The organism is Paenibacillus sp. BR1-192 (assembly GCF_029542445.1).
GTDB classification, from domain to species: domain Bacteria; phylum Bacillota; class Bacilli; order Paenibacillales; family Paenibacillaceae; genus Paenibacillus_AQ; species Paenibacillus_AQ lautus_A.
Genome location: NZ_CP120718.1, coordinates 2,998,087 through 3,920,832 on the forward strand (window position 1 = coordinate 2,998,087; position 922,746 = coordinate 3,920,832).

At 48.3% G+C, this 922,746-nt stretch carries 767 protein-coding genes, 34 pseudogenes and 2 other annotated features (1 of these 803 only partly in view); of the genes and pseudogenes, 433 read left to right on the forward strand and 368 right to left on the reverse strand.

Translation table 11 applies throughout. The annotated features are described in order from the left end of the window. The first annotated feature begins 12 nt into the window (after positions 1-12). The 6 genes from P0X86_RS13410 (at position 13) to P0X86_RS13435 (ending at position 6,813) form a co-directional block, all read left to right on the forward strand. Complete coding sequence (locus P0X86_RS13410; protein WP_277748649.1) at positions 13-1,938, forward strand: LTA synthase family protein; 1,926 nt, start codon at positions 13-15, stop codon at positions 1,936-1,938. Positions 1,939-2,138: 200 nt separating this feature from the next. Then, positions 2,139-3,137, forward strand: a complete 999-nt coding sequence (gene bioB, locus P0X86_RS13415) for a biotin synthase BioB (protein ID WP_096773449.1) — start codon at positions 2,139-2,141, stop codon at positions 3,135-3,137. Between the two features lie 127 nt (positions 3,138-3,264). After that, entirely contained in the window at positions 3,265-3,654 is a 390-nt protein-coding gene (locus P0X86_RS13420) for a rhodanese-like domain-containing protein (protein ID WP_015734771.1), read from the forward strand. Positions 3,655-3,804: 150 nt separating this feature from the next. After that, entirely contained in the window at positions 3,805-4,143 is a 339-nt protein-coding gene (locus tag P0X86_RS13425; RefSeq protein WP_277748650.1) for an antibiotic biosynthesis monooxygenase, read from the forward strand. A 172-nt stretch (positions 4,144-4,315) separates the two neighbouring features. Continuing rightward, on the forward strand, positions 4,316-5,569 hold the full coding sequence (locus P0X86_RS13430) for a DHH family phosphoesterase (RefSeq protein ID WP_277748651.1): 1,254 nt from the start codon (positions 4,316-4,318) through the stop codon (positions 5,567-5,569). Positions 5,570-5,634: 65 nt separating this feature from the next. After that, on the forward strand, positions 5,635-6,813 hold the full coding sequence (locus P0X86_RS13435) for a cell wall-binding repeat-containing protein (RefSeq protein WP_277748652.1): 1,179 nt from the start codon (positions 5,635-5,637) through the stop codon (positions 6,811-6,813). Positions 6,814-7,094: 281 nt separating this feature from the next. Here the strand turns inward: P0X86_RS13435 and qoxD are convergent, their stop codons facing one another. The 6 genes from qoxD to pdxR (P0X86_RS13465) form a co-directional block, all read right to left on the reverse strand. Then, positions 7,095-7,382, reverse strand: a complete 288-nt coding sequence (gene qoxD / locus P0X86_RS13440; protein WP_009589381.1) for a cytochrome aa3 quinol oxidase subunit IV — start codon at positions 7,380-7,382, stop codon at positions 7,095-7,097. 1 nt (position 7,383) lies between these two features. Continuing rightward, on the reverse strand, positions 7,384-7,980 hold the full coding sequence (gene qoxC, locus P0X86_RS13445; RefSeq protein WP_009589471.1) for a cytochrome aa3 quinol oxidase subunit III: 597 nt from the start codon (positions 7,978-7,980) through the stop codon (positions 7,384-7,386). Beyond that, the gene (gene qoxB / locus P0X86_RS13450; RefSeq protein WP_009589459.1) at positions 7,977-9,920 is read right to left on the reverse strand and encodes a cytochrome aa3 quinol oxidase subunit I; all 1,944 of its coding nucleotides are present in this window, start codon (positions 9,918-9,920) and stop codon (positions 7,977-7,979) included. The genes qoxC and qoxB overlap by 4 nt, the downstream gene beginning before the upstream one ends. A 63-nt stretch (positions 9,921-9,983) precedes the next feature. After that, a complete protein-coding gene (gene qoxA / locus P0X86_RS13455) occupies positions 9,984-10,988 on the reverse strand; it encodes a cytochrome aa3 quinol oxidase subunit II (RefSeq protein ID WP_096773452.1) in 1,005 nt (334 codons plus the stop codon). A 431-nt stretch (positions 10,989-11,419) separates the two neighbouring features. Beyond that, complete coding sequence (locus P0X86_RS13460) at positions 11,420-11,815, reverse strand: hypothetical protein (RefSeq protein WP_277748653.1); 396 nt, start codon at positions 11,813-11,815, stop codon at positions 11,420-11,422. 175 nt (positions 11,816-11,990) lie between these two features. After that, the gene (gene pdxR / locus P0X86_RS13465) at positions 11,991-13,439 is read right to left on the reverse strand and encodes a MocR-like pyridoxine biosynthesis transcription factor PdxR (protein ID WP_277748654.1); all 1,449 of its coding nucleotides are present in this window, start codon (positions 13,437-13,439) and stop codon (positions 11,991-11,993) included. A gap of 145 nt (positions 13,440-13,584) precedes the next feature. On the opposite strand from pdxR (P0X86_RS13465), the gene P0X86_RS13470 reads away from it, so the two are divergent. Next, positions 13,585-14,202, forward strand: a complete 618-nt coding sequence (locus tag P0X86_RS13470; protein ID WP_277748655.1) for a LysE/ArgO family amino acid transporter — start codon at positions 13,585-13,587, stop codon at positions 14,200-14,202. A 98-nt stretch (positions 14,203-14,300) separates the two neighbouring features. Next, positions 14,301-15,113: a sugar phosphate isomerase/epimerase family protein gene (locus P0X86_RS13475; protein ID WP_277748656.1), complete on the forward strand. Its 813-nt coding sequence runs from the start codon at positions 14,301-14,303 to the stop codon at positions 15,111-15,113. A 99-nt stretch (positions 15,114-15,212) separates the two neighbouring features. On the opposite strand, the gene P0X86_RS13480 is transcribed toward P0X86_RS13475, so the two are convergent. Further along, a complete protein-coding gene (locus P0X86_RS13480) occupies positions 15,213-17,060 on the reverse strand; it encodes an ABC transporter ATP-binding protein (RefSeq protein WP_277748657.1) in 1,848 nt (615 codons plus the stop codon). Continuing rightward, positions 17,053-18,789 (reverse strand): ABC transporter ATP-binding protein, encoded by a 1,737-nt coding sequence (locus tag P0X86_RS13485; RefSeq protein WP_213578002.1) that lies wholly within the window; start codon positions 18,787-18,789, stop codon positions 17,053-17,055. The genes P0X86_RS13480 and P0X86_RS13485 overlap by 8 nt, the downstream gene beginning before the upstream one ends. A gap of 193 nt (positions 18,790-18,982) precedes the next feature. Here P0X86_RS13485 and P0X86_RS13490 point away from each other — a divergent pair, with 193 nt between their 5' ends. The 3 genes from P0X86_RS13490 to P0X86_RS13500 are packed head-to-tail and all read left to right on the forward strand — an operon-like array spanning position 18,983 to position 20,911. Further along, a complete protein-coding gene (locus P0X86_RS13490; RefSeq protein WP_277748658.1) occupies positions 18,983-19,909 on the forward strand; it encodes a M15 family metallopeptidase in 927 nt (308 codons plus the stop codon). Beyond that, complete coding sequence (locus tag P0X86_RS13495) at positions 19,906-20,466, forward strand: VanZ family protein (protein ID WP_277748659.1); 561 nt, start codon at positions 19,906-19,908, stop codon at positions 20,464-20,466. Before P0X86_RS13490 ends, P0X86_RS13495 begins: the two co-directional genes overlap by 4 nt. A 55-nt stretch (positions 20,467-20,521) precedes the next feature. Next, entirely contained in the window at positions 20,522-20,911 is a 390-nt protein-coding gene (locus P0X86_RS13500) for a hypothetical protein (protein WP_249732688.1), read from the forward strand. A gap of 132 nt (positions 20,912-21,043) precedes the next feature. Here the strand turns inward: P0X86_RS13500 and P0X86_RS13505 are convergent, their stop codons facing one another. Next, positions 21,044-22,270 carry a nitrate/nitrite transporter gene (locus P0X86_RS13505; protein ID WP_036665266.1) on the reverse strand — a complete coding sequence of 409 codons (1,227 nt, stop codon included), beginning with the start codon at positions 22,268-22,270 and terminating at the stop codon, positions 21,044-21,046. Positions 22,271-22,706: 436 nt separating this feature from the next. Here P0X86_RS13505 and nirB (P0X86_RS13510) point away from each other — a divergent pair, with 436 nt between their 5' ends. The 4 genes and pseudogenes from nirB (P0X86_RS13510) to P0X86_RS13525 all read left to right on the forward strand — a co-directional run bounded on the left by nirB (P0X86_RS13510) (position 22,707) and on the right by P0X86_RS13525 (position 28,613). Then, complete coding sequence (gene nirB / locus P0X86_RS13510; RefSeq protein WP_277748660.1) at positions 22,707-24,860, forward strand: nitrite reductase large subunit NirB; 2,154 nt, start codon at positions 22,707-22,709, stop codon at positions 24,858-24,860. Positions 24,861-24,891: 31 nt separating this feature from the next. Then, complete coding sequence (gene nasC / locus P0X86_RS13515; RefSeq protein WP_277748661.1) at positions 24,892-27,012, forward strand: assimilatory nitrate reductase catalytic subunit NasC; 2,121 nt, start codon at positions 24,892-24,894, stop codon at positions 27,010-27,012. Between the two features lie 74 nt (positions 27,013-27,086). Then, positions 27,087-27,309: a binding site (T-box leader), on the forward strand. Positions 27,310-27,352: 43 nt separating this feature from the next. Continuing rightward, positions 27,353-27,819 (forward strand): annotated as a pseudogene (locus tag P0X86_RS13520) (HIT family protein). Then, on the forward strand, positions 27,816-28,613 hold the full coding sequence (locus P0X86_RS13525; protein WP_213578011.1) for a PP2C family serine/threonine-protein phosphatase: 798 nt from the start codon (positions 27,816-27,818) through the stop codon (positions 28,611-28,613). Before P0X86_RS13520 ends, P0X86_RS13525 begins: the two are co-directional and overlap by 4 nt. 74 nt (positions 28,614-28,687) lie before the next feature. Here P0X86_RS13525 and P0X86_RS13530 read toward each other — a convergent pair whose 3' ends face one another. After that, a complete protein-coding gene (locus P0X86_RS13530) occupies positions 28,688-29,908 on the reverse strand; it encodes an RNA polymerase sigma factor (protein ID WP_213578013.1) in 1,221 nt (406 codons plus the stop codon). Positions 29,909-30,102: 194 nt separating this feature from the next. Between P0X86_RS13530 and P0X86_RS13535 the strand changes: the two genes are divergently transcribed. Then, complete coding sequence (locus P0X86_RS13535; RefSeq protein ID WP_192572277.1) at positions 30,103-30,504, forward strand: hypothetical protein; 402 nt, start codon at positions 30,103-30,105, stop codon at positions 30,502-30,504. A 91-nt stretch (positions 30,505-30,595) separates the two neighbouring features. Here the strand turns inward: P0X86_RS13535 and P0X86_RS13540 are convergent, their stop codons facing one another. Then, positions 30,596-31,507: an aminoglycoside phosphotransferase family protein gene (locus tag P0X86_RS13540; protein WP_277748662.1), complete on the reverse strand. Its 912-nt coding sequence runs from the start codon at positions 31,505-31,507 to the stop codon at positions 30,596-30,598. A 238-nt stretch (positions 31,508-31,745) separates the two neighbouring features. On the opposite strand from P0X86_RS13540, the gene P0X86_RS13545 reads away from it, so the two are divergent. Both P0X86_RS13545 and P0X86_RS13550 read left to right on the forward strand, forming a co-directional pair. After that, complete coding sequence (locus P0X86_RS13545; RefSeq protein WP_090911464.1) at positions 31,746-32,060, forward strand: DUF1904 family protein; 315 nt, start codon at positions 31,746-31,748, stop codon at positions 32,058-32,060. A gap of 151 nt (positions 32,061-32,211) precedes the next feature. Next, complete coding sequence (locus tag P0X86_RS13550; RefSeq protein ID WP_277748663.1) at positions 32,212-33,156, forward strand: aminoglycoside phosphotransferase family protein; 945 nt, start codon at positions 32,212-32,214, stop codon at positions 33,154-33,156. 91 nt (positions 33,157-33,247) lie between these two features. Here P0X86_RS13550 and mraY read toward each other — a convergent pair whose 3' ends face one another. Then, a complete protein-coding gene (mraY, locus tag P0X86_RS13555; protein WP_176502375.1) occupies positions 33,248-34,198 on the reverse strand; it encodes a phospho-N-acetylmuramoyl-pentapeptide-transferase in 951 nt (316 codons plus the stop codon). A 681-nt stretch (positions 34,199-34,879) separates the two neighbouring features. Here mraY and P0X86_RS13560 point away from each other — a divergent pair. The 19 genes from P0X86_RS13560 (at position 34,880) to P0X86_RS13650 (ending at position 49,326) form a co-directional block, all read left to right on the forward strand. Next, entirely contained in the window at positions 34,880-35,419 is a 540-nt protein-coding gene (locus P0X86_RS13560; protein ID WP_277748664.1) for a P-loop nucleotide/nucleoside kinase family protein, read from the forward strand. A 185-nt stretch (positions 35,420-35,604) separates the two neighbouring features. Further along, a complete protein-coding gene (locus tag P0X86_RS13565; protein WP_277748665.1) occupies positions 35,605-36,084 on the forward strand; it encodes a hypothetical protein in 480 nt (159 codons plus the stop codon). 173 nt (positions 36,085-36,257) lie between these two features. Next, the gene (locus P0X86_RS13570) at positions 36,258-36,848 is read left to right on the forward strand and encodes a hypothetical protein (RefSeq protein ID WP_277748666.1); all 591 of its coding nucleotides are present in this window, start codon (positions 36,258-36,260) and stop codon (positions 36,846-36,848) included. A 1,176-nt stretch (positions 36,849-38,024) separates the two neighbouring features. Next, positions 38,025-38,534: a hypothetical protein gene (locus tag P0X86_RS13575; RefSeq protein ID WP_277748667.1), complete on the forward strand. Its 510-nt coding sequence runs from the start codon at positions 38,025-38,027 to the stop codon at positions 38,532-38,534. 232 nt (positions 38,535-38,766) lie between these two features. Next, a complete protein-coding gene (locus P0X86_RS13580) occupies positions 38,767-39,195 on the forward strand; it encodes an NUDIX domain-containing protein (protein ID WP_277748668.1) in 429 nt (142 codons plus the stop codon). Positions 39,196-39,405: 210 nt separating this feature from the next. Further along, positions 39,406-39,951 (forward strand): GrpB family protein, encoded by a 546-nt coding sequence (locus P0X86_RS13585; protein WP_277748669.1) that lies wholly within the window; start codon positions 39,406-39,408, stop codon positions 39,949-39,951. 190 nt (positions 39,952-40,141) lie between these two features. Continuing rightward, on the forward strand, positions 40,142-40,507 hold the full coding sequence (locus P0X86_RS13590) for a hypothetical protein (RefSeq protein WP_277748670.1): 366 nt from the start codon (positions 40,142-40,144) through the stop codon (positions 40,505-40,507). A gap of 105 nt (positions 40,508-40,612) precedes the next feature. Continuing rightward, complete coding sequence (locus P0X86_RS13595; protein ID WP_277748671.1) at positions 40,613-40,738, forward strand: hypothetical protein; 126 nt, start codon at positions 40,613-40,615, stop codon at positions 40,736-40,738. A gap of 37 nt (positions 40,739-40,775) precedes the next feature. Then, positions 40,776-41,318 (forward strand): hypothetical protein, encoded by a 543-nt coding sequence (locus P0X86_RS13600; protein WP_277748672.1) that lies wholly within the window; start codon positions 40,776-40,778, stop codon positions 41,316-41,318. A 294-nt stretch (positions 41,319-41,612) separates the two neighbouring features. Beyond that, positions 41,613-42,167: a Pycsar system effector family protein gene (locus P0X86_RS13605; protein WP_277748673.1), complete on the forward strand. Its 555-nt coding sequence runs from the start codon at positions 41,613-41,615 to the stop codon at positions 42,165-42,167. 52 nt (positions 42,168-42,219) lie between these two features. Continuing rightward, the gene (locus P0X86_RS13610; protein ID WP_277748674.1) at positions 42,220-42,966 is read left to right on the forward strand and encodes an adenylate cyclase; all 747 of its coding nucleotides are present in this window, start codon (positions 42,220-42,222) and stop codon (positions 42,964-42,966) included. Between the two features lie 278 nt (positions 42,967-43,244). Next, the gene (locus P0X86_RS13615) at positions 43,245-43,649 is read left to right on the forward strand and encodes a hypothetical protein (RefSeq protein ID WP_277748675.1); all 405 of its coding nucleotides are present in this window, start codon (positions 43,245-43,247) and stop codon (positions 43,647-43,649) included. A gap of 264 nt (positions 43,650-43,913) precedes the next feature. Then, on the forward strand, positions 43,914-44,687 hold the full coding sequence (locus tag P0X86_RS13620) for a hypothetical protein (RefSeq protein ID WP_277748676.1): 774 nt from the start codon (positions 43,914-43,916) through the stop codon (positions 44,685-44,687). A 201-nt stretch (positions 44,688-44,888) separates the two neighbouring features. Next, on the forward strand, positions 44,889-45,569 hold the full coding sequence (locus P0X86_RS13625; protein WP_277748677.1) for a DUF2711 family protein: 681 nt from the start codon (positions 44,889-44,891) through the stop codon (positions 45,567-45,569). 234 nt (positions 45,570-45,803) lie between these two features. Then, the gene (locus tag P0X86_RS13630) at positions 45,804-46,313 is read left to right on the forward strand and encodes a GNAT family N-acetyltransferase (RefSeq protein WP_277748678.1); all 510 of its coding nucleotides are present in this window, start codon (positions 45,804-45,806) and stop codon (positions 46,311-46,313) included. Between the two features lie 228 nt (positions 46,314-46,541). Continuing rightward, complete coding sequence (locus P0X86_RS13635) at positions 46,542-47,309, forward strand: nucleotidyltransferase domain-containing protein (protein ID WP_277748679.1); 768 nt, start codon at positions 46,542-46,544, stop codon at positions 47,307-47,309. 232 nt (positions 47,310-47,541) lie between these two features. Continuing rightward, on the forward strand, positions 47,542-47,787 hold the full coding sequence (locus P0X86_RS13640) for a hypothetical protein (protein ID WP_277748680.1): 246 nt from the start codon (positions 47,542-47,544) through the stop codon (positions 47,785-47,787). 86 nt (positions 47,788-47,873) lie between these two features. Next, entirely contained in the window at positions 47,874-48,470 is a 597-nt protein-coding gene (locus P0X86_RS13645) for a chloramphenicol phosphotransferase CPT family protein (protein ID WP_277748681.1), read from the forward strand. 202 nt (positions 48,471-48,672) lie between these two features. Next, a complete protein-coding gene (locus P0X86_RS13650) occupies positions 48,673-49,326 on the forward strand; it encodes a lysozyme inhibitor LprI family protein (RefSeq protein ID WP_277748682.1) in 654 nt (217 codons plus the stop codon). Positions 49,327-49,544: 218 nt separating this feature from the next. Here the strand turns inward: P0X86_RS13650 and P0X86_RS13655 are convergent, their stop codons facing one another. Beyond that, the gene (locus P0X86_RS13655) at positions 49,545-49,628 is read right to left on the reverse strand and encodes a putative holin-like toxin (protein ID WP_220687457.1); all 84 of its coding nucleotides are present in this window, start codon (positions 49,626-49,628) and stop codon (positions 49,545-49,547) included. 363 nt (positions 49,629-49,991) lie between these two features. Here P0X86_RS13655 and P0X86_RS13660 point away from each other — a divergent pair, with 363 nt between their 5' ends. From P0X86_RS13660 to P0X86_RS13705, 10 genes are all read left to right on the forward strand, one after another. After that, a complete protein-coding gene (locus P0X86_RS13660) occupies positions 49,992-50,423 on the forward strand; it encodes a GNAT family N-acetyltransferase (protein ID WP_277748683.1) in 432 nt (143 codons plus the stop codon). A 258-nt stretch (positions 50,424-50,681) separates the two neighbouring features. Next, a complete protein-coding gene (locus tag P0X86_RS13665) occupies positions 50,682-51,275 on the forward strand; it encodes a GNAT family N-acetyltransferase (protein ID WP_277748684.1) in 594 nt (197 codons plus the stop codon). Between the two features lie 246 nt (positions 51,276-51,521). Continuing rightward, positions 51,522-51,914 carry a GNAT family N-acetyltransferase gene (locus tag P0X86_RS13670; protein ID WP_277748685.1) on the forward strand — a complete coding sequence of 131 codons (393 nt, stop codon included), beginning with the start codon at positions 51,522-51,524 and terminating at the stop codon, positions 51,912-51,914. Positions 51,915-52,203: 289 nt separating this feature from the next. Then, on the forward strand, positions 52,204-53,316 hold the full coding sequence (locus P0X86_RS13675; RefSeq protein WP_277748686.1) for a serine/threonine-protein kinase: 1,113 nt from the start codon (positions 52,204-52,206) through the stop codon (positions 53,314-53,316). Positions 53,317-53,474: 158 nt separating this feature from the next. Further along, entirely contained in the window at positions 53,475-54,194 is a 720-nt protein-coding gene (locus tag P0X86_RS13680) for a metallophosphoesterase family protein (protein ID WP_277748687.1), read from the forward strand. A 193-nt stretch (positions 54,195-54,387) separates the two neighbouring features. After that, positions 54,388-54,954, forward strand: a complete 567-nt coding sequence (locus tag P0X86_RS13685) for a histidine phosphatase family protein (RefSeq protein ID WP_277748688.1) — start codon at positions 54,388-54,390, stop codon at positions 54,952-54,954. Between the two features lie 267 nt (positions 54,955-55,221). Beyond that, positions 55,222-55,674, forward strand: a complete 453-nt coding sequence (locus P0X86_RS13690; protein WP_277748689.1) for a VOC family protein — start codon at positions 55,222-55,224, stop codon at positions 55,672-55,674. 172 nt (positions 55,675-55,846) lie between these two features. Beyond that, positions 55,847-56,272 carry an NUDIX hydrolase gene (locus P0X86_RS13695; RefSeq protein ID WP_277748690.1) on the forward strand — a complete coding sequence of 142 codons (426 nt, stop codon included), beginning with the start codon at positions 55,847-55,849 and terminating at the stop codon, positions 56,270-56,272. 240 nt (positions 56,273-56,512) lie between these two features. Beyond that, positions 56,513-57,550, forward strand: a complete 1,038-nt coding sequence (locus P0X86_RS13700) for a phosphotransferase (RefSeq protein ID WP_277749033.1) — start codon at positions 56,513-56,515, stop codon at positions 57,548-57,550. Between the two features lie 165 nt (positions 57,551-57,715). Beyond that, positions 57,716-58,264, forward strand: a complete 549-nt coding sequence (locus tag P0X86_RS13705; RefSeq protein ID WP_277748691.1) for a hypothetical protein — start codon at positions 57,716-57,718, stop codon at positions 58,262-58,264. Positions 58,265-58,442: 178 nt separating this feature from the next. Here the strand turns inward: P0X86_RS13705 and P0X86_RS13710 are convergent, their stop codons facing one another. Both P0X86_RS13710 and P0X86_RS13715 read right to left on the reverse strand, forming a co-directional pair. Continuing rightward, a complete protein-coding gene (locus P0X86_RS13710) occupies positions 58,443-59,312 on the reverse strand; it encodes a cation diffusion facilitator family transporter (protein ID WP_277748692.1) in 870 nt (289 codons plus the stop codon). Positions 59,313-59,797: 485 nt separating this feature from the next. After that, positions 59,798-60,928 (reverse strand): GntR family transcriptional regulator, encoded by a 1,131-nt coding sequence (locus P0X86_RS13715; protein ID WP_277748693.1) that lies wholly within the window; start codon positions 60,926-60,928, stop codon positions 59,798-59,800. Between the two features lie 415 nt (positions 60,929-61,343). On the opposite strand from P0X86_RS13715, the gene P0X86_RS13720 reads away from it, so the two are divergent. The 7 genes from P0X86_RS13720 to P0X86_RS13750 all read left to right on the forward strand — a co-directional run bounded on the left by P0X86_RS13720 (position 61,344) and on the right by P0X86_RS13750 (position 71,131). Continuing rightward, complete coding sequence (locus tag P0X86_RS13720; RefSeq protein ID WP_277748694.1) at positions 61,344-62,723, forward strand: ABC transporter substrate-binding protein; 1,380 nt, start codon at positions 61,344-61,346, stop codon at positions 62,721-62,723. 77 nt (positions 62,724-62,800) lie between these two features. Beyond that, positions 62,801-63,694, forward strand: coding sequence for a carbohydrate ABC transporter permease (locus tag P0X86_RS13725; protein ID WP_096775454.1), 894 nt, complete (start codon positions 62,801-62,803; stop codon positions 63,692-63,694). A gap of 11 nt (positions 63,695-63,705) precedes the next feature. Further along, positions 63,706-64,524, forward strand: a complete 819-nt coding sequence (locus P0X86_RS13730; protein WP_176502492.1) for a carbohydrate ABC transporter permease — start codon at positions 63,706-63,708, stop codon at positions 64,522-64,524. 72 nt (positions 64,525-64,596) lie between these two features. After that, positions 64,597-67,356: an alpha-mannosidase gene (locus P0X86_RS13735; protein ID WP_277748695.1), complete on the forward strand. Its 2,760-nt coding sequence runs from the start codon at positions 64,597-64,599 to the stop codon at positions 67,354-67,356. A gap of 38 nt (positions 67,357-67,394) precedes the next feature. After that, positions 67,395-68,609, forward strand: a complete 1,215-nt coding sequence (locus tag P0X86_RS13740) for an enolase C-terminal domain-like protein (protein ID WP_277748696.1) — start codon at positions 67,395-67,397, stop codon at positions 68,607-68,609. 24 nt (positions 68,610-68,633) lie between these two features. Beyond that, positions 68,634-69,509: an NAD-dependent epimerase/dehydratase family protein gene (locus tag P0X86_RS13745; RefSeq protein WP_277748697.1), complete on the forward strand. Its 876-nt coding sequence runs from the start codon at positions 68,634-68,636 to the stop codon at positions 69,507-69,509. A 287-nt stretch (positions 69,510-69,796) separates the two neighbouring features. After that, positions 69,797-71,131, forward strand: coding sequence for a family 43 glycosylhydrolase (locus tag P0X86_RS13750; RefSeq protein WP_277748698.1), 1,335 nt, complete (start codon positions 69,797-69,799; stop codon positions 71,129-71,131). Between the two features lie 254 nt (positions 71,132-71,385). On the opposite strand, the gene P0X86_RS13755 is transcribed toward P0X86_RS13750, so the two are convergent. After that, complete coding sequence (locus tag P0X86_RS13755; RefSeq protein WP_277748699.1) at positions 71,386-73,332, reverse strand: elongation factor G; 1,947 nt, start codon at positions 73,330-73,332, stop codon at positions 71,386-71,388. A 280-nt stretch (positions 73,333-73,612) separates the two neighbouring features. Here P0X86_RS13755 and P0X86_RS13760 point away from each other — a divergent pair, with 280 nt between their 5' ends. The 4 genes from P0X86_RS13760 to P0X86_RS13775 all read left to right on the forward strand — a co-directional run bounded on the left by P0X86_RS13760 (position 73,613) and on the right by P0X86_RS13775 (position 76,997). Further along, the gene (locus P0X86_RS13760; protein ID WP_192572238.1) at positions 73,613-74,053 is read left to right on the forward strand and encodes a GNAT family N-acetyltransferase; all 441 of its coding nucleotides are present in this window, start codon (positions 73,613-73,615) and stop codon (positions 74,051-74,053) included. 95 nt (positions 74,054-74,148) lie between these two features. After that, positions 74,149-74,862, forward strand: coding sequence for a metallophosphoesterase family protein (locus tag P0X86_RS13765; protein WP_347177554.1), 714 nt, complete (start codon positions 74,149-74,151; stop codon positions 74,860-74,862). A 65-nt stretch (positions 74,863-74,927) separates the two neighbouring features. After that, a complete protein-coding gene (gene infC, locus P0X86_RS13770) occupies positions 74,928-75,410 on the forward strand; it encodes a translation initiation factor IF-3 (protein ID WP_036663531.1) in 483 nt (160 codons plus the stop codon). Between the two features lie 89 nt (positions 75,411-75,499). Next, positions 75,500-75,758 (forward strand) — a binding site (T-box leader). Positions 75,759-75,833: 75 nt separating this feature from the next. Further along, the gene (locus tag P0X86_RS13775) at positions 75,834-76,997 is read left to right on the forward strand and encodes a glutamate--tRNA ligase family protein (RefSeq protein WP_277748700.1); all 1,164 of its coding nucleotides are present in this window, start codon (positions 75,834-75,836) and stop codon (positions 76,995-76,997) included. A gap of 137 nt (positions 76,998-77,134) precedes the next feature. Here P0X86_RS13775 and P0X86_RS13780 read toward each other — a convergent pair whose 3' ends face one another. After that, positions 77,135-77,998, reverse strand: a complete 864-nt coding sequence (locus P0X86_RS13780; protein ID WP_213578085.1) for a pentapeptide repeat-containing protein — start codon at positions 77,996-77,998, stop codon at positions 77,135-77,137. Positions 77,999-78,351: 353 nt separating this feature from the next. On the opposite strand from P0X86_RS13780, the gene P0X86_RS13785 reads away from it, so the two are divergent. From P0X86_RS13785 to hisC, 15 genes are all read left to right on the forward strand, one after another. Next, entirely contained in the window at positions 78,352-78,777 is a 426-nt protein-coding gene (locus tag P0X86_RS13785) for a DMT family transporter (RefSeq protein WP_096775465.1), read from the forward strand. Positions 78,778-78,828: 51 nt separating this feature from the next. Further along, positions 78,829-79,530, forward strand: a complete 702-nt coding sequence (locus P0X86_RS13790) for a Crp/Fnr family transcriptional regulator (protein WP_277748701.1) — start codon at positions 78,829-78,831, stop codon at positions 79,528-79,530. 33 nt (positions 79,531-79,563) lie between these two features. Continuing rightward, complete coding sequence (locus P0X86_RS13795) at positions 79,564-80,043, forward strand: DMT family transporter (RefSeq protein WP_277748702.1); 480 nt, start codon at positions 79,564-79,566, stop codon at positions 80,041-80,043. Positions 80,044-80,056: 13 nt separating this feature from the next. Beyond that, positions 80,057-80,461, forward strand: a complete 405-nt coding sequence (locus tag P0X86_RS13800) for an NUDIX hydrolase (RefSeq protein ID WP_096775468.1) — start codon at positions 80,057-80,059, stop codon at positions 80,459-80,461. Between the two features lie 340 nt (positions 80,462-80,801). After that, positions 80,802-82,046: an MDR family MFS transporter gene (locus P0X86_RS13805; protein WP_277748703.1), complete on the forward strand. Its 1,245-nt coding sequence runs from the start codon at positions 80,802-80,804 to the stop codon at positions 82,044-82,046. Positions 82,047-82,232: 186 nt separating this feature from the next. Next, complete coding sequence (locus P0X86_RS13810; protein ID WP_096775470.1) at positions 82,233-82,685, forward strand: DoxX family protein; 453 nt, start codon at positions 82,233-82,235, stop codon at positions 82,683-82,685. A gap of 26 nt (positions 82,686-82,711) precedes the next feature. Next, entirely contained in the window at positions 82,712-83,332 is a 621-nt protein-coding gene (locus P0X86_RS13815) for a TetR/AcrR family transcriptional regulator (RefSeq protein ID WP_096775471.1), read from the forward strand. Beyond that, positions 83,332-83,793, forward strand: a complete 462-nt coding sequence (locus P0X86_RS13820; RefSeq protein ID WP_277748704.1) for a DUF2269 family protein — start codon at positions 83,332-83,334, stop codon at positions 83,791-83,793. The genes P0X86_RS13815 and P0X86_RS13820 overlap by 1 nt, the downstream gene beginning before the upstream one ends. Positions 83,794-83,960: 167 nt before the next feature. Beyond that, positions 83,961-86,468 (forward strand): WG repeat-containing protein, encoded by a 2,508-nt coding sequence (locus P0X86_RS13825; RefSeq protein ID WP_277748705.1) that lies wholly within the window; start codon positions 83,961-83,963, stop codon positions 86,466-86,468. A gap of 119 nt (positions 86,469-86,587) precedes the next feature. Continuing rightward, the gene (locus P0X86_RS13830; RefSeq protein ID WP_277748706.1) at positions 86,588-87,808 is read left to right on the forward strand and encodes an MFS transporter; all 1,221 of its coding nucleotides are present in this window, start codon (positions 86,588-86,590) and stop codon (positions 87,806-87,808) included. A gap of 130 nt (positions 87,809-87,938) precedes the next feature. After that, a complete protein-coding gene (locus tag P0X86_RS13835; protein ID WP_096775475.1) occupies positions 87,939-89,150 on the forward strand; it encodes a Bcr/CflA family efflux MFS transporter in 1,212 nt (403 codons plus the stop codon). 130 nt (positions 89,151-89,280) lie between these two features. After that, the gene (locus P0X86_RS33130; protein ID WP_347177540.1) at positions 89,281-90,216 is read left to right on the forward strand and encodes an alkaline phosphatase family protein; all 936 of its coding nucleotides are present in this window, start codon (positions 89,281-89,283) and stop codon (positions 90,214-90,216) included. Between the two features lie 4 nt (positions 90,217-90,220). Beyond that, the gene (locus P0X86_RS33135) at positions 90,221-90,886 is read left to right on the forward strand and encodes a hypothetical protein (RefSeq protein WP_347177541.1); all 666 of its coding nucleotides are present in this window, start codon (positions 90,221-90,223) and stop codon (positions 90,884-90,886) included. Positions 90,887-91,029: 143 nt separating this feature from the next. Next, on the forward strand, positions 91,030-91,335 hold the full coding sequence (locus P0X86_RS13845) for a Dabb family protein (RefSeq protein WP_096775477.1): 306 nt from the start codon (positions 91,030-91,032) through the stop codon (positions 91,333-91,335). A gap of 50 nt (positions 91,336-91,385) precedes the next feature. Further along, positions 91,386-92,513 carry a histidinol-phosphate transaminase gene (gene hisC / locus P0X86_RS13850; RefSeq protein WP_277748707.1) on the forward strand — a complete coding sequence of 376 codons (1,128 nt, stop codon included), beginning with the start codon at positions 91,386-91,388 and terminating at the stop codon, positions 92,511-92,513. Between the two features lie 152 nt (positions 92,514-92,665). Here the strand turns inward: hisC and P0X86_RS13855 are convergent, their stop codons facing one another. Genes P0X86_RS13855 through P0X86_RS13865 form a run of 3 tightly spaced genes read right to left on the reverse strand, consistent with a single transcriptional unit; the run spans position 92,666 to position 96,171 of the window. Continuing rightward, positions 92,666-93,748: a Ger(x)C family spore germination protein gene (locus P0X86_RS13855; RefSeq protein ID WP_277748708.1), complete on the reverse strand. Its 1,083-nt coding sequence runs from the start codon at positions 93,746-93,748 to the stop codon at positions 92,666-92,668. A gap of 1 nt (position 93,749) precedes the next feature. Further along, positions 93,750-94,844 carry a GerAB/ArcD/ProY family transporter gene (locus tag P0X86_RS13860; RefSeq protein ID WP_277748709.1) on the reverse strand — a complete coding sequence of 365 codons (1,095 nt, stop codon included), beginning with the start codon at positions 94,842-94,844 and terminating at the stop codon, positions 93,750-93,752. Further along, a complete protein-coding gene (locus tag P0X86_RS13865; RefSeq protein ID WP_277748710.1) occupies positions 94,837-96,171 on the reverse strand; it encodes a spore germination protein in 1,335 nt (444 codons plus the stop codon). The genes P0X86_RS13860 and P0X86_RS13865 overlap by 8 nt, the downstream gene beginning before the upstream one ends. 149 nt (positions 96,172-96,320) lie before the next feature. Between P0X86_RS13865 and P0X86_RS13870 the strand changes: the two are divergent. Further along, positions 96,321-97,000, forward strand: a pseudogene (locus P0X86_RS13870) (FMN-dependent NADH-azoreductase). Between the two features lie 39 nt (positions 97,001-97,039). Here the strand turns inward: P0X86_RS13870 and pdxR (P0X86_RS13875) are convergent. Continuing rightward, complete coding sequence (gene pdxR, locus P0X86_RS13875; protein ID WP_277748711.1) at positions 97,040-98,434, reverse strand: MocR-like pyridoxine biosynthesis transcription factor PdxR; 1,395 nt, start codon at positions 98,432-98,434, stop codon at positions 97,040-97,042. A 128-nt stretch (positions 98,435-98,562) separates the two neighbouring features. On the opposite strand from pdxR (P0X86_RS13875), the gene P0X86_RS13880 reads away from it, so the two are divergent. Continuing rightward, positions 98,563-99,540, forward strand: a complete 978-nt coding sequence (locus P0X86_RS13880) for a DMT family transporter (protein WP_277748712.1) — start codon at positions 98,563-98,565, stop codon at positions 99,538-99,540. 97 nt (positions 99,541-99,637) lie between these two features. Here P0X86_RS13880 and P0X86_RS13885 read toward each other — a convergent pair whose 3' ends face one another. Continuing rightward, on the reverse strand, positions 99,638-100,150 hold the full coding sequence (locus tag P0X86_RS13885; protein ID WP_213578114.1) for a DUF3231 family protein: 513 nt from the start codon (positions 100,148-100,150) through the stop codon (positions 99,638-99,640). A gap of 265 nt (positions 100,151-100,415) precedes the next feature. Here P0X86_RS13885 and P0X86_RS13890 point away from each other — a divergent pair, with 265 nt between their 5' ends. The 6 genes from P0X86_RS13890 to P0X86_RS13915 all read left to right on the forward strand — a co-directional run bounded on the left by P0X86_RS13890 (position 100,416) and on the right by P0X86_RS13915 (position 104,778). After that, positions 100,416-101,363: a phosphotransferase gene (locus P0X86_RS13890; RefSeq protein ID WP_277748713.1), complete on the forward strand. Its 948-nt coding sequence runs from the start codon at positions 100,416-100,418 to the stop codon at positions 101,361-101,363. A gap of 70 nt (positions 101,364-101,433) precedes the next feature. Beyond that, on the forward strand, positions 101,434-101,970 hold the full coding sequence (locus P0X86_RS13895; protein ID WP_213578118.1) for a GNAT family N-acetyltransferase: 537 nt from the start codon (positions 101,434-101,436) through the stop codon (positions 101,968-101,970). Positions 101,971-102,164: 194 nt separating this feature from the next. After that, positions 102,165-102,725 carry an RNA polymerase sigma factor gene (locus P0X86_RS13900; RefSeq protein ID WP_228468945.1) on the forward strand — a complete coding sequence of 187 codons (561 nt, stop codon included), beginning with the start codon at positions 102,165-102,167 and terminating at the stop codon, positions 102,723-102,725. After that, entirely contained in the window at positions 102,686-103,648 is a 963-nt protein-coding gene (locus tag P0X86_RS13905) for a hypothetical protein (RefSeq protein ID WP_277748714.1), read from the forward strand. The genes P0X86_RS13900 and P0X86_RS13905 overlap by 40 nt, the downstream gene beginning before the upstream one ends. Positions 103,649-103,756: 108 nt before the next feature. Then, positions 103,757-104,539, forward strand: a complete 783-nt coding sequence (locus P0X86_RS13910) for a hypothetical protein (protein WP_277748715.1) — start codon at positions 103,757-103,759, stop codon at positions 104,537-104,539. Between the two features lie 122 nt (positions 104,540-104,661). Beyond that, positions 104,662-104,778 (forward strand): hypothetical protein, encoded by a 117-nt coding sequence (locus P0X86_RS13915; RefSeq protein WP_009593567.1) that lies wholly within the window; start codon positions 104,662-104,664, stop codon positions 104,776-104,778. Between the two features lie 50 nt (positions 104,779-104,828). Here the strand turns inward: P0X86_RS13915 and P0X86_RS13920 are convergent, their stop codons facing one another. Together P0X86_RS13920 and P0X86_RS13925 are read right to left on the reverse strand one after the other, a co-directional pair. Further along, entirely contained in the window at positions 104,829-105,887 is a 1,059-nt protein-coding gene (locus tag P0X86_RS13920) for an anthranilate phosphoribosyltransferase (protein WP_277748716.1), read from the reverse strand. After that, positions 105,884-106,507: an ANTAR domain-containing response regulator gene (locus P0X86_RS13925; protein WP_015734881.1), complete on the reverse strand. Its 624-nt coding sequence runs from the start codon at positions 106,505-106,507 to the stop codon at positions 105,884-105,886. The genes P0X86_RS13920 and P0X86_RS13925 overlap by 4 nt, the downstream gene beginning before the upstream one ends. A 351-nt stretch (positions 106,508-106,858) precedes the next feature. Between P0X86_RS13925 and nirB (P0X86_RS13930) the strand changes: the two genes are divergently transcribed. The 5 genes from nirB (P0X86_RS13930) to P0X86_RS13950 all read left to right on the forward strand — a co-directional run bounded on the left by nirB (P0X86_RS13930) (position 106,859) and on the right by P0X86_RS13950 (position 112,896). Then, the gene (nirB, locus tag P0X86_RS13930) at positions 106,859-109,291 is read left to right on the forward strand and encodes a nitrite reductase large subunit NirB (RefSeq protein ID WP_192572210.1); all 2,433 of its coding nucleotides are present in this window, start codon (positions 106,859-106,861) and stop codon (positions 109,289-109,291) included. A 13-nt stretch (positions 109,292-109,304) separates the two neighbouring features. After that, positions 109,305-109,625 (forward strand): nitrite reductase small subunit NirD, encoded by a 321-nt coding sequence (nirD, locus tag P0X86_RS13935; protein WP_015734883.1) that lies wholly within the window; start codon positions 109,305-109,307, stop codon positions 109,623-109,625. Between the two features lie 83 nt (positions 109,626-109,708). Further along, positions 109,709-110,176, forward strand: a complete 468-nt coding sequence (locus P0X86_RS13940) for a formate/nitrite transporter family protein (protein ID WP_277748717.1) — start codon at positions 109,709-109,711, stop codon at positions 110,174-110,176. Positions 110,177-110,184: 8 nt separating this feature from the next. Further along, entirely contained in the window at positions 110,185-110,940 is a 756-nt protein-coding gene (gene cobA, locus P0X86_RS13945) for a uroporphyrinogen-III C-methyltransferase (protein ID WP_277748718.1), read from the forward strand. 306 nt (positions 110,941-111,246) lie between these two features. Beyond that, positions 111,247-112,896, forward strand: a complete 1,650-nt coding sequence (locus P0X86_RS13950; RefSeq protein WP_277748719.1) for an FAD-binding dehydrogenase — start codon at positions 111,247-111,249, stop codon at positions 112,894-112,896. Positions 112,897-113,023: 127 nt separating this feature from the next. On the opposite strand, the gene P0X86_RS13955 is transcribed toward P0X86_RS13950, so the two are convergent. Both P0X86_RS13955 and cypC read right to left on the reverse strand, forming a co-directional pair. Next, positions 113,024-113,941 (reverse strand): aldo/keto reductase, encoded by a 918-nt coding sequence (locus P0X86_RS13955; RefSeq protein ID WP_096775498.1) that lies wholly within the window; start codon positions 113,939-113,941, stop codon positions 113,024-113,026. A 234-nt stretch (positions 113,942-114,175) separates the two neighbouring features. Continuing rightward, positions 114,176-115,435 carry a CYP152 family fatty-acid peroxygenase CypC gene (gene cypC, locus P0X86_RS13960; protein ID WP_277748720.1) on the reverse strand — a complete coding sequence of 420 codons (1,260 nt, stop codon included), beginning with the start codon at positions 115,433-115,435 and terminating at the stop codon, positions 114,176-114,178. A gap of 258 nt (positions 115,436-115,693) precedes the next feature. On the opposite strand from cypC, the gene P0X86_RS13965 reads away from it, so the two are divergent. Continuing rightward, complete coding sequence (locus P0X86_RS13965; protein ID WP_277748721.1) at positions 115,694-116,200, forward strand: AraC family transcriptional regulator; 507 nt, start codon at positions 115,694-115,696, stop codon at positions 116,198-116,200. A gap of 175 nt (positions 116,201-116,375) precedes the next feature. On the opposite strand, the gene P0X86_RS13970 is transcribed toward P0X86_RS13965, so the two are convergent. Together P0X86_RS13970 and P0X86_RS13975 are read right to left on the reverse strand one after the other, a co-directional pair. After that, a complete protein-coding gene (locus P0X86_RS13970) occupies positions 116,376-117,095 on the reverse strand; it encodes a glycosyltransferase family 2 protein (protein ID WP_213578133.1) in 720 nt (239 codons plus the stop codon). Further along, positions 117,092-117,832: pseudogene (locus tag P0X86_RS13975) on the reverse strand (glycosyltransferase family 2 protein). The gene P0X86_RS13970 and the pseudogene P0X86_RS13975 overlap by 4 nt, the downstream one beginning before the upstream one ends. 277 nt (positions 117,833-118,109) lie before the next feature. On the opposite strand from P0X86_RS13975, the gene P0X86_RS13980 reads away from it, so the two are divergent. Next, positions 118,110-119,021, forward strand: a complete 912-nt coding sequence (locus P0X86_RS13980; protein ID WP_277748722.1) for an NAD(P)/FAD-dependent oxidoreductase — start codon at positions 118,110-118,112, stop codon at positions 119,019-119,021. 237 nt (positions 119,022-119,258) lie between these two features. Continuing rightward, positions 119,259-120,995 carry an ABC transporter ATP-binding protein gene (locus tag P0X86_RS13985; RefSeq protein WP_277748723.1) on the forward strand — a complete coding sequence of 579 codons (1,737 nt, stop codon included), beginning with the start codon at positions 119,259-119,261 and terminating at the stop codon, positions 120,993-120,995. Between the two features lie 120 nt (positions 120,996-121,115). On the opposite strand, the gene P0X86_RS13990 is transcribed toward P0X86_RS13985, so the two are convergent. Beyond that, complete coding sequence (locus P0X86_RS13990; RefSeq protein WP_096775504.1) at positions 121,116-121,940, reverse strand: TerC family protein; 825 nt, start codon at positions 121,938-121,940, stop codon at positions 121,116-121,118. Between the two features lie 275 nt (positions 121,941-122,215). After that, the gene (locus P0X86_RS13995; protein WP_192572200.1) at positions 122,216-123,130 is read right to left on the reverse strand and encodes a DMT family transporter; all 915 of its coding nucleotides are present in this window, start codon (positions 123,128-123,130) and stop codon (positions 122,216-122,218) included. 127 nt (positions 123,131-123,257) lie between these two features. On the opposite strand from P0X86_RS13995, the gene P0X86_RS14000 reads away from it, so the two are divergent. The 3 genes from P0X86_RS14000 (at position 123,258) to P0X86_RS14010 (ending at position 126,034) form a co-directional block, all read left to right on the forward strand. Continuing rightward, a complete protein-coding gene (locus P0X86_RS14000; RefSeq protein ID WP_277748724.1) occupies positions 123,258-124,127 on the forward strand; it encodes a LysR family transcriptional regulator in 870 nt (289 codons plus the stop codon). Positions 124,128-124,284: 157 nt separating this feature from the next. Then, entirely contained in the window at positions 124,285-124,878 is a 594-nt protein-coding gene (locus P0X86_RS14005) for an RNA polymerase sigma factor (RefSeq protein WP_192572198.1), read from the forward strand. Continuing rightward, positions 124,844-126,034, forward strand: coding sequence for a DUF4179 domain-containing protein (locus tag P0X86_RS14010; protein WP_277748725.1), 1,191 nt, complete (start codon positions 124,844-124,846; stop codon positions 126,032-126,034). Before P0X86_RS14005 ends, P0X86_RS14010 begins: the two co-directional genes overlap by 35 nt. Positions 126,035-126,098: 64 nt before the next feature. Here the strand turns inward: P0X86_RS14010 and P0X86_RS14015 are convergent, their stop codons facing one another. Then, positions 126,099-126,719, reverse strand: coding sequence for a flavin reductase family protein (locus tag P0X86_RS14015; RefSeq protein ID WP_192572196.1), 621 nt, complete (start codon positions 126,717-126,719; stop codon positions 126,099-126,101). Positions 126,720-126,816: 97 nt separating this feature from the next. On the opposite strand from P0X86_RS14015, the gene P0X86_RS14020 reads away from it, so the two are divergent. Then, the gene (locus tag P0X86_RS14020) at positions 126,817-127,506 is read left to right on the forward strand and encodes an ArsR/SmtB family transcription factor (RefSeq protein WP_277748726.1); all 690 of its coding nucleotides are present in this window, start codon (positions 126,817-126,819) and stop codon (positions 127,504-127,506) included. Positions 127,507-127,600: 94 nt separating this feature from the next. Here the strand turns inward: P0X86_RS14020 and P0X86_RS14025 are convergent, their stop codons facing one another. Further along, entirely contained in the window at positions 127,601-128,140 is a 540-nt protein-coding gene (locus tag P0X86_RS14025; protein WP_009593544.1) for an NADPH-dependent FMN reductase, read from the reverse strand. A gap of 308 nt (positions 128,141-128,448) precedes the next feature. Between P0X86_RS14025 and P0X86_RS14030 the strand changes: the two genes are divergently transcribed. Beyond that, positions 128,449-129,621: a GNAT family N-acetyltransferase gene (locus tag P0X86_RS14030; RefSeq protein ID WP_277748727.1), complete on the forward strand. Its 1,173-nt coding sequence runs from the start codon at positions 128,449-128,451 to the stop codon at positions 129,619-129,621. Between the two features lie 127 nt (positions 129,622-129,748). Here P0X86_RS14030 and P0X86_RS14035 read toward each other — a convergent pair whose 3' ends face one another. Then, positions 129,749-130,441 (reverse strand): DUF421 domain-containing protein, encoded by a 693-nt coding sequence (locus P0X86_RS14035; RefSeq protein WP_036663446.1) that lies wholly within the window; start codon positions 130,439-130,441, stop codon positions 129,749-129,751. Between the two features lie 306 nt (positions 130,442-130,747). Here P0X86_RS14035 and P0X86_RS14040 point away from each other — a divergent pair, with 306 nt between their 5' ends. The 35 genes and pseudogenes from P0X86_RS14040 to P0X86_RS14210 all read left to right on the forward strand — a co-directional run bounded on the left by P0X86_RS14040 (position 130,748) and on the right by P0X86_RS14210 (position 169,134). After that, positions 130,748-130,894, forward strand: a complete 147-nt coding sequence (locus tag P0X86_RS14040; protein ID WP_186326410.1) for a hypothetical protein — start codon at positions 130,748-130,750, stop codon at positions 130,892-130,894. Between the two features lie 450 nt (positions 130,895-131,344). After that, positions 131,345-133,257, forward strand: a pseudogene (gene thrS / locus P0X86_RS14045) (threonine--tRNA ligase). A gap of 132 nt (positions 133,258-133,389) precedes the next feature. Further along, positions 133,390-133,899 (forward strand): ClbS/DfsB family four-helix bundle protein, encoded by a 510-nt coding sequence (locus tag P0X86_RS14050; RefSeq protein WP_192572192.1) that lies wholly within the window; start codon positions 133,390-133,392, stop codon positions 133,897-133,899. A 222-nt stretch (positions 133,900-134,121) separates the two neighbouring features. Continuing rightward, a complete protein-coding gene (locus tag P0X86_RS14055; RefSeq protein WP_277748728.1) occupies positions 134,122-135,243 on the forward strand; it encodes a glycoside hydrolase family 88 protein in 1,122 nt (373 codons plus the stop codon). Continuing rightward, positions 135,233-136,078: a heparinase II/III family protein gene (locus P0X86_RS14060; protein ID WP_277748729.1), complete on the forward strand. Its 846-nt coding sequence runs from the start codon at positions 135,233-135,235 to the stop codon at positions 136,076-136,078. Before P0X86_RS14055 ends, P0X86_RS14060 begins: the two co-directional genes overlap by 11 nt. After that, positions 135,985-137,460, forward strand: a complete 1,476-nt coding sequence (locus P0X86_RS14065; RefSeq protein WP_277749035.1) for an alginate lyase family protein — start codon at positions 135,985-135,987, stop codon at positions 137,458-137,460. Before P0X86_RS14060 ends, P0X86_RS14065 begins: the two co-directional genes overlap by 94 nt. A gap of 68 nt (positions 137,461-137,528) precedes the next feature. Beyond that, entirely contained in the window at positions 137,529-139,253 is a 1,725-nt protein-coding gene (locus P0X86_RS14070; RefSeq protein ID WP_213578160.1) for a cache domain-containing sensor histidine kinase, read from the forward strand. Continuing rightward, positions 139,250-140,839, forward strand: coding sequence for a response regulator transcription factor (locus P0X86_RS14075; protein ID WP_277748730.1), 1,590 nt, complete (start codon positions 139,250-139,252; stop codon positions 140,837-140,839). Before P0X86_RS14070 ends, P0X86_RS14075 begins: the two co-directional genes overlap by 4 nt. A gap of 488 nt (positions 140,840-141,327) precedes the next feature. Further along, positions 141,328-142,248, forward strand: a complete 921-nt coding sequence (locus tag P0X86_RS14080) for a carbohydrate ABC transporter permease (RefSeq protein WP_009593494.1) — start codon at positions 141,328-141,330, stop codon at positions 142,246-142,248. Between the two features lie 18 nt (positions 142,249-142,266). Beyond that, the gene (locus P0X86_RS14085) at positions 142,267-143,103 is read left to right on the forward strand and encodes a carbohydrate ABC transporter permease (RefSeq protein WP_036672869.1); all 837 of its coding nucleotides are present in this window, start codon (positions 142,267-142,269) and stop codon (positions 143,101-143,103) included. A 150-nt stretch (positions 143,104-143,253) separates the two neighbouring features. Further along, positions 143,254-144,636, forward strand: coding sequence for an ABC transporter substrate-binding protein (locus tag P0X86_RS14090; protein ID WP_277748731.1), 1,383 nt, complete (start codon positions 143,254-143,256; stop codon positions 144,634-144,636). A 113-nt stretch (positions 144,637-144,749) separates the two neighbouring features. Beyond that, on the forward strand, positions 144,750-146,003 hold the full coding sequence (locus P0X86_RS14095; protein ID WP_213578169.1) for an alpha-L-fucosidase: 1,254 nt from the start codon (positions 144,750-144,752) through the stop codon (positions 146,001-146,003). A gap of 35 nt (positions 146,004-146,038) precedes the next feature. Further along, positions 146,039-147,898: a glycoside hydrolase family 35 protein gene (locus P0X86_RS14100; RefSeq protein WP_277748732.1), complete on the forward strand. Its 1,860-nt coding sequence runs from the start codon at positions 146,039-146,041 to the stop codon at positions 147,896-147,898. A 254-nt stretch (positions 147,899-148,152) separates the two neighbouring features. Further along, positions 148,153-149,628, forward strand: coding sequence for a spore germination protein (locus P0X86_RS14105; RefSeq protein WP_192572184.1), 1,476 nt, complete (start codon positions 148,153-148,155; stop codon positions 149,626-149,628). A gap of 62 nt (positions 149,629-149,690) precedes the next feature. After that, positions 149,691-150,236 carry a Ger(x)C family spore germination protein gene (locus tag P0X86_RS14110; RefSeq protein WP_277748733.1) on the forward strand — a complete coding sequence of 182 codons (546 nt, stop codon included), beginning with the start codon at positions 149,691-149,693 and terminating at the stop codon, positions 150,234-150,236. Next, complete coding sequence (locus P0X86_RS14115; RefSeq protein WP_277748734.1) at positions 150,221-150,898, forward strand: Ger(x)C family spore germination C-terminal domain-containing protein; 678 nt, start codon at positions 150,221-150,223, stop codon at positions 150,896-150,898. The genes P0X86_RS14110 and P0X86_RS14115 overlap by 16 nt, the downstream gene beginning before the upstream one ends. Next, the gene (locus tag P0X86_RS14120; protein ID WP_192572182.1) at positions 150,895-151,116 is read left to right on the forward strand and encodes a hypothetical protein; all 222 of its coding nucleotides are present in this window, start codon (positions 150,895-150,897) and stop codon (positions 151,114-151,116) included. Before P0X86_RS14115 ends, P0X86_RS14120 begins: the two co-directional genes overlap by 4 nt. A gap of 21 nt (positions 151,117-151,137) precedes the next feature. Next, complete coding sequence (locus P0X86_RS14125) at positions 151,138-152,232, forward strand: GerAB/ArcD/ProY family transporter (RefSeq protein ID WP_015734917.1); 1,095 nt, start codon at positions 151,138-151,140, stop codon at positions 152,230-152,232. 146 nt (positions 152,233-152,378) lie between these two features. Beyond that, a complete protein-coding gene (locus P0X86_RS14130; protein WP_277749036.1) occupies positions 152,379-153,158 on the forward strand; it encodes a MerR family transcriptional regulator in 780 nt (259 codons plus the stop codon). Then, positions 153,155-153,811: a GAP family protein gene (locus P0X86_RS14135; RefSeq protein ID WP_277748735.1), complete on the forward strand. Its 657-nt coding sequence runs from the start codon at positions 153,155-153,157 to the stop codon at positions 153,809-153,811. Before P0X86_RS14130 ends, P0X86_RS14135 begins: the two co-directional genes overlap by 4 nt. 185 nt (positions 153,812-153,996) lie before the next feature. Next, entirely contained in the window at positions 153,997-154,584 is a 588-nt protein-coding gene (locus P0X86_RS14140; protein WP_277748736.1) for a biliverdin-producing heme oxygenase, read from the forward strand. 269 nt (positions 154,585-154,853) lie between these two features. Then, the gene (gene metE, locus P0X86_RS14145) at positions 154,854-157,142 is read left to right on the forward strand and encodes a 5-methyltetrahydropteroyltriglutamate--homocysteine S-methyltransferase (protein WP_277748737.1); all 2,289 of its coding nucleotides are present in this window, start codon (positions 154,854-154,856) and stop codon (positions 157,140-157,142) included. Positions 157,143-157,441: 299 nt separating this feature from the next. Next, the gene (locus P0X86_RS14150) at positions 157,442-158,884 is read left to right on the forward strand and encodes an N-acetylmuramoyl-L-alanine amidase (protein ID WP_277748738.1); all 1,443 of its coding nucleotides are present in this window, start codon (positions 157,442-157,444) and stop codon (positions 158,882-158,884) included. A gap of 90 nt (positions 158,885-158,974) precedes the next feature. Then, the gene (locus P0X86_RS14155; RefSeq protein WP_277748739.1) at positions 158,975-159,673 is read left to right on the forward strand and encodes a response regulator transcription factor; all 699 of its coding nucleotides are present in this window, start codon (positions 158,975-158,977) and stop codon (positions 159,671-159,673) included. Between the two features lie 3 nt (positions 159,674-159,676). After that, entirely contained in the window at positions 159,677-161,134 is a 1,458-nt protein-coding gene (locus P0X86_RS14160; protein ID WP_277748740.1) for a sensor histidine kinase, read from the forward strand. Beyond that, positions 161,131-161,460, forward strand: coding sequence for a hypothetical protein (locus tag P0X86_RS14165; protein WP_277748741.1), 330 nt, complete (start codon positions 161,131-161,133; stop codon positions 161,458-161,460). Before P0X86_RS14160 ends, P0X86_RS14165 begins: the two co-directional genes overlap by 4 nt. Continuing rightward, positions 161,457-162,269, forward strand: a complete 813-nt coding sequence (locus P0X86_RS14170; protein WP_277748742.1) for a hypothetical protein — start codon at positions 161,457-161,459, stop codon at positions 162,267-162,269. The genes P0X86_RS14165 and P0X86_RS14170 overlap by 4 nt, the downstream gene beginning before the upstream one ends. A gap of 311 nt (positions 162,270-162,580) precedes the next feature. Beyond that, on the forward strand, positions 162,581-163,033 hold the full coding sequence (locus tag P0X86_RS14175) for a hypothetical protein (RefSeq protein WP_192572172.1): 453 nt from the start codon (positions 162,581-162,583) through the stop codon (positions 163,031-163,033). Between the two features lie 73 nt (positions 163,034-163,106). Continuing rightward, a complete protein-coding gene (locus tag P0X86_RS14180) occupies positions 163,107-163,994 on the forward strand; it encodes a YwqG family protein (protein WP_277748743.1) in 888 nt (295 codons plus the stop codon). A gap of 87 nt (positions 163,995-164,081) precedes the next feature. Further along, positions 164,082-164,813 (forward strand): class I SAM-dependent methyltransferase, encoded by a 732-nt coding sequence (locus P0X86_RS14185; protein ID WP_277748744.1) that lies wholly within the window; start codon positions 164,082-164,084, stop codon positions 164,811-164,813. A 235-nt stretch (positions 164,814-165,048) separates the two neighbouring features. Continuing rightward, positions 165,049-165,648, forward strand: a complete 600-nt coding sequence (locus tag P0X86_RS14190) for a histidine kinase N-terminal 7TM domain-containing protein (RefSeq protein ID WP_277748745.1) — start codon at positions 165,049-165,051, stop codon at positions 165,646-165,648. A 36-nt stretch (positions 165,649-165,684) separates the two neighbouring features. Beyond that, positions 165,685-166,668 carry a GGDEF domain-containing protein gene (locus P0X86_RS14195; protein ID WP_277748746.1) on the forward strand — a complete coding sequence of 328 codons (984 nt, stop codon included), beginning with the start codon at positions 165,685-165,687 and terminating at the stop codon, positions 166,666-166,668. 124 nt (positions 166,669-166,792) lie between these two features. Beyond that, on the forward strand, positions 166,793-167,131 hold the full coding sequence (gene ytxJ, locus P0X86_RS14200; protein WP_090914046.1) for a bacillithiol system redox-active protein YtxJ: 339 nt from the start codon (positions 166,793-166,795) through the stop codon (positions 167,129-167,131). 39 nt (positions 167,132-167,170) lie between these two features. Further along, positions 167,171-168,298: an SDR family oxidoreductase gene (locus tag P0X86_RS14205; RefSeq protein WP_277748747.1), complete on the forward strand. Its 1,128-nt coding sequence runs from the start codon at positions 167,171-167,173 to the stop codon at positions 168,296-168,298. Positions 168,299-168,456: 158 nt separating this feature from the next. Next, positions 168,457-169,134, forward strand: coding sequence for a serine/threonine protein kinase (locus P0X86_RS14210; RefSeq protein ID WP_192572166.1), 678 nt, complete (start codon positions 168,457-168,459; stop codon positions 169,132-169,134). 110 nt (positions 169,135-169,244) lie between these two features. On the opposite strand, the gene glsA is transcribed toward P0X86_RS14210, so the two are convergent. Beyond that, positions 169,245-170,186, reverse strand: a complete 942-nt coding sequence (gene glsA, locus P0X86_RS14215) for a glutaminase A (protein WP_192572165.1) — start codon at positions 170,184-170,186, stop codon at positions 169,245-169,247. Positions 170,187-170,339: 153 nt separating this feature from the next. Here glsA and P0X86_RS14220 point away from each other — a divergent pair, with 153 nt between their 5' ends. From P0X86_RS14220 to P0X86_RS14255, 8 genes are all read left to right on the forward strand, one after another. Further along, positions 170,340-171,107: an ABC transporter ATP-binding protein gene (locus P0X86_RS14220; RefSeq protein WP_277748748.1), complete on the forward strand. Its 768-nt coding sequence runs from the start codon at positions 170,340-170,342 to the stop codon at positions 171,105-171,107. Then, the gene (locus P0X86_RS14225) at positions 171,094-173,028 is read left to right on the forward strand and encodes an FtsX-like permease family protein (protein ID WP_277748749.1); all 1,935 of its coding nucleotides are present in this window, start codon (positions 171,094-171,096) and stop codon (positions 173,026-173,028) included. The genes P0X86_RS14220 and P0X86_RS14225 overlap by 14 nt, the downstream gene beginning before the upstream one ends. A gap of 25 nt (positions 173,029-173,053) precedes the next feature. Then, positions 173,054-173,419: a YxeA family protein gene (locus P0X86_RS14230; protein ID WP_277748750.1), complete on the forward strand. Its 366-nt coding sequence runs from the start codon at positions 173,054-173,056 to the stop codon at positions 173,417-173,419. 24 nt (positions 173,420-173,443) lie between these two features. Then, a complete protein-coding gene (locus P0X86_RS14235) occupies positions 173,444-175,651 on the forward strand; it encodes a M1 family metallopeptidase (RefSeq protein ID WP_277748751.1) in 2,208 nt (735 codons plus the stop codon). 94 nt (positions 175,652-175,745) lie between these two features. Then, positions 175,746-176,453, forward strand: coding sequence for a response regulator transcription factor (locus P0X86_RS14240; protein WP_277748752.1), 708 nt, complete (start codon positions 175,746-175,748; stop codon positions 176,451-176,453). A gap of 3 nt (positions 176,454-176,456) precedes the next feature. Beyond that, complete coding sequence (locus P0X86_RS14245) at positions 176,457-177,878, forward strand: sensor histidine kinase (protein ID WP_277748753.1); 1,422 nt, start codon at positions 176,457-176,459, stop codon at positions 177,876-177,878. Between the two features lie 146 nt (positions 177,879-178,024). After that, a complete protein-coding gene (locus tag P0X86_RS14250) occupies positions 178,025-178,375 on the forward strand; it encodes a DUF2512 family protein (RefSeq protein ID WP_096775550.1) in 351 nt (116 codons plus the stop codon). Positions 178,376-178,577: 202 nt separating this feature from the next. After that, on the forward strand, positions 178,578-179,036 hold the full coding sequence (locus P0X86_RS14255) for a hypothetical protein (RefSeq protein WP_192572160.1): 459 nt from the start codon (positions 178,578-178,580) through the stop codon (positions 179,034-179,036). 87 nt (positions 179,037-179,123) lie between these two features. On the opposite strand, the gene P0X86_RS14260 is transcribed toward P0X86_RS14255, so the two are convergent. Further along, positions 179,124-180,920, reverse strand: coding sequence for a hypothetical protein (locus P0X86_RS14260; RefSeq protein WP_192572159.1), 1,797 nt, complete (start codon positions 180,918-180,920; stop codon positions 179,124-179,126). Between the two features lie 485 nt (positions 180,921-181,405). Here P0X86_RS14260 and P0X86_RS14265 point away from each other — a divergent pair, with 485 nt between their 5' ends. From P0X86_RS14265 to aac(2')-IIb, 12 genes and pseudogenes are all read left to right on the forward strand, one after another. Then, on the forward strand, positions 181,406-181,819 hold the full coding sequence (locus P0X86_RS14265) for a YugN-like family protein (RefSeq protein ID WP_009592953.1): 414 nt from the start codon (positions 181,406-181,408) through the stop codon (positions 181,817-181,819). A gap of 266 nt (positions 181,820-182,085) precedes the next feature. Continuing rightward, positions 182,086-185,538, forward strand: coding sequence for a glycoside hydrolase family 2 TIM barrel-domain containing protein (locus tag P0X86_RS14270; protein WP_277748754.1), 3,453 nt, complete (start codon positions 182,086-182,088; stop codon positions 185,536-185,538). 165 nt (positions 185,539-185,703) lie between these two features. Beyond that, positions 185,704-186,480, forward strand: coding sequence for an alpha/beta hydrolase (locus P0X86_RS14275; RefSeq protein WP_277748755.1), 777 nt, complete (start codon positions 185,704-185,706; stop codon positions 186,478-186,480). A 97-nt stretch (positions 186,481-186,577) separates the two neighbouring features. Then, a pseudogene (locus P0X86_RS14280) lies at positions 186,578-188,964 on the forward strand (polyprenyl synthetase family protein). Positions 188,965-189,102: 138 nt separating this feature from the next. Beyond that, entirely contained in the window at positions 189,103-189,897 is a 795-nt protein-coding gene (locus P0X86_RS14285) for a DUF2935 domain-containing protein (protein WP_192572155.1), read from the forward strand. 312 nt (positions 189,898-190,209) lie between these two features. Continuing rightward, positions 190,210-191,553 carry a helix-turn-helix domain-containing protein gene (locus tag P0X86_RS14290; RefSeq protein ID WP_277748756.1) on the forward strand — a complete coding sequence of 448 codons (1,344 nt, stop codon included), beginning with the start codon at positions 190,210-190,212 and terminating at the stop codon, positions 191,551-191,553. A gap of 15 nt (positions 191,554-191,568) precedes the next feature. Further along, positions 191,569-192,072: a VOC family protein gene (locus tag P0X86_RS14295; RefSeq protein ID WP_277748757.1), complete on the forward strand. Its 504-nt coding sequence runs from the start codon at positions 191,569-191,571 to the stop codon at positions 192,070-192,072. Between the two features lie 349 nt (positions 192,073-192,421). Next, positions 192,422-193,657 carry an RICIN domain-containing protein gene (locus P0X86_RS14300; protein ID WP_374705853.1) on the forward strand — a complete coding sequence of 412 codons (1,236 nt, stop codon included), beginning with the start codon at positions 192,422-192,424 and terminating at the stop codon, positions 193,655-193,657. Positions 193,658-193,786: 129 nt separating this feature from the next. After that, on the forward strand, positions 193,787-195,385 hold the full coding sequence (locus P0X86_RS14305; RefSeq protein WP_277748758.1) for an amidohydrolase: 1,599 nt from the start codon (positions 193,787-193,789) through the stop codon (positions 195,383-195,385). 655 nt (positions 195,386-196,040) lie between these two features. Then, the gene (asd, locus tag P0X86_RS14310; protein WP_192572152.1) at positions 196,041-197,126 is read left to right on the forward strand and encodes an aspartate-semialdehyde dehydrogenase; all 1,086 of its coding nucleotides are present in this window, start codon (positions 196,041-196,043) and stop codon (positions 197,124-197,126) included. A 235-nt stretch (positions 197,127-197,361) separates the two neighbouring features. After that, positions 197,362-198,738, forward strand: coding sequence for a Na+/H+ antiporter NhaC (gene nhaC, locus P0X86_RS14315; RefSeq protein ID WP_277748759.1), 1,377 nt, complete (start codon positions 197,362-197,364; stop codon positions 198,736-198,738). A gap of 171 nt (positions 198,739-198,909) precedes the next feature. Next, a complete protein-coding gene (gene aac(2')-IIb, locus P0X86_RS14320) occupies positions 198,910-199,638 on the forward strand; it encodes a kasugamycin N-acetyltransferase AAC(2')-IIb (protein WP_096775562.1) in 729 nt (242 codons plus the stop codon). 68 nt (positions 199,639-199,706) lie between these two features. Here the strand turns inward: aac(2')-IIb and P0X86_RS14325 are convergent, their stop codons facing one another. The 3 genes from P0X86_RS14325 to P0X86_RS14335 form a co-directional block, all read right to left on the reverse strand. Further along, positions 199,707-199,916: a hypothetical protein gene (locus P0X86_RS14325; RefSeq protein WP_009592958.1), complete on the reverse strand. Its 210-nt coding sequence runs from the start codon at positions 199,914-199,916 to the stop codon at positions 199,707-199,709. 100 nt (positions 199,917-200,016) lie between these two features. Further along, on the reverse strand, positions 200,017-200,865 hold the full coding sequence (locus P0X86_RS14330) for a serine/threonine-protein kinase (RefSeq protein WP_277748760.1): 849 nt from the start codon (positions 200,863-200,865) through the stop codon (positions 200,017-200,019). Positions 200,866-200,998: 133 nt separating this feature from the next. Beyond that, positions 200,999-201,871, reverse strand: coding sequence for an AraC family transcriptional regulator (locus P0X86_RS14335; RefSeq protein WP_277748761.1), 873 nt, complete (start codon positions 201,869-201,871; stop codon positions 200,999-201,001). Between the two features lie 146 nt (positions 201,872-202,017). On the opposite strand from P0X86_RS14335, the gene P0X86_RS14340 reads away from it, so the two are divergent. Together P0X86_RS14340 and P0X86_RS14345 are read left to right on the forward strand one after the other, a co-directional pair. Beyond that, entirely contained in the window at positions 202,018-203,586 is a 1,569-nt protein-coding gene (locus P0X86_RS14340) for a HEAT repeat domain-containing protein (protein WP_277748762.1), read from the forward strand. Between the two features lie 204 nt (positions 203,587-203,790). Further along, a complete protein-coding gene (locus P0X86_RS14345) occupies positions 203,791-205,875 on the forward strand; it encodes a DUF5054 domain-containing protein (RefSeq protein WP_277748763.1) in 2,085 nt (694 codons plus the stop codon). A gap of 84 nt (positions 205,876-205,959) precedes the next feature. On the opposite strand, the gene P0X86_RS14350 is transcribed toward P0X86_RS14345, so the two are convergent. Beyond that, positions 205,960-207,423: a 4-hydroxyphenylacetate 3-hydroxylase family protein gene (locus tag P0X86_RS14350; protein ID WP_277748764.1), complete on the reverse strand. Its 1,464-nt coding sequence runs from the start codon at positions 207,421-207,423 to the stop codon at positions 205,960-205,962. Between the two features lie 197 nt (positions 207,424-207,620). Continuing rightward, a complete protein-coding gene (locus P0X86_RS14355; protein ID WP_277748765.1) occupies positions 207,621-208,406 on the reverse strand; it encodes a M15 family metallopeptidase in 786 nt (261 codons plus the stop codon). Positions 208,407-208,584: 178 nt separating this feature from the next. Here P0X86_RS14355 and P0X86_RS14360 point away from each other — a divergent pair, with 178 nt between their 5' ends. The 25 genes from P0X86_RS14360 (at position 208,585) to P0X86_RS14480 (ending at position 242,680) form a co-directional block, all read left to right on the forward strand. Then, entirely contained in the window at positions 208,585-209,148 is a 564-nt protein-coding gene (locus P0X86_RS14360; RefSeq protein ID WP_213578245.1) for an SMI1/KNR4 family protein, read from the forward strand. 36 nt (positions 209,149-209,184) lie between these two features. Next, positions 209,185-210,159 (forward strand): phosphotransferase enzyme family protein, encoded by a 975-nt coding sequence (locus P0X86_RS14365; protein WP_277748766.1) that lies wholly within the window; start codon positions 209,185-209,187, stop codon positions 210,157-210,159. A gap of 122 nt (positions 210,160-210,281) precedes the next feature. Further along, positions 210,282-210,878, forward strand: coding sequence for a hypothetical protein (locus P0X86_RS14370; RefSeq protein ID WP_277748767.1), 597 nt, complete (start codon positions 210,282-210,284; stop codon positions 210,876-210,878). Between the two features lie 32 nt (positions 210,879-210,910). Continuing rightward, positions 210,911-211,672, forward strand: coding sequence for a class I SAM-dependent methyltransferase (locus P0X86_RS14375; protein ID WP_277748768.1), 762 nt, complete (start codon positions 210,911-210,913; stop codon positions 211,670-211,672). A gap of 167 nt (positions 211,673-211,839) precedes the next feature. Further along, the gene (locus tag P0X86_RS14380) at positions 211,840-213,060 is read left to right on the forward strand and encodes an amidohydrolase (RefSeq protein ID WP_192572140.1); all 1,221 of its coding nucleotides are present in this window, start codon (positions 211,840-211,842) and stop codon (positions 213,058-213,060) included. A gap of 7 nt (positions 213,061-213,067) precedes the next feature. Continuing rightward, a complete protein-coding gene (locus tag P0X86_RS14385; protein ID WP_277748769.1) occupies positions 213,068-214,540 on the forward strand; it encodes a sensor histidine kinase in 1,473 nt (490 codons plus the stop codon). 3 nt (positions 214,541-214,543) lie between these two features. Further along, positions 214,544-215,239 carry a response regulator transcription factor gene (locus P0X86_RS14390; protein ID WP_009592947.1) on the forward strand — a complete coding sequence of 232 codons (696 nt, stop codon included), beginning with the start codon at positions 214,544-214,546 and terminating at the stop codon, positions 215,237-215,239. Between the two features lie 133 nt (positions 215,240-215,372). Further along, positions 215,373-216,854, forward strand: a complete 1,482-nt coding sequence (locus P0X86_RS14395; RefSeq protein ID WP_277748770.1) for an S-layer homology domain-containing protein — start codon at positions 215,373-215,375, stop codon at positions 216,852-216,854. 163 nt (positions 216,855-217,017) lie between these two features. After that, the gene (locus tag P0X86_RS14400; protein WP_277748771.1) at positions 217,018-217,779 is read left to right on the forward strand and encodes a DUF4253 domain-containing protein; all 762 of its coding nucleotides are present in this window, start codon (positions 217,018-217,020) and stop codon (positions 217,777-217,779) included. Positions 217,780-218,278: 499 nt separating this feature from the next. After that, entirely contained in the window at positions 218,279-220,396 is a 2,118-nt protein-coding gene (locus tag P0X86_RS14405; RefSeq protein WP_277748772.1) for a helix-turn-helix domain-containing protein, read from the forward strand. 260 nt (positions 220,397-220,656) lie between these two features. Then, positions 220,657-221,613, forward strand: a complete 957-nt coding sequence (locus P0X86_RS14410) for an ABC transporter permease (protein ID WP_277748773.1) — start codon at positions 220,657-220,659, stop codon at positions 221,611-221,613. A gap of 14 nt (positions 221,614-221,627) precedes the next feature. After that, positions 221,628-222,533, forward strand: coding sequence for a carbohydrate ABC transporter permease (locus P0X86_RS14415; RefSeq protein ID WP_277748774.1), 906 nt, complete (start codon positions 221,628-221,630; stop codon positions 222,531-222,533). A 135-nt stretch (positions 222,534-222,668) separates the two neighbouring features. Then, the gene (locus P0X86_RS14420; protein WP_277748775.1) at positions 222,669-224,336 is read left to right on the forward strand and encodes an extracellular solute-binding protein; all 1,668 of its coding nucleotides are present in this window, start codon (positions 222,669-222,671) and stop codon (positions 224,334-224,336) included. 152 nt (positions 224,337-224,488) lie between these two features. Beyond that, positions 224,489-225,634 carry an SGNH/GDSL hydrolase family protein gene (locus tag P0X86_RS14425; protein WP_277748776.1) on the forward strand — a complete coding sequence of 382 codons (1,146 nt, stop codon included), beginning with the start codon at positions 224,489-224,491 and terminating at the stop codon, positions 225,632-225,634. A gap of 83 nt (positions 225,635-225,717) precedes the next feature. Next, positions 225,718-227,430: a right-handed parallel beta-helix repeat-containing protein gene (locus P0X86_RS14430; protein WP_277748777.1), complete on the forward strand. Its 1,713-nt coding sequence runs from the start codon at positions 225,718-225,720 to the stop codon at positions 227,428-227,430. 26 nt (positions 227,431-227,456) lie between these two features. Continuing rightward, positions 227,457-229,883, forward strand: coding sequence for a glycoside hydrolase family 95 protein (locus P0X86_RS14435; protein WP_277749037.1), 2,427 nt, complete (start codon positions 227,457-227,459; stop codon positions 229,881-229,883). 241 nt (positions 229,884-230,124) lie between these two features. Next, positions 230,125-231,840 (forward strand): alpha,alpha-phosphotrehalase, encoded by a 1,716-nt coding sequence (treC, locus tag P0X86_RS14440; protein ID WP_213578271.1) that lies wholly within the window; start codon positions 230,125-230,127, stop codon positions 231,838-231,840. Between the two features lie 26 nt (positions 231,841-231,866). Continuing rightward, positions 231,867-233,903: a PTS system trehalose-specific EIIBC component gene (gene treP / locus P0X86_RS14445; RefSeq protein WP_277748778.1), complete on the forward strand. Its 2,037-nt coding sequence runs from the start codon at positions 231,867-231,869 to the stop codon at positions 233,901-233,903. A 64-nt stretch (positions 233,904-233,967) separates the two neighbouring features. Then, on the forward strand, positions 233,968-234,705 hold the full coding sequence (gene treR, locus P0X86_RS14450) for a trehalose operon repressor (protein WP_277748779.1): 738 nt from the start codon (positions 233,968-233,970) through the stop codon (positions 234,703-234,705). Between the two features lie 181 nt (positions 234,706-234,886). Then, positions 234,887-235,669: an SDR family NAD(P)-dependent oxidoreductase gene (locus P0X86_RS14455; protein WP_096775582.1), complete on the forward strand. Its 783-nt coding sequence runs from the start codon at positions 234,887-234,889 to the stop codon at positions 235,667-235,669. A gap of 537 nt (positions 235,670-236,206) precedes the next feature. After that, positions 236,207-237,289, forward strand: coding sequence for a Gfo/Idh/MocA family protein (locus P0X86_RS14460; protein WP_277748780.1), 1,083 nt, complete (start codon positions 236,207-236,209; stop codon positions 237,287-237,289). A gap of 170 nt (positions 237,290-237,459) precedes the next feature. Then, on the forward strand, positions 237,460-237,975 hold the full coding sequence (locus P0X86_RS14465; RefSeq protein WP_277748781.1) for a DUF3189 family protein: 516 nt from the start codon (positions 237,460-237,462) through the stop codon (positions 237,973-237,975). Positions 237,976-238,451: 476 nt separating this feature from the next. After that, on the forward strand, positions 238,452-240,047 hold the full coding sequence (locus tag P0X86_RS14470; RefSeq protein WP_277748782.1) for a spore germination protein: 1,596 nt from the start codon (positions 238,452-238,454) through the stop codon (positions 240,045-240,047). A 36-nt stretch (positions 240,048-240,083) separates the two neighbouring features. Continuing rightward, complete coding sequence (locus tag P0X86_RS14475) at positions 240,084-241,289, forward strand: Ger(x)C family spore germination protein (protein ID WP_277748783.1); 1,206 nt, start codon at positions 240,084-240,086, stop codon at positions 241,287-241,289. 266 nt (positions 241,290-241,555) lie between these two features. After that, positions 241,556-242,680, forward strand: coding sequence for a GerAB/ArcD/ProY family transporter (locus P0X86_RS14480; protein WP_213578297.1), 1,125 nt, complete (start codon positions 241,556-241,558; stop codon positions 242,678-242,680). A gap of 182 nt (positions 242,681-242,862) precedes the next feature. On the opposite strand, the gene P0X86_RS14485 is transcribed toward P0X86_RS14480, so the two are convergent. Continuing rightward, entirely contained in the window at positions 242,863-243,270 is a 408-nt protein-coding gene (locus P0X86_RS14485) for a hypothetical protein (protein ID WP_096775588.1), read from the reverse strand. Between the two features lie 349 nt (positions 243,271-243,619). On the opposite strand from P0X86_RS14485, the gene P0X86_RS14490 reads away from it, so the two are divergent. Next, positions 243,620-243,745 (forward strand): hypothetical protein, encoded by a 126-nt coding sequence (locus P0X86_RS14490; RefSeq protein ID WP_277749112.1) that lies wholly within the window; start codon positions 243,620-243,622, stop codon positions 243,743-243,745. Then, positions 243,732-243,956: a dihydrofolate reductase family protein gene (locus P0X86_RS14495; RefSeq protein WP_228468941.1), complete on the forward strand. Its 225-nt coding sequence runs from the start codon at positions 243,732-243,734 to the stop codon at positions 243,954-243,956. Before P0X86_RS14490 ends, P0X86_RS14495 begins: the two co-directional genes overlap by 14 nt. Positions 243,957-244,038: 82 nt before the next feature. Here the strand turns inward: P0X86_RS14495 and P0X86_RS14500 are convergent, their stop codons facing one another. Beyond that, on the reverse strand, positions 244,039-244,845 hold the full coding sequence (locus P0X86_RS14500) for a phytanoyl-CoA dioxygenase family protein (RefSeq protein WP_277748784.1): 807 nt from the start codon (positions 244,843-244,845) through the stop codon (positions 244,039-244,041). A gap of 134 nt (positions 244,846-244,979) precedes the next feature. Here P0X86_RS14500 and P0X86_RS14505 point away from each other — a divergent pair, with 134 nt between their 5' ends. The 10 genes from P0X86_RS14505 to P0X86_RS14550 all read left to right on the forward strand — a co-directional run bounded on the left by P0X86_RS14505 (position 244,980) and on the right by P0X86_RS14550 (position 257,995). After that, the gene (locus P0X86_RS14505) at positions 244,980-245,786 is read left to right on the forward strand and encodes a helix-turn-helix domain-containing protein (RefSeq protein WP_277748785.1); all 807 of its coding nucleotides are present in this window, start codon (positions 244,980-244,982) and stop codon (positions 245,784-245,786) included. A gap of 606 nt (positions 245,787-246,392) precedes the next feature. After that, positions 246,393-249,632 carry an FIMAH domain-containing protein gene (locus P0X86_RS14510; protein WP_277748786.1) on the forward strand — a complete coding sequence of 1,080 codons (3,240 nt, stop codon included), beginning with the start codon at positions 246,393-246,395 and terminating at the stop codon, positions 249,630-249,632. Positions 249,633-250,058: 426 nt separating this feature from the next. Then, on the forward strand, positions 250,059-251,018 hold the full coding sequence (locus tag P0X86_RS14515) for an ABC transporter permease (RefSeq protein ID WP_192572121.1): 960 nt from the start codon (positions 250,059-250,061) through the stop codon (positions 251,016-251,018). Positions 251,019-251,055: 37 nt separating this feature from the next. After that, positions 251,056-251,952 carry a carbohydrate ABC transporter permease gene (locus tag P0X86_RS14520; protein ID WP_096775595.1) on the forward strand — a complete coding sequence of 299 codons (897 nt, stop codon included), beginning with the start codon at positions 251,056-251,058 and terminating at the stop codon, positions 251,950-251,952. 226 nt (positions 251,953-252,178) lie between these two features. Continuing rightward, the gene (locus P0X86_RS14525; RefSeq protein WP_277748787.1) at positions 252,179-253,609 is read left to right on the forward strand and encodes an ABC transporter substrate-binding protein; all 1,431 of its coding nucleotides are present in this window, start codon (positions 252,179-252,181) and stop codon (positions 253,607-253,609) included. Between the two features lie 118 nt (positions 253,610-253,727). Next, positions 253,728-254,855 (forward strand): GntR family transcriptional regulator, encoded by a 1,128-nt coding sequence (locus P0X86_RS14530; RefSeq protein WP_009590558.1) that lies wholly within the window; start codon positions 253,728-253,730, stop codon positions 254,853-254,855. A 262-nt stretch (positions 254,856-255,117) separates the two neighbouring features. Continuing rightward, the gene (locus P0X86_RS14535) at positions 255,118-256,083 is read left to right on the forward strand and encodes an AAA family ATPase (protein WP_277748788.1); all 966 of its coding nucleotides are present in this window, start codon (positions 255,118-255,120) and stop codon (positions 256,081-256,083) included. Positions 256,084-256,098: 15 nt separating this feature from the next. Further along, positions 256,099-256,737 carry an RNA ligase family protein gene (locus P0X86_RS14540; protein ID WP_277748789.1) on the forward strand — a complete coding sequence of 213 codons (639 nt, stop codon included), beginning with the start codon at positions 256,099-256,101 and terminating at the stop codon, positions 256,735-256,737. A gap of 237 nt (positions 256,738-256,974) precedes the next feature. Beyond that, the gene (locus P0X86_RS14545) at positions 256,975-257,436 is read left to right on the forward strand and encodes a hypothetical protein (RefSeq protein ID WP_277748790.1); all 462 of its coding nucleotides are present in this window, start codon (positions 256,975-256,977) and stop codon (positions 257,434-257,436) included. Positions 257,437-257,545: 109 nt separating this feature from the next. Next, entirely contained in the window at positions 257,546-257,995 is a 450-nt protein-coding gene (locus tag P0X86_RS14550; RefSeq protein ID WP_192572115.1) for a DUF1569 domain-containing protein, read from the forward strand. 110 nt (positions 257,996-258,105) lie between these two features. On the opposite strand, the gene P0X86_RS14555 is transcribed toward P0X86_RS14550, so the two are convergent. Both P0X86_RS14555 and P0X86_RS14560 read right to left on the reverse strand, forming a co-directional pair. After that, positions 258,106-258,591, reverse strand: a complete 486-nt coding sequence (locus tag P0X86_RS14555) for a hypothetical protein (protein ID WP_277748791.1) — start codon at positions 258,589-258,591, stop codon at positions 258,106-258,108. Between the two features lie 60 nt (positions 258,592-258,651). Further along, on the reverse strand, positions 258,652-259,302 hold the full coding sequence (locus P0X86_RS14560) for a hypothetical protein (protein WP_277748792.1): 651 nt from the start codon (positions 259,300-259,302) through the stop codon (positions 258,652-258,654). Between the two features lie 196 nt (positions 259,303-259,498). On the opposite strand from P0X86_RS14560, the gene P0X86_RS14565 reads away from it, so the two are divergent. After that, positions 259,499-259,990 carry a hypothetical protein gene (locus tag P0X86_RS14565; protein ID WP_277748793.1) on the forward strand — a complete coding sequence of 164 codons (492 nt, stop codon included), beginning with the start codon at positions 259,499-259,501 and terminating at the stop codon, positions 259,988-259,990. A 7-nt stretch (positions 259,991-259,997) separates the two neighbouring features. Next, the gene (locus P0X86_RS14570; RefSeq protein ID WP_277748794.1) at positions 259,998-260,753 is read left to right on the forward strand and encodes a siderophore biosynthesis protein; all 756 of its coding nucleotides are present in this window, start codon (positions 259,998-260,000) and stop codon (positions 260,751-260,753) included. Positions 260,754-260,784: 31 nt separating this feature from the next. Here the strand turns inward: P0X86_RS14570 and P0X86_RS14575 are convergent, their stop codons facing one another. Further along, positions 260,785-261,666: an AraC family transcriptional regulator gene (locus P0X86_RS14575; RefSeq protein WP_277748795.1), complete on the reverse strand. Its 882-nt coding sequence runs from the start codon at positions 261,664-261,666 to the stop codon at positions 260,785-260,787. A 125-nt stretch (positions 261,667-261,791) separates the two neighbouring features. Between P0X86_RS14575 and P0X86_RS14580 the strand changes: the two genes are divergently transcribed. The 13 genes and pseudogenes from P0X86_RS14580 to P0X86_RS14640 all read left to right on the forward strand — a co-directional run bounded on the left by P0X86_RS14580 (position 261,792) and on the right by P0X86_RS14640 (position 276,617). Then, entirely contained in the window at positions 261,792-262,574 is a 783-nt protein-coding gene (locus P0X86_RS14580; RefSeq protein ID WP_096775607.1) for a phytanoyl-CoA dioxygenase family protein, read from the forward strand. Between the two features lie 191 nt (positions 262,575-262,765). Then, positions 262,766-264,514: a histidine kinase gene (locus P0X86_RS14585; protein WP_277748796.1), complete on the forward strand. Its 1,749-nt coding sequence runs from the start codon at positions 262,766-262,768 to the stop codon at positions 264,512-264,514. Then, on the forward strand, positions 264,514-265,857 hold the full coding sequence (locus P0X86_RS14590; RefSeq protein ID WP_277748797.1) for a response regulator: 1,344 nt from the start codon (positions 264,514-264,516) through the stop codon (positions 265,855-265,857). Before P0X86_RS14585 ends, P0X86_RS14590 begins: the two co-directional genes overlap by 1 nt. Before the next feature lie 122 nt (positions 265,858-265,979). Continuing rightward, complete coding sequence (locus P0X86_RS14595) at positions 265,980-267,704, forward strand: extracellular solute-binding protein (protein WP_277748798.1); 1,725 nt, start codon at positions 265,980-265,982, stop codon at positions 267,702-267,704. An 84-nt stretch (positions 267,705-267,788) separates the two neighbouring features. After that, a complete protein-coding gene (locus P0X86_RS14600) occupies positions 267,789-268,679 on the forward strand; it encodes an ABC transporter permease (protein ID WP_009595306.1) in 891 nt (296 codons plus the stop codon). A 20-nt stretch (positions 268,680-268,699) separates the two neighbouring features. Then, positions 268,700-269,588 (forward strand): annotated as a pseudogene (locus tag P0X86_RS14605) (carbohydrate ABC transporter permease). A gap of 24 nt (positions 269,589-269,612) precedes the next feature. After that, positions 269,613-270,899 carry a Gfo/Idh/MocA family protein gene (locus P0X86_RS14610; RefSeq protein ID WP_213578332.1) on the forward strand — a complete coding sequence of 429 codons (1,287 nt, stop codon included), beginning with the start codon at positions 269,613-269,615 and terminating at the stop codon, positions 270,897-270,899. Positions 270,900-271,168: 269 nt separating this feature from the next. Further along, positions 271,169-271,702, forward strand: coding sequence for a hypothetical protein (locus tag P0X86_RS14615; protein WP_036663307.1), 534 nt, complete (start codon positions 271,169-271,171; stop codon positions 271,700-271,702). A gap of 262 nt (positions 271,703-271,964) precedes the next feature. Beyond that, positions 271,965-273,122: a type III polyketide synthase gene (locus P0X86_RS14620; RefSeq protein WP_277748799.1), complete on the forward strand. Its 1,158-nt coding sequence runs from the start codon at positions 271,965-271,967 to the stop codon at positions 273,120-273,122. Beyond that, positions 273,109-273,822, forward strand: coding sequence for a methyltransferase domain-containing protein (locus P0X86_RS14625; RefSeq protein WP_213578336.1), 714 nt, complete (start codon positions 273,109-273,111; stop codon positions 273,820-273,822). Before P0X86_RS14620 ends, P0X86_RS14625 begins: the two co-directional genes overlap by 14 nt. 51 nt (positions 273,823-273,873) lie before the next feature. Beyond that, positions 273,874-275,043: pseudogene (locus tag P0X86_RS14630) on the forward strand (NAD(P)/FAD-dependent oxidoreductase); the annotation flags it as partial. A 145-nt stretch (positions 275,044-275,188) separates the two neighbouring features. Further along, complete coding sequence (locus P0X86_RS14635; protein WP_277748800.1) at positions 275,189-275,734, forward strand: DinB family protein; 546 nt, start codon at positions 275,189-275,191, stop codon at positions 275,732-275,734. An 85-nt stretch (positions 275,735-275,819) separates the two neighbouring features. Beyond that, entirely contained in the window at positions 275,820-276,617 is a 798-nt protein-coding gene (locus P0X86_RS14640) for a polysaccharide deacetylase family protein (RefSeq protein ID WP_277748801.1), read from the forward strand. 105 nt (positions 276,618-276,722) lie between these two features. Here P0X86_RS14640 and P0X86_RS14645 read toward each other — a convergent pair whose 3' ends face one another. Together P0X86_RS14645 and mscL are read right to left on the reverse strand one after the other, a co-directional pair. Then, on the reverse strand, positions 276,723-277,169 hold the full coding sequence (locus tag P0X86_RS14645; RefSeq protein WP_096775617.1) for an OsmC family protein: 447 nt from the start codon (positions 277,167-277,169) through the stop codon (positions 276,723-276,725). A 211-nt stretch (positions 277,170-277,380) separates the two neighbouring features. Beyond that, positions 277,381-277,779 carry a large conductance mechanosensitive channel protein MscL gene (mscL, locus tag P0X86_RS14650; protein WP_015735016.1) on the reverse strand — a complete coding sequence of 133 codons (399 nt, stop codon included), beginning with the start codon at positions 277,777-277,779 and terminating at the stop codon, positions 277,381-277,383. Positions 277,780-278,270: 491 nt separating this feature from the next. On the opposite strand from mscL, the gene P0X86_RS14655 reads away from it, so the two are divergent. Next, on the forward strand, positions 278,271-279,767 hold the full coding sequence (locus P0X86_RS14655) for an Lsa family ABC-F type ribosomal protection protein (RefSeq protein ID WP_277748802.1): 1,497 nt from the start codon (positions 278,271-278,273) through the stop codon (positions 279,765-279,767). Positions 279,768-279,954: 187 nt separating this feature from the next. Here P0X86_RS14655 and P0X86_RS14660 read toward each other — a convergent pair whose 3' ends face one another. The 3 genes and pseudogenes from P0X86_RS14660 to P0X86_RS14670 all read right to left on the reverse strand — a co-directional run bounded on the left by P0X86_RS14660 (position 279,955) and on the right by P0X86_RS14670 (position 283,900). Further along, a complete protein-coding gene (locus tag P0X86_RS14660; protein ID WP_277748803.1) occupies positions 279,955-280,842 on the reverse strand; it encodes a TetR/AcrR family transcriptional regulator in 888 nt (295 codons plus the stop codon). A gap of 94 nt (positions 280,843-280,936) precedes the next feature. Then, positions 280,937-282,389 (reverse strand): annotated as a pseudogene (locus P0X86_RS14665) (alpha/beta hydrolase family protein). Between the two features lie 50 nt (positions 282,390-282,439). After that, on the reverse strand, positions 282,440-283,900 hold the full coding sequence (locus P0X86_RS14670) for an MDR family MFS transporter (protein WP_277748805.1): 1,461 nt from the start codon (positions 283,898-283,900) through the stop codon (positions 282,440-282,442). 202 nt (positions 283,901-284,102) lie between these two features. On the opposite strand from P0X86_RS14670, the gene P0X86_RS14675 reads away from it, so the two are divergent. From P0X86_RS14675 to P0X86_RS14705, 7 genes are all read left to right on the forward strand, one after another. After that, positions 284,103-284,648 (forward strand): sigma-70 family RNA polymerase sigma factor, encoded by a 546-nt coding sequence (locus tag P0X86_RS14675; protein ID WP_481858284.1) that lies wholly within the window; start codon positions 284,103-284,105, stop codon positions 284,646-284,648. A 155-nt stretch (positions 284,649-284,803) separates the two neighbouring features. Beyond that, the gene (locus tag P0X86_RS14680) at positions 284,804-285,847 is read left to right on the forward strand and encodes a DUF4179 domain-containing protein (protein WP_277748807.1); all 1,044 of its coding nucleotides are present in this window, start codon (positions 284,804-284,806) and stop codon (positions 285,845-285,847) included. A gap of 30 nt (positions 285,848-285,877) precedes the next feature. After that, on the forward strand, positions 285,878-286,825 hold the full coding sequence (locus P0X86_RS14685) for a DUF5643 domain-containing protein (protein WP_096775625.1): 948 nt from the start codon (positions 285,878-285,880) through the stop codon (positions 286,823-286,825). Between the two features lie 43 nt (positions 286,826-286,868). Continuing rightward, positions 286,869-287,828, forward strand: coding sequence for a DUF5643 domain-containing protein (locus P0X86_RS14690; protein ID WP_277748808.1), 960 nt, complete (start codon positions 286,869-286,871; stop codon positions 287,826-287,828). A gap of 230 nt (positions 287,829-288,058) precedes the next feature. After that, positions 288,059-288,433 carry a VOC family protein gene (locus P0X86_RS14695; protein WP_192572096.1) on the forward strand — a complete coding sequence of 125 codons (375 nt, stop codon included), beginning with the start codon at positions 288,059-288,061 and terminating at the stop codon, positions 288,431-288,433. Positions 288,434-288,640: 207 nt separating this feature from the next. Next, entirely contained in the window at positions 288,641-289,774 is a 1,134-nt protein-coding gene (locus P0X86_RS14700; RefSeq protein WP_277748809.1) for an NAD(P)/FAD-dependent oxidoreductase, read from the forward strand. A 136-nt stretch (positions 289,775-289,910) separates the two neighbouring features. Continuing rightward, positions 289,911-291,265 (forward strand): IS3 family transposase gene (locus tag P0X86_RS14705; protein WP_277746004.1). Its coding sequence is split into 2 segments (ribosomal slippage): positions 289,911-290,364 and positions 290,364-291,265, totalling 1,356 coding nucleotides; the frame shifts between segments, so codons are not numbered across the junction. 82 nt (positions 291,266-291,347) lie between these two features. On the opposite strand, the gene P0X86_RS14710 is transcribed toward P0X86_RS14705, so the two are convergent. After that, a complete protein-coding gene (locus P0X86_RS14710; protein WP_096775644.1) occupies positions 291,348-291,839 on the reverse strand; it encodes a DUF2798 domain-containing protein in 492 nt (163 codons plus the stop codon). Between the two features lie 285 nt (positions 291,840-292,124). Here P0X86_RS14710 and P0X86_RS14715 point away from each other — a divergent pair, with 285 nt between their 5' ends. The 4 genes and pseudogenes from P0X86_RS14715 (at position 292,125) to P0X86_RS14730 (ending at position 297,352) form a co-directional block, all read left to right on the forward strand. Then, positions 292,125-292,733: a TetR/AcrR family transcriptional regulator gene (locus tag P0X86_RS14715; protein WP_213578355.1), complete on the forward strand. Its 609-nt coding sequence runs from the start codon at positions 292,125-292,127 to the stop codon at positions 292,731-292,733. 2 nt (positions 292,734-292,735) lie between these two features. After that, a pseudogene (locus P0X86_RS14720) lies at positions 292,736-293,330 on the forward strand (GNAT family N-acetyltransferase). A gap of 361 nt (positions 293,331-293,691) precedes the next feature. Then, a complete protein-coding gene (locus P0X86_RS14725; protein WP_277748810.1) occupies positions 293,692-296,877 on the forward strand; it encodes a bifunctional cytochrome P450/NADPH--P450 reductase in 3,186 nt (1,061 codons plus the stop codon). 103 nt (positions 296,878-296,980) lie between these two features. Continuing rightward, positions 296,981-297,352: a winged helix-turn-helix transcriptional regulator gene (locus P0X86_RS14730; RefSeq protein WP_096775632.1), complete on the forward strand. Its 372-nt coding sequence runs from the start codon at positions 296,981-296,983 to the stop codon at positions 297,350-297,352. A 74-nt stretch (positions 297,353-297,426) separates the two neighbouring features. Here P0X86_RS14730 and P0X86_RS14735 read toward each other — a convergent pair whose 3' ends face one another. After that, positions 297,427-297,990: an NAD(P)H-dependent oxidoreductase gene (locus P0X86_RS14735; RefSeq protein WP_277748811.1), complete on the reverse strand. Its 564-nt coding sequence runs from the start codon at positions 297,988-297,990 to the stop codon at positions 297,427-297,429. A 330-nt stretch (positions 297,991-298,320) separates the two neighbouring features. Here P0X86_RS14735 and P0X86_RS14740 point away from each other — a divergent pair, with 330 nt between their 5' ends. The 5 genes from P0X86_RS14740 (at position 298,321) to P0X86_RS33145 (ending at position 301,784) form a co-directional block, all read left to right on the forward strand. Continuing rightward, complete coding sequence (locus P0X86_RS14740; protein WP_015735029.1) at positions 298,321-299,136, forward strand: ZIP family metal transporter; 816 nt, start codon at positions 298,321-298,323, stop codon at positions 299,134-299,136. A gap of 185 nt (positions 299,137-299,321) precedes the next feature. Continuing rightward, positions 299,322-299,795 (forward strand): IS200/IS605 family transposase, encoded by a 474-nt coding sequence (gene tnpA / locus P0X86_RS14745; RefSeq protein ID WP_277745902.1) that lies wholly within the window; start codon positions 299,322-299,324, stop codon positions 299,793-299,795. A gap of 319 nt (positions 299,796-300,114) precedes the next feature. Then, positions 300,115-301,080, forward strand: coding sequence for a DUF4097 family beta strand repeat-containing protein (locus P0X86_RS14750; RefSeq protein WP_277748812.1), 966 nt, complete (start codon positions 300,115-300,117; stop codon positions 301,078-301,080). A 169-nt stretch (positions 301,081-301,249) separates the two neighbouring features. Next, on the forward strand, positions 301,250-301,552 hold the full coding sequence (locus P0X86_RS33140) for a hypothetical protein (RefSeq protein WP_347177542.1): 303 nt from the start codon (positions 301,250-301,252) through the stop codon (positions 301,550-301,552). Between the two features lie 19 nt (positions 301,553-301,571). After that, on the forward strand, positions 301,572-301,784 hold the full coding sequence (locus tag P0X86_RS33145) for a phosphotransferase family protein (RefSeq protein WP_347177543.1): 213 nt from the start codon (positions 301,572-301,574) through the stop codon (positions 301,782-301,784). Between the two features lie 134 nt (positions 301,785-301,918). Here the strand turns inward: P0X86_RS33145 and P0X86_RS14760 are convergent, their stop codons facing one another. Further along, entirely contained in the window at positions 301,919-303,964 is a 2,046-nt protein-coding gene (locus P0X86_RS14760; protein ID WP_277748813.1) for a serine hydrolase domain-containing protein, read from the reverse strand. 278 nt (positions 303,965-304,242) lie between these two features. On the opposite strand from P0X86_RS14760, the gene P0X86_RS14765 reads away from it, so the two are divergent. From P0X86_RS14765 to P0X86_RS14775, 3 genes are all read left to right on the forward strand, one after another. Beyond that, complete coding sequence (locus P0X86_RS14765; protein ID WP_192572087.1) at positions 304,243-305,022, forward strand: alpha/beta fold hydrolase; 780 nt, start codon at positions 304,243-304,245, stop codon at positions 305,020-305,022. 117 nt (positions 305,023-305,139) lie between these two features. Further along, entirely contained in the window at positions 305,140-305,988 is an 849-nt protein-coding gene (locus tag P0X86_RS14770) for a MerR family transcriptional regulator (RefSeq protein WP_277748814.1), read from the forward strand. Then, a complete protein-coding gene (locus tag P0X86_RS14775) occupies positions 305,988-307,010 on the forward strand; it encodes a serine hydrolase domain-containing protein (RefSeq protein ID WP_277748815.1) in 1,023 nt (340 codons plus the stop codon). The genes P0X86_RS14770 and P0X86_RS14775 overlap by 1 nt, the downstream gene beginning before the upstream one ends. 293 nt (positions 307,011-307,303) lie before the next feature. Here the strand turns inward: P0X86_RS14775 and P0X86_RS14780 are convergent, their stop codons facing one another. After that, positions 307,304-309,289: an alpha-amylase family protein gene (locus P0X86_RS14780; protein WP_277748816.1), complete on the reverse strand. Its 1,986-nt coding sequence runs from the start codon at positions 309,287-309,289 to the stop codon at positions 307,304-307,306. A gap of 129 nt (positions 309,290-309,418) precedes the next feature. On the opposite strand from P0X86_RS14780, the gene P0X86_RS14785 reads away from it, so the two are divergent. From P0X86_RS14785 to P0X86_RS14830, 10 genes are all read left to right on the forward strand, one after another. Further along, on the forward strand, positions 309,419-310,321 hold the full coding sequence (locus P0X86_RS14785) for a helix-turn-helix domain-containing protein (RefSeq protein WP_277748817.1): 903 nt from the start codon (positions 309,419-309,421) through the stop codon (positions 310,319-310,321). A gap of 140 nt (positions 310,322-310,461) precedes the next feature. Beyond that, positions 310,462-312,771: a helix-turn-helix domain-containing protein gene (locus P0X86_RS14790; RefSeq protein ID WP_277748818.1), complete on the forward strand. Its 2,310-nt coding sequence runs from the start codon at positions 310,462-310,464 to the stop codon at positions 312,769-312,771. Between the two features lie 434 nt (positions 312,772-313,205). Then, entirely contained in the window at positions 313,206-314,231 is a 1,026-nt protein-coding gene (locus P0X86_RS14795; protein ID WP_277748819.1) for an ABC transporter permease, read from the forward strand. A 15-nt stretch (positions 314,232-314,246) separates the two neighbouring features. Next, positions 314,247-315,131: a carbohydrate ABC transporter permease gene (locus tag P0X86_RS14800; protein WP_090913611.1), complete on the forward strand. Its 885-nt coding sequence runs from the start codon at positions 314,247-314,249 to the stop codon at positions 315,129-315,131. Between the two features lie 36 nt (positions 315,132-315,167). Further along, entirely contained in the window at positions 315,168-316,694 is a 1,527-nt protein-coding gene (locus tag P0X86_RS14805; protein ID WP_192572080.1) for an ABC transporter substrate-binding protein, read from the forward strand. Positions 316,695-316,824: 130 nt separating this feature from the next. Further along, the gene (locus P0X86_RS14810) at positions 316,825-320,598 is read left to right on the forward strand and encodes an Ig-like domain-containing protein (protein ID WP_277748820.1); all 3,774 of its coding nucleotides are present in this window, start codon (positions 316,825-316,827) and stop codon (positions 320,596-320,598) included. A gap of 119 nt (positions 320,599-320,717) precedes the next feature. Further along, positions 320,718-321,404: a hypothetical protein gene (locus P0X86_RS14815; RefSeq protein ID WP_192572078.1), complete on the forward strand. Its 687-nt coding sequence runs from the start codon at positions 320,718-320,720 to the stop codon at positions 321,402-321,404. Beyond that, the gene (locus P0X86_RS14820; RefSeq protein WP_277748821.1) at positions 321,397-324,315 is read left to right on the forward strand and encodes a glycoside hydrolase family 2 protein; all 2,919 of its coding nucleotides are present in this window, start codon (positions 321,397-321,399) and stop codon (positions 324,313-324,315) included. The genes P0X86_RS14815 and P0X86_RS14820 overlap by 8 nt, the downstream gene beginning before the upstream one ends. After that, the gene (locus tag P0X86_RS14825) at positions 324,276-325,616 is read left to right on the forward strand and encodes a Rossmann-fold NAD(P)-binding domain-containing protein (protein WP_277748822.1); all 1,341 of its coding nucleotides are present in this window, start codon (positions 324,276-324,278) and stop codon (positions 325,614-325,616) included. Before P0X86_RS14820 ends, P0X86_RS14825 begins: the two co-directional genes overlap by 40 nt. 70 nt (positions 325,617-325,686) lie before the next feature. Continuing rightward, positions 325,687-326,823: a glycoside hydrolase family 88 protein gene (locus P0X86_RS14830; protein ID WP_192572076.1), complete on the forward strand. Its 1,137-nt coding sequence runs from the start codon at positions 325,687-325,689 to the stop codon at positions 326,821-326,823. A gap of 145 nt (positions 326,824-326,968) precedes the next feature. On the opposite strand, the gene P0X86_RS14835 is transcribed toward P0X86_RS14830, so the two are convergent. Continuing rightward, positions 326,969-328,198 (reverse strand): cytochrome P450, encoded by a 1,230-nt coding sequence (locus P0X86_RS14835; RefSeq protein ID WP_277748823.1) that lies wholly within the window; start codon positions 328,196-328,198, stop codon positions 326,969-326,971. Positions 328,199-328,399: 201 nt separating this feature from the next. On the opposite strand from P0X86_RS14835, the gene P0X86_RS14840 reads away from it, so the two are divergent. After that, positions 328,400-328,909 carry a PadR family transcriptional regulator gene (locus P0X86_RS14840; RefSeq protein ID WP_277748824.1) on the forward strand — a complete coding sequence of 170 codons (510 nt, stop codon included), beginning with the start codon at positions 328,400-328,402 and terminating at the stop codon, positions 328,907-328,909. Positions 328,910-329,065: 156 nt separating this feature from the next. Here the strand turns inward: P0X86_RS14840 and P0X86_RS14845 are convergent, their stop codons facing one another. After that, positions 329,066-329,704, reverse strand: coding sequence for a pentapeptide repeat-containing protein (locus tag P0X86_RS14845; protein ID WP_277748825.1), 639 nt, complete (start codon positions 329,702-329,704; stop codon positions 329,066-329,068). A 217-nt stretch (positions 329,705-329,921) separates the two neighbouring features. On the opposite strand from P0X86_RS14845, the gene P0X86_RS14850 reads away from it, so the two are divergent. The 20 genes from P0X86_RS14850 (at position 329,922) to P0X86_RS14945 (ending at position 354,622) form a co-directional block, all read left to right on the forward strand. Continuing rightward, positions 329,922-331,577, forward strand: coding sequence for a DUF6138 family protein (locus P0X86_RS14850; RefSeq protein WP_277748826.1), 1,656 nt, complete (start codon positions 329,922-329,924; stop codon positions 331,575-331,577). A 902-nt stretch (positions 331,578-332,479) separates the two neighbouring features. Then, positions 332,480-332,695 carry a hypothetical protein gene (locus P0X86_RS14855; RefSeq protein ID WP_277748827.1) on the forward strand — a complete coding sequence of 72 codons (216 nt, stop codon included), beginning with the start codon at positions 332,480-332,482 and terminating at the stop codon, positions 332,693-332,695. A 308-nt stretch (positions 332,696-333,003) separates the two neighbouring features. Further along, positions 333,004-333,171: a DUF3502 domain-containing protein gene (locus tag P0X86_RS14860; RefSeq protein ID WP_347177544.1), complete on the forward strand. Its 168-nt coding sequence runs from the start codon at positions 333,004-333,006 to the stop codon at positions 333,169-333,171. 53 nt (positions 333,172-333,224) lie between these two features. Further along, complete coding sequence (locus P0X86_RS14865) at positions 333,225-334,595, forward strand: BNR repeat-containing protein (protein ID WP_277748828.1); 1,371 nt, start codon at positions 333,225-333,227, stop codon at positions 334,593-334,595. A gap of 433 nt (positions 334,596-335,028) precedes the next feature. Continuing rightward, entirely contained in the window at positions 335,029-335,667 is a 639-nt protein-coding gene (locus P0X86_RS14870; RefSeq protein ID WP_015735056.1) for a spore coat protein, read from the forward strand. A gap of 176 nt (positions 335,668-335,843) precedes the next feature. Further along, positions 335,844-337,466, forward strand: coding sequence for a helix-turn-helix domain-containing protein (locus tag P0X86_RS14875; RefSeq protein ID WP_277748829.1), 1,623 nt, complete (start codon positions 335,844-335,846; stop codon positions 337,464-337,466). Positions 337,467-337,530: 64 nt separating this feature from the next. After that, complete coding sequence (locus P0X86_RS14880) at positions 337,531-338,490, forward strand: ABC transporter substrate-binding protein (RefSeq protein WP_277748830.1); 960 nt, start codon at positions 337,531-337,533, stop codon at positions 338,488-338,490. A gap of 312 nt (positions 338,491-338,802) precedes the next feature. Further along, positions 338,803-340,302 (forward strand): malate:quinone oxidoreductase, encoded by a 1,500-nt coding sequence (locus P0X86_RS14885; protein WP_015735059.1) that lies wholly within the window; start codon positions 338,803-338,805, stop codon positions 340,300-340,302. A gap of 189 nt (positions 340,303-340,491) precedes the next feature. Then, positions 340,492-341,508, forward strand: a complete 1,017-nt coding sequence (locus P0X86_RS14890) for a glycoside hydrolase family 130 protein (protein ID WP_277748831.1) — start codon at positions 340,492-340,494, stop codon at positions 341,506-341,508. 296 nt (positions 341,509-341,804) lie between these two features. Continuing rightward, positions 341,805-343,100 carry an extracellular solute-binding protein gene (locus tag P0X86_RS14895; RefSeq protein WP_096773547.1) on the forward strand — a complete coding sequence of 432 codons (1,296 nt, stop codon included), beginning with the start codon at positions 341,805-341,807 and terminating at the stop codon, positions 343,098-343,100. A gap of 99 nt (positions 343,101-343,199) precedes the next feature. Then, on the forward strand, positions 343,200-344,072 hold the full coding sequence (locus P0X86_RS14900) for a carbohydrate ABC transporter permease (RefSeq protein ID WP_015735068.1): 873 nt from the start codon (positions 343,200-343,202) through the stop codon (positions 344,070-344,072). 16 nt (positions 344,073-344,088) lie between these two features. Continuing rightward, positions 344,089-344,919 carry a carbohydrate ABC transporter permease gene (locus P0X86_RS14905; protein ID WP_009592052.1) on the forward strand — a complete coding sequence of 277 codons (831 nt, stop codon included), beginning with the start codon at positions 344,089-344,091 and terminating at the stop codon, positions 344,917-344,919. A 47-nt stretch (positions 344,920-344,966) separates the two neighbouring features. Then, positions 344,967-346,790 carry a sensor histidine kinase gene (locus tag P0X86_RS14910; RefSeq protein ID WP_015735069.1) on the forward strand — a complete coding sequence of 608 codons (1,824 nt, stop codon included), beginning with the start codon at positions 344,967-344,969 and terminating at the stop codon, positions 346,788-346,790. Beyond that, complete coding sequence (locus P0X86_RS14915) at positions 346,753-348,327, forward strand: response regulator transcription factor (protein ID WP_096773549.1); 1,575 nt, start codon at positions 346,753-346,755, stop codon at positions 348,325-348,327. Before P0X86_RS14910 ends, P0X86_RS14915 begins: the two co-directional genes overlap by 38 nt. A 40-nt stretch (positions 348,328-348,367) precedes the next feature. Beyond that, on the forward strand, positions 348,368-350,692 hold the full coding sequence (locus P0X86_RS14920; protein ID WP_277748832.1) for a glycoside hydrolase family 3 N-terminal domain-containing protein: 2,325 nt from the start codon (positions 348,368-348,370) through the stop codon (positions 350,690-350,692). 194 nt (positions 350,693-350,886) lie between these two features. After that, positions 350,887-351,447, forward strand: coding sequence for a TetR/AcrR family transcriptional regulator (locus tag P0X86_RS14925; protein WP_277748833.1), 561 nt, complete (start codon positions 350,887-350,889; stop codon positions 351,445-351,447). Between the two features lie 38 nt (positions 351,448-351,485). Continuing rightward, positions 351,486-351,890 (forward strand): YvaD family protein, encoded by a 405-nt coding sequence (locus P0X86_RS14930; RefSeq protein ID WP_277748834.1) that lies wholly within the window; start codon positions 351,486-351,488, stop codon positions 351,888-351,890. A gap of 203 nt (positions 351,891-352,093) precedes the next feature. After that, positions 352,094-353,086, forward strand: a complete 993-nt coding sequence (locus P0X86_RS14935) for a phage baseplate protein (protein WP_277748835.1) — start codon at positions 352,094-352,096, stop codon at positions 353,084-353,086. Between the two features lie 211 nt (positions 353,087-353,297). After that, on the forward strand, positions 353,298-354,116 hold the full coding sequence (locus P0X86_RS14940) for an endonuclease/exonuclease/phosphatase family protein (protein ID WP_277748836.1): 819 nt from the start codon (positions 353,298-353,300) through the stop codon (positions 354,114-354,116). 194 nt (positions 354,117-354,310) lie between these two features. Continuing rightward, positions 354,311-354,622, forward strand: coding sequence for a hypothetical protein (locus P0X86_RS14945; RefSeq protein WP_277748837.1), 312 nt, complete (start codon positions 354,311-354,313; stop codon positions 354,620-354,622). 65 nt (positions 354,623-354,687) lie between these two features. Here P0X86_RS14945 and P0X86_RS14950 read toward each other — a convergent pair whose 3' ends face one another. The 4 genes and pseudogenes from P0X86_RS14950 to P0X86_RS14965 form a co-directional block, all read right to left on the reverse strand. Continuing rightward, positions 354,688-355,923 carry a Ger(x)C family spore germination protein gene (locus P0X86_RS14950; protein ID WP_277748838.1) on the reverse strand — a complete coding sequence of 412 codons (1,236 nt, stop codon included), beginning with the start codon at positions 355,921-355,923 and terminating at the stop codon, positions 354,688-354,690. 30 nt (positions 355,924-355,953) lie between these two features. Beyond that, positions 355,954-356,163, reverse strand: a complete 210-nt coding sequence (locus tag P0X86_RS14955) for a CLC_0170 family protein (protein ID WP_277748839.1) — start codon at positions 356,161-356,163, stop codon at positions 355,954-355,956. Beyond that, positions 356,160-357,254 (reverse strand): annotated as a pseudogene (locus P0X86_RS14960) (GerAB/ArcD/ProY family transporter). The gene P0X86_RS14955 and the pseudogene P0X86_RS14960 overlap by 4 nt, the downstream one beginning before the upstream one ends. 2 nt (positions 357,255-357,256) lie before the next feature. Further along, positions 357,257-358,885, reverse strand: a complete 1,629-nt coding sequence (locus P0X86_RS14965; RefSeq protein ID WP_277748840.1) for a spore germination protein — start codon at positions 358,883-358,885, stop codon at positions 357,257-357,259. A gap of 170 nt (positions 358,886-359,055) precedes the next feature. Between P0X86_RS14965 and P0X86_RS14970 the strand changes: the two genes are divergently transcribed. From P0X86_RS14970 to cntE, 12 genes and pseudogenes are all read left to right on the forward strand, one after another. Then, complete coding sequence (locus P0X86_RS14970) at positions 359,056-359,721, forward strand: GntR family transcriptional regulator (protein ID WP_213578414.1); 666 nt, start codon at positions 359,056-359,058, stop codon at positions 359,719-359,721. Positions 359,722-359,740: 19 nt separating this feature from the next. Then, positions 359,741-361,432, forward strand: a complete 1,692-nt coding sequence (ilvD, locus tag P0X86_RS14975; RefSeq protein ID WP_277748841.1) for a dihydroxy-acid dehydratase — start codon at positions 359,741-359,743, stop codon at positions 361,430-361,432. A 340-nt stretch (positions 361,433-361,772) separates the two neighbouring features. After that, positions 361,773-362,435: pseudogene (ric, locus tag P0X86_RS14980) on the forward strand (iron-sulfur cluster repair di-iron protein). Positions 362,436-362,695: 260 nt separating this feature from the next. After that, complete coding sequence (locus tag P0X86_RS14985; RefSeq protein WP_277748842.1) at positions 362,696-363,577, forward strand: histidine racemase CntK family protein; 882 nt, start codon at positions 362,696-362,698, stop codon at positions 363,575-363,577. Next, a complete protein-coding gene (locus tag P0X86_RS14990; protein ID WP_277748843.1) occupies positions 363,558-364,364 on the forward strand; it encodes a class I SAM-dependent methyltransferase in 807 nt (268 codons plus the stop codon). Before P0X86_RS14985 ends, P0X86_RS14990 begins: the two co-directional genes overlap by 20 nt. Before the next feature lie 18 nt (positions 364,365-364,382). After that, complete coding sequence (locus P0X86_RS14995) at positions 364,383-365,678, forward strand: opine metallophore biosynthesis dehydrogenase (RefSeq protein WP_277748844.1); 1,296 nt, start codon at positions 364,383-364,385, stop codon at positions 365,676-365,678. Between the two features lie 37 nt (positions 365,679-365,715). Then, complete coding sequence (gene cntA / locus P0X86_RS15000) at positions 365,716-367,320, forward strand: staphylopine-dependent metal ABC transporter substrate-binding lipoprotein (RefSeq protein WP_277748845.1); 1,605 nt, start codon at positions 365,716-365,718, stop codon at positions 367,318-367,320. A 32-nt stretch (positions 367,321-367,352) separates the two neighbouring features. Next, the gene (opp1B, locus tag P0X86_RS15005; protein ID WP_213578432.1) at positions 367,353-368,285 is read left to right on the forward strand and encodes a nickel/cobalt ABC transporter permease; all 933 of its coding nucleotides are present in this window, start codon (positions 367,353-367,355) and stop codon (positions 368,283-368,285) included. Continuing rightward, complete coding sequence (gene cntC, locus P0X86_RS15010) at positions 368,285-369,172, forward strand: staphylopine uptake ABC transporter permease subunit CntC (protein ID WP_277748846.1); 888 nt, start codon at positions 368,285-368,287, stop codon at positions 369,170-369,172. Before opp1B ends, cntC begins: the two co-directional genes overlap by 1 nt. Further along, a complete protein-coding gene (gene cntD, locus P0X86_RS15015; RefSeq protein ID WP_277748847.1) occupies positions 369,150-369,959 on the forward strand; it encodes a staphylopine uptake ABC transporter ATP-binding protein CntD in 810 nt (269 codons plus the stop codon). Before cntC ends, cntD begins: the two co-directional genes overlap by 23 nt. A 1-nt stretch (position 369,960) precedes the next feature. Next, positions 369,961-370,707: an ABC transporter ATP-binding protein gene (locus P0X86_RS15020; RefSeq protein WP_277748848.1), complete on the forward strand. Its 747-nt coding sequence runs from the start codon at positions 369,961-369,963 to the stop codon at positions 370,705-370,707. Positions 370,708-370,737: 30 nt separating this feature from the next. Then, a complete protein-coding gene (cntE, locus tag P0X86_RS15025; RefSeq protein WP_277748849.1) occupies positions 370,738-371,952 on the forward strand; it encodes a staphylopine family metallophore export MFS transporter CntE in 1,215 nt (404 codons plus the stop codon). A gap of 108 nt (positions 371,953-372,060) precedes the next feature. On the opposite strand, the gene P0X86_RS15030 is transcribed toward cntE, so the two are convergent. Next, the gene (locus P0X86_RS15030) at positions 372,061-373,008 is read right to left on the reverse strand and encodes a ketopantoate reductase family protein (RefSeq protein WP_277748850.1); all 948 of its coding nucleotides are present in this window, start codon (positions 373,006-373,008) and stop codon (positions 372,061-372,063) included. 241 nt (positions 373,009-373,249) lie between these two features. Here P0X86_RS15030 and P0X86_RS15035 point away from each other — a divergent pair, with 241 nt between their 5' ends. From P0X86_RS15035 to bahA, 4 genes are all read left to right on the forward strand, one after another. After that, positions 373,250-373,819: a TetR/AcrR family transcriptional regulator gene (locus P0X86_RS15035; RefSeq protein WP_277748851.1), complete on the forward strand. Its 570-nt coding sequence runs from the start codon at positions 373,250-373,252 to the stop codon at positions 373,817-373,819. 138 nt (positions 373,820-373,957) lie between these two features. Further along, complete coding sequence (locus P0X86_RS15040; protein WP_277748852.1) at positions 373,958-374,671, forward strand: response regulator transcription factor; 714 nt, start codon at positions 373,958-373,960, stop codon at positions 374,669-374,671. Beyond that, on the forward strand, positions 374,668-375,825 hold the full coding sequence (locus P0X86_RS15045; RefSeq protein ID WP_277748853.1) for a sensor histidine kinase: 1,158 nt from the start codon (positions 374,668-374,670) through the stop codon (positions 375,823-375,825). The genes P0X86_RS15040 and P0X86_RS15045 overlap by 4 nt, the downstream gene beginning before the upstream one ends. 97 nt (positions 375,826-375,922) lie before the next feature. Then, the gene (gene bahA, locus P0X86_RS15050) at positions 375,923-378,181 is read left to right on the forward strand and encodes a bacitracin amidohydrolase BahA (protein ID WP_277748854.1); all 2,259 of its coding nucleotides are present in this window, start codon (positions 375,923-375,925) and stop codon (positions 378,179-378,181) included. Between the two features lie 121 nt (positions 378,182-378,302). Here the strand turns inward: bahA and P0X86_RS15055 are convergent, their stop codons facing one another. Both P0X86_RS15055 and P0X86_RS15060 read right to left on the reverse strand, forming a co-directional pair. Further along, positions 378,303-379,328 (reverse strand): sensor histidine kinase, encoded by a 1,026-nt coding sequence (locus tag P0X86_RS15055; protein ID WP_277748855.1) that lies wholly within the window; start codon positions 379,326-379,328, stop codon positions 378,303-378,305. Then, complete coding sequence (locus tag P0X86_RS15060) at positions 379,325-379,996, reverse strand: response regulator transcription factor (RefSeq protein ID WP_277748856.1); 672 nt, start codon at positions 379,994-379,996, stop codon at positions 379,325-379,327. The genes P0X86_RS15055 and P0X86_RS15060 overlap by 4 nt, the downstream gene beginning before the upstream one ends. 239 nt (positions 379,997-380,235) lie before the next feature. Here P0X86_RS15060 and P0X86_RS33150 point away from each other — a divergent pair. From P0X86_RS33150 to P0X86_RS15100, 9 genes and pseudogenes are all read left to right on the forward strand, one after another. Beyond that, positions 380,236-380,982: pseudogene (locus tag P0X86_RS33150) on the forward strand (ABC transporter ATP-binding protein); the annotation flags it as partial. 183 nt (positions 380,983-381,165) lie between these two features. Continuing rightward, positions 381,166-384,174, forward strand: coding sequence for an FtsX-like permease family protein (locus tag P0X86_RS15065; RefSeq protein ID WP_347177555.1), 3,009 nt, complete (start codon positions 381,166-381,168; stop codon positions 384,172-384,174). 476 nt (positions 384,175-384,650) lie between these two features. Continuing rightward, positions 384,651-385,595, forward strand: coding sequence for an ABC transporter substrate-binding protein (locus tag P0X86_RS15070; RefSeq protein WP_277748858.1), 945 nt, complete (start codon positions 384,651-384,653; stop codon positions 385,593-385,595). Beyond that, on the forward strand, positions 385,585-386,574 hold the full coding sequence (locus P0X86_RS15075) for a FecCD family ABC transporter permease (RefSeq protein ID WP_277748859.1): 990 nt from the start codon (positions 385,585-385,587) through the stop codon (positions 386,572-386,574). The genes P0X86_RS15070 and P0X86_RS15075 overlap by 11 nt, the downstream gene beginning before the upstream one ends. Then, positions 386,571-387,356 (forward strand): ABC transporter ATP-binding protein, encoded by a 786-nt coding sequence (locus P0X86_RS15080; protein ID WP_277748860.1) that lies wholly within the window; start codon positions 386,571-386,573, stop codon positions 387,354-387,356. The genes P0X86_RS15075 and P0X86_RS15080 overlap by 4 nt, the downstream gene beginning before the upstream one ends. A 13-nt stretch (positions 387,357-387,369) precedes the next feature. After that, entirely contained in the window at positions 387,370-388,299 is a 930-nt protein-coding gene (locus tag P0X86_RS15085; protein ID WP_277748861.1) for a magnesium chelatase ATPase subunit I, read from the forward strand. Beyond that, positions 388,296-390,260, forward strand: a complete 1,965-nt coding sequence (locus P0X86_RS15090) for a VWA domain-containing protein (RefSeq protein WP_277748862.1) — start codon at positions 388,296-388,298, stop codon at positions 390,258-390,260. The genes P0X86_RS15085 and P0X86_RS15090 overlap by 4 nt, the downstream gene beginning before the upstream one ends. Before the next feature lie 34 nt (positions 390,261-390,294). Further along, positions 390,295-394,005 carry a cobaltochelatase subunit CobN gene (locus P0X86_RS15095; protein ID WP_277748863.1) on the forward strand — a complete coding sequence of 1,237 codons (3,711 nt, stop codon included), beginning with the start codon at positions 390,295-390,297 and terminating at the stop codon, positions 394,003-394,005. A gap of 216 nt (positions 394,006-394,221) precedes the next feature. After that, positions 394,222-395,514: a class II aldolase/adducin family protein gene (locus tag P0X86_RS15100; RefSeq protein WP_277748864.1), complete on the forward strand. Its 1,293-nt coding sequence runs from the start codon at positions 394,222-394,224 to the stop codon at positions 395,512-395,514. A 122-nt stretch (positions 395,515-395,636) separates the two neighbouring features. On the opposite strand, the gene P0X86_RS15105 is transcribed toward P0X86_RS15100, so the two are convergent. Together P0X86_RS15105 and P0X86_RS15110 are read right to left on the reverse strand one after the other, a co-directional pair. Beyond that, on the reverse strand, positions 395,637-397,625 hold the full coding sequence (locus P0X86_RS15105; protein WP_277748865.1) for a DUF4832 domain-containing protein: 1,989 nt from the start codon (positions 397,623-397,625) through the stop codon (positions 395,637-395,639). Between the two features lie 165 nt (positions 397,626-397,790). Then, positions 397,791-398,813, reverse strand: coding sequence for a LacI family DNA-binding transcriptional regulator (locus tag P0X86_RS15110; RefSeq protein WP_009590609.1), 1,023 nt, complete (start codon positions 398,811-398,813; stop codon positions 397,791-397,793). Positions 398,814-399,164: 351 nt separating this feature from the next. Between P0X86_RS15110 and P0X86_RS15115 the strand changes: the two genes are divergently transcribed. The 13 genes from P0X86_RS15115 (at position 399,165) to P0X86_RS15175 (ending at position 414,676) form a co-directional block, all read left to right on the forward strand. Then, complete coding sequence (locus tag P0X86_RS15115) at positions 399,165-400,529, forward strand: DUF4832 domain-containing protein (RefSeq protein WP_213578485.1); 1,365 nt, start codon at positions 399,165-399,167, stop codon at positions 400,527-400,529. After that, positions 400,507-401,832, forward strand: a complete 1,326-nt coding sequence (locus tag P0X86_RS15120) for an acyltransferase domain-containing protein (protein WP_277748866.1) — start codon at positions 400,507-400,509, stop codon at positions 401,830-401,832. The genes P0X86_RS15115 and P0X86_RS15120 overlap by 23 nt, the downstream gene beginning before the upstream one ends. After that, a complete protein-coding gene (locus tag P0X86_RS15125; protein ID WP_277748867.1) occupies positions 401,813-402,904 on the forward strand; it encodes a DUF4832 domain-containing protein in 1,092 nt (363 codons plus the stop codon). Before P0X86_RS15120 ends, P0X86_RS15125 begins: the two co-directional genes overlap by 20 nt. A 33-nt stretch (positions 402,905-402,937) precedes the next feature. Continuing rightward, the gene (locus tag P0X86_RS15130) at positions 402,938-404,203 is read left to right on the forward strand and encodes a Gfo/Idh/MocA family protein (protein WP_277748868.1); all 1,266 of its coding nucleotides are present in this window, start codon (positions 402,938-402,940) and stop codon (positions 404,201-404,203) included. Positions 404,204-404,233: 30 nt separating this feature from the next. Further along, positions 404,234-405,160, forward strand: coding sequence for an ABC transporter permease (locus tag P0X86_RS15135; RefSeq protein ID WP_009590570.1), 927 nt, complete (start codon positions 404,234-404,236; stop codon positions 405,158-405,160). Beyond that, entirely contained in the window at positions 405,160-406,056 is an 897-nt protein-coding gene (locus P0X86_RS15140) for a carbohydrate ABC transporter permease (protein ID WP_277748869.1), read from the forward strand. The genes P0X86_RS15135 and P0X86_RS15140 overlap by 1 nt, the downstream gene beginning before the upstream one ends. A gap of 69 nt (positions 406,057-406,125) precedes the next feature. Next, positions 406,126-407,586 carry an ABC transporter substrate-binding protein gene (locus tag P0X86_RS15145; RefSeq protein WP_213578490.1) on the forward strand — a complete coding sequence of 487 codons (1,461 nt, stop codon included), beginning with the start codon at positions 406,126-406,128 and terminating at the stop codon, positions 407,584-407,586. Between the two features lie 320 nt (positions 407,587-407,906). Continuing rightward, entirely contained in the window at positions 407,907-408,389 is a 483-nt protein-coding gene (locus P0X86_RS15150) for a DUF6530 family protein (protein ID WP_192572651.1), read from the forward strand. Between the two features lie 78 nt (positions 408,390-408,467). After that, on the forward strand, positions 408,468-410,687 hold the full coding sequence (locus tag P0X86_RS15155; RefSeq protein WP_277748870.1) for an AAA family ATPase: 2,220 nt from the start codon (positions 408,468-408,470) through the stop codon (positions 410,685-410,687). Between the two features lie 261 nt (positions 410,688-410,948). Beyond that, complete coding sequence (locus tag P0X86_RS15160) at positions 410,949-412,106, forward strand: AI-2E family transporter (protein WP_096773597.1); 1,158 nt, start codon at positions 410,949-410,951, stop codon at positions 412,104-412,106. Positions 412,107-412,732: 626 nt separating this feature from the next. Then, positions 412,733-413,218, forward strand: coding sequence for an RrF2 family transcriptional regulator (locus P0X86_RS15165; protein WP_277749039.1), 486 nt, complete (start codon positions 412,733-412,735; stop codon positions 413,216-413,218). 100 nt (positions 413,219-413,318) lie between these two features. Next, the gene (locus P0X86_RS15170) at positions 413,319-414,296 is read left to right on the forward strand and encodes a DUF1835 domain-containing protein (RefSeq protein WP_277748871.1); all 978 of its coding nucleotides are present in this window, start codon (positions 413,319-413,321) and stop codon (positions 414,294-414,296) included. 143 nt (positions 414,297-414,439) lie between these two features. Further along, positions 414,440-414,676, forward strand: a complete 237-nt coding sequence (locus P0X86_RS15175; RefSeq protein WP_009590590.1) for a DUF896 domain-containing protein — start codon at positions 414,440-414,442, stop codon at positions 414,674-414,676. Positions 414,677-414,858: 182 nt separating this feature from the next. Here the strand turns inward: P0X86_RS15175 and P0X86_RS15180 are convergent, their stop codons facing one another. Genes P0X86_RS15180 through P0X86_RS15190 form a run of 3 tightly spaced genes read right to left on the reverse strand, consistent with a single transcriptional unit; the run spans position 414,859 to position 417,315 of the window. Further along, positions 414,859-415,620 (reverse strand): DJ-1/PfpI family protein, encoded by a 762-nt coding sequence (locus tag P0X86_RS15180; RefSeq protein ID WP_277748872.1) that lies wholly within the window; start codon positions 415,618-415,620, stop codon positions 414,859-414,861. Then, on the reverse strand, positions 415,617-416,255 hold the full coding sequence (locus tag P0X86_RS15185; protein ID WP_277748873.1) for a DUF2306 domain-containing protein: 639 nt from the start codon (positions 416,253-416,255) through the stop codon (positions 415,617-415,619). The genes P0X86_RS15180 and P0X86_RS15185 overlap by 4 nt, the downstream gene beginning before the upstream one ends. A gap of 22 nt (positions 416,256-416,277) precedes the next feature. After that, a complete protein-coding gene (locus P0X86_RS15190; RefSeq protein ID WP_277748874.1) occupies positions 416,278-417,315 on the reverse strand; it encodes a DJ-1/PfpI family protein in 1,038 nt (345 codons plus the stop codon). 232 nt (positions 417,316-417,547) lie between these two features. Between P0X86_RS15190 and P0X86_RS15195 the strand changes: the two genes are divergently transcribed. Together P0X86_RS15195 and P0X86_RS15200 are read left to right on the forward strand one after the other, a co-directional pair. After that, positions 417,548-418,234, forward strand: a complete 687-nt coding sequence (locus P0X86_RS15195; RefSeq protein ID WP_277748875.1) for a response regulator transcription factor — start codon at positions 417,548-417,550, stop codon at positions 418,232-418,234. A gap of 1 nt (position 418,235) precedes the next feature. After that, positions 418,236-419,570, forward strand: coding sequence for a sensor histidine kinase (locus P0X86_RS15200; RefSeq protein ID WP_277748876.1), 1,335 nt, complete (start codon positions 418,236-418,238; stop codon positions 419,568-419,570). A 102-nt stretch (positions 419,571-419,672) separates the two neighbouring features. On the opposite strand, the gene P0X86_RS15205 is transcribed toward P0X86_RS15200, so the two are convergent. The 3 genes from P0X86_RS15205 to P0X86_RS15215 are packed head-to-tail and all read right to left on the reverse strand — an operon-like array spanning position 419,673 to position 423,649. Beyond that, positions 419,673-420,764, reverse strand: coding sequence for a GerAB/ArcD/ProY family transporter (locus P0X86_RS15205; RefSeq protein WP_277748877.1), 1,092 nt, complete (start codon positions 420,762-420,764; stop codon positions 419,673-419,675). A 34-nt stretch (positions 420,765-420,798) separates the two neighbouring features. Beyond that, positions 420,799-422,016 (reverse strand): Ger(x)C family spore germination protein, encoded by a 1,218-nt coding sequence (locus P0X86_RS15210; protein WP_277748878.1) that lies wholly within the window; start codon positions 422,014-422,016, stop codon positions 420,799-420,801. Positions 422,017-422,050: 34 nt separating this feature from the next. Further along, positions 422,051-423,649, reverse strand: coding sequence for a spore germination protein (locus tag P0X86_RS15215; protein WP_277748879.1), 1,599 nt, complete (start codon positions 423,647-423,649; stop codon positions 422,051-422,053). Between the two features lie 272 nt (positions 423,650-423,921). On the opposite strand from P0X86_RS15215, the gene P0X86_RS15220 reads away from it, so the two are divergent. From P0X86_RS15220 to P0X86_RS15235, 4 genes are all read left to right on the forward strand, one after another. Continuing rightward, on the forward strand, positions 423,922-424,473 hold the full coding sequence (locus P0X86_RS15220) for a GNAT family N-acetyltransferase (RefSeq protein ID WP_096773615.1): 552 nt from the start codon (positions 423,922-423,924) through the stop codon (positions 424,471-424,473). Between the two features lie 278 nt (positions 424,474-424,751). Then, positions 424,752-425,408: an SGNH/GDSL hydrolase family protein gene (locus tag P0X86_RS15225; protein WP_277748880.1), complete on the forward strand. Its 657-nt coding sequence runs from the start codon at positions 424,752-424,754 to the stop codon at positions 425,406-425,408. Between the two features lie 20 nt (positions 425,409-425,428). After that, positions 425,429-426,460 carry an AraC family transcriptional regulator gene (locus tag P0X86_RS15230; protein ID WP_096773617.1) on the forward strand — a complete coding sequence of 344 codons (1,032 nt, stop codon included), beginning with the start codon at positions 425,429-425,431 and terminating at the stop codon, positions 426,458-426,460. A gap of 66 nt (positions 426,461-426,526) precedes the next feature. Next, positions 426,527-427,321, forward strand: a complete 795-nt coding sequence (locus P0X86_RS15235; RefSeq protein WP_277748881.1) for an SDR family NAD(P)-dependent oxidoreductase — start codon at positions 426,527-426,529, stop codon at positions 427,319-427,321. Positions 427,322-427,418: 97 nt separating this feature from the next. Here the strand turns inward: P0X86_RS15235 and tatC are convergent, their stop codons facing one another. The 3 genes from tatC to P0X86_RS15250 are packed head-to-tail and all read right to left on the reverse strand — an operon-like array spanning position 427,419 to position 429,036. Beyond that, on the reverse strand, positions 427,419-428,156 hold the full coding sequence (gene tatC, locus P0X86_RS15240) for a twin-arginine translocase subunit TatC (RefSeq protein WP_096773619.1): 738 nt from the start codon (positions 428,154-428,156) through the stop codon (positions 427,419-427,421). Continuing rightward, the gene (gene tatA, locus P0X86_RS15245) at positions 428,153-428,338 is read right to left on the reverse strand and encodes a twin-arginine translocase TatA/TatE family subunit (protein WP_015735144.1); all 186 of its coding nucleotides are present in this window, start codon (positions 428,336-428,338) and stop codon (positions 428,153-428,155) included. The genes tatC and tatA overlap by 4 nt, the downstream gene beginning before the upstream one ends. A gap of 17 nt (positions 428,339-428,355) precedes the next feature. Then, entirely contained in the window at positions 428,356-429,036 is a 681-nt protein-coding gene (locus P0X86_RS15250) for a hypothetical protein (protein ID WP_096773620.1), read from the reverse strand. Between the two features lie 123 nt (positions 429,037-429,159). Here P0X86_RS15250 and P0X86_RS15255 point away from each other — a divergent pair. The 8 genes and pseudogenes from P0X86_RS15255 to P0X86_RS15290 all read left to right on the forward strand — a co-directional run bounded on the left by P0X86_RS15255 (position 429,160) and on the right by P0X86_RS15290 (position 440,273). Continuing rightward, a pseudogene (locus P0X86_RS15255) lies at positions 429,160-429,922 on the forward strand (gluconate 2-dehydrogenase subunit 3 family protein). Positions 429,923-429,952: 30 nt separating this feature from the next. Beyond that, positions 429,953-431,665 (forward strand): GMC family oxidoreductase, encoded by a 1,713-nt coding sequence (locus tag P0X86_RS15260; protein ID WP_096773621.1) that lies wholly within the window; start codon positions 429,953-429,955, stop codon positions 431,663-431,665. A 32-nt stretch (positions 431,666-431,697) separates the two neighbouring features. Next, positions 431,698-432,078, forward strand: a complete 381-nt coding sequence (locus P0X86_RS15265) for a c-type cytochrome (protein WP_096773622.1) — start codon at positions 431,698-431,700, stop codon at positions 432,076-432,078. Positions 432,079-432,203: 125 nt separating this feature from the next. Further along, positions 432,204-432,926, forward strand: a complete 723-nt coding sequence (locus P0X86_RS15270; protein ID WP_277748882.1) for an alpha/beta fold hydrolase — start codon at positions 432,204-432,206, stop codon at positions 432,924-432,926. Between the two features lie 97 nt (positions 432,927-433,023). Beyond that, a complete protein-coding gene (locus P0X86_RS15275) occupies positions 433,024-434,376 on the forward strand; it encodes an amino acid permease (RefSeq protein WP_213578524.1) in 1,353 nt (450 codons plus the stop codon). 302 nt (positions 434,377-434,678) lie between these two features. After that, positions 434,679-435,761, forward strand: coding sequence for a peptidylprolyl isomerase (locus tag P0X86_RS15280; RefSeq protein WP_277749040.1), 1,083 nt, complete (start codon positions 434,679-434,681; stop codon positions 435,759-435,761). A gap of 233 nt (positions 435,762-435,994) precedes the next feature. Next, positions 435,995-439,000 carry a discoidin domain-containing protein gene (locus P0X86_RS15285; protein WP_277748883.1) on the forward strand — a complete coding sequence of 1,002 codons (3,006 nt, stop codon included), beginning with the start codon at positions 435,995-435,997 and terminating at the stop codon, positions 438,998-439,000. A 277-nt stretch (positions 439,001-439,277) separates the two neighbouring features. After that, positions 439,278-440,273, forward strand: coding sequence for an alpha/beta hydrolase (locus tag P0X86_RS15290; RefSeq protein WP_277748884.1), 996 nt, complete (start codon positions 439,278-439,280; stop codon positions 440,271-440,273). Positions 440,274-440,356: 83 nt separating this feature from the next. Here P0X86_RS15290 and P0X86_RS15295 read toward each other — a convergent pair whose 3' ends face one another. Then, a complete protein-coding gene (locus tag P0X86_RS15295) occupies positions 440,357-441,412 on the reverse strand; it encodes a hypothetical protein (RefSeq protein WP_277748885.1) in 1,056 nt (351 codons plus the stop codon). Continuing rightward, positions 441,402-441,976: pseudogene (locus P0X86_RS15300) on the reverse strand (sigma-70 family RNA polymerase sigma factor). The gene P0X86_RS15295 and the pseudogene P0X86_RS15300 overlap by 11 nt, the downstream one beginning before the upstream one ends. Positions 441,977-442,368: 392 nt before the next feature. On the opposite strand from P0X86_RS15300, the gene P0X86_RS15305 reads away from it, so the two are divergent. The 4 genes from P0X86_RS15305 (at position 442,369) to yedF (ending at position 444,872) form a co-directional block, all read left to right on the forward strand. After that, complete coding sequence (locus P0X86_RS15305; RefSeq protein ID WP_481858285.1) at positions 442,369-442,626, forward strand: hypothetical protein; 258 nt, start codon at positions 442,369-442,371, stop codon at positions 442,624-442,626. Positions 442,627-442,771: 145 nt separating this feature from the next. Further along, positions 442,772-443,272, forward strand: coding sequence for a DinB family protein (locus P0X86_RS15310; RefSeq protein WP_213578538.1), 501 nt, complete (start codon positions 442,772-442,774; stop codon positions 443,270-443,272). Between the two features lie 228 nt (positions 443,273-443,500). Continuing rightward, positions 443,501-444,655, forward strand: coding sequence for a selenium metabolism membrane protein YedE/FdhT (gene yedE, locus P0X86_RS15315; protein WP_249732797.1), 1,155 nt, complete (start codon positions 443,501-443,503; stop codon positions 444,653-444,655). Then, complete coding sequence (gene yedF / locus P0X86_RS15320) at positions 444,645-444,872, forward strand: sulfurtransferase-like selenium metabolism protein YedF (protein ID WP_192571981.1); 228 nt, start codon at positions 444,645-444,647, stop codon at positions 444,870-444,872. The genes yedE and yedF overlap by 11 nt, the downstream gene beginning before the upstream one ends. Positions 444,873-445,047: 175 nt before the next feature. Here yedF and P0X86_RS15325 read toward each other — a convergent pair whose 3' ends face one another. Together P0X86_RS15325 and P0X86_RS15330 are read right to left on the reverse strand one after the other, a co-directional pair. Further along, a complete protein-coding gene (locus P0X86_RS15325) occupies positions 445,048-445,983 on the reverse strand; it encodes a tyrosine-type recombinase/integrase (RefSeq protein WP_096773632.1) in 936 nt (311 codons plus the stop codon). Between the two features lie 244 nt (positions 445,984-446,227). After that, on the reverse strand, positions 446,228-447,352 hold the full coding sequence (locus P0X86_RS15330) for a DUF4261 domain-containing protein (protein ID WP_277748887.1): 1,125 nt from the start codon (positions 447,350-447,352) through the stop codon (positions 446,228-446,230). A 215-nt stretch (positions 447,353-447,567) separates the two neighbouring features. Here P0X86_RS15330 and P0X86_RS15335 point away from each other — a divergent pair, with 215 nt between their 5' ends. The 9 genes from P0X86_RS15335 (at position 447,568) to P0X86_RS15370 (ending at position 453,543) form a co-directional block, all read left to right on the forward strand. Continuing rightward, the gene (locus P0X86_RS15335) at positions 447,568-448,050 is read left to right on the forward strand and encodes a GNAT family N-acetyltransferase (protein ID WP_277748888.1); all 483 of its coding nucleotides are present in this window, start codon (positions 447,568-447,570) and stop codon (positions 448,048-448,050) included. An 80-nt stretch (positions 448,051-448,130) separates the two neighbouring features. Beyond that, positions 448,131-448,373, forward strand: a complete 243-nt coding sequence (locus tag P0X86_RS15340; RefSeq protein WP_277748889.1) for a VOC family protein — start codon at positions 448,131-448,133, stop codon at positions 448,371-448,373. Next, positions 448,352-448,522 carry a VOC family protein gene (locus P0X86_RS33155; protein WP_347177545.1) on the forward strand — a complete coding sequence of 57 codons (171 nt, stop codon included), beginning with the start codon at positions 448,352-448,354 and terminating at the stop codon, positions 448,520-448,522. Before P0X86_RS15340 ends, P0X86_RS33155 begins: the two co-directional genes overlap by 22 nt. Positions 448,523-448,532: 10 nt before the next feature. Next, positions 448,533-448,958 carry a GNAT family N-acetyltransferase gene (locus tag P0X86_RS15345; protein WP_277749041.1) on the forward strand — a complete coding sequence of 142 codons (426 nt, stop codon included), beginning with the start codon at positions 448,533-448,535 and terminating at the stop codon, positions 448,956-448,958. A gap of 65 nt (positions 448,959-449,023) precedes the next feature. Beyond that, a complete protein-coding gene (locus P0X86_RS15350) occupies positions 449,024-449,620 on the forward strand; it encodes an AAA family ATPase (protein ID WP_036663100.1) in 597 nt (198 codons plus the stop codon). Positions 449,621-450,000: 380 nt separating this feature from the next. Next, positions 450,001-450,972 carry a metal ABC transporter solute-binding protein, Zn/Mn family gene (locus tag P0X86_RS15355; protein WP_096773635.1) on the forward strand — a complete coding sequence of 324 codons (972 nt, stop codon included), beginning with the start codon at positions 450,001-450,003 and terminating at the stop codon, positions 450,970-450,972. Between the two features lies 1 nt (position 450,973). Further along, entirely contained in the window at positions 450,974-451,702 is a 729-nt protein-coding gene (locus P0X86_RS15360) for a metal ABC transporter ATP-binding protein (protein ID WP_277748890.1), read from the forward strand. Positions 451,703-451,705: 3 nt separating this feature from the next. After that, positions 451,706-452,644 (forward strand): metal ABC transporter permease, encoded by a 939-nt coding sequence (locus tag P0X86_RS15365; protein WP_096773637.1) that lies wholly within the window; start codon positions 451,706-451,708, stop codon positions 452,642-452,644. Continuing rightward, a complete protein-coding gene (locus P0X86_RS15370; RefSeq protein ID WP_015735174.1) occupies positions 452,641-453,543 on the forward strand; it encodes a metal ABC transporter permease in 903 nt (300 codons plus the stop codon). Before P0X86_RS15365 ends, P0X86_RS15370 begins: the two co-directional genes overlap by 4 nt. An 82-nt stretch (positions 453,544-453,625) precedes the next feature. Here P0X86_RS15370 and P0X86_RS15375 read toward each other — a convergent pair. Further along, a protein-coding gene (locus tag P0X86_RS15375) for an IS3 family transposase (protein ID WP_277748312.1) occupies positions 453,626-454,770 on the reverse strand; the annotation gives its coding sequence in 2 pieces (ribosomal slippage) (positions 453,626-454,476 and positions 454,476-454,770; 1,146 coding nt in all). Between the two features lie 196 nt (positions 454,771-454,966). Between P0X86_RS15375 and P0X86_RS15380 the strand changes: the two genes are divergently transcribed. The 6 genes from P0X86_RS15380 to P0X86_RS15405 all read left to right on the forward strand — a co-directional run bounded on the left by P0X86_RS15380 (position 454,967) and on the right by P0X86_RS15405 (position 458,880). Continuing rightward, the gene (locus P0X86_RS15380; RefSeq protein ID WP_277748891.1) at positions 454,967-455,512 is read left to right on the forward strand and encodes a GNAT family N-acetyltransferase; all 546 of its coding nucleotides are present in this window, start codon (positions 454,967-454,969) and stop codon (positions 455,510-455,512) included. 18 nt (positions 455,513-455,530) lie between these two features. Then, positions 455,531-456,040, forward strand: coding sequence for an NUDIX hydrolase (locus P0X86_RS15385; protein ID WP_096773639.1), 510 nt, complete (start codon positions 455,531-455,533; stop codon positions 456,038-456,040). Positions 456,041-456,059: 19 nt separating this feature from the next. Continuing rightward, on the forward strand, positions 456,060-456,245 hold the full coding sequence (locus P0X86_RS15390) for a hypothetical protein (RefSeq protein ID WP_192571974.1): 186 nt from the start codon (positions 456,060-456,062) through the stop codon (positions 456,243-456,245). Between the two features lie 175 nt (positions 456,246-456,420). Then, on the forward strand, positions 456,421-457,365 hold the full coding sequence (locus tag P0X86_RS15395) for a glycosyltransferase (protein WP_096773641.1): 945 nt from the start codon (positions 456,421-456,423) through the stop codon (positions 457,363-457,365). 31 nt (positions 457,366-457,396) lie between these two features. Continuing rightward, a complete protein-coding gene (locus P0X86_RS15400; protein ID WP_277748892.1) occupies positions 457,397-458,080 on the forward strand; it encodes a glycosyltransferase family 2 protein in 684 nt (227 codons plus the stop codon). A 35-nt stretch (positions 458,081-458,115) separates the two neighbouring features. Further along, a complete protein-coding gene (locus P0X86_RS15405) occupies positions 458,116-458,880 on the forward strand; it encodes a glycosyltransferase (protein ID WP_213578556.1) in 765 nt (254 codons plus the stop codon). A gap of 83 nt (positions 458,881-458,963) precedes the next feature. Here the strand turns inward: P0X86_RS15405 and P0X86_RS15410 are convergent, their stop codons facing one another. Next, positions 458,964-461,564, reverse strand: coding sequence for a glycosyltransferase (locus P0X86_RS15410; protein WP_277748893.1), 2,601 nt, complete (start codon positions 461,562-461,564; stop codon positions 458,964-458,966). Between the two features lie 676 nt (positions 461,565-462,240). Between P0X86_RS15410 and P0X86_RS15415 the strand changes: the two genes are divergently transcribed. After that, positions 462,241-462,441, forward strand: coding sequence for a hypothetical protein (locus P0X86_RS15415; protein ID WP_277748894.1), 201 nt, complete (start codon positions 462,241-462,243; stop codon positions 462,439-462,441). 31 nt (positions 462,442-462,472) lie between these two features. Here P0X86_RS15415 and P0X86_RS15420 read toward each other — a convergent pair whose 3' ends face one another. Next, positions 462,473-463,789 (reverse strand): glycosyltransferase family 2 protein, encoded by a 1,317-nt coding sequence (locus P0X86_RS15420; RefSeq protein WP_277748895.1) that lies wholly within the window; start codon positions 463,787-463,789, stop codon positions 462,473-462,475. A gap of 194 nt (positions 463,790-463,983) precedes the next feature. On the opposite strand from P0X86_RS15420, the gene P0X86_RS15425 reads away from it, so the two are divergent. Beyond that, complete coding sequence (locus P0X86_RS15425; RefSeq protein ID WP_277748896.1) at positions 463,984-465,795, forward strand: DUF3658 domain-containing protein; 1,812 nt, start codon at positions 463,984-463,986, stop codon at positions 465,793-465,795. An 82-nt stretch (positions 465,796-465,877) separates the two neighbouring features. After that, on the forward strand, positions 465,878-466,954 hold the full coding sequence (locus tag P0X86_RS15430; RefSeq protein ID WP_481858286.1) for an acyl-CoA dehydrogenase family protein: 1,077 nt from the start codon (positions 465,878-465,880) through the stop codon (positions 466,952-466,954). 101 nt (positions 466,955-467,055) lie between these two features. On the opposite strand, the gene ureC is transcribed toward P0X86_RS15430, so the two are convergent. The 5 genes from ureC to P0X86_RS15455 all read right to left on the reverse strand — a co-directional run bounded on the left by ureC (position 467,056) and on the right by P0X86_RS15455 (position 473,342). Then, on the reverse strand, positions 467,056-468,768 hold the full coding sequence (ureC, locus tag P0X86_RS15435) for an urease subunit alpha (protein WP_277748898.1): 1,713 nt from the start codon (positions 468,766-468,768) through the stop codon (positions 467,056-467,058). Continuing rightward, positions 468,765-469,409: an urease subunit gamma gene (ureA, locus tag P0X86_RS15440; RefSeq protein WP_277748899.1), complete on the reverse strand. Its 645-nt coding sequence runs from the start codon at positions 469,407-469,409 to the stop codon at positions 468,765-468,767. The genes ureC and ureA overlap by 4 nt, the downstream gene beginning before the upstream one ends. Before the next feature lie 235 nt (positions 469,410-469,644). Next, entirely contained in the window at positions 469,645-470,754 is a 1,110-nt protein-coding gene (locus P0X86_RS15445; protein WP_192571965.1) for a Ger(x)C family spore germination protein, read from the reverse strand. Continuing rightward, positions 470,748-471,836 carry a GerAB/ArcD/ProY family transporter gene (locus P0X86_RS15450; protein WP_277748900.1) on the reverse strand — a complete coding sequence of 363 codons (1,089 nt, stop codon included), beginning with the start codon at positions 471,834-471,836 and terminating at the stop codon, positions 470,748-470,750. The genes P0X86_RS15445 and P0X86_RS15450 overlap by 7 nt, the downstream gene beginning before the upstream one ends. A 6-nt stretch (positions 471,837-471,842) precedes the next feature. After that, entirely contained in the window at positions 471,843-473,342 is a 1,500-nt protein-coding gene (locus P0X86_RS15455) for a spore germination protein (protein ID WP_277748901.1), read from the reverse strand. A 156-nt stretch (positions 473,343-473,498) separates the two neighbouring features. Between P0X86_RS15455 and P0X86_RS15460 the strand changes: the two genes are divergently transcribed. The 4 genes from P0X86_RS15460 to P0X86_RS15475 all read left to right on the forward strand — a co-directional run bounded on the left by P0X86_RS15460 (position 473,499) and on the right by P0X86_RS15475 (position 478,519). Beyond that, positions 473,499-474,281: a DUF3889 domain-containing protein gene (locus tag P0X86_RS15460; protein ID WP_277748902.1), complete on the forward strand. Its 783-nt coding sequence runs from the start codon at positions 473,499-473,501 to the stop codon at positions 474,279-474,281. 182 nt (positions 474,282-474,463) lie between these two features. After that, complete coding sequence (locus tag P0X86_RS15465; RefSeq protein ID WP_145036283.1) at positions 474,464-476,026, forward strand: ATP-binding protein; 1,563 nt, start codon at positions 474,464-474,466, stop codon at positions 476,024-476,026. A gap of 128 nt (positions 476,027-476,154) precedes the next feature. Next, complete coding sequence (locus tag P0X86_RS15470; protein ID WP_277748903.1) at positions 476,155-477,405, forward strand: multidrug effflux MFS transporter; 1,251 nt, start codon at positions 476,155-476,157, stop codon at positions 477,403-477,405. Positions 477,406-477,595: 190 nt separating this feature from the next. Further along, positions 477,596-478,519: a VanW family protein gene (locus tag P0X86_RS15475; protein WP_228468992.1), complete on the forward strand. Its 924-nt coding sequence runs from the start codon at positions 477,596-477,598 to the stop codon at positions 478,517-478,519. Here P0X86_RS15475 and P0X86_RS15480 read toward each other — a convergent pair. From P0X86_RS15480 to P0X86_RS15490, 3 genes are all read right to left on the reverse strand, one after another. Then, positions 478,516-479,337 carry a cytochrome c oxidase assembly protein gene (locus tag P0X86_RS15480; protein ID WP_277748904.1) on the reverse strand — a complete coding sequence of 274 codons (822 nt, stop codon included), beginning with the start codon at positions 479,335-479,337 and terminating at the stop codon, positions 478,516-478,518. The genes P0X86_RS15475 and P0X86_RS15480 overlap by 4 nt on opposite strands. A gap of 1 nt (position 479,338) precedes the next feature. Next, positions 479,339-479,833 carry a DUF2243 domain-containing protein gene (locus P0X86_RS15485; RefSeq protein WP_228468929.1) on the reverse strand — a complete coding sequence of 165 codons (495 nt, stop codon included), beginning with the start codon at positions 479,831-479,833 and terminating at the stop codon, positions 479,339-479,341. A gap of 288 nt (positions 479,834-480,121) precedes the next feature. Continuing rightward, positions 480,122-481,315, reverse strand: coding sequence for a cytochrome P450 family protein (locus P0X86_RS15490; protein ID WP_277748905.1), 1,194 nt, complete (start codon positions 481,313-481,315; stop codon positions 480,122-480,124). A 386-nt stretch (positions 481,316-481,701) separates the two neighbouring features. Here P0X86_RS15490 and P0X86_RS15495 point away from each other — a divergent pair, with 386 nt between their 5' ends. The 14 genes from P0X86_RS15495 (at position 481,702) to P0X86_RS15560 (ending at position 498,506) form a co-directional block, all read left to right on the forward strand. Then, positions 481,702-484,017, forward strand: a complete 2,316-nt coding sequence (locus tag P0X86_RS15495; RefSeq protein ID WP_192571954.1) for a helix-turn-helix domain-containing protein — start codon at positions 481,702-481,704, stop codon at positions 484,015-484,017. A 165-nt stretch (positions 484,018-484,182) separates the two neighbouring features. After that, complete coding sequence (locus P0X86_RS15500) at positions 484,183-485,088, forward strand: ABC transporter permease (RefSeq protein WP_277748906.1); 906 nt, start codon at positions 484,183-484,185, stop codon at positions 485,086-485,088. A gap of 17 nt (positions 485,089-485,105) precedes the next feature. Further along, positions 485,106-486,002 carry a carbohydrate ABC transporter permease gene (locus P0X86_RS15505; RefSeq protein WP_009590217.1) on the forward strand — a complete coding sequence of 299 codons (897 nt, stop codon included), beginning with the start codon at positions 485,106-485,108 and terminating at the stop codon, positions 486,000-486,002. 31 nt (positions 486,003-486,033) lie between these two features. Continuing rightward, positions 486,034-487,704 carry an ABC transporter substrate-binding protein gene (locus tag P0X86_RS15510; RefSeq protein ID WP_277748907.1) on the forward strand — a complete coding sequence of 557 codons (1,671 nt, stop codon included), beginning with the start codon at positions 486,034-486,036 and terminating at the stop codon, positions 487,702-487,704. Between the two features lie 15 nt (positions 487,705-487,719). Next, a complete protein-coding gene (locus P0X86_RS15515) occupies positions 487,720-488,592 on the forward strand; it encodes a sugar phosphate isomerase/epimerase family protein (protein WP_192571951.1) in 873 nt (290 codons plus the stop codon). 270 nt (positions 488,593-488,862) lie between these two features. Continuing rightward, complete coding sequence (locus tag P0X86_RS15520) at positions 488,863-489,492, forward strand: hypothetical protein (protein WP_192571950.1); 630 nt, start codon at positions 488,863-488,865, stop codon at positions 489,490-489,492. Positions 489,493-489,580: 88 nt separating this feature from the next. Then, positions 489,581-492,634 carry an ATP-binding protein gene (locus P0X86_RS15525; RefSeq protein WP_277748908.1) on the forward strand — a complete coding sequence of 1,018 codons (3,054 nt, stop codon included), beginning with the start codon at positions 489,581-489,583 and terminating at the stop codon, positions 492,632-492,634. A gap of 6 nt (positions 492,635-492,640) precedes the next feature. Further along, the gene (locus P0X86_RS15530) at positions 492,641-493,291 is read left to right on the forward strand and encodes a response regulator transcription factor (protein WP_192571948.1); all 651 of its coding nucleotides are present in this window, start codon (positions 492,641-492,643) and stop codon (positions 493,289-493,291) included. 335 nt (positions 493,292-493,626) lie between these two features. After that, positions 493,627-494,109: an RrF2 family transcriptional regulator gene (locus P0X86_RS15535; protein WP_192571947.1), complete on the forward strand. Its 483-nt coding sequence runs from the start codon at positions 493,627-493,629 to the stop codon at positions 494,107-494,109. A 26-nt stretch (positions 494,110-494,135) separates the two neighbouring features. Then, positions 494,136-495,128 carry an MsnO8 family LLM class oxidoreductase gene (locus P0X86_RS15540; protein ID WP_277748909.1) on the forward strand — a complete coding sequence of 331 codons (993 nt, stop codon included), beginning with the start codon at positions 494,136-494,138 and terminating at the stop codon, positions 495,126-495,128. A gap of 132 nt (positions 495,129-495,260) precedes the next feature. After that, complete coding sequence (locus tag P0X86_RS15545) at positions 495,261-495,998, forward strand: DUF4184 family protein (RefSeq protein ID WP_277748910.1); 738 nt, start codon at positions 495,261-495,263, stop codon at positions 495,996-495,998. Positions 495,999-496,046: 48 nt separating this feature from the next. Further along, positions 496,047-496,892: a protein phosphatase 2C domain-containing protein gene (locus tag P0X86_RS15550; protein ID WP_277748911.1), complete on the forward strand. Its 846-nt coding sequence runs from the start codon at positions 496,047-496,049 to the stop codon at positions 496,890-496,892. Between the two features lie 127 nt (positions 496,893-497,019). Next, on the forward strand, positions 497,020-498,219 hold the full coding sequence (locus P0X86_RS15555) for an epoxide hydrolase family protein (protein WP_277748912.1): 1,200 nt from the start codon (positions 497,020-497,022) through the stop codon (positions 498,217-498,219). A 116-nt stretch (positions 498,220-498,335) separates the two neighbouring features. Next, positions 498,336-498,506, forward strand: a complete 171-nt coding sequence (locus P0X86_RS15560; protein WP_277748913.1) for a hypothetical protein — start codon at positions 498,336-498,338, stop codon at positions 498,504-498,506. A gap of 149 nt (positions 498,507-498,655) precedes the next feature. Here the strand turns inward: P0X86_RS15560 and P0X86_RS15565 are convergent, their stop codons facing one another. The 4 genes from P0X86_RS15565 to P0X86_RS15580 all read right to left on the reverse strand — a co-directional run bounded on the left by P0X86_RS15565 (position 498,656) and on the right by P0X86_RS15580 (position 505,132). Then, on the reverse strand, positions 498,656-499,855 hold the full coding sequence (locus P0X86_RS15565; RefSeq protein ID WP_277748914.1) for a Ger(x)C family spore germination protein: 1,200 nt from the start codon (positions 499,853-499,855) through the stop codon (positions 498,656-498,658). A gap of 1 nt (position 499,856) precedes the next feature. Beyond that, positions 499,857-501,386, reverse strand: a complete 1,530-nt coding sequence (locus P0X86_RS15570; protein WP_277748915.1) for a spore germination protein — start codon at positions 501,384-501,386, stop codon at positions 499,857-499,859. 3 nt (positions 501,387-501,389) lie between these two features. Beyond that, positions 501,390-502,475, reverse strand: coding sequence for a GerAB/ArcD/ProY family transporter (locus P0X86_RS15575; protein ID WP_277748916.1), 1,086 nt, complete (start codon positions 502,473-502,475; stop codon positions 501,390-501,392). A 599-nt stretch (positions 502,476-503,074) separates the two neighbouring features. Beyond that, positions 503,075-505,132 (reverse strand): GxGYxYP domain-containing protein, encoded by a 2,058-nt coding sequence (locus P0X86_RS15580; RefSeq protein WP_277748917.1) that lies wholly within the window; start codon positions 505,130-505,132, stop codon positions 503,075-503,077. Positions 505,133-505,448: 316 nt separating this feature from the next. On the opposite strand from P0X86_RS15580, the gene P0X86_RS15585 reads away from it, so the two are divergent. From P0X86_RS15585 to P0X86_RS15655, 14 genes and pseudogenes are all read left to right on the forward strand, one after another. Next, positions 505,449-506,591 (forward strand): GntR family transcriptional regulator, encoded by a 1,143-nt coding sequence (locus tag P0X86_RS15585; RefSeq protein ID WP_277748918.1) that lies wholly within the window; start codon positions 505,449-505,451, stop codon positions 506,589-506,591. Between the two features lie 168 nt (positions 506,592-506,759). Then, positions 506,760-508,991: a hypothetical protein gene (locus tag P0X86_RS15590; RefSeq protein ID WP_277748919.1), complete on the forward strand. Its 2,232-nt coding sequence runs from the start codon at positions 506,760-506,762 to the stop codon at positions 508,989-508,991. Between the two features lie 24 nt (positions 508,992-509,015). Beyond that, positions 509,016-512,090: an alpha-mannosidase gene (locus tag P0X86_RS15595; protein ID WP_277748920.1), complete on the forward strand. Its 3,075-nt coding sequence runs from the start codon at positions 509,016-509,018 to the stop codon at positions 512,088-512,090. A 49-nt stretch (positions 512,091-512,139) separates the two neighbouring features. Continuing rightward, positions 512,140-513,066: an ABC transporter permease gene (locus P0X86_RS15600; RefSeq protein ID WP_277748921.1), complete on the forward strand. Its 927-nt coding sequence runs from the start codon at positions 512,140-512,142 to the stop codon at positions 513,064-513,066. A 12-nt stretch (positions 513,067-513,078) separates the two neighbouring features. Then, positions 513,079-513,975 carry a carbohydrate ABC transporter permease gene (locus P0X86_RS15605; RefSeq protein ID WP_277748922.1) on the forward strand — a complete coding sequence of 299 codons (897 nt, stop codon included), beginning with the start codon at positions 513,079-513,081 and terminating at the stop codon, positions 513,973-513,975. Positions 513,976-514,047: 72 nt separating this feature from the next. Next, the gene (locus tag P0X86_RS15610; RefSeq protein ID WP_036663045.1) at positions 514,048-515,706 is read left to right on the forward strand and encodes an extracellular solute-binding protein; all 1,659 of its coding nucleotides are present in this window, start codon (positions 514,048-514,050) and stop codon (positions 515,704-515,706) included. A gap of 161 nt (positions 515,707-515,867) precedes the next feature. Then, entirely contained in the window at positions 515,868-517,892 is a 2,025-nt protein-coding gene (locus tag P0X86_RS15615) for a glutaminase family protein (protein ID WP_277748923.1), read from the forward strand. Beyond that, positions 517,892-521,206: a glycosyl hydrolase gene (locus P0X86_RS15620; protein WP_277748924.1), complete on the forward strand. Its 3,315-nt coding sequence runs from the start codon at positions 517,892-517,894 to the stop codon at positions 521,204-521,206. The genes P0X86_RS15615 and P0X86_RS15620 overlap by 1 nt, the downstream gene beginning before the upstream one ends. Before the next feature lie 272 nt (positions 521,207-521,478). After that, a complete protein-coding gene (locus tag P0X86_RS15625) occupies positions 521,479-523,080 on the forward strand; it encodes a CehA/McbA family metallohydrolase domain-containing protein (protein WP_277748925.1) in 1,602 nt (533 codons plus the stop codon). Positions 523,081-523,397: 317 nt separating this feature from the next. Beyond that, positions 523,398-525,049, forward strand: a pseudogene (locus tag P0X86_RS15635) (ribonuclease J). A 126-nt stretch (positions 525,050-525,175) separates the two neighbouring features. Beyond that, a protein-coding gene (locus P0X86_RS15640) for an IS3 family transposase (RefSeq protein ID WP_277748312.1) occupies positions 525,176-526,320 on the forward strand; the annotation gives its coding sequence in 2 pieces (ribosomal slippage) (positions 525,176-525,470 and positions 525,470-526,320; 1,146 coding nt in all). 294 nt (positions 526,321-526,614) lie between these two features. Beyond that, positions 526,615-527,565 (forward strand): carbohydrate ABC transporter permease, encoded by a 951-nt coding sequence (locus tag P0X86_RS15645; RefSeq protein WP_015735225.1) that lies wholly within the window; start codon positions 526,615-526,617, stop codon positions 527,563-527,565. 61 nt (positions 527,566-527,626) lie between these two features. Beyond that, on the forward strand, positions 527,627-528,496 hold the full coding sequence (locus tag P0X86_RS15650) for a carbohydrate ABC transporter permease (RefSeq protein ID WP_036663034.1): 870 nt from the start codon (positions 527,627-527,629) through the stop codon (positions 528,494-528,496). A 41-nt stretch (positions 528,497-528,537) separates the two neighbouring features. Continuing rightward, positions 528,538-529,917, forward strand: coding sequence for an extracellular solute-binding protein (locus P0X86_RS15655; protein WP_277749042.1), 1,380 nt, complete (start codon positions 528,538-528,540; stop codon positions 529,915-529,917). Positions 529,918-530,706: 789 nt separating this feature from the next. Here P0X86_RS15655 and P0X86_RS15660 read toward each other — a convergent pair. Then, on the reverse strand, positions 530,707-531,063 hold the full coding sequence (locus P0X86_RS15660) for a carboxymuconolactone decarboxylase family protein (protein ID WP_347177546.1): 357 nt from the start codon (positions 531,061-531,063) through the stop codon (positions 530,707-530,709). A gap of 678 nt (positions 531,064-531,741) precedes the next feature. Here P0X86_RS15660 and P0X86_RS15665 point away from each other — a divergent pair. Then, a complete protein-coding gene (locus P0X86_RS15665) occupies positions 531,742-532,188 on the forward strand; it encodes a DUF4367 domain-containing protein (protein ID WP_277748928.1) in 447 nt (148 codons plus the stop codon). Positions 532,189-532,244: 56 nt separating this feature from the next. On the opposite strand, the gene P0X86_RS15670 is transcribed toward P0X86_RS15665, so the two are convergent. The 6 genes and pseudogenes from P0X86_RS15670 to P0X86_RS15690 form a co-directional block, all read right to left on the reverse strand. Then, positions 532,245-532,487 carry an integrase core domain-containing protein gene (locus P0X86_RS15670; RefSeq protein ID WP_277748929.1) on the reverse strand — a complete coding sequence of 81 codons (243 nt, stop codon included), beginning with the start codon at positions 532,485-532,487 and terminating at the stop codon, positions 532,245-532,247. Then, entirely contained in the window at positions 532,471-533,127 is a 657-nt protein-coding gene (locus P0X86_RS15675) for a hypothetical protein (RefSeq protein WP_277748930.1), read from the reverse strand. Before P0X86_RS15675 ends, P0X86_RS15670 begins: the two co-directional genes overlap by 17 nt. A 4-nt stretch (positions 533,128-533,131) precedes the next feature. Further along, positions 533,132-533,524 (reverse strand): hypothetical protein, encoded by a 393-nt coding sequence (locus P0X86_RS15680; protein ID WP_277748931.1) that lies wholly within the window; start codon positions 533,522-533,524, stop codon positions 533,132-533,134. Between the two features lie 384 nt (positions 533,525-533,908). Beyond that, positions 533,909-534,064, reverse strand: coding sequence for a DUF6886 family protein (locus P0X86_RS33160; RefSeq protein ID WP_347177547.1), 156 nt, complete (start codon positions 534,062-534,064; stop codon positions 533,909-533,911). A gap of 468 nt (positions 534,065-534,532) precedes the next feature. Next, complete coding sequence (locus P0X86_RS15685) at positions 534,533-535,516, reverse strand: phosphotransferase (RefSeq protein ID WP_277748932.1); 984 nt, start codon at positions 535,514-535,516, stop codon at positions 534,533-534,535. A gap of 333 nt (positions 535,517-535,849) precedes the next feature. Continuing rightward, positions 535,850-535,987, reverse strand: a pseudogene (locus tag P0X86_RS15690) (GrpB family protein); the annotation flags it as partial. A gap of 757 nt (positions 535,988-536,744) precedes the next feature. Here P0X86_RS15690 and P0X86_RS15695 point away from each other — a divergent pair. Further along, complete coding sequence (locus tag P0X86_RS15695; protein ID WP_277748933.1) at positions 536,745-537,197, forward strand: hypothetical protein; 453 nt, start codon at positions 536,745-536,747, stop codon at positions 537,195-537,197. Positions 537,198-537,351: 154 nt separating this feature from the next. Here the strand turns inward: P0X86_RS15695 and P0X86_RS15700 are convergent, their stop codons facing one another. The 10 genes and pseudogenes from P0X86_RS15700 to P0X86_RS15745 form a co-directional block, all read right to left on the reverse strand. Continuing rightward, positions 537,352-537,810 (reverse strand): hypothetical protein, encoded by a 459-nt coding sequence (locus P0X86_RS15700; RefSeq protein ID WP_277748934.1) that lies wholly within the window; start codon positions 537,808-537,810, stop codon positions 537,352-537,354. Between the two features lie 56 nt (positions 537,811-537,866). Beyond that, positions 537,867-538,349, reverse strand: a complete 483-nt coding sequence (locus tag P0X86_RS15705) for a hypothetical protein (protein WP_277748935.1) — start codon at positions 538,347-538,349, stop codon at positions 537,867-537,869. A gap of 720 nt (positions 538,350-539,069) precedes the next feature. Next, a complete protein-coding gene (locus P0X86_RS15710) occupies positions 539,070-539,276 on the reverse strand; it encodes a hypothetical protein (protein WP_277748936.1) in 207 nt (68 codons plus the stop codon). A 186-nt stretch (positions 539,277-539,462) separates the two neighbouring features. After that, complete coding sequence (locus P0X86_RS15715) at positions 539,463-539,705, reverse strand: hypothetical protein (RefSeq protein ID WP_277748937.1); 243 nt, start codon at positions 539,703-539,705, stop codon at positions 539,463-539,465. An 81-nt stretch (positions 539,706-539,786) separates the two neighbouring features. Continuing rightward, positions 539,787-540,236, reverse strand: coding sequence for a tyrosine-type recombinase/integrase (locus P0X86_RS15720; protein WP_277748938.1), 450 nt, complete (start codon positions 540,234-540,236; stop codon positions 539,787-539,789). Between the two features lie 98 nt (positions 540,237-540,334). After that, positions 540,335-541,199: pseudogene (gene dpsA, locus P0X86_RS15725) on the reverse strand (dipicolinate synthase subunit DpsA). Position 541,200: 1 nt separating this feature from the next. Then, positions 541,201-541,501 (reverse strand): annotated as a pseudogene (locus P0X86_RS15730) (YunC family protein). 171 nt (positions 541,502-541,672) lie between these two features. Further along, on the reverse strand, positions 541,673-543,190 hold the full coding sequence (locus P0X86_RS15735) for a phospholipase D-like domain-containing protein (protein WP_277748939.1): 1,518 nt from the start codon (positions 543,188-543,190) through the stop codon (positions 541,673-541,675). Positions 543,191-543,278: 88 nt separating this feature from the next. Continuing rightward, on the reverse strand, positions 543,279-543,485 hold the full coding sequence (locus tag P0X86_RS15740) for a DUF1657 domain-containing protein (protein ID WP_029197844.1): 207 nt from the start codon (positions 543,483-543,485) through the stop codon (positions 543,279-543,281). 385 nt (positions 543,486-543,870) lie between these two features. Beyond that, positions 543,871-544,095 carry a hypothetical protein gene (locus tag P0X86_RS15745; protein ID WP_277748940.1) on the reverse strand — a complete coding sequence of 75 codons (225 nt, stop codon included), beginning with the start codon at positions 544,093-544,095 and terminating at the stop codon, positions 543,871-543,873. 237 nt (positions 544,096-544,332) lie between these two features. Between P0X86_RS15745 and P0X86_RS15750 the strand changes: the two genes are divergently transcribed. Next, a complete protein-coding gene (locus P0X86_RS15750) occupies positions 544,333-544,506 on the forward strand; it encodes a hypothetical protein (protein WP_153784608.1) in 174 nt (57 codons plus the stop codon). Positions 544,507-544,680: 174 nt separating this feature from the next. On the opposite strand, the gene spoVAE is transcribed toward P0X86_RS15750, so the two are convergent. The 4 genes from spoVAE to P0X86_RS15770 are packed head-to-tail and all read right to left on the reverse strand — an operon-like array spanning position 544,681 to position 547,433. After that, on the reverse strand, positions 544,681-545,031 hold the full coding sequence (spoVAE, locus tag P0X86_RS15755; protein WP_005832063.1) for a stage V sporulation protein AE: 351 nt from the start codon (positions 545,029-545,031) through the stop codon (positions 544,681-544,683). Beyond that, positions 545,028-546,047, reverse strand: coding sequence for a stage V sporulation protein AD (spoVAD, locus tag P0X86_RS15760; RefSeq protein ID WP_277748941.1), 1,020 nt, complete (start codon positions 546,045-546,047; stop codon positions 545,028-545,030). Before spoVAD ends, spoVAE begins: the two co-directional genes overlap by 4 nt. 1 nt (position 546,048) lies before the next feature. Then, positions 546,049-546,528: a stage V sporulation protein AC gene (spoVAC, locus tag P0X86_RS15765; RefSeq protein WP_277748942.1), complete on the reverse strand. Its 480-nt coding sequence runs from the start codon at positions 546,526-546,528 to the stop codon at positions 546,049-546,051. Positions 546,529-546,572: 44 nt separating this feature from the next. Beyond that, positions 546,573-547,433, reverse strand: coding sequence for a DUF421 domain-containing protein (locus tag P0X86_RS15770; protein ID WP_100537086.1), 861 nt, complete (start codon positions 547,431-547,433; stop codon positions 546,573-546,575). Positions 547,434-547,643: 210 nt separating this feature from the next. On the opposite strand from P0X86_RS15770, the gene P0X86_RS15775 reads away from it, so the two are divergent. From P0X86_RS15775 to P0X86_RS33305, 3 genes are all read left to right on the forward strand, one after another. Continuing rightward, on the forward strand, positions 547,644-547,850 hold the full coding sequence (locus tag P0X86_RS15775) for a DUF1657 domain-containing protein (RefSeq protein WP_277748943.1): 207 nt from the start codon (positions 547,644-547,646) through the stop codon (positions 547,848-547,850). Positions 547,851-548,344: 494 nt separating this feature from the next. Then, complete coding sequence (locus P0X86_RS15780) at positions 548,345-548,785, forward strand: phospholipase D-like domain-containing protein (RefSeq protein WP_256719840.1); 441 nt, start codon at positions 548,345-548,347, stop codon at positions 548,783-548,785. Continuing rightward, on the forward strand, positions 548,679-548,930 hold the full coding sequence (locus P0X86_RS33305; protein WP_326069412.1) for a DUF421 domain-containing protein: 252 nt from the start codon (positions 548,679-548,681) through the stop codon (positions 548,928-548,930). The genes P0X86_RS15780 and P0X86_RS33305 overlap by 107 nt, the downstream gene beginning before the upstream one ends. A 220-nt stretch (positions 548,931-549,150) precedes the next feature. Here P0X86_RS33305 and P0X86_RS15790 read toward each other — a convergent pair whose 3' ends face one another. The 3 genes from P0X86_RS15790 to P0X86_RS15795 form a co-directional block, all read right to left on the reverse strand. Continuing rightward, a complete protein-coding gene (locus P0X86_RS15790; protein WP_107338601.1) occupies positions 549,151-550,194 on the reverse strand; it encodes a YkvI family membrane protein in 1,044 nt (347 codons plus the stop codon). Positions 550,195-550,415: 221 nt separating this feature from the next. Then, complete coding sequence (locus tag P0X86_RS33165) at positions 550,416-550,916, reverse strand: CBO0543 family protein (RefSeq protein ID WP_301554599.1); 501 nt, start codon at positions 550,914-550,916, stop codon at positions 550,416-550,418. A 206-nt stretch (positions 550,917-551,122) separates the two neighbouring features. Continuing rightward, positions 551,123-551,377 (reverse strand): hypothetical protein, encoded by a 255-nt coding sequence (locus P0X86_RS15795; protein WP_277748944.1) that lies wholly within the window; start codon positions 551,375-551,377, stop codon positions 551,123-551,125. Positions 551,378-551,652: 275 nt separating this feature from the next. On the opposite strand from P0X86_RS15795, the gene P0X86_RS15800 reads away from it, so the two are divergent. Next, positions 551,653-552,042: an IS630 family transposase gene (locus P0X86_RS15800; RefSeq protein WP_254611240.1), complete on the forward strand. Its 390-nt coding sequence runs from the start codon at positions 551,653-551,655 to the stop codon at positions 552,040-552,042. A 525-nt stretch (positions 552,043-552,567) separates the two neighbouring features. Here the strand turns inward: P0X86_RS15800 and P0X86_RS15805 are convergent. The 6 genes and pseudogenes from P0X86_RS15805 to P0X86_RS15830 all read right to left on the reverse strand — a co-directional run. Beyond that, positions 552,568-552,765: pseudogene (locus P0X86_RS15805) on the reverse strand (DapH/DapD/GlmU-related protein); the annotation flags it as partial. Positions 552,766-553,006: 241 nt separating this feature from the next. Then, positions 553,007-558,466: a CBM96 family carbohydrate-binding protein gene (locus P0X86_RS15810; protein WP_277748945.1), complete on the reverse strand. Its 5,460-nt coding sequence runs from the start codon at positions 558,464-558,466 to the stop codon at positions 553,007-553,009. 7 nt (positions 558,467-558,473) lie between these two features. Next, entirely contained in the window at positions 558,474-560,819 is a 2,346-nt protein-coding gene (locus tag P0X86_RS15815; protein WP_277748946.1) for a helix-turn-helix domain-containing protein, read from the reverse strand. 31 nt (positions 560,820-560,850) lie between these two features. Continuing rightward, positions 560,851-562,410, reverse strand: coding sequence for an extracellular solute-binding protein (locus P0X86_RS15820; RefSeq protein ID WP_277748947.1), 1,560 nt, complete (start codon positions 562,408-562,410; stop codon positions 560,851-560,853). A gap of 75 nt (positions 562,411-562,485) precedes the next feature. Beyond that, complete coding sequence (locus P0X86_RS15825) at positions 562,486-563,394, reverse strand: carbohydrate ABC transporter permease (protein WP_277748948.1); 909 nt, start codon at positions 563,392-563,394, stop codon at positions 562,486-562,488. After that, on the reverse strand, positions 563,388-564,269 hold the full coding sequence (locus tag P0X86_RS15830; protein WP_277748949.1) for an ABC transporter permease: 882 nt from the start codon (positions 564,267-564,269) through the stop codon (positions 563,388-563,390). Before P0X86_RS15830 ends, P0X86_RS15825 begins: the two co-directional genes overlap by 7 nt. 736 nt (positions 564,270-565,005) lie before the next feature. Between P0X86_RS15830 and P0X86_RS15835 the strand changes: the two genes are divergently transcribed. Further along, positions 565,006-566,360, forward strand: a protein-coding gene (locus tag P0X86_RS15835) for an IS3 family transposase (RefSeq protein ID WP_277748950.1) whose coding sequence is annotated in 2 segments (ribosomal slippage) — positions 565,006-565,459 and positions 565,459-566,360 — 1,356 coding nt in all. Because the reading frame shifts where the segments join, the coding sequence is not laid out codon by codon here. Between the two features lie 362 nt (positions 566,361-566,722). Here the strand turns inward: P0X86_RS15835 and P0X86_RS15840 are convergent. From P0X86_RS15840 to P0X86_RS15900, 13 genes are all read right to left on the reverse strand, one after another. Next, positions 566,723-566,935: a hypothetical protein gene (locus P0X86_RS15840; RefSeq protein WP_277748951.1), complete on the reverse strand. Its 213-nt coding sequence runs from the start codon at positions 566,933-566,935 to the stop codon at positions 566,723-566,725. A 107-nt stretch (positions 566,936-567,042) separates the two neighbouring features. Continuing rightward, positions 567,043-567,501, reverse strand: a complete 459-nt coding sequence (locus P0X86_RS15845; protein ID WP_277748952.1) for an HIT family protein — start codon at positions 567,499-567,501, stop codon at positions 567,043-567,045. Positions 567,502-568,272: 771 nt separating this feature from the next. Then, positions 568,273-568,824: a hypothetical protein gene (locus P0X86_RS15850; protein WP_277748953.1), complete on the reverse strand. Its 552-nt coding sequence runs from the start codon at positions 568,822-568,824 to the stop codon at positions 568,273-568,275. Between the two features lie 143 nt (positions 568,825-568,967). Then, on the reverse strand, positions 568,968-569,561 hold the full coding sequence (locus tag P0X86_RS15855; RefSeq protein ID WP_277748954.1) for a hypothetical protein: 594 nt from the start codon (positions 569,559-569,561) through the stop codon (positions 568,968-568,970). A 716-nt stretch (positions 569,562-570,277) separates the two neighbouring features. Continuing rightward, complete coding sequence (locus tag P0X86_RS15860; RefSeq protein WP_277748955.1) at positions 570,278-571,261, reverse strand: phosphotransferase enzyme family protein; 984 nt, start codon at positions 571,259-571,261, stop codon at positions 570,278-570,280. 91 nt (positions 571,262-571,352) lie between these two features. After that, on the reverse strand, positions 571,353-571,646 hold the full coding sequence (locus P0X86_RS15865) for a ParB N-terminal domain-containing protein (RefSeq protein WP_277748956.1): 294 nt from the start codon (positions 571,644-571,646) through the stop codon (positions 571,353-571,355). A 459-nt stretch (positions 571,647-572,105) separates the two neighbouring features. Then, positions 572,106-572,798, reverse strand: a complete 693-nt coding sequence (locus tag P0X86_RS15870; RefSeq protein WP_277748957.1) for an aminoglycoside adenylyltransferase domain-containing protein — start codon at positions 572,796-572,798, stop codon at positions 572,106-572,108. 118 nt (positions 572,799-572,916) lie between these two features. Beyond that, positions 572,917-573,612 carry a GNAT family N-acetyltransferase gene (locus P0X86_RS15875; RefSeq protein WP_277748958.1) on the reverse strand — a complete coding sequence of 232 codons (696 nt, stop codon included), beginning with the start codon at positions 573,610-573,612 and terminating at the stop codon, positions 572,917-572,919. A gap of 439 nt (positions 573,613-574,051) precedes the next feature. Next, a complete protein-coding gene (locus P0X86_RS15880) occupies positions 574,052-574,249 on the reverse strand; it encodes a DUF6366 family protein (protein WP_192571924.1) in 198 nt (65 codons plus the stop codon). Positions 574,250-574,413: 164 nt separating this feature from the next. Then, a complete protein-coding gene (locus P0X86_RS15885; RefSeq protein WP_277748959.1) occupies positions 574,414-575,085 on the reverse strand; it encodes a cysteine hydrolase family protein in 672 nt (223 codons plus the stop codon). A gap of 184 nt (positions 575,086-575,269) precedes the next feature. Continuing rightward, entirely contained in the window at positions 575,270-575,584 is a 315-nt protein-coding gene (locus tag P0X86_RS15890; protein WP_277748960.1) for a ribonuclease FAU-1 family protein, read from the reverse strand. 1,022 nt (positions 575,585-576,606) lie between these two features. Beyond that, complete coding sequence (locus P0X86_RS15895; protein WP_277748961.1) at positions 576,607-577,437, reverse strand: NmrA family NAD(P)-binding protein; 831 nt, start codon at positions 577,435-577,437, stop codon at positions 576,607-576,609. Further along, positions 577,434-577,817 (reverse strand): MerR family transcriptional regulator, encoded by a 384-nt coding sequence (locus tag P0X86_RS15900; RefSeq protein WP_096773703.1) that lies wholly within the window; start codon positions 577,815-577,817, stop codon positions 577,434-577,436. The genes P0X86_RS15895 and P0X86_RS15900 overlap by 4 nt, the downstream gene beginning before the upstream one ends. 438 nt (positions 577,818-578,255) lie before the next feature. On the opposite strand from P0X86_RS15900, the gene P0X86_RS15905 reads away from it, so the two are divergent. Together P0X86_RS15905 and P0X86_RS15910 are read left to right on the forward strand one after the other, a co-directional pair. Next, positions 578,256-578,438: a hypothetical protein gene (locus P0X86_RS15905; RefSeq protein WP_096773704.1), complete on the forward strand. Its 183-nt coding sequence runs from the start codon at positions 578,256-578,258 to the stop codon at positions 578,436-578,438. Between the two features lie 440 nt (positions 578,439-578,878). Further along, on the forward strand, positions 578,879-579,751 hold the full coding sequence (locus P0X86_RS15910; protein WP_277748962.1) for an AraC family transcriptional regulator: 873 nt from the start codon (positions 578,879-578,881) through the stop codon (positions 579,749-579,751). A 97-nt stretch (positions 579,752-579,848) separates the two neighbouring features. Here P0X86_RS15910 and P0X86_RS15915 read toward each other — a convergent pair whose 3' ends face one another. Both P0X86_RS15915 and P0X86_RS15920 read right to left on the reverse strand, forming a co-directional pair. Then, positions 579,849-580,820, reverse strand: a complete 972-nt coding sequence (locus P0X86_RS15915; RefSeq protein ID WP_277748963.1) for an alpha-L-fucosidase — start codon at positions 580,818-580,820, stop codon at positions 579,849-579,851. Positions 580,821-581,191: 371 nt separating this feature from the next. Continuing rightward, complete coding sequence (locus P0X86_RS15920) at positions 581,192-582,079, reverse strand: LysR family transcriptional regulator (protein WP_277748964.1); 888 nt, start codon at positions 582,077-582,079, stop codon at positions 581,192-581,194. A gap of 115 nt (positions 582,080-582,194) precedes the next feature. Here P0X86_RS15920 and P0X86_RS15925 point away from each other — a divergent pair, with 115 nt between their 5' ends. Beyond that, positions 582,195-583,589: an MFS transporter gene (locus P0X86_RS15925; protein WP_277748965.1), complete on the forward strand. Its 1,395-nt coding sequence runs from the start codon at positions 582,195-582,197 to the stop codon at positions 583,587-583,589. Positions 583,590-583,866: 277 nt separating this feature from the next. Here the strand turns inward: P0X86_RS15925 and P0X86_RS15930 are convergent, their stop codons facing one another. From P0X86_RS15930 to P0X86_RS15985, 13 genes and pseudogenes are all read right to left on the reverse strand, one after another. Beyond that, positions 583,867-584,076 (reverse strand): DUF6366 family protein, encoded by a 210-nt coding sequence (locus P0X86_RS15930; protein ID WP_096773709.1) that lies wholly within the window; start codon positions 584,074-584,076, stop codon positions 583,867-583,869. Between the two features lie 41 nt (positions 584,077-584,117). Next, positions 584,118-584,525: a MerR family transcriptional regulator gene (locus P0X86_RS15935; RefSeq protein WP_096773710.1), complete on the reverse strand. Its 408-nt coding sequence runs from the start codon at positions 584,523-584,525 to the stop codon at positions 584,118-584,120. A 156-nt stretch (positions 584,526-584,681) separates the two neighbouring features. After that, complete coding sequence (locus P0X86_RS15940; protein WP_277748966.1) at positions 584,682-585,641, reverse strand: aldo/keto reductase; 960 nt, start codon at positions 585,639-585,641, stop codon at positions 584,682-584,684. 243 nt (positions 585,642-585,884) lie between these two features. Further along, positions 585,885-586,280: a DDE-type integrase/transposase/recombinase gene (locus P0X86_RS33310; RefSeq protein ID WP_481858287.1), complete on the reverse strand. Its 396-nt coding sequence runs from the start codon at positions 586,278-586,280 to the stop codon at positions 585,885-585,887. Between the two features lie 766 nt (positions 586,281-587,046). Further along, on the reverse strand, positions 587,047-587,682 hold the full coding sequence (locus tag P0X86_RS15945; RefSeq protein ID WP_277748967.1) for a LysE family translocator: 636 nt from the start codon (positions 587,680-587,682) through the stop codon (positions 587,047-587,049). Between the two features lie 325 nt (positions 587,683-588,007). After that, positions 588,008-588,427, reverse strand: coding sequence for an arsenate reductase (thioredoxin) (arsC, locus tag P0X86_RS15950; RefSeq protein WP_096774553.1), 420 nt, complete (start codon positions 588,425-588,427; stop codon positions 588,008-588,010). Between the two features lie 28 nt (positions 588,428-588,455). Then, on the reverse strand, positions 588,456-589,751 hold the full coding sequence (locus tag P0X86_RS15955; protein WP_277748968.1) for an arsenic transporter: 1,296 nt from the start codon (positions 589,749-589,751) through the stop codon (positions 588,456-588,458). A gap of 120 nt (positions 589,752-589,871) precedes the next feature. Continuing rightward, positions 589,872-590,195, reverse strand: coding sequence for an ArsR/SmtB family transcription factor (locus tag P0X86_RS15960; protein WP_096773715.1), 324 nt, complete (start codon positions 590,193-590,195; stop codon positions 589,872-589,874). A 299-nt stretch (positions 590,196-590,494) separates the two neighbouring features. Next, positions 590,495-592,819: a bifunctional glutamate--cysteine ligase GshA/glutathione synthetase GshB gene (gene gshAB / locus P0X86_RS15965; protein ID WP_277748969.1), complete on the reverse strand. Its 2,325-nt coding sequence runs from the start codon at positions 592,817-592,819 to the stop codon at positions 590,495-590,497. A 28-nt stretch (positions 592,820-592,847) separates the two neighbouring features. Then, positions 592,848-594,191: an MATE family efflux transporter gene (locus P0X86_RS15970; protein WP_277748970.1), complete on the reverse strand. Its 1,344-nt coding sequence runs from the start codon at positions 594,189-594,191 to the stop codon at positions 592,848-592,850. Positions 594,192-594,372: 181 nt separating this feature from the next. Further along, positions 594,373-594,702, reverse strand: a pseudogene (locus tag P0X86_RS15975) (NAD(P)/FAD-dependent oxidoreductase); the annotation flags it as partial. A gap of 38 nt (positions 594,703-594,740) precedes the next feature. Continuing rightward, a complete protein-coding gene (locus P0X86_RS15980) occupies positions 594,741-596,150 on the reverse strand; it encodes an NAD(P)-binding domain-containing protein (protein WP_277748971.1) in 1,410 nt (469 codons plus the stop codon). 225 nt (positions 596,151-596,375) lie between these two features. After that, entirely contained in the window at positions 596,376-596,696 is a 321-nt protein-coding gene (locus P0X86_RS15985; RefSeq protein ID WP_481858297.1) for an ArsR/SmtB family transcription factor, read from the reverse strand. Between the two features lie 396 nt (positions 596,697-597,092). Between P0X86_RS15985 and P0X86_RS15990 the strand changes: the two genes are divergently transcribed. Next, on the forward strand, positions 597,093-597,542 hold the full coding sequence (locus P0X86_RS15990) for a MarR family winged helix-turn-helix transcriptional regulator (RefSeq protein ID WP_096773720.1): 450 nt from the start codon (positions 597,093-597,095) through the stop codon (positions 597,540-597,542). A 219-nt stretch (positions 597,543-597,761) separates the two neighbouring features. Then, positions 597,762-598,256, forward strand: coding sequence for an arsinothricin resistance N-acetyltransferase ArsN1 family A (locus P0X86_RS15995; protein ID WP_096773721.1), 495 nt, complete (start codon positions 597,762-597,764; stop codon positions 598,254-598,256). Positions 598,257-599,266: 1,010 nt separating this feature from the next. On the opposite strand, the pseudogene P0X86_RS16000 reads toward P0X86_RS15995, so the two are convergent. From P0X86_RS16000 to P0X86_RS16015, 4 genes and pseudogenes are all read right to left on the reverse strand, one after another. Next, positions 599,267-600,246: pseudogene (locus tag P0X86_RS16000) on the reverse strand (SDR family oxidoreductase). A gap of 1,091 nt (positions 600,247-601,337) precedes the next feature. Further along, entirely contained in the window at positions 601,338-602,048 is a 711-nt protein-coding gene (locus P0X86_RS16005) for a YetF domain-containing protein (protein WP_096773723.1), read from the reverse strand. Between the two features lie 102 nt (positions 602,049-602,150). After that, positions 602,151-602,426, reverse strand: a complete 276-nt coding sequence (locus P0X86_RS16010; protein ID WP_096773724.1) for a hypothetical protein — start codon at positions 602,424-602,426, stop codon at positions 602,151-602,153. A 178-nt stretch (positions 602,427-602,604) separates the two neighbouring features. After that, positions 602,605-603,129 (reverse strand): ferritin-like domain-containing protein, encoded by a 525-nt coding sequence (locus tag P0X86_RS16015; RefSeq protein WP_277748972.1) that lies wholly within the window; start codon positions 603,127-603,129, stop codon positions 602,605-602,607. A gap of 166 nt (positions 603,130-603,295) precedes the next feature. On the opposite strand from P0X86_RS16015, the pseudogene P0X86_RS16020 reads away from it, so the two are divergent. Further along, positions 603,296-603,646: pseudogene (locus P0X86_RS16020) on the forward strand (SDR family NAD(P)-dependent oxidoreductase); the annotation flags it as partial. Between the two features lie 310 nt (positions 603,647-603,956). Here the strand turns inward: P0X86_RS16020 and P0X86_RS16025 are convergent. Continuing rightward, the gene (locus P0X86_RS16025) at positions 603,957-604,643 is read right to left on the reverse strand and encodes a TetR/AcrR family transcriptional regulator (RefSeq protein WP_009589507.1); all 687 of its coding nucleotides are present in this window, start codon (positions 604,641-604,643) and stop codon (positions 603,957-603,959) included. Positions 604,644-604,781: 138 nt separating this feature from the next. Here P0X86_RS16025 and P0X86_RS16030 point away from each other — a divergent pair, with 138 nt between their 5' ends. Then, positions 604,782-606,134, forward strand: coding sequence for an MATE family efflux transporter (locus P0X86_RS16030; RefSeq protein WP_277748973.1), 1,353 nt, complete (start codon positions 604,782-604,784; stop codon positions 606,132-606,134). A 340-nt stretch (positions 606,135-606,474) separates the two neighbouring features. Here P0X86_RS16030 and P0X86_RS16035 read toward each other — a convergent pair whose 3' ends face one another. The 3 genes from P0X86_RS16035 to P0X86_RS16045 all read right to left on the reverse strand — a co-directional run bounded on the left by P0X86_RS16035 (position 606,475) and on the right by P0X86_RS16045 (position 609,457). Next, positions 606,475-607,200 carry a hypothetical protein gene (locus P0X86_RS16035; RefSeq protein WP_277745826.1) on the reverse strand — a complete coding sequence of 242 codons (726 nt, stop codon included), beginning with the start codon at positions 607,198-607,200 and terminating at the stop codon, positions 606,475-606,477. 125 nt (positions 607,201-607,325) lie between these two features. Continuing rightward, positions 607,326-608,678: a sensor histidine kinase gene (locus tag P0X86_RS16040; protein WP_277745827.1), complete on the reverse strand. Its 1,353-nt coding sequence runs from the start codon at positions 608,676-608,678 to the stop codon at positions 607,326-607,328. A gap of 71 nt (positions 608,679-608,749) precedes the next feature. Continuing rightward, positions 608,750-609,457 (reverse strand): response regulator transcription factor, encoded by a 708-nt coding sequence (locus P0X86_RS16045; RefSeq protein ID WP_213578645.1) that lies wholly within the window; start codon positions 609,455-609,457, stop codon positions 608,750-608,752. 154 nt (positions 609,458-609,611) lie between these two features. Here P0X86_RS16045 and P0X86_RS16050 point away from each other — a divergent pair. Further along, positions 609,612-609,888: pseudogene (locus tag P0X86_RS16050) on the forward strand (GlsB/YeaQ/YmgE family stress response membrane protein). Positions 609,889-610,497: 609 nt separating this feature from the next. Here the strand turns inward: P0X86_RS16050 and P0X86_RS16055 are convergent. The 17 genes and pseudogenes from P0X86_RS16055 to P0X86_RS16135 form a co-directional block, all read right to left on the reverse strand. Further along, positions 610,498-613,443, reverse strand: coding sequence for a family 43 glycosylhydrolase (locus P0X86_RS16055; RefSeq protein ID WP_277745828.1), 2,946 nt, complete (start codon positions 613,441-613,443; stop codon positions 610,498-610,500). Between the two features lie 34 nt (positions 613,444-613,477). Continuing rightward, the gene (locus tag P0X86_RS16060; RefSeq protein WP_277745829.1) at positions 613,478-613,633 is read right to left on the reverse strand and encodes a hypothetical protein; all 156 of its coding nucleotides are present in this window, start codon (positions 613,631-613,633) and stop codon (positions 613,478-613,480) included. A 228-nt stretch (positions 613,634-613,861) separates the two neighbouring features. Continuing rightward, on the reverse strand, positions 613,862-615,343 hold the full coding sequence (locus tag P0X86_RS16065) for a sensor histidine kinase (RefSeq protein ID WP_277745830.1): 1,482 nt from the start codon (positions 615,341-615,343) through the stop codon (positions 613,862-613,864). After that, on the reverse strand, positions 615,279-615,692 hold the full coding sequence (locus tag P0X86_RS16070) for a hypothetical protein (RefSeq protein ID WP_277745831.1): 414 nt from the start codon (positions 615,690-615,692) through the stop codon (positions 615,279-615,281). Before P0X86_RS16070 ends, P0X86_RS16065 begins: the two co-directional genes overlap by 65 nt. 20 nt (positions 615,693-615,712) lie before the next feature. Beyond that, entirely contained in the window at positions 615,713-617,155 is a 1,443-nt protein-coding gene (locus tag P0X86_RS16075) for a response regulator (protein ID WP_277745832.1), read from the reverse strand. A gap of 106 nt (positions 617,156-617,261) precedes the next feature. Next, complete coding sequence (locus P0X86_RS16080; protein ID WP_277745833.1) at positions 617,262-618,863, reverse strand: extracellular solute-binding protein; 1,602 nt, start codon at positions 618,861-618,863, stop codon at positions 617,262-617,264. Positions 618,864-618,949: 86 nt separating this feature from the next. Then, positions 618,950-619,846 (reverse strand): carbohydrate ABC transporter permease, encoded by an 897-nt coding sequence (locus P0X86_RS16085; protein ID WP_277745834.1) that lies wholly within the window; start codon positions 619,844-619,846, stop codon positions 618,950-618,952. Continuing rightward, positions 619,840-620,790 (reverse strand): ABC transporter permease, encoded by a 951-nt coding sequence (locus tag P0X86_RS16090; protein WP_192571885.1) that lies wholly within the window; start codon positions 620,788-620,790, stop codon positions 619,840-619,842. Before P0X86_RS16090 ends, P0X86_RS16085 begins: the two co-directional genes overlap by 7 nt. A 277-nt stretch (positions 620,791-621,067) precedes the next feature. Beyond that, the gene (locus P0X86_RS16095; protein WP_277745835.1) at positions 621,068-622,309 is read right to left on the reverse strand and encodes a Gfo/Idh/MocA family protein; all 1,242 of its coding nucleotides are present in this window, start codon (positions 622,307-622,309) and stop codon (positions 621,068-621,070) included. A gap of 76 nt (positions 622,310-622,385) precedes the next feature. Continuing rightward, entirely contained in the window at positions 622,386-623,207 is an 822-nt protein-coding gene (locus P0X86_RS16100) for a sugar phosphate isomerase/epimerase family protein (protein ID WP_277745836.1), read from the reverse strand. A gap of 38 nt (positions 623,208-623,245) precedes the next feature. Beyond that, on the reverse strand, positions 623,246-624,415 hold the full coding sequence (locus P0X86_RS16105) for a dihydrodipicolinate synthase family protein (protein WP_277745837.1): 1,170 nt from the start codon (positions 624,413-624,415) through the stop codon (positions 623,246-623,248). A gap of 199 nt (positions 624,416-624,614) precedes the next feature. Further along, positions 624,615-625,766, reverse strand: a complete 1,152-nt coding sequence (locus P0X86_RS16110) for a Gfo/Idh/MocA family protein (RefSeq protein WP_277745838.1) — start codon at positions 625,764-625,766, stop codon at positions 624,615-624,617. A 258-nt stretch (positions 625,767-626,024) separates the two neighbouring features. Beyond that, complete coding sequence (locus P0X86_RS16115) at positions 626,025-626,855, reverse strand: AraC family transcriptional regulator (protein ID WP_277749044.1); 831 nt, start codon at positions 626,853-626,855, stop codon at positions 626,025-626,027. 381 nt (positions 626,856-627,236) lie between these two features. Continuing rightward, on the reverse strand, positions 627,237-627,851 hold the full coding sequence (locus tag P0X86_RS16120; protein WP_277745839.1) for a sensor histidine kinase: 615 nt from the start codon (positions 627,849-627,851) through the stop codon (positions 627,237-627,239). Positions 627,852-628,651: 800 nt separating this feature from the next. Continuing rightward, a complete protein-coding gene (locus P0X86_RS16125; RefSeq protein WP_277745840.1) occupies positions 628,652-629,083 on the reverse strand; it encodes a universal stress protein in 432 nt (143 codons plus the stop codon). A gap of 5 nt (positions 629,084-629,088) precedes the next feature. Then, positions 629,089-630,313 (reverse strand): annotated as a pseudogene (locus P0X86_RS16130) (CynX/NimT family MFS transporter). A gap of 221 nt (positions 630,314-630,534) precedes the next feature. Next, on the reverse strand, positions 630,535-631,095 hold the full coding sequence (locus P0X86_RS16135; protein ID WP_096773750.1) for a helix-turn-helix domain-containing protein: 561 nt from the start codon (positions 631,093-631,095) through the stop codon (positions 630,535-630,537). A 157-nt stretch (positions 631,096-631,252) separates the two neighbouring features. Between P0X86_RS16135 and P0X86_RS33315 the strand changes: the two genes are divergently transcribed. Further along, entirely contained in the window at positions 631,253-631,387 is a 135-nt protein-coding gene (locus P0X86_RS33315; protein WP_369682784.1) for an S-Ena type endospore appendage, read from the forward strand. Positions 631,388-631,566: 179 nt separating this feature from the next. Here P0X86_RS33315 and P0X86_RS16140 read toward each other — a convergent pair whose 3' ends face one another. Continuing rightward, a complete protein-coding gene (locus P0X86_RS16140) occupies positions 631,567-632,232 on the reverse strand; it encodes a TetR/AcrR family transcriptional regulator (protein ID WP_277745841.1) in 666 nt (221 codons plus the stop codon). A gap of 121 nt (positions 632,233-632,353) precedes the next feature. On the opposite strand from P0X86_RS16140, the gene P0X86_RS16145 reads away from it, so the two are divergent. The 3 genes from P0X86_RS16145 (at position 632,354) to P0X86_RS16155 (ending at position 635,655) form a co-directional block, all read left to right on the forward strand. After that, positions 632,354-633,922: an FAD-dependent monooxygenase gene (locus P0X86_RS16145; RefSeq protein WP_277745842.1), complete on the forward strand. Its 1,569-nt coding sequence runs from the start codon at positions 632,354-632,356 to the stop codon at positions 633,920-633,922. Between the two features lie 99 nt (positions 633,923-634,021). Further along, complete coding sequence (locus tag P0X86_RS16150) at positions 634,022-634,948, forward strand: ABC transporter ATP-binding protein (protein ID WP_277745843.1); 927 nt, start codon at positions 634,022-634,024, stop codon at positions 634,946-634,948. Then, on the forward strand, positions 634,945-635,655 hold the full coding sequence (locus P0X86_RS16155; protein WP_096773753.1) for an ABC transporter permease: 711 nt from the start codon (positions 634,945-634,947) through the stop codon (positions 635,653-635,655). The genes P0X86_RS16150 and P0X86_RS16155 overlap by 4 nt, the downstream gene beginning before the upstream one ends. Positions 635,656-636,123: 468 nt before the next feature. On the opposite strand, the gene P0X86_RS16160 is transcribed toward P0X86_RS16155, so the two are convergent. Then, positions 636,124-637,320 (reverse strand): copper amine oxidase N-terminal domain-containing protein, encoded by a 1,197-nt coding sequence (locus P0X86_RS16160; RefSeq protein WP_277745844.1) that lies wholly within the window; start codon positions 637,318-637,320, stop codon positions 636,124-636,126. Positions 637,321-638,071: 751 nt separating this feature from the next. Beyond that, positions 638,072-638,353: a hypothetical protein gene (locus tag P0X86_RS16165; RefSeq protein WP_277745845.1), complete on the reverse strand. Its 282-nt coding sequence runs from the start codon at positions 638,351-638,353 to the stop codon at positions 638,072-638,074. A gap of 195 nt (positions 638,354-638,548) precedes the next feature. Here P0X86_RS16165 and P0X86_RS16170 point away from each other — a divergent pair, with 195 nt between their 5' ends. Genes P0X86_RS16170 through P0X86_RS16190 form a run of 5 tightly spaced genes read left to right on the forward strand, consistent with a single transcriptional unit; the run spans position 638,549 to position 640,862 of the window. After that, complete coding sequence (locus tag P0X86_RS16170; protein WP_277745846.1) at positions 638,549-638,791, forward strand: spore gernimation protein GerQ; 243 nt, start codon at positions 638,549-638,551, stop codon at positions 638,789-638,791. An 11-nt stretch (positions 638,792-638,802) separates the two neighbouring features. Then, on the forward strand, positions 638,803-639,189 hold the full coding sequence (locus P0X86_RS16175) for a spore coat protein (protein ID WP_090914259.1): 387 nt from the start codon (positions 638,803-638,805) through the stop codon (positions 639,187-639,189). Then, positions 639,186-640,322, forward strand: coding sequence for a zinc-dependent alcohol dehydrogenase (locus P0X86_RS16180; RefSeq protein ID WP_096773758.1), 1,137 nt, complete (start codon positions 639,186-639,188; stop codon positions 640,320-640,322). Before P0X86_RS16175 ends, P0X86_RS16180 begins: the two co-directional genes overlap by 4 nt. 32 nt (positions 640,323-640,354) lie before the next feature. Further along, positions 640,355-640,555 (forward strand): hypothetical protein, encoded by a 201-nt coding sequence (locus P0X86_RS16185; protein WP_096773759.1) that lies wholly within the window; start codon positions 640,355-640,357, stop codon positions 640,553-640,555. A gap of 10 nt (positions 640,556-640,565) precedes the next feature. Further along, a complete protein-coding gene (locus tag P0X86_RS16190) occupies positions 640,566-640,862 on the forward strand; it encodes a spore coat protein (RefSeq protein WP_096773760.1) in 297 nt (98 codons plus the stop codon). Positions 640,863-641,122: 260 nt separating this feature from the next. On the opposite strand, the gene P0X86_RS16195 is transcribed toward P0X86_RS16190, so the two are convergent. The 14 genes from P0X86_RS16195 to P0X86_RS16260 all read right to left on the reverse strand — a co-directional run bounded on the left by P0X86_RS16195 (position 641,123) and on the right by P0X86_RS16260 (position 660,567). Beyond that, positions 641,123-642,220 carry an L-dopachrome tautomerase-related protein gene (locus tag P0X86_RS16195; RefSeq protein WP_277745847.1) on the reverse strand — a complete coding sequence of 366 codons (1,098 nt, stop codon included), beginning with the start codon at positions 642,218-642,220 and terminating at the stop codon, positions 641,123-641,125. Between the two features lie 285 nt (positions 642,221-642,505). Further along, complete coding sequence (locus P0X86_RS16200; protein ID WP_277745848.1) at positions 642,506-642,862, reverse strand: hypothetical protein; 357 nt, start codon at positions 642,860-642,862, stop codon at positions 642,506-642,508. A gap of 84 nt (positions 642,863-642,946) precedes the next feature. Beyond that, on the reverse strand, positions 642,947-643,798 hold the full coding sequence (locus P0X86_RS16205) for a phytanoyl-CoA dioxygenase family protein (protein WP_277745849.1): 852 nt from the start codon (positions 643,796-643,798) through the stop codon (positions 642,947-642,949). 125 nt (positions 643,799-643,923) lie between these two features. Continuing rightward, positions 643,924-644,814: an AraC family transcriptional regulator gene (locus P0X86_RS16210; RefSeq protein WP_192571868.1), complete on the reverse strand. Its 891-nt coding sequence runs from the start codon at positions 644,812-644,814 to the stop codon at positions 643,924-643,926. A gap of 195 nt (positions 644,815-645,009) precedes the next feature. Beyond that, complete coding sequence (locus P0X86_RS16215) at positions 645,010-645,144, reverse strand: hypothetical protein (RefSeq protein WP_277745850.1); 135 nt, start codon at positions 645,142-645,144, stop codon at positions 645,010-645,012. Between the two features lie 507 nt (positions 645,145-645,651). Next, a complete protein-coding gene (locus tag P0X86_RS16220; protein ID WP_192571867.1) occupies positions 645,652-645,924 on the reverse strand; it encodes a DUF2277 domain-containing protein in 273 nt (90 codons plus the stop codon). Between the two features lie 190 nt (positions 645,925-646,114). Further along, positions 646,115-650,293 carry a DUF4855 domain-containing protein gene (locus tag P0X86_RS16225; RefSeq protein WP_277745851.1) on the reverse strand — a complete coding sequence of 1,393 codons (4,179 nt, stop codon included), beginning with the start codon at positions 650,291-650,293 and terminating at the stop codon, positions 646,115-646,117. 29 nt (positions 650,294-650,322) lie between these two features. Then, complete coding sequence (locus P0X86_RS16230; RefSeq protein ID WP_277745852.1) at positions 650,323-654,657, reverse strand: discoidin domain-containing protein; 4,335 nt, start codon at positions 654,655-654,657, stop codon at positions 650,323-650,325. Positions 654,658-655,064: 407 nt separating this feature from the next. Next, a complete protein-coding gene (locus P0X86_RS16235) occupies positions 655,065-655,370 on the reverse strand; it encodes a hypothetical protein (RefSeq protein WP_277745853.1) in 306 nt (101 codons plus the stop codon). 420 nt (positions 655,371-655,790) lie between these two features. Further along, positions 655,791-656,957 carry an epoxide hydrolase family protein gene (locus tag P0X86_RS16240; protein ID WP_277745854.1) on the reverse strand — a complete coding sequence of 389 codons (1,167 nt, stop codon included), beginning with the start codon at positions 656,955-656,957 and terminating at the stop codon, positions 655,791-655,793. Positions 656,958-657,739: 782 nt separating this feature from the next. Then, positions 657,740-658,231: a hypothetical protein gene (locus P0X86_RS16245; protein ID WP_119851200.1), complete on the reverse strand. Its 492-nt coding sequence runs from the start codon at positions 658,229-658,231 to the stop codon at positions 657,740-657,742. A gap of 555 nt (positions 658,232-658,786) precedes the next feature. Next, positions 658,787-659,614: a copper amine oxidase N-terminal domain-containing protein gene (locus P0X86_RS16250; protein ID WP_277745855.1), complete on the reverse strand. Its 828-nt coding sequence runs from the start codon at positions 659,612-659,614 to the stop codon at positions 658,787-658,789. 39 nt (positions 659,615-659,653) lie between these two features. Beyond that, positions 659,654-660,094, reverse strand: a complete 441-nt coding sequence (locus P0X86_RS16255; protein WP_277745856.1) for a hypothetical protein — start codon at positions 660,092-660,094, stop codon at positions 659,654-659,656. A gap of 29 nt (positions 660,095-660,123) precedes the next feature. Beyond that, positions 660,124-660,567 (reverse strand): MerR family transcriptional regulator, encoded by a 444-nt coding sequence (locus P0X86_RS16260; RefSeq protein WP_213578668.1) that lies wholly within the window; start codon positions 660,565-660,567, stop codon positions 660,124-660,126. A 172-nt stretch (positions 660,568-660,739) separates the two neighbouring features. On the opposite strand from P0X86_RS16260, the gene P0X86_RS16265 reads away from it, so the two are divergent. Continuing rightward, positions 660,740-661,591, forward strand: a complete 852-nt coding sequence (locus P0X86_RS16265; protein ID WP_096773775.1) for an aldo/keto reductase — start codon at positions 660,740-660,742, stop codon at positions 661,589-661,591. A gap of 387 nt (positions 661,592-661,978) precedes the next feature. Here the strand turns inward: P0X86_RS16265 and P0X86_RS16270 are convergent, their stop codons facing one another. From P0X86_RS16270 to P0X86_RS16290, 5 genes are all read right to left on the reverse strand, one after another. After that, the gene (locus P0X86_RS16270; protein ID WP_277745857.1) at positions 661,979-662,515 is read right to left on the reverse strand and encodes an SMI1/KNR4 family protein; all 537 of its coding nucleotides are present in this window, start codon (positions 662,513-662,515) and stop codon (positions 661,979-661,981) included. A 197-nt stretch (positions 662,516-662,712) separates the two neighbouring features. Further along, positions 662,713-663,378 carry a carboxylesterase family protein gene (locus tag P0X86_RS16275; RefSeq protein WP_277745858.1) on the reverse strand — a complete coding sequence of 222 codons (666 nt, stop codon included), beginning with the start codon at positions 663,376-663,378 and terminating at the stop codon, positions 662,713-662,715. A 466-nt stretch (positions 663,379-663,844) separates the two neighbouring features. Beyond that, positions 663,845-664,861 (reverse strand): phosphotransferase enzyme family protein, encoded by a 1,017-nt coding sequence (locus P0X86_RS16280; RefSeq protein ID WP_277745859.1) that lies wholly within the window; start codon positions 664,859-664,861, stop codon positions 663,845-663,847. A gap of 380 nt (positions 664,862-665,241) precedes the next feature. Continuing rightward, positions 665,242-665,421 (reverse strand): hypothetical protein, encoded by a 180-nt coding sequence (locus tag P0X86_RS16285; protein WP_192571851.1) that lies wholly within the window; start codon positions 665,419-665,421, stop codon positions 665,242-665,244. A 257-nt stretch (positions 665,422-665,678) separates the two neighbouring features. Next, on the reverse strand, positions 665,679-666,095 hold the full coding sequence (locus P0X86_RS16290) for a YjdF family protein (RefSeq protein WP_277745860.1): 417 nt from the start codon (positions 666,093-666,095) through the stop codon (positions 665,679-665,681). A gap of 242 nt (positions 666,096-666,337) precedes the next feature. On the opposite strand from P0X86_RS16290, the gene P0X86_RS16295 reads away from it, so the two are divergent. Next, a protein-coding gene (locus P0X86_RS16295) for an IS3 family transposase (protein ID WP_277745861.1) occupies positions 666,338-667,455 on the forward strand; the annotation gives its coding sequence in 2 pieces (ribosomal slippage) (positions 666,338-666,584 and positions 666,584-667,455; 1,119 coding nt in all). A gap of 403 nt (positions 667,456-667,858) precedes the next feature. On the opposite strand, the gene P0X86_RS16300 is transcribed toward P0X86_RS16295, so the two are convergent. From P0X86_RS16300 to P0X86_RS16325, 6 genes are all read right to left on the reverse strand, one after another. Next, the gene (locus tag P0X86_RS16300; protein WP_277745862.1) at positions 667,859-668,542 is read right to left on the reverse strand and encodes a copper amine oxidase N-terminal domain-containing protein; all 684 of its coding nucleotides are present in this window, start codon (positions 668,540-668,542) and stop codon (positions 667,859-667,861) included. Between the two features lie 524 nt (positions 668,543-669,066). Then, a complete protein-coding gene (locus tag P0X86_RS16305; RefSeq protein WP_277745863.1) occupies positions 669,067-669,471 on the reverse strand; it encodes a hypothetical protein in 405 nt (134 codons plus the stop codon). A gap of 22 nt (positions 669,472-669,493) precedes the next feature. After that, positions 669,494-670,099, reverse strand: coding sequence for a hypothetical protein (locus P0X86_RS16310; protein ID WP_277745864.1), 606 nt, complete (start codon positions 670,097-670,099; stop codon positions 669,494-669,496). Between the two features lie 455 nt (positions 670,100-670,554). Further along, positions 670,555-671,874: a catalase gene (locus tag P0X86_RS16315; RefSeq protein WP_481858298.1), complete on the reverse strand. Its 1,320-nt coding sequence runs from the start codon at positions 671,872-671,874 to the stop codon at positions 670,555-670,557. 249 nt (positions 671,875-672,123) lie between these two features. Next, positions 672,124-672,252: a hypothetical protein gene (locus P0X86_RS16320; protein ID WP_255250540.1), complete on the reverse strand. Its 129-nt coding sequence runs from the start codon at positions 672,250-672,252 to the stop codon at positions 672,124-672,126. 18 nt (positions 672,253-672,270) lie between these two features. Continuing rightward, a complete protein-coding gene (locus tag P0X86_RS16325) occupies positions 672,271-673,431 on the reverse strand; it encodes a Gfo/Idh/MocA family protein (protein ID WP_277745866.1) in 1,161 nt (386 codons plus the stop codon). A 160-nt stretch (positions 673,432-673,591) separates the two neighbouring features. On the opposite strand from P0X86_RS16325, the gene P0X86_RS16330 reads away from it, so the two are divergent. Beyond that, on the forward strand, positions 673,592-674,461 hold the full coding sequence (locus tag P0X86_RS16330) for an AraC family transcriptional regulator (RefSeq protein WP_277745867.1): 870 nt from the start codon (positions 673,592-673,594) through the stop codon (positions 674,459-674,461). A 96-nt stretch (positions 674,462-674,557) separates the two neighbouring features. On the opposite strand, the gene P0X86_RS16335 is transcribed toward P0X86_RS16330, so the two are convergent. The 3 genes from P0X86_RS16335 to P0X86_RS16345 all read right to left on the reverse strand — a co-directional run bounded on the left by P0X86_RS16335 (position 674,558) and on the right by P0X86_RS16345 (position 676,911). After that, complete coding sequence (locus P0X86_RS16335; protein WP_277745868.1) at positions 674,558-675,640, reverse strand: nucleotidyltransferase domain-containing protein; 1,083 nt, start codon at positions 675,638-675,640, stop codon at positions 674,558-674,560. A gap of 348 nt (positions 675,641-675,988) precedes the next feature. After that, the gene (locus P0X86_RS16340; protein ID WP_277745869.1) at positions 675,989-676,327 is read right to left on the reverse strand and encodes a hypothetical protein; all 339 of its coding nucleotides are present in this window, start codon (positions 676,325-676,327) and stop codon (positions 675,989-675,991) included. Between the two features lie 77 nt (positions 676,328-676,404). After that, a complete protein-coding gene (locus P0X86_RS16345) occupies positions 676,405-676,911 on the reverse strand; it encodes a ketopantoate reductase family protein (RefSeq protein ID WP_277745870.1) in 507 nt (168 codons plus the stop codon). Between the two features lie 148 nt (positions 676,912-677,059). Between P0X86_RS16345 and P0X86_RS16350 the strand changes: the two genes are divergently transcribed. Next, on the forward strand, positions 677,060-677,611 hold the full coding sequence (locus P0X86_RS16350) for a TetR/AcrR family transcriptional regulator (RefSeq protein ID WP_277745871.1): 552 nt from the start codon (positions 677,060-677,062) through the stop codon (positions 677,609-677,611). Between the two features lie 650 nt (positions 677,612-678,261). Here the strand turns inward: P0X86_RS16350 and P0X86_RS16355 are convergent. Next, a complete protein-coding gene (locus P0X86_RS16355) occupies positions 678,262-678,549 on the reverse strand; it encodes a MerR family transcriptional regulator (protein ID WP_277745872.1) in 288 nt (95 codons plus the stop codon). Between the two features lie 230 nt (positions 678,550-678,779). Between P0X86_RS16355 and P0X86_RS16360 the strand changes: the two genes are divergently transcribed. Beyond that, a complete protein-coding gene (locus tag P0X86_RS16360; RefSeq protein ID WP_213578685.1) occupies positions 678,780-679,535 on the forward strand; it encodes an SDR family NAD(P)-dependent oxidoreductase in 756 nt (251 codons plus the stop codon). Here P0X86_RS16360 and P0X86_RS16365 read toward each other — a convergent pair. Beyond that, positions 679,523-679,783, reverse strand: coding sequence for an EamA family transporter (locus P0X86_RS16365; protein ID WP_277745873.1), 261 nt, complete (start codon positions 679,781-679,783; stop codon positions 679,523-679,525). The genes P0X86_RS16360 and P0X86_RS16365 overlap by 13 nt on opposite strands. Positions 679,784-679,820: 37 nt before the next feature. Between P0X86_RS16365 and P0X86_RS16370 the strand changes: the two genes are divergently transcribed. Next, on the forward strand, positions 679,821-680,120 hold the full coding sequence (locus tag P0X86_RS16370; protein ID WP_277745874.1) for a type 2 periplasmic-binding domain-containing protein: 300 nt from the start codon (positions 679,821-679,823) through the stop codon (positions 680,118-680,120). Between the two features lie 95 nt (positions 680,121-680,215). Here P0X86_RS16370 and P0X86_RS16375 read toward each other — a convergent pair whose 3' ends face one another. The 18 genes and pseudogenes from P0X86_RS16375 to P0X86_RS16460 all read right to left on the reverse strand — a co-directional run bounded on the left by P0X86_RS16375 (position 680,216) and on the right by P0X86_RS16460 (position 698,798). Then, entirely contained in the window at positions 680,216-681,721 is a 1,506-nt protein-coding gene (locus P0X86_RS16375; protein WP_277745875.1) for an alpha/beta hydrolase family protein, read from the reverse strand. Between the two features lie 351 nt (positions 681,722-682,072). Further along, a complete protein-coding gene (locus P0X86_RS16380; RefSeq protein WP_277745876.1) occupies positions 682,073-682,585 on the reverse strand; it encodes a DUF6886 family protein in 513 nt (170 codons plus the stop codon). Positions 682,586-682,981: 396 nt separating this feature from the next. Next, entirely contained in the window at positions 682,982-683,410 is a 429-nt protein-coding gene (locus P0X86_RS16385; RefSeq protein ID WP_277745877.1) for a protein-tyrosine phosphatase family protein, read from the reverse strand. Between the two features lie 626 nt (positions 683,411-684,036). Then, positions 684,037-684,612, reverse strand: coding sequence for a dihydrofolate reductase family protein (locus tag P0X86_RS16390; RefSeq protein ID WP_277745878.1), 576 nt, complete (start codon positions 684,610-684,612; stop codon positions 684,037-684,039). Positions 684,613-684,806: 194 nt separating this feature from the next. After that, complete coding sequence (locus tag P0X86_RS16395; RefSeq protein ID WP_192571828.1) at positions 684,807-685,562, reverse strand: (S)-benzoin forming benzil reductase; 756 nt, start codon at positions 685,560-685,562, stop codon at positions 684,807-684,809. A gap of 23 nt (positions 685,563-685,585) precedes the next feature. Beyond that, the gene (locus P0X86_RS16400; RefSeq protein ID WP_192571827.1) at positions 685,586-686,272 is read right to left on the reverse strand and encodes a TetR/AcrR family transcriptional regulator; all 687 of its coding nucleotides are present in this window, start codon (positions 686,270-686,272) and stop codon (positions 685,586-685,588) included. A gap of 222 nt (positions 686,273-686,494) precedes the next feature. Continuing rightward, positions 686,495-686,950, reverse strand: a complete 456-nt coding sequence (locus tag P0X86_RS16405; RefSeq protein ID WP_277745879.1) for a VOC family protein — start codon at positions 686,948-686,950, stop codon at positions 686,495-686,497. Between the two features lie 143 nt (positions 686,951-687,093). Continuing rightward, positions 687,094-687,768: a Type 1 glutamine amidotransferase-like domain-containing protein gene (locus tag P0X86_RS16410; protein WP_277745880.1), complete on the reverse strand. Its 675-nt coding sequence runs from the start codon at positions 687,766-687,768 to the stop codon at positions 687,094-687,096. Positions 687,769-688,175: 407 nt separating this feature from the next. After that, on the reverse strand, positions 688,176-688,934 hold the full coding sequence (locus P0X86_RS16415; RefSeq protein ID WP_277745881.1) for an ABC transporter permease: 759 nt from the start codon (positions 688,932-688,934) through the stop codon (positions 688,176-688,178). Further along, positions 688,931-689,680 carry an ABC transporter permease gene (locus P0X86_RS16420; RefSeq protein ID WP_213578694.1) on the reverse strand — a complete coding sequence of 250 codons (750 nt, stop codon included), beginning with the start codon at positions 689,678-689,680 and terminating at the stop codon, positions 688,931-688,933. Before P0X86_RS16420 ends, P0X86_RS16415 begins: the two co-directional genes overlap by 4 nt. Further along, positions 689,677-690,390 (reverse strand): ABC transporter ATP-binding protein, encoded by a 714-nt coding sequence (locus tag P0X86_RS16425; RefSeq protein ID WP_277745882.1) that lies wholly within the window; start codon positions 690,388-690,390, stop codon positions 689,677-689,679. The genes P0X86_RS16420 and P0X86_RS16425 overlap by 4 nt, the downstream gene beginning before the upstream one ends. 92 nt (positions 690,391-690,482) lie before the next feature. Further along, on the reverse strand, positions 690,483-691,280 hold the full coding sequence (locus tag P0X86_RS16430) for a HAMP domain-containing sensor histidine kinase (protein ID WP_277745883.1): 798 nt from the start codon (positions 691,278-691,280) through the stop codon (positions 690,483-690,485). Positions 691,281-691,490: 210 nt separating this feature from the next. Then, on the reverse strand, positions 691,491-692,168 hold the full coding sequence (locus P0X86_RS16435) for a response regulator transcription factor (RefSeq protein ID WP_277745884.1): 678 nt from the start codon (positions 692,166-692,168) through the stop codon (positions 691,491-691,493). An 80-nt stretch (positions 692,169-692,248) separates the two neighbouring features. Further along, a pseudogene (locus P0X86_RS16440) lies at positions 692,249-692,407 on the reverse strand (IS3 family transposase); the annotation flags it as partial. Between the two features lie 196 nt (positions 692,408-692,603). Then, positions 692,604-694,280, reverse strand: coding sequence for an ABC transporter substrate-binding protein (locus tag P0X86_RS16445; RefSeq protein ID WP_277745885.1), 1,677 nt, complete (start codon positions 694,278-694,280; stop codon positions 692,604-692,606). A gap of 55 nt (positions 694,281-694,335) precedes the next feature. Beyond that, positions 694,336-695,232: a carbohydrate ABC transporter permease gene (locus tag P0X86_RS16450; RefSeq protein ID WP_192572641.1), complete on the reverse strand. Its 897-nt coding sequence runs from the start codon at positions 695,230-695,232 to the stop codon at positions 694,336-694,338. Positions 695,233-695,265: 33 nt separating this feature from the next. Beyond that, positions 695,266-696,222, reverse strand: coding sequence for an ABC transporter permease (locus tag P0X86_RS16455; RefSeq protein ID WP_277745886.1), 957 nt, complete (start codon positions 696,220-696,222; stop codon positions 695,266-695,268). A 266-nt stretch (positions 696,223-696,488) separates the two neighbouring features. Further along, positions 696,489-698,798: a helix-turn-helix domain-containing protein gene (locus P0X86_RS16460; protein WP_277745887.1), complete on the reverse strand. Its 2,310-nt coding sequence runs from the start codon at positions 698,796-698,798 to the stop codon at positions 696,489-696,491. A gap of 1,003 nt (positions 698,799-699,801) precedes the next feature. Here P0X86_RS16460 and P0X86_RS16465 point away from each other — a divergent pair. Continuing rightward, positions 699,802-700,410, forward strand: coding sequence for a TetR family transcriptional regulator C-terminal domain-containing protein (locus tag P0X86_RS16465; RefSeq protein WP_192571816.1), 609 nt, complete (start codon positions 699,802-699,804; stop codon positions 700,408-700,410). Positions 700,411-700,665: 255 nt separating this feature from the next. Here P0X86_RS16465 and P0X86_RS16470 read toward each other — a convergent pair whose 3' ends face one another. From P0X86_RS16470 to P0X86_RS16505, 8 genes are all read right to left on the reverse strand, one after another. Then, entirely contained in the window at positions 700,666-702,555 is a 1,890-nt protein-coding gene (locus P0X86_RS16470) for a sensor histidine kinase (RefSeq protein WP_277745888.1), read from the reverse strand. Next, positions 702,548-704,188: a response regulator gene (locus P0X86_RS16475; RefSeq protein ID WP_277745889.1), complete on the reverse strand. Its 1,641-nt coding sequence runs from the start codon at positions 704,186-704,188 to the stop codon at positions 702,548-702,550. The genes P0X86_RS16470 and P0X86_RS16475 overlap by 8 nt, the downstream gene beginning before the upstream one ends. Before the next feature lie 25 nt (positions 704,189-704,213). After that, the gene (locus P0X86_RS16480; protein WP_277745890.1) at positions 704,214-705,470 is read right to left on the reverse strand and encodes an FAD-dependent oxidoreductase; all 1,257 of its coding nucleotides are present in this window, start codon (positions 705,468-705,470) and stop codon (positions 704,214-704,216) included. A gap of 68 nt (positions 705,471-705,538) precedes the next feature. Then, positions 705,539-707,071, reverse strand: coding sequence for an extracellular solute-binding protein (locus P0X86_RS16485; protein WP_277745891.1), 1,533 nt, complete (start codon positions 707,069-707,071; stop codon positions 705,539-705,541). A gap of 157 nt (positions 707,072-707,228) precedes the next feature. After that, positions 707,229-708,104, reverse strand: coding sequence for a carbohydrate ABC transporter permease (locus tag P0X86_RS16490; protein ID WP_277745892.1), 876 nt, complete (start codon positions 708,102-708,104; stop codon positions 707,229-707,231). Positions 708,105-708,117: 13 nt separating this feature from the next. Further along, a complete protein-coding gene (locus P0X86_RS16495; protein ID WP_096773814.1) occupies positions 708,118-709,065 on the reverse strand; it encodes an ABC transporter permease in 948 nt (315 codons plus the stop codon). 518 nt (positions 709,066-709,583) lie between these two features. Continuing rightward, positions 709,584-710,360 (reverse strand): hypothetical protein, encoded by a 777-nt coding sequence (locus P0X86_RS16500; RefSeq protein WP_277745893.1) that lies wholly within the window; start codon positions 710,358-710,360, stop codon positions 709,584-709,586. A 299-nt stretch (positions 710,361-710,659) separates the two neighbouring features. Further along, positions 710,660-711,463, reverse strand: a complete 804-nt coding sequence (locus P0X86_RS16505) for a phytanoyl-CoA dioxygenase family protein (RefSeq protein ID WP_277745894.1) — start codon at positions 711,461-711,463, stop codon at positions 710,660-710,662. A gap of 120 nt (positions 711,464-711,583) precedes the next feature. Here P0X86_RS16505 and P0X86_RS16510 point away from each other — a divergent pair, with 120 nt between their 5' ends. Then, positions 711,584-712,381, forward strand: a complete 798-nt coding sequence (locus P0X86_RS16510) for an AraC family transcriptional regulator (protein ID WP_277745895.1) — start codon at positions 711,584-711,586, stop codon at positions 712,379-712,381. Positions 712,382-712,431: 50 nt separating this feature from the next. Here the strand turns inward: P0X86_RS16510 and P0X86_RS16515 are convergent, their stop codons facing one another. The 6 genes and pseudogenes from P0X86_RS16515 to P0X86_RS16540 form a co-directional block, all read right to left on the reverse strand. Beyond that, positions 712,432-713,970, reverse strand: coding sequence for an extracellular solute-binding protein (locus P0X86_RS16515; protein ID WP_277745896.1), 1,539 nt, complete (start codon positions 713,968-713,970; stop codon positions 712,432-712,434). 32 nt (positions 713,971-714,002) lie between these two features. After that, the gene (locus tag P0X86_RS16520) at positions 714,003-714,863 is read right to left on the reverse strand and encodes a carbohydrate ABC transporter permease (RefSeq protein ID WP_277745897.1); all 861 of its coding nucleotides are present in this window, start codon (positions 714,861-714,863) and stop codon (positions 714,003-714,005) included. Then, positions 714,857-715,758 (reverse strand): annotated as a pseudogene (locus P0X86_RS16525) (ABC transporter permease). Before P0X86_RS16525 ends, P0X86_RS16520 begins: the two are co-directional and overlap by 7 nt. A gap of 282 nt (positions 715,759-716,040) precedes the next feature. Further along, positions 716,041-717,822, reverse strand: coding sequence for a sensor histidine kinase (locus P0X86_RS16530; protein WP_277745898.1), 1,782 nt, complete (start codon positions 717,820-717,822; stop codon positions 716,041-716,043). A 41-nt stretch (positions 717,823-717,863) separates the two neighbouring features. Then, positions 717,864-719,408, reverse strand: coding sequence for a response regulator (locus P0X86_RS16535; RefSeq protein WP_277745899.1), 1,545 nt, complete (start codon positions 719,406-719,408; stop codon positions 717,864-717,866). A 54-nt stretch (positions 719,409-719,462) separates the two neighbouring features. Next, on the reverse strand, positions 719,463-721,715 hold the full coding sequence (locus tag P0X86_RS16540; protein WP_277745900.1) for an FAD-dependent oxidoreductase: 2,253 nt from the start codon (positions 721,713-721,715) through the stop codon (positions 719,463-719,465). Between the two features lie 116 nt (positions 721,716-721,831). Here P0X86_RS16540 and P0X86_RS16545 point away from each other — a divergent pair, with 116 nt between their 5' ends. Continuing rightward, complete coding sequence (locus tag P0X86_RS16545; RefSeq protein WP_277749045.1) at positions 721,832-722,674, forward strand: AraC family transcriptional regulator; 843 nt, start codon at positions 721,832-721,834, stop codon at positions 722,672-722,674. A gap of 154 nt (positions 722,675-722,828) precedes the next feature. On the opposite strand, the gene P0X86_RS16550 is transcribed toward P0X86_RS16545, so the two are convergent. The 12 genes and pseudogenes from P0X86_RS16550 to P0X86_RS16605 all read right to left on the reverse strand — a co-directional run bounded on the left by P0X86_RS16550 (position 722,829) and on the right by P0X86_RS16605 (position 735,969). Next, positions 722,829-723,026: a hypothetical protein gene (locus tag P0X86_RS16550; RefSeq protein ID WP_277745901.1), complete on the reverse strand. Its 198-nt coding sequence runs from the start codon at positions 723,024-723,026 to the stop codon at positions 722,829-722,831. A 302-nt stretch (positions 723,027-723,328) separates the two neighbouring features. After that, positions 723,329-723,715: a DUF1259 domain-containing protein gene (locus P0X86_RS16555; protein WP_192571805.1), complete on the reverse strand. Its 387-nt coding sequence runs from the start codon at positions 723,713-723,715 to the stop codon at positions 723,329-723,331. Positions 723,716-724,372: 657 nt separating this feature from the next. Continuing rightward, entirely contained in the window at positions 724,373-724,846 is a 474-nt protein-coding gene (gene tnpA, locus P0X86_RS16560; protein ID WP_277745902.1) for an IS200/IS605 family transposase, read from the reverse strand. Positions 724,847-725,084: 238 nt separating this feature from the next. Continuing rightward, positions 725,085-725,666, reverse strand: a complete 582-nt coding sequence (locus P0X86_RS16565; protein ID WP_277745903.1) for a dihydrofolate reductase family protein — start codon at positions 725,664-725,666, stop codon at positions 725,085-725,087. Between the two features lie 127 nt (positions 725,667-725,793). After that, entirely contained in the window at positions 725,794-726,345 is a 552-nt protein-coding gene (locus tag P0X86_RS16570; RefSeq protein ID WP_277745904.1) for a dihydrofolate reductase family protein, read from the reverse strand. Between the two features lie 120 nt (positions 726,346-726,465). Then, positions 726,466-726,671 (reverse strand): annotated as a pseudogene (locus P0X86_RS16575) (zinc-binding dehydrogenase); the annotation flags it as partial. 301 nt (positions 726,672-726,972) lie between these two features. Continuing rightward, positions 726,973-728,238, reverse strand: a complete 1,266-nt coding sequence (locus P0X86_RS16580) for an FAD-binding protein (RefSeq protein ID WP_277745905.1) — start codon at positions 728,236-728,238, stop codon at positions 726,973-726,975. Between the two features lie 645 nt (positions 728,239-728,883). After that, the gene (locus tag P0X86_RS16585; RefSeq protein WP_277745906.1) at positions 728,884-730,602 is read right to left on the reverse strand and encodes a response regulator transcription factor; all 1,719 of its coding nucleotides are present in this window, start codon (positions 730,600-730,602) and stop codon (positions 728,884-728,886) included. 3 nt (positions 730,603-730,605) lie between these two features. Further along, positions 730,606-732,225 (reverse strand): sensor histidine kinase, encoded by a 1,620-nt coding sequence (locus P0X86_RS16590; RefSeq protein WP_249732721.1) that lies wholly within the window; start codon positions 732,223-732,225, stop codon positions 730,606-730,608. Positions 732,226-732,377: 152 nt separating this feature from the next. Then, the gene (locus tag P0X86_RS16595) at positions 732,378-733,256 is read right to left on the reverse strand and encodes a carbohydrate ABC transporter permease (protein WP_015735497.1); all 879 of its coding nucleotides are present in this window, start codon (positions 733,254-733,256) and stop codon (positions 732,378-732,380) included. 12 nt (positions 733,257-733,268) lie between these two features. Beyond that, entirely contained in the window at positions 733,269-734,171 is a 903-nt protein-coding gene (locus tag P0X86_RS16600) for an ABC transporter permease (RefSeq protein ID WP_015735498.1), read from the reverse strand. A gap of 88 nt (positions 734,172-734,259) precedes the next feature. Next, positions 734,260-735,969, reverse strand: coding sequence for an extracellular solute-binding protein (locus tag P0X86_RS16605; RefSeq protein ID WP_277745907.1), 1,710 nt, complete (start codon positions 735,967-735,969; stop codon positions 734,260-734,262). A 280-nt stretch (positions 735,970-736,249) separates the two neighbouring features. Here P0X86_RS16605 and P0X86_RS16610 point away from each other — a divergent pair, with 280 nt between their 5' ends. Beyond that, positions 736,250-737,737 (forward strand): alpha-N-arabinofuranosidase, encoded by a 1,488-nt coding sequence (locus P0X86_RS16610; RefSeq protein ID WP_213578719.1) that lies wholly within the window; start codon positions 736,250-736,252, stop codon positions 737,735-737,737. A 222-nt stretch (positions 737,738-737,959) separates the two neighbouring features. On the opposite strand, the gene P0X86_RS16615 is transcribed toward P0X86_RS16610, so the two are convergent. The 4 genes from P0X86_RS16615 to P0X86_RS16630 are packed head-to-tail and all read right to left on the reverse strand — an operon-like array spanning position 737,960 to position 743,943. Continuing rightward, positions 737,960-739,534, reverse strand: a complete 1,575-nt coding sequence (locus tag P0X86_RS16615; protein ID WP_277745908.1) for a glycoside hydrolase family 43 protein — start codon at positions 739,532-739,534, stop codon at positions 737,960-737,962. A 48-nt stretch (positions 739,535-739,582) separates the two neighbouring features. Then, positions 739,583-741,559, reverse strand: a complete 1,977-nt coding sequence (locus P0X86_RS16620) for a YjhG/YagF family D-xylonate dehydratase (RefSeq protein ID WP_277745909.1) — start codon at positions 741,557-741,559, stop codon at positions 739,583-739,585. Positions 741,560-741,575: 16 nt separating this feature from the next. Further along, entirely contained in the window at positions 741,576-743,042 is a 1,467-nt protein-coding gene (gene gucD / locus P0X86_RS16625) for an alpha-ketoglutaric semialdehyde dehydrogenase GucD (protein ID WP_277745910.1), read from the reverse strand. Positions 743,043-743,067: 25 nt separating this feature from the next. Continuing rightward, positions 743,068-743,943, reverse strand: a complete 876-nt coding sequence (locus P0X86_RS16630; RefSeq protein ID WP_277745911.1) for a fumarylacetoacetate hydrolase family protein — start codon at positions 743,941-743,943, stop codon at positions 743,068-743,070. Between the two features lie 172 nt (positions 743,944-744,115). Here P0X86_RS16630 and P0X86_RS16635 point away from each other — a divergent pair, with 172 nt between their 5' ends. Next, positions 744,116-745,039: an AraC family transcriptional regulator gene (locus P0X86_RS16635; protein ID WP_277745912.1), complete on the forward strand. Its 924-nt coding sequence runs from the start codon at positions 744,116-744,118 to the stop codon at positions 745,037-745,039. A 35-nt stretch (positions 745,040-745,074) separates the two neighbouring features. Here the strand turns inward: P0X86_RS16635 and P0X86_RS16640 are convergent, their stop codons facing one another. The 7 genes from P0X86_RS16640 to P0X86_RS16670 form a co-directional block, all read right to left on the reverse strand. Next, positions 745,075-747,342, reverse strand: coding sequence for a glycoside hydrolase family 95 protein (locus P0X86_RS16640; protein WP_277745913.1), 2,268 nt, complete (start codon positions 747,340-747,342; stop codon positions 745,075-745,077). Positions 747,343-747,820: 478 nt separating this feature from the next. Further along, positions 747,821-749,479, reverse strand: coding sequence for an ABC transporter substrate-binding protein (locus P0X86_RS16645; protein ID WP_096774563.1), 1,659 nt, complete (start codon positions 749,477-749,479; stop codon positions 747,821-747,823). Between the two features lie 53 nt (positions 749,480-749,532). Then, positions 749,533-750,453: a carbohydrate ABC transporter permease gene (locus P0X86_RS16650; protein WP_015735508.1), complete on the reverse strand. Its 921-nt coding sequence runs from the start codon at positions 750,451-750,453 to the stop codon at positions 749,533-749,535. 24 nt (positions 750,454-750,477) lie between these two features. Further along, positions 750,478-751,452, reverse strand: coding sequence for an ABC transporter permease (locus P0X86_RS16655; protein WP_176502406.1), 975 nt, complete (start codon positions 751,450-751,452; stop codon positions 750,478-750,480). 273 nt (positions 751,453-751,725) lie between these two features. Beyond that, a complete protein-coding gene (locus tag P0X86_RS16660) occupies positions 751,726-754,041 on the reverse strand; it encodes a helix-turn-helix domain-containing protein (protein WP_213578726.1) in 2,316 nt (771 codons plus the stop codon). Positions 754,042-754,382: 341 nt separating this feature from the next. After that, entirely contained in the window at positions 754,383-755,648 is a 1,266-nt protein-coding gene (xynC, locus tag P0X86_RS16665) for a glucuronoarabinoxylan endo-1,4-beta-xylanase XynC (RefSeq protein WP_481858299.1), read from the reverse strand. Positions 755,649-755,732: 84 nt separating this feature from the next. Next, complete coding sequence (locus P0X86_RS16670) at positions 755,733-756,557, reverse strand: sugar phosphate isomerase/epimerase family protein (RefSeq protein ID WP_277745915.1); 825 nt, start codon at positions 756,555-756,557, stop codon at positions 755,733-755,735. Between the two features lie 133 nt (positions 756,558-756,690). Here P0X86_RS16670 and P0X86_RS16675 point away from each other — a divergent pair, with 133 nt between their 5' ends. Beyond that, a complete protein-coding gene (locus P0X86_RS16675) occupies positions 756,691-757,473 on the forward strand; it encodes a helix-turn-helix domain-containing protein (RefSeq protein WP_096773837.1) in 783 nt (260 codons plus the stop codon). 95 nt (positions 757,474-757,568) lie between these two features. Here the strand turns inward: P0X86_RS16675 and P0X86_RS16680 are convergent, their stop codons facing one another. From P0X86_RS16680 to P0X86_RS16740, 13 genes are all read right to left on the reverse strand, one after another. After that, positions 757,569-758,960: an ABC transporter substrate-binding protein gene (locus tag P0X86_RS16680; protein ID WP_277745916.1), complete on the reverse strand. Its 1,392-nt coding sequence runs from the start codon at positions 758,958-758,960 to the stop codon at positions 757,569-757,571. Positions 758,961-759,312: 352 nt separating this feature from the next. Then, complete coding sequence (locus P0X86_RS16685; RefSeq protein WP_277745917.1) at positions 759,313-761,211, reverse strand: family 43 glycosylhydrolase; 1,899 nt, start codon at positions 761,209-761,211, stop codon at positions 759,313-759,315. A gap of 196 nt (positions 761,212-761,407) precedes the next feature. Further along, positions 761,408-763,276, reverse strand: coding sequence for a beta-L-arabinofuranosidase domain-containing protein (locus tag P0X86_RS16690; protein WP_277745918.1), 1,869 nt, complete (start codon positions 763,274-763,276; stop codon positions 761,408-761,410). A 38-nt stretch (positions 763,277-763,314) separates the two neighbouring features. Further along, positions 763,315-763,656: a carbohydrate ABC transporter permease gene (locus tag P0X86_RS16695; RefSeq protein WP_277749046.1), complete on the reverse strand. Its 342-nt coding sequence runs from the start codon at positions 763,654-763,656 to the stop codon at positions 763,315-763,317. A gap of 341 nt (positions 763,657-763,997) precedes the next feature. Further along, positions 763,998-766,211, reverse strand: a complete 2,214-nt coding sequence (locus tag P0X86_RS16700; RefSeq protein WP_277745919.1) for an ABC transporter ATP-binding protein — start codon at positions 766,209-766,211, stop codon at positions 763,998-764,000. Positions 766,212-766,234: 23 nt separating this feature from the next. Continuing rightward, positions 766,235-766,765, reverse strand: coding sequence for a DUF1854 domain-containing protein (locus tag P0X86_RS16705; RefSeq protein ID WP_192571786.1), 531 nt, complete (start codon positions 766,763-766,765; stop codon positions 766,235-766,237). Continuing rightward, positions 766,762-768,165: an ABC transporter ATP-binding protein gene (locus P0X86_RS16710; protein WP_277745920.1), complete on the reverse strand. Its 1,404-nt coding sequence runs from the start codon at positions 768,163-768,165 to the stop codon at positions 766,762-766,764. Before P0X86_RS16710 ends, P0X86_RS16705 begins: the two co-directional genes overlap by 4 nt. Beyond that, positions 768,162-769,058, reverse strand: a complete 897-nt coding sequence (locus P0X86_RS16715; RefSeq protein ID WP_277745921.1) for a 6TM ABC transporter family protein — start codon at positions 769,056-769,058, stop codon at positions 768,162-768,164. Before P0X86_RS16715 ends, P0X86_RS16710 begins: the two co-directional genes overlap by 4 nt. 74 nt (positions 769,059-769,132) lie before the next feature. Further along, a complete protein-coding gene (locus P0X86_RS16720) occupies positions 769,133-769,912 on the reverse strand; it encodes an alpha/beta hydrolase (protein WP_277745922.1) in 780 nt (259 codons plus the stop codon). An 83-nt stretch (positions 769,913-769,995) separates the two neighbouring features. Then, complete coding sequence (locus P0X86_RS16725; protein ID WP_277745923.1) at positions 769,996-771,738, reverse strand: SGNH/GDSL hydrolase family protein; 1,743 nt, start codon at positions 771,736-771,738, stop codon at positions 769,996-769,998. 19 nt (positions 771,739-771,757) lie between these two features. Beyond that, positions 771,758-773,278 carry a glycoside hydrolase family 43 protein gene (locus tag P0X86_RS16730; protein WP_277745924.1) on the reverse strand — a complete coding sequence of 507 codons (1,521 nt, stop codon included), beginning with the start codon at positions 773,276-773,278 and terminating at the stop codon, positions 771,758-771,760. 49 nt (positions 773,279-773,327) lie between these two features. Next, entirely contained in the window at positions 773,328-774,362 is a 1,035-nt protein-coding gene (locus tag P0X86_RS16735) for an endo-1,4-beta-xylanase (protein ID WP_481858300.1), read from the reverse strand. A 98-nt stretch (positions 774,363-774,460) separates the two neighbouring features. Then, positions 774,461-775,759, reverse strand: a complete 1,299-nt coding sequence (locus tag P0X86_RS16740) for an endo-1,4-beta-xylanase (RefSeq protein ID WP_347177556.1) — start codon at positions 775,757-775,759, stop codon at positions 774,461-774,463. Between the two features lie 320 nt (positions 775,760-776,079). Between P0X86_RS16740 and P0X86_RS16745 the strand changes: the two genes are divergently transcribed. After that, positions 776,080-776,853 (forward strand): helix-turn-helix domain-containing protein, encoded by a 774-nt coding sequence (locus tag P0X86_RS16745; protein WP_277745926.1) that lies wholly within the window; start codon positions 776,080-776,082, stop codon positions 776,851-776,853. 105 nt (positions 776,854-776,958) lie between these two features. Here P0X86_RS16745 and P0X86_RS16750 read toward each other — a convergent pair whose 3' ends face one another. The 13 genes from P0X86_RS16750 to P0X86_RS16810 all read right to left on the reverse strand — a co-directional run bounded on the left by P0X86_RS16750 (position 776,959) and on the right by P0X86_RS16810 (position 796,873). Further along, positions 776,959-778,494 carry a glycoside hydrolase family 43 protein gene (locus tag P0X86_RS16750; protein ID WP_481858141.1) on the reverse strand — a complete coding sequence of 512 codons (1,536 nt, stop codon included), beginning with the start codon at positions 778,492-778,494 and terminating at the stop codon, positions 776,959-776,961. A gap of 288 nt (positions 778,495-778,782) precedes the next feature. Further along, complete coding sequence (locus tag P0X86_RS16755; RefSeq protein WP_277745928.1) at positions 778,783-780,405, reverse strand: response regulator; 1,623 nt, start codon at positions 780,403-780,405, stop codon at positions 778,783-778,785. Beyond that, positions 780,398-782,158, reverse strand: a complete 1,761-nt coding sequence (locus P0X86_RS16760) for a sensor histidine kinase (protein WP_277745929.1) — start codon at positions 782,156-782,158, stop codon at positions 780,398-780,400. Before P0X86_RS16760 ends, P0X86_RS16755 begins: the two co-directional genes overlap by 8 nt. 87 nt (positions 782,159-782,245) lie before the next feature. Then, positions 782,246-783,898 (reverse strand): extracellular solute-binding protein, encoded by a 1,653-nt coding sequence (locus tag P0X86_RS16765; RefSeq protein WP_481858301.1) that lies wholly within the window; start codon positions 783,896-783,898, stop codon positions 782,246-782,248. Between the two features lie 196 nt (positions 783,899-784,094). Beyond that, positions 784,095-785,039: a carbohydrate ABC transporter permease gene (locus tag P0X86_RS16770; protein WP_277745931.1), complete on the reverse strand. Its 945-nt coding sequence runs from the start codon at positions 785,037-785,039 to the stop codon at positions 784,095-784,097. A 15-nt stretch (positions 785,040-785,054) separates the two neighbouring features. Continuing rightward, a complete protein-coding gene (locus P0X86_RS16775) occupies positions 785,055-785,972 on the reverse strand; it encodes a carbohydrate ABC transporter permease (RefSeq protein ID WP_096773854.1) in 918 nt (305 codons plus the stop codon). Beyond that, complete coding sequence (locus P0X86_RS16780; RefSeq protein ID WP_277745932.1) at positions 785,969-788,527, reverse strand: DUF5696 domain-containing protein; 2,559 nt, start codon at positions 788,525-788,527, stop codon at positions 785,969-785,971. Before P0X86_RS16780 ends, P0X86_RS16775 begins: the two co-directional genes overlap by 4 nt. 12 nt (positions 788,528-788,539) lie before the next feature. Next, complete coding sequence (locus tag P0X86_RS16785; protein WP_277745933.1) at positions 788,540-789,166, reverse strand: Yip1 family protein; 627 nt, start codon at positions 789,164-789,166, stop codon at positions 788,540-788,542. After that, positions 789,163-790,623 (reverse strand): hypothetical protein, encoded by a 1,461-nt coding sequence (locus P0X86_RS16790; RefSeq protein WP_277745934.1) that lies wholly within the window; start codon positions 790,621-790,623, stop codon positions 789,163-789,165. The genes P0X86_RS16785 and P0X86_RS16790 overlap by 4 nt, the downstream gene beginning before the upstream one ends. An 18-nt stretch (positions 790,624-790,641) precedes the next feature. Further along, a complete protein-coding gene (locus P0X86_RS16795; RefSeq protein WP_277749048.1) occupies positions 790,642-791,505 on the reverse strand; it encodes a carbohydrate ABC transporter permease in 864 nt (287 codons plus the stop codon). A 14-nt stretch (positions 791,506-791,519) separates the two neighbouring features. Continuing rightward, positions 791,520-792,473 (reverse strand): carbohydrate ABC transporter permease, encoded by a 954-nt coding sequence (locus tag P0X86_RS16800; protein ID WP_277745935.1) that lies wholly within the window; start codon positions 792,471-792,473, stop codon positions 791,520-791,522. A 20-nt stretch (positions 792,474-792,493) separates the two neighbouring features. Beyond that, positions 792,494-795,385 (reverse strand): extracellular solute-binding protein, encoded by a 2,892-nt coding sequence (locus P0X86_RS16805; RefSeq protein WP_277745936.1) that lies wholly within the window; start codon positions 795,383-795,385, stop codon positions 792,494-792,496. Positions 795,386-795,481: 96 nt separating this feature from the next. Continuing rightward, complete coding sequence (locus P0X86_RS16810; RefSeq protein ID WP_096773860.1) at positions 795,482-796,873, reverse strand: ABC transporter substrate-binding protein; 1,392 nt, start codon at positions 796,871-796,873, stop codon at positions 795,482-795,484. 300 nt (positions 796,874-797,173) lie between these two features. On the opposite strand from P0X86_RS16810, the gene P0X86_RS16815 reads away from it, so the two are divergent. After that, complete coding sequence (locus P0X86_RS16815; RefSeq protein WP_277745937.1) at positions 797,174-797,863, forward strand: helix-turn-helix domain-containing protein; 690 nt, start codon at positions 797,174-797,176, stop codon at positions 797,861-797,863. A gap of 52 nt (positions 797,864-797,915) precedes the next feature. On the opposite strand, the pseudogene P0X86_RS33320 reads toward P0X86_RS16815, so the two are convergent. The 3 genes and pseudogenes from P0X86_RS33320 to P0X86_RS16825 form a co-directional block, all read right to left on the reverse strand. Further along, positions 797,916-798,080, reverse strand: a pseudogene (locus tag P0X86_RS33320) (Type 1 glutamine amidotransferase-like domain-containing protein); the annotation flags it as partial. A 213-nt stretch (positions 798,081-798,293) separates the two neighbouring features. After that, positions 798,294-799,472, reverse strand: coding sequence for an IS110 family RNA-guided transposase (locus P0X86_RS16820; RefSeq protein WP_277745938.1), 1,179 nt, complete (start codon positions 799,470-799,472; stop codon positions 798,294-798,296). A 296-nt stretch (positions 799,473-799,768) separates the two neighbouring features. Next, positions 799,769-800,266 carry an SRPBCC family protein gene (locus tag P0X86_RS16825; RefSeq protein ID WP_277745939.1) on the reverse strand — a complete coding sequence of 166 codons (498 nt, stop codon included), beginning with the start codon at positions 800,264-800,266 and terminating at the stop codon, positions 799,769-799,771. Positions 800,267-800,654: 388 nt separating this feature from the next. On the opposite strand from P0X86_RS16825, the gene P0X86_RS16830 reads away from it, so the two are divergent. The 3 genes from P0X86_RS16830 (at position 800,655) to P0X86_RS16840 (ending at position 802,785) form a co-directional block, all read left to right on the forward strand. Continuing rightward, on the forward strand, positions 800,655-801,239 hold the full coding sequence (locus P0X86_RS16830; protein ID WP_277745940.1) for a TetR/AcrR family transcriptional regulator: 585 nt from the start codon (positions 800,655-800,657) through the stop codon (positions 801,237-801,239). A gap of 319 nt (positions 801,240-801,558) precedes the next feature. After that, positions 801,559-802,071, forward strand: coding sequence for a hypothetical protein (locus P0X86_RS16835; RefSeq protein ID WP_213578752.1), 513 nt, complete (start codon positions 801,559-801,561; stop codon positions 802,069-802,071). Positions 802,072-802,143: 72 nt separating this feature from the next. Then, a complete protein-coding gene (locus P0X86_RS16840) occupies positions 802,144-802,785 on the forward strand; it encodes a peroxiredoxin-like family protein (RefSeq protein ID WP_096773865.1) in 642 nt (213 codons plus the stop codon). A 248-nt stretch (positions 802,786-803,033) separates the two neighbouring features. On the opposite strand, the gene P0X86_RS16845 is transcribed toward P0X86_RS16840, so the two are convergent. Then, positions 803,034-803,558, reverse strand: a complete 525-nt coding sequence (locus tag P0X86_RS16845; RefSeq protein WP_213578753.1) for a phosphotransferase-like protein — start codon at positions 803,556-803,558, stop codon at positions 803,034-803,036. 254 nt (positions 803,559-803,812) lie between these two features. Here P0X86_RS16845 and P0X86_RS16850 point away from each other — a divergent pair, with 254 nt between their 5' ends. Both P0X86_RS16850 and P0X86_RS16855 read left to right on the forward strand, forming a co-directional pair. Further along, positions 803,813-804,271: a DinB family protein gene (locus P0X86_RS16850; RefSeq protein ID WP_096773867.1), complete on the forward strand. Its 459-nt coding sequence runs from the start codon at positions 803,813-803,815 to the stop codon at positions 804,269-804,271. A gap of 225 nt (positions 804,272-804,496) precedes the next feature. After that, complete coding sequence (locus P0X86_RS16855; RefSeq protein WP_277745941.1) at positions 804,497-804,706, forward strand: hypothetical protein; 210 nt, start codon at positions 804,497-804,499, stop codon at positions 804,704-804,706. A 220-nt stretch (positions 804,707-804,926) separates the two neighbouring features. On the opposite strand, the gene P0X86_RS16860 is transcribed toward P0X86_RS16855, so the two are convergent. From P0X86_RS16860 to P0X86_RS16870, 3 genes are all read right to left on the reverse strand, one after another. Then, complete coding sequence (locus P0X86_RS16860; protein WP_192571764.1) at positions 804,927-805,796, reverse strand: hypothetical protein; 870 nt, start codon at positions 805,794-805,796, stop codon at positions 804,927-804,929. Positions 805,797-806,005: 209 nt separating this feature from the next. Beyond that, entirely contained in the window at positions 806,006-806,935 is a 930-nt protein-coding gene (locus P0X86_RS16865; protein WP_192571763.1) for a poly(ethylene terephthalate) hydrolase family protein, read from the reverse strand. Positions 806,936-807,010: 75 nt separating this feature from the next. Next, positions 807,011-807,913 carry an AraC family transcriptional regulator gene (locus tag P0X86_RS16870; RefSeq protein WP_277745942.1) on the reverse strand — a complete coding sequence of 301 codons (903 nt, stop codon included), beginning with the start codon at positions 807,911-807,913 and terminating at the stop codon, positions 807,011-807,013. Positions 807,914-808,066: 153 nt separating this feature from the next. On the opposite strand from P0X86_RS16870, the pseudogene P0X86_RS16875 reads away from it, so the two are divergent. Then, positions 808,067-808,977 (forward strand): annotated as a pseudogene (locus P0X86_RS16875) (DMT family transporter). 231 nt (positions 808,978-809,208) lie between these two features. Here P0X86_RS16875 and P0X86_RS16885 read toward each other — a convergent pair. The 9 genes from P0X86_RS16885 to P0X86_RS16925 all read right to left on the reverse strand — a co-directional run bounded on the left by P0X86_RS16885 (position 809,209) and on the right by P0X86_RS16925 (position 823,196). Then, positions 809,209-809,994 (reverse strand): stalk domain-containing protein, encoded by a 786-nt coding sequence (locus tag P0X86_RS16885; protein ID WP_145036654.1) that lies wholly within the window; start codon positions 809,992-809,994, stop codon positions 809,209-809,211. A 114-nt stretch (positions 809,995-810,108) separates the two neighbouring features. Beyond that, complete coding sequence (locus P0X86_RS16890; RefSeq protein ID WP_277745945.1) at positions 810,109-811,527, reverse strand: leucine-rich repeat protein; 1,419 nt, start codon at positions 811,525-811,527, stop codon at positions 810,109-810,111. Between the two features lie 412 nt (positions 811,528-811,939). Next, positions 811,940-814,426 (reverse strand): DUF4855 domain-containing protein, encoded by a 2,487-nt coding sequence (locus P0X86_RS16895; RefSeq protein WP_277745946.1) that lies wholly within the window; start codon positions 814,424-814,426, stop codon positions 811,940-811,942. Positions 814,427-814,742: 316 nt separating this feature from the next. Then, on the reverse strand, positions 814,743-816,017 hold the full coding sequence (locus P0X86_RS16900) for a Gfo/Idh/MocA family protein (protein WP_277745947.1): 1,275 nt from the start codon (positions 816,015-816,017) through the stop codon (positions 814,743-814,745). Positions 816,018-816,113: 96 nt separating this feature from the next. Next, entirely contained in the window at positions 816,114-817,796 is a 1,683-nt protein-coding gene (locus tag P0X86_RS16905; protein ID WP_277745948.1) for a response regulator, read from the reverse strand. Between the two features lie 12 nt (positions 817,797-817,808). Continuing rightward, positions 817,809-819,539, reverse strand: coding sequence for a sensor histidine kinase (locus P0X86_RS16910; RefSeq protein WP_277745949.1), 1,731 nt, complete (start codon positions 819,537-819,539; stop codon positions 817,809-817,811). Positions 819,540-819,579: 40 nt separating this feature from the next. Further along, complete coding sequence (locus tag P0X86_RS16915; RefSeq protein WP_176502408.1) at positions 819,580-820,464, reverse strand: carbohydrate ABC transporter permease; 885 nt, start codon at positions 820,462-820,464, stop codon at positions 819,580-819,582. A 37-nt stretch (positions 820,465-820,501) separates the two neighbouring features. Next, complete coding sequence (locus tag P0X86_RS16920) at positions 820,502-821,407, reverse strand: ABC transporter permease (RefSeq protein WP_009590100.1); 906 nt, start codon at positions 821,405-821,407, stop codon at positions 820,502-820,504. A gap of 115 nt (positions 821,408-821,522) precedes the next feature. After that, positions 821,523-823,196 (reverse strand): extracellular solute-binding protein, encoded by a 1,674-nt coding sequence (locus P0X86_RS16925; protein WP_277745950.1) that lies wholly within the window; start codon positions 823,194-823,196, stop codon positions 821,523-821,525. Positions 823,197-823,501: 305 nt separating this feature from the next. Here P0X86_RS16925 and P0X86_RS16930 point away from each other — a divergent pair, with 305 nt between their 5' ends. The 6 genes from P0X86_RS16930 (at position 823,502) to P0X86_RS16955 (ending at position 828,706) form a co-directional block, all read left to right on the forward strand. Next, positions 823,502-824,350: a helix-turn-helix transcriptional regulator gene (locus P0X86_RS16930; RefSeq protein WP_277745951.1), complete on the forward strand. Its 849-nt coding sequence runs from the start codon at positions 823,502-823,504 to the stop codon at positions 824,348-824,350. A 106-nt stretch (positions 824,351-824,456) separates the two neighbouring features. Next, positions 824,457-825,839, forward strand: a complete 1,383-nt coding sequence (locus P0X86_RS16935) for an ADP-ribosylglycohydrolase family protein (RefSeq protein WP_277745952.1) — start codon at positions 824,457-824,459, stop codon at positions 825,837-825,839. Positions 825,840-826,174: 335 nt separating this feature from the next. Beyond that, positions 826,175-826,633: a LytTR family DNA-binding domain-containing protein gene (locus P0X86_RS16940; protein WP_277745953.1), complete on the forward strand. Its 459-nt coding sequence runs from the start codon at positions 826,175-826,177 to the stop codon at positions 826,631-826,633. Continuing rightward, positions 826,630-827,040, forward strand: coding sequence for a DUF3021 domain-containing protein (locus P0X86_RS16945; protein ID WP_277745954.1), 411 nt, complete (start codon positions 826,630-826,632; stop codon positions 827,038-827,040). Before P0X86_RS16940 ends, P0X86_RS16945 begins: the two co-directional genes overlap by 4 nt. Before the next feature lie 17 nt (positions 827,041-827,057). Further along, positions 827,058-827,969 (forward strand): ABC transporter ATP-binding protein, encoded by a 912-nt coding sequence (locus tag P0X86_RS16950; protein WP_277745955.1) that lies wholly within the window; start codon positions 827,058-827,060, stop codon positions 827,967-827,969. Further along, entirely contained in the window at positions 827,966-828,706 is a 741-nt protein-coding gene (locus P0X86_RS16955; protein WP_145036672.1) for an ABC transporter permease, read from the forward strand. Before P0X86_RS16950 ends, P0X86_RS16955 begins: the two co-directional genes overlap by 4 nt. A gap of 27 nt (positions 828,707-828,733) precedes the next feature. Here the strand turns inward: P0X86_RS16955 and P0X86_RS16960 are convergent, their stop codons facing one another. Continuing rightward, complete coding sequence (locus P0X86_RS16960) at positions 828,734-829,102, reverse strand: winged helix-turn-helix transcriptional regulator (RefSeq protein WP_096773888.1); 369 nt, start codon at positions 829,100-829,102, stop codon at positions 828,734-828,736. A 139-nt stretch (positions 829,103-829,241) separates the two neighbouring features. Between P0X86_RS16960 and P0X86_RS16965 the strand changes: the two genes are divergently transcribed. Then, a complete protein-coding gene (locus P0X86_RS16965; protein WP_036660610.1) occupies positions 829,242-829,595 on the forward strand; it encodes a DoxX family protein in 354 nt (117 codons plus the stop codon). A gap of 157 nt (positions 829,596-829,752) precedes the next feature. On the opposite strand, the gene P0X86_RS16970 is transcribed toward P0X86_RS16965, so the two are convergent. Then, positions 829,753-830,349, reverse strand: a complete 597-nt coding sequence (locus P0X86_RS16970) for a TetR/AcrR family transcriptional regulator (protein WP_096773890.1) — start codon at positions 830,347-830,349, stop codon at positions 829,753-829,755. A 323-nt stretch (positions 830,350-830,672) separates the two neighbouring features. On the opposite strand from P0X86_RS16970, the gene P0X86_RS16975 reads away from it, so the two are divergent. Next, positions 830,673-831,554, forward strand: coding sequence for an ABC transporter ATP-binding protein (locus P0X86_RS16975; protein WP_096773891.1), 882 nt, complete (start codon positions 830,673-830,675; stop codon positions 831,552-831,554). Between the two features lie 23 nt (positions 831,555-831,577). Then, positions 831,578-833,191: an ABC transporter permease gene (locus P0X86_RS16980; protein ID WP_277745956.1), complete on the forward strand. Its 1,614-nt coding sequence runs from the start codon at positions 831,578-831,580 to the stop codon at positions 833,189-833,191. Positions 833,192-833,425: 234 nt separating this feature from the next. On the opposite strand, the gene P0X86_RS16985 is transcribed toward P0X86_RS16980, so the two are convergent. Further along, positions 833,426-833,827 (reverse strand): DUF6223 family protein, encoded by a 402-nt coding sequence (locus P0X86_RS16985; protein WP_192571751.1) that lies wholly within the window; start codon positions 833,825-833,827, stop codon positions 833,426-833,428. A 301-nt stretch (positions 833,828-834,128) separates the two neighbouring features. Then, positions 834,129-834,263 (reverse strand): hypothetical protein, encoded by a 135-nt coding sequence (locus P0X86_RS16990; RefSeq protein WP_277745957.1) that lies wholly within the window; start codon positions 834,261-834,263, stop codon positions 834,129-834,131. 188 nt (positions 834,264-834,451) lie between these two features. On the opposite strand from P0X86_RS16990, the gene P0X86_RS16995 reads away from it, so the two are divergent. The 3 genes from P0X86_RS16995 (at position 834,452) to P0X86_RS17005 (ending at position 839,621) form a co-directional block, all read left to right on the forward strand. After that, entirely contained in the window at positions 834,452-835,138 is a 687-nt protein-coding gene (locus P0X86_RS16995) for a response regulator transcription factor (RefSeq protein WP_015735566.1), read from the forward strand. Further along, a complete protein-coding gene (locus P0X86_RS17000; protein ID WP_277745958.1) occupies positions 835,135-836,271 on the forward strand; it encodes a sensor histidine kinase in 1,137 nt (378 codons plus the stop codon). Before P0X86_RS16995 ends, P0X86_RS17000 begins: the two co-directional genes overlap by 4 nt. A 278-nt stretch (positions 836,272-836,549) precedes the next feature. Then, positions 836,550-839,621, forward strand: coding sequence for an FIMAH domain-containing protein (locus tag P0X86_RS17005; protein WP_277745959.1), 3,072 nt, complete (start codon positions 836,550-836,552; stop codon positions 839,619-839,621). Positions 839,622-839,744: 123 nt separating this feature from the next. Here P0X86_RS17005 and P0X86_RS17010 read toward each other — a convergent pair whose 3' ends face one another. From P0X86_RS17010 to P0X86_RS17020, 3 genes are all read right to left on the reverse strand, one after another. Next, positions 839,745-841,532, reverse strand: coding sequence for a S41 family peptidase (locus tag P0X86_RS17010; protein ID WP_277745960.1), 1,788 nt, complete (start codon positions 841,530-841,532; stop codon positions 839,745-839,747). 321 nt (positions 841,533-841,853) lie between these two features. Next, positions 841,854-843,278 (reverse strand): response regulator transcription factor, encoded by a 1,425-nt coding sequence (locus P0X86_RS17015; protein WP_277745961.1) that lies wholly within the window; start codon positions 843,276-843,278, stop codon positions 841,854-841,856. Then, positions 843,275-845,035, reverse strand: a complete 1,761-nt coding sequence (locus tag P0X86_RS17020) for a sensor histidine kinase (protein ID WP_277745962.1) — start codon at positions 845,033-845,035, stop codon at positions 843,275-843,277. The genes P0X86_RS17015 and P0X86_RS17020 overlap by 4 nt, the downstream gene beginning before the upstream one ends. A gap of 350 nt (positions 845,036-845,385) precedes the next feature. On the opposite strand from P0X86_RS17020, the gene P0X86_RS17025 reads away from it, so the two are divergent. The 4 genes from P0X86_RS17025 (at position 845,386) to P0X86_RS17040 (ending at position 849,932) form a co-directional block, all read left to right on the forward strand. Further along, positions 845,386-847,086, forward strand: a complete 1,701-nt coding sequence (locus P0X86_RS17025) for an extracellular solute-binding protein (protein WP_277745963.1) — start codon at positions 845,386-845,388, stop codon at positions 847,084-847,086. A gap of 97 nt (positions 847,087-847,183) precedes the next feature. Beyond that, positions 847,184-848,074: an ABC transporter permease gene (locus tag P0X86_RS17030; RefSeq protein WP_277745964.1), complete on the forward strand. Its 891-nt coding sequence runs from the start codon at positions 847,184-847,186 to the stop codon at positions 848,072-848,074. Positions 848,075-848,141: 67 nt separating this feature from the next. Next, positions 848,142-849,032, forward strand: coding sequence for a carbohydrate ABC transporter permease (locus tag P0X86_RS17035; RefSeq protein ID WP_277745965.1), 891 nt, complete (start codon positions 848,142-848,144; stop codon positions 849,030-849,032). A gap of 513 nt (positions 849,033-849,545) precedes the next feature. After that, positions 849,546-849,932 (forward strand): hypothetical protein, encoded by a 387-nt coding sequence (locus tag P0X86_RS17040; protein ID WP_277745966.1) that lies wholly within the window; start codon positions 849,546-849,548, stop codon positions 849,930-849,932. A 196-nt stretch (positions 849,933-850,128) separates the two neighbouring features. Here the strand turns inward: P0X86_RS17040 and rarD are convergent, their stop codons facing one another. Continuing rightward, on the reverse strand, positions 850,129-851,007 hold the full coding sequence (rarD, locus tag P0X86_RS17045; RefSeq protein ID WP_277745967.1) for an EamA family transporter RarD: 879 nt from the start codon (positions 851,005-851,007) through the stop codon (positions 850,129-850,131). A 101-nt stretch (positions 851,008-851,108) separates the two neighbouring features. Between rarD and P0X86_RS17050 the strand changes: the two are divergent. Then, positions 851,109-851,250: pseudogene (locus P0X86_RS17050) on the forward strand (aminoglycoside phosphotransferase family protein); the annotation flags it as partial. A 128-nt stretch (positions 851,251-851,378) separates the two neighbouring features. Here the strand turns inward: P0X86_RS17050 and P0X86_RS17055 are convergent. Continuing rightward, the gene (locus tag P0X86_RS17055; protein WP_277745968.1) at positions 851,379-854,210 is read right to left on the reverse strand and encodes an NHL repeat-containing protein; all 2,832 of its coding nucleotides are present in this window, start codon (positions 854,208-854,210) and stop codon (positions 851,379-851,381) included. A 193-nt stretch (positions 854,211-854,403) separates the two neighbouring features. Here P0X86_RS17055 and P0X86_RS17060 point away from each other — a divergent pair, with 193 nt between their 5' ends. Continuing rightward, positions 854,404-855,237: a polysaccharide deacetylase family protein gene (locus tag P0X86_RS17060; RefSeq protein ID WP_277745969.1), complete on the forward strand. Its 834-nt coding sequence runs from the start codon at positions 854,404-854,406 to the stop codon at positions 855,235-855,237. A 57-nt stretch (positions 855,238-855,294) separates the two neighbouring features. Here the strand turns inward: P0X86_RS17060 and P0X86_RS17065 are convergent, their stop codons facing one another. The 5 genes from P0X86_RS17065 to P0X86_RS17085 form a co-directional block, all read right to left on the reverse strand. Continuing rightward, a complete protein-coding gene (locus P0X86_RS17065; protein ID WP_277745970.1) occupies positions 855,295-856,326 on the reverse strand; it encodes an aminoglycoside phosphotransferase family protein in 1,032 nt (343 codons plus the stop codon). Between the two features lie 280 nt (positions 856,327-856,606). Beyond that, positions 856,607-858,412 (reverse strand): NPCBM/NEW2 domain-containing protein, encoded by a 1,806-nt coding sequence (locus P0X86_RS17070; protein WP_277745971.1) that lies wholly within the window; start codon positions 858,410-858,412, stop codon positions 856,607-856,609. Then, a complete protein-coding gene (locus P0X86_RS17075) occupies positions 858,405-859,082 on the reverse strand; it encodes a hypothetical protein (protein ID WP_277745972.1) in 678 nt (225 codons plus the stop codon). The genes P0X86_RS17070 and P0X86_RS17075 overlap by 8 nt, the downstream gene beginning before the upstream one ends. 39 nt (positions 859,083-859,121) lie before the next feature. Continuing rightward, the gene (locus P0X86_RS17080; RefSeq protein ID WP_277745973.1) at positions 859,122-859,598 is read right to left on the reverse strand and encodes a DUF3574 domain-containing protein; all 477 of its coding nucleotides are present in this window, start codon (positions 859,596-859,598) and stop codon (positions 859,122-859,124) included. A gap of 185 nt (positions 859,599-859,783) precedes the next feature. Beyond that, positions 859,784-860,383, reverse strand: coding sequence for a TetR/AcrR family transcriptional regulator (locus tag P0X86_RS17085; RefSeq protein WP_277745974.1), 600 nt, complete (start codon positions 860,381-860,383; stop codon positions 859,784-859,786). A gap of 286 nt (positions 860,384-860,669) precedes the next feature. Here P0X86_RS17085 and P0X86_RS17090 point away from each other — a divergent pair, with 286 nt between their 5' ends. Next, positions 860,670-861,626 (forward strand): ABC transporter ATP-binding protein, encoded by a 957-nt coding sequence (locus P0X86_RS17090; protein WP_277745975.1) that lies wholly within the window; start codon positions 860,670-860,672, stop codon positions 861,624-861,626. Positions 861,627-861,628: 2 nt separating this feature from the next. Then, positions 861,629-862,462 (forward strand): ABC transporter permease, encoded by an 834-nt coding sequence (locus P0X86_RS17095; RefSeq protein ID WP_277745976.1) that lies wholly within the window; start codon positions 861,629-861,631, stop codon positions 862,460-862,462. 434 nt (positions 862,463-862,896) lie between these two features. Here P0X86_RS17095 and P0X86_RS17100 read toward each other — a convergent pair whose 3' ends face one another. From P0X86_RS17100 to P0X86_RS17185, 18 genes are all read right to left on the reverse strand, one after another. Continuing rightward, positions 862,897-863,124, reverse strand: a complete 228-nt coding sequence (locus tag P0X86_RS17100; RefSeq protein ID WP_277745977.1) for a twin-arginine translocase TatA/TatE family subunit — start codon at positions 863,122-863,124, stop codon at positions 862,897-862,899. 21 nt (positions 863,125-863,145) lie between these two features. Continuing rightward, positions 863,146-865,257, reverse strand: a complete 2,112-nt coding sequence (locus tag P0X86_RS17105) for a glycosyl hydrolase family 28-related protein (protein WP_277745978.1) — start codon at positions 865,255-865,257, stop codon at positions 863,146-863,148. A 31-nt stretch (positions 865,258-865,288) separates the two neighbouring features. Then, complete coding sequence (locus P0X86_RS17110; protein WP_277745979.1) at positions 865,289-866,176, reverse strand: dihydrodipicolinate synthase family protein; 888 nt, start codon at positions 866,174-866,176, stop codon at positions 865,289-865,291. Positions 866,177-866,189: 13 nt separating this feature from the next. Continuing rightward, positions 866,190-867,461, reverse strand: a complete 1,272-nt coding sequence (locus P0X86_RS17115; protein WP_277745980.1) for a sialidase family protein — start codon at positions 867,459-867,461, stop codon at positions 866,190-866,192. 68 nt (positions 867,462-867,529) lie between these two features. Continuing rightward, complete coding sequence (locus P0X86_RS17120) at positions 867,530-869,131, reverse strand: extracellular solute-binding protein (protein ID WP_277745981.1); 1,602 nt, start codon at positions 869,129-869,131, stop codon at positions 867,530-867,532. 27 nt (positions 869,132-869,158) lie between these two features. Next, on the reverse strand, positions 869,159-870,034 hold the full coding sequence (locus P0X86_RS17125; RefSeq protein WP_277745982.1) for a carbohydrate ABC transporter permease: 876 nt from the start codon (positions 870,032-870,034) through the stop codon (positions 869,159-869,161). A gap of 15 nt (positions 870,035-870,049) precedes the next feature. Beyond that, on the reverse strand, positions 870,050-870,955 hold the full coding sequence (locus P0X86_RS17130) for an ABC transporter permease (RefSeq protein WP_277745983.1): 906 nt from the start codon (positions 870,953-870,955) through the stop codon (positions 870,050-870,052). Positions 870,956-871,118: 163 nt separating this feature from the next. After that, positions 871,119-873,386, reverse strand: coding sequence for a helix-turn-helix domain-containing protein (locus P0X86_RS17135; protein WP_277745984.1), 2,268 nt, complete (start codon positions 873,384-873,386; stop codon positions 871,119-871,121). A 261-nt stretch (positions 873,387-873,647) separates the two neighbouring features. Continuing rightward, on the reverse strand, positions 873,648-874,775 hold the full coding sequence (locus P0X86_RS17140; protein ID WP_277745985.1) for a LolA family protein: 1,128 nt from the start codon (positions 874,773-874,775) through the stop codon (positions 873,648-873,650). A 5-nt stretch (positions 874,776-874,780) separates the two neighbouring features. Beyond that, on the reverse strand, positions 874,781-876,256 hold the full coding sequence (locus tag P0X86_RS17145; RefSeq protein WP_277745986.1) for a HAMP domain-containing sensor histidine kinase: 1,476 nt from the start codon (positions 876,254-876,256) through the stop codon (positions 874,781-874,783). Continuing rightward, entirely contained in the window at positions 876,257-876,991 is a 735-nt protein-coding gene (locus P0X86_RS17150) for a response regulator transcription factor (RefSeq protein WP_277745987.1), read from the reverse strand. It lies immediately after the preceding gene. A 602-nt stretch (positions 876,992-877,593) separates the two neighbouring features. After that, positions 877,594-878,577 carry an alpha/beta fold hydrolase gene (locus tag P0X86_RS17155; protein ID WP_481858143.1) on the reverse strand — a complete coding sequence of 328 codons (984 nt, stop codon included), beginning with the start codon at positions 878,575-878,577 and terminating at the stop codon, positions 877,594-877,596. 174 nt (positions 878,578-878,751) lie between these two features. Beyond that, entirely contained in the window at positions 878,752-879,498 is a 747-nt protein-coding gene (locus P0X86_RS17160; protein ID WP_277745989.1) for a MerR family transcriptional regulator, read from the reverse strand. Next, positions 879,473-880,399, reverse strand: a complete 927-nt coding sequence (locus P0X86_RS17165; RefSeq protein ID WP_277745990.1) for a DUF2268 domain-containing putative Zn-dependent protease — start codon at positions 880,397-880,399, stop codon at positions 879,473-879,475. The genes P0X86_RS17160 and P0X86_RS17165 overlap by 26 nt, the downstream gene beginning before the upstream one ends. Positions 880,400-880,753: 354 nt before the next feature. After that, complete coding sequence (locus P0X86_RS17170) at positions 880,754-881,212, reverse strand: DUF2269 family protein (protein WP_192571737.1); 459 nt, start codon at positions 881,210-881,212, stop codon at positions 880,754-880,756. A 14-nt stretch (positions 881,213-881,226) separates the two neighbouring features. Continuing rightward, on the reverse strand, positions 881,227-881,955 hold the full coding sequence (locus P0X86_RS17175; RefSeq protein ID WP_277745991.1) for an NAD(P)-dependent oxidoreductase: 729 nt from the start codon (positions 881,953-881,955) through the stop codon (positions 881,227-881,229). A gap of 270 nt (positions 881,956-882,225) precedes the next feature. Continuing rightward, positions 882,226-882,558, reverse strand: coding sequence for a winged helix-turn-helix transcriptional regulator (locus P0X86_RS17180; protein ID WP_096773909.1), 333 nt, complete (start codon positions 882,556-882,558; stop codon positions 882,226-882,228). A gap of 361 nt (positions 882,559-882,919) precedes the next feature. Then, positions 882,920-884,689 (reverse strand): glycoside hydrolase family 2 protein, encoded by a 1,770-nt coding sequence (locus tag P0X86_RS17185; protein ID WP_277745992.1) that lies wholly within the window; start codon positions 884,687-884,689, stop codon positions 882,920-882,922. Between the two features lie 136 nt (positions 884,690-884,825). Here P0X86_RS17185 and P0X86_RS17190 point away from each other — a divergent pair, with 136 nt between their 5' ends. After that, complete coding sequence (locus P0X86_RS17190; RefSeq protein ID WP_277745993.1) at positions 884,826-885,617, forward strand: helix-turn-helix domain-containing protein; 792 nt, start codon at positions 884,826-884,828, stop codon at positions 885,615-885,617. A 215-nt stretch (positions 885,618-885,832) separates the two neighbouring features. Here the strand turns inward: P0X86_RS17190 and P0X86_RS17195 are convergent, their stop codons facing one another. From P0X86_RS17195 to P0X86_RS17255, 13 genes and pseudogenes are all read right to left on the reverse strand, one after another. Next, complete coding sequence (locus P0X86_RS17195; RefSeq protein ID WP_096773911.1) at positions 885,833-886,843, reverse strand: phytanoyl-CoA dioxygenase family protein; 1,011 nt, start codon at positions 886,841-886,843, stop codon at positions 885,833-885,835. 103 nt (positions 886,844-886,946) lie between these two features. Continuing rightward, positions 886,947-887,837, reverse strand: a complete 891-nt coding sequence (locus P0X86_RS17200) for a helix-turn-helix domain-containing protein (RefSeq protein ID WP_277745994.1) — start codon at positions 887,835-887,837, stop codon at positions 886,947-886,949. A 376-nt stretch (positions 887,838-888,213) separates the two neighbouring features. Then, complete coding sequence (locus P0X86_RS17205; protein ID WP_015735592.1) at positions 888,214-888,558, reverse strand: DUF1048 domain-containing protein; 345 nt, start codon at positions 888,556-888,558, stop codon at positions 888,214-888,216. 9 nt (positions 888,559-888,567) lie between these two features. Next, on the reverse strand, positions 888,568-888,915 hold the full coding sequence (locus tag P0X86_RS17210; RefSeq protein WP_096773913.1) for a DUF1048 domain-containing protein: 348 nt from the start codon (positions 888,913-888,915) through the stop codon (positions 888,568-888,570). A gap of 2 nt (positions 888,916-888,917) precedes the next feature. Next, positions 888,918-889,130: pseudogene (locus P0X86_RS17215) on the reverse strand (hypothetical protein). A 348-nt stretch (positions 889,131-889,478) separates the two neighbouring features. Continuing rightward, positions 889,479-891,047 (reverse strand): iron chelate uptake ABC transporter family permease subunit, encoded by a 1,569-nt coding sequence (locus P0X86_RS17220; RefSeq protein ID WP_277745995.1) that lies wholly within the window; start codon positions 891,045-891,047, stop codon positions 889,479-889,481. A gap of 6 nt (positions 891,048-891,053) precedes the next feature. After that, a complete protein-coding gene (locus tag P0X86_RS17225) occupies positions 891,054-891,605 on the reverse strand; it encodes an OsmC family protein (protein ID WP_277745996.1) in 552 nt (183 codons plus the stop codon). 113 nt (positions 891,606-891,718) lie between these two features. Next, on the reverse strand, positions 891,719-892,669 hold the full coding sequence (locus P0X86_RS17230; protein ID WP_277745997.1) for an ArsR/SmtB family transcription factor: 951 nt from the start codon (positions 892,667-892,669) through the stop codon (positions 891,719-891,721). A gap of 154 nt (positions 892,670-892,823) precedes the next feature. Then, the gene (locus P0X86_RS17235) at positions 892,824-893,789 is read right to left on the reverse strand and encodes an ABC transporter ATP-binding protein (RefSeq protein WP_277745998.1); all 966 of its coding nucleotides are present in this window, start codon (positions 893,787-893,789) and stop codon (positions 892,824-892,826) included. Further along, entirely contained in the window at positions 893,782-894,768 is a 987-nt protein-coding gene (locus P0X86_RS17240; protein ID WP_277749049.1) for an ABC transporter ATP-binding protein, read from the reverse strand. Before P0X86_RS17240 ends, P0X86_RS17235 begins: the two co-directional genes overlap by 8 nt. A gap of 7 nt (positions 894,769-894,775) precedes the next feature. Next, on the reverse strand, positions 894,776-895,660 hold the full coding sequence (gene opp4C / locus P0X86_RS17245; protein ID WP_228468988.1) for an oligopeptide ABC transporter permease: 885 nt from the start codon (positions 895,658-895,660) through the stop codon (positions 894,776-894,778). Positions 895,661-895,725: 65 nt separating this feature from the next. After that, entirely contained in the window at positions 895,726-896,679 is a 954-nt protein-coding gene (locus P0X86_RS17250; RefSeq protein ID WP_015735600.1) for an ABC transporter permease, read from the reverse strand. A gap of 99 nt (positions 896,680-896,778) precedes the next feature. Further along, positions 896,779-898,527 (reverse strand): ABC transporter substrate-binding protein, encoded by a 1,749-nt coding sequence (locus P0X86_RS17255; protein ID WP_277745999.1) that lies wholly within the window; start codon positions 898,525-898,527, stop codon positions 896,779-896,781. 709 nt (positions 898,528-899,236) lie between these two features. Between P0X86_RS17255 and P0X86_RS17260 the strand changes: the two genes are divergently transcribed. Then, positions 899,237-900,136 carry a dihydrodipicolinate synthase family protein gene (locus P0X86_RS17260; RefSeq protein WP_277746000.1) on the forward strand — a complete coding sequence of 300 codons (900 nt, stop codon included), beginning with the start codon at positions 899,237-899,239 and terminating at the stop codon, positions 900,134-900,136. Between the two features lie 229 nt (positions 900,137-900,365). Continuing rightward, on the forward strand, positions 900,366-901,265 hold the full coding sequence (locus P0X86_RS17265) for an EamA family transporter (RefSeq protein WP_277746001.1): 900 nt from the start codon (positions 900,366-900,368) through the stop codon (positions 901,263-901,265). Positions 901,266-901,496: 231 nt separating this feature from the next. Here the strand turns inward: P0X86_RS17265 and P0X86_RS17270 are convergent, their stop codons facing one another. Then, positions 901,497-901,982, reverse strand: a complete 486-nt coding sequence (locus P0X86_RS17270; protein WP_277746002.1) for a DinB family protein — start codon at positions 901,980-901,982, stop codon at positions 901,497-901,499. A 111-nt stretch (positions 901,983-902,093) separates the two neighbouring features. Continuing rightward, positions 902,094-903,001, reverse strand: a pseudogene (locus tag P0X86_RS17275) (DMT family transporter). Between the two features lie 124 nt (positions 903,002-903,125). On the opposite strand from P0X86_RS17275, the gene P0X86_RS17280 reads away from it, so the two are divergent. Next, on the forward strand, positions 903,126-904,013 hold the full coding sequence (locus P0X86_RS17280) for a helix-turn-helix transcriptional regulator (RefSeq protein ID WP_277746003.1): 888 nt from the start codon (positions 903,126-903,128) through the stop codon (positions 904,011-904,013). Positions 904,014-904,122: 109 nt separating this feature from the next. Continuing rightward, positions 904,123-905,477 (forward strand): IS3 family transposase gene (locus tag P0X86_RS17285; protein ID WP_277746004.1). Its coding sequence is split into 2 segments (ribosomal slippage): positions 904,123-904,576 and positions 904,576-905,477, totalling 1,356 coding nucleotides; the frame shifts between segments, so codons are not numbered across the junction. Positions 905,478-905,578: 101 nt separating this feature from the next. On the opposite strand, the gene P0X86_RS17290 is transcribed toward P0X86_RS17285, so the two are convergent. The 10 genes and pseudogenes from P0X86_RS17290 to P0X86_RS17335 all read right to left on the reverse strand — a co-directional run bounded on the left by P0X86_RS17290 (position 905,579) and on the right by P0X86_RS17335 (position 916,843). Then, a complete protein-coding gene (locus tag P0X86_RS17290; protein ID WP_277746005.1) occupies positions 905,579-906,520 on the reverse strand; it encodes a hypothetical protein in 942 nt (313 codons plus the stop codon). Between the two features lie 177 nt (positions 906,521-906,697). Continuing rightward, a complete protein-coding gene (locus P0X86_RS17295; protein WP_096773922.1) occupies positions 906,698-908,017 on the reverse strand; it encodes a sensor histidine kinase in 1,320 nt (439 codons plus the stop codon). 213 nt (positions 908,018-908,230) lie between these two features. Then, on the reverse strand, positions 908,231-910,822 hold the full coding sequence (locus P0X86_RS17300; protein WP_277746006.1) for an ABC transporter permease: 2,592 nt from the start codon (positions 910,820-910,822) through the stop codon (positions 908,231-908,233). Next, a complete protein-coding gene (locus P0X86_RS17305; RefSeq protein ID WP_277746007.1) occupies positions 910,819-911,502 on the reverse strand; it encodes an ABC transporter ATP-binding protein in 684 nt (227 codons plus the stop codon). Before P0X86_RS17305 ends, P0X86_RS17300 begins: the two co-directional genes overlap by 4 nt. 89 nt (positions 911,503-911,591) lie before the next feature. After that, on the reverse strand, positions 911,592-912,530 hold the full coding sequence (locus P0X86_RS17310; RefSeq protein WP_277746008.1) for a VanZ family protein: 939 nt from the start codon (positions 912,528-912,530) through the stop codon (positions 911,592-911,594). Between the two features lie 102 nt (positions 912,531-912,632). Continuing rightward, positions 912,633-913,634 carry a sensor histidine kinase gene (locus P0X86_RS17315; protein WP_213578792.1) on the reverse strand — a complete coding sequence of 334 codons (1,002 nt, stop codon included), beginning with the start codon at positions 913,632-913,634 and terminating at the stop codon, positions 912,633-912,635. Further along, positions 913,635-914,319: pseudogene (locus P0X86_RS17320) on the reverse strand (response regulator transcription factor). It abuts the gene before it with no gap. 152 nt (positions 914,320-914,471) lie between these two features. Next, a complete protein-coding gene (locus P0X86_RS17325) occupies positions 914,472-915,191 on the reverse strand; it encodes a YbfB/YjiJ family MFS transporter (RefSeq protein WP_481858144.1) in 720 nt (239 codons plus the stop codon). A 94-nt stretch (positions 915,192-915,285) separates the two neighbouring features. Continuing rightward, positions 915,286-915,723, reverse strand: a pseudogene (locus P0X86_RS17330) (YbfB/YjiJ family MFS transporter); the annotation flags it as partial. Between the two features lie 34 nt (positions 915,724-915,757). Further along, positions 915,758-916,843 carry a polysaccharide deacetylase family protein gene (locus P0X86_RS17335; protein ID WP_277746010.1) on the reverse strand — a complete coding sequence of 362 codons (1,086 nt, stop codon included), beginning with the start codon at positions 916,841-916,843 and terminating at the stop codon, positions 915,758-915,760. Between the two features lie 129 nt (positions 916,844-916,972). On the opposite strand from P0X86_RS17335, the gene P0X86_RS17340 reads away from it, so the two are divergent. After that, entirely contained in the window at positions 916,973-917,869 is an 897-nt protein-coding gene (locus tag P0X86_RS17340) for a LysR family transcriptional regulator (protein ID WP_255250501.1), read from the forward strand. A gap of 210 nt (positions 917,870-918,079) precedes the next feature. On the opposite strand, the gene P0X86_RS17345 is transcribed toward P0X86_RS17340, so the two are convergent. After that, on the reverse strand, positions 918,080-918,796 hold the full coding sequence (locus tag P0X86_RS17345; RefSeq protein WP_277746011.1) for a glycerophosphodiester phosphodiesterase: 717 nt from the start codon (positions 918,794-918,796) through the stop codon (positions 918,080-918,082). A gap of 387 nt (positions 918,797-919,183) precedes the next feature. Between P0X86_RS17345 and P0X86_RS17350 the strand changes: the two genes are divergently transcribed. Together P0X86_RS17350 and P0X86_RS17355 are read left to right on the forward strand one after the other, a co-directional pair. Continuing rightward, positions 919,184-919,666: a MarR family transcriptional regulator gene (locus tag P0X86_RS17350; RefSeq protein ID WP_192571715.1), complete on the forward strand. Its 483-nt coding sequence runs from the start codon at positions 919,184-919,186 to the stop codon at positions 919,664-919,666. Between the two features lie 59 nt (positions 919,667-919,725). Beyond that, complete coding sequence (locus tag P0X86_RS17355; RefSeq protein ID WP_277746012.1) at positions 919,726-920,757, forward strand: nitroreductase family protein; 1,032 nt, start codon at positions 919,726-919,728, stop codon at positions 920,755-920,757. A gap of 102 nt (positions 920,758-920,859) precedes the next feature. Here the strand turns inward: P0X86_RS17355 and P0X86_RS17360 are convergent, their stop codons facing one another. From P0X86_RS17360 to P0X86_RS17375, 4 genes are all read right to left on the reverse strand, one after another. Further along, positions 920,860-921,285, reverse strand: coding sequence for a DoxX family protein (locus tag P0X86_RS17360; RefSeq protein WP_036673976.1), 426 nt, complete (start codon positions 921,283-921,285; stop codon positions 920,860-920,862). Then, positions 921,278-921,766 carry a phage tail protein gene (locus P0X86_RS17365; protein WP_096773934.1) on the reverse strand — a complete coding sequence of 163 codons (489 nt, stop codon included), beginning with the start codon at positions 921,764-921,766 and terminating at the stop codon, positions 921,278-921,280. The genes P0X86_RS17360 and P0X86_RS17365 overlap by 8 nt, the downstream gene beginning before the upstream one ends. A 75-nt stretch (positions 921,767-921,841) precedes the next feature. Then, complete coding sequence (locus P0X86_RS17370) at positions 921,842-922,321, reverse strand: GyrI-like domain-containing protein (protein WP_096773935.1); 480 nt, start codon at positions 922,319-922,321, stop codon at positions 921,842-921,844. 338 nt (positions 922,322-922,659) lie between these two features. Continuing rightward, on the reverse strand, positions 922,660-922,746 hold the 3' portion of the coding sequence (locus P0X86_RS17375; RefSeq protein WP_277746013.1) for an S-layer homology domain-containing protein. Its footprint extends 5,820 nt past the window's final position; only the last 87 of its 5,907 coding nucleotides appear in the window; its start codon lies off the right edge, out of view; the stop codon is at positions 922,660-922,662.

Consider the following 922,746-nt stretch of genomic DNA (forward strand, 5'->3'; position numbering starts at 1 on the left):
AGGGAATGGGAAATGGAACGCTACCTTGAACAAAGGTTGAAATTATGTGTACTCGTTTTTTTGACGCTCTTAGTCAAGCTGATCCTTCTAAGAGTGTTTCTGTTTAATGGGATTGCATGGGGGAAGGTGCTTACCGATGCACTGTCGCTCCTCGCCCTGATTAGCTTTCTGGAACTGCTGCTGCCGGTCAGAGGGAAAAAGACGGTCTATGTGATCCTAAATGTCGTCTTATCTTTCATCATGTTTGCATCGGCTGTTTATAACGTTCATTTTGGGTCCATACCGACGTATACCGCGCTTGCGGGTATCGGTCAAGTAAATCAGGTACGGGCCAGCATTACGGCTTTGCTGGAGCCGGAGCATTTTCTATTCTTCCTGGACCTGCTGCTCCTGCTGGTCATATGGGCGGTCCGGAAAATACGTTCACGCTCCCAAAGGGGCTTGCATTTCGGTGGAGCTCGTTCCGGATATTCCGTAACCTACTCACGCAGGCCTGGTCTGATGTGGCGTACTTCCATGACCGTTGTTCTTATCGTAGCGGTTGTTCTGTCCGGACTGATCATTCGCAAAGAATGGGGAATCGAGAATGAAATCGTGCGGGCGGAGCAAATGGGGTTCATGAACTACCAGGTGTCTGCTGTCGTGCGTAACTCGCAGGAGAAACGTGCGCTGGCCGAGGGAAGTCTGCAGGACACCATCCTGCGGTCCCAGCAGCTGCTCGCGACGTATCCTTACGTCAAGGAAGCAAAGGATAAGCCGGACTATTTCGGCGCTGCAAAAGGCAAAAATCTGATCATCGTCCAGATGGAGTCCTTGCAGAACTTTCCGGTGGGTCAATCCCTGAACGGCCAGGAACTGACACCGGTGATGAACGAGCTTGCGGATGGCGGCCTGTATTTCCCCCACGTCTTCCAACAGATCGGCCAAGGCAATACATCGGATGCCGAATTTGCGGTGAATACCTCGATCTATCCGACAGGAACGGTTGCCATGTCCACCGGTTTCGGAAATAAAGAGCTGCCGGGCCTTCCGCGTCTCTTGAACAAGCATGGCTATGCGACCGGCACATTCCACGTGAATGACGTGAAGTTCTGGGATCGCAGCAAGATGTACCCGGCGCTTGATTTTCAGCATTATTACGACAAGCCGTATTTTACGAATGATAACTTCAATGAATTCGGTCCTTCCGATGAAGAGTTGTTCCGAGTCGGCGTAGACAAGCTGCTGGAGAACCAACAGCAGAATAAACCTACCTATGCCCACTACATCACGGTCTCCAATCATTCTCCATACCATGTAAAGGATGAATTCGCGAAGATCACCTTGCCTGCCGAGCTGGAAGGGACCCATTTGGGAAACTATCTGAAGTCGGTGAACTATTCCGATTATGCGCTGGGAACGCTGGTAGACCTCCTGAAGCAGAACGGGCTGTGGGATGAAACGGTACTGGTCGTATATGGAGACCATTTCGGCATCAATCCGGCAGAAGCGGATGCGGAGATGATCTCGTCAACGCTGGGCATTCCTTACCATGAGCGCGTCAGTCGATTTAACATTCCGCTCATCATTCATGTTCCCGGCATGAAGGAAGGGAAGGTGGTTGAGCAGGTAGGGGGACAGGTGGATATTCTGCCTACCGTCGCAAACCTTCTGGGCGTCTCGCTTGATGAGGAGGGGTTTAACGCGTTTGGGCATGACCTGCTGAACGTGGACCGCAACGTTATAGGAATGAGGTATTATTTGCCGACGGGATCATTCTTTAACAACGACATTCTGTTCGTGCCGGGAGACGGATTTGAGGACGGTACCGCAGTATCCTTGAAGACGCTTGAGCCCGTAACGGATTTCGAAAAATACCGCAGCGATTACGACTATATATTGCAGCTGATGAAAATGTCCGATGAGTACGTGAAAATGCTGCCCAAGCGGGCACCGTAAAGCCAACAATTCGTTAAAATAGGAAAGGGATTGTTTCATTAAGCCGGAAACTGGCTTTGATGAAGCAGTCCCTATTTTTATGCGGAGGCTTCAGTGAAGGATTGCCTCACTTTCGTGGCCTGTGCTATTATTATCCTTATTGTTAACCTATTCATTATTAAAAATGGTTGACAATCAGAATGGAGAGGGAGATTTTGAATATGACAACACAAACCCATTACGATTGGTTGACGCTGGCGGATCGGGTCGTGAAAGGACATGAAGTGACCCCGGCCGAAGCCTTGGCGGTTCTGAACAGCGAGGACGGGGAGCTTCTGAACATTATGCAGGCCGCCTACCACATCCGTCGCGAGTATTATGGAAACAAGGTCAAGCTGAACATGATCGTGAACGCGAAATCCGGCCTCTGTCCTGAGGATTGCGGATATTGCTCCCAGTCCATCGTGTCGGAAGCGCCCATCGAAAAATACGCATGGCTGACCAAGGACAAAATTCTGGAAGGCGCGCGCGAGTCGATTCGCCGTAAAGCGGGAACTTATTGCATCGTGGCATCCGGACGCCGCCCTTCCAATCGGGAGATTGATCATGTAGCCGAAGCGGTGAAGGAGATTACCCGGACGACCGATCTGAAGGTGTGCTGTTGCCTGGGCTTCTTGAACGAGGAACATGCGCGCAAGCTCGCCGATGCCGGGGTCCATCGATACAACCATAATTTGAATACTTCCAAAGATAATTACGGGCATATTACGACTACGCATACATACGATGACCGGCTGGACACGGTGAAGCAGGCAAGCTCTTCCGGAATGTCCCCTTGCTCCGGAGCGATTTTCGGAATGGGGGAGAGCATAGAAGAACGGGTGGAGATTGCCTTTGCTCTGAAATCGCTTGGAGCGGATTCGATTCCATGCAATTTTCTGAATGCGATCGAGGGAACCCCTCTGGAAGGACGCAGGGAATTGACACCGATTATGTGTTTGAAGATTCTTGCCATGATGCGGTTTGTTAACCCGACGAAGGAGATACGGATTGCAGGGGGCCGGGAAGTGAACCTGCGATCCCTTCAACCCCTTGGCCTGTACGCGGCGAACTCCATATTCATCGGCGATTATTTAACGACAGAAGGCCAGGCCCATACGGCCGACTGGGGATTGATTGAAGACCTTGGGTTTGAAATTGAAGAAAACGCGCTGTCATGATGTATTGACAATTAGGTGCGGAGCACATACTATATACCCGTAGGGGTAGGATTGGCGTTTTTTTAAGCCCGTGATCTTACCGCCATGCATCATGCTGAAACACATGATATTGATGGGGGAATGCTTCGTGCTGATTGCATCTGCCGCACTGATAATCTTTATATCCGGTCTCTACTACCGGAGGTATGTACCTATAACGGGTTTGCGCTTCATGAAGTGCAGTGATCTTCGTCTGGCACAGAAGGAATGCCCGAATCTGAAAGTGCTTGATGTACGCGATGTGTCCGAATTCATGGAATGTCCGAGGAAAGAGACCATAAACATCTCGCTTGGAAGGTTGCCGTATGTGTGGGAGAAGGAGCTCAAGCCCGATGATTCCGTAGTTATCGTAACGCCCAAGCGCTCGGATGGAATCCTGGCTGCGCGCAAGCTGAAGAAGGCCGGCTTTACTTCGCTTTTTTATTTGCAGGAAGATTGCACGGCGTGCAATTCCGTGCAGCGCGCATCGATGAATTGATCCCAATCTGATCAGCAGGTTCATGCTGGTCAGATTTTTTTTTGCAAAAGTTGAACGCTTTAACGGTTTGACAATGATAATCGTTATCATTTAGAATGGTATATAGTTCGTTTAATTAGGCAGATTTTCGCTAAGGGAGTGTTTATGGATATGTTGATCGAGACTAAAACGATTATTGTTAAAGCAGGCACCTCCAACCTGGTCGTGGAACGTTTCAGCAAGCCGGGACCCATTGAAGAAATTGAAGGATTTATCGATCTGAACGTTCTTGTGAAGAATGCGAAACGTACCGACGAAACGGAAGAAGTTATCGTGATGATCCGCTGGGAGTCGAAAGAAGCGTGGAAACGCTGGGAAACCAGTCCCGCGCACATCCAAGGACACCGCGACAACCGCGGAAAGCCGCAGCCTGAGCTTGTCATCAGCTCCAGCCACGGCATGTACGAGGTCATGGCATCCAAAGGGCCGAGACCGGTTCAACAGGCATAATCATTCTCTATATTCCAGAAGAAGCGGCTGCAGCAGCCGCTTCTTCTTTTTTAGTTTCCTTGTCGATTCTAAGGGGCTGACAGGGGTTAAAACGACGGAATTTAGGGAACCGTAAAGGGATGAAAGGCAAGAACAACTAATCATTCCACCTTCTGCTGGGAGGAAGTCAACCATGTATCATCTGTACAGCCATAACGATTTGGATGGCGTCGGCTGCGGCATCATCGCCAAATGCGCCTTCGGTGAAGGAATCGATGTCCGTTACAACTCCATTCACGGATTGAATCAACAAGTCGAAAGGTATTTGAACCGGACCTCCGTTCAGGAGAATCCATACGATATGCTGTTCATTACGGATTTGTCGGTCTCTCCTGACATCGAGAAGGAATTGAACGTGTTTGTCGAAGAGGGGGGACAGGTGCAGCTTATCGATCACCATAAAACCGCCCTCCACCTCAATGAACACAGCTGGGGACAAGTGGATGTAACGCATCGGGACGGCCGCTTGGCATCGGCAACCTCGCTGTTCTATGAATATTTAATTGAGCATGGACATCTCGGCAGAACCGAAGCGCTGGACGAATTCGTTGAGCTGGTGCGTCTCTATGATACATGGGAATGGGAAGAGAGCGGCAAGATCGAGGCTAAGCGCTTGAATGACTTGTTCTACATGTTGTCCCTGGACGAATTCGAGAGCAAGATGTCTGAGCGCCTCCGGGAATCGCACGATGGCTTCTTCTTTGATGAATTTGAACAGAAAATCCTGGACATGGAAGAGAATAAAATCGAGCGTTACATTCGCCGCAAGCAGCGGGAACTCATTCAAACCTTCGTAGAGGAGCATTGCGTCGGCATCGTTTACGCCGAATCCTATCATTCCGAGCTTGCCAGCGAGCTGGGAACGAGCTATCCCCATCTTGACTACATCGCGATACTGAATATGGGCGGAAGAAAAATGAGCCTTCGAACCATTCATGATCATGTGGACGTGTCCGAAGTGGCGATGCGGTATGGCGGTGGCGGCCATGCCAAGGCTGCGGGGTGCACCATAACAGAGGATGTGTATCAATTGTTTGCGGCGGACTCGTTTGAGCTGGAGCCGATCCGGTTCGATGCTTCGCGCAATCAGTTCAATATCAAAGGAAGCGAGTCCGGCGTGCTGTACGAAAGCTGGGGCGAGGATTTGCTGTTTGTTTACGCCGATGCCGGGGAATGGGTGATCGAGTGGAACGGAGAACCTCTCCCATTCCGGTTCAGGTCGTTCGAGGAAGCAGAGCGGCATATGAAGCGCCAGTACGGGGTCTGGTTGTCCCGGGATGACGTATTTGTGAAGATGCTGAAGGAACAATGGATCCGAAACCGTACCCATGAGCGTCCAGGCTTGCCGCCGGATATGGATGAGGAGAAATTAATGGAAGATCTGTAGACCCGATCAGCAGGAAGAATGATCTCGCACGATGCGCTGTATTGTGAAGACAGGAGGAATATTCGGTGAAAAAATTGATCGCCGGCTGGGCCCTTGCCCTGCTGACGGCAGGTATCCTCGCTTGGAGTCAAACGCAGAGCCATTCCGAGCCCTCCATTCCCTCGGCGGTTCACAGCAAAGAACTGCTGAAGGATGTTCCCGTACCTTGGTCCGCCACGAAAAACACGATTCGGTTGAATACATCCGATCCAGTAAGTGCGGCCGTACTGACTTCCAAGACGCTGTGGCAGTCCACGAACGTGCACAGCCGTCCGCAGACCGTGATCCTCGTGGATTCGGCTCACTGGTCGATCGCGGCTGTCAGCGTCGATCTGACGCAGCTTAGCGAGGGGCCTTTACTCTTCGTTGAAGAAGGGGGGATCCCGAAGGAAACCTTGGAAGAGCTGAGACGGCTGAAGCCGAGGGGAGCGGAGCACAACAAGGGGATTGAGATCATTACCGTCGGCCCGATCTCGGATCAGGTGATGAAAGAGCTGAACGGACTTGAATACAAGGCCGATCACATTCCTGCCGGGGAAGCCGCGAAAGCTGCAGCAGCAATTGATGCCTATGCTTCCAGGGTAAACGGTTCAGTACCGACCTCGGTTATTGTCGGATCGATGGAACGGCCCGACTATACGCTGCCCGCGGTAAGCTGGATTGCCCATATGCCGGAAACGATGCTGTATGTCAGCGAGAAGGTCGTGCCCGAAGAGACGGCGCAGGCCCTAAGGCAGCGTAACGGGAAGGCGAATATCTACGTCATCGGACCTGAAAAGGTGGTGTCCCAGGCCGTTGAAGACGAGCTGCGGCAATATGGGAAGGTAACGCGCATAGCCGGAGACGATCCGTATGAGAATGCCATTCATTTTGCCCAGTATCATGATCCCAGGACGGGTTTTGGCTGGGGAGTACAATCGCCGGGATACAGTTTCTCCTTCTCGAGGCCGGACTCGCCGGCATTGTCCATTGCGGCCGCTCCATTGTCCCATATGGGTAAACACGCCCCTCTATTGTTTACGGAGCGCGACGGAGTGCCACGCTCGATTACGAAGTATGTTGACTCGATCAGGCAACAGAGTGACGCCACCAAAGTGGATACTCCCTATAATCATGCCTGGATCATCGGAGATGAACAGACCCTGACCACCAAGCTCCAGAGTGAGATTGATGAAATTCTGGATACGCCTGCAGGACATGATTAATGGAGCCGCAAATGGCATTGGCAGATGAAGCTGGATATGGAATGCAAAAAGAAACCGTTCCTCGTAATTGGCGGGCCGCACGTCCCTAGTTCCGAGAAACGGTTCTTTTGCATGTTTGAAGTATGATGGGGAAATGATTCGCATGCAGCACCTTCAATAGGAAAAAAAGGGCATCCCTCGAGATCCAGGATCTTTTGGGACGCCCTCTTTGATATTGGTCATACGTTCGTGACAGCGAACGATGATCGACGGTACACGTTCACCCCAGATTTTCGCGAGACTTAAGCGTACCAGCCCCATATGAAGATGAACAGCGTTCCGAAGATAGTAACCAGCCCTACGAACAGGGCGAACGCAATGTTGATATAGACGGACTTTTTGTCTTCGCTTTCGCCGACGTGCATGAACAGCATAAGCTGAACGGCTGCCTGCAGGATCGCGGTGACCAGCAGAACGGCCACTTTCGAAGCTGCCGGCATATCCAGCAGAACGACGAGCGCGACAGCTGAAAGGACGAGGGACGATATATAACCCGCTACATGCTTAATTGGAAACAGCTGTTTTAACATGTCACATCAGTCCTTTCAGATACACGAAGCTGAAAATGAAGATCCACACAACGTCCAGGAAGTGCCAGTAGAGCGAGAAGATAAAGGACTTGTTGGCTGTGGAATGATCCAGTCCATGCTTTTTAAGTTGAATCAGAATGGCGGTTCCCCACAGGAGACCGAAGGTTACGTGAGCTCCGTGCGTGCCAAGCAATGTGAACAAGCTGGAGGAGAAGGCGCTGGTTGAGAGCGTTACTCCTTCATGAACATAGGTGAAGAATTCAAAGATCTCGATCCCGAGGAATCCCGCACCCAGCAGCAGGGTGATGACCATGAAGATCATCATCTGCTTTTTCAGGCCCAGACGCATCGCATGAACAGCCAAACCGATGGTGAAGCTGCTCGTTAAGAGCAGGAACGTCTCAAGCAGGACCGGCGTAATTTCAAAGATTTCCGCTCCGCTCGGACCGCTGGCAAAGCGGTTCACGAGAACGAAGTAGACGGTAAACAAGGTAGCAAAGAGAGCAATTTCAGCTCCGAGGAACAGCCAGAAGCCGAATATACGATTGCGGTTTTCCTCTGTTCCATATTCCAGCGGCTGAGTGGCATCTATTTTCATACCGTATCACCCCGCAGTTTCTGTTCGGTTTGAACAATCTCTTCAACCGGAATGTAATACCCGTGATCACGGTCGAAGGACATGGTAGCCATAATAATCAATACCGCGATACCGGCAACGATGGATGGAATCCACCAGCTGAATACCAGGAAGAAGCCCAGGAAGAAGAAGGCGATGCCCAGTATAAACGGTTTTCCGGTGTTGCTTGGCATGTGAATCTTCGTGATTTTCTCGTCCGAAAGCGGCTCGTTGTTTTTCTTGGAGAACCAGAAGGCGTCACGGCCTTTGACTTTCGGCGTTACCGCAAAGTTGTAAACAGGAACCGGACTTGGCGTCGACCATTCCAGTGATCGTGCATCCCATGGATCTCCCGTTTTGTCGCGCGGCTCGTAACGTGTACTCCAGTAAATGTTGTACACCAGAAGGATGAATCCGATCGCCAGGCCGACCGCGCCGACCATCGACAGCATATTCAGCGGACCAAAGCCGGTCTCGGCCGAATACGTGTACGTACGGCGGGTCATCCCCATAAGTCCCAGGAAGAACATTGGGAAGAACGTAACGTTAAATGAGATGGCAATGAACCAGAATGCGATTTTGCCAAGCTTTTCGTTCAGACGGAAGCCGAACACTTTAGGGAACCAGTAGTGGAAACCGGCAATGACGGCGAATACGGCGCCTGGAATGAGCACATAGTGGAAGTGGGCCACCAGGAACATCGTATTGTGATACTGATAGTCGGCACTGGCCATCGCCAGCATGACGCCGGTTACGCCGCCGATCGTAAAGATCGGAATAAAGGCAAGCGAGTAGAGCATCGGCGTCGTAAAGCTGATTCGGCCCTTGCGAAGCGTAAAGAGCCAGTTGAATATTTTGATCCCGGTCGGTACGGCAATCGCCATCGTCGTGATGGAGAAGAAACCGTTGACCATGGCCCCTTGACCCATCGTGTAGAAATGGTGGGCCCATACCAGGAAGGACAATCCGGAAATAATCGCCATACTCAATACCATGGAGCTGTAACCGTACAGGTTCTTTTTGGAGAACGCTGAGATAATCTCGCTGAAAATACCGAATGCCGGCAGAATAACGATATATACCTCAGGGTGACCCCATACCCAGAACAGGTTGGCCCAGAGCATATCCATGCCCCCGTTGGCCATCGTGAAGAATTGCGAGCCGAAGATGCGGTCGAACATCATAAGCAGAAGTGCAATCGTAAGCACTGGGAAAGCAAAGATAATGATGACGCAAGTGATCAATACCGACCACGTAAACATTGGCATGCGCATCAGGGTCATACCCGGCGCGCGCATTTTCAGGATGGTTACGATAAAGTTAAGGCCTGTCAGCAAAGTACCAATCCCTGAAATCTGAAGCGACAGAGAGTAGTAGTTGTTGCCGACCGTCGGACTGAATTCGATACTGGCCAGCGGGAAGTAAGCGGACCAGCCGGCATCAGGCGATCCTCCGATAACGAAGGAAATGTTGAACAGCATCGCTCCGGCGAAGAACAGCCAGAAGCTGATTGCGTTCAGTTTAGGGAATGCAACGTCACGGGCACCGATCTGGAGCGGAACGATGACGTTCATCAGACCGAAAATAAACGGCATGGCCATAAAGAGGATCATGATGACCCCGTGAGTCGTGAATACTTCATTATAATGCTGACCGGTCAGAAACTTCATCTCCGGTGCGGCGGTCTGCGCACGCATCATGATCGCGTCGACGCCCCCGCGGAACAGCATGATCAATGCACAGATGATGTACATGACGCCAATTCTTTTGTGATCCACGGTCGTCAGCCATTCCCGCCACATATATCCCCACTTCTTGTAATAGGTCAAGCCGAAGAGGATTGCGAGCGAGACGAGCACGATACTCACCATGGCGCCGTAAATTAACGGATCACCGGTAACGAAAAATTCGTCCCATTTCATAAAGGCCTAGCTCCTTTCTGGATGTATGAAGTAGATCGGGTGAACAACGTTTCACTCACCGATTTAATGTCCATCATGTTGATGATTTGGGCTTTCTTCAGCCGGGAAGTTCGGCAGCGGTTCGTTTGGATCCACGTTCGTTTCGCTGTCAAATTCCGTTTCTTCCGTTGTTGCAGGATCCGGGTGGACGTCTTTATGGTCCTGATGCTCCTCATTGCCGTTGACGTCACCGCCATGATGATGGTCTTCGGATGGCGGCGGGCTGAATTCCAGATGCGTGTTAGAGAAGGTCATTCGCCCGACATGCGCGGTCTCCAGAAGCTTCTTGAACTCATCTTCCTTCAGTTCAGGCGCCGTATCCTTTACATCCTGAACCCACTCATCATACTCGGCAGAGGTCATGGCAAGAGCTTCGAACTCCATATGGGCAAAACCTTCGCCGTTGAAGTTCGCGTTACGGCCCATCATCGAACCCGGTACGTCGGCAACCATGTTCAGCTTGGTGATCATGTCGCTCATCGCGTACTTCTGTCCGTGAAGCTGAGGGATCCAGAAGCTTGTGATCGGACCGAACGAATACAGTCGGAACTCGATCGGACGATTGGTCGGAATGTTAACGTAATTGACGGTTTCGATTCCTTCTTCCGGATAGCTGAAATGCCATTTCCAGTTCGAAGAGGAAGCATAAATGACCAGAGGCTCTTGGTTCTCGTAGCCTTCAGGCACGTTCTCGACGGCCACCGTCGTTTTGACGGTTACGACCGAGAGCACGGCAACGATCAGGATCGGAATGGCAGTCCACAGAATCTCCAGCCATTTGTTGCCCTCTTCATGTGGCGGTTCATAACCTTCGTTGGATTTCTTGGCTCGATATTTCGTGAGCATGTAGATATAGAGCGCGTAAACTACCGCTAGGATTCCGACCATCATGAGAATGGAGAATATGATTGTATCGGATAGGGTTCTGGCAGCCGGTCCTTTCGGATCTAATACCGTGAGCGAGCTGCAGCCCGATAAGAGCAAGGTAAAGCATAAAAACAATGCAAATAACGGCCCTCTTTTGTTCATGATGTACCCCTTTCCTTGAAACGTTCGTTCGATTCAATGTTACTGACACATCTATAGTAGAAAGTTCCGGTCGGCTTTGCAAAACACATAAACTTGTATAAATAACAAATAAATCCATATTCGTGTCAATGTATGTAATTTTATGTGTTCAATTTGTTACAAAAGGGGAGGGTTGTGAGCGAAATCATTGTAGTGGCGCGGTTTTGAGGCAGTTCATACTTTGTTCAAACATTCACGAGAGTTACCAGTTTCGTCACAATTCCGGGCCTGTTTTTCACTGCTTTCACCTCCTTAACCTGCCGAATAAATCCCAGTACTGATAAGGGTTTAGACGTGAAAGTGTAATTTTTCACAATAAAATCGAACTCGATTTTTATTTCCAGTTTACTTATTTAACCAAAAGGCTCGAAGACGCTTGTGATATGATATAACTAAAAATTGGAACGAGATATTTTGCTGGGAATTGTGAAACGCTTGACAGGAAAGAGAGGAGAGCCGGTGCGGTCGTTCTGGATATGGTTTTTATTTCTTGTTTTGAGCTGGCTTTGCGCCTTCGTCCCCGTGCTCCAGCATGTTGACCCGGATCCATTGCCTTGGCCATTGGGAAGCAGCGCCATTTTTTTCACGGGCTTCTTTTTGGCGCCGTTGTTCCGCGCCAGGCCTGCAATGCTATTTGTCACACTGCTCGCAACGTCGGTATTTTCGGTAATCTCCTTGGGACCCGCGAGTACGGATGCAACGAACCCGTAGGATATTTGCGATGAAAGCTGAGAGAACTCGATGAAAGTGAGTGTTCTGCAAAGTTTGCTCGACGGACTTCTCAGCATGGTTAATTACTGCTCATCGGGGTATTGTGCATGGGCATTGGGATCAATCTGATGGAACGGCGTCATGTGTAGGCTGCAAGCAAGCATAAACGATAACATGATGGCGCGCTGAATAAAGAAAGGGCTAATCCGGGAGGGTACGGCATTCCTCGGAATAGCCCTTTGCTTTTGCTGTTTACAACACATGGAGGCGAATAAGCTCCGCAAGCCGAATAAGTCCCTTCTCCAGTTGATCGTAGGAGGCGTAGGCAAAAGATAACCGCAGATGCTGCTGGTCGTTACGGTCATAAATATTTCCGGGATTGAGCAGCAGGCCTTCCTTCAACGCCTGCTCGAATAACGTACGAATGGAGATCGGCTTTGCGATGCGGAGCCAAACATAAAATCCGCCTTGGGGTTTATTCCAGTGGGCAATATCTCGAAAATATCGTTCCAGCAACGACAGCGTAAAGTCTCTGCGTTTCATCAGCTCTGCCCGGATCTGAACGAGATGCTTCTCATAGGATCCGCTCGAGAGCCACTCCGCGACAGCATGCTGGGACAGCGAGCTGGACCCGTAATCGGTCTGCATTTTAATGTCGGACAGCCGATCGATGACAGGCTCCGGCCCGACGACCCATCCGATGCGCAGTCCGGGCCCGAGGGTTTTGGACATGCTGCCCATATAGAGCACGAGTCCTTGTTTATCCGAAGCTTTCAAAGGGGGCGGAGAGGGAGTATCCAACCATAAATCGCCATACACATCATCCTCGATGACGGGCAATCTTTCTTGGGCACAGATTTGCAGCAGCTCCGTCCGTCTGTCGGAAGACATCATCGTGCCGGTAGGGTTATGAAAGGCAGGGATCGTGTAGAGCAGGGCGGCTCTGTGCTGACGCTTGAGCCTTCCGATAGATTCCGTTCTGATCCCTTTGGCATCCATCGGGATGCCGTGCAAATGCATACCAGCCGACTGGAATACATGAATCGAGTTCAGGTAAGTGGGATTCTCCACCAGGATGGCGGAACCGTGATGCAGCAGCCCCAGGGAAATAAGCTGCAAGCCCTGCAGCCCGCCGGAGACGATAAGAATGGAAGAAGGAGAGGCGGATATCCCCTTCTTATTCAAATAATCGCTGATGATTTCCCTTAAGTATAGGCTGCCTTTCGGTTCCGAATATCCCAAAGTGAAACGGCTGGACATGCTGCCGTTAAACGTCTCCCGCATTTGGGCGGTCGGGAGGAGCTCAGGCGAAAGCTCGCCAGTACCGAGTCGGATCACTTCGGGATCGGTTTCCGCACGGTTGATCTGCTGGATCATATGGATGTTCGGCTGGTAGGAGCCGGATTTCACGTATTGATTCCAATCAGGCGGGGGCGTGGCGGCCAATACGCTCCAAGTATTGTTCACAATAACCGTGCCTTGTCCCACCCGGGATTCTATGAAACCGTCAGCCGCAAGCTCACCCAAGGCATAAACGATGGTGCTGCGGTTGACTTGAAATTTGGCGGCAAGCTCCCTCTGCGGGAGAAGTCGGGTTCCGACAGGCCATTCCCCGTTTATGATTCGGCTCTTCATGTGATCATAAATTTGCTGATGCAGGGGCACTTCGGAAGCTTTATTCAATTTCCATTCTTCTGTCATGGACAACCTGCTTTCTGACAACGTTTCTATAGTATTATGCCCAGTTTACATCATTGGTTGGGTCGAATACCAACCAATTGGTTGGAGACGCAGTCAAGCACCTCCCTTACAATGGTGAAAATATGTACTGGAGGTTTGCTTTCAAATGATAGGCGTTATACTTCATGGATTCATTCTGGCTATTGGCCTAATTCTTCCCTTGGGCGTGCAGAATGTGTTCGTATTTAATCAAGGTGTCGTCCAACCCCGGTTTATTAGGGCGCTGCCCGTCATTATTACCGCATCGTTATGCGATACGCTGCTGATTTCATTGGCGGTGTTGGGCGTATCCGTGATCGTTTTGGAATATGAATGGATCAAATTGACGTTATTTACATTGGGCATCTGCTTCCTGGTCTATATGGGAGCGGCGACGTGGAGGAGTAAGCCTTCAGGTCAGGACCCGGAAAGCGCCCGTTCGTTCTCTCCCAAGAAGCAAATCGTATTTGCCATGTCCGTGTCGCTGTTAAATCCGCATGCGGTTCTGGACACGATGGGCGTCATCGGCACGAGCTCGCTTCAATATGAAGGGGCGGACAAAGTGATTTTTACCGTTATATGCATCGCCGTCTCCTGGTTGTGGTTTCTGGGACTCGGAATTGCCGGCAGGGCGGCCCGAAGAATGGATCCGTCAGGCAGGCTGCTATTCGCGCTGAACCGAATATCGGCGGTGATTATGTGGGGGACGGCCGCTTATCTCGTCTTTCATTTGATTCAAACCTAGTGAGGAGAAATTTAGAAGGGACTGAGAATTTATGCTAATTAAGGAATAGAAAATGTGATAAGTTTGTATGTAACCCGGGAATAGGAGGAGGCAATGCGATGAACATTTCGATTGGCGGCTATTCTTTTTATAACACATTTCTCGACGGCAAAATGGATGTGTTCGGTTATTTGGAGACGGTGAAGTATCGATACCGAATGGATGCGGTTGATTTGTGGAACGGTTTTTTCATCGATCGAAGCGGCCCCATATACAAGCTTGCCGACGAAAGCTACATACGGAAAATCAGGGAAGCGCTGGATGAGAAGGAGATGAGCGTGGTTAACTTTGCTGTTGACGGGGCTCATCTATGGGATCCCGACCCGGACATGCGGGAGAAGTTGTATGAAAATGCGCTTGCCCATCTGGATGCCGCAGAAATTTTGGGGGCCGAAACGGTGCGGATCGACACCGGCGGCGGTTATAAAGAAGCGGAGCCAATGCCGGACGAACAATTCGAATACCTGGTTAAGCGCTATCGGGAATTGGCGGAGCGTGCAGGGGATAACGGTTATACGGTAGGCCCGGAAAACCATATGGGCGCCTCCCTGCTCCCGCGGGAAATGAAGCGGATTGCAGAGGAAGTCCGGCATCCGGCTTTTGGTTTCCTGCTTCACCTAGGAAGATGGAGGGCGGATGAGGCCGAAGGCGACGAGATGGTTGCCCCGTGGACGGTGCATACGCATTTCGATGCGAAGACCGCGGTTCATCCCGATGCGGAAGAGAAGGTGCGCTGCCTGCTCGCCGGGGGCTATCGGGGATATTGGGGCGTCGAATACAACGCGCCGGGCAACCAATACGTGGAAATGGAATGGATCATTGGGGCCGTGAAGCGGATCGTGAGCAATACCGGTCGAGTCGTACAAGAATGACATGATGTTTTCTCTTAAGGATAAAAAGAGGACCGATTCTAGAGAATCGGTCCTTGAATGATTTTGCCAGTAGCAGCTAAAGAAAACTTCCAACACCCGTTAGCTGGTCAGCTTAAATTGGCTGTTGTACAACTCGTAGTAGAAGCCGCGCTTGGCCAGCAGCTCTTCATGTGTGCCGCGCTCCGCGATTCCGCCATGATTCATGACAAGAATCTGGTCGGCCTCGCGGATCGTGCTTAGACGATGGGCGATGACAAAGCTGGTCCGGCCTCGCATCAGGGCGCGCATGGCGGTCTGAATATGCATCTCGGTTCGGGTATCGATGCTGCTGGTTGCCTCGTCGAGAATCAGAATAACGGGATCGGCAAGCACGGCGCGAGCGATCGTCAAGAGCTGCCGCTGGCCCTGGCTCAGGTTGCCGCCGCCCGACAGGAGCTGCGTGTCATAGCCATCGGGCAGCTTCATGATGAAGTCATGGGCATTGGCAAGCTTGGCGGCGGCTTCAATCTCTTGGTCCGTGGCATCCAGCCGGCCATATCGAATGTTCTCCCGGATCGATGCCGAGAATACATAAGCATCCTGAAGCACGATCCCCAGCTGACTGCGCAGACTGTCTTTATCCAGTTGGCGGATATCGCTGCCATCTATGGTGATGACGCCATCATCTATCTCATAGAAGCGGGTGAGGAGATTGATAATGGTGGTTTTGCCGGCGCCTGTCGGGCCGACGAGCGCAACGGTCTCACCCGGCCGGGCGGTAAGCGAAACGTCCCTCAGAATCGGGACGCCTTCCTTATAGCTGAAAGACACATGGTCGAATCGTACCTCGCCATACATATCGTCCGCTTTTTTTGTCTGTTCATTGCCTTGGTATTCGGACTCCGTATCGATAATCTCAAAGACCCGTTCTGCCCCGGCAACCGCAGATTGCACCAGGTTGAACTGGTTCGCCAGATCGTTCAAAGGCCGTTGAAACTGCTTCGAATAATTCAGAAACGCAACGACGACCCCGACGGTTGTGAAATCCTTGAAAGCCATGTAGCCGCCAACCGCTGCAATCAAGGCAAAACTGACATTATTCAGTACGTTCATAACCGGCCCGACCGTGCCCGAATAGATCTGGGCTTGAATGCTGGCGTCGGTCAGCTTTTTGTTCATGTCATCAAACTGGGCAGCGGCATGCCGTTCGCGGCGATATACCTGCACGACCTTTTGGCCCGAAACGGTCTCATCAATGAATCCGTTAAGCTCTCCCAGCAAGCTTTGCTGCTTGGAAAAATGCTTTCTTGTCCGGCTTGCCACCGTCTTCGTGAACAGCATGACGAGCGGTATGGTCACCATGCTGAGCAGCGTAAGCCACACGTTGAGGTACAGCATGATGGCAAGCGATCCGATCAGGGACAGAACGCTGGAGATGAGCTGGGTTACGCTTTGATTCAACGTACCGGAGACATTCTCGATATCATTGGTCGTGCGGCTCATCAATTCGCCGTGCGTCTTGCTGTCGAAGAAGCGGAGCGGCAGGACTTGAAGCCTTGCAAAGATATCCCGCCGCATGGCCAGAATGGACAGCTGGGAGACTTTCACCATGACATGCTGCTGAAGCCATGCCGTGAGCGCGGTGCCAGCATAAACGGCAAGAAGTATCGCACATAACCCCATAAGTCCTCTGATGTCTCCCGGGATGATGTAATGATCCACGGCGTTCCCCAGCAGATAAGGGGCAATCAGTGAGAGCAGCGTCGTTACGAGCGTGAATACGAAAACAGCCATCATGCCGCCTTTGAACGGACGGATATAGCTCCATATCCGGCGTATCGTATCCATCGTATGTTTCGGCTTGGCTTTGGCTATCGTCATTCCGCGGATGGCGTTGCCGCCTCGCATGCTAAGGTCCGGACCGTCCGTATGATGGGCATGCTTGTAATCCTGATTCGGTTTAGCCATGAGAAGACACCTCCTTGCCGAATTGCGATCGATAAATGTCCTGATATACTTCACAGGAAGCAAGCAGCTCGTGGTGCGTGCCCTTCGCGATCAATTCCCCGTCATCCAGCACCAATATCAGGTCGGCGTCGATCACGGATGAGATCCGCTGGGCTATCATAAGGCAGGTCCGGTCTTTCATCAGACGGGCCAGCTCTTTCCGAAGCCGCGACTCCGTTCCCGTATCGATGGCGCTGGTGCTGTCATCAAGAATCAGAATGGCGGGTTGAAGCAATAATGCCCGCGCAATGGATATCCGCTGTTTCTGTCCGCCGGACAGGTTCACGCCGCGTTGTCCAAGCACGGTATCGTAGCCATCCGGCATGGAAGTAATGAAATCATGCGCTTGGGCAGCTTTAGCCGAGGCCATTACTTCTTCATCGGAAGCGTCCGGTTTCCCGTAGCGGATGTTGTCCCTTATAGTGCCTGTAAAAAGGATGGATTCTTGCAGGACGATGCCGATTCGTTCGCGCAAAGCGGACAGCTCCATTCTCCGCACATCGGTTCCGTCGATTCGTATCTGCCCGGAGGTCACATCGTACAGACGGGGGAGCAGGGATACCAGAGAGGTTTTACCCGAACCTGTTGCACCCATAATGGCTACATGCTGTCCTGGTCGAACCTTGAAACTGATGTCGCGCAGTACGGGCTTCTGCATCTCCGAGTTATAGGAAAAGGTAACGCGGTCAAACATGATCTCTCCTTGCTTGTACGCATCGGTTGCCGGTTGAACCTCGTTCACAATTTCGGATTCTGTACGCATGACCTCCTGAATACGGTCAGCGGAGACCTTGGCCGTAGAAATCCTTACCAGCATCATGGCCACGGACGAAACCGAGAACAATACCTGCGTGACATAGTTTATAAAGGCTACCAGGCTACCGACCTCAAAGGATCCGCCGATAGCATCCTTTCCGCCGAACCACAGGACGGCCACGATGCTGACATTCAGAATCATGGTCAGGATGGGCATGTTGAGCGCAACGATCCTCTGGGTTTTTACCGAAACTTGCGTGAAGTCGTGGTTCGCATCATGAAATCGGTCCTTCTCGTAACCTGCACGCACGAATGCCTTGGAGACCCGGATTCCGGCGAAATTTTCCTTCAATACCGTATTCACCTTATCGAGTTTCTTCTGAACGGTGGCGAACAAGGGCAGGGTAGCCCGGATCAGGAAAAACATCACGACGAACAGCAACGGAACGGCAATAGCCAGAATGATGGCCAGCTTGGGGCTGATGATCACCGCCATGATCATGCTTCCTATGGCAAGAAACGGTGAGCGTACGAAGATGCGCAGCAGCATCTGCACCATCGTCTGAAGCTGAACGATATCGCTCGTAAGCCGGGTGATGAGCGACCCGGTTGAGATGTCGTCCAGATTGCGGAAAGACAGGGTCTGAACTTTGCGGAACAAATCCCGGCGAAGGTCGGCGCCAAAACGCTGTGAAGCAATGGAAGAATAAATCGTGCACCCGAGACCTCCAAGCAGCCCGATGGCTGCAGCTCCCAGCATGAGCAGCCCTGTACTGAGGATGTGTGCCGTATCGTTCTGCATGACGCCGCGGTCGATAATGCTGGCCATCAGCATGGGCTGAAGCAGATCCATGGCGACCTCCAGCAGCATCAACAGCGGTGCAAGCAGGGCCGCTGTCCAGTGAGGACGTAAATAACGAAATAGTTTAAGCAAGAATAATGGCACCTTCTTTATTCTTATTAGTCTAAATACCAAGGTAAGCCATGGGCTTCAGCCTTGTCAAAGGGTAAAGAACGAAAGCCCGGGAGGGATTCGCATCTCTTAAGAAAAACTTTAACTTTTCCCTACTTTTCCTTAAACTATATTCTTTAAGATGGTGGGACAAAGATAGAGGGAGTTGTTGAAATTGAAGAAGGGTTTGATATTGCTCGTGATCTTCCTGTTGGTCGGATGCGAGACCGCACTAACGGAGACGCCAAACGCGAATGATAACGAAGGAACACATAAGGAACAGGATATGAACGCTGGCTCCGACGCGCAGGCGAATCCTCAATCAGAATACGATAACGATGGGAATAAAGCGGCTCAAACGGTCTCAGTGACAGATGAACAAGTAACGCAGGGGAATCTGGTTTTGGTCAACAAGGATCACCCGCTGGATCCGGCAGCCGTACCGACGGATATCGTGAATTTGTTTCACGATCAAGACTTAATGAATGGTTACGTCGTTCTTGACAACACGATCCGTTTATCGCGCACTGTGGCGGAGCGTTTTGGCGATATGATCCAAGCAGCAGGAGAGGACGGGGTCAATCACTTCATGATCAGCAGCGGGTACCGGGATGAGAGCGAACAAGAGGCGTTATATCGCGAAAAAGGCGCCGATTATGCATTGCCACCAGGCTACAGCGAACATAACCTTGGGTTATCCATGGATATCGGATCTACGCAGAAGGCGATCGATCAATCTCCGGAGGGCGAGTGGCTGAAGAAGCATGCTTGGGCGCATGGATTCATTTTGAGATACCCCCAGAACAAGACGGATGTCACAGGGATCCAGTATGAGCCGTGGCATTTTCGTTATGTTGGGCTTCCGCACAGCATGATCATGCACGAGCTGGATTTTACGCTCGAAGAGTATCTGGATTTTCTCAAGGAGAAAAAAAACTATAAGGCAACCGTAAACGGGAAGGCCTACGAAATCGAGTACGTACCCGTCCAGGCGAAAGAAACGGAAATTGAAGTTCCGGCCGGCAGCGAGTATGAGATATCCGGCAACAACATCGATGGCATGATTGTGACGGTGCAGCTCGGCAAGGATGAGAATGAATGAAACTAACGCCTAAATGGATGGTATTATTGCTGTATGCGTTGTATGTATATGTGCTGGTCAAAATCATTCTGTTCAAATTCGGCGACGTGAACATTTCGTTTCTGTGGCAGCAGCTGCAGCGTTCGATGGATAATCCCGAATATATGCAGAATCGATTGCAATTTGCCAATTTTACGCCGTTTAAGTCCATTCATCAAAATATGAAACGACTCTCGAGCCCGCATGACGTGATCAATCTGTTCGGAAATATCGCGATTTTCATACCCAATGGCATATTCGTCAGTGTATTGCTGAAAAACAAGTGGATGGGATGGCTTGGCGCTTTCGTGACTTCCTTCGGGCTAAGCCTTGGGCTGGAGTGCTCGCAGATTCTCTTTTCGATGGGAAGCTTTGATGTGGACGATTTAATCCTGAATACGGCTGGCGGGGTGATAGGCTGTTCCATGGTCCTCGTCTTAAAACTAACCTTATCGGAAAAACAATCCCATATTGATGAGGGTAGGGGCGGGAAGGGCAAGCCGTTATCGGGGGCGAAGAAGCAAGAGGCCTCATCTTGAACCTGATGATGAGTACCGATTTGACGTTGAAGACATATCTATAAAGGCGGTGGTTATGATCGTGAATAAACGCTGGAAAAGGATCTTGTTCGGTTCCATCGGATTGGTCTTTGTCATGTTCGTCATAAATATCGCATTATATATCCATTCGATCGGTTGGAATAATATCAAACTGATGTATTCGCTTCATACCACCGACAAATCCGTCGTAAAGATTGATGATCCTTCGAACGGCCATGGACTGTATCTTACGAAGATGAGGCAACCGGCTGAAATGATTAAGGAGCGGATGCAGCGCGAGGATTGGCATTATGTAATGCAAGAGGGCTCCGGCTATTTTTTTGAAAAGGATGACCAGGATGTCGTGGTGACAACCAAGATATGGCCGAATCGTTATTTTGTCAGAATTTCGGTTCAGCATGACGTCGTGAATTTAGCCGACTGATGGCATGGCCGTTATCCCAAACAAAAAAAGCATCGATAAGATGCTTTTTTTGCGTGGGTGCCCGCTAATCGACCGTTGCTTTGGCAATATGCCGTGAAAAAGTCGCAGCGTTAACATGGATCTCGCTTTCTCTCACGCCTCGGCCGATCCGGTCTGCGCGCCGGATGGCACGCCGCGGAGCCAGCTGCGCCGCCATTTCAGCTGCATCACAATCGTAAGGGCCAGCGATGCGGCGGCAATGAAACTCAGAATGATGAACCCGGCGGTGTATGATCCTGTCGCTTGGTACAATCGACCCAATATCAGCGGAAGCGCGTAGCCGCCCAAGCCTCCGGCAGCCCCGACAATCCCGGTAACCAGGCCGATCTCGCCGGCAAACCGTTGAGGGACAAGCTGAAATACGGAACCGTTACCTGCGCCTAGGCACATCATGCCGATAAACAGCAGCGTGACGACAAGCCATAGCGGCGGCAAGAAGGAGACGCCGATCAGCATAATGGCAGCTCCGGCATAGAGAAACATCAGCATTCGCGAGCCGCCGATACGATCGGCCAGAAAGCCGCCTACAGGGCGGAAGAAGCTCCCTGCTATGACGCAGATCGTTGTAATGTCCGCAGCCTGAACCGCGGAAAGGCCATACTGGGTGTTGAAGAAGATCGTTAAATAGTTGGCGAGCCCGACAAAGCCGCCAAACGTCACGCAGTACAGGGCACAGAATACCCAAGCATCGCGCTGTTTAAGCACATTGCCATATTCGGACAGCCGTTTGGGGGCAGGCCGATTCGGACTGTTGCGGGCAAACAACGAGAAGTAGATGAAGACCAATACAATGGGAATGATGGCAAGTCCGAAGACAATCTCCCAGCTTCCGAAATGCTGCGCCAGCCGGTTGGCGAACAGGGTCGCCAGGACGGTGCCGCTGTTCCCGGCTCCGGCGATTCCCATCGCCAGGCCTTGATGTTCTTTGGGATACCACTGTCCCGCAAGGGGAAGTGCTGCGGCGAACGAAGCTCCCGCGACGCCGAGAAGAATCGCAACGACGTACAATTGATCAAGGGAATCTACCCATAACCAGCCAAGCAAAAGAGGGACCAGCGTGACGACCATCCCGATCTGAGCCGTTAGCTTCGGGCCGATGCGATCGGCAAGGAAACCTAGTACGAGCCGAAGTATCGAGCCGCCCAGAACGGGAAGTGCCACCAGATTTGCCTTCTGCACCGGATCCATCGGATAATCTCCGGCAATGACTACCGCAAGCGGTCCGAGCATGCCCCATATCATGAAGCTGATATCGAAATACAAAAAAGCACCGAACAGGGAGGGCTTGTGCCCGCTTTGCCAAAATCCTTTCTTCTCCATGGTTATCGCTCCTTATCCAAATGTGTACGTTCTCTATACCTGGTGCGGATCTCCAGATGCAGGCATAAAAAGGCCGCAATTCGCCCATTGCAGAACGACTTGCGGCCTCGTTGCCCAAGACGCAGACACGTCATTGTGTCTTCCGTCTGTGAAATATATGATTTTGCTGATTCACATTATAGATAACAGGTCAAATAAATGTCAATATACATCACACAAAAAACGAATAATTATTAATTATTAAAATTCCGATGAATATATGTCACATATATTGACATATCGAATTTCGTCAACTAAGCTAGATGTATGTTACGAATACCAATATGGCACAAGGATGTGCCGGTTTTGATGGCAATGACGCCCTTTCCTGTCCCCAGGGAAAGGGCGTTTCGTATTTTCTTACATGAAAGTGACAAGGGTAGAGTGGAGGTAATTCATGAAGAGAAAGAAGCTCGTTGTTGTCGGAAATGGAATGGCAGGGATACGGTGCGTAGAGGAAATACTCCAGCTTGGGCCGGAGCTTTTCGATATTACGATATTCGGCGCCGAACCTCGCCCCAACTATAATCGGATTCTGTTGTCCAAAGTCCTTCAAGGCGAACATTCCCTCCAGGATATTATCCTGAACGACTGGTCTTGGTATGAGCGGCATGGCATCCGGTTATTGACCGGTGAAGCCGTTCATCATATCGATGTCAAAGCCCGCTGCATCGAGACTGTCTCCGGTAAACGGGAAGGTTATGATGCATTAATTCTGGCAACAGGCTCATCCCCTTTCGTTCCGCCTATCCCCGGGACGGATAAGGAAGGCGTCCTTTCATTTCGGACGGTGGATGATTGCACGAAAATGACCGAAATGTCCAAGGTCTACACAAAAGCGGCCGTCATTGGCGGGGGATTGCTGGGGTTGGAGGCTGCCCGGGGACTTCTCCATCTCGGCATGGAAACCCATGTGGTTCATAATGCCCCTTACATCATGAACCGGCAGCTGGACCGGACGGCAGCCCATATGCTGCAGCAGGAGCTCGAAAGCCAAGGGATGCGATTCCACTTGGCGATGGATACCACGCGAATCGTTGGCCGAACAAGGGCGCAGGGTCTTCGGTTTATCGACGGAACTCGGCTTGATGCGGATGTAGTGGTGCTTGCCGTAGGGATCAGGCCTAACGTGGAGCTGGCCCAGAGAAGCGGTCTGCTGACGGGGCGGGCTATCCTGGTGGATGACTTCATGAGGACTAGTGAGCCGAATATTTATGCGGTGGGAGAATGCGCGGAGCACCGGGGGATCAGTTACGGCCTAATCGCTCCCCTGTATGAGCAAGGAAAGGTGCTTGCCCGGGTTATCTGCGGCCGGCAGGCCGAGCCTTATGTCGGTTCGATTCCTTATTCCCAGCTAAAAGTCTCGGGTGTGGATGTATTTTCGGCTGGCGCGATATCGGGGATCGAAACGGAAACCGCCATTCAGCAATACGATGCCGTAAGCCGCACGTACAAAAAAGTGATCATGCACAAAGGCAGGGTTACGGGTGCCATTCTGTTCGGAGACACGACTGAGGGTTCCGCGCTGTTGTCCATGGTGAAGAAGGGCGCGGCTGTCTCGGAGCTTATCCCGCAAGAAGGCATTGTAAGCTCGGCGGAAGCAGCTGCACAGACGCTCCCGGATCATGAAACGGTGTGTGCTTGCAACGGCGTGAGCAAAGCGGAGATCATGCAGGCCGTTACCGATCGCAATCTCCAAAGCACGGATGAAGTTAAGCAGCTGACCAGGGCATCCGGTTCGTGCGGCGGCTGCCGGCCAATGGTGGATGCCCTGGTCAAACATGCGCGAAGCGGCAAAAAGAGGGCTTCGCAGAGGGCGGCCATAACGCAAGGCGAGATTCCCGTATGTGAATGCACGAAGCTGGGGCACTCCTCATTGAAGCAAGCGATTACCCATGCGGTGAGTCAAGGCTGTCATACGATATCGGATTTCATGCTCCATCAGGGCTGGAAGAAGCCGGGCGGATGCATAGTCTGTCGGCCAGCCCTGCGTTATTACCTTGAAATGACGGGGATAGGGAACGGTGATGAACCGGTTCGGAAGACTTGGCATGATGACTCCGAAGCGGATCATGGACTCTACCAAGGCGTTCAGGTATGGATGGAAGACACGGAAGGCTCGAGGATGGAGGCGACAGGCATTCGGCGCATTGGAGAATGGCTTCGCCTTCGATGGCAAGAGGTATCGCTGCCTTATCCTGTACATGCAGGGGTGTCCGATCGTCTAGCATCGTCCGTCAGCATACTGGTTCAGGGGATCGGAATATCGTCTTCGCCCGCAGGCTGGGAGGTTTATCTCGGCGGTCATGCGGTCCACCCTGTCCGTGAAGGACAATTGATCGGCGTTGCTGAACGTGAGGAAGATGTAATACAGCTCGCATCCGCTTGTTTGCAGTGGTACCGGCAGAACGGCTTGTATGAGGAACCGTTGTGGAAATGGGTGGAACGTACGGGTGTGACTTCGATCCGGGAGCATGTTCTGGACCACGATCTGCAAAGAGAGCTTGCAGAGATGCTGTCTCGGCGGGAATGGAAGACACAAGTGGGTTAAACAAGCGAAATATAGGGAGAGGCGGTCAGTTATGGTTTATTCGGAATCGTCCGCTGCGGGAGGAGCTGCGGCCGTGGTAGAGACACAATGTCCGTTTTGCAGCGTACAGTGCAAGATGACGGTTGAAGAGGAAGAGAAGAGTGTCCCGGGACGGTTCAGGGCCAAGTATAAGGTGGAGGGGATACCGAACCTCGCTTCCGAAGGCAGGGTGTGCGTCAAAGGCATGAATGCGCATCAGCACGCAGCCCATTCCCAGCGGCTGCAGCATCCACTGATCCGTTCAAACGGCGAACTCGTTCCTTGCTCTTGGGATGAAGCGATGGCCGTGATTAGCGATCGATTTCAGGCGATATCCGAGAGATATGGTCCCGATGCCAATGCCGTCTACGGCGGCGGGTCCCTGACCAACGAAACGGCCTATTTGCTCGGGAAATTTGCCAGGGTGGTGCTCGGTACCCGGTATATCGATTATAACGGCCGTTTCTGCATGTCGGCCGCAGCTTCTGCCGGGAGCAAAACCTTTGGAATCGACAGGGGGCTGACGTTCAGGCTGTCCGATATTCCTCTTGCCCGCTGCATCGTGCTGGCCGGCACCAATATAGCGGAATGCCAGCCTACGCTGCTCCCTTACTTCAACCAGGCCAAGGAGAATGGGGCGAAGATCATCGTCATCGATCCGCGCAGAACCGCAACGGCCGCAATAGCCGATATGCATTTGGCGATCAGACCTGGGACGGACGCCATGCTGGCGGATGCGATGCTGAAGATGATCGTGGATGAAGGTCTCTTAGACGAAGGCTTCATTCAAGCAAGAACTACGGGTTACGAGGAACTGAAAACCTATTTGGGCAGCTTCGATTTATCACGGGCCGCCGATTTATGCGGATTAGATGTGGAGCTGATCCGGGAGGCCGCCGTATCCTATGCTATGGCGGATACCGGGATGGTGCTGACGGCCCGAGGGGTGGAGCAGCAGACGGATGGCCATCTTGCGGTACGCCGTTATCTGAATCTGGTCTTGGCAACAGGAAAAGTCGGGAGGGAAGGCTGCGGATACGGGGCGATCACCGGTCAGGGAAACGGCCAGGGAGGAAGAGAGCATGGGCAGAAGGCCGATCAGCTGCCAGGCTATCGATCGATCGAGAATGAGGAGGACCGGGCATATGTTGCCTCCGTGTGGGGCGTTAAGGCTTCCAGCCTGCCTGGAAAGGGCGTCTCTGCCTACGAGATGATGGAGCTGATTCATGAAGGCGAAATTAAGTCGCTCTTCGTGATGGGGTCCAATCCCGTTGTTTCGAATCCGAATGCGGGGCTTGTGGAGGAAGGCTTGAACCATCTCGATTTTCTGGTGGTTGCGGATATGTTTATGTCCGAAACGGCCCGATTCGCCGATCTTGTCCTGCCGGTAACCTCCTATATGGAAAATGAAGGTACGCTGACGAATTTGGAGGGACGGGTTCTTCTCCGGAAGGCGGCTCGACCGGCGCCTGGGGAGGCGCGTCATGACTGGATGATTCTATGTTCGATCGCAGACAGATTGGGCAAGGGTGAATATTTTGACTTTCATGAGCCCGAAGAGATATTTAATGAGCTGAGGCTTGCAAGCAAAGGCGGCATTGCAGACTATTTCGGCATCACCTATGATCGGTTGCGCCGGGAAGAGGGAGTATATTGGCCGTGTCCCTCTGAAGAAGAATCGGGGACGGGGCTTCTGTTTCGGCAGTCGTTCGCCCATCCAGACGGAAAGGCCGTGTTTTCCGTGACGCCGGGGAATCCATGGGTGGGGGTGTCCGAGGAGTATCCGCTCATTCTGACCAATGGCCGTCTTCTGTCACACTACTTGACGGGCGTGCAGACCCGGAGAAGTCCTTCCCTACTTGCACGCGAGCTTGAAAATTTCGTGGAGATCCACCCGATTACAGCGCAGCGTTACCGAATCCGCGACGGGGAGTGGGTGGAAATCGTGTCGGAGCATGGACGTTTTTCCGTACGCAGCAGGATTAAAGAACATATAAGAGAAGACACGCTGTTCGTCCCGATGCATTGGGGCGGCGTGCAGAATGTCAATCATGCGACCCGGCCGGAGCTGGATCCGTTCTGCAAGATGCCCGGTTTTAAGACAGCTGCTGTCCGGATACGGTCATTGAGGTAAGGGTGATGCAACAATGAGTCCGTTCTTCATTGACAGGATGAATATGGAAAATTATAATAGGAACAATTTTATATACAAACACAATGATTGGGAGTAGTAGAAATCGTTCATGGTTCAGAGAGCTGCAGCAATGGTGAAATGCAGTCCATGAGGATTCCGAAGCTCGCCCATGAGTGGTGAGGCAGAAATGGAGTATGCCTTGACGTTTAGCCTTCGTGATCGGGCTTCAAGCGGATTTGATGAAGATCGGATCAAGTAGAGTGGTACCGCGCGGGTAGTTAGCCTGTCGTCTCTTATGGGATGGCGGGCTTTTTATATTTTATCGAAGGGAAGGGTTCATATGGTTAACGCGAAAGAGCGCGATTGTTTTATCTGTCGAAAGCATCGGGGAGAGATCCAACTACCGGGGGAGCGATTTATGAGGATGAGCTGCTCTACGTAGGCCATATTTCTTCCGATTCCAACGAAGCTTATCTGGGATATATTATGATCGATATCAAGCGGCATGTATCGGGATTAGCGGAGCTGCGGGACGATGAGTCGGCCGCCGTCGGACGGATGCTGACCCGGGTGAGTCGCGCCTTGAAAGCATGCTTAGGCGCGGAACATATCTATTCCTTCGTGCTGGGAGATCACGTCCCTCATCTGCATATCCATCTGATTCCGCGTTATCCGAATACGCCCCCGTCTTATTGGGGGTTTGGAATCAGCGGCTGGCCGGAAGCCCCTCGAGGTGATGCCGCTCAGATCGAAGAAGTGTGTTCGCGAATCAGGCGTTGTATGGCGCAGGATGAGGTTTCTCCATGAGACCCTATATCGTGAAGTGGCACGGCAGCTCCAGCATGTTCCTCGACGATCCGCAGACGATTGCGGTTTCCCATGGGGTACTGGGCCGGTATGGCGGCAGCTCGGCAGCCGGGGCGGATAAAAACGAGGATGGCGCTTATATCTGGATAGATGCGGAATCTGATTTGGAATTCGTCCTGCTGCTGGATGCCCATGAAACCGATGAGAGCGCCCAGCTCGTCTTATCCTATATCGATGGGGCCGCTTCCGAGATTGCTGGCATCCTCCGAGAGCCAATCGAGCAGTGTTTTCAAAACCTGCATGACTATTTGCTGGGCATGTTGACTTCCGAACGCTTTCGCGAGGATTGCAGGGGAATTGCGGGTGAAACTTCCTGTCTGCTATGCTGCAGACGCGAAGAATACTTGTGGTGGTTTAACGTCGGGGATTGCCTGCTTTATCTGCTTCATCCCGAATTGACGGCGCTCGGGCAAACCTTGCTCAATCAACGGAATTTCTACGAATGGATAGGGAAGGTAAACACCTTCGATAAGCAGGTCCCTTGTTATTCCACGGGCGTAAGAGAGCTGCGCTCCGGGAAAAACGTGATTGTATTAAGCACCGATGGCGCTTTAGAATGGGGACCGTTATTTCTGGAACATATGAAACAGCTGCGTGGCGTTGATCTGGAAAAAGGCGTGAAGGATTTCATGCAAATGTCGCATGAACGCGGGATCAAGGACAGCGTCACCATGATTGCATGGCAAGTGGAGCTCGAGCATCATCCCAGCTATCCATCCGATGGTTCAAGATAGGAAATGATGCAAGGCATGATGAATTCAATTGAAAAAGGCTAGGAAACCCGGTCAATGACCGGGTTTCCATTGATTTAATTAAGCTGGTGCTGGAGATTTTTCGTCCACTGTTCATGAAGATCTTCCTTGGAAAGATGGAAGATGCCGTAATAATCATCCGGATTGCGAATGAATTGGTTCAATGAATCTAACCCGTATTTTTCAATCATGAACGCAACGATCAAATATGAAAACTGAAATCCTGTTTTGCCGAAATCCCAGGAATCATCATTCAGATCCTCGAAGCTTGGAATTGCCCGATTAAGAATGGCTTCGGTCGTCGTGCTTCGGATGAAGTCTTCCGACATCTGCTGAGCTTCGTACCCCCCGATGCCCTGACGGATCCATCTAGGTGCCAGCGGATTAATATCACTAATCAACCACATGGCATACAAGTGCAGGGTGGACCGGAGGATCGAGTGGTAGGTATGCTCGGGTCCCGGGTTCAAGGGCGAGACGATTTTTAACGTGCAGTTATCGAACGTGCCCATGAACCAATTAGGTGCATCGCTTTCGCCTACGGCTTGATGGAATGTGGGCAGGTCGGGATAAATTTCAATAACGATTTTGCGGGAAGGCTGATGATTATATTTCGCGGCCATCTGTTCTACATTATTCTTGAGTTCTTGAAACAGGTCCTGATGCACCTTGTTCTGATGATGATTTGCCTCACTTTTACTTTCAATGGATATCAAGTCGAGTATCGACATAATCGTGATGTCACCCCATTCTCTTAATTCTTTCTTCAGCTTCGCTAAGGACCGATACAATCGGTTTTTCACCGCACTCTCGCGCATGCCGACAATCTGGGAAATTTCCTGCAGCGTACAATCCACAAAAAATCGTAAAGATATGATCTGCTGATCCCGTTCGCTTAACTTCTTAAGCGCCGCTCCGATATCAATTCGAATATCAACATAACCTGCAAAATCAAGGGAGATGGACTGCGATTCAAAACGTGTAAAGTCATAAGGTTTTTCATTTTTTCGCGCTAAACTTCGATACTCATTTTTGACTGTGTTTTGAGCAATTTTGAAGATCCAAGTGAACAGACTGGATGTTCCGTTAAACTTATCAAGGTTCTCCATTGCCTTTAAAAACACTTGCTGGGTTAAGTCATCTGCCGCCGTCGGATTCAATTTCAGTGCGAGATAATGCCGGATCCTCGGGCGATATTCATCATACGTATCTTCAAATGTTCGTTTTGTTCCTTGATTATCCGGATAACCAGGGAGTTTGTCATGAGCTCTAGACATGGATAAGAACCTCCTCTTGACCTTACAGTTTATTAGACACCGGAGGTATGCAAAAAGCCACAGTGGAACGAAACATTCTCGGAATCTAGGTTTTAATGCATTTATATTCATCATCCTATAAAGGCACAAGAAAGAAAGGCGTTTTGTGCATATGATGTCATCATCATGTATATGGGAAGCGAGGTGATCCTTATATGCCTTCGAAACGCGCAAGGAAGTCCAGATCCGCTTCCAAACCGAGACCGCCGCAGCATTGGGTAGGTCAGCCGGTCGTGGTCGTTCTGAAGGACGGCAGCTATTACGTCGGCGAACTGAATCAGATCCAAGGCGGGGAAGTGACGCTATCAGGGCTCCGGGCCAACAATAAGATGCCGGCTGCGATTGCCCGAAGCGGAGACAAAGCGCAAATATCCGGATTTTTAAGCGACCTCTTTGGCGGACCTCCAAGCGCTGCGTCAGCCGAAGGAGCCGAGGAGGGAGTGGCGGCTGCGCCTGCAGGCCCTCTCGGCTTCCTGGGACAGATCGTGCCTCATATTAAACTGGGCATGAACGTGATAAAAGCCATCATGCCATTAATGGGAGTGTTGAAAATCTAACCAAGGACAAAGGTCTAATCGAACAAAAAGAAGCTTGAACCCTCAAGCTTCTTTTTGTTATGCCGTTTGATACAAAAATCTCATGGATGCATCAAATCGAGATGGCACGCTTCATAATCGATTTGGCTTCCTGTGCAACGGCTTCATCCTTATCGTCGATAGCCTGCATGAAGATGAGCATGGGGATATAAACGGCGATTAAACGAGCCAGCACTTTCGTTTCTTCGTCCACGCTGCCATAGGCTTCAAAAAATCCCTCCCTTGATGCCGGAGGCAAGAAGCTGTAAGCAATGCTCAGGTCGCAGGCGGGATGTCCGATGCTGACGTCGCCCCAATCGATGATGCCGGAAAGCTTGCCTGTTTCGTCCACCAGCATGTTTTTGAAATGGAGATCTCCATGAATAAGAATATGTCGCTGCATGACCCGATCCAAGGAAATGCCGTGCAAATAGTCGGCGATCTCCTTCATTTCTGCATCCGTAAAATGGAGGGCAAGCCGGGCTAGAAAGTCCAGCATTTTATCCCTGCGCCCAGCGAGATCGGTCAGATTACGATGGTCCACCGCTACACCTTCTTGCTGCGCTATGTCCACGGGAAAGGCATGCAGGTTCTTCAGAAAGCGCGCGAGCGCTGCCGCCGACTGCATCCGTGTTTCATCCGTCAGTCCAATCGGAAACGACCCGGAAAGATAGGTGTACCCCAGAAAAGGCGCAGGGTAGTCTGCGCTTTCTTTTCCGAAGAAAAGGGGCTTAGCATAGGGTAACGTTATGTAATTCGCCAGCTTGGGCAGGATTTTGGCTTCGGTTTGAAGTAAAGGGATGGCAAATGCTCTTCTGGGAAAACGAAACACATACTCTTCGCCGATGCGATAGACGGTATTGTCCCAGCCGCTGCCGATCTCTTGGATGGGTAATGAGGACAGCTGGGGGAATTGACGGTTAAGCAGCAGCCGGACTAACGGCTCCGTCACTTCCCATTCGGCATTCCATGGATTTTGTCCCATATTCGTCTTCACCTCCATGAATGAATAATTTCCATAAAACGGAACACTTACTCAGTGTATCGGAATCCCATCGTACGGGCAACGGAAAGGACAGCTGTAATTGAACTTTACCGACCAATTTAGATATCTGTATCATAGTGATTCCTTTCACAATAACATTATTGTATAGTAGAAGAGAGATAAAAGTCACTTGCGGACATCCAGAAGACCAATAAATCGATGAAATGAAGGGATAAGTGTGCCATATTTACGTTTTAAAGGATTTTCAGAAGTTTTCCTCGAAGAAATAACGCCAACCGTAGTTGAAACATTCGCCGGTATTGTTCAAATTCCGAAAGAAATCGTGAAAATCGAACAGCTTCCATATCGGATCATTACGAATACGCCGTTATCCGTCGAAATCCTGATGTTTCAACGGGCTCAGGAGACCCACGATGCGGTTGCGGCCAGCATTCACGAGATCCTGTCGGAACGCGGGTACCGGAACGTACATATATTCTTCGTGATTCTCAATCGGAATCTCTATTATAAAGAAGGCAGGCCATTAGAATAAAATAAGATATGATGAGTGAAAACAAGGATGCTAGAAGAGCATCCTTGTTTTTTAAATTAAAATGAATGATGGACTTTATGTCATATCTTCTTACCGTTATGATAAATCAAAGAGATTATGAGGCATGGTAAGTGCATGGATAGGAGGAAACATGGACCGACTACAGGGCATTTTGAAGGAATTTTACGGTTTGGCTCATCCCGTTATTGTACCCCAGCAGGGCGGTTGGGCTGCGCTTGCTTACAAAGTGAGTAACGGCGCACAGGACTATTTCCTGAAAGTTTATGAGAAAAGCCGGGCCTCCACGCCCAAATGGACTGCGCTGATTGACGATTATGTTCCGATCCTGCTGTGGCTTGAGGAGCATAGTCGATTAAAGGGCAGCATTCCGGTGCCGATGCTGACGACAGACCAACGTTATCGATGCGAGGATAAAGAAGGCATTTATTTGTTGTATGAATATATCGACGGGGACACGATCGCAGACCGCAAGCTGGCGGAGAATCAAGTGAGACAACTGGCACAGATCATCGCTGAGCTCCATCGTTACGGGGAGGATTTTCCGCTGGTGACAAGTGCCATGACGGAAAGCTTTACAGTGCCTTTTCTTGGTCAGCTAAGGGAGGCGCTGGATACGAAGAAGCCGGTTGACATCGGTGAAGTCGTGAATCCCCATATCGACAGCTTGAAGGGTTTGATGCTTGAAGTGGAAGCGCTGTCCGAAGCGTTGAAGAAACGCGATCTTCGCCTGGCGCTGTGCCACACGGACGTGCATGCCTGGAATCTGATGTCGGATGGTCAGCAATTGATATTGATTGACTGGGAGGGGCTGAAGCTGGCGCCGGTCGAAGCCGATATGATGTTTTTTGTCGCTGAACCCTATTTCGAATCATTTATGAGGATTTATAAAGAAACGCATAGCGATTACGAGATGAACAGCGAGGCGCTGACGTTTTATCAAGGCAGACGTAAATTGGAGGATATCTGGGAGTTCATGGAGCAGCTGCTTTGTGATGTCCAGAATGACGAAGAACGCGCGTCCACGCTAAACAGCCTGAAGAAAGAGCTTGAAGAGATCACGATGTCTAAATCCTAATCAGCGTTGGGTTTCAATATGTAAAAAGCCTTCTGGCAGAGTTCGGGGCATCTACCAGGAGGCTCTTGCTTGGCTTGTCCATCGGAATGGTTCACATGACGTATTTTGCCAGCACCCAACAGAGCAGAGCCATAAACCAGGAGACAAAACCGAAGATCATCACGATTTTATTCTCGCTCCAGCCGTATTTGAGACTGAAGTGGAAATGGATCGGGGCCATCCGAAACAGGCGCAGCTTGGTCCGTTTGTAATACCATACCTGCAGGATAACCGAAAGCTGCTCCGCCAAATAGATCAGGAACAGCAGGGGAATCAGAATTTCGACCTTCTCGATCACCGCCAGGAATGAAAGGGAGCCGCCGATAGCGAGGGATCCCGTATCACCCATAAAAGCCCGGGCCGGATGAATGTTGTAGAGCAGCAAGCCCAGCAGACAGCCGATCATGACCAGCGAGAACATCTGAACCTCCGGTTTATCGGAGATCAGGAAGAAGAAAAAGTAAGTCGGAATGGCCACATTGATCAACAGTCCGTCCAAACCATCGGTAAAGTTGATGGCATTCGCCGAGCCTACGATGAACAGCAGCATGATGATAATGTAGACGCTGATCGGCAGGTGAAGCTGGAACCCGTTGAAGAGCGCGATATCACTTGTCAGCGAGAAGGACTGGAACAGGACATACAATAATGCCCCGGTAAACAGGAACTGAAGCACAAGCTTCGTTCGGCCGGAAATTCCCGACGGGTCCTGCCACGCCGCTTTTTTGAAGTCGTCCATAAACCCGATCGAGCTGAACAGAAGAAAGGTGGAACATAAAAAAACGGTCAGCGGCGTAGGTTGAAACTGCAGCGACATCCCAATGCCAATCAACAAAATAAGGCCAGCCATCAACGGCGTCCCGCGTTTGGCCTGATGATCGGGAGGCAGCTCGGTCCGGATCGGCTGCGTTAGCTTTAAGGTGCGCAAACCCCAGATGAGCAGCGGCGTAAATAGCGTCACCAGCAAAAACGATAGTCCGGATACACCCAGAATTCCATTCATCTCATACACATCGCTTTCTATCCATTTCCGTTAGTTCATTGTATTTCGATGGAATGGACAAATATTCCTCCTGATTTCAATAATTGATAAGTGCCGATAATGGACAATTGTCATACGACGGCCGTCATTAACCGTGGAGTATAGGGATACCAATTCATCATCCACTACATAGGAGCTTACAACGTCGATTGCGGCGATTGGGAGCTCTTTTTGCTTTCCAATAATTAGGTTGCTGCTATAATGAGAGGATGGAAATGTGAGATAAAAAAGCTCATTGTAGTCAAGTCCATCGATTTCATTCTTTTGTACAACAGCAAAATAATTGGATGAGTCACGAGAACATGATTCAGAGTTATTCCTTGCACTTACTTCATAGGAAATGTTCCCATTCCTATGTTAATCAAGCGCTCAGATCAGGCCATTCGAGCTACGGCCCGGTCGGAATTAGAAGTAGATTCATTGACGAGATATTCAGTAGCTGGGAAGCGGATTCAGCTGGACACATCCAACTTCCTAACCGCGTCGCGGCCGCCCCTTAGGGGCTTAAGGGAGTTGGATGTCGTGAACAAAAGAACGTTATAGGAAATCAACGCAAAAAAGAAAAATACAAAATTCTATTTAGAGATATAATGAGGACTCCAGAGAATATTAACCTGACTTGAGGATGAAAGGAGAATTTTGGTGACTAACAATCTTGAAATATATGATTTTCTTTATCAAGCAGATGTTTCCGCTCCATTAGCAGTAATGATGTGTGGAGTGGCTGGATCGGGAAAAACAACATTTGCTCAACGATTAGAGCAGAGGGGCTTTGTACGTCTCTCCATTGATGAAGAAATTTGGGCTACAAATGGTCGTTACGGAATTGATTATCCAGTTGAAATCTATGAGCAACTAAAAGTTGAAGCCGAATTAAAGCTGCGTAATGAACTAGTAAATCTTTTGAATGAAAAGCGCAACGTGGTTATTGATTTCAGTTTTTGGCAGCGGAATAGACGGAATGAATATAAAAAGCTAATTGAAGATGGAGGAGGAGAGTGGAAACTGATTTATTTGAAAGTTCATCCTAATGATTTACGTGAACGACTTCGCATTCGGAGCCAGCGATTCGATGCTAATGCTGCGTTTACAATAACAGAAGAAATATTATCTTCATTCCTCAAGGGTTTTGAAGTGCCTTCTGGAGAAGGGGAAATTATCGTAGAAGCTAAAGAATATTAAAGTGAACTAATGGTGTAGGAGTTTCAATGAAGGCGCTGACATCCAATAACATTATATTCACGCATGCGGAGCCTGGTGGCTCCTTGGTCCGCAAGAAGAGATTGGCATGGGAGAGGAATCAGCGGACACATCCGCACCGACTTAAGGCTGCTGGCGCAGCCTTAAGTCGGTGAGAGGTCGTGAATATGGGAACGTTATATGAAAGGACGAAGTATTTGATATTTAATAAGCCACTTGAGAAGTATGATTTTGTTCTTCAATCCGAAGATAAGAAGTCACATATCATTTTTTCATTTATAGACGTTGAATTAGAGCGATCTAAATCCATTAATTACTTAGTGAATATAAAGGACGATCAGTTTGCAGGACAAGTTGAGATCTGGATCGATCAGGAAGAATTGAATCGTTTTATCGAAGGGCTTTTAAAGGCTGAAAATGGCGAAGTAGAACATATAAGTTTAAGAGCAATAAGTGAAGAAGAATTAGAAGTGACTTTTATGGATAAAAGAATGGGACGCTATGAAATCGCCTATTCGATTAAGAACAGAAGATATTCCAGAAATCGATTGATTGAAACCACATTAAAGGGATCTTTTGAATACAACATTGAATTTTTAAACCAGTTAAAAGAGTACTTAAAGGATATTCATAAACTCTTGTCGTAAGCATTTGTAAGCAACTCAAGGTCCCTTCGTATATCATAATATTCACGCAGCGGACATTCGTCCTTGGTCCGGCGTTCGCCGGACACTCAGCGTACGCTGAGTCGTGAATACAGGAACGTTATGGGAAATTACTGCAATAGATTATAAAAATGAGAATGAGGGGTTTGAATCACATGTTTCTAAATAGTAACCTGTTTTCAAATGACCAAGTTTCTGCCTGGATAGGGGTGATAGGAACCTTAATTGGTACAATTATAGGAGGAGGAATTAGTTATCTAGTAGCTTATAAATCGATTTCAGATCAAAGAAATAAGGAAAATGAATTTGATAATAAAATTAAAGTACATTTGGATAATTACATAGAGTATTCATTCGGTAGTTTATTTTACTTTATCCCAGAATTACATGGGAACCAAATGCCAACTAAAAAAGATTTTCTTAGAATGTTGGATTATTTTCGAATTGCATTGAAGGAAATTAGCTGTGTTTCAATAAATTCAATTCCAGGTAAATACATTAAGGCAATTAGCGATGTAAAGCTACTTTATCAAATACTTGAAGTTGAATTAAGTCGTGTACTTGAAATTTATGATGACCCAGAAAAATTAAAATATGAACTAAACAAAATAAATATTAAGTATAGAACTTTAAAAATAATCGAGCATTATTCCATAATAGCAAATGATAATGACTTCTGGAACAATCTAATAAAAGAACTTGAAGACTCATTTAAGCAAAACAATGAAGGCAGTAACATCCCATAACATTGTATTCACGCAGCGGGGCTTACGCCCCTTGGTCGTCCGATGGTATAATCATAGAAGTTAACTCGGACGACACACGAGCCAGCCTAAGATAAGAGCTATCTATGGCTGGCTCGCGTCGTGAACACGGAAACGTTATGCGAAATACTTGAGCAAAACAATGAAGAATTAATTAAATCAAAAGTCTAGATTTCTTTATTACTCTAGTTTAAAACTATAATAAATTGATTACCTAAGTAACAACTGCTGATTAATTACATATTTATGTTATTTTACAAATATGATATGGTTCTTGATAGGTTATTCGTTTTGCTCAACAAAAGGGTAAACCCCCACGGTTCCCTCAACACTATAAAGCGGATCGGAGTGTTGCTTATGAGCAAAATTTGGAGTTGGTTTGATGGAATTGAAGTTACTGCGATGCCTCCTTATGTTGCTATTCAGTTCAAGAAGCCACAAAATTCCGCCAATGTGGGGCAAAGCGAATAACCTAGAACCCTCCAATAAAATGGGGGGTTCTTTTATACAGAAAACATGTAATAATTTAATTTGATCAATTAATGATTAATAAAATAGTTGCAAATATAATATGGAATAAAAATAAAAATAGATTAACTGAAATGAATAATAAATTAATAAAGACAATAGGTAAGAATCTCGGAGAAGCCAAGTATATCGCATAACAAAGTATTCACGCTGCGGGGCAATCGCCCCTTGGTTGTCAGATGTATAATCATGGAGGAAGCTCAGACAACAAACGACCCAGCCTAAGATAAGAGCTATCTAAGGCTGGGTCATTTCGTGAATACAAGAACGTTAGGCGAAATCAACTAAATAATAATGAGGTCAAAAACTTTGTTTAATCCTAGAGAACAAGCACTAATTATATGGTTTGTTATATTTATTGTTTATGCTTTATCAAATAAAGCTGTTAGATCATCAATTCCAAATATAATTAAGTCATTTTTTCGCTTATTCAGACACACCATATTCATCATAACAAATCTGTATATAGTCTTTATTTTTATATTAATGTATTCCTTTAATGTACTTGAAGATAGTGTAATTAAGGACTATGTAGTTTGGATTTTTTCTGCGTTATATCCCCTGATTTTTCGAGTATCTACTAAGTATCTCGAAGAAAGTATTTGGAAGATTATAAAGGAAACCTTTAAATTGAGTATTATTCCAATGTTTATCATTAGTGAATATACACTTTCAATTTGGGCTGAACTAATTATTGTACCAGTACTTGCATTGATTAGCGGTCTTTTAGTAGTTTCTGAAAAAGATAAGAAATATCATCAATTTAAAAAGCTTTTGAATATTATTTTAATCGTTATAGGCTTTATTTATATTTTTGTTGGAATTAAAGGGTTTATAACTAATCTTAACGATGCTTCCAAAGTAGACTTCTGGCAGAAAATGTTTATTGATATCATTGGAATAATGTTGCATTTTCCTTTGTTATTCTTTTTACAATACGTAAGTATTTATGAACAGATAATTAAAAGGACAAAACTTAAAAAGAGAATACAAAAGTTTCTTGCAATTTGGGTTATCTTTTTTGAGAATAAGTTTCACAAGAATGAACTCTTGAGAAGTTTGAGGAACTATAAGCTATGGAGAGCTGATACATTAGAAGAACTGAAGAATTGTTTGAATGGAGATTCAATGAAGAGTTGACATCGCCTAACATTATATCCACGCATCGGAGCCTTGCGGCTCCTAGGTCCGCCAGAAGGAGATTGACAGAGGAGTAGAATCAGGCGGACACATCCGCACCGACTAACCGCAACGCGGCCGGACCCTGGCGGTCCTTAAGTCGGTGGGACGTCGTGAATACGGAACGTTATCTGACATTCTGGTAAGTTCACTATGATACACCAAAAAAATAATATAGATTGGAAGAATTATAATGGGAGAATTCGCCTATGGTGGCATTGTATTTAACGAAGAGGGACAAGTTTTAATGCGAAGTCCTAATAATCATTGGGGTGGCTATATTTGGACTTTTGCTAAAGGATCCTATGAAGAAAGTGATATTACTACTGAAGATACAGCTCTAAGAGAAGTCATGGAGGAAACCGGATATGAATGTTTAATAATATCAAGGATACCGGGGGAGTTTGAATCAGATACATGCAAGACTAAATATTACTTAATGAAACCGACAGGAAGAATAATTGATTTTGATAAGGAAACACAGGAAGTCGGATGGTTTAATCCTGATGAAGCATTCGAGAAAATCGAATTAACAAAAACGAAAAAGGGAAGAAGATGTGACAAAGAAGCTTTAATAAGGGCATTACAAACTATGAAAGAACTAAATGAAACCTGTGGGTGAATCGGGAAGCGAGAACATCAGATAACATTGCATCTACGCTGCGGGGCATTCGCCCCTTGGTTGTCAAGAAGTATACATAGGAGAATATTTCAGACAACACACGACCCAGCCTAAGATAAGAGCTATCTAAGGCCGGGTCACGTCGTAGATGCGGAAACGTTATATGAAACCTACGCGGAACTAAAAACACAAATCTTATCGGAGGTTAATATGTCAGATCCGATTATTGTAGTACCTTATGAATCTTCTTGGAAACAAGAATTTAAAAGTATTGGTTTAGCGATTCGACAAGCACTTGGCGAGCTAGCTATTCGAATAGATCATATCGGCTCAACTTCTATAGAAGGATTAGATGCAAAACCTATAATTGATATTCAGATTTCGGTCCGATCATTCGAAGCGATAGAAATATATAAAACTAAACTTGAGAACATAGGATTCATCTATAGATATGATAATCCTGACCTAACAAAACGATATTTCCGTGAGAAGCTTGGAAGAAAACGAAATCATATCCATATAAGAGAATTTGGAAGTTGGTCTGAACAATTTTCACTTTTATTTAGGGATTACCTTCGGACTAATGAAGATGATTGCAGAAAATATGCGGAAGTGAAATATGATTTGATGAAACAATATCGAAATGAGCGGGATCGATATGTGGAAGGCAAGGAACCAATAATATGGGAAATCATGTGCAGGGCCAGTAAATGGAGTCAAGTTACTGGATGGAAACCGGGAAAGACCGATATGTAAGTATATCAAAGAAGGCGTAGACATCATATAACATTGCATTCACGCTGCGGGCCTTACGGCCCTTGGTCCGCAGGCGGGATCTCAGGGAAGCGGGTGCTGCGGACAACCTCCTTCGGAGGTTCGTGAACACGGAAACGTTATCCGAAACTTCCGATTAGCAAAGGAATAACCTTAATTAAAGGAGGCTTACATGAAGCTAGTACAAGTATTAAGTATAGTAGTTATAATTATCCTTTCAGGTTGCAATGCAGATAATAATAAAACTTACCATTCGTCAATTCCATCGTCTTTCTTTTCTGACGTTGAGGGGAAGTATTACATCACGGCAATTGGTACCACTGATGAACAAAATCTTGAATTTCAAGAAGTGTTTGACCAAAACATAAGGATTCTTAGTGGTTATTATCAAACCGGAAATCCAGATGATAAGGAACTACAAATGTTAAACATTGATGATGAACCAAAGTACATTGTTTTTGATACAGAAAAAGAATTATATCGAACAGACAATTTAAATGAACTTAATCAATTTCTTTCGAATCAAAGAAGAAAATAATAATCAAATTCAAAAGAACGAAAAGGATACTCAAGAATTAAAATTAAAAATGAATAAAGACGATAAAGGACGAATTGTGAAAGTATATCAAAGAAGTCGGAGGCATTGGATAACAAAGTATTCACGCATCGGGCCATTCGGCCCTCGGTCCGGCAGGAGTTAGAAGTGGAATCGGCGAGGCATTTCAGCTGCAGGGAAGTGAATTCAGCCGGACACATCCGCATTGACTAACCGCATCGCGGCGGGCTCCAGGCGGAGCCTTAAGTCGGTGGGACGTCGTGAATACGGGAACGTTATAGGAAATAGGCATAAGGAAAGAGAGGAAAAAATGAGCAAGTATTCTTTTATAGTTTCAAATAGTTCATTACCAGAGATAGATTTAACTGGCGTTGTGAGAATGAAGTATGGAGAATATAAAAATTTGAATATCCCATCTTCAGGAGAATCCATTTTAGACCAATTGGATGACAAGGATGATGATTTAGAAATACTTATAATGGATTCGACGAAAATGCATTATCTCAAGATAACTCTTTGTACCAATCGACCATATGGTTTTGAAGAATACATACAGCAAGAATTTATTTATTGGTTGGAAGGGAGTTCAGATGATGTAACTTGGAAAGAACAACTTTATGAATACTTGAAAGGGCTAAGAAATATGAAAGACGGACTTGAAATATGGTCTATATGGTTTGGAGATGGCCTTCAAGAGATTGAAAAAATGAAATTAAAATTATCAGACCTACAATTAATTGATTTGGAAGCATTAAAAAGTATGAGAATGAATTACTGTATAAAATTCGAGTAATTATTGAGTTGATTGGTCAATTCGGAGAAAATGCCTACATCCTATAACATCCTGTTCACGCTATGGGCCGTATGGCCCTTGGTCTGCAGAGGCATTTCGAAGAACGCATACGCGCCTTAAGCCAGTGAGGGTTCGTGAACAAAGAAACGTTATACGACAGAATCAGAAGTGCAAAAAACATTGTAGTAATTTTCAAACTGTAAAACTTGCTTGCTTGGTTTTTCTTTATTACTAAATTTATTATTTGTTAGGGGATTGACCAATAATATAATTTTTAAGGAGAGTTAAAAAAGCATGAGTGAAGATTTTAGCAAAGAAAATAGTATGACTAATAGCACTTTTGCCTTGGAGAGCTTAAAGAATATTCAAGAATTGATAAGGTTTACAGATAATAAGGCTTCTGCACTTTTAGTGGTGTATGGCTTAATTTTAACTGTATTTATGGAAACAGCAAAAAAAATGAGTTTTATAAATATTACAAAGATGGATATTTATGATGCACTGGTGTCTATTCTTGTTCTTATTGTAGGAATATTCCTAGTGATTATATTAGTTTACCAACTTTACTTTATCATTATTCAAGTTCTAAAGCCGAGGCTATCAATGAATTATAAGTTTGATGAACACTCTATTTTTTACTTTGAACATGTAGCAAGTATGAAGAAATCTGATGTGTTAGAAAGATATTTAGCTGCAAATGAAACCGTCATGGTAGAAGAGATAGTAGGACAAGTGTACGAAGTTTCAAAGATAATGAAAATAAAAACTTATCGTTTAAAGAAGGCAATGGAGTATCTTTTTGTGAACCTTGTTTTATTACTCTTATATATTTTTTTGAGCAACATTTAATTCTTACGATGGACAATTACTAATTTTATATTATCTATATTGGAGGTTAACTATGAAAAGCTTAGATTATAACTACAAAGATCGAAAAAAGAAAGTTGAAGAGATATTAGACAATACGGATAAGGTTAATGAAGTGGATAAGTTTCCAAGAGATGAGGATTTCACCTATACGAATGCATATAAAGCGTGGGCAGGAGCGATTTTTGTTGATTTAAGAGACTCCACTACGTTGTTTACTAGTAATAATGATGTAGATATTGCAAAAGTGATTCGGGGCTTTACATCAGAAATTATTGAGATTCTAAGAAAAGATCTTGAATCTAATGATTTGAAAGAGATTGGTATAAGAGGGGATTGTGTTTTTGCTGTTTATTCTACCCCATTAAAAACGGATATATATGAGATTGCAGACAGAGCCTTTTATATCAATACGTATATGAAGATGTTAAATAAATTATTGGAAAACCGTTCTTTGCCCACTATTAAAGCGGGTATAGGCTTAGCAGCCAATCCAACACTCGCAGTGAAAGCTGGTAGAAAGTCTTCAGGAATTCATAATTTAGTTTGGATTGGTGAGTCTGTTGCAAAAGCATCCAATTTATCTGATTTGGGTAACAAAAATGGAAATGGGCCTATTGTTATGTCTCCAGTTTTTTATAGTAACTATATTGCTAATGCTTCTGAGGAGGCGAAGAATTGGTGGACACAAAAGTACGACAGTTCATACGGAACTTACTATCATGGGAATGTAGTAAAATCGGCTTTTAACGATTGGATTGAAGATGGTATGAAAGATTGAGCTATCAAGAATGATCTGATAGAGATAGTTGAATAATATAAAAAAAAACGATCAAAACACTAATGTGGGTTATTTCCAAGAAGTGATTCCGTCGTATAACAATATATTCACGCTTCAGGGCTATCGCCCCTTGGTTGTCAGATGTATAATCGTGGAAGTGGCTCAGACAACAAACGACCCAGCCTAAGATAAGAGCTATCTAAGGCTGGGTCGATTCGTGAATACAACAACGTTAGCTGAAATTACTGTAATAAGAAATAATTAAGAGGTGCGGACAAATGGAGGAGACTAGTCCTAAGTATGCTGACAAAGAATCAATTGAAAGTCTTATAAAGAAATTACATTTACCGCTACTTACTCCGTTTTCACAGGACTGGGAATATACGTCGGCTGATTCTTCGAGAGTAAATGAATTTATTACATATTATGAGAATAATAAATTAAACAACAAAGAGAAATTTACGCTGATGATAGTTATAATATCTTCTTTTGATGATTATCTTTCCGAGGGAATAGGAACGGAAGACATCAAAATTTGGAATCGAATAAAACAAAATATACTTAAAGACTATAAATTACATATCAATACCATTATCTATTGGGCACTAGAAGAGAACGACCTAGAGGATTGTTTTGCAGTCACACCTTATATACGAGAGATCTTAGAACAAAAGAGCAAGTAACTAACAACAAACAAATATCACTCGAGCATCTCAATGAAGTCAGTAACTCCAGCTAACACCGTATTCACGCAGCGGGCCTGACGGCCCTTGATCTGCAGAGGCTTTTCGGGGAAGCGGACGGAATCAGCAGACAACCCTGCACTGGCTAAGTCCGTCGGACCCGGGGCTGGCGCCCCTTAAGCAAGTGAGGGCTCGTGAATACAAGAGACGTAGATGAAATCGGCAAGAACCTAATAAAATTAGATTAAAGGAAGGAACAATCAGATGAATATATATCAAAATAAGCTAGTTGCATTTATTGATATTTTGGGATTTTCAAATCTAGTAAAGGATAGCGCAGAAAACGGTCAAAAGGCGGAGTTATTGCTAAGTTTGCTCAAAGACATCGAAGCGTTTATTAAAAAAGAGGAAGATATTTTACATACTTCAGAAAGAATAGGAAATATTACAGCTGCAAACTTAAAGGTAAATTATACTCAATTTTCAGATAGCATTATTCTGTCAACCGATATTGTGGTCCCTGAAATACATGGAATTAAGGCACCTAATATTAATAATTTTATGATGATTTTTTCTATATTGTCTTATCTGCAAGCTAAGTTTTTAAATGAAGGAATATTATTGCGAGGCGGTTTGACATGGGGGCCCTTATTTCATGAGAAAAACATATGCTTCGGACCGGCATTTATCAGAGCATATAGTTTAGAAAGTAGGCTTGCTGTCAACCCACGGATAGTAATTGATCCGTGTATTACAACCTTAGATGTGATCCCAACAGAATATGAGGATTATGATTCATATCCATACTTAATGGAAAAGAACTTAAAAGGTTTTATGTTTTTAAAGGATGAAGAGGATGGGAACTATTTTATTAATTTTATGGCATTACAAACCTTTAAAGCCAATGCCCATTCTATTTTAGAAAAAGTAAAAGAGAATATAAAGGGGATGAGTGAAGAAGATGAAGATGAGAAAAAAATTATAAGTAAGCATCAATGGCTGATTAGAGAAATCAATAATTTTTTAAAAGGTAGATAGGCTATTTGGAAACTGATGAAGCTTTCTCAAAGAAGAGCCGAAATCATCTAACATAATATTCAAGCAGCGGCTCCTTAGGAGCCTTGGTCTGCGGGAGGGATTTCAAAGAGGAATTTCAGCAGACAACCCCTCCGGGGTTCATGAATACAGAAACGTTATAGGAAATCAGCGCAAATCAATAAAAATAAAGGATGTAATAAAATGCTTGATTACATATGGATTGATGACGAAACATCAATATTAAATCAGGTCAAAGGTCAATATAAATATGCTTTAATCATTACTAATCCTTTTATTCAAATGCCGCAAGGCTGGTACAACAATAAAAAAATTAGTGGCCTTGAATATACATACCCAACAAATGAGGAAATAATTGAGTATGGTAAACCTGTTTTGTGGAGTCAAATATTAAAGCTAACTGAACTTGAAGATTTAAGAAGTTTAGCTTTAGCGATGAAAACATACATATCAGCATTAAATAAATTCTATGCAAGGTCTGATTTAATGGAGAAACTTAAACTAGGGTTGCAAGAAGACGTATATTTGCCTAACGAAGATAAGATCTCACAGTTCTTAATTCCAACAATAATTGAAGTGTTTAAATCAAGGGGAATTACAAAAATTCAATACTCAGAGCCGATATTTGATACAAGTGGCGAAATACTAGTAGATGATATTACAATTCAAAACTTTTATGAAATGGCACCTTCAGAAATTATTGTAACGGACGAAACTAATGATACAGCATTTTTAAGTGTTTATGATTCATTTATTACACTCATGTTCACCAATGATATAAACACGAAGGAAACAATTCTTAGTGCAGGTTGGGAAGCGATTGAATGTAATGAAGATACAATGATTAATTGGTATCTTAAGTAATAAACTTCGATATGTAGATGATTCAAAGAAGTCACTGACATCCTATAACATAATATCTATGCTGGGCTACGCCCTTGGTTCGCAAGAAGTAATAGCAGAGAAGTGGAATCAGCTCACAACCCTGCGAGGCTAAGTCCGTCGGATCCAGTCACTACGCTCCTCTAAGCCTCTCGGGTTCGCAGATACAGAGACGTTAGCTGAAATACGATGCTCTTTGATTATGGGGTGAATTTAATGAAGGAAGAATGTATAAACATACAGATCAAAGTTCATAGGGCAACTAAAACTGATAGTCAAAGTATACTTGATCTTTGGAAAGGGTCTGCTAGATGGATTCAATCTAAAGGGATTAATCAATGGAATCCGGATCATTTTAATATTAATCAAGTTCATGAATGCTTCGATAGCGGATTTGAATTTTATTTAGCACGAATGAACGGAGAAGTAGTAGGAACCTTATATATCAGTTGGTCAGATCCGATTCTATGGGAAGAGCTTGACAATAACAATTCCGGATATATCCATAGATTCGCGGTAAGTAGAGCTCATATCGGGAGTGGAATAGGCAGACAGTTAATTAATTGGGCTGAAGTATATATTAGAAACTCAGGTAAAAACATAAGACTCGATTGTATGGCTGAGAATGCTAGATTAAATCGATATTATATTGATATGGGATACAAGCATATTAGATACATAGAATGGAAGAATGGTTGGAAGATCAATTTATATGAGAAGTACTAATTTGGGGGCAACTCAGGGTTCTTCAGCTAACATTATATTCACGTGGTGGGCCGACTTTCGTCATCCCTTGGTCCACCAGAGGCTATTGGCAAGGAAGTGGAGCCAGGCGGACAACCCTGCGAGGCTAACTGCGCAAGCGCAGCCGGCGACGTTGTCACCTTAAGCCTCTCGGGTTCGTGAACACAGAAACGTTAGCCGAAAGAAGTTCTTAGCTTAGGAGGAGTCTATATGATATTAGAAAAAGTTATAAATAGAATTGCAATACAAAGTGAATATAAGGATTTTGTTGATAAGTATATAAATCATTTACTTACCGAATTTAAAGGAAAGATTCATAGCATTTATATGTGTGGCTCGATTCCAAAAGGAACTGCTAACCCTTTTAAGTCAGATGCAGACTTTACTATTGTATGTGTAAATCCCAAAGATATTGATTACGAAAGATTGTCAAATATTAAAGGCAGGATTTTGGAAGAATATCCAATAATAACTAAGATTGATACGATAATTTGCTCGATTGACGATGTATTAAGTAAACCGAATGAGTGGGGTTTTTGGGTTAAGATAATTTGTGTTTGCATGCATGGTCATGACATTGGTGAAAAAGTACCACCGATCATTATTTCTCCAGAGTTCATTCTAGACTTAAATACAGAGACCAAGGAAGAAGTAGATCGTGTACGTCGTTCACTTTCTACTGCTAGTGATCACACGATGAAAACTAGATATATTAAAGGGTATTCGAAGAGATTAATTCGTGCATTATACTCTTTGGTTTTAACAGATACAGGTGTATGGCAAGATGACATTATTGAGATGAAGAATGCCATAATAAACTATTGCGAGATTGACTCCGCTTTAGTTGAGTATCTGTATGCTTGTTACTTGGATAGTGATGTACTTGTTGAAGAGTTTCTGGGAATTGCAGATGAAGTATATAGCTATTTTGAGAACGCCTTAAATACAATGGCTGCTTCCAGAACTTCCCTCGGCTAACACCATATTAACGCTCGGGGCCACTCTGTAGAAGCGAGTGACCCCATCCAGCCCCTAAGCCCGTCGGGACGTCACTGCATTAGGTGTTCGGCAAGCCTCACAACTATAAGCAGCGACTCTAAGGGGCCAGGACGTCGTGAATACAAGAACGTTAGTCGGAAACTCTCAAAACATTAGCAACAATTATGATCATACCTCTAAATATTAAATAGAACATAAGGAATATAAAAACATGAAAAGGTTCTCTGTTCAGAAGTCAGAATGGTCTGATAAACGTGAAGAAGACTATAAAAAAGAATGTTTTAATATCGTGTATGAATTTGGTCATAAATTGAATGTTGAGGATGACAGAGTGTTTTTAATGATGAGTGAAATGAATATTGAAATATTGACACCATTAAAGTTCGGTTCATTTTGGTATGAAACATGGCTAGAGATCAGAAAAATTTATAAAATAGATTTGTATAATAATGATTGAACGAAAAGAAAATGAAACGATAATTACTAAGTCGTGGAAACGAGAACGTTATCTGAAAGATACGCTTATAAGTGAGGGTGATTCGTTTGAAGCAAGGACAGATTGTGTTCTTGAACGGAACTTCAAGTGCAGGAAAGACTAGTATTTCTATGGAACTGATCAATCAGAAAGAGATTCTTTTTCATCATTTATCCATAGATGATTTTTTTCATAATTTCAATGATCTTATTAATAACAAATTTCCAGATTTAAAACCAGTAAAAGAATTGGATGATGTAGTTATCGGACAAATAATGTTTGATCCTATAATCTCCATGTACTACGCCACAATTAAACTGTTTTTAGAATATGGTCTGAATGTAATCGTCGATACCGTAATCGAAAATGACAAGTGGTTTAATGATTATCTTGATGTACTTTTTGATTATCCTACATTATTCGTAGGTGTAATCTGCTCGAGAGAAGAACTCACAAGAAGAGAGCAAATCAGAGGAGATCGAATGATTGGACTAGCAAATTCCCAGTTCAACAAAGTATATTGCTTTAATGAATATGACCTTGAAGTAAATACTGAAGAGTTGAATCCAACAGAATGTGCCGAAAAGATATTAAATTTTATTAAGTCCGATCAGGATTACTTGGCATTTAAGAAATTAAATAAAAGAGATGTTAGTAGTTTATAAAAGGCATCCCATCAGATAATACCATATTCACGCTGTGGGGCTATCGCCCCTGGGTTGTCAGATGAATAATTATGTAAGAAGTTCAGACAACAAACGTGCCAACCTAAGATAAGAGTTATCTAAGTCTGGGCCGTTTCGTCAATACAAGAACGTTATGCGCCATTTCCGGTAAATATTAAAGAAATATTTAAGGAGATCATTTATGAAAGGTAAGATACTCATATTATTTTTTATTACGATAGTGTTTTCATCTTGTCAAAATAGTAGTCAATCGACTACCTTGAACAGCGAAACTAAATCAATAATGAATTCTGAACTGCCATCTGATGTAGTGAGTACAGGTAATGGAACAGAATCGAAAGAAATAACTGAAGGTCGTTCAGATCCTTCTAACTATGAAGTGTTAACCATGAGCATTGGGAACCTTGATTTGAAAGGAGAATTTTATGATGAAATGCTTCGAAATCCTATAGATAATGATTATGAGGTGGAATTTAATGAATTTCAAAATTCCAAAGAGATTATTACAATATTAGAATGGGGGGCGTTGGAAAGCAAATATACAGAGATTTGGGATAATGAGTTAAATCATATATATATAAAGCTTCTTTCTAAGTTGGATAGAGAACCAAGAGAAGCACTAATTGAATCGCAGAAAGAATGGTTACAGTATCACTTAAGGGAAACAAAATTTGTAGAGAAGTCATTTATTAATAATGGTTACCTTGGATCACAAGGATCGGTAAGCCTAGGCAGGGTTATAAAGGAGAGAATTAGGGAAAGAACAATGCAATTATTTGAATATCGATATTTGCTAGATGGTGAAGTTGAGTTTTTATACCAAAGCAAAAAATAGAGTTGGAATCTTGATCGAAGGTTTTTAGCATTACAGACCTTATATAAATAAAAAATAATCAACAAAACATATAAAAGCGTTATAAAATGAGTTATACTGAGGTAAGAATAAGTAAGGAGCCGTGCTGGAACACGACTCCAAAGCACAATAACTGCATAAAGAGCAGTCGGCCACAGGAGTTAGGTCGAGAAATAGACCGTTACCTTAGCGAGGGCGGTCTATTTCTTTTTCATGTAGGTGAGCAATGCCAGAATGAACATGCCGAACATGAACATTAAGGAAAGTGCATCTTTGACCTCCATGGGCATCACCTCCCTTCTGGGAGATTAGCCGACCGCCCTTAAAGCCGATTATTGTACTAGAAAATTATAACATATAAGATCTGATGAAATACCATTAAAATACTATAAATAACTAGAATGATACATAAGAAACAATATATATCTGTAAAACATTTATGAGAATGTAGTTACAGATAAGACAGTAACATCACTAAACCATGCATCTAAGCTTCGCCCCTTGGTTTTTTCATAAGCAAGCACGCTCATAGGCGTAAATTCAGACAACACACGACCCGTCCTAAGATAGGAGCTATCTAAGGCTGGGTCGCGTCATAGATGTGGGGATGTTATGTGAAATCAGCCTAAATACAGAGGAGAATGTAAATGATAATTCGTGAAGCTGAAACAAATGATGCCGAAGCTATTGAACGACTATATAAAGAGTTGCTTCCAAACAACACAAAAATAAAAGTGTTGGAAAATAGAATAGAAGAAATTAAACAAGATCCTAATAGTTTCTTGTTCATTTGCGAAGTAGACCAAGAGATCGTTGCAACTGCACATCTGCATCTATGTTTAGATGCGTTGATAGAGTCACAACCTTTTGGGGTTGTAGAACGTGTAATTGTATCTGGAAACAGACAAGGTCAAGGTTATGGATCGCTCATTATGAAGCATATTGAAGAGCTGTGTATTTCAAGGGGTTGTGTTAAGGTCTTTTTAACCAGCGGAGCTTCGAGGAAGCAAGCACACGAGTTCTATACAAAGTTAGGTTATGACGGTGATTCGAGTAAAGCCTTTAAGAAGTACTTATAATTTTTGAAAGTTATTCTAAGATGAGGCAGACATCACATAACACCATATTCCCGCAGCGGGCGTTCGCCCCTTGGTCCGCGAAGAGCGAAGGGATTTCACTGCTGAGCGAATTCAGAGGTACAGGGAAGCGTTGGCGGACAACCCTGCGAACCTAACCGCGCCGCGACCGGCCCTTCGGGCCTTAAGGTTCTCGGGTTCGCGAATACATATACGATATCTGAAAGCTAGGCACTAATATTTTATCTGGTGGTGACTGCAATGACGCAAATTGAAGAACATTTTCAAGAGTTCCCTGTTCTTGAAACTGAACGAACAAGATTAAGAAAGATAAGTTACTCGGATCAGGATGATATGTATAGTTATTGTAGATTTCCTATGGTATCGAGATATACCGTTTGGGACACTCATCAGTCACTTGATGATACAAAAGCATTTATTGAATTTGTGTTAAACCGTTATGACACACAGAAAGTAGGACCTTGGGGAATTGAGCACAAACAAGCAAAGAAACTGATTGGTAGTTGTAGTTTTGTAAGTTGGGATAATCGAAATAAAAGAGCAGAGCTTGGTTATGTATTGTCAAATGAATATTGGAATCAAGGATACATGACGGAGGTAATTAGAAGGATTTTAGAGTTTGGATTCAATGAATTAGGACTAGTTCGAATTGAAGCAAGATGCCATCTGGATAATATCGGATCCGCCAGAGTAATGGAGAAGACTGGAATGCGATTTGAGGGGGTATTGAGAAGGCATATCTTAGCGAAGGGTGCATTTCAGGATGTAAAATTGTATTCAATAATTAAAGACGATTTTGCAAGTGAACTCGAAGAAGACCCGTCCATCAGATAACAACGCATTCCGGCAATGCGGCTAAAGCCCCCTTGGTCCGCCCGAAGTGGGAGCAAGGAAGCAGAAATCAGCATGCCACTTCTGCGAACCTAAGTGGCATGCTACCCAGCGCTACGGGCCATAAGGTTCTGGTTGTTGTGAACGCAAGAACGTTATATGAACCGCCGAAACCTGATAAAAACCAAAGAGTGAGGGAATCATCATGCCCAATGTGTCTGTCAGATACATTCATAGGAATGAATTCTTTTGCTATATAAGCATTTAAATGCAGATGATCCAGAACTGAATATATACGAAATACAAGATCATTGGCGCGAGATAATGAATGACAAGCTGATGAAGATTATTGTTGTAGAGCATGAGGGGAAGCTTGTCTCTTCATGCGTTTTAGTTCTTATTAGGAATTTAACTAGGGGCGCAAGACCATATGGCTTGATTGAGAATGTTGTTACACATTCTGATTATAGAAAAAACGGTTACGGGAAATTAGTACTTCAAAAAGCAGTCGATATCGCTAGGGAGAATGATTGTTACAAAGTGATGTTAATGACAAGTTCTAGAATGGAAGGAACCAATAGCTTTTATGAGAGCTGCGGATTCACTAAAGGGGATAAGACAGGATTTATAATTAAGATGTAATGAGGTAAAAAGATGCGCCGGCATCATGTATCATATCCACGCTTCGGAGCCTGACGGCTCCTCGGTCTGCGGGATAAGATTGGCAGGGGAGAGAATTCGGCGGACACATATTCGAGGCTCACTGAGCTCCGGTTTGGTTGGAGGCTACGCCTCTCCAGATGCGCACTCTAAGCCTCTCGACGTCGTGAATACAAGAACGTTATACGACAGAACAGAGAGATGACAATAGTTAGATTCATAGTAAAAAATGCATTAACCAGAACAACAGAGCGAAAGGACGCTATCCCTTATGAAATTTTCAACGAACGAGCATTCGATTCACGACATTCGACTTGCCCGCTATGCCGCCGTGTCCGCTGCCTTAAGTCTGGTAAGTGATGAACAGCTTAGCAAGCGAGTGGAAAAAGCTACGGTTCTAAATACTGGTATTGGCGGTACAACGGCTTTCTTACAAATTGATGAGACACCCGTGTTCGTGAAAATGGTTCCGCTTACGGAACTTGAAAGCCACTCCGAAAATTATATGTCTACCAGAAACGCGTTCAATCTTCCACCGTATTGCCACTATGGGATAGGTTCACCAGGTGCTGGAGTGTGGCGTGAGGTCGCTGCCCATACCATGACCACCAACTGGGTTCTGGCGAGACAGTGTGAGAACTTTCCCCTAATGTATCACTGGCGGGTGTTAAAAAGCCCAGAACGGCGTAATCCAATCTCTGAGGAACTGAGCGATGTTTCAAAAATGGTTGAGTTTTGGGGTACTTCAAAAATACGGGATCGTATTGAGGCCCTTGAGCAATCCAACTACAATGTTGTACTGTTCTGTGAGTACGTACCTTACAACCTGCATAACTGGCTTACCGAACAGGTCGCTATGGGTGAGAATGCAGCCAATTCAGCGTTTGCCTTGTTGGACTCAAACTTGCTGTCAACGGTCTCCTTTATGAATGCGAACGGATTACTACATTTCGACGTTCACTTTAACAATGTTTTAACCGACGGACACCGTGTGTATATTTCGGACTTCGGACTTGCAACGTCTTCTCGATTTGAACTTTCAGATTCCGAATTGGAGTTTTTTGAATTGAACAAGACTCATGATGGATGTTATGTGGCAACACAAATAGTGAACTGGCTTGTAGCAGCATTGACTGGTAGGATGAACCGTTCTGAACGAATCGAATTCATACGTCGTTGTGCTGAGGGTAAGGAATTCCTAGAAGTGATGGATTCGGCAGCGGAGATTATAATGCGGTACGCTCCAATAGCTGTAGTGATCAATGATTTCTACACCAATCTCGTTTCGAAGAACAGAAATACATTGTTTCCCGTTGAGGAGATTGAACGGGTCTGTATGAAAACTGGGTTCCAGCTGCCCTTCTCGAATCCCAGGCTGGTCTAGTCTACTTTAGATTTCCAAATGTTATATCATGATTGGAGCTGAATTTTTGATGTTGCCTTCCCTAGAATAAGAGCTATCTAAGGGAGATGGACGTCGTAATACAGGAACGTAGGTGAAATCATCCAAGAACTTAAAAACATGTATAGTTAGGAGATTCTATGAAGCGAACAATTATGATTAGCGATATTCATGGATGTATCGATCAATTAAATCAGATGTTGCATAGTATCAAATTTAATTCGATTGATGATCAGTTGATTTTGCTTGGTGATTATGTAGATAGAGGGCCTAATAGTAAAGCAGTAGTTGATAAAGTAATCGAATTAGTAAGTATGCATAATGCCATTGCTTTACGAGGCAATCATGACCAACGATTGGTTGATTTGATAAATAATGATAGCGCATTGATTCGATCTAAATTTATTGAACATGGGGGAATACAAACCCTCCAAAGTTATTGTGATATTAATAACATGAATAACGAAATCTCTGATGAGATATTGAACCAGGCGAAGGATACAATTAAGACTTTTTTTGGTCACCACATAGACTTTTTAAGTGAATTACCTTTATTTCAAGAAGATCATGATCACATATATGTTCATGCGGGATTGAATCCCAATTTTATAGATTGGAAGAACCAGCCGGAATATGATTTTATGTATATTAAGGATGAATTCATTCAACACGCTTTTGAGGATCTAAACAAAAGAGTTATTTTTGGACATACAAGAACTATTGATATCCATGGCACATCAGATATTTGGTTTAGTAAAGACAAGATAGGAATTGATGGCGGATGTGCATATGGATTGCAGTTGAATTGTTTAATTCTTCAAGAAGGATCGTATATAACGGAACAGATAAAGAACTTTTGAAAGTCAATCCAGGAAGCGGGGGACATCACCTAACATCATATCCACGCATCGAGCCTGACAGTTCCTCGGTCCGCGAGAAGCGATTGGCAGGGAAGCAAATTCAACGGACACATCCGCACCGACTAACCGCATCGCGGCCGCTCCCGTTGGTCGGTTGGACAACGTGGATAAGGGAACGTTCAGGGAGGGTTATATGAAGACCATTATTTATATGGTTAGGCATGCCGAGTCACCATATACTGAAGGAAATGAAAGAACCAGGGGGCTTACCCTAGAGGGAAAGATGAACGCAGAAAAAATAACAGAAATATTAAAGGATGAAGGAATAAACATTATTACATCAAGTCCTTATGCTCGAGCAATTCTAACATTGGAGGGGTTGGCCAAAGAGTTAGAATTAGATATTCAAATATTTGAGGATCTTAGGGAAAGGCACTTTTCAGACTATGTTATTACTAATGAAGAATTTATGCCCGCAATGAAGAAGATGTTTGATGACCCTTCCTATGCATTGCCAGGAGGAGAGTCTAATACTGTTTGCCAGAATCGATCAGTTGTAGTGTTGAAAAATATCTTAGAAGAACACAAGGGAAAGAAAATTGCTATTGGAACACACGGGAATGTAATGACATTGATGATGAATCATTTTAATCCGAATTACGGATTGGATTTCATGAATCAAACAAAGAAACCAGACATCTATAAATTAAAATTTAAAGACCTGGTATTAGAAGAAGTAACAAGACTTTGGAAAGAATAGATTAATTTATGAATGGATCGAATAGAACTTTGGGCATCGCGTAACACCGTATTCACGGTGGTGCACCCTTGCGGCTCCTTAATCTGCCCGAGGCATTTCGGAGAAGTTAAGTCAGGCTGGATAACCCTGCGAGGCTATGTTCGTTGAACCGGTCGTTGTTCCCCATAAGCCTCTCGGTCGTAGATACATTAACGTTATATGACATACCCGAAAACCAAATTTCACTTTTTCCTATAAATAAATTTGTACACATAAGGAGATATAGCAATGGAAAAAAACAATTTACTAAGAATGGACAATGTCGGCATCGTTGTAGAATCCCTTGATGACGCAATTTCTTTCTTCGAGGAGATTGGCTTGAAGCTCGAAGGGCGAGCCACGGTCGAAGGTGAATGGGCTGGTCGCGTAACCGGACTGGGTTCACAGTGCGTAGAGATTGCTATGATGGTTACCCCAGACGGCCACAGCCGAATTGAGCTTTCCCGATTTCTCACCCCACCTACTATATCAGATCACCGGACTTCTCCTGTAAACGCCCTCGGTTATCTACGCGTCATGTTCACCGTGGAAAACATTGACGAAATGGTATCCAGACTCACTAAGCATGGTGCTCAGCTCGTTGGCGAAGTCGTTCAGTATGAGGACTCGTATCGGCTCTGCTACATTCGTGGAACCGAAGGAATTCTAGTCGGTTTGGCGGAACAACTCGGTAACAAATAAGCAACGTACATTTATAAACATCAGTTACTGAAATATACATTTCTAGAAGCATCGTGCTGATGCCCCGCTCGCAGTAGTGTGGATTGAATTGAAACGAATGATGGTCTTATTAAAACTTTAACCGTTATCTGAAAGACATGTGAAACTTAAAAACATAAAAAAGGAAGATCATATGAAACGAATAGACGTTGCGTATTCTTTGATTACGGATAAAGACAAAACAAAAATCCTCATGGTGAAGAATCATAAAAACGGTACTTGGTCATTACCAGGTGGAGGCGTTGAAGAAAGCGAGACCTTAGATGCGGCTGCAATCCGCGAAGCAAAGGAAGAAACGGGATTTGATATTAAAGTCCACGGTGTAGTGGCTATCAATGAGGCAATATTAACAAAACATGATGAACACGTAGTGTTTATTACTTTTAGAGCTGAAATAATAGGCGGACAACAAGAGATAACTAGACCAACCGAAATTAGTCATGTTGAATGGGTAGATATTGATAGAGCAGATGAATTTATGCCTTATTATCAAGAAGGATTAAAAAATATTGTAAAAAACGAGATTGAAATCAAATATTTTAATGAAGGAAAAGTTTGAAGGAATTGTAAAGTAAGTCGAGGAGGACAAGTCCTTCAAATAAAACACCATATTTACGCATTGAACCGTTCGTTTCTCGGTCTGGTATGAGGGATTTCAGGGGAGCAGGATCAACCTGACAACCCTGCACTGGCTAAGTCCGTCGGACCCGGGTATTCGCCCCTTAAGCCAGTGAGGGTTCATGAATATAAAGAAGTTATCGGAAATCAGCGCAAACCACAATTCCTCAATCATATGGTGGTGAGACTTTTGATAAGTAAGTTCAAAATCGAAGATGAACAGCTTATTTTATTCATACAAAAAAACTACGGAATTCTTATTAAGGATATTGAATTTATTCCGGTCGGGGATTCAGCGTATTCCTATAAAGTAAATTGTATTGACGAACAACAATATTACTTGAAGTTATTTGATCATCATAATGATAGACAAAGAGAGGGAATACGACGACTACATTATTACCTACCTTTGACTTGGGATCTTTATCATCAAGGGTTGTTTATAAACATGACTCATCCAATAAAGAATTGCTTTGGGAGTTTATTTACTAAATTACAAGACATCACTATAGTTTTATTTAATTTTATAGTTGGAGAGACCTTGACTGAGGCATATCCTTTCTCAGATGAGATTCTTGTAGGAATTGCAAAGTCCGTGGCTACATTAGAACAGATTACTCCGCACGTGAATCAGAATTTATTACCAAAGGAATCATTTGATATCACTTTCGAATCTGATCTTTTGAGATGTATTTCGATCCTTGAGAAATCAAATCTAAACAATGACTTAAATCAATCACTACGAAAGCTTGTTTTATTAAAGAAAGAACAAATTCTCTTTTACATGAACTTAGTTAGAGAAATTCGGAATTCACTTCATATCAATGCTAGCCAACTTGTTTTGTGTCACGGTGATATGTGGGGCGGAAATATCATTTATCACAATAATCAGTTGTTCTTTTTAGACTGGGAATCGGTGATCATAGCACCACCTGAGTATAATTTGTTTGGCTATATTGGTTCGAGTTTCGACATCTTTATATCTTCCTATATTAAACAGTTGGATCGAAAAATTCAGATTAATCTGGACTTGATTCGCTTTTACTCTTATCGTGCACATCTTCGTAATCTATCTAACTGGGTTATGAATATTCTATTTAGGAATAAAGACGAGTCTCAAAGTATCAATGACTTAGAAATGATTCGAAACCACTGTTTAAATCGATTTGATCAAATTGAACCCAATATAAGAAATATTAGAAGAGACATAATAAGTTGAATACTTATTCGAAGAAGGCGCTGATATCTTAATAACAAGGTGTTCACTCATCGGGGCATACGCCCCTCGGTCCAGGCGGGAAGTCGGAGAAGTAATTGCCGGCTAAATTCGCACCACCTAACCGCATCACTGCGAGGCCTTTCGGGCCTTATAGTGGTGGAGTTCGTGAACACACCAACTTTATTGGCCATGGGGGAGAGTGCGATTATAACCAATCTAAAGAATAGAAGAACGCTTCTTGTCCTCATACTCGTTATAGGGGCTGTATATTTTGTTCTAGGTGATATGAATGGTTTCATGAGTAAGTCAAACTTAAATAAAGAAATTCAGGTAAAACAAATCTCCAGCACGGAGATGTCCAAAGCACGATACACCAGAAAAGGATCAGGTGCATATATCGATTGGATAGACGTTGAATTAAATCAGGATGAAATTAATAATATTGTAAATTGGATTAATTCTGTACCCGATTCAGATCGTATTGCGTTGAAACAAATACCATCAAACACCAGCATTAGTGCAGGGATTGTTTTTAAATTAAAGACCGGAAAAGAAATAAGAATCCAATATGATCTTGAAAAGATTTATATAACAAGAACAGATATATGGACTAGGCAAATGATTTATACAATCGATCAAGAAAACTTAAGGGATTTCTTTGATCAACAACTTAAAGGGTTTTATTTTGGAGAAGACAAGGTAAATAAATCTTGAAGGTGATCCAGTAAGCCCGCCCCACATCATAGGCGTTGACATGAACCGTGATGAAGCGACTGAGGAATTGAAGCGCAGTCTTTTAAAATCGATCGAAGCACAGAATTGATGAAAGGTCCGGCCAATAAGAATGTTGCCGGACCTTCGTCGTTGTTTTGACACTTTGGAATCTGGAGGCTTAACTCGGTTCAATATGAACATGGACGTCGTAAACGCCGTGCGTTTCTTTTAATTCATGCTCCACCTGGTCCGAAATATCATGGGCAACCCGAATGTCCAGATTGGATCTGACCAGAATGACGATGTCGACCACCGTGTTGCTGCCGTAATTTCTTGCCCGAATGTCTTTGACTCCTTTGACGCCAACCACTTGTTTCACGGTTTCTTTGTAGCCTTTGATAATGTTCTCATCGAATCCGTCGGTTAAATGATGAGAGGCATCGCGGAATATATCCCAGGCGGTTTTGCATATCAGAAAACCTACCACTATGGCCGTCAGCGGGTCGAGCCAGGGAAGCTGAAATTGGGCCCCGATGATGCCGACAACCGTGCCGATGCTGACCCAAGCGTCCGAGAGGTTATCCTTCGCGGCTGCCATTACGGCTTGGCTGTTAATTTGGCTGGCAAGACGCTTGTTATAGCGGTAAACGCAGTACATGACCAACGCGCAGCCGATACCGGTCCAGGCGGATATGAGATCAGGCGATTCGTGGGTACCTTCAAACATGGAAGATGCGGCCCCGAACAATACCTGGATCCCGACGGCCATCATGATGAAAGAGGCGATCAAGGATGCTACCGTTTCCGCTTTCCAGTGTCCGTAAGGATGATCCCGGTCCGCAGGTTTTTGCGATAATCGTAGTCCGATCAATACGGCAATGGATGCCACGATGTCGGTAGCATTATTTAATCCGTCGGCACGCAGAGCTTCGGAGTTCGCCGAGTAACCTATCAATAGCTTGATTGCAGATAGACAAATATAAGCAATGATGCTGATAATCGCACCTTTTTCACCTAATTTTAAATCCTTGTAACGTTGTTCTTCCACGTCTGGCCGACTCCTTCCGCACACCCCTAAAAATAGTACCTGACTATAATACCAATCCACGCATGGGTGGGTCTAGAGCAACGTTTTTTCCTGTCACTTAATATGTGACAAGGGGCAAAAAATGTTGCGCCGGACTAAGAAAGATAGATTCCGGTAAAACGCAAAAAATGCCGGCGATGCGCCGGCCGTAATTTGTTGTATATATCAACCGTAGATAGGCAGCCACAATCGAATATCCGCCTATCGTAGGCTATCGATTGTTTCTCCGAGATTTGCGGCGGAGGATGCTTATTGTGAGCATGATGGAAAGAATCCCGATTATGGCATGCATAGGCCTCTTGCCTCCTGAAGGTTCATGATGGAACATCGGTTATGCATCCATATTATTCACGATGAAAGCTTCGTGCTTGGGTTGTTATGCAGGGCAGGCCGCAGAATCGAGAGAAAGAGTTACGCATTCCGCTATGGCGAACATAATCCATATGCTACGGCGTTCGGTTCGTTTCCCTCGCTTTTGCCGTTGATTGACGGGGAACCAGAACCGTGGGCAGCTTGATCTGCTGGTATTCGCTGCTTCGATTCTCTATTTGCTCCATAATCAGCCTGCCGGCTTCACGGCCGAGCTCGAGCTCCTGCTGGACGACGGCCGTAGGAGGAACGATGCAAAAGTCCGGATACTCCACATCGTCGAAGAAGACGACCGACAGATCCTCCGGCACGGAGATGCCGAGCTGCAGAGCCGCTTGAATGACATGCGGGCTGAAGTTAGAGGACAGGAGAGCCGTCATCTGCGGATTAGCCTTTAAAAATTGCTGGATCATGGCAATCACCTCTTCGTCACTGCTGGTCATCGTCAGCTTGGTCATCTGCATGCCGCGATCAATGAGAATGTGGCGGTCCTCAAGTGCTTTTTCGTAGCCGTGCAATCGGTCCTCAATGCTTGAGGTTCCTTCGGCAAGCGTGGAGATAAACCCGATTTGGCTATGACCGAGCTCATGCAGATGGTTGACGGCTTGCATGGCCGCCGCATAGTTATCCGAGCTGATCGAATTGGTGTCCACTCCCTTTAGCTCGCGGTCAAGCAGGACAAGGGGGAAGCGGTTCAGCGTAAGCGACAGGATTTCGTTGTTGTAGTGCTCACCTTCCACGGGATAAATGATGAGTCCTTTGACTCCGGCCTGCTTCATTTCCTGAATCCTCAGAATTTCATGTTCCTGGGAGTCGTTGGTTTTCGCGAATAAGAGCTGATATCCGTTCCCGGACAGGCTATCTTCAATTCCGCTCAGCAGATTAGCGGTGAACCGGTTGTCCAGACGGGGCAGGAGAAAACCGATAACGGGCACCGTGTGAGCTGCTTTTTCCTCTGTTGAAATATTGGATATATCCTCCGGACGGTGGTCGGACACAAAGGTGCCCTTACCCTGCAGTCTGTAGACTACTCCTTTATCCACCAGTGTCGTCAGCGCATTCTTCACCGTAATTCGACTGACGCCGAATTGTTCCGCCAACTCATTCTCGGAAGGTATGCGGCTCCGCGGCTTCCAATTTTCGTTCCGAATTTGTTCAATGATAAACGTTTCGATTTTCTTGTACATGGGCGTGAATTTTTTTACCATGGCATTTATCTCCAATCGCTAATAGATCCGTTTTAAATATATTATATAAATACAACATATACAAGTGTTGTTTGTTTATATCAAGTTATTATGATTACACGAAAAGTGATCAATCCTTATTTATGGCTGATAAACCCGTGTTGTCTTATTTTAAAAGAAAATGTCGGGTTCATATCGATCTTTAGTTGTATCAAAAAATAAACATTTACATCAAAAAATATGTTGTTTATATTGTTATTAAAGTTATTGGATGAAGCGTTTCCAATACGACGTATTCATCTCATATGAACCGCAGGATGAGTGTATGTTCCTTGAGATCAAAAGGAGGTGCAGCAGCTTTTATCCCCATATGGCAAGTCATAATGGAATCGTAACGGAAGAACATTCAAAATCGAAGATAAGGGTGGTTGCGGAAATGAAAACCAGAGCAGGAATGATGATGACGCTGTTGACTGTTTTTTCACTAATTGTAAGCGCTTGCGGAGGAGGGCAATCAGGCGGAACTGAATCTGACGCCAATAAGGAACTGACGATGTGGACCTGGAAGGTGGCTTATACGCCGGGAATCGAGGCAGCCGCGAAGCTGTATGAGGAGAAAACGGGCGTCAAAGTCAAAGTGGAGACCTTCACGCCGGACGATACGTACCGCCAGAAATTTCAGGCTGCCGCTAACTCCAAGAATCTGCCGGATATCGTGAATTGGTGGGCAACTGCCGGCGATTCAATCGAGAACTCCGTGATGGAGCTCTCGGGAGAGGTTGGCGACGATATCTTGAGCACTTACTACAGTGCAGCCATGGATCCGATTATCGTCACGCAGAGTCAGGTTGATTCCTGGCAGGCGGACAAGAACGCCACAACGATTCAAAAGTCGCTGAAGGCCGGCCAGTTCTACGGGCTCCCCTTGGATATCGGCGGATTCTTTACCTTCTACGGGAACAAAAAGCTGATCGAAGAAGCGGGTCTGACCGCGGAAGCACCAAAAACCTGGGAGGAATTCGTCACGATGATGGAGACGATCAAAGAGAAGACGGGAACGCCCGGATTGGTGTTTGGAGCCAAGCTTCCTGATTTGTGGGAGAACTGGGCCGGATCGGCTTTGTCCATCATGCTGAATGAACCGCAAGGTTACATCGACCTGCTCGAACGGAAGTCCAAATTGAGCGATCCGGCGAATCTGCCGGTGGTGAAAGCGATGGAAACGTTAGCCAATAAAGATCTGTTAATGCCGGGCATTCTTTCGACGGATATCGATGGTGCCGATCAGGCATTTGCGGCAGGCAAAGCTGCTTTTGATCTGGGTGGTTCCTTCACGATGTCGACGCTGCTGGCCATGGGAATGAATCCGGAGGATATCATTACGTTCCCGGTGCCGCCGCTGGAAGGATCGAAGATTACGAGCTGGACGACGGATCCGTTTACTTTGACGATGCTGTCCGTGAACAAGGATTCCAAGAACAAGGATCAAGCGCTCGACTTCATTAAATTCTTGACCGCCGATCCGGATGCGGCCGTTGCGTTTGCTAATGCGGCGTATACCGTACCGGCACTGAACCTGGGTGACCGTGCGCAGGACCTGGACCCGAACCTGAAGTCGATATCGGAAGCGTTCGCAGCGGAGCCTGGCCCGTACAGCCAAGCGTCCCCAGCGATCAATACGTATCGCGGCAAGCATAAAGAGTGGGAAGTGTACGCCCAATCGATGCAATCCATGATCGAGAAGAAAATGACGGCCGAAGAAGTGGCCAAAACATTCGACGACACGATGGAAAGTCTGAAAGCCAGCGGCAACTAAGCCGCATACCGAGCGATCGGCCGGACCCGCCCCGGGTTCAGCCGATCGCTAAATTGAGAAGCCAAAGGTGATGGATCATGATAAAGAGTCGAAATAAGTGGGTGCCTTATCTTTTTTTACTGCCCGGCGTACTTCTGTTTCTTGCCATCGGCATATACTCGGTCGGATTCTCGATCATGCTCAGTTTTTATAACTGGTCAGGAATTGATTTTTCAACGGCGCGGTTCGAAGGGCTCGCGAATTTCCGTCAGTTCCTGCTTGGCGATGATCCGATCGTAACCCGAAATTTCTATAACGCGGTACTCCATAATCTGGTGATTGCCGTTTCCCAGGTCGTGGTCGTCGTACCGATCGCGCTTGTACTGGCCTTTGTGCTGCAGAACACAAAGGCGGCGTCCTGGTACCGCACAATCTACTTCCTGCCGATGATAGCATCCGGCGTGGCGATTTTCTATGTATGGAAAGGATTGTTTGAGCCAACCGGAGCTTTTAACTCGCTCTTCCTGTGGCTGGGGCTGGATTTCCTGGCGGTGCCCGGGGGGATGCTCGGAAGTTCATCGACCTCCTTGCTTGGCATTATTCTAACATCCATATGGGGCGGCCTGCCGGGAACGCTCATTCTGTATTACGCGGGCCTGACGTCCATCGATCCCACTCTTTACGAAGCCGCAAGCGTAGACGGCGCCAAAAAATCCACGATGATCATGAAAATCACGTGGCCGCTGCTGAAGCCCATCACGCTCATCGCCGTCATCCAGATGGTGAACGGTGCCTTCCAGGCCTTCGAGAATGTGTTCATCATGACGGGCGGCGGACCGGCGGGCAGCTCGGAGGTTATCGGCACCCTGGTATATCGAACAGCCTTCCTGAACAATGACTACGGTCTGGCCAGCGCGATTGGATGGGTATCTTTTCTGATTACCGGCGTTATCGCCATTTTCAGCATCCGTTCATTCCAGGCGGACATCTAAAGGAGGATCACATGGTCAAACTTATTAAACACGTCGTTCTCGTCCTGTACGGATTGACCTGCCTGTATCCTTTTGTATGGATGATCGGCACATCGCTGAAAACATCGCAGGATGCGCTAGCCAATCCGCAAAGCCCGTTTCCACAGGCCGCACCGGCTTGGTCCACGTTCGGAGAGGTATGGAACAAGCTGAATTTCTATCAATTTTTTGTCAACAGCGTGATCGTGAGTGCAGTCGTCATTGTCGGCGTCATCCTTATCTACACCATGATGGCATTTTCATTTGCGAAGTTTATTTATAGAGGCAAAAAATTCATCTACTACATGTTTATCGCACTTTTGCTCGTTCCGGGGGTAACTACGCTGATCCCGCTATATATCAACATGACAAATCTGGGGCTGCAAAATACGTACGTCGGCATGATCCTGCCCATGATCAACGGCGCCGCGCCGTTCGCCATTTTCTTGTTCACCAGCTATTTCCGCACGATTTCGCATGAGCTCTACGAGAGTGCCGTGCTGGACGGCTGCGACAATTTCAAAATCTATTACAGGATCTACCTGCCGCTTGCACTGCCTGCGATCGGAACGATTGCCATCCTGAACTTCATCGGCAGCTGGAACAATATCCTGTGGCCGATGATCATCGTGGACAGCCGGGATATGTTCACCTTGCCTATGGGACTGATGTACCTGGATTCTTCCTCCTTCAAGAAATGGAATGAATTGATGGCAGGCGCGTTGATTACGGTCATTCCGATTCTGGTCGCGTTCCCGTTCATGCAGAAGATGTACGTCAAGGGGATGACGGTCGGCTCGGTCAAAATGTAATACCGCTTGAACTCGTTATCATCGATAACGAATCAACCCTGAACTAAACCTTACAAGATTGGGATGAACTGGATGACTACAAAAACAGCGCACGTTATCGCGCATTCGCATTGGGATAGAGAGTGGTATCTGCCATATGAGAAGCACCGGCTGAGACTGGTTCGGCTGATGGAGGATGTCATCGAGACGTTTGAAAAGGACCCGGCATTCACAAGCTTTCACCTGGATGGCCAATATATCGTGCTGGAGGATTACTTGGAAATCATGCCGCACAGGGCGGACCAGGTCCGATCGTTGGTCGAACAGGGCAAGCTGATCGTGGGCCCTTGGTACATCCTTCAGGATGAATTCCTGGTCAGCAGCGAAGCCAACGCGCGCAACCTGTTGATCGGCATCAACGCATCAAGGAAAATGGGCGGTTACCCGAAGATCGGTTATTTCCCGGATTCCTTCGGCAACATGGGGCAGGCGCCGCAGCTGATCCGTCAGGCGGGCATCGAAGCAGCCGTGTATGGGCGCGGCGTGAAGCCCGTTGGATTTAATAACGAAATACAGTCAGGCAGCGGACACGGGCATACCTCCAAATACTCGGAGATGTTATGGGAATCGCCCGACGGTTCCAGGGTGCTGGCGATCCTGTTCGCCAATTGGTACAACAACGGGATGGAGATTCCAGTGGAGCCTGATGAGGCAAAAGCATACTGGTCTCGGAAGCTTGCCGAAGCCGAAGAATTCGCTTCAAGCCCGGAGCTGCTATTCTTGAACGGCTGCGACCATCAGCCGCTGCAGAAGGATCTGACGGTGGCTTTGCAAACGGCCGGCAGCATAGTGCCCGACGTGACGTTCCGCCACTCCAGCTTTCCGGAATATGTCGCGGCTTTGCGCAGTGCAAGCCCGGAGTCGCTGGACGTCATCCGCGGCGAGCTTCGAAGCCAATGGACCGACGGTTGGATGACGCTGGTGAATACGGCGTCCAGCCGTGTATATATCAAGCAGCAAAATGCGAAAACCCAAACGTTGCTGGAGAAAGTGGCCGAACCGCTGGGGGTTATGGCATCGCTGGCCGGTGCGGCGTATCCGCGGCATGAGCTGCTGTATGCCTGGAAGACGCTGCTTCAGAATCATCCGCATGACAGCATCTGCGGCTGCAGCATCGACGAAGTGCACCGGGAGATGTTGACGCGGTTTGCCAAATCGCAGCAGGTTGCCGAATCGGTTGCGACGAAGAGTGCCGCCTGGGTAGCGAAATCGGTAAATACCTCCGGCTTCGATCCGGAAGCCGCCCGCCCATTCGTCGTGTTCAACAGCTCGGGGCACGGCCGATCAGGAATCGTTAGGGCGACAGTGGAAGTGGAGCGGAGGTATTTTGACCGCCAGCCGCCGCATTTGAAGTATCAGGAGTTCAAACAACAATGGGAGGCATTTAATCCGAAAGAATGGGTTGTAACCGACAGTGATGGCCATCAGGTGGAAGCCGTGATTACGCCGATCGGGCCAGTCTTTGGTTATGATCTCCCGGATGACCGGTTCCGTCAGCCCTACTGGGCATATCAAGTGGAAGTGGAGCTTTACGTTCAAGTCATTCCAGGGATCGGCTACCGCACGTTCGCCTTGGTCCCTAAGGAAGTCCTAGGTGTGAAGGCGTGGGAAGCATCCGTATCCTCCGAGTTGGTTGCAGGCGATCATGTCATGGAAAACCGGTTCCTTCGCGTCGAGATTGCCAGAGACGGATCGTTTGCGTTATTGGATAAAGTAAACGGCCGCTTATATGATGGCTTGGGTCTTTACGAGGATACCGGCGATATCGGGAATGAATACATGTACAGGCAGCCGGATGATGAAGTAGCACTGACTACTCAAGGGCTCCCTGCGGACATTAAGCTTGTGCATCATACAAGGCTGAGAGCGGTATACCGAGTCGAGCACGCCTGGAAGCTTCCGACCCGTGCGGATGACCTGCTGGATGAAGAGATTCGGTCCATGGTGCCGTTCCGGTACCGTCAATCCCGGCGGGTGAGCGAGATGGCGGAGGTTCGGATTGTAACCGAGCTGACCCTTGAGAAGGACAGCCGTAGGGTCGGCATCAAGAGTTACATCGATAATACGGTGCGGGATCATCGCATCCGAATGCTGTTCAGAACCGGCCTTGAGGCGGACCATGTTACGGTTGACTCCATCTATGAGCTGGCGCAGCGTCCGATTCAACCGGAGGCGGAATGGAGCAATCCGAGCAATGCCCAGCATCAGAATGCCTTTGTTAGCATTAGCAATGGCCGTGAGGGACTTACGATAGTAAATAAAGGCCTGAACGAGTATGAAGTGCTTGCCGAAGGGAATACACTTGCGGTTACCTTGCTTCGCGGAGTTCGGGAGCTGGGGGATTGGGGCGTATTCGCGACTCCTGAAGCGCAGTGCCTGGGGCAGCACACCCTGGAGATGGAACTGATCGCGCATGATCTGGACGTTATCCGTTCCCGTGCTTATGTGCAGGCGTATCAATTCCCGGTTCCATGGACGGTGCAGCAGACCGGCGTGCATGGAGGAACGCTGCCAGCTTCTCAGGAGTTTTTGCAATGGGAGGGCGAAGGTCTTGCTTTCAGTGCGCTGAAACAGGGCGAAGAGAAGCATGATCTGATGTTCCGGGTTTTCAATGTGTCTTCGGAAGCTGCAATGATGAAGGTGAAACCTTCGTTTCAGGTTGATCAAGTTTATGAAAGCACGATTATTGAAGAAATGGGGGAAACCTTGAGTCCGGACGAGGATGAACGTTATGCGTTGAAGGTCGGCCCGGCAACAATTCAGACCCTTGGCATGCAAACGCCGGCTCGATGATCCACGCAGATCTCTTTGAATAGAAGGAGGGGAAGGACATGGCTAACATTTCAGGCATTCAGTGTATTCGTACCCGGCATGACGGAAGCTGGGTCATTGTCAAAGTGCTGACGGACCAGGACGGCCTGTACGGGATCGGCTCTGCCAGCGATATATACCAGCCCGGAGCGATTGTCAGCGTCATCGAAGAATTGCTGAAGCCGCTTCTGATCGGCCGGGACGCGAGCCAGATCGAGGACATCTGGCAAACGATGTATACCAGCGGATATTGGCGCAACGGTTCGACGCTTCATACGGCGATGGGCGGCATAGATATGGCATTATGGGACATTAAGGGCAAGGAGGCGGGGCTTCCGGTGTATCAGCTGCTCGGCGGCGCCGTCCGTTCTGCCGTGCCTTGTTATGCGCATGCCAACGGTTCCACCTATGAGCAGCTGGAAGAAGAGGTGATGGCTTATCAAGAGCAAGGCTATGGCGTCATCCGCTGCCAGCTTGGCGGATACGGCGGCGGCGGTTTTGTATCCTCTCGGCTGCCGTCAACGATTTTTCCGCCTGCGAATCGATTTGATGAAGCCAGTTACATTACAGCCATTCCGGATATGTTTGAAAAGCTTCGCGTTCGATTCGGCATGAATCTGTCTTTCACGCATGACGTGCACGAGCATTTGACGCCCTCGGGAGCGGTTGCCCTATCCAAGGAGCTTGATCCATACCGCTTGTTCTTCTTGGAGGATCTGCTTCCGGCGGAGCATACGGACTGGTATCGCAGCGTGAGGCTGAACAGCACGACCCCGCAAGCCGTGGGCGAGCTGTTCGTGCATCCTCGGGAATGGCTGCCATTGGTCAAAGAGCGCTTGATTGACTTCGTAAGGATGCGTGTCTCCAAGGCCGGAGGGATTACGCCATGCCGCAAAATCGCCGCCGTCTGCGAAGCATTCGGCGTCCGTACCGCATGGCAGGAAGGCGGGGAGAACGATCCGGTGAATCAAGCGGCCGCCGCCCATTTGGACATGGCCATCATGAGTTTCGGCGTGCAGGAGAGCAACCATTTCCGCGCAGAGGAGCAGGAAGCCTTTCCCGGCCATGCCGTGCTGGAAGGCGGGCATCTGCAGCTTAACGACAAACCGGGGCTCGGGATCGATATCGATGAGGCTAAAGCGGCCGCCTTGCTGCGCGATCCGAAGCGCCTGACATCCTATCACCACCCATACAAGCTGGACCGCAAGCCGGACGGAACGCTACTTCGGCCGTAAGGCTAATGACAAGGAGGCATCATCATGAACAGAATCATCGTCACAGGCTCGGAAGGCAAACTCGGACATTACGTGGTGGAAGAGTTGAACCGGGCGGGTTACAAGGTCATTGGGACGGATACCCGCCCGTCCAGCGGAAGGAACCGGTATGCCCGCTATGTGCAAGGGGATTTGAATCAACTTGGAGAGGTATATGGATTATTAGCCGAGGCGGATGCCGTGATTCATTTGGCGGCTATACCGAATCCGGTCAGTTATTCGCCTGAGCGGATATTCGCTAACAATGTCATGTCCACCTATAACGTTATGGAGGCCGCATCGAAGCTGGGTATCCAGCGTGTCGTATTCGGATCCAGCGAGTCGGCTTACGGCTTTTGCTGGGCAAAGCATCCGTTTGCGCCTCACTATCTTCCCGTGGACGAAGACCACCCCCTGCTGCCGCAGGAGAGCTATGGACTATCCAAACAGACCAACGAGCATATCGGCGACATGTTTGCCAGACGGGTGAACATGCAAGTCTTCGCGATGAGGTTTTCATTAGTTCTGACGCCGGAAGAGTATAGCCGCGAGATCGCTGCTTTCTCCGACACCGCCAGGCACCATCGTATTTTATGGAGCTACGTCGATGCGAGAGATGCAGCCACCGCCTGCCGTCTAGCGCTAGAAACAAGCCCTAACGAATCGCAGGAGGCCTGCCGACTGGATGTGACGGCCAGCGATATTCTCAGCGATGTTGGTCTGGAAGAGCTGGCACGGCGATATTATCCGCAGGTACCATTGCCAGGGACCTCTATTCAGGAATTGACCGCTTTCGTATCCAATCGGCGCGCACGAGAGCGGCTGAACTGGAAGCCGGTGCATTCATGGAGGGAAATTCTAGGACAGCAAGACATGCAATAAGGAATAACCCAAACCCGATCCATTGATTATTGAAACTATTGGAATCGTGTCGTCTGGTCCGTTATTGTAGCAGACCTGCAGTATCTTGGTGCATGTACGGATGCTGCAGGGGACGGACGGTTATTTTCTACCGGAAGAAACGCTGACCTCGGAAGAGGCGTCAGTGCTCCTGTAACGCTTGTATAATCTGCTGCCATACCCCATGTAATTTCTTGTGCCCAGACTTAGCTGCCATCAGCATGAGCTTATAAGGCTTCATCAATAGAATCCGAGGAGGGTCCTAACCTATGAATAAGATGAACATGCATCCCTATGCAACGATACAGCAAAAAACTACTTCGATGAATCCCGTTATTACCAGCATCTACACGGCAGATCCCTCGGCCCATGTGTGGAATGACGGCAAAATCTACGTATACGCCTCGCATGACGTGGATCCGCCCCGAGGCTGCGACCTGATGGACCGCTATCACGTATTCTCCTCGGAGGACATGGTGCATTGGCAGGACCAAGGTGAAATCTTAAACTCCGATGAAGTGAGCTGGGGCCGGCCGGAAGGCGGATTTATGTGGGCGCCGGACTGTGCTTATCGAAATGGAACCTATTACTTCTATTATCCTCACCCGAGCGGATCGGATTGGAACGATACCTGGAAGATCGGAGTCGCCACGAGCGACAAACCTGCCAGCGGGTTTATCGACCAAGGATACATCCAAGGCCTGGGAGGTTTTGCGATGATCGACCCGGCCGTATGGGTTGACGATGACAACCGTGCGTATATGTACTACGGCGGGGGCGGCGTTTGCGCCGGGGTCGAGCTGAACGATGACATGATGACGATTCATGGGGACGTTCAAGTCATGGAAGGGCTGGAGGATTTTCACGAAGCTGCCTGGGTATTCAAAAGAGAGGGCCAGTATTATCTGACTTACGCGGACAATCTGGAAGGAAATAATCGAATGCGTTATGCCACCAGTGACCATCCGCTCGGACCTTGGACATATCAAGGCATATTCCTGGAGCCGACGGGCTGTTCAACGACGCATGGATCCGTGGTCGAGTTCAAAGGAAGCTGGTATTTGTTCTATCACAATCAAGCGATATCAGGTGAGGGCACTCTCCGGAGCGTATGTATTGATGAGCTGCACTTTAATGAGGATGGCACGATCCAGACCGTGCGCCAAACGCTCGATGGGGTTAAGCCCGCTCAGGGAGGGCCTACGTGCTCTCCGAAGCTGGAGGTGTATGAGGCAGCTTTATGCCAAGTGGTCGGCGGTGCGGAGCTTAAACAAGCCGCGGACGGCGTTACCGTTGCAACCCATCTCAGATCCGATACGGCCTGCTGCCGATTTGGCGATATCAAAGGCGGATCGACTGGAGGCAGGGCTGAAGTCGGAATCGTCTACGGTACGGCGGAACGCTTGGCTAAACTGAGATTGAGCGTAAACGGTACTGATTATTCGTTCGTAAACGCATTGGGCACGGGAGGTATCCACGAAAGAACGGGATACACGGGCATTATGGTTGTGCTGAATGCCGGCAACGGGAATACGGTCGAGTGGAGCGGGGGACATGGCGAGATAGCGATTGAGGCGTTAATCGTCAAGCATCTGAAAGATTGATTACGCGATTATTCATTATGGATACCATAGAACAAGTGGGAAGGTACAGGGATGGATAAGGGTTGGCCTGTGCATGCAATCGCTTATGGCGGACATGCGCAGGCTTTTATTGTGCGGGAAGAATAAAAAAAGCGGGCGAGATTCTATCTCGACACCGCTATCTTTTACATCCTGAATGCATGCCCCCGAACGTGAAACATGCAGAGCGACATTCCAACTTGCAATTCCATGAAGCCGCATGTCCTCCAGTGCTCTTACATGATCTTGTTTAAGTGAAGCATATATTCGCCACGGTTCAGCGGGTTGACTTGCCGACGTGTATTGACTTGGAAGGGAGCTTGCACCTTCGTATAACCGCCTGGTTTAACGGTTAGCATGCCTTCGCCGCTCGTAAGGGAATGAACCTCGGCTTTCAGCAAGTCGGTAGTCCGCACCGGAATGGTGCCGTGAACGTGGACGGTACCGTTATGGAACGCGGGTTCCTGATAAGTGCCGTCCAGCGCGGCTAATTTGGATAGTACTTTGCTTAAGCTGTTTTCCGGCAGAATGAATTGGATCACGTTCATGGGCTCGTATACTTCCGTCCCTGCTTGGTCGAGCGCAGCCATGAGGACTAGAGGAGTCAAGCTTCGAAAGTCCTTTGCCGTCGAAACCGGGCTTGCGTAACCGGTATGCGTCAGCGTTACGATCGTATCGGTCACGGCCCATCCGTACAAACCTTCCTGAAGCACCTCGAATACCGTGTCTTTAATTGCTTTCTGAAAAGCTAAGGGAAGGGAGCCCAGCTCCACTTCCAGCCTGTACTGAATTCCGGTACCGAACTCGCCAGGTTCGACCCTGATGCCCACCGTTGCATAAAAAGGACACTCGCCTATATATTCAACAGCTTCTCCCGTGCCATAAGGCTTCTCGATGCAAATCACCCGCGGAGCGGAAAATACGGCTTCGATGCCGTACTGCTGCAGAATCGTTTCCAGCAGAATTTCTTGCTGGACTTTGCCGAATACATGGATGACATTCTCGCTTGTTTTCGTGTCCTGGCTATATTGCAGAAACGGATCCTCTTCGGTGAGATCGCTTAAGGCGGCATGCAGCTGATGTTTCTCCGCGGAATGAACGGCCGAAACCTGGACTTGAATCGGCGGCTTTTGAAAATGAACTGTCTTCATCCTCCCGGAAACGCTGCCGATGACGTCGCCCACCTTGAGTTCGCCGTCGATAAGAATGGCGATGTCGCCTGCGCCGATTCCATGGACCGGAATGGATTTCCCCTGGTGCAGAGCATGAAGCTGCTTCACCTTGAGCGTCGAGGTTTGTCCGTTCTGATGGATCACCGGAATTTCATCACGATACTGGATGCTGCCAGCGTACAGGCGGAGGTATACATTCCGCTCCCCATTCGGTCGTCTGATCACTTTGAATACCAAGCCGGATAACGGTTCATGCTGAAGCATCGACGATGGGTTTACCGGGAAAAAATCGCCGAGCGCTTGAAGCAGCGGTTCTATGCCGAGACCTTTGGCTGCTGAACCTGCAAATAGGGGATAAGCTTTGCCTTGGCGCGTTTGCCTCCGCAATTCCTCCTGCAGCCGTTGGTGTGATATCGGAATATCCAGGGCATAATCGTTCAGCAGATCGTCATTGGACAATGCCAGGGTTTCTACCCAGCCTGCGTGGTGGGGATCGGCCGCGTCCGCCTGAACGGCTGCGCCGCCTTCCTTGATGACCGAACTCATTTCGCAAATATGTTCGTCAAGCAGATGGCGTATCATCGCATAAACCTTCCGGTAGTCGGCGCCCATTCGATCGATTTTGTTCATGAATAATAGGGTGGGTATCTTTTGTTCCTTCAATGTCTGCATGAGCACCCGGGTTTGGGACTGTACGCCTTCAACGGCGGAAATGACCAGAATGACGCCATCCAGTACGCTAAGCGAATGCTCAACCTCCGAGATGAAGTCGGCATGGCCGGGCGTGTCGATGAGATTGACTTTCAGATCGCCCAGCATGAACGATACCGCGGCGGATTTGATCGTAATGCCCCGTCTCCGCTCAATGTCCAATGAATCCGTGGTCGTATTGCCATGGTCCACCGAGCCTGCTTGTTCAATAATCCCGGCCTTAAATAGAATTTGCTCCGTCAGCGTAGTTTTACCGGCGTCAACATGGGCCAAAACTCCAATGTTCAATATGTTCTTCATATATCGTAACCCTCATTCGTTTCATCATTTGTAGTCCTTTCGGTTGGATGTCGTTGTGACATTGCCGCATAGATATCGCCTCCATGTAGAATAAAGTTAATTCTAGTTTATCCATTGAGAAGGGAACGGAATATGGAATAAATGCTTATAATCATTCATTATCTTGCACGGTACCTGACAACGTGCTGCGTCCTGTTTGGGTTTACATATTTATTACCGTGAAATATCGCCCGAGTTGAATTAGGATAGAGGCATAAACCATGTTGAAGGAGTCTTGCATTTGATATCACTTCATGTCATAGATAAAGATAATTGGGAGGATTGCATCCGCCTTAAACCCAAACCTGAACAGGAGAAATGGATTGCCCCTAATCTATATTCCATAGCGGAAGCTCAATTTATGGAGGGTTTCGAAACGAGAGCCATTTTCCATGATGAAGAAATGATCGGATTTGTTATGTACGGACTGCACCCGCACGATGACAACTATTGGATATACCGATTTATGATCGACGGCAAATTTCAGGGAATGCATTATGCCAAGCCTGCGATTCGCCTGGTTCTTGATGAGATTCGCCATTCGCCGAATCGTACGGACGATGTTATGCTGTGTTACAAACCCGGGAACGAGCATGCAAAAAGGCTCTATACCCAAATCGGGTTTACGGAAGCCGGTTATGCTCCCTGGGGAGATGTGATGGCTAAATATAGTTTTGTATAATATAGACGTTCATAATGTGAAACCGTGCGTTCTGCCATAACTTATGGTGGCACTATCAAAGAGGATGGGAGGGGACTGCGATTCGAACCTTAGCGATAAGCGACATTCATGGCTGCTATGATGAATTCAATCGGTTATTGTCCGAAGTGCGGTATCATCCCGCACAGGATAAGCTGGTCCTGCTTGGGGATTATGTGGATCGCGGATCTAAAAGCAAAGAAGTGATTGAGCAGGTGATGGGAATGCGGGATTCCGGCGTCATCACCCTTCGCGGGAATCATGATCAAATGATGCTGGATGCCATTCTGCTGGATACGGACGAAGCGAATTCACGCTGGATTCGCAATGGTGCGCGAAATACGATTGAAAGTTATTGCGGCGCCGATTTTTTTGATGGCGATCTGGATCGCTCCAGATACAATGAAGGCAAGGCCTACATAAAACGGCATTATGAGCATCATTTATCATTTCTCGATACATTGCCCCTGTACTATGAAACAGACACCCACATATTCGTGCATGCCGGAATCAATCCGGGCGTGGAAGACTGGAAGCAGCAGCCTCCACATGATTTCATCTGGATACGGGAACCATTCTTCAATTATCCCACCGGCATCGACAAAACCGTGGTATTCGGGCATACCCCGGCCGTCAACTTGCATGACTCGGAGCATATTTGGTTCTGTGGCGATGGGGACAAAATCGGCATCGATGGGGCATGCGTATACGGTAAGCAGTTGAACTGCCTGGAAATCACGGAACAACTGGAATACCGAACGTATTTTGTCCGGTCCGTGCCTGCGGAGTGATAGGTAGAGTATGTTATTCTATCATTAAAGCCATGGTTTAACAGACATAATAGGAGGATCAGTCCATGTTGATGATGAACGAAAAGATAAAAGCGCGCGAAGTCGAGCTTACCGGCTTGAACGGCGAGGAGTTGGGCGTCGTCTCCAGGGAAGAGGCGCTTGCCCTGGCTAAGCGTCACAAAGCCGATTTGGTGTGCACCTCGTTGTTCAGCAGCCCGCCGCCATGCAAGCTCGTAAGCCGCGGCCAAGCGAAGCAGGAGGCGGTTAAAGCGAAGCAGCAGGTTTCGGGCGGTCCGATCAAGGTCAAGGAATTCCGCCTGTCCGTACATATCGAAGAGCATGATTACGACACCAAGCTCTCGCAGATGCATAAGCTGCTGGCAGCGGGCAAAGCCGTCCAGCCGGTCATACGCATCCAGGGCAAGGAAGGCGAAGCGGCCCGTAAGCTGCTTGAACGACTCGTTCAAGATCTGGCCGGGGTGGGTAAGAAGGAAACGGGCATACAGGTTAGCGGCAAACAGGCCGCGGTGAAGCTGCTGCCGGTATAATCTTGCGGAACGTCTTTCAAGGGCGTTTCATTATTGGTGGCGTACAGCGGTTTACTTTTTGAGTTTCTGGTGATATTATGGATCAAATTATAAACGCCATGAAGAGAAGAGTAGATGAACAGGAATCCCTGCAGAGAGCTCCGGTATGCTGAAAAGGAGCGGGAAGCCCTTCATTGAACCAAGCCTCCGAGCGGCGCATCGGAACTTATGGATAAGGGATGGTGCGACAGGAGCTCCTGTTACAGAGCTAGGGTATAAGCGATCGCGTGATGGCCGTACCCGATAAGGCTGGTATCGAGAGATATCGGCAAACCGGGGTGGCACCGCGAAACGAATCTCGTCCCCAAGACTTATGTCTTGGAGACGGGATTTTTTGTTTTATACGGCATTGCGGCAGTAATCAAACATAGGGAGGATTCAGGTATGAGCAACGACTACAACAATGGAGCGGAAACGGCGGATTTTTTGACCAGGATGATCAAGGACGATGTGGAGAACAACGTATATCACAGGACGGTGGCTACGCGGTTCCCGCCAGAGCCCAACGGTTATCTGCACATCGGCAGCGCCTATGCAATCCACATTAACCATGCCATCGCCAGCCGGTTTAACGGGACATTCAATCTTCGGTTCGACGATACGAATCCGCTGAAGGAAGACATGAAATACGTGGATGCGATCCGGGAGGATATCGAGTGGCTCGGACTGAAGCCGGGCGTTTATTTCGGATCGGATTATGCGCATCAAATCGCTGAGGCAGCAAGGAAACTCATCAAAAAGGGGAAGGCATATGTCTGTGATCTCACGCCGGTACAAATGACGGAATACCGGGGGACGCTGACCGAAGCCGGCATGAACAGCCCGTTTCGAGAGCGCAGCATCGAGGAGAATGTATCGTTATTCGAACAAATGCTGGCAGGGGCATTCCGAACGTCCGCGAAAGTGCTCCGGGCCAAAATCGATATGTCTTCGCCCAACATGAATCTGAGAGATCCTGTCTTATACCGGATTATTCATGCCGAGCATTATCGTACGGGAACCACGTGGTGCGTGTACTCGATGTATGATTTTGCCCATCCGATCCAGGATTGGATTGAAGGAATCACGCATTCGCTGTGCTCTGCCGAATTTAAAGAGCATCGACCGCTGTACGAATGGGTGCTGGCCGAGCATGTCGTGAAAGACCCGGCAACGGGGGACATCATGGAAATTCACTGCACGTATGATCCACTGACGAAGAGCGTCAGCGGATTCAAAGGGCGCAAGGTGAAATCCACGCTGCACTGGGTCTCTGCGAAGCATGGGATTCCGGCGGAGCTTCACTTGTACGATACATTATTGAAGGAATCGGCCGAGCTGTTGGAATCGGATAATATTTGGGCGGATCTCCTGAATCCGGAGTCGTTGATTCGGATCAAAGACGCCATACTGGAGCCCTCCATGAAGGAACCGGCCATGAACCAAACGTACCAATTTATCAGACACGGCTATTTCTGCTTGGATTCCAAGCATGCAACAGAGCAAGATCTGGTGTTTAACCGGATTGTTTCGTTGAAGGATTCATGGAAGAAGACGGGCAAGAATTAAAGGATACGATCAGGGGGCCCCGATCGTCGGGTACGGACATTCAGACAGCGCAAAGAAGCCGGCAGCGAGTGGCTGCCGGAGATTCCATTGCGAAGGTCTTGGTCAATGATCCTGTGTATGCTGCTATTCATGGGACGTTAAGACGTCCAATGTGCCGGCCGGGCTAAGGAAGAAGGTAGCCGGGTGCTTGCGTCTCCCTTCGCCGCGTTAACCTGGAATTGAGTCAGGAAGATGCTGTTCGTTAAATTAGCTCCCCTTAGGTCGGCATCCCGGAAATCGGCCCCGATCAAATCCGCGGCCCGCAGATCGGCTCCTCTGAGGTCCGCCGCAATGAGGTAAGCTCCTCTCAGATTGGCGTATCTTAGGTCAGCTCCTTTAAGCTTTGCTCCCATGAGATCGGCACCACGGCCCCCGATCTTCTGACGCACGGGCGGCCCTTTATGCTTCTGTCGCGCATCGTTCCGCACAAGCTCACTGGTTCGAAGAAGCAGCTGGTTCACTTCAGCGCGATGAGCTGCCACATCCAGCCGTAGCAGGGATGCGGCAGGAAGCTGGGTCAACTTCCTCGTCGCTTCCAGCGACGATTTAAGATCAGAATGTATGGCATGCGCCGGCTGCAAACTCAGCGCTTCGTTCAGATACCATAACAGCTCTTGAAGCTGTCGCATAATCGGAAATACGTCGAACATTTCTTTTGCCGTCTCCGGGGCCTGCCGCCAGTCGCGTCCGTTATAGGTAACCTGTGAAACCATTTGCCCCGCGCCGAAGCATTCATAAACGGTGCATCCCCGCATGCCGCGCTGCCGCAGGCTGTTGTGCACGCCGCATCGGAAGTCGGATTGCAGATGGCGGCAAGGGGTCCCGCCGTCTTTGTCGATGGCAAAATCGGTGGAGGAAGCGAAAGGCAAAGCGACGCAGCATAATCCAAAGCAGCGTTCGCAATCCGATTGCAATTGAATTCGGCCCTGTTCATCAGGGATGTGTTCTTGTCTGTCTAGCATGCGTAGAGGTGCTCCTTCCGGTCATAGAAACGTCAATAAATGACTAATCATAGTTATATTTTAAAACAAATTAAGGATAGAGTCATAGATGCAATGTTGGTTATAACTGTTTTATACCTTAAGAATGCGTGAGAGCCCGATATCTGCGTAACCATCGTTTAGGCTGCCAAGGAAATTTAGGCAGCTTTTTTTTGCATGATCGATGAAAAGCCAACAGATAGTATATAATGAAATTCGTGTCTTCGGACAGGCTAGATGTGGAATCCCGTTCATTTCAGGACATATGTCCTTTCCTGCGTCCGGTGAGATCACTTTTAATAGTATACAGATCTATAGATGAAGGAGTTTGTATCGTGAGAGGAATTTTATTTGCATTCATTGGCGGTGCCTGCATTACGCTGCAAGGTGTAGCCAATGCCCGGATCAGCCAGGATATGGGCACCTGGCAAGCCGCCGCGATCACGCAGCTGACCGGGTTTTTGATGGCATTGGTCATTCTGCTGTTCGTCCGGGACGGCAGCAGGCAAGGCTTCGGGCAAGTGAAGCCGCTGTATCTGATCGGCGGAGCGTTGGGCGCGCCCATCATATTCAGCGAGGTGACGGCGATTCAGAACATCGGTGTTACATTAACGATATCCGCGTTATTAATCGCCCAGTTATTCTTGACGTTCCTGATTGACAGCAACGGATGGTTCGGCGTGGCGAAGAAGAGAATGAGTTTGCCTCAATTCATCGGGATCGGGATGATGATTGCCGGAGTCGTGATTATCAAATTATGATGCGGACAATAAGGGGCCTTTAGACTGGTGATGGGGAAAGGAGACAGGGACGTGAAGGAAATTCATGATGCCGAGCTCATGCAGGATTATTTGTTAAGCAACCAAATCAATTCCATATTTCCCGATGGGCTAAAGCCTTATTTGGTGTTATATCATTTCGATCACGGCGACATCATCTGTACGCAAGGCGAGCCTGCCGAGATGTTGTACGTCCTGGTTGAAGGGAAAATTAAAATCTTCACGACATCCGCGGAAGGCAAGGCGCTGGTCCTTTCATTCAAAACGCCGCTCGAGGTGATCGGAGACATCGAATACGTTCAGGGAAATCCGATGATCAATACGGTACAGGCCGTGTTGCCCGTCTACATGATCGGCGTGCATTATCGTTGGCTTCGCAAATACGGGCAGGAGCATCCGCCGCTGCTTCTATTTTTGCTGCGGATCATCACGCGGAAATTTTATATCAAATCCAATTTCTTGAGTTTTAATTTACTGCACCCGGTGGAGGTGCGACTGGCCAGTTATTTACTGTCCGTTTCGGAGGAAGCGTCGGGCACGTTTGTCATGAGCGACCCGGCGGCATACCATCTGACGGATGTCGCGAATCTGCTCGGAACCAGTTATCGGCATTTAAACCGGGTGATTCAGAAATTCAGTCATGAAGGACTGATCGTGCGTCGCAAAGGTTCCATTCTGATCAAAGATCGGGAAGCGTTGATGAGTGTAGCCGGCGGCAATATCTACGAAGAATGACGATGGTGAAAGAAACCGTAAGGGAGATAGAGCATGGTAGCAGGATTGGTATTAGCGCTGATCGCGGGTTCGTTGGTTAGCTTGCAGAACATTTTCAATAACAGGGTGAATGAAAAAACAGGCTCCTGGTCTACAACGACGTTGGTGCTAGGCATGGGCTTTGTGGCTTCGTTCGCCATGAGTCTTGCCGTAGAGGGAAAAGGGACATTCGACATTCAAAACATGGAGCCCTGGTACTGGATCAGCGGAATGATCGGAGTCGGGGTCGTGATCTGTTTGGTACAAGCGACAAGGCTGCTTGGTGCTACATTCGCGATTTCGATCGTTATGACCTCGCAGCTCGGCTTCGCGCTGCTGTGGGACTCTTTGGGCTGGTTGGGCCTGGAGAAGGTCCCGTTTACGAGCAATCAGCTGATCGGTGTTCTTGTGATTGTCGGGGGCATACTAGTATTTAAGTTAGGCGGTAAACAGGAGCAGCAAGAGACGGCATGGCCATCAGCAAACGAAGAATGAGGGAGGAATCCATATGATAACGGAAATTGATAAAATCGCTTGGATCCACATCGTGGATGGACGCATACTGTGCGCACGTTCAAAAGGCAAGGACACGTATTACCTGCCCGGAGGAAAGCGGGAACCGGGAGAATCCGATATCGAAACCCTGGTTCGGGAAATTGAGGAGGAGCTGTCCGTTCGCATCAAACCGGAGTCCGCGGCGAATGCAGGGAGCTTCCGCGCTTCCGCCCACGGTAAATCGGAGGGCGTTCGAGTAACGATGTCCTGTTACACGGCTGAATATGAAGGGGAGTTAAGACCGGCTTCGGAGATTGAAGAGCTGGCATGGCTCACGTATAAGGATCGGGCACGGGTCTCCGAGGTCAGCCAGATGATCTTTGATCATTTGCATGAACTGAAAAAACTGGCGGATTAAGCCTTAGGGATTATCCTATTACTTGATCCTGGCTGCCATCTGACGGGCGTTTTCATTATCCATGCCCGTCCTGACAGCAGGCCCAAGTGAATACAGCCATGCAACAAAAAAAGACGCTCCGAGGGGAGCGTCTTTTGTATTTGGAACAAATGTTCGTTTTATGGGTCATCTAAATTGAAAATCACTATATTCGGCTTTGATATTATTAGTATAACTCAGCGTTAAATATAAGTCTATATTTTGCCAGGAAAATGCCCTATAGTTTGTAATACCCGGCCGGGATAGAAACTGCATCGCCAATGTTTAACTTGGGCTGTTGGGACTGAAGAGAGGGAGTTTTATGCCAATACGATTATGGAATACCAATTTAAAGGTTCGATTATTCGGCGAAGCGCTGTTCAATATGCTGTTTTGGATGTATTTTCCTTTCATAACGGTATATTTCGGCGCTGCTCTAGGCAATCATATCGCGGGAATCCTAATGACGGTTCCTCCGATATTCAGCATCGTTGGCAGCCTCCTCGGCGGCGCTTTAGCCGATCGGCTGGGACGACGCCCCGTCATGCTGCTTGGTGCCTCGCTGCAAACGGTCATGTTTGCGCTGTTCGCGCTGTCGCCTTCGCACTGGACCGATTATGCCGCATTTATCGGCATCGGATTCGGGGGAGCCATCTACAGGCCGGCCAGTTCGGCGATGGTAGCGGATTTGGTTCCCGTTCAAGAACGACGGCAGGTATTCGCAACGTTTACGACGGCGAACAACTTAGGGGCCGTGCTTGGTCCGGCACTTGGAGCCATTTTCTTTTTTCAGTATCGGCAAGAGCTCCTGTGGTCATGTTCAGTCGTATTGCTGGTCTATTTCATCGCGATTTACTTTATTGTTCGGGAAACCTTGCCGGCTTCAGCGAAGAGTCCGGAGCGATCTGATTCGATCCCTCAGGTGTTCAAGGCGCAGTGGAAGGGATATGGCATCATTTTTCGGGATAAAGTGTTTCTGGTATACATACTGGCAGGGATATTTGCCCTAGTGACCATCATGCAGCTGGACCTGTATTTGGCGGTATATGTCATCGATTATGTGCCATCCCAGACGCTGTTCTCTTGGAACGGTCATTCGCTAATGTTATCGAGCACGGAGATTCTTGGGTGGGTACTGGGCCTTAACGGGCTCCTGTTCGTTCTATTTATTCTTCCGGTAACCAAGTGGTTTCGGAACTGGAAGGAGCGTGACGTATTCGTTCTTTCTTCCTTGTTATCCGGTGTAGGCACGTTTGCGCTTGGGCTGAACACCAACATCTGGTTTTTATTCTTCGTAACCATTATTTTTACTTTCGGGGAAATTGTCCGCTCGCCGGTGACGCAAAGCTTTATCAGCCATTATGCGCCGGAGCATGCAAGAGGGCAGTATATGGGAGCTGACAGCTTGCAGTTTACGGTAGGAAGATTGCTGGCGCCGGTGACGGTATTTCTGTCAGCTTGGGTACCGCCGATGGGCGTATTCGGCATCATACTGTTATCGGCCTTGATCAGCACGGTGTTGTATATTCTGCTATTTCGAATGTATGTAGAAAAAAGCCATAGCTAGCGGACGCTTGAATGGATCGTAAAAAGAAAGGGCCAAGCCGGGTTGGGACGCAACCGGCTTGGCTTTTTTACTTTTTCATACGAGGCTTGCCGTGGAGGTTTGGAAAAATGTTGTATTTTTATATTTACAAACCGCCGGTCGGTATATATAATGGATTTACAAATTCACGGAAGGTTGGTGAAGGCCATGATACCGTTTATTGCCATGTTCGTGTCGCTTCTTTTGTTTCGGGCACTGGGCTTTGCAGGTTGGGAGTATACGAATGATTGGGTTAATTCGCTCAGGTTAGCGGTTGCGGTCATGTTCCTGATTACGGCTTCTGCCCATTGGGGAAAACGGCGAGCCGATCTGATCGCGATGGTCCCGCCGGGGATCCCTAATGCCGCGCTTGTCGTTACCGTCACCGGGGTGCTGGAGATTGCGGGAGCTATTCTGATCCTTATTCCGGCCACGACCGCCTTCGCCTCTTCAGGCCTGGCTCTTATGCTGCTGGCCATGTTTCCGGCCAATGTGTTTGCTGCAAAACACCGGTTGCCGCTCGACGGCAAGCCGGCCACTCCGATCGGACCGAGAACGCTGATGCAAATCGTGTTCTTGGCTGCGGTCATCATGGCGGGATGGCTTCCGCCTCAGGGGTAACCAACCATCATCAAGGAGGATAACAGATGAAGCAGGAAGAACGACGAGAGCAGACCAAGCGAATACTGCTTGAAGCCACGGAAGAACTGATACGTGAGCAGGGCGCAAGCCGAACCACGCTCAATGACATCATGAAGCGTTCCGGCTTGTCCAAGGGAGCTATTTTTCATTATGTTTCAAGCAAGGATGAGCTGTTTGTCCTCGTGTTAAGAGCAAAGCTTGCCGAACAGAACGAGCAGTTCATGAACGAGGTGAACAAGCAAGGGGACATTAAACAGTTTGACGGGCCGATGAATGCCATTGCAAACGGCATGTCGAGACTGGAAAGCAGGGACGATGTCAGCAACCTGATCTTGATGTACCTGATCGGCAAAAGCGATCAGCCGGAAATTGCCGACATTGTGGCTGGCTTCTACAGGGAAGCGAGAGCCACTTCCAAGGAATGGATTGTTACGGGCCAGGAAGCCGGCGTCATAACGAAATCCATCGATGCGGAACGGACGGCGGAGCTGTTCGAGCTGTTGTCTTTCGGATTGCGGATGCGGGGACTTATCGGCGTAACAAGCGATGTATTCAGCACGAAGGAATATTCGGATTTCATCATCGATATATTGCGGCCCGGGCATCGGAAGGAGGGGGATGACTGATGACGTTATGGTTATTTCTTCACATTGCCGGATGCGTATTGTTTCTGGGCAATATCGTCACGGCAGCATTCTGGAAGGTACGGGCGGACCTGAAAGGGGATCCTGCAGAAATCTATCAGACGGTAAAAAATGTCATGTTAGCCGATGCCGTGTTCACGCTTCCAGGCCTGCTGCTGATCATCGTTTCAGGCATAGTGATGGCCATGCAAGCCGGATATGGAATGAGCGGGATGAGCTGGCTTACGGCTTCCTTGGTTTTGTTCGGCATTACGGGAATTCTGTGGGCGGGCATATTGATTCCTCTGCAAAAAGGAATGATTCGGCATAGTTTGCAGTCCGTAGAGGATGGAGGAATATCAGCAAGTTATAAGCGAGCTTCAACGTATTGGGCGGTAGGCGGGACGATAGCAACACTGCTGCCGTTCGTTATTTTATACCTCATGGTGAGCAAACCATTCTGAACGATAATGACGATCTGATCGCTAAACCGCGATCGGGTCGTTTTTAGTTAACGGTCCGCAACGAAACATGTCGCGTGAAGCGCCGTCTCCCTCTCGCGTTAGCGCATATTTGACAATCGTCTGCATACGATTAGGCGAGAAAGCTTGCGAATAGGGAGGAAAACTTCATGTCCGTTTATGATCCGCAGCTGGTTCAGATGGTTAAGGCTTATCTGCCAAACGGCGCGGAAATTGTACACATGGGTCATACTGCCAAACATGCTGCCGTCATAACCGCCGATCTTACGGGAGATCAGGTGCCTGAAATCGTTGGAGTGTATCGATTGAATGAAGCATTATATCTATTTGTGCTGCTTTATCGAAATGCTGGTTACGAAGTCGTTGCCAATGTCATGGGACAGGGGTATGGGGTTACTTTACTGACGGCAGCTCCCGTGTTAAACCCTAGCCTGAACCATGTAATCGTAGGTTGGCAGCTCGGCTCTATCTGGTCCAAATTGTCGATCTACGCATGGACTTCGGAGGGATATAAGGATATCGCGCCTGCTGACGTGAATTTCAGTTATATCGATATCGTGGATCTGCCCGGTCCGGCGGGCTCGGATGGTCTTGCTGAAATCGCGTTATGGATCCACGATACGGGAGAAGCGTATCGAGTCGAAGTGGTCAGGTGGGACCGAGGAACGTTAGTGCTTGCAACGGATGCTTACCCTTATTATTTTCCTGCCGTCGTTCAGTATTACGAGAGATTGACGCACGAACATCCGGATTACGCTTATTATTGGTACTACTTGGCAGACGCGCAATACCGGGCAGGGATGCCGGAGGCCGCGCTAGTGTCGGTCCGTAAAGCACTTGAGTTCGCAGAGCCTTACCCTTCACGCGAGATTCTGCTTGAGCTTGAGAGCCGGATCAAGGAAATGCTGGCAAGCAGGGGGAAATCGCAGACCCTTGGCCGCTTATATCCGGCATCCGTGAAAACAACGAGCGGAACAAAGTGGGGATACATTGACCGTAGCGGCAGCATGGTCATTCAACCCAAGTATGAGGATGCTCAGGATTTCCAGGACAATGGCCTTGCAGTCGTTGGCGCAGGCGGCCTTTATGGGCTCATCGACCGGTTCGCCCGTTTCGTCGTGAAGCCCACGTATCAATCCATTAGCCCATTCTTGGAACATCGAGCGACCGTGATCGATCGTCAAGGCTTTCAGATGATCAACGAACAAGGGCGAGTGCTGACAAGGCGGAGTTATCCGTATATCGCGGGGCTTAGCGAAGGAAGAGCCGTTTTCGATGTTACCGATTCCGGCGGCGGAGATGGCGCAAACAGCCGATACGGCTACCTCGATGCCGAGGGTCAGGAGGCGATCCCTGCGCAGTATGAGGAAGCGAATGTTTTTGCAGGCGGCAAAGCCGTTGTGAAAATAAAAGAAAATCTGTATGCCCTCATCGATCCCCAGGGACGCCAATTGGCCACCTATCCGTTCGCTTACGTTGGACCGCTAGGTGAGGGCATGCTGGCCTTCCAGAGGGAAAGCGCCGGCAAGTACGGTTATATCGATGAACAGGGAAACGTTGTCATCCCGCCGGCTTTTTCTTCGGCATTTCCTTTCCATCACGGCAGAGCTATCGTTAACACGGCTGAAGATTACCGATCGAAGTATGGCGTCATTAATAAACAGGGAACATGGGTGATCCAGCCGGAATATAACGACATCCGGGATTTGAAGGAAGACCGGTTTGCACTCGGGCGTGCGATCGATCCGGAACAGCCGTATATTGGATCTATCTATGCCATTGCCGATTGGGAAGGAAAGAGGCTGTCCGATTATGTATATCGTGACGTTCTTGAATTCACGCACGGTTTGGCCTCGGTATATGATGCGATGCAGACGTATTTCATCGATCGATCAGGCCAACCGGCACCGGGATATCCCCGCGATAACGGCAGCGGTTCATTTACGCTGGAACCAGGCGGCTTGATAAAGGCCATGGTCGATCAGAGGCTGTCGTATCTGGATCGATCGGGCCGCGTCATCTGGAAGCAGAATACGGTAATTCCGTTACAGCCTCCTTATCAGGTCGCAGAGGAGAAGTATAAACCCAATCCGGATTACTTAGTTTATTATCCTCAGATCGAGGGAATGAGGGATCGGGCTGCCGAGCAAGCGGTTAATAACAAGCTTAAAGATATGTCTCAAGTAAAGTCCATCCCGGCCGACCAGCAGCTGGAATATGCTTATACAGGCGATTTTGACGTCATATTCTACAAGGAGCAGCTGCTAGTACTCGAGCTGAACGGTTATCATTATCCCTTCGGTGCTGCGCATGGCATGCCGACACGAACCTTTGCCTTGATTAACCTGGGGAACGGCAGCATGTATTTGCTGAAGGATTTGTTTAAGCCAGGCAGCGATTATGTGCAGGAGCTCAGCCGGATCGTCGGCAAGCAGATCAAGGAGGATCCTCAGTATTCGTACGTGTTTCCGGACAGTTATACGGGAATCGCTCCCGACCAGTCCTTCTATGTGACGGATCATGCGATTCATCTGGTGTTTGCGCCTTACGAGATTGCTCCTTACGCCGCGGGTTTTCCGACATTCACCATTCCGTTCGCACAGATCCCGGATATCATCAATACCGAAGGTGAATTCTGGAAGGCGTTCCATTCCTGACATTTCATTCAGCGCGCCGCTTTCGAGGACAAAAGCCGTGCCTGGCCTTTTCATAAGACCGAACAAGGTTTAGAATAGATGAATATTGCCATATTGATATCAACGTTGAAAGGACCTTCATGGTGGTAACATTTTTTCTTCTTATTATTTATCTTGCCTTCATTAGTTTAGGGCTTCCGGATTCGCTGCTTGGTGTCGCCTGGCCGGCCATGCAGCCGGATATCGGAGCGGCCTTTGAATCCGCGGGTTTACTGTCGATGATGGTAACCGGAGGCACGATCGTGTCCAGCCTGGTCAGCGGAAGCGTGATCGAACGCTTCGGGACGGGGATCGTTACGCTTATCAGCTGCTTGCTGACGGCCAGCGCGCTGCTCGGGTTTTCGTTTGCGCCATCGTTGTTCTGGCTCATTCTGTTGGCGATTCCCCTTGGTCTAGGCGCAGGAGCAGTTGATGCAGGGTTGAACAATTACGTGGCAAACCACTATAAGGCCCATCATATGAGCTGGCTGCACTGCTTCTGGGGCGTCGGCGCAACGTTAGGACCGATCATCATGTCCTATTCCATGGGGACCGGCAATGCATGGAGAGACGGATATTATACCGTATCGATCCTGCAATTCGCGCTGGTCTTCATCCTGCTGCTTACGTTACCGCTATGGAAGATCGTGGCGAGCCGACATCAGCCTCAAGGCATGCAGGACGTACACACGGGAACCGACTCCGCGAGCAGAGGGGAAGCCATGGTCCAGAAACGCGGCAATCCGCTGCAGATCAAAGGGGTAAAGGTTACCTTGCTGGCATTTTTGTTCTATTGCGGTGTTGAAGTGACCGTTGGTTTATGGGGAGCAAGCTTTCTGGTAGGGACCAGGGGGCTCCCTTTGGAAACAGCGGCAGTCTGGGTATCCATGTATTACGGAGGCATTACGGTCGGCCGCTTCATAACCGGATTCGTGACGCTGAAGATCAACAATCTCACTCTCATACGGGCCGGGCAGGTGACGGCTATTGCAGGGGCCGTCCTGTTATTGCTGCCGCTGCATCCCTATCTGTCCCTCATCGGTTTGATTGTCATCGGACTCGGCCTAGCGCCCATATTTCCTTGCATGCTGCATGAAACGCCGGCGCGCTTCAGCAGAGCCCAATCATCCAAAATCATGGGGTATCAAATGGCTGTTGCCTACACAGGCACAACGATACTGCCCCCGCTCTTTGGGATCGTTGCAGCCCAGATATCCATCGGGTTGTTTCCCGTCGTCATCCTGTTGTTTGCCCTGATCATGATGCTGAGCTCCGAAAAGGTTAATCGGATCCTCTATAAAAGCGGGAAGAGCACGGTTTGATTCGAACCGGGCTTTTCTTTTGTCGGCTGGGATACATAGGGAGTTCAGCCTTGCAGTTTTACTATTTTATGGACAAGTCAATGACAGGATATGTAATACAAAATCATAGAGTAGAGGTGTTTGACACATTATGCTTCATAACCCGACAGGAAAAGAACGCCTCGGATTAGCCTTGCTCCTTAGCTTGCTCGGCATATTAGGACCGTTCAATATCGACATGTATTTGCCCAGCTTTCCCGAAATCGCCGATGACTTAGGCGCGCGTGCATCGCTCGTCCAGTTAAGCTTGACATCCTGCCTGATCGGCCTTGCGGTCGGCCAGATCATTGTGGGACCTATCAGCGATGCGCAAGGAAGAAGAAAGCCGCTCATCATTTCGCTGGTCTTGTTTGCCCTTTCCTCCTTGTTCTGCGCTTTGGCACCCCATATTACGGCGCTTGTCATCGCCAGATTCTTGCAGGGCTTTACCGCAGCGGCAGGTCTGGTCATCTCGCGCGCCGTTGTAAGGGATGTGTTCAGCGGCCGCGAGCTTACGAAGTTTTTTGCCTTATTATCCGTCATCAACGCGGTTGCTCCCATGGTTGCGCCGATGTCCGGCGGGGCCATATTGCTAATGCCGGGAGCGAGCTGGCATTCCATCTTTTATTTTTTAAGTTTGTTCGGGGCAGTCATCGTATTGATCGTGGCCATACGGCTACAGGAAACGTTGCCGCGCGAGAGAAGAACGCCAAGCTCCCTGGCCCATTCGGTACGTACGATGGGAAGCCTGTTCAAGGATCGTTCCTTTATCGGTTACGCGTTGACGGTAGGCTTCATTCACGGCGGAAGCTTCGCTTACGTTTCCGGTACTCCCTTTGTATATCAAGGCATTTACGGAGTGTCGCCGCAAGTCTTTAGCATTCTGTTCGGAATCAATGGAATCGCCATTATAACAGGCAGTTTCATCATTGGCCGTTTTGGTGGCATCATACATGAGCGGAGCCTGCTTCGGATCGGGGTTATGGTCTCGGTAAGTGCAACCTTGCTGCTGCTGATCATGACGATGCTCAAAGGACCTCTTGCGGTCATTGTCATCTTGATCTTTACGTATATGATCACGATCGGCATGGTAGCTACCAGTACATTTACGCTAGCCATGGAGAACCAGGGTCATCGGGCTGGAAGCGCGAGCGCAGTCATCGGTTTGCTTCCCTTAATGCTGGGTTCGATGGTGTCACCGCTGGTCGGGATTAACGAATCCACCGCCGTGCCGATGGGAGCCATCCTGTTCGCCACCTCCGTGCTGGGTGCGGGATCGTTCTTCAAACTGACGAAAACGCAGGGGACGGCAGCGGATTACTGATACAGACCATGGGAGAGAGGGCGATAAGCGTCCTCTCTTTTTTAAGTTTGAACATGCTGCGAATATGCAAAATATCCCTTGCATGACATTCCCATCTCTGTGACAAAATGTACGAAGGTGGTGAATGGTAATGCGTATACAAAACATCTTATTCGGAATGCTGTCTCTTGTATTGATCACGGTAATGGGATGCCAGCACAAACAACCTGCCGAGCAGGATTTGCTGCGGGTAAAATCCGAACAAGGAGCGACGCATAAGAAAGTCATATTTTTGATGATCGACTCCCTAATGGCTCAGGCCATCGATAAGGGCATATCCCAAAAGCAGCTGCCCACCTTTCAAACCTTGATTGAACATGGGCAATACTACAAGGATCTGGTCAGCTCTTTTCCTACGATGTCCGTTACGATCGACAGCACGATGTTAACGGGAGCCTATCCGAACGTACATGGCGTTCCGGGTCTGTTATGGTATTCGACCGACGATAAAAAATTGATCAATTACGGCACCGGACCGATGGAAATCTTAAGGCAGGGGATCAATCCGGTCCTGACCGATGCGTTAATCCATCTGAACGGGAAGCATTTACATGCGGATTCGCGTACGATCCACGAAGATTTAGCCCTCAGGGGCTTGAAATCGGGGTCGATCAACGGCTTGGTATATCGCGGAACGACCGAGCATACGCTGACGATCCCGGATTGGATACAGGGGCCGACGTCGCTGCAGAAAAATATAAAAGTTAAAGGCCCGGATTTTTTAACCTTGGGAGCTCTGTCCAATCCCTTCGACGGTAACGAGAAATTGCCTGACGATCTCACCGAACGGATGGGGATGAACAATAAGTTCGCGATAGGGGCCGTAAACTATCTGATCCAAGCTGATAAGCTGCCGGATTTTTTGTATGTATATTTGCCGGACTTGGACCAGAAGCTTCATAAAAAGGGGCCGTCGGAGCTCGAAGGCGTCAAAAAGGTGGATCAGCAGCTTCAATCCTTACTTGCAGTCGTTCGGATCCCCGGAAAAAGCGTTCGAAGAGGCTATATTTGTCATCGCCGGGGATAGCGGCATGACGCAGCTTCTTCCACGTGAGCAGCGTTCGGAGATTGATTTGCCTGCTATGCTGAAGGGCATCCGCATATTAAAGCCGGGTGAGGATCTCAAGGATGAAACCGAGATTGCGCTGGCGGTGAATGAAACGATGGCTTACGTATATAAGTTCAAGCCGGATCGTACGTTGCGAAGCTTGGCCGAAATCATAAGCAAGGATGACCGCATTGATTTTGTTGCATGGAAAGAAGACGAATGGATTCACGCCATGCAGGGATCCACGTATAAGGAGCTCCAATATAAAGAGAAGGGCAGCCTGATCGACCGTTATAAACAAGCGTGGACCGTGAAGTTGGATGCCGAAGTGCTGGACCTTCAATTGAATGCCCAGACTCGCACTTTGGACTACGGGCAATATCCGGATGTGCTGGCAAGATTGTCAGGGGCGCTGAACTCCCATAAAGGACAATTCTTGGTGGTGACGACTAAACCGGGATACGAATTGGCGGACCGAAGCTCGCCGACCCATGAGGGGGACGGGGGCCACGGATCGATTCGCCACATGGAATCGCTTGTTCCGCTGATCATTGTCGGAACAAACGAAAAGCCTCCGCATTTACGTATGGTTGACTTGAAAGCCTATTTGCTTGATTTGCTGGCGAATCACAATCAAAAGGCAAAATAGTGCTGCCGATGAATCTGCCTGTGCTAGGCACCCTGTTCCATTTTTTTTGGAAAAGGGTGCCTTTTTAGTAGCGATTTTTTTGGCCTTTGCCGTTATAATATGATGTAATTCTTGCCTAGAAAAAGAGAAGGAGTTGGACTAATATGTCATCAAACCGCTTGATTCATTCCGTTATTTTTTCGCTTAAGCACGAGAAAGGCTCGGAGGAAGAGCATCGTTTCCTGGAGGACGGACGAGCTGCCCTCAGCACGATTCCGACGGTTCAGGAGTTTAAGGTATTCAAGCAAATCAGTCCCAAAAATACATACGATTACGGCTTCTCCATGAAGTTTGCGAGCGAAGCCGATTATGAAGCCTACAATGTGCATCCTCAGCATGTTGATTTTGTCGAGAATCGCTGGGAGAAGGAAGTCGAGCAGTTTCTGGAGATCGATTACAGCGAGATATAGAAGTGGCCCATAAGCAATGGCACCATAAATCATGTTAGGGGGAGAAAACATTGACTAGAGCAGGGGAAGGGTCGGAGCCTCAAATAACGCCGCGGCCGGCGCTAGGACGTCTGAAGCCTTACACGGCGGGTAAACCCATCTGGGAAGTGCAGCAAGAATACGGACTGGATCGCGTCATTAAGCTGGCTTCCAATGAAAATTCGCTCGGTCCTTCGCCAAAAGCATTGCAAGCCATTCAGAATCAGCTGCCTGACCTGCACCGTTATCCCGATGAACGCTCGTCGGTTCTTGCGCAAGCGCTTGGCCGGCACCTGGGATTGGCAGCGAATCAATTCATCGTGACGAACGGCGGAGATGAGCTGATCATGCTGATTTCACGGGCGTATCTGGAGCCTGGCGACGAGATTGTGGTGCCCGATCCGACATTTAGCGAATACGAATTTGGCGCATTTCTCATGTCGGGCACGGTCATTAAGGTGCCGCTGCGCGAGCCATATGCTTTCTCTGCTGAAGATATGCTGGCCGTCATGACGGAACGTACCAAAATCGTTTACCTGTGCACCCCGAATAATCCTACAGGCACCTACATGCCAGAGACCGAAATGAGAAAGCTGCTCGACAGCCTTCCGGATCGTGTGCTGGTTGTCATTGATACCGCGTACCGCCATTATGCCACGGCCTCCGATTATTCGGACGGCATCGATTTCATCAAGTCGGGATATCCGGTCATCACCCTCAATACCTTCTCTAAAATTTATGGGCTTGCGGGCATTCGAGTCGGGTACGGCGCTGCTTCCGAAGGGATCATCCGCACGCTGCTGCAGGTTAAGGAGCCCTTTAACGTGAATGCATTGGCACAGGCAGCGGCCGCCGCCGCAATCGGAGATGAAGAGCATGTCGATGCATCCCGCCGGATGAATGAACAAGGAAGGCACCAAATCTATGAGGGACTGAGCCGATTATCGATTCCTTACGCCGAGAGCATGAGCAATTTCATTCTGGCAGAGCTTGGCGAACATGCAGATATCATATACCAACAGCTGCTGGAACGGGGGATCATCGTTCGGTCAGCCAAAGGGTGGGGGCTTCCGCATCATCTCCGGATTTCGGTAGGAACCGCGGAAGAAAATCAAGGATTGCTGGACGCTTTACGCGAGATCCTGATCGAATCAAAGTAAACCGTTGAAGAAACAATACATGGAGCATAACCCGGGAGGCAAGGATCACATCAAAAATCTTGCAGCATCCAGCTCATCCAAAACAAAAAGGGCCGCAGGCGCGGCTCTTTTTGTTTTGAGTTCCATCTGTTTTTGATCCATTTTTCCGGGACCTACAGGTTTTTAAGATTGCCACGATTCTCAATGACGGTCGTAACGCTCAGCTTGAAATCCAGATCGGGATAATACGTCGTTCTCCAATCCTGCAGTTGTTCGCGGGTCAGGTGGTTTCTGAAATGTTGTCCCAGGGCCAGTATATCCGCTTGTTCTTTTTGCGTTTGCTTAAACATCTGATTCAGCCTGGTGGTGAGCAGTTCTTCCAGCTTCCCGTTGATCTGCTCTTCCGTCGGGTGTCCCCTGGAGTCCAGGATGGTGACTTTCAGCCTGAGATGGCTTCGAAGATAAGGTCTTCCATCCTTCATCCAGCTGCGATGGGTCAGCCTGTTGCTAATGATTTGAACGGTGGCGCTGTTCATAACCTCGACCTTCCCGAATGCGCTTTTTCCGTAAAAGGCATTGGCAACAAGGGTTTCGTCGGGCCCGATTCGGCCTGTCATCCTGCCATTCTTGATGATGGCTGAGCCTACGCATTCGATACTGGTGGATCTGCCTGAGCGAATGATCGGGACGATCACGTCGTGCGTATAGGAATGAATGCTTCGAAACATTTGCCATACGCGCGTGTCCGCCAGCTGGGGGTTCCATCCGGCGTTTTTTTCAAAAAAATCATATACGATGCTGCCGCTGTGCTCCGATTTCGCCTGCACCTTTGAAAAGAATTGATCAAGCTCTTCATCGCAGATCGCTAAAAGCGTTTTGGATGAGATGTCCCTTGACCGATTAAACGCGGAAATAATGTCTTCCATGCCCTTGCTGGCAAAGTTCTTATCCACGATGACGATTTTTAAATGCAGCAGATCCACCTGAGTCTCCATGTTCATGCTCATATGATCGATGATTTCATTGATGGTGTTGCCCGTATCCGAAACGATATTGACGGTGCTGGTTTCATTCGTGGCCGGAATGTCCAGAAACACCTTATATTGATTCTCCTCCGTTAACGAAATGCCCATGATCACCGGAAGCGAGCGATGGTTAATGTCTTTGTTATCCCAGCAGCCTGCAAGCAAGGGGACCAGGGCAGCCAGCATGAGAAAGCATTTCAAAGGATGGCGGATGTTGACCGGATTGTCCATTTCAGGTTACCTCCGTTGCACGGTTTGCTTTGTGCTTGTGCCGCCATCCGATAAGGAACGTGATCAGCGGAAGCACCAGGAAAATATACAATCGCAAAGGAATAATCAATACCTGCAAATTCTTGAGGTAATTCCAGTTGGGGATGGCCAAGGATATGGCAAACAGACCAGCGGTCAGAGCAATCAACAGGTAGATGCCGGGGACATTCGGGACAGCCTTCTGGGCTAGCGTCGCAAGAACCCATAAGGTCACTCCCAAGTACATCAGCGCAAACGCCATCAGGCTTAATAAGAAGAAAATCGTGATCCGATCAAACAACAGCCAGGTGATATTCACGGTATCTATGGTCATCAGCATGGGAAATTGGTATAACTCGGCGGTGGCTTGACCAAAGGTCAAAAGCGGCAAATAGACCGATAAGAAGAACATGGGCAGCAGCAGAAGGCAGCCCAGCATCATTTTCTTGAGACTGATATGTATGGATGGAGGCAGCAATCCCAGGAAAAAGGAGCCGCCTGCGTAAACGAATAAACTGACCAGAAAATCGGGCTTTGCGATGAAATTAAAAGTTTGCTCGCGGTCAATGAGCGGCAGCAAGTAGTACCAGTCCACATTTTGAAAGCCTAGGCAGAGAACAAACAAAATGGGGGACATGAACAACACAACCAACAGGACGCTGGTTCGCGCCATGCTGGACATTCCTTGCCACGCCATGAGAAAACCAATCGCAATCAATAGCAGCTGAACCGCCCACAACGGCGTGCTCGATAAGAAGACCAAAGTTAACATCTCGGAATAGGCCCTAAGTGTTACGATGATAGCGATGCCGAAGTAAAAGAATGCAGGAAGCAATAAGATCCACGCCAGGTATTTGCCGGTGCTGCGGAACATATCCACGACATTCGGCTGGGCGGCCCATTTCAGACCTTTAATGTACATATATAGGGCAGCTGCGTGCAGCGCATAGCTGATGGAGATTCCGATCCAGTGGCCCGTGTCCATGCCGGAAAACATGTCGGAGGGATAGAGGAAAAAAATAAGTCCCATATGACAAATCACGTACAGGATGGTTGCTTGATAACCGTTCTTATCCATTTCGCTCATCCTTCTGATTCAATATTGGTAACGACAAGTAAGGAATCCCCATACTTTTCTGATGGCCCATATAAGCACAGATGACAACGATTCCAGCAAGTAATCCCAGCATGCCATAGATGGCGGACAGTATGATCAGCAGATACTTGAACACTCGCACGGATACGGAGTTTTGGAAACCTACCACCGTAGAAGAAGCTATGGTTGTACCCGCCAGCACGATAATCAACAGGTTGCTGACGAGTTTGGCGGATACGGCAGCTTGGCCAAGTATAATACCGCCAACCATCGTAATGGTAGGACCCACGCTTTTGGGTAGACGGACGCTGGCTTCCAGGATCAGCTCCAGAACGATAAGAAGCAGCAGCATCTCGACAAAGGCGGGATAAGGGACTTCCTGACGGCTGTTAGCAATCGAGAGGGCCAGTTGGAGCCGAAGAACCTCGGGATTGACGGATACCAGGGCAACATAGAGTCCGGGAATTATCGTCGCGATCAATACGCCGAGGATTCTCAAGAATCGGATCAGGTACATGAAGGGGAGGGGATAATTATGATCGTCCTTCATGCAGAACATATCCATGACAAGGCTGGGGATAATGATTGCGAACGGATAACGGTCAAGCATTAACACGGCCTTGCCCTGCTGAAGGGAGTGGGCTGCATTCTGCGGAAGTTCCGTCATGTTGAAGTTGGTTACGAGCGACCACGTGTTGACGCCAAGCATCTTTTCGAGCTGCTGGATATGATGAACATCCTGATCCAGACCTGATTTGATTTTTGCTTGAATGGATTGTAATAACCGGGGGTTGATCTTGTCTTCCTGATAGATTAACAATAAGGATTTGGGATGACTTTTTCCGACGGTGTACGTTTCCACGTGCAAGGACGATCCGGTGCAATGTTTTCGGAGAATGCCGATGTTCATATTGATATCTTCCAGAAAGGCGCTGCTGGAGCCGTATAATGTGTTCTCGGTTTCGGGAGATGTGATGGAGCGGGTGACAGTTTTCGATATGGGAAGGACGGCGCAGCAGGCTCCGGACAGGGGTTCCAGAAGGATCAGGTGGCCCTTCTTGATTCCCGTCACAACCTCTTCCAAATCGGGTTCAACAAGCTCGCCCAAAATTTTAAGCAGATCTGCGGGCGGCAGGGCGGTTTCGGTTAGATTCGAGGTTTGGGTTTGAAGCGATGCGATGCTCTGGGGAAGATCCACCAATGAATCAAAACCGATCACCTGGACATGATATTGCAGCAATCGAATTTCAACATTGAAATAATCGGCATTCGCTTTGAAATATTCAGCCAGGCTTTCTTTGAGGTTCATTCCAGCATCCGCTCCCCGCCATTCTTGATACTAGATATCATTTCCATTACGGTCTCCGCTTTATGCATAAAAAGTACGGCCGGTTGATGTCACAATCGCATTGCCTTATTTGTCTATATGATGAATAGATTAAAAAGGAGAGAAATTGGATGGAAAAAATGCTCATTATTAATGCTCATCCGAAGGTGGAAGCAGCCGCCTCTGTCAGTTTACAGGTGCTTCAGCATTTTGTAGAGGCGTACACGAAATGGAATCCAGCAGGGATAATCGAACAGGTAGATTTATACCGCGATCATATACCTGCGATTGACTACAGGGTTCTTGAGGCATGGAGCAAACAGGGAAGAGGGGGGCCGCTTAACGAAGAGGAGCAGCAGATCACGGACCGGATGTCCGTCATCCTGAGGCAGTTTAAGGATGCGCGGAAGTATGTCATAGCCATGCCATTGCACAATTTCAACGTTCCGTCCAAGCTTAAGGATTATATCGACAACATCCTCATCGCGCGGGAGACATTTCGATACACGAAGAACGGTTCGGAAGGTTGCTAACCGATGGCCGCCGTTTGCTGGTCATTCAGGCAAGTGACGCCATTTACACGAATAATGACTGGTATACCGAGGTGGAATATTCACATAAGTACCTTAAATCCATGTTTAATTTCATGGGGATCATGGATTATCAGATCATCCGGGCACAAGGGAATGCCATTCTGGATCGAAGTCAAATTCTGGAGAAGGCTTTTCAGGAAGCCGAAACAGCTGCGAAGGCCTTGGCTATGGCGGAGACTTCAAATATAGAGCCTATACGAAGTGGATTAGCGGAATAGGAATGTATCATGAACAAGGCTGCCTGATGGCAGCCTTTTTTATAAGTATCCGTGATCCTTTAAATAAGCATGCAGGAGCATCATTCCGTCACGGATCTCGCCAGGCTCAAGATGGCCGTAGCCAAACAGCAGCTTGTTGGCGTGGAGACCTTTTTGAATGCTGTGATAATCCAGCGGCGTGATGCGTATTCGATCTTGCCTGATCCTCTGCCTGAAAGCCTCTTCAAAGACACCCCCGGGAAACTCTACGGCAAGATGCAAACCGGCTGCATCTCCCCAAGAACGCCACTCATCTCCAAAGTGTTCATGTAATGAAGACAAGAGGACCTGCCTGCGTTCGCCGTAGATCTTACGCATTTTCCCGATATGCCTGTCAAATTTCCGGGTATGTAAAAATTCGGCCAAAGCAGCCTGTTCAAAAGGGGGATTCTGCACATCGGTATGGGTACGTAACCGGCCCCAGCTTTGTTGAAGCTGACGGGGAACCACCGCGTAACCGATGCGAAGCGCAGGGAATAGAACCTTGCTGAATGTGCCGACATAGACCACCCTATCGGGATCCATGGCATATAAAGGCGAGACGGAATCCCCGTAATATCTGAACTCGCTGTCATAATCGTCCTCAATGATATAGCTGTCGTTCTTTCTGGCGTAACGAATAAGGGCAGCGCGCCGATCGGCCGGCAGGATACCGCCAAGTGGAAATTGGTGGGAGGGGGTGACATACACGGGACCACTTGATTTGCCGCCCAGCAGATCTGTTTGCATGCCGCATTCGTCCACGGGAACTGTACGTATGCGATACCCTTTATTGATAAACGTCTGCAGCATCTCGATATTGCAAGGATCTTCAAACCATATCTCCTGACGGTCCCGATAGAGCAAATCGGCAAGGATGCTGAGCGCATGCGTCGCGCCTGCCGTTATGTATATATCCTGGGCATCCACGCTGAGTCCTTTGCTGCGATATAGCCATAAGGCGATTTCATTGCGCAGCGCCGGCAGGCCCTGGGGACCCGTATAACCCAGCAGGGCGGAGCTCATGCCGCCAAGGGTTTTCGATGAAATCTGCTGCCATGCGTATCGCGGGAATAACCTCAGTTCTGGCTGGCCCGTACGAAAATCCGCTGCAAAGTCAGGAGGGCCTTCTTTTTGCGTCCGCGGTTCGGCGTCAGTCGGAGGATCCAGCACGATGCCTGGGGCGACGCGCGTCGGCGCTCCTTGTCTGCTGACGACATAGCCTTCGACGTTCAGCATGTCCAAAGCTTCGTTGACCGTGGCACGAGACACGTTCAGATCTCTGGCCAATTGACGGGAAGAGGGGACGGCTTCTCCTGACGGCAGGTTTCCTTGAACGATCTTATCCCTTATGGCCAAATAAATTTGGCGTTTGAGCGAAACTTCGCTGTTCCGATCTAATTTGATTCCCCACATGCTGGCTCGACCTCCGACTGGTATGCTTATATTTGTGATCAACTGGTTCTTTTATCATACCAGTTAATTTCCTATGATTGTAGCATAGATTAGCGGCTATCGATTGGAGATTTCAAGGGGATGTGATCATGTTGGAACGATGGAAAGGGATGCTTTATTTAGTGGGGGCTTTCACGCTGGCAGGAACCTCTGTCATCACGGCGTGGCTGTTGAACGGAAAGTTAGGTACGTTTACGATAACGGCGGCCAGCTTATTGCTGGCTCTGTTATGCATGCTTCCTTTTTGCATGAAGGATTTGAGGAGAACGGTTGGCAGGCTGTCATGGGGTGAATGGGGGTATCTGTTTTTTCAGGCGCTCTTGGGTATGTTTCTGTTCCGGATGCTTCTACTGCATGGCCTTCTTCATACTAGCACGGCAGAAGCCGGAATACTCACGGGGACTACGCCCGCTTTTACCGTGATGTTGGCATTCATACTCCTGAAGGAATCGGTTAGCGGCAGCAAGCTGGCAGGCATTCTCAGCACGGTAGGAGGCATCCTCGTATTACAAGGAATTCTCACGCCCGGCCTTTCTTTCAAGGTGCAGCACATATACGGGAACTTGCTGGTGCTCTGCGCGGCTCTAAGCGAATCCGGCTTTAACCTGCTATCTCGTATCGGTTCGGTGAAGCAAACGGCTTCCCCAAACCATGCCATGCATCCTGTAGTCCAAACGACGCTCGTAACGGCGATCGCCTTCCTATTATGCTTGATTCCCGCAGGTTCCGAGGATCCTGTCAATTCTTTGGCCGCCATCGGGTTACGAGAATGGCTGGCACTGATATGGTATGGTCCGATCGTTACGGCCGTGGCGTTCATCATGTGGTATGCCGGCATCAAGCGCTGCCATGTTTCAACAGCTGCCGCTTTTTCCGGCATGATGCCTTTCACGGCTCTATTGTTATCTGTCATGGTACTAAAAGAACCCGCAGGATGGGAGCAGTGGGGCGGAGGCATTTTGGTCGTTCTCGGTATGTTCCTCATTGGCAGGCAGCAGGCCATAAGCCCTCCGTCGGCCAAACTGCTTCAGTCGGAACATGGAAGCCTCGCTGGAGTGAGGGAATAGGTTAACAAAAAGAAGCAGCGTTGATCGCTGCTTCTTTGGCTTGTGGATCGGCAAGGCTCAGCGTTTCAAGAGACTGGGATGCTATGATGCTTAAATGCTATTTTTCTTCGGGTCTCTTGATTTGAAGCGGCGGCGGAATGAGCCATCCTTTTTCCTTATTCATCTGAAGAATCCGCACACCCTGAGCCGTTTTGGCTAGATGATATTTAGCGAATAACGCGCCGATATCCTCCCGGATCGATTGTCCCATGATTTGGCTGCATGCTACCAGTCCGAGCGAGGTATCCGCTGCGATTTTGGCCGCGATTTCCGGATCCGTGAATCTTGCGCCAGCCGGAATATCCTCAAGTTTGACAGGGGGTCTTTCGGGAAGCCCCGGTGCAGGCGGGATTCCGTTGTCGGTAAGCAGCTCATCGCATTCTTTAATCTCGAGTTTAGCCTGATCCAGCAGATCATTTAGAATTTTTTTAAGGTCTTTATCTCCCGCGTGATTCAAATAAGCCTCGTAGCAGGACACCATGCCCTTTGCCAGCATGGAGGTTTCCCATACGCTAAAAATCTCCCCGTAATGCATGGGCTCATCTTTAGGGTTTCCGCTTAATATACCCATCCATATTCGCTCCTTTAATATTTATCCAAACAGAGTCATTATGTACAGGAGGTTATTGTTTCATTCTAATCAGAACGAAGTTCTCGGAAATTTGCAGGAAATCATTGTATCGGATGCTGACGCAAGGATAAAGACGGCAAGATCAACCTGATCGTTCCGGATAAACCAGATCCCGCAGTTGCGAAAGTGCTGCAGCGGTTTATATAAAAATTAATTATAATCATACGGCCTATATATAAGAGTTTGTCGAGGATGATACCCTTGAGTGCAAGGAGGGATTTGGATTAGTTTATTTCCTGTCACTTACTCGCTTCTGTCCAAACAAGCGGTAGGGTTACATATCCAACGCAATTATGAGATCGGTTCCGTTGTGAAAATTCAGTATTTCTTGCGGGGGATGAACGATACGTACGCAATAGAAACAGATGTTGATAAGTATATCTTCCGTATCTATAGGGCCGATCGAAGAAGCCGGCCTGACATCGAGTTTGAATTGGAATTGCTGCGGTTTCTCAGTGCGAACGGGATCAGCGTGTCAGAGCCCATTCCGGGAAAAGACGGCGCGTACCTTAGCGGATTTAACGTCATGGAGGGAACCCGGTACGGGGTTCTATTTCAATATGCGGAAGGACACGAGATGCCGATTCACGCCGCAGCGGACAGTTACCGGTTCGGTGAATCCATTGGCCATATGCATAAGGCGGCGGATCAATTTGAAAGTCGGTTTGCAAGGGAACGGCTGGATATGGAGTTTCTTATAGATCAGCCTTTATCCATCATCAGATCCTATATGAAGCATCGGTTAACCGATTGTAACTACCTTAGTGAAATGGCAACGGAACTAAAGAAACGAATTTCGGACCTCAAGGTTCAAGGTTTAGATTGGGGCGTGTGCCACGGAGATTTGCACGGCAATACGAATGCTGCATGGACAGAGGACGGAAAGCTGACCCATTATGATTTTGATTTATGCGGTTACGGCTGGAGAGCTTACGATATTGCGGAGTTTAGGCTGGCCAGAGAAATACATAGCAGACATGACCCGGAGGAAGTGGAAAGATTGTGGGACGCCTTTCTGAGAGGGTATTGTAGCGTCAGATCTCTCAGCGAAAATGATCTTGCTGCCGTCCCTGTATTTGTTGCCGTTCGGCAGCTTTGGCTCTTTGGTCTATGTTTTCGCGATTCGAAATTTTTTGGGCATTGCCGACTTTGATGAAGGTTTTATAGATAGCAAAATGCAGTATTTCAAGCGTTTGGAATATGTCTAGGATGGAGGAAATTATATGAAAGTTACCGTGGAGTTAACCGACGCTTCCGCCAAGTTTATGATTAACAATCTATATCCGCTATATTTGCATGATTTATCGGAGATATGGGAGTGGAAGCCGAATCGATACGGCGTCTTTGAGGATGACGATACTAGAACCTTATATGACCAGAATCAAGTTTTTGATATATGGTGGGAGAAGCCCTCGGTTTTGTTTCCCTATCTGATTCGAGTGGAAGGTATTCCGGCAGGGTTCGCCCTCGTCGCAACCCCGCCATACACTTTTGGCAGTGAATTTTACATGAATGAGTTTTTTGTTATGAAACCCTTCCGGGGCAAACATGTTGCTGAGAATGCTGCATCGCAAGTGTTCGGGAAGCATGCCGGCAGCTGGGAAGTCCAGACGAATGCCACCGATCGCAATAAGCGGGCTCAGGCATTCTGGAGAAAGACGATGCACAATTATGTTTCGCCCTCTCCCATGCAGGAATTTGTTGCAACGAGGGACGACAAAGAGATGCTGATCTTTCAGTTTGTATCATCGCGGGTGTAAAGTCCGACACACATATATGTCTTCTAAACAAAAGAAGTGATCGACATGGCGAAAAAACAATTCATACTTGAGGTATGAGTTGTTTTTTTATTTATGTTTTCGGGTGTCCCTTTTTTGGAAGATGAGGGGTTATACAGACGTAAATAAGATTTACACGGAGGTGCGTCTTCGAATTGGATTCGATCGAGGAGTACGTGAGACGTGTTAAGGCCGGAGAGGTGGATTGTTTCGAGCCTATCGTCGAAACGTACAAAAAACAGATTTACCTATATTGCTGCCGAATGCTCGGCTGCAAGCAGGATGCGCAGGATGCCGTCCAGGATATCTTCATCAAAGCGTTTACCAAGCTTTATACCTATGAAGCTAAAGTTTCATTCTCATCATGGTTATACAAGATTGGATATCATCATTGTCTCAATATTCTTCGTAAGCGACGGGTTCGCATGCGAGTAAGCCGACTGATCAAACCGGCGGGTTATGCTGATAGCGTGGAAGAGACGCTGGAGCGCAAGTGGTTTAGCGAACCGTTGGAATATGCCATGACCAAGCTCTCGGCAGAGGAGCGAAATCTGCTTGTGTTGCGGGTTTTTGAAGATAAACCATTTACGGAGATTGCCCAGATTCTGGATAAGAATCTAAGCGCGGTGAAGAAAAAATATGCTCGAATGAAACAGAAAGTCATCCAACTGATCCAGGAGAAGGAGGGGGCGGGGTTATGCGAGATTCGGGACAGCCGGAGCAAGATCGAATTCTGAGAAGCATGGAAATGCACTCCGTGGATGAAGAAGTAGACGTGACTCCCGCCATCATGCAAAAGGTGCGACGAATTCACCGGAAGAAACACGGAAGAAATGACGGCAATCGGAAGAAAACCTTAATGATTGCAATGCTTACTGCGATTTTGATTCTTTCGTCGCTTAGTGTTTACGCCAGTCATTATTTGATACAGATCAAGAACAAGGAAGGCGAAGTCATTCTGTCTACCATAAAGCCATGGAAATATTCCGAATCGGAATATAACGCCAAACGTGTGAAAGAGACGGAAGAAGAGCTGAGAAAGAGGTTAAAGCCGGGAGAACAGGCGGTATTTTATATCAAGGACCTGCACATGACGCCACTCGTCAAAGAACAACCTCTGAATTATTTTTATATGTTGACTAAGCATTCAAATTATCAGGAACTCGCAAAAGAAATCGAGGAAAAAGGCGCTCCCGTGCTTCAAGAGCCTGAATATGTACCGAAAGGGTATCGTTATGATTATGGACAGATTCAGATTAGGAACAATCCCGTATGGGGCACACCGGAGTATGAAACTCTTCTGAACGAACTCAAAGAGCAGGCAGAGAAGTCGGATGAAGAACAGGGACTGTTCTATAAGATTGTTCCTTGGTTCAAGATTGCATCTACAGGAATGGAATATCGTAAAGGCGAAAATCGGATCAAGATGGTAGCTTATGCCCGAGAGAAGGGCTCCAAGGCCGGGGTGCCCACAAACCAAGCCGTAAAAATAAAGGTGAAAGGGAAAGAAATGATTCTGTCAGCCAGTCCATCCAGCCCTTCGCGCAGCTTGACTTGGCTAAGCGACAATGAAGAGGTGCTATATATAATTACGGATGACCCAAAGGATCCGTTGTCCAAGGATGAGTTTGCGAAGATTGCGGCAGGGCTTATTCCGTAAAGGCATCCGATTTTTTACAAAATGTCCCTTTTGATGACGGCAAGGTGTTATATGAGATGTTAATAAAACTCAAAAGGCTTTGCCGCCGAAAGGAGCACGAATGGTAACATGATAAAAAACAAGATGAAAGTCGCATTATTTCTCGCAGCCACGATGATGGTCGGATCCGTCAACGCATACGCAGCCAGTACCGAAAGCGCATCGATATCGAAGACGATATCTGCCAAACCGGAGAAGGGAATCGTTTCATATGACGATCAAATCACGGACTTGGTCAACAGGCTTAAGCCAGGTCAGATGATTGCCTACTATGCTGCCGATCAGGAATTTAACCGGACAGATCAAATCTACTTCGCATCCAAGGGCTTTGCTTTCACTAAGTATACGGATTATTTGGCGAAGTCGAAGGCAATGAGTGCACCGTCCCTGACCAAGCCTGCAGCCTTGCCGAAAGGTTACACTTTCAAGAACGCGGTTGTATACTTAAAGAGTCCTGAAAGAACGTCGAGCTTGTACAAGAAGCTGGACAAGGAATTGAAGGGGAAGGCTGGAAACGGCGAGAAGTTCGTGTATTCCGAGATCATGAAGGTAAATGAAGCATCCGCCGCGATTCTGAACTATGAAAAAGGCAAAGTAAAGCTTCAAGTCGTAGCGAGTGATCTCGTTCCCGAACAGCCGATAGGCGGAACGCCCGTACCGCAGGAGAAACCGAACGAATCCAAGGAAACCATCGTCATTAACGGTGTCGAATGTGTCTACACCGCCGACTCGAAGGGAAGGGATCACCTGGATTGGGTGGATGAGGAGCAACAGATTCGTTACAGCATTTGGGCGGAAGACGTCAAGTCTGATATTCTTCGCTATGCCCAAAATATGCTTGCTCAAAAATAGAAGCTCTGCATTAGATCCGGTCGATGCAATAACCCATGTTTTTATTTTTTGCTCTAAAGTCTAAACTCTTTCATATAACAAGCATAGGATATTGTGTTCCGAAAATAAAGGAGGTTAGAACCATGGGTGAAGTTGCCGGTTACAATGGCGGAGGATACGGATCGGTTGGAGCGGTGCTGGTTCTCTTTATTCTCTTGGTCATCATCTTGTCTGCTTTCGGATTCGGATTTGGAGTTTAATAGGTTATGACAAAAACCCGCACCGTTTACTCGGTGCGGGTTTCTTCCGTTCATTGCGAGGCATGCCTTCCCATTGGCGAGACCACATCGGATTCTATGAGCAAGGACAACCATTTGCTATATAACTCCCACGGTTTCCCTGAGTCCAGCAATGCTTTGCAGGTATATATTCCTTCTTCGACGGAGCTGACTTTGTCCGCCAACTGTAAACGTACCGCACCATTCAGCAGCACCTGGTAGATAAATGCGAGGTCCCCTTTGCCCAGCAGAACCTCCGCCGTAGCGTCAGCTTGTTCGGAAGGAGTCCAGCCGATGTCCGGAACCGGCACATCTAGTCCGTACGCCTCGGGATCGATGATCTGCAGGCTGGCCTTGCCGTTCTCGATCCGGTATGTCCGCGTTGGCCGGTGAATGAATAATTCATCGGAGCCTTCACTGCCTTGAATAATGATCGCTTTACGGTAATCGAGTTTCATGATCAGTCGGCTTAACCGGTCAAAAACCGTATTATGGTATACGCCGAAGGTTAAATAAGGGGAATGGGAATAATCGACAAACTTTTCCGCCGTGTTGAGTACGGTCCGCATCCCCAGTTCCTCGCGAATCGGGCGAAGGTGCTTAAGCGGAGGGCACCATTCTTCCGCATCTACATATAATACGCCCGTCCGTTTGGCCGCCCGGATGCATGAGTCTTTTGCCAATGCCGGTCCGGTTATTCCTTTCGCCGCGAGTATATCCGACAAGGTAATCCCCCACTTTGGAGGGAGGGATGCAGTCCCGTGCAGCGTAACAGGGAGATCGGCAGCCGCGAGGACAAAAGCAGTGGCTAGCGTCGAGAAAAAAGATGACTTTCTGCCGTCATAAGGACCTGCGCAGTCGATACCCGCATGTAGAAACGAACGGTCCGCATATTCACGACTGACCTTCACGAAGGCTTCCAATTCTTCCACGCTTTCCATCTTGATGCGTTCAGCGATGAAAAAGGCGCCGATCTGCGCAGGAGTAGCCTGTGCACCTAGTATCGATGCTGCAGCCTGAAGCGCTTCCTCGTAAGTCAGGTCCCGAGCGCCGCGTTTGCCGCGGCCGACTTCTTTCAATAAGTGGATCATGATTTTTTGGCACCTCCTGAACCGGTCTCTTGCAGCAATTGATACAGCTTAACGATCGAGGTGGCGACGTCCACCATTCTTTTTCTTTCATTCATCGCCTGTTTGCGCAGGACATCGTAAGCTTCGGATTCCGAAATTTGTTTCATTTCGCATAAAATGCCTTTGGCCATATCAATCCATTTTCGTTCTTCAATGCGGGCTAGGAGCTGCGTTTTTTCGTCATGCCACTGTTGACGTTCGTAAAAATGCTTTGAACTAAAATGAAGCGTCCAATGCAGCTCGTGCTCCTTCATGGAGGGAAATAAAAGTCCATCAATTGTAACATCATCTTCACATGCTTCGAGAGATTGCGAAGCGGCATGATCGCTGCACCACCACAGAACCGGCACGCGCTTTTGTTGTTCAAGGGTACTGCACCATGGCTTGATCGAGGAGACCGGAAGATGGAGAACCGTTCCGTCAGCCTCCATGATTCCGGCCAACGCTTGCTTCTCATTGCGAGCAAGGTGGATCTTATAGCCGTATGAACGAAGGATAAATTCCGGAAGAAGCGCCTTGGCAGCTGTGTCACTTCGCTCTGAAGCAGGGACCGGATGGTGGATAACCAGCAATGAACGCATGGATTGACGCTCCCTTCATAAATGAAATCCTGTCAGAGGTAAAGCTTTAGCACAAAACAGAAACTATGTTAATTTATATAACATAAATCACAAGCGGATGTCGATAATTATTTAATTTTCTTAATTTCGTGTCAAATATGTTGACAGAACTCAAATGCGTAGTGTATATTTCCCTCAAGAACTTTATACTTCCCGGATACAACGTTGTATCCCATTAGCGGCAAAGAAGCCTGTTTTCGTTCCCGGTAAGAGTGTGCCAACTCTACTGGATCGAATGCAGGCTATTTTGGTTTTTTAAGATTTGTTGATGGATGAGTATATCGAAGGTGTTAGACGGAGGGAGAGCGAACCATGACAAAAAAGAAGTTAGTGATGATCGGGAATGGCATGGCAGGAGTACGGGCTATCGAGCATTTAATCAAGCTTGCGCCCGAAGCGTATGAGATTACGATATTCGGAGCGGAGCCTCATCCGAACTACAATCGGATCATGCTGTCATCCGTCCTCGCAGGCGGAACCGATCTGAAGGAAATCATGATTAATGACTGGGATTGGTACAAGGAGAACCGGATCCAATTGCATGCAGGACATACGGTGAACCGGATCGACACGCTGCATCGCAAAGTATTCTCCGAACAAGGAGCTGTCGCTCCATATGATGCTTTGATTATTGCGACCGGCTCCAATCCGTTTATGCTGCCTTTGCCGGGTGCCGACAAGGAAGGCGTGATCGCCTTTAGGGACATCCAGGATTGCGAAACGATGGTGAAGACGTCGCAGCAATATAAGAAAGCGGTGGTCATCGGGGGAGGCCTCTTGGGACTGGAGGCCGCTCGAGGTCTTCTGCATCTGGGCATGGATGTATCCGTGGTTCACCTGAATCCCTATTTAATGGAACGGCAATTGGACGAGACGGCAGCCAAAATGCTGCAGCGTGAACTCGAAACACAAGGAATGACGTTTTTGCTGAATAAAAATTCGGAATCGATCTCGGGTCGGAAGCGGGTGAGGGCGCTCCATTTTACGGACGGGAGCAGCGTCGAGACCGATCTGATCGTGATGGCCGTCGGGATCAAGCCAAACGTCTCTTTGGCACAGTCCTCCGGGATCGAGGTTAATCGCGGGATCGTCGTTAACGACTATATGGAGACGAACGTCCCCGACGTCTATGCGGTGGGCGAATGCGCGGAGCATCGGGGCATCGCTTATGGTCTTGTGGCCCCGCTGTACGAACAAGGAGCGGTACTCGCCAAGCATCTGGCAGGTGTGGAGACGAGTGGATATGCCGGTTCCGTCACGTCAACGAAATTAAAGGTATCCGGCGTGGATGTATTCTCCGCAGGTCATTTTGCAGACCCGGAAGGAACCAGATCCATGCGATATCAAGACGAGGTTGAAGGGGTATACAAAAAAATCGTCGTCCGCGAAGACCGGCTCATCGGGGCTGTTATGTTCGGCGATACGGGGGATGGACCGAAGCTGTTTTCGCTCATGAAGAGCGGGGAATCCATCAGGGGCAGAGAGAAAGAGCTTCTGTTAGGCTTCGCGCCTAATGCAGGCGTTGTATCACCGGAGCAGCGGCTGGCTCAACTGGCGGATGATGAGATCATTTGCGGCTGTAACGGCGTATCGAAAGAAGCGATCAAAGATGCCATTCTTACGAAGAACTGCAATACCGTCGCATCCGTTAAAGCTTGTACCAAAGCTTCGGGATCCTGCGGCGGCTGCAAACCTCTTGTCGAGGGACTCGTTCAATTATACGCCGGGGATGCTGCCGGGGAGCCGGTAAAAGAAGGGATATGCGGATGTACTTCGCTGGGGAGAGATGAAATTATCACCGAGATCACCCGTCTTGGACTGGGTACCGTGAAAGAAGTGATGAATGTGCTGGGATGGGACAATCCGGAGGGGTGCTCCAAGTGCCGTCCATCGTTGAACTACTATCTCGGCATGCTGTTTCCGGAATCCTACGTGGACGAGAAGGAATCCCGTTTCACGAACGAGCGGTACCATGCCAACATTCAGAAGGACGGAACGTATTCCGTGGTGCCTCGGATATACGGTGGGGTGACGTCGCCTTCGGAGCTAAAGAAAATCGCCGAGATTGCAGAAAAATTCGATGTGCCGATGGTCAAGATTACGGGCGGACAGCGGATCGATCTGCTCGGCGTCAAGAAGGAGGATCTGCCGAGAATGTGGGAGGAGCTGGATATGCCTTCCGGTTATGCCTACGGTAAAGCCCTCCGTACGGTTAAAACTTGCGTAGGGTCCACGTTTTGCAGATTCGGCACGCAGGACTCCATAGGTATGGGCGTGCGTTTGGAGAAAGAATTTGAGCGGCTGAGCACCCCGGCCAAAGTGAAACTGGCGGTTTCCGGATGTCCTCGGAACTGCGCGGAAGCCACCATTAAGGATTTTGGCGTTGTGGCAATTGATGGCGGCTGGGAATTGCACGTCGGCGGCAATGGAGGCGTTCATGTCCGGGCCACGGAATTGTTATGCGTCGTAAAGACCGAAGACGAGGTAGTCGAATGGGCCGGAGCCTTTATCCAATATTACCGCGAAAACGCACAATGGAATGAACGGACGTCGGTTTGGATCGAGCGAGTGGGCCTGGACCATGTGAAAAAAGCATTGGAGAAGAAAGAGGACCGCGCCGCTCTTGTTTCCAGAATAAAGCTGGCTTTAAGCAAGCAAAAGGATCCGTGGAAGGAGATTACGTCAGACAGCGGGCTTCGTAAAAATTTCGTGCCTTTGCCTGACGCCGAAGCTGTGACGAAATAGGGGGAGAACCAATATGGCGAAACTGCATGTAGGATACGTGAACGAAATCGATCCTAAGGGATCAAGAACCATTGAAATCGGGGGAACGGAAATTGCGCTGTTCCGCTTGTCGGACGGGAATATTCTGGCCGTCGAAAACAAGTGCCCGCATAAAGGAGGCAAGCTTTCGGAAGGTATGGTGTGCGGGAAGCAAGTGCACTGTCCACTGCATGATTGGAAAATCGATCTGTGCAGCGGACAGGTTCAAGAGCCGGACACGGGTCATGTAAACACTTATCAGATAGAAGTGGATCCGGCAAGCGGCGCGATTTACTTGCTGGATCGTACAGCTTAACGCATTGCCAGTCATATTCCGCTGTCATGTTTGAGGCTGTCATAAATGTTAAGGATTGATTTCATTAGAAGGAGTAGACCGACATGGATTACGTGAAACCGGATCAGGTGATGCATGACATGATCGAGGCTGGGGCCGCGAAGGCGCGGCTGAAGACTTCGCAGATGCTTAATCGCGGCATACTGTCCGGCGCTATCCTGGCATGCGCCACCACGCTAGCATTTACGGCTTCGACCCAAACGAATGTCCCGATGGCGGGCGCGCTCCTATTTCCGGTTGGCTTTGTCATCATTGTAGTGCTGGGCTTAGAGCTGGTCACCGGAAGCTTTGCGCTCTTACCGTTAACCGTTCTGCAGAAGAAGGGGTGGCTCTGGAATCAAATCCCCGTGCTTATAGGTAGCTTTATCGGCGGATCGGTATTTACCGGAGCGATGCTGTACTTTGCCCAATATGGATTCGGCAAGAGACGCGGGGTTGCGCGGATGGCGACCGGCTATTCAGGCCGCGGAATAATGGAGGCGACGGCAGTTTCCGTCGAGATCAGACGATGAGGCCGGGCATGGTGTATATCGTCGGCGCAGGTCCTGGAGACCCGGAGCTGATTACGCTGAAAGCCCTCCGGCGTATCCAGGAAGCGGACGTCATCATGTACGATCGGTTGGTGAACGATGAGCTGTTGAGTTACGCGAAGAAGGATGCTTTGCTTGTATACTGCGGCAAGGCACCCGGACGCCATTCTCTTCCGCAGGAAAAGATCAACGAGAACATGGTGGCCTTTGCCCTTGACGGTCATCATGTCGTCAGACTCAAGGGAGGCGATCCGCTGATCTTCGGTCGAGGGGGAGAGGAAGCATGCGAATTGGCTGCACGCGGCATTCCCTTCGAATTCGTGCCAGGCGTTACCTCGGCTGTGGGCGCTTCCTCGTCCGCAGGAATTCCTCTGACTCACCGCGGAGCCAGTACCTCGGTTGCTTTTGTCAGCGGAACGAGCTGCCATGGTAATGAGCAGAGCGTGAGGTGGGACTTGCTGGCGCACAGCGTGGATACGCTTGTGGTGTACATGGGTGTCAGCAGAATGGACGGCATCTGTAAAGAGATGATCGCTCATGGCAAGCAGCCGTGGACTCCCGCTGCCATCGTCGAGCAGGGAACCTGGGCAGAAGAGAGAATCTTCACGGGTACGCTCGGAACCATCTATAGGATTTCTCATCGGATGAACGTGAAAAATCCGGCCCTGCTGATCATTGGAGAAGTGGTGCGGGTCCGAGAGCAGCTCCTGAAACTGGCGGCGGAGGCGCAGGAGAAGACCGGTTAACCCTTGTGCAGACATGAGGAGATGCGCAGCCTACAATTACGCTAGAACGATACGAAGATACTTTTAACCATGGAGTGAACCCTTCTTGATTTGGGGTTCACTTTATTTTGCTGTGGAACATGTTAGCGGGGATGGGTAGGCATACAATAATACGGACCCGGCATTCGAGAATAGCCGATTTTATGCCGTCGCGAGAGGAAAACGCTTACAACGCAAAGAATATCAAGTTAACGCCATCTGTAACGATCAAGCTGGAGTGAAGTTGACATTACTTGTTTTAGAAAAGGGAAAGAACGGGGGAGACGCATGAAATATGACGTCATCGTGGTAGGAGCCGGCTTATCGGGTCTCGTAGCTACCGCCGAAATGGCCGAGGCCGGCAAGCGGGTGCTGCTGCTTGACCAGGAACCGGAAAGCTCTATTGGCGGGCAGGCATGGTGGTCTTTTGGCGGTTTATTCCTTGTCGATTCGCCCGAGCAGAGAAGACTGGGGATCCGGGACTCCCGTGAACTGGCATGGCAGGATTGGCTGGGAGCCGCTGGTTTCGATCGGGAGGAGGACGAGGATTTGTGGGGGCGGAAATGGGCCGAGGCCTATGTCGACTTTGCCGCCGGCGAGAAGCGGGCATGGCTGCATTCGTTAGGAATTCGGTTCTTCCCAGTCGTTGGCTGGGCGGAACGCGGCGGATATCTCGCCGAGGGCCACGGCAATTCCGTGCCGCGTTTTCACATTGTGTGGGGAACAGGGCCAGGTGTCGTACAGCCATTTGAGTCCAGGGTCAGAGACGCCATCCGTTCCGGCGCAGTTGATTATCGTCCGCGTCACCAAGTCGATGAGCTGATTACGCGCGAGAATGCCGTCATCGGAGTAAGGGGCTCGGTACTTGCACCGAGTTCGGCCGGCCGGGGCGAGGAAAGCTCCCGCGAGGTCGTTGGCGACTATGAATATTATGCGGAGGCTGTGGTTGTCTCCAGCGGAGGCATCGGCGCCAACCACGAGCTGATCAGGCAGCATTGGCCGTCCCGGTTAGGCAAGCCTCCACGAGCGATGCTCTCCGGCGTTCCCGCGCATGTGGACGGACGGATGCTGGGAATAACGGAGCAAGCCGGCGGGCGGGTCGTCAATCGAGACCGGATGTGGCACTACACGGAAGGGATTAAGAACTGGGACCCGGTATGGTCCAAGCACGGCATCCGGATACTGCCGGGTCCATCGTCAGTATGGCTTGATGCCAAGGGGCAACGGCTTCCTGCTCCGAATTTCCCGGGCTTCGATACGCTGGGAACCCTGAAAGCCATTCAGGATACGGGCTTTGACTATTCCTGGTTTCTTCTGACCAGAAAGGTCATTGAGAAGGAATTTGCCCTGTCCGGCTCGGAACAAAACCCGGATTTGACCGGAAAGAGCATCCGTAAAGTGCTGGGAAGAGTTGGCTCGGGCATTCCGGGCCCTGTGCAGGCATTTCTGGATCACGGCGAGGATTTTGTTGTCGCCGGTTCACTGCCCGAGCTCGTGGACGGCATGAATAAGCTTGCAGGCAGCGATCTGGTCAAGCTGGACGATTTGAAGCGTCAGCTTGCCGCAAGAGACCGCGAGATGGACCAGGCTTTTACCAAGGATCTGCAGATCACGGCGCTCCGGGGAGCAAGGAATTATATAGGCGATCGCTTGGTGCGCGTAGCCAAGCCGCATAAATTTCTTGATCCGGCCCATGGTCCATTGATTGCGGTACGCCTGCATATTCTTAGCCGAAAAACACTGGGCGGGCTTCAAACGGATCTCTCGGGGAGGGTGCTGAGTGCATTCGGCGAACCGATTCCCGGGCTCTACGCGGTCGGAGAAGCGGCCGGCTTTGGTGGTGGGGGCGTTCATGGTTACCGTGCATTGGAGGGAACGTTTTTGGGCGGCTGCCTGTTTACGGGAAGGCAGGCGGGGCGGAGCATTGCACAACTGTAAGGTTCAGGAGGTCGTCCATCCTTGGAAAATTGTGCAAAAGGACCCTTATCGTTGTCATCTTCTCCCCAGCCATAATAATGAAACGGCCTCCCATCGAAGTCGATGGGAGGCCGTTTTCAGTTATGGCTTAAGGAAGGATGTTGCCGGCCGCGCGGTAAATGGCGTACCATTCCTCGCGAGTCAACGTGACATCGCCTGCTTTGATGCAGTCCTTCAAACGGTTGATATTCATCGTTCCGATGATGGGCTGCATTTGTGCAGGGTGGCGAAGAAGCCAAGCAATGGCAATCGTCGTATTGGTAACGTTATATTTTTCAGCGATTTCATCAATCTTCTGGTTAAGCTCAGGGAACTTGTCGCTTCCAAGGAATACGCCTTCGAAGAACCCGTATTGGAAAGGCGACCAAGGCTGAATCGTAATGTCGTGCAGTCTGCAGAAATCCAGAACGCTGCCATCGCGGTTAACCGCGGCGTCGTTCTCCATATTCACGTTGATTCCGCTTTGTATCATGGTGGTATTGGTGATGCTAAGCTGCAGCTGGTTTGCTACGAGCGGCTGCTTCACCGCTTTTTTCAACAGCTGGATCTGCATCGGATTCTGGTTGGATACGCCGAAATGACGCACTTTCCCCGAGCTCTCGAGCTGATCGAATGCTTCAGCCACCTCTTCAGGCTCAACCAAAGCATCCGGACGGTGGAGCAGGAGAACGTCGAGATATTCGGTACGAAGTCTTTTGAGAATGCCGTCGACGGAATTCAAGATATGCTCTTTGGAGAAATCGAACATGCCCTGACGGATACCGCATTTGGATTGAAGAATGATCTTCTCGCGGACTTCCGCATTCATATGTATCGCATCTGCAAAAATCTCCTCGCAAGCTCCGCCGCCATATATGTCGGCATGGTCGAAGAAGTTGGCTCCTTCCTCCAGTGCGGATTGCACGAAACGTTCGGCTTCGGCTTTTTCCAGCGAATTTATGCGCATGCAACCAACGGCTACAACAGGTACTTCCAGTGAACTGCTTCCTAGTTTCATCGTTTTCATGATTGCGGTCCTCCCATTCAAAATAGGTTGATTGTACGGCCGCCGCGCTATAATGCAGGGGCAGCCGAGAACGTGTTAGCGAACGACTAGATGAATAGGTTCATGCTGACAGTCTCTAGTGTATTGTGACATGCAGACGGCGCAATGTACAAGCTTTAATTTTCTCTCCCAGGCAGCCATGTGGGTTATGGATCCCACATGCGATTTCGGAAGCGCCCTTGGATTCATCGCATCCTAATGTAGGGCCTTTACTTTTCGAATGACGATCCGGCTGTGAGGAAGAGACGGCATCTCATGAAAGCTGAAGCTTACGTCCTGCACGGGCACTTCATAACTCATTCGGTTAGCCAGAAAGTCCAGACTCTCCTTCATGATCTCAAGCGTAATCCATTCCCCGGCACAGCGGTGTCCCGAATGATGATCTCCGCCGCCTTGAGGGATGAAGTTAAAGGGACTTCCGTTCCAATGTTCGAAGCGATCCGGCTTGAACAGCTCCGGCTGATCCCATAGGCCGGGATGATGGTTCGTTCCGTATAAATCAAGGATCGTCAGCACGCCTTTATCGAATGCATATCCGTTCCAGGTAAAGTCCTTTCGTGCACGCGCTGGGGCAAAGGGGAAGAACGGGTAGAATCTCCGGACCTCCTGGACAAAATGCGTGAGCCGTTTCTCGTCGGACGTCATCAATTTCTCGCGCTCATGCTCCTGCTGAATGACAGCTAAGGCGGTAAAGCTTACGTAAATGGCAACGGCCACGATCGGGCGGAGAATGTTAATGATTTCTACCGCTGCGGTTTCTTTATCCAGAAGTTCGCCGCGAAGATCGCGATGCCAAGACATCGTGTGCAGCGTGCTGCCCTGCGGCGGATCCGCTTTTCCGCTGCGTACGTCGACAACGAGCTCCTGAATCCATTTTTCCGCCTTCGTTCGGGCGTTTCTTCCCTTCATATGCTTGATGCCAAAAGCCGCTGTAGCCTCGATCATGGCAGCAAGCCAGCCCGTTTTCTCCTCTGCTTCAGCTTCGGGAAGCGGCACGGCCGCCCACTCACAAGCCACACGGCAGAGAATTTCCTGGGCCTCCTCATAAATCTTGACGCTATCCTTGGATTCCCACCGGCTTACGGCAAGCTCCCAATGTTTGCGGGTGATTGCTCTCATGTCATGAAGAGCTTCCCTGGACATCAAGGACATAAACATGGCTTTGCGATGATGGTGTTCTTCGCCATCCAGCGTCTGCACCCCGTCTTCGCCGAACAGGGTTTTCAGCACGCGCTTCGGGGCTGCGCCGCTTCGCACAAACTTATCCCGGTCATAGAACAGCCTGGCCGCTTCTTCTCCGCGCATGCAGATGGCACGTTCCCCCAATAGACGGGTTTCGAAGATGTCGGATTGAAAGCCGATGGTTCGGTTCGTGATGAACAAATAGCCTTCTCGCAGCACATTCAAGCTATGATCAAGTCCCTCTTCCTTCGGAATCGGTTTGATCTCTTCCATAATGATCGCCTCCCGGATAATCAACATTTCAAAATCCAATATTAAAAATTTCTAGTTTCGTAATGAAAACATGCTTCCAACACAATACAACTTACATACCCGTTCTCTTCCGATTTGAACAATTTCACACCGCTGTTCTCAACTATCATAATCCAAGCAAAAAGTTGAAACCGGGCTGCTCCCTTGCAGGATTCCCTTGCGTTGACGAGAATTTGATTAAGTAATATTTCAAAAAGATGAACCCAGGAGGTTAAGAAAATGGCAGCAGAAATTACCAGTGTGTACAAAGAACAGATCCCGTCCGCGCGCTTGATCGGCAAACGGTATACGGACGAGCATCGAAATGCGGCAGGAAGCTTCGCGGACCAGTGGGAAGAATGGTTCGCCAATGGCTGGTTCGAAAAGATCGGGCAGCTTGGTTGTTTGCCGGAATCGGAGGGTGCTTCTTATGGTCTTATGCGAATGAACGGGATTCAGTTTGAATATTGGATCGGTATGCTTTTCCCGAAGCATATCGAAGCGCCGGAAGGATTTGACCATGCGGATCTGGAAGAAGGCGCTGCGGGTATATGTTGGTTATATGGCAAGGATAACGGGGAGCTGTTCGGTATGGAGCCTCATAAACGATGCATGGCGAAAATCGCCGAACAAGGCTGGAGTTTGGACGAGAACCCGTGGTTCTTTGAACGTTATCATCCAGTCCGTTTTATGATGCCGGACGAGCAGGGGAATGTCATCTTGGATTATGGCGTTTATTTGAAATGAGACGTTCGATTCGCTAGGCATGAATGAGAGCCGCTCCAATGGAGTGGCTCTTAACCGTTCTTCTGATTCAGTTAAACAAACTACACGCCATACTCGAGCTCGCCGTTTCTGTGGAAATGCTCGGGTCGCCGGTGCATTCATTACGATATACGGAACATTTAGATTCATGCAGCGCTTAGCCTCTGCTCACGAATTTCTTTGCATTGTCTACGTTCAGCTTTTTAACATGTTGAGTCAATAGATTCTTGTCACTGACGATCCAGGTGTGATTGGTGGAGTTGCGTCTTCGATTCGCTAAGAAATGATACGGACTTCCCGAGTATATTCTATAGTTACGAGCTATACAATCAGCACAAAATTGGACGCACTCGCTGCGATTTTGATTCGGGAACGCTACTTGATCGAATACATGCCGTTTAACCAGCATGGTCGCCCCTTGAACAAGGCGAACCCATTGATTGGCCATGTTAGGGTAACGGTGCAGAAGAGCTTTTTGTCCGGCAAGCTGCATGAAGTGCGCTCTCTTTCCTACAATATCAGCGCGAGTCTTGATCATGAGACGGACGCTTTCGTTCAAATAATCAGGTGCGTAATAGTCATCATCGTCAAATTTAGCAATGAGGCCGTGTTTGGAGACCTTGACTCCATAATTAAGGCAGCTGCCGAGTGATAATCGTTCCGGTTTGCTATATATTCTGACGTTGCGATATGACTTGGCTGCCATTTGATATTCCGGCAGCTTGAGACTGCCATGATTTAAGATGACGATTAACTCTTTGTTCCTGTAATTCTGTCTGGCGTAATTCTCCAACAGATTGTGCAGGCATTCCGGTCTTTTGGTGCAGGTGATGATCGATACGGCAGGCTGTGATGGGGATGATGACCGGTGCGTCATGCTCGACCGCCTCCGGTCGTCCGCTGTACGAATTTTTTGAAATCTCGCACATTCGGAACTTTAGGGTGCTTGGCCATGAGTTCCTGATCGCTAATGATCCATGTATGACCGGATGAATTTTTCCGCCGCACTGCCGTAAAATGATACTTGCTGCCGGAATAGACTTTGAAGCCCTTTCTTTTACTTCTTGTGCAAAAAAGATCGTCTTCACCGACGCTTTGATTCGGAAAGCGTACTTTGTTAAAGACGTGCTTCTTAAATATGAGCGTAGCCCCCGGCAGCATGGTTACGGTTCGATTTTCATCGTTAGGAAAGCGTAGAATTAGAGTTTTGGAGCCTTGTAAATACATATAATGTGCACGTTTCCCTATAATATCGGCGTTCGATCTTCTTAACGACTTCAGGCTGTCCGACAAATAGTGGGGGGCGTAATAGTCGTCATCATCGAATTTGGCAACGATGCCGTATTTCGTTTTGCTTACGGCGTAATTTAAGCACGCACCCAAAGTGACATGCTCCGGCATGCGGTAGATTTGTATGTTTCGATGCTTGTTGGCTATTTGCTGGTAAGGAGAGAGGGCGATTGTACTATCGTTGACGACGATAATGAGCTCTTTCTTGACATGGGATTATCTAGCGAAATTATGGAACAAGTTTTTAATATAATTAGGGCGATTCGTACAGGTAATAATGGATACGCCTTGCGTTTTGGATGAATTGTTGAAGCTTGCTGCCATTCCGTCACTCTCCTTATCTATGAGGATAATTTATATATCACAATAGAGTATGTAAAGTATAAATAGAGGTAACGGCATTACGACTCGACCAACTTTTAAAATTTTTATAGCAGGAGGGCATTGCATTACAGATCTTGTTTATCTATAATGGATGACATAAGTCCATAATATGATTTGTCCTTGGCATTCTTCCTTGGGCAAAGGGAAATAGACAAGGAGTCATGTCGTCTTGCGTTCATATTATGGATATTAAAGATCCAGAAGGGTGATGGTGTGCATGACGGATCAATTGCATGATGTCGTTATTATCGGCGGAGGTCCGGCAGGATTGAATGCTGCGCTGGTATTGGGAAGAGCGAGGAAAGACGTGGTGTTGATTGACGAAGGAAAGCCGCGAAACAGGGTTACGCGGGAAACCCACGGTTTTCTTACGAGAGACGGCACAAGCCCATCGGAGTTTCGCCGTATAGCAAGAGAACAGATTACCGCCTATCCCTCCGTCCGCTTCGTAGAGAATACAGCTGCCGGCGTAGAGGGAGTCGACGGTGATTTCCGGATTACCACGGGAGAGGGAACGATATACCGGAGTAAAAAGCTGCTGTTCGCCGTTGGGAAGAAGGACAGCCCGCTGGATGTTAACGGATTAGCCGACGTATACGGAAAGAGTGCCTTCGTCTGCCCATACTGCGATGGATGGGAATTGAGGGACCAACCGCTCGTCGTCATTGCCAAGGGTGCGGGGGCGCTGCATTTTGCCAAAGTGATCGCAGGGTGGAGCGACCGGTATACCATCTGTACGAACGGACCGGATGAACTGACGGATGAACAACGGCAGGAATTAAAGGATCATGACGTGCCTCTATTCAACTCCCCGATTCATCGCATTGAATCGAACGAGGGGATGGTGCGGCAAGTCGTATTGGAGGATGGAGCGGTCATTCCGTGCACGGGCATCTTTTTCGCGCCGAAGCTGGTCCCTGGTTCAGAATTGCCGGCGGCTGTAGGTTGCGATATCAATGAAGGTGGAAGTGTGGTCATTGATGCCTTCGGCAAAACGAGCGTGCCGGGCGTCTACAGCGCCGGTGATGCAGCCACCGAGATGTATCAGGCCATTGCGGCCGCTTCGATGGGAGCCATGGCAGCGGCCGCCATCAACGGCGAGCTGCTTAACGAACGATGGAATCGTTAATCCGTGAGTATACGAGAGGCAGGCTTTGGTTAGCATCCAAGCCTGTTTTTTCGTTCCTAGGGGATTTTTTAATTCTAAATCATTCTTACACTCCGGATTGGTGTCATTTATCGGCTATGATGAAATTATCAAGTACAAGGAAGGGTGTTTACGATGAGAACAACAATGGCGTTTATCATGAATCAAGTTTGGAGGGATATGAATAATTAACCCTCCGGCATAATGGAGGAGAGCGAATTGAATTCTCGGACCAAGAAATTTTTATCCTATTATAAACCGTACCTGGGGTTATTATTTGCAGATTTGGCATGTGCTTTTGTTGTCTCGGCCATTACGCTGACGCTTCCGCTCTGTATACGATACATCACCATCAACGTGCTGGAAGGGAATTCTCAAAGCCCGCTGGTTCAAATCTATGCGGTGGGTGCCGTCATGCTGGCCATGGTCATCATCCATACTCTGTGCGATATGTTCATTTCATACAAAGGACATATGATGGGGGCTTATATGGAAAGTGACATGAGACGGGAGCTGTTTGACCATTTTCAGAAGCTGTCCTTTGGATTCTACGATGAGCACAAAACCGGGCAGCTTATGACACGCACCACCAATGACATTCTGTCGCTGACCGAATTGTATCACCATGGTCCCGAAGATATCGTCATTTCCGTTCTGAAGTTCCTGGGTGCATTCATCATCTTAATGTATATCGACGTCAAGCTTGCCCTGATCGTATTTCTCTTTCTCCCGGTCATGGCCGCGTTTGCTTTTTACTATAATAAGAAGATGAACGCGGCGTTGCGGGTAAGCAAGGACCGGATCGAGGATATCAATGCACAGGTAGAGGATTCTCTTTCGGGTATCCGCGTGGTGAAGTCTTTTACGAACGAGCATATAGAGAAGGGGAAATTCGCCTATGCCAACAAGCGGTTCGTTGACAGCAGAAGGGAAGGGTATAAGAGCGAAACGTACTTTCACGAAGGGCTGGTCGGTTTTACCCAGCTTATTACGATTACCGTTATTGTGTTCGGCGGAGCCGCAATCGTGGAAGCCTCGCTGGAACTGGCGGATTTGCTGACCTTTTTCTTATGCATCGGCATTCTGATCGAACCGATCCAGCGCATGGTTAACTTCGCCAGACTGTACCAGGAAGGCATTACGGGATTTGACAGGTTCATGGAGATCCTGGAGGTAGAGCCCGATATCGAGGATGCCGATTTTGCCGAGACGATCACGCAGGTTCAGGGGAACATCGAGTTTCAGAATGTCAGCTTCAGATACAAGGACCGCTATGGATACGTGCTGAACCAGGTATCGCTGAGCATCAAGCCTGGCGAGTATGTTGCTCTGGTTGGTCCCTCAGGCGTAGGCAAGACCACGCTGTGTTCGCTGATTCCGCGTTTTTATGAAGTTAGTGAAGGACGCATACTGCTGGATGGGCGCGATATCCGGGAGATTACGCAGCACTCTTTAAGAAAAAATATCGGGATCGTGCAGCAGGATGTATATTTGTTTGCCGGCTCCGTCTTCGATAACATCCGGTATGGCAACATGGAGGCCAGCGAGGATGAGATCATCGCAGCAGCCAAAAGAGCGAATGCCCATGATTTCATCATGGCACTGCCGGACGGTTATGAAACGGATATCGGCCAGCGCGGCGTCAAGCTCTCCGGAGGACAGAAGCAGCGGCTCAGCATTGCGCGTGTGTTCCTGAAGAACCCGCCGATTCTCATATTTGACGAAGCGACCAGCTCCCTGGACAATGAAAGCGAGAGAGCGGTCCAAGATTCGCTGGAACGGTTAAGCGATAATCGAACAACGCTTGTCATCGCTCATCGGTTGACAACGGTACGGAATGCCCAGCGAATCGTCGTATTGTCCGAAGACGGGATCCAAGAACAGGGCACGCATGAAGAATTGCTTGCCCGTCAAGGCGCTTATGCGAATTTATATCATATGCAATTGACAATATAAGCATGAAGAAAGGCGATTTGTGAACGGTTGAAGCACCGTCAGCAAATCGCCTTGTCTTGTTTGATGAATCATGTTAAGAAGTTGCCTCATGCGTGGTATACATTGCATGCGGGAGGGGATTTAGCCTTGCAGCGTTTTGCCCGGCTGTTGTTCTTCCACTTCCTTGATGGCATTGTCTTCATCCTGCACTTTCTCTTTCGAAGAGCCAAACCATCCGATCACGGCAATCAGCACGAGAACGATGTAGAAGGAAGCCTTCCAGATCGAGCTCTCAGGGAAGTGATGGTCGATTAGGGCTACATCGGGGTGTGCAAGGGTAATCACCGCAAGCTTGACGCCTACCCAACCAACAATCAGAAATGCGGCCACTTCCAGTCCGGGACGCTGCTGCAGCAATTTTACGAAGTAGGATGCCGCAAAGCGCATGATGATCAAACCAATGAATCCGCCCAGGAAGATGACGATGAATTGACCTCCGTCCAGGCCGCCGATGTTCGCCAATCCGCTTGGCGGCAATGCGACCGCCAACGCAACGGCTGCGAGGATCGAGTCTACGGCAAACGCGATGTCCGCCACTTCGACCTTGAAGACGGTCATCCAGAAGCCGGATTGCTTCTTGGGCTTGTCCGGTTTCGGTTTTGCGTCTTCCGTCGGTTTCTTGCCTTTAATAAAGTGTTTCAACGTGTGATTGATCGAAATGTAGAGAAGATAGAGTGCGCCGATGGCTTGTACCTGCCATACATCCACCAGGAACGAGATTAAGAACAGCGATCCGATCCGGAACACAAAGGCTCCGAGCAGCCCGTAGAATAATGCCTTTTTGCGCTGGTTCTCCGGTAAATGTTTGACCATGATGGCAAGGACCAGCGCATTATCCGCCGCCAGCAATCCTTCCAGTGCGATGAGCACTAACAGTACCCATCCATACTCCAATAAAAGCTCCATGCCATTTCCTCCTTGTTGTATTATTGAAGGCACAAAAAAGACCTCCACCGGCAGGTGAAGGCCTTTTGAAATCAAAAAGAGACCTTCACCACAGAGTGTGTGGTAAAGGTCTCGCAAACAACGAATCGTTGCCAACAAAGCCGGGGACATTTCCCGTAATGACGACTTTGCTGTGACAGCTACTCCCCTTTAATCACGTTCCTGCATAACTGATATCGCCCTCAGTTAAGCCGTGATATAAAGATATAAATTTTTTAGAGATAAGTCAAGCTTTTTTACTTGAATTCAGCAGAATAGGACTCCAACGCAACGGGTCTGTTTTTCATGGCCGACCGTTTCCTGAAGTTCACATCAACGCTGGATAGAACAACGCTAAGAAGGACAAGCGCAGCTCCTGCATACTGGTTGGAATCCATGACCTCGTTGGCAAACCAGTATCCGAACAGCGCGGCGAATACAGGTTCCAGCGAAAATACGAGACCCGTTCGGGTGGCGGTTGTATACTTCTGGGCGATCGTCTGGAAGATGAACCCCAATCCGCTGCATACGACGCTGAGGATCAGGACAGCCGTCCATGAGTCGGTGGAGCTTGGCCATGCCGGTGTTTCCAAGAGAAGTGACGAGAGGAACGCATACAATCCGGTAAATCCCAGCTGCAGGATGCCGAGGCTTAACGCGTCGACCTTCTGCGCAGCCGTGCTGACGATATTGATATGAAGCGCATAACATAATGCCGCCGCTATGCAGAACAGGTCCCCGATCTTAAATGCAAAAGGGAGCTGGATGGTCAGCAGCGCGATGCCCGTTAAGGCAAGCAAAATACTGACGATCAGTTTCTTCTCTATTTTTTTCTTAAAGAGGAACGTATGTATCAATGGGACAAACACCACCGTTAAGCTGATCAGAAACCCGGCATTGGATGCTGTCGTTGTTTTCAGGCCAAAGGTCAAGGCCGTGAACATGATAAACAAAATAAAGCCCAGGAGCATGGCGTAACGGATCGTCTTCAGGTTAGCCCGGCGCAAGCGCGGGAAAAAAATCGCTCCTGCAAGCATAAAGGCCAATCCAAATCGTAGGGCTATCAAATTGAACGCTCCGAGCGAATCCAGTCCCATTTTCATAAAAAGATAGGACGAGCCCCAACACATGGTGATAAACAAAATCATAAGATCGGCCTTCAGCGGTTTCAAGTTCTTCTTCCTCCTTCAAGTGATTGAACAGAATCAGTATACTCACGTACAATAGACAAGTAAAACGAATGTTCTTAATAATAAACATGAGTAAAATTCATGTATAAAATAAACCGGAGGATTCCCTATGAGTATTAATAAATTCAAAGTTCTAGTAAAGGTCGTCGAGCTCGGAAGCTTGACCAAAGCCGCCGAAGTGATGGGATTTACGCAGTCCGGCGTCAGCCATATGATCAACAGCCTGGAAGATGAGTTCGGCTTCTCGCTGCTGATTCGAAACCGTTCAGGCGCGAAGTTGACGACCAATGGCGAGGAGATCGTGAAGACGATGCGGGAAATATTGAAATGGAACGAGCATTTGGAGCAGCAGGTGGCTTCCATTCATGGAATCGAGCTGGGAACCATTCACATCGGCACCTTTACCAGCGTCGGCGTTCACTGGTTGCCTGGGATTATCCAGGATTTCCGGCGGGATTTTCCCCATATCGAGATTCGTTTGGTCGAAGGAGATTATCGGGAAATTGAGGATTGGATCGCGGAGGGCAAAATTGATTGCGGCTTTCTGTCACTTCCGACGTGGGATACATTCGATGCGATTCCTCTGCATCAAGACCCGATGCTCGTACTGCTGCCAATGGAACATCCGCTTAGCTCCGAGGACTCCATTGCCTTAGCCCAAATTGAGAATGAACCGTTTATTATGCCCAGCAAAGGCTCCGATTACGATGTGAACCGGGTGCTGGAGAAAGCCCCGACCAAGCCGGATATCAAGTATACGCTTGGAGACGATTATGCCATTATGGCCATGGTGGAGAAGGGCCTGGGCATCAGCATTCTTCCCGAACTTGTGCTGCGAGGGCAGCGGCGGAATATACGGCTGATCGAATTGAAGGAAAAGAGCTTCAGATCGCTTGGCATTGCGGTAAGCTCCTTGCGGGAAGTATCTCCGGCAACGAAACGATTCTTGAATTACGTTAAAAGTTACCCGAAGCTGTAGCCGCCCGTAACGACACAGAATTATGCCCTTTCGGAGCATCCGGACTCTATTAGCGGCAGGGTCTTATTCATGCGCATTCTCCACATCAAATAAATCGTGTCACAAAATCCCTTGTTCGGATTGTTATATAGGTAAACAAAGAAGGAGGTGAGCTCGCTTGCAGCCAACCATCCCCGGGGAAGCGGAAGGAAAAAGAAAAGCCATCGAAGAGGTTATCGAACAAGTCAAAGCAGGAGACAAACATGCATATCAAGCGATCATCGTCCAGTTTGAACGGCAGATGTACACCTACTGCTACTATATTCTGAAGAACCATGCGGAGACGGAAGATGCCGTGCAAGAGATCTTTATCCGTGCTTATGAGCATCTTCATCTGTATAAGAGACAAGTATCCTTCTCTGCCTGGTTGTATAAAATGGCCTATCATCATCTGATCAATATTAAGAGAAAGCAGAATCGTTTTCTCAATCTGATCGAGCATTATAAAGAACAGCAGCCGGTGGTGACAGTATCCCAGCACGATTCGGTTGTGTACGAGCTCTTAACATACCTTACAGCAGAAGAACGCCATATATTGCTGCTCAAGGCCGTAGAACAGTATACCTTCGAGGAAATCAGCGGCATCATGGGACTCAAATCGGCAACGATCAGGAAAAAGTATGAACGCTTGCGTCATAAGTTAATGGACCGAATAAGCCAAAAAGGAGAGGTGGCACGTGGGACAATTGCCGGAACAAACGGAATACGCTGAGATGAATGCACTCGAACAAAGGATTCGCGAATCGTCTTTACCGAGAAGTATGAGTGATCAAATCATGAACCGAATTGGAGAGCGTGAAATGACAAGATTATCAACCAAACCTAAACCGAATGTTATTAAAAGAGCGATACTCGTTGCGTCCGCGGCAGCTGTGCTGGGAGGAACCGTGATCGGTTCGGGGTTTGTATCGCCGGTAATGGCAGCAACCCTGAAGCAAATTCCAGTGCTCGGTGTACTATACGAAGGAACCAGCGAAGATGCAGTGAAAGCCGCCATAGAGCAAGGGATCCTATCCGAACCTAACTTGAGCTTAACTCACGATGGCGTGACATTGAAGGTAGCTGACCTCCTATACGATGGAACCCGGTTGTCCTTTATCCTGGAGCGCGAGGGAGTGGATTTACCGGGTACAGCTTCTCCGTATATTAGCGAAGATGCTACGTTAATCGGTAATCAGGATAGTGAGTATGTTAAGTCGAGGAAAGTAGCTAAGGAAGATCAGGAAAAAGGCTATATCGAAATGCCGCGAATTCTGGTAGACGGACAAGAAGTGGCGATGGGCGAGGGGACCTTTGGAGATTATCCGCAACAGGACAATGCCTATATCGTTGAGCTTACCAAGGGTCTGAAATTACCCGATCAATTCGAGCTGACCATTCAGGCCAACGTAACTCAAGTGAACGAAACCTTCGAATTCAAGATTCCTGTAAATGTCGCTAATCCATCGATTGTCGTGAAGCCGGACGAGGCCACGAAATCGGATGGGCCATTCAGTTATACCGTCAAGCAATTGGATATTTCACCGGTATCGACCCGCCTGGTTCTGGACAGTAAAGGCGAGGTGCCGGCTTCTGCAGAGCAAACAGGCGATTACAGCGCGAGCATGGTCTATTATGAGCTGGTGGATGATCAAGGAAATGTCCTGAGTCCAAGAAAATTCGAATATTTCCATAGCGAACCCCAAACCGAATATCATATCGACCAATTGTACAGTCCTCTGAACGGAACGCCGAAATCCATTACGATTAAGCCGTTTACGCTGACCGTCAATCCAAAGGATTGGAGTGTTATAGGGCAAGATCAGGATAGCGTAGGAGATAAAACCTATCTGAAGGATTTGGAAATGACCATTCCGGTCAAGCCGTAAACCTAAGAGCATGACAGGAATGGCCCGCCATACATGGCGGGCCTCTTCCTTATGCTCCCGAATATTAGGTTTCGGCTCGAAAGCTTTTGCCTAATGACGGGCCGAGCCCATAATAGTGCCGGAAATTGTAGATGAGCGGACTCCATTTGCCAGGGTCAATGTGTTGTTCATTCGTTATGATGCTGCGATGGGCATGCACCTGTACAGCCTGTGTTTCGACAATGGCAAAAAAGGGCGAATCGTCAGGCAGCCGAATGTGGTTCACCTTGGCTTCAATCTGGATCGGACACTCCATGATACGGGACGGCCTTACGGCGACAGAATCCGCTGGCGTTAATCCGCTTTGCGCATACTTATCTTTTTCAAATGTAAATCCGCTCATCAGCTTGTGGTCCGGAACTGGATGTTTCCCTGTCAACGGGGCTAATCGTTCGACATTCTCCCATAAGGAAGGGTCCGGAATATTGATGACGCATTCAGGATGCCGTTCCAGGTTCTCGATCGCCTTCCCCCCGAGTCCGATGCCAAGAATGATATGTTCTCCCAGCGCCCATGATGAGGAGATGGGACTGATATTGACGGTGTCATCTTCATTCAGGGTGTTGAGCAAAATAACAGGGGTTCCATAATACAGGATTTTCGGTTTAATTAGTTCAGTGTCGATCATTTGAGCGGTTTTTTTCATAAAATGTTCCTCCCATTAACGGTTCTATCCCAAATCATTGTAGAATAGAAAAGGTTCGATGCTCATCGAAATATGGATTACATCAGGAGGGATGAAGATGAATGCGAGTCCGAACATAGCACAGGTAGCCTCACTCGTAAGCGATGCATCGAGAGCGGCCATCATGACCGTCTTATTGGATGGGCGTTACCACCCGGCAGGAGAGCTGGCGTACATGGCAAATATCAAACCGCAAACGGCTAGCTTTCATTTATCCAAAATGGTTGCGGCGAATCTGGTGGCCGTCGAAAAACAGGGAAGGCATCGTTATTACGGAATAGAGAACCAGGAGGTTGCCCGGATCATGGAGAGCCTTCTATCGATAACGCCTCCCGTTGAAATAAGATCATTCAACCAAGCTTTGGAGCACGAAGCCATTCGCCATGCAAGGACTTGCTACGATCATCTTGCGGGGAGTTTGGGAATACAATTGACGGATTCGCTTCTAAATGCAGGGATTTTATCCGAAGTGGATCATCAATTTACGGTTACCGAAAAAGGAGAAGGCTTCTTCAGGGCGTTTCAAATCGATCTGGAACGCGTGAAGAGAAAACGCCGCTCCTTCACGCACCGATGCTTGGACTGGAGTGAAAGACGTCATCACCTTGCCGGGGCGCTGGGCCATACGCTGTTGGAAAGACTACTCGAATTGGGTTGGGTGCAACGCATTCCGAAAACAAGGGCCGTTAAAATCACGCCCGAGGGCAAGAAAGGGCTAAACGAAACGTTTCATGTTGATATCGAATAGGCGCAGGTTTTCGGTATGAAGCGTGGATGCCTGAAAAAAGGACTGCCGCCGGCTCATCGAAAGATGAAGCGGCGGCAGTCCTAATTATTAGAGATTAGCGCAGTGTCTTCAAAGCACCGCTCCAAGCAAGCACTTGGTCAAGCATGCCATTCAGGTTGACAAGATGCAGATCTGCCGGTTTGAACACAGAGCCGTTCTCGAAATCAGTGAATAACGAGAGGGCAGGATGTACGCGAACGTCCGCTACGGACAGCTCGCCCAGGATTCCGCGCAGATGCTCGGCAGCGCGTGCGCCGCCAACAGAACCGTAACTCACGATGCCTGCAGCTTTATTGTTCCATGCCTCACGGGCATAATCGAGTGCGTTCTTCAATGAGCCGGAAATACTGTGGTTGTACTCCTGAACGATGAATACAAAGCCGTCCAAACTTGCAAGTTTGGTATTCCAAGCCGTTGCTTGTTCAGTCGCGTCGGCTTCGCCCAAAAGCGGAAGCTTGTAATCCGCGATATCTACGATTTCGTAGTTTGCATCTCCGCGCTCGTCAGCGATACGTTTAACCCATTCACCTACTTGCGGACTTAAACGACCTTGACGGGTACTGCCTAAAATAATACCGATATTCAATTTGGACACTGTTCTTACCTCCCGATTATTCTGAATATATTGTGATCATGGTGTGCTTGTTATTTTGCATGAGCTAATCATAATCTTAGTGGGTTATCTTTGTCAAGCAGCTTACTAAAAGTTTGTGTAAAATATTCTAAGTTTTTTGTATTCATGCACGGGTGGATATTCACCTGAAATCGAACGGTGTTTTGTATCGCATAGACAGCTGCGATGTTATACTGGTCATGTGCCTTGGAACCCACTTTTTCGTGCCGGGATAATACGCGTCATTCAGCAATTAACGTACATATGAAGATTGGAGAGGTGAAGCAAGAATGGAACTTAGACAATTAAGAACGGATGAATTTGACATCAGCACGAGTTTATCCGAATATGCCTTTCAATATACGCTGACGCCGGAGCAGCGAGAGTCCAATCAGAAGCATTTTAAACCAGAGCGATTCTGGGGAATTTTTGACGGGGAAGAGCTGCAGGCGAAACTGACCATCATTCCGCTGCAGGTCTATTTGCAGGGGAACACTTTCGCGATGGGCGGCATTGCGGGCGTGGCAACATGGCCGGAGAACCGCAGACAGGGACATGTCTCGACGCTGCTTAAGCATGCATTGCAAGAAATGAAGGGCAAGGGACAGACCCTTTCCTTCCTGCATCCGTTCTCGATCCCGTTTTATCGCAAGTTTGGCTGGGAATTGTTCGCGGAATATTATAAGTACGTCATTCCGGTGTCCAAATTTCCGCGTAAAGTGGAGGTGCCGGGCCGCGTTGTAAGAGATGTAAACGACATTGCTGTACTGGATGGCATGTACCAGGCCTATGTCAGCCGGTATAACGGTACCCTAGTGCGCGAAGAGGCATGGTGGACAAGATTCGTCCTGCAGGGAGACAATCACAGCGTTGTGTATTATTCTGCCGAGGGCAAACCGACGGGCTATGCGTTATATGAGCTAAAAGACAAAGAACTGGTGTGCGACGAATTTGTTTTCCTGAATGAAGAAGCCCGAAGCGCGCTTTGGACTTTTTTTGCGAACCATGATTCCAGGATCGAGCAGGTGACCATGACGATGGTGCCGACGGATGACCAGCTGCCCTATATGCTGCCGGATCCCCGCGTTACCCGGGAAACGGTTCCTTACTTCATGGCCCGTATCGTGGATTTACAATCCTTCGTGGAGCAGTATGCTTTTGAAGCGGGGCGGGAAGCTGTCCTGACCATCGAGGTGGAGGATTCCGCAGCGCCTTGGAATGCAGGCCTGTGGAGGCTGTCGGTGAATGGAGAGGGCAAAGCGGAGCTGTCGGAGCTCCCATCCGATCGAGGGGAGCAGGCGGATCTGTCTACCGACATTCAGACACTGTCGGCCTTGTTTACCGGATATAAAAGACCGCAGGCACTGTATTCCATCCACCGCCTGACCGGAGATGCTGAGGCGGCAGCACAGCTGGAAACGATGATTCCTGCAGGCCAAACCTACCTCATGGATTTCTTTTGAGAAAAGGATAACGCTTGGTGCTCCGGAAGAATATCGTCGAATTCGCTTTGTCGTTAGAATATACGAAACACGCAAAAAAGCCTGGGAACCAGGCTTTTTTGCGTTGCGATCATCTAAGGGTATAAATTCAATCCTGAACCTCTTTTTTGGAGAAAACATAGAGCTTTCCGTCATCCCCATACTCCGCGTATGCGATATCTTCCAAGGATTCAAAACCTTGTTCCCGCGCTTTCGATTGAATCTCATTGTGTTCGATGTGCTTGCCCAGCATGGATTCCTCGAGCAGCCTTCCCTTGTCGACAACCGTTACCGTGAAGGGATCCGGCTTGGCTTCGATGCCAAGATCCTGGGCCGTCGGCGGCTCGTATTCGGGTTTGCGCATGACGGATAGCGAGCCGTCCGTTTCCAGAATGGCGTATTTGACTTCGGTTAATGAGAAAATATTTTGCCGTCTGAGCATGGACAGCAGCTGTTTATATTCCATGTCGTATTTATCGAGCAGCTTTTGGTTGAGCTTTCCGTTATCGATCAGAAGAACCGCCCGCCCTTCCGTTAAATAGCCGAACTTGACAAAGTGGGTGGTTGCCTTCTCGAAGAGGAAAGACATGGTTGTCCATAACGCTAGAGCGAATAACAGATGGGACAATTTTACTTTATCATCATAGAGGCTTGCCCCAACGATTTCACTCAGGATTAAGGAGGATAGGAAGTCAAGCGGTGTAAGCTGACTGATGGTTTTGCGCCCAGTAACAAAGGTGATGATCCATAGTCCGAAAAAGCTGATGATCAGTTTGACTCCTAAATCGATAAACATATCCATGGACAACCCTCCTTGGGAAGCAGTGTAATTGGTAAGTTATTAAACGTTTTCGCTTCGCGCAGAAACAAGGGAGATTTACCCGGTTAGGGTATTCATTGACGTAATGAACAATATTCAATAATCGATCTTTAAGAATGAGAGCTGCTGGTTAACAGCGGCTTTTTTGTTTTAAGCTATGGATTCATTCGTGAATTTGACAACTTCTCAATAGACGCTTGAAAGTGACGCGGCGTCATCTTGTAAGATATAATTCGTCAACGAAAATCACGGAGAATGTCATATTTCGACAAGAGGGAGATGGGAGAATTGAAAAAGGGAGATATCATTATTTACGCATGCGTCATCATCGGGGCCGGGATCGGTTTAACGCTAGACAATGCTTTTCCGGGTGTTCTGGTCGGTTTGGGTATTGGATATTTGGTCAAAATGACCCTGAAGGATGAGGAATCGTAAACATGGAAAAGATGCTGACATAGGATACATGAGGGAAGGACTTGTTATCCAAATTAACATCGAACTATCTTTGAAATTAGGTTTGACAATTAGAAAAAACTGACTTATAGTACTTTACTATCAGCAACGATCAAAGACATGATTCGTGAAACGACCTGTCCAGAGAGAGAAGCGATTGGTGAAAGCTTCTTCCGCGCTTGTTTCTTGAATTACCCCTTTGTAGCTGTGTTTTTGAACCCAGATCGGTCGTTCGACAATCGAAATGGAACTAGAAAACACCGAATCATCCCCGTTACCGGATGTCTGAATGAGGATCCGACAAAGCGCGCGGCAGTACGAGCGTTTGCCATTATCGGATCAAATTAGGGTGGAACCACGAGCTGAACGCACTCGTCCCTTAGGGATCGAGTGCTTTTTTGCGTTCAATCTAAATTTGATGGAGGGATCACCATGTCAATTGTAGTAACGCTGCAGGACGGAAGCAAGAAGGAGTATCCCGCACAAACGACGATGATCCAAATCGCGGAATCCATCCATTCAGGACTGAAGAAAAATGCGGTTGCAGCCAAAGTGGATGGCAAACTTGTGGATTTGAATCGTGAGCTTTGCGAAGATGCGGAAGTAAGCATCATTACAATGGATTCCGAGGACGGATTGTACGTATATCGGCACAGTACGGCCCATCTGATGGCTCAGGCCGTGAAACGGCTATACGGCAGTGAATCTGTTCATCTTGGGGTGGGACCGGTCATTGAGGATGGTTTTTATTACGATATGGATCTGGGGCATTCCATTACGGCCGATGACTTGATTGCCATCGAACGAGAAATGCAGAAGATCGTTCAGGAAGACCTGCCGATCCTTCGCAAGGAAGTGGGGCGTAAGGAGGCTGAACGTATATTCCAAGATGATCCGTATAAAATGGAGCTAATTCGTGAACTACCGGAGGACGAGGTTATTTCGGTATATGAGCAGGGCGAGTTCGTTGACTTATGCAGAGGGCCGCATCTTCCATCCACGGGCAGAATCAAAGCTTTCAAATTAATGAGTGTGGCGGGTGCTTATTGGCGGGGAGACTCCGACAATAAAATGCTGCAGCGAATCTACGGAACGGCGTTTCCCAAGAAGTCGCAGCTGGATGAGCATTTATTGCTGCTAGAAGAAGCCAAGAAACGGGATCATCGGAAGCTGGGAAAAGAGCTTGGCCTCTTTATGTTCTCGGAAGAAGCGCCCGGCATGCCCTTCTTCTTTTGCCGAACGGGATGATCATTCGCAATGAGCTGGAGCAATTCGCAAGAGGGCTTCAATTCCATCGCGATTACGATGAAGTGCGGACTCCGCTGATGATGAACAAGCGCCTGTGGGAAATGTCCGGTCACTGGGATCACTACAAAGACAATATGTATTTTACGCAAGTAGACGAGACGGAGTATGCGCTGAAGCCGATGAACTGTCCAGGACATATGTTGGTCTACAAAAACTCGCTGCACTCCTACAGAGAGCTGCCCATTCGCATCTCCGAATTCGGTCAGGTTCACCGCCATGAGTTCTCAGGCGCTCTTAACGGCATGATGCGGGTGCGCACGTTTTGTCAAGATGATGCGCATATTTTTGTAAGGCCCGATCAGATCCAGGAAGAAATCAAACAGGTTATTGATTTTATCAGCCGAGTGTATCAAGTCTTTGGCTTTGAATATACAATCGAGTTATCGACAAGGCCGGAGGATTCCATGGGCTCCGAGGAACTATGGGAGCAAGCGGAGTCTTCGCTGCAGCAGGTACTGGATCAATTGGGACTGCCGTACCGGATTAATGAAGGGGATGGAGCGTTTTACGGACCCAAAATCGACTTTCATATCCTCGATTCCTTAAAGCGAAGCTGGCAGTGCGGCACCATCCAACTGGATTTCCAGTTCCCTGAAAAGTTCGATCTGTCCTATATTGGAGAAGATAATCAGAAGCATCGGCCGGTTGTCATTCACCGGGCGGTGTTTGGATCCATCGAGCGTTTTATCGGGATCCTTACGGAGCATTACGGCGGGGCTTTCCCGATGTGGCTTGCTCCCGTACAAGTGATGATCATTCCGGTGTCGGATCACTATATCGATTATTCCTTGAAGGTGAAGAAGCGTCTGGAGAATGCAGGCATCCGGGTGAACGTCGATGTCCGAAATGAAAAGCTGGGTTATAAAATCCGTGAAGCGGGACTGTTGAAAACGCCTTACACGCTTGTCCTTGGCGAGAAGGAAATGAACTCCGATCACGTATCGGTTCGTAAACGGGGCGAGGGCGAGCTTGGCGAGATCGCCATGGATCAAGTCATTGAACGGCTTCGGAACGAGATAGAGTCCAAAGAATTTTAATTCTTCGTTGTGGCTGCGGCTTTCCGCAAAGGGAGCGGGATGATCTTCGTCACCGTGTGCGACCCCAAATCATGGTATGATTTGGATGTGCCTGTTAAGCGGTACATGTTAATGATGAAGGAGAGAGTAGCGTTGCAAACGTACCCGAGCAAAGAGGCTTTCATCGCTGAAATTCGACGAACGTATAAGCTGTTTGACCAAGAATTTGATGATGTCCCGGAGGATAAAAAGAATCATCGAATTGGCGAAGTCGACAGAACGCCGCAAGAAATGATCGCCTATCAGCTTGGTTGGCTGTCTCTCGTCATGAGCTGGGAGCGGGATGAACGAGCCGGCATCGAAGTTACGACGCCGGCCCCTGACTATAAATGGAATCAATTGGGGGCGCTGTATCAGCGTTTCTACCAAGCGTATGACGGCTATTCTTTGGAAGAATTGCGTAGCATGCTGAAGCAGAGGACGGATGAATGGTGCGAATGGATCAACCGGTTGACCGAGGAAGAGTTGTTTCGTCCGGGCGTTCGAAAATGGACGGTAACCAGCGCCAACTGGCCGATGTGGAAATGGCTGCACATCAATTCCGTCGCCCCTTTCAAAAGCTTCAGAACCAAGATCAGAAAGTGGAAAAAGTTCGTCGCGTAACGCTTTACCGCTTCAAGGGCAAAACGAACGATCCGAGGTTTACCTCGGATCGTTTTTTTGGTTGGATTAGAGCTGAATGGGAAGGCGGGTTCCTTTTTTACCGACTAAAGGCTGCAAAAGTCAAAATAATGCACATCAAGGCAAAAATCGGCTCTACTAGAACCGGGCGACTCTCCTTATCATGAATCGTAATCAGGATCGATTTGAAGGGAGCAAGGTGTTATGTGGAGCAATGCGATTCAAGATGCCGTAGAGAAAATCCGGAAGAACATGGATGCCTTCGGGGCAAGATTTCCCCACGTCAGCAGGGACGGAGCTTATTTGCTGAATGACAATGACGACTGGACGAACGGCTTCTGGAGCGGCCTGCTCTGGCTGTGTTATGAATACACAGGCGACGAGGCCTTTAGATTGGGAGCAAAACGAACAGTGGAAGATTTTCGCCGCCGCTTTGCAGAAAAGAAGGTGCTTGATCATCACGATATCGGGTTCCTTTATTCCTTGTCCTCGAAAGCGGAATGGATCGTCGAGAAGGACGAGAGTGCCCGCCAGTTGACGCTTCAGGCTGCGGATCTGCTGCTGAAACGCTGGCGTCCAAGCGGAGGATATATTCAAGCGTGGGGTCCGGAAGGAGACGAACAGGAAGGCGGCCGCATCATTATCGATTGTTTGATGAATCTGCCGCTGCTGTTCTGGGCGGGACAGCAAACCGGAAAGTCCCAATATCGGGAAATTGCAATCATGCAGGCGGAGAAGACAAGGCGCTATCTCGTACGGGGAGACGACAGCTCATACCATACCTTTTTCTTCGATCCCCATACGGGGGAGCCGATCGGCGGTGCCACGCATCAAGGCTATACGAACGGTTCGACCTGGACGCGGGGACAAGCATGGGGGGTATATGGCTTCGCGCTGGCTTATCGATACACCGGAAATCATGCATACCTGGATACTTCCAAACGAATGGCCAGATACTTCCTAGAGCATTTACCGGAGGATCATGTCGCCCTTTGGGACTTTAACGCTCCCGTAACCGCAGAGACTTACCGCGACAGCTCAGCTTCCGCCATCGTGGCAGCGGGCTTGCTGGAACTGATTGGACATTTGGAGGAGGGGGATCCAGAAAGAGCCGGATTTGAACAAGGATTGAAGGATTCTATGACCTCTCTGGTCCGCCACTATTCCACGATCGGCCAAGAAGCGGAGGGTCTGCTGCAGCATGGCTCTTATCATGTGCGGGGTGGCTTGTCCCCGGATGATTTCATGATCTGGGGAGATTATTTTTATCTGGAAGCTTTAATTCGGCTGGAGACCGGCAGCAAGGGGTACTGGTATGAACGCTGATGCCATGGAAGCTTCGGCGAATGCTGTTTTGGAGATTTTGAACCTGAAGGATCCCGCTATGGGTTCGATGCAGGATGCAGACGATCAAGGTCATCGGCACGATTTACTGTGTAAACTGCATCAATACTTCACCTGCCGGAGGACACCCGGATGGTGGATGAGCGGCGAGGATAAGCAGTATATCACCGATTACGTGAAGCAATATTGCGCAGATGGACTGGAAACCGTGATGAAGACGGCGGAAGAAGTGGTACAGCAGACGTTCCTGTTCCGTTTTCCGTGGGATATGGAACGGAGCCAAATTCCCGTTACATTTGAGGGAAGTGTGAATTGGTCCCATATTCCCGATCAAGACGCGGAGTGGGCTTACATGCTGAATCGCCACCGCTATTGGGTGGCGTTGGGACAAGCGTATGCAATGACGGGCGACGAGAAGTATGCGGAAGCGTTTTGCCGCCAGCTCGAAGACTGGATCGATCGGAATCCTGTCCCCGAAGAGCCGACGACGGATACGCTGACATGGCGACCAATCGAAGCCGGTCTGCGCAGCGCGAACTGGATCAAGGCACTTCGATACATGATCGGCAGTCCATCCCTGACTCCGCTGCTGCTCGGTAAAGCCCTGATTTCGCTTCACGAGCACGGGGAGTATCTGGCTGCTTCCTTCACCAGCTGGAAGCATATCAGCATCTTCACGAGCACGGGGAGTATCTGGCTGCTTCCTTCACCAGCTGGAAGCATATCAGCAACTGGGGTGTTCTGGAAACGTGCGGTTTATACCATATCGCACTGTACTTCCCCGAGTTTAAGAGTTCGGCACGATGGCGGGAACTAGGGGAAGAGAGACTGAATGAGACGGCCCGGCTTCAGATCATGGTAGACGGCATTCACTGGGAGCAGTCGCCAACGTACCATCATGAGGTGCTGGCTTGTTATCTGGACTGCGTTCACCTCGCCAATCTCAACGGGTTGGAGCTTGACGGCCTATTCCGGCATAAGGTACGCGAGATGGCCGAAGCCTCCCTGTACTGGGCAAAGCCGAACCACAAGCAGCCGATGCTGGGAGACAGCGACGACAGCGATATCCGTTCCATTCTGACCTACGCCGCGTGGTTATTTGAGGATCCCGTTTTGCGCTTTGGCGGATATGCTCTGCCGGATTACGATCATGCCTGGCTGTTCGGCATGGCGGGCATCCGGGATTACGAAGCGATGGTGCCCGCGGAGCCGCCGTCCCTAAGCCGAGCTTTTCCCCATTCCGGCCATTATACGATGCGAACGGGCTGGGGCGAAGATGCGTTGTACCTTTATTTTCACTGCGGTCCGCTCGGGGGTGGCCATGGTCACGCCGATATGCTGCACATGGATCTCCATGCGTACGGCCGGGATCTGCTCACCGATCTCGGAAGGTACAACTATAGCGACCTTACACCGCTGAGAAAAGCTTTAAAGGAGAGTTCAGCCCATAATACTACGGTCGTCGACGGGATCGGGTTTACCGGGGTCAAGGATACCTGGTCTTTCGACCGGATTGCCGGGCCACTGGGCTGCAGATGGATCAGCAAGCCGGAGTTCGATTATGTCGAAGGGGCGCATGACGGCTATCTCTATGGGAGTGATCCGTTGTATCCGCGCAGAAGGATCATCTTTATCAAGCCTTATTTTTGGCTGCTGATCGACAGCTTGGCTTGCCTTGAGCAGCATACCTTTACTCAGCATTTTCATTTTCCGCACCCGCCAGGAGAAGTCCGGATGGAAGGGGAGTCTTTGATTTGCCGCACAACCACCCTTGGGGAGGCGAATCTGTCCATTATCCCCGTAACTGCAGACGGCCTGCGTGGGGAAGTCGGCGAAGGCATGATTTCCCGCGAATATAACCTGCTGGAACCGAATGCGAATGCGGCTTACTCCCGAACCGGGAAAGGATGCATCAGCATCATGCAGGTGCTGTATCCTCATCGTGCAGGCGATACGGCCTTGCCGCGAGTCCGTAATGTGCCTGTTTATCGCCATACGGGCGAACGGGTTCATGACGGGCAAGCGGAAGCATGCGGGATTCAGCTGCCGGGTATGGATGAAGAGTTTATTCTCGTTGTTAGTCACCGTGCGCCGTCCGGTCATTATGACTCTTATGTGGTGGAGGGCATGCAGATCTTCGGGGAGGTTGTTCTGATGACCCTTCAAGGCAGAAATAAGCAAGCAACTGTCATCATTTAATGAATGCCGCCGGCACAAAGGACTGATAGAATAAAGAGGACTAGAGCATAAGAGAGGCGCAGAGAAAAATGTTCAAATTCACCTTCTACAAACGCATTCAGCTGTCTTTCCTTTTGCTGATCTTTATTCCGCTGATCGCGGTTTCTATCATTTCATTTGTTCTGATCCGAAATACGATGGTAGAGAAGCTGCAGCTCAGCAACGAGAATGTCCTGAACGTCATGACCGACGAGCTGAGCAAGACGATTGACGATGTCACGTTTGCCTCCCATTTTATCGTGAACGATACGAACGTTCGCAATATCCTGAAGTCATTTGCAGACACCAAACGGCTGGCTACTTATCAGGATTACGTGCATTTCAGACAGATACAGGACGTGTTCTCCCTGATAAATTCGAAGCCGCTGAATAATAACGTCCGCATGTACCTGGTCAACCGTCAGCACTTCGTCATCTCTTCCGGCACGGAGGATTTGACCGCAATCAACGGAAGCCTCGACAAGCTGATGGAGCGCGTCGATCTCAGTAAACCTGAAACCCTGCAATGGCTTGGGATGGCCGGCGGCGACTCGGCAGGAAACGGAAAAAGCTATTATATAGCCAGGGTGATCTATGACAGCCGCGAGAAGAGGCAAGTGTCCGTATTGCTCAGCGCCATTTCCGATACGTACTTCAACAAGCTGCTGGGTACGATCGACTTTGGCAAGGTGGCGCTCTTTGACGCTAACGGGGAATACATCGCAGGCCATACCGGGCTGATTCCGCATCATACGGAAACCAAGGGCAGCGTCCGAACGGACAGAACCATATTGAAATCGAACTGGAAGCTGGCTTACGAGGCATCGGAGAAAGAGTGGTCGGGGCAGATCTCCCGGACTTTTTATACCGGTCTTGCCGGTGTTCTTCTGCTGTTCCTGGTGTTCTCCGGGATGTCCATCCTGATGGCCAAGAGGCTCCACAGTCCGATTCACAAGCTGCAGCGCGTGGTACGCCAGTTCGGGATGGGAAACCTGGATGTCAGACTGGAGGTCAAGGGCAAAGATGATATCGCCGAATTGGGGCAGACGCTGAATACGATGCTCGATCAATTGCAGCGGTTGATTCACGATATCGAACAGGAGCAGGAACAGAAGCGGGTGATGGAGCTCGAAGCCTTGTTTATGCAAATCCGCCCCCATTTTTTGATCAACACGCTGAATTCGATCAAATGCAGCCTGATCTTGACGAAGGATACGCTTCACAGCGGCATTATCGATTCCCTGATGAGTTTGCTCCGGGCTTATCTCAAGGTTAATGAGCCGGCCACTTTACGCGAGGAATGCAAGCTGCTGGGCCATTATGTCGACATTATGAAAATCCGCAACGAAATCCCGCTTCGTTTAGAGGTCGACCTGGAACCGGAAACCGAGGGACTTATTTTGCCGAAACTCATTTTGCAGCCTATCGTTGAGAATGCCATCGTCCACGGACTTGTCGACCATCAGACTCCACGCATTGAGATCCATTCCCGAAGCAGCCTGGACGGAATCAGGATTGAGATTACAAACAACGGTACAGGGGCCGAGGAAGAACTGCTCCAATGCCTTAACCGCAGGCTGGGGAAACCAAGCGAAGAGCAGGACGGAGCCTACGAGAGAGTCGGTCTGATGAACGTGGTCCAAAGACTCCGATTGACCTTCGGACCGGAAGCGAGTTTGACGCTCGCCAACCTTCCGCATGGCGGAATGTCAGTTACGTTGTACTTGCCCTTAAGTCATCATCATGGGTTTTTGCCGGAGGGAGAGGAAGAATGATGTATAGAGTAATGCTTATCGACGATGACGTTCCCATGCTCAAGGTATTGCAGCAGATGATTGACTGGGAAGCAAACAATCTGCAGATTGCCGGCAGTACGTATTCCAGCGCGAAAGCGCTGCTTATGTTTGAGGAAGTGAGGCCGGACATCGTCATTACGGATATCGGGCTGCCGCAAAAAAACGGCATGGAGCTGGCAGAACATTTTATTCGCATGAAGCCGGAAGTTCGGATTATCTTCCTGACCTGCCATGAAGATTTTCATTATGCCCAGCAAGCCGTAAAACTGCAAGCAGACGACTATTTGATCAAAGATCAGCTGACGGCCGAGCAGCTGGAAGAGAGCCTTGGCAAATCCATGCACTTATTAAAAACGCGGGCCGGTCTGATTCATCGCGAGGCGGCGAGTTACAACAGCCAGCTCTTTCGGCAGGATTTGCTGCAAAGGGTAATCAACGGCTCGCCTTCCGAGTCCACTTTGGCTTATGCGGGACAGATCGGCATCTCCTGGACGTATCCGTGGTTTATGCTGGGACTGGTCAGCATTCGGCTCTCCAGCTTTGACCAGCGTTTCAGAAAAACGGAGCTGCCGCTGATTTTATACGCAGTCTATAATATAGCGATGGAATTGTCGGAATCGTTTGAAGGCATTACGCCGTTCATGGAACAGGGGAACCTTGTGATTCTGCATAACTTCAGGGTGAATCTCGCACAGAATGCCAGTTTGCATCTGCACAATTATTTGCAGCAGCTGCGATATCAATGCGTCCACTTTCTCAAAATTCAACCGAACGTTATCGCGGTCACGGACAAAATGGAATTAAGCTCGATCGGCTCCATCTATCAGGAAATTGTGCACGGCAGGTGCGAATTTTACGAAAATACCGATTATACGATAACCGAGGTTTCTCAAATCCGATCAAGGTGGTTCCAATCCGCGCCACAAGGGTTTCTTGACGGCTACGCATCCGAGCTGGAACGAAATCTCATCAAGCAGGATCTAGACGGTATACGTTGCACGCTTCAGAAGATCGCCGGTACAGCAAAAGAACTGACTATTGATCCAGGAGACTTTGCCAGGGATTTGTCTTCCATGCTTCGCGGCATCGAATTGATGATGTCCAGTCTCAAATTCGATGAGGATCTATTCGCCTATCTTGCTGCAGTCCGCACCTTGGATGATATGATGGAACTGGTGGAGAGAAAGCTGACCCAAATGACGGGAACCCGGCAATCGGGGGCGGGAAACCACGCTCATGAGCCGAAGCTGCAGGTGATCCAGCAGTATATCGATCAGCATCTTGACGATAACATCACGTCGATCGACATGGCACGCTATCTGTTTTTGAATCCAAGCTATTTTTCGCGATATTTCAAACGAATGACGGGGCTGACCTTCACGGATTACGTGCATCAGTACAAAATGAAGATGGCCACCAAAATGCTCAGAATGTCCGGACAAAATCTGGAGACGTTGGCCATGGGTTTAGGTTATTCGGACAGGACGTATTTTTCAAAAGTGTTTAAAAAATACGTGGGAACCACGCCGAGCGAATACAAAGCGAAGTACACCGCGCGTAAATAAGAGGACCGATAGCATTCTATTACTTATACAGAGCATGCCGCCCGGCAAGGGCGGCTTTTTAAAGTTTTCAGCAAAGCGCAACGAAACATAGGCTCCACTTTGTGGGGCATTTTGTTTTGGGGTCCCCGCAAAGTATTCGGAATAAGCATCGAAGCTTAGGCACCACTTTGTGGGGCTTTCTGTACTGGGGTCCCCGCAAAGTATTCGGAATAAGCACCGAAGTTTAGGCTCCACTTTGTGGGGCTTTCTGTACTGGGGTCCCCGCAAAGTATTCGGAATATAAGCATCGAAGCATAGGCTCCACTTTGTGGGGCTTTCTGTACTGGGGTCCCCGCAAAGTATTCGGAATAAGCATCGAAGCATAGGCACCACTTTGTGGGGCTATTATAGGTCAAAATCTTGCACATGGCTGGTCATAATCCCTCCTTCTTGACGATGGCGGATGTATTACTATAATGACAACTTACTAATTGTCGAGGTGATGCTGCATGGAGGCTGTACAACAACCAGTGCCGAAGAGCCGGCGGAAGTTTTGGACTCCCAAGCGGAAAGAGGCTTTGATCGGGTGGCTGTTTCTGGCCCCGGAAATCGTCGGGATGCTGCTACTAAACGTGTTTGCTCTTGGATTTTCTTTGTATTTGAGTTTATCCGATTGGGATATGCTGTCGGGTGTCCAGGGGATCGAGTTTACCGGATTTGATAACTACATCAAGATGTTCCATGATCCGACCATTATTCAAGCGATAAAAAACAATTTGATCTATATGGTTCTTACGGTGCCGATCCCGATTGCCATCGCTCTTGTGCTTTCGGTTTTGATTCATAACAGCGTGTTCTTCAAGAGTTACTTTAAAGTCGCGTTTTTCATTCCTTATATCTCTTCGATTATCGCAGTTGCTGCGGTATGGAGCGCATTATTCCACCCATCGCTGGGTCCTATCAACCAGTTTCTGATGGATCTCGGGATCAGCAATCCGCCGAAATGGCTGGTCGATCCGAAAACGTCGCTCTTAGCGATTTCGATTATCAGTTCCTGGGCGGGCTTGGGCTACACGATCATTATCTATATGGCCGGGCTTACGAACATTTCGAATGAAATTTATGAAGCGGCGGATATTGACGGTGCCAGTGCAATTAAAAAGTTTTTTGCGATTACGGTTCCGATGCTCCGTCCGACAACCTTCTTCCTGTTAATTACGATGTTGATCGGCTCGTTTAAAGTGTTTGACATCATCGCCTTTTTAACGGAAGGCGGCCCGAACAATTCTTCTACCGTGCTTGTATTCCGCATCTATGAGGAAGGCTTTCAATATTACAATATGGGATACGCTTCGGCCATTTCCTGGCTGCTGTTCGCGATTATCGGCCTGATTACCGCGCTCACCTGGAAAATGAGAAATGAAGAATAAGGAGGGAGAGGAATGTACATGCAGCTGCTTCGAAAAAACGCGTCCAAAGTGGTAGTCACCTTTATCATGGGGGCATTGTCCATTGTGTTTCTCGTTCCGCTCATCTGGATGATTTCCGCGGCTTTTAAATATGAGAAGGATGTTATGCGATTCCCGATTCAATGGATACCGGAAAAGGTGAATCTGGCGTACAATTTCAAGATGGTCTGGATGGGAAGAGTTCCCTTCTATGATTTCTATTTCAATTCTTTTAAAATAGCGATTATTACGACCCTAATCACCCTGATTATCTCATCCATGGCAGGTTATGCGCTGACGAAGATACGATTCAAGGGACGGAATCTTGTTTTTATGGCCTTGCTCTCGTTCATGATCATTCCGGATCAGGCGACGCTCATTCCGCGGTTTCTGCTCATTCGCTGGTTTGGACTCTACAATACGCATGAGGCCATCATCTTCATGAGCATGTTCTCGATTTACTTTACGTTCCTGCTGCGTCAATTTATGAACGGGATCAGCGATGAATACTTGGAAGCGGCGAGAATTGACGGAGCGGGTCATCTGCGGACATTTGCTTCCATTATGGTTCCGCTGTGCAAGCCTGTGCTGGCTACGGTGGCGATTATTAAATTCATATGGACCTGGAACGATTACCAGAATCCGCTCATCTTCTTGCTGGACAAGGACTTATACACGATTCCGCTGGGGATGACGCTGTTCCGTGATGACTACACCAACAACTATGCCATTATGATGATGGCGTCAGTCTCGGCAATCATTCCGCTGGTCATTGTGTTCATCGCATTGCAAAAGCAGGTTATAAACGGCATTGCTTTGGGCGGGGTAAAAGGTTGATAAGAAGTCTATAGTCAAAATTCAGAAGTTCGGAAAGTCAAAAATGTAATCCTAGAACCTCAAAATTGTGCACTTGATCGGCCATGCTGGTGCCTATAATGAACATGAAAACAGCACCACAACTAATTTATCTGTGCAGGGGGAAGTAAGATGAAGAAAAAAAGCAAACACAGATTATCCGTCATTCTTAGCACGATCCTGGCGAGCACCCTGGTATTAAGCGGCTGCGGGAAATCCGGGTCGGAAACGAGTGCCGGTGGCAACGGAGGAAGCGGTCAGACGGACAAGCAGGTTACCGTCAAGTATTACAACTGGGATAATGAAGCTCAACAGGCGGGTACGGACGCCATGCTCCAGGAATTTATGGATCAGAATCCGAATATCAAGGTCGAGCATGTGGTTCTGGTTCCCGGCGATTCCGTGGAAATGTTGAAAAAGTTGGATTTCCTGATCTCATCCGGTGAAGCGATCGATGTTATTCAGTTCCCAAGCTTGGGCGGAGTTCTCGAACGGGCCTCACGTGGAGCCCTTGCTCCCCTGAACGAGTTCTATGAGCAGGAAAGTCTCGTTCCGGAAGACGAATACTTTGTCAATGCCAAGCTAGAGGACAAGTATTATGGCATGCAGTACACCAAGAGCACAAACTATGTGATGCTCAACAAGGATGCCCTGGATGAAGCGGGACTTGAGGTTCCGAAATTCGGCTGGACGTGGGATGATTACCGCGACTATTCCAAAAAGCTGACCAAGGGCGAAGGCGTTGACAAGCGTTACGGTTCTTACTTCCATACATGGGAGCTTTATATGAACGCTCCGGCGCAAACCATGATGAAGGATCCGTTCGTATATGAGGACGGAACGACCATTCTGGCAGATCCGACCTACAAATACTTCTTCCAGCTCCGCAAAGATATGGAGGAGACGGATAAGTCGGCCAAACCTTACAGTGACGTGCTTGCCGCGAAGCTGAACTACCGTACTGAATTTTTCAATGAAGAAGCTGCTATGATTCTTACAGGTAACTTTACGGTAGCGGATCCGGGCAATACCGAGCAATATCCGCATGATTTCAAAACAGCTTTCGCTCCTGTACCTGTGCCTCCTGCGGGATCGGAACCTAAAGAGTATGAAGGAAAATACTTCACCAGCGGCAATATGCTGGCGCTGGGTGCCAATTCCACCAACAAGGAAGCATCCTTCAAGCTTATGAGATTCATGACAACAGCCGATTCGGACAGCAGACTCGAGTTCTCTGGCTACAAGAAAGCGAATAACGAAGAATTGTTGACAAAGCTGGTTGCCGGTAAAGAGGATAAGTACGATATGGAGTCGTTGAAATATACGCTGTTTAGCGAAGAAATCCAGTATCTGGATGCAGCCAAAGTCATGATGACGGATACATCGGAATTGACCAAGATCATTAATGACGGCTTTGCGAAATTCATGCTCAGCAACGAGCCGATTGATGAGGTTCAACAATGGATGGTCGATGAAGCCACCAAAATCATTAACGAAAAAGGCGTTGTCAAGTAACGGGGCAATGTACGAGGTATGAGAATCCTGGTAGGAAACGGGTTTCGGGGGGCCATTTAACGGGCTTTCCCAAAGCCCTTTTTTTACGACTGGTGAGAGTTGGAGGGGAAGTTATGTCCATATCAAGAAAGCTTAAGGACCAGCTTGTTGTTCCTTCGCTGGAGCAGCTAGCCTGGCAGGACCTGGAGCTCGGGATGTTCTGTCATTTCGGTATCAATACGTTCTGCAACCAGGAATGGGGGGAAGGCAAGGATGCTCCGTCTTTGTTTAATCCGGACCGACTGGATGCCAAACAGTGGGTCCGATCCGCGAAGGAAGCCGGATTCCGTTATTTCATATTGACGGCCAAGCACCATGACGGCTTTTGCCTGTGGCCGACAGCGACGACGGACTACTCCGTAGCCTCGAGTCCGTGGAGGGAAGGTCGGGGCGATGTCGTTAAAGAATGCGCGGATGCATGCCGGGAAGAGGGCATCGGCTTCGGTATTTATGTATCCCCTTGGGACAGGCACGAGCCGAGTTATGGCGACCCGCAACAGTATGATGACTTTTACTGCAGACAATTGGAAGAATTGTTATCAGGCTATGGCCCGTTAGTGGAAATTTGGTTTGACGGCGCGGGGTCGGAAGGCCGCGAATATGACTGGCCTCGAATCATGGAACTGGTCAAACGATATCAGCCCCGTGCCATGGTCTTTAACATGGGGGCTCCTACGATTCGTTGGGTCGGCAATGAGGATGGGGTGGCGCCGTATCCTTGCTGGAACACGGCCGATTCATCGCGGGGCAGCATGTTCAGTGAGGAATCGTTGAAATGGCTGCCCGAGACGCCGGGCTGGGTGCCCGCGGAATGCGATGTTCCGATTCGAAAAGACCGCTGGTTCTGGCATCCGGACGAAGAACACTTGCTGTTGTCCGTGGATCAGTTAATGGATATCTACTATCGATCGGTTGGACATGGGGCAACCCTGCTGCTCAATGTCGCTCCGGACCATAGAGGGCTGTTTCCGGAAGCCGATGTAAAACGGCTTCAGGCATTTGGCAGAGAGATTGAGCGTCGGTTTGGTCATGCCCTGGCTGAAAGCTCGGGATCGGGCGAGGTCGTTGAATTGTCTCTTCCTAGCGCATGCGTGATCGATCATGTCGTTGTTATGGAGGACATTGCTTACGGGGAACGGGTAAGCCAATATGTGCTGGAGGCCTTCATCGATGGAGAGTGGCTTGAGCTTACACGCGGCAGCGCGATCGGACACAAGAAAATTGATGCCTTCGCTCCGGTATCTGCCTTGAAGGTGCGTTTACGGGTACTGAAATCGGCGGCAAGCCCGAGAATCAAAAACATCGCGGTTTATTATTGCGGGCAATAAGCCTTGGATTTTTACATGAGGTGGAGGAATGCTGAATGGGAATGCTGACATGGGAGAACGGACAATACTTGTTGGACGGACAGCCGTACCGGATCATATCGGGAGCGATTCACTATTTTCGTGTCGTCCCTGAATATTGGGAGGACAGGCTATTAAAATTAAAGGCCTGCGGCTTTAATACCGTTGAAACTTATATCGCATGGAATGTGCACGAACCCCGGGAGGGGGAATATAACTTTAGCGGTATGGCGGACGTCGCATCGTTTATCGAATTGGCCGGGAAACTGGGCCTGCACGTCATCGTCAGACCCAGCCCGTTCATCTGTGCGGAATGGGAATTTGGTGGGTTGCCGGGCTGGCTGCTTGGTTATGGAGAGATGCGGCTTCGCTGCAGCGACCCGCTCTATTTGAGCAAGGTGGATCATTATTACGATGAGCTGATCCCCCAATTGGTTCCGCTGCTATCCACGCACGGGGGGCCGATTCTGGCTGTTCAGGTTGAAAATGAATACGGCAGTTACGGCAACGATCACGCTTATCTGGAGTATTTGCGCGAAGGACTGGTGCGGCGCGGCGTCGATGTGCTTCTTTTTACTTCCGACGGGCCAACCGACGAAATGCTGCTCGGCGGGACGCTTAGCGATGTGCACGCAACTGTGAATTTTGGTTCCCGGGTTGAAGAATCCTTCCGCAAATACCGGGAATATCGTACGGAAGAGCCGCTGATGGTGATGGAGTTTTGGAACGGCTGGTTTGATCACTGGATGGAGGACCATCACGTGCGGGATTCCGCGGATGTCGCCGGCGTACTGGATGAAATGCTGGAGAAGGGCTCCTCGATGAATATGTACATGTTCCATGGGGGAACCAATTTCGGCTTTTACAGTGGAGCGAATCACATCCAGGCCTATGAGCCTACGACGACAAGCTACGATTATGATGCCCCTTTGACGGAATGGGGGGATAAAACGGAGAAATACGAGGCGGTCCGGAGGGTGCTCAGCAAGCATGGGTTTGCGCCGGGTTGTGCCTTCCCTGAGCCCGTTCCAAAAGCAGCCTACGGTAAGGTTGCGCTGTCTGAAACGGCCGGCCTGTTTACGGAATCCAATCTCCAGCATTTATCAGAGCCGATAAAAAGCGTAAGCATTCAGCCGATGGAAAAATGCGGACAGTCCTATGGTTTTATCATGTACAGCACATTTATCCAGGGACCGCGGCACGGACAGCAGCTGCATATTCAGGAGGTTCGTGATCGCGCCCAGGTATTCCTGGACGGTCGTCCGCTTGGGGTCGTCGAACGCTGGAATTCAAGGCCGCTGGATATTACCGTACCCGCAGACGGAGCGAGGCTGGATATTCTCGTCGAGAATATGGGCCGGATCAATTATGGGCCGCTGATTCGCGATCCCAAGGGAATCACGGAAGGCGTGAGAATCGATAACCAGTTCTTGTACGACTGGACGATCCGGACCCTGCCGCTCGAGCCGGAGAAACTGTCATCGCTCTCGTATACGCCGGTTACGCAGGAAGGGCAGGCGCGGCAAGAAGAACCGTCCCTTCCGGAGTGGGGCGACGCGGGTCTGCCAGGGTTTTACCGTGGATGCTTCGAGGTGGAGGAGATCGGAGATACGTTTCTTCGCTTTGATGGCTGGACGAAGGGCGTCGCCTGGATCAATGGCTTTAATCTCGGCCGGTACTGGAAGGCGGGACCGCAGAAGGCATTATATATTCCCGGACCTTTACTGCGCAAAGGGGAAAACGAGCTGGTTCTTTTTGAACTGCACGGCAGTCCCGAATGCTGCGAAGCAGAACTGTCATATCAACCGGACCTTGGACAGACCGCTGCAGTGGACGAAGCTGTGCTTAATTTCGTTCAGGACGGAGAAGACAAGTAGCTCACAGCGACAGGATAATTTTCAGTTCATCGTGTTTAAAAAAGCGCGGCCAGAGAGAATCTCTGGCCGCGCTTTTTTTGTTAGATGTGCCCTGGAAGAGGAGGCCAATGTCAGAAATGTATACCTCGTTTATGTCAAAATGCTTAAAAAGCATAATATATCCAACTCCGGGAACAGTAGAGGAAAAGATAACTGAAGGTAACTTGAATTCCTTGTAGGGAAAGCTGGCCGTGCAGGCACGAGGAGTCGTTTCCATGATGATGAAGAATTTAACGCCGGGCGAAGCCCCGCAAGAAAATTTGCCGGCATCCCTGACGCTATTTATTGACGATATGAAGAACCGCTTCGGACAAAGCGGAGACATTATTTACCGCGAGCTTCAACTAGGCGCCATACCCTCGGTCATGGTCTATATTGAGGGGATGGGAGATCCCCGATATCTAATCGAAGCGATTCATGCCGATATGCCGCTGTTCATGAATCTCCCCGACCAGCGTCCGGAAGAACGCATGAAAATGCTGCAGGAACTGACGATCACGATGGGAAAAGTAGGAGAAGCCCGGACCTTTCAAGAGGTTGAAAAGAAATTGCTCTCCGGCAATACGATCATTTTCATGGATGGAACCGCCACCTCCCTGTATGTGGGAACGGAAACGCTGAAACAGCGTGGAGTGGAGGAAGCCAGCTCGCAATCCGTGGTAAGAGGTCCGAGGGAAGGCTTTACCGAGTCGCTTCGAGAGAATACGGCTTTGGTCCGGCGGAGAATTCAAAGCCCTAAACTGCGCTTGGAAGAGAGAACGGTGGGCGAGCACACAAATACGCAGCTGGCCGTGATGTACATGGAAGGATTATGCGATGTCGATGTACTGAACGAGCTGCGCAGAAGACTGGATGGAATCAAGCTGGACAGCGTCCTGGAGAGCAATTATATCGAGGAGATGATTCAGGATCATCGCTACAGCCCTTTTCCTACGGTATATAATTCAGAACGGCCCGACGTCATTGCGTCTGCCATTTTGGAAGGGCGCATTGCTATTTTCTTAGAAGGAACGCCCTTTGTTCTGGTGGTTCCCGCCCTGTTCGTCCAGCTGTTTCAATCGAGCGAGGATTATTACCAGCGGTGGGATTTTGCCAGCTTGGTTCGACTGCTTCGATACTTATGCTTCGGAATAGCTCTCCTTACTCCCTCCCTGTATATTGCGATTACCACGTTCCATCAGGAAATGCTGCCGACCAACCTGTTGACCAGCTTAATCGGACAGCGGGAAGGGGTTCCCTTCCCTGCATTCATCGAAGCGCTGATCATGGAGATTACGTTCGAGATTCTGCGCGAGGCGGGCATTCGGCTGCCTAAATCGATCGGCCAATCCGTCTCCATCGTAGGTACGCTGGTCATCGGGCAAGCCGCCGTGGAAGCGGGTCTCGTATCGGCCGCGATGGTGATCGTTGTGTCCATGACGGCGATTGCGAATTTTGCCCTGCCGGCTTTCAATATCGGAATCTCGGTTCGGATCTTGCGATTCGGGCTCATGGGAATCGCTGCGTCATTCGGATTGTACGGGATGATCATCGGCATGATCATCATCGGCCTCCACCTATGCAGCCTCCAGTCCATGGGGGTTCCGTATATGACCTCATTCGCCCCCATAAGATGGCGGAGCCAGAAGGATGCCTTGTTGCGATTGTCCCGCCACAGCATGAAAAAATACTTGACCAAATCCAAGACATAAGCCGTCAAATAACGAGGACTTGCTTTCGAAGTCTCTATTTCATACAGAGGGGACTGGTTATCGTGTTGGAAAGAAAAATACTTTCAGTCCTGCTCATATTATGCTTGACCTTCACCCCTGGATGCTGGAGCAGAAAAGAACTGAATGAGCTGGCCGTCGTCATGGCGCTTGGCATCGACACCCATGAGAATGGGTATGCCATTTCTGCTCAGGTGCTTAACTCCGCCGAGGCCGGCTCCAAAAAAGGCGGATCGATGGGCAGTCTTCCGGCCGTAACCTATAAGTCCGTCGGCAAAACCATACCCGACGCCCTGCAGCGCATGTTGAGCATGGCCCCCCGGATGCCGTATCTGTCCCACGTTCGCGTGTTGGTATTCGGTGAAGATCTGGCCAGGTCAGGGGTCAGCGATGTCCTCGATTATATCTCCCGGAATCATCAGCTTCGAACGGACTTCTTTATGCTCGTCGCCAAGAATGGAAAAGCTGCGGAGATTCTGGAGGTCGTTACGCCATTCGAATATGTTCCGGCGAATTCGCTCTATTCCTCCATTCTGATCTCGGAAAAAAATGGGCGGCGACGGGGAAAGTCACTTTGCAGCAGTTCGTGACGGAGCTAAAGCGCAGCGGGTCAGACCCGGTATTATCCGGAGTCCAATTAAGCGGCAGTTTAGCTGAAGGCCAGTCCATGGAGAACGTGAAGCAAATCAATCCTTCCACGCTTCTTCAGCACACGGGGCTCGGCGTGTTCAAGGGGGACCGGTTGGTCGGATGGCTGGGGGAACCTCCCAGCAAAGCCGTCAATTATGTCCTGAATAGAGTCGACACCACGACGGGATTCATTGCATGTCCGGACGATGGTATTGTCGGATTCGCCGTGAACCGGGCGGACACAACGCTGGACGTTAAGCTCAATGCGGATGGAACCCCCGCTTTTTCCGCCGAATTGGAGATCGAGGCCGACGTGAATGCCGTTCAATGCGCGATTGATATCAGTCAACCTGCGGTCATCGACGAATTGGAGAAGGACATCGAGGATAAATATAATGCTAATATTCGGAAGCACATCGGGCTGGTCCAGCAGCGTTATGGAGCCGACGTTTTTGGATTCGGCGAGGTTCTGCACCGAAAATATCCGGACGTTTGGAAAAAATACCGGGATCATTGGGGCGAAAGCTTTAAAACGATGAGTATCCGGGTGGACACCGATGTAGCGGTCCGCCGGGTCGGATCCATCATACAACCCTTAAACCAAAAGGTGGATGAGCCGTGAATTGGCATTGGTTATTCATATTCTTTCTAGCCGTCGTCTTCGTTACGGAAACCCGTCATCTTCTGAAGCTGCGCTCCATCCGGGACATCATCGTATTCTATGCGGTATGGGGAGTAACCTTGCTGGCTTTGATCGGAGATATGATGGAGGTGCCTTATTTAAGGCCGCTGGACTGGATCGGCGCCTTGGTGCAGCCCCTGAGCGGATTGATCTCATAATGAGGAAGGGTTTGGTAATACGTGATCAAATACAAGGATATCGCACCGCGGCAATTTTATATACTGGCATTCGGTTTGACCATCGGTACCTCGATCCTGGTTACGCCTTCCGGATTAGCGCATACCGCCCGGGAAGATGCGTGGATGGCCTCTCTCTTCAGTTTGCTCATTAACCTCCTCATGGTCGTGCTGTATATAGCCATTGCGCGCCTCTATCCCGGCCAATCGATCTTCGAGATCCACGAAAAGGTGCTGGGAAAGCTGCTGGGCAAACTCTTCTCGCTGATCTATTTGTTTTATTTTTTGATTCTTACAGGTACTTTGCTTGGAAATCTGGGCTTTTTTCTGAGCAGTGAAATGATGCCGGAGACCCCGATCGAGGCCATTCAAATCTTGTTCTTAATAGCGGCCGTCATGTGCGCCAGAATGGGCATCATTCTGTTGGCCCGCGTCGGTGAATTGATGTTTCCGTGGATCGTATTTCTGTTTATGGTTCTTGTCCTCTCGCTTATGCCCCAGATCGATTGGAACCATATCAAGCCGATGCTGGAGGAAGGCTGGATGCCCGTGGCTAAGGCCGGTTTCCATTCTTCCATGTTCCAGGAGCTGATTGTGTTAATGGTATTCCTGCCCTTGGTCAAAGGAGAGAAGGAAGGGGAGAGGGCATTGATGCGGGGAGCCGCTTCAGGCGGGCTCGTCCTTAGCATTACCGTCCTGCTCAGCGTGCTAATTTTGGGGATTGAACAGACGGAGAACAGCACGTTTCCGGCATATGCTCTTGCGAAGACGATTAATTTAGGAAACTTCTTTCAACGTGTCGAAGGCATATTGATTACGCTGTGGATCCTGACTTTTTTTATCAAGATTTCTCTCCTGTATCTTTCGATTCTTCAAGGCATGAAAACCGTGTTCGGTCTGAAGGACCAGAATTCGTTAATCTATCCGTTGTCCGTGCTGTTTGTCATCGTGGCCTGGAATACATACATCAACACCGTTTATGTCGCCGATATCATTCAGAACGTATGGTCAAGCTATGCGCTCCTCCACTTGATCGTGATTCCCATCGTCCTCTATCTGGTCGGGATAACGCGAACGAAAATCCTCAGCTTGAAATGAAACCAGCATGGTATGGAAAAAGCCCGAAAGCCGGGGCTTTTTTTGTTTTTTATCTGCATGGACATGATTTTTTTCGAAAATGACTTGAAAGTGACGTCGCGTCATCTTGTATAGTGGAGTTACCGGAGAACTTAAGAAAGCAGGTGATGAGATCGATTCCCATTCAAGAATTGTCCAAACAGACGGGCATTACGGTAAGAACGCTTCGCTATTATGATCAGATCGGCCTGCTGATTCCGGCAGCCAAGACTCCGGGTAAACACCGGATATACAGCGAGGAGGAGCTAAAGAAGCTGCAGCAAATTCAGTTTCTGAAAAAGCTGGGCTTCAGCTTGCAGGAAATTTCGGATATGATTTCGAACCCGGAATGGAACTGGTCATCCAGTTTGATGAATCAGTTGGACTTCGTGAAGAATGAACAGAACAAGCTGAACCAAATGGAATCCGCGCTCCGCGCCGTCCTGCATAGCATTGCCGTGGAAGGGGAGACAAGCTGGGATGTGATTCAGAAGCTGATCCATCTCTCAGGAAGAGACCCCTCATTAAAGCATGCGTTCCGACAACAAATGTTTGAGAGGCGCGAAGAAGAGCTGCTGGACCTCCTCCCGAATATGAACAGCACAGATCCGGATTCGCTAGAATGGATCGCTCTGCTGGGACAGCTTAAAAAGCGTATGGAGAACGGACCCGGTTCTCCTGAAGTACAGAGGATCATCAGACGCATGGATGAAAAACGCCGGGAGCATTTTGAAGGCGAAGACCCCTTCGTGGATAAATTGTGGGAGATCCGCAAATCTCCTTCGCAGTCCGAGCAGATGGGCTTGTACCCCATTGAGGAAGAGCTTCTTCAGTTTATGGAGCTGGCATTTAATATCTATGCTACAGGAGTGGAAGAAAAACTAGACGAAGAGGGGGAGACATCATGACAACGGAACTGCTGCTCTCCGTAGGTGCGTTGTCGCTCTTGGATACCTTGAGCCCTGCCACGCTCGGCGTAACGGTCTATTTGCTGTTGACGGAGCGAGATCGGTTGATCACCCGATTATGGGTCTATTTGTTTACGGTGGCAGGCTTTTATTTCCTGGTTGGTGCCGCACTGATGCTCGGTTTGGATGCTGTTCTTCAGAGCGTAACAGGCATTTTTCAGAATCGAACGGTAAGCTGGGTTATGGCTGTTACCGGCGGCGTTTTGTTTGCAGCCAGTTTTTTTGTCCCGACGAAAAAGACGACGGAACCGCGACGTCCAAGCTCCAAAAGCCTCGGGGCGATGATCGGGCTGGGCTTCACCACGTCCCTGCTGGAGGTGGCAACGGCACTGCCCTATTTTGCGGCGATCGGTCTCATGACATCGGCCCAACTAACGCCGGTTCAATGGGTCCCCCTCCTGGCTGCGTATAATGTGATCATGGTGCTTCCTCCGCTCCTATTGCTCGGTGCACACCTTGCATTTGGCCGCATGATGCAGCGTCCGCTGGAAAAGCTGCGGCTGAAAATCGCCCAGAACTCCGGATCGGTGCTTTCGTGGGTTTTGTGCATTGCGGGACTGATTTTGGTGCTGAACAGCATAGACAACCTATAATGATCGCCTCTCGTTTTTTTCGTTCCCGGCTTCCGAAACCGAGGAGCCTGCTATGTATTCATATGAATCTCGTTATGATATATTTATCGCAGGGTTCATCGACCGTCAGACACCTCGGTATAAGGTTTGCTGAAGATGTGCTTTGATCCAGCAACACAGCTCCAAACATGATAGGGGGTTATCCATTGAGCACACGGATTTTAGAACGGTTAAGAGAAGAGACGGCAGCGCAGCATGAACAAATCGAACAGAATCCATACGCGAAAGCTGCATTCGACCAGACCCTGACGATTGATCAATATCGATCGTATTTAGCGAAGTTTTACGGATTCATTAAACCGGCCGAAACGAAGTTAATGGCAGAGGATGCCGTGAACGATATGGGATTAGATATGTCGATTCGGATGAAGTCGAAACATTTGGAAGAAGATTTGATGCATCTGGATATGACTCAGGATGAAATAAATCAGCTTCCGCTGTGCAGCCGGCTGCCCGAGCTGGGCACGCCTGCGCAAATATGGGGGTATCTCTATGTGATGGAGGGGTCCACGCTCGGTGGCCAAATCATCACGAAACAACTGATGAAGTTCTTGCCCGTGAGTCCAGAGTCGGGCATTCGCTATTTCCACGCATACGGTCAAGAGACCAAGCCAAGATGGACCGAATTCCGGGAAGCGCTGCTGTCGAGCGGCTTGAAGGATTCCGATGAAATCATCGATTCGGCGAAGGAAACGTTTCGTTTGCTGGATGCTTGGATCCGAGATTCGGCATAGACATCACAGTCATCTTATTTCAAATAATAGAATCGCATGGAAGACCGTGATGAGAAACCGCGTAATAACGCGGTTTTTTGTGTTGGTTCTTTTCAGATCATTCATATGACAAGGCATGATCGGCAAGAAGGAAGGAGAGCCTTCATTCATCATCTCAGCTCTCTCGCTATAGCCGCAGGCTATAACTAGATATAGCTTATTTGAGTTACACTATATCGGGCAATACGTGATATCTTTCTTGTAACAATTTGTATAGGAGTGTTACATAGATGGCAAAAAGCAGTGTACTGGGATATCCGCGTATAGGCGCTGATCGGGAATGGAAGAAAGCTTTAGAAGCGTTCTGGGCGGGCAAGCTCGAAGAATCGGAGTTTCACAAACAGCTGCGGGAGATTCGGTTGAATCATTTGCGCAAGCAGCAAGAGAGCGGAATTGATCTGATCGCCGTCAATGATTTTAGTTATTACGATCATATCCTGGACACGGCCACCATGTTCGGCATCGTACCCAAGCGGTTCCCATATGAGGGCGGCATTGTTCCATTGTCTGTATATTATGGGATTGCACGCGGCACGAAGGATGCTACAGCAAGTGAAATGACCAAGTGGTTTAACACCAATTATCACTACATCGTGCCGGAATTGGACGGAGCTGTTCCGGTTCTTACCGAGAATAGGCCGCTTGCAGCCTATCGGGAGGCCAAAGAGAAGCTCGGCATTGAAGGCAAGCCGGTCATTGTCGGTCCGCTCACCTTCTTGAAATTGTCCAAAGGCTACCAAGCCTCGGAAACGGATGCCTGGCTTGATAAATTGCTGCCTCTGTACGTTCAGATCCTTCGGGAGCTCGCACACGAAGGCGTTCAATGGGTACAGATCGACGAGCCGATCCTGGTTACGAAATTAAGCGAAGCCGATCTGGAGCGATTAAACACCATCTATGAAACGTTTGCGGCTTCGGCACCCGGCCTAAACATCATGCTGCAAACCTACTTCGAATCGGTGGAAAACTACCAGGACATCATCCAGCTGCCGGTTAGCGGCATCGGCCTTGACCTGGTGCACGGATACAAAGGCAATCTGCAAGCCATCCAACAATCCGGATTTCCGGCGAACAAAGTTTTGGGTGCGGGGATCATTGACGGACGCGGAATCTGGAAGGCCTCGCTTCGCGAGAAGCTGTCGCAATTGGAGGAGCTGACGAAATATGTGGCCGCCGAGCGCTTGATCGTGCAGTCTTCGTGCAGCTTGCTTCATGTACCGGTGACGGTAAGCAAGGAAACGAAATTGCAGCCTGAACTAAAGGACGCTCTCGCTTTTGCAGACGAGAAGCTGATTGAATTGGATCTGCTGACGAAAGCCATCTCCACGGGAGCTGCCCGGATCGCGAATGAACTGGAACATAACGACCTTGCGCTTCAGGCGCTTAAGCAGTCGGAAGAGCGTAATCGGCTCGATGTTCAGCGAGCTGTAGCCGAGGTTAGCGCTCAGAATCCGGCTCGCAGTCTTCCATTCGAGGAGCGTCATGTCGCCCAACAGAACAAGTGGAACCTGCCTATATTCCCGACGACGACCATCGGCAGCTTCCCGCAGTCAGCCGAGGTGCGCAAGGCTCGCCAGGCGTGGCGCAAGGGGGACTGGAATAACGAGCAGTACGAGCAATTCATTCACGAGCAGATCGATATTTGGATCAAGCTTCAGGAAGAGATCGGTCTGGATGTGCTTGTGCACGGCGAGTTTGAAAGAACGGATATGGTGGAGTTTTTCGGAGAGAAGCTTGGAGGATTTGCCTTCACCCAGTTTGGATGGGTGCAGTCCTACGGCTCCCGCTGCGTGAAGCCTCCTGTTATTTTCGGCGACGTGGCATTCAAGCAGCCGATGACGGTAGAAGAAACGAAATATGCGCAGTCGAAGACGAGCCGTCCCGTGAAAGGAATGCTGACCGGGCCGATCACGATCATGAACTGGTCGTTCGTACGCGAGGACATCTCAAGGGAACAGATTGCGTACCAATTGGCTTATGCCCTCAGACAGGAAGTCGAGGCGCTCGAGCAGGCCGGCATCGGGATGATTCAGGTTGACGAACCCGCAGTCCGCGAAGGGCTGCCGCTGAAGGAAGAAGATCAAGCCGAGTATCTCGCATGGGCTGTAAAAGCCTTCCGCATGACGACCTGCACGGTGCAGCCGACCACGCAAATTCACACGCATATGTGTTATTGCGAGTTCCATGACATGATCGATTCGATCGAGGCGATGGATGCCGACGTCATCTCGATCGAAACCTCGCGCAGCCATGGCGAGCTGATCCATAGTTTCGAGGTGAATACGTATAAACTGGGGATTGGGCTCGGGGTATACGATATCCACAGTCCGCGGGTGCCTCGCGTGGAAGAGATGACCGGCATGATCGAACGGGCACTGCGCGTATTGGATCCGAAGCTGTTCTGGATCAATCCGGACTGCGGCCTCAAGACGCGCGGCAAGGAAGAAACGGTTGCCTCCCTTCGTAACATGGTTCAAGCCACGGAGATCGCCCGTTCGTCCTACTCGCTGAACGTGTAGCAGCCGCAGATTCAAACCTTCGGCGGTTCGATTGAGGTCGATATCACGTTGGACGTTTCGGGTGATTACTGGTCGCACTGGCTTAATGGATATAATTAAGATATGAATTTCGGGAAAGCCGCACCTTGTGCGGCTTTTTTTGTGCTGTAGGATGTATCAGCTCCAAACCTATGAAAATAGTTTTCACAGTTTTGTTTCGGACACAAGTTGTTGACATCTTGGCAAAATCGTTGTCACATCCGGCCTTTATATTCTTCTTATGGAATCGTATCTAGCACGATCACCCAGAAGGAGGAGCCATGATTGATCACAAGAAACGCAAAAAATTCCCCATCCTATTCTATGTTCTGCTCATTGCCATCATGTTTATTGTCGGATTCAGATTGGTAGTCAACACAGGTGCATCCACGGTGGAAATGGTACCGGCATCATCTGCCGAACGCGCGGAGCCCTACCAAACACTTCCTGCCATGCCCAATCATCAAGGGACATTTCGGATCGTCATCGACCCGGGCCATGGAGGCAAAGATCCCGGAGCTACTGGCGTCAGCGGCGCTTATGAGAAGGCGTTCAACCTGTCCCTTGCCGGACGGATTGCAGCCCTCCTTGAGGAGGATCCTATGTTTGAGCCTCTCTTGACGCGCACGGATGACCGTTTCATCGAGCTGGAAGAACGGGCAGCGATCGCGAATGATTGGAATGCGGACGCCATGATCTCCATCCATGGCAACACGTATACGGACCCCATGACGTCGGGGACCGAAACCTTATACCGGCATGAGGACAGCATTCCTTTGGCCCAAACCCTGCAGGAGCATGTAGTGAAGGCGATTGGCCTTCGTGATCGCGGTGTAAAGGAAGAGCAGCTAAAAGTGCTGTCTACACCGACGATGCCAGCCGTGCTGATCGAAGCGGGGTATCTGACCAATGCCGAGGATGAACGTTTGCTGCTGAGCGATGAAGGACAAGAGCTTGCGGCACAAGCCATCGTGGAAGGGCTCAAAGACTACTTTACGGGCTCGGAACGACTTTCGTATGAGCTGCAAGCAAAGGGGGATTTAGATAAACCGCCCGGGCCCCCTTTAAGCGGGACCGGGAACCCATCCATGGAGAAGAAGGTGCACTTTAACGGATCGGCAAAAGACGGAAAACAGGTCGCCCTCACGTTCGATGATGGCCCGGATGCCGTTGTTACGCCCCAAATCCTTGATATTCTAAAGGAACATCATATTAAAGCTACCTTTTTCATATTAGGAGACCGGGCGGAGAGACATCCCGAGACCGTGCGGCGAATTGCAGAGGAGGGGCACGCGATAGGAAACCATTCCTGGTCGCATCCCAACTTCAAGGAGTTAACGATGGAGGAAGCGACGAAGCAGATAACGGATACGCAGGAAGAACTGAACCATATTATCGGTTATCGGCCATCCTTGTTCAGGCCTCCTTACGGCGCTTTGGATGCGGACAAGGAGAAGGCTATACAGAATATGGAATTAGCGATCGTGAACTGGTCCGTGGATACGATGGATTGGTCAGGGGTGTCCGCACAGGAGATCATGAGGATCATCGACACGCAGTTGAAGCCCGGAGGCATCATTCTTCAGCACACCGCAAACGGGAAGAATCAACTTGCCAACACGCTTGAAGCCCTGGAGTTGTTCATACCGGATTTGAAAGACCAAGGCTATTCATTCGTCACCGTACCAGATCTGCTGCTTTTGCCTGAATCTCAGCCTGAATGAACTTGTTACTATAGATGGATTTATCATAAGCAGCCCGTATATGCTAAAATCGATTCATTAAACCAGGTCAATGGAAAGAATGGAGACTTCATGATAAAAACAAAAATTCTCATTATCGAAGATGAGGAGCCGATCGCCGATCTGCTGGCTTATGGCCTCGCGATGGAGGGTTTTGAAACCCGTACCGCGTCCAGCGGTGCCGCAGGCTTTAGGGAGCTTGCGGCATTTCATCCCGATCTGCTGCTTCTGGATTGGATGCTGCCCGACCAAAGCGGGCTCGATATATGCAAAAAAGTAACAACGGACTACAACATCCCCATATTCATGATTACGGCAAAATCCGACATTACGGATAAAGTGCTCGGTCTTGAATTTGGTGCCGATGACTATATTACGAAGCCCTTCGATCTGAGGGAGGTGGTCGCCCGAATTCGCACGATCCTCCGGCGGCTGGATCAGGCGAACCAGGGGGATAGGGAAGGGACGCCGGAAGCGGTGATCCGCTTTAAGGGCATCGAGATCGTAACGGAAGAGCGACTGGTCAGGAAAGACGGAAGCCCGGTTGATCTTACGCCGAAGGAATTCGACCTGCTCATGACCATGTACGGTCACCGGGGGAAGATTTATACCCGCTCGGAACTGCTGGATTTAGTCTGGGGTTATGATTTCATGGGGGATACGCGGACGGTGGATACGCATATTCAGAGGCTCCGCAAAAAATTGGATGCCGGCGATCTGATCACAACCGTATTCGGCATCGGGTATAAGTTCGAGAAGCAGGCGGAATAAGAGATGATCCGGACCATCAGAGCCAAGTTTATTGTTGGTTTTTTTGTGATCTTCAGTCTGTCGTTCCTCGTACTTAATCAAACCGTCAAGGAGATCATTCGGACAAGCAATCAGAAGATCGTAACTTCCGATCTGGTCGGACTTAAAAACAACAGCAATGTATATGTAAGGCAAGCTTTCCTTATCAATCATTTTACGAACAATAAGCTATATTTCGGGCAGATGGCCGAGGAAATGGTGAATGATTTGAAGCATGCTACCTCCAGCCATGTCAGTGCGTACACCGTCGACGGCAAGTTGCTGTTCTCATCGGACGAGAGACGATTCTCGGGACCCTCGGATGCGGATCTTCGCCAAGCGATCGAGGGAAAGACGGCCTATACCATCACCTATGGCCGAAACAGCGGAACCGTTCTCTATTCATATCCGGTTATCATCGACGGAGTCAAGGTCGGCATATTGAGGTTTACCAAGGATTTTACCCTGCTCTACGAACAAAGCGGCCGGATCATGGACATTATTTTTTACATTGCGCTGGCCATATTCGGAGCAGCGTTCCTGTTCTCGTACCTGCTGTCCAGGAATATTACCATACCGTTAGTGAAGCTTACCCGCGCTTCCACTGAAGTAAAGAACGGGAACCTGGATGTTCGAATCCGGTTTCGGCGAAGAGATGAAATCGGCGAACTGGCTCTGAATTTCAATGACATGATCGACCGGATCGGTAGCCAGATATCCACGATTGAGCGTGATCGGGATCGCTTGAAGGTGCTTAATGCGCAGGAGAAACGTTTTTTTGACAATGTGACCCATGAACTCAAAACGCCGCTCACCTCCATTCTGGGTTATGCCGAGATCATTCGGGAGAAAGGGGATGACGATCGGGAGTTCTTCGATAAGGGCATGAATCACATCGTTGAAGAGAGCCGACGTCTGCATGCCATGGTGCTAAGGCTGCTGGAAGTATCGCAGCACAACGGAGGCGAAGAGGATGTAGAGCTTGTGGATTCGGGGAAAATTTTGCGTGATGTAGTTGACTCCATGTCGTTCCGGGCCAAGCGCTATAAAAAGAGCATCGTTTGCGAGGCAGAGGAAGGGTCCTCCGTCCTTGGCCAGCCAGACCGGCTGCGCCAGCTCTTTATCAATCTTCTGGATAATGCCATCAAATATAGTGCTGCCCAATCGGAAATAACCGTCAAGGCTGAGCGTGCGGACGGAAGCGTTCGTTATACCTTCGATAATCTGGGAGAGCCCATACCGGCGGACGAGCTTGCAAACGTCTTTCAGCCGTTCTACTCGGTGAGCCAGAAGCAGAAGGAAGAGGGCAGTGTGGGTCTGGGCCTCAGTATCGTTAAATCCATCGTCGATGATCATGGCGGAACCATCCGTATCATCAGCGAGAATTTTCATACTGTCGTCTACGTTGAAATTCCTTATGTAAAGGCGGGGGCTGTCCAATGAGATATCGTTATAAAGGGCTTGTTTTATGCATTACTATTGCCTTGATTATACTGACAGGCTGTTCAAGCGGACTGCAATCAGAGACCATCATTATCCCCGGCGCGGAAACGGAACAAGCCGTGGATGAGGGAAGCCGGCCTTTCCAAGTGAGGACGATTTATCGAATGCCAGAATCCAAGGAACAAGGGGAATTGCTCGGCTGGTCATCATTCGAGTCGGTGGTCGGTCTTTTTTATGAAACCGAAGCAGTAAATGCGGCGAAATTGAGCTTGCAGCGTTTTTCCCCCCGTACGAGCGAGCCGACCATTTGTTGGAGATTGAAATGAATAAGTTCTCGTATCAATTATCCCCCAATGGAAAATATGTTTCAGGAATTGCCAAAACGGATGAGGGCGTTTTTCTGCAATTGACAGCATATCCGGGCGGGGAGGTGGAAAGCCTCGAAGCTACGACGGAAGCCAATCAGGAGCTATGGTTTGAGGAGCCGGCTTGGTCCGGCAACAGCCGGTTCGTAAGCTATATGGTGATGGAATCAAACAAAAGGCAGTCCAGTATCGGGATTTATGATACGGAATCGGAATCGGCACGTGTTCATCGGTTGAAGGGTCTTGAAACGGAAGCCCTTCCCTTGAAAGTGATTGTCTCGGATGACGGGAAGATGGCGCTCATCGTTCTGGATGAATACGGTCACGGTCGTCGAATTGCTATGGGAGCCGTCAACGGCAATACGATTGATGTTCAGTATGAGCATGAAATCGGGGCAGACCAAGCCGCATGGTTGAACGACGACCAATTCGTGTTTTTAGGAACGGAGGGAACCTTGTACGTATATGACCGCAGAAATCACGAGCTGTCCATTCTGCTGGAGAAGGTGGATAGCTTTGAGTTCTCGCAGGATCGCAAATATGTCGCCTATTCCCAGAACGGGGAGGATACGATTTATGCAGGTAAGCTTCAAGGGAAGAATGTACTGAGCGCAGAGCCCATCTATCATGGCGTCATACCTTCTAAGATGTATTGGAGTCCGGACCATCGCCGGCTGCTCGTGAACGGCCGCAAAAATTATTCCAAAGAGAAGGGACCGGTTGCGATCGAACCCACGGATCAACAGCCATTTATAATCGAGTTCAAGTAAAGGGCTGAGGGTTCTTCGACCACCCGAAGCGATTTTTCACGATGCGACAGATTGAACGGCTAGGCGTTCGGTCTGCCGCTTTTTTCATGGATTCCAAGAGTACATTCATGTCCATTTAGAGATTTGGCATTCTTTTGTAGAGAGGATTGACAGATCAAACCAAAAGATGTTAAATTATCCGGCAACCAAACCTTGGCCGATGGGGTTTATATTATGAGAGCGCCGTACGATTAACGTTCATTAGTGAAGGGGGATATGATAAAAGTGAGTAAGATCGCCCGTAACCTAAAGGAAATCAAGGCGGTATCGCGATGAGTGACAGGTCATGGCGTATTTTTTTTGCAATCGTGGCGTTGATCATATTGTCGGGGGCGGTCTTTTCATTAGTTCAATCCAGAACGACCTACAAGGAGTTGATGGGCAATCAGATCCATGACACGCAGAAGATAGATAAAATTATCATTGAGAGAAGGGGCAGTTCTTACGATGAGGAGCGAATAAGCATTTCCGATCCAGCGACCATTGAACGGATCCTGAGCAGCTTCTCCGACGCGAAGTTACAAAGGATCGACCAAGATCCAAGGGGGACGGATTACTGGATCTGGATTGATGTCGAATACAAGCACTATCTAATCCATTATACGGAACCGGATATCGTCCGGATTTCTCCGTATAGAGGCATACATAAGAAATATTCCTGGACATACAGGATCACCAATGGCTATGATAAGTCGATCATTCAAGATCTCTTTAAGGAAGAATAGCAGGTGACTTCAGACTAGGGCAATTTTGTAATCATGGCAGATTAAATTTTATGAAAAGATGAGGAACCGGACGATGAAGCTAACCGAACAAAATTTGAGCAAAATGCAGAATATCATCAAGGAGCATCAATTCGAACATGCCGCAGAGTATTTAATCGAGCATACGCGGCAAGGCGTACGATTATCCAAAAAGAAGCTGGAGGACTATGCCGAGTCAAACAACTCGCGCTTTGGCGGTGACCCGGATCTTCCCGAAGCGGTGGAGTGGCCCCTCAATTCGGAGGGAAAACCGATGACGTTTCTGGCACAGCTCCAGTTGAAGGATGTGGCAGCTCAGGACGCCACTAGCTCGCTGCCGACAAGCGGAATGCTGTATTTCTTCGTTGGCGTGGATGAACCCGCCTATAACATTGAGCACCGCGTGCTCTATCTTCCCGAGGGTCAGAGTTCGGGAGCGGTTCGACGACGCGCTCCCGAGGAAACCGCGTTAGACGAGGTGTTCACCGGCTACCGTGTGGAGGCCCGAGCCACGTTGGAACCGCCTAATTACGGTTATGTGGATGATGAGCTCATCGAGGATGACGAGCATGATTATGAATCATACGAGGAGCTGTGCTTTCAATTGACGGGCCTAGATTCCGGCGACGTCGGGACCATCTTTGGCTACCCTTCTACCCAGCACGGCGATTGCGAGTTTGAGGCTGCGCTCATGCTGTTAACCGGTTCGGAGTACAATTACTCTATGGATGCAGCCATGCATCAGATCACCAAGCATTGCGGCGGCAGCGCGGAACGCGCGCAGCAGGAAATTCAGGATACGGTGCTGCTGCTGGCTGTCGATTCGGACGACGATGTCGGTTTTTGCTGGTGGGATGCGGGAGAACTGCAATTTTTCATTCGAAAAGAAGATCTGCTGGCCAACCGTTTCGAGCGCACGTATTGTTCCCTGTACTCAAGCTGATCGTCAATCAAGCAAGTTAGCAATATCTTAAGGCAGCGATGGTAGAGGAGCAGGAATACAGCAGGTACATATGGAGGTTATGGAACCATGAAGGAGAAGGTTTTGAAGGCATACGACAAGCTGGCTGGGGACTACGAACGGCATGTGGATTCGCAGAGCGGGCACAATGCCTTTTACGAGAGGCCGGCCATGCTCCGGATGCTGCCGAAGAACATGGAGCGGATGTCCGTATTGGATGCCGGATGTGCCGCCGGGTGGTATACGGAGCAGTTGATTCAACGGGGGGCTAGGGTAACGGCGATCGATCTGAGCCCGTCGATGATTGAAGCCTGCAAAAGGCGAGTGGGCAGTGAAGCGACCATCGCTGCATGCGATCTGACCGAGACCCTGCCATTTGCAAATGAAGCTTTTGATTACATCGTAAGTTCATTGACGCTTCATTACATTGAGCAGTGGCTGCCAACCTTTCGCGAATTTCAGCGGGTGCTGAAACCCGGAGGCCGCTTGATTTTCTCCGTGCATCATCCCTTTATGGATTTTAAGCATTTTGACCGGCAAGACTACTTTGCCCGCGAGTTGCTGACGGAGATTTGGAACAAACCGGAGTCCGGTCCCGTCGAGGTCGCTTTCTACAGAAGACCGATGCAAGAAATCATCAACGTGACCTCCTCCTGTTTCAGCATCGAAGAGATGGTCGAGCCGCAGCCGAGCTTAGAGCATAAAGACAAGCCGGAGGCGGAGGCCTGGATGGCAAAATGGTATAATCGATTAATGACGAATCCTCATTTCTTGATCGTGAAAGCCCGAAAATCAAAATAGCAAAAAGGAACCGCTAACCTGCGGTTCCTTTTTGCTATTCACCCGCATGGAGGAGCGTCGGGCAAGAGGACCGAAGTCAGCGGTACCTTTCACGAGAGCGCATCGTTTGCAACAGTAGTTATCAAGCTTCCAACAGATGGAACATTGTTCCGATAGGTGTACTATGGTACGATCGGAATAAGATTCGATCTGTGATCATGGCCGATTCACCACACGCAGATTTGGAGCCTACATAATGGGAACACCTTACTCCGCTGTTATTACGCTGATCGTCACGGCAGGCGTATTGAACATTATCATGGGTCTTTACGTGCTGACAGGACGCTCTAGGCTTGCAACGGTAAAAACCTTCTTCATCTTCAGCATGCTGGCCGCGATTTATACATTCGGTGCTGCACTCGAATTGTCCAGCCGTTCGCTTCAAGAGATTCAGTTCTGGATCAAGTTTGAATATCTAGGGATGCCGTTCTTACCGCCCCTTAATTTATTGATCATTCTGACTTATTTGGGCATGGAACGATATTTGAGACCCGGCCTGCTGATTTCAATGTTTATCATACCGGTCGTAACCCTGCTGCTTGTTATGACCAACGAACGACATCATCTATATTATCGGGATATCCTATTACGGCCGGACGTTTCCGCTTTGAAGGTGGATATCGTGGCCGGACCCTGGTATATCATTCAAGGCGCCTACACTTTCGCCTGCTTGATAGGCGGGGTCGTACTGCTGCTTCGAAGCTGGCGCAAGATGCCATCCTACCGCTTTCAGCTGGGCACGATGCTGATGGGTCTTGTCCTGCCCCTTTTCGGCGATTTTCTCTATCTTGGCTGACTCACGCCCGATGGAATGGACCCGATCCCCGTCATCATGACGTTGACCTCGGCCCTTTATCTCTGGGCGCTGACATCCAAGGGTTTGTTTCATGTTGCGCCGATTGCAAGGGACAATCTCTTTACGAGCATGCGGGAGGGCGTCCTCGTATTGGATCTGGACAACCGTTTGGTTGACTTCAATCCGGCTGCGGCAGCCATGATGCCGGAGCTGAGCCCTTCGTCCATTGGAGAACCGTTACATGAGATGTGGCAGCTTCACACCGCAGAGCCCATTTTCGGTATGGGGGAACGGGAAGGTCCGGATACGGGGGAAGCGGACATTGAAGAGATTCGCTGGCAATTAGGTAACCATTCGCTTCATTATCAGATCAGGTCTTCTACCTTTCGCAACCAGAGAGGACGAGAGGCCGGACGATTAATCGTCCTGATCGACGTGACCGATAAGGCGCGTCTTCAGGAGGAGCTGCGACAGATGGCCTACTACGATGGTTTGACCCGAATCTATAACCGCTCGCACTTTATGAAACTCAGTTACGCCCTTCTGAATCAGGCGGTTCGGAATCGTGAGCCGCTCGTTTTCCTGCTGTTCGATATCGACCATTTCAAACGAATCAACGATGTTTACGGCCACGATATTGGCGACCAAGCCCTGCAGCACATCGTCGAATTAACGCGGAAGACTCTGCGGGCTGAGGACCTGTTCGCCCGTTATGGCGGCGAAGAGTTTGCCGTTGCCATGCCCGGTCTCTCGACTTCGGAGGCAACTGCCGCTGCGGAGCGGATCCGTGCCAAGCTGCTAACGCAGCCGATGACTACGCCGCAAGGACCGCTGATGATTACAGCCAGCTTCGGCGTTGCCGCGGTAAAGACAAGCTCCCATAACGGCACAGTCGATGCGGAAGCAGAAGAAGCTTGGTGGGATACTGAATTAAAGAAGGTATTGAAGCAGGCGGATCGCGCGCTATACGAAGCCAAACGCTCCGGTCGGAACACGATTCGGGTGTCGGATGAGGAGTAATACCAGCATAGACTCAGGCTCAATTGAACCTTCATATGAAAAATAGCGGAATCTATGTGTATAATAGCTATTGGTTGTATAATGAATGCAATGCGATATATCACATCTAAGGGGAGAGAATCATATGTTATGGAATGAAATCACGACACTGGAAGAATGGGAACACATTCTGAGAAAATCCTCCGAACGCGGTCAAGTCATTTTGAAGCACAGCACGACATGCCCGGTTAGCGCCAACGCTTTGGCAGAGTTTGAATCTTATTTGAAAAAGACGCCAAACGGCGATGTGGATTACACCTTGGTCAAAGTTATCGAATCCCGTCCGGTTTCCAATAAAATCGCCGAGGATTTGAACGTGAAGCATGAATCGCCGCAAATCATCTACGTCAAGGACCAAGCGAAGTACTGGACGGCTTCCCACTGGGCGGTAACAACGGAGCACATCACAGCCGTTCTGGACTGAACAACAGCCTGCATGTCGACGGAAAGCAAGGTGTTCATCATGAAAGATCTGGAAGAACTGACATCCATCGAGGCGATCGAACGATTTATTGAAGATCACACCTTCAGTTTTGTATATGTATCCCGGGGCGCAACCGTATATTGCCTGGTTCGGCCGTCAAAGCTGATGGAGCCGTATATCCGCCTGGAGCAGGTCATGACGGGATATTTTGGCGAAGACATAAAGTCTCGAATGGACAAGCGGGTGATCGCGATTCAGGGCGACTTGGAGCAGGAGTCTCTGGGGCTTGGGGCAGAAGACCTGGCCCTGATTGAAGGGCGTATCGATTCCATCATTCATTGCGGAGCTGAGGTGAAGCATTTCGGGGATGCCGACTATTTTGCCCGAGTTAATGTTGAGAGCACGGACCGACTACTTGCTTTAGCCCAAAAGAAACCTAATACCCGCTTCCATTTTATATCTACGCTTGGCATTCCGGAGGACCTGGCGCTGGGCGGCCAATGGGAGGCGATCGTTGCCGGAACGGGCTACGAGGAGTCGTCCATCGAGAATGTCTATACGAACAGCAAGCTGGAAGCCGAGAAGCTGGTCATCAAAGCCGGTAAAGAACGAGGCATTCCGGCAGCGGTATACCGGGTCGGCAATTTGTCCTGTCACTCCGAGAACGGAAAATTTCAGAAGAACATAGATAACAACGCGTTTTATCGCATGCTGAAAGCGATGGTGCTGTTGAAGAAAGCGCCTAGCGTGAAGTGGCAAGTGGATATTACGCCGATTAACTATGCGGGGGAAGCGATTACTGCGCTGCTGCTTCAGCAAGAGACCATCGGCCGAGTATTCCATATCTGCAATCCGGTTGCCATTCCTTACGAGGACATGGTGGAGCATTTTAAAGATTATGGATATGACATTGCCTTGATGGACTGGAAGGAATACGAGGCATGGTTATTGGATCCGCAGCAGCCGAAGAACAAGGAAGGCCTGGAGCTGGCCATGGCACAGTTTGAAGGCGACGGGGCGAAGAATTCCGTTTACCGGTATACTTGTCCGCAAACTTCGGAATTCCTCCGTAACACGGGCGTGAAATGCGCTGTGCCGGACAAGCCGTTTTTTGAAAAGATGATGGATTATGCCGCTGGCATTGGATATTTCGTGAAGCCTGAGTAACGATATTCAGGTTAGCAAGCAAGAAACCGCGAATGCTTTCGCGGTTTTTTTGTAATTTTTTGTGCGTATGGTACGGCAAGGCGGCAAAGATGTTTTTAGGGCTCGATTATGGTACGATCATACTGATTTAAGTCCATAATCACCAAATGAGGTGGCCCATGAATAACGAACAATGGAAGCAGGCAGAATCCGCGCTGGCTTGCATGGAAGTGATCAAGAATGGCACCAACGACCCGGTAACGATTGAAGGCGAATCGGATGACCTGCGCTGTGTCGGAATCGGCACGGATGCTGCGGTATTCGTCTATGAACCTATGCCGGCATATGCTTATAAATTGTATGCTGTGGAGGCGCTGCCCAAGAAGGAAGCGGAGATCAAGGTCTATCAAGAGCTGATGGGCAGTCCTTATTTTCCTGTATTTTATGGGACAGGCGAGCGTTATGTAGCGATCAGCCATGAATCCGGATTAACCTTGTACGATTGCTTGCTCTATGGTGTGCCCGTTCCTAGGCAGGTCATAGAGGATGTCGAAGCAGCACGCTCCTTCGTGCGTAGCAAGGGCTTGAACCCGCGGGACATTCATTTGAAGAATGTACTGCTGCAGGACGGCAGAGGGAAAGTGCTCGATGTATCCGAGTATGTTCAGGATGGCAACGACAAGCGATGGGAGCATCTCATGTGGGCTTACGACAATGTATATCCGCTGCTTGAGGGCAAGAAGCTGCCGCTCTGGGTATTGGAAGCCGTGAAGAACGGATATTACCGTCTTGATCCATCCAGCGTGAACATGCAGGAGTTCGCGGATCGGATCGGCAGATTATTTTTCAGAAAATAGTAGTTGGATTCATACGAAGATGGCAGGAATGTTGTCGTTATTATTTTTGAGAAAAAGGCTGCGAATCAATCCCCCTTAAGCATATGCTCTTGCTTCAGGGGGATTTTTACTTAGAACATACTCCAGTCCATCTCCCGGGACAAGGTTTGCAGGAGATGCACGCCGGCATAACTGTTCCCTTTATCATTCAGTGCCGGGCCTACCACGCCGATGCCGTAACGTCCCGGTACTAATGTTAAGATGCCTCCTGAAACGCCGCTTTTGGCCGGCAATCCTACCTGAATGGCAAATTCGCCCGACGCGTTGTACATCCCGCATGTCGTCATGAACGTCTTGGCGATTTGAACATACCTGCGAGGAATGAGCGTTTTGCCGGTTAGCGGATCCAAACCGCTGCAGGCCAGGACCAAGCCCATCCGGGCTAAATCGGCACAATCCACAACAATGGAGCAGTGCCTGAAGTATACCTCCAACACCTCTTCAACATCTCCGCTGAGAACCCCGTTTTCTTTCAAAAAGAACGCTATGGAACGATTTAAATTTCCGGTATCCGATTCCGAGCGGTAAACGCCCATATCATAATCCAAGTTGACGTTCCCGGATAGCTCTTTAAGAAACTGAAGAATTCTACTTGACTTCTCGTACGGGCTGCTTCCGTTAATCAAGGAAGAAACGGTAATCGCGCCTGCATTAATCATCGGATTGAAGGGAATGCCGGGCCGAACCAGCTCCAGCTTCAGCATGGAATTGAAGTTGTCTCCGGTCGGCTCCATGCCAACCTTGCCAAAAACGGTTTCCTCTCCATTGTCCATCAGTGCCAGGATCAGCGTGAATACTTTGGATATGCTTTGCATCGTAAAACGAAGCCCGCAGTCCCCGGCTGTGACGGATTCTCCCTGAGCGCTTAGAAGGGTAATGCCCAAGGCATCATGTGGAGCTTTGGACAGTTCGGGAATGTAAGAGGCGACTTTACCTCTGTCTGAGCATGGCGAGCTTGCTTTCAGCCAGTCCGGCAGCCGCTGCCGGATGGCTTCGAGGTCGGGAGATGTCATCGTTTATACCCCTCCATGGATACATATTGATGAGTCCGAGTCGTCACTGCTGTTTTGTTAAGCTTTATGTAAGGTTCGTATAAAAATCGTGTAAGGTTCGCCTTCTATAATTACATCTGTGCTTAACAAACGACGACTTGAAGGAGAAGCCATATGACAACCATATTACAGGCAAAACATGTAGAAAAAATATTCGGTATCCAAGGAAATTCATATACGGCATTGCAAGATATCAATCTTGAGATTCAGGAAGGCGAGTTTGTCGGCATTATGGGACCCTCCGGGGCGGGCAAATCCACGCTGCTGAATATCTTCTCGACGATCGATACACCGACGGCAGGCGATATTACCATTGCCGGACAACATATCCTGTCGATGAACGAGGAGCAGTTATCCGATTTTCGCCGGAATCAGCTTGGATTCATATTTCAGGACTACAACCTGCTGGATACCCTGACCGTCAAAGAAAATATTGTACTGCCGCTGGCATTGTCCAAGGTGTCTGCCGCGGAGATTGAGAAGCGGGTTAACGAAATCGCCGACACGTTCGGCATTCGCGATATCTTAGGCAAATATCCTTATCACATCTCGGGGGGCCAGAAGCAGCGCACCGCAGCATCGCGCGCCATCGTTGCCCATCCTAGCCTGATCCTGGCGGACGAGCCGACAGGGGCGCTGGATTCCAAGTCGGCGGCCAGCCTGCTGCAAAGTTTAAAGAAACTGAATGAGTTTCATCATTCCACCATCCTGATGGTCACTCACGATGCCTATGCGGCAAGCTTCTGCAAACGCGTCATTTTCATAAAAGACGGCCGGCTGTACCAGGAGCTCCATCGAGAAGAGCAATTGCGCAAGGTATTTTTTGATCAAATACTCGAAGTGCTGGCCGCGCTTGGGGGTGAACACGATGACACTGTTTAGCATTGCCAGAAAAAACATCCGCAAAAATCTCGCGAATTACTTTTTGTATTTCGCCTCGATGATTTTTAGTATCGTCATTTACTTCACTTTTGTTTCATTGAAATATGATACGGCGATACAGTCCGCTGCGGAGGGGTCGACCAAAATCAGTTCGGCCTTTAGCGCTGCCGCCGTCGTGCTGATCATCTTCGTGGCTGTTTTCATCTGGTATTCCAACTCGTTCTTTACCCGCAAACGCAAGAAAGAAGTCGGACTGTATTCGCTGCTTGGCGTTAGGAAGAAACAGATCGGGCTGATGTTATTTTATGAAAACTTTCTGATGGGCGTGCTGGCTTTGCTGGCTGGGATAACTCTCGGATCCGTGCTCGCCAGATTTTTTGTTTCCCTGTTAATGAAGGTGATGGGTTACGACGCGATAACGAGCTTTTCGATATCCCCCGAGGCCATCATCAACACCACCATCGTGTTCATGATCATAACGCTTATTACGTCGTTGCAGGGTTACCGATTGATCTACCGGTTCAAATTGATTGAATTGTTTCATGCGGATCAGGAGGGAGAACAGGAACCCAAGGCTTCATGGATTACCGCCATATTGTCGCTGGTGTTCGTTGGCGTCGGTTACTGGCTGGCCCTGCAGAATTTGCTGCAATCCAAGGTATGGGCAGCGATGGGATTCATGCTGACGCCGCTCGTCATCCTCATAACGGTGATTATCGGCACGTATCTGCTGTTCAGCACCCTGACCGTAACCTTGTTGAAATTATCCAGGAATAACAAGAACAGATTTTGGAACGGGATGAACATCATCAGCATCTCCCAGCTTCTATATCGCATCAAAGGCAATGCTCGTACGTTAACCATCATTGCGGTGCTAAGCGCAACGACGCTTACCGCCGTCGGAACGGCTTACAGCTTTTATTACAGCAATGCAGCCAATGCCTCGCTAGCAAACCCGAACAGCATGACGTTTATTAGCGGCGATGACGTGACAACCGAACGAATCGACGAGCTGATCGCCTCCTCATCGGACCATGGGCTGTTGTACCATGCAACCGTGCCTGTCCTTGAAGTGGATGCCGATGTCAGCGGACTTGATGCGGCATTCTCGTATGACAAGCAGACCTACAGCGCCATATCCAATCAGGATTTTAACGAGCTGGCGAAGCTGCAGGGCCGCAAGGAAGCCATGGAATTAAAGGGCGATGAGGCTGCTGTTCTGGACCCGGTTTATTACGAAGGCATATCGCCGGCGTATGTGGGCTCGAAGGTGAAGCTTATGCAGAACAACCAGGAGCATGATATCACCTTTAAGGAATTGAAGAAATTCAATGTGCTGAACATGGGGACGGTGTACTCCACCATCGTCTTAAGCGATGAGTTATTTGCGAAATTGGAGAAGGAGACAAATAAATCTTTTAGCCTGGAAGCATACGGCATATCGAATCAGGACCAAGCAAAGCAGTTAACGGAGGAAATTGAGGGCGTCCTGCCGGAAAGCGCGGGATTCGCCAGTTATTATCAGGATTATGCAAGAGGAATGGAATCGTCGGGCCTGTTGATATTTATGGGAGGATTCCTGGGGCTCGTGTTCCTCACGGCGACCGGCAGCATCATATACTTCAAGCAATTAACCGAAGCGAACTCGGATAAGGCAAGGTACCGGATATTAAGTAAAATCGGCGTGAACAAACGCGAGGTCAGAAAAACCATCGCCCACCAGGTTTTGTTTATCTTTGCGCTGCCGCTCATCGCCGGCATTGCCCACTGCTCGGTAGCATTGATAGCCTTGTCCAGGCTTCTAAACATGAATCTGGTGATACCGGTCGTGATCTCTATGGGCGTATATACTTGCATCTATCTCATCTACTATGTAGTCACCGTGAATGCCTACTATAGAATCGTAACGAAAAACAAATAGGTTTATCAAGAAAAGGAGAGTAACCATGAAAAAAACAATGATCTTCGGCGGCGTTTTAGCCGTCCTCCTAATCGGATTCATCATCTTCATTCAGAACGTGAACATGAACCGTCTCGGTACGGATCAATATTTTGTGCAAGTTCAAGAAGGGACGCGAGTAGAAGATAAGTCTGATAATGGAGAAAAATACGTCTACTATGAATACAATTTGGAGGGCTTTGATAAAGAGGGAGCGGCAAAGACGTTAACCTTTACAGCGCATAAAGAGCTGCGTAAGGAAGCTTACTTGCGTGTCTATGTTAAAAAAACAAGCGTCAGCTCCTATCAAGAGGTACAGGCCAGCGAGCTGCCGGGACCAGCCAAGCTGAAGCTTGATGCTTTAGGGAAATAAGGGATCGTATCTAAGGGGGATCACATGATGAATTCATTGAGAAGTAGAACGGCGAATTTGACCAAAAAAACGATCATCGGCTCGCTCGCATTGACTTTGGCGGCGGGCCCGGTCATCGGACCGGGAAGTGCGGCGGCGAAAGCTGCGCCAGCTTCAACGATTGCGCCAATCGCCGCGGATATTGAAGCGCAAGCACCGATTCATTACGATATTCAGGCTAGGCTGAATGAGAAGGATATGACCATGCAGGGAAGCAGCAGGATCACGTATCGAAACACCAGCCAAGATACGCTGAGTGAGCTGGCGTTCCATACATATGCCAACGCCAACCGCTCGGCATCAACGCAGACGTCCATGTTTAAACGATCAAACGAAGAAATCAGCAAGAACCATCCGGATAAACAACCGGAGGATTTTCTTGGCGGCATTGATATCGAGAATGTGACCTCCAGCGGTCAAGCTCTTGATTTCAGCGATAAAGAACAGGCTTTGACCGTTCAATTGAGGCAGCCCTTGCCGCCTGGCGGATCGATCACGGTATATATGGATTTTTCTTTGAAGATTCCGTATGGCTCACAGCGCTTATCGTATTACCGGGATATTGTGAATGGCGCTCACTGGTTTCCGGTCATGTCGGTCTATGACGAGGATAAGCATCAATGGAATACTACCCCTTACAGTTCAACGTTCGAGACCGATTATTATACTTCCGCGGATTATGAAGTAGATATCAATGTTCCTGATGCTTATCAAGTGGCGATGCCAGGCACGATAACGACACGGAATGACGTGAAACCCGGCCGCAAAGTCGTTTCGGCTGTTGCCAATAATACAAGGGAATTCGTATTCTTTGCCAGTCCCAATTTCAAGGTGGACAGCGTTACGCGTGACGGGTTGACGATCGAATATTTTTATTTTGATAACGAACCGGGAAAGAAACAGATCATAGACCGGTATATTGATCAAGCATTTAAGGCCATTCAATTCTTTGGTGATAAATACGGCGCATATCCTTATCCAGATTTTCGCATCGTGGAGTCATATGTAGAGGGCGTGGCTATCGAATATTCGCGTGTCATTCAAATGGGGCAAGTTCAGGGGCAGGCTGATCCGGCGCAGGATACGGTATTCGTTCATGAAATCGCTCATCAATGGTTTCACGCGCTGATCGGGAACGATTCGGAGACGGAGTCTTTCCTCGATGAAGGTTTCGCCGATTTTTCCAAGGTGTATTTTGCCGAGAAGCAGGGGGATAAGCTGAATGGCTTTAGATCCATTCAAGTTGACGATTCCTCGCTGGAACTTGCTATAGCGTCAAACAATGACGAGGTGGGGGATATGGCTAGTCCGGTATATTACGATAAAGGCCGCCAAGCGATCTACCAATTGTATCGTTCCGTGGGCGAAGAGAAGTTTGACCGCATGATGAGGGAATATTTCAAACGCTATGTCTACAAAAATGCTACGATTGAGGGGCTGCTCCAAACGATAGACGACGTGCTCGGAAATGAGGCGCGAAACGAAATGGCCGCCGCGCTATATCAACCGGGTTTTGTGCTAAAGCCAGAATACCAGCTGACAGAGGAAGAGAAAACCGCCTATATGCATGACCAGTTTCAATTGCTGTATCAATCGGCCTTAACCCAAATTCCAGATTTGCCCTACGAAACGATGAGCCGTATCATGGATAAGGCCCTTCAGGGAGAGCCGTTATCGATCGTCCTGAGCGATCAAGCAAGCAGGCGAACGCGCAAACAGCAAGAAGCCATGGTAAACCAGCTCTCGATGCTTCTGGATATCAGCGGAGTGAAATACGAGGTCATTCGGGATCGCCAGGTATTGAAAAAGAAAATGAAAAAGGAACTGGGGACCAACAACCTGATCGTGATCGGCAACGGTAAAACGAACGGGGTGATCCAAGCCCTGAAATCCGGTATCGTCGATCGGGCCAACAAAATGGGCTTTGCCTGGAAGGATACCATGAATCAACCGAGTGCTTCCGGAGCGTACGTGATCAAGCATCCATTTAATCAAAATCGCTTATTGCTGCACTATTTCTGGAATGGTGATCATATAACAGACGAGGCCATGGAGACGTACATGGCAAAAATGCAAGAATCACTCGGATTCACGAGCGCTTATTATCAGTACTATGTGTTGGACAAGACGGGGAAGGTGTTGTTAGATAAACAAGTGGAGAATCCATTGTCGAAGTTTTTCTCGGCGGAATAAGTGCCGATATCATTACGAGTTCAAGCAGGCTGGCGTAATTGAATAGCAGCTTGCCAAGTGGGAAAGATGGTTGTTATAGCAAGGGGGGAATCAAATGGCGTTTGATCAAAGAGTACTAGTGGTTGATGATGAAGCCGATATTGTCAGGCTGCTTCAAACCGTGCTGATCAAAGAGGGGATCGATCAGGTGTACACCGCAGCTACGGCAGAGGAAGCATGGATTGAATTTCAGCAGCGTCAGCCCGATATCGTTATCCTGGATATCATGCTTCCCGACGGAGAAGGCTACGAGGTGTGCAAGAAAATCCGCAGCATCTCCAATGTCCCGATATTCTTCTTGTCGGCCAAGGCAGAGGAGATTGATAAAATCCTGGGTTTTGCCATCGGCGGTGACGATTACATTACGAAGCCATTCAGCCCCAAAGAAGTGGCGTACCGGATAAAAGCCCGATTTCGCAGACCGGAAATGCCTCAGCAAGAGGAAAAGCCGAATCGTCTTGTTCAAGTAGGACCATTTGAATTAGATGAGGAAAAGATCGAACTGAAGAAGAACGGTAAGGTCATTCCGCTGAAACCGAAGGAGCTTGGATTGCTGACGCTGATGCTCAAGCACCCGGGCCAAATCATGAGCAAGGAAAGTTTATATGATCAGGTGTGGGGCGAGGAATTTTTCGGTTTCGATAATACCGTGATGGTGCATATCCGAAGACTGCGGGAGAAAATCGAGGAGGATCCTTCGAATCCGCGTTATCTGCTGACGGTAAAAGGCCTTGGGTATAAGCTAGCCGTAGAGGAAGAATAAGGCATGAGGTGGAAGCTTACCGGCAGGTATCTGGTCTCCGTCGTGCTTATTGTCGTCATCGTGATTATTATGAATATCATCGTTGTCATCGGCTTGTTTGTTGTGCAATCGATGAATGAGGATTTCCTGACCGCCGGCAGGCAAACCTCGGCAGAGGCGATTTCCCGATCCTTCAGGGAGCATATCGTGATTTCGGAATCCGGTGCTTCCGTGAGCGAGAAGGGCAAGGACATTCTGAAGCAGAATGAGGCCTGGCTTCAGGTTTTGGATGAGGATGGCAGGGAAATTTACCGTTATCGGGCTCCTGAAGGAGCGAAAACGAAATACACTCCGATTGATATGGTGCAAATTTATAAGTACATCGAGAAGGACGTGCTATCAACCGTCTTTATCGGCGAGAAAACATACTCCGATCATCGTTTCAGTTACTTGGTTGGCTTCACTTCTCCATACTTGGAGCGGCAAGTGCTCACGATCGACACTCGAAATTTTGTACAAACGTTCAAGATCTTTAGCTTGATCCTCATCATCGTTGACGGATTCATCGCCTTATGTATCGCATATATCTTCAGCAAGCGGCTGACCAAACCCATGTTTATGCTGATCGACAGCATTAAGCGGCTGGCGAACCGTAATTATCACATCTATCACCAGCCTAAAGGGGTGTACAAGGATGTGTTTGCCAACATCAATCTTCTATCCCAAGAGCTGCAAGCAAGCGAGAAGGAAAGAAAAAAATTGGATGCGATGAGGGAAGAGTGGATCGGCAATATCTCGCATGACATCAAAACGCCCCTGGCTTCGATTCAAGGCTATGCCGAAATGTTGAAGGATACGGAGTACCAGTTCTCGCAAGACGAAATAAGGGATTATGCCGGGATCATTGAACGTAAATCCATCTATTTGCGGGACGTGATTGAGGATTTGAATCTGTCGACCCGCTTGAGGAACAAAGAGCTGATGCTGAATAAGAAGCATATAAACATTGTTAGTCTGGTCCGAAATGCCGTGATCGATACCTTGAACAATCCAGGTTATTCCAATCGGGACATTGAATTTGGTAGCAGCCATGAAGCCATTCAAGTCGAGGTCGACGATATCCTGATCCGCAGGGCGATCAGCAACTTGATTTTCAATGCAATCGTTCATAACCGCGAGGATGTTGCGATCAAGGTTCAAGTCGAGAAGAACGAGGATCATATTCTTATTCGGGTGGAGGACAATGGGAAAGGCATTAAGGAGGAAGAACTCGGAAGAATCTTCGACCGTTATTTCCGGGGGACGAATACGGGAGAGCTCCATAAGGGATCGGGGCTTGGCATGGCTATTACACGTGATATCGTCATCGCCCATGGCGGGGAGATTAAGGTTCGCAGCGAGGTTGGCCAAGGCACGATAGCGGAAATCAAGCTTCGCCTAGCGTAGAGACAAAGGCTATCCTTCCAGATTGGGTCGTTATGCGGACGATGGCCAAGGTTTCCCGCGGCTCGTCAAATCCCTCACGGCCGGGAATAACCCGGAGTAATCATAGCGCAAGCTGGATACACTACCGTAAAAAGGAGTGTATCATTATGAAACTGCTTGTTAAGTTATTGGTGCATGGGGTTATGATAACGGCTCTGTTGGTTTCCCTAACCGATGCTTCGTTCATCGGTGCCCTATTGACGGCAGTGGGGATCGCCATCATTGCTTACTTGGTAGGGGATTTATATATTCTGCCTCGCACCAGCAATATGATCGCCACGATAGCGGATGCCGGCTTGGTATTTGTCATGCTGTGGATCATCGGCGCCGCTGCCAACTGGACCATTGATTTCTCGGAGATTCTGCTGCTGGCAGTACTTGCGGGGGCATTTGAGTATTTCTTTCATAGCTGGATCAGGGGCGAGCATCTTCTTAACAAAAAACAGCGAGCCTCGTAACTGCGCATTGCGTAATGAATCACGGACTTGCGCTTCTATAAGCAATATCACTTTAGCCTGAGTAATCAGGCTTTTTTTATTCTCTGAGTCTTGGACCAGCTGCCGTGGCGTTGTGACAAATATTATTTCTTACTTAGAGAAGAGGGAATAGATTCGATGTAGGCGACCTTCGAATCTTAAAGAGAATTGAGGCTGTTAGGAGATGGTCAATATCAAAGGGAAGCGATCCCATGCATTGATTGGCCTTCAAGCATTCTTGGCGATCGGCGCGTTGGCAGGGGGAACGATGCTTATAACGGATCCTAGTGGTGAACTCATTGGGATGCCCAGCTCATTATTGCAGGACTCTTTCTTTCCTGATTATTTAATTCCAGGCATTCTTTTATTCTGCGTGTTTGGCATCCTGCCTCTGATCACGGCTTCCGGACTAATTCTAAAGTGGGAGTGGGACGCAGCTCAAAGATTCAATATTTTCAAAGAAAAGCATTGGTCCTGGACCTTTTCTTTATATTCGGGTTTTGAGTTAATCATCTGGATTATGGTTCAGGTGTATATCCTGGATTCCGTTTCCTTCATACATCTGGTATATGCCATGCTTGGTTTGATGATCCAGATGGCCACGATACTACCATCCGTACAAGCAAAATATACGATGCAATGAAGAGAGTCAAGTCACACCGGCTGAAACGTCAATGAAATAACCCCATCGCTCCTTTATGAGCAATGGGGTTATGTTCTTTCTTACATTTTACGGCTTCGCGCTTTTCCAATACGCATAAGCATGCACGACGCTGCCGGTAAAGGAAGGTGAATCCTTTAATAAAGCAGGCAGCTTGGCAAGCTCTTCCTCCATATAGGCGGCACCTTCTTCGTGGAAGGTGATATGATCGCCTTCATGACTGGCTTTGATCTCTACCGATATCTTGATGGGCTTGCCCAGCTCATCGGCAAATGCAATCTCTTCCTTGGAAACCCCGACGATGCCGTTGGATCCCTCCGCTACATCCCGGAAGGCCATGAGGGAAACATGGTCCATTCGATTGATCATCCACTTGCTGAGCGACATGTCTTCGCCGGTGACTTTATATTTATCCAGCCACACGGCCATATCCATGCTGGCTTCCAATGAAGAATCCTTTTTCAATTCCGTAACGAATGCATCCAGATTCGCGGTCCATTCTGAAATAACCTGCTGCGAATCCTCTTTCCATGCCGGCAGCACGTAGGGCTCAATGTCCAGGTGAATGCCGTGGAAACGCTCATCGCCTTCAACGGCGCGATTGTAGCTCTTCACATAATTGACGAGCCGCATCATTCTCGGCCGGTTCTCCTCAAGGGCCCATATCGGATGTCCGCCCATGGCATGAACCTCGATTCCTGCCGCAGCCGCTTGTTTAACAAACGACGAGTACGAGCTGTACGGCTGTTCCAGATCAAGGCGTACATATAGCCAGTTCAATTTCTTCTCTTTGGCAAAATCAAGAATTTCCTGACTGTTTTGAACGACTTCATGGGCTTCCCATATATAAGTGCCTCTTACCATAGGATCCCTCGTCACCGGATCCGCATCCGGCACGCGATCGCCTTCACCGGGTTCTGGTTCTGGATTCGGCTCCGGGGCCGGTGACGGGGAAACGGGATCCGTGCTTCCAGGGGGAACGATCTCATCAGCAGACATGCTTTGCCAGTTGCGAATATCGTGGATTGCGACACCGGCAAAGGATGGATAAGAACCGAGCGCACTGGAGAGATGATCCAATTTCTGATTCAACTTGTCCTTCCCGTGTCCATAAAAGGTGGTATAAGACTCGCCTGGCATCTCTTTGGTATTAACTCCGATCAGAATCTGTTTCCCAAGCCTGTCGGCAAGCTCAAGCTCAGCCCGCGTCAAGTCCAGAATCCCATGCTCGGATTCCACTTCATTCCGGTAAGCCATGACGGTAACATGGTCAAACGCACCGATCAGCCATTCATTAAGTCCGGTTCCATCCGCCAAGGCGTATTGGTCAAACCAGAAAGGAATATCGATCCCAAGCTCGAGTCCCTTTCCGGAAGCTAGGCTCAGGAACGCCTTAAGATTTTGTTCCCAGGTGGTGATGATTTGGTCCTGTTCAGTTTGCCACTTGGCAAGCACATACGGTTCTACATCCAGATGAATCCCGTCGAATCGGGCACCTGCCGCAACCTTGCCGTTATAGTCGATTACCCAATCAGCGAGACCGAGCATGTCATCGAGATGTTCGGTGAGCGCCCATCTAGGGTCTCCGCCCAAGGCATGGACCGCGATTTGGTCCTCATGCGCACGCTCTATAAACGCCTCGTATATCTCCGACGACAGCTGACGATCGATCTGCAAGTAGATCAGATTAATGCCTTCTTCGCGGGAAAAATCAAGCAGCTCTTCGCCGCCATCCCGTATCAGGTCCGTCTGCCATATCCAAGTCGCTTTTTTTGAATTATTTTCGCCGTAAGCCGGGGTATGCAGCCCCACCAGAAGCATAACAACCAAGAGGCTAGCAAGCTTCTGGTAACCTTTCACTTTCATGTTTTCCCTCCGTTTCTCTGCGAGAACTCCACGTATTCTCTGTTTAGTAAACGGGGTTATTATAGCATTGATAGTTCAAAAAAAGATGAGCCCAAGTTCTTACAGGACATTATAGTCACCAATCAATCGAACGGGTGATCGGTATAAAAGGAACTAGATACAAAATGGAATAATATAACTAAATGACATAAATTATATGAATATTAACAAGAATAAGGCTAACAGCTCAGGAAGAAAGTTGCGTTTTTGGCGCTTGGTTGGTCCAGTGTCACTGTTTTGGGAAAGGTCAGCATTATATTTAATAACTGCGATCCAGAATGGGAGAGCTATGTCATCATGACTAGTAATTTAAGACAGTGGGCAAGCATAAGCGACTTCAGCACCCGAACACAATCGGTCATCAGGATACCGCAAGCAGCAGCGAACCGTATAAAGGCGGGAGTTCACGTCCATCCTAGAACTAAAATGTGAAGGTGGGCGTTAACATGATTAATTTGGAATCGCGACTGGAGAATATGGAGGATCGTTTCGTAAACATCGATACTTATCTATGCAAACACGATTTTACGTTAGCCAGCAATTGGGATTACAAGCATGGCTATTTGGATAGGAGATTGGATCAGGAGCGGATGGTGTGGCTTCGCATTCCCTTTCACGTAACCAAGGGCAGCTTGGATGGCGAATGCGGCGGATGCCATGCAACGATCAAGCTTGGCCGACCATTTGTCTTCAGGCATATATATAATAAGGGGACCGATAAGCATGCGAGACCACGTTTATTGGGAGCTCTCTTCGATCAATTCCAGTCGCCGATCGACCCTGACGCCTCGGTGGACGATATGTGGGTTGAACAAGCGAGAAAAGTCTTGGACGAGGTGGAGACGGGGTATTTGCATTAACATTAAGATATCCTAAGGGATTCGGGACGCTTGGTCTCTTTTGGCACATCTGCAATATAATGAAGCAAGGGCTCTGATGCATGCTGCATGCGAAGGGCTCTTTTTTTTGTTCAGTGCAAGAATATACAAAAATTAAAGATCATCCTTTGAAAACCTTAGAACTTTTTTGGAGAAGGCTCAAATGATAAAGCATCCTGATATAGTAAGATTGATTGAATATGCGGTCCTCATTGATTAATAAATAGACGAAGAAGGTGATATCACCCATGAATAAAAGAGCTTTGTTTAATGATGGATGGACGTTTGCAAAAAGCGGTTTGGACGTTGAAGATCCGGAGAATCTACAATTTCAGCCTGTTGATCTTCCTCATGATTGGCTCATACATAACACGGAGGATTTATACGAGAACAGCATTGGCTGGTACCGGAAGGAATGGTTGCGGAATAATGACGGCGGTCAGGTCTTCCTCTGTTTTGACGGTGTGTACATGGATTCTTCCGTCTATGTCAATGGTCGTCCTATGGGCGAATGGAAGTATGGCTATTCTTCATTTGAACACGAGATCACGGATGCGCTCCGGGACGGTGAGAATGTCATCGTCGTAAAGGTTGTGCATCAAAGCCCGAACAGCCGATGGTACTCCGGGGCAGGCATTTATCGGAATGTATGGTTAAAGACAAGGGAATCCAACCACATCGTCACGGACGGCGTTTATATAGCGACTAAGCATCAGGAAGATGGATGGCTGGTTGAAGTCGAGACGGAAATGAAGGTCGTGGATGATGTGCTGATCAAGCATGTGATTTTGAAGGATGGGCAGATCATCGCCGAGGCTTCTGACCGGGTCGACGCCAATCACACGTGCAGCAGTGCAGGCAGCATCATAAATACGCAAACATTAGCTGTCAAGGATCCGCTGCTCTGGAGTCCGGAAGAACCTAACTTGTATCAATTGGTGACCGAAATGAAGCTGAGCGGAACCAAGCGTTCCGCAGTTTCGCAGTATGCAATCTTGGAAGCCGTCACTCATAGCGTGGGATTCCGACACATTCGGCTGGATCCTCATCAAGGGTTCCTGCTGAACGGCAGCAAATTCAAATTGAACGGCGTATGCGAGCATCATGATCTCGGCGCTTTGGGAGCAGCCTTTAACAAAACCGCATTGGCGAGAAGGTTTAAGATTCTGAAGGAAATGGGGGTTAACGCGATTCGCACCGCCCATAATATGCCGGCTAAGGAACTGATGGAGCTGGCGGATGAAATGGGGCTGCTGATTGTATCGGAAGCCTTCGATATGTGGGAGCGGCCGAAGACGCCTTATGATTATGCCAGGTTTTTTCGGGAATGGGTTCAGCGTGACGTGAAGAGCTGGGTCAAACGGGACCGCAACCATCCGAGCCTTATCATGTGGAGCATCGGGAATGAGATATATGATACCCATGCCGATGAGAAGGGGCAGGACATCACAAGAATGCTGATGGATAAGGTTTATACATACGATCCCAAGCAAAATGCAAAGGTTACCATCGGATCGAATTATATGCCTTGGGAGAACGCACAGCAATGTGCCGATATTGTCAAGGTAGCAGGATATAACTATGCCGAGAAATATTACGAGAACCATCACCGGGAACATCCGGATTGGATCATATATGGCAGTGAGACCGCGTCCGTCGTACAAAGCAGAGGCATCTACCATTTCCCGTTCGAAAAATCCATCCTGGCCGATGATGACGAGCAGTGTTCTTCCCTCGGCAACAGCTCGACTAGCTGGGGAGCGAAATCGGCGGAGGCATGCATCCTGGCTGAACGGGATACGCCCTTCTCGCTAGGTCAATTCATATGGACCGGGTTCGATTATATTGGAGAGCCTACCCCGTACCATACTAAAAACTCCTATTTCGGACAGATTGATACGGCAACCTTCAAGAAGGACTCCTATTATATCTATCAAGCCGCCTGGACGGATTACAAAACGAAGCCCATGGTGCATCTGCTGCCCTATTGGGATTTCAACGACGGTCAGATGATAGATGTTCGCATTTGCTCCAATGCGCCAAAAGTAGAATTACGACTTAATGGGGAAACCGTGGGTACGCATGACATTGACCATGCACGAGGAAGAGAACTGGTTGGGTGGTGGAAGATTCCTTACGTCAAAGGCGAATTGAAAGCGATCGCTTATGACGAAACAGGCCGTATCGTAGCCACGGATGCAAAACGATCGTTTGGCGATGCCAAGCGGATCGTCCTGCGTCCGGATAAAGAAGAGCTGAGGGCCGATGGAACAGATCTCATCTTCGTAGAGATCACCATGGAAGATGAGGATGGGCACTCCGTCGAGAATGCCAATAACCGGGTGGAGGTCCATGTCACGGGGGCGGGACGGCTGCTGGGTCTCGATAATGGGGACAGCACGGATTACGATCCGTACAAAGGAATAAGCAGAAGATTGTTCAGCGGCAAGCTGATGGCGATCATCGGTTCGACGTTGGAGCCCGGCGGAATCGGGATCGAGGTGTCCTCCACAGGCATGGAGCGTCAATCCCTTCATTTGACTTCCATACCCGTACAGGATGATGTGACGCAAGGAATATCCGCAAGCATGAGGAATGAGGAGGGACCATGCCTGACAGGAAACAGGGACGAGATTCCGCTTCGTAAGATTGAGCTGATCAGCGAAAAGGGTCAGGTCTTTGATCCGGCGAATCGACAAATGACAGTTCGGGCCATATTGCATCCACTGGCAGCTTCTTATCAGGAAGTCGAATGGGCCGTCGTAAACGATGCCGGCATCGAATCCAATATTGCGAGCGTCGAGGCCAATGGCCATGCTGCCATCGTAACAGCCCTTGGCGACGGGGAATTTCGATTAAGATGTACGAGCCGGAACGGGACAGGTAAAACCCGGCTCATCTCCCAGCTTGAATTTAAGGTCGACGGTTTGGGTGCAGCATACAAGGATCCATACTCTTTCATATCTGCAGGATTATATGATTACAGTCAAGGTGAAGTCGGGAACGGAAACGAAAGAGGCGTAGCCACGAGCAGAGACGGCGAGACGCAGGTCGGGTTCCGGGACATCGATTTTGGCCCCCATGGCTCGGATACGATTACGATTCCGATATTCGCTCTTTCAAGCGAAGCGTACGCTTTGCAAATCTGGGAGGGCATGCCTGGCGAAGAGGGCAGCTCCCTGCTTGCTGATTGCATTTATCAGAAGGAGTCCAAATGGAACGTGTATCAGGAAGAAACCTACCGATTGTCCAAGAAGCTGCGCGGAATTACGTCGATTTGCTTTGTCCTTCGCCAGAAGGTGCACATTAAAGGGTTTTATTTTCAACCGGGGAATCGAGCCTTTGAGCCCAACTTTGCCGCCGATTGCGACCGGATTTACGGGGATACCTTTACGGTGTTGGACAACAGGTTTGTTCAAGGGATAGGAAATAACGTCTCCCTCGAGTTTGACGAGATGGATTTCTTAGCCGACGGTGCATCGAAACTGGTGGTGTACGGCAGATCCGCCTTAGATAAAAATACGATTCATATTCGGTTTGCGCATCCGGATGGCGAAAGCAACCGGCTGGTCGAATTTAGGCAAGCCTACGAATATGAAGAGCAGGTATTCGATCTGGAGCCCGTGGCCGGCAAACAGAAGGTGACGTTCATCTTCCTGCCGGGAAGCCAATTTGATTTTGGCTGGTTCCGATTTGTGTGAACAGATTCATAATTTGCGAGATAGACCAAGCTGCCGATCAACTCGGCAGCTTGGTTTCATTATGAAGGATGTAAGGGTTTCCGAACAGGCGCGTAGGAATTTAATTAACCCTGCGGTATAATTTGAAATGATATCATATTTTGGATTGAAGGGACCGTGATAGACATGAAGCAAACCCATAAACCGAGGAGCAAAAGATGGATCAGGCCATTCATTTGGATATTGTCCATCTTGGCCATCATAATTATCGCAGGTCTTGCCATACTGGATTCACTTACTTACGAGCCGCTGGATGAAGCGAAAGCGGTATTTCAAACCGACGTGAAGGTTGCGGTTGAACGTCTCCAAGACGGCTATCGCTTCGAGCCCGTGGATGGGCAAGTGATTCAGCCCGACATTATTTTTTATCCGGGCGGATTGGTGGAGCCCGAAAGTTACGCGCCTTTTGCCAAGAGAATGGCTGAGAAAGGGCATCGCGTGTATGTTGCCTCCATGCCGCTGAATCTTGCCATATTCGGACAGAACAAAGCAGATTCCTTCATAGCGGAGCATCCAGACAACCGATATGTTATCGGTGGGCATTCCCTAGGCGGCGTTTTTGCCGCGAGATATGCCAAGGAACATGCGGATGTCATTGACGGCGTATATTTCATGGCCTCATACGCTGACGATGGAGGCAGTCTGAACGGATTAAACCTGTCCGCGCTTCAGATCACCGGTACGCAGGACGGCGTTCTTGATCGAACGAAATGGGAGGCTGCCCAAAAGAATCTGCCGGACGCTACCACCTATGTAGAGATTGAGGGCGGAAATCACGGGCAATTCGGAGCTTACGGTATGCAAAAAGGAGACCATGAACCCGCCATCACCGATGCCGAGCAGCTGGACGAAGTGTCGGAAGCCATGGGGCGTTGGCTTCAGTCTATGGATGATTCCCTGTAACTGTAACTGAAATGTAACCCGATTGAAACTTCTGCGTATAAAGGTTATAAACATGGATGCATGTTTAACATTTAAAGAAGTTGAGGGATTCCATCATATGAATGTGGCATATACAGATTACGCCGATACGGGATATCGGCAGGCTGAGCAGAAGGCTGCTCAGTATTTTGCATCGCTCCATGTACAGGTAAAGGATAAGAGTTATGTGCCTATACTGACAGAAGACATTCTCATATGGAAAAGAAAGCATGTTCAACGTCAATCATGGCTGTCCTCTATTTTGCCGTCGAAGAAAAAGCCGGATAACCGGGATTATCATAGATACATCGGATGGCTCAACTATACAGGCGAATTGGATGATTATTTGGATCGAAGCATCTCCTATATTTATATGAGGGACCTGGGCATGGCGCTGGATTCCACTGATACGAAAGAGAGAATACGACGCGTTGTTGCGAATACCCGAAAACTTCTGGTTCGCTCAAACGGAGCAAAAGAGGGAGACACGCCGGATTTTATGAGTCTGGCGGGATTATACCGTTGGGCGCAGAAGGAAGGCATTGAAACAGCCGTGATTTGGGTCATCAACAAACTGAAGCATGTAGCCTCCCATATCCCGGACAAGATGGATGCAGAGCAAGCCCAGCGCAAATTAATCAAAATTATCGTTGGGGTTGTCATGCATGTTATGGAAGATTTGAATGGAGAAACATCGCCAGCGGAACGCTCATCGCGTCTTGACGATGCGATCCGGCTGGGGTATTCCTACGGGTTAACCTATCCTTTCATAGACGACCTGCTCGATTCAGGGGTCTTGAACGCCCAGGAGAAGGAACAGTACTCCCACATGATACGGCAGGCCCTGCTTACCGGGAAAGTACCAGAACTTGGCCAGTGGAGCGGTAAAAACATGGAGCTCGTTCATTTCGTGCATCAGGAACTCCGGGATGCATTCGAGTATATTCAAGGGCGGCAGCGCCCGGAAACGCAGCAAACTTTTTTTCGAGCAGTCCAACGTGTTTTTTCATTCCCAGCATATTGACCGTATCAAGGACCTTGCGAATCCCGATTATACCAATGAAGAATTATATCTGCCGATCATCCTGAAATCCTCTTCCTCGCGATTAATTGTCCGTTCCGTAATAAGCGCAACGGCGGATGAAGGCTTCGAGGACCGAACGTTCTATTACGGGATCTACAACCAGTTGGCCGATGATTTTGCCGATATGTTTCAAGACTTGAATGACGGGGCGGTAACACCTTACACTTACTATCTACAATATCGCGGCCAACGCCAGGACCTCATCAATCCTTTTGAATTATACTGGGCGGTGATTTCCCACCTGATTCATAACGTGTACCATTCGGACGCCAAGACGCGAGAGGTGATGATCGACCGGGCCATCAATGGACTGAAGCGCTGCAAAGAACGCCTCGGCACCGAGAAATACAATGAAATTATGGATATTTTCGCTTCCGGGAACCCGGAATTCAATCGTCTTATCCAGCACATGGTTTCCAAAGCCGATCAGGTGGATTTCCTTGATAAATTGCTGCGTGACCAGATGGTAACCGTACTTAGAAACGAGCGGAAAGAGAAGGATTATTTTATCGATACGTTTAAATCCGTTCGAGATGAGATTAACCAACATTTGCAAATCGACAAGACTCCCGGAATACCGCCGATGAAAGAGTCGCTGATCGATGCGGCCAATTATTCGCTCGAAGGGGATGGCAAGCGCCTGAGACCCATTCTGACTTGGGTAATGGCCGTGAAGGAATATGGACTGCAGGCATCAGCCATCGTGCCCCTGCTGAGATCGCTTGAATACATGCACACCGCATCCTTGATATTCGATGATTTGCCTTCCCAGGATAACGCCTCTACTCGTAGAGGGCGGCCGACCTTGCATCAGGTTCACGATAGCGCCACGGCGGAAATTACCGGTTTGTTCCTAATACAGAAAGCGATCGAAGAGCAATCCTCCCTGGAAGGGTTTGACCCGAAAACGGTGTTGAAGCTGATACGGTATTCGTCCCAGCGAGCGGGAGATATGTGTTCCGGCCAGGCGATGGATTTGAATTCAAAAGGAAAGGCCTTGTCCTTGGAGCAGTTGAATACGGTTTGTTACTACAAAACGGGGATCGCGTTCGAGGCATCGCTGGTTATGCCCGCCATTCTGGCTCAGGTGAAGGAGACAGAAATCGCAATCCTGAAGAAATTTGCTTACCACGCAGGCATTGCTTTTCAGATTCAGGATGATTTGCTGGATGTGCAGGGGAACGTGGAGCAGCTTGGGCAAACCCGGGGGACAGGATGCGGAGAACAACACCTCGACCTTCGTGAGCATTCTGGGGCAGGAAGGGGCCAGCCGGGAAATGTGGGATCATTATTGCCAGGCGATGGAGGCGCTGCAGGAAATGCCGCGCAATACGGCGTTTCTCAAGCATCTATTGAACTATATGGTTAATCGTGAACGTTAAGATGGTCCCGTAACGCGTAGATTGTCGGTAGTCTAAACGAAGGCAAGCGATTGCTCCGGCTGGAGTCGTCAATCGTTCTACTCCCACGGCAGCTGCATATATTTTCTGAGAATAAAGCTGCCAGAGGAGGCAAGGCCAATGAGTGATCCATTGTATGAGCACCGGTTTTGGCTGCAGATTCTTGGGGACCATTGCCGTTTTATTTTTACTGCGCTGTCGCCTAAGGAAAAGGCGGACATCGCTACCGCAGAATCCTTAATGACCAGATTTGATAGGCTTCTCAGTGAATCTCGGCGACCGGATGCATCTACATTCATCGCTAAACTGAACGAAGAAGCCCTTCGTGCTTCGCAAGAATTGCGCGAATTCAAGCTGAATTTATTAGAACGGCAGCTTGCAGGCACCATAGATTTTCTCCTGACCCCGTCCTTTATCAACCACATGGTAAATGAATTGGAGGAATACCTGCGAATTTTGCAGGCCTTGCAAGAGGGGAAGGGAGTGCCGCTGTTCCATCCTTTGCATTATGATATGGTCTGGCTGCAGGATGCCTTTGGTCATGCGGCAAGTCTGGCCGCCGATCTGGATTTTGCCGAGAAGCCGTTGATTGCCAAAAGCATGGCGTTCCAGAAAGATTTTGAAGGGTTTTATCTGAAGGCTGTTGAAATGACAGGGTACCTGCGGACCCGCCTGAAGGATTTTCCCGCCCTGCGCAAATTTCATGCCGATGTAAACCTGGAAATGAGAGTGTTCATGCACTTTCTGTCGGAACTCGAGGAGCTTGAGCTGCGCGGGGAAGTGCTGGACCGGATCAACCCGCTGATGCCGGATCATATGTATCGGGAAGAATGCTACTATCTGTCCAAGCTGGCTGCTCTGGGCGAAGTACAGAGCCCGAACTGCGATCCGACGAAGCCGAGAGTCACAGGTTGATGGATGAAGGATGGGCTCTTTCTCGAGTTAAAAAAGGCAATCTTCACTTTCTTCTCATGGGGCTAAACATTCACTGGAAAAAGGGCCCCGTCGCACTTATGGCGATCTACGGGAGCAGCATCTCCAAGCAAGCCGACCAAGTTAACAATTTGAATGGAAAGCAGTTCTCTTGCTGTCAATGAAGAGGCTGCTTTTTTGATTTTGCCATGACGAGATCGAGTTTTTGATAAAAAAGTACAGTTCGCCTTCGCTGAAATTTGGTATGATGTCTTCATAGGAAGCTACAATCATAAGTGAGAGAAAGGACAAGAAATGCAGACCGGTGAAATCGTTCAACGCGCCATTGATTTTGTCGAAGATCATCTCACGGAACCGCTGGCACTCGAGGAAATTGCCGGCGTGGCAGCCATGTCATTGCCGAATCTCTACCGATTGTTTCACAGTATAACGGGACACCCCGTCAAGGAGTACATACGAAAACGCAGGATCAGCGAAGCCGCCAGCTGTTTGCGCAATACCGACCTGCCGACCATCGATATCGGGTACCGCTGTGGATTTGAGTCCTACCCGGCATTCATGAAATCCTTTAAAAGGTGCACAGGACTAACTCCAGGAGCATACCGGAAAGCTCGGCTGGTCTACAGTTTTGAACGGATGAACCTGAATGAACGGACAACATTCATGGGAGAGCGGGATGCTTCTGAACGCTTTCCTGAAGTAAGGGTTACCCGTTTGCTTCCCCGGAAAGGGATTGGTTGCCTGTTTGCTGCAGAGCATGAGAAAGGGATAGAAACCGCTGCGATCGAGCATTTCCGGACGCTTATGTCTTCTCACCATATCGATATCCATGAGCTGAGGATCTTCGGTTGGAACGTGGATCTGGAGGATGAAAGCAAGCAGTTCGGATATCAATTGCTCGCTATTGACGTGAAGGAGCGGGCCCGGATGATGAATCATCCGGAACTGCAAGCCATCGTTCTTGATGGCGGGCTGTATGCAGTGGTCCGAACGCCATCAGTGGCGGAAGACTGCATTCAGAACACATGGAACCGTTTGTTCTCCGAATGGCTGCCCCGCAGCGTGTTTGAGCAAGGAAAGCATCATTTCATGGAAGAATATGTACTGAACAAGAATCAAATCGTTCGCATGAAGCTTTACCTTCCCGTGGAACGAAGCAAGTTGATGGGAAAGATCGAAATTGTGGAGTTGTCCACGCTTAAGGCGGTAGCCTTTCGCAGAAAGGGGCCGGACTGCGTGGAACAAGCGGATGAAGCTTCGATTGCCTGGTTATCGCGTAACGGGTTTAGGGGCGACTCGCGTATTCGCGTATTCATGCGCTGTGACCACGCTCTGCTGAAGCAAAGCTCCGCCTACGAGATTTATATAGTTCCGCCGGAGGAGTTCCTTCCAACCCTTGAAGATAAGGACGTGCAGGTTGAGTTGGAAGGCGGTACCTATGCCTGCCTGGAATCAGGTGCTTATGGCGCGATGACAGGCGTACTTCATCGAATTTATCGATGGCTCGATGCTTCAAGCGAGTTTACGCCGGATCCAGAGCGCCTGTGGTATGCCAGTTACGAACTTGAGGGAGCGTCAGATGATGGAATGATCCAAGCGAAGTGTTATGTTCCGGTTAAAATCAAGCAGCAGACATAAGAATGGAGGGAGCTCATGAGCAGATGGCCTGTCGGAAAAGAGCTGCCGGAAGGGTATCGACCGTTTAAGGCACCACGCGTGCTAAAGATGATCCAGGGAGGAAAAACCATGAACGAATCCATACAGAATACGGACAACCATACACAGGCAAGCCCCATTAAGAACAAGGTGGGCAGCATATTCATTCCGGTACGGAATATCGAAGCGTCGCGCAGCTGGTACTGCCGCGTGCTGAGCATCCCAGAGGCCGATTGTCAGATTATGAACGGACATTTATGTCCTTTGCCCATGGTAGGTACGGGCGTGATTCTGGATACGATGCCGAAGTGGGGAGGAGATCAGCCCGAGGGAGCACCGTCTATCGATACTCCCGCCTTCATGCTGATGACAGAGGACCTGGAAGGTTCTTTGGAATATATGAAGAAGCTCGGCGTGGAACTCGTGACGGAAATCGAGCACAACCATTGGTTCGTCGTGAAGGATCCCGATGGGAATAAACTCATGATATGTCGTGAATAAGTCAGAATTTGTACGAGGAAATAGGGAAGTGACCGAAGCCGGCTCTAGCAGCCGGCTTTTTTGATATGGAGAGAAGCGTAAGGAATTTTATGAAAGAAATAAAATACGAATGTAAAATAATATAAATTTAGGTTGATAGTGGCATACTACAGGAATATAATGGAAATGTAAGCGCATTATTTACGGTGCTTTATAGGAGAACAACAAGTGAATCTTCCATCATAGATTGGTTTAAGGCAAGACAAGAGAACGAGAAAGAGAGGTGATACGAAGCTTCAGTCGACGGTCCGCACGATGCTGGCACACTAGGTATCCATGAAACCTGAATCCGATGAAAATAGGAGGGAACATGATGCTAAGAAAAGGAATATGTGTAGTTCTGCTGTTTAGTCTTCTGGTCGTTCTATTGCCTGTGAACAAAACCAATGCGGCGCCGAACTGGAATTTGGTATGGAGTGACGAGTTTAACGGGACCTCGCTCAACAGATCCAATTGGACGCCGGAAATCGGTACCGGCAGCGGCGGATGGGGAAACAATGAGCTGCAGTATTATACCGATCGCGCACAGAACCTGCAGGTCTCCGGCGGTAACCTTGTCATTACGGCGCAGAAGGAATCCTATGGCGGGATGAATTACACCTCTGCCCGCATCAAAACCCAGGATTTGAAGAGCTTTACTTACGGGAAAGTGGAGGCTCGAATCAAGCTGCCGTCGGGCCAAGGTTTGTGGCCGGCGTTTTGGATGCTCGGAAGCAACATCAGCACGGTCGGCTGGCCGAAGAGCGGAGAGATCGACATTATGGAACGGGTAAATCTGAATCCATACGTGAACGGTACCGTTCACTGGGATGCAGGAGGTCACGCCGAATTCGGTCGGGTATCCGGCAATCTGGATTTTTCCCAGTTCCATGTCTACAGCATTGAGTGGGATTCTAAATACATCCGCTGGTTTGTGGACGGTCAGCAGTTCAATGAATTTTATATTGAGAACGGAACGGGCAATACCGAGGAATTCCAGCGTCCGTTCTTCTTATTGCTGAACTTGGCGGTTGGCGGAAATTGGCCGGGTAGTCCGAACAATTCCACGCCGTTCCCATCGCAGATGCTGGTGGATTACGTACGCGTGTACCAAGACACGGGTGCATCGAATGTCATCAGCGACGGGATTTATACGATCGCTTCCAAGGCGAGCGGCAAAGTGATGGATGTCGTGGATGTGTCCACGGCCAGCGGCGCCAAAATCCAGCAGTGGACCAACTACGTCGCCAATAACCAAAGGTTCCGGGTGGAAAGCACGGGAGACGGATACTACAAACTCACGGCCGTGCACAGCGGCAAAGTTCTCGATGTGCCGAATTCGTCCACTTCCGCCGGCGTTCAGCTGCAGCAATGGAATGATAATGGTACGGATGCACAGCGATGGAGGATCATTGATGTTGGCGGCGGTTATTATAAACTTGTGTCCAAAGCGAGCGGGCTTGCAGTCGATGTAGCCAGTGCCTCCACCGCGGACGGGGCTGCCGTTCAGCAATGGACGGACAATGGCACGGATGCGCAGAAGTGGGCTTTCACCAAAATCAATTAAGCTTGGACAGGCAGTCCCGTTTGGGACCGCCTGTTTCATTTTGGGGAGGGTTGCCTTGGGGCTGCGCCGGCTGACGAGCTGAAGGCATGTCTGGTATAATGATGGGAAAAGTCCGGAGGAATCAGACACATGGAACCTGTCCTTTTTACAAACGGTCTTCTTTATTCACCGCACGCTGCAACGACTGCGGATTCGATATATGTAGAAGACGGCATCATTCGTGCCATGGGAAGTGCGGCCGAGCTGCGTCTGCAGTTATCGGGACGGGATTATCGAACGGTGGATTGGGAGGGGGCTTTCGTGCTGCCAGGCCTGGTGGATGCCCATATGCATCTCGGCATGCACGGACTCAAGCTGGGCATGCTGGACTTCACCGAGGCGGCTTCGAAAGACGAGATGCTGGCTATGCTGCGAGCTCGGGCTGCGGTAACGCCGCCTGGGGAGTGGATCATGGGGCTGAATTGGAACGAGAACCATTTTCCGGACCCGGTAATCCCGAATATGATGGAGCTTGACGACATCACTACGGAGCATCCTGTATATCTGACGAGAACCTGTTTCCATGCTTTCCTCGGTAATTCGGAAGCGTTTCGAAGAGCGGGGATCACTGCAGACACGCCCGATCCGGAGTCCGGCGCTTTCGGCCGGGATGCCGATGGCCGGTTGAACGGCTGCATTTACGAGAATGCTTCGGTGCCTTTTACCATGGTCCAGCCGGAGCCTGACCCGTCCAAGCTGAAAGCTGCGATGCTTCAGGCATGCCGTGATGCCCTTCGGCTCGGCCTGACGGCAGCGCATACGGAAGACCTCCGCCTGCTGGGCAGCGTGGAAGCGATGCTGCGGATCCATCGTGAACTGCGCGAGGAGGGACTGCGCTTCCGTACCCATCAGCTGATGTTCCATGGCTTTCTTGATGAAATGGAGGAGCTCGGCGTCAAGGCAGGCAGCGGGAACGAATGGAATCGCATCGGAGCGGTTAAATTGTTCGCGGACGGGGCGGTTGGAGGAAGAACGGCGCTGCTCAAGGAGCCTTACCATGATGCGCCGCATACCCGCGGACTGGCCATGCATTCGCCAGAGGAGCTAAGGGAGATTGTTGGCAGGGCGCGCAGGCTGGGTTATCCCGTTGCTTTTCATGCGATCGGTGACGGCGCGGCAGAGATGATGACGGATGTGCTTGAAATCCTTCCGCTTAGCAGAGCTGCGAAGCTTCCCGACCGCTTCATTCATGCCCAAATTGTACATCCCGATACCGTTAAGCGAATGAGCAAGCTGAAGCTGGCCGTGGACCTGCAGCCTCGGTTTGTGCCCAGCGATTTTCCATGGGTGCTGGAGCGCGTAGGTCCTGATCGGACAAGCTGTTTGTATGCATGGAAGAAGTGGCTGCGCACGGGGCTGCCTTGTTCCGGAGGCAGCGACGCTCCCATAGAGCCGCTGAATCCGCTGCTTGGGATTCATGCTGCCATTACCAGACGCAAGCCGGAGGAGCATCACGCAGGCTATTTGCCGGAGGAGAAGCTCAGCCTGACGGAAGCGATTGGGCTGTTTACGCTCGGCAGCGCTGGGGCAGCAGGAGAAGCAGATCAACGAGGAACACTGGAATTGGGCAAATATGCCGATTTCACGGTGGTGGATCGCTGCTTGCATGATGGGATGGATCCGGACGAGGTGCTGGAGACGAAGGTTAGAATGACGGTCATTAACGGGGAAATCGGTTATGCCGAGTAGGTGTCACGACAGGAACAGGTCTTAACCATCTTGATCATTCTCGTGAAAATTTTATAAATATGGTTTACCGACGAAATGGTTTTATATATAATAATCATAACAAATGCGATGACGAGACGAGTAAATAAACGAATTCTTGTACAGAGAGCTCCGGCAGCTGAAAAGGGGCGAAGCGTTCTTTATTGAAAAAAGACTCTGAGCAGCACAAGGAACTCTCAACGGAGGGGGATGGTGTGCCAGGAGCTCCTGTTACAGAGCTAGAGTATCTGCATTCCAGTGTAATGCCGTACTCGATGAGGCGAATATGGTGACATATTGGCAAATTTGGGGTGGTACCGCGAGTATAACAATCTCGTCCCTGAGACTTACGGTCTTGGGGGTGGGATTTTTTTGTTAAGTGATCAAAAAGGTTAGACATCAGTGGCTTGCCGTTCTTATATCGTAAGTAACCGTTCTGATATAAGCGGTCCGTCTTATGAGAAAGTAAACTTTTCTTATATCTAAAGAAATACGATGGTACAAGGCGGGAAACCTACACGGATCTTGCCGGATTGAATAATTATCTAGTAGTAGCTTATTTATTGCATGCTTTTGTCCGTACGGTACATCGATGTATGGGAACATGACGCCATTATTGAAAGGATATGAGTAGCGAATGTCACAAAAACTTAGAGTAGGTATAGTCGGTGGAACAGGAATGGTGGGTCAACGTTTTATGCAATTGCTGGATGGGCATCCATGGTTCGAAGTGACCACCATTGCAGCCAGCCGCAATTCGGCCGGCAAAACGTATGAAGAATCGGTACAGGGCCGCTGGAAGCTGGCTACGCCGATCCCCGAGCAGGTGAAAGGCATTGTCGTTCAGGATGCATCGCAGGTGGAACAGGTTGCCGCAGAGGTTGACTTCGTATTCTGCGCGGTCGACATGAAGAAGAACGAGATTCAGGCATTGGAAGAGGCCTATGCCAAAACGGGCACGCCCGTCATCTCCAACAACTCCGCCCATCGCTGGACGCCTGACGTTCCGATGGTCATTCCGGAAATCAATCCGGGTCATATCGACGTGATTGCCGCACAGCGCAAACGTCTGGGAACAACAACCGGGTTCATTGCGGTGAAGCCGAATTGTTCCATTCAAAGTTATGTGCCGGCGCTGCACGCTTTGCTTGATTTCAAACCTACGAATGTCGTTGCCTCCACTTACCAGGCAATATCCGGGGCCGGCAAGAACTTCACCGATTGGCCGGATATGCTGGACAACGTGATTCCGTATATCGGCGGCGAGGAAGAGAAGAGCGAGCAGGAGCCGCTTCGCATCTGGGGCAGCGTTGTGAACGGGGAGATCGTGAAAGCTGAATCCCCATTGATTACGACGCAATGCATACGCGTTCCCGTAACCGATGGCCATTTAGCTACCGTGTTTGCTTCGTTCGAGAACAAGCCGTCGAAGGAGGAAATCCTGGAACGCTGGCAGCAGTTTAAAGGCAGACCGCAAGAGTTGGAACTCCCTAGTGCGCCTAAGCAATTCATTACGTATTTCGAAGAAGAGAACCGGCCGCAGACGAAGCTGGATCGCGACATTGAGCGCGGAATGGGCGTTTCGGTTGGCAGATTGCGCGAGGATTCCCTCTACGATTATAAATTCGTGGGCCTCTCGCATAATACGCTGCGCGGTGCAGCCGGCGGAGCCGTTCTGATTGCGGAACTGTTGAAAGCGGAAGGTTACATTCAAGCGAAATAACGATACATCCTATATATGATAAAAGACGACTGCAGCAAGCAGTCGTCTTTTTTTTGGTGATTGTTCATGATTCCTACATTGACGGCGTCCGTCCTTATCGTTTATAGTGTTACTCTGCGCTTCAATGCAAAGAAGCCAAAAAGCCGAAAAGCATAAAAGCAAAAAAGTCAAACATTCATCATCAATGGACGGGAGGTTTCTCCCGCCACGACAATGGATAAGGAGTCTTAGCATCATGGAACGACATCTCAGTTTCTCAAAAAGCATCATTCTTATCGCGTTTATTCTGGCGCTGCTGTTTGTCTCCATCTTTTTGCTGAAAGCAGAACCGCATCTTCCGCTCTTGGCAACCACCGTCGGTACGGCGGCCTTGCTGCGTTTGTTCGGGTTTTCCTGGAAGCAGCTCGAATCCGCCATCATTCAAGGAATTCAAACGGCGATTATGCCGATTCTCATTCTTTCGCTCATCGGCATTTTGATTGCGGTATGGATGATGAGCGGCACGGTACCGACCATTTTATACTATGGCATGGATTATATCGAACCGCATTATTTTGCCGTGAGCGCATTATATGTGACCATCGTGGTCTCGATGTTCACCGGAAGCTCCTTCACGACAGTCAGTACGGTTGGGGTTGCCTTTATGGGAATCGCGGTAACGACAGGAATTTCTCCGACGCTGGCTGCCGGAGCGGTGATCTGCGGCGCTTGCTTCGGTGATAAAATGTCGCCGCTCTCCGACACCACGAACTTTGCTCCCGCGGTCGCCGGCATATCCTTATTCACCCATATCGGCAATATGATTTACACGACAGTGCCGGCCCTTGTGGTGACAACGGTCTTTTTCCTGCTTGCGCCCACAAGTAACGCGCTGGATTTGTCCTCGATTAATCTAATCAAGGCGGCGCTTCATGACGGATTCCATATTCATTGGCTGACGTTGATGTCGCCGCTTGCCGTTATCGCCTGTTCCGTCAAGCGCATGCCGATCCTGCCGACGCTCATCGCAGGCATTGTAACCGGACTGATCGTGACGGCCTTCGTTCAGCAGCAGGCAGCCGTCGATGTCTGGTTCAGCGTGATGCAGAGCGGCTACAAGAGCACGGTTGCCAACGAAACCGTTGCTTCCATTGTCAACCGCGGCGGATTGCAATCCATGATGTGGTCCGTATCGCTGATCTTGATTGCATTATCCTTGGGAGGGCTGCTTCAGCATTGCGGCGTCATCGAAGCCTTCTTCCGTAAAGTCATGCAGCCGCTGAAGCGCAGCAGCAGCGTGGTCGTGATGACGGGTGCATCTTCCATCGCGGTTAACGGCATGACGGGCGAGCAGTATTTATCGATCCTTTTGCCCGGTCAAATGTTCAAGGAGGAATATACTCGCCGAAACATACCGGCCAAGACGCTGTCACGCACATTGGAGGATTGTGGAACGCTGGTTAACCCTTTAATTCCATGGGGCGTCAGCGGTGCTTTTTTTGCCACGACCCTTGGAGTACCGGTCATCGAGTACGCACCTTATGCAACTTTCCTTTGGCTGAGCCCGCTTTTCACGTTTGCGTACGCTTTGATACCGCGATTGCAGCGGAACTCCCTTGGCAGGAAGGCATGATCCTAGATAGGCACGATCCCATGTTGGCCTTGTTTCCCTGATACAAAGGGAGACAGGGTCTTTTTATTTATCGTTTATATTCATTTGTGCCCAACCCGTTGTTCGAAAAATCTGCTACGATGGAGATGGATGAGGCGAAACTATGGTTGAAATTCTTATGGGGGTGAAAGCATGAACCAGCGGATAGGACATGAGCCAACCGCTAAGGATTTGATGGAGATGCACGCACGGGTTATGTTTACGCATGACCTGGATAGTCGGATGCGAACCATTAACGAGCCTTGGCCGGGAGAGGAGCCGGCTCCCCGATTTTTCTTGGGTCGAACGATCGACGGTTCAGCCGTTTGCCGGCTTCGTTATGATATTCAGGACAAACTTGCCGAGCAACTGACGGCGCTGGTTGAAAATGAACCGTCTCTTAACGAAGATTTTCAAACGAGACCCAAGCACTTCGATGACTACATGAATCTGCTGGCTGCTGATCAATATACGAGCGGACCTTGTTATCGGATTCTTGACATCACAACGTCATCGCCGAACATGCAGGCGGTATCGATCACCGGAGACAATATAACCGAGTATTCGCTCGCCGGTTTGGAATGGCTGAACGCGGAAATCGACTACGCCCAGCCTTGTGTCGCGATCATTCAAGATCAGAGGGTGGTGTCGGTCTGCCGGAGTGTTCGCGTTTCTGCGGAAGCGCACGAAGCCGGACTGGAGACGTTAGCCGAATTTCGAGGGAGAGGTTATGCGGCCGCCGTTGCTGCCGGTTGGGCAATCGAGGTGCGGAAAATGGGAGCATTGCCCCTGTACAGTACCTCATGGGATAATGCTTCTTCCCAGAGAGTGGCCGGTAAATTGGCATTGTCCTATTACGGCGTCAACTTCACGATTCGGTGAAACGATAAAAAAATCCCTCAACATGCAACCACGTTGAAGGAGGTAGTGTGCTATATGATGTTGAATGATTAGCTTGAGCTGCCTCTTCTGTTTTTATAATAGCCATGACCTTGGTTGCCGTGCCTGCGTTTGTAATCGGAAGACGATCCTTTGCGGCGAGAATACCCGTGACTGCTGCTGTATTTTCTTCCGTAATTCTTCGCGGAACTGCTGTAACGCTTGCGGCCATGACTGTGGGACGTCGAGTGGAGAAATTTGTTCATGATTTTTCGTAACATGTGGAATTTCCTCCTTTCTTGTTCGGAATCATTCCATATCATTTAATCGGATCGTAACATAAATGAAACCCCGGAATCAAATAAAACGCTGCCCATCTTATCAGAGGGGCGGTTTTTTTGCGTTCGCGAGCGTCTGGAGCTCGTTCATGAACTGCAAGGAACCGGAGTAAGGACTGCTCAGCTGCAGCAAGCGTTTGATCATCTCCCGCACTTCTTCCGAAAGTTGCAGTTCTTCCTGCCAGCTTCGTTCCGCGACTGCGCTCGGATCGTCGTCCGGATCATAGGCAGAATAGAGCATGAACAACATAAAGTGACCGATGTCGCGGAGATCCTCGCTTTCTTTGGACTCTTTATATTGAACAGAGGAGCTCGAGCCGCGTGGGAACTTCTTTCGGACAGGCTGCCGAAGAGGTGGAGGTTCACCGATCCTTCGTGCCAGCCCAAAATCGATGAGATGGATACGGCCATCCTTAAACAGCACGTTGGGAATCCGCAGGTCGAGATGAACATAGCCTTGCTCGTGCAGGTAACGGACAAGCTCCAGTAGCTGAAGGGCGATGTGGAGACATTCGACTTCCCCGTATTTCATGCCATGTTCAAATATTAAATCCTCCAGGGTATCCCCGTCCATATAAGACATGACCAGATACGAATGGCGGCTGTCCGTGAAAAAATCCAGATATGCCGGAATTTGCGGATGCTGAAGGGAGCTTATTATCGCTGCTTCCCGATTCAGCAATTCTTTGGCGTAATCGCCTTTGCTTGGCCGTGACTGTTTGACGGCTACTACATGACCGCTCTGTTGATCCCGACATTGATAGATGATGCCGTAACTTCCTTCGCCAATCATTTCTTGGACGGTGTAGCGACTCCCCAGCACCGTATTATCTTCAGCGGGGTAATCCCGCCATGCATTGATAAAGGAGCCAAGGTTTGATAAAAAGCGCATTCGATTCCAACCTCTCCTTATTGGATCCTTCGCCTAATCCTGAGCGTGTGCAGTATGGCTATTCCTGATTATCGTACATTATAAGCGATGATACGCATCGAGGTATACATCGGATTGGAGCGAAGTTCTTCAGTCAGTCGGCTTCCATCTGATGTTTCCGATACTCCAACGGCGATAGTCCGTTAAACTGACGGAACAGCTTCGAAAAATAATGGATGGATGAGAAGCCGAACTTCTCGGCGATCTCGGTGATGCTGATGTCCGTATTGCGCAGATCCTCCTTAGCCCGATGGATGCGAAACTGGTTAATATACTGCGTCGGCGGCAGCCCCGTCGATCGCTTGAACAATTCGAAGAAATAACCTCTGCTGATCCGGAGCTCTTCATAATATGTTTCCAATGGCTGCAGCTTACCGTGAAGGATATCCTGGTCCAATCTCTGCAGCAGCTTGTTCATTCTATGATCGGGTATCGCGTCGTCCTGCAAGGCGAAGGCAAGGAAGAATTCCATGAATTGCAGGAAATGGCTCTGCGTCTTCACGCTGCGCATATAGGTATGCTCATTCTCATACTGGTTCCCGGTGTAAAATTTTTCAAACCAGTCGCTCCATAGGCTGACTTTCTCCACTCTCATGAACTCGGGTATGGCGTAAGGAAAAGCAGGACCTACATAGGAAGGATTCAGTTGGGCCATGTCATAACAGATTACGCTGGGGTGATTGGCCAAATGCCTGCGGTCCACATGGGCCCAGTCGAAATAACAGCACACATGGACCATGGGATCCCGGCTGTCCGCTATCCAATCATGCGGCTGACCTGCCGGTATGTACACTAGAGAACCCGGGTCGGTGATGTGCGTGCGCCCGCAGGTACGAACGATGCCTCGACCCTCGGTAATGAGATAAAGGGATGACGAATAACAGTGGCGGTTGTTATTGCTTTGACCTTTGGAAAAGGGATATCTGGTGGCATATAGCACATAGGGATGGAAGACGGCAAAATCCACGTATTCATTTCCACATCCTTCAAGAAAAGATTCAATCGATATTTGCATGACGATTGTACAAAAGCCTGACGTTTATGTAAATACAGGGATCGCGGCCATTGCTATACTAACACTAAATTCATTTCATGCTTGAGGAGGGAATTGAGATGTTGGACAGTCAATGGCTGTTGACGGATGAACAAATTAGCCAGTTTATCATGAAGGGGTATGTGGTGCTTCATAACGAATTGCCGGATCGGCTGCATGCTGAAGTCAGGGACAAAATCAACGCCGTACTGCGCGAGGAAGGAAATCCCGGCAATAACATCCTGCCCCGTGTGCCCGAGATTCAGCAGTTCTTCGAAACGCCGGTCGTTAAAGGAGCTTTAACGAGCGTGCTCGGACCGGACTATTACATGCATCCGCATCGGCATTGCCATTACAATCAGCCGGGCGATCCGCTGCCGGGGGGCGGGCAGTGGCATAAAGACGGTTACTGGTCCAGCATGCGCAGCCACCGACCTTGGTGGGCGATGATTTTTTATTACATGCAGGATATCACCGAAGATATGGGACCTACCGCCATCATGCCAGGTACCGCATACTACGATAAGTTTGTAGGCGATCAAGGCGAAACGATACTCCCGACCGGCAAAGCAGGAACGATGGTCTTGGTGCATTTTGATTTGTGGCACAAAGCTTCGCTTAACGTGTCTGGCATGGATCGGTACATGTTGAAGTTTCAATTCGTTCGATTGCGTGCGCCGGAATCGCCGAGCTGGAATCATCTAGGGACCGAAATGCACCTAACGGGGGGAACCCCTTACGTTCACTTGAATCTTTGGAGGGATGTATGGAACTGGATGCGCGGCGAACCGGGTCAGGAGAACCTCTCCTCGGCAACGAGAGACGAAGCCGCAATCGAGCCATTGGCCGAAGAATTAAAATCCGAGGACGAGGTTATTCGCGCCAAGGCGGCGGATCAAGTTGGAATGTTAGGAGAGAAGGCCGCTTCCTTGGCTGCAGAACTGGGCCGAATGTTGAATGACAAGGAGCCGGTAGCTTTGAATGCCGGTTATGCGCTTGGCCGGCTGGGATCCGCAGGAACCGATGAATTGCTGCGCCTTATGTCCGAAGGTACAAGGCAAATCGCGGAAAGAGCGGCTTACGGACTGCAGAGTGCCGGCGCTGAAGCCGTACCAGGACTGCTAGCGCTGCTCGAACATACGGACGAGAAGCGCAGAGCGCTTGCGGCTTTTGCGTTAGGGGCCATTGTGCCTTCGACGCGTGAGGTTGCGGCTGCATTGATCGCATGCTTACAGGATCCAAGCGATTGGGTTCGTCGAAACGCAATCGAAGCGCTGGGCATGATGGGGAGGGAACCTGAGGCAGGCGAAGTGTGCCGGGCCTTGGCCAACATATTGGAAGAATCGATACTGCAAGAGGGGGACGGAACCGCGGAAACCCGGAATAACGACATCACGCAGCAAAGTTATATCCTGAACAAACTCGGATATACGGCAGCCTTGTCATTGCTTCGAACGGCCTCGCCAGAGGATGTTCCCATCGTCATCTATTCGCTTGAGCAAGGGCTTCACAGCAAGGATCGGTATGTCAGGGCGTATGCCTTCGAAACGCTTACCCATCTGCGGACACCCGAAGCGATGGATGTCCTGATTCGATATTACCGACCAGCCAGATGGTGTCCGGACACAACGAAGGCGAGCACGTTCTGATATCCGTGTTTTCCTTTCAAGCCCTTCTCATTCCAAGCCGAAATGAGAGGGCTTTTCGGCATGCCCGCGTTCCGGCACGATTCACGGCAGGTGTCCTTTTTGTGCAAAAGCATGACCCTTTCATGCAAAGACTTGCTCGAAGCGCTCTAGTAAAATGGGGCTCAAAGTTCGGCACTAGCCGACTGTTGAAGGAGGCGGTCATGCATGTCAGCATCAATCAAAAGAGTTCATGTCGTATTCAAGACCCATCTGGACATCGGGTTTACCGATTTGGGAAAGAACGTAATCAAGCAATATATGGAACATTTCATCCCCCAAGCCTTGGAGCTGTCCGAACAGCTGGCGAATGAAGAGGGGGACGTCAATTTCGTATGGACGACCGGCTCATGGTTAATCCATGAATATCTGCAAACGGCTTCTCCTGACATGCGGGCGCGCATGGAAAAAGCCATTGGGGAGGGACGCATGGTCTGGCACGGGCTGCCGTTTACAACGCATACCGAGATCATGGATGCCGGTTTATTCGAATTCGGGCTGTCCATTTCGGGCGATTTGGACCGAAAGTACGGAAAAACCACGATTGCCGCAAAAATGACGGACGTACCGGGCCATACCCTAGCCATGGTGCCTCTGCTGGCAAAACACGGCATACAATATTTACATTTAGGCGTTAACATGGTCTCCAAAAATCCCAAGGTGCCGGAGATGTTTGTATGGCGTGCTTCCGACGGCTCGGAGATTATCGTACATTATGCGGATAGTTATGGTAAGCCCTATCAGATGAAAGGGCTGGAGGATGCCTTGTATTTTGCCCATACCCACGATAATCATGGTCCATCCACGATGGAGGAGATCCGGGCATTATTCGAACAGCTGCGACGGGAATACCCGGGGGCGGACATCATGGCCTCGACATTGGATGCTTTTGCCGCGCGGCTTCAAGCGGTGAAAGACCGATTGCCTGTCGTCAGCGAAGAGATCGGGGACTCGTGGATACACGGGATTGCCTCGGATCCTTGGAAAATCGCCCGCTACCGTGAATTGTTAAGGCTTCGGGATCGCTGGATCGAGGATGGCCGATTGGATAGGGACAGTGAGGCGTACGCTCGATTTTGCAACCGTCTGATGTTGATTCCCGAGCATACTTGGGGGCTGAACAATTCCGTGTATCTCGTCGATTTCGTGAATTATTCCTCGGCTGATCTAGCCGCAGCAAGAGCACGGGATATTGTTGAAGACAATTCACGGAGGAAATTCGATTACCTATGCCAGCAGGCAAACGGCACCAGATCGTACAGCCATTACGAGAGTTCCTGGCAGGAGCAGCGGGATTATCTTGAAGAAGCTCTTCAATCGCTGCCTACGACGCTAGCGGCTGAAGCGAGAACCGAGCTGAATCGGATGAGTCCGCAGCATACCGTCCTTAACTCGGAGCCGGTGCAGCATAAACAGCCGATCGAAACGAACGAGCTTTACGAATTAGGCCAGTTTCAGGTGAGTTTCGCTGCCGACGGTTCGATTAACCGATTGATGGATCAATCCGGAAAGGCATGGGCGGGAGAGCATCAGAGACTTGGCACTTATATGTATGAAACCTTCGGCCAAGAAAACTACAACCGTTTCTTCAAAGAATACATGACGAATCTGGATATACATCATGGCTGGGCGGACAACGATTTCGGCAAGCCGGGAATCGAGTATGTCAAACCGAGGCCGGAGCATCAGCGGTATACCGCGTCCTTGCGAACACTGCACCTGGAGAGGCATGCCGATTATGATATCGTGACCGCAGAAATGAAGCTGCCGGAGGTTCTCAGCAATCAGTACGGGGCTCCACGCCAAATTAACGTATTCTATTCGTTCCATGCGAATGAGCCCGTCATTGAGGTATGCCTAAGCTGGATGGGCAAACCGGCATGCCGTCTACCGGAAGCAAGCTGGTTATCGTTTGTGCCGCTTGTGGATAATCCTCACGCATGGTCGATGGATAAGCTGGGAATGCGGATATCTCCGTTATCCGTCGTCAAGGACGGCAACCGGAACATGCATGGCATCAATTCGGGCTTATATTATGAGGGGGCGGACGGAACGGCGGTCATTGAATCCTTGGACGCGCCGCTTGTGTGCCCGGGGGAACCGAGGCTGCTGCAATTCGACAACTCCTATGCTCCGTTGACCGGCGGATTTCATTTCAACCTGCACAACAACGTATGGGGGACAAACTTTATGATGTGGTTCGAAGACGACATGAGGTATCGGTTCCGCTTGAGCCTGCATTCCCATTCGTAAGCTCATTGTGTTTGTAATGAAACGGAAAGATGTGAGTTATGGGCTCGCATCTTTTTTTCTTGCCTAATCATCCAAACCGTCAAATCATGATGAAGTATCGTTCTTGGCGATAAAATCCTGAATCCTGTTCCGCAGCTGCTCATGCTGTTCAAACTGGTTATACATGCGATAGGCTACCGTCTGCGCATTTCCGAAGAAGAAGCGTTCAAACTGGGTTTGACGGCCCCCGAAAGAGCCTGCGCCAAGCTCCCAGGCAAGGCGGAACAAGGCGATTCGATCCCGCGCCTCCGTGGTCGAGCCTTTTAAATATTGGTTCAGGTAAGGACCTGAATCCGACTGGAAGTCCATTTCGGAAGGGATCATAATCAGGCCGCTGGAACCCAGCAGCTGTATCATCTCCACCATCTCGGGATAAAGTTGGGGGAATAACATGCTGGATGCGGTAAGCGGGCCCGCCGATGGAACGAAATAACCGAATTTATCCCGGCTGGCGCCCAGTTCGGAAGCCAATCTCAGGGCTTTGAAGGTCTCGAGATATGCAATGATTTTTGAAACGTTCGCGATCATTTGGGGCTCAAGCCCAACGTTTTGCTCGTCTGCCAAGCTCTCCAGCAAACCAAGCATAAATTCGGTTTTGGCGATATAACGGGTGGCCATTTGATGGGCAATATGGGTGTGAAAGCGACTCTCGCCGAATAAACGTCCGGCATAGGCCTCGTCCCCATAATAAAAGATCCGGTCATGCGGGACCAATACGTGGTCAAAGATGACGAGAACGTCCATCTCTTCGTATCTGGCGCTCAAGGGATAATCATAGGAAGAAGCGGCACCATAGCTCTCACGGCATATAAACGTCATTCCGGGCAAATCGTTCGGTACCGCAAAGGCGAATGCGGTTGGATTGACATTATGGAACAACGTGGGCGAAGGCGACGGGAATACCAGCATTTCCTCGCACGTGGCTCCCTGCGTTGCCATCATGAAAGCTCCGGTTATGATCATGCCTTGATCGTTGATCTCAACCACCTTGGCGGCAATCGTGTCCTCTGCAGCATCTTGCTGTCCGGACATTTTACAAGCATGGGGCTGAATGAAGGCATGGGATAACGTAATATCATGATCTCGACAGTACCGGTAATAGGCCCTGAGGTTTTCCGCGTACTTCGGATTGTGTTCCTCCAGTATATCGGCAGCCGTGTACAGCGACATGATCGCCGTGTTCATATAATCGGGAGAGCGGCCTAAAAAGCCGTTGTGCCTCTTGGCCCAAAGTTCCATCATCAATCTGCGTTTCTGCAAATCCTCGGCATTCCTCGGCGGGAGAAAAGACAGGCCCACCCGTTCTCCGGTATCGGGCGAGGGGTACGTCATCTGCTCGATATAACACGCTTCGCCTTGCATATCGTAAAGCTCCGCTTGGGTCTGAATGATACCCTGGAATGCAGGGTGCTTGGATAAAGGTCCCTGGATAAGCTCCCCTTTATACCGAAGGTTGATGTTTTGCCGATCGATCCGTTCGATGTACTGCTTCCCTGATTTGATAGGCACATTGTTCACCCCGTTTGCGAAAATCGTAAGCTCTAACTAACCTGTCTACTGCTGTTAATGTACGTGCTTCGTCCAAGCGGAGTACATTGTCCGCAGGAAACGCTGCAAAATATGCGGATGTACCTCAGAAGGCGCGACCGGAAGACTTCATACGAAAAAAACGGACCCGTTTGGGCCCGCTTTTATAAAATTTGCGATTACCGGGCTTGACCCAGATACTGCTCCAGCGTCAGTTGTTGTCTCGTAATTTCTCCGGCAATGTAGACGCCCACATAGCGTACATGCCAAGGCTCGTAAGAGTATCCGGTTAATTTCTCCTGACCTTTTCCATAACGAATGATAAATCCGTACTTCGGTGCATTGGCCTTCAGCCATTTGCCTTCCTTCGTATTTCCGAAGCTTTGCTCCAGGGCATAGCCTACGGAAGCACTGGAAATATCCATGCTAAGTCCGGTCTGATGCTCGCTTTGCCCCGGGCGTGCGCTTGTTTGGTTAGCGACAGCCTCGCCCTTGATACTGGCGTTACGCGCGAATATGGCTTTTTGGGTTGCATAGGAACGATAACCTGATACGGCTTTGAGGTCGATCCCGTCCCGTTTGGCAGCAGCGAACAGCTTTTCGAGCGCAGACGCCGCTATTTTTTTCATCTGCTTTTTGGGGCTTGGTCCCGAGAAGCTGAACGGAATTTGGGGTACGACCAAATCTTGCGGTACATAATTCGATGGTAGATTTCGTTGTTTGTTGACGAGCACAACCGTGCTGGACAGATTGGTGACCGTATTTATCCCGTTAACCGACCTCAGCGTCCATTTAGGGGCGTTGTTATCCAAAAACTTCGAAAATGATAGGCTGGCAGAAGATGCTGCGGCCGCTTCCGCCTTATCCAAGCCGGAACCGTTCGGGAACCCGGATAAAGCCAAACTTGTTACGACTGAACCGATGATGACGGATGGCAGGATTGTTTTGATAAAAGTATTGCGCATGTGTAGTCCCTCCTCGTTAGCTGTCTATTGAGTATATAAGAGAGTTATATCGATAGAATCTCCGGATTGTTTCTGAATTGTAAACAAAATAGAATAGATTGAATCTTATCATAACCCGAAAATAGATTATAGTAATATATGAAAAAGGGACGATTTTCTACATAAGGAGACTTTATACATGGAAATACGCGATTATATCAAACGAGGGTTTGAGGCCTATTACGCTAAATACGGCGAAATTTCGGAGGATGGGTTCTGCAGGTGGATGCGGCCGGACGTTCCCGCGGAGATGAAGACCGTTGATACCGATGAGGAATGGTCCATATGGAAATTGGTCCCTTCCATTGTGAGCGAAGATCAGATTGGGGAGATGGAAGCAGCGTATGGATTGAATTTTCCCGAGTGGTATAAAGCATTCATCTCCACGTACCATCATTACTTTGACGTCATACCTGAACAGCCGGTAGACGAGCCGCTGGAGAACGTCAGGAACATGTACAATCCCTTGTTGTGCCGGCTGGGATATCTCCCTTTCACTTGGGATTCCGAATACGGCAAGATCTGGTGTATCGATGTAAGTGGAGAGGCCGGCGAGGGAATCGGAGCCATCTATGAGATCGAACATGAAATATTGTTTGATCTGGATGAAGAACACACGGATCGGGACGAACTTAAAGAGTCGCTAGTATTTTTGTACCCGGATTTCAAAGCGTATTTTGACGATACGTTCCTGGAGGGCTGACGGGTTCCATTTCAGAAGTATAAGGAGAAGTTTCAAATGCGAAATGAACAGCTGCAGGAAATTTTGAATGAATACGACATCCGGGAACCGGAAATTGCCTTTATTCGGCATAATGAAAATCGAACGTATAAGGTAGTAGGCCATGACGGAAGCACATATCTGATGCGCATTCATCAACCGCTAAAAGAAGGCATGGCTGGTCAGCAGCATACCTACGATGGTCTGCTGGGCGAACTGCATATGCTGGAGCACTTGTCAGGCTGGGATCATCTGCTTGTCCAGAGGCCTATGCGTAATCGGAAAGGTGAATTGATCACGATTTTCGAACACGAGGGGAAGCATTGGAACAGCTCCGTGCTTACCTGGCTGGAAGGAAGAGACTTGCAGAAGGATGACGTAAGCGACCCGGTACTGGTCGAGAAGCTGGGGACTCGCATTGCAGAGCTACACAAATTTTATGGCTCATACGAGCAGGAGGGCTTGGACAAGCGTCCGAGTCAGGGGATAGACTACAATCTATATATGATTGAAGTTATAAAGCAAGGATTGGCGAAAGATTTGTTTACTTCCTCCAATGTTTCCATTATTGAAGAAACGATATCGTTGGTTAACGCGCGCCTTGTGGACAGTGGTAACGTTGAGGCCTGGGGGTTTATCCACGGTGATTTAAGCTTGGGGAATATCATCATGACCTCAGATGGAGAACTGAGTTTTATCGATTTTGGTTTTTTCGGACCAGGGTACCATTACACGGATGTTGCCATGGGTGCCATGATGGTTCCTTCACAGCTTCGGGATACATTCCTGAAAGGGTATTATGGCAATGATCATACGGGACAACATAAGCTCGTTTTATTAGAAGGTTTCATGCTGCTTGCCATTATCGGCTACTATGTCTTTCAGTTGGAGAATGAATCCGTGCATGCATGGATGCGTGAACGAATGCCGAAGCTATGCGCCGATTTTTGCACGCCTTATTTGTCGGGTGCACGGATATTTTATTCCGTATAGTTCGATGTCGAATCACACTTTTATCCGTGAAAGATAATTATAAGCATTCAATCCCTTGGAAAGCACGCTGATCGGGTGATACCATATGAGATATCAACGATATGATTAGAGGTGAACACCGTATGGCGGAAAGCGAACTTCAACAACAACAAGAGGCTCTCCAGGAGGAAGCTTCTGAGGTAGCAGATGAACTTCGACTTTACGAGTTGTTAAGTCAAGCAGGCGAACCGGTGCGTGTCGGCAGCTCAGCCCTCGGATTGATGGTATGGAGAGACCTGGACATGACGGTAAAATGTTCCCGGCTGAATCAACCATTAACTGCACACATCGCATCGGAGCTCATGCTGCAAGCCGGTGTACGGGAGCTGAAGTTCATCAACGATACCGGTGATTATAATACGAATCCCGCGTATCCCGATGGATTGTACATCGGACTAAAATATAAATCACAGCGCGGTAACGAATGGGCCTTGGACATTTGGTTCGTGGATGAACCGGAGAGACAACCTGACTTGAAACATATCATAACGATGCCTGGACGGCTGACTCAAGAACGCCGGGAAGCTATTTTGAGAATCAAAAATCGTTGGGCAAGCCTTGCTGAATATGGAAAAAGTGTACGAAGCTTCGATATTTATACAGCGGTTCTCGAAGACAACGTAAGCACGCCGGAACAGTTTGAAGCCTGGCTGGATCAAAGGTCCGAGAATACAAGCTGAAAGCCCATGATTCAATAATAGGAGATCTGCATATGGAGATTATCAAGCATAACCAAGACCAATGGGAGCTTAAAGTCAAACAGAAAAATCAGTGGACTGTTCCTGTAAGCAGCGAAGAAATCCAGAAAGCCAGAATGGGCGATTGGTCTATTATCGTCACTTCAACCAAGCCTGTGCCCAAAGAATGGTTTCCGGAACTAAACGGAAATAATGTGCTCTGCCTAGCTTCTGGAGGAGGGCAGCAGGGACCCGTATTGGCAGCTGCGGGAGCAAATGTAACCGTGCTGGATTTCTCCGAATCTCAATTGGAGCAGGATCGCTTTGTTGCTGAACGGGACGGATTGTCCATTCGGACGGTTCTCGGTTCGATGACGGATTTAAGCATGTTTGAATCGGAGAGCTTTGATTTGTTGGTTCATCCGGTATCTAACCTTTACGTGCCTGATATCCAGCCGGTCTGGCAGGAGGCATATCGCGTGTTGAAGCCTGGCGGCATAATGATTAGCGGCTTTATGAACCCGGTCTTTTATTTATTCGACTGGGAACTGGAAGAACAGGGCACGCTTCGGGTGAAGCACACCCTTCCCTATTCTGAACTGGATTATGCGACGGAAGAAGAGATTGTGAGAAGCGGGGTAGCATTGGAATTCGGACATACGCTGGAACAGCAAATGGGAGGTCAGATTCAATCCGGATTTATGATTGCCGGGTTATACGAGGATTCCTTCGGAGGCGAGAAATTGCTGGACCGCTATGCAAACAGTTTTATTGCGACAAGAGCCATAAAGCTTTAACCTCATGGCTACTTCCATGTCTTCACCAGAAGAGTCATCCTCAACGGGTGGCTTTTCTTTTATATGTATATGTAAAACTTAAGTGAATCCTATTTTTTTAATATTATCCATATAGATGTTCCTATGATAGCATAATCGTATATCTGGCAAGGAAAGGAACGATGGATATGAGTACCGCATTTTGGTTAACGAATGCTCGTTTAGAGAGCGGCTATGAAGTTCAAGAAGGCGTTATTACGGGAACAAAAACGGAGATTTGCCACGTATTCATAGAGGACGGGAACATTGCGAAGATCGTGTCATCCGATAAGACCATCACGGATTCATGGCCGCAACACGACGTGAAGGGTGTATTGCTTCTGCCGTCCTTTACCGAAAAGCACTGCCATTTGGATAAAACGCTGCTAGGTGACCGGTGGCGATCCGTAACGCCGGTCTCCAGCATTTTCGAGCGTTTGGATATCGAGAAAGCAACGCTTCCGGCCCTGGATACCCGGACGCAGGACCGTGCGGAACGCCTGCTTCAGATGTACCTGGAGTCCGGGGTGACGCATGTACGAACGCATGTCGATATTTATCCGGAAGCGGGTTTGGCTAACTTCGAAGCGGTTCAACAAGCATTACGTGCATTTGAAGGAAAGTTATCCTACGAGATCGTAGCTTTTCCTCAGCATGGTTTGCTGCGCTCGAAGTCAAAGGAATGGGTGAGACAAGCACTTCGCGGCGGAGCAGGCTTGGTAGGCGGGGTTGACCCGGCGACGGTGGATGGTGATATCGAAGCCTCCCTACAGGAAATGGTGGAGCTTGCCGTGGAGGCGAATGCGGGAATTGACCTGCATTTGCACGATGCCCATCATCTGGGAACCTTCACCATGAAGCGGTTGGCACAGCTGACCATCGAGGCGGGCCTGCAGGGCAAAGTGGCGATCAGCCATGCATTCGGACTCGGCGATATCCCGACGCCGCAAGCCATCGAAATGGGGGAAATGCTGGCTGATGCAGGGGTTGCCATTATTTCGAGCGTGCCGATCGGTCGCAACATGCCGCCGGTCGGTTTGCTGCATGAGTGCGGCGTAGAGGTAGCCGTCGGATGCGATAACATTTTTGACGTGTGGTCGCCTTTCGGAAACGGGGACGTGCTGGAACGCGCGGGCCGGCTGGCTGAGGTGTCCCGATGGGTGGATGAACGCTCTTTGGCACGTACGCTTCAATATATCACCGGCGGCATGACGCCGCTTGGTCCGGATGGCGAGCAGATATGGCCGCAGGTCGGGGACGCCGCCAGCATCGTGTTTGTCGAAGCTTCTTGTTCCGCCGAAGCCATTGCCAGAAGATCGAAGCGCGTGGCGACGATGTTTAAGGGCAGCATCGTCTCCGGTTCGCTTTAGGCGACGCATGTCGATCAGGATCAAGCTGCTGCTGTCCTTTACCGGCATGCTGGTCATCAGCTTGTTGGTGTTCGTCTTGACTGCCAGTTTGTTTACCGTCGCGGCTACCGGGGACATTCGCGGGGTTCGGGATTTTTATAAAGTTCACTACCAGGTTAACCCGCTGACCGAGCAAGAGGAGTCTATCTTCCTTGAATTAAAATATCTTGCCAAGAACGAACCGGACGGTCTGCTGGATCAAGAGCTGCTGACGGAATATGATTTTAAGCTGAGAACCGTGCGGGCAGGCCTGTACGTCCGTAAGGAAAGCCTTCAAGTTTACGAGTCCAATACGTTAAACCAGCCTGAGCTGGAAGCGAATCTCCCTCCATTCGACCTGAACAACAATCAAATCCGCAATACGCTGAGCATCGGTGAACGCTTTTATGCTTATGCCAAATTCGACTTCCGGTTCTCGGACGAGACGAAGGGAAGCGTGTACGTGATCCGCGAGCGAAGTCCTTTCGGCGAGGTAACGCGCAAGCTGTTGCCCATCCTTGTATTGAGTCTCGTTGGCATCATCGTGGTTGCGAACGTGATGTTATATCGCTGGATTACGCGCAGTGTGGTCAAACCGCTTGACTTGCTCCGAAATTCGGCCGAACACATCAAGGAGGGGAATCTTCAGTTTTCCCTGGATATGCATTCGAAGGACGAAATCGGCCAGCTAAACGAAACGTTTGAGAATATGCGAAAGCGGCTGCACGAATCGATTCAGCTCCGGCTCCGGGACGAAGAGAACCGAAAAGAGCTGATCTCCAATATCTCACACGATCTGCGCACACCGATAACGAATATAAAGGGTTATGTCGAGGGCATTCGTGACGGCGTCGCGGATACGCCCGAGAAGATGGATAAATACGTGAATATCATCTACACCAAAACCATCGATCTGGATAAACTCGTGGATGAGCTGTTTCTGTATTCCAAGCTGGATTTGAAGCAGGTGCCGTTTATGTTCGAGCATGTCGATATCATCGGTTTCATTGACGACTGCATCGATGAGCAGCGCTATGTTCTGGAGGAGAAGGACATTCGGCTGGAGTGGAAGGAACGCCCCGGTGATCCTGTCGAAGTCATTGCCGACCTTGAGAAATTAAAGCGAACCGTGCTCAACATCATTGGAAATGCCCAGAATTTCATGGACAAGGGGCAAAAAAACATCGGCATCTCGATCCGGCTGTCTCCGGAATGGGTAACGGTTGAAATCCGGGATAACGGTACAGGCATCGCACCGGAAGCGATCCCTTATATATTCGAAAGGTTTTACCGGGCCGAGTCATCCCGCAACTCTTCAACAGGCGGCAGCGGTCTGGGTCTTGCGATTGCGAGCCAGATCATTGAAGGACACGGGGGCCAAATCTGGGCTGAAAGCGAGCTTGGCGTCGGAACAAGCCTGTATTTTACCCTGAAACGAGCGAACAGGAAGGAGGCGCGGTAACCCATGGCCACACGCATTCTCATCATCGAAGACGAAACGACCATCGCCCAGTTGGAGCGGGATTATTTTGAGCTGAACGGTTTTGCCGTCGATTTATGCCATACGGGTGACGAGGGCTTGAAGCTTGCGCTTAACGAGGACTACAGCCTCATCATTGTGGACCTTCAGCTTCCCGGCATGAATGGCTACGAGTTGTGCAGCCATATCAGGAAGAACAAGGAGGTCCCGATTCTGATCGTATCCGCCAAGAATGAGGAGATCGATAAAATCCGTGCATTTAATCTCGGTGCCGACGATTACATTACCAAGCCTTTTAGCCCGAGCGAATTAGTCGCAAGAGCCAAAGCCCATTTGATGAGATATGTAAGGCTTCTGGGCAAGCAAAGTCCGAGTCCAAGCTCGGAAATTCATATCCGGGGCCTGGTCATCGACAAAACGGCGCGAAGGGTGTTCGTACGCAATCAGGAAGTCGCGTTTACGACCCGGGAATTTAATTTGCTTGAATTTCTGGCGAGCCATCCGAACCGGGTGTTCAACAAACATGAATTGTTCGAACGGATTTGGGGCATGGATTCCAGCGGGGATATCGCTACCGTCACCGTTCACGTCCGAAAGCTGCGCGAAAAGATGGAGCTGGATCCATCCAACCCGCAGTACATTGAAACGGTATGGGGAGCAGGCTATCGTTTTTCGGTCTGAATGAGTTTAGAAATTGTTAATAAATATTTTCGAAACGTTTAATCCCGGATTTCTTGGGAGTTTAGGACTCTCATCTATCATGGAGATATGACGATTATCGTTCATATTCATCGAAGATAGGGAGGACTTACTTATGAAGAAGTATTCGAATAAACTGGCGGCCATGATGCTGGCCGCCGCACTGGGAACGGCGACGCTTCCGTTTCATGTTCTGCAGGCCGATGCTGCACAAGCGCCGCTCGCTGCCCAAGATATAGAGCAAGCCGTTCAAGGGCTGTCCCAGCTACGCGTGATGCAGGGTTACCAAGACGGCACGATGGGGATAACAAGTCCGATCACACGGGCGGAGCTGGCGAAAATGCTGGTGCTTGCGTTTGGACTTGAAGGGAAAGCGGAGACAGAGCCAAGCTTCACGGATGTGAAATCAAACGCGTGGTATGAGCGGTACGCAACTGAGCTGGTAGCACTAGATATTATGCAGGCACCGGACGGACGTTTTGATCCAAGGGGAAGCGTTACCCACGCCGAACTGGTACAGATGGTGTCTAAGGCTCTGAAACGAGATGCGAAGTCCGTGGATTACTGGGCTGAGCGTTTTTATTCCGAGGAGGGTCATGCCACTCGAGGTCAAGCAGCCTATTTGATCAGCATTGCACATGACGCAATACCGTCGGAAAAAGCAAAAATCACGAGCGTCCGCGCACTGAATGCCATCACCTTGATCGTCACCTTTGATGCTCCATTGACATCGGACGATGAGGCGTTTGCCAAAGCCAAAGAAGATTTTAAATTTAACGACGGTCTTGCCCTGACGAATATGCCGCGTCTGAAGACGGGTTCTATTTCCACCTATATCGTTCCAACTTCCGTTCAAAAACCGGGGACATCGTATACGCTGACCTATAAAGGGAAAACAGCAGGTACATTTACAGGAAACAGCACGAAGCTGGACATGACCGAGGCCAGACAGGTCACCCAGGATACATTTGAATTGGAGGCGCTCAAGGAGAATGGCGTCGTCGACTACGGTTATGTTATTTCCGCTTATAGCGGAGGCCGCGGAGCCAATGCCTTCGTATTGGATGAGAATAACAGCGCCGATGGCAAGGTCTATCAGATCATATCTTCTGGTCAAGCCAGGGAAGTTACGATTACGCCTGCAGGCGGACAACCCATCGTGGCCAAATACGTACCCTTCACCCAATCCACCGACGGCAAGCAAGAGCCGAAATTCCGATTGCCGGAAGGCCAGACGTTGACGCCGGGCGTTACCTACACCATTTCTTCGGACTGGGCACAGATCGCCAATCCGTCATTCGTTGCAGGATCGTTTGCTCCGCTGGACATCGTCGGAGACGAGGCAGTCAGCGACAGTTCCATAGCCATCACGTTGTCCGAGGATCCGGGGGATGAGCTGTTCTCCGGCCGGAGCGTGGAATTGACCGACGCTGACGGCAATCAACACATTGCGACCTATAAATATTCAAGCCGAAAAGGAGCCGTAGGCATATTCGATTTGACGCAGGAAAGTAAATTGAAGCCGGGATCGACGTATACCATCAAACCTGTAGGCGAGTGGGCAGGAGAAACCGATGCGTCCCTGACCGTCAATTAATCCATTACAGCATGGACATGTCTGTCCATATACAAGAGGGCGAGCGTAAAGCTCGTCCTCTTGAGCTTGTTTATAAGTGACTATCTAAGTGGTTCTATCATTTGTAAAATTAAGGGTAAGAACTTATACTGGTTTCAAAATCTGCTATATTCGAGGTGTACATATGGTCGAAGAGCTTGCCAATTATTTAAGCGAACGTGATATTGAAGTTTTGGATTTGGATGGCTTAACGCTCCCTGTCCCAAAGGAAGGGGAGCACAGGATTCTCATCGCTCCCGGCTGCAATCTGGTGGAAATGATGGAGGAAATCTGCGAAGAAGAAACCCTTTCTGAATACGTGAACAAGGAGCTGGAGCAGGTTCAGCGGTTAAGCATGAAAGATGTATTGGGAAAAATCGTGGCTTCGCGATTATCCTATACGGATATTGCGCTGGAACCGGAAGAATTAGAAGGCAAGAGCTTTGAGGAATTATATCGTTCTTATTCATTATTATGGGAAGGCAGCGAAATGCTCAACGAAGAGTTTGGCGAATCGGATGCCGAGCCCTTTGACTGGAATACGTCATGGGTGCAGGGAAAGGTGGAAGAGGACGAGCAGGTGATCCTGCTGACGCTGCCGGCCGAAGCCGGATATGAAGCACCGCTGTGGGTTCCGATGGGAGGTTATAACGAATGTCCGCTGCCCGAGCATCAGTCGGTGATTTTTAAACATGTTCAGCAGAAGTATCAGATTAAAATTGTGGCCGTTTCGGAAGATGCTTGGATTCTTCAGGCCGGAAAACGACCCCAAACGTTTGAAGAAGCATTACGGCTCGCCAAGGAGCATTTTATTTTCTGCCAATATGTCATGGACGGGTTTCCGACGCTTGGACATTATGCGGACTATTTAATGAAGCACGATATCTGGTATTTTTGGTGGGATTAAATGTCAGCTGCCGCGTGAAAACGCGGCTTTTTTTTATGTGGACAATGGTCAAAATATCCAAAGGCATGGTTATTTTCCGTTATTGTCATAAAGCATCATGAACCTTAACAATCGGATATTTACCAAGCTTGCCGATTCCCCTAATATGGAGTTACTTTCCGTCATTTAGCCGCATGCAGGCCTGGTATGGAAAAATGTACCCTGCCATACGCAGAAGTACCTACCCTTGCGCCGCAAACATCCATTATGATCAAATTTATAGCTGGCGGGAGAACTGGAGTCGTTATTTTTTGAAAACGCTATCACCTAAGGGGGGATATCTATTCTTAAGCAATCGAAGGTTTTTCGCAGCTTTCTCATCTCCTATATTGCCATTCTGCTCATTCCCACCATCGGAGGATACATATCCTACTTAACCTCCATCTCCGTAACGCAATCCATTTCGATTGAGAACAGCATCGTTCAGCTCGAGAAAAGCCAGGAGCTGCTGGGACACAGGATGGCGGAAGTGGAAGGGATGACGCGGCAGCTGGCGATCAATCAAGACCTGAACGTGCTGCTCAACGATCATCTTGCCCAAAGGGATGTTTACGGCATATGGAGAACGATGCGCAATGTGCTGACTTTCGGTCAAACCAACGATTTTCTTCAGCATTACTACATCTATTTGGCGAACTACGACTTAATCGTAACGTCGGGCTCTTCTTATCGGCCGGAGCATTATTATGAGTTTTTTCATTATGACGATCTCAGTTTTGAGGAATGGAAACAACAGATCCTGGAGAAAGCCCATCGCAGTGAAATCAAACCGCTCTCTTCCTTTTCGGAAAGGGACAACGAAACCTCGGTCATCACGTACATGCAATCGCTCCCGCTGGATAGCTTTAACGATTCCTCCCCGGCCAATGTTGTGGTCGTGATCGATGCACGGACGATTGCCGGATTATTCTCGGGGTTAACCGACAACTACGGCGGCTGGGTCCACATCCACGACGGGAACGGGAATACGCTTGCTCTTCAAGGAAACATGGAATCCGATGTAAGCCAAATCATGAACGATCCGGCATTCGATCAGAACAAAACCAGCCAGTTCTACAAGAATGACCTTGTGATCACCACGCGCTCCGATAAGAGCGGTTGGGTCTATCAGGCCGGCATCCCCCGCAGCGCCCTAATGGAGAATGCCGATCAAATTAAACGAGCGTCCTGGTTCATTACCGGAGGCGCCATGATCGTCGGGCTGCTGTTCGGGTTGTATTTGGCTCATCGGAACAGCGTGCCGATCCATCGAATGATAAGCATCATGAAAGAGCAGTTCGGCAGGGATGAGGTGACGGAGCGCAATGAATTCGACTTTTTGAGCGGGAATATTTCCAATATGATCAGCAAAAACAAACAGCTGGAAAACGAGCTGACGCGTCAGCTGCCGTTTGTCCGGGATGCTTTCCTGAGACGGCTGATTGCCGGCGAGTTTGAATCGAGGGACGAAATTGCTTCCGCTGCCCAGCAGGCTGATATTGCCTTGCATAACGGAAAGGGCTATGTCGGCATCCTGCAGATCAAAGGATATGCCGGCATGGACAGCGTGGAGATCCTTAATGAGCTTAACGCCGCCCGGCTTCTCATGAAACAGGCCTTTTCCGAAATCGCCGGGAATCTGCCCATGACGGATCTGGGCTCGGACAAAATGGTGGTTTTGTTCTTTGCCGACCAAGAACGAGAGCCTGGGCCGGAGGAAGAGCTTCGAATTGCGGGGTTGGTCGGAACGCTGACGAAGCAGGTGCTGCATGAATATAAAATGTTCCTCCAAGCCGGTTTCGGCGATCCGTTCGATTCGGTCTCAGAGGCGGGGCAGTCATTTGAACAGGCAAAGCAGGCTCTTGAATATGCCGTCTACATGAATCAAAAAGAGACGGTGTGGTACCGCGAAGCCCGAATCGTTAATACAACGTATTATTACCCGCTGGACACCGAGCAGCGCTTGATCAGCACGATACGGGCAGGAGAGCTGGAAGAAGCCGAGAAGATCGTCAATCTGATCATGGATCAAAATCTCCATCAGCGGGAGTTATCCGTCGAGATGAAGCACCAGCTGGTAGGTGAAATCAAAGGAACGTTCCTTAAGTTAATGGATCAGAAAATTTTTGCGGAGTCGGAATGGTTTGAAAGCATAAAAAGGCGCATCATCGATATCGGCTTTACCGAGCCGCTGGAGTCGATCCATAACGAAATCCGCGCGATCATGGGAGAGCTGTGCCGATATATTTCCAATAAAAAGAAGGACTCCCATGCCAAACTGATCAGACAGATTTATGAATATACCGAAGCGACGTACGCACATCCGGATCTCACCTTATACCGCGTGGCCGAGCACGTGGAGCGGCCGGAGAAATACATCTCCCAATTGTTCAAGGAAGTAACCGGAGTCAATTATTCCGATCATCTGATCAAGGTGCGGATGGATCGGGCGGCCATTCTGCTTGCCGAGACGAACCTCACGGTCGATGAAATAGCGGCTCAGGTGGGCTATAACAGCTCCCATTCGTTTCGCAGGGCATTCAAGCGGCTCATCGGCATTTCACCGAGCGCTTACCGTCAGTCTCATGAGGTCGTGTAAAGGGTTGATCCTCGCTAGCCGCATTGTCGCTTTGGACGATGCGGCTGTTTGGGCTAAGAAAACGCGAATACCCGGGATTTGGCCCCTGACGAGACAGGATGGCCTATGAAAAAGCGGTTATTTGTACGCCAAACGACCGAAGTGTACCTGTTCAAGGACCGGATTTCTCGCCTATGATCGACACATAAAGAAAACGCTATCATATCAATGCCGACACATCATCCGACATTACATTAGGGGGGATTATTCTGGAGAAGCCATTGGTAATCGAGTCGGAGCCTGTTATCCATACCAACACCAGCACCGGCTATTGGCATGTTGCACGAAAAAGTTTGGGGAAGCATTGGCAGCTGTACCTGCTCGTGATTCCGCCGCTGCTGTTTTTCCTGATATTTAAGTACTATCCGATGCTGAATGCCGTTCTTGCCTTCAAGGAATACAACGTCATCAAGGGAATATGGGGCAGTCCCTGGGTAGGCTTCAAGCACTTCGAGCTGTTCTTCGAGAATCCGTTATTCTGGACGCTCGTCAAAAACACGATCATTCTCAGCGGTTATCTCATCTTAGCCGGGTTTCCGATTCCGATCGTGCTGGCGTTAATGATTAACGAGATCCGGGGCGGTCGATTCAAAAAGTTCGTCCAGCTGGTATCCTTCGCGCCGTATTTTATTTCAACGGTGGTCATGGTGTCGATCATCATGCTCTTTCTGGCCCCGCGGCTGGGCTTTGCCAACGTGGCTTTGAATTTTTTCGGACTGGAGTCCGTGAACTTTCTCGGCGATCCCGGGATGTTTCGTTCCATCTACGTATGGTCCGATATTTGGCAGACGGCAGGTTACAGCGCGGTGATCTATTTGGCGGCTTTGGCCGGCATTGATCCGACCCTGTATGAAGCGGCGAAGGTGGACGGCGCCTCGCGCTTCCAAAAGATCCGCCATGTGGATCTGCCGGGCATTGTGCCGACCATCGTCATCATTTTGATTCTGAATGTCGGCAACGTGATGGCGCTTGGATTCGAGAAGGTCTATCTGCTGCAAAATCCGCTGAATCAGGTGAACTCCGAAATCATTGCAACCTATGTGTATCGGATTGGGCTGCTGAATGCCAACTACAGCTTTGCAACCGCAGTCGGACTCTTCAATTCCGTGATCAACCTCATTCTGCTGCTGATCGTGAACGGATTGGCTAAACGAATGACCCATAACAGCATTTGGTAAGGAGGAGCTATCGCATGACAGTTCAACAAGCAGGCACAAGAAAAATCAAGGAGTCCGCAGGCGACCGCATCTTCCTGACGACGGTATACATCGTTCTCTTTCTGGTCGTTATTGCGGTATTGTACCCGTTGATTTATATCATCAGCAGCTCCATCAGCAGCCCGGCGGCCGTTACTTCGGGTCGGGTATGGTTGTGGCCGGTCGATATTTCGTTCGAAGGCTTTCGGGTCCTTTTTAAAACGCCCGAGATTATGACCGGATACGCCAATTCCATTTTCTACACGACGGCTGGCACGATCATCAGTGTCGTGTTGACCATCATGATTGCCTACCCGCTGTCGCGCAGATCGTTTTTCGGACGCAACGCGTTGATGATGATCATTACGTTTACGATGATATTCAGCGGGGGGCTGATACCGACCTACATGGTCGTGCGGGAGCTTCATCTGATCGACACTCGCTGGGCGCTGCTCATTCCCAATGCCATTTGGGTGTGGCAGGTGATTATCGCCCGATCTTTCTTTCAGTCTTCCATTCCGGACGAATTGCAGGAGGCCAGCGAGATGGACGGCTGCAGCGACATCCGTTTTATCTGGAGCATCGTCCTCCCGTTGTCGAAGCCGATTATGGCCGTGCTCGTGCTTATGTATGCGGTCGGCCAATGGAATGCGTACTTCAATGCGTTGATTTACTTGAAAAGCGCCGATTTGTTTCCGCTTCAGCTGATTCTTCGAAGCATCATCATTCAGAATAACAGTTCGGGAACGATGGATGCTTTAGCCATGGTTGAGAGGCAGCAGCTTGCCGAACTCCTGAAATATGCGCTGATCGTGGTTGCCACCCTGCCTGTGCTGGTCATTTATCCGTTTGTGCAGCGCTATTTTGTGCAGGGAATGCTCGTAGGTTCCGTGAAAGGCTGATCGCTATTTGAGGGGAACGGCCGAATCAGGCCAAGGGAACTTGAGCTTGCTTATGTTGGAAGGGAGGTGAGGCTCCGTATCGTGTAAAGCTAGTCGTTTGCGTGTTGACTCTAATGAAAAAGGGAGCGATTCCATTTGAAAAAAGGCCTATTCAGTTTGCTCATGCTGTTATTGGTGAGCAGCATCGTGATGGCAGGTTGCTCAGGCAAAAATACAGAAAGCCCGAGCAGCCCGCAGGGCGGAAGCGCGTCCGGCAGTTCGGACAGCTCGAAACCCGTGGAAATCAGCGTTTTTGCCGTACAGGAATCAGGCATCGATATTCCGGTGAACAAATTCACCAAGCATATCCAGGAACAGTTTAACATTAAATTCAATTGGCAGATCAATCCCTCCGACGGCGCCAAGGAGAAACGCCAAATCTCTCTGGCCAGCGGCGATTATCCGGATGCATATCTGCTGACGCACTATATCGATGAATTCTCCCAAGCGGATGTGCTCAAATACGGTCAACAGGGAGTGCTCGTTCCCCTGAACGATCTGATTGAACAGCATGGGCCGAACATTAAAGCGGCCATGGAAGCTACGCCGGAAATGAAGGCGCTAGTTACGGCTCCGGATGGGAATATCTACGGACTTGGCGCATACACCGAATGCTTCCACTGCTCCTATCCCAACAAAATGTGGATCAATACCGAATGGCTGAAGAAGCTGAATCTCAAGGAACCGAAAACGACCGAGGAATTCAGAAGCATGCTGCAGGCATTCAAAACGCAGGATCCGAACGGCAACGGGAAGGCGGATGAAGTGCCCCTCAGCGGTTCAACGGAGGATTTCGGCGTTCGAATTATCCCTTATCTGATGAACAGCTTCGTTTACGACGACGACCGCAACTACTTGACGATGAATGGCGGCAAGGTCGAGTCCGCGGCGATCACGCCGGAATGGAAGGAAGGGCTCACCTATATCAAATCGTTGTATGACGAGGGATTGATCGATCCGGGCGCATTCACCCAAAATGCGGAGGCATTCAAGAAAATCGGCGAGAATGCGGACGCTGAAATTCTCGGCGCCGGTGCCGGCATGCATCCGGCCATCTTCGTGAACATCGATCCGGGCAACACCCGTTCGGCGCATTACAATCCGCTTCCGCCGCTAAGCGGACCGAACGGAATTTCATACGCAACCCATGATGCGGGCGGCGTATCACCGGGCGCAAAATTCGTGATCACGAACAAAGCCAGTGAAGAAGCCCGGGTAGCATTGATCAAGATGGTGGACTACATGTTTACGCCGGAAGGCCAAACCAATGCCGCAACCGGCATGAAAGGGATCGATTGGACAGACCCCGAGCCCGGCGATCAAGCGCTCGGCGAGGGCGTGACGCCGATGGTCAAGACCATTCCGACGAAGGAAGGCGAAACGCCGCATAATGCGGGTTGGAGCGGAATGGGCCATTTCTATATGCCGAAGGAGTATCGCGATACGTGGGTGCAGGGAACCGATATTTATGCATCCGACGGCTATGAGCGCAGATTGTATAATGCTTCGCTGCTGTATCAAGGACATGAGCCGAAGGAGATCTTTCCGATCTGGTCGATCTGGATCGATCCGAGCGTCATCGATGAAGCCAGCATGCTTCAGACCAACCTTAAAAACTATATTGAGCAAAACCAGCTGCAATTCATTACGGGCAACAAGGATCTGAACAAGGATTGGGACGCTTACGTCAAAGGATTGAAGGATCTGAAACTGGATCGTTATCTCGAAATTTTGCAGACGGCTTACGATCAATCCGCCAAATAATCGAAGGATTGCTAAGCAACTGCGGCTGTCATGAAGTCATTCCAACATCCATATGCGGGTGCCGGTCTAAACCGATCGGCCACTCCGCATTTTCTCTGTTTCAAGGGTATCTATGGAGAAGACACAGGAATGAAACGAGGGAAGGTGATCATGTGTCGGATTATAACAAAGGCAGGGACCGTACCGCATTCATCGTTCATCGCGAAGGGCTGCCTCATGTTAAAGCCAAACTTGCAGGGAAAGAACAGGTGACGGTTGCCTTTCTGGGCGGATCCATCACGGAGGGAGCCGGCGCTTCAGCGGCCGATAAGACCAGCTGGCGTGCTTTAACGGCTCATTATTTAAGAGAACGTTTCGGAAGTTCGCGGATTCGCTCCATTAACGCAGGTGTCGGGGGGACGGATTCTTCGCTGGGAGCTCACCGTCTTCGAGAGCACGTGCTGAGCGTCGGGAACATCGATTTGCTATTCGTGGAATTCAGCGTAAATGACGGGAGCGACCGGGAAGAATCCATCAGAGGAATGGAGGGAATTGTACGCCAATGCCGTCGTCTTTCACCCGGAACGGATCTATGTTTCATTTATACCGGGTCGGAGCGAAACCTGGCCCGTATCCGGCCGTATCCCATTGCCGTTCACGAAGAAGTGGCCGAGCATTACGGCATTCCTTCCGTCGATTTTGCCGCCGGCATTTATGGCATGCTGACTAACGGTGAGGTCGCTTGGTCATCGCTTGCACCTGATGGATACCATCCGAACGATGAGGGGCATGAGATATACGCCGGTTTTTTGCAGGGATATTTGAAGGAGCTGCTGTCGTCAGAGGGTGACTCCTTGATGCTCAATCATTGCGGACATTTGCCCGCAGAACCGCTGCTGGCGGGGAACTACGAATATGCCGAAATGCTCCCATATGAGCTAGCCGATTATACCGGGGATTTTCAAATCCGGGAACTGCCGTCAGGTTCAAAGCTCATGAATTGGCGTTACGCGACAGATCACCGGTACTCTGATCATCCGGACGCTTCGTATACGTTCACCTTGGTGGGACAAAGCAGCGGACAGCTGCTGTTATGCGGACCCGACACCGGAATCTTTGAATACTCGATCAACGGCGGGTCCATCGTACGGGTCAATCCCTTCGACGAGTGGTGCTTGAACGCTTATCGGCTAGTCAGCGTACACTTTCCGAGATTTCAAGCGCGCGGGTCGATTTCGATCATGGTTCGCAATACAGGACTCAAGGATAAGCGAAGCCAGGGTACGGGCATGCGCGTGCTGAAGCTGCTAGCGAATTAGGCGAATACCGCGGATTTTTCGCGATGGGTCCCACCAAGCCCGCAAAAGGCTGTTACTAATAATGGGAGGTGTTGTCACTGCATATGCCTGGAAATCAAAACACTACAGCTCCGATTATCCTTTCCTTGCGGGATTACGAGGACTCGAATAACCCGGATGCGCAGCCTGCCATGAAACGCGCGATAGAAGCCGCCAGGGCAATGGAAGGCTCGGTCATTCTGGACATACCGCCGGGCTGCTATCATTTTTATCCTATATCGGCCGATAGGGAAGCGTATTATATCACGAATACAACCAGCGAGGAAGAGAATCCGGATGTGACCAAAACGATCGGGATTTGGCTTAAGGATCTGCACAACGTGACGCTCGAGGGGAACGGCGCTTTGTTTGTTTTCCACGGAAAGCAGACGATGCTTGTCCTCGATGGCTGCACGAATATTGAAATTCGCAACCTGCATTGGGATTACGCCGCCCCGACCGTGACCGAAATGACAGTGGATCGGTGCGCCGATGCTTATCTTGAGGCAACCGTTCACCCGGATTCACGCTATGATTGCGCTGAAGGCAAATTCGAATGGGTGGGCGAAGGCTGGCGTTTTCGCGAAGGACCGATGCAGTTATGCAGTGCGGATTTGGGTGCTGCCTGGCGCGTGGACAATTGGCTGGAGCGGGTGGTGTTTACCGAGGAGTTGTCGCCGCGTCGGCTTCGGTTTCATTTTGGAAATCAACCACCTCCTCAAATGGCTCCAGGTACGATCGTGCAAATGCGCGACGGCATTCGGGACCAGGTTGGCATGTTGATCACCCAAAGCTCCGGGGTGACGTTCAGCGACGTGGGTCTGCATTTCATGCATGGACTGGGCGTGGTTGGACAGTTCAGCGCCAATCTGACCTTTGAACGCTTGGATCTGACGCCGCGTCCGGAGACCGGCCGCACGGTGGCGGGATTTGCGGATTTCATCCACTTGTCGGGCTGCAGGGGGAAGGTCTCGATTCGGAATAGTCGGTTTGCAGGGGCGCATGATGATGGGATCAATGTCCACGGCACCTATCTTCGGATCGTTGGTAGACCAGACTCCAATCCATTGCTTGTCAGGTTTATGCATCCGCAGACTTACGGATTTTCTGCTTTTCTGCCGGAAGATGAGGTTGCGTTCGTAAACGCGGATACGCTGAACCCTTACGCTTTCGGACGAGTCGCCGCTGTCGCCATGAAGTCGCCGCGCGAATGGCTGCTCACGTTGGAAAACGCGGTTCCCGCTGACATCGGAGAACGGGACGTCCTTGAAAATATGACTTGGACGCCGGAGGTCGAAATTGTCGGCAATACATTCGCCCGGATTCCCACGCGCGGAATTCTGGCTACGACGCCGCGGCGGATCGTGATTCGGGATAACACCTTCTTGAACATGCAGATGAGCGCGATACTGGTCGCAGCGGATGCATCTTCCTGGTACGAATCGGGCGCCGTAACGGATATGAGCATCGTGGATAACCGGTTTGTGAATTGCGGCGGTCCCGGACATGCCGTGATACGGATTGCGCCGGAGAATAAACAATATCATGCAGCCGTTCACCGCAACATTCGGATCGCGTGCAACCGCTTTGAAACAACCGGGGAAGCTTGGTTAATGGCTAGAAGCACGGAGGGACTGATATTCCAAAATAACGTGATTCGGATGCAGGAAAAACACGCCCTTGCAGGGAATACCCGTACGGACGAACGCGTCCTTTTGGAAGCCTGCACGGGAACGGATATTTCCTGTAATGACTTGGAGCATGACGAATTGAAATAAAGGAGGCAAGGCGAGTGGGAGCAAACATGAAATTGCAGTATGTGAAACCGGCGACGGTCTGGACCGAGGCGCTGCCGATCGGCAACGGACGTCTTGGAGGCATGGTTTACGGCGGCGTGGAGCGTGAAACGATCAGCTTGAACGAGGATACGCTCTGGTCCGGTTATCCCAGGGATTGGAACAACCCGTCTGCATGGGAAGCGCTGCCGGAGATCCGGGAGCTGGCAAGCCAGGGTCGTTATATGGAGGCAGATCAGCTAGGGCGCAAGATGATGGGGCCCTATACGGAATCTTACCTGCCGTTAGGAGACTTATGCCTCAGGTTTGATCATGGAGGCGTGTTTCATTCTTACCGAAGAACGCTGGATATCGCCAATGCCGTTCAACGAACGGAATACCGCATCGGCGAGGTGACCTACACAAGGGAATGCTTTGCGTCCAGCCCGGACCAGATGATTGCCTTGCGGTTAACCTCGAGCGCTGCTTGCGCCCTGAACTTTCATGCCTATCTGGAAAGTCCGCTGCGTTATACCGTAAAGACCGAAGTAGATATGTACGCCATGTCGGGATTTGCGCCGGAACGCGTCGAGCCCAGCTACGTTTTCTCTGATCGTCCAATCCGTTACGGCGATCCTGAACATACCGCTGCAATGGCCTTCAACGGTCGGCTGGCGGTGGCCGAAACGGATGGCCGCGTTACCGTGGATGCAGCTGGCATTCATGTACTGGATGCGAGCGAAGCGGTCATTTACTTCACCGCGGCCACCAGCTTCAACGGATTTGACCAAATTCCAGGTCACCGCGATGGCGGAGATCACCCGGCGGCTGTCGCCTCGGCTGTAGCTGCGGGGACCATGAAAGCCGCATGCAGCCAGTCTTGGACAGAGCTGCGCGATCGGCACATCAACGATTATCGCAGCCTGTTTGACCGCGTCAGCCTCCGATTAGGCGAGGCGCTGGCTGCAGAAGATATGGACACGGAGGAGAGAATCGAGCGATTCGGTGCCCGGGATCCAGGCTTGGTCGAGCTGCTGTTCCACTATGGCCGCTATCTCCTGATTTCAAGCTCCAGGCCCGGAACGCAAGCAGCCAATCTTCAGGGGATATGGAATGCCTCAACCCGGCCGCCGTGGAGCAGCAATTGGACCTTAAACATCAATGTGCAAATGAACTATTGGCCCGCGGAGGTATGCAATTTGGCGGAATGCCATCAGCCTCTGCTGGAGCTGATCAGAAGCCTGTCGGTAAACGGTGCGGAAACCGCCGCCGTCCATTACGGCACCCGGGGCTGGACCGTTCATCACAATACGGATATCTGGGCCCATACCGCACCGGTCGGCAATTACGGGGACGGCGATCCTTCCTGGGCGCTTTGGCAAATGGGAGGAATCTGGTTGACGCAGCACTTATGGGAGCATTACGCATACAGCGGCGATGAAGCTTATTTACGATCGTTCGCTTATCCCCTGATGAAGGAAGCCTCTTTATTTGCTTTGGACTGGCTTATAGAAAACGACGCAGGCCATCTCGTGACCTCGCCGTCGACCTCGCCTGAGCATAAATTCCGCACGTCTGAAGGGATGGCGGCCATCAGCGAAGGGGCGACCATGGATATTTCCCTCATATGGGAGATGTTCACCAATTGCATGGAAGCCGCCGGCATTCTCGGCGTGGATGAGGAATTCCGGGAGGAATGGAGCAGCAAACGCGAACGTTTGCTGCCTCTGCAGGTCGGCCGATACGGCCAGCTGCAGGAATGGTCCCATGACTCCGAGGATGAGGACGTATTTCATCGGCACACGTCCCACCTGGTCGGGGTTTATCCTGGACGGCAGCTATCTGCGGAAGAAAGCCCGGAACTGTTTGCAGCTGCCCAAACCTCTTTGGAGCGTCGCGGGGAGGAAAGCACGGGCTGGAGCCTGGGCTGGCGGGTGGCGCTATGGAGCCGGTTCGGTGACGGCAACCGTGCGCTCCGGCTGTTAACCAATATGCTGAGATTGGTGCGGGACGGGGACTCGGAACGTTACGATCATGGAGGTGTGTATGCGAGTTTATTAGGAGCGCATCCTCCTTTTCAGATCGACGGCAACTTCGCAGCTACAGCGGGAATTGCGGAAATGCTGCTGCAGTCGCATCGCTCCTTACTCGTGCTGCTGCCGGCTCTGCCGGATGAATGGCCGGAAGGCGAGGTACGTGGATTGCGGGCACGAGGCGGCTTTGAAGTCGGTATTCGCTGGAAGAATGGAAGACTGACGGAGGCAGAGATCATGTCTCGTTTGGGGAATGTATGCAGCGTAAGCATAAGTAATGGACTTGGAAATGGGATTGCGGTTTACCAAGGCGATGCCAGCATTCCCGTACAGCCCTCCGCCAAAGGCGTAGTTTCATTTGAAACAGAACAGGGCTTAACCTATCGACTGGTCACGGATCACGCAGGGGAGCCTGGAGCTTGATCGGCATAAGGGAGACCTTTTCGATGGTATCCATACATTATACTATGTTAAAAAAAGACTCCTTGAAGGAGTCTTTTTTACGTGAACTCAGAAGAAAATTCCAATTAAATTATTATTTTTGTAGTCGAAACGTCCTGGAAGTGGGTATTAATTGTTAAACGGTTGACAACCTGTATATACATGTATATGATTTTCCTATATGCAACCTGTATATACAAGATGACGAGGAGGACCCAGTTACATGCAGAACCCAGGAACCCAATCTCAAGATTGGTGGAGAACTTCGACGGTTTATCAGGTATACCCGAAGAGCTTCAACGATACAACCGGCCGGGGAACCGGCGATATACGCGGGCTCATGGAAAAGCTTGATTATATAAAGGGACTTGGCATCGATATAGTTTGGCTCCAGCCGGTGTATGTTTCTCCGCAAAATGATAACGGTTACGACGTCGCGGATTATTGCAGCATCGATCCCGCTTACGGGACGATGGACGATTTCGATGAACTTGTCGCCGAATTAAAAAAGAGAGACATGCATTTGATGATCGACATCGTCGTGAATCATTCTTCGACCGAGCATCGATGGTTTAAAGAAGCCATTTCCTCGCGCGATAACCCGTATCGCGACTATTACATCTGGCGGGATCCCGCGGAAGACGGCGGCCCGCCGAATAACTGGCAATCCAAGTTTGGAGGCCCGGCGTGGCAGTATGACGAGGGGACAGGGCAATATTACTTGACATTGTTTGACAAGACGCAGGCCGATCTGAATTGGGAGAACGAGAAGGTCCGGGCGGAGGTCGTGGACATTCTCACGTTCTGGGCGGACAAAGGCGTCAGCGGATTCCGGATGGATGTCATCAATCTCATATCGAAGGATCCCGCTTATCCCGATGATGACGGTTCCGTGGCGCCGGGCGACGGGCGCAGGTTTTATACGGACGGCCCCCGCGTGCATGAATACATTAAGGAATTGAACGAAAAAGTATTCAAGCCTTACAATCTCGTCACGGTAGGAGAAATGTCCTCCACAACCTTGGAGCATTGCATTCGTTACTCGAACCCGAAGGAGAACGAATTCTCCATGACGTTCAACTTCCACCACTTGAAGGTGGACTACCCCAACGGTCAAAAGTGGGAGCTCAAGCCTTACGATTTCGAAGAATTGAAGCGGGTGCTTTCCGATTGGCAGATCGGCATGCAGAAGGGCGGAGGCTGGAATGCCCTCTTCTGGAATAACCATGATCAGCCGCGCGCGCTGACCCGATTCACCAATGATGGCGACTACCGCTCGGAAAGCGCAAAAATGCTGGCTACGACGCTTCACGGATTGCAGGGCACGCCATATGTCTATCAGGGCGAAGAGATCGGCATGCCCGATCCGAAATGGAATGACATATCCGAGTTTAGGGATGTTGAATCTCTAAACATGTTTACCATCCTCCAAGAGCAAGGAAGAACGCCGGAGGAGGCTGCCCATATCGTCAGGGTGCGCTCGCGCGACAACTCCAGATTACCCATGCCTTGGCATGACGGCGATCAAGCGGGATTTACGACGGGGACGCCTTGGATCAAGCTCGATGAGCGGTATCCGCTGATCAATGCGCAATCCGAAGTGGATAATCCGCAATCGATCTATCATCATTACCGGAAACTGATTGAAATGCGTAAGAACCTTCCGGTGATGACGGACGGTGAATATGTTCGCCTGGATGAAGGGCATCCCGAAATTTATGCGTACGCAAGAACGAACAAGGAGCAGACGCTTGTTGTCATTTCGAATTTCAGCGACCGGGGCGTATCGTTCGAGCTTCCCGAGGAGATGCATGATCATCTAACCGAAAGTCGATCGGTTCAACTGTTAATCGGCAACACAACGGAAGAACCCAAGCTCACGCCAACAGTTGCCCTACGACCGTATGCTTCCTATATGTGGCTTATTCACAACAACTAAATTCATAATGTCAGGAGCGTAGAGCTATGGCTATTGATCGCAAAAACGTGGAACGCATTGTCGAAGCAGTCGGCGGAAAAGACAATATCGAAGCCGCTACGCATTGCGTAACCCGATTAAGATTCGCCCTCGTGGACGACAGCAAGGTGGATTCCCGGGCACTTGACGAGAACGACCTGGTGAAGGGGCAGTTCTCTTCCCAGGGACAATTTCAGGTCGTGATCGGACCGGGTCTAGTAGACCAGGTTTACAACGAAATGATGGTTATCACCGGCGGTGCGAGAGTATCGAAGGATGAAGTGAAGAACATTGCGAGCAAGAAGCAAAATCCGCTTCAGCGTGCAATTAAAACGCTTGCGGATATATTCATACCGATTCTGCCGGCGATCGTCATGGCAGGTTTATTGTTAGGGATTAACAATCTGCTTACGGGACCGGGCATATTCTATGAAGGACAATCGTTGATTCAAGTCCATCCCGAATGGGCGGACGTAGCCTCGATCATCAATCTGATTGCAAGCACCGCCTTTACCTTCCTGCCAGTCCTGATCGGCTGGTCGGCGGTACGTCAGTTCGGAGGCAATCCGCTGCTTGGAATCGTGCTGGGCCTGATCCTGGTAAACCCGGATCTGCTCAGCGCCTACCAGTATGCGGATGCCAAACTTGAAGGCACGGTTCCGGTTTGGAACCTGTTCGGCTTTGAAGTGGAGAAAATCGGTTATCAAGGCCAGGTGCTGCCGGTCCTTGTCTCGGCATATATTTTGGCCAAAATCGAGAAGTTCCTGAACAAACGCGTCCACGATTCCATCAAGCTGCTTGTCGTGGCACCCGTTGCCCTGTTGGTGACCGGGTTCCTCGCGTTCGTTCTGGTGGGGCCGATCACGTTTGCCATCGGCAACGTCCTTACTTCAGGCCTGGTCAGCATTTTTGATTCCTTTGCCGCTCTGGGCGGCCTGATCTATGGCGGACTGTATGCACTCCTTGTAATTACGGGGATGCATCATACCTTCCTTGCGGTGGACATTCAGCTCATCGGCAGCGAAGGCGGAACGTTCTTGTGGCCGATGCTGGCGCTGTCTAATATTGCTCAAGGTGCCGCAGCGCTGGCCATGATGTTTATCATGAAGGAACAGAAGGCGAAAGGACTTGCCGTCACATCTTCCATCTCCGCCTTCCTGGGGGTAACGGAACCCGCCATCTTCGGGGTCAACGTTCGTCATAAATATCCGTTTATCTTCGGTATGATCGGTTCCGGGATTGCGGGCGTGCTGCTGGCCGTGAACAACGTTCTGGCTTCATCGATCGGCGTTGGCGGGATTCCGGGATTCCTGTCCATCTTCCCTAACCAGTGGGGCGTCTTCTTCATTGGCATGGCGATTGTTCTGGTCGTTCCGTTCACGGGGACATTGCTGTTCGGGCGTTACCAGTTGTCCAAACAGTCTCGATATGCAGCTGCAGCGGATGGGAATGCTGCCGGCATAGATGGAAGAGTGCAAGCTGTGAATACGGAATCGAACGGCAGTCTTCAATCCGGGTCGTTCGCATCGACGGAAACGGCAAACCCTTCAACCGTGGAAGCGGAGCAACAAGGCGCTGTAGAGGTCAAGGCACCGATCAAAGGGAAAGTGGTTCCCCTGTCAGAGGTACCGGACCCTGCTTTCGCCGATAAACAAATGGGCCAGGGGATTGCCATCATCCCGTCCGAAGGCAAAGTGTATGCTCCGTTTGACGGACAAGTCGCCCATCTCATCAAGAAGAGCAAACATGCGATGATTTTGACGGATACGAACGGAATCCAGATCCTGATTCACGTCGGAATCAACACCGTTTCGTTAAAAGGCGAAGGATTCACGGCACATGTGGAAACAGGTGCGGAGATAAGGAAAGGGCAGCTGCTGCTTGAATTCGATATCGATCGTATTCAGCAAGCCGGATTGCCGGTCATTACGCCGGTCATTATTCCGGATGGCCAAGATCACATTCAGAACGTTACGGAGTTTGAAGGCGAGGCGCTTCCTGGCGAAACGCGAGTGCTTCAAGTGACTCTCGGTAATGGACACTGACGGGTTCCTTTGCAACATGTAATCGCTGCTCCGAAAATGGTACAATAGCTGATGGTGATAAAGGATGACGAACAACATTTATTGGATGCTGTATAAAGACTATGCCGACCAAATCGAAACCGGCGCTTTGCAGCCCGGCAGCAAGCTGCCCTCGGAGAACACGCTTGCGGCAACCTATCAAATTACAAGGGAAACGGTCCGCAAGGGGTTGAATTTACTCGCCCAAAACGGCTATATTCATAAGGTGAAAGGCAAAGGTTCGTTTGTGCTGGATACCGGAAGAATGAATTTCCCGGTTACGGGGCTTGTCAGTTATAAGGAAATGGCGGAGCGGATTGGCCGGAAAAGCCGTACGGTTGTGCATGAAACGGAGTGCGTTCCGGCCGGGGAAGCCATCGCCAAGGAGCTGCACACCCGCCCGGACATGCTCGTGTGGAAGGTGATCCGATCCAGGGAAATTGAAGGGGAGCGCATCATCCTCGATGTGGATTATTTGCTTGCCGACATCGTGACGGGTTTAACGAGAGAAATTACGGGCGATTCCATCTATCAATACTTGGAGCAGGAGCTCCATCTAAAGATCAGTTACTCGAAAAAAATCATCTCCGTGGAACGAGCTACGACGATGGACCAGTCCTATATGGATCTTGGAAGCGATACCCATGTCGTCGTCGTCCGAGGTTACGTCCACTTGGAAGATACCACGCTTTTCCAGTACACGGAATCCAGACATCGATTGGATAAATTTCAGTTTGTGGATTTTGCAAGAAGGGAATCCAATCATGATTTTGGAGACAAATAGAAGTGAAGTTAGCCGCGAGTGTATCGCGGCTTTTTTTATTGGCTTCCCATGTCACTCATTCGCAATGGCCATGCAGATCAGCAGCGTAATAGATGAAATAAAGAGGAAAACTCCTGGTTGATGTTGAAGCTGTACTTAGAGGCAAAGATTCAAGCAATCCAGTTAAAGGAGCTGATGGATCATGGATTTGGGACTCCATGGAAAGGTTGCGTTGATTACCGGGGGGAGCAGGGGGATTGGCCTTGAAACCGCCGTTACGTTTGCGTTGGAAGGGGCTAAAGTTGCCATATGTGCACGAGATGAGGAGCAGTTAAGGGCTGCCGCGGATCATATCAGGCATCTATCGAAATTCGAAGCGTTAACCATCGCAGCGGATGTTACGAAACCTGAGGATTGCATGCGAGCCGTAAACGAAACCGTCAGCCGCTACGGACGGCTCGATATCCTGGTGAACAATGCCGGAACAGCCGCAGCGAAGCCGTTTGAGCAGATCGACGACGAATCATGGGCATCCGATCTGGATCTCAAGCTGTTCGGCGCGATTCGTTTTTCTCGTGCGGCCGTCCCTCATCTGCGGAATTCCGGCGGCGGCGCGATTATTAATGTGACGACATCCTGGGCCAAAACGCCGCCGGCTTCATCCATGCCAAGCAGCGTCAGCCGCGCGGCGGGACAAGCCATGACCAAAGCGATGAGTCACGATTTGGCGAAAGACCATGTCCGGGTAAACACCGTATGTATCGGAACGATACGGAGTGCACAGCTTGAGGCGCGTTGGAAACGTGAATCACCTGAACTCACCTGGGACCAGTACGCCCGGGATCCGCGCCATAACATCCCGCTCGGGCGTATCGGCGATACGGAGGAAGCGGCGAAAGTCATCGTATTTTTGGCTTCCGATGCTGCTTCCTATGTTACAGGAACTTCCATCAATATTGACGGGGGTTCAGCTCCGGCTTTGTAAGGGGTCAGCATTTAAAAGATGGGGATATGCATTTGGAGCATGGAGGTTCATGCTCGCTGGTAAAATTTATAATATTTTCATAACGTATATTATGTAAACCATGGTGCCTCGGAACGAGCAGCCCTTGTTTGAAGACATGGCGAGGATGTCGTAATTTTATATATGTTTTGTCGCATAGTTGGACTAAAAAAATGTGCAAGATGTGATACCTTATATGTGGATGTTCGGAAAATAAATGACGGGCTGCCGGAAGGAGTGATTTCCCTCATTGTTACTTTTTTTCTAAGACGCCATAGGGATAGAGCAGTCATAGGACCACTTCCCTAAACGTGGTTCGTACACCAACCCTTCGGATGGAGGAAGGTTATCCACATGCCGACTGGCGGCCGCTCTTTGTTGAGCGTGGTGTGCCTTTCAGAGATTCGTAGAGGTGTTGTGACAGAATTACATACAACGATCTGCTTGTTTTATAAGGCGTTTCGAATAAGCAGAAATTATGAAATTTTAAAATATGACGAAAAGTGATGGTGATGATCCATGTCTAAAGTTTATCGTATTGGAATTATCGGCTGCGGCGGAATCGCAAACGGGAAGCATCTTCCGAGCTTAAGCAGATTAAACAACGTGGAGCTCGTGGCATTCTGCGATATCGTAATCGATCGGGCAGAAGCAGCGGCTAGCAAGTACGGTATTGAGGAAGCTAAAGTGTACAGCGATTATAAAGAGCTGCTGCAGGATCAAAGCATCGATATTATCCATGTCTTGACCCCTAATGATTCTCATGCCGAGATTTCCATTGCTTCGCTTGAAGCGGGAAAACATGTGATGTGTGAGAAGCCGATGGCCAAAACGGCCGCCGATGCCAAGCTTATGATGGAAACCGCGAAGCGCACAGGCAAGAAATTGACGATCGGATACAATAACCGATTCCGTGAAGACAGTCTTTACCTGAAACAAGTATGCGAAGCCGGCGAACTCGGAAATATTTATTTTGCCAAAGCGCATGCCGTACGAAGAAGAGCGGTTCCGACTTGGGGCGTCTTTTTGGATGAGGAAAAACAAGGCGGCGGGCCGCTTATCGACATCGGCACGCACGCGCTTGATCTGACGCTCTGGATGATGGATAATTACAAGACGAAGATTGTACTCGGCACCACATACCATGAACTGTCCCGCAAGGAGAATGCGGCCAATGCCTGGGGACCTTGGGATCCCGAAAAATTCACGGTGGAAGATTCCGCCTTCGGCATGATTGTGATGGAGAACGGCGCAACCATTATGCTGGAATCCAGCTGGGCGCTCAATACGCTTGAAGTTGATGAAGCCAAATGCTCGCTGAGCGGTTCGGAAGGCGGAGCCGATATGAAGAACGGTCTTCGCATCAACGGCGAGAAATTCAGCCGCCTGTATACAAACGAAATCGAATTGAACTCCGGCGGGGTTGCATTCTACGACGGCAAGAAGGAGCAAGCTCCGGATGTTGAGATGAGAAGATGGATCGAGGCTATCGACCAGGATAAAGATCCTGTGGTAACCCCGGAACAAGCTTATGTTGTATCTCGAATCTTGGAAGCTCTATACGAATCCGCAAAAATCGGCAAGGCCGTTTATCTGGACTAAGATACTTTCATATTATGATCAATAATGAAGGAGCCCTGAATGATCAGGGCTTTTTTTATTATTTTCGAAACATGCTGAATCTAGCAAACTAGATATGTTATTTTGGAGGAATGAGATATAGATTAACGGGAATAATAAGCTCATTACATAATGAAGGCAGGGTACATGAAATGATATTTATTTATAATGATTACGGTGGAACCCACACAACCTCACTGGCGGCCGCGTATCATCTAAATAAACTACCTACGAATCGGCAGCTCACAACCGAAGAAATTCTGGCGGTGGACTATTTCAATAAACTAAATAGGTCCGACATGGGCAAACTCATATTTCACGGGTTGGATGAGAACGGGAATCCGGTGCACACCCTTGGAAGGGGCTCATCCAAGGTTGTCATTCCAGCTCTAGAAAATTTGAGTCTGATCCTTCAAGACAAATATCAGAACGCGGAGCCTATTGTGTTTTCCAACACTTCACCTACCGTTCCATTGATCATGACGATCGGGGGATTTTTGTCCAGAGGATTAAAATTAGGTTTTGTCGGCGATCCTTTATTGGTCGCGGGTTCGAAGCAATGCTGCGCCAATATCCGTGAACTAGTTCTACATACAAAACAAACCGCTGCCGCGAGGTCCGGAACGGAGTCTGTTATTGTTATTGAGAACAAAAATTATTCCGCATAGCTATTCGAAGTCTGTGCTGTGAAGATAATCCGGGATTCAACAGGTTTATCTTCTTTTTTTAGCCAAGTATGCCACAACGTTTTCTGGTATAATCTAGGAGTCTGTCGGGTGATTGTTCGTGCAAGTGTTCTAATGACTGTTGTCACCGCCATGATTGTCATCATTTTCTATGGATTGACTAAACTGATTCAATATATTGATCACAAGTTGTATAAAGAGCTGAAGCGTATGATGAAATAGCGCGACGAAGAAAAGGATGATATCCCAGTCCATCGACTTTCTGGATGTCATCTTTTTTTTGCCTAAATAACAAAATTAATCGATTTTTCGGTTAGCTGCGTTTTCCTGCGGGAGTGGAGGTAATCGAAAATTCTCTTGGCCTGTACGGGTACACAGCAATATTCGTTTGAAAGTTTACAGCTTGTTTTCTTCGGTAATAATGTGGGAATAGCATCTGTGAGAGGAAGGATGTTCCTATGCGGTATCGAAGAAGAAGCGGCCATCACATCAAAAACAACACCAAAGATACCCGACCGGCTAACACATCGACTAAAGATCCCGATGCTTTAAGCTCGGATATAAAAAGCAATCTAAACCATATCAGAGCAGCCCTCGGAAACAGTACCGATATCGTGATCAGGGAAATTCCGCTGGATGAGAAGGAGATACATTATATCGCTATCCTCTATACCGATGGTTTGTCCGACCAGAAGATCATTTCGGAATCCATCATGATGGTCGTAGCTGATATTGCAAAATCCCGGGTTAGGGATGATTCGGATCATTTTGAGGCATTCGAAGGGCAAAAGATATTAGAACAAATTTCCCTCGTCAATAACGAGATTCAGTCTATAACCGATTATAAAAAGTTGTTCCATTCCTTATTGTCGGGAGACACCATTTTTCTGGTAGATGGATTGGATCGAGGTATCGCAGCAGGCACACGGGGATGGAAGGACCGCGGGGTCATGGAAACGTCGGCGGAAAATGTCGTCCGCGGCCCGCGCGAGTCCTTTTCGGAGGCACTGCGTACGAATACGGCCTTGATTCGCCGAAAGATCAAGGATCCGAATCTTTGGATGGAAACGAAGCAGATCGGCCGAGTAACGCAAACCGATGTCGCGATGATGTACATCAAAGGCATTGCTAACGAGAAAATCGTCGGAGAAGTCCGCACCCGGCTTGGACGAATCGATGTAGACAGCATTTTGGAGAGCGGATATATCGAGGAACTGGTCCAGGATAAGACCTTAACTCCTTTTCCCACCGTATATAATACCGAACGTCCCGATGTGGTCGCAGCCGAGCTGCTTGAAGGCAAAGTCGCTATTATCGTGGATGGCACTCCATTTGTGCTGATCGTTCCGGCCCTATTTGTTTCCTTCTTGCATGCTGCGGAAGATTACTATCAGCGCGCGGATATCAGTTCATTCCTGCGGGTGCTTCGCTACCTGAGCATATTCATTTCGTTGCTTGGGCCTTCCCTCTATGTAGCCATAACCACCTTTCATCACGAAATGCTGCCGACCCGGCTCCTGTTCGGGCTGGCTGGACAACGTGAGCAGATCCCGTTTCCCGCCTTCGTTGAGGCCGTCCTCATGGAGGTCACTTTCGAGATTCTGCGGGAGGCTGGCGTGCGGCTGCCCAAAAATATCGGGTCGGCGATTTCCATCGTAGGAACGTTGGTCATAGGTCAAGCCGCCGTCGAAGCGGGGATCATCTCACCGGCCATGGTCATCGTGGTTGCGATAACGGCCATTTCCAGCTTTGTCGTTCCATCTTTCAACATGTCCATTGCTTTTCGGATGCTCCGATTTCCGTTGATGGCGCTTGCCGGATCTTTTGGCCTGTTCGGCATATTAGTCGGGATCATCGCCCTAATTCTGCATTTGTGCAGCCTCCGCTCGTTTGGAGTTCCGTATATGTCGCCTTTAGCGCCGCTAATTCCGGATGGGCAAAAAGACACGCTCTTACGGCTGCCACATTGGATGATGTCGACTCGCCCCCGTTTGATAAATCAGTATAACGTAAAGCGCAGCAACAGCAAACCTCCCCAGAAATCGCGGGAATAGCTAATTTTCATACAAGCGGGAAAGCGAGTGAATTGAATGAAACGGATATTGGCCTTGCTTATCCTACATATCGTCATCACGCTTCTTCTGAGCGGTTGCTGGAACCGGAGGGAATTGAACGAGCTGGCCGTAGCGGTGGCCGCAGGGGTTGACTGGGTAGACGGCCGCTACCGTTTATCGGTCCAAGTCGCTATTCCCGGGCAGATCACAGCCAAAAGGAGCGGAAGTCCCCAAGCGCCTGCTACGCTGTTTACGGCTGAAGGCGACACCATATTTGAAGCGGCGCGAAGGATTACTCAGATCAGCCCGCGAAAAATATATTTTTCCCATTTACGGATGTTTCTGATGGATGAGGCGATGGCAAGGGAAGGGATAGCCAAAGTACTTGACTTGTTATCGAGGGATCACGAATTCAGACCCGATTTCTACCTGGTTGTTACCAAAGGAGCAACAGTGGAGGAAACCTTGAAAATCATGACTTCCATGGAAACGATTCCTGCCAATAAACTTTACGATTCCCTGCAAATCTCGGAGAAGGTTTGGTCACCCAGCATGGCTGTGACACTGGATCAATTGATAAGTGATATTACCAGCAGCGGAAAACACCCCGTGCTTACAGGACTGGTGATAACAGGGAATCGGGATTTTGGAAAAACGAGGAAAAACGTAGAAAATATCGATACACCGAGCCAATTGAAATATTCGGGGCTTGCCGTTTTCAAATTTGACAAGCTGATCGGATGGTTAAACGAGAAGGATAGCAGGGGGTATCGACTCATAAGGGGGCACGTGAAAAGCTCCGTAGCGTTTATTCCCTGCCGGAACGATGGAAAGGTTGTCGTGGAGACGCTGAGAACCGATTCCAAGATAAAAGGAAGATTCGTCGAATCCGGTCCAGAAATGGATATCATGATTCGTTTGGAGGGAAATATTGGTGCTGTGGAGTGCAGCGGATTGGATCTGACGCAGCCAGCAACCGTGAGGGATCTCGAAGTCGAAATGGAAGAAAACATAACCCAAAGCTTGGAGTCCGTTATCAATAAAGTAAAGGATGAGTTTAAAGTGGACATATTCGGCTTCGGGGAGGCTTTTCGCCGTTCGCATCCGAAAGCGTGGAAGGCAATGGAGGAAGAGTGGAACGACCGGTATTTTCCAAACCTCGAGACCCATATTCATGTGGATTACAAAATCCGGCGAACCGGAACAACCAATGATTCTTTTCTAAATGATCTAAAGGAATGAGGCGAATTGATGCTGAATATCGCGATTATTGCAATTTCAGCCACCATCCTAACCTGGCTTGAGCTGCCGAGGATGCTCCGGGAAAAAGAACAAAGGTAAATTTGGGGGTTCACGGCATTTATGATTATAGGCATTGGAATAAGCGTGGTCCAAACGGTCATGAACGATATTCCAACTCCTATGGTTATGTTAACGATCGTATTCAAGCCGTTCAGTGATTGGCTCTCTGCTATCGGTTTGATCCAATAAGAAAAGGAGCAGGAAAGATGCCCGTTGTCAAAATATCATTGCGCCAGGTCAGCATTTTAACTGCCATGTATACGATCGGGAGCGCTATCCTTATCGTTCCTTCGGGTACGGCTAACATTGCTAAGCAAGATGCATGGATTGCCGCTTTGGTCGGGATCGGTCTAGGATTCATGATCTTGGCGCTGCAGTTGCAATTGTCCAAAAAGTATCCGGAAACGAATTTGATGCAATTATCCGAGAAACTTTTAGGGAAATGGATCGGCAAAACGGTAAACTTTCTGTTATTAACTACATTGCTCCTAAGTGGTCCCGCTTGGGTGTTACACGAAATTAGCGACTTCATGACCATACAAATGCTGCCCGAAACCCCGATTCAGGCGATCATTTTCCTCTTCGGGGCCCTTGTTGTCCTGGGGGTGCGTTTGGGGCTCGAAGTGCTGGCCAGATCAGCGGAGATACTGTTTCCATGGTTTCTTCTTCTGTTTCTGTCCATGAGCATTTTATTATTGTCGGAGATTAAATGGGAGAATGCACTTCCCATTTTCGAATCGGGTGCCAAGCCTATCTTCCCTGCCGCAATCTCTTTCGTTAGTACTGCGTTTTTGCCGCACGTCGTGTTGATGATCATCTACCCGGGGGCCGTTAACCGCCCGGCGGAGGCATACAAAGCCGTATATATCGGTAGCCTAATCGGTGCGGGGGTGCTTTTTACGATTATTGGATTAGCGATTTTGGTCTTGGGCCCGGACATTACGGCACGAAATATGTACCCCAGTTATATGTTGGCCAAAAAAATCAATATCGGTAATTTTCTTCAGCGTATTGAAGCAGTCATGGCGGTGATGTGGTTTATCACTTTATTTTTCCGAATCTCTTTGTACTTTTACGCCATTGCGATCGGCGTCAGTCAGATATTTAAAATCAAAAATTATCAGCCGCTGGTCGTGCCGCTAGGCTGGATACTTGCGGCAGTTTCCGTCTTCATATATCCCAATGTTCCATTCAAGTTGGAATGGGACTCAAAGACCTGGATTCCATATACGATCACCATCGGGTTTATATTCCCACTGCTATTGTTTGTCATGCATGGACTCCGGAAATGGCTGTTCAAAAAAAATAAAAAGTCCTCGAAATCCGCTTGAACGGTTGGAGGACAAAGTGGTTTGTTTGATAATCGATTTGTAAACCTGATTGTAATGGAAATAGTTTGGCATGCTCGATCCGTCTACTTGTAGACGGTTTTTTATGTTGAACCGGCAGGAAAGGGTAGATTTTCTCTTGCGCACTAATATATGAAGCCACTCAGACTTCATAAAAGAACGCTTTATGCTAAATCCTTAGGCTTATCACCGATTAAACCCAACAAAAACATTTGAGAATAAGCGTAACCTTTATAAGTCTTGGATAAACACGAAGGAATCGTAAGATCCAGATCCATATAGGTAGTCAAGATCAATTGAGTGAACTCCTTCTGGTTCGTCAAGGAATACTCCTGCAATTGTTTGGCGAATTCCTTGCTGACATGTTCTCTTCCTCCAAGCGCTTGCTGTAATTGGTAACCTGCCAAGTATAACTCGGCAGCTGTATCTTCATCTGTTCCTCGATGCTCAGCTACATAATTGCCGATCCAGTCGCGAACAAGAGTTGAAGGGTCTGTGTTATTCTCCTTCGCAATCTCTTGAAAGCTCTCCTTGAGGTCTTTGGATAGACGGATGTGCAGATTGGTATCCATGGGCAAAACCTCCTTAACGTAGTGAATCTATTGTACACATAATATATACATGTTGTCAACACGTTGTCAACACGTTATTAACACGATATCAGAACGCGCGAAAACACCGGAAAAGCTCCGGTGATAACCGATAGAGGGAGCAACGCCGATCCATTGCTTGAAATGACGGTTGAAGCAGATAACGTGACAGCCAGAGACAAAAACATATACACACTAGAAACCGCGACTATCGCGTTATTGTTATATTTGTTTTTAATGATGTGGAAATCAGCAATTAAGAAGAAATCATGGATAGTTGAGTACGATAAAATCAGTGTGCATGCTCAATATGTGAATCGAGGAGGACTTAATGATGGGTAGAATCATTCTGACTATGCAGACTACGATGGACGGCATTGTATCAAATGAAGATCAATGGATGACATTAAATGAGGAAATCTTTAAAGATTATTTAAATCGAAATGCTCAAAAATAGAGAAGGGAATATCTCTGTAGAGAGTGGAGTAAGAACGTGGCAATTATTTATCCAACATGATTTATTTGATGATCTGTGGTTATTTATACATCCGGTAATCGTTTCACAGGGGGAACGGTTGTTTGCGCTTGCAAATAAACGATTCACTATGAACCTTACCAGCAGTAAAACCTATAGCAACGGTGTACTTGGACTGTACTACAGTAAATAGGGCATTGCTATGAGAAGAGGTCTTCTATTCGAGGAAACCAGTGCGGCCAGCGTCTCTAAGATGTACGCTGGCCGCCTTTATATCAATGGGGATAAGCCGTATCGAATTCGATGCCGCACGGACCGCCATTCGGATTGACGTCAAGGTTGATCTCCGTGCCGTCTTCCCGGAACAAAGGCCGATAAAATGCACCGATTTTGGTGGCCGACGCGTTGGCGTAATGGCAGATGAAAGCGCGGCGGAACCGGTTGGATTTGTTGCGGTAGGAGCCGTGGATCAGGTTGCCGTTAAAGAACAGGACGTCCCCTTTGTCCATGATCGCGGGGAGGACTTTTCTATCCTTGGGCGGCTTCACGAAATGAGTGGTAAACGACTCGTTCGAATCGGCTTCCTCCGGGCATACCAGGTCATAACCACTTGTTTTCGGAACGACGAGCAAACCGCCGTTCTCTTCATCGGCCGCGTCGATTGCGGTCCATGCGGCAATGCAATTGCCCGGCTCCACCTGCAGGTAGAAGTTGTCCTGATGCAGCGCTTGGCCGCGGGAGCCTGGAGGTTTGTAATAGAACATGCTTTGGGCGGCGAGCGCCGGTTCCCCGTACAAATCGGCCAATACCTGCATGACCGGTTTATGCAGCATGTATTTCTTCGCGGTTGCATGAAAGCGGTGCGGATGCATAACGCGGGGATAACGTTTGAGCGGTTCAACGGTTTCATCGTCCAGCACAGGCTCAAAGTGGCCGGGTACGGTCTTGTGGCTGATCTCCTCAAACGTTGCTTCGATCTCCGACAGCTCCTCCTCGCGGAAGAGACCTTTTACAATCAAATATCCCTCCGTTTCGAATTGGTGCAGCTGTTCTTCCGTCAATACGTGTAACCTCTCTCTCATAGCAATTCCCTCCCGCAAATTAATGGTTTTCCTGTTGACAATAGAATAAGGTCTGCTTATCTTGAGAGGAAGTATGATTTCTGCTTAATATTACCGGGATTCTGCTATTCGGGGTACAGAGGAGGAGAGATCGCTTGAGAACGCCGTCTGATAGGCATGCCATATCCTTAGAAAGCACCGGAACCATATTCGGCGATCATTTCGAGCAAAACGATTCTTATCGCCTGCGCCGTCCTAACGGAATGCAGGACTGGCTGCTTGTTTACACGCTGCAGGGTGAGGGCTATTTCCGCACGCCTGCCGGGGAGAAACGCTGCGGATCCGGGCAGCTCGGCCTGCTGCGCGCCAACATCGCCCACGAATACGGGACCGTGCAGGGGACGCATTGGAACTTTCTGTGGATCCATTATCCCGGGCTTCCGGAAAACGGGATGCTGCCGAACGAGGAGTTTCTGGTCGAAACCTTGCCCGATGAACGTGTCCGAGGCCGTGTCGAGCTGGCCTTTCGTAATGTGCTGCAAGATTCGCTGGACCGGTTAGAACTGTGGGAAGCTCTGTGCGAGAACGCCCTGCGTGAGATTTTGCTTCTGCTTGCACAGCGGACGAACAAGAGGCTAGATCCCAGAGTCGAGCAAACGCTTGGGTTGTTATCCCGTTCGTTAAAAGAAAACGTCAAAATTGATGCCTTATCCCGAGAGATCGGAATTTCGGGATCCAGGCTGGCGCACTTGTTCAAACAGCAAACGGGATCCACGATTTTGGAGCATCTGAACCAGATGAGGGTTCGACATGCCGCTTTATTGATGAGCCATTCGGGCCGTACGGCGAATGAAGCCGCTCATGACGTAGGGTTTAACAGTTACAATCATTTTGCCGATCAGTTTCGCAAGCAGTTCGGGGTTTCGCCGAGGCAGTACCGCCAGGCATGCAGGCATCCATGAAATGCCGGGTTTACATTCGATGCCTGAATGAAGACGGTGCAGCCATATCAGAGTAACATACGAAAGAACAGGAAGGACTGCTGAAGGGCAGTCTTTTATTTTTCTATTCCCGCATTTGAGATATCATCGGTTCCTCAGCCATTTCGCTATGATCCCAATTGTAGAATTTCATAAAGAGCTTGATAAAATTGAGCAAGATTCCATCCGTATGACGGTACTTTGCTGCCTATGCGGGGCCGCTTATGATGCGGCTTTTTAGTCGTTTCATCTTAACTTTGTGACAGAATCGAGCTTGGTTAACTGCTAGAAATAACAACTTTTCTGCTGTGATGCTTCTGCTTCTTTTGAAATATCCACATTGTCGAATAAAGGGACAAGAGGAATATGGCATGATCGTTATGGATTGACACCATCCCGGTATTTGCCTAATATACGGCCAGACGGTTCCGCTAGTCTTCCATATTCCACCAGAGCGGGTTGCGTCTAATCATGACCAAAGGAGGTTCGGATTACTAAAAAACAGAGGCTGAATGCCTGCCGGATTCGTTCATAGCTATTGGAGCGGTCTTTCGGGATAGTCAACACCGAAATCTAAGGAGGTCATTTATGAGATTTGCAAAAAGCGGCAAGTACCAGGTCTTTATGCTGGCATTGTGTCTGTTATTGGTTTGTTCGGGTGGCGGTCTCGCCGCTGCTTCCGGGGAGAGCAGGCTTGCTCAGAAAACATACGGAACACCGGAGGAAATTCTCGTTCCAAACAACTATACGGTTGCCGTGTTCAACGGTACGGCAGGGAAGGAAGAAGGCCGCAACGTTCTTTATGCGACCAGTAAAGGAAAGCCGGGGCATCTTAACGTGATCGATCTGGAGGATTATAAACTGCTTCGCAGCATTCCGATCGGCCCCTCCGAAAGCTCCTGGGCACATACCACGGCACCGGACGGGACCTTGTTCCTTGCGGCCGACGGCGGAGGAGCCAGGCTGTGGAGCTACTCTCCCGTTACTCACGTGCCAGAGCAGGTAGCCCAATTCGACGGTCAGTCGGTGCCGAACAGCATTACCACGGATGAACAAGGGCGCGTGTATGTCGGAACCTATCCCGGCGGCAAAGTGTACCAATACGACCCGGCTACGAAGCAAACCAAAGATTACGGCCGCGTCATCGGCGTGCTCGACCAGGAATATGTGCGCTCCATTGCTTACCAGGGCGGCAATATATATGCCGGCACCGCGCATAAGCAGATCGTGCGCGTGAATTTAGCGACCGGTGAGAAAACAAATATCGCGGCTTCCCTGCCGGTTAAGGAAGACACCGTGTATGACCTGAGCACGATTGATAACCGTTATTTGTTTGCCCGATATACGGACGGAAGCGGCATTCCTGGAGAGGCGTTTATCTACGATACACAGACGGAAAGCTGGCTGGATGTTGTGCTGGAGAACGTAACGGGGCTGCACGCGACGGACTCGCTTGACGGAAAACTGTATTACATGTCCGACAAGAAATTGAAAACGTTTAATCTTGCTACGCATGAGGTCGAATTGACCGGCATGGAGTACAACAGCGGATTTCGGGGAGTAGATTGGGTGGAATTTCCCAATAATCCGGAATACCCGGGCAAAAATCTGGTGACCGTCCGTTATGACGGCGGTGTTACGATCATGAACATCGAAACCAAGCAGGTGCACCTGATGCCGCCGGTCATCCCGGGTCTGCCAGGCGTTGTCAACCGGTTGAAAAGCGTATCGGACACTCAATTGATCACCACCGGCTCGCAGGCCCGTTCCTCGCTCGTCGATTTGACCAATAACACCGCGACGCCGTTCAGCATCGGCCAAGCGGATAGCGTTCATGCCGTAGGCAATAAAGTCTATATGGGCGTGTACCCGGAAGGCGGACTGTACGAGTTCGATTTATCGACGGAGCCTGGATTGAACAATCCGAAGAGACTGGCCGTTCTGGGCAACGATCAGGAGAGGCTGGTTGATATCTCCAGTTCCAAAAGCAAGCTCTACATTTCGACGATTTCCGGTTACGGCACTTTGGGCGGCTCGTTGACCGTTTATGATACCGCCACCGGAGAAATCAACGTTCATCGCAACGTCGTCCAGAATCAGAGCGTGCTCAGCACGACGGTTCATGACGGCAAGGTGTTCGGTTCCACCACGATTCGGGGCGGACTGGGCTCCGAGCCGACGGAAGCGGAAGCAAAGATTTTTGTTTGGGATGAAGAGACGCAGCAAAAAATCACCGAGTTTCCGCTCCGGGTTCCGGGGCTGGATAAACCGATATTCATCGGAGATCTTTCGGCCGGTCCGGACGGCTTGATCTGGGGAGCATCCTATGAGTATATTTTTGCGATCGACCCCGATACGTATGAAGTCGTGAAGAGCAAAAAAGTGTATCCAAGCTTGAATTTCAGCCAATGGGCGCATCACCCGCTCCGCTGGTCGGAGGATGGTCTGCTTTACGTGCTGTTCAACAACAAATTGACGGTCATTGACCCTGAAACGCTGGAGCATCGGACATTGGCCGACACCTCCAGATTCGATTTACATGTGGATGGGAATCTCTATTTCACAGACATGCAGACCAATACGATTCTGTATCGGATGGAGGTTGACGGAGAAGTCGTGGAAGAACCGCCGCATACGGCTGTTCCCGTCACCAATCCTGGTTTCGAAGAGGAAATGAAGGGATGGAGTCAATTATTCGCTCCAGGCAACGGTTATCGCTATGATCTCAGCACGGAACGCAGTTTCACGGGAACGCACAGTCTGAAGATTACGGACACGCTGAGAACGGCATCCGTTGCCGTCCAAAGTGATGCGATTCCCGTAGTCCCGGGAGAGGAATATACGGCAGGCATGAATCTCTATATTGAATCGGGCCAGCCGGGCTTTATGTTCCGATTCTTTGACAGCAATAACGCCACGATTTCCACACTGGAAACCCATTTGGATGAATCGCGATTGGCCCAATGGCAGAAAGTGACGCTCAGAGGGAAGGCTCCGGCTAATGCAGCTTATGCGAAACTGATTGCGGTAACTTCCAGATACAATGTGGCAACGGCCTATTATGACGATTTCTTTGTAACCGTAAAAGACAGCGTTCCGCCCGTCTCGACGGTTAGCTTATCGCCTTCTCCCAACGAGAACGGCTGGGTGAATGCCGATGTGTCCTTGTCCATTTCTTCCGACCGCGCCTACTCTATTGCATATGCTGCGGAAGGCGCGCAGCCGATAGAGAAGACCACGGTAAAAGGGAGTACGGCTCAGCTTCAAATCACTGAGGAAGGCGTCACGACGGTTACCTATTCCGCCACCAACTTCTCAGGCGTATCTGAGGCACCTGGAACGCTGAACGTGCAGATCGACAAGACGGCTCCCGTCGTTGAATTCACCGGTGAGCGTACGTACACGGTAACCGACTCCGTATACGTTTCGTGCAGTGCCGTCGACAGTCTGTCTGGGTTAGCTGACAATCCTTGTTCTCTTCCGCTGCTCGAACGTCCTGCCTATTCCTTCGAACCGGGCTCCCATGAAATATCCGTAACGGCAGTCGATTTGGCCGGAAATAAAACGGAATCCGTCTTTCGTTTTGAGGTAGCCGTGACCTATGACAGCATTATTGGGCTGGTAGAGCGTTTCGCAGGAAGCGATCAGGGACTCGCACAATCGCTGTCTACGAAGCTGCAAGGCGCCAAAGAGGCGGAGGATCGAGGCAACGACTCCGCTAAGCAAGGCAAGCTGAACGCTTTTACCAACCAAGTCAGGGCGCAATCCGGCAATAAATTGACGGATGAACAGGCGGATGTGCTTGCAAAGCTGGCAGCATATCTATAAGCAGACTTAGAGCAAGGTAATGAATATCGACCATGCGTCTCTAAAAGCTCGTATATTAGAAACAGCCGCGTAAACCACGCGGCTGTTTCTTTTTTTCGGAACTGATACCGGCCCTCCCTTGCGAGGATCATTCGACAATCTACCGTACACAAGAAGATGTTAATAAGGCTGCAACCGTCGAAATTTGTCATGACAATTCCGCGTTTATACAACTAAAGTAGCAATTATTCGATGTCATATTGACTGGAAAATAAAATCTCACTAAAATGTGTTATAACAAATTATTAATTACATAACAAATGTTAGTACAAGTAAATAGAAGGGAGGTGTCATATTACTGTACCAAGCAGATATTGCTGATGATCTCGCACAGCTCAGACTTCTGCTACACGCTATTCGATTAGATAAAGGAGGTCATGATTAAGCATGGACGCCCGATTAAACCCGGCATCCCCACAGCCCGCTCCCAAACCCACCAGGTGGACGCATGTTAAGAGGCAGCTAAAGCGAAATATCGGGCTGTATATCATCATTTCCCCGGCTGTGCTTTACTTTTTGATCTGGCATTATTGGCCGATGTACGGCGTACAAATCGCTTTCAAGGATTTTATGCCCGGTCTTGGCATCTGGAACAGTCCTTGGGTCGGGTTCGAACATTTCGAGCGGCTGTTTGACGCCTATTATTTTTGGACGATTCTGAAAAATACGATCGGGATCAGCTTATACGGACTGCTGGTCGGCATTCCCGCACCGATCCTGCTGGCGCTATTGTTCAACGAGATTCGGAATCGCAAATTCCGCTCATTCGCTCAAAGCATTTCTTATGCTCCTCACTTTATTTCGGTCGTCGTTGCAGTCGGTATCCTGTTTTTTTTCATCTCGCCTACGAATGGCGTCTTTAACTCCATCCTAGTCTCCTTGGGGAAGGAACCGGTCGATTATTTGGCAGAGCCGTCTAAATTCTGGCATCTCTATGTCTGGTCGGGCGTATGGCAGGGAGTTGGCTGGTCTTCGCTCATCTACAGCGCAGCCATCTCGGGCATCTCGCCGGACCTGTACGAGGCGGCATATATGGACGGGGCCAGCAAATTTCGCCGAATTTGGCATATTACGATTCCCGGCATCGTCCCGACGATCGTCATCCTGTCTATCTTGAGTGCCGGCGGCATCATGAGTGTCGGCTTCGAGAAAATCCTATTGATGCAAAACGCGATGAACCTGGAAACCTCCGAGGTAATCTCCACTTACATGTACAAGAGCGGACTCCTTAACACTCAGTACAGCTTTTCGGCGGCAGTCGGCCTGTTCAACAATGTGATCAATTTTATCATCCTGATCATCGTTAATGCGGTTGCGCGCAAGGCGGGGGAGACCAGCCTATGGTAAAGGCCGTCGATGCAGGAACAGGGAGGGAACCTAAGAAGTGCTGCTGAACATTAAGCGAACGCCAGGAGAAAAACTGGCCGATATCATAATATTAGTGCTGGCGATTCTCGTGACCATCGTCATTTTGTACCCGCTCATTTTTGTTTTGTTTGCGTCATTCTCCGATCCGCGCCAAATATGGGACAAGCCGCTGCTGCTCTTTCCGGCAGGCTTCAACCTGGACAGCTATGCCAAAGTATTCGAGAACAGCGAAATATGGAGCGGGTATGCCAATACGCTGCTTTATGCTCTCGTGGGTACCGCGATCAATATCATGATGACGGTATTCGGTGCGTACCCGTTATCCAGAAAGCGCTTTTATGGCAAGGGACTATTCACGCTGCTGTTTGCTTTTACGATGTTCTTCAGCGGCGGGCTGATTCCGCTGTACTTGGTGAACAAGGAGCTTGGATTACTGAATACGATGTGGGCATTGGTGCTGCCCGGTGCGATCAGCGCCTACAACATGATTATTATGAGAACCTATTTTCAGACCCGGATTCCGGTAGAGCTGGAAGAGAGCGCATACGTCGACGGCTGCAACGATTACCATATGCTGTTCCGAATCGTGCTGCCTTTGTCCATGCCGATCATTGCCGTGATGATTCTGTTCTATGGAGTGGGCCACTGGAACTCGTATTTTGACGCCATGATTTATTTGACGGACCGGGAGAAATTCCCGCTGCAGCTGATATTAAGAGAAATCCTGGTACAGAACGACTTTAAGGAAATGGCCGGAATTTCGGTCGGCGCCGAATACGCGGATCAGATGATGGTTAAGGAAGGCCTGAAATATGCGATCGTCGTATTATCCGCCCTGCCGCTTTTGCTATTGTATCCGCTGCTGTCGCGATTCTTTGAGAAAGGCATCATGGTGGGAGCTATCAAAGGGTAAGCCGATATAGGAGCGGTCAATTACCGTTCGGAATTCATAATCATGAAAAGAGGGGATATGGATTTATGAGAAAAGGAATGAATCTTCTGCTTGCTTTCATGTTGACATGCTCGTTGACGCTTTCCGCCTGCGGCGGATCAGGGGAAAGGCGGAGCCGGAACCAGCCCGAACGGACGGAGACCCCGGGAACATCAAGCTAAGGATCGTCAAACGCGGATATACCGATGTGCATCCACCAGCCGATCAATTATGGATGTGGCAAAAATACGAGGAGATGTCCGGGATCGAGGTTGAGTTTGAGGAGCTGGCCGGTTCCGCCGTAACCGAGAGGAAAAATGTCATGCTCGGCTCCAACGACCTGCCGGATGCGTTCTACCGTATTGCCTTCGGCACCGACGAGCTGATGAAATACGGCAAGCAGGGCTTGTTTGTTCCGCTCGAGGACTTGATTGAACAGCATGCGCCGAATTTAAATAAGCTGCTCAAGGACAACCCGGATATCAGAGGAGCGATTACGATGTCGGACGGACATATATACGCTCTTCCATACGTTGATTTTTCGAAAGCGTTCAATTCCGTTCGCCTGTATATCAATAAGGATTGGCTGGATGAAGCGGGGCTTGAAGTGCCCAAGACGACCGAGGAGTTCCGCCAAGCGCTCATGAAGGTTCGGGAGAAGGACAGCTCCCGCCTCGGCTGGGTGCTTGAATCGCAGTACTGGACCTTCCTGGAGAGCTTTCTGGCCGGCAGCTTCGGCATGGGCGAAGGCGGCGCCAAGGCTTTCGGGCAGTATCTCTATAAGGACGCTGACGGACAAGTCAAGACGACGTTCAACGATCCGAAATACAGGGAGCTCTTGCGTTATATGAGCGATCTGTACAAGGACGGCTCGTTGGCTCAGCAGAATTTCACGACCGGCTACGATTATGCCAAATGGTCTACGGACGGCTCCAACAATTTGATCGGCTCGTTTGTATGGGAAGGGCCGGGATATATCGGAAAGGAAGCGGCCGAAAATTATGTGGGCATCCATGCCCTGGAAGGTCCGAACGGCGATAGAGTCGCGGGGGTGCTGGGACCGCCGGCCAAAGGGATCTTCGGTTTCGTGATTACCAACAAAAACAAGTATCCGGTCGAAACCATCAAGTGGATCGATTATTTCTACGGTGAAGAAGGGATTAACTTCGCTACCTTTGGATTGGAAGGAGAAACCTACGAACTGGTGGACGGCAAACCGAAATACAAGGACGACATATTGAACTACAAGGGTGGCGTGCAGCTGGGTGCCTTCCAATATGTTGATAATGTGTATGGCGCTTATTATCCTTATGTTGAGCCTGACGACGATTTGCGGATGGCGGCTCGCGGGACGACGGTCGCTGACGAGATCAAAGCGGATCCTGCCGAGCTGGATGAGCTGGCGCCCAAAGAGCTTTGGCCGGATTTTGTTCCCACGGATGACGAAGCCAACCAAACCAGCGCGATTCTGACCGACATCAATAAATATATGGAGGAGATGCGGGTCAAATTTGTTACGGGTAAAGCGAGTCTGGACACGGATTGGGATAACTACGTTAAGACCTTGGACAAAATGGGGGCCCAGCGTTACCTGGAAATCAAGAGGGCGCAGTATGAACGCTATACGAATGTGAAGTAACCATGACGGGATGCAGGCTGATCGATCGGGGCGGTTTACATGCCAATGATGCAAACGCTATAATTTTAGTTGGACCAGATCAAACCGGAAAATAGATAAAGATGGGATGAGAACCAAGTTGACCAAAGACAATAAACCGCTGTACCGCGTGATGATGGACGAGCTAAAATCGAAAATTTCATCCGGCCTGTACCCTTCCGAGGCCCAGCTTCCTACCGAGGCCGAGCTGAGTACGGCCTTCGGCGTGAGCCGCATTACCACAAGAAGAGCGCTCGAGGAGCTGGAGCGGGACGGGTTCATCTACCGCGTCAAAGGAAGCGGAAGCTTTGTCAAACCCCGGCAGCGGGGTCAGGAGCAGCGATCGGTTGGAACGGAAAAAATGATATCCCTGATCCTGCCTTCCGAAGACGATCGCGGCACGATGGGGTATATTCGCGGCGCTTCGGACTGGCTGAACGCGAACGGCTACTATTTAAGCATTCATCAGAGCGATTATGACTCCCAGAAGGAGCGCGATCTGCTGGAGATGCTGACCCGAAAGGGCATTGCGGCCATTATATTGTACCCTCGGAACGATCATACGAACTACGATATCCTGCATCGGCTGTGCCTTGAAGATTATCCGATCGTGACCATCGATAAATACTTTGACAGCCTCCCGCTCGGGGCGGTGGTTTCGGATAATTGGAGCGGCTCTTATCAAGCCGTATCCCGATTGATTGAGCTCGGACACAGAAAAATTGCGTTTTTGACCGCGGTCAGCATTGAATCCACTTCGTCGGTGCGCGACCGGTATTTCGGATACTGCCAAGCGCTGAAGGACCACGGGCTTCCCCTCGACAGCCGTTATATCAGGCTGAACATGAAGGGTTACCGGGAGAAGGTCGGCGTGGAGCAATTTTATAACGAGCTGCTGGACTCGTACAAGACGGAGGGGGTGACGGCCGTTCAGACGGAAAATGATCTGATCGCCGCCAACCTGCTGAACCTCTGTTTGGAGAGGGGGATCCGCATTCCGGACGATATCTCGATCATTGGCTTTGATAATAATCCGGTCACGGAGCATGTGATGATCCCTCTCACTACCGTCGAGCAGAACTTTTACGAGATCGGCCGCCAAGCGGCCGAGCATGTCGTAAACTGGCTGGAGAGAGGGAAACCGACACCGGGCAGGGCGCTGATTCCCGTCAAGCTGGTGGAGCGGGACACGACCGCTCCTGCTCCGAAAGCGAGATCGGGCAAGTAGATACGACATAAAGGCCGATTGTCTGCGGATGCTTTTTCTGCGGGCAATCGGCTTTTTTGTTCGGTATGTAAAAGTTGAATATACATATTCTTTGCTTACTCAAGCAAAGTGCAAGCGTGGTACATTATTTGGAGGGAAGAAATTCGATTGGCGATGTCCATCAAAGAGAATGATTCGAAAGAATATAACGCTCAGCCCCTCCGAACAGGTAAACCATGACACTGACACCATGCTAAGCTAGTCGCGAAAGGAGGTGAATTTCATGAGTACGATTCATATGCTGGTCGGGATACCCGGCAGCGGAAAAAGCTATTATGCCAAACAATTGTGCAAAAGCGAGCGGGCCGTGCTGGTTGCGACGGACGCGATACGCGAAAAATTGTTTGGCAGCGAATCCAAACAGAAAAATACGTATATGGTATTTGACGAGGCTTTCGCCGAAATCGAACAGGCGCTGAAGTCGGATCGAAACGTCGTATTCGACGCAACGAACGTCAGCCGGGAACGAAGACAGAAATTTCTGAAACGGTTTGGCGATCGACGGGTGGAGTGCCATATCTGCACGACTCCTTATGAAGTGGCCCTGGATAGGGTCAAGAGACGAAAACGCCGGCTTGATGAGAAGATCATGACCAAGTATGCCAAGAATCTTGAATTCCCGGTCATGGGGGAAGGGTTTGTCGATCTGCATCTCGTTCATGAGGCGGGTGAAACTCAGCTGGCAAGAGAGGATTTGGAACAGCTGCTAACGCGCAGGCCGGATCACGATGAGTTGTTCGGTTACTTATCGCAATCCCCCTATTTTCAAACGATGCTGGGATTTGATCAAGAGAATCCGTTCCATTCGAGAACGTTATCGGAGCATACGTTTGCCGTGCTGGAATACATCCAAAATTGCTATGAAGGCGAAGGCGATCATCTGCTGGCTATGCAATTAGCGGCTCTGTTCCATGACGCGGGCAAGCCGTTTTGCAAAGTATGGAAGCAGGCTCGAGGATACTATTCCTATTATGGGCATGAGCATGTATCGGCCATCATGGCATGTCATGCCTTGAAAGACCTTGGGTATGAGGATGAATTTGTGCTTCATGTCGTCCAACTTGTCAGCTTCCATATGGAAATATTGCACGGAGGCGATGCCGGCGCATCCAAGATTTATCATTTGTTAGGCGAGGATTTGCTGGCTCAGCTGTATTTCTTCGCAGAGGCCGATACGTTCGGCAAGTAAGAGAGGTGAACAACGATGAAAATGAAATATCCAAGAACGATGCATCTACCCTGGTCCAGAGGTTATACCGACGACGACAAGATTTTGCGGAATACCAACCATTTTACGGGGCACGAGGTCGTCATTACCGAGAAAATGGATGGGGAGAACACGACCATGTACCCCGATTTCATCCACGCCAGATCCCTGGACAGCAAGGATCATCCTTCCCGTCATTATGTCAAGACGCTGCATGGGGGAATCAAGTATTTGATTCCGGAGGGATATCGTCTCTGCGGGGAAAACGTCTATGCCAAACATTCGCTTTCGTATTCGGCGCTGCCGTCCTACTTCATGCTGTTCTCCGTGTGGAATCAGTTGAATGTGTGCCTGTCATGGGATGATACGGAGGAATGGGCGGATCGTCTGGGGCTGGTTACGGTTCCTGTCTTGTACCGGGGCATCTGGGACGAGGATGCTGCCAAGGCTTGTTATACGAAGCGATCTTGCTGCGGCGGTGAACAGGAAGGTTATGTGGTCAGGCTGGCTTCCGCATTTGCATATGACGATTTTAAGCATAGCGCTGCCAAGTACGTCCGCAAGAATCATGTTCAAACCGACGAGCATTGGCTGAGCAAACCGATGGAAGCGAATCATTTGGCTGCAGGAGATTAGAACGGTAAGTAAGTTTTTTATTATTTTTTAGAATATGAGGTGTTGATCATGTAGTTTCTAGATGCTTTATAATAAAATGATGTGGATACATAGCACTGATATGAGCTGCCGCTAAAATCGGGGCTTTTTTTATTGGGTTATTGCAAATCAGGTTACCACATTTTGTGAGTGCAGGTATAATGAGCATATACTTTAAGGTGAATACAGAATCAACCTTATTCGATGATAGGAGATCACATGAACAATAACAGGATGTTTAGCGTTTCAGCCCCGTCTGGCATGAAATTAATGGTTTCCATGCTGCTCTTAATCGTTATTCTTCTTGGAAATATCATGTTGGAACAGGGAGAAAGGGACTTCTTTTATTATGCCTGCATTGCGTGGTTAGTTTTTTGTTCCATCGTATTCATCATCTCCTTCTACAGAACCTGCCTGATGAAACCAGGCGTGATGAAAATGCATCAAGAAGGAATCATGATAAACGGAAAAGAAATGAACGCAGATTCCGTGGCATGTTTACTGATCAACCAGGACAGAAAACCGGTGATCGGAATCAAGCCGAAAGGGCGTAGAATCGTGCCTTTGAAGCTATGTTTTCAGTTCGTGGAGGATCAGACTGAAGGGATCGAGCAGCTTGAACTATGGGCACAAGCAAGTCATGTGAAAATTACCAAAGGTTTTTTTATGAGATGGTTGTAGGGGAGTCTGAGTTCACAAGAAAGCAATCCAAAAGAAATGTCCCGTAGATGGGTCAGCTATCATATAATCAGGTGTTTCAACATGGATTTCAATATGGGGAGAGACAAACATGAATAATATGTTCCATCATTTCGATATGACCCAAATATTAAACCGAATCGACGCATTAAGCCCTCAATCACAACCGTTATGGGGAAAAATGGATGCTGCCCAAATGCTGTCTCACTGCTCCGCGTTCCAAGACATCGCCATGGGCATCACAAACCCGCCAAGAGGCTGGTTAGGTAGGTTGGTAGGGAATTTCGCGAAGCCCCTGTTTTATAATGAAAAACCGTTACCTCGCAACATGTCGACGATTCCGGATATTTTGATTGCGGATCCAAGAGAATTTGAAACGGAAAGAGAACAATTGAAAGAAAAATTGATGGCATTCCAAAAGAACGGTCCTGAGAAATGTACAACGCATCCTCATCCATTCTTCGGTAAACTGACCCCGGAGCAATGGGGGAGGGGATTATACAAGCATCTGGACCATCACTTGAAACAGTTTGGCGTTTAAGGCTCAATAAACCTATGCTATGTGGATACGGATGTAACCCCGTAGAGCCATGACTACGAAGGTTGGCTCTACGAGGTTGAAGGGTCTTGCTGCAGATTATGTATTCTTCTCTATAACCATTCCTTGTATTTCTCCATCGTAAACTCGCCTTCCAATTCCAGTCGGGTATCCGGCTTACTGCCATCATAATAATTGACGTCCATCGTCGTTCCAGTCCAATATACGATAAATACGCCATTTCCCCTATACTCAATGCGTCCCCGGTTATCATTTACCTCTTGGTGTTCAAAATAATAGAGTCTTGCATCCAGGCTTCTGGAGTTCTCGTTATAGCCCCGGGCAAGCGTAAATTCCAGCGGTGCAAACTCATTCAGTTTTAGCGTATCCAGGAAAATCGTAAGTTCCGCGTCCGGATTGCTCAGCAGCTCATCCGAATCCGGGAAATCCTGAAGCGGTTCGGTCTCCGTTTCCGTTTCAAACCACAGCATGATTTGCGGCTTTCCGTTGACTTCGGTTCGCGTGGCGAAAGCGTTGGATTCTGCTAGGGCGTGTTTTTCGGTTCCGTTATAACGGATTAATGTGATCGTTCCCGGCATGTGATTCTCCTTGTCTATTGTTTTCGATTATTATAGAATGTCAGATTTGTACTTCTTCGTTTATCGAATCGATAAATATTCCAGCAGGGCATCCATTTGCTCGCTTCCCAAAAGATCCGACAGTGACGGCATCACATGGGCGAGAAAATCCGGCTTCGTCTCATAAGTTTCTTCGTCGCAGGTTTCACCTTGAAAAAGCAGAGCGCCTTCAATGAGGACGGACAGCGCGTGAAAGCAATCCGCAAGCGAATTCGCGATCAGCTTAGGCTCGCCACCTTCGAAAGCGGCATATACGGGTGAAGCACTGGCTTGGACATCTACAATGAGCGGATCATCGTTCACATTGGCAATGACAACGTGATGAGATGGCCAATTGCTCGATTCTACGGTTTCCCCCTTATCGCTAATCCAGCGATAGCCCATTTGCTGCCAGACCAGATGCTCGGGAGAAACAAAGTAGATGACAGCCGATTCGCCGATTTCAACCGCTGCGTTTTTCATTTTATGGGTTCCTTCCGCCATAGCGTCGATCATCTCGTAATGGCTATATAGGTAAGCCAGCTCAGGGGACAGCGTGATACGGTCATCCACGGGCGGCAGCTGTACCTCGGACCGTTGCCGTATTTCATGATCGGTGAAGAGCCCGAAATCCCGATTATACAAGTCTTGTTGTTCTATGAATCTAGTTAAAGCCGCTTCCAGTTCCAGCATTCATTTCATCCCTTCCAGCATATTAACCGAATTATAACACGCCGAGTCATCGCGGTTAAGCGCGGGGAATTCTATCTCTGATTCGATATATGGTAGAATATCCCGTATGGAGAGAATCCATTTTAAACGAACGGAAGGTGTTATCACGAATACGGATAGGACGTTGATACTGCAGCAAGCAAGGAGGCGGCAAGAGATGCAATATGAATTCAATATAACGGCTTCGATCTCCGAGCTCGTATGGTATCCGGATGAGCTGTCTGACGAGTATAGGGTACATCCCAACTTTCAAGCTGTGATGGATCGGCTTGGCATCGCGGTTCCCGTAGAGGAAATCTATGAACGTTATTTCGATAGTCCGGTGAACTCTGGCCATGTTCTGGTATTCCAGGAGATGGAGGGCCCGACTTCTTGCATCGTGCTGGACACGTATCGCGATCCGTTGGACCAGCTGGATATGATCCAGATGGGATGGCGAAGCCAGGGCGAAGATCACGAGCTTCGCCGGCTTTCCCGCAAGTTCTATGATGAATGTGAATTTGCGGTCCGTTATCAGGAAGGTCAGTCGGTATTGTCCGAGAAGCTTCGTGAAGATCGATATCCACGGACCTTCCGGTATCACACGGTATTTGAACAGAGAATGAAGCGATACGTCAATTACGCAAATTCCCCTAACTTGAAGGAGTGAGCAAGTTATGAATATATCGAAATCCCATATTCGTCCTTTTCCGGCATACGAGGATGTATTCGAAGGCGACGTGGAGCGGTACCGGAAGCATTTTCTTCCGATTCTTTCCTTGAATCTGCAGTGCCTGTTTCCGGGCGAGGATCAGTGGCTGCACTTTGTGTCCGTCAAAGAAATCTACGATGGCAGCGTCGGCGAAGAAACCGTGTCCGAACACCGGCCGTATACCAAAGAGGATATGCTCGGATTTGATGTAGTGAACGGAAAATACCGCTTCGAAGCGGACTGGAACTACTTTTTGCTTGAGCAGGAACCGGAGCATGAGACGCTTATAGAAGCGTACGCCGACAATGAGCGGGACTTTATGGCCCGCAAGCGGTTCTATGAAGAGAAGGGGCATATCTTCCCTTACTCGTCTTTTGGTCGTGCTGCCGAATCGGCGGACGCGCTGATTCAAGATTATCAGGAAAAGCAGGAGAAGGGCTGGGGATTAAGCTTCCCGGAGATCCATGGACTGCTGGATGACATTGGCTTTATGTCGGAAGAGGCACAGCGGGATCTGCAGGAAGAGGGGGAATCACTTGAGGACTGGCTGCGCTTCGAGCAGACCAATTTGCTGCATGTGCCGCGTACGCCGGAAGGAGAGACTTTTACCTATGTTGGCCGGTTGACGGGATATTATTTTCAGGCGTACGGTGCAGACGCGCTGTATTTGTTCTATTCGAGGGAGCTGGGCAAGGCCGTCGTTTGCTTGGAATATACTTGAGGTGCGACAGTGACGAATATCCAGGTTAGGATCAATGATCCGCCCCTAAGAACCATTTGGCACGATAAGCCGCAGGAGAGATGCCTTTGAATTGGGTGAACAGCCTTGTGAAGTAATGAACGGAAGAGAATCCGGTTCGTTCCGCAATCAGCTTGATGGGATCATGGGTTTGCTGCAGCAGAAGCTCGGCTGCCCGGATCCGTTCGGTGCGAACCATGGACGAAAAGGATTCATGGATGCTGCCCGCAAGCAGGCGGGACAACTGCCGCTCCGACACGTTGAGGTATGTCGCCACTTCCGGCAAGGATAACGGTCCGCTCAGATTGTCTCGAATGTACAGTTTTGCCCTTTGGACAAGCTGCACCGTGGTTGAGTAGCTCGGAGCCGCATCGAGGTTGCGGGCAGCCCCGAACAGGGCAGGGAAGGATTCGAGCAGCGCATGCGCAAGTTTGGGCAGAAGCGAAGCAGGCAGCGAATCATCGGCTTCCGAACGAACCAGCATGGATTTCCATAATTGGATGGCCGGCGATTCGCTGGCAAACTCGGTCCAAACGTCACATCGACGAAGCGCCTCCAAGTATGCCGCCGTTACATCCGTGGCTGAAGGTTTCTCCCTCGCGTCATATGCCACGAACAACAGATTCAGATCGTGAACGTCCTTGATCTGATGCAGCTGACCTGGACGTGTACAGAAAGCGACCCCCGGATATAAGGGATAGGTCCTGTCGCCTTCGAGATACACGCCGGTTCCGCCGTTTACATAACAAATTTCAACGAAAGAATGCCGATGCAAGGAATTGGCCGTCAAATGCCGGACGGTCCCCCAGTAATGGACAAGGAACGAGAGGCTCTCGCCGTCTAACCGGCCTGCATAACGATTAAGCCGTTCCTCGCTTTTGCTCCAATGGTACAAGGCAATAACAGCTCCCTTCTGGCGTAATTTTGCAAAACGTCGTCTTTCCCGTGCAAATACGATCCCGCTTGCCCTCACTATAATTAAACTAGATATTCCATAAAATATCGAGAGGGTGCATGGCGATGATTAACGAGAAGGATGTGCAATTTTACAAAGAAAATGGGTATCTGCTGGTCCGAGGCGTTTATAATCAACAGGAAGTCGAAGATATGCGAACGGCTGTTGAAGGGATCATCCAAAGGGCGGCACGCGCCAAATCGGATCAAAACCATGCCTGGCAGGGCGATTTCCTGCCGCCTGAACAGCTTAAGAAGCTGGTTCTGAAAGGATTTCACGACGTGCAATATCATGATGCCGCTTTCATGCGTGCCGCGATCCATCCTCGAATGACCGAAGTGCTGAACGGGATCATCGGACCGAACGTGCAGCTGCATCACTCCAAAATGCTGGTTAAGCCCCCTTCTAACGGGGCCGCATTCCCCATGCATCAGGATTATCCGTATTTCCCTCATCGGGATCACACGATGCTTGCTGCCAGCGTTCATCTCGACGACGCCGATATGGAGAACGGCTGCCTCTGCGTCGTTCCCGGCTCTCATAAGCAGGGCGTATTGCCGCATGTCGGCGCTTACTATTTGAACCATAAAGAGCATCCTTTATCTTCGGGGACTCCATGTCCGGCCAAGGCAGGCGATGTATTGTTCTTCAATTACCTGACCATCCATGGGTCGGACGTGAACCGGAGCGAGCGTACGCGCCGAAACATCCTGTTCCAATATCGCGATGCTTCGGATGTGCCGACCGCGGATGTTCACTTCGATTGGGGCATGGGCTTAATGGTCAGCGGAACCAACCCGGATTTTAACAATGTGAAGCCGAAGTATGAAATCATCAGTGCGAAATGACCACATAACAGCACCGATCCCTGTGCTGAATGATAAACCAGCATAAAAGCCCCTTACGGGGCTTTTTTTATGCCTGGAACTCATGACTGTCATGTTTGCACCTAATATGTAAAAATAATTCGTTGTAATGTCAGCCGGCCCCCCTATACTAGATGATAATGGATCGAGTGATAACGAATTGGGGGAAAAGAATGAAACTTCAGGCTGCGGGCAAAGCATCGAAATGGTTTGTTTATCAAAAAATCGTCATCGTATTTATCGTATTGTTACTTCCTCTCATCTCGATGAATATTTGGTTGAATTATAAGGGGATGTCCGTCACCAAGGAGTCTATCTTGAACTCCGCGGCCGCGGGGGCCTCCTTCTATTCCAAGCAGCTCGATAAAGAAATGTATTTTATCCGGAATCTGCAGCTGCAGCTGTTAAATGACAAGGATCTGCAGAAGCTTAGTTTCCGAGGCAGCATGCTTGAGGATTACGAAGAGGTGGAGCTCATCGACCAGGTAAGGGATCGGCTGGCAACCTTGATGGTTTCCAGCGAATACGTCGTGAGTGCCGGCGTGTACGTGAAGGATGTAGGGAAAACGATCTCGACCACGACGGGAGTGACCAATACCCCGAACAAGGAAATGGAACGGATATCGTCCATGATGGCGGTCATGCCCAAGCCTTCATTCTATAGGAGCGGCGACCGGATCTTTCTGATCGAAACCGAAAACAACGGGGCTGTCTGGTCATACATCGAGATTTCCCGGCCCAAGCTGCTCGGGGCTTTAAGCGAAATCGCCAAGCTGTATCCGGAATCCGAAGTCCTTCTGGGGAGCAGGGAAGGCAGCACCATCTTGACGACGGCGCCTGCGGCCGATGAGTCAACAGAGATCTTGAATCATGTCCTGGACAAGCCGGATACGGATCGAAATGCGCCGGAGACGGGGGAATTGGGAGGCGTAGACTATTTTATCATTCAGAATGAAGTCGGCTCGCTGGATCTGTCCTTGGTCATGTACGTGAATCAGAATGAAATCACCCGCCCCATAAGCCAATTCATTACCTGGTTCTATACGCTGTTTATCCTTGCCGTGATTGTGATGGTGCTCTATTCGTTCTCGGTCAATCTGATGATCCACAGGCCTTTGTCCAAGCTTGTTAAAGCCTTTCATATGATCGAAACCGATAATTTGAATATCCTGATCGAGTCCAGAACCAAGGATGAGTTTCATTACGTGTTTAACGGTTTCAACAGGATGGCCTTGAAGCTTAAACAGTCGATCGAAGAAAACTATGAGCAAAAAATAGCACTGCAGCACTCGCAGCTGAAGCAGCTGCAATCCCAGATTAATCCGCATTTTTTATATAACAGCTTTTTCAATGTGTATATGATGTGCAAGGTCGGAGATTCGGATAGTGCGGCGGAGCTCTCGCAAAAGCTCGGCAGCTATTATCAATACATCACGAGAAGCGGCTCCGACGAGGTGCATTTTTATACGGAATACAAGCATGCTCTGGATTACTGCGACATACAGGGCATTCGCTTCTCGAACCGGATTTCGTATGAGCATAGGGAATTTGCGGACATTCCGCAAGGGATCACCGTACCGAGACTTATTGTTCAGCCTATCGTGGAGAATGCGTTCGAGCATGCATTCGAGGATGGCATGGAGGAAGGCATGCTGTACATCAGCGCTGATTATCGGGAGGGCAGACTGCGTATCACGGTGGAGGACAACGGGAATTTGCTTACGAATGAGATGCTGCAGCGTCTGCGCGGCAAGCTTGCCATGGATTCGAAGCATGTGGAGCAAACCGGATTGGTCAACGTGAACAACCGGCTTCAGCTCAAGTATGGGCCCGGCAGCGGATTATCCGTCTCGCGAAGCGTCCATGGCGGTTTGAAGGTGGATTTGATCATTATGATTCATGAATCAGAGGAGGCATCGTGATGTACAGACTGTTGATCGTGGACGACGAGCCCGTCATCGTGAACGGCTTGGTTCAGCTTTTTCAGGAGCAAACGCAATTCGACCTGGATGTATGGAAAGCCTATTCCGCCAAGGAAGCGGTGGAGATCGCCATGAGAGTGAAGCTGGACATCCTGGTCAGCGATATACGAATGCCCCATAAGAACGGGCTACAGCTGATTGACGAAATTACGTACTATTGGCCGCACTGCCGGATCATTTTTCTGACCGGTTACAGCGAGTTTGAATATGTGCATGAAGCCCTGCGCAAGAACGTGGATAACTACATCCTGAAAACCGAAGGGATCGATCCGATCTTTCATGCTGTCCAAGAGGCTTCCTCCAGGCTGGATGAAGAGAACCGACGCAGAATCCAGGCAGAAAAGGCAAAGATGCATTTTCAAATGGCCGAGCCTCTGCTCAAGCGCGAACTCATACAAAAGGCATTGAAAGGGGAAGCCCTGAGTTCCCTGTTGTCGCAGCCCCGTTATGAAGAGGTGGGGTTCGGTATCGACGCAGATCGGCCGGCATTCCTTCTCGTTGGAAGGATCGGAATGGCCCCGGAGGCCAAGACGAAGAATGCGGTGCAAGCCGTTCAGATGATGTTTATCAACGACCTGCCCGGCTCGTTTGCCTGCGAGCATGCCTTACTGGATGAAGACTTGCTGGTATGGCTGCTGCAGCCGGGCGAGGAGCTTCTGGACCGTTATCGGAGGTTTGAGCCGGAAGATGTGCTTCATTGGCAGGGCATGATGTCGTATATGAAGGGCATCCTGGAGCAGGTGCAAAATGAGTGCGAAGAGCTGCTTGGCGTTCAGGTTTCTTTCGGGATATCGGGCAATCTTCTGCACCAATGGAACACGGCGGGAGAGCAGCTTCATGCTTTGCGGACCATGCTGCTCAGCAGGGCGGCGCTGGGACAAGAGATGGTCGTTGCCGATATCGAAAAGGCCAAGGAACACGGAGCGATGATACATGGAAACAGCCAGCTGAGGCAGGATGACATGAAATTCGATGTGATCGACCGGATTCACAGGTACATATTGGAGCATTTATCCGGGGACGTCTCGTTGACCGCCATAGCGGAGGAAGTGCATTTTAACCCATCCTATCTTTCGCGCTACTACAAGCAGCTGACGGGTCAAAATCTGCTGGAGTATATTCAGGCGAAAAAGCTGGAAGGGGCGCTTCATCTGATGCAGCATACGAACATGAAATTACAAGAGATTGCCGTGCGGCTCGGGTTTGAATCCCCGTCGTATTTTACGACGTTTTTCAAGAAAAAGATGGGCGTAACCCCGCAGGAATACCGAAATACCCAATAAGTAAAAAAAGTGAAAGGGATGTAAAAAACTTAAAATTGATAGCGCTTTCGTGCGGAATCTATAATGATATCTAAGCAGCACGGATATCAAGAATATGCCAGATCAAGGGGGATATAGCCATCATGAAATGGACCAAACTAGCGAAAATGATGTTGATTAGCACGATGACGCTTTCGGTAATGGCGGCATGCTCGAATCAGGGGAACGAATCGGAGGGGACACCGAGCAAAACCTCTGCCGAGGAGGCGAACTCCAATACAACGCCGCCGGATCCTCTCGGCAAATATCCTGAAACGGTAACGGTCACGCAAGTGCTTGGCTACAATCCGCCCGAGGACCCGCGGACGCCGCAAGGGATCACGCCCGAACAGAATGCTTATTGCAAAGACCTCAAAGACATGCTGAACATTGAAGTCCAGTACAAATGGACGGTGCCTTCCAGCCAGTTCGAGCAAAAGTTTTCATTAGCCATGGCTTCGGCCGACCTGCCGGACATTATGGAGCTGGATCAGAAGAACTTCGAGAAGCTGAAGAAGCAGGACATGCTTGCCGATCTCACCCAAGCTTATAACGACTTCGCTTCGCCGGCACTGAAAAAATACATGGAATCCGACGGCGGCTTTGCGATGAAGACGTTTACCTCAGACGGAAAGCTGCTCGCGATTCCCGGTTTCGAGGATCCGTTCCTGTCCACCCAGCTGCTCTGGATTCGCAAGGACTGGCTCGATAACCTGAAGCTGCAGCCGCCGAAAACGATGGATGAGCTGGAGCAGGTTGCTAGAGCCTTTGTGCAGCAGGATCCCGATCAAAACGGCAAAAACGATACCTACGGTATCGCCATGCAAAAGAATCTGTTCTTTTGGGGCTTTGACCTGAGGGGCTTCTTCAATGGATTTGGCGCTTACCCTTCCATCGGGGACAATCAATCGGCCTGGATCAAGGACGACAGCGGCAAGCTGATCCCCGGGCTCATACAACCGGAAGTCAAGACCGCGCTGGGCAAGCTGCAGTCCTGGTACAAGGAGGGAATTCTGGACAAAGAATTCGCCTTGAAGGACGAGAACAAGTCCGTTGAAGATATTACGGCAGGCAAGGTGGGCATTTCTTACGGGGAATGGTGGTATCCGAACTGGCCGTTGAATCTGAATGTTGACAAGGATCCCAAGGCAGACTGGATTGCCCTTCAGATTCCCGGACTCGACGGGCCGGGCAAGTCCATGGTTCCCAAAATCCGCAGCAACAAACTCGTGGTCGTGAACAAAAAAATGAAGAATCCGGAAGCCGCAATAAAAATGATCAACTTCTACATCGAGATGGGCAACAAGAAATACATGGACCAGAATAAAGCGGAAAAAGGATACGTCTATAATTGGTTCAACCCACGGATCTATAATCCGGCTCAAATCGAAACGATCTACACGGAAGTAAACAAGGCTCTCGACGCAAACCAAACGGAAATCACGCTGGATGACGAAAACTACAAAAATGTGGCGGACGTCTTCAAGGCGGCAAAGGATTATCTTGCAGGCAATACCGCGAATGCCTCGAAAGGCGTAAACTGGGGCCAATATTTCAGCCGGGCGGCGAAAGACGGCGGTTGGGGCATGACGCGGCAAATCAAAGAGAATCAAGCTTACGTAAATAACGAGTTCTACGGACTGCCAACGGCAACTCAAGTCGAGAAGGGCTCCCAGCTTGATAAGCTGATGCAGGAAACCTTCACCAAGATCGTCATGGGGGCCTCGCTGGACGAATTCGATAAATTCGTTCAGAGCTGGAAATCGCTGGGCGGGGATCAGATCACCCAGGAAGTCAATGATTGGTACGGCCAGCAGGGCGCCAAATAATCTTGGATTGATAAAGCGGGAGGAGAAGCCCTTGAGGAAGCCGGCAGACTCCTCCCGTTTGAAATGGACGGGGAGGTTTCATCTGTGAGAACGCTGAAAAAAGAATATTTGCTGCATTTGATGCTGCTGCCGGGAGTCATTGTCACGTTGATTTACGCATACGGGCCCATGGCCGGCCTTGTGATGGCCTTTCAGCAATTCGAGCCGCTGGCAGGATTCTTCCGCTCGGATTTCGTCGGTTTCGATAATTTCCGCTATGTCTTCGAACTGCCCGATTTCAAGCAGGTTCTGTGGAATACCATCGTGATTTCCGTATTTAAAATGGTTTTGTTTTTACTGGTGCCCCTGATATTGGCACTGCTCCTCAACGAAGTCACGCGAAGATGGTTTTCGCGCTTTATCCAATCCGCCATCTTCCTGCCGTTCTTTCTGTCCTGGACCGTGCTCGGCGGCGTCATCATCGAATTGTTCTCCTTGAATGGTCCGGTGAACGGCCTTCTGGGCGCGCTCCATATGGAACCGATCATGTTCATGCTGGATAATAACTGGTTCCGCGGGATCGTCATCGGATCGGATGTATGGAAAGGGATGGGTTACAACATGATCGTCATGCTTGCAGCCATCACCGGAATCCATGCGACGCTGTATGAGGCAGCAGAAGTAGACGGAGCCGGAAGATGGAAGCAGATGATTCACATCACGCTGCCGGGCATGGCGCCGATTCTCATTTTGCTTGGCGTGTTAAGCCTAGGCGGCATCCTTAACGCAGGCTTCGAGCAGATCTTGATCATGTACAACCCGACGGTATATGAAGGGGCGGATATCATTGATACCTTCGTTTATCGACTGGGCATGTTCAGCCAGCAGTTCGGTCCTGCCGCCGCCGTCGGTTTCTTTAAATCCGTCATCTCTCTGGCGCTCGTGGCCGTGACGTACTATGCGGCTTACAAATATAACAATTATCGGATCTTTTAGGCCGGAGTGGAGGTAGGAAGATGCATAAACCAACGATCAGCAGAAGGCTGTTTGTAATCACGAATACGCTGGTGCTGTCCCTCATCACCTTGCTCGGTATCATTCCGTTCGTTCATTTGCTCTCGATTTCGCTAAGCTCGAATACGGCCGCAATGGCGGGAGAAGTGAGACTCTGGCCCGTGGGCTTTAATCTGGACGCTTACCGGTACTTGGGCGAAAAGGTAGAGTTTTTCCGTTCGTTCCGCGTCTCGCTTACCCGAGTCGTGTTGGGGACGGCGGTGAATATGCTTCTCGTATTCATAACGGCGTATCCATTATCGAAATCGAATCATCAATTTAAGTTCCGTACGCCGTATGTGTGGTTTTTTGCCATAACGATGTTTTTCGGCGGGGGATTGATTCCCACGTATATGGTCGTGAAGAATACCGGACTCATCGACTCCGTGTGGGCTTTGATTCTGCCTGGAGCGCTTAACGTATGGAACATGGTTCTGATGCTGAACTTCTTCAGGACGATCCCGAAGGAGCTGGAAGAAGCGGCAACGATTGACGGTGCGGGACACTGGAGAATATTATGGCGAATTTACCTGCCGGTTTCGCTGCCGTCCATTGCGACAATCGGTCTGTTCACCATCGTGGGGCACTGGAATGCTTGGTTTGACGGTATTCTGTATTTGAATTCGCCGGAAAAATACCCGCTGCAAACCTATTTGTCCACCCTCATTATGTCGATCAATTCCCAAATGACCTCGATTTCGATCGAACAGATCAAGGCGATGGAGAATTTGAGCGAAAAAACGCTTCGAACGGCCCAAATCTTCATGGGCGCACTGCCGATCATGGTCGTGTATCCGTTCCTTGCAGAAGTATTTTGTCAAAGGGATGACGGTCGGAAGCGTGAAAGAATAAGACCTACGGAGGGAGAGGAAACGGATGAATAAAGTGAAGGTCGCCCTGATCGGAGCCGGACTGCGGGGCATCAATTATATGGAATATGCCCTGCAGCATCCCCATGAGATGGAGGTAGTCGCCGTCGCAGAACCGAATCGGCAGCGGAGGGAACAGTTTCAAGAAAGGCATGGGCTTGAAGACGCGGCATGCTTCGAGAATTGGAATGATTTTTTTACAGCGCCCAAGGTCGCGGACGCCGTGTTCATATGTACCCAGGATAAGCAGCATTTCGAGCCGACAATGCGGGCGCTTGCGGCCGGCTACCATGTGCTTTTGGAAAAGCCGATGTCTCCGGATCCCGAAGAGTGCATCCGGATGGGTGAAATGGCTTCGCAGGCCGGTTTGGTATTTTCGATCTGTCATGTGCTTCGGTACACGCCGTTTTTTTCCACCATCAAGGAGCTGCTGGAGCGTGAGGCGATCGGCCGATTGATGTCGATTCAGCATAACGAGAACGTGGGTTATTGGCATCAAGCGCACAGCTTTGTGCGGGGGAATTGGCGGCGGACGGAAGATTCCAGCCCAATGATATTGGCCAAGTCCTGCCATGATCTTGATATGCTGCTCTGGCTTGCCGATTCGGATTGCGTCCGGGTGTCCTCCTTCGGCTCCTTGAGCCATTTTACGGCTGCACAGGCACCGGAAGGCGCACCGAAGCGCTGCCTGGATGGATGTCCGGTCTCGGATGAGTGCCTCTATTATGCACCTGATCATTATTTGACCGAGGACACGAATTGGCCGACCTCGGCGATCAGCGACGATATGAGTTATGATGCCCGATATCAAGCGCTGCTGGAGGGGCCGTACGGCAGATGCGTATACCATTGCGACAATGACGTGGTGGATCATCAGGTCGTCAATATGGAGTTTGCCAACAGCGTGACGGTCGCCTTCACGATGAGTGCGTTTACGCGAGATGTCAGCCGCACGATCAAGCTGATGGGAACCCGCGGGGAAATCCGCGGAGCCATGGAGAAGAACGAAATAGAGATCATTCACTTTGGCAGCGGGAAGGTCGAGCGAATTTCTTTTGCGGACCGGGGCGGCCATGTCGGCCACGGCGGCGGAGATATGGGTCTGATCAAGGATTTTCTGAGATTGGTGCAAACGGGAGGAAACAATCAAGGACTTACATCGGCAAGCCGTTCCGTTCAAAGCCACCTTATGGCATTCGCGGCTGAGCAGTCGAGAGTGGATGGAAAGATCATCGAGCTAAAGGAGTTTGCGCAGCAGTTCAGCGAGCCGATCAGAACGATGTCCGGAAATTAATGTTTAGATCTTGAAGCCTGATTGCAGTCGCAATCAGGCTTGTTTGATATAGTAAAGAAAAGACGCCGCGCCCAAACAACTGGATATGGTAAAATAAACCGGGTGCCATATCAAAAAACAATCTACGGTGCATAAACCTGAACTTGGAATGGAAGAGGCACTCCGAAACACGGATGATCATCGATGGCATACGACCAGCCGGCCAAGAGCCGCTAACGGAACTTGGCCGAATTTCTTGAACGGTTGTTCAGCTGATAGGAGGGCGATTTTTGAAATATCTGAAAGATGTTCAGGAGCCGGGAATGGGGACCTGGTATTTTGAAGTGGATCACGACGGAACGGCTTACAGGCAGATGGTTCATGATGAGGACGGCAGCTGGATCACGTCGAATAGAAAGCATGACTCCCGTCATTTTTTGCTGGCGGAGCATCCGCTTGATCCGAAAGAACCCTATTATGAAGAAATCAGTCAAGCTGCATTCGAAGAGCTCTGGCAGAAGCAGCTTTTGGTCTGGATGGAGGACTGGCAGCGGATCCAGCGCATGTTTCCTATCGGCGCACGAGTAGAAGGCTGGATCGAGGCCTTTTTTCCGCAAGGCACTTTGATTCATTTGCTAGAGCCGCATGCGGTCGGTTTGACGGACACCTCCGCTCTGGAAGCCGGTACCCCTCCCGAATGGATGTACCCTCGATATCGTGTGGTTGCCGAGGTATCCGGTTACGACCAATCCAACCAATGGGTTCTTCTTGCCCATGCGGAAGTTCTGGGAAGTCAGGATGACGAAGCTGAACCCGGCAAGTAATATAACCGTAGATCCATTGCGTTCATCCGTTCAGGATCAACAGCCATTGCTTTTCCTTTGATGACAAGGATCGTCGAGTCTGAAAAACCACGTGATCGTGGTTTTTTTTTGTTTGCGGATGCGATTTTACAAGTGATTTGGTTTGAATTGGATATGATTTGCCATGTTCGGGTTATCCTAACCTCAAATAGAAGTTAAACGAATTCAAAAAGCCCCCGGGTGGGTAATCATGTATAATTCCAAGACTGCAGGAGGTTTGAGCATGAAGCAAACAAACGGTAGATCCGATGTCGCGATTCTCGGGATGGGCACGGCATTGCCGGTGCATTCCGTAGCTCAGTCGGATATCGCAGAATTAATCGCATCCACGCTGCAGGACAGACCCGATCTGGCCCGCTTTGCCCGAAGAGTATTTCGATCCTGCGGTGTCGAAACTCGTTATACTTGCGAATCCAACTATCTGGATCCCTTGGAGAAGTGCCGATATTTGAACTCCCATGACGCGTCCGTCATTCCGACAACCGAAGAGCGTATGGATACATATAAGAGAGAGGCCCTTCCGCTTGGCGTGGAAGCTGCCGAGAAGGCATTGAAAGATGCCGGCATGTCTCCGGATCGAATTACGCATCTCATTACGGTCAGCTGCACGGGTCAATACCAGCCGGGGATGGATGTTCTGTTGATCCGGAAGCTGGGGCTTTCTCCGCGGGTCAATCGTTTGCCGTTAATCTTCCAAGGCTGTGCCGCTGGTCTTAAAGCGATCCAAATGGCGCGGGATGTTGTGAGCGGGGCGCCGGGTTCGCAGGTGCTGCTCGTGTGCGTCGAGCTTTGCACGCTTCACTTCCAGCCGGTTCGGGAGAGGGAAGCATTGTTTGCGGCCTCATTCTTCGGCGATGGTGCCTCGTCCTGTGTCATCGGTCAGCCGGAAGCAGAGCATCGGCATTATGTGGAGCTCGGCACGGGATATTCCGTCCTGCTCCCGGATTCAACGGAGGATATGACGTGGGAGGTAGGCAATACGGGCTTTGATCTTTTCCTGTCGCCGCGTATTCCCAAATTGCTCGGTACTCATCTGGAGGAAGAGCTTCGTGTTCTGCTGGGAGGCGACAAGCTTCCGGAATTATGGGCGATCCATCCGGGCGGCCGGGGCATCGTAGATTCGGTGCAGGAAGTAATGCGCTTGACCGACGAGCAAACCCACTACAGCCGGGAGATTCTAAGAACGGCAGGCAATCTCTCTTCCGTGACGATTATGTTCGTGCTGGACGCGATGCGCCAGAAGATGAAAGAACGGAATGAAGCTTCGACGGAAGGAGTAGCCATGGCTTTCGGACCTGGCTTGACGGCTGAGCTTATGCGTTTTACCTATGTGAAGGCTTATGCGCCATCGGTAAAGGAGCAGGACCATGTCCTTCTTTAGAACGCTGTCGATCCGGGCACAAGAAGATGAGCTTATGGATGACTTCACCATGGGCGGAGAAGAGCTGAGTGAAGCGCTCCGGCATTTAAGGCGGTTGAATCGCATATTCGCGGCACCAGGCCCGACCTTGGACGGCGTGGTGAAGCTCTGGAAATCGATCGGCTGTCCGTATACCCTTAGCATCATGGATGTTGGCGCGGGTTCCGGCGATGTGAACCGGAAGCTGCTGCAATGGTCGGATCAAATGGGCGTGGAGCTGAGCATTACCTTAGTCGATGTGACGGAAGAAGCCTGCGAAGAGGCGAGACGGCTGTTTCGTCATGAACCGAGGGTTCATGTACGCCGCGCGGACGTTAAGGAACTGCCCGATGCGTCGGCTGATATCGTGACCGGATCCCAGTTCATCCACCATTTTCAGGGACAGCAGCTCATGGAGATCGTGTCGCATATGCTGCGAACCTCCGTTCATGGCGTCGTCATTAACGATATCCATCGGCATCCTGTACCTTACGCGGCCGTCTGGATCACAACGCGTCTCATCTCCCGCAATCGTTATATTCGTCACGATGGGCCGTTATCGGTTGCCAAGGGGTTTAAAGGGAGAGATTGGAGAGAGCTGAAAGAGCAGCTTAATCACGCCACTTTGACCTATCGATGGAAGCCATTGTTCCGCTATTCCGTTGTTATCCCAAAACGATAGGAAGACATAATCGGTTGCCGAAACCGATGATTAAATTCTTCATGCAAGCAAAAAGGCGGGTGTTCACATATGTCAAAGCAAGCCGATGTGATGGTCATCGGCGCGGGAGTTGCCGGCACGAGCTGTGCCCTGCAGCTTGCCAAGCAGGGGCATCGTACGATCCTGCTGGATCGCCAATCCTTTCCGCGCCACAAAACCTGCGGCGAATTCATGTCCCCAGAGACTCGAGAGATGCTGGAATATCTGGGTGTCCATCTTCAAGTCCAAGAGGTGAATCCCGCTGCGATGAATCATGCCTCTATCGTGATGCCTCATGGCGGCGTCATCACCGCTCCGTTACCGGGTAAAGCTACCGGCATCAGCCGTTACGAGCTGGATCGCCTATTGCATGAGAATGCCTTGAGCGCGGGTGCGGAGATTGTAACGGGGTCTACCGTGACCGAGATCCGGAAGCGGGGCGATCATCGATATGAAGTCGAAACGAGGCAAGGGAACGAGCTAATTCGGTATGAGGCAAGAGCCGTCATTGGAGCCTACGGCACTAAAAAGCCGCGCGGTGTTGCTTCAGCCGAAACATATCGCGATGATACCGTATATGTCGGCGTAAAATCGCATTTTGCCGGCATCACAGTGCCTTCCAGGGTGGAGTTGTATTTTTGCGATGGCGGTTATGTCGGGATATCGCCGGTCGAGAATGGGAAGGTCAACGTGGCTGCATTGCTGACCTTGAAATCGGTACAAGGAAGCGGCAAATCGGTACCCGAAATTCTCAAAGCCGCATCGCGCTCGAACAATAGGTTAACTGAACGATTGGCTGAAGGAGAGGCGGTTGAGGGCACCCAGGTATCGATTGCCCCGCTTCGTTTATCCGACAAACCGGAACCTTGGTCGCAATATCCGCACATCGGCGATGCCATGCTGATGCTTCCGCCGCTTTGCGGAGACGGAATGTCGGTTGCCCTGCGTTCATCACTGCTGTGCTCCGGCTGGACCGGCAAATATTTAAACGGAGAAATCAACTTCGCTCAATGGCAAAATCAGTACACGCACGACGCCAATCGCACCTTTGCGCAGCTGCTTCGAAGGGCGAGAAGAATTCAGAATCTGGCTTTCGCCAAAAGCAATCGCTTCTATCCCGGCATCGTCCGAATGATCCCCGGACTGGCTTCCTATATCGTCAAAGCCACCCGTTTATCCGAATCGGGCATGGGCACCAGATAAGCCGCATCCTTGCGGCTTTTTTGTTTGCTGATGTTCAGATCCATGGATTGACTGGTGATAAACAATAGCTTATTATATCCCTATATTAATAGACGAATATTAATAACGTCTACATTAATGTTAATCGATAGAGGAGGGATGCAATATGCAGGACGAAAATACGGCTAACCCGCCTTGTATCCTTCGAAACACCCTTGATTTCCAGTTCCAAATCGCTTGGCAGTTGCTTGATCTGCATCTCACGGGCCTTGAAGACGAGGAGTTTTTTTGGCGGCCTGCCTCGAAGGGGCTTCATGTTTATCGCGAATCCGGAATCTGGCGCGCGGAATGGCCGGAATCCGAGGAGTATGACATCGGCCCGCCCAGCATATCCTGGCTGACATGGCATATCACCTATTGGTGGACGATGGTGCTGAACCATTCGTTTGGCAACGGGGCGATGACCCGCAACGATATCCATTCTGCTGGGAGCGTTCAAGAGGCCAGAGAGCGGATTAACGATTTGAGACTGCGGTGGGAACGTGAAGCGGCGGCGTTGACGGACGATGCTTTTCTTTCGACGGAACGAACCAAGTGGCCTTTCACGGATCAACCCTTTCATAAGCTGGCGGCCTGGCTTAATGTCGAGCTGATGAAAAATGCGGCAGAGATCGGCTATGTTCGCTTCCTATATGCCGTAAACAGGAAATAATAGATGTATCCCCGGTGACAATCATCGTATAATGAAACTTAATAGGATATGATGCGAGTCAATATCTTAAATGGGAGGAAATTGAATGCGCATACAATATGACCGTTTTCCGAATGGAACCAAGAAGGCACTGACGCTTAGCTTTGATGATGGCCGCGAATATGATCGGAAATTGGTCAAGAAGCTGAATGAGTACGGAATACGGGGCACGTTTCATTTGAACAGCGGAACGCTTGGCAAAGACGGATACATCGACCCTTCGGAGGTGGCATCCTTGTACCGGGGGCATGAGGTATCCGCGCATACCGTGGATCATCCCTTCCTGGAGCAAATACCTACCGAACAAGTGGTGGAGCAGGTCGTAGAGGACCGGAAAGCGTTAGAAGCTTTGGTTCATTACCCCATTAAGGGAATGAGTTATCCGTTCGGCACTTACAGTGAACAAGTGATCGGCCTTTTAAGATATGTCGGCATGGAATACGCTCGCACGGTAAACAGCCATGGCTCGTTTCATAAGCCCGATGATTGGCTTCGTTGGCATCCGACTTGTCATCATAAAGAAATGGTGGAATACGCGGAGAAGTTCGTGGATATGCAGCAGATTTTCTCCAGGATGGCCATCCTGTACGTGTGGGGCCACAGTTACGAGTTCGAGAACGACCGGAATTGGGATCTCGTGGATCGATTCGGGGACATGATCGGCGGGCGGAATGATATCTGGTATGCCACGAATGCCGAGATCTATGCATACTGCAGTGCCTTGGACCAACTTCGTTTCTCGGCAGATAGCCGAATGATCCATAACCCCAGTGCCTTAAACGTGTGGATTAGCGTAGAAGGCGAGCCTTTTGAGATCAAAGGTGGTCAGATGGCGCGATTGTAGATTTGGAAGGTAGAGCCCAGCATAGACTCAAGTTCTTAAGCATAAGATAAAAGAGGGATGCAGGACTGCTGTGTGCAAGTCTTGCATCCCTCTATGTACATGAGTTCAGTTTTCGATGACGATGCGATTCAGCTTAAGATTCACCGGCGCAGCAATCGTATCGCCCACAGGGCACTTACTCTCCAGGAATGCCACGAACGACTCCACCTTATCGGCGGACGATGGTGTCTTGATGTAAAACGTATATCGAATGTCGGAGTATCCGGGGCGTACCTCGGAGCGGTTAAAAAATCCGTCCAGATCCAAGTCGCCTTCGACGTCTACCCTGAAATCCTCGAGCACTACATCGAATTTCGGCGCATAAACGCGGGCCACGATCGATTGGCATGCACCCAAGGAAGCAAGCAAGGCTTCGACGGGATTCATTCCGGTATCCGTACCGCCGAGACTTTGAGGCTCATCGATGACCAGCTCGAATTGTCTTGCTTTCGTTATGACTTTTACCCCTTCTTGCAATTGAGCGGTAGCTTTAAACGTTTGAACATTTGGCATGTGGAATCTCTCCTTTTCCGGGCAGCCCAAGGTTGGACGGTTAATTGCCGTTTTTTAAAACATACTATATTAGTAGGGTTAGTATGAATTATAATTCTAGCGATTCGGATCTGTCAATATCATATAAGGTCGGGATCGCCATGTTATCCGTAGTGGATCAAAAAAAAGAACGTGTTTTCATCTTGAAAACACGTTCTAGTGGAATCCTGTTTTATTTTTCGGAGGCCTGGTTTTGCTGTTTCAGCAAATCGCGAATCTCAGCCAACAAAACTTCTTCCTTCGACGGAGCCGGCGGTTCTTCGGCTTTGGTCTCTTCTTTGCGTTTGAAGCGGTTGAGCGTGCGGATGAACATGAATATCGAGAAGGAGACGATCAGGAAGTCCACGACGGTTTGAAGGAAGACTCCGTAAGTCAGCGTTGCGTCCCCGATGGTAGCCTTCAGCCCTGACAAATCCACACCGCCAAGAAGCAAGCCAATCACCGGCATAATGATATCGCTCACGAGCGAGGATACAATCTTGCCGAAGGCTGCCCCTATGATCACCCCAATGGCCAAATCCAGCACATTACCCTTGAGTGCGAAGGTTTTAAATTCTTTTAACAAATTCATAATCGGTCACCTGCTTTTCGATCCATATGATTAGGCAGCTAGCTGCCACTCGAATTATCCTAACAGCAACCCGCTATTTGCGCAAGATCGGAAAGTCGGATATGATCCATGGCCTTCGTTCAGAATTTAGATATGGTGAGACTCCCGAGCAGGTTGACCAATGGGAGGTTTTCATGTTAAATTTTTTTATATTCGGACTATAATGAGTGATTATACAGAGGAGGGATAAAGCGATGACTGAATTAGAGGTTGTAGATGTTTATGTGAACCTGTCGAAACGGGGAACACTAGACAAGGTTCACATCATAACCAATCAGATACCGGAACTTTATCCTTCTATATTCATATACAGGCATGCTTAGCGATGACTTGATCAATCGCTTGGTTTCTTTATGGTATAGTTAGGTTAACGTTAGCGTGGATAGCACCGGGGATCTGGTGTTATTCGCGCTTTTTTCGTTCTGAAATATCGCCATAGAGGAATGAGTAAAATGTCATTAATTAATGTAACGAACCTAACCTTTGCTTATGAAAGCAGTTATGATCCTATATTTGAGAATGTGAGCTTTCAAATCGATACCGATTGGAAATTAGGATTTACCGGAAGAAACGGCAGAGGGAAAACCACGTTCTTGAACCTGCTGCAGGGCAAGTATGAATACAGCTGGAATATTTCGTCCGCCGTGAGCTTCGACTATTTTCCTTACCATGTCGAGCACAAGGAATATCTTACCCAGGATGTAATCGAAGAGATTTATCCGGAGTATGTTCATTGGCAAATCGTGCGCGAGCTTAACCTGCTGAAGGTATCGGAAGATGTTCTGTACCGGCCTTACGCATCATTGTCGAACGGAGAACAAACCAAAGTGATGCTGGCGGCGCTCTTTACCAAAGAGAACCGCTTCCTGTTGATCGACGAGCCGACCAATCATCTTGACATGCATGCGAGAAAATCGGTCAGCGACTATCTCAACAAAAAAAGCGGGTACATTCTGGTATCTCACGATCGAGCATTCCTGGATGACTGTGTCGACCACATCCTGTCCATCAATAAAACCAATATCGAGATTCAAAAGGGCAATTTCTCCGCATGGTGGGAAAATAAAAAGCGACAGGATCAATTTGAGCTCGCCAGTGACGAGAAACTCAGGAAAGACATTAAACGGTTAACCGATTCTGCCAAAAGAACGGGAAATTGGTCGCATGAAGTAGAAAAAACGAAAAACGGCACCAGAAATTCCGGCTCCAAAGTCGATAAAGGCTATATTGGCCACAAGGCAGCCAAAATGATGAAACGCTCCAAAAACCTGGAGCAGCGGCAACAATCCGCTATTGAAGAAAAATCGAAGCTCCTTAAAAACATCGAGAGCTCCGAGAGTCTTGCGATTTCCCAGCTCGAGTACCACAAAAAGCAGCTGGCCGAGCTGGAGAATGTATCCATCTCGTATGGCTCCAAGACGGTGTGTGAGAACGTAAGTTTCACGATCGAACAAGGGGAGCGAATTGCCCTTTCGGGTAAAAACGGATCAGGAAAATCCAGCATCCTGAAATTAATATGCGGAGAAGATCTGCAGTACACGGGACATCTCAGCAGGGATCGTCAGCTGAAAATATCCTACGTATCCCAGGACACCTCCCATCTTCGGGGCAGTTTGTCGGATTATGCCACCAGCAGCGGAATTGACGAGAGCCTGTTTAAATCCATATTGCGGAAGCTCGATTTCTCGAGGCTCCAATTCGAAAAGGATATTTCGACTTATAGCGGGGGACAGAAGAAAAAGGTCCTGATCGCCAAAAGTCTTAGTGAGCAGGCTCATTTGCATATTTGGGATGAACCGCTTAATTTTATTGACGTTATTTCCCGTATGCAAATAGAAGAGCTATTGCTGGAATATGCACCGACCATTCTGTTCGTGGAGCATGATCGTGCATTTTGCGACAATGTCGCAACGAAAATCGTTGAGCTAGAAGGCAATCAAGAAGCATAAGAAAGAACAAGGCGGTTATCCCGGGAAGAAGCGGGAGTATGGATTAGCTAGCCCATGTTTTTTTATAGTGAATTTCAAAAAAAGCTGTCCGCTCATTAGCGGCAGCTTTTTTTAACATTTTATTGTTATATCATCTAGGTAATCTTACAGAAAACCCAGTCTCGCTTGATTTCAATTGAACTCTACCTTAATTGCCTTCTCGAATCAACTGGAGCAGCTGATTCGTGTAAAAAGTCAGCTCGTTCTCCGAAGACAGATCCTTTAGCAGCGCTTGGATCAAAAAGGGTCGAGGACGTTCTGCGGAGAACTCTTCCCGCAGCATTGCCGTTACCTCAGACAAGTCATTTTTTCTAGAATTCGTAGTGGACATATCGGGGATAATCGACTCGATCGTATCCATCATTGCCGTTCTTCGAATTTCTTGCGTATGGGTAAGTGCTTCTAGATCAATCATCGAATATTCCTTCATGAGTTCGTCGGTGAGCAGGGGACGAGGATCACGTTTTTCCAATCCCAGTACAAGATCATCCATTCGCTCAGCAATGAAAACAGCTAATTCCTTTTGGATGAGCGGTTTGAATCCAAACAAGACATGAAAGGTATACTCGCGGATCAATCCGTTAAAGACGGCTGTAGCATCCCATTTCCATTCCGCTATCAAATCCCCGTAATGACGGAGCAAAATATCTTGGTAATAACGAAACATATTCAATTGAAGCTGATGGATGACGGTACCGATCTTGTCACTGTTCGCCGGTGGGAGCTCGTTATGATCACGCGATATATAATATCCATGCTCGATGAAAAAATCGAACTGATAAGCGATCTCCTCAAGAAAAGTTTCCCTGCGGGATAAACCTTTTTTGCGGATCTGTTCTACGGCATCAATCATATCTTGCTGTCGTTTCTCCAGAATACGGATGTACAGCTCTTCTTTGGAACCATAGTATTTATAGATTGAGCCTTTAGCAATGCTGCAATCATCCGCGATATCTTGAATCGAAGTCGCTTGGTATCCTTTTTCGGCAAAGGAACGAATAGCCGATTGCAATATTTTTTCTTTTAACATACTCATAGCGCGGCCCCCTTAACGATGTACAAACAAACCGGATTCGATCACTATCATATCGTTTTTTGCAGAGCTAATCCACAGGCACAAGAACGGCGCCTCAATCTTGAACGAGCTCGATAACCGGATATTTCTTCGATAATTCATTCATTGCGTTCTCCCGTATTTCCTTGAGATGCTGGTCAAAGAAAGCAACGCTTACCTCGTTTATGATGCGATGAACCGATTCTGGATCCTCTCCCGGATTAGGCAGCAGCGGAGAGAACAGGTGAAAATCCGTATAACTCATATGGGAAGTATGCGGTATCGTCATCGTGTATCCGCCCCCCCTGCAGAGCATTCATGCGACGCCTTACCGTCTCCTCCCAAAAATCTTCGTAATACTCCCGTGTATGGCCGCTTTGCGCCATGGCTTGATCCAGCGAGTTATCGAATATCGACTTATCGATACTTTTCTCTCCATTCATCTGTAGGTATGGCTTATTCAGTCCCGTGCTCGGCATGGGGTCTCCATATAAGGTTCCATCCATATTGATCGCAGCCTTGATACGAGAATCCTTCAGCAGCATCTGGGCTGCAGCGGCACCGCCGTAAGAATGCCCGAACATGCCGATTCGCTCCAGATCAAGACGGCCGGTAAAACGTTCCTGTTCATCCTGTCTATTCATTTGTTCCAGCCGATTCAAAATAAAGGAAACATCCTGAGTCCATAATGTCATGTGCTCGTCAAGCGCTTCAAAACCAGAAAGCTGGTGCTTGTTGATCAAAATCTCCCGGCCGTCCGGGTATACGGTTGCAGCCGCATCATAGACATGGTCGATTCCAACCACGATATATCCATGGCTGGCTAGCTCTTCAATCTGGAAGGTATTCTGGTTGCGGAAACCCGTCATGCCATGTGAAAAGATCAAGATCGGATATTCCTGCTCCGTGGTAGACAGCGGGGCATTGCTGTAGGCATGGGTCTCCACGAGACCCAAATGGCTTAACGTCCAGGCAGGGAAGGACAAGGCCTGTTCGAGACCTTGTGTAATCGCTGTTACATTACGGATATAGGGTGCGGCTTCTTCCCCCGTTTCGGGCTCGGAGGGATACCATAACTGTACCATCAGCTCGCGGTGATCCGTCGGTTCGGCAGAATACTCATCGGGCCGGTGATTGTCAATAAAGTGGTATACCGCAGTTCCCACACTATAGGTTCCCTGAGGTTGATTAAATGCGAATACAGGGAGCAGGAGAGGCAGTGCGACCATTACCGAAGCGTATAGGAGCAATACCGTGGTCCACAACCCGGCTATCCATCTTCTCCTGCTCTTACTGCGCGGTTTCTTTTCGAGTTTTCTAAAAATGATGCAAACCGTTAGGATAACGGAAAGTGCATAACAAGGAATCATTTGCCACCGGCAATCCTCAACGATGATCTGCACAACCGTAACGATATATAGCGCGATTAACGAGTAAATCAGCGGGCTTTTCTTCGATTTTTGGCCCCAAATCGTAATTATAGCCAGCGCGATAATGAATAGTATGATAACCATTTCTCCGATTCTCAAGTAAGTTCCTCCTATGTGTAACGGTTATTGTGGCTTACTATGTCTGCTGTTCAATGGAACGAAGATACATCGGTTATTTGTTTGGATTTTCTAAGAAATAAGCTGAGAACCAGTCCCGTGCAAGCAATGCAGGCAGCCAGGAAAAAGGTGTCCGCAAAGGATGCAGCATGGGAATCCATAGGGTTGGTTCCAACAGGGTTATTCGGCAGGCTTGATGTCATCCGGGAAGATAAATATCCCGTGAAGCCGGCTACGGCAAACGAAGCGATGACCTGCTGCGATGCACTTGTGAGCGGAGTAACCCGGCTTACAAGGTTCTTAGGGATTGCATTTAATACATGCGTATTCAGGGACATCATCGATAACCCCATGCCGGAGCCCATGAAGAACAATACGATCATGATCAGCAGTAAAGGGGTATCGGTTCGAACAAAAGACATCGTGAACAACGCCGCTGTCATCAGCGTCATTCCGGCCACAAGCGGAGGACGTGCGCCCACCTTATCAAAAAGCCTTCCGGCCATAGGCATAAAAATCATGGAACCGACTGCCTGCGGCAGCAGGATGAGCCCGGTCGTCAGCGGAGTGAAACCTCTAATCTGCTGAAGAAGCAGCGGGAATAGAAGCACGGAACCGAACATCGCTGCCTGCATGATCCAGGAGATGATGATACCACGTGTAAAATCAGTCGATCTGAAGGCACGCAGCTCAAGCAAAGGCTGTTCTTGTCTCAAGCAAGACCATATGAAAAGAACAAGTGCTAACACACCAATGATCAGACCGGATAAAGTCTTGGCGGAAGTCCAGCTTACCCCTCCCTCACTGACTCCATAAGTAATCATGGCAAAAGCTACAGGCCCAAGAAGCATGCCGACAATGTCCAGAGACGGAGCCTTTTTTTCTGAAAAGGAAGGCAGATGTTTGATGCCCACGAATAGTCCGATCATGCCAATGGGGAGATTGATCAGAAATATCCATTGCCAGCTGACAAACTCAATCAGCCATCCGGATAATACGGGACCGAGCGCTGGGGCAAGCAGTAAAGGAATTCCAAACATCCCTATAATAGAACCTCTTTTGTCAGGAGGTGCCAAACGGTATACCATCGCCATTCCGATCGGCGACACCATGCCGCCACCCATGCCTTGAATAACACGAAAGGCGATAAGCTGCTCGGCTGTCTGGGCAAAAGCACATAACACGGATCCTATCGTAAACAATCCGATCGATATGAGAAACACCCGTTTGGGCTGAAATTTATCCGATAGCCATCCCGCGAGAGGGATGACCGCGGACAATGCAAGCGTGTATGCGGCGATCGACCATTGAATGGTATGCAGAGAGCTATCAAAATATTGAACCAGCGTAGGTACGGCGACATTGACGACCGTGCTGTCCAAAAGGACCATGAAGGTGCCGATGATGACGGCAAGCAATGGCGCAAGGATGTCTTTAATAGCAAAAGCTCTTTCTTCTGAGGTGTTACGGACAATTGCAGATGGATCTGACATGTTGGTGAACCCACTTTCTTTTAAAAATTTTGCGGTTTGAACTCATTGGTTTTTAAAAAAACCAAAAAGTCATTTATAATAGTAACGATGAACGTAATTTGTGTCAAACGGGTATCCATCAAATTTTTTATCGAAAAATATAACATTTTGGTATGCTCGTCCATCTAATCTTATAGAGGGCCCTCAAAAGGAGATGAATATCGTGCGAGAATTGGAACATGAAGTCAAGAGAGCGCAGCTAGGAGATCGTGAAGCGTTTATCCGGCTCTTCCGGAGGCTGGAACCCGAACTGTACGGCTTGGCGAATTCCATTCTAAAACGCGATGAAGATTGTGCGGATGCTTTTCAGGAGACAACACTTAAAGCATATAAATCTTTATCTACATTACAAAAACCAAAGTACTTTAAAACCTGGGTGATTCGGATTCTGATCAATGAATGCAATCAGCTGCTTCGAAGCAGAGAGCGTACCGTAGTCATGGCAGAAGTGCCTGAGCGCATACGAACATCCGATTATTATGAAGACAGCCACAAGCTGGATCTTCGTGAAGCGGTAGAACGCTTAGATGAATCGCTTCGAATCGTTATACACTTGTTCTATTTTCAGGATTTGCCCATTAAGGAAATCGCAAGTGTGCTTGATATTACGGATGGTGCTGTAAGGGCGCGTCTTCACAGAGCGCGGGGAATATTGTTTGACCAGGTAAAACAAAATCGGAAGGGGGAGCTGGCCTATGAATCCTTTTGACTTGGATAAAGAACTGCGGGAGATAAGGGAAGGGGCCACGGAGCGAGGTTCCGGATATGATTCGCCGCCATCAGGATGAGGTTTACGCTTCTCTGACAGATCTTCCGATGTCAACGAGATCGAATCAGCAACATCGTTCCACTAAGATACGCAGAATGGTAGCAACTACGGCCGCGGCGATCATGATTGCGTTGATAACCAGTGCTTACGTATCACCGGTAATGGCAGAATCGCTTAAAAAAATTCCGCTGATCAGCAGTATTTTCAGGTTAGCCGATGATTTGGGGCTTCAAACAGCGGGGGAGCGAGGTTTGGCAGCTGAACCGAACGCTAGCGTAACGCACCAAGGTGTGACCCTTCGAATACCGCAGGTTGTATATGACGGGACTCGTTTGTCCCTGGCGGTGAAGCGGGAGGGTGAAGGATTTACCGGGGGGATATCGGATGTTGAAGTTATCCAGGAGGACATGGATACAACGCTTAGATTTCAAAGAGGAGCCATAACTGATGTGGAGATGCTCATAGACGGCACCTCCATCCATGACCCCGGCCTAAGCGATAAACCGGGTTTGATTGGCAAGCCGACTTCGGATCCCAACGTCGTACTGTACGAACTCATAGGCTTTTCACATTCAGAAAATCATAATCAATCCTTGCCGGATCAATTCCAGTTGACGGCCAAAATTACGCTTGAAGGAATTGATGCCTCTTATATCTTTAATGTACCTGTTCGGAAAAATGCAGATCAAATTACGGTCTCGTCTGGAGAAACAAGAGAATGGAACGGGTTTCAAATTACGATGGAGCAGCTGAAGTTCACTCCAATCACCACAGATCTCATCTTGAATCTGGAACGCACGGACAAGTCAGGGGAGCTTGGGCTTGGTGAGCATAATCTGCTGTTCGAGGTTTGGGATGATCGGGGGATAGAGCTCGGCCGGATTTCCGGGAAGGGAGTCTACCGGGATGATCGACAACAACAACAGCGGCTGGAGTTGATGTTTGATCGGTTTGAGGATGCGCCAGAATCCATAACGATCAAGCCATTCCTGCCCGTCTTTCAAGATCCCGTAGCTAACAGCGGCTTGTACAAAGTCGATAGTACCGGAGAAATAGTCAAGACGTACCTGAAGGAATTGGAGATTACCATTCCAGTGGATCATCTCGGTTTGGAGAAGCTCTATGACGTTCAATGGTAAAAATATAAAAAGACATATCAAGGAGATCCTATGAAAAAAATATGTAAAGTCATGTCTACGGCAGCACTCGCTGCGATGCTTCTTGGGGGAACAGTCTTGGGTCATGCTGACGCAGCCGCCGACAAGGCTAGTGTCAGCGGCAATTCTGCGCAGATAATGGCTGCTGCTTCAGCCATAACTGTTACACAATCCGGAATCACTCTTCGGGTAACCAAGGCAGTATACGACGGGAACCATGTCAGCATTACGATCAATCGGAGTGGCAAAGGATTTACTGGTGGAATTACGGAAGGGAAGCGGGATAGCAAGACCGGTGAATATATTATGGAGAAAGGTTCCATCAGCAATATGAACATCCTGATCGAAGGAAAATCAATCCATGAGACCGGAAGTCTGGCGCAAAAACCAAGTTTAAGCTGGCAAGCAGGCGCTGATCCGAACACAGCGATCATTACCTTGACGGACGCTTCACAGCTTGGAGGAAACATCAAGGCTTTTCCCGATAAATTTAAGCTCAATGCCACAATTTCCCTTGAAGGTGTAAGCAAACCCTTCAAGTTGGATATTCCGATAAAAAAAGGTTCAAGTAAGCCGATCGTTCTAAAGCCAAATGTCACCAAGAAATCGAATGGTCTAAGCATGACATTGAACAAGGCTGCCCTTACGACTACTTCGACAAGATTACAGCTCATCCTAAAAGGTCCTGGCAAGAATTCGATTTCCTTTGATGTTGTGGATGATCAAGGTAGACAGCTTAACATGATCAGTGGCAGGGGGACCGACGAGAATAATAAAAAAGGTGATTACTATTATGATATCCTCCTTGATGGGCTGGGCAAAAATGTGAACTCATTGACCATAAAGCCCTTTAAGCCTGAGCTGAAAGATGACACCTCCGGTCAATATAAGTTGGACAGCAAAGGCAACATCATCAAACAATACATGAAAGATATTGAGATTCGCCTTTTGGTTAAATAGCGAACGAACATAAAAAATAGAAATCGAATGGAGAGAAAAAAACATGAAAACAATGTTTAAAGTAATGAGTACCGTGGCACTGACAGGTATGATTCTGGGTGGAGCAGTATGGGGAACTGCTCAAGCGGCGAGTATAACGGCAACAAAGCCTCAAGCGTCCAGCATGGTCCAAGACGAATCCAAGGTAGTTAGCGATACCCAACAAGGGATTACCCTTGGAGTGTCCAAATCTTTATACGACGGCAACCATGTTGAAGTTGAACTGCAGCGAAGCGGTAAAGGACTTTCCGGCAGTTTAACCGGTGGCCATTGGGATGAGCAGATGGGTGAATATATCCATGATAAAGGTTCTATCCGCCAAATGGACGTCTTCATTGACGGTAAATCCATACACGAATTTGCGGGAGGGGATTTGTCGAAAAGACCAAGCGTAAGCACATCACCGGGTACAGATGCGAATCATGCGATTATGATACTGAGCGATGCTTCCCTGCTTGGAGGTAATCTTGAAGCTTTTCCTGACGAGTTCAAGTTAACGGCTAAAATACATCTGGAAGGTGTTCAAAAACCGTTCACATTGGAGATTCCTATTCAAAAAATGGTGAACAAACCGGTTGTTCTTCTGCCTAACATAATTAAAAAAATGGATGATCTCCGCTTGACGCTAAAGCAGGTTCATTCAACAGCTCACTCCACCCGAATTCAGTTCGTTCTGAAGGGCGGACATGATTCAACGATCCTGTATGATTTCTTTGATGATCAAGGTAATGAACTGGAGCGAATATCGGGAAGAGGCACCGATGAGAACAACAAGAACGATGATTTCTATTACGACTTCATTCTGGAGGCTCCGGATGCGAGCGCAAAATCTATTTTCATGAAGCCGTTCACACCTGAATTCAAAGATCCCAATGCAGCTTCAGGCGAATTCAAACTGGATAAGAACGGAGAGATCGTCAAAAATTACTTGAAAGATCTTGAGGTGAGTATCCCTTTTAAATAATTCACTAGATTACCAATTTTGGAGCAAGTGAAGAAGTGCCCGTCAAAACTTCTGCGGGCACTTCTTTTTATATTTTCTAAATTACGAAATTCAACCAATAATTAACCTGAATTCGCAATTGATAAGAAATATACTTACATCTGGCATGTTATGATCTGAAGAGACAAGGGAGTCATAGAAGCAAGCTGGTTTTAACATTTAATTTACTTATACGAGGGAGTGTAGAATCGATGATTAGCAAAGTTGGTCAAATTATGGTGTATGTATACAATCAGGATCAAGCCGTGAAGTTTTGGACTGAGATGCTAGGATTTGAAGTTATCGCTGAAGAGAACAACGGTGAAATGAGATGGATTGAAATTGCTCCTACGAAGGAAACAGAAACAACCATCATTCTGCATGATAAGGAGCTCGTAGCCAAAATGTCGCCGGGATTACATTTGGGCACACCTTCTTTAATGTTGTTCACCGAAGATTTCGATGCGCTGCACAGCCATCTAACCAGCCGCAATATCACGGTCGGCGAAGTGGTGAATATGCCTTCCGGTAGAGTGTTCAACTTTGCAGACTATGAAGAAAACTATTTTGCTGTCATGGAAAAATAATAATAACCGGTCCGTAAAAACAACCATAGATCACATGGATGTGAAGTCGCCTATTTGGCGGCTTTTTCGTATTTTCTTTTATAGGGAAGAAATGCTCCGCTGACATGTTTTAGCCGCCTGATTCAAACCGCTGAGATGATGTGCATTATACTTTTTTCCTGCATTCGCTATAATGGATACAGTGCTTTGAGGAAGGGAATGTCATACATGAGGAAAGTCATCGTCATAGGGTCTGGAATTCTGGGGGCATCGACCGCTTATCAGTTAGCCAAAATGGGAGCGGAAGTCCTCGTTATAGACCGTAAAGATCAAGGGCAGGCTACCGATGCCGCGGCAGGAATTATATGTCCCTGGCTGTCGCAAAGGCGGAATCGGGCATGGTACCGATTGGCCAAAGCCGGCGCACGCTTTTATCCTGAATTAATAAACGAGCTTATCAGCGAGGGCGAGACAGACACGGGTTACGCTCAAGTCGGCGCTCTTAGCATTCATGAAGATGTGAACAAAATCAGTAAGATGGAGGAGCGGGCGCATACGAGAAAAGCGGATGCTCCGGAAATCGGCGAGATCACACGGCTGAATCAGGAAGAAACCCGTGAACGGTTTCCTTTGCTCCAGGAAGGCTATCATTCCGTTCATATCAGCGGTGCAGCCCGTGTCGATGGTCGGGCGCTGCGAGATGCGTTGATCCGATCAGCGCAAAGGCACGGAGCCGAGCTAATAAACGGGAATGCCGAGCTGCAGTATCAGGCGAGCCGCGTAACTGGAACCGTAGTCGGATCCAAGCGCTACTCGGCTGATGAAGTCATCGTCTGTGCCGGTGCCTGGGCAAAACAACTGCTGCAGCCTTTAGGCATTCATTTTGGGGTTCACTATCAGAAAGCGCAAATCATGCATGTAGAGGTGTCCGTTCATCCAGATACAGGAGACTGGCCGGTGATCATGCCGCCTTCGGATCAATATTTGCTCGCTTTCGATAACCGAAGGATCGTAATCGGGGCGACTCACGAAAATGAAATCAAGGACTACGATACGAGGGTGACCCCTGGCGGCATGCAGGAAATCCTGAATAAAGGATTGGCATTGGCGCCTGATTTAGCGGACAGCACGTTTCAGGAAGTGCGAGTCGGTTTTCGTCCGTTTACGCCCGGCTTTCTTCCCGTCATCGGCCCAGTTCCCGAGTGGGAAGGGCTGATTACGGCAAACGGGCTGGGAGCGTCCGGACTAACGATGGGTCCATTTCTAGGGTATCAGCTGGCAAAGCTGGCGCTCCGCATGCCGCTGGATATCGATATCCGCGATTATGATGTTCGTAAAGCCATGGAAGAAGCTCAAGTTTGAAGCTTCGGCTGATCAGAGCCAGGAATGAATCGCAGAAATATCCTCCATGCAGATGAATACTGGATTTCAAAAAGCCGCGATTATGAACTGCACCCCAATTGTTAGACACATCTAACAGTTGGAGGTGCAGTTTTTTATGACTAAATTTACTAAGGATAGCAAATTGACATTAATTCAAGGGTATGACTCTGATCTTCTATCTCAGACAGAATACGCAAATCAAATGGGTGTTACCAAGTCTCAATTCCAATATTGGTTGAAGCTCTATGAGATGCATGGTGAGACTGCCTTTACTAACGGCTATACAAATTATCCTGCAAGCTTTAAACTGGACGTACTCAATCATATGGCTCAATCAGACGCTTCTCTCATGGATACCGCTGCTTTGTTTATGCTTCCGGACTTCTCCATGTTGTATTCCTGGCAGAGAAAGATGGAGACAGGCGGTTTAGAAGCCCTTGAGCCAAAAAAGAAAGGGCGTCCATCCATGAAGAAAAATTCCAATTCACCTACCAAACGATCCGTAGTTGAAGGGTCTGTCGAAGCACTCGAAGAACGTATCAAACAGCTTGAAATGGAAAATGAGTATCTAAAAAAGTTGAATGCCTTAGTTCGAAACAAGGAAAAATCACCAAACAAGACAAAGCACAAGCCGTCTGGCAACTAAGGCATAAATATCCGGTGAAGGCACTCGTACAGCTGGCTGGTATCCCGCGCAGCACCTATTACACCCTTATAAAGCGTATGAACCAACCAGATCCGAATGCCGAGTTGGGGGCTGAAATCCAGTCCATTTACGTGGAACATGATGGACGTTACGGATATCGCCGTATTCGTGATGAACTGGCAGTCCGAGGGTGGAAAGTTAACCACAAAAAGGTTCAGAGGCTCATGAAGAAGATGGGCCTTCAATGCCTGGTTCGCATGAAAAAGTATAAGTCATATAAAGGGACCGTCGGCAAGATTGCACCGAATCATCTGGACCGCCAGTTCACGGCTGGGGCGCCAAATGAGAAATGGGTGACGGACATTACGGAGTTTAAGTTATTTGGAGAAAAGCTGTATCTATCGCCCATTTTGGACTTATTCAACGGGGAAATTATCACCTATACCATGGGTTCACGACCAATCTATTCTCTGGTATCCGAGATGCTGGATGCAGGACTGAAGCGTCTGCCGGAAGAACACCAACTTCTCCTTCATTCAGATCAAGGATGGCATTACCAAATGAAGCCGTATCGCCATGCGCTTAAGTCGAGAGGCGTTCTCCAAAGCATGTCACGAAAAGGGAATTGTTACGACAATGCCGTCATAGAGAATTTCTTCGGCATTCTCAAGTCGGAGTTTCTGTACTACAAAGAGTTTGAAAGTGTGGAACATTTTAAGGAAGAACTGAAAAAATATATTGAATACTACAATACCAAACGGTTAAAGGCAAAATTAAAAATGAGTCCGGTACAGTACCGAACTCATTTTGAGAAAGCTGCCTAATGAAATAACCGTGTCTAACTTTTGGGGGTCACTTCATTATATCGCGGCTTTTATTGATGAGTATGGCGAAGACTCCGACATTCTAGACGGTCGTGAGGGATTCGTTCATGCGGTTGGCTTTCAGCTTGCCAAACAGGAACCGCACGATCGGGCCTACAATGAGAAGTTGAAGCGGCAGCGCAAACACAAAATTTTTAATGAAAATGGAGAAGTAGCTTCCAAGCAGCGATTCACCAGGCAGGCCGTCGGCAAAGTAAGAGGACGCCAGACCGTACATGGACATAAAAGTCACCATCCCAATCACCATAAAAAAGGCCATTGCCACGATCATGATAATTTTGCTGGATTTGTTGCGCGTTATGGAAAATACGATTTTTTTGGCTGCAGGGCCGACAACAAACAGCTCCAGCAGGAAGGCAATCATAAAGCCCAGAACAAACTGCGTGAGTACGGCTGCAAGCGATATGTTTCCGATCAATCCGTTCGTGATCAGATTGTAGGTGGTCATCATGATGACCATCCCTACACACATCATCATACCGAAATAGAAATTTTCTTTCTTAGTTGTTGGCACTTTCATCATCCTTTCTAGTTACCTTTGTAATTATAGGGATGGGGAAAAGCTCCTCGTAAGTGAAAATTCCGTGAACATTTACAGAAAAGTTTCTAATGCAACAAAAAACAGTGACTTAATATATTGCGAAACTGCAACCGCTTGTTACGATTATCATCTTGAAATCATGCGGTTTGATTTACTGCTCTTGGGGGCCAATTTGCTAATTCATCGTTTATGGCTTGATTATCCAAGATCAGCATTTTATAATGAGTAAAAACTCACTCAATAAAAAGGAGGGGCAACTTGCCACGTACAAAGGAACAATACGAAGAAATGCGTAACGCAACCAGACAAAAAATACAATCCGCCGGAATGCGGCTTTTTGTTCAAAAAGGGTTCGGCTCCACGAATGTGCAGGACATAGCGGATGCAGCCGGTATCAGCATCGGGCTTTTATACCGGCATTACAAAACAAAAGACAGCTTGTTTAATGAACTTGTTGAATTTGCGCTTGACGGCTTGACCCAAATCATCCAAACCTTCGAAGACGCTGATTCGCCGAAAAAACTCATGACGAAGTTTGTTGACGAAATTTATCACGATATGCAGGATGGGGAAGAGCTTGCCAATTTGCTGATTCTCATGAATCAGCTGTTTTTCTCCGGTGATGGAGCCAATCGGAAACAAGCTGAGGTTTTAGAGGTAAATGGTCGGCTGTTGCGTTCTACCGCCGCACTTATTAAGAAGGGACAGGAGTCAGGCGATTTCCGTCCTGGAGATGCCCATGAAATGGCCGTGTTGTTTTATTCGGCATTGCAGGGCCTGGCTGATATGAAAGTGATAATGAAAAACAACTTCGTTATGCCATCACCGAGCGTACTCACATTATTCCTGTTCAAGGAGGTAGAGTGACTATGTTTACAGTTAGGAAAGCCGATCAATTAGAAATGGATGCAAGAGTTCAAATGTCCCGTATTTTTGCAGATGGGTTCTCGCAATGGCTTGGGTATTTCTCTAAAGATAAGGAGCAAATCGCCAGGGCCTTTGCGCACATGTTTAACCTGGACCAATTTTATGTTGCCGTTGCCGGCGACAAAGTGGCTGGAATGGCTGCATGTTCGGACGGCACCTCTTTATCCGTGAAACTCAACAAAAAAAGAGCTGCGGAAGCATTTGGGATTATATAAGGGCAGCCTTGCGCACATGTTTTTGAAAAAGGAATTTGAAACGCCACTTGCGAATCCGTCTCCGATGAAGTGTTCGATTGAGTTTGTGGGGACGGCCGCGGAATATCGAGGACAAGGGGTAGGCTCGCTGATCATAGGCCATATTCTTGAAGCTGCTCCATACCGTGAGTTTTTAATAGAAGAGGTAGCCGATACGAATGTACCAGCGATGAAACTCTACGAAAAGATGGGTTTTAAGGAATACAAACGGACCACGATTCCCCCAAAGAGAGCAGGAAAAATAGGCATTAATCATATCGTATCTCTAAAGCAAGTAAAATGAGGAACACGGATTAATCCACTAACATAGATCCGTGAATGTCAGCTTACATGTAGGGTTATGGCCATAGTCCAAAAGTTGTAATAACGGGTCACTTCCTGGTTGAAAAGTAATAAACGAATAACAGCGGACCTATACGATATTACGGACCTCCGGCAGATGTGCGGATATCCATATCATGATAGGGTAAAGGCAGGATCAGGCAGCCATTGTAAGTGAAAACAAACGATGCCGCGTCGAATCCTCCTTTTTTACATGAAAATGACCATATTACGAAAATGGTCAATTGGTTCTGCAACGAGAATTATTCTGCCCGAAAATGGGCAAATACAAAGAGATGACAGGGATGATGGAGGGAGATCGCATGACACAAACCAAGGAAGTGCCTCAGCCTAAAACCTACGGTCCGCTCGGCAATCTGCCGCTGCTGGATTCCGCCGCACCGGTCCAATCGCTTGTGAAAGTTGCCTCCGAGCTCGGACCGATCTTTCAATTTCAATATCCAGGCGGACGCAAGGAACTGTACGTTTCGGGACATGAATATGTCAAGGATGCTTGTGACGAGAAGCGGTTTGATAAACGAATCTGGGCACCGCTGCAGAATGTCCGCCCATTCGCGGGGGATGGATTGTTTACGAGCGCCACGCAGGAGCCAAACTGGAAAAAAGCCCATAACATTCTGCTCTCCAGCTTCAGCCAGCGCGCGATGCAAGGCTACCACACGAAAATGGTCGATATCGCCATGCAGCTGGTCCAGAAATGGGCTCGGCTCAATCCGGACGAAACCGTGGACGTTCCTGCCGACATGACGCGCTTGACGCTGGATACGATCGGCCTCTGCGGATTTAATTACCGGTTTAACAGCTTCTACCGCGAAGACAACCATCCATTTATCGACAGTATGGTGCGGGCGCTGGATGAGGGCATGAACCAGCTTCATCGTCTGGGCATCCAGGACATGTTTATGATTAAAAAGAAACGGCAGTTTCAGGAGGATATCCAGTTCATGTTCTCCCTCGTGGATGAGCTCATCCAAGATCGCAGAAAGCACGGCGGTGAAGAAGGGGATTTGCTCGCGCATATGCTGGAAGGCGTCGATCCCGATACAGGCGAGTCTCTCGATCATGAGAACATCCGTTACCAGATCATCACCTTTCTGATCGCCGGACATGAGACGACAAGCGGCTTGTTGTCCTTTGCCATTTATTATTTGATGAAAAATCCGGAAGCCTTGTTTAAGGCGGTCAGCGAAGTGGACCGCGTACTGAAAGATCCCGTTCCGACCTATAACCAGGTGAGGGAACTCAAATACGTCCGCATGGTACTCAACGAGTCGCTGCGCTTATGGCCAACGGCGCCTGCTTTCTCCTTGTATGCAAAGGAAGATACGGCGATCGGGGGAACCTATCCCATGAAGAAAGGGGACAGCGTGACCGTCCTGATCCCAGGGCTCCATCGGGACTCGCGGGTGTGGGGGGACGATGCGGAAACGTTCAGACCCGAACGTTTCGAGGATCCGAGCCAGGTGCCGCATGACGCCTACAAACCGTTTGGTAACGGCCAACGCGCCTGCATCGGTCAGCAGTTTGCGCTGCAGGAAGCAACCCTGGTCCTTGGTTTGGTTCTCAAATATTTCGAACTGATCGATAACCAGACGTATGAGCTGAAAGTGAAGGAAACACTCACTCTGAAGCCGGAAGGGTTCCGTATTCAGGTTCGAAGCCGTCAAGGCGGGACGGCTCTCCTGGTACCGGGTGGCGGTCAAGTTGCTTCGCTCGAATCGAAGAAGCGGGATGATGCCAAGTCCGATCCTTCGGCGGCATCTGCCCATCATACGCCGCTGCTCGCATTGTACGGTTCCAATCTGGGCACGGCTGAGGGAATTGCCAGAGAGGTGGCGGATGCTGCGAAGCATCAAGGGTTCGACAGCCAGGTGGGCACACTGGACGAATATGCAGGAAAACTTCCGAAGGAAGGCGTTGTAGTCATCGTTACTGCATCGTACAACGGACAACCGCCTTCCAATGCCAAGGCTTTCACGGAATGGCTCGAGAACGCGAACGAATCCGAAATTGAGGGCGTTCGTTACGCGGTATTCGGGTGCGGAGACCATAACTGGGCAAGCACGTATCAGCGCATTCCCCGCTTCATCGACGAGCAGCTTGCACTCAAAGGGGGCCAGCGTTTGATCCAGCGCGGCGAAAGTGATGCAAGCGGCGATTTTGAGCGGGAAGTCGATGAGTGGACGGAGCATTTATGGCCGGATTTGATGCAAGCGCTCGGATTTCCGGTTACGGCGGTCCATGGACAGAAACGCAGCGCCTTGTCCGTTCAGTTCGTCCAGGGTGCGGCCGCCGTTCCGTTGACGGAAACCTATCGCGCCGTGACAGGGCGTATCGTATTTAGCCGCAATCTGCAGCATGAGGGCAGCGGAAGGATCACGCAGCATATCGAAATCTCGCTCCCGCCCGGAGCGGAATACCGCGAAGGCGATCATCTGGGGGTGCTTCCGGTCAATCCAAAGACACTGGTTCAGCGAGTACTTCGAAGATTCAAACTGAACGCGGGCTCCCATCTTATTTTGTCTGCAGAAGGAAGAAGCAGCGCATATTTGCCGACCGGCATACCTGTCCGCCTCGACGATCTGTTGTCCCGCAGCGTGGAACTGCAGGAACCGGCTACAAGGGCGCAGATACGGGAAATGGCCGCTTGCACGGTATGTCCACCGCATGCCAAAGAGCTCCAAGAACTGATAGAGGAAGCGAGCTATCAGGCCGAAGTTCGGACCAAACGGATCACCATGCTCGACCTGCTGGAGCGGTATGAAGCCTGCGAACTGCCGTTTGAACGGTTTCTTGAGCTTCTGCCGCCATTGAAGCCGAGATATTATTCGATTTCCAGCTCACCGAAAGTTAGCCGGAATACGGCAAGCGTCACGGTTAGCGTCGTTCGGGACCGGGCATGGAGCGGCAAGGGAGAATATCGGGGCATTGCTTCGAACTATTTGGCCGAATTGGAAACGGGCGCGGAGGTCTTGATGTTTATACGCTCTCCCGAGTCGGGTTTTGCGCTGCCGGAGGATCCAGCGACGCCTATGATCATGATCGGACCAGGCACGGGCGTTGCACCGTTCAGGGGATTTATCCAAGCGAGACAAGCGCTTCGGGAGGCAGGTCAAGAGCTGGGCGCCGCGCATCTGTACTTCGGCTGCCGGAATCCGGAGCAGGACTTCCTGTATCGCGAGGAGTTTGAGCGGGCAGAGCAGGAGGGGCTGGTCACGTTGCATACGGCTTTCTCGAGGGTAAGCGGAGCGGAGAAATGCTATGTTCAGCATTTGATGAAACAAGACGGAATGTTTTTGCTGTCGCTGCTTGAGGGCGGAGCGCAAATGTACATTTGCGGCGACGGCTCCCGGATGGCTCCGGAGGTGGAACAAACGCTGATTCAATCCTATCAGGAGCGCCATGGCGTGAATGCTGAAGATGCTGCTGCCTGGCTGTCGGGTTTGGAATCGACAGGACAATATGTAAAAGACGTCTGGGCTGGTTGATTCTCATGCCGGAAGGGATTCTCCTGAGTTTCCAGGATCGTATTTGTGATAAAATGATCCTAATATCGAGCTTTGGAAACAGATCGGAAGGAGAGTGTGGCTTATGCGGGAAAGCGAAACCTGTGTACCGACCGGCGTGAAACCCCAAGACACCGGCTTTGGATATACATTGTCCTTAATCGGCGGCAAGTATAAAATGATCATCCTGTACTGGCTGTCAGAAAAAAAGATCATGCGGCATAACGAGCTGAAACGAAGCATCGGCTCCATATCCTTTAAAACGCTTAGCATCATGTTAAAGGAGCTGGAAACGGATGATCTTATCGTTCGGACGGAATATCCCCAGGTTCCCCCGAAAGTGGAATACACTTTATCCGAACGCGGACTTTCTCTCATACCTGTATTACACATGATGTGCGAATGGGGAGAGAAGAACAGTTTGAGCGCTCCGGAAGGTGTACAGCGTGAAGCTTGACAACGGCCGATGTAACTAAAGAAGTATTTCCTACAGCAGGAAATACTTCTTTTTTACTTTGTTGCAGCAACTCATCATAGGTTGTCTAAGAACTTCAAATACTGCCGGGCGCTTATATCCAATGTGCTTTGGGGCGGCCACGGCTCCATGTCGGGCGCGTTTCCGCCAGGTTCCTTCTCCTGCCCATAGAAAGCATAGAACGAACGATAATCGGCATCGCAGTATAAGAACGTTGTCTCCAATGGAGCCAGCAGCTGCCCCAGGGTGTGGCGGTACCTTCCGTCTTCCCGATAATCTTCCTCTTTAATGCCGGCGGATACGGCTAATGCGACCTTGCGTTTCTTTAGTTTATCGCCTCCATTCGAACCATAAGCCCAACCATAAGTCAAAACATCATCCAGCCATTTTTTCAGGAGCGGCGGGCAGCTAAACCAATAAACGGGGAATTGCAAAACTAAAATTTGATGCGATTCTATGAGCTGCTGCTCTTTTTCCGCGTCTATGATTCCGTTCGGATACGCTTTGTGCAATTCGTGAACGGTATACTTATCCGGGTATTGCCGGAGTTCTTCTACCCAGCGCTTATTGATGATCGAAGTTTCTATGTTCGGATGCGTTACGATAACGAGAGTTTTCAAAAGATGATTCCTCCTTGGATATGATGTATGTTCTTGAGTATAAAGGGCTCGCCGGTTTGATGTAAGTATGCACTTTTCTTACAGGTACTTACCTAAAGGTGAGCGTTCTGGGGGAAACGGCAGGTCCGATCCGGTGCCACGGAAAAACAATCTATCAACTTTATGAAATTTATGATATATAATTATTTGCATTGAAATGCATCGGAATAGAAACGTGCGGGTACATATTCTCTAGATCGATTTATCGGATCACCGACAAATGCATGTAGGGCTCGCATTAGGAAATAGTATCAGTATCATATTAATTTCATCGAAGGAGTTCTTTGTTGCATGGTAGACTTTTTTATGAATTTCAATCCCATCATCCAAGCATTGCTGGCCACCTTGTTTACCTGGGGGATGACGGCGTTAGGTGCGGCTCTTGTTTTTGTTACGAAAACATTGAACCAGCGCTTGCTGGATAGTATGTTGGGGTTTGCCGGTGGCGTCATGATTGCGGCCAGCTACTGGTCATTATTGGCACCGGCCATCGAACTGTCGGAAGGCAATCCGATCGGGAACTGGTTTCCGGCTGCGTTCGGATTTTTATTAGGCGGAGTATTCATATGGGGAATCGATAAGATTCTACCCCATCTTCACCCCAATTCTCCGATGGGAGGAGCGGAGGGATATAATCCGAGAGTGAGGAAAAGAAGCACCTTGCTGGTTCTGGCCATCACGCTGCACAACATTCCGGAAGGATTAGCGGTGGGGATCGCATTTGGGGCTCTTGCGAACGGGGGAACGGAGGCATCTCTGGTGGGAGCTTTGACGCTGGCCCTGGGCATCGGCATTCAGAACTTCCCGGAGGGCGTAGCGGTCTCGATGCCGCTCCGCGGTGACGGAATGTCGCGGAAAAGAAGCTTTTTTTATGGACAGTTTTCAGGAATGGTCGAACCTATCGCCGCGGTGATAGGCGCGGTCGCCGTAGCCTTCATTGAACCCATGCTGCCTTATGCCTTGAGCTTTGCGGCCGGAGCGATGATCTTTGTCGTAGCCGAAGAGGTGATTCCAAGCTCACAGGAAAAAGGCAACAAGGATTTGGCTTCGATGAGTTTGATGTTCGGTTTCGTACTGATGATGATTCTGGATGTGGCATTGGGATAGTACTTGATTAAAGAAGAAGTCGCGATCTTTGCGGCTTTTTTTTGTTTAGGCTTTAGCCAGTTGAGCACGCGAAGCGTGCGAAACATAAAACCACCTGCTATGCGGGTGGAGGAATCAAGGGTTACACCAATAAGACCATTCCGATAACATTGAGATGTTCAGGTTCAACGGAAGGAATGGTCTTAATGGCAAACAAGAATTATAGCTTAGCTCACACGAAGTGGATGTGCAAATATCACATCGTGTTCACCCCGAAGTATAGACGTAAAGAAATATATAATCAAGTGAGAAGAGACTTGATCGAGATCTTCAAGCGTCTATGTAAATATAAGGGAGTGGAAATCATAGAAGGTCATATGATGCCAGATCATGTGCACATGCTGGTAGCAATACCTCCTAAAATAGCTGTATCAACATTCATGGGATATCTGAAGGGAAAAAGTGCGCTAATGATCTTTGAGAAGCATGCCCAATTAAAGTATAAGTACGGGAATCGAAAATTTTGGGCGGAAGGCTATTATGTAAGCACAGTAGGATTAAATGAAGCAACCGTCGCTAAGTATATTCGCGAGCAAGAAGCACATGATCAAGCAATAGATAAGCTGAGTGTAAAAGAGTATGAAGATCCATTCGGTGGTAAAAGTAGCAAAAAGAAATAAACCAGTTTAACTGGTAAGTGGAAGTGACAAATAACACTGAGCCTGAACAGATTTGAGGTCAGGCTAGCGTCTTTAGGCGCAGTTTGGCAACAGGGGGTTATACCCCAAGTGCAAACCACCCGTTGGACGGGTGGTTCTGATTTAAATGCATAGTCTGCAGTGTATTCCCAAGCTTTACTAGACTTAGGTCGGGGTTCCAATCTCATTCGCGGGGTCAATGCTCATTTCCCGTAGGGATGTTATACTGAACAGGACTTCAGTAATTGGCAAAAAAAGAGAACTCATACAGGGATGATATGGAAGGAATGAGGAACACGTTATGAAGAAGAGAACAGGATTCTTGATCGTGGCAATCGGCGTGCTGCTGCTGATCTTTACGATGAACCCAAGGAACATTTTTTCGGATATTCAATTCGGCTTTTCCTTTGACACCAAGAAGATAAATGAAGAGCAAACGTTTGATGCGGATGATTACCGGGACTTGACGGTGAAGACCGGAAGCATCGACATTCATGTCGTCCAAGGAGCCGCGGATCAGATCAAGGTGCGGCTGAGTGGAAAGGCAAGTTCGAAATATGCGGACCAAGTAAAATTGAAGGTTGAGCCGAACGGCGATTCGATGACGGTTGGCGTCGAAGAAGATCATGGCATTAATCTGGGAATAAGCATTATGGATCTACAGTTAACGGTGGAGTTACCGGAAAAGTACTGGGAAACGGCCAAGATCGAAAGCGGGAGCGGTAATATCGAAATAGAGAGCATACTGGGAGACGAGGTTACCGTCAAGGCAGGCAGCGGCAATGTCAATGTCCAGCAGGTGAACGCCGGCGAGCTGGCGGTGCATACCGGCAGCGGCAATATCGAAGTTGAGGAGATTGAAGCCGAATCGGTGGCGCTGCAATCGGGGTCCGGCGAAATCTCGGCAGACGGCTATCATGCCGAACAGCTGAGCTTTCAAAACGGCAGCGGCAACGTTGAGCTGAGTGATGGAGAAGCGGCTTTGCAAGGCAAGACGGGATCCGGCAATATCCGCGTGGATGCGGAACGATTGGTTCATGATGCCGATCTGCAAACCGGCAGCGGCAACGTGAGCATTGATCTGGCTCAAGAACCTACTTCGTTGGAAGTCGATTACCAGGGAAGTTCCGGTGAGGGAAATATTCGGTTGGATGGAATGCGTTACGAGGTGAAGGACGAAGACAAAGGAAGACTGAAGGGAACGCTTGGCAGCGGCGACGTGCTGTTGAAGGTTCGCACGGGCTCCGGAAACTTCAAGCTGGAATAATTCTGTGCATAAAAGAGACGAGAAGACATCCTAACGGGGATGTCTTTTTTGTTGTGCATGAAGTCAACAAGGTACAAAAGCCAAGGTGAAAATTATCGATTGAAGGCGAATGCAGTGTGTATAATGAGGAAGAATATTTGCTTCCAATTTATAGGTGAGGAGACATGATATGCTTCCGATTCAATTGCATGAAATACCCGAGTCGATTATAGATGAAGTAGGTACGGTATCCAAGCTGGAATTTCCAAGACAGGGTCATACATCGGATGTAGGAATACTGGAAAACGAGCAGGGGCGATTTATTATAAAGCGAACGAAGGGAGAGCAGTACAACTCGTGGCTGGCACAAGAAATCCGCGTTCTGCATTCTCTGCAAAAGACATCGTTGCTGGTCCCTTCGGTTTACAGGTTCGTGGAAGATAAAGAAAACAATCAATCGTGGGCGCTTAACAAACACCTTAATACATGGTGATTTCACGATTGATAATGTTTTGGTTCGCGACGGAAACATTACGGGCATCATAGATTGGAGCGGTGGAGCGCTTGGTGATCCAAGGTATGATGTGTCTTTGGCGATACGCCCTAAACCGAACGCGATTGAAACCGAATCGGAAATCGACGTTTTCTTTGAAGGATATGGGAGAGGAAGGATTAGCGAGTCGGAGTACAAGTACTTTGAAGAAGGATTATATGCATTTTTCTAGATAGGATCGGGGGGCTAATCACCATCACCTGATTATGATTCGTACTAGAACAGCTGACGATTCGAAACCGTCAGCTGTTCTTATTCATATTAAGCTATGAGTGCCAAGCTTCCACTAGTAAGCAGCAGACCAAATTAAAAACCAAAAGCCTGCTGAATCAGTTTCGCGTAGATGGCCGCCGCTTCCTTCCGCAGAAGATTGTCCGTTGGGCGGTAATCGGCCGCACCGTTTGCATCCTTGGTCACTTCGGGACCATGCATGCCGGTTCCGACCATAAACTGCACCGATTCATCCGCCCACGCGGCCGGTTTCGTACGGAGTTTGGACGGGACGGCCTTCGCGCCAAGCGCATGATGTGCAGTCCGCCATATGATAACTGCAGCCTCTTGGCGCGTGATCGGCTGATCGGGTTCGAAATTCTGGTTCGTCTTGCCGATCACGGCGCCCATATCCGCAGCATTCTGCACATAACCAGCAAGCGGGTGCCCTTGCATATCTTTGAATATGCTTACGCTTTCGCTAGGCTTCATGCCGGCCAGCCTGCTGATGACGCTGACAAACTCGGCCCGGGTAATCGGTTCATCCGGCCGGAAGCTGGATTGTCCTTTATCCCCGAAAGCCTGGAGAGACTGAGCGAAGTAAATGTCCTTGGCATAAGGATTTTCTTCAGGGACGTCGTTGTATGGAGCAGGATTCGGGAGCTTCTCGGACATACTGTCGATGGCCGTGTAATACATGTACGCAACATCACCGTTATCATCTTCCTTAAACGCGGCGGGTACACCGTTCTCATCCACAAACCGCAGCGGTCCGACCGGTTTGAGTTTATGCTCGCCCATGGCATCGTTAACCAGCAGCTCGCCTTGTCCGGCAGTCACCTGGGTGGCGATTATCGGGGTCCTCAGGCTTCTGTATAGGCCCTCGAATTTCTGCAGCTGCTCCTGATGGAGTGGGAATGAATTCTCTGAGCCCTGCTTTTTCGGATAGAAATGATCCATGAACGCGACGAAAAATTCGCTGCGGATCGAAGCGCTCTTGTCGCTGTTAACAACGATCAGACCACCGACATTCTGGTCGGGAAGCAGCCAAAGCCAGGAATGGTAGCCCTCCAAATCGCCGCCTTTGCCAATCACCGTTTGGCCGTTATGGCTGTTGTGCATGAACGACTCGAAGCCGTAAGACGTCAACGGAATGCCAGCGGCATCATAATGCGTCTTGTGCATCAATCGCGTCGTTTCCTCCTTCAGGATGCGAGCCGATCCGAATCGGCCCTCGTTCAGATGGGCAGTAATGAAATTGGCCATATCGGTACCGCTGGCGAACATGCCGCCTTCAGGTGCGATGGTAGGCACGTTCTCGTAAGGCTTTATCGGTTGTTGATCGACATTGTACCCCGTGGCAAGATTCGCGATGATATCGTCATTCATTCGAAATGCGGCATGCTTCATGTTCAGCGGGTCGAATATTTGCTTTTTGATATAATTCTCAAACGGCTCTCCAGATACGCTCTGGACAATATATCCCTGCATGGAGGATGCCAGATTGTCATACCGGTAAACTTCACCAGGCGTACGAACCACAGCCGGAGCATTCACCCGGATAAAATCGGCGAGCGGAATCTCGCCCTTCTGAATGATTTGAGGCGGAACCGAGTAGCTGTCCGTAAAATCGAAGCCCGTCGTATGCGTCAGCAAATGCTCAACGGTGACGGGGGCGCCGGTATGGTTAGGGATCTTCACATCCGGCATGTATTCGGTTATGTTTTGCTTCAGGTCGATTTTCCCGTTCTCGACCAGCTGCATGACCGCCGTTGCGGTAACCGATTTCGATATCGATGCCATGCGGAACAATGTACGATCCGGATCAATCTTCTTCTTGGATTCAAGATCGGCGTAACCGTAGCCCGTATTCAACAGCACCTTGTCGTCTTGTATGACCACTACTAGTGCGCCTGCCAGCATGTCCGAAACCTGGGGATCGGCAAAATAAGCGTCAGCGAAAGCCTTGACTTCGTTGGAGCTTAGTACCGGTGCCCCCGCATGCCGGGATTCGACTGCGAACTCTGCGGATTTGGCCGCTGCCGCATGAATATCGACTGGGAAAGCCAGCAGACTGGCGGACAGCACGGAGGCTGCCAATACACGAATGGTTCTTGACTTGCTTTGTCTCTTCGGCTTCATGTGTTCCTCTCCTTATCACATATGCATTGGATTTCCACTTAATGGTAGACCATGCAGGGAGGAGGAAGAACAGTCCCAAGAAGGAGTTTGAACTGGATCCGCGGCAGGAAACCAGACTCGACTTTGGTCCAGGGAATTGTATTGGCAAGCCGTGCAATGCATAATTTATACCATGAATCTTTTAAAAGTATAATAAAATTCTAAAAAGTCTGTTAAATCTTCGGATTCATATACTATAATTGTATTAATAGTAAATGTTATAAATTGGGGATGATACAATGAACTTATTCATGAAGGAGAGCGGAAACATTCATGCGTCAAGGATGATCGTATTTTTGCATGGGGGCGGGGTAAGCGGCTGGATGTGGAACAAGCAGCTTCCCTTTTTTAAAGACGATTACTGCCTGGTTCCCGATTTACCCGGACACGGCGGCAGCTCCGCCAACGGGCCCTTTTCTATAAAACGCACTGCAGCCCAGATCAATGAGGTCATCTCGAATAAGGCGGACGGAAGGGAAATTATTGTATTCGGTTTTTCCTTGGGGGCGCAGATTCTCGTGGAAATGATGTGCCAACGACCTCAACTCATCGATTACGCAATCGTAAACAGCGCTTTGCTTAGGCCGATGCCGGCTGCGCTGAAGCTGATCGAACCTTCTGTACGAATGACCTTTCCGCTGACCAAATACCGATGGTTCTCCAGATGGCAGGCAAGCACGCTGTACGTGAATCGGGATGATTTTGAACAGTATTATTCGGAATCCCTGCATATGCCCTCGGAGCTGCTGGTTTCGGTGCTCAAGGAAAACATGTCCTATGCAATCTCTCCAAGCATCAAAGAATCTTCGACGAAGGTATTGGTCACGGTCGGGGAGAAGGAAAGAGCCAGCGTTAAAAAATCAGCCAGGGACCTCGTGCAGCTATCCAACCTTGCGGAGGGGATCGTGTTTCCCGGTATCGGGCACGGCATACCGCTTGCCGATCCGGCATTATTCAACCGTGTAACGGGGAAGTGGCTGAACACCGGGGAACTGCCGGAAGATCTTCCTCAGGTGTAGTACGGAGGCGAGGAAGATCAGGGATTCCATTTTACAAATTAGCAGTGGACTTTGCCCTAAGGGCAAGGTGTAAAGTGATCTTGAACCAAGAGTCTATATACGGAAAGAGGTGGATCCTTGCTGCCGATCGGGGAATTCTCCAAACTATGCGAAGTATCGACGAAGACGCTTCGGTATTACGATGAAATCGGATTAATTCATCCGGATCAGATCAATCCGGAAAACGGGTATAGGTATTATTCCATCGCTCAGCTAAAGAGAATGCTCTATATTAACCGGTTGAAGTCTTACCATTTTTCACTGGACGAAATCAAAGAAATCTTAGCGGGGGAACCGGGTCACTCGGATGAGAAGCTTTACACGGCCCTTCACCGCAAGCGTCGGGAAGTCCAGCACAAATTAGATATGTATCATCATGCCCTGAACCGAATGGACCAGGATATCCTGAGTCTGGAAAAGGGCATCGACGTGATGTCGTACCTCAATCGAATTGAAGTGCAGCTTGTGGATCGGGCGCCAATGCATCTTCTTTTCATTCGCCGGATGATGAGCAGGGAGGATTATGCTCTGGGTTATGGCAGGTATTTTAGCGGGTTATATGAACAGATTGCCAAGGAGAAGCTTACATTGGTTGGTACGCCCATGACGATTTATCACAGCTCCGAATACAATCCCGCAGGCAATGACACCGAGTTTGCCCTCCCGGTCAAGGAGAGGGTTATTGGAACGAGGGACCTGGAGGGAGGACGATGTGCCAAGTCTGTTTGGAAGGGTTCCTATTCGGATTTGACATCGGTATATGCCAGGCTCAGGGAATGGATAGAAGAAGAGGGATACGCATTGCGCCAATCCCCGTATGAAATCTATGTAACCGATCCGAATCAAGCCACGGCGGCCGAGCACTTGGTTACTGAGGTCTATTTTCCCGTGTCGAAAAAACAAATAAAAAATGCGAGGTATCTCTAATGAAGATAGAGTATTGGCCAACGAAGGCATGGCAAGCCGCTGCCCCTGAAGCCTTGAGTTTGGATGCCGGCAAGCTTTCGGACCTTGATGCTTTGATCCCATCCGAATACGGCAACATCAAGGGTATGGTCGTGGTGAGAAACGGATATATCGCATATGAAAAATACGATCATGGTTGCGGCCCGGAGGATACCCACCATGTGGCATCGGTCACCAAGAGCGTTTTATCCGCCCTCATAGGCATTGCCATCGGTGCCGGTTATATTGACAATTCGGATCAAAAGGTGCTGGATTTCTTTCCCGAATATGAACACAAGTCCGGTGATCGGCAAATACAAGACATTACGCTTCGCCATCTTCTTACGATGACGGCTCCGTATCCCTTTGAGGACTGGCGCGAGCCATTGGACAAAATGTGCATGCAGCCTGATTGGGTAGCATATACGCTTGATATGCTGGGGGAAGGCGGAACCCTGGGAGCGTTCAAATATTCCACCGCAGGAGTGCACCTGCTGTCAGCCATTATCACCCGCACCACCGGAAAAAGCGCACGCGCCTTTGCGAACGAACACTTGTTTAAACCGATTGGCATGACCGAAATCCCGGATCATGACATGGGATCATTCGGATTTGATCATTTATTCGGTAAAGACGTCAGGGGATGGGTCAAAGACCCCGGCGGCAACACCACGGGTGGATGGGGCCTTACGTTAAGCCCGCGCGATATGGCGCGTTTCGGTTTTCTGTACCTGAACCGCGGCCTATGGGACAGACAACCGATTATACCGGGAGATTGGATAGACCAATCAACGGCGATGAACGCTAACCAATACGGTTATTTGTGGTGGCTGAGGGATGAGGACGGAATTTATACATATTCGGCCGTAGGCGATGGAGGCAATATCATCTGCTGCATTCCGGATAAAGATATGGTTGTAGCGATTGCATCGTCCTTTATCGCCAATCCGCGGGATCGATGGACCTTGATAAAGGAAGGCGTGCTTTCCGCTGTCATAGAATAAATCGAGGAACGTAAACGCCATTCGCGCTATCTTCTTTCCTTGTTACGTACCTGGTTCTCATCGCAATTCCGTTCTGCTAGAAGATGTATAATCCGATTACTAAGCAAATGCACCCAGCTTCAGAACGGCTGAGCAGCTGACATTCGTTCGCCACATGACGAAAGAAAGGTGAGCAGGCAACATGAAAGACCTGCAAATGAACCGATATGATGCGAACAGCCGCAGTCTCCAGACTGCGGCTGCTTGTATCATATGGAAGAACTGTTCCCTCATCATGAAGGCAAGCATGTAGTTTACGCCAGTTCCAGCACAACCATTTGATGATTATCCAGATTGGGAACCGTATAGTTGATCTCCCCCTGACTCCCAATGGTATAAGAAAGCTCTTCCATCGAGGGGGCCAGATAGACCCGCCGGATCGAAGGCGCCGCAGGGAGGCGCAAGCGGACGGAAACATCCCGCAACGGTACGATGTCCTCGATGACTTCAATGCGCCCCTTCAGGACAGGAGAAGCATAGAGAAGGTGATTAATATAGCGGTTTTCTTCCTGCTGATACTGCAGCGTTGCGATGCCCCGTGCCGGCAAATCGCAGCGCAGAGTAGGCTGCGGCAGGAGCCGGTCGATCGCATACAATACCATCTCCTTCAGAATGAGATGGCCGTTGTCCGCATAGTCGCCGAACACATTCCAAGCAATGTAGATGCCGTTTGTGCTCTCGATCATGCCCGGGCCGCCGTCTTCTCCGTCGCTTGGCGTGTGCTGATGTGAGCAGAACGTAAACACATCGCGGTTGAAGTACGGGTTCTCCCGGCTGCCAAGCGTTCGGCCGCCGTTCAATTCAACCAGCTGACCTTCACCGTACATTACGTACGATGCAGGCATGAGAGGTCCTGGAACAAAGTCCGGGCGGAAATAAGACGGACGGTATGGGCTCTGGCCCTGCCAGTTCAATCCGAGATCCAGCGCAAACGCGTCGCCTGCCGCATTCAAACCCGAACGACCCGAGGCTAGAACTTTTCCTCCGCCCGCGGTGAATGCACGGATGTCCTCTTCCAATTCGGGCCATATCGGTACCTCGTCCGGCAGAATCAGCACGTTGTAGAGGCTAAAATCAGCACTTGCATCCACGATGTCGTAAAGGTAATGCCCTTCGGTCAGGATGCGTACCGCACCGGCATCCGCCAGGTTGTTCCGGTCATTCGACTTCCGTGCTTCCGGGCAAGCCTCCCAAGCAGCCTCCAGCGACAGGACGGCGATGTCCGCCACGGAAGAGGTTGCGCTGCACCAAGGCTCTTTCGCTTCCACCTCCGCATAGGCTGTGCCGATCAAGGCGTAGGTTGCTTCATCCATGAGACCCGAAGGATGAAGCTGGTCGCCGATCGAGCACTTGGCGCCATGGGCGAGACTGAGCGCCGTTTCGAAGCGCAGTGCGTTCGGATGCTTGTAACCGCCGAATTCGCCCCAGGAGGTATGGAATTTGCCCGTCATGCCGAGATAGTCCGTGCCTAGCGTCTGTGCATAGCGTGCGGACAGCGGAAAGTGATCGTAACCCCAGCCTCCGGTAGGAAGCGATTCGAGTTCCAAATGGCTGTTGACTTGAGCAAGGTCGTGGCGGCCGCGACGTTGATGGCCGCTGTTATGGAATACCGGCAGACCGGGTTTAATCTCATCGATCGTTTCTCTTACGCGGCGGGCATAGTTCAGGTAGGTGGATTCGCCTAACGCGGCAACGGCAGCTTCATCGCGAGGGTCATGACCCGCTGATCGCAGCGCGGCCACGCAATGCTGGCACCGGCATTGACGGATTCCGACGATGTCAAGGAAAATGCCGTCCGCATCATACCTGGAAACTACCTCGCGGATTTGCGCCAGCAAGATGTCCAGGTAAGGCGTGTTGAAGCAAAATTCATGGTAACCGGGCGTCATGAAATCTTCTGCCCAGCGCGTACGGTCTTTCGCGTCGCGGATCAGCCATTCGGGATGGCGCCGCGCCAGCTTTTCGTCCAGCCCCGCGGATAAGTACACCGGCGTCTTGACGCCGATTTCATGGGCAGCCGAGATCATTTCGCCCAGCAGATCGAATGAGAGATGCGGGTGCGTTTCATTGGCTTCGCTCGGATGGTAAGCCCAGCCGTGATGGCATTTAGAAAACACGGTGATGGAATCGACATGCCCAGCGCGCAGCATGTTCTGAAACTGGGGTTTTGAAAACCGGCTACCGATGCCGGGAATGGCCTCGGATGTATGGAAGTCGAGATGAACCTGACGAAAACGCATGCGTAAACAGCCTCCTTAGTCGCTATATGAGAGCGGTTTCTCGTGATCAAATGTACCTCTTTTTCATGCGGGCAACCAGTGATAATATAGACTTTGATTAGCACAAAATGAACTTGCGAAAAGGAGGGGATGGCTGTGCTGTGCTTAGAATTCGCCATACCGCCGCTGCCGCAATTCGTTACGGCCGGACATGCCGTATGGAAGCCGGGAGACAGGCATTTCGCCCGTACCTTCGGCGTTTATGACCTGCTTCTGGTCACGAAAGGAACGCTCTATATGACGGAAGAACAGACGGAGTATGAGGTCGGCGCGGGAAAGCTGCTGGTGCTGGAAGCGGGACTGCCGCATGTCGGACACCGAGCCTGCTCGGAGCATACGGAGATTTATTGGGTGCATTTCATTCATGGTCATCCGGCCGCGCGCATCCGTCGGGAAGATATTCCCTGGTCGAACCTGCTGTCCAAAGGCACGGTCGAAGACGTTGAGCCTTCTCCGCAGCAGCGCATGTACTTGCCGAAGTTTGCGCCCTTCGAGGTGCAAACCTTGGAGCCGATGCTGCGCGGATTGAACGATACCCACAACAGACTGAACGGGGAAAATGCGCTCCAGCTCCACCTTTTGCTGACCGAGCTGTTTGCCGCGCTGCAGGCTGGCTGTGCCCGGACGTCCGAGCCGGAGCCTTCCGTCCGGCTGGCCCAGGCCGCCGCAGCCTATTTGAACGAACATTGGAAGGAGCCGTTTGAACGGGCCGCGCTGGAGGAAAAGCTCCACTTCCAAGCGAGTTATGTCGCAAGATGCATGAAGAGGCATATCGGCAAAACGCCACTGCAGTACGTGCTGCACCTGCGCCTGGAGGAGGCCAAGAAACTGCTTGGCGGCACGGTGCTTGGCATTTCCGAGATCGCGGAACGCGTGGGAATCCGCGATTCGAACTACATGACGCGCCTGTTTACCGCCAAGGTTGGCATGACGCCAGGTGCTTATCGGCAAATGCTTCGGCAGAAGAGGGATGGCGAGGGGCGGGTCACCTGAGCGGCCCTGATCATACGACAATACCCAGAGATACGGTCAGTGCGTATCCCGTACAGGGTAATATTTCGAAAATGCAGATTGACAATGAAAATCCCGGCGGCTTATAGTAAAGCCACCTAAACTTGCAGGAGAGTGGTCCCATGAACTTGCTGCAAACCCTCCGCTCTCGCAAATATTTGCAGCGGATTATCCTGAGCTTTATGCTCGTCGTCGCCATGCTCGCCATAGCCTCCCTCTTTCTGAACGCCGCCGCCCGTGACAAAGTGTTGAGCCTCCAGCATGAGGCCGACGTCAAGCTGCTCACCCAAATCAACTACAACATTGAGAACATGAACGGGATCGTGAAGGATTTGGCGGTATCGCTGTATAACGACGAAGAGCTCATCGCACTGAAATCCGGGGCGGATTATAAGCAGAGCATCCTGAAGATCGAACGTTTGAACCGCACGGTTGCTGCTTCCCCGTACTTGCACGCCGCCGTTTTTTATAACGGCAAACAGGGCCGTTTTTTCTCGTCGCTGAGCCATGATATGGATACGCGCGTCCTTTACGGCGCATTGGAAGATTACATGGACGCTCGTGCGGACCTGCCGAAGCTGCAGCTCATTCCGCTCGATCTCGACGGGGAGAACGAAGGCATCGACGTGTTCGCATTTTTCATATATGATGGGCCGAGCCTCGGTTCCGTCAATCGGAACGCGCTGATCTTGACCGTGAAGCCGGGGTGGATGCTGGACAATGTGAAAGCGCTTAATCGGGTCGCCGAACGGGAAAACGACGTCCTGTTCGTTACGGACGGCAATGGTCAAGTGCTGATGGCGGGCGACCGCAAGCTACCGCCCGGGCTGGACATCAAGAGAGATTTACTCGGACGGATGGGCTCGGCAAACCATGCACCGGACTCCTTCATCCATCAACAAGGCGATAAGAAATATAAGGTCACCTATTTAAGCAAAGGCTTAAACGACTGGCAGATCATCAGCCTTCAAGACTATGACGACGTGCTGGGCAGCGTCCGCCAGATGCGGTGGACGGAGATGGCCGTGACTTTGTCCGTGGCCGTGCTGGCTTTGCTGCTGTCCGTACTGATTTCGCTCCGGCTATACAAACCGGTAGGACGCCTGCTTACGCTGGTGCCCTACGATGGACGTGGAGACGCCAAAGCCAAGGATGAGCTGTCCCTGATCACGGAGAACGTAACGGAAATGATCGGCAAGCTCAGAGGATTGGAACAGGAGCGGGCCACGCAATGGAATATCGCCAAGTTATATCATCTGCGGAGCCTGATCGGCACAAGCGACAGCATGGACGAAGCAGCGTTTATGCGGATGAAGGAGCAGTACGGGATCGATATCGTGCATCCTTCGCCGCTTCGACTTGCGCTTGTACAGCTGGGCGACCTGCAAAGCCAGGTCCTGCAGCCGGTTCCCCGGGCGGAAGAGCTTTATTCCTTCGCCATCGCGAATATCGGCCAGGAACTGCTGCGCCATGGCGGCTCCTGCGAAGCGGCGGATATGAAGAGCGGCCATCTCGTTTTTGTTGTCGGGGGCGATTCCGGTCACCTCGAGTCCTTGCACGAACGCTTCCGTGAACTTCAGCAAACCATTCTCCGCTTCTATCGGATTACGTTCACCGTAACGCTAAGCGATACCTTCGAGGATTATCGCCAGCTTACGAAACATTACAATCTGGCGCTGCGGCATTCCAACTATCGCATGATATTCGGTAAGGGCGCCGTGATCCGGCCGGAGATGATCCGCAGGAACGAGCGAAACGAATCGCTTACCATTCCGAAGGAACTGGAACGCCGGCTGACGGAGGGCTTAAAGGGCGGCAATCCGGACGAGACGGAGCAAGCGATTCGGAGCTGGAGGGAGCATCTTGCCGAGTTTAGCTTTGACGGCATGTTTTCGGCGCTGCTGCATTTGACCATGACGCTGAGCCATACGCTTGGTGAAATGAATAATAACAACTTGAACCCGGTGTCGGTCAATCTGCAGGCAATCAACCGCCGCATTCTCGAAAAAGAGACGCTGGACGAGATCGAGTGCGTGCTCCTGGACGTCGTGCGGGAAGTGTTCGAGCAGCGCAGGAGCGGACGCGAGGATAAAAACCGGCTGCTTGCGGATACCGTCAAGGAAATGATCGATAAGCATTATGCCGATCCGGACCTCAACGTACAGAAGATCGCCGATATGCTGAAGATGAGTTCCGTCTATTTGGGGCAAGTGTTCAAGGCGCAGGAAGGTGCGACGGTAGTCGACCAGATCAACGCGACTCGGCTTGCCCGTGCCCAGCAGTATCTGGAGCAGCAGCAATTGACCGTGGCCGAAATCATGGAGAAGGTAGGCTTCGGCAATGAAAGCTATTTCTATCGGCTGTTCAAGCGCCGGTATGGAACGACCCCGAAAGAGTACCGCCTGAAGTGCGCCATCGAGCGCAGTACTTAAATCGCACAGGTTCCATCAGACCCGCAGGCGAGTGTTGCCGTTTGCGGGTTTTTGCCATGCCGTGCTCCGACAATGATATCCATTCGAATGCGGGCGAACCGGCAGATTCGATACAATCTGAGAGCCCCCGTCGACCAGTTGGATCAACGCTTAACTGAAAAGTACTGTCTCCACTGCTCCTGCACCTTGGGCATCGCATCGATGATGGGAGAATGGTAGCCCCTTAGTATCGGCAGAGGCCCTGAAATTTTGCAAGTGCAACAATCTTGGATCTATACAGCCGGCTGTACAGCATTCCGAAATCCCTACAGTCCGCCTGTACAGCAATCCTGAAATTGTACAGTAACGGAAAGTACCGCGTTTGAGCTATCGTTAAACGTGCAAAGCCTGGAACGCAGGCAAGAAGTGCACAAGGAAAGGAAGGGGCTTTCGCTATGTTGAAGAAGATTACACGATCGGGCTCTATGGGCGCGGAACCGGCGAACCGATCGGGAACCGGGCCCGACCCGGATTCAGAACCAGCCAGCACTCGCCCAAAAAAATCGGCGCTTCGCAGGGAGCTTCGCCACTTTCGAAACAACCGCGAGCTGTTTCTCTTATCCCTGCCGGGGATTCTGTACAAGCTGATTTTTGCCTATATTCCATTGGTGGGATTGATCATCGCCTTCAAGCATTATCGCTACGATCTCGGCATATTCGGCAGCGAATGGGTAGGTCTGGAAAACTTCCGTTATTTGTTCTCGACCGATACGGCTTGGCGGATCACGCGCAATACGGTGCTGTATAATGCCGCTTACATTGCAGTTACCACGGCCGCTGCGCTGTTGTTGGCCATTCTGATGAACGAGCTCAGGGCGAAATGGAGCAAATTTTATCAGACCGCGCTGTTTCTGCCCCACTTTCTATCCTGGGTGCTGGTCGGATACGTGGCATATGCCTTCCTGAACCATTCCGACGGTTTCATTAACCGCACCTTGCAAATGTTCGGCATGGATCCGATCAGTTGGTACCAGACGGCCGAGGCATGGCCGGCCATTCTCATTCTTGTTCATTTATGGAAGGCAGTCGGCTTCAACACGCTTATTTATTTTGCGGGCATTATCGGCATTAACAGCGAGTATTACGAGGCAGCCCGGATCGATGGTGCGACGAAATGGCAGATGGCCATGAGAATTACGGTCCCGCTGCTGGCTCCGCTGGTCATCATTCTGCTGATTTTGTCCATCGGCAACATGTTCCGCGGCGACTTCGGACTGCATTATTTCATTCCGAACAACTCCGGCTTCCTGTACGGATCCACGGATATTATCGATACGTACGTATACCGCGCACTCCGAGAGATCGGTAATGTCAGCATGTCGGCCGCCACGGGCTTCTATCAGTCGGTTGTCGGTTTCGTGCTCGTGCTGGCGGCGAACGGGATCGTGCGCAAAATCAATCCAGAGCATTCCCTGTGGTAAGAAGGAGGATATCCGATGCCGAAGAAATTCGAACTATCCAAAATGTTGATCCATCTGCTGTTCATCCTGCTATCGCTGGCCATCGTCCTGCCGTTTCTGCTCGTTGTCGCGGTCTCGCTGACGGACGAAGCGTCGCTTACCGACAAGGGCTATCAGTTTTTTCCAGAAACGTTCAGCCTGGAGGCTTATCGCTATCTTCTCGACGCACCCGACATTTTGCTGCGGGCCTACGGGGTCACGATCACGGTGACCGTCATTGGAGCGCTGGCAGGCCTTCTGCTCACCGCGATGACCGCATACGTCATCTCGAGACCGGATTACCGCTACAACAGGGTAACGACGTTTTACGTGTTTTTCACGATGCTGTTCAGCGGCGGGCTCGTCCCTTCCTATATTCTCATCACCCAATACCTGCATTTAAAGGACAGCTTGCTTGCCCTAATCCTGCCGGTTCTGCTCTCGCCCTTCAACATCATGGTCATGAAGGGATTCATGTCCAAAATTCCGCTTGAAATCGTGGAATCCGCCAAAATCGACGGGGCAAGGGAGCTGCGCATCTTTTTCCGGATCATATTGCCGCTATCCACGCCGGCCTTGGCCACGCTGGGTTTGCTTATCTCGTTCACGTACTGGAACGAATGGTTCAACGCCATGCTGTATATCGACGATCCCGACAAGGTGCCGCTGCAGCTGCTGCTTGTGCGAACGCTGGGCAGCATCGAGTTCATAACCTCCAATTCGGAATTTTCGCAGCAGCTGGGCATCGATTTATCCAGCTTCCCGAACAACTCGGCAAGAATGGCGATCGCGGTGCTGGCCGGCGGGCCGATGCTGATCATCTTCCCGTTCTTCCAACGGTTCTTCGTGAAAGGGCTTACGGTTGGCTCCCTTAAGGGTTAACATACATCAACCAATAAACATTCAGGAGGTCATGTCATGAAAAAAAGATTATTCGGATTGCTCGCGGTCATCATGATCGCCATGTCCGCGCTTGCCGGCTGCGGAGGCAGCGGCGGGAAGAGCGATACGGGCAGCGGAACGACCGGCACGCAAGGATCGACACCGGAGGCGAGCGGCGCTAGCGGGCTTGAGCCCGCAGAGCTGACTTGGTATTATCCGCTGCTGCAGCTGCAGCCGGACCAGAAGAAGGTTGAAGAGGAGATCAACAAAATCGTGAAGGAGAAGCTGAACGCCACCGTCAAGCTGATGCCCGTCGCAATCGGGGATTACGTGCAGAAGATGAATACCGTACTGGCGGCAGGCGAGAAGTTCGACATTCTCTGGACCGGTTACATGCTGAAACCGGAAGAGCTTGTACGGAAAGGGGCTATTCAACCGCTGAACGGGCTCCTGGATGAGTACGCGCCGCAGCTGAAGACGGACGTCCCTCAGGTGATGTGGGATGGCCTCTCGGTGGACGGGGAAATTTACGGCATCCCGAATCAGCAAATCAACGGGTCGAGATACGGCTTTATCGTGCAGAAGCGGTTTGCCGACAAATACGGCTTGGATCCATCCACGATCAAAACGATAGCGGATATTGAGCCGTTCCTTGAGCAAATCAAGCAGAACGAGCCGGGCATCATTCCGATCGGCCTGTTCGGCGGCTCGTTTGTTAACCCGCAGGCGCATGACGATCAATATTGGGTCGTTCCGGGGCTTGACGATCATTTCTACATCAAGACCGATGACCCGTCCTACACGTTGCATCGCTATCCGGAGGAGGAGCTGGACAATTTCCGTCTGGCCAGCAAATGGTATAAAGCCGGGTACATCCACAAGGACGCGGCCACGGAAAAAATGACCGACTACCAATCCAAGGGCCAGATCGCGGTCGAGTTCGACGTCACATTGAAGCCTGGGGTCGAGGCAGAGGTCAAGCCGAAGAACGGCGGAAACGATGTCATCATCATCCCGCTCAGCGATTGGTTCTCCAACGGTTATTCGGCAACGACCAACCAGTCGATCAGCCGCACTTCGCCGAATCCGGAACGGGCCATGATGCTGCTCAATCTGATCAACACCGATAAGGAGCTCTACAACCTGATGATCAACGGCTTAGAGGGCGTGCATTACGAGAAGCTGAGCGGGGAGTATATCAAAGCGATGCCGGATTCCAGGTATCGTCCGAACATGGATTGGGTCTTCGGCAGCGTCTTCAATTCCTACCTGAAGGAAGGCCAACCGGAGAACATATGGGAGGAAACGAAAAAAATCAACGAAAGCTCTGAAATCAATCCGGTCGGCGCCTTCAAGTTCAATTCCGAGCCGGTCAGCACGGAAATCGCGAACCTGAATGCCGTATGGGGCGAGTACAAACGTGGACTCGTGACCGGCACGCTCGATTTCGAGGAGACCTGGCCCGTTCTTTACGGCAAGCTGAAGGAGGCGGGCGAAGATAAATACGTGGAGGAGGTGACGCGTCAGTTCGAGCAATTCCTGAAAGATAAGGGCTTGAAATAATCGGCCAGTAAGCTTATAGACGGATGGAGACGAAACGGGAGAAACCTGCTGCCCGGGTGGGCTTTGACGACACTGCGCACGGCGCAGACAGAGCTGACCGGATTCCACGATGGAGGAAGGGGAGCGATTTATGAAGAAGCTTGTGCTTGCGGCACTGGCGGCAAGCCTGTTGTTTGCGCTGTATCCATTTCTGCCGGCCGCTGAGACGGCGTCGGCTTATGGAAATCCGCACGGGACGGCTTTTTACGTAGCCTTGGACGGAAATGACTCGAACAAAGGGACGATCAACAAACCGTTTCGAACGTTGGAAAAAGCGCGTGACGCCATTCGGGCGTTGAAAGCGAAGAAAGGGCTGCCTCGGGGCGGCGTCACGGTCTATCTTCGGGAAGGCCGGTACGAGCGCGCAGCCAGCTTTGAGCTGGGTTTGCAGGATTCGGGGGAAGCGGGCAAGCCGGTAACCTATACGGCCTATCCGGGCGAAACGGTTATCTTGTCCGGTTCTAAGCAGCTGGAGAAATCCGCATTCGTTCCGGTAGCCGATCCTGCCGTGCTGAACCGCATTATTAGCGAAGAAGCAAGAAACGAAGTGCTGGTCGCCGATCTGGCCGCCCTCGGCATTACCGATTACGGCGAGATGAGCCGGCACGGTTATTACTTGGCCAACGATTTGAGCAAGGTGCCGCCGATGGAGTTGTACGTGGGTGGGCAAGGGATGACGCTGGCACGCTGGCCGAACGAGGGAACCGTCCAAATGGACGAAATCCTCGATCCCGGACCGACGCGGAAAGATCCGAACGGGGAGGTCCATACAAGAGGCGGGACCTTTACGTATACGTATGACAGACCGCAATACTGGACACAGGCGGACGACATCTGGCTGGATGGCATTTTCGGCTACAGCTGGGAATGGTCCTACAACAAAATCGCTTCCATCGACACCGATGCCAAGAGCATCACGCTCCGGTACGGGGAAATGAGCGGCATTTTCAAAAATTGGTACCCGGATTTCCATTTCGCGCAAAACCTGCTGGAGGAGATCGACATGCCCGGCGAGTATTACATCGACCGCCAGGCCGGAAAGCTCTATTTTCTGCCGAATGCCGATTTTATGACCGCGAATCCTTCCATTGAAGTGACGATGCTGAAGACGCCGATGATCAATGCAATGGATGTATCCCATATCGATTTCTCGGAGCTGATCCTGGAGAACGGGCGCGATTCGGCGGTCGTCTTCATGGGCGGAAGCCATATGCGCGTCCTCCATAGCGAAATTCGCAACTTCACCAACAGCGGCGTGTTGGTTAACACCCAGAGCCGGTTTCATTATAACGACTTTACAGGGGTTCCCGGAACAGACCACATGATCGAGTTTACCCACATCCACCATATCGGGGGAACCGCCGTCACGCTCACCGGAGGCGACAAGACAACGCTCGCGCCGGGCAACAACGCCGTGGAGAACTCGCACATTCATGATTTTGCCTATTATCATAAGGCTTACAATCCGGGCGTCCTCTTGTCCGGAGTGGGCAACCGCATGTCGCACAACGAGCTGCATGATGCTCCTCATCCCGGGGTGCTGATCTTCGGCAATGATCATCTTGTAGAGTACAACGACATTTATGACGTTTGCAAAACCTTCTCGGATCTCGGCGCCATTTACATGAACGCGGGCGAAACGCCGCAGCAGCGGGGCACCGTCATCCGCCGCAATTACTTCCATAACATCGGCGAAGCCAAGCCCGGCGTGGAAGGGGTATATCCCGATAACTTCACGATGGGATTGAAGATCGACGAGAACATCTTTTATAAAATGGGCAACTCGGCGATCAAAAACAACGGCGGCGCGCATATTCTGACCCGCAACAATATATTCGTGGACAGCAAGATTCCGTACGACTACGCGGATTTGTTTCTCGGCGACGAGCCGGACGATCAGGTTCCGTTGAATTACATGCCGAAGTGGGAGGCGCTGTTCGAGGCCAACAACGACTTCGTCGGGACGCCGTATCTGGCCAAATATCCGGAGCTGGCAAACTTTTTCACGGAAAACCGCTATTATCCGGACACGAACACGTTCCACGGCAACGTCGTATACAATCCGACAGTTCCGCGAAGCTCGACAACCAACGCGGAAGGTGCGTACGACAAATTCAATCTGGTCCAATATGCGGATAACTGGGTTACTAACGAGGATCCTGGTTTCGTCAATCTGGCAGGAGGCGATCTGTCGCTGCGTCCGGATGCGCAAGTATTCCAGGCCATCCCCGGCTTCCCGGATATTCCGTTTCACGAGATCGGCATTAACGGGAGAGCAGGTACCACGAGCAGTCCGGACAGCTATCCGGTGCAAAACGTGGTGGTCTATGACAACCAAATCACGGTAGATCGTTGGAAAACGGTGAAACTACGCACGGCGGTCCTCCCATGGAACGCGGATAATCCGAAGCTGGTCTTCACGTCGGCCGATCCCGGTGTCGCCACGGTCGATACTAACGGCATCGTCACGGGCCAGGCGGTGGGCCGAACGGTCGTCACCGTGGCGTCGGCGGAGAATCCGCAGCTGACGGCGGCGGTGGACGTCATAGTCGAAGTCGGAGACGGCGTCATGGATTTCACCAATTTCGAGTCGGGGGCGAACGGCTGGCCGCAGGATGCGAACCGCAGCATCGTCAAAGAAGGCGACAACCGCTGGTATAAGATACTGAACGGCGCTACCGCCCTCAGCGAGAAATCCTTCGCCGAATATGAGCTGAGCTTCAAGCTGAAGACGCCCGAGTCGATCGGTGAAAACGCAACGCTGTACGTGTTCGATCGCCAGGCGGGCAGCGGTTCGACCCGCGTCGGTTACAAAACACGTCCGGACGGATCCTCCTCCTGGCTGCTGTATAACGCAGCCTGGACCGTGCTGCGCGAAGAGAAGCTCCCCGGCCACGACCTGCAGCCAAACACGGAATACGAGATCAAGATGCTGGTCAAAGGCGGCGATATCAGCGTATACGTGGACGGCCAATTCCGTCTCAAGGCTGCCGATCCGGGCCATAATGCGGCAGGCAAGGTCGGATTCTATGTCAACAACGTCAGCCATATGCTGTTTGACGACATCCGGTTCAAGGCGCTGAGCACGGAGCTGGCCGGCATCATACCGTCCGAGCGCGAAATACGGCTTGCCGCCGGCGAGCAGCATCAGATGCAGGTAACGTTCGATCCCGTGGATACCCCGGATACCGGCATGACTTGGCAATCCGCCGATCCATCCGTGGCGGAGGTAAGCGATACGGGCGTCGTCCATGCCGTATATGAAGGACAGACCATCATTACCGCCGTGTCCGTCGTCAATCCGCTTATCAAGGCGGATATCGCGGTGACCGTTTCGGGCATCATGCACGAAACCGACTTCGAATCGGGCGGCAACGGCTGGCCGGTAGACCCGAACCGCAGCATCGTGGCGGATCTCGGCGGCAATCGCCGATACAAAATTTTGAACGGTGCCACGGGTCTGCTGGACCGCGTCTTTGAATCGTATGTACTCGAATTCAAGCTAAAGACCCCGTCGTCGATGCCGGAGGAAGGAACCTTTTATATTTTCGACCGTCAGGTGGGCAGCGGTTCGACCCGGATCGGCTATCGATCCCGGGTGGACGGAACCTCGTCCTGGATCCTCTACGATTCGGCATGGCAGAAGATCGCCGAGACCCCTTTGCCGACTCGCGACTTATTGCCGGACACGGAATATGCGATCAAGGTCGTCGTGAAGAATGGGGACGTCGCGGTTTACGTGAACAACGAGCCAAGACTTGCCGCTTCGGACCCGAATCATCAGCCTTCAGGCAAAGTGGGCTTCTATGTCAGCGGATTCGATTATATGCTGTTTGACGATATCCGCTTCTCGGTGGTGCCATAAGATATGCGGCGTGTCCTCCCGGTATCAGGGGGGCCGCCTTTTACTATCGCAAAAGAAAGCTTCAGCTTCTTGAAATTGAGACATCCTGTAACATCAAAATTGACAGCAGGAGGTGCTGCATGCCATTCATGCAACGATGTTTATATAGGGCCGAGGAAATCGGGGGAAATATCCGTTCCCGTTTTCGCGGGGAACGGTTTATTCAAGCGGTTGAAGATGCGATGAAGCGGGAGGGCGTACCCCGATTAAGTTTGTTTGCGGATGGAAGCCGGTTGTTTCTTTATTATGAATGCCGAGGTGAGCAGGTCCTCCCGGAAATTCTGCTGCCGGAAGCCAATTCGTGGCTGGCCGTTTGGCCGGGAGGGGGATTAGAACGACGATGGGCGGCCATGACCGATATTTTTCATTACCAAGCCCCCGCTTCGGAGAAGCATTGGGAACGCAGGTATAAAGACAGCGTGCCGTATGGAAGGATCGCCCGACTGAAGCCCGAAGAGACGGCCAGCTACGTGTACTATCATTACCAGTACCAGGAAGAACGGCCTGGCGATGGAGACAAGTACGGGATCATCGGCCTGCATGAGAATCTGCTCTTCTTCTACTCCGAGCTTCCCGCTACGCTTGAGCCAGCGCCCTACAAAGGGAAGCTGAATACTTCGCTCCGGCCGGATGATTGGGCGGCGGCGATGGACCCGCATTTTATCAAGTGGGAGGAGGCGCCGAGCGGACAGGAGATCTGGCGGGAGCTGGAGCTTGTACGGGAAGTGCGCATCTCCGACGAAAGGCAGGGTACAAAGCATGCGTAACCGATGGTGCCTGAACGGAGAGTGGGACTTCATGCCGCTGTACGATCAGCCGCAGCGCCGCCAGCTTCCGGATGAGATCGTCTACGAGCCGGAGCCCGTCCGGGTTCCTTCCAGCTGGAGACGGTCTTACGAGCAGCCAAACGGCAGAACGTTCGGCGAAATTCACGAGCACGGATATGCTCCGATGGATCTCTACAGCTATCCCAAGGCGTGGGACGCCGCAGAAGCGGGCGTTCTGCACCGCTGCTTCCGGATTCCCGAACACATGGCCGGTCAGCGGATCGTCCTGCGGCTGGACGGCATTATGCAAAAAGCCGTCCTATTTCTCGACGGGGCGGAAGTCGCGGTTTGGGAGGACGGCTACCTGCCGCTGCGGCTCGATATCACGTCGAGCGTAGCGCCGGGCCGTGAGCATCATCTCCATGTCCTATGCGGGAGCTTCGACAGAGTGAAGCTGCCGTCCGGCATGGAGAAAGTGACGGGATTGACAGGTTCATGGTTTGGCAATGTCGCCAGAGGGATATGGCAGGATGTCTATCTGGAAAGCTACCCGGTTCTTTCACTGGAGGATGTAACCATTTGCTCGTCCGTGCGGAAGAAGTGCTTGGAGCTTGCGGTTATCGCCGGGACGGCCGAAACGGCTCCGGTTCTTGGGCCGATCCATGTGAGGCTGAGCGTGCGGGAACTTGGCGTATTGCGACAGGATGGAGAACTTTCGGAGGCAAGGGATGCCGATTCGTCAGGCAGCGGCACCCATCGATACGGGGTTCAAGATGCGAAGCCGCAGCAAGCTCAGGGCCGTGGAATTGAAACGGAGAGGCACCTCGTGGATAGAAGGACAGGAGGGAGAGCGGAAGCCGAAGACAATCTGGCCGTTCCGGTCCTCCAGGCGGAGCAGCCCGCTGAACAGGTCGATCTCTCTGCTGCTGGAATGCTTCGGTTGTGCGAGAACGAACGCGGCGGAGCGGTTTATCGCGCCTCCTTCACCCTGGATTGGCAGGACGCCAAGCTGTGGAATCCTGACACGCCATTCCTTTATGTCGCGGTGCTTGAACTTGTAGGAGGTGAGCAGGTTCTCGACCGGCGCGAAGAGGTATTCGGTTTCCGCGAATTTTGGTGCGAAGGTCCTCAATTTATGCTGAACGGGATCCCGATCCATCTTCGCGGCGATTCGTGGCATTTTCAAGGCGGACTCCAGCAGACGGAGACGTATATCCGTAATTGGTACCGGATGTGCCGGTCTGTCGGAATCAACAGTATCCGCCTGCATGCCGAACCCTATCCGGAAGATTATGTGCGGATTGCCGACGAGGAGGGCATGATGATTATCGACGAAACGGCCATATACGGATCGGGCAAATCCATGCTCGCCGACCATCCCGAATACTTGGCCCATTGTCGGTTGCATGTTCAGCGGCTCGTTCGGCGCGACAAGAATCATCCTTCGGTCATCATGTGGAGCTTGCAGAACGAAATGCGCTGGGTAGACGGCCGGGACGGCTACAGGTCGCAGATTCCCGGCTTCATGGAGGCAATGCGCGAACTGGATCCAACGCGGCCGATCGTCGCAGAAGGGGACAATCGGCTGCTGTCCAAAGCGCATACGGAAGTGGAGAGCCGTCATTACAACATCGACGGCACCATTGCTCAATGGGATCGTACCGTCCCTTTGACCTTCGGCGAACACGGCGGATGGTGGTACATATGCCCGCAGAACGCCAGCATGTACGCAGGGCTGCAGGCCTATCGCGGTACGGACGAAAGCACGGCCGGGCTGGCGCAAAAGGAACGCCTATTCGTGGAGTATGCGCGGCGGCAAGGCGTCTCGGGCATAGCCACGTTTAATTTCGCCCATTATTTCATGCGGTCGATGCCGGAGAACGATGTCGCAGCTCCGCCGTTGGAACCGGGCTTGCCCGGCGTAAGCCCCAAGAAGATCCCGGCCTATTCGCTGACGATCAACAACGGTATGCTCCCGGATCATCCGATGTATCTTCCTAATCCGGCTTTCGCCATCATGGCGGAGGCGTTGAAGCCGGTTACGATGTTCGCGGCCGAATACAACGGCTGCTTCTACGACGACGCGCCCATCTCGCGCAGCTTTGACGTCTTCAACGACACGCTGTCCGCACAAGACGTGCGGATTGAATGCGAGGTCATGCAAGGGGAGACGATCGTGCTGGATCGTATCTTCACGTTCCGTCAAGAGCCGGCCGAGTCCAAGGCCTTTGAAATCACGTGGATTCCGATCCCCGTGGAAACGGAAGGGACGGCGCTGCTGAAGGCCTCGCTGTTTCATGGCGAGCGTCTGATGTTTGAGCTGCGCAAGGAATACCGGCTTGTGCCGGGAAGCTTGCTCCATGATCCTGTCGAAGTCGGCCGCCCGGCGGCTTACTGGGGCTCTGAAGAGGATTATATCCGGATCCGCCGGCTTGTACCCGGCTGCGAACGGGCGAACCGCGACGCGATCACCTTGCTGTCGTCCGATGATTTGCTGATTATTGGCAGCAAAGCGGAGGATCCGGACGGCAGGCTGGAAGCGATTCTTAAAGCCTTCGTTGCGAGGGGCGGACGCCTGGTTCTGCTGGAGCAGACCGGCCTGTCGCTCGGTCGGCTTACGCTTTCGCGCAGGCCTTTTCTGCGCGCCCATGCCGGGGATTACCGTCATCCGGTGCTGAAGGGCTTGAGCGACGAGGACCTGATGTTCTGGCACGAGGAGCTGTGCGAAGAAGGGCCGTTGCCGATCATACGCGCCGCGTTCGAAAAGCCGGTCCATGGCGATTTCACCTTGCTGCTGGAGTGCAGCGCCGGCGATTTCGGCGACGGGGGGATCTTTGGTCGCCGCTGCTGGAATATCGGAGCGGAAGCGGCATGTTTCTGGCCAATCAGCTGGAGATCATGGCCCATCTAGACCGAGTACCGCAAGCTTGTCTGCTGCTGCGCAACCTGCTGGCTTATGCAGGGCGGGCCGAGGAAGCTGTCGTCCCCGCCGCCATGCGGACGGCAGGAGCGCTGGTAAGCCCTGGAGGGACAGCGGCAGCGTTCCTCGACCGACTTCGGCTGCGTTATAAGGTGCTGGATGCCGCAGCGGTGATAGGTGAAGCTGCGGAGCGCGAATTCCCCGAGCAATCCTTCGGCCTGCTCGTGGCCGAAGCCCGCCTGCTTGGGTCGCCTGGCGCTGCCGAGGCCGTCAAGCGCTATGCCGAAGCCGGCGGGCATGTGCTTGTCCTGCCGGCGGACAGCAGTCAGCAGGACACGCTTGCCCGTTTGTTGGGCCGGCCGGTACGCGTGGAGCCGCACGAGGCCTACCATCTAGCGGCAGATTACTCCCACGACGCCGTGCGCGGCTTTAGCCCGGTTGATTTGTTCGGCTTCGATAAAGTGTTCCTTTCGCCGCGCGATGTCGTGAACCGGCCGCTGGCCAGCGATCAGCTGGAAGTGCCGGGCATGGCGGATGTGTGCGTAAGCATCGAGGGAACTGCCTGGAAGGATTATTTCGTGAATGGTTACACATCCGAATACAGCCGTCTTGCGCTGGTTGAAATCAACCGCAGGAACGCTCGCCGCCCCGGTGCTTTTCTCGTTGGAGAGAGGATAGGGGCAGGTTCCATTCTCTGTTCGCAGCTTCTGACTGATCTTGACAGTGACAAAGCGCAGCGATTGTACACTCGACTACTCGCCAATCTGGGGTCTGCCTTCGATGACCGCTTACTGGAGAGCGAGAAAGATGACGGCGCATGGGCCGTGGAAGCGGTTATGGCGCTGCCTTGCCCGCCTTACGTCGATTACGAAGCCATGAAAACGTATTATACCGATCCCGAATATTCACTCAATAATTTGGGAGAAGGCTTATACGGCTGGATGCAGAAAAAAGAGCGCAGGTCCGAGGACGGAAAGATGCGGATCGCCCATGCCGCGAACGAGCCATGGTTCTTGAGCTGTTTCGTACAGGTCCCTGAAGGCGCCGAGTCGTACCGCAAGGGATACATGAGAATTCGATCGGAAACACCGTACGACATTTATTTGAACGGCGAGTTTGTGCCGGAGCCAGAACTTGAGCTTGTCCTGAAGAGCGGCCTTAACCGGCTGATTGCGATTGTCCATGGAAACGGCGGGAATATGGACTTCGGCATGGTCTTTCTGCACGAGCATGGATCGTACATGAAGGATTTGGAATACCGCATGACCCTGGACGAAGTCGAGCCGAAATAGCGGTGAGAATGGAGAGGGCGAGCTCTGCTTGGATGGAGCCGCACCTAATGAATAACTTACGGAGGGCAAGATGGACTGGAATGCTATCATTGAACAAACCTTGCACACGACCAAAGCGAATATCGCACGGTTTGAAGATCGGTTTCCGCATGTCGGAAACGGAAACGGCAAATACCAACGGGTGGATCATACGGATTGGACGGAAGGATTTTGGCCGGGAATCCTGTGGCTGAGCTGCGAGTACGGTCAGGATTCCTATATCCGTGAAGCCGCAGTCCGATGCACGCATTCATTTCAAGCAAGATTAGCGGAGCATAAAAATCTGGATCATCACGATATCGGTTTCTTGTATTCTTTATCTGCCCTGGCGCAATGGATGGTTGAACGGGACGAAGCGGCCAAGATCACGGCTCTTCAGGCGGCTGATGCGCTCATGAGAAGATGGAGGCCCACGCTTCAGCTTATCCAGGCGTGGGGCCCTGAACATGACCCCCAAAACGGCGGCCGGATCATCATCGACTGCTTGATGAATTTGCCTTTGTTGTGCTGGGCAACCGAACAGACCGGGAGATCGGCATATGCCGAAGCCGCCCGCATTCATGCTGACAAAAGCCTGAAGTTCCTGGTTCGCGGCGATGCCTCATCCTATCATACCTTTTATTTTGATCCCGAATCGGGGGAAGCCGTGCGCGGAGGTACCCATCAAGGATTTCAGGATGGTTCCACGTGGTCGCGGGGGCAGGCTTGGGGCATATATGGATTCGCGCTGGCCTACCGTTATTTCGAAGAACCGCAATATTTGGACACGGCGATTCGAATGGCGCGTTATTTCATCGACCGCCTTCCGGATGATCAAGTCGCCTACTGGGATTTCGACGTTCCGCCAACGGCACTTACGCCTAAAGACAGCTCTGCCTCAGCGATTGCCGCTTGCGGGATGCTGGAAATCGCCGACCAGCTGTCAAGCGATGATCCCCGCAGGGAACTTCTCCTTGATGCCGTTCGGCGTTCCATGGATTCCATGGTACAGGGATATTTTACGAAGGGTAATCCGGACGAAGAAGGCTTTTTGCGGCATGGTTCGTATTTTGTCAGAGGGGGAATTGCGCCGGACGATTTTGTCATCTGGGGCGATTATTTCTTCCTGGAAGCGCTCATGCGTTTAAACAACGGGCGGCCCGGTTACTGGTATGAACCCAAGAGGTAAAAAAATAATAGAATGATCTCCTACTAAGCGAGAGACCCTGTCATTTCAGAAGCAGGCAGGGTCCCCCGATATTATAAGCCCTTGCTGTGGAGGGCTTTTTTTTGATGTACCTTTGATGTACCAAATAAAATGAGACATGTCGGTCTTACCGATGAACACGGATAGGAAGCTGAGTCAACATTTGTCCTGCCGCAGAAGGACTCAGGTTATCTTCCAGTTTAAATTCAGGAACGGGTTCAATGCGCGGGAAGAAATCCATGAACCTGCTTATCGCAATATTTGCTTCCAGCCGTGCCAGCGGAGCACCCAGGCAGAAGTGAGCGCCATTCCCAAAGGTTAAATGTTTTTTGTTATTGGTACGGTGGATGTTCAAGGTGAAGGGATCCTCAAATACCTCTTCATCCATATTGGCAGCACTCATCCATGCGACGACGAGATCCCCTCGTTTCATATCTACGCCGAGTACATGATTGTCCTGTTTGACGGTTCGATCCATTTTTGCAATGTTAAACCGATAGCGGAGCATTTCCTCGATGGCATTGGGAAGGAGCTCGCGGTTAACCTGGATTTCCCCGTAAATTTGGTTGTTGTCATATAAGAACGAATAGAACGTATTAGCTAGCAGATGAGTCGTCGTTTCAATGCCTGCACCCAGGATGAACATCGTCGTTCGGACGATCTCATCGTCCGATAACCGATCCCCGTCCACCTCGGCTTGAATGAGGTCGGAGATGATATCGTCCGCGAGATTGGCTCTTTTTTGGACGATATGAGGATAGAGGTAGTTGTAATATTCCTTGGCAGCTTGACGTTTCAGTTCTTGTACATCTTCCGAATGGTTTTTGGGCAGGGGAAGGAATAAATGGTTTACCCATTCCTTGAATAATAATCGGTCTTCGGAAGGAACTCCGAGCAGATCCGCTATGACGATCGTTGGCAGCGCACTGGCATAACTTTGGACGATGTCAATGACATGGGCGTCTCCCATTTCCTGCAGAAGCTGGTCTGCAATCTCTTGAATGCGCGGCTCCCAGAGCTTCAAGCTGCGAGGGGTGAAAGCCGCCGATATCAAGGCACGGCTTTTTTGGTGTTCCGGGGGGTCTGATTGCAGGTTGATCTTGCTCATTTTCTGGCCTTCGTCATTATCGGCGCCAACGCTGATCATCGTCCGCGTTCTAACACTAGAGAAATATTCATGATCCTTGAGAACCCTCTTGACGTCATCGTACCGGAAGACGTTCCAGGTCTGGGTCGCCTGATTATAAACGATGGGCTCATGCTGCAATTTGTGTTTGTACCATTCATAAGGATTGAATTCTTCGATCGGTGAACGGAATTGCGTGATTTCCTCTAAGGAGATGATCTCATGATTCATTACATTCCCTCCAATGCTAGTGTAATATAACATATGTTAATTTAACATATTGTTTTAATTGGTCATAGTTTCCAATGACCCATGTCCAAAGTTCTGTTTATATTCTTCCTTGTCGGATTTTGATTGAACATATACGCTAGAGATGTGCTGTTAAATATGCAGCGGTATTGTCAAATCCGTCGACGAAAGGCCTGAACGATCATGTATCTTGAACTTCTCATTCTGATCCAAATCGATAAATCCCCGAAACACGGGTACGAAATAAAAAAAGAAATCCAAAAGGATCTCGGTTATTTGATGGACGTCAATCACAACATGTTATACCCGACATTGCGAAAATTTACGGATGAGGGATTTGTTCGTAAGCATCGAAATGAGCAGGAAGGCAGACCGAATCAGTATGTATATGAAATTACAGAAGCAGGGAGGGAACAAATCGCAAACCTCATTAACGAATTCACCGAAAAAGATGCAAAACATCAAATCGAATTCATGGTTAGAGTGTCCCTGTTCGATCGTATTTCGAAGGAGGACCGGAATCGGATTTTACATAGGCGAAAGAAGGACTTGGAAGCGCTGCTGTCAGATATCGAGAGAAGACTGAATGAAGAAGGGGACGAGTTATTCCGGGACGAGGTTCTACGGTATTCTGTCGCCCAGGTTCAAGGCGAATTGGCGTGGATCGATAGGCTGTTCAGCAGCTTAACCTGATGGGTAAATACGGCTTCGACCAGAGCTTTATTCATCGCAGCATTCAGCGCGACGATGTTTTAGCGCGAGCAAAAGAACCACGAAATCGCGGCTTTTTACCCGTGGATCTTGAGGGCTTTGGTAGTGGATTGGGTGTTGGGCTCGCAGGGTCGAAAATTAAGCAAAGGGTTCTCCGTTGATCTTGACATGCTCCATAATTGTATTATCCCAAACCGGTAGAGCTTCCGCTTCACTTACAAACCGGCTTCCGGATAAGGAGCCGTTATGAAAGATTGCTTCATTGAAACTGCATTCTTCAAAGAGGCAGTACATCAGATGTGCGCCGCGAAAATTAACATTGGAGAAGTTGCATCGAACGAAGGCCGCGTCGCGTGCGATGGCGTGACTTAAATTGGCTCCGGTAAAATCGCAATCCTCAAACCTTTCTCCAATCCGGGCTTTTTTTAAAATTGTTTTTCGAAACGAACAATGGTTGAAATGACGCGTCACAAACGAACCGCCAAGTTTCATTCCATCAAAGCGGCAATGCGTAAACCTGGATGAGTTCAGACCCGTTCCGTCCATAAACTTGGCAAAAGATAAATCAACATGCTGAACATCCAGGTACTGGATAATCTCGCTCAAAGTGACACCTCGGAAATCCTCATGCCCTGCATCTGTCAATCCAAAGGGAGAGGAAGGGAATCTCCGTGCTTTTTTATGCATATTATGTTTGCCTGTAACCGCAGCCACAGCCTGATTCACTTCGGTGGTTTGCTCCGTATCCCATCTTGCGCTCCATTGTTTTGCGCTCAATGAACAACCTCCTATTTCCAGAATCGAATGTAAGCTCTTAGAAATGATCTTTAATCGAGTCGGTTTTATAGTATCATAGATGAAGCAATAGATTCCAAGATTTGTATGGGCTTAAATCCATGAAGGAGCCGCTAATGGAGGGTTTAAGTCATGATCATGGAGAGTGTTAGGGTAGATGAGGAACATTACGAAATGATATAAAGGAGCATAGTGGAACATGGATCAGACACTGGAAACACTTTTGAACGAAATGAAACTGGAGATCGACAAATGGATGGCCTATATCAGCGATAAAAACGCGGAGGACATCGTAAAGCGTACTTCGCTGCAGATCGGGATCCACGACTATGCGCTGCTCGAATATGACAAGGGCAGGGTGAGCATGGCGGAACATGACCTGGACTTATCGATGCCGGTAGACAGGGGGACACCTGGTGAGCCGTTGACCGAAAAACATGTGCGAGAGTACATCATTCCTGAACTATCCTCTTATATGCAGCATAAATTGGACGAGATGCCGAGCTCATTAATCGATTATCAGTTTACGTTTAACGGCAAGTTTCGAGTGCGTGAAGGCGACCTGAACCTTTGCATTCTTACATATGCAGATGAGGCAAAGAAGAAGCAATTACAGGAACGAATCGCAATCTATATTGCCAATAAGCTAGAAGCGGGAACCTATCCGACGAAACCGTTGGAGACGTTTTTCCTGTCCAGGCACATCCTGGACGAGGGGCTGTATCCTGACGCGGATCCCGCATGGATCATTGCCGTTTTTGAGCGGGTTCAGCAATTGAACAAAGGGAACCAACATCTCGCAGAGCATCGATCTAATCTGATTACGGCTTTACGGGATTGGGCGGAGCAGCGTTGGCTGCCGCGTTATTTCGATAATATCGGGACGCAATGGCAGCGAGAATCCAAGAAAAAAATCGATATTCATTTGGAAAATACCGAGCAGGGTCCAATCGATCTGCTGATCTACGCCGCCATCCTGATTCTGAAATACGAGCCCTCTTATAGCAGAAGCACAGGATTGGCTATGTTGAATTGCGCTAAGGAACTGGGGAGCGAACGGGCCAAACGATTGACTAAGGAAGGAAGCGGGGCCTTCGCCAAGGAAGACGTCTGTTTGCGTGACGAAATGATTGACTGCACGGCCAACGATGTGTTTGCCGAGGTCTCCATAGCCATTAAGCAGGAAACGGGGGAGAGTTACGCTCGCGCCCTCCGGTTTCTGACACGCCTCTTCAGCTTGGGATTCCCGAAAAGCTGCCAAATCAAACTGAAATCTTCGGTCAAGCAGTGGCTGCCGATCAAAGGATTGGCTAAGTCGGGAACGCATCGGTTCTTCGCCAACGCCTTGGAATACCCGGATTTGTATCCCTTCATGGAGGAGTATGCCAAAGCAGCGATGGAGCCGTTTGAATGGTATGCGGATACGGAAGGGGAAAAAAACTGCATGCCGGGAAGTTATGCCGTCTTTGGCCTCGGATTGAAGGATCAAACGTATTTCCCGTTGGTGGAGGAATACATGGGCAAAGTCAATGACGAACACCAATCCGTTCAAAACCATTTCACGGTAGCTTTTAAAGAGCGGCATGGTGTTCATACGGAAACCATTCCAACCTTGATAAAGTGCATGCTGCACTGCACCGATTCGATGAAACTGAAGATGCAATCGGACATGGAACACGATCGAAACGTCAGGCTAGTGCTCGATCAAGTTCGCGGCCTCCCGTATTACCAGGTGGAGCATATCGTATATTTGATCTGGGGCGGTACGGACAAGCTGAAGAAGATAGCCGCCAAAGCTGAAGGGGAGAGGGCGCAGTGGCTCACCGAGCTGGCGGAGGCCGCCTGTCGGAAGTAATCGTGTTCACTAAGGCCAACCTTAAATGAGTCAATGATGAGCTGCTGAAAGGCAGCTTTTTTATCCTTATCTAACTGTTCTAGGAAAAAATGATGCGAAAATGATAGATTCGAAGCTGTTAATATAGTAGCTAAAGGTAGACGCATTGATATAAAATACGGACAAGAAGACAGGAAATATGAAGGCCGCTCGATAAATTGAAAGCGTTGTCTTTAAGATTCACCTATGAATGCAGGGGAGGGGCTTTGGAATCCGCACGTTATGGGCATTGCGAATAGAAGAGGCTGAGCTTCGAGCTGGAGTTGCTTTATATTGAGACCATGAGGACAGAGGATTCGCTATTTTGCCGAAATGGGCTCATTATGGTGACCTTGCGGACCCAGGATCCGTTATTGCACCATAATCGCAAATGATTCCACGCTAAATCCTGCAATAGCGGATCTCTTGTCCGCATATGGCTGTGAAAACAGGTAAATCAAAGAAATAGCGGAACCAGGGTCCTCTATTATCGCAAATCCATGAAGTTAAACGAAGCTGGATCGATTGCCGTGGTCCTAATGAGGGAAATGGTCATACGACGCAAATCCCTGGTGTTATTTTGGTAATATCGGACGAATATTGAGATCACGAGGACAGAGGATACGCTATTTAACCGAAATGAGCTTATTATGGTGACCTTGCGGACACATGCTCCGTTATTGCACCATAATCGCAAATGATTCCACGATGAATCCTCGCGAGGAAGGGACTCCAGACATCATTAGCAGTCCGGACGGGCAGCCCGTCGTACAATTGAAGGGTATCACAATGGGCCGAGAGCCAGCGAGCGGAATGGATCGTTTCTATCAAGCCGCGAGATTCTGGCCGCCAAGGGAAACGCGACCGGCGAAACGCTGGAATGAATGAAAACGGATAAGAAGCCGCTGGAATTCAACAACCATTTCGACGCAGTCAGCAGCAGCTGCATCGGAGTGCTCAAGGAGTTGTTTCCCGAGTTCGAGTACGGATGGTTTGATTATTATCTCGACCATGTGCCGAACTACATGCCTTATATGGCGCCGGACAACATTACGATTTCGGTCGGCGCGCACTCCAAGCATAATGGAAATTGCGCTTAAGCTGATCGAGAAGGCCCACACGGATCGTACATACCACAATCTCCTGCTGTATGGCGTGGAAGGGGAGAACTACAATCTGGAGGGGGGATTACATCAGCTATGCGGGCATCAAGTCGGAGAACAATAAGCCGGGCTGGACGGGATTGTATGAAGGCAGCATGAGCCAATTGGAAAAATAACCGGGAGAATGGCAGGCCATCGTTGAGCATTAGCATTCGGAAGGCGCGAAACGGGCCGTAGAGAACGGAGAGAGCCCGCTGGCGGGATTCCGCTTCGATACGGTACCGATAACGGCGGAGCTCGCAGCCATGGAGGCAGTCAGATCGCAATACATCGTACCGCTGTCCGTCGGCATGTCCGAAGGTATCGATGCTGATCTTGCATTTGCGAGGCAGCAGATGAGCGAAGCTGGATTCTCGAGCTTCATGGAGGAGCTGCAGAATCAGCTGGATGCATTCGCTGCCATGAAACGATAGGGGATAATCATGAAGCAATCAAGTGATCCGACAAGGAAGCGAGGAGGTCTCAAATGACGAATTCCAATATAAACCTTTATGCTGATCCTGAACGCATCGAACGCATCCCTACCACCCTTACCGGTGATGGTGCCTGGTGCTGGTTTGCCGATCCGAGGGCGCTGCGACATGTCAATGCCGCAACGGGCAGCGACAAGACATACATCGGGTACATCGATGTTGAGGGCAGCATCCAGGCGGTTCAATATGATCATGTGACCCACGAACGCAAGCAAGTGCACGTGCGGGCGGGTTTCCAGCAGGATGACCATAACAATCCGACGTTTTTGGCACTGCCCGACGGCCGGGTGATGATTTTTTATGCCGAGCACTCGACAACCCCATATTTTTATTATCGCGTCACAGCCCGTCCTGACGATCTAGAAACCTTAGGGCCTGAAAAAATCATCGCTACCACGGGATATGGGAACACCACCTATCCTTCTCCCTTCGTGATGACGGATCAGCCCGGTTATTTCTATCTGCTGTGGCGGGGCATGAATTGGCACCCGACCGTCGCTAGGTACACGCTGCCGGATCCGGATGGCGACGTCACTTGCGACATGGAACCGAAACAGATCGTGGATTCCAGGTGTTCTGAACAAGAAACCGGAAAAAGGCCGTATGCCAAGTACGAAACGAACGGCAAAGACAAAATTATGATGACGTATACCTATACGCATCCGGACAATATGATTCCGAATTCATTGTACTATTCGTATTTGGACGTGAATACCCTGACGCTGCATGGCGCTGATGGACATCAGCTCGCAGATCTGCACCGCGGGCCGCTGAAGCTGGATAACAAAGAAACCGATCCGGCCTACTTGGTCGATCGCCAGCCGGGCATACGCAACTGGAACTGGGATATAGCTGTCGATAAAGAGGGATACCCGGTGATCTTGTTTGTTAAGATCAGTAGGGATAAGGATCGCCACCATTATTGTTACGCTAAGTGGTCCGGCTCCGATTGGCGGATTACACCGTTGGCGGATGGAGGACGATGGTTCCACCAAAATGATCAAAGAGAATTATGCTATTCCGGGGGCATGACGCTGGATCATAACAACCCTTCCATCGTGTACATGTCAATCCCTGTAAAGGGTACATACGGTGAGGTTTTCGAAATTCATCAATGCGTCATTGCGCATGACGGGACGATCGCCGAAATAAATCAAGTCACCGAAAACTCGACTCATAACAACGTTCGACCTTTCGTTGTCCGCCATGCAGCTCTGGGCGAAGCGTATGATTTGATATGGATGCACGGGGATTACTACTATTGGGATCATTCGCAAGGGCGGTTGGGTTATACGACGGGACTGCGAACCTTGTGTGAAATCGTAGCGATTGAAGACGAAGGGAAGACCGATCCTTCGGCATAAGTCATATATCGGCAACGCCGAAAAGCATCTTGGGAGTCGACCGTTTCCAGATAGGGAGAAACGGTCGATTTTTTATTTGAGGTAAGGAATTTTTGTTAAAGAAACTGCTTCCCGATGAAGGCAGCATGGATAATGGCTAAATAAAAGTAGTCCCCAACCCGAGAACTATAATCGTATCTGAGAATATGCTTTGGGTCCGGCGACATATGGCTAGGCGTGATGATTGTCGTGACTTATGTAACCCCGGTTTTCCAGGTTGCCCTGCCGTTCATGCTGCTATTGACGATATGGATCAGAAATAAGTCGACTGCCTGAATACTTTTGATTCATGTAATGAACAATAAACCTGGACTGCAAATGCAATCCGTTCGCAGCGCCACCACCGTGGATTTATAGCTGCATAAAAATCGAAAAACCCATAGGAGGTACATGAATGCAATTCGAACAACAGCAAAATCATCAGAACATGGAAACCGGCATGATTCCACCGCAATTGAACCATGGCGGTCATGAAATGTTCGATGTACACGAGGTACTGGCAGGAGCCATCAATACGATGAACACGTATACCATGCTGAGCGGACATGTGCAGGATCCGGAGCTTCGGGATATCTTGCAGCGCCAAAAGCAATTTATGGCGGATGAATATAATATCACCTTAGAATGCTTCAAAACAGGACAAGATCCATCCAAGTCGACGCAAAGCTATAAAATGAAGCAAGGGAACGACTTTATCTACGGCATGAAACCGGGACAACCGAAAAAACCGATGCAGTCCACTGCCGAGATCAATGATGAAACCATCGCGCTCAGCATGCTGAACGCCGTGAAATCCGGCGCTACCATGAAAACGAATGCAGCGATGGAATCCACGAATCCGGTTGTGCGCCGCGTCCTAGCGGATTCCCTTCCCAACTGCATCGAAATGGCGTATGAAATTTCGCTGTATCAAAACAAGCACGGCTACTATCAAGTGCCGCAGCTGCCTCAGCAAGATATGCAGTATATGCAGAACAGCTACGCCACGGCTCCGATCCAGTCGCAAATGCCAGGCAAAATGGCCCCTCACTAAATCCATAAAAGCGCCAAGTCCACTAGGAAATGGCGCTTTTATTTTTTCTGATTTCATCAGATCACATCAGTTATAAGAGAGAATTCAGCTAGAGCTGAACACACTATTTTATTGAGAATGATTATCAATGAGATTATAATAGGTTAAAACAGGAGTTCGTCAGAAGGAGCGCCAGCATGGAAGAAACGCAATATTCGCTGTTGGGAGTACGGTACATAAAGCAAGGTCACGCCGAAGAGCCAGTCGGGGGTTTCATGGAGACGCATACCCTATACCTGATCCATAAAGGCTCCGGCGACTTATATTTGAACGGGGGAAAGCACCGAACGAAGGCGAAGGCTGTCTGTTATTGTCCGCCGGGTTCGATCGTCGACATTCAACGGACGCCGTCTTCGCCGGTGCCGCTGGAGGTTTACGAATTGCGTTATGAAGTATGGGATCTCAAGGATAGCACCACGTGCAACAGGGTATACATCAAGAATTTGTCTTCACTGATGGACACCGGCAAGCTTCCCTTCGCCGCAACGCACGAAGCTCTTGTCCTGATTCAAGAACTAAGCCAACAAATGGAAGATCAAGCAGGAGGCGGAGGACTTGCAGCTCGTCTTTGCATCGACGCGGTATTCAAACAGTTATTGAGTGTGCTGCTGCGATCGACGGACGATAAGAATCGGGAAGAGGATTGGCTTGAGCGTATGAGACTTGCAGTTGAATATATGGAGAAGCATTATCACATCGCCTTGACGCGCAACGACATGGCAAAGAGGGCAGGATTTACGCCTGAGCACTTTTCCGTAACATTCAAAAAAGCAACGGGCTCCGGTTTCACGGAGTACTTGACGCGGCTGCGACTCGAGAAAGCCAGAGAGGCATTGCTTGACGGCGACGATCGCAATCTCGACCGCATTGCACGGGAGGTCGGATACCAAGACGGCATGTATTTAAGCCGGAAATTCAAGCAGCATTTCGGCCACTCTCCACGCGATTATATGCAGCGGCCGAAGCGTATTGTGGCGCTGCAATACCTGGGCCACCTGCTGGCGCTCGGACTTACGCCCGTGGGAACGTCATCGAATCTGCTGCGCGCCCGCCCCTACAGGGGAATGCTTAAGAATGTGGCGGATATCGGAGATGCCAAATCGCACCATGCGATTGCCTCCGTGCAGCCTGATCTGATCGTCACGTCCGGACCCAACAGCGAGCCTTTGTCCCGGCTTGCTCCAACCATCTCGCTTCCTTGGGGGCAGGAGGAACCTTTGGACGAGCTGCTCCGGTTAGGCAGAGCACTGAATCGCGAGCGAGAGGCGGATAACTGGATTTCTGCGTTTCGGGCGAAAGAGGAAGCTGCAGCCTCGATAGTCGCCAACAGAATCAGTCCTCATAACGCGACGGCGTTTGCACTGGAGTTTTGGCAGGACCGGTTATGGGCGGTCAATATCGCCTACGGCAGAGGCCTTCGCAATTTATACCGGACCTTTTCCTTTCGGCCGCCGGAGCCGCTGGCAGATTACATCCTGGGAGAAGGAATCGGCTTGGAATTAACGCCGGATATGCTGGCCGCGCATGCGGCGGATTATATATTCGTAACCGTGTGGGAAGCGGGTGGCGGTGCAGCATATGCGAAACGGATCATGAACAGCAAGGAATGGAGGAGCCTGCCCGCCGTTCGCAACGGCAACGTGTTCTTACTTGATCTGGAGCTGTTTAAGCATAATGACCCGTTAGCGTTGGAACAGCAATTGAGCATCCAAACCGAACTTCTTACAAATGTCCATACAACCGCAAACGGAGCGCAATAGACGAGCCTTCCCCCTATTATTATAATAATGATAATCATTATCAATAAGGTGGAGGGTTTAATGGATGCAGTGGCTTAAAGGATGGAAACTGGCTCTGATCGGAAGTCTGGTCATCATTTTGGGAGCATGTGGGGACACGGGGCAGCAAAGCGAGAAGGTGGTGGACCAAGCGGGCCAACAACCAGCAGCAACGCGCAAATTCGAAACGGTCATGGGAGAGATCGAGATTCCGAAGGAACCGAAGCGAATCGTTGCGACGCAATACCTGGGCCATTTGTTGACCTTGGGCGTTAAGCCGGTCGGGGCAGGTACGGCCAGCTTGAATCAATATTTTTTGCAGGACCTGACGGACGGAATCGAGGATATCGGCGATGATCAAGCGGCGCTTGAGAAAATCGTGTCCCTTGATCCCGACCTTATTATTCGGCCTTCGGATAAGAATTATGAACAATTCGCCAAAATCGCGCCGACGATTGTCATTCCTTGGGGAGCCAAAGATTTGTATGCTGAGCTGCGGGAATTCGGCGACTTTCTCGGGAAATCGGAGGAAGCCGAGGAGGCGATCCGGCATTACGAGGAGAAGCTCGCTGAGGCCAGAATCAAACTGAACGGCGTAGTCAAGGAAGGAGAAACCGTTGGCGTTTACGAGATTTGGGCGAAAAACTTCTGGGTTGTGGGAGAAAGCTTTGGCCGCGGAACCCGTAATCTCTATTCCGGTCTCGGCTATCAGCCGCCTGAAGCCGTGAAAGGGCAGGTCGTAAACGGAGGCGCCGGTTTGGACATTTCGCTGGAATCGCTGCCGGACATGGCCGCGGATTACATGTTCGTGACCGTCTACGATGCGGACGGGGGCGGGGAACGAGCCAACGAGATATTGGAGAGCGCGCTGTGGAAATCCCTTCCGGCTTACAAAAACAACCGCATCTTTACGCTGGATATCAACCAGTTCTCCGCAGGCGACCTGATCTCGCTTGAAAAGCAATTGGAGATTCAGACGAATCTGCTGCTCGGCAACGTGAAATAGCCGCAACACGGGAAAACCATGTCGAAACCCGCTTAAAGTCGCGATCCTCGCGGCTTTTTTTGTTATGACGTTAGCCGGATTATCAGTTGTCGGATATTGTGGAGGATCTTCTCACTTTGTTAACAACTTGAAATCGTTTATAATGATTAGATAATAGTAGATATTTTAATCTATCAATATTTATAATAGACTATAATATGGTGATTATTGACACAGAAAAGGTGTGTTTTCAGAAGACGCCTTGCTTTTTATCGACATTATTAGCAGGGACGCCTACTCTTTTTTCAAATATATGGGATAAGGAAGGGTATAATGAGCAACATGGACAAAAAAACAGACGTAATCTTGATTGGTGCCGGCGTCATGAGCGCGACATTGGGAGCCTTACTGAAGGAGCTGGTGCCCGAATGGGAGATCAAAGTGTTCGAGAAACTCGCAAGCGCGGGGGAGGAAAGCTCCAATGAATGGAATAATGCGGGGACCGGCCATTCCGCACTATGCGAGCTTAACTATACGTCCGAAAAACCTGACGGATCTATAGACATCAGCAAAGCGATCAACATCAACGAGCAGTTCCAGGTCTCAAGGCAGTTCTGGTCTTATCTGGTAAGCAGCAATCTGATTCGCAATCCGCAGGATTTTATCATGCCTATACCTCATATGAGCTTGGTTCAGGGCGAAAAAGACGTGGCCTTTTTGAAAAAACGTTTTGAAGCGCTGTCAAATCATCCTCTCTTTCAAGGAATGGAATATTCCGAGGATCCAGAGCAGCTGAAGGAATGGATTCCGCTTATTATGGAAGGGCGCACATCGAACGAACCGTTAGCGGCAACCAAAATCGATTCCGGGACGGACATTAACTTTGGCGCTTTAACGCGCATGCTGTTTGAGCATCTGAAGAACAAAGACGTGGAGGTCAACTACAAGCACAGCGTGAAGGATATCAAGCGTACTCCCGATGGCTCATGGAAAGTAAAAGTGTTGGATATCGATAACGGCAGAACCGAGTTCCATACGGCCAAGTTCGTCTTTATCGGCGGCGGAGGCGGCAGCCTGCATTTACTGCAAAAAACCGGCATCCCCGAATCCAAACATATCGGAGGGTTCCCGGTAAGCGGACTGTTCATGGTCTGCAAGAATCAAGAAGTCGTTGCGCAGCATCATGCCAAGGTATACGGAAAAGCCAAGGTTGGAGCTCCTCCGATGTCGGTGCCCCATCTGGACACAAGATACATCGATAACCAAAAAGCACTGCTCTTCGGTCCGTTTGCCGGCTTCTCGCCGAAGTTCCTAAAAACGGGTTCGAATTTCGATTTGATCGGTTCCGTCAAGCCGAATAACGTCTTCACGATGCTGGCGGCGGGGGTTAAAGAAATGGCGTTGACCCGATACCTGATCCAGCAGGTGGTGCTATCGAATGAGAAGCGCATGGAAGAGCTGCGCGAGTTCATCCCGAACGCGAAGAGCGAGGATTGGGAAATCGTCGTGGCGGGCCAACGCGTACAAGTCATTAAGGATACGGCTAACGGAAAGGGCACGCTGCAGTTCGGGACCGAAGTGGTTAGTGCCGCGGATGGTTCGGTCGCAGCCCTGCTCGGTGCTTCGCCCGGGGCTTCGACGGCCGTTCACGTGATGCTTGAGGTATTGCAGAAATGCTTCCCGCAGCAGATGAAGGAATGGGAACCGAAAATCAAGGAAATGATTCCTTCTTACGGGATGTCGCTTTCGAAGAATCCGGCCCTCTTTGAAGAAATTCAAGATACGACTTCAGAAACGCTAGGTTTAAGCTTAAAAGCACTGGTGCATAGTTAATCCCTTCCATGACGAAGACCAACCCGGTATACCGGGTTGGTTTTTTTTATGCTGCCAAGCATCACAGATAACAATATTTCGGATAATATTGAAAGTTTACAGGATATTATGAATGGACCAAGCCTCTTATAATGAGTTAAAGAAAGCAGCTTGATAACACTTACATAGCAATCATGAGGAGGCTTATCCATGAAAATCACCCGGCATGCGGAAAATCCGATAGTAGTGCCTGGACTCTACGATTGGAGAAAGGTGACGGTATTCAATCCGGCCGTCATTATCGATAACGGAAAATTCTATATGATTGAACGGACGGCAGGATCCCTGACTCCCTGCAAGAACTACCTAGGTTTGCTGGAAAGCACGGACGGCGTGCATTTCACCCATGTGCTGGACGAACCGGTGGTAACGCCGGACCAGCTGGGATTCCCCTATGGCAGCATCCAGGACCCGCGAATCGTCAAGATCGACGACACCTTTTATTTGAACTATGCCTTGCGCCCGTGCGCCATGAACTATTACCCGACGGGAGCCGGCATCCCCGAACGCTCGATTCCCGAATATCCGGACGGCTGGGGCGAAGAGGAAGGCCATTGGCTGACGCGGTCCGGGATCCTGACTTCGAAGGATCTCATTCATTGGGAGTACCTGTGCGATACAACGCCGCTTGATATCAATGATCGCGACAACATTATGTTCCCGGAGAAAATCAACGGCAAGTATGTGCTGCTTCGCAGACCGGAAGAATATGTAGGGGAGGAATACGGAACCGAAAAAGCGGCCATGTGGATCAGCTACTCCGAAGACTTGGTGCATTGGGACGAGCCGAAGCTGTTGGCAAAAGCCGAGAACAACGATTGGGAGTTTAAAAAAATCGGCGGCTCGACGCCTCCGGTGCGGACGGACAAAGGCTGGCTGGTGTTCTACCACGGCGTAGACCAAGATACGGTGTATCGCGTGGGGGCTTTGCTGCTGGATCTGGAGAATCCCGAGAAAATCATCGCCAGAACCCGCCGGTTCATTATGGAGCCGGAGACGTATTATGAAAAATTCGGCTATCAGATCCCGAACGTCATTTTCCCGACAGGCAATGTGGTCAAGGACGGTCTCCTCTATATCTATTACGGCGTAACCGATACGGCAATTGCCCTCGCAACGGTACCGTTGGATGATTTAGTGGATTATATTTTGAACGAACCGCAATAAAGACGCTTCAGGGCGTGGCAAATGACTTAGTTCAATGCCACGCTTTCCGTAGAACCTAAGATGTAAGCGATACCATTAAAATGGAAAAACGTGAATTTAATGTAATGAAAATTAACGCGTTTGAGAGAAATATGATGAATAAGAAGCCCGTTTTGTCCAAAATGACTTAAAAAAATTAGATGAAATCGTTTTTTTAGCGGATATTGGGATCGATAACCCGATTGTATAATTAATATATCTTATATTGTTAAATATAAGAACATGATATGTAACGTATAAAGAGAGGGGTATAACAAATGAAAACGTCTAAGAAGCTTAGAACGATGCTGCTCACCGGAACAGCTGCGCTGCTGCTCATGTCAACCGTCGCTTGCGGCTCCGGAGAGAAAGACGCTGCCGAACCGGAAAAGGTTACCTTGAACATCATGCATCCATGGACATCGCCGAACGTGGATAACGAGGTGTACAAAGAGCGGATCGCCGAATTCGAAAAACAGCATCCCGACATTATCATCAAGCAGGACGGGGTAGCGGCAACGGAGTATAAAACGAAGCTGCGCACGTTGGCTGCCGCCAACAACCTGTCGGATATCAACGTCGTATGGCCTGGTGCCGACCTGGCTCCTCTGGTAGCCGGGGATCTGCTGATGCCGCTGGATGACCTGATGGATAACTGGAATGATATTTTGCCTGAGGACGCATTGGCCGGATTTAACCAGAACGGCAGTCAATTCGCCGTGCCGACCAAACAAACCTTCGTGGACATTATTTATTACAATAAAGAGATGTTCGCCGGGGTCGGTTATGACCAATTTCCGGCTACCTACGACGAATTCATCGATGCGGTGAAAAAGCTGAAGGAAGCCGGCATTACGCCGATCTCCTTGGGCAACAAAGAGAAATGGCCGCTTCAATCGTCCTTCTTGTCGATTATCGGAGACCGTTACGTAGGCAGTGACTTCTTGCAGAAAATTCTGAACAAGGAAGCCAAATTTACCGATCCCGAATACGTGAAAGCGATTGCCGTCATCGACGAACTGTCCAAGCTGGGAGCATTCAATACGGATGCGAACAACATGGATTCCGTCCAAGGGCAGGACTATTTCATTCAAGGCAAAGCAGCGATGCATATTTCTTCTTCTACCGTTGACGGAAGAATCCGCATCAACAACGAGGAAGGGGACAAATTCGGCATTGCGCTCTTCCCGAGCGTCCCTGGCGGATCCGGCGATCCGGTGAAAAGCGCGGGCGTCGTTCAGTACGGCATCTCCATTAAAAAAGGATTGAGCGATGAAAAGAAAGCGGCTGCCGAGGAATTCATTAAGTTTTTTGTCAATGAGGACCTGTACAAAGATCTGATCAGTAAAGGCGTTGTCGTACCGGCCAACGTTGAAATTCCTGAAGATGCGAGCCCGTATCTCAAGGAGATGCTGGAGTTGACCAACAAGGGAACGGCACCGGTGTTCGACAGCGTCATTCCGACGCAAGTTACCGACGTCATGCAGAACGGATTGCAGGCTCTGACCATCGGCAGAGGGACGCCGGAGGAGCTCGCCCAAGAGGTTCAGGAAGCTTTCGACAGCATGAAGTAAGTTACGAATTTCCTTCCTTAAGTCAAGATCATGATGGCACAAAGAAAAACCCGGCAGCGGGTTTTTCTTATTAAAGGCAGAAAGAAAGGAGTTAAGCCAATGCATACGCTTAAGCATACGAAATGGGCTATATTCTTGGGCTTGGCGCCAGCACTCATTATCTATATATGTATTGCCATATTTCCCATCGGCTTATCGGTTTATTATTCATTAATGAACTGGGACGGAATCACGCCCATGCGTTTTATCGGGCTGGACAATTTCGTAGATATTTTCAAGGATGATATTTTTTGGCTGTCCGTTAAGAACAACATCATTATCATGTTTACCGGGATAGCGGGTCAGATCCCGCTTGGCCTGCTGCTGGCCCTGCTGCTGAATCGAGGACTCAAGGGCTCCAGCTTCTTCCGGACCATCGGATTCCTGCCGGTCGTCATTTCATCGGTTATGGTATCCCTGATCTGGGGCATGGTGTACAACACGGAATACGGGATGCTGAATAACCTGCTCGGCGTTCTGGGTCTTGAGAGCTGGCAGCAAAATTGGCTGGGGGATCCGTTCTGGTCCATGATCTCCATCAGCATCGCTTATATATGGCAAAACTGCGGCTTATATATGATCATTCTATTGGCCGCGCTGCAGAATATCCCCGATGAAGTCAATGAGGCGGCTGCCCTGGACGGCGCGACTGGTCTAAGCCGGATCATGCGGATTACGATCCCGATGATCCGAGGAACATTGCTCGTGTCCGTTGTCTACAGCATCAGTAATTCGTTCCGCGTGTTCGATCTGATCCAGATCATGACGGGCGGCGGACCGGCACATGCGACGGAGGTTATGACCGTCTATATGTATAACAACTCGTTTATGAATATGAGATTCGGCTACGGCAGCGCGGTATCCGTATTGATTCTGCTGTTTAGCCTTATCGTCATCACGATCGTAAATCGATTGGCGAGAGAAAAGGAATAGAAGGGAGAGGGAGGAGATGTACAGACAAACGAAATGGTTCCATTTATCGGCATACACTTTTTTGGGGATATTCGCTATTATTAATATAATCCCTTTCTTTTGGATGATCGTAGATTCGTTCAAAACCGAGCAGGAATATGCGGCGAACCCGTTCTCCATACCGACCGAGCTGCAGTTCTCCAATTACGCGAAGGCATGGGAAGTGGCGAATATGGATACCTACTTCCTTAACAGCATCATCGTAACGGTCGTATCGTTGGTCGTGACGGTCCTTCTAGGATCGCTTGCGGCATACTTCTTGGCAAGGTTCAATTTTAAGCTGCGCGGTGCAACTTACGCGATATTTCTGCTGGGCATGGTCGTTCCGATTCATGCGACCTTGATTCCGATTTTCTTGATCATGCGGAATCTGCATTTGCTGGATACCCACTTATCGCTGATTCTTCCATACACGGCGTTCCATTTGTCCTTGACGATCTTTATCCTGGAGGGTTTCATGAGAGGGTTTCCGAAGGATTTGGAGGAGTCGGGCGTCATGGACGGCGCGGGCGTATTCAAGATTTTCTGGTCGATCATATTACCGATCACGCGTCCGGCGATTTCAACCGTCGTGATCTTGAACTTTATCTATAATTGGAACGAGTACTTGTTCGCACTCGTCTTGATCAGTTCATCGTCGCTGAAAACATTGCCGCTTGGGCTCGCCAACTTTGTCGGCATTGAGACGGCCAGCCTTACGCTGCAAATGGCTGCGTTGACGATCGCGCTTATACCGATCATTATTTTTTACCTGCTCCTGCAAAAGCAGCTCGTTAACGGCATGACGGCAGGCGCAGTCAAAGGTTAATCCGGTTTCAGCTCAAAATCATGAAGTCATCGAAAGAGGGAATGGACATGCGCAGCAGTTTGGGCTGGATCGGGAATTATGGTCTGAAACAGAAGGCTCTGGTCATTTTCCTCTTTTTTGTCATTCTGCCTACGCTGGGGGTCGGCGTCCTGGCCCAAGACAAGCTGAACGAAGTGCTGCGCGGCCAATTTATCCAATCAAGCCAGCGCAGCCTGGAGATCGTAACGAACCAGCTGGAAGAACAAACGGCCATGATCGAGGATATAGCCGATTATTTGATATTGAGCAATGACATGCGCCAATACCTGCGCCTTGATCCACCGCCAGAGAGCGGGAGGGCGGAGCAGTTGAAGCAGAATCTCGAAGGATTCCTGACGTTTCAGCTCATGTCCAAAAACTATATCAAATCCATTTCGATTACCGGGTTTAACGGCAATTCCATTGAGATGGGCGAGCCGATTCACGGCAACGAAGAGTCTTGGAACCGGCTGGCGGACGAGCATAAAGGCGGAATCGTGTGGAGCAACGGCTATCCTTCCACCAGCGGCTGGTATGGTGAAGTAAACCTCGTCTCATTGTTCCGGGTTCTGAATTCCTATGACGAGATCACGCTCCCGCTGGCTAGGCTCGTCATCCGCATGGATGAAGCCAGTATTCTTAAACAGCTGCAGCGGGGGTTGACGCGGGACGAAGGCATGGTATTCATTGTGAATGCCGAAGGACAAATCGTACTCCCCTCCAAAGAATTGCTATCCTTGGATATCGGCGATGGGAAAGCGATTACGGATATCATAACCGCCGGGACGATGGGCTCTTCCACGTACCGACACGACGGGGAAGCGTATTTGACCTTTCATCAACGGATGGAGAATACCGATTGGACGATCGTTTCCATGGTGCCCAAGGCTGCGTTGGATCAGGATGTACGCGGCGTATCCATCTTGATGCAGGTTATTCTCATCGGAATTCTCCTGTTGGGCTTATCGGCCTTGATCGGGTTCCACTATACGATTATCAGGCCGATCCTGCGCCTGAAGATTGAGACCAATCGCGTAAAGCTCGGCGATTTCAACGCCCGGGTCCCCATTCGTTCCAAGGATGAGATTTCCGAGCTGAACCGCAGGTTTAACGACATGGTCTCCACGATTCAGGAACTGATCGAGCATAAATACAAGCTGGAACTGAGGGAGCGCGAATCCGAGCTGCGCCTGCTGCAGGAGCAGATGGATCCGCATTTTCTCTATAATACGCTGGATATGATCCGCTGGACCGCCAGGCTGGAGAAGGCCGTCGAGTCCAGCCAGCTCATCGAAATTTTGTCCCGATTCCTGCGTTCCAGTCTGAACAATGGCCATTACGAGACCAGCCTTGCTAAAGAAATGGAATTCGTACGCTCTTATTTGTATTTGCAGCAGAGACGGCTGGGGCGTAAACTGAAATATGCGCTGTACATGGAATATGATCTGGCGAATTCGCTTACCTTGAAGGCTACCATTCAGCCTTTGGTCGAGAATTTTCTCAAGCATGGCCTTGATCGGCGCGAGCCGGTCGCCAGAATAACGGTCATCGCGTATAAGCGGGAGGACGAGATTTGGATCGACGTGCAGGATAACGGCCGGGGTATGGACGATTCTACTTTGGAAGAAGTCAGGGAATCCCTGCGAATCGGAGTCCAAGCCGGCCGCACACGAGGTGCGCTCAGCAACATTCATGAACGTTTATACCTATTTTTCGGAGAACGCTACGGACTGGAAGTGATTGAGGCTTCATCGCAAGGAACCTTGATTCGCCTCAAGCTTCCATATTCTGAAACCTACGGTGGTGAATCGTACGATGCAACACGTGAAGACAGTAAAAATGCTGATCGTTGACGATGAACCGGTGATCTGTCAGGGCTTGCACTATACCATTGACTGGGCGGATTATGGAGTCGAGGTCGTCGCCGAGGCTTATGACGGCAATGAAGCTTTGCAGGTGGTGCAGGAACACGAGATTGATCTGGTTCTGACGGACATCCGAATGGAGGGAATGGACGGGCTTCAGCTTGCTAAGGAGCTGAAGCTCCGTCATCCTCAGATTCGGGTCATCATGATCAGCGGTTATGAGGAATTCGAGTATGCCCGCCAAGCCATCAAGCTTGATGTAACCGATTACTTGCTGAAGCCCGTCGATATTGACGAATTGGTGGCCGCCGTGACCGGAATCGTGGAAGACATTCGCAACCAAGATATCCGTGTCGACGGATCATCGAAGGATGCGGAGCTGTGGCTTTCCGACATGGCAGCGCATAATGAAACTTCATTGGCCAAGGCGGTGCCCGGCGATTTAGTAAACGGTGCCGAATATAAACTCATGGCTACGCAGCTGGAGAAGTTCTCGAACCTTGCAGCTTCCGTATCGGAACAGGATTTAACGATGCTGCAGCATGTATGGATCCGAACGGTTCGTGAAAACCTCGAAACCAGCGGAATTCGTCAAGTATCCGTGTTTGTGCATAAAAATCTGCTGTTGACCCTGCTAATGACGGATCAGCCGCGCCCGAAGCGGCAGTGGGATGAAATTCTGCAGGCGATGCTGGATGCCTGGCCAGAAGAGCATCGTTTGTATGGCGCGGTATCGGATGCTTACGCTTCCCTGGACCAAACGGCAGCCATCTGCTCGCAGGTGCGAGCGTTATTGCCTTATTATGCCTTGGAACAGCGCCCCTTGCTGGATCGAGAATATAAGTCCGAGGTGGATAACGGCCGGGCCAAGCACGATTTCGACAGTGCCGACATGGTCTCGAAACTGTCCGTGGCATTATTCAAGCAGGATGCCGAAATGCTGGAAGAGCTAATCGACGGCATGTTCCGATTCTTCCGGGATCAGCGGTACCTGTTGACGGATATGGTGAACGTGTGTGATGAACTGTCCATCATGCTGCGGCAGCGACTTCGTCAAAGCGGCCTGACCCAGCTGGAGCATGGCCTGGAGAGAACGATCGACCTGGAGGTGTTCAATCATCCCGACGCGATTCGTCTGGCGATATCCACGGAAGTGTTTGATCTGCTGCAGCTGATCGACAGGGTCGGCATCGACAGATCGTTCTGGATCATTGAGAAGGCCAAGAAGTATATGGCGGATCATTATCTGAGCGACCTGAAAGCGTCGGAAGTGGCAGCGTATTTAAAGATTACGCCCAGCTACTTCAGCAATATTTTTAAACAAAGCACGGGAAAAAGCTTCAGCGAATACATGAACGAATTGCGCATCAACGAGGCGAGAAAGCTGCTGCTGACGACGCAGGACAAGGTGTTTGAGATTGCCGACCGCGTCGGTTACAAAGAATACAAGTATTTTGTATCCGTCTTCAAACTGTACACGGGCATGACGCCCAAGAAATATCGGGTCTTGAATATCAAAGAATGATTAAAAGCATGACGACCAGGATGGAAGGAGTATGGGGAATATGGAGAAATATCGGAATGCTGCGCTCCCCGTAGACGAGCGCGTAGAGGATTTATTGTCCAGAATGACGCTGCGGGAGAAGGTCGGGCAGCTGAACCAGCACTTGTACGGCTGGATGGCATATCGGCGAAGCGAAGGGACCGAAACGGAGTTTGAACTGACCGACCTATTCAAGGAGCATGTTGAATGGGGGGCCGGCATGGGGGCGCTGTACGGTCTGTTCCGGGCGGATCCTTGGTCCGGGGTGACCTATGAGAACGGGATTCCTACGAAGGACAACGCGAAGGTGGCGAACGCCATTCAGCGTTACGTGATCGAACACAGTCGGCTCGGCATTCCCGTCCTGCTCTCGGAGGAATGCCCCCACGGCCATCAAGCGCTAGACGGAACGCTTCTGCCCGTCAATACGGCCATCGGTTCCACCTGGAATCCCGAATTAATTGAAAGCGCCTATTCCCATGTGGCCTCCGAGATCCGCAGCCGAGGCGCGCATTTAGGTTTGGTCTCGGTACTGGACATCCTGCAGGATCCGCGGTGGGGACGCTCCGAGGAATGTTACGGAGAAGATCCTTACCTGGCTGCGCGAATGACGGAGGCGGTTGTGTTTGGCATGCAGGGAAGAAACCCGGAAGAATGGAAGAGACACGATAAGGCAGCTGCCGTGCTCAAGCATCTATGCGCTCAAGGAGCAGGGCAGGGCGGACGGAACGCAGGCCCGGTTCCCGCAGGCGAGCGCGAGCTGCGGGAAATCCACCTGCCTGCCGCGGAGGCGGGGATCAAGGCAGGGGCGGCTGGCGTCATGGCGGCCTATAATGAACTCGACGGCATTCCATGTCATGCCAATGATAAGCTGTTAACCGGCATTCTGAGAGATGAATGGGGATTTGATGGGATTGTCATGGCGGATGGAACGGCCATCGACCGTTTGGTGTCCATTACGGGAGACTATGAGTCGGCAGCGGCGCTTGCTCTCTCATCCGGCGTCGATCTAAGCCTGTGGGACAAGTCATTCACGACGCTTGAACAAGCGGTGAAGCAAGGGAAGGCCGATATGGAGAGCATCGACCGCGCGGTTGGTCGGGTGCTTGGCCTGAAATTCCGGTTGGGGCTGTTCGAGCAGCCGTACGTTGACGAGGGCTTGGCTGCTTCGACCGTGAACAATGCAGCCGCCCGAGCGTTGAACGTTTCCGTTGCAAGAGAAGCGGTTGTGCTTCTTAAAAACGATGAAGGCGTACTGCCATTGAATCACAGCAGTATCAAACGGCTGGCGGTCATCGGTCCTAATGCGGACCGTCTCTACAACCAGCTCGGGGATTACACCAGCGTTCAGCGCGAGGGCAGCGGAGTCACGGCGCTTCAAGGCATTCGGATGGCTGCTCCCGAAGGCACGGACATCGTCTTCGCTCCAGGATGCAGCGTTCGAGGCATGTCCACCCAGGGCTTGCCTGAAGCAATCGAAGCGGTCCGTTCCGCGGACGCGGTCGTGCTCGTGCTTGGCGGCAGCAGTGCTCGTCAATTCGGGGGCACGTTTGACAATAACGGCGCAGCGATCGTAGCAGAGGGGGATCCGACGGAAATGGACTGCGGGGAAGGAGTCGATCTAGCCGAACTTCGCTTAGGCGGGATACAGGAGCAGTTGGTTCGGGAAATTCACGCGATCGGCAAACCGGTGATCACCGTGCTCATTCAGGGACGTCCGCTCGCCGTCGGCGAGGTGGCCGAGCTTAGCGATGCCTTGCTGTGCGCTTGGTATCCCGGCAGCGAAGGGGGCCGTGCCATCGGAGAAATCCTGTTTGGCCAAGTAAACCCGAGCGGAAAGCTGCCCGTCTCGATTCCACGCACCGTAGGTCAATTGCCGGTTTATTATAATCAGAAAAACGCAGGGCGCCCTCGTCCCTATGTCGATATGCCGTCCAAACCGTTATATCCGTTCGGATTCGGCTTGAGTTACAGCTCGTTTGAATACGGATCTCCGGCCATCTCCCAGAATGAAGTAACGCTTGACGAGCTTCGCTCCGGAAGTCGTGTCGAGGTGTGCGCGGAGGTGAAGAACAGCGGAAAGCTGAAGGGGGACGAAGTCGTACAGCTTTACATACAAGCCGATCAATCAGGGATTACCCGCCGACTTCGAGAATTGAAGGGATTCAAGAAGGTTATGCTGGAGCCCGGGGACAGCACCACCGTTACGTTCGAGCTCGGCTTCGAGGAACTGGCCATCTGGAACCGCAACATGGATTACGATGTCGTCCCTTGCCGAGTTAACATCGTTGTAGGCGGCCACTCGGATTGGGAGAACGGTGTTGTTCAGTTGAAGGTAAAAGCCTGAAGCGTAAGCCTATTTCAAAGGGTTTGCCTATATGTCTAAGCTATCGATGTTTTTGGAGACAGCATTCCATGCTGTCTCTTTTCGTTGTGATCAGCCTTTCGTTTGACACAAAGAAGGAATCGGGATAATATGTAAGGAAAATGCGGAAAATGATATTGTTTATATATTTTCCGGGGTAGAAGGGGTGAATTTCTATGAGAGAACGAATTGTCGAGGCGGCAAGCAAGGAAATCCGGAGAAGCGGATTGCGATTTACGATGGGTGAACTGGCCAAACAGTTGGGAATGAGCACGAAAACTCTGTATGGCGTTTTCCCTTCCAAAGATGAGCTAATTGCCGAAATTCTCGAGGGGGCGATCGATGAGCTTCAGCATAAAGAGAAGGAAATCATGAATAACGCGAGCCTCAGCACATTGGAGAAACTTAGACGATGTCTGATTCTTATCCCGGCTGATTTTCAGTTTATCGAGCTAAACCTCATCACGGAGCTGCAGCGTTATTATCCTAACCAATGGAACCGCCTGGACCAATTTCTAAATGAGCAATGGGGCAGCATTGCCGAATTATTTCAGGAAGGCATTCGTCAAGGCTTGCTCCGGCCGTTTAACGCCAAAATATTCATTGATCTGTATGTAGGGGGCTTATATCGGTTAATGGAGGACTCGGCGGCAAACAGGAGCAGCATGACCCTTCAGGAGGGCCTGGGCGATATGGGAGAGATTCTTTTGGCCGGTATCATTAAGAGGGAAACTTGAGCCAACGATAGACCACGAAGGAGAAGAGAGGGTATGCCTTGAGCAAAACATTAAAAGGTTTGTTCTTAGTGACGGATATCGGATTTATTATGTATTGGGTCATTACCGCACTGGCCTTAATTCCTAAAGAGTATCTATATCAGGATTATACCAATGAGCTGCTGGTTATTTGGAATTGGTCGTTCTTTCCGCTGGACATATTCATATCCGTTACCGGGATGTACAGTCTGTATTTACATAAACGAAGAAATGCGAAATGGAAAAATCTCGCCTTAATCTCGCTTACCCTGACGTTTTGTTCCGGGCTGCAGGCGATCGTTTTTTGGATCATCAAGTCGGATTTCGACCTCATGTGGTGGGTGCCCAACCTGTACCTTTTGTTGTATCCGTTGTTATTCATCCCTAAACTGCTAGAGACAAAGGAAGCATTCGCCGAATCTTAAAGCGGATGCTCCTTTTCTTTATGATCTCTTGGGCATTTAATCGAAAAAAAAGGGCTAAAGGACCATGATTTCCTAAAACTTTAAGTATGATAAGCACAGGAAATCCTTGGGGGAAATGGTAAACTCAAAGTGTACATTCACTACCTAGGAAAGGGGGCGCCGAGGAACTCACGGTATTCTATCATATTCATGGAGGTGGATTGATGTTTGACGTTCAAGAGCTGAGCCTTAAGAAAAGGCAATTTAAATTACTCACGTCCTTCATCCTTGCAATGCTTATCTTTTGTATGTCCGGTTTGCCCGCGTTCGCGGCAACCCCAGAGAAAACCGTCAACGCTTCGGCAACGCTTGCCTACAATTTAAAAGGGCTTCAACACAACGTGGCTGTTCAAAAAGCCTACATCGCGGATAAATATCTGTATGTCACGCAGCGTTCCAAGGGAACCTGCTATCTTTCAAGATTGCTCATTAACGGCAATGACGCTACTTTTGTAGATAAAATGACCGTCACCAACACGGGGCACTGTCAAACGCTGGATATGTATACGTACAACGGCGTCAATTATTTCTATTTCAGTTCAAAAGCGGATCCTTCAACCGATTATTACTGGTCGCTTCAGGTAGCAAGACTGCAATATTCGGCCGGCAAGACGGTCGATTATACGGATCTGCATCGCTTTACCTATATGAATTACGCCAATAAAACGGGAGCAAGGCTGGGCGAGACCTACCGGGTTGATGGCGGCGGCAACAGTACGCATACGGTGTTCCGCGTTCAGACGAAGGAAGGAACCGTGACCTGGTCCATTTATGACACGGTCGCGCTCAATAAGCTGCTTGACAGCAATGAACAGGTGCGGATGGACAGCGCAGCCGCGGTGAACGCAGCGGTTGGCAGCTTCACGCAATCGGGCAGCGGCATCGTCAGACCGAACGGATCCTTCCAGGGGGCGGATATGCTCGGCCAAACGAAAATCTATACGTCAGGCGGAGCCGAAGGCGAAACCCCGCAGATTGCCATGATGACGAATACCGGGACTTTCAAAACCCTCGTGAAAATTACGAATGTAGGCAACCATGAAATCGAAGGAGTTCAGACCAAGAACGGCAACGTATATTTTACGATCGTTACGGATCCGGTCAATAAGCAGAATACGCAGAAGGTATATTACGTTCCGGACAGCATTTTTAATTGACGCCCATGTGGTTTTGACTCATTGAATAGTTGCGATCAACCAAGCGAATGTAAGTCGCAGGTCACAGGCTGGACCATATTAAGTGTGTCTAGTCTGTTTCTTTTTTACCATTTTAAAGGAGCAGCTCGTGGCTTGATCTGGCGAAAATAAAACCCGTATATAATCAATTTGATTCTTGATATTAATCTGACTAATGGAAGGAGATTCGTTCATGAAAAAAAGCCTCATTTCGCTAATCGCTTGTTTGTTCCTCATTCCCCTGTTTGCAACGGGCGTCATGGCAGCGGGAAAGGGTCAAGGCAAAGAAGTAAGCACCACCGTAATGTCTTACAATATCCATCATGGGGTAGGAATCGATGGTCAGCTGAGCCTGCAGAGAATTGCGGATGTGATCCGCGACTCCGGCGCTGAGATTGTCGGGCTTCAAGAAGTGGATCGGCATTACGGGGAACGAAGCGATTTTAAAGACCAAGCCAAGGAATTGGCTGATTTGCTCGGCTATCATTACGCTTACGGCGCGAATCTTGATTTGGAACCGGGGGAAGGACAAACAAACAACCGTCAATACGGGACAGCCATCGTGAGCAAGTATCCGATACTCCGATCCGAGAATACATGGTTAAGCAGCTTCGGGAAGGAACAGCGCGGCGTTCTTCATGCCGTCGTTAATCTGAGAGGAATCCATGTAGATGTTTACAACACGCATCTCGGGCTGGATGTCACCAGCAGAACGGCACAGGCTCAGGAAATCATTGACCTTGCTTCCGGCTCCCAGGGACCTGCGCTTCTCCTGGGGGATTTTAATGCGGAACCGGACAGTTCAGAGTTTCAATTACTGTTAAACAGCGGTTTATTCGTAAACAGCTTTGAGGGAATAGACGATGCCTATACGTTCCCTGTCATCAATCCGTCGGCAACCATCGATTATATTCTGACTTCCCCTAACGTCCGGCATGCCAATCAACGCGTGATCCAAACCGAAGCATCGGATCATCTGCCGATTGCAGCCGATGTGGTATTCAAGCGATAGGTACTAGCATCGGGGAGAATAAGTTCTAATTGGATCTCAGCATGACCGGGGGCTTCCACCAAGCAATTGCTTGGTGGAAGCCTCTTTGCATTTAGGAGATAAATCGATTTTCTTCCCTTTACAGTTTTTTTACCGTCCTGTCTATATCGATAAAATAGGTTATGCTACGATACAAGCACAGGGAGGGAGTGTGCATGATAACTTGGAGATTACCGCTGATTGTATTGACGTGCCTAAGCATGGCCGTAACAGGCTGCATGCAGCGCAGCAGCGGGCAGGGCACGGACGGCATATTTTCGCACTCGGCAGCTTCGAAAATGGCCGTTACAGGTGCAAAGACAAAGCTTAAGTTCTGGTCGACGGGGCGACATGACGCGAACTATATCAAAGAGGTGATTCATCGCAATAACCAAGAGAATCCCGATAACATTGAGGTTTATGGTAAACAGCGGTCCAATCCTCCGCTCACTGCCCGTGATGTCGGCCCGAACGCCTGGATAAAATAAAGCAGCGCCGTGGGGACCCATCGTGTCTGCTGATCCACGTCGCCTGTCGCACGCATTCAGCGCCATCATTCCGCCTTCATGCCGACTCTACGGACTTTCGATGTCACACGGAAATCAAAGGTTGTATGTTTAAAAATTTCACTCCATTGGTCCGCGGTTTTGACATGGGTATTCCAATACGATGGTTTTCTGGCTCGTACCAATTCGCCGAATCCGAAAATATCGGATTCTTTTTTTTGCGTTTTTTGGATTAGTCCGAGCATGAGTTCTTTAACGGATCGTTCATTCTCCCGCGCGATTTCTTCAAGAATATGCGAGTTATTGAGCGGGAGGGTTTCCGTATTTTTCTCTTCGACATTCACTTCCGTCACTGCCGTGATCGTAAAATGAGGAAGGCCATTCTTGATGTCCACCTTGATTTCCGATTCCCGGTTCGTTGCATGAATGGTGACAACCTGAGAGTCGTCTCCAACATGGATGATTCCCCGATATCCTGCCGGACTGATTCCCTTGATGACCAAGTATCCGGCAATTTCAAACGGTTTTGTCACGCCGACCAGTGTGGCGCCTTTGAAAAAAGCCATGCCGCTGATTTCCACGTTATCGCCCTTCATGATTTGGATGTAAGGCAGAAATCCTTCCTGGCCCTTCTTCGACGAATTGTTCCAGAAAGTTCCGATATAGTCGCTCGGGAACTTGCCATGTTTAACGGCATCGTCCAGCGTGGAGGACAAATACAATGCCGGGACGCGCTCCAGCTTCGGGGCAGCTTCCATCAGTTCTCTCGCTTTCCCTTTGGATACCATCAGCCAGGCCATACGGCGAACCTCCGCGTTTCGGTGAAGATAGTCGTTTAAATTCTCCATCCCCTTTCTGGCAAACTCTTCCGATACAACGATAACGCGGAGATGTCCAAAAAACAATTTGCCTGATATTTGCTGCTGGAGATTCATCATCGCATCATCGACGGTATGTCCTACAACATCCAGTACCCATACGGTTTCTTGGGCGCCTTCTCCTGAAGCACCGCCTTCGCCGGGTCCGAGCGGTATTCTGCCGGGAAGAGCGATTTGAACGGATAATTGAATCATTTCCTGCTGCGGTGCGGGATATTTCCCACGAAGATGAGAAATCTCATCTTCACGAATCTCGGCATCCTTGCCAGCCGTGTCGATTGATATACCTAGAACGACCGCTCGTTCCTCAATCTCCATCCGATCCCAGCAGCCTGTCAGAAGTGAGCAGAGGAGAAGAAGGATCATGAATTTTAGGTTAAAGCCGGCGTTTACTCTCTTACTCATTGAGATCCTCCTGAACTCAGACATCTAAACTCACACGAAGACTTTAACAAGGACGATAACCAGAAACCAAACCGTTACGATACTGATATTGATCCAACCCAGCACACGGGATACATTTTTTTCCTTGGTCATGTTCGATTGTCTGTACTTATTCATGTCGATGAACAGATTGAACAAGCCGCAGAAGAGCCAGATCAGAATGGCAACATCCAAATAACCGCTGTAAATTTCCCCGATCATTTGGCTGCACCTCTTTTTTTACGCAGGATGGCGATGATCAGAAGGATTCCGGGATACGCGATAGTAATCAGCAGTCAATATTTGGATATCATGCTGTTCACTTCATTCAATTGAATCAAGCTTTGGGGCAGCATGGCCAATACGAACAGAAAGGGGAGGATGAAGAAGGACAACATCCCATGGTCCGCTAACCGGAATAGCTTGCTTATCGAGTAGACCGTAAAGTAGTAACAAGAGAATAAGGATGTAAATACAGCCGTTACCCATACGGCTAAAAAGACTGCATCCAAACGTTCCAGTACATTGGCAGGCAATGAAGTTGCCTTGGCAAGCTCCAGTGTCGGCCATAACAGCTTTTTGGTTTCCTCGGCTCCAAACACGCCCACCGTTGCAGCCACGATCAAAATATACAAAGCGCCGGTTACCACCATGGCCCATAGGCTGGACCGCATCGCTCTTTCAGGTTTGCACATGGCCGGAATGACCATCATCATAATAAAGTATCCTTGGAACACGGTGGAGAGTGTAATAATACCTGCCGGTATTCCTCCCGGTTCATTCCCCCATACAGGGAGAACATTGACCAAGTCCGCATTTTTTAACGAAAGGGCGACGATCAAAAGCGCAGGTATCAGAATAAAGGGGCTGTAAAATAAGTGGATATACGCAAAGGTCATAATATTCCGGCGAGAAGAAAATGCAGCCAGCAGCAGCATGACCAGTACGGTAATCTCCAGCGGCGTGTTCTTCAGGACGGCCGTAACGACAACTTCGCCGAATTCTCTGGCGACCAGAGAGGTCAAAACCGCAAAAAACGCAATCGAGACCAAGCTTGCGATTCGACCGAACCACTTACCGATGATAACTTCGCTGTACTCCACGTACGAGTCATTCGGAAACCGCATGCCGAGCCGGGTCATGAAGAAAAGTCCGACAAACGCCAGCAGCATTCCCAAAAAAGTAACGAACGGAGCCCCGGCATCCGCAGCTTTGACCGCAGACAAAGGGAGTGCAAGAACGCCTACTCCCACGATGGTGCTGATCGTAATGGCAGAAGCTTGCAGAACCGTGATTTGGCGCTGTTCATTCATGGTTATCGACCTTTCTCGTCATTAGGTTGGACGGGATTCATGATATTGGTTGAGGAATGATCCACCTGCTCCTTCATTTGATCACCGAGCCTTGATGTGTCAAGCGGGTGGAGGAAGGAAGGCCTGTTCTTCATCTTCCACAGCGGTCCGCGAGTCAGAAGATCCCGCATGCCTTGAAAGTTGCCTGGGACGAATGGGCTTAGATACGGAACTCCGAACGATTTAAGCGACAAAAGATGATTGGCAATCAGGATGATGCCGACCATGACGCCGTACAATCCGAAGATCCCGGCTAATATGATCAGCGGAAAACGCAGCAGACGGAGCGCAAGCGCCGCGTTGTAGGCCGGCGTTGCGAAAGATCCGATGGTCGTTAATGCAATGATGACGATGGTAATTGGACTAGCGAACCCGGCAGATACCGCGGCTTGCCCGATGACGAGCACGCCGACAATGGATAATGCGCCGCCCACCTGCTGCGGCAACCGGATCGTGGCTTCCCGCAAAACCTCCATCGAAATTTCAATAACGAGCACTTCGACCATCGCCGGAAAAGGGACGCCTGCACGTCCGCCTGCGACGGCGACCGCAAATTCCGTGGGAATCAGCTCAGGATTAAAGGAGATAATCGCCACATACAACGAGGGAAAAACCAAGGAAAATACCAAAGCCACCAAGCGGGACAGCCGAATCGCGCTCATCAATAGAAATCGTTCGGTATAATCTTCGACCGTTTGATAGAACTGGCTGAATACGGTTGGAGCGATCAAGGCGAGCGGAGAACCGTCGACCAGAATGGCCACTCGGCCTTCCAGCAGATTCGCCACGACTTTGTCGGGCCGCTCCGTATACTGGATTTGCGGAAACGGAGACCAATGATTGTCTTCGATAAACTGTTCCAGATACCCCGAATCCAGCACGGCATCGATTTCAATGGCGTCCAGGCGCTTATTCACTTCTTTAACGATGCCGGGATTGGTGATGCCATCCATGTAACAGACCGCAACCTTGGATTTCGTTTTCGTTCCGATCTCCATGGATTTCACGCTGAAATCCGGCGTTTGCAGCCGGTAGCGGAGCAGGGAAATGTTGGTGCCGAGCGTCTCGATGAATCCTTCCCGGGCCCCGCGGATCACCTGTTCCGTCGCCGGCTGCTCTATTGAACGCTGCGATATTTTTCGTGTATCAATGATAATGGCCTCGTCCAGCCCTTCGATCGCTACGACAGACTGTCCCCTTAGAAGATTGTCGGTGAGCACGGAGATTTTTCGTTCCGCGTATCCTTCGCTGTGATAAAGCGTATCCTTCATCAAAGTGTCCATCAACGCATGGCGAGGGAGGTCTGAAACATCGAGATGGCGAGGGCCATATTTAAGTGGTCTTAATAAAGTATTATTAATGACGGCGTGATCCGTCATATCGGAGAAATAAAACAATACGGCCGGATGCTGCCCGAACACATGGAAGGGATGTATCATAAAATCGTCGTTATCGCCGAGAATTTTCTTGATTTCGGATGTGGTCTCTTCTAAGCTCTCCGATATGTTCCGGCCATCTGAACTTGCATTATTTGAGTTGGAAGAGACTTCGTTACGGGATTGGTTTGAACCCGTCCATGTGGAAAATGGCATTGTTGTTTACACCTCACTTGTTTAAACGGTGGTCCTTAGCTGTTGGATAGTTTGATTAAGTATTTCCTCTGTTTGTTACTTTTATCAAACGAAGCCCTCTAAGTATTGTATTTAATATATGAATGCTATATATTGCATATAACAAACTTGAAGAGTAAGGATGATAAGCCATGCCAGTTCCTAAGAATTATGTCTCTCCCGTACGAATGACCGCAAAAGAAAGAGCCTTCTCCCAAATTCAACGGTGGATTATCGATGGCACGCTTCAGCCCGGCGAGAAATTGCTCGACGCCGAATTGGCGGAATCGCTTGGCGTAAGCCGAACGCCCATCCGGGAAGCTTTTCAACTGCTTGAAGTACAAGGACTCGTGTCCACGCACCCCGGGAAAGAAACAAAAGTTACGGCCATTGAAAGGGAAGATATCTTTAAGATGTATTCGACCATGGCCGTTCTTCAAGCATTGGCTGCCGAAGTGGCCACTACCATCATTGTTCCGGAGCAGATCCAGCAATTGCGGGCGATGAATCTGGATTTTGAAAATGCCATGAAGAGCGGGCAAGCTTATCAAGCCATGGAGTTGGATGAACAATTTCATAATTTCATCGTGGAGCTGTCAGATAATCCTTATGTCGCTGCATATAGTGCCTCGCTTCAGATGCATATCCGGCGGTTTAAGTACGTGTTCTTAAAACAGCCGATTGCTGCCGCACAGGCTTCAGTCGATGAGCATGCCTCGATCATCAGCGCTTTCGAGCAGAAGGACGGTGATCGGGCGCAAGCTATGATGAAACAAAACTTCATGCGTCCCATGCAGGAACTACACGGGTTACTCTAAATAGAGGGGAGAAGGAAGGATGACAAACAAAAAAGATTTACGCATTCGCAGTAAGGTAATCAGTGAGGGCGTCAACAGGGTACCGAACAGGGCGATGCTGCGGGCTGTTGGTTTCACGGATGCGGATTTTAAGAAACCGATGATTGGCGTAGCCAGCACTTGGAGCGAAGTGACCCCTTGTAATATGCATATCGACAAGCTAGCCATAGAGGCCAAGCAAGGGGTACGCAACCATGGCGGCGCTCCGCTTATTTTCAACACGATCACGGTTTCGGATGGCATTTCGATGGGACACGGGGGCATGCTGTTCTCCCTGCCCAGCCGAGAAGCCATCGCAGATTCGATTGAGATCGTGACGGGGGCCGAACGTTTCGATGGTCTGGTGGCGATCGGCGGTTGCGACAAGAATACGCCCGCCTGCCTGATGGCAATCGGACGGATGAATCTTCCTGCGGTTTATGTTTACGGCGGTACGATACAGCCCGGGAAGCTCGATGGCAAGAACGTGGATATCGTCACGGCTTTCGAAGCGGTCGGGCAATATCATGACGGAAAAATGACGGAGGAGCAGTTACATAAGGTGGAATGCAGCGTCTGCCCGGGACCGGGCTCTTGCGGGGGCATGTATACAGCCAATACGATGGCCGCTGCGGCAGAAGCCATGGGGATGAGCCTGCCCGGTTCCTCTTCCACGCCGGCTATTTCACCAGACAAAGCAGCGGAATGCGCTGCGGCTGGAAGGCAGGTCCTCTCCTTGTTGGAGCAAGAAATCTATCCCAGGGACATCATGACCAAAAAAGCGTTTGAGAATGCGATAACCGTCGTCATGGCTTTGGGCGGTTCAACCAACGCGTTCCTGCATTTGCTTGCGATCGCTCATTCGGTTGGCGTAGATTTGACGTTAGACGATTTCGAGCGAATCCGTTTGCGAGTTCCCCACCTTGCAGACCTGAAGCCAAGCGGACGACATGCCATGCAGGACTTAAACGAAGTCGGCGGCGTACCGGGCGTCATGAAATTATTGCTCGCCGAGGGGCTTCTGCATGGCGATTGTCTAACGGTCACAGGTAAATCATTGGCAGAGAATCTGGCGGAAGCTGCGCCGTTACGGGGCAGCCAGGAAATCATTCGCCCCATCGATAAGCCGCTGAAGCCGAACGGGCCATTGGTTGTATTAAGAGGCAATCTCGCACCAGAAGGTGCGGTTGCCAAAATGTCGGGTATGAAGAAGCTGCGTTTTGTCGGACCGGCCAAGGTGTATGACAGCGAGGAGGATGCAACCGAAGCGATCTTGAGAGATGAAATATGCAAGGGCGACGTGTTAGTCATTCGTTATTGCGGTCCTAAGGGCGGCCCGGGTATGCCGGAGATGCTGTCGGTCACGGCACTCATTGTAGGCAAGGGTCTCGGCGGAGAGGTTGCGCTGATTACGGACGGCAGGTTCTCTGGCGGTTCGCATGGGTTCGTTGTCGGTCACGTAGCGCCTGAAGCACAGGTAGGTGGGCCGATCGCGCTGCTGAGGAACGGAGACGTGATCACAATCGACAGCGAAACGCAAGAAATGACGTTCGACATATCGGATTCCGAATTGGCCGCAAGGGCACAAGCATGGCAGCAGCCTCCACTCAAAGTTTCCACGGGCGTATTGTACAAATATGCAAAATTAGTGTCCTCAGCATCGAGAGGCGCGGTTACCGACTCTGCAGAATAAGTGGAATTTCCAGCCCGAATTAAAGCTTATAGTCAATATCTCGGCGAAGACAGGCATCGGTCCGAAGGCCGAGTAATGTGAATGATGACGAAGAAACTGGGCAGCTTTGAGAACAAAACAGGGATGATTTCATCCCTGTTTGTTGTTGTCCTGGCTACTGTGGTCCTTTCGATACTATCGTTCACATAGTGTTACATTTCAGTATGACTGCAATCACATATGCGGGGATCGGAGTTTCATATACTTGAGTTGTAAGAGTGAAAAAGTTCACTAAACACGTATTTAGTCTAGGGAGGTTTGAATAATGAGTTCATTCACGCTTTAGAGCCAAGTATCCGACATTGTGACATCCATCCCGCAAACCGCGGATTTATTTCGATCCCTCCGCATCGATTTTTGTTGCGGCGGACAGATGCCTTTGGAAGAGGCAGCCAAGCAGCGTCATTTGGATCCAGCCGCCGTTCTGGAGCAGGTTCGGTCCGTAGAGAGCAAGTTTGCCGATTACCAGGAAAGCCGTCCCGCTTCATTGAAGGAATCCGAACTGATTGATCACATCCAACAAAAACATCATGCCTTCCTCCGTGATGAATTACCGGCATTAACGCCCTATGTAACGAAATTGGCCCGTGTGCATGGAGAGCATCATCCCGAGCTGCTTCGCGTGCAGGTGCTCTTCTAGGAATTGAAAAAGGAGCTGCTAGAGCATACGAAGGACGAGGACGAACGTGTATTTCCGCTCATCTTGAAATTTGTGGCGGACCCTAGCCACCAAGCGGCAGCAGAGCTTAAGCCGCACGTGTCCGAACTGGAGCATGAACATGCTCATGCCGGCAGCTTGCTGCAGGAGCTGCGGGACGTAACATCCGATTTCGAGCTTCCGGCTGATGCCTGCGGTACGTATCGTCTTGTCTTTCAACGGTTAGCCATGCTTGAAAAGGACACGTTTGAGCATATCCATCTGGAAAACAACATATTGATTGCGCGGCTGCGACAAGCGGTATAACCTTTCGACAACGTCCCTTCCTCACCGAATGAGGAAGGGATTTTTATTGTTCCAGCCTGTCATCCTACTCAACGATTCGCTGCATTTGGACAATATACGCATAAATAACTCTTCCGATGATGACGTCGAAAGAGTTTTTTTATGCAAAAATGTTGACTATTTCAAATGGCCATGCTATATTCTCATCATTCTAAATCGTAAATATTACGAATAAGGACATCGAGCCAACTGGCAATCCATTGGAACAGAGGGAGCCCGTGATGAAGCAGAAGATCGATTTTGTGAAATGCAATCCCACGCAGAACATGACGATTCTCATTAACACCAAGCTTCCGCACGATGAACATAAACGCGTCGCTGCTAAAATCATGTCGTACGACAACGTTTATGCAGAGCAGGTTGGTTTTATCGAACAATCCAAGATAGATCATGCGGATGCGTTTCTGCGGATGGCAGGAGGTGAATTTTGCGGGAATGCTTGCATGGCCTTAGCGGCATACCTGGCAGAGGTTCAAGGGACGAAACGTCATATAACAACTGAATTTCGACTGGAGGTTTCAGGCGCGGAGCGGTTAGTGTCATGCTATGTAACAAAAAACAAGGAGGATTATCGTTGCAGGGTCAACATGCCGCTTCCGGTGAGAATTGATCAAACGGTCCTTCAAGACGGGTGCTCCCTTGTTGACGCGGTTGTCGTTCGATACAACGATTTTGTTCATTTCGTAATTGAAGTGGAGCGCTTTGATGCGCAAATGAACAGCAGCATGTTGGCCATGGCCAAGCACATCGGACCCTCTCTCGATACGAGAATGGTCGGGATCCTGTTATACAACTCCCGCACTAGGGAACTGACTCCGCTCATTTATGTACCGGAGCTTAATAGCGCGGTGTGGGAAAGAGGTTGCGGATCCGGAACGGCTTCCGTAGGCGCCTACTTAGCTTGGAAGCATAAGAGGGATGTCGAGGCTTCCATCAAACAGCCCGGCGGAACGATTCATGTAAAGGCACTATTTGATCAAAACCGGGTGACGCATCTGGGAATCGAAGGGGCCGTTGGCATTGCGGCTCAAGGTATCGCATTCATCGATCTGGATGAAGACCATATCGCGGAGGTGGGAAATCGTGAAACTAACCATGTTTGATCAATCCTTGGCTGATTATTTAACAAGGTTTAAGTACTTCGCAGACCGCTTCGATCATATTTCCCGTCACCGAACCGAGCTGGAACGTCTGGTCGATGATTATTCAACGTTTATCACCGACGAGTCCAACTCCAATATATGGGATGGGCTGGAGCGGCAAGGAACTGGAGGTTTAAACGGGCTTGCGGAGGAATTGAGAGCGTATTCGGCACGCTGCGTAGCGACCCTGGAGAAATATCGCGCATTGAAATTGATCAAGGGAGACACGGGGCTCACCGATTATTTCAGGAATATCGAAGAATGCATCGAGAAAGAGTTCGGAAGCTTCCAAGTGACTTCGAAGTCGATCGTACTGCTGGTTGGCTCCGGCGCATTTCCGATGACGGCTCTATTGATCGCCAAGCGAACGGGAGCCGAGGTGATCGGCATCGACATTGACGATGAGGCCATTGGGCTCGGGGTCAAGGTTATCGAGGTATTGGGCCCGGAGCTGAAGATCCGGCTGATAAATACACCAGTAGAAAATCTTGATTACATACAAGAGGTCACCCACATCATTTTCAGTTCAACGGTTGCTGAAAAGTACGACATGTTGGAGCGGTTACATCCATTAACGAACGAAGAGGTCGTTGTGGCCATGAGGCACGGAAACGGTTTGAAGTCTTTATTCAATTACCCCATGAAAGAAACGGATGACGACAAATGGAAACTAGTTGATACGGTATTGCGCCAAAACGATATATTCGACATCGCGTTGTACAAAAAAGGCACCATAACACATGGCTAAACGAAGTGAGGTGTTCTTATGAGAGATATGGAGCGAGTCCTGATATTGGGAACGGGTCCAGCCGCCTTGCAGCTGGCAGTGATCCTTAAGAAAGGGGAGCGTTGTCATTTGGGCATTGCGGGCCGGGAATCGGTCCGTTCCGCGGATTTCTTTGAATCGCTTTCGGCCAGCGGTCAAAGGGTTCGCGTAAGCATCCAAAACGAAAAACATCATGCCTTGGAAGGCGAGTACCGTTTGGACGGCGTATTTCGTGGAATTGAGACGATCGAAGGCCAGTGGGATACCCTGATTTTGGCAGTAACCACCGACGCATATTTGGAAGTCATGCGACAGATCGACCAAGACGTTCTGCGAAAAGTAAACAGCTTGGTGCTGATCTCCCCGACGTTCGGTTCCAACAGCTTGGTAACCGGTTATATCGGGCAATTGAATCCGGGTGCGGAAGTCATAAGCTTTTCTACATATATCGGGGACACCAGATGGGTGGATGACCGGGTTTCCAATCATGTCATAACGACGGGGGTCAAGAAAAAAGTCTATATCGGCTCGACACGGGGCCGCTCAGATCTTGTTGACAGGCTGTGCGGTCTGTATAAGCAATCGGACATTGAAGTGGAATTCATGAGGACGCCCCTGGAGGCAGAAGCGCGAAATATTTCGTTATATGTCCATCCCGCTTTGTTCATGAATGACTTCTCATTAAACGCCATTTTTGACGAATCGGGTACTCGCAAGTATGTCTATAAGCTATTCCCCGAAGGCCCTATTACGCAGGAACTAATCCGCAATATGTTATCCCAGTGGAAAGAAATGATGAACATTTTGGGTCGATTAGGGATGAGAAGCATCAATTTGCTGAAGTTTATGACGGATGATAACTATCCGGTGAGAAATGAGAGTTTATCACGCCGGGATATTGACAGCTTCGAGCACTTGGAAAGCATTCATCAAGAGTATTTATTGTATATCCGTTACGCCTCATTGTTGATCGATCCCTTCTCTGAGCCGGATCCTGAAGGAAAGTACTTTGATTTCTCGGCGGTGCCGATCCGGAGTTTGTTTATCAATCTGGAAGGCTGCCTGGATATCCCGAGAATGCCCAAGGAGGACTATTATCGGATCAAGATCATACAAGGCATTGCCGGCTTCTTAAAGGTGGAATGTCCAACCATCGATCGGTTCATTTCAGCATATGAAAGCAAAATCGTCAGCGTGGCACTTGCTCATAAGGACCGGTCGTTGTCCGGCGCCTTCGCGGTTCAGAGTTTCGGAGAAGAACTGGCCATGATATGCAAGGACCTAACCAATACATGAACGTTAACATAATCAAGTGGGTAGCAGGAGGAAAACCGTGAAAAGAAAAACCGTAATCATATGGATGTTTTTATGCACGATGGCGCTTTTGGCGGGCTGCGGAGAGACGAATCATGAAAACAAATCCGCATCGGCTGTCCAGGAAGAATTAATCTATGCGACAGCAAAAGATATTCATGATATGAACCCGCATTTGTACACGGGGTCCATGCCGGCTCAGGGCATGGTATACGAGTCGCTGGTGGAGAACACGAAGGAGGGCATCAAGCCGCTGCTTGCGGAATCTTGGGACCTTTCCGAAGACGGCCGGACCTATACCTTTCATTTAAGAAAAGACGTGAAGTTCCATGATGGAGAACCGTTTAATGCCGAAGCGGTCAAATTGAACATCGACGCCGTGCAGCGTAATGCCGAAAAACATGCTTGGATTAAGCTGTCGAGCAAAATCAAAAACGTGAAGGTCGTGGATGAATACACTGTCCAATTGATCTTAAGCGAAGCTTATTACCCAACGCTGGTCGAATTGTCCATGACGCGGCCGTATGTATTCCTATCGCCGAAGGACTTCATTCAAGGAGAAACGAAGGATGGCGTTAACGGCCATAACGGTACAGGTCCTTACAAGTTCACGGAGCATAAAATCGATGAGTACGCCGTCTTTACCGCCAATGAAGAATACTGGAACGGTGCGCCGAAAATCAAGAAAATTACGGCCAAGGTGCTGCCTGCCGGCGAGACGACGTTTCTGGCAATGCAGAAAGGAGAGGTGAACTTCGTATTCACCGATGATCGGGGGGCAGACAGCATCGACGTGCAAGCGATGAATCAACTGGTTGACGCCGGAACCTATCAGCTTGTTCGCAGCGAAGCCATGAATACGAAAATGATTGTCGTCAACAGCAGCAAATCGGACAGCCCGGTAAGCGAAACCGCGGTGCGTGAGGCATTCTGGTATGCAATCGATCGCGAAACGATCAGCAAGGACATATTCGAAGGAACCGAAGCCGAGGCGAACAGACTGTTCTCCTCCAACGTGAACTATGCGGATGTCGAATTGAAGGAACGCGGCCATGATCCGGGAGCGGCCGAGTTAATCTTGGAACAAGCCGGATGGAAAAAAGGCAGCGGCGACGAGGCCCGGACCAAGTCCGGGCAGCAGCTGGCCATGAACTTATATTATGACAGCAATTCATCTTCGCAAAAAACACAGGCGGAATTCATTCAGCATGCGCTAATGCAGATCGGAATAAAGCTGGATATCATCGGCGAAGAATCGAGTTCGATCGCGAATCGAAGGTCTACGGGCGACTACGAGTTATTGTTTAATCAGACCTGGGGATTGGCGTATGACCCCCAAAGCACCATCGCTGCGTTCACTTCCGAGGCTTCTTATCTGCATACGACCAAAGGGATCGCCGAAGCGGATCATCTCTATGACCGGATACGGCAGGTTATGGTATCGACTGACGAGGAAGCCAGAAAGGCGTTGTATGCCGAGATCATGCGGACGGTTCACGATGAAGCCGTATTTATCCCGATTTCGAGCGGGAGCGTCACGGTTCTCGCACCGAAGAACTTGAAAGGCATTACGTTCAAGCAAACCCAATTTGAGCTGCCTTTTGAACAAATGTATTTCGAATAGGCTGCGTGCTCATCAATCGATAAGGAGTCATTATGGGAAGTTATATAGCTAAACGATTATTGCTGTCCGTTCCGATTCTGCTCATGATTTCATTCTTGACCTTTCTATTGATCAACCTGTCGCCCATGGATCCTGCCGAAGTGGTGCTCCGCGCCCAGGAAGTTCCCGAAATCACGGAGGAACTGATCGCTAAGACGCGTGAAGAGCTGGGACTGAATCAACCGTTCCTGAAGCAATATGCCGACTGGGTGATGGCCTGTCTTCAATTGGATTTCGGGGAGTCCTACGTCACGGGACAATCGGTGTGGTCCTTGATCAGCCCGGCGTTTCTCAACACGTTAAAGCTAACGTTGGTTTCGTCGATCATCATCATCGTCATGTCCGTCGTCTTGGGGGTTGTCTGCGCATTAAACGAAGGTAAAATGCTGGATCGATCGGTAAGAGGCGTTTCCTTCTTTCTGACGGCGATGCCTTCTTATTGGCTGGCTTCGATCATGATCTGGTATTTCTCCGTCCGTCTGGACTTGCTGCCGACCAGCGGCATGGACTCCTATCAAAGCTATATTCTTCCCGTAACGGTCATATCGGTGAGTTATGTCGGCATTTACTTCAGAAACGTAAGAAGCTCCATGCTGGGCCACTTGCATGAAGACTATGTGGTTTATGGGAGAGCTTGCGGTTTGCCCGAGAAGAAGATTACGAAACATATTCTAAGAAATTCGCTGCAAGTCGCCGTATCCATCTTTTGCATGGCGATCCCTATTATACTGGGCAGTACCGTAGTCATTGAAAATGTATTTGCATGGCCGGGACTTGGGCGACTGAGTGTGAAATCCATATTGAGCAGGGACTTTCCGGTCATTCAGGCCTATGTCCTGATACTGGCTGTAGCCTTTGTCTTATTCAACACCTTGTCGGACATGATCAATGCTGCGTTCAATCCGAAATTAAGGAAGGAAATCTGATGAGAGCACTGAAAAATCTGAGCAAAGACAAGCTGGCCAGCCTGTCACTGCTCCTTATTGCCGCAATCGTAATCTTGGGGCTGTTCGCCCCTATATTCGCGCCGCACGATCCGAACCATGTCGATATGAAGCTGCGCTATGCCGGCTCGTCCTGGGCGTATTGGTTCGGCAACGACAATTTGGGGAGATGCATCCTGTCCCGGCTGATTTATGGTATACGTCCCAGTATTTTATGGGTTCTGGCCGCCTTGTTGGCATCGGTAGGCGTAGGTGCGGCCGTTGGATTCGTGGCGGGGTACTTCAGAGGCAAAACGGACGCGATTCTGATGAGAATTTGCGATATCATGCTTTCTTTTCCCGGGTATGTCATGACGTTAGCGGTTGTCGGCATTCTGGGTGCAGGCCTTGAGAACATCCTGATTGCCTTTGTTGCCATGAAATGGGCGTGGTTTGCCCGCGTCATCCGAACGTCGGTCCAGCAGTATGCCGAAATGGATTATGTGAAGTTTTCAAAAGCTGCCGGCATCAGCAATCGTAGAATCATCATGAAGCATATCGTTCCCGTAACATTCTCGGATATTGCCGTCATTGCCAGTGGTTCGATGTGTTCCATGATATTGCAAATCTCCGGATTATCCTTCTTGGGGCTGGGCATCAAGGCCCCTCACGCCGAATGGGGGATGATGCTGAATGAAGCGAGAGAGGTTATGTTTTCACATCCCGAGCTGATGTTGGCGCCCGGCTTGGCGATCGTCATTGCCGTATCGGCATTTAATTTTCTGGCGGATGGGCTTCAGGTCGCGCTGGATCCCAAACGAATGAATTCCGGCAAGCAGCCGCGAATTGCAGAGGTGGAGAAACCGAATGTTGAATATGCTAGAGGTTAACCATTTGAGGGTATGGGATGCGAAGGAGGGCAAAGAGATCATCCGTGACAGCTCTTTTCGGTTAAAGCCCCAAACCTGCCTGGCAATCGTAGGGGAAAGCGGGAGCGGAAAATCCCTTACGTGCAGATCGATCATCCGATTGCATAAGCCCTGGATTCGTCAATCCGGGGAGATTCTGTTCAAAGGAGAGAATTTGAATCAACTTTCGGATAAAGAAATGAGAAGAAGAAGGGGTAAACAGATTGGGATGATCATGCAGAACGGCATGGGGGCGTTTGATCCATCTTCCGTAGTCGGGGTTCATTTCCAAGAGACGTTAAAAGCGCATTTCGGCTGGAGCAAGAGCCAAGTCGAAACCGCGATGAAAAAAGCGATGGAGAGCGTCATGCTCAACCATCCGATCGAAATCATGAATAAGTACCCTTACCAACTATCGGGCGGCATGCTGCAGCGCTTGATGATTGCGCTCACGCTGGTTCTTTCGCCCGACATCGTGATCGCCGACGAGCCGACGACGGCACTCGATACCATCTCGCAGTACGAGGTCGTTGAACAATTCATCCAGCTCCGCGAGCGAATGGGAGGCTCCATGATTTTTGTGTCCCACGACTTGGGGGTCGTGAAGAAGATTGCCGATGAAGTAATGGTCATGAGAAACGGCGTCATTGTAGAAAGCGGGAGCGTTGAAGAGGTATTATCGGCACCGCGGCATCCCTATACGCAGCACCTGGTTTCTACCCGTCTTGAGCTGAGCAGCCATTTCAACGAGATTATGAGGGGGGAGTAACGTGCTGAAGGTAGAGAACGTACATAAATCCTACCGGGTAGGCGGCCTGTTTTCGAGGAAAAAGCAGCAAATTCTGCACGATGTAAGCTTCGAATGCGGAAGCGGCGAATGCCTTGGCATCATCGGCGAGAGCGGAAGCGGAAAATCTACCCTTGGACGATTGATTTTGGGTATTGAACAACCGGACCAAGGGGCCGTCTTATTCGAAGGAAACGATGTGAGGAATCGTCATGTGCGTTCCGGCAATATGAGTGCCGTTTTTCAGGATTATACGTCTTCGATCAACCCGTTCTATACCGTGAAGGAAGCCATTATGGAGCCCTTAACGGCGCAGGGTCCGGTACGTTCCGACCAAGACGCCCGAGTCGATCGTTTGCTGCAACAGGTCGGGTTGGACGCTTCCTACAAAACGAAATATGCGCATGAGTTATCCGGCGGAGAGGCGCAGAGGGTCTGCATTGCCAGAGCGATTGCCACGGAGCCCAAGTGCATCGTGCTCGACGAGGCGATCAGTTCTTTGGACGTATCCGTACAGATACAAGTCCTCCGCTTATTGAAGGAGCTTAAAGACATCTATCAGATGAGTTACGTCTTCATCACGCACGACATTCAAGCTGCCGCTTATATTTGCGACAGGGTTCTTATTTTCAGAAGCGGCAAGGTGGAGGAGACGATCGACGTCAAGCAATTAAAGCATGTTCAGTCGGATTATGCCAAAAAATTAATGGAGCATTTGATTACGTTCTAACGTTTACATGCAAGCAGGAGGAGAAATATAGTGAGTGGAGCGATGTCTTGGCCGTTTTTGCGTTTATATATGCTGGCCCTGCTTTATTTCAGCGCCAATGCCTTACTCAACGTCATCATTCCGCTTCAAGGAGCCGCATGGGGAGCCAGCAGCACAACCATCGGTCTCGTCATGGGGGCTTACATGCTGACAACGATGTTCTTTCGGCCCTGGGCCGGGCATTTGATCCAAAAGCATGGGCCCGTTAAGGTGCTGCGCCTGGTTCTGTTGGTAAACGGCACTGCCCTGATTCTGTACACTTGTACCGGATTAGGGGGATACCTCATGGCTCGAATTTTGCAAGGCATATGCACGGCTTTTTTTTCGATGGCATTACAGATCGGCATCATTGATGCGCTGCCTGAGAAGGAGCGTTCGCAAGGCATTTCATTTTATTCATTGTTCACCTATATCCCGGGCGTGATCGGTCCGGTTCTCGCATTAGGCCTCTGGCAGACGGACGGCATGGATTCATTCACCGTTATTCTTGTTGCGATCGCCATTTGTACAGGTTTATTCGGGTACAGCGTCAAGATGGACAAAGAGAAGGCCCCACCGGAACAAGCGACAAGCCGTTCAGGCGTGTTCCATTCCTTCGGGCAAATCGTCAAAAATCGGTTCCTGTTCCGATGCAGTGTCTTGATGCTGTCGTCATCCATCGTATTCGGAGCGGTCACCACGTTTATGCCTTTATACGGCGAGCAGCTGAACAGCGGCAGCGCCGGCATTTACTTGATGCTCCAGGCTGCGGTCGTTGTCGCTTCGCGGTTTGTCCTGAGAGAACGAATTCCGTCCGATGGCAGATGGCATTCATGGTTTATCATGGGTACCATGCTTCTTGTAACCCTGGCTTCGGCATGCATCAGCCTGTCTTTAGAGTTGGGTAGCATGCTGCTGTACGCAGGCGCCATTCTTATGGGCATGGCCCAGGCGCTGCTGTACCCTACGTTAACGACTTATTTGTCATTTGTATTGCCTTCGTCCAACCGCAACGTGTTAATCGGTTTGTTCATTGCGATGGCCGATTTAGGCGTATCCTTGGGCGGGGTCGCGATGGGACCGATCGCCGATTATTTGTCCTACTCCACCATGTATATGATCTGTGCAATTTTAAGCATGATGATGGTTATTTTCGCGTACGAGCGAAAAGGAAGCTTTGCTGCTTCAAACTCCGCCCATATCAGGGAGAGAGAAGGGGATGTTTAGCAATGTACGCCTGAAGGTTCAAGAATCTCTGCTCGCTAGTTGAGCAGAGATTCTTTTTGATTTACTCAAAAGCTACTTATATTGGCTACGTGATCCATAAGCCATCATTTAAGATCTCTGCCGCTCAGGCAGGGAATATTGTTGAAGCTCATCCCAATGCGGCGTCGCCATATTCGCGCTTTTCTTTAATTCGGCAAAAGCTTGCTGCAGCGCTGTCACCTCGTTGGCCGACACCGCCTTATCACTTAACAGAATTCTGCTGATCGGGATAGACAGCATCATCTTCAATAGAATGTAAAAGAGCTTTCTGTTTTTGCGGGCGAACTGCTTTTGAGCGGCAGGCGTAACCGTGAACCCGTTTTTCTCCAATACTTGATGCCCCTCATCCATAGCATGGATGACAAGATGAAGAAGCTTCCTGTCTTTGGCGGCTCTGCGCAAATTCCCGTTATATGTAGAAGCAATGGAATTCAAAGCCAAGATCATAACATAATGGCTCTTCAGCCACTCATTCATATTGTTTTGGTAGGTCCATGCATATTTGGTGTTTGCCAGAGTCTGATCGATGAACGGCCGCCAAGACAGATCCTCGCCTAAGCCTCCGATATTGATTTTGGTTCTTGGGCCGCGCACGCTAATGACAAGGCCGTTCTCTCTCCAGCCGGCGATCGATTGAAAAGCGAAGGCCACATGTTTCGTTACAGGGCTATGGGCTTGCAAGTAGGTTTGCATATCCTGAGGGCTTGCATTGTTGCCCATGATCACGACATGGCGGCTGTGATTCGCAGCCAGTGCAGGCAATACGGCCTCGAAATCCGGATATTTCATCACGACAAAAATAAGGTCATATACATCGTCCGGCTCTAGCTCGCGGATGACCCTCACGTTATGAAACGTAGTTTTGAATTGAAAATAATGACGGATGACATTGCCGTTCTTCTCCAGCTCATCCGCTCTTTGTCCTCTGGCCAGCATCGTGACGTTGTGTCCTACGCGCACCAGCTCGTGGGCTAAATAACTGCCCAGAACGCCTGCGCCGTAAACCAATATTCGCATAATAGGTCCCCCATTGTAGATTAAACGCTTGGATCAAAACGAGTTTGCTCAAGCGCATATTGAATGTATTGATCATAGTTTTTAAATAATCGACTTGATATTTAAAAATTACAGCTTGATTCTATATGGATCTTGCTAAGACTGTCAAGAAGTTTTTAAATATTTCCTGTTTAATTTAAAAACTGTACAGGTTATGTTAAACTACGTGTAGTGATGAATGCGGAAGCGAGTGAGGATTTTGATGAACAAATTCGAAGTGAGAACGCAGCAGAAGAAGGATGCGATCGTTCAAGCGGCCTTAAAGCTTTTTAAAGAAAAAGGCTTCGTCCACGTCAGCATCAAAGACATTGCCGAAGAATCCGGAGTGTCGTCCGTATCGCTGTATAACTATTTTGGCAGCAAAGAAGGGGTGGTCAAAGAATGCGCAAACGTTCTGATGCAGAATACCATCCGTATGGCCACGGAGCTGTTAAACCAAGATATCGAGTTTAAAGACAAGTTATCCCGCGTGCTTGCGATCTGCGCCGACCAAGACTATCAATTGCTTTGTACCCCAGGCGCGGTCGAAGATCAGGTGCTGGCTAGCTTATACAGCGAAAGCACCAATAAAATTAGACTGGAGCTTATTCAGGAATTTATTGAGCTGGGGAAGAAGGAAGGGGCGATTCATTCTTCGGTCTCGCTGGAGACCCTGTTGGAATTATTGAATGCCGTCGGGACGCTGCAAGCTTCCTGGGCAAGAGCCGGGAATTATAACCACAAGATGGCTGAACTTAACCAGCTTCTCTTGTTTGGTTTTATCGGACGCTAATGAATCAATAATAAAATGACCTCCGCCGTATCCGGTGAGAGGTTATTTCTGTTGTTTAATAATGCTGACGAGACAACGCAAAAAAGGAAATTAACCTTCCAAGGAGAACCATATACTACTTGAAGGAGGATGCTTTTTATGCCTAGAACCATACTTGTAGTCGATGATGATCCGGATATCGTAGACATGCTGAAACTCTATTTAGACGCAGAAAGATATACGACTTTGGCAGCCTTCGACGGGCTTGCTGCGCTTGAGCATCTCCGAAGCCAACGCGTCGATCTCGCTCTGTTCGATATCATGATGCCGGTCATCGACGGATACCAGCTGCTCCGCACGATTAGACAGGATTATAAAATCCCGGTCATTCTCGTATCGGCCAAAAATCAGGAGCTTGATAAAATCACGGGTCTCAAGCTCGGAGCAGACGATTATGTTTCCAAACCGTTTAGCCCGATGGAAGTAATGGCAAGAATTCAGGCCCAGTTAAGACGGTCCTATGAATTCAATGAGCCGTCGGAACCTGACCCGGTTTCCGTCACCCGCATCGGTGATTTGGTGCTGGATCATCGCGAATATATACTGTATATCCAGGGAAAGCCCATTTCGCTCAGCGCGATCGAATATAAATTGTTAAACCTGTTTATGGGAGAACCGGGGCGCGTATTTACGAAACGTCAAATGTTTGAGCATGCCTGGGACGAGATGTACCTGGCCGACGATAACGCCGTTATGGTGCAGATTAGCAGGCTGCGGGACAAAATCGAGACCAATCCGAGAAACCCCGTTTATATCAAAACCATCCGCGGCCTCGGCTACCGGTTTGCCAAGAAAGATGAGTTAGACACATGAAAACGCCTAATCGTTTACAGCGTTCGCTGATCAAACAATACTTGTATTTCTTTGTTACGATTGCCATCATTGCGGCGTTATCGTTGTTTATATTGAATGCGCAAATCATGAATTATTTTCTCGATTCAACCGGTCAGATAAAGGTGGAGGAGACTCAGAAGGGCCATTCGCCCGCTACGCCAGAGGAGAGATACAGCGATCAACAAGAGCGCGTATTTTATAAAATGGCTCTTCAGACCCTGCTTCTGTTTCTCGTTTTGTTTGCGATCACCGTGTATGCGTTCGGAAGAAGGACCGCTTTGAGGCTCACGACTCCGCTCAGCTCCATAGCCGACGGTATTCGAAACATTGCCCAAGGTCAATACCGCAAAAGGCTAAACTTCAAAGCAAGCTATGAGCTCGCGCAGATCCAGGACGATTTCAATGATATGGCAGAGCGTCTCGAGCGGATGGAGCGGGAAAAGCAGGAGCTGGAAGAAAGCAAGCAGCGCATGCTGATCGACATCTCACATGACTTGAAGACACCGTTGACTACCATACGGGGCTATATCGAAGCGCTGGAGGCGGGACTCGTGGATACGGAAGAGAGAAGACGCCAGGTGTTGCGTTTGATATCCGACAAAGCCAGTCTGATGTCGGAGCTGATTGACGGCATCTTTGACCTGTCCAAGCTGGACAGTGCCGATGTTCCTTTTTCCGTTGAATTCTCCGACATTACGGAATTTACGAGGGAAATCGCGGCCGAATATTATGAGGTTTTCGAAGATAAACAGCTTGTTTTCCGTTACGATATTCCCGATCGGGAAATGAGGGTCCCGTTCAACGCGATCTGGTTATACCGGGCGGTTTCCAATATGCTGTCCAATGCATGGAAATACAACCCTCCCGGCACAACCGTGGAATTGAAATTGGTAATCGCAGAGAACGGGGTTGAGATTCACGTTGCGGATGATGGCGCCGGTATCCCGGATGCCCTAAAGGATAGGGTGTTTGAAGCTTTCGTTCGCGGAGACACGGCACGGACAAGCGATGGCGGCACGGGACTCGGTTTGGCGATTGCCAAACAAGTGGCAGAGAAGCATGGAGGAAAGATCAGGCTTACAACAACAAACGGGCAGACGACATTCGTTCTGTTTCTGCCGAGCAATATGTAAGATTTCTGAAAGAATTGAGAAAGTGCACAGAAAGAGTGATCCGGTATCCTCAGATGTAGAACGATCTACTAAATAGAGTGCAGGAGGACTGGGAAGAGTGGAAATACAAAAAGAGAAAGAGAACGAGAAGGGCATTGCCATTATACAAAGAATCGTTGCAAACCGGAAACGTATGCAGCCTTTAACACCTGGATGGAAGGGAGCGTCGCTTGGACTAGGAGGCATCGCCTTCATTCTAATCCTGATCCAGGCCGATTATTTATTGACGGGGCACGGTTTCATAAAATATATCGCGGGCACGTTTTTGTTTGTTTTAGCGATTGCCATGATAAGCGGCTTGACGGCGTTGCTGCTGCACGGAGTCAAGAAACTGCCAAGCCGTTATATTTGGACGTTGACAGGCTCACTGACCTTGCTTGTATTCTGCTTCATCGTGCCGCCGAAAGTATCGGCCTTGTTCATTGCATGTTTGGCCTTTGTTTTTTCTTTATTTGGGGCATTGCTTTATAAAATTGCAGCCGGAAGCTACAGGCAAGTCTCAAAAGCAAGGAGAATCGGCGCCATGGCCTGCTTGTCCTTGATCACCATCGTGATCGGAGCGGGCAGCTTCTGGCTGATTCGGGAGGGAGATGAAGCAGCTCCGGCCATCACGTTACAACAGCTGAAAACCTCAAGCCGGTATGAAGAAACCTTGATGAACAATCCGGCAGAACAAGGCACATTTCCCGTCCAAAGCCTGTTATACGGAAGTCCTGACAACTACCGGAAAGAGTTTAATCAAAGCGGTTCGCTGACGACCAAAACGGTGGATGCAGCCGAGTTTGTCGATAAATGGTCCTCAGGGCGAACGAAGTCGCTTGGATTCGGACCGGATGCCATGCCGTTAAACGGAAAAGTATGGTATCCCGAAGGGGAGGGCACATTTCCGCTGGTCCTGATTGTGCATGGAAACCACTTAATGAACGATTATTCCGATCCCGGTTACGAATACCTCGGCAAACTGCTCGCGAGCAAAGGGTATATTTTCGTCTCCGTGGATGAAAATTTCCTGAATGCCGCCCCATACGAGGACCTTTTTCTGGTTAGCGCCCTCCAACGCGAAAATCCGGCAAGAGGTCTGCTGCTGCTGGAGCATTTGAAGACATGGAAGGGCTGGAACAGCGATCCGGACAACCCGTTTTATCAAAAGGTCGATATGGAACGAATCGCCCTCATCGGTCATTCCCGGGGAGGCGAAGCGGTCGCGATTGCGGCGGCCTTCAACAAACTCGGCAATCACCCGGATCACGGCCATATCAAGTTTGACTATAACTTCTCGATCCGCTCTCTCGTTTCCATTGCGGGAACGGACGGGCAGTATCAGCCGCAAGGCAAACCGCTGCCGCTGCAGGACGTGAATTATCTCTCTTTGCATGGAGCTCATGATATGGACGTCAACAGCCTGGACGCTGCCAAACAATATCATCGGATTCGTTATACCGAAGGCAAAGATTACATGAAGTCGATGATTTATGTCTATGGAGCCAACCATGGCCAGTTCAACGGAGGCTGGAACAGAGGGGATGGGGCAGGTCTTGCGAATCGTCTCTTTAACCTTCGTCAAATCATGCCGCGGGAAGAGCAGGAAACGATTGCCAAGGTGTTTATTTCCGGTTTTCTCGATGCAACGCTTAAGGACCAACGTCAATATCGGGAGATGTTCACGGATTTGGGTTACGCCAAGGAATGGATTCCCGACAACCTGTACGTGGGCAATGTTTACGATTCGGGGACGACCATGATTGCCGATTTTGAAGAAGACATCGATCTGCAGAGCACGACGCTGCCTGGCGGCAGCCTGATGGGCGAACATCTCCGGGTATGGAAGGAGGAGAAGGTAAGGACCAAGCATGGCTTGGCCGATTACAGCGCGGTTCGCTTAGGCTGGGACACGAGTGGAGAATCCGAACCTGCATCCTTCACGGTCACGCTGCCGGAACGCGGCATGGAAACGGGAACGGAAAGCTCTGTCGTATTTTCGATGGCGGACGCCCGTGGAAAAGACGCGAGCGGCGACCCGAATGAACTGATCAATGCAACGGTTTCCGTTGAAGACAAGAAAGGCAATCAGGCAAGTCTTCCCCTCAGCCACATATCCAAACTGCCGCCTGTTATCGAAGGTAAACTTCTCAAATGGCCGTTTTCGAATTCCGGGAACATTTCGGAGCCCGTATTTCAAAGCTATGACTTCCCGTTAAGCGATTTTGAACAAATGAATCCGGACTTCAACCCGCAGCAGCTGAGCAAGGTCCGTATTCAATTCAACCTGACTAAGCGGGGAACCGTGCTTCTGAGCGACATGGGGATCCGATCGTAACATGCTTGATATGGTCTGATAGGATGACTTTGATGACTGCCACTCGACAATACGCTAAAGAAGCCGCCATATTGGCGGCTTCTTCGCTTTAGATTGAGCAGCGGGCTCCAACCGTTATCGCTTATAAGCGGTAATACGTGTCCGTTTTCGGAAAATGAATCGTGACTGCTGTATACCTCCCAGCCTCCGATCGGATAGACAAATGATGTCCCAGCTTATGCGCCAATTGTTTTGCGAGATAAAGTCCCATGCCGGTTGATTTGGGATGGCTTCTTCCGGTAGATCCGGTAAATCCTTTCTCAAAGACTCGATGAAGGTCCTCCGGCTGGATCCCGATCCCCGTATCTACAATGTTTAACCGCTTTTCTTTACGGTCTTCTTCGGCCGTGAAAGTAATGTTCCCGCCTTCGTCCGTATATTTCAACGCATTTGCAACGATTTGATCAAGGATAAATCCGAGCCATTTGCGGTCGGTATGGATGGTTTGCCGAATGTCCTCCATATGGAACCGAATCTGTTTATTGATAAACGTCTTGGCGAATTTTTTCGCACAGGTTTTAATGATCGCTTCCAACGGTTCTTCCGTGATGAAATAATCCTTGGAAAAAGAATCGATTCGAGAATAGTACAGTGCCTGCTCCACGTAATTTTCGATTTTATCCAGTTCATCCTCAAGTTTATCGGCCAGGGAATCAGCCGTTTCCTCCGTGCTGTTTTCCATGAGCAAACGACTTGCTGCAATCGGTAGCTTTACCTCATGAATCCAGGACATGATAAATTCCTGGTGATCTATTTTCTCTTCGTTGAGTTTCCGGAGGTCCCGTTCATGATGCCGGTGCAATTTGGCAAAAAGCTCGAGATACAGCCGCTGCTGCGAATTTTGCGGTTCAGGGGCAGCGACAGGCCAATCTTCCCGGTCAAGATCGATCAGCTCCTGCAGCTTGCGGTAATAGGATCTGCGATAAACATAGCCAATCAGTAAGTAGGCTGCGGTGAAGGCCAAACAAACGATTTGAATATAAAGAACGCTGCCTAAGGCGTGGCCCGTGTTGACGGATAGGGCAACAATCATCGAAATAAAGCCCATCATCCCGGCGTACAGCAACAAAAAATAACGTTTGTCCTTAATGTATTGAAAGAAACTCATGGGATCATATAACCTTTCCCTTTCTTGGTTACAATCCAGTTTTCCTTGCCGATGCCGGCCAGTTTTTTGCGCAAGCGGACGATGTTGACGGTTAACGTGTTTTCGTCCACAAAGCTTTCATCCTGCCAAAGATGACGCATGATTTTCTTGCGGTCTACAACGGTTCCCTTCTGCTGCATCAGGATCTTCAATATACTGACTTCGGTTTTGGTAAGCTCCGCTTGTTCGCTTTCATACGTGAGCGTCCCTTTGTCCGGAAGGAACACGACCCCCTCATGCTCGAACACGTTGGATTGCATGTCCGAATAGGAATACGTTCGGCGCAGCAGCGCATTGACTTTAGCGGTCAAAACATCCATATGGAACGGCTTCTGAATATAATCGTCCCCGCCCATATTCACCGACATGACAACGTCCATGGGCGAATCGCGGGAAGAAAGAAAGAGCACCGGTACATTGGAGATTTCCCTGATCTTTTGACACCAGTAAAATCCATCATACGACGGCAAGTTGATATCCATGATCACAAGATGAGGCTGGTCATGAATAAAGCATAACGCGACCTGGTCAAAGTTATCGACGCTGATCGTTTCCAGGCTCCATTTGGTTAAAGCTAACTGGATCATCCCGCGAATGGTCGGGTCATCCTCTACGATCATGATTTTCATAAACGATCCTCCCGGGCGTTACTAGCGGCAAATTAAACACATTGTATACGATCTTCCCGCGGCAGACAAGCAAGTTTCTGGGCTGCTTCCTTTGTCTAATGTGACAGGAATGTAAGGTTGAGAGGGAAGTTGTAAGCTAAAGTAAAGGTGACCTGTATTAAGATCAGGATAAGAAATACATGATTTCGAAATCGTGCTGACATTGTTTCTATATTGATAACCAGGAAGGAAAGATCAACATGAAAATGGTAGTGAACGCGGCTCAGGTTCGAAAGGTTTATGGCGTAAAAGGAAATGTCTATACCGCCTTGGATGATATCGATTTGACCGTGCAGGAGGGAGAGTTCGTAGGGATCATGGGGCCGTCGGGCGCAGGCAAATCGACGTTGCTCCATGTGCTGGCAACGATCGATCAGCCTACCTCCGGAGACGTTGTGATAGACGGGATGGACGTGCTGAAGATGGATGAGGAACAGCTATCCGCTTTTCGCCGGGATAAACTGGGATTCATTTTTCAAGATTACAATTTGCTGGACACGTTAACCGTGAAGGAGAACATCTTGCTGCCCTTGGCGCTGGCCAAGATGAATGTCAAAGAACTGGAGTTTAGAGTGGGGGAGATCGCGGACAAATTCGGCATCACCCCGATTCTGGACAAATACCCGTATCAGATTTCCGGAGGGCAAAAACAGCGGACTGCGGCTTCACGCGCCATGATTTCCGGCCCCAGCCTGCTGCTGGCCGATGAGCCGACCGGCGCTCTGGATTCGAAATCGGCGACCGACCTGCTGGAGAGCCTGAAGGACTTGAATGAATATGATCAGGCAACGATTCTGATGGTCACCCACGATACGTTTGCGGCAAGCTATTGCAAGCGCGTGCTGTTTATTAAGGACGGTCGCATTTTCACGGAACTGACGAAAGGCGAGGCATCCCGCAAACACTTTTTCAAAAAAATACTGGATGTATTGACCGTACTGGGGGGAATGCAAGTGACCTTGTTTGACATCGTGAAAAAGAACATGAAAGGGAACTTCAAAAACTACGCCCTCTATTTCATTTCCATCCTGTTCAGCGTCATCATCTATTATACTTTCCTTTCTTTGCAGTACAGCCAAGAAATTGCGAGTTCAATCGAATCGTCGCAGAGCATGCAATCCGTTTTTATGATGGCGTCCATCCTATTGATTGTGTTTGTTGCCGTCTTTATCATGTACTCCAACCGTTTTTTTTCGAGACAGCGTAAAAAGGAAGTAGGTTTGTACGCGCTATTTGGTTTGCCCAAAAAAAAGATCGGGAAAATGCTGTTTTATGAAAACCTGATCATTGGGGTGACGGTTTTAATCATAGGAATCATGATCGGCACATTGTTATCCAAGCTGTTCGCCATGATATTAATCAAACTGCTGGGGACGCCTGTACAGGTAGGCATGGCTTTCTCCCTTCGCGCGCTGGTTCATACGCTCATCGTGTTCATGGTGATTATTTTGGCGACATCGATCCAAGGCTATCGATTGATCTACAGCTTTAAACTCATCGAATTGTTTCGCGCGGAGCAGAAAGGGGAGCAGGAACCGAAAGCGTCGTTTCTATCGGCGGTGGGTGCAGTTCTCTGTCTGGCTGCGGGGTACGGATTCGCTTTCCGCGATTTTTCCGTCACCGAAGAAATTCTTGTCAACCTGAGCGTGATGACCGTCGGTATTATCGCTGGAACGCTTCTGCTCTTCTCCTCCTTGGTCATTGTCTTGTTGAGAACCGCCAAGAAGAGAAAGCGAAGTTATTATAAAGGCATGAATCTGGTCATCACCTCTAATTTGGTGTACCGGATTAAAGGAAACGCTCGTTTGTTAAGCGTCATTTCCCTGTTATCCGCAGCAGCTTTGTGCGCTTTCAGTGTCGGATTAGGTGCGTATTTCACTTTTGACAAAACATCGAAGCTCACGGCACCGTTTAGCTACATTTATATTGCCCAGGACAAAGCCTTTAATCAGAATGTAGACGATATCATACGCGGGGATGCAGCGCATCCGATTATAGCGCAAATGACGATTCCGGTGCTGGAGACAAAAGGGGAGGCTTCCGATCCAGAGATCCTTCCGGAGAGAATGATCGAAGCCGATAAAACCCCGCTCAAAGTGGTTTCGATCGATCAATACAACCAGGTGGCAAAGGTGTTGCGCTTCCCCGTTCTTGATCCGATCGAACAGGATGAAGCCGTTGCGATCCGGCCTATGTATACGGACTATGAGTGGTCCGATTACGAAGGCGAAACGGTGGACATCGAATTGCCTGATCAACGGATAACCCTTGCTTTTGCGGGGATGACCGTAGAACGAATCATCAATTGGAGTTATCCGGATGTGATGATTATTGTAAGTAACGGCACCTACGACAACATCGAGGCGCAAGTTTCGCCGACCCGCTATGTCGGGTATGCCGTGCAGGAACAGAAGACGACGAAGCACACGGCCGATGCGCTGGCGGCGCTGAAGACACCGGAATCGAACCTGTCTTCTTTTTATTCCGAATACCGGCTTGGAATCGAAGAAGCGGCCTTTAATGTGTTTATATTAGGATTTTTGGGGCTCGTTTTTGTCATGGCAACAGGAAGCATGATCTATTTCAAGCAATTGACAGAAGCGGCGACAGACAAACCTCGATTCGATATTCTTAAAAAAGTCGGCGTAAGCGGAAAAGAAATCAATATGGCCATCATCAAGCAGAACGCCTTCATTTTTGCTTTGCCGCTCGCGATCGGGCTTGCCCACTACATGGTCATCCTGCAATTGTTGAAAAGGTTATTCAGCAATATGGCAGGCGCCAGTCTCTTGCTGCCCATCCTGATCTGCGTCGCTGTGTTTATCCTGATCTATACGGTTTATTATGTGCTCACGGTCAACTCCATCAGCAGGATCGTCCATGGAAAGTCTGCCCCCGTGGCAAGAATTGCAGTTATCGCCATTACGGTCTGTCTTCTGGTTCTGATTGGCATATTCTTCGGCACGGAAACCCCTGCAACGCAGGATGAAAGGGGCCCGGCAGAGAAAATCCAGTTACAGCTTCCAAATCCTACTGGAGAATACGCTGTGGGGTCGATGGAAATGCACTTCAAGGATGACAACCGGGTGGACCCATGGAAACAGGACAGAGACAGGGAGCTGATGGTCAGCATATGGTACCCGGCCACGGGAAAAAGCGAGCAGAAGGCTTTGTACATGCAGCCCGAAGCAGCAAAGTATTACGACGAAAACACGATCTCCACGATCGGGTTGGATCCCGGCAGCGTCGATCTATCCGGTATCGGCACACACTCTTGGGTGAATGCGCCTCCACTGAACAACGGCGATGGGTGGCCGATCCTCATCTACACACCTGGCGGATCTGTTCCAAGAAACTTCGGGACGGCTGTAGTCGAAGACTTGGCCAGCAGAGGTTATGTGGTGGTTGCAGTCGATCATACGTATGAAGCCTCTGCGGTCCAGTTTCCCGATGGTCGTGTGGCCACGGAGTCGTTACCGCCATTCAGTGCAGAAACGGTACTGAAGATGCTAGAGGTACGAGTGGATGACATCCAACATGTATTGGATCAACTCGAATTCATAAAGAAAGGCCGTTATTCAGGCGATCCTTTACTCGCTGGATTTCAAGAAGCATGGGACCTGTCAAAGATCGGAATATTCGGACATTCCGCAGGTGGGGCTACCGCTGCTCAGGTGATGTATGAGGATGACCGGGTCGACGCCGGCATCGATATGGATGGAACGATGGGGCACATGCCCGATAACCCGCTCCCGGTGGCGCAGCACGGTTTGGATCGTCCTTTCATGCTCATGAATTCAGGCTACAATAAGGAGGGCGAGGTTGATTCCCATCTAACCGCGATGGACCGTCAATCGTTCTGGCAGCATTCGACCGGCTGGAAGCTCGATTTAAGCATACCCGAGGGAGCACATTATACGTTTACAGATTATCAGTCGCTCCTTCCACAGCTTCAGGAGAGGCTGAGCCTTTCGCCGCGAGTCGTCCAACAATTTATCGGGACAGCTGAGCCCGAACGGACGATCGCCGTCCATCGAGAGTATGTCGCTGCTTTTTTCGATTATCATCTAAAGGGTGCACCACAGCAGCTGCTGAACTCTCCGTCCGCAGACTATCCCATGGTTGATTTTATTCCTTAATGTCAGAGGCGTGAACCGCGATGGAGCATCATGCCGCAATAAAAACAATACACTTTCGAAGCCGCCATATTGGCGGCTTTTTTTTATGAGATAAGAAAGTATAAACTTCGGAGCCTTAACCATCCTTTGCTCGCAAGAAAACTTCAGCTTAAGCCGGTCTTTCTACTTAGAATTTACATCGATAGATGTTTTTCCGAAATCGATATCCGTTTATGCCATCAACTAATAAGAATGATTACGATTTTCTGAAAACGATTGACATCGACGTATAATCGGGATAAAGTATATTTTGTTAATCGTAATAATTACGAATAAACAGGTCACTGAAAACAAACGAAAGATCGGTGGCTCAGAGACAAACTTATCATCGGGAGGGCGAGTCAATCTATGTACTTTAGATTCAAGCAACGCAAGAAAACATCTTATATCGCAGCCGTCAGTTCATTTCTCTTATTACTGGGATTCATCATGTCAGCTTGCGGGGGAGTGAGACTTCCAGCAATCCGGAAACCAAGCCGAGTGACAATGCATCGTTACCGGTACGGTCTGATCCTCAGGAAAATTACATAATATTCCAGGACGCAACGGATCGCACCATAACGCTTCAGCAGCAGCCTGAACGCATCGTTGTGCTATCGCCCGAATTCCTTGATCTATTATACGCGGTCGGCGGAGAGGCCGTGGGACGGATGGAAGCTACCGGGGTTTCGATTCCTGAAGAGGCCGAAGCGATATCGTCCGTCGGCAGCGTCAGCCAGATCAACCTGGAACAGGTTGTAGCGCTCAGACCCGATCTGGTTATCGGGCAGGCGCGGTTTCATAAAGAGCTTGTGCAATCGCTGGAGAGCAGCGGGATTCCTGTTGCCTTGATGAGTCTGACCAGCTATGAGGATATGAAAACAAAAGCCGAATGGATGGCGAAGATAGCGGGTACGGAAGCGCAGCTCCCGGAAAAGCTCGAAGCTCTGGAGGTTCGAGTAAACGAAATCGTGGAAAAATTACCGGATGAGGAACGTACCTTTATCAATATGAACGTCACGCCGGGCGGGATCTCGATACAAAAGAACGGCACATCGGGTCTGGAAATAGCGAAGATGTTGGGTCTGACCAACGCTGCCGAGAATCTGGAATCGTCGCCTAACAGTCCAACCACGACGCCTTACAGCATGGAGGTGCTTGTGAAACAGGATCCGGATTATATCTTTTTGATTATCCACGGACAAAAGACCGTTGGCGAGAAGAAGATTAAAGAGGAGCTTGAGAACAATCCGGCATGGGCCTCCATCGGAGCCGTCAAGCAACAGCATGTCATTGTCGTACCATCCGATCTGTTTCTTACCAACCCGGGGCTTCACTATGATGAATCCCTGGCGTATTTAGCCAAGCTGGTGTATCCGGAGATCTATGGTGATGTTGAATAGATCGGTCCGTCATGCATCCCTGATCATTATTTTCACGATCGCTGCAGTTTCGGCGTGCTTGATCAGTATAGCTACCGGTGCCGTTATGATTCCGCTTCGGGACATTGTCACGGGTATCCTGCATCATGAGCTGCCTGGGATGAACCGGGATATTATCTGGAATATCCGGCTTCCGCGGACGCTTGTCGCGATGCTTGTAGGCGCGAACCTCGCGGTATCCGGGGCGCTTTTGCAAGGCGTCATGCGCAATCCGCTCGCTGATCCCCACATTATCGGAGTCTCCAGCGGCGCCGGACTATTCGGGATTTTCCTGCTGGTGGTTGTACCGCAATATGATTACTTACTGACGCCTGCAGCATTTCTCGGAGCGACTCTCGCCGCGTTCATTATCTATCTTTTGTCTTGGAAGGATGGCGTTAGCCCTCTGCGGATCGTTCTGTCCGGGGTCGCTGTCTCCGCATTCTTGGGGTCCGGGATATCGGCGATGCTTACCTTTTACAGCGACCGCGTGCATGGCGCTTTAATCTTCATGGTCGGCGGGCTTGCAGCCAAAAGCTGGCCGGATCTCTCGACCATACTGCCTTACTCGCTTATCGGTCTTCTTCTGGCGATGATCTTCTCCAAGCAGATGAATATTATGATGCTGGGTGACATCAATGCACGGAATTTGGGGACGCGGGTTGAGCTGTCCCGTTTCATGATAACCGCAATCGCCACGCTGCTCGCAGCCAGCGCCGTCAGCATCGCCGGTTTGCTGGGGTTCGTCGGTCTGACCGTTCCCCACATCGCCAAGCTGCTTGTCTGCGGAGATTACCGGATTCTCATCCCGTCCTCTGCTTTGCTGGGCGCTGCCGTTCTGACGTTCTGCGACACGCTGGCAAGAATGATGTTTACACCGATTGAGCTTCCAGTCGGAATCATCATGGGCGCATTGGGAGCACCCTTTTTCCTTTATCTGTTAAGGAGGAGGAAAGCATGACACGTTTGGAGACTCGCGATCTTTCGCTGAAATACCAGGATAAGTTTGTTATTCAACATCTGGGCATCTCCTTCGAGAAAGGATCCGTGTACAGCATTATCGGTCCGAACGGCTGCGGGAAGAGCACGTTGCTTAAAGCGCTTGCTCGCCAGCTGAAGCCCGCAGGAGGGCAGGTTCTGCTTGACAGCAAGCCGTTATCCGATTTAAACGGGAAGGACGTGGCCCGGCAGCTGTCCTATATGGCCCAATCGCAAGAGCCCATAGAAATCACGGTGAAGGAATTGGTGGGATATGGAAGAACGCCCCATCAGCCTTACTGGAATCATGTCAGCGCCAAGGACCGCGAGATCACGGATTGGGCATTGGAGGCAACCGCTCTTACGCCTTATGAGGACAGACTTCTGCATACGCTGTCTGGCGGAGAAAGACAGAGAGCGTGGATTGCCATGGCTCTGGCTCAGCAGCCAGGCGTGCTGCTTCTGGACGAGCCGACCACATACCTGGACATTGCCCATCAGCTGGAGGTTTTGGAGCTGGTTCAGGGATTGAATCAACAATTAAATATGACCGTTATCATGGTTCTGCATGACATTAACCACGCTTCAATCTATTCCGACTATATCCTGGCGATGAAATCAGGGAAGGTGGAAGGCTATGGCTCACCATCCGAGGTTTTGACGCCGGATCTGCTGGGCAGGGTGTTCGGTGTTGAAGCTTCCGTGGAAACCGATCCGGTTCGCGACAAGCCGATTTGCCGGATTACCGGATTAATCAAGAAATAAGGAGTCGAACGCTTTGGAACCTATAGATCATCAATATCCTTTTACAGCCATTGTCGGCCAATCCCGAATGAAGTTGGCTCTCATTCTGAATGTCGTGAATCCGAAACTCGGGGGCGTTCTGATACGAGGGGAAAAAGGAACGGCGAAATCAACGACAGTACGTGCCTTATCGGGACTTGTGCCTGATCTGAACGTTGTTAATTTGCCGGTTAGTGCGACGGAAGACCGGGTTGTCGGTGCTTTAGACATCGAGCATGCGATCAAGAAAGGAGAAAAGAAATTTGAACCCGGATTGCTGGCTGCGGCCCACGGCCATATCTTATACGTCGATGAGATTAATCTGCTCGATGATCATATCGTGGATGTGCTTCTGGATGCGGCTGCGATGGGGGTTAATACCGTTGAGAGAGAAGGCATTTCCTATTCCCATCCGTCACGGTTCCTTTTGGTAGGGACGATGAACCCCGAAGAAGGGGACCTGCGACCGCAGCTATTAGACCGGTTTGCACTGTCGGTGGAGATCGGCGGGGAAAGGGACGTTCAAGAGCGCACGCTTGTCATCCGCAGACGATTGGAATATGAACGGGACCCTGCTTCATTTGCTGCGCGATATGAGACGGAGCAGAAGAGAGTATTGAACCAGATCCTGCAGGCGCGAGACCGTCTGGACCATATCCCGATCTCGGACGATATCCTTGAGCTGGCAGCGAAAATCGGCATCGCACTGGAGGTGGAGGGACACCGTTCCGATATCACCCTCATCAAAACGGCGGTTACCCTGGCTGCCTGGCATGGGAAGGAGACTGTAAGCCTAGATCATATGCAAGAAGCGGCGCACTTGGTTTTGCCTCATCGCATGAGACGGCAGCCGTTTGAAGATACTGGCGGCATTGAACAGCGATTACAGACGATACTGACTTCAGTTGAATGGGTACCGTCATGATAACGGAAGAATGGAAGAGCGCTGCCTCGGCATATCCTTTCAGTGCGATTCTGGGCCAAGAGAAGGCCAAACGAGCGGTACTGCTCTATCTTGTCAATCCAGCGATCGGAGGCATACTTGTTAACGGCCATCCCGGGTCAGGCAAAAGCGTCCTGCTGCATGCAGCCTCTTCTTTGGTCAAGCCGCGCCGAATCCTATCCGTACCCGTCAACGTTACGGCTGACCGGCTGCTCGGCGCTTTGGATATGGCAGCCGCCATGAACAGCGGAAAGCTAGCGCTTGCTCCGGGATTGCTGGAAGAAGCCAATGGACAGCTCCTGCTTGTAGACCATATGAATCTACTATCTGAAGCGATCTTGAAGGAGATCGTCAGCACGCTGTCTACGGGCTCGATCTATGTGCAAAGAGAGGGAATATCCACGGTTCGGAGAAGCCGTTTTATGCTGCTTGCAGCAATGGATCCCAATGAAGGCCGGGTATCGCCTCCCCTTCTGGACCATTTTGGTTATTGCGTTACGTTGGACGATGTTCACGATTCCATATCAAGAGCAGAAATTATACGCCGAAATCTGCAGTTTGAGCATGATCCGTTCGCATTCCAGAACCGATATCTGCCGCAGGATGAAACGCTGCGTCTTCGCGTCGAAGCCTCCGCACAAGCTCTTCCCCAAGTTCAGGTGAGCGCGGACATGATTCAATTGTCAGCCTCCATCGCCAGAGAAGCGGGGATCAGCAGCTCCAGGGGCGATCTCAGTCTGATTGAAGGGGCCAAAGCTGCAGCCGCTTGGGATGGGCGTTCCGCGGTTACCGCCGCCGACATCCGGGAGATAGCTGATTTTGTGCTTCCCCACAGAATGACACATGTAATGGGGAAGCCGAGTGCTTCTAGCAGCGGCTTACCTGAACAGGATAACAGTAAACAGCCGGAACATTCGCTTGAGGATCATGCCTGCTCCTCTCCAATGCCTCCACAGAAAAGTCCCGAACCGAAACGGAATCCCCATCATCCGAGCAACGCTTCTTCTGACAGACAAGATGTGACCAGCCATACGGTAGAGCAGCATGCGGATGATCGACAGCACGTATCAGAAGGTTTGGAGGAACGGGTGCTGCTGCCAGACGAAACGTTTACAATGAAGCCGTTGCAGCTCGAAGGGAAGCGCAAGATTGAACACGAGGGATCGGGAAAACGAAATAAATCCCGGGCCAACCAGAAGAAAGGGAGAGCTATGGGGTATATGTACCCGGGCAGGAACCTGCGAACCGACGTGGCTTTGGATGCCACGATTCGCGCAGCGGCTCCTTATCAAACAATCAGAACAAAACAAGACGAGGTGGCGTTTGCCATTGAGTTTGATGATTTGCGTCAAAAGAAAAGAGAGAACCGGGTAGGGGCAACCTTGCTGTTCGTCGTTGACGCCAGCGGGTCTATGGCGGCTCGAAAGCGAATGACCGCCGTCAAAGGCGCTATTCTGTCACTGCTGCAGGATGCTTATGAGAAAAGAGACCGAATTGGTATGATCGCCTTCAGAAACAACGAAGCCGAACTGATCCTTCCGGTGACGCGCAGCATCGAAGCCGCGTCCAAGCAGCTTCGGGACATTCCCACAGGGGGAAAGACGCCTCTGGCAGATGGGCTTGCCCAAGCGTACAAGGTGCTCCAGTCGGAGAAACGCAGAAATAACGATACGCTCCCGGTCATGATCATGGTAACGGATGGCCGTGCCAATGAAAGCTCCATCGGATTAACCGCGTATGCTGACATTTGGAACGAATGTCTGGAAGCGGCCAAGCTGATCCGAGCTGCCGGGATTCGGTCCCTGGTATTAGATACGGAGCAGGGATTTGTCAAATTGGGACGTTCGAGGGAGCTGGCTGACGCTTTAGGCGCTGAATACAGGTTACTTGACCACGTAGATGACGAAGGTATTGCACGGGCTGTCCGCACCACCATGAAATGACGAATTGCATGATTATAGAGGGGAGGCGACAAGAGTGAAAATCGCCGTGCTGACGACATCCCATGCAGCGATGAGGGATTTGTCGCAGCTATATAAGAAATGGGACGCATCTTTTCGCAGTCGTCTAGCGTTATCCGTGTTTAATGTAGAAGGAACATTGTCGGATGAAGAATGGAAGCGGCTGAAGGCGAAGGTAGAGGAAGCGGAGTTTATTATTCATGATCCGCACGGTACGCCGGCTCAGACTCTTTCCCGCATTTATGATCTTTGCCAAGGTCATGAGGCGCAGCAGGTGATTTTAGGAGGGAATGCGGATGGGATTCAAGATTTGTTCCGATTGGGATCGCTGCGTTATGAAGATATTGCCGGAAGCGGTCAACGAGGGGATCCGACGGGTTCTTCCGCACGGATTGATATAAATCAAGATCTCGAGCATTATCGAACCTTACTTGATTACTGGAGACATTCAAGTATCGACAATTTGGAGCATATGCTGGGCTATATCGCTACAACATTTGGCCAAATAACGGATTGGCCGCCGGTGGAACCGCCTTCTGTTCTAGAGACGTTGGGTATTTACGACCCACTCTTGAAGCGACCGTATGAATCTTTAAAGGCCTATCAGAGCGTGACGCCCGTTCGGACCGATTTGCCGACGGTAGCCGTGCTATTTATGGGATACAGCTATCCGCTCCATACCGGTGAAATCGTAGGCGGTATCATTCAGGACCTTCGGAAATTTGCGAATGTCCTACCCATCGCACTCACTTCATTGGTACGCGTCGATCCCCAAAGGCTGCGAAGTTTGCTGATGCAAGGAGGCTCCCAGGGCGGTAAGATCGATCTGATCGTGAATTTTGTTCCGTTCCGGCTTGGCGCGGGGCCTACCGGAGGGAAAAGCGATGAGATCCTATCCTTAATAAAGGAAGTTGAAGCGCCGATGTTCCATCCGTTCTTCTTAACGCGAAGGGAACGGGAAGAATGGGAAGGCTCGCTGCAAGGTTTATCGCCTTCCGAATTTTTGGTCCAAATGATGCTGCCCGAGCTCGACGGGAGCATTGACATGCTTCCGGTTGCCGCATTATCCGGTCGTGAATACGATGAGGAAATGCAGCTTCACACGAAGGAACTGCGGGTCATTGAGGAGCGAGCGCGGCGGTTGATCAGCAGAGTTCGTCGATATTTGGACCTTCGAACCAAGCAGCCGTCGGAAAAGCGTATCGCCATCATCGGCTATAACTATCCTCCCGGAGAGGGGCATTTATTTCAGGCATCGTTTCTGGATACGTTCGAATCCATATCCCGAATCGCGACAGCGATGAAAGATCACGGCTACACGACAGAGGCATTTACCGGAGCTGAATTAAGGGAACGCTTCCTTCGGGAAGGAGCGGTCAATTCCGGAGTCTGGACGGACGAGCGTTGGTCCGTTGAACTTCCAACGTACGACAATAAGGCTTATGAGCAGAATAATAAAGTGTTTGCCAATCGCAGGGATGAGCTTATTCAGCAGTGGGGAGAGGCGCCGGGCAATATTATGACGACGGAGGAGGGAGCATTCAAAATCCCCGGTTTACTAAGTGGAAACCTGTTTATCGGGGTTCAGCCCAGCCGGGGCGTTCACGAGCATCCCGAGGCTGCTTACCATGACAAGAGCCTTCTTCCGCACCATCAGTATCTAGCCTTTTATCAATACATTCGGGACGAATTCAAGGCGGATGCCATCCTGCACGTAGGAACCCACGGAACCCTTGAGTTTCTGGAGGGAAAAGAGAGCGGAATGTCCGGTGATTGTTTGCCGGATGCCCTGATCCAAGATCTTCCGCATTTCTATATGTATTACGTTGGAAATCCGTCCGAGGCAATGATCGCGAAGCGAAGGTCGCATGCTGCCTTGATCGGTTACCAATCCCCGCCCTTCACGTCAAGCGGATTATATGGTGAATATGTCGAGCTTGAAGCGATGCTGCACGAGTACCGGGAAACGGAACGGCTGAATCCAACGCGTGTTCCCGACGTAAGGAAGAGGATACGGGACCAGGCGGCATCGCTTTCTATGGAAACGGACGATTTGGAAGAGCTCGAAATCGAGCTGTATCGGATTCGAAGATCCGTGATCCCGAACGGTCTGCATGTCGTCGGCGAGGGCTACAACCATCAAGAAGCGGCAGGGCATATGAAAATGATTTTGAGCCATGAGCAGGGAAAACTTGGATCGCTGCAAAGAGTATTTGCAGCATCCATGGCTTGGGATTATGACAGCCTGCTGGAAAGCCGGGACATTGAAAGACTGCAATTGCTGGATGAGTGTGTAGGGAATGCCGTGTTATCCTTCATTCATAATGAAACCATCCCTGAGCCTCCACAGTTGCCGGATGAAATGAAGGCACGCTGGAACGACATCTGGAATCACGGGTTAACGGCATATCATTCCACCAAAGCGGATATGGAGCTTAAGAACCTGCTGCGGGCGCTGGATGGGGCGTATTTGCCGGTTAGCCTAGCCGGGGACAGCGTTCGTAATCCGGAGGTTTTGCCGTCCGGAAATAACCTGGTGCAGTTCGATCCGCGCGCCATTCCAAGCCGGACGGCAGCTGCGACCGGGTTGAAAATTGCCGAGAATACCTTGAAGCTGTACTACGAGGCCCATCAAAAATATCCTGAAACGACGGCACTCGTGATGTGGGGGCTGGAAACTTCGCGGACCCAGGGAGAGACGTTAGGCCAGATTCTGGCTTATCTCGGCGTCAGAATCAAGGAAAGGGGACATTCCATGCATATGGGATATGAAATCATTCCACTTTCCGAACTGAACCGACCGCGAATCAATGTCGTCGTGCATATCTGCGGATTTTTCCGCGATATGTTTCCGGACCAGCTATTCATGCTTCATCGCATGTTTAGAGAAGTATCCGAGCTGGATGAGCCGATGGATCAAAATTGGTTCAAACAGCACTCGGAGTTGCTGTACCGACAGCTGCGCAATGCCGGCGCCGGGCACGACGAGGCTTGGGATTTGGCGTGCGCCCGCATTTACGGTCCTGCCGAAGGAGAATATGGAACGACCGTAACCAAGCTGATCGAGACCAAACAGTGGGAAGAGGAAAGCCAGATAGGCGCGTCATTTATGAACAGTCTGAAGCATGTATATAGCGCCAACTACAGAGGCAAGGAAATGCTTGAGCTGTATCAGGCCAACTTGGCGGCCGTGGATATCGTTTCGCAAATTCGGAGCAATCATGAGCACGAAATTACGGATTTGGACCATTATTACGAATTTTTCGGGGGGTTGGCGAAATCGGTAGAAATCGTTAAGGGCAGTCGAGCGGAAATGTATATCACCGATACAACGCGCGAGCAGGCATTAACGGAAGAAGTACGCAAATCGATTCAGCGAGGCGTTCGAACCCGCTTGCTTAATCCCAAGTGGATGGACGGATTGCTGAAGCACGACTTTCACGGGGCACAGAACATAGCCGACCGAACGGAAAACTTGCTCGGTCTGGCAGCGACAACGAACCAGGTGGATTCCTGGATCTTCTCTTCGGTTCACAAGGAATATGTTGCGGACGAACAGCGCAGCAAGCAAATGCGGGACAATAACCGTTCTGCATATCACAGTATGCTGGAAACTCTGTTGGAGAGTCATCAACGGATTTATTGGGACGCGTCGGAGGATGAATTGGGAATGTTGCGTGATCGTTATTTGGAGCTTGAAGGGGATCTGGAAGGCCGTAATACCTAGGTCGTAAAGTGAAGATCCACTATGCCAAACGGGGAAAACAGGGATGATATCATAATCATCCCTGTTTTTTATGTTCCGGTTCATGATCATTATCAATATTATTTACGGCTATTGTTATTGTTTTTGCCACATTTCTCCTCGAACATCAACAGAAAAAACAGTATAATAAAGACAAACAAAACTAAACAAAAACATTCGGATAGGGCGGTGGCAGGAATGAATCAGGAATTTGTGCATCCGGCAGATCAGCTTCTTCTCTTTATCAATCGCATTTACAACCATGGGATGACAACCACGTCGGGAGGCAATTTGTCGATCAGGGACCAAAACGGGGATATATGGATTACGCCAGCGGGAGTGGACAAAGGGTCGCTTAACCGGTCGGATATGGTATGCGTGAAGGAGGACGGCAGGGTAGAGGGAATTCACAAGCCTTCCAGCGAATTTCCCTTTCACCGGCTCATCTATCAAGCCCGCCCGGATTTGAAGTCGATCATTCATGCCCATCCGCCTGCACTGGTTTCGTTCAGCATAGTAAGGCGCATTCCGGATACAAGGCTGCTTCCGAACGAAAGGCAAATCTGCGGCGAGATCGGAATCGCGCCTTATGCGCTGCCCGGAAGCGAGCAGCTTGGGGAGAACATCGCAGCCGTCTTCAAGCAAGGGATCGACACGGTCATGCTGGAGAATCACGGGGTCGTGGTCGGGGGAGAGGACCTATTTCAAGCGTTTCGTCGGTTCGAAACCCTCGACTTCTGTGCACGCCTTGAGATTGAGGCACGTCGAATCGGTAAACCGGTCCTGCTTAACGATGAGGATTACGAAACCGTGCGCAACAAAAGCACGCTGCAGATGGATACGTTCATCCGCGATTCCTGCACGTCGGAAGAAAAAGAGCTGCGCCGCGATATGTGCGGATTGATGAAACGCGCGTATAAACAGGGATTGTTCACCAGCACGCAGGGCACCTTCTCCCATCGATTGCAAGGAAACGATTTTGTCATCACGCCCTATGGCAAAGACCGCAATGATCTGGAACCGGAAGACCTCGTCCGCATAGAGAACGGCAAAGCGGAAGCGGGCAAACAGCCGAGCAAATCCGTTTTCCTCCATGAAGCGATCTATAACACGCAGCCGCATGTCCATTCGGTCATCATCGCGCATCCTCCCAACATTATGGCATTTGCGGTCACCGACACGGCCTTCGATTCGAGGACGATTCCGGAAAGCTATATATTGCTTCGCGGAACGCCGAAGCTCCCCTTTCATGCGGTGTATAACGAGCCTGAGCGTACCGCTTCGCTGTTTAAAGCCAATACGCCGATTGCCATTGTGAACAATAACTGCGTAATCGTTGCCGGTCAAAGCCTGCTCAACGCTTTTGATCGATTGGAAGTTGCGGAGTACAGCGCGAAATCCATTTTGTCGGCGAGAACGCTAGGCGATGTCATCCACATCGATGATGAACGAATCCACGAGCTTGAAGCAGCATTTCATCTGGAATCATGAGCAATAACCTGGCGTTCATGATCTATAGCCTTTAAATGAAGGAAGAGCAGCAGAGTTGCCGTGAATGATACGCGGCCATCTGCTGCTCTTTTTATTATGCTAGTTGAAATCCGGTTATCATGCTATTTGGTCCATGAACCGACCTTATAAGCTCCGTCTGAAAGCCGGTTTGTGTTAGCGAAATCAATCGCCGGCTGGTTCGTCGATGGATCGAGAATCGCAATGGCTAATTCATAAGTACCGCTCGGCAGTGTATTCGTAGGAAGAGAGCCTGTGACCGTGTGCTGCCCTGTTCTCCAGGTCGTTAAGTCCGCCGATGTGGTTTGGCGTGCCACGATCTGGCCGCCGCTGCGCAGCTGGATTTCAAGAGGCCAATTGAACGGGAAGTGTTGAACCCCCTTATTCTCCACCGTGACGGATACCTCGAGCGTGCTTCCGCTATTTACTTGCGGGTATGCAGCCTTGTTCACGACAAAGTGATAGCCCATTCGTTTCTTGAGCGTATCGATGTTGCCTTGCAATGGATTCCCAACCGCCAGGGAAGCCGGAGAATTCGGTCCCAGCCAGCTTGGCTTGCTGAGCTCGGTTTGCCGAAGGGTCTCATTGAAGCCGCTGCCTGACGTAAGCGCAGCATTCATGCCATAAGCACCGCCATAAAATTCGCCGCCGGAGACGCGAGTATCCCAAAAGTTTGCATGTGCGGGTTGCTGCTGGCCGATGTCATCCCAATATCCGTTCTGGGTGCCTGTATACCAGCCCCAATCGGAATCGAAGCTCGGCTGATCGCCGAAGACGTCATTGTACATTCCCAGAATCAAACCCTTGTTGTTATTCTTGGCCAGCTCTACACTGCGTCTAATCAATAGCTGCGTGTGATCCTCCTGATCGGCAAAGGCATCGATATAATGCTGAATATATTGGTTGGATATGCTGTTCGGGGGAAATGCCCCCGTATAGTTGCTTTCCCCGTTCGGTCCGACATAAGGCCAGGTATGGAATTCGGCCCAATGTCCGAGCGAACCGATTTGCACAAAAGCGATCGGGCTATCCGGGGAGTCGTAATGGTCCGCAATCGCCTCGATTGCAAGTTTGTGCCTGGCGATCAGATAGTCGGAACTGTAATTAGGAGAGAAGCCCGTGTTGTTGCCGGCTCCCATGCCTCCAGTATCGTCGCGATAGGCCTTGCCCGGCGATTGTCCCAAGCTTGCCATGTCGTTGTACAGCCAATCCGGGATATCCCGGTGAGCCACGCCGGAAGGACTGTCCAGAATAAAGCGAAGGATTACCTTGACGCCGCGGCTTTTCCAATAGTCGAAATGATTGGAGGCTTCAATCGCACTGAAATCATAATTGCCCTTCGTCGGCTCAAACTCCTTCCAAGTCACGCCGGCATATACCAGCCGATGAGGTTGAGGATAATTGGTAGATTTCGCGGATGGAGCCCAGCCTTTAAACGGGTTATTCAACGGATCATTCAGCTCGGTTGGATAGAATTCGATCATATTGCCTCCCGGATGATGTGCTTGTAAGGTATAGACCGGAAGCGGCTGGTTCTGAGCCGGCAGGCGGTGCATATCCGAATTGTTATCCAGATACCCGATGCTCACGCTGCTGCCTTCGCCAAGTCCAAGCGTAGAAAGAGGGATCGCTGCTTCAATCACGGATGAGGAACGTACATATTGAGAAGAAGTCAGTGACGATGAAAAATTCCAGCTCCAACTGCTTCCATTGCCTGAGTAGCGGTATAAGGTTAGGTTCTCGAGAAGCCACTCAACGCCTGTCGTGCCCCAGCCAAAAGCTTGATATCCGGTAGAAGCATTCCCGTCCGTATTCAACCAGAAGCTTCCCATCGTAGTGCTAAGGCCGGAGCCTTGCACAAGCAGATAAAGATTCTTGTCGTCATGGGAAGCCTTTAAGATTTGAGCCGTTCCCGTATTCGTGGATAGGGCCGGAATGCCCTCCCAGTCGCTCGGATCGCCGTCAACAACGATAGAGGCAGAAGCAGCTTCCGCAGACCAAGTAAAGCGGGGAAAAGGGAATAAGGCAAGTAGAATGGCCGTCATGATAATTAGGGCAAACGGCTGCTTCCAATGGATACCCCGTGCTTTCATGTCAAACCTCCTCACAGAATTGTTCTTTTACTCTCAAGAAATCGAATCCTTCACCTCCTTTCCGAGCCAGGCAATTAACAATTCGTGAATACGTGCAACGGTTCCAGGCGCTTGTTCTGAAAAAGCATGGGACGCCGTTAAGTTTCCACTTGCCAAAAAAACCGTTTAAGTTGAGCTGCGTGCCACCAAGCGGGTAGGCAAAATCACCTTTTTGGGCAGCAGCTTGTTTCCGTTGATTCGGTCGATTAAGTTATCGACAGCTACCATGCCGATTTCTTTCATCGGCACATCGATCGTAGACAGCGGCGGATTGGAATACTTGGATACCTCAATGTTGGATAGCCCAATAACCGCTACTTCGTCAGGAACGGAAATACCGTTGTTATACAGGCCGTTGAGGGCGGCCATAGCCATTAAATCGCTGCCGGCAAAGAAGGCAGTCGGGAAATTTCGGGTTGTACATAGATGATTGATTTTTTCGATGCAGACCGCCTCATCCCACATGCAATCAATAACCCAATCGGGATTGACCGACAATCCGGCAGCATGCATGGTTGCGTAGTAGCCCCGATAACGACGGCTGTCTTTGAGGTTGCTCGATAATCCGCTGCCCCCGATATATCCGATTCGGGTATGGCCTTTTTCAATAAGATGGCTGACGGCCATCGAAGCGACATTGTAATGATCGTAGCCGACATTGTCGATATCCCCGCGTTCCGTATCGATACCTACGATGTACGGGACCTGCTTGCGAATATATTCGTAGGTCTCGTGATCGAGCGATTCCATGAGAATGAGGCCGGTAATCGGTTCGCTGAATGTATTAAATAGGATCTTGCTGTCGTTCAATTCAATTCCCGTCCGGATAAAGGACATGTTGTAACCGGCGCCAAGCAAGCGTTCTTCCACGCCGGATAAGATCGACATGAAGTAGGGATCGTTGTATTTATCCTTGGTGACGCTTAAGACGCATCCGATTTTGATATGCGATTTGCTTTCGGCCGGATCCTGAGCAGAAACCTTCCGCTTGGGCCCTGATGCGATTTTATAGTTCAGCTGCGTAACGGCTTGCCAAACCCTTTCCCGGGTTTCGTCCGTGATTTTATACTTCGTATCATTGTTTAACACTCTGGACACGGTGGCTGTGGATACATTTGCAAGTTTAGCAACATCCCGAATCGTACTCATGTATAAACACATTCTCCTTTTAAGTTACTAATAATCGCCATTTTAGAGTTTATAGGAATGTTACATTGTTAACAATGATTTGCTTTTATTATAGATTATGTTACGTTGTTTGTTGCGCAATATTGTTACGTTACTTCATTTTACATTCCTCCTTAATCAAAATCAAGAGTAACATGTATATTCCATGCGTTGTCACTAGAAATTTCGAAGTATTTCAAAATTGATATTGCCAGATAACATGCGAATGATATAACATGAAATCACTAAACAAATTGTGTAATAAAACAGATTCAACGTAACAAACAACGTAACAAACAGAGAGTTCTGTTTAGTACATGGGGGAGTTGGGATATGAACAAGAGAGTTACGGTTTACCCTATGATATCGGATGAAATGTTGACCAATCCGGGTATTGGCTTTACCACGGCGCCGGGCTTGATGGGAGATCCGGAACGGATTGTTGATAACCGGGGGGAAGCGCAGCGCAAATACAAGTTTGCGGAAGACAGCAGGACGTACAATCATCCGGACAGCAAAGTATATTTCTTCAGCGTTCGTTGGCGTGACGTCGAAACGGATAAAGGGAGTTATGACTGGAGCGTACTGGAGGAAAAGCTGGATTACGCCAAATCATTAGGCTGTACTGCCGTGGTGCGCTGTTCGCCATATGCATTAAGCGAAGAAGACGATATTCCGTCTTGGTTCCGGGCCGAATATCCGGAGGAGCCCGAGTTTCCGTTCTGGAGAGTAGACCCTCTGACCACCCCATATGCCGAGTATTGGTCTGATTTCATCAAGGCGTTTGCCGCCCGCTTTGACGGCCACCCGCTTATCAGCTCGATCGATTTGACCATAGTCGGAGCCTGGGGGGAAGGCGGCGGAACAGAATTTCTAACGCCTGGCGCGATTAAGCAGATAACGGATGCTTACTTGGACGGTTTTAAAATAACGCCTCTCCAGGCACTGCTGCATGATCCGCTGTCGATCCGGATCATAAATGAACGCAAAGCTAAAGTAGGATTTCGCGTGGATTGCTTGGGGGATATGGGAGGCTTTCATGGCGATCAGTGGTCGCATATGACCGATTTCTATCCGCAAAATATTCAGAATTTTGAGATGGGCGATGCCTGGGAGAAAGCGCCGATCCTGTTCGAAGCATGCTGGCATATGAATGACTGGTATCTGCAGGGCTGGGATATCGACTATATCATACAGGAAACGCTCAAGTGGCATATTTCATCCTTTAACAACAAAGGGACGGTAGTACCGGAACCGTGGAAAGAGAAGGTCAAGGCTTGGATTAACAAGATGGGCTACCGCTTCGAATTAAGGAAATTCGCGTACGATTCGATAGCGTTCGTTGGCGGAGAGCTAAACATCGATGCGTTGTGGGCTAATGTCGGCGTCGCTCCGATTTATCATCGTTATCCGCTGGCGGTGAGGTTAACCGGCCAATGTCGATCGTATACGCTTCATAGCAGTGAGGACATCAGGGAATGGCTCCCGGATGAGGATATTGCTTGGACAGAAAGCTTTTCGCTGCCGGACGATATGCCGGCGGGCGAGTATGCGCTGGAGATTGGCATCGAAACCGGCGTGAAGGAAATCGGGAATATCCAGCTGGCAATCACGGGATATCAAGACGGCTTTTACCCGATGGGTAAGCTATTCGTCGAAAGGGGGAGGCAGGCTAATGGAAAGGCCGATGAATTATAAAGAAGTAACAGCGATCTGTGAATTTGATTATCTGCCTGATGGATTGGAAGCAAAATATGATCGCTATCTACCGGATGGCGAGCCCTATCTCATACCAAGGGGCTTCTTGAATGGAATCTTTGAGCGATATCAGACTCCCGAGGAGACTCGGCAATGGATTAAACAGGGGATTTTAGCGATAGAGGAAGACGCCGTATTGTTTCATTTCACCAAATTTTTGGTGGAGGATCTGTGCTCGGCGCGCAATCGCTGTGATGAAGCCCATTATACCAATATGACGCCCGCATGCATGAAGAAGTACGGCGAATTATATTCATTTTTGTTGCTGCTAGCCTGCGTGGTGCCTTCCATGAAGATGCTGGAGAAGCGTTCCGTACCCCTAACCTATTATGAGGACATTCCACATCAACCGCTGAAGCTGCAAATGGAAAAATTGGCACTGCAGGGCGATGCCAAGGTTCATGATTTCCCGTGGGTGATGAATTTCTATACCTGCTCCATCTTTCTGTTGGACCGCTTCTATTTTATTCCGTACCGATTCGAGGATTCCTTCACCATGTTCCGCCATAGGGATACGCAGGAAGTGCTTGCCCTTCGCCATCCCGGAGAGGATTTCCGCAGCGATGGACAGCGGAACGGAATCAACGATGTTTATGATTCGCAAGGCCGCTTCACATCGGAATGGCAGGAGAATGCCGAATTCATCATAGCGAATCGGATCAATCCCATGGGATTCGTCGAAAGAGAAACAACGCCAATCTTAAAGAAGGACTGGGATACCGTGCTTCAAAAAGGGGATACCCTGTTGGCGCTTCACATTCCTTCCGGGCCCGGGTACACGCCAGACAGGCTGAGGAATTCCATGGCGATGGCCATCGGGTTCTATGATCGATATTTTCCGGAATTGCCCATCAGAGGCTTCTGGAGTTCAAGCTGGCTTTATGATTCCAGGCTCTCGCTCGTTTTGGACAATGATAAAAGCAATATCGTCCACGTTCAACGGCAGTTTTATAATTATCCCACCCATGAAGGGGACGGCATGCTGCGCTATGAAGTCTTTGGAGACCGGAATGCTGATCCGGCGTTGAACACCAGCGAATATACGACCTCGCTGCAAAGAGCGGCAGCTGAGTATATGCGGACCGGGGCCAGATTCAATACGTTAAGCATGATCGTGCTGAAGGAAGATATCGGCCGGATTGGCAGCATGCCTTATATAACCGACGCAGATATAGAATTGTTCCGCGGAACCGTTGACAGCCATTTACAAAGGAGCGAAGAGGATGGGGAAATATTCGCTTGAGAGCTACGAGAAGTACAAAACCGTCAAAATCAGGCCGAAGCCCTTATCGGTCAAGGAGTATGATACAATCCACGGTCGATTCGAATATGCGGCTTTTGCATGGAAGGAACTAGAACCTGCGCGAGGAGAGTATAAGCTCGGAGGGATCGACAAGGTATTGAAAGTGATTACGAACCCTGTTCTTTTCCTGACGCCGGACCTGCCAGAATGGACGAAGGATAACCACGAAGCATGTTATGCGGCATTGATCCGAAAAGTCGGGAGTATGATCGATTCGGATAAACGCCTTGCGGCCGTCATGATCTCGACCTTAGCAAACAGCAAGGAAGAATGGAACGCCTATATCGATTCCTTTGGATCCCAGGTACTGCTTGCAGATTTGCAGAATGAACCACTGATTCGATATTTAAAGGAGCGCGGCCGCGGCTTTGGCTTGCTGGTGAAGTGCGGCGAGGAGAATTGGATCGAATGCTGCGAAGCCTTTGCCAAACATCATTTGCAGCGGGTATGGAAGAGCTACCCGGTGTTCCTCCATGCGACCGATGAAGCTGGCGGTTCCCATATCAGACGGGAGGCCTTTCGCTGGCATGCCGGGATGTCCAACGTAAACCTAGGGCTTGGTTACAACCTTGCTTTACGTCGGCTAACCTACCCGGAAACGGTGTCCGGCAGCGGGAGCCTGCCGCTGCGATTCTGGTTCGTAAACTCGGGAAGCTCAAGAATCTATCGAAAATTTCAGCTGCGGCTGCAGCTAAAGCAGGAAAACGTGTCCCATGAATTTCCGCTGCACGCGGCAACGCATTCCTGGTTAACCGGCGACCTTGTCCATAACGAGATCGTACACTTGCAGGACATCGCGGCGGGAACCTATTCGCTTGGCGTAGCGCTCTGTTTCGAAGACCGTTCTTCACTCACGCTGAATATACAGAACCGGCAACAGGATGGTTATTATGAGATGGGTACGATACAAGTCGAAGCCGCCCGCGAGGATCCGCTCAAGAATATATGGGACACCTATTATCCGGAAGGATATTATCCCTTGGAAGATCCCCAGATGCCGGGACAAGAATAATCGATCTAGACAAATACGAGCTCGCTGGAGGTTATGGAGTTGAAACTAGCATTAATTGGTGCAGGACAAAGAGGCATGATCTATTCAAGGCACGCTTACCAAAGCGAGGAAATCGTGGCGGTCATCGAGCCGGATGCCGGCAGAAGAAAGGCAGCGGCGGATGAGTTTCAGATTCCGCTGGAGAAACAATTTGCATCCGTGGATGCGTTTTATGCAATGGGGAAAATTTGCGATGCCGTCATCATCTCTTCCATGGACAAGGACCATTACGAGCAAACGATGATGGCGCTTGATCTTGGCTATGATATTTTGCTCGAGAAGCCCATTTCACCAAGTCCGGTAGAATGCATGAGAATTCAGGAGAAAGCCAATGAAAAAGGACGCAAGGTGATTGTATGCCATGTACTCAGATATACGAACTTCTTTGCGGAAATTAAGAAAATCATCGATAGCAATGAACTCGGGAAAATCGTGACCATACAGCACAACGAGAACATCGGCAATTTCCATATGGCACACTCCTTCGTAAGAGGCAATTGGAGAAGAAGCGATCTGGCGAGCCCGATCATCATGCAGAAATCCTGTCATGACATGGATATTCTATCCTGGCTTGTGGACAGCGGGGCGAAACGTATCTCATCGTATGGAAGCCTTACGTATTTCAAAGAGGAGAATGCACCGGCAGGCAGTGCGGAACGATGCCTCGACTGTAAGGCAGCCGCGAACTGCCGATTCGACGCAAGAAAGGCCTATTTGCCGATAAGGGGCCAATGGCCCGCTACCGTCATTTCGGCGGATCAGAGCGAAGAGGGACTGCTCCGAGCACTAGCAACGAGTCCTTACGGACGCTGCGTATATCGGCTTGACAATGATGTATGCGACCATCAAGTCACCCTGATCGAATTCAAAAACGGGGTAACGGCAACGTTTAATTTAAGCGGATTCACAAACAAAATGTACCGTACGCTCAAAATCATGTGCGAGCATGGGGAAATCCGAGGCGACGATAACTTGAACATTATCGAAGTCACCCGCTTTAACTCCAATATGGCAGAACCCGTACAGCAAACCGTCATTCGGCCGGCAACGGTGAGCGGCGGACATAACGGCGGCGACACCGGTCTGATGAATGACTTCTTGGAGAATCTGGGGAATGCCGACTTCAGCAGCAGATCCTCCATCGACATGTCCGTTGAAAGCCATATGATGGCCTATGCCGCGGAAGAGGCGAGAATTTCCGGTACCGTGATCGATCTGGATGAACTAAAGATGAAGCTGCAGCAAGGCATTACAGCATAGTCGTGTAATCACATGCAAAGGGGTGATGGAATGAGTTCGGCTGTCAAGGGATTTCTCTATGAAATAAAAAAACACAGGATCCTGTATCTCATGTGCGTGCCCGCGCTGATCGTGCTGATCATGTTCTCCTATATCCCGTTTGCCGGGATATGGATGGCGTTTACCGACTTCAATGTGGTCGACGGCATCTTCGGCAGCAAATTTGTGGGTCTGGACAACTTCAAATACTTTTTTTCGGAAAACAGCATGGGATGGAAGGTTACCTATAACACGCTGTATATCAACTTTTTCGGTCTCATCTTAGGCATTATCATTCCTGTCAGCATTGCCATTCTGATCAATGAAATCCGGCATAAGGCCTACAAAAAGATCGCGCAAAGCATGATGTTTTTTCCGTATTTCATATCTTGGGTCGTTGTCGGTGCGATTCTGTACGGAATCTTCTCCACGGATGTGGGCGTAGCGAATCATATTTTGAAGTTCTTCGGTGCAGAGCCGATCTCCTGGTACTCGGAGCCAAAGTATTGGAAGTGGATCATCATTCTGTCGAGCGTCTGGAAATGGAGCGGATACAGCTCCATTGTCTACATGGCGGCGATGTCCAATTTTGACGGGAGCCTATACGAAGCGGCCAAGGTGGATGGCGCCAACAAATTGCAGCAAATTCTTTACTTGACCGTGCCCATGCTGAAGCCAACGATCATCGTATTGAGCTTGCTGAGCGTCGGACGAATCTTCTACGGGGACTTTGGGATGATTTACGGTATCGTTGGCAACAACCCGGTCCTGGCTGAAGAAGTAACGGTCATCGATACCTACGTTTATCAGTCGATGCGTACGCTGGGCTTTTCTTACTCGACGGCCATCGGGCTATTCCAGTCATTGATGGGCTTGATCCTGATTACGGCTGCTAACAAATCCGCTAAGAAAATAAACGACGGAGAGGGTCTATTTTGATGATGGAAAAGAATAGATTGCTTGGCGATAAATTGGTGATTGGCTTTGCCTATGCATTCATTGGCTTATTCGCACTCGTTTGTCTGTATCCTCTTGTGTTAACGTTAAGCGTGTCCTTTTCTTCGGAACAGGCCGTTGCAAGAAACGGATATTCGATCATCCCTCTGAGCCCGAGCATGGATACATATAAATATATCTTTGTTAATAGTGGGATGAAACTGCTCAAATCCTACGGCGTTACCCTGTTTGTAACCACTGTGGGGACGTTCGGGGCTCTGTTGATTACCAGCATGATTGCATTTTCCCTATCTATCAAAAAGCTGAAATACCGCAACGTGCTCGCTTTCATTAGCAACTTTACGATCATCTTCTCGGCCGGCTTGATACCGTGGTACATGGTCAGCGTCAATTATTACGGGTTGAAGAACAGCATTCTGGCTTTGATCCTGCCGTCCATATTCAGCGTATGGAACATGTTTCTGATGCGAACGTACTTTGCAAGCATTTCTCCATCTTTATATGAAGGGGCCGAGATGGACGGCGCCAATTATTTTACGATCTATGTCAAAATAGCCCTTCCGTTAAGCAAAACCGCACTGCTGACGGTCGGCTTAATGTATGCGCTTCAATATTGGAACGATTGGTGGCACGCGCTGATCTTCATTAACGAACGCGATTTGTTTCCGCTGCAGTATTTCCTCTACAACATTCTGTCGAACGTCAATGCGATAAGTTCCGGACGAATTCCGTCAGGGGCATCAGGCAACATCACATTGCCTGCCGAAACCGTGAAGATGGCCATTACGGTCATCACGATCGGTCCGATCATTTTCCTGTATCCTTACATTCAAAAATACTTCGTGCACGGGATTATGGCCGGAGCGGTAAAAGAATAGACACCTGCGTGGTTATTGGCCGATTCAGGCTTTTAACATAGATTAACCATTTCATAGGGAGGGTCTTTCATGAAAGCAAAAAAAATGCTGATCTTGTTGGTTTTATTGATCGCATCCGTTTCGGTAATGGCAGGATGCAGCGGCAAAAAAGAGGGGGCAGCCGCGCTCGAAACCGTCACGATTTTGTATCCGGGGGAACGAAGCGATCGCATGAACGAATTTTTAAACAACGAATTCGCAGAGAAAATGGCTGCCGATCTCGGTCTAAAGGTCGAAGTCATATATGTGCCGTGGGCCCAGTATTGGGAACAGAAAGATATCATGCTGGCCGCGAACGAACCGATCGATTTGTATTGGGATGGTCTTCCGGATCTTTCCACGATCGTCAACAAGAAACAAGCCATGGTTCTGGATGATTTAATCCAGGAATATGGTCAGGATATGTTGAAAGTTTTGCCGATGGAACAGCTTCAAGGCGCAACCATCGATGGGAAAATTCACGGCATTCCGTCGGCCTATGCACCGTCCTCGGCCATGTACCAGCTGGTTGCCGTCCGACAGGATATACTGGAAGCCGTGGGGATGACCGACGTGAAGACACCCGACGATTTAAAAGAATTCGCGACCAAGGCGAAAGAGAAGTTTCCTGAAATGAAAGGACCCGCCGACATTATCTTTAAACCGTTGACTCGGTACTTTACCGATGAACAATATAACTGGATCGCCGTCGAAGATTTGGTTGTATTCGGGGAAGACAGCAAGAAAGCATACAGCTATTATGAAACGGAAGCATTCCAGGAAGTGGCGAAATTTAACCGGGGAATGTATGAAGCAGGTTTATACACAGAGGATTTGACCATCAAATACAACGAGAGAGACTCCCGCATGCAGACCGGCCTATATTTATGGGTGGAAGGATCACTGGGCAAGGAAATGGAAATCGTCGATGCCATCAAAGCCAATGCCCCGGATGCCGAAGTTAAGACCTATCTGCTAGCCGAGGATAAGCCGCGTTATGTGACCGCCACAGGCGGGGAAGTTCTGGGCATTCCAGTCAATGCTCCGAATCCGGAAGGAGCCATGAAGTTTGTGAACTGGATTTATAAATCCAAGGAAAATTACCAGTTTGCTCTCTATGGCGTCGAAGGCAAGGACTACGAGATCGTGGACGGAAGAATCAATAAGCTCACCCCGAGTGAATTCTTCTATGAATGGATGTTTAGAAACCAGAATTACCAATTGTTCGGGCCGAACGTGGCCCAGGAATCCATCGATCAATATAAGAGCTGGGATGATCAGGCTGTTCGATCCGAATCCTTGGGATTCCGATTCAATAACGAAAAGGTTAAGTTGATCGAGACATCCTTGAAAGAAGTCGCAGGCAAAGATCTAGCTGCGATCCGTTCCGGATTTGTCGATTTTGAGACAGAGTATCCCAAAGCGATCCAGAAGCTGAAGGCGGCTGGGATTGACGAGTATGTCGCCGAGATACAGCGTCAGCTGGATGAATTCTTGGCAGCTAAACAATAGGGGTTTCTCCGTGTTCCAGCAACGAAGCGGCTGAAATTGAGAACTGTCGGTGAAACAGACCATACCATCATTAATTCCGAAGAAGTATCTCCTGAACATGGGGATGCTTCTTTTCTTTTTTGTTCAATTCATAAATTCACGCTTTGCTGGGCGTTACCAGTCAGGTATTTACAACAAAATAAAATATGTCTATTATATAAATAGATGAATAATAAAAATGTTTATCATAATAATCATTAATCATTACTTATATGTTCTATGGCAAACGATGCGCTTGAAATGTTTATGTAAGATCCATTTTTGAGAAAAGAGGAGAAATGATGGACATACACGCTTCTATGAATCATAAGCCTGTCATTGTGTCGGATAATTACGGGGAGGTCGATGGGCGGTTTGCGGGCGCCACCGATGTCAGGGCGTTATCCCTCGGACTGTCTCAGGGAAACGAGGAAGGCCAGGCAAATGTTGCCGCCAGAGTGTGGAGAAATGTGGACGAGCAAGCAACCGAACAATCGTTAGAGCTTCCGATTCATCGCATTCTGGATTTGTCTATTCTCGTTTGCAGCGCACTGGCGCATTTTAGCGAAGCCTATCGATACGAGCAGCTCTATGATCCGCAGAATCCCGTGATCGACCGGATCGGGCTGCAGGGAAGCGCCATGACGGTAGCCGTATGCACGGACAATGAACAGATCCATGAAGATATCAGGCTGTTTAACGAGGCTTTGAGCGATAACGGCGAGATGATTGGTGAAAGACTGCGGACATTAACCAGAGCATTGAGAGAATTGGGGTACGAATAATGAGGAGGCATCCCGGATAGCGGGGGAATGGAGCGAGAGTATCCTTCCACGCTGGGAAAAGCTTGGAGGAGATAGGTTATGCTAGAACAGAATGACAATGAATATTACGTGCTGTCTCCCGGGAGAGCATTGACCGAAGAAGAAAAGAGCCTTGTCTGGACAAAACCGTTAACGCATAAAGGAAGTGAGGAAGAACGGCGAATCTCGAATGAAATTAAGCGGAATTGGGATCGGGGCGAGATGAAAATCGCCAATGTTTTGTTAGAGGGGGATGCCGGATCCGGAAAGACGCAGCTCGCCAAATCTTTATCCGCGAACTTCAGGCTCCCCTACACCAAAGTCACATGTTTTGCCGATATGGATAAATCGGATATTATCGGAGCCATTTTACCGGTCATTACTTCCGATCAAATAGAGTACTTGGAACCTGCCGATCAGGCTGCCTTGAAAGCCCTATACGATAGTGACGGCTTTCGAAGTTCGACGGAGATTCTAATGGAGGCTTTGGGAATTTCGCGGGAGCTTGCTTCGGCGAAGATGAAGCATGTATTGAAGCTGGCCGCGAATGCCGCAGAGAATAAGGCGGTAGAATATCGATTTTACGCTTCCGAGATCGTCAGAGCCTTTCAGAACGGCTATCTGCTGGAAATACAGGAACCGAACGTGATACGTGATGCTGCCGTATTAATGGCGCTGAATTCCGCGCTGGAGCCCGGCGGCACGCTGAATTTGCCGATGGGTATCGTGCACAGGCATCCGGATTTCATTGCGGTGATCACGGCCAACCGCAGTTATGCGGGATCCAGGCCGCTAAATGAAGCATTGCGAGACAGGATACAGCATTCGGAGAAAATGGATCTGCCGACCAAGGATATGATGATGGAGCGCGCAAAGGCCAAAATCGGCTGCGAGGACGATGAAATGCTGGACATCCTCGCAAGGGTCATCATTCTGTTGGACAAAACAGCCCGGGCCAATGCCATTAAGGGGGTTGCCGGCATGCGTTCCTATTTCTATTGGGCGGATGCCGTGGCTCAGGGATCTTCTGCAAGAGAATCCCTTTATCACAAAGTGATCTACAAGATTACGACCGATCCGGAAGAAATCAAACTGCTGGAAGATGCGCTGGAAGGCCAAGGCCTGTTGGGGCTGCTGGACGAAATTTCGGTTGAACCCCCAAGCAAACGAAGAGGGGATGCCGTGGAGATCTCAACCTGGGAAATCGATATGGATGTTGACTCCAATCCGGATCAGCAAGCCGGGGAAGAAGGGGTCCGCTTAAAAAAATCCGCTGAGAGCGAAGGCAGCACATCCGTTTCATCGGATGAATCAGCGGAGATGGAGAGCACGGATTCGGGCGAGGAGGGCAAGCCGAATTATCACCAGGCTAATCCTGAGCCCATGTCGGAAGAGGAGAAGCAGAAGGAACGGGATTTCCGCAAGAAGCTGAATCGGGTTTCCAGAGAAATCGTGTCCGATTCCCTTCATCGGTCGGTAAAGCTGATCGTTCATCGCCCTGATTATGATCCGAACCTACAGGAGGAATATGGGCGGTTAAGTCAGGGGCTTATGCCGGTTGTACGGGAGATCGCCAGAAAAACGCTGCCGCTCTTGGAGCACGAAATCACCGCGGAGTATGCCAAAAATCAATACTATGGATCAAAATTTCAGGCAGACAGCGTAGCCTACCGGGACTTCAGGTTATTTGCCAAGAAACGTCCTCCGACTGAATCCCCTGGTCTTGTGGTCGGACTGAGGGTCGATGAATCCGCATCGATGGCTGCGTTCGGTAGATTGGAGGCAGCCAAGCGTGCGGTCATTGCGGTCTATGAATTTTGTCAGATTTGCCATATTCCTGTTCTGATCTACGGCGATACGGCCGATGTGTCCCGCTTGGAGCAGATGTCGATCTTCGCTTATGCCGACTACGATCATCCGGATGTTCGCGATCGCTTCAGGTTGATGGGAATCCGCGCGAGAAGCAACAATCGGGATGGTATGGCGTTAAGGATCATGGCGGAACGGCTGGCAGCTTCACCGAAGCAGACCAAGCTGCTGATCAGCATCAGCGACGGGCAGCCTAAGGCGATGGAAGACTATACCGGAAGTCTTGCCATTCAAGACATGCAGCAGACCTTATCCGAATATGAAAGAAAAGGAGTCAAATTTCTGGCTGCCGCCATCGGACAAGACAAGGATGTCATTAGCCGGATTTATGGTGCCGAGAGGTTTCTGGACATTACCAACCTGAATGAGCTGCCCGCAAAATTAGTGCGCATCATTTCTCGGTACTTATAAAACCGTGGGTAAAGCGTGTTCGTACAGCTTAAGCCTGTGTGTCTTCATGACACGCAGGCTTATTCCATCATGAGATGACCGACCATAAAAACGAACCCTCATGCTGGCCCTTGGTTGACTGGACATGTGCCCTGGAGAAACATTATAGTTAAAAGAATGGAGTTAGCGAAGCTGTGCTCGATTATCTTGACGCCATGGGTGGCTTGCATCGATGCAAGTTTTGTGTCTGGAATCGATAAACCTAAATAAGGGAGGACATATATGGAGCAACCTCGCATTTGGCCGGATCGGTTCAAGCGCTTTTTTCTAAACAATAAGTTTGTGCTGCTTTTGCTTGTTCTGTTGCTGGTCGGTTTAAACGTCATGGTATTAAGCAAAATCTCGTTTGTTCTGCATCCGATCGCGGTTCTGATCAAGACGATCGTGCTGCCGATCATTTTATCCGGAATCCTGTATTATTTGCTGAATCCCTTGGTGGATATGATGGAAAAAAGGAAAATCAAACGCGGATGGTCCATCCTGATATTATATCTGTTGATTGCCGGAATTTTGACGGTTGTGGTGCTGGCGGTCATTCCGGTGCTCCGCACCCAGATTATGAGTCTGATAGACAATTTCCCGACGTACAGCGAGAAAGTCAGGCAGCAGTTTGAAGAGCTGACCGGCAGCCAGTTGTATAGTCAGCTGCAAGAAGCCGTGAACATCAACTCCCAGGAATGGTGGGGCACGATAACGCAGAAAGCAACCGAAATCCTGAACTCGACATGGAGCAAGGTAGGCGGTTTCCTTGGCGCGTTTACGGAGATCGTGTTGTCGATCATTACGGTTCCTTTTGTCCTGTTCTATATGCTGAAAGACGGCAAAAAGCTTCCTCGGAAAATCTTGTCGTTCCTGCCGACCCAGAGTCGTTCGGGGATCCTGCATGTGCTTCAGGATATCAATCACCAGATCAGTTCGTTCATCCGCGGTCAGATTATTGTCAGTGTCTGCATCGGTATTCTGCTGTACATCGGGTACATGATCATCGGCCTGGATTACGCGCTTATTCTTGCCATCATCGCCTCGTTCACCAGCGTAGTCCCCTATTTGGGGCCTGCCATTGCGATCACGCCCGCGTTGATTGTGGCTCTGGTCACTTCGCCGGTGATGCTGCTGAAGATGGTGGCGGTATGGACGATCGTGCAGCTGATCGAGGGCAAATTCATCTCTCCGCAAATTATGGGCAAAACGCTGAAGATTCATCCGATTACGATTATCTTTGTCATACTGACTGCCGGTAATCTGTTCGGCGTGGTTGGCATTCTGTTGGCCGTACCCGGCTACGCTGTTCTCAAGGTTTGCGTTACCCATATATTCGAATGGTTCAAGAACACATCGGGATTATACGATCCTTCGAATGATGGCCATATGTCCAAATAACAAGGCGTGCCTATTGATGAATAGGAGGCGTAACCTTGATAAACTTTAACCGAGATCTATAGAAGCGTATGAAGCTGCGCTTGCGAAGCCGCCGTTTTGGCGGCTTTTTCATGTTCGAGGTTCCGGAGTAAAGCTTAATCGTAGACGCTTTAAACATGGGTGAATTATGTGAAAGCGGCTTTAAAGAGAGCTGCTTTACGCGAGAGCTTCGAAGAGTTAACGTTTGAAGCTCCGCGTACGTATCGTTCCTCCAATCGCTGTTGTCGCCGAATTTCTGGATTGTATGATAGGGGTTGAAATTCGGCTCCAAAGGCGACCGCTCCGCTTTTCCTGAATCGATTCGTCCTCTTCACTGCTTCGAAGCTAATGGATTGCCAGGTCACTGGAGAAGAGCACATCTCCCACAAGGGTGGTGGGAGGTAGGAGAGCCGCCCTAAGCATAAAATATGGCGGCTCTTGAAGGTAATATCTTTTAATGATTCTTGCTTGGTCCTGGTCTTTGTTGTTTGAGGAAGTCGCCATGGTTTATCCCGTCTTCGCGGATTCATTGCAAATAAGAAACTGAATCAATATAATGGATATCATGGGTCTATGGTAAATAAAATAAAGCAAAGGAGGAAACCGCCATACAGTTTTCCAAAAGCGTTGACTATGCTCTGCACGCCTTAATACATCTGGCTCAATCGGAGCGTGACCACAACATCGGAATCAAGGAGCTGTCTGCGACACTAGGCGTTTCGGAAAGCTATTTGTCCAAAATCATGTCCAAGCTGAGACAGGACGGAATCGTGCGTGCCGTGCCGGGGGTAAACGGTGGCTATGAGCTGGCAAAGCCGGCCCGGCAGATTACATTTTTAGAAGTGATCCAAGTGATCGAAGGAAGGCAGCAGCTGTTTGAATGCTCCAATCTCAATTCGCAGCAGCATCGATTGCTGACCGAAGAGAAGCCTAGCGACAGGAACGAAGACAAGTCGGGTGCTTGCGTATGTCTGGTCAAACAGGTGATGGACGGTGCGGAACGGCAGTTGAATCAATACTTGGAGGAGCAAACGATCCAATCGGTATTGGAGGCTGCTTCCAAACGCGGCAGCTGCTCGACTAACAAGAAGTGACGAAACAGTTGAACTTCGCTTCGGAGGGATCCTTATCGATAAGCTATACGAGAAATTGCAAGGGTTTGGGGAAAGAGAGAATTGGCTTTTACTCCGTCGGTTGCTGAACACAGCGATCCAGGATGCCACGAACGTCGGGCATGAAGAGAAAAGGGCTGCTGAGCGATTGTACAAGCTGATCGAACATCATGCAGAGATCGTTCACCATGAGCGGCTGCAGGAGGAGAATCTCCAAACGCATGTTCATATCATTTTCAGTCTCTCGAATGCCGGTTCATTAAAAGTGGCGCTCAGTAAGGTGGGGAATCGGGAGAAATCCCGCGTATTAGCATTTAATGAATGCTTTTCCACCGGCCCTATCAGGGATTTAAGCACAGCGGAAGGGCAGCAGCGCAGGCTAATCTGGTTGATGGAACATGACAGAGATTACTACTCTTCTTACACGAGCAATCTGGAACACCAAATCGAGCGCATGATAGAAACGCTAAAAACCATACCGGAGAGCAAGACCGTAGTCATATGGTGCGCGGATAACGCCCATGATCAAACCGGGCTTCGCTTTGCATCGTACTTGCTGAGGGAGCGGAAACGCCCCGTTCATGTGGTGAATGTGACGCAAATTCTCAAAGAATCGAGTTTGCAGCAGAACAAGGGCGAGACTCCAGTCTATCAATCCAGGATCGAGCGGGAGATTTACATTGAAATCGTTAAAACTTATGGTGATGGGATTCCGCTGGACTCGGATCTAAGGAGACGGTACGAATCCGAATGGCTGGAGCTGGCAGGACAGGATCATGTTCTTCGATTCTGGGAAGAGGACAGGGTCATCGGCTGCGAAGAGGATCGAATGGATGCGCTTATCTTACAATCGGTCGCTGAACTGCAAGAGGAGCACCATTCTGGTGATCTTGTTAAAGCAGGGGACGTCTTAGATCGTATATTCGAAATTTCACGCCAATTCGTAAGTTATTCTTATATCGTGCACAGAATCTGGTTTTTAGTCAGTGAGGGGGTCCTCATGTTCAAGGGGTTACCGGGCTTTCCCCATCAATTTTCGATAGGTTTGCCTAAAGCTTAAGGAGCCGCCAAATGGGCGGCTTTTTTGATTTGGCTGGAAAATCCATTCGCATTGGCATGGTTTCCTTGGATTAGTTGCAACCAAAGGTTATTTACAGTAAACTGTCTGTTACAACTTGTTATACGGAAGGATGAAAGATAACCATGACCATACCTTCATTGCATAGAATTAATGAACTGAGCCGCAAGCAGAAGACCGAAGGTCTGAGCCAAGAAGAATATACTGAACAGCAGCAGCTTCGTCAGGAATATTTGCAAGCCATCCGAGGGCAGGTTCTCTCGACCATGTCTACGTTGAAAGTTGTGGACCCGAATGGCGAGGACGTTACCCCGGAGAAACTGAAAATTACGCAAAAACAGAATACGTCAAAGCTCCATTAAGCTTCGTGCTTGGTTAGTTTCTGTTTTGGATTCATTGGTCTCCGCACCCGCACAGGGATAGGCAAACGTTTACCCTGTGTATGGTGTGGAGATTTTTTGGTGCGGAATGAACTATATATATCACCAGATAGTTAGAGCTAAAGAACGAGTTACGGTTGATTTTTGCTTTGTAAACTACCAGTTTAAAAGTTGATCGGTGCAATGCCCTCAGCTTGCCAAACTGTACCTCTTCGTTCGTACTCGAATAACTGTTCAACAGCATTTGCGATTTGAGGTCCCAATTCACGCTCAACCAAATATAGGGAAACATCAAGTCCAGATGTCACACCGCCACCAGTCACCAGGCGAGGACCATCTTCAACGACTCTTGCATCAATCGGATTTGCACCGAGAGCTTTCAGTGCAGTCATTCCGATCTGATTGGTAACGGCGTGTCGATCCTTCAACATGCCGCCCATAGCAAGCAGCAATGAACCTCCACAAACGGTGGCAACCGTAACATCCTTATTATCCATGGACTTTTTTAACATCGCAGGGAGACGGGTTTGCAGGGCTCCTTTTAACACATTCGGAATGGCATCTTCCGAATTGCCTGCTGGTTTACCCGAAGCTCCAGGAACCAAGATAATTCCGGAGCGATTAGGGTCTAAGACGGCTTCGGCTTTGAGGGAAGGGCCATTCAAACCGCTCTGGACCGAGCGCTTGCCTTCTGCGGATACCAATTCCACGGTAACTTTTCCTCCAGAGTACATTCCAGCTGCAGCGAATACTTCATATGGGGCCAGCGCATCCAGCAGATCAAACCCATCAAACAATACGATTTGAACATGCAGATTTCTGTTTTTGAACTCATCTTGATTCTTATTCGCTTTCGCGCTTGCAGCCGGAGCAAACAAACTAAGTATCAGTGTTAACGACATAAGTAAACTAATCATTTTTTTCATTCGATTACCCATTCCTTTCGTTTCGTTCTGATGATGATTTCAGGAATAACGATCAGCAGTGCAATAGAGCCGTAGAGGCCAATGGTGTAGCTTGTGGCGTAAACCAAACCGAAACCCTGATGAACAAGGGAAGTGATAAGATGAATCAACAGGTTCGTGAAGCAGAAGGCGTAACTCCGGATCATCCAGTTCCGGTGCCGGTCGATTCGTTTCCTCTTGATCTGGATGAGCGCCGTAATGGTGACAAACAGCCAGATCAGATTGAGCGCGTTGAATCCCATGCTGCTGATTTTTCCGCCGGTGGCGTAAGGCGCCATATATCCGGAGGTCAGGACAACCAGCAGTACGGACACGAGGTAAACGTAGCCGTTGAAACGATGGAACCTGCGGCTTTTTTCAAACATTCGATTGGAAAAGTTGATCAAGCCCGACGCCATGGCCAGACATGCAAATCCAACATGAACGTACATGACATTCAACCAGACCGGAAGATTCAGCTCCCGCTTCAGCCCGGTTTTACGGCTTAAAAAACCAGCGGCACCGGGATCGATCCAATAGTTTTTGACCAGGGCGTATAGAATAAACACAAGGCTGACACAGGCCAGCAGCAGGTATAATGATTTCCGTTTCTTCATGCAGTTCCACAACCTCCGAATCTTAAGAAACCCGTGTTCCGGTTAATTTGGATGCCGGCAGCATGCCGGCCTTGGCGGTTCCGGTCATAATATCTCCGTCCGCGGTAACTTCGAATTTCAGGTTCAGGCGCATGGGCTTCGTGATGGGAAGCGACCAGGCCAGCTTGCCGTTCTGAAGCACAGGGCTCCTGAATCGGATGGTTTCATCTCCTTGCGTTGCCGTTCCTTCGATGATGTCGTTCCTTGCCGATATGGAAAGCCTGACTTCCATTTTCCCCACAGGCGTAGCGATCATCGTATCCCAATCCCCTTCGAATATAGATGCCTGCGTGAGTTGGTGACCCGAGGCTGCGTTAGTAAACGCCCCATGGTTCGCTGCTGCGTTCGGTTCGCTGTCGTCCGGCAAAGACATCTGCGTGCTTGGTGCCAGACCGATCCCCTTCCAAACCGTTCCTCTTCGTTCGTACTCGAATAACTGCTCTACCGCGTGCGCGATGCGCGGTCCGAGTTCCCGTTCCACCAAGTACAGTGCCACATCAAGCCCGGATGTGACACCGCCGCCGGTAACGAGGCTGCCGTCGTCCACGACCCGTGCCTTGATCGGGACTGCCCCGGTTGCACCAAGCAAGCCCATGCCGAGGTGATGCGTTACCGCAGATCTCCCTTCCAATAGTCCGCCCATAGCCAGCAGCAGAGAGCCGCCGCATACGGTAGCGACTACGATGTCCTGCCGGTCGAGTGCCTGCCCGATCATACCGGTCAATTCGGTATTCATGGCCCGGCCCAAAATAGCAGGGATCGAATCGGGACCCTCTCCGTCGACCTCGCCCGACGCTCCCGGTACGAGAATGATGCCCGCGCATTCCGGATTCAGTCGGCTGCTCGCTTCAATTTTTAATCCGTAAACGCCGCTAGCCACAGTCCTAGACCCTTCAGCCGTGACCAATTTCACGTTTAACTCATGTTCTGCAAACGACGCTGCCGCGCAAAAAACCTCGTAAGGCGCAATGGCATCCAGCAGGTCGAAACCATCAAATAACACGATTTGTACAGTTAGCATATAGATCCTCCCGTCTTTGATGCGATGACGAATCGCGTAGATTCGGCTGAATTGCCCGAACGACCTCCCGAATGAAGTCCCGTCCGTGTTCGCAAATAGAAGTTTAACAAACGAATATCTCAAACGAAGTCGTAAAAAGGTCACAAAAGTATAAACAAACCATCACAATTCATGGACTCTCGTCGGTTCCTGCAAAAAAAATGATAAACTAGATGGCAAAGGTGGGATTTTCATGAGCGGAGACAATACGATACTCGTTGTAGACGATGACCAAAGCATCGTCGAACTATTAAGGGACTTTCTTGAGAATGACAGCTTTCACGTGAAGACTGCTTGTGATGCGGAGGAGGCGTGGGCCATATTCCAACAGCATCCCATTCAGTGCATGGTTCTGGACATCATGATGCCGGGACAAAATGGATTTGAGCTGTGCCGCCGGATTCGGGCGGAAAGCCCTGTTCCGATTCTCTTCTTGAGTGCCCGCAGCGACGACGTGGACAAAATCCGGGGGCTGACGCTCGGCGGCGACGATTATATCGTCAAAACGGCTTCTCCCGCGGAGATCGTTGCCCGTGTGAAAGCCGTACTGCGACGCTCCGCGACCCGGCTGCCAATGGAGGAGCGGGTGTTGGATTACGGCCGCCTCCGGTTAAATTTGTCCACAAGAGAAGTAGTCGTGGATGGCAATAACGTCGTGCTCACGCCGAAGGAGTTCGAACTGCTGCGAGTATTCGCAGAGCATCCTAGACATGTTTTCACCTATGACCAACTGCTTGCGAAATTTTGGGACGGGGTGGGCGACAGGCATACGATCCGCGTCCATCTCAGCCGGCTGCGCGAGAAAATCGAAGCTGATCCGAACCAGCCGCAATTCCTCGTTAACGTGTGGGGAGTAGGCTATCGCTTTGAGGGTCGTTGACATGAAGAAGCTGCGCATTCGAACCTTTACCATGCTTTGCTTTTTCTTTATCCTTCTGTTACCGTGGATCTTTTTTGTCACTGCCCATTTTATGGAGACCAAGACGCTCAGCTTCGAAAAAGGGCGTCTGCAAAATGAGACGCTGCAAAGTAATTTATCGGAAATGATACACTTCATTGAAGCAGGCTCCGGCCAATGGACGGAACCGGCTTGGCAAAATCAATTGAAAACGGCGCTCCATGAAGCGAAAATGGATGTTCTTATTCAATCCGCGGAAGCGCGGGAGCTGTATCGGTCTAATCCGGAACGCAGCGGTACGTCGTTGTCAACGGAACGATTCTCCGTCATCAAGGATGGTCAATTGCTGGGCAGGGTAACTCTGTATTTGCCAAGAACCAATGAAAAACAGGTCATGTCGGCTTTTGCAGGACTGCTGCTTGCTATCTTGATTGTCGGAATGGGAATGAGACGGTTCGTGCTCAAACCGCTTGAGAAGATGGGAAATGCAGCCAGGCAAATCGCGACAGGCGATTGGAAGGCGCGGTTGCCCTCATCCAGGATCACCGAAATCGCCGAAGTACGCGATGGATTCGAAGTGATGGTGAAGGGGCTTGAGAAATCCTATCAAAAACAAGCCGAATTGGAACAGGAACGCCGATTCGTGATTGCTGCCGTTGCGCATGATTTGCAGACGCCGTTGTTTGCGTTGCGGGGTTATTTGGATGGCTTGGAACAAGGAATCGCTCAATCCCCGCAAATGGTCGCCAAATACGTAGCGGTATGCAAGGAAAAATCGATGCAGTTGGATCGTCTTGTGGAGGATCTTTTCACATTTACGAGGATTGAATATTTGGAGGCGGAACTTAGCCGCAGCCTCGTTGATTTGAGAGATGTTATCCAGAATTCGATGGACAGCCTGCGGCCTCTTGCGGCTGACAAGCATATTACCTTTACCGCACAATTCATGGGCGATTGTCTACTAAGAGGCGATACGCATTTATTGGAGCGCGCCATGAATAATCTCCTGGACAATGCCGTCAGACATACACCCTTGGGTGGTGAAATTGCTGTGCGATGCAGCAAGGACGACAACCGGATCAGGTTTACGATACTCGATAACGGACCGGGCTTCTCCTCGGCAGACCTGGAGCGCGTTTTTGAACCCTTGTACCGTGGGGAAGCGTCTCGAAGCCGATCAACTGGAGGCAGCGGTTTAGGGTTGACCATTTCACAAAGAATCATAAGGCGGCACGGAGGTGAAATAACCGTCAGCAACCATCCGGAGGGAGGAGCGCTGCTGGAAGGATGGTTACCTGCCGCAACCCCCGAACAATAGGATATGGATGGTTGTTAGTCTTATCCCTCTCAGTGACACGCTTAAAAAGCCGCGTTATTCGCGGCTTTTTTGATGAACATCCATATTGACCCAATCCACCGATCAGCCGGATTTGGATGAACGACCTCCTTTGATTAATATTATCAAAGCAAGAAGCAATGGCAGTCCGATCTGAAAGATGGGAAAGTGGTATTTCAAATTTTGAGCGAACCCGATCCAGATATGATAAATAAAGTTCGGCGAAGTGAACGATATGGTAAAAATGAAAGCACCCACGATCACGGTGGTTTTTTTATGGCTGATTTTGACCAGGCTGGAGAGACCGAGTACGGCACCGAGGTAGAATGCGGTCATTTTTACGAAAATGCCGATATAGATCAGCAGGATGATCAACGGGTCCAAACGCTCCAGAAAATCGGCGATTTCGATGAGACGAACCGACCGAAGCAGCGGAAAGGTCGATATGCTCGTTATGGAGGGATCCAGTATCGCAAGGTTTAAAATGTTGAATATCATTAAAAAGATGCCTATGAATATGTAAGAAGATAAGGAGGTCTTGGACAGCGTTTTCTTGTCATCGAGATGACTCCAAAACATGAGAAAGACCACGATTTGACCGAACGGAAAACTGATCACCTCCGGCAAAGCTGCTTGCAGCACCGGCCGGATTCCGTTTTCAAGCATGGGCATAATGCGGTCAAGGTGAATGATATTCGAACCGATGAACATGAGAACGATCAAGATATATCCGAACATCGTAAAAGGAAGCAGAAATTCCGTGACGCGAAAGAATACCTCAATGCCTTTCCAAACGGCATAACCGGACAGCAAGACCATCAAGAGAATCAGGATGTACAGCGGTGTCTTCGGGAGAAAGGAGATATTGATGATGTCCGCGAACTCGCGGGTATTTCGCATGGATTCATACGCAAAATAAACGATATAGGCTGCAGTAATAAGGGAACCCAAATATTTCCCGAAATGCCGATTTAGAATTTGGGGTAGTGCATGCTCCGAATTTTTGTTCTGGATATAGAGGTAGACGCACAACAGCAGCAATCCCGCGAGCATGGCAACCAGCACGACCAGCCAAGCATCTTGTTTAGCTTCAATCCCCAGCTCATACAAAGGGGTGCTGCCGATCATAAACAAGATGGTCATGGCTATGATTTGGTATTTTCCGATCTTCTCCATTGGGGACCTCCTTGTTATAGGTATCGATTGCGGTCTATTTATTGGGTTCAATTAGATTCGAGAAGGGTTTATTGATCATATTCGTGTGCTCCACGTTGACTTCAAGATTCAGGTCGAGTTCCAGCTCCTGAAGCGGATGCTCCAACTTTGAAAGGCGTTTGCTGGCCGCCGGATATCTTCTGTGAATCATATCCAAAAAACCAACCACATCCACATTCAAATCCTTCATCCTTTTCCACGTAGCCAAGACTTCTTCCTTGATCTGCTCGGCTATCGCTTCCTCGAGTTTCGAAATGACTTCCGGTTTCGTCAAATCCATCGTACAGCTGGTTTCATCAATAGCCCCCTTGGTTTGAATATGGACCATCATGTTGACTGAACCGTTGACCAATCTGGGATCTACCCGAGTCGAGGAATGGGTGACGCGGTAACTCGATAACCGGGTTGCGTCTTGATCGCTGCACGGGGTAACAATGATCAGGTTTTTGACGCTGTTCGAAAGCCAAGCGACGCCTCTGCTTTCTCTTCGCTTCATCCATCCGACCAGTCTGTCTCCCCGAAATACGCCTAAATCCCCAAGTTTGAGTACCGCTTGATTTCGGGTCGACTTTAAGGCATCCAAGGTGGATTGCTCCTCTTGATTGCCGGACACTCTCAACTCGGGTGCCATGGCGCTTTGGTACGGATTGGCGACCATGGATGCAAAATCGATCAATTTAATATTTTTCACCTGGGACAGATTTTCTTGCCCTTGCGTAATGACCCGTTGAATCGCATTGCCCGATATTTTCTCCAACGGAATAAGCACTTCCAACAGATTGGAGGCTTTGTCCTTGGTCAGCAGAACCGACATGGTTTCCCGGCTTTCCATGGGGCGGAGGAAAAAATCAAGGATTTGTTGTACGCCTGCGTTCCGAACGACTTGTTCATTAATAATCAATATGGAGTTATGGGCGAAAAACAACGCGCGCGGCGCTTCTAAATTCGCATTCTGCATGGCTTCGCGAATGGTCTTGCCCCTGGTGGAGAAGATGGTGATCGGTGATTGACTTCCCCCGGATCCACCACCGGTCTGGGTGGCGATGGACTGCGGAATGACGACTTGGAAGGAGATGATCCATTCGTCTTCGCTGCGGTCTATGGACGTCGCCGAGACAATGCTAAGCGAGTTTAACTCTTTACTGTCCCAGCAACCGTTGAGAAGCAGCGAGGCGGTCATCATGAGAATCAGGAGTTTAAGCTTCCGGTTCATCTGTTCTTCACCTCCGACTTATACCGTTTGTATACTATTTGTTACCATCGGAAGGCGATGGGCGCTGGTTCATTTTTTGCCGTTTCGCGTTTTTACGATTGATTAAGGTGGGTCTTGTCACCATGGCCCACCATGGAACTCGCACCAGCACGTCTTTTTGGTCTAACGGGATAAATGGAGCGAACGGCGTAAGATACGGCAAACCGAATGATCGCAAACCGGCTAGGTGGATCAGCATGGCGAGTAATCCTGCCATAATCCCAAAGAGCCCTAAAGTTGCCGCCAATATCATAAAACCGAATCGGAGCAGTCTGGCGGAGTTGGCTATGCTCACGGAAGGCGCAACAAAGCTCGCGATGGCGGTAAATGCAACGATGATCACCATGGCAGCTGACACTAAACCTGCCTGTACAGCGGCTTGACCCAGTACTAATGCGCCTACGATGGATATCGCAGAACCCATCGCCCTGGGCATGCGCACACCGGCTTCCCTTAATACTTCGAACGTAATTTCCATCGCCAAGGCCTCGACAACGGCGGGAAAAGGGATGCCTTCCCGCTGTGCTGCAAGGCTGATTAGCAGGGTCGTTGGCAGCATTTCTTGATGGAATGTGGAGATGGCAATATAAAGCGAAGGAAGAAGCATCGACACCACAAAGGAAATGATGCGCAACAGGCGCAAAAAAGTGGCGATATCGAACTTTTGGTAGTAGTCTTCGCTCGATTGAAACAATTTGAATATGGTGATGGGAGCAATCAGCGCAAACGGTGTCCCGTCAACCAAAATGGCGATTTTCCCTTCCAGGATCGCACCTGCGATAGCATCGGGGCGCTCCGTATTGGTGATGGTAGGAAAGGGGGTGAACGTTGTATCTTGTATAAACTCTTCGATATACCCGCTCTCCAGGATGCTGTCGGTATCGATCCGGTCTAAACGATTCAATATTTCTTGTACGATCTTATCATTGGCGATGCCATTCAAATACATAACGGCAACATCCGTTTGGGTGACGCGGCCAATCTTACGATCCACGATCCAGAGGTTCGGGCTTTTAATCTTCCGACGGATCAAGGCGGTATTCGTGCGGATATTTTCGGTGAAACCTTCCTTCGGGCCCCGAACGACGGTCTGGGATTGAGGCTCTTCTACTCCGCGTTCTTCTCCTCCAATAGAGCTGGCGATAACGCCATGAGAGGATCCGTCGATGAGAATGACAGTATTGCCTTCAAGGATGGCGGAGATCAATGGCTCCATATGCTCCAAATCGCTGATGCTGCCAATGGATAAGAACCGGTTTTTGATAATGGACAAGATTTCTGCAGGGTCAGAGGTATGCAGCTCTTCGTCGTAATCCTTTGAGGTTAAGGATTGCATGATCGAGTGATTGATGGTGAGCGTATCAACCAATCCATCGATATAAATAACGGCTAGGGTATGATCGCTTCCAAGCATATGACTTAGGGTGCGAATGATGATATCCCGGCTATGGCCGGTTTGTTCCCGGATTCTATGTAAATTCTGATCCAAGCGGTCGGATAGACGAGAGGCTTCGGCGGTTTGCTTCGTTTGCCCATTATGATGAAGCAGGGCCGTATTCGATGGGGGTTGCTTTGTTCGTTTAAAAAAGGCCACGGGATCAGCTCACTTTGACAAGATTCATACGAACTAAAGTTCCCTAAATCTGGTTTAATATTCTTTGGGCGAACCGCTCGAGATCGAACCGGCTATCGTCTCACTTCTCGGAAACCGTTAACCCGTCCGATCTCATCGCTTTTGTGAATTTGCGAGGCAGGTTAGTTTAACTATAAGTGTTTTATCGTCTGCACAGATCGGCGAATCCATGGTACTTTATAGTTAGCTTGGATCTCTCGAATAAGTGGAAAAAAACTTGGAGGCGTGGGGTAATGAAAAAAAGGCTTGAAACACGGATCGAAGGGGACCGCATTGTGCTCCGTCCCGTAAGGGAAGATGAATTTGATGTATACTTCGAATTATTGCAGGATGCGGAGTCTAACCGATTAACGGGAACACAGCAGACGTTCACCAAGGATTCGATTGCGGCTTGGATTCATAACATCGGATACGCCCATGAGGATCGCCTGGATATGATGATTGCGGAGAAGGAATCGGACGAATTAATCGGAGAAGTGGTCCTGAACGAAATCGACCTCAACAATCGCAGCGGCAATATCCGCATATCGATCTCCGGTCGGCACAGCAATAAAGGATACGGCACGGAGGCCTTGAAGCTTATGCTGCGTTATGGTTTCGAAAGTTTACGTTTGCACCGAATCGAGTTAGGCGTATATGCGTTTAATCCCCGGGCCATCCATGTCTACGAGAAGCTTGGTTTCAAACGGGAAGGTACCCTGCGAGACTCGCTATATTGGGACGGAACATTCCATGATATGATTGTAATGTCGATTCTGGAGGAAGAATATCGGCAGCTGCCATAGCCATTCCTGTATCCTTATATCATATTACGTAAGAAGTCGCCAGAATCGGCGACTTCTTTATTTGCTATTATAATTGGAGGTTCTTTTAATCAGATGTCGAGAAGCGAAACCTCTTGGGGCTCTCTTTAGTGAGTTATTCAAACAACTAACAATAATGTATAACAATTCAACCTCAGTTGTTAAATCTAGGAACCAGCCTCCGATACACTGGTCAAGGTAGAGGGAATTTAGGTACAATAGCTAAACAATCTCATTATTTAAGATTGGAGATAGCGACTATGGAGAATCAGAGAAAAACCATATTATTTCAGGGTGATTCGATAACCGACGGCAATTGGGGAAGAAACCAGGACCCTAATCATATTTTGGGACATGGCTACGTCTATCTCATAGCAGCGCAGCTCGGATTGGAATTCGCCCAAAGCCAGCCGCTATTTATAAATCGCGGGGTCAGCGGCAATCGCGTATCGGATCTGTATGCAAGATGGAACGAAGATGCCTTTAGCTTGAAGCCTGATCTCATCAGTATTCTGGCAGGTGTGAACGATGCAGGCCGTATCATTCAAAGTCAGCCCGAAGGAGCAACAGACCGTTTCGAACGAATCTATCGCCAGCTGCTGAGCGAAACAAGGGAAGTTCTCCCGGAAACCGGCCTGGTGCTGTGCGAGCCTTTTGTTTTGCAAACGGCGGCTACCGCGAATGGATGGGGTCAATGGCGCAGCAAGATCGATGAATACGGTTCAATCGTTCGGCAGCTGGCAGAGGAATATCACACGCTTTTTGTTCCTTTGCAGGAAGTATTCAACCAATCAGCCCAAAACGTTACGGCGGAATACTGGTTATGGGACGGTGTTCATCCTACGGCAGCGGGACACCAGTTGTTGGCCAGGGAGTGGTTAAAGACCGTCCAGCAAAGTGACTTGTGTATCCGATGATGAATAGTAGTTCTATAGATATGAAGTCTCATGTGTCCGCCCGGATTAAACTCCCTCCGGGATTTTGGACAGGATTAAGACAAATGGGGATTGCCGCTGAGGACGTGGCTCGCAAAGCGCGCTTGCCGCTTGCGATCATCACTGGAGCGGAAGTCACCACCGCCCAATACTTCGCGATTTGGCAGGCGTATTCCGATCTCGTGGGTGATCTGGCCAAAGGCATCGTCGAGCTTGCAACCGTCTTTGAAACGGCGAAGTACCCGCCTACCGTCTTAGCGACTTACCACGCTCGTGACTATCGCGAGGCTTTATATCGAATGTCCCGGTACAAGCAGCTTTGCCCGCCTGAAGGTTTGCGTATCACCGAGGAGGGCGAGCTCTGCACGATTGATCTGGAGTGGGGGAACAGCCTGCAGACCGGTCCGCCGATGCTGGTCGGAATCACGCTGGCATATCTGCTTGAGCTCGGACGCCGGGGGACAGGTCAACCGTTGAGGGCAAGACTCGTGGAATTTTCCGAGCCTATGGGCGATGTAGAGACTCTTGAAGCTTATTTTGGCTGCCGAATCCGGTTTGGCGCAGCACGCAATCGGCTCTCGCTGCTTCGACAAGATCTGGACCGTCCCTTTATTTCTTACAATGAAGAGCTGCTGGAGATCCTGACTCCCGCCCTGGACCGATCGCTTGATGAACGGCGAAACAGCCGTTCCGTTTCCGATATGGTCAAATGGATCTTGAAACGCTGCCTCATGGGAGGGCGCCACGACATTCACGTTGTCGCGAAAGAAATGGGGATGAGCGACCGTACCCTGCAGCGCAAGCTGACAGATGAAAACACGAGCTACAAGCAGCTGTTGACACAAGCCAGACATGAGCAGGCGATCGAGTACTTGGCAGACCCTTCTATCGATATTAAAGAAGTGGCGTTTTTGATTGGTTATGCAGACCAGAACTCATTCTACCGCGCGTTCCGCATGTGGGAAGGCGATACCCCTTCGAATTGGCGCGCTGCAAATGGCGCGAGAAGCAAGAACTTTGGCGCCATAGGCTAGTTACCCGTCTATCCATTCAAGGTAATATAATCATGATCCAGATTGCAAAGGAGAAATGTTTATATTATGGATATGGAATTAAACAATAAAACAGCGTTGGTTACAGGCTCTACGAAAGGGATAGGCAAAGCGATTGCCATGGAACTTGCCAGAGAGGGAGCCCATGTTCTCATTAACGGACGAATTGATGAAGAGGTTGAACGAACCGTACAAGAAATAAAATCGAAATTTCCGAATACCTCTCCGCAAAAGGCAACCGCCGATTTGGTGGATATCGGTCAACGGGAGGCTCTATTCGAAAAATACCCTCATGTTGATATTTTGGTTAACAATATGGGGATATACGAAATCATGTCGTACGAGGACGTTGACGATGAAGTATGGGAGACGTACTTCCGTACCAACGTGCTTGCTGCAAACGGATTAACCAAATTTTATTTGCCTGGCATGCTGAAGAATGATTTTGGCCGCATTATCTTTATGGCGAGCGAAGAAGCCGTGATGCCTTCCGGACAAATGCCGCAGTATTGCATGACAAAATCCATGCTGTTATCCTTGGCCAAAAGCTTGTCCAAATTAACGAGAGGAACCGAAGTTACCATCAATACGATCATGCCGGGACCGACTCTCTCCGAGAACGTGCAGCATATTATCGAGGGTATATACGCGAATGAAGATATGACCTTTTCGGAAAAAGAGAAGGCATTCATGGCCGCAAACCTGCCACAATCTGAAATTCAACGATTCATTAGGCCTATTGAGATTGGCAGATTGGCAACATTTTTATGCAGTCCTTATGCTTCCGCGTTTAGAGGCTCTCCTATTCGTATGGATGGGGGAATGGTTCCGACCATTTTCTAACGTTCATGAAATAACAATGTTGGCTTCAAACGACAAAAGCTTGGGATCCCAATAGGAGATCTCCAAGCTTTTTTGTTGTTTTGCAATAACAAAGGTGTTACTCGCTTATGAGCTCCAGCTTGTTCAGCCTTTTGTGGTACACCATGCGAGACAGACCGATGCTGATCTCATATAAGAGGAACAGCGGCACGATGACGAGAATATCCGACACAAAATCCGGCGGCGTTATGGTGACGGCTGCAACCGTCAGCAGCAAATAGGCAATTTTCCGCATTTTCGATAAGCGCAGCGGATTCAGAATGCCGATCGACGTTAAGAACATGATGACAACCGGCATTTCGAACAGAACGCCGAACGGTACGGTCATATTGATCATGAAGCGGAAGTATTTTTCGGCGGTATAAGCCGTAATGAAATGATTCGAGAGCGAATCCAGGAAGGACAGGACCATAGGGTATACGATAAAGTAGCCAAAGGCCAGACCTGCGAGGAAGAGCCCCCCGATTGCGGGGATATACGCCAAAGAAGCCCGGCGTTCCACGGTGCTCAGACCGGGGACGACAAATCGCCATACTTGAAAGCCGGCTACCGGCATCGTCACCGCAAGGGCGATCACGCCGGCGATCATGAAGTATACCCATATCACATCCGTCGGTCCCAGCACTTGGAGCTGCCCTTCAACGTCGCGAGTCAGCATTTCATACAGCGGCTCCACATATAGAAAAGCAGCACAAAGGGCCACCAAGAAGGTGCCCAATGTGATGAGGATCCGCTTGCGGAGCTCCGTTAAGTGCTCTAATAGATGCAGCTCCTGCTCCTGTCCCTGCTCGGTCATTTCAATTTATCTCCGTCTTGGATATCTTCCGCTGAAACCAGTTCCCGCGTGGAGTTCTTGAATTCGCTGAGCGTTCGGCCGAAGGCCCGTCCTAGTTCAGGCAGCTTCGAAGGGCCGAAAATAATCAAGGCGATCAACAAGATGAGAATCAATCCTGTCACGCCGATGTTTCCTAGTGGCATATGCTCAACTCCTTTAGCTATTTTTTATCCGAAGCCATCCGAAGCAGCTCCGAAATATCCCTGGCTATCGACTCGTCGCGCGGCGAATCATGCAGCTTCGTGGCAATGCGGTCTATCAGCGCAGGGGCTTGCGGATTGGTCACCGTTAGAATTTGCACTTCTTCATTAAACATCTTCTTCACTTGCTCTTTGGCTTGCGACATATTATCGTTGTCCACGGCCTTGACTCCCATTACACCTTCGTTCGGCTCACCTTTGCCCGACATTCCTTCCGTCTGACTTAACACCTTCTTCTGCATGCTGTCATAGTGGTTGGAAGAAACCTTTGATTCTGCGCGTGCCAGGACAATCGTGTCATTCAGGACAAAAGCCTTCACTCCGTCAATGCCTTGACCTGCGAGTCTTGACTGTACGTGGGAAGAGACGCCGCCTTCATGCAGGCTGGATGAACCGATCATGCTGTAGACGGACATGCCCATACCGCTTGTGGTTTTGCCTTGGACGTTGGTTGTTTCGGTTTTCGGCCCATGATAGCTCGGAATCACATCGGCACTGTGCAGGTGAACGGTGTCGGCATTACCTGGCTGGGTGGACTGCGCGTTTTGTTGATTGTCTGTTTGATTCAAGCAGGCTGTTAATGAAAGAAGCAGTACGGATCCCAGGAGGGGACCTTTCCACCTGCTCCAAAATGGTCTCATGAGCATTCGCCTCCATATCGGTAGTAATTTTATCATGCCCGGATGGAGAATAATGTATGAATGAAATTTTGATGGGGACAATACCCATTATTCAAAATGATGAAGAGTAGGGGTGCTGAAAGTTTGAGCGAACAAGACCAACAACAAACCAAACCAGCGAAGCCTGACGGCTCGCAGACGATGTCACGGCGGAAGTTCCTGAGAAACTCCGGTTATGCCGTGGGAGGTGTCGTGCTGGGCGGTGTACTCGGATATCTTCTGCCAAAGCAGAAAACTCCGCCTGCAGCACCGGCGCCTGCCCAGAATGAAAACAACTACAACCAAGCGTTAATGTTCTTTAACCAGGAACAATACAGGATTACGGAGGCAGCCGTAGAGCGCATTTTTCCTGCGGATGACAATGGTCCTGGAGCCAAAGAGTTAGGCGCTGCATTTTTCATCGACCACCAGCTGGCCGGTGATTGGGGCTTCAATGCAAGAGATTATATGCAGCCCCCTTTCTATGTTGGAGAGAAAACGCAAGGCTATCAAGGCCGATTAAGACGGCGAGAGATATTCTATATCGGTCTCCGCGAGATTCAGAACTACAGTCAGAAAAAGTATCAAAAAAGACTTCCCGAGCCTGGCGCCGGAGGAACAGGATGCCGTGTTAACCGCCTTTCAGAACGACGAGGTCAAATTGACTACGATCTCGGCCAGCGGGTTCTTCAACCTGCTTCGCAGCAGCACATTGGAAGGGGTTTACAGCGATCCCCTATACGGCGGCAATAAAAATATGCAAGGATGGACGATGCGCCAATATCCGGGTAACCAAATGGCTTACACGAATATTATTGAGAAGAATTTCACCGTCATCCCGCCGAAGAGTTTAAAGGACCACCTATAACAGCTCATCCATAGCGAAAGGAGTACACAAATGGCCAAAAAATTACCGAAAACGGATGTTGTCATTATCGGCGTCGGCTGGGCTGGCGGGATTATCGCCTCGGAATTGACCAAGAAGGGTTTATCCGTCGTCGGTTTGGAAAGAGGTAAAGAAAGGGTAACGGAAGACTACTACATGGCTCACGATGAGCTCCGTTACGCGCTTCGGTACGATTTAATGCAGGACCTTTCCAAAGAAACGATTACCTTTCGCAGCACCGAAAAAATACGTGCACTTCCGATGAGGCAGTACGGATCGTTTCTGTTAGGGGAGGGACTGGGAGGAGCCGGCGTGCACTGGAACGGGCAAACGTTCCGCTTCCTGCCCTACGATTTTAAAATCCGGAGCATGACGGAAGAACGTTATGGGAAAGATAAAATACCGCCGGAAATGACGATCCAGGACTGGGGCATCACCTACGATCAGCTCGAGCCGTATTTTGATAAGTTCGAGAAGACGACCGGCATTTCCGGCGAGGAAAACCCCTTGGCAGGGAAACGTTCGAATCCGTACCCTACACCGCCCATGCTCCACACGCCATCCATGAAGATGTTTGCGGATGCTGCGAAAAACCTGAAACTCAATCCGTATACGGTTCCTTCTGCCAATCTGTCAGAAAGCTACACGAATCCGGATGGCATATCACGAGCCGCATGCCAGTATTGCGGATACTGCGAGCGGTTTGGCTGCGAATACGGAGCGAAAGCGGATCCTGTCGTTACCGTGATTCCTGTTGCGAAAAAAACCGGAAAGTTCGAAATCCGAACCCATTCTTATGTTCGAAGAATTCTGCATAAGGGCGGTAAGGCAACGGGCGTCATGTATACGGACCTCACGACCGGAGAGGAAATCGAACAACCGGCGGATATCGTAGTATCCACGGGATACGTATTTAACAATACTCGTTTGATGCTCCTCTCTAAAATCGGCAAACCATACGACTCGTCCAGCGGGTCGGGCGTGATTGGCAAAAACTATGCCTATCAGGTGATCAAGGGGAATGCCGCCGGATTTTTTGAGGATAAATTCAATTTGTTTGCCGGTGCGGGAAGCCTAGGTATGGGTCTGGACGATTTTAACGGCGACAATTTTGATCACTCGGACTTGAAGTTCATTCATGGGGGGAATATTGCCCACACCATAACCGGACAAAGACCCATTCAAAACAATCCGGTTCCGGAGGAATCACCGCGTTGGGGAAAAGAGTTCAAGGCGAATTCCTTGAAGTATGCAAACAGCGTGCTGTCCGTAGGCTCTCAGGGCTCATCAATGCCTTTCCGGCATCACTATCTGGATTTGGATCCAACCTATAAGGACGCATTCGGAGACCCGTTGATTCGAATCACGTTTGATTTCGAAGAGCAGGACCGCCAGTTGGCCAGGTATCTTTCCGATCGCTGCGCGGAGATCGTGCAGGAGATGGGAGGCCAGAACATTATGAAATTGAAAGAACTGGGACCTTACGAAATTACGACATACCAATCGACTCATAACACCGGCGGGGTGATTATGGGAGAGAACCCTGGCAATTCGGCCGTCAACAACTACATGCAAATGTGGGATATGGAAAATTTATTTGTGGTAGGCGCATCCGCGTTCCCGCATAATAGCGGCTATAATCCGACCGGGACTGTCGGTGCTCTTGCTTATCGCACAGCGGAGGGAATTCTGGAATACAGCAAAAAAGGCGGGCTGTTAGTATAGCTTGCATTATACAAAAGGAGGCAGTTTCAGAAATGTTCAAAAAAGGGTTACTGATTGTACTGCTATTGACAACTTTTGCTTTTGCAGCGGTAGCATGCGGTGGCAATAATACATCCGAGCCTGCTCCGGCTCCTGCAGAAAACGGCGGACAAGCTCCGGAAGGAGCAACCGGCGGGAATGCAACCAACGATGAAGCCATGACGCTGTACAATGCCAACTGCATGGCTTGCCATGCTACCGACTTAGGCGGAGGCGGAAGCTTTCCCAGCCTGCAAAACGTAGGATCCAAATACGATGCCAGCCAAATTGCGGGCATAATCACGAATGGGCGCAATGGAATGCCGGCGTTCCAAGGCAAGCTGACGGAAGACGAAATTAATGTACTGTCCCAATGGTTGGCTGCCAAAAAATAAGACGAACCGATTGAAAGAAAGCAGGACCCTCATGATACAATGCAGATACGGATGCATGGTAATCATGAGGGTTTATTATATTGTACAAGGAATTTTGAAACGATCTAGGAGGGGCTTTTAGAAACATGACAGAAGCATTTGTATCCCCCCATAGTACCTGTTCCCTGGATTGCAGTACGGTCGTATGTTTTTTTGCCGGTGTTCTGACCTATCGGAATAACTTTGAAGACGCAGCCAACGAGATAGCCCGAAGATACCCAAATGCCAAAATTGTGATGATCTTTCCTTACGGGATGGCCAACGGCAGGAAGGGGGCCGCTTTATTCCGTCTGTTGGCCCGGCAGCTTACTCAAGTCGGCTATGATCTGGCGCATGAGCGCTCCCTTAGAGTAATCAACGCTGCGGAGATCCTCCGCGACCATGCCGCAGGCTGCGACCGCCTGATCCTGATCGGGCACAGTGCTGGAGGCGTAGTTGCCTACCGGACAGGATTATATATGAAAGAGAAGTTTGGATTGCAGAAAGTTCAGGTGTTTGCCGTGGGGTGTCCCAAATTCTATTTGAAGGACATCCCCTACAATAATCGGTTTACATATATCACGGGCCAGAATCCGGACAGGATCACCCAAATCGGCAGCTGGCGCAAACCCGGTTCGAGAGTGTACCGGGGAAGGCCGGGGCGTGAGATGCAATTGGATTTTAATCCGGATCATCAAGGATGGCGGTTTCATGCGTCCTATTTTCTGAAATCGGCCTGGACCGATTCGAACCAAACGTTCCGTACCAATTCGGAAGACCTGGTCTCCAAAATCCATGAATTGGATTCAGAGAATGAAAAGTTGCCGTAATATATATTATGTAAACTATAATTTCTTTTTGCTTCCTTTACCGAAAAGGTTATACTAATCATTGGGTTTATACGATCGTCATCAGGAGGATATGCATATGGCAATACAAGATGGAGATTCACTACAGAAGAAATTGAGGCCAAGGCATATCAGCTTTATGGCTATGGGCGGCGTCATCGGCACCGGCATATTTAAGGGAAGCGCCGAGACGATCGGTCTCGCCGGGCCTGGCGTGATTTTCTCTTATATCTTTGCGGGACTGCTGCTGTTGGTCGTCATGGGTGCCATGACGGAGATGGCTACGGTATATCCGGGGCGAAACATGAAGGACTTTGTTCGGCAAGCGTTCGGAGAGCGGGTATCCTTTGTCATGGGCTGGATGTATTGTTTTATGTGGCTGTCGGTTTGCGTGATCGAAGTGATTGCGGCAGGCAGCTTTCTGCAGTACTGGTTTCCCGACGTACCGCTGTGGATGCTGAGCCTGGCAAGCGCAGCGCTCATTATTCTCATCAATATGATGAGCGTGGGGAGCTTTGGCGAAGTGGAATTCTGGCTTGCGGGCATCAAAATCGCCATGATTATGATCTTTATCGTACTCGGGAGCTTACTGATGTTTGGAGTGATTCCGAGCTCCGATGCTCCGTTCCTTCACAATTTCACAGCGCACGGCGGGTTCCTGCCAAACGGATGGTTTGCCATCTTTTCCGCCTTGCTGGTCGTTACCTTTTCGTACGGCGGCTCCGAGCTGATCGGCCTCACATTGACAGAAACCGAGGATGCGGACAAAATCCTGCCGAAAGTCGTGCGCAATTTTATTTTACGGGTGATTTTGTTCTTCACGCTGCCGATTCTGATTATATGCGGATTGATTCCGTGGAACCAGCTCGGCGGAGAGGCGAGTCCTTTTGTTCAAGTGCTGTCGGCTACCGGGCTTCAGGGAACGGCCCACATCATGAATTTTATTCTCGTGACGGCCGTGCTGTCGGCAGCCAATTCCGGCATCTATGGCGCGACGCGCATGATTTATTCCATGGCAGCCGCCGGAGAGGCGCCAAAGAGCCTGGCCAAAACCACGAACAAAGGCATACCGCTTAATACGTTGAAACTCTGTGCGATCATACTATTAGCGGGTTCCTTGCTTGGACTGATCGCGCAGGACCAGCTGTTTCGGGTTTTGATGGCGGTCCCTGGCTTTGTCGTTGTGCTGGTATGGATCTGCATTTGTTTCTCGCAGCTGAAACTGCGCAAAGCTTATCCGAAGCAGCCCAGCTTTAAGGTATGGGGGTTCCCCTACATAACCGGGGTAACTGCCCTCTGCTTGTCAGTGATTGCGGTCCTGTTTCTTATTGACGGTCAGAACCGGGTCAGCATCAGCGTATGTCTGGCCGTTCTGCTGCTATTGGTTGTCTGGTCCATCATGAAATTCAAAAAAGAGAGCAGAGTCGGATAATTGAAGGATGACGGGCTCCAACTTCACGGCAATCGAACAAGCCGGACATGGTGTCATGGTCCGGTTGCGAGCCGCATGGCTGCAAACAAGAAAACCTAAATTAGAAAGAGAAGGCGGCAGAGGAAAGAATCCTCTGCCGCTTTTTTATGCGTGGAACAAGTAAAGAAAGTGAAAGGAATGTAAAAAAGGAGAAATTGATAGCGCTTACTTATGGAAATTATAATGAATTATACATAATTTGGAGATGCCTTGGTAGAATCGTCTTCATTAAAAATCTAATGACGAGGGTGCTGATGGGTTTGATGGTACATAAATTTTGCAGTCTGAAACGGCTGTCCATAGCCGGACTCTTCATCTTGATCGTGGTGACGATCCTTTTAATCGCAAAGCCTGCATTTACACAAACACATCATGAAGACGCTTATATCGCGACAGTTGACGGAGTAGAGATTCATGTAAGCGAATTTCAAAGAGCCATCGATGCCAATCGAGCAGGTATCATCAAGTATTTCCATGAAAAATATGATGCTGCACCGTCGGCCGCATTTTGGACTACGCCATACGGAGGTAACGAGATTCCGCTTGAGTTGATCAAAAAGAAGGCGCTCGAAGATAGCATCGATCAGAAAATTCGACAGATCCTTGCCAATGAGCAGGGAGTGCTCCCCGATATCAGTTACGCCGGTTTTATGCAAAACTTCAATCTTGAAAACCAAAGAAGGCAACAAGCCATCAAGAATCATCAGGTAATTTTCGGTCCTGCTCAATATACGGAGGACGCCTATTATGAATACATGATGGCGAATACGGCCTTATCGGTCAAGAACCATCTGATGGAACATGACTGGAAGCCGAGTGAACAACAGCTGATCACGTTTTACGAGGCGAATAAGAGAAGGTTGTACCATGCACCCGCAACGGTGAAGGTACGCCAATTATCGTTATCTTTTCTGGATGCCAATCGGAATGTCGATACACTTCTCAAAACGCAGGTGAAACGGAAGATTGAGAAGGCCAGGGAGAAAATCTCATCCGGGATTTCTTTTGAGCAAGCCGTAAAGGGCATTAAACAAGATGACCGGGTTACGGAGGAGGTCTATAACTTGAATAGTTACAGGCACAAGGTCAGAAGTCCGGTAGCGCAAGCTTCGGCTGACCTTTTTCCAGGGGAGGTAAGCGAAATTATTGAAGAGAACGGTCGCTTCTATCTCATGCAGTGCATGGAGAAAGATCAGTTAGGTTCCAAGTATCTGGCATTTGACGGTATAAGAGAACAAGTGTTAAAGGACTATATCGATACCCAATTTGAGGAGTACGTACGTGAACGGTTAACCGATGCGAAGGTTGTATTGAATGAGGAGTTGTACAGAAATTTCCTGATGTAATCGCCGATTTGGCATTACATATATAACAATGAAAGGAATGAAGAGGATTGAGCCAATCGTTTTTCAAAAAGCTTATCTGTATGGTTTCGATTTTTGCTTTCGTTTGCAATTGGGTTACCGTTTCACCGTCGACCGCTTTAGCTGCGGGAACCACTTATTATGTGGACAGCACAGGGGGAAATGATGGGAATAACGGCACAAGTCAAGCCTCTGCATGGAGATCGTTGGATAAAGTGAACGCGACTACCTTTGCCCCAGGCGACAAAATCTTGTTCAAAGCCGGGGAGAGTTGGAACGGCAGACTGTGGCCTAAAGGTTCAGGATCAAGCGAAAATCCGATCATTATCGATATGTACGGTTCCGGAAGCAAACCATTAATCGCAGGAATTACGTCCGAACTGGAAGCCGTATTTTTGAAAAACCAGGAGTACTGGGAAATCAACAACCTGGAGGTAACAAACAGCTCGCCGCTGCCTTTTGATCGAGATTGGGAGAATCCACGGGGCCAAAGGCGCGGTGTTTATATCTTGAATGAGGAAGCTGGCTTATTGAATCACATCTATATCAAAAACATGAACATCCATGATGTCGATGGATCGTATACCACACGCTCCGGGGGGATTATTTTCGATTCGGTTGGGTCGATGACACCCAGCGCTTTTAACGATGTTCTCATTGACGGAAATATACTGACGGACGTGGATGCCTATGGTATATACATTGGCTCCAATTGTATCTTGCGCTACGGAATGGGCGATTTATGGCCTTGGGTGCCTAAACCATACGGGCCCTGGACGCCGTCTACCCAAGTGAAAATATCCAATAATACGGTCATCAGAGCAGCAACAGGCGGCATCGCGTGGAATGTCACCGATGGAGCGGTTGTCGAGCGCAACACCGTCCAACAAGCTACGTATTTGGCAACCAACGCATCCATTTGGTGGGCGTATGCGGACAATAATCTCGTTCAATTCAACGAATCGTTTGCCAGTGTGAACGGCGCGGAAGACGGGCATGGCTTCGACGTGGATGCAGGAAACATCAATTCGTTGGTTCAGTACAATTACAGTCATGATAACGCTGGCGGCTTTATGCTGTTCGTAAACGACACGTACTACACAATCAATACCATCGTTAGATACAACATTAGCCAAAACGACAGAAAAAGCATATTCCGATACAGCGGTTCCATTGATAACGTCTATAACTACAATAATACGATATACGTAGGAAAATCATCCGGCAACCCGGTCATGAGCGATTACTTCACCAAGGCTTCGGGTGCTCCGCGCAACATTTATAACTATAATAATGTGTACTACAGCGTCGGCGATAAGGGATGGGATTTGACGGGCCAGACGTTTGACTACAACGCATATTACGGAGGGAACACACTCGTACAGGCCGATGCCCATAAGATAACGGACGATCCGAGATTCGTTGATCCCGGTAGCGGCGGGAATGGCATGGATACAGTACATGGGTACCAATTGCAAGCGAATTCGCCACTCATTGGAGCAGGCATTCGTGTAAGCGATAACGGAGGGCGGGATTATTTCGGCAACCCGATATATAATGGCGCTCCCGATATCGGTGCCCACGAATACGAGGGCAGTGTGCCACCAGCCGGGAACATGCGTGATCCGATCGTCATCGTTCCGAAACGGCCAGCCAGCACACCTGTTGACAATCTGGCTACGCAGGCAGCTGCTAGTACGACATTTGAATCGTCCTCTTCAGGTCCGATCGAACATATCATCGATAATGAATACGACACGGCATGGGAAACCGGCATTACGCCTTCATTTCCGAACGATATCACGGTCGATTTCGGCGAGCAAACGCTGATCGCCAACCAATTGAAGTTAAATACTAGATACGGGCAAGAATGGGGAATCACGAACTTTGATCTTGAATACAGCAATGGTTCGGGATGGATTCCCCTGCGCACAAATATTAATCTGACTTGGGATCTGAACACGGGGGCAAACGAGATCAAATCCGTGGAATTTCCACTTACTCGATTCTCTAAAATCAGACTGAAGGTCCATGACGGTGCTAACCAATCGGGGCGAATCGCACTGAACGAGCTTGAATTGTATAACAATCCCGAACTGTCCAAAGATATGGTCACCACAACCTTTGCTACGGGGGCAGGCACCATTACCAGCATCATCGACAACAATTTGAACTCTGCATGGGGAAGTACCGGTGATATTGCCTTCCCGGGTTATATTACCCTTGACTACGGCAATCATAGCGTACCGGTCAACAAGGTTACGTTAGTTACGTTTTTTGGAATCGGGCAAGGCATCACTAATTTTGACGTGGAGTATTTCGACGGTAGCGTCTGGGTAACGGCTTTATCTGACGCATCGATCCAATGGGAGTTTAATGACAGCACCAAAGAGCGCCAGAGCGTTTCTTTTCCAACGGTAAACGCCAATAAACTTCGATTAAAGGTGAATGACGGGAATCGGATATGGGGAAACATTGCATTAAATGAACTCATCGCTGAGCATACCTCTGATAACGTCCCCGTTGTCGGAATTACGCTTGACAAACCGGAGCTCGTGTTTAATTCCTCTTCCGGCCGAAGCGTAGGGCTCCGAGCAACGGTTTTGCCTGATCATGCAACCAATAAGAATGTGACATGGAGCACGAATCAAGACCAGGTGGCAACGGTAGACGATCATGGCATCGTGACAGCAGAAGGGGAAGGAAGGGCTGTCATCACGGCTACGACGGACGACGGTGATTTTCAAGCCTCCAGCCATATTACGGTGGATTGGACGGCTCCGGAGATTATGATAAACCAAGTCGCATCTTCCGGATTCAACACGGGTGTGTTTCAACCCGAATTTGAAATGGCAGACACGCTTTCAGGTATCGACCAAGCAAAAACCGAAATCATGTTGGATGGGAAGGTCATAACGGATCTAATGGGTATTCCTTTATACAAATTTGAGCTGGGTACACATACATTTACGATAAAGGCTGTGGACATAGCAGGGAATACATCTACACAATCCGTAGACTTTCAAGTGAAAACAAGTTATGCCTCTCTTGAGGAACTGGTTCAACGTTTTGCAGACGAGGGAACAATCAACAACAAAGGGATTGCTAACAGTCTGCTGAAAAAAATTGCAAAAACAAAACCTGAGCAGTTTCATTTCAGAAGTCCATGCACAAAAAGGGAAACATATCTCCACCGAGATTGCGGAATATTTAATACGTGATGCAGCAACGCTCCATAATCCATAGCAGATTATTTATTCACCGTCATCCATGCCATTATATTGCTGGCGGACTCATTAGATTCATAGCCTAAAACTCCATTATTCTCATAGCTACGGCTCATGCGCAAACTTCCTTGCATGTGAGACCGTAGTTTTTTTTGCCAGTTCATACTCCGTTCATATTGTCGTTACGGGGAGTACATCTTCATTGGTTAAGATTTCATTAGCGGCACATGGAGGAAGCCTAACCAACCGATCAGGACAGGAGAAGATGAGCGTGACACAAACTGAGAAAGTGAATACGAGGAACGGGAAGAAATCCGAGAAAGCACGAAGTGTATTGCTAAAAATCATTGGAGCAATCGTTATTGCCATCATTCTTTTTCTGGGCATTGTGTATATCAGCAATGTGATCAGCAGCCATTCCGAAGCGAAGCGAATAGAGCCCTATGGCCAACAGGTATCTGTCGATGGCAAAAATATGAATGTATATATTCAAGGAGAAGACGAAGAAACGATTGTACTTCTTCCAGGTGCCGGAACAGCAGCACCCGCTCTTGATTTTAAGCTGCTGATCGATGAATTATCTCCTTTTTATAGAGTTGTTGCCGTTGAACCTTTTGGTTATGGTTTAAGTGATGGAACCGATAAAGAACGAACCACGGAGAACATCGTAAGTGAAGTCCATGAAGCTCTACAGCAGCTTAATATTAACCGATATACGCTCATGGGCCATTCCATTGCAGGCATTTACGGAATTGATTATGTGAGCAAATATCCAAACGAGGTAAACGCATTTGTCGGCATTGATAGCAGTGTTCCGACACAACCAGGCATGGACGTTAAATTCCCAATGAAAAAGTTCGCGTTTCTTAAAAAATCAGGTCTTATGCGATTGATGATGAAGCTCGGTCCCGATCCCTATGCTGCACTAGCATTTGATGACCATACCAAAGAACAAATGAGATTGATTACGAATAAAAACGCGTTAACCGCCACGATTTTTAACGAGATGGAGCATATTCCTTCTAATTTTAAAGGGGCTCAGGATTTAACCTTCCCTAAAGATCTTCCGCTTCTTCTCTTTGTACAAGCGGATAATCCAGACTTTCCAACCTGGATTCCATTGCATGAAGAGCAGGTAAAGGATTCTGACTACGGAAAAGTAATACCCCTTGAAGGAGAGCATTATTTGCATCATACCGAGTACAAAGACATTGCAGAAACCTTTAGCGAATTTATCGAAGAAGTAAAGGAGGGGCAAGCCCTTTAACGAAAATGTGCATAGAATGGATTCAATGAAAAAGCCGGGCTTTCCTTCTATGAAGGAATCCGGCTTTTTGTTGGATCAATGAGTTATTTCTTTGAAGGCGTTACCGATTTGTACTCGATAACTTGCAATACTTTTGGTTCAATTGCCTTTAACATTTGATCATTTGAAAGATTGTTGGCAGGAGTTTCGCCATTCGCTTCACTTTGGATTTGCAAGTCAACCTGTGATTGTGCAATGACATCCACAACCTGCTGCTTCGAGACATTTTTGGATGCTGCAATCTCCACTACGGATTTACCTTTAGCTAATTCTTGCTTTAGTTCAATCGGGCCCATGTTGAGTAAGGAAAAAAGTTTGTCGTCATTCAAAAAGGCATCTGCAAAATAATCAGGCTTGCCATCCGTAGTGAAGAAACCTTCTACTATATCGTCTGAGGACGACGTTTCACTTCCAATCAGCGAAAGACTGATGGAATGGTCCTGAACCAGTACCTGGTAGAAGGGGGCTGTTGATCCCTTTTGGGTGTAATTCAGCATCAACGTTTTCTGATCCGGGTTCTCCATTGGCTCCATAGCAAACTCGTACGCTTCGATGCTGCCGTATAATCCATGGATCAGATGATCGGCCTTCGACTTGATTTCCTGTTCGGTTAAAGCCGTCAGCGGCTTCTCCTTAGGCTCCCAATTCTCTTGAATCACGTGTTCGATCTCACCCGTCACACTGTTGGTATGAAGGGCTATCTTTTTGCCGGTTCCTCCTTTTTCCTGAAGGATGATGCTGGTTTGGACACCTTGAACGGTGCTTGCATCGATGATCTCAAACTTTTTGGTTTCGGGAAATGCGCGGTACAGCTTCTCAAGGGTAGCTTTGCCAATCTCATCCGTCTTGACTTGTTCAGCGGTCATCGGCGTTCTGGTCAGCATTTCAATCAGGGTAGGTGCAGCAAATGCTGCGGTTGGAATCAAAATCGCCGTTGCTACTATTCCAGCTATAAAACGTTTTTTCATGGTTTTTCCGCTCCTTTGTCTTTGCAAATATTGTGTATAGGATTGCTCGATTCGGTTGGTAATGGCTTGAGGGCAATCCAACGTTTCTGCTTCTTTGCGCAGATGCTCTCGGATTTTGCGTTCAATAGTCATTGATCTTTTCCATCCTTTCCGGGGGAGATTCCATATGTTTTTTCGAAGTGCCTGGATGCCCGCATGACATCTGGACTTGACGGTACCCAGCGGAATATCGAGTAGGGTCGCAATCTCCTCCAGCGTATAGTCGTGAAAAAAGCGGAGGATAATGACCGTTCGCTGTTTATCCGTCAGTTTGTGGATGGCCTGCGATATCATTTGGTTCGTCCCGTCCATTAACACCGAAGGTTGATCCCAATGCGACTCTTCCCGGGCGAAGGCACGAATGCGCTCGAAAATTCGGAATCTCCGCCAGCGCTTGACTCGAAATCTTTGCACTTGACGGATGACGAGGCCATGCAGCCAGAAATGGAAAGGTCGGTTCGTATCGTAATTGGCCAGCGACGTCCACATTTGCATATAAATCTCATTCATGACATCTTCCCGGTCCTGCGGATGATCCACCAGAAAGGAAACGGTCCGGTAGACGTCCTGATAGGTGGCATCATACATCGCATGAAATGCCTGTTGATCACCGTCTTTCATTTGTTTGAGTAATTGGAACATATATTCACTTTGCATTCAGAGGGCCCTCCTGGGTAAGCAGCTTACACCCTATATTGTCTCTCTATCGAAAAAAGGTTCGGGTTCTTGATTATTTTTTCTTAAACGATCGCTGCGTTACTTTAAGCTTCAAAGGCGATGTAAGCTGGAGGAATTAACATTGGTTGATAAAATGATGACTCGGCAGTCTCTATTATAGAAGCGCTGGATATGAATTTACTATGGAATACGTGGAAAAGTAGAAGATACTCTATCTGCTGGTCAACAAGGAATAACTTAAAAACCTCGTATCCTTCACGGATACGAGGTTTTTTTAATCATGGAGGGGATTTGAAGATCCATGCCTAGCAAAATCAATGTGGGAAGGCATTGAATATACGCTAAACATTGCGGAGCCTCCGGGATCCAGGGTGATCAAACTGAAATACAACGGAGTAGACCTCCCGGACGAGAAGGAGCTGGATGTGGTCATGAACAGCTACCGGGCAAGCGGAGGAGGAGACTACGTCATGTTCCGGGGCAAGAAAGTGATTCGCGAGATTCTCATCGATACCGCAGAGTTAGTAGAGGAGTATATATCAGGACGTGGGTTCATAACGGCTTCTTGCAATCACAATTGGAAAGTGGTCGTCGAAGCCAATGTCTCGCTTCCAAAGATCGCGAAATAAATTGATCTATTGATGACAATACTTGTCACTATTAGCGATTATGATTGATCTGAGCACGTCATCCGATTTCCTCTCTCGGGGGAAGGAACGTGTAACCGATTTTACCAAGCAGAGAACGAGTTTCTCAAGGAGGGATGGGGTTATCATGTATAGAACCGTTGCCGATTTCATCACGGAATGGAAGGACGAAGCCGCTCTAACGCAAAGGATTTTAGACAGTTTGACGGATGAATCCTTACAGCAGCAAGTATATCCTGAAGGGAGGACGCTCGGAAGGATTGCATGGCACTTCGTAACGAATATTCCTGAATATTTGTCTGAATTTGGCCTTGTCATCGAGCAGATACCAAATTCAGCAGAAGTACCCGCGGCAAACCAAATCGCGGAGACGTTTAAGCTTCTAAGTTCCGACGCAGCAAAAGCAGTTGAAGAACAATGGACGGATGAGACGTTAACGCAGGTTCAGAATGCTTTCGGTCGTCAGGAATCCAATGCTACCATCTTCATGGGATTGATCAAGCATATTGTCCACCATCGGGGACAGGTTACCGTTCTGATGCGACAAGCGGGATTGAAGATCCCGGCGGTATATGGTCCTTCAAAGGAAGGGTGGATTCAAATGGGAGTGGAACACCCGCCGCTGTGAACCTGTACGAGCTTGTTAAACTCGCCATTTGCAAGCAAATGAAGCCGCGATTTTCGCGGCTTTTTTTGTTGAATCTTTCCCTCCCGCAGCGAGGATTTTATAGTAAAATGAAATTTGTGGGTTTTATGATCGATCAGGATCGTGAATTTTCTGGTAGAGGAGTTATTGAGCAAGGTGAAAAAATTATATTCAACATGGTTCGGGAACTACTGGAGCCCCTATCTGGTTATGGCTATGGCCGGTATTCTCAGCGCCGTCTATTTCGGTATCACCCATACGGTTTGGGCCGTAACCGGTGAGTTCACCCGTCTGGGCGGGCATCTTCTGGAATTCGTGGGGGTGGATGTTTCCGGCTGGGCGTACTTCGACCTTGTCCATATGAACGGCACGACCTGGACGCGGACCGACGGATGGATCGTCTGGGGCATGTTCATCGGAGCCCTGATTACGATTCTGCTAAGCGGCAATTTCAAGATCCGCATGCCGAGACAGAAGCGGCGGTATGTACAGGGGTTTGCCGGAGGCATCATCGCGGGTATCGGAGCCCGACTGGCCCTGGGCTGCAACCTCGCTGCCTTTTTTACCGGTGTGCCTCAGTTCTCGCTTCATGCCTGGATCTTCATCGTGGCTACGGGGGCAGGCACTTTCCTGGGTGCCAAGCTGGTCAACACAAGGTGGTGGAAAGGCAAGCCCGTGCTGAAAAAAGGCGGCAGCCTGCCGAGCGTTAAACAGGGTAAAAACCGGCAACCGCTCTTTGGGGCGGTACTCGGTCTGACTTACCTCGCGCTGATTGTCTGCTTCTATGCAACGGGCCGCACCATGCTGGGGACCGCCGCCCTATTCGGCGCAGCGTTCGGCATCTTGATTGAACGAGGGCAGATCTGTTTCACTTCCGCTTTTCGTGATCTGTGGATCAGCGGCCGGGCCACGATGACCAAAGCGATCACTTTGGGCATGGCAGTCAGTTCCGTCGCCACGCTGGTTATTATTCTTGTGTACGGATTAGAGCCGATTACGAAAATTGCCGCTCCCAGCACCTTGATTGGCGGACTGCTGTTCGGTCTGGGCATCGTCATGGCCGGCGGCTGCGAAACCGGCATGATGTACCGTTTGATGGAAGGACAGGTTGTCTTCTTGCCTGTGTTTATCGGTAACATTGTAGGAGCTACCGCATTAGCATACGCTTGGGATCACATGGGGGTATACGATCTGCTTGTGAAGAGCGGCTCGCCTGTCAACCTGATCACCGCCATGGGTCCGGCGGCTGCTTTAACGGTTACGCTCATCGTACTCGGGGTCGGATTCGCTGTCGCCGCGTACTGGCAAAAAAACTACCGCTTCGGCGTAGGATTCAAGAAAGGGGATGCAACACATGTCCGTTGATTTTACTCTGGATCTCCGGGGGGAATCTTGTCCTTACCCGGTCATCTATACACTCGAAACGCTGCGTGATATGAAAAAAGGACAAATGCTTCAGGTCATTTCAGACTGTCCGTCCGCGTTTCGGAACGTGCCGGAGGAAGTTGTCAAGCACGGCTACACCATGGCACAGGAACCGGTCAAAAATGGCCAGGAGTTCAGCCTGTTCATTCAGGCGTAACAGGATCATCATATTTGCAGGAAAGCCCCCTAGTGAATGGGGGCTTTTTCGCGTGCATACGGGACTTGGGAATCCGAACTTCCTTTGGCAGCATGGTTGCTGCCGTTTTCACTTGCAGAAAGAACATGAGCGGTGACTATGTTACAGGTTGAGTGCTTGCAAACCGTGTCCTTTGTCACGGCTTGGGTGTGAAGAGAAGGGGGATCGCCGGTCGGATTTTGTTCATGGCGCGCTCTTTAGTCTCATCCAGCACATGGGTATAAATCTGCGTGGTGGATATATCCTCGTGTCCGAGGAGCTCCTGCACAGCACGCAGATCAGCTCCGTTGCGCAGCAGCTCGGTGGCAAAGGAGTGTCTTAACTTATGAGCGGATAGAGATTGCCCGGATAACTGCGGAAACTGCTCGGTCATCGCCTCAAACGTCTTCTCGGCTATCGTCTGCACCATGCGTTTACTGATTCTGCGCCGAAACTGCGATACGAAGAAGGCGTTATCCTTTGAGCTTCTGGGTGCCATCCGTTCTTCCAGGTACATTTGCAGCAGCTTGTTCAATTCGGCGGGGAGGGGGATGTATCTCCATTTATTGCCTTTACCCAGCACTCCGATGCTGGAGTTCTCCAGATCAAAGTCCGATACATTCAGCTTCACGATCTCGCTAACCCGAAGACCCGCATAAGCCATAAGCGCAATGATGGTCACGTCTCGAATTTTATATCTTCCTTCAATCCCGCTCAGGCAAGCATCCAGAATCGGCTTTTGAAGATAGGTAGGCTGACGGTTTTTCTCCACCTTGGCTTTTTCGATATCCATGGCAGGATTGGTGCTCGCCAATTTGAAACGGATCATGACTTTATAGAAGAGACGGATGGCGGACTGGCAGCGATTTCGATATCGTGCGCCGGCACCGCTTTCCCGCACCTGCGTCAGATAATACATCACATCAATGTCTGTGATATCCGTGATGGGTTTCCCTTCAAGGCTGTTCAGAAAGTGCTTGATATCATGAAGATAGGCCTGTTGTGTATCCTTGGCGTATTCGCGATCCTTCATATAGGAGAGAAACAGCTTCATTTCCCGCTCATAGTGCTCAAAAACTTCGGTATAGTTCATCGCTTCACACCCGTCCAATCGTTTAGAACAGAAATTGCATTAAATATAGATTTAATGCAATTATTATTATAGCAAAATCGAGCAATTTGGCAAAATAATAGCGGCCGCCCAGCGTATGCCAGTTGCAAATTCCGTCAAGGAGTGGAAGCCGTCAACAAAGTCGTAGTCGTTGGAAAATATAAAAAGCACGCCAAGTCCATATCGATGGCTAGGCGTGCTTTGTCGGAGAGTTGATTCGTTAAATTCAGTATTTGATTTTAAGAGTGTCATCAGGAAGATACACGCCCTCGGAGCGGGTAATCGGAAGCTTCTGTTCCGCGGAGAAGCCGATGGTTTCCCCGTCCCTTAGCGTGACGTCCTGCTCCACGATGTATAAAGCAATGTCCATCAGGAATTCACGGAGCTCGGCAGGGGTCGCCTGGCTGTCCAGCACCTCGATCTCATCCTTGCCGAAGGCTCTGAGCCCATAGGTATATCCGTTGATTCCGGTTTCGGTGCCAACTAAACCAAAATATACGAGATTTAACAGGGGAAACAGATCTTCGGTCTTCATCGTTTCGGCCATATCGATATAGAACTCAGGCTGAAATACGGTGCCGGACGAGTAGAGCCCGACGGCATTCGGCAGCTTCAGGCAGCTGGCCGCCAGTTTGACGTACATTTTTCCGCTATCCAGCGGAGACGCGGAGCGCTTCAGCACGGCCAGAATAAGCTGGGCAACATGGGTTTGGGTGACCTCGGCGGCCTCGGGCCACAGGTAGTTCCCTTGAGCGTAATGCTCGGCCTCGCCATCCGGCACCGGGGCATTGATGAAGCTGACTGCAATCATGCAGCCCTCCGCCTCAAAGACCAGCATGCCTTCCTTCTCCTCTTCGGCGCTGCCGTCTTCCGGGGAGCAGGAGATGCTCCAATCGCGCAGAAGATTGGCTTTGATCTGCTCCAAATCGCATTCTGGCGAGTTCAACAGAACGAAGCCGTTGAATATGCCGGATGACGTTTGGTTGTCTGCCGCGTCATCCTCTGGATTCTCCGCCGATTCATACTGCGCCGCCTGTTGCATCCAATACTCCCGGATCATATTGACCATGGATATCGCTTCCTCTTCCGCGGTGGCAGGATCATAAGGCTGCATCTCACTGAATACATGACCGCAATGCTCGGTGTCCGAGGCATGTTCATAACCGCCGCACACGCCAACCAGCCATTTACCAAGCATGGATTTCTTATATTTAAATATGTAGTAATGCATGCCATGGAGATTGAATTCTCCGGCTAATTCGATTTTGCTGGGTTTATGTCCAAGCTCTCGTTCATTTGCAAGCCATTCGATCATGGCTCGCTTGGCCGCTTGCTGTTGCACTGTCGTCATGGGTTTCTCTCCTTAACTATGTGTGATATATTAACTGTTATATTTTACAAGCTATTGAATGGCTCAGCAATAGATGGAAATTGCTAGTCTATGACCAGAAGATGGTATGGCGATTGCCGTCTTCACATATAACTGGCAGGATGGTTACATAGAATGTGGAATAGGGTGTTTCGTTAAAATTATAAAAATGCTGAGATGGCATGAGAGGTGAGAATGTGAAACTTGCAAGGATTTCATATGAACAGAAGAGCGTATTGCGCAGCCTCATGGAGTTATATCAATACGATATGAGTCCGTATGAGGATGACAGCGATAATGACGTTAACGAGTACGGTCTTTACGATTATAAGTATGTAGACCATTACTGGACCGAAGAGGGACGCCACCCTTACTTTGTCAAAGTATCCGGGAAGCTTGCCGGATTTGTGTTGGTGAGGGAAATCGAAGCATCAGATCTTTCAGATACCGGTTACTCCATGGCAGAATTTTTTATTCTTAAGAAATACCGCAAGCAGGGTATCGGCAAACAGGCGGCATTCCAAGTATTCGAATGGTTCAGGGGGAAGTGGAGCATCGCTTGGCTGGAAAAAAATCTGCCGGCGCAAAACTTCTGGACAACGATCATCTCGGAATATAAGGCGGGCGAATATTCGGAAACCACGTATGCAGGCAACCCTGCCATCGAATTTTATTCTTAGCATTCAGCACTTACGAAAAGTTCTTGTTAAGCGAGTCGGACGATTGTATTATGGAAGGAAAAGTAGCCGGAGATGATCTTATGAGCAGGATTCAATTCTCAGTTCAAGTTCGATTGGTATCCGATCTTTCCCGATCCAAGCAGTTTTATGAAGAGGTGCTCGGTTGTGAAGTGAACGATGTTTGGGCGGTCAGGGATGATTTTGCGCTAGGTTTCAAACTGATTCAGGCGGCAACGATGACGGACGTTAACCGAATCCGCCAGGCCAGGATCAACAGACGCCTTGGGATACATACGCCTATGTGGATACGCACCGCGAATTAGACGAGTTGTATGAAGAACTAACCTCTCGCGGGGCAGAAGTGGTACAAGAGCCTGTGCTCATGGAAGCAGACTGGGGCGTGTGGAAGGATTTTGCGATCAAGGATCCGGACAATTACGTGATTGCATTTGGCTCCGGTAAAAGGAACTGACGGTATGATGATGGACATCGATCTGAAGCGGATTTTGATAAGCAGCGACCCTTCCCTCCTGGATATGGATGCCATTGTACATTTTTTGCGTCAAAGCTATTGGGCTAACGAACGCTCCGATGAAAAAATTAAGAAATCGCTAGAGGGCTCAACATGTTTTGGCGCCTATATCGACAACCGGCAGATCGGATTTGCCAGGGTCGTGACCGACGACGCAACCGTGTATTGGTTATGCGATGTGTTTGTGGATGAGTCTTACCGTGGGCATGGCATAGGAAAGAAATTAATCGAAACGATTACCACCAGCGATGACTACCGAAATTTATTCGGCATCTTGTCGACGCGGGATGCCCATGGTCTATACGAACAATATGGATTTATCCGCGATCACGGAAAAACGTTGACTCGATTGCCGGACTTTCTGAGAAAAACATAATTTTACTTAAGAGACGACATGTGATACAAGCAAAACCCTGTTAAAAGGAAGGGGTACTTTCATCTATGATTATTTGGGTGAACGGTGCATTCGGATCGGGCAAAACCCAGGCTGCGCATGAGCTGCAGCGAAGAATACCGAACTCGTGCGTATACGATCCGGAGAATGCAGGTTATTTCATTCGCGATAATCTTCCGAAGGATGCCACACGCGATGATTTTCAGCATTATCCGATGTGGAGGGAGTTTAACTACTCCATGTTCAAGTATATGGACCAGGAATCCGATCAATTGATCATTGCTCCGATGACCATATCAAACGCGTCATATTTCGATGAAATCGTTGGGAACCTGAGACGGGATGGCGTTGTTGTCCGGCATTTCACCTTGTGTGCTTCCAAGGAAGTCCTGCTAAGACGATTGCGGAGCCGAGGGGAAGGTGCGAATTCGTGGGCAGCGCAGCAAATCGATCGGTGCATGAGCGGATTCTCGAATGAAGTGTTCCAGCGTCACATCGATACCGATCATCTGTCAATCGACGAGGTGGTAGAAACCATCGGTGCTTTGGCCGATGTGAAGCTATTGCCCGATAACCGCAGCAATAGCAGGAAGAAATTCGACCGTTTAAAAACCAAGTTTGCGCACATTCGGTTTTTTGGATAACCCAAGGGTTGTGATCGATCAAACCATATGAAAAAAAGACGATTTCTCTTGACGAGAAGTCGTCTTTTTTGGTGCATTGAACATGAATGAAATCCTAGCCTATTAAAATATTTAAATACAGCTAAATATTTTGCCTATGCGAAAAATAGATCCTGATTGCTCGGATATTATGGATTAAATCAAGCTTTTGAAGAAATGAAATGAGATACCGCGTGTACGAATTTATAAAATAACATTGACAAAAACCTAAAGATGAATTATTTTTTGTACATAGGAATTAATGTTGCATTAATGCAAAACAATTGTACGACGGCAGGACGAGGTTTTCATTTACATTAGAATGGTCGACTCATTATTTATTTGGAGTGGAGGAGAAGAAGATGAAGAACAAGAGGACTAGTAGAGGCAGGATATTCATGGGGGCAGCCATTCTGGGTTTGTTGCTGGTATTATCCGCATGCGCATCGGGAGAAGCGAAGCAGAGCGGAGCGGCAACCGAGCAGGCCGACAAGAAAATACGCGTGGTAACCACCATTGGACAGATTGCGGAACCCATCTCCGTCATCGGAGGAGATCGGGTGGAGGTGCTGAGCTTGATGGGACCTGGCGTCGATCCGCATTTATATAATGCCACACAAGGCGATATCAAGAAGTTGGATAGCGGGGATGTTATTTTCTATAGCGGACTTCATCTGGAAGGCAATATGACGGAAATCTTCGAACAGATCGGAAAAAACAAACCCGTGCTGGCGATAGCGGACGCCATCCCGAAGGATCGGTTGCTTCAGGATGACACGCAGGCGACCGATCCCCACGTATGGTTTGATATCGATCTATGGAAGACCTCCTTGGACTCTGCAGTGGAAGAGCTGAAGTCGCTGTCTCCCGCCGATGCCGACTATTTTGAAGAGAACAAGCAGAAGTATTTTGCGCAATTGGATGAGCTGAAAGCGGAGGCAAAAGATAAGCTGGGGCAAATACCGGAAGAGCAGCGGGTCATGGTTACCGCTCATGATGCCTTTGGGTATTTCGGCCGTATGCATGGTCTGGAAGTCGTCGGCCTTCAAGGCCTGAGCACTGAGGATGAAATCGGCCTCTCGGATATTAACGGCACGATCGACCTACTGCTGGAACACAAGGTGCCTGCCGTATTCGTCGAGTCCAGCGTCAACCCGGCATCGATCAATGCCGTCATTGAAGGAGCTGCCAAGAAAGGACTAAATATTAAGCTTGGAGGCGAGCTCTTCTCCGATGCCATGGGCGAGACGGGAACGACGGAAGGCACTTATATCGGAATGTACCGTCATAATGTCGAAACAATCTATCATGCGTTAACAGGAAGTGGTGAATAAGATGTCTGTACTTGAAGTTCAAGATCTCCATGCATCGTATCGAAAAAATAAAGTGCTTCACAACGTGTCCTTCAGCGTGGAGCAGGGCTCGCTAACCAGCATTGTCGGGCCGAACGGCGCCGGCAAATCCACCTTGCTTAAAGTCATGCTGGAGCTTCATCCGAAGCTGTCGGGGAATGTTTCCTTCTTCGGGTCCAGCTTAAGCCAAACGAAAACCCGCGTCGGCTATGTGCCGCAGCGGGGGTCCGTGGACTGGGATTTCCCGACCGATGCGTTGGATGTCGTCATGATGGGTTTATACGGACGGGTGGGGTGGCTGAAACGGCCAAACAAGAGCCATAAGGAAAAAGCGATGGCATCCCTTGATCAGATGGGCATGGCAGACTTTGCCGACCGGCAGATCAGTCAGCTCTCCGGCGGACAGCAGCAGCGCGTATTTCTCGCAAGGGCGCTCGTTCAGGATGCCGATCTCTATTTCATGGATGAGCCGTTAGCTGGAGTCGATGCCGCAACCGAGCGGGCGATTATGACAACCCTGAAGGATCTGAAAACGGCGGGCAAAACCGTGATGGTGGTCCATCATGATCTGCAGACGGTTGAAGATTATTTCGACCATGTGCTGCTGTTGAACCGTACGGTCATTGCGCACGGGAAGACGGAAGATGTCTTCACGAAGGACCAAGTTTACCGCGCATACGGCGGTTCGCTTCGCTGGATGAAGGAGGCGTAAAGCATGCTCAATTCATTATTGTCGCCGAACACACAGTGGGTACTGTTAAGCACGTTAATCCTGGGCATGGCAGCCGGCATGATCGGCTGTCTTGCCTATTGGAAGCGGCAAAGCCTGATGAGCGATGCATTGTCTCACGCAGCGCTGCCGGGTGTCGTGATCGCATTCGCTTTGACGGGAAGCAAGAACCTGCTGGTCATGATTCTCGGGGCAGCCGCCAGCGCTTTAATCGGGGCCTGGATGATCCAGTGGATTCGGACTTCCAGCCGCATTAAAGAGGATACGGCGATGGGCATGATACTATCCGTGTTTTTCGGTTTGGGCATTATGCTGCTGACGATCGTGAACCGTACGGGCGGCGGGAATCAAAGCGGACTGGATAACTTTATTTTCGGGCAGGCGGCATCCATGGTTCGCAAGGATGTGGTTACGATGCTAATCCTGGCTGTTCTGGTCATTCTCGTTGTCTCGATTGGTTTTAAAGAATGGAAGCTATTTCTGTTTGATCCCGATTTTGCCCGGGGGTTAGGGCTGAACGGCAGACTGATGAATACCCTCTATATGGGAGTGCTCGTTCTCGTCATCGTCATCGGCATTCAGGCCGTCGGCGTCATATTGATGGCGGCCATGCTGATCATTCCGTCCGTCAGTGCAAGATATTGGACACAATCCTTCAAAATGATGGTCATTCTGTCGGCTGTATTTGGAGGCGGCGCCGGGTTTGTCGGTACACTCGTGAGCACTCTGGGAAAAGGATGGCCTACAGGGCCCTTTATCGTTGTAGCTTCCTCCGTGTTGTTCACGATCTCTCTGGTCTTCGGCGCAGAGAAGGGTCTTCTGATTCAGGCTCTGCAGCTCCGCTCCCAGAAAAAAGAACATAGGGACGCGGGCAGTCAAACCGTTCTTGGTCCCCGTATTTCCGAGAGGGGGAGCAATCAATGACTTATACCGCATGGATCTTACTCACAGCCTCGCTCGTCGGATTGTCCTGCGGCATCGTCGGCGTGTTCCTGATTCTGCGCCGAATGGCGATGATGGCCGATGCCATCAGCCACACCGTGCTGCTCGGCATCGTCACGGCGTTTATCGTCACCCGAGAACTCAGCGGTCCGCATATGCTGGTCGGTGCGATCATAGCCGGCCTGCTGACGGCGGTACTGGTTCAATGGTTTCATTCCCGGGGCGTACAGCAGGACGCATCCATCGGCGTTGTTTTCACAACCTTGTTTGCCATCGGCGTCATCCTGATTGCGACCCAGGTTGGCAACGCCCATCTGGATACAAAGCATGCGCTCATGGGCGAAATCACGTTTGTGCCATGGGATGTGATGCACGTTCCGCTTCTAGGCGAGGTACCGAAAGCGACCTTTATGCTGGCAGCCGTTCTCTTGGTCGTGCTTATCGTGATCCTGGCATTCTATAAAGAATGGAAGATCACCTCCTTTGATCCGGCACTTGCGGCCAGCATCGGCATTCCCGTCGTGCTTATGCATTATGTGTTCATGTCGCTCGTCTCCATCACAACGGTGGCCTCCTTTGATGCCGTGGGGGCGATCATGGTGGTGGCTATGTTAATAACGCCTGCCGCGGCTGCTTATCTATGGACCGATAAACTCTCCATCATGCTGGCGCTAAGCGGGGCCTTTGGCGTCATATCGGCATTTATGGGCTATTATATCGCGGTATGGCTGGACACCTCCATTTCGGGATCCATGGCATTCGCAACCGGAATCGTATTTATCATCAGCTTTCTGTCCTCTCCGCGACATGGCGTGCTTTCCCGTTATATTCATAAGTTCAAAACGCATGACAGGGAGAAGAAACTGGAAGGAATTTCTTAATGTGAGATATTGAAAGAAGCTTGGGGGATAGGCTGGGGACTGACCCCCGTTTGTGAGACAGGGATCAAAACACCTTGCAAGTTTAAGCAGCCAGTTGCCGGAAATGAACCGGCGATTGGTTGTTTAGTTTTGTTTGAATGCGAATTGAGTTATAGTAAGTAATGTAGTTTCGAACGGTCTGCTCGACGATTGCCGTCGTCGTACAGGTTAAACCTTCGAGATAGAACGTTTCAGACTTTAGCGTGGAATGAAACGATTCGATGGGGGCATTATCAGCGGGCGTACCCTTGCGGGACATGCTCATGGTAATGCCTTTTCCCTTTACTGCTTCTTGATAGGCCTGAGATGTGTAGACGCTGCCCTGATCGCTATGGAGCATGGTGCCTGGTAGAGCGGGCAGCTGACCCAGCGTGTCCAGAACAAACCCGGTATCTTGCTTGTCAGAAATACTGTACGCCACAATCTCTCCGTTAAACAAGTCCAAGATACTCGACAGGTATAACGTTTTTCCGCCAAACGGCAAATACGTAATATCTGTAACGAGTTTTTGCATGGGGGCATCGGCTTCAAATTGGCGCTTTAACAAGTGTTCTGCGATGTAAGCTGGCTGCCCTGTAGGTTTGCGTTTCTTCACTTTGACACGACATTGGAGCCCCTCGCGCTGCATAATCCGCTGAACGCGTTTATGGTTAATCTTACGCTCCATCCGAAGCAGAGCCGTGATCTTTCGGTATCCATAACGAAATTTATGCTGACTACAGAGTTCACGAATCTTCTCTACCATGTGATCTTTACATGGGTTCTCGTGGGCGTCCTTCCAGCGATAGTAGGTGGAGCGAGAAAGCCCGATCCATGCACACGCTTGGGTTACACTGACTTCTCCTCGAACGGACTCAACCCACTCCACTACAGCCTTTGGCGACACCTCCTTTGCATTTCCACGAACTTTTTTAGCAGATCTAACTGTTGTTTCAGAAACCGATTTTCCGCCTGTACCTTCTCGAGTTCAGATGTATATTCAGGCCCTTTACCGTAGCTGTATTGTTTACCGACAGGCTGCTCCAACCGATTCCATTGGCCACTGCGATACCATCTCATCCAGGTCTCTACTTGTGTCTTATTTCGTATGTTCAGTTGGTCCATGACTTCTTTCACTGGAATGCCATCCAACCTCATTTCAATAGCTTTCTTTTTCACTTCCACTGGATAGCTGACTCTTGTTGCCAACGCAAAAACACCTCCAAAGTTGTCCCCATATCTTACGACATGGTTGCATTCTCTTGAAGGTGTTTTTAATTTGTCTCACGTTATGGGGTCAGTCCCGCTGCCCGGCTTCTTTTTTTATCTGCGACATACAGCGTGGTATAATTGGAAAAAATCACCTCCGCCTGTGCCGGAGGCTTCATGAAGGAGTGAGGTACCTATGCAGTTAGAGTCCCCTAGACTGACGATCCGCGATTTCCGGGATGAGGATTTTGCGAGTATTCATGCCTATGCTTCAGATCCAAGAGTGACCGAGTATACGATGTGGGGACCCAATACGGAAGAAGATACATGGAAGTATGTAGGGGAAATCCGCCGAATGATAGAGCAGAGCCCCCGTAACAGCTACGAGCTGGCGATCGTATTAAAGGATGGCGGCCAATTGATCGGAGGCGTGGGGCTTCATCGATCCGATACGAATGCAGAGCTTGGATACTGTCTGAATCCTGCTTATTGGCGGCAGGGTTATGCTACCGAGGCCGCTAGGGTCATGTGCCGCTTCGGCTTCGAGGAACTGGGAGTCAACCGGATCTATGCCACCTGTCGGCCGGGAAACGTCGGGTCTGCTAGCGTCATGCGTCACATCGGGATGAAGCAGGAGGGGCATCTACGGCAGCACTTATGGTTTAAGGGCCGTTATCATGATTCCTATTTATTCTCCATCCTGAAAGAAGAATTCGACGGGAGAAAAGACCAACCGTCTTGAAAAGGAGCATCTGCCCGTATGGTAAATAGCGAGTTATTGATCCGCCATAACGGAATATCGATTTACGAGGAAACGTCAGGCAAAGTGTATTATACCAAGGAAAATTATGTGTCCGTTGTTGTTCTGGCAAAGGATGGCGATCAGCTGCTGCTGATCCGTCAATACCGAGCGGCCGTGGATGATTACGTTATTCAGCTGCCTGGCGGCGGCGTAGGCGAGGAAGAGGACCTGGAATCGGCGGCTCGACGTGAAATGCTGGAGGAAACAGGCTTCATCTGCGGTGAGCTTCACTACCTAGGCAAGCTGTACCCGGCGTCCTGGAGGTGCAACGAGATCGCTCATGTCTATTATACCGATGAGGTAATAAGCCAATCCGGCCAGCAGCTCGAGGGATACGAGCGCATTGACGTGGTACGTATGAGCGTCACGGACTGCTGGCACGGGATAAAGGAGAATAAGCTGCAGGATTCCGAACTGATTTTTGCCATGATGCAGGGCTTGCTTAAGGAATTCATTCAGCCATCATAATACGGAGGTTCTTGATTAAATGGATTTTGTAGAGATTTTCATGATTGTGATAAGTATCGTAGTTTCCACCATTGTTATTCGTTACGCCATCAATTCATCCAAAATCATCATTAGAATGGATGCCATGCTTCAAGAGATGAGAGCATTGAGAAAAGAAATTCAAGAGATCCGTGCCAATGAACATATTATCGATAAAAAAGTTTAGTTATCAGTCAAATTCATTGGAAATATACGGCTGCCTTTAGTGTAGGTTTCATTCTACGCCATGGGCAGCTTTTTATTGTTAATGATGGACGTATTCATCATTTTGCATGGTCTTGCAAACTTGTCGGGGAGGATTCGAATATACTCTATTACGAGCGGATAAGGAGGTCGACATTATGGGAAGGCACTTGCTGATCTATGACGTGCCCTGGTGGATCCTGGGTAAGAATGCCAAGGTTATTCAGCAATATCATCCATCGTTGGACCTCATGTCTATGAGCGAATTGGATCTCTATCTTGAACACAAAAGCAGTGGAGAGTTGAATCACCAATATGATCACATATCCGCCATGTGTCTTGGCATTGCGGCTTATTGCGTTTTCAAGAATATCCGCATCGATTCAGCGGCAGCCGTCTCCTATTATTACTTCAGTAAACACTACGAAACCTATAGGGAATGGAAGGATGAACTCGTTCCCGATCCTGACTTTCTCAGGCTGGTCCTTCCTAGAATCGGAAAGCTGGGCGCTATAAATCGGAGACTGGCCTCCATCTTGCAGGCTGTAGCGCCGAACACATCTGTGGAGTATATCGGTCATTTCGTGGATGACAAATTGTTTCAGCCATTGCCTATGGCTCGAATAGACAATGCTCCATTCGTGATCGGATGGGCCGGAGATCCCTCGAAAACCTCTAAAAACTACAATACTTTGTATATGCGAATTAAAGAGCATTTCAAGAGTGACGAAGGAATCGCTTTTATCGAAACTTCCGGTGCTCACACTTACGAAAGCATGCCGGGTTTTTATCATAAGTTGAACTTGTTGTTGAACACGGGAGCCAATGAAGGAAGCGGGGCTACTGTGCTGGAAGCGTATGCTTGCGGGGTTCCCGTTCTTTCCACGAATGTCGGTAATGCAAAAGATGCGGCTCACCCGGCTGCCCATGGACTGATATTGGATAGTGACTCTCCCGAAGATTTTATACACAAGATTAACCATTGGAGAAGTCGGACGGATGAACTTCGAGAAATCGGGTTAAGGTGCAGGAGTCATATAGAGTCAGGTTGGAGGATCGACCATGCGATGAGCCGATGGCTCCGCGTTTTGTTTCAAATTTAGTTAAGCTCTGCAGGTGAGGAGGAAGAAAAAGATGTTTGACCAAGTTTCCGTTCTGATTCCCTACCAGTCGGATCAAGGCGGGCCGAGGGATGCTGCGCTCAGGTGGGCGCTGGATTTCTACTCGCGGACGATGCCGGGCATAGAAGTATGCATCGGTGAGGTCTCCGGTAATCCATTCAGCAGGTCGAAAGCCATTAACCGCGCAGCCCGCCAAGCAACCAGAGATATATTCATGATTGCCGACTGTGATATCGTATATGATCCCAACCTCGTGCTGGAAACGATATCTTACGTGAATGATCGTCAATGGGTTATCCCGTTCAGTCGTATATTACGGCTGCCGGAGGACATCTCGCAAATGATCCTGTCTCAAACAGCGGATTGGCCGATCCCAACGATACTGGGAAATAGAGATGAGAACAGCGCTTATTATCTGGGAGGGTTGAATGCATTAAAACGAAATGCGTTTGATGCGGTGGGGGGATATGATGAACGGTTTATCGGCTGGGGCGGGGAGGATGAGGCCTTCGCATACGCAATGGACACCCTTATCGGTACCCACGTTCGATTGGACGGTGAAATGGTGCACTTCTGGCACCCGTTTGTTGGACCTGAAGGCAATCCCCATTATGAAACCAACTATGCCTTGTACAAACAATACAAGGAGGCAAGGGGGGATGTTCAGTCTATGCGCAAACTGATCGGCAGAGGTTAAGCGTAAGGGCCAGAACAGGAAGGAGAGGATATTCCATGAAGCTGTCGGTCATTGTACCGGTTTTAAATGAAGAAACGTTCGTCCCTTTATATATCGAAAGCGTGAGCCGTTTTGCTCATGAAATCATTATGGTCGATGGAGGAAGCACGGATGGCACTTTGAAGCATATTGAGCGCCTGCAGGATCGTTATCCAATCCGGTTGTTTCGTTTGCAGCAGAATGGAATGCCTTACACCGATGATTGGAATGAATCCCAAGTACGTAATTTCCTGATCGATCAAGCTCAGGGAGACTGGATTATGAATCTGGATATCGATGAATTGATGGATGATCGTTTTCAAGAAGCGCTGCCGGAGCTTATGGCCAACGCTGACGTGGATATTTACCAGTTCCCATTCGTCAATTTTTGGGGAGATCCGTGGACCATTCGAGTGAATAGCCCAGGGGATGAGCGATGGTCCAATGATATAACGAGAATGTGGAGGGCGAATAAAGGGATTCGTTATCGTGATGAGAAGCATCATTGCACGCTTGAGGCGGCAGAAGGGCAGAGCATATGGAGTATTCCAAGAGGGCGAAGCGATGTGAATATATACCATTATCATTATGCTTTGGGACGTAAGATCAAATTTAATGACAACCGGAGAAAAGACGTTAATTTACTTGAAAACGAAGGCGTGCCAGATTGGAGTTTTAAGCATTCGGAATACGAGATAACCACAACTCCCTTTCAAGGTCGTCATCCAGAAGTCATTCGGCGTTACTTAAAGAAAATGGAAAAAGAGCCTCATTCAAATTAAACGCCCTGACCATGCTTCTGAACGAACTTCAGAAGCATGGATGGGCTTTTATTCTCCAGTTCTTTAGGGAGTTCCGTTTTATACTATACGGTCGATATATCCCTTGTAAGAGACATGACATTACTTACGGTATGAGTCACAAGAGCATCCCCAAACACCTTGATATCGGGCAAGTTGGATTGAAGAGCTTTAAGCCGATGATCATGATAACAAAGCGAATCCGCTACAAAATGGTCGGAACGCAGGTAGGGGTAAACATCGGTTGAACCGCAGTATACTACATGATCAAATGTGACTTGAGAGAATAAATCGATCCGGTTTGTGAAATACAGTCTTGGACCCACCTTGCGAGTTCCGATTATCGGTTTGCCGTGGTATTCATGCGCATATACGATGACATACAAGTTCTCATCCTCCGTCAATCCCATGACGATTTTCTGCCAGCGTTTGGAGTGGGCATCCCATACTTTATCACCCAGAACCAAAGCGAACTTCTTCCCTGTCACATGAATCCGATTGGCGATTTCCTGTGGATGATCCGCCAAATGAAACAGGCTGTGAGGACCTTTCGGCAATCTCCAGGTTTTGTTCCATTTCTGCTCGTAGTATGCCTTGTTCTTTTCCCACAACGAATCGTATGCTTGGGGCCTCAGTTCTTTAATGGTGGCACTGCCGTAATGATATACAAAAGCATCTTCGACGATAGCCAGACGGTAACCTGCATTGCGCACCCGTTCACAGTAATCATCATCCTCGAACATGCCAATTCCATAGGCCGGATCAAGGGAACCAACCTTATCCCATACACTACGCTTCATGGCAACACAGAAGAATCCAAGCAAATCGGTATATCTGATTTTCTCATGGTACAGCTCATAGAAATCATGCAACCAACGAACATCGGCACCGTATACCGCGTCGCCGATGAAATGATCCAACGCTTGATCATTACCCACATAATTGGACATCGGGCCCGTCATTCCGATTTGCGGGTCTTCGTGAAATGGCCGGAGCAATCGGGTAATCCAGCTGCCATCAGGTACTAACGTATCGTTGTTAAGCAAAATCATATACTCACCTGTTGATTCCAGGCATCCGAGTGTGTTCCCTGCGGAAAAACCAAGATTTTCCGGAGACGAAATAACTTTAACCAGCGGGTTGTTAAGAGCTTTAAGGTGAAAAGAAGTTTGATCCGTCGAGGCATTATCGACGATTACAACTTCCAGGTTTGGATAATGTCCCTTTTGCAGCAAACTGCGGAGACATTGCTCGGTGTAAGACCATTTATTGTGAACGACAATAATGACGCTAACCTTAGGAAACAGATGCTGTGTAATGTAGTCGTTTAGAACCTGGTATCTTTGAACCCAGTTATTATGACGGGCGAATTCTTGCCTTCGTTTGATCTGCTCGGTACCGGATTCCTGAAGTGCTTCATGAATTGCCCGTTCGAATTTATCCGGCGTATCTGCAATGGAGACCATATCGGAAGCAACGGCTTCAACCTCTGGCAGGTCGGTAGATACGACTGGTTTTCCAGCCGCAAGATATTCGTACAGTTTGACAGGATTTGTAGCCTTGGTGAGCATATTCTTCATGAAAGGAATTAATGCAACTTGGAATCGATGTAAATAGATTGGCAGCTCATGATAGGGCTTCTCCCCCAAAAGTACGACGTTGTCCAGCTTCTCGACGTCAGTGGTATCACAACCAAAGGTGTGTCCAATCAGAACGAATGTCCATTCGGGTCTGTTTCTGGCCACTGTTTCGATCAGGCGTATATCGAACCAGTCGGATATCGCCCCGTAATAACCGATAATCGGCTGCTTTAAGGACTTCAGCTCCGTCAACGATTGTTCAGGCGGTTTTAAAAAATGAGAGATATCAGCGGCATTGCGGATAAGGACCGTGGATGGATTATGTTCAATAGCCCAATCGTACAAATGCTGTGAGGACGTTACGACAAGCCCGGCCACCCGAAGCAGGCGTTCCTCCTGATGGAGCATGGCAGGATCATTGGTCGAGAAACCCGCATGATGATCCATGCAATCATACACGATATGATGTTGCTCCATGGCCGTGACAAGAGGAGTCCAGAACGGTAAATCGACAATCGATACCATTTGGGATATCCCGAATTTGTCTCGTACATGCTCTATAGACCATTTTAGGTACTGGATATCCCAGCTGCTCATCTCATCTTTATATAGATTTAGAGGTTTATGCGCGCACAAAGTAACGAGCCATACGTTTCGATCGATGTTCTTAATCGAGACAAAACGTCCTACCTCTTCTTTGGAAGCCTCTTCCTTGCGCAAACCGATGATCTCCGTGGTTACATAGAAGACACGATGTCCCTGTTGAGCGAACTGTTCGGATAATTGCTGCGGCCGCTGCCATCTGAATTGCCAATCAATGACGGGAAAACGAATAATGTCGTATAACGGCGCTATCCCGGGTGCAAAAATCTCCGTTACCCGGGGCCCAGCATGGACAGGGGCAGCCTCGTATTCAAAAGGGGTGACGGATTGTTGATGAGTTGTATGTGATAGGAAAATCGGAGGTACCGGCTGAACTGACCGTTTCTTTTTGTACAATTTATAGTTTGATTTACGAAGCTTAATCTGACGGGGACTCGTGCGATTCGTGGAAGATCTGCGCCGGTTGTTTGTGATTTTATTCAAGAGTAGCCTCCTCTCTCGTGTGTGATTGTCTCTTTAACAAAGTATGTATCACCCCATGTATCTGTATGGGTAGAACACCATCCGGCATTGGTTTTATCAAAATGGGTATGTATGATTCCCGCATTGAAATATCTTGCAACAATTTATACGGATCTATAGTTGTAGGCCCTTTTCTTATCTTTGGCTATTCAGGTTTCCATTGGATGGATTTATACATATTGTACCAGTGACTATATGGAGGGAGGCAGCTAGTGTGAGGAGATATTGGAACCGAAGCCATCAAAAAGATTGCAAATTCATTGTTGGCAAGAGAAAACATAAGCGTGCTAAAAAGCCGATAACGGTTCTGAGCAAGCTAAACCGGTTGCGTCGAAGATTGATTCATAGCATATCTCAAATCAAATTACAGCTCAGACGACTTACCATACGGGTAAACGCTCTTCAGAATCAAGTGGAGGATTATGGCTATTCGGATTGGAATAATGTCATTGCTTATTTAAGATCGCGTCTGAATACTCGAATAACCATCGAAACTCCGGCTGGTTCGATTTTCGGTTCATTGGTGTCTATTGGAGACAATTATATTCAAATCTCGGAGCCTAACGGAAGTATTGCCATAATACCGTTGAGCAGTGTTTTATCTATTGAATAATGATGGACAGGGAGGGAAGAGTGGATGGATTTTTCGGAAATACTGGCAACTTTCCTTGGCAGGACAGTGGAGGTTATCCAGGCCAATCAGTTCCTTCAAGGACAGTTATTATCGGCAGCAAGCGGGTTGATCACAGTTCAGGTTGTAAGCTCAAACTATTTGCCAGCATCAAGGCAGGTCACCATCATCAATGATAATATTTCATTAGTTCGCATACTTCCTTAGTCTTCACTTGAGATGGGGAACTTTGCAATAACTATTTCAAAATATCGCTCATCGAGTTCTTCCATTTCTCATAGTGATTAAGATGCCGATGCGTCATGCTTGAGCTCCTAATTCTTCTATGATACAGCGGTTGAGGAATGTAAACCGGATGGAAGTTTGAAACCTTGGATAACATCTCGATATCTTCGTATAGACGCCCCTCGAACGGGACTGAGGTGTTCCATCCTCCTAGCTGCTTGATTACAGAGATATTGAACATTCTTGGGGCTACTGCCATAGCTTCTACGAGGAGTCGCTCCGCGGACAAACGGGAAGGTCCAGTTCGGACCCCCTGGTAAAGGAGCTGTTTATTCAAACGCTCGACCCATTCAAAATGATTCGCATACAATACACCAACATTCGGTTCCCTGTTTGCTTCATGTAGAAGAACTTCCAGAATATCTGGTGACAGCCAATCATCGGCATCCAGCTCAAGAAACCAGGCCCCCCTTGCCATGTGTAGAGCTAAGTTCAGGGCATGAGCCTTACCCAGATTTTGATGTAGTCTCACTTTATTTATACGCTTATCTATCGGTAATCCCGCCAGGATGCTTGGAGTATCATCACTTGAATGATCATCAACTATGATCAGCTCCCAATCTGAGATCGTCTGTGACAATACGGAGCGAATAGCCCACGGCAAGTATTCACCATCGTTAAATGTGCACAGCGCAATGGTAACTATAGGAGGGATTTGTTTTTCATTGATAGTCTGAACGCGGGATGGAGCATGAAGAAGCGGAGAGATTGCGTTCCATTCCTCTGCTTCCTTCATCCAGGGAGGGGCAGCGCGATGATGGTATAAGATCCCGTCAGAATCTACTTCCGTCCATTCATAGTGGCTGGATAGCTGGATCTGTTTATCGATCAACACATATTTCTGAAACGTCAGCTGATCATTACTGGTAAAACCCGGTTTCTGTCCATTCATGACGATGTTCGTACGCCATAACAGGGGGCCGCGGGGAGTAGTAAAGGTTGGAACAGGTCTTTTGGGAAATACAGCTGGCGGGTCTGTTTTGGTTACGGAAGTCAGTATAAAGCCAGCGGAGCTGTCAGCGTAAGTTTGCAGCCATCGTTCGATTTCTTTCTCCGCCTTAGGCTGTACAATATCTCCGGCATAGAGCGTCATGAACCATGGCGAATTCAGGTTATCGGACAGCGCTTCGTTCATTGTTGCTGCAGACTCCTGTTCGTTTTGAATCACGATAGGACAGGCATTTGAAAAAACACGCAAAACCGTGGATACGGTGTTCTCGCTTAAATGAGGATTTAATCCAGGTAGAATAAACACCAGCATGGCCGTCATGTTCCTTTCCGTATCCTAATCGAAGGTGATTCTAAACGGATGTAATGGATCATTAGCACAGTTCTGTTTATCATATGCCCCCATTCGCATGGGGGATACAAATGCCGATAACTTACTCCATGTTGCGGCGTATAGGTAAATCGGGAATAATAGAGCTTATAGACCGGAACCCGGGACAGGAGAGGTAGGATCAAATGAAATCGACTCAGAGTCATATTATTCGGCAAGCCCGAGACTTTGCTCGCGCCGTACACGAAGGGGATGCAAGCGGCCACGACTGGTGGCACGTTCAACGAGTCACCCGCATCGCCCGGATACTGGCTCATCTTGAAAGCGCCAACGTATACATATGTGAGTTATCGGCAGTCCTCCATGACGTAGCCGACGAGAAATTAAACGTTTCAAAAGAAGCAGGTTACGAGCGGGTTCGCCATTGGTTGAAACAAGCCGGCGTTGAAGCATCTGATCAGGAGCATGTGCTGGGGATTATCGGTACGATGTCATTCTCAGGCGGAACAAGGAGTGCTATGCAAACGTTGGAAGGCCAAATTGTCCAAGACGCGGATCGGCTTGATGCGATGGGGGTTATCGGAATCGCTCGTACTTTCGCATATTCCGGATGGAAAGGACAAAGTATGTACGATCCGTCTGTTCCACTCCGCGAGCATATGACCCTGAAGGAATATCGAAAGGGAAAGAGCACGGCCATTAACCATTTCTCTGAAAAGCTCTTGAAGCTGAAGGACCGGATGAATACCGAATCGGCCAAGCTGCTTGCAGATGGTAAGCATCAAAGTCTGGAGCTCTTCCTTGAGGCGTTCGATAAAGAATGGGCGATGGGGAATGAAGCCTACCTGCGGGAATCGCCGATTCATCGCGGGAACGTATCGCGAATCCATATTGCCTTTGATGAGTCGACGGCAGGATCGCTCAGGATCATGCTGCTGTCGAAACCCGGTGAAATCGTAGTGACATTAGGCGATAATTTCTTGGCCGGACCGCTTCCGAACGATCATGCTTTCGCCCGTTCGTTCTCCGCCCGAAAGCAGTGGTTTGAGGAACGTTATAGCACCGCGCATGCGGAAGACAGGAAATTAACGATGCTGCAGGCAGCGTTCGCGTGGCTGACTTGGCCTCAGCAGATGAAAGAAATGCCATGCCTGATCTGGGCCGGCGATTCCGCGGCGGAACAGCTGGGCCTGCGAAGATTATTGACCTTAATGCCGGATCATTCTGAGGTAAGATTGGTGAATGCGACAAGCGTGCTTCATCAGCAAAATCCAAATCAATGGTTCAAAGGAACATTTGAAATGAACGCGAATCAGCTTCAGCATGTTCTGGACGCAGCCGAGCCGGCCCCATTGTCGCTGCAAGAGCAGGCTGGTTATCGAGCAGACTGGGAGCGCCTTTTGAGCGAAGGCGGGTTCCTTCGGGTGCTTCAAGGTGATATGCTGTGCACCGTTCCAGAGTCTTACTACGATGAAGAAATTCTGAAAACCGTATACCGCCTTGAAGCCAGGCATGGATTCTTCAAGATATCCGCTCGGGTCATTGGCGAGGTCATCGGACAGGGGGAATTAACCGTTTCCGACTTTTTCATCGAGTACCGCATACGTCATCTGATTCAGACAGGTGCTTTAGCTTACACAGGCGAGCTGGATGCCATGCGGCACTACAGCGTCTCGCTTGTGGATGCATCGAGTCCAAAGGAGCAGTGGAGTCATGAACAACGCCTGGCTAAGGCTGCGAAGCTGAAGTCGCTGTTAAGTGAGATGATGGAAATGAATCTTGCGGAGACAGGCTTCATGGAGGAATTGCGGCAGTTAGATGCAGAAAGCCTAGGATTATCTGAATTGTCCGGCTCGGATGCCGTAAAGGGCAGCATGCAAACTGAAATCGATCAACTGTTGAGCACTTATGAGGATCATAGGTTACAACGAGTGTCTTTGATGCGCTCCCTGGAAAAGGCGTTAATCCAGATCGAGGAAACGGCTCCTAAAGAATAGATTAATAAATTCATAGATTATGATTTCATAAAGAGCAGACGATCATTCTGAAAGAGAAATGATCACGGAAAGCGGTGGAGACATGGTATTTACGGAGCAAGAGATTCAAACCATAAGAGAACAAGCGCTTGGGATGGACAAGCATAGACAAGTAACTCCCGACGTGCTGAAAACCATATATGATCATCGTTTGTTTCACCTGTTTGTTCCCGACGAGCTGGAAGGAAGGATGACCCCTCTGCCGGATGCAACGCGCATCTTCCAAGAAAGTGCCCGCATCGACGGCAACCTGGGATGGCTGGTTACGATAGGAGCAGGCGGAGGATTCTTTGCCGCGCTGATGAGCTCGGATATCAGCCGCCGGGTGTTTGCGCGCCGTGAAGCGGTGATTGCGGGCAGCGGCATGCCGACAGGTACCGCCAGACAGGTGGACGGCGGTTATATCGTGACTGGCAGCTGGAAGTATTGCAGCGGGTCTACTTATGCCACGACCTTTACGGCCAACGCAGTTGTTGAAAAGGATTCCACGCTACAAGATGCCCCTGGCGAGCCGACTGAAGATCAGGGCGAACCCGAGATCCGGTCCTTTATCATGAATCCTGACCAGATCGAAATCCAGCAGGATTGGAATGCCTTTGGCCTTCGGGCAACAGGGAGCCACACCATATCCGCTGTAGAGGCATTCGTTCCGGATGAGATGACATTCTCGCTTACGGAAACGAAAGGGTATGGGGACGAGCCGATATATCGCTATCCATTCCTTCCGTTTGCTCAAGTATCCTTTGCCGGTGTTGCAATTGGGATCGCGGAGCATTTCCTTGAAACGGCGGAATCGCTTGCGGTCAAGCGGGGGAGTTCCTCCCATGTGATCGGCAAGCTGAACGAGAATAAAGCGGCATTGCATCTATCGATCGCTGATTTTTATAAGTGGGTAGAAGCGTCATGGGCAGAGTTGATGGCTAACGGTGCCTTATCGGATGCCACGGAGGCACATGTAACGGCCCAAAGCATCGAAACAGCCCAAGCAGCGTTATTCTGCGGCCAACAGCTGTTTCCGCTGTTCGGTTTATCTGCTGCCATGGAAGATTCCGAAATCAATCGCTGCTGGAGGGATCTTCAGACGGCATGCTCGCATGCGCTGCTGAGAAGCTATGAATAAAACGAACAACCATGAGCGGCAAGCCGAGCTGCTCATGGTTGTTCGTTTATATGTGGATTATCGCAGGTATACTTAATTACGCTTGCATGGATCTTTGGCCATTATACAAGGAAATAGCGTTGGGATAACGGCAGATGAGACGATGGGGCGCTTGTCAGCTTCTCGCCGTTAACGGTTACGGCGTAGTTCGCCGGATCGACCATGATTTCCGGCGTCTCCCCATTGTGGACAAGATCCGCCTTTCTCACGGTTCGGCAGTTCCTTACAGGCAGGAGCTGCTTACGCAATCCTAATGGATCCAGCGTCCCTAATTGCAGGGAGGCTTGGGAAACGAAGGTGGCGCTTAGCGCTGCCTGAGCGCCGCCATAGCTGCCGAACATCGGCCGATACATATACGGCTGCGGTGTAGCGATGGAAGCGTTGGGATCTCCCATGACGGCATGGACAATCATGCCGCTCTTCAGCACGATCTCCGGTTTAGCTCCGAAGAAGGCGGGTTTCCAAAGTACAAGATCGGCCATTTTTCCTACCTCGACGGAACCGACATAATCGGATATCCCATGCGTCATGGCCGGGTTAATGGTATATTTGGCGATATATCGCTTGATGCGGAAATTGTCCGATTTGGAATCCGGCCCGAGCGGACCGCGCTGCTGTTTCATTTTGTCGGCCGTTTGCCATGTACGGATAGCGACCTCACCAACCCGTCCCATTGCCTGCGAATCGGAACTGGTCATGCTGATCGCCCCGATGTCATGCAAAATATCTTCCGCCCCGATCGTTTCCGCACGAATCCGTGACGCGGCGAAGGCAACATCCTCGGGAATACGCGGATCCAGATGATGGCAGATCATCAGCATATCCAGATGCTCGTCAACCGTATTCACTGTATATGGCATGGTTGGACTGGTCGAGGAGGGGAGGACATTCGGCATGGAGGCAACCCGCAGCAGATCCGGTGCATGACCGCCTCCCGCACCTTCGGTATGGTAGGTATGAATCGCCCGGTCGTTAAAGGAGCGCAGGCTGTCTTCAACATAACCGGCTTCGTTCAACGTGTCGGTATGGATGTTGACCTGCACATCCAGTTCTTCGGCAACGCTCAGGCACTTGTCGATGACGTAGGGCGTGCTGCCCCAGTCTTCGTGGATTTTGAGTCCAGCCGCCCCGGCATGGACTTGTTCGGCCAGCGCTTCCGGACGACTGCTGTTTCCTCGTCCCAGAAAAACCATATTGATCGGCAGTGCATCGGTCGCTTGCAGCATTCGCTGCAAGTTCCATACCCCCGACGTACAATTGGTTGCCAATGTGCCCGTTGCGGGACCGGTGCCTCCGCCAACGAATGTAGTGATTCCGCTCTGGAGCGCGATTTCGACTTGCTGCGGACTGATGAAATGCACATGCGAATCCACGCCGCCGGCCGTTACGATCAAGTTCTCTCCGGAGATGACTTCCGTGCCGACGCCGATGATCATGCCGTCGGTGACACCATCCATCATAAGCGGATTACCTGCTTTTCCGATGCCGCTGATGTACCCGTCCTTAATCCCGATGTCCGCTTTCACGATTCCCCAGGTATCCACAATGATGGCATTCGTAATGACCAGATCCAGTGCCCCTTCCGCGCGGGTCGCGAGCGGATGTTGTCCCATGCCGTCACGTATCACTTTACCGCCGCCGAAGACGCATTCATCCCCATAAACGGTATAATCCTTCTCTATCTCAAGCCAGAGGGAGGTGTCGGCAAGCCTTACCCGATCCCCTGTCGTAGGTCCATACATGCTGGCATAGGTCGCGCGATCGATTGTTGTCATAAGCTCACCATCCCATTGGTTTTTCCGTTCGTCAGACCTGCAAAACCATGAATTTCCTGGCTCCCGCCAATTTGAACAAGCGTCACCTTCGTGATTTCCCCGGGCTCGAATCTTGCCGACAAGCCGGAGGCGATATCGAGCCTGTATCCTTGCGTTCCGTTCCGGTCGAATAACAAGGCGGGATTGCATTCGTAAAAATGGAAGTGCGATCCTACTTGAATCGGACGGTCGCCGCTATTTGTAACCTCACGCGTAATGCGGGGCCGGTCCGGCACCAGCTGAATCGGCTCGTCTCGCAGGTCGTATTCACCTGCAACAATGCCTGAAGGGGCCGGAGCGCCTTGAATCGGGTCATGAACGCTGACCAGCTTGGTGCCATCCACAAAGGTAGCTTCGACTTGAACTTCCCTGAGGAGATGGGCGACGCCGTCCATCACTTGATCCGCCGACAGCACATGGCGGGCTTCCTCCATTAATTCGGCTACGGACTTACCATCACGAGCACCTTCGACAACAAAACCTGAAATGAGTGCGGCCGCCTCCGGGTAGTTTAATTTCAACCCGCGGGCTAGTCGTTTTTGCGCTAATTCCATTGCCAGAAAAAGCATTAATTTGTCCCTCTCCTGGTAAGTTAAATGCATCTTAGCCACTCCTTTTGCATTCAGATGTGTTAATATTCATAACATAAATAAGGTATGACATCGATTGACCTGCTGCGCAAAGGTGTTTATTTTGGATAAATGTAGCATTAGACAAAGAAATAGTCAATATTAATGTTATAATACATAACATATATCTCACGAGTTTTAACGAAACCTCATAAGGAATCGATTACTTTAGGCAACAAAAAGACCCCGATTGGGGTCTTTCCAAGTTTTATCTAAATTTCCCGTAATCTTTGATATGAACGTCAATCACGCATTCGACCTGCAGCTTTTGCAATTCTTGCCGCCAGTCCATCTTTTTCCATTGCTCATAGCCAATCCGGTTACGGACGTACCTGCCGATTCCGAGGCTGTCTATCTGATGCTGTTTCATGATCGAGATCATGGCATTTCCTTTTTTCGTGATATATTGGCTGATTCGCTGCTCCAGCTCATGCCGTTCGCGGTCATTGCTTAACCTGGCATCGCCGATGTATTCCAGTACGGACCCGGAAACCTTGACGTAAAACATCACTTTGTCAATGCCCTGGTCTCCGTGCACGACCTTGACTTTTCGTGAGCTGATCAATGAACTGAACATGACGACTTCTTTCTTGTCTTTAGGATCCTCCGATAGATCAATGTTAAGTTGACCTTCTCTGAACTTACCCTTCAGAAAGGAGAAAATCAATGCATCCTGCGGCTCGATCTTAGCAACATAGCGATCATCTTTAAATAAAGCAATTCCGTTCGTCGTAATGTAGTTCTTGTCATGCTTCTTAATTATTGGAGCAACCGGATCTACGCCCTGATCGAAATAATCCCTGGCAAAGTTGAACAGCGTTACCTTGGGAATGGTCTGACCGAGCGCCTCCTTTTCAAGCAGCATGTCGATATACCGCCCTGTTCGCGGATGCTGCTTGTAATCGTCTATTAACAGTTCGCCGGCATTTCCTTCAACCACGCTTATTTTTACTTGAGATGATATGGAAGGATCCCTGTACAAGGTATCCAGATGTCCGTGCAGCCCCTGTTCCGCCATCGAAAGTCCGAACAGGACGTTCCGCAATTGCCCGCTTACCAGCAGCATGCCGGTTTGTCTGGACATAATCATCTTCGCTTCTTTGCTGCTCTTGGCCGTTGCCGTCAGCACTTCCCGCTTAGAGGTAGTTTCCGGGTCCGCTTGCGGAATGGAGACCGATATCGATAAATTGCCATCCGGCAGCAAGTCATAACTGGTCGTCTGGATGAACCCCAGATCTTCCAGGATGCGTTGATCGCCGCAGCCTGCTAGAGGAAGGATGCATAAGAGTAGGAACAAGCATGCATATTTTTTTAACATTGCGCATCACGCTGCCTTTTTCTGCGCTGCCACAGCAGTAGCATAATTAGTATCAACGGCATGATGTAAGCAAACCCGATTTGGATGTAACCCAGAATCAGAAGCCACTCCCGGATTCGATTCAATACGGAGGGTATGTAGGATATCAGCAGTGCTGCAAGAATGATAAAGAAATAGTGGACATTGATCTTGATCTTCGGAAAGACTCTTTGGGTGCTTTCGCCCGCTGCCCAGAAATAAAGCACCAGCGTAATGAGGGTCGTAAACAGGAAGAAACCGTAGAATAGATTCTCGATTCGCTCGATAAACGGAAGTTTGATATACGCCAGCAAATCCAGTAACGGGAACAGCATGATCTTCAACATATCGGTGCCAACGACGCCGAACGAAACAAAACCCAAGATGGTATAGGATACCGTGCGTATCAAATTCCCGTAGATGACAGCCCTGAACAACTTGGTTTTCTTATCGGTATAGGGAAACAAGAGTATGCATAACTCATAACCCAAGTATGCCAAATAGATTTGAAAGAATCCTTCCAACATGTTAGAACTGTCTTTAAATATATAGGGCGTTAACCTTTCGATTCGAAACTCCCCTGCATAATACAGCAGCAGCAAACTCATCCAAATGGTACACCAAAAAAAGACCGTGGAAGCTTTGGAGATATTGTACAATCCCTTGGTCAGCAGCATGAAAGCAAGGACATCTATCGCTATCTTAAATACCATCGGGTTCGTTGTCGGGAACGCAAACATCTGAAAGATCAGCACGTACTGCTTGGCGACGAGGCAGCCGATCAAAGCCCATACCGTACTGATCGCCAGATAGAAGGGGGCTAGTATGAATTTGGGGATGCTTTTCTCCAATATGTCGAATATCGACTGTCCTTCGCCCAGCCGGAACACCCAGTACATCTGATAAATGTTCAGACAGACCAGGATGGATGCCGGGATCGTAATGAGCCATCCGTTTGTGCCAAAATATTGGGCCTCCACCTGCGTAATGCTGAATACGTAGACCCCCGTTTGAATCATGTAGATGAGGATCGCAGTGTGAAATTGGGATAGTTTTTCCTTCAAGTTGCCTCACCTTTTCATTTTTAATTTGACCTTGTTTTTGGCTTTGACTTGGGTAGGCCGCTTGGCCAACGTGGAAAAGGGAAGTCTTAGAAATACGTCTTTCCAGTCATACGGCTCGAATGGTGCGATGGGTGTTAGATAGGAGGAGCCGACACTCGTCAAGCCGCTTAAGTGAATGACCATATAGGCCAAGCCAAGCGCTAGTCCCATATTCCCCCACAAACCGGCCATTACGATAAGCCCGAAACGGAACAATCGAAAAGATGCGCTCATAACATAGTTCGGGATGACAAAGGAAGCGATGGCCGAAGAGGCGACGGAGATGATCAGAATATTACTGGTTAATCCGGCTTGCACTGCCGCCTGGCCGATGACGATGCCGCCTACGATACCGATAGTCTGCCCAATCTTGGTAGGCAGCCTGGCCCCGGCCTCCCGTAGCAGCTCGATCGTCGTCTCCATGAGCAGCGCTTCGAAAATGGGAGGAAACGGCACTTTGCTTCTGGACTCCGTCAGCGTAAGGATCAGATTCTCGGGAATCATTTCATAGTGAAACGAGGTAACCGAGACATATAGGGCCGTCAACGTCACCGTTATCAAAAGGGCTGCAAACCTTAGGAACAAGGTCGCCGTACCAATGCTCCACCTCTGGTAATAATCGTCGGAAGACGAGAAAAATTCAAAAAAGTTGGCGGGCGCGCTAAAAGCAGTGGGACTTCCGTCCATAATTCCAACGACTCGTCCCGAAACCAGCTTGGAGGCAATGGTATCCGGCCGCTCTGAGGTCAAAAATTGCGCAAAAATCGAGTACGGATCATCGTCAATGCACTGGATCAGCATGTTTGTATCGTGAATGGCATCAATCTCTATAGCTTCGACCCGCTTTATTACTTCTTTGACGTATTTCTCATTCGCGATGTCCTGGATATACAGAACATAGATATCCGATTTCGTAACTTCGCCGACGGAAAGTTTGATGACCTTGAGATGAGAACTTTGCACTCTCTTGCGGATCAAAGACAGATTCGTATAGGCTTGTTCGGTAAACGCTTCGTGCGGTCCGATAATGACGGATTCCGTTTCGGATTCAGCCACCGTCCGGGATGTCGGGAAAATAACATCGATCATGAAAGCTTGATCTTCATAATAAAACGCGGCCATACCGCTAAGAATACCTTCCACATAGGTTTTCGAATCCGTTACAAGCTCATATTGTGATTGCTCCTTCAACAAATCGAGTGGGTTTTCGGAATTCAAAATGGGAGGAAGCAGATCCCGCTCCAGCCGATCCTCATTGACCAAATGGCTGAAATACATAACATGAAGGCGCCCATGAAGATAGATCTGATGGACAAAGTCGGCCGAATCGTCAAACTGATCCGCGACATGTTTCAGCGTCAGCGAAACCTCTTCCTGGGGGTTGGGATCCTGTTGATTATATAGAGATGTGCCGGATTCAGAATGCTCATGAGTGACCAAAAAAATAGATTTTAATCTCTGTTTCATCCCCACGCGTACTCACCTCGGAATCATGCATAGTCCGTCACAGTGTGTGTATTTTTCAAAGGAATTATCCAACGAATCCCAAGTCAGGAATAAGAAGAGCGTCCGCGGGAATCTTAGGATCAGGCAAGTTCGCCAATCTCTAGGAGGAGGAATAACATGCTGGGCACCCTTTTATTCGCTAGCACTTTGTCGCTCGGGGTCACACCCGTTTATGATCAGGCGACTATGGAATCTTCGGAGTTTTCGTTTCAGCAGGCCATTTTTGAAAGCGGTGCCGGGCTGGCAGAGGAGGCGATAAGGGCTTGCGAGAAGCGTTTCGGCAGAGAAATCCAGCTCCCTCCGCAAGTGCCTGCCGTAGCTTTTACGCATCAATATGGTCGTTGTTATGGCATGCATGCCGGACTTGACGAGCATTTGGAGATCCATTATCGAAACGAATTTAAACCCGAGAACGACTACAGGATCGAGTTATATCCCGTTGAGAATAGACAGCAGCTGGAACACCTATCGTTTCAAGCATTAGAATTGACGGAGCAGACAACCGCTAAATTTTACAAAGGTCCGCTCAATACGCTGCAGCTGTTGGTATTTGAAAAGGCGGATTGGCAATATCTCATAACTACAGCAAATCGAGCTTCCACAGAGATCGGACAGCGTGAACTGACCGAAATTGCGCAGTCTTTGATTCATGCCGTGAACAGAAGAGAGCCTGCCTATGCCAAGTGGGGAACCTTAGCCGTGACCGAAACCAAGCGGAAATATAATATGGACGTCGTGGATTACCTGTATATGGGCAGAACCAAGATATCCAATGTTTTGGCGGAGGAGAAGTTCAAACTGTGGCTTAAGAAAGGGAACGTTGAATTCGGCGTGTATGTCACGGTTTCGTATCATCCGGTAACCGATCAGATTCTATCGATACGTTATGGGGGCATTTAGCTGAAAATAGCAATTGACGGCAGGAATAACGCCATTTTCAGGAAAAAATAAAGGGCGGCTTTGTTGAAAGTGATGTTTTCCTGCTGTTCAGATGCATGTATATGGTGTACCATATTTGGTGGAACTTGCCTCGTTGATTTCTACAATATGCGCCAGTAATAGCGATTTAGGAGTGATTCGCTTTGTCGTTTTTAGTCCTTAAGCTCCTATTTGTTCCCTTGATATCGATTTTTATCATGGTATCGTCGGTCTATCTCGGTTATCACACGTCCATTCCTTTGATGCTGCTCACGGCAACTTTGTTGTACGTATCCGTTGTTTTTGATCGAAAGTACGAATGGCTTCGTTATGTTCATTTTCTGTTTCTTGGGGCGTTTCACTATGTAAGTCAATTAAACTGGTGTATCCTCCTGTATTACATACTGATCATTAATACCATTCATAACAAAGAACGATTTAAGGAAACGATGCCGCTGTGCTTCCTGATCATTCTTCAGTATTCCTTAATCCGTCTGACTTACGTGCCGTTAACGAAATACAATGTTCTGGTCTCCGTGTTTGATTGTTTGGCTTCCTTTGTGATTGTGATTTCATTCCACTTTGTTAACTTTCTGGAATCGGAGAAGAAGAAATTATATAAGCAGAACGATTACTTAACGTACCATGATGCATTAACCGGTCTTCTGAATTATGACGGGTATTTGCATAAAGTCCAGCAGCTCATTGAGGTGAACAAGCCGTTTCAGCTGGTGCTGCTCGATATCAACAACTTTAAATCGTTAAATGCAAAGGACATTTCCACCGCAAATGAGATACTGATCAGATTCTCGCGTGCTCTGCGGAGATTGTTCCTGAACGACATGCTGGCCGCCTCGCGCTATGCGGGAGACCGCTTTGCCGTACTGCTACCCGAGCATGTCAACATCGACAGCACCATGTTCAATTTTGAGCATATCGGCGTACAGGTGACGTATAGCATTACTTGCTACCCGCACGAAGCATTAACGTATCAGGAGATCATCAGCACGGCGGAGGACCGGATTTTTCAAATGCGCCGCAATTCCTGGATGAGAAGCCAGGAGGAGATGATCCGTACGGAAAAAATGAAGATGGTGGGGGAGCTCGCTGCCGGAATGGCCCACGAGATACGCAATCCGCTGACTTCGATTAAAGGCTTTATACAGCTTTCCAAAAATCAAAGTTATAATATACAGCCCTGGTATGAGGTTATCATGGGGGAAATCACGCGGGTAGGGGAGCTGACGGCTGAATTTTTACATTTTTCAAAGCCGCATGCCAGCAATATGAGGGTTGAGTCCCTATCGGATTGCATGACGCGCGTTTACTCCTTATGTGAATCCGAAGCGGCCTCGCACGGACATGTGTTTCTGCTCGACTTAAGCGATGAGCCGATCCAAATCGTGATGGACCGGGACAAGATCATCCAGGTACTGATCAATCTGATTCGTAATTCCTTCCAGGCGATGGAAAACACCGGTTCCGTTCGAATCTCGCTTAAAGCAGAAGAGGGGATGGCCGTTGTTCAGATCGAGGATACCGGCAAAGGGATCGCTGATGAAAATCTTGCCAAAATTTTCGATCCGTTCTATACGACCAAGGAAGAAGGGACGGGGCTCGGGTTGTCCCTTTGTCAGAAAATTGTAGAAGATCATGGCGGGAGAATTACGGTACATAGCGAACTGGGCATTGGCACAACGTTTACTTTGCGCATGCCCCTGTCCTAGTAAAAATGGTTGGTCATATCCAAAAAAATAACCTATGATAGAATAGTTGCTTAGCAATCAAGATGGATTGCCAGCAGCATATCACCCATGCATCAATGTGTTGCAAGAGAAAGGAAGTATCTGTCAGTATGTCGATTTCCACCAAAGAAACCGGTTCAGCCATGGTCCTGACTCGCGGAAAGAGGCTGCGGTTTGCCTTGATTCTCGGATCCCTATCGGCATTTGGACCGCTCTCCGTTGACATGTATTTGCCTGCACTGCCTAAACTTTCGGAAAGTTTAGGGTCACCGGCATCGTTAGCCCAATTAAGCTTGACGGCATTTTTGCTCGGCCTGGCGCTTGGACAGCTCGTAGCCGGGCCGCTCAGCGATATACGGGGGAGAAAAGCACCGCTGATCATATCCCTGATTATTTATTCGGTCACCTCCTTACTGTGCGCATTTGCACCGACGATTTGGGTTCTGGTTGCGCTCCGCTTCGTGCAGGGAGCCAGCGGAGCAGCCGGCATCGTCATATCCAGGGCGGTTGTGCGGGATTTATACACCGGTTCGGAGCTGACCAAATTTTTCACTTTACTGATGCTGATCAACGGATTGGCTCCAATTATCGCTCCTGTATTCGGTGCCTTTATTCTGAATTTTGTATCTTGGCGCGGCGTATTCGTCGTCCTGTTTTTGATTGGATTGCTGATGCTGCTTGCCGTATGGTTTGGTCTTCCGGAAACGTTGAACAAGGAGAATAGAGCCAGCGGCGGGATCAGGCAAACCTTTCAAACCTTCGGTACGCTGGTTCGGGATCGCGTGTTTATCGGATATGCGCTCTCCCAAGCGTTCGTATCGGCCGCGATGTTCGCGTATATCTCGGGATCGCCCTTCGTGCTGCAGGATATCTTCGGGGTGTCTCCTCAAACGTACAGCCTATTCTTTGCCGTTAACGGGGTTGGTATCGTATTATTCTCCCAAATTACCGGGAGGTTGGCTTCCCGCACAGGAGAAACCAAACTTCTGACGACGGGACTTGTTATTGCAGCCTTTGGCGGCACATCGCTGCTTGCCATTACATGGCTTGGCGGCGGACTGTTTCTCATTGCGCCGATGCTGTTCCTGATCGTATCTGCCGTAGGGATGGTTAGCGCAACGACAACATCCCTGGCGATGCAGAAGCAGGAAGCCCATACTTCAGGCAGTGCATCCGCATTGCTAGGCTTGCTGCCTTTGCTCTTAGGCGCCGCCGCAAGCCCTCTTGTCGGGCTTGGAGACGGAACGACGGCAGCTCCTATGGGCACCGTCATCGGGATCGCTGAATTACTGGCCGTCAGTTCGTTTCTGTTTCTCGTCATGCCTATTAGCCGCAGGAAAGAGACACAAGTCTCTTTATAAAATCGTACTTTTGCAAAGAAGCCCGCACGATGAATGTGCGGGTTTCTTTTTGTGGTTAAGGAAACAATTCTGAATGAATTACCTAGAATGCAATCATAATACCAAAGAGATGTGTAAACGGGCATAGCAGGAAAAACGCACGAAGACGAGGAAAACACAAAGATAAAGCAGGTGAACCCACTTGAAATGGATGTCGGTCATTAGCCTACTGTTCATGCTCCTGCAAGGGACTGAACCGGAGAACGACAATTTAACGATTACCCAGGAAGGCAAAGTCATGGAAAGCGTGAATCGAAGCGAACATGCGCTTGATGTGTTCCCGCTGCTGGATATGGACAAATACGATCAATGGGTGGATAAACTTGATCGCAAGACGTATATGGAAGCCCGAAATGCCAAGATTGGCAGCAGCGGCCAGATCGTTCCGGGTCAGAACGGCCATCGTCTCGACCGACGCAAGCTATTGGAACAATACTATTCGTATTGGTACGGCACCGGGGCTTCTTCCATCGAAGCGCCGAGGTATCCGATATATCCGAAAGTGGACACCGAGCTTCTGGCTTCCATTCGCGTCAAGCCGATCGGCTACTATGTAACCTATTTTAATTCCAATAACAAAAATCGTTCCCATAACATCGCGTTGGCTGCTCAAGCGATTGACAGCGCAGTCGTATTCCCCGGGGAAACGTTCTCGTTCAATGAGGTCGTCGGCATGAGAACGGTGGACAGGGGGTACAAACGTGCCGGCGTGATCGTAAGAGGCGAATTGTCCGAAGGAGTGGGGGGCGGAATCTGTCAGGTTTCTTCGACGCTGTATAATGCGATTGACCGTGCAGGTTTGCAGATTGTGAAGCGCTACTCCCACAGCCGGAACGTCCCTTACGTGCTGCCTGGTCGAGACGCTACGGTTAGCTGGGGAGGCCCGGATTTTGTCTTTGAGAACGCCTATAATCAACCCATCCTCATTCGGGCATTCGGGAACGGGGGAAGAATGACCGTAGCCATATACTCTTCGGAACTCATCGAATATAAGCCGCGCAATGTACCGAGCATATCCAACAGCCTGCCGGAGGAGACCAGCGACACCAAGCATAATCCGGTAAGCGGCGATTAATCCGGGATTGGATGAAACGATGCCGGTCGCGGACGGGACGACCTATACCATTGCATGCACATCCACAACACGAGAACGAGATCCACGGCATCGCCGCCGTAATACATCAGCATGCCACCAAGCTTTGCCTGCTCGAAAGGAACGCCGTCGGGCGGATGGGCATATAAGTATTTGGAGAGTATCCCGTGTCCCGCCATGGCAATGATCTGGATGAACGCACGAAGCCGAAAGCTTCGGCGGTAGGGAACCACATCCACGTAGATCAAAGAAACCGTAAATAGATATCCGGCTGCAAACACATGAAAATGAACGGCTATATGAAGAATTAGGCTAGAATGCATGGCCGTGAACAACCCGGTGGTGTAGAGGATCCATAAGCCGCCGATATTCAACAAAGCGGCCACCAATGGATGTGAGATACAATGGACGGGATTGCTCTTAAGCAATCGGCTAATTCTTCTTGCGACCGGCACTGGGACTGACCGAAGCAGAAGCGTCATTGGAGCTGAAAACGCAATCAGCAGTGGCCCGAGCATGCCGAGCAGCAGATGCCCAAGCATATGCACCGGGAAATTCGCAGGGGCAAGCCGGGCCAACGGGCCTGCCAGCGATAAACCTATGCAGGTCAATCCCGCAATCCAGCAAACATAACGATGGGCAGGCCATTTGCGGTGGCGTCGGTTGGAAACCGCAGCAGCTGTCCAATAGAGCAGAATTAGGCCAGCGAGGAAGAAACTCAAAATCCATTCCCAAGGGTGCCATACAGCAGCGCCTTCGAACATTCCGGCACCATGATGATGAAACGAATGGCTACTCATCTTAGGATGCGGCCTTCCGGGAAGGGACGCGGTTTCGAGTTCGTGCAATGAGTATGATGCCAGCGATGATCATGCCGGCAGCAATCAGATTCCAGACCCAGTCGTAGGGTCTTATATCGACGTAATAACGAATCTGATGCAGTCGCATCCATTTGTGCTGGATGATGCCGTCGTACAGTTGGAAAGCGCCACCGCCTAACAGAATGCCTCCAATCCATCGTTTAGCCCAAAACGCGTTCCTTCGGTGCAGATCGGCAATCAGAAACGAGGAGCCGATGGTAGCAAACCAGCTGAACGCATGAAACAGACCATCAGAGACAAGGCCGATATCGCTTGTAGACTTATCGTAGAAATGATGCCAATGCAGCAATTGGTGAAATACCACCTCATCGATAAATCCGACCAGCCCTAACCCGAACAAGATGCCGGCCCATAGGTTGCGTTCGGCGTAGTTTGAGCGCTGTGTTTGATTTTCATGGGTTTTAGAAGACTTCATTCGTCTCATCCTCTTTCTGTTATAAAATTCTGAAGTCCATCGTTTTACAAAGTGATACTTTCTAAGTTTACCCATTATTACCATATCAATAACTTTAACATCGGTTGGATAAAACGAGTGATATATATTATTCGCTTCGGTAAAGGACTAAAGCTCGTTGTTCATCAGTTAATTAGTTTACATAATGTTATATATGTTAACTGAATTGAACATATCCACAAACAAAAGGCGAACCACTTTTAGGGTTCGCCTTTTTTACTAGGTGTAAATATATTATTCTGCTGGATATTAAGAACGAAGTGAAATGGGGATCTCCTTCACGCCGCGCACGATCATACCCGGCCTCCATTCCAGCTCGTCGATTTTGCCCTGAAGCTCGAAATCGGGAAAGCGGCGAAGGAGCGTGTTAATCGCGATTTCACCTTCCAGCCTGGCGAGCGGTGCTCCGAGGCAGAGGTGTATTCCCTTGCCGAAGGCTAAGTGGTGGCTCTTCTCACGGGTGATATCGAACAGATCGGGATCCTCGAATTGTGTGGAATCGCGATTAGCGGAATTTAGGGCGATGACAACCAAGTCGCCTTTTTTCATATGGACACCGTGAAATTCCAAGTCCTCCGCGGCCCATCGTGAAGTGCTGAATTCAACGGGACCGTTGTAGCGAAGCATTTCCTCAATGGCGCCATGAATCCGTTCCGGCTGTTCCTGCAGAAGCTTCCGCTGCTCCGGATGCTCCAATAATGCAAGCACGCCATTGCCGATCAGGTTCACCGTCGTTTCATGACCGGCTATGATCATCAGGGTAACGACGCCGTATAACTCCTGTTCGGATAAGCGGTCACCTTGGTTCTCGGCAATGACCAGCTGACTGATCATATCGTCGCCGGGCTGTTCGCGAACCTTGGCGAACCAGTCCCTCAAATAAGCGATGAATTCGTTCATATGCTGGACGACCTGCTCGTTCATTTCCTGATTGGAAGCGCCGATGATGGAATTGGACCATACCCGGAACTTGTCCTGATCCTCGGCGGGTACGCCGAGAATCTCGCTGATTACTATAATGGGAAGCTTAAAGGCATATTCGTCAATAAGATTCATGGTGTCTTGGGAGGAGACGGCATCCAACAGGTTATCCGCGATCTCTTGAATATGGCTGCGCATATCCGCGATTCTCTGCGGCGTGAAACCCTTCTGGACCAATCCGCGAAGCCGTTTGTGATCCGGCGGATCGGAGAACAGCATATTCGTGCTGAACACGCTGGTCTGTTCCGCGCCCATTGCCTTCGCGACGTCCTTGCTGAACCGGCCATCCTTGAGCGCTTCGACGGCTTCAGCGTAACTGCTGATCAGCCACCCATGACGACCATCCGGAAATTGCAGCTTCATAATGGGATCGCTTTGCCTCAATTTCTCGTACACCGGATAAGGGTTATGGGTAAATTCCTTGGTAAACAATGCATTTTTCAGAGATTCGTTCACATTCATCGGTATGGTCTCCTCTCGAAAATGATAGTTTCTTATCCAGTATAAGGGATAGCGAAAAGGATAACCAATTTACGGTTGAATTAACGACAGTCTCCAGTTCATTCAATCCATTCATCGTTCCGGAGGAGCCGTGCATGTTGCTCATGAACATATCATGCATACCTGCAGACAGCGGGATGCCCTTTCCCTTGCGAATATGCCGGGTATAGGATATGACGAAGCTAGGAAGTACGGGGTAAAACCGAATGGTGGAATCGGATCTGCACAGGCGGGTCTTTTTGCGTTTACGACGCTTAATGGGGGGAAATCAGTGCCTTTTGGTCTACTGACTACGCGCATCAATCTTTGATATATTGGATCATATCTGAAGGGAAGAAAGGGGGAAAATGCCGGTGAAATCCGTTTCGGGAGAGAAGGCAGGGCTGTTGTTTCGATTTTTTATACCGTATGCCGTCATTCTGGTAGGCTCCCTATTGGTTGGATGGTTTGCTTATGGGAAAACCTCGGAGCTGATTGAAAACGAGACGGTAAAGAGCACCTCTGCGGCACTGCAGCAAATTCAGGAAGCGCTGGATCAGCGATTTGCCGAAATCGAGAACATCGCACGGCAGATGTCGAGCGAATCCAAGATCCAATCTTTTCAATTCGAGAAAGAACCATTTGCCGGCACAGGCCCATACCGTTTGTGGGATTTGGAAAAGAGCTTGTTTAACTACAAACTGTTTAATCATTTCATTGTGGATTATTACATCGCGTACAAGAACAGCAGCATGGTCATCTCTCCCCGCAAAGTGTATACGTCAGACCAGTATTATCGTTTGCTGCTGCGTTATGAAGGCCAATCGTTAAGCGAATGGAGGCAAGCATTGTTCGGGCAGTATCATTATAAAACGTATACGCCGGGACATTCGGTTGTTTATGAAGGCAAACCATACTCCGTCGTGAGTTATATGCAATCCTTCGGGAACAAAAGCAGCAGCGGGGTTGTTACGGTCCTGATTAACAATAGGCAGATCCAGGACATGCTCCGCAAAGTCGATCCGGAACAAGAGGGCTTTGCCTATATAGCGGATGCTAACGGAAACTTGATCAGCTCCATCGGATTGAAAGAACAGGATTTTATGAAAGCGCTTCCCATAAAAAGTGGCGATACCCATATCCGATGGGATGAACAGGAGATGCTTGTGACTCAATCCACATCCGAATACAACGGCTGGAGCTATGTATCCGCCCAGCCTAAATCCGTGGTGCTCCAAAAGGTATATTATATCAAGCAGTTGACGTTAACCATCTTCATTACAGCTCTGCTGCTGGGGTTAGGCGTAGCCGGTTATTTGGCATATCGAAGCAGCAGGCCGCTCCTCAAAATCCTTCAGCTGCTGCCTTCAACGCGATCGGAAGCAGCTCAAACTGCTTCGCGTAACGCCGTTGATTATATCGGCCATTCCGTATCCGAGCTGGTTGAAAGCCATGATTCGCTGAAGGAGCGGTTGGAAGAGCAGATTCCGATGCTGCGAAACGTTCTGGTTGATCGTCTTCTGAAAGGGAGCTTCACGTCGATGCAGGAGCTGGAGGCTGCCATGGAACACGCGCAGGTTCAGCTCAGGGGATCTCACCATGCGGTGGCGCTTCTTCATATTCGAGGATACCACGAGCCATTCATGGAAGAAATGCTGATGGAGCTCGATATTGTCAAAATCAACATCCGCGACCGGATTCAATCATTATGCGGAGAAGGGGCGCTGCTGCATGACTTTGGAGAAAATCAATTGGTTCTGGTCTTGTCTGGAACGGCAGCGGACAAAGAGGAATTCACGATGCAAATGCGTGCACATCTACAGTCGATCCATGAGCATTTGATTGGAATTTCCGGCACGGGCCTGTACATGGCTGTAGGCGAGTTCCGGTCCAATATTGCCGAGCTGTATCGTTCCTACGGGGAGGCCAAGTTTGTCCTGCATCATGCGGGATGGAGCGAGAAGTCTCCTATTTTCTATCATGCCGAGATGGTAATGCCGGCCTTTTCCTATTATTACCCGGCAGACGAAGAGATGCGGTTAATCCAGCTCGTGAAAGCCGGCAATCTGGATGAGACAAAGCAGCTTTTTCGGCAGATCAAAGAGAAGAACAGGTCGGATCGGCAAATGCCGATGGCCGTCGAGAAGCTCCTTGTCCAGGAGCTTAGCGGTACCCTGATGAAGTGCAACGAACAGACAGGGAATGATGGAAGCCACCGAACGGAGGAAACGGATGCCGTCATCCGAGCGTTAAATCCCGAGTTATCCCCTGCTGAAGGCATGAATATTCTTTATGCCGCTTTCGTTCGCCTCTGTCAGAAGAACGAGGAGAGGAAGAAGAGCCATAATGCTCATTTAACGAACCGGCTGCTGAGCTATATCGAGAAGCACTATGGGGAGAGCGATCTGAGTTTATCCGCGCTCGCCCGGGAAACCCACACTTCCGAAGCTTATGTATCGTACTTCTTCAAGGAGCAGACGGGCTTGAATTTCTCGGAGTATCTTGAGAAGCTCCGCATGGATGAGGCTAAGCGGGAGTTGGCGACTAGCGACAAGCCGGTCAGCGACATCGCTGCAGCTTGCGGCTATTTGTCACTCAACACCTTCAGCCGGGCGTTTAAACGCGTAAACGGGATAAGCGCCACCGAGTACAGACGCCTTCACCGGGCCGGAGATTATGCTTAATCTAAAGAGATGCGTACTGCCGGATTGATGAATAACAGCCCATTCTAAAATTCTGAATAGTCGACAGGAACATGAAGATTTACGCGGAACAAGCCGGCTGTATATACTCCAATCACGGACCGGATCGGGACGAATCCCATTGAAGATTGGAGTGGTAACTGCTGAGTGGCTGGAAGAGTATCATCCGCAGCTGGCAATTGTACGCGCGCTTTTTTGCTCCCGTTATTGTACATCATCATATTCAAGTATGTGCCGATGTACGGCGCGCAGATTGCGTTTAAAGAGTTCAACGTCACAAAAGGAATCAGTGGCAGTCCATGGGTCGGATTTGCCCAGTTCGAACGTTTCTTCCAATCGCATGAATTTTGGCGTTTGCTTAAGAATACGTTCTCCATCAGCTTGTACACGCTGATAGCCAGTTTTCCGTTTCCCATTCTGCTCGCGCTCGGTTTGAATTATGTAAGAAACCGGCGTTTCAAGAACACCGTCCAGATGGTTACATACGCGCCTTATTTCATCTCTCTGGTCGTATTGGTGGGCTTGATGCTGCAGTTTATGGACCCGAGAACGGGGCTCATCAACACGATGCTCGGCTGGTTCGGCGCAGGTCCCTATCATTTCATGGCCGAGGCCTCCTGGTTTCAGTCGATCTACGTGTGGTCCCATATTTGGCAGAACGTCGGGTTTTCCTGCATCATCTTTTTGGCAACGCTTTCAGGCATTGATCCGGCACTCCATGAAGCAGCCGTCATCGACGGCGCTTCGAAGATGCAGCGGATGCGCCATATTGACCTGCCGGGCATTATGCCCATCGCCATCATTCTGCTCATTCTGAATACGGGTCAAATGCTGGAGACCGGCTTCGAGAAAATCCTGTTAATGCAGAATGCGCTGAATTTGCGATCTTCCGAGGTCATCGACACGTATGTGTACAAGGTTGGACTGGTATCCCAAGCGATGAATTTCTCTTATGCCACGGCGATTGGCTTGTTTAAAGCGATCATCGGCTTCGTGCTGCTGCTGATCGTGAATCAGACGGCCAAAAAGCTGAAGCAGGAAAGTCTTTGGTAAGGAAAGGAGGATATGTAATGCAATCACCTGCCATGAAGGAATCCGGCTCGGACCGCGTTTTTACGGTGGTGAACTACGTCATTTTATCCGTTTTCTTAATCGTTGTGTTATATCCGTTGATTTATGTAGTCAGTGCTTCGTTCAGTTCCAGCAGCGCGGTTTTATCGGGAAAGGTATGGCTGTGGCCCGTCGAACCGACGCTCGAGGGGTACCGTGCGGTGTTCAAAAACACGATGGTTGCCAAAGGCTTCATGAACACGCTGTTCTATACGCTGGCAGGCACCTCGATTAATCTCATTCTGTCCGTTATGGCGGCTTACCCGCTATCACGCAAAGATTTTCGGGGGCGCGGCCTGTTCATGCTGCTGTTCGTGTTCACGATGCTGTTTAATGGGGGACTGATACCGACCTATCTGCTGGTGAAGGATCTCGGCATGATTGACACGGTATGGTCGATGCTCATTCCCGGCGCGCTGTCGGTGTGGAACGTCATCATCATGCGGACCTACTTCCAGACGACAATCCCTACAGAATTGCTGGAGGCATCACAGCTGGACGGATGTACGGATTTCCGGTTCCTATGGCGCATCGTGCTGCCGCTTTCGGGTCCCATCCTGGCCGTCATCGCTTTATTCTATGCCGTCGGCCACTGGAACCAATATTTCAACGCCATGATCTATTTAAAAAGCGCGGATTTGTACCCGCTGCAGCTGGTGCTCCGCGATATTCTGGTGCAGAACGAGGTCAATATCGAAATGCTCGGAGACGCCAAAACCGCGGCGGCCCGGCAAGGGCTGCGGGAGCTGCTGAAATATTCGCTGATCGTGGTGACATCGGTTCCACTGCTGATCGTTTATCCGTTCCTGCAGAAGTTTTTTGTCAAAGGGGTCATGATCGGTTCGTTAAAAGGATAATACATCCATTATTTCAGGAGGGCGGGACGTTATGAGAAAAAGAACGCGGGTTATCATGGGTGTTATCACCGCATTCAGTATCCTTCTTGCAGGCTGTACAGGGTCACAGGGCCCGAAAGGCGCGGATGAAACACAAAATACGGGTACCGAGGCAATCGCATTATCCGAACCGGGAACCTATCCGCTGGTTCAAGAGAAAACCACTTTGAAGGTGATGGTGCGGGGAAATCCGCTGGTCGAGAATTTCGAAACGAACGATTTCACCAAATGGTACGAAGAGAAAACGAATGTGCACATCGAGTGGGAGGTCGTTCCGGAGCAGAGCATGCAGGAGAAGCTGAATCTCGTTCTTGCCAGCGAGGACTATCCCGATGTCATCCTGGGATTGAACATATCGCCGGCGCAGCAGATGATTTACGGCTCGCAGGGCGCCTTTCTCCCGTTGAATGATTTGATCGAGAAGCAGGGGCCGAACACCAAGAAATTGTTCCAGGATAATCCGGAAATCCAATCCACGATTACCGCGCTGGACGGCAATATCTATGCGCTTCCGGAAGTGAATGAATGCTATCACTGCTCCATGAGCCAGAAAATGTGGATTTATGAGCCTTGGCTGAAGAAACTCAATCTGAAGATGCCGGAAACCACCGATGAGCTGTACGAGGTGCTGAAGGCCTTCAAAGAACAGGACCCGAACGGAAACGGAATCCAGGATGAGATTCCGCTGTCGATCTCACCGAAATCCTGGAGCTCCTCCATCGATGCGTTCCTGTTGAATTCTTTCATTTATAATCCGGTTTACGGCTCAAGTTACAAGCATATATTCATAAAAGACGACAAGCTCGACGTCGCCTTCAACAAACCGGAGTGGAGGGAAGGGTTGCGGTATATGAACAAGCTGTATGCCGAGGGACTGCTCGCTCCGGAGTCATTCACGCAGGATGACAATCAGCTGATCCAGATCGGGGAGAATCCCGATACGGTCATTCTGGGTGCTTCAACCGGCGGCCACCAGGGTATATTTACCCAACTCCTCGGCGAAAGCGGCAGATGGTTGGAATATAAGACGGTGCCGCCGCTCAAAGGACCGAACGGCGTTCGCTATGCGGCTCTCGATTCCACCGGATTGAACCCGGGTGCATTCGTCATCACGAAAAAGGCCAAGCATCCTGAGCTTGCCCTGCGCTGGGCAGATGGCCTGTACGAACGGGAGCATACGCTGCGCAGCGTCTATGGCCGTCCGGACCAGGAATGGAGGGAAGCGAAGGACGGAGAGGTCGGTATCAACGGGGAGCCTGCGGTCTGGTCTGAGCTAAAATCATATGGTACGGTGCAAAATATTGCCTGGATACAAACCGGCCCGAGTTTGCGGACAAATGATTTCCGCCTGAGCGCCGTTGCCAAAGGAGACGACGATCTGGAAGTCGTATTGTACAACGAGACGAAAAATAAATACGAACCTTACAAACCAACCGATGTCAGCACCGTTCCGCCGCTGTTTTTGACAAACGAGCAGGCGTCCGAGGTAGCGGATCTGTCCAAAACGATCAACGATTACGTGGATGAAATGATGGCACGCTTCGTGATTGGCGATGCCGATCTGGATAAAGACTGGGACGGCTACGTGAAGCAGCTGGAGGCCATGAATGTAGCCCGCTACCTGGAAATCTATCAGGAAGCTTACGATGGAAGAAGCAAATAAAGGAGGAATCATGCAATGAGGGTTGGTGTGAGCACCTACAGCTTGCTGCCGGCTATCCGTGCAGGCGAGATGACGGTGCTGGATGTGGTGGATTGGATCGCGGAGAACGGCGGACAGCACATGGAGATCGTGCCCTATGGATTTACGCTGGAGGACAATCCCGGACTTGCCGACGCGGTGCGTGAGCGGGCGGCCGAAGCCGGCATCGCATTATCCAATTATTCCATGCCCGCTAATTTCGTCCAGGAGAGCAGGGACGACTTCGATGCGGAGGTCGAACGGATCAAGCGCCACGTGGATACGGTCAACCGGCTGGGAATGAAGCATATGCGGCATGACGTAACGGCGTTCACGCTGCCGCCGGAGAAGATGGGCATCGATTACGTGGAAACCCATTTGGACATGATCGTGGAAGGCTGCCGTCAAATCGCGGATTACGCAGCCCGCTACGGCATCACGACCACAATCGAGAACCATGGCGTGAGCGTGCAGGCAAGCGACCGGGTACAGCGCGTGCTGCAGGCAGTCGACCGTCCGAACTTCAAGACGACCTTGGATATCGGCAACTTTCTATGCGTTGACGAGCAGCCGCTGGTCGGCGTGAAACGCAATTTGCCGCTGGCCTCGCTCGTCCACGTGAAAGACTTCTATTATCGTCCGTTTGATCAGGATCCGGGCGGGGGGAAGTGGTTCAGAACCTCCCATGGCAATTACCTACGAGGCTCCATCTTCGGGCAGGGGGATCTGGATGTGCGGCGAATCCTTCGACTCATTAAAGAATCCGGTTATGACGGGGATATTACGCTGGAATTCGAGGGCATGGAGGAGTGCAGGGAAGGAACCCGATTGGGTTTGGACAATCTGAAGCGGTTATGGGAGGAAGCGTGACAGGAGAAGCGCCAGAATATGTAAACGAAAACCATTAAAATACACAGGCCTGCCTTGGAGCAAATCCGGGCAGGCCTGTTTGCGCAAATCGATAACCGAAAACAGCTCTGTACGAACCGATAATCACCTATATCTACTAAAAATGGATTCGGGAAGGGACAAAGACGATGCCAAAGCCCAATTTCAGTGATTGACAATTTATGGGTTGCGTTTAGTATTAAACTGAAGGACCAAAATTCATGGTGAATTTCACCAGCCAAGGGGGATAATATGAACCAAACCACCGTTCCTTATAACGAGATTGAACCTAAGCTGCAGACCGGAGATCTTCTGCTCGCTCATGGGGTAGCCAAGGGAAGTCTTCGAATTGAAGCGCTGGAACATTGTCCGTGGTCACATGTTGCGATGGTCGTACGCGCTCCGAACGATGAAGTGCTGTTATGGGAATCCACGTCGCTCGATAATCTGGAGGATACGTGGTTACATATCAAGAAATCAGGTCCTCAGCTCGTGAAGTTACGCGATCGATTGTCAACCGATGTCAGCAACCATTACGATACGATGTTTGCGATTCGTCATTTGCATGCCGATCGAACACCGGAAATGTACGAGCTGCTGGATCATTTTATCGAGCAGGTGCATGATGCCGTGTTTCCGGATAAAAAACAGATGTATTGGGAGATCATCGAGGGCAAATTCGGCATCACTACTTCGTTCCGCGACTTCTTCTGCAGCAAACTTGTAGCGGAAACCTATATCCAACTAAAGCTGTTGTCCCCCGCTAAAGCACCCAACAGTTACGAACCCAAAGATTTTACATCCAAGCGACATCTTCGCCTGCTGGGGAATGCCCGGTTAGGCGATGAAATTTATATCGATGTTGCGTCCATTCTCGCATGAGATGGCGTAAACACGCGGCTGCCCTGTTTTTTTTTACCTGATCCTATCTTTAGCCGGCCATTCGGATATTGCAACTGCGAAGTCGTCCGTGAGCGTGCAGAACGGTGAGCTTCAGCTGGAAGGATGGGATTTCGGCACAGACGGCTCCATTGCGTTGAACGGAAAGTGGGCATTTTATTGGAACCAACTGCTGAATCCGGACGATCTGAAACAAGGGAGCTTTCCTGCCGTAAGTGCATACGTCGATATGCCTGAATATTGGACAAATTATTCGTTGAACGGCAGGAAGCTTCCAGCCGACGGATATGCAACGTATCGTTTGACGATTAGCGGGATTAATTCTGAAGAGCCGATTGCACTCAAGCTGCGTAACATCTATTCGTCATACGCCCTATGGGTCAACGATACCCTGGCGGCATCGGTCGGTAAACCAGAATCTACGCACGAGGCATCCATTCCAAAGTACGGTCCGTCTGTAGTCGTACCCGTTAAGCCGGACTCGGACGGACGATTAACGCTTCTGGTTCAGGTCGCCAATTTTACGTATCCCAAGGGCGGGATTAATAACGCCTTTGAGCTTGGAGACGCCAAACAGCTGCTGCAGGAGAAGTCGGTAGAGCTTGTAAGAGACAGTCTCGTCATCGGTTCATTGCTGGTGATCGCTGTGTATCATGTCATCTTGTACGTGCTCAGGCGCAACGACGCTACTCCGCTGTATTTCGGATTATTCTGTATGTGCATGGCAGTTCGAACGATGCTGGTGGGTTCGAGATTTATACTGGAAATATTCCCAGCGTTCTCATGGGTTTGGTTTGCAAAAGTATCGTATTTAACGATTTACGTCGGCGAATTATTTTTGATCTCATATATATATCACTTGTTTCCTCAATTTCTATCCCGCAAGGTATGTCGGTTGACGCAGTTTTTCACGATATTCTTGACCTTACTGGTGCTTACAACAGATATCCGGGTGTACGATTATTCCCTGATCCTATTTCAGGTCTATTCCATCGGGCTTGTTCTCTATGCCGTTTATGCATCCATTCGGGTAGCAAGGCAACGACAAGAAGGAGCTATCCTCCTCATACTCGGATTTACCCTGATTTTCCTGACGGCGGTCAATGATACCTTAAACCGTAATGGAGTCTTTACAACGCCAGCGTTGCTGCAGTACGGTGTGCTGGGGTTTGTATTTTTGCAGGCATTATTGCTGTCCATGAAATTCTCACGGGCATTTTCCCAAGTGGAGCGTTTGTCGGAGCGTTTGTTGACATTAGATAAACTGAAGGATGAATTTTTGGCGAAAACTTCGCATGAGCTGCGTACTCCGCTCCATGGCATTATCGGTCTGGCCGATGCATTGATTGACGGAAGTTCCGGCAAACTGCCATCGCCTGTCATCGATCTTTTGCGGCTCATGAAGGTCAGCGGCCAGCGGCTTGCCCATTTGGTCAACGATATATTGGATTTCTCAAAGCTCAAGCACCAGGAAATCGGTTTGGTCCTCGTGACGGTTAACTTGCGTCTGGCCGTCGAGCTGACCCTTCAAGTGCTCAACCCATTAGCCGAGAAGAAAGGGCTTCGACTATCCCATCAATTGCCGGACGATATGTACGTGATGGCCGACGAGAATCGGTTGCAGCAAATATTGCATAATTTAATAGGAAATGCGATCGCTTACACGGAAACCGGGACGGTCACCGTCACGGCAAAGAGGCTGCAAGGACAAGTTTCGGTTCAGATAACCGATAGCGGAATCGGCATCGCAGAAGCTGATCTGGACCGTATTTTTGAATCATTCGAGCAAATTAATCCTCTGGATCGATCTCAACAAGGCGGTACGGGGATCGGGCTCTCGATTACTAAGAAGCTAGTCGAACTGCATGGCGGAAGGATTGGAGTAACCTCCGGTGTTGGAGAAGGCTCAACGTTCAGCTTTACGCTCCCCATGGTTGGCGAAGGAAAGCCGAAGAGCCCTCCTCTGCCCGTCGCAGATTACATTCCGGCAGAGTCATTCCCGCATTGGGAGATCGTTGAGCCTGAGCGGGAGGCAGCCCACTCCAATAAACAACTGCCTTCGGTGCTCATCGTGGATGACGATCCGATTAACGTCCAGGTACTCTTGCAGTTCCTGGCGGGAAAATATTCACTCAGGTCGACATGCAGCGGACAAGAGGCCCTGGAATGGATCCAGAATGGATACAAACCGGACATTGCGCTTCTCGATGTCATGATGCCGTACGTATCCGGACTCCAATTAGGTGAAGAAATACGCAGGCATTACAATTCTGGCGAATTGCCTGTCATCTTCCTCAGCGCAAAAAGTCAAATGACGGATTTGGTTGCCGGTTTTGAACACGGCGGTAATGATTATCTTGCGAAACCCGTCGACAAGCAGGAGCTGTTGGCACGCCTTGAACTGCATCTCCAACTGGCACGCTGGAATGCAACGCTGGAACGCGAAGTGGAGGCGAGGACCATTGAGCTTGAGCATTCTTTGGAAGAACGGGCCAGAGCATTGTCGGAGATATCCGTGCTCGCCGAGCGGAACCGAATTGCCGGCGATATTCACGATCACGTAGGACATATTCTAACAGCCAGCGTCGTTCAGTTAGAGCTCGGTCTGAAAATGTCTTCGCAGAACGCACCGGAATCGACGGAGAAATTGAAGCATGCGTCCGACCTGCTCCGCAAAGGGCTTCATGAAATGCGGAAATCCGTGCATATGCTTGCCGAGGAAGCGGCTGCTTCAGCGACGTTCCGGGACTCCTTGCTGCAAATCATTAACGACTCCCAGCAATATGCGGAAGTCAGCGTGGAGCATAAGATTGAAGTCTCCGACGGAAGTCTTGAGCCGGAGGCCGAGAAGTTGATCCGCCATGCCTTGCAGGAGGGAATCACGAACGGTATTCGTCACGGCCAATGCACGTTCTTCCGGTTTGAGTTGATCGAGACAGAAGACGCTATCCAGTTTACGCTCGAAAATAACGGACTGCCCTTTACGTCCGAACGGCTTGGATTCGGATTGACCATGATGCGGCAAACGACCCGGCGAAGGGGCGGCACCTTCCAGGTCGGCACGAAGGATGGAGCAGGCTGTGTGTTATTACTCACCATGCCCCGTTCCGCGCTTAAGGAGTGATCAGAAATGTCAAGCATAAGCATACTCATTGCAGAGGATCAAACCATTGTCCGTGAAGGTCTAGAGACCATTATCAATATGGAGCCCGAAATGGAGGTCGTTGCTACGACGGACAATGGGCAGACCGCTTGCGAGCTGGTGGAGCAGCTGCGTCCTCAGCTTGTGTTAATGGACATCGAAATGCCGGTTATGAACGGAATTGCGGCAACGCACCAGATTAAGCAGTCTAATCCGGATACGATCGTGCTGATCCTCACGACGTTCACCGAAGAGGATTTCATTATAGAGGCACTGGCCAAAGGAGCATCCGGATATTTGCTTAAAGACTTTACGTCCCATAAAATCATCGCCTCGATCCGCGAGGCGATTCGTGGCGAGCTGATGCTCCCTTCGAAGGTGGCGGCAAAGTTGGCGGCCCGATTAAGAACGACAGGAGTTCCACAGTTTCCGGTGCAGAACTATAATCTGACCCCCAGGGAATTGCAAATTGCAAAGCTGATGACGGAATATAAGAACAACCGCGAGATCGCCGATATGTTATATATCACGGAAGGTACGGTTCGCAACTACATCAGCGTCATCTATGAGAAAATCGGCATGAATGACCGGACCAAGGTGATTCCGCTGCTCAAGCAGGCACTAAGGGATCCGGATTGACTAAGGGAAGAACACCGCTTTCAATGAGAGCGGTGTTCTTTTGTCATGTGTTTCCATGAGTATAGGGTTTGGCAGTCTATCGAAACAGTTACTTCTGTCATATAAAAGCCATACACCTGTCATGCATTAGTCATGATTCGGTCATATCCAAACGTTGCTGAACTGGGTCATGCCAGCAACACGATCCCGTTCAGCATTTTATATGAGATGAACGCAAACATTAGGTTTTACATTTCAACCCGCCTGATATATGATATAACGTGGATATTCATTATCCGCTTTAAATATGAATAGCATTTTAAACCAAATCCATACCGTAAAACGAGGTGCTGTTTATGCATATGAAAACCGGCGTGGAACAGTCCGTATATGCCCTGGTTCTGCTCAACATGCTGCCGGACAGGGCGGTGCTGCCTGGGGAAGCGATTAGCCAGCAGCTGGGAACTTCCGTGACCTATTTTCAGAAATTGTTGAGAAAGCTGGTAACCGCTGATCTGATCACGTCCGTCCCCGGCATCAAGGGCGGATTCAGATTAAGGAAGAAACCTGAGGATATCCGTGTATACGACGTTTACCTCGCGGTGGAAGGACAGCAGTCCCTATACTCGTCCCACGGAATTCTCGTAGACATGCTCGACCTGCAAAAAGAAGAGAGCTGCTGCCTGCTATCCGATTTGATGGAAGAAGCCGAGTCTTCCTGGAAAGCTGTATTAAAGCGAGAGACCATCGCTTCGTTGTCGGAGGAAATGCGCGGAGAACGCTTTAAGGACAAGGTTAGCGCCTTGGAGGAATGGATCAGCAGCAAAATGGTCATCTAATCGAATCGAAGAAGGGAAGATATCATATGAGATTAAGCGTATTGGATCAAGCTCCCGTCACCAGCGGCAACACGGCGGAAAGCGCATTGATGAAAGCCGAAGAGCTGGCTGTTCTGGCCGATGGATTGGGATACAGCAGAATGTGGATGGCCGAGCATCATGGAGGACATACGTTTGCCAGCTCCGCCCCTGAAGTGACGGCCGCCCGGCTTGCGGCAAAAACCGATCGGATACGCATCGGCACCGGCGGCGTCATGATGATGCATTACTCTCCACTAAAGCTCGCGGAAGTATTTAAGACGTTAAGCGCATTTACGCCCGGAAGGATTGATTTCGGCGTAGGGCGAGCGCCAGGCGGCGATACGAGTGCCATGTACGCTCTGTCCGAAGGGCGGCAGCTGATGCTTCATAACATGTATGACAAGCTCTCCGTCACCATGCAGCTTCTTCGCGACCAGGTGCCGGAAGATGAACTGTATGCCACGAATGCCGCTGCGCCTACGGGAGTCGCCCTGCCAGAAGTGTGGCTGCTCGGCTCTAGCGGCAACAGTGCGCTGCAAGCGGCACAGATGGGGGTCGGTTACTCCTTCGCACAGTTCTTTAACGGAGCGATGAGCATAGACATATTGAACCATTACCGTGATAACTTCCAACCATCTCCGTTCATGGAGAAGCCTGAAATTAACGTATCCTATATGGTAACGACAGCGGAAACAATGGAAGAAGCGGAGTATGAAGCGCTGCCGCAGGATATTTTCCGGCTGATGATGAGCAAGGGCCGAATTACGCAGGTGATGACACCCGAAGAGGCTCAGAATGTATCTTTAACGGAGATTGACCGGATGGCTATCCAGGAAGGGCGCAAAATTCATCTGGTGGGAGCGGTAAAAGACATCGCGGCCCGCTTACAGGAAGAGCAAGCGCACTACGGATTCCAGGAAGCGATGATATGCAGCATTCCGCATTCGCAGGAAAAGCGGCTGGAGGTGTATCGCCTGCTCGCACGTGAACTGCTGTAAATCATGGTTTTGAGAGGGCAGGCGGAAGCCTGTCCTTTTTCGATTGATGAAAATATCGTATCCCTTAGAAGCGTGTTGATGCTAGAATAGTAAAAAATCGTTTATACATAAAATCAACAGTTAGGAGAGATTATGCCTTTTACATTCGCGCATCCCGTCATCACGATGCCGTGGTGGAAGAAGAAGTCATTACCGGTGTCCGCGCTCATTATCGGGTGCATGGCGCCGGATTTTGAATATTTCATCCGTTTTCGGGCGGCTGGCGTATGGGGGCATGAGGGTCCGGGTATTCTCTTATTCAATCTCCCGATGATATTGCTGCTGTACGTTGTGTTTGAGAAGATCATCCGCCCGGTTCTGCACGTCTATTTACCTTCTTGGTTCCCGTACCGCTGGCAGCGGGATGGCGAACTTCCAGTCTCTCCCATAGGGTGGCTGGCCGTAATCCTCTTAGGACTGGCAGGCGTTGGCACGCATCTGCTCTGGGATCAGTTCACGCACAAGGGTGCATGGATCGTCAATCAGATTCCGCTTCTTTCGGTAATGCTGCATATCGGCGCCTTACAAATTCCGGTGTACAAATTAGGCCAACACGGCAGCACCCTATTTGGCTTGGTCCTGACCGCATGGTGGATTCACCGTCATTTGTACGTATCGCCCACGAAAAGAGCGCATGCGCATCCGGTTATAACCTTCTGGTGCGTATTCGTTATGGTCTATATCCTTGCCATGTTCGCGGCCATGATGACGGTTGTAGAAGGGCGGGGACTGTCCTACGTATTGCAGCTTGTCGTCCCGGCCATTAGCAGCTTTCTGCTCGCACTGCTTGTAACTTGTCTCCTATTTTGGAATACGGCCAGGCGAAAATAACGAATCCAGCAAATAAACCAGAATTCATTGTGTAGGAGGGGCCAATTTATGGTAACCATTGAGCAGTACACCCTTAAGGGGATCCATTTCTTAAATGAAGATGCACTTATTATTCATGAGCAGGCCGGGTTGTACGGCGTGTTAGACGGGGTATCCTCCGTGGTTCCCTACCTCAGCGACAAGAAGGAAACGGGAGGGTACCTTGCCGCTCAAGCGGTGAAGAACTTTTTTGAATCACTGGATCAAGTGGAACAGCTTGCGGAGCATACTGCGGCAGCAAACGATAAGTTAAGAGAACTCATGCAGCAAGCCCATATCGATATGGAGAAAAAAGACGGGCTCTGGGGAACGGCTCTTGCTCTCGTACGAATTCAGGAGGAACGGGTGGAATTCCTGCAGACCGGTGACTGCATGATCCTTGCCGTGTACCAGGAAGGGGAGGTTCGGCCGTTAACCTGGAGACAAGTCGCTCATTTGGAAACTCCAGCCATCGCGAAATGGGAGGAAGGCGTGAATCAGGGACTGACCCGTCAAGAAGAACTCCTCGGCACGGTAATAGATATCATTAGGGAGAACCGCTTTAAGAGCAACGTGAATGGAGGCTACGGCGTCTTGAACGGGGATCCCCGTGCCGTTGATTTTCTCGAATACGGAAAAATCAATAGATCCCGATTAGCCCACCTGATTCTATTAACGGATGGTTTATTCTGGCCTGTGAACGACGTGCCGAGTGATCGATCCTATTGGGACTACATCGCGCAGCGTATACTGTTAAAAGGCCTTGAGCAGTATACGCATGAATTACAGGATATCGAAGAGGCTGACCCGGAATGTTTAACCCATGCAAGATTCAAGAAATCCGATGACAAGACGGGCATGGTGATTCATTTTTAACGACCTATAGTTGCTCTAAGAGCAAGCTCCTGCATTATGATAAAAGATTCCTCCGAAACACTGACATTAAGTCGTCAGTGTTTCGTTTTTATTATAAAGAAAAAGCAGAAGAGCGAGGTAAAATGACATGCCTAACAATCATGATGTAAGCGAACATCCACGTTCCAAAGTTTCCGTTCGTCCCTTCCACATACACTTCCCTCAAAAGGATATCGACGATCTGCGGACCCGTATTGCGAAGACGCGTTGGCCATTCCAGATACCTGGAGGCGACTGGAAACGCGGGATTCCGGTTGCGTATCTTAAGGAGCTCGCGGATTATTGGCTTAAGGAATATGACTGGCGCGAATATGAACAGAAACTGAATGCGTTTCCGCAATTTATGACGAACATTGACGGGCAGCCGATCCATTTTCTACACGTACGTTCCCCTGAGCCAGATGCCTTGCCATTGATCATGACGCACAGTTGGCCGAACACCGTTGTTGAATTTATGAATATCATCGGTCCTTTGAGCAATCCAAGTGCGTATGGAGAAGATCCGAAAATGGCATTTCATATCGTGGCACCATCAATCCCCGGGTTTGCCTTTTCACCTTTTCCACTAGGGGCCGATGAATCACCGTGGAGCATCAAACGTGTTGCCGGCATCTGGGCCAAGTTGATGCACAGACTCGGGTATGATGTTTACGGTGCGCATGGTAACGATGCCGGTGCCTTAGTCTCACCGGAGCTGGCTATCCTGGATGCTGAACACATGATCGGTGTACATCTTACAGGAGGACTGGGCATCCCCATGGGAGATCCGAGCGAACTGGAAGGAGCTAGTGATGAAGAGCTGGCTGAAATGACTCGTTTGGCTGAGCTGTTTGCAGGAGGCAGTGGTTATGCCCCTTATCTATCCAACCGGCCGCAGACGCTCAGTTACGGACTGCACGATTCGCCGGTCGCCGCGCTTGCATACCTTATCGAGCGCTATAAGGAATTTGACGGATGGCCCCATTACAAGGATGACATCCCTCGAGAACCTATCCATAAAGATTTGCTCCTTACTAACGCCACCATATATTGGTTGACGGAGACTGCAGCCTCCTCGTCTTGGACGTATTATGATGGAGCAGCCGGGATGCCAACAGATCAAACGAAGGTACCGACAGGGGTTTCCCACGGAGGAGGCTCGATCTTCCGGCGAATGGCCGAAGCCAATAACCATATCGTGCATTGGTCGAATCTTGAAAGCGGCAGCCATATGGTTGCCATGTCCGATCCGGACTCACTCGTTCAGGATATAAGAGCGTTTTTCAGCAAGCTTCACCGTCAATACTAAAGGTTTACAAGCATCCTCTATCATCCATACGATATAATAAGCGTGCTTTGCCTAACAACATTTTCATGTCCGAATCATATTTTATTGTAACGGCATGAAAGCGGGAGGTATGCAGTATGGGCCGAGGAGTGCAACGTAAACGAAGACAGCAAGGGAAATCCAACAAAGCTACGGTTAAACAATTGGCGTTCATCGCAGCTATTTTGGTATTAATCGCCTCAGCCATAGGCCTCTACGTTGCTTATGATGACTTGTTTGAGGATGAAGGTGTGGAAGTTATCGTGTAGCCAAGCGCGTACGATCAACTTTATAAACAACGTTTATTTCATCTTTATCATATATGACGAAGGAATTCTACCTGCTTCAAAGCAAAGGCAGCCATTCTTGACTCCAAGAACCGGCTGCCTTAATTATGGGTTCATTTAACGGCAGATCGTCAGGATCCTGCCTCTTTTTTGGTCGTCGGCGCAGCGGGTCCATCTTGATGGGGGAGCAGCTTCATGCCGGCATGATCCAAATGGACTTCGACATGTACCGTTTCCAAAGAACCTGCATCCATCGGTTGGACAGACGACCGATGAATTTTTTTCCAAAGTCGGGTGTCTTTCTTAAACAAAACGTGCTCCAAGCTGTACAGATCTGTATTTGAGGCAATTCCATTCTTATACGTAGATATAATCTCCTCCCGCACTTCCGCGGCCGCCTGGTTTTCCATTTCGGTTTTGTTCATGTCGTCGAGCGCTTCTACCACGTTACCTCCTAACTTCACGTTGATGCGGAATCGGGGCATTCCGTTGACAATGCTCAATTCCTTGCGAACTTTAGGATTCGACAAAACGACGTTCGCAGCGTATTTCCCGCTCTTATTTGTAATCATGACGTGAGAGCGTTTCGTATCGGGTTCCATCCAGCGTAGACCGGTGAGCTTGTCGTTAGGAAAGAAACCTTTCGATACCACTTCGGATATAGCGAATACTCCGTTAATCACCAGCTTCGGGTTTTCTTTTTGATTCAGGCTCCAGGTCCCTTTATCGATCGATAGATTTGGAAGCAGTACCGTACTGGCCGGTTCGGTGATCAGCGCCATGAAATCAAAATATCGAATCGGTACGATATAGGATCTCTGTTTATACTCTTCGGAAGGCTCATGAGCTATCGTATTTAACGGGGAGAGATTGAAGAAAGCAGGAACATTAAACAACTGCTCGATAGACTCGTTTGTTCCAAACACCCAGGGCGTCATACGAATTTCCTGATAACGGCCGATCGTATCCAATTTGGTTAGAACTTTCGATTTCAAGACGGTATCACTGATGAGAATACATGAGATATGGCTCCAGCTTGTGCGTACCTGCGCTGAATCATAGATGGCATTGACCGCCATGTCAAACGTCTTGCCCCTGGTTTTGGAAGTCCATACTTGTGGTGGCTTTTCCGCTTTTCCCGTTTCGGTTTTGGCGACCGCCGTAAAATCCATCATTTGAGTGTATACGACAAAATCACCGTCCTCTTGATCGATGCCGATGGCGGTGATGTAATTCATGTCTTGTATCTCCTTGATGTCCCAGCAGCCCGTTAACATAATGAGCATTACCGTTAACCATATTAATTTTATGATAATGATACAGTTTCTCATCTCACGTTGGTTCCCTTTCTTCAGAAGTGTTATCCATATTCTGCAGCATTTCCGGTCGGTTTTTGTTGAAAGCCCACGGTTTTTTCAAGAGGGCATTCATCAAATCCTTGAAGGTCAGCGGCGATAGAGGAGCAAGGTACGGAAGTCCGAAGGATTCCAATACGGAGAGGTATGCAATGAGACTGAATACACCAATAAAAAATCCCAGCATGCCAAGCAAGGAAGACCAAATCAGCACATACAGCCGAATAATGCTGACCGTTCCGCTCAGTGTCTGGTTTACCAATGTAAACGTCGCGACTGCCGTCGTTGCAGATACGACCAGCATGGCGGGCGACGTTAAGCCAGCGCGTATGGCAGCATCCCCGATAATGAGGCCGCCTAAGACCGCGATGGTTTGACCGACAGCTTTCGGCAGCCTAATGCCTGCCTCCCTGAATAATTCGAACATGCCCAGCATCAATAAGATTTCCATTGGCGCCGACAGCGGAATCCCGAAACGGGAGACCGTGACGGTCGCAAGTAGCAGAAAGGGAAGCTGATCCATGTTATAGCATATCAAGGCAACCCAAAATCCCGGGAGCATAATGGCAAGAAAGAGACCGAGCAGCCTTAGAAGCCGTTCAAATACAACAAAGTGGTAAGGAAAATAGGAGTCTTCCGGCGATTTTAACAACTCCAGCAAGTTGCAAGGCGCAATCAATGCCATCGGCGACCCGTCCACAAGGATAACAAAACGTCCTTTAAGCAAGCATTCCACGACAAAATCCGGCCTCCCAATGTAGTCCATGAGCGGAAATAGGGAAAGTGACGAATCGGAAAGTGCCTCCTCAAGCTGACCGCTGGTTATTAGCGCATCGACATGGATGCCTTTTAAGCGCGACTTTGCCTCGTTGATGACTTCCGGGCGTATGATATCGGAAATATACAGAAGGGCTACTCTGGTCTGGCTGCGATCGCCAATCATCATTTGCTCATTGTGGAGCGTGGCCGTTCGCAATCTTTTTCGTACGAGTGCCACATTCATGAACAGATCTTCCGTAAATGCATCTCGAGCCCCTTTGATGGCGACCTCCGTATTGGACTCTTCTGGTTGTCTATTGGGAAGCGAGGCAATATCGATGGAATAAAAGCATTTCTCTCTTGAAAAAAATAGGATCATTCGTCCCGCAAACAGAAGCTTAACGACATCGGCAGGCTCCTTCAATTTGCTCCATTCCATCGATTTATCCAATTCTCTGGCTAAAGGCTCCCAATCCCTGAAATGTTCCAGTTTTTCTTCCAGATCCGGCAGCACATATTGGGTCATCACCATGGCATCAACCATTCCTTCGCTATACAGCAGCACTACGGGGATAGCATCTTCATGCTTTCCCGGGAAAGATTTGATGATCACATCCGCGGAGTTGGCAAACATGGATCGCAGTGCTTCCTCATCCAATGCGTCGGATGCAGGTAGCCTGTCCACTGCGACCGAGGATGGTTTCTTTTTTCGGCGGAACATGCTATTTCGATTTCTGTAGTTTGACATCGTCTACCCCCCTTTGGTATTGGCTCGAAATGTGACAGCAATGGCAATCAACAGCGTCAGCGCGGAAAGGAAGACCAGGTAGGACGGCGAATATTTGCCCAGCACGAATAACTCGATTTGCCGATCGATGACCGGGATCATCGAGATGATGGATGTGGCTACACCCACCCCTAACACGTACCACAAGCGTCGTTTGGGTTTTTTAAAAGGAATACCGTCCGCCATGATAAACAGGAACAGCGAAATACGGATTAATGTCCCCGATATCCATTGGTACAAAGCCAGAAAATCGACATGGGTTATATATTTCGTAATGGTGACCAGCATCCACTGCTCGTACGCAGGATAGCGTGATTCCATCGCGGGAACTGGCCCGAATGCAGCGATAGCTCCCATCAACGGTCCCAGGGTGAGTCCTCCCAGCAAAATAGACAATATGACGATCGAGAGGTATTTCATCCTTCGTTTCATGTGATGCTGAAGATAGATCAGCACAATCATCTCCATGAATCCGCCGCCGGCCACGAGCATGCTCTTGAGCATGGGCGTGTAACCATCCACGAATAGGGGGGTCAACAATGAATAGTCCTTATATTGAAGATTCGACACGGCTACAAAATGGCCCAATACCCACACAATAGGAAGCAGGATACCGGATATGATAGCGATCGAGCGAATACCATTGTTTGCCACATATACGCACAGCAGCATAATGGTGAGGGAGATGACGGTTTTTGGCGTTGACGGCAGGTAGGTGACCCGAATCCAGGTCGTCGTTTCTCTTATGATCACCATGGTCATCCAGAAAAAATAGATCGTTGTTAAGCTAACGAAGATCCAGCCTATCACGGATCCGAAGTTGTCTTTGAACCATGCGAAGATGGATTGTTGACGGGTCCGCTTCATAATGAAAAACAAGATGTACACCCAGCCAATATGCAGGATTATGGTTAGCAGCGTGCCCATCCACGCGTCTCGGCCCGCTTTTTGCAGAAGAAGCGGGATCAGGACAACGTGATTGGTGATGCCCAAGGACAGCAGCATGATGAAGTAAACGTCGATTAGGGATATCTTTTTGTTTGCGGCCATAATACTAATCTCCATATGAGGGAATACATGCTAATTCGATACAGTGAGTATTCACCATTTGCCGTTTTTTATGTATGGAGCGATGAAGCACGGCCGTAATATGGCTGCGAATCGTATGGGGGAGAGGATCTTATCGCCATGTGATTGTCGACTGCAATAGAGTAGGGAAGAGAGCCGGTCCTCAGATCGGCTGTCGAAACGATGTGGTTTTTGCGATTACCCAAGAAATAATTCAGCCTCTTTTCCAGGCTCCGAGCAGGCAAGGAATTGTTTTTCCTTTTTAAGAGGTGAAGAGATGAAAGGGGGCGAGGAGAGACGGATTGTAAACGAAGTCAGTACGATCATATTGGAGGCACAGCTCAGATTGCAGGATGATGAAGGATAATAGAGATTATTATTTAACGGTATTAATCAATTAATTCATAGCGTTAACTATATATAATTAATGATATTAACTACATATAGTTAATGCCGTGAAATACAACGAAAGACCCGGCCACTAAAATGGGGAAATACAATAATAAAACAGGCAGCGAAGACCCGATTGGATTGGGCCTGCCGCTGCCTTAAGGAATATGCAGTCGTTTAACCAGACATCATCATTTCTTGCTTGCCGGCAAGCCGTAGCTTTCACGGATCAAGGAGAAATAGTGATCGGCGCGTACAACTTTGAAGTCTGCTCCAAGCTGCTCGGTTAGAGCCAGCGCATCCGACGGAGTCATGCTCCAGGCAAGCATGCCGAGGGAAACGAAGAGCGGTGACTTACCGTCCCAATTCGCCTTGGCCTCATTCAGGACCTGCAATCCGTCCTGCACGGTGCTGATCCCGCGGATCGTTGACACGGGCAGGCTGTCGCCTACGATTTCAACCCCGTATCTGTCTTCATAGCTAATAAATAAACCGGGTACGTTATATTCCTCCTCATATGCTTTTGCTTTAAACGGTGATAACGGCACATTCTGACTATCGACTCGATTCAGAACATAAGGGATCGTCATTCCCGTCTTTTTCAGGTATTTCTCGGTAGACCGCAAGAACTGCTGAAAGCTTGCATCCGGCCATGGGCTTGGGTAAAAATATCCGGCACCGGACGGCCCGGCAATCAGCAAATCGTTCTCTGTAGCCGAATTGAGATAATAATTCAATATCGCTGGAGCACCTTCATAAAGCAGAGGACTGGAGGTCCAGTTGATCGGGACTTTGCCGCGAGCCGGGTCATCCCACATGACGCGCATGCGATGCTGGTTGTATTGGAAGTTGTCGCCTTCCGTAAAAGTATACGTTACATAAATCTTGTTCTCCAGAGCTGGCTGCGGAGGTGTTTTCGCCAGCTTGAAGTTTGGCTTGGTTCCCGAGAAGACGGTCAGATTGCTGAACCAGTCGGCCGCCAGCACATAAACGCCATATCGGGAAGCGATCTCGACCGAGCTGAACTCGCCTTCCACATCGTTGCTGAACCAGCCGAGGTACGGGGTACCCGGCTTCACACCGGACAGGATTTTTTCGAACAGCGCTTTTTGCTCAGGGACATTGGAATCCAGCCAGAATACCATCGCTTTGTTGGCTACGGCGTAATCTCTTAAATAACCATAGGGTTCCTGCTGCTCAGCAGATAGCGGACGGATATTTCCCGCGGAAACCTTATACTGGTTCCACATATCCACTTCGGCGACCAGGTTCTTGGTTCCGGCAGGAGGGGTGAATTCGTACACAAAATAACTGCCGTTATCGGCGAAGCGGTGACCGCCTTGTCCTTCACCGAACTTGGAATTTTGCCGATCATATAGATAGGCCTCTTCTTCCGGTGTACCTGCGATGAAACTCGCGATCACGTTGCCGTCAGCCTTGACCGTTACTTCGTGTACGGCAGGGCCCCAACCGTCCTGGGTGAAAGCATCGTCAAACCGAAGATATACCTCTGATTTTCCCAAGAGAGAGGATAAATCAAGCTGGTAAGTATCACGATTGCTTGCATCGCGAATCTGCTCCTTCTCCTCTGCAATCGTTACAAACGATTCCGGGAGGCCGGAAGGAATTCGGATCGCCGTATCCGGATCCAGTCCGACTAACATCTGATGATTCGTCTGCTTCCACAGATTCTCGTACTGCCAGGTGTAAGCTTCGAGCCGGTTATCGAATTTGCCGCGCAAATCATCCAGCGTCTTCAAGTTATAAGGGGCTTTGGACAATTGGGCGGCCAGCTCCGGACTGGCAACGACAGCCTTCTTCAGTCCTGCGAGGGTGGTGGCGACATTAATCGTGTCGGGAACTTCCGGATCATATACAATCATGCCTTTGGCTTCGCCACGATAAGCAGCGAATACGTCCCAATAGTCTTCATGAAGCGTATAAGGCACGTTTATATCTTCAAGCCAGGTCATTTTCCCTTCTTCCTGGGACTCAATCAAATAGATTCGGGGCTGTTCCCGGTTAACGATCCCCTGCAAGGTTCCTAACAGCAATTTAATGTCACCTGGCGCATCATAAATATCTGCGACATCCAAATGCTTCGGTTTCTTGAAACTTGGCAGTTCGCGGTTATTGGAACCGTCAGGTTTGGCTGACCGTGCATCCGTATCCGAAGCATAAACTGCGCCGCCGCTTAATGAAAAAGCACAAAGGATGGCTAAACAGAGAATCGTGAATCTACGAGCCATGGCGAATTCACTCCTTGTTATGGTCTGTTGTCAATTGGAAGCGCGTGCTCATCCGTTAACATTCACCCCTCCTTTTTGGCACCAACATCGTGTAGCACATCGCTTACCAACACATATTTAATATATTCAAATATAACTTTACAAGAGGTTCGACAAAACTTCCTATGATTCTTGCAAATCAGGCATGTTAAACGCTATCCTATCAAGGTATTGTCGTAATTGGCCGTTGTCAGCTCATGCTTGTTTATTGCGCTTGTATGTGTAAGGATATATTATATATTTCAAATATCATGAATGAATTGGTGATGTGATTAGTATGAGTACAAATGATCGAATTCCGTTGTATCAGCAAATCCAGGACTATATCCGACACGTCATAGCATCAGAAAATATGAAGCCCGGTGATCGCATACCGACAGAGAAGGAGCTGATGGACCAGTTTCATGTCAGCAAGATAACGGTTGCCAATGCGCTGACCGGATTAGCGAACGAGAAATTGATTGCCCGCGTGCCGGGCAAAGGAAGCTTTGTTGCAGAAGAAACGGACTTCTTACCCGGAGCGCAGCCGTCGGCTTCGTCGCACAGGGGAAGAGAAAGGACGCTGGCAACGGGCATGATTGGCGTGATTATGCCCACCATTCATGATTACTTTGCCATGAGACTCATTGAGGGGATCGAGCAGGCTCTTAGTGACGAAGGTTACCGCAGCATGATCATGCTGACGGACGGCAAACTCGACAAGGAAAAAGACGCCATCAAGGATCTGAAGGCTCTCGGAGCCGAAGGCCTGCTTATTTTCCCGATCGACGAGGAGAACTACAACGAGGAGATACTGGGCATGAAGCTGTCCGGTTTTCCTTTTGTGTTGATCGACCGGTATTTGCCTGGCGTCGAGACGCATTATATTGCGGCCGATGGAAGGCGGGGCACCAGGCTCGCCGTTGAGCATCTATGGGAGCTTGGGCATCGTGATATCGCCATCTGCTCGGATTCTCCCCTTCAGACCGTGACGGTTCAGGAGCGGATCGAAGGGTACATCGATGCATTGAAGGACAAAGGCGCGCTCATCAATCCGGCGCATATGATTACGGATTTCAAACCGCTGAACGTGCTCAAGGATGCGGAAGCCCACCCGTTATACCGTTACATCCGAAATCGTATGGTAACCGCCTATATTTCGCTTAACGGGAGACTGGGAGTGCAGATCTATCAGATGGCAAAGCAAGCGGGGCTTAGGGTGCCAGAGGACGTATCGATCGTCAGCTTCGACGATCCGACTTCCATCGTGGAGGAATTCAGCATTTTCACCCATGTCAAGCAGTTTGAGCGGGATATGGGATATCAAGCCGCCGGCAAACTTCTGGAAGTGCTGCGCGGCACAGGAGAAGCCAAGAGTTACAGCAAAATACTGATTGAGCCCGAGCTTGTGGTTCGCCAAACATCAGGCCAGGTTCCATGAACTTAATATTCACGCCAAAAATAAGCCTTTTCCGTCATCCAACGGAGAAGGCTTTTTTAATTCGAATTAAAAACATATTGAATATATTAATATTATATATTATATTCTAGAAAATGATGGAGGTTATGAAGCGACAGTACATTTAACCTGAGCAGGGAGGTATAAAACGTGCCGAGAGATCGCAGGGAAGAACGAACCGGGTTTCAAGAGTCTGCACCGTATCACCCCGACTATGATCTTCAGACAGACTTCGTGATGGTTTATGGGATTGACGAAACCATGCCCGAGCGGATTCGGAAATGGAAAGAGAAAGGATACGTCGTCCATCTGATGACCGGAGTCGCTTGGGGGCAATACAACAGCTACCTGGACGGGGAGATAGACGGCGTACCCCATTGGGATGAAGCCCAGAAGGATCGCTATGGGGAGATGATCCTGCATGGCAAACAACCGGTCATTCCTTACATGGTGCCTACGATTTCCTTTGGCCGCTTCATCGCGGACCGAATACGCATCGCGGTGGATGCGGGCGTGGAAGCCATTCATCTGGAAGAGCCTGAATTTTGGGTGAACGGAGGTTATTCGGAAGCGTTCAAACGGGAATGGCTGCTGTATTACAAGGAGCCATGGATTCCGCCGCATGCTTCGCCAGACGCACAATACCGGGCTTCCAAATTGAAAGCGTATTTATATACCCGCGTGCTCGACCGGTTATGCGCAGAGATGAAGGATTACGCGTTAAAGCGTTATGATCGAATCCTTCGCTTTTACGTTCCGACTCATAGTTTGATCAACTACACCCAATGGCGAATCGTAAGTCCGCAATCGGCGCTCGTGGAGCTCCCGTCCATAGACGGGTACATTGCACAGATCTGGACGGGGACCTCCCGGACGCCGAATGTATATGAGGGGCTGCGGAAGGAGCGGACATTTGAAACCGCTTACCTTGAATACGGCGTGATGCAGGAGCTGGTTCGTGGAACGGACAGACGCATGTGGTTCCTGCATGACCCGATTGAAGATAATCCGAACCACACGTGGGCGGATTACAAGCAGAACTATCTAAAAACCGTGGTCGCATCACTGCTGCATCCCGGGGTCTCCCATTATGAAGTATCGCCATGGCCGCGGCGAATCTTTAAAGGGACATATCCTTCCGAAGACGGTTCAGGCAAAGAGTCCATCCCGTCCGACTATGCAACGACGCTGCTCCAGGTCATGCATACGCTGGGCAACATGGACCAGAAAGTGATCGAATCGGCGGAAGACGACTTGCAAGTCGGCGTTCTAATTGCAGACTCCGCGATGTTTCAGCGAATGAAGCCTGAGCCTGGAGCGCCCGATGCCGGGAAATATGACGGCACGGATCCCGAAGGTTTTCAGGAGGCGGGCGACACGGAGCTTCTCGATTTCTCTCCGTTTTACGGTCTGACGCTGCCGCTGCTGAAGCATGGCATCCCGGTACGCACGCTTCAGCTTGATAATGTAAGGCGTTATCCGGGTTATTTGGCTCCATATCGCGTCCTTGTGCTGAGCTATGAATTCATCAAGCCGGAGTATCCTGACATTCATAATGCCCTCGCGCAGTGGGTGCGGGATGGCGGCGCACTGATCTATGTCGGCGATGACAGCGATCCGTACCACGGCATACGCGCCTGGTGGAACGCGGAGCTCGAGAGCGGAGCGTTCGGCTCGAAGTACAACTCCCCGCGGGAGCATTTGTTTGAGCAGCTTGGCCTGAAGGGGAAAGCGGAAGGAATCCATCAGGCAGGAAAAGGCATTGTATGCTGGCTGGATCAGCATCCGGCCGACCTGACCTTGTCGAAAGAAGGGGCTGACCGGCTGCGCCGCTCCGTCCAGGCTGCGATAGAAGCGCTACTCGGCACGGTACCGCCCTGGCATGCCAAGCATTATTTCAAGCTGCAGCGCGGTCCTTATATCATTGCTTCGGTTCTGGAGGAGTCCGTCACCGATAAAGACTTGACGATCTCGGGTCCTGTCGTGGACTTGTTCGATTCGAAACTCTCCGTTCATGATCAGTTTACGTTAAGCCCGGGGAAACAGGCGCTTCTCTATGATGTTGAAGCCGGTCGTCCTTCCGGAGGCAAAGTGTCCATCATCGCAGCTTCCTCCAGAATCGAGGAGCTCGACCAATCGGACGCCGGGTTCCGATTCACAGCCAAGGGACCGGCCAATATGCAGGCCAGCGCAAGGCTGTATTGTCCGTCCGAGCCGGCGTCCGTCCAGTACGTCACCGGGAATCAAGCGATGCCTGCCGACTGGGTATGGGATCGGGAGTCGTTAACCGTCCTGCTGCAGTACGAACACGGTGCGGCGAACCAGGCCGTGATTCAAGTGGATTGGATACCCCAATCCGTGACGGAACCTGCAGCCGACTGATGCAATAGAGAGGAGCAGATCATCATGCCATACGAACCGATAAGGCTTGAACCGTTGAAACAAATGTTAAACAAACTCCGGGAAGCCATCTATGAGCCGGTTGCCGAGTTGGAAGTGACGGCATGGGTTACGCCTGAACCCGTATCGTACTCGGATCGAAAGACGGGAACGAAAATGACGCTTGTCCATGGACAGCGATGGGGGGACCTGTGGGACTGCGCCTGGTTCCGTTTTGCCGGGAGCGTTCCGGAGCATAGCCGGAAGAAGGACCTCGTCCTCCTGCTGGACATTAACGGCGAGTTGTGTTTGGCGGATCCGAACGGATCGCCGGTACAGGGATTGACCACCGTGAATTCGGAATTCGATTTTTCCTTAGGGCTCCCCGGCAAACGTGTCGTCCGGCTTCATGACATGTTCCTGACCGGATCGGATATTGAAGTTTGGGCCGATGCGGGCAATAACGATCTCTTTGGCAAATACCGGGGAGGAACTTTGAAAGAAGCCGTCATCGCCAGCTGCCGGGAAGATATCCGGAGCCTATATTACGATGTCGAGGTACTCTTGGAAGCTGCCGAGCAGCTCCCGGCGGGAACCGCCCGCAAAGAGAGAATCTATCAGGCGCTGTATGACGTTTCGTTACGGCTCACGGATTTCTCGCCGGAGCGCGTCGCGGAGGCGAAGAAGAAGCTGGCTAAACCATTGAGCCTGAAAGGCGGCGATCCGGTCTTAACGATCAGCGCCGTGGGTCACGCGCATATCGATTTGGCCTGGCTGTGGCCGATCCGCGAAACGATCCGGAAAGGCGCCAGAACGTTCTCGACCGTCCTTCGCATGATGGAACGCTACCCGGACTACGTGTTCGGGGCAAGCCAGCCCCAGCTATATGACTGGATGAAGCAGCATTATCCGGCACTGTATGAACAGATCAAGGAACGGGTGCGCGAAGGAAGATGGGAACCGCAGGGAGCCATGTGGGTAGAATCGGATACCAATGTGCCGGGCGGGGAATCACTGGTTCGTCAGATCCTGTACGGGAAGCGATATTTTCAACAGGAATTCGGGTTGGAGATGAAATCGCTCTGGATGCCGGACGTGTTCGGTTACTCCGCCAGCCTGCCGCAGCTGCTCAAAAAGTCCGGCGTGGATTATATGATGACCCAGAAGCTCTCATGGAGCGAGTACAACCGGCACCCTCACCATTCCTTCCTCTGGGAAGGCATCGACGGCTCCGCTGTACTGACCCATATGCCTCCTGAAGATACGTACAACAGTCCGGCAGCCCCTCGTTCCATCGCCAAAGCGGAGCGGGAGTATTTAGATAAGAACGTATCCGGCCATGCTTTGATGCTCTTCGGCATTGGAGACGGCGGCGGCGGTCCGGGCGAAGAGCATTTGGAACGGCTGGCTCGCGAGGAAAACCTGCTCGGTTTGTCTCCCGTCCGGCAAGAGCCTTCGTGGAAGTTCTTCGAACGGTTGAATGAAGAGCGCGAGTCGTTCCAGACGTGGCGCGGGGAGCTCTACCTGGAGAAGCATCAAGGAACCTTGACCAGTCAGGCCCGGAGCAAGCGTTACAACCGGAAGATGGAGAAAGCGCTGCGCGAGCTGGAGTTTGCTTCCGTGCTGGCAGCCCGGCTAGGGCGGGATTATCCAGCTGAGGCGCTGGAGACGATCTGGAAGGAAGTCCTGCTGTATCAGTTCCACGATATTCTTCCGGGATCTTCGATCAAGCGGGTGTACGATGAGTCGCTGGCGCGGTATGAAGAGCTGCTTGGGCAGACGGAAACCATGATTGCCGACACCTACAGCTATTTAGCTGACCATATAGCACGCAGTGACACGGCTTCCGCGCAAACCGTCATCTTCAATTCGCTGCCTTGGGAGCGACGAGAGTGGCTGCGCATGAACGGACGCTGGCATCGTGTGCAGGTTCCATCGATGGGATATGCAGTTTTATCGAATGACGCCGGCCTGGAAGCGGATGGAGAAGCCGCATCCTCCTCTGAAAGCTTGACTAAAACGCCAGGGGCGTGCGCAGACGCTGCAGCTGAAGGACGAAGCCTGGAGAACGACAAGGTCATCGTGACGTTCGATCAAAACGGGGCTATCCTGTCGGTTCTGGATAAAGCGGAAAACCGCGAAGTCATCCAGCAGGGACGATTAGGCAACGATCTTCGTGTGTATCATGACGGCGGGGACGCATGGGATTTCCGCCATGACTATGCGGCGAATCCGGGTACACGGTTACACCTACTGAGCATGCGGGAGCTTCGGGAGGGGCCGAGGATCGGGCTTGTCTTCGAGTACGGTTACGGGGAGTCTTCGCTGACCCAGACCGTCGTGCTGACGGCGGGCAGCCGGCGCATCGATTTCGAGACGGACGTCGATTGGAGGGAGAATGGCAAGATGTTAAGAACGTCGTTCCCCGTTAATATTCGCACGGATCAGGTCCACTGCGAAATCCAGTTCGGCAGCCTGAGCAGACCGACTCACCGCAATACGCTGTGGGATTTTGCGAAGGATGAGATCTGCGCACATCAATGGGTGGACTTATCGGAGCCGGATTATGGCGTCGCGCTGCTCAATGATTGCAAGTATGGCCATCGCGCCATCGATAACGTGCTGGATCTCCATCTGCTCCGCAGCAGCTCCTATCCCGATCCGGAGGCGGACCGCGCGGAACATCGATTCACATATTCGTTATATCCGCACCAAGGAAATCATGTGCAAGCCGAAATCTACCGAAGAGGCCATGAACTAAACGTCCCGCTTCGCACGGTGTCCTTGCCTGACGTATCGGATCAGGAGACAAGAAAGCTGCCTTTATCCCAAGCGTTTCTCAGGCCCGATCATCCGCACATCATGGTGGAGTCCGTCAAAAAAGCCGAGGACGGGGACGATATCATCGTTCGTCTGTATGAAACTTCGGGAACGCATGCGGGCACGTCGCTTCGGCTTGGATTTCAAGCCGCCGAGGCCTGGATTGCCGATCTGATGGAGAACCGCCTTACGCAGCTGAAGCTGAACGAGCCGTCTGAAATCGCGCTATCCTTCACGCCGTTTGAAATCATCACGCTGCGGTTGAATGTACCAGAACTATAGAGGAACGGGGCGGCATCGCCGCCCCATGTGAGAAAGGAGAGGTGGGAATGTGAACAAGTCACGATGGACAAGCAACCGAGTATTCAAGCGAATTTGGCAGCACAAGCTCTTTTACTTGTTCATGCTGCCCGGCATCGTCTGTTTTTTTCTGTTTTCCTATGTGCCCTTGTACGGAATTCAAGTTGCCTTCAGGGACTACACCTTCATAGGCGGATTTACAGGCAGCCCCTGGGCCGGATTCAAGTACTTCGAACAATTCTTCAATTATTATCAGTCCGGGGACATCATCCGCAACACGGTCATCATCAGCCTCATGAAGCTGCTGATCGGATTTCCGATGCCGATCATTCTTGCGCTCCTGCTGAATGAAGTCCGGAAGATGAAATTCAAGAAGACGATTCAGACCTTGTCTTACTTGCCTTATTTCGTATCCTGGATCGTGGTCGTCACCTTGATGCAGCGGCTGCTGACCCCATACGGCGGTCCGGTCAATGACCTCTTGGGCTCGTTCGAGGCCGAGTCGATCCAGTTTCTGAACAATCCAACCTGGTTCTATCAGATGATTGTAGGTTCCGATATCTGGAAGAACATCGGCTGGAATTCCATTATCTTTATGGCCGCCATTGCGGGCATCGACCAGCAGCTTTACGAAGCTGCCAAAATGGATGGCGCGGGGCGCTTCAAGCAGATGTGGCACGTGACGCTTCCAGGTATCCGCAATGTGGCCATCATATTGTTTATTCTCGCGGTGGGCAATTTGATGAGCGCGGGGTATGAACAGCTCCTGCTCCTGAACGGACCGGCGACTGCCAGCATGGGCAGCGTTCTGGACGTGCACGCCATCAACTCCGGTATCCGGGAAGGACGACTCAGCTACGCCGCGGCCGTCGGGCTATTCCAAAGCATCATCGGGCTCATCCTGGTTCTGACGGTCAATCGGATCGCCCGCAAAGTCAGCGATGTATCCCTGTTCTAAGGAGGTGACGTAATGAAACGCAAATGGTCTTTCTTCTCGGTGTTTAACTACACGTTTCTCGCATTGATCGGCTTCTCCATGATCTACCCGTTCATATACATTTTGGCGTATTCCTTGAATGACGGCAAAGATTCGATGATGGGGGCCATCTATTTCCTTCCCCGTAAATTCACGCTGGAGAACTATGCCCAGGTGTTCGATAACGCCCGTATATGGAAGGCATACCAAATTACGCTCATACGCACCGTGCTCGGAACATTCCTGCATGTGGTGCTGTGTACGCTCATGACCTATGCGCTTTCCAAGAAGACGCTGCCCGGCCGTTCCTTTTTTACCTTCTACATCTTTCTGCCGACGATTTTCAGCGCCGGGTTCATCCCGTTCTTCATTACGCTGCAGAAGCTGCATCTGATCAATACCTTTTGGGTGTACGTGCTGCCGATGCTGTTCAATTTCATGCACATCGTCATCATTCGCACCTTCCTGCAAGGCATACCGGAGGAGCTGGAGGAATCCGCCCGCATTGACGGTTACGGCGATTTTCAAATCTTCGTTCGGATCATACTGCCGCTCTCGGGACCGGTGCTGGCAACCATCTCCCTCTTCATCGGGGTGGCCCATTGGAATGATTGGTTCTCGGGCGCATACTACGTATCCAACAAAGACTTGATCCCGGTGCAGACCTTATTGCAAGAGATGCTGACCGAAGCAGAAGCGTTATCCAATTCGATGCAGCGCGCGGCGCAGCAAGGTGGTCAGACGGTAGGCGGAACCAGCGGGGCAGGCGCGACGCCCGAATCGCTTCGCATGGCCTTGCTTGTCATCACGGTCTTCCCGATCCTGTGCATTTATCCGTTCCTGCAGCGATATTTCGTAAAGGGGGTTATGATCGGTTCGGTTAAAGGTTAGGTCATCCTGACCCGGAATTTGTCCAAAGCTTTACCAAGATCATTGATATCCATATTCCAGGAGGCGATTGGTTTGAAGAGGATTTGGTCGAAAGGCGTATCCGCATTGCTCGTGTCCATCATGGTTGGAGGTTTGCTGATCAGCTGCACGAATTCATCAGGGAACGGAGATAACGGAGAAGGCGCAGAAGGAGAGAATTCATACAAACTCAAAATATTACACAATTGGAATGGCTCAAACGGTTCCGATGCGATGACGCCGGTCGAAGAAGTCATCAAGGAGAAGACGGGCGTTACCCTGGAGTGGGAATATACCAAGGGCAGCGAGACGGAAAAGGTCAATCAGATCTTCGCGACCCAGGATTTGCCCGACATCTATACCGGACCTGCCTGGGGCGGGGAACTGGACGGAATCATCAAGGCGGCCAAAGAAGGACAATTGGTCGATATCTCCGAGAAATTGAAGGATTATCCGAACTTGTCCAAATCCATCGCGGAAGAAAATGTCCCGCCGGCATTGTATGAAAAAGCGATTAACGCTTACGACGGCAAAAAGTATCTGCTGCTGCAAAATCAGCCGGCGACCAACGAAGATGGCATGGACTGGCTCTACGGCTTCTATGTGCGCAAAGACATCGCCGAGAAGGTTGGCGTTGATCCGCAATCCGTCGTGACGAAGGACGATTTCTATAACTTCCTCAAAAAAATCAAGGATGCCAATCTGCAGGAGAACGGCCAGCCCGTCTTTCCGCTGGGCGGCTTCAGCAACGGCTGGGCCGTCGGCATCGGCAACACCATGTTTTATTCCGGAGCGAGTTACGTAGACAAAGGCGACGGCACGCTCGAGCATAACTTCTTCACCAAGGGCTACGAAGAATACACGCTGTTCTATCGAAAGCTGGTTGAAGAAGGGCTGATGGATCCTGAAGCCTTCACCCAGACGGACCCGATTGCCAAGGAAAAAATCAATCAAGGCCGCATCGCCATCCTGGCCGCCCACTACCCGGCTATCCTGGATGCTTCCAAGGAATATGTCTCTTCGCATCCGGGCAGCGACTACATTCCGCTCGGCCCGCTGGAGCGCGCTGACGTCGAACCGGACAGGCCTGTCGATCTCGGAATTCAAGGCAACAATGTGACGGCGATCACCAAGAACTGTAAAGGCGCTTGCGTGGATGCCGCGCTCAAGTTCCTCGACTTTATGGCTTCTGATGAAGGCTTTATGCTGGCAAGGTACGGGGTGCAGGGCGTTCACTGGGACATGAAGGACGGCAAGCCTGTCGCGAATCAGGAATGGTTTGACAAATTCAGCACGGACACCAACATGAAGCTGCGCAAGAACGAAGGCATCAGCATCGGCCTGGAATCGCTGACAGGGCTTGACCGCATCAATTCCGCTGCGGGAGGAGACATCTGGGCGGAACAAGAAAGGCTGGACGCGATGGAGAACGCTCGCAAAATCCTCCGTCCGAACGGCATTCAGGTCATTACGGCGTACAACCCCGGCGATGTCATCACCAAAGCGCCGGAATGGGAAATGCTGAAGCCCTCGATGGATCGGATGGGCGATGCGTGGAAGGAAGCGGTTTTTGCCAAATCGGATGAAGCCGCCATGAGCATTATCAACGAACTGCGGGAACAGCTCCGAAAGACCGGTTACGATAAGGCGATGCAATTCACGAATGAAAATCTGAAGGGGAAAGACGTTGTGACCGTTCAAATGCCGAACTAATCATATCCATGATCAGGGGAGCCCGTTAATTAGGAAGGCTTCGCATGACCTTGTCATCCAAGGGGGCGAAGCCTTTGCTGTTTATTGAATCAATATTTCCAAATCGCAAGGAGATCCAGGCAGCTTGAAGAATAAAGAAGACATGAAGGAGTTGACGTTAGATGACAACGAATTTCAGACCCCCATCCGTGCCGCTGGTAACCGTAGATCCTTATTTCAGCGTATGGTCCGCAGCGGACCGTCTGTATGACGACCATACCCGGCATTGGACGAACAAGATTCAAGGCATGACGGGGGTAGCCATCATTGATGGCGTACCGCGACGATTCATGGGAAAAGTTATCACGCAGGAGCCGTCAGAACAACTTGAGTCTGAAGCCCTTGAGCAAACCGATCTGACGGTTGAGCCCGTAACGACCCGTTATACGTTTCAAGGGGAAGGCATTGAACTTCAAGTTCAGTTTACCACCCCGCTTTTGCTGGACGATCTCGATCTGTTATCCCGGCCCGTCACCTATCTGACCTTTCACGTGCGTACATTGGATGGGCAAGCGCATGACGTTAAGATTTACATCGATGTAACGGGCGAATGGTGCGTCCATACCCCGGATCAGCAGGTGACCTGGGAGCACCGCGTGATCGACGGACGATTGAATGCGATGTCGATGGGGACTGTCGAACAGCCGATCCTGCAGCTTGCCGGTGATGACACCCGAATCGATTGGGGGTATATGGTCCTGGCGGTGCCGCGTTCATCGCGGATACAGACGGTGATTCATTCGGTAACGACCCGGGAGCAGTATGTTAGGACAGGTCAATTACCTGCCCAAGATGATGCGCAGAAGCCGCGCTCCGTCTCCGATCACGTTCCCGTCATGGCAGCCGAAATCGAATGCGGGACCGTCGGGGATGAATGGGTATCCGAATATCTGATGCTGGCGTATGACGATATCCATGCGATCGAATATTTCCGCAAGCCGCTGGATGCTTATTGGAAGCGGAACGGATGGACCTTCCATGACATGCTGTTAGCGGCAGCCGATCAGTATGAAACGATCATGCGGCGATGCGAAGGATTTAACCGCGAGCTCATGACCGAAAGCCAAGCCGCAGGCGGCAATCGGTACCGGGATATTTTGGCGCTGACCTATCGGCAGGCGATTGCCGCGCATAAACTGGTTGCCGACGAAGCGGGCCGCGTGTTGTTTTTCTCCAAGGAGAATTTCAGCAACGGGTGCATTGCCACGGTCGATGTCAGCTACCCGTCGATTCCATTGTTCCTGAGATATAACCCTGAACTGATCAAGGGCATGATGCGTCCGATTTTTAAGTATGCGATGAGCGATGAATGGACGTTCGATTTTGCGCCCCATGACGCGGGCACGTACCCGAAAGCCAACGGTCAAGTGTATGGCGAGAACAAGCTGGAATACCAGATGCCGATTGAGGAATGCGGTAATATGCTCCTGATGGCGGCTGCGGTATGCAAGTATGAAGGAAATGCCGAGTTTGCCAGGGAGCACTGGGAGCCCCTTACCGCATGGGCTGGGTATTTGCTGAAGAATGGACTCGATCCGGATAATCAGCTGTGCACGGATGACTTCGCCGGACATTTGGCGCATAATGCTAATCTGTCCATCAAGGCGATCTTGGGCATTGCCGCATACTCCTACATGTGCGATCGGCTCGGCCTCCCGGAAGGCGGAGCTTATCACGAAGCTGCACGGAACATGGCGAATGAATGGATGTCCATGGCCGATGCCGGCGACCATTACAAGCTTACGTTCGACAGCGCCGGCGATTCCTGGAGCATGAAATACAATTTGGTGTGGGATCGGCTGCTGGAGTTCAACCTGTTTCCAACAGAAGTGTCTGCACGGGAGCTGGAGTATTACCAGCATCTACAGAACCGTTACGGCCTTCCCCTGGACAGCCGCGATACGTATACGAAATCCGATTGGCTGGTATGGTGTGCAGCCATGAGTACCACGCAGGCCGGGTTTGAGTCCATGATCGCGCCCCTATGGGATTTCATGAATGAAACCTCCGCTCGAGTTCCGGTGACCGATTGGTATGACACCATCAGCGGCAAGCAAATGAACTTCCAGAATCGCTCCGTCGTCGGGGGATTCTTCATTCGATTACTCATGTCAGGAGCCAGTTCAAATTCGAACAAAGACAGGTGATGTGTGTGAACAGTCTTCATGTTAAGGAAGAAATCGAAATGGATCTCATGCGGTTGAAGCAGCAATTCCAGAATCCGGACGCAACCTACCGCCCGCAGCCATTCTGGTTTCTGAATCACGAGCTCAAGGAAGCTGAGCTGGAAAGCCAGATTCAATCGATGTTTGAAGCGGGCGTCGGAGGCGTTGTTCTGCATGCGCGTCATGGAATGCAAGCCTCATACCTCTCGCAGGCTTTTATGGAAGCTTTGGAATTCTGCACCGTGGAATGCCAAAAACGCAATATGGTCGTCTGGCTGTACGATGAGGATAATTGGCCAAGCGGGACGGTGGGCGGCAAGCTGACGCGACAGCATCCGGAATATCGCATGCGTTACTTAAGAGTGGAGGAAAGGCGTTGTTACGGCGGTTCCGGGCAAGAAAGCTTGAAGCTGGATTTTGCACGCTATGAGAATAATGAGCTGATTGCCATTCTGGCCTATCGTGCCGTCGAGTCGGACGGGGAATGGCTGCTCCATGAAGAATCCGAGGACCTCACGCATGAATGGGGACGGGATTGGACGCCTCCGAATGCGGAAGACTCTTATGTCGTGCTGGCCTGCTGGTCCTGCGAAATTGCGGAAGGCATCACGTTTGCCAATGGGTACTACTTGGATACGTTGAATCCGGAGGCGGTCCAGGCGTTCATCCGGATGTCCTATGAACCGTTTCTGTCTTTGCAGAAATATTTCGGAACGACGATACAAGGCGTCTTTACCGACGAGCCGGGGCTCATGATCCACGACGGTTTCTTCGGGGTGGAGGCGATCCGGACGGCTGTTCACGATGTAGGCGCTACCCTGCCTGGCATGGTCTTTGCTTGGTCTGAAGGAATGGGTGAGCGGTACCGGCAAGAGAACGGGTATGATCTCATCCCGCGATTAGGAGCTTTGCTATATAACATGGCAGACGGCAGCCGGACAACGAAACAGCAATATTATGATACGATTACGCGCTGGTATGTGGAGGGGTATCATCAAGCGATTTCTTCATGGTGCGAAGGGCATGGACTGCTGTACATCGGTCATACGCTGGAGGAGCCGGTCTGGGGGCAAGCCAGGTCGCAAGGCAACCAGACGCGCGTCCTGCAGCAGTTCCACTATGCAGGCGTGGATTATTTGACGCCCGGCATCGGCACGAAGGAGAATCCGCACCGGATCGTGTCCGTGAAGACGGCGGCTTCCGTAGCCGGGCTGGATAATAAAGAACGCGTGATCTGCGAGGCCTTTGGCGCCAGCGGTCACGGCTATTCCATGCGTCAAAGGCGGCTCGATGCCAATTTCATGGCTTTCCTGGGCGTTAATCTGTTTATCCCGCATGCGTTCTATTATTCGTTTGCAGGGTATCGGAAAACCGATTTTCCTCCCACGGAATTCAAACATGCGCCGCATTGGCCGCATTATCGCGCTTTTGCCGACTATCTCGGTCGATTGAGTCTGCTCGGCGCAAGCGGAAAACGAACCCCGGAGGTTCTTCTATTATCGCCTATTCAATCGGTGTACGAAATTATGTTCGCATCGGGACAATCTAACCGGTTTCCTTCATCTGATAGCTTGTTCTCGCTTATGTCGGATCGCATGCTGCGCCATTCCATTGATTATGACTATGTTGATGAATGTCAGCTTCGTAATGCTGCCCTTGTTGATGGAGAAGGGGTACGATTCAGTGGTGACGGGAACGTATATTCGGTTTTGGTTATGCCCGAGGTGGAAGTCATGTCAAGGGACATTGCCGTTCTTCTGGTTGCCTATGTAAAGCAAGGCGGTACGCTGGTTGCCGTAGGGGCAATTCCGCGGCATAGCGAGTCCGTGCGCCAGGACCCGGAGCTGGCAAAGCAAATGCATGAGCTTTTTAGCCCGAATCCTCAGCATGGGGCTTTACGCCCCGTTGGCAAAGGGTATGCTTTATTTTATTCGTTGGAGGACAAGGACCACGAAGACACATTGATCGAGGATCATCTCGATTCCGGAGAAAAGCGGATACTTGCCGATCCAGAGATGTCCGGAGGCCGTATAAAGGAGCAGGCTCCAGATCTGCTCGAGCCCTTGTGTGAAACGGTAAGCGGGTTATTAAAGAAAGCTTCTGCCTTACGATGGAAGCTTCTTGAAGGACAATATGAGGATTTGATCTATGTAGAACGTGTGTTCGGTGACCGTGTATTTGTATGGTTTATGAACTGGGCGGAGCATGACGTTTCCATGAAGCTTGATGCAGGAGAAACCGGGAACCTTATGGAAGAGTGGGACTTGGAAAGCGGGAGCATTCGCCGGTTAGTAGGCGATTCCATTCTTACCTATGCACCTGGAGAACTGCGAGTTCTATCGGTTGGACCTGAGGAGTGCTCAATTAACGAAATAGAACAAACGTTCGTCAAGGTGCAAAAAACCGAGGATATTATCGTTCTCGAAGATAAGTGGCGTTTTCAGTCTCTTGAACCCAACGTTTTATTACTGGACCAGTGGCAGGTCACGCTGAATGACCGAAACTCCAGGATGAACGCCACGATGCCTGGGCAAGTGAACACGTACCGTACAACGTTTACCGTGACGCAGGCATTGATCGAACAATTGCATTCTCCGAATGGCGGAGATCATTCGCATCCACCAGATGTCCATCCATTAGCGAGGCTTGAGTTGATTCTGGACGATGTGGAGCAGAAAATACCGGCCCATATCGGCTTCCTGCAGCGCAGGCGCAATGTTGAAATCTTCGTGAATGGCGTCAGGCAGAATGTGCTGAAGACATCCGATTGGCAGGATTCAAACTATGCTACCCTAGATATCACGGTTCATTTGGTGGCGGGCGAGAACGAGCTCGAGATATTGACGGTTTCCTTACTGGAGCCGATGCCGGCGATTTCATTCCCAGCCTATTTGATTGGGCCGTTTGAAATAGAAGATGGGGTGAGGTTAAATGCGTGTTCGGAACATATGTTTGGTTCTTGGGCTTCTGCCGGCTATCCTTATTATGCGGGAGCGGGTGATTACTTCCAGGAGGTAGACCTGACTGAGGTCAACTTAGCGCCGGACGAGGAGTTATGGCTGGAAGCCGAAGATATTAGGGAGACAGCTTGCCTATATGTGAATGATACAAACGCTGGCATCCGGCTGTGGCCGCCGTATCATTGGAATATAACGCCGTATGTGGAACAGGGGATCCATCAACTTGCCATCCGTGCAGCCAATACGCTGGAGAACTTGTATGGCAAGAATGCTTTGCCTTCGGGGGTGAATGGACAGGTTAAGTTGGTACGTCGAACTTTATCCAAAGAAATGTAATCTTAGAAGAAGCTCATCGAAATGACTACACCGAATGCAGGTTGTAGTCATTCTGTTTATAAAGGTTTACATAATATTATATATGTTACCCAATGGATAAAGACCTTGCGAATTTCGAGTTACAAAGACGATGGCTTATTTCTTCTATTTGGACATAAGAATAACGAGGACTATTCTTACAAATGTATCGATTTGTCATAACATTCTCTTAATCAAGAAGGCTTACACTTAAGTAGTTTTTACGATTGATATCAACTCGGAGGTGCCATGAAATGCAGCTAAAGAAGAAAACCATCATGGTTTTGGCGCTCAGCTTGTCCATCCTTTCGCAAGGCATGGTTGTTCATGCGAAGGCGGATGGGTCTAAGTTTAAGCCGGAAAGCAACGGCAAATGGATGACTGGGGAGTATCACGCGCATACGTATCAGTCCGATGATGCCAGTCAATCCTTGCAGGAATTGCTGGACAACGGGTTCGAAAAGTACGGTTTGGATTGGATCGCCGTTTCGGACCATCTTAGAGTTTCTAAACGGGATGATGAGGGAAATCCTCTTGCCGGCGGACCTGTTCCGTTCTCCCAAGGAATGGCGCTGTATCAGATCTCTAAGATCCAGCAGCTCCAGGCAGCAGGGAAATACAAGAATAACATTATCTATTCGGGTTTTGAATGGGACATGCCTACATACGAACATGTGGGAGTCGGCATTATAGCTGGCTCATTCGGTTCAGAGGCGAGCCTTAGGGCAGCCCGTCAGTTCGAGTATCTATTTACGGATCGAGATGAAGCGATGTTTGATCCCAAAGAAGTCGCCGATTGGAAAAAAACAGACAGCCGGGCCTACACGACGTCCGAAGATGCCCGAACGGCACTGGCCTGGCTCCAAAAAAACTACGCCAACAGCAGTTATGCATTGCTCAATCATCCTTCCAGAAAAACCGTATATACGATCGCTGACATACGGGATTTCAACAACATCGCGCCGAATGTCGTATTCGGGATGGAGGGAATGCCCGGGAATCAGATGGAACCGGATCGTGGCGGACTTAATTTAACTACGCCGGAAAACAGAACTTACGGCGGCGCTGATTACATGATTGCCAAAGTTGGCGGCGTATGGGATGCGCTGCTCGGCGAAGGACGCGAATTCTGGAACTTTGCGAACTCGGATTCTCATTTTGAGATTAGTGACAACCGTTTATACTCCAGCGGTTATTGGCCGGGACAATACGCCAAAAATTACACATGGGTGAACGGAAAGGATATGCAAAGCGTGCTGAACGGCATGCGTTCAGGCAAATCGTTCTCCGTGCACGGCGATTTAATCAACGCCTTGGATTTCCGCGTTCGCCATGGAAATAAGCAGGCCGAGATGGGGAGTAAACTTCAAGTGAAACAAGGGAATCCTATCGAAATTACGATCCGATTCAAAAGTCCGAAACAAAATAACAACGGCGACTCCGTAGCCGTGGATCATGTCGATTTGATCTCGGGTGATGTCACCGGTAAAGCACAACCAGGTACGGCGGCATACAGCAAGAGCACCAACGGTTCGACCAAAGTGGTGAAACGGTTTACGAGCAAGGATTGGACAACCGATAGGGATGGATACAACGTGATCACTTATCGGACGAAAGCAACGAAGGACCAATATTTCCGGTTAAGAGGGACGAACCTTGGCGAGAATGTTGACGGAGAAACCCGCCATGGCGATCCGCTCATGGATCCGAAAACGGACATCGAAGACAACGAGCAGCACTTTGCGGAAATTAATAAACGGAATTACAGCGACCTGTGGTTTTATTCTAATCCGATCTTTGTCAGCGTTAACGATAAGCCGGTTAAAGCTCCTAAACAACAGGGGAAGCATTCGTAAGACGCGACTTGCGCTATATTCAGAAGACTGCCGATTATCCGGCAGTCTTTTTCATTTTTCAACTTTTAAAGAAGTCTGAGGTCTGAATTCCTATCTGGCTGCAACTGAAATCGCTAAAGACAAATGGCATACCGTTTGAGATTGGCGGGTTTTCTGTCGTTACCCTGCATCACGACTGGCGAAACCATTGTTACCCGCGGTGCATAAGTTTTGCGGGAACTTCAATAATATAGAAGGAACATCATGCCTTGAAAGATATGGATCTAGGCGAGTAGAGACAAGGAGGCAACCTAGCCATGAATATAGCTGAATAAAAATTGCTGGTCGCCGCGCTTGGCGGTGTGAATGAAATTGGAAAAAACATGTACTTCATACAGTACGATCAAGATATTGTGGTGATTGATTGCGGCTCGAAATTCCCTGACGAAAACCTGCCAGGCATCGACTTGATTGTTCCCGACTTCACCTATTTGCTGGACAACGCGGATAAGGTCAGAGCCCTTGTCGTCACTCATGGACATGAAGACCATATTGGTGGAATTCCCTATTTGCTGAAGCAGCTGCAGATCCCTGTGTATGGGACGAAGCTTACGATTGAGCTGATTAAAATCAAGCTGAAAGAGCATCGTATTCTGCGTAATTCCGAGCTTCACACGATCGACGCGAATTCAACCATTCAAGCGGGTGCCATCCATGCCTCTTTTTTTCGACCAGTCACAGCATTCCGGATTGCGTGGGCATCGTTTTTCAAACACCGGAAGGCAATGTCGTCCACACGGGAGATTTTAAATTCGACATGTCTCCCGTGAAGGGACCTTATCCTGACCTACACCGAATGGCAGAAATCGGCAAGCAGGGCGTGAAGGTGCTGCTATCGGAAAGCACAAACGCCGAAAGACCCGGGTTTACCCCTTCGGAACGCTTGGTTGGCGGTCATATCCTGGAGGCTTTCGCCCAGGCCAAACAGCAGGTATTCATCTCCACATTCGCTTCGAACGTCAACCGTGTCCAGCAGATCATCGATGCCGCGGTAGAGACGGAACGGAAATTGATTCTGCTCGGCCGGAGCATGGTTAATGTCGTTGCGGTGGCCAAGGAGCACGGGTATCTCAACATGCCCGATGATTTGCTGATCGATGCTGGAGACAGCGAGCGTTATCCGCCGGACCAAATCGCCGTGTTATGCACGGGAAGCCAAGGAGAGCCTATGGCAGCCTTATCACGGCTAGCCAACTCCAAGCATCCCCATATCGAGATTCTGCCGGGCGATACCGTCATTATTGCTGCAGGGGCGATACCGGGTAATGAGCGGAATCTGGCTCATGTCATCGATAATTTATATGTGCTGGGAGCCCAGGTCATCTATGGATCGGGTGCGACTTCAGGGATGCATGTATCCGGACATGGCAGCCAAGAAGAATTGAAATTGATGCTCACTTTGATGAAACCGGACTATTTGATCCCCGTTCACGGTGAATTCCGAATGCTCTATCAGCATCGTCAGCTGGCCGAGTCCGTGGGAATCCCGAATGAGAACGTGTTTATCGTTCAGAATGGCGACACGATACAAATCCAGCAGGGCATGGCATCGTTAGGTCCCAAAATCCCTTCAGGCAACAGCCTGGTGGACGGATTGATGATCGGCAACGTAGGCAATATCGTCTTGCGGGACCGCAGGCAGCTGTCCTCCGACGGAATGCTCATTATCGTCACCACGCTCAGCAAAACGGAAAAGCAGATGGTGGCCAAGCCCGAGCTTATATCCAGGGGATTTATCTTCGTAAAAGATTCGGAGGAATTCATGGGTCAGATCCATGATATCGTCTCGTCTTCAATGAAGGATTTGACTGAAACCGGATCCACCCAATGGAATCTGATCAAGCAAACCTTGAAGGACCATGTCGGCAAATTCATATACAGTGAGACCAAGAGAAGGCCGATGATTCTGCCCATCATTATCGAAGTTTAAGTACTTTGAATAAAAAAAGCACAGCCTATTGGGACTGACCCCATAACGTGAGACAAATTAAAAACACCTTCAAGAGAATGCAACCATGTCGTAAGATATGGGGACAACTTTGGAGGTGTTTTTGCGTTGGCAACAAGAGTCAGCTATCCAGTGGAAGTGAAAAAGAAAGCTATTGAAATGAGGTTGGATGGCATTCCAGTGAAAGAAGTCATGGACCAACTGAACATACGAAATAAGACACAAGTAGAGACCTGGATGAGATGGTATCGCAGTGGCCAATGGAATCGGTTGGAGCAGCCTGTCGGTAAACAATACAGCTACGGTAAAGGGCCTGAATATACATCTGAACTCGAGAAGGTACAGGCGGAAAATCGGTTTCTGAAACAACAGTTAGATCTGCTAAAAAAGTTCGTGGAAATGCAAAGGAGGTGTCGCCAAAGGCTGTAGTGGAGTGGGTTGAGTCCGTTCGAGGAGAAGTCAGTGTAACCCAAGCGTGTGCATGGATCGGGCTTTCTCGCTCCACCTACTATCGCTGGAAGGACGCCCACGAGAACCCATGTAAAGATCACATGGTAGAGAAGATTCGTGAACTCTGTAGTCAGCATAAATTTCGTTATGGATACCGAAAGATCACGGCTCTGCTTCGGATGGAGCGTAAGATTAACCATAAACGCGTTCAGCGGATTATGCAGCGCGAGGGGCTCCAATGTCGTGTCAAAGTGAAGAAACGCAAACCTACAGGGCAGCCAGCTTACATCGCAGAACACTTGTTAAAGCGCCAATTTGAAGCCGATGCCCCCATGCAAAAACTCGTTACAGATATTACGTATTTGCCGTTTGGCGGAAAAACGTTATACCTGTCGAGTATCTTGGACTTGTTTAACGGAGAGATTGTGGCGTACAGTATTTCTGACAAGCAAGATACCGGGTTTGTTCTGGACACGCTGGGTCAGCTGCCCGCTCTACCAGGCACCATGCTCCATAGCGATCAGGGCAGCGTCTACACATCTCAGGCCTATCAAGAAGCAGTAAAGGGAAAAGGCATTACCATGAGCATGTCCCGCAAGGGTACGCCCGCTGATAATGCCCCCATCGAATCGTTTCATTCCACGCTAAAGTCTGAAACGTTCTATCTCGAAGGTTTAACCTGTACGACGACGGCAATCGTCGAGCAGACCGTTCGAAACTACATTACTTACTATAACTCAATTCGCATTCAAACAAAACTAAACAACCAATCGCCGGTTCATTTCCGGCAACTGGCTGCTTAAACTTGCAAGGTGTTTTGATCCCTGTCTCACAAACGGGGGTCAGTCCCATTGGAGGCTGTGCTTTTTTTATGCGTATCGATATGGGGTTCAACCTAGGCATACACCCGGAAGCGGGCAGCTGCATACACTGCCGATAAAGAATCGCTTTAAGGTGTTGATCTTTCATTCACGTCTGTGAAAAAAAGAATAACACATATTCCGGATTCATCCACATAACCATGTACAGAATGGACATGAACGTCTTGTCCGATTGCCGGAATGGATCCGGTTACTAACGAAAGGAGGAGGATCGGTTTGTCATCCACCCCAGAAGGGAAATGGACTGCGGAACATGGAAATTGGGCAAAACGAAAGTTCAGATTTACGCGCAATGACTGGATGGGCTATCTATTCAGCGCCCCTCTGATTATCGGCGTCATCGTATTTGCCATTTATCCCATGTTTGCCGCACTGTTTATGAGTTTTCATCAGACTTCCGGGCTCAATTTATCCGGAAACTGGGTGGGCCTGAGCAACTATCGTTACGCGTTAGAGGATTCCTTATTTTGGCAAGCGCTTACAAATACGTTCGTCATGGGGATATGGTCCGTATTGCTAGGGATCGCGCTTTCGTTTGTTCTGGCAAGCCTGATTAATAATCTGAAATGGCATCTGGGACGCAACTTTTTCAAAGCGGTTTATTTTCTGCCCAACGTCGTATCCGGCGTTGCTACAAGCTTGTTGTTCTCTTTCTTGTTTTTTCCGTCCAAGGAAGGGCTGATCAACTTCGTGATTGGTTTGTTCGGCATCGATCCGGTCGGCTGGTTCACGAACCCGGAAGTCGCGCGTTACAGTATCGTGCTGATGAGCTTGTGGGGTGCACTAGGGTATAACACCATTATTTTTCTGGCCGGTTTGCAAAGCGTCCCGCGGGATCTCTATGAGGCTGCCGAGGTCGACGGTGCAGGCACGTACCGGAAATGGTGGTATATAACGATTCCATACTTGCGTCCGATCTTTGTGTTCATGCTCATCATGGGAACCATCGGCGGAATGAAGCGGTTTACGGATGTATGGTTAATCGGCGGAACCGCAGGTAATCCTGGGGGAAGCTTGATGACCGTGGTGCTGTATATTTACCGAAATGCATTCCTCTCTTCGCAGATGGGGCTGGCTACGGCCGTATCCTATCTGTTATTCGTCATCATACTCATCTTAACCGTGTTCCTCATGCTGCTCAACCGACGTAAAGACAGCTTGGATTAATCCCATTATCCATTTTCGGATCCGTAGGGGGAACCTTATTCCAGAAGACAGGAGGGTAACTATGAGCAGTTCAGCCTTGCCCAAGGAGCCGGTGCGCCGTAAACGAATCACGCTTCCACAATTGATGCTAACGCTGGTCCTATTGGTAGGTTCATTCATTATGATTGTGCCATTCTTATGGATGCTGGTAACGAGCTTCGATTGGGCCGCACGGTTAAATATTTCATTCCCGCCGAAAATATGGCCGGAGGAGCCTTCAATCCGAACCTATGAAGCCGCTTTCACCAACATCAATATGTTCCGATATATCGGCAATTCCACGCTTGTCAGCGCAGGGGTCATTATCATCAGCTCGTTGTCCGCATTATTATCCGGCTATGCCTTATCCAAGCTTCGCTTCAAAGGAGCTAATTTCGTACTGCTGCTGGCGCTAAGCACGATGATGATTCCGTTCGAAATGACCATGATTCCGCAGTATCTTTTGTTCAGTAAACTCGGGTTGGTCGACAATTATCTGGCATTTTATTTGCCGGCCATGAACTATGCGTTCGGTACTTTTTTAGCCAAAGCGTTCTTTGATCAATTGCCCAGCAGTTTAAGGGAAGCGGCCGTACTGGATGGAGCCAAGGAAATTACGGTATTCAGCCGGGTTTATCTGCCGCTGTGTACGCCGATTATCGCCACCATGGTCATTCTGCTGTTCTTGGGCGTATGGAATGATATGCTGTGGCCGCTGCTGATCTTGAAATCGGCTGCCAAGTACACGATCCAGATCGGTTTAGCCATGTTTACGTACAACAACGGTATTAACCAACAGCCATCCATTATTATGGCGGCCACAACCACGAGCCTCATTCCGGTTATCGTCGTCTATATGTTCCTGCAGCGCTATATTATCGAAAGCATTGCGCTGTCCGGTATCAAGCAGTAATTCAGAAAGTAAAGCTAAAATTATGCGGGGGTGTTGACGTGATGAAAAAAGCTGTGCTGCTGATCCTGTCATTCGTGCTGGTGTTTACATTGGCCGCTTGTTCAGGCAGTTCAGGTAAAGATGTGACAGGCGGCGTTACAATTGAAAAAGTATCGGATATGGAAGGAACGGTTCGCGTTGCGCTGGCAGGCTGGCAGCTGGATAACGGGATCGATGCGCTGACAGGCAATCCGACGATCGGGCTCAACGAATATTTGGATAAAACGTTCAAAAAAATGTATCCGAACATCAAGCTGGAGGTTTATCAAATCCCTTGGGAGAACGTAAAAGCCAAACAAACGGCCATGCTGCTCTCCGGCGATGCGGATGTCTTGTATACCGGGGGAGCCTTTGCATCGCAATGGTACCAGGAAGGGCTGCTGCGTGACCTGGACGACTTGATTGCAAAAGATACTTCGTTTGACCCGAGCATCTATCTGGAAGGCATTATGAATAATTCCTACAGCACCAAGTCGCCGGACGGAAGCAAACAATTTGGAATTCCTGCCGTTCTTGGCCGCCGGATGACGATTTATGATAAGAAGCTGTTTGAAGACTGGGGCGTTGAAACACTCTCGGCACAGCCGGGACCGGATGAAATTCTGGAGAAAGCCAAGCAAATGACCGGCAAAAACCCGAAAACCGGTGAAGACAATTTCGGTTTGTATTGGAGCGGCAACTCATTAAACGGATCCACCTTTGTTGCATTAACGCTTGCATATGGCGCCAAAGGAGCGGAAGGATCGCTGAAGGACATCAAGAATATCAAGTGGCACCTGAATACGCCGGAAATGGTCAAAGTGATGGAGTGGCTGAAGGAAGCCGCACAGCTGCCGCCGGCCGGGTTCGTGAATGCCCAGGGTGCCGAGAACTTCGGACTCGAGAAAAACAATATCGCCATCGCGCTGGATTCCACCGGCGGCTCCACGATGAGTGAATACCGGTCAAAGCAGAACAAGGAGCTGCTGGACCGTTTTGAACCTGTGCTGAACATGGGTCCTAAAGGTGAAGGCTGGGTGGCGGTTGACCCGTTCATCATGGCGAAGAATGCCAAAGATGTGGATGCATCATGGGAAGTGTTAAAGTTCTTGACCAGTTACATGACGCAAAAATACATGTATGAAAACTTCTCCAGTACCCCAACGCTCAAAAATGCCGATTTTGTAACACCGGAAGACAAATTCGTCAATAAGGCACTTGAGATCGCGGAAGTCGGCCACTCCGAGCTCATGGATGAAGCCAATCCGTTCTATATGAGCGACATCGCTCCAGCCATAAACGGATTTATCAGCCAGGCAGCGTCCGGTAATGCTCCGGATATTCAGAAGTTTCTGGATGATCTGCAGGCTCGTGCCGAGAAGTGGTCTGCGAATCTGAAGTAAAAACAGGAGGGGACTGCACAGGTGCATGGGTTTGATAAGCGTGGTTGACTTACACGTTGTCCCTGACTTTGACGAGACGGGCTAATCATGATGAGTATATGAGCCGAACAGCACAATATATTCCAATATTATGTGAATCGTGCATTGTCCCGATCATGCGGGAGAAAAACCGACCGAATATGGCCGGTTTTTTTATATTTCAAGGCGGATTAAATTACATATAATGGTAAATCATTAAGATGTAGAGAGGGGAGGGTTAATAAAAAATTAGGATGATGGATGATAACAAGCAAGCACAAAATAGTTCATAAGATTGAGCATTAATAAAAATCAAATCGATTAAGAACCAACGAAACATTAAAAATGTCTCAGTAGCGAAATTCCGCTAAAATGTGAAGCGAAATCGTAATAATAATGAAACAACCAAAATTCGATGATTATGATGATTTATAATGGCACATGAACAAACTAAAACATCGATTAATGAAGTTGCTCGATAAAATAGAAGATGCGCAAGTAAAAAGGATTATAACGGCTTATCATAATAGAAAGCAAAAACTAAGCAGATTCATGCTGTGATGATTCTTTCCCCAACATCTGTTTCACAAAACTCGTATTTTGTACATATGTTTTATAGTGGATGTTTGCGACATATCCAGGGCCCGAATAATTTTCGGTGTCATCACGAGTTTTCTTTCTTTATTCCCCTTGCCAGGTCATCGTTCCCAGGCACAAGCCACTTACCTTTAATCCTGTATTTCCGAGCGAATGAATATCCATCGGATCACCTCACCAACATACTGAATGACTGCCTTTTGTTAATTCTCTTTGGCGAATACTTCTTTTGCGACCATTATGGCTGACATCGCCTTTGGCCAGCCTGCATAGAAAGCAAGATGGATCATCGCTTCGACGAGCACTTCTTCCGAAAGAACGTTTTATTTCCAAATTCAAATGGTTTTTCAGTTGCTGCGTATTTCCGCCAGTAATTAAGCTGGATACCGTAATCAAACTTCGGTCGCGCGACGAAAGCTCCTTACGCTTCCATATATCCCCGAACAAAACTTCGTCCGTTAGTTCCACCATCTTCGGTGCGAAATCTCCGATCGCTCTTTGTGCAACAGTAAGTTCTTTTGAATCTGACAATGCGTATCCCTTCTTCCTCCTTAGTGTAGTGCTCTAGGTTGTAAATTTTTTTTTTGTCAGCAAATATATTCTCAGCCCTATTATGAACCAAAAAAAAATGGGATAGATATCCTATTCGTCTAGAATGTTTGCCTAATCCTCTCGCCAAAAGATCATTATAAAATGCATCAACTGATAATTAAAAAAGAGTATCCACTTTAGTGGATACTCTTAAACAAGTTAGATAGTTAGTTTATAAGATAATCGCGTCTTTTTCTGTGCGAAATGACTAAATTAAACAAAACACTAAAGAAGTAGGCATGTATTAGACCGATCGCTCCCCATTAGGCTTCCGTAAGTTTTTATTAGGTTGTTCACGCAATTAATTCACTAAAATGTGGATCAATGAAAAGTGATTCCCCTACAATGTAGCCTTATTTGTGTCAAATTCCTACAATGGGGTCACTTTTGTGCATTTTTTCATGACACAACTTCGACTACATAAAAACAAAAAAAGCCCAATAAATCAGGCTTTTCAGCTTTAATAAATGTAGGCACTTTTGTGTCGTTAGACATTTCTTGACTTGATTGATATCAATGGAGCACAAAGGAAATTTTCATCAGATTATTCCTAACCCACCCACATAAAAAACACATTAATTGTAATACTAAAGTTAACTTAACTTAATCGGAGGTATTATGAAGAAACTTTTGATTTGTATCTTACTTACTCTCACTGTTCATCCTGTTTTTCAAGCTGAGGCTGTTAAAAAACCCGAGGTCGGTTATGGTTATGACGCACCATTAAGAATAAAAAAAGTTATATTACCTGAGGTGCCTAAAAGTTGGAGGCTTGAAACCAAAAATTTCGAGAACAGCATCTTATTAGCTTATTTTGACTCAAATGATAAATTAATTTTGACCATTTCTGAAGAGAATCGAAGATTAATGGTACCTGTAGCTGGGTCAGAACAAGCGGAAATCAATAACACAACCTATATTTATCACCCATGGATCAGTAGACAGCGTGGGTGGGTTCTCTGTTGGATAAAGGGTGATGTTTATTTTGAAATGAATAGCTTTGCTTTAAACGTTGACGAAATGATTACAATTGCAGAAACCATAACAAAGCAAATAAAAGAATAAAAAAAGCCTGTCCCCCAAATGGTCAAGACCCCATTTAGTGGACATTGAAAAAACACCTAGGCTGTAAACTGGCGTCGGTACTCTACCGGCGTCAGTTTATTTAATTTGCGCTGTGGTCGTCTTCGATTATAAAATCGTATGTATTTCTCAATTCGGCTTTGTGCCTCCGCTAGATTTCGGATATCATAAGGATAGAGCCCTTCCGTTTTGAGATGCGAGAAGAAGCTCTCCATGGAGGCGTTGTCTAGGCAATTGCCCCGGCGAGACATGCTGATTTGGGCGCTAACCTTTGGCAGCATGTCGTGCATCTTTGTAACTTATTGTATTCGGCAAGCTTGACTTTGCAGAGTCTGGATTTTTAAACTTTACTGGTTGAACAGTACCCGTCCCTTCCGATGTATCAGTTCCTTTTTTAACTGTGATATTGTTCATGACCATGTTAAATGGGGAAAATGCCACATCTGAACCTGGTATCCAATAGTTCAAAATTGTAAAAATAGTACCAATTCCTCCAGATACATACGGATTTACTTTATATTCTTTAAGATTATGTTTAGGAATAGTACTATATATATCGAATTCCTGGGATTGATTCATAACTTTAAACTTTACCTCTATTTCATTGACTTCAGTGGGGTAATAAAGTGAACTAGGATAAATTCTGTTCATTGTATCCAACCTAGCCCATGCGGATACAATTTCTTTACCTCTGTTATTACTGGGACTATAGGTTGCTTTAGCACTCACAGCTACAGTACTGTTTGTAGAATTGTTGGAATTATCATTACTATTACCTAGCATGAATAAATTTGCATATGCGCTCCCTTTATAATAATATGTTCCATCACATTCGGCAGCAAATGTATTATTTACTGGCAATAGGAATGAGCTACTAATTAAAACGAGAATTGTAAGAGTGTGTATGATCTTTTTGTTCACTTTCTTAACCTCCTGAATTTTCGGTTTGAATTTCCATAATTTCTTCATTTATGAAGTCACCATCACCGAAAACGAAATACTGAATCTCTTCTCCAAAGTTACCAAGTGTTAAAGTGAAATAACGTTGTCCTGTTTCAGCAATTGCTCCAATTCCAATAATAATTGGCTCTGTCTCACCAGATTTATGTATTAAATCAGCATCCAAAGGACCGTATAAATAAGTATTACCATTTTTCAAGGTTGCTTTTGAGATTAGTGATTTAGTTAGCACTACATTACTCTCTTTACCATTTAATAAAATAGTGCCTTCACCAGTAACGGAATAGAACTCTCCTTCGGGTGCTAATTGTATATCTAAATTCATGTTTGTTTGGTTAGATTGTTTTGTTGCTAGCAAATTAAATGTTGTTTTCGATGTTGATTCTTCTTCATATTGTTCTAATAACTCCGAAATGAAATCGCCAATTTGATTGAAATATGTCAGTTATTACAGTCCTGCTTTCGTACACATTTAAAGATTACTTTAGCATGGAATTCATCAACCATAAATGGTGAAAATATTCCACCAAACTGCCTGTTAGCTAAATGAAATTGCATGGAAACCCAGTTAGATACTTATCTAATCGGCAATCGGTTCATGTTCTTGTCCTCGACTCGGGACAAGAACTTGTACCGATAAAACAAATAAGCCACTAAATTAGCGACTTTCAATGGGACTATGTTTTTGTCCCCCGACAGCTATCAATGGGGTAAATGTTAGTTCATTGTCGCCTCATCTTTCCTACAACACTATTCGGGGACATTCTCTAGGGAAATAGTACGTATACTCGTGCTCTTCATCAAGTGCCCAAACTACCGCAGGAAAATCCGGACGATTTTGCTTCTCTTTTGGTACAAATTTATTGATACTATCGTCTTCACTGAAGTGAAAAAGCATGTGCGCCCCCCTCGTCCCATTTATTGTTGTATTCCATAAAAATATTGAATTATCCTGCCCGTTAGTTGAACAAAGGCAGCCTTTGTTCAACTAATGTTTCCCGCTGCAACGGCATGGTCGAGGTGGGTTTTAATTCGGTTTTAATTCTCCGAGCTATTTTATTAGAATGTTTAGAAAAAAGTCGGGGTTACACCTGGAGAATTTTATCCCTATTCTGTTGCTTGGTTTTTCTTCACAATGGGTTGGACTAAATGCAGTTATCGTATGTATTCCAAAAGCTATTCTATGTTCAGAGTTTCCAATGCAGATGAAAATACCTCCTCAATATAGTTTCTTGAGTATTGAATTAACACGCAGTCTCTCAACTTCTTTTGAAATTTCCATTTGCAATTCCGTAATTAACATCAGTTTTTTACTTTCTTGTGATTCAGGATTTTGCTCAAGCTTTTTGAGCATTTTTGGCACTTCTCATATCGAACGCAAGGCAAATGCAGCTAAGAATCCGAAACGAGGCAGGTCTTCGTCTCCATCCCACCCAGTCTTCCTCATCCCTTTCAAATAAGAAGTAATAAATAATTCAAGGTACATCTTGAAATGTTCAATCGGTACCTGGCCCCGACTAATACTTAAACCTAAGAACCGACCTAAATCCTCACCGATTCCTGAAATACTTGTGAATTGCCAATCAATTAAGGTTAGTTTCCCCTCTTGTTGTTGAACAGAATTTAACATGATATTCATCTCATAAAAGTCTTGGTGAGCAAGTGTTTTGGGAAGTAGTTCGATTCCATATAGCCAATCATTGATCCATTTTTCAAGTTGAGTGAATTGGTCCATTATAGCCGCCACTCTTTGATCAGATAACAAAATGCGTTTAGAGTGAATATCAGGCTGATATTGATATGCATAACACTCATTTAACCATGAACGCATCCATTGCTGATTTACCCAGTGGAATTCCGGTAGCGGCTTTCCAAGTAGGTAAGCAGCTTGAAACTCCCCAAGCTTTTCTGTTACCAAACCATAATCATCCCACTCCCATTGCCGCTGGTCTTGCTCTATATCCTCAATCCATAGCCAAACGGATCCATTGTCTTTTTCATCAATAGCAAAACACTTAGGAGTCAATATATTTTGGGGTAAATTATCAAGCAATCCAGAACTGTATGCCAAGATCTCTCGCCGCCAATAATTATAATGAGCTGGGTTCTCACGCAAGGGATCGGGATTAATTACTTTCAGAATAAATGACCAAGATTGTTGCGCCCCACTATTTATTTCGGTTGTCCCAGATATCCGGTAGACCCCACCTGTCACAAAATTTTTGTCAACTGCACCGATCGAATTGCAGGACCAGTTCGTAATGATTCCTTTTTCAGACTGAAGATAGTTGTTTGATAAGTTACGAAGCCAATCTGTATCTATCATTTCTGAGATACTTTGTATGTCCATTCGTCTCTCCTTTCCTTAAATATTGAACAAGTTATTCAGCTTCCTTTTAATATTCCACCAAACATTGTAACTAACCTGCCCGTTAGCTTAATGAAATAGCGATTGGAAAATGATTAAATATATGAATAACCGGTAATCGAAACATGTTCTTGTCCTTTTCGGCAATCGTTAAAAGTTCGTGTCCTCGAACCGGGACACGAACTTTTAACGATATAACAAAAAAGCCGCTAAATTAGCGACTTTCAATGGGTCCATATTCTTGTCCCCCGACAAGAAAACTCATCAAGAACTACTGCCCTAGTTGAATAACACTGCTCGTTAATTAAGATTATTTCACCCAGCACGTTTTAGTATGTCTCTTACAAAATCGCTTTTTGCATTTGTATAACCGGAACGGTCACCTTTAAATTGTTTAACAAGCATTTTTTTCAACTGACTGTATCTTTTTGCGTCTACCGTTGTTGATGTTGAAAATGTTCTGAAGGTACTCGTCCCAAATCTTGAAACCTATTGTCTTACCGTAGTAATGACAAGTACCGTATATAGGTGCCTTACTTGCCGCATCTGTCTTTGATGTGTAATCAGTGATGTAGATAAGTCCGTTGATAATCTCCCCGTCTTTAACGCTACGCAAATCTATAGGTTGTATGTTTATCACTACTTAATCTCACCTCAAAAATATTGGTCATTAAAATAGTTCTATATCATCAATGCAAACCCCTTTTTATTCCGGGTATCCTGCCCGTTAGCTTAATGAGATTGCTTGGAAACATAGTTAGATACTTATCTAATCGGTAATTGGCTCATGTTCTTGTCCTTTACGGCAATCGGTACAAGTTCTTGTCCTCGACCAGGGACAAGAACTTGTACCGATAAAACAAAAAAGCCGCTATAATAGCGACTTTCAATGGGACCATGTTTTTGTCCCCCGACAAATATCTATACCCTCTTTAAAAGCAGTTTGATACGTATTGCGGATTTGCTCCTCTATTTTTCCCTGAGCCATTTGTGTGAGTTCCTTTTCGGTAAGGTCCGTATGCAATTCATTGATCCCTGCCTTAGGGCATTCCCGACAAATCCTTAAGACACTGTAGGCTGATTGATTATTGATGCTTCTTTCTTAACAAAACACCTAAGTGATTCTCTGTGCATATACTGTATCATTACTACAGGATTATGATTAAATACAACTCAATCCATACATGAAATAATCAAGGAGAGGTTAATTTTGAAAATTCCAAAGACAGCCAAAGTTAGTATCCCCTTTCCATCCGTATGGGGGATCGATGCTTCTATTGCGGGGAGATCCATTATTAGAGGTATACTTACCATTGATCCCATTGTAGACAACAAAGTAGTAGGTACAGTTAATTTTCGTGGTATACCTATTCCGATTAATGGGTATTGGGACGAAAGCGCTAAACAAATAAGTTTCGATTCACCATATGCCTCCTTTTTTGGCAACTTGACAATATTTGATGAGACCGCTATAAGCATTCGGCATTTCATTTTAAGTGGACGGTTTATAATGAAACCTCCCTCTTTGCTGGCTGGTGAATACGGAAATTGGATTGCTACAACCTTTACAACCCGTTTGGGACCTCCCATATATACTAATGTTTTACCACCTGCTGGTGCCTTTTCAGTCTCAAGTATGCTCTTGGGACAGCAATTGTTTTAATTAGACCATGACTTTATAAAAACAACCTTCGTTTGTGATTGACTAAGGTTGTTTTTTATAAAGTGTTCTCGAAAAATACAGCCTTGCTTTAAATCTGAGTTTAGCGTATATCTCCGTTAAAATGTACTCGGAACCCTTTGATGATCGTGCCTAGTTAGATAAACAAATATTGATACTTCCTTATAGAAATAGCCTGCTTGGTTAGGTACGTCTCAACTGGTTCAATTTTGTAACTTCCATTTACTAACTCAGCTTCATAGGGAACGGGAGGAAGTGTACCAAGATCATCATAGGTTAATTCTACAGAGAACGAAATGTTTTGAGGGTTTGAATCATCAATTTGGCTGATTTTGTAATTCTTCAGGGGATTGTCTTTGTTAAGCTCAAATTGGCGTTCCAATTTTTCATAGTCTTCACCGCTAACTTTTGTAGTTTCACTAATGTCTTGCTGTACATACCCTGTGAAGTATGAATTCGCCGCACTTTCAAAGGAATAAGTGCTTAAAGAATCACTTGAAGAATGTGTGTTTGTAACCTCGCTTGCCGAAGCAATACTACCAAAACTAAATGTTACTGCCATCACTAAAGCCACCAATAAGGATCTTTTTTTCAATTTATCCCCTCCTTTTTCTATATCATACCTTTTACACAAAATAAGGGAATAATACTTTAGTCCTCATATTTCACATTCTTATTATATTCAACTTTCTTATATGTTGGAGATGAGGGGTTCATATCAATAATCACTGTTTTTATTTGCAATTTATATTTACCGTTTTTGAAATCAACATTATACGTTACAGGTGGAAGTTCACCATTAGCCGTTTCTTCTACTTTCACAAATACTTTAATACTTCTAGGGTCGGTATCATCTACTGAAGTAATCTCGAAATCTTTTACGTGATTGTGAGTGTTATTTAAGATTGTTCTTTCAAGTGCAGTTTTTTCATCTTTATAAATGTGATTATCAGAGATTTTTATTGCATCTTCAAAATTACCAGTTTGTAAATCACTAAAATATCTTTCTACGACAGCAATTGCCTCGGTCCTTGGATTATCGGGCAGTTTCAATGCATTATTTGCACTAGCATAACTTAAAGCAGATGCTATAATGCCGACTGCAATAAAACTAACTAAAAATTTTGATCTCACGTTTTTCCATCTCCTTAGGCTTATTCTAGGTTCTTAAATATATAAACACCCCATTTGTTTTAAAAGTTGTTTTTTTTAGTGGGTTTCTCACCTTTATTTTCTATTGGGCTTATGCCAGCAGCTCTAAAGCAGGGCTTCGGTCAATAGCTAGAGCGCCTTAGCCGTGGTAGAATCGCTCCCGGCTAAGGCGCTCTACGATCCTGGCCAACGCTGTTCTCACTGGCGTAGAACACCCGTGTGGTATGTCCAGTAATCCCTACATTTCTTCTACTTCTACCCATATCTTTTATTATCTTCAGTTATCCATGCATCAATCGTTTTATTTATTTTTTTCTGACTCGTTAAGCCTCCTTCAATTACATGCCCCAATACCATCGAAAGTGTAATATTCACTTCTGAACTTCGCTGATCGAGATATCTGCAAATGTGACGCAGCTGCTCTTTTCTTTTCGGATCTAATTCCCTAATGATTCCTTTGCTCAAGACGGAGGCTGCAGGAATGCTGAAGTACGGTATGTTAGATTTCGTCATTGAACTAAGCGAAATAAATAAGACTTGCGGTATTAGACAAAGTGCACCTGTAAGAAGACAATCCTATTGTCTTCTATTTTTTTGGTTTTTTTCTAATCTTCAAACCATTATCTTCAGCAGTTTTAATAATAGCGCTTATCAACTCTTGAGCTTCCTTATCACTATCAAGAGCTGCTTTTTAAATGGGGATTATTCATGAATTTGTTTTACTATATCCGTCAATTCTTCAAGCGTGGCCGTATTGGCCGAAACAGTGAAGAGGTGACCATCAGAGATCAAATGTACGACTTTTCTGACTTCCCCATCAACATACAATGCTTTCAGACCATTAATCTCTGTCAATTCAGAAGTCTCGAGGTAATAACTTTTCTTCAGGCTCTCAATGGTATCTGACACCCCCATATATGCATCCACTTGGCTTATACGAATTTCATCACCATCTGCGGTTGTTAATAAGGACCTAAGGTGAAGTCCATACTCTTTTTGCAGGGCTTGGATATTTATTCGAGTCAGTCCCGAGGAACTGAGTTTTGCGGATGCGTTATCTTAGTGGAATATGTATATCCGCAACCGGCACATCAGCTATATTGACCGTATCGGGATCTTGAACACCGTTGTTTCTGGCTTTATTTCAACAGTTTCTTGGCCTGGTGATGAATATTCAGGCACCGGAGCTTCTTCGTTTTGAATTGTTGCTAGAGATGACTCATCAACGGGAACAACTGTTTTTACATCAGCGTCGGCAGCGTATGAATAGTAAGCAAATCCTCCGCCACCAAGTGCAAGCGCACTAGCTAAGGCTGCAACAGCTACTTGTTTTTTCATTTTATAATTCTCCTTTTAATAGACTATTACAGTACTTACAGTAGAGTTGTTACTTTTATACATGAGGTCATAAATTAAAGATTAAGTACTACCTCCTGGATGCGTATAATACACCCAATATGTCGAGCTGAACGGTGTGTGAATATAAAACATATGATTAGTGGATTCAGTTACGACATAGTTAGTGGTAGTACCAGCGTAGCTGTCACCAAGGGCAAAGTAGATGTAAATTAAATGGTGAAATTTATTGATAACCTCGTTATATTCCTGCTGGGCATCGGTGATTGCAAGCTTCGAATAGATTTCCAATGACTTCCGGCTTTCATGACCGGAATACGGCTGTATGAGTGCGTCATCGATGCCCTGTTTATTGAGCCAGGTCAACAGAAAATGACGCAGCTTGTGTGGCGACAGGTTTTGAGCAAGTTTAGCTTCCTCCAAATATTTGGCCAAAATCTTCCGAATTCCCCGATCCGTGTACATTTTCTTCCACGATGATTCAAATAAATAGACCGCATGTTTTTTCTTCAAAGTATTCGAGTAAATGACTGAACAATCCTGCCCCGTTTATTCAGTGATGCACGCTGAAACTCAAAAAAAACGATGGATCGGTTCCATCGTTCGCGATCTCATAACCCGGAAGGACAAGCAAGTATATCCAATTGCTCTCGATTTTGACTCCGTTCGTCCTGGATCAATTGACATAACGTTCTCGCCAATATACGTCCAGCCGTTCTTGGCGCGACCAATCCCGGTAAACTTGGTGCCAACAAGGCCTTGATTCCACGTTTTTCGGCGAAACGAAAATCGGTTCCACCTGGTTGGGAAGCCAAATCAATAATAATAGCGTGATGCGGAATACGGGTCAACACACGAGAAGTAAGGATTTGCTCCGGAACCGTGTTAAAAATAATATCCACATTTACGCCTTCATCGTACAAATCTTTATAAAACGGCTCAATCCCCATCTCCCATGCACGTGCAAACTGCTCCGGTTTCTGCACCCCCGCTTTGACGTGTGCACCCAGGTGCTGAAGCATACTGGCTAACGTAAGACCGATTCTCCCCAAACCCAGCACCATACAACGCGAACCATGTATGGTAATTTCCGTCTGTTGAATGGCCATCATTAAGGCGCCCTCCGCAGTGGGAATGGAATTGTATATGGCATCATCGTCCCTGCTGAATAATTCAATCAGATCGATCTCTAGTTCAAAGGTTCCTCAAGTATGACTTGGCTATGCCAGTACAGACTTTTGCGTGTTTCGGCAAGCAAGACATATATTCCTTGTTCAGCAATAACGTTTCAGATGAAAATGAAGACTCTACTCTGCCATGGTCGTCTGTACCGACAACCGGTAATATCAATACGTCAGCATTGCGAATCACCTCCCTCGTAAGCTTGGAATCCTGAACTTCATGAAGTTGTTCGTGCAAATCTTCATAACCGATTACCGCAACATTTGCATCCAGGTCAGTAAATGACCGAATGATTTCAAGATGAGTTTACCATCTTTAAAAGCGCATCTGCTCCTTTCATCCCAGGGCAAATTCCGCGTAATTCCGCCTCTGTGGTCACCATATCGAGTGGGGCATCCAGCAATTGCTCTATTGTTCGTACCCGGTTGCGCGTTCTGCCACAATGCGGCGATCGTTTAATTTCTCATTTAACAAACGAACATCAAGCGCCCCGCACATGATATATCCGTGACGGTTGTGATGGCCAGAAGTGTTGTTTTGGGCAGGGCGACCTCGATACTTATAACCTGATGACCTTCAACTTCAATCGGTTTCATATGATCATCTATGATGCAGCTCCTTTTTTTACACTATATGCCGGGCGTGATATTTGCACCATAGACTGTTGCCCAAATTCGATATTACTTGTATTCGTTGGAAGCCTTCTCCCCTTTCGCCATATACATGTGTAATTGGACTTCGATTCAATTCCATGTAATTTTTGAAATTTATAACAAAGGAGATAACAAACGCGCTGCTTGATCAAGCATGCGCTCGAAAGAAGTACGATGCATATGATCTTCCAAACGATATGGAGTAGCCTCGGCGAGATCCCGTTCGAATTGTTCCGTAAGCTCCCGGGCCACATCGGAATGATACATCACTGCACACACTTCGTAATTTAAACGGTAACTACGGAGATCGTAGTTGGAAGAACCCACTTCGGCAATCTCGCCATCGATAATCATGACTTTCGCATGCAATACCCCTTTGTTGTACTGAAACACATCGATCCCTGCTTCCACGAGTTCGCCATAATACGTACGGCTTGCAGCTCCTGCAACTTTAGGAATCACTTGGCGCGGCACCAGTAATCTCACTCGAACGCCACGCGCTGCGGCTGTTTTGATGGCCATCATGATATCCGCATCGGGTATAAAATAAGGGTTGGTCACGTCGATGGTTCGGGTCGCCTGCGTCAGGCAGATGAAGTGCATTTCCCGAATGACCGGAGTAGGCAGCCCGGGATTGCCTTCGAATATCTGTATATAGACGTTATGCGAATCCTTGGATGGGGAAGCTTTTCCCATGTGGGTGCCTTCCATCGTTCCCAGCTCCGATCCCCATTCCCATCCGTATCCGGATCGTTCTGTTTTGCCGGATGGAAATGGATGAATGGCTTTATCGTCTGAAAGTTGAGCCGATTCAGGGATAAATTTTGCCTTTCTCGTTGAATGGAGCTTGTCCGGTGACGCCATTTTCCAGTGAGCCTCAAAAACGGCTTTCACATCATCCGCTGTTTCGCCGGTTAACCGCATATGAGTGTCGCGCCAAAAACCGACATCCGGCTTCATTCCGGTATACTCGTCCCCAACGTTGATTCCTCCCATGAAGGCTTCCTTTCCGTCGACGATGACGATCTTGCAATGATCCCGGTATGTCAAGTTGGATAGTACCCAGGGGAATCGCAAGGGAAAGATGGTCCTGCATTCAATGCCTGCTTCCATCATCCGGCGAACCGTATGTTTGGGAAATGACCGGCTTCCCCAGCCATCCCTTATAAAACGAATGTTCACACCGGATAAAGCCCGGTCAATCAGCACATCTGTGATACGTTTACCGATATGGTCATTCCGGTATATGTAATATTCCAGATCGATTGACTTTTGTGCGGCCTGAATTGATTGAAGGAGTTTTCCGTAGGTTTCCATCCCGTTCGTGAGGATTTGGACGTAACCGGTTCGAAGGCCACTGACAGACAAAGGTTGCAAAGCCCGAGCGATAACAAATGCGGAGTGACCATATTCTGGGGGTAATGAAATCGGGCTATTGTGCGAAGAAACGAGCTTGTCCCGCCGCATTTGCACAGGATTCGTGACGAACAGGTAACAAACGAATCCGATAATCGGTAATACTAGTCCGACTGATATCCAAGTCAACGCTTTGGCGGGGCGGCGCACCTCCCGAACCGCAATGATGATCAATAGTGCCGTATTTACTAGCCATAATCCTGCTATCCATGCCAAGAAAATCAGCCTCCCAATCCTGTCGTCTACGAGGGAATAAAGATAAAGGGGCAGCCATGCCGAGAAGAGATCGGCATGGCCTTTTTATTTAGAAACCTTTATACTGCGGTTCTTCCTGTTCAATTTGTTGTAACCGTGGAGTGACCTGGTCAATGATGTTTTGTGTCTGTTGCGCTGCATTTGTGAACGTGGTTTTGGCCTGCTGGTTTTGTGTATTTAACGCAAACTGTTCAAAGCTGGCCTGCGCGCTTTTTAATGAAGCTACAGCTGTTTTCACTTGAGAAGCTACCGTCATGTTGATCACCTCCTGAAATGGCATCCGTATATAATATGTCAACTCATCAGAAAATAAATGAATGGTAAAATTTGATGATTGGCTATTGTCAGGGTGCATACAAATATCAAAGGCGGAGCAACCCATTTTGGGCAACAGCCGGCCATTTGGTCCTATTTCGCAGGCATTCTACCGATGGCTCGAATCGCAAACATTTTTCACACACCGATTCTCCCAGTTGTTGCAGAAGTCCTCATATACTTGCTCTACGCCACAGTCGGATAGCATGTGCCTGGCCAAAAAGTCATACCAGAACTGGTCGAAAGACAAGGGCATCCGGGTTCCATATTGGGAACGAAGGGTTACATAGCGGTCCCAGATTTTGATTCGGAATGCTTCCAATTCATCACATCGCTCCATGTCGGTTCGCCATTAAGCGGGTATCGCTGGATATTTCTGACGTTTTCGCTTTTTCTTCGGAGAGCTTTTGAAATTGTTTCGCCCTTTCCAGATGAAAGGTACGTAATTGTTCGTGATACTGAGCCATTTTCATGTGCCAATCGTACATTTGCCTGACATAAGCGGCCTGGTCATGCGTATACATGGGCATTGCCTGTTTGATAAACTGCATTTGAAAACATTCCTCCTTGGGTTAGGTAAAGTTGAACTTACAGCATTAGTCTATGGCAGGCGCATAGAAGCGACAACGGCATCCGCCCGGTTTCCGGTCATTTTATCGGGTTGGTTGTCTATATGCAGGCGGAAACACAGCCTTTTGGGGACCTGACTCCTATGATGCATAAAGGATATGAAAATCGGAATAATATCAGTTGCATATTCTGAAAATGGCGAATGAAAAGGAGAAAATATGGAAAAAAGCGAACTTAAATCACAATTTAAACAGCGAATCAAAACGACAAGCAACAAATCTCCAATAATCTTGGATGGAAAGGCAAGTGAAAATGTTCCAACCGAGCCGAGTTTAATGGAGCGAACCAAAGAAGTGATGGAGAATATAGGAACCGAAATAAATAGCGTCTGACAGTATATGGCTTTTATAGCTTGGTCAACGTAACCTTTGAGATTATCGATGGGGACATTCCGTACAGATTGGAACAAGTAAATGTTTCTCATAATCAAAACCGGCCGGTTAGGGATCGCCCTGACCGACCGTTACAGTGTATTTTAGCCAACGAAATTCGGATTGGGCCACGTATTATCCTTTGGGTTTTACGAACAATGCAGCGAGAAACGAAAAAATAATCGCTGCGGATATTCCGGCACTGGTCACTTCGAAAATTCCGGTGATGATCCCAATCCAGCCATTGCTCTTTAGTTCTTGAAGCGCACCATGGACAAGCGCGTTACCAAAGCTTGTAATCGGGACCGATGCTCCTGCCCCGGCAAATTCAATCAGCGGATCATACCATCCAATTCCGTCGACAATCGCGCCCAATACAACAAGCAGGGTCATGGTGTGGGCCGGTGTAAGTTTCAAGACATCAAAACAAAATTGTCCGAAAACACAGATTGCACCTCCCACCAAAAAAGCCCAAAGAAAAATCATAATATCTCCCTCCCTGCCTCTATGGATACGGCATGAGCGATACAAGGAATGCTTTCCCCTTGTTGAAATGAAATCGGGGATAGCAGCGCCCCCGTAGCAACAACGAGGATTCGTTTCAGTTCACCACTTCGCATCCGATTCAGCAAATGTCCATAGGTAACAACTGCCGAACAACCGCAGCCGCTTGCTCCGGCCTGAACCATTTGGGTTTCATAATCGTAAATCATCATCCCGCAATCGGAATATTCGGTTTGTTCGATGGGAAAGTTATGTTTCTTAAACAATTTACAGGCGATTTCATATCCGACTTTCGCAAGATCGCCGGTAACGATCAAATCGTAATAACCCGGTTCAATTCCCAAATCCCGAACATGCGCCTCAATGGTGTCTACCGCTGCAGGAGCCATCGCTGCGCCCATATTAAACGGATCTTTAATGCCCATATCGATAACCCGGCCAATGGTGGCAGAAGTAACAACCGGTCCGTCACCTTCCATGGATATGATGGCAGCACCGGCCCCGGTTACCGTATATTGGGCGGTTGGCGGTTTTTGCGAACCGTACTCGGTCGGATATCGGAACTGTTTCTCCGCACCGGAATCATGGCTGCATGTCCCCGCCAATACAAATTTCGCCGAACCGGAATTTACAAGGTTAGCTGCTAATGCCAGACTTTCCATCGAGGTTGAACAAGCGCCAAACACACCGAGGTAAGGGATCGATAATGTTCGCGCGGCAAAACTGCTGCTAATGATTTGATTCATCAAATCCCCTCCTATGTAAAACTGGACTTGTTCCTTTGTCAACCCCGCATTTTCAATAGCCAGTTTTGCCGCTTCTTCAATCAATGCCTTTTCTGCTTTCTCCCAGCTCTTTTGTCCCATCATGGATTCTCCATGGACAATGTCAAAATCTTTGGCCAGCGGGCCTCTTCCTTCAAATGGACCCACTACCGTTGCTGTTGATCGGATGAACGGCTTGTTCTCAAATAGCCAACTCTGGTGTCCCTTTAACATATTAAGAGCCTCCCCCGCCTTTGATCAGCAAATGTACAATTCCTACCGCAAAGGCGGCGACTGTACCAAATACAATAACCGGTCCAGCCAGTTTAAACATTTTACCGCCAACACCGAGCACCATACCTTCACTCTGATGTTCAATCGCAGCGGATGCCATCGAATTCGCAAATCCCGTCACAGGCACTGCGGAACCCGCACCAGCCCATTGGGCAAACTTATCGTACACCCCCATGCTGGTCAGAATGACAGAAAGGAGTATCATAACCGCCACGGTAGGGTCTCCAGCTTTTTTCTCATCAAAGCCGCCCCAATGCACAAACATTTCCTGGATGGCTTGTCCAACCATACAAATGGTTCCGCCGGCTATAAAAGCACGAAGGAAGTTTTTGAGTATGGGTCTCGGAGGTTCGACGCTTTGCGCCAATTCTTTATATTCCTGTTGTACCCGCGTTAAATTTTTCTTTATATTATTTGCCATGAACATCCTCCTCGAATTTCAGCTGACGTATAATTGGCGAATTGTTAACGAATCAGCAATGGTTTAACTTCATCAATAATCTTTTCTAACGCTTTTGAACATTGCTCGTACATCTGCTTTGTATTTTGTTCTTTGGTAGATAAGCCAAACATTTCGAGATCCGCTTCACACTTTTTCAATGTTGCAAGCAACGCGGCTTTTTTCTGGGGTTTCGGTACTTTGATCTGATCATCAAATAAATCAACGTATAGCTGGCCATAGGAATCCACCTGTCCAAGAAATACGTTATCAATCGAAACACCTAATTTCTCCAGTTCCGTATCCAGCCATTTCCTGTTTAGACCTATCGTGGCAAGCGGTTCGTCCATTATTTTTCCATCCATAATGACCGATTGAGGTTCTTGTTCTGGCCCGACATTTATTCCCAGGTGTTTAGGCGTTAACGGTTGATTTTCCTTGGTTAAAAGAACGCTAACGTCACCGCTTGACTCCATGATGGCGAATTCAACATCGGCAGCTTTGAACACATTCTTTATTCGAAGCTGTTCCATAAGTTCATCCGTGGTAATCCTTTCTTTTTTTAGGTTATCCTCCATGATCTTGCCGTCCTTAATGAGCACTGTTGCTTTTCCGTCGAATAGGTCTCTTGCCGTTTTGCTTTTCAGCTGTAGAAATTCAATCCCTAAAGAAACAACGGTCCAAACCGTCATCGCAACCAAGCCTAAATACCAATTGGTCTCCAGATCCAACGAAACGTAAGCTGCAATGCTGCCGATCGTGATTCCGGTGATATACTCAAACAATGACAGCTGTGATACCTGCCGTTTCCCCAATATCTTCGTTAGGACAAAAAGAACCCCCATAGCCAATAACGTTCGCAAAGCGATTTCTAGCCAATCCGGCATAATATCACCATTCCTTTCCAATCACATTAATCGACAAAAGTTAATATGTCCCTATTCCATTATTTTCATACATTTCCATTTGAAAATTTTTCTAACGTATGCTTTTGTTGCGAGACGGAAATATTAATTTTGGTATTGGGAGAATGTAAGCATCTATTCCTATTACCCCTGAAACATTATCCTATCCTAAGGTAAAGGAGGTGACATTCCGTGACAGTTGCTTCTCAAGTGAAAACGTGCGTAGCATCTTTAAAAAGTGCTCAGGCGAGTCTGGAACAATTTGCTTTGGAAACACAAAATCAAGAAGCAAAATCGCTCTTTACGAATGCGGCCCAACAAGCACAACAAATCGTGCAGCAAGTAGAAAGCCGCGTACAACAGTTGGAAAATGAAGAGCCTCAATATAAGGGGTTTTAAGAAAAACAGACAAACCATGAATATTGAGGACATGGCTTGTCTGTTTTCATCGGTGAACAGATTAGAAAAGAGATCAAACCCTACAAGTTGAGTAGGGTTTGATCTCTTTTCGCCACTATTCTTTTGTTTAGACAGCTAACCTTGGATAAACCTAAACACTGCCGCCCCCATCGCCACTGCTAAAGTTGACAGTATCCAAGTTCCCCCTCGGCCCAACGCACGCCCATGGCTACGGCCGCCAAATGATGAAGGTTGGAATTGAATGCCGATCTTTTTTCCCCATTCGCTTCCCTTGGGCGCTGTCCTATTGGAGTTGCCGAAATCATTGTAAGATTGTTGTATTCGATGGTCAGGAAGCTTTTACTGGAGGCATCAATATCGGGGATGAATATACCGGATTAAAGTCGAATGTCGGCTTTTGACGCGACACCCATATTCGAATAGTGGGTTAACCTGCAAACGAACTGCAAGCAGTCTTCGACGCCCATTGGAATATCGCGCCTTACTTTGTGCCAGATGCAGACATTATTATGGCGATTAAAGCAGCTTTGGTTCGCGGTGTCCGAGTGCGCTTAGTTCCCCGCCACGTGGTATCGATCATCGTTGGAGCTGCAAGTCGGACCTACTATGGAGAACTTTTGGAAGCCGGGGTTCATATCTACCTCTACAATAAAGGCGTGTTGCATGCGAAGTTAATGATCATTGACGGAGAAATTGCCGAGATAGGCTCCTCAAATTTTGATTTAAGAAGCTACCGTCTGAATTATGAAGTGTGCGAAGTTGTGTACAGTTCTGAAGTAGCACGAAAACTGGCGGAACAATTCGAGCATGATCTTGCGGACTCCATTCCCTTACGGATGGAAGTCCCGCCTCAACGCACGCATTTGCAGCGGATTCTCGATCAAACGGCGTGCTTGCTTTCACCAATCATTTGATGAAAGAGGAAATGAAAAGTTGTTTCTTCAATTCTCAATTGAGTTCTTGCTAGGTTTTGTAGGATTGTCCATCATTACAAAGATGTTAGGGAAAAACCAATTTAGTCAAGTAACACCGTTTGACTTCATTTCAGCTATTTTTTAGGTGAAGTCGTTGGAAATACTCTATATGACATGCAACTGTCTACCCTATGCTGTATTCTTTATTCTTATGGAGGTCATTTATGTTAGCTATTAAGACGGCAGGCCAAAAGTCTTGGAAATAAGAAGTTGGATCGATGGAACCCTGTGCCTTAATTCCGATAGTAGCATAATTACCCAATAGTTGGATTTCGTGCCGAATCAACTTATAAAAATATGGAGACTTAGTCCCTGGGCATCCGTTGAGCTGCTAAAAAAATAAGAAGTATCAAACCCATATACCCAAATAGCGGATAAAGATAAGTAAGTAAGGAGGTGAAACCGGCTTGACTAATCAAAAAACTAGCAAGTAATATGCCAAGAACTAACCAACTTTTAGGAAGATTATATAGACTTTGGATTTGACGAGAAATTCCGAAAACATTGCCTATCAATGTGGTGAATATTTCTCCATAGATTACGAGCAAAAACAATACATGAAAAAACCGCCCGAAATCTCGAATAATCTCGGCCATCGGAATATCGTATTGAAGAATCTCGGGCATCTTTGAGCTCATTGCAAAATGGCTGACAAGAAGCATAAAACCAAGACCAATGCCTCCCCAAAACCCTCCCCATTTTAATGCGCTTTCGTCATCCACCTCACTCCCCAGAGGAACCATAACGGCTAGAATAAAAGCAAAATTCAATCCTGCATACACAAACGGACTCACGAACCACTTCAAATTGTACAGTTGTTGGTTCTGCCAACCGACTATATCAAAAATATTGTCTATTCTGACAACCTTTACGACAAGGAGAATAGTGAAAAAAAGCATCATGGGAACAACTAACGAGTTTACGAACATAATTCCGCTGATTTCCTTCGTCATCACCAGATAACACAAAACGATGCTGATGATAATACCCAGTTGATAGGGTAGACGGAGTTGTTCTTCGAAAATGGTACCGGTTCCTGAAAGCATCACGGCCGTTACCCCAAATAGAATAATAAAAGTCAAGGCATTTGCGACTTTGCCGAAAATCTTGCCAAACAGATAAACATTAAACTCCTGATATGAAAATGCTTTGATATGGTGAGCTAGAATCATCATTTTAGTGCCGATCCACACAAAAAGAAAGGTGCTGCATAAAATGCCTAATACCCCATAGGCTCCGTATACCGTGAAAAACTGCATAATCGACTGTCCTGAAGCAAATCCGGCTCCCACCACGGTTCCCGTATATGTTGCGGCGATTTGTATTATCATATTTGTATTTTTCTTCATATTTCACCCATGTCCTGGTAGAGAATAGAATCATTAAATTCTATGCTTAAAAAAAATGCTTATTCCAAAAGGAACTCGTTGTCAGCCGTTATGACGAGAATCGATAGTGGTCCGGTAGATCATCAATTAACAAACTTGAGTCTTTAACAATGACATGGTAAATATGCAGCTCATGAATCTGGGCATGATTTTTGGAATCGGTAAACTTATGGTTTTGGCCTTTATTTATCTACCGAGGATGAATCTGTGCAATCAACGCCCCGCTTGGCGATGCTCGAAGCCAGCAGATATAGCCCCACATAGATAGGAAACGAATATGTATGTTTCCAGTGAACGGGGTGGTATAAATCGGCCATTTGTGAGACCGGCTCGGCCACAAAAGCGGAAAATCCCCCAAATAGGAGAGCTTTGAACAACGGATGTATGCCAGACTTGTACTGGTGTAAGAACATAACCGTGACGGGAAGAAGTGAAAAATTCCATGGAAAATTAGCGGGCATGAATGGTATGACTTCCCAGTGATAATGCCAAAGTCCCATGGCAATCCCAAGCTGGTCCAGCCACGACGACACGATAATCATCATAAACCCGGATAGGAGAAACTGTCCCGTAGCTCTCTTATCCCGAAATCCGATCCAAAATAGCCAGGGGCATATCGATAAACCTACTCCCAACCACCATTGTCGCGTAAATAGTACGTGAGTGCGCCAAATGTCAGTCATGTTGCGGTGTGCTTAGACAATCAATTGATAGGCTTGTTCGATTACATGATGAATCTAATTTTCGTCCACCGATGCCACCCCTTTCCGTTATCCGGGTACCGATCATTTCATACAGTATATTCGACGTTACAAATACGCCAACCGGCGGCAAAGAAGTTGAAGGCGGTTGCGGTGGGACATAGCCGCTATAACCCGCCAAGCTTATATCAGTTGTCGCTACTCAGGTTCCATATTCGCCCGCCTGTAAAGAGGGGGAGCATCTGCAGGCGTCCGGTGAGAATCAGATGCCGAAGTTGAATCTGGACATCGTCATACATGGTTAAATGGCCGGAGTAAGCGGCGTAGGAGTAATGAAACACGATCTGCTGAGCGCTTTCATTCCAGCTTCCTTCAATCGGAATCGGTGTTCCGCGGAATTGGATGGTGCCTTGAATTTGTTGGTCCGGCAAAGCACACATCACGAGTTTGCCCCACACAACCGGTCTTTCGGCGACAGATGCATGAACTCCCCATATGGAAAAGGGAGGTAAACTCTTTGTACTTGTTTGAGCCGCGATGGACATAATTCATCACTCCTCAAAGTTGGATCACGTCATTATATGCGTCCTCGGCCGGCATTCAAGCGATCGGCAACACGGCAGAAGATTTGCCGCCCGTTCCTAGCGAACACCCGACGATCGGACGTGACCCGGAGTACAAGCGGTACGGTACGCTTAGCTGACTGGCAGGCATCGATCTGGTTACAGGTAAAGTGGTCGGTTCAGTAGAAGATCGCCATCGCAGCAAGGAATTTGTGAACTTCCTCAAAAAGTTGGACAGCACCTACGAACCGGGATTACGAATCCAAATTATTTTGGATAACCACTCCTCCCATACTTCGAAGGAAACCAGGGCATATTTGGAGACCGTGCCTGGGCGGTTCGAGTTTATATTTACGCCTAAACATGGTTCATGGCTCAACATCATCGAAGTGTTCTTCGCTAAAATGACCAAACAGGCGCTGCGGCATATTCGTGTTCAATCAAAAGAAGAATTGAAGGAACGCATTGAACAATACCTGCAGGAAGTGAACGCCAATCCGGTTCCGTTTCGTTGGAAATATGGTTTGGATGGGTCGGTTTCGTAATCTAACGATACTTTAGAACGTTCTACTAGTCTGGCCGTCATCGAGCAATAACGCCTGAAAATTTGAATTTACCAAATAACTGCTCGGAAATACTGATTTTTTCTGAAACAAGCATTAAATAACAAGAACTTAGTTACTCCTGTTCCTCACCGACACCGACTTAATGGGCGTATTTGTTCTATGCCGATGGCCACTATTATCTCCAAGTGTTAGTGGAGTCACATTTTTCTCATTTCTACGCTTGTGCGCCTGTTCCGTTGAGTAGGCACTTTCCCAAATTTGTTTCAATTCCATTACGGCAGTTCTTAGACAACTATCTAATCGGTAATCGGCTCATATTCTTGTCCTTTACGGCAATCGGTACAAGTTCTTGTCCTTTGCTCGGGACTCGAACTTGTACCGATAAAATAAAAAAGCCGCTAAATTAGCGACTTTCAATGGGAGCATGTTCTTGTCACTCGACAGCCGTTAATTCAAACAAAAGCAGCCAATCATGTGGGTTGGCTGCTTTCTTGTATTTTAGTGCTATCTTTCCCTTTTACTTAATCTAATTTTTTTAATTCTTCGTTTCTCTGAAATGTGCTCAAGTACCTTGGCTGGATTACCCGCGACTATCGTGTTTGCTAGCACATCTTTCGTTACAATTGAACCAGCTGCCACAATGGAATTATTACCTATTGAAACACCTGGAAGAACTGCACAGTGCCCTCCAATCCAAACATTTTTCTAATCGGTAATCGGAAACAAGTCCTTGTCCTTGGTTGGGACAAGAACTTGTTCCGAAAAAAAGCCCTAAATAGCGATTTTCAATGGGACTATGTTTTGTCCCTCGACACCGATTGGTAGTTAATACTTGATTTGGCATACACACATTCCCCGCAGCCACGGAAAGGAATTGCAAACAGATCTTGCTTCTGTTGGCAGCTCCTGTTTATAGTTGGAGACGAAGTGGAAATGAAATGGTCTAGATTTTATGCTCAAGCAGTCTTAGAACTATAATAACAGCTTCGGCGCGGGTAGCAGGTTCCAGTGGAACAAACCAATTTCCGCTTCGTCCCTGTATAAGATTCATTTTCACTGCGTGAGTCACTTGACTCTTGGCCCATTGAGGAATCCGTGCATCATCCTGGAATCCGGTGTCTTGTACGCCTCCCGTTTTTTCCTGCCGGACACCGGTCAAATTTTCCACTGCCCTGACTAGCATCACCGCAATCTCCACACGTCTGATATTGCGCTCAGGCCCAAAGGAGTGATCAGGATAACCTTGCAGAATCCCTGCTGAAACGGCACTTCCAACATCTTCCCTGGCCCATAAAGGTATAGAAGATTCATCTTGAAAGCTGCCGGTGTCGCCTCTCTGTGCTTGCGGCAAAGCCAAAGCTCTTGCCAGCATGACGGCAAATTCGACCCGTGTCAGTTCAGCATCCGGTCTAAAGCTGCCATCCGGATAACCTTTCACAATCCCTTGTTGAACTGCCTGCTCGATCCAGGCCGATGCCCAGTGATTGTTCAGGTCGTGATAGCCCGAATCTGCTTCCTGCCCGGATACTGCGAACACAGCAAATTTGGTGAAGTGATCCGTTTCTGCCGTCACATAACCGTCCGCATGCTGGCTTTCCATAGGTACCCACTGTACTGATTTCTCATCCAGATAAAACAAGACCGGTTCCTGCCCCTTACGAAGCAGCGACGGATCATATTGCAGCTTCAGCTTCACAGGTTTCTTGAAGAAGCCCGGCTGGCTTTTGAGCACCTCATACACGGAGCTAAGGATAACCTGACCCGGCTGTAACAGAGCATCGATCTCATCCAGCTCTTGAATGGTGATTCGAAGAGCACGGGGATCCGCTCCTTCGGGAATGTCAATCTGTATTCCCTTGCCCAAAGACACCTTTCCACCAGCGCCAGGCTGCAGAAGAATTCCCCCGTTTGTCGCCTGATTACCCGGTGACTCCGTCCCCGGAGCGGGCTGACCGTTACCCGGATTTACGGATACCGGAGGCACTTCCGGTTCAGGACCGGAACCGCCGCCCGGTTCTTCGATGGGAGGATGTGGATCAGGCTCTATAATCCATTGAAACGAACGGTACAGACTTGGCTGCTTGGATGAGCCGATTCCCGATGCCCATTCAATCCAGCCTCTTCTCCCGTTGCCGTCGTGATCATTCACCAGCAGCGAAAAGCTTACTGACTCTCCAGCTGCAGGTAAAATGCCTGCAAGTTCGGACCACGGAAGTGCCAATTCATATGTGGTAAGCTTCTCCTCCTCTTGGCGAGTTACGCTTGCCTGTACGGAAGAAACAATCCCATCAGGAAGACCACCGGCAGTCTTCCATCGATATACCTGAGGCCCTTCCGGCGTATCGGCTATACCATACTCGAACCATTCCTTCGACTCTCCAGGAATGCCATAGGATAATCCGAACTGAATTCCGTCATTGTTCCAGATGTCCTCTCCCTTTGACGGTGCAGCATGAATGTCATCCCGGATTTCGGCCTTCAGATAAAAATGATCGTCATCATACCGCAACCAGACTTTTCCGCTTAAATCATCCACTCCTGCATAATCTTTGAGCTTTACGGTTCCTTCTGATAAATCAATGTCGGGTATATCGCTGAATTCCGTCTGGATCGGTTGAAAATTGAGATTGCCCTTATATTCAAATCCCGATAGTCCGCTGGCATTCGTGTATTCCAGCTTTACCTGTACAGGCACGTTTTGACCGGTATCTACTCCGGTCACCGGAATCTGAATAGCCTCTGATCCTTCCGGTTCAACCGATGTGTTCAAAGTCCGGCTGCCGGTCTGTCCATTGACCTGCCAGGATAAGCGGCTGATCGGCAGTTCATTGTATTTGCTGAAATTGTTCACGACAACATTCAGGCTTTTTTCGTAGCCGCCATTCTCCAGCTCATTCAGCATGGGACGCACTTGTACTTTTCTAGCCTCCAGTGTCTGGACCTCATATCGCAGATGACCAAAGGTCCGGCCTTCGCTCTTAAGATAAACATCAATGCGGCGATAGCTTTGATGTACGGCTTCCGGAATGGTGATCATTTGCTGCTCATCTTCAAGGTGAGATACTGAGATCGGATAACTTTCACCCTCGGCCTCCAGGCACACGGAAAGAGCTTGCCCTGTCTGGTTATCAATTTTAACCTTGAAGCTCACGGGTTCTCCTGTGAAATGATCCTCACCATCTATGGCAAACGTCTTATCCAAAGCCAGGTCAGCGATATCCCCTTTCACATATACCGGTTCACCGTTCAGCGTTAAATAAATGGAGCCATTCAGGGGATAGTAAGTCTCTGTAATTCCTGAGAGATCGGTGATGCTGACCGGCTGATTCGTCTTCAACGCAGCTTGAACCGGTTCTGAGGAAACGGACCAGATTACGCGAAGCGATTCGTTGTTCTTCTGAAACCGGTAGCTTCGGATCTGCGGGTCCCAGCTCTCCTGATTCTCGAAGCTTGCCCCCGTCAGCTCTCGTGTCATCACAGAATAGGATACATAAGCAGGTTTAGGGACATAGGCACCGAGCGGATCTTCAGCAAAACGGATCAGCCCGAAATTATGCTCATTATAATCTGCAGTCAGCCCATCATTCATCAGATTATACCAGTATACTTTCTCGACACCGTTTGCCAATGCGACCACATGGGACCGTACTGCATAATCAGCTTGTGTCTTTTCGTCCACTCCGCTGGCGGTTTGATGGGTAGGCCAGCCGATTTCCGTAATCCAGATCGGCTTTAATTCTCCACCGTTATATTTCTTGATCAGATTCTGAAGGTCACGGAGCCCGACCTCCATCCCTTCCGGTGCCTGCGGGTAGCGATAAGGATGAACCGCTACAACATCCATGTAATCCAGTCCGCCGCGCTTAAACACCTCTTCGATCCAGTTCAGCGGAATCCCGGCAGTTGCTATACCGATAACCGGCATTTCCGGATTTGAGGCCTTGATCCGATTATAGGTTTCAACCAGCAGCTCGAAGTAATAATCCGGCCTTGAATCGGCTGGACTGTCGCCGCGTTTACCAAACCCTCCGTTGAACTCATTGTATACCTGAATGCCGTAAAGCTGATCTTTGTAATGTTCGACATATGCATCCGCATAGCCGGCAAAGCCCTCACGGCCTTCCTGAGTATATGGCGTAGCATTATTATCATAAAACGGGTTGTTGTAGGCTGATACAAAGAGCGGTCGAACACCTTCTGTCTCCAGCTTCTTCATAAAGAAATCCGGCTGCGGAGTAAACGTATACTCCCCTTTGGTTTTTTCTATACTGCCCCATTCCATCCCGCCGCGTGCAGAGCCAGCGCCCGCTTTAGCGATCAGCTCAGCAAGAGCTGCATCCCATCCGACAGCAGTTCGATGAAGATGAGCTGCGATCCCGAACGGCGAATCGGCAACCGCCCTGATATCAAAGGGCGAGAGAATGGCAAAGGTCGTTTTAAACATGCTGGAACTGCTACCCTCTTCATTTACCGATACCTCGAGTGTGTAATAACCGGGTCCGATCTGCGATGGCTCAATAACAGCCATTCCGTTCTGCGGATTGACAGATCCCGCGGCTTTGACAGCACCAGCCATATTACGGATCGTCCACTCTGCAGAAGGCTTTAAAGTATGCAATTCAAATTGAACCTGCTCACCCTGAAGAAATACATTGCCTAACCGGGTCTGCTTCAATTCGGTTCGAGGAAGTGCGACCGTCAGATAGGGTCCGTCCAGGCTCCATTCTTGCGAGGAATAAGATGCTTCAACTTTAAAAGTATAGCGCCCGCCTACCTGGAGACCGTTTATAGAATATTCGGTTTCAGTACCTGGCACTATCCCGATTTCGCTGCCATTCTGGAGGATCCGGTATCTATCTGGCGTCTCTCCTACTCCGGCTTCGCTCCAGTTCAAGTCTACCCCGTCTTCACGGATATGAGAGGCTGCCAAGAAAGAGTCCACTGGCCATGAAGGAGCTTGGGCTGATTGTCTATCACTAGAAATTTCAAGATAAGGATGATACTGACTGTTCTCCTTGCTGTGAAGTTGAATAACCAGTCCATTCGCAGCCTCTTGAAGTAATCCGAAGCTGATCTGCTCTAGGCCAAGCTCGCGCTGCTTCTTCACATAAGAAGTCACATCTACTTGGTGCCACTTCCATGTCTTATCTGCTTTAAACGTACCGAGATAATGATCCGCATCCGGCTTCGTCAGCCATGTGACCATCGCCTCCTGCCAAGAAAGGTCCTCAACACCATAAACTTGTGTATCGATCACAGATCCTCCGCCGTCTGTGACAGCACCATACAAATGAAGTACAGCAGTGCCCACTTCCGCACGGTATGGAGCCGTGTCAAACTTCAGGAATGCTTGGCGGGTTACATTAGGATCTGAATTTACATTCTTCACCAGAAGACGTTCTGCACTGCCGTAGTTGTTCATATTGCTGTTCCCGTTGTTAACGTAAGCATCATCTAGAGGGACAAAAGATGCGGTCTCCGGAAGGGTCAATACAAGCTGTGGCCCTCCTTCAGACCACTGGCCAGTTGCATCTTTGGCCTCCACTCGAAATGTATACGTTAGCCCGCCGATTAGTGATTTGGTTCTGAAGCTTCTGACTAAACCGCCGGTCTCTCCAACCGGCTGATCATTGATAAACACTCTATACATGACAACGCTTACATCATCAAGAGCAGCGCTCCACTCGAGTTCAACGCCCGCAGGGCTGGCGGTGATTGCAGACAACTCGCTGCCATCCGGCCAGACAGGGGCTGATTGATCGAGGGACGGTTCATAGACCACTTTCAATCTCGGGGGATACACGGAATTCTCTTTACTGTTCAGATCCACCACCAAGCCGATAGGTGCGCTTTGTTTCAGACCAATGCTGGCAATTCCACCGTTCACGGTCTGCTTGCGGATATAATCGGTCACATCGACTTCATACCACTGCGCAGGACGAACAGCGGTAAAGGATCCAATCACTTCTCTCAGAGCAGGTTTGTTCTTCCAGGTCATCGTACTTTCGGTCCAGCTGTTGTTGTCTACTTCATGAAGCTGAATATCCACTTGATTCCCAGCTCCGTCAGTTACCTGTCCGTATACGGCAAGGGTAGCCGACTGAACAGGTCCGCTAACCTCCTGCAAATCAAATTTCAGGAAAGACTGGCGTGTGACATTACGGTCTGCCTGCATATTTTTCACTCTCAAAGTGGCTGCGGTCCCATAATTGTTATTTTCATTTGCCGCACCGTCGTTCACGTACGTATCATCTGAAGGAAAAATATCAGCTGTGACGCTGCCCACAGGCTCGGCACCCTCCGGCTCAGCACCTGCAGCGCCCGCCTCCCAGAACAAGGAATAAACCATCGCGAAAATGAGTACATGAACGGTCCATCTTCTTGCCGACTTCCTCATTATCATAGTACCGTCACTCCTTATCGTAATCTTTTATTTGGTCCGGATCGGAAAAGTGTTCACGGTATTCAGTCGGAGTTCGTCCCGTGATTTTCTTGAAAATTCTCACGAAACTGTTGACATTGGAGTATCCGACCATTTCTGCAATCGTTCTTATTTTTTCGCCGCTGCCGGACAGCAGTTCCTTGGCCTTATTCATCCTGAGTTCCATTAAGTAATCAATAAAATTGCATTCCGTCTGCTCTTTGAACAGCTTGCTCAAATGAGATACGCTGATGCCGAACTCACTGGCAAGCAGGTTCAGGGACAGGTCATTACGCATGTAATGCTCCTGCAAATACAGAAGCACCTTGTCGATGACTTCGCTGCGTTCACGGCCATTGCGCTTCTGCCGGATCAATTCGATAATGCTGTTCATTGCATCGGCGGTGAAATCCTCCAGCTGCTCCAAGCGTTCATACAGGCTGAGTCTTTCATAAAGCGATTGCTCAGGAAACAGGCGGCTATGATCTACCCCGATCTCAGCGGCCGCTGTGGCTGCCTTCATCATACACTGAACGACAAGCTGAACGATTAACTCCGGGGGAACGCTCTGCTCCGCAAGCAGCTCAAACCAACGCCTTACCTGATGACGCATTTTGTCATTGTCCTGAAGCTTGACGGCTGCGAGAATATGATCTGTCATCGCTACCAGCCGGTACAGCTTCGGAGACGGCTCGCTTGAAATATCGTCCGCGGTGATGATCGTATTGCCTCCGGTCACTAGCTTGTATCTTAAAGCCTCTGCCGATGATTTATAGGATTGATGGAGATTCTTCAGTTCACGGACCGCTTCTCCGATTCCAATGGTGACCGTACGGCCAAAATACTCCTGAACAAAATCCTTAAGCAAGTCGGCTACCGACACCGCCCGCATCATCACTCTCTGCTCATCTTCAGAATCTTCAAAACTCATTAGAATCACGGCTTTCCCGCTTCCGGTTTCCGCAGCGAGGCCCAGATTTTCTGCATTGATCAGTTCCTCGGCCACATTACATAAAGCGTAGCAGTACAGTGTCAGATCACGCGGGCCCGGAATATCCTGACGGTTATCAAATTCAACACTCATGACGATATATTGTCCGCTGTGGAGACATGCCCCAATGCGGGTCATAAGTGACTGCAGTGGAGCAAGACTGTTCCGGTTTCCCGAGATCAGATCCGTCATCAGCTTCCATTTGATATACGGCCTGCTTTCGTGCAAATCCTTTTGCAACTGCTCCCGATCCAGGAGTATTTCCTGCACGGTAGATTCTAAATATTGAAATTCATCGCGATAGGGCTTTTTGGAGGTGGTCACCTTGAGATGCTGACTCATCGATTGAATAAAGCGGTTAACCGGCTTGTAGGTCCATCTCCCGATCACGGCCGCCGATATGGCAGCTGCGATAAACAATACCAGAGCCAACAGTATCAAAGCATTCCGGATGCTTTCAAGCGGGCGTGTCATCTGCACATCCGGCACGACACGCAGAATACTCCAGCCGGAATAATTGCTTTTTACAAAAAATACGGATGACTCCGTCTCCTCTACATTGCTGGAGAACATGCCTTCATCCTCGGCTGCCTCCATCATACTGCTGATATACGGAAACTCGCTGATATCTTTGCCCAGCTTGCTCTTATCATGATGCAGCACTACGACGCCTTCCCGATCCACTACAAATGTCTCACCAACATCATCTCCGGAAGAGTTGCGAATCAGATCAAACAAAACATCTTCCTTTACGTTGACCGCTACAGCCCCCTTTCTTCCGGCTGGGGAATGAATCAGCGGGTAGGTACGGACCAGGGTTGTCACATTGCGGAATATAGGATAATTAGACCGGCTGAGCTGAATTTTACGGGTCGGCATCCAGTTGGCATAACCGTCATAATGCCGAAACTGGTTGATCCACTGAAAGTCCTGCTGCAAATCCTGTTCCGTGAGTATGTTCCCGGACACGAGGCGGTTCTGAACGTATGAATAGAAATCCACGGAAAAAATATAGTCATTGCTGTTGATGACATTCGTGATCATGTTCGTGATCCGGTACCGGTTGTTCCTCATGGCCTGCTCACTGAGCTCGTATTCAAAAAAACGGATGATTTCGTCGTTTCTCAGCAGCTGTATGGCCTGTTTATCGATGTTTTGAAGAGCGAGGTTCAGCTTATGCTCCTGCTGCTTGAGCAGCTCCATGTTCGTTGCGGTCAGCTGCCGGTTCAACTGTCCATTAAAAAAAATATAGGTTATAAAAATCGAAGAACAGACAAGGAAGAGCAGCATAGTGGAAAGCATGACAATCGCGTTAATCAACCGCTTATTATGAATTCGCCCCATTGCTCCCCCACCTTGTCTGTGTTTCATTCATTTAAAAGTTGGCTTTATTGTCCTCGTACCATTGCTGTGCTGCTTGTTCGGCTTCCGGTCCGCCCAGGCGGTTCCACTCTTTACGAATTTCCTCGATCGCCCAGTCAGCCGTATATTTCTCTCCCTGCGTTACTGTCGTAGCCCGGGTTTCGCGGATGAATGTATCCAGTGTAGACCGGATTTCATTGATTTCATCGAAATTCGGCTGATACGGGATGTCTCGGCGGAACTCGTTCTTTAACGCCGTCTCCAACGCCTCTGCACTTAGCAATGCAAGACGCTGTGACAGCTCGTCATCCGCAGCCTGCTTGATCAGATCCTCCGGCTTCACGTCGATTTGTCTTAGAACGGCATACTCATTTGCATATAAAACCTCTTTATTGTATTTGTCCGAATCAAGACGCTTTACGGTATCTCCGGATTTAGTATAATGAACCCCTTCTTCTCCGTTCATCAGCGTGAACCATCCTTGATCCACAATCCAGTCCAGGTATTTCACAGCAGCTTCAGGGTCTTTCATTTCTTTGTTGAAAGCCACAAAAATATGTGGGATCGCTTCCTGGTAAAGACCATACTTTCCGTTGACGGTCTCTACCGATTCCAGCGGAACCGGATTGGCATCCGGCACGTTGGCCAGCAAGTCCTTCAGCATCAGCTCAACCTGGCCCGAACTCCATTGAGACATCCAGATTCCCGCTCTGCCTGTAGTCCAGAGTTGATTCGCACGCTGATTGTTGCTGTCAGTGAAATATTCTTTATCCACCAATCCGAGATCAAACAGCTCTTTCTCCAAGGCAATCGCATCGCGAAAACGGTCCAGCGTTGCACCGTACTTCATTTGGCCGTCTTCCAGATACCACTGAAAATTCATGGCAGCATTCAAGGCGCCATAAATATCCACAGCATTGGGCCCGACAATCGGTGTGCTGTCCGGATAACGCTCTTCGAATGCCTGGGCAACCTGAATCAGTTCATCGACCGTCTGGGGCTTTTCCATTCCGATCTCATCCAGCCAATCCTGACGAATCCACATGCCATGGTTTGCAACAGCGGTAATGGGCCGTTTCGTTGCGACCGCATACATTTTTCCATCATCGAAAGTCAAATGAGCTTTTAATTCCGGGTTCTCCTCCAAGTACTTCTTGTATGAAGTGCTGTATTGTTCGATGTATTCATCAACAGGCTGGACGACCCCCTGCGAGACAAGCTTGCCGATATAGGCACGGTCGAATTCCCAGATCAGATCCGGAGCCTGGTTGGAGGCAATCATCACGTTCAAAGTATTCTGGGATTCGTTACGCGGGACAGGAACAATCGTCACATCAATGCCGGATTGTTCCCGAATCCATTTTACCCAGCGGTTATCTTCATAAGTGCCTTCGTCGCTGGACACCTGTCCACGGTCAAACATCGAGATGCTGACTTTCATGCTGTCCCCCGTGCCTCCATTCTGAGTAGCAGCATTCGTACCCTTGGCTCCGCCGTTCGAGCATGCGCTCAGCATCATAGCCGCAGCCAGCATGATCAGAAACAAAAGCCGTCCCTTGTGTGTTGGTTTCATGTTTACCGATGACCTCCAATGATTTGAATTTAGTATAACAAATGAGCAAAAAAAGCGCATTCATTAATTAACGCATTACCCCTTCACCGAGCCGAGCAGCACCCCTTTAATGAAATGCCTCTGCAGAAAAGGATACACGCACAAAATCGGTACTATGGCGATGACAACCGCCGCTGCGCGTATGCCTTCCGGCGTGAGGGCAACCTGCTGAACCCCTTCCCCGCTCCGGAGCATTTCCGGACTCAGAAGGGAAATCATTTGATGCAGCTTAACCATCAGTGACAATTTATCCGTATCTCGGATATAGATTAATACATTCATATAGGAGTTCCACCATCCGACGGCGTAAAAGAGAGTCAGGGCAGCGATGACCGGTTTACACAGCGGCAGGACAATCTGCCACAAAATCCGGGCTTCTCCGGCACCGTCGATTTGGGCCGATTCTTCCAACTCGTGCGGCAGCCCCTCCATAAAAGACTTCATGACAAACATGTTGTAAGCGCTGATTAGTGCAGGGAACCATAGCCCCCAGTAGCTGTTAACCAGCCCCAGGCTGTTGATCAGCAGGAAGTTCGGAATCAGCCCTCCGCTGAATAGCATGGTGAACAGAATGAGCATCAGCATCGTATTTCTGCCTCTGAGGCGGGATTTTGAAAGAGGATATGCCGCAATAATGGTAAAGACCATATTCAATCCCGTTCCAACGACGGTGATCAGAAATGTGTTCTTCATCGCGACAAACAGCTGTCCATCCTTGATCAGATTCATGTATGCGTTCAGGTTAAAATCAACCGGCCACATGAAAACTTCAGCAGCATTAATAGCCCTGCTGCTGCTGAAAGATACCGCAATAATATTTATGAATGGAAACAACGTCGTATATGCACACAGAGCCAATAAGAGATAATTCAGCCCATGCAGCAGTTTCGATTGAATGAACGGACGGCGGAGCGGCTTAGCTATCGATCTTGTGTCTGTTACCATAAGCCTCTCTCCCCCAATGCTTTAATGATCCGGTTCACCGACACGATTAAGATGAGCGCAATCAGTGACTGAAACAGCCCGAGAGCCGTGGTATAACTGTATTGCAAATTCACAATGCCCCGGGTGTACACGAACGTGCTGATGACTTCCGCTACACTTGTAACTGCCGGGTTCCGCAGAGCATAGACCTGCTCAAAGCCGACATCCATCATGCGCCCGACTTGGAGAATCAATAAAATCGCAATCGTGCTGCGAATGCCTGGAAGGGTTATGTGCCAAATCTGTCTGATCTTGTTCGCCCCATCGATTTTAGCAGCTTCGTACAGTGTCGGATCAACCGATGCCATCGCAGCCAGATACAAAATGGTTCCGAATCCGGCTTCCTTCCAGATCCCTGATCCGATAAACGTGACCGGCCACCAAAACTTATCGGCAAGAAAATAGATCGGTTCGAGGCCGAACGCCTGCAGTACATAATTGACAAAGCCGGTTGACGGAGAGAGCAGGGCAATAATGATGCTTCCCAGCACAATCCAGGAAATAAAATGAGGGATATAGAGCAAATTTTGCAGTGTTCGCTTATACCACTCCACCCGAACCTCATTCAGCATAATGGCCAGGATAATCGGAACCGGGAATGCAAAAACCAGATGATACAAATTGAGAAGCATTGTGTTTTTAAGCACCAGATAAAAATCTTTGCTCGAAAACAGTTTTTCAAACTGTTCGAACCCGACCCACGGACTGCCCCAGACTCCGTCTGACAAGCGGTAATTCTTAAATGCAATGATCTCTCCCGCCATCGGAGCGTACTTGAATAAAAGCAGATAAGCTGCAACCGGAAGCAGCAGCAGGTAGAGAAAACGGTTACGCATGAGATCTTTCCATAACGTAGATTTTGGTTTCACTGCTTTTTGCGAAGATATACGGGCTTTTAAAGATGCCTGCCGATTCATGTGTGTCTCCTTTCTGTATGTAATGTTGCACTTCTCTTTTCAGCTCCTCTCCAAGCTATCACAGCAGTCTGAACTGGTGAAATATTCCGTTTTTGTGGGGCTACACTTTCCGCGTGACCGGCTGTATTCTTTTTTTGTGATGACACACCAATTCGATGAATATTGATCGCACTTTCCTTGATGCTTCTGGTTTTCTTAACAACAACAAAAAAATCCCCCAATGTTTGGGGGAAGAAACACACGTGTCTTTATATGTAGTTTGTAGGTCAAGGTCAATCTGAATAAATTCATTTCTCACTTGTTCCAGTTCAAAAAATTTAAATGTGTTTTTATCAGATAACGATTAACAGCAAATAATTAGGAATAATTCAAAGTATTATTCCAAAGGTCTTCTTATTATCATAACCCAAAACAAATACTTCTCCCCTCATTCGAGAATTAATTTCTGTATCAACTATTGCTATTCTGTTTTCGCTTAATAGATAGATACTTATCTAATCGGTAATCGGAACATGTTCTTGTCCATATCGGCAATCGGTACAAGTTCTTGTCCTTTGCTCGGGACAAGAACTTGTACCGATAAAATAAAAAGCCGCTTAAACGAACTGCACCCCAATTGTTAGACACACTCTAACAGTTGGAGGTGCAGTTTTTTATGACTAAATTTACCGGGGATAGGAAATTGGCAATCGTTCAAGGGTATGACCCTGATCTTATATCGCAAACAGAATATGCAAATCAAATGGGAGTTACCAAGTCTCAATTCCAATATTGGTTGAGGCTCTACGAGATGCATGGTGAGTCTACCTTTACTAACATCTATACAAATTATCCGACAAGCTTTAAACTGGACGTACTCAATCACATGGCTCAATCAGACGCTTCTCTCATGGATACCGCTGCTTTGTTTAAGCTCCCGGACTTCTCCATGTTGTATTCCTGGCATAGAAAGATGGAGTCAGGCGGTTTAGAAGCCCTTGAGCCAAAAAAGAAGGGGCGTCCATCCATGAAGAAAAATCCCAATTCACCTTCAAAACGATCCGCAGTTGAAGGGTCTGTCGAAGCACTTGAAGAACGTATCAAGCAGCTTGAAATGGAAAATGAGTATCTAAAAAAGTTGAATGCCTTAGTTCGAAACAAGGAAAAATCACCAAACAAGACAAAGCCCAAGTCGTCTGGGAACTGAGGCATAAATATCCGGTGATGGCACTCGTACGGCTGGCTGGTATCCCGCGCAGCACCTATTACAACCTTATAGCACGTATGAATCAACCCGATTCAAATGCTGATTTGGAGGCTGAGATCCAGTCCATTTACGCGGAACATGAGGGTCGTTACGGATATCGCCGTATTCGAGATGAGCTGGCAATCCGTGGATGGAAAGTGAACCATAAGAAGGTTCAGCGGCTCATGAAGAAGATGGGGCTTAAATGCCTGGTCCGCATGAAAAAGTATAAGTCGTATAAAGGGACAGTCGGTAAGACCGCACCGAATCATCTGGATCGCCAGTTCACGGCAGAGGCGCCAAATGAGAAATGGGTGACGGACATCACGGAGTTTAAGTTATTTGGGGAAAAGCTGTATCTATCGCCCATTTTGGACCTGTTCAACGGGGAGATTATCACCTATACCATAGGTTCACGACCAACATATGCTCTGGTATCCGAGATGCTGGATGCAGGACTGAAGCGTCTGCCGGAAGAGCACCATCTTCTTCTTCATTCAGATCAAGGATGGCATTACCAAATGAAACCGTATCGCCATGCACTTAAGTCGAGAGGCATTCTCCAAAGCATGTCACGAAAAGGGAATTGTTACGACAACGCCGTCATAGAGAATTTCTTCGGCATTCTCAAGTCGGAGTTTCTGTACTACAAAGAGTTTGAAAATGTGGAACATTTTAAGATAGAACTGAAAAAATATATGGAATACTACAATACCAAACGGTTGAAGGCAAAAACAAAAATGAGCCCGGTACAGTACCGAACTCATTTTGAGAAAGCTGCCTGATGAAATAACCGTGTCTAACTTTTGGGGGTCACTTCAAAATAGCGACTTTCAATGGGATATTGTTCTTGTCCCTCGACATATTTCTATGTTTTTCTATGTATTTTAGAGACTGTCGTATAACGTCTTATTCACTACTTCGTAAATAATTCCAGATGAAGGGTATTCTACTTTTGAAAATATCCTGCCCGTTAGTTGAGAAGAAGCAGCCGACCAAAAAGCAGGCTGCCTCTATATGTCTTCATTGAGCTATCGTTTCCCGTTAGCTTAACGGGCTACCGATCACCCCCACCACTTTCCCACACATTATCCGTTGTTCAAATTCAATTATTTTATCTTCACAGCGTTCTGTAGCAGCATGATGATTAGTTTTCATTCTGTCTTGCTTTAGCCACTCTCGGTAATTGTTTCTCAAAAATGGATAATACATTTGAAATCAAATGTTCGCTCGGATTTTTGTTGTCTTTTAAAAGTGCATATATAAGGTTCAAGAAAGTCTTTGCATCTTTCTCTGTTAAACTTTTGATTGATTCTATGGTGCTATCACTTGGAAAATTTTCTTCCTTTTTCTCCATCATTATTCCTCCATCTTTAAATATCATTTATTCTTCCGTTACAAATATTAATGCGTTGTTTCCAAGCCACCTCCCTTGATTAAAACGTTTCCAGTGGTTGGAAAGTTGTTTTATCGTTCCCCTTTAGTTAAACGATTCAGCTCATTTAATAATTTCTTCTTTAATATCTCTAATGTTTCATCATTGGGCTTAACATTATCAGCATACATAATTTCACGAGGTGTCCACCAAACAGGATATTTTGGAGTTTCTTCAGTTAATCTTCTCGGGAATAGGTGCCAGTGCATATGAGAATCACCATTGCCAAGAAGTTCATAATTTAACTTGTCTGGTTCGAAAGCATTAAAAACAGCTTCAGAAATAAGGCTCATTTCTATAAGAAATTTTTCCTTGTAGTCTTTATCAAGTTTGTGAAGTTCAGACTTGTGTTCCTTGCAAAGAAAAAGAGTATACCCTTCAAAAAATTGGTGGTCACCTATTACCACATACCCAGTTTCTAATTCTTTTACAAAATATTTATTCGTACCTTCTTTTATCATGTTGATTCGATCGCAAATAAGACAATCCATTAACATCACATCCCCGGCAGTCATATTATTTTTTAATTAATATATCCTTTTTTCGAGGGTATATAATATGGTAGAAAGTAATTAGTTCATGGATATTTGTTAAACTAACCTGCCCGTTAGCTTAATGAAATAGCTGCAGAATTTTAATTAGATATGTATCTAATCGGTAATCGGCTCATATTCTTCTCCTTTACGGCAATCGGTACAAGTTCTTGTCCTCGATTCGGGACAAGAACTTGTGCTGATAAAACAAAAAAGCCGCTAAAGTAGCGACTTTCAATGTGACCATGTTCTTGTCCCTCGACAGCTAGCACCGTTAAAGGACAAGAACTTGTACCCATTGCCGTAAACTTCCCCTTTTCCCTCTTAGATTTCTTCCCATTATCGTTTTAATAAAAAATAAAAACCCGCTTGGAATTAATCATCAACGGGTTTAAAAATTCAATTTTTCAACATATAGATCGATTTCTGGAGCTGTATATTCTTTTTATGCTCAATCGTGTCCCGTTAATCCTCTGGATTTTCTCAATTCTGCTCCAAAACAATCACTTTTGTGCATTTTTTCATGACACAATTTTGGATACATAAAAACAAAAAAGCCAGATTAATCACGCTATTCAGCATTATTGAATGTAGCCACTTTTGTGTCATTAAACATTACTTTTGCATTTTCCTATGCCTTCCTACATTCAACACATTTTCGCTGCTTTCTCACTCTTCCCTCTGTCCCTCGAGACAAACGTATCTATTATGAACTCTCTGTTGACGAAGTTATTGCTTCCAAGGATTATCATATAGTTTTTTATTCGATTTGTCATAAGCACGAATCCCAAAAATCTTACCGGTATTAGTCTTAATATGAACATACCATAACTTCTTACCTTTGATTTCTTTACTTTGGATATAAAAATCTAAAGGTATTAATATTGCCTGAATGTTATTAACTTCAATTCTATCAACTTGTTCAGTTGCTAATCCAAATACGAGATCACCAGCTCTAGTATATCCATTGATTGGTTCTGAAATCTTATGGTTTATATTTAAACCACTACCAGTAATATAGGAATCAAATCTCCAACCAAACAATCCTTTAGATAATTGAACAGCCACAATATTATCCGACTTAGTTATATAAAAATAATCCGCATGATTATTTACTTTTGAACTGGAAATTACTTCTTTAACAGCGATCCATTCCTTATCTTCCGTTTCATGATTAATAGCTTCTAATGGAGTCGGAAAAGATCTTTGATTATCTCCATATAAATAAATAATACCTACCAAAGCAATAAGAACTGCTATTCCGATTATTCTACTTCTCATTATCTCTCCCTCAGTTAGATAGGATTTCCAAAAACTTCGTATAACGTCTTATCTACCAACTTCATAAATAATTCCATATGTAGAGTATTCGTAAATTATAGAACTACCCTGCCCGTTAGTTTTACACTTGGCATACTTTATTATTATTTTCCTCCAACATGAAACACATCAATTACGGTTGCACCTTCAACATCATACAGAGGGATAGCGCGACCACCTGGTGATCTACTGTTCTGTATCGCAATGGCGTCCTGAGGTGACTTTGGTTGTTCACCGTCTAAATCTTTTTTCAACACATATCCTGCAGTGCCATCTACACCTATTGCGCTGATTAATTCAGGTTCTGTTTCTGGAGAAGCAGCATCTGCCGAAGAACCGTATGTCTGTCCGTTTTTATTTTTAGGATAGTTCATATTCTTAGCTCCAATATGAAAAGAACCAATTATGTTTACTCCATCAACATCATACAGTGGAACATTACGACTAGGTTCACCGAGATAATCTTTTTTCAGCACATATCCCGCAATGTCATTTATACTTCCCACATGGATTAAATCAGGTAGCAATTCAACGGAGGTGGCTTCTCTAACAGAACCGTATGTCTGCCCATTTTCATTTTCAGGATAGTTGGGAAAAATAGCGGGGCTTTGATTATTCGTGCTTTTAGCAAATGTGCTTTGGTACCCCAGTACTCCTCCTACACAAACGATAATAACCAGACAAATCAATTTTCTCATGCCTTTAGAATACACCCTCACATTTTTCACTCCTTTCTAACTCTTCACTCTGTAAACGTTCGTCCCGTCCCCTTTTCACTTCCAGTGATAAGAACTTGTTCCGATAAAAAAACTTTTCACTTTCTAGTCCTTCATCTTTGAATGTTAGACCGGAGAAAGAAAACCGTATAGGATGAGTAATTTAACTATGTGTATGTTCACTTCTCAATATGATTTACGATCCTCTTCTTGCATGAGAGTTATTTCCTACACTTTAGTAAACACCAATAAAGCAAACAAAGTTACAAAAAAAATTAAATGTACTGACTAATTGCTCGGAAATACTGATTTTTTCTAAAAAAACATTAAATCATATTCATCAGTCTTTTCGTTTGTTTATCTAATCGGTAATCGGCTCATGTTCTTGTCCATTATGGCAATCGGTACAAGTTCTTGTCCTTGGCTCGGGACAAGAACTTGTACCGATAAAATAAAAAAGCCGCTAAAATAGCGACTTTCTATGGGACCATGTTCTTGTCCTTCGCAACCATTACTTCAAATAAAAAAGTCGCATTTTATGCGACTCTGAAAGTACGTCGGAGCGTATATGTGTCCGGCTGATTCTGCTTCCTCGCTACTGTAATCGCCGAATCCACTTCTAGCTCCAGGGGCCGAGAGGTGATTGCACGTGAACAACGTGTTAAATGATGCCGCCGGAATGAATTCATTTCATATTGCTACAATTCAAAATTGCATCCGTCAAACGGCATATCTCTTTCAATCAAATGAACCGCATCAATAATAGCTTTCTTTTGAAATTCTGACAGATTATCTTCATTCCCATCCCAATTGCTAAGCCACCAAAAGAAAGACCCAATATTTCTATAATCCATAAACAAAGGAATTAGTCGGATCCATTCATAATCTAACCTGTTATATTTTAAGTATCCTCCTAAAAACGCAGACAAAAAGTGCTTAGCAAATTCATTTTTTGATTCCCATTCTTGATAATGCGAACCACACCATACAGCATGGGTTGCAGCAATTCCTATATCAAGTGCAAACCAACCGTAAACAGAATCATCAAAATCAAATACCGTGATTTCTCCTTGATCAATAAGAAAATTATAAGGATGGAAATCATTATGAATTAATCCGTAAGAATCTTTGTTCTTGGGCATAATTTTCAATTGTTTTTCAATTGCTCTCAGCTTCCCAAGTAGTAAAGAGTAATTTCCCCTTTGTAAATAAGGATTATTTATTTCTGCTGGTTTCCATTCCTTCCTTATAAACTTTCGATCACCTGGATCATATGATCTTGATAAACTATGGATGGCCCCCATAGTCGCACCCCATTTATTAAACAAACCCGAACCCCATAACTCTGGTTCACTATCAAAGAACTTTCCAGGGACTCCTTCAAAAACAACGGCAATAAAACATTGTTCACGATCTATGCATACTTTCGTCATGTTGCCTTCTATTGTTTGAATTGGCAGTGAGGTGCGAACACCGTTTTCAGCTAAGTAACGAACCCATTGAACTTCAGCCTGAATCGTCATCTCATATTCAACCGGTTTTGGTGACAACCGTAGAAAATAGGCCTTACTGTCTTTAATGTATTTGTAGACTTCGTTAGTGGAGTTACTTACAAATTTTATTGAATGAATATCAAAATCGAAAGCTCTACTTGCTTGCGAAAGGATTTCGTTACTAACCAAAGCGCTTTCACATCCTCCCCATTGAGATCAGTTTTTCGGTGATTCATCGATCCCTTGTCTCTCGACATCAATAGCATTCAAATATTGTCTATCATTTCATATCAATACCACAATTCTTTAAATGATTTATTATGTTTCCATATGAATGATCGTCCCAAATAATAAGATAATATTTTTCCTTGTTTAATTTCTGTAATGCACCGAGTCGATGATTACCATCATGTAATCTAAAATTACCATTTTCAATTTTTGCAATTAATGGAGGCATGTCCCAACCAGATTCAAATCTACTGCAAATTTGATCAATGTTATAGTTCCACCATTTAATATCCTCTACATATTCTAAATGTTCTTCTGGTCCAACTATTCTTTCCAGATATTTCATGTCAATCTCAATAGGTCCTAGCTAATATCGTTTTTTCTTTTTTAAGTCTTCTGACATGACTATATTATCGCCTTCTCCATTTTAAGAAAGATGAACCCAAGTTTCAATATCATTGGCCAGAGCATATTCATTTGCAGCGCTTAATGTAAAAGCATTCATCTGCTAACCCCTTTTTTTGTATTGATGAATTTCACGAGTTTCTTATAACGTCTTATTCAAGTACTTCGTAAATCAAGTGCATACTTAGGCTATTCTCTGAATTTTTGGATTATCCTGCCCGTTAGTTGAACATAAGCAGCCGATCAACGCGGACGGGTCTCCTTTTTGTTCTTATTGAGCTATCGTTTACCGTTAGTTTAATCCTTGATTTGATTTATTACATAGTGCCTTAAATTATCTAGATCTGACGCTAAAAAGTCTTTTAGCTTAGCTTCATTGTTATAAGAATCAACAACATTTTTAATGATGTGACGATATCGTATGGGGACCTAATCCAATAGCCCAGTCACCAGCTTGTGCTTTTGAATATATCGCTTTGTTTTCTTTATATGACCAAATTCTAAGAAGTGTGAGGATTCCTGTAACGAGAAGCTCTCCATCTAATTTGCTGAAATAATCAATGCCCCAGACTATAGAGTCCCAAAAATCTTTTTCAGGTACTAAAGGGAATGTCTCACTTATGGCTCGGCCGTAGATACAAATACCGCTTTGGTTTATCAAAGTTACGTGACATGCTATATCTCCGTCTGTATATATATCCTTAAAATCCCAGAATGCCAAATCATTCTCGCTGGCTATTACCTCGAATTTGGGCCTCCAGTAGTCACTAAAGTGAAACTCATATGGAGTAGGGTGTCTCCATGGATTAAGGTCTGAGTAGCACAGAATACTTAACTCGATTGGTGAAGGCTTTTTATGTAATCTCAGGAACCCATTCATTAAATCTAACCGTTGAGAAGCAGTTAATGGTTGTTGGGTGATCACTATCATGTCTAAATCGCTATGAGAAGGCTGAAAGCTACCTAAACACATTGAGCCGTGAAGGTAAGTTCCAATCAAGTATTTGCCCAAGGTGTGATGTAAAAAATCCGTTATATTTGTAATCTGTGCCTTTATTTCTAGAGGGCAATTATCCCAGTTATATCCACTCAAGAGAAATCACTTCCTTGTTCTATAACTAAACATTTAATCTGATCTAATTGTTAATAACACGGAGTCAACCTGATTATGGTAATAATGCATATAAACACCTATGTTTTTGACAATTTTACTACTGATTCAAAGGAATATACATACTCTGTATCTCCAGTACTCCAGGAATAAACCCGAGGTTAAGATAGACTGATTCTGCATCATTTCCTTCCATTACGTATAACCTTAGAACTGGATATTTATCTTTTAGGACACTCAGGGCTCTTTTCAACATACGTGTAGCCAACCCTCTTCCTCTGTAAGTGGGCATAACGCCAATACTGTATACTGCTGCTTGATTGTCTTGTAAACAAAGGCGACAATTTGCAATAAGCTGACCTGTGTCCTTTTCATAAATAAGTGTAGAAGCTTGAACTAAAGTCTCGTTTGTAAAATTAGGATCTTCCTTAGGTATAAAATCTTCAAGAAAAGATTTTTTTCTCCGTACTGCTTCAAAACCTCCTGTGAAGCTATTAAAATCACACCAAGCAATTTCATCTTCGTTAATGAAATTATTAAATGGGGGGATATAAAATAAATGATAAATAGTATTTGGTGCCATCCTTACTCCACCTATTCTTGACTCTCCTTTATAGATCCAAAAAGAATTTCTTCGTGGAGTATTGAAACCTTCTTCCCTGAAAAAACCGTTATAACGCATATTATAATAAACCGAACAATACAGTCCCCACTCTTCATGATCGGCCCTATGAATTGAATATTCATTTGATAAATCAAAAAAATTTATGTCTTCAGACCAATTAACTAATTGCACACGTTATCCCCCTAATAAATGAGTTCGTGATTTGCAGTGATTGTAAATTAAGTAGAGTTCTCACAATTAAAATAATAACAGAACGTAAAATGTGGTTTCTTGTACAAATTAATTATATTTAAACTAATCTGCTCGTTAGCTTAATGAAATTGGAAAAACAGTTAGATATTTATCTAATCGGTAATCGGAACATGTTTTTGTCCTTTATGGTAATCGGTACAAGTTCTTGTCCTCGGCTCGGGACAAGAACTTGTACCGATAAAACAAAAAAGCCGCTATTTTAGCGACTTTCTATGGGACCATGTTCTTGTCCCTCGACATCATTAAAGTATTAAAAACATCTAATCGGTAATCGGTTTATGTTCTCCTTTACGGCAATCGGTAATAAAATAAAAATCTTGTATCTCGACAATTTTGGTTTTCTCAAATATTAAAACCATTAATAAAAATATTGAACAACTATAAGACCGACAATAATAACAATAGTTAATACTAAAGTGCCTTTCCAACCTAAATCGACTATACTATACCGAGCCCTACTATTTCCTTGATTCATATGACCAAATGGATTATTTTCCAATTCTTCTTGTCTTAGTCTTTCTCTTGTTCTTTCAGGAGTTTCATAATCTTTGCTCATTGTTTACGTACCCCCTAGGTTAATAATTTTAATTAGATATCCAATACCAATTTATTGATGCAGTAGTATAATAATAACATTTTTATGTTATTTAATGGGATTTAATTGAACATTGAATAGATCTTAAACTATCCTGCATCCTGTTGCGATGCGTGAATATGTTGTTATTTGCTGTTGGAGGCTTCTTCGGATCTGCTTGCAAATTCTCTTATGAGTTCCTCTGTACTAGTTACTTTAACACCTATATTTCTCATTTCATGAATTCCCTTATCATAAACGCCTGATATTGCATCCTCGATCATAACCACCTTAAAGTCTCTTTCACTTGCTTGATATATACTTGTTCTTGGACAGTTCGGAAAATTGCACCCAATAAAAATCAGTGTATCTATATTCTTCACTCTCAAAAATGCTTCTAAGTTCGTTTGATAAAATGCGCCCCATCTTGGTTTATACATTACCCATTCATTATCTGCGATCAATTGTATTGTTCCTTGAAGGAGCTCCTTGTCGTCTAACTGAACTGAATTCTTCGGGCTAATCATTTCAACTAAGTCTGCTCCCGTTGATCCTGGTGTTACAATTCGAACGCCTGTTTCAATTAATTCTCTGCGGCAGATATCAACATTCGTTCCATCTTCCTTATATAATCGAATCACGTGGAATATCGGAATGTCTCTACTTCTGCATGCATCTAATATTAACTTCATGTGAGGCAGTACATTAACAGTACCTGCAATTTCTGCTACAGCCCCTGGCAAACTAAAATCATTCTGTGTATCAATTGTAACAACCGCACAATTGTTATAATCAGGGTATGTATATTTACTCATCATTGACCATCCTTCTAAAATCGTATTTGCCCCAATTGCATATAACGTTCTCAGTATTCACGACGCTCGACGAAGTCGAGTGTGTCCGGCTGCATCAACTTCCATGCCAATTGCATCTGTCCGGACCAAGGGGCCGTAAGGCCCGAAGCGTGAATATAATGTTATCGGATGTTAATGCCTTCCTTTGTTAATGCCTTCCTTGTGATGCCTCCAATATAAATTTAAAATGTTCTAAACCATTCTTAATAATTTTGTTTTCCATAGATTCTATTTCTTTAATTAAGTCTTTCATATTACTCTTTGCCAGGTTATAGTCCTCTAATTCAATGTCATTACTATTTAAAACCTCTTCAAGTTCATCTTCATCCTTAATATATAAATTACCATTAGGAAAAACAATCACATCTAAATAAAGATCATCCCAAAAAGGCACTCCTTGATCACTAATCCCAATATTCTTAGATATATCGAAATACCATTGAATTATTTCTTTTTTTCTCATTAAGCATCGTTGTAACACAGTAATTTGATTCCGAGGGGAAGTGCTGCATCCAATAATAACCATTATCGGCTATACAGAAAAGATGTTTTGGAAGTTATGTCGGGGGTGTGAAATGAAAAGAAAACATGCAGACCGATTAGACTGGCATCGAATATTAAATAAAGATTTTGTATGTAGGTTTTTCGATGAAGTCGAATTTAAAGGACATATTACCTTAATTACTATTCATCAAGTCAAAGAACCATTAAAAACAAGTATTGAAGATAAAGAAATAGCATTAATTTCCGATAACGTCTTATCTACGAACTTCGTAAATTATTCCAAATGTAGAGTATTCGTGAATTTATTAAACTATCCTGCCCGTTAGCTTAATGAAATTGCATGGAAACATAGTTAGATACTTATCTAATCGGTAATCGGCTCATGTTCCTTTACGGCAATCGGTACAAGTTCTTGTTCTCGACTCGGGACATGAACTTGCACCGATGAAACAAAAAAGCCGCTATAATAGCGACTATCAATGGGACCATGTTCCTGTCCCCAGACAATTTGGTGGCGTCGTCATGATCCGCAAATGATTCTTTTGCGGTTGCAAACAAAAAGATCTCTAATGTTAAACATCTCAATACTCTTTCCGGTACCCAAATACCTTGGCATAGGTCCAGTTAATCAGCAAGATCTAGTATACGACCGCGTACATCCTTCTTCCGGAATCTTTGCCGTCATTACGTAAAGCTGAGCAATGGACTTTTCATTCACCGGAGCACCTCCAACCTGAAGAAGCATTTGATCCAGCTTCGCAAACTGGATCTCTTATACCAAACCATTTCGCATATTAATTATACAGCAATTGGAAGTATCCTGCCCTTTAGCACAACGCGGCTGCCGATCATACGGCAGCTTCTCCCTGGTCGTTTATTCAACTATCGTTTCCCGTTAGCTTAACCATTCAGAACGAATCGTTGAACATATCGCTACCAGCGATGTGTGATCTGACACGTCTGTCTAATAAAATAATAGATTCAAGCGTTATCCGAATTGATAAAAAAACCTGCATTCTCCTTAACCCACTCTGCGAACGTATACGGTTTGTGTCCTGTTACTTCCTCCACTGTCGACAAAACGGTATAAGCAGATTTAGGCGGATTAAGGTGCCAACTAATCACGTAATCTATTGCATCCTCCTGAACACCCATTTTCCTCATCTGTTCACGTTCTTCTTCTTCAGAGCTTTCGATAAATTGAATTTCACGTCCAATAACCTCACTGATTATCCGAACTTTATCTTGAACCGACAAACTCTCAGGCCCTGTTAATGTATATATTTGACTTGCATGACCTTCCCCAGTTAGTGCAACCGCTGCGACTCTTCCAATATCGGCTTCATGAACAGGAGCAATCAGTGATCCTCCGAACAGGTCTCGAACAACCCCCTCGGAGCGTATAGAGTTCGCCCATTTCCGTGCGTTTGACATAAATTCAAAAGCTTGAAGCTGAGTCCACTCCAGACTGCTTGACTCAACCGCCTTCTCAAAAGGGCCCTTCTCTCCGTTCCACAAAACTGTAACCCTTCGCACCCCGGCCTTCTCAGCAAGCTCAACGATTTCTGGTCCTGTTTGTAACGGGGCATATTCGGCACCTGTTGTAATTAAATGCATGCCGCTGATGCCAACCAACGCAGAAACTAGCGTACTTGGATCACTTAAATCTCCCGCGACAACCTCTACACCATGAGGAAGATTGGCTTGCTGCGGATTACGTGTCAATGCACGTACCTTTTGCCCCCTTTGAAGAAGTTGGTCCACGACATGCCGCCCTACGGTTCCCGTTGCCCCAGCAACTAATATAGTCATTTATTATCCTCCTCCCGTTTTTGTACCATCCGATTGATTTTTTCAGCCAAATTTAACTTCGCTTTGGTTAAAGCAGCTAATTGTTGGTTAATCTCGTGCATTTTCGACTGATACATAAGCAGCAATTCCTCACAATAGACGTCTTTATCTTTGTGCTCCTGTTGCTCAGGAAATCTACAGAAGAGAATGTCCCGAATTTGGTCAGTTGTCAGCCCTAAATCTAAATAAAGTTGAATTGCGTTAATGGATTCGATCGCCTTTTCGTCATATTCTCTATAATTATTTTCTTGACGAGATGTTTTGATCAATCCTTTCTCCTCATAATAACGAATCGAACGGGCACTAACGCCAGTTATTTTTCTTACCTTTCCGATCTTCAAAACGATCACCTCATCGATTAGGAACGTTAGCTTTATTATAAAGCTTCACATTAATGTAAAGGTCAAGAAAAAAGATTAAATAAAAAAAGAACCCCTTAGGGGATGGCAATTAGTCTAGTCATAACTCGCAGGATGTTATTCGGTTTCGTAATATTTGCTGTGTTAAACTGCCCGTTAGCTTAATGAATAGCTTTAAAATTCAGTTAGATATTTATCTAATCGGTAATCGGAACATGTTCTTGTCCATTACGGCAAAAGGTACAAGTTCTTGTCCTCGACTGGGGACAAGAACTTGTACCGATAAAACAAAAAAGCCGCTATTCGTTTTAGATTGTAGGGCTCCTATCGCGTTCTAAAATATTAAACATTCATTTGTCTATCGCATTACCGATCTTGCATGCATAAGCTAATATTATTAATAGAGGAGGTGAAGACGCTATGTCTAAGTTTCTTAGCTATCTCAGCGGAGTCATTGGTGGTTTCGGCCTAATTTACGTCCCAGTATCGGAATTACTGCCAAGCCTGGAACCTGTACTTGACACAGTAGGCATCATATCTGTGATTGTGTTCTCCATCGCCTTAATCGTCAATGGTGTGCGTTCCTTGATAAGCAAAGCGTAACGGATTAGCTCGCTACTAAGATAGAGATATATTGACATTTGGGAATAGGGTGCCCAGAGAATTTATGAAAACAGGGAGCAGCCTGCCGCGCGGCGTTCTGCTCCCTAGTTATTGCACTTTCGTTTCCCGATAGCTTATATATCGTGCATCACACTTATGTCCATTACAGCAACATGACAAAATATTGTAAGTTCCACATAATTGGTAAATTATACTTATTGGGAGGGCTATTAGATGTACCAATTGTTCATATCAATCAATCGGTTAAGATTCATAATCATAGTCTCCTTTATACAATAATTAGGCTTCAAAATGCCTCATTAAAATCTTTAATTGGTGCAATGACTGACTTTTGTATGGATGACCTTGATGATGCTGACAATGTGCCTTTATTATAGTACAATCTCTACATCCAATTTTGTAGGTGATTGATAATGCTAGTGCTTGAGCTGAAAGTTCCCCCATTCCCCCTGCTAGCCACGGTCGGCCATACCTTATGGCCGCCGGGAATTGTCCATGCAAGGCGTCAATTTGATGTTTTTGACATTATTATTTGCGTCAGTGGCACACTCTATATGGAGGAAAACGGGATTCAATATGAAATCAAAAAAGGCATGGTATTGGTGCTTGAGCCTGGAAAAATGCATCGCGGCTATCGCCCAACTGATACAAATACGGAGGTGTATTGGATTCATTTTGAATATCCGCTATTGTCGAAGCCTATGCTAGTCGATAAAAACAATTGGCAGCAGCCTCTGCTGAACAGGACGGACCAGGATACCGAGGCTCTTCCAGGCATGGTGGACATCCCCAAATTTACCGGGATAGATTTGCGTACGGTCGTCCCCCTTCTGAAGGAAATGATAAAAGTACACAGCATCCTTTCAGCATACCGCTCCTACGAGCTGCAAATTTTATTTGGCAGATTCCTCATTGAAATTCAAAGCAGCATGAAAAAAAGCAGCCCACAGGCCCGATCCCTTTTTCTTGGGGAGAAAGTTGCCTCCTATTTGGCGGATTGCTTAGAAGATCCTTTTGATTCCGTACAGATGGAGAACGACCTGCATTACCACTTCGATTATTTGGCGCGCTGTCTGAAACAGTATTCGGGAATGAGTCCTCTGCAATACAGGCATCGTCTCCAGATCGAACGCGCTAAACAGCTCCTAGCGAATTCAGAACTACCTTTAATCCAAGTCGGTGAACAATGCGGATTCCGTGACAACAATTATTTTACGCGCCTATTCAAACGCCAAACCTCGTTTACACCTGGAGAGTACCGGAAGCGGTATCAGGTATTTCGAGTGGATTAACACAAGAATAAACGTCCTCCCAATTGAAAAAAGCGCTGTTACCATTCAATGGTCAAGCGCTTTATTTAAGCTGTGTGCTTCGTTAATAATGATCAAGTTATTTTCTAATCAGCCAGTTTGCTGGAATAGTTTGGAGTTCCACCGGATGACGATATCGTTTTCCGATTTCTTTAAAACGTTCTAACACATTCGCATCCAACAAGCCGCGCTGATCTGGAGCTCCATTTAATAAAAATGACACGTTATGGTTGTTCGCATCCTGTACTTTATCCAATACCCAATCAGTGGTTTTGAGTTCCATTTTCGTATCCGAAGCTCTCCAAAACCACGTTTCAGTTAAGATATTGCAGCTCGCACCAGGACCTGCAAAGGATTCTTCAATTTCTTGCCCAGCAGCATTTTCATAAAAAACGATATCTGTATGATCCAAAGTCGATTCACAGCTAATATTTATCAATAAGCACTGAGGCTGCAAACTTTTCACGAGTTCATTAATTTCTTCAAACGGAAGGTCCTCATAATTAGGGCCTCCCCAATGGGCGTTCCATCCGTCAATGATAAAAAACGGAAGTTCGCCATAGTTTGTCAGCAATTCTTCGATTTGATTTTTAATGAACCGCTTATCTTCCGCTGTGCATTTTTTTCGACCGATTTGATGATGCAAGTCTAGCATAGAGAAATAAAGACCCGCATTAATACCTTCCTCCCTAAATGCATCAAGATATTCTTTGACGACATCCCTTTTGTCGGTTGCATTACGGATGCAATGCTCCGTATATCGGGTAGGCCACAAGCTGAATCCTTCATGATGCTTTGCTGTCAGTGCAGCGAATTTCATCCCCGCGGATCTAGCCGCTTTCGCCCATTGCGCACAGTCCAACTGCTCAGGATTCCAGAGTTTTGGATCAAATGGGAATCTGCGAGGTTCATCATGATTCTCATGCCCGTATTCCCAATCCTTAATTTCCGTTTCAGCAAACTGAAATGTAGCACTATTAAAGTGAATAAACATCCCGAGTCTCTGATTCACAAACCATAGTTGTCGTTGTACCAAATCATGATTATCCAAATGATAACCTCCTCTATTTCCGGTGAATACTCACCATCATATGATATCTACCACTTTAATGGATTATCATCCTTGATACATCTATCAAAAACGACATTTTACCATACAATTTCTACTTTTCTTTAGGATTTTAACGATTTATTTATTCTCGCGGCGAGGTAACGAACCCACTGAAACTCAGCAGTAATCAGATGCTTATCTAATCGAAAATCGGCCTATTATTTTGTCCTTTAAGGCAATCGGTACAAGTTCTTATCCTTGGTACTGGACAAGAACTTGTACCGATACAACAAAAAAAGCCGCTAAAATAGCGACTTTCAATGGGACTATGTTTTTGTCGCCCAACATTCTCTGGGTTTTATGAAGGATAATTAATTTGTCTGTTTGGATATCGTCCCGAAATATTCCACAACTACCTCACGGAATTCGAGAGCAGCCCGCGAAATGTACCGACTCCTGTGCCATAACAAAGCGATCTCCCGTACCAATTCATGATTCTCTACTTTGAGATATTTGATATGTTCCCCAGAATGCCTTGCCGTACTTGGTATAAAGCCTATGCCAATTCCCGCTTCTACTAGAGAACTTAGCCTTGCAGGTTCGTCACCCTCATACACATATGTAGGTACAAATCCAACCGATTTGCATATAGAATCCACCAGATCACGAGTACCGTAGCCTCTTTTTACACCAACAAAACATTCACCCCTTAGATCAGTCAAAGATATGCTGTTTCGGTTAGCAAGCCTATGCCCTGTGGGAACAGCTACAAGAATCGGGTCGATGAACATGATTTGACATTCAATGTCTTCCCCTTTTATAGGAGGCGAGGACAAGCAAAAATCAACCTCTCCTCTATGAAGAAGTGTAACCATTTCCTGCGTGGTGAGCATTTGCACATGAAATTGGATATCGGGACGCTTGTTCCGAAACTCTCGAAGGATCTGAGGCAATGTGCTTGCGGTGGTCACCGCCAATTCGAGTGTGCCATGTTCTTGGCTGGACACATCGCTAATCTCCTGCTTCCCCTGTTCCAATTCAAACAACGCCCTTTCAGCACGGCGATAGAATCTGCTTCCAAACTCATTCAATCGCAGTTTCCTTCCTATTCGATCGAATAACGGGACCCCCAAATCCTCCTCCAAGCGCCCAATCGTTTTGCTTAGTGATGACTGAGTGACATGCAGACTTCTTGCTGCTTCAGTCATATGTTCCAAACGAGCTACCTCGAGAAAATATCTCAGTTGAAGTAGTTCCACTTTACACCCTCCTCTCATTCCCTTGAGTCAATGAAATCATAACATAAAATGCATTGGAATAAATAAATGATTTCAAGTACGATGATGACACTAATATACAGAGTGGGGGATTGAAATGAGTATTCGCAGTAGGTGGTTGATGATCTCCGTTGGACTAGGGATTCTATTGAACCCATTAAATTCTTCAATGATTTCAGTTGCTATTCCAAGGCTACAAAATGTGTTCCAACTCGACTTTACAGTGGTATCCTGGATCATTTTTTCTTTCTACATTGCGAGTGCTATCGCTCAACCGATCATGGGAAAAGCCAGCGATTTATTCGGTAGGAGGAGGATATTTCTTAGCGGGCTTGTTGTATCCTTCATTGCATCATTATTAGCTCCACTATCCCCAAACTTTGGTTGGCTCATCGTGTTCCGCATTGTGCAATCCATCGGAACAAGCATGATGGTTGCGGTTGGAATGGCCATTGTGCGAATTCATATTACGGAGAAACAAGCAACTGGACTGTCAGTCTTGTCCATATTCCTATCCGGAGCGGCAGCGGTTGGCCCCTTCATTGGCGGGGTCATCATTCACTGGTGGAGCTGGCCTGCTATCTTTTTGGTTAATATCCCCTTCGTAGTGACAAGCTTTTTATTAGCTTGGAGGCATATTCCTAATGATGTTCCGTCTATGACATCCGTTGCTCGCAACATGTCCTTTCGCAGATGGTCTGATTTGATTGATGCGCCAGGAGTTCTGCTATTCACCGTGGGTCTGGTTGCTCTGCTCGTTGGAGTATTGTCCGCAAAATCATCTGGTCAAATTTCATTTAGTAACGTTATTGTCGGGCTGATTGGCTTCGCTGGACTGGGAGCTTTCGTGCGACATGAGTTAAAAGCGAAGGCACCCTTTATTCCTTTACGCACATTCGCTAAATATCCTGCAATGACTTGGGTCAATGTCGAATTCATGGTCGTTAACTTGCTTTTTTACTCTCTCTTTTTCGGGCTTCCGTCCTACTTGCAAATCGTACGTCATGTCAGCGAGTTCCATACCGGGATGCTCATGCTAAGCTTAGGCTTGTGCTCGCTCGTTGCTTCTCCAATGGCAGGACGATGGATCGATAAATCAGGACCCGGGCCAGCATTGCTTATGTCCGGAATGCTGATGACATTTGGGTCCGTATGGATCGTGATCATGACACTGGATCAGACTTCACCGGTTATCAGTGTGTGTCTGGCTTTAGCTGCATTCGGCATTAGCAACGGGTTAAACAGTGTCGCTATGCAAGCGGCCTTATTCAAAAGTTCACCAAAAGAAATTATAGGTGTAGCATCTGGAATATTTAATACCTCAAGATACCTGGGAACCATTCTCTCTTCATTACTCATTAGCAGCGTAATGGGAGATAACTTCAGCTTCGAGGGATTTCGAGTACTTGGGATTATCCTCACGTTAATTGCATTGTCCTTGGTATTCGTAAATTGGCGTCACAAGGAGTCCGGGCAGTTGCATGAGTCCTAGTTATCTGACAGATGTAGCTTACCCTTTGTTACCTCAACAGAAAGCTGTAGCTGATCGTGAGAATCGGCTAAGCAGAATGCTAATTAGATATATACCTAATCATAAATGAGAACATGTTCTTGTCCATTTCGGCAATCGGTACAAGTTCTTGTCCTTGGCTCGGGACAAGAACTTGTACCGTTAAAACAAAAAAGCCGCTATTATAGCGACTTTCTATGGGATCATGTTCTTGTCCCCCGACATTAAAATATAAAACCAGAGATAAAAATTCTTTTACTTAAAAATATTGGGCAACTATAAGACCAACAATAATAACAATAATTAACACTAAAGTGCCTTTCCAACCTAAACTGCTTACTAAATCGACTAGACTACCAGATTGAGCCCTATTAATTCCGTCATTCATATGTCCCAATGGATTATTTTTCAATTCCTCATGTCTTAGTCTTTCTCTTGTTCTTTCAGGAGTTTCATAATCATTATTCATTCTTTACCCACAAAATAATAAATTTTAATTAGATGAACTGGTCATCGAGCTGACTCCAAACTTGCTTCCTCTCGTCTGGTGTCATCTTCCCAAGAACGGTAGTAATCAATTTTATCCCGCAGAATATCCAAAGTTTGATGAATCGTTTGAACCTGCTGGATTAATTTCCGCTCATGCTCTTCTAGAAGTTTTCTGCGTTGGGGAATGCCATCATTCCCCAATCGCATCATATCAGCGAACTGCTGCATAAGTGCGATCGGCATTCCTGTTGTCTTAAGCTTTGCGAGTAATACGATCCACTCAAAATCATGTTCCCGATATACCCGATGACCATTTTGGGCACGAGGTATAGGGTCCATCAGACCGATCCTTTCGTAATAACGAAGGGTGTGTACGCTTAACCCCGTCAACTCAGCTGCCTGCTGAATGGTCAGCTCTTTACCGATCATAACGAGTCCGCTCCTTTTAACATCCGTTTATAAGCTGTGAGCTCCGATACACTCCGGGTGGTTCTTGTGTAATTTCGCTTCTAACTATACTTATGTTTCGATACGTCGTATGAAAATACCTTTAGCGCAGGTATGTCATAAGTTGATAAAAGTTGATTAAGTGAGGCAGGCGCCGTTCAATTGATCAAGCTGATCTGAGTTAATACGAAGCTTAAGTGCCCCCAAATTTTCTTCCAATTGCGTTAGATCACTTGCAGCAACAATTGGAAGAGCTCTCGGATGATTTTGCAGCATCCAAGCAAGGATAAGCTGATTCGGTGTCGCTCCCAGCTCTCCAGCAACCTTCCTTAGCGTATCCATACGAGTCATCTGATCCTCTCTCCGATATGCATCGGGTAAGACAGCATCCTTTCGGTTGTATATGCCTCCAAGGAGGGGGGAATAAGCCATGAGCGTAAAATCATCGTGTTGACTGCAGTAAGCAAGTAAATCCTCATCCACACTGACCTGCAGTCCGAAATTCGCATCCACTCTAGGCTGCAAATACGTATATCGTTGCTGGATGCAGCAATAGGACTCCCATCCTTTTGACATACTGATCGCCTTGGCCTCAAGGATCCTGGAAAGCCGATAATTACTGCAGCCTATAGCCCTTACTTTGCCGGCTTTAATCAAGGAATCAAAAGTCTCCAAGGTTTCCTCGAGTTCAGTTTCAATATCGTCTACATGAGCATAATATAAGTCTACATAATCTGTTCCTAGCCTAAGCAAACTTTCGTCAATTTCATTCTCAATCGCTTGGCGACTTAAACCTTCCAATTTTTCACTTTTCGGCACTACCGGTTTCGCTCCCACTTTGGTGGCCAAGATGATCTGATGTCTGTTTTTTCTTTCTTTCATCCATTCGCCAAGCAAAGACTCGCTTTCTCCCCCAACACAGCCATCGTTCCATATCGCATAATTATTGGCTGTATCCAGAAAGTTTCCCCCTGCTTCAAAAAAATGATCAAGCAGTTGGAAAGAGGTTTTTTTGTTGGTTCGCGATCCAAAATTCAGACAGCCCAAAGAATAAGCACTTACCAGCATTCCTGTATTCCCCAACGGAACATGCTTCACACTATATCCTCCTTTTAACAAACTGAATTAACTTCCGCTTACTTGCATCGTACGCAACCAGTATACGAGTTTAAGCGCACTCTAAGTCAATACTACAAAACAATATCTTCTCTTAAACAATGCAAAGACACCTCCAAAATAGTCTCCACATCTTACGATTTTAATTTTCTCTGTGGTCGCTTTTGGTTATAAAACTGTATATATTTCTCAATTCAACTTTGTGTCTCTCCCAAATTTAGGATATTATAGGGATAGAGCCCTTCCGTTTTTAGATGCCAGAAGAAGCTCTCTATGGAGGCGTTGTCTAGGCAATTGCCTCGGCGAGACATGCTGATTTTGGCGCCAACCTTTGGCAGCATATCGTGGTAAGCGTGAGACGTGTACTGGAGGGCTTGGACACTGTGAATGACCAATCCGGTCACGTCTTTTACTTAGCAAACGCTTTGGCAAACGTCTGCAGAACCAGCTGTTGTCGTTACGTTCGCTGAGCTCGTAGGCTACGATCTCATTGTCGAATAAATCTTTAACCGCCGAAAGATACAGCCATCGCTCACCTACCCGATATTGCGTTACATCTGTTACCCATTTTTGGTTTGGTTTATCTGCCTTAAAATCTCGCTTTAGCAGATTCTCCGGCATTCGATCCCTCACTTGGTTTAAAACGGCGTTTGCAGCGAATTTTGGCCTGTAGTCCTAGCTTTTGCATCAGACTCAATATTTTCTTGTGATTCATCCACACGCATCGTCCTACCATAAGAACAATTGGATATGGCGTTGACCTTATTTCTCTACATAGCGTGCATATACCTGACGAATGAGCGATGCAGCTTCCTTGTCCCGATCCACATTTTTGCGCTTCAGATAGGCGTAGTAACCGCTACGAGATACCTTGAAGAGTTTGATATTTCCTCATCCATTTCTTCATCCGTTGGGAATCACTAATCCCTAAGTGTTCATTAATCTTCCGGTAAGTCCAACCTTCAATAACATGCAGTCGTACTGCCTCTTTCTTGAGCTTTTCCGAATATGTTTTATACTTCTGTCCTTTAGTTGACATACAAAAATACACCCCCTAGAATTTCATTGGATAAACCAGGGGTTCCAATGTCCATTCTAAGGGGTGCACTTCAAAATAAAGTTTGGTTTTTTATTTTGACATAATGTTTTCTTTTAAGGTCAACTAAAGAATTTAAATTAGATTTCTGTCTAATCGGTAATCGGCTCATGTTCTTGTCCCCCGACACTCGCCTCCATGGGATTGATGAAGGTAACCTTATGCACTGAAAGACGGCCACCGGGGGCCATTACTTCGAACGCGGCCCGCCCATTTTGGCCGCCGACAAGCTGCTGTTTGATTGAACTCCCCCAATACGGCCGTTATCTTTAAAACCCTAACTTCATAAAATCACTGTCTTTGGAATGCAACCTTTAAACCTAGCCCGATATAGATCGTTCCGACCAGTTTGCCGCTCCAACGACTCAAATGGACTACCCATTTCATCCGTTTAGCTATTTTTCCAATGGCCGAAACACTTAATACGATCACTGTCGTATACAATGCACTTAATGTTACAAAGATGAGGCCAAGTATCAAAAATTGCCCCAATACTTCACCTCGTCCATGGTTAATAAACTGAGGCAAGAAAGCCAGAAAGAATAGTGCAGTTTTTGGATTAAGTATCTCGGCCACAGTCGCCGAAACATACGACTTTAAGGCCCCCGCCGATTCAATCTCAGGAAGTTGTGGCTCTGAAGACTTACTTAACATTGAGCGAATCCCTAGATACAGTAAATAAGCCGCACCTGCATATTTAACAAAATTGAATGCAAAAGCAGAGGTCATAAGTATTGTTGAGAGCCCCATAGTAGCAAATAACGTATGAAGAAAATCCCCAGTTGCTATGCCAAGTCCTGCCATGATACCTCCTTTTCGCCCATTTTGAACGGTTTGGGTGATCGTAAGGAGAACAGCTGGTCCTGGAATTAAAAATAGACCAAGGACAACGATTACATACGTAAACAAAGTTAAAAAGTCAAACATTTGTTTTCTCCCTTCTTGATATATTACTTTGAGTCTAAACCATTCCGTTCTCTAACATTTAAGCCAGATAATTAATTTGAAGTCAACAGCTATAGCGATAGAAGTTAAAAGTTTTGAAGATAAAAATTAAAAACCGAATTATTACAAAAACTGATTAGATTGTGGACAACTGTTGATACGCGAATCAATTCAGGGTCCACGCTTTTCCGCACACTCCTGTAGCATTGCACATGGCCGGATCATAAATTTCAATGGATATCATGTCGTTTCCCTCTAGTAATAAAGGAAGCCGAGAAATATTCCCGGCCCCTAATTTCCTATTGTTTTACTCGCCGATTTCAGCGAACTTTTGAATACGCTCGCCGATTTGATCGCGAACGCGCTGAAAAACAGCCCATTTTTCTTCGTCGGTACCCTGAGCCTTGGCAGGATCGTCAAATCCCCAGTGCTCACGGCGAACATGAGGAGGTGTCATCGGACAACGATCGGCAGCATCACCGCACAGGGTGACCACCAGATCGGATTGATTTAACAACAACGGATCTATGATATCCGAAGTTTGGTTCGAAATATCGATCCCCACCTCGTTCATTGCTTTGACCGCATTCGGGTTTAGGCCATGAGCTTCGATGCCGGCGCTGTAGACATTCCAATCATCACCCAGATGTTTTTTGGCCCATCCTTCAGCCATTTGGCTGCGGCAAGAGTTGCCTGTGCACAAGAAGTATAGTGTCTTTTTTTCCATCATCGATTCTCTCTCCTTATCACTTGAATTAAAGTATGGTTAGCCAGATATATAATCCTAAAAGGGTTATAAATAACGTTGGGATGGTCAAAATAATCCCTGTCTTAAAGTAAGTCCCCCAGCTGATCTTCACGCCTTTGGTCGAAAGGACATGCAGCCAAAGCAAGGTGGCTAGTGAACCAATCGGTGTAATTTTGGGACCTAAATCGGAACCTATCACATTCGCATAAATTAAGGCCTCTTTAATGGCAGCCGACGTGTTTGTCGCATCGATGGCGAGTGCATCAATCATGACGGTCGGCATATTGTTCATGATGGAAGAAATAATCGCAGCAATGAAGCCCATTCCCATGGTTGCAGCAAACAGCCCTTGATCCGCTAAGCTCTGTATGACACTTGCCAGAAGATCTGTAAGACCGGAGTTACGTAAGCCATAGACCACAACGTACATGCCGATCGAGAAAAATACGATCGCCCACGGAGCCCCTTTGAGTACTTCTTTGGTTTGTACAGCCGGACTTTTTCTCGCCATCAGCAGGAAGAATATCGCGATAACACCAGCTACGATCGATACAGGGATACCCACGAATTCACACACAAAGTAACCGATCAGCAGCACGCTCAATACGATCCATGATAATCGGAACATCTGAGGATCTTGAATTGCCGTTGAAGGTTCTTTAAGCTGCGTCCCATCGAACTTTCGCGGGATGCTTTTGCGGAAAAACAAATAAAGTACAAGGATACTGGCTACTAAAGAGAACAGATTGGGAACCAACATACGACTGGCGTATTCGATAAACGTAATTCCGAAGAAATCAGCCGATACGATATTCACCAGGTTGCTGACTACAAGTGGAAGCGAAGTTGTATCCGCAATAAAACCACTTGCGATGATGAAAGGGAATACCTTCTTCTCGTCAAAATTCAGCGCTCGTACCATGGCAAGCACAATCGGAGTTAAGATCAGAGCAGCACCATCGTTTGCGAAAAATGCAGCGACAACAGCTCCAAGAACGGATACATAGACAAACATCCGGATACCGTTTCCTCGAGCAGCATTCGCCATATGTAAGGCGGCCCACTCGAACAAACCGATTTTATCTAAGATCAAAGAAATGATAATGATCGCAACAAAAGCAAGCGTTGCATTCCATACGATCTGGGTGACATCCCATACATCCTGAAAGTCAACGACTCCTACAAGCAGTGCCAGTACAGCACCACCGCAGGCAGACCAACCAATGGATAGATCTTTAGGCTGCCAAATGACAAAAATTAAGGTAACAATAAAAATGATGCTAGCCAGGACAACAGAAACCAATGTTCAAACCTCCAATTATGCGATTACTTAAGTACAGCAACAATCAATATATAACTATATACTTATATAAAAAACAGAGATCATATTTAGCATCATTCAACCATTTGCTAAATATTCCTGTTAATCACAAGAACAGTTAACTTCCTTATTCATGGATGACAGTACTTCTTGAGCACTTGGCATCTCATTTAACACGGCTTGGATATATGGCTTGTCATCAACATTCAAGGAATAAAAAACCCATTGGCCACGACGAGCTTCATTCACAATCCCCTGAGACTTAAGCTTTCTTAAGTGCTGGCTAATCGCTGGCTGGGACATGTCGAAAATATCGACAAATTCGCAAACACACCATTCTTTTTGTTTAAGAAGCGTTAACATAGTCAGCCTTGTTTTATCTCCAAGCAGTTTTAGCTTCTCGGCAATTTCGTTCATTTGCTCCAAAAAGACTCACCCCTTTTTTGAATGATAACATCATAACCATATAATTTAATGCTTATATATTAATCCAAAGAGTGCTTGATTTCAAGTGTGTAGATGCAACTCCCAAAATCTTTATGCATTATCGCTTATATCAGCAAATTATATATCCAAATCCCGCCCCGTATTGGGCGGCAGGTCTCCCTCCGCCCTTCTTTCATCATCACCTTGTGTCAATCACAATTCAATTCAGTCATTTGTCTAAACAGCCTGGTGTCCCTGCGACACGTTACCCGATGGAATCAACTTACACAGCGGTAATCCTAACCAAACAATAAATCCAGAATCTTTTCATTTGCCTTTCTGTTCTTTCCGATATAAGGGTAACAGTGGATATGGATCGCTGGATTAAAGTTAATTTCTATAATGCTGTAATTGGTATCGGTTGCTTCTTCCTCTAAAGAATCAATCATCATATCTACACCACATATGGTCGCTCCTGCAGCTTTAGCTGATTGAACAGCAAGTTCCTTATAGCTGTTTGGCATTTCATCCGTAAAATCGATACTGTCTCCACCTGTACTAATATTCGAATTTTCTCTTAGATAAATAACTTCCCCTTGTTGGGGTATATCGTTCCAACTCATACCACGGTTCTTCAAAAACATCTCTTCTGCTTCCCCTAACTGAATTTTCTCAAGGGGAGTCTTATACCCCTTACCTCGAAGTGGGTCTTTATTCTTCTCATGAACAAGCTGTTCGATCGTGTGGACACCGTCACCGACGACATTTGCTGGGACACGATGCAGGACCCCTACAACCTGATCCCCCATGACCAGAAAGCGATATTCCTTTCCTGTCATAAATTCCTCAAGAAGAACCGTTTGATCGTGAGAAAAGGCGATTTCAAACGCTTTTTTCATATCCTCTCTCGAATAATCTTGATTGAAGATTGTAATGCCGAGTCCAAAATTGGTTGATTTGGGCTTTATCACAATGGGAATACCGCGATAGGTTTCATAGGTGGACATTGCTTCATTCAAGCTCTGAAACGCTTCCCCTGACGGTACATGAATTCCATGTTGTTTGAGAACTTCTTTCGTAACCACCTTATTTTCCATAATTAACACCGTACTATAGGAGTCCAAGGAAGTTTTCGTGGCTTGTTTCACATACTCTTGATGATTACCTTTTGAAAGTAATACAAAATTCTCATCGCGATCCATCCACGTAAAGCGTATGCCTCGTTTCACCGCAGCCTTTAAGAGAAGTTGTGTTGATAATTCGAGATCCTCATACCCTGCAAAACGGTATCCATTTTGAATACTGTTCTGAGCGTATGTTTTCGCTTTTTCCAAATGGTATGTCAGATAGGTTGATTTTTGAATGTCGGACTTCACCCTAGATGCAACATTCAACTCAGTATGAAGAATCTTTTGCTTTTCACCGTCCAGAATCTGCTGGTAATCTTTCTTAGGAAACAAAAGCTGCACCATATCCTTCATCTCATCGATAATAGCAAGTGCCATTTCCTCCATCGTGAGCTGACTATGTTCAGGCTCGTTTAAATAGTCCTTAATTCCTTTCATTATCACCTGATCTTGGTTTACATCAGCTATCCTTTGATCTTCCTCATGGAAGGATTCATCTACTTTAAGCAGCATAAATAGAATAAACAAATGGATGAAGTGCATCATTTCTTTACTTATTCCAATCTTATGAAGTGGATTAATATCTATGAATCGAAGCTCTAAGTATGCTACTCCATCTTCCACAAGCTCTTGGCACGGATTGATCCCCTTAGCGGTTTTTAAGCGAACAGGGCTGTAAAATTCCTTTACGCTCAATAATTCATTCTTTTGAATTAGCCTGTTTAAGTCATGAACATACTCTTTGGCCGAATTAAAAGAAACATAATACGACTTTTCATTCCGATAGCCACACATACTGTTTCGAAGTGAGTTCATAATCGGAAAATAATAACTTTTATTATCATGCGAATTCGCCAAGCTAACACATTCCTCGATATAGGTATTATCAAAAACAGGACTTGCTCCTGTTAGATAAATGAGCAGCCATCGATACCTCATCAAGTTACGGGCTACTTTAAAGTAAATCGTATCTTTGAACTCCTTAAAGTCTTTATGCCGTCCCTGGGTCTCATATAGTTTTGTAAGAAATTTCTCATCAAACGAGAAATTATAATGAATTCCGCTTAACAATTGTCTTTTACGACCATACTTATCCGCCAATTCACTTCGATAGTCGTCTGCGATGGGATCGCTCATTTTGGCAATAGGAATTTCTTTCTCTTCGGGTAGCATGGGAGGATTGCTGCTTGGCCATAAATACTCTCCTTCCAATTCCACAGAAACAATGTCTTGCAAGGCTTCCATGAAATGATAAGTCTCTTCAATCGACTCAAAGGCGGGAGTTATCATCTCAATTTGACTTTCTGAGAAATCAGTTTGAATATAAGGGTTTTCCGTCTTGCTCCCGAAAGCCTTCGGGTGAGGTGTCAGTGCAAGCTTTCCATCTTGATCGACTCGTACATTTTCTTTTTCTAAACCGAAATGACCTCGAAGCAGATTATTTTGAAGTGCATTGTCGATTACAATCTGTATAAGTTCACGATTCAACAAATTCATATTTATGACCGTCCTTTGTCCTTGTTCATTAAGAAATTGCAAGCGATTTATGAATACTGCGCAAAGACTTTCTAAACCAGATGACCAAAATAATCCCCTTAAAAACACTACTTAGCGCAATCGACATCCACACCCCATTTAAACCGAACGGTTCAGATAAGAGCAAAGCCAAGGGTATTCTTAGCGCCGTAAATAAAATGCTGAAGATCGGCGGAATATGTGTTTTACCAATACCGTTAAACGCACCTACGGTCATCAGTTCCATGCACATGAACAATTGGGAGAACCCGATAATTCGCATATAGTCCGTTCCGAGCTTTATGCTCGTATCATCAGAAAGAAACAGCGAAAAGAGCTGCTGAGGAAATAAAATGAATTCGAGCGAAATGAAAATGCCAAATATGGAGGTCAACAGCAACGCTTTTCGATAACCCAGCCGAATTCGATCCAATCGACGTGCTCCGTAATTTTGTCCAAAAAAGGCCGCGATAGCCCCTTGTAGACCACCGATCGTCATATAGGAGATCGATTCAATTTGAATGCCAACTTTTTGAACCGCAATGGCATCAGCCCCCCACCTTACAATAATTTTAGCAATAATGATCGAAATGATCGTAAAGGTGACCCGTTGAATCGTGATCGGAACTCCCAATCGGATAACTTCTTTCATGAGACGGCTGTTCCAGACCGATAGCTTAGAGATTATTTCTAAGTTTTTCGTTTTCATGACAAACAGCAAAGTCACTAATACATTGGCCGTTAGTGTAGCAATAGCGGCTCCTGCAACTCCCCAACCTTCAAAACTGCCGACTCCATATATTAAAAATGGATCAAGAATAATATTCAAAATGAGACCCATTGAAAAAATATAAAATGGTTGTTTGCTGTTTCCCATTGCATTCAAAACGGTTGCATATAAGGTGTTCAGAATTGAAAATAGGGTACCTCCTATCGAAATCAATAGAAATTGCTTCGCCATCTGCTCAACTTTTTCACTTCCCAGATCGAAGAAACCGATCAGCTGGTCCTGGGTCAATATGATAAAAACCATGTAGGGCAGCCCCAATACAATAGACATGATAAATCCGTTTTTTACATAAGACTTAGCTTGTTCTCCCTGACCGGCTCCCATACAATGTGAGACCTTGATGCCAGTACCAATCGTTATCAAGGTCGATAACGCAATCGCTAAATTAATGAAGAAGCTTGCTGTGCCAATCGCAGCAACCGGACCGCTTCCTAGCCCTCCAACCCAAATCATATCCACAAGACCGTAGGTTGTAGATATAAAATTGGTTGCAATGATGGGAATCGTCAATTTCATTAAAGTAGACATAATAGGACCGTGGGTCAAATCATTGGTGCCCTGCATGATCTAATTGCTCCTTCTTGCTCTCATGTTAATGTAAAAACCGACCATGAGGGTCGGGGCAGAAAACGCTTGTGACTGGGCCAAGTTGTGCCTTATCGTTTTCTGTTGGAATTAATTTTGTTATCTATTTTAAGTGAAATTCAATTCACACATAAGCATACACTTATACATTAGCCAGATCATGACCCGTCGCAATAAAAATTCCGTTGGTCTCGATGATTTCTTCATTTCCTGTTTTTATATCCTTGACGCGCAGTCCGGTAACTCCGCGATCATCTGCGATAATTTCAGTGGATTCATTGCTAAGAGCCCAGCTTATTTTAGGATTTTGTCTTGCACGTTCCTGCATAATCTTCAAAGCACGCAGTTCATCACGGCGATGAACAATCGTTACCTTGGAAGCGAACCTCGTAAGGAAATTGGCTTCTTCCACGGCGGAATCTCCTCCACCTACGACCAGCACTTCTTTATTAGAATGATTGATTTGTACATCACTCTTCACTTTTTCGATTGGTCGGGAGAATCTTGTCTTCCGATTCTCCCCCTTCTCTAATTTTTAATTGCAGCTCGTTTTAGTGAAACTGGCATGCAACAATCGTTGGCATTCGGCGCACTGCTAATACCACATACGCCGGTCTCTGGCAGCTCCAATTCAACCTTCAATGCAGCTTCTAGATCGCCATCCAGGTATGCTGCAATGGATCTGACCTGTTCGTAGCCCGTGGCCATAAGAAATGTTGGCGCCCGGCCATAGCTCTTCATTCCAACGAGATAAAAGTTCTTGTCTACATGGCGCAGCTCTTTTTCACCATGAGGTCTTACGGTTCCGCAGCTGTGTACATTGGGATCGATAAGGGGCGCGAGTGCTTCAACACTCTCCGTTGCAGGATCGATGCTAAGTCTAATCTCACTCAAGAATGAGAAATCCGGCCGGCTTCCTGTATTAACGATAATCTCATCGATTTCTTGTATCTCCTTGCTTTCACCATTTGCAGTCCCTTTAATGTGAATCCTTCCATCGTGTTTGGAAACCTTCTCGATCATAAATGGAGTAACCACTTGGACTTTGCCGGCATCAATCAACTGATGAATGTGGCTTCCAAGTGCTCCTCGAGCCTCTAACTGGTCATTCTCTTCTCCACCGTAAGCATCTTCCACCGATTTCTTTCTCATCACCCAAATAATTTCCGTGCTCGGATCTGTTTCCTTGAGCTTGGCTAGATCTAGCAGTGTGTTGATCGCAGAGTGCCCGCCTCCTACGACTGCAACGCGTTTCCCTCTGTACTTCAGCTCTTGTTCAGCTGATAAATCTGGAATCCCATAATAAATGTGATCTTTCAAATCACGCTCTCCACGTGTCCAAATCCCGTCTGCATGCATAGGATTCGACTGTCCCCAGGTTCCGGACGCATCAATGACTGCCTTAGCTTCAAAGCGTTCTGTGGAGTCGTTTGTTTCAACATAAAGTACGAATGGCGCAGTATCACGATTAGCCGATTTCATTTTGTCTGTATTCTTTTTTGATATGGAGATGACTTTGGAATTCAACATAATATAAGGTTCCAGTTCAGGCAGCTTCGCCAAAGGTCTTAAATATTGATGAACGATCTCTTGACCGAAAGGTAATTCCGTTAATACTGGAGACTGCCAACCTTGTTTACGCAAAAGACGCTCTGCGGCTTTATCGATGTTATACTGCCATGGTGAAAAAAGACGTACATGTCCCCATTGTAGGATGTTTTGACCAATGCTAGATCCGGCTTCAAAAAGGATGAATTTTTGTCCTCTCTCCACCAAGTGAGCCGCTGCTGCCAAACCAATCGGGCCGGCACCGATAATCGCGACCGGCAGGTTATAGTTATAGGACGCATGCTCCTCCTTCACCGTTTCTATCGTGCTTAACGGTACTTGGGGAGTACAACAAGAAGATGAGGCTACCTTAAATTCAATGTTTTTCATTCGTAAGCCCTCCTATTTGATATACATCAATTTTTTTTGATTTATTAACTAAAATGAACCAATGTACTTGCAGCAGTCTGGAAAAGGCACACTTAGAATTCAGTTCGGTGCTATAAATGAATTCTAAACTTATTATTTGCATATTGCAAGTATAACCTTGAAAAGTAGCACAATAGTGAAATAAGACCTTTGGACTTTATGAGCAGCATCCACTCTGCTTGTCGTCTATTGAACGAAAATGCAACATAACTCAGGTGAAAGCAGCCGATTAACTACAGCATGATTTAACTCATAATAGCTCCAAGTCCCTCTCGTCTCGAGAGTGATCATCTGGGCATCGAGTAGGATTCTTAGGTGATACGATAGCTTTGACTGAGGCATTTCCATGATTTCCATCAGGTCACAGACACAAACACTACCTTTTTGACTGAGCTCATGCATGATCTTCAGTCTTTTCTGATCTGCTAATGCTTTGAATTTAGTTTCGTATTGGGCAAAATCAACATTCACGCAGGATGGCTGGATAACGTTCAGTTCTTTGATCATAAACTCTTTACCTCCATTTAGCAGCAATGGCAACAAGCAGTGGTTGGTTGAACAGTGATAGGTGCCGAGATGCTCGTCGTCTGTCTCAAGTGTTGTGAATTCAACCACTTCCACATTTGTCGTGCCTTCAGCTCAACTTCATTTTGTTGATATTCAATCAATTTTTCCATCGTGTAGTAATTCATCATTGGACGTCCCACCATCCATCAATAAAATTTGATGAATGAAGCATATCATGAAAAAATTGTATGTTCAAGGACTAAATCAAAATATTTTGATTAATACTCATTCACCCAACTCATATGAATTGAAATTCAAAATTTTATATGGATCTTCCCGTTATATTTGCATATTGCAAATATTTATTGTATAACTATGACAAGAGGTGATTCGAAAATGGAAAATGCTCGTGAATTGTTTCAGATCATGACCCGAAGATTTGGTCTTCTAAATAAAACCTGCTGCAGTGTCGGAGGAAATGATGTCTCGTTAGTGCAAAGCCACATCTTGTATGAGATTGACCGGCAGCACAACCCTTCGATGCAACAGATTGCAGAGACTCTAGGAACTGATATTACTACGTTTAGCAGACAAGTCCAATCCTTAATCAAAATGAATTTAGTGAAAAAAACTCAGGATCCACAGGACCGAAGGGTTTATACACTGGCTCTTACGACGGAAGGAAAGTTTATAGCGACTACCATTGATCAACAAATGAATGACTATCTTAACGAAGTGTTTTCGTACATGACCGAGTTTGAAAAAGAAACCGTGCTACACTCCGTTAAAATTTTTAACGATGCGATGGCGAAATCTAATAAATGCTGCGGCCCATTATCTGACTAATAAATTTGATATATAGGAGATGAATTAGGATGTTGCTCCATTCTTACTTTGCAGAGTATTTAATGAAAAGTGACCTTCACATTCAAAAAAGCCGAGAGATAACCATTAAAGAACTCAATAGAAAACAAACACGTATAACCTTTTCAAGACAACCACGCATAAATACCTGCTGTGCCACCTGCTGCTAAGCTTATATTTCCTACATAGGAGGAATTAACAATGAAAACCACTTTGATTAGAGCAGCAGATACTGGCGACGTGGAACGTATATTGCACATTTATAATCAAGGAATTGAGGATCGCATTGCGACACTAGAAGTTGATCAAAAAAATATTGCATATATGAATAACTGGTTCCAGCAACATCAGGATCGCTACGCTGTCATTGTAGCTGAGTATGATAATGAAGTAATCGGCTGGGCTTCTCTCAACCCTTACTCGCAACGATGTGCTTATAACGGTGTGGCTGACCTATCCATATACATCGATCGAACCTTTAGAGGTAAAGGAGTTGGAAGCATGCTTCTTCAGCGTCTCGAGGAGATTGCTAAGGAAAAAGACTTTTATAAAATTGTGTTGTTCACCTTTCCATTTAATCAAAATGGTCAAGGCTTATATCATAAGCTTGGTTACCGTGATGTGGGGGTATTTGAAAAGCAAGGGATCTTGGATGGTAAGTATGTGGATGTTAAGATCATGGAGAAATTGTTGTAAATATAACTTACTCGAATTAAAGTTGAACTTTAAGATGGTTGGCCAATTTCTATACATAAAACAAGGACCTTCGAAAGACTGAACAGAACAACCTTCCATTCATTGATCACCTTCTTCTTTATAAATAACTGTGTATATAAACCAATGGTTAAACAACCTCCTGTTGAGTCTATGGTTTATTTGGATTCCCTTTTGGTCATTTGTCTGACTTTAAATGTAAAGTTTCTTCTTTTTCATCCCATTTAATTTTTACTTTGATAGGCAAAATTTCTTTCGTTACTGCACAGACAGAACAACTAGATGGCATTTCAATTATTGCTCCTTTGTAATTCTCCTCTTTAAGTATACGTTTTCCATCATTAATGCTAGATATCCAAGGTTATAAATATGCTGAAGTATATAGTCGCCTCAAAGTCGAAGCCTCTATCGGTATAAGATGGTTTGGAGTAACTGTTAGCTCTGATACGATTGAAGTTAAAATCGGCAATCGGTACAAGTTCTTGTCTTTGGCTCGGGACAAGAACTTTGTACCGATAAAATAAAAAAGTCGCTTATTTAGCGACTTTCAATGGGAATATGTTCTTTTCCCCCGACAGACGTCAAGTGTCCCATATGTATGTCTATGAGAACTGTATCTAAATCACAAGATAAGAATCCAGTTTGATTAATCTTTTTTCAAAATAGATTCTTTTTATTTATGATAAACATGGGATTCAGGTGGACTTTTGAACAATCTTTATTTCAAATCTAAAAAAGTATACTCCGTAATTCTAGATCATAATTTCCTTCAATTAGGGTGAAATCTAAGTCTTTATGTCTGATATTATTTAGATTATTGGATAATTCAGCTCGTACCTTGGGTAGCAATAGTATGGTGGTCTCAGTCCTATTTTTGACATTGGCCAGGAATCCTCTATATAGACCATCTTTACTTTTTCATTTGAATGGTTTACAAGCAATAGCTTTACTTCTGGATTAAACTCATATCTCAAAATGGTAACCTCCTTCCATTAGGAATGTGTGGATTCTCCCCCGTCAACATGAAGAACTTGACCAGTTACAAAACGAGAATCATCAGAAGCAAGATAGACAAAGGTTGGTGCGAGTTCAAATGGATGGGCAACTCGTTCCATTGGATTAAATGCTCCATATACAGCGACTTGGTCTGACGAGAAACTTGCGGAAATAAGCGGAGTCCAAATTCGGCCGGGGGCGACGGCATTGACTCGGATCCCTTGTTTCACGACATTTTTTGCCAGAGCACGTGTCCAACCAACGATTGCGCCTTTTGTGGCCGTATAATCAATCATTTGCTGCTCACCTACATACGTCACGACTGAAGAAGTGCCAATGATTGAGCTGCCTGGTTTTAAGTGCGGAAGCGCTGCTCTTGTTGTGTAAAAATGAGAATATATATTAACTTTGAAGGTGTCATCGAATTGCTCATCTGTAATGTCAAGGAGGCTTAGTTGTTGAAATTGGATACCAACGTGGTTACAAAGAATGTCGAGACGTCCAAACGTATTTACTGTTTGTTCTACAATGGAGATACACTGATGTTTGTCTCGTAAGTCACCAGGCATTAGAAAACAACGTTGTCCGAATTGTTCAATCCTCGTTTTTGTTCTATTTGCATCCTCATGTTCGTCTAAGTATGAAATAGCAACATCAGCGCCCTCTTTTGCAAACGCAATGGCTACTGCTGCACCAATTCCACTATCCCCCCTGTAATAAGTGCTACTTTTCCTGTTAACTTTCCACTCCCTTTATAGTTCGGGTTTTCGATAATTGGAAGGGGTACCATGAATTTTTCCTCTCCGGGATGGCGCAGCTGTCGCTGTTCAGGTAAACTTATCGGAATTTCTTCATAACGTGTGATTTTCCCATAGTTAGGGTACATGGGATAAGGTTGGGTTATCATGTTCGCTTTAAACATTTGTTGCATTTGCTTTATTTGGTCTAATTGATGACTTTGATCCTTTTGATCCATGGAAACCTCCTGTAGAAACAATTTTCTTCTATAGAATGTTTATGTTGATCACTACAAATAAAGTAATAATAGTGTGAAAAAAGTGGATTCGTAGTCCACACTCTTCTCTCCTCTGGTTTCTTGCCTTCAAGACATAGCTGCACTAAATCGTGCACATCTGCCGTTGCCAGACATTCTAGCGTATCCGCCTCGGTAATCGGCTCATGTTCTTGTCCCCCGCATATCCCGTTAGTTTAATCATTAATCTTCATAACCAGTGGGGCCATTTCTTTCAGTGTAGTACGCCCCCACTGCTCTACGAGCTTACAATAACTATCGGAGTCAATGCATTCGTGAGGCAACATCGGCGATTGTCATGGTCCAATTGTAAATTAGATTTTGAGCAAATTAAACACATCTACATGTATACTGTCATGTCCTCTCCATTCTTTCCAACAAGAAGAAAGCGAATTAGCGATTAAATGTTCACACTTTCACATAAAAGCTTATTCATGTCTCCCCAGTCGGCAGGGGATAACTTGGGCGGTGAGTTTTTTACTTTTACAATTTTTCTTGTGCCTTCCATTATTAATGTTGTTATTTACTGACGTATTCATAACCGGATATCGGATAGACAAATTCGGGTTACATGTCGCGGTCCAGAATGAGCCCGGGCGATCTCAGGCCGGTTGGAACGTAGAATATGTAACAAAGTCAACCAGGAATTGGATTGATTCGAGGAGCCAATTGCATTCTTCATTTTTTTATATTCCCCTTCCTATTATGTAAGAACCCATTACTGTCCTACACTCTAAAAAGAACCCTGCCTGCATAAAACAACGAGGTTCTTCTAACGCTTCCATTGGATCGCTTCACGGTCCTGAATAATAGCCTCCTTTCCGGCATTTCCGTAACCAGTGTCGCCATGTCTTTGTCCTTCATATTGTTGTAAAATAAATTGACCGCCAATCAGCACGCTGAGATGCGCCAGCCCGGTTTACGTCGAACTCTGCTGTCTTTCGACAGAGAATTTCGCCAGATGAAGCGTCGTCAACGGACAAGTTCTAGTTGATATCCAACTCAAAATACATCCGGGCAGCTCTTAATTAACATTATTCTACATCAACTGGATGTTGTATTTTGTCCTTGTAAAAATCTATATACAATTGACCGTCAGTCCCTTTGACTGCATAAAAAACATCTTCAATATTTTTGTTGCGGGCTTTTAATTTTTCTGTAATCCAATCTGGAGAGAGAGCATTTATTTTTAAATTCTTTTCTAGGAGTTGTCCATCCATGATCAGCTCAATCGGAAACTGTTGTTCCACTTTTGATCCCTTTTTCAAATCTTTTAAAGTTACATTCTGGTATTCCTTTTTCTTCATCACAGATATCATTCCATTGATTTCTAACACTCCGTACTCAACTTCTGAAATGTCGAAAATATCTTTTTGACGTAACATCTGATTGACTGTATCTAATGTTAATTTATTTTTCTTTAAATTGTCTTCAAGAACCTTTCCACCTTCTATAATTACGCTTGGTGTGCCTTCAGCCAACATACGGAGCTTACGATTTTTCACGACAATTATGGATAAAAAATATGACGTAAATGTAAAAACGGCAAGCGAAATCAGTAAGTGTATGACTTGCATTTTTTCATTGAAAGCAAAGTTCGCAGCAATTGCACCCAAAATAACGGCCGTAACAAACTCATGAAAATTCATGTTAGATAATGTTTGTTTCCCTAAGAAACGTGTAATAATTAACAGAATTACGAATGCTGATATACTACGAAGTAAAATTATCATATGATCAACCATGCTTCACCCACACCTCCATATATTTACATTTTCTTTCTTAAGTATGGGCAGTTTTAACAAAATAAAACGATAAGGATAGAATTTTCAAGAAATAGTCTACCCTTATCGTAAAATATAAGCTTCGATTAGGTCACTCACACTTATATCATCAAGTTCTTCCGCCACTTTATCTGCTTTGGTCTTCTTTCGAATGGAACCCTCTAATAATACTTGAACCTTCTGGTCTTTATCGACCAGGACAGAGTTTACTTCTAAGGCATTGGTAAGTATTCCGACTATAACTGCAATCTGGGCAGGGGATAACTTGGGCAGTGAGTTTTTTTTACTTTTACCGTTTTTCTTGTTCTTTCCATTACTGTTATTGTTATTTTTCCTCACTGCTCTTACCCCCAAACTAATCCACTATGATAGGAACATTATCTCCTCCATTACCTTCTGCAGGTCCCGTGATAAATGAATAAATGATTACTGCCAGAACGATAAATGTGATTATTCTTTTACCTTCATCCTGATCCAATACCATCACTCCATTTAGAACTAATGGTTATACATATCATTAATTAGAAATATTGTTCAACTTTCTTTTGAGTTCTAAATTCATAATAAAATTATACTTACTTGCATGCTTAAGTTCGTCAGTTAAAATCTCAAATACCATGTCTCGGTAATACCTATTTGGCAGTCCAGCTCTGATATTACGGTATCTTTCTACCGCTTTTAACTCACCCATTAAAGCTTTCTCTACACCCTCTATAAATGATTCGGGTTTTCGAAATTGGACTTCCGTCGGAGACTGGATCGCTCTCCCCGTGAATGCCTCATAGATCATACGAAACATCCTATTGTGTTTGCGTTCATCATCCCTGATACTAATTATAATTTCCTTTTCCTGCTGCGTTGGTGCCATTGAAATTAAATAATCATAAAATAACTCATCTTCTCGCTCACCAGAAACTGCTTGTTCAATTAATGTTAGTGCCTCCTCTAAAGATTTATACGTAGCTTGTTCTGATGCACTACGATAATATGGAGAGCACCTTTGTATAGAACTAAGCGGATAATAACTCGGCATATAAAACATGGGCTCTTATACCTCCTGGTTTATTTCATAACATTGTATTCACGAGTTGAAGTTAGGAATCATGTCCAAAGTTTCAAGTGATTTTTGCAAATATTAACTTATCAAAAACGCCTGTCGGCTTCAGCCGACAGGCGTTATTTCATAATGATCTCGCGAAAATGATCACATCAACACGACTTCGATCCTTGGTTTTGTACCGTTAGCCGCCACTGCTATATATTCCGCAACGAAGGCGGCGCTTCATAACTATACGCTGTCCCAAAGATACATGCCTAAAGACACTTCGGTAAAAGTGATAGAAATTGTGCCACCGTGGGTTCAAAGCAACAACGATGAACCGCGTGCGATGCCACTTTCGTCATTCATTGATGCGACGATAAAGGTACTTGGTACGGATACAGACGAAGTTCTGGTCGAAGAAGCGAAAATGTTTCGAAATAACCCTGGCCCGAACGAAGGTGTTTTTGTGACCCACCTTAACGATACTATGAAGTCTGAACCTCCAAAGATTCATTAATCCACCTATCAGTTAATTTCTAAAATTCAGACGAACATGACTGCGATGGCTCTCATCACAAAAGGCCCTAATGCGATGTAACGGGGATGCTCCAAAATACGATAACCCTATGTACCTTTTCAAACGTAACCATAGTCCGGAACCTGCAAAGCTATATACTAATCCATAACTTACAAGAAATTCCGCAAAAAACTTGCCCTTACTTATGATACGGTTCAACGTATCATCTATAGCGCGAATTTTGGTGCGACTAAAAGGTAAACCTATTCAGAACCGCCCATCCGATCACCGGATGGGCGGTTCTTACTTCCTACTTCTCCTGCTCCTTGATCACCTGCTCAATCCCGAGCAGAATCAGCTTCAAGCCGAATTCGAACGCCTTGTCGGTACCCATTAGTTCGAACAGCCCGTTCGTGAACATTCTCCGGAACAGTCCCGCATCCGTCTCGCTCATGGAATCCAGAAGGCGAGTCATTTCCTCACCCGGAAGCGCTCCCGCTCCATGGTCCTTAAGAATCGCGGAGACATTGCGCTGGTGTTCATAATCATCCAAAACGAAGTTGAAGACATAATTCATAATCGTAAGAACCGTTTGTATTTTTTGCTCTTGCTCAAGCGGCGTCGATTCCACGCAGAGCAGCATACGGTTGGTGAACCGGATGATGTCCGGTTCGTGGGGCAGCGTCGACATCATGAGCTGCGTGGAGCAAGGATACCGGCTGAGCACACTTCGGACCGTTACCGCAAGTCCCTTCAGCTGCTCCTTCCAGTCCCCCTCGGAGTGGTACTCCTCCAGAATGATTTTCGATACCTGGTTGGCCAGACGCTGGTAGAGATTCTGCTTGCTCTTAAAGTACCAGTATATAGAGGGAGCCTGAATCCCTAGCCTAACGGCCAATCGTCTCATGCTGAATTTCTCGATCCCCTCCTCACCAAGTAACTCCCACGAGGCTTCCAAAATCCTATCCTCCGAAATCTGAGGTTGCTGTTTTTTCATCGTTATCCGCCCTTTTATCTAACAGTGTAAGTTTACTCTTTACAGGTTCATAGGTTCATGATATCATCTAACACTGTAAGGTTCAATCTAACACTGTAAGATTGAACCCAAAATAAATAAAGAAAGTAGTTGACCCGCATGGATGCAGAAAACCTCCATTACTTTGAAAAAGCCCCGGTCGCAAAAGCCGTAGCTCACTTCGCTGTACCTATGATGCTAGGCACGTCAATGAGTGTCATCTATTCCATCTTGAATGCCTATTTCCTTGGTACACTTCACAATACCGCCATGTTAACCGCACTCGCATTAACCTTGCCGTTATTCGCAATTATTATGGCGCTAGGCAACTTGATTGGCATGGGTAGCGGTACATTCATCTCCCGTTTGCTGGGTGAGAAAAAATATGATGATGCAAAGCAAGTATCTTCATTCGCTTTTTACAGCAGTTTGGTTCTCGGTCTGATTGTGATGGCCGTCGGTCTTCAGTTGATCGATCCCATCGTTTATGGCCTGGGGGCAACGCCTGACTCCTTCGGATTCACGAAGGACTATGTCACGATTATGCTTATCGGTTCACCAATCGTCGTATTATTCTTCACGCTGGAGAATATCGTGCGCTCGGAGGGTGCAGCCATCACATCGATGATTGGTATGATTCTCAGTGTGATCGTCAATATTATTCTCGATTCGTTCGTCATCTTCGTGTTTCATTGGGATGTGATTGGCGTTGCGTCTGCTACGGTCATTTCCAACTTGGTTGCGAGTGCATTCTACGCCTTCCATATTGGATACAAGAGCCAATTCTTAACCGTCTCCGTAAAATGGTTCAAGGCTTCCAAGGAGATTCTGAGCAATGTATTCAAAATCGGAGTTCCCGTCTTTATTATGAGTATCTTTTTGGGTGCTATGTCGCTCATCTTAAATCGTTTTCTTATTGAATATGGAGATCCGGCCGTAGCGGCTTACGGAATTTCATCACGTTTATTGCAATTTCCTGAGTTTATTCTGATGGGCTTATGCGAGGGAGTCGTGCCGCTCATTGCCTTTTCCTTTACAGCGAATAAATTACGGATGAAGCAAACCATTGGATTTACGATCAAAACGATTGTGGCGTTAGCCATCGTATTCGGTGTCATCGTCTATCTGATTTCCGATCACTTAATCGGTTTATTTACGAATGACCCGCAATTAATTGAAATGGGCAGCTACATTTTGCATGTGACATTCTTATCCTTGTTCATTACAGGAATGACCACGTTGTTTACGGGGATTTTCCAAGCAACAGCGCAAGGAACGGCCGCGTTTATCATGTCCGTTATTCAAGGAGCTACTCTGATTCCTGTGCTCTATATCGCCAATTGGATGAACGGCTTCCACGGGGTGATCTGGTCGCTCGTCATTGCGGATGCCGTCGCATTCCTTGTCGGTGCCATCATGCTGTATGTTTTGCGGAACAAATTGCAGCCGGATTTTGATCGTTTAGTACAGTAGAAACCAAAATCTAAAACACGCAAGAAGGGCAGGATAAGGGCACCTCCTGCCTTTTTATACACGGTGAAGCCAAAAATTTCACCGTCACTTGTGTAAGGCTCAATGTGTTTGATCTTCAATTATCCTGCCCGTTAGTTTATGAAATTGCTTCGAAACATAGTTAGATACTTATCTAATCGGTAATCGGCTCATATTTTGTCCTTTACGGCAATCGGTACAAGTTCTTGTCCTCCGACACATTCTATAAAACGAGTCTATAAACCAGAAAATACCTGCCCCTCTCCCGGGCAGGTATTAAAGGTGAATCGTATGAATGCTTACCAACATCGATCACTAAATATTAGTCCAGAAGGCTGTAGATCTGAATGCTCTCCACCTTGGCATCCTTGATATGAAACGACATCACATCCACATAATTGGATGGCTCGTAACGGAAGTCATCCTCCTCATTAGGGGCTCCATCACCAAGCAGTTTCCCCTCAGGGTAGGCGTTTTTGAGTGTATCCAGGCTATCCCCTGCTTTAATGTTTCGCACTGTCGCGTACTTAGGATCTGTAATTTCGATATGAAAGATGGAGTCTTGTTTCCCCTCCGGTATACTGATTGTTTTAATCTCCAGACCAGGATACGTATAAACCTTTTCTGTAAAACCGATTAACGTATCCATGTTTGTTCCATCGCCGGCACTGTACGTATGAGATTTCAGGTTATCCGGTTTGCCCAGCATCTGTTCCATCTGATCTTCATTCGCTGTATCCGAAATCGCAATGGTGTGCTCATTATAGACAAAAGCAAGCTCCTTCAGCACCACATTGCCGTCCTTCTCCATCGAACCTTCCTTAATAGTTTCAGCACTTTGTCCTTCCGAATTTTCTGAAGCAGGCGCAGTAGAATTTGATGCTCCTTCGCCTTTGGCCTGTTCGTCGGGCGTGTTTTGTTCAGCCGAGTTCTGCGCCGCTTCTGGCGACTTGGCACCACTAGACTGACAGCCCGTTATTGCTAATGCTACCGTTAGTAAAATACTCAGCAGGGTAACAGCTCCAGCTTTGTTTATCCGTTTCATCATGATCCCTCCATAAATGTGTGATTTGTTCTTATGAAGTGATTATAAAAAAAGCATTTGTTAGTCTCATAACAGAAATGTACCAATCTTGTAACGTTACCTATTTAGGCTTGGGTTTAGATGCAGGTCTACACACGAGGCAAAACAATCGTAACGGTCGTTCCTTCCCCGATCTGACTTTCCATGTCGATATATCCATTAAACCGCTCTACAATCTCCTTGCAAATCGAAAGTCCAAGACCTGAACCGTTCGCTGTGCTTGCATTTTTCGCCCGGTAAAATCGTTCCTGCACTCGCTCCAGCTCATCGCCCGCGATCCCGATACCTTGATCACGTATCCGTATAACTACCTCGCTTGGCGTATGTTCCATCTCTACTTTAATCTGTGAGTGATTGCCTGAGTATTTGATAGCGTTGTCCACAAGGTTGGCGATCGCATGGGACATTAACATTGGATTGATGTTGGCGTAAACTCTTGTGGTATCCTCATCATCCGGTTCTCCCTGTGCTTTACTAACCATAATCTTGATCCCTTTATCCTGGGCCTTCGCTTCCATATTCATTGCGACTTGCTGAATCAGTTCGTTCATTTCCGTTTTCTCGGCTTCCAGTTCGTTAGAACCAGCCTTGTCGAAGCGGGATAGCAGCAACAGTTCATTAATCAAGCGTGTAAGTCGATCCGACTCCTGCAGCAGATGACCATAGATTTTTTGCAGTTCCTTGTTCTCATTCTCCCCTTCAACCAAGTATTGAGAGAAACCACGAATGGCTGCCAAGGGTGTTTTTAACTCGTGAGATACGTTGGAGACAAATTGTTTCTGGTACTGAATGTAATCATGCAGCTGACGCCCCATGGAATCCAGCCCATCTGCCAGCATGCCCAGCTCATCCTTCCGGTTAAGATGAACCCTTCGAAACTCTTGTCTAGAGAAACTTTGCACTGCGCCAAGCAGCACCTTAATCGGCTTGGTTGTGTTGCGGGCAATCCACAGACTGGCTAACGTAATCAGCACAATGAATCCGCCTGCACCCGCAAACAAGATATAACGGATTTGATCCATAATCGCATAAAAGTACGAAATGTCGTCCACGAACTCATACACATAAGCATTTTCGTAAAATTGATTCTGAATGGGAGTTGCAAAATAAAGCAGATGATCTTCCGTTACGGTGTAGGCATAACTGCCGCTCAGGGCTTTCTCAATATTTTTGTCAAAAATAAGCGGTTTGCCTTCATTAATGATGATGCCATCCACTGCCAAGCCCAGCAACTGCTTGGAGCTATCATAGATACGTACTTCCTTGCCTGAAGCTTTCAGCTTCTCCAGAGCAAGTCTGACGATTTTTTCTGTCTGCGGTTCTCCTGTCGATGATCTATGCTGTGCCAACACCTCACGGAAAGACAACTCGGACAGATCCGCCTTCTCCATCATCTGTTTTTCGATGGTAATGAAGCTGTAGTAATCGATGGCTTTATTCACCGCAAAAATGATGATGCCAAAGGACAGCACGGAGAAAAATAAATAATTCAGCAGTAACCGGGTTGCATACTTCAGGCCTCGCCACCTCCAAGTTGATAGCCAAATCCATAGATCGTCCTGACATACTTCGGTTCGTCCGCGTTATCCTCCAGCTTCTTTCGTAATCGCATGATGGTCATATCCACACTGCGACTGTCTCCCATAAAGTCATATCCCCATCCGATCTGCAGCAGCTCATCCCGGGTAAAGATTTTGTCCGGCCTTTTGAGTAACGTTTCCAGAATTTTAAACTCTTTGGCCGTTAAAGACACGGGTACACCGTTTTTCAGCACCCTTCGGCTTTCCAGATCAAATGTCAGCTCTTCATGAATGATGCGTGTAGATTTCACTTCTGTTCCTTCACTTGATTCCTCATTGCTCTCGTTTCTTCTCAGAATCACCTTGATCCGAGCGAGCAATTCACGATTGTCAAAGGGTTTGGTCATGTAATCTTCCGCCCCTAGCTCTAGTCCCAACACCTTGTCGATTACCTCATTTTTGGCAGAGAGCATGATCACAGGAACGGCACGTTTCCCGGTGATTTCCTTGCACAGGTCATATCCGGAGCAGTCAGGCAGCATCAAGTCAAGCACCACCAGGTCCGGCCCAAAAGCATCCAGCAGCTGCAGGGCTATTTTTCCGTTTTCAGCCGTTTGAACGACGTAGTTTTCTCTTCTCAGTACGAGCTCAATTAAATCTCTGATTGCGACTTCATCGTCAATGACAAGTATTTTCTTCAATGTGCACCCCTTCTAGCCTTGTTCCCCAGCTTGAATCATAATTTACCCTCATCTTAGCACAGACACTTTAGTTTCCTCCACCAACTGGAAGATGAGGTATATTTCCCTGAGCCCAACATAACTAGTAATAAACCCGAAGAATGGAGAACAATCCATGGATCTGCTCTGGGTACTCATTGTTGGTGTAGACTTATTGGCTGGTTAAGCGGCATCTTGTTTGGGCGGATCGTACCGAGCGGTGTACTTGGGAACATTATTGCGGGTTGTATCGGTTCCTGGTTAGGAACAGAATTGCTGGGACCAAGGGGCCGGCGATTAGCGGATTCTATATTATTCCAGCCATCGTTGGCTCGATCATTGCCTCCCTGCTCATCTTCTTCGCTCTGGCACGCGGCGGAGCATTTATGAAATGCGGAAACTGTCCCACATAATGCTACTTCATGAGGTTTTAATCTCTTTTCATTTAGATACTCATCTAATCGGTAATCGGACTTTGTTCTTGTCTTTCGATAAATGTCATTCCACAGAAATTCCCCTCAGATCATCACGATTTTTTCAACCGGCTTCATGAATTGTGGAGGCGTAACACTTATCATCTTATTTTGAAAGTCTGGCATACGATGGCGTGGACTTGATCAAGAAGACCAGCAACAAGTGACATAACCAAGCGGTTGCTGATAAACGCATGTCAAAGAGCTAGTCGTACAGACAGAGAGCCGATAACCCTATTACGCGGTTATCGGCTCTCTCATATTTCAGGGATTGTTTTCTACTTGAGATGGTAAGCGGTGTTTTCAGCGTTGAAAAACACACTTGAAGATGTTAGTAATAGGCAAGGCTGAACTCTAACAGACATTGAGATTACAAGCCAAAGCTTCTCCTTTGCATTATATATATTTTTGTGTATCCATGACAACTAAAACATTTACCTTTCTTCCTGAATAGGCATGGGCCCATCGAATGGGAAGAGCTAACCAAGATAGGATGAATCTGGCGCCAGCCGCTGTTTCATCGACTTTCCCAAGACCCTCTGGCGCAGCCTATGGTCCTCCTATGACCATAGCTTTGAAATCATCAAAATCGATGGAGGCATTGGCGTATCCGTCAATCCCAAACAGTTGTCCGATCAGCTTGTCACCGCCTGTATGGCGGAAATTGTAATCCGTAGCTACCGGAACATCGTCGAGGTAGACGGTGTAGGTTTTGTTATTCCAGTTGGCCACCATTTTGATTTTGTACCATGTATTGTTGGATACGTTTTGGACTGCTTTCTTGGATCCGCCGTTCTGTACAATAAACTTACCGGTATCAAAAGCAGTGACCATCGAATAATTGCCGGTACCGCTGTCGTTTCTCATCATGGCGCCATTCGCGTATGGGAAGCTGCTGTTTAATCTGGCGCGGTATTCGATGACGATGCGCTGATCCGCCCCAGCCTTTACCTCGCCTGTATATGGCAGGAACAGGTTTGCCTTGCCCGAGGTAGCGGTCGTGGTCAGTCGAAGAAATTTATTCCCGTCCTCTTCCTTTACCGTTGCGGTAGCTCCATTGGTCAGATCTTCGGTGGTGATACCGTAAGGGTATTTGCCTACCGTATCGCCGGAGAAATCCCGGTAAGCTTTATAGACAACGCCATCCTGTACGAGGTTAAGTGAAGCTAACAGAGCCTCTTCCGCTTGAGCGAGATTATCCAGCTGCCCGTCAAACTGCTCTTTGCTCAGATCGGGGTTGGAGGCCATCTCCTCCGCTTTATCCACCTCGGCCACAAAAGCGTCATACTTGGATTGGCTATAGTTGCCTAACCCCGTGCCCAACGGATAAGAGAAATTCGCCAGTCTATTGCGGAGCTGATTCACAATGTCATCAAGGCCCCATCCTGCAACAACTTCTACGGATACAGTGGAAGGAATATCTCGGCCATCCACCTTCAGAATGACTGGCACCTGAGTAGTACCAAGAGAGCTGAAGTCCATTCCCTCCGGCTTCCAGCTGACAACTTCCGCCGTCATCGACTCGCTATTGTATACAACATCCACAACGCTGGGCGGATCAGGAGTCACTCCGGAAGGAGTCTTCACTTCGGAAACCACCTGAACTGCATCAGAAGCCTCGATTACCGTCAATTGGATTGCCGTTTTGCTGCCGTTGTATTCGGCTGTAATAAGAGCTGTACCCGGTTTATCTGCGTATACCGATGGGGTGACCGAGACAGTATCAAACCGGGCCACCCCAGGATCGCTGCTGGTATACTGAGCATCCGCCGTCACATTCTTCATTTCATAGTTGTTATAGCGAGCAGTTACCTGCAATGGACGGCTTCGCTGTCCACTGGTCAGGACGCGGTCCAATCCGCTCATGTCAAGTGACTGCACCGATCTGGGCTCTGCGACTACGGTTACCGCGGCCGTTGTTGTTTTCCCATGATATGTCGCGGTAATTGTCGTACTGCCCGCCCCGACAGCTTGAATCTGATCCCCTTCATCAATAATGGCTACCTTTGTGTCGGAAGAACTGAAGGTAGCTCCTGTATGGATTGCGGTATAGGTAGCGCCCGTAACCGTATACAGGGGCAAACTGCGGGTTTCGTTCAACCCCAGGGTGAATCCCGGGGATCCAAATAAAATTTCTGATGTATCCAGCTTAAATAGATCCATACTGTCGATTTCGGCCAGATTGCTCCCTTTCGAGAAGCGGATGATGTTGTCGCCTTCCTTAAGGAAGACTTTCGCCGTGGAGGCTCCCCAACGATTCGGACCAGAATAGACGATGTTCAATTTGGCACCGGAGCTGCCGTTGACCGACAATATATGGGAGGCATCCGCCGCATTGGGGGAGCCGTTGGCATTTCGCACGGACAGGTGATAGAATCCCGCCTCCTGCACATTTACTGTAAACTGGGCATAATCATTAGCGTTCTTAATGCTCGCGACTTTCATCCCGCCTGATGCCGTGCTTTCCCGCCGGACAGCCGGAGAGGTTTCTCCAATCGGATCCTTCACCAGCAACGCATGTTCCGCTTCATAGCGCTTCCGCATCGGCTCGCCGGAAGGTATGGCAATCGGTATGTTCGGATCTACCGGCTCTCCCAGGTTCGGCGTATTGTCGTCATTCCAAGTGAATTTCTGTGCGTAGACTTTGCGGGTCCAGCCTGACCCCGGCCAGCGGGCAGCATGGTAAATGATCCAGTTCTCCGCACCATCAGGAGATGAGACGATACTATGGTGGCCAGGGCCGTAAACACCATTGGCGCTAGAAAAGATCGGCTTATCCCGCTTTACCCAGGAGCCGGGGTTCATTAAATCGTCGCTAATCTTGGCCGTGATCAACCCGAGGGAGTAACTGTCTGTCCAGCTTCCGTTGGCCGAATAGATCAGATTGATGGTGTCGCCCTTTATAGAGACCTCGGGCCCTTCATTGATCCTCCCCGGGGAAGTTTCCCAGTCATATTCAGGCGTTGAAATCAGGACACGTTCTGAACTGATGGTCCGCGGATCGCTCATTTTTGCAATATATAAATTTTGAAAGCTTCCGTCGGTTTCCTCCCAGCCGGACCAAATAAAATAGCGATCCTCATTTACAGTCATCACAGTGCCGTCAATTGCCCAACGATCGGTGGAATCGGTAATCTTCCCTTTGAACTCCCAGGTTCCCGTCATCGGATTATCACTGGTGTTCTCAAGCACGTACATACGGTGGTTTGCGTTGGTTCCGTTGTCGGCTGCGAAGTAAATATACCATTTGAATTGGCCATCGTTATCTTTGAGATAGTGCATTTCAGGCGCCCAAACATTGGAACTGTACATGGTACCCTTAACCGGTGTCCAGGCAAGGCTTCTCTCGCCCGCCTCAATGCCGGTAATGGTCTTCGTTCTGCGGATCATGATTCCGCTGGCATTGACAAAGACATTGTAGTAGTAGCCGTCCGTATGCTTGTAAACCCAAGGGTCGGCCCCTGTTTGCATGATAACATTGTAGAAATCAGACACATCCTTCCCCTCCTGCCGGGATGCTAAATTCGTCCTATCTGGCGTTTGCTCTGCCGCCATAGCCGCTCCGTTCCATTGCGGCAGTGTCAGCAGCACTGCGAGACAAAACAGCAAATACCTGAATCTTTTCCGATCCCATAAAACCGCTTTCAACCTCATCCATCCCCCTGTCTTTGATTTTTTCAGCCATGTCTTCATTCTACTTTCAGAGAAAATTTAAAAAATGTACTATTTTAAATGGTTTTGGTAACCGTTTTAGAAAAAGTGTCTTGACCTTCGGATTATACTTAACCCTCTCAACGTCTGATTATTATCGCCGGGAATTCGAAGGAAAAAAGGACACAATCCCCAATGGAAGGGATGTGTCCTGAATAAAAACAATACATTGTTGGGAGTGTGTCCGGCTATCGACATAACCTTACTCTTCCGAAGGTTTGCGGTTATTTAACAGCTTTGGGATCCTGACGGTCACGGTCGTCCCATGGCCGAACTGGCTTTCTATGGCGATCCCGTAACCCTCTCCGAACAATAGCCGGAGCCTGTTATGGATATTGGAAAGTCCGATGCTTGTAGCAGGTTGGCCATCTGGTGCAGGTTCAGGGGATGCCATGCCCAGCTTAGCCTGAAGGGAAGCCAATTGCTCCGGCTCCATTCCCTTCCCGGTATCCGTGATTTGGAAGCACAAGTCCCCATGCGCATCTATGCTCCCGGTAACTTGAAGCCGGCCCCCTAGATCCATCCGCTCCAGCCCATGATAGACCGCATTCTCCACAATGGGTTGGAGAATCATCTTGGGGGTTTGCATCTCCAAGAGTCCCTCGTCCACATCGATGTCGATGATAAATTTATTCTCGTACCGGATGGCGATAATGTTCATATAAGCCTGAATACAGTCCAGTTCATCCTCTATCCGCACAAGATTATCTTTTTTTATACTGTATCGGAATATTTTGGACATGCAAAACGCGATTTGCGCGATCTCCCTGCTTCCGTATTCCAATCCGATGCTGCTGATGCAATTGAGCGTATTATAGAGAAAGTGGGGGTTGATCTGGCTTTGCAGGGCAGCAAACTCCGCCTGTTTCTGACTCAGCTCAGATTCATATAATCTGGCTTGGGTATTGATCATATCGCTTGCCATCTCTTCCCTTTCATTGATGACCCGGTTAATGTCGCATGCCAGCATGCCTACTTCATTGGTAGACCGGACTTTAATGCGGAAGCCCATGTCCCGGCTCCCCACTCTCTTCATATCCAGCACAAGTCCCATCACCGGACGCATCAGATTGTTCATAAAGAAACTGCCCATGATAAGCATGCTTAGAATCATCCCCATCCCCACGATAATGCTGACTTTCCGTATAGGGTTCATGTCTGCAGTAAGCTCTTGCACCGGAATCATACTCACAACCCGCCACCCGTCTGCCTGCTCCAAATCCTTAACCTGGACAAGAATATCTTCCCCATCGATCGTTGTTTTGACCCCGTTAAGCAGGATGCCCTTATCCATAGACAGAACTTCCCTGAATAACGCACCTCGGGCATTGGAATTGGTGGAAGCAATCACCTCATCCCGGCTATTCACAATGTACAAGGTTGAGTTGGGCGTTAATTCCGTATTTTCCACAAGCCCCTGCATTTTGTCCATATTGACCAAAACGGTACAGTAACCCGTAATTTGGGAGAAATAGATTCCCCCGATGGCCTCCACAATCGGCGCTATATAAAAAAACTGTTCCGTTCCTGTTCTGTCATCTTTTAGAATCGAGGTGAACATCCCCTTGTCCCGCAGCGAAGGATCTTCCTTATACTTCTGGATAAAGGTATCGTAACGATTAAGAAAAAAAAATATCTCCGCTTGCTGATGCCGAACTGTAAAGCCGTCTTCCCCGAATATCATTAATTACGATTCCGTCTACATACGAATTAAAGGATCTCATATATTCCATGAGATCCAATGCATTTGGACCGCTGTTAAACGCCCTTTGGTAATCATCATCCACTACAGAAAACTCCTGAACCCGTCTGCTATTGACCGCAATGCTGGTGCTGACCCTGATATCACTAAATGCAGAATCAATTTTGCGGCGTGTTTGTTCTATCATCTGGTTACTGTAATGGGTGGCTCTCTTTTGGGTCAAATTAGAGAAACTATAATAATAATAAAATTCCATGACAGTAAAAATGATGATGGAGAAAAAAAAGATAAGCCATATCTGATGCTTCAATTTCAGTTTACTGATCTTCATGGCCCGCCGCTCCGTTCATATCAACTTTTTCTGAATTTGGCGGGGGTCATCCCGCAATGCTTCTTGAACACTTTATTGAAATAATAATAATCGACATACCCGGCCTGAATGGCCACTTCTTCAATGGATAGATCCGTCCGCTTCAGGAGCTCACGGGCTTTCTTGATTCTCAGCTCCGACACATATTCTGAGAAGGTTTTGCCCAGATTTTTTCTGAATAATTGACAGCAATACACCTGGTTAATAAAGAATTGGGCTGATAAATCCTTCAAATACAATTTCTGCTCAAAATGATGGTTGATATAATGGATCATCCTGTTGAAGCAGGACTGGATGTCCCCTTCCTGCATAGAGCGGCTGTTTTCTATCCTGATCGAGTCGAGAACCTCATGTAAAAAGCTGCATAGCGACTCAAAGTGTTCAAATCGTTCCTTGATCTCGGAATAATTCAGGAATTCCAGTTCCATATCCTTCAAGTCCTCAGAATATGCTTTGATAAGGATCCCGACGGCTTGATTCCACAGGTAGACAACCTCAGACATGCCAAGACGATGATCCCTGAAATATGCCTGCAGCCCTTTAATGTACGCTTCCACATCGTCAAATTGATTTCCCTGAAGGATGTGGTGGATTTCATCGATACATGGCTTCACCAGATGAAGCTTCGGCTCGTAGTGAACGACGCCCCCAGCTTCTTCAAGAAAAACCTGGGAAGCGGACAGGTCAGCTTCTTTAATGAGCTTGCTCATGTGCTTTAGTTGATTCGAGATGCTGCTGACGCCCATAACATGGATGCCCGTCTTATTCAAAACCCGCTTATCCGAATGTCCTTCCAGACAAGCCCTATGCTCCGTCATCAGGACAACTAGCATTTTTCGGGCTCCGGCTTCAACTTCCACAACATGAACAGGCTTTCCCTCCAAAGAAAGCAGGTTCCTCATATTTTTATTTTCTCCCTCGAAATAGATGGTCAACACCTGATAATAGTACACAGCTGCATCATCGGGAAGCGGTAGGAAGCTCTTGATCGCGTCCTCATTCGCCGAGGTCAGCGCATCCAGAAGAAGTTGGTTGCGCACTGTGCTTCTTCGGGAGAAGTGCACGGCCAGCTTCGCAATGAAGGGGTCAGCCTTATCGATATCCAAAGGTTTCAGGAAATAATCCAGCGCGCCATAGCGCAGCGCTTCCTGGGCATATTCAAATTCCGCATATCCGCTTACGATGACAAACTCAATGTCCAGCCCTTCTACTTTGGCCCTCTTCATCAGATCCAGTCCGGATATATCGGGCATACGGATATCCGTAAATACCAAATCGGGTTCATTCGCTTTTATGGCATCCCATGCGGTGTAAGCGCTTTTAAATTGTCCGATAATTTCAAATCCATATTTATCCCAATCGAAGGCGTTGCGGATTCCTTTAATTGCCCACGGCTCATCATCTACAATCATGACCTTGTACATGGGTATCCTCCTGAACATATGGATTCCCCCGAATAATTGCAAAATTATTCGGGAACAGCAACGAAATAAGGATAAACCACAGGCTGGTTTATCCTTATGCCATGGATTACTTGCTCTGTGCTTTGATATCTCTATAATTCTTTATATTCTCATCCTGAACAGCCTGACCGCCGGCGTCCATATATTCTTTCACCAGCTTGTCGTACAAGGCGTCGAACTCTGCCGGCTTGGCAACGACCAGCCTGTCACTCATCTGTTTGTTCATGTCACCCAACGTTTTGCCGTACTTGATACTAGCTTCGTTCGAGACGCCGTAATAGAAGCCTGTATAACCATCCGTCGTATTGATCTTGTATGAATCGACAGCCAGTTTTTCATAGCTCTGATCTCCGGCTGCTAAGGCTGCTGCGTACGTTCGGACATTCTTTTCGGTATCGCCCAGCTCTGCACCGTTTACAATTAGAGTATAATCCATATTCAGATTGCTCGTTTGCATATTTTCGCCGGTTTGCGCAATCCCTTGCGGGATCCCGTTTACAAGCTTATGGTTGACGCCTTCTTCGCCAAACTGAAGGAAGAACATCACCTCCGGATCAGCCATCCAGTTCAGATACTTAATGGCCAGCTCCGCATTCTTGCTGCTTTTCGGGATGAAGGAGAAAATCCCGTTTTCGTTGTACATCTCTTTCAGGTATTTCCCCTCATCGTTTTTGAAGGTATCTACAGTAACATAGTTGGCATCAGGTGCATTTTGCTTCAGTGGTTCACGAATTTTTTGTGAAAGTGGATAATCCCAGTTGGCGGCGTAGAAGCCTACCTTCCCATTGGTCACATCGGCATCCGCTTGTTTGGTTGTTTTATCCAGCGCAAAGTCGGGGCTGATCAGCTTTTCATTGTACAGTTTGTTCAGCCATTTATACGCATCCTTGGTGCCGGGCTTCAGCCAACTGGTGGTGGTAACGAATTCCTCCTCCGACATCGGACCCCAGAACGAAGGAATCAGGTTGCCAAAGGTGTAGTTCATGCCGGAAGCCGCAGTTGCCCACGGAATGACGCCATCCACATTACCCGGGTTCTTGTCACGGAAAGCAACGAGGGTATTATATAATTCATCCCGATTCGTTGGAACAGGCATTCCCAGCTTATCCAGCCAATCCTTGCGGATAAACATGCCGTTCCAAGCGATCAGAGTCCGCTTGCCTGGGATCGAGATTTGTTTGCCCTCATATTTCCCGTAGGAAAGAACGTTCTCGCCCAGATAAGACTTTAATTGCTGGCCATGCTTCTCCAACAATTCATCCAGTGTATAGAGGCCACCGCTTTTTGCGAAACGGGTTACGGTATTCCCGTCGTAGGTGAAGGAAATATCAGGAGCCTCGTTGGCAGCCATCAACACATTCAGCTTGTCGACTTCTTGGGAACGGGGGACAGGAACAAATTTTACAATGGCGTTATTAGGCTTCCCGAATTTTTCATTGACATATTTGGTCCACGTGTTGTTGTTCAAGTCCGGTTGTCCCTGAATACCTCTGTCAAACACTTCCACTGTCAAGGTTACTGGGGAACCGGAGCCCGTTTCCGATGCGTTGGACCCTTTTGATACCGTCTCCCCATTGTTATTGCCTGCGCCACCACAGCCTGCCACTCCTACGGCTAGAAGCACTGTGCTAAATAGAATTGCTGCTTTCTTCTTTATGCCCTTATACACTTTAACCACCCTTTCGTTCTGGTAATTGATTCTCTTAAATCATCCGCGAGGCCGGGATCCTCCCTTCATCATAATCTGTTTCCCCATCACCCCTTGATAGCCCCAGTCATCACACCATCCACGAAATACTTCTGCAGTTTAGGATAGATCAGCAAAATCGGAATCGTTGTAAACATGACACTTGCCGCTTTCAAAGACTCAGGGACAATATAGGAGCCGACACTTCCTTCCCCTCCTTGTTGGCTATCCAACTGCTGATTGGCCGAAATGATCTGGTATAGCTTCATCTGCATAGGGTAGAGCTCTTTTTTCGTAATGTAGAACAGCGCATCCTGGAATCCATTCCATCTGTCCACCGCATAGAAAAGGCTTAATGTGGCGATCGATGGCAACGAAAGGGGAAGCACAATCTTGATGAGAATGCCCAGATCCGAACACCCGTCAATGGCTGCCGATTCCTCCAAGCTCTCCGGAAGGTTGCTGAAGAAGGTTTTCAGGATGATCATATTAAACACGCTCATGGCACCCGGCAAAACCAGGCTCCAAACCGAATTCATCATGCCTAGGTTTTTAACCAGAATATAGGAGGGAATTAAACCGCCGCTGAAATACATGGTGAAGACCAACGCCGTCAAAATAAAGTTTCTTCCCTTCAGCCGCTTCTTCGTTAACGGATACGCTGCACATATGGTCAGGAACATGCATACCAAAGTGTAGAATATCGTAAGCACAATACTGTATCCAAGCGTATACAGCATATCCATATCGCTCAATATGGTTTTGTACGTTTCTGCTGTGAAGTCTACTGGCCACAGTCTTACCTTTTGAGAAATAATCGCTTCGTTGGAACTGAAAGAAAGCGCAATCATGTACAGGAACGGTACGATACATGTGAAGGACAATGCCACGATAAATACAATGATGGCCATATCCGCTACAGTCATTTTTTTCATCTTGCGCTTATTGCTCGCCACCCTCACCATATCCCATCCTCGCCTAATTTTTTCGCAACAAAGTTTGCAGATAACAGCAGGATCAGGCCGACCACGGATTGGAACAATCCTACCGCCGTTGCCTGGGAGAAATCACCCGAACTAATACCAACTCTATACACGAAAGTACTGATAACATCAGAGTAATCGCTAACCAGTGAATTCCCCATCACAAAAGGACGGTCAAATCCGATAGAAACCATTCTTCCTATTTGGAGAATCAACAAAATATTGATGGTTGACTTAATGCCAGGCAGTGTAATATGCCACATTTTGCGAAGCCTGCTGCAGCCATCAATATCGGAGGCCTCATACAACTCCCTATTGATTCCGGTTATGGCCGCCAAATAAATGATCGTGCCCCATCCGATATTTTGCCATACCCCAACGGCGATATAAGTAATCAACCAAGGTGTTTTCTGCGACAGAAACTCGATCTTCTCCAAACCAAAGCTCGACAGGAAATTGTTGATCATGCCGCCGTTAGAAAACATCAGATAGACCATACCGCCAATAATAACCCAGGACAAAAAATGGGGCAGATACAACACGGTCTGGGTCATTTTCTTGAATTTTGCTTGTCTTACTTCATTGAGCAAAATCGCCAGAAGAATGGGCGCTGGAAATCCCGCGATCAAGTCCAGAACATTCAGGACCAGCGTATTCTTTAATGCACGGTAGAAGCTGTCCTGCTCAAAAATAAAACGGAACACATCCAGTCCTACCCATTCGCTCCCTCCAATTCCTTCAAAAATGTTGTAATCTTGGAATGCCATCACAAGGCCATAGATGGGAGCATACTTGAAAATCAGGATATAGGCCATAGGCAGCAGCAAAAGAAAATATAACAGACCGTCTCTTTTGATGTAGTACAGAAAGTTTTTTTTCCTTTTTGTTGCGCCGTACTTTCGGGAGCTGTCTAAAACCGCTTTCATTTTTCCCATCCCTCCGACTGTAATAAAGAGCTCTCATGTTTATCATTCTACCTTCAGGATGAAATAAAAAAATGTACTCCCTTAAATCAATTTGGTAATAACTTAAAAAGGTAGTTGTATGTAAACTGTAGAGTGAGGAATTAGTCAGGTAAACAAAATAAAGAACCAGAGACCACTTGGTCCTGATTCATTTAAATAGGTATCATGCCTCCAAAAATACATTAGGTTAAACCTCGACATTGTGCATTGTAAAAAGAAGAGCCCTGAAGGTACGCCTCTAATTGGTCGGTCTACCGTTATTTGTGCACATTGTGGCAGGCAGCTCGAATCGGCTGTAGCCCTCCATCCGGAACAGCCGGGTCGGCGTCGCCCAAGGAAGCGGATATTCACTGTACAGTTGCCGCTTCGCTGCCGCGTCTCTCATCTTCTCGGACAAGCTGGGCAGCAGGCGCACCGTGGAATCTCCATCCTCCCGCTCGGTCACGAATCGGCCGGGAATGGCACGAACGGCGCGAGCCGACTCATAGGCGCCGTTGGATACCAGCACGAAGCTTCGGCTTGCCTTGAGCGGCGAGAAGAGCGGTTTCCCTGGGGTTTCGATCGCTTCCATCAGGTTCAGATACATGCTGCACATCAAATCGGTCGGACCAAACGCCAAATCCTCTTCGGCGTCCTGTGCGCGAATGGTCAGCTTGTTCTGGTAATTCCAATGCGCTTCCCCTCGCGTTCCGTACACGGCAATCGAAGGCACTTCGCTTACTTCGTGACAAAGCATGGCGTAAAAATGAACGCTCACACCGTTAGCCATAACGGCGCGAATACAGGAGACATCGTCCCCCTCGATGTCATTGACGTGGTAAAGCTCGGCCTGCACCGATTCCGGGTACAAGTCTGCCGCGCCTCCTCCGGCCGCCAGCAAGCCATGGTGCAGCAAATGAGCAAACGGATTGTTGAACGTCCCGTCCAGCACATACTGGCCCTCGCTGACCAGTCTGCCGGCCCAGCGGGTTCGATCGTAGTAAGAGCGAAGCCGTTTCCACATGCCAATGCCGACCACCTGCTCCACCTGCCCGAGCACACCGGAGCCGATCCTTTCCAGCAGCGTTCGGAACGCCTGGCCCGACGTATTCTGGAAGTTCACCTGGCACAAGCGCCCGGTCTCCATCTGCACCGCGATCATCTCGTCCATGTCCTGAATCGTTACCGCCGGGGGCTTCTCCACCAGCACGTGAAAGCCCATCCGCATCACCTGGATGCACATCGGCTTGTGGGAGGAGATCGGCGTGACGATGACGACGAAATCGATATCCGGATGCAGCGTGAGCATCTGCACGTAGTCTATATAATGGACGGCCCCAAGCGCGGTCAGCTTGCCGTAAGACTCCTGACGAGCGCCGACATTCGGCTCCGCAAAAGCAGCAACCTGCAGGCTACCCTCTTCGACCAGCTTCTGCATGACTTTCACATGTTCAGCGCCGAATCCCCCGATCCCGATCAGCGCGGTGCGACAAATCTTCACATTCCTTCCCTCCAAAGCTATGCCTTGACGAGCCGGGAACGATCCTCCCGGCCCGCCAAAGCTGCAAATTTATAATTCATACATGCTGCAAATAACGATCCTTGATGAGCGTGAGCGCCTCGTCTCCCGGCATATCCCATACCTGCCGGTTGAAGATTTCCACCTCGATCGCCCCCGCGTAACCGGCTGCTTCAACGGCATGACGCATCCGGCGCAACTCGATAACGCCGTCCCCCATCATCCCTCTGCCCATCAGCAGGTCGGGTACCGGCACGATCCAATCGGAGACGTGGAAGCCGAGTATACGCCCCCTGGCCCGCTCAATTTGTGCGTACAGCTCCGGGTCCCACCAGACGTGGAACGCATCGACGACGACGCCGACGTCTTGCGGGTCGTGCTGCTCCGCGAGCGTGTTGGCTTGCGCCAGCGTATTGATGACGGAGCGTTCAGCGGCGTACATCGGGTGCAAAGGCTCGATGCCGAGCTTGACTCCGTGCGAGCGGGCGAACGGCACTAGTTCCGCGATCGCTTCTTCGACCGTCTTGCGGGCGAAATCGATATCCCGGTCTGGCGCCGGTCCGCAAACGAGCACGAGCACATCGGTGCCGAGCTCGGCCGCTTCCTCGACAGCGCGGCGATTGTCGTCCAACCGCTCTTTGCGCGCAGGCGCGGTGGCCGCCGGAAAATAACCCCCACGGCACAGGCTGGAGACGCGCAGGCCCGCGTCCCGCACAAGCCGCTTGCTCTCGGCCAGGCCGGTTTCGGCCACTTTATGCCGCCACAGCGCGATCCAAGGCACTTCGGCTCGAACGCATGCTTCCACGGCCTCACGCATATTCAGCCGATCGGTCGTAATCTGGTTCAAGCTGAGTCTGTCTATGGAAAGAAGCGGTTCCATGCTGATCCCTCCTTGCTTTCAAACATTTCTATAAATGATTACGGCCGAATACCCGCCAGCGCCAAGACAGGCTTCATCCGTTCGGCGGCAAGCTCCGGATCGGCCAATAGCCCGGCCCTGTCGGCAAGCACGAACAGCTCGGCCAAATGGACGATCGAGCGCGATCCCTCCGCTCCCCCGATCATGCGGAAATGCGGTTGGTGGCCGTTTAAGTAGGCCATGAACACAATTCCCGTCTTGTAGGCGTACGTCGGCTTCTGGAAAATATGACGCGACAAGGCAACGGTAGGCTCCATAATCGCCTCATAACTGACCAGATCGCCTGCGTCTAGCGCATGAAGTGCCTGGGAGGCGGCCGGCGCGATCGCGTCGAATATGCCGAGCAGCGCATGGCTGCAGCCCTGCTCATCACCCTTGATCAGTTCCGGGTAGTTGAAGTCGTCGCCGGTGTACATCTTGACGCCTTCCGGCAGCAGCCGGCGCATCTTGATTTCTTTACCGGCATCGAGCAGCGAGATTTTAATCCCGTCGACCTTGTTCACGTTTGCCCGAATGACGCGCAAACAAACGTCCATCGCCTCGTCCAGATCGTCATTGCATCCCCAATAGCCGGCCAGAGCGGGATCAAACATATCACCAAGCCAATGCAGGATGACCGGCTGTTTCACCTGTCCCAAAATGCGCCCATACACCCTCTCGTAGTCTTCGGGCGCTTTCGCGCAGGCGGCAAGCGCTCGGCTCGCCATCAGAATGACTTGACCGCCCTCGCCTTCGATGAAGCCGACTTGCTCTTCATAGGCGGCTTCCACGTCGGCGATCGTGACCGACGGTCCCGGAAACAGATGGTCGGTTCCCGCGCCGCAGGCGATTTTGCCACCGACTGAGCGCGCTTCCGCGATCGAAGCGCGGATAAGCTCCTTCGAGCGGTTCCAGTCGAGGCCCATGCCGCGCTGCGCGGTATCCATCGCTTCCGCCACGGCCAGACCGAGCGACCACAAATGGTGCCGGTAGGCGAGCGTCGAGTTCCAATCAATCTGCGAATGATGCAGCGGATCTGCGTCCGCAAACGGATCGCAGACGACATGGGCGGCCGAGAAGGCGATGCGGCCCGTAAACGGCTTGGCCGGCACGGAGAACGAGCCTGCTTTGCCCGGAGTATATTCATACAACGCTCCCCCTGCGCGGGGGAGGAGCAACGACTTGGCCATCTGTATTCCCCTCCTTAAGAGGTAATTAAAAAATCGGCTTTTGATCACGAAGTATAGATATGAAGCATACTCGACGTCGAATCTTGAATTCAGCCGGGCCTTCCGCTACTCACGTAGGCTCACCTACGCTGCGTTGCTCAGTCCTTAGCTTCATCCAACCTTCTCGGTGCTGAAAAGCCGATTTTTTTAGTATTTATTTTTACAGGCTCAGCTTCGGCACGTCGATCCAGCGGCGTTCCAGCCACGACTGCAAGCTGAGATCGGCAAGCTGGGTGCCCTTCGCGCCTTCGAGCAAATCCCACGGAAACGGCGTGCCGATGACGACATGCTTCAAGAAGAGTTCCCATTGCACCTTGAACGCGTTGTCGTATGACGCGTTATCCGGCACCTCCACCCATTGGTCACGGAACTGGAACGGGTTCGGAATGTCCGGATTCCATACCGGCTTCGGCGTGTTGACCCGATGCTGCGTCTTGCAGTTCCGCAAACCCGCCACGGCGCTGCCTTCGGTGCCGTCGACCGTAACCGTGAGCAGATCGTCGCGGTCTACGCGCACCGCCCAAGACGAGTTGGCCTGCACGATAATGCCGCCTTCCAGCTCAAATATGGCGTACGCCGCATCGTCTGCCGTGCATTCGTACGGAACGCCCTGCTCATCCAGACGTTTAGGAATATGCGTAGCGGCAAGACAGGAGACAGCCTTCACTTCCCCGAACAAATTCTCGAGAACATAGCGCCAGTGTGCAAACATGTCGACGATAATACCGCCGCCGTCTTCCTTGCGGTAGTTCCACGATGGCCGCTGACCCTGCTGCCAGTCGCCCTCGAATACCCAATAGCCGAACTCCATCCGCACGGACAGGATACGCCCGAAGAAGCCAGAGTCGTTTAAGCGTTTCAGCTTGAGCAATCCTGGCAAAAATAGCTTGTCTTGCACGACGCCGTTTCTCACCCCGGCCTCAGCGGCGATGCGAGCCAGTTCAAGCGCCCCTTCCAAATCGACGGCCGTCGGCTTCTCGCAATAAATATGCTTTCCCTCGGCGATCGCCTGCTTGATGCTTTCGGCGCGGCGCACCGTCGTCTGGCTGTCGAAATAAATTTCGTAGTACGGATCGGCGAGGCATGCTTCAAGATCGGTACTCCAACGTTCGACGCCGTGGGCGGCGGCCAGCGCCTGCAGCTTGCTCTCCTGCCGGCCGATCAGAATCGGGTCGGGCATGATGACGTCTCCGCTCGGTAGCGCAACGCCCCCTTGCTTGCGAATCGCAAGAATCGAACGGATCAAATGCTGGTTGGTTCCCATCCGTCCGGTAACGCCGTTCATAATAATGCCGATGTTGCGAACTGCCACATTCATCGCTCCCTTCGCTTCGTATAACCGTATTGTAGTCGATGAGAAACCGCTTTTCTTACGATTACGGGAACACGATTCTCAATTTTGGAAGCGAATTATTCGAGCGAAAAACAAAATCCCCGCCGACGATAAGCCGATGGGGGGATGAAGGGGAAAATATGTTTTAATCAATCGGCCGGTCGTCCTTTGATCGTTATCTTGTTCCTTTGATCGCGCATTGTGCACTCGCTGTCCATTTGACGGAAGGATTCCCGCCTACTCAGCTTGCGCGGGCGCGTTCAGCTCCCGGTACGCCTTTGGCGACAGCTTGGCGACAGCTTTGAACGACCGGTAAAACGTAGATACGGAATCGTAGCCGACCTCGAAGCAGATCGAAATAATGTCCTTACCCGTTTCCACCAGCAACTTCTGGGCGACGCGGATGCGTACCTCGGTCAAATATTGCATCGGTGTCATGTTGTACCGTTCCTTGAAGATGTTGTTCACGTGCCGCGTGCTGATGTCCAGCTTGGAGGCGATGTCCCCCGCGGTCAGCGGATCATAATACTTCGAATCGATATAGCTGCGAATTTTCTCGGCGCGCAGCTTGTTGGAGCTGGAGCCCACTCCGGCGGGCTCAGTTCCGGCCGATCGAACCAGCAAAAGCAGCAACTGGGATAGCTGGACTTTGAGCGAAAGCCGGACGAGCGGCGACAGCTCCCTGGACTGCTCGAACAGAATTTTCCTCAGCAGCTGACGCAGTTCGCTCGCAGCAAACAATCCCGGCTTCAGCAGGCAGGAGGCCGGAAAGTAGGCGTGGAGCAGCTGCGCCCTCATATCCGGATCGAGCACTGCCTCGTCAAACGCCAACACTAACAAGGTCAGCCTGAAGTCGGACATGACGGAGTGGACGGAATACGGAACGATCAGCGCCGTATCGTCGACCGTAAGCTTCCGAACCTCACCCCCTAGCCGAATCGTGCCTTCCCCTTCCAGCACAAATAGCAGCTGGTGCGTCTGATGATAGTGCTCGGACACGTGATGCCCGCCCCTATGTTTCTGCTCGTATAAGTCTATCGCATTCTTGGACAAGTCGATCCATTTCATTGTCACGGCGAAGCCCCCGTTTTTTTGAGCGTTACATTTAGAGCCATTTTAGCGTGATCTGCGGCTTCTATACAACATTTGACAAAATCATCGTAGCATATCCAAGGATGCGTCTGAGTGTAAACGAGCGCATCCGCTCAAAATTTGAAATCATCATCCGAAACGTAAACGGCTAGACCCTACCTCCAGTAATAGTAAGTGGCGATAAGGTTACACTTTTTCAGATTAAAGGAATAAATAACGACAATCCCGTCATGTTTAAAAACTTAACGTATCTTTTCGTAAAAATGTTGGCGGTCCCCTATTTGAAAGTTTATCTTGCATGGCGCTTTCTAGTTGAAAACGGTGAATATGCTTTAACATCCAATTCGTTCCATACACTCATGTCTTGGTCAATCGAATATGAACAACGGTGCCCTCCGCCTCCGGATCAAGCCAAATTTGCCCGGCATGCCGCTCAACTGAACTTCGCGCGATGGCTAAGCCGAGCCCGCTGCCACCGTCACTTCTCCTAGCCTGATCACCGCGCACGAAAGGTTCGAACACCGTCTCTCTCACAGGTTCCGATATTCCTGGACCGTCATCTCCAACGGTAACCACGATATCTTCATCGCATGCCACCAGCTCCAGCCATACATGAGCACCCTCCTTATTGTATTTCAGGGCATTCGTCAATAAATTCGAAAGAGCTCTATGCATGAGACCTTCGTGATAAGACAGCATGACTGGCGATTCCGGAATGCGGATGTCCAGCGTAATTCCCTTCCGTTCAAACGAATCGTACAGATCGGCTGCCGCAGTGCGGCACAGCTCAGCTAAATCGCCTATCTTCCGCTCGTATGACAGTTCCGTGCTCTCCAGTTTGGTTAACTCAAACAGGTCATCAACAAGCGAGGCGATAAACCTCACCTTGGTATGTGTGCGGTTCGCATATTTCTGACGCTGCTCTTCGCTCTGTTCCATACCGAGCCGCAGCACCTCTGCATAACCCTGCATCGTTGTGATCCGCGTAGGTTGTAACAAACTATTAAAACTGTTCTGTCTTTAGGTTATTGCAATTTCCTAATTTCAGCTGATTTGGAAGATGCTCAAGTCAAAATGAATCATTTTATTTGTTGTGAGGATATAGAAGTATTTCCGAAAATATGTGTTCTGACACAATCAATGTGTAACTTGATAAGTATTTTTCTTTTACAACAGTTGTATGCTGATCTAATCGGTGGTCGGCATGTTCTTGTCCTTTTCGGCAATCGGTTCAAGTTCTTGTCCTGGGCTCGGGACAAGAACTTGTACCGATAAAACAAAAAAAAGCCGCTAATAGCGACTTTCAATGGGACCATGTCTTGTCCCTCGACAGATGTCTAATGACCTTATCACCTTTCAGCCATTATTTATTTTATGGATTTGTTAAAGTTACCCTCATTATTGACACAATTTTGCCCTCTTCTACTTGTTTCTAACACATAAACTTTTTGTTTTGGAGCGCAAACAGTGAACAACTCCATTGCACCATGTAAAGGGGAGCTTTATGTCGTAACCTCCAACCAAAGGGATGACTTTGTGTCATTAACTCCGACCAAAATGGTAACGTTGTGTCATATTTATCCATATTATTAATAGCATTTCACATTTCTTCGTGCGCGCCCGGACGGTGGTGATCGTTGTGGAGCACCGTGTAGTGACAGGTCCCCCTCCCGTCATCTTTAGCGTCAGCCTGTGAACAACTAATAGATATAGTACGATAAACATTCCCCTGCCAGTATAACACTACATCATCTCAGCAGTTCCCGAAGGAGTTAATGTACAATGAGGACTGGGCAACTTGATAACTGAGAAACCTTGTGGCTGACACTTCCAAGCATCATTCCTTTTACTCCCCTTAGCCCACGGCTTCCGATTATAATAAGTTGCTGCTCGGTATCCCATGCATAATTTAATATTTCATGTGCAGGATCTCCCTTAAGATGAATGGTTTCCGGGTTAATTCCCGCAGATTTTAATTTAGATTTGGCTTCTTGCAGCTGTTCCAAACTCGCTTTCTCCATTTCGTTCAATACTTCTTCCAAGAAATTCACTGGTACATATGTCATTCCGTTCGACACATAATCCTGGCTGACATGAACCAAGGTAACATCGGTTTGTTTGTTTCGGGCTATTTCAATGGTTGCATCGAGGATTTTGTTCGTTATTTCAGCTTTATCAATGGCCACCATAATTTTGTCAAACATATTTATCATCCTTTCCGTGGCAACTCGTAACGATTCCGGCTACCTACAAAACGATTACTTGCTGCTCCTATACCGACTAAAAAGAGTACGACCGAAGCTCCAAGCAGAATGAAAAGTGGCAGGTTCCAACTATTTGTCGCATCATGCAGATATCCTATAAGGGCAGGGCCGATTGCGGCAAGAAGATATCCGACCGATTGGGCCATGCCAGACAGTTCCGCTGCTTGATGCGCATTTTGAGTGCGCAACCCGAAAAACATCATGGACAAACTAAAAGCGAAGCCTCCACCAATTCCGAGCATGATGATCCACAACAGAATGATATTGGAGCTTCCGTAAAGAAGTCCGATCGTTCCCGTCATAAGCAAAATGGTTGTGATGACCACTAATAAACGTTGGCTAGACATGCGCCCCGCAATAACGGGGACAATAAAGGTAAATGGGAGCATCGCTAACTGCATGATCGAGAGGTACCATCCTGATTGGTTGGAGTCAATTCCTTGCTGCTTTAAAATTTCAGGCAACCATGCGATCAACACATAGAATACCATGGACTGTATACCCATAAACAACGTTACTTGCCAGGCAAGCGGGGATCGCCAAACATTCACATCGTAGCTGACCATCCTTTGACTCGTCGTGGCAGTTTGTTTTGTTTGATTTCTTAATTGGGGTAGCCAACAGAGTCGATACTAAGCTTAGAATCCCCCATATTCCGAGTGCCCCCTGCCATTTTAGACCTGCGTTTACGGCTAGCGGTACACTGATCCCCGATGCGATTGCTCCACATAAATTCATTGAAATGGAGTAAACACCTGTCATGGAGCCAATTTTATCTGGGAAATCCCTTTTGATTATACTTGGCAATAATACATTACATACGGCAATGGCGAATCCTAGAACTGCTGTCCCAATAAACAGATTAACTGCGCCAGATAATGAACGTATGACAATACCAGCAGTCAGAAAGATTAGGGCAATCAAAATGATACGCTCAACCCCAAATCTTCGTCCTAATTTTGGTACTAGAGACGATAATAAAGCAAAGGCGAGCAAGGGTACCGTTGTGATCAGGCCTGCTAATGTATTTGAAATATGAACGTCATCCCTTACAAGACTCACTAAAGGACCGACTGACGTTAAGGGAGTACGTAAATTAGCTGCGATAACAATAATGCCGAGGATAATCAGCCCTATAGAGGACGGTATGTTTTTTGGTTTGTTCGGCATTCTACACTTCTCCTTCCTGAATTCTTACGTATGATTTGCTACCTGCTGATTGAAAAAACTTTGCTATAACATTCGCGCGAACAACAAAAGTATATTATAATATATTAAAATTAACAATAAATATTTTATGATATACCAAAACTCATCTGACAATAAAAAAACAACTCTGAATTCCCGCCATGAATTCGGAGTTGTATTTAATAAGTAGAATTTATCGACTTTTAGAAACCATATTTTAAGGATATATGGAGCACTGTTTCGCTATTCGTATGATTGGTATAAGAGTGAGGACAATCTGAACGAAAACTGATCGTATCATATTGATTCAATGTATAAATCTCTTCATTGACTTGAATTTCAATGGAGCCAGTCATTACTGTCGCGATTTCAGTTGTATTCACATGATGACCTTCAGGGTAATACGAGCTATTTGGCTGTAGGTATGCCCGACACATTTCCATATCGTTGCTTTTAAAGACTGGTTCAATGATCCAATTTTTTTCATCATTAGAAAACCGTAATCCTTCGCCTGCTCGATACAAACTAACAGGGTTCTCTGATTTGAACAAAGCAAATAGCGGTAAAGATATGCCTTTTGAAATTTTCCATATAATCGCTAAAGTCGGATTTGTTTCGCCACGTTCGATATTCCCCAGAGTAAGTTTGCTTACGCCCGTTAATTCCGCTAAATCGTCTAAGCTCATATTTTTTTCTTTTCTGTACTTTTTCAAGGCACCGCCCATTTGTAATACAATTTGTTTTGATTCGTTGGCTTCATCCATTTAATATTCACCTCAACAATAAACTGTTATAGCTAGTATATTGTTAATCTAGATTCTTTTCCACACGATACCACTTGTAAGTCCAGTGGATTTCCATACTTCCCTTACGTACTTAAATTGTTCACAAGTTCAATATAAAATAAAATCTCGATGAAAGTTGAAGGTTGACCCCGGTTCGAGCTTGAGCTTTACCAAAACTAACTTTAACTCCATACAAATTACAGCTGCATGGGCCACAGCCGACACCGGCGACAGGCGAGATCTGTATCACCTCACGCTATCGGATATATAAAAACAGAGCGGTCCCTCCAATGGGACTTCGCTCTGTTTTTATATTGGATCCGCCAACATTCTCTAAACATTAGCTGTCATTTACTTGGAAATCAGTTTTGAAATGCCTACGCGTCCTTAATGTATATTTACGTTAAATTTGTGGCCCCACCAATCTTTTATCGTTTAGCAAAATTCCAATCAGTATGATGGTTGATTTTCGTTTTGAACGGTGCGTTTTCCATAAGCGCAAAGAAAGACGCGTACGCCTTCAGTGATGAGACGTTTGGTTTGTTCCTGTTCCTCCTCTAATGTCCCGTTTTTTCTCGGTTGATCAAATACCAATAAAAACGTTAAGGCAGAGAAGTGCTTTGTAGCCATTACAGGATCTGGCACATCGAGCAATCCGGTTTGTCCAAACTCGGTAAACCTCCTGATAATCCCCTCTTCCGTTGCGCTATCCAGCTTTTCTAAAAACGAGGCTGGCAGGTTGGAGGCTTCCATTGTAACCAGACGGATCAAAGCACTGTAATCGGACGAACCGTTCGCCGATGCTACGAATTGTTCGCAGAATAAGATGAGCGCCTCCTCCAGATCCTCGAATTCCCACAGGTAGTCTGATATCCCTTGCTTGATCATGTCCAGAACCGCCCGACTGGTTTCTTCCACAACAGCAAGTAGCAAGTTTTGTTTGTCCCCATAATAATCATAAACGGTCCTTTTGGAAACCCCCGCTTTAGCTGCGACCGCATCGACGCTGGAGCGATCAAACCCATCTGAAAGAAACAGATCCCGTGCCGCTGCAATAATTTTAGCTCGTTTGTCTGAAGAGCCTTTGCGGATTTTTTTGTTTTCCGTATTATCCATGCTTACGTTTCCCCCCTACAGGTATATTATCAAAAATCAGTTTCATTTTACAAAGTACACTGCACGGTGTAGTATAATTAATGCAACATATCAAAACCACTGATCAAGGAGGATTTTATCCATGAAAACCATGCAGTCTTTTGTTGATGTTCTCATTGTCGGGGCCGGACCAACAGGGCTTACACTTGCCTGCGACCTTGCCCGTCGAAACGTCGACCATCGTATTATGGAACGAAGCGCCTTATATAACGCAGCGTCTCGCGCCAAAGCAATCCAGCCCCGCTCGCTTGAGGTCGTCGATAATTTGGAGGCCGTTCGTTACATTATGGACACAGGTGTCGTGGATTTGCCTGTTCGTTATTATACCGCAGATGGCAAGAGTGTGGACAAGCCGGCTATTACCGTTGCAGCCAGCGCCGAACTGGAGACACCCTATCGTGATCCGGTCTGGATTGCTCAATATGATGTGGAAAAAGCATTGCGCGACCGATATGCGGCGCTTGGCGGTCAAGTCGAGTTGGGCGTGGAAGCTGTAGGGCTTGAACAGGATTTGGATGGTGTGACGGTAACCGTGAACACACCGCAAGGAGAAGAGCAAATTCGCGCTCGTTATGTCGTCGGCGCTGACGGGGGCAAAAGCAATATCCGCAAGTTTATCCATTTGCCGCTGGTTGGAGAAACACACGAACATGAACGGTGGTATCTTGGCGATGTACGATTGGAAGGGCTGGATCGTGACCGTATCCATATCTGGACCTCTTCGGAGGGGATGGTCGGGGTGACACCGCTGCCTAAATCCGATATTTGGCAGCTGCAGGCTACAATTCCGGCAGACATCGAAGAACCAGAGCAGCCGTCGCTAGAGGTGTATCAAGCCATGTTTGACCGTCGCGCAGGAGCCGGACGTGCTCGGCTCACGGATGCCTCCTGGCTGTCCATCTACCGAGTCAACGTCCGTATGGTTGAATGTTACCGCAACGGCCGGGTTTTACTTGCCGGAGATGCCGCTCATGTTCATTCGCCGGCCGGCGGCCAAGGCATGAATACGGGGATGCAGGACGCATATAACCTCGGATGGAAGCTGGAAGCCGTCGTACGCGGAGCTGACACCGCTTTGCTCGACACGTACGATGAGGAGCGCCGCCCCGTAGCTCAAGCCGTGCTCGAGGACAGCACGAAAAAAATGGGAGGGGTCGTAGAGACGGCCACTGAACGCGGAGCGTTATCCCAATCCTTGAGCACCATATCCGACGATCTGACGAGCGGGCTGCTCATTTCCTATCGGTCAAGTTCTCTTACCCACCCGTCTGCTCGAACGAATGCTACCCGTTCGTTGCCCGGGGATCGTGCTCCTAATGCCGAGGGTCTGCAAGGTACAGGGTTTGCAGGAAGTGTATTTGACCTGTTGCGCGGCCCACACTGGACGCTTTTGGCTTTTGTAAACCGCACAGATCATCTTTCTTTGGAGAACTTCACCTACGACGGACTCCATGTGCATTCCATCCTGCCATCGCATGTGGAGGGTGCCGAAGGCATAATCGACACAGCAGGGAATGCCTATCGAATTTACGATGTGGCAAGCGAAGAACTCGTATTGATTCGTCCCGACGGTTACATCGCTCTGCGTACCTCCATTGATGATACCGCATCGATCTTGAATTACTTGAATTTCATTTATCGCGAAAACTGATTTTGAAAAGCCGTCGGTGATCTTTTACAACATCTCAGGTGACCGCCGGCACTTTTGATGAACTGAGTCTAAATTGATAATACGGGAAGGACTGTTTTTATGGAAGAAATTATTCGAACCGTTAACCTGACAAAGCAATACGGAAATAAAGTCATTGTAGATCGCGTTTCGATTTCCGTTAAAAAAGGAGAAATTTATGGATTCCTGGGATTGAATGGCGCAGGAAAAACGACAACCATTCGAGCTCTTCTCGGCATAAGTAAGCCTTCTTCCGGAGAAGTGTATTTGTTTGGTCAGCGCTGGGCGAATGGGAATCCCGATTTATCGAGACGAGTAGGTTATATGGTGGAAGTTCCTTATGCCTACCCTAACTTTACGGTTAGGGAAAACTTGAGTTTGATGGCCAGGTTGCGAGGATTACCGGTTCCGGGGGCAGTTAACGAAATTATGGAGCAATTGAATCTGAGCCAATATGCGGATAGTAAGGCAAGAGATTTGTCACTTGGTAACGCGCAGAAACTTGGATTGGCCAAAGCGTTAATTCATAAGCCGGACGTTCTGATTCTTGATGAGCCAACCAATGCGCTTGATCCAGCCGGAATTGTCGAGATAAGGGAGATGCTGAAAGCTCTAGCTTCTCAACAAGGGGTTACCGTGTTTATATCGAGCCATATCCTTGAGGAAATGTCCAAAATGGCTTCTCGAATCGGCATTATTCACAAAGGCGTATTGCTAGAAGAACTGACAACAAAAGACTTTGAAACCATCCGCCGAAAGCAGTTGATGATCGGTACGAAGGAGGCTCGAAAGGCTCAAGCTATTCTTTCAGACTCCGGGTATGCGGTACATTCGCCTTCGAATAACTGCCTTGCACTACCGGATGATCATGCCGTGAAGCATCCCGAACATATTGCTAGATTGCTTGCTCATCACGAATTGCCGCTCACCATGCTTAATATTGAAGAAGAGAATTTGGAACATTATTTTCTCAAAGCAATCGGAGCCCAGGAGGGAAAACGAAAATGAGACCATTGTTGACGGCCTGTAGCGTTGAAATTTACAAATTGCGTCGATCCTTTGTTTTATGGGGCACGCTTCTGTTTATATTGTTTGTCATCACGTTGTTCTTGGGACAGCCCGATTGGCCTTCTTTTTTTGAACGGACTGCGTTTTTGTATGCATCCGTGTTTGGGCTGCTGGGGTTTGGATTGGTGACAAGCTGGACATTTGGCCGCGAGTATTCTGATCGGACGCTTAAGGATTTGCTCGTTTTGCCTATATCGCGCGGTAAAATAGCGATTGCCAAATATGTCGCAATTATATTTTGGTGTTTTGTAATGATGTTGATCAGCTTTGTTTATGCCTTAGTGCTTGGTTTTGCTATTGGCCTTCCTGGCTTTTCGTTTGCAATTGTACAACATTATTTGTTCCTGATACTTATCATTGGTGCTCTCCACCTATTATTAAGTGCCCCTCTTGCCCTACTGGCCTGTATATCGCGCGGTTATCTGGTGCCGATCGGCTTTGCTTTTACAACTTTAATGCTGGCATTGGTATTCGGTCCCACTGCCATTGGCAAGTATCTGCCCTGGTCTGTACCTGCTTTACATTTGCAGGAAAACGGCGTCGCATCATTCCCCTTGGCAGATACCAGTTATTTTCTAGTATTTTTAATAGGACTGGCAGGCTTCATTGGGACGGTTAAATGGTTGCAAAACAGGGAGCAACGATGATTAACTAGAAAATACTTCTGAATAGAAATTTGGAAGGAGATTATTGTAGGAAAATCGGAAGCCGCGACAAGGTAGCTTGCAAGCAGGGCACGTCACCGGGTTCGAGGGGTGAAAAGCAAAGGAAGTCTCAATTTTACGAGTAGGCACGGGAGGATTGCCGAAGTCGACCTGATCTCCGATCCAGAACGCGTACGCCTGCTTGAACTGGCGGGTTGAGTAATTGAGCCTTAAACTCAGCGTCTTCGACGGTGTTAAAGACATAATTCCCCGAATAAAAGATAACAGTTATTAAAACCATAACATGCTCAAGCGGCACCCAAAGGGTGCCATTTTCTTTTAAATGTCCTTTTGTATCGCCTATTACATAATTACGTACGTATATTTTGTTCTCGTAAAGACCTTACCTTGGAAATGGACTGCATCTCTTATCCTTTGTACAGTGAAATATGACAGGAGATGGTAGTTCGTCTATGAGGCAAAGCCGGCATAGCTTGCGTAGCGAGCCAATTGATTATGGGCAGATTGAAGCTCCTTTTCCATCACTTCATTGCTCATGGAATAGAATGAGACCCGCGGACCCTCTGTGCTTTTGACCGTTTCTACAGCAACAACAACTTTCTTCTTCAGAGTGGATGCTTCTCTCAGCATGGCCTGCGCATTTTCCACAATTCCATTGCTGCCTATTGCATGATTCCGATAATTCATTATGACGAGGCAATCGAACTTCTCGAGCAGCCATGCGCTCATACTGTAATCCTTCCCCGGAACATTAATCGTATTCAGCCAATACGGAACATCGATAGCAATTTTCAAGCCGCTCCCTCTGGTTTCTTTCTCGATCAGTCTCAAATTGTCCATCCAGCTTTCAATAATCGCCTTGTTGTCCTTTGTCCATTCGCTTAGCGTATAAGGTTCAATATCGAAATGCAGTCCTGTAAAGCTTGCTTCCGGGCCAACAAAGGAATTGTAGGTTTTAACCCACGTGATGAATTTTCGAATATCCTCCTGCTTAGACTTATAGACCCATTCGGGACGCCCCTCAAGTGCTTCCACTTGAATTCCTTCGCTTTTGGCTTTTCGTATAAAACCTTCATATATCGCTGGATCGATATCTCTATTCACCTGAAGGTAAATAGATGTCACACCCTTCATTTTTGCGAAGCTTATAATTTTTTCTTGATCCTGTTTGATGATGTGACTGTCCCATATCCATGTTCCTTTCGGAACATTGGCCACGGAGGTCATAATGCTCACCAGATTGCGCGTGGGCTGCCAATCCACATTAGCATGCAGGGCTTCACTTATAAAACGCAACGGAACCATCGTGCGGCCGTTTTTGAGCACTGCCGACCCTTCAAAGTCTACTCTTTTACCGTTCACCAGTGCATGATGATCGCCAATCACCAAAATAACAGTGTCACGGTTAAGCGAGATCGTGATTTGTTTTAATTTTGAGTCCCATTTCGTAGCAGCTCCAAGCTTGTCGGATATAAAAGCAAGTGGAACCATCGTAAGGTTGGATCTCTGATCGACATATGGGTGCTCATCCGGGAATTGTACATCACGCCCATCCACGGATACTTGGACTTCAGAAGCGTAAATAGCGGGGGTAAACGCAGCTAAACTTAGCATGATAGCTAACGTGCATACTAGCAATTTTCTCATGGGTGATTTCCTATCTTTTTGAATTTGTTCTTTTTCTTACTGTGCACGCATTTGCACATAATGAGATTATAAGGTATGTAATAATTGGTAACAAGATCAACAGGCTCGATGAATTGCAGAATTTGATAAATAAAGGATGGTTTATACATAAATCTCGCTTATCGTAATTGATAATATCAATTTTCCCGGACCCAAAAGCGTAAGCCCGCGCCCATTACCAACGAAATACTTGTGATTGGCGACACGGTTACTGGGTAGACGGATCAGCTTGGGACACATCGGCACATGTTCTTGTCCTCTTCTTTTTTAGTCATGAAAAAATCCCCTTCATTCGTTAGGCAAGATTAAGTCCATCTTAACAGATGTCTTTTTTCTCTTGTCTACTGAAAGGGGATTTTTCCCAAAAAAGTGATCAAAGTCCGGCAAATTGTATATATTGGGCTACACTGCTTAATCATATCCGGTTTCGATAATTTTTTTTGAAAATGTCTGAGACAGCTCAAAAAACAAAAAGCTTCGTCAAAAGCCGAAGAAGATTTTTGACGGAAACTCACCGTGTCTAAGGCAAATACGTTCCTCTGAGCAGCTACACAGGTCATTTGCCCATGCGGAAAGTATCGGCGTAAGTTCGGAAACATCATCGGGATATACTCGATATAGACAGACGACCATACCTCGACATTAGTAAGCCTGACTCTACTGTATCCGAGAAAGAAGAATCTATGCCAAGCCTATCTGCGCCAAAACCGTTTTATCGTTGGTCAGGCAGACGTATTGCATTTGCTGAAGTTTGCGCTTGATCTAAAAATTCCTCTGCTTGGGTCAATTGCTGCCGGGCCCTCTTCAAAGCTTGTGAATTTGTTGCCGCATTAGATTCACTTATCGAGCTTATCGCCTGATTTAAAGCAGTTTGTGCCTCAGAAGCAGCGTTAGATGCATGCTGCTCCAGCGCATTACCGCTCGAATTAAGTGTACCTTCTGCCGGTTCTCTTGTAGTTTCGGTGCCTAGATCGATTTTGTTTTTATTGGGCACAGTGAGTCCTCCTCCCTTGAGCAAGATCATTCAGTTAAGTTAAACAGAATTAAGTATGAGGTTAAGAATTTGTTTATATTCCAGTGAACTGTATGGGAATATACGGATCTTACATCTCCGGCAATCCATTTTAGTATAAGATCCGATGCGTTGGAAAATCTAACGTTGATGAACAAGGGAGGTGATCATTTCTGAATGAATAATTCAACGCTAGCGCCGCACGAATCGATGGAACTGCATGAAGCGTTAAACTTTAAAACGCTCTGCCTCGCTAAGTCAAAACTTATGCAAGGCCTGGTCTTTGACGAAGAGCTAAAAGCCTTAATGCAGAAAGACGTAATTCAATCCATACAACAGATTGCCGAACTGCAAGCAATCTACGCAAGAGCTCCTTTCCAAGCGCCTGTCCCGAATAGTCCGACACCTATAACACATTAAGGGGAAATCAAATGAATACCGATTACTTAGACCCGATTAATTCATTAAATATGCCGGAAATGGCAGATATGACTTTTGCCATGGACTTCCTTCTTCGTGCCAAGGAGGGTGTGCGTAATTTGTCCATCGCCCTGACGGAAACGGCTTCACCGGATGTAAGAGCCCTCCTGCACAATCATCTTAAACAGGGGATTGCACTGCACCAAGAAATCACGGAGCTCATGATTCGCAAAAAATGGTTCCATCCTTACGAGCTGAACGAACAGTACCAACTCGACCAGCTTTCGGCAAACAATACGGTGATGATCGGGCAGATGAATTTGTTCCCGGATGATACGTCGCGTAAAGGGATGTTTGATCGGACCCCAGATGAACATATTGGAGGACACAAAGCATGAAGGCGGTAACGTATCAAGGGATTAAAAATGTCGTGGTCAAAGAGGTGCCGGATCCGAAGATTGAAAAACCGGACGATATGATCGTAAGAGTCACCAGTTCCGCCATTTGCGGTTCGGACCTTCACCTGATTCACGGGATGATCCCTAACCTTCAGGAAAACTATGTCATCGGGCATGAACCGATGGGGATTGTAGAAGAAGTAGGTCCTGGAGTGACCAAGGTAAAGAAAGGCGACCGGGTGATCATCCCTTTCAACATCGCATGCGGAGAATGCTTTTATTGTAAGAATCAGCTGGAAAGCCAATGCGACAATTCAAACGAACACGGGGATATGGGCGCCTATTTCGGTTACTCCGGAACGACCGGTGGTTACCCTGGTGGGCAAGCTGAGTATTTACGAGTTCCGTTTGCTAATTTCACCCACTTCAAGATTCCTGAAAACTGCGAGCAACCGGACGAAAAGCTAAGCTTGATCGCCGATGCCATGACGACGGCATTCTGGAGCGTAGATAACGCCGGCGTCAAGAATGGAGATACGGTTATCGTGCTCGGATGCGGTCCGGTCGGACTTCTGGCCCAGAAATTCTGCTGGCTAAAAGGAGCAAAACGGGTCATCGCCGTCGACTATGTCGATTACCGCTTACAGCATGCGAAGCGAACGAACCATGTGGAAATCGTGAACTTCGAACAGGATAAGAATATCGGCAACAATCTCAAGGAAATGACCAAAGGCGGCGCCGATGTCGTCATTGATGCGGTAGGCATGGACGGCAAGATGAGCGATCTTGAGTTTCTAGCTAGTGGTTTGAAACTGCAAGGCGGCACCATGAGCGCATTTATCATTGCATCTCAGGCTGTCCGCAAAGGCGGGACCATCCAAGTCACCGGTGTATACGGCGGACGCTATAACGGCTTCCCGCTCGGCGACATCATGCAGCGAAACGTGAATATCCGCTCCGGACAAGCTCCGGTCATTCACTACATGCCGTACATGTATGATTTGGTTACTTCTGGAAAAGTGGATCCAGGAGACATTGTTACGCACGTCATTCCGCTCAGCGAAGCAAAACGGGGCTATGAAGTGTTCGATACCAAAACGGATGATTGTATTAAAGTCATCTTAAAGCCTTAAATTATGGATAGATACACGGGAGGACAATCCGAATGAATTCCAATTATGCTTTGCATGAGATGCTTGAGGTACATGAAATAGCTGCGTTCAAGACGGTTTGCATGACTAAATCCAAGACCATGCAAGCTCTGGTAACCGACCCGGAGCTCATGCAAATTTTGCAACAAGACGTACAATTATCACAACAGCAGCTTCAGGAGCTTGGTGGAGTGCTGTCTAAAGCAACGGTATAGGAGATAAAAAATGAACCCAATATTAGAACACATGACAGGTCTTCATATGCTGACCGATGAAGTGATCGCAATGGATTTTTTGATGAACGCCAAGAGCGGAGTCAGGAACTACGCCATGGCCGTGACCGAATGTGCCACCCCCGAAATCAAGCAAATTTTGATGAAACAGCTCGAAGAAGCCATAGACTCCCATGAAAAGATAACAAACTACATGATGCAGCGGGGCCTATACCATCCCTACCAAATTCCAGAGCAAATTCAGCTTGATCAGAAAAACATTCAGACCGCCATGAACATTCTGTCCTGACACCGTAATTCGTCCAGGCAAAATGCATAAAACCACAATGGTTCACGGCCCTTTCCGCAAAACTGCGGAGGGGCTTTTGCTTCTAGGAAGCTACATTTTCCCGCCAAGTACACCATCGTCATCCGACCTCAAAAAGCCCTTAAATATTTGCTGCGCAACCCTTTTTCGGGGTCAGGTGGCCAGTTGCGGGAATACATTATAATTTTAACTGCAAAAAAGGCAGCTCCCTGATGAGGGATAGCTACCTTCGTTTAAGATTATTATGAAAAGGTAGGAGCAGGGAATTCATCAATTCTCATACGAAGTAAACTATATGGTTTTTCCCGCAGGTCTCTTCCATAATGAAATCTCGCCTGCCGATGTAATTGATTCACAATGACATATAAGTATTGATCGGGTCCAATCGAAAAAGTATCCGGCCATAAAATTCTAGGGTCATGTGCGACGGTTTCCATTGCGCCATTCGGCAATATCTTCCGGATACTGTTGTTTTCATAGTCTCCCGCATAAATCGTTCCTTTTGCGCCGGTGATCATTCCATCAGACGCACCTTTTTCTCCCCAATACTGCACATATTGGGATAAATTCATGTCCTGTATTCTTCTGTCTCTTAGGGCTTCTGTTGAGATGGAGAACAGTTGACGGCTGGTCAGCGGAGCATAAAATAAAACCTTTCCATCAGGAGATATCGCCAAACTATCGGAAGCCAATCTAAATGGGAAAGTCGAGCCGTCCGGGTTTCGATTCATCAAAATTTCACCTTCTACTTTCGGTAAAAAATAGGGATCAGGTGAAGTTGATTCTGCCCCATTTAGTCGTCTAAACGCGTTCCCATTGTCTAAATCTACGACGATAACAGCCCCTGGCCCTCTGGAAGAAGAATCCGTTATATATGCATATCCCCCGCTTCCAACCCGAAAATCCAAACGGACATCATTCAGATAAGTGGTTGGCAAGACAACATCTTCTGTAAAGGTGTATACTCTCCTTATTGTATTCGTGCTTAAATCAACAGCAACTAATTTTGCTCCCCCTTGAATAGGTTCAGAAAAATTTGGCGCCCCTGTATCTAGTACCCAAAGTGTTCCTCTTCCATCAGCAACGATACTTTGGACACTGACGAAAGACATTGTGATATTGCCGGTATTAACCATGTTGGTTTCTAAACTGGGATAAGGCTGCAATTCACCCTCAACAATTTCCGCCACAGTAAATGGAACGTCGTCTCCCCATTTCGGAAAGCAAACAAAAATACGACCGGTTTCGGAAACGCTGACACCTGTAGGCATAGCCCCATAAAAAGCATGCACCAGTTCAAACTGTCCAAAATATTTTTCCATAGGTAACATAGGTTGCATAATATCCTCCTCATCAAATCCGAACGGATATCAACTATATATGATGAAATTTTTTTGTAGTGCCTGGTTCTTGATAAATTTTCTATCTCATAATTAACGAGGATCAATTGTATCGTTTGGACCGCCAGTAAGGTAATGATCGTCGATAAGGATACCATCAACACATCTGGATATTTGACTATCCTGCCTATTAGTTGAACAAAAGTTGCTTATGGTACGGAAGCACAAAAAAGCGCATTCTCATTGTAATAGAGAATACGCTTGAACATGATGTCGGCTGATTCGTTACTCTTTAAAGGATTCGTGTGCAATTTCAGCAGCGAAATATTGTCTCATCCAGTCGCACACCTCCCATAAATTCGCCACAGGTTCATTGCTGAAAGGCAATGCGTGCAAATAATTTGGGGGGCCGAATTCGGTCGTAACCGACAAGCTCTCTGCTCCCTCTTTACTACGATGTTGATAAATTTCGCGCCAGCAACGGGTATGAGTTAAGAGTTCCTGCTGGTATTCGGGAGCTGCGGGATGCGGAACTTGCGGTCCTTGAGCATAGCCGACACGGGCATGAATTTGGACTGATCTCAAGATCGTGAGCTTTACGCTGTTGATCCTGCAGGCCGGGAAGGCCAGCTTCAACCCCATCGTATTCCGCCCCAGCGATTGGCTTGAAGCTTTCTTCCCAACTGCCGGTCATGCCCCACAAAGCCTTATATATCGCTACTTTCATTAGATCTTGGCCTCATAAAGCACAGGCCAGGATTCACCTGCGAATAGCTCTCCATCTTTACCTGCCATCATTTGCGCATTAAAATGGCCATCTCCTCTTGGATTGTAGGTGTATCTCGTCTCCCCCGTCATCAAATGCACAGCCATCGAGCGTCGAGCGCCTTCGGTTATGTTAGGGCCGCTGCCGTGAATGGTCAGTGCGTGGTGGAAGCTTACCTGACCGGCTTTCATCACCATCGGAACTGTAGTGAAGCTTTCATTTTCCGGAATATCCATCGTTTCCTGCTGCTTCTCCATGTTTTGCTCGAAGAAATCACTCACGTTCAGAAGCCCCCATTTATGACTTCGCGGCACCATTTGCATACACCCATTGGACAAGTCCACATCGGTGAATGCCACCCACGCAGTAATGAGCGACGGCTCCTTACAGCATTGCCAATACGAATAATCTTGGTGCCATCCCACATTAGCCGTTTCTTTACCATTACCTCTGCCCGGTTTATAAAGCAGTTGGTCGTGAAACAGCCGAATCGCATCGGCATGCATCAGTTTAGCGGCAATGGCTCCGATGGTAGGGTCGGTCGCAACCTGACGAAGCGTCCTGTCGGACCAATGAGAGTTATCCGTTTTTCGCAATGCTTTCGGGTTATGCTGACCTTCCAACCAATTGCATACCGGTTCTCTCCCCGTCTCGTATTCACCTTTGTACATCTTGTCTTGATGTTCCTTAATCTGAGCAAGCTCTTCCGCCGAGAAGATGACCGGAGACATCCAATAACCATTCTCGTCAAAAAAAGCAACATCCCGCTCCGATGGAAGACAATTCACACGTACATCATGATGATTTACCATCTGTCAACACCTCATCCTAACTTTTTTTGAATCTGCTGTAATTATACTTGTGATACTGCGGAATGTATTTTTAAATAAATGCTTTAAATTTAAACATTTTCACCACACTGCGCAGGATGGACCGGTCAACGAGAGGTATTGTGATTCCGGAACTCGAGGGGGGATTTTCCACTGTGCCGCTTAAAGAATATGCTGAACGTATGGATCGATGTGAAATGCAGCTTCACGGCGATGGAACTTACCGATTCACCGGTTTCAAGCAGCAAGTGCTTCGCCTTGTCCAAACAGAGTGAACGAATATACTCCCCGATGGTTACCCCCAAATGCTCTTTAAATTCCCGGGCCAGATGGGAACGACTGATATGGAACTGATGCGCAAGGTCATTGATTGTAAGGTCGGCACGAATTTCGGCATGCAAGTAATTTAAAATTTCGATAATGTCCGAAGGCAGTTTTTTCGCTCCATGATTTCTTTCTTGCGATGAGGCCTTATAGATTCGTGCTATGGAGACAAGCAATTGGATAAACAATCCTTGTACCATTGGTTTACTTAAAAAGATTTTCATGCGCAGTTCTTCAAAAATGTTATCGAATATGCTTTTTATGAGACCATTTTCGTCCTTCTCCACCCGATTAAAACCGATTTTGTAATATTCCACTTCCAAGCTTCTCATCTGCTCGAGATTAAAGCCAAGGTAATACAACCTAAACGGCAAGTCTCCAGCGGCAGCTCCCTGATGACTTTCGCCTGGTTTCGTTATAAAAAGATCTCCCTGACTAACGGTGTAGTAAGATCCGTCAATCGTAAACCACCCTTGCCCACTTTCCACATAACACAGTTCAAAATGTTCATGATGGTGACCGGGCACATGCCATGTTTCGTATAAAACGACACCGATATAAGATAAATTTTCAAATTCGGTCTCGTAAGGAAGCTCGAAACGAATTTCTTTGTCTGATTCAAGCAAACGTGAATCCTTTGGTGTGTTATATTTGGCGGAACGTTTCTTCTCCATCTGGCCACCTCCCTTCTTCAAGAATATACATAAGATTCAAGTACAACAAGGGTTATCAAGACTCCAAAGCGAATGGTCGTCACACCTTGAGCCCGGTAACACTACCCCATCGAGAAGAGTCATAGGCGATTATCGCAGGCCGATTCCATCCATCAGACTTCTTATTTGCCCTGTCTTCTCTCCACATCCTTGGCATTAATCATACCCCCTAACCAGTTTCTCCTGCGCGGCAGCAACTTTGCAGGACCATTCCAACTGGTCGTCCGTAGGCTTCCGGGCTCCGGGCGATGGGATCACTGGGAGAATCGCCGCTGATCCGAAACATTTCATGCACTTCCTCCAACTTATTTGGGGTGGCTTAAACTGATTGTTCCCAGCAGCTCTGTGATAATGTGCGACAACGATATCAAAAAACACGTATAATACAAAATCATGGTTAGAATAACAAGCTGATTAGATATTTATCATATCGGTAATCGGACCAAGTTCATGTCCATTACGGTAATAGGTACAAGTTCTTGTCCTCGACTCGGGACAAGAACTTGTACCTATAAAACAAAAAAGTCGCTAAATAAGCGACTTTCTTTGGGACCTTGTTCTTGTCTCTCGACAGAACTTGATAACATTCTCCCACCCATACAATACTTGAGAGAGATCTCGAATGGTAACAATTAACCCCCGTCTGGCATTTCATGTTGAACGTCCTCTTTTGTCGGTGGAAACAATGAAGCTTTAGGCGGAGTTTCAATACTTTCGACAGCGTTTTACGTTCAGGAGTCATAACGATCGAGTTTCCAAATAACCTAGGTACCTTCAATGCGATTCCGTCTATCCCGCTTAGGATTCTCCGAATCGCTTAGCGGCTCGTTCCCGGGCCCGAGCGATCTCGACCTCTCGATTGCGGGGTTCGGCTTGAGTCACCAGAGAATCCAGCAGCTGCCGTGCAACGGCGGTAAACTCTTGCACCGCTTGGTTAAACGCCGCTTCGTTCGCTTTGGAAGGACGGTTAAACCCCGAGAGCTTCCTTGCGAATTGCAGCGCTGCAGCCTGAATTTCTTCATCCGTCGCAGGCGGGTCGAAATTGAATAAGGTCTTGATATTTCGGCACATGGCATTTTAAACCCCTTTCTTGAAATGAACGCACTTTGTTGTATCCAGCATAACATAGTTTGTTCATTCAAGTAGTTCTTCAACTTCTCATCCCTCCGTTTACGAAGTTCTATTCTGTATCGTCGAAAAAGCACACCCCGGGCGCGTTACCGCGCTAATCGGAATGTGCTTAAATCAATTGTTCCCGCTTCTACTGCTGCTGCCCCTCGATTAATTGAAGAACGCGATACAAGAACATCGCCGCTTCAGCCCTGCTGGTCGTACTCTTCGGCTTCATGTAGCCGTTAGAGCCCGTAACCAGCCCATACTCGAACATCGTTGCCACGCTGTCCGCAGCATATGGCGCAATCTGGCTCGCATCACGGAAGCCCTCAAGCGTTGAACCGGATGCGGACGGCTTTATTGCCCCCGTCGTTTGCAGCGCTCGGGTCAGCATAACCATAGCATCCTGGCGGCTGATTGAATCACGAGGAGCGAAGTTAACTTCGTTCACTCCCGAAGCGATTCCCAATTGCTTGGCGATGGAGACCGCATCATAGTAATAATCATTCGGTTTCACATCGGCGAACGTCGAGGCGATTTCGGCACGCAGGTCAAGCATGTTCACCAGCATCAAGATAAAATCAGCTCGCGTTACCTGATTTGCGGGGCTGAACTTGCCTTTTTCGATCGAGGTGCCTTTGACGATGCCTCTTTCCGCCAGCTTCTCGATCGCCTCGCGCGCCCATTCATGCTTGCCAAGGTCGCTAAATGCAGCCGGATTCTTGCCGCCGATAGCATAGACGCCGACATGGTCGATGGAGAATCGCAGCATATCCTTGTCTTTGTCATAAGACGCGCCATTAATTGCCGCCGCGCTGTCGCCCATCAGCTCGAAAGCTTGCAGATCAACAGCTTGCTCTCCTGCTTGAAGCGAATACGGAATGGCAATCGAAATCGATGCCTTCGCATTTTTCCAAGACAGAGCTTCACCGTCCAGTAGCAATGCAACCTCTACGATTGGCCTGTTGCCGATCCGCCCGGCCGCTTCGTTACTGCGATACTCGCCCGCATAATCGCTTACGATTACGAGCAGCTTTCCAGCGTTCTCCTTGACTCCTGCCAGCATGTCACCAGTCAAAACAAGCTGAGCGTACGGCGTGGAGATATACAGAATCAGATTAGGCTGGTTCGTCAGATTAGCCGCCGGAAGCTCCAAAGCATAGCTCCCAGCCGCGTTCGACGACTTCAATTCAACATGAACATGTTTATTACCTTTGCTGTCGGCCACTGCCCTCTGAATGGCGGCATTCAGATCCGACGCCCCGACCGCAGCGGCAGCCTGCTGGCCGTTCATCGTCGGGACAAGCACGGCTTTGACTGAACCGTCCGCTTGCAAGGTATACGGATCTTGCGCCTGACCGCCTCCGCCGCTGCCTCCACTGCTACCTCCACTGCTGCCACCACCATTGCTTCCACCGCCGCCTCCATTGCCTCCACCACTCGTAGGCGCCTTGCGGTATTCGAAGGTTACCAGCTCGGGAATCGTCATGTCATCCGTTTCAAGCTCGACCGTATACTTCCCTTGCTCTTCTCCGGTCAACGTAAAGGCGATGCGGAAGCTTCCGTCATCCTCAGTGCCCGTCTGACCGGTATATTGAATGTTGCCTTTTGGGTCAAGCACTTTCACATACAAATGTTCTTTCTTGCCATTCATGACCAGACCGTCAATCGTGACTTTCTTCGTGGAAGCGTCCACAGCGGCTTGTATGCTGTCCAACGTCTTTAGTTCTTGCTGCGGAGCAAGATCGTACACGCCGAATTCATAGAAGGAATAACCGTAAAACGTTGCCCGATTCAATCCCTCGAACTTGATGTATCTTGCCGTCGTTGCCGGGAAAACCAGGGTGTTCTTGCCGTCGGCAGCTTTAACCACGCCATTGTTGCCGACTTTCAAGGGCTCCCACGTTTGCTTATCATCCGAGACGCTCAGACGGTATTGGTCCGCGCGCGCATATTCCCAATCGATGCGGATCGTGTCGAAGGTTTGCTGGCTGTCCAGATCAACCTGGAACCAAGACGTATCGCGAACTTCGCTTGCCCAACGCGTGGCCGGTGCGCCGTCGAGCGCCTTCGCAGGCTCCAGACCTGCGGCTTCCGTCGAGGATGCCTCTGCTTCTTTATCTTGTGCGATGCTGCCAGCCTCGTAATACACGCCTTCCTTCAGCGCCGTATAAGCGCCTTCCGTTACAAACTCAAGGCCTTTAGCTTCTTCCAGCTTCGCATTGAATGCCAGCAAATAGTCCCTGGCTTGCTCAGGGTTGCTCTCTTGCGTACGCTCCATCATGATCAAGGCGTTGCGCATAGCGCGTACCGTATCGGTATTGCTAAGCTGCTTGTTGTCCGCGTACTTATCAACAAGAGCCAATAGGCCTTCAGCGCCCAAACGAGCTTCTATTACGAATTTAACCGTCTTGGATTTGGCAGCCGCCACCGTCAGCTCCAGCACATGTTTGCCCGGCTTACCCGTCAGATCTACAACAGTTCCTTCCGTATAAGGCTTGCCGTCATACTTGGCCGTAACTTTAACAATCCCGCTCCCGTCGTCTCCCGGAATGGTCCAGGTGAATGCGGCCTGTGTCGTATCAGGCACGATCGTATGCTCCGAGATCGGCTGCCCGTTCATGAGCGCTACAACATCAGGCGGAGCAGCGTCTTGCTTCTGATAAGTGCCTTTAGAGAATTGGTATAGCCAATCGTAAAGCACTCGGGTAGCAGGGTCTGTGCTTTTCGCCGCGTTGTATACAGCGTTGTTGCCTTGATAGTAAGCTTTATATCCATGCTGCATCAGACCGGTATCCACGCCGCTGTTCAAGTACTCGATGAACCGCTCGCGGAAGACGGCGTCGTTGATCATCCGGTCGTCGAATTCCAGCTCCAGCGACATGCCGTACCGCTTCGCCATATCCGCTGTATCCTCCAGACGCGAAGGGTCCAGTTTCTCGAAGAAATAGTTCGGCTGCAGAGATACGGCATCAATGCCGACATCCTTCCACATGAATGCCTTATAGGCCATAAAATGAGGAATCCAGAACAGCTTCAGGCCTGCGTTATGAACGATGTCGCTCGCTCTCTTGACCATCTCCGGCCCGGTCGCATGCGTGCTGATTTGTTCCTCCAGCCAATACATGCCGACGAGCTCCAGGTTCGAGTAACCCGCAGCCGTCCATCTGGCTTGCACTTCATCGACCCACCACTGAATCGCTTTGGCCCTGTTATCCAGCGATGCGGCATCGCCGACCGCACCTACATCGAAGTTCAGATCCTCGCCGTCAATGCTGCCGAAGTCGGACTGATACTCGCCCGGTTCTGGAATCATCAGAACAACCTTCGTCTTATGGTCGGGCTCGCCAAGCTTCACGCCTGCCCAGGCCGTCGCCTCGTTCAACGCGCTCATATCGCCGCCAGCGTTAAACGTTTTATCCAAATACCATTCCCATTCCTGTTTTCTGGCTTTTCCGGCCGCTTCTGCCGCTCCGAAGCCTCTGCCGTTATCCGATGTCAAGCCCAGATACAATACGCCGTCGAACAGCCAATCGACAGGCTCTCCCTGCTCGTACACATAACTGATATTAGGGATAGCCCGTTCCTTCGTCCAATTTCCTGTGCCGTCCGCGTAGTGTCCGTTATACAGCAAGCCCAGGTTTTGAATCCCGCCAGTAGCATCTCCAGGCTGCAGGAGGGCGTACGGCTCAGGCTGTACCGGCTGCGCTCCGGCGATCAAGCCATCCGCACCGGTAATCGTCACCTCGTCGATCATGCTCCATGCCCTCGGATGCATGGAGAACACTACTTTCACATAACGAGCATATACGAGACCTTCGGTATAATCGCCACGCTTGACTGCTCCAGTTTCAGGGCTGCCGTCCCATGCAAATGTCTCGATGTTGGTCTGGTCGCCCCATAACAACTGAGTTGCATTATGAGACAATACGCCCCAGCTCACCCCATCGTCCGACGCGTAGAACGAAACGGTGAGCGGCACAAGCGTTTCGTTGTTCGGCCAATCGTGCAGGAAACGCGTGCTCACCTCCTGAACCGTCTTTTGCTCGCCTAGATCAAATACAACCGAACGGGATTTCTTGTGGCGGTGGCCCACCCAGTTGCCGCTGTCACGCGAGGGGTCGGCGGCATTGCCGTCCGTCAGCTTCGTCCCGTCATCCGGGAAAGCACCCTCCGACTGTTCCGACCATGTGTACGGTTTCCCTTGGGCCAGATTATAAAAGCCGGCGCTTTCTATGCTCGCCTCCTCCGCATACACGGAGGAGATTAATGATAACAGCATGACCGGGACAAGCAGCATAGCAGTCAAACTTCGTCTAGTTTTCACCTAATCTCACGCTCTCTTTCTATGCATAATTAGTTCTGCTCCTGTTCCTTCAACTCCCCAAGCGCATCAAGCATATTTAGAATAACGGTTACTGCTTCAGCTCTCGTCGCCGAGGCGGCCGGCGCAAACCGGTTGTCACCGCGACCGTTCATCACTCTCGCCTCCTGGGCTGCTGCCACGTACGGCTTCGCCCAAGCCGGGATTTGATCCGCGTCCGCGTAAGAGAGCCCATGCCCTTCCGCAGTCTTCAGACCCAAGCCGCGAACAATCATTGCTGCCAGTTCTGCTCGACGAATCGAAACCTTCGGTCGGAATGTCCCGTCCGCATAGCCGCTGATCAGGCCGGATTCCAAGGCCTGTGCAATATAAGGCTTCGCCCAGGTTTGAATCGAACCTGCGTCCGCGAAGTCCAGCGAACTGTTCGCACCCTGCAGCTTCAACGCTTTGACCAGCATGACGACGAATTCGTCTCTGCTGACCGTCTTATTCGGCTTGAACGTCTTGTCGGTGTAGCCCGTTACAAATCCAAGCTCAACCGCCCGTTTGATGGACGCTTCTGCCCAATGGCTCGCAATATCGTTCAGCCGAACCGTTGTCGATCCGCCGGACTCCCCGCCATTGCCATTGCCATTGCCGTTCTCATTGCCGCTGCCGTTCTCATTGCCATTGCCTGGATCTTCACCTCCCGGATTCGAACCGCCGTTTTGGCCTTCTTCCGGATCAGGAGTTACTGGAGTCGGAACCCATCCTCCGCCGCCGGAGCCAGGCAGCGCTTTGATTTTGATCTTGAACGTTTTCTCCGCGGATGCAGCTCCCTTGCTGATCGTCGCGGTCAGCACGACCTCCATGTCGCCCGACCCGCTTGACGGACGTTTCAACAACTGTCCATTCGCATTCAGGTAGTCGGGTTTTGAGCTGTTCCAGACGATGCGCGTACCGAGCTGCCCTTTCTGCGGCAGGTAAAGGTTGGATGCGATACTTCCGTTCACATTAAGCTCGATCAGGTCCATTACGTCTTCGATCGTGAGACGATCGCGAGCAACGCTCAGCTCGGCATACGCCTGCTCGGCCTCAGGACGAGACAGTTGGGCGGATTGAATAGCCGCAGTCGCTTGCCCAATCGCTTGCTGAAGCTGTGCCCAGCCCTCAGGAGAGTAATTGTCCTCCACAAGCTTGTCGGCCTCGATTGCCGTCAACAGGTCGATAATCGGCCGTAGATTGCCGAGTTTATATTCCTCGCCGTACACTTCAAATTCCTCAAAGGAATAGCCGAACATAGTAGCTCTGGACACCCCTTCGAACTTCACGTATCTGGCTGGCGTGCTCTGGAAGGTAGTCACGACACGTCCCGGCTTTCCGTTAATCTCCCCGTTGTTGTCTTTCACAACGTTCGTCCAGTTCTCCTTGTCCTCGGACACGAGAATACGGTACTTCGAACCATATGCCGTTTGCCACAAAATAGATACAGCATCTATGTTCTTCACTTCACCTAGATCCACCATGAACCAGGTATCGTCCACCCAATCGCTGGACCATCTGGTATCCCCTCTGCCGTCCACCGCTTTATCCGCCGTGTAGGACGAAGATTCCGGTTGCGATGATTCAGCTTGCTTATGCAAAGCCAGATTTCCATGCAGGTCCAAGTAGGTGTTCCTTACGATGAGTTCGTCAATCAAGCCTTGAAAGGCATTCGTCTCGCTGCCGATTTTGGCTACCGGCAGAACGAATGTTTCCAGCTTGGAGCCGTCTTTGAGAGTAGCCGTATAATCACTGCCGTTAATGAAGATGGAGGTCCCCGTGTCGTCGCCGATCATACTGACATGGGTCCAGCGATCGGTCGGCAGCTTATAATTGAATTCGCTGACGTAATTTTCTTTTGTGATGGCGATTTTGCCGCTGCCCCCAATGTTGTATTTCAGCTGTCCGTCCGGAGATTCCAGCAGCACAACTCCTTGCGGGTTGTCAGCGTCCGGTTTGATCCACATGGACATCGTCCAGCCGAAACCAAGCGTGCGAAGCGGCGTTTCCACGTAGCTGGCCCCGCCGTTTAGCCTCACGGCTTGACCGAAGATTCCCTTCTCTGTTCCAGCATTCACCTCGTTGCCGTCAAAGCCGTTCCCCGAACGGTCCGCGAAGCCTTCGTCGAAGGTATAATCCAGCACGAGATGCCGCTCATTGTCGATTTGAAGCTTGTGTGACTGATGAACACCCGGCGGGTCCACGTACCTTGCGGCATCCGTCTGGAAGCTTGCGAAGTTCCGATCGATGCGGTTGCCTCTCCACAGCTTTTCCGCCAGCACTTGCATGGAAGGCAAGATCCGCTGATGCGAGTCCGCCATGGATACGCCTTTCTCTACGGACACATCGTTCCAGAGCGCGAACATGCCGCCTTTGACCTGCGGATGCGCATAAGGAAGCTTCGTCTCCAGCCAATCGTTGGGCTCCCACTCGTTGTAAATAAAATCGTAATTCAAATAACTGCGATACAGCTGCGGAACGATGTAGAGCAAATTCGTATTGGTATTGATAATATCGTAGCCGAGCTCCACGGCCTGCTGAGCGCTTCCGTACGGTTCATACCAGATGTCCATCGTCGCATTGTTGCTGACCGGCGTCGTGCCGTCGTATGCGGACAGACTGCCCCATAGACGGGCGCGTTTGCCTTTGCTGTTAATGTGGTTAAGAAGCATATCCGCGTACCTGCGGAACGCCTCCTTGTCGTCGCCGAAATATTCATCCGTGCCGACGTGCACATCCGGGCCGACGAAGGTCGGATTGCTGCCGTCGAGATACTCGTCAAACAGTGCTTTAATGAAGTCGAGCGTCTCTGGACGATGGATATCCAGTTGATTGTTGCTGCCCAATCGAGAATCGTAAGCGATGAACGCGCCGGAGTGGCCCGGCGTATCAATTTCCGGCACGACGTTTACGCCGTATTCCATCCCAAGCAGCTGCAGGTCTCTGAATTGCTGCTTCGTATAATAGCCGTCCTTGCTCGTCACTCCAGGAAATTTCTCGCTCTCCAGACGGAAGTAACCGACATCGCCGACATCATCGTTCAGGTGAATCTGGAACCGGTTCATCTTATAGTAGGACATCAGCTTGACATAGTCCTGCAAAAACTCGATCGTATAAAACTTGCGGCCCACATCGAGCATAAAGCCCCGATCTGGGTATTTCGGATAATCGCGCGATTGCCCCTTAGGCATCGCTTTATGATCGGCAGCGTGGCCGAGCAGCTGCAAGATCGTTCTCGTGCCGAACATGACACCCGTCTGCTCGGACGCAGCAACAGAAGCATACTCGCCGATATTCAGCTCATATCCCTCTTTCCCCAATCCCGTATGCGCGGCATCCAGCATCAAATAGATATCTCCCTCTTGAGGAGAACCAACCTCAACGGTCAGTGACAACTTCGTTAAATCCAATAAGTCCTGCTGCAAAATGTCAGCCGTCCCCCGCAGAGCCGCCTCATCATCTGCGCGAATGACGATTTTGGATTTGTCCGACAAGCGGAACTCGCCGGTTGCGCCCAGCCACTCACGCAAAGAAGGAATGACGCGCGGCTCCGGGTTCCGATCGCTCGTCTGCTCGTAGAGACCGGGTACGGTGACTAGCGCATTATCCGTTAAAAGATAAGTCGGATCGCTGTCGCTCTGGATTTGCGGCAGCAGCTGAACCTGAGTATCGACAAGCGGCGCATGAATATTGCCCTGCACGTCGATCACCGGCAAGCTGTCCGTGTTCACCAGCGTCAGCGTATAACCTTCCGGTACAGCGGGCAGATTCAGCAGGGTATCCCCTTCCGAGACGACGATGCTGTTTTTCACCGCGTCCATAATTGGCTGCAGTTGAGGTCTGCCTTTGTATACCTCGAATTCCCAGAAGGAGTATCCGTAATAAACGCCCTCAATAGGACGTCGCGTCTCCCCTTGAAACTTGACGTATTGCGCCACAGTCGGTTCGAAATCGATCGTATCTTCACCCGGCCCGGACGCGACGAGCACGCGGTTGTCCGCGAATACGCTCCGCCAGGATACCGCATCGTCGGATACGAGAATCTGATATTGCTCCGCCGGAGTCTGCCAGTTGATGATTACTCTTCCGATTTCTACAGGCACACCCAGATCAACGTAAAACCACTGATCGTCGGTTCTTTCCGAAGACCAGCGGCTTGCATGTTCGGTGCCCCCATCGACCGCTTTCTCAGGTCCGAAAAAATCCACTTCGTTCGACGACGAATAAGCCGTCTTCCCTAGAGCCATATTCCCTGTTGCGGCATTGGACCTCTCCGAAAGGGTGGTCACCATTATGAAAGCGGTAACAAATATAACTAAAAAAATAACCCTCTGCCGTAAACCCACGAATATCCCTCCCTTTGTCATTTGCACGAATTACCACAAGCAACCCGCATGACCTTCCATGCTATTTGCTGCGGCAACTTCATTATAAGTAGAGGGCAATGAAGCATCGATATACATGTGTTTACATTCCATATACAAATGTGGACATTTGGCCTTCTACGGTTAATCAAGGCTATGGGTGCCAGCATTTGGCTTTTCTTCATGTTATCGAATATCGAATCCTTCTATAGGTTCGGTCAGTTTGAAATATTCCTTTATATAATTCGGGTTATCAGAAGCATTTTGATGGTTGGGACTAAGTTCGTCCCCAATAGTTATCCAGCAGCCGTCGGACGACATAATAAGTCGGATTAGAATGGTGTCTCATGGCATATAGACGGCTGATATGCACTTCAATTTCTCCAAAATCAATTAACGGATTGTAATGTCAGATGCGACAACTCTTCTGAAAAGGATTCGTGTTCCTCTTCAACTTTTACGATCCTCCAATAATGTCTTGCAGCGACCAAAATGGTTTCATCCGAAACATTTTCTTTATGCATCGCTACGCCTGCGAAATAGCGCGGTCTGCTTAACGCAACATAAGCCAGTTTTAATGTATCTTTCACAAGCGATTCTTCATTCAATTCAGATTGGTGAGTAATCCTGCCCGTTACCTTAATGAAATTGAATGGAAATATAGTTAGACGCTTATCTAATTGTAATCGGCTCATGTTCTTATCCTTTACGGAAATCGGTACAAGTTCTTGTCTTCGAATTGGGACAATAACTTGTACCGATAAAACAAAAAAGCCGCTAAATTAGCGACTCTCAATGGGGCTATGTCTTTGTCCTCCGACATATGGTAAACCTTTTCCCCCCATATGCCCCGCCGGGAGATTTGCACTAACGGTACCTTGTTCCGAACTACTCCCGCTACAGCCGCCGGGCTCCAGCAAGGGACGTAATTGCAATGCGTTACGGGAAGAGTCTAGGTACAGGGTCTGACGCGCTATGCGTACTAGCGAGCGATTCAAGTCGGGGTTACTATAAATTTTACTGGGTTATTGATCGATACTGCTTCTTGGATTTGCTCTTTGTTCAGCTTACTCACGTGTTATAGCTCCTATCTTCTATAACCATATTAAATAGTGTCAACGGAATCTCCGAAAAAAAGACTGAATGTCAGGGATTAGAAGATCCGGTGCATCCATTGCGGCAAAGTGGGTTCCGCGCTCAAATTCTGACCATTGCACAATATTCGTGTTGTCACGTTCAGCAAAGCGTCTTATAGATTTGAAATCATCTCCGAACACGGCCACTGCTGTCGGTGTCGTATTCGGTCCCTGCGGCTCCTGACTGTGGCTGTGCGCGTTCTCATAATACAAGCGAGAAGATGATTCCGCCGTATTGGTCAACCAATACAAGGTGACGTTCGTCAAAAATGCGTCCCGGTCGATAAAATCCACATGGTCACCAAAGCCACAAAATAAATCGGCAATCCAAGCAAGCTGACCTGACGGCGAGTCTGTTAGCCCATAGGAGAGTGTTTGCGGGCGTGTGGATTGAATCGAATTAAAGCCTGCCCGTTCATGGAAATTGGCAAGGAATTGAAGTTTTCGCTGATCTTCTTCCGTTAAGTCAGCCATCTCTGCCGGATCTCCGGAAGGGAACGAAAACAACTGCAGTACATGAATGCCGCGAAGACCCTCCGGCTTCTGAATGCCGAGTTCTCTGGATACAAGTGCACCGCAATCGCTGCCGTGGGTACCGTATTCCTTATATCCCAAACGCTTCATTAAGACATCCCATGCTTTTGAAATACGAGCGATATCCCATCCCGATTCAAGAATTGGCCCTGAAAACCCAAATCCAGGAACGGAAGGAATGACTAAGTGAAACGCTTGAGCCGGATCACCACCGTGATTGCGCGGATCGCTGAGCGGACCGATGAGTTCCAAGAACTCGACAATCGAGCTAGGCCATGCATGGGTAAGCAGTAGTGGAAATGCGTCTGGTTCTGGCGAACGAACATGTAAAAAATGAATGTTGGCACCATCGATATTCGTAGTGAATTGAGGATACTCATTCAGGCGAGCTTCGAATTTACGCCAATCGTATTCTTTCTCCCAATAGAGTGCTAATTCTTTCACATAATCCAGCGATACCCCATATTTCCAGCCCGCTTCACCTAACTTTTCCGGCCAACGAGTCCGAGATAAACGATACCGAAGGTCTTCTAGATCGTCTTGCGCTACGGAGATACGGAACGGCTGAATTTCTGTGCTTTCCTCGGAAATAACAGGTCTTGTATTTGTCATGTGAACTTCCTCCTTTAAATGTTTGTTTTGCTGATATACTCATAATAATCCATGAACTCTGACTACATTATGTCAGGGTTCATGGGTTAATAACCCTTTTACAAAGCGAATTCATTTCAATTACATCTGCTCCTCATGCTAACGCGTTAAACTATGGGGCACCTATGGGCATTAAATCATATACACCACATATTGGAAAAATCCTGCCCGTTAGTTGAGAAAAAGCAGCCGACCCAAAAGCCGGCTGCCTCTTTATGTCTTCAATGAGCTAACGTTTCCCGTTATTCAGCGCTATCCATTTATTTGAATACTATAGAAAATCGTGGATCAACGAAAATCCATTGATGATCCGCATCTGACTATCTTTCAGAACATCGCGAGTCCAATTATCCGGCTGACGCAAATCCCAGCTCCGGTACATATCAACGAATACAATTATTTCGCGAATCTTAAGGAAGAGTGACAATTGATCCTTTTACTTTTCAAAAAAACTTATCAGATTTAAGCAAGAGGTTCCATCTGAAAAAGAAACGGTAGGACCTGCATCTAAAGTGCCTAAGTGCCAGACATACCACCTTCACGCGTTGAACCCCCTTGCAATTAACTAGTTTGTTCACCATGAACATTCAATATCATGATATACACTCAAAGATATTTCAATCTAAATTACGAGACAAAACATAATTCAAACTAAAAAAAATCCGCGTAAAACGCGGACTTAAATGGATATGTATGTTCTTTCCTCTTACATGAATACTATGCAAGTGGCAATATAAACTTTTCTATCTATTATTGAGCCCGCTGTCGTCCTTAGTCGTGCGATTGTAGACGACGGTTTCTTTGGTGCCGTCCGCGTATTCCAGGTCAACTTCGTCGATACGGATTGAATCCAAAGCACCTTGATACGTGAAGAGCTCAAACACACCGAGTTCTAACCCCGGTATGACCGGACCGACATATTGAAGATTGAAAGAGTTCTTTCCGGAGTGCTCGTCATACGAAGGGTCTCCTACGGGATTAAATGTGCTGACCTTCACGGTATAGTAGTTGATCGTTTTGCCGGTCAAATTATCGACGAGCCACGTCAGCGTGATACCGTTCGCTGAATTGACACTGTATCTGAACTCTCTTGGGTCGCTGAAACGATTCTCCGCTGTCACTCGGGTAGCTTCGGGTTCGTCGTTGGCCGTTTCGTTACCTCCTTGATTCTGAGCCGTGGAAATCGTTGCGCCTTTTTCGCCATCTCCGTTGGAAGGTTCGTTTTCGGCATCCACTGTTTGCCCAGCTTTAACTATAGTTGGTTCACTCCGACTATAACCCAAGTCTTCCGAGAAATACACACCGCAGCTGAACGCGATGATAATAGATATTAGAAAAGATAAAAAGATATTCAATTTTTTAGCCATGCTGATGTCCTCGCCTTTTCCGTTATTTGTTTTATAATAACAGATCTAGGTCCAATAGAACAGACAGAAAGTAGTAATATCGAACTATGTTTATATAGTAAGACCTATCTCGCAACTTGATAACATAAATAGAAAAAGCCGCTTATTCAGCGGCTGCTTATGTTACTATGTTTTGTCACCCGACAGTAGCCAAGATCTTCCTCCAGGAACATCGCAACAGCCTAGCGCTTGATTTCGATATCATATGTTTTTCGTAATTCGCCTATGAAAAAAATCTCCTCCAAGAAGACTTTTATGCGCATTTTACACACTGTCTACTTAAAGGGGATCATATCAAAATTGCGGCTTCTTTAGTTTACATGGATAATGACTAAGCCAGATCCTCTCTATTCATTGAGCTGGGCATGAGTTGATTAGATATCACTACTGAAGATCGGGTTCCAGGCTCATATTAGGGATCTGTCTCAAATGATCGCTTACCTTGTCCACCTTCCATGCTCCATTAGCATAAATAATGTGAGCTTCCCGATCAAAAACATAATGCAGCTCGCCCGTTAATATATTTCCTGGAATGTAGGATTGAATAAGGATCGCGCTAGTATTGCTTGCATAGTTTACCGTTGCCGTATTCATATCAAAATTCATTTCTTTAAAGTGAAGTCCTTCCTGCTCTATGATTTGCTGAATTAGACGATCCGTAAAATAAGGTTTAAAGTAAGTGCGAACCTGTTTCACTTTCGATAGATCAGATGCCTCGTTCAATTTCTCCGATAACCGCGCAATACGAGTATCACTTAGTCGTTGGTTGATAGGTACTTGATACTTCGGCTTCATCAACTTAACGACGACTTGCTTGCCATCAAGGATAACGGTGGCTTCTTTGGTTTTCTGATCCCACTTTACATCTGCTCCCATGGTTTGGCTAACGAACCTTAAAGGTACATAAGTTGTGTTTTGGATGAGCTCAACCGGAGCATCAAAATCAACGCGGTCCTGGTTTACTAAGGCCCTTTTGAATTGAACCGCAAGTGTGATTACAGTTTCGCCTTTGGTCAATTGAGCCGTTTTTTGAAATTGGTTCCATTTCACATCGATACCCATGTTCTGAGATACTGCCCGTATAGGGATCAACACTCGATTGTTCTTTAGAATACCATGCTCGATTACTTCATTGCCTGATGCTTGTGTTGGAATGACGTTCGCAAGAAAAAAAATCATGAACGTCGATATGCTAATCAATATCTTTTTCAAATGCGCTCCCCCTCAAATCAGCCCTAATTTCTTCCAGTCCTATTTATTTAGACGTCCTATTCCATGAAAAAGTTGCCCAAAATGAACGGAATACCTATTTCCGCTTCTCCCTTTCGAGATAGAGATTCCGTCTTGTGTTAGAGCAATGCCAAGTTTACGCAATGCTTCTTCCGGAGAATGGACAGCTTTGCTGCTTGCCGTCTCCCCGCATACCGCCGACAGAAGCAGATGGCTTCCCGGCTCAAGGTCTGCCTGCTGAGTCGGCAAAACTGTTCGGGGATAAAGTACATTTGTATTGGCATTCGGATATACCATCTCTACCCTCTCGTACCCTTTCAAGCCATAAATGGCGCTTCGGCCAAGCGCATGGTCGACCTGCAATCCCAGGCTGCCTGTTCTCTCGATGTGTTGATCTTGTCCCGTTTCCTTATAATTTTCCGCCATCACCAGATTCGGATAGGCATAACCGAGGGTAAGCACGCCGGTCCTGTCAAAAAGGTATCTCACGCCTAACGAGCAGAGCGCGAGTAAAACACGTCCCCGTGCATATGCTGAATTCTGCCCCAGTGGGCGGGATTCATCGTGTCTGGTGAGCGGTTCTCCAGAATGGCCTGGTACAGTGCCGTCTTCTCTTCCAAATGGTCAACGTGCTGTTTGGCTTCTTCGAGCTTAGCGAGCGCAGCTTCTTTATGCTCCATCATGAGTCTGTAGCGTTGTGGAATGGTAGAATCCCCCTCGAGACATAAATCGATATACATTTTTATGACATCGATCGGCATCCCGGATTGCTTGAGGCATTTGATGCCATGCAGCCAGTTGATCGATTCTTCGTCGAATAATCGAATATTATTCTCATTGCGCTGTACGCTTGGCACTAGAGCTTTATCCGTATAAAAGCGCACGGCGTGCTCAGTGAGCCCCGTGATTTGAGCGGCTTCTTTGACCGTATACATGTGAAATCCCCCTTGGAAAAAAAAGAATAAGAGCCTCTTGCCTTCGTGTAACACGAAGGTACTATGCTTATTGTAACGCAACTTTGTCGTAATCGGAATTCCCGCTTCAGTCCCCGATGTTGGGGATACGCGCCGGTTGCTGTTATACATTTGATCAATAGGAGGAATCGCAATGCAAACTGTAACTTTGAACAACGGTGTGAAAATGCCAATCCTAGGCTTCGGTGTCTACCAGATTCCCGATGCTGATGAGTGCGAAAACGCGGTGTACGAAGCGCTGTCGGCCGGCTACCGCTTGATCGACACCGCCGCCGGTTATCTTAACGAGGAAGCGGTCGGACGCGCGATCAAGCGCAGCGGTGTACCGCGTGAGGAGCTGTTCATTACGACCAAGATTTGGGTTCAGGATGCCGGCTACGAGAGTGCCAAGCTTGCATTTGCAAAATCCCTGAAGAAGCTGCAGCTTGACTATCTCGATCTGTACCTGATTCACCAGCCATTTGGCGATTACTACGGCACTTGGCGTGCGATGGAAGAACTGTACCGTGACGGCAAAATCAAGGCCATCGGGGTCAGCAACTTCATGCCCGATCGTCTGATGGACCTCATTGTGCATAACGAAATTGTGCCCGCCGTCAACCAGATTGAAACGCACCCGTTCTACCAGCAGACAGAGAGCGCTGCTTTCGTAAAAGAGCAGGGCGTGCAGCACCAGTCGTGGGCGCCGTTCGCTGAAGGACGAAACAATATGTTCGGCAACGAAGTGCTGACCTCGATCGCGGGAAAACACAACAAATCCGTCGCCCAGATCGTATTGCGATGGCTTGTTCAACGAGAAGTTGTTGTCATTCCAAAGTCAGTACGAAAAGAGCGAATCGTCGAAAATATCAACATTTTTGATTTTGAGTTGGGCGCGGACGATATGGAACACATTTCCACCCTTGATACTCGGGAGAGTCTATTCTTATCGTACCGCGATCCGGGAGTCGCCAAGATGATGGGCAACTGGAGAGTCGAACTGTAAACCTTGGCCCGGTTTCTCCATTTAGAAAGGACAGGGCCGGAGCTCCTGTCCTTTCGTGTTGTAAACTCGCTTGTCCTTTAAACTCATTCACTTATTGTCCTCGACTCGGGACAAGAACTTGTACCGATAAAACAAAAAAGCCGCTAAATTAGCAACTTTCAATGGGACCATGTTCTCCCCCGACAGGTAACAATTGAGTCGCATATGCGGCTCTTTTTTTCTGTCTATAAGCCATGCACTGCTAAGGGTTCGCTCTCGATCTATCGGTTTCCGATTAACGATATATCTACGAACTTCGTTCACACCTTTTCTTAGAGACGCACTCAATTTCCAACGTTTCCTGATTAAACGTTATGGTGTTATGAAAAATCTCGCTGTAACTAGTATTTATCCCAACCCTAGTTCCGTAGAAATCACATTATCGTCATATAAGGTTCTAATTACTTCCTCTCTATTGTTTATCAAAACCTTTAACCACTCATTGAAATTATCCATGATTCCATACAATCTGGGGTTGTGACTATCGAAATAAGCAACTTTGTATTCTTCATTCTTCATCTGGCTCGCAATGAAACACCATGCATTTCCATTATGATCTAGAGAAAACGGGATTAAATGGCCTATTTCCACTGAACCACCCTCTCTAATATTGATCATTTTATGAGTCTCAACGCTCGTCATTCTTTGTAAAGAAAGTCTCTGAATCGATAAGATTTGTTTGTTTCCATCTCCTACTGCGCTTACTTCTTGAATCATGTACAGAAATGCGCCATTGCTAAACTGTGATACAAAATCACAATAGGATTTTGGTAGTTTGTAATTCAAATCATTTTCAGTTTTTTCTATATCTTCTTTCGATGCTACTTCATATGTTTCATGGATCTCTTTTTCTTTAACAAGGGATTTTAATGAGGTATTGTCCATACATTCTAGAACTCTCCTTATTGCACTTTTGACTTCGCACTATCATTCTATATACCTTCGTGAATCATTCCATATGTAGAGTATTCACGAAATTATTGAACTACCCTGCCCGTTAGCTTAAAAAAAGGAACAGCTGCCTACAGGCGAACTGCTCCATGCTATTTTAAATTAACGTGTCCCGTTAGTGTAAAACAACTTCATTTCCTTACCATTAGAGAATGACCTAGAAACCAGCTGTATAATTCCGGATTATCGTATGTTTCTGTCCAAGAGTTGTGATTCGACTCAGGATAAATTGTGAAAGAGACTTTTCCGCCGTTTTCGCGAAGTGCGTCTACCATTTTTTTTGATTCAGCAATGGGCACTATATCATCCTTCGCGCCATGGAATGCCCAGGTGGGTGTTCCTATTAGTTCATGTACCCGGTTGGGGTTACCTCCACCACATATTGGAGCGATAGCTGCGAACCTTCCTGGATATTCTGCTGCTAAGTGCCACGTCCCATAACCACCCATGCTTAGCCCCGTCAAGTATATTCGATCTGGATCTACGTTATAGTTTGCAATGATCTCATCTACTAATGCCATCAATCCGTCTTGTTCAGCATTCCAAAAAGAATCCTCCGGGCATTGAGGGGAGATCGTAATGAATGGAAAAGAAGGATCGCGTTCTGCTATCATAGGAATTCCATGTGCTTTAACCAACTCCAGATCATCTCCATGTTCACCTGCCCCATGAAGAAATAAGATTAAAGGCCACTTAATTGCGGATTCTTTTTCATGTTGATCTGGCAAATGTAAGAGGTATTTCATCCGCACTCTTTTAGTTATTTCTTTTTCAAATTTATTTGCGGTTTGACTCATAGTATCTCCCTCACTTTACTGATATCTCCCATATGGGGTAAAAATAGAATTCCCCATATTTCCTGGAATTCCTTCAGTTGCATTAAACTGCCCGTTAGTTGAACAAAAGCAGCCGATCTCGATAACGGCTGCCTTCTTGTCTTCTATTGAACTAACGTTTCCCGTTAGTGCAATGGAGTGTCATCTAAATATAATTCTGAATTGTATAGATTGTTTTCTAACGAAAAAAGGAGCAGCTGCCACCCGGCAACTGTTCGATGTTTAAATGAATAGACGAGAAACTAGTGAGTCAGCCTCGTGGTTATACCCTAATAAACGAAGATCATAACATAAATATTTAAAGCCGCATAATCAGCGGCTTCTAATGTTACTATGTTTTTGTCACCCGACAACACAGCCGGCCCCTATAAGCGGCTGTGTTGAGTCAGCCCCTCCCCCTACTTTAGGTAAAATACGATGCTCCAGGTTAATGAATACTATTATAAATGCTTTTAAATTCATGAACAAAGTCAATCGGCAGCATAGGCTCATCAGAAGCGGCTATTTGTTGAAGCTCTTTTAACCTGTTCATTGATTCTTCATCCAAATTTGACACATCGTTTGCTTGATGAAAATAAATATACTGCAATACATAACGAAGTTTAATAGACTCTTGTAAATATTCTATTTCTTCTTCTTGGATTGTATTTTCCTTCAGATATCCTTTCATAAAATGGCGGAAAAACAATCTATAATATTCCGTTTTATTTTCAAATTCCTTGAACGGATAAAAAAATGCATAACACAATGTAATCCCAATATCGTTTACGAAATACGTATAACCACAATCATCGAAATCGAACAAATAAATGTCTCCGTTATGCAGATGAAAATTACTTTGATGAAAATCAGTATGAGTCAAACCGTATGTATCTTTGGACTTCGGCAGAGAAGTAAGTTTTGTTAATCTTTCTTTTACAATTGATATCATTACATCATCAGGTCGCAGGTACTTCTCCGCCTTTAATTGAACTTCTTGGTCCCAGGCTTGTCGTTTAAACGCCGGATTACTCCATTCGTAACTCTTTGTGGCATGATGAATTTTCCCCATAAATTCGCCCCATTTTTCGTAAAGCGATTCATTCCAATCTTCATCCGACACTTCTTTTCCAAGAGCCATTTCGTATGAAATGGCTAGGAACGAACCAATTTCTGCAGCAATTTCTTCAACCATATTACCCCTGGTCGATGGAACAGCATTTGAAACTGCCAGTCCTTTATTCGACAAATAATTTAAAAATTCAATTTCACCCCGTATATTATTTCTCGATCTTCTAATTGTATGTGAGATTTTTAATATGAAAAATGCGTTGTTTTTCTGGTATTCATAAACAAAGCTTTCATAACCGCCCAATGAACCAACAGTGTCTTTATTAATGTCATATCGCTTTATTGCTTCGGTAAGGATCTCTTCAGTGAATTGCTCTTCAATTTCTCGTATCATTTTCTATACCTTCTTTCATTCAACACATTTTCGCTTCTTTCTCACTCTTCCCTCTGTAACCGTTCATCCCGTCTAATTTGATACTGGCGTCTTGCTAAAATGAAAAAGCACGAAAATCTTCCTCTAATCGATTACCTTTATATTCCATACGAACATTGAATTATCCTGTCCGTTAACAAGAACTAGTACCGATAAAACAAAAAAGTCGCTAAAATAGCGACTTTCTATGGGATCATGTCTTATCCCTGTACATCTTGGGATCTTTTCTACATAAAAAAGCTTAAGGACAGTTTATATTTCCTTTTCTTCGAACTTACGAACTCCTTTATTTTTAGACGTCACTGGTTTCAGACAACCGTAGCTTATTTTCCTTTTACCTATTAGACACTTACTGATATAATTGACCCAACCCTCTGAAGAATCAACAATCCATTATCAATACTCTCAATGAAGTACTTCTTATCATCTAAAATAACAACATCAGTTTCCTTCAATTTGGCTTCGCTTTTAAAATATATGAAGTTATCTGATCCAGGTACTGCTCCTTTATAGTAAATCATGCTGTTCTCAACTCCTTATAAAACTTATTTCACTTAAACCAAAAAACGATCTTTCGCCTGTACCATTGTTCCATGACTTCTTTCACTGGAATGCCATCCAAAATTCCGGTTAACTAACTCTTGTAGCCAACGCAAAAACACCTCCCGAAATTGTCTCCATATCTTATGACATGGTTTTCTCTTGAAGGTGTTTTTAATTTATCTCACGCTATGGAGCCAGTCCCACCTGCTTCATCTGAAACGCTACTTGGTTTTGACTATTTGCCCCTGTGCTTCTTCTTCGCCTTTTGAACTCTAAGTTGATATTTCCTTTCATTTTCCACAAGATTTTGTTGACGATTATGCACTTTTCGTTGCAGTTTCCTGGATTCGAGGTCCAGCTTTATTGCCTCCTGAGCATGGCTAGATAAACCTCGTTGGGCAATCTCTCTAGACGCCTGCCGAGCTAGTCTTTTCGGATTTATTCGAGTGTTTTTACTTCGTTTCGCATCCATTCCTGCCTTCGTAAGGTTCATCAATTCCATCATTTTCTCGCTAACGAACTCTAATATCTCCGGATCCTTTGGCTCGTTGCCAAAAATATGACGACAAGCTTTTAGACGTCCTTGTTCTTCCTGCTCAATCACACCAATCCAGTACTTACAACTTTCATCAAACAATACGGTAAGCTTCACACTTACTCCCCCTCTGTTTTTACTGGAGTGATGGACATCCCGAGGGGGAAGGTCACTGACACTGGAACTGACCCTGTGCGACCGGACTACCAACCGATCTGTGTTTTTACACTCCTTTAAGGTTATATCACATTTTTCACAATTGTTAAACCGTTCCACTATCCTGGATCGGCTACACTGGGTTGGACAATAAAAATAAGGGCTAGTAGAATGAAGAGAATAATACTAGGAGCGGATCTACTATGCCAAAACAAAGACGTACATTTACAGCAGATTTTAAAAGACAAATGGTCCAATTATATGAAAATGGAAAGCCAAGGGCAGCGATTGCCAGAGAGTATGAACTTAGTCCGTCTGCCCTCGATCGCTGGATTAAGCAAGCGCAAACGTCAGGCTCGTTTTCTGAAAAAGATAACCGAACTGCTGAAGAGAATGAACTCATCGCTCTTCGTAAGCGAGTTCAGCGGCTTGAAATGGAGAATGACATTTTAAAGCAGGCCGCGCTGATCATGGGACGAAAGTAAAGATCATTAAGCAAAACAGTGATAAATACTCGGTATCAGCATTGTGCGAAGTCCTGCAAATCTCCAGAAGTACCTTCTACTATGAAACGAGAGCAAAAGACAACGATGACGAAATAACGACGGCTATCGTAGAGATCTTTCATGCCAACCGAAAAGCGTATGGAACGCGCAAATTGAAGGTCAAACTTCAGGAACAAGGCTACACGGTTTCAAGACGCCGAATCGGACGGATTATGAAAGAGCAGGGTTTGGTGTCGACGTACACCATAGCGCAATATAAGCCGCACAAGACTGCTTGTAACGAAGCTACAACAGCGAATGAATTAAAACGTGAGTTTGATCAAACTGAATCTAAACGATTTGTAGTCAGCGATCTCACTTATGTCAAAGTCCAGCATAAGTGGCATTACATTTGCGTGCTGATTGATTTATTTAACCGAGAAATCATTGGTCACAGTGCAGGTCCACACAAGGACGCTGCTCTGATTTCCCGTGCCTTTGCCACAGTAGAAGGCGATTTAAGCGACATTCAGTGGTTTCATACGGATCGCGGAAGCGAGTTTAGGAATCAAACCATGGACGATCTATTAGAGACGTTCAAGATTGGTCGCTCCCTGAGTATGAAAGGCTGCCCCTATGACAACGCCGTTGCTGAAGCTACTTACAAAGTGATGAAAACAGAATTCATCAACCAGATGAATTTCCAGAGTCTTCATCATCTAAAACTAGAATTATATGATTATGTGAACTGGTTTAATAAGCATCGCGTTCATGGCACATTAGGCTACATGACGCCAGTTCAGTACAAAGCAGAGGCCCTTAAAAAAGTTGTCTGATTTACTGTTGACAGTCCATCCTGCCCGTTAGCTTAATGAAATTGCACCTTGAAACAGGCAGGGAATGCAGATGTTATTCGCGTATTGTGGATTATCAGTTGAATGAACTTCACCCGACTATTGCCATCGTATTGAAATGTTCGCGTATAAGCAGCATTTCTATATAGCTAGGATTACCATGTATACGATGATTAGCTCTCCAATGGCCCAAAGCTTGGAAAGTCCGCTCCACCTCTTCCCTGCGCATTCATATCCGAAAAGGACCGATACCGACATGCGGCGTTACGATAATAATTGCGTCAACTGCAAACTCCTCTTTATGACAACTTCTAATTATTTTTCTTCTGGAATGTCAACAATAATATAGTTTTCTTTTAGATTAACTTGAGGAAGTTCGGCTTGTTTAAAAAATGCTAGCTTGCCACTTAAGATAAGCAGTGTTCTTCGTGATTTTATAATAGCGGATTACATTATTATTGACCTCGATGAATCGGTCATGGGTGTTTTCCGGAAAATAATATTGAAGACTGGATGCTTCCATAATTGGTTTAAAGTCCTCCGTGAGCTGTGATACTCTAGGAAGATTGATTGCAGCATTTCTGGCCGTGCTTAATGCACTACTCTTAACGTCAGTCAGCAGTTTCGTGCTTGGTTTTGAAACAAACGCCGTTCGGGTCTTTTGATTCCAAGTTACTGAACCGTCCAATGCTTCTGCAACAAAACGTAAGGGAATCATTGTTTTACCGTTTTGAACAAATGGAGCAGTACTTAATGAAACAGGAGATCCATTTTTTTGTGCTACTTTATTATTCATAGTCAACTGCAAGTTTGTGTCGCCCCCCTTCACTGTCGCTTGCTTGGCAGTATTATTCCAGGCAAACGTTAAGCCACCTAAATCTTTGAGTGAAGTCAGACTAAAAAATACCTGATTGTTCATAATGAGAATATCTTTTGAATCTAAGTCATGATTATTCACAACAACTTGTGTTCCTTTTGGACTTTTTACTGCTGCGGCTGCCTCATTGGTTGGAAGTAACAAAATCGAAGAACATAGAACAGCAAAGAAAAATAATACCAATTTCTTCATCGCTAAAACCTCTTCTCTTCTTTATTCAACTTTCCTCTCCCGTTTACTTTATTAATCATTTCTTTTAAAAATAGAATAAGAAAAATATATCACACCACCAACACCCAAAATCATTGATATCGCAAACAATATCCACACTATTTTCACATCAGTATCACTAATACCGTTACCTACTGGACCAACTTTTGGTTCGAAAAAATGATTTAGTTTCCATATACCATAGAGAGTCAGAAATATTGATGTGAACAATCCAACAACATTTTTCTGTTTAATGTTTCACGCCCCCATCCGTACTGATAATAAAGTAACGCGGTCATTAAGTTAATAAATAGATAATACCACATATTGGAACTAACCTGCCCGTTAGCTTAATGAAAGAGCTATCGAATACTAATTGGATATATATCAAAGCGGTAATCGGGACAAGACCATGTACCAACAACAAAAAAGCCGCTATTTTAGCGACTTTCACTGGGACCATGATCTTGTCTCTCTGCACTAATGTATGTATAAGCATCTTGCTTCTATTGATAATAGATGTCTTTCTGCTCCCAGATGCCATTGTCGCACTCTATGATGGATCTGAGCTCTACGTTTACATAATCTCCCCAATATCCCATTGTAATAGAGTTTTCAAGTAATGAAATCCACTGCAAGGACACGATAAAATGCTCTATTTTAAAATTACTTTTTTCATAGACCTCTTTACAATAAAGCTGCACTCCATTATCAAATACATCCATTTTAGATAGAAAGTGTTCAAACATTTGATGAGAGATATTTTGGAAACCGTCTACTTCTATTGACCAATCCGAATGGGCGGATTCTAATAGTATTACATCTTTTGATTTATCCGCGTTTTCCCATGCCGTCAAAACTTCATTTGCTGAGAATCTGTTGGATTTAAACAACAGTTGTTGTTTCATCATTAGTGTCACTACCTTTCAAACTTCAATTACCTCTGCTTCTAAATTCATCAAGCATCCTCTTGCTTTCTCCTAATGAGCGAAGCTGGACAATATCCCCTCTTTCATTTAAAGTAAAATGTCCTTTGAAAGCATCTGGCATGGCATGATATTGTTTCTCTTCCTGCTCATATGCCTGAACAAAACAAGCATATCCATATTGATTTACTAAATACGGCAGCCCAAAAGCAGAGCGAAGCAGCTCATATTCTTGATAGTTATAAGGCGTGCTTTCAGGACGCTTCATCAGAATTTCAATGAATTTAGTCATTAGTTTCTCTACTTCTTTCTCAGTTGCATACTTTGCATAGCCTCGAATTGCAGTCAATCTCATATCTAGGTAGCGCTCTTTTTTAAACGCTTTTAAGAAGAATTCCTTTAAATCAATATCTTCACAGAACACAAGTGCTTTCAATATTGTGTTGCGAATGTACAAATTTTTAGCCTTAAAATACAGTTCTATTAAAAATTCAACATCTTCATTTGACAACGTTATATCCTTACATTTTTCCAGCAGCTGTTGAAAATCGTCTTTATTTTCATACCCTCTTTTTTGGGACATCCTCTTAAGCTCTTCAATTATGTTTATCATTTGAATCCCTCCACCATTACCTTCTCTTCTCTGGCTTTACCCTATTGGCACATCATTCGCCCTTATCCTTTTAACTTCTTAAACCTAGTTAAATATTCACTGACCAATTGGAATTGCACTAACATGTCCCGTTAGTGCAATGGAGTGTCACCTAAATATTATAAAGGAAACATTCCCCATCTGTCTGATAATAATGACCACCCATTACGCAAAACTGCCAGTTAGATTAATGAATTTGTATGGAATACATAGTTAGATGCTTATCTAATCGGTATTCGGCTCATGTTCTTATACCGATAAAACAAAAAAGCCGCTATTTTAGCGACTTTCTAAGGGCCATGTTCTAGTCCCTCGACATGATTTCTTTTTTGGCTACATATACCTAAAGCTATGATCCAAAAAAGGCCAACCGAATGGATTGGTTGACCTCATTCTCCTTCATGTCATTGCGTGAATCATCCCTTCTTCGGTGCGGCGATCTGACGTGCTACCCTATCGGCTAATGTTGCATCGGCCTGGAATAAATAGCCTAACACAACCCTTTGAATCTCATGAGAAGCCGCCGATAAGTCATCAGCGAGGTTCTGAACAAGATGATCCTGCTGAACTTGTGTGAGCGATTGGTAGAATTGTCCCGCTTGCGTGAAATTATCGGCCTTCGGAATATCGGATCGAACGAGCCGACCGGCTACATAGCGACCTGCTCCGCTCGTTACCTGTTCAGTCGGTGACCAGTTTGATTGATGGTTAATCGGAATTTTGCGGAAATCCGATCCAAGGCGATGCCGCTGTGAATCCCAATAAATATTGCTGCGACCTTGCAGCATTTTATCATCGGACAGCTCGGCACCATCCAGAAGATTTGACGGGGAGAATGCCAGCTTCTCGATCTGCTCCTGATAATCAGTAGGGTTCGTATCCAATACGAGTCGACCAACCGGCAGCAGAGGGAATTGATGCACATCCCACACTTTCGTGTCATCCAGCGGATCGAACGACAGCATCGCTTCATCCTCTGGGTTCATCAACTGCACATACAGCCCGTATTGGACCGGTGTGCCTTTGGCAATCGCGTCATACAGATCTTTACCCGAATAATCCGGGTTCTCGCAAGCCAAACGAGCTGCTTCTTGCGCATCGATATATTGCTCTCCAGCCAACGGAATCCAGCGATATTTGACGTAGAAGCGGACGTTCTGTGCATTTTTCCAAACATAGGTGTTAACACTGTGTCCTGGCGTATGGCGGAAGCTCTTGACCGTCCCTTCGTCCGAGTACAGACGTACAACGAAATGGGTTGCCTCTGGCGCTGTAGCAATGAAACTCCAGAATCGATTCGGATCGATGAGATTGTTAACTGGTGATGGCAGGAAAGCATGAATTGACTCAGGGAACCGGATCGGGTCTCGTACGAGGAACACAGGGATATGATTACAGAGCAGGTCGAACACGCCATGCTCGGTATAAAATTTCGTCGAGAATCCACGCACGTTGCGGGATGTATCGGGTGTCCCTTTGTTGCTGACCGCAAGTGAGAAACGAACTGTAACGGGTACCCGTTGTCCCGGCTGCTGCAAGAAGCACAGTTTCGTATAAGCGGCCATCGAGTGAAGGGTTTCAAAATAACCCATGGCACCAAACCCCTTCACGTGGACCGGACGCTCTAATAGCTTTTCATGGACAAAGGTTTCAAGTGTTTCATGCAGCATGCTGTCCTGCTCCAGAATCGGTCCCCGTTCCCCCACCGTTTGCGAATGGTGTTCCGGCGACTGCATAGCACTCCATTGTGATTGAGCCTTGCTTCTTTGCCAGCTTCGATCGTTTGCCTGATTGTTAGCTTTGTTACCGTCCATTGACCCGCCTCCCATACCTACATTCTCGGGGAAATATATGCATGGCTATGTACGGGTATGACAGCATGTCAAATTGTAAATTGAATTGAAATGAGTAAATGTGTATCCCATCACATAGTAGAGAAATCCTGTAAACACACTACGTTATCCGCATAGCTTTCTGCTGCGCTTTCAGACACAGTTCTGCCGCCATAAAAGCGGATCGAGCGCAACAGCGGCGATGATAAATTCGCCCGGCTTCACCACCGGACTGGGCTTCCCCTTCGGGGCATAGTTCATTCCGTCGCTTTTCTGCATCATGATAATCCTCCGCCCATATCATTTTTTTTCGCCATAATTGCTTCCTGTCGTGATCTTCCCATCCTCAAAATTCTCAATGCTCTTGCCCTTTTGGTAAAAATAAGGAACGTTTAGTTGAGCACCCTCTTGCGTATAGAAGGGATCATTCTTTTGTAGCGGGAGTTGCACGTTCTCTCCCATGCTTGCGGATTTGTAGATGCTCATGATCAACTCCAGTGTGCTGCGGCCGTCTTCTCCGTCGATGAGCACCGGCGTTCCATGCTCGATCGCGCTCAGCACATTGTCGATCTGACCAGTATGTCCTTCGTACGGCAAATCCGGCAATTCGTCATAGTATTTCTGGATTTTTTCTTCTAGTTCCAATTCGCGATCAGGGAATCCGTTCGGCAAGGAAGTGGAAGCCGTTACCCGCCACGGGGCAGAAATCCGTGCATACTGTCCTTGGAAGATGTATTGCTGTTCTTCTCCGTGGTGGACGACCGAGCTGGTAAGTTGCCCCAAAGCTCCATTCGGATATTTCATCATCGCGATGGATAAATCCTCAACCTCGGCATTGTCATGCGCGACATTAGCCATGTAGGCTTGTACGTGGCTAGGACGACCAAGCATCCACAGCAATCCGTCGATATGATGTACGGCATGGTTCAGCGTAGGGCCTCCCCCCTCTTTCTCCCAAGTGCCGCGCCACCATAAGTCGTAATAACTATGGCCCCGCCACCAAAAAGAATCCACTTGGGCATGCAGAATCTTGCCGGCCAGACCGCTATCCAGCACTTGTTTCAGCTTCATAATCGGATTTCTGAATCGATTCTGGGCGATCACGGACAACACCTTGCCGTTATTCCGTGCCGCTTCGATCATGTCATCACATTCCTTAAGCGACGCTGCCATAGGTTTCTCAACAATGACATGGCTTCCTGCGTTCAGGAAATCGACCGCAACCTGCGCATGAACGTACGGAGGCATACAAATGGACACGAGATCGATTCCGTCTTGAAGCAGTTCCTTATAATCGTGTGCGATTTTAGCCTCCAGTCCGTACTGATCCCGCCTTACTTCAGCCTTCTCTGGGTAAAGATCGCATAAGGCAACAATTTTACAGCGGTCCTTAAACTGCAGATATGCTTGGATATGACTGGGCGAAATTGCACCCGTACCTATAATCGCAACCTTTAACATACGTTATTTTTTACCTCCCAACTTTATTTTTTATATAAAAAATTATATGCGGTGCAAACTTGTAAATGTGTTTTGCTATGGGGGAAAAATAACGCTAGATTGCGGATTGTATGGTATATTCAATGCATGTACGAAGACGAGGAAGAAGGAGGCAAACAAGTTGTCATTCGTTGCAAGCAACTACAGTATCTCTCCCTTGTACTTTGCCTATAGACGTAAAAGCGAAAATTACGAGCATAAAGAGACTTTCCATTCCCATCTTGGCCTTGAAGTGTTGTTCATTCATCAAGGAAGGGGGACCATGATCGTTAACAACAACAGCTATGAGATTAAGCCGGGCATGCTTTGTATATTTCAGCCCTGTCAACTCCACCACCTAAAGCTTGAATACGACGATCATCAATGCTTCGAACGTTCGATTGCGATTTTTGAACCGACGGTGTTTGAGGCTTATTTTAAACAGTGGCCCGCTCTCCATGAATTTTACAATTTTATTTATCTAGGCAATCTTCCTTTCCCTTGTTTATACGAGGTCGACGACCCGTGTCTGGAAGGTGCATACAAGAGCATGAACGATCGATTCCCGACGCTGTCCGACACGGAAAAACATGAAGAAATTTCGCTGTTTCTTGTCGCACTTTTTCGCTCCTTGAAACCAATCTGGGATAAGCGGAAAGTACGGAGTTCAACTTACCAAGCCCGTAAAAATCATCGGGTGGAGCACATCTTAACCTGGATTGAGACCAATTATACGATTCCTTTCCGATTGGACGACATGGCGAAGTCGCTGCATCTATCTCCCTACCATTTATCACATCTCTTTAAAGAAGCGACAGGGATCAGCATCACGGAATACATAGCAGCCCGAAGGATTCATCAATCCATACAGCTCCTAGCGACTACAAAAAAACCGGTCTCGCTTATTGCGGAGGAGATCGGATTAACGAATAGCTCTTATTTTTGCAAATTGTTTAAGTCGCAAATGGGAATCACGCCGCATCAATATCGAAAAAAATGGACGAGTACTTAAATATCGGGAATGCGCCTGATATTTATATGGACCTTAGATAAAAAGGTTGATCGTGTCAAGCATGATCAAAGATAGTACACGAACTGGGATGTAAGATCAATGATTGATATAATGGTCATATAATTGCTCGAAGGTTGTAAAACGTTCGACTTCTCTACCGACCTTACCATATTCGTCTACATATTCATCCATCATTTCAAGGAACTTCTCTTTCATTACTGATAAATCACTTGCATCAAAGTACTGCATAAGATCAAATTTCTTGGTCCCTTTCTCCGCAGCCATTTCATCAAGATATCCTTGTGCTCCAAAGGCCGAAAGAAAGGCATAGGAGGCATCGTTCGTTTGAACACTGTTCAAGATTTTATTGCGGTAGTTGCACCACAATTCTTCGTAAGTTCCCCTCAGATTATCAAAAGTCGGAACGGGTTTAACAATGAAGTTATCACACATCTTGCTATGTAACCTCGTAACGCTGTTCAACATATTAAAAGAGGCAATTCGGATATCTTCAATGGTATGAGCTTCGATGACAGACATGTATAAGGATTCGAGGTCATCTGGAACATGGCGATACGAGCGTATTTCTTCTAAATATCGCTTGACACCTCGTTTGATGCACGTGTTATTCATGCTGACCAAGGCATTGACCAAATTGTACAGAACGCCGGCAGATGCATGTCTCACTGAACCGATATTATCACCCAGCATCGTATCGCTGTATGCTTGCTTAGCCAGATCGATCCATTTTTTTGCTCGATTAAGACACGCTTCTCCTATCGGCTCCGCAAGCGCATCAAGAGCTTTCTGCCTAAAGTCGTTCAATTTCTCCAAATCCTCAGACTTTGCATAATAGAGAATTTTAAGCTCGGTTAGGCTCGACACGTTGGGACTCTCTAAGATGGATTGTGCGTGTATTCTTGTATCCCATGGGGTGCAATAGATGTCATAACCAACGTCATCTAAGATGAAGCTATCGGATATTCCCCATCCCCTTTCCGTATTATTTATGATAATTAAATCAAGATCGCTCTTTTCGTGAAAGTCCCCGGTGCTAAACGAACCAGTAAGCCCAATAATTGCGATATCGTCTTGAAAGTCTCTTCTTGCGCGTTCGATCACCATGTTGATCAGCAGTTCATTTTTGTCCAGCAGCTTCTTCTTTATGATTTCGTTCATTCGTTACACCCCTTCGTATGAGCTGGCCGTCCTTCATCACAACAACCTCAACTAGAGTCTATCGATTTAGAGGTGCGGTTGCTATGTATAAGTTGATTTAATTCATCTTTGCACAAAATCCGCTAAACCGTCGATATGACGATTAAGCGGATTTCAGTAGTTCTTTTTTCTTTATGCCTTCGCATGACAAGAAATGCCGATCCGCCAATAAACAGTCCGTTAGCTTAATGCCTGCAGCAAGTTTAGCTTTGTACCTCCGTTTATGCGGGCATCCGCTTATTGTTCTGTGAATTTGAAGGATTTAATGGAAAATAAATCAAACATCACCATAATACTTTTAACAAAAAATTACTGAACATGTATTTCCGATTTGACATCATTTTGATTTAAAAATTTCATTAAATCATGACTCAGCTGCACAATCTCATTATTCGCATTATTCGCATAATCCGGCAACATCATATCCCTAACCATTTTAGTTCGTAACCATGTCATAAAGAAAAGATCCAAAAATAAGTTTGGAAATTTAAGCACCATTTTAAGCATGGGTGGATCAATTGAAACGCCAGCTTTTTGTATTGCCAATAGATACGCTTTTAAAGTAGCTGTTATTTGGCGTGCCGTCTTTCTGGTTCCGATTCTTTTTTTGTCAATTATCTTATTTTCAGACTGCAAAACGCTCAACATGGCAATATCTGATACGGAATGCGTGATGAGATACGATTGCATATCCTTTTTAATAACGTAGGGAAGCTTTGCTGTTTTTAAAATTTTGCGAGTTTTTCGATGCGTTCAGTCACTTCACCATTCATTTCTCCAAATGCAGTTGCCGCTATAATCTTTGGTAGAAATCGAGCATGCAATACTCCATCTTTAATCTGTCCGCCGAAGCCGGGAAAAGCAGGTAAAAGTCGATCCCCTACAATATCCAGCCACGAAGAAAACCCAATTGAATTACTAGTCATCGTAACTATATGTTTGCTTTGATTATCTTTTAGCGCTAACAACGCTGATTCGGACCGATCATAACGAACGGTGACGAAAATAAAACCGTATATATCGTCATTTTCGAGCGTATCAATGACCTTCACTTGTATAGATTTAACTGAACCTTTTTCTTTATACTGCAGGCCATTTTCGCTTAATGATTTAAATCTTTTAGAATGTGCAAACAGCGTAACGTCAAACCCTGCTTCAATAAGCTTCATTGCGTACATGCTCCCGATGACACCTGCACCAAAAATTAAAATTCTGTCTTGTTTTGCTGACATGAAAACCACCCCTACTTATTAACATTTCCTTTGGATTATCAGACAACATGTTGTATGATGTGATCATAAATCTTTATTATTCCTTGATCAACCATCAGTATTTTAGAATTTGTCGGATGATATTTTTATTGGCTAGTAGGAGGGTATCATGAAAAAGCAACCTCAAATAACGGAGAAAACAAGACAAGCGTTTTTAGAAGTTTTTTGTGAGTTATATAGCCAAAAGCCGATTGAGAAGATTTCGGTACAGGAAATTGCGAATAAGTCAGGATATAACCGCAGCACCTTTTATCAATACTTTACTGACATTTACGAATTGTTAGACTCTGTTGAAAATGACTTATTAAATGACATGAAAAAAGAATTGGCGAATAAAGAGCTATCGATGCATACGGTTCAAGATACGCTCTATTGTCTGGATAAAAGAGAACATCTCCTGATCCTTAATGCCCTTTTGGGTGATTATGGAAGTACCCGTTTTTTAAAACGCTTAAAAAAAGAAATCACTTTGGATCAATTAGAATTAAACGTTCCGCAAAACCATTCCTTAACGCCATACTTCATTGAGTTTTACCTGACAACTTCCCTTTCTCTATTTCGTCTTTGGCTCCAGCGTCAAAACGACTTATCGTCAGAAGAATTTTTCAAGTTAGTGGAGAACCTATATTCAAGAGGGATTACGCCCTATTTTAAAGAATGAGCCTGTCATTCAAACCGAATCAATATGTTGTATAACTATAAAAAACGCGCATAAGACAGCCTGACTAACTATAGCTTAATCGCAACTTTTCCAAAACCCAAAGGGAAACACACGATCGATGACCGGATGCAGTTGATTCGCTGTAATCGCATGATTCAGTGTCTCGAACATTTCTCGACTGCCTCCATTGATTCTTTGAATGGTCGGCTTTTTCAACATAACCGAAGGAACATTAAATTTCTTGGCATTTATACCGGTCCGAAAGGCCATCCTCCAAGACAACGCCTGCTGGTTTACCGCAACGGCCCCTCGCAAAAGCATTTAACGTATACACTTCCACATTCATGTTCCTCTCGTCCTCTCCTTATCTTAAAAAAACCGATGTGCGCATCCGTACGTCCTACTCGATGCCATGAAACGGTTCGTCGGGGCTCCCGCGCTATTTGGAATCGTTCCGTATCTGTAACATCGTTGAAGTTCATTAAATTTGACCGATATTTCGGATAATACAAAAATACAAAGTCGCTAGATTAGCGACTTTGTATTTGGGCATAATCAAATTTTGATGTTAGTTCGTTCAATCTGAGATTCTATTACATCATATAGAGCAAGTTTATAGTTTATTTTATCCAAATTAAGATATAGCTCTCTTAACTTTTCTCAATTTCTTTTTTATGATGGAGCATCATCATTTTTCGTTCCGAAATCGTCGAATCCCCTTCTTTATACAAGTAGACATACTTCTGAATTTGGGCAATCGGCATTCCTGTTGCTCTAAGCGCAGTAACGAAGTGAATCCAGCTTAAATCATTTTCGTCATATAACCGCTTCCCATTTTCATTTCTCTTCACATGTGGAAGCAGCCCCTCCTTTTCGTAATATCGAAGTGTGGGAGCCGCTATTCCTGTCAATTCAGTCACTTTCCTTATAGTCAACATAAATAAAACTCATCGCCTCCTATTAAAGTAAACTTCAATTAAATTTTTGGCATATCTAATTAAATAATCCAAATTTATGCTGTAAAAGAAGAAGGAAGATAGGATGAAATCAATTATTTCACTGTTTCATTATACACTTTTTCTTCAGTGGAAAAGTCTTGACTTAAAGTGAACTTTATAATCTATGATAACAATGTAATTAAAAATGAGCCTGGAAGGATGAAGTTACAATGAATAATATCTCAATCGTCACTGGTGGTAGCCGTGGACTTGGTCGCAATTCTGCCATCAGTATTGCCCGTCATGGCGGTGATGTCATCTTGACCTATCGTAGCCAAGCAGAAGAAGCAAAGTCTGTTGTTGCTGAGATCGAATCTTTGGGTCGTAAAGCAGTGGCATTACAACTTGATGTTGGAAATATTGCCAGCTTTGCGGTCTTTGCTGAGACAGTACGTTCGACCCTGCGGTCAACTTGGGATCGTACCACTTTCGATCATTTAGTGAATAATGCCGGCCACGGAGAAATGATAGACTATGCCGAAACTACAGAAGCTCAGTTCGACGGCCTGTTTAATGTGCATGTCAAAGGCGTATTTTTCTTGACCCAGGCTCTTCTGCCGCTTCTTGCAGATGGTGGTCGTATCGTGAACTTCTCATCGGGACTCACTCGCGTTTCTTATCCTGGCTTCTCTGCCTATTCCGCCGCAAAGGGCGCGGTCGAGGTTCTAACCATCTATATGGCCAAAGAACTTGGTCACCGAGGCATTACCGCTAATACCATTGCACCTGGAGCAATCGAAACCGATTTTCTAGGAGGTTCTGTACGCGACATACCTGCTTATAATGACACGTTTGCCTCGATGACTGCCCTTGGTCGAGTCGGCGTACCTGAGGACATTGGTCCTGTAGTCGCCAACCTGCTTGGATCCGACAATCGCTGGGTTAATGCGCAGAGAATCGAAGTCTCGGGTGGTCAGAACATCTGATCGCAAGTAATAGCAGCAAAGACAATCCGTGAAACTGGGGCTGTCTCCGAACGAATACGACCATATTGGGTAAGAATAAGTCCCACCCCCATTTTGGTCGTAATCGTTTCTCCCAAAAAGAGAACGCTGATCACGATCGCAATGAGAGGGACCAGAAAATTAAACGATCCGATTTTGCCGGCTTCGCCTCCGCGCACTTCTTGACGAATATATTGCGAATCATTGGGGAGAAACATCGGGGCTGACATTTGAACTTCACGAAGGAACCATCGAAGAGATTAAAAAATGGCTAGAATCCAGAACCAAACCATTCATATTACGGATCTGGACAACGGACCTATGATTGTGTACAAAGGCGGATTCGTAACGCCGATTTTTGAGTTGTTTAAGCAATTTGGAACCACTTTGTACGCCAAATATAACGGACACAACATAAACACGGCATTAAGCGTGATTCAAGAAGGACTGGGAATCTCGATCGTATCGAAACTTCTTTGTCGCTATCCACACTGCCACCTAATGTCCGCATCCGGACAATTAATCCGCAGCCTTTTAGAGACATTCTCTTGGCAGTTCCTTCATTAAAGGAGGCTTCACGGGACGAAACTTTTCCTTCAGACTGCACGAGAGCTTTATTGATCGGGGGATCGAAATGGTCCTAAATTTACTTGTTCCATCATTTATAACAGCGAGGTTGCGAACTTCATCGCGGGAAAGCGGCTATCCGGTCCTTTCATTAAGTTTCCACCTTGATTTTTCAGATACATGTCGAAGAAATCCAGCATATAGGCATTAATAACGGAGCTCGCTCGTTCGGGTGCTATTTCCCCTGTAATGCCCAGTATTTTGAAAATAGGAGAAATGAATTGGACATCGGTAAAATTCAAATGCTCCGTATTTTCAATATAGAGGACTTGTCCCCCTTCGCTGACCGTTTCGCGCATCCGTTCAAGCTCCAGCTTTTTATCTTCCGTTACCTGATCCATCCACTCTCTTGTTGAGCCCATACGGTCAAGCTCAGCATCCGTGTAAACTCGGTTATCCCTCACCATTTTTAATTGTTCAAATTCGCTTTCCGAGTGGATGAATAAAAACGGCTTTTGCAGCCCCTCTCTGTCACGCAGTCGGTACAGCCCTCCGTCCAAGTCTATTCCAGCCGTGATTCGCGGATCGTAAGAAGCGTCATAGGCCGTCGCTCCGCCGATGGAATGACCAAACACCCCGATATGCTTAAGATCAATCTTCCCTTTAAATCGACTTGGAATCTGCCCCGATTGGATAAGCTCGAACTGGTCCAGCGCAAAAGCCACATCATCTGTTAAAACTTTTCCCAATTTGTCGCGGTTTCCGCTTTCGGTCCGATAATCGTGGTCGGGCGAAAATAAGTCGTTGGTTGTGCTGGTCGTGATTCGACCATCCGGAAACTCAGTTGCAAATGTATTGAAGGTGTGGTCGATCACGGCCACGATATATCCGTGACTCGCGAGATTTTCGGCTTGCGACGTGTGGAGGAACCTAGAAGAGCCGAAGCCGGGATTCGCAAGGATCAGCGGGTATGAAGTCTGTACTGAGGAGACTTCGGCCCCCGAATAAGCATGACTGGCTACGTACTTCAAGTGTTGAAAAGTAAACCCGGGAAGGCCATAGTTCGCAGCCATATAACGTAAAATCCGGGTATCTGGAATAAAGGAAGCATACTTGCCGGAGCCCGCTTGGGCTGGATACCATACCTGAACCATTAATTCCCTCTTGCCTGTCGCGGTTGTGCCAAATGTCTCCTCTCGGCTTGAATCGATGAAATGAAAGACTTGTGTACTTACCTTCAGCTCGCCAGTTGGCTCCGGAAAGTTGAATACGGGAAACACATATAGGAAGCATCCCGTTGCGATTAACCCAAACCCGATAAAAAGGCGGCCCAGCACCCTACGGTTTCGCGAAGCAGTCTTAACGGCTGCAGGTTTTTTGAAAGCGTCTTTCAGTGATAGAATAAGCATCATGAGCGTAAATCCGTATAAAAATAATAGCTGAGCCCTGTATCCTTCGACTAGCAAATGGATTACTAAAAAAATGGAGCCTGCTCCGCTTGTCAGGAGCAAAGCTGATCTTCGGATACGCTGATTGACAATGAACTGGATTGCCAACAAACACGCACTCGAAAAGAATAGCAGCATTTCAAAAAAACTCACGCCAACTCCCCCTTAAAAATAATCCTATCAAGGGAGTATTTTAGAGGAGCAGCCAGGTTGGTACCATTGATTTAGATGACAATTACCTTACACGCTTGTAAGATTGACGATGATGCGCGCAAGGACCTGATCATCCAAGGATAAATCCTGCACTTTTATTTAAAACACCTACACTTATGCGTTCTCATTGAACCATCGAGTTTCGTTAATTAACGACGATAAGACATTCTTTAGTCGACGTTAAAATAACCCGCTTCTATAAAACTGCCCGTTAGCATAATTAAGGCAGCTGATCAATTGACCGGCTGCCTTCTTGTCTTTGTTAAACTAACGTTTCGTAGTAAGCTTAATTTAAAGTCTCTTTGCGTTATTAAATCTATGTATCCCATATCCACTGAAGTCGGAAGCTAATATTGCTTCCTTAAGCGGGTATAAATTTGATGTGATTCTTAATTCAATTCCTTTTTGGAATAATCTCTCCAACAAATTCTCATATTTTTCAACTGATTTGGGTTTCACTACTTGACGAGAAATGTAGTAGCCAGCTGTTTTATCAAAAAGCTCAAAACCCTCATCGTCAAAACGATATCGAAATATGCTTTGCTTTGATATCCTCGAATACCAGTCACTTTCTACTGTAATTATGGTATTGGCAATTGAATGATTAAAGAAGAGTTGTAAATGTTGGTCTGTTGTCGCCTCATCTTTTCTACACACAATTCGGGGACAATCCCTAGGGAAATAGTACGTAAACTCGTGCTCTTCATCAAGTGCCCAAACTACCGCAGGAAAATCCGGACGATTTTGCTTCTCTTTTGGTACAAATATATGGATTCTATCGTCTTCACTGAAGTGAAAAAGCATTTGCGTCCCCCCTCGTCCCATCTATTGTTATATTCCATAAAAATATTGGATTATCCTGCTCATTAGCTTAATGAAACGGCAGGGAAGTCTAATACTACCATAAGAAGAAGTGACCCTTTTATTATAGTACTGTTTTGATTTTTCTTTAGACCATTTTTAATTTGTTTGAAACTAAACCGAATCGTAAAGACCGCTACAAATGAATAGAATATTATTCCTATAGTAATATCTATCATCTATATCCTCCTATTACTCATTGTGTTTTGACAACATGAACTTGATTACATAAATATATAAAGCCGCATAATCAGCGGCTTCTAATGTCACTATGTTTTTGTCACCTGACAGTTAACCATTGTCTACCTCACGGCGTTATCCTCCACCTATAGGGCCCCCCTATTTGAAACGAGAGACAAAGCGGCGTTGCCAAGGCGTCTCAACAGCTCGTGGACTGTATTGCTGCCGAATATAGTCGACAGCTTCATGATTTGGTAATCCATCAATCACAGCGAGACAGGCTAGTGCCGTACCTGTTCGTCCAATCCCGCCCCCACAGGCGATTTCAACCCGTTCAACTTCAGCCCGAGTCCATGCTTCACGAAGCGAATCAACGGCTGCAGCCTTGTTTGTTGGCAGCCAGAAGTCCGGCCAAGGAATCCAGCGGCTTTCCCAAGTAACGGGCGCTGGTTGTCGTCCGAGCAGGTAGAGTGCAAAAGTGGGCTGAAGCCCTTGGGGAAGTGGACGTTTTAGTGCTCGGCCGCGGACGAGTCGACCTGAAGGAAGGCGCAGCACACCTGACGATTCGGGGTTCCATGTATCATTCATAGTGTCACCCTCCTAAGGATTTAAGAACACGTACAACTAAACATTCCTTTGAAGCTTGACATTGCATTCTGACGTTGTCGCAGTGACGTACTCCACATAATTCACAGAGCCGTTAAAGTTCAAATAAGCTTCATAACGCATGCGGATTGCGGGTAAAGTGATCAAATCCAGAACATTTTCCTTTGGAACCCACCTGCATTCGCTAGATTCTTCAGTCGATTCAGCTAACTCTCCACCCACAGCTTTGCACACGAAATCAAACATGACCTTCGTAGGAACATCTGTTTCACCGTCATGCCACTATTGAATCGCTGTATATTTATTCCACGTGTTTCATGTACTTCCCTGCTTTCATTATGTATATGCTTGAAGTTACTCACCGAACGATTGGACTATCCTGCCCGTTATAATAACAGGGCGTCTGCCGCTGTCGATTTCGATATTGGGAATGTAACCATGTTCTTGTCCCTCGACAGGTGTCTAAATAACAAGCGGGCTTTTCCCTATTCATCACGGCTGTGGCAATAGATATCGAAAAAGGTAGCCGACTTTGGAGTCGGCTACCTTCAATTTCTTCATTGAGATATATCGTGTCCCGTTAGCGTAATCTACTTTTGGAGACAGAGTCATCGAACCGTCTGGTAAACGAGGCCTATAGCTCCAGAATCAAATGTCTTGTTTTCGATAAGTTTAAGATTGACTTTCTCCTTGAGACCTTGGAATAACGGCAACCCGCGGCCGATCAGGACGGGAGAAACCGTAATTTTATACTCATCTATTAAATCAAGCTGCATAAGGTAGTGTGCGAACCTAGGACTGCCGAGGATGACCATATCCTTGCCTGGCTGCTGTTTGAGGTTTTTGATCTCTTCCTCGACCTCTTCTTTCACCAGTCTGGAATTGTTCCATTCGACTTTCTCCAGCGTCGTGGAAAAAACGATTTTGGCTGTCTTTTCGATCCACTCGGCATGATTAAGTTCATGCTGCGAAGCTGATGGGTTCGAGGGCACAGATGGCCAGTAACTGTGCATCATCTGATAAGTTCCACGTCCCCAGATGACAGTGTCGGCAGTACTCAGAATTTCTTTCGCGTGCTTCTCCAAATCAGCATCGTAAGCAACCCAGCCAATGTCCATTTCACCGTTCGGCCCTTCTACAAAACCGTCAAGCGATGCGTGCAAAAATAGAACGAGTTTTCTCATTTTCAGTTCTCCTTTGTTCATGAGGGATCTCTACATTAACTACATTATAGGACAACTCAGCTTGGGTTGTTTCTTACGGATTGCTAATCACAAATGGGTTCTTAGAAAAGGAGAAGCGCTGGAATGCCTCTCCTTCTTCTTCTATCAAATCACACCCATAAACGACCTGTCTCGCAGGTGTTCTTCACTCGCGTTTATTGGTCCATGGTTTCTATAACAACATTCTTACCAAAATCTTCGCTTAGCAGAATCTCAATTAATTTGTGCGCAGTGTATTCAGGCGTTTGTAGCTTCCCTTCCTCAGAAAATCGAATGAACTCATTAACATATGGGAAAAGATCATTACTTACGGATCGAATTTCCGATTGTAAATGGGTATCGATCATACCTGGATATACAGCGACTACTTTTGCTGGATATGTCACGAGCTTTTGCTCAATGTCTATACTTTTGGTAAATGAGTCAAGGCCAGCTTTTGCAGTGCTGTAACAGCTTTGTGAGGGTAATAAATATTTTGCGGATGCTGAGGATATGTTTAAAATTCTTTTGTCCACATTCATATCTTGGGTACGTTTAAGATAGTTAGCTGTTATTATCATTGGTGCTAATAGATTTAAATGGATGTTCTCAATTATTTTATCCGTTTCTATCCGTTCAATTGGGCTCACTGGAGTCAACATGGCAGCATTATTGATAAGATAGATCGCTTCATCGTTGGAATAAAGCTCAATTTGACGGAAGATGTCCTCAAAAAGTTGATCAATCTCGCCAATGTTTGTTAAATCAAAATTAAAATAATCAATTCTGCAGTCCCTATCCTGGGCTAGATCGATAATCCGTTGGTTCGTAGTTCTAGAAATGCATATAAGGTGATGGTTCTTATCGATTAATTGATTAGCCAACGATTCACCAATACCTCTTGATGTACCTGTTATCAATATATGTTTCAACCGGATCTCTCCTTATAAGTTAACTATGTATTTTCTCGAATAATAATTCTATTAACCGTTTCTTCCCAAATCATCTGATACTCCAAATCCATCTTCATCATCTTACATCTAGACAAATTATCAATAAGAAGGGCAAGAATTTTAGCACTGACTTCGATTTTTGTAGGTTCAACTAGACCCAGATCACTGCCTTTTGACAATAAATCACAGAAACCGTTGATAAAATCTTGTTGAACTTTCAATAAGGGAGCTCTAAATTGCTCATCACGCTCGGCTAGCATCGTGAACTCACTGAGCACTCTTAATGTTGAACGATACTCTTCATCATCGCTTGGCAGCATATTTAAACCGCCCCGAATTATCGTTTCTACGAAATTGTCTTTATTAACGGATTCAGCGTTAAAGTAAGCAGCAAAATAATGATCCCTAAAAATATAATCAAATGTTCGGCTAATCAACTCTTCCTTTGTTGCAAAATGATAGTATATGGAGGATTTCGTTATGCCTACTTTTTTAGAAATCAAGCCTAAACTCGTTCTCTCTATCCCATGCTCTGCAAACAGCTCATATGCCGCTTGGACGATATGACTTGATGTTATCTCTCTTTTCTTGATAACCTTCAGGCTCCCTTCATCTGAATTAATGCCATTATAAGGATTATCATAATGCATTGTCAATAATTTAACGACCGATCGTTCAAAAATATTCAAATAAATCTATCTAATCGGTAATCGGTACAAGTTCTTGTACCAAGGTATGTGCAAAAAAATTATACCGATATAATAAAAAAGCCGCTAAAATAGCGACTTCAATGGTCCATATTCTTGTCCCTCGACATTTAAAAAAAACAACCGATCGCTCTGACCGGCTGCCTCCTCTTCTTTATTCAGCTTCCGTTAGCGAAATTGATCTGATTAATCGATTAAAGGCTGCTAAACTTCCCATATGTTGCCGTCAGGGTCAGCAAACGTTATGTTTGGTCCGCTTGTGACCCGTTCTCCTAAAATATTCACTCCGTTTTTCTTAAAACGTTCAAATAGCTCTTCGATCCGTGGTGTAATAAAACATGCAATTGCGTGGGGCTTGCCGTTGTCCAATGACCATGAAAAGCGTAATCGCCCGCCCTCTTCGTCTGATTTGTGAAGGAACAGAGCGGGTACAACTTGCCTTAAACCAGGCGAAGGCAGGTTTCCATTCCGATCGGGAATATTCAAAACAGCCATGACCATCCCAGGCTCAACATGATCGTTGTTTGCAGGTTGGTACCCTAAATTCTTTTGATACCATTTAATAGACTCGTAAACATCACTTACCGGTACGTAAATACAAGTAACTCCCGTAATGTCTTCCAGCCTTTCTTCCAGTTTGAATTCCTCATTTGCCCGCATAGCTTATCATCCCTTTGTTCATTCTTATTCTAGCCTTTTATCAAAACAAGGTTAAATGCGATGTTTTTCCTCTGGTGTAGCTTGGAGAAATACTAGAGGACAATGAGGCAATCTTTTCTCCATTGTGCACTTCTCCACTCTTCCTATAGGAGGGGCGAAAAACGTTTCCAATTCCCTTCGGAGACAACTTCAACCGTTCCGTCGATCACTTTGATCGCGGTCTGATCATCAATCGTATACGCTGGCCCTTGCATCCCGGCGGCCCATCTCTCTGCATCAGCCATGGTGTTTCTCGGCAGCATTTCGTGATCCAGATGCGGAAATATTGCAAAATCAACCAGACTCAGCGCGTCATCGCCGCCAGTGCGTGGAGTCCAGCCAACGAAGAATTCCCCGATGTTAGGTGCCATCACCATACTCCCGGCACTCAGTCCCACATAAACTGCCTGCAGAGACGGTAAGAGGTCTGCAAGTCCGGACTGCCGCATCCAGTGGCACAGGTAGAGGGCGTCGCCGCCCGAAACCAGCAGGACGTCCGTCTCCCATACTAGCGGCACCCAGCGGTCTTTGTCGATGCTTGGCAGCGCTGTTAGCTCCAGCACGCCGACAGACTTCCAGCCTAGGTCGACCATGGGATTCTCGGAATTCCCGCTGATGAATTGCCAGGCTTTGACGCCGGGGCCTACCCAGGGGTGTCCGTACATCGCGGTGGGAATACACAGGGCATTGCAGTCGGCGATCGGCTTGCCCAGCATGTCAACTAGCGCATTGTGTATGCTTTTGTTATTAATGCCGGCAGATGTGAGCAATAATTTCATAACTTCACTCCTTTGTTTGCGGTTGTCGTTTATTCTTTAGACTTTAGGGGGCTACATAAACTATAATATAGTACATTTCCGTGCGGATTGTTTCTTACAGATTGCTAATCTAATCTGCCCGTTAGTTCAATATAAGGGCGTGTCGCCGTCGATCAAATCATATCGGGAATGTTATCAAGTTCTTGTCATAGTGTTCTAACAAGAACTTGTCCCGATAAAACTAAAAAGCCGCTAAATTAGCGACTTTCTATGGGTCTAGGTTCTTGTCCATCTACAACTTTCAATGAGACTTTCAATGAGACTTTGTTTTTGTACTCCGTCACATCTATCATATAAACCATCGTACTTTTTCAGAAATTTTCTAAAAAATCACTAGCGTAATATTTTTGAATGGATGAAACTTACACTCAAGCATCTCGTTTACGGTAAAATACAATAGCTGCCGTAATAAAAATCAGTGTCCATATCATTGAAATCCCTGTCCCTTGCATTGGTGAAAGGACATTTATTTCATCAGGGGAAGGCGGCATATACATATAATATCCTGCCGTATCCGGAAAATACATTTTAATACTAGGCAGAAGATCTCTCGATAATGGACTGACAACGAAATAATAACCAAGCAGCACCACTAAAGCAGGGGTGGTTCGTCTTAATAAAGCACCTATAGCTGCACTGAGAAGTGAGGTTAGTGTCAGATAGCCTGTTGCACCTGCTAATGCTTCTACCATGGTATCTATATCAATCGCTGCTGCTGTGTCTTTCATCATCATATAAGTATATAGTACACCGGATGCAGTGATAATAAAGGCCGCGGGAACCGTTATGATTGCCAATGCCAAATGCTTCATGGATAATTGAATCCCACGACAAGGTATCGCAGCTAACGTAGTTCGAATCTGTCCACCGATATACTCTGAACAAGTAGCTAGAATCCCAAGAATAATGAATCCTACTTGAAGATAACCCATCGAAGCAAACCCTATATTCAGTATTTTTTGCGTCCCTATTGCTCCTTGTAAACCAATAGAAGTAAAAGCTGCGGCTAATCCTAAATTAAGAATGAATGTACCCATAAGAGTGAGCCATATCAATGGTAATGTAGCTAATTTATCCAGTTCAGCACGAAGGATTTGTGTGATCTTTTTAATAGAAGGGACACTCATGCAGCAACGTCCCTCCTATGGAATACGATAGCTGCAGCAATGAAAAGAACGACTACCCAGGCAGACATGACTATGCCGCCTATGAACGGGGTGAGGAATCTGTCGCTCAGAAACATAAACATTTCAAGGCCAGCCCGATCCGGTAGGTATAACGCTAACTTTGTAACTTTAGAAAGCAGGAAACTAAATGAAACAACGGATGTATTTATGATGAGCACAGCAAGCGGAATCGTGCCATTCTTAGTTAGTACAGTAATCCCGAATGCTAATAGAGCAGTGAATGTCCAGTAACAAACTGCACCGAGCAGCTTCGACCATTCAAATGCTGGGGAATACTCACCAAGAACAAGATGCGTAGCTGACACAGTTGTCATGATAGCAACAATACAAAGCAGTATACTGATTACTGTCACAGCGCCTGCTTTTGCCAGCAAAAATTGAAGCCTTGATGAAACAACCGTTAAACTTGTTGTAATCTGTTGTCCTCCGCCAGATTCACTGCTCTCTGTCAAATACTCGCTGCTGACAGCAAGCACACCAAGGATGATGACACCTTGTACACCAAGGGCTAATCCAATATAGCCAACTTCCAAAAGCCGTGTGCTAACTCCAGTTATAATCTCCTCTTTTTGAGCTATACTGTCTAAGGCGGCTATGACCGCAGGAGAAAATGCTCCAACAAGAAAGGCAAGCCAAATGCCCGGCAGGGAGAACAATTTAGATAGTTCCGCGTTGAATGCTCTCATACAACACCACCAGCATGATCAGATGTCCGGGCAAAAAAAGCTTTCTCCAGCGTGGAATGGGTACCTATTACTTCGTCCAACGTTCCATCTGCAACGATTGTTCCTTGCTTAATAATAACCACATCATCAACTGTCTCTGCAAGCTCCCCTATTAGATGACTGGATAGTAACACCGTGTTGCCAGACTCAGCCCGTTTACGTAAAAATGTCCGGATCCAACGAATTCCTTCCGGGTCGAGCCCATTTACGGGTTCATCTAGAACCAATATCGCGGGATCACCCAGCAGTGCAGCGGCCATTCCAAGTCTTCTCCCCATACCAAGCGAATATTTTCCCACTCTTTTGTCAGCTGCATTAGTAAGACCTACGATTTCCAAAACTTCCTCGACACGTGAGTTAGACAATCCTGCGGCACGAGCAATCCAGCGCAAGTGTGCCCGCCCTGTTCGCATACGATGGGCCCCAGATCCATCAAGTGCAGCACCTACTGTTGCTAGAGGATTATGTAACTCTGAGAATGGCTTGCCATTTATGAGAGCACTCCCTGATGTGGCGCGATCTAATCCAAGCAGGATGCGAATCGTTGAGCTTTTACCTGCCCCATTTGGACCTAAAAAACCAGTCACTCTGCCAGGTCTCGCTTTAAAACTGATACCCGATAAGATTTCTTGAGATCCGCGATGTTTGACTAAGTTATTAATTTCAAGCAACCATAACACTCCCTTTCTGTTATGGCTCTCATTATAAAGTAGCAAAGTTACATCACGGTTATCATGGTGTTTACTTCCGGGTTACCTTTGGGTTACGCTCTACCAATAACTACTCTTGTGCCATTTTCATTTGAGGTAAAGTCAGCTTTCAGCTTCATTTTTTTCAACATATAATTTGAAGTCGATAAACCAATCCCTGCCCCATGCTCATGGGAAGAGTTATCCAAACCTGGACCTCTGTCTGCAATAATGATCTGTTCTTTTTCTACATCAACCACAATGTTTGCATATTTCCCTTCTGCTGCATGGCGAAGAATATTCTGAAATAAATTATCCAAAACCCGTGTCATCCAATTCGGATCTGCTTCCCAATAAAAAGTCTCCTCTCCCGGTAAATCAACATCAAGCTGAATTTCTTTGTCTTCAAATACAGGGTACCACGCAGCAACAGATGCTCTTACTAGACGTCCAATATCTGTTGAAACGGGCACGAAAGGATGTTTTCCCGAGGTAAGCAATGTATAGGACAGTAAATCATCCATTAGATCTCCGACTCTTGTAATCGTATGGTTGATCTCCGTTAACGAGTTTTGTCCTTCTTGACTCATGGGTTCTTTATTTAAACGGGTGACATGTCCTCTCAAAATGGTAAGCGGTGTTCGTAAGTCGTGAGATAAATTCGCAATGAGTCGATGTCGTAATAACTCCTCTTCATATTCTCGTTTACGACTGTCTTCAAGCTGCTGAATCATCCAATTAAAAGAACTTCCTAACTGGTCTATCTCATCCATACGATCATTTTGAACAGATATGGTTTTAGGAAACGAGTTGTTTTTAGCTGAAAATGACATGACTTCTTGTAAGCGGGCAAGACGTTTTTGAAGTTTCAAGAAGAAGCGCCAAGATAAGATCACAAATGCGACAATAATAAAACCAAACACTAGTACGGTAACGTAAAACAGATTTAACGTATTTACATTTTTATCATGGATATCTGAAACCCCAAAAAACGCACTGATGAAAATAATCATAATGGGAGGAAAAAAAGATAAATAGAAAATGTACTTTTAGAAAACGACGAAATAATGATCTGTTTCGCTTCATAGTTTCACCCGATAGCCTATTCCCTTCAACGTTTCAATAATCTCGGGGGAATTGGGATGACGTTCCAGCTTTTGACGCAGTCGGTGGATATGCACCATCAGTGTTTTATCGCCTGTTATATAAGCTTCTTCCCAAATAGCTTCATAAATTTGTTCTTTTGTTAAAACTTGATTAGGGTGGCGTATGAAGTACATTAAGATTTGATGCTGTTTCCCTGTTAAAATAATTTCTTCTCCTGTGTGTTTGTCAAATATCATTTGACCTTCCGGATCTACTTCAATCTGATTTCCTAACGAAATGCGATCGGATGTGGATCCACCACTACGACGGATTAATACTTCTATTCTTGCAACTAATTCATCTGTATGGAATGGTTTCGTTACGTAGTCATCAGCAAATTGCAAACCATCTACTTTATCATCTATCGATGTTCGAGCAGTTAACAGCAAAATAGGAATAGCAGGAGCTGTCTTCTTTAATCGTCTTCCCACAGTAAATCCGTCTAAACCGGGTAACATGATATCCAAAATAACAATGTCTTGCTGATTGACTTCTTTTTCGGCTCCTTCACCAGTTAGCAGCCACTGAACCGAAAACCCTCGCTGTTCCAATTCTTCCTTTACCCAACTGCCTATTTTCTCATTATCTTCAATATATAATACGTTTCTTTTCAAGTAACATCCCTCTTTTTAAATGGAGTCCACTACAGATTAACACACTATAAAAAAAAGTTTCCAGTTAAGACAGGGACTGACCCTCGTTTGTGAGACGGGGACCATCTCATCCAGGTATCCACTTGTGTCTTATTTCGTATATTTAGTTTGTCCATGACTTCTTTCACTGGAATCCCATCCAACCTCATTTCAATAGCTTTCTTTTTCACTTCTACTGGATTGCTGACTCTTGTTGCCAACGCAAAAACACCTCCAAAGTTGTCCCCATATCTTACGACATGGTTGCATTCTCTTGAAGGTGTTTTTAATTTGTCACACGTTATGGGTTCAGTCCCCTCTGACCAACTGCCTGCTCTACTTTATTCAACGATCACTTCCCGTTAGTTAGGGTCCTCATTTATTAAAGATTTTGGAGAACTGCCGTTAGAATTGCGTCTATTCTTTGTACTGACGATCGTAAGCTTTCTGATAAGTTTCCAAGTATTGTTCCAACCCAATATTGTTCAAACTCTCAACATATTTATTCCAATCTGCATCGAGATTTAAATCACCCATTATAAAGCGAACAGCTGATTCCTTTACGTAGTTGGCTAGTTCAACGGATATTGTCTGGATTTGTTGACTCTCATTCGCCTTGAATTTAATTGGTGGTAAAACAGATAATGCATCGGTTTTCGGTACATACGGTTCATATTTATTTTTCGTTTCATCACGTAACAACTTTTCCAGCCCTTCAGCCGTAAAGGGATCCACATTCGGATCCACCGCCTCGCCGAACCGGAATTCCTCGGGTGCATAATCGACCCCGATGTGCATCAAAGAATGGTTTTGAGGTTCCTCGGCATAAGGAATAAGTCTTTTCGATAAAGCCGGTTTTCCGTTCAGTCCTACATCTCCCGGTTTGGCCTCTTCCCATCCAACTCCTTTCAGCCCTACTTTCTTCGTAATAGCTCCTTCAAAAGTATAGAGATAGTCGGCCCACCGAAGCGCAGCTTCCGGATTTTTGCTTGTAGCAGGAATATAAAACGATCCGGGGATAGCTGCATCATACTTCGAATGGGTCGCATGTCGAACGCCTTTAGGACCTTCCAGCGGCGCCAGCGCGACAAAATGTCTGTATCGTTCCGGTCCAACGGTTGCCTCATCAATAATGTTAACATTGGCTCCTGAAACGAAAGCTCCTAAAATTTCGGCATCCGGGTTAGCTGCCAATTGTCTCAATTGATCATTATTTTGTGTATACGATGGATTATATAGCAAACCTTCTTTATATAATCTTTGGATGTAAGACAGCCCTTCGCGGTATTCCGGTGTATTCACAATGGTTTCTATTTTGCTGTGCTTAACTATGAGTTTTAAGTCATCCGCACTGCTATAGGTAAACGCATTCATAAGAAATATGTTTGGATCGGTATTCCATCCACCGCTTGCAGCTCCGGCAAACGGAATTTCATCAGCCTTTCCATTGCCGTTCGGATCCTTCTCTTTAAACGCTTTTAATACCTGATAAAATTCTTCCGTAGTTTTCGGTTCTTCCAGCCCGAGCTGCTCCAGCCAATGTTTATTTATCCAAACTTTCTTCGACATGCTGCAATGATAACAATCATTCCATGAAGGCAGGCCGTATATCTTTCCATCTGTGGCCGTAATAATGCCTTTCAATCCATCATGCTTCTGCATAACTTTTTCGAAGTTTGGCGCATATGTGGGTATCATGTCATCCAATGGCAAAAACATCTGCTGTGACACGGCATATTGTTCCTCATTAAAAGTAACCCCAAAAAATGCATCCGGCAAATCACCGCTGTTTAATATCAGATTTACCTTTTCCGTGGCTGAATCAGACGGAATGACGTCCCATTCGATCTCAATATTGGATTTCTCTTCGTACCATTTAACAAATTCATTATTTTTGTAATCGATGATCATCGGGTTTTGTACAACCAAAAATTTGAGCTTTGTTTTGTTTTTTACAATAGGAAATGTCTCCCCAACAGCAGCTTCTTCACGCTCTTCAGGAATCTGTGTATTCGCTTTGTTAGAAGAGCATCCTGAGGCCGTGATTGCAAAAACAAGGATAATTAAAACCATCAAATGAAGTCTCTTTTTCATTGTAACCCCCCACATCAATTTGTTTTCAACCTGTCACGCCCTACAAATTTTCAGCCTAGCCTTTAATCGAGCCAATCATGACCCCCTTAACAAAATATTTTTGTACAAAGGGGTAAATGAGCAGAACCGGAACGCTAGCGACAACGATCACAGAGTATTTTAATACATCGGCCAGACCTTGCTTGCGCTGAAGCGCTTCAAAATCTACCACCATGGTCGGATCGATATTATTCACCACCAGAATGCTCCTTAATATGATTTGCAAAGGAAATAAATCGGGCGATTTTAAATAAATGAGTGCATTAAAGTACGTGTTCCAATGACCTACGCCATAATAAAGCGCCATGACAGCAATGATCGGAGCTGACAGTTTGATTGCGATACTGACGAGGAAGCGGAAATCACCCGCGCCGTCTAGCTGTGCTGCTTCATAAAGCTCTTGCGGAATGGTTGCCTGGAAGAACGTTCGTGTTATGATTACATTCCATACGGACATGGCGGCAGGGATAATCAATGCCCAGCGCGAATCTAACAATCCCAGATTTTTAACAAGTAAGTAACTGGGGATTAATCCCCCTGAAATAAACATTGTAATGACAAAATAAAGTGTTATTACGCTTCTTCCTTGTAACTCTTTGCGAGATAGTGGATAAGCCGCTAGTACAGTCATAACGATATTCACTGTCGTACCAACAATCATATAGAATAATGAATTCATGAATCCGGTTACAATTTGCGAATTTTTGAACACGGCAGCATAGCCTTCCAGCGTTGGTTTTACCGGAAAAAGCCACACCTTACCAGAAACAACAGCCTGTGGATCGCTAAAGGATGAACTTAAAACATACAGGAGTGGGTAAGCCACAATAATAAACCCCGCACATAGTACAGCATATACAAATACATCAAAAATTCGATCGCCAACTGTTGGTTTAATCAATTTGCTCACAATGCCACTCCTCTGAACTTTTTTCAATTTCCACGCCTACCAGAGCCCGGAATCCGTTAACTTTCTAGCTGTAAAATTGGCGGTGATAAGTAAAATCAAATTAATTACAGAGTTGAATAAACCAATTGCAGTAGAAAATCCATAGTTAGAGTTGATGAGTCCCACTTTATATACATAAGTCGATATAATTTCAGAAACAGAAAGATTCAGATTGTTTTGCATTAAATAAATGGTCTCAAATCCAACACTCATAATGCCACCGACGTTTAGTACGAGTAAGATCACAATAGTTGGTCTGATGCTTGGCAAGTCAACATGCCATATCCGTCTCATCTTGCTTGCACCATCAATGATACAAGCTTCCTGTAAGTCTTTGCTTACTCCGGCAAGCGCCGCTAAGTAAATGATGGCCCCATACCCAGTTCCTTGCCATATTCCCATCCAAACGTAAATCGATCTGAACGATTGCGGATCACCCATAAAATTAATCGATTCCCCGCCGAATAATTGAATGAATTGATTGATAAGGCCAATACGTGGATCCAATATTTGCATCACGATCCCTACCAGGACGACGGAGGAGATAAAATACGGCGCATAAGTTAACATTTGTACCGTTTTCTTAAACCACTTGATTCGAACTTCATTCAGGGCTACAGCCAGCAGGATCGGTAGCGGAAAACCAGCGACTAGCGAGTATATGCTGATAAGAATCGTATTTTTTATTATTCTCCAGCTGGACGGGGAACTGAAGAATTGTTCAAAGTGACTGAATCCCACCCATGGACTACCGATGATGCCCTCCAAAGGCAGATATTGTTTAAAGGCGAGAAGGACACCGTACATTGGAACATAGTTAAAGATAGCTATATAAATGATTGGCGGTAAGATCAGAATATATAATGGCCAGTGATTCAGCATTTTTTTTAAGCCGGCTCTCATTCTAACTCTAATCGGTGGTTTGTGTAGGATTGATTCCGTATTCGCTTTCATAAACTTGTTCACCTCCCTTCACTCGTCATAGGAAACTGTAATTCAAACTATCATGGGAAAATGAATTTACACAACAGACATCATTTAATGAGCGGACATTTCTTTATAAAGATGATGTTAAGCAATATTGGCAACAAAGATGTTGATGAGGACATTTTGTAAAGGGCGGACCCATGTCAAAAACTCGTTAATATCAAAAAAAGATGACCTTTGCCTGGTTTTGAGACCAGAGCAACGGACATCTTTTTAATCTCAGTAATTCTTGGTTAACTGGAATAGGCCATCGGTGAAACTCCCATTACTCGCTTAAATGCTCTTCGAAAAGAACGATCGCTGCTGTATCCCACCATCAGTGCAACTTCCTTGATCGCAACTTCTCGATTTCTAAGCAGTTCGCAAGCTCGAGTGATCCGCAAGCTTTCGATGTAGTCACTAAATGTCATCCCCAAATAGTCCTTTATAAGATGGTACAACATTGTTTCTGTTATTTTGAATTCGTCGGCGACCATGGCTAGCGTCAAATCATCGCGTACAAAGTTTTGTTGGATAAATACCTTTACTTGATTTCGCAATTCAGTCTTCGCACATTGATCATTGAAATGAATCGCTTCGCAATAACCGAGGAATGCTTTCCCGATTTTAATAAATAGCTCTTCAATGACTTCATTTCTTTGCTGTATTTCGTTGTACAGTTCATGAATTGCCATATCTTTTGTCTGATCTATTCCCCGAGATACTGCGCCAATCATCAAATAAAGGAACTGTTCTGCATCAGGCAAGGATAAATTCCTGGTTGCAAAATTTTCATTGTAGAGAAGTGTTAATACTTGTTCGACATCTGTTTGATTCCCTGATTTAATACTGTTTACCAATCTTAATTCCAGATCTATTGGAAAGTAGTACTTATCGCTTTCTTGAGGAATGTCCTCATAGCAGGCAAATCTTTGCTCTTGGTTTTTACTCAATACGTACTCAAGGGCTTGCTTTGCTTCATAAAAAGACATGCTTATATCGCGTATTCCCTTATAAATTCTGCCGAAAGCAAAGGACAATCTCATTTGACAAAGATGATCTAGGCTACTGGTTATGTTCTGCATAATCTTTATTACTCCCTCAATCCCATTCTGCCTTTCTTTGTCTTCGTCATGATATTCGATTATAAGCGCAAATTTATATTCGTCGATATCGTATTGGAAATACGTTAAATGCTTCATGTAACCTTCAATAGCATTATTAATTACAATCTTTAACATGCGTATTTCTTCTAGAGAGGCTTCGCTTGTGTTTCCTTTTCCTTCATCAAGGCGTAAAAGCAAAACGAAAAAACTCCGGTCCGATAACTCCATGCCAATATTACTTTGAAAAATTTCTATTTCTTTATCATTAATAAATTCGCCATAAAGAAGTCTCCGGAAAAATGCTTGCTGAAGCAGCGGAATATGCTCCTGAACCTTCTCATTTAGCTGCTGGTGATTTTGAATCAACTGGGAAATGGAGTCTTTCAAATAACTATACTCATTGGTATGTCCTTCCTCTCCGCTCCCCATCCACCCACGCAACTGTTGAAGCAATTGCTTAATTGGCTTCCAATCACGATAACCTAGAAAGAAGGCAAGAAAAGTACCTAATACGATTGTTATGAGCGCTGCTGCTGTAGTAACGTTTTTAATGTGGTGTACTTTGGAAAGTACCATTGAAGCAGGCACAGCCGATACATATTTCCAGCCATTCAGACTCGAAACTACTTGTGAAATATATAACTGCTCCCCATGATCTGTTTTGAAAAAACCGTCTTTGTTCGATGTGCCCTCTAGCTCCTCTGGAGCTATCTTCGTCTGTTTACCTGTAACGGATGTGACGATATTGCCTTCATTATCACTTATATATATCAATCCGCGTACCCCGATATCCAGCTTGCTTAATAACTGATTGATTTGATACTGGTCAATCAAAATCAGAACGACACCGAGAGGATTATTTATAGCATCCACTGGAAACGAATGTAGATAATAGAGTACTTGATGTTGTTTCTTATCCAGTGTCACTTGACTGCCGGTCAAGAATGTCGACTGATGAAACTGTTCCCAGAGCATACGTTGAAATTGTTGTTTGTCTAGGGATGCATTGTCCCTGAACAAGCTCTTCCAAAACCATTCTATATCTGGAAATGCCGTATCTGATGAGATTACCACGGAATTATTGCGAAAAAACACGAAATGATTAAGAACGAACGTGTTGATCGGGTGGAAATTTGGACTATCATGAACCGATTTCCAAACAAGGTATTGTTTCGGAGAGCCCTCCTCAATGTCTCTGGCGTTCATAAGTGAATTCATCTTAGAATCCAGGACAATCTGTCTACCAATTCCTTCGATCTCCTTAAGGCGGGCATCCATAATTAATCTCGTTTGCTCCAGCATCTGTAAGTTATGCTGCATCGCATCCTTTTTAACCGCTTGAACAGCTGTCTTATATACAAAACTGCTAATTAATATGGGGATAACAAGCACAAGGAGATACGAAACCGAAATTTTCCAGAACAACGACCGCCTGATTCGCCATTTGTATGTAACCAACGCAGTCCTCCTTAACCATCTGATTCTGTCTTTAATGTCAGTTGCACCCATCTGGTAAAAAATACGTTCAATTAATTACACCTGATCATTCGTCAACCGGATAACTTAGGAGAGCGCTTTCAAACCATCAGCTGAAGAATGCTCACTTCAGTCAAAGTGCTACTTACATATTATAAAGGATAAAAAAGTTTGACAAGCTAAATATGCTACCTTTTCGCCTAGCTCTATAAGCTAATTTCATTTGCAGATGACACATTGAGCGTAAAGAACAATCTTCGTGCTCGGATGTGCACGGCCAGGATAACTTCTAATACGACTAGCCTCTAAAAAACCGCATTACGGTGCGGTTTACAGACGTTTCGCACTCAAGGAGCCGCTATAATAAACGCGGCATATTATTTAACTTGTCGGTAATTGTCATTGGCGCTGTGTAAGTTCTCGTCCGCTGTTCGGGATAAGAACTTGTACCGATAAAACAAAAAAGCCGCTAAATTAGCGACTTTCTATGTGGCCATGTTCTAGTCCCTCGACATTGCCGGGCATGTAATACCCTATGGAGCTAAGCTCCTTCCCTATGAGTATGAATTCTGCCTGTAACATGCAAGTATGACGAGTGCCCATACATTTCAGGAATGGCCCCTTCTGTCCTGCAACCTAATCTCTGCCGGTCAACAGTCGTCTTCCTAACTGCAATCGTGCTTCAAGCTCAATCCTGTTTTTGCAATCTTCGCAGCAATGCATTCCATTGAAATTTCGTTTCACACGGTCGTAAACTTGAGTCCCCTCAATGACATAAAACTCTCTTCTGCAATGATAACAGGTGGTACGAATACGAAAAAATCCATCGATTTGCTCTAGCATTGCTTCCCTCCCGTCAATCACAACAAAGTCCAGTACTATTGACGTGTTAATTGCGACGCGATATAACTAAATAAACTCTAAATAACACAGTGTGTTATTTATTTTAATTCATTGTGCTAAATAAAACAAGGGGGCGTTAGCCTTGCCGAAAGTCGTGGATCACGAACAAAAAAGAAAACTGATCGCCGAATCAGCATGGAATATTATTAAAGAAAAAGGGATCGAATTCGCGTCAATCCGTGCCATTGCAGCTGCGGCAGGGTTATCACCCGGCGCATTGCGTCATTATTTTTCAACACAGGACGAGCTGTTGCTATTTATCGTGGATTATTATTTGACAAGAGGAGTTGCCAGAGCAGAAGAGCGCCTCGAAATAAGCCCTATTCCGATGAAGGCTGCGAGGGAAATTCTGTTACAACTGCTCCCTTTGGATGCAGAAAAACGAACGGCCGGCGGCGTCTGGTGGGTCTTCGCCATCCGCTCCCTCACGAGTCTGGCATTACAAGCTAAAAAAGACGAGCTCACGGACGGACTCCACTACCTGACAAAAGCCGTCCTCGAAATCCTAGTTGAAGCGAAGCTTCTCCTCCCTTCGGTAGACATTCAACTTGAAACTTTAAGATTGGCCGCGATTGTCGAAGGCTTGACGATACTCGCTTTGCTCCGCCCTGAGCTCTACACGCCGGAGACAATTGAGCAGATCGTCAGCCGCCATCTTCAGGAGCTGTGCTCGCAAGCTATGGATGAATGAGCATGTAGACTTAACTAGAAACTTAACTAATCAATAGTCAGCTCATGTTCTTTTCCTTTGCGGCAATCGATGTAAGTTCTCGTCCTCGAGACATGAACTTGTATCGATATAACAAAAAAGCCGCTATAATAGCGACTTTTTAACAGGTTCCGATACTGTGTCTCCACCCTTCTATGAGGCTGACTCAACGAATGTCTTCTGCGATTACGTCTCGTAGACGATACCAGGATAACCCCGATCCCCTATCGCATGCAGCTAAGCTTTATTTTCTTCAGATTCTCGGGAGGTCATAAACTCTGCTTTCATCCGGACGGTGACAGAGGTACCCGCACAGAGTTTCGACGAGACGCTCAAGCCATACCCCTCACCAGAGTGCAGCTTTATCCGCTCGTTCACGTTAAACAAGCCGTAGGAGCTTCCATTGCCCGTGTGATCACCAGGGCTGACTCGCTCCTCCGTCAGCAGTCTGCGTGACATCTCCTCGTCCATGCCAATGCCGTTGTCCGAAATCACGAAAACGAGATCGCTTTGATCCAACTCCACCGTAATATCGATAAGCCCTTTCCGGTCCTTCGCCTTGCGTATGCCATGCAGCAACGCGTTCTCGACGATCGGCTGCAAGATAAGCTTAGGCATGCGATATGCCTTCAACTCATCCCCCGCAGCCACCTTGAAATCGAACGAGCCGAAAAATCGGCTCTGCTGAATTTCGAGATACACCTCTGCCAGCCTCAGCTCGTCCGAAACGCTTACGATGGTATTTCCTTTATTGAGACTGAGACGGAAATACTTCGCGAGACTGTCGATCATCATACTGATGTCAGTCGCACCCTTACCGATGGCAATCCAGTTGATCGTATCCAGCGTGTTGTAAAGGAAGTGCGGATTGATCTGCGCCTGCAACGCTGACAGCTGGGCTTCCCGTTCGCGAATCTCAGCTCTGTAGTTTTCTTCGACGAGCGTACGCACCCTTAGGATCAGATGGTCGACGCTTCGCTCCAGCATATGGAAGTCACCATTAACCGCCGGTAACTCATGCAGACCGTCGATCGCTTCCTTGCCCTCCTTCCCTTCCTTTCGGATGACGGTGATCACGTGATTGACTCGCCGGTTCATCCCCCGCACGATAATCGCCAGAAGGACAAACGGAAGGATCAGAAACAACGCGACATATTCAATCAGCGAGCGCCACTCTGACTGCTTCGTCTGTCGCTGCGTAGCGGGCGACAGCTGGGATTCCGTTCCCTGGGCGACAAGCTTCCAGCCCGTCGGCGCAAGCGTCGTATACAGCACGTCGCTTTGTTCATTGTTCAGCAGAAGCGACTTTGTTCCTTCCGCCCCCTCGTTCAGCGCATCCAGCAGGTGAGGTTCAACCGCCTTGCCGATAAGTGCCTCATCGGGATGATAAACGATTGAGCCATCCTGAGCAACAAGATAAACTGCTGTGCCCGGGGCGAACTGAAGATCGGATAAAATATTGGAGACGATGTCTTGACGGACGTCGATCATGAGCACACCGGACACTTTGTCATAATTATCGGGATCCCGCAGCATTCGGGCAGCAGATAATATCGTCTCATTGGAGCCGCCGAGATACGACTCCTCGTAGACACCCGTCCATACGATCCCACCGCTTCCATCGATGATGGAATGAAACCACGGTCTATCCATCAAGCTATCCAGCGTAAAGAAATTGATTCTCTCTTCTGCATACAGCTTAGATTTGTCCACGAACACCCGAACATGAAACACGTCGGAGTTAGACTGTACGGTCTCGACCAAATACCGCAAATCCTCAATCACCTTGATCTGTGTGCCGATGGACTGATCATCCGAATTAATGGATAAGTACGAATGCAGGTTTGCGTTCATGAATGCAGCGTCACTAATATCCTCGATGCGCTCCAGCCGGTAGGAGAGATTGCTCCCGGCCTGCTTTAGCGCTTGCTGCATCGTCCGGATGACCTCGCTCCTCAGAATATCCGCGGAACGCGCGTAATAACCATACAAGAAAATGCCCGCTGGAAGCACAATGAGCAGCAGATACGCGATTAACCAAGAACGGGGGATCGAGAAACGGCGAATCGCCGCTGGCTGGAGCAGCGGCGAAAGCAAGCCGGTTACGGCGACCCAGGCTCTACGCATGAGACCCCCGGTATGCGCTAGGTGTAACACCCGTTACCTTTTTGAACAGCTTTGAGAAGTAACTGGGGTCGGTATATCCGATCGCGTAACAAATATCATAAAACTTGTACTGCGGATCGCGCAGCAGCTCCTTCGCCTTATCCACGCGCACTTTAGTCAAATATTCGCCTACCGTCTGCCCCGTCTCTTGCTTAAACAGGAGACTGACGTACGTGGAAGACAAATAGACCGCCTTGCCGATATCGGCTACGGTAAGCCCGCCGTTGGCGTAGTTCTGATCGATATACCCGCGTACTCGCTCAATGACGTTTGCCACCCTGCCAGTCCGCTTCTCCCGAATGTGTTCCCCGACAGTCGCCAGATACGATTCGATCAGCCCCCGCATATCTTTTAACGTCTCCTTCGCGTACAACGCCTCTGTCAGCTCTCCCTCCATAACTTCCAGTTCGGGGTCCCCCGCGCCAAGCTCCATGAGCAGCTGTCCGATCGCGAGCACGAGCTGCATGCACAGATTGCGGCCGTACTTCAGGCCGTCCGGGCGGGTGTAGGACAAGCTGGCAAAAATCATCTCCAAGGCTTCGCTAATCTTGTCCTCATCGTCCGCCTTGAGTGCGGAAATCAGCTTCTCATTGAGCTCGTAATCGTATTTCCGCATGGCGCCTTCTTCCGGCTCTGCGCTCTCCAGACTGTCCATAGTGATGATACGGTTTTTGCCGAGGTACCACTTGTAATCGACCGCTTCGCGAGCTTGCTTGTAAGCTGGCGCCAGTCCGGATAAGCCGCCTGCCATATCGCTAATGCCGATCGTCACGCCGATCTTGAGCCAGCGTTCCAGATTGGAGCGAAGGTCGCCGGCCAGCGCAAACAGTGCCTCCGCCGCTTCGGATACCGAATCGCCGCCGGGCTCCGACACCTTCAGCACGCCTACAAATTCGCCGGTACGTTGCTCGAAGGCATACCCTCGCAGATGCGCATCCAGCAGCTCTTCGTAAATGTTCAGCACCGAATACCACAGCAGCTGGCGGTCGCGCTCGGAACGGCTGGCCATCACATCGGCAAGATCATCCACGCAGACGACCATCACCCAATAGGAAGCATTCACGGGCAAGTCCAATCCCAGAAACGACACCCGCTCCGCCAATTCCGACTTCGGCGCATCCTCTCTGATCATGGAGAGCAGGAACTTCTCACGCAGGAGCGGCATACCTTCCTTTAGTTTAACGAGCAGCTCCTGCTTATAAATCCGTTCGGAGCTCTCCGCGTCCAGATCGGCAACGACGCGCTTGATGACCGTACTCAGCTCCTGCAAATTAACCGGCTTAAATATATAGTCGACCGCGCTGACCTTCATCGCTGATTTAAGATAATCGGCGTCGTCGTGCCCGCTCACGAATATGATCTTCATGGCCGGATATTCGGACGAGATACACTGCGACATCGTAATACCGTCCATGTTCGGCATTCGGACATCCGTTAGTATAAGATCGGGCTGACCGCGGGCGATCATCTCAAGAGCCACGTCTCCATCATCCGCTTCGCCTGCCACTTCAATTCCGTAAGCGGCCCAATCGAAATAAGCGCGCAAGCCCGCTCGGACCGCAGGTTCGTCATCCACGATAAGCAATCGATACATCGCCCGCCATCTCCCTTCTCCTAATTTAACGGCCTAACAGTCTAGCGTCCTGATTGGCAAGCTCGGCCTGCACCTTGTCAATGTCTACTTCGCGAACGGGCACGCCGTCTTCGAGCGAGATCGCGGCCGCAATGCCTGCTGCTTGACCCAGGGCATAACAAGTCGCTTGGACGCGCATCGAAGACATCGCGACATGCGTTGCGGAAATCGATCTGCCCGCAACGAGCAGGTTGTCGATATCGCCAACAGGCACCATCGTGCGATACGGAATATCGTAGCCGTCTACGCGGCGCTCGTCGGTTGTCTTGCCCGCATCCGGGCTATGAATATCGATCTCGTAATTTGTTTGGGCGACCACGTCCGGGAAACGCGTACCGCTTACAACATCTTGTTCGGTCAACGTGTACAGCCCTTCAATTTGATTGGTCTCCCTAACACCTGTCTGCGGTGCGATGTGTGCGATGGCGTATGTCTCGAAGCCCGTTCTCTGCAAATAATGCGCGATCGAGAACACCTGCTTAAGCGCTTCGGTCTCCGCGTAATTGACTTGCTCCATATCGGCTCCGTTCGCCTTGACGCGCGACATATTAATGAGCAAAACGCCGTCTTCGCGCTGCTTCCAATATAACCTGCGCCCCTGCGGCAGATCGGATACCTCCTCGTAATAATAACAGCCTTCCGGAAGTATCTTCTCTACTGGCTTTCCCGTATCCTGCATCGTAAACATAAGTGTCATCGGCTGCGTGAGTCCATCAGTCTCGCGGCCCGTGCGGTAAGGTACACCCGCATCGATGGCTACTCGCCCATCGCCCGTGCAATCGATGATGACATCGCCTTCTATCGCCCTTAGGCCTTCGCGCGTCGAAACGATAACCGAACCGATCCCGCTGCCGCTGCGGATCGTGCCCACGAATTCACAATGGAAGTAGACCGATACCCCTTCCTTTTTCATTTTGTCATTCAAGTATTGGCGAAGCAAAAATGGCGAATATTGCGGCGCGACCGATTCGTCATGGCCTGCGGGCAGATAGTCGGCCAGCATCTCCTTGATGATCTCGCGGTAGATGCCGGTCACATTGCCGACAGGCATAAACACGCTTACGTTGGCAAGCGTCCCCATCCCCCCGAGTTGAGCGGACTTCTCCAGCAAGATCACCTGTTTGCCGCGTCTGGCCGCGCCAATGGCAGCGGCCGTACCCGCAGGTCCGCCTCCGATGACGACAACGTCGGCCTTGGCATGGGTTTTCACTTGACGTTCGAACGAATACACTGCATGTTTCATGATGATCTCTCCCTTAGATCGAAGTAGCGGTGTGAGCAACAAAGGATAACCACCGCTTATCCTGTTTTTTATTTAGTCGTTGCGTACCAATCGTTAATTTCCTTTGAAGCCGCTTCCCCGCCCGCTGACATAAACTTGGATTGAAAGTCGGCAAGGCTATCGATGGACTCCGCGCCGGCGATCAGTTTGACCGTGTAGTCGCCAACCATGGTGCTCAATTGCTGATTCGTCTTCGAATATTGCTGCATGTACGGAGCAAGACCCAGAACGTTTTTGATTTTCACCTCGGCTGGCTGCTCGTTGTTCAGGAAGTTAAACGCATCAAACATTACCGGGTTTTTGCGAACGCGCGCTTGCCAATATTGCGGATAGTTTTCTTCATCCGTTCCCGCCATGTAGTTATTCGCCAAGTTGCGCTCGTCGGTGAAGATCGGCTGGATAGGCTCGTATGCTCCGTCTACTACTTTATAATGTGTGCCTTCCACGCCGATCGCCATATTTTTGAACGTTTCCGGCTCCAGGCTTGCATTGATCCATTTGATCGCATCTTCCGGATGCTTTGATGCTTTCGGAATGAACGTCAGACGGTCAAATCCGGCGTTTGCCGCGAAGCCGGCTTCTCCGTTAGGCCCCTTGAGCGCCGGCACGAAAGCGAATTTGGCCTCCGGCTTGGTCTTCGCAAGGGAATCCGAGATGGCCGGAATGTCCGCCCAGTGAACAACGATGGCGCCAGCTACGCCGCTTGCGAATTTCTCCTTCGCTGTAGCGTCTTTGTTGGCTACGAATTCTCGGTCGATCAATCCTTTCTCGTACAAGTTGCCTACGTAAGCGACATAGTCCTTAAATGCCGGGTCCATGACACGCGGCATGAGCTTGCCGTCTACGTCGTTCCAAGCATTGGCGATGCCGAACGCGCCTACGAGGTTGTCGATCATCGATTGGTCACCCTTGATCGTAAGTAGTACGTTGCGGTCGCCGTTGCCGCCTGGGTCCTTCTCCTTGAATTGCGTGAGAACGTTTGTCAGCTCTTCGGTCGTCGTCGGCATGGACAGACCCAGCTTATCGAGCCAGTCCGTACGGATGAGTATGGAGCTGTTGATATCATACGTAACGGTTACCGGGATTGCGTATAGCTTGCCATTTACCTTAAGCGCTTCCATCGATTCGGGCTTTATAGCCGCCTTAATATTTGGGCCGAATTCGTCGATAAGCGGCGTCAGGTCGACAAGCGCACCCTTTTGCGCATAATCCGAATATAAAGCCATGTCGTTATAGGAAGTGACGATGTCATACGCTTCGCCGGAGGACATGATTAGGTTCAGCTTCTCCGCCCACTTGTCTTGAGGCAGCATATCGTATTGCACTTTGTAGCCCGTTTTTTCTTCGAGCAGCTTGGCTACCGGGTATGCATTGTATTCTTCGTTCTGCCATACGTTCAGTCGCTTTAAGGCTGGCTTTTCCGCATCCGGTTTGGCCGTCGCTTCGTTGTCCGTGTTCGTTCCGTTGCCTGTGCTCGTTCCGTTGCCGGAACAAGCAGCCATAGTCATTACCAGAAGCGCAGACATGGCCATGACAGACATCCATTTGAATGCTTTTTTCATAATGAGACCCTCCTGCAATTAATATAATCTATATCATTAATTTTCCCGCAACGTCCCGATGAAGGGGCGATTCTCCGGTACCTGAAGTCATGCCCTGACGTTCATCTCCATTGCTGGAAAAGTTAATGCCTTAGGAAAGCTGCTTTACATGCCTCCATCAACCTTTTACGGAACCGATGAGCACGCCTTTGATAAAATATTTCTGCAGGAACGGATAAACGAGCAGAATCGGAATCGTGGATGCGATGACCGTTGCTGAACGGACGCCTTCCGCAGGCACGTTCATGAGATCGTCGGCCGTCTTGTCAAGCGCCGAAGATGTATCGGCATTCATGACGATGTCCTGTAGGTACAATTGCAACGGCTTCAGCGACGAGCTGTTGATGTACAGCATCGGGTTGAAGTAGTCATTCCAATAATAAACGGCGTAAAACAGACCAATCGTCGCAAGCACGGGACCACTTAGCGGCAAAATAATACGGAACAGAACCGTTAAATTGCTCGCGCCCTCGATTTTGGCGGATTCCTCCAGGCTGGCCGGCAAGCTTTCAAAATAGCTCTTGATGACCAGCATGTTGAACACGCTGATGAGCGCCGGCAAAATGAGTGAGCCTAGATGGTTAATGAGGCCCAACTCGCGGATGAGTAGATAGTTGGGGATGATGCCCCCGTTAAACATCATCGTGAAGATGAACAAAATGATGATGATGCCCATCCCCGGCAGTTCGCGCTTCGAGAGCGGATAAGCGGTCAGCGCCGTAATGAGCAGCGATGCGAGAGTACCGATGACTGTAATCAGCACCGATATCCAGAGCGAGTTTAGAAACTGGCTGTTCGTGACGACGAATTTCATCGTTTCGAGCTGAAAGCCGACCGGGAAAATTCCGACTTGGCCCGACAAGATGGCCCACTCTTCACTGATCGATTTGGAAAATACGTTTACAAACGGAAGCAGTGTAATAAGCCCTATTGCGATGAGCAGAACGTAGATAGAGCCATCTAGCATGAAATCTTTGACAGTTTTCCTATACATGGTCGTTCCTCCTTTACCAGATGCTGCGATTCAGAAATTTGCGGCTGAGCATGTTGCCGATGACGATAAGCAGGAATCCGACCGCTGAGTTGAATAGGCCAACCGCCGTACTGAAGCTGTAATCCTGCTGGCCGAGTCCCATCCGGTATACATAGGTGCCGATGACGTCCCCGGTCTCGTACACGAGCGGATTATACATGGTCAAAATTTGTTCCGTCCCCGCCTCCAGCAGGCTGCCGATCCGCAGGATGAACATCAACACGATGGTAGGAAGCATGCCCGGAAGCGAGATCGACCACATCTGTCTGATCCGCCCCGCCCCGTCGATGGCTGCGGCTTCGTATTGCTCCTGCTCGATACCCGCAATCGCGGCGATAAACACGATAGCGTTCCAGCCGATTTCCTTCCACCCGGCCGTGAAGACAACCAAGCTGCGGAACAGGCTGTTGTCGGTAAAAAACGAGATCGGCTCTCCGCCGAACGAACGGATGATTTCGTTCACGATACCGCCGGTAGGTGACAGAATGTTAAGGAACAACCCCGAGATAATGACCCAGGAAAGGAAATGCGGCAAATAAATGATCGTCTGGATCGTCCGCTTGAAGAACATGCGCCTCACTTCATTTAGCATAAGCGCGATGACGATCGGAATCGGGAATAAAATCGTTATTTTGTACAAGCTGATGAGCAGCGTATTTACTAATACTTGCAGAAATTCATCCGATTGCAGCAACCTCTCGAACTGCGCCATCCCTACCCACTCGCTGCCGGATATGCCGCCGAAGATGTTGAAATCCTGGAAGGCGATAACGATGCCGTACATCGGCGTGTATTTGAACAATAACAAGAACACAAGGCCCGGTATAAGCAGCAAATACATATCCAAGTTGCCTCTAATCAGCTTCCAACGCCGTCCGCCGGCGTACAGGAGAGTGCCTTCTCTTCCGCTGCGTTTGCTCACGATCTCCACCTACTTTTCTCTGTCTTGTCTCTTATTGTAGGGGAGGCAGCCCAGAGGGAGTAGAGGTCGATCCTTTTATTTCTGGTCTTTTCCAACACAGTTTGCGAATGGGCTTGGGACATGGCGGGGCCCTGTAGTGTGCTGCTTTGCCAAAAATTTTAGATAGCGCTTAAAGTCCTTTAAATCCTATCGCCCCCCCTAAACGATTGCCCGCTCAGGGGATCCACATTACTAAATAGGTATTGCAGCAGCGTCTATAAGCTCGTTCGCCAGACGGTCATAAACGCACATTCGACCAAAACAAACGCATGTTGGGATGCCGGCATGATCAATATAAATCTGGATATGTCCGTCAGGAGCGCAGCATAATGGAGGTTCGGTTCGCCACTCATTAATCTTGTAAAAATGACCCTGATTGCACAAAGCAATAGGGTCATTTTTCTAGTGTACCTTCAAAGAATTGGTCAGCAATTTGTCCCTTACGGCAATTGCCCCAATTCTTGTCCCTCGACAGAATTCTATCGGCAAGTCAGGTTAGCCAATCGCCGTATCTCATCGCTTAACTTTCGATTGACTGGATACACCTCTTCTATGAAATTTAAAATTCGAAGTGCCGATTCTGGAACATGATCGTATCCCTGTATCATATCTCCTATGATTCCAGCAAAACGCGGGTATCTCCTCTCTAGCCGCCTCTCATTGCCGAACGGATCGGGAAAGTAGTCCACCTCTTGCTCCAGCAGATGGAGCACGGATAGAATCCGATCCACTGCGTAACCTTGAACAAACCTTGTCGCGGAGAGACGCTCTCCCCTTGCATAGCGACCGAGCCCCACGTAAAGATTGGTTAACGCTTCATTCAAAGGAAAGTCCAAGGAATCCACCTTTAGGTTGGGGACCGGGTTGGAAGGTTTGGCGATGGCCGTATTGGAATACAGGGGGTTCTTCCATATGACTCTGCCTTCCGTATAGGTCGCATTCGCCAGCTCCCACTCCTCGAATACAGCATATTCCCCGAAAATACCATCCTCGAACAATACTTTGTAGCCAACATCCGAATTCTTAAACGCATAGGCAAGAGGGTGTACTTCCTCGAGCCAATCCAACCGGTCTATATATCGGTTTTTCTCCCTTGGCTCTACAATGACAAAGAAATCTAAATCCGAATATTCATCCAACCGTCCTGTCTCGACCCCAACGGAACCAACGCCTAATAATAAAAGAGCTCCCCCCTTGCGTTCGAGCGACTTGCCGATCTCGCCCAGCCGCTGTAACAGCAATTCTGTTCTCAACATTACGAAACCTCCCCTAGTTTTGGAATGCAAAAAAGGGTCCAACCCACTTTTCAGCGAGGTTGAACCCGAAGGTTGCATTGCCTTTATTATCCTGCCATCAAGTTATCACGTATTTTTATTGCCGTCAATCGAAAAAAACTTGCCATGATTTGTAATTACGGTTCACCGCACATGATCTCAATCTATCCCGCCCTATATTTAATGGACTTTGAAGCTGCTGCCGGATGCAAGCTGCTTCCTGGTGCGTTTGAGCTATCGTTAGGGCACCGTGGTATCAACATAACAAACCCTGACTTTCTTCATTTGATCAGCATGGATTTGAGAGGCACCATCGATTCCTCTGGAACGTAATAATTGAATTTGTTATCGCTGATCTGTCCAAGCAGCTGGCGCCGTATTGAATTCGCGTCCTTCAGCAGACTCACAGACGCCGAGTGATAGTCAATAGGACGCATCCAGATCGGGCTGTAGCCCAGGAACAGCTGCCTTCTTGTGAATGTGGAGCGATTCGGCGAGCCAGCATGCCACAAGTTTTGGGCGAACACGAAGACGTCACCTGGTTTTCCGCACACTTGTACCTCTCCGTCAAGCTGCTGGCGCACATCCTTGTGATTCGGATTGTACGGCTGCTTGTGACTGCCCGGAATCACTTTCGTATTGCCGCGATCCGGCTCCGACATATCGCTCAAAATATAACAAACCTTAATATAATAGGTTGCCGTCAAGCCGTTAATGACAGGAAACTGCGGATGCGGACCGTCTTGATGCCAATCGATAAAGCTGTGCGTGTCCGTTTGGGTTTCGCTTGGATTCGGTTGTCTGATCGTAAGGTGGGAGATGTGAAGCTGAATGTTGTGGCCAAGCAAATTAACGATTAACGGAAGAATGGCAGGCTGATCGATTAATGCAGCAATCTCGGCATGGCGTTCTACGCTGTTATAAATATTATGCGAAAGCGCTTCCGGTTCAATCGAGACCATTTCGTCGATCGCGGCATTCAGCCGGCTTACCTCTTCCTGCGACAAAATATCTGGTATAACCAAATACCCCTGTTCATGAAATTGCTCCATTAATTTCGGTATTTCCAAATGGGCTGTCTTCATCCTTTATACCTCCTACTTGTATTTAATTTAATTATATTTGGCGAACCATCATGTTATAATGTAAGAAAAATCGATTTTCCTTGTAAATAATTTCAATTTGCGAAAGGGTGTTGTCATGCAATGGAGTTCAGCGGATTTCTGGATCCCGATTTGCAATACCATGTCTACGTGAAGGATACCCCTCAATTTCAGAAAACGAATGATACATATGATCATTGGGCGTTGTTCATCGTCGAAGAAGGCGCTTTTAATTACAGAATGGGCAGCCAAAGCGGAAGGGCGGTCAAGGATGACATCGTATTATGCCCGCCCGATCTAACCTTCTACCGGCAAACGGACGGTTTATCCTTCCATCTCATGGGGTTTCAATGGATCAATTCCCTAGAGGGGCCGCCGCGTGCGGCGGATTTCCCGACTTTCGGCAAGCTTCGGCTATTGAACCACAAACGCTTCCAATCCACCCTCTCTCAATTTCGCGAAGCCCAATACTTGCATGCAGGGATTGGTCATACGTACAAGAAACATCTTCTCAGGGATCTGCTCTATTTGCTTCAGATCGAGCAATCCGAGCAGCATACGATGACCTTGTTCAGCGAGGATCCGACCCTTGGGCGAGCCCTGCATTTGCTTCAGCAGCAAGCAGAATTCGGCCTATCGTTGAAGTCGATCGCTGTGGAACTTGGTCTAACCCAGGTGCAGCTGACAAGACTGTTTACACGCGAGTTCCGCATAACGCCAAGCGCCTACGCGACTAATCTTAGAATGGACAAGGTGAAGCAACTCCTTGTATACTCTTCGCTTACCCTTGCCCAGATCGCCGAGCATTGCGGATTTACCGACGAACATCATTTAAGCAAAAGCTTCAAAAAACTGTGCGGCGTCAATCCTTCGTCTTACCGAAAAACGCATAGCGTATAATAGAACAGGCCGACCTGCATCGAATGAGGTCGGCCTTTCGTTCCCGTTATTTAGTCACCGTAACCGAGCGCCTTGAGCTGTTCCATAGCGCTGTCCACTAACGCTTTGTAGTTCATGGACGTTTCCAGCGTCTTGATAAAGTCATCGTATTCGGTCAATGGACGTTTATCGTAAATAAACTTCGCGATCTCCTCTTCCATGTACCGATTCGCATCGGCAGGGTTATACCCCTCCGGATTGTCAACAAATCCGTTCAACGCTTCAATACGGGGTTGATCGTTCGCGAATTCGATTGCAGCCGATTGTGCGGCGAACTTCGCTTGCAAATACTCCATTTCCGGTCTGCCGGTGAATTGGTACAGCCAAGAATGGCCGACTTCGCCCGCCTTGTCCGTCATCATCGGCTTGCCGTCCTCAAGTGTGAAGTGCGTATCCTTCACCCCGAACTGCACGAGCAGCGAGCCTTCGTCCGGATTCGAAATATAGTTGAGCAGATCGAACACCCGCTGCAGTTTCTCCGGGTCTTTCTCAAGTGCTTTCGGAATGGCATATCTCCCAGGCGCCGCGCCGATATCCCACGAACCGTCGAATTGTCCTCCTGTACCCGAAGGAGCGGCGATTTGCAGCCATTCCGCATTCGGATTAACGGTTTTGATCTGTTCCACGAACTGCTCCTTCGTCATGTTCGGCCAATCGATATAGACGATGCCCGCCTGCCCTTTGATCGCCTTCTCCTGATGCTGCAAACCGCTGTTGGCCAGCAGCTCCGGATCAACCGATCCGGAACCAATCATGTCCTTAATAAAGGCCAAAGCATCTTTCATTGCCGGCTCATGAAGCGCATTGACGACTTTGCCGTCCTTCTCGTAGAAGTTGCCTGGCATTCCGACGCCGAAGGCTCCGAAAACGGTCGAGAATGCACTCAGCTTGCTGCCCGTTAGACCAAAGGTATCCGGCTTGCCATTTCCATCCGGATCGTTCTTAGTGAACGCATCCGCTACGGAAGCCAACTGTTCCACGGTCGTCGGCACTTCCAGCTTCAGCTTGTCGAGCCAATCCTTGCGGATCCATAAGGTATTGTATGGGATTTGCGGAGATTTGGAGATGCCATATACGTTCCCGTCGACCATCCCCTTCTTGACGCTGTCCTCCCCGATGAACGCCACCGTTTGCTCCAATTTATCCATATACGGCGTCAGATCGAGCAGCAGCCCTTGCTTGGAAAATTGAATTAACTGCTGCCGGTCGACCATGAACAAGTCGGGAAAGTTCCCCGAGGACATCCGAACGTTTAGTTGATTGTTGTAATCGTCCGCTGCTGGATATACCGTCAGGTTCAGGTCGATATTCAGCGCCTTATCCAATTCCTGCTTAATGATGTCTTTATCGGGTGACGGAAGATTGTTCCCCGTCTCGATAATGTCGAGCTTAACCGGTTTGCCGCTAGACTGCTCCGTCGTTTCCGTTCCGGGCTTGGCGGTAGCGCCCGAAGGATTTCCCGGATTATCGCTGCTGTTTCCACCCGAACACGCCGTAAGCATGGCCCCCGCTAATGAAACGGCTACGAGCAAAGTCCCTAATTTCTTCATGATCTTAACCCCTCTCTGAATGGTTTCATCGGTTACCCTTTAATCGAACCAAGCAGCATCCCTTTTGTAAAATGCTTTTGAAGAAACGGATAGATCACGATGACCGGCAAGCTCGCAATCATGACGGATGCCATTTGCATCGTCTGCGTCGGCATCATATTTTCCGCGTTCTCCAGCGGCTGCTGGCTTTGCATCAGAATCTCCCGGACGACGACCTGCAGCGGATACAGCGTTCGATCGGTCACATAAAAAATCGCTTGAAAAAACTCGTTCCAATGGCCGACCAGGTAAAACAATCCAACCGTCAACAAGACAGGAACGGAAAGCGGCGTAACGATTTGCAGCAGGATGCGGAACTCTTTGGCTCCATCCATTCGGGCCGACTCGAACAGCTCCTCCGGCAGCCCTTCAAAAAAGCTTTTCATAATAAGAACGTTAAAGCTCCAGATTGCATTCGGCAAAATCATCGACCAGATAGAATCGAGCAGCCCCATCGACTTAACGACCAGATAGGTCGGAATAAGCCCTCCGCTGAACAACAAGGTGAACACGATCATGAGAAGAAAAAAGTTTCTTCCCGGCAAATTCCGGCGACTAAGCGGGTACGCCATCAGTGCCGTCAAGACGAGATTGACCGCTGTTCCGATCACCGTAATGAGAACGGTTATTTGGAACGCCTTCGGAATATTGGACTCCGTCAGCAGCGTGCGGTAAGCGGAAAACGTAATTTCCTTCGGGAACAATATGAATCCGCCGTTACGCAGCACTTCTCCGAACGGAGTGATGGATACGGATACGACATAAAGGATCGGCAGAATGGCGACAAGTCCGCATATTCCGAGAATGACGTATATAATTGCGTTGGAAATTTTATCATCGAGGCCCCTTACCATATGCCCTCACCCCATTTCTTCGCCACACGGTTAGCTCCTAGCACAAGGATAAGTCCGATGACCGATTTGAACAATCCGACTGCCGACGCCAAACTGAAATTAAGCTGCTGCAGACCGGTTCGGTAAACCCATGTGTCGATGATGTCCGCAACCGGGTATACCTGAATATTGTACAGAATGTAAATTTGATCAAAGCCTGCATCAAGCAGATGGCCAAGCTTCAGAACGAACAGCAGGACGATAATGCTTCTAATGCCAGGAAGCGTAATATGCCAAATCATTCGCATTCGGCTCGCACCATCCACCTTCGCCGCCTCGTAAAGCGTCGGATCGATGCCCGCCATCGCGGCCAAATAGATAATCGCACCCCAGCCGAGATTTTGCCATACCTCCGATCCAACCAGTATGCTGCGGAAATATTCCGTCGAGGTCAGAAACGGGATCGAGCTTCCCCCGCTTCCACAATCCAGCGGTTGATGAGACCGCCGTTCTGGGAGAAGAGCGTCAAAAGAATGCCGAAAATAATGACCCATGACAAGAAGTGCGGCATGTAGGTCAGCGTTTGTACAATCGACTTCAGCCAGCGAATGCGGCATTCGTTCAGCAGTACGGCCAGCATGATCGGCGGCAGCGTCCCCCATAACAGCTTGTAGAGGCTGATCAACAGCGTATTGGTCAGCAGCTGGCTGAAATAAGGCGACTCGTAAAAGCTCTGAAAATGCTTATACCACGGATCAACCCACGAGCTGCCCGTTATGCCGTCCAGGATTGCAAAATCTTTGAAAGCGATAATGACTCCGTACATCGGGAAGTACCGAAATATGACAAAATAAATAATGCCGGGCAGCAGCATGATGTAAAAGGCTTTAAACCGCCATGCTAACTTTAAAATCATGAGCAGCCTTGTCCGCAGAGAAAACCGTATCCGAGGGGCTGGCGTTAGGCTATGATTGGCTTCCATCGTATCCCTCCCTAGTTTGAATGCGCTTCCAATAAGGTAAGTATAAAGGTCCTGACGTCTCCTCGATATACACAAAAACGTAAAAAATGTAAGCATTTCCTTCATCATCATTAACATCGAATATGGATCCATCTGCATCAATATCAACGGTAAATGAGTAAAGGCTGTCACGAATGGCCTGAAGAAACCACGTGACAGCCTTGGTATCGTTTTTGGTTAACGCCAAATACCTAATCGTTCGTCGCTTTCCGTCAGGACGGGCATATCGACGCGGACCACAGTTCCTGCCCCTTCCGCGCTTCCGATCCGCAAGCCGTACGTCCCGCCGTGATGGATCCGAATTCGCTCATGCACGTTCCGCAGCCCGATGCCCGTAAACCGGTACATGGAGCCCTGCCCACCGTCCTGATTTTCCAACAGCAGCCTGCTTCGCTTCTCCCGCCTGATGCCTATTCCGTTATCGCGCACATAGAGTCTCAGAACACCCTTCCTCAGCCCGCCTTTCACGACGATAAACCCGCCGTGATTCGGCGTTAATCCATGAAAGAGTGCATTTTCTACAAGCGGCTGCAGGGTAAGCTTAAGTATGCGATACTGCAAAAGGTCAGGATTGATATCAATCATAAACTGATATTGTTCCCCAAAGCGCACCTGCTGAATATGCATGTACATTCGCAGCCCTTCCAGCTCCTCCTCAAGCGATACGTATTCCGATTGCTTGTCGAAGCTGAAGCTTAACAGCTTGACCAGCGAACGAATCGTATCGCGCAGCTCGTCGATACGCTGCTGCTTTGCCAAGCTGCTTATGCAGGCAAGGGTATTATACAGAAAATGGGGCGCAATCTGGCTTCGCAGCATCTTCAGCTCGTATTCCTTCTTCTGCTCCTCCGCATGTTTCGTCTTCTGGAGCAGGCTCTGAATCCTCTCGAGCATAGCGTTATAGCTCTGCGTTAGCCTGCCGATTTCGTCCATTCTCGTGACAGGCAGCTTCGCCACGACCTGAAAGTTGTTAAGACGGTCCATCTTCTCGACAAATCGGCGAATCGGATGCGTGAACGATCGGCTGAGCAGATACGCGCTGATCAGTAGCATCATGATCCATACGATACTCGCGGTCCGGTAGTTGCTGTTCAGCTTCTGCAGGTCCTGATAGAAATAATCCTCTTCGATGAACGCCGCAAGAGACCAGCCTAGACGGTTTTTGGTCGACTTCACGGCAACGAGCGGATTCAAGGAATCCCCTTCTATGCCGCTGACGCCGACTTTGAGCAAGGCGAGCTGCCCTCGAAAGCTCTCCTCCAGCTTCGGCGGATACGAGGCCGATTGGAAGGGGAGCAGTTTATCGCGGGAATCCAGCCGATTAATGACGCTGCCTTCCTTCGTGAACAGTATGTAAGATTGATAGATCATTGGCGCAATACGCTCTGTGAGCAAATCGAGATTAAGTTCGGCGACAACGACACCCTTCACCTTATTGTCTGCATCCGCAATAGGCAATACGTAAGCAAGCGTTCGCCCCGACATCGGCGAATCATAAGGTTCGCTCACGTTAATAGCCCCATAGTTAATCAGCGCTAGCTCATAGAGCTGGTTCAGCTTTGGATTGCCGATGATGTCATAAACGACCTGCGAGCTTGCAAATACTTGGCCGTCAGCTCGAATCATGTACAAAGTTCTGGCAATGGAATTGTTAATCCCCGCGAACTTGCGAAGCGTCTCGACGGCTGCCTCCTCATTCCCTTCCTCCAGCAAATCGGCGCGGGTCGAGAGTAGCAGCAGCATATTTTCCACATTATCCAAACTTGCATCAATATATTGATTCGTCCGGCTGACGAGCAGCATGGCATCGCGAATGACTTGATTCTGAAGCACACTTTCCGCCTCGTGGAGGTTTCGCCATGCAAGCACTTGAACGAGCAGCAGCGTCACGATGAACAAATAAATAAACTGCTTGGAAGCGAGACCAAGGCTGGCATACCAATGAAACAGTTTCCTCATTTCCACCCTTCCTTCGCGCTCGTTCTCTCTCACCTGTGCTTTCAGCCATTCCGTTTATAGTCCGTCGGCGATACCCCGGTCCAATTTCGAAACGTAACGGTAAAATAGCGGTAGCTCGGAATGCCGACCTCTTCCGCGATCTCATATACCTTCTTATTCGAATGCCTAAGAAGCTCAATCGCCTTCTCCATACGAAGACGGGTAATATACTGATTGACCGTACTCCCCGTTTCCTCGCGAAACAATTTGCTGATATAGTGTGGGCTCAATCCTACCTGCTCTGCAATAACGGGCAATGAGATCGGCTCCTTGAGATGGTCTTTGATCCATTGCACGGCCAACCGAATCTCAAAGCGCGAACGCGACTTCCCTAGCTCTACAGCTTCCATAACCTGAACAATATTGGCAATCATCTCGGCTAACGTTCCTGCGTCCATTAATAGCCCCATACGGACTGCGCTTAGCTCAGCGCCCTCTTGCTGCCTGTGCCAGTCAACCTGCCAATGGAGTATCCGTTCCTTCAGTTGACTTGGCTTCACTCGCTCAGCGATGCACCAATCCCTGAACTCGCCAAGCAAGCATTCCTTCAAGCTCGCAAGAGACAATGATGCTTTTCTCAGCATCTCGTTTAATTCCTTCGTTTTCTTTTCCGTCAGATCCGATAGAGGCAGCGAATGCTGCGCGTACACAGCGCTTTCCTCGGGACATCGGTCGTAAAACAGCGCATCTTTCCACTCGTTCGAATAGGCGAGCGCCGATGCAATTTCTTCCTTCGATGCGACCGGTTTGCTAAATAGGGCACATACTGTCGCCCACCGTCCCTGCTTGGTCTCTTCCCTATTCAACAGCTCCGTCAAATGCTGAACGACCGTGCGGAGTGACTCAAGAACAGCATTGGCAGAAGTTCTGCCTTCAAGCAGAACAAAATATTCCCGCTCCCGTACCGTCAGCCAAGTCAGCCAAGTTGGATCCCTTTTTTCCTGCTCGGTCAGTCTCTGCCGAACCGTTTCCTTCACGGGTAGATAGGCTAATGGAGGAATGTCTAGCTGAAGTCGTACCAGCCGAATCGGACGATCTACGCTTAACGTCATCGATTGCCAATCGGAGCCGGCTGGCTCTTGACCATGAAGCAGCTTGCCGAATAAGGCGGCTTGCAGCTGCCTCTGTTCCCTTCTCGCATGCTCCTGCACCATGCGCTCCTTGACGACCGCAGCTCTCACTTTGTCCATCGCCTGCTTAAGCTCTTCTTCCTCCAATGACACCTTCAAAATATATTCAAGCGCTCCAAGACGGAGCGCTTCTTGTACGTAATGAAAATCGCTGTGACAGGTTAACAATATGATCTGAACGTGCGGGTGCCGCTTCCGGAGTTCCCGAATGAGAGCAATGCCGTCCATAACCGGCATCGTAATATCCGTTATCACGACATCTGGCGTGCGTTCAGCACATAGCTGCATCGCTTCCGAGCCGTTGCTCGCTTCCCCTATCCATTCGGCTCCGCACGCCTCCCATGGAAATAGCCGAAGCTCTTGCCGCAGAGGAATTTCATCTTCAACGATCAATACGCCAAGCGGCTTTATGACCATGATATCCTCTCCTTTACGCCTCAAAATGTAAGCGCTATCATTTATTTTATTCCATTATATAGCATAAACTCTTATTTCGGCAACCTCCGCGCGTGGTCCTCCGTTCGTTTCGTTGATCCATAGTCTAATCGTATGTGACGAGATGGAACGGCTTAGCTTATGCACTTTTTTGCGCTTATGGTTGTGCTTCTCTTCAGCCAGTGTAACCCATTCCTCACCGATGAGCGCCTCTATCCGATAAGATCGGACGAGCTCGGGAATCGCTTCGAAAGCCGTGCGATGATGGTGCAAATTGATTAAATCTTCATTAACGTCGTCGTTAAAGGTGACGTGGATCTCGGCGATCGATTGCACTTCAGCCCACTCCAGCTGCAGCCATTCCGGTTTGCCTGGAGACATCGGCTCGGACATCCATAAATGCGGACCGGCAAACGGCCGAATATACCCGTCCGTCACCGCTGCGGCAGCGTACGCTTCCGTATTAGGCGTAACCTGCAGACACAGCGGCTTGCGGTTCCAACGGCGCATGCTCCACTGTACGACCGGCTGATCCGGTTGACGATCCTCTAAAAGCGTAGAGACGATCGGCTTTGGCCCCTTCTCAAAGCACAGCACGCCGGTCATCGGACAATCCGATCCGTGCAGCTGAATCGCTTCGTTCGCCTTAATAATAAGGAATGCATTACAGGCTGCATCGGGCTGCCAAAATAAGTCCAGCTTAACCCATTGCCCGGTACCTTCGGCTACTGACACCGATGCTTCAGCTACCATCTGCTTTGGCACGTAGTTTTCACCTTTATCCGTATGCCACAGCTCCACTTCAAGAGTAGCAGCCTTTGCCGCATCGATCAGCAGCTTCACCGATTCAAGCGAGGGATTCACTGGAAACAGGATGCCCAGTTCTTTATCCAACGGGTGCGTATAGGTTGAGTCCGTCAGCGAAACTTTGGTCATTGTGCTGGATGCCGTAATACGGGCCGACTTGGCGTGATCGTTAGGGTCGTCTGCCGCGATCCCGATAATCGACGCATCCTGCCTGAGCATCGTCTGCTGCAGGTCGTTCATATGGTCACGGTGCAGCGCACGCGGCGATATCCCTTTCTGCACGCACAGTGCGGCACCGCTTCCGGCTGCTTCGCCAATGACCGCACAGGTTGCCATTACCCTCGTGGTACCGAATGCGACGTGAGTTGCGCTGATATCGCGGCCTGCGAACATCAGATTGCTGACGTTGCTGGAGTACAGACACCGAAATGGAATATGATAGATGCCGTCCGAAAATAAATGCTTTGAACCGCTCTCTGTCGAATACATGCCTTGCGGCGGATGAAGATCTATCGACCAGCCTCCGAAGGCGATGCGATCAGTGAAGGGCTCCTGCGCGATAATATCGTTTTGGTTCAACATATAATCTCCCGTGAATCGGCGATACTCCCGTTTGCCAGGGAGCGATCCGACCCATTCCAGCGTCATGCGATCGGCATCGAAATTGCCGGAGTTTTTGATATAATCCCATACCCCGTAAATGACCGACCAGAGCTCATCGCGTATTCGTTCATTATCATGCACCGTATCCAGCTCGCCGCCCCATTCGATCCACCAATAGTGGCAGCCTGAGTCGCCGCTGCGAATGACCCGCTTCATCGGGATCGCCGTTTGGGTAATGTCCTTCGCAAAGCTCGGCGGAATGTATTTGACCGGCCGATCGGCCTCCTTCGTATAGAACAGGAGCGTGCTGCCAAGCGTAATATCGTCCGCCGTCTCCGGAGCCCAGTCCTCGTTGTATTCCTCTGCTGCCTCGCGGCCGATCCGGTATTTAGCGCCTGCCAGGAAACCCGCAAGGCCATCTCCTGTACAATCTATGTACATATCGCTTTCAAACCGGATTTTCCGCTCGGAGCCCATCATCCAGCCCGTGACCGACTTAATGGTGCGCTCCTCCTCCGCGCCCTCCGCTTCGACCTCGTGCACATCCGTATTGAGAAACAAAGCAATGTTCGGCTCAGCTCGGACCGTCTCGAGTACTACGAGATCCCATAAATACGGATTTCCATCCGGGTTCCGGTATTGATTCTCGACGAACATTTCTCCCATGATGCCGGTTTCTCTCGCGTAACGCTGAGTGCCATGCGCCGTAGCGCCGCATACCCACACCCGTACCTCGCTGCTAGAATTGCCTCCGAGTACGGGTCTGTTGTTCACGAGCGACACGGTTTGGCCGAGACGAGCGGCTGCAACGGCAGCGCATACGCCGGCCAATCCTCCACCAATAACGGTAATGTCGGATTTTACGAATTCAAACTTCAATCGAATCCCCCCAAGTCTAGAATTACTATCATCTTAATCGAGGGGGTCGTTATTTAACATGCACTGCGCTATCATATTGGCATATACTTTATTTCATTCTGGAGCTGATTGCGGTGATGATGTTGAATCGAAGCCCCATCCTATATCCTAGCCTAATGCATCATGTCTTTTGGAATCATAAGAAGAAATTTCAATACAGCGTGGACACCTACGGACATTGGGTTCTATTTGCTGTGGAGGGCGGCAGCTTCCGTTATGGGATCGGCGACAGCGAGGGAGTGGCGCAGATAGGCGACGTCATCGTTTGCCCACCGGGCGTCGATTTTCATCGCGACGTTATCCATGCGCCGTCCTTTCATTTCATCGGATTTTCGTTGGGCTCTATATCGGGAGATGCGGTTGCAGGGCAAGAGGCAGAGCAGGACGTCCATCATCGTTTAGCGGCTTCTGCCTACAAGCCCACAGTCGCGCATAAGGAGAGGTTTGCCGATAATTTGAGATATTTCAAGAGGCAGGACGAAGCTGCCGCGGAGATCGATCAGCGGAGCTATTGGCAAAACCATGCGCTGAACGATATTTGGTTCTTTTGTTTGCAGTCGATAGCGGCCGGCGTGGTTGGCGTAGACAAAGAACCTGCCGATCCTCTGATGGAGCAGGCTCGGCTCTATATCCAGCAAAACGCCTATAAGGACATGAGCATGCTGCTGCTAGCGGACGAGCTGGGCATCAGTCCCGTTCAGCTCACCCGCAGATTCACACGAAGCGTGGGGATGACTCCTTCGCGCTATTTAAGCCATATTAGGCTGGAGCAAGCAAAGTCCTTGCTCGTCGATACCCATCTGAATTTAGAACAGATCGCATTAGCTTGCGGCTTCAACAATGGCTTCTACCTCAGCCGCGTGTTCACGAAGCTGATGAAAGTCAGTCCTTCCGCTTACCGGAAAACGAACCGGGTCTAATGCCTGCAACAATCCCCTCTATTCAATAGTAGGAAGCGACAGGACAAATAGACTTCATTGTTCCGAGCTTTCCATAACCGATAGCAGCCTGCCTTGAGCTTGAGCCAACTGCCTGCGAACGTATGGCGAAGGCCAGGCCGGGAACGGCATGCTTCTAGTTCTCGCCGCGGATGAACCGCTCGAAGATATTCTTCCTGTTGCGGCAGTGGTATGCCTTGACCGTTGTCAGACACCACGCATCGTCTCTTTCGCTTAGGGAGACGGGGATGCTTAGCGGCCGATTCGGATGAAGGGACTGTACGATTTTATTGAGTAATGTCTTCCAGTCCTTCTTCCATTTTGAATTCCTCATTTGCCTGTATATCCGTTTCATCCCTTTGTTCATCAACGTTTCAAATCATTTTTATTGCTTGCAAGGCCACATGAGGCAGTGTATGTGAGACGGATACAAAACTGGGACAGATGATCCTTCAACTCTCGGTCTTCTGTCCTGAACTGGTAGAGCGAAGCCGCTTGCATTGCAGGTGGCTTTACTTGCTCTTCCCCCTTCTAGAACAACTAAAAAGCGGTACCACGCGCTTCGGTGTAGTTGGATTTTTGTTATATCTAGTAGCCACCACGGCTAAACTGACCAAGCGGAGGCGAGCCTAGTGGTTACAGCAAGTCAAGCGCTCTTCTGACTTTTCTGGCGAAAATGAGCGGCTTTTGTACCGCTTCGATGTTGACATAGATCAATCTGGGGCGCTCGAACAGCCATTCGTTATGAATGGACGAAACGATGATGCCCTGTTTAAGAAGGCTTGCGATAAACCGATCCGTTTCCTTTTGCAACAGGGCAACTCTTCCCAAACACAACGCTCTACCAGTCACAGCATTTAACGATTCAAACGAGAATGATGAGGTTAACATAAACCTTTTCTTTAAAATCGTTGCCTTTACTCGATTGCGCGAAATGGTTGCGACGCATTTTCCGCCTGCAAATCCGGGGGTTCCTCCAATGATTTTGGCAAACCTTCCGCAAATACGTTCATTTCTACTCATGCTCAACCGAATTCCTCCTTAAAAGCGTAGCAGATTCCGGAACTGCTTTTGCTTGACCTGATTCATTTTCACTTCGTAATAGGTACCCCTGGCTCGGCTGAGCTTCGGCATTAGAATCGGGGGAATAGCCAACGGGTTATTTTTTGAGCGGCACAGATATATCCTCCTACTGAAGACTAGACATTTGTAGGTTCAAGGCATTCGCCCTGAAGTCCTGATATAGTCTAATGCCGCATCGGAGAAACGCGATACGTACAGCAGCCCACGGATACCATTTATTTTATTACGCTAAACTTGCGAAAGAGAAGATTTTGATTAGGCTGTGTTTTGGAGACCATTGATCAATAAGCTCAGTGGGGGTACGCCTATATATTAATTCATATGAAGAGACCCCACCTGAATTATGCAGGCAGGGTCTTCGTCATGCGTGACATCGAGCACGATAGACATGATTACGAGTAACAAGGTCATCGTGGGTTTGTGATCGTTCCTGCCAACGTGATGCTTTATGCACAAATCAGAACCACCCGTCCAACGGGTGGTTTGCACTTGGGGTATAACCCCCTGTTGCCAAACTGCGCCTAAAGACGCTAGCCTGACCTCAAATCTGTTCAGGCTCAGTGTTATTTGTCACTTCCACTTACCAGTTAAACTGGTTTATTTCTTTTTGCTACTTTTACCACCGAATGGATCTTCATACTCTTTTACACTCAGCTTATCTATTGCTTGATCATGTGCTTCTTGCTCGCGAATATACTTAGCGACGGTTGCTTCATTTAATCCTACTGTGCTTACATAATAGCCTTCCGCCCAAAATTTTCGATTCCCGTACTTATACTTTAATTGGGCATGCTTCTCAAAGATCATTAGCGCACTTTTTCCCTTCAGATATCCCATGAATGTTGATACAGCTATTTTAGGAGGTATTGCTACCAGCATGTGCACATGATCTGGCATCATATGACCTTCTATGATTTCCACTCCCTTATATTTACATAGACGCTTGAAGATCTCGATCAAGTCTCTTCTCACTTGATTATATATTTCTTTACGTCTATACTTCGGGGTGAACACGATGTGATATTTGCACATCCACTTCGTGTGAGCTAAGCTATAATTCTTGTTTGCCATTAAGACCATTCCTTCCGTTGAACCTGAACATCTCAATGTTATCGGAATGGTCTTATTGGTGTAACCCTTGATTCCTCCACCCGCATAGCAGGTGGTTTTATGTTTCGCACGCTTCGCGTGCTCAACTGGCTAAAGCCTAAATAAAAAGCCGCACATTGCGCGACTTTGTTTATATCAGCCTATCGCCATACCGGTATCTGATAACATGACATCTCTTGTATTCAATCTAGCGCCGTTGTCAGACAATCATGCGGTAGTGAAGATGAACAACGCCGCTTGGGAAGTGGCGCACACCGAGCAGCTCGAGCCGCATACAGAGGTTGTCCGGCAATGCTCGTTTACCTCCACCCAAGACGATCGGATTAAGAAGCAGATGACACTCGTCGATCAGTCCCGCTCTCATCGCCTCCCCAGCAAGCTCGGGGCCGCCAATCGTGATATCGGCTCCTGAAGACTCCTTCAGCCTCCGGATCGCTTCAGGATCGAATTCGCGCTCGATCCTAGTCCTGGCGCTTGAAACCGCCAGAAGTGTCCGGGAGAACACGATCTTCTTAGCTGCTCGCCAAATCTGTGCGAATTCCCGTATTACCTCTGGTTGATCACTGGGCTTGGCGCTCGCCGTCTCCCAGTACACCATCGACTCGTACAATCGGCGCCCGTATAGGTAGGTGCCAATCGGCCGCTCGAAGTCAGTCCAGAACGCAAATACCTCGTCATCGGAGATCGTCCACTCGATATTGCCGTGTTCGTCCTCAATGTAACCGTCCAAAGAAACGTTGGCTGCATAGATCAGTTTAGCCATTTCCATAACGCCCTCCAATTTTCAGTTTCCAGCCAGACCAAGTATGTCTTCTGAATTTGCACTCCTTGTGATATAAACGAAGCAGCCGACAAATGTATTATGGCTCGTATAGCAGCGCCAAGCCGCGGTGATCAGCCAGGCAGTATTATCGAACGGGCGTGTAGTGGAGCACGACGACGCCGGAGCCGAAAGGCTTGGTCTCGGTCAGCTTCAGATTCAGTCGATCACGAACTCCTCCCAATAATTGGGGGCCATGTCCGGCAACGATGGGCTGCACCAGAAAGTGATACTCATCCACTAAGCCTAGTTTTGCCAGGGTGGACCCGAGTCCGGGACCGCCGTTAACGACTAGGTTCTTCCCTTCTGCCATAAGTCGCGGCACCTCCTCGGAAACAGGCCCCTTCAACAAGAAAGAGTTCTGCCACGACACGTGATCCAGCGTCCGCGAAAAGACGTACTTGGGTTTCCGATCGAGCTTCCGCGCGAAGTCGACCAAGAACTGAGGTCCGTCGCCGCTGCTGGCAATGGATGGCCAAGCACTTTCCATCAACTGGTAGATTTTACGTCCGAAAAGCAGACCATCCGACTCGTCCATCAAGTCCATCGTATACTGGTGGAGATCCTCATCCGCAATTACCTGCGTGTGGTCACAGCAACCGTCCAGTGTCACATTCATCATCAGGATTATACGTCCCATATGCAACCTCCTTATGCCTACATTTTATCATCCAAAAGCAGGCCATGTTTCTCATAGATTGCTGATATGAACAGTCTGGGCCAGACCGAATACAACTTTAGTAAAATGGAGGATAGTAAATTAAACAATTTTGCCCACTGTCCGGCCTGTCTCCAAAAGAACGTGCGCTTTACGCAGGTTCTCCGCTTTGATCGACTCCAACTTCTGTGCAATGGTCGTCCTATGATACCTTGGCCCACGAGACGTGCGACTTTATTAAGGAGTTTATGCTGCTCTATCATATCGGCTGTCTGATAGGTGGAGCGTGTGAACATGAATACCCAAACAATTCTTGTCAACCGAACCGATCGAATTGCAGAACCAGTTCGTAACGATTCCTTTTTCAGAGTGAAGATCGTTGTTTGATAGGGTACGAAGCCAATCTGTATCTATCATTTCTGAGATACTTTGTATATCCATACGTTTCCTCTTTCCTTAACTATTGAAGAAGTTAACGGAATATATATTATGTTACCATCCAAAAACCCCCAACCCTATATTTCAGTGTTGGAGGTCTTAGCGAATGCAACATATTAACATTTTTGTTTCATTCCATTACATCACTTTTTCTAAAATGGTGATTAATCCTTAACATCTATGCATAATGTAATGATCCAGAAACGTATTTCGAAACTTCCCTATTGGATCGTATCGAAGTAGCAGATGACGGAAATCCGCTAACCGCTCATACCGAGCTTGTATCATTTCCGACTCCATCGTAAACAGTTTCGCCCAATGTGGGCGTGCTCCAAACGGTTCGAGTTCACGTTCTACAAGCGGAAGTAATTGGCGCACGCGCTCCCAATCCGGCTTCCATGTAAAATGAAAACCAACACTGTCTTGCCGGTAGCATGGGCTCATCCAGAAGGTATCCGATGCAATTGTTCGAATCTCGGAGATATAGAGCAGAGGCGCAATTCTATCACGCAGTTTTCCTAGCGCACGCATTGCCTCGATCGCATGACGCCTCGGAACGAAATATTCACTTTGCAGTTCGTTGCCCGCGCTGGGGGTAAATTCCATGCGGAAATGAGGCAACCGTTCATACCATGGTCCAGGAGCGCCCATCTGCTCGCTACAGTTCACCACAGATTGGCCAGTTACCATATGCCGTTTTTCCGGAGCTGGCAAAGCCCCGAAGAAATCGGGAGATATCTCATCCTCCCCGTTTATTCCCACCTTTCGTTTTACCCACACTTGATTGAATATGGGCTCTGCCCAATCCGTAAACAAGCTGACACTGTAAGCGGAAGATAAAATTTCGTCTATGCCGTGATCCAGTGCAGAAAAAGGAAGACGATCATATACGGTCTGACTTACCTGGAACGAGGGTACTAAATCCAGTTTAAGCTTTGTGACGACTCCAAGTCCGCCGAGTCCGACAACCGCCCCATCGAACTCGGGATCTATCCCGCGCGTGAGTACCGTAACTTCTCCATCCGATTTCATTAGCTCGATAGCACGTACAGAAGACGCCAGGCTTGCATTCAGATCGCCCGAGCCGTGCGTGGCTGTCGCCACGGCGCCAGCCACGCTTATGTGCGGCAGCGATGCTAAATTATGCAACGCATAGCCATGATCATTTAAATAGCGGCACAGATCGCCATACCGAATGCCACCCTCGACGGTTACAGTTCCCTGTACACGGTCGAGATCGATTACCCGATTCATCTTTCGAAGCGAAAGATGGCTGCCCCCGGTGTCGGCAATCCCGTTAAAAGAGTGGCGCGAGCCAAGCACGCGAATGCTTGTGCGGCTAACAACTAGGTCCTTAACTTCTGCTAGACTTTTAGGCTCAAGCAACTCCATCGAACAGTAGCGATAATTCCCGGCCCAGTTCAGTTTATCTCCCATATGTACGCTCCTATTTCATATGCTGGTTTTTGTCCTGAATCTATTTGATCATTGGTTTACCTGATTATCCAAATACTCCTCACTTCCGTCAAACGGTACTCATAAACTTTCACGAACAGAGGCTATCGCACCTTTGTGTTGATTTACCATTACCTTACAGGAAAATCAACTTAAAACTAGGTATTCGGCATAGCGCCCCGCTTTCCTGCCCATTAGCATAATGAAATTGCATGGAATCCGTAGTTAGAAACTTATCTGATCGGCAACCGGACGATGTTCTTGTCCTTGGCTCAGGCCAAGAACTTGTACCGAAAAAAAGCCGCTAAATTAGCGACTTTTAATGGGATTATGTTCTTGTGCCCGGCAAAATAGTAATTTCTCATGGTTGTCGAGTAAGCTAGCTTCTGTTCCCTCTTCTATCATCTCAAAATTATTCTTATGATCCTGATTTCTCGATGACATTTCAGGGGTATTGTGGCGATTCATTCAGCGAGCCACATCGATAGTATCCGGGAACTCTGATCTTGTAGTTGCAAGCATGGGCATTTTGTCGTTTCAATTTGATAGCAGTCTGCATATCCACAGCCGAGGTGCCCTCGTCAAGAATAAGAATCGGCATGTTTCGAATCAGCGCTGGCATGCCGGCTATGGCTTTTGGATCATATGCTTTTCCTTGTATTCCTGCGGTGAACAGCCGGTAGCCTTTTTGAAAAAACGAGTAAAAGAGGTTGCGGTTTCGTAGCCCACACGGCGGGCAACTTCACCGATTCGGAGATTCTCGCTATGAAGTAAACGCTTCGCTTGCATAAGACGGGAGGAGTCGATAAACTCCGTCAGATTGTTTCCGGTTTCCTGTTTGTAGATACGGGATAAATATGACGGATTCAAATATACTTGTTCCGCCAATCGCACCAACGACAGGTCTTCATCCAAATGATTCCGAATGAATTCCTGCAAAAAATCGATGATATGATCCGCGCGTTTTTTCTGCTCTACTTTTTGCAAGTCGAACAACACAGACGATAACTCCGTCAAATATAAGGAAGCTTCGCTCCAACTGTCAAAAAAATCGATCCGCATCAGTCTGTTTTGACCCAACTGAGCTTCAATCTTCTCATTGAGTGACCATCGATTGATATAGGACATCAAATACAGGGACACAGTGTAATAAATTTCCTGGGCAAAAGCATTATTTTTCGTGCGAACGTCTCTGATAGGACCAAGAAGCAGCTCCAAGGCTTCAAAATACTTACTCCTTTGTCCTGCCTCCAGATATTGCTCGATAAGCGAAAGATCGTTGGACTTAAGCACCCGCGCAAGCCTTTCTCCTTCGAGATCCTCTTCCTTCAAACCCTGAACATTGCCTGCCTCATCGGGTTCATCATGACTAACCACATCGTCGATCAGAAGAACTGTATTTTCGAGTCCGATCCGGTAATTGAGCAAGTGGTGGAGCGAGTGATACTTATTGGAAACCGATTCCCACCCATCCGCTTGGCTGCCGATTGTAAAGCTGATCGGAAGTCCGATATTTTCCTGGCATGCCGACTGGATGACCTCCAATATTCCTTTAAGGAACGACACAGTTTTATTGAACGTCTGTAGGATCGTCTCCGCATTCTCAGTACCGGTAGCGGACAACGACTCCTTAGGCTGAATAAAAATCACGAATCTGCGACTATCATCCAGCACAATCACAAAATTGACACGGGTCGCTAAGTACCTATGCATGATTTGACGTACGGCATAGATTTGCTGCATCTTCTGCATATAACCGGTAGAGTCGGGGAATTTATCGATCTTGCCCACGACCAGGGCAACCGGCCACTTAACATTCAGCGGGATCGACAATTCTTCGAACTGTGATTGGCTGGCTTGTAACCCGCGGCTGCCTTTTAACATGCCTAGAAGATAATCTTCTTGAAACAAATTCAGCGCAATGTTAATTTGCTCTTTGGCCTCCCGGATCAGATCTTCCGTTTTGATTTCCTGGCGGATTTTTGATACGGTCTCTTCAACCACCTGAATCACTTTGTCGATATTCTCGGTCTTCAGAATATAGCTGACATCCTGATACTGAATCGCTTTGTATACATATCTGAATTCACTGTGCCCTGTCAAGAAAATCACTCTGCACTGAGGCCAGCTTCGAAAAATCTCCTCCATGAGCTGCAGACCGTCAATGTGGGGCATGTCGATATCGGTCAACACGATATCAATTCTTGTACGGTTGAGCCACTCGATGGCTTCTTCTCCCCCATATGCTTTATAGACATCGAGATCCAAATGGTCAAATCCTCGAAAAATTTCATAAAGATGATTCACTATAATCTCTTCGTTATCGACAATCAGGAGTCTGTACATCCCTTACACACTCGCTTTCGGGTCAAGTTGCAGCGTCACCTTCAAGCCGCCCATTGCGCTTCGTTCCAAAATCAGGCCGTGTTCGTCACCATATATCAAGCGAAGCCGGCGATGAATGTTAATCAGACCTGAGGTCTCGATATTGGACGTATCGTAAAGGAGCTTTTGGAGCGCGGATAATTTGGACTCCGACAGATCCGTTCCGTTGTCCTCTACGATTATACGCAATGCGTGGTCGTCCTGCTGAAAGCGCATTGTGATCAAGCCTTTGACTTTGGTTTGTTCCACAGCATATTTGAATGCATTTTCAAGAATCGGTTGAAGAATCAATCTAGGCACCTGAATTTCCTTGACCTCATCCGGAAGATCTTCAAATTGGATCGTCAGCCGGCTTGGAAAACGCATGAACTGGATCTCGCTATAGGTCCGTGCGTGCTCCACTTCCTCACGCAGCGGCAAAAAATCCGAAGCATTTCTTGTAATAAACTGAAAATAATCGCCCAGCAGCTTAGTAAACGGGATTAAATTATCGTCCCCTAGTTTGGCCATCGTGTTAATCAAAAACAAACTGTTATATAAAAAATGAGGACTAATTTGCGATTGCAATTGCTTTAGCTCCGCTCTCTGGTTTAGAATTTTCTGCTTGTATACCTGCTCGATCAAAGCAGATACGTTCTGTACCATGGAATTAAAGCCTTGATAAAGATAACCGAACTCGTTTTTGCTGTTTACGTGGATCGAAACGTTAAAATTTCCGCTCTCGACGTGTCGGAACGATCCGACAAGCTTACGCATGGGCTTGTGAATTAAGTTATAGGTGTAGATAGAGTAAAACAACATAATCATTGCGCCTGCACCGGTGAATACCCACAGCCAGATATAAAAATCCTGCAACGGCACAAAGATGAGCTCTTGGGGAATATAACGCAGTAAGAGCATATTCAAATATTCCGATTTGACAGACACCACATACATTTTCTGACCGTTTATGTTGCTGTATGTGACGTTCCCGTTCTTCAGTTCATGGTAGTTTCCCGCCAAATCTTGTAAGCGTACATTTGCATCGTTACCTTTGCCGCTAATGACGATGTCGTGCGTGAGATCAATTAAAAAGGATCCGCTGTTGTCGTAGGTATGAAACTGGCCCAACGCCTCTTGAAACGCCGCCGTATCCAGTTCAATCTCGATCATGTACTTTTGAGGCAAGCCGGCATTTCCGGAATGAAGAGTGGTTATGTAAAGATTATTCTTGTATTGTACCAGCTGCGCGCCAGTTTCCCCCGCCGGAACGCGAATCTGATCGAATTTGTCCATATCGATCGGACTTACGGTAGCCGTGGAGGAAATGGTTTTTTGAATCGGTAATATGTGTGCGCTTACATTCGAGGTGTAGGAGCTGCTGTTATGAATAGTGACGAGACGCTGATGGAGCTTTCGCATGCTTTCCATGATTTCATACTCGTCCATGATGGAATAACGTACCGCGAGCTTGCCCAGGTATTCATCAGTCAAGCTTTCGTGTTGCAAAATTTTAATGCGTTCGATCTCCTCCTCCAGGCTGGTAAGGTAGAACGAAACCTGTGCGGTCGAAGAATTAATAATTTCATTTTTTACGGTGTTCAAGCTCCAATTGTACAAATAGATGCCCAAGAAAATAATTAGGACGATCGCCAATAAGAAGGACGCGATCAATCGTGCGAAAATGCTGTTCTTGATCTGCCCTCCCTCCCTTATTCACGATTATTATTGCGGGAAACGAGGTCGGCCTTTCGTGTTTATCCTTTCACGCTCCCGAGTACAATTCCTTTGACAAAGAAACGCTGCAGGAACGGATACACGCAGATGATCGGCAGAGCTCCAAGGAAAATCTGGGCCGAACGCAGCGTCTTATCCGAAATGTCCGCCATGAGCTTGGCCTCTTCCGGCGTCATCGTGGCTAACGAGCGCTGAACGACGATCGTCTGAATGTAGCTCTGGATCGGGTAATGGCTGGGATCGTTCATATAGATTAACCCATCGAACCAGCTGTTCCAGTGCGTGACCAGTGAAAATAGCAGAATGGTCGCAAGAGCCGGCAAGGATACCGGAACGTAAATCTGCCACAGCGTTCGCCAATGTCCGGCACCATCGATAAACGCGGCCTCACTCAGTTCCTTTGGCACTGCTCGAAAAAAATTCAACAGCAAAATGACACTGAATACAGGAATTGCAGTTGGGAAGACCAGCGCCCAGATCGTGTCGATCAACCCGAGCTGCTTGACAACCATATACGTCGGAATTAATCCGGCCCCAAATATCATTGTAATAAAAAAGGCCCATGAATAAAAGGTGCGCAGCCGGAATTCTCCCTTTTCTTTCGAAAGCGGATATGCGACTGTAGCGATCAAAACGAGATTCAGCGTCCCTCCCAATGCGATGCGTTCCAAGGAAACGAGCATCGATTGCCAAAAGGCTGAACGATGTGCGACAAATTCATAGGATTTCAACGTAAATTCCTTCGGCCACAAGGTTACGGTTCCTGTTGCAGCGACAGCGCTGGAGCTTAATGACACGGCCAGGATGTGTATCATCGGAATCAAACACAGCATTCCGACTGCGATCAAGAATATACTATTGCACACAACAAACCAATCCAGCCTCTTTTTTACAGGCATATCGGTCCCTCCTTAGAAAATCCTGTAGTCCGCAACTTTATACGCGATGTAATAGGAGACGGACACGAGAACAAGCGCGATAACGGACTTGAATAATCCTACTGCGGTTGCAACCCCGAATTGCGCATCCAGCAGTCCGATGCGGTACACGAAGGTATCGAGAATATCCCCGCTTTCATATACCATCGGGCTGTACATGTTAAAAATCTGGTCAAATCCGGCATTCAGCAAATTCCCCAAATTAAGAACCATAAGCAATACGATAACCATCTGCATCCCCGGCAGCGTCACGTGAAGCGTCTGCCTCCAACGGCTCGCTCCGTCGATTTGCGCCGCTTCGTACAGGTTCGGGTTGATGCTTGTAAGCGCGGCCAGATAGATGATGGTTCCGTATCCAAACTCTTTCCATACGTCTGTCAAAATCATGGTGTTTGGGAACCACCGATTGTCCCCAAGGAAAAAGATCGGTTCAATCCCGAACGATTGAAGCGCCCGGTTGACCAAGCCGTCATTCGGTGACAGAATTTCGATAAAGATTCCGCCCAATACTACCCAGGATAAAAAATGGGGCAAGTAAATCGCGGTCTGCACTCCTCTCTTCAATGCCATATGCCGGACCTCGTTTAATAGAATCGCAATCACAATGGGCACAAGCAGTCCTAGAATGACTTTCATCATCGCGATATAAAACGTATTCCACATGATGTTATCGAAGTTGGGCAGGTTCATTACATATTCGAAGTTGCGCAGACCAATCCAGTCCTGATCGCCGAACAAACCTTTCGCCGGTATAAACTTTTGGAACGCAATAATGATTCCGCCAATGGGAAGGTAATTGAATACCAGCAAAAAAAGAAAACCCGGCAAAATCATTACATGCAGAGGCAATTCCCTTTTCCAGCTTCTTTTTTGCATAATAAATCACCCGTTTCTTAAGATGAGAATGAGGAAGGGAAAGGATGCCCTTGTTCAATGCAGCATCCTTTATCATGGTCCTAGGTACTTATTTTACAGATGCGTACCACTCATTGACTTCTTTGGTCATATCGGCTCCCCCAAGCGTATTCCAGTTCTCTACGAACTTGTCGAACTCATCAATCGAAGTGGCGCCCATAATGATTTTGACAAATACCTCGGTTTCCAGCGCTTTTAGTGTAGACTGCTTTTCCGCCATCGTTTGGGTAGGCGGTCCGGCAAACGCCTCAAGCATGAAATGGTCGTTCTCCAGGTACTTCACGCTATGCTGGAACACGCCGTCTTCCCCATAAATTTTAGGCCATCCCCATAAAGTGGTTTCTCCATTGTTGAAGGCTTCCATATTTTTCTGAATCGACAGTGCCTCGCCGGTTAGCTGATCCAAGGTTTTATTCTTACGCGCCTCCTCGATTTCCTGGAACGCATTCACGTTTTTAAATGGCGGGTAAGGTTGTACCGGCGAATATTTCCACACGCCTACGCTGTCATTGGCGGAGGGCATATAATAATAATCGAAATCTCCGCTTTCTCCCCAGTTCAACTCAATGTGCAAATTAAACATTTTCACCAGGGCTTCCGGATTGGAAAATCCTTTTCTGACGACCCAGAACTCCGATGCGGCAAATTTCTGCGGTGACAGCACCGGTTCCCCGTCCACCGAAACCAAGGCGTAGCCTTTCCAATCAGCACCCGGATCGTTCTGATAGTTGCTGATGAGCGGGTACATCGGATTCCATTGTTGCCCGAACTCCATGCCCACCTTGCCGGCGGCTATCGTCTCAGCCACCTTGCCGCCGTCCTTAACTCCGAATTCCTTGTCGATTTCACCGGCTTTATACATTGAAGACAGCGCTTTCAATCCCTCCTTTACTTCAGGAAGCGTACTGCCCCAAACCAGATTTCCCGATCCGTCATCGATCCACATGTTCGGGTACGCGTGGTAGCCGGCAAAAAAACCTTCCAGCCCCATGGCTCCGCCGTACAGATCCTTCGTAATTGCTAGACCGTAGGTGTCGTTGACCCCGTTCCCGTCCGGGTCCTGCGTGGTAAACGCTTTACTGATTGCAATCACATCATCCATCGTTTTGGGCTCTGAAAGCCCGAGTTTCTCTAACCAGTCGGCACGAAGCCAGATAAATACGCCGTCTCCGTATACCTCCGGCGGACCAAGGCCCATCATCTTACCATCAACCGTAGCGGCCTGGAGGACCGCAGGCCCTTGCACCGCGTACAGCTCCTTCATTTGGTCAGAAGCATATTCGTCCCAGTACGGTGTGAGATCCTCGATCATATCTGCTTCAGCCATCTGTTTCATTTGTGCCGCTGTGACTCGGATCATGTCCGGAATATCCCCAGATGTTAACGTTACGTTAACCTTTTGGGTATATGCATCCCCGCCGCTGACCGTCCAATCGTATTTTACGTTGATTCCCAGTTTTTCCGAGAACGCTTTCAACCAGCGGTTGTCTTCCACTGTTTCGCCAGGTGTTTTGGGTATGATGTTATCCTGCATATCGTTGTCTACATCGCGGGCAAATCGAATCGTAAGCGGTTCTTCATATTTGCCGAAAGGTCCTTCCGCTGCGATGGCTCCCCCTTCAGATGATTTGCCTGAACTGCTTCCTGAAGGATTGGATGACTGTTGATTGTTTGAGTCGGAACTACATGCGGTGATCAATCCTGTTAAAAGTATTGTCGCTAAGATGAGGACGACTTTCGGGTAAACCCTTCGTTTCATGCTAATAACCCCCTTGAATTCGTTTTTGCCTTGAATCACGTTTCATTTTAACCCTGAAAATTAGGAATGAATACAGGCGAGCTGTTACATTTCTAACATTTGTTTACTCTTTTGTCTCACCCCATGCTCGCAGTTTTCAACAAGTTTATCATTTCTTTACGACCTCGTTTGGGGAGCATGAAATCGGGTTGAACCGTTAAAATGAAAGCGCTATAATGGAACATCGCAAGGAAGTTCACAGGTCTAGCAAATATAATTTTTCCGAATGGAGAGGAAGGCTATGGCGTTACTGTTCATCGATTCAGGGCGGAAGTACGGAAAAATCAACAAAAATGTTTACGGGCATTTTTCAGAGCATTTGGGACGAGGTATTTATGGCAGCATTTATGTCGACGAAAACAGCCCCATTCCCAATATCCGCGGGATACGCACCGACGTTGTCGAGGCATTGCGGCATATCCGGGTGCCGGTGCTGCGCTGGCCCGGCGGATGCTTCGCTGAATATTACAATTGGAAAGACGGCGTAGGTGCCGAGCGCAAGCGCATCGTGAATGCAGGCTGGGGCGGCGTCGTGGAGGACAATTCATTCGGCACCCACGAGTTTTTGGATCTATGCGAGCAGATCGGCTGCTCGGCTTATATCGCCGCCAACGTCGGCTCCGGTACCCCTAGAGAAATGAGCGAATGGATTGAATACATGACCTTTGACGGAGACTCGCCAATGGCGAACTGGAGGCGCCAGAACGGCAGGCACGAGCCGTGGAAGGTTGAATATGTCGGCATCGGAAATGAGAATTGGGGATGCGGCGGGCACATGCGGCCGGAATATTATGCCGATGTGTACAAGCAATTCAACACTTATGTTCGCAATTACAGCAATCATCGGATTTTCAGGGTTGCTTGCGGTGCCGACGGCAACGATTATGCCTGGACGGAAACCTTGATGCGCGAAGCGGGCACAAATATGGATGGATTGTCTCTGCATTATTACACCATGCCGGGATATTACAAATCTGACGAATATCCCGAGGAGCGCAAAGGTCCGGCTCTGGAGTTCGACAAGGCGACCTATTATCGCACCCTGCGCCGAGCGTTGTATATGGATGAATTAATTACCCGGCATAAACATGTCATGGATCGCTACGACCCCAAAGGGAAGGTGTCGATCATTATCGACGAGTGGGGAACCTGGCACGAGGCGGAGCCTGGGACTCACCCGGCATTCTTGTTTCAGCAAAATGCGATGCGAGACGCCATTGTCGCCGGAGTGTCCCTGAATATATTTAACGCCCACAGCGATCGGGTTCAGATGGCCAATCTGGCACAGCTGGTCAATGTGCTCCAATCGGTCATCCTGACGGAAGGCGAGGATATGGTGCTCACACCGACGTACCATGTATTCGATCTCTATAAAGGACATCAAGATTCGACACGGATCGAAAGCTATATACAACCGCAGCTGACGGGGACAACCGAAGCCGAGGTGCCGGCTCTGCACGTCAGCGCATCGAAACGGGCGGACGGCCGCGTTCACGCGACAGTAGTGAACTTGTCCGCAGATGAGTCCCAGCAGCTCCTTTGCGTGTTAGATGGCCAAGCGTTTTCCTCTGCCGAAGTTCGTTACATTTCTGGGACCATGACGAGCCACAACGCGTTCGGACGTCCCCCGCAAGTCGAAATAAAAAAGATGCCGGTTATTCCAATTAAGGACAACCGTTTGGATATGCACCTTCCCGCCTGCTGCGTTGCTGAAATCGTGTTGTCTTAATGCACCCAGGCTAGCTAGTGGCCGAGTTCGTTAATTTGTCGATAGCTTCACTTTCCCTACAGATGAAGCCGGATGGCTTTTTGCTTGAGTCTTCTGAAAATGCTTGAATTTTGTTCTTTATTTGCATCATTAAATGCACCCCTAGAAATCATCGGAATAGCCAGGAGATTCCAATGTCTATTCTAAGGGGTGCACTTAATGGTCTGATACCGCTTTTGCCATTCACATTTCTTTATATACAAAATAATCAAAATCAGCGTGTTTGCGGGTCCCGCCAAGATCCTGCACGCAAAGACCGATGTAGGTTCCCGTAAACCGGATATATTCAGGAGATTCATCCGACAGATGCGTGATATCGAACCATCCGCCTGCCGGGTGCCAGGACGGATCATCCTGTAACGCATAGTAGAAGCAGGCACGGTCATGATCAACCACAACCTTTAACCGGATTCCGTTCACCGATTTCAGCGGAATATCCTCCAGCAGCTCATCGTAAACCCCGTATCTGGACTGAATGATTCCCAGGCACCATCCTTTCTCTTCGTGATAAGTTACCCGTAAATAAAGATAGTCTTTCGTATCGTAATACAGAATCAGCCCTGCCATTTGCTGCGGATGGTCCGGTGCAAACTCCAGACAAGTCTCGGCTTCGCACGCAAAAGCCTGCAGTCTTCGGGCGACCATGCTCTGCCTGTGCGTCGAGCTCATCGACTCCATGCCGCGCAGGCGCAAGTAACCGGGACGTTCCGTAAGGCTCAGCCACGTCGGATCCGGCGGAATACGAAGCGTATCCCAATCGCTCCGGAGCATGGGTTGATCAAAGTGGTCCATCTCCGGTGCCGGTTCAAAAGGATGCGGCTTGATTTTCGGTGCAGGCACCTGAAACTCGGGATATCGGTCACCGTTCGCAAGCCGCAGCCAGCCGTCCTCGCTCCAAGTGCACTGCTGCAGCGCCGTCTCACGGCCAAGCGTGCAAAATTGTCCTTTGACGGGCCGGCCGACCAGGTGGGCCAAGTACCATTCGCCGGTGTGCGTCTCGACGAGACTGCCGTGACCGGCCTTCTGGAGCATTAAATCCGGCCTGCCGTATGAAGTAAGGATCGGATTGGCAGGATCGACCTCATAAGGTCCCTGTAACGTGCGGGAGCGTGCTACCGTCACCGCATGCTCGTAACCGGTTCCCCCTTCAGCCGTTATTAAATAATAAAAATCCTTATATTTGTACAGATGCGGCGCTTCCGTCAGCCCTAATTCCGTGCCCTTGAATATGTTCACGGCGGGCCCGATCAGTTTTTGTTCCTGAACGGAATATTCCTGGAACACGATGCCCGAGAACCGGTTATTTCCCTTACGGTGATCCCAAATCATATTGACCAGCCACTTGCGTCCGTCCTCATCATGAAATAAGGATGGATCGAATCCGCTGCTGTTCAAATACACCGGCTCGGACCACGGGCCTTCGATATCCGTTGCCGTCACAAGGTAATTATGGGTATCTTTAAAAGCGCCGACCCGGCTTTTGACATCCGTGTAAATCAGGTAAAATACGCCGTTGTCATAGCTAAGGCAGGGAGCCCATACTCCTCCGGAATCGATGTTGCCTTCCATATGCAGCTGCGATATCCGGGTCAGCGGAGATTGTATCGTCTTCCAATGAACCAGGTCCCGGGAATGGTGAATCCGTACGCCCGGGAACCATTCGAAGGTGGACGTGGCGATATAATAATCTTCCCCCGCCCGGCATATGGACGGATCGGGATGAAAACCGCGAAGAACGGGGTTCGTGATCATATTCATTTAAGTTCCCTCCGGTATGAAAATGATGATTGTACAAAATGGTTGATTTCAGTGCCAGCCCAGTACTTTTTTGCCGACTTCCAGAGCGGTTATGATCCGTTCCACGTCGTACACATTCCCTCTCCATGTCCCTCCGCTGACGGACTGCAGCGCAGCCCACAGCCTGGTGTCATCCGGCAGAGCTTCATCCGGCCGCATATCCGGATGGAAGGGCCTCTGTGCAAGGATGAGAGCTCCCTCCTCCGGCGAAACCTCGATTTCCCCTTCACCGACAAAGTTCAAGCTGCCTTCCAGCGTGTTGCGATCCACGACGATATCGATCAAGTCACCGTTCCGAAGCTTGCCGATCGGCCCGCCTGCCAGTGCTTCGGGGCCAACGTGGCCAATGCACGCCCCGGTGGAAACACCGGAAAACCGGGCATCGGTAATGAGCGATACGTATTTGCCGAAAGACAAATGCTTCAGCGCAGACGTAAGTTGGTAAGTCTCCTCCATCCCGGTCCCTGACGGCCCCCGCCCGAGAAGTACGACGACGTCGCCTGCCAGAACACCGCCGTTCTTAATTGCACGGATCGCTTCGCGTTCGGTTGTAAACACTTTTGCTCTTCCTTTGTGACGATACACGCCATGGTTATCCAGTACCGTAGGGTCGATCGATGTGGATTTGATCACAGAGCCCTCCGGAGCGATATTCCCTGTTGGAAATGTCACGGTAGAGGTAATGCCAAGACGCTGCGAGTACTCAACGCTCATAATGACACTGTCCGGATCTATCCCGTCCTTCTCCTTCAGCTGCTTCCGCAGCAGATGACGGCGTTCCGACGATTCCCACCAGTCGAGAACCTCGCTCAGCGTCGTACCTGTTACGGTAAGCACGGACTCATCCAGTACGCCAAGCTGCCTGAGGTGAAGCATCACTTCGGGCACGCCTCCAGCCTGAAACACCCGAATGGTCGGGTGGAAGATCGGGCCGTTCGGCAGGGCGCTGACCAGTCTCGGCACATGTTTGTTGACCTGGATCCAGTCCTGCACCTCAGGCACGGTTAAACCGGCTGCATGGGCAATGGCGGGAATGTGCAGCAGCAGGTTGGTAGAGCCGCCGAATGCGGCATGAACAGCCATCGCATTGCGAATCGCCGCATCGGTGACAACGTCCGCCATTCTCAGCCCATCGGACTCCATCGCCATCAGTGCGCGTGAGGATTGGCGCGCCATTTCGATCCAGATCGGCTGCCCGGAAGGTGCAAGTGCGGCATGCGGCACCGTCATGCCCATCGCCTCGGCGACGACCTGGGCCGTTGCCGCCGTGCCCAGGAACTGGCAGCCTCCCCCCGGTGTAGCACATGCCCGGCAGCCGAGCTCCGCCGCCGCTTCCAGGGAGAGCTCGCCGCTGACGTACCGTGCGCCGATCGTCTGAATTTTGCCGGCGTCCTCTCCATCGACAGGCGGAAGGGTGACGCCACCGGGAACGATAACACCTGGCAGCTGCGGCATGCCTGCAAGCGCAAGCATCATCGCCGGCAGACCTTTGTCACAAGTGGCGACGCCGATCACGCCTTTGCGCGTCGGCAGGGAGCGAATCAATCTGCGGAACACGAGAGCGGCATCGTTTCGGTACGGCAGCGAGTCAAACATGCCTGTCGTTCCCTGTGATCTGCCGTCGCAAGGGTCGCTGACATATCCGGCAAACGGGATCCCTCCGCGGCTTGATATCTCTTCCGCCGCAGCCTTCATCAGCAGGCCGACCTCCCAATGGCCCGTATGATAGCCGAGGGCTGCAGGACTGCCGTCCTCATTGCGAATTCCGCCCTGGGTGCTCAGGATCAGAAACTGTTTTCCGTTCAATTCCCCAGGCTTCCAGCCCATTCCGACATTCTGGGACATGCCGAACAAGTCGCCGCTCGGAGCGTTCCGCAGCAAGTTATCCGTTAAAGGCAGCCGTCCCGCCGCCCCCGGAGCATGTGCTTTAATATCGAAACGGCTTGAGTCCATCTCTCCCATTATCGACATAATCTGTTCGTGCATGGCACCCTCCCGCATCTTATGACTTCACGAAGACCGTTTTGATGGAAGTGAAAAACTCGATCGCCGCTTGACCCTGTTCCCTGGAATGCGAGCTTGACATCTTCATCCCGCCGAACGGTGCCTGCAGCTCTACGCCGGCCGTTTCCGCGTTGATCCTGACCAATCCGGCATCCATATCCCGGATGAAAGACAGCATTGCGCCGACATTTTGCGTATAGATGGAAGCACTCAGCCCAAAGTCGCTGTCATTGGCCGTCTCTATGGCCTCCTCCAGGGAATCCACCGCGATCAACGCAAGCACAGGGCCGAAGATTTCTTCCCGGGCTATGGACATATGCGATGCTACACCCTCAAATACAGTCGGCTGGACATAGAATCCCTCTTCAAGCCCTGGAGCGTCCGCTCTTTTTCCGCCGGTCAGCAGTACGGCACCTTCATCATGCCCTTTTTGAATATAGTTCAGCACCGTTTCGAGCTGTCCTTCGTTCGCGCACGGTCCCATCCAGCTTTCGGATGACATGCCATCGCCCAGCCGGATTTCCCGGATTTGCGACAGGAGCTTTTCTTTAAAGGCTTCATATACTTTCCGCTCCACAATGACCCGGCTGGTGGCGGTGCATTTTTGGCCGGTGGATTTCAAGCCGCCGCTGATGGTCGCCTCGACTGCCAAGTCCAGGTCCGCATCTGCCGCGATAATGATCGGATTTTTGCCGCCCATTTCAAGCTGATACTTGGCCCCCCGCCCCAAAGCGGCGGCGCCGACCCGTTTTCCGACTTCGTTGGAACCTGTGAACGTAATCCCGTTGACATCCGGATGCTCGGAAAGCGCAGATCCGATCACCGATCCTCTGCCGCATACAAGATTGAGAACACCTGCCGGAATTCCCGCTTCCTCAAAGCATTCGATGATTTTGGCTGCCGTGACCGCCGTTTCCTGTGCGGGCTTTAACACAACCGTATTGCCGTATATCAATGCCGGGGCCGTCTTCCAAATCGGAATCGCTACGGGAAAATTCCATGGGGCAATGACGCCCACGACGCCAAGCGGTACTCGAGTCGTAAACATCAGCGCTTCGCTGTCCGTGGAAGGAATGACATCGCCGATTTTTCGCATCCCTTCGCCGGCGTAATACCTTAGGATCGCGACGCCGCGCATCGTCTCTCCCTTAGCTTCTGCGAGCGTTTTTCCCATTTCCCTCGTCATCGCCTCGGCGACCTCGTCGGCCCGGCGTTCCAGCACATTCGCGGCCTTGTACAGAACATTGCCGCGTTCCGCGCCGGTTAATCGCCGCCAGGCTCGGCCTGCTGCTTTGGCCGCTGCGACAGCACGGTTCAGATCCTCTATACCGGAAACCGGTACATACCCGACTACCTCATTCCGGCTTGCCGGATTGATGCTGGGTTCGGTTTCTCCGGACGCAGCCTTCATCCATTCTCCGTTGATATAGTTCCTGTATACTTGTTCTCCTTGAAATGCCGTCATGAAAGTACGTCCTCCTTATTCAAAACTAGTTTGATAAAACAGGGTTCACCAGCGTACCGATGCTGCTGATCGAAATTTCAATCCGGTCCCCGGGCTCAAGCGTGAACTCATTAGGCGGCACAATGCTCGTGCCTGTCAAAAGCACCGTACCGTCAAACAAATCATTGTCTTTTGCCAGGAAGGAGACCAGTTCATCCAGCTTTCGGTTTAATTCACTCGTACTGGCCTCGCTCTTAACGACCATGCGCCCCTCGCGGTAAATCTCGCAGACGATGCTGAATGCATATGGATTCTGCACCGTTTCCGCAAGCCGGATGGCCGGTCCGATGGAGCAGGATTTGCGCCATATTTTGGCTTGCGGCAAATACAGCGGGTTCTCCCCTTCGATATCGCGGCAGCTCATGTCATTGCCGACGATATATCCCACAATGCTGCCATCTGCGCCAAGCACCAATCCCAGCTCAGGCTCAGGGATCTGCCATGTGGAATCACTGCGCAGCGTGACGGCCTCGTTCGGTCCGATGGTGCGGGCGGCCGTGGATTTGAAAAAGATTTCCGGCCTTTCTGCCTCATAAACTTTGTCGTAAAATGTCTCCGCATCCAGTTTTCCATCCGTAGCTTCATAATTTCGTGCTTCGCGGCTTCGTTGATACGTAACGCCTGCCGCCCATACCTCCGGTGCTTCCACTGGCGTGACAAGGTGCAGAGAAGTCCAGTCACCAGCCAACTCATTCGCAGGACTAAAAGCGCTTTCAACCAGTTGGACAGGAGAGATCCCGCGCTCCCTGGCTTGATGGATCAAAGTCATAAAATCCGGCTGCGGCAGACGATAGGCTGCTTCATCATCCGTAACGGCTGCCAGCCGCTTCTGTTGCCTGTCTAGAAATCGAATAATTCTCATTCAGGCTTGCCCCCATTTCTTCCCCTTCGGGTTGATATTACTACGATAGCACCACCGATCGTCTATGACGATGCGCTAATCTCTACGACGATTTACCCTTTTCACGCAAGATTTTTCTGTTAAGATGAGTCTAACCGTTACTGGAAAACAGGACATACCGAGGAGGTTTGCTGTGAACAAGTTTTCCGAAGCCGTATATTTAGGCCGTCTGCCCGATGTTCGCATGTCTTTTCAATTATTGGGGCTGCATGCAAGAAAAGTGGGTTCCCGCTGGACTTATCCGTCCCACGAGCATTCCATGTACGAAATTCATTGGATGATGGACGGAGAGATGAATATGGTGGTAAATGGACAGCTGTACAAACAGTCCGTTGGAGACTTGTTGTTCATCCGCCCCGGTATGACGCATTCCTGCACTGGCGCCGGTCCGCAAGGTTTCACTTACTTTTCCGTCCATTTCAGCGTTCACGATACATCCTTTTGCAGAGAACTCAACCGCTGCAAGGACATTTATTATCCGGCTGATTCGGTTTTAGCCCAGGGACTGTCTTCTTCTCTCTCTACACTCTACTGTCTGGCCACAGAGCACTTATCCAGCCCGCCGCCGGCCTTCAAACAGATGAAAGTGCATGCCGCCGTCTTTGAACTGCTCGGCTCCCTGGTCGGACAGCTGTCTCAGACCCCATCCGTCACCTTATCGAAAAAAGAAGCTATCGCCCGACAGATCGCCGAGCAAATTGAAGACTCCGTAAAATATATCCATCTTCACGGTGAAATTCAGGAGACCGAGCGAACCTGGATCCAAGACATCGCCAAGGAGCTGAACCTTAGTCCGTCGCAGGTGAATCGGATCTTTCGTGAAGTGTACGGCAAAGCACCTCGCAAGTTCTTGTCAGAAACCCTTTTGGGCGAAGCTCAGCGGCTGTTAAAGCAAACGGATTTAAGCATGGACCATATCGCGATGATGCTAGGATATAAGACCAATGCGCATTTCAGCCGCCAGTTCAAGCGGTGGACGGGGATGGCGCCCAGTGAATACAGAAACCGAGTCCAGCAGCAATCATTAGATTATGGGCCGGATCCGCAGCTTCATTAAGAATGCGTATCACGAGCAATAAAGTTAATTGATGTTCACTCCTCCCTTTTCTTGGTGAACGTGTAGGAGCGGCCGGCTTCCCCCGTAAAGGAAACAGGGTCAAGTCCAGGTGCTTGTAAACGGCATGGACCGGAAAGTGCGCAGGACACGACCACTTCAGTAACCTGTCCCTTCGTCCAGGTGAAATTCAAGGTGAAGCCGCCACGTGCCCGCAGCCCTCTGACTTCCCCATCGCTCCAGCTGTTAGGCAAAGCGGGCAGCAAACGGATCAAACCAGCGTGGCTTTGCAGCAGCATCTCGGCAATGCCCGCCGTGCCGCCGAAATTACCATCGATTTGAAACGGCGGATGGTTGTCGAAAAGGTTAGGCAGCGTAGAGTGGTGAAGCATCGCTCTTACGTTTTCGTAAGCTTTGTCGGCATCCAACAGTCGTGCCCAGAAGTTGATGATCCACGCCCGGCTCCAGCCGGTGTGTCCGCCGCCGTTAGCCAACCTTCGTTCCAAAGTCGTCCGAGCGGCTGCGGCGAGCTCCGGCGTGGAATCCACGTTAATGCCTTCGCCCGGATAAAGCGCAAACAGATGGGAGATGTGGCGATGTCCCGGTTCCACTTCCTCGTAATCCTCCATCCACTCCTGAATTTGCCCATGTTTGCCGATCTGCGGTTTGGGCAGCCGCTTCAAGGCGGCAGCGAGCTCCTCGCGGAACGCCTCATCCTTCTCGATGATTTCTCCGCTGCGGATGCAAGCCTCAAACAGCGCTTCGATAATCTGAAAATCCATCGTGGCCCCGACGCAGAGAACACCTGTTTCGCCATTGGGCAGCATGTAGCTGTTCTCGGGGGAGACGGACGGACATGTCACCAGACCACCTTCGTTGTCCTCGATTAAATAATCGAGCAGGAACAACGCCGCCTCCTTCATCGTCTCGTATGCCCGCGCCAGAAAATATCGATCCTGACCGAATCGGTAATGCTCCCACAGATGCAGGCACAGCCAGGCGGCGCCCATCGGCCAGAAGGAAGCAGGAAGGTACGTATCCTGCGGGGCCGTGTCCGCCCAAATATCCGTATTGTGATGCGCGGTGAAGCCCCGGCAGCCGTACATGACGCCGGCCGTAACCCGCCCGGGCTCACGCATCCTTTCGATCAAATCGAACAACGGCTCGTGGCATTCGGCCAAATTACAGTTTTCCGCATGCCAATAATTCATCTGCGCATTGATATTGATCGTGAATTTGCTGTCCCACGGCGGGGTAAAGCTGTCGTTCCAGATGCCTTGAAGATTCGCGGGCAAAGAGCCCGGCCGGCTGGAGGCAATGAGCAGGTAGCGCCCGTATTGAAAATAGGTCGTGATCAGGCCGTGATCTTCCTCGCCGTGTTGGAACCGCTTCAACCGTTCGTCGGTCGGTAGCACGGCTTTGTCCGGATTCTCGGGCAGCTTCAGTTCGACCCGTCCGTACAGCTCGCGGTAATCGGCGACATGCCGGGCTAACAGCTCGGCATACGGAACTCGGCTCAACTCCTCCAGCCGCCGTTTGCCGTCAAGCTCCGGGTCGGGATGCCGGAACGTCGTTCCGGCGGCAAGCAGCAATGTGACCGAGCTTGCGCCGTCCACCAGCAAATACTCGCCAAGCGTGCGGCAGACGCCGCCTTCCGGGACCGCCTTCAAGACGGCGCTGAAGGAGCTGCCTCCTTCGCCGCCGCAATCCCCGCGCATGACCAGCCCGCTCGCCTCCCATTTGTCCGTCTTCTCCACGTACCTCCAGTTCCGGCGGTTGAATCGGGCTTTGAACGTGACCGCCTCCTGCTTGTCGGCGGTGATGCGGATGACGATCGCCTGATCCGGATAACTTGCAAACAGCTCGCGCGTATACCTGATCCCGCCGATCCGATAGCTGACCCGGGATAAACCGCGCTCCAAATCAAGCTCCCGCATGTAATCCTCGGCAACCTGGCCATGCTGACCGAACGACAGCAGCAGATCGCCGAGCGGCACATAGTGCCGCTGCGCTTCGGGCAGCCCCGCCATCGTCATCGCCGCCAGCTCCTCCGCTTCCTGCAGCCTGCCTTCCATAATCAGCTTGCGGATCTCGGGCAAATGGGGCAGCGCATCTTCGTTGTTGCGGTCGCGCGGGCCCCCGTACCATACCGAATCCTCGTTAAGCTGCAGCTTCTCCTCGGCCGTGCCGCCGAAGATCATCGCCCCCAGCCGGCCGTTTCCGATCGGCAGCGCCTCATTCCATTCGGCCGCCGGTTTCCTATACCACAAGTGATGCTTCAGTTCCATGCCATTCAAACTTGTCATGCTTCTCCTCCAATCCGCTATCGCTATTTGAACTAGTTCAGCTCCATCACATGACGAAAGGCAAATCGCCAAGGCAAAGCACCGGAAAATCGGGCGTAATCCATCCATTTAATCGATAGAGTCGATTTTCCAATAATGCTGATGGGCTTCAATGCGCATCCAAGCCACCTTCATTCCAATTTATTGTAACGATCCGATATAAGAATAAAAATAGCCTAATCCCGCATATTTGTACCTTATTTTGATATCACGGCCCCATATCAATGATCACTTATAACGAAAAAGCCCGCAGCGCGAGCTTTCCGTCCTTCCATCGCAATGCCGACCTCAAAAGCGCCGCGGGCACGCAAGCCTTGCCTCGAACAGCATTGATTTCGACTCGTCTGAAGTGCCGTACACATTTGGCCATTCGCTTCGACAGTCTGCGTCCTGAGCGAAGACTCCTGCCTCCAAGAAGCCGGGCTTATCGGGCCACGGTTTATTTCGATATTGTCGATGAATCGTAAGCAGCCTGCATGATTTCAATATAACGCGGCATGTTCAGACCCTCCAGCCCTTTCACGTAATCATCCCAATCCTTATCCAGGCTCTTGGCACCGGTGATGAACAGCAAGGCGTTCTGGTCAATATAGTCCTTGATGTTCGTCTGCATCATGCTGGCTTCGTCGGCAACCAGCGGGTCTACCCATAGCGCCCAGTGCGGGAAGATATCTTGCGGCTCCTTGCCTTCCATCAATAGCGTTGCCTCGTACAGGCGGCGTTCGTAACCGTCATCGGCGTAAATATCCGTGCCCTGTACCTCGGCATCGCGGTATGCCCGGTGATGGTTATATTGGGTTAATGCTCCCCAATTGTCATTGCGGGGCTGCTCCCCGGGTTCAAGCGGGATCGCTTTATAGAGCGGCTCCACTTTATCGTTCAGCGCGATTTCTCCATCCTGCGGCTTGCGCCAGCTTTTGCCTTCTTCACCGAGGTAGGAAAGCATCGCGCCTTCTTGCGTGTAGAAATAGTCCAGCATTTGAATGGCGGCGATTTGGGCCTCTTTGCTCGCTTTATTCGTCAGGACGAAGGATGCGCCCGGATCAATCGGATAGTTGAATGTTGCATAATCGGCATGCGGTCCTCGCAAAGGCGGAAGCGGGTTATAGTCCTTGCTGTACGGCGCGTCTTCTCCCGTCGTCAGGAACAAGGCGGGATGCATGCCGGCCCCGGCGCCCAACAGCTGTGCGTCCGCGTTATCCCCGATTTTTTTGTACGCGCCTGCATTTTGCGTAAAGGCTCCCGGGTCAATGAGCCCCCCATCATAAAGCGATTTGATGTAGGCCAGCGCTTCCCGCCATTCCGGTTTGTTCGCGGCGGTGTCTACCTGGCCCTCCTTCATGATGAGATACGTTCTGTCGTCGTTGTATATAAAGCCGTTCATAAGGTACGGGATTACGTGAACGCCGAAATTTTCGACGGATCCGCTGAGCGGCACTTCGTCCGCCTTGCCGTTGCCGTTCGGATCCTGTGTCTTGAAGGCCTCGAGAACCGCTTTGAATTCTTCCGGCGTCGTCGGCTGCGCAAGCCCCAGCTGATCAAGCCACTTCGTATTGATCCACATTTTATTCGGGTAGGAGCAGTGGAAGCATTCGTTTAAGCCGGTCAATCCGTAAATGTTGCCATCCGGCGCGGTGTTCATCGCTTTATAATATTCGTTGTTCTCCAGCACTTCCTTAATGTGCGGAGCATGCTCATCGATCAGTTCGTTCAGCGGGATGATCACCCCCTGCTGTCCGAACTTCAATAAGTCCGTCTGCGAGAAACGGTCTACCCATGGAATAAGCATATACAAATCCGGATAGTCGCCGGACGCGAGCGAGATTTGCCGTTTTTCGGCCGCGCCGTCAAACGGAACGGTTGTCCAATTGAATTGGATGCCGAATTGCTCTTCCATTTTTTTCGTAAACTTGTTGGTTTTCAGATCCATATCCGATCCTTGATGGGCAAAAACGTTGATCGTTACCTTCTCGCCGGAGTCCGGCATGCCGCCTTCCTTCCCTGCGCTTCCCGGGTTGTCATTTCCGCCGGAGCATCCGGCAAGCACGAAACTAAGCATCAGTATGAGAACAAGCAGACGAGTTGCTGTTTTCCTCAAATCAATCTCCCCCTCATGAATTGGTAATGCAACATAACGGGCTCTGCCCACGATCAGCCCTTCACGGAGCCAATCAGCATGCCTTGCACGAAATAGCGCTGCACGAACGGATAGATCACCAGCACCGGGAGGCTTGCCACCACAATAAGCGAGTATTTCATGAGCTCGGCCATTTGCTGCTGCTTCACCATCTCCCCGGCGTCCATATTGCCCGTTCCGCTTCCCAGGATGAGAATGCTGCGGAGAATGAGCTGAAGCGGATAGAGCGATTGCGATTTCAAGTAGATCAAGGCATCGAAATAGGCGTTCCACTGCCCCACCGCATACATAAGCGAGAGCACGGCGATAATCGGTTTGGCAAGCGGAAGAACGACGCTGAAAATGTAGCGGATGTCGCTGCACCCGTCGATGTCTGCCGCCTCGGAAAGCTCATCCGGGATCGAGGTCTGGAAGAAGGTTCTGGCGATAATGACCTGCCATACCCAAACGGCATTCGGAATGAGCAGCGCCCAGCGGGTATCGATCATGCCCATCGATTTGACGACCAGATAGGTCGGGATCAACCCGCCGGAGAACAGCATGGTGAAAGTAATGAAAACCATAAGCGGCGTGCGGCCGAAGAATGACTTTTTCGACAGCGGGTAAGCGACCATGATGGTCAGGGATACGCTGATGAACGTACCGGCAACGGTATAAAACAGCGAATTGGCATAGCCTGTCAGCACCTGGCCGTTTCGGAACACCGCCTCGTACCCTGCCAGCGATACGTCGACCGGCCACAGCCACACCTTGCCTGCAGAGACGGCGCTTGGACTGCTCAGGGACGAGCTTACGATGTAAATAAGCGGATACAGGACGGCAATTAAAACCAAGATCAGCAAGATGTAGGTCACGCTCAGAAAAATACGGTCCCCCAGCGACTCCTTGATCCTCACGCTCCGTCGGCTTCCGGAATGGGCCCGCAATGCGTTCATGTCACTCACTCCTTTTTGTGAAATTTACCAGAGGCTGGTATTGGATGCCCGCTTGGCAATGGCGTTGACGACTAGGAGCAGCACCAGATTGATCAAGGAATTGAACAATCCTACCGCCGTGGCGAAGCTGTAATTCGCGTTCAGCAATCCGATTTTGTACACATACGTGGAAATGATCTCGGACGAGGACAAGTTCAGCGGATTCTGCAATAAGTACATTTTCTCGAAGCCGAGTGCCATGATGTTGCCTACACTGAGAATCAGAATGATGACCGCGGCCGGCAGAATGCCGGGAAGATCGACGTTCAGGATTTTCTGGAACCGATTGGCGCCATCCACCTTGGCCGCTTCATATAATGACGGGTCCACTCCCGCCAGAGCAGCAAGATAAATCACCGCGGAATAGCCCATGGTTTGCCATACGTCGGACAGCACGTAGATCGTGCGGAACATGCCAGGCTCTCCAAGATAATTGACCGCTTCAAAGCCAAGCGCGCCAGCAATGGTATTCACGATCCCAAGACGCGGGGACAGGAACAGCATGATGATGGACACCATGACCACCGTGGAGATGAAATATGGCGCATAGGTGACCATCTGCACGGTTTTTTTGAACCTTGCGCTCTTCACCTCGTTCAAGGCCAACGCCAGCAGAATCGGGATCGGAAACCCGACGATCAATTGATAGAACGAAATGTACAGCGTATTTTTGATCAGTGTCACGAACGCAGGGTTGCGAAAAAACATCTCGAAATACTGTGTGCCGACCCATGGACTCCCCCAAATCCCTTTCATTACGTTATAGTTCTTGAATGCTAGCACGGCGTTTGCCATGGGCAAGTACTTGAAGATGATGAAGTACAAGACCGGCGGAATGACCAGCAGATACAGCTGCCAATGTCTTCTGAAGCTTCGATAGGCGGCTCTTCCGATTTCCGAGCGCTTGCCGCTCGGGGCTCTGACCGTTTTGGACTTGGAAAATAGAGTACTCAGTTCCATCCCTCCTTCGATGAGTAGCTGCCAATGAAGCCAGAACTTATTTGGCAGCGCTTTCTTGTGCGTAATCATAAAATTGCACGCTCGGCTTCGTAAAGGCACACTTTCTCCCTTGCCGTACAATTTCGGAAACGGATGCTTTCCAAGCCTTGATTTTACTAGGTTTTTCATTAGGCGGATTCGATTAAAAAACTCCGCCAAGACGTTCGATCCCCATCGATTAAGCAGACGGCTGACCTCCCTTTTACGCAAAAGATTGGCGAGATCGCCGTCTCCTTAATCGGCCATTTGCCGGAATGTGCTCGGCGACACGCCGCGAACCCGCTTGAAGGCCCTCCGAAATGAATGGGCGCTGTTATACCCCACCTGCGCGGCGATCTCGTCAATCGTCAATAGGTTCTCCTGCAGCAGCTCGGCCGCCTTGCCGATCCTCACCAGCTCAACGTAGTCCGAAGGATTCGTTCCCGTATGTTCCTTGAACATTTGGGAGATATACTTTTCGGGCTTGCCAATATGCTCCGCGATACGATAAAGCGTCAACTCTGCGTCGGAGTAACGCTCGTGGATATAGCGGCTGATCTCACCCACGGTCTCGGCATGCATGTCGCATTTTTTCTTCCGGACGTCCATGCAGATATCATGAATGAGCTTCCCGAATCTGTCCCTGAGCTGATCGACCCCGTCTGTCGTCGAAACGGCAGCGATCTGTTCCTTGATATGGTCGGTCAACGGCTCGTCGTGGAATATTTTTTGTTCGGCCAGCTTCAAAAAGGTTCCCTTGAGCTCCGTCACAAACTGCTGCGTCATATCGTACGACAGCTCCCTTTCTTCAAAGTTCCGGCTGAGCAGCTGGTCAAGAAGGCGGCTTGTTTCCTCCAGTTCACCCGCCTTAAGCGTATTGAGCATACGCTGTTCGGATTCAATCGGATAATAGTACAGCTCCGTTGCTTTCATCGCATCCTCGAACCGGGTGATGCCGACTGCCCCAGTATGGACGGCATATTCCAACGCTTGCTGCGCTTCGTTGAAAGAGTCAGCTACGCCGTTCCACGCGTCGAACACCGAACCCAGCCCGATCGTGATCGACAATCGATGCTGCCGATATACGGTATCGACCAGTTCGAGCAGACCGGCTTCCAGGCGACGATGTAAATCGTCCAGCGGCTCTCCGGCAAGCGCATGCACGAAAGCGATCTGGTCCGAACCCCAGTCCGTAACCAGCACATCGGGTTCCAGCCGACTCAAGGCCTGCCGGACGATCAACCGTGCGACGCTGAGTTCCTGGATGATTTCCTCACTGTCAGCGCTGCCATATCCGGCAACTTTTAGAATGCCTGCACGTCCATGCTCGCCGCGGAGGCGGACTCCGGTTTGACCGGAGACCGCCTCGATCTCGCGCAGCGTATAGAAGTCGCCTGTCAGCAGCCGCTTGATAAACGCATCCCTAAGCAGCGGGAGCTGATCGTTCAGTGAAGACTCCAGCAATTTATTGTTTGCGATCAGCGCCGCGATATTGCCGGCCAGGAAATCATACTCGTTACCGATCTTCTCCCGAGAAATGGGGTTTTGCTCGCGAAACACGGACAGGAGCGAATGGAGCTTAACACTGTGCCGGTACGCGAGCACAAGTCCGATCAGCAAACCGATGACCAGCGCAGCCAGCGTAAACGTCGTCGTGACCCGCTGGATTTTGTCGGCCTTCGTCAACAGCACCTGCTCGGGTATTCCGGCCATATAGGTCCACCCGTTCAGGTCGGACCGGATGGAAATCAACAGTCTGCCGTCGCCCGTGGGGCTGATTTCGCCGTTTTCGTCTCCCGGAGCTTCGGTGAAGCGCTTGGCTTCCTCTTCGCCGATGCCGCGGGACAGGATCAAGCTGCCTTCCCGGTCCGCAACCACCGCCCAGCCGCCGTATTGGTCCACGATGTTTTGCAGCAGGCTGCCCATATGATCTTCATCGATCATAACGCCGATCATCGCCTGTGGATTGTTGAAGCTGTTAAGCGGTATCGACTGCAGAAACGTGACTGCCGGCTTTTCGACAAACACCGTATCTCGGATTTCTCGCCTATATTTCTTAAGCGGAATCAACTCATTTAGATGAGGTTTCTTTATTACGGCCTCTTCCCATTCCTCGAACGTCATTCCTTCAAGCCGATTCGCCTCGTAATAATGCTCAGGCCGGTAATAGACGGTGCTCGGCGTAATAATGGCGTTATAATTGCGTATGTAGATGAAGAAATTGGACAGGTAATCGTTCGTGCTGCTGTACATGGACAGACTGCGCTGCATCCTCCCCAAGCCGTAAACGTTGTTGCTGTCGAGCGGCTTGGGATCGGCGATCAGACGATATAAATCCTGATTGATCGCAAGCTGCTTCGTGAAGGCTTCCACCTCCACCAGATGCCGCTCGATGATCTCTTTTCCCAGATTCAATGAACTCAGACTGTTTTCGATCGAGCTTGATTTTGCTACTTCAATCGAAGCCCTGTACGATGCATAACCTGCGATTTGGGGGATTAACAGCACAATCAGGTAGGAAATCAGAAATCTGCGGAACACCGGGGAGAACTTGGACCATAAACGCTGCATATGTACCCTCCTTCTATAGAAAGCGTTTTCAAATATGAAGCAATTCGATGATACACTTGACTGTTCGCAAGAAAAAGGTACAATTCCTTCTTCGGAGTACAATTGCAAACGATATGGCAATAGGTTAGGAGCGAAAGGACGCAAATTCCTTTACGAGGCAATATGATCAATCGGAGTTAATATAAACATTAAGCAGGAACCACTGCGAGCTGAGTGTCGGCACTTCGTGGATTTCCTTATTGATTACCAGCCCAGAACAAAGAGCCGCCCTTCCAAGTCACCCTTGTGACTTGAAGACAGCCCTTATCATACGCTTTGTTAACTGTACCGTAGACGATGTGTTACCGGAGTTCACCTACAAAAGTCGTAACGCTTTGCGCGGGAAGATGAGCCCAGAAATTGTTCCCTGTTACATTGAGAGACGTTCCGGGTTGAAGATTGCTGCTGCTGCTCGTGATCCACCTTGATACCTGCGAAACGGATCCATTCTGAAGGACAAAGTTCTGATTGACCCCGGAGTTGTTCCGGTTTATGGCAACGATAACGATTTTGTTGTCGCCTTTATAGGCGGATACGTAAACGTTCGTTTCTGGATTTTTCGAAGCATCCACCCTGACATAGCCGGGACGGACAAACTTGGAGAAATGAGCCATATTGTAGCCGCGTTTGCTGATCGTGCCGTCCTCTTTCATCGGACCGTAGGATCTGCGGATATACCACCATACGTAAGCTTGAAAATCTCCCTCTACCATCGCATTGTGGATATGGTAAGACACATCCAAGGCTTCAGGCCAGCGATCCGCCGAGTTGTTGTCGCTGTTCGGGTAATACACCTCGGTCATCCAGAGGTCTTTTCCCGCTCCTTTTTGTTTGAATAATGGATACGCAAAATTGCTAACTTGGGTACCGTACAGATGAGCGCCAAGAATATCCATATTGGCAAGCGCCTGGGGATCATTTAGAAACGGGTCCGACATATTTTTCAGATATTGGAACGATTCCGGTGCGATCACTCTGCTGTTGATCGATCCGGCATTTTCTTTCATAAAGCGAAGCATTTCCTGCGGCGTCCACCACGTCCAGTCATGCGCATAATCGGGCTCGTTCTGGACGGAAATCGCGTAGAGATTCACGCCATTGTTTCTCATGTAGGTTACGAAATCGTTAAGATGCTGGGCATACGCGGCATACTTGTCGTAACGAAGTCGCTTTGCCGACGTATCGCCGTTGCGGTTGAAGGTCTCGACCATGTCGGCGGGCGGATTCCATGGCGAAGCGAATACGATAGCTCCAAGGGCAATCGCTCGTTTGGCCGTATCCAGTTCACGGTACCACTGATTTCGGTCTTCGTGCACGTAGATTCTTAATATCGAGAATCCTAACTGGTTGTTTCCGTTTCCGAATGCGGTTTCTCTCTGTGCTGCCGTCAAATCTCCGATCCATGCCGGGTGGTTGATGCCTCCGAAACCGCGAATCACTTGTTTCTCAGACGATACATTCACAACGGCGTCGCTGGCTGCGGCAACATCGCCAGGTGCCGGCAAAAGGGACAACGCAAGGACAAGGGCCAAACATGCACTTATGGCTTTCTTATAACGTGAAATCAAGAAACGATTCATGAGACTGCTCCTCCCATAATTTTTATTGGATTCGTGACAGGATGCACTCGGGTTAAATTCATATCTGGCCTTTCAATTCCACTCCATCCCTTCCTCAGCTAGCAATCGCTTTATCGCTTTGGAAGCCTCGACGAATAGTTGGGGATTCGTGAATCCCTCGAACCTTCCAGCGGCCCGCAGATGCGGCTCCAAAGACAGAAAGCCGGAATACCGCCTGCGGCTAAGCTCTTGAAGGAGCAGACGTAGCTCGCCGTCTCCATCGCCTGCGGGCACGACCATCCCCTTCCCCATCATGGCGTCTTTGACATGGATATACGCCGTATAGTCGCCGACCAATGGGTAGGCCTCACCTACGGGTTTCACGCCGCACTGCACGAAATTCGCCGGATCGAATGCCGCCCGCAAATGGGGGGACGAAACTGATTGAAGCAACTCCAAGCATCGCTCGCCTGTGTCTCCGTAAATATGGCTTTCGTTTTCATGAAGCAGTACAATGCCTTCCTGCTCTGCCAACTGAGCGAGCCGAAGCATGCGCCGTATTACCTCTGGCCGATACTTCTCGTGGTCTCCGTTGGGAATGTAAAAGGAAAACACGCGGACATAAGGCGCCTGGAAATACTTAGCCAAACGAACGGCATGCTTGGCATGTTCGAGATGAGGTTCAAAGTCGTCGGTGATTTGGATTTTCCCGATCGGCGATCCGATTGAGGAGACTCCGACTCCCCGCTGCGATAATCGTTCTTTTATGCCAGACAACTCTTCTTCCGTCAACTGCAGCACGTTTTTCCCCCATACGCCTCGAAGCTCAAGATAACGGATGCTTTCGGATTCAAGGACATCCAGCTGTTCCTCCAAATCCGGGGAGATCTCATCCGCAAACCCGGTTAACGTGATCATTCGACCATTCCCTTTCTTAGCTGAAAATTTCGATAATCGCAAGCGGCGATTCCATAGTAAAATTACAATCCAATCACAGGTTGTAAAAGTTCATTAAGACGTTACAATTTTTTTAAAAGGAGGCGATTTTCGCATGGAGCTTGAATATCACCCTCATCTCGTACCGAATATCTTTCTGTTCGTAGACCGTAAATGTTATCCGGATTGGAAAATTCAGAAGTCCCGAATCGGATTTCATGATTTGACGTTCGTTGTTGAGGGCCGGGCAAACTACTACATTAACGGCAAAAAATTTGCAGTCGAAGCAGGCGACCTGGTATACGTTCCCGGAGGAAGCGTACGAGAAGCCCATACATGTAAGGAATCGCCCATGCATGCGTATCCGTTCAATTTTTTCTGGGCCGATCCGCATAATTATATCCGGCTTCCGTTTGGCGTGGTCACAAAGAAATTGATCACCAAGGAGATTCTTGCCTACATCCGGGAGTTCAATCACGTGTGGATGAATAAACAACCGTTTTATATGATTCATGCACGTGCATTGTTCGAACTCATTCTCCACCGGCTGCTTCACGCCATGCATCGCCAAACGATCCTGCATATGGATCCGCGGATCAAGAAACTGACCGCATTCATCGAAGAACACTATGCCGAGGACTTGTCAATAAACGATTTTGCCGAGCAGTTCAATCTTCACCCCGTTTATTTAGGAAAACTATTCAAAATAAACACCGGTTCGACCTACAAGGAATACCTGCAGCGCGTTCGCGTAAATAATGCTGAAATCATGCTGGCGACCGGCAATTGTACTGTAACGGAAGCTGCGGAATGCTGCGGTTTTTATGACCTTTCCTATTTCAGCAAAGTGTTCAAGGAATCGAAAGGCTATCCTCCCTCTGCCATTAAGAGGCATTAATCGAAATCGCTTTCCAACACGAATGGCTTTACCTGAAGCCGCCCTCCTAATCGAAAGAGGATGCGAGGGCAGCTGTTATGCTTGACGATCCCTGCTCACTTTTTCCAAACTGTATCAATCGCGGCCTGGAACGGCGCTTTGTATTTCTCGACGACCGTCGAAACCGGGATGCCTTCCATGATCTCCCCTATAAAATCGTAATAAGGCATCGATGGATATCCGCTCTCGGTATCGATCACTTTTATGCTCTCACCGGCCATCTTGGCATTTTCAATATCGTCCTCGTTGCTGAATAAAGTCTCCAGCGTAGATTGTTTCGGATAGTCGTAGATCGAGTCGATATCGTTGATTTTCTCATAAATGTAGACCAGTCGTTCGGGATGCTCCACCGCGCTTGGAATCGTCAAGTAGTTTGGGATCGTATTATGCGAATGATACCCTGTGGCGCTTGGCCCTTTCGGGAATGGAAGAAAGCCGATATCGTAATCCGGCATGTCCTGCTTGAAGTTTTCCATTTCATAGTCGCTGCCTGCAAGCATCAATGTGTTGCCTTGGCGGAAAAATTGGCCCGCCTCAGTCCAGTCCCCTCCTTCCGTAGGCCTGCCAACCGCCTCGGTTGCAAGTCGCGATAAGAAGTTCAATACTTCCAAGGTTTTTGGATCCTCGAGTCCTTGCTGATCGAGAATGACCAGATTCGCCTCGTTCGAAGCCATCGCAGGAACCAGCAGGGAAGCGGTTGCAAGCCCCCAAATATCCAACTTGCCGTCGTTATTTGAATCTTTGTTCGCTTCTTTCGCGACTTGAATGAATGTGTCCCAGTTCCAGTTGTCTTCGTTGACGTATTCCTGCAACGGCTTTATGCCCAATTGATTCATTAGCGTGCGATTATAGAAAATGCCGGATGATGCGCCGTTGATGCCGGTCCGAAATCCGTAGCCTCTTCCTTCGTATTGGGAGTACTCGTTCGTGTACTGCTGTATGAATACCTTCTCATTCTTGGTGTATTCATCCACTGGCGCGAACAAACCTTGATTGACCAGCGTCGGAATCATCCATGGCCTTGCAACCCGGATGATATCGCCGATCGGTTCGCCCGCTACCAGCGAAGCTGTCACCTTGTCCTGATATTCGCCGAAATCCACGGTTACGTATTCCATTTTAAAATTATGCTTTTCCATTAACTCTTCCAAATTTCGTTTCCGATTAATGTTGTCAGGGTTGTCTTCCTGAATGGACTCGTCATACCAGGACACCCATTTGATGGTGCTGCCGCCCATATCAAAATCCATTTCCGGCGTACCGGTTATGTCTTCTTGGGCGCTTGGTTCGTCTGCCCGTTCCTCGTCTTTCACTCCAGGCTCGTTGACGGCCTCATTCGCTATGCCGGGTTCGCTCGACTTCAGATCACCGCCCGAACCGCTGCTGCATGCCGTCATGATCACCAGAATCAGGCTGCAGAACAGCAGACTGATCTTACGCATCCACATGCGTTATTCCCCTCCCTTGGTCATGGCTGCATTCATGTTGCAGCGCTTACATTTTGTAGCTACCAAGATCATATAACTGCTTGCTTTAACGGACCATAGAGAAACTAAACATGATTTGTAAATTCTAAAAGTGTTGATGCTCTGGGCAACGCAAAGGGCCGGAAAGTGGAAAGCGCATGAGCATCTGCTAGACGGTGTGCCCAATCTGAATTCATCATTGGCAAAGGATTAACCTCGGGTTCACGTCGTCAAAACGCAAAAGAAGCGCTGCGTACCCGCACACGGGAACACGGCGCTTCTTTTGTTCTTCATGTTCAACAATTCGCACAAACCGAGAAAAGTTGTTGTTCCGTCAGCCTTCCACCAATGCTTCCACCTGCACATCCAGGTATACGGACGCAAGCGCTGGATTCAGGTCCTTCTCTTCCGTCAAGCCCAGCATCGGTTCACCGTCAACGTCGAAATGCACGCGACGGAGACCCGAGCAGCGGGGCTCTCCGATGCCTGGACGAGCGTGATATACGCTCCAGATCGTTCCTTCCTCGTCCTTCACATAAGAATTGTGTCCTGGCCCGTATTCGCCCGGCACGCTTCTGGAGGTTAGCAGCGGGTAATTTCGCTTCGTCCATTGGTTCGGGTCAAGCAAATCAGCGTCAGAATTGACGGTGAGCATGCCGACGCAATACGTGGCATCGACCAGAGCACCGGATATCGTCACGAAGATCTTCCGGTCTGTCATGAGTGCAAAGGGCCCTTCCTCCACGAACGTTTGATTGTTCGCCCAGCCGTAATCGGGCTTGGACAGCAGGACAGGCTCCGATATCAGTCTCCACGGTTCCCTCGGATCCGCCTCGGCGATATAGATCCACGAGCCCAGGTCATGCGGTACCAATTCCCTTTGCGCCCAGAGCACATATAAACGGCCTTTCCGCTCTAATACGGTCATGTCCAGCGTTATGCCGGCTTGAAACAGCGGGCTTCCGTCATGCCTGGCGACCCGGATCGGGGTCCCCCAATCCGCAGCCATTCTCGGATTGCCGCCATTCTTTAACCGCATAACATGCGATTGAATGTCTTTGAACTCGCCGCTGCTGCCGGCAAGAAAAATATACAGATCGCCGCCGATGCCATGAAGCTCAGGCGCCCACAGAAATCGCTTCAGATGATCATGCATGCCTGAATCCAGGATTTTGGTTTCTTCTGCCGAGACCAGACCGAATATGGAATCCGCCTCCCGGATCGATATCGTATGGTTGCCGTCGGCATCATTGGTCGCGACAAAATAATACCTTCCGTCCCACTGCGCAATGCAAGGGTCGGCACGGTTCATCGCCATAGGAAACGTATAGCGATCCTGCCGAATGCTTCCAGAAATGCGATAAGTTCCGGGACGGCTCCAATCGATCTCGGACGCATCCCACTCAATCGGCTTGATCGCGGTTGTGCCATCACTGTATATCGCCGTCACTTTAACGGCTTGTAACTGTTCTTTGGACGTAACGGCCACACGCTCCGGCAGTTCATTACGCACATGAACCGGTACCGTAAGCTTATGAATCAGCCTCTGAGCCACGCCTCGCGATACACGAATCGCATTGCGGGGCACTGCTCCTTCAATGTCGACGCGTCTCGGGCTTAGCGTGAAAGCTTCGCACGGCTTCGGCTTGGCAGCGTCGTCCGGGCATGTCACGTCCGCCATTTCCCTTTGATAATACCTACCGTCTTCTTCACGCCAACGAAGGATATACCTTCGGGAAGCATGTTCATATTCGCACATGATATCTTGTACATGAAGCCCGTTCGTTAGGTTCAACAGACCGAGCTCCCGATACTGCAGCAAGTCCGGGGAAGTGAACAAAAGCACCGAGCCCTTGCTCTGCTGATCGGGAGAACCGTCCGCTTCCGTCCGAATGGCCAGTACGCCAAAGTTTCCGTCAGCCATGTGGAACAGGTACGGATTCTTCAAACTCTTGGCGGACAGCGTGGCGTTTGAGCGCTCGGCGGCTTTAGCGAACAGCACCCCCGAGTTGTGATTAAGCTCCCGATAACTCATTCCGTCATCGGTGTAAGCGAGATGCATGCTATATGCAAACTTCGGGGAATAGATTTCCGGTTCAAGCGGTTCTCTCGTATAGCAGAGAACGCTGTGAATTTCATTTTCCATACGCTGCTCCTTCCCTCCTAACGGATAAGGCTTTTCAAGAATAATCTCTTCCAGCTTTGCACCCGGCTTCGAGTAATGAATATTCACTCCGATCGTCCCGCCGAACAGGAACGTTATATGAAACCTCCGACAACTTACATCTCTCAAATCTCCATTACGGAAATGGCAATTTTACCGATCTCAGTATCCTCCTGTTTGATCGTACTAGTCCTCAGCCTAGATCTATCGCAGGAATGGATGATGATCGGCTGGACACACAGAATATTTTATTTTTCTCTCTTCACTATAATTTTGTACGCGTTACTTTGAAGTAAATTTGATAAGGTTCGTACCCGATATCCCGAATTCGTTTGAACGTGATGGCAGGTTCCTGGTTGACTGTCTTGAAGAAATACCGCCAACTCCCCCATTCACGTTCATTTTCGTTCTCGATAGCGGACGCAATATCCTCATCCCTCATATAGAGCTGCTGTTCAGATTCGCACAAGCCTGCCAACACTTCTGGCCCGTATCGGAAGGCACCTGTTCGTTCGTCGTCCGGTAGCGGAACAAACCGAATGCCGATTGGCAGCATAATCGAGACGGTATCGCCTTCCTTCCATGCTCTGTGAATGTCATAGAAGTTCTCACTGTCCAGAGTCGTCCCCTGCAGAACGTCATTGACGTACACGGATGCTCCCGCCATGATCCACTCAGGTATGCGGAAGCGGAGCGTGAACGTTGTCGGTGCGGCAGCAGATACAATGAAATCGTATTTGCGAAAAGTAGGTATATTTTCATTTATCGACGCTGTATCATTAATAGCTTGGTACCCGGCCGTGTTAGACGAGGATAGGAGGCTCCCGCTCATTTTGTCCTGCGTCTGTACGATCCGTATGAGGGTTCCAGCGATACTTGTGTCCAACTCGGAATCGAAATATTGATTGATATAGACGATATCCCCGTCCTGATAATAAATCCCCATGTTCCAGGCCGCATTCGCCTGAACCATCGTGCCGTGGCAGCAGAAGAAGCTGTCGGTTTCCGTGCTCCACTCCTTGCGCAGACCGGCCTTCATGGGGAGGAAATAGGTCAGCAGGCCGGTTCTAGGATAGTTATGCTGACTACCAGTCAAACCATATTCCTGATAATAGGCTTGCGCCATAATGCCATTGTATAGATTGTACTCGATATATTGCGCGTAGGTAGGGTCGCCAGATTGACGAAATAAGAAATCTGCTAGTCGGATCATGTTATAGACAGTACAATGCTCCTGATTTTTGTCACCTAGGCGGGCCTTCATCTTCATCTTCGGCATCCAGACCTCTCCAGCGGTTTGACCGCCTGTCGCAAGGCTTCCCCTTTCCGTTACAGCGCAATTCCAATACGCTTGGACGATGGACAGCCACCTGTCATCTCCGGTAACCTCATAAGCTCTCGCACAGCCGAGCACTTCCGGTATCGTAGTGTTAGCATGCATATTCGTAAGCGGATCCTTGCCCTCCAGCAAGGGTTGAAAGAGCCGACTGCGATAATACCGGTCTAACAGCACACGATATTTGTCCGCTCCGGTTATGTGCAACAGATCGGCCCAAACCTCAAGCATTCCGCCTGTCTCCACATCGAGAATATCGTCGAATTGCTCTCTTGTGAATGTGCCGCTCCATTCGACAAACCAGTCCGCGAACCGATCCACGATATCCAGGGCCTGCCGATTACCGGCATATTGCCAGGCATCGACCAACCCCATTAATATTTTGTGCAAATTGTATTGGGGCGCCCAGATGCTTTTTCCGCTTGCAATCCAGTGCAGATATTTTTCGGGAATCGGACCGACCCACTGACCGCCGTTATCGCGTTGGCATTCATGCAACTCATGCACAATAGCATCCAGTTTGGCCTTTAATTCGATGTCGCCGCTTTCTTCATAATGCAACGCCGCACCAGACAACCAATGACCAAGAAAATGGCCGCGCAATTGGCAGACCGGCGATTCCCAACCGCCGTGCGCACCTTCGGGAATCGTTCTTCCATGAAATCTTCCGGCCTCCAAATGATAATTAAACAACAGATGACCGCTGTCCAGCTTCATCAGATAGCTTCTGTTCGCTCGTTCCCTGCGAATCAGTTCTTGCTCTTTCAAAATGACCTGTTTGCCTCTCAATGCTTTCATTGAGTTCCTCCCTTCGATATGTCGGCAGAACGAGCTTTTTAATCTTTCAGCCCGGATACCGCAATGCCTTTAATAAAGTACTTTTGTCCTAACATAAACAGCATAATAGGCGGAACGAGAACCATCGTGGCCGCCGCCATCAACAACTCCCATTGAGCTGTGTAATAGCCAATAAATTGCTGCAGGCCAAGCGCCAGCGTGAACTTAGATTCCTTGTTGATGTAAACAAGAGGGCCCAAAAAATCGTTCCACACACCCAGAAACTGAAACAGCGCAACCACAATAACGGCCGATTTGGATAAAGGAAAAATAACATGCGTGAGAATGTAAAAATAACCTTCTCCGTCAACAAGAGCTGCTTCGTCAAGTGATTTGGGGATCGTTCTATGCGATGACCCGGCACCACTTTCTCATAATCATCCATCCACTCCCGGCTGGCTGGAGGTAATAAGTAAATATCGGCCGAATTGAAAATAGGTTCGAACAGCCCCTTATCCTCTCAGCCCTCCCTTAAACCGTTTCAGCCTGTCTCCGGTCGACAGCGTGTTTTTTCCCAGCTATCTTGCAGACTAAGGGTCACCCGGATGAACAGTTCAGTGTAATCTTTACTATGTCGGGCAGCAGCTCAGAATAGGAAACTTGGCTCAATTTCTCCAACGTTCATAAAGATCCATCTTTGTGTTTTCCATATCGTCTATTTCACAGTAAGCATCTGGCGGCGTCATACCACCACGGAAGGGTCGCTCTTGCGGGACATGCCGCGCTGGGCGGAGATCAGATTGTAGTAGATCCCCTGCTTTTTCATCAATTCTCGATGCGTGCCGATTTCGGCGATCCGCCCCTTATCAAGGACGATTAGTCGGTCGGCATTTCGCAGCGTGGATAGACGATGCGCGATAGCGATCGTCGTGCGATTCTTCGTCACCCGTTTCAGCGCTTCCTGGATGGCGGCTTCCGTCTCGATGTCAAGCGAAGCCGTTGCCTCGTCCAGAATGAGGATTCGGGGATCGTTCAGCACGGCCCGTGCGATCGCTATGCGTTGACGCTCGCCACCAGACAAGTTGTTCCCGTTCTCTTCGAGCCTCGTATCGTAACCGTCGGGCAAATTGATGATAAAATCATGCGCGTTCGCGATTTTGGCCGCCTCGATTACTTCTTCCGGTTTCGCGCCCGGCTTCGAATACTGAATGTTCTCCGCAATCGTCCCGCTGAACAGGAACGTCTCCTGCAGCACGACTCCGATCTGCGAGCGCAAATCTTCCTGCCGGATCATCCGGATATCGATATCGTCGATCCGAATCTCCCCTTCGTTCACATCATAAAAACGGGAAATCAGATTGATCGTCGTTGATTTGCCCGATCCGGAATGGCCGACGAGTCCGATCATCTCCCCCGGCTTCACGGTGAGGTTGATTTCCTTCAGAACAGGCTCATACGATCGGTAACCGAAAAAAACGTCGCGGAACTCGATCGAGCCCCGAATCCGGTGGCCCACCGCGTTCTTTGCATCGATGACTTCCGGCTGCTCGTCGATCACCGAGAATACACGATGCATAGATATGACGGCATTCGCGATCCAGCGCGGCATGAACATCAACCAGGAGATCGGCCCGAATATCATTGCGGCGTAAGCGCTGAACTGAATCAGTTCGCCAACGTTCATTTCCCTGCCGATAATCATGTAGCAGCCGATCATGAGGACGAGATATTGGCCGATCTGAATCAAATAATTCGAGATCGGCGATAAAACGCTGTACAATTTCTCGCTCTTGATCGCGGCTGCGGCAAATTCGCCGTTGTATTTCCGGAATCTGCGGATTTCCCGCTCTTCCTGTCCGAACGCCTTCACGACCCGGATGCCGCTTAAAACGTCGTGAAGGAATGAGTTCGCCTTATCGGAGATTCGCCACTGCTTGTGAAACAGCTTGTGCAGCACGCGTCTCCAAATATGGTAGTGCAGATAAGCAACGAACGGAGCGGGAAGGAGCACGACCAGCGCTAGCCGCCAATCGGCGGTAAAGAGCAGCGCCGCTGACGCGACCAGGATGATCAGTTGGTAGATGGCCGTTGTGCACATCTCCTGAATCAAATGACGGATGCGGTCCGTATCGGCCGTCACCCTGTTCATCAGGTCTCCTGCCCGCTGGGACGTCAAAAATCCGAGCGACATGTTCTGAATCCGATCGAATACCGTTTTGCGCAAATCGGCCGCAATGCCCGTACTGACGCTGGCCATGATCCGGTTTTTGGCGATGCCGAGCAGCTCGCCGAAGGCCAGGGCGAACAGCATCCCGGCGAGGGCAAGGAAGAACACCCTAACGTTCGCTTCTTGCCCGGCGGGGGGCAGCAGCGCAGCGTTAACGAGTAGCTTCTGGAAATAGGGTCCAGCCATCGCCAGTCCCGAAGCGACGATCAGAACGCCAAGCCCAAGCATTAAGCCTCGCCAGTGCCTTCTCGACACGAGAAGCAGTCGTTTGAAAGCGGCTGTTCTGCTCATGCATCGGGGACACACCCGCGTACCCGGGACAAGCGATCGTCCGCAAGCTGCACAAACCGGATCCGCTTCATCATGATAAATACGGATGGGGCGAGTGGCAGCCATGTCATTCAAGATTTGGGCGATATAGCCGTACCTGGCCGCATGCTGCATCGTCACCCGGACGACGATTCGCTTCGTCTCGTTCTCCGTGGCTTCGAGCACTGCATTGCCAACGAACGGCACCAGCTTATAATCGCTGGCGTCCGCGATGTTTCCCTCATCTCGCACCTGGCCGTCTTGCACATAGGCCCACCTGCCACCGCCGATCGCAAGATAGCCTTCCACCCGCCGCCCTTCCAGCGACAGGTCGGCCGGGACGCAATAAGCGATCTCCGCTCCGACGACTTGCCGCACCGCCGCTAGATCCTGCTCTGAAAGCGTGAAATTCAAATTCATCGATTGTCCTCCGTTACCGCCGTTTACAATCTCATTTCGACCATTCGGTATTCCTTTTCGCTCAGACGGTCCACCTGAGGGATGACGAATCGGTTTCCGTCGACGTCGATAATCAGCAGGCGGTTCTCCGCCGCGAACTTGACGTTGCCGCTGCCGTTTCGCACCGTAAACCTGCACAGTCCGGCAGTCGTTGCAACTTCCCAATAGGAATAGCCGAACTCCTCGGTTACGGCAATAACCTTCGTTATTGCCGGCGTGAAATAACGGATTATCATCTGCCTTTCAATCAGGGAGGCCGTGCCTTGGGGAAAATCGTCAAGATGGCGGATCATGCCGATCTCCTTGTTATCCGCCGTACGAATCGACAAGAATGAGCGCTGGTTCGTATGCGGAAAGGAACAATGCACGTAAACCGGCGAATGCACTTCGCCCCCGGTACAGACCGATAGCATACGTCCGTTCGTCTCCGTAAAATCCGTATTGCCCGGGGTCAAATATCGGATGCCTGCCGCATCCGCCAGCTCTGTCCCCCGATGTTCGTCCATCGTCGTCATGCGATGATCTCCCCCTTCATTCTGAGCGCTTCGTCATGTTTGCGGACCAGTTCCCTATAGACGCCCTCCATCGCCATCAGCTCGTCGTGCGTGCCCTCTTCGACGATGACGCCTTTATCCATCACAACCAAGAAATCGGCTTGCCTTAACGTGGACAGCCGGTGGGCGATCGCGATCGTCGTCCGTCCTTTGACAAGCGAATCGAGCGCCTGCTGAATTTGCAGCTCCGTCTCCGTATCGAGCGAGGCGGTCGCCTCGTCTAGAATGAGCACCTTTGGGTTGTGCAGCACAGCCCTGGCGATCGACAGCCTCTGCTTCTCCCCGCCGGACAAGCTGTAACCGCCCGATCCGACCTGGGTATCATAGCCGTCCGGCAGCTTTTCGATGAAATCGTGCGCATTCGCGATTTTGGCCGCATGCAGAATGTCCTCCGCCTGGCAATCGGGATCGGCGTACGCGATATTTTCGGCGATGCTGCCCGAGAACACATAGACATCCTGGGATACGATCCCGATATGACGCCGTAGTGAAGCTGTCGAAAGATCCTTGACATTGACGCCGTCGATCCGGATTTCCCCCTCGGTTACGTCGTACAATCGCGACACCAGATTGACAAGCGTCGATTTCCCCGCACCCGAATGGCCGACGACGCCGATCATCTGCCCCGGTCTCGCGCACAAGGACACCTGCTTCAAAATCGGTTTGTTCGGCTCGTAGCCGAACGAAACGTTATCGACCACGATATCGCCTTTCATCGCCGGCAAATGAACGGCGCCAGGACGCTCGGCTACATCCGGCACGGCATCCTGGATCTCGAAGATACGCTGCGCCGCCGCCATGCAATTGGACCACCAGCCGACGATATTGTTCATGAACTGAATCGGCCCGTACAGCATCATCATATAGTTGACGAACGTCAGCACGGCGCCGAACGACATCCGGCCTTGCATCACGTACCAACCGCCGAACGCCCAGATCAAGATCCCGCCCGTCTGCGTCAGAAAATTGAGCACCGGGAACACGGTTCCGCTCAATTTGTTGAAACGCTGTTCGGCCCCGGAGAATGCATCGTTCGCCCGCTGAAAGCGGCGGATCTCCACCTTTTCTTTACCGAATGCCTTGACGACCCGCGAGCCGCGAACCGAATCGCTGATGATTGAATTCAGGGCGCTCACCCTGCGGTGCCTTCGCCAGGACAAGCGCCACAGCTTCGGAAACGCGCTCCGGACAAGCCAAAGGACCAGCGGCATCGGCAGCAGGCAAATCAGCGTAAGCCGCCAATCCATCCAAAGAAGCACGGCGGTGATGCCGATGATGTTCAACGCATTTACGATGAAATAAGAAAGCCCGTCTACGAAGAAATATTGCAGTTCCTGTGCGTCGTTATTCACTCGGGTCATGAGATGACCGGTCTGCCTACCATGAAAAAATCGAGCGACAACCGCTGCAACGCGGTAAATACGGCCGATTTCAAATCGAATGCGACCTTTGCCGCCAGTTTTGCGATAATGGTGCCGAACAAGACCCCGAATAACAGCGATAGCGTTCGGAATGCGAGAATGATCACAATGACAAGACCGATCTTCCCCGCGAAAGCGCCACTTCCGGCAAGCGCCTGATCAAAAAGCACCGTGCCTTGAAAATAAGGAATGACGAGACCGGTCGCCGAATTGAGCAGCATAAACAACACGATAAAGAAGATGGACAGCTTATACTTGCCCGCAAACGACAGCAAACGTGCGAAGACGGCATGCCTCTTCATGCATTTCGGGCAGAATGGCCTGCCTTCTTCAGGGTACATCAATCCGCATGTCGGACAGGAAGCCCCTTCCGATTCCTCGTTTTGTTCGAAGGCCTCCAACCGCTCGTTTTTCTTCATTTTGTCGAAGGCTCCCGCAAATCGGACGGCCTGTTTCATTTGACCGCTCGTGAATGCGCCGATCACTCGCTCTTCCCGCTCCTTGGCCACGACCATGCCGGAAGCGACCAGATTAACGATGACCAGGGATTCCAATCGTTCGACGGGAATGCGTTCCCATGCCCAATCGATGGAACGGTCTCTCCCCGGCTTGCCAGCGTCCTTGCTCCGGCGGGCTGCATCACTCGAAAACGTCTTCTCCTTCGAAGTGACGCTGCCACGAAAGATGTGAAGATATTCCCGGGACAAGACGAGATATCCGTCCGTATAGCCGCCGTCCGGCAACCGGTCACACTCCATCCAGTGCACCAGATCAGCGACTTTTGTACCTTTTCTGTCCAACATGGACATGATTTCCTTCGGCAGTAACGTCATGATCTTTTCGCCTTTCGGTCATTTTGGCTGAAAGTAAAAAGCCCGGCCATAAACGGACAAGGCTTCCTTGCACATTAGCTATCTTTAAAAAGGTGCTGAGAAAAATGATACAAATCGCTCTTCCATACGGACCAATCATGTCCGCCAGGTTCCTCAAACCAAATATGTGGAACCTGGTGCTCCGCCAAATACGCATGCGTCCGGTCGCTAATCGGCTTAAGACTGTCTTCGTCGCCGCATGAAAGCCACAGCAATTTGAGCCTGGCCGACGCTTCTTCCGGATGCGGGACGATCTGTTCAGGAGATTTCGTATTGGGAGCCGGGGAAAAAGCGCCGATCCATGCGAAACGGTCGAGGTGCTTCAAGCCGATATTCAAGGATTGCCCCCCGCCCATGGACAACCCCGCAATCGCACGGTTTTCCCGACCTGTCGATACCGAATAACGCGACTCGACAAAGGGAATCAGGTCGTTTAGCAAATCGAATTCGAACGTCTCGAATGCTTTCACTTTGTCCGGATCAAACAGGTCCCCTTCAGCCCGATCGTTCGGCATCGCACGGCCATTGGGAAAAACGACGATCATCGGCGCGAGTTTCCCATCCGCGCATAGATTATCCAGAATTGTCTGCGGATCCGCATGGCGGTGCCATTCCGACTCATCACCACCGATCCCATGCAATAAATAAAGCACGTTGTACGTTTTATCATCGCCATACCCTGGTGGCGTATAGATCGTCGCCTTTCGAAAGTTGCCTACCGTTTCGGATGCATATTCCACCGTTTCGATTATTCCCCTGTCGATATGTTCCCGCGGCCGATCGTATCCAGCCAATGCCGGTGCCGTCTCCTTCATATTCCTCTCCCCTTCATCTTATTGATTTAGCGCCGGTTAATGCCCAATCAAGCCTACCCTTGGAACTTTAAGCTATCGCAATCCTACGGGACGTAACCGAAGCCCAAAATCGTGAATCGCTTATCCTCGTGCCCTTCCGCCATTTGGATCTCTACCACATGTTCTTCTGACTTGGACTCATTGTATAAAATCACGGCGCTGCAGTGCGTCCAATTGACTTCATGCGGATCGGCGGTCTTCTTCAGCTTCCTGTCTACCCATATGTTCGCGGTCCCGAATGCCCGGCTTCCGGAATCTTTATACACAAGGATAAGACTCTTGCTCCGGATGGTCATTTTAAAGCTGTGCTTGCCGGAATCGGCCGTATGCATCCAGTTGTGCGGGAATTGCGGCGTCCCGTATGCATGATCGTCCATTTCCGCCGTCTGCAGATCCGTGTCGGTGTCCGAAAAACCGCCAAGATCAATGCGGGCGAAACGGTCGCCATTCCTGCGATCGAGCAGCTTCGTTAAAGCGAAGTCGTTTCCGATCAGCGGAGGCTGTACATCCGTGAAGTCTTCCTTGTCGGTGGGGGAACGATCGGTTACCTCAAATAACCAGCCCAAACAATCGGCCATCACCCGATGTCCTGCATTGGTCGGATGATATATGTCGTAGAAAAACTGCCTTTTCGTAATCACGTTTCCTTGCTCCTTGCTGTATCGAAACTGTTCCGTGACCGCATCCTTCACGCTGACCATCGGAAGGTTGTAATGCCAGCCTACGGGGGCTAGCCGGTCTTGAAGATTCCAGTCGTTCACGAATACGCTGAACAGCAAAATCACCGCCGGCTTGTGATCGGCACGAAGAGCCTTGAGGACCAGGCTCTCGTAACAGTTTCCTTTCGTTTCGTCGCCGGCGTCGTTGACGGCAAACTCGACGATCACGATATCCGGCTGTACCTCCCCTTCTCGAAGCACATCCCGATCATAGCGGACGATGCCCAGCTCCGACGGCGTGCCGCCTACGCCGGCTTTGATCAGACGCATCGGGCTGTCGGCGGCTGGTGCAAACCTTCGCTTGAACAGCTCATAGGATTGGTATGCGTAGCATTGGGAATGGAGCGGGACAGCACCGGCCCCTTGGGTGATGGAACCACCGATATAGGCGATGGTTACGGGCTCGCCTCGCTTCGCTTTTTCGATCGCCGCTTTTAGTCGTTTGTTATGGCCAGGGCTTATGAGCGATTTCTTAATCATGTCTTGATATGCTTGTGATTCCACATCGACCGGCGGGTCGGCTGCAACCTCGGGAACTTGGTAACCGTCACGAAGATAGAATACGATGCTTGCCGTTGCCAACGCGCCCCCTCGCTCAAACTCCAAGACGAATTTGCCCGGAACATGGTCATCCGAATATCGACACTCGTCGTCATCCAGAACCAAGAGCGTTTCCGTTCCGTTGGCTGGACAGGTTATAGTCTGCCGGGATCCCGTTTCGTATGGATTCGCTTTTCCCCAGTTCCAAAATGTGAATAGGGCGCTCGATACGTCTCGTTCATGAGCATGAACGGAGATCCCGATACAGTCCACCAGCCGGCGGAGACCGCTGCTGCTCTTTAGCAGCTCAAGAATGGTTTCATCCGTCACACCTCCCGTAAAACGGGCTTTATCGACGAGTTGGCTCCCGTCCAGGTAAATCTCTTGCGTATACTTCCCATCGGGACGAATCGTCGCTTCGATCATCGTCTCATATAGGATGTAAAGTCCGCGGCGTCCGACTTCCGGATCCTGCGGTGCGGCCGGGCCTTCCGTTTCATTTGCCGCTGTCGTCCCATGGTCTGCCATGGCTCGTCATCCTCCTGCTCTACCGTTCGGCTTTTTCGTAGCGGAAATAATCGAAGTCGGCATGGCCGCCGATTTGCGTGGTGGCATAATAAAATAACCCGATCCGATAACCCATAAAGTGATCCAACGTATACCGCATGTTCAGCTCTCCGCCGATCGGCATCCACTCCGACCCGTCGACAGAATAATGAAAGGAAGCCACATCTTTGCTGTTTTCATAATCAAAATGGATTTTCAAATGCACATCCCTGCCGTGAAAACGTACGGTTTCCAGCTCCTTCTCTAGGCCATCCCCATCGTTCACGCTCATCCCGATGAACTTGTCGCCGTTTTCTGCCACCTTAACGCCTACGGTGCCGAAATGGCTTTGCAGGGCAACAAGCCCAGCTCGATCGCCCGGCTTCATACGATCCGTATCCAGCAAGGCCAATCCCATGCAAGCAGGCCCTTCCGTACGCTGCGTTAACGTATTGCGCGCCTGAAGCACGCCTGCAGCCAAGCTGCCCGTCGTCAGTCTTAGGAAACCGGGGCGTTCGGTCACCGACCACAGCCGATGATCCGGGTTGTGGTTCCACTGCCAATTCAGCGCCAGTTTATCCGATTCGTATTCGAATTCGTCGCTGATCACGAGCGGCTTCGCCGCGCCTTGCGGCAAGTCGACATCAAACCGTTCCGGCACCTTGCCTTCCATGCCGAACATCGGCCAATCCTCCTCCCAGGCCACCGGCACCAAGCACGGGATTCTGCCGACGGCATCATGATCCTGGAACAGCATCGCGTACCACTTGCCATCCGGCGTGTCGAATATTCCTCCCTGGGCAATTCCCTTGTTACGGTATCCGAGATCGTCATCCAATACGATTCTTCGTTCATAGGGGCCGAGCAATTCCCGTGACCGGTAACAGATTTGTCTGCGCCGGCCGTTGCCGAAGCCTGCTTTCGGCCATTCAATGAACAGCAAATAATAATAACCGTTGATTCGATAGGCATGGCAGCCTTCGCAGCGAAGTCCGATACCCTCCGCTTCCGTTTTGAACAGCAGCTGGTGGATTCCGTCCGATTTAAGAGCCGTGGTATCCGCGGTCAACTCGGTGATGTAAATATCCCCGTTGCCGTAGATTACGAAGACGCGGTCATCATCGAAGAGCAGGCCCGGATCATGCCGAAGTCCGTCGATGACCGAACGCTGCCACGGCCCCTGAACGATATTGTCCGTGCAGTACAAGTAAAATTTCCTGGTATCGTTGCTGGAGAAACAAACATAGAATTTGCCCTGATGATAGCGTAGGCTGGCCGCCCAGGATCCTTGCCCGTATATATTTTGGCCGTCTTCCAAACGATGGGCCTCATTGTCTTCGAACGTATCATATACGTAACCGACAATTTCCCAATGCATCAAATCCTCGGATCTCATGATCGGACAGCCCGGCATCGAATGCATGCTGGTGCTGACCATATAATAAGCATCCTCTGCGCGGATGACATCCACATCCGGCACGTCCGCCCATATGATCGGATTTGTGATCAATGTCTTGTTCATAGATGGTTTCTCCCTTCAACTATTGGAGACTGCTGGGAACGGTGCGCGATCAAACATCCTGAAATGTCTGATCTGCCTTGGCTTCCTTCAACAGGTTCCAGTAAGATTCCTTCGGACGATGATTCTCATCGAAGACAAACGGCCAATTTTTGCGGCCCCTTACCGGAAAATGATCCAGCCAGGTATAATCGTCCGCCGCGCCCCAGAAGGTTACGGAAGTTATGCTGCCGCTGTACTCTTTAAGCAGCCGGAACAATTGTCCGTAACGCTCCGCCTGGCGCTCAAGCATGTCTTCCGTCGGCGCCGCCAGATCGGTCCGCTTATCCTCATGCGTGAAAACGGATACGTCAAGCTCCGTTATATGGAGCATCAGGTCAAGGCTTGCATATCTTTCGATGGCCCTGCGGATATCGTCAAGCGAAGGGAACTCCAGATTCCAATGAGCTTGAAGCCCGACGCCGTGAATCGGCACATCCTGCTCCTTTAACGATTTAAGGAGCGCGTAAATCTTCTCCCTCTTCTCCGGTACGGATTCGTTGTAATCGTTATAAAACAGCAGCGCTTGCGGATCCGCTTCATGCGCGTATTCGAATGCCTTGGCGATAAAATCCTGCCCGATTGACGCAAGCCACGGGGAAGAACGAAGAAGTTCGCTTCCGCTGTCGGCAATGGCTTCGTTCACGACATCCCAAGCATGGATATCTCCGTGATAACGGCCAACCACCTCATCGATGTGCGCTTTCATCCGCGCAAGCAGCAGCTCGCGGCCGGCTTTTCCGCCGGAGCTGTTTTGAAACACCCATTCCGGCGTCTGATTATGCCATACGAGGGTATGTCCTCGCACCGCCATTCCGTTCGATTTGGCAAACGATATAATCTGGTCGGCTTGCTCGAATGTATATACCTCTTCCGATGGGTGCAATCGCTCGAATTTCATTTCATTTTCCGCCGTAACGCTGTTGAAATGGTGCGTCAACAATTCCTTTTGGGTCACCATCGTGATCGGATTCACGGCAGCTCCGATGTTGAAGCTATTTCCAAAGGCTTCATGAAGCTTGGGCAGCTTCTCCACATTCATTCTCATCATTCGGCTTTCTCCTTATCACGTTTTTTTCGGTAATCGGCATCGAGCTATAAAATTGTTTATCCATAATTCTTGCTCGACTCTGCGGTAACGTCTGTTTATAACTCGGTCTTCGCCGCCTCAACAACGGCCCAAAATGCCGGTTTGGGCTGATGTCGTTGATCGAACAGCAAAGGCGCATTGGTACGTGCGACCGGAAAACCATGAAGCCAGGTATGATCGTCGGCGATGCCCCAAAATACGACGCCGCTAAGAATGTCCTTGTTTTGGCGGAATGCCTTAAACAACTCGCCATATCGTTCGGCTTGCAGGTTTAGGATTTCTTGCGGGAGATCTTGGCCGTAATCGCTGCGGTCGTTCCAGGCATAAATGCTCATGTCGAGCTCGGTGACGAGATTGTCGAGGTCAAGCTCCGCGAATTTTCGCATCGACGCGATGATGGAATCCACCGATGGACCATACATGTCAATATGCGTCTGATGTCCGACACCGTCGATCGGAACACCTTGCTCCAGCAAATCTTTCACCAGCTGAAACAAACGGTCCCTTTTCACAGGGTTATCCGTTCCGTAATCGTTAATATAGAGCTTCGCTTCAGGTCCTCCGGCTTCCCGAGCCGCTCGAAAAGCCGTTGCGATGTAATCGGTACCGGCAATTTTATACCAATCGCTCGCGCGCATCCCGTCCGGATCCCCGGGTTCAATGACTTCATTCACCACGTCCCATGACGTAATCTCGCCCTTATATCGGCCGACGATCGTCCTTACGTGGGTATCCAGGCGTTCCAGCAGCAATTTTTTGTTCGCTTCCTGGCGCTTGGGGTCTGTCTCATCCACCATCGGCTTGCCTTCCGCATCTTGGAAAAACCATGCACCAACTTGGGTATGCCAGACCAGGGTATGGAAACGGACTTGCATGTTGTTCTCCTTGGCAAATTCCACGATTCGGTCGGCGTTCGTCCATTTAAACTGGCCTTCCGATGGCTGGATCGCATCCGGCTTCATTGCGTTCTCCGCCACCAGCCAGCGGACATGCTTCTTCAGCAGCTCCGACGATGGGCCGTTGGTCTGATTCGGTTCGATCGCGGCGCCGATCGGAAAATCCTCCTCGAATAGTTCATGAAGCGATGGAATATCTTGCCGTACAGACGGTTGTGCCTGCGGTTCAGTAGACGCGGGTTTGTTTGCCCTAGCTGGGGATTCGGCACTCGAATTCCCGTTCGACGCTTCGGAGTTCCCCCTTAGCTCCGCGGCTCCTTCCTCCAGTGTTCCTTGTGCCTGACTTTCCGCGGCCTGCTTGTTGCGGCTGTCCATATAGGACACGATTAAGAGGAGAACAACGGACGCTGCCACCGCAGTTGCCACTGACGTTACCGCCCATCTGCCGAGTTTAGACATACGAAGCAAAACACTGCCTCCTTTCCGCTTCGAGCAAAAAACAGAAATCCGGTACGGAACCCGGAACCCCGCCCGAATGGTCATAACTCCATATTAGCGCTTACATTGTTTTTGCAACAACCTGCCAAATTGGGGTCCTTCACCCGTCCAATCTCAGGTTGTCAAAATTTCTTACGCGTTCACATACCGGTTATATTCAGTAAGAAGTAAATATCGGTTAGAAATATAAAGATCGGCACATTGTGATCCAGCCTTCCGTTCCCCATAATGTTATCAAACCGTATGTAAGCGTTATTACAAAGAAGTTAGGGGGAAGCATTGTGCATGATATTCTGCTTGTTGATCTGGAAACTCATGATGTAGAAACACCGGGAAGCCCGCCGGATTGGAATGATTTGAGATGCTCGCGGTGCCGCTGCGTCAGGTCCTCCTCGTCCGCTATGCAATTCGTTGCCTTGGAGCCTTACACGGTAGTAATTATCCATGCGTTCGGTTCAGATTCCGCAGGCATGGAGTTATGCGAACAAATCCGGTGCGTAAGCCGAGTCCCTATCATTGTTGCCGGAGGCAGCACGGACTTTTATTGGACCCGGAAAGCCTTGCAGCTGCAAGTCAACGATTATTTGCCAGCACCGTTCACGATCGAAGAGCTCAGATCCAGCTTGCAGATGATCACGCCGGCAACCGATTCCGGTAACGGGAATCCGTGTCTTAGAGTGTCCCATGTCCATGCGGAAAAGGAGGATCAGGTCATTCAAGAGGTCAAGGGATACTTGGAAGATTCGAAGTATCAAAACGTCACCTTGAAAGAAATTGCCGAGCGGATGCATTTCAACTACTCCTATTTAGTCCAAAAATTCAAGTTCCACGAGAAGATGACCTTTAACGAATATCTGTTGCAGCAGAGGATGGAGAAAGCGAAATTCTTGCTGGTACACACCGACATGAAGATATACGAAATCGCTGACATGGTGGGTTATAACGATATGGACTGGTTCTATAAAAAATTCAAGTCCTATGCCGGCGTAAGCGCTAACATGTTTAGAAAAATGCATGGATCGCAGACAGTTCAGATCGCCTCTGGCCAGCATTAACTTGTACGTACATTATAACCTCGAAACCTAAAAAAGGCGCTGCTTTTTTCGAGAGCGCCTTTTTAGATTGCAATCATGTTATTAACGAACAGGCAATATCAGCAATCAATGATGAAATTTCCATGCTTCGAAATCAAATAGCCTCTGATCCCGCTGCCCGGTAAATACGAAGTAAAGATGATGGATGCCGGATGCGCCCGAAACCTCTATGGAGAATTCCCTACGCTGTTCCGTACCGGATGAAGGCGGTACGTCCACCGTGCCGATCCGTTCTCCATCCGGACGATCCAGCCGAAGCTCCAGCCGCCCTCCCGCATATATACCCGAGACCCAAGCCGTAAAAGCAGATGCTCCTTTCCCGAAATCAGCATTGGCCACAGCGATCCAATCCTTGTCATGGATGTCCGTGACCGTCAGTATCGGGCCGCCCTGCGAGTCCTCAGCAGCCGTAGACGTATCGACTTGAATTCCGGCATTCCATGCCATCGTTACCGCCTCCGTTCGTTGGAAAGGATTGAGCGGCTGGATCCCTTTCACGCCTTCCATGTCAGCTTCAATCTCCCTGATGGTACCCTCCGGCTCGAAATAAACCCGGTTCAGATGGGTTGAGCGATAGCCTTTGGGAACCCCCATGGACTTCGACAACGTTTGGGCGTGATAGGCAATATACCAGTTTTGTCGGAGCTGAAAGATGACGTGATGATTATTCCCTCCGACCCCGAAGAAATGCCCTGGATTTTTCAAAATAGTCCCTTGATACGTCCAGGGTCCCATCGGATGCTCGCTGACCATATAAGCGATCTCGCCTGGAGGAGGACTGTTCTCCGGCCGCGTTCCTCCGGAGAAATTGGAACAGTACGTATAGTAATACCTTCCACCAAACTTGTTGATTCCTGAATCCTCGAACATATAAGGAGCCGGAATCGTGACGGCTTCTCCAAGCACGCTGACCATATCTTCGCCAAGCTGCATGACGCGTGCCGTATCCGGCATTTCGGCTTTGCCTTCCGGAACGCCGCCGCCAAAGTAGATATAGGCTTTCCCGTCATCGTCAACGAGCACGGCGGGATCAAACAACCACGTGACTCCTTCCACGCCAGGCGTGTTTCTTGTGATCAGCGGCTTTCCTATAGGATCTATCCACGGGCCAACGGGGCTGTCGCTCGTCAGTACACCGATGCCGCTGGCATTGTTGGCAAAATAGAGGAAGAATCGATCTTCCCCGTGAATCACCTTGTGCGCGGCCGCTGGTGCCCATGATTGCGTTGCCCATGCGGCAGCGCCGGTCGGTCCTGCAACCTGGATTGCGCCGTGATCGGTCCAATTGACCAAATCCGAAGAAGAGATGACGGACAGCTTGTTGATCGTGCTGTAGCTGTTGTCCTTGACGTTCCCGTCACCGTCATACTCTAGTGCGTCATACGTGTTATATAAATATACACGTCCGTCTACTGCCAGCGCATAGGGATCCGCGCCGAATTTATGCGAGACGACCGGATTCCCATTCGGAGGAATCTTGCCGATCGCGACCGCGTACGGCTCGCTGCGGGTGCTGTCCGCATCCCGAATCCTATCCATGCCGCTGCTGCCCTGGTCCATCATTTCAGTTCCCGCCTTGCCTGCTTTGATTTCATCACTCATCTTGTCACTCAACTCCTGGTTTAACAGTTTTGAATCGTCTTGGCCACGATTCGCAAGGTTTGCAAAGACAAACATTATGCAAACGAACGCGAATACGGTAGATATGACCAGTAACGGCTTTACGGGCTTCATCCCTGAACACGCCCTCCTCCATCGTTACTTGGCGACCTGTCATTCCCATTACGGGTCGACATTCCGGAAGTGGTCGTAAAAAGTGTACCTCTTGCTAAGCAAGGCAACAACCCGACATTCCATCTGAAAACACCGGACTAATGGTAGGTGGCCGGCCTAATTCACGAGATTGTCCCGGTACTCCTGAGGCGTTAACCCCGTCGCCTTTTTGAAGAAGCGGGTGAAGGAATGGGCGGCATCGTATCCGACAAGAGGAGCCACGTCCCTTACTTTCAAATCCCCTTCCTTAAGCAGCTCCTTGGCTCTTCGTATTCGGCATTTTTCGATATATTCGGAGATGTTGATTCCCCGTTCTTGCTTAAACAAGCGCGATAGATAGGACGGATTGAAATAATAGCGTTCGGCAAGATGCACAAGGGTCACGTCCTGATCCAAATGCTCCTCGATATATTGACATACCCGATCAATGACATGCGCCGTTTTGCCTCGCTCATCCATTCGTTTGAAAGCGAAGATATCTTCGGCCGTTCGCCTCAAATACCGAAAAGCTTCCTTCATGGAATCATGGCCTTCCAAGTCCAGCAGCTTTCCCCGTTCACCGGTCGGATCCTGAAGACCTAGCCGGGTCAGCTTCGCATACAACACCAGCGCAATAGAATAATAAGCTTGGGCAGCGTGCTGATGAAGATCGTCCACGGTCAGCACGAATTCCGACATCTGCTCCAATTCTTCCATAAATTCATTTTCCCTTCCGGCCTCCAAATGTGCTTCCAAGATGTCCGCCTTATGACTCGCCTCCACTCCTTCCTTGCAGTGCGGCGATTTGTCAGAGTCGGTTTGATCCTTGAGAATCATCGGAATTCCGTCGCCCATCTTTAGCTGCTGCAGCCTTCGCAGCCGTTCATACTGTGGTGTCACATCCTCCCACCGGCACGGGAAGCCGCTTATGGTGAACGATACGGTAAGTTCAAGAGAATCAAGGCAGGCTTCCTGGATGAGTTCAAGCGTACCCTCCAAATAAAGAACCAGACGATCCCCGGTTGGGTTCTCGGACCGCGGCTGGAGCAGCCATAATAAATCCCCGTGTTTGTCCACGACGCCGATGCTGCGGACATGCTCCTCCATAAAAGAATTCCATATCCATCTTACCGATCGATGGCCATTTTTCTTTTCTGCATATGCTTTGCCTGCTGAATACGCTACGCGGCCAAGCGCTAACAGTACAGGGAGTTTCGGATCCAGCCCAATGTTCAAGGTTTGGAAATCGTCAATCATCGCTTCGTTATCCGCTCCAAGCAAGCTGCTGTCCGCTACGAATTGCCGGAAGTACTCCCCCTGCTCCATCCACTCCAGCGCTTCGATCTGCATGCGAGATTGCTTAAGCCATTCTTTCATGCGGTTGCCGCTCTCGATTTCATGGATAACTTCCTTCACGACCTCCATGACCTTATCGAAACCTTCCGTCTTCAACAAATAGCGAATATTGGGCATCTGGATCGCTTGATAAGCGTAATCGAAATTACTGTACCCGGTCAGAAAGATAATTCTGCACCTTGGCCAGAGAGCGCGGATGCTCTCCGTCAATTCCAATCCGCTCATGCCCGGCATGCGTATGTCCGTCAGAACGATGTCGATTCTCGTGCGCGACATCCAATTCAGCGCTTCCTTGCCGGAGTAGGCCCGGCAAACATCAAGCTTTTCGGGCATCCATTGATGAAATACTTTGAACAAACTGTTCGTAATAATCTCTTCATCGTCGACGACCAGCAATCTATACATGTCCATTCCCCTCCGTCAGCCTGATTCGAATCTGGACCCTCAATCCATTCAATGGACTTCTTGAAAGAACTAATCCGCTGCTTTCCCCGTACGTTAAAGCAATTCGCCGATGGATGTTGATAAGGCCCGTCACTTCAGGGGATTCAGAGGATTCAACGGATTCGGACGTCCGTTCAAGCCGCCTGTTTAGCGCTTCGATTTCGTTATCCGTCAGCCCGTTCCCATTTTCTTCAATCACGATGGAGGCTTCGTCATTATCCAAATGAAACGCTACATGCAGCAAACCTTCATCCTGCATTTTTTCGAGACTGTGCTCATAGGCGTTTTCGATAATAGGCTGAATGATCAATCGCGGCACCTTGATGGTCTCCATTTCCTTCGGCAGCTCCCCGAATTGAACGCGGATCCGCCTTGAGAATCTGAGCTTTTGAATCTCGGTATAAATGCGGGAATGCCTTGTCTCTTCCAGCAATGGAACGTTGTCCGCATCATTGCGGGTAATGAATCGAAAATATTCTCCAAGCATGTTCGTGAACAACTCGATTTGCGCGACATCCCCCGTTTTGGCCAGGGAACTCAAGATGAAGAAGCTATTATATAAAAAGTGGGGATTGATCTGGGATTGGAGCTGTTTCAGCTCCGCCCTTTGCATCATGAGCTTATGCCTGAAATCCTGATCAATCAAATGCTGCAGCTTGATAAGCATATGATTGAATCGATCGTATAAATAGCCGAACTCATCCCTTTGTCCATGCCTGATCCGGATATTAAACAAGCCATCTTCCATTTTCCTGAAGCTTTGGACAAGCAGGAGCAGCGGTTTATGAACCAGCTTGTATGTCGATACGGCATAGATGGCGATGGCTAAGAGCGTCGTGCCTGCAAACAGCCAGGCCCAGACATAAAATTTACTTAGCGGCCGCTTCACCACCTCGGTAGGCAAGTAGGTGAACACGGATAATTTCAGCTTGTCGGAATACGCCTTATCGATCAGATACCTGCCTGTACCGATCGTTATCATTTGGCGATTCGCATTTGGGATGGCCTGCATGGCCCCTCCCATTAAACGATCCGCCTCCTCATGGCTGGCCAGAGCAAATCCGGACGGCTCGGAGACGATAAAAGCCCCGCTTTCCGGATATACGCTGATTTGCATCAGGGATTCCCTGAGTTTGCTCGGATCCAGTTCGATCTGAACGATCAGGAACGGCTCTTCCCCTTTTCTAGCTCCGTATTTAGCCGCTACAAGATGGAGCGTATCGTCGATCTGCAAGAGTCTCGCATTGCCGCGCGCCTTTCCTACTTGGACATTGTTATACCGCCTCGAGTCGAATGGGTTCATCCCGGTCATGGCTGAAATCGTTTTATCCATGCCGCGGATATGAACGAATACGTCTTTTATGTAGACACTGCTGTTTTTGATGGAGACCAGTCGAGGCAGCAAATAATGGAGGCTTGCTTTTCTATCGACCGTGCTCATCATCTCCCATGTCAGCGCCATTTTGTTGAGTTCCCCGTCCTGCAAAATATCGTATTGCTGTATTTCCAACCATTCGATTTCCCGGTTCAACCCGTCCAGGTAAGCCGAAAGCTGCGCTTGCGAATTTTTGGATATTTCCTGGCTAGCGTATTGGTAACTCCAGTTATACAGATAAACACCGAGAATGATAAGCGGAAGAATAACGAATAGATAGGTAGCAACCAATCGAATAAAGATGGTATTACGAATGGAATTCACGGGTAACTTAAGCAATTAAACTCCTCCGATGCGTGTGAATATGCTTGATGATTAGCCGCCTGATGGCCTTTGAAGCCAATCATGCTTGCGGGGCTCATGGTTCTATGGACGGCCTTTCTTGTCCTCATGCCATTGATTCACTTCGGCCGTAATGTCCGCGCCGCCAAGCCGATACCATTCCTCGACAAACCGGTCGAATTGGTCGACGGGTTCGCCGAGGATGATATTAACGAAGTAATCATGCTGAAGATTGTCCAGAATGTTTCTTCTTTCGATCATGGTTTCGGTCGGAGCGCCGGCAAATGCATCGAATAACAACTGATCGTTTTTCTCGTATTGGTCCAGGATACTCATCGCACCGGATGCCCCGTAGATTTTTTCCCATCCCCAGCCGGATTCGCTGTCTTCTTTCTTATCCATATATCGATCGATTCGGTCTTGTATGAATCCGGACTCACCTTGTAACTGTGACGTCGAGCCTTGTCGACGCGATTCGGCGATTTGCCGGTAGGCTTCGAGGTTTTTATCAGCAGGGAAAGGAGTCACGGGAGATAGACCCCACACGGGCGAGGAATCGTTGTAGTAAGTCCCGTACTCGGCCGTTTTGCCCCAATTTTTTTCAAGATGCAAATTGAACATTTTCAGAATCGCTTCCGGGTGATCAAAATCCTTTCTTACGGCGTAAAAAGAACTTGTGGTAAATTTAAGCGGAACCTTTGGCGCCTTGCCGGAGTCAGTAACAATGGGAAAAGCCTGCCACTCTGCATCCGGATCGCCGCTTCGGCTGGATTGAAACAAGAACGCTCCCCATTGCTCTCCATAGGCCATTCCGATCTTCCCATCGGCTATGAGCTGTTTTGCTTTGCTTCCGTTTTTAAAAATGAATTCACTCTCGATTTCATGGTTGCGATACATATCCTGAAGCGCTTTGAGCGCCTGTTTCACTTCGGGCTGAATGCCTCCGTATACGAGTTTGCCGCTCTCGTCTTCAAGCCATATGTTCGGGTAAGCTCCATAACCGGCCATGAATCCAGTTAAGCCCATGACGGGGTCCCACAAATATTGGGTAGCCGCTATTCCATAGGTGTCCTGTTGGCCATTTCCGTCGGGATCCTGTTCTGTAAACGCTTTCGAAATTGCCAGGACATCATCCATCGTTTGCGGAGGCAACAGTTCCAATCGGTCCAGCCAATCCGTTCGAATCCACAGAAACATCGCCTTTTCGATAGAGGAATCGGTCTCTGGTATGCCCATCAGCTTGTCACCGATTATGCCGGATTCCAGGGTGCCGCTCCCTTCCTGACGATGAACTTGCCGAGTCAAAGCTGAAGCATATTCCTCATAAGGCTGCGTCAGATCCTGGATCAGACCGGCATGACTCAATTGCCTAAGCTGCTGGGCATTGACCTTGACGATATCCGGAATGTCCCCTGAAGCCAGCATAATATCCAGCTTTTTGTGGTATTGTTCGCTTCTCACAGCCCATTTGTATTTGATTTGAATGCCAAGAACTTGTTCGTACAACTGACTCCAGCGATTGTCCTCCAGCGTTTCATCAGGCAATGCCTTCAGAATATCCTCCAAGCCGTCGCCGATTTCTCTCACAAGCGTGACTTCGATCGGCGGATGATAAACGCTTAATGACTTATCGTTGTAAACGCCCTCCCCGCGTGTTTCCGGCCCCCGATTGTGGTCGATACCGCTGCTTTGGTGACAAGACGCCAGTGTTGAACCAAACAGTAAAGCGCTTAGCATGACCTTGGAGAAGTTCTTTACGATGATCAGCAACAGATAACACCCTTTCCTATCGATTAATTGTATTATTATACTTTAAAGGCCCCGGCCCACAATAAACATTTTTTTACTTACTATCCCATTATTTACTTGTTGCTGCATGCAAGCAAAAACCGCCATCCCCTAGATTCGGGGTGGCGGTTTTCATCTTGAAATGTTAGCCTACGATACCGGTACGCTCGATACTTTCCACGAAGTATCGCTGGACGAACAAATAAATGACGATCAACGGAAGGATGGCCAGCAAGATGCCGGTATCCTGCACCATACTCAAATAAAAAGGGTCTGCCTTCGACGGATCGCCGCCCAGCATGATGGACAGATTGTACGGCAGCGATGAAAGCTGGGTGGACATGACCTTGCTTGAAGTCAGATACGTCGTCGTGTAGAAGCTGTCGTTCCATTGCCAGACGAAGGAGAACAACGTCGTGGTAATGACGGCAGGAATCGCGTTCGGCATCATGATGCGGGTAAAGGTGGTTCCGACGCCCGCGCCGTCGATATACGCGGCCTCCTCCACTTCTTTCGGAATGCCGCGGAAAAATTGTCGGAATATAAAAATGTACAAACCGGCTTTGAGGGAATTGGCCGTCAGCGAAGTCAGAATGAACGGCCAATAGCTGTTTAACAGATTGGCGGATTTCCCGGTTATGAGCGGGATCAAGCCCATCAGCGTAAAATCTTTCAGATTCAAGTATATAGGAATGAGAATCGTGGTTGGGGGCACCAGTATCGTCAGGATAACGCAAGCGAACATAAATTGGCTGCCCTTGAACTTCAAACGGGCAAAGCCGTATCCCGCAAGGGCGCAAGAAGCGGCTGTCAAGACCGTCGTCGTCGCCGACAGCGCAAACGTGTTAAACAGCGTTTCCCAGTAATCCATAATGCGGATGGCATCAAGGAAATTGCTCATCGTGAAATTTTCCGGAATCCATACGACGACCGGTGAATAAAGATCGGCCTTGTCTTTGACGGCCGTCGAGATTTTTTGCAGAATCGGATACAGAATGACAAAGGACAGGCCTGCGATCAATGTTAAACGTATGAAAGACCAGAGCCATCGTTTCCAATGTTCGAGCGATAGCCACCGAGATACCGGCATAGTATTCACCTTCTTCTATTCATGGTAAAAGACCTTCCTGGATACCAAATATGCGCTGATTAATAGGATGATAGTAATGGCTAAGAAATAAATCCAGGCCATCGCTGAGCTAAGGCCGAAATCGAACTGAACGAAGCCCGTGGTACGGATTAACTCTGTCAGCTCATTTCGGGAGAACGAGTCGATAATCGTATAAATCATATTGACCAGGATTAGCGGGCTAACCATCGGAAACGTGATTTTCCAGAAGGCTTCGTAACCCGTTGCCCCTTCCATCTTGGACGCTTCATACAGCTGGGGAGATATCGTCTGGATGCCAGCCAGGAATATGAGAATCTGTACGCCGGATTGGCTTACAATATCATAGATACGATCCACGGCTCCCGTTAAATAGTTTACGATGGTCTCGCTTACGCCGGCTTGAAGCATTAATCGCTCGAGCTCAAAGCTTCCCAAAGCGTTGATCAGCCCTCCGGAACCGGCATTCTGATCATTGATCGCCTGAACGAGGCTGCTGCTTTCCAGGGTCAGTATGACCCCGGAAGCAAGAATGACAGGCAGGAAGAATATCGATCTGGCAAAGGAACGGCCAAGGAATTTCTGATTCAGGACAACAGCCAGAAAGAGGCTGAAAATAACGATCAAGGGCACGTTCACCACCATATTAACAATCGCTTCGGTCAGCATTCGATTAAAGCTGGTGTTGACCGTAAAGGCGGTCACATAATTTTTCATCCCCATTAGCGTAATGCCGATTCCTTCGGAATTCGCGGTTACAGTGCTAAAACTGTAGATCAGGGAAGTCAGCAAAGGGATCAGGAAGAAAAATATAAAGCCGAGAAGCCAAGGCATAACATAAGCAATGCCCCATAAAGCCTTCTGTTTCCCATAGCTCCTTTGCTTTCCCCCCAATCGCTGGGTTATGAATTTCACGGCGCTTCACCACCTGTCACATAGCTTTCGGCTTCAATGGTTAGATCGTCAATCGTCACCGGTACATGATTATAATTCACGATGACATAAACGCCGCTCTCATATATCGTCTTGAATACGCCGTCAGCCAATTCGTCATGTCCGATGATCCGATCATGGCGAACCTTTTTCAGAAAAGCATTCACTTCCTCATAGATACGGGCGGCTTCATCGATCCATATCTCGTAATTGGCGGAGAACAAGTCGTTATGCGCCGTGTCCTTTATGTTGTGATTCGGTTCATAGATCCATTGGAAGTACACGCCGGAACCGTACTCCAAACACTTCAATATATACGGTTTGGGATCGGTATACGCAGTCAGATTGTAGGGTGAGCCTGTGTAATCGATATAACCGCGGACGACCATTTGATAGAACGGGATTTCCGCGTCCTCGATTTTAAACCTGCTGCTTGCCATGGGCGCGTGGGTGATATCGGTTAAGAAAGGCAGCGCATAAGCATTTCCTCCGTCAGCCATGACCTGAAGATTGGCATCTTCAATTTTTTGCAGCGCATCCTGAGACAAATGCTCGGACTCCGTGCGGTCAATTTGGCGGTGCTTGCGAAAATCGCTATCGAGCTCGGTGGCCAGATCACTCAGCGAAACGGCATTTGCGCCGTATTTGCCATAGTCCTTTAAGAAAGCTTCCGTGTAACTACCTATTAACCGCGGCGATATGACATAGGTCGGCGAACCGGTCCGATCCCGGCGATTCAATGCCGGATTGAATGAATAGAGCTCTGCGGGGACGCCTCGCAGCGTTCTGGCCGCCTCCTTCGTTACGTTGAACCCGGAACCGGACAATGCCGTAAGGAAGGCGACATCCGGATATAGCGTTACCCCATTCTCGTTAGCATAGGATAACAGACGCCGAAGTCCCTTCTCTCCCCCTACCTGCTGGTCAACGGAGACGCTGCCAGGTACCTCATGAGCCAGCCCCTTGTTGAACCAGCCGCTATACTTCAATTTGATGTCATGGATTCCACGCTGGCTCATGTCTGTCAGAATACTTTGCGCTTGTTCAAAGGTCGTGAGCGGCTCCAGCGCCCGATAGGGAATTCCTGCAAAATGCTTCTTCTTATAAATGCTGCCTACGAGCTCCAGATAGAACGGCATATTGTCCCCGTTCCTCTCGTCAATTGCGGGAAGACCGCCATGCTGCTCCAAATATTTCCTGTAATAGGCAGCAAGTCCTTGATAGGAAGCCGACTGCTTGCCCACGAAGGCATATCGGACCGTAAAATCGCTTCGCATCGGAGCTTCCTGAAATTTCGGAAGCGAGCGCTGCTGGCCGTTCGCATCCAGGCTTAAGTCGCCTTTGTTGATCACCGTGAACGTCGGGTAAACGTAGTTATAGCTGTTCAGTCTGCCGCTAACGTCAGCATTGATTGTCGCGGCCGAAGCCCCTTCCTCGATGATGCCGATAAATGCCCCGGCTTGACGGATGATTCCGAACACCGGCAGCCTGATTTCCTGGCTGAGTTCTGCCGTTTCGATGCGGCTCATGGTTCGGTCCGTTCCGTACACGTTCTGTTGGTAGGCTGGATACCGGGTCTTGCCGTTATTAAAATGGATCAGCGCCCCCGATCCGTCCGGAATGAAGATCGAGCCTTTTTCTTCCGTTCCCCCGGCACCGAAGAAACTCAGGAACGATATGGTGTTCACCGGATATTCAGCCGGGAAATCGATGCTGGAAACCGGGATCTTGGCGAGCAGACTGTCGCCGTCCAGCGTGTATTCAACCGAAGCATGAAATACCCGCGGTTCAGGCTTGGTCTGATCCAAATGGTTTTCCTCAATGTCGACCAGCAAATCTTCTTCGGTATACCCGGCATCCTCAAAGGCTTTAAGCGCCCGCTCCAGCTGAAGGCCTTTAAGCGCGCCGTCGGACCGGACATACATCCCCTGTTCCGCATCCTCGGTGTACGCGATTTTCAGCGTTCGCTGGCCCGTGCTGTCCAGCTTGCTTAACAGGTTCTGCTCGAAGCGCGACTTGCTGATCTTCATGGGCATGTCGTCGATTGTTTTCTTGTCCGAGCCGAACCGGTAGTTTACGCGAACGCCATTTGCGATTTCCTCCATGCCGATTTGTTTATAGGCCACGCTATCGGCATGCGAATTGACGGAGTTTATTTGTCCGAAACTATTATAAAAATCAAGCTTCAGCTGAGAGGACAACAAACTCTTGTTCACGCCTGCAGCCAGCGGATCCGACTCGCGCCCGGGAGGATTGCTGTGCCAAACTTCCCCGCTCGCTTTATGCACGACGGCGATCGCCCCCGTCTGATCGTCCGCTAGCAGTTGCAGTTGATCGTTCTCGGCGATGCCTTTCATGCCTTGGACTTTCGGATTGGCGAACGACGCCTTAAGGGTTGAATCGAGTTTAAACGTTTCGGTGAGCCTGTTGACTTGATCGCCACCTGCCTCATCGGGTCCTTTATCCGTACATCCGGCCATGATCAGCGCTGTCAGTACACTGGCAGCAAGCAGCATATATCTAGCGAAATTGCCCATTTTTCCTCCTCCTTAAGTTCTCATGACGAATTCTTGATAGATGACGGATATAAAGGCCACGATCTGTTGGACCAAGCTGAAAAACAGCAAGCTGATAAAAGCCATGAACCCCATGGCGACCAGGGTTAGCATCATAATTCCGATCGTTTTGGACGGGGAAAACTGATGTACGGTCATATTGCCGATAAACAGCAGATATACGAACCAAAGAACCGCAACGGAGTTGGAAAAATAATAGAAGGCGGTCTCTTGCAGCGAAACGAGATTGCTAAGCCAAATCCATGGAAATTGAATGATCACGAGCGGCAGAAGCGCAAAGCAGGTCGACGTGAAAATTTCGACGAATTTGCCTTCTCCGTCCATCAAGGTCGTAAGCGACCAGTTGGCCACGCACCAGAACAATACCGGCACGATCACATAGACGATTTCCATGAAGCTGTTCATGGTCTCTGGATTGTACACATGGACTAGAAAACCGCTGTACTGGCTCCCCAAAATGTTCGTAACGGCCACCAGGAACAATACGCAAAATGAAATGATCAACGTGAATTGTCGGTTGCGATCGTATTTCAGGTCCCAATAGCCTTCAAAGGGATGAACCATGAGATTTAGGGGGAATCGAATCCAATCCCTGCTCATGCGGAAGCCCCCTTTCTTCGTTCCTTCACTTTCCGAAGCCTTGCCGCGGCAAAAATACCGATTCCGGCTAAGAACAGCATGGTCATGATCAACGGAAAATGCTCTCTCATGACTTCTTTTCGATATAGCAGGAATGCTTTGGAATAGTTTTTTTGATCCAAACTGCGTTTAAAATGCTTCATGGCGTCCTTATAATCGCCTTGACGAAGCAAGGCTTTACCGATCCCCGCATAGGCAAAATCCAGATTGGCATTCATGGCGATCGTTCGATTAAACAACGCAAAAGCGGTTTCTTCCTCGCCACGGTAATAGCTTTTGACTGCTTCATTCAGCGTTCGCCCGTACTCGGTCGTTCGGAAGACGGTGATTTCGCCCAGCGCTTTATCCAGCACAAGAAAATCCTCGCCGATTCGATCGATGGCGGCCGGCGTATGAAACTGGCCCAATTGGTTCCCCAGCCCGCCGAATACGTACATCAGATGACCGTCCCCGTTGTAAGTGAACACCCGCCCTCGCTTGCCATCGAGAACGGAGTAAATCTCGCTGTCTGTAACATCGATATCGATCAGCTTAGAAGGACCTTCGCTGCTGATGTAAAGAATGTCGCCCTGCGGGTCGGAATACCCAGTTCTTCGTAAAATGTCGCTGCCTTGCGCGTTTAGCTTCTTAATGTTGTTCCCCCACTGGTCTCCGTTAGTGGCATAGATAAATCCTTCCGAATCAATATCCAGATTCGTAAACTCCGTAGGCGTAAACATGACCATCTGGCTTCGCTGCGCTTTAGTCGAGATCTGCTTCCAGAAATATTCGATCGGATCGATATAAACGCGATTCGCGCCAATGAAAGTAGTAAACGCCCCTTCGGCGTTGAATTCCATGAACCCGTCAAACACGCCGCCAGCCATGACATAAATTCGCTGCGCATGGTCCATTACGACCCGCACGGGTTCGAATTTAAACGAATCCTGCAATAGTTCCGACTCCGGCGAATCGATGATCTTGACCAGCTGAAAATCCGCATCTAAGTGAACCACCCGCTTGTTACCCGTGTCCGCTACAAGCACATCGCCGTCATCCGTCACGAAAATCCCTTGCGGTTGAAGGAATGTATCCGGCTTGCCCTCTCTCGTAAAGGAATCCACGGTGCTTACCAGCTTTAGATCACGGTCCAGCACAACGATCCGATTGTTGCCTGAATCCAGTACGTATACGCGATTGTCGGCGGCGACGTGGAGATCGCTGGGCTCTTGGAAAGGTCCCGTCCCCAGGTCCGAGCCGCTGATCCATTCGGTCGCCACATAAGCGGCCGGCGCTGCGACGGCATCGCCCCAATAGGAATAATTGTAGGAGTCCGCGGCGCTCTCGGCGCTTACGTTCCCCGTTCCTGCGCCAACCCCCAATAAGCAGCAGATCAAGATGAGGAGAGGCGTTTTCAGTTTGCGCAAGCTATTGATCAATCTGGTCATGCCTCCTTTCTAATCCTTCATCCCTGAAGTGGCCATCGTCTGCATGACGCTGCTCTGGGAGATGATAAAGAGCGTGATGGGAACGATCATCAGGAGCAAAGCAACGGCCGCGCCGACGCCGGCTCTTGCGATTCCGCCTTCCGTGATCTGTCCCAGCGCGAAGTGTAACGTCTTCAGATGCTCGCTGTATATAAAGCTGCCGCCATCGCTGCCCCAAAGCGCCGGAAATTGCAAAATCATAAGCGTCAGCCAGGCAGGCTTCACGTTCGGCATCACAATGGACCAGTAAATCCGATACTCGCTGGCCCCGTCAATTTTGGCCGCCTCGAGCAGCGCGTCGGGAATTTGCTCCATAAACTGCTTCATCAGGAACAGCCCGAGCGGAAAAGCCAAGGAAGGCACGATAATGGAGGCATGCGTATTGATCCACCCCAGCCAAGACATGACCATATAGTTCGGGATCGCCGTTACATGGGGCGAAAACATCAGGGCGAGCACCACGATGGAGAACAGTGCTTTCGAGCCGGGAAACCGGTATTTGGACAGCGGATAGGCTGCTGCGGACGCCAGCAGGATATGTCCGGCCGTTCCAATGATGGTGATCAATAGCGTGTTTGCGAAATAGCGCGATAAGGGTACCCAGGAATTCCCCATTAACACCATCAAGTCCAGGAAATTATCCATCGTCGGATTGTTTACGAAAAACCGCGGAGGGAAAATGAACAATTCGTCCAGCGGCTTGAATGCGTTGTTTACCGCGTAAATCAAGGGCAATGCCATGAAGGCTCCGAACAAGGCGAGCAGCGCAAACAGCAAAATGCTAACGGGCAAAGAACGGTTCAGCGTTCTCGGCAGCCGGAAATATCGAATCATTTTCGCAGCCAACGTTACTCACCTATCTTTCTCAACATTTTTTGCGTCAACTTGTTGGTCCCTACCATCAGCAGGAACAGGAACGTCGCAATGGCCGATGCGTAGCCGAGTTCAAAGCGGATCGTGCCGAAATCCATCAGATGGGTTACGATCGTGTGCGCCGCATAGTTAACGCTCGGAAACCCGGCGAGCGCGATGGAAATATCCGCGACCGCGAATGCGGTTGTAATCTGCATGACGGCCCCGAACATCAGCTGCGGCCTCATGGACGGCAGCGTAATATACCAGAGCTCCTGCCAACGATTTTTTATGCCGTCCATTGCCCCGGCTTCGATCAGTGACTTGTCGATCGTTTGCAGACCGGCGATAAAAGCCAGAAAGCTGGTGCCCAGGCTGAGCCAAAGCTGTACGATAATCACGATCCATAGAATATAGTTTTCATTCAGAAGCCATTGAATCGGTTCCAAGATAAAGCCGGCTTTCATAAGAAATCCGTTTAAATACCCGTAGCTGTCACCGGAAAAGATGATGAGCCAAATGAAATAAACGTTTCCCGATATGGAAGGCGCATAAAAGACCAGTGTCATGAACGCTCGCACTTTGGGCGACAGTTCATTGATGATCCATGCGAATACAAAGCAGGCGATATAACTGATCGGACCGGTTACGACTGCAAACATCAAGGTGTTTTTCAAGGCGATCATAAAGATATCGTCATTCAGAAATAGTCTCGAATAGTTTTGCCAACCGACGAACCTCGGAAATTCCAGCATGTTAAAGTAAAAGAAGCTTAGGGCAAAGGAAAAGACCACTGGAATAACCGTAAACAGAAAGAAAATAATCATATACGGACTCATCAGCAAATAGTAATGCTTGCTGCGTTTTAACTCATTTATGAAGGAGACCCAACGGCTGTTCCTCTGCACATTCGATTTGGGGCTCTTCACGGTTTGAATTCCTGGTTGCATCGACTACCGCACCTCCCCTGTTAATATGGCAAATTGAACTCCTTCCGCTTGATCTCGATTTCATCGTTAATGTACAGAATATAATCGGATAAGGCTTCTCGCGGATTTTCGCTGGCATTCACCACTTTTCTAAACGCATTGTCCAAATGCCTGCCCGTGAAATATCCTCCTGGCACTTGCGGAATGCCTCGTACCCATTGCCATTGGTTCTCCAAATTCCGGTAATCCTTCATCGGCCAAGGCAGCTCCTCCAGCGCTTCGATGTTGGCCGTCGGATAGCGGGCCGCCTCACCCATCAAGCCTTCCATCTCTCGTCCATACGCAATTTGCGTCTCCTTACCGGTCCACCACTTCAGAAATTCCCAGGCGGCCTCTTTGCTCTTCGAATTCTGAAGCAGCATGACGGCGGACGTATGGCTGGCAACCTCGTGGTTCACGGTTCCGTCCCCGCGTTCAGTGCCCGGCACGATCGTAAAATCCCACAGTCCCTTAATCTCTGGGGCCATGACCGTCAGCATGTTGTACGTCGTGTAATCCGCAATCCCGATCGGCATCTCTCCGGTCCGGAAACGGTTCGGGAAATCCGCTTGAAGCGGGAACTTGTAGCTGGTATAGAACTGCGTCCACTTCTTGAAGGCTTCCATGGAGATGTCGGAGTCGAGCGCGCTCTTCGTATCGTTATCGCGGTAGAACTGCCCGCCGTTCTGGTAGAGCAGCATCGCGAACGTCGCATTCGGGACCAGGCTTGCATTGGTGGCTTCCAGCGGCAAATAAAATTCCATGTTGTGCTTCTGAAGCACGGATATCATGTCATAGATTTCTTGCCAGGTCGCCGGCGGCTTTAAACCAAGTTCCTCCAGAATATCTTTGCGATAGAACAGCATCGGGAAGGTTTGCTGCTCAGGCAAGGCGTACACCCCGCCGTTATATTTGTAAGGCTCCAGCCCGCTATCGCGGAACCGGGTGGCTACCTGCTCGAAATCATTGAATTTCGTCAAATCGGCCGCAGCGCCCCTCATCGCGTAGTTGACCGGCACATCCTCGCCGATTTGCATGGCGACATCCGGACCCTCTCCGGCAAGCGTGGCTGGCAGAAGGATATTTCCCGGAACAAGCCGGAGATGCACCGGAATGCCCGATTCAGGCGTAAACGTGTCGTCGATCAAAGCTTTCAGCACTTGGGCCTGATCGCGTCCGGTCGTTACCCAAACGGTAATGGCGTCTTCTTCATCGCCGGCGTTGCCGATCGTGTCATAGTCTTCCGTGTATGAAGCCACGTAAGCGCCTAGCTCATGGCCCGTTACCTCGAGAAACGACGCGTCCGGTTTGGGCAGCTTGCGATCCGGCGAGTGAATGATAAGGTAATCGAGCGAGATGGGCTGCTCTTTAATCTGCAGCATCCAGGTTCCCAGACCGCCTACGTTCACTTTATACGTATCCAAGCGCTTCGCGACGGTTTCGGGATTATCGGCAAGCTCGTTCAGCTGGTGCACCATCGAATGCAGGACGGCTACCTTGTCGCTTCGCTCGCCCGTAGCCTCTTCCAGGTAATCGGCCACGCTCTGAATGATTTCGGCCTGCTCGGCGAACACCTCCACCATATCCGGAATCCGCTTCTCCAATTGATAATCGCGGAACGGATCCGGCGTATTGGAGGTGATCATCAATATTTTTCGGTACATTTCATTCAGTTCCAGAACGCTGGATTCCATCGTCTGCAAGAGCGGTGCGATCTCGCCAAGAGACACCATCATTCGGACCCGGTGCGTGCCTTTGGTGAAATGGAATAGATAAGGCTCTTCCTCGCCCAGCACATTCATCTGCCAATCGCGGTCGTAATGAAAGCGGATTCGTTTCATTTCCTGAAAAGGAAACTCCCCGTCAATCATAAGGCTGCGGGTGGCGAAGACGCCGCGGAGCTGGTCCTGCTTTTGCTTTAAGGCGATTTGGTATAATCCGTCTTCTTCCACTTCGAACTCCCATTCGATCCATTGTCCCGGCAGCTTCCAGTTGACGCCTCCGATGGTGTTGACTCTGATTTTGGAAACGTCGTAAGGCACCACGGTCGGGCTGGATCTGTCGGATGTTGGATACAAGGTCGGCGACGATTTCCGCTTGGCGTCCTCCGCTTGGATCAGAATGTATTGATCCCGGCTCGGCTCCAAGCCCTCGGACTCATATTCATTCGCCAGCTCCTCGTACGTTCTCAAGGCATGATCCTGGTAGAGCTCGATATAATCAATGGCCATCGGCTCCCGCAAGGACGTTAGCGTAAGCTTCTGCTTGCCCTTGTCAAAATAAAAGGAATACGGCTCATCATAATAGCCATACCGATCGGAGAGCGGCGCAAGCCGCCACGAAGGCTTTTCGACCTGCCTTGGCCGCAGATCGTTTCCCCGGTTATCCTGCCTGATTTCTTCGTCCCGATTTCCCCATACCCTGTCGAATAGCACGATATCCGCACCTTTGAAAGGCACCTCGTCATTGATAGAGAACTGTCTTTCGATCGCCGAACTCTTCCCTTCAATAGGATAGTATCGGATCCGTATATGGTATAAGCCCGGTTGCTCCACGTTCACGTCCCATGTGATGGAACCTACCTCTGGCGTGATCACGGATTTGCCTTCGGAACCGTGTAATTTCTCCGCGATCTCGAATCCCTTCCCAGCGGTTGATACAAAAGACTCGCCTTCGATGCGGATAATGCGGTCCGGACGATTTGCCGATGCATGGGCGTCTAAATACTGGCTGTACCCGTCCTGCCCTTCCGTTTCCATGATCGCTTCAAAGTCGGCGGTCGCTTGAACGGTGCCTTGGTTTGTCGATTTCGAAGGGTAGAAGGCCCATAGAGACAAAAAAAATAGGACGATGACAAGTATGGCGCTGCCGAAACGCTTGTTCCTGGTGTTCAATTTCTCTCCCTCCCACACGGTTAATCCATCCAATGACCGCCCCTGCCGCAGCAATGAGCTCCGCAGGGACGATCGGTCTTCGGCTAATATTCAAGGTCAAGGACCATATACTTCGTCGATGGCCGCTTGAAACGTTGACTTATACTTCTCAACAACGGTGGAAACGGATATCCCTTCATTCAGCTCCCCGACGAAATCGTAGTACTTCAAATTCGGGAATGTATTGTGGTCAAGAATAATCATATTTGGCGCCACCATCTTGGCGTTATTCAAGTCATCTTCATTCGAGAATATCGTTTCGTACGAGCCTTGGTCCGGATAATCGTATACGGAATCAATGTCATTGATTTTCTCCCAGATATACAGCAACTGTTCCGGATTTTCGACTGCTTTCGGAATGGTAAGCGCCTGGAAGAGTGCTTCGGCAGAGTGGTATTCCGTTGCGTTCGGCCCTTTTGGAAAAGGTACGAAACCGATGTCGTAATCCGGCATATCCGTCTGCAAGCCGCTCATCTCATAGAGGGCACCGGCGTACATTAATGTATTGCCTTGACGAAAAAATTGCCCTGGCTCCGTCCAGTCGCCGCCCTCGGTCGGTCTTGCTATTTTCTCGGTAGCAATACGAGAAATGAATTGAAGTGCATCCAATGTTGCAGGATCATCGAGATTTTGCTTATCTTCTTTGGTCAGCCCCGTATTGTTGGAATACAAGGCATGGTCCATGAGCGAGGAGTTTGCTAGCCCCCAAGTGTCCAGCTTGCCATCGTTGTTCGTATCTTTGTTGGCTTCCTTAGCCACTTGGATGAATGTTTCCCAGTTCCAGTTATCTTCGTTCACGTACTCTTGAAGCGGCTTTAAGCCAAGCTGGTTCATAAGTGTACGATTGTAAAAGAAGCCTTGAACCAGATTTGCCTGGTTTTCGGTAAACCCATACCCCCTGCCTTTATACGTGTAGTATTCCTTCGTAACCTTTTGATTAAAGGCGATGGGGTTTTGGGTGTATTCGTCGATCGGCCAAAGCAGATCCTGTTTAACCAAGGTAGGCACCGTATAGGTTTTGCCAAGTCGAACGATATCGCCGATCGGCTCACCGGCTATCAGGGAAGCGGTAACTTTCTCTTGGTACTCGCCATAATCGATCGCCACGTACTCCACTTTAAAATTATGCTTTTGCATCAGGTCTTCAAGGTTCTTCTTGCGCTCGATATTGTCCGGAGTATCCTCCGGAATCGTCATATCCCACCAAGAGACGATTTTGATGGTCTTGCCGCCTAAATCAAAATCCATATCCGGCGTTCTGTAGACTTCTTCCTCGCCGCTGTTTTCGGTCTCGTCCGTTCCCTTCGACGTCTCGTTTTCAGTGCCGCTATTCGTCTCCGATTCCACGGTTTCTTGGTTGCCGCTGCTTGGGTTGCCTGAGCCTCCGCTGCAGGCTGCAAGCAGCAGCGCCAATCCTAATAACAGAACCATTAATTTGCGAACACGCATCTTTAATCCCCCTCAACGATTGATGTTTGGTCCATATTCATCCAAAGTTTAGCGCTTACATTTCCATGCAACAACCTGGGGAAATCGGGATGTTCAACCTGTGAAACGCTAGATAGCCAGCTTGTTCTGCGGCATGTTCACCGATCTTTATAACCCAGATATCAAAGAAGTAAAGAACGGCTAGCTATGCAAAGAAAAGCACATTGTGAAGAACGGGATCAGGGCAACATAATGTAAGCGTAAACATTTTGAATGATATTCCGTTTAAGGAAATGTACGGGGGGAGTCATCATATCTAAGATGCTGTACATCAATCTGAGTTGCTGTTCCGGAAGCGACATGCTTCGCCTGCAGGATTGGGGCAAATGCGGGATGAACATGGACATATGCGAACATGATTGCGACGTATCGCTGCATCTGATTGAGGAGAATGGATATTCGCTGGCCGTCATCAACATGAACGGCAAACCTAAAGAAGGGTTGGAACTGTGCGGTCGGATCCGGAGGATAAGCCGATTGCCCATCATCGTCATCGAGGATGCCATGAAATTTGCCGTCATTCGAAAAGCGCTGCAGCTTCAGGTCAGTGATTACTTACCGAGCACGTTGCCGGCTGAGGAACTGGTGAAGAGCGTAGCTGCTATAATGGCGAACCATCACCGCACTGAGGATGACGTGATCCACAGAGTAAAGGAATATGTAGGAAAAATGCTTCACGAAAATATTACCCTGAAAGACTTATCGAGCAAATTCCATTTCAACCGCTCCTATCTTGGTCAAAAGTTCAAGAACCATGAAAATATGAGTTTTAACGAATATTTGCTCATCCAGCGCATGGAAAGAGCGAAAATATTGCTGGAGCAAACGGATCTCAAGGTTTACGAAATTGCGTATGAGGTGGGCTATACGGAAATCGACTGGTTCTATAAGCGATTTAAATCCTATACCGGCGTAAGCGCGAACGAATATCGGAAGATGGTCGCCTCCTAACGCCAAAAGCCCTAGGTTATCCAATGACTGTCCCCCTTTGCCCGTCCGTTTTGATGAACTGCCAGGCTTTGACACCGGAACCCACCCAGGGGTGACCGTACATCGAGATGGGGATGCACTGTGCGTTGGAGTTGGCAACGGCTTGCCCAGCATGTCAACTAGCGCGTCGTGCATGTTTTATGTTATTACCACCTGCAGATGAGAGCAATAATTTCATAACTTTATGCGTCTGTCGTTTATTATTTGACTTAAGGGGGCTACATAAACTACAGAAAAGCTACATTTCGGTTCGTATTGTACCGCTAAAACAAAAAAACCAGCTAATACTTGTCAAGCATTATAACTTGGTTAAATAATAGAATACTGATATACTTTTCTAAACAGCACAAATAACCTTCAGTGGCGTGAAGGTTATGGGAAAATATGGTTTTTAGGCTTTGTAGGGTTCGCTTTTACTTAGGATGGCATAAATGTGATGGAGAAGCTTGTTGGCGCAAGCGATCACGACCACCTTGTAGGGCTTGCCCTCTTTTCTTTTTTTGTCGTAGTAATCACTGATCCTGCGGTTTGCACGTCTGCGAATCCCGCACTGTACGGCAAGATAGAGTGCTCGCCGTAGTCTTTTTGAGCCTCGTTTCGTGATCCGGTTGCTTGTAGCCGTGAATTTTCCTGAGCTGTAAATCCCCGGATCTAATCCTGCGTAGGCTACAAGTTGCTTCGCATCCTTGAACTGGCTTGCATCGCCCAGCTCTGCCACGATGGCTGCCGCAAGTTTGTTCCCTACACCCGGGATACTTTTGACCAATTCCACTTCAGGCAACTCCCCAGCCAGTTCTTCCATCTGCTTTTCCAAATGATTTAACTGTTTATCGAATTCCAACAGCAGGGAGACCATGCTAGTCAACGCTATGCTCTGGGATCGACTCCTCTCTTGTGTTTTCCAGCCCAACACGAGTTCTTTCAACCGTTTTGTTTTCTCCGTAATCCATCCTTTGGAGTGGGATTTACCTACACATTCAAGGATCAGATCCCCCACATCTTCGACCTTGTTCTCCAAACATCGCTCTAGCACTTTTAATGATGTGGTCGCATACAGATTATGAAATAATCCGATGAAGTCCGGAAACACCTGCTCAAGCAAAGCTCTGCTGTTTAACTTGGCCTGTACGTACATCGCGGTTACAAACTCATGTTGCCTCGTTAAGTGTTGAAGCTCGGTGTAGGTTTCCTCCCACTCTCGATGCGCTTTAACGTCCCCTCGGTAGTACATCTCAGCCAAATGCCATGCATCTGCTGCATCTGTTTTCACCTTGCGAAGTTGCGTACCTTTCGATCGTTTCGCTTGCAGAGGGTTAACGATGTAATGAGTCCATCCACTACGTTTAAGATACCCTACCAGACTTCGATGGTAATGTCCGGTCGCCTCAAGGACAACAACGGGCTCGACGCCACTTTTATGTTTGAGTGTTCCTAACAGTTCCCCTAGCCGTTCAAAACCTTCCGGCCCATGATGAAGCTTCTCCATCCTCCCGAAGGGTTTTTCGCGACCGATAAAGGCCTGGATAACGCTAACCCCTTTGGCCACGTCTATTCCTACTACTGGCTGCATAATAACCTCCTTGATTCGATACCGGCATTCCCACATGGTCTCCAACCCCATAGCTTCGCTTGTGATGCGAGGTCTAAAGCCTCTACCAGCTCAAACATAGTCGTTGGACGGTAGTGAGAGAACCGTTTTTTTGACGGGATCTGCGTCCCTAAGCCACCTTCGTTCTCCCGGCTACCACCATCGTATAATGCCTACAAAAATAGGCCAACCAGAAATCTGGTTGACCTAATAATACGAAAGCCGCTAAATTAGCGACTCTCAATGGATTATGCTCTTGTGCCCGACAAGTTATTGAACTATGATATCACTTTTTCTGCTAATAGCTTTATTTTGTCTAAAGTCTCTTCCCAGTTTTTATCCGAGTGTTCATACATCGTTGGTGTTGAAAAGTTGCGGTGCGTTAAAACAAGTGTTGTACTGTCGTGATTATCAAATAATCGGAACGCAATAATTGAGTAATTTTCTGGAGTGTCTGGAGTTCCCGAAAACCAACTCCAATAATCATAAGAGAAAGTGTCCGGTTCCATGAATTTCAATATATGTCCCTTATCGGTAAGATTTTTTCCGTCCCATGAGAATGAAAATGTGATCGGACTATCTTCTCTCCAATCCGTTTCAATATGTACTCCTAACCAATCTCTAATGGAATCAGGATCAGTTAATACCTTCCAAACAACTTTCTTACTTGCATTAATATCTCTGGTTTTTTCAATAATCAAATCCATTGAACTTGTTCCTCCAATTCCGTTTTTACGAACATTCGTTCTGTATTGATTGTATTCATTAATCTGCAAAATGTCAATTTATACCTCCTCTCTACTTGTATCTTTGCTCGTTAGGTTCAGCAGAAAAGCTCCACGTCGAAGCAGCCGACAGATGTTAGCCGGCTGCTTCTTGTGCTCATATAGATTCGTCTGGCAGTGCCTAGCTGCGGTGATCAGCCAGGCACAGGCAGCTAACGAACGAGCGTGTAGCGAAGCACCACGACGCCGGAGCTGAAGGGTTGGGTCTCGATCAGCTTCAGATTCAGTCGATCACGAACTCCCCGATAATTGGGGGCCACGTCCACTACCGTTAGCTTAAAAAGGCAACTGATCGCTCTGACCAGCTACACCTCCTTTAGTTTTTATAAGACTTCCGAACTCACTTGACACTCTACCTACTAGTTGGTAGACTGATGACATGAAAAATTTAACTACTACTTCTGATGACATTCTGACTTGTGCTCGTTCTTTGATCATCGCCGGCGGCTACAACGGTTTTAGTTATGCTGACATCGCTGAAGTGGTTGGGATTCGTAAGGCGAGCATCCATCACCATTTTCCAAGCAAGGTCGATCTGGTTCGAACACTGGTTGCGCGGTATCGGGAAGAAGCTGAAGCGGGGATGGAGAATATTGAATTCCATGTATCCGATGCTCTCGAACAGCTTCGGTTTTACGTTGGCTATTGGGAAGCCTGCATCGCGGACGCTAGCGCTCCGATTTGTGTCTGCGCGTTGTTGGCAAGTCAACTCCCTGTCCTGCCCGAGGAGGTTGCCATGGAGGTCAGGGAGCATTTCCGCTATCTGTCAACGTGGTTGACATCCGTGCTGGATCGCGGATCGCGGCTTGGGCAACTTCAACTTAGAAGTACCCCGCAGGCCGAGGCCGAAGCATTCATGGCTACGATTCACGGAGCTATGCTTTCGGCGCGGGCCTATGGCGATCCGAATATGTTCAGCTTCGTGACAGGCCCGCTCTTGGAGCGACTCGCAATTCCATTGTGATTGGTCCAGTGTCGAAAATTACAGACATGATCGAGATGACAAGAGATTAACTTAACCCCTTAGCTAAAGTCATCTAGAGAGGAGGCTACGTACTGTTGAGGATATGCTCGCTATTGTCGAACGAATCGCGTCATATCCGCTAAGTGCCGATATATGGGTCATCTAGTTGTCGGCAGTCTACGAAGAAGGCATGTTCGTTCGCAGTCCGACAGTTGGTGGCGCGAAGGACATGATGTCAGCCGCTAGTATTGGCTCGCGTAAATCTATCGACATAACAAAACAAATCACCCTTGTCTTTAAGGACTGAAAGGAGTCAGTTATGTTTGGAATTTCATCACTCGGCTGGGTGCATACGCTCAGCAGCTTGCCCGCCATTCCGCTGGCTACATATATGTTTGCTCGCTACGGACGAATTGTCCCTAGGTCAAGGCCTGGTGTCGTCTACTTCATTTCGATGATAATCGGCGCCCTCACGGTATTCCCCATCGCTCATCAGTCGGTCAGCTATGTCATTAGCACGGCAACGATCCTGCTGCTGCTCGGCGGATACGGCGTCGGGCGTATTTCAGGCTTTGGGCGTTCCGGCAAGTACCTTGAGACCATTTTCCTTAGCCTGACGGCGTTTCTGCTGATGTTGCCGACTGTTACTGAAATCCTGACCCGTGTTCCAGACGGCAACCCTTTAGTCTCCGATCTGAGTTCGCCAGTCCTACTTGGCGCTCAAGCCACTCTCCTCGTCATTTTTATCGTTGGTTTGACAGCACAAATCATCCATTTACGCAGGCAAAACAGACTGGATACTTTCGACTCGTCAACCGAGATGTCTGCCTAAAGATGTGGGAAGGAAGATAATGAGTCAAGGATTAAACCGAGAGGATAATTAACTAAAAAGAAGGAGCAAAACATGTCATTAACTCAAGCATTAGCCACAGTCAAACAGGAATTTATAGCGCATACCCCTTTGGAGATCCAAGCGGAGATGTTCCGACAGATCCAGGAGCAACAGGAGTCCGGTATAGCTTACGGCCGACAGGAGGGGCAGAAGGCCAAGGATTTCACACTCAAAAATGCTTTGGGAGAAACGGTTAACCTCTATGATGAACTGTCCAAAGGACCTGTTGTCCTTACTTTCTACCGGGGCGGATGGTGCCCGTTCTGCAACACTCAGCTTAAGAGCTATCAGGAGCTACTTCCGGATATTGAAGCCCTCGGGGGTCAGCTCATCGCAGTCAGCCCACAAAGTCCGGACAACACGCTTTCCCAGCAAGAGAAAGAAGAGCTGTCCTTCCAAGTGCTTAGCGACACAAACGGTCTCGTGGCAGCCTTCTATAATATTCTTTACGACGTTCCGGACTACATCCAGAACATTATGAAACAAGTAGGCATGGACCTAACGGAATACAATGCGATGAACCGCTGGGTCCTGCCGATTCCTTCCACCTTCATGATCGATGAATCTGGTATTATCCGTTCCGCCTATGTCAATCCGGATTTTATGCAGCGATTGGATCCGGAAGACATTCTGCATGAGTTGAGAAAGCTTTAAGTTTTTGTTCTTTGTCAGAAAAACACCTTTAGCTCGCAACATCAAGAACACGAATACAAGGCGCTTTGAGGTTTGCAATTATATTGAAATTGTATACTAACTAAAAACGGTACCAAAGATGCAATGTTTTTGTCTCTCTTCACCTATCTACAGAATATTCAGCACGTCAGTTGAAAAAAAACAGCCGATCACATTGGTCGGCTGCCTTTTTGTTGTTATTGAGCTGTTTCCCGTGAGGCGTAACATGATTAATCTTTTGACCTACCATGCAAACATTTTAGAATCGAACCCGCACACTCTTCAGATGAATTTATGTATGTGTTGACAGTACAGTCGTACTGTATATCTTTTGCCATCATTCTGTTTTGCCAGTCTGATTGATCTTCAGCTCTATCTCCACGTTCAATATTTCTTTGGCGGCAAATTTCCAAAGGACAAAACACTTCAACCATATAAAAGGGGTACCCGGCAAATATGTCCTTAACTTTTTCATAATGCGGCTTTAACTCAGGTCTTTCTACCAAGATGCCATCGATAAGCACATTTTTACCATGGTTAGAAAATAGTTTGGCGGTATGATACATCATAATAATGGCATCACTTAAATATTTCCAATAATCTTCTCGAAGATAGTGGTCGCCAATTGTATTTTCAAAAAGATCGTTAGCAACAACATAATAAAACTCATCCGATTTTAATTGAATAGCGTCTACAATAGATGTTTTTCCTGAACTGGTTACTCCGTTCAAAAACACGATCTTCCCTTTACTCATCTCTAATTCCCCAATTCGTTCAATTTAATTACAGTTTAACAGTTTCAATGTATAAACAGGATTGAGAAAACAATTATAATTGAACTATGAGTAATGAAAATGAAGCAGCTGCCAACAGGCAAACTGCTCCATCTGTTTTCTTTCAACTATCGTAACTTTGAGATTCCGTTGTTCCCGTCCATATATTAAGCTATAATGAACCTCTATGATGATAGTTCAATTTTTACTTATTCTATCTTCTTACCGGAGGAGTCATGAAACTAGTTGCTTTTTTTCCTTATCGAAATGATGTAAGGAAGATCCTGATCCCTTATTTAAACCAATTGACGGAAGAACAGTGGTATGCAAAGCATCCCGATCATCCCAACACTATCGCCTGGATCGTTGAGCACATCGCGCGCAGCGAAGACGAGTGGATTAACGTGATTAGTTCTAAGGGAAAATGTCTACTTCCGCAGTCTTTGGAGCACTCGCAGCAAATTTTACAGGCCTATATCGACATTCGGAACCAAACGGAGCTGAAGCTCAATTCCATGGTTTACGATGAATATGCACCAGCCATACAGCTCCCTCGTTTTTCAGACGGTTGGGAACCGCCTTCGGCGCCGACTCTGCGATGGATTTTCCATCATGTTTTCGAGCATGAGTCGTACCATGTCGGTCAAATCGGCGTCATCGCACGTCTGAATGGATTCCCCGGTCCCCTATTCTGAACCTAAAAATCATTTTGTCTTATAATGGTAAAGCCTGTTGCTACCCAACGTCGGACTAATCCACAGGAAAACGATGCTGAAAATGACTTTCCGACTCTCCTTCTTTAACAGTTCACTTTAGCTTATCCAGACCTTCAAGTTCCGGAAGACCCGCTTCTCAACGTTTCTAGAATAAGATGATTTATATTCAGTGGTTGTTAAAGTTAAGGAAGGTGAAAAATAGCCATGCGTAAAAAAGGCAGGAACGTAACAGGTATTGTATTGGCCGTAATTTACTGTGTTGTTCTTTTTGAGATTTTAATTGATGCACCCCCTAGTGAAGCTCCAAATAATCCGCCATGGGCACACGCAATGATTCCACTTGGAGCTGTTGCAATCACCTTTCTCTTTGATTATGTGATCAAGTTCGATTTCTTCAAAAAAAAGAAAGAGTGAATGGGATGCGATAAATGACAAAATTAAATATGGATAACACATTTTGCGGAGTTCTCCTTTGATTGTTGAACTACCCGGATCGATGATGCTTGCTATGCCGAAACACCCACTATGGTTTTTTAGCCCATGTTCTTGTGCCGCGGCAATCCTTGACATATACCGTTAAAGGACAAGGCCCCTTTCCCGCACTTGCCCCTTTTCGCCTATCACCTATCCAATGTTACCAAGACGAGAGCTCTGTTCTTTTCCACTTGTTTTCGGTAACGCAAACATATACATAATCGTCGTCCCATGCTATCTGACCCTGACTACAGGCATCTGTGGATGAAGCTGGCGTAAATTTCTCCCGGATTCGAAGCATATCCCCGTTTACATCTAACTTGGTATCGGGGTCATTCGTACCTAAACCGACATTACCGCTGCTGCGTTTTATGGTTAGCGGGGAATCAACGACGTTGCCGTCATCGTCGTAACGAACGAACTGCATATCGGCTCCGGAATTATCCCCCGGTTCTTCGGAACTATCTGCCCGAAGGGCCCATCTCGTTATCGTCTCATTTTCCTTGCCGGCTACACTGAACTGGATATCCCGGTTAGTCCCTTTTTCCCCTGCGACTCGCAATATGCCGTTCATTACATTGAAGTTGGAAGAATGCGTACGAATCTCGCTAACGTCAGTATCGTAAGGAATTTCAAACCGGGTAAACAGTTGGTTCGGATATTCCCCCGTTGGCGACATCGTCGTCTCGAATGAGATATGCTTATGGTCGTGCTGATCAGGATTGTTAGCCTTGTCATGCGATATGATCGCCGTTTTGTTCATTCCCTTCTCGTCGAGCCACACGATTGCAGGTTTAGCCCTTTCCGCCGTCCATTGAAGCCGAATCAGATCAGACTGATGCCCTTCTTCCTCAACCCACCTCTGATCAGTAGACATATGCAGTCGGTCATTATGTGGTACGCGAATATTGTTATCGGATTGTTTGAGTTCGCTTAGGGTTATCTCCGATTCTTGTTTCTGAACGGTACAGCCAATGCCCAACAAGCAGATGCCGCCTACTATCATCATAATCGTCCTAATGTACTTCAAAGCGTTTCCCTCCGTTGTCGTAAATTCGAACTTGTTACGTAATAAGACTGATCGTATTATATTCAACAGAGGTCGTATACCCATTTCATCAAACTTCCCGGAAAAATGATTCTTTTCGTCTATACAAGCAAAAGAGCACTCCGCCAGAGAGAAAGTCCTATAAATTACACGAACATAATCCCACGAGGGGATATAACCGAACATGATTGTTATGGATTCACGAATGTATGATCATCCATATTAGCTTGTTCAACGTCCACCCAATTCGTATTTAGCATCATCTCGGAAGAATCCCCATGAAATGCCTTCATGGCTTCCTGATCATCAAACAGCCGATATCTCATCCAAGCCGTCAAGTACCCCCTATGATTGCCCCCATTGCCTTCAATCGCTGTATGAGCAGCACCTTTCGCCATCCCCATCATAACTGGCGTGCTTGCATGAGTATTATGTAAGGCTAATTGATTCGTTGATACCGGTGAGATTATGAAATCTCGTGTACCTCCCATAATGAGAAAAGGAACGGTAATACGTGCTGTATCGTACACATCTTCCGGATCACAATGCTTCAAATCCGGGAGAGCGATGGAAACAACCGTCTTAATCAACGATCCACTTTTATAGTTGGTATGTGCATTAATGACACCTGTAGCCCCTTGAGAATGCCCAGCTGCACCAATATGTTCCATTTGTATTTTTTGATAAAACAAGCTGTTTGCTTGTTCGTTTTCATTTTTCAAATAATCAATAGCCTCCACAATTTCTTTGCCTGTTCCTGTTGTCTTGCTGTACGAATCTATTACTATGAATCCCCAGCTAGCCAGATGAGTCAAGAGCTCATCATAACGATCTGGCGTGGCATCCGTTCCATTCCCCCATGAAATAATAGGATAGGATTCGTCTTCTTGAAATGCCGGGTAGTATATTCTAAATAAAGCCTCCCCGCTCATTCTCTTAACTTCTTCTACCTTTACATGATAGCTTCCTTTCTGCGCATACCGCTGCTCAATGCTACCATCCGCAAGTTCTGGTATATTTGAATGAATGATAATTTGCATGAAAATTGTTATTGGAACTGCAACGATCAGGACTAAAGCGGACAACCATAAAATCCACTTGCGTTTTTTCAGAACCGACATATACGCGACCTCACGATAGACTACCGATTTCTCTATCGTCTTCTCAGTTAAAGTATGAAACTGAATGGATATACGTTAAACTTTGGAATGTTTCATTTCAGCTCTATGCTTTCTAAAATCTTTGGGTGTTCTTTCGTGGTACTTTTTAAAAGACTGAATAAAATGATTGACATGATTGAAGCCTACCCTGTGGGCGATCTCGGTTATGGTGTCGTCCGTTGATATTAATAATTCGCTGCTTTTCTTTATCCGGTACTTGATCAGATACTCGTAGGGGGTCATATGAACCGTTTTTTTAAAACATCGGGTGCACTCCGAGATGCTCAGATGCGCAACATCGGCAATTTCTTGCAGCGTTACAGGAAACGAGTAGTTTTGATGTATGAAGCTAAGCATGAATTGCAGTCTCTCCTGTTGCCGCTTCACGTGTTTTGGTGCTTCCACGGGAGAGACCGACATATTGGAGATCAAGATGTACCATAGCTGTACGGTTTGAATCGAAATCTCATATTCCCATCCCCAGCTTTTTTTAATATTAAACTTCTTTCTCATTTCCCAGAGCAGGTCCAATACCTGCTTCTCCCACTCCGCGTCTCCTGTGATCACGAGCGAAACGAAAGAAGAATGGGTAAAAGGGAGCACATAATTTTTTTCCATGGCACTGTCCGCGTGGAAGGCGAGCAGTTTCTCAGGAAAATTGAAACTCACATATTGACCGTCATGCGTTAGCTGCGTCGCCACATGAAGAACTCCCTTGTTGATCAGAATCGCCTGGCCGGTTTCCAGCTCATGATCCATCCCATTTACTTGAATACTCAGTTTTCCTTTCGTCACCAACGTGATCTGCAGATCTTCGTGCCAATGCAGATCGTTGAATCCTCTGCCTTCGGGAATGCTTTTATGAAGCGTATGCGTGTACATGATATAAGGAAACGAATCGTCGGGGTACAAAATAGTTTCATGCAGCGGCTTTGCCATTCCAACTAGCTCCTTTCTATGACGATATATCTATATTATTGAAGGATATAATTACACTATACAATAATATACGATGATATTATTATATCATGAATTTGGCTTATCACTAGCCTGTGCACAGACGATCGGATAGGCCCTCTTGGAGGGTAATCATTGAAAAGATATAAATTAACGTTACAGCTTCATCCGTATATCCTGCTTTTTATCGCCATTCTGTCGGTATCCGTATCTTCGATCATGATCAAATCATCGGACACGCCAACCGCTGTAGCCGGTATGTACAGACTTTATCTATCGGCACTCATCATGCTTCCGTTTGTCCCCTGGAAAACGCTCCGCTCCTCGAAACTGGACTCGAAGGATTGGAGAACCGTTTTTTTGGCCGGCCTGCTTCTGGGATTGCATTTCCTGTTTTGGATGGAGTCGTTGGTATATACCTCCGTGGCGAGTTCCATGGTTATCCTGGCGCTACAGCCCTTGTTTGTGATGATCGGTTCGTACTATATGTTTAGGGAACGAGCGAGTGTGTTGACCGTTCTCTGCTTGGTTGCCGCCTTGTTTGGCTCGCTTATTATCGCTTGGGGAGATATTGGAGTTTCAAGAGAGGCATTGATCGGGGATGGTTTGTCACTGATAGGAACCATACTGGTGTCGGCTTATATGCTGGTCGGACAGAAAGTGAGCCACAAAATCAATGCGAATCTATATAGTGCTGTCGTCTTCTTTACTGGGGGAGTGTCCTGCTCGTCTACAGTTTGTGGAATCACCATTCTTTGACCCATTACAACGCTTCGGATTGGACATACTTCCTTCTGCTTGCGATCATTCCCACGATCTTTGGCCAATATGTTTTCAACGTGCTGCTCAAGTCCATTGGTGCAACAACGGTTTCCGTAGGCATTATCGGCGAACCCGTTTTGGCCATTATGCTGGCTTATCTGTTGTTGGGAGAAACGATCTCCGCATTTCAATTTGTAGGTGGAATGATTACGCTGCTGGGCATGCTGACATATTTTTGGCTGCAAACCTTAAGATATTCAGCTCACAAAAATCTTTCGCATTGATCAGTGATGCAGTATTAGTCCATCGGTAGAATGTAACTAGCCAGCATCCTCCATATGGAATAGGATACATTGCATCCCTTACGATTGCATGAGGTATAACATTATTAAGCTGCTCATTAGCTTAAACACAAACAGCCGATCCACGTGGATCGGCTGTTTTTAAACCCTTCTTTAAAAATATCATGCAGCGACATCATAATTCTTCTGGCGCTTATCCTGCTCTCGACCGTATTATGGCGCAATAATTTGTCTACCCACGTTCACATCATCTACCTTCCATTGGTTATCAACCAATTTATAGAATACAAAACGATCAACAAGCTCAAGATTGACAGGTCCGCTTTCAAAGTAAGCCGATTGGTGCATTCTCGCCGCTGTGGTACTACTATAAGTAATATCGGCCTTTTTTGTTAGTATAGCGTTATTTTTAATGCCATTACTGTGAATAATCTTGTTAATAAATGAGTCCGTGAAATAAGGTCTGAAATGTGTTCGGATTTGGGAATAGCTTGAGAGATCGGTGGCTTCATTTATCTTTTCATTCAGTACGTTTATTCTTTCTTGACTCATTCTCCAAGGCTTCTGCGGCTCTGTATGGATAAAGACCTGTTGCAGACCGATCGTAATGGTTGTTTTTCGCTCTTGTTTGGACCACAGCGCCGTTCCGCCAAAAGCTTCAGCAAAAACACGTGCGGGCACATAAGTCGTTCCATGATCGATTTTTGCTGGCACATCAAGGCTGAAAGCAGCGTTATTTAATAAAGCTGTGCGAGAGTTCACACGCAGCAATAGCTCTCGTTTGCCGCGAATAATCGTAATGCTTTTTTTTGCCTGGTTCCAAGTTACTTCTGAATTGAATTTCTCTGAAACAGCGCGTAATGGAATCAGCATTCGTCCATTTTCGATTATTCCATTGTCAACCGTGTTCGATAAATTATCGGCGAAGCTTATCGCAGGATTACCGATTAGTAAGGTACACACTAAAGAAAATGTTAGTGCGAGTATTGTTTTTTTCATAGTTGACTCCTCCCACGGTTCGATTATATCCTTGACCCTAACTCAATCCTTGTTATTTTAAAACAAACCCCTCCAGCAATTTACGCCGGAGGGCTCAGGCAGTACGTAATGAAGCTATTTTTGCTCAAATATGATTACCGTTTTGGGATTCGCCACGTATTCAACGGGAGATCCTAACAGCTCGGACACGAAGCGTACGGGGATAAACGAACTATTCTTCTTCAACAGTAACGGCGCATCAAATGAAACGGTTTTTCCATTCACGTTTGCTTTCTTTTCATTCACTTTCCAACGGATCGTCGTGTTGTCTTTGCTGATCGTTACCTCTTGTTTGCTTTGGTTCCACCCTACCTTCGAACCCAATCGCTCGGATACAAATCGAATCGGGACATAAGTGCGGCTCGATGCAATAAACGAGGCTTCGCTTAACTTAAATGAACTCTCTCCTATGTAAGCAGTTCTGCTCCCGATCACTAATCGCTGGGCTTTCAGTTGGCGGGATCCATCCCCACCGAGCTTATTGAGTAGTTGATACGTTTTGGTCGCACTTCTTAAATCCAAATAGTTACCGCTTAAATCCAACGCGTATCTAATTGCTCCCGTGTCAAAATGAGGAGGATCGAACGTATGATTTCGAATGGGATCCAAATTCCACACACGGTTATCCGCTAGATGTAAATAATGAAGTTCGCTTAAGGATTTCAAAGGCTCAAGATTGTAAACCAAATTAGAGTTTAGATTCAAGGAAGACAGGTTAGACATTTTTTTCAGTGGATCTAGTTTCTTGATCTGATTGTTTTCCGCGGAAAGAGCCCTCATTAGCGTCATCCCTTCAAGCGCACGGAGATCCGAAATTCGATTGCTTCCGATGTTTAGGCTCATTAAACTTTTGGATAGAGGCTTAAGCGGACTCAGGTCCGAGAATCGATTGCTCGCTATTTCCAGATTCTTTAGCTTGGTTAATTTGCTTAAAGGTTGAATTTTTGCTATCTGGTTCCCATTCAATTGTAACCATGTTAATTCTGTGGCCATTGATAATGCCGTAATGTCCGAGATTTGATTATCGTTCGCTTCAAATGTATGCAGACGCCCCAGCTGCTTGATCACATCAATCGACGAAATTTGGTTCTGGCTTACGATCAACATCTCCAAATCCGTCATGGCGGATAAATCCTGAATTGAAGCGATCTGATTGTCAGCAATATCAAGTTCGCGAATCTTAGTCAATGACTTGAGTGGCGTAATATCGTCAATTTCATTATCGGACAAGTCAACATATTTCAAATTCGATGCATATTGCAAGCCTTGAATGCTTTTAATTCCTCGTCTTGAAAGATCAACCAAGGTTAATGATTGCATATCTTTCTGTGTAACAGCCGCATTTTCATCCTTTTTTAAAATCTGCTTTATTGCTTGCTCCAACTGTTCGTCCTGAAAACTTACATCTAGGGAAGCCTGCTCCATAGATGCCTGGCCCGGTAAGCTGATCATCATTACCAAAACGAATACGAGCCCTGATAAAACCTTATTCATTTCCTTTCTATCCCCTCTTCTACTGGTGTCTTATGGTAATGACGCTTATAACCGATAAAAGTTGCAGTACATTTTTTTCCATTGTGCCATCAAGACGAGTACAAAAAAAGGCCAACCAGTAGACTCTGGCTAACCTTTCCATAAATCCTCCAGCCTTACACGATACTTTACTTAGTGCTCATACGCTCGAGCATATTTCTCATGGTAGTCGAACATCTCGTCCAACTCGGCTTCCTCGAGTCCTTCACTTCCCATGGGGGCGCCAGGACCGATTCAAAAGCAAAAGCCATGGGTCACAGCGTGAAAAATAATGCTGCGCTCATGGCTTTTTATTAGGAATCATAAGATACCATGCATCATGGCGCGACAGAATATGTCATGGAATTCTCTGCCGTTACCGGATGCCCGGTATTTACGGCGTCGGCGGCAAAACGACGGCTCCATTCGCCTTGCCGTCCATGCCAAGAACTTCGATTTCATCAAGGAAGACCCAGACGTTGACCGGGAATTCGATCTTGACGTAGCGGGCGAACACTTTATCGGCTCCCGCTTTCCCCGGCACGCCGTCTGCTGAGCCGCTCCATCTCACGAATTCGGCAGAGGCAGCATCATGAGCCGATGGCGGAGAAACGGTTGCCAGCGAGCTCCAGGTTTGGCCGTTCGTTGAAACGGAAAAAGCGACGTTCTGAGGGAAATAGATCCCAGGTCCTTGATCCTGAAGAAAATGGGCTCTGATTGATCCGATCGATTTGTTGCGGCCCAAATCCAATGTGATGGTGCGGCTTCGTTCTTCAGGGTAGGCGCTTCCCGCATGACCCTGCCACTGCTCGTTGCTGAAATCCGTTCCGCCGAATAGGCCGTTCGTCAGTTCATTCCCGGAATCGGGATAGTTGCTGTTAGGCGGTCGCGAAATGGCATAGCTTAGACCTTGAGCCAGATTGCTGAGGCCCCAGTCGTCAGACCAAGTTTCCATGAGAACTTGGGCATAGGTATCAAGCACCGTTGCTGCCGGTGCCGAAATCAACCCGTGTGCTTGCACGGCCGGGTCATGAATGTGTACGAGGAAATCCTGCATATACGTTACGGCATCCTTCGGCTTGTTTTGCTCCAGAAGCAGCTTGATGATCTGCAAACGATACAACAACTCATTGCCAAAAGCCGAATTGATTTCGTTCGACGCGACATAACTGCGTACAAGCTCCTCCATTGTCTCCGGTGTCGGGCTGCTGTCAATCGTGTACGTTCCGTTCAAGAACTGGTACAGCCAGTCATACATCAAACGCAAGCTTGGGTCTTTGCTTACCCCTAAGTTGTAAACGGCATTATTGCCTTGGTAATAAGCTCTAAAACCATTTTGCATCAAGCCGGTTTCAACGCCGCTGTTCAAGTATTCGACATAGCGGTTGCGGAATACGTCGTCCGTCAGCATCCGATCATCGAACTCCAGCTCGTTCGACATCCCATATTGCTTGGCCAGGTTCGAGGCATCTTCCAAACGGTCGGAATCCGTTCCGCCGAAGAAATAGTTAGGCTGAAGCGCCACGGCATCAAACCCTACCTCTTTCCACATAAAGCTTTTGTATGCCAAAGAGTGCGGAATCCAGAAAAATTTCAAGTTCATGTCATGAACTTTGCCGCTTACAGCTTTAAGTAAATCGGGGCCTGTATCGCTTGTGCTGATTTGTTCTTCCAGCCAGTACATGCCGACAAGCTCCAGATGGGAATAGTTCGCCTCCTGCCATCTTTGGCGAACCTGATCCAGCCACCACTGCATCGCTTTTATCCGGTTTTCGAGCGCTTTCTCTTTGCCGACAACCGAGTCGTTAAAGCTTTCGGATACCCCGTCACCGTCAACGTCGCCAAAGTCGTTTACGTATTTCCCCGGGTTCGGAATCATGAGCACAACCTTCATTTTATGATCAGGCTGGTCCAGCTTGGCTCCGACTTCCACTGTTGCCTCATTCAACTGCTGCATATCCCCCGCGGGTGCGAAGGTTTTATCCAAATACCAGTTCCAGTCCTCCAGGATCGTTTGTCCGACACCGAAGTCACGGCCGGCAGGCGAAGCCAGTCCGAGATATAATATCCCGTCAAAAAGCCAGTCGACAGGCTCGCCATCTTGATTTACATAACTGATGTTCGGGATGATCCGTTCTTTGTTCCAATCACCCAAACCGTTTGCATATTGTCCGTTATACAGCAGATTCAGGTTCCGGATACCGGCTGTAGCTTCTCCCGGCTCCAAAAAACGAGGCTGTTCGGCAGGAACCTTTACCGCCCCCTGAGCCTTGCCATCCGTACCTATAATTTCGATTTCGTCAATGTATTCCCATTGCGAAGGATGCATCGTAAAGGTTACTTTAACATAACGCGCATAAGCCAGCTTGCCGTCCGTATTCCCGCCTTTGATTCCATCCCGGCTGCCGTCCCATTCAAAGTTCTCCTGCCTTGGCGGTCCTTCCCCCCAGAGCAGCTGAGTGGCGTTATGTGACAGCAGGCCCCAATGTTCTTTATCATCGGAGACATACATCGATACGGTCAAAGGTACGAGGATCGAGTTGGTAGGATAATCTTGGAAGAAGTGAGCGGTAATCTTTCCGATTGACTTTTCCTCACCGAGATCAAAGACGACTTCCCGCGTTTTTCCACGCAGATGCCCTACCCATGCCGGGTCATTCATATCCAACGTGCCGTATTTTCCATCCGTAAGTTTGTAACCGTTGTCAGGATGCGACGCTTCTGGCTCCTCGGACCATTCATATGGGAGGCCGGCCGCAAGATTGCGGAATTGCGTCTCCTCCACTGCCGGAACAGGCGATTTTGCCTGCACCGCAGAAATCGAGGAAATCAGCAATACTACTGTCAGCAGGACGGATCCCCATTTCTTGTTCAACGTCATTAGGTCAGCTCCTTTTTAATCTCAAGTGTAGAAATGCCTGAATTCTTTACCCGCTTAGTGATGAATACCTAAATGGATCCCCCTTTCACGAAATTCGGCAAACGCCCTGATTGGAATCGCTTTCAAAAATAAAAAATTCTCATTCCTCATTCCCTTCTTTGCTCGCGAAATGTCTTAGAAGATCAGTCCGAAGGTGAACCATTAGCCGGCAGATCATCATCTGCAGCGGCTATGGCGCCGTCCACCCTCGCGGCTTCATTCAACTCATACGGCGAATTTGCGGTCGAATTAATTCAAGTTCCACAGTTGTGTACAATTAAACACCCGCTTCTTCCTTCTGATACATCTCGGTCAGCTTGATGCTTCTGCCCTGCTGCAAACGGGATCGTTCGGAAGCGAAAGCAATCAAATGGCTTTGCAAGGAAGCGGTAGCCGATGTAAGGCCTTGAGACGGGTTGCGGTCGAACTTATGTACATTTTTAAGGAAGGAGCTCACCATGCGCTCATCGCCTCCGCCGTGGCCGTCGCCCTGCACGCTGCATTTAATTTCAATCTCTTCGCCCGTCGCATAACGGTACAGCGTAAAAGAACCCTTATCCATGTCGCCCATGATCTCTCCCTGCGTACCCATAATCTGCACACGGCGAGTACCGCTTTGGGTTAATCCCGACATAATGAAATTAGCATTAGCGCCGCTGGCAAATTCCATATTGACGACCTGATGGTCGACAACATTATTATCGCAGCGATAGACGCAGCGGCCGAACGGTCCTTCCTTAAGCGCCCGGATAATGCCTTCCTGTGATAAATCGTGCGTCATATAGCGCGCCCAATGATCGGCAGGTTGCTCCAAGTACATTTTAATCGCTGAAAAAGCACATTCCCTCTCGGCTTCGCAACCATCGATGCAGCAGTCCGTAGCACCCTCCGGCGCGTTCTCGGCTTTAAAATGAAGCAATGAGCCAAAGGAGCTGACCGCAGTGCACGGTTCATCCATCAGCCAGGAGATGAGGTCCAGGTCGTGGCAGGATTTGGCCAGAATCATCGGACTTGTTTCCTCGGAATTGCGCCAATTGCCGCGTACGTAGCTATGAACCATATGGTGATAGCCTACGTTTTCGGTTAACTGAATGGTGCCGATCGCGCCCAATTCCCCATCCTCGATGCATTTCTTGATGCCCGACCAGAACGGGGAATAGCGAAGCACATGCGTGACCACCAGCAAACGCTTATGCTTAAGAGAAGCTTGCTCCAATTCTATACATTCCCGCACATTCGGTGACATGGGCTTCTCCAGCATGACATGGTAGCCAAGCTCCATCGCTTTCATTGCTGGTATATAGTGCATCCGATCAAGCGTGCAGATGATCATCACGTCGGCTATTTTCCCCTGCTCAAATGCTTTGTCCCACGAATTGTAAACGTGTTCTTCAGCAATCTGATGAATCTCTGCAAAACGTTGTCTGCGTTCATCATCCGGCTCGGCTACCGCAACAAACTTCAGTTCATTCGGAAATTTTTCCGCATACGGTCCATAGATGTATCTTCCTCTACTGCCTGCGCCTAATAGTACTGCCGTTAATGTTCTCAATGTTAGTCCCCCTTGCATGTACAATTGCATCCTAATTTCATTGTAAGGGGTGACTCCGCGCATCAAAATAGATCATTGCTTACATTCCATATACATTTATTGACCTTGGTGCATGGTTTCGTTGCGAGCCGTTCGAAAATCCTGTGGCGTCATATCATTTTGCTTCTTAAAAAAGCGGATAAAGGCAAGCGCTGAATTGTAGCCGAGCTTGGCGGCAATTTCATTGACCTTCATGGATGTATTGAGCAGCATATCTTTTGCAATGACATTGCGGTAATCATTTACGTATTTAGACAGTCCGATTCCGGTTATCTGCTTGTAAAGCCTTGATAAATAGGATGGATTCAAGCTGACATAATCCCCGATCGCGGTTAGGGATATATCATCCGCAATATGCTCCTCTATATAACGATGCACCTTATTAACGACCTCCGCCGGCAGCTCTGTTCCTCGAATCGCATTCCATTCAAAAAAGCAGTCCGCAATTTGCCAATAGTATGGAATGAGCTCCGTCCATGAAGCGGTCTCCTCCTGACGGAACAGTTTATCCAAATTCATCTGGGTATTCATATAGTCTCGCATATCTTTATTTTTGTGCAAATGCGCCAGAAATACCGCAGATAGGAAATGGTACAACTCAACCTTGCGCTCATATGGAGTATCCGGATCGTTCCAGATGTCTGTCAATTCAACGAATTGATGATTAAACTGCTCGCGGTGATTATTTTCAAGACAGCTCATCAGCAGCTGCACGCGAGCGTGAAAAAAGCTGTCATGATAGCTTTTCGCCTTCTCTTTTTCTTCGGACTTCTGAAGATCTTGATCGGTCATGATGACCTCATGGAACAAGCCATGGCCTTGCATAAGACCGTATTTCATCGCATGAAAACGATCCGACAGCCGATTCCAGGGGACAGCCTCGCTGCCAATAAGAAAAGATACGGAGAGGTTCAGCAGCCTTTTGCTGGTCGCCTGGATCGTCTCCAAATTGCCGCTCACATAGCGGTATGCCCGGGTCCATTCCATCGTACGGGTATCCGCCGTTATATCCGGACCGGCTTTAGACTGAAAGATCCATACCATTTTGTTCATATCAAATACGACGGAGAAGCAGCGCACAAGGGCGGATAAATACTCATCGCCGATATTTTGAAGTGCGTAAGCGAGCAAAGCCTTGTCCGGCGCTGTGAACATTTCCTTCCAGGCATCGATCCGGCCAATCAGTAAATAGGCAGGGAGCGATGCGTCGAGCGGAATGTCCATTTCCGCAAAAGCGTCCCGAAGCTGCTGACCCGTCATCGTCTTACCTTGTAATAGACCCCAGATATATTCCTTCTGCAGGGAAGGCATCGCTATTCTCATTTTGGACTGGGCCCGCAAGATCATTTGAGCCTGACCCTGTTCCTCTTCGATTTCCTCTATCGCCCGTTCAACGGTATGAATGATCTTCTCGTCGCTTTCCACTTTCAGCAAATAATCAAAGGCGCCAAACGTTAGGGCGTTCTTCGCATAGTGAAAATCATTGAACCCTGTCAATAAAATAACTTTGCACGCCGGCCACTGCGATTTGATTTCCTGAAGCAGCTCAATGCCCTCTATGCCGGACATCTTAATGTCCGAAATCACAATATCCATCCGGTGATGGGACAGCACCTCAAGCGCTTCTTCGCCGGAATAGGCCTTCATGACTTCAAGCTCCAAATGCTCCGTCTTCTCGAACAACTCCAGAAGACCATCTACAATAATCGGCAAATCATCCACGATTAAAAGCCTGTACATGGCGATTCCTCCTTAGCTCATGCTCAGTTTAATAATAGCTTGAAGCCCGCCAAGCTCAGAGCGTGATACGGTAATCCCATACTCTTCTCCATAACGAAGCTGAATTCTGCGATGAACATTAAGCAGGCCGGTTGTCTCCTCCATCTGGTTCGTTGAAAAACGCAGCTTCTTGCCAAGCGCTTCGATTTCCTCATCCGTAATGAACTCGCCGTTATCTTCTACGTAAATGTAAAAAGCATCATTTCGCAGCTTGCTGTGCACCCATAGCTCGCCCGTGCCGCGCATATTGCCAAGGGCGTACTTATAAGCATTTTCAATAATAGGCTGCAAAATCAATCGGGGAACTTCAATCGGCTGGGCTTCGACTTCAAACAGCACTTCGATTCGTTCCCCGTAACAGATCGACTGCATCTCTACATAAGTGCGGGAATGCTCAAGCTCCATCTCCAGCAGAATGTCGTCATCATGATGGCGAGTAATGAACTGAAAATATTGCCCGATGTACAAACAGAACTGGTAGGCTTTTTCCTTCTGGGTATCGGATTTAATCAAGCGGCAAAGCACGAAAAAGCAATTATATAAAAAATGAGGATTGATTTGCGATTGCAATCGCTTCAGCTCCGAACGCTGATTGCGAATTTGCTGCTCATAATTTTCCTCAATCAGTGTTTTCAAAGATTTCACGGTATCGTTAAAAGCCTGGTATAAATAGCCGAACTCATCCTGCCTGCGGTCGATCAAGATCGGCTCCAGCTCGTTTTGCTGCATGCGGCGGAAGGAACGCACCAGCTTTAACAACGGACGGTATATTAATCGGATGATAAAATAGGTAAAAAATAAAAAAATACAAACAGCAAGCGCGCAAGCCCACCAAAACAATGCCCTATATACCTGCAATGAACCGAGAATCATCTCTTCCGGTATGCAAGTTACCGTGTATGAATTCCAGAGACTGGAATACTTGAATACGGTTAGAAAGCGCTTGTTTTTATAATGAATCGTATCATAGCCTTCATCTATTTTCGCTGCCTGCTTCTCAAAAGCCAGCTGCTTCATCAGATCATGCAATTCAAGGTCGGAGCCGCTATTGATTTCCCAGCCGCGCTCCAGGTTTAACAATACGGTCTGGCCTCCCCTGCTATTGCCGATTTGCGCTAAGGTTTCTTTAATTTTGCCGGTTGAGAGCTCTACGCCTACCACATAGAGCGGGTCCTTTTTGCCTGCAGGGTACTGCATCGTAATAAACAGCCGGTCCTTCCAATAAATAAAGGGCTCCGTATAAAGCTTCTTGTCTGGCTGCATCGCTTCATATTCTTCTGCATCCAGATTGGTTTCAAAGCTGTTGCTCAGCACCGTGCGCTCGATATGCGGAATGTACGCCTTCGCCTCGCGAATGAACGGACTGGAATTTTTCATTAAATCCAGGCGGTGCTGAATATCCAGTATTTTATACGACCGCTCATAGGAGTTCATCTGCTCGCCTGTCGCCGCCACTTCCATCAAATCCCTGTCCATGACGTAGTTAGGCAGATATCGGCTGATCCGGTCTGCTTCCTGATCCAGGGAGTCTAAATAAAACCTTGTCGTATTCAAAATCGAATCGGATATTTCACTGCGGATATGATTGGCCCCTTGCTCATTCATCATCCAGGTAATTGCCATAAGCGGCAGTAAGGCTGCCAAAAAGGCAGCCATTATTTTTTTGAATATAGAGGAATCCTGTAAAAAGAATATACTTTTCATCGTTTGTTCTCCTGTGCCCGAGATCTACGACCTTCTTTGTCTATTCTTTTACGCTTCCCATTACAATGCCCTTGATGAAAAACCGCTGCAAGAATGGATAGACAATAAGAATCGGGAAAGCCGCTACGAAGATTTGTGCCGCCCTGCTTGTACGGTCAGACAGCTGCAGCATGAGTTCCACATTTTCTGATTTAAGAAATCGGAAATCCATCTTAATAATAACGGTTTGCAAGAAAGTTTGCAGCGGATAATTTTCCGGGTGATTCATATAAAGCATGCCGTCGAACCAGCTATTCCAATGCCCTACCATCGTAAAAAGCCCCGTTGTCGCCAGTGCGGGCAACGATAGCGGTACATATATTTTCCAAAGCGTTGCAAAATGCCCGGCTCCGTCAATCCGTGAAGCGTCCTCAAGCTCCCTGGGCAGATTGCGGTAAAAGTTCAATAGCAGGATGACGTTGAACACGTTAATTGCCATAGGTAGCACCAACGCTCCGAGAGTATCAATAAGTCCCAAGCTTTTAATTGTCAAATAGGTAGGAATGAGTCCGCCGTTGAACAAAATCGTGAAAACAAATATCCATGCATAGACGGTTCTTAGACGAAACGTATTGCGATCCTTGGATAAAGGATAAGCTGTAATAATCGTTAACAACATACTTAATACCGTCCCGACAACAACCCGTTGAATCGAAATGCCAAAGGCTCTTACATACTCAGGCTTGCCGAACACGTTATCATAAGCCGCCGTTGTAAACTCTACAGGCCACAGCGCAACCTTGCCGGCTGCCGCCGCCGAACCCGAGCTAAACGAAATCGCCAAAATATGAAGGATCGGCATTAAGCATAAAAAAGATATAAACGCTAGAAAGACTAGGTTGCAAACTAGAAAAGCCCTTCTTCCGAATGACGGTTTAATAACCACGGTCAGTCTCCTTTCTGAATCACCGACTTTTCATCTATTAGAAAATACGGTAATTCGCTAGTCGGTATGCGAGTACGTAGGATACGGAAATGAAAATAAAGGATACGACGGATTTCAATAAGCCGACAGCTGTGGCAAATCCGAACTGGGCTTGCTGGATCCCCATACGGTAGACAAAAGTATCAATGATATCGGCACTTTCATAAACCGGTGCGCTGTACAGGTTAAAGATTTGATCAAATCCCGCATTCAGCACATTGCCGATATTAAGCGTCAGCATAAGAACGATGATCGGCATCATGCCCGGCAGCGTCACGTGAAGCGTTTGTTTCCAGCGGCCCGCACCATCGATTTGAGCGGCTTCATAAAGCGTAGGATTAATTCCTGTCAGTGCGGCCAAATAAACAATGGTACCAAATCCAAATTCTTTCCATACATCGGAGATGACCATGACATAAGGGAACCAGTTATTATCGCCAAGAAAGAAAATCGGCTTCATGCCGAACCATCCAAGCAGCTGGTTCAATATGCCGGAGGAAGGAGACAAAATATCGACCAAAATCCCGCTCAGCAGCACCCAGGATAGAAAATGGGGCAGATAGACCAGGGTTTGGAACGTTCTTTTCATCCATTCTCTACGCAATTCATTAAGCAAAATTGCTATCGTGATTGGCACGAACAAACCGGCAACGATTTTCATTACAGCAATGTATACCGTATTAAAGAAGATGCGGCCGATATCCGGATAATCCATTAACAGCTGGAAGTTCCTCCATCCGATAAACGGGGAGCCGAACAACCCTTTATTCGGCACATATTTTTGAAAAGCCATCATGATTCCTGTCATAGGAATGTAACTAAAAATAACAATCATAGCTAAACCCGGCAGCAGCATCAAATGAAGCGGCCATTCCTTCTTCCACATGCGCGTCAGACTATTCATATCTTCACCTCGCTGATTCACTTTTCATGTTGTGCGCATTCCTAGTTCAAGAACCCGATTGTTCTTGAAAAAAGGAGGGATTGCATAGATTCAATCCCTCCCTGCACTACAGATCCTATTGAAGCGATTTATACCACTCGTTAACTTCTTTCGTGATTTCATCGCCGCCAAGCTTCTTCCACTCTGCAACGAATGTATCGAACTCGTCTACGGATACTTGGTTCATTATGATTTTGATGAATATTTCATCACGTTTCTTCGTTAAAATTTCTTGGCGGTCTGCCATCGTCGGAGTAGGCGCGCCGTAGAATTTGTTTTGTAGGTATTCTTTGTTTTGCTGGATTTTTGGGTTATGCGATACCGCTCCGTTCGGCCCCGAAATCAGCACTTCCCACCACATATTGATATCGCTACCATCGATAAATTTCATCGCACGTTCATAACGACCCTTCTGGTCTGCAGTTTGAAGAATGCTAGGATCTTTCGTTTCGATCGCTTTCGGCAGAATTTCGCCGTTGTTATCCATCTGTTTGCCTACGCGAAGCGGGTTCAGCAGCCAGTAGTTGTTGCCTTTTTCTTGTTTGTCTTTACCATACAGATAGATTTTTTGCTCATCTGTCGGATTCATCGTATTATCAACGACGATCCATTGGTTCAGCAATTTGATAACGCCTTCAGGATGCTTGGCTTGTTTAGAGATCACATAGTACTCGTCAACACCAAGACCAATTTGATTCAATGTAGGCTTGTTGTCTACGGAAGGAATAGGGAACACTCCCCATTCTTGAACAACCTTCCCGTCTTTCACAGCGCCCTGCACAAGCTGCGCCGGTGTCCAGGAAGCACCAAATACCATGCCGATGCTGCCGTCATAGATGAGCTCAGCGGCTTTTTCCGTATCTTTAACCGCAAACTCAGGATCGATCAACCCTTTTTTGAACATGTCTTGCAGCGCTGCAAGCGCCTGCTTCATCTCGGGCTGGATATCACTGTTCATCAAACCGCCGTTCCCGTCTTCCATCCAAATGTTTTCATAAGCGTGATAGCCGTTCAAGAACGCTCTCAGACCGGTAACGCCTGTCTCGATACTAAATGGGTTTTTGCTGACCGCAATACCGTAAGCTTGTTTTGTGCCGCCAGGATTCTTGGTTTTGAACGCTTCGGCAATTTCAATGAAATCATCCATTGTTTTAGGCTCAGGCAAGCCAAGTTCTTTCAGCCAGTCGGTACGAACGAACAAGTATTGATAGTTGAACGGGTTGTATGAGCTTGGAATCCCCATCATTTTCCCGTCGATCATCGCAGTTTTCATCTGCATGCCGCCGTCCATGGTCAGAAACTTTTTTGTCTCTTCCGTAGCATGCTGATCATAAATCTCTGTCAAATCCATAATCATATCCGCTTCCGTCAGCTCCTTAAGCTGTGCAGCGTTTACAAGCAAGAAATCGGGAAGATCGTTGGATGCGATCGCAATTTTTACTCTCTCTTTGAATTGGCTGATGTCTGCAATCCACTTGTTTGTAATTTTGACACCGATATCTTGTTCATAAACGTCATAAACTGAGTTTTTGTCGAAGTCTTCACCTTCGTCGAATTTCAAGTAAGGATCGCTTGGCGAAACCGTTGAAACCTCAATGATATCATTGCTGTTTCCTGTGCCTGTTGTTTCAATTGGTTCCTTGGAATTTACAGGTGGTTGGTTTGGCTCAGACGACGTTTTGAATCCGCAGCCTGTAATCGCCAATGCAAGCGTCAAGGAGATCATTGCAAGTGCCTTTTTGCTCTTCAAATTTTACCCCTCCGGTACATTTCGTTTAGTTTTCTGCAAATTGTATTGCAGTCTTTCATAATTCCAGTATAGAAAGAAGCCCCCCGCTGTTCTATATACTAGTCTTTACTTTCGTATACACCTCTTGACACCAGGCAAAAAGCAAATAATTATCGTGATTCACTTATACATCGGCAGCATTTACTTTTCATTTAGAAATACCTCAAAATGTATGTATGAAAGTAAATAACAGTATCTGGTTGAAGTCATCCCTTGTCTATATACTTAGCATATAAATTCATGATTGTCTGGAGGCGTTGGACATAATGAGACTTCATATTGCCTATGACCATCCCATTGCTATCAATGCTTTCGAATGGACCCCTGCCACTTATCGGCAGCCGCCTCATGTGCACGCAAGCCTGGAGATCGGTCTCTGTTTAACAGGCAAAGGCTATTTTTTCTTTGGCAACAAACAATATGCAGCGAAACCTGGCGACTTATTTCTGGTCAACAATGATGAACGGCATATTGCCCAATCTGCCCCCGATGACCCGAGCCGCTATCTTTTTATTAATTTTGATCCCGCGCTGCTGCTAGCGGAGGAGCCCGGTCTTCTGCTGCCATTCTCCTATCGCTCCACTCATTTTTGCAATCATATTATGGGCGGCTCGCCGCTCGCCAAACAGCTTACGCCTTGGGTGCTGGCTATAGCGGAAGAACTGCGGGAAAAGTCCCCGGGTTATTTGGCAATGGCCAAAAGCGCGCTCATTCAGCTGTGCGGCCGTCTTCTTCGACATTACGACGGTTTGCTGACCGATGATGAGCGTCGTCATATGGTACATTCCGTTCGCCAGGCGCAATCGCTGGCCGCTTTGGTCGAGCATCGTTACCATGAGCCGGTTAGCTTAGGGGAATTGGCTGATGAACTTGGTTTAAGCATCTCGCGCGTGAGTCGGGCGTTTCTGGAAACGACCGGTTATCGTTTCTCGGAATATGTTTCCTTGCTGCGTATCCAGGCTGCCAAGAGGGAATTGGCAGGAACAGACAAAGCTGTAGCCGATATTGCTTTCGAATGCGGCTTTCAAAGCTTGCCGACTTTTTACCGCGTTTTTAAAGAGACTGTCGGCCTGTCTCCGATCCGTTATCGGCAATCAATAGGGATTACGGAATGAGCAAAAAATGAGAATAACGCTTTCATGATTTGAGAAGCCATTGCCGGCATGGCTGGTTATAATCAAGGCATATTTTGATTATATGGATTTCAGGAGGGCAACCTTGATGACGAAATGGATTGGACTGAGGGAAATAGTTCGGGATGAAATCAAACAGCGCGGAGAAGAAGGCTGTCCTGTTGAGGGGATGGCCGAGCGGCTGGAAGCAGCCGGCACAGACGAAGCAAAGTTAATGGAAGTATACCAGGCTTTAATGGCTCTTGAACCGCATGCGGATTTCAAGTATTTCGAGCCGTCGGAATTGGAGGCCATTCGCGCCGAACGTCCGGATGGACCGAGACTCCTGTCCGGAAACTGGGATGAGCTTAAATGGCAGGATAAATTTCATGGTGCGTGGCTCGGCCGTTCGGCTGGTTGCGCGCTCGGAAAACCTCTCGAAGCTCCTTCCTTCATGCAAGGCTCGGGCGGAAGACCCGGCTGGCACAATATTAAGTTGTGGTTCGAAGGCGCAGGGCAATGGCCGATTCGCCACTATACACCGGGCGATTCAACTGCAGAAGCCGAGTACGGTATCGAGATAGCAAGGTGGAGCAGCTTGGCCAGCTGCCGGGATAACATTCGTTTTATGGAAACGGACGATGATGTTCGATATACCGTTCTCGGTCTGCTCATGCTTGAGGAACGCGGGCTCGATTTCAACTCTTGGGACGTGGGCAAGCTGTGGCATCGTCATTTGTCATTCGGGCAGGTATTCACGGCAGAAGCGCAGTCCTATCTTAATTTCGCTCGTGTCACTTCACATATTAGCGGCGATCAGCCAGACGACTGGGAGAAACATATCCACTGGGGGCGTTCTTATTTGAATCCCTACCGCGAATGGATCGGCGCCCAAATCCGTGTAGACGGCTATGCATACGGTGCTGCCGGCCAGCCCCAGCTTGCAGCTGAGCTTGCTTGGCGTGACGCTTCCTTCTCCCACGTGAAGAATGGGATTTACGGCGCCATGTTTTGCTCGGCAATGATTGCCGCTGCAATCGTTGAAAGTGACATGAAGCGAATTGTTGAGATCGGATTGAGTGAAATTCCGAAACGCAGCCGACTTGCAGAAGATATCGCATTAGCGGTCAACATTGCCGAGGAAACGGAAGACCCATTAGATTTGGTGAGTAAAATATGGGAAGCATTTAAGCATTATCACCCTGTTCATACCAATAATAATGCTGCATTATGCGCGGCAGCGCTCATTCATTCCGGAGGGGATTTCGAGAAAGGCATTACGGCAGCCGTACTTGGAGGCTGGGACACCGATTGCAATGGCGCCACCGTCGGCTCCATTCTTGGCGCATCGCTTGGAGCGGCGGCGCTTCCTGAGAAGTGGATCTCGCCGCTAAACGATACGTTGTATGCCGATGTCAGTGGCTTCCACCCCATTGCCATCTCCGAATGCGCGCAAAGAAGCTATCGCGTCTTTCGAAAATTGCAGCATTAACATGATTTAGGATCGAGTATAATGCGGTATCATATTAAACTAATATGTCCGTTCACTTAAGAAGGCAGCTGATCGCTCTGACCAGCTGCCTTCTCTTTTTTATCAAATTCCTCTTGGCAAGTGTTCTGTACGCCCGATGAGCTCATTTCGATTATTCATTTTTGAAGGCATAAGCCATTTTCGTGTAGGATAATATCTGCTTTGCTGCAGGTCGGACGCCGATACATGCATCTTACTACCCGCGTCCTGCGTGTCGCCTTTGTTTTAATGACAATTGAAAAATCGCCATCTATACTAAACCTATAAAGCGTATGGAATGGAGGAGCCGTCTATACATGAAAATTTCACTCGACATCGACCCGCGCAACGAAGAAACCGCGGTGACGATTCACTGCAAAGAATTGACCCCAGCCATCCAGGAGATCCTCGAGTACCTCAATAAGAATGACACGGATTTGATCGTCGGAAAAGATGGAGAGAACCAGCACTTAATTAAGCACGAGGAAGTACACTACTTTCGTACAGAAGGCGATGTGGTCACAGCCGCCACCTCAGAAGGAATCTTTAAAATAAAAGAAAAATTATATGAGCTCGAAAACTCCCTTCCTTCCCATCGGTTTATCAGGATCTCAAAATCCGTCATTGCAAACCTGCATGCAATGAGCCATTTCGAACCATCATTTAACGGGACCCTCTGCGTTCACTTTAAATCAGGTGAAAAAGAATATGTTTCGCGTCATTACATTGGCCGAATTAAAGAAATTCTAAAGATGAACAGGAGGGAAACGAAATGAATGCATTTCTTTTCAGAAGCATGATCGGTATATTCTTCGGGGCCTTTATTGCTGTAATGACTACAAGTGCGCTTATTTATTTTGGCGGACAATCGACAATAGACGGAATGCATTTTATTAAAAATGCATTTGGCTATATATTCTGCGGCTGGCTGTTTAATGTCACACCCCTCTATTTCAAAATTCGCTCACTTCGCCTGCCCATACAAACTGCCTTGCACTTTTTAACAGTCACCATCGTCTACTTTTTATTAGGCCAATGGATCGGCTGGATTCACATTAATGTAAAGAACTTTTTGATATTCCTGGGAATCTCTATTATCGGTTACGCCATCGGATGGATTGGATTTTATCTTTATTTTAAACATGAATCGAGAAAGCTGAATAACGATCTTAGAAGACATTGAATAAAAGGAGAAAACGCATGGAGAGTGTCATTACAGTTCGCAATCTATCGAAAAACTTTGGCGGGACCAAGGCAGTAAAGAATCTTTCCTTTGATGTTTACAAAGGTGAAATCTTCGGAATTATCGGGCCGAACGGCGCAGGGAAAACGACCACCCTCGAAATCCTGGAAGGAATCTCTGATCCAAGCGAGGGAGCGGTTGAAGTCCTTGGACTCGTTCCCAATAAGCAGCTTCGGGAGTTAAACAAGAGAATTGGTGTCCAGTTTCAAGCCACTTCGATCCAGAAGAAAATGAAAGTAAAAGAAGCGCTGGATCTCTTTTCTTCATTTTATGATAATGCCACGAAAAAAGATCATTTCATAGAATTGCTTGGCTTAAACGAAAAGCTGAACGTAAAATTTGATGACCTATCCGGCGGATGGAAGCAGCGGGTAACTCTTGCTTTAGCCACTCTGCATGAGCCTGAAATCTTATTTCTTGATGAGCCGAGCATGGGTCTTGATCCCTTAGCAAGGCGGGAAATGTGGTCTTTGATCCGGCTGTTACGGGATCGTGGAAGTACGATTGTGGTGACCACGCATTATATGGAAGAAGCTGAGCAGCTGTGCGACAGGGTGGCGATGATTTACAGCGGCCAATTAAAAGCTTTAAACTCCCCTCGTGAATTATTAAACGAAGGTGCTGCTAATTGTCTTACCTTTATCAGTGAAGGAGTCGCCCCCGAATATCTAAGCTCGCTTCCCGGCGTGGAGCGCGTTGAAAAGAATCAAGACGAATTCAAAGTGTTTTGTGATGACCAACAGACAACGGCTTATCACATTTTCAGTTACTGTCAGGAAAAAGGCATCCGATTGTCCAGCTTCAGGTTTGAAAAAGGCTCTCTCGATGATTTATTTATCCAGTACCTAGAAAAGGAGAAGATCGGATGAACGCAATCGTAAAACTCGCCAGTTTAGAAACGAAAATGTTCTTTAGAGACCGTTTAAGCATGTTTTGGACGTTTCTCTTTCCTATTGTGATGATCGGGCTGTTTGGATCCATGTTTGTTGGAGATAACATGAGTCAAAAGGCTTTTGCGGAATATTTTGTTCCTTCGTGGATTGGCGTCAATATCGTAACCACTTCCTTTTTTACTCTGGGAACTGTTTTAACCAATTACCGGGAAACGGGCGTATTGCGAAGATATCAATCAACACCGCTCCAGCCATGGAAAATCCTCGCCGCCCATACCTTTCAAGGGACCGTCATCTTTGCAATATCCGCCATGCTTCTGATGGTCTTTGGCATGCTGCTCTACGATTTAACCCTGCCGGCCTACATCGGAAGCACCCTGCTTTCATTGCTTATTAGCATCCTCGCTTTTTTCCCGTTTGCTTTATTCCTGACCTCATTAGCAAAAAACACTCAGGCTGCTTCCGCAATCAGTTCATTATTTCTAAACCTGATGCTGTTCCTGTCAGGAGCGACATTCCCGCTGGAAATGATGCCGACGGTTCTTCAATATGCAGCGAAAATACTCCCGCTCTATTACGTCATTCAGTTGCTGCGGGGGACGTGGACAGAAGCGCCAATTACGGAGTATGGCTTTGAAGCAGCTGTTTTGATTGGCATTGCCATTGTATCTGTTGTGCTTGCTACACGGTTTTTCCGGTGGAGCGGGAAATAGGAATATTATAAGAAGACTTGCATCGCCTCATTTATAATCGGTTGACCCGGTTTCATACCTGAAACGATCTACTCCATAGAGCGTATTCATATGCTCCATATGAGCCGCTCCCCAATTGTTCAATGCCTTTAGCACCGTGCTTAAACCTTTGCCATACTCGGAAATTGAATACTCTACTTTTGGAGGGACCTGGTTATAAACCTCTCGATGTACAATATCGTTATACTCAAGCTCTCTTAACTGTTGGGTAAGCATTTTTTTGTTTATACCCGGTATCGATTTTTGAAGCTCGCTGAATCTCATGGTGCCGTTGGAAATCAGTTGAAGTAAAATGACGGGCTTCCATTTCCCCACCAAAATATCAAGCGCTGATTCAAATTTGCAATACTCTTTCATTGAACTCCCCGCTTCCCTGTACCTTAGGTAACTTTTTATTCACTATGTTTAGATAAAGTGCCTACTTCATTGAACCCAATTACTAGACTATTATAACCTCAGAGAACGCAAATAAGTAATAAGGAGGTTCGCACCATTCATGAATATCGCATTATGGATCATTCAAGGGCTTGCTGCGCTGGGGTTTGTTTACTCAGGATGGTTGAAGGCGTTTCAGTTTGAAAAAGCCAACGCGTCTTGGGGATGGGTGAAAGACGTTCCCAAAGCGTTCGTCGTCTTTATTGGGGTAGCAGAATTGGTAGGAGCTTTCGGACTTATTCTGCCACTAGCGATGTATATCGCGCCCATATTGACGCCTATTGCCGCTGCAGGTCTTGCCACAATCGTTCTTCTTGGCGCCCTATACCATGTTGCACGCAAGGAGCATCGAGAAATAGGCGTAAACGTTGTCTTCTTTGTGTTAACTGTATTTATTGTGATCGGTCGTTTTTAAACCGGCATCTGCCGAAGCTGGATTCAATGTTTCAGTAGTGAATATAGCAGCAGAGAATCGACCTGCAGGTCGATTCTTTGCTCTACCACGATCGATGGTACGGTCCACCGTTAATGATCTCAAACGATCCTGCCCTTACTCTCTCATTCTTCTACCTTTATTTGCTTGGCGCAATCCCTTTTACCAGCAATTCCGTCCACTGGGCGGTATAAGGGAGTATCCTTTGGTAGATATGCGGGCTGGATATCCCTTCAACCAGGGCCTGGAAATATATCAGAAGAAATTCATCCGAATATTTCAGATCAACCTTGCCTTCTTTGCGCCCACGATGAAATAAATCCAACATAAGACTGTAGCTTTCGTTGACGTACTCCTGCATCATCAGTGATAATCCGTTATCGTCCTTCTTTGTAAAATAATCCATTAAATCGAAATAAAACTGCTTGTTGATCTTCTCCAGAAAATGAATTTTGATCTGACTCATGGCAATGATCGTTTCTTCGAAGGGTTTATTATCGGCCATGATTTTTCGGGCATTTTCCCCCATTTGAGTTAAAAAATATTTAAACACCTCGTGGATCAGGTTTTCCTTGCTCCCAAAATATTTAAATATCGTCGTTTTACCGACATTGGCATGTCTAGCTATCTCATCCACTGTTACATTTTCGATGCCGGCTTCGGTATTCAACAAGTCAAAAGTTGCCTCCAAGACTTGATTTTTCTTCGCTTGCGTCCTCTTTTCAAAACCATTCATTCCTTATTCCTGCTTTCTAACGATTATGACTAAAATAAATTATTGCGGAGGTTTTAGTTCGTAATTTTCCTTCCTATTTATTATATAGCGAAATTATGAATTATCAAACGCATCAGAGTTCTAAACTTAGCTTTATTTGCGTTGACTATGACCATAATCGGGTGTATAACTGAAGTTGTAAATGAACTTTGGTTTAAAACAAAGCATTTTCAGCGAATATATGAACTATATCTAAATATTCAGTTCATTATTTATCAAGTTGAAGCTTTGCTTTAGACTGGAAAGCACGTTACTAAAACTGGTTAAGAAGGAGTTTTAGTGCTATGACAAACATTGTAAAGGTGCAAGGCTTGCAAAAAAGCTTCGGGAAGTTCAAAGCGTTGCAAGACGTATCATTTACGGTAAATGCCGGGGAAGTTGTCGGATTTATCGGGCCGAACGGCGCGGGGAAATCCACAACAATTCGTACGTTACTTGGGATTATCCGTCGGGATGCCGGGGAAGCGAAGATCTTTGGCAAGGATGTATGGAAAGACAGCCTTGAGATTCATAAACGAATTTCTTATGTTCCTGGGGATGTGGCGCTTTGGGGCAGCTTAACTGGCGGTGAAATCATTGATTTATTTATGAAATTACATGGCGGCGGAGACAAAAATAAACGCGACTATTTGATTAAACGGTTTGAATTGGATCCGAAGAAGAAAGCCAAGGGCTATTCCAAGGGAAATCGGCAAAAAGTCGGCCTGATCGCGGCTTTGGCCGTTAATTCCGATTTGTATATTTTCGACGAACCGACTTCCGGCCTTGATCCGCTGATGGAAGCCGTCTTCCAGGATGAGGTCGAAAAAATCAAGCTTGCAGGAAAAGCCATCTTACTGTCCTCTCATATTTTGAGCGAAGTGGAGCGGCTGGCCGATAAAGTGGTCATCATTCGCCAAGGCAAAGTGGTTGAAACCGGGACATTGGATGAGCTGCGTCACTTAACCCGTTCTACGGTAACGATGGTAACGCAAGACAATGTGGCTATAATGGCATCCGTTAACGGTGTCCATGATTTCAAGCAATCCGGCAATCAAGCGACATTTTCCGCGGATAACGAATGTATCAATGAAATTTTGTCCGAAGCGGCAAAATTGGGCGTCAAGAAGTTTGAGTCCGTGCCGCCTACGCTGGAAGACTTATTCATGCGTCATTATGAAGTCTAAGGGCGGAAACGGAGGAAATTATAATGCAAGAAAAATTTGCGCGTTCGCGTGTACTGTTCGTCCAATATCTGAAACGTGATTGGAAAAAAATCATCATCTGGATTTTAGGTTTAGGCTTGTTTTCAGCCGGATTTGTTCCTGCTTTTGAAGAAATCGGCAAGGGACAAGGTTTGCAAGGAATGTATGAAACCTTGCAAAATCCTGCCATGATTTCCATGGTGGGTCCGACACCGGTTGAGACCGCAGCGGATTATACTTTAGGCGCTATGTATGCGCACGAAATGCTGTTATTCTGCGGTTTGTTTGCGATGATTATCGCTGCATTGCATGTGGTAAGCCATACTCGCAAAGAAGAAGATCTTGGGCTTACTGAACTCGTACGCTCCTTTCAAGTAGGTCGTCAAGCCAACTCGCTTGCGGTAATTGCCGAAGTTGTTGTGATCAATATGATATTAGCACTCGTGATTGGCGGAATGATGACTAGCTATGGAGCAGATACGATTTCGGCCGAAGGATCCTTTTTGTTTGGCGCATCCATCGGCATGGCCGGGATCTTGGGAGCCGTAATTGCCTTAGTTATGGCACAAATCATGCCGACTTCATCCGGTGCAACCGGTTCATCACTCGGAATTGTAGGCTTGCTATATATTTTTCGCGCCGGAACGGATGTGTCGAATACGGATCTCTCCATGATTAATCCGATGGGTTGGACGTATCTAACCTATCCTTTTACAGGAAACCATTGGGTCCCCCTAATTGTGGCGATAGTCTTCAGCGTCATCGTCGTGATCATCGCTTTTGGCCTTGAAGGCCGCCGAGATATGGGAGCCGGTTATTTGCCCGAACGTGAAGGACGGGAGTCGGCAAAAAAATCATTGCTATCCGTACCCTGCCTGTTTACGAAGTTGAACAAAGGCGTAATGATCAGTTGGTTGATTGCTTTCGTCATCATGGGAGCAGCCTATGGTTCGATTTATGGAGATATGCAAACTTTCCTTGAAAGCAATGAAATCATGAGTCAAATGTTTGCGATATCCGGCGTTTCCATCGAAGCAGCCTTTACCGGGACCATTATCATGGTCTTGATGGGATTGGTTTCCATTTTGCCGATAACGATCGTAAACAAATTATTCTCGGAAGAAACGCGGCGCCATTTAAGTCAGCTTTATGCTACCAAAGTGACGCGAGCTCAGCTCTATTGGTCGAGTGTCATATTGGCCAACATTGCTGGAATCGTGGGTATTTTGCTCGCTTCAAGCGGTCTTGGCGGGACAGCCATTGCTGCCATGGGTGACGGCTCGCCCATGAACATGGGTGATTTTATCGCCGCTGGTTATAACTTCCTGCCTTCCGTGTTGTTTTTTACCGGACTTGCCGCTTTGGCTTTAGGTTGGGCACCTAGACTAGGCAAAAGCGTATATGCGTACCTTGGCTATTCCTTTGCTCTAAACTACTTTGGCGGCATTTTGGAGTTGCCGGAATGGTTCTCGAAAACAGCCGTTCAAAGCTGGATTCCACGGATGCCGGTAGATCCGTTTGATGCTGCCACCTTTATTGCGATCTCAGCGATCAGTATTGCCTTCATGGTTTTGGGCTTTGTGGGATATCGCAAACGGGATATGGTTGAAGGAGCTTAACCGATAAATAAACTGATCTCATACTTTGATATAAATGGAACAGAAAACGGGCTGAATCCTACATATTCAGCCCGTTTTTTTCATTTACGAAGTTTATCTGTATAACTAACAATATTGCCAAACTGCTCGCCCGCCATTATTCGCTGAAACGCGGTAGTGCTTCATCCATCGCGTAGATCCGCCCATTGGCTTAAACCACCTTTAAGTATTGGAATAGGAAGCATCATTGTCGGGTCAGCCGGCGCGGCGGGAGCGGACCAGAGTTAGCGCACCGAGGATCATACCGATCAGCCCCATTACAATAGCAATGATCGCCCCAGCTCTCCCGGCGCCGGTACCGAAATCACCAGTGAATATGGTCAGATGCACTATAGCGTAGACTAAGACGATCAGCCCTAATACCATGGCCACGATCGACCCGTTTCGCCCACCATTTCCGGTACGACGTACGGAGCGGGCCAGAGACAGCCCGCCGATGACCGCGCTGATCAGGCCCACCACCGCGTCCATCGTGGCCCAGAGTCGCCCGGGGGTTAATCCGTATCCGACATTACCGTTGGTCACTTCAGCAGAGGCAATAGTTGGAGCAAGTAGAAATGCACAAAGCATTACGAATGTAACTAGCTTCAATTTCATTTGTTAATTACCCCTCTCGGTTGTTTTTTCATCATTTGCAAGGAGACTTCATGAGTTTGATAGGAGTTCCTGCTAGATCAACTAGTAAGATCTGTTTACCGCCAAAACCTGGCGACAATATCATTACGGGTATAGGCCCGCTTTAAGCAGGGTTCTCCTCCTAGATTCTCATTTCTGGCCTAGACGTTCCAACGATCAGAACACTCGTCCGTATGCAATGACTGTGCTGAACTCAGCTAATTCAAACGTTTTTGTTTGTTTAGATCATCCAGCAATGTCGTACTTCCGTTCTACTCAATTGTTACGGAATTTCCGGATAATCCCCCTTAATGCCGAGTTCAAGCAGCGCTTTCTCAATCGATATCGTATACAATCCGCAGTTCATCCTTCCGTCTTCAAAAATTACGTTTCTCAGAATCCGATTCCCCATATTCATTGTCCTTGTTGTTCTTCCCGGCTATCTCTCTCCTTTCACAGCCAGTTTACAAAACAAATGTCGAGAACTTATGCAGATCTTCCGCTCTTTGTGTGGATTTCTTTAAGAACCTACCTAATCACGTTATAATTTTCGGTAAGCGGCGTGTACTCGCTATGGAATCAAACTAAGGGAAGGATGTGAGGGGAATGGAACCAAAATTGTTGATTGTGGAGGATGAACCGGGAATGCTGGAGGAGATGCAGACCTATTTGCAACGTGAAGGGTTCAAGGTATTGACAGCCTGTACCGGCAAGGAAGCGCTCATGATCGCCCGGTCTGAGCGGCCTGATCTCGTCGTGCTTGATTGGATGCTCCCGGAAAAAAGCGGAATCGACGTATGCCGCGAGATAAGACAAACCTCGCATTGCGGCATTATTATGGTCACGGCCCGATCGGACGAATCAGATAAAATCGTCGGTCTGGAAATTGGCGCAGATGATTATTTGACGAAGCCGTTCAGCTTGCGCGAGCTCGCATCGCGCATCAGAGCTTTGCTTCGCCGTTTACGCGGACCTGAAGACAAGTCGATATTCTTGGAAAGAGACAACCTGATCATTTCCGAGGCCAAATGTCAGGTATTTAAAGACGGTCAGGAACTCCAATTGACACCTACCGAATTCAAAATTCTGTTCACACTCGCGGGTCGTCCCGGCATTGTCTTTAGCCGTTTGCAATTGTTAAAGGCTGCTTTGGAGGATGAGTACATGGGATACGAAAGAACGATGGATTCCCATATCCGGAATCTTCGCCGCAAACTGGGAGACGATCCTGCCAATCCTCGATATATTCAAACGGTATATGGTTTCGGTTACCGGTTCGGTGAACGTACATGAAGATGACGGTCCGCATGAAAATGTTTGCCTGTATGGGACTGATCGTTTTCATTGTAAGCATCACGTTCTCCCTGACAACGCAGGTTTACACAAGCGGCTTGATCGATCAATTTCAAAGGGAACAAATCGATGCCAACTATTTGAGCGCATCGCCCGAAGAGCAAATCGAAATTTTTAAATCTTATATCCTTGACAATATGCAGCTGAACGAACTGCTTAATGTCACGCACGGCGTGCGCTTGTTCTTTTTTGTTGCGATCGGGTTGTTCTTCAGTTATTGGATGTCGGGGGTGCTTACCCTCCCGCTCAAAAAACTTATAGCCGCCATAGAGCGCGTGGCGCAGGGTGACCTGAACGTCAAAGTACCTGTAGACACGAAAGATGAGTATGGGAAAGTTGCCCAAACGTTCAACGATATGACGTTCCGTCTGCGTGAAGCCGAAGAGACCCGCAGGCGACTGGTGGCCGACATTGCTCACGAGCTTCGCACGCCGCTCTCCGTGATGCAGCTTAAACTGGAGAATTATCAGCAGGCCGGTCATCATGTCCCCCCGGAAATGCTGCTTCGGCTTCACGATGAGGTAATCCGGCTCAGTCAGCTTGTGAACGATCTTCATATATTGTCGCTGGCCGAATCGGGCCGGTTGTCGCTCGAACGCAAACCGCTCGATCTGACGATGCACCTAGAACGAATTGTGGACGACGTGAAATACGAAGCGGAAGAAAACGGATTAGACGTTTGTCTTTATACGATTTCGAGTCCGGTTACCGTTATGGCCGATGCGAGACGGATCACGCAGGTATTCATTAATTTACTGACTAATGCGATTCGTTACACGCCTCGTGGAGGGAAGATTACTGTTGAAATCGAAGACCGGGTCTTTGATAGGAATGCGTTCTTTGCATGTGTCTCGGTGATCGATACCGGCATCGGAATACCGGCGGAAGAGCTGCCCTACCTATTCGATCGATTTTACCGCGTAGACGAAGCGCGCTCGAGGCATACAGGCGGTACGGGGCTCGGGTTATCTATCGCCCATCATTTTGTAAGAGCCCACGGCGGGTTCATCCGCGTTGCGAGTCAGTCTCATGAAGGTACTACATTTACCGTTTTTCTGCCTATAGGGCGATGATGTCTATAAAAGTTGATAACTCGGCATATAAACTTGCAGGAATTCCATTTACGTTCAATATCCTCATATATCCAGGTCTGTTAGCTTTATAAGGCTGAGACAAGACCTTTGGGGAGAGTATAGGCACAGCATATTTATAGAGAATTTAAAGACATTGACATTATATATGGCCCCTCATATAATTTATTTACATTTTTACCACTATTGAACTAGAAAGGAGAACGCAAACAACAAAATCAAATAGTTTATCGAAATTTACCGCATAAAGGAGGAAATTCATGAATTCCTGGATTAAAAAAACGGCCATCCTGTTCACTTATTCCTTAACTTTAAGCTCACTTGTACCTTTTGCTTCTGGATTTGCCCAGAGCTCCACCATGATGGTCTCCAATTCCTCTCCCGTCATTAACAACGCGGGTTTTGAAACCTTGGGAAGTGGTAGTGAAATACCGGGCTGGACTTATTATTGGTCACCGCTGACTGACGAATATTCCATCTCGATCACAGATTCCAAAAGCTATGAGGGAAACTACGCTTTAAAGATGGTCGATGGAGGGCCAAAGTCACTGGGATTAATCAGTTCTTCCTTTCCGGTCACGGAAGGAAGCAGTTATGTCACCTCCGTGAAAACCTGGCTGGAACAGGGCTCGGTGGCGATGATTGTTTATTACTACAATGCCGATAATAAGGAAATCAGCAACAGCCGCTCCTCCCTATCCTCCGTAAGCAGCGCTTGGTTGGACTTTACGCATGAAAGCGTCGCGCCAGCCGGTGCCGTTACAGCCAAGATTATGCTGTACTCCGGTACTGCCGGCTACAGTACCGCCTATTTCGATCATATGACCGTGTCCGCATCCACTGCAGCAGATATCCCCGTTGCCTTCGGGGATCCGATTGACTTGGGAGCCGCGATGAAAACGGTCAAAACCAGCGGGGCCGCCATGGCGAACGGCGAGGTTTACTTTGCAACGAATGGAACGCCTTCGACTTTCTATGCACTGGATGCCTCAACCGGCGAAGTCATCTATTCTTCTCCGGTCCAAGGCGTGAACACGGTATACGGTGTTGCAGCCGGTTCCGACGGCAATGTATACATATCCGGCGTGGAGAACGGCATGCTGTATCGTTATTCCCCTGCCGCGAAAACATTGGAGTCTGTAGGCGTCAATCCATCTGAAAAGCTGGTCTGGGATTTGGCAGCCACCTCGGACGGCAAAATTTACGGGGCCACGTACCCAAACTCCAAAATCTTCGAGTATGATATTGCTTCCAATCAATTCCGTGATCTCGGAAGCGTTCGTGAGGACGTCATGTACGCTCGAGGAATCGGTGTGACCGAGCAGTATATCTATGTCGGGGTGGGAAATCCTGCTTTTTTATACAAGATTGATCGTCAAACAGGTGAACAATCTGAAGTCAAGCTCCCGAACTCCGGAGCCAATGACATGATCGCCGACATCTGGTCGTATAATGGAAAGCTGTTCGTACGTTCGGGCGCTACTACCCTGTTTATCTTGGATGAAGAAACCGAAGAAGTGCTTCAATCTCTCCCTTGGCCTTCTCCAACCCGTTTTGACAGTATGATCTCCCCTCCTTCCCCACTGGACAGAGATCTGGTGTATTTCCGGAATGTAGTTAACAGTGAACTAGTCACCTATAATACGGCGACCAATGAAATTATCCCTTTAGAGGGTGTTGTTCTGCCAAATTCAACGGTCCGGGCCTATGATTGGGTCACTCCGCAAACCGGGCATAAAGCCGGCAAAACCTTGCTGGCCATGGTAACAGAAAAGCTGGAATACGTATTATTTGATCCTGAAGATCGGTCTGTCGAAACCATTATGCCTGAAATTGAAGCGGAAGGCATTGATATTCAGAGCATGGAGATGGGGCCGGAAGGGAAACTGTATATGGGCGGCTTCCATACAGCCTTATCCATCTTTAATCCAGTTTCCAATGCGTATGAACTACAGGAACGTGTCTTTCCACAAATCGAAGGGATCGGCTTTTTAAACGATAAAGTATATTTCGGCACCTATGGGGGGGCTGTCATCTACAGATACGATCCATCCCAACCGTACAAGAAAGACGTCAATCCTTCGCTCGCATTCAATATTGAGGATGGTCAGAGCAGGCCGTTCGCTTTTGCTTCAGGCGACGACCAGCTGTTCATCGGAACGATCGCCGACTATGGTCTCGTTAAAGGGGCATTGACCATGTACGATGAACCAACCGATACTTGGACCACCATTCCGGATATTGTGGAGAATCAAAGCGTGATGTCCGTTGCCTATAAAGACGGTCTGGTCTATGGAGGAACAACGATCCATGGTGGCGGAGGCTCGACCCCCGCAGCTTCGGAAGCCAAAATGTTTATTTTTGATCCCAAAACCAAAAGCAAAGTCAAGGAGTTCTCCCCTGCGATCCCCGGCATGACATCCCACCAGCTAATCGGTGACCTGAAGGAAGGGCCAGACGGGCTTTTATGGGGTGTGACTTGGGGGAAAACAGCTTCAGGAACCACCGTATATTCGGTCTTCGCTATGGACGCAGCATCACAGGTAATCAAAAAGAGCAAGCTGTTATATCCGAATACCCCGTCCGGAAGTACATGGAGACCTTATTTTATCCGTTTTGGCGACGATGGTCTGCTCTACACCACGATCGGTCGTACTCTAACGGTGATCAATCCGGAAACAATGGATTCCCAAAAAATAGCGGACAGCGTCAACCTCATGACCTTGGCAGAAGATGGCGGAATTTATTATGCGGAAGGCTCCCATCTCAAGAAGCTCCCAATCGCCTTAAAAGAAGTCGCATTGAATTTGGATGAATCGTTACTCACTGTTGGCGACCAGGCACAGCTTGTGCTGAGCGGAACCCTGTTTAATGGAAAATCCGCAGACTTGGCCAAAGCTTCGATCAACTATAAGAGCTCTGACGAAGGCATCATCACCGTGTCCGATTCTGGTACCATACAAGCTATAGGTGCCGGGAGGGCAGAACTACAGGCCACGGTTGTTCTGAACGGTATCACCGTACTCTCCAACTTGGTAGTGGTTGAAGTCCGTGCGACAGCGGAACAATTGACAGAGAAACTTCAACAGGAATTCAATCTTCGACTGGCTTCGGGCGAGATTCTTAAGCCGCTCGCGAATCAATTGGAGAACAGCCTGAAGCAAACCGAACATCAATTGCTCAAAAAACATACGACTCAGGCCATCCACCATCTTGAGAAATTCACCCGAGATCTTGCAGATCCGAAAATGAATGACTATATCGTTCCGGCCGCCAAGGAGGCATTGCTGCTCCAGGCTGCGGAGCTGCTGAATATCTTAAATCAACAATAGGACAGTTGAAATCGATGCTAGAGTTAAGCCTAAACAGCGTGTACCTATCGGTACACGCTGTTTGCGTGGATGAATTCATTACCTTTAGGCTTTCGTGCATGTAGCCATTTGCCTCGCCTTTGTTTAATAATCAGCTTTAATTATTTCTACGGCTTTCTCAACATACTCGTCCCTACCTTCCATCATTCCTTCAATGGTTGGATCAAGACGAATATCAGGCTGCACTCCTGTTCTTTGCGTTGGTTTTTTATCTGGATAAAATACTCCTCTTCCACTTATTGCAGTTTTTATATTTCCTGGTAGAGTAAATATAACTTTATTACCGTCAGCTCCGGCAGTAGGCCTCCCAAGAACTATTGAATTTTCTGTATTTCTCAGCGACATCGTTGTAAATTCACCGTTACTTATCGTATGTTCATTGATTAACATCACGAGTTTTCCTTTGTAAACCTCGTCATTTATATTTTGAGGCTTCCCTGAGAAAATATGCATATAATAAAATTCACCTGGTATTGCAGGATTAGGATATGACAATTTGGCAAACTCTTTTTCGGAAGGGATCAGATATTGAGCTAATTTATAGGAAAGTTCGCTAGTAGGGTAGTTTCTAAGATCAAGAATTAAACCTTTTGTATTCCACCATTCCTTCATGAGTTTATCAATCTCTCCTTCTTCCAACAGACCGGCATTGATATAGTAGATGTCTCCATTCTCCATTGCTTGCGATTTCGTATCAACAAAGAAATTAAACCATTGTCGATAGCCTGTTGCACTTATTTTCATCGTATTTCCCTGTCGGATAACGGTAACGTCAGTATTCTTCTGTTGAGTTCGGAATAATGCAGGAAAGAAATGAGCTGACGTGTCTTCTCGAGACTGTGATATATATTTTCTTCTATTTTCTAATAATTCATCGATACTATCGTCGCCAACGTTTAGCACAATGTCTCCGACTTCAAGTCCACATTCGTTTATTACTTTACTGATAACAATCTGATTATTAATTTCGATAAAGTTTACGGGAAGCTGATACAATCCAAAATAGTCAGTAACAGTCTTTCTGTTTTTGCCCAACAAATAGGCATGAGAATCATGTATTCTAGTTGTCAGTTCTGCTAAGGTCATGTAATAGGAGTCATAATCAGACCCATCTATCATTTTAGGGATAAATTCCAGAAGCACTCGATCCCAATCCTCTTCGATGACATCTTTATAAGGATAATAATATTCAATAATATTCCAATAGCGGAATAAACCAAGTAATCTGTAGCCTGTATCATCAAATTTCATATTTATATAAGAGTTTTCATTATGCATACTCGGTTGGGGTGAATCATCCTTAAAACTTACATATGCATGTTCTCGGTCTGAAATGTTCGAATTCAAAAGCATTGATAATTCAAGACTCAGATCTGCTCCGAGATATTCCTCGTCCTTGGACCAATCTGTAGTTGGTCTGAGATGTTTATAATCCTCGGGAATTTGGTATAGCTGTTCAAGAGCCCCGGGGACGTTCTCATTACCTAACATATGAACCCACTCATAGAGGATTGAGTTCACATCCGAATTTTCATCTATAATAGAAGGCATCACACGAAAAAGCTCATAATCCCAATTTATTTCCCCAGATACAACCTTAGGATGGTAATATTTCACCAATCCCCATACCTTACTGAGCTTAGCGATATCCTCGATCTTCTGTTCAGAAAGGCTGGAAAATTTCATTCCACTTCCTTGGTCGTACTCCTGCCCCTGCTCCTGCTTCTGCTCTTTCACTTGCTCTTTCACTTGCTCTTTCACTTGCTCAAGCTGATGAGCCTCCTGTGATGCAAAACATCCTGCAGTAATGAGGATAAACAATACACTGATAAACACAAAGAACATCCGGTCTCTTCTTTTTTTTAGTCTCACCTTTTTCCACCTTTCAGCTCAATAATTTATCTCTTTAGTCATTCTTGCAAATCTAGGACCTGCTTCGCCTTTCTAACACGTGGAATGTTAATATATTACATATTATATAAACTATCCCTCGAAATCTCTAGTGCAAATAAAAAGCCCAGCCTATATATTCTCCTAGGCTGGGGCGTATGTTGTCTGAGCGTTTATCAATAACCATAAGGGTGATAACCCAACAACATTCGTTCAACAACAACTGATTATTGCAAACTTGTGATGCTCAAAATCTTCATTATCCTTGGTAAATTGCGGACCCGATAGATAAAAGCTCTTACTCTACCTCGCCTTATACCGCTGTCTATATTCGCTCGGCAGCATGCCTGTCTGCTCTCGAAAGGTTCTGCTGAAATATTTCTCATCCTCGTATCCGGTTTGCTTGGCAATCCAAACAATTGGCCTGGCCGTCTGTTCCAGATATTCTCGCGCCTTATCGATCCGTACCTTGCGCAGATATTCATTGAAGGAATAGCCAACGATTTCTTTGAAACATTGATAGAAGTAGCTTCGGCTCAGATTGACCCGCTTCGCGACATCGATAGCGAATAACGGCAACTCAAGTTCGTCGTGCACGATTTTGACCGCGGTCATAATGCTGCCGCTCACTTCGGGGCTCAGCTGCAGGCTGCCTGATAGCGTTATCCCATTTTCCCTGAATTGTTTCAGCCAGTCCGCAACCTCCCGCCAGCACGTAAATGTGTCAGGCATCTTGATATCATCAGGTTGTATCGCTCTATAAAGCCGGTTCCAGTCAACCATACATCCATAGATCCATTGCATTAGCTTGGAGACGGGTATACGCAGTTCTTTCAATCGACTGCAAAGCTTATCAAAGGCTTCATCGTCATGGACCCATGTGAAGGCGTGTAGTAATTCCTTTACAGTGGCCGTCTCTTCTTCTCCCGGTTCAGGACGTTCCGCCATCAGCTCCATGACAGACTTCTCAATCGGATAGGGCTCATTGCCGTCGCAGTCGTAGAAAAAATCTCTGCTCCTATAGGCCCGTATTCGTAGAAGCAGCTCGGATGGAGATAAACCGGCTGTATGCCGTAGCCGTACTATATGCCATCCGGTGCTGCACGTTCCGTCTGGAAGCGGCGGCAACGGGTCTTCTTCTTCATTGCCATGAGACGGAACCTCCTTGGGAAGTTCCGTCAGCCACATCGGAATAGATCCATCCGCTTCCGCTATCCAGCCCAATGAAACGCAATCCGCTACCATTCTGCTTGTCAATGGCTCATCCGGGTACGTCAATAGCGCATAGGCCGTATCGCAAGAACAAGCCGCTACTATCGAATCCGACTCATTATTGTGCTTCTGCTTCACTTCCACAATGCGCGAGTGAATGCGCTGAAACACTTCTTCGAACTGTTCTTTTTCAAGCTCAACCTTGGCAATGTAATCAATGGCACCCAGGCGCAGCGCTTCCTGGATGTATTCAAAATCCTGATGAAGCGTCAGCACGGCGATCGCGATATTCGGATATAACTTGCGTACAACCCGAATTAATTCGATGCCCGACATCACGGGCATGGCCAAATCGGTCATTAACAGATCCACCCGATTCGTCTTCAGAAAATCAAGCGCCTTCTCCCCGTTGGCAGCTTCGCCTACAACTCTCATTCCGTACGATTCCCAGGGCAAAAAGGACATCAGTCCCTTACGTACAAGCTTGTCGTCGTCTACAATGAGAACATGGATCATTTCGTTGAATTCCCCTCCCCGATTTGTATCGAAATGATGATGCGGGTACCTTTGCCAAGCTCGCTTGTTACCGTAAGACTCGCTTTCCCTTCGTAATGAAATGCTAACATCCGTTTGACATAATTCAGTCCGATTCCCATTCCCACTCGATGGTGCTCGGTCTGTTCCTGCTCAAGCAATGCCTTAATCGTTTCCTCAGAAATCCCCCCACCGTTATCTCGAATTTCGATCTCTAGTCTGTCATTCTTTCTAACCACCACCTCGATTCTGCCGTTGTCATCCAGCCCGTGATAGAGCGAATTTTCAACCAACGGCTGCAGAATGAATCTGGGAACCGTCACTTCGAGCAATGCGTCGTCTACGTGAATTTTGACATCGAACTGAAAATTGTATCGGATTTGCTGGAGAATGAGATATTGTTTCAGTGAATCAATCTCATCCCTGATCGTCGCGACACTGTTGCCTTTGCGAAGATTGTAGTAGAGCAGTTTGTTCAATGAAGTGACAAGCCTGTCGATCTCCTCCTGACCGTTCATAACGGCAAGCCAGTGAGCGGTATCCAGCGTATTCATCAGAAAGTGCGGATTGATCTGATACTGAAGCTTTTCGATCTCCAGATCCGCTCTGCGCTTCTCCTTTGTCTTGATTTCAGAATACAGCTGCGTAATCTGAACCTTCATATGTTGAAATTGGTTTAACAACATCTCAAATTCCGGGATGCTCGATTCCGTGGCAGCCGCATTAAAATTGCTGCCCGCAATCGATTTGATCTCTTTATGGAAGCGTGACAGCGGCCGGTACACCATTTTCCATAGAAGCCAGCCAATCGTCAAACTGACTACGGCGAACAGCAGCGCCAGCCCCAGCATCTGCATCATCCAGCGATTTTTCTCGCGGTTGTAGTCGGATTTCGCAATAAGCGAGACCACGCTCCAGCCCTGATTGCTGACTTGTCGATACCAATAATAGTCGGACGTAATACCCGTTACCAGGGATGGCGATGGTGTGTCCGAAAAAAATGAATTTTCAGGGAAGCTATCTTGAAGCTCGCTGTAAGAAATTCTTCCGTTGTTGTCCAGAATTAAATGATTGGTATGCTTGCTGACTTCGTCCAAATCAAGAATGCTCTGCGTCAGCTTGAAACCGGACTCAATGTAGACATAGGCATCCTCCCTCTCCGGCAAGTCCACCTTTCGCAACGCGGAAAGCACATATTGATTGTTGAACCGGTCTTGACTGATATGCGGTCCAAAATAGGTGATGCCATAATACTCTGCGAGGATTGGAAGATTATCGATATGGAATGGTTGTTTCATGCCTGTATTCTCAAAAAGAGTGGTCTGATCGTCGCGTAAATAATACAGCGTTAATCCCACATTGGGATTGGTGAACGTGATGAGATTCAGTTGATTTTTGATTTCATCCGTCAGATAGCTCCGGTCATACGGCTGCCTCGCCATCAAAAACTTTTCAAGCTGCCTACCGACATTCCCCTTAAAGGTCAGTTGTTGGGAAACGTGATTCAGATTGTTCAGCGTGTTCTCAAGCGACAATCTGACCTGCTTTAAATTGCTTTGAATGCCGGATTGCAGCTTCGTGTTCAGAATGGATGTAATGGTGTTGTATGAAAGATAACAGGTACAGATGAAAGGGATCAATGTTGCTGCGGCAAACAGTAAAAGAATTCTATTTTTCAAGGTCAATCGCTTTAGGCGGGACTTCCAATCCTTTTCCGGTTTCAACGCTAGCATCCCCATCGATTATGGACTCCTCCTCTCTTTGAATCATATGGTCTATGACGTGCATAAACAGAAAAAGGTGGAAAAATCTTTCTAAAATATAACACAAATAAAAATGATTATTGAGCAAAGATTTCAATAAATCAGGTGCCTAAGCTGTTATCTTTTAAATGAAAAAATCACGGTAGACAAATGTCTTCTCCTAAGTGGGTGAAATGTCCAACCACCCGGAACCACCGTAAATCTTTGTACAAATGACCCCCTCATTTAGAAACCACCTTCTATCCTTGAAGGCGGTTTCATTGTGTTACAGTTAAATGGTCCATACGGATAGTTATTCCATTCCATCTGGTAGAAGGGGTGTAATTATGAAAAACAAGTCAAAAACGTTAACGCTTTTACTGGCCTGCTTTCTCGTTCTAGGTGCTTGCAGCAATACAACTGATAACACGCCGGCTGCACCGGAGAAAAGCGCGGAGTCAAGCGAACCCGCTGATCCATTTGGCCGCTACGAAGAACCTGTCCAGATCAGCATCAGTATTGAAATCGATCCCACCGATAATGAGTTGCCGCCTGGCGACACGCCGCTGGACAATCAATACACTCGTCAGATTAAGGAAGCGCTTAATGTGGACGTCGATCATCAATTTGCTGCCTCCGGCCAGAATCTTCGTCAGAGAATTAGTCTCGCGATTGCTAGTAACGATTTGCCGGATGCTATGGTCGTCAATGCCGTTGAGCTGCGCCAATTGGTCGAAGCCGACCAGATTGCCGATTTAACTAAGGTGTATGAGCAATATGCATCCCCGGATATAAAGACCATCATTGAAAACACCAACGGTGCTGCCTTGGATGCAGTAACCTTCGATGGCAAAATCATGGCCCTTCCGGGTGTGCAAGCCAATGCCGATGGCATTCACCTCTTGTGGATCCGACAAGACTGGCTGGATAAGCTGAACCTTGAACCGCCAACCACGATGGCAGAACTTGAGGACGTCGCCCGTGCTTTCGTCGAAGATGATCCGGATGGCAACGGTCAGCGCGATACGATTGGGATTACCGGACCGGAGAGTGGCGGTAAGCTGTATGCGAACTTCCTTGAGTCGAAGAACAATTTGTACGGTTTTGACGCCATTTTCTCCGCGCACGACTCGTTCCCTGGATACTGGCTCGAGGGCGAGGATGGAAGCCCTGTGTACGGGTCAATCCTGCCGGAGACTCGCGAAGCGTTAGCAAGTTTGAGAGATTTGTATTCCAAGGGACTTATTGATCCTGAGATGGGTGTACGTAACAAAGCGGATGAGCCCATTATCGCCGGAAAATCCGGAATGTTTTTTGCGCCTTGGTGGATGGCATACGGTCCGCTAACCAACGCCGTAAAAAATGATCCCGAAGCCAACTGGCAAGCCTATGCCCTGCCTTTGAATCAAAATGGCGAATTTAGACCACATGCTGCTACGCCTTCTACTGAGTTTGTGGTGGTTCGGAAAGATTACGAGCATCCCGAAGTTCCTATGAAATTACTCAACAATTTGTTTAAAAACGAGCAAGAGAACACCTTTGACCCGAGCAAAGGCGGTCCTGGTTACTATCCGCTCCGCGTGGTGTACGCTCCATCCGATGAAATTGAATTTACGGTCAAGGCCCTCCGTGATGTGCTGGCAGGCAATAAAACCGCAGAGGATTTTGCGAATGACAAAGCCTACAAACTGCTGCCTTCGGACATTGCCAGCATCAAGACGATCAAGAAAGAGCCTTACGATTCTATGGATCTTTCAACATGGAACCCTGAAGCCAATTGGGGAGCTTGGACTCGAGCATACTCCATCATGGTGGGCGGCAGGCCGCTGGTTGATACCGAGTTTGAGGAGGTGTCCAGCCTTCTGTATGAGCAGACGCCGTTAATGGAGAGCCGTTGGGTGAATCTTCGCAAGTTAGAGGATGAGACCTTCCTGCGCATCATCATGGGTGCGGCTCCACTGGAGACATTCGACTCCTTCGTCGAGAACTGGAAACGTCAAGGCGGCGACCAGATTACCCAAGAGGTTAAGGATGCGATTGCGCAGTGATCTTAAGGCTTCACAACGAACCACATAGCCAGAGCTCCAGGCACCTGTCGGGAGCTCTGGAACACTCGATGTAGGATTCGGGGAAAGGAGTGCTGTCATGCGAATGAAAGGCTTCGCCAAACATTATTATCTGATGCTGATTCCGGGATTTCTATGGCTGTTCGTCTTCAGCATCGTTCCGATGTTCGGCATCATCATTTCGTTCCAATATTTTAATCCGGGCAAAGGAATACTGGGCTCGGATTGGGCGGGGCTTGAACACTTCAAGTATATGTTTTTGCTGAAGGATACACAGGAAGTCTTCAGCAATACGCTTGTCATCGCGTCCATGAAGATTGTCGCCAACCTGATTGCGCCCCTGCTGTTTGCACTCATGCTCAATGAGCTGCGTCTGATGATTCTCAGACGATGGATTCAGACCATTGTCTATCTGCCCCACTTTTTATCCTGGGTTATTCTGGGGGGCATTGTACTTGATCTGTTCTCTTATAACGGACCCGTCAATCAACTGACAGCTTTGTTTGGATTCCAGCCCAAACTGTTCTTTGCCGATTCCCAGCTGTTTCCGTTCCTCGTAGTCGGCAGTGACGTCTGGAAGGAATTCGGTTTTGGTACCATTATCTATCTTGCCGCGCTTACCGGGATCAACCCCGCACTGTACGAAGCTGCCAACATCGATGGCGCAGGACGCTGGAGAAGTCTCTGGCATATCACGCTGCCCGGGATCCGCACGACAGCCGTATTGCTTACGGTACTTAGCCTCGGTAATGTGCTTAACGCGGGCTTCGACCAGATCTTCAATCTGTACAACCCGCTCGTCTATTCTACAGGTGATATTATTGACACCTGGGTCTATCGTACAGGTTTGCTCAACCTGCAATATGAACTTGCGACCGCCGTCGGCCTGCTGAAGTCCGTTGTGGGCTTCCTGCTGATATCCGTCTCGTATTATCTGGCTTACCGTTTTGTTAACTATCGCATATTCTAAGGATTCATCCTGATGGCAAAGCTATACAAACTCATCCCATTCCAACTAGAATAGGAGGTGCTTGACCGTGGTCAGAGATCGGACGTTCGGCAACCGCGTGACGGATATTATACTGATTGTAGTCCTGATAGGCATTACTTTGTCATGCATCCTGCCGATCTGGTACACGCTCTCCCTTTCGCTTAGCTCCAACTCTGCCGCTGCGGCCGGCAAGGTCTGGCTATGGCCGGTCGATTTCAATCTTAACGCATATGCCCAGATTCTCAATGACAATCAGTTCTTCCGGTCCTTCTGGACCTCGACCCAGCGAGTGCTGCTGGGGGTTATGCTCAACTTTATCATGGTTGTGCTCATGTCTTACCCGCTCTCGCGGACAGCGAGAGAGCTCAAGGGGCGCAATGTGTTCATGTGGATTCTCATTTTCACGATGTTATTCAACGGGGGTCTGATCCCGTTGTATCTGACGGTCAAAGAGCTCAACATGCTGAACAGTATCTGGGCACTTGTCCTGGTCGGCGGTGCGCAGACACTCGTCTTCAACGTCATCCTCACGATGAACTTCTTCCGCAACCTGCCCAAGGAGCTGGATGAAGCCGCCCTTGTCGACGGCGCGGGACCATGGTACATCCTGTTCAAGATCTACATCCCGCTGGCCGTGCCGGTGCTGGCGACCGTCTCGCTGTTCAGTATCGTGTATCACTGGAATGAATTCTTGTACGGTCTGATCTTCATGTCCCGTGAGCAATTCTATCCACTCCAGACGTATATCCAGCAGCTTGTCGTCTCGGTCGATCCATCGACGATGTCTGAGGACCAGTACCGTCGCTTGTCTGAGTTGTCCAACCGGACACTCGATGCCGCCAAGATCTTCATCGCGATGCTGCCCGTCCTCATCGTCTATCCGTTCCTCCAGCGCTTCTTCATTCACGGGATTACGCTGGGTTCCGTTAAAGAGTAGCTCACCCGCTCAGGACAACAGGTTTCAGAGCTATGCCATTTTCTTTACATTTATATAAAAACATACGGAAAAGAGGGGCCGTCCCAAATGATCTTAGATCATAAGAAGCGGCCCCCTTTTTGCTATTGTGAGACGTCCGGCGGACGAATCATTCCTCCCATCGCCTTCTACCCAATTCACCTCCTTCTTCCTGAGGGTGGCCCAACGTATCTGACCTTGATCTATCCTCCACCTTCGAGACCTTCTTCGGTCGTTCTTCATAAAGATTTCAAACAGACGAAATTTCATGTAAAACACAATGTATCGTCATAAGTTCACAACATGGATTTGTTATTTTATAACGGTAAACAAGAACGCTACGGATTTCAAAAACGAAAACAACTTGCCAATATGAGATACATCGATCTGATGCTTACATCAAAGGCAAGTCTTAGGGCGGCCAATCCACATTCGGGAATAGTAAGAATTTTGGTCCACACATCGTTCAATCACACCAGAAAGGAATGGTTTATAATGAAAACAATCGATATCGTAAAAGAAAACTTGTTATTTATTCTTGGACTTGGCGCATTAGCTCTAGTGAGACCCATTATGAAGATGACGGGGATCATGGATCTGATCGGACAACAATTCGGCAGCATTCTCATGACGATCCTTATCTCCTTGGCTTGGCTCGTTATCGTTTTAATTAAAAAACCTGCTTCTCCAGTAGTCATTCTTATTTTTGCAGGTATGAGTTATGCCTTATTTGCCGTCATCCTTAGCGGCTTAGCCTCTCCACTTCTTGATGGAAAATTACAAGGTCCATTAACTAATCCGTTTGCTCTTGTAAGTGTCTTTGGTATAAATGCGATATGGGGATTCATCGTGGGTTTAATTGCCAAAACACTTCGTCGTTAACGTTTGATAAAACCGTAGGATGATAATGGCACATCAGGAGCTGAAACGACATGATATCTATTCCTCCCATTGCGCAACGCGGCTTCCAAACTAAGCTGACAGCCGCGTATGCCAGATAACTCCGCAAACGGAAAACGGCCATCTCCGCCCTATCGGACGGAAATGGCCGTTATGATCTACCGGCGTGCTGTTGCCATCAGCTCGCCTTCGCGAGTTTCGTGCTGCGAACCGATGCCGTTGCGTATACGACGAGCGCTGTCCAGATGAGCCCGAAGCCGATGAGCAGAATCGGCGAGACCGATTCCTTGAACACGAATACGCTTAGTAACAGCATGATCGTCGGCCCGATGTATTGTACAAAGCCGAGCGTGGATAGCGCCATCCGGGCGGCCGCCCGCGCAAAGAAGAGCAGCGGCAGCGCCGTTACCACGCCGGAAAGAAGCAGTTCGACGAACACGGGCGCAGGCAGCGTCCATGCCGTCGTCTTGCCCACGGCGGCCAAATAGATCCAGTAGCCGAGCGCGACGGGCAGGATTACAGCCGTCTCCGAGAACAAGCCTACAGAAGCATCCTGCACGATTTTCTTCTTCGCGAGGCCGTACAAGCCAAACGAAACGGCCAGCGAGATCGCGACCCACGGGAACCGCCCGTAGTCGATCGCGATGATGAGCACCGCAGCGCCAGCGATGGCAATCGCGAGCCATTGGCCGCGGTTTGGCTTTTCACGAAGGAATACAACCGCTAACAGTACGTTCAGCAACGGGTTCAAATAATAGCCGAGACTTGTCTCGACAACATGGCCGTTGTTGACCGCCCAGATGAAGATAAGCCAATTCGCAGCGATCAGCAGTCCGCTGGCGGCGAGCGACAGCAGGAGCGAGCGGCTAGCCGCAATCCGCTTCAAGTCACCCCAGCGTCGCTGGACGGCGACGAGAATGCCCATGAAGACGAACGACCAGACAACCCGATGCGACAGAATTTCGCCTGCCGGCACATTGTCAAACAACTTCCAATAAAGCGGGAGAACCCCCCACATGATATACGCGATAATAGCGTTAACCAACCCATTGTTCATCTTAATTTCCCCTCTTCTAGCTCCGATGTCTTAACGGATTATACGCCTCATTCCTCGCTTAAGTAAAGAAAATATTTGTCCGATGGCAGGCCGTCACGAAGACCAACCTGATCAATGCCGACGGGAAAATCGCACTCTCCAATGGAATACATCCGGATGGAACTACCTGGGCGAAGATCTCGCAAGCCTGATTGCAGATGAAGCGGATATCGATCACAGGTCGAAAACGACCAGCGATGTGTTCACGTGAAAGTCGTGATCATCATCGAATCGGCCAAGTGATCAAGTTCTTGTTTAATGGTTACTGGACAATAAAATAAAGAGCCGTTGTCCAGGACAACGGCCTCATATTGCTGTATGTCATAACCGTTTTAAAAAGGTCCGGTTATTTTCACCTTGATTTTATTGGATTCAACCGTTACCCCGTTCAATGTAATTCGAATCGACAACTCGGCTTGCCCCGGATGCTTGGCGATAATCTTTCCTTTTGGGTCGATCTCCGCCTTATCCGGATGGCTGCTCAAATACTCAATGTCAGCGCCGGATAATTCCTTAGTCGTTCTTCCTCTCTCAAGGAAGACTTCGTAGGAATAACCGACTTCATCCCCCGGATGAAGCTGGAGCGATTCAGCCTCAAGCTGTACTTTGTCTAACTGCATGACCAAATTCGGGTCGCTATACTTCATCAGCTCGCTGCCGTATTTGAAATATAAGTTGCCAAAATCGTCCTGCGCCAGCTTTTCCGCGTTGCTCTCCAACAAGATGGACAGCGACTTGCTTGCCGCGTCAATCTTAAACATTTTGCTCGTGTACGTATGGTCAGCAACATATCCCGTATAAATGGTACCGTACACATTGCCGTCGGTTCCAACGGTCAAGCGGGGATTGCTATGCGCATAATCTGCTGTAGGAAACATATCCTTGCTGTAAATGATTTCTTGGCGCTCCGTATCATAGATAAATAGAGCCCCCAGCGCCATTCCCCATATGTTACCGTCCGGGCCCCATATCAAAGAGGTCACTGCTTTTTTGCCCGGAACAGGTACCTGTTCCAGCTCTACTCGGCCGGATGCTGTATCGTAAATGGCAAGCTTCCCCTCTCCGCCTGTCATCGCGCCGGTGGCCATAAACAGCTTTCCATTTTTGTAAAGCAATGAATTGATCGAATGGCCGGATATAATATCACGTTTCACATCAAACGTTCCGGTATCGGGATTATAGACGGTAAGTGCCCCGCCTGTTTTGCCTGCGATTGGATAGGAACCGATATATAACAGGTTTTCTTCCTCGACCCCGAGCATGGCAACGGGCCGGTCTTGCTCTGAACCCAGCTGACCAAGCCGCAGCGGATTATTCGGCTCTGATGGGTCCGTTCGGTTCCATGGTTTGGCTGGATCGTATTCAAAGATGGTCGCTCTCGGATAAACGCCGAGATACATTTTCCCATTCAAGGAACCGAATCCTTCGACTTGGCCGATTTGAGGATAATGCTTGGTCTCGTTACGGGTCGGCGAGTAAATTCCCATTCCCCCGCCTGAAATGAAACCAGAGGACAGTATCTGCCCGTCTGTGCTCTTCCCTATGTTAAACAATTCCACAAACTGTGCCGGAAACGGCAGCTCCGGCGTTTCAATCATACCGGTTTCCAGATTGTAATAAAATGCTCTTCCGCTATTGCCGGCCAATCCGACTAATGTCCAGCCCGGATACTTCGTCTGGTCCAGCTGTACATAACCAAAAGCTACGCCTGCTCCTTTGACATCGACACCCAGCGAGCCGTAAACTCCCGTTCTCACGTTGTATGAATGGAGAGACCATTGCTGCGCACCACCTGAAAGGGTTTCGTAATAGGTGTAGAATACCTCTTCGCCGTCAGGCGATAACGGTGAAAATCCTCGTGCATTATAGGCAGTATTATTGTTAACGATCCAGCTTGCGGTATCAGGATCATACACGAACATTACCGGACCGGGATCCACGCGCACGAATAATTTACCACCTGCATACTGGAGATCGTAAACCGAAGTCTTGCCGTTAAATTCAGGATGATGAAGCGCAATTGACGTGCCGCTAGCAAGATCGTATTGATAAAGCTTGGCGACGTCGGCTCCCCCCACATAGATCATTTGACGATCGGAATCGTAAGCAAGGCTGCGGATATGAGCCTCTTTCGATGAAGTCTTGAAGGATTTAAGGATTCGAGTCTGGTCGGTAACGGGATCATATTCAAACAGCGATTGGGAATATCCTGTTCCCCCATAGACTTTGCCATCTTCCCCCGCAACAAGCGTCCAGATGACGGTATCGGTAGGAACCGGTTTCCCGATGGCACGCAGCTTATCCTCTGCCGGGTCATACTGAAATAACGTCCCGTTTGGCGTACTACCGATGTATACCTTTCCGTCGGAGGCTGTCACAATCGCCCAAGCTGCCGATACGTTGCTTCCGTCTAGAGCAACAAGCGGATGAGTGGACTTCACTTCTCTCGAAGCGACATCCATCACGATGAATTGTGCCGGATCACCCTGTGCGACGGTAAACAAAGCATCCTGACCATTCCTATCTTTACCGAACGCTGCCGTCATCAAGGTTAAACTCGAAGATTGCGGTCCTAAATTCGTTAAGTACGGGGAGGAAGCTTGCATTTCCAATGTGACGCTGTCAACGAAATACCTGCCGGTTAGGTCCCCGTTAATATCGAAGGCCACCCTGACCTCCGCTGCATTTTTAGGTGCGGAAGCAGCCACTCTTAAACTCTGCCATTTGCCCGATGGTTCACCGACCAGGCCGCTCACTACGGAGACAAGCTTTCCGCCTGCATCATAAAACCTGAGGTCTGCTTTGCCGCCATGGCCTTCATCCGAAAGCACACTTGCTGTCATAATGATATTGCCGAATGGCTGGGCGGGGTATGCATCGCTCACCGCTCCAGAGCCTGCTTCGGGCGACAGGCGTTCCACTCGAAGACTTCGCTTCCCGTCTGCGTACACAGACTCACTTACCGTAATGGCAGCTGTATCTTCAGCGGGCTGCCAGCCCGGCAAGCGTCCATCTTCATCAGAATCCTCGAAGCCGCCGTTGATCATAACGTTGTTTAATTCTTCATCTGCTGCATACGTGACAGTCATTGCCCACTCGATACTTGCGAACATTAAAATGACTGTTAGGGCTGCGGCAATCCGACTCCTCCACTTGCTTCTCACTAAACTCTCCCCTTTGCGAATAAATTTTTCTCACAATAAGTAAACGCTTTCAATACGTTCTCATCTTATCATATCCCTTTATTTATATACAAGTAAAATACATGTAAATGAACGTTCGTATTGTTCCTATTGAATAACAAGCAAAATTATCGGGGAATATTAGGAGCAAAATATACTCTTAGGAGATTTAGATATGAAATCATGGTGGTTCCTGCCGCTGATTGCATTCATGATATGCTCTGGCTGCAGCGATCGAGTCGAGCCTGCCCCACAGCAGCGGCAAAATACGGTTGAAAACAACCTATCGCAATCAACTAATACTCCGAATTTATTAGATGGTTCCGAAGAATCTGTTCGCAACATGAAACCGATGTCCCTGGCAGACTTAAGGGCTAAGTACAAAAGTACATTCCTGCTTAATGGATCGTCTACCAAGCGTGAGGTCGCCTTAACTTTTGACGATGCGCCTGATGACATTTTTACCCCTCAAATTTTAGAGGTTCTAAAACGGGAAGGAGTAAGAGCTACCTTCTTTGTGGTTGGGAATCGGGTTGAGGCTCACCCCGAAATTGTTCGTCGTATGGTTGAAGACGGTCACATTTTAGGAAACCATTCGTATAATCATGCGAATTTGCCCAAAATAAGCGATGAAGAATTTCGTAATCAAATCACCAGGACAGACGAATTGATTCAGAAATATACGGGTTATCGGCCAACGTTCGTCAGACCTCCATACGGAAACATCAATGAACCGCAAATTCAATGGCTGGCAAGTCAACACAAAATCATCGTGAACTGGAATGTCGACTCGTTGGACTGGAAAGGGTTGAACTCGGAGCAAGTCAAAACCAATATTCTGGCGCATACTATGCCGGGGTCCATTATATTGCAGCATGCTGCGGGAGGAGTTGGTGAGGATTTATCCGGAACGGTTCAAGCATTGCCGGACGTCATCAGAAGCCTTCGAAGTGACCGTATACAATTAGTCACCATCCCGGAACTCCTCGATGAAACGATTCTACGCTAGATTTTGTTTAAAAAATACACTGGCGAGCTCAACCAGGCTCGCTTTGGTGCGTATCAATCATGGTTCATTCCTTATCTCAAAGATTTTTCGCAAGGTATGGATGTGCAGCATTCTTTCGTCCTCCGTTTCTTGGAGTTTGTTACCCGATTCTGCGTCCATATACCACTCTACCAACCTGTATCCGAACATAAGTAGAATCAATTCATAAACGCAGTTATCCGTTATGTGTGAAATATCCGCATATTCCGAGAAGCCCTTGTAATACGCAGGGATACATCTACGGTAGTATTCAACCATATGTTCAATATCGGCTTCGTCCGCGATAAGACTTGCCATATCTTCACCTAAATAGCCCCACCCCGCGGTATCCCAGTCCATGAGTATGGTTTTACCGTCTGAATAGAATAGGTTTGCCACCCAAAAATCCCTGTGACACAGCACGATGGGTAGCTTTTCAATACGGTTGAATATGTCTTCTCCGCTTTCATCAATGTCGATGAGCATTTTACTAAGGTGTTTTGGGATTTCGCAATCTTCGGAGCGTATATAATCGTACACTCTATTCCATGACCGATAATGAAGATAGAAGTTCTTCATATAATCCACTTTGCTCAGGTTGGTTAAGTGCTGTAAAATAACTGGCTGTTCTGCATATAACTTGCCTTGGAACCGTCCTAATTCCTCGGCTGCGCGTTCATACATTTCTCCGGTCAAGTCTAAACCCGATATGCCGTCGATATATTCCATCCATATTTGCGTTTCGTTCACTTCTTCGTTCATTTCGACATGATAGCATTCAGGCCAACGGAATGATTCAGAAAACAGAGTGCCGAAATTGGAATTATAAAAATCATATTCCCTGCGCCATGAATCGGGATCGCTGTAGCGCTCCCATTTTTTTTGCGTTTTTGAAACGATTTTATAGGGTAACATCCTGCCATCAGTGGATTTGGCATGGCCCGTAACAAGCTTTACATTCCCCACTGTACCACCATGTAGTGGTTTAGTTTGGAAATCAGCACAGATTATTTTTGTACCGAGCATTTTGCTTAAGGCCTGTGTCAGCGTTTCGGTTTTTATTTCGCTCATTCTGAATTCCTCCAATCGTTTATTTAACAGTTTGTGTCTATTGTTCGACGTTCAAATACATCCGACCATGTAATATTCCATCGAGAGAAAACCAATGGACATAATCATCATATTTGAATAGAAGACAACGATGAAAGGTCGACTATGGATATATACATTTATTACCTCTTCGTTCCCGTTAGCTTAATGAGATATCGATTAGATTTAAATGACTTATTGACCGATCAAATGATGACGAGGGTAATAAAAAAACCGGCCTGCAGCAGGCCGGTTCGATGCATTACGGCGTAAGAACGCCGTCGCCGATAATAATTCGCTGGGTCTCCCCATATTTGCCGGGAGTAGGAACGATGATAAACTGCAATGTACGGACGCCGCTCACATTCACATCGAGATCGAGCGTAGCGGCCTTTGCCGAACCGAAAGACAGCATTTTCAATACTTTTCCGTCGCCCATGACCTTGACCTTGCTGCTTCCGTACTCGCTTCCGGCAGTCAGCTTGTCGACAGCGACTTTGGCGGTCAATCGCTTATATTGCTGATTCAAGCCGACTGAAAAAGAGGGAGCCTCGGTCCAATGATATTTCTGGATAAAGGCGATTCCGTCGGCGAACAGATTGCCGCTGGTGTTCTCCAAAATCGTATTGTTCCAATCGTCAAAGCTTTCGGTGACGTCCGTTTCGTTGCCGGGAACGATGATCTGCTGCGTTAACAGCTCTTGGCCCGACGGGGCATATTCCTTCCCGGTCGCGAGGTCGATGTTCACTTGGACCCCCGCAATGTAGAACTTCAGATACATGGCTTCGGCCGGAATTCTGTGACGTAAATCGAACTGAACGGCAAACTCTTTGCCCACTCCGGCGAACAGCTCCTCTTCCATCCAATTCGTATCGAACAGTTCATGGGACGGTACATAGAGCGACGCGGGGGTTTCAAGATTGACATCTGCTCCCGACGTCAATTTGCCTTCGACAGTCACCGCACGTTCTTGGATGGCGATTTTGCTGATCTCCACCGTCATCTTGCCGTTCACGGCGCTTAAGGAAGGCTGAAGCTCCGTATCCGGCAACGCCGCGACCTCCTTGAGCGTCGCCGTCTCGCCAGCAGGGCCGATTTCGGTTTTTTTGAACGTCTCGTCTTTGTTCAATCCAAACCGGTAATCGAGCCGAACTAGCGTTTGGGCCAGATCGTCCGAGACTGACTGGTAAGCGATGGTGTGGTCCGGGAAATGGCGGAACGTAGTGTCATCCTCGTCAAGCTCGACCGAGCTGCCGTCGCTGAACACGGCCTGGATTTCGGGGGCAACCTTTGTGGAAGCCAGACGAATTTCCCCTTCGTATTTGTAGATCAGCACGAGTTCGTTCTGTCTTACCCCTTCGCCTAGGAACGTAATTTTACCCGCGCCATTTTGCAAGAGGACTACATCCCGATTGTTGTACGTGACCGGAAAATCGATATATTTCGCTTTTTCCAACTCGATGCGGGAGAAAAAGTCTTCGGGAGTACTTCCCACCGCTTCGGCGAAGCCGTCCGCGAATTGTCGCAGCTCCGCTACGCCGCTTTCGGCATGATCGAACTCAAGTTTCCCGATACTGGCTTCGATCTCGCTTACAATCGGATCGATTCTCTTGGTTTTGATGTTATCCGTAAATTGATTCCGCAGATCCGAGATTTCCTTGTACAGAGAGGTTGATGAGAACTCTTCGAGATTTGATTGAATATCGCTTAGCTCCCCGTTCATTCTGACGATTTCCTCAGCCTCTGCGTTCTCGATATCGAGGCCTGCGACTGACTTTTTCACTTCCTCGGCACGCGATTTCAGTTCATCCAGTCTGCCTTTCAGTTCTTCTGCATTCATCAGCAGCTCATTGGCAATCACAATCCGTCCTTCGCCGTACTTCAACTTTTCAGGGTCCATCTCCGTCACTTGGCGGTACTGGGTGATAGCGGTGTCCACGTCCAGGCTCTCCATCGCCTTATCGGCGGTCGCCATGTGCTTCTCGTACTCTCCGCCGCCGCTACTGCAGCCAGCCAGCAACCAGAGGCATCCCAACAACCCGACCCATGCACGATTTCGGTTACGCATTCGGAGCGCTTCCTCCTTTCATTCCGGGCGCAGCGGTCCGAAACCGTCCTTTCCGGTAAATGACATACGCCGCGATGATGACGACCAGCAGCACGCCAATCCATGTCATCCACGACCTATTCGCAGACGGTTCGTACGCGATGACAGCTTCATCACTGGCCAGTAGCAGCGTACGAGGCTTGCCTTCGGCAACGGTTCCTCCAGCGGCATACAGAATATTGCCCGGCACCGTAACCGTGATTTCCATATCGTCGTCCAGGTTCAGATAGACGACAGGCTTATCCATAATCTTCTCGATGTCCTCGGGCGCTTCGACCAGCTCGTTGATCCGTTCGGGATAAAGCCGCTTCAAATCCGCCACCGTCGCAATCAGCGAGTCTTCCCCGCCACTTAGCGCAGTCAAGCTATCGAACGAGACCGTCGCGTCGACTTTCCCGTCCTTTTCCTTGAAACTGTCCAGCCGGATGACTTCTTTTCCGGCATCCGCGTTCGCATTCGTGATCTCTTTCTCAAGTTCCTCCTTCAGTTCATCGGCGGATATCATCCCCGAAAGATCAACCGAATACTTTCCGTTACCCGAGCCATCATCATGGATAACGAGATCCAGCCTTCCGCATCCCGTCATGACGACAAGCATCATAATGGAAAGTGCGATAACGATTTTTCTCATCTTCTATCTCCCGCCTATCGATTGTTGTGTACCAGCAGCTTACTCGATAAAGTACATCTTGCCGTCCACTTCGAGCGATACGGAAGATTGACCGAGCTCCTCTTTCATCTTTTTGGCATAATCAACAACCTGATTGATCGCGGCTTTATCCAACTTCTCCGCGAAAGCGTAGACGATCGTCACTTTTTCCTTGATCAGCTTTTTATTGTCGTCCACCCAGGCTCCCACCCCTTCAACCGCCGTTGCCCCTCCGAACCAGCCTGAAAACTGGGTAAGCGCTTCGTCAACGAACTTTTCGTGCGCCTCTTCGGTAATTGGAATATCCCCGTTCACCGTGGAAGGTACGTAGATTTTTACAACGTGGCCGAGTTGAAACTGGCCGTCAAGAGCGCTACCGGCGATGCCGTTCGCATTGGAGCTACCTTCCGCTGAACTGTAAGACTGCAGCACGGGTACAACGAAAAGAGCCAGTGCGAAAACAACAGACAGCGCGGCAAGCCACATCTTCTTCTTCATTATCCGATCTCCTTTGTCTCCTCAATTTAAATACCCACCAGTCGGTATTTACTTCACCAGTATAAAATGTGGAGATTTCATGCACAATGGGAACTTAGTCTTATAAAAATGGCCTTTTGGTTCCAAAAACTGCGGTGGAAACGGATTGACGGAAAACGCGGCAATAAGGGTATGGAGCGAAAAAGTCACTCCTTCGTAAGACGATCAGATTGTAATACCTCTAAAAAAACCTCCATCATATCTACCAACGGTACTTGTTCGTCGATATAATGCTGGATATTGTACCCCATAAACAAAGCGACTCCAGCCGTAAATATCCTTTCGGAATCAAGAGTTTTGTTGATGAGCCCTTCCTTCTTCATCTCGTCGAAATAGGGGATCAGGTTTTGCCGCCATTCATCGATCAACGCTTTCAGCTTTTCATGGACGTTAGGCAACTGCCGGGAAACCATCGCCGATTGCAGCAGAAGCTGGGAGAAACCCTTTTGATATGATTCTTTCAATGTCAGCTTGGATGATTCCATATAACTATCCATCAAGTTCTGATTCTTCCGGTCCAAAATATGCTGCAGTCCTTCAAAATATTCGCGAAAGCTTTCTCTCAGAATCCGGATCAGAAATTCTTCCTTCGATTCAAAATGGGCATAGAACGCCCCTTTGGACAGCTGCGCATTCTTGACGATTTGATCGATGCTGGTGCTCATATATCCCTGCTTCGAAAACAAATCGATTCCCGTTTCGATAAGCTTTCGTACGGTACGTTCGGACATTTCCTTATGTTTCATGGCATATTCTCCTGTTCAGATTATTCGATATATCCGAGTATAACATATCATGGAGCAGCCCTGGAGCTCGGCGTGCCGTCTCCGTCCTGAGGCGGAGACGAAAACCATTCTGCCGTCCCTCACCCTAATCAGAGCAATAAGTTATCGTTATATTAACGCCTGTTGATATAACGTTAAATTACTAAGGCATCATCCATTAAAAGAACTTATCAGTTAAAGAATACATACCTTCTAAGGATTTAAGCATGCAGCAGCAAAAACATAGTTCGAACTGAAAGGGGCAAGCATGATGAAGCTGATCTACCAATTAGAGCATGTGAATAAAACATACAAAAAAGGAAAGGTTGTCGCCAATCAAAACATAAGCTTCGACGTTCAACAAGGGGAAATTCTCGGTTTACTCGGTCCGAATGGAGCAGGCAAATCCACGCTAATCAAGCAGATGGTAGGCCACCTTGCTCCCAACTCAGGTACGGTACGCTATAAAGGAACCAGCGTGCAGACACAAACCAAGCGAGTTGCCCAGGAGGTCGCCTACTACTCACAAGAGCCTCACGCCCTGACCAGTTTAAAAACTTGGGAAGCTTTGTATTTTACAGGAAGATTGCGTGGGTTGACGAAGGAGTCCGCCTTGAAGCAAACAGAGGAATTGTTGGAACGCTTTGATATGCAAGACCTCCGTCATAAGCTGTTGAAAAACGTTTCCGGCGGACAAAAGCGTTTAATCGGGATCGGTACATGCTTGATCGGCTTTTCCCCCGTCATGATACTGGATGAACCGACCAATGAACTAGATCCTAAAAAGAGAAGGCTCGTATGGGATCTGATTCAGGAACGCAACCGTCAAGGAGTGACCGTAATCTTGGTAACACACAACGTGCTGGAGGCCGAACAGGTCGTGGATCGAGTTGCTGTTGTAAACCACGGCAAACTATTGGCCATCGATCATGTCGGTGTCTTAAAACAAAGGGTCGATCAGCGGATGAAGCTGGAAATTACGACTTCCTTTGGCGAAAGCGATCATGTTTGCCGTAGCTTAAGCGCGCTGGGACAGTGGACCAAAACGGGAGAAAACCGAATCCGGACACTGATCGAGAAGCAAAACGCCAGCTACGCGATCGACTGCCTGACTGAGCAGCAATTACCGATCGAAGAATACTCGTTGGTCCCTCCGAATCTTGAAGATGTCTATTTTCATATTGATGACGATCAGGATAAACCTGCCAAAGCGGAGGTGGTCTAAACATGGAAAAGGTAAAACCATCCATGCAAAGCCATGACTTGCAACTGCAAGAAGCGGCCTTTCTCCAAGGGCACGAGCAGCAGAGCATAATCCAACGCAGAATCACTGAATGGCTGATCTTAGCCCGCATTCAATTTACGATCATCCGCGAGGCATGGGTTTGGATTTTCATCATGGCATGCATGTTTCCGTTAACAACGCTGTTGTTTCTCAAATTCTTTACGGTCGACCCAACGCCGGTTGTCATGACACGTATTATTACAGGAAATATGCTTTTCGGCTTAATCGTCATGGGACTCAATTCCATGGCTCAGGAGATATCCTGGCAGAAGCATCAAGGCCATTTCACGTACTATTCGTCTCTGCCGATTGCCAAGGTAAATTTCATCTTTGCCAATTTGCTGCGCGGATTGATCATGAGCGTACCCTCTTTTATTATCCTGGCCATGATTGGTCAACTTGCTTACGGCATTCAATTCCACTACAGCTGGGGACTTGTCCCTGTATTGCTGCTCACCGTCTTTAGCGTGGTTGGCGCGGGTGTACTGATCGGCTTCTGGTCACCTAGCCATCAATTGACCAACATGCTGGTCCAGGCGCTGATGATGTTCATCTCGTTTTTGACGCCTGTCATGGTGGATATGGATCAACTGCCTATGGTCTTGCAATGGTTCTCTTATCTCTTCCCAACCACTTACGCCGCTGAGGCCATGCGGGAGGTACTGATATCGGGCTGGTCCGGCTCTGTCGCCTGGAACACGCTTGTTCTCTTGTTTTTCTCGCTGATCTCCATCTTATTGATCTTAAAAAAGGTGGATTGGCGTGTTGAGAAGTAGAGAAAAGTTCTCCTTGCTAACAGTCATTAACTGGCAACCTCAACGAAAATAGATAATCACGAGCAAAACAAAGTCGTCTTTACAGGCGACTTTTTCTTTTTTTTTCACTAACCATCGGTTACTATTTTGTAGGTAATAGATAAACATGGGATTGTTCGAACCTTTCAGATCTCTGCGCTATGTGAATGATCTTCTAATCTATCCTTCATAATAAAAATCCCATCATATACTTGATGGGATTTATTGGGACTTTAATTTAGCAACACAATTATCGAAGTATTATTGTAATTTCTTGTATCCTAACCTGTGTTCTTCAGCCGATGATCGACAACGATGACGGTTCTGTCACGAACCAGCCACTTCGTTCTCAGGATCAAGAGAACCGTAGCCTCATCCAATAAAATAATCTGTGATCCATCTTGAATAGGCAGCGGCTAGTCTCCATGAATCCCCCTATTCTCTCCGGTATTTCTGATGCTTTCCCTGAAGACTGTATCCTCACCGGGCGATACCTCCTCCAATACTTCCTTGCTGCCTCTGCGAAATTCCTTGATGGTGGCTCCGAATGCCCTCGCCAATCGAGGCAGCTTGGACGGACCGAACAACAACAGTCCGATCAGTACCAATATTGCCAGTCCAGTAAATCCGATATTGAACGGCATAACTCATCCTCCTTTCTTTGGTTACACCAGCCCATAAGCCTGCTCATAGAATTTGCCCCGGACGGTAATGGTTAGACTTGCAGATCCTCCGTTCTCGCGAGGAAGCGCTGCCAGCAAACTTGGTGCAGGTCCGTCACCGCTTCGAAGCTCCAGCTTTAGAACATTGGAGTAGCTTTTCATTCGATAAGGCACATTCTGGGATGCATACGCAGCCGGTCGAACCCAAAGGTCCGGATCCGAGGTTCTATTCAGCATGATTGCGGCTTCCGCCTCCTGATAATCCGGGTGATTATCTATGGCAGCGGCTGTAAACAGCGCATATTTGCTCTGAAATGCTTTCTCTCCGAGGAACAATCCCTTGGAAAAATCGTCACTTTCCGTGGGGATCGGAACCGGTGTCCAAGACCGGTAATCCCACGCCGCTTCCTCGATCGCATAACGGAATAACGCTTCGATATCGAGGGATCGGGCAGCCGAAGGCTGGATTGCGCCCAACTTCGTCAGACGATGCTCAATAACCCCGTTATTATTGCGAAGTTCGACTTGAAATTGGTATTCCCGCAGATGGATATGACCCAGTCTCCGCATGCCCGGCAGAATCAACGCGCCTTGGCAGTGCTCGATCTCCTGAAACTCCGTTTTGGAGCGATTGTATGGAAATTCGCAGTTAATAAGCCGCGGAAGTACCGTGTATTGACTGGCCCTGACCGGTCCGCTTTCCGCCCGGCAGTTAATGAAGGTCGGCCGAATGACCCGATCCAATACAATGGATGCATGCTCCCGCGTCTGGATGGAGCAGTTGACGAACCGGGGATGGTTAATCCGGTAAGGGACGCCGCTTCCGATAAACCCGTCGATTTTGATCGGCGTGCTGTCCGGCTCGATTCTGCTCTCCCACCCGGATGCAAATCCGTTGGAATGGTGGTCCGTCCCGGAGAGAAAGGAGTCGGATACGAGCAGATGCGATAAACCGAATTGGCCCTCCGTACGAGCATCGTCTACAGGCGGAGAGAAGCCTCCCGAACCCGGCGGATTGCCCTCGTCCCCTCCTAGAACCGCAAGCCCGATTTTGCCTTGGAACAAGCAATCCTTTATCGTTGCATATTCAATGGAGCCGTACTCGGCGGTCGTCGATAACCGTCCGGACGCATCCAGAAACGCGCCCGCCTTCTGCCAATAACCGACCACCGACACCCGATCCAGCTTAACATGAGTAGCATTGTCTACCCAAAGCCCGACGTCGAACAAGGCATGTTCGTCCGTCAACGGCGTTGTTATGTTTCCGAGCGAGTCGCGAATCTTGAAATAGGACAGGATCTTAAGGTCGGACAACTGGGTGCCGTCTGCATCTGCATCCAGCTTGACGGCGCAAGTGAAGTCCCGAAAATCGCCGCGGTTGCTGGAATACGTTCGGGAACCGTTTCCGGTGAACATCAAGACAGTCCCGTTCTCCATATCCAGAATGCTGTCGGGCAACTCATTGCGCCTTTGACCAAATGCAAACCAAGAAGAACAGCCGCTACCTCGAACAAATGTATTGCGGGGGATGACCAGCGTATCAGTCAAGCGAAAAACCCCCGGCGGGAAAAATAAAGCCTTCCCTTTCGCTGCATCCAGAGCCGAACGCACCGCTTCCGTATCGTCGGTCGTTCCGTCTCCCTTGGCTCCGAACCATGTTACGTTGACGATCCCGTCATACAACCGTTTGAAACGGGCACCCGCGGCGGATGTTACGATCGTTCCAGTATTGTCCGGCGTAGAAACATCTGTTGGGTCATATACGAAATGGCCCTCTTGCCCCGGGTCCGTTACGAAATAAAAGACATCGTCCCTCTGTTCTTCCAGGCTCCGAAGCTCAGTCAAGGTTATGGCGGCCAAATATCCCATATCCATAAGTAACGGCGGTTTGAGCTTATCGTCCTGCCCATAAACCGAATCGGTGACGGCCGGCGGCGGAGCCCCTTGCCCCATAGCCGTTCTCATAAAGGGACCTTTTAGAAGATGCTCAGCTGCGAATGCGGCTCCCGCAAAACCGATGGCGGACAGCATGGTTCGTCTGCTCATTGTCCGCTGCATCAGGGACTGGCGGTTACGTTCATCCTGGATATTCTCACGTTCGTCACGACTGCTCATAATCGATCCCTCCGATTATTCATTCTTCTTCCTAAGCATTGACGGACTGCAACCAAACCTCCAATGCCTTCTTGGCTTCAAGCGATGCAAAGCCTCCGGATCTTACCGAAAGCCCCATCGGAATTCCCTGAAGTGCTGCCAGCATTTTCGCCGAGGAAGGATAGCCGAAACGAAGAAGTGCGTCGAGATAGACAATCTCCCGGTGCAGGCGCTCAGCATTCGAAGACCCATGTGAAGCTGCCTTCCAGAAGTCTGCAACAGTCCTTCCTCCTGCGGCAGAAACGACAGCCATCATGCCCTTGGCACCCTGGCGGATCGCTTCAAGCATGAACGGTGTGTTCGCTTGATATACGATAGAATCCGGTGCCGCCTGGATCTTAGCCGTAATGCCTTCCAGTGTACAGGTCGTATCCTTGATCCCGATGACGTTACCCTGTTCCGTTAATCCGGCATATACGGCTGGATTAATTTCATACGGCTCTACCAACGGCCATTCATAGAGAACAACCGGCCGATCCGCAATGTCGGCAAGCCTGCCGAAATGTTCCGCCAGCTTGCTCTGGTTTTTCCCCATTCCAGGTGGAGGAACGAGGACTACACCATGGATCCCCGTCCCAAGCGCCTGTTTCAGCTCTTCCTCTTGCATCGCCGGGACCTCCAGATTGCCCGTGGCTACGACCGGCGTCTTCCCGGCGAGCTTGACGGTCCGTTTCATCAGTTCCAGCCTTTCCGTCAGCGACAGCCATTTCATCTCGCTGCTTCCGCAGACGGCAAACAACCCTTGCGGCTCAAAAGACAGCTGCCATTCCACATATCGCTCGTAAGCTGGCCAATCAATGCTGCCGTCCTCATGAAATGGAGTGAGCAGCAGAGCGAACACGCCTTCAAACTTCTTGTTTGGATTGCCCTTGAAATTCAATGAACGTCTCCTCCTATTCATAAACGAGGGATCGAAAACTCCGAACCCTATGAAACGTAATCAGGTTCCCGTTATGCGCATCCTTGGCTCTCTCATCGCCCGACCTGCTGGCAATGATCAGATCTTCCCCGTCGATCGCCATGCCGGCGTAATGACGGGACTGCTTGGGAGAGCTTCCGGTCGCTACAAGTCCGGCGAAACACCAGTCTATGCAATTGCGGGAATAATGAAGCTGGAGCCGGTGGCGCTCGTTATTCGGCAGGTCAAAGCGTTCAGCCGGCAGCCGTTCCTTCCGGGTCATGCTGTCCGTGGACTGTGAACTGAGCAGCCAGTATAACCGGGTTGCCTCGTCATACAACAAGTGAAACTTCATTTGTCCCCCGGGACAAGGCACAAACACTGCATACTTCCCCGAGGGCACCTTCTCCAGCATCGTGGTCATTGTACCGTCAACATTCTCCACGACTTTCGCGATGGCCGCGAAGCCGGTCCCTCCAGTATGAGCTCTCGCCCATAAATGGAATGTCTTCCCTTCCGGATCATGCCAGTAATGATCGGGATCGGTGAACTGGACAACGTTCGTTTCGAGCCAGCCGACAGGCGGACAGTTCAATTGATCCTTGAGGTAATAGCTGTTTTCCGGGAAAAAAGGTACACCGAAATAATCGAGACGCTCTGAGGAAAACGCTTCAGCCGCAGCGAGCCGGGAAGCAAAGGTCCAGCTGTCCGGTTCCAGCAGATTCGCATCTTCCCCGGCCCGCATAAGAACCGGCTGAATGCGGCTGACCGGCCATACCGTCATGTCATGGGGAGCGATATCTTCCATCACTAAGTACACATTCCCTTTTGCGTAATGGACATTGCAGGGAGCCTGGTGCCAATCCCCCTTCTTGGTAAGCCGGACCGGAGCCGTCCAGGTTTGCCCTTCGTCATCGGAACGGATGATCATTAGATTGGCGCAGTGGCCTATAATGTACAGGACGCCGCCTGCAAGAAAGGGCCGTGCATGCATAAAGGGAAAGTCATGAACATGCCCCCAAGTACGTCCCTTATCGTCGGAAACGAACACTTTTCCTTGCGTAATATAGCCTTTTCGCGAACCCTTTGGCCCCGGGAGATCAGATACTCCTTTGCCTCCCAAATCCATGGTCAAGACATATCGACCGCCAGGGAGCACGACGATTGCAGGCGAATAACAATATACGGACATCGGATCCGGCGATTCGTAAACGGTCACATAATCATCGGCAGACGGCCTGATCCTGAACGCTGTTTGTTCCTTCACGTTTGATTTCCTCCTGTTTCAGGTTATTTAGGGCAGTCCGGTTTCAAGTAGGCCTGCCCCTCTGCTCCTTAACTCCCGATATACCGGTCATACGCCTGCTGCTTGATTTGAATCATTTCCTCCAAGCCCATGCGATTTAAATCTTCGACGTATTTGTCCCATTCGGTCTCGATTCCGCCCTCGACGATCCACTTGGCTTCCATCTTGCGTACATAGGTCATAATATCGGTTGCCAGCACCCCAAGACGCTTGTTCTCTTCCGCCGTCATATACAAATTAGGATAAGTGCGATCCTCCGGAACGATAAAGGGTTTGTAGATTTCGTAAAACCCGTTTCGCAGCTTATCGCTTTCACTCTGCTCCAGCTTCTGCAGCCAATTGCTTGAAACCAACAGGGGGAAGGCCGTCGATGGCGTCGTACTGCCGATCCAGGTGGAGATGTCCATGCCATCCTGTGGCGGCACGATTTCAACCTTGCCATCCGGCTTCTCTTTCAGATGGGTGCCGAAGGGACCGTACTTGAACTGCATCGCCGACTTCGGATCATTCATCGTATCGACGAATCGCATGGTCGCTTCGGGGTGCGGATTGTTCTTCGTAATCGAGAAAAAGTTAAGGATGATGCGGTTATCCTGCCTTCTCCAGAACTGATGTCCGTCCGGTCCCATTAGTGGCGGCATCGCCACATATTCATGAACTCGGTCCCCGAGCTCATACGTACCGTTAAAGGATGCGATCAAGCCGACCTTAGGAATCTCGTCCTTCGTCTTTGAGAGCATCTGCTTGGCATCCTGGGTAAACGATTCTTTGTCCAACAGCCCTTCCTCGTACATCCGGTTCAAAAATTCAATCGCCGTCTTGTATTCGGGAAGGACCGGTTCAAACACCACCTTCTTGTCCTTGACCGAGAATCCGCTAAGGGCATCCGCAAGTCCAAACGCTCCAAACAGCTCGTAGTACCCGTTCGTCGTCGTGTTGTGGCGGAAGGTCGACGGAATTTCATCCGCTTGTCCGTTTCCGTTCGGATCCCGCTCTTTAAACGCCTTCAGTACTTCAATCAACTCATCCGGCGTCGTCGGCATGCTTAAACCGAGTTGATCCAACCAGGTTTTATTCAACAGAAACGTATTCCGATACTGGAAATGCGCCTGGTCTTCAAACCAAGGGACCGAATAGATGTGTCCGTCCGGCGCAGTGGCCATACGGCGGACTTGGGGATTTTCGTCGAGGATCTTTTTGATGTTCGGCGCGTACTTGTCGATCAAATCCTCAAGCGGAATCAATACGCCCTCCGTGCCATAATCCACCACATCCTGGGTAGTAAGCCCGTTAAAGAAAGCATCCGGAAATTCTCCGCTCGCCAAGATCAAATTCTTCTTCTCAGTCCAGCTCTCCGAAGGAATCTGCTCCCATTCGACATCGATATTCGTCTTTTCCTCAAGCTCCTTGACCAGTACCATTTCGTTATAATCCTTGTGATAATGCTGCTTGACCACCGGGATCCGGATGCTGATCGTTTCGTTTACAACCGGAAGTCCCGTTTCGTTGAAATTCGCCCCGGCGTCCGCCGCAGGAGTACCTTCCTGTGCTTCATTTCCGCTGCTGCAGCCCGCCAGAAGCAGCGCCGCCGTGAGCGTAAATGCCGTCATTCTTGCCATCCATCCTTTCATGACAACCACCCTTTCGCGATCTTCGGATTAGCCTTTCAAAGAACCAATCATGACACCCTTCACAAAGTATTTCTGCACCATAGGATACAGGATGAGTACTGGAATGCTGGCAACGATGATGACCCCGTATTTGATCGATTCCGACAGGTTGCTGCCTGCTCCGAGCTCAAGGTTCATCAGCTCCTGCACCTCGTTCTGAATAAGAATGTTCCGCAGAACCAGCTGAAGCGGGTACTGGGCTTCATCCCTTAAATAAATCAGTGCGCTGAAGAACGAATTCCAATGTCCTACTCCGTAGAACAACACAAGCACAGCCAGAATGGCTTTCGATAACGGAAGTGCGACCTGCAGGAAAAATCTGAAATCCGAGCAGCCGTCCATGTCTGCCGCTTCGCGAAGCTCTTCCGGGATGTTATGCTGGAAAAAAGTTCGGGTAATAATTAAATTCCACACACTGACAGCTCCCGGTATGATAAGAGCCCACATCGAATTCATAAGCCCCAGCGACTTTACGAGCAAATACGTCGGGATGAGTCCGCCGCTAAAGAACATCGTGAACGTAATAAGAAACATGAACAGATTGCGTCCGTACATATCTTTTCGGGAAAGAGGATACGCCCCAGTAACGGTAATCGCGACATTAACGGCGGTCCCAACGGCCATGTACAGGATCGTATTCTTATATCCGACCCATATGGCCTGGTTCTCTAATATTTTCTGATATCCCTCCAGCGTAAAGTCCACGGGGAACAGCCATACCTTGCCTCCGCCAACGCTGATTGGATCGCTGACCGATGCGATAACGATAAAGTACAAGGGATACAAAATCACGATGAGCAGCAGCGCAAGAAACCCGTAATTGAACCAGTCAAAAAGCCGGTCCGCCCTAGATCTGGTATGCATGAAGCCCCCTCCTTTCTACCAAAGACTTGTTTCGGTCAGCTTTTTCGCAATCCGGTTGACGGTTACCAGCAGGATGAAATTGACGACGGAATCGAATAAGCCTACCGCTGCGGAGAAGCTGTACTGGCTGCCGAGCAGCCCCGTCTTATAAACGTAGGTGGATATGACCTCCGACGAGTCCAGATTCAACGAGTTTTGCATCAGGAAGGTCTTCTCGAATCCGACCGTCATGATGGAACCGAGCTGCAAGATGAGAACGATGATGATCGTCGGCAAGATCGAGGGAATATCGATGTAGCGAATTCGCTGCAGTTTATTCGCGCCATCGATGATGGACGCTTCGTGAAGCCCGGGGTCCACGCCCGCCAATGCCGCCAAATAAATAATGGCTCCCCAGCCCGCACCCTGCCATACGCCTGATAGCACGTGCAGCGTTTTGAACCATTCCGCCGAGCCGAGAAAAAACACGGGATCCCCGCCCAAACCGATGATGAGATGATTGATTAATCCCGTCCTTGGGGACAGAAAGATAGTTAGCATCCCAACAATGACCACAGTCGATACAAAATGAGGCGCGTATGTTACCGTCTGAACAAAGCGCTTAAACCTTTGATGGGACAGCTGATTCAGCAGCAGCGCAAGAATGATCGGAATTGGAAATCCGAGAGCCAATCCGTATAAGCTCAATCCGAGCGTATTTTGGATCAACGTCCAGAATTGGAAGGAATCAAAGAACCTTTGGAAGTGCTCGAAGCCGACCCACGGACTTCCGAGGATTCCTCGGGTCGCCATAAAATCTTTAAAGGCTATCTGCACGCCGTACATCGGTATATATTGAAAGATCACGAAGTACGCAAGCGTAGGCAGGAACAACAGATACAGCTGATAGTGCTTGCCCATTTTTCTCAGGAATAACTTCATCCTTCGTATCACCCCCTCTCTGTACACCGACTTTATAGGCTTCCAAGGGGGGTGTAAATAAACCGTTTATGTACGGCATCAACCGGAAATGACAACGGAATTAACGCTATCTTGCGCGGGTGACGGATATAATTGACCGGATTTGACCTACATATGCAAGCGTTTACAAATACTTGTTTTTCATGGAACGGTAATCGCCCGGCGTCATACCTTCCTGTTCCTTGAACTTCCTGATGAACCCGGATACGCTGCCGTATCCGATCTGGTCCACGACTGCCTGCAGACTTCCTTCTCCATCCTTCAACAGCTCCTTCGCCTTCTCCATGCGCAGCCGGTTCACATAGTGAGAGATGGTGACGCCCGTCTGCTCTTTAAAGTAACGACTAATGTATGAGGCCGACATTCCCAGCTCTTCAGCCAGATTTTGCACGGAAAATTGCGTTGATCCGTAATGGGTTTCGATGTACGCCTTCATTTTTTCCATGGGCTCCCGGTTTCCGCTTTCCTTGCGGGCGTTCAATATATGGCGGATATCAGCGGAGATCTCTTTCACCAGATCAATCAGCTCATCCACCGTTTCAAATTCCGTCAGTCTCACCACGTCCGGATAGCGTTCGGCTTGTGTCACCTCGTCCAGCTCCATCTCTTCCAAAATCGCAAGAATGACATTGATTAAATCAAAGCATATGCACTTGACCATAAACAGTGGAAGCTGCTCTTGCCTAATCCGGTCCGTCAGCTGGCGGAGAAAGGCTTCGATCCCAGGAATGTCGCTCTGATAGATATACTCTTTCAGCTGATTCCATTGGCTTTTGGAGTAGGCGTAACGGTTCATCTCGGACCCGGACACCGCCTCACGGAACAGAATTAAATTGCCTTTTCCTTTGATCAGTCTGTAATTTAATGCGCCGCAGGCTTCGATATAAGATTTGCCCAGCTCGCCAATCTGCGTGTAGGAGTTACCAACCCCGATCGTAATATCCGTGCCAAGCATCCTGCTAAGGTACTCATGCATGCTCATCAGATGCTCTTCCATTGCCTCAACCGTTTCGTCCGTCCCCATTACCAAAATCAGCTGCTCAGTCTCCAGGCCCTCGATTCCGAAAATCTCCGTATGAGGAGGAAACGCCTCGCGCCATTCGTCGGGGAGTCCTGCCAAAGACAATATTCCGTGATTCTTCGCAAACAGAATGACCATGACCGTAAAATAACGGCTCTCCAGATGAATGCCTGGCAGCTCTCCCTTTCCTTGCAGGTCCCCCTTGCATTGGTACGCGCCTTTGAGCAGATTCAAGATCAGGTAGTATTGCAGCGCAGGGCGGCTTCCTTCGATTCTCCGGTTCAATTCCTCATTGTTCTCGGACATGACATCCAGCGCCGATCGGATCGATTCGATCTCGCCAAGCTTGCTTCCCGGCGGCGTACTTACTTTACTGTCGGCCAGCCTCTTCAGCATCCGGATCGGCTTGTAGTTCATATGGGTGGCGAAGAAAATAAGGATACTGCCAATCAGCAGAAGCAGCAGAAGCGCATAAAATGTGTGGTTCTTGGCATCCTCCACCTTTTGCATAACCGTATCCTTATCGACCAGGGTCATGTACGTCCAGCCGAACTTATCGGATTTGTCCTGAAAGACGAAATAGGTCCGTCCTTCGAAATTCAGCGTTGACCGTTCCCGGCCGTCGGCATGCAGCTGACTTAGCAGCAAATCGGCCTCTCCCGGATCCATGAGACGGGACGAGGTGATAAGCTCCCCTTTCTCATCTAAAATCAGCGTATTGCCCCTCGTTTCTTCAAACTTTTTTTTGATCAATTCCTTGAACCGGTTTTCATTGATCAGGTAAACGACCGTGCCGAACGAATCGGATTGATTCGGGCCAATCGGCATGATGTAGGAAATATAGCGCTCAAGTCCTCCGGTGGCTGTTCTTACATTTTCGGATGCTCGTACATAAGGCAAGAAAGCAGCATTGATATCCCGTTGGAATTGCTCTGGGTCCCATTCTTCAAACCTGTAAATTTTATCCGTAAAGCCGGCGGCGTCATACGTGCTGTAAGGAGAGTACACTTTATTGTGTCCGTGGAAATATAAGAGAAAATTAGAAATGAAGGTATTGGCGCTCACGTAATTTCGCAACTGGGAAATGGTATCGAGCTCGGTGAAGGGATTTTTCGTAACCTGATAAGGGGTCAAGCGGGGGTTGCCCGAAATATGGAAGGCGATATTATGAAGCTCTGTCATCTTCGTGTCTACGTTTTCTTTTACTTGCGAGAGCAGATTCAAATTGCTCCTGGTAACCTCTTCCTCCAGCAGCTGAATGAAATACTGATATACAAAAAAACCGACCATCATTACCGGAAGCAGCAAAATAACGGCATAGGATAGGACGTATTTGTACAGCAGTCTGGAATTGAATCGCCGCAAGGCCATTAGCGTTCCCCCTCTTCTCGTCTATAGAATTTATTATCATTGTAAGTATATGGCCGCAGAGATGTAAATCCTCTTGGCTGTCCATAAAACGACGAAAAAGATTGCAATAGCATGTCCAAGCCAAATAAAAGTAGCCGAAGAATTTTTTTGCCAAGCTTAAGGACAAATCTGTGTAACCTGCCCGATGACCGTTAAAATATTGAAAGGCCCGACATCCATAACAGTCGGACCCTTCATTTTTTTTCGTTAAATGCGAACAGATTATTCTGGTTTAGCTGTCAGCTGGTCTGCCCATTCAAGAAGCTGATCAAGCTTGGTTCTGGCGTCCTGCTGCATAGCCATCAGAGTGTATCTCAGACCGCCCTCATCCCAGCTGATGGCGTTGATTTCTTTCATGTAGAACCCTTTGTGTCCTCTAACCGTCACCTGTTGGCCAAACTCTCCGTCATGAGCGTCGTTCCCTGGCGATTTGAATACGGACAGGCTTAAAGGAGTCTTCCCTTCCTCCACGTAATTGATCATCACTTCGGTTCGATCCAGTTCTCCGCCGGTTTCAAACATTTCGACGGAAATTGGTTTGAAACTTTCGTCACGTAGCTGCATGAACGTTTGACCTAAAGCGGCCTCTGCATCTTCGACCGTCACTGTTTTCGGACCGATGTCCTCCATCGAGATCGTTTCGGCGGTCTCAGGAATGTCCAGCTTAAATGTATCGGCTGTAAATTCCGGAGTCACATCCAACAACGTATAGGCAAACTCTGTCGTGATATCTCCCGTAGTGATCTTGGATTTAACGACCATCCAGTTTTTAGCGTTCACCCAATATTCCTGAGAACCAATCAATGTGCTTTTATCCTCTTCAATCGGTGTCGCCTTAATATGATATACATCGTTTCCAAGCCAGTTCTCTTTTCCTACCGTTTCAATGGCGTGGGTGCTCCGCATGCGCTCAAGCTGGCGTAGCATTTTCTCTTTTGGAGAGCTTTGCAGGCCCCCGTTCTCCACGGCATTCATGATGTAAGCCGAATTTCTGGCTTCTTCATAGACGATAATTTTTTTCCCGTTATTCACCGACACGCTTTTACCGCTTGCCTGCGAATCGACCTCATTACGGTTATTTCCGTTCTCTGCGTCATACCATTCCTTGATCGACATGGATTCCGTTTTCTTACCTCCTTCGAAAAGGTTCATCTCGGCTTCCGCATAGTAAGAGAAAGGCTTGTTATTCTCTTCAATAGCTTTTTCTACCATTTCTTCCCCCGTATAAGCCAATGCTTCTCCTGTCTGACAGCCCGTGATCAGCCCCCCTGTCAGAAGTGTTGCCGCGAGCAAGCCAATCGCATGTTTTCTTTTGAACCGGTTTCTAACCCTTTTCTTTGTCTGTGTCATGTTCTCTACTCTCCTTTTTCTGAAATAGGCAATTCGCAGATGACGAGCGTTCCGTAGGGTGCCTCCGACAAAAGCATGATCGTTCCTTGGTGTCGTTCAATTACCATTTTAGCAATGGTCAAACCAAGGCCGAAACTGCCTGAACCCGCTTGATTTCTGGAAGCTTCCCCTTGATAGAATGGCTCGTACAGCATAGCCTGAATTTCCATGGGGATGTGTTCTCCCTCGTTCTGAATCAACAGCAGAACCTTCCTGCCTGTTTGATTGAATTGCTGTTGCACAGCAGACTTAAACGGTGGAAATATCCACTCCGGAACCTCAAAATCCGAGGATACTCCGCCGAGGTAAAGCTTTCCCCCTTCTGGCGTATATCGGATGGCATTGGAGATCAGGTTATCCATCATCCGCATGATCAACTGAGGGTCTAATTCCATTTCGCCGTTTACTGCAAGCATGGATTCCACATGGATGTTTTTAACCGAGGCCAGTGGGTCATAGCCCTCCAGCAGCATTTCTAGGAATTCGGTACTGTCTACCTTGACACGCTTTTCCTTTGTAACTTTAGATTCCAGGGAAGAATACAAATTCAAATCATCCAGCATATGCCGCATCCTGTCAGCCTGTCCAATGATGAGCGCAAGGTAATCCTGGCTTTCCTCTCTTGTTAACCCTAGTGTACCGAGTTCTTCGGCATAGGCCCGAATAGAAGTAAGCGGTGTTTTTAAATCATGGGAAAGAGCGGCCGTCATAAAAGCTTTCTCTTCTTGCTGCTTGGAGAGCTTTTTACGGGAAGCTTCAATGGTCCTTCTCATGTCCCCGAATCGATCCATGAGCTCCCCCATCTCGCCGCCTCGATGTATAGTCTCAGGCAACGGCTCTTCCATCGCAAAGGCCCTCATTTGTTTCGTGAGTATGCGCATTGGCTGAATCAGCTTGCGCCGGGTGAGAAACAGGATGGTAAAAAACAAAGCTGTTATAAAGAGACCTAAGATGCAAGCTACCCATAGCGTCCGGTGCCTGACCCCTTCCCTCCATTCCTTCCTGGCCAACGTGATCTGGTAGATTCCCACAAGTTCTCCATCTTCAAATACAGGTTTTTTCATGACATAACTTCGTGGGTTGATTTGCATTTCGTACAATTTACCATAAAGGCTCGCATTGGTTTGAAAAAATTCGGTATACTCACGGTCAACCATCGATGAGTAAATATGCACGCCGTTTGAACTAAACAACTCAATCTTTAAGGCATCACTCGTCAAAGCGTTCAACTCATGCTCATCCGGGATAAAATTAAAATGAAAGAGTTCAGGATTCTGTAAATGAGCCTCTGCTGTGGCGATCTCTTTTGACGCTGACATATAATCGGCGAACGAACGTTGTTCATCAAGTTTTCCAATAAGATTGTACAGTATGATTCCGGCTCCAAGGGGAAGCAGCATGAGGACAAGAAAAGCGATAAGCAACCATGTTCGAAGCTTCATTTATGACTCACCGATGAAACGATAACCGCTGCCCCATACCGTTTGAATGTAGCGGGGAGATCGGATATTTTCGTTGAGCTTCGCTCTCAGACTCTTTATGTGCACGGTAACCGTGTTTCCGCCATCCATCGCTTCCTGCTGCCAGACATGTTCATAGAGCTCGTTTTTAGTGAAATGCCGCCCTGGATGGGTAGCAAGCAGCAGCAGCAGAGACCACTCCTTACTAGTAAGTGTCAGCAGTTCATTGTCATATACAGCCTGCTTCAAAACAGGATCGATGGTGAATCCGCCCCGAAAAGATAACAGGTGAGACTCCTCATCCCTGTCTCCTTGGTATTTTCGGAACTTTTTCAAGTGGGCCTCCACCCTTAAAGAGAGCTCCGTCAAGCTGAAGGGTTTGGTGATATAATCATCCGCTCCGAGTCCAAAAGCTCGGACTTTACTCTCGTCTTCGCTCCTCGCACTCATGATCAGCAAGGGAACTTCGCTTTTTAGCCGGATGTTTTTGCTCAGCGTAAAACCGTCCATTTCAGGCAGCATCAGATCCACCAACACGAGATCATAATCTCCGTTGCAGAAATCCTTCCAGCACTCCAGCCCCGTTGTTGCCCACGTTACCGAATAATTCTCACGGCGCAGATGATCTCTCACGATTCTGGCTATTCCGGGGTCATCCTCAACCATTAACAAATTCCCCTTATGCTCTTGATTTTCATCGTTGCTCTTCGTCTCCATGTTTTTGTTTCCTCCCCTGCAATTCATTCTAGGATATTTTTCAGTCGGGTCTAAAAATTTTATATATTCTTTATAAATCCAACAGTTGATTTATGTAAGAGCGTATAAACGATATGAATTAATCTCCCTTTCTTATAGAAGTCTGCATCTTGTCTTAAAAGGTGACGGAGTAGAGGTTCAAGCTTTTTTTTGAAAAATAAATTATATTATTTATTGCCCTGTCACGACAACCATTCCTACCGGATTTCTTTTTAGCTCTTGACCTACAGGGGACCATTTGGTCGCTTCTGGTCTTGTTCCAGGAAGGACCATGTTCTTGTCCTTGACTGGGGACACGAACTTGTACCTTAAAAAGCCAAAAAGCCGCTAAAATAGCGACGTTTAATGGAATCATGTGTTGTCCCTCTCCCGAATTTTCATAATCAGTGGGCAATGTAGGGTCCAAAGCGGCAATTCCTGTTATTGAACGCTATCTTTGACAGCTAATCATGGTTTCTTCATTTGAAAAGAGAGCAGTTGCTGGTGCAATCTGCTCCTTTTCATTCAACTCGTTCAAGTTCATTTTTGATTATGCAATCGCTCTACACCATAATGGGATCTAATTATTTTATTCCGTCCGTAAAATCCCTTATTTTTTCAGAGATTTCTTTTGGATGAGAACGATATAAATAATGTCCCGCATCCAATAAAACCATTTCTCCATGTACAGATTCCTCTATTTGCTTCTCATGCTCGGGGATCCATCGGTCCGTCACAGGGTGCTTCGCTTGGACAAAGAAAAGGATAGGTAAATTGGGAGGAAAAGTTAGCTGTTCTGCTGCTTTAAAGTTGGAATACATGCTCTCGGCCTCATTTAGTTGCGTGTTGTTATACATGTTTTTGCGTATCAAAATGTTCAATTGTTCTTTGGTTTGTTGATCATACGGCAGTCCTTCATAAGGGTCAGCGCTTAGTTTCAATTGTAACCGGGCGAAGCCCAAGTTGCGGAACCATTTAACCGGTTCTGTGTCTGACGAATCAATCTTCTGTTCGTTCAATGACGGAACGCTGCTATCCAGCCCGATAAACGCACGCACTTCATCTGGATATTGGTTCACATAATCCAGACTATAGAGCCCCGAAATGGAATGAGCCATAAGGACATAACGATTGATCTGCAGACTTTGTAACGCTTCATGAATTTCACTTTCGATATTTGCTGTACTGCGCTCCTTCTTGGTTCGATCGCTCAAACCGTAACCAAAAGGTTCAATCACCACCACTTTATAATAAGGGATTAACTCTGATATGAGCGGCTTAAAATCAAGTGCAGGTGCCGCTGTTCCATAACCGGGAAGAATCACAATGGTTTCTTCACCTTGACCTTGAATGAAAACATTCATCTGTTTTCCATCTACAGCTACATGCTGACCATATGGCTCCATTCTTTTTTGTTCTGAATGACTGCTGATTTTATTTACGGTACACACGGTGGCGATAAAAAGCAGGATGGCTATAACTGCTGCGACGATTACTTTAAGCAAAATATGTAGCACTCTTTTTGGTGTAGTACGATTCCTTACTTCCTTTCCTGCTCGTTGCGTCAAACTCTTCAGCTCCTTCTTGTCTATCTGTACAATGGCCATGGGGTCCGCTAATGCAAGTCTAGCCGACCAAGATGTCCTCTCAATGAATGCGATATGAACGGAGCATGAACAATTTTTCGACAGTCGTACCCATAAAATAAAAAAGCCGCTAAAATAGCGACTTTTAATGGGGCATTACCGATTGATATGATGCATAATTGCACTGTAAAGAAAATCTGCAAAATCCTCATGGCTATATTGATTAAAATAGTTTCTGAATCGTGCATCGAATTTGTAGGTCTTGGCAATGCAAGTCAGTAATTCTTCATCACAAGTCATGAATTGCATTAGATTTTTTTTCCACTCCTCGATTAATCGCTGAACTTCATAGGAAGAAGGATCCTGATCGACTAAAACCGCAATTTGTTTGAATATTTCTTCCATGGACTGAAAACGTTCCTCTTTTTCATCGAGTGATAATGTATCCAACGTTTCATTAAACTCTTGATACGTTTCGGTTTCACCATAAATGAATTCGGCTTCATTTGCATATTGTTCTTTCAATGGCAGAACGGAAGAATTATTAAAAATACGCAAATTGCTAATATCATTCCCCGAAACGTATTCCTCTAGCGCGACCATGATGGTTTCTAGTCTTTGTTTTCTTGATTGTAAGGTTTGCCTCTGCTTCTTTAATATTTGTTTTTGCTCTTGTCGGGTCAGCTTTAAAATGTCCGCAATTTCTTTCAAGGAAAAATCCAGTTCCTTTAAGAATAAAATCGTCTGAAGCTTTTCCATACTGCTTCGTTCATATAGGCGATACCCTTTTTCCGTCAGGTGTGTCGGTTTGAATAAATGAATTCGGTCGTAATAATGCAGGGTGCGAGCTGTAATGCCGGTAATCTGAACGATATCTTTAACTGCTAATAATGGTTTCTTCATTCCAATACTCTTCTACTTCTTCTAGTATTTGAGCGGCGGGCGTTATGGTGGCTTCGAAAATCGTTTTCCCTGTTCTTCGTAAATAATATTGGATTAAATGATATCCGCAAGCGTATCCGGCACTATAAGGCATGTTGACGGGTTTAGAATTTTGAAGTTTTGCGATCTCGTCACCGTAAAGATACGGAGCAATTTGATCAAACCCGGTTAATTGCAATTGCTCTCTAAGCACAGGCTTTATGCGCCTGTTAAGCGTTTCTGCGTTTGTTTTCGTTACCCAAGGACCGAGCAATTCTTCTCCAAACATAAATGTAGCATAGTTTTCGGCCAATCCTTCACTTACAATTAACTCGCCCAAGTTAACGGTGTGATCCCACTGAATATATTGATATCGCACATTATGGTTGCATTCGTGCGCCAGGGCAGCTTTCATTCGAGGAATCGTGTACTCATTTGGCAAGATTGTACCCCAGATAAACCCGGGAATACCCCCAAAACCGCTATATCCTTCGTTTATGATTAAGGCACGGCTTTCCGGATTCCCTAATTGAATGGTAAACAAGTATTCGGAGACAGGGAGGTTAATTTCATGCTCTACAAATAAATGCAGGCTTTTCTTTACAGCATGCTCGCACTCTAACCAAAAAGATTCGGACGATATCAGCTCGATCTCTGCCGAAATCTGAGAGGTAATTTGATCGGGGGATCGATGCATCATACTATTGAACGTAAGAACGTCAAAACCGTTCGCCTCCTCGGCTTTAAAAGGAATCTGTTGAATTTGCCATTGTTTCATAAAGGGAGCCATCATTTCGCTTCTGAATAATTCAAGCTTTTCTTCGGGCCGAGCTTGGGCCACTTTTTGATAAATATGATCGGATCTCAGTGATTGAATCTTCATTTCTCTCACTCCTAGTTATGGATTCATTGAGAAATTATGCACTATGACCTAACGTCATAGTCAAGAACTTTTATCCGGCTTTTGGTACATCTTCCGCTAAATCGAGAGAAGACATAACACTCCATCATCATATTTTAAAAAAAGTAACCAATGAAAGGTCGACTTTAGCTATATTCATTTATTATCTCCTCAGCCTTACGGTCCGTTGGCGGTTCATCTATCCAATATAGCAGCGTGCGAATAACTGATTCTTTTTCTGGGAAGTGATGGAGAAAGACTTCAGACTGCTCGTGAAGACTTGTCGTCCAAATCTGAGAACGCACCATCACCATGGAATAGTATGTTCGAATGAGTTTAAAATGGCTTTACGACCATAAGCACCAATATGGCAATCATCATCAGCTGTGCTGCCGTCTCAATGGGGACGATCTTTTTGATCAGCAGTCCGAACTCGGCGGGTATTTCATGACTCTGGTCTTGATTTTCAGATATGAGCTTGATGATCTTTTTCAAACGCGGCTCGATCCATCCGTCGATGAGGACGATCATGAGGAGCGATAAAAGGATGGACGCATTCAGCCACATTTGGGATATCCCCATCTTGGTTATGATCATAAGCCAAACCCCGGTTACAATAAGCAGAATGCCGCCCATTTTAGGTATGATAGCAAGTTTGGTCGTAATACCAAAAGTAAAGTGCAGCTGGCCGACGGTTCTAGCGGATCTTCGAATGATGGGCATTACGAAAGCGGGACCAATGATGGCGATCGTAGCCAATATATGCAAAACGAGCAGTAATCCAAACAAACCCATGCTCCCCCTTCTCCTCAGCGCACCGAAATCTTGCTTTGATAGGCTAGCCCGACCCTTTTCCTTTTAAATGCTCCTCCGAGCTCAAGATGGTTGAGCATACACATTACAACATCGTCATAAGCAACATTGAGTTCTTGAAATCGGCTGAACAAATGACCGGCTATTTCTGCCTCGGAATATTCCTTGATCGTCTCCGACATCGGAACGGGCAAGGTTTCCGCTGTTACATGTAGATGAACCGGATCTGGATGCTCTCTTGAATCCATCATGGTTCCCGGACACATCATGGACCAATCGAGCCCAGTCCGTTGCAGCCTTTCGAAATTCAGGTTGTGATTTTTATACTCGGGTGGGAAGCCGGGTAAATGGTTGCCAATCAGATCGGTATATGGAATATCCAGCAGACCGGCTCCTCCCATGACCCATACCCGCCCAGAGAAACTAGGCTCCAATTCACATTGGCTTATGATATTATCGACGATACGAACAAACTCTTCCCCCTGTCCCGCATGACCGGCCGCAATAATAGCGGCGTCTTGATGCGCAAGCGCCTCGCTGACGCACACTGGGTTCAACATATCGTCCACGATCACCTTCACATGCTTTGCGGAAGGCTCACCTAGTTGATCATAAAGCTTCTCGGAATTCCGCACAAACGCGGTCATTTTATGCCCCATTTTTATTCCTTGTGCCAGCACTCTTTTCCCCGTATTCCCCGTCGCTCCAAAAACAATAATGTTCATTGTTCTTTCCTCCTCTTTAACGGCTCCAATATTTGGTTGACTCAAGCTTAGCATCGCTTCGAAAAGATGTTAAGAACCCACTTTAAAGTAGGGTGCTTACTTAAAAGTAAGCTTCACAGAAAGAGAACCCATATTGTGCGCGGAGGTCGGGACGATAAGAAAAATCTTGTGGCAGATTGTGCGGCTGTAGACGAAAAAAAGCTGCCCGGAATTCCGTGGCAGCTTCTGTTATGGGTTGATTGAATTAGATTCGATTTCATTAAATCAGCTTTATGACGCTGACTCTTCATACTTCCGTCTATTATGATTTTCTCCCCAAGCACACATGACTTCTGCTACAGGAATCAATGTTCTGCCGTATTCGCTAAGGGAATATTCAACTTTTGGAGGGATAGCAGGGTAGACCGTTCGGTCGACTATGCCTTCGCGTTCCAAATCTCGGAGATGTTGGGAAAGCATTTTTTGTGAAACATCAGGTATAAGCTTTTCCAGATCGTTGAATCGCTTTGTGGATTCAATCAAATGCCATAAAATCAATGGCTTCCATTTGCCGCCTAAAACATGCAGGAGTGTTTCGACTGGACATTCGCGTTGATGAATCATGGATCAATCATCCCCCTTACTTTTGAGTACGTGTATTATCCGATATTAATATAACAAAATTTTACATTAGGGATACCATCAAGTCAATCAGAAACCATTCTAATCGCCGATGGTATTACTGTTATGACTTGGACATTTATCGGTAATTTGATAATATTAATTGTTTTCCTTGCGGGAACCATACTGGAACGAGCAGTCAAAAGATAACGCCGAGGACACTGGCACCCCAACCTTCCGTGGCTATCCGCGACCGCTTCGGGATTTGTCATTCACCTAGGGTGGACTGCTTGCCATCATTATACAAACCTGCATTATCTTTTGTTTTGTCTTTTCTTAGTACTCTTTTTTCTTCCCTGCTTCCCTACCCCAAATTAATCTCCCGGATCTTTTCCAGCGACACTTTCGGTTTTCGGTCTTCGGTAAGCAGGCCGTTAACCTCATGCTGAACGTCCGTAATCTGCGTATAACAGTAACCGGAGATAAACGGAACTGCTTTAATCGCTCCGGTTATGCTGGCGAATCGCTCCAGGAAAGCTTCCTCACTCTCAACCTGATTGCCGTAACCCCAGCCATGCTCGCTCCTGAATGCAATCCCGCCAAACTCGCTGATGATAATCGGTTGCCCTTTATAACTGTAGCCTTGGGCGAACGCAAATTTCCACTCGTTGTACGCACCGTCGCTACCCGTAATCGCGTCTTTATCCTTGTATGTTTCGTACAAATCTTCGCCACGCTCCACATAATCATGAAGAGTCAAAATATCAGAAATGGTGTGCTCCCATCCATCATTAGTGATGACTGGGCGATAAGGATCAATAGATTTGGTCAAATAATAAATACCTTCCGTAAATTTTTGCTGCCGATCGTCATGGATAATATTCTGAATGCCCCAGGATTCATTAAATGGTACCCAGGTAATAATGCAGGGATGATTGTATTGCTGCTGCACAACTTCAATCCATTCCTTGGTAAAACGTTCCACGGACTCATCGTTATATTCAAAAGCAGCCGCCATTTCGGACCAGACCAGCATACCTTTGACATCACACCAGTATAGGAAACGAGCGTCTTCAATTTTCATATGCTTGCGCAAACCGTTGTAGCCCATTTCGGCGATCGCCTCGATATCTTCGATCAGCGCTTCTTCGGACGGAGGCGTCAGATGACTTTCGTTCCAGTATCCCTGATCCAGAATCAATCTTTGGTAAAGGGGAATATTGTTCAGAAGAATTTGTCCGTCTCGGATCGAGATTTTGCGCATGCCGAAATATGAACCCACCCGGTCGATCTCCCGTTCTCCTTCATACAGTACAAACTCCACATCAAACAGATTGGGATTGCCTGGAGACCACACGTTCTGCAGCCATGGCCCGTTGATGCCGTTCATCATGCTTGTTTCCACCGTCAGCCAGGCTCTGTCCACCGAAAGGCTCAGCTTTCTTACCGTTTCGCCTTTAAATGTGATTTCTGTCTCCAGCCGGAGATCTTTTTTGTTTTTCGTCCCGTTAAAGCGGAAGTCGAACCGAATCATTTGGCGGTCGATGTCCGGTGTCATTTTCACCTTATCCAAGCGGGTGTCATGGACATGTTCGAGCCAGACGCTTTTCCAAATGCCTGTCGTCTGCACATAAAACGAATCATGATTCCGTCCGGCCCAACGCTGTTTGCCCCGAGGCTGCAGACAGCTATCGCTGTCTTCCACTTTCAGCACAATTTCATTTTCGGCGTCTTGCTTGAGGAGGTCGGTAATATCCAATGAAAACCGAGCATACGCCCCTTCATGCTCCCCCGCAAAACCACCGTTCACCCAACAGGTAGCTTTATAATCCACGCCTTCGAAATGTAGGATCGTTTGTTTCCCTTCCGCTTCTGGGGAAAGTGTCAGTTTTCTGCGATACCAAATCTGCGCATGGAATGTCTCCTCGCCGATCCCGCTCGCCTGGGTTTCATAGGTAAAGGGAACGTTTATTTTTTGTGCAGCGGGAAAATGGTCCATAAAGCGTTCTGCAACACCGGCTTTTTCATCATCGAAACAGAAATCCCACGCTCCGTTCAGATCCAGCCACTGGCTCCGTACAAATTGGGGTCTCGGATAGTTTTTTATATAAAATTTCGTAGCTGCTGTGGGCATTTTAGCACCTATCCTCTCTCTAATGACTGAAGTATAATCTGTATTTCCTATCACAGATTACTATCTTGTTTTAAGAAAGAAAATGATTTATCCTATCCAATGACTGATCTATTATCCTTTATAGGAGTGGAATTCATTGATACATCTAAACCGATGTGGATATAACGTGATTCATCCCGAAGGCTTCACTGTTGACCGCCCGGACGGCTCCGGGGATTACGTCTTTTTATTCTTCCGAAGCAAAATGGAGCTTAAAGTTCATTCGCAGGCTGTATTTGTTGAACCTAATACCTTTATTATTTTTAACAAAAACAGCCCGTATTTCTACCAGCATGCTGAACAACCTCTGGTCCATGACTGGTTTCACTTTGATATGGAGGAGGCAGAGGCTTTTTTTGATCGGCTGAATCTCCCTTTAGATACCTTAATCAAAGCATACGACCCCTTCTATATTTCCAGAAAAGTGAATGATATTCATTGGGAGAATCTGCAGAACGGAACCTTCCGAAATGAGATCATCGATTATACCATTCGCTGCCTGTTCATGAAGCTTAGCGATATTCGAAATCATTTGGAGCCACACCATCAGATTAGTAAATACTACGATCAGTTCCTGAAGCTGAGAAATGAAGTTTTCAATTCTCCTTCTACTTGGTATACGGTCGAGTTCTTGGCGGACAAGATGAATATGAGTCGGTCGTATTTCCAGCATATGTACAAACAAATCTTTGGCATATCGGTAATTAACGATATCATCCTTAACAGACTAGGATATGCCTCTTATTTACTGAAGAACACTTCGTATGCGATCAGCCATATTTCTGGAATATGCGGTTATGAGAACGATGTACATTTTATGCGGCAATTTAAAAAATACGTAGGACTAACTCCGAGTGAATACAGAGGAAGGGCTGATGGTAGGCAATAATTCTATTTTCTCTCCTCATTACTTCAGAAAAGGAATCAACCTGCGCGTATTGTACAGTGTTTTCGAGGCAAATAATCAACGCGATTTGTGACTCGATGCAGACAGAAACGGACTAGCTTATGGTCGAACGCTAGTCCGTTTCTGCTTGCAAAATAATGAGTCCCTCAGTTCAAGCATTGAACTGAGGGACTTTTCCTCTTATGCTATTTTCACCTCTAATCCTGTTCTTTTTTCACCTGTACGACAGGCAGCATCATGCCGTCATCCATGCCCATCAACGTCACGCTGGATGATTCGGGTATCTCATCGTGCTGCGTAATATCTACCGGGGTATCAAAAATCGGTTCCGCATAAGCAAGATGCGTCCGGCCTCGCGCCAATATCTGGCGGTAATTCCCGCTTTCGCCTTCATAACCGTCATGGTCCCACGGAACGAACGACCGAGCGTTACAATAATGGCACACATAGGAGCGGCGATAACGGTCCTTCGTTCGGTTCCGATATGAACGGTGGAACAAATGGGAATCAAAGAACAGCACATCTCCAGGCTTCATTCGCACTGGAATGGGGGCCGGATAATTGGACACCACTTTGGATAACGTGTTGACCTCATCGTCGAGGTGACTGACATTCTCCACGGAATGGAGATCGGTGAATGCTTCTTTAGCATGAACACTGCCGCCGTTATCCCCTGGCGGTGGGTAAATCGGTTCGTGATTGGAACCGGGAACGACCCACAAACACCCATTCTCTTCATCGGCATCCTCCAGGGCAATCCAGGCTCCGATTAGTGTGTCGGGATGGGTCTTGATGTAATATGCATCCTGATGCCAACCTTGCCCCCCTTTTCCCGGAGGGTTAAAGAACATCATCGATTGCAGAGCATAGACATCGGGCCCGATAAGCGCCTCAAGCACATCCAAAATCCGGGGATGAAGCATCAGCTGCTCCCCTTCCGGATGGACGCGGGAGATCATATGAACCCTCGTTTTCTCGGCAAACTCCGATTTGAGAGGGTCCTTATCTTCCGTAGATGCCTCTTCACGTTTCCCCTCATGTTCAATCCGCAGTCTCTCTGCCCACGCTGCATAATGCTCTATTTCTTTCGGATCCAACAGTCCTTCAACAATTAGGAAACCATCTCTGTGATAGTGCTTGTATTGCTCTACCGTTACATAATAACGGCCTTCTCTTAGTTTGGCCTTAGGTACATAAGTCTGCCCCATGCTGATCCCTCCACAAGAATTGATTACCTTAAGTGTGAAGGATTCCGAAAGCGTTCTCAATGGAGAGGACACGGAAAACGGTGGACTGATTTGATATCCGTTATCATGTCCGTTCCTGATTCAGAGCGACAAAATGCCGGTTCAAGGGATAAGCGGACTCTTCTTCGGTCATGGCCAAATGACGAAATAACGGATCCGCAAAACGATCGCGGAATTCCACGGCAGTGACACCGCGTGTCCGTTTGAACATGCGTGAGAAATAGTGCTCATCGGCAAACCCGACATCGTAAGCGATTTGTTTGATCGTTCGCTCCGCTTGGATTAATAGCTGTTCCGCTCTACGTAGACGGCGTTCCAGCAAAGCCTTCTGGGGAGGGATCCCAATCCAGCGGACAAACATTCGGGTAAAGTGCTCATGAGTCCAGCCGGAACTGCCCGCAATCTCTTCAATGGTAATTTGGTGATGAAGATGTTGTTCCATATAATCCAATGCCTTGATAATCGGGGCAGGCAGGTTCATGGAAGAGAGTGAATCGTCTTCATCGATCGCCTGCCATTCCTCCAGAACGCTCAGTAGCAAAATGGCTCCTCTTCTCTGCCAGCCGCGGGGTTTTACATGCACAATTTTGAGCATTTGTTGCAACAGGGAGGGAACAAGACTCCCCCCGGCAATCACCGACCAGTCCTGGCATTCCCCTGGGCTATCGTCCTGTCTGCAGAAGGTTTCCCGGAATGCTGCATGTTCGAAGTGGACATATAAATGCCTGGTGGGAACGAGCGGATCAAACCGGTACCTATGCGGCTCTCCGGGACAGGTGAATACAATGCCGGGCCGATCCAGCAGAAATTCACCCCGGTCGTTTTCGTAAACGGTACGGGAGCCCGTCGGAAAGAATACCAATTCGAAATCATCAATCGTTCGCACCCCCAGAACGGATCCCTTGTTAACGGTGATATCCCCCATGACATGAAGTGCGGGCAGCGTTAGCGACAACGTATAACCTCCCATTCCTTCCTTTTGTTCTACATAATATGACGCAGGCACAAGTTATAAGTTCCATTTAAAACGGTTTATATGCTACACCACTTAACTCGTATGAGTAAGGAAATAACTGCCGAAAATCATATGGACGATCTTTTTGCCAGTATGACGACGGGAATCAAGAAGGGACAAAAAGCGAAAGGAACTAGCATTGGCCAGCTCCCTTATATACGTCTAACAAATAAAGCCGACTATCGTTCGAATTTCAAAGTCATCATATTCCTGTCCTCTGATTTACTCTTCGCCAAAACTGTTTATAGTTCCGCATCCCGGGATGGCTATTTGTGCATGAAACTTCAATTACTGTTTCCATCCCGATATCCCACTTTTACTTTGTTTTATCCGTAATCTTTTTTATGGCCTTGCTTTGGTCAAATGATTCTTGATAGATATCAGCGTAAGTTTTTGAATCTTTGATAAGATCGTCGCAGAAAGCCGCTACGTCACTGCCCGTTACTTCGAGTACGCCTTTTCCCACGGCCGCGCCCTCTTCAAAAAGATCGATAATCCCCGAGAGCAAACCCGTCCCGTCGGTTAGTTCAACAGGGCCGACCTTAAAGAGATATTTTTGAATCTCTTTATAAACAATCTGATAATCTTTCGGGAGTGCTTTGACACGCGCCACATGCGCTCGCCACTCTTTTTTGCCTTCGATGATATCTTGTATTCTCATGTTATCCTCCTATTTACCTAATTTTTTAGCGATATTATTGTTGAGCTGCTCGCGCCACTTGTCACGAAAAGACTTTGCTCCTTCTTCGCCGGCCAGCGCTGAACAGAAACCTTTGATATCGTTACCCAAAACCTCTTGGACATTCTGACCTTCCGCCGCCGATTCTTCGAGCAAGCCAAGCACGCCGTCAAGAATTGGCATGAGGTTGCGACCGGTGAAATCGGAGTGAGGCCAAAGATTGGCATTAATTTCATTCCATGCAGCTCGATAATCAGCCGGCAGCTTCTTGGCTCGTGATTCAAAAGTTTTAAATTCTTTAGTCATGTCGCTGCCGGTGATTTTTTCCCAAAAATTCATGATTAATTCTCCTTTAACTCGTCTATTGTTGATGATACGAACTCCCATGTTTCCCAGAACCTTTTCAGCTCCGCGCTCCACGTACACCCTTCCCTCCACAACACGGAAGTTCAGTCGCTGCGTGATTTCGTAGCCGTAGGTTTCAATGCGGCATATAATTCCAAGGACACACCTTCAAGCATCCCTTTGAGCAATTCCGTTAGGTTTTCCAGCACAATTACCGCTGGCTATTCTGTAGCACTGGTATGAAGTGTTACTTACTACTTCTATAAAGTAACACGTAGTAGTTGGTTTGTCAATTGCATTTCCTCTGACACGGATATTATATGTTCAACAATCCTGGCCGTTGGTAGAACAAAGGCAGCCGATTTTATGAACGGCTGCCTTTTTGTCTTCGATTGAACTAGTTCTGCTAAAGGCATGGCGATAGTTCCTATATACTAACGTTCCTCCGGCTAATTTTCATATAAGATAAGAAAGTCCCTCCACTTTCTCTGTTCTGGGAACACGGCTATGAATCCACTTCGCTTGCTCAGTTGCACGCTGCCATTACTCAACTGATCTCAGGACCAGCCGGATCGGTTTATAAGGTAAGTTACAAGTTCATCGTCGAAGACGATGCCGAAACCCGGCGTGGCCGGAACATGAATCTCTCCGTTTTCGATTCGATAGCCTGATACATCCATTCCTTCAATCGTGATGTCGTCATATTCCACAAATTCGAAGTTTCGCACCGCGGCTGACAAATGTCCCGACGCGTAAATGCCATAAGCATTGCCGTAACAATGCGGCGCAGACCGCAAACCATGGGCATCCAACTTCTCGCCTAATTCCATCCAATGCGTGAAACCAGGCCAAATGATATCGTACTGCAGTACATCAACACGGCCGCGAGTCGCCCACTCAATAAGATGAGGGGAGGCAAGCCCTTCCCCATCCGCGATAAGCACATTCTGCCCACGTTGCCCGAGCCATTCCTTCAGGTCCTCGTACAAGGCTTCATCCTCATGAAACGCTTCTTCCAGCCAATACAGATTCACATCCGATAAAGCCGCCAAGACCTCTTTGGTTAAGTTCAAATTATAGGCATTATTCGCATCGATCATGATCTTGCCTGCGGGACCTGCCACTTCCGAGATCCCGCTCACGATTGCAATATCTCGTTTCGTCCCTTCCCAGAGCGGCATATGGCGTCCGCCTCGGCCAACCTTAATTTTAAAATGGCGTTGGCCTTTCGCATAACCTTGCATCGCTTCTTCCTGCATCAGCGCGACCGCTGCCCTCTCATCGACCAAATGCAAATCGTCGAAGTATAGAGAGGTATCATAGCAGGGGACAACCAATGGGGCTCCCTTTTCCAGGTGGGCACCGGACACTAAGTCATACACTGGTTTGCCTTGTCTCTGTCCTATCCAATCGAGCACAGGGTATTCCAATTGCAATCGATACGCTTCGCGCAGTCTGCCCCGGTCATCGAATAAATCAAGCAAACGGCGGCCTATTATGTCTTCGGCCCATTCCGGTGTCATATGAATCGAACTGCCGTAACCTGTTTGACCATCGATCGTAATTCTGGCGATATCCACTGTGCAGCCTTTGCCATGAACGCCGATTCTGCCATTGGCCCCCGCGCTTCTGGCTCGTTCACCCGTTAACTTGGCGAATTCGATCTTTTCCACTTTCCAGTCAGATTGTATACCGGTAATGTTCATACGATCCTCCTTAACCGACTCGAACGGTTTCTTGTCCGGATTTGATTCGTAAGTAGAATACCATATCATAGAATTATACTGTGAGTTGAACATTGATATTCGCACGAATAAGCCGCCACGAATCGTATCGTGACGGCTTATCCTTTTAGCTATTTGCGGTCCATTCAGGCCGATAAACCCCACGGCTCCGACCAGAACGACCGATGATCCGGCAAGTCCCACGGCAATGAGAAGCAGCCATAGGCGTTGTCGCTGCACAGCCGCGCCGATGCCGGTTGCGATCCCTTCCCCAAGCGTGTGAATGTTCAAATGGCGGGCATTCAACCAGATGATCCCGCCGCAGAGCAACGTCCAAGGCATCAGTGTTAGCACCTGGTTCCAGGTAGTTTCATATACGCTGCCGGTTAGGCGGAATTTCATTCATTTCTAGAGGGAAGAACCCTCTGGCTGTCCGGCAGGCGATCGATGCACCACTCCACCGGAGATCGATTGCGGATATTTCAACAGGTTGTAAATCGGACATACGCGTTCAACCTCTTTATGAAGATCGGCGATGGTTTCAGCGGATTCTTCGGATACGATGTAAATGTTATATTCGATATTATGCGGATAGATAGGAATATCCTCGTATCCCGGTTTGCCGGCAAGCGGGTGCAATTGACCGGTGACTTCGACTTCAAGGGATTCCAGCGATACGCCTCGTTCCGCTGCCTGAATCAACGTAATATGAGTCAGGCAGCTGCCTAGCACGCCAAGCTGAATTTCGGGTGATGAAGGACCGAGGCTATATCCGGCATAATTCTCGGGACTGTCGCTGATGATTTGGAAGTCGCGTATGCGTATTTCACGAACGCCGCTGCGGCCTTTCGCTTGTACCTTGGCCGAATAAGTATTCGGCTTAGGGTCTTGCTCCGCTTGAGAACGCAGGGCCTCCGCCGCCGCTTTCTTTTGCGCTAAATATTCATTTAATGTAGTCATCGTATCTCGCTCCTTTAAAATATTCATGATTTTAACGAAAAAAGACACAGCTAAGCAGTTTATCTCTGCTTTAAGCTGTGTCTCCGACGATTCGGTCAACACTCGTTGCTCGGTTATACCATTTCATCAACGGGATTGGATAATAGGCTAGGGTTCATTCCCAAATAATCGAAGAGCCCCTGTTCGATTTGTTGAATTCGTTCCACTCTTAAACTATAGGTCGATACCGTCTCCCCGACGACATGAACGTTGAGCAGCCCCGCGCAGCGCAAATTGAAAATATGGTCATGCGTTATGCCTTTGGATATGCCGAGGTGACGAACCACTTCGATAAAAGTGCGCGGTTCGCTGCGCAAAAAGTGCAGGATTCGCAAACGACTCTTCTCGCTCAGGCTGCGGAGCAGCCGGTATAAATGAAGCGACGGCTCATCTTCTTCCTCGGAATGCGGCTCGATCCTGGAGGCATAATGGCAGAGGGTCAGGCTTCCGTACGAGTAAAAGATATTGCCGGGCTGAAAATGGTAATGCGGAATCAGAACCAGCTTCTCCAGCCCGTTCACCGGCTCGAAACAAAACCCGTTCGTCAAGGCTGCCGCCTTCTCGTAAGCTTCAAATTCATTCCATTCCGTCTTCTCTTCCGCTTCGGTACGCAAAGCCGTGACGATCTCCTGGTCGATATGCTTAAAATAGACTTCGTTCCATTCAGACAGCATCCGATGCTGCCGGTCTCGTACCGCGCCGAAATCTTCGGGAAACGTCTGGACATACGGCGACAGCACGGCATAAAGTTCGCCCAACGTGAGTTTATGCAGCCAGGATAGAAAATCTTCGACGCTATTCTTGTTCGGGGACACATAGGCCAGAAGATGAAGCAGCTTCCATTCCAAATCGATTCCGGTCTGTTCCAGTTGATCGGCGAATTCTGAAGACAAGGATGCATGTACATTCTGAGTCCAGTCAGGACCAAGATCAATCCGTTTGTGCCAGCTTTTGCAAAGATACGTATGGAGGCTGTTGATCAGTTCGTTGACGGGACTGAACGATAATTCCAATTGATAGGACAACAAGTTGCACTCCTTCTTTGACCTGTTATGACGGACTGAATGCCGTTAATTCAGCAAACGTCTCGTTCATATTGTACAACATTTGGCATCGGACGACACAGCCCAAGGCATATCCTCAATGTGTTATAAAATGATCTGAAAATGGCGTGCCGCTTCAAACGAGATGACAAGCCACGTAATGATCGTCCCCCACGTTTCGGAGCTCGGGCACGACCTCCCTGCACTGCGCCAAGGCATATGGGCAGCGTGTATGGAACTTGCAGCCGGAAGGCGGATGGGCCGGACTTGGAATATCCCCTTTAAGTACGATTCTCTCCCGCTTCAGCCTCGGAACCGGGACAGGGATCGCCGATAGCAATGCTTGCGTATAAGGATGCAGCGGACGGCTGAACAGTTCGTCACGCGAAGCCATTTCCATCATGGAACCAAGATACATCACCCCGATGCGATTGCACAAATGCTCCACGACGCTTAGATCATGCGAAATGAACAAATAGGTTAATCCGCGGTTATGCTGAAGCCTTTGAAACAAATTGATGATCTGTGCCTGGATGGATACATCAAGCGCAGACACCGGCTCATCGGCGATAATAAAATCGGGATTCAGCACCAGAGCGCGGGCAATGCCGATCCGCTGCCGCTGGCCGCCCGAAAACTCGTGCGGAAACCGATTGTAGTGATAGGCAGATAAGCCGCAAGCCTCCAGCACATCCAATACCTGATTGCGAACCTCGTCTTTTTCGGCCAAACCGTGCTCAAGCAGCGCTTCGCCGATGGCGTCTCCGATGCGGATTCGCGGATTCAGCGAGCTGTAGGGGTCCTGAAAGATAAGCTGCATTTTAGGTCTAAGTTTGCGCATCTCCGATTGGGGAAGCTCGTGAAACGGGATTCCTTTATAAAGGATGTCCCCGCTGGTTTTCTCATGAAGCCGAAGAATCGTGCGCCCGACCGTGCTTTTGCCGCTGCCGGATTCGCCGACCAGGCCGAATGTTTCTCCGGCCCGTATGCTCAAGCTGATGTCATCAACCGCTTTGACATGACCGACGGTACGGTTAAGCAGCCCTGCGGTGATGGGAAAATATTTTTTCAAATGTCGTACTTCCAGCAATGCTTCACTCATGCCGCGCCTCCTCTTCGTACAACCAACAGGCCGTCCTGTGACCGGGCTCCACTTCTCTTAATGACGGCTGCCGGGTTCGGCAGACGGGCATGCAGCTCTCACAGCGATCATGAAAATAGCAGGATTCCGTCAATTCAAGCGGATTGGGAACCTGACCAGGGATGGAGTATAACTGCTCCGAGCGCTGGCCGATGATCGGCTTCGATTTCAACAATCCCTTCGTGTAGGGGTGTTTCGGATGGTCGAAGATCTCCTCGACGTCTCCTTCCTCGACGATTTTCCCCGCGTACATGACGATGACATAATCCGCCATCTCGGCCACTACGCCAAGATCATGCGTGATCAGCAGCATTGACATATTGGATTGCTCCTTGCTTTCCCTAAGCGTTTCCAGCACCTGCGCCTGGATGGTAACGTCCAGTGCGGTCGTCGGTTCGTCGGCGATTAACAGCTTGGGCCCGCACGAGATCGCGATTGCAATCATAATCCGCTGCAGCATGCCTCCCGACAATTGATGGGGATATGAAGCCGCGATTTGTTCCCCTCGGGAAATGCCGACCAGCTCGATCAATTCGAGCGCTCGGGCATAAGCTTGTTTTTTGTTCATTCGCCGATGTAGCATGAGCGGCTCCATGATTTGCTTGCCGATGGTAATGACCGGGTTCAGGGAGGACATCGGTTCCTGGAATATGATCGAGATGTCGTTGCCCCGGATTCTTCGGCGCATCTCTTCTTTGCTGATCTTCAGTAGATCTTTGTCCCCAAATTGGATCCTGCCGTTCACCACCTTCCCGTGCGGCCCTTCAACCAGTCCCATGATCGACATGGCCGTAATACTCTTGCCGCAGCCGGATTCGCCCACGACGCATACCGTTTCGCCTTCGCGGATACGGAAGCTGATATCATCCACCGCTTTGACCGTTCCGGCTCCGGATTCGAAATAAGTGCTTAAGTGATTGATCTCGATTAATGAATTCATCATCCGTTCACCTGCTTGTATTCTGTTTAGGGTCGAGTACGTCACGCAAACCGTCGCCGAAAATGTTAATGGCAATGACCGTCAAAAAAATGGCCAAGCCTGGTGGAATCCACAGCCAGGGCCGTTTCTCAAAATCGATGACGTTGTTGGCCGCATCGATCATATTTCCCCAAGTTGGCGTTGGAGGCATGACCCCCAGCCCGAAGAAGCTAAGGACCGATTCCGACAGTATAGCACCACCGATGCTAAGCGTGGCGATGACAATCAGAAGCGGGAAGACATTAGGCAGCAAATGGCGAAACAGCTTCCGTTTATCGCTGAGACCAAGCACGTCGGCAGCCAGCATATACTCTCGTTCCCGCAAAGTCAGCATTTGGCTGCGGACGAGCCGAGCTACGCCGGGCCATCCGATGATGCTGAGCATGAGCATGACCAGATACAGCCGATAGTCGGTCGGAACCTTCCAATCCGACATCAGCGCACCCATGATAAAGAGAATTGGAAGACCCGGAATCGTGAAGAGCAAATCGGCGGTTCGCATGATCAACTGGTCGACTACTCCACGATAATAACCCGAGATGACGCCGAGAACCGTCCCGATCGTCATAGATAGAGCCATGGACGCAAGACCGACCGTGAGCGATATTCGGCCTGCTTGCAAGAGTCGGGTCAGCACGTCGCGGCCGAGCAGGTCCGTTCCGAGCCAATGCTTGCCGCTTGGGGGCTTGTGCATCATGGCAGGATTGATTTTGCCATCCGCATACGGCGAGAACAACGGACCGATAAAGCATGCGACAAACATCAACACGATAAAGGCGAAGCCGGCTACGGCCAGCTTATTTTTCCTAAGTTGCCGAGTGGATTGCTTCCACAGGGAGTCTGGAACATCCATTCTTCGGGCGGCTTTTCCGGCTTGACTTGCCGTCGTTGGGATCGACAAGGTAGTCCCTCCTTTCTTTAAAGCCTGACCCGGGGATCGGAAGTGTGGTAGAGGATGTCGGATATGAGCGTCCCGACGACCGTCAAGATAGCCAAAAACATCGTAAAGCCCATAAGGAGCGGATAATCCCGCACCGTGAAGGATTGCATGTACAACTGGCCGATGCCTGGCCAATTGAAAATCTTCTCAATGATGATGGAGCCGCCGAAAAGGCCCGGCAATTCGAAACCGATCAACGTAATCGCGGGCAGCATCGCATTTTTCAATGCATGGCGGTACAGCACCGTTCTCTCTTTCAACCCTTTCGCACGGGCGGTGCGGACATAATCCTGCCGGATCACCTCCAGCATGTTGCTGCGGAAATAACGGGTGAGCGACCCGACGCCGAGCAATATCATAACGGCAGCCGGAAGCAGCATATGGTGCAGCACCTCGACAACGTAGTCCCACCCCTCGGCCCGGCTCCCCGTCGTAATCATTCCCCCTGGCGGGAGAATCTTTAAATCGACGGCGAATACTTTGATCAGGAATAATCCGATGAAGAACGAAGGAATCGACATCGCGGCGAAGATGCCGATCATAACCAGGGTATCGAGCAGCGAATATTGCTTATAGGCCGTAATAACGCCCACGACGACCGCGATGAACCAGGTGAAGAACGTGGAAACCACCGCCAGCACAAAGGAGTTCCATATGTAATCCTGAAACAGGTCGAGGACGGGGCGCTGCTGAGCCAGAGAATAGCCGAAATCGCCTGTGAAAATGTTGGCCATCCAATTAACGTATCGTTCGATGACGGGTTTGTTCAACCCGTGGATTTCCCTTAGTTCCGCCTTGCGCTCCTCGCTCAAACTCAAGTTGTTATCGACATAATCGCCTGGCGTTAGGGAGTACAGGAAGAAGATTAACAGGGATGCGCCAATTAATATCAAGAGCATGTACAAGCATCTTCGGAGCAAATAGGTTCTCATGTTCTCTCCTTCATTAGTCATCTCCTTGCCTGATGGGTTCAGGCAGGAGATGTCTTCTTTGATAGAGCAGTCTAATCTTCCCTCCAGCTGCCAGCTGGCTTATTGCAGATTCCATCCCGGCAAGCTGTATGCGATTCCCGCCAGCGGGTTCAATTCGAAACCGTCGATGCGCCCGTTGATCGCGATGACCGATTTGGTATAGTTGGTAAACATGATCGGTAATTCGTCATTCAATATTTTGAACATTTCGTGGTAAATCGCTTTGCGTTCTTCGACGTCGCCCGTGGCAAGACCCTGGGCGTAGAGCTCTTCGATGCGCGGATTGTCGTAGCCCTTCGTTTCGCCTTTGATGAACCGCTCCAACCCTTGCGAAGGATCGCTGATAATCGTCGTCGAGAACGAAGCCATGTCATAATCACCGCTGTTGACCTTGGATACGAGTGTGTTAAAGTCCGGGAATTGCTCAGGCACGAAATCAACCCCGAGTTCTTGATAGTTCTCTTTGGCGACGGCAATGAAAATATCGGTATTCGGGCTCTTTGATCCCAGATAGTTGATACGAAGCTTGACCCCTTCCTTCTCCCGAATGCCGTCTGCGCCGACCGTCCAGCCCGCTTCATCCAGCAGTTGTTTTGCTTTTTCCGGATCATACGGATACGGGTTGATATCCTCCTCGGTATAGGACCACAGAATTGGAGATGATGGGATGTTGGCGATCGACGCTGCCCCTTGCCTGGAATCCACGTAGATCAGCTGACGATTCAGGCCGTAAGTCAAGGCTTGGCGAACCCGCTTGTCTTTCAATGGATCCCTCTCCAGATTGAATTGATTATAGCCGTAGTTGCTGGCCGTGGACGGAATCAGGTTCAGGAAACCAAGGGCTTTCAGTTTCTCGATGTTATCCGTCGTAGCCGAGAAGCTGCCATAGTCGACTTCTCCGGTTTCGATAAACTGCCAAGTGTCGCCTTCCGTCGTCTTGTAGATGAAGTATTCGGTCTCCGGTTTGCCTAACGCGTAGTGTTCATTGGCAACAAAACGCACTTCTTGGCCCGGAATGAACTTCTCCAGCTTGTAAGGGCCGTTCGTGATCGGATTGGCGTGCAGGTTCTTAATATAGTCCAGGTTGCCGAACTGATAATCCTTTCCGTAATAGGCTTTAGACAATATCGGTCCTCCGAGCACCGTCAACGCCGTTGCGTTGGTCTCTTCCAGCGTCACGGAAATCGTTCGCTCGTCGATAATTTGAATGCCTTCAATGGAATCCGCTTTGCCGTCCTTGTAGGCTTGACCTCCCTTGATCTTCGCCTCTACCACGCTGTTGAGACCGTCATACGACGGATCATGAAGCAAGGTCCATGTAAATTCCACGTCCTCGGTTGTCATGGGGGAACCATCGCTGTATTTCAGCCCTTCCCGAAGATGATACGTATACGTCAGCTTATCCTCGGAAATTTCCCATTTCTCCGCGAGACCAGGAACCGGTAAACCATCGGTATCGACGCGGACAAGCGGAGTGTACAGAACAGAGTTTACATTACCGTCATAACCCACTTGGGTGAAATATGGTGTGAATGCCCCGCTCGGATTCACCAGAGTGACGATAATGGCATCATTGCGCTGCTTCGCTCTGTCCGGTAGCTTGTTTAAATCGGTTGCAGCAAAGGGTTCTTCGAGCAGATGGCCCTCCGTACCTTGCTCAGCCGGCTCACTGGATGCGTTCGCTTCTGGAGTTGTCGGCGGCGATGCCGCCGTCTCCTTGTTAGCAGGTCCGGAGGAGCAAGCAGACAATATCAAGAATAGCGACAATAATCCTAACCATATCAAACCGGAATATCGTTGTTTTCTCATAGAAACCACCTTTGCCATTTTTTAGAGTTAAACTCCCGAGTAAAATTATAATTCAAATAGGTTAAGTAGGATTTATTGCCAAACTGATGCATCAGTAAGCTCATTTTAGCCAGCGTTATTGATTCTGTAAATAGCTAACTTTCGCGTGTTTCTGTCTAGACAGAAACATTCTGGCTACTTTTGGGCATTACAATGTTGGCCGTAACTTCGCCGGCATTTGTTCAAATGTTGGATATCAAATCATCTTTGATTCTCCAAGGTTTGCGATGGCTTCCTTCTATCGATTCTTGTCCTTCCATCTCCGTTCTATGGAATGACATGCCTCCTAATAGGTAGAAATCGAATCTTCAAGCTGCATCTGTTCTTGCATCGCTATGACCTATTGGGCCCTGGGAGATTCCGGTCCGTTATTTATCTTGATGTTGAGTTGTCCATATGGACCGAATTTAGTAATTCCATTCCGGTTTTCACATAAATTTTTTTCAAAAAAAAGTTTTTTCCTCCCCCTCTTTTCCGATTTTTCCGGTTCCGTCTACCGACGGCATATCCACTTCCATCAAGGTACTTTTTTATTTGAAACTGACACACCAATATTACTTTGATAAATTGGCCTAAATGAGTGTTTTGAAATTGGATCTTTAAGCGAGTCCGGTTGATTCTTATAATTTGTGTTATTTATGAAAGTTAACTTTTGGAGGAGTGAAGCTTCATGTTCCATGGATTATCCGCATTTCCACTGACCCCAATGAATGAAACAGGAATTAATGAAAATGAATTTGTTAAGCTAATTGAACGATTGGCAGCAGCAGGCGTAGACTCCATCGGGGCACTGGGTTCGACAGGTAACTATGCCTATCTGAGCCGAGAGGAACGCTACCGGGTTTTGCAACTTGCGGTCGGTTACGCTGAGGGCATTCCCGTGATGACAAGCATAAGTGCAATGCGCACGGCTGATGTGCTTCGTTTGGCAGAAGACGCACAAAGAGCAGGAGCAAGTGCGGTGCTGTTAGCTCCTGTTTCTTACCAAGCATTAACGGATGAAGAAGTATACTCCTTATATAAACAGGTGACATGCTCACTCTCTATCCCGCTTTGCGTTTATGATAATCCGGGGACTACGCATTTTCATTTTAGCGATGAACTGCATGGCCGAATTGCTGAGCTCCCCAATGTACGTTCAATCAAGATCCCTGGAGTGCCGCCTGAACCTGAAGCAGCCAAGACACGAGTAAGCCATCTTCGCGAGCTCATTCCTTCCAGCGTAACCATCGGAGTAAGCAATGATCCGTTTGCAGCCACCGGCTTGAATGCAGGTTGCGAAGCTTGGTACTCGGTGCTGGGAGGCTTATTTCCTAAGACATGCATGAAGATGACTCGATTGGCTTTGGAAGGCTTTGCTGACGAAGCCAATCGACTTTCTAATCAGCTCGAACCGATTTGGACGTTATTTCGCCAATTTGGTAGTCTTCGCGTAGTATCTGCAGCAGCAGAAATGGATAACTTGATTTCAAGTCCCAGCCTCCCTCTTCCGTTACAACCACTGAATCCTTCAGCCAGAGAGCATTTGAAGTCCATACTTGTAGACATTCAACTTATGGAATCATCTTGATTGACATCTATATTGGGGCTGTTGCGCAGCCCTAATATTTTTATACATAGTAATTGACATGGATCAAAGTATGCTTTTATACTGTTAAATGAAACTTAATATCTTACCTAAAACCTATTTGGGATGATGTGGACTTTTCTGGAGAGTTATCTCTCCATTTTCGCCACGCAAAGGCCGTACGGTCGTTTGTGTGGCTTTTTTGCGTTTAACTAAGGAGGATAATGATTAGATGAAATTATGGCACTATGCATTGATCGTTTTTTTAGGAGGCTGCAGTTATGGGGTTTTGTCCACCTTCGTTAAATTGGCCTATGCAGCAGGTTTCACCGTGTCCGCAGTAACCGGAGGACAGTATCTCTTCGGCGTTGTCCTCTGTTGGCTTGCCGTGTTATTTACCAAAAAGAAAAAACTGACTCGGATCCAAGCTTTAAAGCTTATCCTTTCTGGAATTCCCTTCGGGTTAACGGGCATATTTTATTATCAAGCCCTACAAACTTTAAGCGCCCCTCTAGCAATCGTTATTTTGTTCCAATTTGTTTGGATCGGAGCCTTGTTGGAGTGGGTATTCCACAAGAAAAAGCCAACCAAGACGAAACTCATTTCCATCGCCTTGCTTTTGGCTGGTTCCGTGTTGGCAGCCAATATCCTATTCCAAGAACCCATAGTGTTATCATGGCAGGGATGCCTCTGGGGAATGCTTGCGGCATCGTCCTTTTCCGCATTCGTATTTTTGAGTGGGTCGGTTGAAAAGGAAACCCCTCCCATTTTAAAAAGCGCCCTACTTTCCACGGGAGGCGTATTGACCGTATTTATCGTTTTTCCGCCAACGTTTTTATTCGACTTGGATGTATTCGTGGGGATCATTCCTTACGGATTGGCACTGGGCATATTCGGCGGCGTCCTCCCCCCTCTTCTGTATTCGATTGGAATGCCGCATGTCGGTTCGGGACTGGGGACCATTCTTACGTCATCCGAATTGCCGGTTGTCATTGCCATGTCCTCTTTAGTCCTGGGAGAAACCATAAGCTGGTCTCAGTGGATTGGCGTGATCATCATTCTGGGCGGAATTTTTTACAGTAATATTCGATTTCGTACTCGGAACGGAGAAGCTTTGACAACCACTGTGTAAGCTAAAAGCATGTGACAAAAAAAACCGCTAAACCCAATAGGAAATGGCTCGATATCAAGTAGATGGAGTAAGAACAAAAAAATGAATCCTTCGGTTCCATAATAGAACTGAAGGATTTTTGCTCTTTACGCCATTCGTTGGGGATAAGCAGATCGGACATCTTTGCCGATTGCATAGCTGTGAACTCGTCCATATGCTGACCCTGGCATGTTTATCGTTCAATAGAATGCATCAGCATTTAATATCGAATAACCCTCTATGAATCAAGTTCGCAGTAACCGGCTGCTTTCCGATTTCTCGCGACCAGATAGACAATTGACCGATATGATGAATTTCATGGGCGATCACGTGACGCATCACTTCGCCGAATGTAAATCTTTCCTGTTCCCCGTCCTGGTTCGTGTCAACCATGATGCGATCTTCCAAGCTATCATTCCAGTCGTAGACGAAGGGTGCAATTTCCGCATGGGCTCGGGCCGAATAATCTCTTAATCCTTGTACGCTGGCACAATCCTCGAACGAAGGAATATCCAGCTCTTTCCCTTGCAAATCCCCGCACAACCAGGCATATTCAACGGTCACGATATGATACAGTGTGAAGAGAATGCTTCCTATGCCACCGGTGCGTTGTTTCAACAACTCTTCCTCGCTCACGGTATCGCACCAGTCAAACCAATCTTGGCGAACTTGCCAGTTATACTCGAATAGCTTCAACATGTCACGGCCTCCTGTAATCCTAAACTTTGTTGCTTTTACTCATGATTCGCTATCTAATCCTATTATCCTCCCTCTATGAAGATTCCTGATCCGAGGTTTACCTCTAACATATCATGTATTGTTGGATGAAGCGTCTCTATTCAAAGCTAAGAAAAGAACCATAGCCATGATGCAGGACATCCCAATCCATTGGAGCCATCCGAACGAATCCTTTAACCAGAATACGGTTGTGAATACGGCTGCCACCGGTTCTAAGCTCCCCAAAAGACTTGACTCTTTGGGCGATAAGTGGTTTAAGCTTTCGATATAAAACCAAAAGGCCAGCATCGTTCCAAAAATAATGACGAATATCAAATATAAGCAGGCTTCGAACGGCAAGCTTTTAATATTCATCTGCCAAGGCGGGTGGATAAAACTCAATGCAACCCCCCGATCAACATCGCCCAGCCAACAATGACTAATGAGTCGTATTTCGCGAGAAAGCGAACAGCATACAAGGTATAAAACGCAAGGGCAGCCCCGGATAATATTCCCCAAAGCACAGCGTCTGAGGGTACGGATAATTGAGACAGCGAACCATTGGTCAGCAAGAAAAAACTACCCAGTAATGCGAGCGAAACGGTGTACATATCTTTTCTCGTTGGGGCAGATTGCTTACGGACAAACAAGTATATAATAATCATTACAGGAGCTAAATATTGCAATAAAGTAGCTACTGCAGCGTTTCCCTTTTCTATTGAAGCCATATACGTATATTGAACCCCGAGCATACCAACTAATCCAAAAATAACGAGCTGTAACGAGAACCTTTTATTCTTCCAGATCCCAAAAATGTCGGCAGGTCCTTTTTTAAAAATGTGAACGCATAGGAGCAGTAATCCTGCGATAAGTAGTCGGATCGTAACGAACCAACCCATATTGATGCCGTATTGCTGGAATAGCTTTTTTGCAACCGTCCCTCCGATTCCCCAAAATATTGCCCCTGTCATGATGAAAAATAATCCTTTTCCTTTATCCATATGTCAACTCTCCATCAAAGTTATAAAATAGTATCGTTTACAGACTATAATAAAGAGAAAATGTATAATTAGATACGAGAATCAGATCATAAAATATAAGTATATTGAGATTGAGGTCATATGGATGCAAACAAAAAACTTCAAAGTCGACCAAAATTTTAAAGAGCTGACCGAACATCGAACCACAGTATTGCCAATGGCATGTTATCGCACAACCATTCGTCAAAACATCAATGGATATATCCCCTTGCACTGGCATGAAGAATTTCAATTTGTTCGGATCATGAAGGGACAAGCCATCTTTCAGATCCAAGAAGAAAAAGTGACGCTGCGCGAAGGTGACGGAATTTTTATTAATAGCGGCTCCCTGCATCTGGCAGAAGATGATAACGACTCAGGTTGTCACTATATTTGTTTAAATGTTTTGCCTAGTTTTGTTCTCTCACATGAGCTCTTTCGAACGTATGTATATCCTTATATCGAAGCGACGAACTTATCTTATATCATCCTGCCCCCAAGGGAACATTGGGCAAAAAACATCCTGGATGCGATATTGGAAATGGACCGACTGATCCATCAACGTCCAGCTTTATATGAAATAGACCTTACGATACAGTTAACTCACATATGGAGAAATTTGGTTGTTAACGGTTTTCCATTAGAATACAAAGAAGCAGATATGCTGAAGAACCATAGAATGAAGCAAATGCTGAATTGGATTCATCACCATTATGCTGAAAAAATCATATTAGAGGATATCGCAAAGGCGGGGCATTTGAGTCGGTCCGAATGCTGCCGATACTTCAAACGACTTCTAAAGAAATCGCCTTTGAATTATGTGATGGAATACCGTATTCAAAAAAGCCTGATTTTATTGCAGCAGCCCGAAAATAACGTCACGGACGTTGCCTATCAGGTAGGATTTAACAGCACCAGCTATTTCATCAATCAATTCAGAAAAACAATGAACATGACACCTTTAACCTATAAAAAGCTGAAAAAAATAACGTAACATGCCGTAATGGAGTTTAGGAACTTTATATGCTTCAAACAAAAAAGCCGCATACCTGAACTGCACCCCAATTGTTAGACACATCTAACAGTTGGAGGTGCAGTTTTTTATGACTAAATTTACTAAGGATAGCAAATTGACATTAATTCAAGGGTATGACTCTGATCTTCTATCTCAGACAGAATACGCAAATCAAATGGGTGTTACCAAGTCTCAATTCCAATATTGGTTGAAGCTCTATGAGATGCATGGTGAGACTGCCTTTACTAACGGCTATACAAATTATCCTGCAAGCTTTAAACTGGACGTACTCAATCATATGGCTCAATCAGACGCTTCTCTCATGGATACCGCTGCTTTGTTTATGCTTCCGGACTTCTCCATGTTGTATTCCTGGCAGAGAAAGATGGAGACAGGCGGTTTAGAAGCCCTTGAGCCAAAAAAGAAAGGGCGTCCATCCATGAAGAAAAATTCCAATTCACCTACCAAACGATCCGTAGTTGAAGGGTCTGTCGAAGCACTCGAAGAACGTATCAAACAGCTTGAAATGGAAAATGAGTATCTAAAAAAGTTGAATGCCTTAGTTCGAAACAAGGAAAAATCACCAAACAAGACAAAGCACAAGCCGTCTGGCAACTAAGGCATAAATATCCGGTGAAGGCACTCGTACAGCTGGCTGGTATCCCGCGCAGCACCTATTACACCCTTATAAAGCGTATGAACCAACCAGATCCGAATGCCGAGTTGGGGGCTGAAATCCAGTCCATTTACGTGGAACATGATGGACGTTACGGATATCGCCGTATTCGTGATGAACTGGCAGTCCGAGGGTGGAAAGTTAACCACAAAAAGGTTCAGAGGCTCATGAAGAAGATGGGCCTTCAATGCCTGGTTCGCATGAAAAAGTATAAGTCATATAAAGGGACCGTCGGCAAGATTGCACCGAATCATCTGGACCGCCAGTTCACGGCTGGGGCGCCAAATGAGAAATGGGTGACGGACATTACGGAGTTTAAGTTATTTGGAGAAAAGCTGTATCTATCGCCCATTTTGGACTTATTCAACGGGGAAATTATCACCTATACCATGGGTTCACGACCAATCTATTCTCTGGTATCCGAGATGCTGGATGCAGGACTGAAGCGTCTGCCGGAAGAACACCAACTTCTCCTTCATTCAGATCAAGGATGGCATTACCAAATGAAGCCGTATCGCCATGCGCTTAAGTCGAGAGGCGTTCTCCAAAGCATGTCACGAAAAGGGAATTGTTACGACAATGCCGTCATAGAGAATTTCTTCGGCATTCTCAAGTCGGAGTTTCTGTACTACAAAGAGTTTGAAAGTGTGGAACATTTTAAGGAAGAACTGAAAAAATATATTGAATACTACAATACCAAACGGTTAAAGGCAAAATTAAAAATGAGTCCGGTACAGTACCGAACTCATTTTGAGAAAGCTGCCTAATGAAATAACCGTGTCTAACTTTTGGGGGTCACTTCAACCATGCGGCTTTTCAGTGTATTCATGCCTCTTGTCGTTTGACAAAAACCAGCGGTACGGGTAATTTACCAGACTCGCCGTCGATCGTGCAGCACAAGAAGAATGATCATTACCATGATGATCCCCAAAATAATCCCCGCTTCCGTGGTCAACACCCGCAGCAACGCGTACTCCGGCGAAAATTGGGAGTCCGTGCGTATGGCGGAAAAGAGATTGTACGAGAATAACATTCCCGACGAAATCCACACCGTTGCCATCGGGGGGAGAAACCTTCGCGATCCGTTATCCGAAGTTAGAACCCGAGCTCCCCACGCTCCAACGATAGACCATGCTCCGGTACTAAACGTCAGCAGATGCCACCACACATCGCGTTCATCCACTCTTGCCGGGTCAATGCCGAAGGTCCCTCCCGCAGCCCAAAACACCTTAATGGTGCCGAGTAGAATACAGCCAACTCCAACAAACTTGGCCAATGTTTGCTGCAGCTTCAAAGTGTTCCCGGGTAAATCACGATAATCAATGAATGTGCCGAAGGCCTCCGGCCAGCGTGTTCTGGCGTAACCTGCTAGGGCGAGAGGCAGACAAATGCCGACACCGACCAGCGATATCATGACGAACAACTGTTCATAAACCCAAACATCGGCCGCGCCTGCCTCCTTATCCCGAGTCATGGCTGCCGGTCCTAGTACCGGTGCCAAGAGCAGCATAGGAACCAGCAGACCCGTACCCATCCAAATGGGGATGGCAACCAGCCAAGCAGGAAGACGTTCGCCCCATGGCATGCTGAACGCCAGCGCCAGCAGGATTCCGATCATTGCGAGCACTACGGTAGCTGCGTTGATCGCACGCCAGCTAACATCGCCCATTTGTTCGGTCGGAATGAAGAAACCTAAAGTCCAAGCGATTTTGATCAACAGATACGGCAACACCGATATGGCTGCTCCATAGCCGCATATACGACGCATTTTCATCCATAACGGCGCCTGCAGCTCTTTCGACATTGCCATGTTATCATACCTCATGTTGGATTACTTACCTCCTTAAATAACGCTGCTTGCATATCCCATTCTATCTTCTGATTCGAAAAGTAAAGCGACCTTAAGTTTAAGAATGGGTTAAATTTCTGCATAAGTAGCCTTACGCGAGGTAATTGATCAAAAAAAGAAACTGCATGCAATCGTAATCTAAATGCTGCCGCCGCTATCCTTCCAAAGATAAAACGAGCTTCCGTTTGCTTCGGACTTCAACTCCCATTGCAAACCCATCTCCCTGGTCATCATGGATACAATGGACAATCCAATTCCAGCTCCTTTTTCAGGAGACTCGTTACAAGTGCCGGGACCCTTGTCTTGTACGATAATAGCCTGATTGGGATAATCCGTGATTTGAATGCCGATGTATCGGCCAACTCCAGCATGACGCACCACGTTCTGAAACACATTGTCAATGATCCGATGAAGCCACATGGGGTCTACATTCCATAGGATCGGGCAATCAGGCAGCTCGACAACAACATCAAAGTCCTTTGCCTCGAAGATCGGATACCATTCGGCCACGCGGTTACGAACTTCTTCAGTGATATCGATCGATTGGATGTTAATGGGATACTTACCCGCTGATAGCAGTGAGTATGACAGCAGGTTATCCATCAACTTGTCGACTTCATCCAGCTTGTGATCAATGATAGAAAGCGACGTCTGTTCCTGGGAAGCAGCAGGATTACTTCGAACGGAATGAACATGCTGCCGAATGACAGTTAACGGAGTCCGGAGATCGTGGGAAATATTCGAAATGAATTGCTTACGCAGTTCCTCCTCCTCCCGCTCCCGCTGCTGACTTTCTTTAAGCTCGCAGACCATCCGGTTAAAGGCGCCTTCCAGCTCTCCAATCTCGTCTTCCTTGCTAATAACGACTTCATTCGGGAAGCCGGTCTTCCCGCTTAAGTTCATCGCTGATCGAAGTTTAATCAATCTTTTTCGAAGATTCACGAAGAACAGAAATGACAGTACCAAGAAGCATAGACAGACGGTGAAGAACATAATGGCTAACGGCATGTTCTCTGGAAACGACATTTCCGCAGATATAATATAAGATTCGGGAAGACTCATCACCATAAAGCCTTGTTTTGGATCGTTTCCGATGAGAGCCGTCAAGGTAAACGCTTCCTGGCTGCTATCCAGGGTTTGAAGCGAGAGCATATCCTCATAATTCCATTGCGCCGGGATATCGTTCGAGGTGACCTTGATCGCATTCGTTCTACCCGACGAGTCGACCCAGAATATCTCCGCCTCCGGATATTCCTTGCTCAACGCGCCTAGTTTGGCATAAATCGCGGCACTTCCTGCACCATTCAGCTTGATGGCCTCCTCTTGCCACCTACGAGTGATCTCTTCCGGACGATACATCGAATGCTCGCTGAATAGGTAACCCGGTAAATAAAACATCGCTGGAATAACCGGCCATAGCAGCAATGCGGTCATCATCAGAGCCAGGTATTTGCTCATTAACGAGGTGCGCATCCTCATGTTCTCACTCGGTATCCGACGCCGCGAATCGTCTCAATCGTGAATGTCTTCATCTTCACACAGACTCCTAACAAATGGTATAAGGTTAGTCTAACACACGAAGGAAATACTGTGAGAGTTATTACGAGAACTTCTATGCTTCAAGCAAAAAAGCCGCAGCTTATGCGGCTTTCCTAGTCAATTTCGATCTGCCTATATATTCTCCTGCTTTAACGCATCAATAATGTTTTCCTTTTTTAATTTCCTGCTGGAAAAAATAATCGCAGAAACGACAATAACAAATACGGCGACGACAACTGACAGCACACTCAGCCAGGGAACGGTGAATCCGTAGCTGAATCTGTTCGCAAATGACCTATAGATCAGAATCATCACGGCGACACTGACGGGAAGCCCGAACAGCAGCGACTTGACTCCATAAAAAATACTTTCATAGTTCATCATTTTCGCAAAGCCCTTTGGCGTCATGCCAACGGATTTTAACATCGCAATTTCTCGCTTACGAAGGGATAAGCCCGTTGAGATGGTATTAAAAATATTCGCAATGGAAATCGCGGAGATTAATACGATAAAACCGTAAGAAAAGACGGCCGTCAATAGAATCTGTTGTTCTTCGCTTTTTCTGGATTGATGTACATTGTAGACATTCAGATTGGTCTCAAACATCTCTTCGATTTCCTGCTGTGTTCTCATCGGCTCCGTACTTTTCAAATAGAGGTATGTCTGAAGGTTAGCCGGCTCCTCGTCGTCTGCCAATTGATCCATGATGCGTTCCGACACGATCATATTTAACCCGCCCACGCCTGCCCCGCTCATCCCCATCGGCGCTTGATCCGTCAGCGCGGCAACGGTCACCCGGCTTACCTTCGTTTCTTCCGCATTATCTTTATAGCTATTCGTTAGTTCGAAATTTTGACCGACATTCGTATACACGGCCTTCGTCTGGACATATTTCCCCGCATCCATATCTTGGTAGCGGATCGTATCCATCACGATAGCGGCAGGATGGTCCGGATCCCTAAGCTGTTCGTAATTTGCACCGACGGCATTGGCATAGGCTTGCAGACTCGAATCGTCTAATGCATGGATCTTAATCTCGTAAGGGTATTTTCCGTCCTGCAGTAAACCCTTATCCTTCTTAACCATCTCTTGCAATTCGTCGGCGATGTACGCTTCATCGACCCAAGCCTGCTTATAGAACTCTTGAATCAGGTTGTATTCCGTTACACCATCTAAGGATACAATCGATTGCAGCAACCGGTCGTCTATTCTTTTTCCGGTGCTGTACGACACTTCAATATCATAATTGACGCCTTCCTGCGACAGTTCCAGGGATTGTTTCATGCCGGCGGTAAAAAACGATACCGTCAAAAACAAAACGATGCTGATGACAAGCGAAAATACAATGGCATGATATCTCCGTTTGTTTCTTTTTAAGTTTTTCAATCCGATTTCCGCTTCGATGCCGAAGAGCTTGCGAATGAACCTCGACGTTTTCACGGCTTTCGCCGTAAGCTTAACGTCGGACGTTTGGCGAATCGCGTCCAAAGCGGAAACTTTGGATGCTTTGATCGCCGGAAGATACGTCGAGATGAAAATCGTCAGCATCGAAACAACACAGGCAATCAAGAGTGATAACGGCGTGACGATGACCGTCAGCTTTTCACTGCTCCATAATGCCCCTTCAATCATCGGGTTCATGAACAAAAAGGTGATTCCGATCCCGGCAAGACCGCATAGAATGCCAATCGGAATGCTGATCAAGCCAATAATGACACCTTCAAAAAGCACGGAATTTCGCTTCTGCCTTTTCGTAGCCCCGACGCTCGCGAGCATCCCTAAATGACGGGAACGTTCCGAGACGGATATCGCAAACGCATTATAGATGAGCGAAACCGAGCCGATCATAATGACCGCCATCAGGATCGCCGATAAAGAGTACATCGTGCTGTACGATTCTTCGTTTTTGGATAAGCCGTAATAATGCAGCAAGTCGTTATTGTATTGGACCGATTCGATGTCGTTTCTCTTTGCCACATTTTCCGCATGCGCGAACAAGGACGGTTTGATTTTCTGCAAGACCACCGCTGCATTCACGTGATCGTTTGACCCGATCATATTATCATCGACATAGCTGATAATCGTATAACCCGGCGCCCAAGCCGTTTCCCATTCGGGACGCTTGATGTAGCCGACCACCGTATAATCCCTTGTCTCGATATGCTGCAACGATTCCGTCAATATGCCGTCTTCCCTACGCAGCGGTTCGGTCTGGTCCAAAGGATGATCGCCCCCTTCTTCGAACCGTTCGCCGATGCGAAGGGTTAGACGATCGCCGATTTCGTACTTCACTTTGGCGTTCGTTGCAACGGGCTCGGTGATAACGACTTCCTTGTCCGTACGGGGTAGACGCCCCTTGCTTAGTTCAACCTGAAATTGCGTGAAACCTTGCGCATCATACTCCTTAATGAACAAGTATGGTTTGTTGGGATTTTGTCCCCCTTCTAAAGGAGCGAAGCCAAGATCCCTTGTAATCGCAACGGTTTTAGTTGCCTCATCTGCTTGTATCGCCGCAAGCTGTTCTTTGGTAACATCTTGATATTGGACATGCCACTCCCCGGTATCCGCGATGGTTTGCCTGATCATAAAATCCGAGAAGGAGAACACAAGCGTAGCGACAGCGGTCACCATGGCAACCGAAATGATGACGCCGATAATGGTTACGAGTGTTCGTCTCTTGTTTTGCTTTATATTCCGGATGGCAAGTTTGTAGATAATATTCATCGACGGATCACCTCGTCTTTGGCAATCTTCCCGTCCACAATTGAAATGATCCTGTCGGCCTGCAAAGCGATTCGTTCGTCGTGAGTGATGACAATCAGCGTCTGATGATAGGTTTTATTCAACATTTTCAACAAATCGACGATCTCGCTGCTATTTTTGCTGTCCAAATTCCCGGTAGGCTCGTCTGCCAGCATGATGGCAGGGTTACTGATGATCGCTCTGCCGATCGAAACCCGCTGCTGCTGTCCGCCGGATAACTGATTCGGCAGGTGGTTTAAACGATGCTCCAAATTTAGCGTCTTTACGAGCTCATCGAACTGCTTCTTATCTTCCTGCTGGTTGTCAAGCAAGAGCGGAAGCGTCATGTTCTCTTTCACCGTTAAGGTGGGAATCAGATTGAAAAACTGGTAGATCAGTCCGATTTGTCGCCGACGGAAGATGGCCAGTCGCGTTTCGTCCAATGCATAGATGTCCGTATTTTCAACGAAAACCTTGCCGCTTGTCGGTCGATCGACGCCTCCCAGCAGATGTAGAAGGGTCGATTTTCCCGATCCGGACGGACCGATAATCGCGACGAATTCACCTTTTTGAACCGAAAACGAAATATCGTCAAGCGCCTTTACCGCCGATTCGCCAGTGCCGTATATTTTAGACAAATGCTCGATTTTTAAAATTTCCATTGCCATATCTCCTAAAAGTTTTGTGGGCGTTATTTCTTGAATCGACTTCGTACAAAACTCACTTCGGAAGCATGAGCGCTCCTTCATGCTCAATTCCAGCTATAGACCATCTCTTTATACCCAACATCCCACAGGGTTACATTTCCCTCAATGGTTATCGTAAGCTCATTGGCCTGAGGGAGAGAAATGGAGCTCATATCCGGCTCATGACGACCGGCTTCTACAGATACAGTCAGGAACTCATGTCCATCGGCGGTAATCCTAATGCTGCCCCGGGAATCCTCCTGATCGGGAATTCCATAATTCAAGAAGAGGTACACCTCCTTCTTATTGCCTAGCGTGTACCTGTACGTTTCCTTGTTTTTGCCTTCGATGCTGTACACATTATATTGGGGTTCCACTTCTTGACCGCCAATCTCAAAACTGGCCGTTTGGGGTCCTGTTGAAGGATTCCCCGTACGATCCCTTAAATCGTTTATCGCCACAAAGGGACCCATCTCTTTGGTGAACGCTTGGTCAACCATTCCGAAGATCCCCCACACCCCGAGCATCAAGACAATGCCGGAAAAACCCGCAGCAGCAATATTTCTCCAGTAGTTTTTTGTACGAAAGCCAAGTTTGTACGCCCCGAATCCGATGGCTGCGCCCGTTGAATTCTGTATGACGTCGTTCATGTCGAAGCTGCCGAGGAAAGTAAGCGCCTGAATCGTCTCCAGCATAAGAATGGACAGGACGAACAAAGTCATGAAGCGAACAAAGTTGGTTCGATATAACAACGGAATCAAAATGCCAAAAGGAATGAAAGCGGCGACGTTCCCGAAACCCACAAAATCCATCAACGTCGGATGTAGAAGGTCGGATAGACCTGGCAGCCTAAAAAAATCGTCCGGTAAAAAAATAAAGGTGTACCCCATGATTGGATCTGCCTTACCTACTCTGCCGAAAGCGAAAAACAAAAAATAAAGAATAAACAGGGTGTAAAATATCGTGATAGCAAAAATAATATTACGCTGTTGCTTCGATTGCATTGTCTTACCTCCATCGTTCTTCTGATGAAAATCATTTTATCTGTCTAAAATGACTTTTCAGTGACGATGGAGGTGACAATTCAGTCACTTAGAGGAGTGCTGCTAAATCACCTGCTTATAAAATTTAATCCGAAACTGCGTACCCTTCTCGCTGTCGCTCGTCACATCGATCACGCCGTTCTGGCTGGCAATGATGCTCTGGGCCATCGCAAGGCCTATGCCGATGCTCCCTTCGCTAGCATTCTTTCCTTTGTAGAAACGTTTGAAAATATACGGCAATTCTTCTTTCGGAATGCCTTTTCCGTTGTCGGCAATGACGATTTCCGTGTATAACGCGTTTTCGGAAAATGAGATGGCGATCGCACCGCCTTCAGGCGTATGCTCCACTCCGTTTTTCAAAATATTGATAACCGCTTCGGCAGTCCAATTGAAATCGCCGACAAAAGAGACATCGTCATCCCCCGCAATGGAAACCGTCTGTCCCTTAATATCCATCGGAATCATTACCGGCTCTAATGCCTTTTGGATAAGGTTTTTCATGGGTATTCGATCTTTTTTGAATGGGATGGTCTTCGCGTCCATTTTCGATAGCTTTAATAAAGAAGAAACAAGCCAGTCGATCCGTTCAAGCTGGATGCGAATATGGTGGGTGAACTCCGTTCTTTTGGCCGGAGGCAGGTCAGGGGCGCTTAGCAGATCCGCCATGACGGTCATGGAGGTGAGCGGCGTTTTGAGCTGATGCGAAATATCGGAGATGGCATCCGTCAATTGAAGTTTGTCCCGCTGCAATAGCGACCGGTGTTCCGACAGCATGCGCGTCACTTTGTAAATATCATTCTTTAGGATGCTAAGCTCGCCTTCTGTATTATCCCGTACGTCAAGGGTATCATTGCCGCTGCTAATCTCCCGCAAATAGACGGACAGCTTTTCAATTTCCCGGTATCTCCATTTCGTAAATAACAAGCTGCCGCCAATGAGCAAAATCGATAGAAAGAAAACGAGCACCGCGGCGGCAGGAGAGATCATAAGAGCTGCAACAATCGCCGCAAGGCTAATTGAACCCATAACGAACAATAACATCTTAATTTCTCGATTGCGCAGCATCTAATCACCAACCTTATATCCCAGTCCGCGCACGGTTTTGATCAATGTCGGATGTCCAGGATCATCTTCCAGCTTTTCCCGCAGTCTTTTGATATAAACGGTTAACGTATTGTCGTTCACGAAATCGCCGGCCACATCCCAAATTTGCTCTAATAGCTGATTTCTTGAGAGAACCTGCCCGATATGGTTGCCAAAGATGAGCAATAAGCGATATTCCAAAGCGGTCAACGCTATCTCGGCACCGTTCTTGAACACTTTCCCTTCCAGCGTATTGATGCGGATATCATCGATATCCATGATGCTGTTAACTTGGGACGGCTTTTGGTATCTCCGCAAGACGGACTTGATCCGCGAAAGAAGTTCGCGAACCCGAAAAAGGTTTGGTAATATAATCATCGGCTCCCATATCAAGCCCCATCACGACATTAACCTCATCATCGATCACGGTTAAGAAGATGACCGGAATGTCACGCCGCTCCTTCACCATCTTGCACAATTCATAGCCGCTTCCGTCCGGAAGCTGTAAATCGAACAGACATAAAGCGAACTGATCGATGTCTTCGCCGAGCACCTGTTTTGCAGATGCGACATCATGGCAAATAACGGTGGAATAGCGCTCTTGCTGCAGCGAATATTCCAGGCCGGACGCAATCGTTTTATCATCTTCCACTAACAAGAATTTCATATCCAAATAGATCATCCTAACGTTATGATTAAATTTATGACCCCATCTTCATTCTGATAGTTTACCAACGCATTAGGAAAAATAAAAGCCGTTGCCACAATGAAAACGGCAGCCGATCATTTGACCAGCTGCCTCAATATGATGCTTCAACATCAACTACGGATAGGCAAATCTCGAATCTCAAGCTTTCGTTGCTGTTGTCCATACAATACAGCCAACGCAGCGGCAATCGCCATAAAGATGGCGCTGGATGCCACGCCGAATGGCAAGCCGTATTGTTCGACGATCAAACCTCCTACGATGGGACCGATGATCTGTCCAGAGGCAAAAAAAGCAGTGGCTATGCTGAGGCTTGGCGCATACGCGTGGTGAGGGACATGACGACGAAGAAGCGCAGTTGTCATCAGCGGAGGGGTAATAAAGGAAACCAACCCAATCGTGGTGGCTCCAAGTACAGTAAAGAACATATTATCAGTGATTACCCCACACGCACCGATCGTACCTAAGGTTAATCCCGACGCCAGCGTATACCCGCTCGGCCATCGGTCAATGGCTTTGCCTCCGATCCATCCGTTAAACAAACCCGCGAATCCGATACCGGACCATATCAGCCCGGCATAGAGGGATGGAATGCCTTGGTTCACCAGATAGGGAATCAAATACGTGAAATAGATGATGTATCCCCAGCCGAAGAAGAAATAAGAAGCGATTAGGAACAAGAGCTTATTGGGGTTCAACAGGAGACGATACACATGATTGCTTTCTTGGTCCCATGGCTTCGATTCGGTCGGCGCGGGTCTTTTTACGACTCCCCTCTCTCTGGTAACAACGAACTCGAAGCCGAGCGCGGCAATTACACCGAATACGCCCATGATTACCCAAGCATATCGCCATCCCTTGCAGGTGTGAAGGATCAATGATAAAGGGGGCGAACAAACCCGTCACTAGAATGCCGGCAGAACCCCCCAGCCATATAAGACCCGATGCAACGCCTCGTTCCGCCGGTCGAACGGCATCCATGGCAATGGACAGAACTAACACGGTCGCGAAGGCAGATAACAATCCGATGGCGAACCGCCAAAGCCCAAGCTGGGTAAAATGGTCACTAAACGCCGAGCCGATCAAAGTTAATCCGAGCAATAAGCACGTCATCCGATTCATGATATGCTTGTGGTCTGGAAACCGCGAGATCAATGGGGAAAGACACAACGTCCCGATTAAATAACCGATAAAGTTGACGGTGCCGAGTATACCCAACTGTCCATAGCTCCCCCCGATGACCCTCTGGATCCCGGGCAAAAACATGCCGTAGGAGAGCCGGGAAAAACCGAGTATCACGACAAATAATAACGATGCCCATAGCGTAATCCAATTCCATGCCGATTTAGTACCCATATCCCCCATCTTCCCCCAAAATAATAAGACGAACCATGAACCGCTACCCTTCCTGCATTACAATCTCGGCTTCGATGCCCATCTGTTCGCACAGCTTGTGAATCCGGCGCATGTCCTGTGTGCTGGTGATCCATTCGCAGCCCAAGGCTGATGCCTCGTGAGCCGCCCATTGCAGGATATAGACTATAGCATCCGCATGGGCTTCCTTCGTAGCGAAGTCCTCCAGTATCAGCGTGCCGCCCCGGATCGAAGCACGCACGTATGCCCAGTGCTGTCCGGCAAAGCTGCGTGCGACAAAACGCGTTTCACCATCCGACGGAGAATGTATGGAGAGCGCTTGCAGCCATTTGCCGAAAGCTCCTGACCCCGTCGGAGCTTTCGGGTTCCCCCATTCAAGTGAATCGGCAGCCAGCTTCCGCAATTCATCCTCGTCAGCGACGCTCTTCCACTGCTCACTTTGGTAAGAGTTCGGGAGAGTCGGTTTGAAGCGGACTTGCCAGCTGTGTTCGCCTGCCCTGATGCCATTGGCACGAAGGAGATCGGATACGGTGATCATATCAAGACCCTTGGCATGAGCATGGTGTACAAGCGATTTTACGGCCTGCGGCGTTTCTTTGGCGATTTCATTGGCATGAAACATCAAAATCGTCCCATTATCCAGCTTAGGTATCACCCGTTCCACAAGCTGCGCGCTTGGCGGTCCCGACCAGTCGACGGTATCCTCCCCCTCGATGACCAGATAGTTCCACGCCCGAAGCCATTCCAAATTTTCTTCCCGATAAGAGGCGTAAGGAAACCGCATGAAAGTCGGAACCGGCCTTCCCGTTGCTTCTTGATAAGCAAGCTCAGCCCATTTCAACTCTTCCAAGAATACGGCTTTGGTCACATCTGCCATTCTGCGGTGATGGTAGGTATGCGTGGTAAGCTCATGGCCCCTGGCTATCATTTCTCTTGCTTTCGCCGGATACCGATCAAACCACTCGCCCGTTAAAAAAAACGTCCCGCACGCGCCTCCCTGCTCCAAAGCATCCAGCCATGCGTCAACAGGAACCCGCATCGGTCCGTCATCAAACGTAAAGGCACAGTGAGAAAGCGCCGGATTGCCGCGAGTAATGACCAAATTAGACATCGTAAATCCCCCTTCTGTAATATCTTTTCACCAGAATACCGGTGAACCTATTGTAAAATTCCAGCAATGTTTTGTAAAATTGAATAATATGAACAAATGATTCAGATATCTTAAACAAAGGTGATGGAAATGATGGATCTTCGAGCTTTAAAGACCTTTGAGGCTTGCGTGCGTCTTGGACATTTTTTGAAAGCCGCCGAGGAACTCCAATATGCTCCTTCTACGGTAACCCTTCAGATTCAGCGTCTCGAAGCTGATCTTGGCGTTTCTTTGTTCGTGCGCGACGGAAAACGCGTGATTGTGACCGAAGCCGGCCGATGGCTCTATCATGAGGCCTCGGCTTTACTGAAATCGATCGGAGCCATGAGGCAGACCGTCTCGGATATTGCAACGGGAGATAACGGCTCAGTGCGTTTTTCCTCTATCGAGCCTGTCGCAAGCCAGCAGCTAGCGGCCGTGATAGCCCGCTTTTGCAAGACTAGACCGAAAGTGCAGTTAACCATGGAAGTAGGCGGCAGCAGATCCATTGCGGAGAGGGTTCGGGCCGGCGAACTCGATTTTGGTGTTTGCTCGGCTCCACCCTCGAAGCTCATGCTGGAGTTTGAGCCGCTGTTTGAAGAAAGATTAGGCGTCATGTTAAACATGAGTCACCCGTTAGCCGATCGAGATAGCATCACGGCAAGCGACCTCGCGGGGCATACCATTCTAGTCAAAGAACCGACTTGTATCTATCGGGAGCTTTGGGAAACGGCGATTGATGAGGCTGGGGATAACCTGTTCTCTTGTATGGAGGTTGGTAGCTTCTTTGTGATTCAACAAATGGTAAAGGCCGAGCTCGGTATCGGGATTGTTCCGATATACAGCGGTCTGGAACAGGAGGGCTCCTTGGTTATACGACCTATAACCGATTTGAATCCTGTCATTACGATAGGCATCGCTTATAAAGACAAAAACGTCCTAGGCAAGGCAGCTTTATTGTTAATGGAGGCCATTCGGAGCATCCGCGAACCCAAGCCTGCTCTCTAAAATTCGACAGGACCTGTATGGAAAATGACGATGAGTTAACTCCCATGAAAAATTTCGGCGGTAAAGCCGTGCTGTTCATGCCCTTCTTGTTCAGGGCTGCAGCGTGCGCGGAAAGTTCGAAATCGTCCTCATTTACGTAAAATAAAAAAAGCCGCAACTGTGCGACTTTTAAGCATATATGTTGTTTCTGTCCACGGCCATACCCCAGGACTACCCGTTCTGGCCGGATACCTTCGCCCAGAGTTCCAGCTCGTTCGTGCAGATAAGCAAGGAAGGATATTGAGCTGCCAATTTCATGTCGCTTTCTTGATTAACTGTCCAGGAGATGAGCTGAATGCCTTCTTCTACACAGTGATGGATGAAAGGCTCCGTAATATGTCGATGTTCGATCGACATGTAGCCGCAATGGATCTCTTTGGCAAATGGAAAAAATGCCGGCGAAGCCCCAATGTTGATCAGGCCAAGGCCGATTGTATCGTCAAGCTGTCTTACTCTTTCGAGGGAATAGTGGTCGAAAGATGTGATGAAGACCTGCCCCTGCATTCCTTTTTTCTTGACCATATCGAGCACAAGCTGTTCCATCCCCGGGTATAGATCGCCCATCTGCTTCAATTCAATATCAATGATGATCCGGTCCTTTAATAAATCGAGCGCTTCTTCGAAGGTTGGAATGCGCTCCGTCCCGTCAATCGTCAGCTGCTTCAGTTCGGCCAGCGTCAAGTCCTTCACTCGCCCCGCTCCGTTGTCAGTCATACGGTCGACAGAAGTATCATGGATGACCACCGGAACGCCATCCTTGCTTAATTGAACATCTAACTCCAGGTGAGTGAAATTCAAATCGCAAGCTGCTTGAAAAGATATTAACGTATTTTCAGGGTATTTACTTGGATACCCCCGGTGCGCCATGCCTTTAATATGTTTTTTCATGCCATCCTCTCCTTTGCCCTTTGCTTCGGGGGAGCAAATCCAGCGCTTCCAGCACTTCGATCATACCGTCGCTCATCGCCATTTTCGCGGCCGCAAATGAAAAAGCCTCAGGCCAGCAGCAACGGCTGGATGTTGACAATCGCGGCTAACGGGCCCTTAACGATCTTATCACCTGTATATTACAGTGAGCGGCGCTATTGCACAATGCGTTTCTTCCAACTCTTGCATTCAGATCGTCAATAACACACTTCGCTTGTTCCCTGCGCTCAAAATACTCAGTAGCTGATTGTCGGACATCACATGCAAGAAGCATGCGCACTTGCTGAATCCGACAAACTGTGATATTTTAATTTCCAAGTAAACAATATGGAGTGTGAGACCGGAACTATGGATTACCCTGATCGCATCAAGTCAATCATTTATGAACAGCTGCTTCACTTCTCTCATTTGCATGAACAGCGAATGGAACTGGAACTTAAAGAAATCCAAGAGATGGTCCAGCTTCATCAACTGAAAGGCGTACCTGGAAATTTATCGACCATCCATGTCCTGGATTGCATCGGCCAACATGAACCGATCAATCATTCCGCGATTGCCGAAAAATTAAATTTGTCGAAGGCGAGCATTACCAAAATCAGCAAGAAACTGCTTGCGCTTGACCTTATTCATCGAACCCAGCTTAACGACAATCGCAAAGAAGTCTATTTTCGTCTAACGCCCCAAGGTAAGCAGCTGTTCGAATTGCATCGGACTATGCACGAAGCAGAGGAGCAGCGCTTTATGCGATTTTTGGACGATTACTCCGAAAGCGAGCTGCAGACGCTGTTGAAGTTTTTTCAAGGAATGGCCCGGTATATCAGCGAGAGATAAGTAAATTTTTTTATTATTTTTGTTTACCGGTAAACTATATTATATAAGGAGGAATCAAATTGAATATTCCCCAAACGATAAGAGAACGCAGAACCATCCGGAGATTCAACACAACGCCGGTACCTCCCGAACTGGTCGTATCCTTGTTGAACGATGCGGTCAACCTGTACGAAGACAAAGGTACGCCCCGCTGGCGCTGTCTTATCGCTGACACGCCGGAGTCCCGTCAAAGATTGGTGGAGAGCATGATGACCAAGATGAAGGAAAACCGATTCGTTAAGCTCATGCCCCCAAAAATGATTGATTTTTTCATTAAACGAGTAACGGAAATTCCCGCTCACCTGATTTTCATCGCGGAATCGGCCTCCGATCGGAGGCAGAGCGACGAAAACTTCGCTGCAGTTTGCAGTGTGATGCAAAATTTTCAGCTGCTTGGCTGGGAACGTGGATTGGGCGCGCTGTGGGACACGGACCCCATGTTTCAAAGCGAGTCATTTCTTGCGGAAATCGGTTTGCAGGAAGGTGAAAGGTTTGCCGGGATTTTGCACATTGGATATTTCGATAAAGCGCCGAGAGCCCGAAGAAGAACGCAGGCCGAGCAGAAATGGACCGCCGTCGGCGAAGGCCGAGAAGCGGATGGACTTCGGTCGGAACGCGGCCGAATTTCAGCGCAAAGCATTCTGGAAGTGCTGAATGACGCTGTCTGGGCCCCGAATGACGGACTAAGAGAACCGTGGCGCTTCATCTATGTGACGGGCAGCGAAGCGGCCGCAAAGCTCTCGAATTCGGAAGGATATACATCATCGGCTTTTCTCTTGATTATAGCAGAGCATGAAGAGGATCCCCACAAGCAGGAGGAGGATTATGCGGCGATTTGCTGTTTGATCCAGAACGTACAACTATTGGTAAAATCCAGGCCGTGGAACGCACGCCGATCGATACCGGAATGGATTTATGACCAGGATCAGTGCAAAGCGTTCGGCATTCAGCCGGAGGAGCGGGTTGTAGCGGTGCTGGAGCTCGGAGAAAACAATCGATCGTTGCAATCGGTATCGTCTCCTCCCCCGCTCCTTAACCTGACGCATCTATGATGATATAAGCGGGGTGGACCTCCCCAGATCGCTTGATGTGAAGTCCACCCCGTCGTATTTGTGCAATAACCCCGTTCAGATAGCCGTGATTTCGCCCTGTTCTTAAGATAAGCGGTTCTTCGGTGGCCGTAGCGCCCACGAGACGATATTAAGTGCCGCATAAGAAAGCGGTAGGATAAGATTAAACCCGTAATCCCCATAGTCGTTAGCAAATGCATGAGATAATGCCGCACCCGTCATTAAAAAGAAGATGCCGGCGTGAACCCATTCTTTAAGTCGAGGTAAACCTGGCACGAGGAGAGCGATGGCACCAAGCACTTTCCAAATTCCGAGAATGGTCAATACATATAGTGGATAGCCCAGATTCGTCACCAATTCAAGGTTTCCCCCAAATTGCATCAACTGTCCGATGCCGCTTAACATAATAGCTGCTGCAAGCAGTCCTGTGACTGACCAATAAGCAACCGTTTTCCCTAGAGGGCGGGTATTTATTTTCATGCTTGTTTCTACACCGATCACCTTATTCATTGGTTTCCACCTCTTCATAATAATCTCTCTTGATCACAAAAAACGAGCCTCGAATCGTTCCTGCAAGTTTCGACTTCTGCCTAGCGAACTTGAACTTCCCTTCTAACTCTTCGGGCACCTCCATCCCCTCCGAAAGCTTAAAACCAACGGCTCGCTTCTTAGGGTCATCCACGGTATACATTACGTTTAACCCGAGACCATTCTCGTAAAAAACATAGGCAAATTGAATGTTTTCCACTTGAAAACGTGACGTTTCCAATGGTTTGGCCGCAAACTCAAGATCACGCTCTTCTTTCAATATTCGGTTCACATAATCCAGGGTCTCCTGGCTCTCGCTAGCCGGTACAACCGTAAATGCATGCTTATACTTGTTCATAAAGTAACGGGCTTCATTCGCTCGTAAACCAGCAAGCGCTTCTGCTACGGGCGAAGACTCTAAACCAGTTGAAGATACATGTTTAAAATCAACGATATTGGACACGATCATCCCTCCTAATAGTTTTGCGAGCTTTTCTTCTACTATGGGCAAAGCTCGCTCGAAAGCATTCGCGGCTCTTTATTTCCGAACAACAGGAATCCACATTTCGCCTAATATTTGGCCGTTTCGCTGTCCCATATCCACCATGGCATTCGGCCCGCCGACATAAGCGAAATTCTTGGCTTCCGGCAATACTTGACCAAAGGCGATACCAGCAAGCAATTGACTCAACTCATCAGCCGACTGCCCCTCCCCTTTTACAACGAGGTAATCCCCTTTAGGAAATTGGATAACGCGGGTTGCTTCGGGCACCGATTCCTCTGTCATGACGCCGGCGTAGAACATCATCTTGTTGTTAACCGCTTCGTTTACGGCAAAAATGTAGTCATTTGCGGCGATGCCCTTTAATGTGTCCAACCTTCCGTCTTGCTTCACGGCTTCCCAAAAGTCGGCCTTCTCCTTGTTAATGCCCGCATAGTCGGTGTAGTCGCTCTGAAGCTCAGTTCCAATTCCTAAAACGATAAAGCTGTCTTTTTCCTCGAGGATGTAATTTGTCATTTTCAATCCCTTCCTTTTCTTTGAATATTCATTTCGTTCGATGGGTTAATCATAACTTTTAATCATGTCAAAAAATGATACTGTTTAGAGGGCTTATGAAAAAAGTTAAAACGGATGAATTCCATCACTTGGTTTCTTATCCTCAACTCGGGTCAAGAGCTTGCAGCAATAAGACAAACTAGCCTCGATTCTCGCAATCTCTTATGCATGTATATTCTTGAAATCAAGTGCTTACAAGAATACAAGCAACAAAATAAGAACGGGAAGTTTCTCCCGTTCTTATTTTGTGAGCACTTCTAATTCATGTCTTTTTGCCTGATCCGCATGTTTTCTTTTGTTTATGAGGCTTCCCGGCTTTTGACCAGGTAATTGTACATCAGTTCGGCTGCCATTGCCCGATTGGTAACGGCCTTTGGAGACAGCTT

Bases quoted from the DNA above. Each gene is read 5' to 3' on its own strand.
- P0X86_RS13800 (WP_096775468.1), top strand. From the start codon at position 80,057: ATGATAACGGAAATTGATAAAATCGCTTGGATCCACATCGTGGATGGA.
- P0X86_RS14170 (WP_277748742.1), top strand. From the start codon at position 161,457: ATGAATAAGTTCTCGTATCAATTATCCCCCAATGGAAAATATGTTTCA.
- P0X86_RS14375 (WP_277748768.1), top strand. From the start codon at position 210,911: ATGGAGATTATCAAGCATAACCAAGACCAATGGGAGCTTAAAGTCAAA.
- P0X86_RS15895 (WP_277748961.1), bottom strand. From the start codon at position 577,437: ATGACTATATTAGTTGCTGGGGCAACGGGAACCGTAGGGCGGCATGTC.
- P0X86_RS13505 (WP_036665266.1), bottom strand. From the start codon at position 22,270: ATGGAGAAGAAAGGATTTTGGCAAAGCGGGCACAAGCCCTCCCTGTTC.
- P0X86_RS15385 (WP_096773639.1), top strand. From the start codon at position 455,531: ATGGTAAATAGCGAGTTATTGATCCGCCATAACGGAATATCGATTTAC.
- P0X86_RS16215 (WP_277745850.1), bottom strand. From the start codon at position 645,144: ATGAAATGTTTCGGATCAGCGGCGATTCTCCCAGTGATCCCATCGCCC.
- P0X86_RS14015 (WP_192572196.1), bottom strand. From the start codon at position 126,719: ATGAAAAAAACCGCTCAAATGATCGACACTGAACTAATTAAACCGAAA.
- P0X86_RS16840 (WP_096773865.1), top strand. From the start codon at position 802,144: ATGTCATTAACTCAAGCATTAGCCACAGTCAAACAGGAATTTATAGCG.
- P0X86_RS16200 (WP_277745848.1), bottom strand. From the start codon at position 642,862: ATGGGGTTGAAGCTGGCCTTCCCGGCCTGCAGGATCAACAGCGTAAAG.
- P0X86_RS15425 (WP_277748896.1), top strand. From the start codon at position 463,984: ATGAAATCGACTCAGAGTCATATTATTCGGCAAGCCCGAGACTTTGCT.
- P0X86_RS15195 (WP_277748875.1), top strand. From the start codon at position 417,548: ATGAGCGGAGACAATACGATACTCGTTGTAGACGATGACCAAAGCATC.
- P0X86_RS14590 (WP_277748797.1), top strand. From the start codon at position 264,514: ATGTACAGACTGTTGATCGTGGACGACGAGCCCGTCATCGTGAACGGC.
- P0X86_RS17370 (WP_096773935.1), bottom strand. From the start codon at position 922,321: ATGACAAATTACATCCTCGAGGAAAAAGACAGCTTTATCGTTTTAGGA.
- P0X86_RS14940 (WP_277748836.1), top strand. From the start codon at position 353,298: ATGAAAAAAAGCCTCATTTCGCTAATCGCTTGTTTGTTCCTCATTCCC.
- P0X86_RS16990 (WP_277745957.1), bottom strand. From the start codon at position 834,263: ATGAATATGGGGAATCGGATTCTGAGAAACGTAATTTTTGAAGACGGA.
- P0X86_RS15980 (WP_277748971.1), bottom strand. From the start codon at position 596,150: ATGAAAAACATTGAATTTAAGGTAGCCTCATCTTCTTGTTGTACTCCC.
- P0X86_RS16280 (WP_277745859.1), bottom strand. From the start codon at position 664,861: ATGATACGAGAAATTGAAGAGCAATTCACTGAAGAGATCCTTACCGAA.
- P0X86_RS15115 (WP_213578485.1), top strand. From the start codon at position 399,165: ATGAACAAGAGAGTTACGGTTTACCCTATGATATCGGATGAAATGTTG.
- P0X86_RS14210 (WP_192572166.1), top strand. From the start codon at position 168,457: ATGAATAACGAACAATGGAAGCAGGCAGAATCCGCGCTGGCTTGCATG.
- P0X86_RS17240 (WP_277749049.1), bottom strand. From the start codon at position 894,768: ATGAATTCATTAATCGAGATCAATCACTTAAGCACTTATTTCGAATCC.
- P0X86_RS14480 (WP_213578297.1), top strand. From the start codon at position 241,556: ATGCCCGTTGTCAAAATATCATTGCGCCAGGTCAGCATTTTAACTGCC.
- P0X86_RS16830 (WP_277745940.1), top strand. From the start codon at position 800,655: ATGAAAAATTTAACTACTACTTCTGATGACATTCTGACTTGTGCTCGT.
- P0X86_RS15370 (WP_015735174.1), top strand. From the start codon at position 452,641: ATGACTTATACCGCATGGATCTTACTCACAGCCTCGCTCGTCGGATTG.
- P0X86_RS15750 (WP_153784608.1), top strand. From the start codon at position 544,333: ATGGAAAAAAGCGAACTTAAATCACAATTTAAACAGCGAATCAAAACG.
- P0X86_RS15210 (WP_277748878.1), bottom strand. From the start codon at position 422,016: ATGAACCGGAAGCTTAAACTCCTGATTCTCATGATGACCGCCTCGCTG.
- P0X86_RS16765 (WP_481858301.1), bottom strand. From the start codon at position 783,898: ATGCTAAGCGCTTTACTGTTTGGTTCAACACTGGCGTCTTGTCACCAA.
- P0X86_RS13590 (WP_277748670.1), top strand. From the start codon at position 40,142: ATGAAGCTAGTACAAGTATTAAGTATAGTAGTTATAATTATCCTTTCA.
- P0X86_RS14680 (WP_277748807.1), top strand. From the start codon at position 284,804: ATGGTAGCAACTACGGCCGCGGCGATCATGATTGCGTTGATAACCAGT.
- P0X86_RS17135 (WP_277745984.1), bottom strand. From the start codon at position 873,386: ATGGCCTTGCGGCGATTCAATTCCAGACTGCTGTACAAATACGTCCTA.
- P0X86_RS14585 (WP_277748796.1), top strand. From the start codon at position 262,766: ATGAAACTTCAGGCTGCGGGCAAAGCATCGAAATGGTTTGTTTATCAA.
- P0X86_RS15855 (WP_277748954.1), bottom strand. From the start codon at position 569,561: ATGAGAAAATTGATTTGTCTGGTTATTATCGTTTGTGTAGGAGGAGTA.
- P0X86_RS13530 (WP_213578013.1), bottom strand. From the start codon at position 29,908: ATGTCTAGAGCTCATGACAAACTCCCTGGTTATCCGGATAATCAAGGA.
- P0X86_RS17205 (WP_015735592.1), bottom strand. From the start codon at position 888,558: ATGAGAATACAAGATATCATCGAAGGCAAAAAAGAGTGGCGAGCGCAT.
- P0X86_RS15180 (WP_277748872.1), bottom strand. From the start codon at position 415,620: ATGAAAAAAATGATTAGTTTACTTATGTCGTTAACACTGATACTTAGT.
- P0X86_RS14815 (WP_192572078.1), top strand. From the start codon at position 320,718: ATGCCATTCATGCAACGATGTTTATATAGGGCCGAGGAAATCGGGGGA.
- P0X86_RS16270 (WP_277745857.1), bottom strand. From the start codon at position 662,515: ATGGACAATACCTCATTAAAATCCCTTGTTAAAGAAAAAGAGATCCAT.
- P0X86_RS15820 (WP_277748947.1), bottom strand. From the start codon at position 562,410: ATGAAACCAACACACAAGGGACGGCTTTTGTTTCTGATCATGCTGGCT.
- P0X86_RS16150 (WP_277745843.1), top strand. From the start codon at position 634,022: ATGGAAGAAATTATTCGAACCGTTAACCTGACAAAGCAATACGGAAAT.
- P0X86_RS14925 (WP_277748833.1), top strand. From the start codon at position 350,887: ATGAGAGAACGAATTGTCGAGGCGGCAAGCAAGGAAATCCGGAGAAGC.
- yedF (WP_192571981.1), top strand. From the start codon at position 444,645: ATGTCCGTTGATTTTACTCTGGATCTCCGGGGGGAATCTTGTCCTTAC.
- P0X86_RS15845 (WP_277748952.1), bottom strand. From the start codon at position 567,501: ATGGATTGTCTTATTTGCGATCGAATCAACATGATAAAAGAAGGTACG.
- P0X86_RS14545 (WP_277748790.1), top strand. From the start codon at position 256,975: ATGAACAATAACAGGATGTTTAGCGTTTCAGCCCCGTCTGGCATGAAA.
- P0X86_RS16630 (WP_277745911.1), bottom strand. From the start codon at position 743,943: ATGAGAATTATTCGATTTCTAGACAGGCAACAGAAGCGGCTGGCAGCC.
- P0X86_RS15485 (WP_228468929.1), bottom strand. From the start codon at position 479,833: ATGAAGTCTTCTAAAACCCATGAAAATCAAACACAGCGCTCAAACTAC.
- P0X86_RS16610 (WP_213578719.1), top strand. From the start codon at position 736,250: ATGGCGTTACTGTTCATCGATTCAGGGCGGAAGTACGGAAAAATCAAC.
- P0X86_RS17295 (WP_096773922.1), bottom strand. From the start codon at position 908,017: ATGAGCAAATACCTGGCTCTGATGATGACCGCATTGCTGCTATGGCCG.
- P0X86_RS33160 (WP_347177547.1), bottom strand. From the start codon at position 534,064: ATGCTTTTTCACTTCAGTGAAGACGATAGTATCAATAAATTTGTACCA.
- P0X86_RS16555 (WP_192571805.1), bottom strand. From the start codon at position 723,715: ATGAGTAGAAATGAACGTATTTGCGGAAGGTTTGCCAAAATCATTGGA.
- P0X86_RS15135 (WP_009590570.1), top strand. From the start codon at position 404,234: ATGAGTTCGGCTGTCAAGGGATTTCTCTATGAAATAAAAAAACACAGG.
- P0X86_RS16085 (WP_277745834.1), bottom strand. From the start codon at position 619,846: ATGGTGAGGGTGGCGAGCAATAAGCGCAAGATGAAAAAAATGACTGTA.
- P0X86_RS13880 (WP_277748712.1), top strand. From the start codon at position 98,563: ATGTTGGAACGATGGAAAGGGATGCTTTATTTAGTGGGGGCTTTCACG.
- P0X86_RS13735 (WP_277748695.1), top strand. From the start codon at position 64,597: ATGACTACAAAAACAGCGCACGTTATCGCGCATTCGCATTGGGATAGA.
- P0X86_RS16060 (WP_277745829.1), bottom strand. From the start codon at position 613,633: ATGGCTGAAAAAATCAAAGACAGGGGGATGGATGAGGTTGAAAGCGGT.
- P0X86_RS16640 (WP_277745913.1), bottom strand. From the start codon at position 747,342: ATGACAAGTTTGAATGGCATGGAACTGAAGCATCACTTGTGGTATAGG.
- P0X86_RS14135 (WP_277748735.1), top strand. From the start codon at position 153,155: ATGACAACGGAACTGCTGCTCTCCGTAGGTGCGTTGTCGCTCTTGGAT.
- P0X86_RS14465 (WP_277748781.1), top strand. From the start codon at position 237,460: ATGATATTTATTTATAATGATTACGGTGGAACCCACACAACCTCACTG.
- P0X86_RS16415 (WP_277745881.1), bottom strand. From the start codon at position 688,934: ATGAGTGTCCCTTCTATTAAAAAGATCACACAAATCCTTCGTGCTGAA.
- P0X86_RS16070 (WP_277745831.1), bottom strand. From the start codon at position 615,692: ATGAAGATCAGTAAACTGAAATTGAAGCATCAGATATGGCTTATCTTT.
- P0X86_RS15615 (WP_277748923.1), top strand. From the start codon at position 515,868: ATGACAACGAATTTCAGACCCCCATCCGTGCCGCTGGTAACCGTAGAT.
- P0X86_RS14800 (WP_090913611.1), top strand. From the start codon at position 314,247: ATGCCGAAGAAATTCGAACTATCCAAAATGTTGATCCATCTGCTGTTC.
- P0X86_RS16125 (WP_277745840.1), bottom strand. From the start codon at position 629,083: ATGTTTGACAAAATTATGGTGGCCATTGATAAAGCTGAAATAACGAAC.
- tnpA (WP_277745902.1), top strand. From the start codon at position 299,322: ATGGCAAACAAGAATTATAGCTTAGCTCACACGAAGTGGATGTGCAAA.
- P0X86_RS17160 (WP_277745989.1), bottom strand. From the start codon at position 879,498: ATGAAGAAACCATTATTAGCAGTTAAAGATATCGTTCAGATTACCGGC.
- P0X86_RS14380 (WP_192572140.1), top strand. From the start codon at position 211,840: ATGAGTACCGCATTTTGGTTAACGAATGCTCGTTTAGAGAGCGGCTAT.
- P0X86_RS14190 (WP_277748745.1), top strand. From the start codon at position 165,049: ATGGGAACACCTTACTCCGCTGTTATTACGCTGATCGTCACGGCAGGC.
- P0X86_RS15985 (WP_481858297.1), bottom strand. From the start codon at position 596,696: ATGATCAAAGAACTGAACGTTATCCAGCCATCCTGCGTGAATGTTGAT.
- P0X86_RS14460 (WP_277748780.1), top strand. From the start codon at position 236,207: ATGTCTAAAGTTTATCGTATTGGAATTATCGGCTGCGGCGGAATCGCA.
- P0X86_RS16580 (WP_277745905.1), bottom strand. From the start codon at position 728,238: ATGGGAGATAAACTGAACTGGGCCGGGAATTATCGCTACTGTTCGATG.
- P0X86_RS14810 (WP_277748820.1), top strand. From the start codon at position 316,825: ATGAAGAAGCTTGTGCTTGCGGCACTGGCGGCAAGCCTGTTGTTTGCG.
- P0X86_RS16850 (WP_096773867.1), top strand. From the start codon at position 803,813: ATGAAACTAGTTGCTTTTTTTCCTTATCGAAATGATGTAAGGAAGATC.
- P0X86_RS15390 (WP_192571974.1), top strand. From the start codon at position 456,060: ATGGATTTTGTAGAGATTTTCATGATTGTGATAAGTATCGTAGTTTCC.
- P0X86_RS16175 (WP_090914259.1), top strand. From the start codon at position 638,803: ATGAATACCGATTACTTAGACCCGATTAATTCATTAAATATGCCGGAA.
- P0X86_RS13970 (WP_213578133.1), bottom strand. From the start codon at position 117,095: ATGACGCACCGGTCATCATCCCCATCACAGCCTGCCGTATCGATCATC.
- P0X86_RS14670 (WP_277748805.1), bottom strand. From the start codon at position 283,900: ATGTCAGATCCATCTGCAATTGTCCGTAACACCTCAGAAGAAAGAGCT.
- P0X86_RS14775 (WP_277748815.1), top strand. From the start codon at position 305,988: ATGAAGATAGAGTATTGGCCAACGAAGGCATGGCAAGCCGCTGCCCCT.
- P0X86_RS14300 (WP_374705853.1), top strand. From the start codon at position 192,422: ATGATGCTAAGAAAAGGAATATGTGTAGTTCTGCTGTTTAGTCTTCTG.
- P0X86_RS14830 (WP_192572076.1), top strand. From the start codon at position 325,687: ATGGACTGGAATGCTATCATTGAACAAACCTTGCACACGACCAAAGCG.
- P0X86_RS14080 (WP_009593494.1), top strand. From the start codon at position 141,328: ATGGAGGCTGTACAACAACCAGTGCCGAAGAGCCGGCGGAAGTTTTGG.
- P0X86_RS15400 (WP_277748892.1), top strand. From the start codon at position 457,397: ATGTTTGACCAAGTTTCCGTTCTGATTCCCTACCAGTCGGATCAAGGC.
- P0X86_RS13550 (WP_277748663.1), top strand. From the start codon at position 32,212: ATGGACCGACTACAGGGCATTTTGAAGGAATTTTACGGTTTGGCTCAT.
- P0X86_RS15325 (WP_096773632.1), bottom strand. From the start codon at position 445,983: ATGAACTATACCGAAGTTTTTGAGCACTATGAGCGGGAAATGAAGCTG.
- tatA (WP_015735144.1), bottom strand. From the start codon at position 428,338: ATGCCACTAGGAAACATCGGCGTGACAGGATTGATTCTCATCTTGTTG.
- P0X86_RS16690 (WP_277745918.1), bottom strand. From the start codon at position 763,276: ATGAAAGCATTGAGAGGCAAACAGGTCATTTTGAAAGAGCAAGAACTG.
- P0X86_RS14155 (WP_277748739.1), top strand. From the start codon at position 158,975: ATGATAAAAACAAAAATTCTCATTATCGAAGATGAGGAGCCGATCGCC.
- P0X86_RS15545 (WP_277748910.1), top strand. From the start codon at position 495,261: ATGCCTTTTACATTCGCGCATCCCGTCATCACGATGCCGTGGTGGAAG.
- P0X86_RS16285 (WP_192571851.1), bottom strand. From the start codon at position 665,421: ATGATTTACTATAAAGGAGCAGTACCTGGATCAGATAACTTCATATAT.
- P0X86_RS14765 (WP_192572087.1), top strand. From the start codon at position 304,243: ATGAACTTATTCATGAAGGAGAGCGGAAACATTCATGCGTCAAGGATG.
- P0X86_RS17070 (WP_277745971.1), bottom strand. From the start codon at position 858,412: ATGCGTAACCGAAATCGTGCATGGGTCGGGTTGTTGGGATGCCTCTGG.
- P0X86_RS14370 (WP_277748767.1), top strand. From the start codon at position 210,282: ATGGCGGAAAGCGAACTTCAACAACAACAAGAGGCTCTCCAGGAGGAA.
- cntC (WP_277748846.1), top strand. From the start codon at position 368,285: ATGAGAGCACTGAAAAATCTGAGCAAAGACAAGCTGGCCAGCCTGTCA.
- P0X86_RS15360 (WP_277748890.1), top strand. From the start codon at position 450,974: ATGTCTGTACTTGAAGTTCAAGATCTCCATGCATCGTATCGAAAAAAT.
- P0X86_RS15230 (WP_096773617.1), top strand. From the start codon at position 425,429: ATGAAGTCTCATGTGTCCGCCCGGATTAAACTCCCTCCGGGATTTTGG.
- P0X86_RS14070 (WP_213578160.1), top strand. From the start codon at position 137,529: ATGTTCAAATTCACCTTCTACAAACGCATTCAGCTGTCTTTCCTTTTG.
- P0X86_RS16160 (WP_277745844.1), bottom strand. From the start codon at position 637,320: ATGAGAAAATTGCTAGTATGCACGTTAGCTATCATGCTAAGTTTAGCT.
- P0X86_RS15030 (WP_277748850.1), bottom strand. From the start codon at position 373,008: ATGCGAATATTGGTTTACGGCGCAGGCGTTCTGGGCAGTTATTTAGCC.
- P0X86_RS15145 (WP_213578490.1), top strand. From the start codon at position 406,126: ATGAAAGCAAAAAAAATGCTGATCTTGTTGGTTTTATTGATCGCATCC.
- P0X86_RS15265 (WP_096773622.1), top strand. From the start codon at position 431,698: ATGTTCAAAAAAGGGTTACTGATTGTACTGCTATTGACAACTTTTGCT.
- P0X86_RS13955 (WP_096775498.1), bottom strand. From the start codon at position 113,941: ATGAAAACGATGAAACTAGGAAGCAGTTCACTGGAAGTACCTGTTGTA.
- P0X86_RS14850 (WP_277748826.1), top strand. From the start codon at position 329,922: ATGGATCAGACACTGGAAACACTTTTGAACGAAATGAAACTGGAGATC.
- P0X86_RS17140 (WP_277745985.1), bottom strand. From the start codon at position 874,775: ATGACACAGACAAAGAAAAGGGTTAGAAACCGGTTCAAAAGAAAACAT.
- P0X86_RS15740 (WP_029197844.1), bottom strand. From the start codon at position 543,485: ATGACGGTAGCTTCTCAAGTGAAAACAGCTGTAGCTTCATTAAAAAGC.
- P0X86_RS15970 (WP_277748970.1), bottom strand. From the start codon at position 594,191: ATGCAGGGCACCAATGATTTGACCCACGGTCCTATTATGTCTACTTTA.
- P0X86_RS13745 (WP_277748697.1), top strand. From the start codon at position 68,634: ATGAACAGAATCATCGTCACAGGCTCGGAAGGCAAACTCGGACATTAC.
- P0X86_RS13865 (WP_277748710.1), bottom strand. From the start codon at position 96,171: ATGAACCTCAAAGAAAGCCTGGCTGAATATTTCAAAGCGAATGCCGAT.
- P0X86_RS14565 (WP_277748793.1), top strand. From the start codon at position 259,499: ATGCAATATGAATTCAATATAACGGCTTCGATCTCCGAGCTCGTATGG.
- P0X86_RS13860 (WP_277748709.1), bottom strand. From the start codon at position 94,844: ATGGATAAGAACGGTTATCAAGCAACCATCCTGTACGTGATTTGTCAT.
- P0X86_RS15530 (WP_192571948.1), top strand. From the start codon at position 492,641: ATGTCAAGCATAAGCATACTCATTGCAGAGGATCAAACCATTGTCCGT.
- P0X86_RS17180 (WP_096773909.1), bottom strand. From the start codon at position 882,558: ATGATTCATCAACGCGAATGTCCAGTCGAAACACTCCTGCATGTTTTA.
- P0X86_RS16170 (WP_277745846.1), top strand. From the start codon at position 638,549: ATGAATAATTCAACGCTAGCGCCGCACGAATCGATGGAACTGCATGAA.
- P0X86_RS16940 (WP_277745953.1), top strand. From the start codon at position 826,175: ATGAAAATTTCACTCGACATCGACCCGCGCAACGAAGAAACCGCGGTG.
- P0X86_RS15225 (WP_277748880.1), top strand. From the start codon at position 424,752: ATGGAGAATCAGAGAAAAACCATATTATTTCAGGGTGATTCGATAACC.
- P0X86_RS16510 (WP_277745895.1), top strand. From the start codon at position 711,584: ATGGAGTTCAGCGGATTTCTGGATCCCGATTTGCAATACCATGTCTAC.
- P0X86_RS16035 (WP_277745826.1), bottom strand. From the start codon at position 607,200: ATGATGAAACGGATAAACAAAGCTGGAGCTGTTACCCTGCTGAGTATT.
- P0X86_RS17350 (WP_192571715.1), top strand. From the start codon at position 919,184: ATGGATTACCCTGATCGCATCAAGTCAATCATTTATGAACAGCTGCTT.
- P0X86_RS14860 (WP_347177544.1), top strand. From the start codon at position 333,004: ATGGAGGCAGTCAGATCGCAATACATCGTACCGCTGTCCGTCGGCATG.
- P0X86_RS14355 (WP_277748765.1), bottom strand. From the start codon at position 208,406: ATGCGCAATACTTTTATCAAAACAATCCTGCCATCCGTCATCATCGGT.
- treR (WP_277748779.1), top strand. From the start codon at position 233,968: ATGACGAACAACATTTATTGGATGCTGTATAAAGACTATGCCGACCAA.
- P0X86_RS14935 (WP_277748835.1), top strand. From the start codon at position 352,094: ATGTTTGACGTTCAAGAGCTGAGCCTTAAGAAAAGGCAATTTAAATTA.
- qoxD (WP_009589381.1), bottom strand. From the start codon at position 7,382: ATGTTAAAACAGCTGTTTCCAATTAAGCATGTAGCGGGTTATATATCG.
- P0X86_RS13625 (WP_277748677.1), top strand. From the start codon at position 44,889: ATGCTTGATTACATATGGATTGATGACGAAACATCAATATTAAATCAG.
- P0X86_RS17175 (WP_277745991.1), bottom strand. From the start codon at position 881,955: ATGAACATTATTGTTTTTGGAGCGACGGGGAATACGGGGAAAAGAGTG.
- P0X86_RS13565 (WP_277748665.1), top strand. From the start codon at position 35,605: ATGGGAACGTTATATGAAAGGACGAAGTATTTGATATTTAATAAGCCA.
- P0X86_RS16305 (WP_277745863.1), bottom strand. From the start codon at position 669,471: ATGATGAAACAACAACTGTTGTTTAAATCCAACAGATTCTCAGCAAAT.
- P0X86_RS14075 (WP_277748730.1), top strand. From the start codon at position 139,250: ATGATGTATAGAGTAATGCTTATCGACGATGACGTTCCCATGCTCAAG.
- P0X86_RS14235 (WP_277748751.1), top strand. From the start codon at position 173,444: ATGATGAATTCATTGAGAAGTAGAACGGCGAATTTGACCAAAAAAACG.
- P0X86_RS15685 (WP_277748932.1), bottom strand. From the start codon at position 535,516: ATGGACATACAAAGTATCTCAGAAATGATAGATACAGATTGGCTTCGT.
- P0X86_RS15250 (WP_096773620.1), bottom strand. From the start codon at position 429,036: ATGAGACCATTTTGGAGCAGGTGGAAAGGTCCCCTCCTGGGATCCGTA.
- P0X86_RS17005 (WP_277745959.1), top strand. From the start codon at position 836,550: ATGAATTCCTGGATTAAAAAAACGGCCATCCTGTTCACTTATTCCTTA.
- P0X86_RS14455 (WP_096775582.1), top strand. From the start codon at position 234,887: ATGGATTTGGGACTCCATGGAAAGGTTGCGTTGATTACCGGGGGGAGC.
- P0X86_RS14030 (WP_277748727.1), top strand. From the start codon at position 128,449: ATGGAACTTAGACAATTAAGAACGGATGAATTTGACATCAGCACGAGT.
- P0X86_RS14620 (WP_277748799.1), top strand. From the start codon at position 271,965: ATGAAGCAAACAAACGGTAGATCCGATGTCGCGATTCTCGGGATGGGC.
- P0X86_RS14325 (WP_009592958.1), bottom strand. From the start codon at position 199,916: ATGTTACGAAAAATCATGAACAAATTTCTCCACTCGACGTCCCACAGT.
- P0X86_RS13675 (WP_277748686.1), top strand. From the start codon at position 52,204: ATGAAATTTTCAACGAACGAGCATTCGATTCACGACATTCGACTTGCC.
- P0X86_RS14580 (WP_096775607.1), top strand. From the start codon at position 261,792: ATGATTAACGAGAAGGATGTGCAATTTTACAAAGAAAATGGGTATCTG.
- P0X86_RS14390 (WP_009592947.1), top strand. From the start codon at position 214,544: ATGGCCACACGCATTCTCATCATCGAAGACGAAACGACCATCGCCCAG.
- P0X86_RS15555 (WP_277748912.1), top strand. From the start codon at position 497,020: ATGCCTAACAATCATGATGTAAGCGAACATCCACGTTCCAAAGTTTCC.
- P0X86_RS16325 (WP_277745866.1), bottom strand. From the start codon at position 673,431: ATGTTAAAGGTTGCGATTATAGGTACGGGTGCAATTTCGCCCAGTCAT.
- P0X86_RS14645 (WP_096775617.1), bottom strand. From the start codon at position 277,169: ATGCCAAATGTTCAAACGTTTAAAGCTACCGCTCAATTGCAAGAAGGG.
- P0X86_RS14900 (WP_015735068.1), top strand. From the start codon at position 343,200: ATGCATACGCTTAAGCATACGAAATGGGCTATATTCTTGGGCTTGGCG.
- P0X86_RS15260 (WP_096773621.1), top strand. From the start codon at position 429,953: ATGGCCAAAAAATTACCGAAAACGGATGTTGTCATTATCGGCGTCGGC.
- P0X86_RS16865 (WP_192571763.1), bottom strand. From the start codon at position 806,935: ATGTCGGTTCTGAAAAAACGCAAGTGGATTTTATGGTTGTCCGCTTTA.
- P0X86_RS16945 (WP_277745954.1), top strand. From the start codon at position 826,630: ATGAATGCATTTCTTTTCAGAAGCATGATCGGTATATTCTTCGGGGCC.
- nhaC (WP_277748759.1), top strand. From the start codon at position 197,362: ATGGAACGACATCTCAGTTTCTCAAAAAGCATCATTCTTATCGCGTTT.
- metE (WP_277748737.1), top strand. From the start codon at position 154,854: ATGGCAAAAAGCAGTGTACTGGGATATCCGCGTATAGGCGCTGATCGG.
- P0X86_RS17040 (WP_277745966.1), top strand. From the start codon at position 849,546: ATGAAAACAATCGATATCGTAAAAGAAAACTTGTTATTTATTCTTGGA.
- treC (WP_213578271.1), top strand. From the start codon at position 230,125: ATGCAGAACCCAGGAACCCAATCTCAAGATTGGTGGAGAACTTCGACG.
- P0X86_RS15890 (WP_277748960.1), bottom strand. From the start codon at position 575,584: ATGAGAAAAAAAGAAATAATTCAATGGTATTTCGATATATCTAAGAAT.
- P0X86_RS13585 (WP_277748669.1), top strand. From the start codon at position 39,406: ATGTCAGATCCGATTATTGTAGTACCTTATGAATCTTCTTGGAAACAA.
- P0X86_RS16780 (WP_277745932.1), bottom strand. From the start codon at position 788,527: ATGGGCAATTTCGCTAGATATATGCTGCTTGCTGCCAGTGTACTGACA.
- P0X86_RS16370 (WP_277745874.1), top strand. From the start codon at position 679,821: ATGGCTAGAATCCAGAACCAAACCATTCATATTACGGATCTGGACAAC.
- P0X86_RS13820 (WP_277748704.1), top strand. From the start codon at position 83,332: ATGACGTTATGGTTATTTCTTCACATTGCCGGATGCGTATTGTTTCTG.
- P0X86_RS16485 (WP_277745891.1), bottom strand. From the start codon at position 707,071: ATGAAAAAAGCATTCAAATGGATGTCTGTCATGGCCATGTCTGCGCTT.
- P0X86_RS16615 (WP_277745908.1), bottom strand. From the start codon at position 739,534: ATGAATATGATCACGAACCCCGTTCTTCGCGGTTTTCATCCCGATCCG.
- P0X86_RS14290 (WP_277748756.1), top strand. From the start codon at position 190,210: ATGCAGACCGGTGAAATCGTTCAACGCGCCATTGATTTTGTCGAAGAT.
- P0X86_RS13660 (WP_277748683.1), top strand. From the start codon at position 49,992: ATGATAATTCGTGAAGCTGAAACAAATGATGCCGAAGCTATTGAACGA.
- P0X86_RS13715 (WP_277748693.1), bottom strand. From the start codon at position 60,928: ATGGTAAAAAAATTCACGCCCATGTACAAGAAAATCGAAACGTTTATC.
- P0X86_RS16210 (WP_192571868.1), bottom strand. From the start codon at position 644,814: ATGGAGAAGAAACGTTCCGCCAAATATAACACACCAAAGGATTCACGT.
- P0X86_RS17020 (WP_277745962.1), bottom strand. From the start codon at position 845,035: ATGGGGATGCTAGCGTTGAAACCGGAAAAGGATTGGAAGTCCCGCCTA.
- P0X86_RS17170 (WP_192571737.1), bottom strand. From the start codon at position 881,212: ATGGGTTTGTTTGGATTACTGCTCGTTTTGCATATATTGGCTACGATC.
- P0X86_RS16220 (WP_192571867.1), bottom strand. From the start codon at position 645,924: ATGTGCCGAAATATCAAGACCTTATTCAATTTCGACCCGCCTGCGACG.
- P0X86_RS16445 (WP_277745885.1), bottom strand. From the start codon at position 694,280: ATGAAAAAGAGACTTCATTTGATGGTTTTAATTATCCTTGTTTTTGCA.
- P0X86_RS15510 (WP_277748907.1), top strand. From the start codon at position 486,034: ATGAGAAAAAGAACGCGGGTTATCATGGGTGTTATCACCGCATTCAGT.
- P0X86_RS13755 (WP_277748699.1), bottom strand. From the start codon at position 73,332: ATGAAGAACATATTGAACATTGGAGTTTTGGCCCATGTTGACGCCGGT.
- P0X86_RS16655 (WP_176502406.1), bottom strand. From the start codon at position 751,452: ATGGAACTGAGTACTCTATTTTCCAAGTCCAAAACGGTCAGAGCCCCG.
- P0X86_RS13825 (WP_277748705.1), top strand. From the start codon at position 83,961: ATGTCCGTTTATGATCCGCAGCTGGTTCAGATGGTTAAGGCTTATCTG.
- P0X86_RS13915 (WP_009593567.1), top strand. From the start codon at position 104,662: ATGGGTGAAGTTGCCGGTTACAATGGCGGAGGATACGGATCGGTTGGA.
- P0X86_RS15110 (WP_009590609.1), bottom strand. From the start codon at position 398,813: ATGAGTACGATTCGGGATGTTGCTAAACTTGCAAATGTATCCACAGCC.
- P0X86_RS16315 (WP_481858298.1), bottom strand. From the start codon at position 671,874: ATGCAGTCGCCGGAACACCATTCGCAAACGGTGGGGGAACGGGGACCG.
- P0X86_RS16090 (WP_192571885.1), bottom strand. From the start codon at position 620,790: ATGAAAGCGGTTTTAGACAGCTCCCGAAAGTACGGCGCAACAAAAAGG.
- P0X86_RS16420 (WP_213578694.1), bottom strand. From the start codon at position 689,680: ATGAGAGCATTCAACGCGGAACTATCTAAATTGTTCTCCCTGCCGGGC.
- P0X86_RS15830 (WP_277748949.1), bottom strand. From the start codon at position 564,269: ATGCGTAACCGTTTTCTCTACCTGCTGCTGCTTCCGGTTGCAGCTTAT.
- P0X86_RS16905 (WP_277745948.1), bottom strand. From the start codon at position 817,796: ATGTACAGGCTTTTAATCGTGGATGATTTGCCGATTATTGTAGATGGT.
- P0X86_RS16930 (WP_277745951.1), top strand. From the start codon at position 823,502: ATGAGACTTCATATTGCCTATGACCATCCCATTGCTATCAATGCTTTC.
- P0X86_RS15395 (WP_096773641.1), top strand. From the start codon at position 456,421: ATGGGAAGGCACTTGCTGATCTATGACGTGCCCTGGTGGATCCTGGGT.
- P0X86_RS15905 (WP_096773704.1), top strand. From the start codon at position 578,256: ATGTCTAAGTTTCTTAGCTATCTCAGCGGAGTCATTGGTGGTTTCGGC.
- P0X86_RS14835 (WP_277748823.1), bottom strand. From the start codon at position 328,198: ATGAATCATGAGATCATCTCCTTAGAGGAAATCACGCAATTCCGTTCA.
- P0X86_RS14555 (WP_277748791.1), bottom strand. From the start codon at position 258,591: ATGCCGGGAACGATCACATTAATCCGTTATAACGGAACCGAAAAACAC.
- P0X86_RS14510 (WP_277748786.1), top strand. From the start codon at position 246,393: ATGAGATTTGCAAAAAGCGGCAAGTACCAGGTCTTTATGCTGGCATTG.
- P0X86_RS14700 (WP_277748809.1), top strand. From the start codon at position 288,641: ATGAGGAAAGTCATCGTCATAGGGTCTGGAATTCTGGGGGCATCGACC.
- P0X86_RS17340 (WP_255250501.1), top strand. From the start codon at position 916,973: ATGATGGATCTTCGAGCTTTAAAGACCTTTGAGGCTTGCGTGCGTCTT.
- P0X86_RS13925 (WP_015734881.1), bottom strand. From the start codon at position 106,507: ATGCGTTCATTGCTGGTTATCCACCATCCGGTCCCTGCTTCAGAGCGA.
- P0X86_RS14060 (WP_277748729.1), top strand. From the start codon at position 135,233: ATGAACGCTGATGCCATGGAAGCTTCGGCGAATGCTGTTTTGGAGATT.
- P0X86_RS15235 (WP_277748881.1), top strand. From the start codon at position 426,527: ATGGATATGGAATTAAACAATAAAACAGCGTTGGTTACAGGCTCTACG.
- P0X86_RS14500 (WP_277748784.1), bottom strand. From the start codon at position 244,845: ATGAGAGAGAGGTTACACGTATTGACGGAAGAACAGCTGCACCAATTC.
- P0X86_RS14750 (WP_277748812.1), top strand. From the start codon at position 300,115: ATGAAGAAGAGAACAGGATTCTTGATCGTGGCAATCGGCGTGCTGCTG.
- P0X86_RS16235 (WP_277745853.1), bottom strand. From the start codon at position 655,370: ATGAGCCGATTACAATTAGATAAGCGTCTAACTATATTTCCATTCAAT.
- P0X86_RS16505 (WP_277745894.1), bottom strand. From the start codon at position 711,463: ATGAAGACAGCCCATTTGGAAATACCGAAATTAATGGAGCAATTTCAT.
- P0X86_RS14685 (WP_096775625.1), top strand. From the start codon at position 285,878: ATGAAAAAAATATGTAAAGTCATGTCTACGGCAGCACTCGCTGCGATG.
- P0X86_RS16855 (WP_277745941.1), top strand. From the start codon at position 804,497: ATGCGTAAAAAAGGCAGGAACGTAACAGGTATTGTATTGGCCGTAATT.
- P0X86_RS15140 (WP_277748869.1), top strand. From the start codon at position 405,160: ATGATGGAAAAGAATAGATTGCTTGGCGATAAATTGGTGATTGGCTTT.
- P0X86_RS16570 (WP_277745904.1), bottom strand. From the start codon at position 726,345: ATGGGACGTATAATCCTGATGATGAATGTGACACTGGACGGTTGCTGT.
- P0X86_RS15035 (WP_277748851.1), top strand. From the start codon at position 373,250: ATGAACAAATTCGAAGTGAGAACGCAGCAGAAGAAGGATGCGATCGTT.
- P0X86_RS16360 (WP_213578685.1), top strand. From the start codon at position 678,780: ATGAATAATATCTCAATCGTCACTGGTGGTAGCCGTGGACTTGGTCGC.
- P0X86_RS14540 (WP_277748789.1), top strand. From the start codon at position 256,099: ATGAAAATGAAATATCCAAGAACGATGCATCTACCCTGGTCCAGAGGT.
- P0X86_RS16910 (WP_277745949.1), bottom strand. From the start codon at position 819,539: ATGAAAAGTATATTCTTTTTACAGGATTCCTCTATATTCAAAAAAATA.
- P0X86_RS14660 (WP_277748803.1), bottom strand. From the start codon at position 280,842: ATGAGTATGTTAAAAGAAAAAATATTGCAATCGGCTATTCGTTCCTTT.
- P0X86_RS16380 (WP_277745876.1), bottom strand. From the start codon at position 682,585: ATGCTTTTTCACTTCAGTGAAGACGATAGAATCCATATATTTGTACCA.
- P0X86_RS14090 (WP_277748731.1), top strand. From the start codon at position 143,254: ATGAAGAAAAAAAGCAAACACAGATTATCCGTCATTCTTAGCACGATC.
- P0X86_RS14515 (WP_192572121.1), top strand. From the start codon at position 250,059: ATGGACGCCCGATTAAACCCGGCATCCCCACAGCCCGCTCCCAAACCC.
- P0X86_RS14780 (WP_277748816.1), bottom strand. From the start codon at position 309,289: ATGCGTTTTCGTCAGGTTCATCTCGACTTCCATACATCCGAGGCCATT.
- P0X86_RS13650 (WP_277748682.1), top strand. From the start codon at position 48,673: ATGAAAGGTAAGATACTCATATTATTTTTTATTACGATAGTGTTTTCA.
- P0X86_RS14305 (WP_277748758.1), top strand. From the start codon at position 193,787: ATGGAACCTGTCCTTTTTACAAACGGTCTTCTTTATTCACCGCACGCT.
- P0X86_RS15580 (WP_277748917.1), bottom strand. From the start codon at position 505,132: ATGGCTCGTAGATTCACGATTCTCTGTTTAGCCATCCTTTGTGCTTTT.
- P0X86_RS17120 (WP_277745981.1), bottom strand. From the start codon at position 869,131: ATGAAAGGATGGATGGCAAGAATGACGGCATTTACGCTCACGGCGGCG.
- bioB (WP_096773449.1), top strand. From the start codon at position 2,139: ATGACAACACAAACCCATTACGATTGGTTGACGCTGGCGGATCGGGTC.
- P0X86_RS14275 (WP_277748755.1), top strand. From the start codon at position 185,704: ATGAAGCAAACCCATAAACCGAGGAGCAAAAGATGGATCAGGCCATTC.
- P0X86_RS14965 (WP_277748840.1), bottom strand. From the start codon at position 358,885: ATGCCATTTTCCACATGGACGGGTTCAAACCAATCCCGTAACGAAGTC.
- P0X86_RS14225 (WP_277748749.1), top strand. From the start codon at position 171,094: ATGACACTGTTTAGCATTGCCAGAAAAAACATCCGCAAAAATCTCGCG.
- qoxA (WP_096773452.1), bottom strand. From the start codon at position 10,988: ATGAACAAAAGAGGGCCGTTATTTGCATTGTTTTTATGCTTTACCTTG.
- P0X86_RS15065 (WP_347177555.1), top strand. From the start codon at position 381,166: ATGGCGTCCATCCTATTGATTGTGTTTGTTGCCGTCTTTATCATGTAC.
- P0X86_RS14825 (WP_277748822.1), top strand. From the start codon at position 324,276: ATGTTTCTGGCCAATCAGCTGGAGATCATGGCCCATCTAGACCGAGTA.
- P0X86_RS15995 (WP_096773721.1), top strand. From the start codon at position 597,762: ATGAAAACCACTTTGATTAGAGCAGCAGATACTGGCGACGTGGAACGT.
- P0X86_RS16700 (WP_277745919.1), bottom strand. From the start codon at position 766,211: ATGAATTTGAATTTCACGCTTTCAGAGCAGGATCTAGCGGCGGTGCGG.
- P0X86_RS16975 (WP_096773891.1), top strand. From the start codon at position 830,673: ATGACAAACATTGTAAAGGTGCAAGGCTTGCAAAAAAGCTTCGGGAAG.
- P0X86_RS14875 (WP_277748829.1), top strand. From the start codon at position 335,844: ATGGAAGAAACGCAATATTCGCTGTTGGGAGTACGGTACATAAAGCAA.
- P0X86_RS16715 (WP_277745921.1), bottom strand. From the start codon at position 769,058: ATGACGTTACTGCCGAAGGAAATCATGTCCATGTTGGACAGAAAAGGT.
- P0X86_RS16985 (WP_192571751.1), bottom strand. From the start codon at position 833,827: ATGAAATTGAAGCTAGTTACATTCGTAATGCTTTGTGCATTTCTACTT.
- P0X86_RS16935 (WP_277745952.1), top strand. From the start codon at position 824,457: ATGACGAAATGGATTGGACTGAGGGAAATAGTTCGGGATGAAATCAAA.
- P0X86_RS13570 (WP_277748666.1), top strand. From the start codon at position 36,258: ATGTTTCTAAATAGTAACCTGTTTTCAAATGACCAAGTTTCTGCCTGG.
- P0X86_RS17260 (WP_277746000.1), top strand. From the start codon at position 899,237: ATGTTCCATGGATTATCCGCATTTCCACTGACCCCAATGAATGAAACA.
- P0X86_RS17250 (WP_015735600.1), bottom strand. From the start codon at position 896,679: ATGAGAACCTATTTGCTCCGAAGATGCTTGTACATGCTCTTGATATTA.
- P0X86_RS33165 (WP_301554599.1), bottom strand. From the start codon at position 550,916: ATGACTGACATTTGGCGCACTCACGTACTATTTACGCGACAATGGTGG.
- P0X86_RS14240 (WP_277748752.1), top strand. From the start codon at position 175,746: ATGGCGTTTGATCAAAGAGTACTAGTGGTTGATGATGAAGCCGATATT.
- P0X86_RS14730 (WP_096775632.1), top strand. From the start codon at position 296,981: ATGCGGGAAAGCGAAACCTGTGTACCGACCGGCGTGAAACCCCAAGAC.
- P0X86_RS14870 (WP_015735056.1), top strand. From the start codon at position 335,029: ATGCAATTCGAACAACAGCAAAATCATCAGAACATGGAAACCGGCATG.
- P0X86_RS14295 (WP_277748757.1), top strand. From the start codon at position 191,569: ATGAGCAGATGGCCTGTCGGAAAAGAGCTGCCGGAAGGGTATCGACCG.
- P0X86_RS16515 (WP_277745896.1), bottom strand. From the start codon at position 713,970: ATGAAGAAATTAGGGACTTTGCTCGTAGCCGTTTCATTAGCGGGGGCC.
- P0X86_RS14470 (WP_277748782.1), top strand. From the start codon at position 238,452: ATGCGGTATCGAAGAAGAAGCGGCCATCACATCAAAAACAACACCAAA.
- P0X86_RS15935 (WP_096773710.1), bottom strand. From the start codon at position 584,525: ATGATCGGTAAAGAGCTGACCATTCAGCAGGCAGCTGAGTTGACGGGG.
- P0X86_RS14655 (WP_277748802.1), top strand. From the start codon at position 278,271: ATGTCATTAATTAATGTAACGAACCTAACCTTTGCTTATGAAAGCAGT.
- P0X86_RS16530 (WP_277745898.1), bottom strand. From the start codon at position 717,822: ATGAGGAAACTGTTTCATTGGTATGCCAGCCTTGGTCTCGCTTCCAAG.
- P0X86_RS16265 (WP_096773775.1), top strand. From the start codon at position 660,740: ATGCAAACTGTAACTTTGAACAACGGTGTGAAAATGCCAATCCTAGGC.
- P0X86_RS15045 (WP_277748853.1), top strand. From the start codon at position 374,668: ATGAAAACGCCTAATCGTTTACAGCGTTCGCTGATCAAACAATACTTG.
- P0X86_RS13695 (WP_277748690.1), top strand. From the start codon at position 55,847: ATGAAACGAATAGACGTTGCGTATTCTTTGATTACGGATAAAGACAAA.
- P0X86_RS14695 (WP_192572096.1), top strand. From the start codon at position 288,059: ATGATTAGCAAAGTTGGTCAAATTATGGTGTATGTATACAATCAGGAT.
- P0X86_RS13460 (WP_277748653.1), bottom strand. From the start codon at position 11,815: ATGCTGAGAAGTCCGTCGAGCAAACTTTGCAGAACACTCACTTTCATC.
- P0X86_RS17345 (WP_277746011.1), bottom strand. From the start codon at position 918,796: ATGAAAAAACATATTAAAGGCATGGCGCACCGGGGGTATCCAAGTAAA.
- P0X86_RS14365 (WP_277748766.1), top strand. From the start codon at position 209,185: ATGCGAAATGAACAGCTGCAGGAAATTTTGAATGAATACGACATCCGG.
- P0X86_RS15810 (WP_277748945.1), bottom strand. From the start codon at position 558,466: ATGATAATGAGGAAGTCGGCAAGAAGATGGACCGTTCATGTACTCATT.
- P0X86_RS14345 (WP_277748763.1), top strand. From the start codon at position 203,791: ATGTCAGCATCAATCAAAAGAGTTCATGTCGTATTCAAGACCCATCTG.
- P0X86_RS16500 (WP_277745893.1), bottom strand. From the start codon at position 710,360: ATGTTGAGAACAGAATTGCTGTTACAGCGGCTGGGCGAGATCGGCAAG.
- P0X86_RS15745 (WP_277748940.1), bottom strand. From the start codon at position 544,095: ATGCAGTTTATCAAACAGGCAATGCCCATGTATACGCATGACCAGGCC.
- P0X86_RS13810 (WP_096775470.1), top strand. From the start codon at position 82,233: ATGATACCGTTTATTGCCATGTTCGTGTCGCTTCTTTTGTTTCGGGCA.
- P0X86_RS16275 (WP_277745858.1), bottom strand. From the start codon at position 663,378: ATGAGTCAAACCGCAAATAAATTTGAAAAAGAAATAACTAAAAGAGTG.
- qoxC (WP_009589471.1), bottom strand. From the start codon at position 7,980: ATGAAAATAGATGCCACTCAGCCGCTGGAATATGGAACAGAGGAAAAC.
- P0X86_RS15120 (WP_277748866.1), top strand. From the start codon at position 400,507: ATGGAAAGGCCGATGAATTATAAAGAAGTAACAGCGATCTGTGAATTT.
- nirB (WP_277748660.1), top strand. From the start codon at position 22,707: ATGAAGAGAAAGAAGCTCGTTGTTGTCGGAAATGGAATGGCAGGGATA.
- P0X86_RS16595 (WP_015735497.1), bottom strand. From the start codon at position 733,256: ATGCCTGTAAAAAAGAGGCTGGATTGGTTTGTTGTGTGCAATAGTATA.
- P0X86_RS14625 (WP_213578336.1), top strand. From the start codon at position 273,109: ATGTCCTTCTTTAGAACGCTGTCGATCCGGGCACAAGAAGATGAGCTT.
- P0X86_RS13680 (WP_277748687.1), top strand. From the start codon at position 53,475: ATGAAGCGAACAATTATGATTAGCGATATTCATGGATGTATCGATCAA.
- P0X86_RS13740 (WP_277748696.1), top strand. From the start codon at position 67,395: ATGGCTAACATTTCAGGCATTCAGTGTATTCGTACCCGGCATGACGGA.
- P0X86_RS16180 (WP_096773758.1), top strand. From the start codon at position 639,186: ATGAAGGCGGTAACGTATCAAGGGATTAAAAATGTCGTGGTCAAAGAG.
- P0X86_RS17025 (WP_277745963.1), top strand. From the start codon at position 845,386: ATGAAAAACAAGTCAAAAACGTTAACGCTTTTACTGGCCTGCTTTCTC.
- P0X86_RS16410 (WP_277745880.1), bottom strand. From the start codon at position 687,768: ATGAAATTATTGCTCACATCTGCCGGCATTAATAACAAAAGCATACAC.
- P0X86_RS14955 (WP_277748839.1), bottom strand. From the start codon at position 356,163: ATGATCGGGGAAATTTACAGCGGTTATTTGGATGTTGCCATTCTGATC.
- P0X86_RS13635 (WP_277748679.1), top strand. From the start codon at position 46,542: ATGATATTAGAAAAAGTTATAAATAGAATTGCAATACAAAGTGAATAT.
- P0X86_RS13980 (WP_277748722.1), top strand. From the start codon at position 118,110: ATGACGGATCAATTGCATGATGTCGTTATTATCGGCGGAGGTCCGGCA.
- P0X86_RS15475 (WP_228468992.1), top strand. From the start codon at position 477,596: ATGTCGGTCATTAGCCTACTGTTCATGCTCCTGCAAGGGACTGAACCG.
- P0X86_RS15080 (WP_277748860.1), top strand. From the start codon at position 386,571: ATGACACGTTTGGAGACTCGCGATCTTTCGCTGAAATACCAGGATAAG.
- P0X86_RS15310 (WP_213578538.1), top strand. From the start codon at position 442,772: ATGTATAGAACCGTTGCCGATTTCATCACGGAATGGAAGGACGAAGCC.
- P0X86_RS14360 (WP_213578245.1), top strand. From the start codon at position 208,585: ATGGAAATACGCGATTATATCAAACGAGGGTTTGAGGCCTATTACGCT.
- P0X86_RS15930 (WP_096773709.1), bottom strand. From the start codon at position 584,076: ATGAATAATGATTATGAAACTCCTGAAAGAACAAGAGAAAGACTAAGA.
- P0X86_RS13430 (WP_277748651.1), top strand. From the start codon at position 4,316: ATGTATCATCTGTACAGCCATAACGATTTGGATGGCGTCGGCTGCGGC.
- P0X86_RS14890 (WP_277748831.1), top strand. From the start codon at position 340,492: ATGAAAATCACCCGGCATGCGGAAAATCCGATAGTAGTGCCTGGACTC.
- P0X86_RS16670 (WP_277745915.1), bottom strand. From the start codon at position 756,557: ATGATCACGTTAACCGGGTTTGCGGATGAGATCTCCCCGGATTTGGAG.
- P0X86_RS16205 (WP_277745849.1), bottom strand. From the start codon at position 643,798: ATGGTAAATCATCATGATGTACGTGTGAATTGTCTTCCATCGGAGCGG.
- P0X86_RS15430 (WP_481858286.1), top strand. From the start codon at position 465,878: ATGGTATTTACGGAGCAAGAGATTCAAACCATAAGAGAACAAGCGCTT.
- P0X86_RS14840 (WP_277748824.1), top strand. From the start codon at position 328,400: ATGTATCTTGAACTTCTCATTCTGATCCAAATCGATAAATCCCCGAAA.
- P0X86_RS15520 (WP_192571950.1), top strand. From the start codon at position 488,863: ATGAACCAAACCACCGTTCCTTATAACGAGATTGAACCTAAGCTGCAG.
- P0X86_RS16585 (WP_277745906.1), bottom strand. From the start codon at position 730,602: ATGTACAGACTCCTGATTGTCGATAACGAAGAGATTATAGTGAATCAT.
- ureA (WP_277748899.1), bottom strand. From the start codon at position 469,409: ATGCATTTAACTTACCAGGAGAGGGACAAATTAATGCTTTTTCTGGCA.
- P0X86_RS15460 (WP_277748902.1), top strand. From the start codon at position 473,499: ATGCTGGGCACCCTTTTATTCGCTAGCACTTTGTCGCTCGGGGTCACA.
- P0X86_RS16885 (WP_145036654.1), bottom strand. From the start codon at position 809,994: ATGAAAAAAACAATACTCGCACTAACATTTTCTTTAGTGTGTACCTTA.
- P0X86_RS15825 (WP_277748948.1), bottom strand. From the start codon at position 563,394: ATGGTAACAGACACAAGATCGATAGCTAAGCCGCTCCGCCGTCCGTTC.
- P0X86_RS13775 (WP_277748700.1), top strand. From the start codon at position 75,834: ATGAGCAACGACTACAACAATGGAGCGGAAACGGCGGATTTTTTGACC.
- P0X86_RS33135 (WP_347177541.1), top strand. From the start codon at position 90,221: ATGACGCAGCTTCTTCCACGTGAGCAGCGTTCGGAGATTGATTTGCCT.
- P0X86_RS33305 (WP_326069412.1), top strand. From the start codon at position 548,679: ATGATCTTGCGGACTCCATTCCCTTACGGATGGAAGTCCCGCCTCAAC.
- gshAB (WP_277748969.1), bottom strand. From the start codon at position 592,819: ATGAATTTGTTGAATCGTGAACTTATACAGATTGTAATCGACAATGCA.
- P0X86_RS16730 (WP_277745924.1), bottom strand. From the start codon at position 773,278: ATGAACAAGACATTGATCACAAATCCGATCATATGGGCGGACGTGCCG.
- P0X86_RS14130 (WP_277749036.1), top strand. From the start codon at position 152,379: ATGAGATCGATTCCCATTCAAGAATTGTCCAAACAGACGGGCATTACG.
- P0X86_RS13425 (WP_277748650.1), top strand. From the start codon at position 3,805: ATGTTGATCGAGACTAAAACGATTATTGTTAAAGCAGGCACCTCCAAC.
- opp4C (WP_228468988.1), bottom strand. From the start codon at position 895,660: ATGGATGTTCCAGACTCCCTGTGGAAGCAATCCACTCGGCAACTTAGG.
- cypC (WP_277748720.1), bottom strand. From the start codon at position 115,435: ATGGAAGAGATCAAACCGATTCCGAAGGAAGAGGGACTTGATCATAGC.
- P0X86_RS14740 (WP_015735029.1), top strand. From the start codon at position 298,321: ATGGTAGACTTTTTTATGAATTTCAATCCCATCATCCAAGCATTGCTG.
- P0X86_RS13480 (WP_277748657.1), bottom strand. From the start codon at position 17,060: ATGGCTAAACCGAATCAGGATTACAAGCATGCCCATCATACGGACGGT.
- P0X86_RS16115 (WP_277749044.1), bottom strand. From the start codon at position 626,855: ATGAAATGGATCGACTTGTCCAAGAATGCGATAGACTTATACGAGCAG.
- P0X86_RS14105 (WP_192572184.1), top strand. From the start codon at position 148,153: ATGATGATGAAGAATTTAACGCCGGGCGAAGCCCCGCAAGAAAATTTG.
- treP (WP_277748778.1), top strand. From the start codon at position 231,867: ATGGCTATTGATCGCAAAAACGTGGAACGCATTGTCGAAGCAGTCGGC.
- P0X86_RS16025 (WP_009589507.1), bottom strand. From the start codon at position 604,643: ATGAAAAAACAGCAACCTCAGATTTCGGAGGATAGGATTTTGGAAGCC.
- P0X86_RS15105 (WP_277748865.1), bottom strand. From the start codon at position 397,625: ATGAAAGCACGGGGTATCCATTGGAAGCAGCCGTTTGCCCTAATTATC.
- P0X86_RS16845 (WP_213578753.1), bottom strand. From the start codon at position 803,558: ATGAGTAAAGGGAAGATCGTGTTTTTGAACGGAGTAACCAGTTCAGGA.
- P0X86_RS17305 (WP_277746007.1), bottom strand. From the start codon at position 911,502: ATGGAAATTTTAAAAATCGAGCATTTGTCTAAAATATACGGCACTGGC.
- nirD (WP_015734883.1), top strand. From the start codon at position 109,305: ATGGCGAAACTGCATGTAGGATACGTGAACGAAATCGATCCTAAGGGA.
- P0X86_RS14330 (WP_277748760.1), bottom strand. From the start codon at position 200,865: ATGCGCTTTTTATCAAACCTTGGCTCCTTTATCAATGCATGGCGGGAT.
- P0X86_RS13640 (WP_277748680.1), top strand. From the start codon at position 47,542: ATGAAAAGGTTCTCTGTTCAGAAGTCAGAATGGTCTGATAAACGTGAA.
- P0X86_RS15470 (WP_277748903.1), top strand. From the start codon at position 476,155: ATGTCGATTTCCACCAAAGAAACCGGTTCAGCCATGGTCCTGACTCGC.
- P0X86_RS14535 (WP_277748788.1), top strand. From the start codon at position 255,118: ATGAGTACGATTCATATGCTGGTCGGGATACCCGGCAGCGGAAAAAGC.
- P0X86_RS15885 (WP_277748959.1), bottom strand. From the start codon at position 575,085: ATGATGAGTAAATATACATACCCTGATTATAACAATTGTGCGGTTGTT.
- P0X86_RS14220 (WP_277748748.1), top strand. From the start codon at position 170,340: ATGACAACCATATTACAGGCAAAACATGTAGAAAAAATATTCGGTATC.
- P0X86_RS16480 (WP_277745890.1), bottom strand. From the start codon at position 705,470: ATGAAACATGCAGTGTATTCGTTCGAACGTCAAGTGAAAACCCATGCC.
- P0X86_RS16030 (WP_277748973.1), top strand. From the start codon at position 604,782: ATGGATGCAGAAAACCTCCATTACTTTGAAAAAGCCCCGGTCGCAAAA.
- P0X86_RS14560 (WP_277748792.1), bottom strand. From the start codon at position 259,302: ATGCTGGAACTGGAAGCGGCTTTAACTAGATTCATAGAACAACAAGAC.
- P0X86_RS14905 (WP_009592052.1), top strand. From the start codon at position 344,089: ATGTACAGACAAACGAAATGGTTCCATTTATCGGCATACACTTTTTTG.
- P0X86_RS13665 (WP_277748684.1), top strand. From the start codon at position 50,682: ATGACGCAAATTGAAGAACATTTTCAAGAGTTCCCTGTTCTTGAAACT.
- P0X86_RS16075 (WP_277745832.1), bottom strand. From the start codon at position 617,155: ATGTACAAGGTCATGATTGTAGATGATGAGCCGTGGGCAATTAAAGGA.
- P0X86_RS16605 (WP_277745907.1), bottom strand. From the start codon at position 735,969: ATGAAACGAAGGGTTTACCCGAAAGTCGTCCTCATCTTAGCGACAATA.
- nasC (WP_277748661.1), top strand. From the start codon at position 24,892: ATGGTTTATTCGGAATCGTCCGCTGCGGGAGGAGCTGCGGCCGTGGTA.
- P0X86_RS16335 (WP_277745868.1), bottom strand. From the start codon at position 675,640: ATGAACGAAATCATAAAGAAGAAGCTGCTGGACAAAAATGAACTGCTG.
- P0X86_RS16980 (WP_277745956.1), top strand. From the start codon at position 831,578: ATGCAAGAAAAATTTGCGCGTTCGCGTGTACTGTTCGTCCAATATCTG.
- P0X86_RS14435 (WP_277749037.1), top strand. From the start codon at position 227,457: ATGAAATTGCAGTATGTGAAACCGGCGACGGTCTGGACCGAGGCGCTG.
- P0X86_RS16705 (WP_192571786.1), bottom strand. From the start codon at position 766,765: ATGACGACGATGGACGAACATCGGGGGACAGAGCTGGCGGATGCGGCA.
- P0X86_RS14970 (WP_213578414.1), top strand. From the start codon at position 359,056: ATGCCAGTTCCTAAGAATTATGTCTCTCCCGTACGAATGACCGCAAAA.
- P0X86_RS17085 (WP_277745974.1), bottom strand. From the start codon at position 860,383: ATGAAACATAAGGAAATGTCCGAACGTACCGTACGAAAGCTTATCGAA.
- P0X86_RS17015 (WP_277745961.1), bottom strand. From the start codon at position 843,278: ATGATCCATGTTCTCATTGTAGACGACGACAAGCTTGTACGTAAGGGA.
- P0X86_RS15715 (WP_277748937.1), bottom strand. From the start codon at position 539,705: ATGAAAAAACAAGTAGCTGTTGCAGCCTTAGCTAGTGCGCTTGCACTT.
- P0X86_RS13950 (WP_277748719.1), top strand. From the start codon at position 111,247: ATGAAATATGACGTCATCGTGGTAGGAGCCGGCTTATCGGGTCTCGTA.
- yedE (WP_249732797.1), top strand. From the start codon at position 443,501: ATGGCTATGGCCGGTATTCTCAGCGCCGTCTATTTCGGTATCACCCAT.
- P0X86_RS14340 (WP_277748762.1), top strand. From the start codon at position 202,018: ATGTTGGACAGTCAATGGCTGTTGACGGATGAACAAATTAGCCAGTTT.
- P0X86_RS16725 (WP_277745923.1), bottom strand. From the start codon at position 771,738: ATGGCAGACCATGGGACGACAGCGGCAAATGAAACGGAAGGCCCGGCC.
- P0X86_RS16600 (WP_015735498.1), bottom strand. From the start codon at position 734,171: ATGCAAAAAAGAAGCTGGAAAAGGGAATTGCCTCTGCATGTAATGATT.
- P0X86_RS13475 (WP_277748656.1), top strand. From the start codon at position 14,301: ATGAACATTTCGATTGGCGGCTATTCTTTTTATAACACATTTCTCGAC.
- P0X86_RS15670 (WP_277748929.1), bottom strand. From the start codon at position 532,487: ATGCTGCCAAAGGTTAGCGCCCAAATCAGCATGTCTCGCCGGGGCAAT.
- P0X86_RS16260 (WP_213578668.1), bottom strand. From the start codon at position 660,567: ATGTATACGGTCAAAGAAGCCGCTCAAATCACGGGGCTCACTGAGCAC.
- P0X86_RS16365 (WP_277745873.1), bottom strand. From the start codon at position 679,783: ATGTCAGCCCCGATGTTTCTCCCCAATGATTCGCAATATATTCGTCAA.
- P0X86_RS15175 (WP_009590590.1), top strand. From the start codon at position 414,440: ATGACCATACCTTCATTGCATAGAATTAATGAACTGAGCCGCAAGCAG.
- P0X86_RS14245 (WP_277748753.1), top strand. From the start codon at position 176,457: ATGAGGTGGAAGCTTACCGGCAGGTATCTGGTCTCCGTCGTGCTTATT.
- P0X86_RS14415 (WP_277748774.1), top strand. From the start codon at position 221,628: ATGACAGTTCAACAAGCAGGCACAAGAAAAATCAAGGAGTCCGCAGGC.
- P0X86_RS14100 (WP_277748732.1), top strand. From the start codon at position 146,039: ATGGGAATGCTGACATGGGAGAACGGACAATACTTGTTGGACGGACAG.
- P0X86_RS17225 (WP_277745996.1), bottom strand. From the start codon at position 891,605: ATGACTACATTAAATGAATATTTAGCGCAAAAGAAAGCGGCGGCGGAG.
- P0X86_RS13685 (WP_277748688.1), top strand. From the start codon at position 54,388: ATGAAGACCATTATTTATATGGTTAGGCATGCCGAGTCACCATATACT.
- P0X86_RS33310 (WP_481858287.1), bottom strand. From the start codon at position 586,280: ATGCCGGAGAATCTGCTAAAGCGAGATTTTAAGGCAGATAAACCAAAC.
- P0X86_RS15990 (WP_096773720.1), top strand. From the start codon at position 597,093: ATGGAAAATGCTCGTGAATTGTTTCAGATCATGACCCGAAGATTTGGT.
- P0X86_RS16155 (WP_096773753.1), top strand. From the start codon at position 634,945: ATGAGACCATTGTTGACGGCCTGTAGCGTTGAAATTTACAAATTGCGT.
- P0X86_RS16065 (WP_277745830.1), bottom strand. From the start codon at position 615,343: ATGATATTCGGGGAAGACGGCTTTACAGTTCGGCATCAGCAAGCGGAG.
- P0X86_RS16100 (WP_277745836.1), bottom strand. From the start codon at position 623,207: ATGGAACCGCTTCTTTCCATAGACAGACTCAGCTTGAACCAGATTACG.
- P0X86_RS15945 (WP_277748967.1), bottom strand. From the start codon at position 587,682: ATGTTTGACTTTTTAACTTTGTTTACGTATGTAATCGTTGTCCTTGGT.
- P0X86_RS13690 (WP_277748689.1), top strand. From the start codon at position 55,222: ATGGAAAAAAACAATTTACTAAGAATGGACAATGTCGGCATCGTTGTA.
- P0X86_RS16545 (WP_277749045.1), top strand. From the start codon at position 721,832: ATGATGTTGAATCGAAGCCCCATCCTATATCCTAGCCTAATGCATCAT.
- P0X86_RS13615 (WP_277748675.1), top strand. From the start codon at position 43,245: ATGGAGGAGACTAGTCCTAAGTATGCTGACAAAGAATCAATTGAAAGT.
- P0X86_RS15840 (WP_277748951.1), bottom strand. From the start codon at position 566,935: ATGATGGAGAAAAAGGAAGAAAATTTTCCAAGTGATAGCACCATAGAA.
- P0X86_RS16185 (WP_096773759.1), top strand. From the start codon at position 640,355: ATGAATTCCAATTATGCTTTGCATGAGATGCTTGAGGTACATGAAATA.
- P0X86_RS15270 (WP_277748882.1), top strand. From the start codon at position 432,204: ATGACAGAAGCATTTGTATCCCCCCATAGTACCTGTTCCCTGGATTGC.
- P0X86_RS14095 (WP_213578169.1), top strand. From the start codon at position 144,750: ATGTCCATATCAAGAAAGCTTAAGGACCAGCTTGTTGTTCCTTCGCTG.
- P0X86_RS16140 (WP_277745841.1), bottom strand. From the start codon at position 632,232: ATGGATAATACGGAAAACAAAAAAATCCGCAAAGGCTCTTCAGACAAA.
- P0X86_RS15155 (WP_277748870.1), top strand. From the start codon at position 408,468: ATGCTAGAACAGAATGACAATGAATATTACGTGCTGTCTCCCGGGAGA.
- P0X86_RS14230 (WP_277748750.1), top strand. From the start codon at position 173,054: ATGAAAAAAACAATGATCTTCGGCGGCGTTTTAGCCGTCCTCCTAATC.
- P0X86_RS16240 (WP_277745854.1), bottom strand. From the start codon at position 656,957: ATGACAAATACAAGACCTGTTATTTCCGAGGAAAGCACAGAAATTCAG.
- P0X86_RS15420 (WP_277748895.1), bottom strand. From the start codon at position 463,789: ATGACGGCCATGCTGGTGTTTATTCTACCTGGATTAAATCCTCATTTA.
- P0X86_RS15185 (WP_277748873.1), bottom strand. From the start codon at position 416,255: ATGAAGAAACGGAAATCATTATACCTGCTGCTGGCCTGTGTCAGCCTT.
- P0X86_RS15295 (WP_277748885.1), bottom strand. From the start codon at position 441,412: ATGACTATTGAACGCAAAATCCGAGAGCATCTGCGCAAAGAAGCAGAA.
- P0X86_RS15650 (WP_036663034.1), top strand. From the start codon at position 527,627: ATGAGCAGTTCAGCCTTGCCCAAGGAGCCGGTGCGCCGTAAACGAATC.
- P0X86_RS16300 (WP_277745862.1), bottom strand. From the start codon at position 668,542: ATGAAGAAATTGGTATTATTTTTCTTTGCTGTTCTATGTTCTTCGATT.
- P0X86_RS14855 (WP_277748827.1), top strand. From the start codon at position 332,480: ATGAAAACGGATAAGAAGCCGCTGGAATTCAACAACCATTTCGACGCA.
- mraY (WP_176502375.1), bottom strand. From the start codon at position 34,198: ATGAATGGAATTCTGGGTGTATCCGGACTATCGTTTTTGCTGGTGACG.
- P0X86_RS15865 (WP_277748956.1), bottom strand. From the start codon at position 571,646: ATGAAATATCTGGAAAGAATAGTTGGACCAGAAGAACATTTAGAATAT.
- P0X86_RS16950 (WP_277745955.1), top strand. From the start codon at position 827,058: ATGGAGAGTGTCATTACAGTTCGCAATCTATCGAAAAACTTTGGCGGG.
- P0X86_RS17265 (WP_277746001.1), top strand. From the start codon at position 900,366: ATGAAATTATGGCACTATGCATTGATCGTTTTTTTAGGAGGCTGCAGT.
- P0X86_RS14915 (WP_096773549.1), top strand. From the start codon at position 346,753: ATGCAACACGTGAAGACAGTAAAAATGCTGATCGTTGACGATGAACCG.
- P0X86_RS15815 (WP_277748946.1), bottom strand. From the start codon at position 560,819: ATGGGGCGAATTCATAATAAGCGGTTGATTAACGCGATTGTCATGCTT.
- P0X86_RS17130 (WP_277745983.1), bottom strand. From the start codon at position 870,955: ATGAAGTTATTCCTGAGAAAAATGGGCAAGCACTATCAGCTGTATCTG.
- P0X86_RS15280 (WP_277749040.1), top strand. From the start codon at position 434,679: ATGGTACATAAATTTTGCAGTCTGAAACGGCTGTCCATAGCCGGACTC.
- P0X86_RS16490 (WP_277745892.1), bottom strand. From the start codon at position 708,104: ATGTATAGGAAAACTGTCAAAGATTTCATGCTAGATGGCTCTATCTAC.
- P0X86_RS15205 (WP_277748877.1), bottom strand. From the start codon at position 420,764: ATGGAGAAGATCGGAAAATACCAAATCATAGCCATGACCATCTTGTTT.
- opp1B (WP_213578432.1), top strand. From the start codon at position 367,353: ATGGGAAGTTATATAGCTAAACGATTATTGCTGTCCGTTCCGATTCTG.
- P0X86_RS17060 (WP_277745969.1), top strand. From the start codon at position 854,404: ATGAAATCATGGTGGTTCCTGCCGCTGATTGCATTCATGATATGCTCT.
- P0X86_RS14785 (WP_277748817.1), top strand. From the start codon at position 309,419: ATGGCTGTGCTGTGCTTAGAATTCGCCATACCGCCGCTGCCGCAATTC.
- P0X86_RS13470 (WP_277748655.1), top strand. From the start codon at position 13,585: ATGATAGGCGTTATACTTCATGGATTCATTCTGGCTATTGGCCTAATT.
- P0X86_RS15040 (WP_277748852.1), top strand. From the start codon at position 373,958: ATGCCTAGAACCATACTTGTAGTCGATGATGATCCGGATATCGTAGAC.
- P0X86_RS17145 (WP_277745986.1), bottom strand. From the start codon at position 876,256: ATGAAGCTTCGAACATGGTTGCTTATCGCTTTTCTTGTCCTCATGCTG.
- P0X86_RS17125 (WP_277745982.1), bottom strand. From the start codon at position 870,034: ATGCATACCAGATCTAGGGCGGACCGGCTTTTTGACTGGTTCAATTAC.
- mscL (WP_015735016.1), bottom strand. From the start codon at position 277,779: ATGAATTTGTTAAAAGAATTTAAAACCTTCGCACTCAAGGGTAATGTG.
- P0X86_RS15790 (WP_107338601.1), bottom strand. From the start codon at position 550,194: ATGAAGAAAAATACAAATATGATAATACAAATCGCCGCAACATATACG.
- P0X86_RS17030 (WP_277745964.1), top strand. From the start codon at position 847,184: ATGCGAATGAAAGGCTTCGCCAAACATTATTATCTGATGCTGATTCCG.
- P0X86_RS15505 (WP_009590217.1), top strand. From the start codon at position 485,106: ATGCAATCACCTGCCATGAAGGAATCCGGCTCGGACCGCGTTTTTACG.
- P0X86_RS17255 (WP_277745999.1), bottom strand. From the start codon at position 898,527: ATGAGAAAACAACGATATTCCGGTTTGATATGGTTAGGATTATTGTCG.
- P0X86_RS16895 (WP_277745946.1), bottom strand. From the start codon at position 814,426: ATGACGTTGAACAAGAAATGGGGATCCGTCCTGCTGACAGTAGTATTG.
- P0X86_RS16995 (WP_015735566.1), top strand. From the start codon at position 834,452: ATGGAACCAAAATTGTTGATTGTGGAGGATGAACCGGGAATGCTGGAG.
- P0X86_RS14270 (WP_277748754.1), top strand. From the start codon at position 182,086: ATGAATAAAAGAGCTTTGTTTAATGATGGATGGACGTTTGCAAAAAGC.
- P0X86_RS16105 (WP_277745837.1), bottom strand. From the start codon at position 624,415: ATGGCCAAGTCGTTGCTCCTCCCCCGCGCAGGGGGAGCGTTGTATGAA.
- P0X86_RS17065 (WP_277745970.1), bottom strand. From the start codon at position 856,326: ATGAGCGAAATAAAAACCGAAACGCTGACACAGGCCTTAAGCAAAATG.
- cobA (WP_277748718.1), top strand. From the start codon at position 110,185: ATGGTGTATATCGTCGGCGCAGGTCCTGGAGACCCGGAGCTGATTACG.
- P0X86_RS15455 (WP_277748901.1), bottom strand. From the start codon at position 473,342: ATGAAACAGAGATTAAAATCTATTTTTTTGGTCACTCATGAGCATTCT.
- nirB (WP_192572210.1), top strand. From the start codon at position 106,859: ATGACAAAAAAGAAGTTAGTGATGATCGGGAATGGCATGGCAGGAGTA.
- P0X86_RS17090 (WP_277745975.1), top strand. From the start codon at position 860,670: ATGATGAAGCTGATCTACCAATTAGAGCATGTGAATAAAACATACAAA.
- arsC (WP_096774553.1), bottom strand. From the start codon at position 588,427: ATGGAAAAAAAGACACTATACTTCTTGTGCACAGGCAACTCTTGCCGC.
- P0X86_RS16350 (WP_277745871.1), top strand. From the start codon at position 677,060: ATGAAAAAGCAACCTCAAATAACGGAGAAAACAAGACAAGCGTTTTTA.
- P0X86_RS13580 (WP_277748668.1), top strand. From the start codon at position 38,767: ATGGGAGAATTCGCCTATGGTGGCATTGTATTTAACGAAGAGGGACAA.
- P0X86_RS15415 (WP_277748894.1), top strand. From the start codon at position 462,241: ATGGATTTTTCGGAAATACTGGCAACTTTCCTTGGCAGGACAGTGGAG.
- P0X86_RS17165 (WP_277745990.1), bottom strand. From the start codon at position 880,399: ATGAAGATTCAATCACTGAGATCCGATCATATTTATCAAAAAGTGGCC.
- P0X86_RS14085 (WP_036672869.1), top strand. From the start codon at position 142,267: ATGCAGCTGCTTCGAAAAAACGCGTCCAAAGTGGTAGTCACCTTTATC.
- ureC (WP_277748898.1), bottom strand. From the start codon at position 468,768: ATGACAACAATCGATCGCGCGACCTATGCCAGCATGTATGGACCTACG.
- P0X86_RS13535 (WP_192572277.1), top strand. From the start codon at position 30,103: ATGCCTTCGAAACGCGCAAGGAAGTCCAGATCCGCTTCCAAACCGAGA.
- P0X86_RS16390 (WP_277745878.1), bottom strand. From the start codon at position 684,612: ATGAGAAAACTCGTTCTATTTTTGCACGCATCGCTTGACGGTTTTGTA.
- qoxB (WP_009589459.1), bottom strand. From the start codon at position 9,920: ATGAAATGGGACGAATTTTTCGTTACCGGTGATCCGTTAATTTACGGC.
- P0X86_RS16405 (WP_277745879.1), bottom strand. From the start codon at position 686,950: ATGCGGGCAAATGAGGAATTCAAACTGGAAGAAAGGCTGGAAGACATT.
- P0X86_RS15060 (WP_277748856.1), bottom strand. From the start codon at position 379,996: ATGAAAATCATGATCGTAGAGGATGACCCGACCATTCGCGGGATGATC.
- P0X86_RS14260 (WP_192572159.1), bottom strand. From the start codon at position 180,920: ATGAAAGTGAAAGGTTACCAGAAGCTTGCTAGCCTCTTGGTTGTTATG.
- P0X86_RS15220 (WP_096773615.1), top strand. From the start codon at position 423,922: ATGAAAAAAAGGCTTGAAACACGGATCGAAGGGGACCGCATTGTGCTC.
- P0X86_RS15540 (WP_277748909.1), top strand. From the start codon at position 494,136: ATGAGATTAAGCGTATTGGATCAAGCTCCCGTCACCAGCGGCAACACG.
- P0X86_RS13830 (WP_277748706.1), top strand. From the start codon at position 86,588: ATGGTGGTAACATTTTTTCTTCTTATTATTTATCTTGCCTTCATTAGT.
- P0X86_RS16320 (WP_255250540.1), bottom strand. From the start codon at position 672,252: ATGATGCAGAAAAGCGACGGAATGAACTATGCCCCGAAGGGGAAGCCC.
- P0X86_RS16345 (WP_277745870.1), bottom strand. From the start codon at position 676,911: ATGTCAGCAAAACAAGACAGAATTTTAATTTTTGGTGCAGGTGTCATC.
- P0X86_RS33140 (WP_347177542.1), top strand. From the start codon at position 301,250: ATGCTTCCGATTCAATTGCATGAAATACCCGAGTCGATTATAGATGAA.
- P0X86_RS13910 (WP_277748715.1), top strand. From the start codon at position 103,757: ATGATAAAAAACAAGATGAAAGTCGCATTATTTCTCGCAGCCACGATG.
- P0X86_RS13940 (WP_277748717.1), top strand. From the start codon at position 109,709: ATGGATTACGTGAAACCGGATCAGGTGATGCATGACATGATCGAGGCT.
- P0X86_RS15605 (WP_277748922.1), top strand. From the start codon at position 513,079: ATGAAACGCAAATGGTCTTTCTTCTCGGTGTTTAACTACACGTTTCTC.
- P0X86_RS17325 (WP_481858144.1), bottom strand. From the start codon at position 915,191: ATGGGCGTATTCGGTGTAATTGCCGCGCTCGGCTTCGAGTTCGTTGTT.
- P0X86_RS14985 (WP_277748842.1), top strand. From the start codon at position 362,696: ATGAAGCAGAAGATCGATTTTGTGAAATGCAATCCCACGCAGAACATG.
- pdxR (WP_277748711.1), bottom strand. From the start codon at position 98,434: ATGTGGGGAATCAAATTAGATCGGAACAGCGAAGTTTCGCTCAAACGC.
- P0X86_RS16135 (WP_096773750.1), bottom strand. From the start codon at position 631,095: ATGGATGAAGCCAACGAATCAAAACAAATTGTATTACAAATGGGCGGT.
- P0X86_RS15100 (WP_277748864.1), top strand. From the start codon at position 394,222: ATGAATCAGGAATTTGTGCATCCGGCAGATCAGCTTCTTCTCTTTATC.
- P0X86_RS14395 (WP_277748770.1), top strand. From the start codon at position 215,373: ATGAAGAAGTATTCGAATAAACTGGCGGCCATGATGCTGGCCGCCGCA.
- P0X86_RS14910 (WP_015735069.1), top strand. From the start codon at position 344,967: ATGCGCAGCAGTTTGGGCTGGATCGGGAATTATGGTCTGAAACAGAAG.
- P0X86_RS15880 (WP_192571924.1), bottom strand. From the start codon at position 574,249: ATGAGCAAAGATTATGAAACTCCTGAAAGAACAAGAGAAAGACTAAGA.
- P0X86_RS14255 (WP_192572160.1), top strand. From the start codon at position 178,578: ATGGTCAATATCAAAGGGAAGCGATCCCATGCATTGATTGGCCTTCAA.
- P0X86_RS13720 (WP_277748694.1), top strand. From the start codon at position 61,344: ATGAAAACCAGAGCAGGAATGATGATGACGCTGTTGACTGTTTTTTCA.
- P0X86_RS14895 (WP_096773547.1), top strand. From the start codon at position 341,805: ATGAAAACGTCTAAGAAGCTTAGAACGATGCTGCTCACCGGAACAGCT.
- P0X86_RS15190 (WP_277748874.1), bottom strand. From the start codon at position 417,315: ATGCTAACTGTACAAATCGTGTTATTTGATGGTTTCGACCTGCTGGAT.
- P0X86_RS15595 (WP_277748920.1), top strand. From the start codon at position 509,016: ATGCCATACGAACCGATAAGGCTTGAACCGTTGAAACAAATGTTAAAC.
- P0X86_RS14160 (WP_277748740.1), top strand. From the start codon at position 159,677: ATGATCCGGACCATCAGAGCCAAGTTTATTGTTGGTTTTTTTGTGATC.
- P0X86_RS17150 (WP_277745987.1), bottom strand. From the start codon at position 876,991: ATGGAGACGAAGAGCAACGATGAAAATCAAGAGCATAAGGGGAATTTG.
- P0X86_RS14490 (WP_277749112.1), top strand. From the start codon at position 243,620: ATGATGGGTAGAATCATTCTGACTATGCAGACTACGATGGACGGCATT.
- P0X86_RS13845 (WP_096775477.1), top strand. From the start codon at position 91,030: ATGTCATCAAACCGCTTGATTCATTCCGTTATTTTTTCGCTTAAGCAC.
- P0X86_RS15850 (WP_277748953.1), bottom strand. From the start codon at position 568,824: ATGAGAAGTAGAATAATCGGAATAGCAGTTCTTATTGCTTTGGTAGGT.
- glsA (WP_192572165.1), bottom strand. From the start codon at position 170,186: ATGACATCTCCCGACCTCGAAGCCATCCGGCAGCGGCTGCCGGACTGG.
- tatC (WP_096773619.1), bottom strand. From the start codon at position 428,156: ATGACCGAGCAGGGACAGGAGCAGGAGCTGCATCTATTAGAGCACTTA.
- P0X86_RS15345 (WP_277749041.1), top strand. From the start codon at position 448,533: ATGGACATCGATCTGAAGCGGATTTTGATAAGCAGCGACCCTTCCCTC.
- P0X86_RS14795 (WP_277748819.1), top strand. From the start codon at position 313,206: ATGTTGAAGAAGATTACACGATCGGGCTCTATGGGCGCGGAACCGGCG.
- P0X86_RS15055 (WP_277748855.1), bottom strand. From the start codon at position 379,328: ATGAGTTTCTTTCAATACATTAAGGACAAACGTTATTTTTTGTTGCTG.
- P0X86_RS16355 (WP_277745872.1), bottom strand. From the start codon at position 678,549: ATGTTGACTATAAGGAAAGTGACTGAATTGACAGGAATAGCGGCTCCC.
- P0X86_RS17360 (WP_036673976.1), bottom strand. From the start codon at position 921,285: ATGAATAAGGTGATCGGTGTAGAAACAAGCATGAAAATAAATACCCGC.
- P0X86_RS16955 (WP_145036672.1), top strand. From the start codon at position 827,966: ATGAACGCAATCGTAAAACTCGCCAGTTTAGAAACGAAAATGTTCTTT.
- P0X86_RS14880 (WP_277748830.1), top strand. From the start codon at position 337,531: ATGCAGTGGCTTAAAGGATGGAAACTGGCTCTGATCGGAAGTCTGGTC.
- P0X86_RS16455 (WP_277745886.1), bottom strand. From the start codon at position 696,222: ATGAAAGCGAATACGGAATCAATCCTACACAAACCACCGATTAGAGTT.
- P0X86_RS17195 (WP_096773911.1), bottom strand. From the start codon at position 886,843: ATGGGGCAGACTTATGTACCTAAGGCCAAACTAAGAGAAGGCCGTTAT.
- P0X86_RS15480 (WP_277748904.1), bottom strand. From the start codon at position 479,337: ATGAGTAGCCATTCGTTTCATCATCATGGTGCCGGAATGTTCGAAGGC.
- P0X86_RS15355 (WP_096773635.1), top strand. From the start codon at position 450,001: ATGAAGAACAAGAGGACTAGTAGAGGCAGGATATTCATGGGGGCAGCC.
- P0X86_RS16750 (WP_481858141.1), bottom strand. From the start codon at position 778,494: ATGAGTGATGAAATCAAAGCAGGCAAGGCGGGAACTGAAATGATGGAC.
- P0X86_RS15925 (WP_277748965.1), top strand. From the start codon at position 582,195: ATGAGTATTCGCAGTAGGTGGTTGATGATCTCCGTTGGACTAGGGATT.
- P0X86_RS15515 (WP_192571951.1), top strand. From the start codon at position 487,720: ATGAGGGTTGGTGTGAGCACCTACAGCTTGCTGCCGGCTATCCGTGCA.
- P0X86_RS15090 (WP_277748862.1), top strand. From the start codon at position 388,296: ATGATAACGGAAGAATGGAAGAGCGCTGCCTCGGCATATCCTTTCAGT.
- P0X86_RS15550 (WP_277748911.1), top strand. From the start codon at position 496,047: ATGGTAACCATTGAGCAGTACACCCTTAAGGGGATCCATTTCTTAAAT.
- P0X86_RS16770 (WP_277745931.1), bottom strand. From the start codon at position 785,039: ATGCCGGTATCTCGGTGGCTATCGCTCGAACATTGGAAACGATGGCTC.
- P0X86_RS15585 (WP_277748918.1), top strand. From the start codon at position 505,449: ATGAGTACAAATGATCGAATTCCGTTGTATCAGCAAATCCAGGACTAT.
- P0X86_RS14760 (WP_277748813.1), bottom strand. From the start codon at position 303,964: ATGAAGCCGAAGAGACAAAGCAAGTCAAGAACCATTCGTGTATTGGCA.
- P0X86_RS14570 (WP_277748794.1), top strand. From the start codon at position 259,998: ATGAATATATCGAAATCCCATATTCGTCCTTTTCCGGCATACGAGGAT.
- P0X86_RS13495 (WP_277748659.1), top strand. From the start codon at position 19,906: ATGAAACTAACGCCTAAATGGATGGTATTATTGCTGTATGCGTTGTAT.
- P0X86_RS17310 (WP_277746008.1), bottom strand. From the start codon at position 912,530: ATGCAATCGAAGCAACAGCGTAATATTATTTTTGCTATCACGATATTT.
- P0X86_RS17080 (WP_277745973.1), bottom strand. From the start codon at position 859,598: ATGAAGAAGAAGATGTGGCTTGCCGCGCTGTCTGTTGTTTTCGCACTG.
- P0X86_RS15125 (WP_277748867.1), top strand. From the start codon at position 401,813: ATGGGGAAATATTCGCTTGAGAGCTACGAGAAGTACAAAACCGTCAAA.
- P0X86_RS15075 (WP_277748859.1), top strand. From the start codon at position 385,585: ATGTTGAATAGATCGGTCCGTCATGCATCCCTGATCATTATTTTCACG.
- P0X86_RS14430 (WP_277748777.1), top strand. From the start codon at position 225,718: ATGCCTGGAAATCAAAACACTACAGCTCCGATTATCCTTTCCTTGCGG.
- P0X86_RS17290 (WP_277746005.1), bottom strand. From the start codon at position 906,520: ATGGCAATGTCGAAAGAGCTGCAGGCGCCGTTATGGATGAAAATGCGT.
- spoVAC (WP_277748942.1), bottom strand. From the start codon at position 546,528: ATGGCAAATAATATAAAGAAAAATTTAACGCGGGTACAACAGGAATAT.
- P0X86_RS17335 (WP_277746010.1), bottom strand. From the start codon at position 916,843: ATGTCTAATTTGGTCATTACTCGCGGCAATCCGGCGCTTTCTCACTGT.
- P0X86_RS15620 (WP_277748924.1), top strand. From the start codon at position 517,892: ATGTGTGTGAACAGTCTTCATGTTAAGGAAGAAATCGAAATGGATCTC.
- P0X86_RS13855 (WP_277748708.1), bottom strand. From the start codon at position 93,748: ATGGACAATCCGGTCAACATCCGCCATCCTTTGAAATGCTTTCTCATG.
- P0X86_RS15445 (WP_192571965.1), bottom strand. From the start codon at position 470,754: ATGTTAAAAAAATATGCATGCTTGTTCCTACTCTTATGCATCCTTCCT.
- P0X86_RS14920 (WP_277748832.1), top strand. From the start codon at position 348,368: ATGGAGAAATATCGGAATGCTGCGCTCCCCGTAGACGAGCGCGTAGAG.
- P0X86_RS17185 (WP_277745992.1), bottom strand. From the start codon at position 884,689: ATGCCCACAGCAGCTACGAAATTTTATATAAAAAACTATCCGAGACCC.
- P0X86_RS16835 (WP_213578752.1), top strand. From the start codon at position 801,559: ATGTTTGGAATTTCATCACTCGGCTGGGTGCATACGCTCAGCAGCTTG.
- P0X86_RS17075 (WP_277745972.1), bottom strand. From the start codon at position 859,082: ATGAGAAAAATCGTTATCGCACTTTCCATTATGATGCTTGTCGTCATG.
- P0X86_RS14185 (WP_277748744.1), top strand. From the start codon at position 164,082: ATGAAGGAGAAGGTTTTGAAGGCATACGACAAGCTGGCTGGGGACTAC.
- P0X86_RS15150 (WP_192572651.1), top strand. From the start codon at position 407,907: ATGGACATACACGCTTCTATGAATCATAAGCCTGTCATTGTGTCGGAT.
- P0X86_RS17235 (WP_277745998.1), bottom strand. From the start codon at position 893,789: ATGAGTGAAGCATTGCTGGAAGTACGACATTTGAAAAAATATTTTCCC.
- P0X86_RS17210 (WP_096773913.1), bottom strand. From the start codon at position 888,915: ATGAATTTTTGGGAAAAAATCACCGGCAGCGACATGACTAAAGAATTT.
- P0X86_RS13725 (WP_096775454.1), top strand. From the start codon at position 62,801: ATGATAAAGAGTCGAAATAAGTGGGTGCCTTATCTTTTTTTACTGCCC.
- P0X86_RS16145 (WP_277745842.1), top strand. From the start codon at position 632,354: ATGAAAACCATGCAGTCTTTTGTTGATGTTCTCATTGTCGGGGCCGGA.
- P0X86_RS16710 (WP_277745920.1), bottom strand. From the start codon at position 768,165: ATGACCCGAGTGAATAACGACGCACAGGAACTGCAATATTTCTTCGTA.
- P0X86_RS13990 (WP_096775504.1), bottom strand. From the start codon at position 121,940: ATGGAGCTTTTATTGGAGTATGGATGGGTACTGTTAGTGCTCATCGCA.
- P0X86_RS16810 (WP_096773860.1), bottom strand. From the start codon at position 796,873: ATGCGTGTTCGCAAATTAATGGTTCTGTTATTAGGATTGGCGCTGCTG.
- P0X86_RS16970 (WP_096773890.1), bottom strand. From the start codon at position 830,349: ATGAATGGTTTTGAAAAGAGGACGCAAGCGAAGAAAAATCAAGTCTTG.
- P0X86_RS16680 (WP_277745916.1), bottom strand. From the start codon at position 758,960: ATGTGGATGCGTAAGATCAGTCTGCTGTTCTGCAGCCTGATTCTGGTG.
- P0X86_RS16015 (WP_277748972.1), bottom strand. From the start codon at position 603,129: ATGTTTTATATGCCGAGTTATTATCCGCTTAGTTCTATACAAAGGTGC.
- P0X86_RS13655 (WP_220687457.1), bottom strand. From the start codon at position 49,628: ATGGAGGTCAAAGATGCACTTTCCTTAATGTTCATGTTCGGCATGTTC.
- P0X86_RS14950 (WP_277748838.1), bottom strand. From the start codon at position 355,923: ATGAGTAAGAGAGTAAACGCCGGCTTTAACCTAAAATTCATGATCCTT.
- P0X86_RS14020 (WP_277748726.1), top strand. From the start codon at position 126,817: ATGAATGCGAGTCCGAACATAGCACAGGTAGCCTCACTCGTAAGCGAT.
- P0X86_RS15130 (WP_277748868.1), top strand. From the start codon at position 402,938: ATGGAGTTGAAACTAGCATTAATTGGTGCAGGACAAAGAGGCATGATC.
- P0X86_RS17270 (WP_277746002.1), bottom strand. From the start codon at position 901,982: ATGTTGAAGCTATTCGAGTATAACTGGCAAGTTCGCCAAGATTGGTTT.
- P0X86_RS15565 (WP_277748914.1), bottom strand. From the start codon at position 499,855: ATGAGAAACTGTATCATTATCATAAAATTAATATGGTTAACGGTAATG.
- P0X86_RS15575 (WP_277748916.1), bottom strand. From the start codon at position 502,475: ATGGCCGCAAACAAAAAGATATCCCTAATCGACGTTTACTTCATCATG.
- P0X86_RS16340 (WP_277745869.1), bottom strand. From the start codon at position 676,327: ATGTTGAGCGTTTTGCAGTCTGAAAATAAGATAATTGACAAAAAAAGA.
- P0X86_RS16890 (WP_277745945.1), bottom strand. From the start codon at position 811,527: ATGAATAAGGTTTTATCAGGGCTCGTATTCGTTTTGGTAATGATGATC.
- P0X86_RS14175 (WP_192572172.1), top strand. From the start codon at position 162,581: ATGAGTGACAGGTCATGGCGTATTTTTTTTGCAATCGTGGCGTTGATC.
- P0X86_RS14475 (WP_277748783.1), top strand. From the start codon at position 240,084: ATGAAACGGATATTGGCCTTGCTTATCCTACATATCGTCATCACGCTT.
- P0X86_RS14055 (WP_277748728.1), top strand. From the start codon at position 134,122: ATGTGGAGCAATGCGATTCAAGATGCCGTAGAGAAAATCCGGAAGAAC.
- P0X86_RS16550 (WP_277745901.1), bottom strand. From the start codon at position 723,026: ATGAGGAATTCAAAATGGAAGAAGGACTGGAAGACATTACTCAATAAA.
- P0X86_RS14385 (WP_277748769.1), top strand. From the start codon at position 213,068: ATGTCGATCAGGATCAAGCTGCTGCTGTCCTTTACCGGCATGCTGGTC.
- P0X86_RS14485 (WP_096775588.1), bottom strand. From the start codon at position 243,270: ATGGATACCAATCTGCACATCCGTCTATCCAAAGACCTCAAGGAGAGC.
- P0X86_RS14790 (WP_277748818.1), top strand. From the start codon at position 310,462: ATGAACTTGCTGCAAACCCTCCGCTCTCGCAAATATTTGCAGCGGATT.
- P0X86_RS14820 (WP_277748821.1), top strand. From the start codon at position 321,397: ATGCGTAACCGATGGTGCCTGAACGGAGAGTGGGACTTCATGCCGCTG.
- P0X86_RS13410 (WP_277748649.1), top strand. From the start codon at position 13: ATGGAACGCTACCTTGAACAAAGGTTGAAATTATGTGTACTCGTTTTT.
- P0X86_RS14180 (WP_277748743.1), top strand. From the start codon at position 163,107: ATGAAGCTAACCGAACAAAATTTGAGCAAAATGCAGAATATCATCAAG.
- P0X86_RS13805 (WP_277748703.1), top strand. From the start codon at position 80,802: ATGCCAATACGATTATGGAATACCAATTTAAAGGTTCGATTATTCGGC.
- P0X86_RS14725 (WP_277748810.1), top strand. From the start codon at position 293,692: ATGACACAAACCAAGGAAGTGCCTCAGCCTAAAACCTACGGTCCGCTC.
- P0X86_RS16795 (WP_277749048.1), bottom strand. From the start codon at position 791,505: ATGATTCGATATTTCCGGCTGCCGAGAACGCTGAACCGTTCTTTGCCC.
- P0X86_RS17100 (WP_277745977.1), bottom strand. From the start codon at position 863,124: ATGCCGTTCAATATCGGATTTACTGGACTGGCAATATTGGTACTGATC.
- P0X86_RS13750 (WP_277748698.1), top strand. From the start codon at position 69,797: ATGAATAAGATGAACATGCATCCCTATGCAACGATACAGCAAAAAACT.
- P0X86_RS15350 (WP_036663100.1), top strand. From the start codon at position 449,024: ATGATTATTTGGGTGAACGGTGCATTCGGATCGGGCAAAACCCAGGCT.
- P0X86_RS14250 (WP_096775550.1), top strand. From the start codon at position 178,025: ATGAAACTGCTTGTTAAGTTATTGGTGCATGGGGTTATGATAACGGCT.
- P0X86_RS16675 (WP_096773837.1), top strand. From the start codon at position 756,691: ATGGAGCTTGAATATCACCCTCATCTCGTACCGAATATCTTTCTGTTC.
- P0X86_RS16870 (WP_277745942.1), bottom strand. From the start codon at position 807,913: ATGGCAAAGCCGCTGCATGAAACTATTTTGTACCCCGACGATTCGTTT.
- P0X86_RS15200 (WP_277748876.1), top strand. From the start codon at position 418,236: ATGAAGAAGCTGCGCATTCGAACCTTTACCATGCTTTGCTTTTTCTTT.
- P0X86_RS13540 (WP_277748662.1), bottom strand. From the start codon at position 31,507: ATGGGACAAAATCCATGGAATGCCGAATGGGAAGTGACGGAGCCGTTA.
- P0X86_RS16385 (WP_277745877.1), bottom strand. From the start codon at position 683,410: ATGAATGATACATGGAACCCCGAATCGTCAGGTGTGCTGCGCCTTCCT.
- P0X86_RS16470 (WP_277745888.1), bottom strand. From the start codon at position 702,555: ATGCGTAGAGCCTGGGTCGCCGTAACCGGCTTGCTTTCGCCGCTGCTC.
- tnpA (WP_277745902.1), bottom strand. From the start codon at position 724,846: ATGGCAAACAAGAATTATAGCTTAGCTCACACGAAGTGGATGTGCAAA.
- P0X86_RS15490 (WP_277748905.1), bottom strand. From the start codon at position 481,315: ATGAATGTGAACGAATCTCTGAAAAATGCATTGTTTACCAAGGAATTT.
- P0X86_RS14000 (WP_277748724.1), top strand. From the start codon at position 123,258: ATGAGTATTAATAAATTCAAAGTTCTAGTAAAGGTCGTCGAGCTCGGA.
- P0X86_RS13815 (WP_096775471.1), top strand. From the start codon at position 82,712: ATGAAGCAGGAAGAACGACGAGAGCAGACCAAGCGAATACTGCTTGAA.
- P0X86_RS14150 (WP_277748738.1), top strand. From the start codon at position 157,442: ATGATTGATCACAAGAAACGCAAAAAATTCCCCATCCTATTCTATGTT.
- P0X86_RS15625 (WP_277748925.1), top strand. From the start codon at position 521,479: ATGCAGCTAAAGAAGAAAACCATCATGGTTTTGGCGCTCAGCTTGTCC.
- P0X86_RS17220 (WP_277745995.1), bottom strand. From the start codon at position 891,047: ATGAAATTCCGCCTAACCGGCAGCGTATATGAAACTACCTGGAACCAG.
- P0X86_RS13885 (WP_213578114.1), bottom strand. From the start codon at position 100,150: ATGGGTATATTAAGCGGAAACCCTAAAGATGAGCCCATGCATTACGGG.
- rarD (WP_277745967.1), bottom strand. From the start codon at position 851,007: ATGAACAATGGGTTGGTTAACGCTATTATCGCGTATATCATGTGGGGG.
- P0X86_RS14995 (WP_277748844.1), top strand. From the start codon at position 364,383: ATGAGAGATATGGAGCGAGTCCTGATATTGGGAACGGGTCCAGCCGCC.
- P0X86_RS13780 (WP_213578085.1), bottom strand. From the start codon at position 77,998: ATGCTAGACAGACAAGAACACATCCCTGATGAACAGGGCCGAATTCAA.
- P0X86_RS15405 (WP_213578556.1), top strand. From the start codon at position 458,116: ATGAAGCTGTCGGTCATTGTACCGGTTTTAAATGAAGAAACGTTCGTC.
- P0X86_RS15535 (WP_192571947.1), top strand. From the start codon at position 493,627: ATGCATATGAAAACCGGCGTGGAACAGTCCGTATATGCCCTGGTTCTG.
- P0X86_RS16785 (WP_277745933.1), bottom strand. From the start codon at position 789,166: ATGAGCAGGGATTGGATTCGATTCCCCCTAAATCTCATGGTTCATCCC.
- P0X86_RS15570 (WP_277748915.1), bottom strand. From the start codon at position 501,386: ATGTCAAACTACAGAAATCGAAATAGCATGTTCCGCCGAAAAAAGAAA.
- P0X86_RS15655 (WP_277749042.1), top strand. From the start codon at position 528,538: ATGAAAAAAGCTGTGCTGCTGATCCTGTCATTCGTGCTGGTGTTTACA.
- P0X86_RS15495 (WP_192571954.1), top strand. From the start codon at position 481,702: ATGCCGGTGAAATCCGTTTCGGGAGAGAAGGCAGGGCTGTTGTTTCGA.
- P0X86_RS16005 (WP_096773723.1), bottom strand. From the start codon at position 602,048: ATGGTTGATCATATGATAATTTTACTTCGTAGTATATCAGCATTCGTA.
- P0X86_RS15665 (WP_277748928.1), top strand. From the start codon at position 531,742: ATGAAGAAACTTTTGATTTGTATCTTACTTACTCTCACTGTTCATCCT.
- P0X86_RS15330 (WP_277748887.1), bottom strand. From the start codon at position 447,352: ATGACGACAGTGCAACAGCAAGCGGCCAAGCGAGCCATGATCGAATGG.
- P0X86_RS16815 (WP_277745937.1), top strand. From the start codon at position 797,174: ATGCTGTACATCAATCTGAGTTGCTGTTCCGGAAGCGACATGCTTCGC.
- P0X86_RS16740 (WP_347177556.1), bottom strand. From the start codon at position 775,759: ATGTCTAAACTCGGCAGATGGGCGGTAACGTCAGTGGCAACTGCGGTG.
- P0X86_RS17300 (WP_277746006.1), bottom strand. From the start codon at position 910,822: ATGAATATTATCTACAAACTTGCCATCCGGAATATAAAGCAAAACAAG.
- P0X86_RS16475 (WP_277745889.1), bottom strand. From the start codon at position 704,188: ATGTATCGATTGCTTATCGTGGATGACGAACCTGCGGTCCGAGCGGGC.
- P0X86_RS15340 (WP_277748889.1), top strand. From the start codon at position 448,131: ATGAGCAGGATTCAATTCTCAGTTCAAGTTCGATTGGTATCCGATCTT.
- infC (WP_036663531.1), top strand. From the start codon at position 74,928: ATGTTGATGATGAACGAAAAGATAAAAGCGCGCGAAGTCGAGCTTACC.
- spoVAD (WP_277748941.1), bottom strand. From the start codon at position 546,047: ATGTTAAAGGGACACCAGAGTTGGCTATTTGAGAACAAGCCGTTCATC.
- P0X86_RS16195 (WP_277745847.1), bottom strand. From the start codon at position 642,220: ATGCAACCTATGTTACCTATGGAAAAATATTTTGGACAGTTTGAACTG.
- P0X86_RS16960 (WP_096773888.1), bottom strand. From the start codon at position 829,102: ATGAAAGAGTATTGCAAATTTGAATCAGCGCTTGATATTTTGGTGGGG.
- P0X86_RS16800 (WP_277745935.1), bottom strand. From the start codon at position 792,473: ATGCAACCAGGAATTCAAACCGTGAAGAGCCCCAAATCGAATGTGCAG.
- P0X86_RS13795 (WP_277748702.1), top strand. From the start codon at position 79,564: ATGGTAGCAGGATTGGTATTAGCGCTGATCGCGGGTTCGTTGGTTAGC.
- ytxJ (WP_090914046.1), top strand. From the start codon at position 166,793: ATGTTATGGAATGAAATCACGACACTGGAAGAATGGGAACACATTCTG.
- P0X86_RS17280 (WP_277746003.1), top strand. From the start codon at position 903,126: ATGCAAACAAAAAACTTCAAAGTCGACCAAAATTTTAAAGAGCTGACC.
- asd (WP_192572152.1), top strand. From the start codon at position 196,041: ATGTCACAAAAACTTAGAGTAGGTATAGTCGGTGGAACAGGAATGGTG.
- P0X86_RS14165 (WP_277748741.1), top strand. From the start codon at position 161,131: ATGAGATATCGTTATAAAGGGCTTGTTTTATGCATTACTATTGCCTTG.
- P0X86_RS14265 (WP_009592953.1), top strand. From the start codon at position 181,406: ATGATTAATTTGGAATCGCGACTGGAGAATATGGAGGATCGTTTCGTA.
- P0X86_RS17315 (WP_213578792.1), bottom strand. From the start codon at position 913,634: ATGCTGCGCAATCGAGAAATTAAGATGTTATTGTTCGTTATGGGTTCA.
- P0X86_RS14945 (WP_277748837.1), top strand. From the start codon at position 354,311: ATGATAACTTGGAGATTACCGCTGATTGTATTGACGTGCCTAAGCATG.
- P0X86_RS16965 (WP_036660610.1), top strand. From the start codon at position 829,242: ATGAATATCGCATTATGGATCATTCAAGGGCTTGCTGCGCTGGGGTTT.
- P0X86_RS14885 (WP_015735059.1), top strand. From the start codon at position 338,803: ATGAGCAACATGGACAAAAAAACAGACGTAATCTTGATTGGTGCCGGC.
- P0X86_RS14865 (WP_277748828.1), top strand. From the start codon at position 333,225: ATGACGAATTCCAATATAAACCTTTATGCTGATCCTGAACGCATCGAA.
- P0X86_RS14640 (WP_277748801.1), top strand. From the start codon at position 275,820: ATGCGCATACAATATGACCGTTTTCCGAATGGAACCAAGAAGGCACTG.
- P0X86_RS14690 (WP_277748808.1), top strand. From the start codon at position 286,869: ATGAAAACAATGTTTAAAGTAATGAGTACCGTGGCACTGACAGGTATG.
- cntD (WP_277748847.1), top strand. From the start codon at position 369,150: ATGTTGAATATGCTAGAGGTTAACCATTTGAGGGTATGGGATGCGAAG.
- P0X86_RS13605 (WP_277748673.1), top strand. From the start codon at position 41,613: ATGAGTGAAGATTTTAGCAAAGAAAATAGTATGACTAATAGCACTTTT.
- P0X86_RS16620 (WP_277745909.1), bottom strand. From the start codon at position 741,559: ATGCACGAACAGATTATGTCGATAATGGGAGAGATGGACTCAAGCCGT.
- P0X86_RS16520 (WP_277745897.1), bottom strand. From the start codon at position 714,863: ATGGTAAGGGGCCTCGATGATAAAATTTCCAACGCAATTATATACGTC.
- P0X86_RS13965 (WP_277748721.1), top strand. From the start codon at position 115,694: ATGGCAGCAGAAATTACCAGTGTGTACAAAGAACAGATCCCGTCCGCG.
- P0X86_RS13620 (WP_277748676.1), top strand. From the start codon at position 43,914: ATGAATATATATCAAAATAAGCTAGTTGCATTTATTGATATTTTGGGA.
- P0X86_RS16310 (WP_277745864.1), bottom strand. From the start codon at position 670,099: ATGATAAACATAATTGAAGAGCTTAAGAGGATGTCCCAAAAAAGAGGG.
- pdxR (WP_277748654.1), bottom strand. From the start codon at position 13,439: ATGACAGAAGAATGGAAATTGAATAAAGCTTCCGAAGTGCCCCTGCAT.
- P0X86_RS16120 (WP_277745839.1), bottom strand. From the start codon at position 627,851: ATGCAGGGTTATGCAGAGGTGCTGCGGCTCGGTATGGAACAGAGCGAA.
- P0X86_RS13895 (WP_213578118.1), top strand. From the start codon at position 101,434: ATGAAAGTTACCGTGGAGTTAACCGACGCTTCCGCCAAGTTTATGATT.
- P0X86_RS13835 (WP_096775475.1), top strand. From the start codon at position 87,939: ATGCTTCATAACCCGACAGGAAAAGAACGCCTCGGATTAGCCTTGCTC.
- P0X86_RS16920 (WP_009590100.1), bottom strand. From the start codon at position 821,407: ATGAATAGTCTGACGCGCATGTGGAAGAAGGAATGGCCGCTTCATTTG.
- P0X86_RS14405 (WP_277748772.1), top strand. From the start codon at position 218,279: ATGGCGGAAGTGGAAGGGATGACGCGGCAGCTGGCGATCAATCAAGAC.
- P0X86_RS14400 (WP_277748771.1), top strand. From the start codon at position 217,018: ATGGTCGAAGAGCTTGCCAATTATTTAAGCGAACGTGATATTGAAGTT.
- P0X86_RS15275 (WP_213578524.1), top strand. From the start codon at position 433,024: ATGGCAATACAAGATGGAGATTCACTACAGAAGAAATTGAGGCCAAGG.
- P0X86_RS14550 (WP_192572115.1), top strand. From the start codon at position 257,546: ATGAATAATATGTTCCATCATTTCGATATGACCCAAATATTAAACCGA.
- P0X86_RS14035 (WP_036663446.1), bottom strand. From the start codon at position 130,441: ATGGATATGTTTATCGATTTAGGAGTCAAACTGATCATCAGCTTTTTC.
- P0X86_RS16535 (WP_277745899.1), bottom strand. From the start codon at position 719,408: ATGGTCATAAAGCCGCTTGGCGTATTGATCGTTGAAGATGAAATTCCT.
- P0X86_RS13610 (WP_277748674.1), top strand. From the start codon at position 42,220: ATGAAAAGCTTAGATTATAACTACAAAGATCGAAAAAAGAAAGTTGAA.
- P0X86_RS15770 (WP_100537086.1), bottom strand. From the start codon at position 547,433: ATGCCGGATTGGCTAGAAATCGCTTTGCGAACGTTATTGGCTATGGGG.
- P0X86_RS14495 (WP_228468941.1), top strand. From the start codon at position 243,732: ATGCTCAAAAATAGAGAAGGGAATATCTCTGTAGAGAGTGGAGTAAGA.
- P0X86_RS13905 (WP_277748714.1), top strand. From the start codon at position 102,686: ATGCGAGATTCGGGACAGCCGGAGCAAGATCGAATTCTGAGAAGCATG.
- P0X86_RS17105 (WP_277745978.1), bottom strand. From the start codon at position 865,257: ATGAGCAGTCGTGACGAACGTGAGAATATCCAGGATGAACGTAACCGC.
- spoVAE (WP_005832063.1), bottom strand. From the start codon at position 545,031: ATGATTTTTCTTTGGGCTTTTTTGGTGGGAGGTGCAATCTGTGTTTTC.
- P0X86_RS15560 (WP_277748913.1), top strand. From the start codon at position 498,336: ATGGGCCGAGGAGTGCAACGTAAACGAAGACAGCAAGGGAAATCCAAC.
- P0X86_RS14195 (WP_277748746.1), top strand. From the start codon at position 165,685: ATGACGTTGACCTCGGCCCTTTATCTCTGGGCGCTGACATCCAAGGGT.
- P0X86_RS14635 (WP_277748800.1), top strand. From the start codon at position 275,189: ATGCAGGACGAAAATACGGCTAACCCGCCTTGTATCCTTCGAAACACC.
- P0X86_RS16820 (WP_277745938.1), bottom strand. From the start codon at position 799,472: ATGCAGCCAGTAGTAGGAATAGACGTGGCCAAAGGGGTTAGCGTTATC.
- P0X86_RS16190 (WP_096773760.1), top strand. From the start codon at position 640,566: ATGAACCCAATATTAGAACACATGACAGGTCTTCATATGCTGACCGAT.
- P0X86_RS14205 (WP_277748747.1), top strand. From the start codon at position 167,171: ATGAAAGATCTGGAAGAACTGACATCCATCGAGGCGATCGAACGATTT.
- P0X86_RS16720 (WP_277745922.1), bottom strand. From the start codon at position 769,912: ATGAAGGAGACGGCACCGGCATTGGCTGGATACGATCGGCCGCGGGAA.
- P0X86_RS14610 (WP_213578332.1), top strand. From the start codon at position 269,613: ATGAATAAAGTGAAGGTCGCCCTGATCGGAGCCGGACTGCGGGGCATC.
- P0X86_RS15160 (WP_096773597.1), top strand. From the start codon at position 410,949: ATGGAGCAACCTCGCATTTGGCCGGATCGGTTCAAGCGCTTTTTTCTA.
- P0X86_RS15365 (WP_096773637.1), top strand. From the start codon at position 451,706: ATGCTCAATTCATTATTGTCGCCGAACACACAGTGGGTACTGTTAAGC.
- P0X86_RS17000 (WP_277745958.1), top strand. From the start codon at position 835,135: ATGAAGATGACGGTCCGCATGAAAATGTTTGCCTGTATGGGACTGATC.
- P0X86_RS16660 (WP_213578726.1), bottom strand. From the start codon at position 754,041: ATGCAGCGTTTATGGTCCAAGTTCTCCCCGGTGTTCCGCAGATTTCTG.
- P0X86_RS14285 (WP_192572155.1), top strand. From the start codon at position 189,103: ATGAGTGATCCATTGTATGAGCACCGGTTTTGGCTGCAGATTCTTGGG.
- P0X86_RS13920 (WP_277748716.1), bottom strand. From the start codon at position 105,887: ATGATCCACTTATTGAAAGAAGTCGGCCGCGGCAAACGCGGCGCTCGG.
- P0X86_RS15380 (WP_277748891.1), top strand. From the start codon at position 454,967: ATGCAGTTAGAGTCCCCTAGACTGACGATCCGCGATTTCCGGGATGAG.
- P0X86_RS33130 (WP_347177540.1), top strand. From the start codon at position 89,281: ATGCGTATACAAAACATCTTATTCGGAATGCTGTCTCTTGTATTGATC.
- P0X86_RS16735 (WP_481858300.1), bottom strand. From the start codon at position 774,362: ATGAGAATGAATGTGGAGAAGCTGCCCAAGCTTCATGAAGCCTTTGGA.
- P0X86_RS16755 (WP_277745928.1), bottom strand. From the start codon at position 780,405: ATGTATAGATTGCTGGTCGTCGACGATGAAGAGATTATTACGAACAGT.
- P0X86_RS14805 (WP_192572080.1), top strand. From the start codon at position 315,168: ATGAAAAAAAGATTATTCGGATTGCTCGCGGTCATCATGATCGCCATG.
- P0X86_RS13525 (WP_213578011.1), top strand. From the start codon at position 27,816: ATGAGACCCTATATCGTGAAGTGGCACGGCAGCTCCAGCATGTTCCTC.
- P0X86_RS13630 (WP_277748678.1), top strand. From the start codon at position 45,804: ATGAAGGAAGAATGTATAAACATACAGATCAAAGTTCATAGGGCAACT.
- P0X86_RS13730 (WP_176502492.1), top strand. From the start codon at position 63,706: ATGGTCAAACTTATTAAACACGTCGTTCTCGTCCTGTACGGATTGACC.
- P0X86_RS14595 (WP_277748798.1), top strand. From the start codon at position 265,980: ATGAAATGGACCAAACTAGCGAAAATGATGTTGATTAGCACGATGACG.
- ilvD (WP_277748841.1), top strand. From the start codon at position 359,741: ATGACAAACAAAAAAGATTTACGCATTCGCAGTAAGGTAATCAGTGAG.
- P0X86_RS17095 (WP_277745976.1), top strand. From the start codon at position 861,629: ATGGAAAAGGTAAAACCATCCATGCAAAGCCATGACTTGCAACTGCAA.
- gucD (WP_277745910.1), bottom strand. From the start codon at position 743,042: ATGACGGCATTTCAAGGAGAACAAGTATACAGGAACTATATCAACGGA.
- P0X86_RS13500 (WP_249732688.1), top strand. From the start codon at position 20,522: ATGATCGTGAATAAACGCTGGAAAAGGATCTTGTTCGGTTCCATCGGA.
- P0X86_RS16650 (WP_015735508.1), bottom strand. From the start codon at position 750,453: ATGAACGCATTGCGGGCCCATTCCGGAAGCCGACGGAGCGTGAGGATC.